Genomic DNA, 906469 nt, shown 5'->3' on the forward strand with positions numbered 1-906469 from the left:
CGGTTTGGCGGATATCGGCGGTCACGCTCCACAACGGCTTCGCAAGTCGAAGTTCGACTTCGACGTTTTCGCCGATGGTACGCCGCAGCAGCGCGTACATGTGCGTCACGACCTCATTCAGATCGAACGTGCTGGGCTCGAGCGCCTGGCGGCGCGCATAGGCGAGCATCAGTTGCGTCAGGCTCGCGCCGCGCTCGGCGGCGGCGATGATCGGCTCGACCAGCTTGCGAAGTTCGTCGTTCTTGATCTCCTCCTTGAGGACCTCGGCGTTGCCGAGGACGACAGTCAGCAGATTGTTGAAGTCATGGGCGATGCCGCCAGTCAGCTGGCCGATCGCTTCCATCTTCTGCGCCTGTGCGAGTTGCGCTTCGATCCGCTTGCGGTCCGTGATGTCTTCCGTCAGGAAGGCGACCCCGCCGATGTTGCCGAGCGCATCGAACCAGGGGCGCACCTCCCAGCGCAGCCATTGCAGCCGTCCGTCGGGTCTCGTGAACGAATCCTCGTCGGCATGCAGTGTCTCGCCCGCAAGGGCGCGACGGTGAATTGCGCGCCAGCGTTCCGGAATTTCGGGAAAGACTTCATAATGTGACAGCCCGCGCAGATCGCGCCCAAGAAGACCGTAGTCGACCAGCCAGCGGTCGCTGTAGACGATGTAACGCAGCTCATTATCGAGCATCGCGATCGCGGCGGGCGAGTATTTGATGAAGTATCTCAGACGCTCCTCGCTCTCGCGCAAGGCTTCCGCTGCTCCTTGCTGGAGCGTTTCGAGGGCTCTGCGGCTGGAAACGTCCCTCACTGCAGCGATCGCGGCATATTGGTCCGCCACAATGATCGGACTGATGCTGATCTCTGCCGGGAATTCCGTCGTATTCTTACGACGCCCGGACAGCAGCAATCCGCCACCCATCATTCGGGAGGTCGGCTTCCGGAAATAGGCCTTGATCTGATTGGAGTGTTCGGCGCGAAATCGTTCGGGGATCAGCACCTCGATCGAACTGCCGACAAGCTCGTCGGGCGCGTATCCGAAAATGTCGGTGACACGGTCGCTGGCGAATTCGATCACGCCAGCGGCGCTGATCATGATAACGGCGTCCGGACTGGCCGCCAGGACCCCTCTGAACCTCGCTTCGCTTGCGCGCAAATCGGCCGCTGTGCGGTCTCGATGAGCAGGTCCCTGCCCCAATCTCAGGTTACGCAGTCGCTGCCGAAATCCGGGTCTAAGCGACCTCCCAAGCTTTTTTGGCGACTTGCCGTCGTCCTTGATATCCGCTGGACTCAATTCTCACCTATCCTGCCCAGGTGCGAAGAGCAGAGTCCGGCGCTCAAGTTGCATTGATCTGGATCAATGACGCGGATCAAATCGCGTGCGCGGCGTCGGTCGCGCGGTTAGCCGCACATCTGAATACCTGTCAGCAAGGGGCTGCACAGGTCCCGGAATCCCGCGCAAGTCTCCGAGGCAAGCGCACGGCCGGGATCCGGGCCCCGGCCGCCGAGTCGTGTTTAAGCCGCGGGCTCGATGTAGCGCGGGAACGCCGGCGTCGGCGCCGGCAGCGTCGAGCCCGGCGCGATCCGCTTGGCGCCGCCGAGCATGGCGAAATTGCGCTCGCCTTCGGGGATGCCGAGGCTGTCGAGCAGCACCCCTGAAGCGGTCGGCATCGCGGGCTGCGTCAGGATCGCGATCTGGCGCACGACCTCGGCAGTGACGTAGAGCACCGTCTTCTGCCTGGCCGGATCGGTCTTGGCGAGCGCCCACGGTGCCTCACCCGCGAAATAGCGGTTGGCCTCCGCGACCACGGCCCAGACGGCGTTGAGCCAGTGATGGATCTGCTGCGTCGCCATGGCATCGCGTGACGCGACGACCATGCCGTCGGCCATCGCAAGAATCGCCTTGTCGTTGTCGCTGAACTCGCCGGGCTCGGGCAACACACCGCCGAGCTGTTTTGCGATCATCGACAGCGAACGCTGCGCGAGGTTGCCGAGATCGTTGGCGAGGTCGGCGTTGATGCGCGCGACGATGGCCTCGTGGTTGTAATTGCCGTCCTGTCCGAACGGCACCTCACGCAGGAAGAAATAGCGCACCTGGTCGACGCCGTACTGGTCGGCCAGGTTGAAGGGATCGACGACATTGCCGACCGACTTCGACATCTTCTCGCCGCGGCTGAACAGGAAGCCGTGGGCATAAACCCGCTTCGGCAGCGGAATCCCGGCCGACAGCAGGAATGCCGGCCAGTACACCGCGTGGAAACGGATGATGTCCTTGCCGATGATGTGCACGTCGGCCGGCCAGTAGCGCCAGTTCTCGTCGCTCTCGTCGGGGAATCCGACGCCGGTGATGTAGTTGGTCAGCGCGTCGACCCAGACATACATCACGTGCTCTTCGTCGCCGGGAACCTTGACGCCCCAGTCGAACGTGGTGCGCGAGATCGAGAGATCGCGCAGGCCGCCTTTGACGAAGCTCACCACCTCGTTCTTGCGGGAATCCGGACCGATGAAGTCGGGGTGATCCGTGTAAAGCTGCAACAGCCTGTCCTGGTAGGCCGACAGGCGGAAGAAGTAGCTCTTCTCCTCGACCCATTCGACCGGCGTGCCCTGCGGGCCGAGCCGGACGCCGTCATCGTTCAAGCGCGTCTCGTCCTCGGCGTAATAGGCCTCGTCGCGCACCGAATACCAGCCGGCATAGACGTCGGCATAGATATCGCCGTTCGCTTCCATGCGCCGCCAGATCTCCTGGCTGGAGCGATGATGCTGCTCCTCGGTGGTGCGGATGAAACGGTCGAACGACACGTTCAGACGCTGGTCCATCTCCTTGAAGCGGCCGGCATTGCGGGTTGCGAGGTCGGCTGCAGACATGCCCTCGCCGGCCGCGGTCTGCACCATCTTCTGACCGTGCTCGTCGGTGCCGGTCAGGAAGAACACGTCCTTGCCGTCGAGCCGCGCAAAACGCGCCAGCACGTCGGTCGCGATCGCCTCATAGGCGTGGCCGATATGCGGGACACCGTTGGGATAGGCGATGGCGGTCGTGATGTAGAAGACGTTGTCGCGCGCGGGGGCGGCAACGGGGGCTGTAGCCCTCGGTGCAGCTGCGGGCGCTGCGGATTGCGACGCCGTGGCGGGCTTCGCCGCGCGCGGCGCCTTCGGCTTCACGGCCTTCGGCGGCGCGGCGACGGGAGCCGGCGTGGCGATCACGGCGGCCGTAGCAGGCTTTGCGGTCTTGACCACTTTCTTCGCCGGCGCCTTGGCGGGCTTCTTGGCGACGGCCGGCTTCCTGGCGGCCTGCTTGCTGGCCTTCTTTGCGGTCTTCGCGGCGCTCTTCTTCACGCCCTTCTTGGCGGCCGCCTTCTTCGCCTTTGCGGCCTTCTTGCCCGTCTTGGCATTGGCAGTGTTGGCATTGCCAGTCTTGGCAGCTTTGCGCGCAAGCGCTTTCACAGCCTTCTTCGCGGCCTTCCTGACGGCTTTCTTCGCAGCCTTCTTCTTGCCCTTGGCGGTTTTCTTAGCTCGCGTTGCCACGACGAATTCCTTTACGGCTTCTCGAATTTTTTTGAATCGAATCTGCGCCTAGCGCGTTGCGTCCGCCAGCCAGCCGAACACCGAGAAAACCAAGGGCTTGCGCTCCAGATTGTAGGTTTCGGTGTCGCGCGCGGCGCGGACGATCTTTTCCCATACCTCGGCTAGGCGCGCAAGGCGCGGCAGGTTCTGGTTGGCATTGGCATCGTCCGCATGCAGGCGCTCCGCGATCCAGCGGTCGATGCTGTCGATGAAGGCGCCGAGCGCGACGCGGTCGTTGGTGGGAAGCGAATCTCCGAGCGTGTGCAGTTCGCGCGGATCGACCTGCGGCAGTCGCGCCAGCATCGCCGCCGCGCGCTGCTGCAGCTTGAGCGCATCGCCGCCGAGCAGCGTCAGCGCCCGTGCAACGCTGCCCTCGGAGGCCTCCGCGGCCTCGCGCAGCGCAGGATCGTTCGGATCGAGCTCGGCCGCCGAGGCCGCCGCCCCGATCACGTCATCGGTGGCGAGCGATCGCAGGCGCAGCTTGCGACAGCGCGACTGGATCGTAGCGAGCACGCGTGCGGGCGCGTGGCTCACCAGGAGAAACAGCGATTGCTGCGGCGGTTCTTCGAGGATTTTCAGCAGCGCGTTGGCCGCGTTCGGATTGAGCTCGTCGACGGTGTCGACGATGCAGACGCGCCAGCCTTCGGCCGCGGCAGTCGAGCCGAAGAAGCCGATGGTCTCGCGCGTCTCGTCCACGGTGATCACGGTGCGCATCACGCCACGATCGTTGGCGGTGCGCTCCAGCGTCAGCAGGCCGCCATGCGAGCCGGCCGCCACCTGCCGCGCCACCGCGTCATCGGGATCGATTGCGAGGTCTTCGGCGCGCTGCACGGCGGGCGCCAGCGGCTGGCCGTGGGCGAGAACGAAGCGCGCCATGCGATAGGCCAGCGTGGCCTTGCCGATGCCTTGCGGACCGCCGATCAGCCAGGCGTGCGGAATCCGCCCGCTGCGATAGGCCGCCAGCAGCGCGGTCTCGGCCTCGCGATGGCCGAACAGCTTCGATGTCTCGCGCGGATGCGGAATGGCGCTCTCACGTTCGGTCTGACGCGGGCTCATGCGGAGACCACCGAGGCAGGTGTGGGAAGGAGCCGGTCGCGCAGCGCCGTCCAGACACGGCCCGCGACCGTGTCAGGGACGGAATTGGCATCGATCAGCACGCAGCGCGCGGGATCGTCCGCGGCGATCTTGCGATAGGCCTCGCGCAGGCCCTGGTGAAAGCCGAGCTTCTCGCCCTCGAACCGGTCGGGCGTGGCGCTGCCGCGGCGCGCAGCGGCACGCTGCAGGCCGATCTCGACCGGCAAATCGAGGATGATGGTGAGGTCCGGCTTGAGATCACCGATCGTGACCCGCTGCATCGCGTTGATCAGGGCCTCAGGCACCTGGCCGAGGCTGCCCTGATAGGCCCGCGTCGAATCGGCGAAGCGGTCGCACAGCACCCAGGTGCCCTGGTTGAGCGCGGGCAGGATCACAGTGCGGACATGATCGTCGCGCGCGGCGGCAAACAGTAGCGTCTCCGCCTCGGGACCGAGCAACCTGCCCATGCCCGACAGCACTAGATGACGCATGATCTCGGCGCCCGGCGAGCCGCCCGGCTCCCGCGTGACGCGGATGCGGAGCTTTGCTGCCATGAGGCGCTCGGCAAGCTTCTTGATCTGGGTCGACTTGCCGGTGCCCTCGCCGCCTTCAAAGGTGATGAAGCGTCCGCGTCCGGACGGCCGCTGTCCCGCGCTCTCACTCATGATCAGAGCTTCTCGGCGCCTGCGCGGAACATGCCGATCACGAGCTCGCTGGCGCCGTCGATCGCGCGTCGCACGGTCGAGCCGGTGCCGATGGCTTCGGCCGCATAGACCGGCGTTTCCACCGCGATGTTGCCACTGCGCCAGACCCTGACCACGCCGACCCGCTGGCCGGCCTCGACCGGCGCCCGCACCGGACCGCTATAGACGACGCGCGCAATCAGCTTGTCGCTGCCGTTCTTGTGCACCATCACCTTCACCGGGGTCTTGGCGACGAGCCTGACCGAGCGGCTCTCGCCGCCGAACACCTTGGCGTAGCCGACGGGCTGCTCGGCCGCGATCAGCGTACGGGTCTCGAAATTGCGGAAACCCCATTCCAGCATCTTCTTGGCTTCCGTGGCGCGATCCTCGGGATCCTCCAGCCCGTTGACGACGACGATCAGCCGCGTGCCGTTCTGCACCGCCGAGCCGACCATGCCGTAGCCGCCTTCCTTGGTGTAGCCGGTCTTCAGGCCGTCGGCGCCTTCCATCGAATTGAGCAGCGGATTGCGGTTGGGCTGACGGATCTTGTTCCAGGTGTATTCCTTCTCGCCGAACAGTTTGTAGAACTCCGGGAAGTCCAGGATGATGTGCCGGGCGAGCACGCCGAGCTCGCGCACCGTCATCTTGTTGCCGGGGTCGGGCAGCCCGTTGGAATTGCCAAAGGTCGATCTGGTCATGCCGAGCTCGCGGGCACGCTTGGTCATGAAGTCGGACGCGAAGATCTTCTCGTTGCCGGCCATGGCTTCGGCGAGTGCTATGCAGGCGTCGTTGCCGCTCTGGATGATCGCGCCGTGCAGGAGGTCGTCGACCGAGACCTTGCTGTTGATGGCCGCGAACATGGTCGAGCCGCCCGAGGGCGCCCCGCCCCTGCGCCAGGCGTTCTCGCTGATCCGGTATTCGTCGGTGAGCTTGACGTCGCCCTTCTTGATGGCATTGAAGACGACCTCGGCCGTCATCAGCTTCATCATGCTGGAGGGCGCACGCAGCTCGTCGGCGTTCTTCTCGAACAGCACGCTACCTGAAGAGGCCTCGATCAGGATCGCGGTCGGAGCATCGCCGTCGAAGCCGGCATCCTCGGTCTTCTTGGCACCCTGGACGCTCTGGTTGGCCGCATAGAGAGCCCCGCTCCAGCCGATCCCCGCCACCACGGCAGCGGCGACGAGCCCGCGTGCCATCGCTCCGGCGGTGAACCGGGTACGGCGGAACGAAAAAACACGAAATGCCATGGCCAAGCCCTGAGAGCGGCGTTCTAACAGTTGGAACCGGTGCGAACAACACAGGCTGACGCCTGCCGTGAGATTGCACGATTCTCGCCGCGCCCCTATCGTGGTATCTTATGTTTCTCGACCAAACCCCTGAAACAAGGCGGAAAAACGATGTCTTTCACCCGCGTGATCAAGGCCAACGGCATCGATCTCTTCGTCCGCGAAGCCGGCCAGGGTCCGCTGGTGGTGCTGTGCCATGGCTGGCCGGAGCTGTCCTATTCATGGCGCCACCAGATCGGGGCCCTCGCCGAGGCCGGGTTTCACGTCGTCGCCCCCGACATGCGCGGTTATGGCCAGAGCTCGGCGCCGCCGGACGCCGCGGCTTACTCGATCTTCGATACGGTCGGCGACGTCGTCGGCCTCGTGCAGGCGCTCGGTGAGACCAAGGCGATGGTGGTCGGCCATGATTGGGGCGCGCCGGTCGCCTGGCACGCGGCGCTGTTCCGGCCCGATATCTTCACGGCGGTTGCGGGCCTGAGCGTCCCGCCACCGTTCCGCGGCCGCGGCAAGCCGCTCGACCTGTTGCGCCAGGGCGGCGTCACCAATTTCTACTGGCAGTACTTCCAGGCGCCCGGCGTCGCCGAGGCCGAGCTGGAACGTGACGTCGACCGCACCATGCGCATCGTGCTCGGAGGGCGCGGCCTCGCCGATCCCACCGCCGCCATGTTCGTGCAGGAGGGCAAGGGCTTCCTCGGCCACGCGACCACCGATGAGCCGCTGCCCGGCTGGCTCGGCGAGGCTGACCTCGCCTATTTCATTGAAAGCTTCCGCAAGTCCGGCTTTCGCGGCGGGCTGAACTGGTACCGCAACCTCGACCGCAATTGGGAGCTGACGGCGCCCTGGCAGGACGCGCAGATCCGTCAGCCCTCGCTGTTCATCGCCGGCTCCAAGGACGCCGTCATTACGGGCCTGATCGGCGCCAAGCGCGTCAACGAGCTCGAGCGCGTGCTCCCCAACCTGAAGCGAAAGCTGATCATCGAGGGCGCCGGCCATTGGGTGCAGCAGGAACGGCCTGACGAGGTGAATGCGGCGCTGTTGAAATTCTTGAAGGAGAGTGCGGCCTAATACAGCCCGCGGCCGCTCAGGATGCTGCGGGCCTCGGCAGCGCCGTCGGCCGACGCGGGAGCGCTCTGCGCGGCATAGCGGCCGTCTTCCTCGTAGGACACGGCGCGGGCGTTGTGGACCGCCCGGCCCCGGCTGCGGCTCGAGGCCGACATTTCCGAGGTCGCGTTGAGCGAGGCCATGTCGGCGGAGGTCGTGCCGAGATTATAGGGTCGTCCCTCCGGCATCGGCACATCGCCGCGAATGGCACCGCGGCTCGATCCCGATAATTCGGGCACGAACGGCTTGGCCGAGGCGACCCGGACCATCGAGGGCGACGGCGCCGGCACACCGGTTCGCAGGGTCGCCAGGAGCTGGCGGTCGTCGGAGCCTTCGAGCGGCGCTCGGCCGACATATTCGACGCGGACCCTGGCGACGCCATTGCCTTTGAATTCAAGCAGTTCGGCAGCCTTGTTCGAGACATCGATGAGGCGATTGCCGTGATAGGGCCCGCGATCGTTGACGCGCACGATCAGCGACTTGCCGTTCGAGACGTTGGTCACCCGCGCATAGGACGGCATCGGCAGGGTCGGATGCGCCGCGGTCAGCGAGGTCATGTCGAACACCTCGCCATTGGCGGTCAAGCGGCCGTGGAAGTCGTCGCCGTACCAGGACGCCATGCCCTCGGCGCGGTAGTTGACGTCCTCCTCCGGGACGTAGGTCTTGCCCGCCACGACATAGGGCTTGCCGACGCGGTAGGTGCCGCCGCCCTTCGGGACCGGGTCCCCGAACGCCACGACCCGGGGGCTCGAGGACACGCCGTATTTCGGGTCGACGCGGCCGGCGAACTTGCTGGAGGAGGCGCAATTGGCCAGCGCAAGGCAGGTCGCGACCATCGCAACACCACGCGCGGCCCGCAAAACCGAATCTGACCGTCGGATCCCCATGCGCCCCAAATACCACTTTGCCGGAGGCGTACCCAACCCGCTTTGTCTACGGGGAGCGCTGTCCGGTCCTTTGATCCGAGGCGGCCCACCACCGCGTCGGAAGCAGTAACGATAACGCAACCCGAACACGGCGGAAATGGGGAGCGCACAGCGATCCCGCCGGGATGGTAAACAGGACGTTCGCATTTTTCCGTTGTTCTACGGAGCGATAGCGCCTGCCCTGTGCCACGGCTGGACATTCTGTTGCGCCAAATCCTCACTCCACCCCCATTGTCGCCGGCTTCACTTGAATTCTTTTGACTGTGCAAGGCCGTCCGCGTTCTCTCGGATGCAAGGGCGGGATTTGGAATTTAACGATGATCGAGACGGTTTCGGCACTGATGGGTTTGGTAAGCGCGGGGATCTTTTTGGCCCATGCGTTTGAAGGCTACCGCACGAGGGCCTGAGGGCACTCACGCGAGACGGCAAGCATCACCTCTTTCAAGACGGCGCGTTCGGACAATTTTAATCGATCCGACCGAGCATCGAAGACGAGAGCGGCAGGTGTCCCATGCGCAACCATGACCTGGTATCTGACGGCTTCCTGGCATTGACCGCGGGCGGTCTGGTCCTGCTCTGCTCCAGCCTCGTGGCACTGGCGTTCGCCTGAGCGCCGCTTCATCCCTCTCCGGCACGGCTCCACCGCGGCGCAGCATGCGCCGATGTCCCGCTCCCATTCTGTTGATTGAATTTCCGCGTTCGGTGCCTCGACTCATTTCCAGAGGCCATCACCAACTGGGGTGACGCAAATGCTTGCCGAGAAATTCTTCCTGGTCCTGGAATCCCTGATCCGCGGCGACCGCACCTATCCGGACGGAAGCCCCCGGATCATCAGCACCTCCCCGCACGTGCCGGTCAGGCTGCCGGCGCCGAAATAGCCGGCGTCACGCGCCACTCAGCGCAGGCCCAGCAGGGAGCGGCGATAACGGCCGTCGCGGGCTTCGTTCAGGCAGACGAAGCTGCCGTCGAACCCACCGCCATATCGCTTCTGTCCCTTGCGGTAGTAGATGCCTTTGCGGAAATCGAGCCAGACCACCTTGTCGTGCGGGCAATGACGCTGCGCCTGCGCCTCGTAACGAAACGGCGTCAGCGGTGTCGCGGAGACCTCCGCGGAGCCGGCGCCGACCATGATCGCGCCGGCGAGCGCGATCCCGCCGGACCATCTGCGAAAGCCGCGCCTCGTCACTCCCCGCCTCCCGATCCCGGCCGTCACGCGACGGCCTTTCCGCACGCTAGCACGAAATGGCGTGCGCCGACGAAGGCGAGATGGGCTTGCGTCTTTCGCCGGCCATGTTGGCGGGCTAGATTTCAGCGAGAACATTTCGATTGCGAGGATGCGGCCTGAATGTCGGTTGAGCCTTCACCCCCATCCACCGAACCCCGTTCGCCCTCGCCGCGCCTGGGCCTGCTGCCGATGATCATCTTCGGCTCGCGCTGGCTGCAACTGCCGCTCTATCTCGGACTGATCGTGGCGCAATGCGTCTACATCGTGCTGTTCCTCAAGGAGCTCTGGCACCTCTCCTGGCACGCCATCGATCTCACCGAGCAGCAGATCATGATGAGCGTGCTCGCGCTGATCGACGTCGTGATGATCTCCAATCTGCTCGTGATGGTGATCGTCGGCGGCTACGAGACATTCGTCTCGCGGCTCGACCTGCAGGGGCATCCCGACGAGCCGGAATGGCTCGGTCACGTCAATGCGAGCGTGCTCAAGATCAAGCTCGCCATGGCCATCATCGGCATCTCCTCGATCGCGCTGCTGCGCACCTTCATCGAGGCCGGCAATCTCGGCTCGAACCGCGCCGGCTACACCGACACCGGCGTGATGTGGCAGGTGCTGATCCACCTCACCTTCGTCGTTTCGGCCATCGGCGTCGCCTATGTCGACAAGCTCGGAGACTCCGGCGCGCGCAAGCATGCCGAGTGAGGCACCGACGTCCGCCCTATTGCTTGTCACCCTCGAGCTGCGCCAGCGCCTGGTGCAGGCACTCCTGAAGCTTCAGCGCGACCTGCTCACGCGCGATGCCCTTGGCGGCGAGATCGCCTGATACCTTGTCCACGACGTCGGCGATCGTCCGGCTCTCCAGATGGTCTGTCACCAGCGCGGTAGCGTAGCCGGCTGCGGCGTCGCCGCCGAGCCCGAGCTGGCCTGCGGCCCAGAGCCCGAGCAGCTTGTTGGACCGGGCGGCAGCCTTGAACATGAATTCCTCGTCGTGGGCGAATTTGGCCTCGAAGCCCTGCTCGCGCTTGTCGAACGTGGTCATGGTCAGCTCCATTCTGGTTTCGCTGATGAGGATCGAACTTGCTGGGGCGAGCGTCTCCGTGCTTCGCGTCAGTTGGGATCGGTTGAAGCTTCCGGCGGAAGCCAAACGCCGTCAAGCCTGCCGATGCGCCACGCGCCGGGCGTGCATGGCCTGCACCAGCCCGGCGCCAGCCAATGCGGCTAGGTAGATGTCGTTTACCATTTGTTAAGCAGACTCAGCGCCGCATGGCTCGGGCGCATACCGGGAGCTGACGCATGAACAAAGAGCTGCGGGAGTTTCGACGACTTGAACGGGTCTGCCTGGAGCAGGCCGCTCTCTCCACCATGGACCTCGCGCGAGGGGGACTGCTCAAGGTCGCCGACGATTGCCGCATCGCAGCCGAAGCCATTGAGGCGCAAACGCCCCGCCGTGCCTTCACAGGGGCCGTCCAGGCGCTGATGCAGGTTTGGAGCACGACACGCGTGCCCAACCGGCATTAGCCGGCCGCATCACCCGACAACATCGACTCGGAAGATTGGCGGCAGCACCCGGGCTGAATCAGGGTTTTTCCCCGGCGGCTTGGCGCGCCAGCCGTTCGGCCTTCAGCCGCTCCTTATTCGCGTAAAACGCCTTCTGCGCCTCTTCATGGTCGCGCAGGGCCTTTTCGGCCTCGATCCGACGTGTCGCATCGCGCGCCTGGCGCTGCTCGGGGGTCAGGGGTTTGCGTCGATAGGAAATGTCTTCAGTCATGTGAAGACAACGCGGACCTGCCGAAAAGGTTCCACAAGGTGGACCCGGCCGCCCTGCCGGAAGGCCGCTCCACCCAAATATCGAAAAACAACCCCATGCACAGTAGCTAAGTCAAACTGGGACCATGCTTTTTTAATCGCGAAAAGGCGCCGTTTGACCCGTCAGGCAAAACAGCGGCACGCAGCAAACGCCGGCAACTCCATTGCGCGCGATTGACCAGAATTCCCGCGAGTTCCAGCGCAAGGTCATTGCGACAGGTCAACACCGGCAAGCTCCGGTTCTGGGATCCTGACGCCGGCAAGCAGATGGAGACGGCCATGTCACAACAGAGCAGCATGCATTTTTACCTCAACTGGGCCAAGGAGCGGATCGACGAAATGGATGCCGCCTTGGCCTCGTTCGAGGTCAAGGCCGGCCAGGCCAAGGCCGAGTCCAAGGTCAAGACCGATCAGCTCCTGTCCGATCTGACGACGCGTCGCGACGCGTTTCGAGCGATGCTCAAGACCCAGGCGGAAGCAGGTGAAGCCGCCTGGACCGAGGCCAAGGCCGATCTGGAAAAGCAGTGGGCCGGATTCGAAGCCCAGGTGAAAACCTACTTCGAAGGCGCAGGCAAACAGTTCGAGCAGCAACAGGCCACCTTCAAGGACGTTGCAGCAGCCCAGGCCAAGGCCTGGCGCGAAGCGGCGGACAAATTCCGCGACGCCGCGGGCAAGGTGGCCTCAGCCCGCACCGTCGATCTCGATGCCGCGCTCAAGCAGATGAAATCCGATGCCTCCGAAGCCGAAGCGCGTGTGCAGAAGCTGAAGCAGGCCGGCAGCGAATCCTGGTCGGTCCTGAGCACTGCACTCGCGGAATCCCGGAAGGCGTTCGATCAGGCGAACCAGGCCGCGTGGGATGCGTTGAAGGGCGCTAGTCCGAAGAGCTGAAGCCGTTCGGTTCGTCGGATCCACCAGCGCAGGAGAGACTTATGCACGCACGCGCGTGCGCGGCTCGCACCCGATGCGGTCAGCTTCCTTTGGTCCCTGACCGCGCCCCGCCAAGGCCGGGATTGATCGCCAGCGACGCGCCGGCAGCGCCCCCGGCTTCATAGGCCGTCATCGACACCATCCGTCCGCCACTGCGCTGGTTGCGGAGATTGAGGGCGAGCTTGTCGAATTCGGCGTCGACCACCGAGGTCTTGAGAACCACCAGCCCGCGGCCGGTGCCTGCGTTGACCTGATCGCGGTCGGCCTTGAGCGCCACCAGCCTGTCCGCGATCGACGCCACCATTCCGAGCGCAAAGGAGGCGTTGGCGAGATGCCGCTCCTGGTGCCTGAACCTGCTGTACTCGACCGAGGTCTTGAAGCGGCCAAGCTCGGCGCGCACGGCGCCGTCGACCAGTTCGGCCAGATAGTGCGCGACCTCGACATCCGCGCCGAGACCGAAGAACACATAGATGTTCTCGCCGCCTGCGTTCTTCTCGCGCCAGACCCGGCAATCGCAGAACAGAGCGATCGCGCCGATGCAGTCGTCCAGCGGAATGCGCTTCTTGCGATAGGTCTCGTAGACCCTCCGTTCGCAAGGCGAGGCACGCAGCTCGACGTCGGAGAGCGACAGATCGTGGCGATCCAGCAGCTCGGCGACCTTGGCGGCGGCCGACAGCGCCTCGTCCTCGGTGCAGCCATTGGCGATCGTCTTGGCGCGCAACGCCTGGATGCGGAGCTTCAGCTTGTCGAGCGCGGCCGGATTGGAGGTCTGATGCACTGATTACCTGCCTGCGAAAGTCCGACCGATCGTATGGCGGAAGGGATGTCTGTCAAATCGCGCCCATTGATGCCGCAATCGGCGCGCTGTTATGCTTGTCACAGAACCGGGAGTTGTCTCGATGCGCAAAATCGCCGTCGCTGTCATGTTTGCTCTGATCGCACCAACCGCATTGGCGCAGGACCACGTTCCAATGTATGGCGAGTCCCAGGACAAGACGGAGACGCAGAAGGCGGACGACATTCGGGCTGAGCGCGCCTATCAACGCTCCCTCGGCAACGTTCCTGACCAAAAGGCCGTCGACCCGTGGGGAACTGCCCGCGGCGGCGAAGCGTCGAAGAAGCTGGCCGCGCCGGCTAAACCAGCAGTGAAACATTCGTCCAAGGCCAAGAGCGGCAGCACCCCCAACTAGCGGTTGTCTAAACGGTGAACTCTGGGTTCACGCCAAGGCGAGCAAGTTCATCTGTCCAAAATAGTACTAAGCCGTCAAAAAATTGGTCTAGGGCGAACTGCTTGGTTCCGAAAAAGATCGCCAGCGACTGTTCGATTTTTGTCGGCGGCTCATCCGCGATCTTCCCATCTTTTGTGCGAAAGTAGAGTTTGAGTACATGAGAGGCCTGGATAGCCGGATCATTCCGCTGCTCCACCACTCGATGCTTTCACCCAACGGAAATCTGTCTGCAAATTTCGAGATCGGAGCACCGTCGCACGACATCGGCGCGATACTGCACTCTTGAAAAGGGCTGAGGCTGAAGTTGATCCCATGCATCGAGTACCCACTCAGTCAGGTGCCATGCCGTCGCTACGGCATTGAAGGCCGCAAAGATCACCTTTCGGTCATCGGCAAGCATGGAATGGATGAGGCCTGCTTCCCAACGTAGCTTTTCAAGCATTTGGTGTGGGCTCTGTAGGTCAAAGACCTTCCGCCTGCCGGTCTCGTCTTTAAACATGATTGCCTGCTATTTCGCCGATAGCATCGTCGCACGCCTGATACGGTCGACGCGGACGGCATACTAGGAGTCAGGCAGGCGTTGCTCATCGTCCTTGAAGTGAGCGCCGTGCTTCTCTTTCCGCTCGTACGCATCCAGCAGCAAGAGCACTGCCTTCAAATCGTTGATGTCAACGGTAACCTTCGCCGGGCTTGTTATCATTGGGCGCCTTCCATCCGCGCATTTCGTCGTGGAGAAGAAAATCCAGATCGTCGGTGTTGAGCGCCCGAACGACCGCTGGTGTCCACCGATACGTTTGCACAAGGTAGAACCAAACAGCCTCGATGCCCGATCGATCGTACTTGTTCTTCTGCGCGAGGTAATCGCCAAAGCAATCGATCAGGTGCTGGATCTCGGCTTGTGACCTCCGGAGACCCTGGTTTATTTTTCTTCCTTCGCTATCCGTCGTCATGGGTCTTTGCACCGTGGGTTGATTCGCGGAGGACGAGAATGCCACGGTCAAAGCGGCGTGGGGTTAATGCGCGCTCCTATTCACAGAAATCCGGCGAGCTGCTCAGCGGTCGCGAGTAGCGCGGATTGCGTCATTTTGCTTTTGCTCGCTGAACCTCAACGATCGCTGTAACGGTCCGATCGATAGAGGCCTGGACGCCGAACACAATCCCGAGCCACAAGAGAGTACCCGTGGCCGCCACGGTCGCAGCACTCAGCCTTCTCACTAGTCCGTGCTTCGAGTTTTGTCCTGGATCGAAGTTCCTGATGGCGCGCCCAGATCCTCGCCAACGCATATGTGCGAGCCAGTTGACGAAAGCTTGGAGGTAGAAAAAGATCATCAGATAGGCGAGGACACACAGCGCCCATGCAAGAGCGCTGTGGCTTGTTTCCGCGATGATCTGGAAAGTTGCCGTGATTAGGAGCCAACTCAGAACTTTGAAGTAGCCATCTACAAGGCCGCGAGCCGAATAGATGAAGCCGTGGTCGTCCGGCAATTCAAAGAAGCGGAACTTCCACATCGACACTTGATATCCTCAGGAGGGCGGACGTGGGCAAGCTTTGAAACCTATGACTCACACAACGTGACGAGGTTCTCTTTGAGGAATTTCGCAATGCGCTGTGCCTCCTCGTAGGATGTATCAGGGCGAAGATCGAAGCCGACGGTTTTCTCGAACAGCGAGAGATTGTCGCCGTCGTAACATTCCATGATGATCCAGGGCTGGCCGCTGCCGAACTCGCCAACCCGGAAGTGCGGTCTCGCGCGTTTTGTTGTCGTAGCCATTGGTTGTTGCTCGCTATGAGGGACCTGCGCGCCGCGTAGCCTGACTTCGGTAGAACTGTTCGAGTTTATCGACCTCGTGCAGCCATTGCCGCAGGACATCGCGCATTTTCGCATGACCGTCGGCGATGACCATGTCGGCATTGCCAGTTGGTCGACTTCCAACCTCTATTGAGAACGTGCCGACACGGTGTCGGCTCTCGTCGTCAATTTCGAAGCGAATGATCTGCTCCCCAGACTCCCAAAGGTCTAGGCCCGAAAACCGCATCTTCGAGTTCGTGAGTCCGTCGGTTGGAGCGAGGCGGTCCGGCACTTCAGGCATTTTAGAATCCTCGAATCGCTGGAAAGCCTGAAGCATGCCATTGTCAAAGCGGCCCGGGGTTAACGGGTGCTCTTGTTCACAGGAATCCGGCACGGTTGATCCTAGTCCCGCTTGATCCTGGGACTGAAGGTCCAACTCAGCTCGGTCGCTCCCTTGTGCTGGGCGATGTTAAGCTGAAGGATGTCGTCATTGGTGCTGCACTGTTCGCAGAAGAACTTTACGAACATGCCGTGACGCCGCGAACTCGGATTACAAGCCCCTGAATCGATGCTAGTCGTTGTGCTCGATCCATCCACCACGATCTTGACAACCGATTCCGCGTCCTCGCCTCGATCGAAAAACACCGCACCGGTGTGGTGCAAATACTCGCCGCCGCAGCGCGGGCAAGCCAAGTCCATGACGCTTCCGCGATCTAGCAGCGTGATATTCTTTGATTTTTGCAATGTTGCTTCCCTCGGCTGGAATGTGGCGACATCCTACCACATGCAACCGGCACGACGCGTGCCCCGGGCACCCCGGGATGGCTTTTTCTGCAAATCAGTCATGGGATGTCCGCGGGCGGCTGTCGGGTGCCGCGACTGCGGACGGGTGGAAACGGGCGAAGATCTGATGGTCTCAGTCGTCGCCAGCCTGGAATCTCTCGCCGCGTGAACGTGAAATCGTGCCTCGCCGGTTCGCTGGCGTGGGCCCTTGCCAGCCACCTTCACCGGACGCAGTTAAATTGAAACTCGTAGTTGGGGGCTTCACCTTCTGCCGGAGCGGTGTCGCTTCTCGATGGTCTCGATTATGATTTCGAAGAACTGCGTCAATAGATCCACATAGTGATCTGCTCCCCGGCCGAAAAACTCGAAGTCGCTTGGACCACTGCCTGGTCTAGAGGGTACAAAGACAGGGCGCACGTTGCCGACATCCGACACGTTGAGGTGTATGACATAACGCTCCATTGCGTCACCACGGAGATCGATTGATAACATCCCATAACGTCCGGTCTCGTTCGAGTGCTCGAACTTCCCGCATTCGAAATGGAAGCCAGAATCGTCAATCGCGTCATTCACCTCGTCGATAGCCCCCCGGATCGCCGCAACGGCCTCAGACCAGCGCGCATCAGTCTGCCTTCGCTTTCGGTCGGCTTCTTGATCTGCCCTCGCCTTCTCTACCTCTCGCGAGGCGCGAGCGTCGTCGGCGCGTTGCTTTCTCGCGGTCAGAGCAGCCAGCTTGGTCTTTGCCTTCTCATCCATGACGCCCCCATGCGAATTTGTGGCTTGAGTTGTTGGTAAAGCGACGATCAAGAAAAAATGACCGTACATTTCAATTACTTAGATGATGCAATGGCGGAAGGGGTGGGATTCGAACCCACGGTACCCTTGCGGGCACGCCGGTTTTCAAGACCGGTGCCTTAAACCACTCGGCCACCCTTCCAAACCCGGAATAGCTGTCGCTTAACGTAGTCGGTGGCGCAAGGCAACGCGAAGTTACCCCCTCGTCCCCTTCGGCCGCCCGATCTGTCAGGCGAGCGTCAGCCTGCTCCTTTACCCTATGCCCTTCTCAGCAATCCCGGACACTGGCGACATCTCCCAGGGCGTCGCTGGTTGCGAGGCCCGGTTTGGATTCGCCTCCGTTTCCGGCCTCGTTTGCCGGCTACAAGGAGAAACGTCGCTCCACCCGCTGGGAGTGCACTGCGAGACTCGTTGTTGCTGCGTTGTGCTCAGCGGCCGCAAAACGCACAGCCCGTTTGCGCCGAAGCGCAGTCGGAATTATCGGGAGAGACGATCACCATCGCTGACTTCACTGTCAGTCGACTCCCGGCGATAGTGCTCGTACTCGAGGTCGGTGAGAGTGCCGGCGGTCCAGCGCTCTTAGTTAAACCGTTCATTCGGCCGACGCTGCGCGGACTCCGCTCTGCGCCGCCTCCGTTCTCATGGTCGCTCTCGCTCGCCTCCACCTGGGCGGGTGCATCAATCATGATGCACACCTGTTTGAGCCGCCGTTACGTTTGCTCGCCCTTCGCCTCTTTCAATCCTCTATCAATACGTGCAGTCAGAACGAACAGGAAATTACCCAGGGCTTCGGCAAACTCAACCGACTGTTTGGCTTCATCCGGAGAAACGTGCGGATTTTCTCTGTCGGCATGTCGGGGACGGTTTGAACCTAGTCGGACCTCATGAGCCCACTCCGCCATTCCCTTGGTGAGAAGGTTCTGTGACAGCGCTTCGTCGATCCGAGAATACAGGCTTCCATTCGTTAGCCCGCGGACCTTAAGCATCGCGTCAACTGCGCTGCCGGCCATGACTGCGGCGGCGTCGGGCGCATGAAGTGTTTCATATGCCTGCTGAAGATACGTCCGCGCCGGTTCGGGAATATCCGTATGGGCCATTCGTGCATCCGGGAATATCTCAAAAAACGCAAACTGATCGCCGCCGCTAGGCAAACCGGAGCAGGTTACGATCGAGCCACAAGATCTGCACCGATAGCATCCCCAATATCGGTTCGGACCTCCGTCTGTCCGAGACGTCGGGCCTTCGCTCCCCCACATGCGTATAAAGTTGGGGGCGGCAATTGAGCAGTGCGGACAACGCTTGAGGCCGATGAGTTGGACCCCCATTGTTGGATTGCCGGTTTGCTGACCACGCGTCAGTTCTGTTTTCAAATCAGCGACTGACAAAATTCTCTCCAATAATGTGGTTGGAGAGGTAATCGCAACTTTTGCGGGAGAACAAGCTTCAAACGCGTCTTGTCCCCCGCCGCAAAATCACACCGTGGGCTAGGGGTAGGATTGAACCGGAGAAAATAAAATAGCTTGCCAAAACGGCGATCTTTGGTTGTCTCAGTCCGCCAGCATCGAGCCCTTTGGACATATTCCGGCTCCCCAACGAGATCGGGAACTCGCCTCGATTGGCGACGCTACCCAAGCGTCGCTGGTTGCGAGGCCCGGTTTGGATTCGCCTCCGTTTCCGGGCCTCGTTTGCTACCCTGCAAAGAAAAACGGCGCCCCGGTGAGGAGCGCCGTCTGGAATTTGTCGTGGCCGCGCCTGCTTCAGTAGCCGCAGGACGCGCAGTTCATCTGCACCGGCGCGTAATAGGAATATCCCGGCGAGACCATCTGGACGCGCTGGCGGGTGGCGTATTGCGGCGGGATGCGCTCGTACTGAACGCTCGGCGGCGCGACCATCACGGTCTGCGGCACCATCACGGTGCGGTACTGCGCGGGCGTGCGGTGCGCGACGGTTGCGCCCGGCGACACCATCACAGTCTCGTCGACCGTGCGATATTGCGGCGCGACGTATTGCTGCTGATAGCAGGTCTGGCACGGCGGCGGCGCGTAGCAATTGTAGCAGCCGGCGGAGGCCGCGCCCGTCATGGAAATCGCGGCGACGGCGGTCGAGAAAACAACGGCGAGAGTACGAGACATTATGCGGTGCCCCAATTGCCCGAAATGGATTTGCGAAGGTGGCCGCATTATACGCCGCAAAATTTTGGGCTGCTGAAGTTCATCGGGGCATCCTTAATGCGAACGGCCTTCTTTCGCCGGCCATTCAGGACTCATTGACCATTGCGGGAAGCCAGAGCACGGCGTGCCCACAACGCCAGATGCCGAACCTGGATGCCGAACCTGGATGCCGAACCTGGACGGCGTTCCTGGACGGCGTTCCTGGATCGCGATCCTGGACCGACAGCGTACTGCCGGCCGATCGCATCGCGGCCGGCGACGGGAGCGGCAGGTCTCGTTGCTCTCGGGTCACACTCGCCGAAAATCCGTCAATTCCGGCCGCTGATGACCGCTTCTTGTGCATCGCTCCCGCCCAGGTTGCCGGGCCATCTGCTGACGCGCGCCGCCGGATTTGACATATTCGGTAACAATGGAATCGCCGGCCGGCATCCTCGGACATGCCAAGCCGTCGGCAGGGGGCGGGCGGATGCATCATCGATTGGTGTTTCGGCGCGACAAGCGCGCCATGAGCGGCAAGCTCTCGTTCGGCAACGGGTCCGCCCTGCTCGCGACCTTCGCGACCGCATTGATCGCCGTCCTCGCCGGACACCCCGGGAGCGCCCTCGCCGCCTGCGCCGTCACGGCGAGCCCGAACACCGTCACCTGCAACAGCACGGTCACGACCAACACGACGAACACCGACGCGGCGAGCGCGTCGTCGACCGACCGTGGCCAGGCATTCAGCACGGGCGCGGTGAGCGCGACGATCAATGCGGGCCAGACCGTCAGCGGCTTCGGCCTTGCGGTCAGCGCGAACGGCGCCGGCATCAACGTGGTCAACAACGGTGCCGTGACGACGACCCAGGCCGTGCACGCGCTCGACATCAGCACGAGCACCGGAAACATCGTCTATTCGGGCAATGGCAGCGCCAGCAACACCGCCAATTCCGGAATTGGCCTCAACATGAATACCAATGGGCCCGGCACCATCACGGTCGGAACGAGCGCAACACCCGTCACGCCGACCTTCCAGGGGTCGACGGCCATGCAGCTTATCGCGGCCAGCTCGATCAACATGGCCATGAACGGCGGCTCGCTGACGACGCTGTCGTCCTTCGGCGATGGTGCCCTCGTCAGCGGCGGCGACGTCAAGGTGGCCCTGACAGGCAACAGCACCATCATCAACGCAAGCGGAGCCATGGCTTCGAGAGGTCTCGACATCTTCGGGAGCGTTGCCATCAGCGTAAGTTCGAATGCCACGATCGGAGGCGCCACCGCCGCGACGTCGTTCAATATCGGCATCCTTGCCTCCGCTTTCTCCGCCAGCGGCAACGATGACGTCACCGTCAACCAGACCGGCGGCACGATCTTCGCGACGAATCTGGGCATCAACGCGAGTAACGGCACTGGATCCGGGACGGTCACTGTCAACACGGCGGCCGGCAGCGCGATCACGCTAACCGACCCTGGTGGCTCCGGCATCGAGGCCAGCACGAACAGCGCAGGTGCTGCGGTCACGGTGAACCAGGCCGGCGCGATCACGGGTGGCGCGGGCGGCATCAATGCCGTGATCTTCAGCGCAGCCAATTCCCGCGACATCAACATCACCAGCAGCGGCCTCATCGATGCCACATCCACGGGCATCAACGCGTTCACGGCGGGAAGCGGCAACATCAACGTCACGACGTCTGGCGTCATCAACGGACCCGAGGGTGGCGGCATCATCGCTAATTCCGTCGACGGCCACATCACCGTCAACGTCAACGCCGGCACCGTGCGCGGCAGTGCGGCCGGCTTTCTCAACCCGGGCGTCGGGGCCACCGCATCGGGGAGCGGCGGCGCGACCATCAACATCGCCGCGGGCGCGACCGTGGCCGGACCGCAGTTCTTCGGTGTCACGGTCAGCGGCACCAACAACGTGATCACGAATCTCGGCACGATCAGCGGCGCCAACGGCGTCCTCGCCACGGGAGCCACGACGATCGTCAATGCCGGCGCGATCACCACGTCCGGAGAGGCCGTGCGGTTCAACAGCGCGGGCAGCACGCTGGAGATGCGGGGACCAGCCGCCACCCTTACCGGCCAGGTCTACGGCAGCGGCACCGATACGGTCCGCTTCTCCGGCACCGGCGCGAACACGTTCGATGTCAGCCAGGTCGACAGCGGCTGGGGACTGCTCGACAAGACGGGCTCGTCGAATTGGACGCTGACGGGAACGTCGACAACGACCGCGATCATGACCGTCAACGGCGGCACCTTGTCGGTCAACGGCGACATCACCTCGACCGGCGGCGTCACCGTGAATTCCGGCGGCACGCTCGGCGGCATCGGCACGGTGTCGTCGACCATCATCAATGCCGGCGGCTCGCTTGCGCCCGGCAATTCGATCGGCACCCTCACGGTCAGCGGCAATCTCACCTTCTCCGGCGCCAGCAATTACGTGGTCGAGGTCTCGCCCGGCACGGCGGACCGCACCAACGTGACGGGCACCGCGACACTGGCCGGTACGCTTCGCGCGATCGGCATCGGCGGGACCTACACGCCCGGTACGCAGTACACCGTCCTGAACGCAGCAGGCGCACGCAGCGGGACCTTCAGCGCGCTGGCGATCTCGGGGAATTTCGGCATCACGCGCCCGCACATCGAATACGACGCCAACAACGTCTATCTCGTGCTCGACCAGGCACTCGTCTCGCCATTCCTGGTCAACGGCACCCGCAACCAGATCGCGACGGCGGGCGCGGTCGATACCGCGTTCCTCGGCGGCAGCGGCGCATTCTCGGCGCTGATGGGCCTGACGTCCCCGCAACTCAACGCCGCGCTCGATCAGCTTTCGGGCGAGGTGCACGCCTCGACGGTCGGCACGCTGGCCAACGACAGCCTGGCGATGCGCAGCGCGATCCTCGGACGCCTTCGGCAAGCTTCGTTCGGCGGTGACATGGATGCGATGGCCGCATTGTCGCTTGGCGGCCCCCAGACCGCGTTCGCCGCCTACGCGATGGAGAGCGCGCTCGCCTACGATAAATCGCCGGTGATGACCAAGGCGCCGCCGCGGCCGGTCTCCGACACCGTGTTCTGGGCCCAGGGCCTGGGCGCGTGGGGCACGTTCAACGGTGACGGCAACGCGGCCAGCGTGCGGCGCGACCTGGCCGGCTTCATCACCGGCGTCGATACGCGCGTCGGCGGCGCCGGTCGGCTCGGCTTCGCCGCCGGCTATACCGGCACCAGGAACACGCTCGACGGTCGCGGTTCCTCGAATGTCGATACCGCCCACATCGCCGGTTACGGCGGCTGGCGCTTCGGCAGCATCAACCTGCGGGCCGGCGGCGCCTATGCCTTCCACACCATCGGCACTGATCGGCTGGCGAACTTCGTCGGCTTCGCCGATCGCCTGACCTCGCGGACCGACGGCAGCACCGGGCAGGTCTTCGGTGAAGTCGGCTACGGCGTCGCCTTCGGCAAGCTGGCTTTGGAGCCGTTCGCCGGGGCCGCCTGGGTGCGCGTGCATGCCGATGCGAGCGCCGAACTCGGCGGAGCGGCAGCGCTTAACGTCGCGGCACAAACCTTCGAAACCGGCTATGCCACGCTCGGCGCGCGCGCCGCCACCTTCGTGCCGTTGGCACACGACATGATGCTGATCCCGCGGGCGACGTTTGCCTGGCAGCATGCATTCAACGATGTGACCCCGAATGCCGTGATGGCATTCCAGGTCGCACCGGCGTCGTTCACGATCTCGGGCGTTCCGGTCGCGCGGGACTCGCTCCTCGCCGAGGCCGGCGTCGATTTTGCGATCGGCCGCCACATGACGATCGGCCTGTCCTATGTCGGCCAGCTCGGCAATGTTGTCACCGACCACGCCGCCAAGGGCAAATTCTCCTGGGCGTTCTAAGCTACCGCGGGCGCCGCTTGACCTCGCGCACCGCGCCGCGCGCGGCGCTGGTGGTGAGTGCGGCGTAGGCCTGCAGCGCGGTCGAGACGTTGCGCTTGCGGCCCACGGCCTGCCAGGCAGCATCGCCCTTGGCCTCTTCCGCGGCGCGGCGCTTGGCGAGCTCCTCGTCGGAGACCTCCAGCGTGATGCTGCGGTTCGGGATGTCGATGGCGATGCGGTCGCCGGTCCGCACCAGGCCGATATTGCCGCCTTCGGCGGCTTCCGGCGACAGATGGCCGATCGACAGGCCCGACGAGCCGCCGGAGAAGCGGCCGTCGGTGACGAGCGCGCAGGCTTTGCCGAGGCCCATCGATTTCAGATAGCTGGTCGGATACAGCATTTCCTGCATGCCGGGGCCGCCGCGCGGGCCTTCGTAGATGATGACCACGATCTCGCCGGCTGTGACCTTGCCGCCCAGAATGCCTTCGACGGCGGCGTCCTGGCTTTCGAACACGCGCGCGGGACCGGAGAATGTCAGGATCGAGGAATCGACGCCGGCGGTCTTCACGATGCAGCCGTCCTGGGCGAGGTTGCCGTAGAGCACGGCAAGGCCGCCGTCCTTGCTGAAGGCGTGCTCGAGGTTGCGTACGACGCCCTTCTCGCGGTCGGCATCGAGCTCGTCGTAGCGGCGCTCCTGGCTGAAGGCGACTTGCGTGGGGATGCCGCCGGGCGAAGCGCGGAAGAAGGTGCGGACCGCTTCGCTCTTGGAGCGCTTGATGTCCCAGCGCTCCAGCGCGTCGTTCATCGTCGGCGCGTGCACGGTCGAGACCGAGGTGTCGATCAGGCCGGCGCGATCGAGCTCGCCCAGAATTCCCATGATGCCGCCGGCGCGGTGCACGTCCTCGACATGCACGTCGGCGACCGACGGCGCGACCTTGCAGAGCACGGGCACGCGGCGCGACAGACGGTCGATGTCCTGCATGGTGAACTTGACCTCGCCCTCATGGGCGGCGGCGAGCAGATGCAGCACCGTGTTGGTCGAGCCGCCCATGGCGATGTCGAGCGTCATCGCGTTCTCGAACGCCTTGAAGTTGGCGACGTTGCGCGGCAGTACGGAGGCGTCGTCCTGCTCGTAATAGCGGCGGACGAGATCGACGATGGTGTGGCCGGCCTCGACGAACAGGCGCTTGCGGTCGGCATGGGTCGCGACCACCGTGCCGTTGCCGGGCAGCGCGAGGCCCAGCGCTTCGGTCAGGCAGTTCATCGAGTTGGCGGTGAACATGCCGGAGCAGGAGCCGCAGGTCGGGCACGCCGAGCGCTCGATCACCTTGACGTCCTCGTCGCTGACCTTGCTATCGGCCGCCGCGACCATGGCGTCGATGAGGTCGACGGCCTTGGTCTTGCCGGCCAGCTTGACCTTGCCGGCTTCCATCGGTCCGCCCGAGACGAACACGGCGGGGATGTTGAGGCGCAGCGCGGCCATCAGCATGCCGGGCGTGATCTTGTCGCAATTGGAGATGCAGACCAAGCCGTCGGCGCAATGCGCGTTGGCCATGTACTCGACGCTGTCGGCGATCAGCTCGCGCGACGGCAGGCTGTAGAGCATGCCGTCATGGCCCATGGCGATGCCGTCGTCGACCGCGATGGTGTTGAATTCCTTGGCGACGCCGCCGGCCTGCTCGATCTCGCGGGCGACCAGCTGGCCGAGGTCCTTGAGGTGGACGTGGCCGGGCACGAACTGGGTGAACGAGTTGACGACCGCGATGATCGGCTTGCCGAAATCGCCGTCCTTCATGCCGGTCGCGCGCCAGAGGCCGCGGGCACCGGCCATGTTGCGGCCGTGGGTGGTGGTGCGGGAGCGATAGGCTGGCATGGCGTTTCCGTCCTCGGTTTGCGGCGCGGAGCGGGAAAATCTGGTGCCGCCTCAGGCCTTTGTGGCCGGATAGCGCAGCCGGGGAACGCGCGCAACGGGAACTTGGGCATGACAGGCCTCCCCTGCTCCCGGCGCGGGGGCGCTCGAGCCCCGGACGCAGCGCAGCGCGTCTTCAGCGGTGCGCTGCAGAGCCGGGGCCCATCTGGCTGCGCGTGCTGTGGCCCCTGGGTCCCGGCTCGCGCCTCGCGCGTCCGGGACACGAGAAGTCTATTGCAGCGTCGGGTCGAGCCGGTCGCGCAGCCAGTCGCCGATCACGGACACCGCCAGCGTGGTGACCACGATGGTGGCCGCGGGCGCCAGCATGATCCAGGGCGCCCGGGTCAGGTACTCGCGGCCATAGCCGACCATGTTGCCGAGGCTGGTCATCGGCGGCTGCACGCCGAGGCCGAGGAAAGACAGGCCGGACTCCATCAGGATCACTTCGGGGAAAACCAGCGTGGTCGAGACGATCAGGGTCGAGGCGATGTTGGGCAGGATGTGGCGCAGGTAAATCCGGACCGGCGTCGCGCCCAACTGGCGGACCGCGGCGGCGTAGCCTTGCGCATTGGCCGAGATGGCAAGACCGCGGGCGATGCGGGCATAGCGCTCCCAGCCGAACAGCCCCATCAGGCCGATCAGCAGCGGCAGCGAATTGCCGAAGAAGGCGAGCACGGCAAGCGCCATGATCAGGAACGGCATGCTGGCCTGGAAGTCGGTCAGCATCAGCACGAACTGTTCGACGCCCCCTCGAAAATGCGCGGCAAGGAAGCCGAGCGTGGTGCCGACCACAGCCGAGATCGCGGTGGCGCCGAAGGCGATCAGCAGCGAGATGCGGATCGAGACCAGCAGCCGCGACAGCACGTCGCGGCCGAGCTCGTCGGTGCCGAGCCAATGCGCGATATTGCCCGGCGTGGAGAGCCGGTTGCGCAGGTCGAGCTGGGTGTAACCATAGGGCGCGATCTTCTCCGCGAAGGCCGCGATCACCAGCATGGCGACGATCCAGGTGATCGCCAGCAAGACGGACACCGGGATCGCAGGCCAGCCGATGCGGCGTGAGGTCGTGTCCTTCAGCGTGGCGTCGGTCATGCGTGCGCTCCCTTGGCGCGCAGCCGCGGATCGAGGAAGCCGTAGAGGAAATCGACGACGAGGTTCGACGTGACCATGGTCATCGCGACCAGCAGCAGGATGCATTGCACGACGGCAAGATCGCGGTTGGCGACCGCGACGACCAGCAGGCGCCCTACTCCCGGCCAGGAAAACACGCTCTCCACCACCACCGCGCCGGCGATCAGCGTGCCCACCATGAAGCCGAGGATGGTGACGGTCGGGATCGCCGCGTTCGGCAGCGCATGCGAGGTCACCACCTTGCGCCACGGCACGCCCTTGGCCGACGCAGTGCGGATATAGGGCTGGCCCAGCACTTCGAGCATGGCGCTGCGGGTGAAGCGCGCTAGCACCGCCGCGCCGCCGAGGCTCAGCGTCACGATGGGCAGGATCGCGTGACGCCAGCTGTCCTGCCCGCCCGAAGGCAGCCAGCCGAGTTGCACCGCAAAGACCAGCACCAGCAGCAGCGCGAGCACGAAGCTCGGGACTGTGAACCCGGCGACTGCCGTCATCATCACGGCGCGGTCGATGGCCGATCCGCGATGCAGTGCGGCGTAGATGCCGGCGGGGATCCCGAGCACGACCTTGAAGAAGAACGCAGGCAGTGTCAGGACCAGCGTCGCCGGAATGCGCTCCAGCACCAGCTCGATCGCGGGCCGCCCGTCGCGCATGGAGCGGCCGAGCTCGCCCTTGGCGATGGCGCCGAAATAGTCGAGATACTGGAACCAGATGGGATCATCGAGGCCCCAGGCCTTCCGGAACGCCGCGAGCACCTCGGGCGGCGCTTCCGGTCCCAAAATCATCAGCGCGGGATCGCCGGAGAGGCGAAGCACGACGAAGGCGAAGGTAACGACCAGCACGATCGTGAGCGCGGCGCGGCCGAAGCGAATGGCGAGATAGCGTGCCATCACGCCGCGTCCCGCGTCTCGGCGCCCGTGACCAGATGGCAGGCCACCTGCCTGTCGCCGCCAACGGCCGCGAGCGCCGGCACCTCGCGTGCGCAGCGCGCGATGGCGCGCGGGCAACGCGGGTGAAAGGCGCAGCCTTGCGGGCGCGCCGCCGGGTTCGGCGGATCGCCCGCCAGCACGATACGGCCGGCGCTGCGGCGGCCCGGTGCGGGCGAGGCCGAAACCAGCGCCTGCGTATAGGGATGTTCGGGCCGCGCGAACAGATCGTCCGCGCTGCCGATCTCGACGATGCGGCCTAGATACATCACGGCGACGACGTTGCTGATCTGCCTGACGACGCGCAGATCGTGGCTGATGAACAGCAGCGTGAGCCCCAGCTGCGCCTGGAGATCGCAGAGCAGATTCACCACCTGTGCCTGGATCGAAACGTCGAGGGCGCTGACGGGCTCGTCACAGACCAGGAAATCCGGCTTCGTCGCGAGCGCGCGTGCCAGCACGATACGCTGGCGCTGGCCGCCGGACAGCGCCCCCGGATAACGGCCGCCATGCGCCGGCGTCAGCTCGACCGCGCGCAGCAATTCGCGCACGCGGTCCTCGCGCTCGGCGGGCGTGCCGAGATTGTGGATGTCCAGAGGTTCGCGGATCTGCGTTGCGACCGGCAAACGCCGGTCCAGCGCGCCGAGCGGGTCCTGGAAGATCATCTGCATGCGCGCGCGTTGCGCACGCCACGCGGCCGTTGCCGGCACGGCCATCGGCTTGCCGTCGAACCTCACCTCGCCGCTGTCGGGCGGCTCGAGGCCGAGGACGATGCGGCCAGTGGTGGACTTGCCTGAGCCGGACTCGCCAACGAGACCGAGCGTCTCGCCTCTGGCGATCGTCAGCGATACGCCGTCGACAGCATGCACAGCCGCAGCTCGGCCGAACATGCCGGAGCGCATCGAATAATTGCGGGAGATTTCGGAGACCTCGACGAGCGGCGGACTCATTCGGCGGCGATCCCCAGCAGCGCGCGGCGCGAGGCCTCGGCGCGGATGCAGGCGACGACACGATCGCTCGCGATCGGCGCCAGGGTCGGCACGGCACGGCCGCACGGCTCGGCTGCCAGCCCGCAGCGCGGTGCGAAGGCGCAGCCCTCAGGCATTTTCGCGGGATCCGGCACCGTTCCCGGGATGGCGGTGAGACGGCGGCGGGGGCCATCGAGCGGCGGCAGCGCGCCGATCAAGCCCTGCGCATAGGGATGCACGGGATCGGCGAACAGCTGGTTGCTGGGTGCCTGCTCGACGATGCGGCCGGCATACATCACGGCAACGCGGTCGCAATTCTCGGCGACGACGCCGAGGTCGTGGCTGATCAGGACCATCGCCATGGCGAACTCGCGGCGGATCGACGACAGCAGCTCCAAAATCTGGGCCTGGATGGTGGCGTCGAGTGCGGTGGTGGGTTCGTCCGCGATCAGAACGTCGGGATTTCCGGCGAGCGCCATCGCGATCATGATGCGCTGGACCTGGCCGCCGGAGAATTCGTGCGGATAGGCCTCCAGCCGCCGGCCAGCGTCGGGAATACCGACGAGATCGAGCAGCCGACGTGCTTCCGCCCTCACGGAATTGCCTTGGAGATCCCGATGCAGCGTCAGCGCTTCGCAGAGCTGCTTGCGGATGGTCAAGACCGGGTTGAGCGCGCTCGCCGGATCCTGGAAGATCATGGCGACGCGCCCGCCCCTGACCTGGTCGAGCTCGGCGGCCGGCGCGCCCAGGATTTCGCGTCCATCGAGCCGCACCGAGCCCGAAACGTTGGCATGCCGCGGCAACAGCCCGAGCGCGGCAAGCCACGTCACCGACTTGCCGGATCCGGATTCTCCGACGAGGCCGAGCGCCTCGCCCTTGCCGAGAGCGAGATCGACGCCGCGCAGGACCGGCACGCCGTTGAAGGCGACGCTGAGGCCCCGGATATTGACCAATAGAGCCACGCTCACGCCTCGAAATTGCCCGCGCGGAAATCCATCGCGAACGCTGGCGACGCCTTCCACTTGATCGATTTCGGCTTGGCCGTGAAGGTCGCGTTCTGGTGCAGCACCGTATAGGCGGGATCCTCGCGCTCGGCGATCTCCAGCATGCGGCGGAACGCCTTCTTGCGCGCGGGACGGTCGGTCGAGGTCTCCAGGAATTCGGAGAGCTTGTTCAGCTCGACATTGGTCCACTCGCCGATCTGCTGCTGCTGGCCGTTCGGCCCGTGCTGGGCGACCAGCGAGGAGACGGGATCGTTGAAGGCGGCCGAGTTCGACCAGTCGCGCACGGCGCGGGTCGGCGCGCGTTCCATGATCTGCGACCAGTTCTCCTTGGTCTCGATCTGGACGTTGAGACCGACCGACTTCCACATCTCGACCAGCACCTGCGCGGTCGCGACCTGGTTGGTGTAGTAGTTGTTGAGCAGGCGATACGGAATCGGATCGCCCTTGTAATTGGCCTGCTTGAGCAGATCCTGCGCCAGCTTGGGATCATAGGCCGGCACGCTCCAGTCGGCGTTGAACATGTCGCCGTAGAACTCCCATTGCAGGCCCTTCGGCACGCGGGTGCGGCCGGCCCACAGGCTGTCGACGATAGCCTGGCGGTCGATCGCGTGGGTGAAGGCGCGGCGTACCAGGGGATTGGCGAGCTGGGCGTGGTTCTTGTCGAACACGGTCAGGCGGTGATTGAGGATGGTGCCGCCCTGCACTTCGAACGCGGCGTTCTTCTCGATGCCGGCGATCTGGTCCGGCGGGATGTCGCAGGCGAACTGATATTCGCCGGACAGCAGCCCGTTGATGCGGCTCGCGACTTCAGGGACTTCGAGGAAACGGATGCGCTTGAGCGGCGGACGGCCGCCCCAATAGTCGTCGTGGGCTTCGAGGGTCAGCGACACGTCGGGCTTGAGCTCGACGACCTTGTAGGGGCCGGTCGTCACGGGCTTGCGCGCCCAGTCGAGATAGCTCGCGGATTCGTCCCAGGCGCGGCGGTTCATGATGTCGGAGCCGTAGCGGGATAGCCGACCCTCGATGGTGACGTCGGGCGTCGCGTTGTAGAAGCGCACGGTGTATTTATCGACGGCATCGACCCGCACGAGATCGGGCCAGATCCGGCGCGCAACCGCGGGGACGTCAGGCGGCAATTCCTTGCCCGGACGCGGCGTCGGAATCTTCTCGAACGCCTGGATGGTCGAGCGGCTCTTGGCCTCGGTCTCGCCGAACATGCGCTCGCGGCTGAAGGTGAAGACGACGTCCTCTGCGGTCAGCTCGTCGCCATTGTGGAACTTGACGCCCTGGCGCAGCTTCACCTCGACGGTCTGGTCGTCGATGCGGCGCCATTCGGTAGCAAGGCCCGGCACGGCTTCCAGGCTGCCGCGCCAGTTCTTGGAGATCAGGCCTTCCCAGATCGAGGAGAAGAACACGCGTTCGCCGACATTGGACTGCTCGCGCAGCACGTCGAGCACGTTCGCATTCGTCACCTTCTGCACGGCGATCGTCACCGACGGACGGTTGTCGGCCTGCGCGATGGCAAAGCGCGGCAGCAGCAGCGTGCCTGCGGCAGCGCCGCCGGTCTTCAGGATAGTGCGACGGGTGAATTTGCTCATGGCGGTAGCCTCAGATGATGCGGTTATTCGGCGAGACCGAGCGCGGCGAGATGCGCGGCACCCTTGCGGACGTCATCGTGATTGCGGAGCTCGAGGATCAGCCGCGGGTTGGAATTCACCCGCCCCAGCGCGCGGAACACGGCGACCCAGGGAATGTTGCCTTCGCCCGGCGCCCAGTGCCGGTCGGCAAAGCCGTCGGTGTCCTGCAGATGCACATGTGTGAGCATGTCGCCGGCGGTCTCGACGTAATAGTCGACCGGCGGCGCGCCGGTGGAGATGTGGGCGTAGTTGGCATGTCCGGTGTCGAGCGAGACGCGGACCTTGGCGCTTTCGAGCGCCTTGGCGAGGCGCACCCGGTCGCGCGGATCCCTGTCCTCGATGTTTTCGATGACGATTTCGCAGCCGATCGTCTCGGCGCGCGCGATTACCTCGGCGAGCGTCGCCTTGACGCGTTCGACGATATTGGCGCGGTTGTCAGGATAGAGATCGAGATTGTTGTGGTCCCAGGTCGTGAACGGCGAATGGATCACCATCTGAGTCGCGCCGAGGAACTCGGCGGCATCGAGGCCCTGGATCAGGCGCTTGGTCACGGCCTGGCGGATCATGGGATCGTGGCTGTCGATCTTGAAGCCCCAGAACGGGCCGTGGATGCCGAGCCGGCCGGTATGGCCGGACAGCATCTGCTTGATCTCGCCGGCCGTGCTGCGCCAGTCGCCGTCGAGCAGGTCGGCGCGGAAGAAATCCTGGATTTCGAGATCGCGTTGCCGGTCAAGAAGCCAGTCGCGGTGTGCGGGGATCGATTTGATGGACAATGCTGCGCCCAGCACCGGCTTCGACATGGCTTGCTCCTTGATCGTCAGCGATGACGGGAGCAGCGCTAGACCAGTTCAATGACAGGCCGGTGAAATGCAGGTTCCGCCCCGTGAGGAGATGTGGACATCTCCTGGCGCGCCCGCGATTGAGGCCGTCGCGATCACGGCGCCGATGCCGAATGGACACATGGCAAGCGGTATCTGTGTCCGTAGTGATCCGGAATGGAATCCTATCGCGCTGTCCAGTACATCGCGGGACATCGATCGGCGGCCACTTCCACGGGCATCACCCTCTGATCGCGCTACATGGGGTTGGGGGACCACATGGGGCGGGGGATTGAAGGCTGGGGCAAGGTGACGAGGTCCGGACTCCTAGGCACTCCGGACCTCGAAGCTTTGTGAGATTGAACGCAGCAACGCGCCGTCCGGTTGGGGGCATCCGGACGGCGCGTTGTCGTTTGAAGAGGGCCGCCCTGGAGCCCCGCTCACATTGCATCTTTCAGCGTCAGTCTCGCCGTGAATGTCACGCTGGTCTTGCCGACCAGCGCCATGCCTTCGACCTCGGCGCCGCCGGCGGAATAGTCACCCGAGAAACCGCAGGTGACCTCCCGGCCGCCGAATGCGAGCGTTCTGCCGACCGCCTCGGTATGCTGGTTGACGATCATGTCGCCGCGCCATTTGCCGTTCCGGAATGTGTAGCTGCCGGTGTAGCAGAAATAGCTGTCGCCACCCATGATGCGTCCGTCACAGAGCACGACGACGCCCCTCGCCTGCCCGCGCTTGCCGTCGCGCATTTCGATGTCGAAGATGTAGAGGCCGTTGACGACCCTGGCCTCCTCCGCTTTCGCACCATCTCCGGCCGACATTCGATCATCTCCCCAACAATCCGCCAGATCAGTTCGGCACGTTCCGCTCGAGATCCTCGAGCCAGGCCACCGCGCTCGAATCCGACGGTGCGCGCCAATCGCCGCGGGGCGACAGCGAGCCGCCCGCCGAGACCTTCGGGCCGTTCGGCATCGCCGAGCGCTTGAACTGGCTGAAGGCGAAGAAGCGACGCAGGAACATTTCGAGCCAGCGGCGGATCTCCTTGAGATCATAGGCCTTGCGCCGGTCGTTCGGGAACGCCGGCGGCCATTCGCCCTTGGCGACGTCCTTCCACGCGTGCTGCGCCATGAAGGCGATCTTGGAGGGACGCATGCCGAAACGCAGCGTGTAGAACAGGTTGAAATCCTGCAGCTCGTAAGGGCCGACGGATGCTTCCGTGCTCTGCGGCTTCTGGCCGGGCTCGACCGGCACCAGCTCGGGCGAGATTTCCGCCACCAGGATCGCGCCGAGCGTCCGGTTGACGTCGCTGCTGAACTGCTTCGATGCGATCACCCAGCGGATCAGATGCTGGATCAGCGTCTTCGGCACGCCGGCATTGACGTTGTAATGCGCCATCTGGTCGCCGACACCATAGGTGCACCAGCCGAGCGCGAGTTCGGAGAGATCACCGGTGCCGATCACGATACCGCCGTGATGATTGGCGAGCCGGAACAGATAATCCGTGCGCAAGCCGGCCTGCACATTCTCGAAGGTGACGTCGTAAACCTTCTCGCCGTTGCCGAAGGGATGACCGATGTCCTTCAGCATCTGCGTCGCGGTGGTGCGGATGTCGAGCTCCTGCCAGCTCGTCTGCAACGCCTGCATCAGCGCCAATGCATGCGTCTTGCTTTCGCTGCCGGTGGCGAAGCCCGGCATGGTGTAGGCCAGGATGTTCTCGCGCGGCAGGCCGAGCAGGTCGATCGCCTTGGCGGCGACGATCAATGCATGGGTGGAATCGAGCCCGCCCGAGACACCGATCACGACACGCTTGGTGCCGGTGGCGCGCATGCGTTGCACGAGGCCGGCGACCTGGATGTTGTAGGCCTCGTAGCAATCCTGCTCGAGCAGACTTTCGTCGCTCGGCACGAACGGAAAGCGCTCGACCTTGCGCAGGAAGCCGATGTCGGCGGCCGGCGGCTTCAGGGCGAATGTCACCTTGCGGAAAAACGCCTCGCGCTGGCGGCGGTTGTCGTCGAACGTCCCCATCGCGGCACGTTCCTGCCTGAGCAGGTCGAGATCGACGTCGGCATAAGTGATCTGGCCGCCCTGGCGGAAGCGCTCGCCCTCGGCCAGCAGCACGCCGTTCTCGTAGATCGAGGTCTGGCCGTCCCAGGCGAGATCCGTGGTCGATTCCCCGGCGCCCGCGGCCGAATAGACGTAGGCCGCAAGGCAACGCGCCGATGTCGATTGGCACAGCAGCGCGCGCGATCGCGCCCGGCCGATCGTAATCGGGCTGCCCGAGAGATTGACCAGCACGCTGGCGCCCGCAAGCGCGAGCTCGGCAGACGGCGTCACCGGGATCCACATGTCCTCGCAGATCTCGACACCGATGGTGAGACCCGGAATATCCTCGGCGGAAAACAGGAGGTCGACGCCGAACGGCGCGAGCAACCCGCCGAATGCGATCGTCTCTCCGGCCATGCCGGCGCCGGAGGCGAAATGCCGGCCCTCGTAGAACTCGCGGTAGGTCGGCAGGTAAGACTTCGGCACCACGCCGAGAACGTTGCCGCGATGAATGACGACGGCGCAGTTGTAGATGCGATGGCCAAAGCGCAGCGGCGCGCCGACGATCAGCACCGGCATCAGTCCCGCGGAGGCCTCGACGAGGCCCGCGAGACCGCGCTCGACTGCATCGAGCAGTGGATCCTGCTTGACCAGATCCTCGATCGCATAGCCGGACAGGCACAGCTCGGGAAATACGGCGACCGCGACCGATTGCTCATGGCAGGCAGTGGCAGCCGCCAGCACGACCTTCGAATTGGCCGAGGGATCGGCGACATGAGACGTGGTGACACAGGCCGCCACGCGCGCAAATCCGTGGGCGTAGATCGAGTGGAAAGTCATCGAGCGCAGTACCCTTGATATCTTCGCTGCCGAAGCCGTCAGCTCCGGACCATATGTAGCCCATCGCCCCCGCCCCGTGCAGGCCATCCGCCGTCATGCATAACGGGTTTGCAGGGCCGCCTGCCCAACGTCCTGGTGAGCTCAGGCGCTGCGGGCCAGCACGTCGGACAGATCGTCGCGCAGCCATTCGGCGATCCGCGGCCAGGCGTGGGCGTGGGTGCGCGCGCCCATGAACAGGCCGAGGTGATTGCTCGGCTCGGACGCCGCCGCAATGAAGGCCGGCGGCGTGCCGAGCAGAGCCGCGGTGGCGAGCGCCTGCGCAGCCGGCACGACCTCGTCGTCGAGCCCGGCCAGCAGGAAGACCGGCGCCTTGACGTCCTTCGGATCGACCGTGCGGCCTAGGGCAACGAAACTGCCGCCGGCGATCTGGTTCTCCCGGAAAATCCGGTGGACGATCTCCAGATAATATTTGCCCGGCAGATCGAGCGTCTCGGCGTTCCAGCGGTCGAAACGCGCGAGCAGCGCCGCGCCTTCCGTGTTTGACAAATCTATTTGCAACGCCGTTACGATGTCGTCGCGGTTCGGCGCCTTGGACCAGAAGTGGAGCATCTCCTCGCCGCGGACATTGCCGCCGCCGCGTGCGACGAGCTGGTCGTAGACCATCTCGGGCGCGTTGCGGGTGAGCCGGCACAACGAGGACTCAATCGACACATCCACGGGAGCGCCGACCAGCACCAGCCGCCGCACCTTGGCCGGAAAGCGCGCCGCATAAAGCAGCGACAGCCAGCCGCCCTGGCACAGGCCGACCAGATCGACCGGCGCGCCGATCTCGTCGATCGCGACGTTGAGATCGCCGAGATAGCTGTCGATCGAGAAATAGCGCATATCCGGCGTCGCCGACCGCCAGTCGGTGAGATAGACCCGGTCAATGCCGCCGGTCTGCAGCGACTGCACCACGCTGTGGCCGGGAGCAAAATCGGCGATCAGGGCCCGATGCAGCGCATAGGGTGCACAGACCAGCGCCGGCTGGCCGGACCGCGTCTGGGAGCAATCGCGCAGGCGCATGGTCGCCAGCTCGAGCGCCACGGTGCTCGGGGTCGTCCAGGACAGAGTGCTGTCGCCCTGCTCCGCCGGACCGCGCTCCAGCCACCAGAAGCAGCTGTCCATGGCAAGGCGCGCCGCCGCAAACGGCCACAGCAGCGGGTCGTCCGGGACGGGCCCCTGCGCACCGCTTGGTTTGCCGGCCTGCTTCACCATGGCTCTCGCACGATCGTCACAGGAACGCCTCCAGGCTCACGATGGAAATGCCGAGGTCCCGGAAACTCCGATGGGTCGCAGCGACCGAGCCGTCGAGATCGATGCCGCGGCAGGCGTCCTCGATGACGGCGACCTCGAATCCTGCCTTGCGGGCATCCTCCGCCGAGAAGCGGACGCAGAAGTCGAGCGCGAGGCCGGCGACGAACACGGTCTTCAACTCGCGTTCGCGCAGATATCCAAGCAGGCCCGTCGGCGTGCGCTTGTCGTTCTCGAACAGCGCCGAATAGGAATCGATGCCAGTGCGAAAGCCCTTGCGCACCACGAGGCTCGCCCTGACCACGTCGAGATCGCGATGGAACTCCGCACCCGAGGTACCCTGTACACAATGCGCCGGCCACAGCACCTGGGCGCCGTAGTCGAGCTCGATGGTCTGGAACGGCTGCCTGCCCGCATGATTCGGCGCGAACGAGACGTGGTCGCGCGGATGCCAGTCCTGGGTCAGCACCATATTGCCGAATTTTTGAGCTACCCGGTTGATGGCGGGGACCACCTTCTCGCCGCCGGGAACGGCGAGCGCGCCGCCGGTGCAGAAATCGTTCTGCACGTCGATCACAAGCAGCACGTCGCGGTCGGAAATCTGCATCGTCGGGCTCATTCGCTGTGCCCGGCGCGCCGGCACCGGACAAGTCTCCTTAGTGTCGGCCTTCCCGCGCGGCTTCGCAACCGCCAGCGCCGTGCGAAGCGCCGCGTGAATTGGTCACCGGACGGCCGCCAGGATGCAACGGTTTGGCGTCGTCTGTGTTGACTAGGCGCACCCAGGGGCGGATTCTCGCACTGTCCGCGACTGCGCGGCGCGGGTCGAAGACGTGGAGGACAGGGTTGCCGGGCCGCAAGGCGGCGGCAGCCGCGAAGTCATGAATATCGGCAAGTCAGGACAGATTCTTCTCGCCGATATCGGCGGCACCAATGCGCGCTTCGCGCTCAGTCAAACCGGATCGGGCCAAGGCGATCTTAGCAACGTCGATCAGGCCGGACCGATCGATTACGTGAAGGTTGCCGACTTCCCGACCGTCCGGGAAGCCATCGCGGACGTGCTGGCGCGCCGCTCCGGCGGCCAGCCGCCGCAACGAGCCGTGCTGGCCGTGGCGGGTCCCGTCACCAACAACCGCTGCGTCATGACCAACAGCCCCTGGGTCATCGACGGCAACGAGCTGCAGCCGGCTCTCGGCTTCGACAGCGTCCATGTGCTGAACGATTTCGAGGTGGTGGCCTGGTCGCTGCCCGCCTTGCAGCCCGCCGATCTGATCCCGCTCGGCGGAGGCGCTGGCCTGCCCGGCGAGCCGTTGCTGGTGGTCGGCCCCGGAACCGGCTTTGGCGTCTCCTGCCTGGTCGAGCGCCACGGCGCGCGGCTGGCCGTCGTGACCGAAGCCGGACACGCGACCCTTCCGGCGGAGAACGAGCGCGAGGAGCGTGTGATCGCGTGCTTGCGCCGGCGCCTCGGCCACGTTTCCATCGAGCTTGGCGCGCTCTCGGGTTCCGGGCTGCAAAACCTCTACGAAGCCCTGGCCGAAGTCGACGGCGCCCAGGTGCCGCATCGCGAGGCTGCCGGCATCACCAAGGCCGCGCTGGAGGGCAGTTGCTCCGTCAGCCGCGCGGCGCTGGAGATGTTTTGCGCCATCCTAGGCTCGGTCGCCGGCAATCTCGCGGTGACGTTCGGCGCGCGCGGCGGTGTCTATGTCGCCGGCGGAATCGCGCCGCGCTTTCCCGAGTTCCTTCTCGCCTCCGCGTTCCGGGCGCGCTTCGAGGCCAAGGGACGCTTTCAGGATTATCTGCGCAATATCCCGACCAGGCTCGTGATCAAGCCGGATGCGAGCTTCGTCGGCCTGAAGATGTTCGCCGACTCAAACCCGAATTGAAGTCGGGGTTGGCCTCGCCGCGCGCGGCTCCAGTCATGCACAGCTCATTGCGGCGCACGCGCGGTTCCAGGCATGAACGTGCTTGCCTGCGTGTTTCGGATGAGAAACAATCCTGCCGTGTGTGGCGTAGTTGCGGGGGCGTGACATGCGTAAGCAGGATCTTGGTTTCGACTATCATCGCTATCACCGCCTGCTGAGCGAGGCGGATGACGACGGCAAGCGGCTCGCCCTGATCGACCTTCTGATCGAGGAAAAGGCGCGAGACCGGCTGGCCGCCCAGCGGGCGTCGGACCGCGCGGCCATGACGGCCCATACCATCGCCACGGTGCTGAAGAACGGCCGCGACTGACGCTTGCGATCCGCCCCGCGGCGCCCGAAAACGGGATCCAATTCGGATTTCGTTAAGGATGCCTCGCAATCCGACGTCAAGTTTTTTGCGCTAGGGTTCCCTCTCACCTGATGCAATTCAGGGTCAACAAGGGGGCAATGAACATGAGCATGATTTCGATCGCCGCGATGCCGGCCGTCGTCGAAGCGCGTTTCGCCGATTCGTCCTTCAAGACCATTCTGCTGTACTGCTGCACGGGCCTGGTCGCCTCGTTCGGCCTGATGGCGTACGGCATCGACCTCGGCGCCGGCCTGATTTGAGACCGCGGCAAGACCCGTCGCCAAATGGCCGCCCCTGACGGGCGGCCATTTTCGTTATGGCTCAGCTGGGCGTTTGGACCGGTGCTCCCGGAAACATCGCATCGATCATCGCCTTGAGCTGATCCATTGCAATCGGTTTGCGCAGGATCGGCCGGCGCCGGAGCAAGGACGGCAGCAACTCCGGACCATAACCGGTGGCGAACAGAAACGGCTTTCCGCGACGTTCGATCAAATCGGCGACGGGATCGACATAGACACCCATGAGATTGATGTCGAGTATGGCCAGATCGTATTGCGCGGTCATGGCGAACGCGCTGGCGTCGCGGACATTGTCCGCCTCCGCAACGACATGGTGGCCGAGTTCCATCACCATGTCGGCCATCATCATCCGGATCAACGCCTCGTCTTCGACCAGGAAAACGGAGAGCTTGTCCGCCATAGATCAACCCCGCAATCTGCTTGCGAAGATAATCATACCTCAATTTCGGAAGGGATTCACGAATTCGTGGCGGGCGCCGTTAATGCACGCGTGCCCGATCCGATCAACGCGATCAATCCAATCCCCGCTCGTGGCTCAGCCGCACCATCTCCTGGATGAAGACCTGCTTCTGCTTGTCATCGAGGCTCGAAAAGAGCGGTTCGGCGGCGTCGGCGACATTGCGCTGATCGGCGGCGCGATCGATCAGGAACTGCGCCTCGTTGCGCATCTGCTCGATGATGTCGTCGGGCGGATCCCGCTTGGCGCGCGCAACCCGCAAGTTGAGCCGCTCTGCACCATTATGCCCAAGGTAGTGCATTGCGCTCGAGAAGCCGTACCAGTGCTTCTCCTGCTCGGCCGTGAGGTTCAGCTGGGTCTTGATCCGCTCGATGTAGGAATCGCTGTTGGCGACGATCTGTTCCGCGCTCTGCTGCGGCGCGCCGGGCTGGGTGAGGACCGTGACGTCCTTATTGTCCTTGCCTTGATTAGGTGCGTTCTTGGCCTCCTTGCTCGCCTTGGCGCCCTTGCCCGCTTTGGCGCCCTTTGCATCCTTGTCCTTCGCATCCTTCTCCTTGGCCGCGCCCTGCTGCTTGGCATCCTTGCTGCCATCCTTGGCGGCCGGGGCCTGATTGCCATTGTTGCCGACGCCGAGCACGCCGGTGAAGACGCCGACCACGCCGCCGATTGCACCGCCGAGCACGCCACCGACCGGACCTGCCGCCTTGTTTCCGGCCGCCGCGCCGTCCTGAACGCCTTTGACCAAGCCTTGCGCATGGGCCACCGCGGCCGCACCGAGCAGCAGCGTAAGCACGGCCCCCAGCGCGAGCCATCGCCGCAAGTGAAGCCGCGCTGACGGCGCCGGGTTGATCATTCTGGTCTCCATCGTCGATCTGACTGGCCTGTTGGGGCGAGGTCACCCGCCAACTGCAACTCTATCGTTTCGGCCGCTTCGCGGTCCAGACGCGGCCGAACGCTGTCCACGCCCGAAAACTCTTTCGCGCGAAGCGGTTATGCAGGCTTATTCGAAACTGCGGCGTAATTGCGCACGGATCGTACCAGGCCGGCCCATGCGACGTGTGCGTCGCAATAAACCAGCGATCGCAACTGACGAGCGGCACGGCGCTCCCGCGATCGAGCACACAACGTTAGTTCTATGCGTGAGCCCGTTCGGCTTTCTCGACAGACGCGATCAATCATGATCTGATCGCGCTACCAAATTGCTGCGGCCTGCGTGAATTGTTCACCAGGGCCGAAGGCGTCAACAAGAAAATCCAACAACAAGAAACTGGAAAAGAAGTCTCAGAGGAAACTCCAACAACAAACACCCAGGCGAGGAAACGAGATGTCACGCAAGAAACTGACGCGACGTCAATTTGTGGCTGCCACTGCAATGTCCTCCGCGGCGCTGATCTCAGCGCCCTACGTCCGCGGCGCCAATGCCGCCGGCAAGCTCTCGATCGGCTTCTGGGACCATTGGGTGCCAGGCGCCAACAAGGCCTCGACCGATCTGGTCAATGAATGGGCCGCCAAGGAGAAGGTCGAAGTCTCCATCGACTACATCCCAAGCCAAGGCAACAAGAACCTGCTGACCATCGCGGCCGAATCGCAGGCAAAGTCGGGTCACGATATTTTCGCAATGCCGACGTGGTGGGCCCATTCCAATGCCGAACAGTTGGAAGACGTCGCCGACATCATGGGACCGATCGTCGCGGAAAACGGCGAGGTGAACGGCACGGTCAAATATCTTGGCATGTCCGGGAACAAATGGCTCGGCGTTCCCGCATGCGTCGGCAGCCAGATCAAAGGCCCCTGCTCCCGCATCGATCTGATGAAGAAGCACGCCGGCATCGACGTGCAGGCGATGTATCCGGCCGGCTCTGAACCAAAAGCCGACGACTGGACGCTCGAGACATTCCTGAAAGCCGCCGAAGCCTGTCACAAGGCCGGCGTTCCCTTCGGCATCGGTCTCGGCGAGACCACCGACAACGTCGATACGGCGGGCGCGATCTTCCTTTCGTTCGGCGCCCAGCTTGTGGACGCCAAGGGCAATCTCACCGTCAAGACCGATGCGGTTCGTCAGGCGCTCGATTTCTACAAGAAGCTGATCGGCTTCCTGCCGCCCGACGTCGCGGCCTGGGACGACGCATCCAACAATAAATGGCTGGTCTCCGGCAGGGGTGCGATGATCATGAATCCGCCCAGCGCCTGGGCCGTCGCCAAGCGCGACGCGCCGCAGGTTGCGGAGCAATGCTGGACGCACGGATTCCCGAAAGGGCCGAAGGGGCGCTTTGCACCCTACCTGCCGTATTTCTGGAGCATCTGGAACTTCTCCAAGAACAAGGAGGCCGCGAAGAGCCTCCTCGTCGCATTGTCGAAGCCGGCATCCATCGAAAAGATGGTCAACGCCAGCGGAGGCTACGATTTGCCGGCATATGAGAAGCTCACGACGCTGAAAGTCTGGCAGGAGGAAGGTCCCCCGAAAGGGACGCTCTTCCACTATCCGAATCCCTACAAGCATCAGACGCTGTCGATCGCAGCCTCTCCCGCGCCACCGAAGATCGCCCAGCAGATCTACGCGCAGGCTACACTCACCAAGATGTGCCTGCGGTACCATCAGGGCGAAGCGATGGAAAAGACGCTCGCCTGGGCCGAAGGCGAATGCGAAGGCTTCATGCGCAGCTAAGCCGGACGGGCTCGCCGCGACAGCGTTAGGCCGCTTGCGGCGAGCCCCCCGTCTCGCTCACTTGGCGAGAGTCGAAAGCTTCGGCTCTCGAACCTTCGGTTTATCGATCGAACGCACGAGGTAATGCATCATGGCGGATGTCGCATTGCAGCCGGACACGGTTGGCACAGCGCAGCCGGCGCGGAAACGCTCTGGCCTGCAAAAGGCGCTCAAACGCAAATCCACCGCGGCGTTCCTGATGACGCTGCCGCTGATCGTTCTGATTGCGCTTCTGGTGCTTTATCCCGCCGTGTACTCGCTGCATCTGGCGACGCTCAACAAGTCGATGCAGCGATTTGTCGGCCTCGGCAATTTCGAGTTCCTGTTCAAGCGCGACACGTTCTGGCTGGTGGTCAAGCAATCCTGCATCTTCGCCATCACCGCCGTCTTGTTCAAAGCGCTGATCGGATTCATCGTCGCCCATTTCGTCCATAACATTCCGGCCAAAGGCCAGCGCAAATGGCGCGGCATGCTGCTGGTGCCCTGGGTCATCCCGCCCGCGATGAGCACGCTCGCATGGCTGTGGCTGTTCGATCCCTCTTACAGCGCGTTCAACTACACACTGTCGTTTTTCGGGATTGGGCCGATCCCGTGGACGGGCGATGCCGACTGGGCGCGCTTTTCCGTGATCTTGGTCAATGTCTGGTACGGCGCGCCGTTCTTCATGATCATGTATCTGGCTTCACTGAAATCGGTGCCCGAGCAGCTCTATGAAGCCGCGGCGATCGACGGAGCCAATTGGTGGCAGCGCATCTGGTACGTCACGCTGCCGATGATGCGCAACATCATCGCGATCACGACGCTGTTCTCGCTGATCGTGACCTTCGCCAATTTCGACATCGTGAGAATCTTGACCGCCGGTGGGCCTCTCGACCACACCCATATCTTTGCGACCTGGGCCTTCCGGATCGGCATCGAAGGAAGCGATATTCCGCTTGGCGCAAGCGTCTCCCTGTTCATGGTGCCGATCCTGGCGGTCGCAGCGATATTCATCCTGCGGGACGTCAACAAGCGCGGGAATGAAGCCTGATGAGCTCAGTCACGATAGACAAGGCCGCGCCGACGCGCAGCGTCAAGTTGGGAAGCATGAGCCGCGACCGCAAATGGGCGCTGCGATGGTCGTACTTCTTTCTGACGCTGTTTGCGATCTTCTCGCTGCTGCCGCCCATTTACATGCTGATCACCTCTCTCAAGAGCAGCGCCGAAATTTCGGCGGCGACCAATCCATGGTGGGTCTTCCACCCCACTCTCGAGAATTACGTCGGCCTGCTGACCTCGAACCAGTTCCTGCGGTTCTTCTTGAATTCCGCGCTGGTTTCGATTTTCGTGGTCACCATCACGATGTTGATCAGCGTGCCCGCGGCATTTGCCCTCGCGCGGATGCGGTTCTGGGGGTCGGCCACGCTGGCGACCGGCGTGTTCCTGACCTACCTGATTCCGGACAGCCTGTTGTTCATTCCGCTGTTCAAGGTGTTCGCACAGTTCGGCGACTGGACCGGCATCCAGCTCATCAACCGCTGGTACGTGCTGCTCTTCATCTATCCGACGCTGACGGTCCCGTTCTGCACCTGGATCATGATCGGATACTTCGCATCGATCCCCAAGGAGCTCGACGAGGCCGCGATCATCGATGGGGCGTCCTGGTTCCAAACGCTCACCCGGATCTTCATTCCGGTGGCGCTGCCGGGTCTGATCGCCGCGACCATCTTCGCCTTCACCGTGTCCTGGGCGCAATTCCTCTATCCGCTCGTGTTCACGACCTCCACGGACCAACTCGTGCTGCCGGTCGGCATCATCACGACGCTGATCAAGGGCGACGTCTTCAACTGGGGACAGATCATGACCGGCGCGCTGCTCGGCGCCGCGCCGCCGCTGATCATCTACGCCTTCCTGATGGACTACTACATTGCCGGCCTGACCGCCGGTGCGACAAAGGGTTGATGACCAGGAGCTGAAGTTCGATGGCTGACGTTGCTTTGCGGAAAGTGGTTAAGCGTTACGACGACGTCGAAGCCGTGCGCGGCATCGACCTGGATATCGCCGACCACGAGTTCATCGTGCTGGTCGGCCCCTCCGGCTGCGGCAAGTCGACGACGCTGCGGATGATCGCAGGCCTCGAGGACATCAGCGACGGCGACATCATGATCGGCGGCGACGTCGTCAACGACGTGCCGCCGAAGGACCGCGACATCGCGATGGTGTTCCAGAACTACGCGCTCTATCCGCACATGACGGTCGCCGAGAACATGTCGTTCGGGCTCCGTCTCAAGCACTACCCGAAGGCCGAGATCAAGGCGCGGGTGACGGAAGCCGCCCGGCTGCTCGACATCACCGACCTGATCGACCGCAAGCCAAAACAGCTCTCCGGTGGCCAGCGCCAGCGCGTCGCGATGGGCCGGGCCATCGTGCGCAATCCGAAAGTCTTCTTGTTCGACGAGCCGCTGTCCAATCTCGACGCCAAGCTGCGCGTGCAGATGCGGATCGAGATCAAGAAGGTGCACCAGAAGGTGCGCACCACCACGGTCTACGTCACCCACGACCAGGTCGAGGCGATGACCTTGGCCGACCGCGTCGTGGTGATGAACAAGGGAAAGATCGAGCAGATCGGCACGCCGAACGAGCTCTACCACAGGCCGGCGACCCGCTTCGTCGCAGGCTTCATCGGCTCGCCCGCGATGAACTTCCTGCCGTGCCGGCTGGAAGACGTCGGTGGCACTCTTCAGGTCCGCCTCACCGACCGTATCGCCTTTGCGCTGCCGCCGGCCCGCGCGGCGCGTTACAATTCGCTGCCGCGCACCGACAAGCTGCTGCTTGGCCTCCGACCCGAGCATCTCACCGAGGCGCACGCGCATCTCGGACCAGGCGTCGAGACCTTCGACACCGTGCTCGACGTCACCGAGCCGATGGGCATGGAGACGCTGGTCTATTTCGCGCTCGATGGCACGCCGGTCTGTGGCCGCGTCGATCCCAATGCCGGCGCCAAGGACGGGGCACCCATGCGTTTGGCGATGGACCTCAACAACATGCACCTGCTAAACGAGGCGACCGGCGCCGTGTTGTGACGCCGGATCGAGAAACTCGCGCAGGCAGGGGACGATGGCGACCAACAAGAAGAAGATTTTCGTTACACAAACTTTGTCGCAAGGCGCACGCGCCCTCCTCACCCAGCGGGACGATATCGAGCTCGTCGAGTTTCCGAACCTGATCTCGGCGAAGGACTTCGAAGCGTTGCTGAAGAGCCATGCGCCGGTTCACGGCGTGGCGCTCGGCGCGACCGCCTTCGGCGAGACCGAACTCGAGGCGTCCAAGGACATAAAGGTCGTCACCCGCATCGGTGTCGGCTACGACGCCGTCGACGTGCCCGCTCTGTCCCGCCGCAAGGTGCCACTGATGGTCGCGGGCAGCGCCAACTCGCCTTCGGTCGCCGAGCAGGCGCTGTTCATGATGCTGACGCTGGCCAAGCGCGCGCAAGAGTTGCACGCCTGCGTCAAGGACGGCAAATGGGCCGACCGGCTCGGCATGCTGCCGTTCGATCTCTACGGCAAGACCGTGCTGATCATCGGCTTCGGCCGCATCGGGACCCGTACCGCCAAGCGGTGCCTGGCGATGGAAATGACCGTGCAGGTCTACGATCCCTACAAGCCAGCCGCCGAGATCAAGGCCGCCGGCTGCGAACCCGTCGCCGACCTCGACGCCGCGCTGCCTCACGCCGATTTCGTCACCATCCACTGCCCTAAGACGCCGGAGACCGTCGGCCTGTTCGATGCTGACAGGATCGGCCGGATGAAGCCGAAGTCCTATCTCATCAACACCGCGCGCGGCGGCATCGTGAAGGAAGCCGCGCTCCACGACGCCCTGGTCTCCGGCAAGCTCGCCGGCGCCGGCATCGACGTGTTCGAGGTGGAGCCGCCGCCGGTCAGCAACGCGCTGTTCGCGCTGCCGAACGTTATCATCGCCCCGCACGTCGCCGGCGTCACGGTCGAGGCGGTCTTACGCATGAGCGAGCAGACCGCGCGTAATATCCTGAGCGTGCTGGACGGCGATCCAATCCGGCAGAACATCGTCAATCAGGACGTGCTCGGCTGAACGAGCCGAAGGCGGGCGGATCCTATGCCCGCCTTCGGACGGCCAGAATGCGTCCCATTTTGGTGCAGATCGAGCCCCAACTCAGCCTTAATCAAACGCGCGTAATAAGCCCAGCCGCGGCGGCAGTGGGACAGACTGGCCGGCCGCGTCGAGCTGGAGGATGGACCTTGTCAGAGATCGACCCGACCGACCACGCGCTGGCGACCATCGCCAGCATCCTGGAGCGCCCCGAGCCCGTTCTGGTCATTCGCAAGACCGAAACCGAGATCGTGGTGGCTGGAGAGCGCGAGCACGTTGACGCCGACGAGCATCAGGTCGTGGACGAGTATGCGGCGCTCGAAGAACATTCGGCTCTCGACGATCATCCAGTCGTCGAGGAACAACCGCTGGTGCCGGAGCACACCGATGCCGATGGCTACAGCAAGGTCGGGCCCGGCCCCATGGTGGCGATCCGCCTGAAATGGGCGGTCCATCGCGGCGATGACGGCCAGTATTACGTCCACGAGACCATCGGCGAACAATCCGTGCCCGTGGTCAGCGGCCCCATGACGAGCGAGGCCGCGGTGCATTTCGTCGACGTCCAGGAGGACGAGGCGAACAGGCGCTTCGAGCAGCTGCGCAGCGAGATCGCCGGCCGCAGCTCGCTCGCCGATTACGAGCGCAAGGGCGAAGCCTGAGGCCAAAGGTCGAAATTCTACGCCTCTCCCCGCTGGGGAGAGGTGCAATCACGCCTCGCAACTACTTCCTTCCCAGATAATCCTTCTTCACGAGCTCGACGCCTGCGTGCCGCAGCAGGTCGTAGGCGGTCGTGACGTGAAAGAAGAACTGCGGGACACTGAACGTCAGCAGCAGCGTTCGCCCGGTGAAGGGCAGCTCGGTCCCGTTCTTCAGCCTGAAGAAGACGTTCCGCTCCGCCGCCGCATCGATCTCCGCGCGCGGCAGGCTTTCGATGAACTCGATCGAGGTTGCGATCCGCGCCTGCAGCCCGGCCATGTCGTGCTCCAGCGCCGGCAGCGCCACCGGCTCGCGCTCCGCCAGCAAGGCCGGGGCGACCACGGCATGCCGGCAGGCCTCGCCGACCTGTTGCGCCAGATCGTACATGTTCGGGGCCAGCCGCATACCGAGCAGAATTGCCGGATTGAACTTGCGGGTCTCCGCATAGGCCACGCCCTTGTCGAGCAGCCCCGACAGGTTGCGCAAATGCGGAATGAAGAGGCCGACAGAGGCTTCGTACATCGAGATCGTCACGTCGAAATTCCCTTCAATTCCATCTCGCCAGCGCCTGGCATCTGGTCTAAATCCACCGCTCAAGAGCTGCACAATGCCAGCTCGCGCAGGGGTGGAGAAGAGATGATCGTTCGAATGGCTGCTCGAATCCTGGCGGCTTTGGCCGTGGCGTTGCTGGCGAATCTTTCAGCTCATGCGCAGCAGGCGCCCTCGCGCCTCGACGAGATCGTCAAGCGCGGTACGCTGCGCGTCGGCATGACCGGCGACTACAAGCCCTTCACCTATCTGGACAAGGCGACGCAGAAATTCACCGGTTTCGACGTCGACATGGCGGAGGCACTCGGCAAGGCGCTCGGCGTCAAGGTCGAGTTCGTGCCGACGGCCTGGCCGAAGCTGATGAAGGATTTCGAGGCCGACCAGTTCGATATCGCGATGGGCGGCGTCTCGGTCACGCTCGACCGGCAGAAGAAGGGCCTGTTCTCGACGCCGATCATGCGCGAGGGCAAGACGCCGATCACGCGCTGCGCCGACGTCGGCAAGTACCAGACGCTTCCCGACATCGACAAGAAAGGCACCCGCGTGATCGTCAATCCCGGCGGCACCAATGAGCGCTTTGCGCGCGCCAACATCAAGGACGCCGACATCACCGTGTTCCCCGACAACACCGTGATCTTCGACGAGATCGCCAAGGGCAATGCCGACCTGATGATGACGGACGCCTCCGAGACCCGCTACCAGCAAAGGCAGCATGCCGGCGTGCTCTGCGCGGTACATCCCGAAAAGCCGTTCGACTTCTCCGAGAAGGCCTACTGGCTTCAGCGCGACATGGCGCTGAAGGCCTTCGTCGACCAATGGCTGCATATTTCCATCGAAGACGGCGGCTACAAGAAGATCTACGCCGCCTGGTTCGACTAGAGCGCTTTCGCGCGAATTCGGCGCCCTCAGAAGCTGGACGCGGCGCCGATCACGCTGGAACGGCGCTTCAGGCCGCGTCCTCCTGTCGCGTGTCCCCGGCCAAACTTTGGACCGGCCCCGGGTGTATTGAACCGGAAACCGCAGGACGGCGACTCATACGGACGACAGTGATCTAGATCACTTTTTGCGATCGAGCCGGCGCGTAAGCGTCGGTGCGGGGACCACCTGTTCAGGAGATGGAAATGAGGAAGCTGTTGGCCACGGCCGCATTCCTTTTGGCAAGCACCGCTGCGCAGGCGCAGTACACCTTCGAATATGGCGGGCGCACCATCCGCATCGACCCGGACCGCGGCACCGTGCAGATTCCCGGCGTGTACGACAACACCGGCCAGGGCAAGGCGAAGAAGGCCAAGAAGAACGAGACCGTTCCGGGCCAGCAGGCACCGCAGCAAGCGACGGTCGAGCCGCAAACGCCGGCTGCGCCCGCAGCCCCCGCCCCGACGACGACCGCTCCGGCCGCCGCCGCACCGGTGCCCGCGCCTGCCCCCGCGGCCGCAGCACCACCGCCAGCTCCGCCGCCAGCCGCGACCGCCAGCAATGCGCCGGCCGAGACGGCCGTCTTGCCGCCGCCCGCGCCTCCTCCCGCCCCTGCGCCGGTCGAGCAGCAGGCCGCACCCGCCGCACCTCCGCCGGCCCCGACCGTGGCAGCCGCGCCTCCGGCTGTGGCTCCGCCTCCGCCGCCCGCGTTGGCTCGCCCCCCCGTTCAGGCCGCCGCCATCGCACCGCCGGCGCCTGCAGCCGCGGCCACGCGCGATCTCACTTCGCCGCTCGGCATCTGGCTGACCGAGGAGAAGGAAGGCAAGGTCCGCATCGAGCAGTGCGGCAACAACCTTTGCGGCTATTCGGTCGACAGCAAATCGAACCAGAACGGCGAGCAGGTCCTGATCAACATGAAGCCCGGCAAGGACCAGAAATGGTCCGGCCGCATCCTCGATCCGAACTCCGGCTCGACCTACGATTCGACGATCGCGATGAAGGGCACCGACCGCCTGCGCGTGCAGGGCTGCGCCTTCGGCGGCATGTTCTGCGGCGGCCAGACCTGGACGCGGGTGAATTGAGTTCGCGTTCGAAATTCTGACGGAGGCAAGGGGCCCGCGATCCGGGCCCTTTGTTTTTGGTCGTCATCGTGACGTGCGCAACCTCACAGAGCCCCGTGGGCGCGTGACACCCCTCACATCGCCGGTTCCGCCCCGCTGCCATGATCCCCGCACGATCAACCGCAGGGGCGTGTCATGAACGGCTTTCGCAAGGGTCTCTTCGCCACCATTGTCGCCATCGCCTTCCCGCTGACGCAGGCAGGCGCGGCAACTTCTTTCGACGGTGCATGGAATGTCCGAATCTCGTCATCGAGCGAGACTTGCGGCAACGGTGCAACGGTCTCGATCGGCATCAGCAACGGCCAGATCGCATCGAGCAACGCCGCGGTGTCGGCGTCGGGCCGCGTGGCGGATGCCGGCAGCATCAACGTCACCTTGAGCACCGGCATGAAGCGCGCCGTCGGCTTCGGCCGGCTCAGCGGCACCTCGGGCTCCGGCACCTGGCGCGGGGCGCTGTGCACGGGCACATGGACCGCGGAGCGGATGTAGGTTTTTTTGTCCCGGACGCGCTGCAACGCGCAGCGTTGCTGCGCAGAGCCGGGACCCAGCTCTATTGCGGCTGCATCCCCTGGGTCCCGGATCGGCGACGCATCGCCTTGGGGCGATGAGTCTTGTCCGGGACACGAGGCTAGCCCAGCGCCGCCCCGTAATCCGCGTCGCTCACCGGCTCGAGCCAGGTCGAGTAGACGCCGTCGAGCGCCTCCTGCATGGCGATGTGGCACATGCCGTTGGTCGGCGACGCCCCGTGCCAGTGCACTTCACCCGGCGGGATCCAGACGGTGTCGCCGGGGCGGATCTCCCTGACAGGCCCGCCCTTGGTCTGGACGCGGCCGACGCCGGAAATGACATAGAGCGTCTGCCCGAGCGGATGGTGATGCCAATTGGTGCGCGCGCCCGGCTCGAACGCGACGCGCGAGCAGTTCAGCCGTGCCGGCGCGGGCGCCATGATCACGGGGTCCTGCCACACGGTGCCGGTGAAGTTTTCCTTGGGCGCGCGGCGGGTCGGCCGCGTGCCTGCAACAGTGATCTCCATGGGGGTCCTCGCTTCCGTTACTTCTTGCTGGCGGCGTAGCGCGCCTTGGTCTCGGCGTTCATGGGATAGAGGCCCGGCAGCACGGCGCCGTTGTTCACCTCGTTGACGATCCAGGCTTCCATGCGCTCCTGCTCGACGCCCTCGTTGAGCACGTGGTCGAGCATCGCCTGCGGGATCAGCACGCAGCCGTCCTGGTCGGCGACCACGATGTCGTTCGGAAACACGGCAACCCCGCCGCAGCCGATCGGCTCGCCCCAGCCGACGAAGGTCAGGCCGGCCACGGAAGGCGGCGCCGCATAGCCGTCGCACCACACCGGCAAATTGGTGCCGAGCACGCCCTCGACGTCACGCACGACGCCGTCGGTGACGAGCGCGGTGACACCGCGTTTCATCATGCGGGCGCAGAGGATGTCGCCGAAGATGCCGGCATCGGTGATCCCCATGGCATCGACCACGGCAATGCAGCCCTCCGGCATCGCCTCGATCGCGGTGCGGGTCGAGATCGGCGACGACCAGGATTCCGGCGTCGCCAGATCCTCGCGCGCCGGCACGAACCGCAGCGTGAAGGCCGGCCCCACCAGACGCGGCAGGCCCGGGCGCAGCGGCCGCGCGCCCCGCATCCACACATTGCGCAGGCCCTTCTTGAGCAGGACCGTGGTGATGGTGGCGGTGGTGATGCCGGCGAGGATCTTGCGGGCTTCGGGGGACAGCGACATGGACGACAACGAGCTCCGAGGTGCGGGAAACAACGCGCGCATCTTGCGAGCCGCAGCCCTTGCGTCAAGGGCCAAGGGGCTAACAATTACGCAGGGCCGCTGGGCCGTTATGCGACGCGATAACAAGGCTTTATCGCGCCCCCCTGGATTAATTTATTGGACTTGCGGGCGCATTTACGCGAAGCAGGGGCAGGCGGAACTCAAGATCGAGCCCGCACATTTTCTCAAGGCCCAACTTCGACAGCTCATGGCCGCGACGCTCCCCCCGCCCCGCCTTCTGCCCAGTGGCGACAGCGCCGTCACGGTCGAGTTCAGCCGCACCATCGACGACGATGCCAACCAGCGCGTACTGGCGCTGGACAAGGCGCTTGCAGCAAGCCCCATCGAGGGCATCACCGAGACCGTGCCGACCTATCGCTCGCTGCTGGTGCATTACGATCCCGGCAAGATCGGTTTCGATGCGCTTGGCGAGAAACTGCTGCCGATCGCCATTCAGCCGCCGCCGCCGGTGACCAAGGCGCGCCGCTGGCGCATTCCAGTCGCTTATGGCGGCGAACATGGCATCGACCTCGAGGATGTCGCCAGGGCGCTCAACACCACGCCGGACGACATCGTCGCCCGACATGCGGGCGGCGACTACAAGGTTGCCATGATCGGCTTCACGCCGGGATGGTCCTATCTCAGCGGCCTCGACAAATCCCTGCACATGTCGCGCCGGCAGTCGCCGCGTCTGCTGACGCCCGCCGGCACGATCTCGATCGGCGGCGTCCAGGCCGGGATCCAGTGCCTGGCCGCCCCGAGCGGCTGGCATCTGCTCGGCCGCACGCCTGTGCGAACCTATCAGCTCCACCGGAATCCCACCTTCCTCACCGAACCCGGTGATCGCGTGACGTTTTTCGCCATCGACCACAAGGCGTTCGAGGAGCTGGACCGCGCCGCCGAAGCCGGCGAGATCATCGCCGAGCAGGTGCTCGCATGAGCCGGCTCGTCGTCGCCGGCATCGGCCCGGCAAGCTCAGTCCAGGACGGCGGACGCCACGGCGCGCAGCGCTACGGCCTGACGGTCAGCGGCGCCATGGATCGGCTGTCGCTCGCAGCTGCGAATGCGCTGGTCGGCAACGAGCCGTTCGCAGCCGCTGTCGAGATCGGTCCGTTCGGTGCCGCCTTCACCGCCCGCGATGGCGCGGTGCGCGTGGCAATATCAGGTGCGCCGCGCAATGCGGACGTCGCTGGAAATCCGGTCGCGATGGACACATCGTTGACGCTGAAGGACGGCGAGACGCTGACGCTGGGCTTTGCCCGCGGCGGCGCGTTCACCTATCTCGCGATCGAAGGCGCCATCAAGGGCGAGGCGGTGTTCGGCAGCCTTGCAGTGAATGCCCGCGCCGGCCTCGGCAGCCCCTACCCGCGCCCGCTCCAGGCCGGTGACGAATTTTCCGTCGATGCCGCCAGCGGCGCGGGCGAATTGCGCATCGAGCTGCCAAAGCCCCCGAGCGGTCCGATCCGCGTCGTGCTGGGTCCGCAGGATGACGAGTTCGACGACGCCAACAAGGCGCTGTTCCTGGACAGCGAGTGGAAGATCTCGGCGACCTCCGACCGCATGGGCTACCGGCTCGAGGGCCCCGCCATCAAGCATCTGCACGGCCACAACATCGTCTCCGACGGCACCGTCAACGGCAGCATCCAGGTGCCCGGCAACGGCGCGCCGATCGCGTTGATGATGGACCGCGGCACCTCCGGCGGCTACCCGAAGATCGCAACCGTGATCACCGCCGATGTCGGTCGCCTGGCCCAGACCTCGGCGGGAACCGCGTTCCGCTTCAGGGCGGTCGGCATGGCCGAGGCGCAGGACGAGGCGCGCAAGTTCGCGCAACTGATCCGCAACCTGCCCGATCGGCTGCGTTCGGCCGACAGCGTCGCGCTCAACATCGAGGCGCTCAGCGATGCCAACGTCGCGGGCTATGCGGTGAGCGCCGTGGATGCCGGGACCTGGCAGGTGACGGCGGAGCCATAAACGACACGACGACCAGAGGCGGAGAGCAACCCATGAAGACGATCGATCTCAATTGCGACCTCGGCGAAGGTTTTGGCGCGTGGGAGATGGGCAACGACGCCGCCATGATCGAGCTCGCCAGTTCGGTCAACGTCGCCTGCGGTTTTCATGCCGGCGACCCTGATATCATGCGCCGGACGGTGGAACTGGCGAAGGTGCGCGGCGTCTCGGTCGGCGCCCATCCCGGATATCGCGACCTGCACGGCTTCGGCCGTCATCCGATCGCCGGCCTGAAGGCCTCCGAGATCGAGAACCTCGTCGCCTACCAGATCGGCGCGCTGCAGGCGATCGCGACCGCGGCCGGCCACAAGGTCACGCATGTGAAGGCGCATGGCGCACTCTCCAATGTCGCCTGCGAGGACGACATGACGGCGAAAGCGATCGCCGCCGGCATAAGGGCGGTCGACCCCGGCCTGATCTTCGTCGTGCTCGCCAATTCGAAGCTGGTGAAGGCCGGCGAGGACGCCAATCTGCCGATGGTGCACGAGGTGTTCGCCGACCGCGCCTATGAGGACGACGGCAACCTCGTCTCGCGCAAGAAGCCCGGCGCGGTGCTGCATGATGCCAAGGCGATCGCCGACCGCGTGGTGCGCATGGTGCAGGACGGCGCGGTTGTCTCGGTGACGGGCAAGGTGATCAAGATGCGGACGGATACGGTGTGCATCCACGGTGACACGCATGGCGCGGTCGAGATCGCGCGGACGCTCCGTCAGGCGCTGAAGGATGCGGGGATCGAAGTGGCGCCGTTCAAGCGCGGCGCGTGACAAACCCTCGGCGCCGTAAGGTGGGCAAAGGCGCATAGCGCCGTGCCCACGATCTCTGCATGATTGAGACAGGCGGTGGGCACGCTTCGCGTTGCCCACCCTACGAGACCGAGCAAGATCTTAGAACGGGTGCACCGACAGCGTGCCGAACACGATGGCCGCGATGACCGCAAAGGCGCTGTAGAGTCCGACGTGGTGCATGCTCGCCGCGGTCCGACGCGAGAGCGAGCGCGCATAAAAGTGCAGCCTGGCTTCCGCCGATAGTTCGCGCATGGTCGATCTCCAACGCCCCATTTGCGGGATTATGAGGGATCAACCAGGGCGGGAGGCAAGATGCCGGAGGAAATAGCAATGCGCCTGCTCCGAAGTGGCCGCCTCGCAGCGGTAAATTCTCTCCAGACAGAGGTTCCGAGAATCTTATTCGTTCAAATCCGAGGCAGTTGGAACCTGCGGATGACGGTCGAGTGACGGCAGCTTAGTACACATCCGCCTGGAAGCGCCCGGTCTTCTTCAGCTCGGCGACGAAGCTGACGGCTTCATCGGTCGAACGCGCGCCGAACTGGGCGACGATGTCGACCAGCGCACGCTCGACGTCCTTGGCCATGCGCTTGGCATCACCGCAGATGTAGAGATGCGCGCCCTCGGCGAGCCAGGTCCACAATTCGCGGCCGACCTCGCGCATGCGGTCCTGCACGTAGAACTTCTTCTCGCCGTCGCGCGACCACGCCAGCGACAACCGGGTCAACTGGCCCGATGTCTTCATCGCATTGAGCTCTTCCTGGTAGAAGAAATCGCAATCGCTGCGCTGATGGCCGAAGAACAGCCAGTTCTTGCCCGGCGCGCCGGTGGCCTTGCGATCGAGCAGGAAGGCGCGGAACGGCGCGATACCGGTGCCGGGACCGATCATGATCACAGGCGTCTTCGGGTCCTGCGGCAGGCCGAAACCGTGCGCCTTCTGCACATACACCTTGAGCTTGTCGCCTTCGTTGATGCGCTCGCCGAGGAAGGTCGAGGCGACGCCGATCCGCTTGCGCTTGCCGACGACGTAACGCACGGAATCCACCGTCAGCGACAGCTTTCCGGGCGTCGCATTGTGCGAGGACGAGATCGAATAGAGCCGCGGCTGCAGCGGCTCCAGCGCCTCGACGAAGGCCTCCGGATGCGGGCGCGTGCCGGAAAACTTCTGCAGCGCGGCCATCACGTCGAGCGTGGCGGCATCGCCGTCGGGATCCTCGCCCTGCGCCAGCGCCCGCGCCTTCTCGCGCTGCGCGCCGCCGGTGATGAAGGAGATCAGTTCGAACAGCGTGTCGGGTGCCGGCGACAGCGAGACGTCGTCGATCAGCACCTCGCGCAGGGTCTTGCCGTTCACCTTGGTCGTATGCGATGCGCCGAGCAGCGCGATGATCTGGTCGACGAGCCCGACCTCGTTGCGCGCGAACACGCCGAAGCTGTCGCCGACGACGTAGTCGAGCTTGCTCTCGGAAAGATCGAACTCGACGTGATAGGTTTCCTTCTCGGACTTGCCCTTGTTGAGCAGACGGCGCGACAGGAAAGTCGCGGTCACGGGATTGTCGCGCGAGCGGCCCGGCTCTGCGATCGTCACGGTCACCGCTGGCGCGGTCACCGCGTTCGTCTTGTCAGCCGCCTTGTCAGCCGCCTTGGCCCCCGGGGCCTTGTCCAGCTCCTCGTACAGCGACTTCAGCATCCGCGCGGTTTCCTTGCCGCCGGGAACGCAGAGATTGAGCCGGGCTTCGCTGCGGGTGGCGATCGCTTCCGAATAGTCGTGGCAATTGTAGCCGCACTGGCCGCAATCCTGCTGCGCCATCGCCGCCATCATCTTGCGGCGCACCGGGCGCCCCTCGGCGAGCTTCATCCGGTCGGCGATCGGCATGGTCTGGTCGTGCCACGGCGCTTCGCCGTCGTCGCCGTCACCGGCTTGCATGACGGCGGGGCCCTGCTCGGCCGACAACGGCGTTGCCACGTCAGGCGACAGCAGCCCGGCAAAGAAGCCGTTCAGCCAGGAGCGCTGCGCATCGGAGAACGGTGCGCTGGCGGGAATGATATCGAGCTTCGGCGGCGGGGTGATCTGGTTCATGCGGACACCTCGGCATCAGCGAGCTTGCGCAGCGTCTCGCCGTCGTGGCGGCGCGCAAACGACAGGAAGGTTTCGTCAGGCGAGGTGCGATGGGCGATATAGGCCTTGAGCAGTCCTTCGACCGTCTTTGGTGCGTCCTCAGCCTTGAGGTCGTGGTAGACCTCCTGCCCGACATCGGCGTCAGGACCGAACCCGCCGCCGGTGAAGAGGTGATAGCCCTCCACCGTGTCCTCGTCGTTGACCGGCACCCGCGCGCCGATCAGGCCGATATCGCTGATGTAGTGCTGTGCGCAGGAATGGTGGCAACCGGTGACGTGGATGTTGACCGGCTTGTCCATGGCGACGCGCGGCTCGCACCAGTCGGCGATCTCGGCCGCGCTGCGCTTGGTGTCGGACGCCGCGAAACGGCAGCCGGCATTGCCGGTGCAGGCAATCAGGCCGGCGCGGATGTGCGAGGCCTCGACCGCGAGCCCGATCTGCTTGATGGCGGCAATGGCGAGTTCGACGTTGTCGTCGCGCACCCCAGATATCAGCAGGTTCTGCCAGACCGTCAGGCGGATCTCACCGTCGCCGAGGTCGCGCGAAACCTTGGCGAGGCCGCGCATCTGATCGCAGGTCAGCCTGCCGAGCGACAGCGACACGCCGATCCAGTTGAAGCCGTCCTGCTTCTGCTTGTGCACGCCGACATGCGCCATGCGGTCCGCCGCGGGCCGCGCGGCAAACGCCGCCTCCGGCACGCGCGTGAACGGCGTCTTCAGCCGCTCCTCAACCAGCTTCAGGAAGCCGTCATGGCCCATGGCATCGAGCACATATTTCAGCCGCGCCTTGTTGCGGTTGGTGCGGTCACCGTGGTCGATGAACACGCGCACGATGGCATCGGCGACGGCGGTCGCCTGCTCCGGCTTCACGATGATGCCGGAATATTTCGCAAAGTCCTTGTGACCGGTGATGCCGCCGAGGCCGAGGCGGAACCAGACCCCGGGCTCGACGCCGAACCCGTCCCGCACCTCATACGCCGTGAAGGCGATGTCGTTGGTCTCTTCCAGCACCGCGATCCTGCCGGCGCCGTCGAAGGCGACGTTGAATTTGCGCGGGAGGCCGTAGAGCGAGCGGTCGTTGAGGATGTGATAGTGCCATTCGCGCGCATAGGGCCGCGTGTCGATGATCTCCTGCGGATCGATGCCGGCGGTCGGCGTTCCCGTGACGTTGCGGATGTTGTCGGCGCCGGAGCCGCGCGAGCACAGGCCGAGATCCTGGATGCCCTCGATCAGCTTCACGGCATGCTTCGGCGGGATCTCGCGAAGCTGGAGATTGGCGCGCGTCGTGACGTGGCAATACGGCCCGCACGTTTCGTCGGCGAGATCGGCAAGGCCGGACAGCTGCCAATGCTTCATGATGCCGTTCGGAATCCGCAAGCGGCTCATGTAGGAGTCCTGCGTCGGCGCGACGTAGAAGATGCCGTAATAGCGCCAGCGGAAATTGTCCGCCGGGCTCGGCGGCGTGTTGTCATGCGCCTGTTGACGCAGCCGCGGATAGGCATCGAACGGATGCTCGTCGCGCTTGATCTTCTCCTGGTCGGCGAGCTTCCTGCCGGACGCGATGACCTTGTCCTGCGCCTTGATGTGCACGGCATCGGGACCGACAGGCTCGGCGTTCGCCTTGCCGGCGCCGCCGCCGAGACCACGACCGACCCGGCTGATCTGCAGACCGGTCGTGAAACCTTCGAGATAGCGTTTCTGCTCGTCGGTAAAGTCGACTGAGAGCGTATCGATTTTCATGGTCGGTAACGAAGCTCCTGCGGCCACCTGGGTGGATCGACGGAATGAGAAACGACCCGCGAGGAACTCAGCTGGCCCCAAAGCCTGCTTCGCTACCCGACGGTCCAATCAGCTTCGTTGCTGTGGGACATGGCTCAGCAGGCATCTGCGACAAGCTGGCCGCACTGCAACATTCAAGTTGCGTGCCAGCTTGGTAAAAATGGAAAATAACGCTATTTCAAATGATTAGGCGTCTTGCCGGGACAAACCCGGGCGGCGCGCTTTCACGAAATTCGGGCAGTCAGATCAACCTTTAGGCAATGGATTTTCTTGCCTAAGGAACATGCGCACCCGAATCAGGCCTTCCAGCGTCCGACCTCGAAGGCCTCCAGGTGGCTCCGGATGTTGTCAGGATCGAAGGTGGGGCCGGCGAATGCACCAAACGGAACGGGAGGCTGCTCCGGCGGCCGGCGGCCGAGGGCCGCGTCATAAAGGTCGGACCTGAACACCGCCATCGCCGTCTTGACGCCCTCCGGACTGAGCGCTGTCTGGCCCCAGCGCACCATCTGCGCATAGAGCCAGGCGGCCTGGACCGGATCGGGGCGCCCTGCTTCTTCGCGTCCAACCAGGAGGTAGCGACCGCTTTCGCGGATAGTGCCATCCGGGGAAATCTTCAGGCGTCCCGTCAGGGTGCGCTGGATGACTTCGGCATCGACGCCGATCCGCTCGGGCTGCGCCAGAATGCGCGCCGCCTCGGTCCGGTTGTCCGGATCCTCGATGAACGCGGCGGCATTCACTGCCGCGCGCACCAGCGCCGCAACCGTGTCGGGGTTCTTTTCGGCCCAGACCTGGCGAACCGCCAGCACCTTCTCCGCCGCGCGCACCAGAATGTCGGAGACGAAATGCAGGATGTGACCGATGCCGAGATCGACCGCAATCGAATTCCAGGGCGCGCCGACGCAGAATGCATCGACATGGCCGCTCTTGAGACTGTCGACCATGTAGGGCGGCGGCAGCACCACGAGGCGCACATCCTCGTCGGGATCGACGCCGCCTGCCGCCATCCAGAACCGCAATTGGTAATTGTGGGTCGAGAACGGGAAGGTCATGCCGAAGGTCAGCGGCTCGGCCCCTGCCTTACGGCGCTTGGCAACCACCTTCGCGAGCGCTTTCGCCGTCACCATCGGATCGAAACGGTCGCCGTCGATCTCCTCCATCAGCGCGGCATGGAGCGCCGGCGACACCGTGATCGCGTTGCCGTTGATGCCGAGATTGAAGGGCGCGGCGATCGGCACCTTGACGTGACCGAGCCCGAGCGAGGACGCGATCGCCACGGGCGCCAGCAGATGCGCGGCGTCGAACAGGCCGATATTGAGCTTGTCGCGGACGTTGGACCAGGAGACTTCGCGCACCAGCTCGACCTCGAGCCCTTCGGCGGCGGCAAATCCCTTGTCGACCGCGACGATCAGCGCGGCGGCATCGACCAGCGGGATGAACCCGATGCGGAGGGGGGGCGTCATTTCAGCATCTCCGACGCGGTGATGATCGACTGCGCGATCTCGCCGATTTTCTTCTTCTCGCGCATCGCGGTCGAGCGCAGCAGCACATAGGCCTCGTCCTCGTTGAGGCCCTTGACCTTCATCAGGATGCCCTTGGCGCGTTCGATGACCTTGCGGTCTTCGAGCTGCGACTTGGTGCGTTCCAGCTCTTCCTGGAGCTTGGCAAAGGCGTTGAAGCGGGACACGCAGAGGTCGAGGATCGGCTTGATGCGCTCCTTTTTCAGCCCGTCGACGATGTAGGCGGAAACCCCCGCCTCGACCGAGGCCTGGATCGAGGCTGAATCGCTCTGGTCGACGAACATCGCGATCGGCCGCTTCACCGCGCGGCTGACCTGGAACATCGCCTCAAGCACGTCGCGGCTGGGGTTCTCCAGATCGATCAGGATGATGTCGGGGTCGACCGCATAAATACGGGCCAGCAGGCTCTGCATCTCATTGATGTGGACGACCTGGGTAAACCCGGCCTCTCGCAGCCCCTCCTGGAGGATCGCAGCCCGGATCGGGCTTTCGTCGACGATCACGATCTTGGGCGACTGTTCGGCGCTCATGGCTCACTCACGGAAGGTGTTCCTCCATAGCATGCCGGGACGCCCTGCAAAGGGTTGTAATTATGGGCAATTGGGACTAGCTCAGGCCTGTCAATCAGGCAGATTTGGATATGGATCAGACGGCTGCGCCCAAGGTCAGCTTCGTGTCGCTCGGATGTCCCAAGGCATTGGTGGATTCCGAGCGCATCATCACGCGCCTGCGCGCCGAGGGCTATGAGCTCGCCCGCAAGCATGATGGAGCCGACATCGTCATCGTCAACACCTGCGGCTTCCTCGACAGCGCCAAGCAGGAATCGCTCTCGGCGATCGGCGAAGCCATGGCCGAGAACGGCAAGGTGATCGTCACAGGCTGCATGGGCGCCGAACCGGAAGCGATCGAGCAGGCCTATCCGGGCGTGCTCTCCATCACCGGCCCGCAGCAATATGAGAGCGTGCTCGACGCCGTGCACCGCGCGCTGCCGCCGGCGCACAATCCACACATGGACCTGGTGCCGCCGCAGGGCATCAAGCTGACGCCGCGCCATTACGCGTATTTGAAGATCTCCGAGGGCTGCAACAACCGTTGCACCTTCTGCATCATCCCGAAGCTGCGCGGCGATCTCGTCTCGCGCCCGGCCAATGACGTGCTGCGCGAGGCCGAGCGGCTGGTCGGCGCCGGCGTCAAGGAGCTGCTGGTGATCTCGCAGGACACTTCGGCCTATGGCGTCGATCTCAAATATGCCGAGAGCCCGTGGAAGGACCGCCAGGTCCGCGCCAGATTCCTCGACCTCGCCCGCGAGCTCGGCGAGTTAGGCGCTTGGGTCCGGCTGCAATACGTCTATCCCTACCCGCATGTCGACGAGGTCATCGCGCTGATGAACGAGGGCAAGGTGCTGCCCTATCTCGACATCCCGTTCCAGCATGCGAGCCCCGACGTGCTGAAGGCGATGAAGCGCCCGGCGGCGCAGGACAAGACGCTGGCGCGCATCAAGCGCTGGCGTGAAGAGTGTCCCGATCTCGCTTTGCGCTCGACCTTCATCGTCGGCTTCCCAGGCGAGACCGACGCCGACTTCGCCTATCTGCTCGACTGGCTGGACGAGGCCGAAATCGACCGCCTCGGCTGCTTCAAATACGAGCCGGTTGCCGGTGCGACCTCGAACGCGATCGAGAACCCGGTGCCGGAAGAGATCAAGCAGGAGCGTTACAACGCGCTGATGGCGCGCCAGCAGAAGATCTCCGCGCGCCGGCTGAAGCGCAAGGTCGGCACCCGCCAGCAGATCATCATCGACGAGGTCGGCCCGACGGTGGCCAAGGGCCGCTCGAAGGCCGACGCACCGGAGATCGACGGCGCGGTGTATCTCACGAGCCGCCGTCCCTTGCGCGTCGGCGAGATCGTCACCGCCAAGATCGAACGCGCCGACCAGTATGATCTGCACGGCAGCGTCGCGGGGTTCTGACGGTCACGGCGTCATGTCCCTTTGCTCGACGCATGCTGTCCGTCATGCGCGGCGAACACGTCCTTGGCTGCGAACAGCCCGTTGAGCGCCGCCGGGAAACCCGCATAGACGGCCATCTGCATGATGACCTCCACGATCTCGTCGCGGGAAAGCCCGACGTTCAGACCCGCCTCGATATGCACTTTGAGCTGTGGCGCGGCATTGCCAAGCGCCGTCAGCGCAGCGATCGTCGCGATCTCCCGATCGCGCAGGCCGAGGCCCGGCCGGCAGTAGATGTCGCCGAAGGGAAACTCGATCACGTATCGTGCGAAGTCCGGAGCGATGTCGGCGAGCGAAGCGATGACTTTCTCGCCGGCACTGCCGTCAATGCGTGACAGGGCCCGCTGACCGCGATCGAAGCGGCTTTCGGCTTGTGTTTGGGCGTGCGTCATTTTCCTTCGTCCTCTGTTCGTCGCCGGCGTAGCCGGCGATCTTGGTATCAAGGACGAGCAGGCATTCCTGGAGTTCGGCGATCTGCGTGCGAACCTGTTCCCGGTGGACTTCCAGCATCTGCCGCCGGGCTGGCCCGGTGGCGTCGCCGTCGTCACGAAGCGCCGCGTAACGCAACATGTCGCGGATCGGCATTCCCGTGGTCTTGAGCCGACCGAGGAATTCGATCCATGTGAGGATCGATGCGTCAAAATCACGTTGACCGGAGCGATCCCGGTCAGCGTATGGCAGCAGCCCGATGCGCTCGTAGTAGCGCAGCGTGTGGGTCGACAAGCCGGTTCGTTTTGCAAGGTCGCCGATCTTCATGGGTGCCCGTTCTCGTACTGACGCACGTACAGATACCCCTTCGAGTGCGCTCTAAGTCAAGAGGGCATCGAAGGTGCCGTCCCCGCGAGGAAAAGCAGAAGCTACAACGCACTGAATTCCGAGACTTCAGGAGGCCGTCAGCCATTTCGGCACCCAGCGCTCCGGGCGCGGGGCGCGGGCGAGATCGGCCTGCGCCTCGGACAAGGTTGCCGGCTCGCCTTCGATGGTCGGGCGCACATCGTACTCGAAATTCGGCATGACGCGGCCGTCGGCATGGAGGCCGAAATTCATCGCGTACCACAGGCCGAGCTCGGGCTGCGCCTTGCGCATTTCCTCGCGCAGGTCGCGCAGCAGGGATTCGATCGAGGCGGCTTCCTCGAACGGCTGCGGTCCGCGCGAGAGCACGCGCGCCTGGTACTGCTTGCCGACGATCGCGATCTCGAAGCGAGTCTGGTCCCAGGGTTTCTTGCCCTTCGGCAGGTGGGCGGCCAGCCGCCAGCCGAGTTCGGCCATCAGGCGATGATTGGCCCAATAGTCTTCGCGATCCCGGCTCCATTTTTCCATGAAGCCGCGGAAGTCGGGCAGCTCCGACGAATTATCGTCGGCCGTCGCCGGCTCGCCAAGCGGTCGCCCGGCCAGCCATTGCGCGAGCTCGACCGTCTGCGGCTCGACTTCGTCATGCGGCTTGAGATCGCTCCAGGCCTTGTCGAACTGCTGCGACGTCAGTTTTGCGAGCAGGCCGTCGAGGCTCGGCGCCAGCAGCTGGTAGTCGCCCTCCGATCCCAGTCCCACGATCGGTGGATTGTCGCGGTCGAGACCGGCGCCGTACCAGCCGCCGACCGCCGATCCGTCCGGCAGCCGCATGAAAAGCGAAAACCTGTCTCGCAAGGGACTGCCGTCGGTGATCGGCGCGTGATCCGAAAACTGGCCCTGCAGCGAGAAGCAGCCGACGCTGCCCCAGGGACGCCCCTCGAGCCAGCTGGCAAAGTCGACCAGCAGCGGCGGCGCTTCCATGCCCGGCGGAAATGCGCCGCGAATGCTTTCGAGGTCAATGGGATAAGGCGTATCGGACAAGGCTGAAAACTGTCTGGTTGGTCCCGTCCCTCTTGGTCTGAGCCGAGTTGCGTCGGGTTCGAACCAAGTCGCGTCCTTCGATCACAAACGCGCCAGAAGAGCGATGGTTTCTTCGGGTTGAGCGATCAACCAGGAAAAACGACCAGTATCTGGAGTGGGCTGCGTGCACCTGCACCATCATGCCGGTGCTCTTTTCGTCGTCTCCGCCGGCGCGACGCAACCCGCGCGAGACTGCCGGCGCGCTGCAATGTGACACTATATTGCATTCACGCAGGGGTCACGGACTCGTCCTAGTTCTGGCGCGCCCTTCAACGCGAGCGAGGAATGAGGATGAGCCGTCTCTCGGACATGCTGCGCACGCAGCGCTTCGACGATTACCGCTTCTACCACCAGAGCACTGTCAACCAGACATTGCACCTGGTCAGCGCCTTGATCTTCCTCGGTTGCTACGCGTTGCTGTTCGCAGACCCTGCGCTTGCCGGCATCGTCGGCTGGCTGGCGATGTTGACGCGGCAGACCGGGCATTTCTTCTTCGAGCCGAACGGCTATGACGCGGTCAACGACGTCAGCAATGATTACAAGGAGGCGGTGAAGGTCGGCTACAACCAGACCCGCAAGATCGTCCTGCTGCTGGTCTGGGGCAGCGCGCCGATCGCTTTGTACGCGTTCCCTGCCCTGTTCGGTCTGTTCGATCCGCCCGCCACGCGTCTCGATTTCGTCCGTCACGTCGGCGCGCTCTGGCTCGCGATCGGTATCGGCGGCGGCCTCATTCGCATGATCCAGCTGTTTGTCACGCGCGACGTCACGACCAGCCTCGTCTGGGGGTTCAAGGTGCTGACCGATCCCTTCCACAACATCGCGCTGTACTGGAATTCGCCGCTCAAGCTGATGCGCGGCGAGTTGATCGACACCTCGATTGCGGATGCGGATTGGGGTGCGGACAACGCCGAGGAAGCGCCGCACCTGACCTGACCGATGCACGCCAGAGCTGTGTCTTGCAAAACGACCGCTTGACAAGTCCTGCCGTTCGCATGTATTTCGCCGCCCCATGATCAACGCCCGGACCAATCAGCGCACCGAAATGCTCCGCCGTCGCTCCCGCGACGACGAGAGGGTGCGCCATGTCCGACGACGCCGCTGAACCACTGAAATTCAGCCGAGTTTTCGAGAAGGCCGCACCCGCAAGGTGCGGCCTTTCTGCTTTTTGCCCCCCATTTCCACCCGCCTCCAGAGGAGTACGACATGACCACGCATCCGTATGACGCGCTGATGGACATCACCGCACGGCCGAAGGCCGTGTTCGTCCGCGGCGCTGGCTCCTACCTCTGGGACGACGGCCGCAAGCGCTATCTCGATTTCGTGCAGGGCTGGGCCGTGAACTGCCTTGGTCACTCCCCGGCCGTGATCGCGGAAGCTCTTGCCGCGCAAGCCAACCGGCTGCTGACGCCGAGCCCGGCCTTCTACAACGAGCCGAGCCTGAAGCTGGCGCAAGCGCTGGTCGACAACAGCGCCTTCGACCAGGTGTTCTTTGCCAATTCCGGCGCGGAAGCCAACGAAGGCGCGATCAAGCTCGCGCGGAAGTACGGCAGCCTGCACAGAGGCGGCGCATTCGAGATCATCAGCTTCGAAGGCGGCTTCCACGGCCGGACGCTGGCGACGATGTCGGCCTCGGGCAAGAAGGCGTTCGAGCCCCTGTTCGAGCCAAAAGTCGCGGGCTTCAAGAAGGCGAAGCTGAACGACATCGCCTCGGTCGAGAAGCTGATCAACGACAACACCGTTGCGGTGATGCTCGAGCCGATCCAGGGAGAGTCAGGCGTGTGGCCGGCGACCGACCAGTTCCTGCAGGCGTTGCGCGCGCTCACCGAGGCGCATGGCCTGCTGCTGATCTTCGACGAGATCCAGACCGGCATGGGCCGGACCGGAAAACTGTTCCATTACGAGCACACCGGCATCGCGCCCGACATCATGACGCTCGGCAAGGGCATCGGCGGCGGCGTGCCGCTCGCCGCCCTGCTCGCAACCGAACATGCCTCCTGTTTCGAGCACGGCGACCAGGGCGGCACGTTCAACGGCAATCCGCTCATGTGCGCGGCGGGGCTCGCCGTGCTCGAGGAGGTCGGCAAGCCGGACTTCCTGAAACAGGTCGCCGAGACTGGCCTCCTGCTCGAAAGCGAGCTGCAGAAGGTCTCGGCGCGGCATGGTCTCGGCGGCGTGCGGGGACGCGGGCTGCTGCTCGCGCTTGACCTCAAGCTACCGATCGCACCCGGCATCGTCGCGCAAGCGTTTGAAGCCGGCGTGCTCCTCAACGCGCCGCAGCTCGACACGCTCCGCTTCATGCCGGCGCTGAACGTCTCGAAGGCGGAGATCGCCGAGATGATCGATTGTCTCGACGGGATTTTGACCAAGGCCGGCGCGGCACGGCGCGTGGCGTAATACCGGCTTGATGCCGGCGCCGTCGCGCGCAACGCGCGGCGGCCTTTCACCTCAGGTCCGACGCGCGTGTCACATGACGCGATGATGGTGATAGGGCATGTCACGAAAGATGCGAAATCGATCCTTCAAAATCTTCTCGCATTCGCAGGCTTCATGGCGCAGCCCCGCCATATCGCGAATTCGAATGGCGCCCCGCGATCCCTCGATGATACCTTCTGCCTCGAAGTCCGACAGTGCCTTCGACACCCCAGGCCGCCTCACCCCGAGAGCCGACGCTATCATTCCATGCGTCACGGGAACGCGATCTTTCCCGATGCGGTCCTGAGCGAGCAGTATCCACCGCGCCACGCGCTGGGGGATCTCGTGTCTGGCGTTGCACAAGGCAATTTGAGCGTTGAGCGCGATCAACAACTGCACATACTTGAGCAGATGCTCGCGTGTCGCCGGGCTCTGCTGCAGGATGTCGCGGAACGCCCCTGCTTCGATGCGAAGTGCGTTTCCGGGAACGCACACGACGCTTCGCTGAATCGTCTGCATCGTACCGAGCACCAGTGACACGCCGACAAATCCGAACTTGCCGACGACAGCCACCTCGACCAGTCCATCCCTTGCGGTTCGCACCATGCGCGAGACCACGCCGGACTCGATGAAATAGGCCGCATCCGGATAACGTAACGCATCCTGAAGAATCTCGTTTCGCTTCAGCGGGACGGCCTTCAGGTGCGGTCGCAACAGCGCGAACTCTGCCTCAGGCAAAGTCGCCAGAACCGTGTTCTGGACGCTAAACGGTGTCGCACCGGCACTGCTGACGGATTTCGATGTCATTGGATCGTGCGTATCCTGCGCTGGCCTTCGAGCTGCAATCGGCACAACTATCGCTTCCAAGGTCGAACCGACCCTCGGTATCGTCACGAAACTAGCTTTCGATCCCACGTCTGTATTGTGACATAGTAGCGCAGACCCGACAGACGGAACTGCAGACGAAGCCCCCCGGGATCGCGCGCAGCGTCCTTCTCTACGATGCAGGCCGAACCGTCGCTGCCCCTGCTGCCGTCGCATGCGCGTTCTCGCCGAATTCGGTCAAAGCGACAATCCGCTCCCGGGTGCGGCTGCGTGCAGCATCGACCAGCATGGTTCCCGCCCAGCGGTAGACGTTGTTCTCCTTGACCTGCTGCCGCATCAGCTTCATCCGTTCGGCCTGCTCGTCCAGCGGCATGGTCATGGCACGCTTGATCGCGGCGGCGAGCTCTTCAGTGTCGTAAGGATTGACGATCAGCGCTTCGGACATCTCTCGGGCCGCTCCGGTGAAACTCGACAGCACGAGCACGCCCGCGTTGTCGTCGCGGCAGCTGACGAATTCCTTGGCGACGAGGTTCATGCCGTCATGGAGGCTACTGACGACGCAAACGTCTGCGGCGCGAAACAGCTTGAATACGTCGCTCGATTCGTAGTGTCGGGCGACCAGCCGGATTGGCGACTGGCCACCTGCATGGCGGCCATTGATCTCGGATGCGAGATCCTCTGCTTCCGACTGCAGCTGCGAATAGGCGCCGAGCTTGCTGCGAGTCGGGGCTGCGACCTGGATGAAAACGAGCCGCTCCCTCCAGGATGGATCGCGGGTCAACAACGCGTCGATCGCGTGCATGCGGTCCGGTATGCCTTTGGTGTAGTCAAACCTCTCGACGCCGACGATGACCTTGGTGTTCTCGGCGAGATCGAACTTTGCCATGACTTCCGCGCGACACGCGTCCCGCGCCGGAACTCCCGCGAGCGCGCCCGGCGGCCATTCAATCGAGATCGGATAGGCGCGGATCTTCGTCTCGTGGCCGCCAAGGCTGACGGCTTGCACCTCACGGTCGATCCTGCTTTCCACGAAACGATCGACGCACTCGACGAAATTGTTGCAGTGGAACTGGGTGTGAAACCCCAGGATGGTGCTCCCCAGCATCCCCTCGATGATCTCCCGCCGCCACGGACAGATGCTGAACGTTTCGGCATTCGGCCATGGAATGTGCCAGAACGAGATGATGGTCGCCTTCGGCAGCCGCTGCCGGATCATCTTGGGGGCAAGCGCGAAGTGATAGTCCTGCACCAGCACGACCGGATCCTCGGTTCGTGCCTCGGCAACGACGGCATCCGCGAAACGCTGATTGATGCGTTGGTACATCTGCCAGTCGTCGGTTCGAAACGACGGACGCACGAAGACGATATGGCATAGCGGCCACAGCCCCTCGTTGGCGAAGCCGTAATAGTAGCCGTCCTGCTCCGCCTCGGATATCCAGACGCGGCGCAGCGCATAGGCGGGCGAGCCCTCCGGAACCCTGATCCTGTCGTGGGCATCGACAGTGTCCCGGTCTGCACTCCCGCTGCCATGGGCGATCCAGGTGCCGCCGCAAGCCCGCATGATCGGCTCGAGCGCCGAAACCAGCCCGCTCGCCGGCCGCTGCACGACAACTCCGTCATCCGTTCGGTTGTGGATGTACGGCTCTCGATTCGACAAGACCAGCACCTCCGCGCCCGGCAACACGCCATGCAGCAGTTCCTGGAGGGCACTTGGGGTCCAGTCGATCTGGTGGGCCTGGGTGAAGTCTTCGGCCCGCCGGAGCAGCTTGTGGATCTCGCGGTCCATGGCAGATCCGCTCGCCGCAAGCCGCTCGCCTGACCGGCCCAGGCGCACCTCGTCGACCGCACGCCTGAGCGAATTCATCCAGCTGCGCAGCATGAAGACGGCAAAAATGATGGTGCCGACCGTCAGCACCAGCACGACGCCGGCCAGAGAGGCGAGCAGATAGGCGACCACCTGGCTGGAGCGCGCACTCGCAAAGCTCAGGTCGGTCAGTATCACGAGATATGATCGGCCTTCACTGCCGCCGACGGGGAACGCAGCGACCAGGATTCGCCGGCCGCCGCTGGCGATGTCGGAGAAGCTTTCGCTCTCGAATTTCGCGATCTTGCCGCAGTCGAAGCTCGCGGGCATTTCCGGCGTCGGGGCGACCAGCGTTCCTGCCCGACTGCAAAAGCCGACGGCCAGGATCTTCTTGTCCAGCGCCACGCGCCGGAACAGCTCGCTCAGCCGATCCCAGGATTGATCCGCTACGTCGCGGTCGAGAAACGGCTGGATCGCATTGAACACGAGCCTCGACCGCGTTTCGACGTCGCTTCGCGACCATTGCTGAACGACGCCACCCGTGAACGGAGAGATGCCGAACGCAACGATCAAGGCGACCGCGATGCCGAAGACCGCGAAGCGGACAAAGTCCCTGAGCCTGATCGGCATAGCTCAGCGCGACCGGTTCTTGAGCGTGATCGCCACGATGATCAATGCGAACATTGCAAGCCTCAGCACGTAGAAAGCGGGTTCCAGCTCGTAGGAAGTCTCGGTGAGACCGAGCGCGACGCGCGAGACTGTGTCGATCGCGAACGCGAGAGCGAACAGCAGGAAGAAGACGTCGGAGGTTTGACGCCAGAACTTCGCGAAGAACAACGTGGTCGCGAACGAGGCCATTGCCACCGCGCCGGACAAGACCGCGGACAGATTGTTCGTCATGATTCAGTATCCCAGATCAATCCAAAGAGAAGTATGCTCATCGCAATCAGTGCAACGAACAGACGCAACGCGGAGAGATCGACATCCGGCAGCACGACCTTGTCGAGCAGCAGGATCACGTTGTTGGCGGCAAGGCCGACGAAGCACAGGCCGCTCCAGAGCAAAAGCCGATACCACTCGAGACGGTATGCAGCGAGCAGCAGTCCGGCGCAAACTGCCGACGTCACGGCGCACAGTCCGTAGATCAACGACGACACCGTCACGACCCCTTCCGGAACTTGAAGGCGTCGGCAAATGAGCCGATGCGGCGAGGTTTCGAGTGCACGAGGTTCGTGATGGGGATGAGATGCCGGGAATAGACTCCCAGAAGCTGTTCGATCAGTTTCAAATTCTGCTCCGGCACGCCTTCAAGGCGGTAGACCTCATCGGTGCAGGTCAACAACTCAGAGGCACAAAGGCGGCTCAACGCCTCGGCCGCCTCCGGCTCGCCGATGTAAAGCCGCCTCGCAAGCCGTGCTGCGTTCCATTGCGATCGTGGATTGGATCGAATGAGAAGAAGCGCTTCGATCTGGGCCACAGAATCGATCCGCTTCAAAATGAAGCCCCGCAGTTCGTCGGAAACGTAATGATCTGCCATAGTGAGCGCGCAAGCATCGTATTCCGGCAAGCACGCCTGCCGACGGTCGCAACCCTAATTGTCGCCGACGTCCTTGGGTCGTTCGGTGTTGCACGTCAGACAAACCGACCGCGCTACGATTCGCCCGGCAACGGCACGCCGTTCGTGCAGATGAGGCGTCCTCGTCGCGCAGAACGCGCAGTGCGCTTCCGGATATTTGAACTCCGCCGTTGCAGTCTTGGCCATCTCATTGCCCCCATTCACCAAACTTCAATTCGCGAATGCCGCAATCACGATGGAATCGTGGCGGCTTCGAGAACGTGGTGTGCTGGAAGCGTGGACGCAATCAGGCGTTAGGCACGATCGGTCCGATACTGTACCGAGAATTCGGCAGTTCGCGCCCCGAGTTCCGCCGCGGCCCGGGCCGCTCACGGCTTCAAGATCGAAGCCCCCGTGGTCTTGCGGCTTTCGAGATCGATATGCGCTTTGGCGGCATCCTTGAGCGCGTAGGCGTGGTTGATCGGCACGTGCAGCTTGCCGTTGATGACGGCGGCGAACAGCGTGTCGGCGCCTTCGAGCAGCTCCTTGCGCGTGCCGACATAATCATTGAGCTTCGGCCGCGTCGCAAACAGCGAACCGTGATTGTTGAGCTCGGCGATCGAGAACGGCGGGACCGGACCCGAGGCGTTGCCGAAGGAGACGAACATGCCGCGCGGCTTCAGGCACGACAGCGAGCCGGGGAAGGTCGCCTTGCCGACGCCGTCATAGACGACGTCGCAGCCCTCGTTGCGGCTGATCTGCTTGACGCGCGCGACGAAATCCTCCTCGTTGTAGAGGATGACGTGATCGCAGCCATTTGCCTCGGCGAGCTCGGCCTTCTCGCGCGAGCCGACCGTGCCGATGACGTGGGCCCCGAGCGCCCTCGCCCATTGGCAGGCCAAAAGGCCGATGCCGCCGGCGGCGGCATGGATCAGGACGCGGTGATGCGGCTCGACCTTGAAGGTCTTGTGCAGGAGATACCAGACGGTCAGCCCCTTCAGCATCAGCACGGCGCCCTGCTCGTGGGTGATGTGATCGGGCAGCTTGACCAGCTTCTCCCAGGGAATGTTGCGCTCGCCGGTGTAGGCGCCGAGGTTGTAGTAGTAGGCGACGCGATCGCCGGGATGGAAATTGGTCACGCCCGGCCCGACCGCGACCACCTCGCCCGAGGCCTCGTTGCCCGCGATGAAGGGCAGCCCCGGCGCCTTGTAGAGACCGGTGCGGTAATAGACGTCGATGAAGTTCAGGCCGACCGCATGCTGGCGGATGCGCACCTCGCCGGGGCCGGGCGCCGGGACATCGACGCTCTCATAGACCAGGGCTTCGGGGCCTCCGACCTTGTGCACACGGACCGCTTTGGTCATCTTCTGACCTCCTCTTCTCAAAGGCCAGCGAAAGACATCGCGCCCGCCTTGTCAACTCGATGCAGCCTAGACGCCTAAACCGGCGGCTTGCCGGTCTTCCTGCGGTTGCGTTTGGCCAGCACGTTGAAGAATTCGACCGCCGCCGAGAACGCGATTGCAAAATAGATGTAGCCGCGCGGAATGTGGAATTGGAAACCATCCGCAACCAGCGCGACGCCAATCAGCACCAGGAACGCCAGCGCCAGCATTTTCGTGGTCGGATGCTCCGCGACGAAGCGCGCGACCGGCCCGGACGAAATGTACATGATCAGGCAGGCGATCACGACCGCCGCAACCATGATCTCGATATCCTCAGCCATGCCGATCGCGGTGATGATCGAATCCAGCGAGAACACGATGTCGATGACGATGATCTGGACGATCACCCAGAAGAAGGCGTTGCCCCCCGATTTCTGATCACCCTCGCCGTCATCGGCCTCGACCTCGGCGTGGATCTCGTGCGTCGCCTTGGCGATCAGGAACAGGCCGCCGCCGATCAGGATCAGGTCGCGCCAGGAGAAGCCGTAACCGGCAAACGAGAACACGGGTGCGGTCAGGCCGATCAGCCAGACCAGCAGGCTGAGCAGGATGATGCGGAAGATCAGCGCCAGCGCGAGCCCGATCTGGCGGGCGCGATGCGCCTGCCTTTCGGGAATGCGCGAGACGATCACAGAGATGAAAATGACGTTGTCGATGCCGAGCACGATCTCGAGCGCGGTCAGTGTCAGCAGCGCCGCCCAGGCTTCGGGGCTGGTCAGCAGATGCATCATGCGAACGACCGCACCAACCGGATCAAGCCGTCGCTGAAGCTGATCCAGAGCGCGATCGCACAAAGCGCGACGGTGACGCCGGCGCCGACGCGGAAATCCATCTCCAGCACGTAGAGGCCGAGCAGCGCCCAGACCGCGATCAGCGACATCGTCAGCCAGCGCAGCCGCACGACGCGGACCGGATGCAGCACGTGGAACGGCACGAAGGTCAGCACGACGAGCGCCGCCACCAGCAGCGTCGACCACAGCGGCGGCCAGTGCAGCAGGAACAGATAGAACGCCGCCGCATTCCACAGCGCCGGGAAGCCGCGGAAATGATTGTCGTCCGCCTTCATGCGCAGATCGGCGAAATATAGTGCACTGGTGACGATGATGGCGACGCCGAGCAAAGGCGCCGCGACCGGCAGCAGCAGGCCGCTGGCGACGATCGCGTAGGCCGGCACGAAGACATAGGTGACGAAGTCGACCACGAGATCGAGCACATCGCCCGACCAGTTCGGCTGCACGTTCTTGACGTCGAGCCGGCGCGCAATTGGCCCGTCGATCGCGTCGATGATCAGGGCCACGCCCAGCCATTGAAACATCGCCGCCCAGTGCTCGCGCACGGCCTCCAGCATCGCCAATAGCGCAATCGCCGCGCCGAACGCGGTGAAGATGTGCACCGAGAAGGCTGCGGCGCGGATCGCCGGTTTCGGCTTCAGGGAATCCTGCTGGGTATCCATGGCTTCTGCTATCAGAATGGGGCCGGTTTGCACATAAGCCAGTGCGGCGCCCGGTCGCACAATTCGTCATAAAATCAGGGAAATATAGGTGGGCTTGAATTTGCCGCCGAGCGTGTCAAATGTCGTTCCATGACAGACGCATCGACACTCCATGACGCCGCCGTGATCGGCGGCGGACCGGCCGGACTTGCTGCGGCAATCGCGCTGGCGCAGGCGGGCGCCCAGACCGCTCTGGTGGCACGACGCGTGCCGTATGCCGACAACCGCACCACCGCGCTGTTGGGCGCCTCCATCGACCTGCTGGAGACGCTCGACGTCTGGTCTCGGTGCAAGAACAAGGCCGCCGCGCTGGAGGTCATGCGCCTGGTCGACGACACCGGCCGGCTGTTCCGCAGCCCCGAGGTTCGTTTCTCCTGTCACGAAATCGCGCTCGACGCCTTCGGCTACAACATCGACAACCGCTCGCTGATGCTGGCTCTGGAAGAGCGTGCGGCCGAATTGCCCAATCTGGTCCGCTTCGACGACGAGGCCGAAAGCGTCGTCATCGAAGCCGACGACGTTGCAGTCCGCACGGCCTCCGCGCGGTTTCTCGTCGCTCGCCTCGTGGTCGGCGCCGACGGCCGGCATTCGCTGTGCCGGGAAGCTGCCGGCATCGAAGTGACGCGGCGCGAGCTGACACAGACCGCACTGACCTTCAACGTCGGTCACACGCGGCCGCATCGCAATGTCTCGACCGAGTTCCACACGCCGCATGGTCCCTGCGTGTTCGTACCCCTGCCCGGCGACCGCTCCAGCGTCGTCTGGGTCTCGGCGCCTGCCGAGGCCGAGCGGCTGCGGAGCCTGAGCGACGTGGAGCTGTCCGCCGCGATCGAGAAGCAGTCGCATTCGATCCTGGGACGCATGACGGTCGAGCCCGGCCGCAACCTGTTCCCGCTGGCGATCGAACGCCCGAGAGCCTTCGGCCGCGACCGCATCGCGCTGGTCGGCGAAGCCGCCCATGTGGTTCCGCCGATCGGCGCCCAGGGCCTCAATCTCGGCCTGCGCGATGCCGCCGATATTGCGAGACTTGCGGGCGAAGCCATCGCTGCGGGACAGGATCCCGGTGCGGACGACGTACTCAAGCGCTACGACCGCGCGCGTCGCCCGGATATCCTGAGCCGCACGTTCGCAATCGACATGGCCAACCGCTCGCTGCTCAACGATTTCCTGCCGCTGCAGCCGGTCCGCGCCGTCGGCATGCACCTGCTCGGCGCCATCGGCCCGCTCCGCCGTTTTGCGATGCGCGAGGGCCTGACGCCAACCTGGCGGCGGTAAGGTCGCTCACGGAAAGACCAGCCGTCCGCTCTGAAGCAGCCACATCACGCTGGTCAGCGTGACCACCGACGCGAACGTCCCGAGCAGCACCGCCACCGAAGCAGACTCGATCCAGGCATCGTTCTGCCGGGCGATCACGAACACGTTCAGCGCCGGCGGCAGCGAGGCCATCAGCACGGCGGTCGCGGCCCAAGGTTGCGCGAACGGCCCGAACGCGAGCATCAGGCCGAATGCCGCGAGCGGATGGAACAGCAGCTTGATCGCGATCACGCCCGGCACCTCCCATGGCACACGGTCGAACGGCCGCAACGCCACGGTCACGCCGAGCACGAACAGCGCCGTCGGGGCCGCCGCGTTCTGCAGGAAGGTGATGGTGCGATCGAGCGCGACGGGCATCTCGATGTGCAGCGATGCGAAGGCCGCGCCGAAGCAGGCCGACATGATCAGCGGGTTGAGCACGATCTGCTTCAGCACCACGCCGAAGGCATGCACGATGGAGGGATGATCGCGGTCGGACAGCTCGATCAACAGCGGCACGATCGTGAACAGGAAGATGCTGTCGCAGCAGAAGATCAGCGCGGTCGGCGCCGACGCCTTCGATCCCAGCACCGCAAGCGCCAGCCCCGGCCCCATATAGCCGATATTGCCGTAGCCCCCGGACAGGCCCGCAAGCGTCGCCTCGCGCAGCGTCAGCCGTCCCAGAACCTTGCCGACCACCAGCGCCAGGGTGAAGGCCGCAACCGTCGACAGCGTGGTCGCCACCAGGAACGGCGGGTTGTTCAATTCCGAAAACGGCGTCTTCGACATGATCGCAAACAGCAACGCCGGCAGCGACACGTAGAGCAGGAAGAAGTTCATCCAGGCGAGGCCCGCTTCCGGCAGGGACTTGACCTTGCCGCAGGCGAACCCGACGAAGATCAAGCCGAAATAAGGTAACGCCAGATTGAGGATATCGACCATTGATGAAGCGTTTTCTGAGGACTCAGGGGCTATCCGCCCCTTAAGTGAACGTTAATTCCAGATGAGGCCACTAGCATCAGCCACAATCCTGGTCTATCGACGGGGAATGATTAAAGCGCGGACCGCCAAATTCCAGATCGGACAGGTCGTACGCCACCGGATCTTCTCGTTCCGGGGCGTGATCTTCGACATCGATCCGGAATTCAACAACACCGAGGAGTGGTGGCTGTCGATCCCCGAGGAGGTGCGGCCCCACAAGGACCAGCCGTTCTACCACCTGCTCGCAGAGAACGCGGAATCGGAGTACGTCGCCTATGTCTCCGAGCAGAACCTTCTGCCCGACGAGTCCGGCGAGCCGGTCCGGCATTCCCAGGTCGCCGAGATCTTCATCAAGGACAAGGCCGGCGGCTATCGCCCGCGTAACCCCTCGCTGAACTGAGTTTCGCCGCCGACGCGGCCCAGCAAAAAAGGCGCTCGATAGGAGCGCCTTTTCATGTCGGGGATATGGTCCCGATTACTTCTGCCCCGCCGGAGCGGCGCCACCGCTTTGCTGCTGCTTCTTCTGCAGCTCTTCGGCCTTCTTCTGAAGCTCTTCCTGAAGCTTCTTCTGGTTTTCCTCGAACACCTTCGGATCGGTCGGCGGACCGTCATAGGCCTTCTGGAATTCGCCGGCGAGCGGCAGCGGCAGGGTCAGCGGCGCGCCGTTGGCGTTGATCGCCTGGACAACCAGATTCTGGCCCTTCTTCATGCTGTTGATGAGCTCGGGGGTCGCCTCGTAATCGGACATGCAGCCGTTCTGGAAGCAGATCACATAGGGTTGCTGCAGCGGCGCGTTGCTGTCCACGATGATCCGGGTGCCGTGCACGAGCTGCATGCCGAGCGGCAGCGTCACGCGCAGGATCTTCTTGGGCTCGCCTTCCGGCTCGATGATGACGGCTGCGATGACCGGTTGGCCCGATTCGATGCGGCCGTCCTTGCCGGTGAAGCAGACCTGCTTGGCGTTGGCATCCTGGCCCTTGAGACAGAACTTGGTCCAGGGGGCGTAGATCAGCTGGATCTGCTGATCAGCCGGCTGGGCCGCGCCCTGCTGCGCCGGAGCGCCTGCCGCGGGAGCCTGCTGGGCGGGGGCCTGAGCGGCCGGCGCCTTGGGGGCAGCCTTGGGAGCCGCTTTCGGGGCCACCTTGGGCGCACCGGGGGCCGGCGCGGGGGTCTGGGCCTCGGCGGCAAACGGAACGGCCAACGCCGTCGCCGTCAACAGGGCGAGAAGTCGCCCACGCGGCCGGACGGACGCGGCCAAGTAACGGAAATTCATTGCGGAAAACCCTTTCTGAACGGGAAGCGCCCGAACCGCTCCGAAGCGCCGAACCTAGCCGCCTTGGGCGCGGCTCTCTTCCCGTCAATTGAGGCAGATAAGTGACGGGCTCGACGCTCTTGCGCGATTGCCCGCCTTCTTAACGTGGCCGACGAAAAGATCAATGCCGACAACCGTCTTTGGCCACATCCGCAGCTGCGTCCAGTGAAATTCCCTGTGATAGGATTCAAGGCCAGCCGGTCCTCGAATCAACGTGTGCCGATGTTCAAGTTCCCGCGCCTTTTCGAGGGCCCCGGTTTCCGCCTTTGCGTCCTTGCCTCTGTGCTCGCGGTTGCGCTGTCCGCCGGCGGCGTGCGGGCCGAGGAAGCCCATGCCATCGCCATGCACGGCAAGCCGGCCATGCCGGCCGATTTCACCCACATGCCCTATGCCAATCCCGATGCCCCCAAGGGCGGCCGCCTGACCTGGGGTGTTCTCGGCACCTTCGACAGCCTCAATCCCTTCATCGTGAGGGGATTGGCCGTGCAGCAGATGCGGGGCTACGTGGTCGAAAGCCTGCTCGCGCGCGGCAATGACGAGCCGTTCACGCTCTATGGCCTGCTCGCCAGGAGCGTCGAAACCAACGACGAGCGGAGCTTCGTCACGTTCCGCCTCGATCCGCGCGCCCGGTTCTCCGATGGCAAGCCGGTCACGGCCGAAGACGTGCTGTTCTCCTGGCAGCTGCTGCGCGATCACGGCCGCCCGAACCACCGGCAGTACTACGCCAAAGTTGCTACCGCCGAAGCCCCCGATCCCCTCACCGTCCGCTTCGACCTTGCAGGCGCCAACGACCGCGAGCTGCCGCTGATCCTCGGCCTGATGCCGATCCTGCCCAAGCACGCGGTCGACGTCGCGACCTTCGAGGAGACGACGCTGACGAGCCCGATCGGCTCCGGCCCCTATCGCGTCACGGCCGTGAAGCCCGGGGCCAGCGTCACGCTCACCCGCAATCCCGACTATTGGGGCCGCGACCTGCCCATCAACCGCGGGCTCTACAATTTCGACGAGATCCGGCTCGACTATTTTCGCGAAGCCAACGGCCAGTTCGAAGCCTTCAAGCGCGGCCTCTATGATTTCCGCGTCGAGCACGAGCCGCTGCGCTGGCACGAGGGCTACGATTTTCCGGCCGCCAAAAGCGGCGAGGTGATCCGCGATACCGTCAAGCCGGGCCTGCCGCAGCCATCCGAATTCCTGGTGTTCAACACCCGCCGTCCAGTATTCGCGGACATCCGCGTTCGCCAGGCGCTGACGCTGCTGTTCGATTTCGAGCTGGTCAACCGCAACTACTTCTTCGGGCTCTATTCGCGCGTGGCCGGCTATTTCGCCGGCTCCGACCTGTCGGCCTATGGCCGGCCTGCCGACGCGCGCGAGCGCGAGTTGCTGAAACCCTTCGCGGCGCAGATTCGGCCCGACATCATGGACGGAAGCTACCGCTTGCCGGTGACCGACGGCTCGGGACGCGATCGCACCACGCTGCGCGCGGCGCTGAAGCTGTTGTCGGAAGCCGGCTACGATCTCGACGGCACGGTGCTGCGCAACCGCGCGACCAAAGCGCCCTTCGCCTTCGAGATCCTGGTCACGACCCGCGACCAGGAGCGGATCGCGCTCGCGTTCCAGCGCGACCTCAAGCGCGCCGGCATCGAGCCGAGCGTGCGAACCGTCGATCCCGTGCAGTTCGACCAGCGCCGGCTCGCTTACGAATTCGACATGATCCAGAACCGCTGGGACCAGTCGCTGTCGCCCGGCAACGAACAATCTTTCTATTGGGGCAGCGCTGCCGCGGACAATCCGGGGACCCGCAACTACATGGGCGCCAGGGATGGCGCGGTCGATGCCATGATCGCCGCCCTGCTCGAGGCCCGTGAACATACGGAGTTCGTCTCGTCGGTGCGGGCGCTCGACCGCGCCCTGATCGCCGGCTTCTACACAATCCCCCTGTTTAACGTATCCGAGCAATGGATCGCGCGGTGGAATCGGATAGAACGGCCCAAGGCCACCTCGCTCTCGGGCTACTTGCCGGAGACCTGGTGGTCGAAAGGGCAGCCGCAAGCTCATCAAGCAAAGTGACGCCGTGAACCAGCCAGCCATATCGCCGACGCTCGACACGTTGTTTCAGCGCACGCTGATACGGCAGCCGCACGCGCCCGCCCTGCTCGATCCCCTCAACAAGGCCCGCGTCACCGGGCACCAGCCGCGGCGGATGACCTATGCCGAGGCCGACACGGCGATCGAGGCGCTGTCGGCCTATTTCGTCGAATCGGGCCTGCCGGCCAATTCCGTCATCGCGATCCAATTGCCTGCGACGGTCGAGTTCGTGCTCACCGTGCTCGCCGCCCATCGCGCCGGCCTCGTCGTCGCGGTGCTGCCGTTGCTCTGGCGGCATGCGGAACTGACCGCGGCGCTGAACCGCACCGCGGCGCGCGCCATCGTCACCATGAGCACGGTCGACGGCGTCAGCTATGCCGATCTGGCAATGCATGCGGCCGCCGAGGCCTTCTCGATCCGTCACGTCTGCGGCTTCGGCGCCGATCTGCCCGAAGGCATGGCTTCGCTCGACGATGTGCTGGCCCGCCCGCCCGGCACCACGCGCGCCGTGATCCAGGACGGCCGCAAGGCGGCGATGATCTCCTTCGACGTCACCGCGGAAGGCTTTCGCCCGGTGCCGCGGCCGCATTTCAGCCTGATCGCCGGCGGCCTTGCGATGTCGCTGGAAGCCGACATCCGGCAGGGCGCGACCGTGATGGCGGCGTTCACGCCGATGTCGTTCGCAGGCCTCGCCTCCTCGCTCGCAGTGTGGCTGCTCTCGGGCGGTGCGCTGGCGCTGCATCACCCGTTCGAGAACGAGGTGCTGGAACGGCAGATCAACGAGCATGAATGCGAGGTGCTGATCGCGCCGGCACAGCTCGCCTTGCGCCTCGGCGATTCTGACCTGGCGGCGCGGATGCCGTCCTTGCGCAACGTCATCGGCCTGTGGCGCGCGCCCGAGCAGGTGGCAACGAGCGATGCCTGGATCGCCCCGCATGCGCCGTTGACCGACGTCTACCTGTTCGGCGAGGCCGGGCTGTTCGGCGCCCGCCGCGGCGAGGACGGCATGCCTGTTGCGGTGATGCCCGGGCCGCACGGCGCCCCTCGCGAGCAATCCGGCTCGTCCATTGCCGGCGAGATCCTGCTGACGCCGAAGGGCACGCTCGGCCTGCGCGGCGCGATGGTGCCGATCGCGGCCTATGCGCCGCCGCAGCCGGTCGGCGACACACTGGTCGCGCAGCCGCCGCGCGACTATGTCGACACCGGCTATGCCGCACGGCTCGACCGCCCGAGCGGCGCCATCTGCATCACCGCGCCGCCCTCCGGCATCATGGCCGTCGGCGGCTACCGCTTCCTTTCCAACGACCTCCAGGAATGGGCCCGCAGGCTCGGCCAGGGCGCCCTGCTCACCGCACTGCCCGACCGGCTTTCCGGCCACCGGCTGGCCGGACGCGCTCAGGACAATACAAGGGCCCGCGAGGCGCTCAGCGAGCTCGGGCTTAACCCCCTGATGGTTGAGGCTTTTCGCGACCGCTCCGGCCCGGTCTGAGCGCAGTTTCGCCTGGTATGTTGACGCCGCATTAAGGCGGCCAAACTAGATTGCGCGGCATCTGTCGCGTGATCAGAGTTTGTCGAATGTCCCAGGCGGGCCCGATACTGTTTGTGTCCAATGCCGAGCGGCCGCCCTTCATCGCGGCGCTGGACGAGGCCCGGCTCTTTCCCGTCGTCGACACCGACTGGGCCAGCGCAGCGCGCGCGGTCGAGCAGGTCCAGCCGGCCGTGGTTCTCGCCCAGATATCCGGCGGTCATGAGCCGCATATCGCGCCGCTCGCGAAGAAGATCGCCGACCAGTCGCCCTACCTTCCCTTCGTGGCCCTTGATGCTTCGGGCGCGCTGCCCCTCAATGCCCTGCCCTTCTCCTCGCACGGCGGCAATCCCGACCGCCTGATCGCGCGGCTTCGCGCCGCTTTGCGCGTGCGCACCCTGCATGCCACGGTGCTGCGCCGGCTGCCGGAAGTGAAGGTCGCGTTGCCGGAGGGCGATCCCGCCCGCGATGCCACCGTGCTCCTGATCGGCCGCGGCCCGGCCTATCCCGCGCTCTCCGTCGCGCTCGGCGAACGCGCCGGCGTGATCGGTGCTCTCTCGATCGAGGCCGCCGCCAAACACCTCAACACCCGCGACCTCGACGGCGTCGTGCTCGCCGAAGGTTTTACCCCGCGCGTCACCGACGCCTTTCTCACGGTGCTCGCCGAGGACACCCGCTTCCGCAGCCTTCCCGTCGTCGTCACCGCGCATCAGCTGACGCAGAGCTACGATCTGCCCAATCTCGAGTTGATCCCGGGCGAGCCGGCCAAGGTCGCGGCCAACGCGCTGCCGCTGATCCGCCAGCATGCGATGGAAGCACAATTGAGCCGCACGCTGCGCTCGATCGATGCCGGCGGCTGGCTCGATCCGCGCAGCGGCCTGCTCACGGTGGAAGCTTTCGCCCGCGATTTCTCCAGGGCGGTCGAGCAGACGCTGGCCCGCGGCGGCGGCCTGTCGGTTGCGCGCTTCGCCTTCGACCCAGGCAATTCCCGCGCCCAGCTCGATGCCGCCCGCATCCTCAGCCGGCTGATGCGGCAGATGGATTTCGGCGCGGCGCAGAAGGACGGCTCCGTCATCGTCGTTTTCGCGGAGACCGACTTCCGCACCGCTCACATGATCGCCCGCCGCCTCTCGGCGGTGATGCGGCATACCTCCAACGGCAAGCACGAGATGCGCAGCGATCCCGTCGTCAGCGTGGATTCGCTGTCGCCGTCGGACAATGCGCGCTCGCTGCTGGCGCGGTTGTCGGCGGATGGGACGCGCGCGGCGTCCTGACCGTTGCCGCCTGCTCCAGAGCATGATCCGGAATGTGGTCCGTCAGAGGCCCTTCCCTGCAGCCGTCAGCTTGGCGAGCTGGGACGCGGTTTCAGTCGCGATGGCAGATTGCAGGTCCGGACTGACCTTCGGCAGCAGGGCTCTTTGCGTGCTGACGGCGAGACGGAACAAGTCCGGCCAGCCCGGCAGCTGATCCCGATGAGCCTGGTTGAGAAACTCCGTGGTGAGACCGAGCGCCTGTCGCGTGCCGTCCATAGCGCGGCAGTCGGCGAACGCGGTCGCGGACTCGAAGCCGAGGGCGATTGCGTCATGCAGGCGATCCTCGACCGCACAGATACGGGCGCGATCAAGCAAAAACTGCGCAGCGCGGGCCGGCTGGTTCATGGCGCGGGCGTTGTCCAGCGCCTGTCTTGCGACTTGATCCGCTTCCTGCGTTTCGCCAGCCATGGTGAGGGCCTGGACCAAGGCACCGGCAGCCGATAGGTCCTCACGGTCGCCGAAAGCATGTCGGGCGAGGTCGCGGTACAGCCGCGCTGACGCCACGGCCTCCTGGGCCCGTTGCAGGACCAGCAAGGCACGGGTCTCGTCGCCCTTGAACTTCGCACGTTCCTTCAGATCGTCCAGTTCGGTGGCGAGCGCGAAGCCATCGCGGGCAACGTCGAGCGCACGCTCCTCGTCGTGATTGATGCGGGCCAATTGGCCGACGCGGCCGAGCGTGAAAAGCCGCTGCCTGCGGTCGTCGGGCTGAACACTGGCAAGGGCCCGTTCGGCCGTGGCGAAAGCCTCCTGCATTTGTCCTGCGGCGCGCAACGCATCGCTGCGCAGGTTGAGCACGGCGGTCGACCCGTCCTCGGCCAGCAAATCCAGCGTATCCTGGATGCGGCTTTCCGCGAGAGCGATCCGCGCTCCGTGATAGTGGATAAGCCCTCGAGACAAGGTGCGGCCGGCATCGGCGAGTCCGGCGCGGTCGAGCAGTGACTGCGCAGCCGCAACCTCGGCGGCGCGAGCAGGCACGTGGTCTTGCCTGTCCTCCGCCTGGCGGGCCATCACGGAAAGGCGATCGGAGGCTATGTCGAGCCGATCCGCATCGGGCGCGGGCCAGCGCTGGTCGAGCACGTCGATCAGTTGTCCCGCTACGGTCCACAGCAGTTCCTGCATCGGCCGGATGAAGATGCCGGGCGGCCCTCCACTGCCCTGCGCCAGCGATCGCAGCAAGGCGTTCAACAGTTGCCTGATGCCCTTTGCCAGCGCTTCGCGGCGTGAGCGATTGTCCGAGAGCGTCGCGAGCTGCGCGCTGGCAGTACCGGCAAAGATATAGGCCCGATCGGTGTGGCGGTCGACGCCGGTCTGGCGGATGGCGCGGGCAATCGACCAGCCATGCTGAACGGTGCGCTCGAGGACGGATCTGGCAAGACGCGCGGCCTGCTCCGCATCCACCGGCCAGAGCGTGCCGATATAGCCGCGCGCCCCGGTGCGGATGAACTCTCGACCAACACCGACCCAGCTCAGGCAAGAATTGTTGAAGACGAAAGGCCGGCTCGGCAGCGCGCTTCGAAACAGTTTCCACGCCGGGAGTTCGCCATCGGCCAGCACGATCTCCTGCTGATTGCCATGGGTGTTGAAGTGAATGAACTCAATCGGGAGAAGCTCTCCGAGACGGATCAGATTGAGGCCGGCGGCTGCGGCACCCGACAGCAACAACACGATGGCGGGGCGGTCATTCAGCACGTGCAGCACGTCGGCAGTTTCATTGGTGTCGAATTCGCCGGTGTCGAACAGCAGCGTGAAGCCGATGGTATCGGTGGCCGGTGTGTCGAGCAGTTCCGTCAGCACGATCAGGGTCGGATCGCCGGCAACATGGCCGATCGTCTTGCCGACCCAGTCGGCGCCGCACTTGCGGACGAAGCTGTACGGCACCGCGTAAGTGAAGACAGTGAGATCGCGCTCGCCGATTGCGGTGACCACCACGTCGGGAACGGCATCGTTCACGGCAGCCTCGATCGCCTGGAGCGGGCCCGCGATATCGGGGCTTTCGGTGAGCGACCGCCACCAGTCGCGCACGGTGGCAAATAACTTATCGCCAGACCGGCCGGACATGGCGGCGAGAGCGTCGGATATGGCGGCAGTATCGGGTGCCGGCGTCAGTACCAGCAGGGCCCGCCGCTCGTGGGCATATTGCACGCCGATCAGGGCTGTGGCGTCCGGTTCGGATTGTATCTCGACCAGAATCGCCTCGGTGGCCTCCGCCGCTGGCAGGTCGGGGCACGCGGCAGCTCCGGGAGCAAGGGGACGGCCTGTCTTGAGCGCACTCGCCAAGGCCGCAAACCAACCGAACGCATCGTCATGCTCCGGGCCTTGCGGAATCGGGAACGCCGTATCGCGGCCGCAGGCCGACCAGGCGCGCATCGCAAGAGTGTCGAGGCCGGGGTCGAGCAAGATGCGCTCGGTAGCATTGGGCAGAACCGGCGTCCGATCCGGGCCAATCCGGCTGACCGGGACCGCCTCGATGAGGTCGAGCTCGCCGGGCGAAGGGTCGAACAAAAGGATCGCGCGTCTCGGCGGCTGACCCGCCAGCAGGCCGCCAAGCGAGCGCTGGTGGCGCCACCACGAGCGGAACGGTGTGAGCGCCTGTGCCGCCGCGTCGACGGCGACGTTGAGAGCCGAGACTTCGGTCAGTGACGCGACCTGTCGCGCCATGGCCGTACCGACCTTGGCGTCCCGCTGATTGCGGACGGCAACATAGGCGTCATACAGGAGGCGATAGCCATCGTCGGTGACGGGCGGCGGTTCGATGACGAGCAGCGGCGTGAAGCCATCGGTGGGACAGCAGGACAGCACGATGGCCGCTTCTCGCCATTGCGCCGGGCGGCACAGGACGACGAGGCCGGACGATCGCCTCGGCGTCCCCGCGGTCATAACGCGTCCAGAAAGCTGTGATAGGGCGACAGGCGCGCTGGCGCTGCCTCTGCGCCTGCCTCTTTGGTCTGGCTGGTTTTCCTCCTCCTGTTGCCTGCGGCGGCTGCATGTGCCTTGCCGATCAGCACGTCGGTCGAGATGCCATTATAGAAAGCGGAATAGAGGTTGGCGCTAGGCAGGATCGCCGCCACCACACCGGCAATGGCGGCATAGACCAATGAAAAGAATATCAGGGAGGGAGACCAAGTATAGGTGCCGCCGTTCCGCAAGACATTGACCTGGCGCACGACTTCAGGGGCGATGGCACCGAGCGCGCCCAGAAGAAAAAGAGGTTGCCAATCCGCCATGACACAACCCTTTTAATATTCGGAGGCAATATACCGCGTAAGGTTGATCAGAACAAGGACCTCGCCTGGTCTCAAGAACGACTCCCTTCCGACCGCGGACGGCGGCGGCACCAACCGTTCTGTCGGTGATCACGGCACAGCGCCTGGTCCGGACGCAGCGCACGTTTCAACTGCGCGGCGCGTCCGGAGCACAACGGATCCTACGCCGCCTTCTTGCTCTCCGCGAGTTGCGCCAGCTGACGCATGATCTCCGTCGTGCCGGCGAGACGCTCTTCCGGCGTCTCCCAGTCCTGCAGGAACACCACCTTCATGTCGGGCCGCACCTTGGCGGCCTGACCGTAGCTGCGGATGAACGACACCAGGCGATCGGGATGGGCGAAGGAATTGTCGCGGAAGGCGATGACGGCGCCCTTCGGACCGGCATCGATCTTTCCGACATTGGCGCGGCGGCAGAACGCCTTGATCGCCGCGACCTTGAAGAGGTAGCGGACCTCGTCCGGCAGCACCCCGAAGCGGTCGCGCATCTCGGCGCCAAAGTTCTCGATCTCCTCCTCGCTGTCGAGATCGGCCAGACGCCGGTACAGCGACAGCCGCACCGAGAGATCGCCGACGTAATCCTCCGGAATGAGCACGGGCATGCCGATGGTGATCGACGGCGACCAGCGGTCGGCGGCTGGCTCGGACACGCCGGCCTTGAGGTTGACGATCGCCTCCTCCAGCATCGATTGATAAAGCTCGAACCCGACCTCCTTGATGTGGCCCGACTGCTCCTCGCCGAGCAAATTGCCGGCGCCACGGATGTCGAGGTCGTGCGAGGCGAGCTGGAAGCCCGCACCCAGCGTTTCCAGAGATTGCAGCACGGTGAGCCTGCGCTCGGCCTGCGCCGTGATCTTCTGCTGCGCCGGCAGCGTGAACAGCGCATAGGCCCGCAGCTTGGAACGGCCGACGCGGCCGCGCAGCTGATAGAGCTGGGCGAGACCGAACATGTCGGCGCGGTGCACGATCAGCGTGTTGGCGTTGGGGATGTCGAGGCCGGACTCGACGATCGTGGTCGACAGCAGGATATCGAACTTGCCGTCGTAGAACGCCGTCATGATGTCCTCGATCACGGCGGGCGGCATCTGACCGTGCGCGACCGCGACCTTCATCTCCGGTACGTTCTTGTCGAGGAAGTCCTTGACCTCGGCGAGATCGTCGATGCGCGGCACCACATAGAACGCCTGGCCGCCGCGATAACGCTCGCGCAGCAGCGCCTCGCGGATCATCAGCGGATCGTGCGGGGCGACGAAGGTGCGGACCGCGAGGCGGTCGACCGGGGGCGAGGCGATGATCGAGAGCTCGCGGACGCCGGTGAGCGCGAGTTGCAGCGTGCGCGGGATCGGCGTCGCCGACAGCGTCAGCACGTGCACCTCGGCGCGAAGCGCCTTCAGCCGCTCCTTGTGGGTGACGCCGAAATGCTGCTCCTCGTCGACGATGACGAGCCCGAGGTCGCGGAATTTGATGGCCTTGCCGAGCAGTGCGTGGGTGCCGACGACGATGTCGACCGAACCGTCGGCGATGCCCTTCTTGACCAAATTGAGCTCCTTGGTCGGGACCAGGCGCGAAGCCTGCGCCACGTTGACCGGAAAGCCCTTGAAGCGCTCTGTGAATGTCCTGTGATGCTGGCGCGCCAGCAGCGTGGTCGGCACCACGACCGCGACCTGCTTGCCTTCGAGCGCCACGGCGAAGGCCGCGCGCAAGGCCACCTCGGTCTTGCCGAAGCCGACGTCGCCGCAGATCAGCCGGTCCATCGGGCGGCCGAGCTCGAGGTCCTTCAGCGTGGATTCGATCGCGCCTAATTGGTCCTCGGTCTCGTCATAGGGGAAGCGCGCGCAGAACTCGTCGTAAAGGCCCGGCTGCACCGGCAGCTTGGGCGCTTCGTGCAGATGGCGCGCGGCGGCGATCTTGATCAGCTCGCCCGCGATCTCGCGGATGCGGTTCTTGAGCTTTGCCTTGCGGGTCTGCCAACCGCCGCCGCCGAGGCGATCGAGCTCGACACTGGTCTGGTCGGAGCCGTAGCGCGAGAGCAGCTCGATGTTCTCGACCGGAAGGAACAGTTTGGTCTCGGCGGCATAATGCAATTCGAGGCAGTCGTGCGGAGCGCCGGCGACGTCGAGGGTCTGCAGGCCGACGAAGCGGCCGATGCCGTGGTCGACGTGGACGACGATGTCGCCGGCCGACAGGCTCGTGATCTCCGAGATGAAATTGTCGAGCTTGCGGCTCGCCTTGCGCGGGCGCACCAGGCGGTCGCCCAAAATATCCTGTTCGCTGATGAGGGCGATCTCGTCGGTCTCGAACCCGCTCTCGAGGCCGAGCACGGCCAGCATGGTCTCGTTGCGCGGGGTCGCCTGCACCGTCCGCCAGCTGTTGACGCTGGTGGTATGGGCCAGCTTATGGTCGCGCAGCATCGAATTCATGCGGTCGCGCGAGCCTTCGCTCCAGAGCGCGATGACGACCTTCTTGCGCTGGGCATGCAGCGCCATGACGTGGCTGACGACGGCTCCGAACACGTTGACCGTCGTATCGTTGCGCTCAGGCGCGAAATCGCGGCCCTTGCGCGCACCGGCATCGACGACGCTCGTCCCGTCGGCCGGGACCGAAAACTGCGTCAGCCGCACCAGCGGCATGTCGCTCTCGCGCCTGGTCCATTCTTCGGCGGTGAGATAAAGCCGGTCCGGCGGCAGCGGCTTGTAGATGGCGCCGCCGGCTGGATGCTCCATGGCGTCGCGGCGGGCCTCGTAATAGTCCTGGATCTGCTTGAAGCGCTCGCGGACGGCGTCCTCGGCCTGCGGCTCGATGGCGATGGGCGCGCCTTGCAGATAGTCGAACAGCGTGTCCATCCGATCCTGGAACAGCGGCAGCCAGTGCTCCATGCCGGGATGACGGCGGCCCTCGCTGACGGCCTCGTACAGCGCATCGTCGCGCTCGGGCGCGCCGAACTCGGCGACATAGCCCATGCGGAAACGACGGATGGTGTCGGTGACGAGCTGGAATTCCGAGATCGGGACCAGATTGAGCGCGCGCATGTCCAACAGCGTGCGCTGGGTCTCGGCATCGAAGGTGCGGATCGATTCCAGGCTGTCGCCGAAGAAGTCGAAACGGACCGGCTGCTCGAGGCCAGCCGGAAACAGGTCGAGGATGCCGCCGCGCACGGCATATTCGCCGGGCTCGCGCACGGTCGAGGAGCGGTTGTAGCCGTTGTGCTCGAGCCAGGCGACGATGGTGTCCATCGGCACGACGTTGCCGGGCGCGACCGACAGCGCCTGCGCCGCGACGAGCTCGCGCGCGGGCACGCGCTGCACCACCGCGTTCACCGTGGTGAGCACGATCAACGGCTTGTCGCTGCCGGTGAGCGAGGCCAGCTGCGCCAGCGTGGTCAGGCGTTGCGCCAGGATACCGCCATGCGGCGAGACGCGGTCATAGGGCTGGCAGTCCCAGGCCGGGAAAGTCAGCACCGGCAGATCGGGCGCGAAGAACTGCAGCGCGCGTTCGAGCTGCTGCATCCGCGCCCCGTCGCGGCAGACCACCGCAAGGCTGACGGCCGGCCTCTTCGGCCGCGCCGCGATGGCCCGGGCGAGATCGGAGACCACCAGGCCTTCGGCGCCTTCCGCGACATTGGCGAGCGTGACCGCGCGGCCGGGCGTGAGCAGCTCGGCCGGCGACTTCATCCCCAGCTTCATAGATCGCCGTCCGTGATCGGGAACGCCTTGATGCGCGCAAACAGCGCGCCGGTGACAGCAGCTGGCAGCACCTTGTCGCCGGTGATGGCAGCATAGAGGTCAGGATCCGACTCCTCGAGCAGGGTCTCGAGCTCGGCCAGCTCGGCGTCGGACAAATTGCCGATCTCGGCATCGGCAAAGCGGCCGAGGATCAGGTCCATTTCGCGCGTGCCTCGGTGCCAGCAGCGGAACAGCAGCCGCTTGCGGCGATTGTCCAGCCCGTCACTCGATCGTGTCGTTCCCGTCATGTCTCGATTCCAGTCAAACGCCGAAAGCCCGGACGTGCCGGGCCGGGGTGATATAGCCATTGGGAATGGCCGTGTCAGCCCTTTGTTATTGCAATTGTTTAGGGATCGTCATTGCCGGGCTTGACCCGGCAATCCATCGTCATCGAAAAGATGGATGCGCGGGTCGAGCCCGCATGACGAATGTTGCGAGAATGCGCCCCAGCCTGCTCAATCCTCTGTTTGCCCCCGTGACCAGCCTTCCCGGCGTCGGTCCGAAGCAGGACAAGCTGCTGCAATATCTGCTCGGCCGCAGCGAGACGCCGCGGCTGGTCGACCTGTTGCTGCATCTGCCGAGCCAGGTCATCGACCGCCGCGCCCGGCCGAAGATCCGCGACGCAGCGGTCGGAACCATGGTGACGCTGGAGGTTACCGTCGACCGCCACCGCCCGCCGCCGCCGCGCAGCGCGCGCGCGCCGTATCTGGTCTACGCCAGCGACGACACCGGCGACGTCGTGCTGACCTTCTTCCGCGCCAAGCCCGGCTACGTCGAAAAGCTGCTGCCGATCGGGGAGAAGCGCTACGTCTCCGGCACGCTGCAGATGTATGACGGCATCCCGCAGATGGTGCATCCCGACCGTGTGCTGGACGAGGAAGCGATCTCGAAACTGTCGGGCATCGATCCGGTCTATCCGCTGACGGAAGGCCTCGCGCTCGGCTCGCTGCGCCGCGCAGTCACGCAGGCGCTGCAGAAGCTACCGGCCCTGCCGGAATGGATCAGCCCGGAGGTGATGCGCCGCTGCAATTTTCCAGGGATCACCGAGGCGCTCAACCGCGTCCACCAGCCGGTCGAGCTGACGGACATCCTGCCCGATCAGCCGTTCTGGTCGCGCCTGGCCTTTGACGAGCTGCTCGCCGGCCAGCTCGCGCTCGCGCTGATCCGGGCGCAGCTGCGCCGGCCGGCCGGCGTGCGCAATGCCGGCGACGGTCACCTGCGCAACAAGATCATCGACGCCCTGCCCTATGCATTGACGCTGTCCCAGCGTGACGCGGCCGCGGCGATCGCCAGCGATCTGCAGCAACCCGTACGCATGCTGCGGCTGCTGCAGGGCGATGTCGGCTCAGGCAAGACCGTGGTCGCGCTGCTGGCCGCGGCAGCCGTCACGGAAGTCGGCAAGCAGGCGGCGCTCATGGCGCCGACCGAAATCCTGGCGCGCCAGCACATCAAGACCATCGCCCCCCTCGCCGAACGGGCCGGCATGCGGGTCGCGATCCTCACCGGACGCGAAAAAGGCAGGGAGCGGCGTGAATTGCTGGCGCAGCTCGAAGCCGGCGAGATCGACCTGCTCGTCGGCACCCATGCGCTGATCCAGGACGACGTGATCTTCCACGATCTCGCCCTCGCCATCGTCGACGAGCAGCACCGCTTTGGCGTGCGCGAACGGCTCGCGCTGACATCCAAGGGCGAGGCGGTCGACGTGCTGGTGCTGAGCGCGACGCCGATCCCGCGCACGCTGGTGCTGACCTATTTTGGCGACATGGACATCTCCGAGCTGCGCGAAAAGCCCGCCGGCCGCCAGCCGATCGAAACCCGCACCATCTCGATCAGTCGCCTCGCCGAGGTCACGGACAGCATCGGCCGGGCCCTGGAGGCCGGCAAGCTGGTCTACTGGATCTGCCCGCTGGTGGAAGAGTCCGAGGCCGAAGGCACCGAGCACCTCACCAACGCGACCAAACGTTTCGAGAGCCTGCAGAAGCGGTTCGGCGAGCGCGTCGGCCTCGTCCACGGCCAGATGAAGGGGGCCGAGAAGGACCGCGTGATGGGCCAGTTCGCCGCCCACGAGATCGGCCTGCTGGTCGCGACCACCGTGGTCGAGGTCGGCGTCGACGTACCGGCCGCGACCATTATGGTGATCGAAAATGCCGAGCGCTTCGGCCTTGCCCAGTTGCACCAGCTGCGCGGCCGGATCGGACGCGGCTCGGAGGCCTCGACCTGTCTGCTGCTTTACTCCGAGCCACTCGGCGAGATGTCGAAGGCGCGGCTGAAGGTGATCCGCGAAACCACCGACGGTTTTCGCATCGCCGAGGAAGACCTGAAGCTGCGCGGCGAAGGCGACGTGCTGGGCGTCCGCCAGAGCGGCCTGCCCGGCTACCGCATCGCGCGCTCGGAGGTCCACGGCCAGCTCATCACCCAGGCGAGAGACGAGGCGCTGCGGATCCTCAAGGACGATCCCAAGCTGAAGGGCGAGCGCGGCGAGGCGCTGCGCTGCCTGTTGTATCTATACGAGCGCGACGAAGCGATCCCGCTGATCGGGGCGGGTTAACCCCCTACCCTTCGTCGCCCGACTTCGTAAGCCGCCACATGCGCGCGAGCCAGATCCAGCAGCGGTGTTTCGATGCCGAGCGTACGGGCTCGATTGGCCATATCGCCCAGAATATGCTCCGCCTCGGTGATCGAGCCGCGCTCGATATCGCGCAGCATCGAGGCCTTCAGCGGAGAGTCCAAGGTCGTGAAGAGCTTCCGGTCGAACTCGATGAACGGCGCGCGCGGCTCGAAACCCGAACCCGTCGCAACGGCGCAGCATTCCGCGAACAGGCGGAAGATCGACTGCTCGCCGTTCGGCACGGCCAGGATGTCACCGATGCTCGCCCGCATCAGGCAGGTGATGCCGGCAAGCGTCGAGAGCTGCACGAATTTCTCCCACATGTCCTGCATGATCGCTTCGCTCGCACGCACGTCGATGCCGGGTACGTCAAGCAGCGTCTCCAGCGCGAGCGCGCGCTCGCTCAGTGCCCCCTCGATTTCGCCGAAGACGATGGTCTGGTTTGCCATGAAGTTAACGACCCGACCGTCCGCATCGAGTCCGGCGCTGACATTCGCGAGGCCGCCGAGGACGCGAGCGGCGCCGAACCTTGTGGCGAGAGCATCGACGTGTTTCAGTCCGTTGAGGATCGGAAGGATCATCGAACTCGAGCCGATGGCGGGCGCAAACTGGCTCATCGCGTCATCGAGCGAGTAGGCTTTCACGCCGACGAGCACGACATCGAACGGCTCCCCGAGATCGCCGACCCCAAGAAGCTTCGGCCGCACGGCGAAGTCACCGTGCGGGCTGACGACCTGGAGTCCGTTCCGCCGCAATTGCTCCGCCCGCTTCTCGCGCACAAGAAAGCTCACGTCTCGGCCTGCTCGCACGAGGCAAGCACCGTAATAGCCGCCCAGCGCGCCCGCGCCGATCACCAGCACTCTCATTCGAACTCCGGTCCCAGAACCGCGAATACCATAGCAGATGGGCTCCGCAGCGTCTCCTCCCTGTCATTGCGTAGAGACACTCACGCGCCTCAACAACATGACGGCCCTCACCCCCCACTCCGTCGTCATCCTGAGGTGCGAGCCTTGCGATGCCTCGCATCGCAAGGTGAGCCTCGAAGGATGGGCACCAGGCTCGCTTGCGGCCCATCCTTCGAGGCGCGCAAGAGCGCGCACCTCGGGATGACGGCAGAACGAGCTTGGGCGACGTCAGGATTTCGTCCGCGCGATCCCCGCAGCGAAGGCTTTCATCAGGTCGGCATCCACGGCATCGCCATTTGCATCCTCGGCGAGATGCTCGAACCAGCGCGCAAAACCTTCATAGATCTGGCTGGCCGGATGATCGGCGCCGAGAAAGCCGGAGATCTCACGCATCTCCGCAATCCAACGATAGGCCTTCGGAATCATGTCGGGCAGCGCGACCTCGAGCCGCGCCAGGATCGCGGGCTGGCTCAGCGCCAGTTCGTCACGCAACGCGTCCGCGGCGCCGGCTTTGGTCGCCGCGACCACCATGGCCGAGCCGATGCCGGCGAGGCCCTTGACGATGCCGGCGTAGGACATCTTCAGAGCCGACGCCGCGCCGACCGGGCCCGCGACGATGCGCACATCGAGTCCGAAATCCTTCAGCACCGCGACGTCCCTGGCGTGCTCGCCGGACATGTAGAAGGCCGGGCTCTTGGCCCCCGGCTGCGGCGGAAAGCCGATGATGCCGCCATCGACGAACGGTGCCTGCGCCGAGCCGATGATCTCCTCGATTCCACGCACGGTGTCGACGTTGACGGCATTGCAGTCGACCACGATCGGCTTTTTCTCGCGCCTGACCATCAGCGCCGCCAGCCGCTTGGCCAGCGCGACGGCTTCGCCCGGCGGCACGATCGAGAGGATGATGTCGGCGTCCGCAATTTGGCTGTCATCGGCGCCGATCATGCCGGCGTCCGCCGCGCGCTTCCGCGTCGCATCACTCCGCCCTTCCAATGACGTCAGCACCCGCGCGCCATGCTCACTGAGGCGGCGGGCGACGGCGCTGCCCATGGCGCCGGGCGCGAGGATCGCAATGGTCTTGGACATCGTGCACTCCGGATCGAACGCCGAGCGAGGCGCTCGGCTCAATCGGAGACTAGCAGAGGATACCGACGCGCGCGTGACCGCGGCCATCCCGCAGGGGAATGGCCCTACTCCACCTTCGCAGGCTCGGGCTGGAGCGCCGCCGCATTGGCGATGCGCGCGGCGTTCGCCATGCCCGCGAGCGCGGCGGCTTTCTTCGGGTCGGGCGCGGCGCCTGGCTGCACCACGCCGGCCGACATGATCAGGGTCGCGGCATCCTCGGTGCTCATGTCGACCTCGACGATCTTGCTCTTGGGCACGTAGAAGAAGAATCCCGTGGTCGGGTTCGGCGAGCACGGCAGGAACACGGAGACGTGCTCCTCCTGTCCCGGCAGGCTGCGCGCGACCTCTTCATTCGGTGACTGCGAGATCAGCACGATCGACCACATGCCCGGCGAAGGAAACTCGACCAGGCCGACTTTACGGAAGCTCGAGCCCTTGCCCGAGAACAGCGTCTCGAACACCTGCTTCAGGCCGCGATAGATGGCGCGCACCGCCGGGATCCGGCCGAGGAAGGTCTCGCCGACATCGACCAGCGTCCGGCCGATCAGATTGGCCGCGAGGAATCCGACCAGTGTCAGCGTGAAGAATGCGACAACCAGTCCCCAGCCGGGAATGACGTACGGCAGATAGGTTTCGGGCCGCCAGGCCAGCGGCACGAACGGCCGCACCACACCGTCGACCCAGGTGACGAACCACCAGACCAGATACAAGGTGATGGCGATCGGCCCCGTCACCACGAGGCCAGTCAGAAAATAGTTGCGGAAGCGGCCCATCAGGCCGGTATGCGGTTCCGGGAGGGGATCAAGAGGCGCAGGCGCGTCGTCGCGGGGGGTCATTCGGGTTCCAGGTCGGTCGCAGCAGACAAGCTAGGGGCTTGTAGCAGGTTTTGGAAGACCGCGACCGACTGATATCCTGATTGCCTATTCCACGGTCACCGATTTCGCGAGGTTGCGCGGCTGGTCGACGTCGGTCCCCATCACGACAGCCGTGTGATAGGCGAGCAGCTGCACGGGGACGGCATAGACCATCGGGGTGAAGGCCGCCGCCATGTCGGGCATGACGATGGTGACGAGGGACTCGACGGTCGCCTCTTCCGCGCCCTTGGCGTCCGTCATCAGGATGATGTTGCCGCCGCGGGCGGCGACCTCCTGCATGTTGGACACGGTCTTTTCGAACACCCGGTCGTAAGGCGCGATGACGACGACAGGCATGGTCTCGTCGATCAGCGCGATCGGCCCATGCTTGAGCTCACCGGCGGCATAGCCCTCGGCGTGGATGTAGGAGATCTCCTTCAGCTTCAGCGCGCCTTCGAGCGCCAGCGGGTAGCTGGTGCCGCGGCCGAGATAGAGCACGTCGCGGGACTTGGCGATCCTGTGCGCGAGCTTTTCGATCTGCGACTCGGTGGTGAGCGCATCCGCCATCAGTCGCGGGATTTCGACGAGGCCGTGGACCAGCCTGGTCTCGTCCTCATCGGACAATTCGCCGCGCGCCTTGCCGGCCGCGATCGCAAGGTTTGCCAGCACCATGAGCTGGCAGGTGAAGGCCTTGGTCGAGGCGACGCCGATCTCGGGACCGGCGAGCGTCTGCAGCACGGTCTCGCTCTCGCGCGCGATCGTCGAGGTCGGCACGTTGACGACGGCAATCGTATGCACGCCCTCGGCCTTGGCATAGCGCAGCGCCGCCAGCGTGTCGGCGGTCTCGCCCGATTGCGAGATGAAGATGGCGAGATCGCCCTTGCGCAAGGGCGCTTCGCGGTAGCGGAATTCGGAGGCGACATCGACCTCGACCGGCACGCGCGCAAAGCGCTCGAACCAGTATTTCGCGACGAAGCCGGCATAGCTCGCGGTGCCGCAGGCCGTGATGTTGATGCGCTGGATGTCCTTGAAGTCGAACGGAAGCTTGACCGGCAGCGAGACGCGCTCGGTCGCCATGTCGACGTATCGCGCCAGGGTGTGGCCGACCACTTCCGGCTGCTCGTGGATCTCCTTCGCCATGAAGTGGCGGTAATTGGCCTTGTCGACCAGCGAGGTCGAAGCGGCATGCTTGATCTTGTCGCGCTGGACGGCATTGCCGTCCTTGTCGAAGATATCGGCGCTCTTGCGGGTCAGCACCACCCAGTCGCCGTCTTCGAGATAGCTGATCGTGTCGGTGAACGGGCCGAGCGCGATGGCGTCGGAACCGAGATACATCTCGCCGTCGCCATAGCCGATCGCCAGCGGCGGACCGTTGCGGGCGCCGATCATCAAATCGTCCTCGCCGGCGAAGATGAAGCCGAGCGCGAAGGCGCCACGCAGCCGCGCCAGAGTCAGCTTCACCGCCTCGACCGGCTTGTTGCCGCGCGTCAGGAGGTCGTCGACGAGATGCAGCACGATCTCGGTATCGGTCTCGGTGTGGAACACCGTGCCCTTCTTCTCGAGCTCCTCGCGCAGTTCTCGGAAATTCTCGATGATGCCGTTATGGACCACGGCGACGCGCTCGGTCGCGTGCGGATGGGCGTTGTTGACGGTCGGCTTGCCGTGGGTGGCCCAGCGGGTGTGGCCGATGCCGGTCGTGCCCTGGAGCGGTTCGGCGCGCAGCCGCGCCTCCAGATTCTTCAGCTTGCCTTCGGCGCGACGGCGCTCGAGGTGCTTGCCTTCGAGCGTGGCGACGCCCGCCGAATCGTAGCCGCGATATTCAAGACGTTTGAGCGAATCCACCAGCTGCTCTGCAACCGGCTCGCGCCCGAGAATGCCGACAATCCCGCACATGCGGATCACTATCCCCCAAATCGTCGAAAAATCGCCTAAACGACGCGCGCGGTTTTTAGCGAATTTGCTAAGGAACCAGATACTCAATAATTATTGCTGATTGAGACAGCAGCGTCGGCCTGCTCGGCCGCGTCGAATTGACCGGCGTTAAACCGCGTCAATTAACTTCTTGTCAATCAAATTGGCCAACGATTCCCCTTCAGGGAGTTATGGCCATGAAGGGCTCATCCGACCGCAAAGGCTTGTCATCGACGCTCGTGCGCGTCAGCGAGAGCACGGGTACGCATCTCGCGCATTGGCCGCCGCCCCAGCGCGCCATGGAGCGTGGCAAGGAAAGCAAACCCGTCCTCGTCACGCAGTCCGCCGGCGAACCGACAAAGCGGGCCAGGCCGCGCGGCTGGCGCCTGACGCGCGCGATGGTCTCGGACGTCGCCGACGACGACTAGCCCCGCTTATTTCTCGGTCTTCTTGCCGCCCGTCTTCATCTCGCGATAGCGCGCAGCGCCGCCTTCGCGGATGGTCTGCTGGCTGCGCTCCAGCGCCATGGCATCGTCAGGCACGTCTTTCGTGATCACCGAGCCGGAGCCGATATAGGCACCGTTGCCGATCCTCACGGGGGCGACCAGCGAGGAATTGGTGCCGACGAAGGCGCCCTGCCCGATGACGGTCTTGTGCTTCTTGAAGCCGTCGTAGTTGCAGGTGATGGTGCCGGCGCCGATGTTGGAATTGGCGCCGACGGTGGCATCGCCGATGTAGGAGAGATGATTGACCTTGACGCCGGCCTCCAGCGTCGCCGCCTTGGTCTCGACGAAATTGCCGATGCGCGCGCCGTCGCCGAGCGAGGTGCCCGGCCGCAGCCGTGCATAGGGCCCGATCGAAACGTTCTTGCCGAGCTTCGTCTGCACGATGTGCGAAAAGGAATGGATCACGGTGCCGTCGTCGATCGATACGCCGGGGCCGATCACCACGAAGGGCTCGATGGTGACGTCCGCGCCGAACACGGTGTCGGCGGAGAGATGAACGGTCTCGGGCGCGATCAGCGTGACGCCGGCCTCCATCGCAGCTTTCCGCAAGCGCGCCTGCATCACGGCTTCGGCTTCGGCGAGCTGCGCCTTGGTGTTGATGCCGCGCACTTCATCCTCGCTGGTCTCGATCACCACGGCCTCCCAGCCCTGCTCGCGGACGATGCCGACGGCGTCGGTGAGATAATATTCGCCCTTGGAATTCGCATTGCCGATCTTGTCCAGGATCGCGAGCGCCCGGCGACCGTCGATCGCCATCACGCCGGCATTGCACAGATCGATCTTGCGCTCCTCGGTGCTCGCATCGGCCTGCTCGCGGATCGCGACCAGGCGTTCGCCCTCGACGATGAAGCGGCCATAGCCCGTTGGATCGGCGGCGCGGAAGCCGAGCGCGGCAATCGCGGCGCCCCTGGCCAGCGGTGCACGCAGCCGCGCAAAGGTCTCGGCCGCAATCAGCGGCGTATCGCCGAACGCAATCAGGAGATCGTCCACGCCGCGTCCGATCGCCTCGCGTGCCGCCAGCACCGCATGCGCGGTGCCGAGCCGCTCGGCCTGCACGAAGATGAGCGCGTCGGGGCGGATGCGCTTGGCCTCGTCCGCGACAGCCTGGTGGTCGGGGCCGATCACGACCGCGAGCGAGGTGCCGGTTCCCTTGGGTGCCGCGGCAAGGACGTGGGCAAGCAAGGTCTCGTGGGCCACCGGATGCAGTACTTTCGGCAGGTGCGAGCGCATGCGCGTGCCTTCGCCGGCGGCGAGCACGATCGTGAGGCTGGAACGGACGGTCATCGAAATCCTGTCAGATACGGCCGAATCAACTGGCGCTGCGGGCGGGTCGCCTTCAAAAGCTCTCGCCTTGCTACCCCCGCAAACGCCCGGAATTCAAGTGCGACGGGGTTTTCCTGTTAATGTTCCCCGATTGATTCGGGGAAGCCGGACAGGGCTGGGCACTTAACGTTCATGGCAAAGGATACCGACCCACTGGCGGATGCCTTCGGCACCAAGGAGACCGGGGGGCTGTTCTCAGGACTTGTGGCCGAGGAACGCGCGTTCGACCGCCGCATGATGTGGCGGCTGGGCTCATGGGGCGCGGCGGCCGTGGGCGCCGTCGTCATCGCGGTGATGGCCAACCAGGCCCAACTCGGCTGGCGGCGCGACCAGGTTGCGTCCGCTGATCTCGCGCGCCAGGCGGAGCGGCTCCAGGTGCTGACCAAGGAGAGCCAGAACGAGGCCCGCCGGCTCGCGGCCGCCATCGACACGCTGAACACGGATCGCGACCGGCTCTATTCCCGCGTCACCGTCGTGGAGCAAGGGCTCGATTCCGTCACCGGCGCCATCGCCAGGCAGCCCACCACGCCGCCGCAGGCTGGGAAGCCGCAGGATGCTGCCCCCACAGCCCCCAGCGTCGCGCCGGTCGCCTCGACCCCCGCCTCCGCCGGCGACAAGCCGCGGACCGAGGCCGCCAAGGACACGCCCAAGGAAACGATCAAGGAATCGGTCAAGGAGACTGCAAAGGAGCCGTCGAGCCTGCCGCCGCAGACTGCGGCCGCCGCCTCGCTGGTACAGCAGCCGCTGGCAACGAATTCGGCGCTCCCGACGATTCCGCTGGTGCCCTCCAAATCGATCATGGCGCCGCCCGATCCGGCCGCGTCGAAATTGACGCAGCTCGAAACGAGCGAGAAGTCCGCCGAGAAGAAGGCCGAGCCAGCGCCCGCCCCGACCGAAATTGTCGCGACAGCCGCGAAGGCACCCGAGGCGACCGAGAATGATTCCCCCGCCATCGCGGTCCAGCAGACGCGTTTCGCGATCGACCTCGGCGGCGCCAATTCAGTTGACGGCCTTCGCGCACTCTGGCGCGGCCTGAGCAAATCCAATCCGGAGATCGCAGCGCTGCGGCCGATCATCATGATCAAGGAAGGCACCACCGGGCTCGGCATGCAGCTCCGCCTGGGGGCCGGCCCGCTGGTCAACGCCGCCGCCGCCGCAAAATTCTGCGCGAGCCTCGCCGAGAACGACCGTCACTGCGAGACCACCGTGTTCGACGGCCAGCGCCTGTCGCTGCGCGGCGGTTCGGAGAAGGGACAAGAGAAGTCGCAGGACAGAGTTTTGGACAAGAACTCCGAGAAGAACCAGGACGCGGTCCCGCAAGCCGAAACCGCGCCCGTCGCCAAACCCGAGAAGCCGGACAAGCGCCGCCGCGGCTATTCCTCCAAGCGCTCGTCGAAGCGCGAGGAGCCAACGCCTGCAGCGCAGCCGGCGCCGGCCAAGCCGGAGACCGCGTCGGCGGCATCGACGCTGACGTCGTTCTTCAGGCGGTAGGACGCCCCTCGACCGAAGCCCCTTGCATGCGGCGATCGGACGCTGCGACCCGCGCTGCCCTTTCGCGGCAGGTTTGCGTTCATTCACGGCGCGCGCCGAGCGTCGCCCCCTTCCGAAACGCACGGGATTCGATGAACGAACTGGATGATGTGCTGAGGCTTCTCGTCGCGGCGGGAACAGGATTGCTGATCGGCATCGACCGCGACATGAACAACAAGCCGGTCGGCATGCGGACGCTCGCGCTGGTCGCTCTCGGCTCCGCGCTGGTCTCGATCTCCGTGATCGAGTTCCAGAATCTGCGCGATCATCCGGATGCGATCTCGAGAGTCATTCAGGGCGCGTTGCCGGCGTGCTGACCGGCGTCGGCTTCATCGGCGCCGGCGTCATCCTGCACGACGCCAAGGCGAAAACCGTGCACGGCCTCACGACCGCGGCGACGGTCTGGATCGCGGCCGGACTCGGCATCGCATGCGCGCTGGGAGCCTGGCTGCTGGTCGGCGCTGCCATCGCCGTGACGCTGCTGGTGCTGTTCGTGCTCGGCTGGGTCGAGCGTCGGCTCGGATTGAAATAGCGGGCATACCAAATGATACCGACGAGGTCGGCGTAAGACGGCAGTATCCGCGACGGATTTGATTCGGAGCGGAGATGACGGACGCCAAGTTTCTGCGGGAGCAACTCGCGCTGATCCGGGAATTGGCAGAGAAGGCGGATCCCTACATCAGGAAGCGGCTGCTCGCGTTGGCTGAGACATACGAGCGACGGCTCGCGGACAAGAACCGGGCAACGCAAAGCCGCCGTTGACGGCCGCTCTCGCGGGCCGGATCACTGGAAATATCACCGGCCCTGTTGCCTGCCCGCGCCATCGCGACCATATTGCCGCCATGACAAAAAAGCCCTTCCGCCTCTCGCCCTACCAGGTCCAGTTCCTGATCGTCGTCGGCTTCGCCGCGGTCGGCTATGCGCTCTATCTGCGCTACCTCGCGATCGAGCTGTCGCAGGTCGCGCTCGCCTGCGACGCCGGGCTGCAGACGATGATCTGCAAGGCGCGCTCGGTCGCGACGGTGCTGTTCAAGAATTCGGTGTTCGGCATCGTCGCGCTGGTGGTCGCGACCTTAAACCTGATGCGGCCGTCGATCGTGCTGCTCACCGTCGGCATCGTCGCCGCCGGCCTCGGCATCGTGCTCTACAATGTCGTGCTGTCGGGCCTGGCGATCGGACTGTTCATCCTTGGGTTTGCTCGGCCCGCGCCCGCCACAGCGTGAGCGCGAACAACAGATAGATCGTGCCGGTCCACAGCGACTGCCAATTGTCGCGGCCTTCGTTGAACAGCATGAAGACCGCCGACAGCGCCAGCACGCCGGCGAACACCGATTCCGCGATGGGACGCTGGCCGATCTGCGGCCGGTTCAGCATCAGAAGCGCGAACGGCACCACCGCCATCGTCAGCGCGGCGTAGGGAAAATCCTTGTAGCGCGGGTCGAACACGAAGCCGAGCGCAGTGTCGGCCGCGATCACCGCCGTCACCGCGAGCGTCAGGCCGAGCACGGCGCTGAGCTTCGACCATTTGCGGCCCTCGCGCGGGCCGAGCAGATCGAGGAAGGTCGGAAGGCTGCGGCCGATCACCATCGCCTGCGCGCAGAAGATCGGCGACAGGATTCCGGCCGCAAGCAGCGCGCCCCAGAGCAGCCAGCCGCCGATGCCGTAGCTCTCGTAATACATCTTGTCGGCGCCGATCCCGAGCAGGCTGCCCGCCGTGGTCGCCGAGATGGCGACGCCGAGCCAGGCCGAGAAGCGCGGCGTCCACGGCCGCCTTCGCAGCGTGATCATCGCCACCGCGAACACCAGCACGCACAGACCCATGCCGGCGCCCATGTACCATTTCCAGAGCGGGAAATTGCTGATCGGCTGGCCCGGCGGATATTTCAGGGTCCGGCGCACCGAGTCGTACAGGCCCCAATAGCCGCCAACGGTGCCCTCCAGCTTGCGCTTCCAGGGCTGGTCATAGGACTCGATCAGATTGACACGAAATTTCTGCGCCTTCGCCAGAGCCAGGATTTCCGAGACCACCCGCGCCTGGTTGGCGCGTGACGGCAGCGCGCCATCGCGCATGCGTCCCTCGCTCGGCCAACCGGTCTCGCCGATCAGGATTTCCTTGCCGGGAAACGCCACCGCCATGCGCTCGCGGATCGACTCGACATGGCCCGAGGCGAACTTCGCCTTGACCGGAAAATCCTCCCAATAAGGCAGGATGTGGATGGTGACGAAGTCGACGGCGTCATAGACCTCGCGGTTCTTCAGCCAGAACTCCCAGACGTCGGCATAGGTGACGGGCACGCTGACCTGCGTCTTGACCGAGCGGATGATCGAGACGAGATCCGCCGTCGTCATCTCGCCGCGCAGCAGCACTTCGTTGCCGACGATGACCGCGGTGATGATGCCGGGGAATTCCTTGGTGAGGCGAACGGCGAGCGCGGCCTGTTCGAAATTCTTGGCTCGGTTGCTGGAGAGCCAAATGCCCTGCAGCACTTTCAGCCCGCCGACCTTGGCGGCGATTGCCGGTACCTGGTCGAGCCCGTTCTCCATCGAATAGGTGCGGACGCAGTCGGTGATTTCCCTGAGCTGGCGCAGATCCTGCTCGATCTGCTCGGCCTCGATATGGGTCCACGGCTCCAGCGGCGTCTGCTCGCCGCGGAACGGCGCGTAGGAGACGCATTGGACCTTCTCGGCGGGATCGATCGGGGCGCGCGCGAGCGTGATCGGCGTCGCCAACCACCACCACACGGCAGCAATCGCACCCAGTGAAACGAGCAGAAGCGCCAGTGGCGTACGAAGAGAAATCGGTTCCGTCCTCCGCGAAGGGTCCGTCGATTACCTGCTTGCACGCCGTCTGCCAAGGGGGGCCATGCGGGTGTCCAAATGCCGCTCCACTCTACAGATCCGTTCCTGCCCCACAAGGAATCCGGCCGCGACCGTTCGACCGTGACCTAGCATCGTGACTTTGCTGGACAAAATTCCAAATTCAGGCCATGGACTCCAAAAGACTTTTCCGCCGCATTGGAGACCCATTTGGACGCCATCACCGACGCGTCCGCGGGATCCTGACGCGGACGGGCAGCGGATACATTGGGGAATTCATGCGGCAACGGGTGTTCGAGTCACGAAATGCGGTCCTGCGGCAGTTCGCCGCCACGTTGGCCGTCTCCTGCCTTGTCCTTATGGCCAGCTTCGGCGGCGCATCCGCCCAGAGCGGCACGCCGGCCCCCGACCAGGGCAAGGCCGCCGCCCAGCCCGCCGACGCCCCCAAGGACGCCAACCAGAGCCAGAGCCAGAGCCAGAACCAGAAGCGGACCGACGAGTTCGCCGAGGCTGCCCGTGCCATCAATGGTCCGGGCGGCAATCCGGAATGCGTCTGGCTCGGCCGTCGCGCGGTTCAGTTGATGTACCGGGACGACCTCGATACTGCCTTCCGCCACCTCGATCTGTACGATCGCTTCGGCTGCCCCGGCGGCCACATCCAGGCCGCGTTCCGCTGCCTGACGCGCTTCCTGCCCCAGATTGACGACAAGGTTCCGAACAGCCTGAATAATCTGACACAGGCTTGCTGGATCAACCCGGCTGCACAGCCGCAGCAGGCGGCGGCCGCAGGCTCCCAGCCGGCAGCGCCGACCACCGGCAATGCGCCGGCACCGCAGCCCGCCGCGAGCCCCTCGCCTGCGGCAAGCCCGTCGCCGGCGCCCCCCAAATAGCCACGAACGTTTCAGCTGTCGTTCAGGAACGATCGGCGATAGAGGCGGTTGGCACTGCCGCGCGTCTTCTGGAAAAGGCCATGCCCTTGGAAGGACATGAGCTCATGACAGTTGTGAAACCGCGCGGCAGAGGTATGCTCCCTTTGCCGCGGACTCGGTCGGATCTCGGGGTCGGATCCGCTTCCCTGCCCCTTCAGCCCCTTTTGGTTTAGCCGCGATGCGCGTTGTCGCCGCCGTTCTGTTGCTCGTGTCCGTGCTCCACGCCGGCCTCTGGGGAGTCCTGCGCGACAAGGAACCCGCGCCCGACTTCAAAGGCCTGCTGCCGAGCGTCTCCTATGCGCCGTTCGAGGGCTCGGCCCACCCGGACATCGACAACATCCCGACCATCGAGAAAATTCGCGCCGACCTGAAGACGCTGTCGACCATGACCCGCGCGATCCGCCTTTATTCGTCGACGGGCGGCGTCGAGCTCGTGCCGCCGATCGCGGCCGAGTTCGGCATCAAGGTCACCGTCGGCGCCTGGATCGACAAGGACAAGGATCGCAACGACCGCGAGATCAAGGCGGCGATCGACCTCGCCCGCAAGAACAGCAACGTCGTCGGCGTCGTCGTCGGCAACGAGGTGATCTACCGCGGCGAGCAGAAGGTCGAAGACCTCATCGACATGATCAAGAAGGTGAAGAGCGCAGTCCGCGTGCCCGTCACCACCGGCGAGATCTGGAATATCTGGCGCGACAACCCCGAGCTCGGCTCCAGCGTCGATTTCATCGCCGCGCACGTGCTGCCCTATTGGGAAAATTTCCGCTCGGACCAGGCGGTCGACCAGGCCGTGGACCGCTACAATTTGTTGCGCAATCAGTTCCCGGGCAAGCGCATCGTCATCGCCGAATTCGGCTGGCCGAGTGCGGGCTATAATCTACGCAACGCCGACCCGGGTCCATTCCAGCAGGCCCTGACGCTGCGCAACTTCGTCAGCCGCGCCGAAGCGCTTGGCATGGAATACAATATCGTCGAGGCGATCGATCAGCCCTGGAAGTATTTCGAGGGCGGCGTCGGTCCCTATTGGGGCATCCTCAACGCCAGTCGCGAGCCGAAATTCGCATGGACCGGTCCGGTCGAGAATCCTGATTATTGGAAGCTGATGGGAATAGCGCTGCTGGTCGGCATCCTGCTGTCGCTGCCGATCCTGCGGATTGAAAAGCCGACCGCGAAGCAAGCCTTCCTGCTGTCGGCGACCGCCAACGGCGTCGGCGCCTGGGCCGCGACCGTGTTCGCGTTCTGGAACGGGCACTATTTCATCTTCGGCTCCGCCTTTGCGCTGACCCTCGGCATGATCTTGCTGGTCCCGCTGGTGCTGATTGCGATGGCGCGCATCGACGAGATCGCGGCCGTCGCCTTCGGCCGGCCGCCGCAGCGCCTGCTCACCAAGGGCAAGTCGATCGAGACCGTGCCTGAGAACTACTACCCGAAAGTCTCGATCCACATCCCGGCCTATTTCGAGCCGGTCGACATGCTCAAGCAGACGCTGGATGCGCTGGCGCGGCTGAACTACCCCAACTACGAATGCGTGGTCATCATCAACAACACGCCGGACCCCGCGTTCTGGCAGCCGATCCAGGACCATTGCCGCGCGCTCGGTGAACGCTTCAAGTTCATCAATGCCGAGAAGGTGCAGGGCTTCAAGGCCGGCGCGCTGCGCATTGCGATGGACCGCACCGCCGTCGATGCCGAGATCATCGGCATCCTCGATGCCGACTATGTCGTCGAGCCAGACTGGCTGAAGGACCTCGTTCCCGCCTTCGCCGATCCCAGCGTCGGCCTGGTGCAGGCGCCGCAGGAGCACCGCGACGGCGACCTGTCGATCATGCACTACATCATGAACGGCGAATATGCCGGCTTCTTCGACATCGGCATGGTCCAGCGCAACGAGGCCAATGCCATCATCGTGCACGGCACGATGTGCCTGATCCGCCGCGCCGCGATGGACATGGCCGGCGGCTGGTCGTCCGACACGATCTGCGAGGATTCAGATCTCGGCCTCGCCATCCAGGAGCTCGGCTGGACCACGCATTACACCAACACCCGCTACGGCGCGGGCCTGCTGCCGGACACCTACGAGGCCTTCAAGAAGCAGCGGCACCGCTGGGCCTATGGCGGCCTGCAGATCGTCAAGAAGCACTGGCGCCGCTTCCTGCCCGGCGCGAGCCGGCTGACCGCCGACCAGAAGCGCGAATACGGCCTCGGCTGGCTGAACTGGCTCGGCGCCGAAAGCCTCGGCGTGGTCGTGGCGCTGCTCAACCTCGTCTGGGTGCCGATCGTCGCCTTTGCCGACATCGCCATCCCCGACAAGATCCTGACGCTGCCGATCATCGGCGCCTTCGTCGTCTCGCTGGCGCATTTCCTGTCGATGTACCGCGCTCGCGTCGCCATCAAGCCCGGCCAGATGCTGGGCGCCATGATTGCGGCGATGAGCGTGCAATGGACGGTGTCGCGCGCGGTGGCACAGGGCCTCATCACCGAGCACATCGCCTTCGCCCGCACGTCCAAGGGCGGCCTCAGCCGAATGTCGATCGAGTTCCAGGCGTTCTGGGAGGCCGTGATCGGCGCCCTCTTGCTGATCGGCTCCGGCGTCCTGATCGCCAGCAACAGCTTCCGACAGATTACCGAGATCTACATCTTCGCCGGCGTGCTGGTGCTGCAGAGCCTGCCGTTCCTGGCCGCGGTTGCGATCGCCATCCTCGAGCTCAGCCGCATCAACTCGTTCCAGTTCTGGCACGACAGCGCGATCCGCACCGCCGAGCTGATCGGCCTGCGACCGGTCGCCCTGCCCCCCGTGGGGGCGCCACAAGCCGTGACGAACGAGGTGCGGCGGGAGACGAAGTGATTGAGGCTCAGCGCTAGCCTTTGGACCACCTGATGAAGAGACACGTGGTCTTCGGCGTGGATGATGGCCACCAACCGGGTTGAGCTTTCCGCCTTAAGCGACGGAAACCGCGAGAAAATCCCCGCTCCTGCCAAGACTTTCGGCAGCCACCCGCGCTATTGACCTCAGCGCCCCATCACCCTACACAGCGCGGGCCGAGAGCATGATCCGGAAACAGCCGGTTTTCCCCACGACGCCCTCAAAGCGTAGCGGCAAGACATGCTCCTCGAATGTCCGAAACGATGGCGATCTCGTCAAATCCATCGTCGGCCATGGGAGCGCGTAGCTCAGCCGGTAGAGCACGTGACTTTTAATCACGGGGTCCTGGGTTCGAGCCCCAGCGCGCTCACCATTTAACGCCCCATCGCCAACAACAAATCGACGGGTTCGCGGGCGTATCTGGACGTCGACGCAAACTGCTCGCCACTCGGCCGAACCTGGCGCCCGGATTTGGAAGCGGAACGCGCTCCGCGCGACGACCGACCGCCGGCGCCACGTCGACCGGTCGCGCGCCTTGCGCGCTTGGAAAAGTCGTTCTTGACCGAGCTTGAGCGTACGCCTGCATTCATATGCAAGCTGCGAAACCTCCAAGGTCTAAACTCGGGAAGGCCAGGCTCGTTTGCGCCCTGCTTCACGAGGATGCTACCATTTCGAACGTCCTTGACTCTGCCAGTACGCTTTACGTGAGCAACTTGGAATGCAGCAGGCTTCGGTTGAGAAATTCTCCGACCTCATCGGCAACATCTACGATTGTGTCATCGAGCCCGAACGCTGGACTGAGGTGCTGGAGGCAATTTGCGGCGAGCTTGGTTTCGCCACGGGCGCTCTCTCGGTCGCCAGCCTCACCAACATGAAAGGCGTCGTCAACGCCGTCAGCGGGTCAAAGCTCGCCGAAATGACTCAAAACGCGACCGCTTACGGGTCCGACATCATCAACCTGTGGGGCGGAGCCGCGCGCATCCAGCAATACCCGCTCGGAGAGCCGATCGTACAATCGCAAGCCGTTCGCCAGGATATCATCGCCGCAAATCGCTATTATCGCGAATGGGCTGTCCCCAGGGGCCTCCTGGATGCCGTCGCGCTCGGCCTCGTTCGCGACCAGGGAATGATCGGCAACGCCATTTTCGGCCAGCATGAATCAGCCGGCCCCATCTGCGATTCCCAGTTGAACGGCTTGCGTCTCCTCGCGCCGCATATCCGCCGCGCCGTGACGATCAGCAACTTGTTCGACTTGAAGGCGGTCGAAGCCGCAACATTCGCCGCGACCGTGGAGGCACTGACGGCCGGTGTCGTGCTGGCCGACGAGAATGCGGCGATCGTTCACAGCAACGGAACTGCATCGGCAATGCTCGCGGCCGAAGATCCGATCCTGGTCCGGGAAGGACGCGTTGCAGTCCACTCCGCGATCATCACGAGCACGTTGCAGTCGGCAATCACGCAGGCCGCAAAGGACGAGGCGGCGCTCGGCCAGAACGGCATCGGCATCCCGGTCGTGCGGGCGAACGGAGATCCGCTCGTCATCCACGTCATGCCCCTGCGGCGCGGACCCATGCGTGCGGGCTTGGTCCAGAGGGCCGGCGCCGCCCTATTCGTGGCTTCGGCGTCCGGGCCGCCTCGGATGTCCCATGTCGCCCTGAACCAGCTCTACAACCTCACACCTGCTGAGATCCGCATCTTCGAGCTGATTTGCGACGGACACACACGCGGCGCGATCTCAGACATGCTCGGCGTATCGATCGCCACCGTGAAGACGCACTTGGTTCACGTGTTCGAGAAGACCGGTTGCCGCCGCCAGGTCGACCTCGTCAGGCTGGCGAAGTCGCTGACATTCCCAGTGTAAGTCGCAGCGCGTTTGAATGCGCCAAGGACGCCAACGCAACTGCGCCTGCCCCATCCCCCAGTAGCTGCACTGCAGCCGCCGGACCCTGCCGCCCGCGACGTACAATCGAAGCCGTCCTTGCAGAACCGGTGCGGCGTTTCCCACCAGATGTCGTCCGAAAATGGCAAAGGCCCCCGGAATGCCGAGGGCCTTCTTCATTTCACGCGGGGGTACATCCGCCCCGGATGAAATAATCTCTATTTGGTACGCAGATATCTCAGCCCCTCGATGGCGAGCTGGTTCTCATCGGTGCTCGGTGAGGCCGAGAGAAATCCCGCGACGTCTGCTCGCAGCGTTTTTTCCTGCCCGAATGTGATGTTCACCATCATGCCGTAAGCCTGCATGACGCGATCGACTGCGACTTCCATGAAATCCCCCTGGTTGGAGTAACAACCCCTCCCAGGCAGTTTGGTTCCATCACCACGGAGATAATCGCAGGATATCCACCGCCAGCCCCGCCGACAGCAATGCGATGGCAATGTCGATCAGGAATTGAAGCAAGCGCCGCTCGTTATCATCGAGCTTCTCTGCAAGTTTTGTCACAGCGTGATTCCTTGTCGAGCCCCGTTGATGAGTCACGAAAGGACTAAGGAGGTTCATGATCGATCCAGATTGATTATTGTTGGATCGACGCAAGGATATTGGGAACCAGCCCTGCACGTTCTGCTTGTTCATTGTGAGCAAACAATCCGAACAACTCAGAGAACAAGCGCGGCGAGCCGAGCGCCTCGCCTTGACCGTCAGCAATGACGAGGCCGGAAAGGCGCTGAAAGTATTGGCGCGCCAGTTTGACGAGGACGCCGACAGGCTCGAAAAGCCAGCTTAGCCCGATCGGGGAAATGAGACCCTGAAAGTGGTCTCGCTCGGAGAGGATTCCGCGGTGATGATCCCGCCGTGTGCCCGCGCGATCTCTTGCGAGATGTACAGGCCGAGCCCGAGGCCCTTCTCGTTCGGAAGGACGTCACCCCGCTGAAACGCGGTGAACAGCCGCGGCAACGCCTCCTCAGGGATGGGAGAGCCCCGGTTGGTGACGCTGATTTCGTAGCCTTCTTCGGTCGTTCTGGCAGCCACGCGAATTGGCTGGGCGGGATCACCGTAGGACGTCGCATTCCCCAGAATGTTGGAAAGCAGCTGCTCCAGCCGCCCGACGTCCACCTTCACCGTCCCCGGCACGTTCACATCGGACAAGATATTCCAGGCCGGATAGACGTTCGCAAACTCCGAGACGACCTGATTGATGATCGGCTCCAGCTCCGCCTCCCTGAGCCTGAGCTGCATGCCCGCACCGAGACGCGTACGGGCCAGATCCATGACGTTGTCGATCAAGCCGGCCATGCGATTGACGCTGCCTTGCAACATCTTGATCCAGCCCTGACCTTCGGCATCGACCTTCTTGTTCAGGAGCCTCAGGCCGCCCTGGATCGAGGCCAGCGGATTCCGAAGATCGTGGCCCATGACGGCAATGAACTGTTCTCGCAGCTCCGCCTTCTGCTGCTCCATGAGCAGCCTTGTTTCCGAAATCTCCATCCGGCCGGCCGCGTCGAGATGCGCCGCAATCAGCTCCGCAAACAACTTGAACATTCCGATGATCTCGGGCGTACGCAGCTTGCGGGGTTTGGGATCGATCGCGCAAAGCGTGCCGAAGAACGAACCGTCGGCCAGGATGATCGGAACCGAGATATAGCTTTGGAAGCCGTACAGTGCGGGGGTGTGATGCGAGGCGTAGGCAGCGTCCTCGCTGACATGGTCGATGATCACCGCTTCGTTCCTTTGCCTGATCTCATGGCAAATGGTGGTCTCGACCTTGAGCTCGTCCCCCGGTTTCAGGCCGAACGAGAGTTGGTCTCGGGACGCGCAGGTGATCCACCTGTCCTCGGTGACCCGAGCAACCGCGGTGAAACCCATGCCGGTGGTCAGGTTGATGACTTCCAGAATGGTGGGAACGGCAGAAATTCCGCTAACTCTTGCTACGTCGCGGTCGAAATCCATCACCAAACCTATTCAAGCCCCTCTCTCCGCTAGCAGATATCGCATATTCGGGTAAGCGCGTCTCAGCGTATCGGGCCATGACCTTCGACGACGCATCAAGAGTCCGGCGTGTTCGGACGGGAACGTGCCATCGGGGGCCCAAATCTGGGCGGAAGTTCCGCGGGGTCTTTTCGCCGTCCCAAAAACCCGCTGACAACCCTCCGAAAACGTGTAGGCTTCTTCAAAACCGGAGGGAACTGCATGTTTGAAATCAACGGTTTCGACACGGCGGGCGTTGTCAGTCTCAAGCGGCTGTCACTCGCCGCCGCCCTCAAGAAGGCCAAGGAGCTGATCAAGGACGGGTGCTGGGACGTCCAGGTCGTCGATCCCGCCGGCCGGGTCTACACCTCGTTCGAGGAGCAGGCAGCCTAGCCGCCAGCCATTCGAGCCAACCCGGCGCCCTCCTCCGCGGCTATCCACCTCGGCCGACGTTTGACGAGGCGTTTTTCAGCCAGCGCGCCGTTGCCTCGTCGCTCCAGCCGGGGACGGCAAAGCGCACCGGCGGGGCTTCATTCGCGTGGGGCCGATCCACCACGGGATGGCGTGCGCGGGCGTGATGCACATTCGCCGCGCTTGCCGAGCTGCATAGCACCAGCAACAGACCCACGGCGAACAGAGACCGCATCGCAGCAACTCCAATCGAGCAATCGCCCGCTGTCATCTGATGCGCCGGTCGGCGCGCCACAACCGGGCGCGGCTTCACAAGCTGGAGAGAAGCGCCGCGCACCTGCGCTGGTGCAGGCAGCCCTCAACTGCCGCGCGCGATGCCATTGCCAGTCAACTCATTTGGGAGCAGGCTCGCTTGAGGCGCTCAAGACGCCGCACAGGGAGCGAACCATGAAGGAACCGGGCCTGGATGGACGCCATCGCGACAAGGACGGCGCGATCAGCAAGAAGCACGGCAACACGCTGGTCGGCACGTTGCGCAAGATCTATGGAAAGGGTTTTGCGGCCGGATATCCAGAGACGACGCAACTGAGCGAGGTCCTGGTTCAGCTGAACGAGACGTCGCTGAGCCAACTGCGCCGCGATCACGACACCGGGCATCTGCAGCACAAGATCGACCACGCCGCGAAGTGACGGGCGGTCGGACCTGACGGCCAATCCCGCTTGGTCGATCCGGAAGCTGCGGTCGTCAGCTTTCCGGAGCCGCCGTCGCAGCCGGCACCGTCAGCGGCGCGCCTCCAACCGAAACGGGACCCAGGGGCTTGACCTCCCTCACCATCCGCTTGCGCAGCGCGGCGGGCAGTCCGTAGCGCGCATGCGCGCGCCGGACGGACGAGGTGACGTCGGACGTAACGGTGTTTTGCAGGTTGTCGATCTTCGCCATCAGAGCGGACAGTTGCGAGGAGATCTTCCTCACATCGACCCGTTCCTCCGTGATGCTCTGCCGCAGCGACAGCAGCACCATTGAATCCTGCTGCAGCAAGACCGAGTTCTGATCCGAAGCCTGATTGTTCTGTTGCAGCAACGCGGTGTGTTGCTGCTGGGCCGCCTGAATGTCCTTCAGGGCCGCGACGACCGGATCCGGCTTCGGCACGGACGCCTCCAGGCGCGGCAGCAGTTCAGCCAGACTGGCGACGGTCAGCGACCGAAAATCGGTCGGCGAGGTGTAGATGGCCGCTGCGCCGTTGATGGCGAGGGCACACACCGACAGGGCCAGGACCGATTTCCGGCTGGACCGCTTGAGCAGGGCTGGAGCTTCGGTGATTTCGGGTTCGTCCGCGGATGCGGCAGCCGCAAGAGCTGCAGCATCGAGCTCTTCGGCGAAGCTTTGCGTTTCGAAAGTCGCGGTCATCTGCATTGACCCCAGTGAGCGAGCAACAGGAAACCGCCCCTGGGACGTCCTCGCGACGACCCCTTGTACGCAGCACCCTTACACAACTGTCTAAAATTGTGAGCATTTCGGATTAATTCCACGTTAGCGGCCGAGCACGCCGACCCGCTCGGCGACCCCGGCCGATTACGGGGACAGTCGCGTGTGGGAGCGATTTCGCCTGTGGCCATCCTTCGAGACGCCCGCCGTTGGCGGGCCCTCAGGATGAGGGCCGAATGCGCGGCACTTTTTCGACGAACATGGGCGCTCCGGAGCCTCATCTTGAGGAGTCCGCGAAGCGGTCGTCTCGCAGGACGAGGCGCGCGCGCAGGTGCTCACGACCTGCCTTCCGCAGGATTCAAAAAGCCTTGCGCCAGCAGCACTTAGCTACTGTGCATGGGTGTTTTCGCGTTTTTGAGTTCGCCCTACCCCTCGTCCAGCAGCTCGAACAGCTCCTCCACCCGCTCGAACGGCGCGTCCTGCATCTTGGCGTGATGCACCACGCGGTCGCCATCGCGCTGCAACGATTTGCCCCGCGACTTCCGCAGGCGCCCGGGCAGGAACGTTGCGGCTGCGGCCTCGGGCCCGACGTCGAGGCGGACGATGCCTCTCCGCTTGCATTCGAGCCTGATCCGGGCTGCGGCGAAGAAATCGAGCGCGCCCCTTGGCAGCGGGCCGAAGCGGCGTGCGGTTTCCTCCTCGAGATCTTCGAGGTCGTCCTCGTCCTTGCATCTTGCGGCGCGCGCATAGAGTTCGAGGCGCACCGGCTCGGACTGCACGTAGGTCTCGGGCAGCATGTCCGCGACCGGCAGGTTCAGGTCCGGCACCCACACCGCCTGCCCCTCGTCGAGCTTCTCCGAGGCCATCTTCAGGAGGTGGCTGTAGAGCACCGGCCCGAACACATGGACGTGCCCGGATTGCTCTTCGGAGAACAGGTCGCCTGCGCCGCGCAGATCGAGGTCGCGCTCGCTGATGGCGAAGCCGGCGCCGGGCTTGCTGAATTCCTCGAGCACGGCCAGCCGCTTCTCGGATTGTCCGGACGCCGTTTCGGTCAATAGATGGGCGAAGGCGCGGATGCCGCCGCGGCCGACGCGGCCGCGCAATTGATGCAGCTGCGCCAGGCCGAACTTCTCCGGCCAACACACCACGATGGTGTTGGCCCGGGGAATGTCGAGGCCGCTCTCAACGATGTTGGTCGCGAGCAGCACGTCGGCCCTGCCCTCGACGAAGCTCATCATGCGGTCGTCGATCTCGTCGGCTGCCAATCGGCCGTGCAGGCAGACGATGCGCAGGTCCGGCGCCACCGCCTGCACCCGCGCCAGCATCGGATCGAGATCCTGGATGCGCGGGCAGATCAGGAAGCTCTGGCCGTGGCGGCGCTGCTCGCGCAGCAGCGCGGTCGCGATCGCCGCATCCGACAACGGCGCGATCCGGGTCGCGACCGGCAGCCGGTGCACCGGGGGCGAGGCGATCACGCTGAGGTCGCGGAAGCCGGCCAGGCCCGCGGCGAGCGTGCGCGGGATCGGCGTCGCGCTCATCATCAGCACGTGGACGTTCTTGGCGAGGCCGGAGAGCTTGGCCTTCTCTGCGGCGCCAAAATGCTGCTCCTCGTCGATGATGACGAGGCCGAGATCGTCGAACCTGACGTCCTTGCCGGTGAGCGCCTGCGTGCCGATCACGACCTTGATCCGGCCGCTGCGCAGTCCCTCCCTGGTCTCGCGCAGCTCCGCACCCGAGGTCGCCCGCGACAAATTGCCGACCTCGATGCCGAACGGCGCAAAGCGCTTCTGGAACGTCGCGACGTGCTGCCGCGCCAGCACCGTCGTCGGCACCGCGATCGCGACCTGCTTTCCCGACAGCACGACGGCGGCAGCTGCCCGCAGCGCCACCTCGGTCTTGCCGAAGCCGACATCGCCGCAGATCACCCGGTCCATCGGGTGACCGGACGCAAGATCGTCCAGCACGTCGGCGATCGCCTTGGCCTGGTCGATCGTCGTGAAGTAAGGGAAACGCGCGACGAACTTCTCATAGGCCGATCCCGGCGGCACCAGCTTGTCGCCGCGCCGCTTGCGGCGCTGGCTGATGTGCTTGGCGAGCGCCTTGCCTGCCACCTGGATCTCGCGCTCGGCTTCACCGCGGCGCGCCCACCACGTGCTGCCGTCCGCCTTGTCGAGCGAGAGCTTGCCGAGCTCGGCCGCGTAGGGCCACATCAGGGCGAGATCGGGCGGCGGCACCAGCACCGCATTGTCCCCGGCGAACTTCAGGCGGATCATCTCCCGCATTGCGCCGCCGCCGGTGTTCACGGTCTGCAGGCCGTCGAGCACGCCGAGGCCGCGCTGGAGATGGATGACCACGGTGCCCTGCTCGGGCACATCGGCATGGTCGAAGGCCGCGCTCCAGGCCCGCGCCATCGGCTGCGGATGATGCGCGCGGCTGCCGAGCACGTCGGAGGCGGTCACGACGACGAGAGGCTTTTTCCCAGGCACGACGAAGCCGGCGTCGAGATCCGCCAGCAGCGCCCCCTCGCTGCCCCGCCCGCGCACGGCCGCGTCCCAGTCTTCGCAGCGCTGCGCCTTGAGGCCGCTCATCCGCTCCATCACGCGCAGATCGTCCTCATGCGCTGCGACGAGGATCAGCCGCGATCCGGCCCGCCGCGTGTCTTCGACGAAAGCCCGCAACGCCTTCCTCGCGGAGGTCAGCTTCGAAAATTCAGGGATGGTCTGGAAGGACGATGCGCGCGGCAGCACCTTCATGCCCCGGCAGAGCTGCTTCCAGTCGCGGCGTCCGAGATATTCGCGCTCACGCTCCGCACGCGGCGCGGCCTCCTCGATCGTATCGAACCAGCCGTCGACATGTGCCGGAACGCCCGCATCGGCGATCCATTTGGCGCGTCCGCAATAGTCGAACAGGCTGGCGCGCTTGCCGCCTTTGCCGGCAAGGCCAAGCCGCTCCGACATGGGATCGACGACCAGCTCCCTGGTCTCGAAGATGATCCTGTGCTCGTTCGGATCGAACGCCACGATCCGCTTGATCGCGCGATCCGAATGCTCGATCCGGAACGGCCCCAGCGCGCCCGCAGGGAATATCTCGAAGGTCTGGCCGTGGAACAGCGCCCCGCCAGGATAGTCCGGCTCGTCATCGAGATCGTATCCGAGCGCTTCGAGGCGCGTCTCCAGATCCTGCTCCGAGAACGTGCCGCCGACCTTCAGGCTCACGCTCAGGCGCGACAGGCTCGCCGGTGGCGGCAGTCGCTCCATCACGGCTTCCGCCGTCGAGACGAGAAAGAGCGGCTTCCTGGATTTCGCGATGCGCCTCAGGACGGAGGCTCTCCGTCCTGCAAGCTCGTGCGACGGCTCGAGCTGATCGAACGGCAAGGTGTTCAAGCGCGGAAACACCACCACCTCGCAGGAGGGGTCGAGCGCGTGAATGACACTGCCGAGCCGCTCCGCCCTGTTCTCGTTCTCGGCGAGAAAAACGATGCCGCTCGGTCCGGACTGTTTCCATTGGACGAGCAGGTGCAGCGCCAGCACGCCGAGCGGCGACGAAGAGGAGATCGCGGCGCGCTGCGCCTCTCTGCTCTTCCCTGGCAGCGCCTTGCGTGACGGCGTCCTGGTCGGCGACGCCTTCTTCGGCGGCGTCCTGTTCGGTGACGTCTTCTTCGGCGGCGTCTTGGCCGCTCGCGCCTTCTTGGTAAGCCTCACTTGAATCCGTTTCTGGTCGTAAGCCGTCGTCAACTGAACGCCAGCCGCCCTCGTTTCGATTCGGCGACTTTCTCGCCATGCATATGGGATTTGCCCGGTGAACGCACGCCTGGTGGCAACGTTCGGCACGGCGCCGTGATCCCTGAAATTTGTCTGTTGAGCGAGCTCGGGCCGGAACTAGCGCGGCGCGAGATCTGCGTCTGTCGATGCGACGCTTGGCGCGATTGTAAACATTCTGCGCACGGAGAGAAACGAAAAACCCCAGCGCTTGGAGCCACGCTGGGGCGTTTCGAGCAAAATGAACTGGTCAAGCAATGACGTCTTCATAGCAGCGATTTCAGCGCGCGCTTGTGAACTGGTTCACACGTCACGACAAACAAACCACCTCGGCGCGGGGGCCTGAGGTCGCCAAACCTCAAGGGGAAGGTTTCTCGCGGCGGGGGCTTGGGGGACAGTCGTTCCAAAGCCGCCGGCGGAGGTTCGCCCGTCCACTGACGCCGGAACAGGGTACCGTATTCTCCGGTTTGAGCGCGCACGCGCCGCGCGCTAGGGTGCCTGCTTTGACGGAGGCTCATTTGAAACCGATCATTTTCATCGCCGCCATCGCACTGCTTGCGACGGCTCCTGCCCGCTCACAGCCGCTGGTCGATCCCAACAAGGTTGCGCCCGAATATCGCGAGGCGGCCGAGAAGCGCCGGGCCGAGCAGTTGCGCCAGCGCGAATGCGCGCTGAAGGCGGATCTCGAGAAGGTGCTGCCCAGGGATCGCACCGCTTTTCTCAACCAGTGCCTGGACACGATGGCGGCCAAGCAATAGCGGCTGACCGGCTGTTCCATCCTGGCTGTTCCGCCACCGGCCCCGGCCGGACCATGGCGCTTGCCCGCGCGGTCTGCGGGCATCCGGCCAGCGAAGGCATTCAGGCTTTCTTCAGACATTTGGGATCATCTGACGATCCATTTTCCAAAGACATTGTTGTCCGCGCATGAGTTCGGTCCAGATTCAGTGCACGCGGTGCAAGGGCGTGTTCCGCGATCGCGCCGGGCGGTTGCAGGACGGCTATTCCAGGCAATGTCCGAGCTGCGAAGTGGTGCTGTTCTTCGCCGAGGATTCCCAACATCCCTTCGTCAAGCGCGCGATGCGCGATGCGCGCAAGGTCCGCAAGGAGCAGCGGGAAGCCGAGGCGGTCAAGCGTGCTGCACCCGAACCGCAGGCGACGCAGTCGAGGAGGTTCTCCGGACGAACGCGGTCGATGGAACGAGAGGACTAGCTCACCTCCGCCTCTGTTTCCTCGGAAACAGGCGGTCGCGGATATAGCGCGAGGTCGGCGTCAGGCGGAGGCCGCGCGGCTTCTGCCAGGCGGCGCGGTCGATCTCCTTCTTGTCGCCGATCGCCAGCCTGCCTTTGGCCGTCTTGGCAATGAAGATCGCGTCGCTCATCTTGCGGCCGGAGCGCTTGTTCCTCGCCGTCACTTCCTTCCAGAGGCTGATCCTGCCGAGCTTCAGCTTGGGCAGCTCCTCCCTGATCTCCCGCCGCAGGCAGTCCTTGTCGGACTCGCGCGCACGCTTGCGGCCGCCCGGGAACATCCACAGGCCGTCCGACCGCCGTCTGACCAACAATACCTTGCCGCGCCGGGCGGCAACCAGTTTGGAAGACTTCGCCATTGCTGCCGTCATTGAAACCAGAATCGGCCCAATCGTAACTTGTCTAGTCGAACAGACAAGTTCCCGGTGCGGTTTGATCACAGCCGCGAGCGGTCGGGACCCCGCGCGACCCGGCGGAAAGATCGCGCCGATCGCGGCGAGATCAGGCCTCGCCCACCCCCGCCCGATCCTCCGTCCTGATCCAGGCCATCATCATCTCCCAAGCCACCGACAGGATGATCGGCCCGATGAACAGCCCGACGATGCCGTGGGCCAGCGTGCCGCCGATTACGCCGACGAAGATCACGATGGTCGGCGTGGTCAGGCCGCGCCCCATCACCAGCGGCTTCAACATGGTGTCGATGAAGCCGACGAGGACGAGAAACACGGTGAGCAGCAGCGCCGTGGTGAGGTCCTTGGCGGTCCAGATCCAGATGATGACGGGCAGCAGCACGAGGAAAGCGCCGATCTGCACGATCGAGAGCAGCAGCACGATGAAGGCGAGAAGGCCGGCGCTCGGCACGGCGGCGAGCTTGAAGCCGATGCCGGCGAGCAGCGCCTGCACGATCGCGACGCCGATCACGCCCTGCGCCACGGCGCGGATGGTCGCACCCGCGAGCGACAGGAAATGCTCGGTCTGCTCAGGCACGATGCGAAACAGGAAACCGCGGCCGGCCGCGACCAGCCGCGGCCCATGGGGAAACAGGAAGCCGGCCACGAACACCGAGACCAGGAACTGGAGCGTCCCGACGCCGGCATCGCCTGCGAGAGAAAGCAGCGGCCCGGCCAGCGGCTGCAGATATGGCGCCACCTCGCGTACCAGCGCGCGGACGTTGGTGTAGGCCTGATCCCAGAGCTCGTAGAGCAAGGGGCCGACCAGCGGCCACGATTTGAGCTGCTCGGGCGCGGCCTGGAGCGCCAGATCGCCGGTGCCGAGCTGATGCGCCAGCTCGCGCACGCCGTCCACCGCGCTGATGCCGAGCCAGGTCGCCGGGCCAATGACGATGCCGAGTGTGATGAGGGTCAGGATGGCTGCTGCGGTCTTGGGCCGGCCGCCGAGGACTTTGGCGACCCAGCTGAAGGCCGGATAGAACGCGACCGCGAGCACGCCGCTCCAGGCCAGGATCGGCACGAACGGACGGATGATCAGGAAGGTCCAGATGATCAGCAGGGCGAGCAGGCCGAGCCGGATCACGAGCTGGATGACGTCCTCTCCCGTCAGCAGCTGACGAAGGCTTTTCACGGGCACGGCTTTCCTTGCGGCATTGACGCGGGTTCCGGCACTTGCGCGGGCAGCCGTTATTGCCAGCCCCGCATCTGGCGTCAAGACGACCGGAGGGGCGCGCCGCGCAAGCGGCCGGACCACGACGCCAACCGGCGCCAAGCGACGCGGGCGAGGCCCTTGACCCAAATCCGGCAACATCCGGCTGAAGCCGGGTTGGCTAACGCCGATTAACCGGATTTCTACAGGGCGGTTTACGCCGCTGCAAAAGCTCGCACCTACGCTTCGAACAAAGTCCCCAAGAACACTTGCGGTGCCATGGCCAACAGCATCTGGACGATCGAAGAATTCACCTGCCCCGGTTGCAGCATGAACTACACCGCGACACGGGAGGAGCACGTCGAGCCGCATTCAGGCCATTTCAAATGCAGCATCTGCAGCGGCGAGGTGCACGCCTGGTCGGGGAAGCATCACTTCTTCGGCTGGCAGGCGGTGAAGACGAGGCCGCCGGTGTTCGGCCGGCGCTGGGCAGGCGCCGGGTGGTAAGGCTGGCGCCGGCCACTACCGGCAATCAGAATGGGTGTCTGGCAGCTCTTGATCACGCTCGTCATCGTTGCCGCCCCCGACCGAGAAATACACCGGATGGGTCATTCTGCTCGCCGGCGATCAGTTGAGCATCAACGACATCGTCAGGACCTTCAAGACCGTCACCGGAAAGAAGCCATGGGTGGCGCCGATTCCCGCGTTCTTGGCCAAGAGGGCGATGCCGAAGGAGTTCTTGGACATGTTCACCTGGATCCGTGAGAAGGGCTTCAAAGCGAACATTGCCGAGGTGCGGCGAGAACATCCGCAGATGCTGACGTTTGCAGGTTGGGTCAAGAAATACACTGACGAACACTGGCCGAAGGTCGTGTTTTCTCACCCGCGCGGCAGCACGCGACCATCATGGCAGCGGATCCTTTGCAGATCGACACAGTCGTCGCAGTGCGCATATCCAGTTGGCTATGCCCGGGCCTCTCGTCGGAGACGGAGGCGCGCATTTTTAGCATCCGCGAGGGATCATGCTGAAGGGCAGCGCCGAGCCCTGCACGGGCACGAAGGCTTGAACCAGGAAGACGACGTCAATCTCTGAGGAGCAACGCAATGAAGACACTCCGACACGGGGCTTGAGCGGAATGGGTAGCTTCGCAACATCCTGGATGCAGCGTCTGGTGAGTTGCGCCGTCATGGCGGAAGCGCCGGCTGGCTGATGGCTAGATCGTTGAAAAGCTCTCTTCAAACCAGTTGACGAAGGCGCGCGCCTTTGCCGTCGGCAGTCTCCCACTGGGATAGAGTGCCCACAAGTCGGCGCTCGGAAGCTTCCACTCGGTAAGCACCCGAACAACGCTCCCACTCTCGAGCTCAGGTTCCATCATCCAGCGGGAGCTGATCGCGAGGCCAAGACCGGCAATCACCGCCTCACGGACTCCCTCGGCCGCACTGAACGAGAGCCGTGTGGGGATACGCACGGACGTATCTGCTGTTGCGCCGCGAAAACGCCATTCCTCCGCTACCAGGCCCTGTGTGTAGACAATTGCAGTGTGAGCGAGCAGATCACTGGGAGCAGATGGTGTGCCCATTCGCGAGAGATAGGCCGGGCTCGCCACTACCGATCGCTCGCACGTCGCGAGTTTACGTGCGGTCAGGCTGGAATCAGGTAGCTCGCCCGCCCGAAGGGCCACGTCGATATTCTCCCCCATCAAATCAATGTAGCGGTCGTCCATGACGAAATCGACGCGAAGATTGGGGTGTCCGTCCAGGAACGCGCCGATCCTTGGGACTATGTGCAATCTCGCAAAGGTGACGGACGCACAGACACGCAGTCGTCCGTCGAGCCCTTTGCCCAGCCCGCGGGCCGCAGTCTCGGCCTCATCGGCCTCCGCCAAGGTACGGCGCGCGCGCTCATAAAAGGCCTGACCCGCCTCAGTGGGGTGAAGTTGGCGTGTTGAGCGGACGAGAAGCCGCACCTGGAGGTGATCCTCCAGAGCCGCCACCAGTTTCGACACAGCCGGCTGCCCCATCCGCAAATCACGCGCGGCAGCCGAGAACGAGCCGGTCTCGACGGTACGGACAAACACTTCCATCGCGTGCAGCCGGTCCATATTGCCTCTCCATATATTCCGATTAGGCATATATATTATTGCCTCAGGCCGTCTTCTGCAATGATTGGGAATAGCTCATTCAGGCGCTACGCCAGCGATGTCGCTGGACCGACCAGGAGACATACGATGACGCTTCAGGAGACCCTCGCCACGATCGCGAAATCCGGCCTGCCATTGCAAGGCAAGCTCGACGCGCTGAAATTCGAATTCGACAACAACCTCGCGCCGCCGGCGGCAGTTGAAGTGCTGCACCGCGCCACCGACGAACTGATCGCATCCGGTGCGCCGAGCCGCGCACTGAAAGTCGGGGACGTCGCGCCGGAGTTCGTCCTTCCAGATCCGGACGGCAATCCGGTGTCTTCCAAGGCGCTGCTCGCCAAAGGACCGCTGGTGGTTACGTTCTATCGCGGTGCCTGGTGTCCGTTTTGCAACTTCGACCTGAGCGCGCTGGAGGAAGCCCGTTTGGACATCGAGTCCCGCGGCGCGACCCTGGTTGCGATCTCGCAGCAGACGGCGCCCAACAGCCGCAAATCGCAGCGACTGAACGGACTGGGATTCCCGATCCTCGGCGACCATGGCGGAGAAATCGCCGCGCGGTTCGGCGTTCGCTGGACGCTGCCGGACTATCTGCGTGAGGTTCAAAAGGCGCTTGGAGCGGACCTGACGCAGTTCAACGGCGAGGACAGCTGGACCCTGCCGATGCCCGCCCGTTATGTCATCGCGCAGGATGGCACGATCGCCTACGCCGAGGTGAACGCCGACTACACCAAACGCCCGGAGCCCTCGGCCATCTTCCCGGTTCTTGAGAAGCTGGGGCGCCGGCAGGTGGCGTAATTCCCTCGGCAATTTGTACCGATCGGATCTTTGGCGCTTTGGAGCGCCGAAGATCGGATCTGGCAACTGGACAGGACATCTTGCTTGGCGACCTCGCGCCGCAGCCGCTCAATTTCCCATTGTTCAAGCTCCATCTGCTCGTGGCCCGGGGAAAGCCTGCACCGGATCGGAGCAGAACGCTCTTACCTGCACCTCTCATGGAGCGATCTCTTGATCATGGCAGCTGCTCCGACATGAAAAAACCCGCGGCGGATGTCTCCGCGCGGGTGTTACGAATTTCTCGATGATGCCACTCTGCCAGTGTATTGCCCGACGTGTCAAATCCGGACCACGCAGTGCGACGTGCCGTCGATATCCGTGAGCTGGTCGCGTCAGACCACGTCCAGGAAGGGCTGCCTGGCAGCAATCGAAATTGCCGAATGCGTTCAATGTCCCCGCTACTGTGCATGGGGTTGTTTTCCAGATTTTGGTCTGAGGGCGTCTGAACGCGAGCATTCAGGGCCGGCCGCGCGGCATCAGGCCGGGCTCGGCGGCGAGCGCCTTGCCGTTGCGCAGGGTCGAGGTACAGCGGCTTCTGCTCCGCGACGACACCGGCTAAACTCGCCCTCCCGCAATTGAAGTCGACACGCAATGACCGCAGCCTTCGTTCCCCAGATCGCCCTCTACCGCAACTGGCTCGCCGAGCAGCGCGGCCTCACTTTTGCTGATTACGAGGACATGCGGCGATGGTCGGTGCGCGATCCCGACGGCTTCTGGCGCAGCATCTGGGATTATTACGACCTGCAATCGCCGACGCCGTTCGCGGCCGTGCTCGCCGAGCGCAGGATGCCAGGCGCGGTCTGGTTTCCGGGCGCGCATGTCAATTATGCCCGGCAGGTGTTCCGGCATGTCGCGGCGGCCGATGCCGCCGGCCTGCCCGCGATCGTCAGCGCCGGTGAAGACGGCAGGCTGACGGAGACGAGTTGGCCGGAATTGCGGCGCAAGGCGGCCGCGCTCGCGCTACACCTGAAGGACCAGGGCATCAAGCCCGGCGACCGCGTCGCGGCCTATCTGCCCAATATCCCCGAGACCATCGTTGCATTTCTCGCAAGCGCCAGCGTCGGTGCGGTCTGGAGTGTCTGTGCGCCCGACATGGCCGCGCCCGCCGTGATCGACCGCTTCAAGCAGATCGAACCCAAAGTGCTGATCGCCTGCGACGCCGTCACTTATGCAGGCCGGCGGCACGACCGCCGAGATGTCGTTGCGGAGCTGCGGCGTGCGTTGCCGACGGTCGAGCATGTCATCCTGCACAGCGAGACCGTTGCGCCTGCCGCACCGGAAGCTCAGCTCTCGAATATCCTCGCGAGGACGAGCGATCCGATCGATGCGTTCGAGCCGATGTGGCTGCCGTTCGATCATCCGCTCTGGATCGTCTATTCCAGCGGCACCACCGGGCTGCCGAAACCGATCGTGCACGGCCATGGCGGCATCGTCATCGTGGTGCTGGCGCTGCTCGGCCTGCACAACGACATCGGCTGCTCCTATCACCCGAATTCGTTCGGCGAGCGCTATCACTGGTACTCGTCGACCGGCTGGATCATGTGGAATTCGCAGGTCGGCGGCCTCCTCAGCGGCACCACCTGCTGCATCTTCGACGGCAGCCCCGGCGGTGCAAAGGACAAGCCGGACTGGACCACGCTGTGGCGTTTCGTGGCGCAGTCGAAAGCGACCTTCTTCGGCGCGGGTGCGGCGTTCTTCGCCAACTGCGCCAAGGCCGAGGTCGATCTTGCCGCCGCCGGCGATCTGTCGCGGCTGCGCTGCCTCGGCTCGACCGGCTCACCGCTCAGCGCCGACACGCAAAGCCACTTCAACAAACGCTTCGCAGCCTTGTCGCAGAGCAACGGCAGCAGGGCGCAGGCCGACATCTGGTGGGCGAATATCTCCGGCGGCACCGATTTCGCGGGCGCCTTCATCGGCGGCAATCGCGAGCTGCCGCAGACGCCGGGCGCGATGCAATGCCGCCTGCTGGGCGCGGCCGTCGAAGCCTTCAGCGAACAGGGCCGTGCCGTCACGGGCGAGGTCGGCGAGCTCGTCTGCACCGAGCCGATGCCGTCAATGCCGCTGTATTTCTGGAACGACAAGGACGGTGCCCGCTATCGCGCCAGCTATTTCGAGACCTATCCGGACAATTTCGACGGCAGCGGCCGTGGACCGGTGTGGCGGCACGGCGACTGGCTCAAGGTCAACCTTGATGGATCGTGCATCATCTATGGCCGCAGCGATGCCACCATCAACCGCCATGGCCTGCGCATGGGTACCAGCGAGCTCTATTCCGCGATCGAGGCGCTGCCGGAGGTGCTCGACAGCCTCGTCGTCGACCTCGAATATCTCGGCCGCGACAGCTACATGCCGTTGTTCGTCGTGCTGCGTGAGGGCGTGGTGTTCGACGGCGCGATGCAGGCCAAAATCAACAAGGCGATCGAGACCGGCCTCTCCCGCCGATTCCTCCCGAACGAGATCTTTGCCGTCGCCGAGATCCCGCGCACCCTCTCCGGCAAGAAGCAGGAGTTGCCGATCAAGAAGCTCCTGCTCGGCCACCCCGTCGAGAACGTCATCAACAAGGAAGCGATGGCCAACCCCGCCTGCCTGGACTGGTATCTCGCCTTCGCGCGCGACTATCTAGCGCGGACTGCCGCGTGATGAAGGATCGGCCCAATTGCACCGGTGCCGTTTGGACTCCGTTCACCGATCGCCGCTAGATCAGGATGGAACCTCCGCGCCGAACAGCAGACATGGCCGACCTCAACGCCGTCCTTACCAGGCTCAACGACCGCCTGCTCCGCCTCGAGGGCGAGCTGTTCGTGCTGCGTTCGCTGGCGCGCGCGACGCTGACGGCGGGCGACGACCACGCTGCGCGCATGCGCAAGCTGGTCGAAGCCGCAAAGATCGCACTCGATGACGAGGCCAAGCGCCCTCTCGACAAACCGACACGCAAATATGTCGACGCAGCTACCGCGCTGGTGGAGGAATTGCTGGTCGAGCCGACCCCGGCGCGGCCGCTGTTCACGGTGATCGACGGCGGCCGGCGCGACTGAGCGCGCCCGCCTCGGCACGGCGACCGACTATCGCCCGTACATGCCGGGAGCGCGTGCGCCGTTCGGATAGCACTGCCCGCTCGAATAGTTGTAATCGTAGCCGTCCGGACAGAGCCCGCCACGTCGTCCGTAGGCTTCGGGACGCCCGTAAGCGCCGGGCCCGTGCGCCCCGTTCGGATAGCAGCTGCCGTTCGAGTAATTGTAGTCGTAGCCGTCCGGGCAGAGCCCGCCGCGTTGTCCGCGGCCGCGTCCGGGCGCCCCGGTGTAGACACCCGGCGCATGATAATCGTTGGGATAGCAGCGGCCGTTCGAGTGGTTGAAATCATAGCCGTCCGGGCATCGTCCGCCCGGAGCGGCCCTGAACTGAACTTGCTCCACCATAGGTGCCGGCGATGCCGCAGGCACGGTTGCAAATGCCAGCAGGCCGGCCAGCGCAAGCTCAATCATGACGTCTCCTCCAGATCACGGGGACAAGCCTTAGCAGGATTCGTGTCCCACGAAACGACCCGGGCATTGAGACATGGCCGGCCTGAACCATGCATGAACCGGTCCCGGACTGCGGCAAAGCGTCGTCACCCGTCCTCGCGGGCGTTCGCCTTGCGGCCCCCGCTAGACCGTTTTGGGATTTTCCGCCTTGAGCCGGCTGAGGCCGGCCTCGATGATCGCGATCTCCTCGTCGATCTGGCCGATCGGCAGGCTGAAATCATAGCCGGACCTGCTCTTCAGATCGACCGCGAGCCGCTGCCTGTGCATCATCAACTCGTCGAGCCCGCGCCGGTTCTTCAGCCGCACATAGCTGTCGACGATCTGCTCAATTGCGCTCGGCATCAAAATCTGTCCCGGCGAAAACGCCCGCGCGGCGCGCGAAGGCCGGCGGGACAATTTCGGTGTCGCGGTACGCAATACAAATCCGCGACGGATTCGTCGATACGCCAGTCTGGTTGAGATCGTGTTACCGCCGGACGAAGTCGTGATGCGCGGCATTGAAAAGGCCGCTGACGAGTGCGCCAGCGGCCCGAGCCGGGTTTAAAAACGGATGCGGGTTGAAATGTCGCCAGCCCCGGTAGGCGCTCTCTTACCAGCCGGCCCGGCTTGCCTCTGTTAAAAAAGAAACACAGGAACCGACTTTATCGGCAGCTTGCCGCCCACCGTGGCGGCACGGCAACGCGCACTTCAGTCCACGACGCAGAAATAGGTGCGTGGATGTCTGCGATAGGCGCCGTAGCGGTAGTACGGCCGGTAAGCGTAGCCACGATAGAGCGCCGGCGGCTCCTCACCGTAATAGGCATCGTGATAGAAATTGGTGACCGGCCCTCCGACGCAACGATAGGCGCCCCAGCTCGGCCCCACGAACGGCGCGACCCCGGTCTCGGGTGGCACAGCGGGGTACGGCCCGCCGGCATGGGCCGGAGATGCCACAATCAGTGCCGCAAAAACGAAAAGCCAGGCGCCCCGCATGCACTCGCTCCCGAGCCGTCCAACCCGCGTATGGAGCACCGGAACGGCCACTTGCGCAATCGCGGAATTCATCGCGTCCGCGCCGGCACATTGTTGATAACCGGCGCAAACGCCGCGCGGCTGGTGACAGGCCGTCCGGACGTGTTATCGGGGGATGACGCAGTTGCGAGACCGGATCGGACACCCATGCGCATTACCCTCGTCGGCTCCCGCCATTTCGGCGTGACCACCCTGAACATGCTCCGGGAGCACGGCGTCTCGATCGTCCGGGTCGTCGTCGCCGACGCCGAGGATCGCCTCGCCGCGACCGCCAAGGCGGCCGGCATCGAGGTCGCGGTCCAGGCGAATCCGAAGCTGGTGGTGGCCTCCGAAATTGCTCCCGATACCGATCTGATCATCACGGCGCACAGCCACGCCCGGATCGGCCAGGACGCGCTTGCGGCCGCCAAACTCGGCGGGATCGGCTATCACCCCTCGCTGCTTCCGCGCCACCGCGGCAAGGCCGCCGTGGAATGGACGATCAAGGAAGGCGATCCGATCGCCGGCGGCACGATCTATCATCTCGCCGACCGTATGGACGCCGGCGCCATCGCCGCCCAGGACTGGTGCTTCGTCAGGAAGGGCGAGACCGCCCGCGAGCTCTGGGAGCGCGCGCTCGCTCCGCTCGGCCTCAAATTGCTGGCCGACGTGGTCGACTATGCCAAGGTCCACAAGGCGCTTCCGTCCAAGACTCAGGACGAGCAGTTCGCGACCTCCGCGCCGAGTCTTTCCTGACGTTTACCCTTAACGTGGAGCGGCCTTGATTCCGCTTCGAAAATTGGGTGGGCAACGCAAATAAACCATTGTTTCCACAGGAACAATTTTCGATTTGGCATCGCAACAAATTTCCGTCACATTTCGTCCGAATAAGCGTCAGCATATCAGACAAATTCAAGGACGGAATTCATGCGTTTTGGTCGCATCGCGGCGTTTTGTGCCGCTTCGGTTTTGACCGGCACCCTCGCCGCCCCCGCCTTCGCCCAGAGCCCCTACGACGGCAACTGGCAGGTCGTCATCGTCACCAAGAGCGGCACCTGCGAGCCGACCGCAAGCTCCATGCTGACGGTTGCCGACGGCAGGATCACCGCGCCCGGCGCTAACGTTTCCGGCACCATCGGTAACGGGGGACTTGTGAAAGTTTCGATCAATGGTGCATATGCCAACGGTCAACTCAACGGCAACGCCGGATCGGGAAAGTGGAATGGAGCATCTGCAGGCATACCGTGCAGCGGGCGGTGGGAAGCATCGCGCCAATAAACCAATCGAGGTTCGCGCCCGGAACCGGCGGCTGCTGATCACGGCCGCTGTTTTGTTTGCGGCAGGGATCGCCAACACGGACAGCAAGGCCCAGTCCGGCCCCTTCGCCCCACTGGCGGGCAGCTGGAGCGGCGGCGGCACGGTGATGCTGGACGACGGCTCGACCGAGCGAATCCGCTGCCGGGCCAAATACGCCCCGATCGGCCCGACCATGGAGATGTCGCTGACCTGTGCCAGCGATGCCTACAAGTTCAACCTCGGAGCCAACGTCAGGGCCGAAGGCAGCGCCATCACCGGCAGCTGGTCCGAGGCCAGCCGCAACATCTCCGGCTCGCTCCAGGGCCGCGGCGGTGGCGGGAGCTACGAACTGGTGGCCTCCACCGCCGGCTTCAACGCCAACATCGCGCTGAAGACGAGCGGCAGCAAGCAGACCGTCACCATGCGCGCGGACAGCCAGTTCCGCGGCGCCAACATCACGCTGTCGAAGTAAGACCGCAAACGATCCGACAATCGATCCGTCGCCCGCGCCGGATCGATTTTTTTACGCGCCCGGCACGAACGCCGTGACCTCGATCTCGACCTTGGCCCGCTCATCGACGAGACCGGCGATGTAGAGCAGCGTCGATGGCGGGAAATTGCGCCCGAGCGTTTCCTTCCAGGCCGCGCCGATGCCGGCACCGGCCGCCTCATATTCGCTGCGGCTGGTCAGGTACCAGGTCAGGCGGACGACGTGCTCGGGACCGGCACCGGCCTCGCCGAGGAGCTTGATGATCCGCTTCAGCGCGGTTCCGACCTGCGCCGCCATGTCGGGCGCGTAATTGCCGGCCTCGTCGCCGCCGGTCTGGCCGGCCAGAACCACCCAGCGGCCAGGGCCTTCCGCCACAACGCCGTGAGAGAAGCCGCGCGGTTTTTTCCATTCGGCCGGCTGAAGGATCTGCATGAGCGAAGTTCTCCCGTTTTTTGTCGTTGTTCGTTGATGCCTTAGCACGTCGTCCTGCATCGCTGCATCCGCGGATTTGCCGTTGCAAACGGCGGCGATGTCGCCGATACCGGCCGTCCTTTCACATTCCCGTCCTTTCACATTCCCCCGCACCCGCCTCAATGAGCGCGACACCGTCCAAAACGATGGCTGCCTTGTGGATGGCCGGCTGGCTGTCGCTGATGCTGGTCATGGCCGTTGCCGGACGCGAGACCACGCGTGAGCTCAACGTCTTCCAGATCATGGAAGTGCGTTCGGTGATCGGTCTCACGCTGCTCCTGCCGTTCATCTACCGCGCCGGCGGCTTCAAGGCGGTCGCGACCAGACGCCTGCCCCAGCACCTTGCGCGCAACGGGGTGCATTATTTCGCGCAACTCGGCTGGTTCTACGCACTGACGCTGATCGGAATCGGCCAGGTGGTGGCGATCGAGTTCACGATGCCGATCTGGACTGCGCTGCTGGCCGCAACGTTCCTGTCTGAACGCATGACGGCCTGGAAGATCGCCGCCGTCGTGCTCGGCATCGTCGGCGTCGTCATGATCGTGCGGCCCGCCACCAGCGAGATCAATCCGGGCCAATTGATCGCGCTTGGAGCTGCGATCGGCTTCAGCGTCTCGATGATCCTGGCGAAGTCGCTGACCCGGACCGAGAGCGCCTTGTCGATCCTGTTCTGGATGATCATCGTGCAAATGGTCGTGGGCCTGCTGCCGACGTTCGCCGTCTGGACGTGGCCGTCAGCCCCCCTTTGGGGATGGCTCTTCGTCATCGGCGTGTGCGGCACTTTCTCGCACTATTGCCTTGCCAGCGCGCTTCGATATGCCGACGCAACGATCGTGGTTCCCATGGACTTCCTCCGGGTCCCCCTGACAGCGACGGTCGGTTGGCTGCTGTATTCCGAGCGGCTCGACTCCTGGACCGTGCTCGGTGCCGTGCTGATCCTGTGCGGCAATCTCCTGAATTTGAAGCCGGCGCCCGCGGTTCCCGCCCGCGCACAGTGAACCTGACACGGCCTCGCGCGACAAAACGAAGTAGCCGTGTGATTTGGATCACGTTGGGAGGTACTCCTATCGTGCACATTCGGCCACACAGCAGCGGGTTGCACGCACCGGACCGCCGTTTTGGTGGCACGAAGTCGGGCACTTCGTGTAAGTTCGTTGCCAATTTGTTGCTGCCTGCAATTCGATTCTGGGGATTTCAGATGCGCTATCTTACCCTCCTCGCTTCGCTGATGTGCATGGCGCTGTCGGTTAGTGCCGCGAAGGCCGACCGCCGCGTCGCTTTCGTCGTCGGCAACGGCTCCTACAAGAACGTCGCGCAATTGCCGAACCCGCCGATCGACGCCAAGGCGATGGCATCGACGCTGCGCAATGTCGGCTTCGAGGTGATCGAAGGATCCAACCTCACCCGCGACCAGATGACCGAGAAGCTGCTGGATTTCGGCCGCAAGGCGCAGGGCTCCGACGTCGCCGTGTTCTATTACGCCGGCCACGGCATCGCCGTCAGCGGCAGCAACTATCTTCTGCCTGTCGATGCCGACATCAAATCGGAGATGGACGTCAAGCTCGGCGCAGCCATCAACATTGACCTGACGCTCGAACAGACCATGGGCGACGCCAAGGTCAAGCTCGTCTTCCTCGACGCCTGCCGCGACAACCCGTTCGCCGCCAAGATCAAGTCGAACTCCGCGACCCGCAGCGTCAACGTGCAGAGCGGCCTTGCGGAGATGAAGTCCGGCGAAGGCACGCTGATCGCCTTCGCCACCGGGCCGGGCCAGACCGCGCTCGACGGCCAGGAGGGCAACAACAGCCCCTTCACCCGCGCGCTGATCGACAACATCACCAAGCCCGGCGTCGAGATCCAGCAGGCGATGACGTCGGTGCGCGCCCAGGTCAACGAGGAGACCCGCAAGGGCCAGCTGCCGTGGGGACATACCAACCTGATCGGCGCGGTCTATCTCAACCCGTCGCAGACGACCCAGGTTGCGAACGCGGCACCGACCGCCTCCGGCGTCGTGCCGGCCGCGGTCAGCAGCTCTGACGGAGTCGAGCTCGAGTACTGGCGCTCGGTCAAGGAGTCCAACAAGCCGGAGGAGCTCAACGCCTATCTCTCGGCCTATCCGAACGGCCAGTTCAAGGCGCTGGCCTTGGCGCGGCTTGCGGCGATCAAGAGCGGCCCGTCCACCGCGACCCGCAACCTCAACTCCGGTATCGATCCCGCGACCTTCACCGATGACTCGACCCAGCTCACCGAGGACCAGATCGGCCTCGACAAGGGCCAGCGCCGCGACGTGCAGCGCCGCCTGACCGGGCTCGGCTTCGACACCAAGGTGACCGGCGTGTTCAACGACGACACCCGCACCGTGCTGAAGCGCTGGCAGGCCGCCCGCGGTTACCCGTCGACCGGCTACCTCAACAAGCTCCAGCACAAGGCCCTGCTTTCCGAGATCGTGGCTGCCCCGGCCACCGCGAGCGACGACAGCCCGAAGCCGGCCCGGCGTGCTCCCCAGGCCCAGAGCGCACCACCGGCCCAGCATCGCAACAGCGGCGGCGGCGATGCCGGCGCAGCCTTTGTCGGCGGCGTCGTCGGCGGCATGATGGGCGGCATGTTCCGCCGCTGAGGCAAGACCCGTTACGAGCGACAGAAGCCCGGCTCACGCCGGGCTTTTTCGTTGGTCATGCTCGCCGTGAGCGCCGAACGCCTACTTCCCGGCGGCCTTGCGCAGCGCCTCGTTGATGCGGTCTTGCCAACCCGGGCCGCCCGCCTGGAAGAACTCCAGCACGTCCTGGTCGATGCGCAGCGTCACCTGCTCCCTGACCCCCGGCGCCACGTTGGGCTTCGGCGGCGCGACCGCGACCTTGGCCGTCACCTTCTTGAACGCCGCCTCGGCCTCCGTCCTGGCATCGCCAAGCGTGCGCGGCCGCCTCGGTGGTTGATCCGCCATGCGTTAGATTCCCTCAAACAATGCTGTCGAAAGATACCGCTCGGAGAAGGACGGTACGATCGCCAGAATGGTCTTTCCCGCCGCTTCCGGCCGCTTGCCGATCTCGAGTGCGGCGGCGATCGCGGCGCCCGAGGAGATGCCGCCCGGAATGCCCTCGTGCCGCGCCAGCGCGCGCGAGGTCTCGATCGCCGTCGTCGAGTTGATCTTCACGATCTCGTCGATCACGGCGCGGTCGAGGATGTCAGGAACGAAGCCGGCGCCGATGCCCTGGATCTTGTGCGGCGTATGTTGTCCGCCCGACAGCACCGGGCTCTCCTCCGGCTCGACCGCGACGACGCGCAAGTCGGCCTTGCGCGGCTTGAGCACCTGGCCGACGCCGGTGATAGTGCCGCCGGTGCCGACGCCGGCCACGAAGAAATCGATATTGCCGCCGGTGTCGTTCCAGATCTCCTCCGCGGTGGTGCGGCGGTGCACCTCGGGATTGGCGAGGTTCTTGAACTGCTGCGGCATCACCGCGTTCGGCGTCGTCTTCACGAGCTCCTCGGCGGCGGCAATCGCGCCCTTCATGCCCTGCGCCGCCGGCGTCAGCACCAGTTCGGCACCGAGAAAAGCCAGCATCTTGCGCCGCTCGATCGACATCGATTCCGGCATCACCAGCTTGAGCCGGTAGCCGCGCGAAGCCGCCACGAAGGCGAGCGCGATGCCGGTATTGCCGGAGGTCGGCTCGATCAACACGGTGTCCGGCTTGACGATACCCGCCTTCTCCATCGCGATGATCATGGCCACGCCGATGCGGTCCTTCACGCTCGCGGCAGGATTGAAATATTCAAGTTTTGCCAAAATGGTCGCATTCACGCCGTGCATGCCGGGCAGCCGGCGCAACCGCACGGTCGGCGTATTGCCGAAAGCGTCGACGATCGAGTCATAGATCCGGCCGCGGCCGGGTTGGTGCGCTGCACCAGTGGTGGACGATGCGTCCATGACGAACTCCTGTGGCGACAAACTTCACTTCTGTCGCGGCTCTTGCGCAGTTACGGACAGCCTGTGGCGACACGCAAGCGAGAATGCGGCACATGTTAAATACGCTGCATCGCAAAATCGCGTGAGCCTTAATTAGCAGAAAACCAACGCATTTGTGTTGCGACCTCGTCAACTGATTCTGCTTATGTTAGACTTAGGTCTCGAAGCAGGGAGGTCACCACGATGTCAGCAGTCGCTGAAGTGATGTCGACCGTAGCGCTAAGGCGTGATCCGCGTTGCAGCGAGTTGCCGACCTGTCCCGTCTGCGCCGACTCCATGGTCGCCGCCGAAGCATCCGCCTATGTCTCGGACCACGTCATCAGCTATCTCTGGACCTGCGACAATTGCGGCTACGGCTTCGTCACCAAGCACGCCGTCAAGCAGCGGATCGTGTGCAATTGAGTCTGGACCATTGATCTAGCGCGGGGCGATATCGCCCCTCGCCCAGTCCGCGCGCGTCCGTTGATAGAACTCCTCGAACCTTCCCTGCGCGATCGCGTCCCTGATGCCCTGCATCAGGAACTGGTAGTAGGCGATATTGATTTCGGACAGCAGCATCGCCCCGAGCGTCTCGCCCGCCTTGACGAGATGATGCAGATAGGCGCGCGCACAGGTGCGCGCCGACGGCCATGAGCTCTCCTCATCGAGCGGACGGGGATCGTCGGCGTGGCGCGCATTGCGCAAATTCACCTGACCGAAGCGCGTGAAGGCGACGCCGTGCCTGCCATTGCGGGTCGGCATCACGCAATCGAACATGTCGATGCCGCGCTTGACGGCCTCGAGGATGTCGTCGGGCGTGCCGACGCCCATCAGATAACGCGGGCGCTGTTTCGGCAGCAATGGTGCGGTCTCGTCGATCATCGCCAGCATCACCGCCTGCGGCTCGCCGACGGCGAGGCCGCCGATCGCATAACCATGGAAGCCGATCGCGACGAGGCCCTGCGCGCTCGCATGGCGAAGCTCTGGCACGTCGCCGCCCTGCACGATGCCGAACAGCATGTAACCGTCGGGCGCGCTCTCGAAGGCGCGCTTGCTGCGCTCGGCCCAGCGCAGCGACAATTGCATGGCGCGCTCGATGTCGGCGCGCTCCGCCGGCAACCGTACGCACTCGTCCATCTGCATCGCGATGTCGGAGCCGAGCAGGCGCTGCACCTCGATCGAGCGCTCCGGCGACAGCTCTACCTTGGCGCCGTCGATATGCGAGCGGAAAGTGACGGCGTTCTCGGTGACCTTCCGCAGGTCCGACAGCGACATCACCTGGAAGCCGCCGGAATCCGTCAGCATCGGCCCGTTCCAGCCGGTGAATTTCTGCAGGCCCCCGAGCGCTGCGATCCGCTCGGCGCTCGGACGCAGCATCAAATGATAGGTGTTGCCGAGCACGATGTCGGCGCCGGCATCGCGCACCTCGCGCCAGTGCATGCCCTTCATCGCACCGGCGGTACCGACCGGCATGAAGGCGGGCGTGCGCACCACGCCGTGAGGCGTGGTCAGGCGCCCGGTGCGCGCGGCGCCGTCGGTGCCGAGCAATTCAAAGTGATTGGGAAGATCATGGTTCGGATTCATGGCCGTGCTTATTGCGTGTCAGAGGAAGCCGATCAACCCGCCCGGTCCGCGCTCTGGCACCCCGTGCCTCAGACTGGGACAGAACTGACGCAGTCATTTCGCGCCGCGGCCCTTGCTAAACAAAACGATACCGTGTAGTTTTACCGGTGGGGCTGGACGAGATGCCGCGGCAAATTGCCGGCGGCGGTAGATGCGTGATCGCCAGCCACCGACAATGCCCTTCCCTTCAGGTTCGACTGACAAGTCCGGCCGCTCGCCCGGCCGGAAAAGACAGGCAGGCGCACGCCTGACCGCATTTCAGCTTCTGACGTGCAGCCTGGCGCTCGGCGCCTGCACTTCCCTGCCCCGCACGCCCTACACAGCCGCGGAAGCCAGCACGTCGCGCGTGCTCGATATCGACGGCCTCCGGCGCTACGCCAACGACCCCGTCACCAAATTCAGCTACGAGAAGGACACCGGCACCGCAACGAAGTCCTATCTGGCGCTGTCCGGCGGCGGTGCCGATGGCGCTTACGGCGTCGGCGTTCTCAACGGCTGGAGCGCGGCCCGAACCCGCCCCACCTTCTCCGTCGTCTCGGGCGTGAGCACCGGCGGCCTGATCGCGCCGTTTGCGTATCTCGGCTCGCAATACGACGACACGCTGAAGGAGGTCTATACCAGCGGCATCGCCGAGAGCCTGTTGAGCGATCCGAGCATCATGCGCGTGCTGTTCGGATCCGGCCTGTTCGGCAACACGCGGCTGCGCGAGCTGGTGGCGCGCTATGTCGGGCCGGAGGTCATGGCGCAAGTCGCGCGCGAGAATGCCAAGGGCCGGAAGCTGCTTGTGGTGACGACCGATCTCGACACCCAGCGCACCGCGATCTGGGACATGGGCAAGATCGCCGCGGTCGGCACGCCCCAGGCGCTCAAACTGTTTCGCGACGTGATGGCGGCCTCCGCCAGTATTCCCCTGGTATTTCCGCCGATCATGATCGACGCCGAGGGCGAGGGCCGCAAGTTTCAGGAGATGCATGTCGACGGCGGCGTGACCGCCCCGGTGCTGACGCTGCCGGAAGCCCTGCTGTTCCAAGGCAGCCGGCTGCCGGGCAGCGCGAAGATGGACATCTACATCCTCGTCAACAAGAAGATCGAACGCAATTTCGAGCTCGTCTCCAACGGCACCATCGACGTCGCCTCGCGCAGCCTGTCAGCGATCACCCAGTCGCAGACGCGCTCGATCATCTTCTCGACCTATGATTTCGCCAAGCGCAACCGTCTCGGCTTCCACCTCTCCTACATCGCACGCGAGTACCCGGCGCCGCCCTCGGAAGGATTCGACACCGGCTACATGCGGGCGCTCTACCAATACGGATATGACAAGGCCGCTGCCGGTCAGGCCTGGAGCTCGACGGTGCCGTGAGACGGAACGAGGCGCCGGCCGAAACAGTTGACGATACGGCCAATTCGGCCAGATTCGCCATGACGCCCCGGCTCCTGCGCGATATAGAAACGACTGTCAGAAACGCGCAGGAATCAGTGGGCATGGGATTGACTGCGACCAGGACAAAACCGGCTGTGCCGCGGCGCGAGGTACCGAAATCCCGTGGCGGCCGGCCGACGAAATCCGCGGCCATCGAGCGCGACCAGCGGCTGATCGAGGTCGCCACCCGGCTATTCCTGGACCGCGGCTTCGATGCCACCTCGCTCGACGCGGTCGCGGAAGCGGCCCGGGTCAGCAAACCCACCGTCTATTCCCGCTATGGCGACAAGCGCGGCCTGTTTGCCGCCGTGCTGAGGCGCGAGATCGCACGCTGGCTTGCGCCGCTGTCGGCCGCCGCCGAGACGCAGCTCTCCAGCGCCTCCGACATCTCGGTCGAGCAGCGCCTGGTCGAGATCGGGCGCGAGATGCTGACGTTCACCTGCGGGCCCGACGCCGTCGCGTTCAGCCGCATGATGACGTCGCAGGCCATCAACTTCCCCGACGTCGCCAAGCTCGGCAAGGAGGAAGGCTGGCTCAAGGCGGTCGACACCACCGCGCGCTTCTTCGACCGTCTGGTGGCGCAGGGCGCGCTCGACGTCGAGGACACCACCATTGCCGCCGAGGTGTTTCTCGACGTGGTCGTCGGTCACACCCACCGCTTGGCGACGTTCGGAACGGCGCTCGAGATGAAGCCCGCCGAGAAGCGCATGCGCGCGGCCATCAAGCTGTTCCTCGCCGGTGCGCTGGGACCTGCCGACCGCGTCCAGGACACCACCAAAGGCTCATCGCGGCGACGCCCCACGCGCTGACAATTCCGTGAGATTACCTGCTTTCCCCCCGTGGACCTGCCTGCGCCGTTGACCAAAATAAAACGATACGGTATGGTTTAGTTACAAGCGATACGGACCGCTTTTTTCACCAGCCCCAAAGGTGGCCCGTACCGCTAGATCGCCGTGCCGGGTACAGCCCTGCCACGACGTTCCGCGGCCGGCCGACGCCCAAGGCCGGCCGCGAATTCTTTACGATCATCCGGCACACTCGCTGGCCGAGGGTTTCGAGCATGACGACAGCCAGACGACATGTCTCGCAATTGCTTGCGACCGCCTTGTCCGCGCTCCTCATCGCCGCACCGGCCCGGGCAATCGTCTCCGCTGGCACGCCGACCGCCAACGCCTTTCACAGCGACACAGATGGTGATGCCGAGGCCGACCGCCGGGCCATCAGCCGCGAGATCGAGCGCTTCCGCAGTTCGTCGATCTCCATCAGCCAGGCGATGTCGATTGCCGAAGCCCGGCACGCCGGCGCCACCACGGCGGATGTGAGTTTCGACGGGGCCTCCGGAATGCCGGTGTATCGGGTGAAGACCCTGCACAACGACCGGATCTGGCGCCACACCATCAATGCGACGACCGGCGAACTCGTCGGCGGCGAAGCCGCACTTCCCCTCGCCGAGCTCGACCACGAGGACCGTGACAACCTCGCGGCGCTCGGTGCGATCAGGCACCGCCTGGCCGAGGCCGTGCGCGTCGCCGAACGCGCCGCCTCGGGCAAGGCGATCAGCGGCGGGCTGGTGCGCGAACGCGGCCGGCTGAATTTTTCGATCGTCGTCGTCAGTGGCGACGATCTCAAGGAGGTCACCCTCGAACCGCCGGGCGCCAAGACGAAATAGCAGGTGCGAAATAGCGGTGCCCAATAGCGGAAGTCCGGCCCCGGCATCGACCGGGGTGAAAGGCCATTGACGGGCGCAAAACTCTCCCGCATAAGTCGCCGCCATGTTCACGACCACCAAACGCACGACCAAAACCACCACGGCCTCAGGGGCCCGGGGAGGCGTGCGCGCGTAGTCGTCGACTAGAACGCAATCCACTCTACCGAAGCCCCGCCCATGATGGTCCGGGGCTTTTTTGTTGTCTAGATTTCAAACGCAATGGAGGACAAAGTGAGTAACGATCCCGTCGTCGCGATTGTCGGCGTCACCGGTGCGGTGGGCGCCGAATTCATCGCCACCATGGACAAGCGCGGCTTTCGCATCAGCAAGCTGAAGGCGCTGGCCAGCGCCCGCTCGGCCGGCAAGACGGTGTCGTTCCGGGGCAAGGACGTCGTCATCGAGGAGCTGACCGAGCGCTCTTTCGAAGGCGTCGATATCGCGCTGTTCTCCGCCGGCGGCAGCATCTCGAAGAAGTTCGCACCCATCGCAGTCAAGTCCGGCGCGGTCGTGATCGACAATTCCTCCGCCTTCCGCATGGATCCGAACGTGCCGCTGGTGATCCCCGAGATCAACGCCAACCGCATACGCGACCACAAGGGCATCATCGCCAACCCGAATTGCGCCGCCATCACCGCCCTGGTGCCGCTGTGGCCGATCCACCAGAAGAACCGCATCAAGCGCGTCATCATCTCGACCTACCAGGCCGCGTCCGGCGCCGGCGCCGCCGCGATGGAGGAGCTGGTCGAGTCGACCCGCGCCAATCTCAACGGGCAGGTCTATGCGCCGAAGGTGATGCCGCATCCCTATGCCTTCAACCTCTTCAACCACAACACGGCGATCGATCCTGATACCGGCTACAACGACGAAGAGACCAAGGTCATCAAGGAGACCCGCAAGATCTTCGAGGACGACGAGATCGCCATCGGCGTCACCTGCGTACGCGTGCCGGTGCTGCGCGCCCATTGCGAGGCCATCACCTTCGAATGCGAGAAGCCGATCGACGAGGACCAGGTCCGCGCCATCATGGCCCGGGCATCCGGCGTGAAGGTGGTCGACGACCGCGCCAGGAACTACTTCCCGATGCCGATCGACGCCTCGGGCCAGGACGACGTCCTGGTCGGCCGCATCCGCAAGGATCTGAGCGATCCCTCAGGGCATTCGATCTCGATGTTCGTGGCGGCGGATCAACTGCTCAAGGGCGCGGCGCTGAACGCAGTGCAGATCGCGGAGCTGCTGCCGCAGCGGGTGATGGCGTAACGCACTCACCCGTCATCCTGAGGTGCGAGCCCAGCGCTGCAAAGCAGCGCTGGGGGAGCCTCGAAGGATGCACGGGCGGGACGCGGCAGCGTGGCCGTCGCCCTTCGAGGCTCGCCGAAGAGGCGAGCACCTCAGGGTGACGGTGATCGATTGCGCTACGCCCGAAACAACAGGCACGCATCGCCGTACGAATAGAACCGGTATCCGCTCGCGATCGCATGCGCATAGGCATGCTGCATCGTCTCCAGCCCAGAGAACGCCGACACCAGCATGAACAGCGTCGACTTCGGCAAATGGAAATTCGTCATCAGGACATCGACCGCACGGAAGCGATAGCCGGGCGTGATGAAGATCGAGGTCTCGGCCGCGAACGGCTGAATCGTGCCGTCCTCGCGCGTGGCGCTCTCGAGCAGCCGCAATGACGTGGTGCCGACGGCGACGATGCGGCCGCCGTTCTTCCGTGCGCCGTTGAGGCGCTCCGCCGTCTCGGCGGAGATCGTGCCCCACTCGGCGTGCATCTTGTGGCCTTCGGTATCGTCGACTTTGACCGGCAGGAAGGTCCCTGCCCCGACATGCAGCGTCACGCGGTTGACGCCGACGCCGCGGTCGCGCAGCGCCTGCTCCAGCGCCGGAGTGAAATGCAGGCCCGCGGTGGGTGCTGCCACCGCGCCTTCGTTAACCGCAAACATGGTCTGGTAGTCGGCGAGGTCCTGCTCGTCGGGCATGCGCTTGGAGGCGATGTAGGGTGGCAGCGGCGGGTTGCCGAGATCGGCGATGGCCTGGTCCAGCGCCGGGCCGTGAAACGAGAACGACAGCGTCACCTCGCCGTCGCCGCCCTTGGCTTCAACCTCGGCATCGAGATGGCCGAGCAGGCAGACCTTGCCCTCATTGCCGAAGCGGATGCGGTCGCCGGCCGTGAGCTTCTTCGCCGGCTTCACCAGCGCCTGCCAGCGCGAGCCGTCGAGCCGTTTGATCAGCGTCGCCTCGATCTTCGGCTCGGTCTCGCGGCCGATGCGGCGGCCCTTCAATTGCGCCGCGATCACCTTGGTGTCGTTGACGACGAGCTGGTCACCTGGCTTCAGCCATTGCGGGAGGTCGGCGATGGTCTGGTCGCGCAAGCCGCCGTTCTCCACGACCAGCATCCTGGCGGAGTCGCGCGGGCTCGCCGGGCGCAAGGCGATGCGCTCGGCGGGCAGGTCGAAATCGAACAGGTCGGTGCGCATGTCCAGCTTCTGCTATCGCCCGCCTTGTGCGCACTGCGCACTGGGGCGGGCGATCCAGTACTCACGATCGTAGTCGTCACCACCGCCGGTGATTACTGGATGCCCCGCCTGCGCGGGGCATGACAGCCGCAAAGGCGCTTACTCAGCATCAGCCGCCATCCGCGCCTTGACGATCTTGTCGGGGTTCTGCACGGGCTCGCCGCGCTTGATCTTGTCGACGTTCTCCATGCCCTCGGTGACCTTGCCCCACACCGTGTACTGGTTGTCGAGGAAGCGGGCGTCGTCGAAGCAGATGAAGAACTGGCTGTCGCCGGAATCGGGACTGGCGGCGCGCGCCATCGACGTGGTGCCGCGTACATGCGGCTCCTTGTTGAACTCGGCCTTCAGCTTCTTGCCGGAGCCGCCGGTGCCGGTGCCCTGCGGGCAGCCGGTCTGCGCCATGAAGCCGTCGATCACGCGGTGGAACACGATGCCGTCGTAGAAGCCCTCACGGACCAGTTCCTTGATGCGCGCGACATGGCCGGGTGCGAGATCGGGCCGCATCTCGATGGTGACGGGGCCCTGCGTGGTCTCGAGGATCAGGGTGTTTTCGGTGGCGCTCATGCTCGTCTCTCTTGCGTTTGAGGTGAAGTCTTGTCGGGTGACGTTTTGCGGCTACGGAACTGGATCGCGAATGGACGTCCCGCGGCAGCGCCCGCCATTGCCTCGGTAAATGGCATCGGCGTGCAGCGTTGCAACGCCTCCATCACCGCGATCCGGTATTGCAGCCGGTCATTGTCGGTAGCCTCCGCGGATTCATAGGAGATCCTCGGATGGCCCAGAATGTCGCCGGACCGGTTAAAGCTCACGACGACGGTGATGTCGAGCGGGCGGGCCTTGGAAGGCGGCGGCGGTCTCCAGCAAATCCGCAGATGCCGGAAGATGTCCTGGATGGTGTTGACCTGCCCATCCTCGGCGGCCGCACCGGACACGCCGAACAGCAGCAATGCAGCAACCAGCAGAAGCTTGTCGCCACAGTGCGCCATCGCGATCTCCTATTTGATGTCGGAGGCGACCTGCACCTTCACCATCTTGTCGGGATCGGTCACCGCGCCGCCGGCAGAGCCGGGAGGAGCCTTCTTCAGCTTGTCGACGACGTCCATGCCCTGCACGACCTCACCGATCACGGTGTACTGGTTATCGAGGCTGCCGCCGTCAGCGAACATGATGAAGAATTGCGAGTTGGCGGTGTCGACGCTGTCGCCGCGCCGGGCCATCCCGACGATGCCGCGGGCGAAATGCACCTTGGAGAATTCCTGCTTCAGGTTCGGATATTTCGATCCGCCGGTGCCGTTGAAGTTCTGTCCGTCGCCGGTCTGGGCCATGAAGCCGTCCATGACGCGATGGAACGGCACGTTGTTGTAGAAGCCCTCACGCGCCAGCTGCTTGATGCGCTCGGCATGGTGGGGCGCGATGTCGGTCCGCAGCTTGATGACGATGCGGCCCTTGGTCGTGTCGATGACGATGGCGTTGGCCTTGTCGAGGTTGGCCGGCAATTGCTGCGCCACCGCCGGCACCGCGAAGAGAAGCGCGGCAAGAACTGCGAGAATTCGGATCATGACAACTCCGGATCAGAGATGAAGAGGAAGTGCGCCGCTACGCGGCGAATTTTGCCTTGAGCTGTGCCGCAACCTGCGGCGGGACGAAGGCCGAGACGTCCCCGCCCATGCCGGCGATCTGACGCACCAAAGTGGCGGTGATCGGGCGGACCATGGGAGAGGCCGGCAGGAACACCGTATGCACCTCGGGCGCCATGGCCCCGTTCATGCCGGCGAGCTGCATTTCGTAGTCGAGATCGGTGCCGTCGCGCAGACCCCGGATCATGATAGTGGCACCGTGCTTGCGCGCCGCCGTGACCGCCAGATCATCGAACGTCACCGCTTCGAGCACGCAGCCGGCCTGGGCCGCCAGCGGCCCGCAGACGTCATGGAGCATCTGCAGCCGCTCCTCGGTCGAGAACAGCGGCTTCTTGCCGGGGTGGACCCCGATCGCGACCACGAGCCGGTCGCACAGCGAAACGCTGTGCCGGACCACATCCAGATGGCCGTTGGTGATGGGGTCGAAGGAACCGGGATAGAAGGCAATGCGCGGCATGGCTCCTCCTACCGCGCCCGGCCCGGCCCGGCAAGCCGGGCGGGTTCCCCAGCCAATCCCACCGAAAAATCCCGCCGATCGCGCCGGCAATGGGCCCTTTGTTTCGTCCCTCGGGCGACCACGAAACAAAGGGGCGCGGACACGAAACCATTTTCCGTGCCGGCGAAGACGTCCGGAAACTGGCCATGGTTACTAATCCGGCCAACGAACGACGGGCCGCAAACTGGGCGTAGGCGGCCGCATCACAGGGGACTGTCAAATGATCAAGGCTCTCTCAGCGATCGCTCTGTCTGCGTGTGTCGCCGCCGCCCTCACCCTCCTGCCGGGCTTTGCCCCCAGCGTCGAGGCCAGCGTGCCGCAGCCTCTGGCCAAAAGCGACCGGCTCGATATCCGCACCATCGGCAAGGATTGCTCGCAGCAGGCCTGGCCGAATTTCGAGGCCTCGTGCCTGCGCAAGGCCGGCACCAAGGCGAATGTTCGCGAGGCGCGTCTCGTGACCGCGAACCGGACCCCGTAGGCTGGCCTGTCAGCTTCACGTCACATAATCCCGATGGAGTTTTGCGACGTCCCGTCGCAGACTGCGTGATGCTCGCGCCCCGGCGGAATGGCCCGTCGGGCGCGATCCCATCGGGGGGTTGCGCTTGTCCAGTACGCCCGCTGTCGCTTCCGGCCATCCGCCCGCCCCGCTGCCGATAGCAATGACCATGGGCGCCCTCGGGGTGGTTTATGGCGATATCGGTACCAGCCCGCTCTATGCCCTGAAGGAAGCCGCCAAGGCGGCCGCCCACGGCGCAACGGTCACCCCCGAGGCTGTCCTGGGCGTTGCCTCGCTGATCTTCTGGGCCCTGCTGCTGATCATCTCGCTGAAATATGCGCTGCTGATCCTTCGCGCGGACAACCGCGGCGAAGGCGGCATCGTCGCCCTGCTGGCGCTGCTGCATGCCCGCCACGCCCAGCCCGGGACCTGGCGCGCCCATCTGCTCGTCGTCGGGCTCGTCGGCGCCGCGCTGCTCTATGGCGACGGTGCGATCACGCCGGCCATCTCGGTGCTCTCAGCCATCGAGGGACTCAAGGTCGACGCCCCCTCGCTTGCGCCCGCCGTGGTGCCCGTGACCGTCGCCATCCTGATCGGCCTGTTCATGATGCAGAAGCAGGGCACCGGCTTCATCGGCCGCATCTTCGGACCGGTGATGCTGGCCTGGTTCGTCGTGCTCGCGGCGCTCGGCATCCACGGCATCGTCAAGGCGCCGGCAGTGCTGGCGGCCCTGAGTCCGCTCTATGCCTTCGACTTCCTGATCCATCAGGATTTTCACGTCTCCTTCGCCATCCTCGGAGCGGCCTTCCTGGCGGTAACAGGCGGCGAGGCCATGTACGCCGACATGGGACATTTCGGCCGCTTCCCGATCCGGCTGGCCTGGTTCGCGATCTGCCTGCCGGCGCTGGTGCTGAACTATTTCGGGCAGGCCGCGCTGCTCATCACCGATCCCACCATGATCGAGAACCCGTTCTTCCAGCTCTGCCCCGACGCCCTGCACTATCCGCTGGTCGCGTTCTCGGCCGTGGCGACCGTGATCGCCTCGCAGGCGATCATCTCCGGCGTGTTTTCGCTGACCCAGCAGTCGATCCAGCTCGGCTTCCTGCCGCGCATGCAGATCCGCCACACCCAGAGCGACGCCATCGGCCAGATCTACGTGCCGCTGGTGAACTGGCTGCTCGCCGCTGCGACGCTTGGCGCGGTCCTGAGCTTCGGCACCTCGGACGCGCTGGCCGGCGCCTACGGCATCGCGGTGTCGCTGCTGATGGCGATCACCACCCTGCTGGCCGCGTTGCTCGCGATCCAGTGGGGGTTTTCGCCATGGCTCGTCGTTGCGGTCAACGGCTTCTTCTTCGTGATCGATTTGATCTTCTTCTCGGCCAACTCGATCAAGCTGTTCGAGGGCGGCTGGTTTCCGCTGCTGCTCGCGGCGATTGTCGCTTTCCTGATGCTGACCTGGCGCGCCGGCGTGAAGCTGGTCGAGACGGCGCGCGCGAAGCTGCGCCAGCCGGAAGAGGATTTGATCGAGACCGCCGTCAACAAGTGCAGTGCGCGACTGCCCGGCACGGCCGCGTTCCTGGCGGCAGCGCCGAAGGGCGTGCCGCTGGCCCTGACGCAATTCGTCAAGCACAACCGCGTGCTGCACGAACGCGTGCTGCTGGTCACCGTGCTGATCGAGGAGCTTCCGCACATCCCCGAGGAGGAGCGCGCCGAGGTGATCGAGATCATCCCCGGCATCACCCGCGTGATCCTGCATTACGGCTTCATGCAGAACCCGACGATCTATGAGGGGCTGACGCTGACCTGCCGGCAGGGCAAGCTACCCGGCATCGACCTCTCCGACATCACCTATTACGTCGGCCGTGAGACCATCATTCCGCGCGAGGACGTGCCGGGCATGTGGGTCTGGCGCGAAACGGTGTTCGCCTTCCTGCAGCGCAACGCCGAACGCTCCGCCGCTTTCTTCGGCGTGCCGACCAAGCAGGTGGTGGAGTTCGGCACGGAGCTGGAGATCTGATGCGTCGACTGCTGTCGCACCAGCCCTGGTCAAGCTTTGTTCATCTCTTGAGCTCGCCGAGCGGACCGCCATTCTGCGTTGCCAAAAAGGCGGCGTAGCGCCGCTCGACGTCTTGAACGTCGGACGGAGCGGTAATGTTGCGACGAGCGTCGCCGACGATCAGATCGGCATGAAGCTTGAGGCTCGCCATGCGGGAGCCGTCGCGTTCGGCGCTGACGACGGCGGTCAACACATTCAGCATGCGAATGAGAACGGCGGCGTTGGCCGCGGCGTTCTGGCGGATCATGTGGAACATGGCATTGAGGAGGCCCTCATACTGTATGCTCGGCACCACAAGGGTCGGCCGGTCGTCGCGGGTCACAACCCCGGTTGGCAGATGCAGCGGGACAAGCTGACAAAGGGCTCCACCAAGCCGGTCGAGCGCGCTCATTGCAGTATGAGGATCATTTATGCCCGGCGACAAAGCACGCACGGCGACTTCGACCAGCTGCCTGACTGCAAATTCGAGATCCGCCGAACTGACACGCTGTGGTCCCAGGGCTGTTGCGTCCTGGATCGCCGCGTCTGCCCCCTCGACCTGAGGCACGACAATTGCAATCGGCGCCCCCGGGAATACGTAGTGGCCCGGTCGCAGGAGAAGCCGTATCGCCGTGTTGTGGCTGGCTGCCCAATCCGCAAGCCCCTGATCGTCGATGTGCTGGAGGTAGCCTTGCCTCGAATCATTGATGGCAACTCCGTGCCTCCAAAACTCAGTGGGAGGCGGCGCTGCAGGCTTCTTGTCCGTCGTCAGCCTCACAATGGCCGACTGAACCTCGTCGCTCACGAGTTCGATGACCGTATCAACGTTGATGCGGCCAGCCATGTGTCCGACGAAATAAACCAGCGTCGCCACGCACACAAACGCCAGGATGATGGCGATGGTGAGCGAGAGATGGGGGATGAAAGCCCCCTCGTCCTGGGTGCGCACGCTGCGAAGCACGATCAGCGAGTAGCAAAACGTCCCGAGGAAAATGCCGAGCGTAAGCTGATTGCCGCGATCCCTTGTGAAATTGCGCAGCAGTCGCGGGCCCATCTGCCCTGCGGCCAGAGAAAGCGCTGCGATAGTGATCGAGAACGAAGTGCCGGCAACCCCGATGGTCGAGGACGCTACCGCGCCGAGCAGAGTGCGGGCGCCGGTCGCCCCACCGTCATACAACCAACCTTCCAACAACCAGCGTGGGAGAATTCCGCTGCGGTCAAGCTGGACCAGACCTGCTGCGGATAACGCACCGATGAATACAATCAAGGCAGGAAGCAGCCAGAATGTTTCTGCCAGATCGTCCATCAGTTTGCGAAGTCGCGCAGTCAGCACCGTGTCTTTCCTGTCAGATCGACTTCGCTCGCCGAGCGGCATAGGAGACCCGCACCGCGGCTCTCCTATTCACAGCAAGCGGCGCCCGTACAACTGAGAAGCACCGAGGCGGGCGAACCCGCCTCGACAATCGTTACTCCCCGTTCGCGCCGTTGCCGCTTTCGGCCTCCTCAGTGATGTGCTCGACCGACACGACGTGCTCGTCCTCGGCGGTGTCGAACACGATCACGCCCTGGGTCGAGCGGCCGGCGATGCGGATGCCTTCGACCGGGCAGCGGATCAGCTGGCCCTTGTCGGTGACCAGCATGATCTGATCGGCGTCCTCCACCGGGAACGAGGCGACCAGATTACCGTTGCGGTTGTTGACGCTCATGGCGACGATGCCTTTGCCGCCGCGCCCGGTGGTGCGGTACTCGTACGACGAGGTCCGCTTGCCGAAGCCGTTGACGGAGACGGTCAGCACGACCTGCTCCTGCGCCGACATCTCGGCGTAACGCTCCTGCGAGAGTTGGAAACTGCCGGAGGTCTCCTCGGTCTCGCTGTCCGCAGCGGCCTCTTCGGCGGCGGATTCGCCCGCGACCGCGCGGCGCATCTTCAAATAGGCCGAGCGCTCGTCCGAACTGCTCTCGACGTGGCGCAGGATCGCCAGCGAGATCACCTTGTCGCCTTCGCCGAGCGCGATGCCGCGCACGCCCATCGAGGTCCGCCCTGTGAACACGCGCACGTCGGGGACCGGGAAGCGGATGCACTGGCCGCCGGCGCCGGTCAGCAGCACGTCGTCGTGCTCGGTGCAGATCTGCACATCCACGATCGCTTCATTCTCGTCGAGCTTCATCGCAATGATGCCGGAGCGGCGGACGTCGACGAAGTCGGACAGCTTGTTGCGGCGAACGTTGCCGCCCGTGGTGGCGAACATCACGTCGAGATTGCCCCAGGTGGATTCATCCTCGGGCAGCGGCATGATGGTGGTGATGCGCTCGCCCTGCTCCAGCGGCAGGATGTTGATCAGCGCCTTGCCGCGCGCGTTCGGCGCGGCCATCGGCAGGCGCCAGACCTTTTCCTTGTAGACCTGGCCGCGCGAGGAGAAGAACAGCACGGGCGTATGCGTGGAGGCCACGAACAGACGGCTGACGAAGTCCTCGTCGCGGGTCTGCATGCCGGCGCGGCCCTTGCCGCCGCGGCGCTGGGCACGATAGGCCGACAGCGGCACGCGCTTGACGTAGCCGGCATGGGAGACGGTGACGACCATGTCCTCGCGCTGGATCAGGTCCTCGTCCTCGACCTCGCCTTCCTGCTCGATAATGATGGTGCGGCGCGGCGTGGCGAACTCGGCCTTCACCTCGGCGAGCTCGGTCTTGATGATGGTCAGCACGCGTTCGCGCGAGCGCAGGATATCGAGATAATCGGCGATCTCGCCGGCGAGCTTGTCGAGCTCTTCGCGGATTTCGTCGCGGCCGAGTGCGGTGAGGCGTTGCAGGCGCAGGTCGAGAATGGCCCTCGCCTGTTCCATCGAGAGCCGGATGGTGCCATCCGCGCTGATGCGGTGACGCGGATCGTCGATCAGCGTCAGCATGTCCTCGACGTCCCGGGCCGGCCAGTCGCGCGACATCAGGGTGTCGCGCGCGGTGGTCGGATCCGGCGAGGTCCGGATGACGCGGATCATCTCGTCGATATTGGCCACCGCGATGGCGAGACCGACCAGGATGTGGGCGCGATCGCGCGCCTTGGCGAGCAGGTACTTGGTGCGCCGCGTGACGACGCGCTCGCGGAAGTCGACGAAGATCGACAGCAGGTCCTTCAGATGCATGATCCGCGGACGGCCGCTGTCGAGCGCCACCATGTTGACGCCGAAGCTGGTCTGCAGCGGCGTGAACCTGTAGAGCTGATTCAGCACCACGTCAGGCACGGCGTCGCGTTTCAACTCGATGACGACGCGATAGCCGTCGCGGTCGGATTCGTCGCGCAGGTCGCCGATGCCCTCGATCTTCTTTTCCTTGACCAATTCGGCGATGCGTTCGACCATCGTCGCCTTGTTCACCTGATACGGAATCTCGGTGACGATGATCGCCTCGCGCTCCTTCCGGATCGTCTCGAACGCGACCTTGCCGCGCATCATGATCGAGCCGCGGCCGAGGTGATAGGCCGAGCGGATGCCCTGGCGTCCCAGGATGACGCCGCCGGTCGGGAAATCCGGGCCCGGCACGATGTTGATGAGTTCGTCGATGGTGAGTGCGGGATTGTCGATCAGCGCCACGCAGGCGTCGATGACCTCGCCGAGATTGTGCGGCGGGATGTTGGTGGCCATGCCGACCGCGATGCCGCCGGCGCCGTTGACCAGCAGGTTCGGGAACTTGGCCGGCAGAACCGACGGTTCTGTCTCGTTGTTGTCGTAGTTCGGCTGGAAGTCGACGGTGTCCTTGTCGATATCGGCCAGCAGCGCCAACGCGGCCTTCGTCAGACGCGCCTCGGTGTAACGATAGGCGGCCGGGGGGTCGCCGTCGACCGAGCCGAAATTGCCCTGGCCGTCGATCAGCGGCACGCGCATCGAGAAGTCCTGCGCCATGCGGACCATGGCGTCGTAGATCGACTGGTCGCCGTGCGGGTGATACTTACCGATGACGTCACCGACCACGCGGGCGGATTTGACGTACTTCTTGTCCGGCGTGTGCCCCTGCTCGTTCATCGAGAACAGGATGCGGCGGTGCACCGGCTTCAGACCGTCACGGGCATCAGGCAGCGCCCGCGCCACGATCACGCTCATGGCATAGTCGAGATAGGACTTCTTCATCTCCTCGAAGATGGAGACGGGACGAATATCCGAGGGTTTCGCCGGCTGGTCGCCGGGCTTGTCGTCGTCGTCAGCCAAGGGGAAATCCGTGAGGTTTTATCTGGGAATCATATAGCGCATCGAGCCCCTGATAACCACCCTCGCAAGGGTCTTGGGAAGCGCTTTTTCCGCTTATTCTTCCAATAGCTTACGGCGCTGCGGGGAGTATTTTTGATAGGCCCGGAACAGGCCTTCCGAAATCGCCCTCGAGCCCTCGTCGATCGCGCGGCAAGCGCGCTTCATGGACGGATTTGCGCGGGGGCTGTCCGAGTTCAAGCCGAACATGAAGCGGGCCCGGAAATCCCGAGCCCGTCCTGTCGATTAGCGAGATTTGCTGATCCGACGTGGAAGGCGCCGCATCGCCGGCAGCGCCCCGATCGTCCGTTCCGTTCTCAGAACGGAATATCGTCGTCCATGTCGCTGTTGCGGCCACCGCCGCCGGCGGCCACGGGACGGCGCGGTGCGCTGCTGACGGGGCCGGAGGAGCCGAAATCGCCGCCCGGCTCGTCGCCGAAGCTGCCGCCTCCGCCGCCGCCGCTGCGGCCGTCGAGCATCGTCAGCGTCGAGTTGAAGCCCTGCAGCACGATCTCGGTCGAGTACTTCTCGACACCGCTCTGGTCGGTGTACTTGCGGGTCTGGAGCGCGCCCTCGATGTAAACCTTGGCGCCCTTCTTCAGATACTGTTCGACGATCTTGCAAAGCGGCTCAGAGAAGATCACGACGCGATGCCACTCGGTCTTTTCCTTGCGCTCGCCGCTGTTCTTGTCGCGCCAGGTCTCCGACGTCGCGATGCTCAGATTCGCGATCGGCCGCCCGTCCTGGGTGCGTCGGATTTCAGGATCCTTGCCGAGATTTCCAACCAGAATGACCTTGTTGACGCTTCCCGCCATCGCCGCTCTCCACTCCGAATGCCACTGAATTTCATAAGGCCGAGCGCGCTGCCCGCACTCCTCTGCGCCCTGTTTGAGGCGACCCTATACGCTTGCGGGCGCCGCTCAGCCCAGCACCCCCAAGGTTATCCCCACATATAGCACCAACCTTCATTCCGTTCCAGATTTGTTCTTCTGAAAATACACCAAATCGCAGGCTGATGGCGCAACCGCGGCCATGACCAACAGCGGAACGATATATCGTGGCCGGCCTCGCGTTCGACCGGGAGAGCAAGCTCCATTGGGCCACGCACGGGCCGCCGACCGCGGACGGCATCGCTCTGATATTGTTCCAATAATGGAACCGGCCTGTTGCTCGGAAGCAATAAGTCAGTAACCATCACCTTTCGCACAACTGTGGCTTTCAGGAGACACAACTTCCGGCTTCAGTGGTGTAAGCACGCCTCAGTTGGGCCATCGAGTCCGCTGCCCTTCCGGTCAAGGAAGGCAACAACAGAAACTGGGACTGGGATTACTGAAAATGAAAAAGGTTTTGTTGGCTTCGGCCGCTCTCTTCGCTCTGGCGGCTCCCGCTTCGGCTGCTGATCTCGCAGCTCGCCCCTACACCAAGGCGCCGATGGCCCCGATGGCCTCCGTCTACAACTGGACCGGCTTCTATCTCGGTCTCGTCGGTGGCGGCGCCTGGGAAGATACCTCGGGCAGCCCGAAGATGCAGGGTGGCTTCGTCGGCGGCACCGCCGGCTACAACTGGCAGACCGGTAACGTGGTGTTCGGCCTTGAGACCGATGCTGCCTGGGCTGACGTCAGCGCTTCGGCCGCTGGTGTGGTTTTCGTTCCCGGCGTCGGTGGCATTCCCGCTTCGGTGAGCTCCAAGACCGACGCGATGGGCACCGTGCGCGGTCGCATCGGCTGGGCCGTGAACAACGTCCTGCTGTACGGCACCGGTGGTTACGCCTGGATCGACAACAAGATCACTGCCACCCTGGGCGGTGCTTCGGTCTCCGACAGCAAGTTCCACTCCGGCTGGACCGTCGGTGCGGGCGTTGAAGCCTACATCGCTCCGCAGTGGTCGGTGAAGGGCGAGTATCTCTATCGCAGCCTCGGTGGCGAGACCTACTTCGGCGCCGTCAACACCGGTACGCTCAACCTCCACACCGTGCAGCTCGGCGTGAACTATCACTTCGGCGCCCCGGTCGTCGCCAAGTACTAAGCCAAGTACTAAGCTACGCTTCAACGCCAACGCGTTACGAAAGGCCGGCCTCGCGCCGGCCTTTTTGTTTGGCGGGTAGCTTGCCGCGCCGTTCCGCAAGGCCCCCTGCTGCCAGATGCCGCCAGCGCGCCAACAATCCGTTGACGATTCGCAACTGCCTCTGGAAATCCGCCCGCGTTCTTCCTACGTTCGCTGACAACCCCATCGGCGCCGATCCCGGTTCCGGGCGAAGCGCGCCTTTTTATTGGCGCGGTCGCGCACCCATGGGATTCCCTAGGGGCAACTCGGATGGATGAAGTGATCAAGGCGAAGCGCCAACAGCAGAACGCAGGCTCCAGCCGGCACGCAATTACGATCCGCGGCGCACGCGAGCACAACCTCAAGAACATCGACGTCGAGATTCCCCGCGACAAGCTGGTGGTGTTCACCGGCCTCTCCGGCTCCGGCAAATCGTCGCTCGCCTTCGACACCATCTATGCCGAGGGCCAGCGTCGCTACGTCGAATCGCTGTCGGCCTATGCCCGCCAGTTCCTCGAGATGATGCAGAAGCCGGACGTCGACCAGATCGACGGCCTGTCGCCGGCGATCTCGATCGAGCAGAAGACGACGTCGAAAAACCCGCGCTCCACCGTCGGCACCGTCACCGAGATCTACGACTACATGCGGCTGCTGTGGGCGCGCGTCGGCGTACCCTATTCGCCAGCCACCGGCCTGCCGATCGAGAGCCAGACCGTCTCGCAGATGGTCGACCGCGTGCTGACACTGCCCGAGGGCACCCGCCTCTATCTGCTCGCGCCCGTCGTGCGCGGCCGCAAGGGCGAGTATCGCAAGGAGCTCGCCGAATGGCTCAAGAAGGGCTTTCAGCGCGTCAAGATCGACGGCACCTTCCACGAGCTCGCGGAAGCGCCGACGCTCGACAAGAAATTCCCGCATGACATCGACGTCGTGGTCGATCGCATCGTGGTGCGCGCCGATATCGGCCAGCGCCTCGCCGAGAGTTTCGAGACCGCGCTGAAGCTCGCCGAAGGCCTTGCCGTCGTCGAGTTCGCCGACGCGCCGGCGGCCGCGCCCGCCGAGGAGAAAGAGAAAAAGAAGACCGCCAAGATCCACGACAAGAGCGGGCCCGAGCGGATCCTGTTCTCGGAGAAGTTCGCCTGCCCCGTCTCCGGCTTCACCATCCCCGAGGTCGAGCCGCGGCTGTTCTCGTTCAACAACCCCTACGGCGCCTGTCCGGCCTGCGGCGGCCTCGGCGTCGAGCAGCATGTCGACGAGGACCTCGTCATTCCCGACAAGGAGGCCGCCATCGGCAAGGGCGCGATTGCGCCCTGGGCCAAGTCGTCCTCGCCCTACTACACGCAGACGCTGACCGCGCTCGGCAAGCATTACAAGTTCACGCTGACCACCAGGTGGAAGGACCTGCCCAAGAAGACGCAGAACGCGATCCTCCACGGCTCCGGCGAGGACGAGATCAAGTTCTCCTACGAGGACGGAGTGCGCTCCTACGACACCAAGAAGCCGTTCGAGGGCGTCGTCACCAACATCAACCGCCGCTATCGCGAAACCGAGAGCGAATGGGCGCGCGAGGAGCTCGCGAAATATTTCCACGACGTGCCCTGCGAGGCGTGCCACGGCTTCCGCCTCAAGCCCGAGGCGCTCTGCGTCAAGATCGGCGGCAAGCACATCGGCGAGATCTCGGAGATGTCGGTGAAGGGCGCCGGCGCCTGGTTCGAGACCGTGCCTGAGGCGCTGAACACGCAGCAGAACGAGATCGCCGGCCGCATCCTGAAGGAGATCCGCGAGCGGCTCACCTTCCTGCTCGACGTCGGCCTCAACTATCTCACGCTATCCCGCTCCTCCGGCACGTTGTCCGGCGGCGAGAGCCAGCGTATCCGCCTCGCCTCGCAGATCGGTTCGGGCCTGACCGGTGTGCTCTACGTGCTGGACGAGCCCTCGATCGGCCTGCACCAGCGCGACAACGCCCGCCTGCTCGACACCCTGAAGCGGCTGCGCGACCTCGGCAACACCGTGATCGTGGTCGAGCATGACGAGGACGCCATCCTGCTCGCCGACCACGTCCTCGACATCGGCCCCGGCGCCGGCATGCATGGCGGCAACATCATCGCCGAAGGCACGCCCGCCGAGATCATGCGCAACCCGAAATCGCTGACCGGCAAATACCTGACCGGCGAGCTCGAGGTCGAGGTGCCCGAGCGCCGGCCGCCGAACCATCGCCGCACCATCAAGGTCGTCAACGCGCGCGGCAACAATCTCAAGAACGTCACGGCCGAAATTCCGCTCGGCCTGTTCACGGCAGTCACCGGCGTCTCCGGCGGCGGCAAGTCGACGCTGCTGATCGACACGCTTTACAAGGCGATCGCCCGCAAGCTGAACAATGCCAGCGAAGGCGCCGCGCCGCACGACCGCATCGAGGGCCTCGAGCACATCGACAAGATCATCGACATCGACCAGTCGCCGATCGGCCGCACCCCGCGCTCGAACCCCGCCACCTATACCGGCGCCTTCACGCCGATCCGCGAATGGTTCGCGGGCTTGCCGGAGTCCAAGGCCCGCGGCTACGAGCCCGGCCGGTTCTCCTTCAACGTCAAGGGCGGCCGCTGCGAGGCGTGCCAGGGCGACGGCGTCATCAAGATCGAGATGCACTTCCTGCCCGACGTCTACGTCACCTGCGACGTCTGCAAAGGCAAGCGCTACAACCGCGAGACGCTGGAGGTCCTGTTCAAGGGCAAAAGCATCGCCGACGTGCTCGACATGACCGTCGAGGAAGCCGCCGAGTTCTTCAAGGCGGTGCCGCGCGTGCGCGAGACGTTCCAGACCCTGCATCGCGTCGGCCTCGACTACATCCATGTCGGCCAGCAGGCGACCACGCTCTCCGGCGGCGAAGCGCAACGCGTCAAGCTCGCGAAAGAACTGTCCAAGCGCGCCACCGGCCGCACGCTCTACATCCTGGACGAGCCGACCACCGGCCTGCACTTCCACGACGTCAAGAAGCTGCTGGAGGTGCTGCACGAGCTGGTCGCGCAGGGCAACACCGTCGTCGTCATCGAGCACAATCTCGAAGTCATCAAGACGGCAGACTGGGTCATCGATCTCGGCCCCGAAGGCGGCGACGGCGGCGGCGAGATCGTCGCCTGGGGGCCGCCGGAAGATATCGCGAAGGCGCCGCGGAGCTATACGGGGAAATTCCTGGCGCCGGTGCTGGAGAAGGCCGGGAAGCTGAAGCGGAAGAGCGCGGCGAGCGAGGCGGCGGAGTAATTTGCAGATAAGATTCCGAGGTATCTGATGGCACGGTGGAGCAACAGGCAGGTAAAGAACTTTGCCGATGCAGCTCAATCCTTGAAGCTCTATAGGCGAGCAGAGCTGGTCGACGACGACACACAAAAGTCATTGATCGAGGATCTGTACGTAGACCCGCTCCCGGCCGACGGAATTCTCAACGCTCTTGTACGAGCGAACACTTCATTTTTGATCGGAAGAAAAGGCACCGGAAAATCAACAGTCTTCCAAAGGGCGCAGCACGAAATTCGTAAGCAAAAGGCGTCTATCTCAGCCTACCTCGACATTAAGACGATCTTCGAATCGTCTGACGTCGATCCGGTATTGTTGGACAAGCTCGGTCAACAACCATCCGCGTTACCGCCCGAGACCGTAAAGCAGTTCTTGCTATACGAGTCTTTCGTTCGCGCCGTTCTGCTCGAAATCCGGGCCGAAATGAAGAAGCAGATTGACGCGACCTTTCTCTCGCGGCTGCGAGAGAAACTGCTATCATCATCTACGGAGATTTTTGAAGCCCTCGATGAGCTAATCGAGAATACGCGCCAAGTCGCGTTCGCCGACATTACGGGCCAGCAGACCGTCACCGCAAAGAACGAACGACATCAAGAGGCTTCCAGCTCAACGAAGGCTAATGCAAAGCTCGCCGGAGGCATCAAGAATCAACTCCCATCCATAGACGTTGAGGTCGGCGCCAGCGGCGAGACAGCCGAAAAAGCGACCAGCAAGGCAGACGAAGAGTTTTCTCGGGTCTTGCTGCGGACATTTAACATCAAGGGCTTGATTGGAGAACTTGCCGACCTCCTCTCAGAGATCGGGATCACACGCCTCTATATCTTCATCGACGATTTTTCTGAATTGCCAGAAGATGCCATGGTCGTCTTTGTAGACTCCGTCTTGGCGCCTCTGAATAACTGGTCGAATGAGCTTATCAAATTCAAGGTTGCTGCGTATCCAGGTCGAATTTACTACGGTCAGATTGACAAGACCAAAATTGACGAACTCTACCTTGATCCCTTCAAGTTATACGGGACAAACGACGTCTCCAACATGGAGGAGAAGGCGATTGATTTTACTACACGGGTTGTAAACACGCGCCTCAAATATTTCTGCGATACGGACCTTGCTACCTTTTCCGATTCAGAGTTCCAGGAAATTACGAAGCATCTTTTCTTTGCGACCATGGGTAATCCCCGTAACCTTGGTCACATACTCTACAATCTGCACGAGTCCCACCTCGTCTATGACAAGGCTATCGGGACACGAGCTATTCGCGATGCTGCGCGGAAGTATTACGAAGAGAAGATCGAGCCATTCTTCGGAATCCAGAAATTCAGATTGGACACGTTTAAGGAACGATCATCGATCTTCAGCCTCAAGGAGCTTTTGGAGAAAATCGTCGTCAGAGCGCGGGAGCTGAGATCCTATCGGGAATCCACGGTCATGAAGACGATCTCAGGGCGCCCTCCAACGAGTCATTTTCACGTTCTAACTGAGTTTGACGCGCTGCTCTCGACACTGGAATTGAACTTCTTTCTCACAAAGTATTTTGAAATGAAGGACCGCGATGGCCGAAAGGTGTCAGTATTCGCACTGAACTTTGGACTCTGCGAGAAGCACTCGATTGAGTTTGGGCGCCCCGCTGGTAAGCGAGAGTATCGTCTGTACTTCGTTGAAAGGATCTTTGACGACACGTCGATCATCAAACAGTACCTCGAGCAAAACCAAGAAATAAAATGCCAGGATTGCGGAGCAATTTTTGGACTCGATAAGCTTGACGGCTTGAAACTTTATGGCATGTCTTGTCCTACCTGCCGAACTGGGACATGCGTAGTCACCAATCTTTCCAGGCGTTACGAAACAATCTTGGAAAACGTTCAGACAGAGTTATTGCTACCTGCGACCGAGCTTGGGATTCTCGAAACACTTCACAGTGAGGACAGAGATCTGGCTGCCGCTGAAATCGCCGCTGACCTAGATTGTTCCTACCAGCTCGTCGGTCGGCGAGGCAAGATTCTAGAAGAAAAAGGGCTAGTCGATCGACTAATGCAGCGCAATCGGAGACGCTTCCGCCTAACGGAGACCGCGAGAGGGGAATACTTCAGAGACAACGAATCCCGCGAGCTCGACCTGCCAGACGGCTAATGACGCTATAGGCGAACGAACGGGCTCGGTCGCATCGCAACATTCGGCCAATCCGCGAAATCGGATCAAGCGTTTGAAACCCTACTCCCTCGCCATCTTCGATCTCGACGGCACGCTGGCCGACAGCTTCCCCTGGTTCCTGCGTACCATCAACGACATCGCTGATCGCTTCAACTTTCGCCGGGTCGCCGATCAGGACATCGACGGGCTCCGGCATGCCTCCACGCGGGAGATCCTCTCCCGGCTCGAAGTCCCCTTGTGGAAGCTGCCGGCGATCGCGCGGCATGCGCGGCGGCTGAAGGCGGAGGCGGCTTCCGAGATCGCGCTGTTTGCGGGCGTCGAGACGATGCTGCGGACGCTGGCTGACAGCGGCGTGCAGCTCGCGCTGGTGACGTCCGACAGCGAGGCCAATGCGCGGGAGAAGCTTGGCCATGCCGCAACGTTCTTCCAGCATTTCGATTGCGCAGCATCGATCTTCGGCAAGCCCGCGAAATTTCGTCGGATCATTCGCCGCGCGGGCGTGGCGCCGGATAAGGTGATCGCGATCGGCGACGAGATCCGCGACATCGAGGCGGCGCGGGCCGTGGGCATCACCTGCGGTGCGGTGTGCTGGGGATATGCGGCCCCGGCGGCGCTGCGGGCGCTGGGGCCGGATTATGTGTTCGAGCGGATGGAGGAGATCGCGCCGACGCTCTGCCCAGGTGCCGTAGCCCGGATGAGCGCAGCGACATCCGGGAACGCCGGCGGGTGAGGATGGCGCTGCCCCGCATGTCGCTGCGCTCATGCGGGCTACAAGGAAGGCCCTACTCCGTCTTCCGCAAAAACGCCCCGAACGCCCTTGGGCCGTCACCGGTCTTGACCTCACCGATCACCTTCAGCTCGGCTGCGTCGATCATCACAAGCGTGTTGCTCTCCCAGCACGCCACGATGACGCGTTTGCCGTCGGCGGTGGCCGCGATGCCTTCGGGATAGTCGCCGACATTGATGCGCTTGACCGGCTTCAGGCTCGCCAGATCGAACACACTGACGGTGCCGCCATATTGGTCGGTGACGAAGCCGCGGCCCATCGTCAACGCCACCGCATAGGGGCGCATGCCCACCTTCACGCGGCCGATCTCGCGGCCTTCCGCAATGTCGATCACGGAGACGTCGTCGGAGCCGACATTGGCGGTGTAGGCGCGTCTTCCCTCGGCGTCGATGGTGACACCAAACGGACGGGTGCCGACCTTGATGGTCGTCTTGCGCTGGCGCGTCGCGGTGTCCACCACCGAGATGCTGTCGTCGTCGCGGTCCGCCGAAAGCAGCAGCTTGCCGTCGGGCGTCACCGCAAGGCCGGACGGCGAGGCGCCGACCGCGATGCTGGCGGTGACGCTGCGGCTCGCGGCGTCGATCACGCGCACCGCCGCCGCATACCAATCGGCGACATAGACCGTCTTGCCGTCGGGCGCCACGGCGATGCCGAGCGGCCCGCCGCCGACCTCGATGCGGCCGGCGATCTGCCGCGTTGCGGCGTTCACCACCGTCACCGCCTTGGCGTCCGGGCTCGTCACATAGGCGAAACGGCCGTCCGCGCTGACGGCTATTCCGGCCGGCTTGCCGCCGATCGGGATGGTCGCGGCGCTGCGCAGGGTACCGAGATCCACCACCATCAGATCGTCGCTGAGCTGGTTGGTGACGAACGCCTCCTCGGCGCGCGCGCCGCCGAGCCCGGCATGGCAAAGGCCGGCGAGCGCCGCCACAACCAGCGCCCGCAACACCTGCACCCGCACGATCAGCTGCCGCTCTCGATCTTCTTCTTCAGCGCCTCGAGGCCAGTCTTGTAGAGCCCGATCACCGCGGTCTTGGCGGCTTCGTCGTTCAGTTCCGGCGGCGGATCGTTGTTGGGAAAGCCGCGGTAAAACGCGCCGGCCCATTCCAGCTTCGACTTGCCGTCGGGAGCCGGCGACACCGTCAGCGTCGAGGAATAATTGGTCACCGGCAACACCTTCACGTCGACCTTGGTGATCCGGTACGAATAACTCAGCATGTCGGGCTCGTATTTGTAGAGTTCCTCCTCGACCGTCGCACCGCCCTGCAGCGTCAGCGTCCGCGTCGCGCCGACCTCATTGCCCTTCTCGCCACTGGTCTTGGTGACGGGCGGAAGCCAGCTCATGTCCTGGAAGTTGCGGATCGCGGCCCACACCTTGTCCTGCGGCGCGTTGATCTCGATGGATTCCCGCACCTTCTGACGGGTCGGCCCATGCGCCCAGGCCGGGGAAACAGCCGGCGCAAACGTCACCGTCAGAGCCGCTCCTGCCGCGGTCAGCACCGCAGCCACGACCATGCGTCGTCCCATCGTCACCCTCATCTCGTTTCCTCATACGTCCGTTGATCGTGCGCGGCTTGGTGCGCGCTGCGGTCATCCTATCGCATTTTGGGGCCGGGGGGAGACCGGTTCGTGGCTGGGTTGCGGCGGCCCGCGGCACGACCCACAACCCATTGCGCAGCCCGGTGGGCAAAACACCCATGGCAGGGTCAACGCGCCGCCGCAAAAATATTTCTCTTTATCAGAACTTCGGATTATCATATACGACACCCATCCCGTCCCGGGCCGAGGGGCGCATCGCGATCGTCACGAACGCGGGATGGGACGTGGTGGACGCGGGCTGCGTCGGCGCAAAGGGTGTTTGCAGGGCGGGTCACACCGTGAGCAGCAACCTATCGCGCACACGACCGGGGCAGCCTGCGTACGGCAAAATCGTGTGGTCCTGGCGCCCGCAGTCTGTGCGCCAAGTCTTGCGGTGATGTTGCGGCCCGACCGGGCGCGCGCATCAGCTATCCGACAAGGCGACGGGGGCAATAGCGCAACGCTCCCCGAGGAGAGCCCGACATAAGCCGTAAACCCACTGCGCAGGGAAGGCCGGATGTTTGGCTACACCTGTATGCCGCTGTGCAGCTTTTTAAGCACACGCTTTCGCACAGTGGACCGCGGGTGCCAGCCGGCACCCGGCCTTCCCTGCGCCCTCGGCACCTTTGAGGGCGGCGACGACAGCAAAGCTCGGGCACGATGTGCCGCGAGGATGGGAGCCTGTGTCAGACGTTCAACACCAGTCTCGTGCCCCGGACGCAGCGCAGCACGCAGTGATGCGCTGGAGAGCCGGGGCCCATGCAACAGCGCGACGTGCTGCCCCTGGGTCCCGGCTCTGCGCTGCAACGCTCGCGCATTGCAGCTTGTCCGGGACATGACAGCGACGCGCCCTCAAACCGACTCCCCTACTCCGCCAAAGTCGCTTCCACGAATCCGCGCGGATCGGCGCAGAACTCGCGCATAACCCGGTAATGATCCGTCTCCTCCACTGTCACCGGCTCGAGGCCGTACTTGGTCAGCCGCAGCAGCCGTGCGTTGGGATAGGCCATCAGCATCGGCGAATGGGTCGCCATGATGACCTGGCAATTGCCGGCGGAGTCCATGCGATGCAGAAGCTTCAGAAACTCCATCTGGCGCGCCGGCGACAACGCCGATTCCGGTTCGTCGAAGATGAAGATGCCTTGCTTCTGGCATCGCTCCTGGAAGAAGCGCAGAAAACCTTCGCCATGCGAGTAGGACAGAAAATCCGGCGGCATATTGGAGACTTCGTCGAGATATCTTGCAACGGAGAAGAAGGTCTCGGCGCGGAAGAACCAGCCGTTGGTGATCTTCGGCACCCAGCCGGCGCGAAGCGCGGCCGATAATTCGCCACCCATGATCTCGCGCGCATTGGAATGATCGACCGGGCGATAACCCTTGCCGCCGCCGGCATCGTCATAACCGGCGAGCGCTGCGATACCCTCCAGGATGGTCGATTTGCCGGTGCCGTTCTCGCCGACGATGATCGTGATCGCGGTATCGAAGCTCAGGTCGAATTCTTCGCTGAAGATCGGAAGACAGTACGGGTAGGCTTCCCAGTCCGGAACCAACGCGCGGTCGAGCCAGACGCGCCGGAGATAGGGAGCAGGCAGCCTGATGTCGCGCTGTCGCCCTCTCATCTCCACCGCTCCCTGCTCTGCCCAACAAACGCTTCCGAAAGAACGTATCAGGAACATTCTTTCGGAGGAAGGGATTTCTGTGATCTAGTCCAGCGCCTCCAGCACCAGCTCCATCGTCATCAGCACGGGATTGTCGCCGCGGACCAGGCGCCCCTCGGCGAGGCCGCCGGTGTAGTCGACCAGCGCGACGTCGAGCGCAGCTTCGAGCGCGCCGGAGGGCCCGGGCGCGATCAGACCGGCCGTCACCGCAAGCTCCGTCGCAAACGGCTCGGTCACGCCGCCATGGGTAAAGCGGGCTCCGATGGTCGAGCCGACGCCACCATGGATCTTCGCGCGCGCGACACCGTGCGCGCGGCAGAAGTCTTCGAGGCAACCGGCGAAATCCTGATTGGGACGCAGCCGCAGCGCGAAGGCGCGGCTCGTGGCGCGCGCGCCGGTGCGCGCAGCCGCCACCGGCCCGAACAGCTTGAAGTTGGTCTCAGGATCGGGCTCGGCGGTGAACATCGCGCCATCGAGGCCGAAGGCCTCGACCTCGAACGGTTCGGCGACGACAGTCTCGTCCGGCAGCATGTGGCCGCCGCTTGCCTTGCCGCCGGCCTCCGTCCAAAGCCCATGACAGTGAAAAAACGGCGCACCGTCGCGCGTGCCGAGCGTCATGCTGCCGAGCTTCGTTCGCGTCACGCCGCCCGGCCGATACGTATCGCTGTAGAACGCGGCGTTCTCACCGGTCTTCGACAGCGCCGGCATGACATAGGCGAACGGCCCGAGCGCGCCGTGCCGGAAGTTGACTACGCCGCCGGAAAAACCCTCCGCCGCAAAGCCGCGCCGCGCGGCTTCCAGCAACGGCAAACCTGCCTGAAGCGTGAACCCGAAGGCGCGCCCCCTCGCCTCCACCCATTGGATGCGTTCCGCGATGGCCGCGCCCGGCTGCTTGATACTCCGCATCGCCTGCGCTCAGCCCGTCTTCGTCTTGTCGAGATCGAGCAGACCGCGCGCCTCGAGTTCGTCGCGCACCATGCGTTTGGGGATCTTGCCATAGCCCGACTTCGGCAAAGCCTCCCAGAAAAAGAACCGCTTCGGCATCTTGTAGCGCGGCACCTTCGGCGACAGGAACGCCGCCATCTCGGCCTCGCTCACCGGCTTCGTACCTTCCCGCGCAACGCAAACCGCGACGCCGACCTCCCCCCAGGTCGCATCGGGTACGCCGAGCACGGCAACCTCGCCCACCGCGGGATGGGTCAGGATCTTCTCCTCGATCTCGCGCGGATAGATGTTGGAGCCGCCGGAGATGTACATGTCCGACGCGCGCCCCGTGATGTAGATGAACCCCTCCTCGTCCATGTGGCCGAGGTCGCCGGTGCGAAACCAGCCGTTGCGGAACGCCTTCGCATTGGCTTCGGGATTGTCGTAATAGCCTGCGAGCACCGCCGGCCCGATCACGCAGATCTCGCCGCTCTGGTTGGCCGCGAGCTCGCGGCCCTCGTCGTCCTGGATCGAGACCTGCATGCCGGTGCGCTCGAAGCCGCAGGTGCCGATCTTCGCGTGCGGGCCGTCCTCGGGATCGTGCAGCGCCGCCGGCAGCACCGTGATGTTGCCGGTGACCTCGCCGAGGCCGAAATACTGCACGATGACCTTGCCGAGCTTTTTCAGCGCGGTCTTCTGGTCCTCACGATACATCGGCGCGCCCGCATAGATCACGTGACGCAGCGAGGAATGATCGAATTTGTCGACGGCGGGGTGCTCGACCATCATCTTCAGGATCGTCGGCACGGTAAACAGATTGGCGACGCGATGCTTCTCGATCAGGCGGAACGCCTCGTTGATGTCGAACTTTTCGCTCGGCAGCAACACGGTGCAGACGCCGCGCGCGGTCTGCACCAGCTGATGCACGCCCGCGCCATGCGACAGCGGCGCCACCACCAGCGAGGCGTCGTCCTCGGTGACGCCTGGCGTCAGATCGGCGAGATGGTTGGTGACGACAAAACCCATCTGGCCGTGGGTCAGCACCGCGGCCTTGGAGCGGCCGGTGGTGCCCGAGGTGAAGAAGAACCAGCAGGGATCGTCGTGTTCGACATCGACGTTCGCGACGTTGGCGCCAGCCTGCGAGGCAATGGCATCGGCAACCGAGCGCTCGCCGAACGAAGCCTTGCCGTCGACGCTCCAGGTGAACTCCAGCGCGCCGCCCTTCACGGCTGCCGCGTGCTCGGGAAAATCGACATGGCACAGGAACGCCTTGGCGCCGGAAGCCTCTGCGAGATAGGTGACCTCATCCGGCATCAGGCGAAAATTGGTGGGCACCCAGACCGCGCCGAGCCGGAACGCCGCGAACATCGAGACAAACATCTCGTCGCCATTCTTGGAATGAACCAGGATGCGATCGCCCTTGGCGATGCCGCGCGCGGCGAGCGCCGCCGCCAGCGCCGAGACCTGCGCATCGATCTCGCGCCAGCTCCAGGATCTGTCACCCCAGACGAAACCGGGACGCGCGCCATGCCGCCGCGCGTTCTGGGTCAGCATGTAAGCGAGATTCATGACGCGGCGGGACATGCGCAGGGGCTGCATCGGGCTTCCTCTTGGGGGGCGGACGGCGCGCTGGCCGCCGGCTCATTGCAGCCCATTTATCGCCATCGCCCGCGCCCCTGCAAGTCTGCCGGATGCACGGCTCCCCTACGGCTGCCTGAACGCAAACGGCGTCGCTGTGATCGTCTGCTTCTTGACGCAGGCCTGCGCGCCAAAACCGCCGCAAAGACTGCCGTGCAGATCGAACCGGATAATACGCGCGGCCCCGCGCTTCACCGACGGCGGCATGATCTTGTAGCTGCGGACATGGCCGTCGAACACCTCGCGAGCGCTGCCATCGGGCAACGTCACCACGATCTTGATGACGCAGCCCCCGGTTCCGCAATAAGTGGTCTCGCGGTCTCCACATTTGGTGTCCCGGAAATCGACGATGTAGTCGTCGCGGCCGTCACCGGTGAGATCGATCCTGCGTACCGTATCGGGCGCAAAGGTCACCTCGCCACCGTCCTGGCCGGTGCATTCGTCATTGGCGTAGCGCAGCGCCTTCTGCACGCCCGGCGGATAGTCGGACGGATTGAACGGCTTGGCATCCTCCGCACGCGCGGCGGAGACGAACAGAGCGAGCAGAAACATCAAATAGCGCATGCGCGTTTGTCGCCGGCGCGGTCGCCATCGTTCAGGGAATTTTAAGCACGATCGGCGCACCCTCGCCCAATTCTCGCGTACAGAGTGCCGCATCATGGTCAAAGCGCCCGCCTTCCTTCTGTTGTCGCTGGCGCTCGCCGGATGTGCCGTGGCGCCGCATGCGCATCTAGCCTCCGATCCCGCCTTCAAGCCTGCACGTTATGCCTGGGATGGCGCGGGCGAGGATCCCAATCGGCCGCGCGCAGCCTCACGACCAACACGGGCCGCGGCCCGATCCGAGCCCGATAGATCGCAAGCCGGGCTGCAGCCCCGTTCGAAGGAATGGTGGCAGGCGCAGGACGCCAGCGAGGCCGAGCAGGACGCCAGGGTCAACCGCTCCCTGGTCATCTGCCGGGGATGCCTGCGCGCGCCGCAGCAGCCCGACGATTCCAGGCTCGCCAAAGCAGCCGATTGAGCAGACGGCCTTATTGCAGCGCTCCGAGCTTCCGCAACGAGTGTTGCGCGGACGCCAGGCCGGGCTTCAGCTCCAGCGCCTTCCTGAAATCGGCGATCGCGCCCTGCTTGTCGCCCAGCCGCAAACGGGCCTGCCCGCGATTGTTCCAGGAATAAACGTCGGAGGGATCGTACAACAGCGCCTTGTCGTAGTCGGACAGGCCGCCCCTGTTGTCGCCCTGGTAGAGGCGGATCATGCCGCGATTGCGCCAGCCGCGCGCGTCGGTCGGCGCGACGCGGATCGCCTCGCCATAGTCCGCGGCGGCACGGTCGAGCTGCTCGCTGTCCCGGTAGACGTTGCCGCGATCGATGTAAGCGAGCAGATCGGGCGCGAGCTTGATCCGCGTCGTATAGTCGGCGAGCGCATGGACCATGTCGCGCTTGCGGTAATAGACGAGGCCGCGATTGCTGTAGGCCATTGCGTAGTTCGGGTCGCGCTTGATCGCCGAATCGAAATCGGCCAAGGCGCCGTCGAGGTCGCCCTTGTTGAAGCGGGACTCGCCGCGATTGCTGTAGGCCAGCGCCAGCGACGGATCGAGCTTGATGGCCTGGTCGTAATCGGCAATGGCGCGATCATAATCGCGCTTGAAGCTGTAGACGCGACCGCGATTATTGTAGGCGCAGGCATAGTCTGGATCGAGCCTGACGGCTTCGTCGAGATCGGACAGCGCAGCATCGAGCTCGCGCTTCTCGGTGAGACCATGCCCCCGATTGCAATAGGCACCGGCGAGCCGCTTGCCGATCTCGCTCCCGGTGTCGATCACGGTGGAGCATGCCTTGACCCGCTGGTCCGGCGTGCTGGTCAGCCCCACGCAGGCCTCCCAGGCCGGACCGCCCTCGGCCGCAGCCGGCACCGTCGCGGTCAGCGCGGCGAGCAGCACCATGAGACTGAGCCGGGCACGCATTTTGCGGATATCTCCCCTGCAGCAACCTTCCTTGGTCGCACCTTGGCAATGGCCGGTTCAGGCGCCTAGATCAGAGCAACGCAGCACGTCGGAAGGATCTTGCATGGTGGCATCGGTACGCGACAACAAGGACAGCAGCCGCTTCGAGCTCGATGTCGGCGGCGACGTCGCCTTCGCCAATTACCGGCTGACCCCGACGGCGGTCATCATCACCCATACCGAAACGCCGCGTGCGCTACGCGGTCGCGGCATCGGCTCCGAGCTGGTGAAAGGCGCGCTGGAGCTAATCCGCCGCGACGGCAAGAAGGTGATCGCGGGATGCGGCTTCGTGGTCGACTATCTCGAGCGGCATCCGGAGGATGCGGATCTCGTCGCCTGAAAGCAAAAGGGCCCGCGACAGGCGCGGGCCCTTGCGATCGCTTCGCAGCGACCGATCTGTCAGTGCTTGATCTCCGGCGGCAGCTTGCCGCCATTGGCGGCGAGCTTGGACATCACCTGCTTGTGCAGCCAGACGTTCATGCTGGCCGAGTCGTTCATGTCGCCGGTGTAGCCGAGCTCCTTGGCAAGGTCCTTGCGCGCAGCGAGGCTGGAATCGATGTCGAGCGCCTTCATGAGGTCGACGATCGAGGTACGCCATTCCAGCTTCTCGCCCTTGTGCGCGGCCACCGCCTTGTCGACGATAGCCGCCACGTCGACCGCGGCCATGGGCGCGCCGCCCGGTGCCGAAGCGTCCGGCGCGGCTCCAGCGGGCGACGCTGCGCCACCGGCGGGCGCGGCGGAAGCCGGCTGGGTACCAAAGATCGCGCTCATGATTTTCCCGAAAATGCTCATATCTGCTCCCCGAAAAGGATCCGTTGGAAGGGCCTTGAGTGGCACTTATAGACGAAGTTCCTGCGTTGCGCCCGCGCGTTCTGCGAACCATCGACCAGCATCAGCTTATGTGCGGCGAAATGACGGCCGAATGACATCGTCGAGGTTGCGATGCGGCATCGAATCTCACCCAAGCGTGAGGGACAGGACTCGGAAATCGGCGTACGCTTCGGCTTCAGCTCGCGATGCCATCCGGAATTCGCGTCTGGTTGGGATCGCGGGACTTCAGAGAATGGCGGCTGCTCGCGCCGTTTGCCGGCGCCGGATTCGGCCGCTCGGCAAGGGAGCTAGCGACCATGGCCACACTCTACCAGGGCAATGTCCCCACGATGGCCCAGACCACGGATGCGTCTGGACCGGTAATCCGAACCATCCAGCTGTCCGACCTGCACGATGCGCTTAGGCGCGGCTGGGAAGATTTCAAGGCCGTGCCGAGCCACGCCATCATCCTCTGCGTGATCTATCCGGTGCTCGGCCTCGTGCTCGCCCGCATGGTGTTGGGCTATTCGGTGCTGCCGCTGCTGTTTCCGCTCGCCGCCGGCTTCGCGCTGATCGGCCCCTTCGCAGCGCTCGGTCTCTACGAACTCTCCAGCCGGCGTGAACGCTACGAGGAAGCCAGCGCCTGGGACGCGATGGAGGTACTGCGCTCGCCTTCGTTCGGGGCGATGCTCGGCCTCGGCGCATTGCTGCTCGCTCTGTTCGTGACCTGGGTTGCAACCGCGCAGGCGATCTATGTCGCGGCGTTCGGCTACGAGGGCGTCACCGGGATCTCGGACTTCACGACGCGCGTGCTGACGACGCAGCAGGGCTGGTGGCTGATCGTGGTCGGCTGCGGCGCCGGCTTCCTGTTCGCGCTCGCTGCGCTCTGCATCAGCGCCGTATCGTTCCCGTTGATGCTGGACCGCCATGCCGGCGCGTTCGAGGCGATGATCACCTCGTTGCGCGTGGTCGCGAGGAACCCGGTGCCGATGGCCGCGTGGGGCGTGATCGTGGCGTTACTGCTTGCGCTCGGCACGATCCCGGCCTTCCTCGGCCTTGCTGTGGTGATCCCCTTGCTCGGCCATGCCACCTGGCATCTCTACCGCAAGGTGATCGTCTCGGAGCCCGGGGCACGCCCGGTGCCGCCGCCGCCGCATCGTCCGCGCAAGCCGGCGGCCGACTTCCCGGCGAACCTCTTCCCCTGGCGTAACCGAACGGACGCCTGACGATCTCGTGACATGCGATCCTGCCCATGCTTCGGCAGGATCGCACGCCTTGCTTTGGCCGCGGTTCCGACCGAGATTGCGCGCGCCGATCATCTCACGGAATTCATTACCTCGAATGACCTCGACGATTTCTCGTCTCGCACTCGCAGCCTTCGCCCTTTTCGCGTCCATCCTGTCCGCCCAGCCGGCGTTCGCCGCGGTTGCCTGCGGCTCGGGCAATTTCGATGCCTGGCTTGCGGAGTTCAAAACCGACGCTGCGGCCAAGGGGATCTCACAACAGGCCATCGCGTCGGGGCTCGCCGGCGTGACGCTCGATCAGAGCGTGCTTAACCGCGACCGCTCGCAAAAGGTCTTCAGCCAGACCTTCGAGGAATTTTCCGGCCGCATGGTGCCACCGCGCCTGGAGCGCGGCTCCAACAGGATGAAGCAATACGGTTCCGTGCTGTCGCGCATCGAGCAGGCCTATGGCGTTCCGGGCGAGGTCCTGGTCGCGATCTGGGGCCTGGAGACCGATTTCGGCGTCAACACCGGCAAGTTCGCCACGATCCGCTCGCTCGCAACACTGGCCTATGACTGCCGGCGCGCCGAGCAGTTTCGCGCCGAGCTGATGGATGCGCTGCGCATCGTCCAGCGCGGCGATCTCGCGCCGGCCGAGATGAAGGGCGCTTGGGCCGGCGAACTCGGCCAGACCCAGTTCATGCCGTCGTCCTGGATGAAATACGCCGTCGATTTCGACGGCAACGGCAAGCGCGACCTGCTGCACAACGCGCCCGACGTGCTCGCCTCCACCGCCAATTATCTCGCCGGCTACGGCTGGCAGAAAGGCAAGGATTGGCAGCCGGGCAGTCCGAATTTCGCGGTGCTGCAGCAGTGGAACAAGAGCGAGGTCTATTCCAGGACTGTCGCCTATTTCGCCACCCAGCTGGCGCGCGCCCCTTAAAGGCTCATCAAAAAGCGCGTAGGGCCGATCGCCTGGCGACCGGCCCTCTCTCGTGCGTTTGCCTACCCGTTTACTTGCCCATGGTGGCGTGCATCGCCTTGTTCAAGTGCATGCTGCACGCACCCATCTTGCCGTTGAGCATCGAATCCTGCGCGGAAGCGATCTCCTTCTGCGCGACGAGCTTGCCGTCACCGTCGGCCATGTTCTCGATCGCGGTCTCGGTCTTCTCCAGGTTGGCGGAGCTGCAACCGCCCGTGGCGTGCTTGGCGGCTTCGGCCGGCGCGACGGCGAACGCGACGGCGGCAATTGCGATAACCCCGAGTAACTTCGTCATGACGTTACTTTCCTTCTCTTCTTCTTGAGCAGGACCGACGACATTGCCGGCTTCTGCAACATGACCTTCCTCGGGCGCGGCAACTTGTCGCAATCAATTCACTGCGAGAACGGCGTGATGTTGCGCGCCACGCAGAGCCGCATGCGAAATTTCTGATTTTCATTACATCCCGGTAATCATCGCCACACGCTTGGCGTGCGCGCTTCATTAACGTGCCTGCGAGGCCCAGATGCATGCCGCCGGCCACCTCTGCTGCGGCGAAGCCACGGCGCCTTCCGCGAGGCCTGCACCCCATCAAGTATTGAATCTTTGTTCAGAACAGCAACCTTCACACTATGCGAATCACGCATGCCCGAATTGGGTGCACAAGCTAGGTGAGCGCCTTGCGGATGATCAACGCGCAACTTATTTCGGCGCTGACCGCGATCAATCGCTCGTCGTTAAGCCCGTGATTTCACGGACGTTTATGGACAGATTCGCGCCATAGAGCCCAAGCCTTGGGCGGGGCTGGCAAGAGGTTAAGCGTCCCTTACTTGCGGTATGCGCTACTCGCTTAGCTGCATCGCAACATCGGAACTTTCGCAGTGCACCACTCTCACGTATATTCATTTCAACGATGAGGCTCGGGCAAGAGCTGAATCGAACTACAGGAGACTACCAATGCTGCTCTCGCTCATCCGCATGATCCAGGCCTTCCGGGACTATCAGCGCAATGTCGCCGAACTGTCCCAGCTCAGCGATCGCGAACTGGCCGATATCGGTCTCGATCGCTCGGACATCCCGCGCGTTGCCGCCGGTCAGTATCAGGGCTGATATCGTTCAGCCCTTCACCGGAACGGACCGATAGCGCCCGCCTCGTGCGGGCGTTGTCGCATCTGGTGGCAGAAAACTCGATCTCGGCGATTCCACTCCCCGCCGAAAAGCGCTACCTGTCCGCCCCATGACAGGACCCCATTCCAACATCGTGCACGTCGTCGGCGCCGGCCTTGCCGGCTCCGAAGCCGCCTGGCAGGTGGCGAAAGCCGGCGTGCCCGTGGTGCTGCACGAGATGCGGCCGGCCCGCATGACTGAGGCGCACCGCACCGACGGGCTCGCGGAACTCGTCTGCTCCAATTCGTTCCGATCGGACGATGCCGCCAACAACGCCGTCGGCCTGCTGCATGCGGAGATGCGCCGGCTCGATTCGCTGGTCATGCGCGCGGCCGACGCCAACCAGGTGCCCGCCGGCGGCGCGCTCGCCGTCGACCGTGACGGCTTCTCGGCGGCCGTCACCAAGGCGCTGAACGACCATCCCCTGATCGAGATCGCCCGCGGCGAGGTTGCAGGCCTGCCGCCGGCCGATTGGAGCAACGTCATCGTTGCCACCGGCCCCCTCACCTCCACAGCCCTCGCCGAGGCCATCCGCGAACTGACGGACGAGAACGCGCTCGCATTCTTCGACGCGATCGCGCCGATCGTGCACCGCGAATCCATCGACATGTCGGTGGCCTGGTTCCAGTCGCGCTACGACAAGGTCGGCCCCGGCGGCACCGGCGCGGACTACATCAACTGCCCGATGACCAAGGAGCAGTATGACGGCTTCGTCGCCGCGCTGATGTCAGGCGAGAAGACCGAATTCAAGGAGTGGGAGACCAACACGCCCTATTTCGACGGCTGCCTGCCGATCGAGGTGATGGCGGAGCGCGGTCCCGAGACCTTGCGCCACGGCCCAATGAAGCCGGTCGGCCTGACCAATCCGCACGACCCCACGACCAAGGCCTACGCGATCGTGCAGCTGCGCCAGGACAACAAGCTCGGCACGCTCTACAATATCGTCGGCTTCCAGACGAAGCTGAAATACGGCGAGCAACAGCGCATCTTCCGCACCATCCCCGGGCTGGAGAAAGCGGAGTTCGCCCGTCTCGGCGGCCTGCATCGCAACACCTTCCTGAACTCGCCGAAGCTGCTCGACGGCCAGCTGCGCCTGCGCGCGCAGCCGCGTCTTCGCTTCGCCGGGCAGATGACGGGCTGCGAGGGCTATGTTGAATCCGCCAGCGTCGGCCTGATCGCCGGCCTCTATGCAGCCGCGGATGCGCGCGGCGAGACGCTTGTCAGCCCGCCGGGCACGACCGCGCTCGGATCGCTGCTCGGCCACATCACCGGCGGCCATATCGAGACCATCGAGCCCGGCACACGGTCGTTCCAGCCGATGAACATCAATTTCGGTCTGTTCCCACCGCTTGCGACCCCGCCGACGAAGAAGCCCGACGGTACACGCCTGCGCGGCAACGAGAAGACGGTGGCCAAGAAGCAGGCGATGAGCGCCCTGGCACTCGCCGATCTCGATCGCTGGATCGCCGATCATCTGCGCATGGCCGCAGCCGCGTGAGTTTGTAATGAGCCTCCCAAAAGACGACGCCGCGACGCTCTCGGCGCGCTGGACCGAGGGCGTGCTGCTCAAGCGCGATGTGTTCTCGACCGTCGAGCGCGGGCGCTTCCGCGGCGAGAGCGGCGAGGTCGATGCCGTGCTACGCCGGCTCGACGAGGTGCCGTGGTGGTCGTTCCCTCTGGCGCGCCATCTGTTCGCCCGCGAGAAGCACGCCCTGGCGCTCGCCAAGGGGCTGAATGTCGGACCTGAGCTGCTGTGGGCCGGACGCCGTGCGCTGGTGCGCGGCTTCGTCGACGGCGCAGCTCTGCATCTGGCAAAGCCGCATGGCGACCTCGCCTATTTCCGCTCGGCCAAGGCGGCGCTGCGTCGGCTGCGCCGCGCCGGTATCTGCCACAACGATCTGGCCAAGGAGCAGAACTGGCTGGTCGGCCGCGACGGCCTCGCCTATGTCACCGACTTCCAGCTCGCCGCCTGCTTCAACCGGCGCGGCCGGCTCTATCGCATCCTCGCCTATGAAGACCTCAGGCACCTGCTCAAGCACAAGCGCTCCTATGCGCCCGATGCACTGACGCCGCGCGAGCGAAAGATCCTCGCCAAGAAATCCTTCGCTGCGAGCCTGTGGCTCGCCACCGGCAAGAAAGTGTATCGCGCCATCACGCGCGGGCTGTTCAACTTCACCGACCGCGAGGGCGGCGGCCGCAGGCTGGTCAATGACGCACCGGTGCTGACCGAACTGATCCGCAAGAATCCGGCCGTGCGCGACACCGCCATCGTCGCTTTTGCCGACCGTCGCTCCGGCGTCGGGCTTTACGCCTTCGTCGAAGCCGATCAAGCCATCCTCGAAGGCCAGCTGCGGAACGAGCTTTCGGCAGCCAAGGGCCCGAAACCGCCGGAGCACATCCAGGTGGTGCACGCGCTGCCACGCGACGCCAGCGGCAAACCGCGCACCGAGATCCTGCAGCTGGTCGCCATGAACCAGCTCGACCTGATCGAGCCCATGATGAAGAACGACCAGGACCGCGCGTTCCTCAAGGACATCCTGGAACAGCGGAAAAACCTGCGCGACCGCTTCAATTTCGAGGCGGATCTGCCGACGAGCTGACGGGCCGCCGCGCCTTGAAGCGTCCACATTGGCGATAGAGAAGCATCGGATCATTTGGGCTGGACGGAACATGGGCACTCGGGGGACGATGACGCAACCTGTGGTTGGCGGCCTGATGGCCGGCCTTCTGCTCCTGCCGGCCGCGCCCGCCATGGCCGAGACCCCGGCCGAGCTGATCTCGAGCTTCCGCCTCAAGCACGGTGAAGTCCGCGTCGTCCGCGATTCAACGCTCGACCGCATCGCCATGGATCAGGCCCGCGCGATGGCGGCGAAGGACGACCTCAGCCACGACGCGCTCGGCCCCTTCAATCGTCGTGTCGCGCCCGCCGGCGCGGGCCGCGCCGCCGAGAACATCGCCTACGGCTACGACAATTTCGAGAAGACGCTGGGCCAGTGGATCGACTCGTCCGGGCATCGCAAGAACCTGTTGCTGCACAACGCCTCCCGCGTCGGCATCGCAAGTGCCAGGAATGCCAGCGGCAAGCGCACCTATTGGGCCATGGTGATCGCCGGCGATTACGAGCCGAAGGGCAAAGGCAAGAGGAACAAGGACAAGGAGCCGCTGGTTGCCGTCAAACGCGAGGCTGCACCGGCCGCCAGCAAGCCGAAGTCCAGCAACTGCCACGTCAAGCTGCTTGGCCTCTGCATCTGAGATCCGGCGAGCATCTCCGGCCTGACGTCTTGCCCGGCTCCTTCGGCGCATCTAGTTCATGCGGCATGGGATCGCGAGAAATGGAGGAGTTGGTGATCGACATCGACCAAATTCGGTCTGACACGCCGGCCACCAGCCGGCTCGCATACCTTCACAACGCAGGCGCCGCGCTGATGCCGACCTCCGTCGTTTCGGCGATGAAGCAGCATATCGACCTGGAAAGCGAGATCGGAGGCTATGCCGCCGCCGATCGCGAGGCCGGCCGGCTCGATGCGGTCTATGGCTCGGTGGCGCGTCTGCTCAACGCCGCGCCCGACGAGATCGCGCTGGTGGAGAATGCGACGGTCGCCTGGCAGATGGCGTTCTATTCACTGCCGTTTCGCAAGGGTGATCGCATCCTGACCGCCGAGGCGGAATACGCAGCGAACTATGTCGCCTTCCTTCAGGTCGCCAAACGCACCGGCGCGACCGTCGAGGTGGTGCCGAGCGATGCCAGCGGCGAGCTCGACATCGGCGCGCTCGAACGCATGATCGACGAGCGCGTCAAGCTGATCGCGATCACCTGGGTCCCGACCAATGGCGGGCTGGTCAATCCGGCGGCCGCGGTCGGCAAGATCGCGCGGGCGCATGGCGTTCCCTATCTGCTCGACGCCTGCCAGGCGGTCGGCCAGATGGCGGTCGACGTCGAGGCCCTCGGCTGCGACATGCTGTCGGCCACGGGACGCAAATTCCTGCGCGGCCCGCGCGGTACCGGATTTCTCTACGTTCGCCGTGCGACGCTGCAACGGCTCGAACCGCCGATGATCGATCACTTCGGGGCGCCCTGGGTCTCACGCGATGAATATCGGCTTCGCGACGATGCCCGTCGTTTCGAGACCTGGGAGAACAACTACGCGGCACGGCTTGGCCTCGGCGCTGCCGTTGATTACGCCCTGGAGATCGGCATCTCCCCGATCGAGCAACGGTGCCGAATGCTTGCCGGCCGCCTTCGCAGCGGCCTCGCAGCCCTTCCCGGCATCACCATTCGCGACCTCGGACGCGCGCCGGGCGCCATCGTCAGCTTCACACTGGACGGGCACGACGCCGACGCAATTGTCGCCAGCGCCGCGGCAGCCGGCATCACCATCGGTGCTTCGGATCCGTCGAGTACGCGTATCGACGCCGAGCTTCGCTCGTTGCCGCATGTCGTGCGGGCATCACCGCATTATTACAACACGGATGCAGAGATAGACCGGCTAATCGGCCACGTCGCGAGCCTGGCGCCGCGATAGAAGCACCCCGATCAGGTGCAGCGCGCGCTCAGTCCGGATGCACTGAGCTTCGCCATCACCTCGTCAAGATGGGCGCTGTCGCGGGTCTCGATGACGAGTTGCAGCAGCGTGGCCTTGGCCGGCAGGTCGGAGAAAGTCCGCTGGTGCGAGACCTCGATGATGTTGGCGCCGGCCTCGGCGAGCAGCGCGGCCACCGCGGCCAGCTGCCCGGGCCGGTCGGGGATGTCGAGCGAGAGCTGGGTCAGCCGCCCCTCGCGCGCGAGCTCACGCGTGAGGACCGATGCGATCAGCCGCGTGTCGATATTGCCGCCGCTCAGGACGAGCCCGACCTTCTGGCCGGCGAAGCGGGAGGGATCGGACATCAGCGCGGCGAGGCCTGCGGCGCCGGCGCCCTCGACCACGGTCTTCTCGATCGAGATCAGGGTCGCGACCGCGCGCTCGAGCTCGGCTTCGTTGACGAGCGCAATGTCGTCGACGAGGCGGCGCACGATCTCGGTCGTGATCTTGCCGGGTGATTTCACCGCGATGCCTTCGGCCAGCGTATCGCCGCGCGCTGGCAGATTGCCGGCGTGGATGGCATTGTACATCGAGGGATAGAGCCAGGCCTCGACGCCCAGGATTCGCAGCGACGGCTTGATCGATTTCGCCGCGATGCCGATGCCGCTGATCAAGCCGCCACCGCCGATCGGCACGACCAGCGTGTCGAGCTCCGGCACGGCCCTCATCATCTCCAGCCCGATTGTACCCTGCCCCGCGATGACAAGCGGGTCGTCGTAGGGGTGGACGAAGATCATGCTTCTGGCTTCGCCGTGGTTGCGCGCGAACGCGGCCGCCTCCTCCAGCGTCGCGCCGGTGACGACCACTTCAGCGCCGTGATGCCGGGTGTTCTCGACCTTCACCATGGGCGTGCCGACCGGCATGACGATGGTGGCGGGAATGCCGAGCCGTTTGGCGTGATAGGCCACCCCCTGCGCGTGGTTGCCCGCCGACATCGCGATCACGCCCCGCGCGCGCTCCTCCGGCGTCAGCGCAGTGAGGCGGTTGAGCGCGCCCCGCTCCTTGAACGAGGAGGTGAACTGGAGGTTCTCGAATTTGAGCCAGATCTCGCAGCCGCAGATGCTGCTCAGCGTGCGGCTGTAGCTGCAGGGCGTCTCGACGACGGCGCCCTTGATCGTCTCGGCGGCGGCAGCGATATCGCTTGGCGCGACCGGCAGACCGCTGAGATCGAAGGGCGAGGTTGGGGACAATTCAGCCATAGGACAGCATAGGGTATTTGGCCGGCTCAGGCGATAAGCCAGCCGCTATTTGGTAAACTCGCGCGACCGCGAAGCCCGCCACAGCGTCCACAGCGTGCGCAGCCGGGACGATTGCCTCGGCGCAAATGGATTGCGCCCGGGTCGTGACAGGAGCTTGAGGTCGGCCCGCACCTGTCCGAGTGGCAGAAATGCTGCTCGACCCGCTGCCGGCGCCTCCGCCAGCAACGATACGGCCGTAGCCAAATGCTGCCTCGCTTCGCCAGCGAGTTGCTCCAGCACGGCGCGCAAATTCGGCGTCTCCTTGCCCGCGAACACGTCCTCCATGTCGCAATCGTGGCTCGCCAGCAGCTGCTGCGGCAGGAACAGCTGCCGGTGCGCGGCATCACGCGGCAGGTTCATGATGATTTGCACGATGCCCTGCGCAAGCCCGGCATGACGGGCGATATGTTCAACGGCCTCCGATGGCGGCGCCATGATACGGGCTGCGAGATCGAACAGCGCCGATGAGGTTGCCGCCAGATAACCTTCCAGCGCCGCCATCGTCGGCATCGGATCGTTATAGAGGTCGAACTGGTGCTCTTCGACCAGCAGTGACAGCGGCTCGACCGGCAAGTCGAAATCACGGATCGCGCGCAGCAGCTCGGCCGCGACCGGATTGCCCTCGGCACTGCCGTGCACCAGGCCCGAGAACAGATCGGTCCACCATTGAAAGCGTATCTCGCCGGGCAAAGGCTGGCTCACCTGGTCGCGGACGCGGACGATCTCGACATTGAAGGCGTAGAGCGCCAGCAGCGCGCGGCGCTCGGCAACTGGCGCGAACAGCGTCGCAACATAGCGCGGGAAGTCGTGGCTGCGCACCAGATCGGCGCAGAAGGACAAATTGTCGGGCGGAGCTGCGGCGGCGTTCATGGCACGGCGATCAAGGCGGCGGCGACCCGCCGCCGTTCGCCGATCATGATGTTGTAGGTGCGCACGGCGGGGCCGGTCTGCATCGTGTCCAGCACCACCCTCACCGCCTTGAGCGCCTGCCGCAGCGCCGGCGGCGGCAGCCAGACCCCGGTGCCGGTGCCGATCAGGAGCGTGTCGATGTTGTTGGCGGCTGCGAACACCCGGTCCAGCGAATAGCGGTCGATCTTCGCGGGATCCGTCACGTCCCACGCCCAGATCGCGTCGGGCAGGCACAGCAGCGAGCCCCGATGCGACATGCCTGCAAACGCGAAACCACCCTTGCCATAGGCATCGATCGGCGCCGAGCGCGGGAAGTGCGGTGCGTTGGGATCGCCGGCCATGTGCTTCGTCCGAATGAGCCTATTGCCCTCGCAAACGCCTGCGAGGACATGCGGTTCGGATCATGCCTTGCTTTTCTTCGCTGGCGGAGCCTCGTCTTTCGTATCCTCGCGATGCTCGCCCACGCCGAGATAGATCAGGATCGGCGCCGCGATGAAGATCGAGGTATAGGTGCCGACCAGCACCACGCCGAACATCATCACCGCGGTGAAGCTGTGGATCGCGTGCCCGCCGAACAGCAGCAGCGCCAGCAACGCCAGCGTCACCGTGAAGTGGGTGATGATCGAGCGCGACAGCGTCGAGTTGATGGACTCGTTGAGCAGCTGCGGCATCGGCATCTTCTTGTACCGCCGCAGCATTTCACGGATACGGTCGTAGATGACGACGGTGTCGTTGAGCGAATAGCCCAGGATGGTCAAAAGCGCGGCGATGCTGGTCAGATCGAAATCCACCTGGCTGATCGACATGAACCCGATCGTGAGCACGATGTCGTGCACGTTGGCGATCATGGCGCCGAGCGCGAACTGCCACTCGAAGCGGAACCAGAGATAGATCAGGATCGAGACGATCGCGAGCATCAGGCCGAGCATGCCGTAGGCCAAAAGCTCGCCGGCGACGCGCGGACCGAGCACCTCGACGCGGCGATATTCGATGGAATCACCGAGCGCGGTACGCACCTTTTGCACGGCATCCTGCTGCGCCTTGTCGCCGCCGGGCTGTTCGGCAACGCGGATCAGGACGTTCTCGGGGCCGCCGAACTGCTGCAGCTGGACTTCGCCGAGCCGCAAGCCATCCAGCGTCGTGCGCATCGCCGCGATATCGGCAGCGCCGGACTTGGCCCGCACTTCAAGCAGCGTGCCGCCCTTGAAGTCGATACCGAGGTTGAGGCCGTGGGTGAAGAACAGCGTGATGGCGAGGATCGAGAGCGCCGCCGAGATCGGGAAGCTGATCCGGCGGAAGCGCGTGAAGTCGAAATGCGTGTCGTCAGGGACGATGCGCAACGACGGCAGCCAGCCCATGGCCGCGACCACGGTGAGAATGGCGATGAGGACGCCGAGCCCGATGAGAACGGTGTGAGTCACGATCAGGCTCCTAGATCGGCACGCTCTGCGGCCGCTTCCAACGCACCCACCAGGCGACGATCAGCCGGGTCATGGTGAAGGCGGTGAACACCGTGGTGATGATGCCTATGCCGAGCGTCACGGCAAAGCCGCGCACCGGGCCGGTGCCGATGTAGAACAGCACCGCGGCGGCAATGAAAGTGGTGATGTTGGAATCGAGGATGGTCGCCAGCGCCCGCTTGAAGCCGGCGTCGATCGCCGAGATCGCGTTGCGCCCGCCCCGCAATTCCTCACGGATACGCTCGTAGATCAGCACGTTGGAATCGACCGCGATGCCGACGGTGAGCACGATACCGGCGATGCCGGGCAGCGTCAGCGTGGCGTTGAGCAGCGACAACAGGCCGAAGATCATGGCGACGTTGATGGCCACCGCGATGTTGGCGAACACTCCGAACAGCCGGTAGGTCAAGAGCATGAAGACGATGACGAGGATCGAGCCGACATAGGCCGCCAGCTCACCCTTCTCGATGGAGTCCTGGCCGAGGCCCGGGCCGACGGTACGCTCCTCGACCACCGTGAGGGGCGCCGGCAGCGCGCCGGCGCGCATCAGGATCGCGAGATCGTTGGCGGACTGGACCGTAAAGCTGCCCGAGATCTGTCCCTGCCCGCCCGTGATCGGCTCGTTGATCCGGGGCGCGGAGATCACCTTGTTGTCGAGCACGATCGCAAAGGGCAACCCGACATTCTCTTGCGTAGCCTGCGCGAATTTGCGCGCGCCCGATGTATTGAACTTGAAGCTGACGACCGGCTCACTCGTACGCTGATCGAAGGTCGCCTGGGCATCGATCAGATCGCCGCCGGCAACCAGCACCTGCTTCTTGACCACATAGGGCGTCGGCGGGGGCGAGGCGCTCATCAGCAACTCGGAGTCCGGCGGCAGCTTGCCCTGCTGCGCCTGGTCCGGCGACACGGTCGTGTCGACCATGCGGAATTCCATCTTCGCGGTCTCGCCGAGCAGCTTCTTCAGGCGCGTCGGGTCCTGAAGGCCGGGGACCTGCACCAGGATGCGGTCGTTGCCTTGGCGCTGGATCACGGGCTCGACGGTGCCGAGCTCGTTGACGCGCTTCTCGACGATCTGGATCGATTGCTCGATCGTCTTGCGCATGCGGTCGAGCATCGCAGCCTGCGGGATAGTCAGGCGGATCACGCCGCCAGCCTCGCTCACCTCGAGGTCGCGCTGACCGCTGGATCCCATCAGGCCGCCCAGTGGCTGGGACAGCTCGCGCAGCTTGGCGAGCGCGGCCTGAACGTCGGTCTCCTTGGTGATGCGAACCTCGGCCGCGTCGTTGCGGACGACCACACCGCCGGTGAAGCCGATCTTGGCATCGCGCAGCGTGCGGCGAACGTCGTCGCGAACCTGGTCGAGCCGTTCCTTCTTCACATAGGCGGAATCGACTTCGAGCAGCAGGTAAGAGCCACCCTGAAGGTCGAGGCCAAGCACGAGCCGGCGCTGCGCCCAGGCTGGCCAGGTCTTGACCTGCGCCTCGGGGAAGAAGTTCGGGACCGCGCAGAGGCACACGATCAGCGCCGTCAGGATGATCCCGAGCGCCTTCCACCGCGTGAAATACAACATCGACTGGACCTGTCAGATCAGGAGACTTGAGATGCTCGCGGACGCGCTCACTTCGATGCGGCGTCGTCCTTGGCGGCTTCCTTGGCGCTTTCCTTGGATTCCTTGGCCGGCTCGCCCTTGGCGCGCACGCCGGAGACCATCGAGCGCATCTGCCGCACGCGCACGCCGTCGGCGATCTCGAACTCGATCTGGTCGTCGTCGACGACCTTGGTGACCTTGCCGACGAGGCCGCCCGAGGTCACGACGGTGTCGCCGCGGCGGATGTTCTTCACGAGGTCGGCGTGGTCACGGACCTTCTTCTGCTGCGGACGCAGAATCAGGAAGTACATGATCACGAAGATCAGGGCGAACGGCAGCAGCGACATCAACATGCTGTTGGTGTCGCCGGCGCCCGCGGCCTGGGCATACGCAGGGGTAATCAGCATTCGGACGATCCTCGTGAGAACGGGGGAAAGCCGGTCAGGCCCTCAAAGGGCGACCGGCTCGGTCAAATTCGCGCGGACTATAGCGGCCATTGTCCCAATTGCAACGCTGCCAGACCGCTCATTTAGCCACCTTGCGGCGCGCCGTCAGGCCCGATAAGGCTGCATTCTCAGGAACTTCGGACATGCCCAGAAAACCCAGCAAAAGCCCGGCCGGCAAAGGCCCCCGCACCCCTGCCCGCAGGCCCGCGCCCGTCGCGGCAAAACGCCCCAAGGGGACTTCCACGGCGACGACCAAGCGGACCGCCAAGGCATCCCCGGACCTCTCCCAGGACCGCATCGTCCGCGCGCTGGAGACCATTGCGGCGCACCTCGCCGCCCAGGGAAAGCCGGCCCCCGAACGCGAGTCGTTCAAGCAGGCCGATGCCTATGTCTGGCACCCCGACGGCCGCCTTGCGCCGGTGCCGCGGGTCAGCCGCGTGGAGTTGTTCCTGCTCAAGGGCGTCGACCGGATGCGCGACATTCTGATGGAGAACACCGAGCGCTTCGCCAATGGCCTGCCCGCCAACAACGCACTGCTCTGGGGAGCGCGCGGCATGGGCAAGTCGTCGCTGGTGAAGGCGGCGCACGCCAGCATCAATGCGGAGCGCAAGCCGGCCGACAGGCTGAAGCTGATCGAGATCCACCGCGAGGACATCGAGAGCCTGCCGATGCTGATGGAGAAGCTGCGGGACGCCAGCTTCCACTTCATCGTGTTCATCGACGACCTCTCCTTCGACGGCAATGACGCGTCCTACAAATCGCTGAAGGCGGTGCTCGAAGGCGGCATCGAGGGCCGGCCCGAGAATGTGATCCTCTACGCCACTTCCAACCGCCGCCATCTGCTGGCGCGCGACATGATCGAAAACGAGCGCTCGACTGCGATCAATCCCGGCGAAGCCGTCGAGGAGAAGGTGTCGCTGTCCGATCGCTTCGGCCTCTGGCTCGGCTTCCATCGCTGCAGCCAGGACGAATATCTCGCGATGGTGCGCGGCTATTGCAGCCATTTCGGCGTCGAGGTCGACGACGAGGCGCTCGAGCGCGAGGCGCTGGAATGGTCGACCACGCGCGGCTCCCGCTCGGGCCGCGTCGCCTGGCAGTTCGTGCAGGAGCTGGCGGGACGACTGGGCGTGAAGCTGACGGCGACGTAGCGGGCGGTCAAACTCCACCCCCAACTGTCATTCCCCGCGCAGGCGGGGAATCCAGTACGCTGCGGCTTATCGGCTCGCCAATGACTATGTCTGGATACTGGATCGCCCGGTCGAAGCCGGGCGATGATAGTGTGCTTGTCGTGATCGCGCGCGCTACTCTGCGTAGGCCTCACGCCCCGTTCAAAAATTGAAGCGGGTCAACCGGGCTCGATCCCTTGCGGATTTCGAAGTGGAGCTGCGGCGACGCCACCTCCCCGGATTGACCCGACTTGGCAATGACCTGACCGCGCTTGATGGTATCGCCGCGCTTCACCAACAGCTCACTCGCATGGGCATATGCGGTGACGTAGCCGTTGGAGTGCCGAACCAGGACCAGATTGCCGTAACCCTTCAGCTCGTTGCCGGAGTAAGCGACGACGCCGTCTTCGGCCGCCTTGACCGGCGTTCCCTCGGGCACCGCGAGATTGATGCCGTCGTTGGACTTGCCGTTGGTCTTGGCGCCGTAGCTGGTGACCACCTTGCCGCGCACCGGCCAGCGGAAGGTCGGCAGCGCACTGGTGGTTTCCGCAGCCTTCGCCGGAGCTTCAGCAGCAGGCTTTTCTTCGACGTTGGCCGTGGCCTGGGCGAGGCGCGCGCTCTGCACCGGCGCGGCGACGGCCGCCATCCTGGTGGCGGGCGCGGGAGCAGCCGCAACCGGCTGGAGCGTCCCCGCAACCGGAGCAGCTCCGACCGGAGCCGCAGCAACCGGCGCCGCCAGCGCAGCGGTCCTGGCGCCGGGCACGGTCAGCTTGGTGCCGAGCTTGAGCTTGGCCGAGGGATCGAGGCCGTTGGCGCGGGCCAGCTCAGCCGACGAGATGTGGTTCTTGCGGGCGATGCTAGCGAGCGTGTCGCCGCGGTTGACGAAGTGCATGCTCGACGGCGCGGCGACGGCCGCAACCGGCTTGGCTGCAGGCGCCATGACGGGAGCCGCCGCGACGGGTGCCATCAGCGGCGCGGGCGCTGCGGCCGTTGCCGGATGCGGGATGATCAACTGCTGGCCGGGCGAGAGCGCGCGCGGACCCTTGTAGCCGTTGGCGGCGGCGATCGCCTGCGGCGTGACGTGATAACGCTTGGCCAGCACATCGAGCGTGTCGCTGGTGCCGACGATGATCTTGGTGCCTCCGGCGGGCTGGGCCGCGGCAAGGGAACGCAGCGGCACGGTGGCCGTGGTCTCGAGATGCGGCTGCGTCGGGGGCGCGTAGGAACTGACGCCGCGCCCGCCTCCGGACACGCCACCACCCGCAACGGGATAGGACTGCGGTGCGGACACTGCCGGCGGCGGCAAGGGCTGCGACTGATAATAACCGGTCTGCGTCTGCGGCCGCGAATATTGCGGCAGCTCGCGCTGCGGCGGCGGCGCGTGCTGCACCGAGCCGGTCTGCTCCGAGGAGAAGGGGTTGGAGAAGTTCGACTGGGACAGCCGCGACGACATGTCGGCGCTGCACCCTGCGAAGCTGAAGGAGATCAGCGCCAGCACCGCGACCTGCGGTACGCGGCGCGAGTAAAGCAACTCGGCGACAGCGGACATGGTTACTCACTCGTACGCGACACAACTGGTGTTTTAAGTAAACACGCGCCGAGTAAATAACGGCTTAACCCTCCCAATAAGACGTTGGCGGCACAGCCGATCCGAAAATCTACAGCTCCCGTGCCACTCCGGGCAGCGCCGGCACGAAGCGGACATCGACGAGTTCCTTGCGCTCGATCCCGGCCTCGGTGCGGGTCAGGCGGATCAGCGTCTGCACGCCCTGATGCGGGCCGACCGGCGCGATCAGGATGCCGCCGACCTCGAGCCGCTCGACCAGATTGTCCGGAAGCTGCTCCACTGCGGCGGTGACGATGATGCGGTCGAACGGGCCGATATTTGGCGGCAGGTTGAGACCGTCGCCTAGCATCACCTCGACATTGTGACATTCGAGCTTTTCGAGCCTGGCGCGTGCCGTGTCGGCAAGCTTGCGATAGCGCTCGACCGTCAGGACCTGGCCGGCGAGCCGCGACAGCACGGCGGCCTGATAGCCGGAACCTGTCCCGATCTCCAGCACGCGGTGCCGCTTCTGAAGCTGGAGCTGCTCGGTCATGTAGGCCACGACGAAGGGCTGGCTGATGGTCTGCCCGCAGGCGATCGGCAGCGCGCTGTCCCGATAGGCGCCGTCGCGATCGGCCTGATCGACGAAAAGCTCGCGCGGCACCGCCTCCATGGTTCGCAGCACCGCCTGGTCGCTGATGCCCCGACGCCTCAGCGTGAGCTGAAACATCATCTTTTCCGGCGGATTCTGATCGGAGGTCATTGCCTGCTTGTGCCGTCTTGCCGGGCGCGGTGGAGACTCAACCCGGGCGCAAGAATCGTGTTCCTGCTCAGGAACCCATGATATCCTTCGCCGGGAGCATTAGACCATAAATTGGCTTGCCTTGGGCGAGCTGCGATGACCATTTGAAGGCAACCGTGCGTCGCAACGTGCATTGCGTCAATCCGTGTTATCTGCGAACGTTTTTGGCAATGGGCAAGGGACTCAACTATGACCGCGACAGGGCTTTCAGGCCGCTCTGTATTCCTCGTCGAAGACGAGGTGATGATCAGGATGATGGTCGCGGACATGCTCGAAGAGCTCGGCTACAAGGTCGCAGCTGAGGCGGGCGACATCAGCGAGGCCATGCGGCTCGCCCAGGCGACCGAATTCGACATCGCCATTCTCGACGTCAACGTCAACGGCAAGGTGATCTCGCCGGTCGCCGACGTGATCAAGGCGAAAGGCCGCCCGTTCATCTTCGCCACCGGCTACGGCTCCTCCGGCCTGCCCGAGCAGTATCGCGACCGGCCGGCGCTCCAGAAGCCGTTCCAGCTCGACGCGCTCGGCAAGACCATCGAAGCCGCACTTCGCGGCGGATAGGCGCTATTTCAGCGTGGCGCTGAGCTCTTCCGAAAACGCTTCGTTGGTGCGGTCGAGCCTGAGCGGCGTGACCGAAACATAGCGCTCGCGCAGTGCCGCCAGATCGGTGCCGTCCGCAGGCGTGTCCAGCATCGCAGAGCGCTCGAAGCCGATCCAGAAATACGGATTGTTGCGACCATCCCGGCGCTCGTCGATCCTGAGGAAGCCGAGATTGCGCTTGCCCTGGCGCGTGACGCGGATGCCGAGCACTTCCTCCGGCGTGCAGGAGGGGAAGTTGACGTTGATGACGGTGTCCTTCGGAATGCCTGCGGCGATCACCTTGCGCAGGATGTCGGGCCCGAATTTGCGCGCAGTGTCCCATGGCGGGCGCTCGCGGGTCTCGACGCTGAATTCCTGCGACAGCGCGAATGACGGCAACCCCAGGATGGTGCCCTCCAGCGCGCCGGCGATAGTGCCGGAATAGACCACGTCCTCGGCGACGTTGCGGCCCTTGTTGACCCCGGACAGCACGATATCCGGCAGCTTGGCCCCGAGGATATGGCGCGCGCCCATGATGACGCAGTCGGTCGGCGTGCCGCGCACGGCAAAGTGCCGCGGCCCGACTTCGCGCAGGCGCAAGGGATCGTTCAGCGACAGCGAATGCGATACGCCGGACTGGTCGAGCTCGGGCGCCACCACCCAGACATCGTCGGACAGAGCGCGCGCGATCTCCTCGACCACCTTGAGGCCGGGGGCGTGAATGCCATCGTCATTGGTGCAGAGAATGCGCATGCGAGGGTCGATTCCAAAAAGCGGGTTTGAGCCGTCTTATCCGGCTCCGGCCGATCAGGCAAACCGGCTGATCAGGAGAGCCGGCCTGAACCCTTTAGCGGCGGATGCGCCATTGCGGCAGGAAGCGCGCCAGCCGGCCCTCCGCATGCAGCTTCATCGCCGGTACCGCCGGACTGACGATCGGCGCCTCGATCACGCGGAGCGCCTCCAATTCGGCAACGAGCGCGTTCGGCTCCGGCGTCTGCGGAAAGCGTTCGCGGGCCAGCGTCAGCGCGTTGTCGAAGTCGGCGGCATTCACACCGGGCTTGGCCCGCCGGCTCTGCACGAGATCCTCGTCCCAGAGCCGCGCGATCTCGATGTCGAGCAAGCCGCGCAGGCGCTGATCGACGGCCTGGATTCCGGCCCCCGTCACCGCCCATTGTCGGCCGACCCAGAAGATGTCGCGATGCAAGGCCATGAACGGTCGGTTCGCATTGACGGATGGCCGGCAGGATAGCCGGCCGCCCGATCCGCGCAACCGATCGTTTGCAGCGTTAGTCCCGCCCGATCACCTTTACGCCGCCCATATAGGGCTGCAGCACGTCGGGGACCGCGATCGAGCCGTCCTCCTGCTGATAGGTCTCCATTACGGCGATCAGCGCGCGGCCGAGCGCGGTGCCGGAGCCGTTCAGCGTGTGGACGAAACGCGGCTTGCCGTCCGGACCGCGCGAGCGCGCATCCATGCGGCGCGCCTGGAAATCGCCGCAGACCGAGCAGCTCGAGATCTCGCGGAATGCCCCGCCCTCGCCCTGGCCCGGCATCCAGACCTCGATGTCATAGGTTTTTTGCGACGAAAAACCCATATCCCCTGCGCACAGCGTCATCACGCGATAATGCAGGTCGAGCCGCCGCAGCACCTCCTCGGCACAGGCGAGCATGCGTTCGTGTTCGTCCCTGCTGCTCTCGGGCGTCGTGATCGAGACCAGCTCGACCTTGGTGAACTGGTGCTGGCGGATCATGCCGCGGGTGTCGCGCCCGGCGGCGCCCGCCTCGGCACGGAAGCACGGCGTCAGCGCGGTGAGCCGCATCGGCAGCTGCTTTTCGTCGAGGATGGATTCGCGCGCGAGGTTGGTGAGCGAGACTTCCGCGGTCGGGATGAGGCCGAGGCGCTCCGTCCTCAGCCGCTCCTGGTCGGGCGACGCAAGGAGTTCGCCCTTGATCGCCCAGAACTGATCGTCCTCGAATTTCGGCAATTGTCCGGTGCCGAACATGATCTCGTTGCGCACCAGCAGCGGCGGATTGATCTCGGTATAGCCGTGCTCGTCGACGTGCAGATTCAGCATGAACTGGCCGAGCGCGCGCTCGAGCCGCGCCAACCCCTTCTTCAGCACGACGAAGCGCGCGCCGGAGAGTTTTGCCGCCGCCTCGAAATCCATGTCGCCGAGCGCGGTGCCGAGGTCGTCATGCAGCTTAGGCGCAAAGCCGTAGTTGCGCTTGTTGCCGAACACGTGGTGCTGCACGTTGCCGTGCTCGTCGACACCGTCCGGCACGTCGTCGAACGGAATGTTCGGGATCGCGGACAGCTCTTTCGTCAGCTCATCGTCGGCGGTCTTCGCGGCAGCCTCGAGCTGCGGCATCGTGGTCTTGAGCTCGGCCACTTCGGCCATCAGCTTGGCCGCGCGCGCCTCGTCCTTCGCTTTCTTGGCGTCGCCGATTTCCTTCGAGGCTGCATTGCGCCGTGCCTGCGCCTGCTCGGAGGCCAGGATCGCCGCCCGCCGCGTCTCATCGATCGCGAGCAGCGAGGCCGACAACGGCTTCAGACCCCGCCGTGCGAGACCGGCGTCGAAGGCTTGCGGATTGTCGCGGATCGATTTGATGTCGTGCATGGCTGTCTTCCCGTCATGGCCGGGTTCATCCCGGCCATCCACGTGTCTGCCGCCTTAGATCAAGTCGTGGATGCCCGGGTCAAGCCCGGGCATGACGATTCATGGGCTGAACAGCGCTATGTTAGAGACAAAGCGCCCTACTCCGCCGGATTGGCCGGCGTGGACACGTCGGTGCCGGTCGACGCCTGCGTCGCCGCCATCTTCTTCTCCACCATCGCGACCGCGATGATCGAGCCCTCATAGAGCAGCAGCAAGGGGATCGCGAGCGAGCACTGGCTGAGCACGTCCGGCGGGGTCAGCACGGCGGCGATGACGAAGGCGATGACGATGAAATAGCGGCGCTTCTCGCGCAGCATCTTCGCGGTGACGATGCCGATACGGCCGAGCAGAGTCAGGATCACCGGGAGCTGGAAGGCGATTCCGAAGGCGAAGATCAGCGACATCATCAGTGAAAGGTATTCGCCGACCTTGGGCAGGAGCTGGATCTGCGCGGTTTCGTCGCTGCCGGCCTGCTGCATGCCGAGCGAGAATCGCACCAGCATCGGCAGCACGACGAAATAGACCAGGGCGGACCCCAGCACGAAAAAGAAGGGAGTCGCGACCAGATACGGCAGGAAGGCCTGCTTCTCGTGCTTGTACAGTCCGGGCGCCACAAATCCGTAGATCTGCGTCGCAATGACCGGGAACGAGATGAAGCCGGCGCCGAACAGCGCGAGCTTGAGCTGGGTGATGAAATATTCCAGCAGCGCCGTGTAGATGAACTTGGAATTCTCCGGACCCGCGACCCACACGAACGGCCAGACCAGCACGTTGTAGATCTGCTTGGCGAAGAAGAAGCAGAAGATGAACGCAATGCCGAAGCCGAGCAGCGCCTTGATGAGCCGCGAGCGCAGCTCGATCAGATGGTCCATCAGCGGGGCTTTGCTGGCCTCGATATCGGCGTCGCTCATGACGCTTTGGCGTCCTTGATCGCTTCGGATGGCGCGGTGTCCTGTGCAACCTGCGCCTGCTCGACTTCACGGGTGATCACAAGCGGCTCGTTGGCAGCCGCATGCGCCTCGGCTTCCATGAAGGTCGCGGGCGTCGGCGCCTCCGGCGTCGTGGGCGTCGTCGGCGGCTCCACAGCCGCGATCGCGGGCGTCTCGGCCGGCTTGTCCAGCGCATCGACGCGCAGCGCGTCGCTGACGTCCTTCTGCAGCGAGGTCAGCGGATTGTTGTTGGTGAAGCCGGTCGCAGCTTCCTTGACCTCGTCAAAGCTCTTCTTGAGGTCGGCCATTTCGGCCTCGCGCATCGCTTCCTGGAACTGGCCCTGGAATTCGGCGGCCATCTTGCGCGCCTTGCCCATCCACTGCCCGACCATGCGCAGCACGCCCGGCAGCTCTTTCGGGCCGATGGCGACCAGGGCCACGACCCCGATCAGGACCAGTTCACTCCACCCGATGTCGAACATGAGGTCTTCCGTTCACGCGAAGCCGCAGCCGGCCCAATCCCTTGCGCGCAGGATCGGGCCGCACCCCGCGTCTCGCGTGCTTTCCGGCTCAGACGGCCTTGCTGCCGACGTCGGACCGCGCCGCGGTCGGCGCATTGTTGTGCTCGATGGACTTGGCCGGCTCGGGCTTCTCGGCGGGCTTGTCGTCGTCCTGCATGCCCTTCTTGAACGCCTTGATGCCCTGCGCCACGTCGCCCATCAGGTCCGAAATCTTGCCGCGGCCGAACAGAAGCAGGACCACTGCGATCACCAGGATCCAGTGCCAAATGCTGAGTGAACCCATCCTGCAACCCTCCAAACGCGCATGGCCGGGGACCCGGCCGATCTTCTCCGAAACCTAGGCTTGGCAGGTGTCAAAAACAAGGACCTAGGCAGCGCCAATTCGCTGTTGGCACTACGTAATCTTGCTAGTGTTAACCGGTCGCAGGGCGCCGGTAAAACGCCGGGGCTCTACTCTTCGGTGCCGCTTTCACCGCCACCCTCATGGCCGCCTTCGGCCGCCTCGTCCGGGGCCTCGGGCTCGACCGCGGGTGCCAGCGCCAGATCGAGGTCCTCGCCCGGTTCCAGGGGATCCTCGTCCTCGCGAAGCTGCGGGTCGTCCGACGGCGTCGGCACGCTGAATCCGGTCGGCAGACGCGAATCCAGCAGACCAGTACCTTTCAGCTCCTCGAGGCCCGGCAGATCGCCGAGCTGTTCCAGAGTGAACTGCGACAGGAAGTCCTCGGTGGTTCCGAAAGTCAGCGGTCGGCCGGGCGTCTTGCGGCGGCCGCGCGGCTTGATCCAGCCGGTCTCCAAGAGCACATCGAGCGTACCCTTCGAGGTGACGACGCCGCGAATCTCCTCGATCTCGGCGCGCGTCACAGGCTGGTGGTAGGCAATGATCGCCAGCACCTCGATCGCCGCACGCGACAGGCGGCGGGTTTCGGTGCTCTCCCGCGTCATCAGCCAGGCGAGATCGCCCGCGGTGCGGAAGGTCCATTTGTTGGCGACGCGAACGAGATTCACTCCGCGCAACGAATAGTCGGCCTGCAATTGCTCGAGCGCAGCCTTGACGTCGACGCCCTCGGGCATGCGCTTGGCCAGCGTCGCGGTATCCAGCGGTTCACTCGAAGCGAACAGCAGCGCTTCCAGCAGCCGCAATTCCTCGGGACGCGCCTGGGTCTCGTTCTCCATCGGCTCGGCCTCTTCCACCCGCACTTCAGCCAGGCTTGCCATGGTAGCTTCTCCTTCTTGCACTTAGGCGACCGGCGCATCAGGCGCAGGAGCTGCGTCCGGCACCGGCTTGGGGCGCCCCTTCCGGAAATAGATCGGCGCAAACGCCTCTTTCTGGTTCAGCTCCAGCTGACCTTCGCGAACCAGCTCCAGCGCGGCGGCGAAGCTGGAGGCGAACACCGTCGCACGCTGCGTCGGATCGGCGACGTGGCGGACCAGGAAGTCGTCGAGCACGCCCCAATCGTCCTGCTCGCTGATGCTGCCGACCAGCCGCTCCAGCGTGGCACGCGCCTCGGCAAGCGACCACACCGTGCGCTTGGCCAGATGCACGCTCGCCAGCACGCGCGACTGGCGCTGCGAGGCGTAGGCGGTGAGCAGATCGTACAGCGTCGCCGTGTATTTCGGATGCTTGATCTCGGCGATCTGCTCGGGCTCGCCGCGCGGGAAGATGTCGCGCAGCAATTGCTGCCTGTTCATCAGCCGGTTGGCGGCCTCGCGAATGGCCTCCAGCCGGCGCAGGCGGTTGGCGAGCGCGGTCGCCATCTGCTCGGCGCTCGGGCCTTCCGCGCTCGGCGGCTCCGGCAGCAGCAGGCGCGACTTCAGGAAGGCGAGCCAGGCGGCCATGACCAGATAGTCGGCGGCGAGTTCGAGCCTGATCTTCCGCGCGGCCTCGATGAAGTGGAGATATTGGTCGGCCAGCGCCAGGATCGAGATCTTGGCAAGATCGACCTTTTGCTGCCGCGCCAATGCGAGCAGCAGGTCGAGCGGGCCCTCATAGCCCTCGACGTCCACCACCAACGCCGGCTCACCCTCGGCAAGCTCTGCGGGCCGCCCGGTTTCGAAAGATAGAATTTCTGCGGTCATGCGGATGCCGTGTTTGCCCGTGCGATCAATGCGTCCAGCTCCATGCGTGCGGCGACGCGGTCGAGCGGTTGCGGCGCCTTGCGCGCGGCGAGCGCAGCGCTCGCCCGCTCCAGCGCCCGGCCCGCCAGCTCCGGTGTCTGGCCGGCGACCTCGCGCATCTCCTCGATATTGCCGTTGCAATGCAGGGCCATGTCGCAGCCGGCCGCGAAGATGGCGCGGGTCCGTTCGGCGATATTCCCCGAAAGCGCGTTCATCGACACGTCATCACTCATTAACAAACCCTGGAACCCGATTGCGCCGCGAATCACGTCAGCAATCATTGTCGCAGATGTCGTCGCCGGATGGGCGGGGTCGACCGCGCTAAACACAACATGTGCAGTCATGGCCATCGGCAGGTCGGACAGCGGCTTGAAGGCGGCGAAGTCGGTCCGTTCCAGCTCATTCCTCGGCGTGTCGACCGTTGGCAGCTTGAAATGGGTATCCGCGGTGGCCCGGCCATGGCCGGGGATGTGCTTGAGCACCGGCAGCACGCCGCCTTGCTCCAGACCCTCGGTGACCGCGCGGGCAATCGCCGCAACCTTGCCGGGCTCGGTGCCATAGGCCCTGTTGCCGATCACGGCGTCGGCGCCCGGCACCGGCACGTCAGCCAGCGGCAGGCAATCAACGGTGATGCCGAGATCGGCGAGATCGGCGGCGATCAGGCGGGCCGACAGGCGCGCCGCGGTAAGTCCGAGCGCCGAATCAGTGTCGTACAGGGTCGAGAAGACGGCGCCCGGCGGATAGACCGGCCAGTGCGGCGGTCCGAGGCGCTGCACCCGTCCGCCCTCCTGGTCAATCAGGACAGGCGCGTCGGCGGCACCCGCCGCCGTCCGCAATTCTGCAACCAATGTAGCGACTTGAGCTGGCGTTGCGACATTGCGCTTGAAGAGAATGAAGCCCCATGGGCGCTGGTCGCGGATAAACTCCCGCTCGACGGCGGTCAGTTCCGTTCCGGATACACCGGTAATGAAGGCCCGCGTGCTCATAACGGCCGATTAACCCTGACCCGCGAGGGGGTCAAGGAAACGGCCGTTAATTCCTCTGGACGAAGCAGGCCGATAGGCCTGCGGACTTCAGGCTGTTGCAGGCGTGCGTCGCCTCCTCGGCCGAAGCGTAGGGCCCAGCGAAGGCGCGGTAGACGACGCCCTTGCCCTTGTCGGTGAGGTCGACGCGCTTGATCACCGGCGAACGGGAACCAAGCACGCTGCCGTACTTGCCCTGAAGCACGCGGTACGACGCGGCGGCGCTATCCTCGCTCTGCTGCGAGGAGACCTGCACGATGTAGCCGCCACCGCCGCTGCTGGCGGGCGCGATCTGGGTCGGGGCGGTCGCAGCCATCCGCTGCGGCGGTTCGGCCGCCGGGACCGATTGTGGCGCCAGCGACATTGGCTGATTGGCGCTGGCATTGGCCGAGGTCGGCGGATTGCGCGGCGCGGCCGGTGCAGCAACAGGCTTCGGTGCAGCGGTGGGCCTGGCGGCAGCGGCCGATTGCGGCGCGGCGCTGTCGGTCTGATCGCCCTTCACGGCGACGGTCCTGATCGGGCGCGGCGAATTGTTCGGCATCGTGCCGTTGCTCGCGGTCGCCCCCGTGCTCGGCGGCGGCAGCGCAGACGGCGACACGCTCGCCACCGACGGCGGATTCGCATTCTGGTTCAACGGCGGGAACACCACACGGGGACCTCCCGCCTTGGCGTTGACGTCGACCGGCGCCTCTTCGCGAGGCACGATCTTCTCGGTGCCGTCGCCGCTCACCATGCGATCCGGCACCTTGGACGAGGAATCCGACGGCGCCGGCACGATCTTGGTCGGAGTGTTGTCGGCCCTGATGATCGGCGGCTCACCGCTGCGGGGCGAGCCGACATAGGTCTTGTAGGCGAAGGCAGCACCGGTGCCGACCACGGCAAGCGCGAGGATCGCAGCGACCGTCATCATGCCGCCGCGCTTCTTGGGCTCGTCGAGCTCGGCCTCCGGATAGTCGCTCTGATACGCGTAGGGATCGTCCGGATAGGCCGGCTCGCGCTGATAGTCCTGCTCGCCTGCCTCCAGCCGGCCGTAGAGCGCATCGTCGTAACGCGCCGGATCAGGCTGCTGATACGGCTCCTGATAGGCCTGCTGCTGGTAAGCTTGATCCTGCTGCGGGTAAGCCTGCCCCGGATAGGCGTGATCCTGATAGGCCTGCGGCTGATGAACATCAGGCTCGGGCGCAGCGGGCTGAGCCGAATAGCGATGCAGCGGATGAACCGGATTGACGGCTACCTGGTAGTCGGGCTCGGGAGCCGGCGCCGGCTGCACATTGGCGCGGCGCATCCATGAGGGAGGCCCGGGCGGCGGCGGCGCGGCCGGCTCGGCGTAGTCCTGCTGATAGTCGTCTTGCCGATAATCGCCCTGCCGATAGTCATCGTCCTGATAGGCCTGCGCGGGCGCAGGGGCTGCCGGCGGATGAGCGCCGGGCCGCGATTGCGCAGCAAATGGATCGGTCTGTCCGATCAGGCGGGCGAGCTCGGCCAAGGGATCGCTGTCCACCTTGCCATGCTGGGCGCCACCGCGACCATAGTCATCGGAGGGAAACGGTCTGTCCTGATATCGTTCGGCCATCGTGATGATGCGTCCCTTCGGGAAAGCCGCGCGCCCCTCGACCAAGGCACGGCCTTCGACCCACAAGGCTTTCAACCAAGTCTAAGCGATCCGGCTTCTGCCGGTTACCCCCAATATTCCCCTTAAGTAGTTCGCCCCAAACTACCGCATCTCGTTCGGAGCATGGACGCCGAGGATGGCGAGGCCCGATGCCAGAACCGAGACGACGCCCTGGACCATGGCCAGCCGCGCCTTCGTAAGCTCTGCATCATTATTGATAATGAAGCGTAAATAGGGCAAATCGCGCCCCTTCGTCCAAAGTGCATGAAATTCGCTGGCTAAATCATAGAGATAAAAGGCAATTCGGTGCGGCTCATGGGCCGCGGCGGCGGCCTCCAGCATGCGCGGAAATATTGCGAGGCGCTTGAGCAGGTCGAGCTCGACGGGGTCTGACAGCCGTTCCACCGCCGACTCAGCGAGCCAGGCGATCCGCTCGCCGGGATCCTCGGGGAGTTCCGGGAACACCTCTGTCCGCGCGTTGCGGAAGATCGAGTGGCCACGGGCGTGACCATACTGGACATAGAACACCGGGTTGTCGCGCGACTGTTCCATGACCTTGGCAAGGTCGAAGTCGAGCACCGCGTCGTTCTTGCGATAGATCATCATGAAGCGGACGGCGTCCTGGCCGACCTCATCCACCACCTCACGCAAGGTGACGAAGTCCCCGCTCCGCTTGGACATTTTCACCGGCTCGCCGTTGCGGAGCAACTTCACGAGCTGGACGATCTTGACGTCGAGCGCGCCCTTGCCCGACGTCGTCGCCTTCACCGCCGCCTGCATGCGCTTGATATAGCCGCCATGGTCGGCGCCCCAGACGTCGATCATCTCGGCGAAACCACGGTCGAACTTGTTCTTGTGGTAGGCGATGTCGGAGGCGAAGTAGGTGTAGGAATTGTCCGACTTGATCAGCGGACGATCGACGTCGTCGCCGTAAGCGGTCGCCTTGAACAGCAGTTGCTCGCGGTCTTCCCAATCCTCGACCGGCGCGCCCTTCGGCGGCGGCAGGCGGCCTTCGTAGATGTCGCCCTTGGCCTTGAGGAAATCGATGGTCTCGGCGACCTTGTTGTTGCCGCCCTCGATCAGCGAGCGCTCCGAGAAGAACACGTCGTGTCGGATGTTGAGGGCGGCGAGATCGTCCTTGATCTCGTCCATCATCATCGCGATCGCCTTGGCGCGTACCGCCGGCAGCCACTCGGTTTCGTTCTTCGCGAGCAGCTTGTCGCCGTGCTCCTTCGCCAGCGCCTGTCCCACCGGCTTCAGATAGTCGCCGGGATAGAGTCCTTCCGGGATCGCGCCGATGTCCTCGCCGAGCGCCTCGCGATACCTAAGGAACGCGGAGCGCGCGAGCACGTCGACCTGGGCGCCCGCGTCGTTGATGTAATATTCGCGGGTGACGTCGTGGCCGGCGAACTGGAGCAGGCTCGCCAGTGCGTCGCCGAACACGGCGCCGCGGCAATGGCCGACATGCATCGGCCCGGTCGGATTGGCCGAGACGTATTCGACATTGACCTTGGAGCCGCCGCGCACGCGGCCGTAATCGGCGGCCTCGCGCAGCACGGTTCGCAGCGCCTCGGCCCACGCGGCGGGCTTCAGGGTCAGATTGATGAAGCCGGGACCGGCGACGTCGACCTTGGCGATCAGGGCGTCGGCGCGCAGCCGCTCGGCGATCTGCTCGGCGAGATCGCGCGGCTTGGCCTTGGCCTCTTTCGCCAGCACCATGGCGGCGTTTGTCGCCATGTCGCCATGGGAGGGGTCGCGCGGCGGCTCGACCACCACGCGCGACACATCGATGCCCTCGGGCCAGTTGGCTTCCACGGCCAGCGTACGGCAGGCGGCGTGCACGCGTGCAAGCACGTCGGCGAACAAATGCGGTGCTGAGGATGTGTCGGGCATGGCCGCCGCCTAACGCAAATCCGGGGTCGAGTCAAAAAGCCGCTGGTGCTCGGTCAGGGCGAAACGGTCGGTCATTCCGGCAATGAAATTGCCGATCCGGCGGGCCCGGTCCCCCTCATTGTCGGCCTCCGCACCCAGCAACCATTCCGGCGGCAGCTCACGCGGGGATTTCAGGTATTTCGCGAACAGGTCGAACAGGATCTGCTCCGCCTCCCCCATCACCCGCATCACCCGCTTGTGACGGTACATGTGCAGGTAGAGGAAGCTCTTGATGGCGGCCTCTTCCTCGGCGACCTCGGCCGGAAATGCGATCAGCGCCCGGTTCTGCCGACGGACGTCCTGGGCCGATTGCGGCTTCACCGCGGCGAGGTTCTTCTCGGCTTCCGCGAACACCGCGCCGATCAGGTGCGAGATCAGTTCGCGCACCAGCTCGGCGCCGCGCCTGAGGTCTTCGAGATCGGGATAGTGCGCCGAGGTCTCGGCGATGATCTCGGCCGTGAGCGGCATCACCTTGAGATCGTCGAGATGGAACAGGCCCGCGCGCAGGCCATCGTCGATGTCGTGGGCGTCATAGGCGATGTCGTCGGCGATAGCGGCGACCTGCGCCTCCAGCGAGGCGAAGCTCCATAATTCGAGGTCGTAAGTCTTGATGTACTCGGCGATGCCGACGGGAATGCCGTGCTCGCGATAGCGACCGACCGGCGCGCCGCTGCGGTCGGTCAGCGGACCGTTGTGCTTGACGATGCCTTCGAGCGACTCCCAGGTTAGGTTCAGCCCGTCGAACTCGGGATAGCGATGCTCCAGCGAGGCGACGACGCGGAGCGTCTGGGCGTTGTGGTCGAAGCCGCCGAAGTCCTTCAGGCAGGCGTCCAGCGCCCGCTCGCCGGCATGGCCGAACGGGGGGTGACCGAGATCATGGGCGAGCGCCAGGGTTTCGGTGAGGTCCTCGTCCAGACCGAGCTGCCGGGCCAGCGCGCGGGCGATCTGCGCCACCTCCAGGGAATGGGTCAGCCTCGTGCGGTAATGGTCACCCTCATGGAACACGAACACCTGGGTCTTGTACTTCAGGCGGCGAAAGGCGGTGGAATGGATCACCCGGTCGCAATCCCGGCGGAATGGGCTGCGGGTCCGGCTCGGCGGCTCCGCGACCAGCCGGCCACGGCTGCGGTCGGGATCGCAGGCATAGGGCGCATGGGGGGCAGCCATTCCGACGGACACGACGAATTTAGTCCCTATCCATTTGATTCTGCGTATCCTTGCACTTAACTATGCCGGGCGCGGGATACCAAATGAATTGGATATGACCGCGGGACTATCGGAGACGAGCCATGACGACCGACGTGACCATCAGTGACCGCGCCGCACGCCGGATTGGGGAGATCCTCAAGGGCGAAGGCACAGGCGCGATGCTGCGGATCTCGGTCGAGGGCGGTGGTTGCTCGGGTTTCCAGTACAAGTTCGATATCGACCGTGCCCGAACCGACGACGATCTCGTAATCGAACAGGACAATGCGGTGGTGCTGGTCGATTCCGCCTCGCAGCCGTTCCTGGCGGGCTCGCAGGTCGATTTCGTCGATGATCTGATCGGCGCCTCGTTCCGCGTCAACAACCCCAACGCGACGGCGTCCTGCGGCTGCGGGACGAGCTTTTCGATCTGAGCCGCGGCCTACGCGCCCGTCGTCTGCCTTTCCTCGTCCGTCCATTCCACATCGGCTGGCATCAGCTCCGGTTGGAGCGGTGCCTCCCCCCGCATGGTGTAGCCGTCGAGCGCGCGCAGCAGCGCTGTGACCAGCGCCGGCTTGCGCAGCGGCTTGGCGAGGAAGTCCGACATGCCGGCCTCGCGGCAGATTCTGACGTCGTCCTGGAAGGCATTGGCCGTCAGCGCGACGATGGGCAGGGCCGCGAAGCGCCCGCCTTGCGCGCGGATCGCGCGGGTGGCTGCAAGCCCGTCCATATCAGGCATGCGCACGTCCATCAGCACGACATCGTAGTCGCCCGCCGAGGCCGCCTCGACGGCCTGGACGCCGTCCGTGACGACGCGCAGCTCGACGTCGAAGGCCCCCAGCATCTTGCTCACGACCATGCGGTTGACCGCGTCGTCCTCCGCGACCAGCACCTTCAACGGCCGATCGAGGCCGGCGATACGGGCCTTGAGCTCCTCGGCCTCGTCGTGGCCGGCCGTCGGCTCGGAGACCTGTGTCTGGCTCCACGGCAGCACCAGCGTGAAACGGAAGGTGGAGCCCTCGCCCGGCGTCGAGGTGACGCCGATGGTGCCGCCCATTTGCTCGATGATGCGACGGGAGATCGCCAGCCCAAGCCCAGTGCCGCCGAAGCGGCGGCTGATCGAGGCATCGGCCTGTGCGAAATCGCTGAAGAGCCGGCCGAGTTTTTCGGGAGCGATACCGATGCCGCTGTCGGTCACCGTCCATTCGACGGTCGCCAGCAGGTCGCGGCGGGCCTGGCAGGTCGCGGAAATCGTCACCTCGCCTTCATCGGTGAACTTCACCGCGTTGGACGCAAGGTTGAGCAGTACCTGCCGGATCCGCGCGACGTCGCCGCGCAGCGTCGGCGGCAGGTTCGGGTCGAGCTCGACCTTGACCGACAATCCCTTGCTCTTGGCGCTCGCGCGCGCGACGTTCGCGACCGTCTCGACCAGCACCTGCGGGGCGAAGTCGATCGCCTCGAACGCGAAGCGTCCGGCCTCGAGCTTGGAGAGATCGAGGATGTCGTTGAGGATGCGCTGGAGATTGTCGCCGGATTCGCGGATCGTGGTGACGGCCTCGTGCTGCTCCGGATCGAGTTTCGTCTCCAGCAGCATGCTCGCAAGCCCGAGCACGCCGTTCATGGGCGTGCGGATCTCGTGGCTCATCACCGCCAGGAAGTCCGACTTGGCGCGGCTCTCGGCCTCGGCCTTTTCCGCGCGCCAGCGCTCGGTCACGTCGCGCCCGAAGCCGCGATAGCCGAGGAACTGGCCCTCGCGGTCATAGGCGGGCTTGGCCGTCAGCGACCACAGCCGCGCCTCGCCGCCGGCGACGACCTTGAGGTTCATCTCATGCAGCGGCTCGTTCTGCTCCATCAGGCCGACGACGTTGTAGGCCGCGCTCTTGTCCTCGGGACAGAGCATGTCGAGTACGTCGGCGAAATACGATCCCTTCAGCAGCGGCAGCGGCAATTGCGCCACGTCGGCGAAGCGCTGGGGCACGTCGACGAGGTGTCCCTCGGCGTCGGTCTGCCACAGCCAGTCGCTGGCGTTCTCCTGGAAGTCCTTCAGCAGCAGCGAGATGATCTCGGTCTGCCGCTCCAGCTCGAGCTGGGCCTTGAGATTGCCGAGGAACAGATTGCCCTGCGAGACGATGTTGCGCGCCATGAAGAACGCGAACAGCAGCAGGAATACCGCCGTCACCAGATACGGCCCGGTGCCGCACAGCAGCAGCGCGCCGGCGCAGCCGACCGTCATGGTGGCGAGATAGACCAGGCCGGCGCGTGGGAAGGTCGAGAACGTGAAGGCGCCGCCGGACATCATGCCGACCATCAGGCAGGCCAGGATCAACTGGCTGGTCGGCTCGATACGGCTGAACAGAGCGAGCGGCAGCGCGCCCCAGATCGCGGCGAGGAAAACCGCCTGCCGCAGCATCTGACGCGCGGCGCGTGGCGAGGCCTCCTGCGGCGGGTTGCGATGCGACCGCCGCCATGAGCGCACCGCCAGCGAGGCGGTGGCGGCGAGGGTCAGGCCCCAGATCGCGAGGAAGTCGTTCCAGCCGCGACCCCAGAACAGGATCAGCACGATGGCGACGTTGAGCATCGTCACCGCCATCGTCATCGGGATCAGCTGCGTCACGGCGTCGATCTGCTTGGCGCGGATGCGGCCGATCTCGCGCTCGCTGAGGCCGGCGGTCAGGCTGTCCTCGATCTCGAAGCCGCCGAGCCAGTACAGGAACGCGCCGATCAGGCCGTCACGCGGCTCAGTCCGTGTCATCGATTTGTCCGGCCATCCCATTCCAAGGAACCTTTTGACGATCAATGGCCTGCCGCCTGCTTAAGCCGGGTTAATTTTGTGGGAGATTTTGCGGCGTCCTTGACGGGCGCGTTTGCAGTTTGTTCTAACCATGGCTCCTGCCCGGAGCCCGCCGCCATGACCATCAGAGTTGCCACCTGGAACGTGAACTCGGTCCGGCAGCGGATCGACCTGCTGCTGACCTGGCTGAAGGAATGCCAGCCGGACATCGTCTGCCTGCAGGAGATCAAATGCGTCGACGAGGCCTTCCCGCGGCTGGAGATCGAGGCGCTCGGCTACAACGTGGTGACCCACGGGCAGAAGACGTTCAACGGCGTCGCCTTGCTCTCCAAGCTCCGGTTCGACGAGACCAAGTCGGGCCTGGCCGGCGATGATGAGGATGCCCACGCCCGTTTCCTCGAAGGCGTGGTGACGCTGAAATCCGGCGTGCTGCGCATCGCCTGCCTTTATCTGCCCAACGGCAACCCGGTCGGGACCGAGAAATATCCCTACAAGCTCAAATGGATGTCGCGGCTTCTTGAGTATTCGAAGCAGCGCCTGAAGACCGAGGAGCCGCTGATCCTCGCAGGCGACTTCAACGTCATCCCGCACGCCCGCGACGTCCACAATCCCGCCGCCTGGACCGAGGACGCCCTGTTCAAGCCCGAGACGCGGGAGAGCTTTCAATCCCTGCTCGGCCTCGGCCTGACCGACGCGCTGCGGGCGGTGACTGACGAGCCGGGCCTCTATACCTTCTGGGATTACCAGGCCGGTGCCTGGCAGAAGAATCAGGGCCTGCGGATCGACCATCTGCTGCTGTCGCCGCAGGCGAGCGACCGGCTCGCCAATGTCGGGATCGACAGCTATGTGCGCGGCTGGGAGAAGCCGTCGGACCACGTCCCGGTGTGGGCGGATCTGGATCTGGAGGCGGCGTAGGCGCGACAGGATGGTGGGCACGGCGCAAGTGCGCCTTTGCCCAACCTTACGGGATCTCGGCTACTCGCGGCGGCCCTGCACCCACTGCTCCAGCATCTGCAGGCACATGGCGCGGTCGTCGTCGGAGGCCTTGGCGAAGGCGCGGTTGTAGTTTTCCTTGATCCAGGTCTCTTCCGTGCCGGCGCTGTCACGCGCCAGTGTCAGCCACATCAGGCCGCGGGCAGCCTGCCGCGGCAGGCGGTCGCCGTTGAACAGCATCTGGCCGAGCAGCGCCTGGGCCTGATGCTGGCCCTTCTGCGCGGCAAGGCCGAGCCAGCGCGCGCCGTACCGGAAATCCTCGCGCGAGGCGTCCGGCGTCTTCAGATAGAGCCGGGCGAGATCGTATTGCGCGTCGGCATTGCCGAAATAGGACGCCGCATAGGAGAACATCTCCCGTGCCCGATCCGGATCCGACTTGATCTTCGAGTTCGGGATGCCGCTGAGATAATAGCGGCCGAGCGCGACGAAGGCGTTGGCCACGATCTGCGCCTGCGGCGCCGACGGGCTGTCCTCGGCATGCGCATTGGCGATCCGGCTGAAATATTCGAAGGCGCGCAGATCGTCCTGGGCGACGCCGTCGCCATTGGCGTACATGCGGCCGAGTTTCCACTGCGCGATGGGGTGACCACCCTCGGCGGCATATTGCAGCGCACTGAGCGAAGTCTCCTGAGGCACGGCCGCCGGCGCGACCTTGCCGCGGACGCCGCCTGTGGCATTGGGCAAGGCGGTCACGACCGGGATTGTGGCGTCCTTCGGGTTGACCGGCGCGCCGTCGAAGGCAAGCGCAGGCGCGGCCAGCGCACTGGCCCCCAACACGAACGCAACTATGGCACGCCTAGATGTCCGCATAGCACTGTTTCTCGTGCGCGCCGCCCGGATGGGTCACTGCCCCCCCGACCGCTGGTCCAACCTGTTGAGCATATTTCCAGAGCGCACCCGACGTGTGGTTAGTCGCGCGAGCGCTCCATTTGGTCTTGCGCTGGGCGAGCTCGGCGTCGCTCAATTTTACGTTAAGGGTACCGGCGACCGCGTCGATCTCGATGACGTCGCCGTCCTCGAGCAGCCCGATCGGGCCGCCGATGGCCGCCTCCGGCCCGACATGGCCGATGCAGAAGCCGCGGGTGGCGCCGGAGAAGCGGCCGTCGGTGATGAGCGCGATCTTGCCGCCCATGCCCTGGCCGGTCAGCGCCGCGGTGGTCTGGAGCATTTCCCGCATGCCGGGGCCGCCCTTGGGCCCCTCGTAGCGGATCACGATGACTTCGCCTTCGCGATAGGTGCGCTTCTGGACCGCCTCGAAAGCATCCTCCTCACGGTCGAAGCACCTGGCCGGACCGGTGAACCTGAGGTTGGACATTCCCGCGACTTTCACGATCGCACCTTCTGGCGCCAGATTTCCCTTCAGACCGACCACGCCGCCAGTAACGGTGATGGGCTTGTCTGCCGGGTACACCACGTCCTGGTGCGGATTCCATTTCACGCTCTTGAGGTTTTCGGCGATCGTGCGGCCCGTGACGGTAAGGCAATCACCGTGCAGGAAGCCGTTGTCGAGCAGCGTCTTCATCAAAAGCGGTATGCCACCTACTTCAAACATGTCTTTGGCGACATAACGGCCACCCGGCTTCAAATCCGCGACATAAGGAGTCTTTTTGAAGATTTCGGCGACGTCGAACAGGTCGAACTTGATGCCGCACTCATGCGCGATCGCCGGTAGGTGCAGCGCAGCATTGGTCGAGCCGCCGGACGCGGCAACCACGGCGGCCGCATTCTCGAGCGCCTTGCGGGTGACGATGTCGCGCGGCCGGATGTTCTGGGCGATCAGGTCCATGACCTTCTCGCCCGCGGTCATGCAAAAGGCATCGCGGATTTCATAGGGTGCCGGAGCACCGGCCGAGTAAGGCAGCGCGAGGCCGATCGCCTCGGAGACGGTCGCCATGGTGTTGGCGGTGAACTGGGCGCCGCAGGCGCCGGCCGAGGGGCACGCCACGCGCTCGATCTCGTCGAGGTCCTCGTCCGACATGGCGCCGACCGAATGCTTGCCGACGGCCTCGAACATGTCCTGAACGGTGACCTGCTGCCCGCGGAACGTGCCGGGCAGGATCGAGCCGCCATAGATGAAGATCGAGGGCACGTTGAGGCGGACCATCGCCATCATCATGCCCGGCAGCGACTTGTCGCAGCCGGCGAGCCCGACAAGCGCATCATAGGCATGGCCGCGCACCGTCAATTCGACCGAATCGGCGATGCATTCGCGCGACGGCAGCGAGGAGCGCATGCCGTCATGCCCCATGGCGATGCCGTCGGTCACGGTGATGGTGCAGAACTCGCGAGGGGTGCCGCCGGCCGATGCCACGCCCTTCTTCACCGCCTGCGCCTGGCGCATCAAAGCGATATTGCAGGGAGCGGCCTCGTTCCAGCACGAGGCGACGCCGACGAAAGGCTGGTGGATCTGCTGGGTGGTCAGACCCATGGCGTAGAAATAGGACCGATGCGGCGCGCGCGCAGGGCCTTCCGTCACGTGACGGCTCGGCAGCCTCTGCTTGATGTCGGTTTTCGCGTCCATCGCAAACCAGTTTCCCCGGTCGACCTTTTCAGACCCGAAAAATCAGAGCCAAGATTTGAATCGACCCTGGGATTTTCTCGTCGCCTTCGAAGGCCGCCGCTGCCCTAAAATATTAGAGCGATTTTATTCATGGTCGGGTGTGGCTAAAAAGCGGCGGCGATGCGAACCGCCGGTGATGAAGGTTAAATCCGGAATGAGTGTTGCGGAGACACCACAATCGTTACCGGGAGGACACGGATCGGGACTACCAAATTACCTCGCAGGGAGAATGCCCCACAACCTGAGATTTCGTCTCGTTAACTTTACTTCCGAGTTTGCTCCACGACGCTGTGACCGCGCTGCCGAGTCGGGCCACTCCTCTCACCAATGGCTCTTGCACTCGTCTCCCTGACAAGCGGCCACGCGCAAGCGTTGCGGTGCTCTCTGCACGTCATTGCGAGGAGCCCTTGCGACGAAGCAATCCAGAGTCACTCCGCGGTGACAGTCTGGATTGCTTCGTCGCTTCGCTCCTCGCAATGACGGAGGATGAGGCGACATCGCGATGCTCCACTGCACTATCCCAGCGACAGTGCCGTAGGGTGGGCAAAGGCGCGCACGCGCCGTGCCCACGATCTCCATCCATAAGCGACAAGACGTGGGCACGCTTTCCGCCTTCACTCTTCGAGCTATGGCGGACAAGCCGCTTTGCCTACCCTACGAGATCCGGCTTGTGGCGGGCAGCTGGCAGACATGACTTTGCGTTCTCGCGGCTCATTTCGCCCGAGCTTTGCTCGATCTCTCCACCCTCAAATCCAAGAGGGCGCAGGGAAGGCCGGGTGCCGACTGGCACCCGCGGTCCGCTGCGCGAAAATGCACACGCAGAAAGAACCGCACAGCAGCATACAGGTGTCGCCGATCACTCGGCCTTCCCTGCGCAGTGGTTGCACGGCTTATGCCGTGATCTCCCGGGAGCCGAACTTTCCTTTGGCCTCCCTCACCGTTCGCATTGACGATGCCGTCCGCCCGGTTGGGTTCGCGCACATCTTCGAACAGCTTGACCGTGGCAACGACGGCCAGGACCACACGGTTTTGCCGTACGCACGGCCCGCCATTTCACCTGCAGTATTCCCGGCCCTGTCGACAAAGCCGGAAACTTACAGACGAGACGAAGCCTGACAGCGCCGTCGTCCGCACGCGGTTGCGAGCTCACAGGGACTACCCGCCCTGCCCGCACCTCTCATGCCGACGCTGCCGCGTCCACCGCAAGCCCGGCTCGCGAACATGACGACTTCACGTCGCCCCTCCTGGATGAGCCGGGATGGACGACACATACGCCGAAACCGAATTTCGGTAAAGTGGAATATTTTTGCGCGGGCGGATTGACAGAGGCCGACACAGGCTCGGTCCCGTAGCCCGGATGAGCGCAGCGACATCCGGGACGGTGCAGGATGCCGGGCCAGCGGCCTCGGGTATGGCTGCGCTCACGCGGGCTACTAAGGCTCACGCGCCGCCGCATCCCGGCTGCAAGATCACGCAGTCCGGCGCGGCACTGCCGCAGCACGTCGTCTCGCAACCAGTGACCAGTGCTGCCACAGTGGTCTCCAGCGCGCGCAGCTCGGCGATCTTCTTCCTGATCGAACCGAGGTGTCTTTCTGCAAAACTCTTCGTGTCGCTACAGGGCAACCGTCGCTGAACCGACGCGAGGATATCGCGCGTCGCGTCGATCGAGAAATCGAGATCGCGACAATGCCGGATGAGGTTGAGCGTCTTGACGGCTTCAGCACCATAAATCCGCTGACCGCCTTGCCGCGCCGGCGGCGCCAGCAGGCCGATGCTTTCGTAATAGCGGATGGTGGGGACGGAGACTCCGGCCGCCTTGGCGAGGATGCCAATTCTCATGAAAGCTCTCACTTTTCGCTTGAACCTCAAGTGGCCTGAGGGCGTAGCGATCGGGTCCCGAACGCACAAGCATGAGGAGAATCACATGAGCGTTATTGGACCGTCCTGCAACCTGCCGTCGGAAACGTCGCCAGGATGCGGCTGCACCGCCAAGGCCGGGCGCGGCGGCGGGAAGGCTGCCGGCGCAGCAGCGCTCACGACCGCGGGCTTGGCGGCGGCCTGCACCGCGTGCTGCGTGCTCCCCTTCACATTGCCCGCCGTCGCGCTCGCGAGTGCCGGGGGCCTCATCGCAGTGCTGGACCATGCGCGCGGCCTGATGACGAAACTGTCGATCGCCGTGGTGATCGGCGCCTGGGTCTGGATCGCGTGGCGATCGCGGACGACCGGCTCCAGAATTCGATCGTCGGTGCTGGCAGTGATGGGCGTCGCCACCCTCCTGACTGCGACGGCCGCGCTATGGCCGGTCATGGAGCCCGCGGTGCTCCACGCGCTCGGCGTCGCCAAGAAGCCAAAGCTGCCAGCGAGCTGATGGACACGATCACGATCTTCGGGCTGCTGTCAGTCAGCGCGATGCTGCTGTCCTACGCACTGGAGCCGCGCGGGCGGCATTACGTGCTGGCCTTCGCGGCGGCGTGCGCGCTCAGTGGGATCTACGCCTTTCTCCAGGGCGCCTGGCCGTTCGGACTTGTCGAGACAGTCTGGACGGCGGTCGCCTTGCGACGATGGGCCAAGGTCCAAACTCCGGTCTTGTAGCCCGGATGTCGCTGCGCTCATCCGGGCGACGGTCTGCCGCTCAGGCCGACATCGCCCCCTTGCGTCGGGCCGGACCGACCAGGCGGACGATCTCGCAGACAGCGACGAGGCCGGCGAGCCAGACGGCGCAGGTCAGAGCGATGCTCGTCACGATGGCGCCGGTGAAGGCGCCCTCGCCGCCGAGGAACGGCGTCGCGGCGAGCAGCGCGAGCTCGTAAGTCCCATAGGCGACGACGAGCGTGATCGCCAGCATCAGCGGGGTGCGGCCCTGCGGCAGCAGGCCGAGCACCATCGACGAGGCGGCCGTCGACAGAAGCGCAGCCGCGCCGATGACAAAGCCCCAAACAATCGTGCTGGCGTCAACGGGATAATGCAGCACGCCGAAACCGATGGTCTGGTTGACGAGCCAGGCGCCGGTAACGACGAGCAGCGCCGGGCGCTGCGGCAGCATCGCCGCGGCAACGACCGCGAAAGCAGCGAACGGCGTGGCGCAGGTGAACGCAAAACTTGCAAGCGCGCATGACGCCGTCAGCAGCACAAAGCAGAATATCGGCGCAAGGCGCGGCGCGACCGGGTGAAGCCGGAAGCGATCGCCGCGTGACGGAAGGATGCCGAGAGCCATGGTTGAATCTCCTTCTTTCTCTCTTGGATGCTGGTCCATTTGGGAGCGCGTAACAGCCTTGGTGAAAAACAGACTTGCTGAAAAACAGACTTGGTGAAAAACAGACTTGGCGAAAATCAGCCTTGGCGAAAATCAGAACGTTGCGCCGGCCTTGAGCAGATAGGTGCGGCCCGGCAGCGGATAGGCGCTGAAGCGGCCGTCGGTGAAGGTGCTCGCGATGGCGTAGTCGTAGTAAAGCGCGTTCAGCACATTGTTGACGCTGAGGGACCAGAAGTAGCGTTCATATCGGCCGCCGAGCTTGAGATCGATGGTGCCGTTGGCGGGGATCGGCTTCTGGGTGCCCGCCTGGTCGTTGTCCATCCGCCGTTCGCTCCAGAACCGCGCGGTCGCGTCGAGCACCACATAGTCCTGCCAGACGTTCCAGGTCACGCCCGCACTCGCCGTGTAGCGCGACACCAGCGGCACGTCGTTGCCGGCCCAGATGCCTTCGCGGAAGACGGCACGGGTATAGGCCACGCCGGAGCGCAGCAGCAGGGCATCGTTGACGCGATAGGACAGGCTGGTCTCCGAGCCGTAGCGCCGGGTCGGATCGAGATTGGTGTTGTAGAACAGGACCGGACTGAAATGGACCTCGTTGGTGAGATCCATCAGGTAGAGACTGCTCTGCAGCTGCAACCCGCCGCCCTTGATGCGCAGCCCGCCCTCGATGTCCTGAGAGGTCTGGGTCTTGAGCTGGAAGGTTTGCGGAATTGAAGCGAAGGTCAAGGGATCGAACGAAGGCCCCGACGACAGCCGCTCGTCGACGTCCGGCGTGCGGAAGGCGCGCGCGGCGCGGCCGAACAGCGAGACCATGTCATTGAGGCGATGCTCGGCCCCGAGATGCAGCGCATATTGGGTCTCGCTGCTCGTCAGCGGCAGCGCGCCGATGTCGGCGTTGAACGGCGCGGCGGGGTCGAAATTGTCGCGTGCCGCAAGGCTGATGGTCTGCACCCGCGCGCCGTAGGAGACGTCGGTGGTGGGCGCTACACCCAAGGTGTGCTGGAAATAACCCGCGACCGTCTGCTGCCTGAGGTCGTAATTGTGCCAGGCGGCGAGCCCCTGCCCGGCGCCGCGGTTCTGCTCAAAGCTCGCATCGTAATAGTCGATGCCGGTCAGAAGCTGCGACGGCATGCCGAGCAGCAGGCTCTTCACGCTGAGCCGCGGCGTGATCGACCAATTCGTCAGATGGGAGCCGACATAGGTCGACGTGAAGAAGGCCGGAACCGGCGCCGGGCTGGAGAAGAACGCGCTCTGCTGCTTCTTGTCACGCACGCCGCCATCGACGATGAGATCGACGCCGTTGACCAGGGTCCTGGTGAAGCCGGCCGTTGCGCTGAAGCCTTGCTGGTTGGCGTAGTTGAATGGCGTGCTGGTCCCGCGCCTGTTGGTCGCGAGCTCGTCGAGACCGATCGAGGGATCGACGGTGCGGCCACCCGGCAGCCGCAGCTCCTGATTGTCGCCGGTGACGGTGAGAAACGCGGTCAGTCCGGGCGTGGTGTAGTTGAGATTACCGACGCCGTTCTGCTGTGAATAGCGGTTGTTGTCGCGGTAGCCGTCGGTCCTGACCGTATTGCCGTAAACCGAGGTCGACCACGGGCCGGAATTGAGCGAGGTCGAGACATTGCCGAGCCGGGTGTTGAACGAGCCGAAGCCGGCCTCGATGCGCGCGCTCACGGGCGGTCCGCCGACGCCATTTTTGGTGACGATGTTGATCACGCCGCCGACCGCATTGTCGCCGTAGAGCACCGCGCCGGAATTGCCGCGCGTGACCTCGATGCGCTCGATGGAATTGAGCGGGATGGTGGAGAGGTCCACCTGTGCCATGTCGACGTCGTTCAGCCGCCGGCCGTTGACCAGCACCAGTGTATTGGCGGTGGCGAAGGCGCCGAAGCCGCGCAGGTCCACGCCGGTCTTGGCAGCGATCGGGCCGCCATAGAACGTCGTGATCTGGGCGCCCGGCGTCTGCGTCGCAATGATCTCGGCAAGCGTCTGCGACGGCGAATGCGCGATATCCGCGGCCGTGATGACGGTCGTGGCGGCCCCGACGATGCCGCCGTTACCGGCGGCAGCCTCACCGCCGGTGCCGGATGAGCCGGCGCCATGTCGCGTCGGCGCGACATCCGCCGTCGCCCGGCGCCTGGTCGCCTCGCCGTCACCGGTTGCCCTTGCGCGCGTGCGGTTCTGATCGGAGGGCTGGGTCACTTCGATTGGTGGCAGCTGCTCGGCCAAGACCCGCTCGGCGAAGGCGGGAGACAGATCGAGCGAAGGCAAGGAAACCGATGCGAGCAGGCCGGCGGCAAGGCGCCTGGCGGCAGGAACGACACGGGACACGATGGCAACCTCGGTATGACGTCAGTGGCACGTCACAGCGAACGAGGTTTCACGGCAGAGCCATGGATTGCTCCGGTGAAGCCGATGTCTGTACTCCCCGACCGACATCTTCGCGTGTGACCACGGCTGACGGCAGGTCTCCTGGCTCGCGGGTCGTTACCTTGCGTCGCCTTCCCAGGACCGAGTTTCCCAGTGGCATGAGACGAAAGATTCACCGCTTACAGTTGCGGGGGCAGCCGCGGCGTTGAGACAAGTCCCGGCGATGGGACGTCCCGCACCACATTCCCTTTTGATCTCCGTGAGGAGAACCGTCGCCGGTCATTTAGGGGCCAACGCCTCGGCGAGTCAATCGACGGCTACGCCAAGGGACAGGTCTGCGTGGCCGGAAGCTCGCCGGGGGGAGCGGTTTCGTTCCGCTCGCTCTGCGCCGCTAGAGCCTGGCGGAGCGCGGTCTCCAGGTCCTGTTGCTGAAACGGCTTCTGCAGGATCGGAACGTGGCGGAAGTCCGCAAGCAAGCTCGCCGGACCGTAACCGGTGGCGAACACGTAAGGTATGCCGCGTTCGGCGATACAGCGCGCGACCTCGAAAGTCTGCCGCCCGTTGAGGTTGACGTCGAGGACCGCAACATCATACGAGAGCGCAGCCGCCTTCGCGAGCGCGTCATCGACGCGCGAGGCCATGCCCGCGATCTCGCAGCCGGCATCGACAAGGGAATCCTCGAGCAGCATCATCACAAGCGACTCGTCTTCCACGACGAAGACCCGCTGGCCAGCGAGATCGGTTTCAGGTTTCATGAGGGCCTCCCGGCAGCCATTGTTGCGATATCTAATCCGCCCAGGGTGGCGCGGATTTCATGCAGCTGCGCGCGAATGACGCAAACGACGCCTTCGGGCGCGAAGCGCAGATCGACGTCGGCGCCGCCGAATTCGTGCGACAGCCCTTGCTGAATCAGGCGGGTGCCGAACCCGCGCCGCGACGGCGGGACCACGGCGGGACCGCCCAGCTCGGTCCAGCACAACTCGAAACGATCATCGACCTTCCAGGCGAGGTCGACGGTTCCCGAGCCGTTCGACAGGGCGCCATGCTTGACGGCGTTGGTCGCAAGCTCGTGCAGCGCCATCGAGATGGCCAGTGCAGCCGAAGGCCGCATGCGCAGATCCGGCCCGCCGAAATTGAGCCTCGCACTCTCCGGCTCGGCATGCGCGGCGAGAGCCTCGGTCACGACCTCTCTCAGCTCCGCCGCCTCCCAATTTTCCCTGACCAGCACATCGTGTGCCTTCGACAAGGCGATCAATCGCGCATCGAACGCCCTGCGCCCCTCCGTCAGGCTCGATGCGTTGCGCAGGGTCTGGAGCGCGAACGACTGCACTGTCGTCAGCGTGTTCTTGACGCGGTGATTGAGCTCATTGACCAGCAGTTCGCGATGGCGCTCCTGGCGCTTGCGCTCGGTGATGTCGATGGCCGCACAAACCGCGCCCTGGAATACACCGGCGGCGTCGACGATCGGAGACGCCTGGAAGATCGCGGTGACCGAGGAGCCGTCATCGAAGCGGAGCTCGAGCTCCTCGCCGGCGACTTCCTCGCCGCGGGCCGCGCGGTGGAGCGGCAGTTCGGACGTTTCGACCGGGACGCGATCGCGAAGGACGCGGCAGGCCGGACGGTCGCCCTCGCGCGCCGACAGCGACATGTTGGCATCAGGCCGTACCCGCAATAGCCGCGCTCCATAGGCATTGCCGAACACGCGCTTCGCTTCGCGGTCGTAGGTGAACCAGACCGCGGTCGGCACGGTGCTGACGACAGCCTCCAGCCGCGCGGCCTGGCGGCGCTGGATCTCCTCGGCATCCCTGCGAATGCGCGCCAGCTGCAAATTGGCGCGCACCCGCGCCAACAATTCGCGCGCCGAGAACGGCTTGTTGACGTAGTCGTCGGCGCCGGCCTCCAGCCCCTCGACGCGGGCCTCTTCGCCGGCGCGCGCCGACAACAGGATGACGGGCGACCCGCGCAGATTCTCGTCGCTGCGGAGCGCCTCCAGCAGCCCGATGCCGTCGAGGCGAGGCATCATGACGTCGGACAGGATGAGGTCGGGCCGATGGTGCCTCGCGGCCTCCAGCGCGCCCTGCCCGTCGGCGAAGGCCTCCACCCGGTAGCCCCGGGCTTCGAGCAGACGCTTGACGTAGTTGCGCAGATCGGTGTTGTCGTCCGCGAGGATGATGCGCTCGCCGCTGCCACGTGTCGAGGCGTCCGGCGTCTCACTCGCGCTCTCCAGCGTGAGATCACCGCGCAGATCCGTGGCGCCCTCATCCTGCGGCAGCCAGCGCAGCGCCTCCTGGACATAGGCTTCGACGCCGCTTCCGGTCGTCAGCGTCGTCGCAAGGCGGTCGGCAACACGTTCTGCCGGCAGATGAGCCGATCCGAACGGGATCGTAACAGTGAAAACGCTGCCGCGGCCGAACTCGCTCGCGACGGTGATGGCGCCGCCGTGCTGCTTGATCAGCTCGTGCACCAGCGCAAGCCCAATACCGCTGCCCTCGAACGTGCGTCCCTTCGCTCCCTCGATGCGATGAAAGCGCTCGAACAGATGCGGCAGTTCGTCCGATGGGATACCCGTGCCGGTGTCACGCACGCGCAATTCGGCGGACTTGCCGTCGGCGCTGGTGCCGATCTCGACCGCGATCTCGCCCTCGAAGGTGAACTTGAACGCGTTGGACATCAGGTTGAGGACGATCTTCTCCCACATCTCGCGGTCGACATGGACATCGTGCGGCAGCACCGGACAGGTGATGATCAGCCGCAACCCGGCCCGATCGGTCGCCGAGCGGAAGTTCGAGGCGAGTTCGGCAGTAAACGCGGCAAGATCGGTCGGAACGAAGCTCGCCCGAACCCGCCCCGCCTCGATGCGGGAGAAGTCGAGCAGGCTGTTCACCAGCCGCAGCAGACGGAGCGAATTGCGATGCGCTATGTCGAGCCGCTCACGCTGAACCTCGGGCAGCGACGCCAGCGAGGTATCGTTGAGCGCGTCCTCGATCGGCCCCAGCATCAGCGTCAGCGGGGTACGGAACTCGTGGCTGATATTGGAGAAGAACGTCGTCTTGGCGCGGTCGATCTCAGCCAGCGCCTCGGCACGGCGGCGTTCCTCCTCGTAGGCCTGCGCGTTGGCCAGACTTGCGCCGATCTCCCCAGCCGCAAGTTCGAGAAAATTGCGATAATCGTCGTCGAACAGCCGAAACGGATTGAGACCGGCAACCAGGACCCCCTTACGGGCGGTCTCGCCGCGCGCCGGGATCGGGATCACCGCCGCCTGCCGCGGCGCCACGTCCCAGGCGCCGCGCGGACATTCGGCCCCGAAGCGGGCGGCGAGATGGGAGACCACCTGCGGCTTCTGTTCGCGAATGACCTCGGCGAGCGGCCAGAGCGCCGGCCCCTCCAACGGGAGCTGCGACAGCGCCGCGGGATGGTCGGCATCGATACCGCACCTGCCGACCAACGTGATCTCGCGCCCCTCGGGCTCGACCAGGTAGATCAGCGCGAAGGGTAAGTCGCGCGTGCCCGTCGCGAGCGCAAGGCTCGAGCGGCGGCAGGCCTCCTGAAGGGTACGCGTCTCGGCGGTCGTCCCCGCAAGCTCGCGCAGCAGCGCAAGCTGCCGGTCGCCGATGACACGGCGCGTATCGTCGGTATTGGCGCAGATGATGCCGCCGACCAGACCGTCGTCATCGGGAATCGGGCTGTAGGAGAAGGTGTAATAGGTCTCCTCCGGATAGCCGCTGCGCTCCATGATCAGAAGCTGCTCTTCGACGTAGGTGCCCTCGTCGCCGCCCATCGCGGTCGCGAGCATCGGGGCGATGTCGGTCCAGATCTCTCGCCAGATTTCCGCGGTCGGCCGGCCCAGCGCCCAGGGATGCTTGCCGCCGATGATGGACTTGTAGGCGTCGTTATAGAGGTAGATCAGTTCCGGACCCCACCCGACCCAGATTGGCTGGCGCGAGGTCAGCATGATGCGAACGGCCGTCTTGAGGCTGCGCGGCCAGTTCTGCGGCTCTCCGAGCGGCGTACGCGTCCAGTCATGGGCGCGCATGCGTGCGCCCATTTCCCCACCACCCGACAGGAAATCTGCGGGAGCCCTCGCCGTTGGGAGCTCGACAGCGCTGTTCACATCAAGCTCCGACGCACGCTGTCGCGCACGCAATTGTCACTGGGCGGGATGCCCTTCGGAACGGGTCTTGATCACCGCCCGCTCGCCGGCATCGACGAGCTGGCCGATCCCGGTGCGTCCCGCCAGGGCGGCGCGGATGATGTTCTCGGCAACCGATCGGCGGAAGCCGTGATCCTCCCCCGCCGGACGATCGCGGCAGATCCGATCAAGCGCCAATTTCATGTTGATCCGCGTCCGGGTGTCGAAATGCTCGCCGATCATTCGTCCGGCCCCTCACGTTGATATCGGGCACAAAACGTTCGAAGGGCCAGTCCGGTTCCATCCGGAAGGCCGAACCAGTCGGCGCTCAGGCTCGCCCCCGGAAACGCTGCGCCTGGGCCCAGGCGACAGCGACGTCGCTGGGCGGAACATCGACGCGCTTGATCGGGGTCAATTCGCCGGAGGCCGAGACGATTGCGGTCTCCTCGCGGCGGCAGCGCCTGCAGACGAAGCGGACCTCGTGCGGGGTGGCCATCCAGCTCGACCGTTTCACATTGGCCGCCATCGGCCATGCACCGCAATGCGAGCACGACACCAGAAATCGACCGGGATCGAGCATACCCATTTCCATCGGACTCCGCGGCCTTCCCGCCTGCTTTAACGATTGACCCCTGCGGGTCGTTCCGGTGCCCAAGCACCGCCGCCGGGAGAACGGCAGCTCAATGCGCGCCCCTGAGGGTGCAGGAGGTGGTGCAGGTGACCGTGGTGCCGCGATCACACGATTTGCAGGCACTGACGCACTGGTTGATGTCACGGGGATTGTAGCTGGTGTTCCGCAGCGGACAGATCGGCGTCGAGCCGGTGATGTCCTGCCCCTGGTCGCAGGCAGCCACCATGAGCGCAATGATGATCACGGCAACGAGGCGCATGGGATTGCCCTGTCAGGCATGGCGATGAATTTCACGGGGTGCGCTGCATTGCAACGAAGCCCGGCATTCCCACTGCGAGCAATCGTGGATGCGCGACGCTCGCATCCCGACAGGATGCGCGCCAAACCTTAAGAACGGATTGCAGCCGGCGTCAGGCCGCAGCCTTGGTCGCGATCGCCTGCCGCATCTCCACCGCCAGCTGGTGATACTGCTCCGAAAGCTTCAGATAGAACTCGCGCTTGGTGCTGTCGGTAGCGAGCTTGGCGATCAGCTCGCATTCGGCGGTGAGCGTCTCGAGCCGTTCCAGCCTGTCCTGAAGCTCTGTCATCGGCGTGTCCCCATCAAACGCCTCAAGGACATCCAACCTAAGCCCGCGAAATAGGTCACGGCGAACATCGTTATCTCGTAGAATCAATTTTTCCGGTGCGGCAGCCTATTTGCCGACCAGCCGCCAGGCGCCGTCCCACCCTTCGTCGGGCGGGCTGGCCTCGAACTGCGCGATGCGGCCGAGCATCGTGCGCGAGGGGCCGTCGCCGGGGACGGCTTCGAGCGCGGCGTTGAAGGCGGCGCGCGCCGCGTCGAACCGCCGGGCACGATAGGCGGCGAGCGCTTCGGCATAGTGCGTGCGCAGGCTGTCCTGTGCGCCGGTGAGTGCGCCCGCCCGCGCCATCACCTCGAAGATCGCCTGCGGCGCGCTCTGGCCGGCGACCGCGAGACGATCGATCTCGCGCAGCTCGAGCCGCGATCCGATCGCCTCCGCGGTTGCCCGCGAGATCAGGATGCGGGTGCCGTAGACTTTGTTGACGGCCTCCAGCCGCGAGGCCAGGTTCACGGCATCGCCCATCACGGTGAAGCTCATCATCAGCTCGGAGCCGATGCTGCCGGTCAGGACCTCGCCGGTGGCGATGCCGATCCGCAAATCGCACGGCGCAGGCATCGCGCGAATGCCGAGCAGGTCGGGCAGCTGACGCTGCAGCGCGGGCACCTGGTCGGTCATCTCAATGGCTGCGATGCCGGCCAGGAGCCCCTGCTCGTCCTCCTCGACGAAGGGCGGGCCCCAATAGGACATGATGGCGTCGCCGATATATTTGTCGATGATGCCGCGATTGCTCCTGACGGGTGCGGACATCACCGTGAAATAATGGTTCATCACCTTGACGAGGCCGCGCGGCGTCATGCCCTCGCTCATCGCGGTGAAGCCGCTCATGTCGCAGAACATGATGGTCATGACCCGGCGCTCACCGTCGATGGCGACCTCGGGCCGGTCGATCAGGCCCTGCACCACCTTGGGATCGATATAGCGGCCGAAGGTCTCGCGGATACGCTCGTTGTGCCTGAGCTGCTCGGTCATGCGGTTGAACGCCGTGGCGAGCTCGCCGATCTCGTCCTGCGTGGAGACGGTGATCGACTTGTCGAAGCGGCCCGCCTCGACCTCGCGGGCTCCGGCGAGCAGCAACCGCACCGGGCGCGTGATGCCGCTCGATACCAGAAGCGCAAAAACAAAACCGACGACCGCCGCAAGCAAGGTGACGACACCCGATACGACGATCGCCTGATGCTGGCGGCTGATCACCTGCGAGGTCGAGAAGAAGACCTGCGTCAGCATGTCGGCGCGGATCGCATCGACCTTGCTGTTGAACGCATCGCGCAAGCCGTCGAGCTGTTCCAGCGTGCCGCGGGCCGAGGCCATGTCCTTGGCTTCGACCTGCTTGAGCAGTCTCGTATTGCCTTCGTCCAGATTGCGCCGCAGCTCGGTGACGGCGTTCTCGATGCGAACGTCGATCCGCCCCAGCGCGGCGTTGTCGGAATACGTCCTGGGATCGTCGATGATCGCGTTGATGAGCTTGCGCGCGGTTTCGGCCTCCTCCTCGAATTTGCGGTCCAAGGCCTCGAAGTCGCGAAGCCGCGCCGCATAGGCCTCCTCGTCCGACGGCGAACCCATCCTGGTCATGACCATCCGCCGCAGCGCCAGCGCCCGCTCCAGCGAGCGGACGTTGGCGCGGGCCAGATGGCTGTAGGCCGGGATGTAGCGGTTGGTCAGCTCGTCCAGCAGGACGCCGACCTGGCTCGACATCACCATCGACAGGATCGAAGTGACCAGCATCAGGACGATCAATCCGAGGGCGATGCCGACGATCTTGCGCCGGATCGACTGGTTGAAAATCGGCATCGGTGGGGACAATGGCCAAAGGATGGAACTGGGAACTCAATACACCGGATTTGACCGCCGGAACATGCGCATATGCTCGCCTGTGACGTCGCAAGCCGTTCCAAGTCGCATGCGACCCGAATGCGTTAACGAAGGTTAAAGGCGCTGCCTTTTCCGGGCTTTCGGACCTTCCCAGTTCCAATCCGTATTTTGCCGCATTGTTGCGACAGCGTGAGGAATGCGAAACGATGTCGTGGCATCGTTTTCGATGTCCTTGATTCTCAAGCCGCATGTCGTCGCGGACCTTGGTTTGTAGTGGTTTCGCAGGGGGACCATGGAATGAACCAGTGCCTACGCTCGCTCGCGTGTCTCGTTGCCGCCGCCGCCATGGCCTTCCTTCCCACCGAGTTGGCGGCGAAGGGCAGCCACAAATCGTCCGCGCCGAAGAAGTCGCACGAGGCGAAAGCCGGAAAGCAGCGCCACGCTGCGGCGAAGTCGCGCCATGGCAAGCATGCCGAGGCCAAGCGCAAGTCGAAGACAGCCGACGAGCCCTCGGACAAGCCGGCATCGCCGCCGCTGACCGGCGACCTCGCCGCGCTCAAGGATGCGATCGACCTCGCGCGCAAGGGCAAGACGGAGGACGCGAGCGCGGCGCGCGACCGCATCGTCGATCCCGCCGGCGCGAAGCTCGCCGACTGGTTCATGCTGCGCCATTCCGAGAGCACCGCGAATTTCAAGCGTTATGCCGCCTTCCTCGCCGCCAATCCGGATTGGCCGAGCAGCGCCCTGCTCCGCCGCCGCGCCGAGGCGCGGCTATGGCAGGAGAAGGCCGACGCGGCCACCGTGCACAAATTCACCATGGACCGCCCGACCAGCGCCAAGGGCAAGTTCGCCCTCGCCCGCGTGCTGCTTAACGAGGGCGATACCGAGAGGGCCACGCGCCTCGTGCGCGAGGCCTGGCGCACCGACGAATTGTCCGAGCGCAGCGAGGAGGACTCCTACGAGGCGTTCCGCGATCTCCTTAACCCCGAGGATCATCGCGCCCGCATGGACAAGCGGCTCGGCGCCAAGGACTATGCCGGTGCGCGGCGCGCCGCAAAACGGCTCGGCGACGATGCGCTGGCGATCGTGAAAGCCTGCGCCGCCGTGACCGGCAAGGCCAGCAAGGCCAAGGATGATCTCGAGGACGTCCCGGCCGAAGCCCGCCGCGATCTCGGCTATGTGCTCTGCCGCACCCAATGGCATCTGCAGAAGGACCGCATCGACGACGCCGCCGAATTGATCCTGGCCGCGGCGCCCGACACGATGGCCGCCCAGGACACCGACGCCTGGTGGCGCGAGCGTCGCCTGCTCGCCCGCAAGCTGCTCGACCAGGGCAAGTTCAAGACCGCGTATGACGTGGTGCGCACCGCCGCGGTGCCCGAGAAGGAAGTCTACCGCGTCGACTATCATTTCATGTGCGGCTGGATCGCGCTGCGTTTCCTTGGGGATCCCCAGGCAGCGATGGTGCACTTCGCCGCCATCGACGAAGGCTCGGCCAATCCGATCGCGCTGTCGCGCGCCAATTACTGGCGCGGCCGTGCCGCCGAGGCGATGGGGGCGACGGCCGACGCACGCCTGAGCTATCGGGCAGCGGCGCGCTATCCGACCGCCTATTACGGCCAGCTCGCGCGCGCCAAGCTCGGCCTCGACCGCATCGAGCTGCGGCCGCCCTCGCCCGTGCTGGCCGCACTCGACACCCCGCCCGCAGACGAGCGCGTACGCGCCGCCGACATGCTCTACGGCATCGGCGAACGCGACACGGTGTTCTATTACGCCGAGGATTTCGCCAGAGAGAGCACCGACGTCGCGGCGCTCGAAGCACTCGGCGCGCTCGCCGGACAGCGCAGCGATGCGCGCGTGATGCTGGAGGTCGGCAAGTCGGCGCTGGCGCGCGGGCTCGCCCTCGACCATTACGCGTTTCCGACCATCGGCATCCCCGCGCACCAGCAGGTCGCGCCCGCGATCGAGACCAGCGTGATCTATTCGGTGGCGCGCACCGAGAGCTCGTTCGACCAGCGCGACAAGTCGGCGGCCAATGCGGTCGGGCTGATGCAGGTGACGCCCGAAGCCGGCCGCGATACCGCCAAGCGCTTCGGCCTGACCTACGACTGGGACAAGATGGTCTCCGATCCCGTCTACAACACGCAGATGGGCGCGGCCGAGCTCAGCGCGCTGCTGTCGGAATATCGCGGCAACCAGATCATGACCTTCGCCGGCTACAATGCCGGCCGCGGCCGCGTGCGCGAATGGGTGCAGGCTCGCGGCGATCCGAGGGATCCCAACGTCGATCCGGTCGACTGGGTCGAGCGTATCCCGCTGTCGGAGACGCGCAACTACGTCCAGCGCGTGATGGAGAACGTGCTGGTGTACCGCGCCCGGTTCGAGGGCAGCGGCATGATCGCCGGCAAGAGCGACGAGCGCGTAGTGACGAAGGACGCCAGCGCCAAGGCCATGCCGGCGGATTAGGCGAAGCTGTCGTAGGGTGGGCAAAGGCGCCCAAGCGCCGTGCCCACGATCTTTTGGTGGGCACGCTGCGCTTTGCCGACCCTACAAGAGAGCCTCAATCCACCTTGATGTTCGCAGCCTTGATGATCGGCCACCATTTGGCGATCTCGGCTTTTTGTCGCGCGCCGAGGGCTTCGGGGGTGAGCTGGTCCTTCGGCGTCATCTCCAGCCCCTGGCTTTCGAGCTGCTTCCTCACGGCGGGATCGTTCAGGGCCTCGACCGCCGCGGCGTTGAGCTTGGTCACGATCTCCTTCGGCGTGCCCTTCGGCACCCACAGGCCCGACCACAGCGTCATGTTGAAGCCCTTCAGACCAGCCTCCTCGGCGGTCGGAATATCGGGCGCCGAGGCCAGGCGCTTGCTGTCGGTGATGGCGTAGGCGCGGATGGTGCCGGCGCGAACCTGGGCAATCGAGTTGGAGGTCTGGTCGACGATGACGTCGATCTGGCCGGCGATCAGGTCGTTCAGCGCCGGCGCGGTGCCGCGATACGGCACGTATTGCAGCTTGATGCCGGAGACGCTCTCCAAATAAACGCCGGCGATATGGCTGCCGGAGCCGGCGCCGGCGGTGCCCGCCGTCGGCGGCGACGGCCGGGACTTCAGCCATTCGATCAGCTCTTTCAGCGAAGTCGCGGGCACCGCGTTCTTGCTGACCACGATCATCGGGTTGCTCGGCAGCAGCACCACGGGCTCGAGGTCGGTGACGAGGTCGTATTTGAGCTTGTAGACGGCGCCGTTGGCAACGTGGGTGCCGAGATGGCCGAACGAGATGGTGTAGCCATCCGGCGGCGACTGCACGGCGCGGCCGACGCCGATCGAGCCGCCCGCGCCGGTAACGTTCTCGACCACGAGGGGCTGGCCGAGCGCAGTGCGCATCCGCTCGGCGAGCACACGCGCCATCGCATCCGACGGTCCGCCGGCCGCGAACGGCACGATGATGGTGATGGGATGGGTGGGATAGTCATCGGCGCGCGCGGCGCCGGTCACAGCGAGAACAGCAAACAGCGCAGCCCAGGCGGCCTTCGTCATTGTCTTCTCCCAGCGATGTCGTTGTTGTTTTTCTTCACCTCGCCCCGCTTGCGGGGGGAGGTCGAATGCGAAGCAATTCGGGTGAGGAAGAGTCTCCGCGAACTCAACTAGCACCGTGTTTGCGGAAGCAGCCCCTCGCCCCAGCCTCGCCCCGCAAGAACGGGGCGAGCGAGACGTAAGCTAGAACTGCGTGTAGTCGATCGGCTTGTGGCGATCGAGCGTGCGGGTGACCGGCGGCAGCGGATATTTCAGGCCGGTGGCGCAGTTGAACAGCATGACGCGGTCAGTCTTCGAGACGCGGCCATCGGCGAGGCTGTCCTTGTAGGCGGCGTAGGTCGCGGCGCCCTCGGGGCACAGCAAGAGCCCCTCCTCGCGCGCGACCTCGTTGAGCGCCGCCGAAATCTTGTCGTCGTCGACCGCGATGGCGAAGCCCTTGCTCTCGCGCACCGCGCGCAGGATCAGGAAATCGCCGATCGCCTGCGGCACGCGGATGCCCGAGGCGATGGTGTGGGCGTCTTCCCAGCGCGTGGCGTGCTCGGTGCCGGCCTCATAGGCCCGCACCATCGGTGCGCAGCCGGAGGCCTGGACCGCGACCATGCGCGGGCGCTTGCTGCCGATGAAGCCGATCTTTTCCAGCTCGTCGAAAGCCTTCCACATGCCGATCAGGCCAGTGCCGCCGCCGGTCGGATAGAAAATCACGTCGGGCACGTCCCAATTGAGCTGCTCGGCGAGCTCCAGGCCCATCGTCTTCTTGCCCTCGATGCGATACGGCTCCTTCAGGGTCGACGTGTCGAACCAGCCGACCTTGGCCTTGCCCTCGCCGACGATCTTGCCGCAATCGTCGATATAGCCGTTGACGCGGTAGACGGTGGCGCCCTGAAGCTCGATCTCGCTGACATTCACCTCCGGCGTATCGGCCGGACAGAAGATCGTGGTCTTGATGCCGCAGCTCGTCGCATAGGCCGCCAGCGCCGCGCCGGCATTGCCGTTGGTCGGCATCGCCATGTGCTTGATGCCAAGCGCCTTGCCCATCGACACCGCCATCACGAGGCCGCGTGCCTTGAACGAGCCCGTCGGCAGGCGTCCCTCGTCCTTGACGATGATCTCGCCGCCGCCGAGCTTCGCAGCCAGCTTGGGCAGCCGGATCAGCGGCGTGGTGACCTCGCCGAGGGAAACGATGTCCTGACATTTGCGCACCGGCAGCAGCTCGCGATAGCGCCACATATCGGCGGGTCGCTGGCTCAGCGCATCCTTGGTCAGCGCCTTCTTCACGCCGGCGAGGTCGTAGCGCACCAAGAGCGGCTTGCCGGCCTTGGAGAGGTTGTGGACCTGGTCGGCGGCGTAGTGGTCGCCCTCCATCGCGCATTCGAGATGGGTGACGAAGGTCGGACGTTCGATCGTGAGATTGTCGTTGTCGTGCATGGGTTCATTCCCTCTTGTTGTTCTGTGTTCGGTTTGTGGTCCCGTCACCCTGAGGCGCCGGAGCGAAGCGGAGGCCGCGAAGGGCGACGAGCCCGGCTGCTGCAGCGGGACCGTGCATCCTTCGAGGCTCGCTGCGCTCGCATCTCAGGATGACGGATCCGACAGCCGGTCGGCTCACTGGTCAAATGTTCAGCACCCTTCCATATGCATCCAGCACGGCTTCCTTCATCATCTCCGACAGCGTCGGATGCGGGAAGACCGTGTGCATCAGCTCTTCCTCGGTCGTCTCGAGGTTCATCGCGACGACGTAGCCCTGGATCAGCTCGGTGACCTCGGCGCCGACCATGTGGGCGCCGAGCAGCTGGCCGGTCTTCTTGTCGAAGATGACCTTGACCAGGCCCTGGTCCTCGCCGAGCGCGATCGCCTTGCCGTTGCCGACGAAGGGGAAGCGCCCGACCCGGATCTCGCGGCCGCCTTCCTTGGCCTTGGCCTCCGTCAAACCAACCGAGGCGACCTGCGGGTTGCAATAGGTGCAGCCGGGGATCAGGAGCTTGTCCATGGGATGCGGATGCAGGCCCTTGATCGCCTCGACGCAGATCACGCCTTCATGTTCGGCCTTATGGGCCAACATAGGCGGGCCCGCGACGTCGCCGATAGCGTAGATGCCGGGGATGTTGGTCTTGCCGTAGCCGTCGATCACGATGCAGCCGCGGTCGGTCTTCACGCCGAGCTTTTCGAGACCGAGATTCTCGATGTTGCCGACGACGCCGACGGCCGAGATCACGCGCTCGAACTCGGTGGTGACGGGCTTGCCCTTGCCGTCGTCGATGGTGGCGACGACGCTGTCGGCCTTCTTCTCCAGTTTCGTCACCTTGGTCGAGGACATGATCTTGATGCCCTGCTTCTCCAGGCGTTTTCGCGCGAGGCCCGCGATCTCCGCGTCCTCGACGGGTAGGATCTGCGGCAGCACCTCGACCACGGTGACGTCGGAGCCCATGGTGTGGAAGAACGAGGCGAACTCGATGCCGATCGCGCCGGAGCCGACCACCAGCAGCGACTTCGGCATCTTCTCCGGCACCATCGCCTCGAAATAGGTCCAGATCAGCTTCTTGTCGGGCTCGAGCCCCGGCAGCACGCGCGGCCGCGCACCGGTCGCGACGATGATGTGCTTGGCTTGATAGCTCCCCTCGCCGAGCGCGCCCTTGGGAGCTTCGACGTCGGACTTCTTCACGGTGATCTTGCCGGGCGCGTCTATCGAGGCCGCACCCCAGATCACGCTGACCTTGTTCTTCTTCATCAGGAAGCCGACGCCGTCGTTGAGCCGCTTCGAGACGCCGCGCGAGCGCTGCACCACCGCCTTCGGGTCGAACGAGATGTTATCCGCCGACAGTCCGTAATCCTTGGCGTGCCGCATGTAGTGATAGATCTCGGCCGAGCGCAGCAGTGCCTTGGTCGGGATGCAGCCCCAGTTCAGGCAGATGCCGCCGAGATACGACTTCTCGATGATCGCGGTCTTGAGGCCGAGCTGGGCGGCGCGGATCGCGGCGACATAGCCGCCGGGGCCGGAGCCGATGATGATGACGTCGAAGGATGTGTCGGCCATAGAGGCTCCCGTTCAACTCAAGAGGCGCCGCGAGCGCGGCGCTTGACCAGAAAAGATCTCACCAGCCATTCGAGCATCACCGCCAGGACCGTGACGGCGAGAGCGATGAGCACGATAGGCCGAGCGATGTTCCGTGCCAGTTGCTCACTGGCAAGGAACGCAGAGTGCAGAAAATCGAGCCCGATCGGGTTGAGCGCGACGACGGCTCCGAGCAGCAGCGATATCCATGGCCAGCGGGTACGGACATGCAAAATTGCCCCCTCTGCCGCAGCGTCAGACCATCATCATCACGGGGTTTTCGATCAGCTGCTTGAAGGCGCCGATCAACTCGGCCCCGAGCGCGCCGTCGATGGCGCGGTGATCGCACGACAGCGTCACGCTCATCATATGCGCGATCTCGATCTTGCCGCCGCGCACGACCGGCCTCTCCTCGCTGGTGCCGACCGCGAGGATGGTCGCATGCGGCGGATTGATCACGGCGGTGAAGTGGCTGATGCCGTACATGCCGAGGTTGGACACCGCGGTGGTGCCGCCCTGGTATTCCTCGGGCTTCAATTTGCGGGACCGCGCGCGCGCCGCAAAATCCTTCATCTCGTTGGAGATGGTCGACAGCGTCTTGGTCTCGGCCTTGCGGATGATCGGGGTGATCAGGCCGCCGGGCATTGCTACCGCGACGCCGACGTCGGAATGATGGTGCTTGACCATGCCGCTTTCGGTCCAGCTGACGTTGCAGTTCGGGATCTTCTGCAGCGCGACCGCCATCGCCTTGATGACGAAATCGTTGACCGAGATCTTGTAGAGCGGCTTCTTCTCCTTGTCCTTCGGCGCGGCGGCATTGATCTCCTCGCGGGCAGCGAGCAGCTTGCCGATGTCGCAGTCCATCGTGAGATAGAAGTGCGGGACGTTCTGGATCGAGGCGGTGAGGCGCTGCGCGATGGTGCGGCGCATGCCGTCGTGTGGGACGACCTCGTAGGAGCCGGGCTCGAACAGCGACAGGATCTGCTTGTCCGACATGGTCGGCGCGATCGACGGCGCACCGCCGGACGGCGCTGCGGCTGGCGCCTTGAGGCCCTTGCCGGACTTGGCCTGCTCGACGTCGCGCGCGACGACGCGGCCGTGCGGGCCGGTGCCGGTGACCATGCCGACATCGATGCCAGCTTCCTTGGCGATGCGGCGCGCCAGCGGCGATGAGAACACGCGGCCGGCATGACCGTTGCTCTGCGCGGCGGGCGCAGCGGCCTGCGGCGCCGGAGCAGCAGCGGTTGGCGCCGGGGCAGCCTTGGGCGCGGCAGGCGCAGCTGCGGGAGCCGCGGCCGCAGCCGCAGCAGGAGCCTCGGCAGCCTTCGGCGGCGCGGCTGAAGCGCTGGGCTTGGCGGCGCCCGCTGCCTTCACGTCCTCACCTTCGCCGGCGAGGACCGCGATCACGTCGTTGACCGGGACGTCCTGCGTGCCCTCGGGCACCAGGATCCTGGCGATCGTGCCCTCGTCGATGGCCTCGACCTCCATTGTCGCCTTGTCGGTCTCGATCTCGGCGATGACGTCGCCGGATTTAACCTTGTCGCCTTCCTTCTTCAGCCATTTGGCGAGGTTGCCCTTCTCCATCGTCGGCGAGAGAGCGGGCATCAGGATGTTGATGGGCATGCTGACCTCAAGAAGAAACTTTGCTAAAAATTCGCCTTCGACAGCGGAGACGAACAGACCAGGTTTAGTTGCCGATGTCGCCCTGCCAGAGGCGCTCATTGGCAGGGATGGAACGCCAATTCTTCATCATGCTGATGGAGCGGTCGTCGGCAAGGTCGATCCAGGGAATGCCGAACTTGTCGAGGATGTCCTTGGAGCCCTCGAAGGTGACGGATTCCCCGATCACGACGAGCTTGACCTTGAACAGCCCCAGCGCGCCCGCGCACATCGAGCATGGCGACAGCGTGGTGTACATCACCGTATCGTGAAACGAGATCGCGCCGGCTTCGCGCAGGCAGCTCATCTCGCCGTGCAGGATCGGATTGTTCTCCTGCACGCGGTTGTTGTGGCCACGGGCGATGATCTTGTTGTCGCGCGTCAGCACGGCGCCGATCGGCAGGCCACCTTGCGCGATCGAGGTCTCCGCCTCGCGGATCGCTTCCAGCATGAAATCGAAATGGTGCGCTTCGATGGCCACGGTCAGTGCCCCTTGCCGCGCGGCGTCGTGGTGCCGGTGTCCGTCGGACGCTCGATCTCGGCCTGGAACATCTCCAGGATCCGGTTCAGCGCGTCCTCTTCGGTATATTCGCTCTCGCGCGCATAAGCACGCGCAGCATGACGGGCGAGATCGACCAGCAGCAAGCCCCACATCTCGGGCTCCTCGAAAGCCCGCTGGAATGCCATCGACAGCCCGCCGTCCAGCACAAACACGCGCAGGATCTCGACCGCGTCGTCGCGGGCAAGGACGTCGGGTGGTAACGGCTGCTCCTTCGGGCCCGCCATGGTCTACCTGTAGCAGACGGCTTTGGCGGCCTCGACCACCTCAGCCGCCGAAGGCAGCGCAAGCTTCTCCAGGTTGGCGGCGTAGGGCATCGGCACGTCCTTGCCGGAGACGCGCGCAACCGGAGCGTCCAAGTAGTCGAAGGCGTGCTCCATGATGCGCGCGGCGATCTCGGCGCCGACGCCGTTCTGGGCCCAGCCCTCTTCCACCGTGACGGCGCGCCCCGTCTTCTTGACGGAGTTGATGATGGTCTCTGTGTCCATCGGACGCAGCGTGCGCAAATCGATCACCTCGGCCTCGATGCCGTCCTTGGCGAGCTCGTCGGCCGCCTTCAGCGCATAGGTCATGCCGTTCGACCAGGAGATGATGGTGACGTGGCTGCCGGAACGCACGATGCGGGCCTTGCCGATCGGGATCACGAAATCGTCGAGCTTCGGCACCTCGCCGGTGTGGCCGTAGAGCACCTCGTTCTCGAGGAAGATCACCGGATTGGGATCGCGGATCGCAGCCTTCAAAAGACCCTTGTAATCGGCGGCCGAGAACGGTGCGACCACCTTGAGGCCCGGAACGCTCGAGTACCAGGCCGAATAATCCTGGCTGTGCTGGGCGGCGACGCGCGCGGCCGCACCGTTTGGCCCGCGGAACACGATCGAACAGCCCATCTGGCCGCCGGACATATACAACGTCTTGGCCGCGGAGTTGATGATCTGGTCGATCGCCTGCATGGCGAAGTTGAAGGTCATGAACTCGACGATGGGCTTGAGGCCCGTCATGGCGGCGCCGACGCCGACGCCGGCAAAGCCGTGCTCGGTGATCGGGGTGTCGATGACGCGCTTGGCGCCGAATTCCTGCAGCAGGCCCTGCGTCACCTTATAGGCGCCCTGATATTCGGCGACCTCCTCGCCCATCACGAAGACGTCGGCGTCGCGGCGCATCTCTTCGGCCATGGCGTCGCGCAAGGCTTCGCGGATCGTCTGCGTGATCATCTCGGTGCCGGCAGGCACTTCCGGATCCGGCTCGGCGACGGCCTGCGGCGCCGGCGCGGCTTTGGGCGCGGGGGCTTCAGACTTTGCAGCGGCGGGCGGCGCGGACTCCGCGGCCTTCTCCTGCTTGGCCGGTGCAGGCGCCTTGGCGAGATCGGCGGCGCTCTCGCCGTCGGCGAGGATGGTCGCGATCGGCGTGTTTACGGCGACGTCGGCGGTGCCCTCGGGGATCAGGATCTTGCCGAGCGTGCCCTCGTCGGTCGCTTCGACTTCCATGGTCGCCTTGTCGGTCTCGATCTCGGCGATGACATCGCCCGACTTGATCGTCTCGCCCTCTTTTTTCAGCCATTTGGCGAGGTTGCCCTTTTCCATCGTGGGCGACAACGCGGGCATCAGCACTTGAATTGGCATATCGACTCCAAAAGAAAGCTTGCGCGCGTTCAGCGGTAAATGTCGGTCCAGAGCTCGGCGGCATCCGGCTCGGGATCATGCTGGGCGAAATCGGCGGACGCGTTGACGATGTCGCGCACCTCGGCGTCGATCGCCTTGAGATCGGCCTCGCTGACCTTGGCCGCCAACAGGCGGTTGCGCACCTGCTCGATCGGGTCCTGGTCGTGGCGGACCTTCTCGACTTCCTCGCGCGTGCGATATTTTGCAGGGTCGGACATCGAATGGCCGCGATAGCGGTAGGTCTGCATCTCCAGGATGAAGGGACCCTTGCCGGCGCGGCACCAGGCCGCAGCCTCCTCGCCCGCGGCCTTGACGGCGCGGACGTCCATGCCGTCGACCTGCCTGCCGGGGATGTTGAAGGACGCGCCACGCTTGGAGAAATCCTGCTGTGCCGAGGCGCGCGAGACCGCCGTGCCCATGGCGTAGCGGTTGTTCTCGATGACGTAGATCACCGGCAGCTTCCAGAGCTCCGCCATGTTGAAGCTCTCATAGACCTGGCCCTGGTTGGCCGCGCCGTCGCCGAAATAGGTGACGCTGACATTGTCGTTGCCGCGATAGTGATTGGCGAAAGCGAGACCGGTGCCGAGCGAGACCTGGGCGCCGACGATGCCATGGCCGCCGTAAAAGTGCTTCTCCTTGCTGAACATGTGCATGGAGCCGCCCTTGCCCTTGGAATAGCCACCGCGGCGGCCGGTGAGCTCGGCCATGACGCCGTTGGCGTCCATCCCGGTGGCAAGCATGTGGCCGTGATCGCGATAGCCGGTGATGACCTGATCGCCCTGCTTCAGGGCCATTTGCATGCCGACCACCACGGCTTCCTGGCCGATATAGAGGTGACAGAAGCCGCCGATCGCGCCCATGCCGTAGAGCTGGCCGGCTTTTTCCTCGAACCGCCGGATCAGGAGCATGTCGCGGAGCGCCTTGAGCTCCTGCTCCCTGGTGAATTCCGGGGGCGAACCGCCGTCGGTCTTGTCTTGTGGCGTGCTTGCGGCGGCTTTCTTGGGTGCGGCCATAGGAATTCCGGGTCAGAGAAAACTTTCGTCCTCTCTAACCCAACTCAAACGCCCTTGGAAAGCACCGCAGCGGCATGACACGACTTTCATTATGCCGCACTGCAACGTGATCGAAATATTGCAAAATCTTTGGCGCTGATCGGGCAACAAATCCACGCGCGCCAAGACGAGCGCAGATTTCGCACGCAGATTCGTGGCGGGATCAAGAACCCGTGGCCGTGCCGATTCCGGCATCCGGAGCGAACGGCGCCGAAATGGCGCCGCCCTCTCCGGCTGTCCGATCAGAAGAAGCCAAGCTTCTTCGGGCTGTAGCTGACCAGGAGGTTCTTGGTCTGCTGATAATGATCGAGCATCATCTTGTGGGTCTCGCGCCCGACGCCCGACTGCTTGTAGCCGCCGAACGCCGCATGGGCGGGATAGGCGTGGTAGCAGTTGGTCCAGACCCGGCCGGCCTGGATCGCCCGGCCGAAGCGGTAGCAGCGGTTGGCGTCGCGGCTCCAAACGCCGGCTCCGAGGCCGTAGAGCGTGTCGTTGGCGATCTCGAGCGCCTCATCGTCGTTCCTGAATGTCGTGACCGAGACCACGGGGCCGAAGATCTCCTCCTGGAAGATTCGCATCTTGTTGTGGCCCTCGAACACGGTCGGCTGGACATAGAAGCCACCGGCGAGATCGCCTGCGAGTTCGGCACGTCCGCCGCCGGCCAGCACCTTGGCGCCCTCCTGCTTTCCGATGTCGATGTAGGAGAGGATTTTTGCGAGCTGCTCGCCGGAGGCCTGCGCGCCGATCATGGTGTCGGCCGCGCGCGGGTCGCCCTGCTTGATCGCCGCGACGCGCTTCAAGGCCCGCTCCATGAAGCGGTCGTAGATGTCGGCATGGACCAGCGCCCTGCTCGGACAGGTGCAGACCTCGCCCTGGTTCAGCGCGAACATCACAAAACCTTCGATCGCCTTGTCGAAGAAATCGTCGTCCTCGGCGGTGACGTCGCTGAAGAAGATGTTCGGCGACTTGCCGCCGAGCTCCAGCGTGACCGGAATGAGGTTCTGGCTGGCATATTGCATGATCAGCCGGCCCGTCGTGGTCTCGCCGGTGAAGGCGATCTTGGCGATGCGCGGGCTCGAGGCCAGCGGCTTGCCGGCCTCGAGGCCGAAGCCGTTGACGATGTTGAGGACGCCTGATGGCAGGATGTCGGCGATGATCTCGGCCCAGACCATGATCGAGGCCGGGGTCTGCTCGGCGGGCTTGAGCACGACGCAATTACCGGCGGCGAGCGCGGGCGCGAGCTTCCAGCAGGCCATCAGCAGCGGGAAGTTCCAGGGGATGATCTGGCCGACCACGCCGAGCGGCTCGTGGAAATGATAAGCGATGGTGTCGTGGTCGATCTCGCCGATCGAGCCTTCCTGCGCGCGGACGACGCCGGCGAAATAGCGGAAGTGATCGATGGCGAGCGGGATGTCGGCGGCGCGGGTCTCGCGGATCGGTTTGCCGTTGTCCCAGGTCTCGGCGATGGCGAGACGCTCGAGATTGTCTTCCATGCGGTCGGCGATCCGGTTCAGCAGCGCGGCGCGCTCGGCGACGCTGGTGCGGCCCCAGGCGCCCTTGGCGGCATGGGCCGCGTCGAGCGCCAACTCGACGTCCTGCGCGTCCGAGCGCGCGATCTTGCAGACGATCTGGCCTGTCACCGGCGAGGCATTGTCGAAATATTTGCCGGCGACCGGCGCGACGAATTTGCCGCCGATGAAATTGTCGTAGCGTTCGGCAAACGGAACTCTGGTCACACTGAGGAATTCCACCTTGTTCATTGATCACTCCCGATGTCTGCTGTTTGCGCAATTCGTCGCGTTGTCGCGACTTGCGCGGACGATGATGCGGGAGGTGTTCTCTGTCAGCCCCGAGGGGAGCGATGGCGGAGCCGACCTGTCGCAGTTCTGCGACAGTGCCGGAGAGCACCCACGCGTCCCGGACGCGCCGCAACGCTTTTCGCGTTGCCGCGCAGAGCCGGGGGCACGAGACCAAAATTTCAGCGCACCTTGTCGATGCTGCCCTGACGGCTCGGGGAAAAAGCGCCGCTCAGTGATTCAGCCCGAACCGCTTCAACTTCCGGTGCAGCGTGGCGCGGCTGATGCCGAGGGCCTTGGCGGCTGCCGAGACATTGCCGCCGGCGCGGAGCAGCGCGCGCTGGACCACCGCGCGCTGACCGCCGGCAAGATGGTCACGCGCGGCATCGCCGCCGAGGAGATCGGCCGCGGGCACCGGTTGCAATGCCCGGCCAGGAGCAATTCCAAGCGCCGCCCGGGCCGAGCGGGTCGCGCCGATCACGAGGTCGTCCGCATCGACCGCGACGAGGCCGCCGCACTGGCCGTCCGCAGCTTGCGTCAGGACGATACGGGCATGGCTGAACGCCCTGCGGAACAGATCAGCTTCGATACGCCTGGCCGCCTCGCCCGCTGCAAGCGCGATCAGGCTGGAGAATGCATCGGTGCGGTCGGCCCGGCAGGAGGAGACGTCGAGCACGCCCGCCAGCGCCGCCTCGTGGTCGTAGATCGGAACGGCGGTGCAGCTCAGAAGCGTGTTGCGGGTGAAGAAATGCTGGTCGCGGTCGATCGTCAGCGGACGCTGCTCGACCAGGCAGGTGCCGATGCCGTTGGTGCCCTCGTGCTCCTCGCTCCACACCGCACCGGTCCACAGGCCCCAGGACTGAAAGGTCGCGTCGTCCGCCGCCGTGCCGCGACGATCGACCGGCACGCCCTCGCCGTCGGCGAGCAGCACGCAGCAGCCGCTGGCGCCGACGGCCTGATAGAGCCGATCCATCGCGCCTTGCGCAGCGGCCAGCAGCGGCGCGATGCGCTCGCGCGCCTGGAGCAGCTCGGCTTCGGTCAGCCGCATCGGCGAGGTGCGGCCACCGGGATCGAGATGATGCAATCTGGACGAACGGCGCCACGAGGCCACGAGCGCGGACCGTGCCGCCTGGCCTGACGCGATGGCGGCCTCGACACGGGCCGCGTGATGCCGGGGCATTGACCCATTCATCACAGTTTCCTCCGGATGACAGACTAGGATGTGCCGGCGCCGCCTGGTTGATCTGCGTCAACTTCGGCGAGCGCAACAGAAGCCATGAGCCCGCTATGGCGCTGCCGTCAAGGCAGCCCCCCGGTTCTAGAGTTACGACCTTTGCAGGAGGGAAAGGCAGGCGGCGGATTTCGGCAGCGGCTTTCGCTGTCGGTTTCGAAGCTTGCGGAAAGCGCTACTTCGCCGGGATCATCCGAACGAGATCGCGCGGGTTGACGTAGTCGAGCTGGAAGCGCGCCCGCTCGTCCAGCATGTCGGGGTCGATCCGCTCGGACCGCAGCAGCGACACCCGCTGCTCGCTCCTGGCACGCTCACGCTTGAGCTGGGCCAGCTCGCTGGTCAGGGCGATGATCTCCTGGTCGAGTTCCTGGCGGGCGTTGAGGCCGTATTTGCCGGTGTAGGCGTTGACGCCGAAATAGCCGACGATGGCCGCTGCCATCGCATAGAGGGCAAGACCGGTCAGGATCGATTTCAGGCGCGCGCGCGAGACCATCCTGGGAAGATGGGACAGGTTGGTTAAGGGAGTGCTAATTGCCCCTGTCGCCATTCGTCATGCCTGGGCCAAGATTTGGATGGCCAAGACTTTAGCAAAGACGTGGATGGCCGGGACGAGCCCGGCCATGACGGAGCGTGTTGGGCTTCAGCCGTGGTGCTTGGCGACGTGCGCGGCGAAGGCGTCGATATAGGCCTGGAGCACAGGCTTCAGGGAGTCCTTGGTCAGGTTGCCTTCGGCGTCGAAAGCATCGCCGACCGCGTTCAGATAGGCCTCCGGCTGCTGCATGATCGGGCCGGAAATACCGGGCAGGATGTTCTGCAGCGTCTTGGTGGCGCTGACGCCGCCGAGCGGGCCCGGCGAGTTCGAGATGATGCCGACCGGCTTGCCGTTGAACGAGCTCTTGCCGTAGGGGCGCGAGGCAACGTCGATGGCGTTCTTCAGCACACCCGGAATGGCGCGGTTGTATTCCGGCGTCACGAAAATGACGCCGTCCGACTTCTGCAGCTTGTCGCGGAAGGCCAGCCAATCCGCGGGCGGCGCGCCTTCGAGGTCCTGGTTGAAGAACGAGATGCCGGCTGGCGTGACGACCTCGAGCTTGAGCGTGTCAGGCGCAAGCTTGGCCAGCGCATTGGCGATCTTCAGCGAAAAGCTGTCCTTGCGCAGGCTGCCGGCGATCACGACGATGTTGTAGGCCATGGATTGTCCTTGGAGGCTTGGGTGGAAGTGCCGCGGCGGCACTTAAGCGATCCAGCGCAATGGATGCAAGTGCATGAACCGGTCCGATTTGGAAACGCAACGTTTCGCAAAGCAAGATGGTTGCCTAAAAGGATCGGGCCGCCGCAGCGGCCCGATCTCGCCCGAAAGTCGTGGACGTCTCAGATCGTCGGATTCCACGCCGACGGGATCAGGCGGTATTTGGCGCCGTCCTTCTCGACATGGCCGACCGACGGGAAGGTGAAGTGGAAACCGATGACGGTCGCCTTCTCCGCCGCCGCCATGTCGTAGAATTTGTGGCGCGTCTCCTGTGCCAGCGCGGCATCGTTGTCGAACATCACGTGCCAGTCGGGATTGCGCAGGAAGAATTCCGGAATGTTGGTGACATCCGACTGGATCAGCACCTTGGCATCGCCGGAGGCGACGGCGAACGAGGTATGGCCCGGCGTATGGCCGGGGGTTGCGATCGAGGTGATGCCCGGCGCGACCTCCTTGCCCCACTCGAACCTGGTGACCTTGGACTCGAGGCCGGCGAAGGTCTTCTTCACGTTGGCGAAGTAGTTCTTCATCATCGGGTTGGACTCGGCCTTGGCCGCGTTGTCCTCACTGGTCCAGAACTCCCAGTCCTTGCCCGGCACCATGATCTCCGCATTCGGGAAGGCGAGCGCGCCGTCGGCGAGACGGATGCCGTTGGTGTGATCGGGATGCAGATGCGAGAGCAGCACCACGTCGATGTTCTTGGGGTCGACGCCGGCAGCCTGGAGGTTTTGCAGCGTGCGGCCGACCGCGCCCTTGCTCGCCTCGAGATTGGCGACACCGTTGCCGGTGTCGATCAGCACGAGCTTGGAACCGGTGTTGATGAGCTGCGGGTTGAACGGCACCGTGACCATGCCCTTCGGCATGTAGGCCGCCTCGCCTGCGGCCAACGCTTCGTCCTTCGGCTTGTTGGCGACGAATTTGTCCGGCATCGGGAAGGTGCGCGCGCCGTCGTTGATCGAGGTGCACTCGTAGCTGCCGACCTTGTAGCGATAGAAACCCGGCGCCTGCGTCCCGGCTTGTGGCACCGCAGCATTGACGACGGCCGGTCGAAGGCCGGCGACTGCAGCCGCACCGACGGCGGCGGCGCCTGCAAGCAAATGACGGCGATTGAGATCGGTCATGGAGAGGTCCCCTTCTGAGCCCTTGCGGTTTTCCGCATGCAATGGCGGCGGAATAATCCCGCGCTTCGCTCAGAAGGCAAGCCCTTCCTGCGGTGACCTGCCGTCGCAGATCACGATTATTTATTTGGGCTGATGTGGAATTTTTCGCCTATCGACTGTCTGCGCCAGTATCGCTTCGGCGCCTGGCCGTAGACCCGCTTGAAGGCGTGCCCGAAGGCGCTTTCCGACGAATATCCCAGCCGCGCGGCGGTTGCAGAAACGCTGGCGCCAAGCCGCAGTTGGTCGCGTGCCAGCCGCATGCGCCAGCGAAGCAGGTAGTCGAGCGGCGCCAGCCCGACCAGAGACTTGAACCGCTTCGAAAACGCAGATCGCGACATTGCGATCGCGCCGGCCAAAGCGTCCAGGGTCCAGGGGTGAGCGGCGTCTGCGTGCATCAGCCCGATTGCCTTGCCGATCCGGGCATCGACCAGCGCATTGATCCATCCGAGCCCCTCGCCGTCGGTCTGATCCAACGCCGCACGGAGCACCTGGACCAGCAGGACGTCGGCCAGCCTGTTGGTGAGCACCGCCGCTCCAATTCCCCTCCCCCTGATTTCGAGATCGAGAATGCCGAGCGTGGACTGAATGACGGGCGCCGGCGGACTGCGTGACGGTATGAGCAGGAAGCGCGGAAGCGCGTCGAGCAGCAATTCGGCGTCCGACGCTTCAAAGCCGAAACTGCCGGCGAGCAACACGGTATCGCCGCCGGCGTGGCGCGCGACGTCCGACTGCGCCCAATCGAATGCCGCGATACCATCCTCGGGAGCAAGGTGCGCGTCGTTGGCCAGAACATAGGCCGGCGCATGGGAGAGAAGAAAGCAATCGCCGGAGGCAAGCCGATGACGGGCTTCATCGCCGAAATCGATCCAGCATTCGCCTTGAATGACCGCGCCGAATTTCAGGGCGGGTTTTGCCGGGAACCGATACGACCACCTGCCGCCCGCCTCGAACCTCGTACAACGCGCGGCGCGAACGTCCAGGAGCGAGAAGACTTGAGACAAAGGGTCCAAGGTATTGGGTTTCGAGGCCTTGGGTTCCAACGTCTTGTTTGGATGCTTGTCCGAGGGCTTGTCCAAGGCTTGATCCGATCTCGACGATTTTCGACCCGCTAGAGCATAGATCATCCTCGCTTCCGATGCGACGTTCGTCCTGCAAACGAACTGAACGGAACAGCCATGACAGGTATCGCAGGCAAGGTCGTCGCCATCACGGGCGCCAGCAGCGGGATTGGCGAAGCCACCGCCCGGCATCTCTCAGAGCATGGCGCCATCATGGTGCTCGGCGCGCGACGCTCCGACAGACTGGAGATGCTGGCCGCGAACATCGTCTCGAAGGGCGGAAAGGCGTCCTGTCTCGTCACAGACGTCAAGCAGCGCGAGGATGTTGCCGGCCTCGTCGGACTTGCAACAGAGCGGTACGGGAAGCTGGACGTCCTGATCAACAATGCGGGGATTGCCCCGATCTCCCGCCTTGACGACCTCCGGGTCGACGACTGGGACGACATGATCGACGTGAACGTGAAGGGCGTGCTCTACGGGATTGCCGCGGCCTTGCCTGTCTTTCGACAGCAGGGCTTCGGTCATTTCGTCAACATGCTGTCGACCGCCGGGATCAAGATTGTTCCGACGATGGCAGTCTATGCGGGGACGAAGAACGCCGTCAGGGCGATTTCCGAGGGGCTTCGTCAGGAGGCCGGACCGTCGCTTCGAGTGACGACCATCTCTCCCGGTTATGTCGACACCGAGCTCCCCTCCTCGATGACGGATTCCGAGCTAAGGCAACAGGGACAGGCGGCCATGAAAGCAATCGCCATTCCGGCGAGCGCCATCGCCGAAGCCATCGCTTTTGCGATACGCCAACCGGACAATGTGGACGTCGGCGAGATCGTCGTCCGCCCAACTGCGCAGGCATGACGCGTCGAACGAGCCGCCGCGCCCCGCCCCGGAATCATCCGCCCTCGCACACCCCGATTATTTGTTCGGGTTGATGAGGAATTTCTCGCCGGTGGCTCGTTTGGCGTACACGGCGATGTTGGCGGGATCGAGCACCTCGGTCAGCGACACCACCTTGGTGTAGTGGCTGGCGAAGGTGGTCTTGAGCTCGGACGCCACGCGCTGACGCAGGCGGCCGATCTCGGCCGGACCGATGTTCTGAAGGAACGGGGTCAACAGCCAGCCGCCGACGCCCCAGGTCAGTCCGAACGACCGGCTCAGTTCGGTCGGACGGTTGTCCAGGCTGCCGTAGATATAGATCTGCTTGTAGACGTTGGAGCCGTAGCGGCTGTATTCCTTCGCGGTCTTGTTGGCCGCGACTTCCATCGCGGTCAGAATCTGGCTGGCCAGCTTGCCGCCGCCGATGGCGTCGAAGGCGATCGTCGCGCCGGTCTCGACCAGCGCATTGGTGAGATCGTCCGTGAAATCAGGCGCGCTGGAATCCACGACGTACCTGGCGCCGATCTTGTGCAGGATATCGGCCTGCTCCTTGCTCCTGACGATGTTGACGAGGCCGATGCCGTCCTTGATGCAGATCTTGTTGAGCATCTGGCCGAGATTGGAGGCGGCCGCGGTGTGCACGAGCGCCTTATGGCCCTCCCGCCGCATCGTCTCGGTCATGCCGAGCGCGGTCAGCGGATTGACGAACCAGGATGCGCCGTCAGCGGCCGTGGTGCCCGCCGGCAGCTCCATGACGTCGCGGACCTTGAGCACGCGGTACTGCGTGTACATCGCGCCGCCGATCATCGACACCGTCTTGCCCATCAGCGCCTTTGCTGCGTCCGACGATCCGGTCCGGATCACCGTGCCGGCGCCCTCGTTGCCGACCGGCAGCGACTGATCAAGCCGGGCTGCCATCATCCGCATCGCCGCCTCCGGCATCGTCGCGGTGATGACCGGCATCTCCTTGGTGCCGGAGGCCTTGGCGGCCGACATGTCAGCGGGCCCGATCAGCAGGCCGAGGTCGGAGGGGTTGATCGGCGTCGCTTCGACGCGAACCACGACCTCGTCGTCGGCCGGCTCCGGGGTCGGGACATTCGCGAGGGACAATTCCAGCTCGCCGCTCTTCTTCAGCAGCGAGCGCAGTTGCAGTCCGGATGTGCCGTCGCTCATGTCGATCCTCCCCTGTCGTCTCGCGAATATAGGCGCTGGCTTATGCCAGCGCCTTCAGTGCCGCCCTGCCGCCGTAGAGCGCCTGCTTGCCGAGCTGCTGCTCGATGCGCAGGAGCTGGTTGTATTTGGCGGTGCGATCGGAACGTGCAAGGGAGCCGGTCTTGATCTGACCGCAATTGGTGGCGACCGCGAGGTCGGCGATGGTGGAATCTTCGGTCTCGCCGGAGCGGTGCGACATCACGCAGGTGTAGCCGGCCTTGTGCGCCATCTCGACGGCGGCGAGCGTCTCGGTCAGCGTGCCGATCTGGTTGACCTTGATCAGGATCGAGTTGGCGCGGCCGGCCTTGATGCCGTCGGCGAGGCGCTTGACGTTGGTGACGAAGAGGTCGTCGCCGACCAGCTGGCACTTCTTGCCGATCAGATCGGTGATCTCCTTCCAGCCGTCCATGTCGTCCTCCGACATGCCGTCCTCGATGGTGACGATCGGATAGCGCGAGACCAGGTCTGCAAGGTACTTGGCCTGCTCGGAGATCGAACGGGTCTTGCCCTCGCCTTCATAGACGTATTTCCCGTCCTTGAAGAATTCGGTCGAGGCGCAGTCGAGGCCAAGCACGATATCGGTGCCCGCCTTGAAGCCGGCCTTGCCGATCGCGTTCATGACGAAGTCGAGCGCGGCGTCGGCCGACGGCAGGTTCGGGGCGAAGCCGCCCTCGTCGCCGACATTGGTGTTGTGGCCGGCCTTCTTCAGCTCCGACTTCAGCGTGTGGAAGACCTCGGCGCCGTAGCGCAGACCCTCGGCGAAGGAGGACGCGCCGACCGGCAGGATCATGAACTCCTGGAAGTCGATCGGGTTGTCGGCGTGCACGCCGCCATTGATGATGTTCATCATCGGCACCGGCAGCAGGCGCGCCGAGGTGCCGCCGACATAGCGATAGAGCGGCATGTCGAGCGAGTTCGCGGCCGCCTTGGCACACGCGAGCGAGACGCCGAGGATGGCGTTGGCCCCTAACCGGCTCTTGTTCGCGGTGCCGTCGAGGTCGATCATGATCTGGTCGATCTGGGCCTGTTGCTCGGCATCGAGGCCGCTGAGAGCCTCGAAGATCTCGCCATTGACGGCGCCGACCGCCTTGGTGACGCCCTTGCCGAGATAGCGGGCCTTGTCGCCGTCGCGCAGCTCCACGGCTTCATGGGCCCCCGTAGACGCTCCCGAGGGCACCGCAGCACGGCCGAGCGCGCCATCCTCCAGCACGACATCGACCTCGACGGTGGGATTGCCGCGGCTGTCGAGGATTTCTCGTCCGATGATGTCGATGATGGCAGTCATGAGGGCCTCTTTTCAGGAACAAAGGGGGCAGTTGGCGGTGCTTCTACCGCAATGCATCGAGGTGGAAAAGGCCGGGTGACGGCCGGCGGATGATTGGCTAAGAGGGCCGCTCGGAGGCGGCCTCATGTCAAAAAAACCCAGCAAATCGAAGAACTCAAGCCTGAACCCGGCTGCCCTGCAGCTCGGCCACGCCGTGGAATGGCCGGATGCGCCCGAAAAGGCCCAGCTCGACCGCGTGCCCAATCCGCAAAAGGGCACCGATTATCTGGTGCGCTTCACCGTGCCGGAATTCACCTCGCTCTGCCCGGTCACGGGCCAGCCGGACTTCGCGCATCTGATGATCGACTACGCGCCCGGCACCTGGCTGCTGGAGTCGAAATCGCTCAAACTCTACATCGCGAGCTTCCGCAATCACGGCGCCTTCCACGAGGACTGCACCGTCATGATCGGCAAGCGCATCGCCAGCGAGATCAAGCCGAAATGGCTGCGCATCGGCGGCTACTGGTATCCGCGCGGCGGCATCCCGATCGACGTGTTCTGGCAGACCGGCCGCGTGCCGAAGGGCCTGTGGGTGCCGGAGCAAGGCGTCGCGCCCTATCGCGGGCGGGGCTAGAGGGAGATCAACTCATGAAATTGACGTCGGCCATCTTCCGCAACTTCGCCTTCAACCTTGTTCTGGGCCTGCTCAGCGTCCCCTGGCTGACCGGCTCGGCCAATGCCGGCGAGGTTCGCGTGATGATCTCGGGCGGACTGACGGCCGCCTACAAGGCGCTGGTCCCGGAATTCGAGAAGGCCACAGGTCAAAAGGTACTGACGGAATATGGACCGTCGATGGGAACGACGGCGAATGCAATCCCGGTCCGGCTCGAACGCGGCGAACCCGCCGATGTCCTGATCATGGTGGGCTATGCCCTCGCCGACCTCGCGAGCAAGGGCAAGGTCGTTGCCGGCAGCCAGGTCGACTTGACCAGGTCACCGATCGGAATTGCCGTGAAGTCGGGAGCGCCGAAGCCGGACATCAGCTCGGTGGACGCCGTCAAGCACGCACTCCTGGCGGCGAAGACGATCGCCTATTCCGACAGCGCCAGCGGCGTCTATGTCTCGACCGAGATGTTCGACAAGCTCGGCATCACCGACGCCATGAAGGACAAGGCGCGCAAGATCCCGGCGACTCCCGTCGGCGAGATCGTCGCGCATGGCGAGGCCGAGCTCGGCTTCCAGCAGATCAGCGAGCTGAAGCCTGTGAAAGGCATCGATATCGTCGGACCGTTGCCGAACGAATTGCAGAAGATCACGATCTTCTCCGCCGGGATCGCGACCGGTTCGAAGGAGCCCGAGGCCGGCCGGGCCTTGATCAGGTTTTTCGCCTCCCCCGCCGCACGCGACGCGATCATCGCGAGCGGCATGGAGCCGATCCCGGCTGGCGGGGCGAATTAGTACGCGCTGAGCAGATCGACCTTGGCATTTGCCGCGACCAGCCGCCGCGCCAGAATGGCGGCGAGGTTGCGCATGATCTTCAGCGACGTTTCCGGGTGCAGGCGGCGGTAGTCGGCAAAGCTGTCCAGCGGCAGCTCGAGGCACGTGACGGGCGTGTCGGCCAAGACGTCGGCGCTGCGACTTCGCTCCAGCATCGCCATCTCGCCGAATTCCATGCCGGGGCCGAGGGATGCCAGCCGCACCCCGCTCCGCAGCTTCACGCTGACCATGCCGCTCTGGAGAAAGAACAGCGAATTGGCGGGCTCTCCGGCCGCGATGATACGCTGGCCGGCCGCGTAATGCCGTGGGGTGGACAGCCTGACGATCGCCGCGATCTCGTCCGCGTCGAGATCGGCGAGCAACGCCTGCTCGCCGAGATGCGCGCTCTCCTTCACGTCGGTGAAGCCGCCGAAGCGATAGATGACCTGATCCTCGGCCCATTCGATGGCGTCGTCCAGCAGCGCGAAGCGCCTCAGCCGGCGCGGCTCGGCGGTGCGCGCGGCGATCGCCGCCCATACCGCAGAAATCTCCTCGAAGCCGGACAGGATCGCGGTGACGCCGGCACTGCCGAGCGCGCTCAACGTCTCGCCCAGAAGCTCCGCGCCGGCTGCGGTGATGTCGGGGACACGGCGGAAATCGATGATCAGCAGCGGCGCGTTTGGCGGCTCGCTGGTGAGCCGTCGCGTCAGGTAATCGATGGTGCCGAAATTCATCGCCCCGACCAATTCGAGCACGCGGATGTCGCTGTGGCGCTCGTCGAGGATCTGCTGCTCGCGCGGCTGGCGGCTGCGGCGCGAGGAGATGCCGTAGACGTCGTAGTCCGCTATGATGCTCGTGCGGACGTCGGCGTTGCGGTTGAGCATGTGCAGGTCGAACCGCGCCGACAGCGCTTCGCAGACTTTCAGGCCGCGGACGCTGTTGAAGTGATCGTCCAGCAACGGCGAGAATGTGCCGAGCCCCAGTTGCGAAGGCAGCGCGGCGACGATGCCGCCGCCGACGCCGCTCTTGGCGGGAATGCCGACGCGATAGGTCCACTCGCCGGCATAATCGTACATGCCCGAGCTCGTCATAACCGACAGCGTGCGGGCGACGATGTGCGGCGTGATCACCTGCACTCCCGTTACGGGATTGATGCCTCGGTTGGCCAGCGTTGCCGCCATCACCGCGAGGTCGCGCGCGGTGACCAGGACGGCGCATTGTCGGAAATAGACGTCGAGCACGGCGTCGACGTCATCCGGCAGCACCGCGTAATTCCGCAGAAGCCAGGCGATGGCGCGGTTGCGGTTGCCGGTCGCCGTCTCCGAGGCGTGAACGGCATCGTCGACGCCGAGCTCGCGCCCGGCGAACGCGCTGAGCTTCGCGCGGACACGCTCGAAGGCCCCCTTCCCATCCACCTCGTAGATCAAACCCGAACAGGCGATCGCGCCGGCATTGACCATGGGGTTGAAGGGGCGATTGTCGTTGGTGAGCCGGATCGAGTTGAATGCCTCGCCACTCGGCTCGACCCCGATGGTGGCCGCGACGCGCTCTTCACCAACCGTCTCCAGCGCCAGCGCAAAGACGAAGGCTTTCGACACCGACTGGATCGTGAAAGGCGCGTCGCTGTCGCCGACCTCGTAGATGTGCCCGTCGATCGTGACGAGCGCGATCCCGAAATGGTCAGGATTTGCGCGCTTCAGCTCGGGAATGTAGTCGGCGAGCTCGCCGGAATTGTCGGCCCTGAATTCGGCGTGGCAATCGGTCAGGAAACGCCGCAGTGGCGGCTTGGTGGGATATCCGCTCGACCGGATCGCGCCGGCTGCGCTGGTCAAACCGTTGGGCTGGGCGTCCACGATCTCGCACCTCGATTTGCCCAGAATAAAAGCAATTCGTGTGCCATGTATACCGGAGCGACGGTGTCGTGGTAGGGGATCACGCTCCCTTAGGAGATCGACTCGAGCTCAGTGCGCGTCCGACGGGGCCCGCTGCTTCAGCAGCCGGGCGCAGACGAAGCCCAGCACGACCATGATCGCAGCGCTCGCGAACAGGGTCGGCATCTTGCCGGCATGCGCAAGCCCGAGGCCGTAGGCGAGCGGCCCCACAGTCTGCCCCATGAAGAAAAAGAACGAATGCAGCGACAGCGCGGTCGCGCGTGCCTCGACCGAGAGCTCGCTGGCGAACACCTGCAGGCAGCCGTGGGCGATGTAGAAGCCCCATCCCATCACGATGAGATTCAGCGCCTGCACTTCCCAGCGCGGGCCGAAGGCGACGGCAATGAGCTGCGTGGCGACCAGCGTCATGCCCGCGATCATCATGCCCTTGACGCCGAGCCACGGCAGCAGGCGCGACACCGTCAGCGTGTAGAACAGGCCGCCGACCGCAAAGCCGGCGATGACCACGCCGGCGATCGAGAGCGAAGTCTGCCCCTGCTCGAACAGGAACGAGGCGATGTAGGGAAACAAGCCGAGCACGCAGCAGCCTTCGATGAACACCGCCGAATAGCAGACATAGGCGTTCGGATTGGTGAAGATGGTGCGATAGCCAGCCTTCAGTGCCGAAAGGCTCGTCTTTGGCGGGTGCTTGACCTTGGCGCCGCGGAAGCCGGCGGCGACCGCGATCGACGCCACGATCACGAGCCCACCGAGCACCGCGAGCACGCCGCGCCAGCCGAGGAAATCGCCGATCAGGCCTGAAGCCGAGGCGCCGAGCAGATTGCCGGTCATGGCGCCGGCAAGCGTGCGGCTGATCGCGACCTGCCGCTTGTCCGGACCGACGAGATCGCTGGTCAGGCTGAGCGCCACCGGAAACACGCCGCCCGAGCCGATGCCGGCGAGGATGCGGGTCGCAAATAGAACCGAGAACGAGGTCGAGAATGCGCCGAGGATATTGGCAAGGCCGAGCAGCGCGAGGCAGCCGATCATCAGCCGCGTCTTGCCGAACAGATCGGCGGCAGCGCCGACGATCGGCTGGATGATCGAGAAGGTGAAGGCGAACACCGCGGCAAAACCCGCGGCGGTGGCGATGCTGACGCCGAAATCCTCGGCGATGTGCGGCAACACCGGGTCGAGCGCACGTGCCGACAAGGCTGCAGCGAAGCTTGCGCCCGATATGACGTAGAGCGCTGTCGGCAAGCCGTGATCATCCGGCCGCGCCTCGCCTTGCTGCATCAGCGCGGGTTCTTTGCCAGCGTGTCGAACGCCATCAGCCGTGCGATCAGCCCCTCGAACTCGCGCAGCGGCACCATGTTCGGGCCGTCCGAGGGCGCACGGTCCGGGTCGGGATGGGTCTCTATGAAGACGCCGGCAACCCCAACGGCAACGGCTGCGCGTGCGAGCACCGGCACGAACTCGCGCTCGCCGCCCGAGGAGGCGCCCTTCCCGCCGGGCTGCTGCACCGAATGGGTGGCATCGAAAATCACGGGCGCGCCGGTGGTGCGCGCCAGGATCGGCAATGCGCGCATGTCGGAGACCAGCGTGTTGTAGCCGAAGGACGCCCCGCGCTCGGTGACGAGCACGTTGGGATTGTTGGCGCCGGTGATCTTGCTCACCACATTGGTCATGTCCCAGGGCGCGAGGAACTGGCCCTTCTTGACGTTGACGACCCTGCCGGTCGCGGCGGCGGCGAGCAGCAGATCGGTCTGCCGGCACAGGAAGGCCGGGATCTGCAACACGTCTACAGCTTGCGCCACTTCGGCGCACTGCGCGGCATCGTGCACGTCGGTCAGGACAGGCAGGCCGAGCGAGGCGCGGATCTCGGCGAAGATCGGCAGCGACTGCGCGAGGCCCAGCCCGCGCGCAGCGGATGCGCTGGTGCGGTTGGCCTTGTCGAACGAGGTCTTGTAGACGAGGCCGATCTTCAGTCGCGCCGCGATCTCCTTCAGCGCGGAAGCCACCTCCAGCGCATGCTGGCGGCTTTCGAGCTGGCAGGGTCCGGCAATGATCGAGATCGGCAGATCGTTGCCGAATTTGACCGTACCGATGGTGACGACCGGCGCCGCCGAATGCGAAGAGCTCAAGGCCAATCCCTCGTTTCGGCGCGACCATAGCCGCGATCGGGGTCGGATCAACCCTATTCGCCCGGGATTGCTTGAATATCAGGGTTGCGCCGGGGCTCCCGGCGCCTCCCTTGCAGAGCTGCTACTTGACCGACGAGAAGGCGGTCGGCGTCAGGATCTGGCTGACGATGTTGCCGACGATCTGGCCGTCGGCTTCGCTCTCGGCGCGGGCTTTCATCCAGTCCGGATCGGTCATGAACGCGCCCCACTTCTTCTCGCGGTCGGCGAGCGACTCCCAAGCGAGGAAATAGGTCAGTTCCTGGTTGGATTCGCCGATCAGCGTCGTGAAGAACCCGGCCTGCTTGATGCCGTGCTTCTCCCAGATCTTCAGCGTGGCGGTCTCGAACCGCTTCAACAGCGCCGGCAGCCGGCCGGGCACACAACGGTAAATACGCATTTCGTAGATCATTGGAGTCACTTCCCTGCATTGTTATTCTTGCGGCAGGGAGTTGTCGCAACAAACCACGCGATCGTCAAAGGCAAGATGCGCGCTACACCAGCCGGCTCTGCACCATCGCCGCCTGGACGAACGAGGCGAACAGCGGGTGCGGCTCGAACGGCCGCGACTTCAGCTCGGGGTGGAACTGGACGCCGATGAACCAGGGATGGTCTTCGTATTCGACGATCTCGGGCAGCACACCGTCGGGCGACAGGCCTGAGAATTTCAGCCCGTGCTGCTCGAGGCGGTCCTTGTAGGCAGTGTTGACTTCGTAGCGATGGCGGTGGCGCTCGGAAATCTCGGTCGCGCCGCCATAGACCTGCGAGACGCGGCTGCCGCGGTTGAGGGCTGCGGGATAAGCGCCAAGCCGCATGGTGCCGCCGAGGTCGCCGGCGTTCGAGCGCCTCTCGAGCTCGTTGCCTCGCAGCCATTCCGTCATCAGGCCGACCAGCGGCTCCTTGGTCGGGCCGAACTCGGTCGAATTGGCCTCCTCGATGCCGACGAGATTTCGCGCCGCCTCGATGACGGCCATCTGCATGCCGAAGCAGATGCCGAAATACGGCACGTCGCGCTCGCGCGCGAATTGCGCCGCGCGAATTTTGCCTTCCGCTCCGCGCTGGCCGAAGCCGCCGGGCACCAGGATGCCGTTGACGTGTTCGAGGAACGGCGCGGGGTCTTCCTTCTCGAAGATCTCGCTCTCGATCCAGTCGAGATTGACCTTGACCTTGTTGGCGATGCCGCCATGCGACAGCGCCTCGATCAGCGACTTATACGCATCCTTCATACCGGTATATTTGCCGACGATGGCAATGGTGACATCGCCCTCGGGATTGCGGATGCGTTCGTTGATCTGGTGCCAGCTCTTGAGCTCCGGCGGGATGCGTGATTCGATGCCGAAGGCGGCGAGCACTTCGTCGTCCAGGCCCGCCGCGTGATAGGCCTCGGGCACGGCGTAGATGCTGTCGGCATCGCGCGCCTCGATCACCGCGCTCTCGCGCACGTTGCAGAACAGGCCGAGCTTGCGCCGCTCTTCCTTAGGGATCTCGCGATCGGTGCGGCAGAGCAGGATGTCCGGCTGGATGCCGATCGAACGCAGCTCCTTCACGGAGTGCTGCGTCGGCTTGGTCTTCAACTCGCCGGCGCTCGGAATGTAAGGCAGCAGCGTGAGGTGGATGTAGATGGCGTGATCGCGCGGTAGCTCGTTCTTGAGCTGGCGGATCGCCTCGAAGAACGGCAGGCCCTCGATGTCGCCGACGGTGCCGCCGATCTCGACCAGCACGAAGTCGTAATCGTCGTTCCCGGAGAGGACGAATTCCTTGATGGCGTTGGTGACGTGCGGAACCACCTGGATGGTCGCGCCGAGATAATCGCCGCGGCGCTCCTTGGAGATGATGTCCTGGTAGATGCGTCCCGTGGTGATGTTGTCCTGCTTGGTCGCGGGACGGCCGGTGAAGCGCTCGTAGTGACCGAGATCGAGATCGGTCTCCGCGCCGTCATCGGTCACGAACACTTCGCCGTGCTGATACGGCGACATCGTTCCGGGATCGAGGTTGAGATAAGGGTCGAGCTTGCGGAGGCGGACCTTGTAGCCCCGGGCTTGCAACAGCGCACCGAGTGCAGCTGAAGCCAGACCCTTGCCGAGCGAAGAAACCACGCCGCCGGTGATGAATATGTACCGCGCCATGGGACTTAACCTCTAATCCCCAAAATTCGATTCGCCAAAGCGATTCGCATTCCGCCCCGAAGATTTCGCGGGCCTGTGGGTGAGCCAGAATTGAGAGTGGTGACAGTGCCTTGATGGGGATTGTTGATGCAGGACGGTAGCCACCGCCCTGCATGGCCCCCCTGCTTTATTGCGAGCGAGGCACCTGCGGGCCGCTCGGAGCCGGCGCCTGCTGCTGCTCGTCGGCCTTCTTCAGCGAATCCAGGATGCCGCCCGACGTCGGCGGCGCGATCGGCGATCCGCCGGCGGGTTGGCCCTGCGAGGCCGGCGTACCGATGATCGACGACGGCGCGCGGCTGTAGCCCGCATGCCAGGACAGGAACATGCTGGTGAGGAAGAAGCCCGCGGCGAGGACCGCGGTGGTCCGCGTCAAAAGGTTGGCGGTGCCACGGCTCGACATGAAGCCTGCGCCGCCGCCCATGCCGAGGCCGCCGCCTTCCGACTTCTGGAGCAGGACAGCGCCGATCATGACGGCGACGATCATGAGGTGGATGACGATGACAACGGTCTGCATAGTATCCTTCCGTCACAAGCGGGCGGCGCCTGACGGCGGCCGATCGCGCTTCGCGGGTTTTCCTGAAGTTGCGCGGTGTTACACGATCAGACCGGCCATTGCCACCCCCGATCGGCCCCGGCCGCGCCGTGAGGTTAGCTAGGGGCAACCCTTAGTTAGGACAGCCCTTTAATTAGGACAGCCCTTGGCAATCGCAAGGAAATCCGCCGCCTTCAGACTGGCGCCGCCGACCAGCGCACCATTGACGTTCTTGACCGCCATCAGTTCGGCCGCATTCGAGGGCTTGACCGAGCCGCCGTAGAGGATGCGCATCCTGGCACCATCGGCCTTGAACCGGGAGGTCAGGAGTTCCCGGATAACTCCATGAATCTGCTCGACATCCTGGGCCGTGGGGGTCAGGCCGGTCCCGATCGCCCAGACCGGCTCATAGGCCACGACAAGATTCGCGGCCGTCGAGCTCTCAGGCAGGGAGCCGGCGAGCTGCCCGCGGAGGATGTCCAGGGTCTGGCCGGCATCGCGCTGGGCTTGGGTCTCGCCGATGCAGACGATCGCCGTCGCGCCGGCGCGCCAGGCGGCCTCGGCCTTCTGCCGGACCAGGGCATCGCCCTCGCCATGGTCGGCGCGGCGTTCGGAATGGCCGACGATGACAGCCCTCGCCCCCGCGTCCACCAGCATTTCGGCCGAGATATCGCCGGTATGCGCGCCGGAGGCTTTGGGATGGCAATCCTGGGCCCCCACCGCGACCTTCTTGCCGCGCGCCTTGTCGGCGAAGGCGGCAATCAAGGTCGCCGGCGGACAGACCAGCAGATCGGCTTTTGCGGCCACATCTGCCGCGCCGTTGAGCATGGCGTCGAACTCGGCAGCCTGGGCCTTCAGGCCGTTCATTTTCCAATTGCCGGCGATCAGCGGGCGGATGGCGTCGGTCATGTCAATGTCCAGCAAAATGAGGTTTGTGCATGCGCTAGCAGAGCTGCCGCGGCAGTTCCAGAGCCAGGGGCCTTTAACCGCAGCTTCGAACGGCCGCGTGACCCGAGGTTGCGGGGGGAAAGCCGCCACTTTATGATGATTGATCAATTTGGTGACGCGCTTTTGCTGAATCTGCATTAAGACGCGGTCCCGTTCCCCTCCTGCTCAAACAAGTTGGACCAAATGCTTCGAGGAATGCGCAAGGCCTCATCAAACTGGCTCGGCAAGACCATTATGGCCATCGTGATGGGCGTGTTGATCATCAGCTTCGGCGTTTGGGGCATCGCCGACATCTTCAAGGGCTTCGGGCAGTCCACGGTCGCCAAGGTCGGCAGCACCGAGATCTCGCTGAACGAGTTCCGCCAGATATACACGGACCGCCTGCAGCAGATCAGCCGCCAGTTCGGGCGCCCGCTGACGCCCGACCAGGCGCGTGCCTTTGGCCTCGACCGCCAGGTGCTGCAGCAGACCATCGCCGAAGCCGCCCTCGACGAAGAGGCGCGCCGGCTCGGGCTCGGCCAGTCCGACGACCAGATCCGCCAGGTCATCATGAACGACCCCAACTTCAAGGGCGTCGGCGGCAATTTCGATGCGAACCGCTTTCAGGCCGTGATCCGCAATTTCGGCTACACCGAGCAGCGCTACGTCGCCGAGCAGCGCAAGGTGTCGCTGCGTCGGCAGATCACCGGCACGATCGGGGCAGGCCTCGAGCCGTCGAAAGCCATGATCGACGTGCTGACGCGCTTCCAGAACGAGCAGCGCGCCATTGATTTCGTCAGGCTCGATACCGCCCAGGCCGGCCAGATCGACGCGCCCTCGCCCGAGGCACTCGCGGCCTATTTCGAGGACCACAAGGTCCAGTTCCGCGCGCCCGAATACCGCAAGATTTCCTTCGTCGTGGTCTCGCCGGAAGAGATCGGCAAGTGGAGCGACGTGTCGGACGAAGACGCCAAGAAGGTGTTCGAGCAGCGCAAGGACCGGCTCGGCACGCCGGAGAAGCGCCAGATCCAGCAGATCGTCTTCCCCAACGCTGCCGAAGCGCAAACCGCACGGGAGCGTCTCGTCGGCGGCATGTCGTTCGAGGACCTCGGCAAGGAACGCGGGCTGAGCGCCTCCGATGTCGACCTTGGCCTCGTCACCAAATCTTCGCTCGATGCTGCGGTCGGCGAAGCCGCCTTCGCGCTTCCCGCCGGCGAGATCAGCCAGCCGATCCAGGGCGCGCTCGGCACGTCCATCGTCAAGGTCGACAAGATCGAGCCCGGCAAGGAGGCGGACTTTGCCAGCGCCGTCGGCGACATCAAGCGCGAGATCGCCACCGAACGCGCGCGCGTCAAGGTCGCCGATCTCCGCGACAAGATGGAAGACGAGCGCGGCGGCGGCGCCAGCGTGATCGACGCGGCGCAGAAGCTCGGCCTCACCGCCGTGACCATCGACGCTGTCGACCGCTCCGGCCGCGCCCCGAACGGCCAGCCGGTCGCCAACATTCCGCAGGGCCTCGACGTGGTGTCGCAGGCCTTCAACACCGATGTCGGCGTCGACAACGACTCGATCTCCTACAAGGGCGGCTATGTCTGGTACGACGTGCTCGCCATCACGCCTTCGCGCGACCGCAATCTGGACGAGGTTCGCGACCAGGTCGAGGCGCGCTGGCGCCAGGACCAGATCTCCGCCAAGCTGAAGGTCAAGGCGACCGAGATAGTGCAGAAGCTCGAAGCCGGCGGCAAGCTCGCGGATGAAGCCGCAACGATCGGCGCCAAGGTCGAGACCGCGACCGGCTTCAAGCGCGATGACACGCCCGCCAGCGTGCCCGCAGCGGTCGTCGCGGCCGCCTTCCGCACCGCCAAGGACGGCGTCGGGCAGACGCCCGTGACCGGCGGTGCCGAAGTGATCGTGTTCCGCGTCACCGACATCGTCGATCCCGCGGTCGACGCCGCCTCCGAGGCAGTCAAGAAGCTGAAGGAAAGCCTCGACCGTGCCCAGACCGAGGAGCAGGTCGCCTCCTACGTCAACAAGCTTGAAACCGACATCGGGACCACCATTAATCAGGCCGCCTTCGCGCAGGTGACCGGCGCGAACCAGCAGTAAGTTGAAAGCACGCGATGGACGACCTGAAATCGATCATTGGAAAAGTGGCGACCGGCGCCAGCCTGTCGCGTGACGAAGCGGCTTCCGCCTTCGACGCCATGATGTCGGGCGAAGCCACGCCCTCGCAGATGGGCGGCCTGTTGATGGCGCTGCGGGTGCGCGGCGAAACCGTGGACGAGATCACCGGGGCCGTCTCGGCAATGCGTTCCAAGATGCTGGGCGTGACGGCACCAGCCGACGCCGTCGACATCGTCGGCACCGGCGGCGACGGCTCCGGTTCGGTCAACGTCTCGACCTGCGCCTCCTTCATCGTCTCGGGCGCCGGCGTGCCGGTGGCCAAGCACGGCAACCGCGCGCTGTCGTCGCGCTCGGGCGCCGCCGACGTGCTTGCCTCGCTCGGGGTGAAGATCGACCTCAGGCCCGAGCAGGTCAGCCGCTGCGTGCGCGAATGCGGCATCGGGTTCATGTTCGCCCCCGCCCACCACCCGGCCATGAAGAACGTCGGCCCGACCCGGGTCGAACTCGCCACACGCACGATCTTCAATCTGCTCGGGCCCCTGTCCAACCCGGCCGGCGTGAAGCGGCAGATGGTCGGTGTATTCTCGCGGCAATGGGTCCAGCCGCTGGCGCAGGTGCTGAAGAACCTCGGCTCCGAATCCGCCTGGGTGGTGCACGGCTCCGACGGCCTCGACGAGATCACCCTCACCGGCCCGACCTTCGTCTCCGCACTCCACGATGGCGAGATCCGGAACTTCGAGGTGACGCCGGAGGACGCCGGCCTGCCGCGTTGCGAGGCCGGCGCGCTCAAGGGCGGTGACGCCGACGCCAATGCGATCGCCTTGCAGAGCGTGCTCGACGGCAAGCCGAGCGCCTACCGCGACGTCGCGCTGATGAACGCCGCAGCCGCGCTGGTCGTGGCCGGCCGCGCCAAGGACCTCAAGGAGGGCGTCGCGATCGGCGCCCGTTCGATCGACAGCGGCGCGGCCAACGCGAAGCTGAAGCACCTGATCGCGATCTCCAACAGCTGAATTGCGCATGTCCGACATCCTGACCAAGATCGAAGCCTACAAGCGCGAAGAGATCGCCGCCGCCAAGCGCGCGCAGCCGCTGTCGGCCGTCGAGGCGAAGGCCAAGGCGCAGGCCGCGCCGCGCGGCTTCGTGCGCGCGATCAAGGCCAAACACGCCAATGGCGACTACGCGCTGATCGCGGAGGTGAAGAAAGCCTCGCCCTCGAAGGGACTGATCCGCGCGGATTTCGATCCTCCCCAGCTCGCCAGGGCCTATGAAGCCGGCGGCGCGGCCTGCCTGTCGGTGTTGACCGACACGCCCTCGTTCCAGGGTCATCTGGACTTCATGGTGGCGGCGCGCACGGCGACGTCACTGCCGGTGCTGCGCAAGGACTTCATGTTCGACACCTACCAGGTGGCGGAGGCGCGTGCGCACGGCGCCGACTGCATCCTGATCATCATGGCGGCGCTCGATGATGCCACCGCCAAGGACCTCGAAGACGCCGCAATCGCCTACGGCATGGACGTGCTGATCGAGATCCACGACCGCGCCGAGCTCGACCGCGCGCTGAAGCTCCGCTCGCCGATGATCGGCGTCAACAACCGCAATCTTCGTACTTTCGAGACCACGCTCGCGACCAGCGAAATGCTGGCGCCGCTGATCCCCAAGCAACGGCTGATGGTCGGCGAGAGCGGCATCTTCACGCCTGCCGATCTCGCCCGGCTCGAGCGCGTCGGCATGTCGACCTTCCTGGTCGGCGAGAGCCTGATGCGACAGGCCGACGTCACCGCGGCGACGCGCACGCTGCTCGCGCGCGAGACGAAGGCGCGCGCGACGGGCACGCGCTGACATGGCGCGCAAAGACATGGCGCGCAAGAATTTGGCGCGCAAGGATATGGCGCGCAAGAATTTGGCGCGCAAGCCGTCCAAGAAGACCGCCCCGGCCCTCACCCATATCGGCGCCTCCGGCGAGGCGCGGATGGTCGACGTCTCGGACAAACCCGCGACCGAGCGGCTTGCGGTCGCGGAAGGCCGCGTCGTCATGACCAGGGCGACGCTCGATCTGATCGTCTCCGGCAACGCCAAGAAGGGCGACGTGCTCGGCACCGCCCGCATCGCCGGTATCATGGCCGCCAAGCGCACCTCGGAGCTGATCCCGCTCTGTCATCCGCTCGCGCTGTCGAAGGTGACGCTCGACATCGAGCCCGACGTGACATTGCCGGGCTGCCTCGTTCGCGCCAGCGTGAAAGTGACGGGACCGACCGGCGTCGAGATGGAGGCCCTCACCGCCGTGTCGGTCGCCTGCCTCACCATCTACGACATGATCAAGGCGGTCGAGCGCGGCGTTCGCATCGAGGGCATCCATCTGGTCGAGAAGCTCGGCGGCAAGTCCGGCCACTATCGCGCTTGATCGCGTTACTTCAGCGACGTGCTGATCGAGGTGAACTTGGCGTTGAGCTTGGTGCCCATGCCGTTCACGACGGTGATGATGGCCAGCGCGATGCCGGCCGCGATCAGGCCGTACTCGATCGCGGTTGCCCCACTCTCGTCGGCAAGGAAGTTCATCAGGGTGTTCTTCATCGTCGCGTCCTCTCTGTGTTGTCAGCAGGCATCTCGCAAATCACGTGCCAATGCCGATGTGAGGATCGCCAACACGTTAGATGGTTAGTCCTTGGTTGATTTTGGCGCGGCCGGCAGGAATTGACCGGCACCCTCGAATGCTCGGGCAATTCCTGCCCGCTGTATCGCCGCATCTCGATTGCATTTGCGCGCGACCGTTCACCCGGCATTAACCGCGCTTCCTAACTTTGCCTCCACACCGTTCCCGTAAACCAACGGATGTTTGCGGGACCAAGAATTGATCCAGACGTGTGACGGCAATGATCCAGCATGATGACGAGATTCGGCAACCGCCTCTTTGACCACGCCTTCGTGCGCAGCGGACCAATCCGCTGGCTGGTGGTGGGCGGCGCCCTGCTGATCGCGGCCATCGCCATAGGCTCGGTCCTGATGGCGCAGAATTTTCGCGAGCGGGCGCTGCGCAACTCCAGCCGCGAGCTGGAAAACACCGTGCTGCTGCTCGCCCACCATTTCGATCAGCAATTGCAGGATTTCGCGGTCATCCAGAAGGATTTCGTCGATCAGGTCCGCACCACCGGAATCGCGGCCGTGGAGGACTTTCGCAAGCGCTTCTCTGGCCCGGACGTCCACCGGATATTGCGCTCGAAGATCGAGGCTCTGCCCTACATCGGCGACGTCAACATCGTCGATGCCGAAGGCAATCTGATCAACTCGTCGTCGAAATGGCCGGTTCCGAAGGTGAACGTTGCCGATCGTGCCTATTTTCGTACCTTCAAGTACGATCCCAATTCGCCCGATGTCCTGATCGAGCCGTTGCACAGTCGCATCTCCCGTGCCTGGACCATCCTGGTGGCCCGGAGGATCGTCGGGCCCAACGGCGAATTCCTCGGTGTCGTCGGACGCGGCATCGAGCCCGCCAATTTCGAGAAGTTCTTCGCCACCGTCGCGCTGGGCGAAGGCGCGACGATCTCGATGCTGCATCGGGACGGTACGCTGCTCGCCCGTTATCCCTATTCCAGCGAATTGATGGGACGCAACTTCAAGACTGGTTCGTTCGAGCAGCAGAGGGTTTTCGGCCTCGATCACTTCGCCGGGCGCTTCGTGAGCCCCGTCGACGGAGAAGATCGGCTGATCTCCTCGCTTGCACTGCCCCATTTCCCGATCCTGATGATGGCCACCACGACGCGCGCGGCCGCCCTGACCGACTGGCGCGAGCAGATCGGCATGCTGATCTCGGTCGCCGGCGCCTCCGCGCTCGCCATCGCGGGCGTGCTGATCGCGGTCGTGCGCAAGTTGCTCGAGCAGCACCGCGCCTCGCGCGAACGGCTGACGCTGGAGAAGCAGCGGCTCGACCGCGCCGTCAACAACATGACGCAGGGCCTCTTGCTGTTCGACGCCGGGCAGCGGCTGGTGGTCTGCAACCAGCGCTACATCGAAATGTACGGATTGTCGGCTGAGGTCGTGAAACCAGGCTCCAGTTTCCACGCCATCATCGCCCATCGCAAGGCGACCGGCTCGTTCGGGGGCGACGTCGACGCTTACGTCGCGCTGGTCCTGAAGGACATTCATGTCCGCAATTCCATGGTGGTCGACACCGCAGACGGCCGCTCGATCCACATCCTGAACGAGCCGCTTGCCGACGGCGGCTGGGTCGCGACCCATGAGGACATCACCGAGCGCCGCCGCATCGAGGAGCGCATCACCCACCTCGCCCATTACGACGCGCTGACCGACCTGCCCAACCGCGCCATGTTCCACGAGCATCTGCGCGGAGAGCTGGCCGCCGTCGGCAACGGCGAAGAGATCGCAGTGCATTACATCGACATCGACGAGTTCAAGGGCGTCAACGACGCGCTCGGCCATCTCGTCGGCGACGAGCTGTTGAAATCGGTTGCCGCGAGCCTACGCCGCTGTGCCGGCCCGGCGGATTTCGTGGCGCGGCTCGGCGGCGACGAATTCGCCATTGTCCAGAGCGCAGTAACGTCGCGCGACCAGGTCGACGACCTCGTCGCGCGGGTCTTCGCGGCCATCCGCACCCCGTTCGACTGCATGGGCCATCATCTCACCACCGATGCCAGCGTCGGTATTGCGCTCGCGCCCGAACACGGCACGGTGCTCGACCAGATCCTCAAGAACGCGGACATGGCGATGTACGCCGCCAAGGCGGCAGGACGTCGGACCTACCGCTTCTTCGAGCCGGAGATGGATGCCAAGGTGCGCGAGCGCCGGCAGCTTGAGAACGACCTGCGCCATGCCATCGCCCAAGGAAATCTCGAGGTCTATTACCAGCCCTGCCTCAGCCTGAAGGACGATCGCATCACCGGCTGCGAGGCGCTGGTGCGCTGGCGCCATCCCGAGCGTGGCATGGTCTCGCCCGCGGAATTCATCCCGATCGCCGAGGATACCGGCCTGATCAACGAGATCGGCGAATGGGTGCTGGCAACCGCCTGCCGCGATGCGGCCGCCTGGCCCGACGACATCCGCCTCGCTGTCAACGTCTCGCCGGTTCAGTTCAAGAGCGGCACGCTGGCCTTGAAGATCATGGCGGCGCTCGCCGCTTCCAACCTGCCGGCGAGCCGGCTCGAGCTCGAGATCACCGAGGCGGTGCTGATCCGCGACGACGATGCCGCGCTCGCGATCCTGCATCAGCTCCGCGCCATCGGCGTGCGCATCGCGCTCGACGATTTCGGCACCGGCTACTCGTCACTGAGCTATCTGCACCGCTTCCCGTTCGACAAGATCAAGATCGACCGCTGCTTCGTGAGCGACATCGCCGGGCCCGACGGCTCCGCCAGCATCGTCCAGGCCGTCGTCAATCTCGCGGCCGCGCGCCGCATGACCACCACGGCCGAGGGCGTCGAGACCGAGGAGCAGCAGCGCCTGCTCCGCGCGCTCGGCTGTTCGGAGATGCAGGGTTATCTGTTCAGCGCCGCGAAGCCCGCCGACAAGGTTTTGGAGCTGTTCGCGCTGCATCGCAGCCGGCTCGCCCAGCGGGACGGTCATGCGGGCCGTCGCCGCGAGGTGGGTTAGGATCTCGGTTCGCCCGTCAGGCTTGACGACCGCGGCCGGCCAACCTATTCCTTATCTTGCAGCTGCCGAAATGGCGCGGCCGTAGGCGTTACCGTCATCCAACGCGTCCTTTGTCGAGAGGATCCCAGCAGGGAGTTCTCGATTCACGAGACGCCACGGTCATATGCCATCACTCCTCCTCTCAGCGGATGTTCACCCGTTCAAGACAACGAAGCTTGCGTGCGCCGCGCTGGCGGTTGTCTTGCCGGATCGCTCGTCAAAGGGAATCGCAGGATTGCCGTGGCCTTTCTCAATCGAAAGGCACCACCATGAAGATGACTGGCAACACGATCCTCGTCACCGGCGGCACCAGCGGAATCGGCCGCGCATTGGCCGCGGCTTTCCACAGCCGCGACAATCGCGTCATCGTAACAGGGCGACGGCAGGCGCTGCTCGACCAGATCGTGGCCGAACGGCCCGGCCTGATCGGCCTGCCGCTCGACATTGACGATCCCGCGAGCCTGCAACGTTTGTCGGGCCGGCTCCGGGACGAGTTTCCCGAGCTCAACGTGCTGATCGCCAACGCCGGCATTTCGCGGTCTGAAGACATGACCTCAGACGTGTGGGATGCCTCAGATGCGGAAGCGATCGTCAGGACAAACATTCTGGGCGTGCTGCGCACGACGGCAGCGCTGTTGCCGATCTTGAAGCGACAACCGGACGCCACGATCATCGCGACCAGCTCGAACCTCGCCTTCGTGCCGCGGGCCGACTTTCCAACCTACTGCGCCAGCAAGGCGTTCCTGCATTCCTGGCTGCAGTCTCTGCGGCACCAGCTTCGCAAGCGGCCCGTCGCGGTACTGGAGCTCGCGCCGCCCTACGTCCAGACCGAGCTGACCGGCGCGCAGCAGGCCAGCGACTCCCGCGCCATGCCGCTGGCGGCTTACGTTGCGGAGGTCATGCAATTGCTGGAGCTGGGGGCTCACCCCAACGGTGAGGTACTGGTGGAGCGTGACCGCGCCCGGCGCTGGGCCGAGCGCGACGGCCGCTACGAGGCGACATTCGCGGCGATGAACCCAGTTTGAGGCGACGCGCCCGAACGTAATCGCCCGGGAGCGGCAACCCACTCCCGGGCGATTATCTGAACGTCGCGAAGGCTTAGTTCGGTACTGTGGCCTTCGAGGCGGGCTTCGCGGCGACGGCATTGGCGGTCACGCCGTGCAGGAAGTCGAAAGCCGCGTGCAGGGCCTTGTCGTCCTCTTCCTTCGGCGGAACGTAGGACTGCGATCCGGTCTGCTCGCCGCCCTCGCCGGCCGAGAGATGCCCGCGCATCTGTGACTCCGCCATGGTGTCCATCCGGCCCTTCAGCTCCGGCGGCACGTCCTGCAGAATCTCGATGTCGGGGGCGATGCCCTGGGCCTGGATCGAGCGGCCCGACGGCGTGTAGTAGCGCGCCGTGGTCAGCGCCAGCGCGCCATTGCCGGCGCCGAGCGGAATGATGGTCTGCACCGAGCCCTTGCCGAACGAGCGCGTGCCGATGATGGTCGCACGCTTGTGATCGTGCAATGCGCCGGCCACGATCTCGGAAGCCGAAGCCGAGCCGCCATTGACCAGAACCACCAGCGGCTTGCCCCTGGTCAGGTCGCCGCCATGCGCGGTGAAGCGCTGCGTCTCTTCCGGATTGCGGCCGCGGGTCGAGACGACCTCGCCGCGCTGGAGGAAGGCGCTCGACACCGACACGGCCTGGTCGAGCAGACCGCCCGGATTGTTGCGCAGGTCCATCACGTAGCCGGAGAGCTTCTCCTGCGGGACCTGCTTGGAGATCGCGGCGATCGCCTTCTTCAGGCCGTCGGTGGTCTGCTCGTTGAACGAGGTGACGCGGATATAGCCGATGTCGCCGTTCTCGACGTGGAAGCGCACCGGGCGCACATGGATGATCTCGCGCGTGATCGCAACGTCGAGCGGGGCGTCCGCGCCCTTGCGCACGATGGTGAGCTTGGTCTTGGTGTCGACCGGACCCTTCATCTTGTTGACGGCCTGCTCGAGCGTCAGGCCCTGCACGGCCTCGCCGTCGATCTTGCTGATGAGGTCGCCGGACATCAGGCCGGCCTTTGAGGCAGGCGTATCGTCGATCGGCGAGACGACCTTGACGAGGCCGTCCTCCATGGTGACCTCGATGCCGAGGCCGCCGAACTCGCCGGAGGTGGTCTCCTGCATCTCGGTCCAGGCCTTCGCGTTCATGTAGCGCGAGTGCGGGTCGAGCGAGGTCACCATACCCGTGATCGCGCCTTCGATCAGCTTGGCATTGTCCGGCTTCTCGACATAGCTGGCCTTGACGCGCTCGAAAACCGTGCCGAACAGGTTGAGCTGGGAATAGGCGTCATCCGCGCTCGCTGCCGCCCGCGCCGCCCATACACCGCCGTGTGGGCTGGCTACCAGAAGGGTCAGACACGCTCCAGAGAGCGCGCCCAGGGGGAACAGCAGGGATTTCCGCATGGATCGACTGGCCTTCTTGTTTGCTCGGCGGGTTCGCTAGCGCTTGTCTCTCGAGACTTGGAACGAGACTTGGAACGGGACTTGGGAGGAAATTTGGGACCCCTTGCAAGTGGCGATCCAGTTTGCTTCTCACAATACCATTCTGGTTTCTTCAAGGCCGGGATGCCACGCCGGCGGGTACACCGCAGAAAATGCTTCGTCCGGACCTAAACTTTTGGCAACGTTGCTGGACTGGTCCACCCGTAAGGGGAATCGGTCGACCGGCCCCCGCCTCGCAGCTATGCGATTTTAGGATAGTTTTGCAGGGCTGGACGGGTTAGGCGATGACATAAAGCTTCAAATTCTCGGGAGGACAACAATGAACGAAGCACCCCGGATCCAGCCGGAACGGAACGTCGAACTCGGCGCAAGCAGCGAGCCGTTCCAGAACCTGCACGAATTCGTCCGGAAAGCCCGGGCCAACCTCAACCAGAACGCCTGGGACTACATCGTCGGCGCTGCCGAGACCGAAACCACCATGCGCCGCAACCGCATGGCGCTGGATGAGATCGCCTTCCGCCCGCGGGTGCTGCGCGACGTCCGCAAGGTCGACGGCTCGGTCCAGCGGTTCGGCCGGAAGATGCGCCTGCCGGTGGTGATCGCGCCCGTCGGCGCGCTGGAGATCTTCGATCCCGATGGCGCAGCCAGCGTGGCGCGCGCCTGCGGCACCTTCGGCGCGGCGCACATGCTGAGCTCGGTGTCCGAGCCCGGCCTGGAGAAGACCGCCGAAGCCGCCCCCGATGCGCTCCGGCTCTATCAGCTCTATGTCCGCGGCGACGACGCCTTTGTCGCCGATGTGGTCAGCCGCACCGAGAAGAACGGCTATGCCGGCTTCTGCCTGACCGTGGACACCGCCCATTACAGCCGTCGTGAACGTGACATCGCCAAGCGCTATGTTCGCGAGAGCCGCCTGCGCGCCACCGGCGGCGATTTCCAGAAGGGCCTGGAGTGGCGGACCGTGAAGATGATCAAGGACAAGTTCAAGATCCCGCTGATCCTCAAGGGCATCGCCACCGCCGAGGACGCCCAGATCGCGGTCGATCACGGTGTCGAGTGGATCTACGTCTCCAACCATGGCGGCCGCCAGCTCGACCACGGCCGCGGCGCCATGCATGTGCTGCCGGAGATCGTCGAGGCCGTGAAGGGCCGCGCCAAGATCATGGTCGACGGCGGGATCTGTCGCGGCACCGACATCGTCAAGGCGATCGCGGCCGGTGCGGACCTCGTCGGCATCGGACGGCTGCAATGCTGGGCGCTGGCGGCGGCGGGCGAAGCCGGCGTCGCGCGGATGCTGGAGTTGCTGGAGGACGAGGTGCTGCGCTGCCTCGGCCTTTTGGGCGCCACGTCATTCGCAGAGGTCGACAAATCCTGCCTGCATCCGGCGACTGCCACCAACGCGCCGAGCGTGTTCAGCGCATTCCCGCTGTTCGACCACGATCCGTACCGTTACTGAGTGAAAGGATGCAGGTGACAGCGCTCTCTCCCGGCAGCGCCGATGCGCTGCTGTTCGATCTCGGGCGCGTGGTGCTCGACATCGACTTCTCCAAGGCGATCGCCTGCTGGGCGGGACATGCCGGCTGCCAGCCCGAGGCCATCGTCGCGCGCTATGTGCGTGACGAGGCCTATCGGCTGCACGAGGTCGGCAGGATCAGCGACGAGGATTATTTCGCCTCGCTGCGTGCTTCGCTCGGAATCGGCATTTCGGACGCGCAATTCCTGGAAGGCTGGAACGCGATCTTCGCCGGCGAGATGCCCGACATCGCCGAGCTGCTGCCGCGCGCGGCGAAGCAGATGCCGCTCTACGCCTTCTCCAACACCAACCGGCCGCATGTCGACTATTTCTCCAGGGAATATGGCGAACTGCTCGGCCATTTCCGCGCGCTGTATCTGTCGTCCAGCATCGGACTGCGCAAACCGGACGCGGAAGCCTTCGACCACGTCGTCACCGCGATCGGCGTGCCTGCGGAGCGCATCGTGTTCTTCGACGACCTCGCCGAGAATGTCGAAGGTGCGCGGGCACGCGGACTGACGGCGGTGCATGTGACGTCGCCACGCGACGTTGGAAACGCCTTGAAGGCGTTGGGCATCTGAAGCCAGCCCGCCATCGCATCAGACTTGTTGCAGTCCCGCTTGCAGGGAAAAATATGCAAGAGATGGGGGAACCGGATCGCTTTGTGCATTTTTACACAGAGTTCCGGGAACGTAATACCACCTCTCGGACTCATCATTCCGTTGGGAATTCTACGACGGACGTATCGACGTGCTGGGCAAAACCTATCTCACCAGGCAGGCCTCTCTCCTGCTTGAATTCGCCAGAACCACCTCGGATTCTGACCTTTCCGCCAAGCTGATCAGCAAGGCCGCCGACCTGAAATCTCAGGCCGACCCGCTGCCGGACAAGGATCAAGGCCCGAGGGCTCCCGATGTCGCATTCGTCAACCCGGATGCGCCGAGCGGGCGTTGACCGATGCATGGCCCCTCCTGCCGACCAGTCCCGTCGTCTGGATGATGCGACGCCAGGCCTGAGTCTGTCTTCGATACGGGCTGAAAGCGGCAGCATGGTCGCCCTCGTCTGCAATTTTGCCTCCGCCTCCGCGCTCGGTTAGAACACTGTCGGAACATTTCGTCCGAACGCGCCGAGCAGGAGTTTCGCCGTGGCCTTGATGCCGGTTTCCGACGCCCTGGCCGCGGTGCTGGCGGGCGTTGAGCCGCTGCCTGAACAGATGGTTTCGCTCGACGAAGCCTACCACCGGGTGCTCGCGCGTGACGTCGCCGCGCGGCGCACGCAGCCGCCGCAGGCCATGTCGGCGATGGACGGCTACGCCGTCCGCGCGGCCGACGCCGCAGCGATCGATTCCAGGTTGACTGTCATCGGTGAGGTCGCGGCCGGCCGTCCGTTCACAGGACGGGTCGGCGCAGGCGAAGCCGTGCGGATCTTCACTGGCGGTGTCGTTCCGGAGGGCGCGGACGCGGTCGTGATCCAGGAGGACACCATTGCGGACGGCAAGAGCGTCACGATCAAGGAAGCTGCGATCGTGGGTCGGCACATCCGCCCCGCTGGCGTGGATTTCCGCGAGGGTGACGTCCTCTTGCGCAAGGGGACCCGTCTGACTGAGCGCGATCTCGCCCTCGCGGCCGGCATGAATCACCCGTATCTCGCCGCCTGCCGACGCCCGAAGGTCGCGATCCTCGCCACCGGCGACGAACTGGTGATGCCGGGCGCCACACCCGGGCACGGCCAGATCGTCTATTCCAACGGCTATGCCCTCCACGCGCTCGCCCGCAGCGAGGGTGCCGAGACCATCGACCTCGGTGTTGCCGCCGATACGCTGGAGGCCACCACCGCCGGCATCCGCCGCGCGCGCGAAAGCGGCGCCGACATCCTGATCACGACCGGAGGCGCATCGGTCGGTGACCACGACCTGGTCCAGCAGGCCCTGCGGGACGAAGGCATCGCGATGGCGTTCTGGAAGATCGCGATGCGGCCCGGCAAGCCGATGATGCACGGACGGTTGGGGGCGATGGGCGTGATCGGCCTGCCCGGCAATCCCGTGTCGTCTTACGTGTGCGCCTTTCTGTTCATGGTGCCGCTGATTCGGGCGCTGTCGGGCCGTTCGGTGATTCATCATCATCGCGAGCGCGCCGTGCTGGGTCGCGATCTCGGTGCCAACGACCAGCGCGAGGACTATCTGCGCGCGCGCCTGGAGCTGCGCGACGACGGCACGCTCGTCGCTCTTCCCGTCAGCCATCAAGACTCCTCTCTGCTTGCGAATCTTGCTGCAGCACAGGTACTTCTCGTGCGCGCACCGTTTGCGCCGAAGGCCGAGGCCGGCAGCCCCTGCGAGGTGCTGCGGCTCCCCGTCTGACCTGCGCGGCCACACGCATTCCGCGTGTCTCGTTCTGTTCACGCAAAATTAAGCAGTTGCGGAACATGTATCGAACATATAGTGTCCGTTCATGATTTGTTTCGAGGATGTAGCGGCTTATCGCTGAATTCATCGTCTCGGAATCGAACGACATCAACCGGGGGACTTTGGTCGAGATGTTAACGCGCAAACAATACGAGCTTCTGCGGTTCATCAGCGAACGCTTGAAGGAAAGCGGCGTGCCGCCGTCCTTCGACGAGATGAAGGATGCGCTCGACCTGCGCTCGAAATCGGGCATCCACCGCCTGATCACCGCACTCGAGGAGCGCGGCTTCATCCGCCGCCTGCCCAACCGCGCCCGGGCCATCGAAGTGATCAAGTTGCCGGAGCTCCAGGCCGCCGCCGGCAGCCGACGCGGCTTCACGCCAAGCGTCATCGAGGGCAATCTCGGCAAGATCCGCGCGAGCTCCAGCCCGTCCGCAGACGAGGGCGAGCGGCCCGTTGCCGTGCCCGTGATGGGCCGCATTGCGGCCGGCACCCCGATCGAGGCGTTGCAGACCCGCAGCCACACCATCAGCGTGCCGCCCGACATGCTCGGCTCCGGCGAGCATTACGCGCTCGAAGTGCGCGGCGATTCCATGGTCGAGGCCGGCATCCTCGACGGCGACATGGCGCTGATCCAGCGCAACGAGAGCGCCGATACCGGCGACATCGTCGTGGCGTTGATCGACGACGAGGAAGCCACGCTCAAGCGATTCCGCCGCCGTGGCGCGTCGATCGCGCTGGAGCCTGCCAATGCCGCGTATGAGGTGCGCATCCTGCCGCCGAACCGCGTGAAGATTCAGGGCAAGCTGATCGGGCTGTACCGCAAGTACTGAGTCCGGACGGTCTCGATCAAGAAGTCTTGTGCGCCTCGCGCGCGCGGCTGCGGTCGGCATCGCCGATCAGAGATTGGAGCGGACGATGGTCCGCGCCGGCTGGATAGTCTTTCTGGTATTGCACAGACTATCCGGCCCCTTCTCCGCAGCGGCATCGTCGGCCGGGTGCGCAACAAGCATTGCTCCTCTTTCCCCACGACGCGGTCAATCTGCATTCTGGGCCTGCGGGCACCGACACGCGCCTGCCGAATGTAGGTGAGCGAACTTTGTTCCTATTGGATTCGGGAAAGATAATGTGATCTCGGCTCGCCGATCCGAGCCGCAGATTTGCCTACAACCAGGCAGACCGTCACGCGCTTCCACTCTGACAGGGGCCTGCGCCTCCAAAAGAGGTGCGGGTCGCTATCTCTGCATTGAGGAGCACCCGATGTGTGACTACAGCCTGCATGCCGTCGCGACGCGCCCCGCAGAAGTCGGCGAGACGATCGTCACGACAACGTTCCGCGGCACCTCGACGCGCGGCTTTGCCTCCGAAGCCGATCTCTCCGTCGCGGTCTGCCTGTTGCCGGGAACGGAACTCGCCTTCGCCGACAACGTCCGTTACGACAACCGCTGGATCTGGACGCGTACCGTCAACTCCCGCGTCGGCAAGTTCGGCAAGATCGATCCGCACATTCCCGATCGCCATCACGACGCGATCGAATTCCCGGACGGCAAATCCGTGCTGGTGACGCAGCTCGTCGAAGGCCAGCGCGCAACCGTCCTGCAGCTGCCGGTGACCCAGCCGGTCAGCGAGCGCAAGCGTGAGATCATCGCCGACAGTCGCCCGACGGCTCCGCGACTGCCGATCGGCTGACGAGGGCTTCAGTCCTCCGCCTGAAGATCGGCCTCCGCCGGGGTCGCATCCTTGCTGCGCGGAGCCGCCGCCCTCGGCACGAGAGCTCCTTCGAATTCACCCTCGCCGGCAGCTGCCGGCGACCAGGGGCGGCTTGTGCCACTCGCCCTCACCGGCTGAACGGAAAAGCCGTCGCCGCGTGGCGTCAGGGCCAGCGCACCCTGGCGAGCGAGCCGCTGCCGATCCACCACCATCGCCGCACAATCGGGCGGCGCCGGCCGAGACGTCACCACCAGTGCGGCCCGGTTGCAATCATCCGCCAGCGCCTCGATGCGCGAGGCCAGCGCGACCAGCCGCCCGTCGGCGAGCGGCGTCACGCAGCCGGATTCGTCGCACGATATGCCGCTCGCCAGTGCACCACTGCCGGCATCGCGCGGATCGGCGTCGGCAGACAGCCACTCCTTCAGCAGGAAATTGTCCTTGCCCGTCCTGATCAGGTGCAAGCGCCCGTCCCCACCCCGCACCGCGACGCTCGCGCCATCCCCGGCAATCAGGATATCGGGCTGCCGCACCGAAAGGCCCCAGGCGATAGAGGCCAGCAGCACCATGGCGCCGCCCCAGCGCAAAGGCGTGCGCAACAGGCCCATCACGATGATCCCCAAGCTCGCTGCGATCAACGGCGCGATACCGAACGCCGGGATGCGGCCGACCGCGCCCGGCAATGCCGCCACCCAGCGCGAGACCACGACCATCCAGTCGATGCCGATCCCCATCAGCCACCAGAACGCGCCGTCGAGCCCGAACGGCGCCGCGAGCAGGCCCAGCAGCCCGGCCGGCATCACCAGCGCCGAGACCACGGGCATTGCGCCGAGATTGGCGAGCACGCCGTAGGGCGTGACGCGGTGGAAGTGAAAGGCGGCATAGGGCGTGGTTGCAAGCCCGGCGATCAGCGAGGCGAGGAACAGCATCGCGATCTCGCGGCCGCCCCACATCGCGACGCGCGCGGTCGCCGAATGATCGGGCGAGGCGAACAGGTTCGGCATGCCGATCTGCACCAGCGCGACGAGCCCGAGCGTCGCTGCAAACGACATCTGAAAACTCGGATGCACCAGCGCTTCGGGCGCGACTGCGAGCACGATCAGCGCCGCCACCGCGAGCGTGCGGAACGTGATGGCGCGGCGATCGACCATCACCGCGATCAGCACCACCGCCGTCATGAAGAACGATCTTTGCGTCGCGACCTCAGCGCCGGACAAAAGCAGGTAGAACGCAGCCGCGACCAGCGCCGCGGCGGCCGACCATTTCTTGATGGCGAAGCCGGCCGCCAGTCCCGGGATCAAGGCCAGCAGAGCACGCACCGCGAAGAACACCACGCCGGCGACGACCGCCATGTGATAGCCGGAGATCGAGAGCACGTGCCCGAGCCCCGAAATGAACATCGCGTCGTTGACGGGCGTCGAAATCGCATCGCGCCGCCCGGTCAGCAGCGCCGTCGCGATCGCACGGTTGTCGCCCTCGAGCGTGGCGCGGATGCGCGCATCGATCGCATCGCGCAGGCCCTGCATGAAGGCGGCATAACGCAGCCGCAGGCCGCCTTCATCGTGCGGGATTGAAGCGGTGATCGCGCCCATCACGAAGCCGGAGGCACCGATGCCCTGAAAAAACATGTCGCGCGAAAAATCATAGCTGCCGGGGCGTACCGGTGAGAGCGGTGGCATCAACCGCGCCTTGAGCTGCACGAAGCTGCCGACCGCGGGCGCAGTGCCCTTGCGCACGGAGAGGCGGACGCGTTCCAGTTTGACCTCGCTGCGCTGCGCCTCCATCGCGGTGACGCGCAGCACGAAACGGTCGGTGCGCTCGCGGATGTCGCGGGCCTCGACGAAACCCGACAGCGACACCGAATAGAGCGGTTTGGCCAGCACGGGATGGGCGATGCGCGCCGTCTTCCAGGTTGCCACAGCAAAGCCGGCCGCGACCGCCGCAATCATGATCGCAGGCGCAAACAGCCGGCTCCGCCGCAACAGGATCGCGCCGAACAGGAAGGCGATCGCCGTCGCGGCAACAACCCACAGCACCGGCTCATGATCGGCGGCAAAATACAGCGCGATGCCGCCGCCGAAGGCGACAGGCACCCACGGCAACAGTCGCCCGGCGCCGGCCTCGGCGCGGGCCCATTCCCGCAACGTCTCGACGATTGCCGGCCAGGCCCCAAACCCTACCGGCGCGAAGCCGCCAGCTGGTGCGGCACGGCCGACCGGCCACGTCCCGGCAACTCCCTGGGACCGTACTGGCCGGCCCGGCTCCGCCATATCCCTGCACCTTACGCGACGCGACTGACGCGGAGGCTACCGGAACGTGCAGCGGCGCGAATAGCGGTACAGACCGGGAACGAGGGGAGCCGCCCCTACTTTTCCTCTTCCATGGTCACGGCCACGTCCGCTTTGGCGGACAGCCGCACCTTGTTGCCCTCGACGCCGGCAACGAGGCCCTTGTCGATGAAGTGATGGTGGCCCTTGTGACTGCCCTCGCCGCTATCCTTCTTGGTCAGCTTGATGCGATTGCCCTCGACCTTGTCGACGGTACCGACATGGACGCCGTCGGCGCCGATGACTTCCATATGCTCTGCGATGTTCTGCATGGTGAGTTCCTCTTCTGGACCCACACAACGCGCAAGGTGCGCGTTCGTTGCTTTCCCCGCAATGACGATGCCGTGCGGCCCCTCAGATCAGCGGCGCCTGCGCGGACGCGTGGTGATTGACGATCTTCCAGTCGCCGTCCTCGGGGACGATGACCCAACTCATCTTGACGACGAGATCGTCCCGCTCGCCGGCGAGATCGAACGAGATGGTCGCAGCCATATTGATCAGATCAGGGCCGGCTTGCGCTGCGTTCACGTCGGAAAACACGGCGTTCGGCTTACGCCAGCGCGGTAGGCCGCTGAAATAATCGGCGACGCCGTCCCTGCCCCGATAGAGTTTCGGGTTGGAGCCGAAGAAGAACGCGTTGTTCGAATACAGCGACGACAGCGCGGCCGCGTCGAGCGTCGCGAAGCCGGCGCACCATTTCGAAATGATGGTGGAAACGATGGCGTCGGCTTCATTGCTCATGTCATCAGCCCTTCGCGACTTCCTTCGCGAAGGTGTCGCGCAGGCCGATGGTGCGGGAGAACACCGGCTTGCCGGGCGTCGAATCCTTGTCGCGCACGAAATAGCCCTGGCGCTCGAACTGCATCGGCTCGGCCGAATTGCTTTCCGCGACCGATGCCTCGATCCTGGCATCGGCAAGGATCTCGAGCGACTGCGGATTGAGATCGGCCGCGAAATTCGAGGCGTCGGGGCTCGGATTGGCGAACAGCTGGTTGTAGATGCGGATCTCCGCAGGCACCGAATTCGCCGCCGGCAGCCAATGCATGGTCGCCTTGACCTTGCGGCCGTCGGGCGCATTGCCGCCCTTGGTGGCGGGATCGTAGGTGCAGCGCAGCTCCACCACCTCGCCCTTGTCGTTCTTGATCACGCCGGTGCACTTGACGAAATAGGCGTAGCGCAGCCGCACCTCGTTGCCCGGCGACAGGCGGAAGAACTTCTTCGGCGGGTTCTCCATGAAGTCGTCCTGCTCGATATAGAGCTCGCGGCCGAAAGTGATCTTGCGCGTGCCGGCCGAGGGATCGTCGGGATGGTTGATCGCCTCGAGCTCCTCGGTCTGCCCTTCCGGATAGTTCTCGATCACCACCTTCAGCGGTCGCAGCACACCCATGCGACGCTGCGACGTGCGGTTCAGCTCCTCGCGGATGCAGAACTCGAGCATGCCGACGTCGACCACGCTGTTGGCCTTGGCAACCCCGATACGCTTGACGAATTCGCGCAAGGCCGCCGGCGGCACGCCGCGGCGGCGCATGCCCGCCATGGTCGGCATCCGCGGATCGTCCCAGCCCGCGACATGGCCGTCGCGGACGAGCTGGGTCAGCACGCGCTTGGACAGCAGCGTGTAGGTCAGGTTGAGCCGCGCGAATTCATACTGATGCGGCTGCGACGGCACCGGCAGCTTCTCGATGAACCAGTCGTAGAGCGGCCGGTGGTCCTCGAACTCCAGCGTGCAGATCGAGTGCGTGATGCCCTCGATCGCATCCGACTGGCCGTGCGCGTAATCGTAGCTCGGATAGATGTGCCACTTGGTGCCGGTGCGCGGATGGTGGGCGTGCAGGATGCGATACAGCACGGGGTCGCGCAGGTTGATGTTGCCTGCGGCCATGTCGATCCTGGCCCGCAGCACGCGCGCGCCGTTGGGGAATTCGCCGGCCTTCATGCGGCGGAACAGGTCGAGGTTCTCGTCCACGCTGCGGTCGCGGAACGGCGAGTTCTTGCCGGGCTCGGTCAGCGTGCCACGCGCCTGGCGGATCTCTTCCTGGGACTGGTCGTCGACATAGGCGAGACCGTCACGGATCAGCTGCTCCGCCCATTCGTACAGCCGGTCGAAATAGTCGGAGGCGAAGAACAGGTTCTTGCCCCAGTCGAAGCCGAGCCAGCGCACGTCGGCCTGGATGGAATCGATATATTCCTGCTCTTCCTTGACCGGATTGGTGTCGTCGAAGCGCAGATGGCAGCGGCCCGGAAACTCCTGGGCGATGCCGAAATTGAGCGCGATCGACTTGGCGTGGCCGATATGCAGGTAGCCGTTCGGCTCCGGCGGGAACCGGGTCACGATCTCCCTGTACTTGCCCTGATCGAGGTCGGCCTGGATGATGTCACGAATGAAATCGCGCCCAACCTCAGTCGCCACCGGTTCTGTCATTACCAAAATCCTGTCGGGAAATCAGCGGTCCTTCTGCCAAATTCGCTTGGCTGAGCCAAGGCCTTAAGCGGTCCGCTGCCGGGCTTTAGTTATGCTCCGGTCCTGTTATATACCACCGCTTCCAATGCATGGGCCCTGCCAATAATGACCTCTCCCGTCGTCACCCGCTTTGCTCCCTCCCCGACCGGCTTCCTCCATATCGGCGGCGCCCGCACGGCGCTGTTCAACTGGCTCTATGCGAAGAAGCACGGCGGCAAGATGCTGCTGCGGATCGAGGACACCGACCGGGAGCGCTCCACGGAGGCGGCAATCGGCGCCATCCTCGACGGCTTGAAATGGCTCGAGCTCGGCTGGGATGGCGAGGTCATCTACCAGTTCAGCCGCGCCGCGCGCCACCGCGAGGTCGCCGAGCAGTTGCTCGCCGACGGCAAGGCCTACCGCTGCTACGCCACCGCCGAGGAGCTCACCGCCATGCGCGAGAAGGCGCGCGCGGAGGGCCGCACCCGTCTCTATGACGGCCTGTGGCGCGACCGCGATCCCGCGACAGCCCCATCCGACGTCAAGCCAACGATCCGGCTCCGCGCGCCGCAGACCGGCGAGACCGTGATCGAGGACCAGGTCCAGGGCCGCGTCGTCTGGCAGAACGAGAACCTCGACGACCTCGTGCTTTTGCGCGGCGATGGCAACCCGACCTACATGCTCGCGGTGGTGGTGGACGACCACGACATGGGCGTCACCCATGTCATTCGCGGCGACGACCATCTGATCAACGCCGCCCGCCAGAAGCAGATCTACGATGCGATGGGCTGGGCGCTGCCGAGCATGTCCCATATCCCCCTGATCCACGGCCCGGACGGCTCGAAGCTGTCCAAGCGCCACGGTGCGCTCGGCGTCGACGCCTACCGCGCCATGGGATATTTGCCGGCCGCGCTGCGCAATTACCTCGTCCGGCTCGGCTGGAGCCATGGCGACCAGGAGATCTTCTCGACCGAGGAGATGATTTCGGCGTTCGATCTCGCCAGCGTCGGCCGCGCCGCCGCCCGCTTCGATTTCGCCAAGCTGGAAAACCTCAACGGCCACTACATCCGCCACGCCGACGATCAATCACTCGTGAAGATGTTCGAGGACGTGCTCGACCATCTGGTGCCCGCGCGCGACGAGCTTAAGGCCAAGTTAAATGACACCACGCGTGCGCAGCTTCTCAAGGCCATGCCGGCCCTGAAGGAGCGCGCCAAGACGCTGATCGAGCTGATCGACAGCGCCTATTTCATCTTCGCCGACCGGCCGCTGGAGCTCGATCCCAAGGCGCAAGCGCTGCTGACGCCGGAGAACCGCAAGCTGATCGGCCAGCTACATTCCGCGCTGGAGAAAGTCGAGACGTGGAGCGGCGCCGCGACCGAAGCCGCGCTGCGTGCTTTTGCCGAGGAAAATAGTCTCAAGCTCGGCGCCGTCGCCCAACCCTTGCGGGCCGCGCTGACCGGGCGGACGACGTCGCCTGGTATATTTGAGGTTTTGGACGTCCTGGGACGCCAGGAAAGCCTCGGCCGGCTTAAGGATCAGTCTACGACGTAAGTCGAGCATGCGTGCGGTGATCTTGCAGCGCACACAGCAATAATATACCCATCTCCTCCGTACCTTCTGGAACATCCGGCCAGCCCCATCATCTCTCAAAGGGGGCTCCGGCTCCGGCCCGTTTCACCATACATCGGGGACCTCTGATGGACGCAAAATCGAGCAATAAGACCGCTACGCTGACGGTCGGAAACAAGAACTACGATCTCCCGATCCACAGCGGCAGCGTCGGGCCTGATGTCATCGACATCGGCAAGCTCTACGGCCAGTCCGGCCTGTTCACCTACGATCCCGGCTTCACCTCCACCGCGAGCTGCCAGTCCAAGATCACCTATATCGACGGCGACGCGGGCGTGCTGGAATACCGCGGCTACCCGATCGAGCAGCTCGCCGAGAACGGTGACTTCCTCGAGACCTGCTATCTCCTGCTCTACGGGAACCTGCCGACCGCCGCGCAGAAGAAGGATTTCGACGACCGCGTGATCCATCACACGATGGTGCACGAGCAGATGGCCCGCTTCTTCCAGGGCTTCCGCCGCGACGCGCATCCGATGGCGGTGATGGTGGCCTCGGTCGGCGCGCTCGCCGCGTTCTATCACGACTCGACCGACATCAACGATACCAAGCAGCGCATGATCGCTTCCATGCGCATGATCGCGAAGATCCCGACGCTGGCGGCGATGGCCTACAAGTACACCGTCGGCCAGCCCTTCGTGTATCCGAAGAACTCGCTCACCTTCGCCGAGAACTTCCTCAACATGTGCTTCGCCGTGCCGTGCGAGGACTACAAGATCAACCCGGTGCTCGCCGACGCGCTGGACAAGATCTTCATCCTGCACGCCGACCACGAGCAGAACGCCTCGACCTCGACGGTGCGTATCGCCGGCTCCTCGGGCGCCAACCCGTTCGCCTGCATCGCCGCCGGCATTGCCTGCCTGTGGGGCCCGGCGCATGGCGGCGCCAACGAAGCAGCCCTCGCAATGCTCGCCGAGATCGGCAGCGTGGACAAGATCCCCGAGTTCATCGCCAAGGTGAAGGACAAGAATTCCGAAGTCCGCCTGATGGGCTTCGGTCATCGCGTCTACAAGAACTACGATCCGCGCGCCAAGATCATGCAGAAGATGTGTCACGCCGTGCTGAAGGAGACCGGCCATGGCGACGATCCGATGCTGAAGGTGGCGCTCGAGCTCGAGAAGATCGCGCTCAGCGACCAGTACTTCATCGACCGCAAGCTGTACCCGAACGTCGACTTCTATTCGGGCATCACGCTGAAGGCGATGGGCTTCCCGGTCTCGATGTTCACCGTGCTGTTCGCGGTCGCCCGCACCGTCGGCTGGATCAGCCAGTGGAGCGAGATGATCGAGGACCCGCAGCAGAAGATCGGCCGTCCGCGCCAGCTCTACACCGGCGTCACCCGCCGCGACTACGTCGCGATCAAGGATCGCAAGTAAACCCAGGCCGATACGGCTTTCGCAACGGCGCCATCGCAGGATGGCGCCGTTTCTGTTTTGGGCCCGCACCTCTTGCTGCCGCGCACAACAACAAGTCGGCCCGTCGCAGCGGCGAACGCTTGACAGTCCAAACGCTCCGCGCGCATTCTTACACTAAGTAAGAATGACGCCAGGGACGGAAATGCCGGAGCAGCCGAGAAGTCGGCGGCAGACGCGTGCTGCTATTTTGACTCATCTGCTTCAGTCGGGCGGTTCGTTTCGTCCGCCGCTGGCCAAGGCCGTGCGCCTGTCGGAAGCGAGCCTGTCGCGCATCCTGCTAGACCTGAAGGCCGAAGGCCTGATCGAGGAAGTGCGGCGCCCTGCCCCTTACGTCGGCGGCCCGACCGGCCTGGTGTCGCTCGACGGCGCGGTCGCGCTCGCGGCCTTCGAGCTGACGGCGCAGCACCTCGGCTTCGGCGTCGGCGGCCTGTCGGGCGAATTGCACTACACCGAACGCGTGAAGCTGCCGAAGACGCCGACGGTCGAGACCGTCGGCCGGGTGTTTCGCGAAGCGATGACATCGTTGCGCGACTGGACGCGGCGCCGCCGCGTCGCCCTCTCGCAGGTCGGCGTCTCCGTTCCGGGCCTTGGCCGGCTGAGCGCCTCGGTCAATCCCATCATCCCCTGTGACGTCGGGCGCATCAGCGACATGTTCGGCGAGATGTTCGCCGGCGTGCCTGTCGAATTCACCAATTCGGTCGTAGCGCACGCCACATTCCATCGTTGCCGCACGGAAAACTATCCGTTCAATGACACGCACCTCTTCGTCTTTGTCAGCCATGGCGTTGCGGGCGCCTGGATGGGTGATCCTGTCGAGACCGACACGCTGCAGCCGATCGAGCTCGGTCACATGGTGTTTGGCGAAGGCGGACCGCGCTGTCGCTGCGGCCACATCGGCTGTGTCGAGGCCTATACATCGCTTCCGGCGCTAGCCGAGCTTCTCGGCGTGCCCGAGCCGGAATTGCTCCAGCTCGGCAGCGATTGGGTCACCGCGATCCCGATCTCCTCGCGCGTGCGCCAGGAGCTGCGGCTTCGCCTGTATCGCCTTGGGCTCGCGATCGGCAACACGCTGAACGTCAAACCCTGTCACGGCGTCGCCATCTCCGGCTGGCCCTCGCTCCTTGCGGAAGACGATCGGAAAGCGCTGGTCGACGGCGTCGATGCCTGCCTGCTCGGCGGCCGCCAGCATGCGCGGGTGTCGCTGGCCTTCGTGCCGCCGTCGAACGGCAATGATCCCAGGGCCGCGCTGGCCTTCGCCGCGTTCTGCCTCGCCTGCCGCGGCGGCATGCCGGCCGCATCGACGGAGGCCGCCTGAGATGGCCTGAAGCTGCGCGGCTCGCGCAAGAGAATTCACACCGGGAGGAACTGCCATGCCGATCACGATAACAAGGCGCCGTCTGCTCGCTGGATCTGCCGCCGCGCTCGCACTGCCCGCCTTTGCCCGCGCGCAAGGCGCGGTCAAGCCGCGCCTGACCGCGATCTCGCAATGGTCCGCGGGCAGCGATGGGGCGGCCATTACTGCGCTCGGGAAGAAATTCGAGGAGAAAGGCGGGGTCTGGCAGCACTCGCCCGTTCCCGGGTTCACCACCGAGATGATGAACAAGCTGCGCGCTCAGATCATGGCCGGCGATCCGCCGGCCTGCTCGCAACTCAAGGGTCCCGAAATCGCAGCCTGGTCGAAGATCGCCCCGACTGTCGATCTGGACGCCGTCGTCGCCGCCGCCGGCTACGAGAAGGTGGTCGCGCCGGACCTCGCGAAATTGCACAAGCCGGCCGGCAAATGGATCGCGCTGCCGTTGCAGATCTACAGCACCAACATGCTGTTCCTGTCCAAGCGCGCGATGGACAAGGCCAAGGCGGACAAGATCCCCGTCACCTGGGCGGACTTCAACGATCTCGCCGAGAAGATGAAAGCGGGCGGTGTCGCCTCGCCCATCGCCAACGGCGGCACCCGTCCGGATGACGGGCAGAAGTTCGAGGCCGCTCTCGCCGGCATCAGTCCCCTCGCATATCGCGCCGCCATCATGAATCTCGACAAGAAGGCGCTGGGGGGACCCGAGATCAAGGCCGCGTTCGCGCAGGTGCGCAAGATCGCCGACTGGATGGATCCCAATGTCGGCGCCCAGCACTTCTCGACCAACCTCAAGCGCTTCGTCGACGGCGACATGGGCATGATGATCATGGGCGGCTGGGCGCAGGGCGTATTGCGCAACGCCGGCTTCAAGTTCGAGGACTTCACGATCGCACCGGGCCCCAGCGACAATAGCAAGCCGGTGTTCCTGTTGAACGCCGATGCCTTCATCTTCTGGCAGCGCAAGGAGCCCGATTTGCAGGCGGGCCAGACGCTGATGGCCCAGCTCGTCATGGATCCTGCGATCCAGACGATGTATTCGCAGATCACGGGATCGATCCCCGTCCGCACAGATGTCGATCTGTCCGGCGAAGGCTGGTCGGAGGGGCAACGAACGACCTCGGCCGCCCTGAAGAGCGCCATCGCGAGCAATCAAGCGCTCCTCAGCATGGCGCACAACATGGCGCAGGAAAACGGCATGACCGCGGCGATGATCGACGTGATCACGGAGTACGTGAAGGACAAGACGATCAAGCCCGAGCAGGCGGCCGTCCGTCTCGCCGAGGCCGTCGAGGGCGCGCGTTGAGCAATGCCGTCTCGATAAGACCGGACCGGCCGGCGCTTCCCGAATGGATGCGCCGGCTGCCCGAATATCTGATGATCTGGGTGCCGCTGCTGCTGTCCGCCGCGCACCTCGTGTCGTTCTCGCTGTGGACGGTCTGGATCTCGTTCACGCCGTCCACGCTCGTTCCTGTTACGGGTTGGGTGGGGTTGCGCAACTACTCGTCAGTGCTGGCATCGCGAAACTGGCAAATCGCCTTCGACAATCTGCTGCTGTTCGGGAGCGCTTTCGTGCTGTTGAGCGCGGCGACCGGCCTCGCCCTCGCGATCCTGCTCGATCAGCGCGTTCGCGGCGAGAACGTGCTGCGATCCGTCTTCCTCTATCCGCTCGCAGTGTCATTCGTGGTCACCGGCACGGTCTGGAGCTGGCTGCTCAATCCCGGTCTCGGAATCCAGAAGCTGGTCCACGACCTCGGCTGGACCTCCTTCAAGTTCGACTGGCTGATCGACCGCGACATGGCGATCTGGACCATCGTCATCGCTGCGATCTGGCAATCCTCCGGCTTCGCCATGGCGCTCTTCCTCGCCGGCCTTCGCTCCGTTGACGCCGATATCATCAAGGCCGCGCAGATCGACGGTGCGGGGCCAGTTCGAATCTACCGGCGCATCATTCTGCCGTCGCTTTGGCCGATCACCATCACCGTCGTCGTGATCCAGTTGCAGTTCGCGATTTCGACGTTCGACCTCGTGCGCGCGCTCACCAATGGCGGGCCGGGAATCGCGACCCAGCTTCCCGCGCTCGTCGTCTACGACCTGATGTTCCAGCGCAGCCTGCTGGGACGGGGCGCGGCGGCGGCGGTCCTCATGCTGCTCATTCTGCTCGCGGTGCTGCTGCCGTATGCGGCGTGGCGATACGTGCAGCGACGGCGGGCTGCCCATGCGTGACCGCTCCTTCACCCCGAACCGGATTTTGATCTATCTCGTCGTCCTGTTGGTCGCCGCAGCATGGCTCGCGCCGCTGGCCGTCGTCGTGCTGAATTCGCTCCGCAGCAACGAGGAGATCGCGCAGGGCTCGATGATCGGCTGGCCGCAGCACTGGGCCTGGAGCAACTATCTGGCGGCCTGGAGCGGCTTCTGCGTCGCCGAGACCTGCGCCGGCATCCGGCCGTACATGCTGAACTCCGCGCTCGTCACGATCCCTGCGACGATCTTCTCGACCCTGCTCGGGGCAATCGCCGGCTACGCCGTGTCGCTCTGGCGTTTTCGCGGCGACACCTGGATCTACGGCATCGTGACGCTCGGACTGTTCCTTCCCCAGCAGATGCGCCTGCTTCCCTGGACCATCGTGCTGCGGGACATCGGTCTCATCAACACACTTGCCGGCCTAGTGCTGATCCACACCATCCAGGGGCTCTCCTTCACCACGCTGTTCTGCCGCAACTATTATGTCGCCATTCCCCATGAATTGATCAGGGCCGCGCGCATCGACGGCGCCGGGTTCTTCCGCATCTTCTGGCGCATCATCCTGCCGCTCTCGCCGCCGATCCTGGTCGTCACCGTGATCTGGCAGTTCACGCATATCTGGAACGAGTTCCTGTATGGCGTGACGTTCACGAGCGGCCAGCAGCAGCCGGTCACGGCCGCTCTCATCGCGCTGTCGGCTGCGGTCGCAGACATCCCGCAGCATGGCGTGCAGAGCGCCGCGGTGATCATCGCGGCGCTCCCGACGCTGTTGATCTATCTCCTCGGCGGCAAATACTTCGTCCGCGGCCTGACTGCCGGGGCCGTGAAATGATGGAGCTGTCATGGCGGCACTGAGCATTCGAACCCTGTCGAAGCGCTACGCCAATCTCGAAGTGCTGAAGGGCATCGATCTCGACATCGAAAGCGGCGAGTTCACGGTGCTGGTCGGGCCATCCGGCTGCGGCAAGTCCACGTTGCTCAACATCGTTGCCGGGCTCGATCATCCGAGCGCGGGCACCGTCGAGATCGGCGGGCGCGTCGTCAACGACGTCCCGCCGAAAGACCGCGACATCGCCATGGTGTTCCAGTCCTACGCGCTCTACCCGTCGATGACGGTACGCCAGAACATCACCTTCGGCATGGAATGCCGTCACGTCCCCAGGGACGAGCAGGACAAGGCGGTCGCGAACGTCGCCAGACTGCTCCAGATCGAGCCGCTGCTCGGCCGCAAACCCTCGCAATTATCCGGCGGCCAGCGCCAGCGCGTGGCGATGGGCCGCGCGCTGGTGCGTGATCCCCTGCTCTTCCTGTTCGACGAGCCGCTGTCCAATCTCGACGCGAAACTGCGCGTCGAGATGCGGATGGAGATCAAGCGGCTGCACCAGCGCATCGGCGCGACCATCATCTATGTTACCCACGACCAGATCGAGGCGATGACGATGGCGACGCGGATCGCCGTGATGCATCGCGGCGTGGTGCAGCAGTTTGCCGATCCCGACACCGTGTACCGCTATCCCGCCAATCTGTTCGTCGCGCGCTTCATGGGCTCGCCTCCGATGAACACGATACCTGCCCGGCTCGAGACCGGAGACGCCGGCCTCGTTGTCGTGATTGGCGCGGGACGGCCGGACGAAATCCGCCTGCGTTTGAGCGAATATGAGGGCGCGGGCCCCTATGTCGGACGCGATGTGGTGTTCGGCATCAGGCCGGAATGCATCGCCGAGGGCGGCCGCACGTTCTCGGCAGACGCGCCCGTCATCGTCGAGGCGCCCGTGGACCTGGTCGAGCCCACCGGCGCCGAGACGATGGTGTCGCTGCGGCTCGGCGGCGAGCCGGCGATGGCGCGCATCTCGCCCGACATCCGGCCCGCGGCCGGCGCGATGGCCTCTTTCGCGCTCGACACCCGCCGCATCTGCCTGTTCGACCCCGAAACGGAGCGATTGATCGCATGACGACGACCTATACGAGCCTCGCGGATCGCGCGGTGCTGATCACCGGTGGCGCCAGCGGCATCGGCGCCGCCTTCGTCCGAGCCTTCGCCGCCCAGCACGCCCGCGTCGCTTTCCTCGACCTCGACAAGGCGGCCGGCGAGGCGCTGGCTGCGGAGGTCGCCGAGGCGGGCGGCACGACGCCCCTGTTCGTTTCCTGTGACCTCCTGGACATCGACGCCCTGCGAACCGCAATGGCCGAGATTCAGCGAAAGCTCGGCGACGCCGCCGTCCTCGTCAACAATGCCGCCAACGATCAGCGCCAGGTGCTGAGCGAAGTGACGCCCGCCGAGTTCGACTGGACGATCGGCGTCAACCTCAAGCACGTCTTCTTTGCCGCGCAAGCAATCGTGCCGCAGATGCAGGCGCGCGGCGGCGGCTCGATCATCAACATGTCCTCGATCGCCTGGATGCGCGGCGCTCCGGCGCTGCCGGTCTATGCCGCGGCCAAGGCGGCGATCGTCGGGTTCACCAACTCGCTGGCGCGGTCAGTCGGCCCCGACCGCATCCGCGTCAACGCGATTGCACCGGGCATGGTCATCACCGAGCGCCAGCGCCGGCTGTGGTATCCGGACGATCAGGTCATCGCCGAGGTGCGCTCGCGTCAAGCCGTTCCGGATGCAGTGACGCCGGAGGACATCGCCAGCATGGCGCTGTTCCTCGCCTCGGACGAAAGCCGGCGCATCACCAGCCAGTGCTTTCGGGTGGATGCGGGACTCGCGTAGGGCCGTTCAGTCAAGGCTGCACGCCGCCGTCACTCCGGCATTCCCGCGCCACGCAATCCATCAAGCAGCAGGTCGAGCATCCAGGGATACCTGAACGATTGAAGGGTGCGCGATCGCGCCAGCGACGAGTTGGGCTGGCGCTGCATCAGGGACGCGCACTCCAATCTCGCTGCATCGCGCTCGCCGGCGTGCCAGAGCGCAGCGACGAGGAAACGGCGAGGAGCAGTCGCCTCGGGTGTCGTGGCGATCGAACGGCGAGCGGCCTCGATTGCTTCTCCAAAGCGGCGGCCCACCAGCAAAGCCAAGCTGCGCGCCGAATGGACATCCGACTGCAGGGGTGAAAGCGGATCCAGCCGTTCGGCTTCGGCCAACCGCTGCAAAGCGCGCTCGGTATCGCCGTTCCAGGCCGACACCCAGCCACCCAGCCGCCAGGCTTCAGCGCTATTGGGATTGATCTGTAAGGAAAGATCCAGCAGCGCGCCGCCTTCGGCATGTTCTCCGCCGACGACCGCGAGCAGATGGCCGCTGAGCGCGAGCACCTGGGGGTCGCTCCGGTCGATGTTGAGCGCGGCCCGCGCCAGCGCCAACGCCCGCGCAGCGCCGGCCGCGTAATCGGGCTCGCTGCCGAGCCACACGCTGGTCGCGACGCAGCGTCCCAGCAACGCGGTTGCCAGCGTGAAATGGGGATCGCGCGCGAGCGCCGCCTCCAGCAGCGTGACGGCCTCGGCATTGCCTCTGGGCGTCCGCGAATAATAACCGGGCAGTGCACGCAGATAATAGTCGAACGCGCCGAGATCCGCGGTGCCCCGGCGCAAGACGCGTTCCACTTCCGCCCGCAGCAGACGCGGTTCGATCGTCGCCGCGATCGACGACGTGATCTTTTCGTAAAGGCCCAGGATGCCGTCGGTCTGGCCGATGAAGCGCTCCTGCCAGACCTGCCGGCCTGACGCCGTCTCGATCAGCCGGCATCGGACGACGATGCCCGCCTCGGTCTGGTCGAGCGAGCCGTCGACCAGATACCCGATGCCGAGATTGCGCGCGGCCGCCGAACTATCCGCCATATCCGCGCGCTGCGCCGCCATGGCGACCGCAGAGGCATTGGCGAGGACGAACAGCCAGCGAAACCGCGACAGGGCGATCGATATCTCCTCCACAAGACCCGCGGCCACATAGGCCGATGTGTCCGCGCCCATCACCCGAAACGGCAACACAGCGATCGACGGCCGATCGGTCCGAAGCGTGGGTTCGGCGGCGGGGGCGACAACAGGCGCCGTCGTCAGCGCGCAGTCGAGGAGATAGCCACGCCGCGGCAGATAGCGAAGCAATCGTCCCTTGCGATCGTCGAGCGCACGGCGCGCGTCCTTCACGGCCTGGAACAGGCTGTCCTCGGTGACGTGAACGTCTCCCCAGATGCGATCCAGCAACTCGGCCTTGTCGAGCGGACGTCCCTCGGACGCCGTGAGTGCGATCAGCAGTTCGAGCGCCTTCGGCCGCAGCGGGATCTCGTCCCCTTCACGACCGAGCAAGCGGCCTCTTGCGGGCTCGATGACAAACCCATCGAATCCAATGGCTTGCGGCACGGACGGATGAGCTTCAGCGGCAAGGCTTGGCGAAGCTTTTAGCATGGCTGCAATTTCAGCACACTTTCAGGGGTTTGTCAGGACGAGCGGATCGGAGCGTGGGATGCTTTCCGCCATGACAACAAACGAGGTCATTCCATGCATCCGAAAACTCCAGGATCCCGTACGCGTATGGCAATTTCGCGCCGGCAAGCTCTCGCGTCGCTGTGCGCCATGCCGATGATGGTGAAAACCGCAGCAGCACAGATTGCGTGGCCGACGCAGGCCGTCCGCATCCTGCTGGGCCAGCCGGCCGGTTCCGGTTCAGATCCGATGGCGCGCGGGCTCGCGCCACACCTTGCTGCCGCGTTCGGCCAACCTTTCATCGTCGAGAACATGCCGGGCGGTGGCGGCATCATGGCCGCCGCCGCGGTGGCCCGAGCCACCGACGATCATACGATCGGTATCGTGCTCGGCGGCCCGACGACGACCGCGAAGGCGCTGAACCCGGCGCTCGCCTACGATCCGGCCACGGACTTCCGGCCGATCAGCCTGCTCAACCGCTCGCCCTTTGTCCTGACGGTACATCCGGGCAGTTTCGCAGGAAAGCGGTTCGCCGACGTCATCGATCATGCGCGCGCGCATCCCGGCAGCCTGTCCTACGCCTCGATCGGTCCGGGCACCGTAACACATCTCGCCATGGAGGAATTGAAAGCCCAGCTTGGCGTCGACATCGTCCACGTGCCCTATCGCGGCTTTCCGCAGGCGACGCTGGATCTGGTCGCCGGCCGCTGCCAGCTGATGTTCAACATTGCAACCGCAGCATCGGAGCATGTGGCTGCAGGGCGGTTGCTCGCGGTGGCGCAGACCGGCTCAAGACCGCTCACCGCGCTTCCCGACGTGCCGATGCTGCACGATCTCACCCCGAAATTGGAGCCGTTCTTCGGCTGGTCGGGCATGATCGCGCCGGCCAGTTTTCCGGAAGCGCGCGCAGAGAGGCTGGCAAAGGTCGTGCGCGATGCCTTAGCGACCGATCCCAACGCGCGGGGCGGCCTCGATCGCGCCGGTAGTGAGGTTCTGGGAACGGATCCCGCAGAGCTGCAATCACTCCGGGACAAGGAAGCCACGCGCTGGATCGCGGTGATCAAGAGGCTCGGCCTGCGATCGGCCGAGTGACGCGCCTTCTCGACATCATCACCAAGGGACTTTCGGTCATGAACTGCCCGGAAAACATCATCTTCATTGCATTCGCTGTCGCCAACGCCTGTCGGCTGCTGGCCTACCTGCCGCAAATCTCGGTCCTTCTGAGGCAGAAGGACGCTGCCGCGGTGTCGTCCGCGACATGGTTGCTGTTTACCGTGTCGAACGGCATCACGGCCGTCTACGCCGTGCGGATCGTCGCCGACACGGCCATGGCACTGACCTTCGCGAGCAACACGATCTGTTGCGCAACGATCGTTGCGCTCGTGCAATACAAGCGTCGAAAAATTCGGCGAGCGAAGTTGGGCGGTGTCCCCTTTGCCGAAGTCCGATAACGCAAGTCCGATCGAAACTAGGTCCGGAAGCCGACCATCGCACTCACGAAGGTGACTTCTGCTGGTCCGTTGCAAGTCGACGCTTGTAGATGCGTCCCGGCCGCTCACCGTCTCTTCCGCATCGTTTCGAGCACGATGTCGGCCGCGAGCACGCTGGGTGATTTGTTGCCGGTCGACATGATCTGATCGAGCCGAGCGAAGGCCTCGACCTGCTGCCGCCGCAGCGGCGAATCCGTCAGCACGTCTTGAAGCGCCGGTGCAAGCTTCTCCGGCGTGCAATCCTCCTGCAGGAACTCCGGAATGACATCCTGGCCGATCACGAGATTGGCAAGGATCACCGAGGACACGCGGATCGCGCGGCGCAGGATGAAGGCCTCGATGGCGCCGACGCGATAGGCCGTCACCATCGGAATGCCTGATAGCGCGAGCTCCAGCGTCACCGTGCCTGACTTGGCCAGCGCCGCGCGCGCGATGCGGAACGCGGCGCGCTTCTCGTTCTCGCCGGTCACGACCCTTGGCTTGACCGGCCAATTCGCGATGCCCTCGCGGATGGTGGCTTCCAGATGCGGCATCGTCGGCAGCACCAGTTCGAAGGTGCGGCCTTCCGCCCGCAGGCGGCCGAGTGTGGCGCCGAAGACATCGAGGTGGTGCCGGACCTCGCTGCGCCGGCTGCCGGGCAGCACCAGCAGCACCGGCGGCTCGCCATCGCGACGCGCCTGCTCCTCGGCGTTCGGCCGCAGCGAGGGCAATTGCTCGACCAGGGGATGGCCGACATAGCTGCAGGGCGGCCCGCCGAGCTTGCGGTATTCCTCAGGCTCGAACGGCAACAGCCCGAGCACGTGGTCGACATAGCCAAGCATGGTCCGCGCCCGTCCCGGCCGCCACGCCCAAAGCTGCGGCGAAACGTAATCGACGACCGGGATCGCCGGAGTCTTCGCACGCACGCGGCGGGCGACGCGATGGGTGAAATCGGGGCTGTCGATGATGACGAGCGCGTCTGGCGCGGCTTCCAGCACGGCGTCCACAGTCTTGCGGATCAATCCCAAAATCTTCGGCAATTGCTGCACCACTGCGGCGAAGCCGACGATCGACAGCTCCTCGATCGGAAACAGCGATTCGAGCCCCTCGCGTGCCATGGTGCGGCCGCCCACGCCGACGAACTGCACGCCGTCGCCGAGGCGCTGGCGCAGCACCTTCATCAAGGCGCTGCCGAGCCGGTCGCCGGACTCCTCCGTGGCGATCAGGAAGATCTTGCGCTTGGGATCACGCGCCTGCATCACGCCGGCAAACCGATGACGAAGAGATATTTCGCGTCGGCGAGCGCGATCATCGCCTGTGGCTCGGCGGCGATGGTGTTGCCGGCGATGACGGCGAGGCCGGCAAGGCCGGCCGCCGCGACACCTTCGAGAGTGCGCGGGCCGATCGTCGGCAGGTCGAAGCGCAGATCCTGGCCGCTCTTCGGCGCTTTCACCAGCACGCCGCGGCCGGCGGCCGCGCGAATGCGCCCCTCCTCGCGCAGGCGTGCGACGCGCGCGAGCAGCGCGTCGGTGCCCTCGATGTCCTCAACCGCGACCACATGGCCGTCGATCACCACCGCAGCCTGGCCGATGTCGAACGGACCGAGCGCAGTGAGCACCGCGCGACCGCGCGCGATGTCGGTCTTGCTGTTGTCGTTCGGCCAGGCGCGGCTGATGCAGCCCTCGGGCATCAGCAGATCGGGCGCGACGTCCTTGATGCCGACCATGCGAAAGCCGCCCTGCTCGAGGATGCGGCCGACACCGGACAGCAGATGATCGTCGCCGCCGCGGAAGGCGCGGATGACATTGCCGAGCAGGCGCAGCGTCGTGACGTCGAACCTTATTTCGGTCAGCGAGGGCCGCACCAGCGTGCCGATGAAGATCAGGTCGCGGCAGCCCTCCTCGCGGAACAGCCGCATCGCCCGGCCGAGCTGGCCGACCGAGATCCAGCGATGGCGGAACTTCTCCACCTGCGCCGGATCGCAGGCCCCGCGCAGCGGAAACAGCACCGGCGTGATGCCGCGGGCGGCAAGCGAGTCCGCGACTGCGAACGGCATCGCGCCGCCGCCGGCGACGATGCCGACCGGCGATGCAATCTCCGATGCCGCCGATGTCATGCCCGCGGCCATTTTCGAATCATTTCGCGATGGCGGGAAGGCAGAGCGGGCGCTTGCCCTTGCCGATGAAGTCGAGGATTTCGGCGATCGCAGGATCTTCGCCCGCGAGCGGCCTCGATGCCTCCAGCCGCTCGGCGAAGGTACCGGGGCCATGGAAGAGTTTCTGATAGAACCCGCGCACCGTCGCCAGTCGCTGCTTGGTGAACTTGCGCCGCTTCATGCCGATGATGTTGAGGCCTTCCAGCGCCGCATACTGGCCGTTGACCAGCCCGAACGGAATGATGTCGTCGCGCACGCCGCAGACGCCGCCGACCATGACCTGCGGCCCGATGCGGGTAAACTGGTGTACAGCGGACAGGCCGCCGATGAAGACGAAGTCACCGATCTCGGCGTGACCGCCGAGCGTTGCCGAGGTCGCGAAGATCACGTCATTGCCGACGTGGCAGTCATGGCCGACATGGCTGCAGTTCATGAAATAGCCGCGATCACCGACGGTGGTGATGCCGCCGCCGGCGACGGTACCGGCATTCATGGTCACGGACTCACGGAGGGTACAGCCCGAGCCGATGGAGAGCCTGGTCAGCTCGCCCCGGTAGGAGAGCGACTGCGGCGGCGTGCCGAGCGAGACGAAGGGATAGATCGTGCAATCGTCGCCGATGGTGGTCTGCGCCGTGATGTGCACATGACCGATCAGCTTGCAGTTCTTGCCGATCACGACATGGGGGCCGATGATGCAGAAGGGCCCGATCTCGGTGCCCTCGCCGATCACGGCGCCGTCCTCGACCCGCGCGGTAGGATCAATCTTACTCATCAAGCAATCTGACTCATCAAGAAGGTCTTATTAGGCGTTGAAGTCGCTCAACTTTCCGGTGGTTAGCGCGACTATGCCCGATCTGTCCAGTGACGTATCATCTCGGCGTGTTTCAGACACCGGATGAGCCGGCCGTCGCAGCGCCTCAACGCGTTCATGTGGAGCTTGAAGTCATCGTGGTCAGGGCCCTGGCAATCCTGCTCGCACAGCTGGCGACCGCGCCGATCGTGTCCGAGACGGTCGAGACCGCCGAACATCGCCTCGTCGATCTCCAGTCCTTCGAATGCCGCGACATCACCCGCAGCACGGTGCTGCAGCGGGTCTGTTACGACCCCGCGCAGCGACACCTTATCGTCGCGGCGAACGGCGCCTATGACCGCTATTGCGGCGTGACGGCCGACACTGTCGAGCGCCTGCTGGGGGCCCCGTCGATGGGCCAGTTCTTCAACCAGACTATCAAGCGCGATGTCGCGGCCGGCCGCTACGCCTGCCCCGGTCGCCACACGTACCTCGCGCACGAACGCGGCCTGCGCAGCTGACCTCGCCCCGGGCCCCTTCGCTTGAAGGCGCCTTAATCCGTCAGCATGGCGCCGACGTCGGCTTCCGCAACCACCTGCCCGTTGACCTTGGCGTCGCCGTGAAACCACCACATCGCCTTGCGGCGTCCGATCGAACGCATGTGATATTCGATGGTGTCGCCGGGCAGCACCGGCTTGCGGAACTTGCACTTGTCGATGGTGAGGAAATACACCGCGCGCGGCTTCTCGGTACCCTCCACCGAAGTGATGCCGATCACGCCGGCGGTCTGCGCCATCGCTTCGATCATCATCACGCCGGGATAGACCGGGCGCTCCGGGAAATGCCCCTGGAAGGCCGGCTCGTTGAAGGTGACGTTCTTGATGCCGATGCCGCTGTAGTCGGCCCGGATGTTGATCACCCGATCGATCAGCAACATCGGAAAGCGGTGCGGTAAAGTTCGGAGGATCGCATTGATATCCACCAGCTCGAACTTGATGGGTGATTCCGCCGTCATTCCCGTCCCTCGTTCTTCGGATCGGCCTTGCTGTCGCGTACCAGGCGCTCCACTGCGATAATTTCCTTGAACCACTGCTTGGTCGGTTTGGCGAAAAAGCCGCCCCAGCGTCCGCCCGGCGGGATGTCGTCCTTGACGCCGCTCATCGCGGTCACCTGGGCGCCATCTCCAATCTTGAGGTGGTTGTTGATGCCAACCTTTGCTCCAAGTGCCACGTTGTCGCCAATCGACAGGCTGCCGGCGAGCCCGATCTGGGCCGCCAGCAGGCAGTGCCGGCCGATCGTGACATTGTGGCCGATCTGGACCTGATTGTCGATTTTCGTGCCCTCGCCGATCACGGTGTCGCGCAAGCTGCCGCGGTCGATGGTGGTCCCGGCGCCGACCTCGACGTCGTTCTGGATCAGCACCCGCCCGGTCTGGGGCACCTTCAGATGGCCCTCGGGACCGAAGAAGATGAAGCCATAGCCGTCCTGGCCGATCGAACAGCCGGGATGGATCAGCACGTTGTTGCCGATCAGGGCGCACTGGATCACGGTGCGCGCGCCGACATTGCAGTCCCGGCCGATCTTGACGCCGGGCCCGATCACCGCCCCAACGCCGACCACCGTGCCACTGCCGATCTCCACATCCGGGCCGATCACGGCCAGGGGATCGACGATCACGCCATCCTCGAGCCGGGCCGAGGGATCGATGATCGCCGACGGCGCGATGCCGTCATTGCCGACCCAGGATTGGGGTCTCAGCGCTTCGCCGTGCCATTCCCGCGCGATCCCGACGAAGGCCCGGAACGGCTGCGCCGCCCGCAGCACGGCCACATGCGCCGGCACCTGGGCCTCGAAGCGCGGGCTCACCAGGCAAGCGCCGGCCTTGGTCGCCTTGAGCTCATCGGCGTATTTGAGGTTGTCGAAGAATGCCAGATGCATCGGGCCCGCTTCGTCCAGCGAAGCCAGGCCCGTGATGATGTGGCCGCCCCTGGCGGGATCGACCAGTTGCGCCTTGGTCAGCGTGGCAATGTCAGCCAGCGTCGAGGCAGGCGGCTTTGTGAAGAAGGTCGGCTGCGCCATTCCACCCCGTCGCGGTCCGGCTTCGGCATGAAGCGGTCGAGCCGCATCATGCTCCATCTCTTGGATTGGCACGATCCCTTGCGGAAACCGGCTCCAGTGATCCGGATCGTGCCGTGCTGATCGAATTAGAACGAGGTGCCGCCGCCGAACCTGAACTCCTGCGTACGGTCGTACTTGCCCTTGCTGAGCGGCACGGCGTAGTCGAAGCGCAGCGGACCGAACGGCGACTGCCAGATCAGGCCGACACCGACCGACGAGCGGATCACCTTGCTGTCGTCATACACGAGGCCGGTACAGGTCCCGGTGGACGAGGGATTGATCGTCGACGGGATACAGCCCGGCGTATTGACTTCGTTGGTCGCGGTCCAGCTCGTCGGGCCCTTATAATCATAGAGGCCGCCGGCATCGGCATAGACCGCACCCTTCAGACCCACTTCCTTCGGAAGGAACCAGAACGGCATCTGCAGTTCGAGCGAAGCGCCCCAGTATTTGGTGCCGCCGAGCGCGTCCTGCGTACCGAACGGGTTCAAATCGCGCGGGCCGATGCCGTTCGGGGCAAAGCCGCGGACGAGGTTCGAACCCATCTGGAAGTGATCGAGCATGCGCAGATCGCTGCCGATCTTGTTCAGCATGCCGCTTTGCAAGCGGACCAGGCCGACGATGTCGGACACCAGCGGCGTGTAGTACTTCGCATCGATGACCGACTTCAGATAGGACACGTCGCCGCCGACGCCGGCGAAATCCTGGCGGAAGTCGACGAGCAGACCGTCGGACGGGTTCTTGTTGTTGTCCAGCGTGTTGTAGGTCAGCGTATAGCCGAGCGCCGAGGTCAGCGTCTTGCCGTTCGCCAGTTCCTTGCGCACCGGCAACGAGGCTTCGCCATCGCTGTAGCAACCAAGGCCGTTGGTGGACGCAGCCAAAGGCGTGCCGGTCAGCGCGGAATAGGCCGGGCTCGGGTTGAACGCCGCGGAGAGCGGGTCGTTGTTACAGTTCGCCAGATAGCCCGGCAGCTGGATTTCCTGCTGGTAGATCGAGTAGCGCAGCTGCAGCGACAGATCTTCACGCAAGGAGAAACCCAGTCGCGGCGAGAAGCCGAGCGTCTTGGTGCCGTAGGAGATGTAGCTGTTGGATAGCTGCTGGCGCTGATAGAGGTCGAGGCCGAGCGCGACGCGGTAGTCGAGCAGATACGGCTCGACGAACGACAGCGAGTAGCCGCGTGCATATTGGCCATAGGTCACCGACGCCTTGGCGAACAGACCGCGGCCGAGCAGGTTGCGCTCGGAGACCGAGACTTCGGCCAGCGCGCCGTCGGTGGTGGAGTAACCGCCCGAGATCGAGAAGTCGCCGGTCGATTTCTCTTCCATGTCGACGATCAGGACGACGCGATCGCTCGACGAGCCGGGCTCGGTCGTGATCTTCACGCTCTTGAAGTAGTCGAGGTTCTTCAGGCGCCGCTCGGCACGGTCGACCAGCGCGCGGTTGTAGGCATCGCCCTCGGAGATGTCGAACTCGCGGCGGATCACGTAGTCGCGGGTGCGCGTGTTGCCGCGCAGGTTGATGCGCTCGATATAGGTGCGCGGACCTTCGTCGATGTTGAACACGACGGAAACGGTGTGCGCCTCGAAATTGCGGTCGCCGCCGGGCCGGACCACGGCAAAGGCATAGCCGCGGCGCGAGGCCTCGATCTGCATCTCCTCGACCGACTTCTCGACCGATTCGACGTTGTAGAGCGAGCCGACATTGACGCGCGAATAGGCGCGCAACGACGACGGATCGAAGTTCGGAATGCTGGAGCGGAAGTCGAGCGCGCCGACGCGGTACTGCGATCCTTCCTCGATCTTGAAGGTGACGTTGAAGCCCTTCTTCTCCGGATCGTATTCGGTGAGCGCGGCCACCACCTGGACGTCGGCGTAACCGTTCTTGAGATAGAAGCGGCGGATCAGGTCGCGGTCGGCTTCGACGCGGTCGGGATCGTAGATGTCACCGCTGGCCAGGAAGCTCAGCAGGTTCGATTCGCGGGTCTTGATGACGTCCCTGAGGCGGTAGGACGAGAAGGCATTGTTGCCGACGAACTCGATCGACTTGACGCCGGTCTTGGCGCCCTCCTCCACGGTGAAGATGAGATCAACACGGTTGTTCGGCTGCTCGATGATCTCCGGCGTGACGCGCACGTCGTAGCGGCCGGAGCGGCGATAGATTTCAGCGATTCGCAGCGTGTCGGACTGCACCATGGCGCGGGAGAAGGTGCCGCGCGCCTTGGACTGGACCTCGGACGTGAGCTGCTCGTCCTTGATCTTCTTGTTGCCCTCGAAGGCGATCCGGCCGATCACCGGGTTTTCCACCACGGAGACGACGATCTGGCCGCCGGCGCCACGGTTGATTCTCACGTCCTGGAACAGGCCGGTCTCGATCAAGGCCTTGAGGCCATCGTCGATGGCACCTTGATCCAGGCGGCCGCCCGGACCCGGCTTGAAATAGGAGCGGATCGTCTCCACCTCGACCCGGCGATTTCCTTCGACGGAAATCGACTGCACGGTCTGAGCGAGCGCAGACGAAGGCACGAAAACAGCCCCGACCGGGGCAACCACCGGCGCGCCGAACATGATCAGGGTTGCGAGCAAGCCACCCCGGAGTCGCAGTCCAAACTTCATCGCGCAACGCGCCCTTATCATTCCGAGCCAGACCCAACCCCAACGCCGGTCTGGAAGATTCCCCAAGTTCAGGCCGCTTGTAGCCAATTTCACCGACGCCGCAAACGGCAGAAAGCGTCGTGATTTCAATTTCATTCCAAGACGTGGCTGATCAGCAACGTCACAAAAAAGCCGCCATCAGGATGCCGCCATCCGCAGGATGTCGTTATAGGTCGCAAACACCATCAGCATGAGCACCAGACCGAGTCCGATTCGGAACCCCATCTCCTGGGTCCGCTCGGACAGGGGCCGGCCACGGACGACCTCCGCCGCGTAGAACATCAGATGGCCGCCATCGAGCAGCGGGATCGGGAACAGGTTCAGCAGGCCGATCGACACCGACAGCACCGCGCAGAGGTTGATCACGAATTGGAATCCGGCGCTGGCCGCCTGCCCCGACATCTTCGCGATGCCCAGGACGCCGCTGACCTCGTTCGGATTGCCGTTTCCGGCGAACAGCGAGCCGAGGAACTTGAAGGTGCTGGTGATGATGAACCAGACCTGCTCGACCCCGATCTTGAGCGCCTCGCCAACACCGACCGGGGTGCTCGACGCCTCGCCGGCCTGTGCCTTGTGCTCGATGCCGAGCACGCCGAGACGATGGCTGTTGCCGAACGGGTCCTTACGCTCGAGCAGCGCCGGGGTTGCGGTCAGCGAGACGATGGTCCCGTCCCGCTTGACCTGAAACGCAAGCGCTGAACCCGCATTCATCGCAACGATTCGCTGCATGTCGGCAAAGCTCTCGATCGGCTTGCCGTCGATCTGGACGACGACGTCCCCGATCTTGAATCCGGCCGCAGCCGCAGCACCATCGGCGACGACGCCGTCAACGCGCGCGATCGTGCTCGGCTTGCCGTAATACAGAGCCATCCCCGCGAAAATCAGCGCGCCCAGGATGAAATTGGCGATCGGTCCGGCCGCGACGATGGCGGCGCGCGGGCCGACCTTCTTGTGGTGGAAGCTGCCGGCGCGCTCCTCGGCCGTCATGGCCGCGAGCGTCTGGGACGAAGGGGTCGAGGCCTCGCTCTCGTCGCCGAAGAACTTGACGTAGCCGCCAAGCGGGATGGCCGAGATCTTCCAGCGGGTGCCGTGGCGGTCATTGAAACCGACCAGCTCAGGCCCGAAACCGAGCGAGAAGGTCAGGACGCGCACGCCCGCCCAGCGCGCGACCAGGAAATGGCCAAGCTCATGGAAGAACACGACGATCGTCAGGACGAACAGGAAGGGAACCGCGTAGCCGAGGAGCCCATGGCTCAACGTATTGAAACTATGGACAAAAAAGTCGATCATCGAATTCCCTCATCCAGCGCCGCAAGGCCCTGGCCCCGAACCATCTAGGATGCCTTTAAGGCAATTTGAGGCAATAGGGCGGCAGCTCTATTTCGCGCAACATGGTCAACAGAGATTGCATCATCGGCGGAGGTCAGAGGCGCCTGGTTACCGCTGCGGATCCAGTCGTCCAATGTCGCCTCCACCAGCCGGGCGATCGCGCCGAACCGGATCTTGCCGGCGATGAAGGCCGCCACCGCGACCTCGTTGGCGGCGTTGTAGACGGTGGTCGCCCCCTTCCCGGTCCGGAGCGAATCGAACGCCAGCCGGAGTCCGGGGAAGCGCTCGAAGTCGGGCGCCTCGAAGGTCAGCTGGCCGATCTTGGCGAGGTCCAGCTTGGCCGCCGGCCCCTTGATGCGATCCGGCCAGCCGAGGCAGTGCGCGATCGGGGTGCGCATGTCGGGCGCGCCGAGCTGGGCCACCACCGAGCAATCGGAAAACTCGACCATGCCGTGGATGATCGACTGCGGATGAACCAGAACATCGATCTCGTCGGGCGCTAGCGCAAACAGATAGGACGCCTCGATCACCTCGAGGCCCTTGTTCATCATCGACGCCGAATCGATCGTGATCTTCTGGCCCATGCTCCAGTTCGGGTGCTTGAGGGCCTGCGCGAGCGTCGCCTGCTCAATGTCGGCCGGCTTCCAGGTCCGGAACGGGCCGCCCGACGCCGTGATGATGACACGGACCAGTTCGTCGCGATTGCCCGAGGCGAGCGCCTGGAACAGCGCATTGTGCTCGGAATCCGCCGGCAGGATGCAGGCGCCGGCCTTGGCCGCACGCTGCATGAAGAAATCACCGGCGCAGACCAGACATTCCTTGTTGGCGAGCGCGACATGGGCGCCGCGGTCGACGGCGGCCAGCGCGGGCTTCAGTCCGGCGGCGCCGCTGACGGCGGCCATCACCCAATCGGCCGGACGCGCGCCGGCTTCGATCACCGCGCTCTCGCCGGCGCCGCATTCGGTGCCGGTCCCGGCCAACGCGGCCTTGAGCTCGGCGAGCTTGGAGGTGTCGGCGATGGCGACGAAACGCGCGGAAAACTCCTTCGCGAGCTTTGCCAGCGCTTCGACATTGCTGTTCGCCGTCAACGCCTCGACGCGGTAGCGCTCGGGCGAAGCGCGCAGCAGATCCATCGTGCTGTCGCCGATCGAGCCGGTGGCGCCGAGGACCGTGACGCTGCGGACGCTGGACGCCGCAGCCTTGTTGTTACGCAATGGGACCGCGCTCATATCCTCACCAAACCATAAGACCGCTTCCGGCGCTATGCACACCATGGCGGAGAAAGCCGATAATCCATGCCATCAGGATGGCGGCGACAAAGCCGTCCAGGCGATCCATAAGCCCGCCGTGTCCGGGAATTAAGTGACTGGAATCCTTGACATCGAAGCGCCGCTTCACCGCGGATTCGAACAAATCGCCCAATGCCGAGACGATCGAAAGGATGGCGCTGACGAGCAGCAATGGGGCCAGCTTTCCAAGCCCGCAAGCCGCAAAGCCCACCGCAACCAGAAGGCTCGCCACGAAGCCGCCCAGCGCCCCGGACCAGGTCTTTTTCGGGCTCACGCGCGGCCAGAGCTTCGGCCCGCCGATGCTGCGACCGGCAAAATATCCGCCGATATCGGTGGCCCACACCACCAGCAGCACGAACATCAGCGCCGTGAAGCCGTTGACGAGATCCTTCCGCACCAGGATCGAGGCCAGCAGCGCCGCCGCTGCGTAGGCGAAGCCCGTCGCCGCCCAAATGAACTTGCCGCGCGCGATCAGCGTCACGAGCGCGCCGCCGGCGAGGCCGATGATGACGGAGGTCTTCAGCCCGCCAAAAGCGACGGCGGCCCCCATCATCGCGATGACGATCGTCCCTGCCCCGGTCAGCGCCGCCGAACCCGCGCCGACCACCGTCAGCCATTCCGCGAACAGCCCGATCGAGACCAGGGTGACGAGCAGGACCCACAGCCAGCCACCGACATAGGCGATGGCAATGGTGAGCGGCGCCAGCACCAGCGCTGCCAGCACCCGCATCACCAGATTGCTCGGGGCAGGCTTGGCGCCTGCCGGTGCGGAATCGTGTTCGCTCACGAGGCGGTTTTCGCGACCAGGCCGCCGAAACGGCGCTCGCGCCTGGCAAATTCGGCGATCGCGGATTCGAGCGCCGCCTTGTCGAAATCGGGCCAGTGGATCGGCACGAACACGAGCTCGCTATAGGCGGCCTGCCACATCAGGAAATTGGACAGGCGCTGCTCGCCGCTGGTGCGGATGATGAGGTCGGGATCGGGAATATCGGGCGCATCGAGATGCGCGCCGAGCGTCTCGGCGTCGATCGTGCCGGGATCGCGCTGACCTGCCGCGACTTCGCGCGCCAGCTTCTGCGCCGCCTTCGCGATCTCCTGCCGCGAGCCGTAATTGAAGGCGACGACCAGCGTCAGGCGCGTGTTGTCGCGCGTCAATTCCTCGGCCTCGTTGAGCAGCGCGCAGATGTCGTTCTCCAGCCCCTCGCGCTCGCCGATGATGCGGACCTTGACGCCGTCGCGATGCAGGCTCGCCAGATCGTTGCGAATGAAGCGGCGGAGCAGACCGAAGAGATCGCCGATCTCGCTCGCCGGGCGCGACCAGTTCTCCGACGAGAAGGAGAAGATGGTGAGGTAGCGGATGCCGAGCTCGTGCGAGGCACGGACGACGCGGCGCAGCGCCTCGACGCCGCGGCGATGTCCCTCCGCACGCGGCAGGCCGCGCGCGGCCGCCCAGCGCCCGTTGCCATCCATGATGATGGCGACATGCGCGGGCACCTCGGACCGGTCGGGTCCTTCCGTTGCGGGCGCGGCGGCGTTGGACATTGGCGAGGGCCTCAAAGCATGATCCGGACCCGAAGGGCCGCGTAAGCGCAAGGTGCGGGGCGGTTTCCCGAAAAGATCATGCGCAAACGATAGCCTGAAGCGCGATGATCAATCATCGCACTTTAGACGGTCAGGATTTCCTTTTCCTTGGTGGCCAGCAACTGGTCGATTTCCGTGATCGTACCATCGGTCGCCTTCTGCACCTCGTCGGCGTGGCGCTTCTGATCGTCCTCGGACATCTCGTGGTTCTTCTCGAGCTTTTTGAGGACGTCGAGGCCGTCGCGGCGGACGTGGCGCGCGGCAACCTTGGCGGCCTCCGCATATTTGTGCGCGACCTTCACCAGTTCCTTGCGCCGTTCCTCGTTCAGCTCGGGGATCCGCAAGCGCAGCACCTGACCTTCGGTCGCGGGCGACAGGCCGAGGTTGGAATCGACGATCGCCTTCTCCACCGCCTTGACCATCGACTTGTCCCAGACCTGCACCGAGATCAGGCGCGGCTCCGGAACGCTGACGGTGGCGAGCTGATTGAGCGGCATGTGACTGCCATAAGCGTCGACCTGCACCGGATCGAGCATCGAGGCGGAGGCGCGCCCCGTGCGCAAGCCGCCGAGCTCGTGCTTCAGCGACTGGATGGCGCCCTGCATGCGGCGCTTCACTTCGTTGAGGTCGAAAGTACCCGTGGGCATCACGCTTCTCCTTCAAGATCCCGGCAACCGCTCCCGCGACCTTCCCTGAAGGCGCGCGACAGATGAGCGGTCAGCCGGCGACAATGGTTCCGTGGCCGACGCCACGCAGAATCGCGCCGATCGAACCCGGCTCCGCGATCGAGAATACGATGATAGGCAGCGACGTCTCGCGGGCAAGCGCGAAGGCGGTCGCATCCATCACCTTGTAGCCGCCCTCGATCGCCTGCGAATGGGTCAGCCGGTCGAACCGCGTCGCGGCCGGATCCTTCTTCGGATCGGCCGAGTAGACGCCGTCGACATTGGTGGCCTTCAGCACCGCCTGGGCGCCGATCTCGGCGGCGCGGAGCACTGCGGTCGTATCGGTGGTGAAGAACGGATTACCGGTTCCACCGCCAAGCAGCACGATACGTCCCTCGGCGAGGTATTTGTGCGCCGCGGTGCGGGTAAACAGCTCGGAAATCTCGGGCATGACGAAGGCCGACAGCGTGCGCGCCGGCGTGCCCTTGCGCTCGATCGCCGATTCCAGCGCGAGGCAGTTCATCATGGTGGCGAGCATGCCCATGGTGTCGCCGGTCGGGCGCGACACGCCGCGAGCCGAGACCTCGACGCCACGCACGATGTTGCCGCCGCCGATCACGACCGCGACCTCGGTGCCGAGCTTGCGGGCCGCAATCAGATCGTCCGCAACCCGGTCGACGGTCGGCTGATCGATGCCAAAGCCCTGCTGTCCCGCGAGATATTCGCCGGACAGCTTGATCACGACGCGACGATAGACCGGATCAGACATGAGCACTTTCCTCGTCCGGGCCCCGCTTCCGGCGGCACGCCGGAAGGAACGTTCCGGCGCTTACTTCTTGCCGCTGGCCGCAGCGACCTCGGCCGCGAAGTCGCTTTCCTGCTTCTCGATTCCCTCACCGAGAGCATAGCGCACGAAGCCCGCGATCTTCAGGGCGCCGCCGACCTTGCCTTCGGCTTCCTTCAACGCCTGCGCCACCGACTTTCCGGTGTCGTGGATGAAGGCCTGCTCGAGCAGGCAGACTTCCTTGTAGTAGGTCTTGAGGCCGGACTCGACGATCTTCTCGATCACGTTCTCCGGCTTGCCCTGCTGGCGATATTTGTCGGCAAGCACGTCCTTCTCGCGCTTGACGACCGCCGGATCCAGACCGGACGGATCGAGCGCGAGCGGGTTGGCGGCGGCGATGTGCATCGCGATCTGCCGGCCGAGCGTTGCGAGTTCGTCGGCCTTGCCGGGCGATTCCAGCGCCACGATCACGCCCATCTTGCCGGCGCCCTCGACGACCGCGCCGTGGACGTAGTTCGACACCACGCCCTGGCTCACTTCGAGCGAAGCGGCACGGCGCAGCGTCATGTTCTCGCCGATGGTGGCGATCGCGTCATTGACGGCGGCTTCGACCGTGACGTCACCGACCTTGGCGGCCTTGATCTTCTCGACGTCGGCGCCGACATCGAATGCGACCTGGGCGATCATCTTGACCAGGCCCTGGAACTGGCCGTTGCGCGCCACGAAGTCGGTCTCGGAGTTGACCTCGACCACGACGCCCTTGGTGCCCTTGGTGAGGGCGCCGATCAGGCCCTCGGCCGCGACGCGGCCCGACTTCTTGGCAGCCTTGGACAGGCCCTTCTTGCGCAGCCAATCCTGCGCCGCTTCCATGTTACCGTCGTTTTCGGTCAGCGCGGCCTTGCAGTCCATCATGCCCGCGCCGGTCGACTCGCGCAGGTCCTTGACCATCGCAGCTGTGATCGTTGCCATCGTTGAAAATCCTTTGTGCCTGCTGGTTCGCCGCGGCGTGGCATCGAAGCGCCCCGCCGCGGTCCATCTCAGGGATTCGCGTCAACTGAATGAAATGGTGGCCGGATCCACTCCGGCCAACCCATCGCTCTCTTGACTATTCCGCTTCCGCGGTCAGCGCCTTGGCCTTGGCCACCCAGGCGTCCGCGCGGCTCGGCAGACCGACTTCTTCGCCGATCTTGTGCGCGGTGTCGTGGTCGAGCTCGGCGAGCTGCCAGAAATGGAAAATGCCGAGGTCGTTGAACTTCTTCTCGATCGCACCCGACACGCCCGGGAGCTTCTTGAGGTCGTCGGCGGTGCCGCGCGGGCCGGCAAGGCCCTGGAAACCGCTCGACGAAGCCGCCGGCAGCTCTTCAGCGAGCGGACGGGCCGACGCGCCGATGTCGATGCCGGAATCGCCCTGGGCGCGCCCGATGCCGTCGATCGCCGCACGCGCGATCAGGTCGCAATACAGCGCGATCGCGCGGCCGGCGTCGTCATTGCCGGGGACCACATAGGTGATGCCCTTCGGGTCCGAATTGGTGTCGACGATCGCGGCGACCGGGATGTTGAGGCGCTGGGCCTCCTGGATCGCGATGTCTTCCTTGTTGGTGTCGATCACGAAGATCAGGTCGGGCAGACCGCCCATGTCCTTGATGCCGCCGAGCGAACGGTCGAGCTTGTCGCGCTCGCGCTGAAGCGTCAGGCGCTCCTTCTTGGTGTAGGAGGAGGCATCGCCGCCCGCCAGCACGTCGTCGAGATGACGCAGGCGCTTGATCGAGGCCGAGATCGTCTTCCAGTTGGTCAGCGTGCCGCCGAGCCAGCGCGAATTGACGAAATACTGCGCGCAGCGCTTGGCAGCATCCGCGACGCCGTCCTGCGCCTGGCGCTTGGTGCCGACGAACAGGATGCGGCCGCCCTTGGCGACGGTGTCGCTGACCGCCTGCAAGGCGGTGTGCAGCAACGGCACGGTCTGCGCGAGATCGACGATGTGGATGTTGTTGCGGGCGCCGAAAATGAACGGCGCCATTTTCGGATTCCAGCGGTGAGACTGGTGACCAAAGTGCACGCCGGCTTCGAGCAGCTGACGCATAGTGAAATCGGGTAGTGCCATCGTTCTAATTCTCCGGTTGTTCCTCCGGAAGCGTGTGAGCAAGACGGAGCGTTGTCGCCCCGGCTGCCACCGGACGGCCTTGTGAGCCATGCTTCCGTGTGAGATGCGGCGCTGTATAGCGCCATTTCGGCCAGAAGCAAGGAAATAAGGGCCTTTCGGGGGCGGTTTCGCCCGAGAGGCCCTTTCCCGGGAGGCCGGGCCTCCCCCTAGCGCCCGATCAGCATTTGGGCTGGTTCGGCGGGCACTTCTTGGCCGCCGGCGGCGGCGGTGCGGGACGCGGCGGTGGCGCGGCTGGTCGCGGCGGGGGTGGCGGCGCAACGGCCATGCGCGGCGGCGGCGGGGGTGCCGGTCGCGCCACCGGCGGCGGCGGCGCGGGCCGCGCCATGGGCGGAGGCGCCGGCCGCGCGGCGGCAACAGGAGGAGCCGGGCGTGGCGGTGGCGGTGCGGCCATTCTCGGAGGCGGTGCCGACACCCGCGGCGGAGGTGGTGGCGTGGGCCGCGCCACGGCCTGGGGCCGCGGCGGCGGTGCTGCCGGTCTGGCCGCCTGCGGCGGGGCCGCCGACGGCAGATGCTGCGGCCTGATCGGCTCACGTGCCGCTGAAGGCGGAGGCACGACCGGCCTCCCGGCCGCAGCCGGCGGCTTGGGTGGCTGGCCGGGCCCGGCAGTCGGGTTGGTCACGGGGGGCCCGGCATTTGCCGGCGCGGCAGCCGTTGGCGCATTGGAATGAGCAGGCGGCGTCGTGCCGGGAGCGGCCGTGATCGGCGCCCCCGGACGGGCCGGCGGTGTCGCGCCAGGTGCGGTCGCCGTCGGCGGCACGGGCCTTCCGCCCGGCAGCGGCCCCGCCCCCGCTGGCGGAGCCGGCGGGCCGCCATGGGCACCAGGAACCGGCAGCGTGTTGGCCTGGGGCAGCCTGGTCTGCGGCGCAAGCGCGGGCGCCGTCTGCGGCGCGCCGGGTGGCGTGGCCGTCGGCGCGACAGCGGTCGGCGTCGTGGGGGGCGTCCCGGGCCTCGCCGTCGGGCGGATCATTGCGCTCGGCGGCATCGGCGCCTTGCCCTGCTGGATCAGCGCGGCGCGCTGCGCGACCGCCTGCGGCACGGCAGGCCCGGCTGGGTTGGCCCGGCCGGCCATCGCCGGCGCCAGATTGCCCGGTCCGGGCCCTGCCCCCGCAGCCGGTGCTGGGGCCGGCGGGCGGTTGATCACCGTGTTGATCACCGTCGTATTATGCATGTTCTGGAAGATGATGTTATTCGGCGGCGGCGCGACATAGACCGGCGGACGAACGAAGACCGGGATCGGCACGAACACCGGCTGCGGCAGCACGAACAGGCCGATCACAGGCATCGGCGGCGGCAGCACGACGAAGTCCGGCGGCGGTGGCGGCAGGTAATAGACCGGCGGCGGCGGTGGCGGCGCGAAGCCGAAATCGGGATCGCTCAAATACAGCACCGGACGATCGACATAGACCACCTCCTCCGGCGGCGGGGGCGGCACGTCGTAGTCAATCATCGCAAAGCTCGGCGGCGGCTCGGCCGGCGCGGTGAGGATCGCAAGGCGCCGGCGCGCGTCGCCTGCATGCGGCCCGCGCGGATAGCGGCGCAGATACGACCAATAGGCTTCCGGCGTGTCGTTACGATAGGTCCGCCGCCAGGTGATGGCTTCGCGGCGCGCCGCGACGATCGCCATCACGCGCTTGGCCAGGGGATCGCCGGGATAGGCCGCGAGAAACTCCTCATAGACCGGCAGCGTGTCGCGCTCGAGCGCGGCGGCATAGGCATCCTGCGCGCCGAGATCGCGGATCGGCCGGGCACGCAACGCGGCGACCTGGTCCGGCGACTCGGACGGAGGCGGCGCATCCGGCCCACGCTCGAAGAACGAGAACGGCGCCGAGATCTTCTGCTCGTTCCAGGGAATCTGCGCACCCTTGCTGGCCTCGTTGACGCGCAGGCGGACGCGGTCGAACACTTCGGGCAGCGGCAGGCCGCCGGTCCGGATCATCTCCGCCAGCGACTGGGCGTAGATGCCATAGGGCCCCGGCTCCTCCGGCGCGACCGTGCCGGGCGCGGCGTTGAACGCGATCAGCATGTTCGGCTCGGGCTCGACCAGCGCCAGACCGCTCGCGATCTGCTGGCCGCCCTCGATGAAGGGCTGCGCGCGGGCCGCGTCGAGCACGACGATGTTGGCCTTGAGCGGGATCGACGCGAGCTGGCGCATATAGTCGCCGATCCGCAGGGCCTCGGTCGGAACGTCGGTGTCGCGGGTGATGTTGGAATCGACCGGGATGAAATAGTTCTCGCCGGCCAGCTGCACGCCGTAGCCGGCAAGATAGACCATCGCGACGGTGCCCGGCCCCGAGGCCTGGGCCTTCTGGATGAAGTCGCGAAAGCTTTTGCGCAGCGTGTCGCCGTCGAGATCGCGCGCACCGACGACGTCGAAGCCGGCCGCCTGCAGCGTCTGCGCGATCAGGCCGGCATCGTTTGCGGTCGTCGCCAGCGGCGACTTGGCATAGGCGCCGTTGCCGACCACGAGCGCGATGCGCTTCTCCTGCTGCTGCGCGCGCACCTCGCCCGGCGCGCCGGCGGCAAGCGCCACGATCGGCAGGAGGAGGCAAATGAAGATTCGAAGCGTCCCACGCATGGCTTGCTTGCCCGCTATTGTAGTTGAGGTGCCACCACGCATGAGGCGCGCAGCCGGCTGAACGGCGGTTGAACGAAAGGCCCGGATTGAGGCGGTCGCGTGGCCGCGCGGCTGCCGGCGTCAGCTTCACGTCAGCCTCAAGTCGGCCTCACCTTACTTCATAGCATGCAGCTCGGCGAGCTTCGTTCGCGCGGTCGCCTCGCCCAGCGCCACGACTCGGCCAGCCCGGGATTCGTCTCGCCCGCCCTCGCGATGGAAACGGCTGCGAGCCCGACCAAGCCGCCGAGGACCGCGCCGCCGGTCGTGGCATCATGATGGCGGAGACCGGGCGTCGGAGCTGCTGCACCCGACGCCCGATACTCCAACGCCGGGCTTAGCCCTGCGCGATCAATTCGACGGCGCCAGTGCGCAAGCGATAGATGCCACCGACCACCTTGAGCTTGCCCTGCTCGACCGCCGCGTTGAGAAGCGGCGCGGCCGATTTCAGCTTGGCAACGTTGTCGACGACGTTCTGGCGAATGGCATTGTCGAGCGCGTTGCCGCTCTGCTGCGCCGCCGCCTTCACGGATGGCGCGATCGCGGCGACCAGCGTCGGGATGTGCCCCGGCAACGGCTTGTCGTCCTTCAGTGACTTGATGGTTGCGTCAACGGCGCCGCAATTGTCGTGGCCGAGCACCAGGATCAGGGGCGTGCCGAGCACGGCGACGGTGTATTCCATGCTCGCAACGGTCTCGTCGCCGGCAAAATTTCCGGCGACGCGGCACACGAACAGATCGCCGCGTCCGCTGTCGAAGGCATATTCGGGCGCGATGCGGGAATCGGCGCAGCTCAGGACCGCCGCGTAGGGATTCTGACCGCCGACCAGCGCTTCCCGCTCATGGGCGAAGTCGTGGCGGCGCGACACGCCCGACACGTAGCGCGAATTGCCCTCCATCAGCCGCTTGAGTGCGGCATCGGGCGACAGCACGTTCTGGGGTTTCGGCGGCGCCTTGGCGTCCTTGGCCAACGCGGCGCCGCCGAACGCGGCCATTCCGAGCGCCGAAGCGGCAGAGAGCATCATGGAGCGCCGCGAAGGAGCGATCGATCGATGCAGACTTTCAGAGCATTTGTCGCACATGGTTGTCGTTCTTCCTTGCTTCCCGCCCAACGAGATTCTCAAGAAGACAACTCATAGCTGCACCCGGCAGACTCCGAAACCACCCGCGGACCTAATAGTTAAACTCTGGTTTGCGGCGACCCGGGAAAGGCTACAGCTGCTGCACGTCCACCACGCCCGCGACCGCCTTGATCGCACCGGCGATCTGGGGCGAGACCTTGAAGCGGCCGGGCAGCTTCATCTCGACCTCGGTCTCGAGGTCGAGCATCATTACCAGCGAGACCTCGCCGTCGCCATTGGAGCGCGGTGTGATGCCGGGACTGCCGACTTTCGGCGCGGCGCCGTTCGCGGCGGCCATGTCGGGGCCGGCCAGACGCTTGGCGATCGAGTCCAGCGGCTTGGTGTCGCGCACGAAGATGCGCAGGCCCTTCTGCGTCTTGGCGGCGGCGTCGTCCAGCGGCTCGGCATGCAGCACGCGGGCGCGGACGTCCTCGCCCTGCAGCTCGGCACCGAGCTGAAGCAGCACGGCAGCGCCCGGCTCCAGCACGTCGCGATATTGCGCAAGGCCTTCGGAGAACAGCACCGCCTCGAAATGGCCGGTGGGATCCGAGAGCCCCATGATGCCCATCTTGTTGCCGGTCTTGGTGCGCCGCTCCATGCGCGAGACCACGGTCGCCGCCACCTTGCCGGCGGTGGCGCCGGTCTTCACCGCGCGGGAGAACTCGGCCCATGACTGCACCCGCAGCCGCTTCAGCACGGTGGCGTAATCGTCGAGCGGATGGCCCGACAGGAAGAAGCCGACGGCGTCGTATTCGCGGCGGAGCTTTTCGGCCGGCAACCACGGTTCGATCTGCGGCAGCATGATGGTCGGCGCATCCGCCGACATGCCGAACATGTCGTTCTGGCCGATGGTCTCGGCCTGGTGCGCGCGCTGGCAGGCGGCGAGAATCGAATCGGCGCCGGCAAACACGCGGGCGCGGTTCGGCTCCAGCGTGTCGAAGGCGCCGGCGGCGGCGAGACTCTCGATGATGCGCTTGTTGATCGCGCGCGGATTGACCCGTGCCGCGAAGTCGGCGAGCGAGGTGAACAATCCCCGCTTGGCGCGCTCCTCGATGATCTGCTCGATCGCCTGGATGCCGACGCCCTTCAGCGCTGCGAGCGCGTAATAGATGACCTTGTCGCCGACCTCGAAGGTCGCGCCGGAACGGTTGATGTTCGGCGGCTCGACCTTGATGCCGAGGCGCTGCGCCTCGGAGCGGAATTCGGACAGCTTGTCGGTGTTGTTCAGATCGAGCGTCATCGACGCCGCGATGAATTCCACCGGATAATGCGCCTTCATGTAGGCGGTGTGATAGGACACCAGCGCATAGGCCGCCGCGTGGCTCTTGTTGAAGCCGTAGTCGGCGAATTTGGCGAGCAGCTCGAAGATGGTCTCGGCCTGCCCCTTCGGCACGCCGTTCTTGACCGCGCCAGCGACGAAGATGTCGCGCTGCTTGTCCATCTCGGCGCGGATCTTCTTGCCCATGGCGCGGCGCAGCAGGTCGGCGTCGCCGAGCGAATAGCCCGACATCACCTGCGCGATCTGCATCACCTGTTCCTGGTAGATGATGACGCCGAAGGTTTCCTTGAGGATCGGCTCCAGCACGGGATGGAGATATTCCGGCTCCTCGTCGCCATGCTTGCGCGCGCAATAGGTCGGGATGTTGGCCATCGGACCCGGGCGATACAGCGCCACCAGCGCGATGATGTCCTCGAAACGGTCGGGGCGCATGTCGACCAGCGCGCGCCGCATGCCCTGGCTTTCAACCTGGAACACGCCGACCACCTCGCCGCGCGCCAGCATCTGGTAGCTCTCGGCGTCGTCGATCGGCAGCGTGGCGAGATCGACGTCGATGTTGCGCGGCTTGAGCAGCTTGCAGGCGACGTCGAGCACGGTCAGCGTCTTCAGGCCGAGGAAGTCGAACTTCACGAGGCCCGCCGGCTCGACCCATTTCATGTTGAACTGGGTCACCGGCATGTCGGATTTGGGATCGCGGTAGAGCGGCACGAGCTCGCTCAAGGGGCGATCGCCGATCACGATGCCGGCGGCATGCGTCGAGGCGTGGCGGGTCAGACCCTCGAGGCGCTGGGCAATGTCGAAGGCGCGCGCCACCACCGGATCCTCGTCGCGGAACGCCTGCAGTTTTGGTTCGCTCTCGATCGCGGCGGCGAGCGTCACGGGCGCCGCCGGATTCTGCGGCACCAGCTTGGTCAGCTTGTCGACCTGGCCATAGGGCATCTGCAGCACGCGGCCGACGTCGCGCAGCACGCCGCGCGCCTGCAGCGTTCCGAACGTGATGATCTGCGCGACCTGGTCGCGGCCGTAGCGCTGCTGCACGTACTGGATCACTTCGCCGCGGCGGTCCTGGCAGAAGTCGATGTCGAAGTCCGGCATCGAGACGCGTTCGGGATTGAGGAAGCGCTCGAACAGCAGGCCGAACTTGATCGGATCGAGGTCGGTGATGGTCAGCGCCCAGGCGACCAGCGAGCCTGCGCCGGAGCCGCGGCCCGGCCCGACCGGAATGCCCTGGCTCTTCGCCCATTTGATGAAGTCGGACACGATCAGGAAGTAGCCCGCGTATTTCATCCGCAGGATGACGTCGAGTTCGAACGCCAGGCGCTTGCTGTAATCCTCGTCCGTCATGCCCTGCGACAGGCCGTGGACCCGCAGGCGGTTGGCGAGCCCCTCCTCCGCCTGGCGCTTCAGTTCCGCCGCCTCCACCGCGGCGGCGTCCGAACTCTGCGCGGCGCCGACGGTGAAGAACGGCAGGATCGGCTTGCGCGTCATCGGGCGGAACGAGCAGCGCTCGGCGATCTCCACCGTCGAAGCCAGCGCTTCCGGAATGTCGGCGAACAGCACCGCCATCTCCGCGCGCGTCTTGAAGCGATGATCGGGCGTGAGCTGCTCGCGCTCGGTCTCGGCGATCAGCCGCCCGCCGGCGATGCAGAGCAGCGCGTCATGGGCTTCGTAATCGTCGGTCGCGGCGAAATACGGCTCGTTGGTCGCGACCAGCGGCAGTCCCTTGGCGTAGGCGATGTCGATCAGGCCGCTCTCGACGCGCCGCTCCTTCTCGGTGTTGTGGCGCTGCAATTCGATGTAGAGGCGATCGCCGAACAGGCCGGCCAGGCGCTCGCAGCGCAGCGCGGCCAGTTCGGCATAACCGCCGGCAAGTGCCAGCGAGATCGGCCCGTCCGGCCCGCCCGTCAGCGCGATCAGTCCCTCGGTTTCACCCTCGAACCAGTCGAACTTGATGAACGGCGCATGGCTGTCGGGCGTCTCCATGAACGCGCGCGAGTTCAGCCGCATCAGGCTGCGATAGCCGCGCTCCTGCGCGGCCAGCAGCACCACGCGCGACGGCCCGATCGCGTTGCGCGCGTTCGGGTCCTGGTCGCCGAAATCGATCGCCAGTTCGCAGCCGACGATCGGCTGGATGCCGGAGCCCGCCATCTTGTCGGAGAATTCCAGCGCGCCGAACAGATTGTCGGTGTCGGTCAGCGCCAGCGCCGGCTGGTGGTCCTTCTTGGCAAGCTCGGCCAGCTTGGCGATCTTGATCGAGCCCTTGAGCAGCGAATAGGCCGAGTGAACGTGAAGGTGGACAAATCCGGCGCTCGGCATGATCGCGTGACGGCCTCTGGCAGATGAAATGGAGCGGTCGCCGGCACCAGGGGGATGTCAGGGAGGTCCATCGGAGAATCCGCCCCGCCTTCCGCCCGCCTTTGCCGACTCGCCCCGTAATGGTGGGGCGTCACCGCGCCAGAGTCCACGCCGGAGCGGCCGCTTCGCCGCGTCGTCCCGCTTTTCCCCAAGTGGGTCGCGGGGAGGTTCACCGCCTGGAACCGCAGCGTCAGAGCTGCGGTATGACCTGGGCCCAGATCGCGATCATTCCGACGAACAGCGTGATCGACGCCAGTGCGGCTGCCTCTTCCACGAAAACCCTGAACATGGCTTGCTCCCTTGTTGGAACGTATGAAGAACATTGTTCTCATTTTGTTCTATGGAGTCAAGCGCGCCGGACGACCTCCCATGGCCATGGTTAACTCGCTGAATTCACCCAATAAAAAAGCCCCGGCCGAGGCCGGGGCTTTTCCACGCGCGCTCAGAAGAGCGTTTTGTCTCAGTAACGGCCGAGCATCGGGCCGCCGAACTTGTAGTTCAGGCGGACGAGGCCCATGTCGACGTCCTGCTTGACGTTGACGGCCAGAACACCGGCCGGGCCGGTCAGGTTGCGGTCGTTGCCACCGAGGAAGATGTGGTTGTACTCGGCGCCAATCGACCAGTTCGGGGCGAAACCGAACTCGAGGCCTGCGCCGACGGTGCCACCCCAACGGGTGTCGTTGGCCGATGCCAGCGACACGCCGCCGAACGAAGTGTCGTACTTGGTGCCGACCACAGCCGCACCGCCCTTGACGTAGAGCAGGACGTTGTTCCAGGCGTAGCCGACCTGGCCGGTGATCAGACCGAACGAATCGATCTTGGTGCTGTTGGTGTTGCCGGTGAGCGCGCCGACATGGCTGCCCGAGAAGTCGGCCCAGTTGCCCTGGCCTTCCACGCCGAACACGAACTGGCCGGATTGCATGCGATAGCCGATCTGGCCACCAACCGTGCCGCCGGTCGCATCGTGCGAACCATCACGGCCGAAACCGACCAGGTCCCATTTCGCGCTCGACGAACCGCCGCCGCCGTTGATACCGATGTAGAAGCCGCTCCAGTCATAAATCGCGGCGACCATCGCGGGCGCCTTGGTGTAAGGCCGTGCTGCGAGATCAGCAGCAAGCGCCGGCGCGGTCGCGCTCAGCGCGACGAGGCTCACAGCCGCAAGCAACAAGTTCTTATTCATTTGAGTCCCGTTCCAGTTTCGTCGTGAGGCCCCCAGGCCGTGGGTTGGTCATAACAGCGATCGACGGAATTGCTGTAACCTCGACGCCACAGTTCGCTCCAAAGGCCCGCGCTTCATTAATGAAGATTTATCAGCGCGCTCTGGAAACCCTTTGAAACAAGTGTTTTCTGTAGTTCCATTGGCGGCGACACGAGATAAGTTGCAGGCGCGCGTAACAACGTCGCGCGCACATTCGCGTGATGGAGAACTGAAAATGCGCAGACGACTCGCCCTCCCCATTGTCGCCACACTTTCGCTCGGACTCGCCACATTTGCACTCGTGTCAGGTGCTTCCACACCTGCGCGCGCGTTCGGAACTCACCATCCCTTCTGCCTCACCGGCGATGAATGGCCGGGCCTGAGCAATTGCAGGTTCGACACCTACGCGCAGTGTCAGGCGAGCGCATCGGGACGCGCGCTGACCTGCATCGCCAATCCGTATTTCGCAGGTCAAAGCGACGACCCCTACGCCTACCAGAATCGTCCGCGCGTGCGGACACCGGGTTATTCGCCCGGCTCCTACCTGCCGCGCTGAGATGCCCAGCGCGCGCCTCGCACTGGCCGTAACCGGCCTGCTCCTCGCGGACGGAACTGCACGCGCGCAAACCTACGATCCGAGCTATCCCGTGTGCATGCAGATCTACGGCCCCGTCGGCTATTTCGACTGCCGCTACGGCACGCTCGAGCAGTGCCGATTTCTCGCCGTCGGACGTTCGGCGACATGCGTGGTGAACCCGTATTTTCCGGCGAGGAAGCCCGCTCGCCGACCGCGGCCGGCCAACTAGCGTTGGCACATCCGGGACACTGATATGCAGTCGGCGCTTCGCCGGCGCTGCGGTGTTGACGCGGACGGATCCGGGTTTAAGTACGGGAGAAATCTTGCAGGGGTGGCGACGTTGGCTGGGCTGGTTCCCGTTGACGCCACCAATGCAGGACACATGACGATTTCGCCTCAAGCGACCTCGCGCCGCGCAAGACCGACCTCGGCTTCAGCGCCCCGTCACCTCGCCATCGTCCTGTTCTCGCTCGCCATGGGCGGCTTTGCGATCGGAACCACCGAATTCGCATCGATGAGCCTGCTGCCGTTCTTCGCCGCCGACCTCGGCGTGGACGAGCCGACCGCGGGACACGCGATCAGCGCCTATGCGCTCGGCGTCGTGCTAGGCGCGCCATTGATCGCCGTGCTCGGCGCGCGGTTCGCGCGGCGCACGCAGCTGCTGGTGCTGATGGCTGTGTTCGCGCTTGGCAATGCGCTCACCGCGCTGGCACCCGGCTTTGGCTCGATGATCGCGGCCCGTTTTCTTGCGGGGCTGCCGCACGGCGCCTATTTCGGCATCGCCGCGCTCGTCGCCGCCTCGCTGGTTCCGCAGCATCGTCGCTCGCAGGCGATCGGCCATGTGATGCTCGGCCTGACCTGCGCCACCATCATCGGTGTGCCCCTGGCCAATCTGATCGGCCAGGCGGTCGGCTGGCGCGCGAGCTTCGGCCTGGTGTCGGTGCTGGCGCTGCTCACGATGTTGTTGTGCGCCCTGTTCGCGCCAATTGATCAGGCCGGCAGGTCGGATCCGCTGCGCGAGCTCGGCGCGCTCAGAAGCGGCCGCGTCTGGATCACGCTGGCGATCGGCGCCGTCGGCTTCGGCGGCATGTTCGCGGTCTACACTTACCTGGCGACGACGCTGATCGAGGTCACCAAGGTCAGTCCCGCCGTCATTCCGTTCTTCCTTGCGGTGTTCGGCATCGGGGCCACGCTCGGCAATCTGTTCGTTCCGCGCTTTGCCGACCGCGCCTTGATGCCGACCGCGGGTTGCATCCTGCTGCTTGCAGCCGTGGCGCTGCTGGTGTTTCCGCTTGTCGCCGGCAATGCCTGGCTGCTCGCGGCCGACATCTTCGCAATCGGCGCCAGCGTCTCGCTCGGCGCCATCCTGCAGACGCGGCTGATGGACGTCGCCGGAGACGCGCAGGCGCTTGCCGCCGCGCTGAACCATTCGGCGTTCAACACCGCCAATGCGCTCGGTCCATTTCTCGGCGGCCTGGCCATCCGCGCAGGGTTCGGCTGGACCTCCACCGGTCCTGTCGGCGCCGCGCTCGCGCTGCTCGGTTTCCTGATCTGGATCGTGGCCTGGCGTGACGCCGGCTTTACCTCAGGCGAGGCGATGCCCCCGGCGAGCCGCGCTGCTCCAACCCGGAACGCTTCGGCGGCTTGACCACCGACCTCGGCGGCTTTCAGGCCGCCAACGTCACGATCAAAGGCCCGTTGCGGGTGGCGATCACCGTGTGCTCGTACTGCACGGTCGGCGCCTCGGGGTTGCTGTAGAGCGTCCACGGGTCGTCGCCATTCTCCGCCCATTCGGCGCCCATGGAGAGGAACGGCTCGACGGTGAACACCAGGCCGTCGGTCATGATGCGGCGTTCGGAGCGATCGGGCCAGGTTGCGATCTCCGTCGGCTCCTCATGCAGCGACAGGCCGACGCCGTGACTGGCAAGATTCCTGACCAGGCTGTAGCCCTTTTTCCGCGCGAAGGTCCCGATCGCCTGGCCGATCCCGGCAATCGGTTTGCCGGCGCCGACCTGCTGCAGGCCGGTCCACATCGCCCGCCGGCCGTCCCGGCAAAGTCGTTCGATCGCGCGGTTGACGGGCGGAACGGCGAACGAGGCTCCGGTATCGGCGAAGAAGCCGTTCTTCTCGGCCGACACGTCGATGTTCACGAGGTCGCCGCGGGCGATCCGCCGCTCGCCCGGGATGCCGTGAGCGATCTCCTCGTTCACGCTGATGCAGGTCGCCCCGGGAAACTCATAGGCCAGCTCCGGGGCGGAACGCGCGCCGGCGGCCTCCAGCAGCCCTCGTCCGATCCGGTCGAGTTCGGAGGTGGTCATGCCCGGCTCGAGCGCCTTCCCCATGGCCTCCAGCGTGGCGGCGACGATACGCCCGATCTCCTTCAGGCGCGTGAGGTCGTTGTCATCGGAGATTGTCATGTCAGGGCTCTCGTGCGGGAGGCCTGGACATAGCGCCTGCAAAGTCGGCTTGCAAACCGGAGAGACTCCGTCGCCCGATCCTGCTTCAGCCCTCGTCGAGCAGATTGCGTACCTTGGCGGCCAGATCTTCGATCGCAAAGGGTTTGGAAAGCAGGTGCTTGCCGGCATCGAGCATGCCGTTGTGAACGATTGCGTTGCGCGTGTAGCCGGTGGTGAACAGCACCTTCAGAGCCGGATATCGCTTCGACAGTTCGGCCGCAAGTTCGGCGCCGGTCATGTCGGGCATGACGACGTCGGTAAACAGCAGATCCGGAACGAGGCCGTCTTCGATCATCCTGATCGCCTCCCTGGCGCTCGCGGCCTCAATGACCGTGTAGCCGAGCTCCCGCAGGCTCTCGGACGAAATGACGCGGACCCGCTCATCGTCCTCGACGACGAGAATGGTCTCGCTCTGCAGGCTTGCGCCGGGATGCGTCACCTCTCGCGACGATGTCGAAATTCCCTCGTCACCTGCGAAGCGAGGAAGATAGATCTTCACCGTCGTGCCAACATCGACTTCCGAGTAGACCTTGACGTGACCGCCCGACTGCCGCACGAAGCCGTAGACTTGGCTGAGGCCGAGGCCGGTGCCCTTGCCCACGACCTTGGTCGTGAAAAACGGATCGAACACCTTTCCCAGCACGTCGGCCGGAATTCCGGTCCCGTTATCCGTCACGGCAATGAGAACATATTGCCCGGGCGACAATGCATATTCGCTGGCATATTTCCGATCGATCGAGGCGTTGCTGGTTTCTATCGTCAGCCGCCCGCCTTTCGGCATGGCATCGCGCGCATTGACCGCAAGATTGATCACGGCGCTTTCCAGTTGGGCCGGATCTGCCTTGACGCGCCAAAGACCGGCCGCCAGGACCGCCTCGAGGCGTACAAGCTCGCCGAGCGACCGCTCGAGCAGTTCGCTCATGCCTCCGACCATCTTGTTGATGTCCACGACCTCAGGCGCAAGAGGCTGCTGGCGCGAGAACGCGAGCAGCCTCTGCGTCAAGGTGGCGGCGCGATTTGCGCCGTCGATTGCGCCTTCGATGAAGCGGTCGACGTTGACCTCGCCCTTGCCGAGCCGTCGTTTGGCGAGATTCAGGCTGCCGAGGATCACGGCCAGCATGTTGTTGAAGTCGTGCGCGATCCCTCCGGTCAACTGACCGACGGCCTCCATCTTCTGGGATTGGCGCAACTGCTCTTCGGCCTTCATGCGTTCGGCAATCTCGTCGGCAACACGTTGCTCCAGGTCGGCATTGAGGGCCTCGAGCCGCGTCAGGAGCCCGGCGTTGTCGATCGCTGTGGCGGCGTGGCCCGCAATCCCGAGCAACGCGGCCTCGTGCTCTGCCTGGAATCTGCCCGTCTCGGCATGGCCGAAGAAGAGTCCGCCGAGAACTTCGCCCGACCGCGATATGACAGGGACTGCAAGGTAGGACCGGACCGGAAGATGCCCCTCGGGCATGCCCTTGTGCGGCGCGTTCCGGCCATAGCGGCCGTCCTGCAGGATGTCGTCGGATCGCACCACCTCCGTCCCCGTGAACGTCGGCTCGAAGACGGCGGTGTTGCGCGGCATCGGAAAATTCTCGAACGCCGATCGCGGCACGCCGGACAGCGAATAGAGCATGTAGCTGCCGCCGTTCGCGCTGAGAACGTTATAAAAGAAGGCCCCAAATTGGGCGCCGGTCAGTTCGACGCCGGCATCCGTCACGATCTGCACGATCTTGTCGAGGTTGCGTTCGCGGGCAACCGAGGCTCCCGTATCGTTCAGGATCCGAAGCTGCCGCTCAGTCTTCTTCTGCGCGGAAATATCCAGAACCGTGCCGATGAACCGGATGGCTTGCCGGTTTGAAAAGATCGCCTGCCCCGTCGCCGCAATCCAGCGTTCGACCCCGTCTTCGATGCCGATCGTCCGGAATTGGATGTTGTAGCTTTTTGGATTATCGGGAACGAGGGCCGCGGATACCGCCGCGTGGGCCCGCTGCCTGTCGTCCGGATGGATGCCCTTCAGGAACGCGCCGTCATAGCTGACTTCGGCGTCCGGCGACAAACCGAACACCTCCTTGCAGCGGTTGTCCCAACGGAGAATGTCGTTCACGGGATCATAATCCCAGATACCGACACCGGCGGCCTTGTTCGCAAGACTCAGGCGTTCAGCGGCGTCTCGCGCGGCCTGCTCCGAACGGACCCGCTCGATATGGGCCCACGATCTCTCGGTGACTTCCGACAGCAACGCCAGCTCGCGCGGCGTCCACCGATGTGGGCCGCTGTGATGAATGGCCATCAGGGCCGTGAGCTGCCCTTCCTTGACCAAGGGCATGCACATCGTCGAGCCTATGCCGATACTCTGAAAAGCGGCCGCTTCCGTCGGCGCGATCTCCTTCAGATTGTCGTTGATGACGAGCGGCCTGCCGGCACGGAGCTCCCGCACCGCCTTCTCGCCGAAATCGGCCAGGCTGTAGTGGCCGAGAATATGCATCGCGCCGGAAGCCGCCCAATCCCCGCGGATAGTGAAGCCGTCTTGATCGGGATCCATGTCGGCATAGGCGCAGTTCGAGACCCCGAGATGCTCTCCGACCATTCTCGTCGTCACCGCCATCACGCCATCGGCATCGCGAGTCCTGGCCGTCTCCTTGTTGAGAGCGTCCAGGAAAAGCAGACGGATCTCATTCTCCCGCACGGCCGCTTCGGCACGTCGACGCTCGACGGCAGTTCGCGTGCGCTCGGCGACATCGTGGATGAGCACGAGCTCCTCGGAGCTCCATGCCCGCGGCTTTGCATTGTTGAGGTAGAGCAGCGCGACGACACCGTCGGGCTCGGAGATCGGCATGTTGACAAATGCGCGAGCGGATATCGCTTCGAGCGCGGCAGCGCGGTCGCCAACGCGAGGATCTTGCTCCGCGTCGGCACAAATGACCGTCTCGCCGCGCTTCAGATCTTCGATGTAGTTGCCATAGTCGCGGAAATGCAGCACCCCCGCCAGGCTCGAGATTCCGGGCGCGTTCCAGTCACGGGCGATGGTGATGGTCTCGGCCGACGTGTCGACCGTGCCGTAGCCTGCCCGGCTGACCTTCAGGCTGCGGCCGAGCAGTTCTGCCGCGGCGTAGGCAAGATCGTCAGGGTCGCCGATTTCCCGGATATGGTCGCCAAGGGCAGCCAGGACAGCATTGCGATCGGTCGAGTCCTCCCCGGCCGTCGTTGTCATCTTTCCCCCTGACACCTGGTCGTCACCGAATAGCGTTCAAATCAATCTTGCGGCGCCGTTTCGCTCCACGGCTATGCCTGCGGGAGATGGGCATCCGCGCTCCCTCACAACTCCATGAAGGCATTAAGGTTCCGGCACCCTCGGCGCCTCCGCGTCGCGGTCCGGCGCGCAGCCGCCTCGTGCTCCGAAGACGCAAAAAAGCGACCACATGCGCTACCGCAAGTTGTGACCGCCTGTCGGGTCGTATAGCGTCAGAACCAAGTGCCCCAGATGCGCCAAATGGTCTCGCAATTCGCCCTCGTCCGGTCCCTTTTTCTCCTGGCCTTGCTGTTGTTTCCCGGCGCATTGCACGCCGAAGCAACGCCGGCCGAGAAAAACGGCTTTGCCCCCCGACTGACGATCTATCTCGCCAAGGGCGCGCCCGACGCGTGCGGGCCGGGTTGCGACCGCTGGATCGCGATCGAGGGCCAGATCGATCAGGACGCGGCGCCCCGCATTCGCCGCTTCCTCGCCGGCGTCAAGGACCTGCAGCGCCCGATCTACCTCCATTCGCCCGGCGGGAACGTCGAGCAGTCCTATGTGATCGCCCGGCTGCTGCGCAGCCGCAAGGCGATCGCCCGCGTCGGCCGGACGATCGTGACGGCATGCGCCGGGGACACGCAGTTGGACGCCGCATGCCTGAAGATCAAGAACGGGAACGGCGAGGTCGAGGCTGAACTCACCACCTATCATGCGATGTGCAACTCGGCCTGCGGCTACCTTTTTCTCGGAGCCACCTCTCGCGAGGTTGCTCCCGATGCCGCGCTGGCGGTGCATAATTCCAGGCTGATCCTCAAGTTTCGAGGCAATCCGCCTCCGGAGGTGGTTGCCGAAGCGCGGCGTCGCCGGTTAGTCGGCGCCGACCGCGACCGCGCCGCGTTCATTGCGGGGATGGGAATCAGCCGCGAGCTCGATGCGCTGATCCGCACCGTGAAATTCGAAAACCTGCACGTGCTGACGCGGCCCGAGCTCTACCGGTTCGGCATAGACACGCGACCGCTGGCCGAGACGATGTGGCGGCTGGAAAAAGGCACCCCGCCGTTCATCAGCAAGATCGCAGCGGTGAAGAAGGAGAGCGACGCGTCGTTCCGGACCATGGAATGGCGGCTGTATTGCGAAAGCAGGAAGCGCGTGCCGCTGATGTTCGCGGGCGAGATCGACGAGGCCACCGTCGGGAAAAGCACGGTCCTGATGACGGCGGCCGCCGATCGGACCAAGGAAGCCGGAGGAACTCCGGTGCGGGCCGGCAAATACGAGATGTGGAGCGGTGCTGTCGATCCTGCCATGGTCACGACGATGCTGGCGTCGCGCACGCTGCAGATCCGTGAAAGCAGGCCGATGCAGGACGGCAAGGCGGACACGGCCAGTTTCGAGCTCGACATGACCGGCCTGGTCTCGGTGTGGGCGCAGCTCGGCGCATCGTGCCCGCCGGCAACGGCCGGAGCGAAGAGCCCGTGGCCGGCGATCCCGTTCCCGAGCGCTGGCGCAACGCCGCCGGCCGCGCCGGCGCCGTAGCCGCAGGGTTGCTTCAGGTTGAGATCGCCCGCCGGATAGTCAGCATCGCCATTAGTAGTCTCCATCCTACACCGGCGTGTAGATCACCAGCTTCAGCGCGAGATCGTCATTGGCCTGAAAGCTGGTGTGCTCGAAATGCAGCACGCCGAGCGTCGGATGCGACATCGTCTTGAGGCCCGAAGACGTGCCGCGGACCTCATGGGCTTCCCACCATTTGACGAATTCCGGGCTGCCCTGCCGCAGCCGCGTCAGCAATTCCGCGAAGGCGGGATCGCCGGCCCAGACGTCGTGCGTGGCGCGAAACATCGCGACCATGCGCTTGGCGACGTCCGTCCAACCCGCTCCGTAAGCCCTGCGCGTCTGCTTGTTGGTCATCATCAGCAGCATCGTGTTGCGATCCTGCTCCGGCAGGCGCCCGAACGCGAAGACCTGCTCGGCGGCCGCGTTCCAGGCCAGCACATCCCAGCGCCGCCCGGTGATATAGGCCGGATGCGGCAAGCTCTCGACCAGCCGCTGGATCGGGGGCGGCACGGTCTCGCGGGTGAAAACGCGCTTGTCACCGTCGCGCGCCAGCGCCTTCAGGTGCGCGTGCTCGGTCTTGCTGAGGCGCAGCGCGCGGGCCAGCGCATCGACAGTCGTGACCGACGGGCTCACCGTGCGGCCCTGCTCCAGGCGGATGTACCAGTCGACGCCGATGCCGGCGAGTTGCGCAACCTCCTCGCGGCGCAGCCCCGCGGTACGCCGGCGCCCGCCGACCGGAAGGCCGACGGTCTTCGGCGACAGCTTTTCGCGACGGGACCTCAGGAAGTCGCCGAATTCGACGCGGCGTGGATCGGCCATGATGTCGCTCACGGATGGAGGGCCCCTGCAATACTAGGATAATACCAGGCCTTCTTGCTCTGTCCAAGGCGGCGCATAACGGATCCACCCGACTTTGAGGTGAAGATCCATGAAAGCTGCCGTGCTCAAATCCTTCGGTTCGCCGCTGGCGATCGAGACCGTCCCCGTTCCGGTGCTTGGCACCGGCGAGGTCATCGTCGACATCGTCGCCACCCGCGTGCTGTCCTATATGAACGAGGTTTTTGACGGGACACGCAATTACGCGCTCGATCTGCCGATCATTCCCGGTCCCGGCGGCATCGGCCGGGTGCGCGCGATCGGCCCGGACGCGACCAGGCTCAACGTCGGCGACTGGGTGTTCTGCGATCCAACGGTACGCTCGCGCGATGATGTCGTCGCGCCCGATATCGCCCTCCAGGGGCTCACGGCCGCCGGCCCCGGCGGCATGCGCCTGCAACAGCATTTTCGCCACGGCTCCTTTGCCGAGCAGATGCGTCTGCCGACAGAGAATGTGAAGCGGCTGGGCGCGATCACGTCCGAGCAGGCAACGCAATGGTGCGCGCTGGGCACGTTGCTGGTGCCCTATGGCGGCTTTCTGGCCGCAAACCTTCGGCCCGGCGAGACCGTGCTGGTGAGCGGGGCCACCGGCAATTTCGGCAGCGCGGCCGTCTCGGTCGCGCTGGCGATGGGCGCCGCCTGCGTGGTCATGCCGGGCCGCAACGAGACGATCCTCGCCGACCTTGTCCGCCGGTTCGGCAGCCGCGTGCAACCGGTCAAGCTTTCAGGCAATGAAGATCACGACCGCGAGGCGATGAAGCGCGCGGCGCCCGGGCCGGTCGATTGCGTGCTCGACATCATGCCGCCCTCGGTCAACCCGACCGTCGTGCGCGCAGCGATCATGACGGTGCGGCCCTACGGACGCGTCGCGCTGATGGGGGGCGTCGGCATGGCGGGCGGCGCGGGCCTCGAACTCCCCTACCCCTGGATCATGCGCAACTGCATCAGCATCCACGGCGTCTGGATGTACCCGCCGGATGCCGCGAGCCGGCTGATCGCGCTGGTGGGCGCGGGGCTGCTCAGGCTGGAGGAGTATCAGACGACGGCGTTCGACCTCGACCATGCCAATGACGCCGTGGCGCACGCCGCGGCCAATGCCGGCCCGTTCAAGATGACGGTGATCAGGCCTTGAGGCCCTCACTCGGCGACGAAGCGCCGTCGCCGATTTTTTTCGTCAGTCCAACCAGGCACTTGGCTACTGTGCATGGGGTTGTTTTCGCAAAATTGACTATTCGAGCTCGACCACCTGGCCGTTCGCCAGCGAGACCCGCCGGTCCATGCGGCCGGCCAGCTCCATGTTGTGGGTTGCGATCAGCATCGCAACCGAGGTCGCCTTGACCAGCTGCATCAGCGCCTGGAACACGTGATCCGCCGTGTGCGGATCGAGGTTTCCGGTCGGCTCGTCCGCAAACAGCACCCGCGGCGCGTTGGCGACCGCGCGCGCGATCGCGACGCGCTGCTGCTCGCCGCCGGACAGCTCGGCCGGGCGATGGGTGATGCGGTCGCCGAGGCCGAGATAACCCAAAATCTCTTTCGCGCGCTTGACGCTCTCGGACTTCTTCAGGCCGCGGATCATCTGCGGCATCATCACGTTCTCCAGCGCCGAGAACTCCGGCAACAGCCGGTGCGACTGGTAGACGAAGCCGATATCGGTGCGGCGGAGCTGGGTGCGCTCGATGTCGGGCAGCTGCGAGGTCGGCGCGCCCGAGACATAGACCTCGCCGGAATCGGGCGCTTCCAACAGCCCCGCGATGTGCAGCAGCGTCGACTTGCCCGAACCCGACGGGGCCACCAGCGCCACCGACTGCCCCGCCCACAGCGCGAGCTTGGCACCGTCCAGGATCGTCAGCGGCACCTCGCCCTGCAAGTACTGCCGCTTTATCTCGTGGAGATAAATGACCGGTACGTCTTCCGCCCCCTGCTGCTCCATCAACCCCTCACTCGTACCGCAGCGCTTCGACGGGATCGAGCCGCGCGGCGCGCCACGACGGATACAGCGTCGCCAGGAACGACAGCGTCAGCGCCATGATGACGACGGCCGTGGTCTCGCCAACGTCGATATCGGCGGGCAGTTTCGACAGGAAATAGAGTTCCGGCGAGAACAGCTCGGTCGAGGTCAGCCAGGACAGGAATTGCCGGATCGATTCGATGTTGAGGCAGATCACGAGGCCGACGATGAAGCCAACCAGCGTGCCGACCACGCCGATCGAGGCGCCCGTGATCAGGAATATCCGCATGATCGAGCCCTGCGAGGCGCCCATCGTGCGCAGGATCGCGATGTCGCTGCCCTTGTCCTTCACCAGCATGATCAGGCCGGAGACGATGTTCAGTGCCGCCACCAGCACGATCATGGTCAGGATCAGGAACATCACGTTGCGCTCGACCTGGAGCGCGTTGAAGAACGTCGAGTTGCGCTGCCGCCAATCGACCAGGAACACCGGTCGCCCGGCAGCCTCCGTCACGGCCTGGCGGAAGGCGACGATCTGGTCGGGATTGGTGGTGAACACCTCGATCGAGGTGACGTCGTTGCTGCGGTTGAAATAGGCCTGCGCTTCCGCCAGCGGCATGAACACGAAACCGAGATCGTATTCGCTCATGCCGATCTCGAACACCGCGACGATCTTGTACGGCTTGATGCGCGGTGTCGTGCCCATGGGGGTCACCGCGCCTTTCGGCGCCACCAGCGTGATGCTGTCGCCGGCATGCAGCGACAGCTGGTCGGCGAGGCGCCGGCCGATCGCGACGCCCTGCCCTTCGTCGAAGCCCTCGAGCGAGCCCTGCTTGATGTTCTTGGCGATCGAGGTGAGGTTGTTGAGGTCGTCGGAGCGGATGCCGCGCACCAGCACGCCCGAGGCGTTCCACGGCGAGGACGCCAGCGCCTGGCCGTCCACCACGGGCGCGGCGAGCCGGATGCCTTTGACCTGGCTGAGGCGGTCGGCGACGTCCTTCCAGTCGGTCAGCGGCGATTCCAGCGGCTGCACCAGGATGTGGCCGTTCAGCCCGAGGATTTTGTCGAGCAGCTCTTTGCGGAAGCCGTTCATCACGGCCATGACGATGATCAGCGTCGCCACGCCCAGCATGATGCCGAGGAAGGAGAACCCGGCGATGACCGAGATGAATCCCTCCTTGCGGCGCGCCCGCAAATAGCGCGCCGACAGCATCCACTCGAATGGCGCGAAAGGCGCGGTTTGCACGGTTTCTGTCATGGTCTCATCCATCGCTCGATAATCCCATGATTCGGGGTCAATTGTGGCCGGATTGGCGGCCGCGATCTCGGGCGATGAACAATATTCAGCCGACCGGCCTTATCAGCCCACAAGTCTTGCGACCGCGTCCGCAGGCGACATGGTCTCGCGGGAGCCGTCACTGCGCCGCTTGATCTCGACCTTGCCGTCGGCGAGGCCCTTTGGCCCGATCATGATCTGCCAGGGGATGCCGATAAGGTCGGCGGCGGCAAACTTGGCGCCGGCGCGCTGGTCGGTGTCGTCATAAAGCACGTCGACGCCCTTGGCCGTGAGCTCGGCGTAAAGCTTCTCGCAGGCCGCATCGACCGCCGCATCGCCCTGCTTGAGGTTGAGGATCGACACGCGGAACGGCGCCACCGCCTCCGGCCATTTGATGCCGGCATCGTCATGGCAGGCCTCGATGATGGCACCCAACAGCCGCGAGACGCCGACGCCGTAGGAGCCGCCATGGATCGGCACGTCGACGCCGTCGGGTCCTGCCACCAGGGCCTTCATCGCGTCGGAATATTTCGTCCCGAAATAGAAGATCTGCCCGACCTCGATGCCGCGGGTGTTCACCCGCTTGTCCGCCGGCACTTCCTGCTCGAACCGCGCGGAATCGTGAACGTCCTCCGTCGCCGCGTAGACCGAGGTCCATTGCTTGATGATCGGCGTCAGGTCGCTCTCATAGTCGACGTCCTCGCCTGGCACCGGCAGGTCCAGCACGTCGCGATTGATGAACACGCCGGACTCGCCGGTCTCGGCCAGCACGATGAACTCGTGGCTGAGATCGCCGCCGATCGGGCCAGTCTCGGCGCGCATCGGGATCGCCTTCAGCCCCATCCGCGCGAAAGTGCGCAAATACGCCACGAACATCTTGTTGTAGGAGATGCGCGCCGCGGCTTCGTTGAGGTCGAACGAATAGGCGTCCTTCATCAGGAATTCGCGACCGCGCATCACGCCGAAACGCGGACGCTGCTCGTCGCGGAATTTCCATTGGATATGATAGAGATTCAGCGGAAGGTTCTTGTAGGACTTCACATAGGCGCGGAAGATCTCGGTGATCATTTCCTCGTTGGTCGGCCCGTACAACAGCTCGCGCTTGTGGCGATCGGCGATGCGCAGCATCTCCGGGCCATAGGCGTCGTAGCGGCCGCTCTCGCGCCAGAGGTCGGCGAGCTGCAGCGTCGGCATCAGCAGTTCCAGCGCACCGGCGCGGTCCTGCTCCTCGCGCACGATCTGCTCGATCTTCTTCAACACGCGGAAGCCGAGCGGCAGCCAGGCGTAGATACCCGCCGCCTCCTGCCGGATCATGCCGGCGCGCAGCATCAGCCGGTGCGAGACGATCTCCGCCTCTTTCGGATTTTCCTTCAGGATGGGCAGAAAGAACCGCGACAACCGCATGGTCATACTCTGGGAATCAGTGGTGGGTTGCAGTGAAACCGGATTGAGAGCGAAAACACAAGACCGGGAATGAGGAAAAGCTGCTAACGCAGCGGAATTCCTGTCATTTTTCCGTTGGACTTGAGGTTCAACCTGAGCTGTGCCTCAACGCTCCGTGACGTCGAGTTCATCTTCGAGCGTGATCTGCTCGAAGTCGGTCACCAGCGCGTCGATCCGCATATGCCAGCGGCCGGCAAACGGAAGCTCCACCTTGCGCACGTGCCAGTAGCCGTCGGGCCCCAGCGAGGCCTTCCGCTCCATCGGCTCGATGCCACGCTCGGGCAGGCTCAGCGTCAACGTCGCCTCCTTGGCCGCCAGCGGCGTCGCCTCGCCGGTCATCAGTTGGAGCACGACATCATTGGCCCCCGCCTTGCCGGGCGAAACCAGGACCTGGAACATCGCCTTGTCGGTATGGATGTGAATCGCCAACGGCGTCTCCGGCACGATCGTCCGAGGCGGCGGCGTGAAGCGCCACCCGGCCACGACGGCCAGGATGGCAAGAGCAATCGCACCTTCGAGTAGGATCGAGCGCTTGAGCGCGGGCGTCCCGGTCTCGTTCCGGGCCAAAGCCGGCGTCAGCCGGAACCGATTGAGCGCGGCCAGCGCCAGCAACCCTGTGACCAGGACGAGCTTGGTCGAAAGGATCAGCCCGTAGCCGGTCCCAACCAGTGCTTCCGGCTTTTCGAGCTGAACGATCGCGAGTGCGAGGCCGGTCAGGGCCAACACGCCCACCGCGAGCGCAGCAATCCGGGAAAACCGGTTCACGATCGGAAGCGTCGCCGTCGTCGGCTTCGACACCAGCACGGCGAGCGGGGCCAGCGCGCCGATCCAGAAGGCAACGCCGAGGCCATGGAGAAAGATCGCCGGTCGCGTCAACGCCTCGGGCGGTGCAGTTGCGGCGTGCCCGGTCATCGCGAGCGACAGACCGACACCGATGAACGCGATCATCGCAAGAGCGCGCGCAAACCACGCGCTGCGCAGCGCCAGCCACGCAAGCAGCATCGCTGCGAAGGCGACCAGCAGGGCAGGACCGGCGCTGGTCGCAAGAGCGACCTTCCAGGGACCAGAGGTCGCAAGAGCAGATAGTGGCAGCCCGAGAAGATCGAGCCCCAACGCGCCGACGGATGCCACCGCGCTCGCTAGGCCGACGGCGAGCGCCATGCGCGGGACTGCCATGCCGGTCGTCGACCACGCCACCCAGCGCGCGAAGAACACGCCGCCGACGCCGACGAACAGCCCGAGATAGAGGCCGACGCGCGTCAGCCAGATCAACGCGTTCAAAACGCTGTCCACCGCGGCGGCAGGCTTCGTCGCCGTTGGCGTGCCGATCGAGAAGATCATCGATCCCGTGACGGGGTGGCCGTCCTGCGAGATGACGCGATAGCTGACGACCGCGGTGCCCTCAGGCAGATCTGCCGGCATCGCGACCGAAATCGTCTCGCCCGATGCGCTGACGCGCGCATCGTCCCTCGCCCTGCCCGTCCCATCGATCAGCCGGATCGCGCCCGGTGTCACCGGCTCGTTGAATCGCAGTTCCACCGCCTTGGGCGCGGTCGCGAGCATGCTGCCGCTCGCCGGCTCGACCGCGACAAGTGCCGCGTGCGCCGACGCATCGCTTGCGAAGCCGGCAACGAGGAGCAACGTCGCGAGCGTGGCGAGCAGGCGCATCAGGGTTTTGGCAATAGTTTCACGCCCGGCGCCGGCGATTTGCCCTCATGCGAATGCCCTGCCCCCGCCGCAGGAATCTCGATCCAGCGGCTGACGCCGGACTCGCATTCCTGAACGACGGGGAAGTACAGAACCGTGTTCGGCTTCAGGCTGTCGGTTAAGAACGTGCTGACGACGAATTCGTCATAGTTCTTGTCCGGCAGCTTGCCGCCGGACCACGCCACCTCCTTGACGCCGGAGGAGAGCTTGTTGCCGTGATAGTCGTATTCTCCGGCATACTTGCCTTCGACGACATCGACAGTCCAGCCCGCCTTCGGCATCGGCTTCACCGCGATCACCCCTTCCGGAATCTGCACCCGGATCTTCACCGTCGGCGAGCCCGCGCAGCCATGCGGCACGGTGAACACGGCCTTGTAGGAGGCGCCGACGGTGGCTTGCTTAGTTTCGATCGAGACGTGCGCCGCCGCCGGCGAGGCGGCGAGCGTGGCAATCAGGATCAGGCAGGATTGCTTCGACATGTCTGGCCTTTCGAGAGTCCATATCCGTCTCATTTCATTTTCATTCCCGAATGATCCGGCTTCATGTCCATGTGACCGGAATGCCCGGCGCCGCCGGGGGCCTGCGCGCCGACGCCCTGGACATCGAGTGAAACGGCGACCTTGCCGGCCTTCTCGAACTGCAGCGTCACCGGCACCTTGTCGCCCTGCTTGAGCGGGCCCTTCAGCTCCTCAAGCATCAAATGATAGCCGCCGGGCGCAAATTTCACGGTCTTGCCGGGCTCAATGGTCAACCCCTTGTCAAACGCGCGCATCTTCATCACGCCATTCTCGACGGCCATCTCGTGGATCTCGAACTTGCCGGCAATGTCGGCGGAACCGCCGATCAACCGGTCCGGCGCCGTTCCCTTGTTCTCGATGACGAGATAGCCGCCGGCGACCTTTGCGCCGCCCGGTGTCGCACGGCTCCACGGCTGCGAGATGACGAGATCGCCGGCCTTAACGTCATCGGCGAGAGCGGGTGCTGCGGAGATCGCGAGTGCGAATGCAGCGAGAAGCACGTTTTTCGAGATCGTTTTCATTTCCGTATTTCCTTTGCAGAACGATTTCAGTGTTTGGAGAGCTGTTGCGCCGACCATTCTTCAAGGTCGGCGATTTCGGCAGAGCCTTCGATCGTCGTGATGGTCCCTTCCCGCGAGATGAGCATGGTGCGGGGGATGTCGCCCTGCCAGGCCGGATCGATCTCGAACCGCAAGCGCTCGACGAAGCCGTCGTTAAAGATGAAATTCTCGGTGGACGACAGACCCGCCTTGTCGAGCATCGATTGCGTCGCCGCCGGCAGGTTCGGCACGAGATCGGCGCTCACAGTGACAACGTCGATCTCCGGATGTTCCTTTGCAAACTGCCCGAGCAGCGGCAGTTCGACCTTGCAGGGGCCGCAGGTCACGCCCCAGAAATGCACGAGCACGGGCCGGCCGGCGTGCCCCCTGAGGACGCCTTGCCAGCTGCCGCGTTCGAACGGCTTCAAGGCGGGAGATGTGCCGAACGCGGCCGCAGATGCGATCAGGACGCCGAGACTCACAATGCCGGCAAATCTAAATCTCATGGCTGGTCCTCGATGGCTGTGAGGCGATAACCATCCGCCTTCGTCATCCATGACAAATAGGTCTGCTTGCCGTTGGAGACGAGCAAGGGGTGATCGGACGTGTCGCTCGTGGTCGCTATCGTCCTTGGCGGCGACCAATTCTCGCCATCGTCGTGGGAGACCGTCAGCTGGACCGAGGTCTTCTCGCCGTCGAACTCCTTCCAGACCATCACGGTCCCAGCAGGACCTGCGAGCACGAACGGCCGCGTCGGATTGCGGCCCGGCTGGCCCAGCGCCATGGGCGCGGAGAAGGTGCGGCCTTCATCGCGGGAGTGCGCGTAGAACAATCCCTTGCGGGCCTTGCCGTTGGTGTACCAGGCGACGTGATAGGTCCCGTTCGGCGCAACGGTGAGGCTCGGCCCGTGATGTGGACAGGCATTGATCTGCCAGTCGTCAACACTGACCCTGCGGACTTCACCTGGAGTCGCGACGTCCGCGAAGGTCATGACCGCGTGGTCGCGCACGCCGCCTTCAAAAATGTTCCTGAAGATCACGACAGGCCGTCCGGGCGCGGCGAAGGCCAGCCCCAATCGGCAGCATTCGCAGGTGCCCTCACGTGCCAGCTTGGCTTCTGCGTAGGTGGTACCGCCGTCGCTGGACGAGGCGAAGAACAGCCCGGCTCCATCGTACTTCTGTCCCGCTTCCTTCGCAAAAATGCGATTGCGCTTGTCCAGCCAGGCCGCGAAGACCGTTCCATCCTGATCGAGCGCCAGCGCCTCGAACCGCTGGCTCTCGTTGTTGGCGGTGATGGGCTTCAGTTCGGCAAAGCTCTTCCCGCCATCGGCCGAGCGCGTGTAAAGCACCTGACCGTTGAAGGCCTCGTCCCTGAAGGTCGAGAACGCGAGCGCAGTGCCGCCCTTGCGGTCGACCACGATCTTCGGCCGCGCGTCCGGTCCCCAATCGAGGTTGAGCCGTTTCGACGTGACCTGGGTGGGCGGTGAAAAGCTGCGGCCCTCATCCTGCGAACTAGCGACCGAGACCTGCCCTCCCGCCATCCAGACCAGCCACAACTTGCCGCCCGGACTGAAGGCAGGCGTCACCTTGGTGGCACACCGCAGGGTCGGTTCCTCGCACGCAGCTTCGGACACATGCGGGGCGCGCATCTGTGCAAGCGCTGCACTTTGCAGGAACATGCAGGCGACGATCCCGAGCAGGCCAGTTCGGGTCATGCCCCGCTCCCTTCGAGAAGCCCGGATCATTTGAATGCCACCTTCATACCCGCAACGAATGTGCGCGGCGAGCCCGCATAGATCGACCCCGTCGTGTTTGCCAGCACGCTCGCAGGATTTTGAAGGCCCGCCCCCGTAACCGTATTGGAGATGTTGTTGGCCGAGGCGACGTAAGTCTGGTCGAACACGTTCCTGACTTCGAGAAACAAGTTCAGGGATCTGAACGTGTCGGACAGCAGATCGGTCTTGTAGTGGACGTTCACATTGACCAGCTCATAGCCCGGCGCCTTCAACAGATTTGCATTGTCCATGTAGAAGGAGTCCTTCCACTGGACCTCGACGAAACCACCGAGCCCCGTGAGCGGGCCTGTGAACTCATCATAGCCGATCCGGGCCGTCAGCTCGTTGGGCGAGATGCCCGGGATCTTGTTGCCGGCCCGGTTGAAGCCGAACACCGCGCCGTTGGTGATGTTCTCGACATACTCGGTGTAGACTTCGTCGAGATAGGTGTACGCCGCCATGAACCGCCAGCCCGGGTAGAACTTCCAGTCCGCGGCAAGCTCGATGCCGCGATGTTCCGAGCGCGGTGCGTTGAACGAATAGTTTACGCCCGCGACAGGCGTTGCCTGGTTGACAATCTCGTTACGGAAAAACTCGTAAAAGCCGGTCGCGCTCAGCTTGAGCGTGTTGTTCGGAGTCCAGTCGAAACCGAGATCGTAGCCCAAATTTTTCTGGACCTGGAGCTGGGTATTGTTGCCCGACAAGCCAGTCGGAAGAACGAAGAGATTCGAAACCTGCGGAGTGCCATATCCCGTGGCGACTCGACCGCGGAAGAGCCATTCGTTGTTGAGATTATAGAGCAGCGCCAGTTCTGGCGCTGCATTCTGAAACTGGCGGTCTGCCGTCGTCAGCGTCGTAGTGGTGATGCCGCTGGGGCCGGCATAGGCATACGCTGTGTTGACACCTTTCAGCAGGGTCGTCTCCCAGCCGATACCGGCAATTGCCGTCAATGCCGATGTGAGCTTGAGCTCCTCCCTGGCACGTACGCCAAAATTGGTCGTTTCACTGAAGAGGTTGCTCGACAGCCTGCCGAGCGTCGCGTTGCCTCCGGGCATGACATTTCGCGTATCGCTCGAAGCTGTCAGGGTATTGTAGAAGGCACCGAAGAACGCGGTCGACTCCATGCCAAAAATCTCTCCGCGCTTGGTGAGATCGCTCATGTAATTATACGACGGAAAATCACCGATCGCACTGGTCGAGCCGGTGGGCTGACTGATGTTCCGGTCGTCAAACACGAACTGGTTGCGCCACGTCATCGTATTGTCGAAGTCGTGCTCCCAACGGCCGCCGACGATGGTTCGGCGATCGTTTCGCCCGAGCCCGGCCTGCGTGGCGGTCTCGGTGTCCTTGCCGCCGTTGAAGCCGTTGTTGAAAAGAGACACGGTGGGACATCCGGCCGTCCCCGTGCCGGTCGTGCAACCCTGCTGGAAGGGATTGGTGTAGAACTGGTTCAGCGACTGCCGAAGCGGCAGCCGCGCGCTGAGATCGTTGTTGATGATCTTGACCGTGAAGCGGTCGTCCGGCGTTGCCTTGAGCGTGCCGAGGAAGTTGACGGTCTGCGTATTGAACCAGCTGTTGCCGATATAGCCGTCGCCCCGTGTGTCGCTCGCGAACAGGGAGCCCTCGAAATTCCCGACCTTCTTGCCGGCCGCCAGGTAGTTGTTGAGGTAACCGTAGCTGCCGCCATCGACGCCGTATTCGACACCGTCGATCGTGCCACCCGGCCGTGTGCGAAAATTGAGCGCGCCGCCGGTCGCATAATTGCCGTAGAGCGCCGACGAGGGGCCACGGATCACGTCGATCGCACTGTAGGCGTGCGGATCGATCAAGTCGCTGCGCGACAGGCCGTCCGGCTGCGTCACCGGGAAGCCGTCGTCGAAGATCACGAGATTGCGGATGGCGAAACCGTTCCGGGCGTTGGATCCGCGAATCGAGATGCCGAAGTCGCGCGGGCCATTACCCTGCTTGATCGAGATGCCCGGGCTGTCCCGCAAGACGTCGCCGACCGAAAACGACGGGCGGTTGTCGAACTGGCTGCGATCGATGGTCGTCGCGGTCTGGCCGGCCGGCGCTTGATTGAGACCGGCCCGCGCTGCGCCGGTGGACATGATGTTGTTTTGCCCCTGGGCGCCATCGGTCGCGGTCGGCGCGACCGGCCTTGCTGCCCGCGACGCCGAAGCGGAGCGTTGCCGCGTTGGCCGGGTGATTGGTTTGGCACGGGACGTTTTGGGCGCCTCGACCGTCACTGCGGGAATCGCTTCCGAGGCAGGCTGGGCGAGCGCGTCTGAACCGATCGGGGACACCAGCCCGAAAAACAGGGGCAAGCCGGCGCGCCCCATCGCACGAATGCGTAACATCTCTTGAATTCCTGACATCCGGCATCGGCCGGTCCATTAAGCACGCCGTCGGCACGACAATTGCGCGCACCAACGGTTCGATTTGTCGCTACGTCAGGAAAATTGAGGTGGGGCGCGCGCCTGGGCGCTCGGACCCTTGGGAGCGGCGATGGCCGACGCATCCGCCGGCTGCCACACCACGCGCTCGGCATGGCGGAACGGAATCGAGAGTCCCGCGTGCGTCGGCGAATCGAGCGAGGCGCCCGCCTGGGCCAGGCAACACAGGGCGCACGCGCCCGCATGCGCGGTCGGGGTGCCGGTCCGATCGTCGAGGGCGCCCTGCTCGCTGACACTGTGGCAGATGACGACGGCAGATAGCGGATCGGCAACGGCCCGGCCGGTCGCCCAGCACGCGGCAATCGGCGCCAGCACCTGCATCACCAGGGCGAGCAGGACCAGGGGGAGGAATTTCTGTAGCCGCGCGTGCATCCGCCGAACCATTCGTTCGCCGGCTAACTAAACACCGCGCCGGGCTCAAGTCGAGATCAGTTCCGCCGCCTTCTTGGCCCAGCGCAAATTTGTCGAAAATCGAGGTCCGACGACTCCATTATCGCCAAGCGTCCGGTATTTAAGGCAAATCAACGGGTCGGGCATCCATCAATTTCTTATATTTGTCATACACTTGCGGGGCCAAAAGCCCGATCATTTCGTCTATTGCTCGAATTTTGAACATTCGTTGCTGAAAATGATGACAAGTGAGAAAAGTTGATCTAGCATCCTCCTTGCTCAGGCTGGCCGCGAGGTCACAGTCTGGTGGTCCAAGTCTCGGGAGGAGCCCCTGGCGCGCAAAACGCAGCGTCGCCCCGTCAAATAAGAGCAAATCTTAGAATCGGGGATAATAGGGTCGACACAATTTTCGAGCGGGGCCAGGGCCCCGCTCTTTTTTTGTCTGCATGGCACTTTTGCCCATGAATATGTCCCCAAATCCGGTCGAGCTCAGCTTTGAGCGCGCGGCCATGCGCTGCGCGGATATCACGCCACTGGTTTACCGGCGCCTGTTCGACGCGCATCCGGAAACGCAGGCGATGTTCCGCTCGCAGGGCAGCGGGTTCGTGAAGGGATCGATGCTCGCGCTCGCGATCGAGGCGATTCTCGATTTCACCGGTGAGCGTCGCGGGCATTTCCGGCTGATCGCCTGCGAGCTTGCCTCGCACGATGCCTATGGCACGTCGCGCCAGCTGTTCATCGCGTTCTTCGCAGTCATCAGGGATACGCTGCGCGATCTGCTCGGCGATGAATGGTCCAACGAGATCGCGCAAGCCTGGGACACATTGCTCACCGACATCGACGCATTCGCCGGCGCGCCGGCCTGACGCTTTGCGCTGCACCAACGCGGCTTGCTGGGAGCGCAGCGAGTGATTGCAGATTGAGTGGCGTCAACTCTTGTGAGACACTTTCGAACATCGGTTGCGCAATCAATGACGCACCGACGATAAAATTTATGGGAGCGAGCGATGTCCGGGACGAAAGATTTCTCGACGACGAGGCGCGATCTTCTTCAGGCGGCAGCAGCCGCCGGCGCCGGAGCTGCCCTTTTCGGCAGCATGGGCATAAACCCTGCTCTGGCCGCCGCGGTCGGACGAAGCGAGAAGCCGCTGAAGGCGGCGTTCTCCAATGCGGGCCTTCAGGCCACCTGGTGCGCGCAGGGCAAGCAGGCCGCGGAGTTCTGGGGCAAGCTGTTCAACGTCGAAGTCACCTGGTTCGACGGCCAGCTCGACGCAGTGAAGCAGCGCGCCGCGATCGACAACATGGCCTCGCAGAAATGGGATTTCGTCGCGATCCAGGCGTTCGGCATCGGCACCCTCACCCAGCCCGTGCAGAAGATGATCGACGCCGGCACGCCCGTGATCGACATGGACACGCTGATCGCGCCGCTCGACCAGATCAACGTCCACTCCTTCCTCGCCCCCGACAACGAGTTCATGGGCGCCTCGGTGACCCAGGCGCTGTGCAATGCGATGGGCGGCAAGGGCAAGATCATCATGACGCAGGGCGCGCTCGGTCATACCGGCGCGCAGGGCCGCGCCAAAGGCTTCACCAACACGGTGAAGCAATTCCCCGGCATCGAGGTGCTCGACACCCAGCCGGCCGACTGGGACGTCTCCAAGACCGCGCGGCTCTGGGAAACCTATCTGACCAAATACCCGCAGATCGACGCGGCGTTCTTCCACAATGACGACATGGCGCTTGCGGCGGCCAACATCATGAAAGCGCGGGGCCGCACCAACATCCTGATCGGCGGCGTCGATGCCATGCCGCCGGCGATCCAGGCGGTGAGCGAAGGCCGCATGTTCGCGACCGTGCGCAATCCCTCCTGCCGAATCCATGGCGGCGCCATCATCGCAGGCGTCTCCGCCGTGGTCGGCGGCGAGAAGAGCGGCCAGGGCATTCCCAAGAACGTCGTCACCGACGGCCCGGTCGTGACCAAGGCCAACGCCGCGGGAATGCAGTGGATGCAGGATCACTTCCTGATCTAAGCCTGCAAGATCAGAACTTTCATGCGAGAGGATCGTTCGCCCATCCTTGAACTGCAGGGCATCACGAAGAGCTTCGGCGGCGTCGAAGCGCTTCGTGGTGTCGACTTCGCGCTCCACGCAAGCGAGATCCACGGCCTCGTCGGCGAGAACGGCGCGGGAAAAAGCACGCTGATGAAGATCATCGCCGGCGTGCACACCGAATTCTCCGGCCGCTTCCTGATCGACGGCCGCGAGACGCATTTCCGCTCGGCGCGCGATGCGCACGCGGCCGGCATCGCGATGGTGCATCAGGAGCTCTCTGTCGCGCCCGACCTCACCGTCGCGGAGAATGTCTTCCTCGGCAACCAGCCGACCAACGCCCTCGGCCTCGTGCAATGGCGGCGCATGGCGCGCGAGGCCGGCGAGCAGCTGGCACGACTGGGTCTCGACGTCGATCCGATGAGCCGGCTCGGCGACCTCTCGATCGGCCTGCAGCAGCTGATCGAGATCGCGCGCGTGCTGTTCTCCGGCGCCCGCATCGTCATTCTGGACGAACCGACCTCCGCCCTCTCCCCGCCCGAGGTCGAGCGCCTGTTCGCGACGCTGCGTCGGCTGCGCGAGGAAGGCACGGCCATCGTCTTCATCTCGCATTTCATCGAGGACATCCTGCGCGTCTCCGACACGGTGACCGTGTTCCGCAATGGGCGGAAGGTCGCGGAAACCGCGAGCGCCGCCACCAGCAAGGGCGCGCTGATCGAGGCCATGATCGGCCGCGGCGGCGAAGCGCTCGAGCACAGCTACAGCGACGATTTGATGCTGCCAACGCCGAGCGTGAGCCCGGTGGTGCTGAAGGTCGACCAGCTCTCGCTGGCGCGCAGCCTGAAGGACATCTCCTTCGAAGCGCGCGCCGGCGAGGTGCTCGGCATCTACGGCTTCATGGGTTGTGGCCAGCAGGAATTGTCCCGCATCCTGTTCGGCAAGCTGAAGCCTGACGCCGGCACGCTTGCCGTCGAGGGTACGCCGAAGACTTTCGCCAGCACGGCAGCGGCGCGGCGCGCCGGGGTGGCGCTGGTGCCTGAGAGCCGCCGCGACATGCTGTTTCACCAGGAACCCGTCTACAAGAACATCTCGATCAGCATCCTCGATCGCATCTCGTCCCTGCTGCTCAAGCCGGCGCAGGAGCGCGATATCGCGAAGCGTCAGGTCGAGCAATTGCAGATCAGGCCGCCGGTGGTCGGCCTCGACCTCGGCATGCTCTCCGGCGGCAACCAGCAGAAGGTGGCGCTGGCAAAATGGCTGACCTATCCGCCAAAGCTGCTGGTGCTGTGCGAGCCGACCCGCGGCATGGATGTCGGCGCCAAGAACGACGTCATCAACATCGTCCGCGACCTCCGCGCCAAGGGGCTCGCCATCATCGTGCTGTCGACCGAGCCGGAAACGGTGTTGTCGCTGGCCGACCGCATCCTCGTGCTCAAGCGCGGCGCACTGGTGCGGGAATTCAGGAACGAGCCGGTCAGCAAGGACCGCCTGCTGGAGGCGGCGTGACGGAGAAGCACAATGGCGAGCAGTGAGACGGCTTTGGCGGCGGGGCAGCGGGCACGAGGCCTTGCGCCCTTCCTGCGCTCGCAGATGCGCAACATCGCCCCGTTCCTCACCCTGATCTTCCTGTCCGGCTTCTTCGCCCTTGCAAGCCCTTCGTTCGCGACGCTCGACAATCTCGGCAACATCCTGACGCAAGTATCGGTCACCGGCATCATCGCCGTCGGCCTCACCTTCGTGATCCTTTGCGCGGAGATCGACCTGTCGATCGCCAGCATCGCCAACGTCACCGGCATCGCGGTCGCCTATTTCACCCTGCAGGACTCCTACGTCAACATCGCCAACATCCCCCTGCCCGGTGTGGTCGCGATCCTCCTGTCGATCCTGCTCTGCGCCCTGCTGGGTCTGGTCAACGCGCTGGGGTTGACCGTGATCGGCATCCCTTCCTTCATCATGACGCTGGCGATGATGCAGATCGCGGCCGGCGTGTCGGCGCTGCTGGTGCGCGGCCAGATCGCCTACAAGGTGCCGAGCCTCATCACCACGCTCGGCTCGGGCTCGATCGGCGGCGTGCCCTGGCTCGTCATCGTCGCCGCGTTGATGCTGCTCGGCGGCCATCTGGTTCTGACCTACACGCGCTTCGGCCGCTACGTCTACATGGTCGGGGGCAACCGCGAGGCGGCCGAATATTCAGGCCTCAACGTCAAGCTCATCCTGGGCGCCGTCATGGTGATCTCGGCGGTGTGCTCGGGCATCGGCGGCATGCTCGGCGTCGCCCATTTCGGCAGCGCGCAACAGAACGAGTTCGACACCTACCTGCTCGACTCCATCGCCGCCGTCGTCGTCGGCGGCACCAGCCTGTTCGGCGGCCGCGGCGGCATCGGCAACACCATCGTCGGCCTGTTCGTGCTCGGCGTGCTCAACAACGGCCTCGACCACGTCAACATCGACAGTTTTTTGAAGATCCTGATCCGCGGCCTGATCCTGTTGCTGGCGTTGGTCATCAACGTCTATGCGCAGCGATTGAGGGAAAAGGCGGTGGAGTAGACGGTCTCAAAAACCAAAAGTGCGAAAACAACCCCATGCACAGTAGAAATTGTTAGGAATCTCAGGCCCTTATCAAACCCCGATTGACAGTCTCCGTAAGCTTTGGCGATGTTTGACTCGTCGGGCAGAACAGGGGGCCAGCGGCTGTTCGTGATGCCCGACCTCGGCGTGGTGGTCGCCATCACCTGCGGAAACTACGCCGACGAGAAGCAATGGATGCCACCGGTCCGGGTCATCCGGGACGTCTTGCTGGCCGGGCTGAAGTGAGGACGGTGTTCCGCGAAGGTCCATCATCCTGAGATGCGATGCACGAGGCGCAAAGCGTCCTGTGCGGAGCCTCGAAGGATGAGCGGCCGAGTGCGCAGGCCCTCACCTCAAGAGGCCGCTGAGGAGCGGCGGCACTTACACACGGCATTGCGAGCGCTGCGCAGCAATCCAGAGTGTTCCGCGGAGGGATTTCTGGATTGCTTTGTCGCACGGGCCTCTCACAACGAAGGATAGAGCGTCGCGCTCCAGACTTCGCGTGACGCCCCAGTCATCCCGAGCTCTAAAACGCAGACGAAGCAATATTCCTTGTAAGGAATATTCGACTCGCGTAAGGATTGATCCTATCGAGGGAGCTTCATGCCAAAATTGAACGGAAAAGTCGTAAGTGCAGTTCGCGTGAACGGGAGTGATCTTGGCAGAGTTGTTGGCAATTCGCTGCGCACATTGCGAACGTTTGCCGGACTTACGCAGAATGATCTGGCAGAACGACTAAAGGTTGGCCAAGCCGCGATATCAAAGATCGAGCACCGGGGCGATGTGCAGATTTCCTCGTTACAAAAGTATGTTGAGGCTTTGGGCGCCACACTGCGCATTGAGGCCACCTTCGAAGCGGACGCGTGGAAGGGCCTGCGTACCCAAGGCGCATTTGACGTTGATCTCCACGACGAGGATCAGCTCGTTTTCCCGATATTCGGCGACGAGGTGTTTCGTCCGACTCGTGATGTAGTGCTCAGTGTCAGGCCGGTCTATTCCGACAGAATTTTTGATGGCACGAAGACGATTGAGTTGCGGCGACGCTTTCCAATCTCCGCACCGCGCGGAACGATTGCCTATATCTATTCAACATCTCCGGTACGAGCGATGGTGGGAAGCGCCGAGATTGACAACGTTGTGAAGGCGCCGATCGGCGAAATCTGGAAGAAGTTTGGCAAGATGGCGCAGATCAAGCGGGCGGATTTTGATGGATACTTCGAAGGTGTCCAGGAGGGATTCGCTCTCAAGATCGCCAATGCGCGGCCGTTTTCACGCCCGTTAAATCTCTCCGAGCTACGAGACCGTTTCGGCTTCGAACCGCCCCAGTCCTACTTATATGCAACCCCCGTCCTGCGTACGGCCCTGCAAAATGAGTATTCAAACGTATCTGATTGACACTAATGTCATCATTGGCCTCGAAGATCATCACACAGTCCAACCTGCCTTCGCCGCGCTGCTTAGCATTGCGTCAAAGCACAAGGTAGGTGTGCTGGGGCACGAGGCCTCGCGCGACGATATTCAGCGCGACAAGAATGCTGATCGTCGCAAAATCTCGCTGAGCAAACTAGACAAGTTCCAACTGCTCAAGAAGGTGCGCGGCCTCGAAGTAGCCGAGTTGGAACGGAAATACGGGCCGCTACCGCGGCCAAATGATATTGTCGATGCGACGCTCTTGGATGCGATTGAACGCGGCGCAGCCGACTTTCTCGTTACCGAAGATCGCGGCCTCCACGAGCGAGCCCGGCGAGCTGCACCGGAACTGGGTCGACGCGTTCTATTTGTCGCAGACGCAGTCGCGCTTTTGCGGACCACCTACGAGCCGGTCGAAACGCCCGTTCGCTACGTGGAGGAAGTCTCCGCAAACGAGATCAAGCTAACAGACGAGATTTTCGACAGCCTTCGCGAGGATTATCCACCATTCGATACGTGGTGGCGGGAAAAATGCGTACGCGAGCGGCGCGCATGTTGGGCCGTGTTCGATGACGGACTGGCTGGCCTGATCGTTCGAAAAGACGAAACCGCAGCAGACACGGACGCGACTATCAAGGTCGATAAGATATTAAAGATCTGCACGTTCAAGGTTCGGCCGGAAAAGCGCGGCGTGAAGTTAGGCGAGCTTCTGCTGAAAAAGGTGTTCTGGTTTGCCCAAGCTAACAAGTACGATTTAGCCTATGTGACCACCTACTCCTCACAGGTCGCCCTGATCGATCTTCTTGAATACTACGGGTTCGTCAACACCAAAGCGAAACACGATGGCGAGCTTGTGTACGAGAAGGAGTTCTCGCGCGCCCCGTTGGCGGCGGCCTCGGGGATGTCAAATTTCGAGCGCGATAGGCTGAATTATCCACGCTTCATCGCCAGGCCAGATACGCGCGCCTTCGTGGTCCCCATTAAGGAGGGCTACCATGACACCCTCTATCCCGATTTGAAGAATCCGGCACAGCCGGACTTGTTCGAATTGGTCGGCCTCACGGGCAGCCCTAAGAGGCCCGGTAATACCATTCGCAAGGTCTATCTCTGTCGTGCCCAGTCAAACCTGGGGCCGGCCGGCTCGCTCCTATTCTTCTATAAGGGCAAATCGATCAGCCAGCCGTCGCAGGCATTGACCGCGGTTGGCGTCTTCGAAGAAGTCTCAGCGGCGGCATCGACCAAGGAGTTGATGCAGTTGACGGGTGGCCGCTCCGTCTACAGCGAGATCGAGCTGAACGATTGGCGCGCAGCGGCAGAACGCAAGGTTAAGGTCATCAACTATCTACTCGCGGGGTACATTGACCCGCCGATCGAGCTGACCGAACTCCAGGATTTCGGAATAATCAAGGGCCATCCGCCGCAGTCGATCTTCGAGCTGAGCCGAGCGCATCTGGATGTGTTGTTGCCGAGGCTCAATCTTGGATTCACACCATGATGCCACCCGTGGTTGCAGTTGCTGGGCTCTCGGGCGTGGGTAAATCGACGATTCTAACACGTCTAAGAAGCGCAGTTCCCATGCAAGTCCTACAAGCGAGCGCCCTGATCAAGGAAGCGCGAACGTCGGGAGATGGACGAAGCCTGACGCTCGACGCCCTGCGCGCAGTGGACCTCGACGAGAATCAACGACTATTGGTCGAGGGATTTGCGCAGAAGATCGATCGGACAGCGCCTCTTGTTGTGCTGGATTGTCATACGGTTATCGAGACCCCTAAGGGACTGATCCACATCGATCCGTGCGTCTTCGCTTCAATGAACGTAAAGGCAGTCGTGTTCCTCGAAGACCAGCCGGAAGAAATCATGCGTCGTCGAAGAGATGACACCACACGTCAAAGGCCGTCGACCGAACATCTTGGGTTCGTGCAAATCGAGGCGATCCAACAAGCCCGTACAATCGCGGCGGCGTTGAATATCCCATTATTCGTGCATCGCCCGACTGGGCAGGATGGCCCGATCACGGAGCGGCTTCGTTCCTACCTCACGCCGGCGTAGAATGGCGCGACGATTAGCTGCTTGAGTGTTCATGAGCGCTTAGTTAGCTCCAGCCTCGATCGACGCCACTGCCGCCCGCCCCGCGATCTCCTCGCTGCGCCAGCACCGTACCGCGTGCCCATCGGGCCGCGTCTCCAGCACCGGCCCCGGCTCGCTCCGGCACACCGCCTCCGCATAGCGGCACCTTGGACCGAAAGCGCAGCCGTTCGGCGGATCGAGCGGGTTCGGCAGATCGCCCCCTGTCGTCGCCAGCGGAGCCTGGCGCAGCGGATCGGGGATGGCGGCGATCAGGGCCTGCGTATAGGGGTGCGCGGGTCGCTCAAAGATCTCGCGCCAGTGGCCGTTCTCGACGATGCGGCCGAGATACATCACGGCGACGCGGTCGCTCATGTGCTCGACCACGCCGAGATCGTGGCTGATCATGATGTAGGACAGGCCGAGCGTGTCCTTCAACTCCAGCAGCAGGTTGATGATCTGGGCGCGGATCGAGACGTCGAGGGCCGAGACCGGCTCGTCGCAGATGACGATCCTGGGGTTGAGGATCAGCGCGCGGGCAATGCCGATGCGCTGGCGCTGGCCGCCGGAGAATTCATGCGGGTAGCGGTCGGCCTGTTCGGGCCGCAGGCCGACATGCCGCAGCATGGTCTCGACGCGCTCCTCGATCTCGCTTTTCGCGGTGACGCCGTGGACCCGCAGGGGATCCTCCAGCGTGCGGCGCACGGTCTGGCGCGGATTGAGCGAGGCGTAAGGGTCCTGGAACACCATCTGCACGGTGCGCGCCAACGCCTTCCGGTCGCCGGATGGCCGGCTCGTGACCACCTGCCCGTCCAGCACGATGCGGCCGCGCGTCGGCGTCAACAGGCCAAGGATCGACAATGCGACCGTCGATTTGCCGGAGCCGGATTCGCCGACGAGGCCAAGGCATTCACCACGCTTCAGCTCGAGATCGACACCATCGACGGCCCGGAGCATCCGCTTGCCGCGGCCGAGCCAGCCGCCGCCGCCGAGCGGGAAATGAACCGCGAGATCCCTAACGCTGAGGATGAGATCGTCGTCCGGCTTTTGCCCGGCCAGCATGTCCTGCGCCTCATGCATGGTGATGACACCTGACCAGACCGCCGGCGTCCAGCCAATCCGTCTCCGGCACGACTGTCCGGCAGATCCCGGTCGCCTGCGCGCAACGCGGATTGAACCTGCAGCCGTCGGGGAAATTCGTAATGGCCGGAACGACGCCTGCGATTTCCTTGAGCCTGCTGCGGCCGAGCGCAGCGCGGCTGCCGAGCCTCGGCAGCGAGGCGACCAGGCCCTGCGTATAGGGGTGCGAGGGTGCACGAAAGATATCGGCGGAGCCGCGCTCCTCGACGATGCGGCCGGCGTACATCACGGCGACGCGGCGGCAGACATTGGCGACCAGGCCGAGGTCGTGGCTGATCATCAGGATCGCCGTTCCCCGCGCGGCGCACAAATTCCGCATCAGCTCGATGATCTCGGCCTGCACGGTGACGTCGAGCGCGGTGGTCGGCTCGTCGGCGATCAGGAGATCCGGACCGCAGGCGAGTGCAATCGCGATCATCACGCGTTGGCGCATGCCGCCGGAGAGCTGATGCGGGTAATCGTGGACGCGCCGCTCCGGCGCAGGGACGCGGACGCTGGCGAGCGCCTCGACCGCCAGCCTGTTGGCTTCCCGCCAGCTCTTTCCCTTGTGCAGCACGAACATCTCGGCAATTTGCCGGCCCACGGGCGAGACCGGGTTCAGCGCCGTCATCGGCTCCTGGAAGATCATGGCAATGCGGTTGCCGCGCAGCTCCCGCTGCCTGGCGGCGGAAAGATGCTGGATCTCCTGGCCCTCGAACCGGATGACGCCCGCGCCGATCGAGAGCGGCGGTCGCAACAGCCCGATCAAGGCGAGCGCCGTGATGCTCTTGCCGCAACCGGATTCGCCGACGAGGCCGAACGTCTCGCCGCGGTCGATGCGGAACGAAACGCCCTCCGCCGCCGCCACGCGCCTCGATCCGTCATCGAGATCGATGCGCAGATCACTGACTTCGATCAGCGGCGTGCCGGTCATGTCCGCCGGCTCCGCGATTGCGGATCGAGAATGTCGCGCAGGCCGTCGCCGAGCAAATTGAGGCCCAGCACCGTCAGGAAGATGGCGAGGCCCGGAAACACCGAGAGCCACGGCGCGGTCGTGATCTGCTCGCGGGCCTCCGACAGCATGCTGCCCCAGCTTGGAAACGGCGGACGGACGCCGAGGCCGAGGAACGACAATGCGGCTTCGGACAGCACCGCGCTGCCCATGCCCAGCGTGCCGATGACGATGATGGGGCCCAGCATGTTCGGCAGCAGCTGCGTGATCATGATACGCAGATCGCCATAGCCGAGCACGGTCGCCGCCTGCACATAGCCCTGGCTCCGCAGCGACAGCGCCGAGGCTCGCGCGATCCGGCACGTAAAGGACCAGTTGGTCAGCCCGAGCGCGATCAGCAGGCTGGTCAGGCCGGGGCCGAGCACCGCCATGATCGCCAGCGCGAAGATCAGCGAGGGGATCGCGAGCATGAGGTTGGTCAGGGCGTTGACGACATCGTCCCACCAGCCGCCAAAATAGCCGGCGCTCAGGCCCAGGGCCACGCCGATGACGCTGTTGATGAGCTGCGAGACGATGCCGACGGTCAGCGAAACCCGGGCGCCATACACGACCCGGGAATAGATGTCGCGACCCTGGTCGTCGGTCCCGAACCACCAGGTCCAGCTCGGGGGCTCCTCCGCATTCATCAGATTGGCGTCCATGACGGGATCGGTATGCGCGATCCAGGGCGCGAGCAAACCGACCAGGATCGCCAGCGCGAACAACACCCCACCGATGACGAGATTGGCGCGAAGCTTCATGCGTATCTGATCCTGGGATCGATCACGCCGTAGAGCAAATCGATCAGCAGATTGATCGCGAGAAACGCCAGAACCACCACGAGAATGGAGCCCTGGACCGCCGGGATGTCGCGCTGCAGGACGCTGTCGACCAGCAGCGAGCCGATACCCGGCCACGAGAACAGCTTCTCGACCACGACCGCCTGCCCCATCAGCGCGCCGAATTGCAGGCCGACGGTGGTGAGAATGATGACGAGCGCGTTGCGCATCACGTGCCACTTCACCACCCGCGTCTCGCTCATGCCCTTGGAGCGCGCAGTGCGGACGAAATCGGCCGTCATGATCTCGAGCACCGCGGCGCGCGTCGTCCGGGCAAACAGCGCCATCGGCGACACCCCGAGGGTCACCGCCGGCAGGATCAGGTATTTTCCCCCGCCGTCGCCATAGCCGAAACTCGGCAGCCAGCCGAGCTTCAACGCGAACAGGTACATCAGCACAAGTCCGAGCCAGAATTTGGCGATGGACAAGCCCGACACCGCGACGACCATCGCAAGCGTATCGACGATGCCACCGGGCTTCAGCGCCGCGATGAAACCAAGCGGGACACCGATCGCGACCGAGAACGCCATCGCCGCGAAGATCAGTTGCAGCGTCGGCCAGGCCCGCTTGGCGATCATGGTCGTGACGGGCTCGCGGGTCCGGAACGAGGTGCCGAAATCACCGGTCGCGAGCCTGGCAATGTAGACGCCGAAGCGCACATAGACGGGTTGGTCGAGGCCGAGCTGCTTCTTCATGCGCAGCTCGACCTGTGGATCGCTGTCGTCGCTCATCGAGGAGACGATGCTGCCGGGAACGACGCTGAACAACACGAAGACCAGAGCCACGACGGCAAGCACGGTCGGAATGGTCTGCAGCAGGCGGCGGAACAGGAAGGAGAGCATCGGCGCTTTTCCTCTCTCCCTCCATCGTTTGACGCGATGAAGGGAGCGCGAGAGCGTATGTCACTTCGCGGGCGAGGTCTCGTCGACCCAGAGGTCCTCGACGTTCTGATGGGTCAGCTCCGTGGCGTTGAGCTGGACGCCGTGAAGCCAGGGCTGCACCGCCATGACCGCCTTGTTGTAGTTGAAGAACCAGACCGGCGCCTCCTCATAAAGCAGCGCATTGGCCTTTTGCAGAAGCTGGGTGCGCTTTGCAGCGTCGTCGGCCTGCCCGGCCTCGTCGATGATCTTGTCGAACTCGGCGTTCTTGTAGGTCATGTAGTTGCAGGCCGGTTGCGGCGTCGACGAATGGAAGCATTTGAGGGCAGCCAGCGGATCCGGACCGCTCGCCTGGGAATAGATGAAGGCCTGGTAGTCGCCGCTGCGAACCACTTCCGCCAGCACCGCGGTCTCGACCTGCTTGACCTTGACCTTGATGCCGACCTTGTCCAGCATCGGGATCACGGCGGAGACGATCGGCAAGCCCCAGCTCTCGTTCTGGCTGGTGGTCCATTCGAACTCGAAGCCGTTGGGATAGCCGGCCTCGTTAAGCAGCTGCTTGGCCTTGGCGGGATCGTAGGCATACGGTTTCATCGCCTTGTCGTAGGCCGGCGAGGTCAGCGGCAGCCAGCTGGTGGCACGATAGGCCTTGCCCTTGACCAGCTTGTTGATGATCAAATCGGTGTCGATCGCGTAGTTGATCGCCTGCCTGACGCGCTTGTCGGCGAACGGCTTGAACGAGGGATTCATCCCCATGTAGCGCGTGAAGACCTCGGCGACCTCGACGATGGTCCCCTTCAGACTGGCATCGGACTGATAGGCCACATATTGCGCGGGCCCGAGCACCGAGGTGTCGATCTCCTTGTTGCGGAAGGCGACATCGCGCGCCGCGGCCTCGGCCATGATCGACACGGTGACCTTGTCGGCATAGGGTTTGCCGGGCTTGTAGAACCGGTCCCAACGCTCCAGCACGATGCGCGATCCCGGCACGTGCTCGACGAATTTGAAGGGCCCGAGACCGATCGGCTTCTGGATGAAGCTCTCCTTGGCACCCTCGTCGGCGGGATAGATCGAGGTCAACGCGGTGAAGAAGTAGAAGCCGGGATCGACCTTCTCGGTCAGCTTCATCTCGACCGTGAAGTCGTCGATCTTCTTCAGGCCGGAGATCTCCTTGGCCTGGCCCTTTTCGACCGCGGCGGCGCCCTCGATGACGCGGACAAAGCGGGCGCCGGGATAGGCCTTGGTGCCGTCCATGATGCGGTTATAGGACCAGATGAGGTCGTCGGCCGTCATCTTGCGGCCATTGTGGAAATAGGCATCGTCGCGCAGCTTGAAGGTGTGAACGAGGCCGCCGCCCGAGACGACGTCCTCCTTGGCGAGCTCCAGCACCGGCTTTCCTTCCGCGGAATTCCAGATGTAGAGCGAGCGATGCAGCGCCTTGGCGTAGATCTCGTCCTGGGCGCGCTGCGTCGTGTGAATGTCGAGGCTGGTGAAGCTGGAGCCATAGGGCGCGGTCATGCGGATGGTTCCGCCCTTGCGCGGCGCCTGGGCCTCCACTGACCCGGCGAGCACCAGTCCCACGCCCGCGACGACGACCGCCATCATCCTGAACATCATGTGTCCCCTACCAACGCAGGCATCCTGATCAGGGATTTGATCATTCGCAGCCTGTCGAATGCAAGCTTCGTTTTTGATGGAAACCAATGTCGGTTCCGGATGGCGAACGTCCGGCGACGACCACGGGGGGCCAGTTGCATCCACCCAGCGATGCAAGCTGGCGATTGACGCGGTGCGTCATCGAGCGTGCCCTCCGCGTCATTGCGAGCGAAGCGAAGCAATCCAGAGTGTTTCCGCGGTGACAGTCTGGATTGCTTCGTCGCAAGGGCTCCTCGCAATGACGGAGTGGGCGAGCCACCTTTGCAACGTCCTCAGCCAGACAATTCCGGCTGCCAATCCCGCAGCTTTCGCGCGGCGCCGGCGACCTCGGCGATCGTCCGGAACGCCGCCGCCTCCACCATCATCGCTCGCGCGAGCCTGACAGCGCGCGCCTCGCTGACGGCCCGCTTGTTGGGGTCCTCGATCAGCTCGAAGTCGATATTATGCGCGAGACCGAAGATGCGGCGGATGGTCTTCGCCGCGGCGAAACCGACGGTGTCAGTGAACAGCCGCTGCATGTAGGCCTGCCGCTCGATTTCCAGCCGCGCAGCACCCTTCTCGCCTGCGAAGAGGGACACCGGGTAGGCATCGCCCGACGCGCCGGTACGCCAGAGATCGAGGAATTTGCGGGCGAACTCGTTCCAGACGTTCTCGATCGTCGCCAGCAGCCAGACCTCGAAGGCCTGTCGCTCGCCCGGCGCGCGCTCATGGCCGGCGGAGGCAAAATAGGCCATCAGCAAATTGGCGATCACGGCGCCGATGTCGAATCCCATCGGGCCGTAGAACGCGAATTCGGGGTCGATCACCCGCGTCTGGCTGTCGGTCACCATGATCGATCCGGTGTGGAGATCGCCGTGGAGCAACGCCTCGGGACTGGCCATGAACTTCAGCTTGAGCCGCGAGACGGCGACGTGCAGCTCCATGTCGTCGCGCAGGCCGGCGGCGAGCGCATCGAGATAAGGCGCCGTCCAGCGGTTCTGCTCGGCGATGCGGTAGGGATCGGTGAAGATCAGATCCTCGGTGATCTTGCAGAGCGCGTGGTTGCCGGCGAAGGCGGCGATGCCCTCTTTCTTCTCGGCCGCGGACAGCGCGAGGTCGGAGGTGAAGAACAGCGTTCGCGCCATGAAGGTAGTGATGTCGTCCACGAAGCCGGGATATTGCGTTCCCGCAACCAGCCCCTTGCGCATGATGATGTGGGGTTCGAGCAGCTCCATCACCGTCAGCGCCAGATCGTCGTTGTGATGCAGCAAGGCCGGCACGAGGCCGGGCGCGAGGTGGGCCTGCCGGGACAGAGCGAGATACTCGTAATGGGCGCGCGACAGCGGCAGCGGCCAGCTCTCGCCGACGAGGCGCACGTAAGGCAGCGCCTGCTTCACGGCGACGCCGCCACTCGCGCCCTTGACGATGAAGACGAGGTTGAGATTGCCGTCGCCGACCTCGGTGATTGCCCAGCCGGCGGGATCGCCGCCGAGGAGCGCCTTGAGGTCCCGCAGGCCTGCGAGATAATCCCGCAAGGCCGCCTCATGCAGAATCCGGTACTCCTCCTGCCCTTGCGCCATGACGATCCCATCCCATCTGCATGGCCGGATCGTTACTCCCGCTCCAGGAAGCTCGAGCCGATCTCGGCCTTTCTTTTGATCGGATCGTAATCACAATAAACCAGATCCGCCACCAGGGTGTAGCTGGCGCTGACGGTGTATTTGTCTGTTTTGACCGAGTTCAGGCCGATCACGGACGTGCTCTTGCCCCCGTTCCATCTGAACGGCGTCGAGCTCTTGGCCTGCTCACAGGCCATCACGGCTTCGTTGAAGACATAGCCCTCGACGAACGCCTTCAGCGTCCGCACCTGCACCGCCGTCTTCCATTCGAAATAGCCGATGCCGCCGAGGCCGGCGACGATCAGCACCAGAAGCGCGATGACGATCCTCTGAAAAGTCATTTGGCATGTCCCCCAATTCGACGAACTGTCTCGGGCGTGGTCGCTATCCCCTCGTTAAAAACCCTAGAACGGCATTCCCATCAATTTCGACAGGCGCTCGATCGAGAGATAGCCGGCATGATAGGCAACCATGCAGAGGCCGTAGATGATCGCCGAGATGATCGTGGTCCAGATCAGCTTGCTCCTCATTCGCGTCAGGATCGGCGCGCCGGGGTCGGTGCCGGGCGCGCCGCCGCCATCCTCGTGCTGGCTGCGCACGCCGAACGGCAGCGTCAGGAACAACGCGACCCACCAGATGACGAAGTAGATTGCGATCGCGGTTGAGATCTGGATGGCCATGGTTGGGGCTTATGCCTGCTCGATCTCGACCAGCGCACCGGAAAAATCCTTCGGATGCAGGAACAGCACCGGCTTGCCGTGGGCGCCGATCTTGGGCACGCCGTCGCCGAGCACCCGCGCGCCCTCCTTCACCAGCGTGTCGCGCGAGGCGATGATGTCGACGACCTCGTAGCAGATGTGGTGGATGCCGCCATCGGGGTTGCGCTCGACGAATTTTGCGATCGGCGAGGCCTCGCCGAGCGGCTCGATGAATTCGATCTTGGTGTTGGGGAGCGTGGCGAACACGGTGATGACGCCGTGCTCGGGCAGCGGCACGGCTTCCGAGATCTGGGCGCCGAACGCCGTGCCGTAGATCTTCGCAGCCTTGACGGCATCCTTGGTCGCGATCGCGACATGGTTGAGCCGGCCCAGCATGTGTCTTCTCCCTTTACACTGTCAGTACGTGTACCAGACAGGGAGGCTTTTTGCCCCAATGTTCGTTGATCACGGCCCGGACAGCGCGTCGCACCGACTCGCCCAAGGCATCGGCATCGCGGCGGCGCGCCTTCGGCAGGCCCTCGACGGTGGAGACCACGGCGTCGAAGACGAGGTCGTCAAAGGGCTCGCCTTCCCTGGTCTTCTCGGGAATGCCGACGAGATCGACTTCGGGATCGTCGGCCAGCTCGCCCTGCTCGGTCATGGCGATGGCGACGAACGCGCATCCGGAGAACGCCATACGCCGGCGCTCGACCACGGCGCGGGATTTGGAATCCTCCAAAATCGTGCCGTCCTTGTAGAGCCGGCCGGAGGGCACTTCGCCGATGATGCCGGGATCGCCGGGGCCGAGCTTGACGAGGTCGCCGTTGCGAATGACCAGAACGCGCGGCACGCCGGCGGCGCGCGCGAGCTTGGCGTGCTCGTGCAGGTGCAGGGCTTCGCCGTGAACGGGGATCAGGAGCTGCGGCTTCACCCAGGCGATCATGTCGCGCAATTCGTCGCGGCGGGGATGGCCGGAGACGTGGACCAGCGCGTCGCGGTCGGTGATGATCTCGACGCCCTGCATCACCAGATTGTTGATGATCGAGCCGACCGCCTTCTCGTTGCCCGGGATGGTGCGCGAGGAGAAGATCACGCTGTCGCCGCGATTGAGCGTGATCTCGGGATGGTCGTCATTGGCGATGCGGGCCAGCGCGGCGCGCGCCTCTCCCTGGCTGCCGGTGCACAGCGCCAGCACCTTGTCCTGCGGCAGGTGGCCGTAGACCTCCGGCGAGCGGAAATTCTGCACGCCGTCGAGATAGCCGCATTCGCGCGCGACCTGCACCATCCGCTCCATGGCGCGACCGACCACGACGACCTCGCGGTCGGCGGCCTTGGCGGCGGCGGCCACAGCCTTGATGCGGGCGACGTTGGAGGCGAAGGTCGTCACCGCGACGCGGCCCTTGGCGGCCTTCACGAGGTCGACGATGGTGCGGGCGACCTCGGCCTCCGAGGGCGAACGGCCGTCGCGCACTGCGTTGGTGGAATCGCCGATCAGGGCGATCACGCCCTCCTCGCCGAGTTCGCGCAGCCGCTTCTCGTCGGTCGGAGCTCCCAGCGTCGGCGTCGGATCGATCTTCCAGTCGCCGGTGTGCAGCACCGTGCCTGCGGAGGTGTGGATCGCCAGCGCGTGCGCTTCGGGAATCGAATGCGCGACGGGGATGAACTCGACGCTGAACGGACCGACGTCGACGCGGCCACCCGACGGCACCACCGTCACCGGGATCTTCGGTGCGTTGCGCTCGGCGGCGCATTTTGCCTCGAACAGGGCCGCGCTGAACTGCGTCGCGTAGATCGGGCATTTCAGCTTCGGCCAGAGGTCGATGATGGCGCCGAAATGATCCTCATGGGCGTGCGTCAGCACGAGGCCCATCAGGTTCTTGCGTTCCTTCTCCAGGAAGCTGATGTCGGGCATGATCAGATCGATGCCCGGCAGATGTTCCTCATCGCCGAAGGAGACGCCGAGATCGACCGCCATCCAGGCGCGCTGCTGGCGGCTGCCGAGGCCGTAGATCGACAGGTTCATGCCGATCTCGCCGACGCCGCCGAGCGGGGCAAATACCAGTTCCTCAGGCTTCGCCATCACGCAGCTCCCACGGAGGCGGCCGATCCGAAGAACACCTCGCCGGCCGCCACCGGCAGGCGCCGGCCGTCCGCGGTGCGGACGATCAGGCAGCCTGTGTCATCGATGGTGTCGAAAATGCCTTCCAGCGTCGCGGTCCCGGTGTGGATCGCGACCTTGTCGCCGAGGCCGGCGGCGCGCGCGAGCCACAGCTTGCGGATCTCGGCAAAGCCGCGGCCATTGTCCCAGATGCCCCGGAACTCCACCCAGGCATCCGACAGCGCCGCAAACAGCTCCTCGGCGCTGATCTGGACCCCGAGCGCCGCAAGCGAGACCGCAGGCGTCGGCGTGCCCTCGGGGGCGCCGACGACGTTGGTGCCGATGCCGACGACGACGGCGAGGCGATCGCCGACGGCTTCGGCCTCCAAGCCGATCCCGACGAGCTTTCTGCCGTTGGCGAGCACGTCGTTCGGCCATTTCAGGGCGTAGCGGGGACGGCTCTCGCCGAGCCGCAAGGCGGCCTCGAGGCTGACCCTCTCCAGCGCCGCCTCCTCCGCCAGCCCGGCGGCGAAGCCGAGCGTGGCGGCGACGGCAGGCGCGACGTCGAGAACTTCGAGAACGCTGGCGGCGAGATTGCCCTTTGCCGCGATCCAGGCGCGCTGGCGGCGGCCGCGGCCGGCGGTCTGCTCCGTGGTCACGAACCACATCGGGCCGCGCTCGCCGGCCCTGGCGCGTTCGATCGCCTCGGTGTTGGTCGAGCCGGTCCGCTCGAAAGCTGCGAGCCTGTAGCCCGCCGACGCTGCGCGAGGACCGAGCGCGAACGCCATCCTAGAACAGTGACTTGGCCGCGGCGGAGGCGACGCTCACCACCGGACCCGCGAACAGGGCAAACAGGATGTTGAACAGGCCGAACACCGCCAGCACCGTCTTGACCTCGACCCTGACAGGATCGACCTGGCCGGCCGGCTCGTCGAAATACATCGTCTTGACGATGGTGAGATAGTAGTAGGCGCCGACCACGCTGGTCAGCACGCCGACCACGGCGAGCGTGAACAGGTTGGCCTTGATGGCGGCGACGAAGACGTACCATTTGGCGAAGAAGCCCGCGAGCGGCGGAATGCCCGCGAGCGAGAACAGCAGCATCGCGAACATGAAGGCGAGCAGCGGATTGGTACGCGACAGGCCGGCGAAATCGCTGATCTGCTCGACCGCCTGGCCGTTGCGGCGCATGGCGAGGATGATCGAGAACGAGCCCAAGGTCATCGCGACATAGATCACGATGTACATCAGCACGCCCTGCGCGCCCTCGACGGTGCCGGAGGCAAGGCCGACCAGCGCGAAGCCCATGTGGCCGATCGATGAATAGGCCATCAGGCGCTTGATGTTGCTCTGGCCGATCGCGGCGAACGAACCGAGCGCCATCGAGGCGATCGACACGAACACCAGGATCTGCTGCCACTGCGAGACGATGCCCGGGAAAGCGGTCAGCGTGACGCGGGTGAACACGGCGAGCGCGGCGACTTTCGGCGCCGAGGCGAAGAAGGCGGTGACCGGGGTCGGCGCGCCCTCGTAGACGTCAGGCGTCCACATGTGGAACGGCACCGCCGAGACCTTGAAGCAGAGGCCGACGAGCAGGAAGACCAGACCGAACATGAGGCCGACATTCGAGACCGTCGCGGTCGCCGCGATACCGGTGAAGCTGACCGTGCCGGTGAAGCCGTAGATCAGCGAGGCGCCGTACAGCAGCATGCCCGAGGACAGCGCCCCGAGCACGAAATACTTCAGGCCGGCCTCGGTCGACTTGGCGTTGTCGCGGTTCGAGGCCGCAACGACGTAGAGCGCGAGCGACATCAATTCGAGGCCGAGATAGAGCGAGATCAGGTCGCCGGCCGAGATCAGCACCATCATGCCGAGCGTCGAGAGCAGCACCAGGATGGCGTATTCGAAGATGCGGCGCGACGGGTCGGACAGGAATTCGGTGGACAGGATCAGCGTCACCGCCGAGCCGATCAGGGCCAGGATCTTCATGAAGCGGGCGAAGTCGTCGACGATGAAGCTGCCGCCGAAGGTCACCTGCTTGCCCGCGGGCAGCATGTATTCGAGCACGCCGACCACGACCAGCAGCACGACCGCCAGCGAGGTGACGGCACCGGTCGTCCCCTGCCCGCGATAGGCGCCCAGCATCAGCAGAGCCATGGCGCCGATCGCGAGCACGATCTCGGGCAGCACCGGCGCCAGTTGGTAACCTGCAGTCACAAAGTTCATGGCGATATCCTGACCTGCCCGATCAATGGAGCAGTGCGGCGGCCTTCACGGCCGTCACAGCGGTGTTGTAGTTGTTGACGAGTTGCTGGACCGAGGCGGCCGACATGTCGAGCACCGGCTTCGGATAGACGCCGAACAGGATCGTCAGCGCGATCATCGGGAACAGCGTCAGGCACTCCCGGAAAGTGAGATCCTTCATGCTCGCCAGCGACGGCTTGACCAGCGCCCCGAACACGACCTTGCGGTAGAGCCACAGCGCGTAGGCCGCCGAGAGGATCACGCCGAAGGTGGCGAAGAACGCGGTCGGGATCGAGACCTTAAAGGTGCCGAGCAGCGTCATGAACTCGCCGACGAAGCCTGAGGTGCCGGGCAGACCGACATTGGCCATGGTGAAGACCATGAAGGTCAGCGCGTAGAGCGGCATCCGGTTGACGAGGCCGCCATAGGCCGCGATCTCGCGGGTGTGCAGGCGGTCGTAGACGACGCCGACGCAGAGGAACAGCGCGCCGGAGACGATGCCGTGCGAGATCATCTGAAAGACGCCGCCGGCGACGCCCTGCATGGTGCCGGCGAAAATGCCCATGGTGACGAAGCCCATATGCGCCACCGAGGAGTAGGCGATCAGCTTCTTCATGTCCTCCTGCATCAACGCCACCAGCGAGGTGTAGACGATGGCGATGGCCGAGAGCGTGAACATCAGCGGTGCGAAGTCGTGCGAGGCCAGCGGGAACATCGGCAGCGAGAAGCGCAGGAAGCCGTAGCCACCCATCTTCAGCATGATCGCGGCAAGCACCACCGAACCCGCCGTCGGCGCTTCGACATGCGCGTCGGGCAGCCAGGTGTGCACCGGCCACATCGGCATCTTCACCGCGAAGGAAGCGAAGAAGGCGAGCCACGCCCAGGTCTGCAAGCTGCGCGGCACGGCGGTGTGCATCAGCGTCGGAATGTCGGTGGTGCCGCCATTCCAGTACAGCGCCATGATCGCGAGCAGCATCAGCACCGAGCCGAGCAGCGTGTAGAGGAAGAACTTGAACGACGCGTAGACCCGGCGCGGACCGCCCCAGACGCCGATGATCAGGAACATCGGGATCAGGCCGCCCTCGAAGAACAGATAGAACAGCACGAGATCGAGCGCCGAGAAGGTGCCGATCATCAACGTTTCCAGGATCAGGAACGCCATCATGTATTCGCGGACGCGTTTGGTGATCGCCTTCCAGCTCGCGATGATGCAGAACGGCATCACGGCGGTGGTCAGGATCACCAGCGGCAGCGAGATGCCGTCGACGCCCATGTGGTAGGTGATGCCGGTGGCGAGCCAGTTCGCCTTCTCGACGAACTGGAAGTCGGGATTGCCGGCGTCGAAGCGCATCACCAGGATCACCGACACCGCAAAGGTGATCAGCGTGGTCCAGAGTGCGATCCAGCGCGAATTGCGCCGGGCGGCCTCGTCATCGCCGCGGCTGAGATAGACGATCAGCGCGCCGACCAGCGGCAGGAACGTCGTGACCGATAGGATGGGCCAGGTCGTCATTTACTGGCCTCCAAAGCCGAACATGAACCAGGTGATCAGGCCGGCGGCGCCGATCAGCATGGCGAACGCGTAGTGATAGAGATAGCCGGTCTGGATCTTCACGACGTTGCGGGTGACGTCCAGGACGCGGGCCGAGACACCGTCGGGACCGAGGCCGTCGATGATGAAGCCGTCGCCCTTCTTCCAGAGCTGATAGCCGATCCACTTCGCCGGACGGACGAAGATGATGTCGTAGAGCTCGTCGAAGTACCATTTGTTGAGCAGGAACTTGTACAGCATCGGCTGCGTGTTCGCGAGCTCGACCGGCAGATAGGGCCGTCGGATGTAGAACAGATACGACACCAGGAAGCCCAGCACCATCATCACCGTCGGCAGGAAGGCGATGGTCTCGGGGATGTGGTGCATCTCCTCGATGATGTGCGGGTTCATCTTCACGGAGTCGCGGAAGAACTCCTCGATGCCGTGACCGGCGAACAGTTCCTTGAACGGGAAACCGGCGACGATGGAGCCGACGGCGAGCACGCCGATCGGGATCAGCATCCAGATCGGAGCCTCGTGCGCGGCCTCGTAATGATGCTCGTCGTGCGGCTCGCCGTGGAAGGTCTTGAAGATCAGGCGCCAGGAGTAGAACGAGGTCAGGCCTGCGGCCACGACCGTCATGATGAAGCCGTACACGGCGAACGGGTTGTGCGAGGCGTAGGCCGCCTCGATGATCGCGTCCTTGGAGAAGTAGCCTGCCGTGAGCGGGAAACCGGTCAGCGCGAGCGTGCCGACCACCATCACCGCATAGGTGTAGGGAATCTTCTTCCAGAGCCCGCCCATGTTGCGGATGTCCTGCTCGTGGTGCATCGCATAGATCACCGAGCCTGAGCCCAAGAACAGCAACGCCTTGAAGAAGGCGTGCGTGAACAGATGGAACATGCCGACCGAATAGGCCCCTGCCCCCATCGCCACGAACATGTAGCCAAGCTGCGAACAGGTCGAGTAGGCGACGATGCGTTTGATGTCGTTCTGGACGAGGCCGATGGTCGCCGCGAAGAACGCGGTGGTGGCGCCGAAGAACATCACCACGGCCTGGGCGTTCGGAGCGAGCTCGAACAGCGGCGACAGACGCGCCACCATGAAGACGCCGGCGGTGACCATGGTCGCGGCGTGGATCAGCGCCGACACAGGCGTCGGGCCTTCCATCGCGTCCGGCAACCAGGTGTGCAGCAGGAACTGCGCCGACTTGCCCATCGCGCCCATGAACAGCAGCAGGCAGGTCAGGGTCAGCGCATCGGCGTGCCAGCCGAGGAAGTCGATGGTCTTGCCGGTCAGGCCGGGCGCGGCGTGGAAGATCGTCTCGAAATCGGTCGAGCTGGTCAGCAGGAAGATCGCGAAGATGCCGAGCGCGAAACCAAAGTCGCCGACGCGGTTGACCACGAAGGCCTTGATGGCGGCGGCGTTCGCCGAGGGCTTCTGGTACCAGAAGCCGATCAAGAGATAGCTGGCCAGACCCACGCCCTCCCAGCCGAAGAACAGCTGCACGAGGTTGTCGGCGGTCACCAGCATCAGCATGGCGAAGGTAAACAGGCTGAGATAGCCGAAGAAGCGCGGCCGGTTCGGGTCCTCGTCCATGTAGCCGATGGAATAGAGGTGCACGAGCGAGGACACGGTCGTCACCACCACCAGCATCACGGCGGTGAGCGTATCGACCCGCAAGGTCCACCAGACCTGAAGATCGCCGGAGAAGATCCACGGCAGCAGCTGGATCCTGACGTCGTGGTGCATGAAGCCGACATCGACCAGCGTCATCCAGGACAGCGCGGCCGACACGAACAGCAGCGCCGTCGTGATCAGCTCGGCGCCGCGCGAGCCCGCCGCCGGCGGCTCGGAGACGTGGTGGTCGTCGTGGGCATGATCGTCGTGACCATGGTCATCATGGGCCGCCGATGCGTGCGCGTCGCCGTGACCGTGGTCGCCGTGATGATCGAGCTCGTCGCCCGAGGGGTTGCGGGCATGCGCGCCGAACAGCGCGATCAGCCCGGCCAGAATGGCGCCCAGCAGAGGCAGAAAAACGATTGCCTGAACCATTTGAGAGCTCAGCCCTTCATCAGATTGACGTCCTCAACCGCGATCGAGCCGCGGTTGCGGAAATAGACCACCAGGATGGCGAGACCGATCGCGGCTTCAGCAGCCGCGACAGTGAGCACCAGAAGCGCGAAGACCTGGCCGACAATGTCGCCGAGGAAGGTCGAGAACGCCACGAGGTTGATGTTGACCGAAAGCAGGATCAGCTCGATCGACATCAGGATGACGATGATGTTCTTGCGGTTCAGGAAGATGCCGAGGATGCCGAGCGTGAACAGGATCGCGCCGACCGCTAGATAATGTCCGAGCCCGATCGTCATTTCACCCACTCCGCCGCGTCAGAGTCCTGGAGCCCCTGCCCCGGCGCCACCTTGCGCATCGCCATCGCCATCTCGGGCGTGCGCGCGTTCTGAACGTTGATGTCCTGCCGCTTCACGCTCGCCTTGTGCCGCAGCGTCAGCACGATGGCGCCGATCATGGCGACCAGAAGCACCATGCCCGAAAGCTGAAAGTAGTGGATGTACTTCGTATAGAGCACGAGGCCGAGCGCCTCGGTGTTCGAGACGTTGGTCGGGATCGGCGCCGTGATGGTCTTGCTCACGGTCGGGTTGATGATCCAGGCGCCGACGGTCAGCAGCAATTCGAACAGGAAGATGCCGCCGATCACCAGGCCCACGGGCAGATATTGGATGAAACCTTCGCGCAGCTCGACGAAATCCACGTCGAGCATCATGATCACGAACAGGAACAGCACCGCGACCGCGCCGACATAGACGACGATCAGCATCATGCCGAGGAACTCGGCGCCCATCAGCACGAACAGGCCGGAGGCGTTGACGAAGGCCAGGATCAGGTACAGCACGGAGTGTACGGGATTGCGCGAGACAATCACCATCACCGCCGAGGCGACGCAGACGCCGGCGAAGAGATAGAAGAACAGCGCGGGAAGGATCATGCTCTCATCTCACCGGTACGGCGCGTCGAGCTCGATCGCTTTTGCGATCTCGCGTTCCCAGCGGTCGCCGTTGGCGAGCAGCTTGGCCTTGTCATAGAACAGTTCCTCGCGGGTCTCGGTCGCGAACTCGAAGTTCGGACCTTCGACGATGGCGTCCACAGGACAGGCCTCCTGGCAGAGGCCGCAATAGATGCACTTCACCATGTCGATGTCGTAGCGCACGGTGCGGCGGGTGCCGTCGTTGCGGCGCGGGCCGGCCTCGATGGTGATGGCCTGCGCCGGGCAGACCGCCTCGCAGAGCTTGCAGGCGATGCAGCGCTCTTCGCCGTTCGGATAGCGGCGCAGCGCGTGCTCGCCGCGGAAGCGCGGCGAGATCGGGCCCTTCTCGAACGGATAGTTCAGCGTCGGCTTCGGCTGGAAGAAATAGCGCATGGCGAGGAAGAACGCCGAGACGAATTCCGACAGCAGAAGCGAGCGTGCAGTGGCGTTGACGTTGATACCCATGACGGCCCTCACTTCGGCGCGATGCCGGCGAACTGCAGCACGCCGGCCACCACGATCACCATCGCCAGCGACAGCGGCAGGAACACCTTCCAGCCGAGGCGCATCAGTTGATCGTAGCGGTAGCGCGGCACGATCGCCTTTGCCATCGCGAACAGGAAGAACATGAAGAAGACTTTGAGCGAGAACCAGATGATCCCCGGCACCCAGTTGAAGGGCGGCAGGTCCACCGGCGGCAGCCAGCCTCCGAGGAACAGGATCGTCGCCATCGCGCACATCGTGACGATCGCGACGTACTCGCCGAGCATGAACAAGAGATACGGCGTCGAGCCGTACTCAACCATGAAGCCGGCAACGAGCTCGGATTCAGCTTCCACGAGGTCGAACGGCGGGCGGTTGGTCTCCGCCAGCGCAGAGACGTAGAACACCACGAACATCGGGAACAGCGGCCAGACGTACCAGTTCAGGATGGTCAGCTGCGGCAGTCCGATCAGGCTGGCGAGCCCGCGGACATGCTGGGCCTCGACCACGGCCGACAGGTTCAGCGTGCCGGCGCAGAGCAGCACCGTGATGATGACGAAGCCGATCGAGACTTCGTAGGACACCATCTGCGCCGCCGAGCGCAGCGCCGCCAGGAACGGATATTTCGAGTTCGACGACCAGCCGGCCATGATGATGCCGTAGATCGACAGCGACGAGATCGCGAAGATGAAGAGGATGCCGACATTGATGTCGGCGATGACCCAGCCGAGATTGGTCGGGATCACCGCCCAGGCGGCAAGTGCAAGCACGCACGACACCAGCGGCGCCAGCAGGAACACGCCCTTGTTGGCGCCGGCCGGGATGATCGGCTCCTTCAGCACGAACTTCAACAGGTCGGCGAAGGATTGCAGCAGGCCCCAGGGGCCGACCACGTTCGGACCGCGCCGGATCTGCACCGCCGCCCAGATCTTGCGGTCGGCGAGCAGGATGTAGGCGATCGCGATCAGCAGGACGACGAGCACCAGCACGCTCTCCGCGATCATGATGATCAGCGGCCAGAGGAAGCCGGTCCAGAATGCGCTTTCGAAGAATTCCATTCTAGCTCACTCCGCTGCGGTCAGCATCTGCCCGGAGGCAAGCCGCGAACATTCCGCCATCACGGCGGACGCACGCGCGATTGGGTTGGTCAAATAGAAGTCCTCGACCCGCGGCTTGAACGGCGCCTTCTCGGGCGAACCGCCCTTCCCCGCCAGCTTCTTGATCTGGTCGGCGGAGCCGGCCTCGATCTGGTCGAGACGGATCAGATGCGGCACGGCCTTGAAGATCGCTTGGCGCAGCGCGGCAAGCGAGTCGTAGCTGAGCTTCTTGCCGAGCGCCTCCGACAGCGCGCGGACGATCGCCCAGTCCTCGCGGGCTTCGCCCGGCGGGAATGCGGCACGTCCCGTCATCTGCACGCGGCCTTCGGTGTTGACGTAGATCGCGGACTTCTCGGTATAGGCCGCAGCCGGCAGGATCACGTCGGCGCGATGCGCTCCGCGATCACCATGGGTGCCGATATAGACGACGAAGGTGCCGTCCGGCGCCTTGATCTCGTCGGCGCCGAGCAGGAACAAGAGGTCCAGCGTGCCGAACGTCGTCATCTGCGCCGCGTTGAGGCCGCCCGAGGTGGCGGAGAAACCGATATCGAGCGCACCGACGCGCGAGGCGCTCTCGTGCAGCACGCCGAAGCCGTTCCAGCCGTCCTTGAGCGCGCCGACGTCGAGCGCGAGCTTGGCGGCGGCGGCCAGGATGGCGGCGCCGTCGTGACGCGAGGCGGCGCCTGCGCCAACCAGGATGATCGGATTCTTGGCGGTCTTCAGCACGTCCATGAAGGAGTGCTTGCCGGCCGCGAGCTCGCCGAGCGTGTCGGTGCCCGCACCAAGATGGTCATAATCGTAGGTCAGGTCGACCTTGGCGCCGATCACCCCGACCTTGAAGCCGCCGGCGCGCCAGCGCTTGCGGATACGGGCGTTGAACACGGCCGCTTCCTTGCGCGGATTGGCGCCGACGATGAGCAGCGCATCGGCCTGCTCGACGCCGACCAGCGTCGGATTGAAGATGTAGGAGCCGCGACCAAGCGCGGGGTCGAAGGCGTCGCCGCCCTGCACCGCCAGATTGGCCGAGCCGTATTTGGACAGCAGGTCCTTCAGCGCAAACATCTCCTCGACGCCGGCGAGGTCGCCCGCGATCGCGCCGATGCGCTTGCCGTCGGTGCGCGCCGCTTTCGCAGCGATCGCGGCAAAGGCTTCCGTCCAGCTCGCCGCGCGCAGCTTGCCGGCCTCGCGGATATAGGGCCGGTCGAGCCGCTGGGTGCGCAGGCCGTCGACGACGTGGCGGGTCTTGTCGGAGATCCACTCCTCGTTCACGGCCTCGTTGATGCGCGGCAGCACGCGCATCACTTCGCGGCCGCGGGTGTCGACGCGGATCGCCGAGCCGACGCCGTCCATGACGTCGATCGACTGGGTCTTGCCGAGCTCCCAGGGACGCGCGGCAAACGCGTAAGGCTTCGAGGTCAGCGCGCCGACCGGACAGATGTCGACGAGATTGCCCTGCAATTCGGACGTCAGCGCGTGCTGGAGATAAGTCGTGATCTCCATGTCCTCGCCGCGGCCGGTGGCGCCCATCTCGGGTGCGCCGGCGACTTCCGCCGAGAAGCGGACGCAGCGCGTGCACTGGATGCAGCGGTTCATCGAGGTCTTGACCAGCGCGCCGAGATATTTGTCCTCGACCGCGCGCTTGTTCTCGGCGAAGCGGCTGGTGTCGACACCATAGCCCATCGCCTGGTCCTGCAGGTCGCACTCGCCGCCCTGGTCGCAGATCGGGCAGTCCAGCGGATGGTTGATGAGAAGGAATTCCATCACGCCTTCGCGTGCCTTCTTCACCATCGGCGAACGCGTCGAGATCTCCGGCGGCTCGCCCTTCGGGCCCGGACGGCAGTCGCGCACGCCCCAGGCGCAGCTCGCGACCGGCTTCGGGCCGCCCTTCACCTCGACGAGGCACATCCGGCAATTGCCGGCGATCGACAGCCGCTCGTGATAGCAGAAGCGCGGAATCTCGGCGCCTGCCGCCTCGCACGCCTGAAGCAGCGTGTACTCGGCGGGCACATCGATCTCTTTGCCGTCGATGATGAGCTTGGTCATGTCTCTTACTCCGCCGCGACCATGTTCACGGGATCGCGGACGCCGATATCGTCGATGTCGGACTTGTGCGAATACTCGTCGATGCGCGCTTCGATCTCGTGACGGAAATGCGCGATCAGACCCTGGATCGGCCATGCCGCCGCGTCGCCGAGCGCGCAGATGGTGTGGCCTTCGACCTGTTTCGTCACTTCGAGCAGCATGTCGATCTCGCGCTTGTGGGCGCGGCCTTCGGCCATCCGGGTGAGCACGCGCCACATCCAGCCGGTGCCCTCGCGGCACGGCGTGCACTGGCCGCAGCTCTCGTGCTTGTAGAAATACGAGATGCGGGCGATGGCGCGGATCAGGTCGGTGGACTTGTCCATCACGATCACGGCCGCGGTGCCGAGGCCGGAGCGCAGCTTGCTGAGGCTGTCGAAGTCCATCGGCGTGTCGATGATCTGCTCGGCCGGCACCATGCGCACCGACGAGCCGCCGGGGATCACGGCCTTGAGGTTGTCCCAGCCGCCGCGGATGCCGCCGCAATGCTTGTCGATCAGCTCGCGGAACGGAATGCCCATGGCCTCTTCGACATTGCAGGGCCGCTCGACATGACCGGAGATGCAGAAGAGCTTGGTGCCGACATTGTTCGGACGGCCGATCCCGGCAAACCAGCCCGCGCCGCGGCGCAGGATGTCCGGCGCAACGGCAATGGACTCGACGTTGTTGACAGTGGTCGGACAGCCGAACAGGCCGACATTGGCCGGGAACGGCGGCTTCAGCCGCGGCTGACCCTTCTTGCCTTCGAGGCTTTCGAGCAGCGCGGTTTCCTCGCCGCAGATGTAAGCGCCGGCGCCGTGGGCAACGTAGATGTCGAACGGCCAGCCGTTGACGTTGTCCTTGCCGACGAGCTTGGCCTCATAGGCCTGGTCGATCGCGGCCTGGAGATGCTCGCGCTCGCGGATGAACTCGCCGCGGACATAGACGTAGCAGGCATGCGCGTTCATTGCGCAGCTCGCGATCAGGCAGCCTTCGATCAAGAGATGCGGATCGTGCCGCATGATCTCGCGATCCTTGCAGGTGCCGGGCTCGGATTCGTCGGCGTTGACGACGAGATAGCTGGGACGGCCGTCGGTGGACTCCTTCGGCATGAAGGACCATTTCAGGCCGGTCGGGAAGCCGGCGCCGCCGCGGCCGCGCAGGCCAGAGGCCTTCATCTCGTTGATGATCCAGTCACGGCCCTTGTCGATGATGTTCTTGGTGCCGTCCCAGGCGCCGCGGCGCCGCGCACCCTCGAGCCCCCAATCATGGAGGCCGTAGAGGTTCTTGAAGATGCGGTCCTTGTCCTCGAGCATATCAGTGCTTTCCGATCAACGAATGGTCTGCTTGTAGGCAAGTCCGGCGGCGCAGACGGCGAAGATCAGCGCCCAGAGCAGACTGGTCTCCTGCGTCGCGTTCATGATGAAACGCTGCAGCAGGAACATGAAGGCGGCCGCGATCGCGGCGTGCATGGCGACGAAGCCCCATTTCTTCACGGCCTCGTTCCCTCCAATTGCGGGGAGATCACGCATCAGGTGTTCTCCTTCAACGTGGTCGGTCCGGTGATCGGCGCCGAGAACTGGCGGCCGTTCTGCGGACCGGGCTTGGGCGGATTGCCCGAAGCGAAACCGTCGAGCACCTTGCCAAAGCTTTCCTTGGTCAGGTCCTCATAGGTGTCCTTGCCGATCATGACCATCGGCGCGTTCACGCAGGCACCGAGGCACTCGACCTCCTCCCAGCTGAAATTGCCGTCCTTGGACAGATGGAAGGGATCGTGATGGATGCGGTGCTCACAGACGTGGATCAGATCCTCGGCCCCGCGCAGCCGGCACGGCGTGGTGCCGCAGACCTGGACGTGGGCCTTCTTGCCGACGGGGGCGAGCTGGAACATCGTGTAGAAGGTCGCGACTTCCAGCACGCGGATGTAGGGCATGTCGAGCATGTCGGCGATGACGCGGATCGCGGCTTCAGAGACCCAGCCGTCGTGCTGCTCCTGCGCGCGCCAGAGGATGGCGATGACGGCGGAGGCCTGGCGGCCGGCCGGATATTTCGCGATCTGCTGCTTGGCGAATGCGAGGTTCTCCTCCGTGAACGCAAAGCTCGCGGGCTGAACTTCCTTCGGTGCTAGTCGGCGAACGGACATCTCTTCAATCTCTCACTGCATGCGGCGCGCAGTTTTCGCATTCAGGGCTTCGATCCTGTCCTGCCAAAATGCGCTTGCGGTGCCGAAAACGTTGTAGCCGACGTGGGTGGAGACCTTGATGCGGTCGAGGATCGAAAGCTCGGTCACGGTCTCCATCCGGTTGCTGCGCGGATCGAACACGATCAGCTTCAGCGGGGTCTGTTCGAGGATGAAGCGCGACACTGCATGAGAGCGGTCGCTGCCGTGCTCCTCGCACATGATGACGCTGTCGGCCTGGAGCAGACGCGCGCCGCCCTTGATCGCCTCGATCTCGACGCCCTCGACGTCGAGCTTGATCAGGTACTTGCCGGCGCTTGCGATCTTGCCGTCCTCGATCAGATTGTCGAGCGCGATGACCGGCACCTCCTCACCGCCCGCGGACGGAGCGCCGGCGATGCTGAAGGCTTCGTGCTTGGTGCCCGACAGACGCGCGGTGCCGCGGCTGGCGCCGATCGCGCATTTCATGGTCTCGAAGCGATTGCCGTTGACGCGGGCATTGTTGGCGAGCTTCGGGTAGTTCTGCCCCGACGGCTCGATCGCAATCGACTTGTGCGAGCCGAACGGCTTGCTCGACACCAGCACCGACCAATAGCCGTAATTGGCACCGCAATCGAGCAGCGTGTAGTCGACGTCGACGCTATCGGCGAACAGAACCTCGAGCTCGTCCTCGTAATTGTAGGAGCGGTTGAGCAGCTTGCTCCAATAGCCGTCGCCGTAAGGGAATTCGAACACGGCGTCGGGATTGAGCCGGATCGCGATGTTGCGCTCCGGCAGCGTCTTCCGCAGCAGATTCGCGCAGGCGATGTAGCCCATGTGCGAGAAGTGCGAGGAGATCTTCGATCCCGTCACCAGCGCCAAGGCAGCCGTCCGCTCCCACAGGTTGGCCCCTTCCAGGGCCCCCGAGGCGCGGTCGAACTGGATTGGCGCCTGCTGCCCCATCACCGATCGACCTCTCCGAACACGATGTCGAGCGAGCCGAGAATGGCGGAGACGTCGGCGAGCAGATGGCCGCGGCAGATGTGGTCCATCGCCTGCAGATGCGCAAAGCCGGGCGCGCGGATCTTGCACTTGTACGGCTTGTTGGTGCCGTCGGAGATCAGATAGACGCCGAACTCGCCCTTGGGCGCCTCGACCGCGGCGTAGACTTCGCCGGCCGGCACGTGGACGCCTTCGGTGTAGAGCTTGAAGTGGTGGATCAGCGCTTCCATCGAGCGCTTCATCTCGCCACGGCGCGGCGGCGCAACCTTGTTGTCTTCGACGACGACCGGGCCCTTGCCTTCAGGCGCGTTCAGCTTCTGGATGCACTGCTTCATGATGCGCACGGACTGGCGCATCTCTTCCATGCGGATCAGATAGCGGTCGTAGCAGTCGCCGTTCTTGCCGATCGGGATGTCGAAATCCATCTCGGCGTAGCATTCATAGGGCTGCGACTTGCGCAAATCCCAGGCCGCGCCCGAGCCGCGCACCATCACACCCGAGAAGCCCCACTCCCAGGCTTCCTTCAGCGGCACGACGCCGATGTCGACGTTGCGCTGCTTGAAGATGCGATTGGCGGTGAGCAGCCGGTCGAGATCGTCCACCACCTTGAGGAACGGATCGCACCAGGCCTCGATGTCGTCGACCAGCCTCTGCGGCAGATCCTGATGCACGCCGCCGACGCGGAAGTAGGCCGCGTGCATGCGGCTGCCCGAGGCGCGCTCGTAGAACACCATCAGCTTCTCGCGCTCTTCGAAGCCCCACAGCGGCGGGGTCAGCGCGCCGACGTCCATCGCCTGCGTGGTGACATTCAGAAGGTGAGAGAGGATGCGGCCGATCTCGCAATAGAGCACGCGGATCAACTGGCCACGGCGCGGCACCTCGATGCCGAGCAGCTTTTCTGCAGCCATGCAGAACGCGTGCTCCTGGTTCATCGGTGCGACGTAGTCGAGCCGGTCGAAATACGGGATTGCCTGCAGGTAGGTCTTCTGCTCGATCAACTTCTCGGTGCCGCGATGAAGCAGGCCGATATGCGGATCGACGCGGGCGACGACCTCGCCGTCCAGCTCCAGCACAAGACGCAGAACGCCGTGCGCAGCCGGATGCTGCGGTCCGAAATTGATCGTAAAATTGCGAAGCTGTTCGGGTTGCTCGTTCATGATCAGGCCTTCGGTCCCGCCTTCTCGTCACCCGGAAGAACCGGATAGTCCGCCCCTTCCCAAGGCGAGAGGAAATCGAACTTGCGGAATTCCTGGTTGAGCCGGACCGGCTCGTACACCACCCGCTTCTCCTGGTCGTCGTAGCGGACCTCGACGAAACCGGTGGTCGGGAAATCCTTGCGCAGCGGATGCCCCTCGAAGCCGTAGTCGGTGAGAAGGCGGCGCATGTCGGGGTGGCCGACGAAGAACACGCCATAGAGATCGTAGGCTTCGCGCTCGAACCAGTCGGCGCCGGGGAACACCTCGATCAGCGACGGCACCTGGGTGGTCTCGTCGGCCTGGGCCTTGAGCCGGATACGGGCGTTCAGGGTCGGTGACAGGAAGTGATAGATCACGTCGAAGCGTTTTTCGCGCGAAGGATAATCCGCCGCCGTGATGTCGGTGAAGTTGATGAAACGGCAGTTCGGATCGTCGCGAAGGTACTTGACCACCTCGACGATCTTGCTGGCCTCGACATCGACCGTCAGCTGGTTGAAGGCCACGGAATGACCGATGGCGGCACCCGGAAGCGCGCTAACGATCGTCTGCCCCAGGGCGTCGAGCTTGGCGTCGTCCATGACGTAAAACCTTAGCGTTCGATGGTGCCGGTGCGGCGGATCTTCTTCTGCAGCAGCAGCACGCCGTAGAGCAGCGCCTCCGCCGTGGGCGGGCAGCCCGGCACGTAGATGTCGATCGGCACGATGCGGTCGCAGCCGCGCACGACCGAGTAGGAATAGTGATAATAGCCGCCGCCATTGGCGCAGGAGCCCATCGAGATGACGTAGCGCGGCTCGGGCATCTGGTCGTAGACCTTGCGCAGCGCGGGCGCCATCTTGTTGGTCAGGGTGCCCGCGACGATCATCACGTCGGACTGGCGCGGCGAGGCACGGGGCGCGAAGCCGAAGCGCTCGACGTCGTAGCGCGGCATCGACACCTGCATCATCTCGACCGCGCAGCAGGCGAGACCGAAGGTCATCCACATCAGCGAGCCGGTGCGGGCCCAGGTGATGAGGTCGTCGGTCGCGGCAACGAAGAAGCCCTTGTCGGACAGCTCGGAGTTGACCTCGAGGAAGAACGGATCATTGGCCCCGACCGGCCGGCCGGTCGACGGATCCAGGATGCCCTTGGGGGCCGGCGCTACGACCGGACCTGTGGACGGTGCAGGGTTCAATCCCATTCGAGTGCTCCCTTCTTCCATTCATAGGCGAACCCGACCGTCAGCACGCCGAGGAACACCACCATGGACCAGAAGCCGGTCGCGCCAAGCTTGCCGAACGCCACCGCCCAGGGAAACAGGAACGCCACTTCGAGGTCGAAGATGATGAAGAGGATGGCGACCAGATAGAAGCGGACGTCGAACTTCATGCGCGCGTCGTCGAAGGCGTTGAAACCGCACTCATACGCCGACAGCTTTTCCGGATCCGGCTGCTGGAACGCCACGACGAAGGGCGCGATCAGCAGCACCAGGCCGATGATAGCAGCTACCGCTATGAAGACGACGAGTGGAAGATAGTTCTGCAGAATGCCGCTCATTGGCGAGCCCTTGTTTCCCGCAGCCTCGGGACAGCCACGGATTCGTCCGATTTGGAATTATTCTGAGCCTTAGCGCAGTGCACCAATGGGCGCAAGACACGCTCTTTTTAGGCCCTTTGCCGCCCCCAGCAGTACGAAAATCCCGGAATCACCCCGCGCTGGTATGGAGCAGATCGCTGGGCCCAGCAAGGGCGGCCAGCTTTTGCAGGGCAGCAGTTCCGAGATTGCGGCGCAGGGGCCAGGGCAGCTCTTTGCGGTGCATTGCCCGAGAAAAGCGCCTGGTTTTCTGGGGCGGCAGCGCACCCAAACCGTGGTGACCGCCGTCGGGTCCCCCGACCGTCACCCTGGCGACATAATGCCGAAAGTCGCTGGGAGCAGCGCGGCCGGATTGCCGGTGATCGTCGCGGCCTGCGAGCAGGACAGGTGCAGCAAAGACACCTATCCACAGGCGGAAGTGATCAGACGAGCCATGCAGCGCGGCAGGACCGGGCCCGCCTGCCGCGCAGACAGCACCGGCTTGCGATATATTGCAGCCCGATCGGTCGCGAGCGCGGCGGCGACGTTCAGGGCCTTCGCGCGCGCCGCGCCCGGATGAGCTTCGGGCTGGGGGGCATAGCCCGGGAGCTCATCTATCTCGTGGCGGAGGATCGGCCGCCCGTGATGTCGCCGCCCTCGCCCGTCCTCACCATTTGTAGGAAACGCTGGCGGTGACGCGCCGGCGGTCGCCGTAGAAACAGGACGTGGCCGAGGCGCAACTCGCGACATACATCTTGTCGGTCAGGTTGATCACGTTGAGCGCCGTCCGCCAGTTCTGCCATTCGTAGTGGACCGCGAAATCGCCGAGCACCACCGCGGGAACCTCGAGGGTATTGGCAGTGTCGGCCCAGGACGCGCCGATGTAGCGAACGCCACCGCCGAAGCCGAAGCCTTCCAGCGGCCCGTCCTTGAAGGTGTAGTCGGCCCAGCCCGAGACCAGCAGCTCAGGCGTGTTGGTCGGCGTCTTACCGACCAGCGACGGATCGAGATCCCGGCTGTTGAAGAGATGATAGGCCGTGAAGGAGCCGATGAACTTCAGCTCCTTGGTGGCATTGGCCACCGCCTCGAGCTCGATGCCGCGCGAAGTCACCTCGCCGGTCTGGTTCTGCAGCACAGGAACGCTGCCCGGCAATGTCGTCGCGACGTTCTGACGGACCAGGTCGAAAGCCGAGACCGTGAAATAGCCGTCGAAGCCTTTCGGCGCGACCTTCACGCCGATTTCGGCCTGCTTGCCGGTCTCCGGCAGAAACAGCTGGTTCTGGGCGTTGAGCCCGATGATCGGATTGTAGCTTGTCGAATAGGAGACGTAGGGCGCGATGCCATTGTCGAAATTGTAGATCAACCCGGCCCGCCCGCTGAACTTGCTGTCCTCGCGGCTTCCGACGGTGGCGCCGGTGTCACGCGCGTCCTGCGTCGTCTCGACCCAGTCGTTGCGGCCGCTCAGCACCAGGGTGAAATTGCCGAGCTTCATCTGGTCCTGAAGATAAGTCCCGGCCTGCTTCTGCGTGATCAGGAAATTCCGGAACGGGGCGCTCGGAAGCGGAACCTCGGCCGCGCCATAGGAGGGATTGAAGACGTTGATCGCGGACACGCCGAAGCCGAAGGCCTGATAGTCGTCGATCTGGTAGCCCTTCAGATCGACCCCGAACAGCATCGTGTGCTTCACCGGGCCGGTGTCGAAGCGATACTCGAGCTGGTTGTCGAGATTGGCCTGATTGGCGGTGTTCTTCGCATACCAATTGTATCGATTGAGCGTGGCCGTGTTGACGTTGGCCCAATCGTTGCCGACATAGCCGCGGTAGGTGATGTCGACATGCGCAAAGCGGGCATTCTGACGGAACGTCAGGTCCTCGGTGAGATTGCGCGCGAACTGATATCCGAGCATCTCCTGCTCGCGCGTGAACTTGTCGACGCTGGGATCGCCGACGAAGAAGCTGGTCGGGATCTTGCCGAACGGCGCGTTCGTCACCGTTCCCTGATAGGGCAGGAAGTTGATGCCGCGGGTGTCCTGCTTCGAGGCCGAGGCCAGCACCGTGAAGCTCGTGTCGGCATCCGGCTTCCAGGTGAACGACGGTGCGATGAAGTAGTTATTGTCAGGCGTGAAGTTGACCTGTGTGCCGCCGTTCTGGACCTGGCCGACAACGCGGGCGAACAGCTTGCCGTTCCCGGGGCTCGTCGCGACCGGCCCACCGAAATCGAAGCTGACATAGGCGTTGCCGAAATTGTTGACGCCGGTCTCGACATAGCGGATCGGCTCGGCGGGCGGCAATTTGCTGATGACGTTGACGATGCCGCTCGGGCTCGATCCGCCGTAGAGCACCGCGGACGGACCGCGCAGCACCTCGACCCGCTCCATGTTCGGCGTCTGAAGCTTCCAGCTCGCATAGGAGGTGTAGAACAGCTGCGTGCCGTCGAGGAATAGTCCGATGTCCTCGGACTTGAAACCGCGGATCAGCCACCAGTCGTTGCGGGTGTCCGTGCCGAAAGTCCCTGCGCGCACACCGGCGGTGTAGCGCAGCACCTCGTCGAGCTTGTTCGGCTTCTGGTCGCGGATCTGCTCGGCGCCGATGACCGACACCGATTGCGGCGTCTGCAGGATCGGCGTGTTGGTCTTGGTGCCGGACGAACTGCGGCCCGCGACGTAGCCGTTCACCGGACCGCGCGGCGTCTCGACGAAGCCGACATTGCGCTGCGGCTGGGGCTTGCTCCTGTTGGCGGTCTGCGCCGACGACCGCGGCGCGCGGCGCTGAGGCGTCGTGGACGCCCGGCGGCGCGCTTCCGGCGCGGTGACGGTCACCGACGGCAGGTTCGTTGCGCCACTCTGCGCGGAAGATTGGGCAAGCGATGCTTGCGGCATCAAAACCAAAGCGGACGCGGTCGCCAGCACGGCCGACCGCAGCATTCCAAGACTGTTCAACGCGCACCCCAAAGCTGCATGTTCGATACGTCATGCCGCCTGTCCCCCGACGGCATGCGCCTGGAGCTGACGCTTATGGGAGGTTGCGAAAATTCCCTAATTGAAAGCTTCTTAGAAAGACTCTTGGAAGCGATCCAACATGTTCAGGGCTTGCCGCGAGATTCAGCGCGCGTTCTTCTCGCTCTCGAGCATCTCGGCTGCGATCGCCGTGAGGCGATCGACTTGTCCCAGAAGCGTGTGGAACTCGGCTTCGCTCAGATCTTCCAGCAGGCGCCGGTTGCGCTCCTGCGCGCCGTCGACGATCGCATCATGCGCGGCGAGGCCCGCCTTGGTCAGCGAGATCAGCACCTCGCGGCTGTCCTTCGGATTAGCCGATTTCGCGATCAGCTTGCGCGTCAAGAGATTGGCCAGCGCGCGGCTGATCTGCCCCTTGTCCTGACCGACCGCCTCGGCAAGCCGCGCCACGCTCATCGGCGGCCGGCGGCCGAGCGAGGCGACGAGACCGAACTCGACCGAGGACAATCCGGTGAGGCGCTTGTAGCGCAGGATCGCGCCGCGCTTGAGCAGATTGGCAAGCACCATCAGCCGCGACGACAGCATCACGGTAATCGGGGCCGACGGTTCGCTCTCGTCTCCGGCGGGCGACGTCGCCCCGCCCCTGCTCTCGATCTGGCTCATCATCCACCTCTGCCAAGAAAGCCGGGACCTGCCAAGCGCCGGCCGCCTCATCAAATGCGACTAAGAGGCATTTGGAAGATCGTTGACATTGTCATCTATTTATCTTTCACTTTCGGCAAGACGCTAAGAAGAGGCCGTCACCGGCCGAGCGGGAGGACCAGCAATGACCATCACCCAGCGGGATCGCGATCTCGGCACCGCCTATGCGATGAAGCCGGCGTACACGCGCACCGAGCTGACCGCTGTCGTGCGCGGCACGCCGATGGGCGAACTGCTCCGCCGCTACTGGCACCCGGTCGGGTTGATCGGTGACGCCACCGACACGCCGAAAAAGGTACGCGCCCTGGGCGAGGATCTGGTGCTGTTCCGTGACAAGCATGGCCGCGCCGGCCTCTTGCACGCCCGCTGCTGCCATCGCGGCACCACGCTCTATTACGGCAAGGTCGAGGAGGACGGCATTCGCTGCTGCTATCACGGCTGGAAGTTCGACACCGAGGGCCACTGCCTGGAGCAGCCCTGCGAACCCGACGGCGGCCAGTTCAAGGACAAGGTGCGCCAGCCCTGGTACCCGGTCGAGGAGCGCTACGGCCTGATCTTCGCCTATATGGGCCCGGCAGAGAAACGCCCGGTGCTGCCGGCTTACGAGTGCCTGGAGAAGATGGACGACGGCGAGCTGGTCGAGGCCGATGATTCCTCGATCGGCGGTGGTGGTCCCGCCATCATCCCCTGCAACTGGTTGCAGCATTTCGAGAACGTGGTCGATCCCTATCACGTGCCGGTGCTGCACGGCTCGTTCTCGGGGCCACAATTCACCAACATGATGGCATCGATTCCGGAGGTCAAATTCGAGAAATCGCCGCGCGGCATGCTCGTGCGCTCCGAGCGCAAACAGGACGACGGCAAGGTGTTCTATCGCGTCAGCGAGGCCGCGCTGCCGACCTTGCGCGTGGTGCCGAACCCGCGCGTCGCGCAATTTGCCCGCGTTGAATCCATCGGCTGGGTGCTTCCGATCGACGACACCTCCTTCCGCATCTATGTCGCCGGCCGCGTCAAGAACCCCGGCGACATCAGCCGCATGCGCTCGAAGTTCAACGGCAAGTTCTGGTGGGACATGACGGAAGCCGAGCACCAGCAATTTCCCGGCGACTACGAGGCTCAGGTCGGCCAGGGCGAGGTGACCGTCCATTCCGAGGAGCATTTCGGCCAGAGCGACCGCGGCATCCTCATGATCCGGCGCATGCTGGGCGACCAGCTCGACGCACTCGCCGCGGGGCGTGACCCGATCGGCGTCTCGTTCGATGCCGGCGCGCCGCCGGTTGAATTCGAAGCGGGGAATTACATCCGCGAAGGCTGATCTTCCAGCCCCCTTCGGGGCTGGACCGACAACGACAACAAAGACAAATTGGGGGAAGCGATGGTCGATGTAACGTCACAGATGTCGATGCAAACGGCCGCCGCGGCCAAGCCTTCGGCGCGGCGCTATTATGTGCTCGGGCTGCTCACGATCATCTACGCGCTGAACTTCCTCGACCGCACGATCTTCAACGTCCTGATCGAGCCGATCAAGAAGGAGTTCCAGCTCAGCGACACCATGATGGGTCTGCTCGCCGGGTTCGGCTTCGCGCTGTTCTATTCCCTGCTCGGCATCCCCATCGCGCGCTTCGCCGACCGGCTCAACCGGCGCAACATCGTCGCCGTGGCCTTTGCGTTCTGGAGCGCGATGACGGCGCTGTGCGGCGCGGCCACCAGCCTGACCTCGCTCGCACTGGCACGCATCGGCGTCGGCATCGGCGAATCCGCGGGATCCCCCGCCTCGCAGTCGATCGTCGCCGATCTCTTTGCCAAGAACGAGCGTCCGCGCGCGCTCGGCATCTATGCCATCGGCACCTATCTCGGCGTCTTCCTCGGCTATTTCGTCGGAGGCTACGTCAACCAGCACTATGGCTGGCGGATGGCTTTCTACTTCGCCGGCCTGCCCGGCATCCTGCTCGCACTGGTGCTATGGCTGACGATCTCAGAGCCGAAGCGCGGCGCGATGCAGGAAAGCTTCGTGCCGGAGCCGCTCGGGCCGACGCTGCGCTTCCTCGCCTCGCAGCGCAGCTTCATCATCGTCCTGCTCGGCTTCTGCCTCACCACCTACACCAACTATGCGACCGCTGCCTGGATTCCGCCGTTCCTGGCGCGCGTGCACCATCTGTCGAGCGCCGAGATCGGCACCTATGCCGGCACGTTCAAGGGCCTCGCCGGCATGGCCGGCACCCTGCTCGGTGGTTTCGTGGTGGCGCAAGTGAGCCGTCGCGACGACCGCTGGAAGCTGTGGGCGCCTGCGATCACCTCCGGCCTCGCCGGCCCGGTGTTCGCGCTGTGCATGCTGACGCAGGATTTCGCGATGATGGTCGCCATGCTGGCGCTGACCTCGTTCCTGGTCGGCTTCCATCTCGGCCCGATCTTCGCGATCGCGCAGACGGTGGCCAAGCCCAGCATGCGGGCGCTCGCCTCCGCGCTGATCGCGCTCACCGCCACCTGCTTCGGCCAGGGCGTCGGCCCGCTCGCGGTCGGCATGGTCAACGATGCGTTGAAAGGCAGCTATGGCGCCGAGGCCGTGCGCTATTCCCTGCTCTCGGCGGCTATCACGACCACGCTCGGCGCGCTCTTGTTCATCTGGGCCGCCCGCGCGATCCGCGATGACATCGGCCGGGCGACCGCCTGAGACCGGCCCGGTGGGCCCGCCCGGCGAAACCAGCCGGGCGGCAAGATGAAACCATTTTGCGGAACCCGCGAAACGATCCGGAAACAGATGGTCCTTAAGACATGAGCCCATAGACGGCGGCAAAGCCCGTCGGGAGGCTCAGATGAACCACTCAATCCACTCTGCTGATCGTGCGACCCACCTGAAGATCGTGGTGGTGGCGCTGGTGGCCGGCATCATGGTGGCCGGCTTCGGGATCGCTGCCCGGACCAACGCCGATCTCAGCCAGACCGCCCAGTCCACCCATGTGATCAAGGCCGGCAAGCCGGTGGTGGTGACGAGCGCCGGCACGTCCGAGATTCGCTGAAACGCCCTGTTTCGGGCTGACCGATGGCCGCCTCCGGGCGGCCTTTTTCGTTTTCCGGAGCAATGCTTAGCCGAGATCCACCGTGCCAGCGCAACGTCCTTGACTTCGCTCAGCCCCGCCTTTAATTCCCCCCTCGTTCCGCGCGCTTTGAGCGAACCACGCGGGAGTAGCTCAGTTGGTTAGAGCGCCGGCCTGTCACGCCGGAGGTCGCGGGTTCGAGCCCCGTCTCTCGCGCCATTTTGGCAATCCCTTCATAGTCTTAGCTTGAACTCCTTGAGGCCTGCCGCAGCCGTGGCGAGCCGTGGACGACGTTCGTCCGGCCGCGGACCTGCGGCGGTGTCAGCCGCGCCCGAATCGTTTAGGTCTCAAAGGACTTAGAGGGATCCCCACGCATTCTCGGCTTTTTCAGGGATTCCCTGTCATTGGACAACCGAGAGGCCAGCCATGTCTAAGAAGGATTCGTCTAGGAAGGATTCGGCTAAAAAGGATTCGGCGAAGAAGGCAGCCGCTCCCGCCACCATCACCCTCAAGCACCTCGCCGCCGATATCGCCGAGAGCCAGGACCTCTCCAAGAAGCGCGCCGAGGCGGTCCTGACCGACATGGTCGATCTGATCGCCAGGCACCTCAGGAAGGGCGACCGGGTCCGCATCGTCGGCTTAGGCATCCTCCAGGTTCGCAAGCGAGCCGCCCGCACCGGCCGCAATCCCGCCACCGGCGAGCCGATCCACATCAAGGCCAGCAAGAAAGTCACCTTCCGTCCGGTCAAGGAACTCAAAGAGGCGATTTGAGGCTACCTTTCGTTAAGCCTGATCTCACCTTCCTTGCTGCCGCAACGCGGCCCGCTTTTCTGGTATACCGGCTGCTCCCCTGACCCCGGCGGTTTGACCAGAAATGTCCTCCCTCACCTTTTCGCACACCGTAACCGAGCGCTTCCTGCGCTACGTCACCATCGACACCCAGTCCGATCCGGAATCCCCTCACTCGCCCTCGACCGAAAAACAGAAGGATCTCGGCCGCGTGCTCGCCGCCGAGCTGAAGGCCATCGGCGTCGCCGACGCACATCTCGACGAATACGGCTACGTCTACGGAACGATCCCGGCCAATACGACCAAGAAGGTGCCGGTGATCTGCTTCTGCTCGCACATGGACACCTCGCCCGACGTCACCGGCAAGGACGTCAAGCCGCAGGTCAGGACCAACTATCGCGGCGGCGACATCACGCTGCCGGGCGACACCAGCCAGGTGATCCGCTTCAATGAGCATCCGGCGCTGAAGCACCAGATCGGCAACGACATCATCACCACCGACGGCACCACGCTGTTGGGCGCCGACAACAAGGCCGGCGTCGCCGAGATCATGGATGCCGCGCATTTCTTCATCAACAATCCCGATGTGAAACACGGCACCATCAAGATCCTGTTCACGCCGGACGAGGAGATCGGCCGCGGCGTCGACAATGTCGACATCAAGAAGCTCGGTGCCGATTTCGGCTACACCATGGATGGCGAGAGCGCCGGCTGCGTCGAGGACGAGACCTTCTCGGCCGACGGCGCCACCATCACGATCAACGGCGTCAGCGCCCATCCCGGCTACGCCAAGGGCAAGATGGAGCACGCGATCAAGATTGCGGCGGCCATCGTCGAGCGGCTGCCGAAGGAAGGCTGCTCGCCCGAGACGACCTCGGGCAAGCAGGGCTTTCTGCATCCGATCGGGATCGAGGGCGCGCTGGAGCAGGCAAGGCTCTCCTTCATCGTCCGCGACTTCACCGAGGAAGGTCTGAAGGAGAAGGAGGCCCTGCTCGAGACCATCGTCAAGGACGTGATGAAGGACTATCCGCGCTCGAGCTACACGTTCGAGGTGAAGGAGCAGTACCGCAACATGAAGCAGGTGATCGACCGTCACCCGCACGTGCTCGAATACGCCATCGAAGCGATCCGCCGCGCCGGCCTGCGTCCGATGCGCACCGCGATCCGCGGCGGCACCGACGGCTCGCGCCTGTCCTTCATGGGCCTGCCCTGCCCCAACATCTTCGCCGGCGAGCACGCGTTCCATTCGCGCCTCGAATGGGTCAGCCGTCAGGACATGGAGAAGGCGGTGCAGACGATCGTGCACCTTGCGATGATCTGGGAGGAGAAGGCGTAAGCCGGCCCGCCGAATACATGCACCGGCCGGGCAGACGCCCGGCCGTTTGCTGAGTAGTTACGGCACCGGCATTGCGCGCGGAGTGCGATGGAAGCGGTTCGAACTCGCCATCCAGTTCGGCAAGGGTTCTCCGTCGCGATGCCGCCCACCGGCCACGGCCGCGGCCCAAGCGACAGCCGCGCCAATCAGCGTCGCGGCCGCGATCGAGAATGCCACGATGATGGAATTGCGCCGCGCCCGGCTGATCGCCGTTTTCGAGGCAGAGATCAACGCATCCACCCGACGTTCGGACTCCGGAGCCTGCAGTCCCGTTAGACCTGCAACCTGCTGCACGAGATAAGTGCGGTCGTCGGCGCTGACTCCGCTGTGGCTGGATGACGTCATCAGGATGCGCCCCGCTTCGGCACGAGCGTCCCTCAGGTCGATGTTTGGCGCACGCCGCGGGGCACGGAACAACTTGTCGAGTTCATAGCTCAACATCGGCTCGGCGGCAGAACTGCTGCTGGCCGAAGCGCGCAGCGGAGAACGCTCGATCGCGGCGGCGCCCAGCAGCGCAAGAAGAGCCGCGCCGGCAAGCACGGACAAGGCCCAGGCGGTCAGCCCGTGCAGGCCGTCGCGCCGCTCGCCGTCGTCTTCGATCGTCGCCAGCATTGGCGCGGGACGCGTGGTGCGGCCGGCAATGTAGCCGCCAAAGCCAAAGCTGATCACCGCCTGAAGGATCAGGTAGAGCCCGGACAGCAGCGCCAGCGCCGTGGAGGAATCGCGCCACGTCGGCGAGGCCGAGCTGACGCCGAGGCCGACGGCCACGCCAAATCCAATCAGGATGAACGACATTGCGCCGGCGGCCAGAGCGCCTGCGAAAACCGAACTCCACTGGATGCTGCGAGGCGCATCACGCTCCAGGCCGCCCTCTATGACTTCTTCCCGCATGAAACTCTCGACTGTCATCCTGGCGGTCTCAGCGCAGGCCGAAGAACGACAGGATCGCCATGATGACGACGATCAAGCCGATCAGATAAATCAGTCCGTCCATTCCGACCTCCTCCGTTTCTTATGGTCGGCAATTGCGAGACCCGAGGAACGTTCCAAAGGGATCGGGATGCACTGCGGCATTTGTTCCAGGGACGTTACTATGTTGCAGGTCGACAGCGTTCCCGCGGCCATGCTAGGCCCGGTGACCTCAACAAGAGTGACATCGTGATCGCCAGCCGCCAGTTCTCGGGAACCCGCCGTCCGCGCAACGCGCGCGGTCTGCTGTCCGTGCTGATCGCGGTCGTCTATCTGCTCGCGGGCGCGCTGCACGGCGCGCATGACATTGACGTCACATCGCCCGGCGGCGGCTCGGAGATCGCAGAGGCCCTCGATCACTCCTCGGGCCACGGCGACCACAAGGCCATCGGCGGACATCATTGCCATGGCTGCTTCTCGCTGGCCGTGACGCAGCCGGCGCCGACGACCTTCACGATCGCGCCGGTCTCGGCAACGCATCCGCAAGCTCCACCGCAGCTCACCGGCATCATCCCCGATACCGACTCTCCCCCTCCCAAGTCGCTGGCCTGAACGGATTGGTCGGGCGCATCGCGCCCATTGGTTCATCCTCACGGGTCGGTTTCATGTTTCCCAGGAATATAGCCGCGCGCCTGGCGTGCGCGGCAGCGTGTCTGATTGCAGGATCGGCGCTTGCGCCGTCTCACGCCCAGACTTTGACGATGCGGAGCGCGTTGTCGCGTGCGCTGGCCGCGAGCCCGCGGCTGACGGCGGCGGAGCGTGACGTCGGCATCGCCACCGGCCAGCGCATCCAGGCGGGCGCCTTGCTCAATCCGGAACTGTCCTACGAGCAGGACGATTCATTCGGCTCGGGCAAGTACCGCGGGACGCGATCGGCCGAAACGACGCTGCAGATCAGCCAGGCCTTCGAGCTGTTCGGCAAGCGCGACGCGCGGATCGCGGCTGGCGCTGCCGGCATCGAGGTCGCCGCGATCCAGCGCAAGGCGATCAGGCTCGAGGTGCTGTCGGAAACCGCGATCGCCTTCCTCGGCGTGCTCGGCGCGCAGCGGCGCATCCATATCCTCGACGAGCAGATCGCCGCCATCGACCGCCTGACGCCGCTGCTCCGCCGCCGCGTCGAGGCCGGCGCCTCCTCTCCGGCCGAGACCGGCCGCGCCGAGGTCGCCTCCGCCCTGGTGAAGGCCGACCGCGAGCGCTTCAAGGCCACGCTGGCCAGCGCCCGGCGCGAGCTTGCCGTGCTGATGGGCGATCCCAACGCCAAATTCGGCGAGGTCTCCGGCCGGCTCGACCTCCTGGGCAAGACACCGACGTTCCAGTCGGTGGTCGCCGCCATCGACGCCAATCCGCAGCTGGTGCGATGGACCGCGGTCTATGCCCAGCGCAATGCCGAGCTGCTGCTGGCACGCCTCAAGCCCTATCCCGACGTGCGGATCGCCGCCGGCTGGCGCCATTTCAGCGAGACCAATGACGACGCGGCGCGCCTCACCGTCTCGGTGCCGATCCCGGTGTTCGACCAGAACCAGGGAAATATCCTCTCGGCGCAGGAAAGCCTCGCCAAGACCAGGGCCGAGCGCGAGGCCAACCGCAATACGCTGATCGTGATCGCAGGCCGCGCCTACGACTCGCTGCAGGGCTCGTTGCGCGAGCTCGCGGTGCTGCGCGAGACCGCCATCCCCAAGGCCGTCGAGGCTTCCGAGGCGATCGCGCAAGGCTACGGCCAGGGCCGCTTCACCCTGCTCGAGGTGCTCGACGCCCAGGCCAGCGTCAGCCAGGCGCGCCTGCGCGAGCAGGAGGCACTGCAGAATTTCCACGCGGGCGTTGCGACCATCGAAGGCCTTGTCGGCAACCCCTTCACGCTGGCGCGGGAGAGCGCACGATGAAGACGTCCTCCACGATTCTCGTCGCCATCGTTGCCGCCGCGCTCGGCGCCTACGGCTACTCCCTGCTCGCGCCCGCCACGCCTGCGCACACCGAGCACACGGAGCATTCCGAAAAGAAGCCGAACGACCATGTCGAGCAGGACGAGCACGGTGCCGACCGCATCCGCATCTCCGACGTCAAGCTCGCAGCCGCGGGCGTGACGCTCGCCGAGGCCGGAAGCGTCACGCTGACCGACACGCTCGCCTTCAACGGCATCCTGCGCGCCAACCAGGAGGCGGTGGTGCAGGTAACGCCGCGCTTTCCGGGCCTCGCCAAATCGATCCAGAAGCGCATCGGCGACAAGGTCGGCAAGGACGATCTGCTCGCCGCGATCGAAAGCAACCAGAGCCTCACCGTATACGAGCTTAAGGCGCCGATTGCCGGCACCATCATCGAGCGGCAGATCTCGCTCGGCGAATACGCTTCCGAGCAGAAGCCGGCCTTCGTGGTCGCCGATCTCTCGACCATCTGGGTCGACCTGTCGATCTACCGGCAGGATCTCCGGCGCGTCCACCTCAACGACGAGGTGCTGATCGATCCCGACGACGGCCGCGGCGAGATCAAGGGCACGATCTCCTACATGGCGCCGATCGGCTCCAGCGAGACGCAGACCGCGCTCGCCCGCGTGGTGCTGCAAAATCCGGACGGCCGCCTGCGCCCCGGCCTGTTCGTCACGGCCCGGCTGATCCTCGCCGCCCGCAATGTCGCGGTCGCCGTGCGCCGGAGCGCGATCCAGACGCTGGAGAACCGGACCATCGTGTTCGTGCGCGAGGACAGCGACAAGATCGAGGCACGCCCGGTGGAGCTGGGCGATTCCGATCCCCGCCATGTCGAGATCAAGGCGGGCCTGTCGGCCGGCGAGCATTACGTCGCCGAGAACAGCTTCGTCGTGAAGGCGGAGATGGGCAAGGGCGAGGCCGAGCATGATTGAGCGCCTGATCGCCGTTTCGCTCGCTCAGCGCTGGCTGGTCCTCCTGCTCGCGCTCGGCGCCGTCGCTTTCGGATCCTGGAATTTCCAGCGCCTGCCGATCGACGCGGTGCCTGATATCACCAACATCCAGGTCCAGATCAACACGCGTGCGCCCGGCTACTCGCCGCTCGAGACCGAGCAGCGCATCACCTTCCCGGTCGAGACCGCGATGGGCGGCCTGCCCAGGCTCGACTACACCCGCTCGCTGTCGCGCTACGGTCTCAGCCAGGTGACGGTCGTCTTCAAGGACGGCACCGACATCTTCTTCGCCCGCCAGCTCGTCGGGGAACGCATTCAGCAGGTCAAGGACCAGCTTCCTGTTGGCGTCGAGGTCGCGATGGGTCCGGTCTCGACCGGGCTCGGCGAAATCTTCATGTACACCGTCGAGGCAAAGCCGGGTGCCAAGGCGCAGGGCGGCCACGACTATTCGCTGACCGATCTGCGCACCGTGCAGGACTGGATCATTAAGCCGCAGCTTCGCAACGTGCCCGGAGTGATCGAGGTCAACACCATCGGCGGCTTCGAGCGGCAGTTCCATGTGCTGCCGGATCCTGGCAAGCTGATGGCCTACCGCCTCGGCTTCCGCGACGTCATGACGGCGCTCGCCGCCAACAACGCCAATGTCGGCGCCGGCTATATCGAGCGCAACGGCGAGCAATATCTGGTTCGCTCGCCGGGCCAGGTCGGCAACCTCAGTGAAATCCAGGACGTCGTGATCGGCTCGCGCGGCGGCAATCCCGTCAGGATCAGAGACGTCGCTGGCGTCACGGAAGGCCGCGACCTGCGCACGGGCGCTGCGACGCGCAATGGCGAGGAGACCGTGCTCGGCACCGCCATGCTGCTGATCGGCGAGAACAGCCGCACCGTGGCGCGCCGCGTCGCCGCCCGCCTGGACGAGATCGCCAAATCGCTGCCCGATGGCGTGGTGACGCGGACCGTCTACGACCGCACCGACCTGGTGGAAGCCACCGTCCGCACGGTCAAGAACAACCTGCTGGAAGGCGCGGCCCTGGTGGTAGCCGTGCTGTTCCTGATCCTCGGCAACATCCGCGCCGCGCTCGTGGTGGCCTGTGTCATTCCGCTGTCCATGGCGATGACAATCACCGGCATGGTCGAGACGAAGGTCAGCGCGAACCTGATGAGCCTCGGCGCCATCGACTTCGGCATCATCGTCGACGGCGCCGTGATCATCGTCGAGAATTGCCTGCGCATGCTGGCCGAGGCGCAGCGCGAGAAAGGCGGGCTGCTAACGGTCTCGGAGCGATCGCGCGCGATTCTGCGCGGGTCGGGCGAGGTGATCAAGCCGAGCCTGTTCGGAACGCTGATCATCGCGGTGGTCTATCTGCCCGTGCTGACGCTGACGGGCGTCGAGGGCAAGATGTTCACGCCGATGGCGCTGACCGTGCTGATGGCGCTCGGCGCCGCCGTGCTGTTCTCCATCACCTTCGTGCCGGCGGCGGTCGCCGTCTTCGTCACCGGCAAGGTGTCCGAGCACGAAAACCTGTTCATGCGCATGGCCAAGCGCGCCTATCTCCCCCTGCTCCGCTTTGCCATCGACAACCGGCTCGCGGTCGCCGTCATGGCCGCATTCATCGTGGTCGCAAGCGGCATCGCCGCGTCGCGGATGGGCGGCGAGTTCATTCCGAGCCTCGACGAAGGCGACGTCGCCCTTGCCTCGATCCGGATTCCCGGCACCAGTCTGACGCAATCGCTGGACCTGCAGAAGGCGCTGGAAAAGCGCATCATGCAGATTCCCGAGGTGAAGGAGTTCTTCACCCGCATCGGCACCGCCGAGATCGCGACCGACCCGATGTCGCCGGCGCAGACCGACGGCTACGTCATGCTGAAGCCGCGCGCCGAATGGCCCGACCCCGGCAAATCGAAGTCCGAGGTCATCGAGGCCATCGCCAAGGCCGCCGACGATATTCCCGGCAGCGCTTACGAAATCTCCCAGCCGATCCAGTTCCGGGTCAACGAGCTGATCTCCGGAGTGCGCACCGACGTCGGCGTCAAGATCTTCGGCGATGATCTCGACATCCTGCAAGGCGCAGCCAAGCAGGTCGAGGCCGCGATCCGCGGTATCCGCGGCGCCAGCGACGTCAAGATCGAGCAGGTCGCAGGGCTTCCGATCCTCACCGTCCGCCTCGATCGCCAGGCGCTCGCCCGTTACGGCCTCAGCGTCAGTGAGGTGCAGGGCATCGTCGAGATCGCCGTCGGCGGCAAGTCGGCCGGCAAGCTGTTCGAGGGCGATCGCCGCTTCGACATCGTGGTGCGCCTGCCGGAGCATTTGCGCGGCAATCTCGAGGCGATCCGGGCGATCCCGATCCCGCTGCCGCCCGGCGAGGACACCGCAACCGGCACGGCCGTTCGCACCGCGCTGGCCGCCTCGCCTCTCGCCCAGATGCGCTATGTGCCGCTGTCGTCGGTCGCCACCGTCGACGCGACGCCCGGCCCGAACCAGATCAGCCGCGAAAACGGCAAGCGGCGCATCGTCGTCACCGCCAATGTCCGCGCCCGCGATCTCGGCTCCTTCGTCACGGACGCCGAGGCGGCGGTGGCCGAGAAGGTCAAGCTGCCGCCCGGCTACTGGATCGGCTGGGGTGGCCAGTTCGAGCAGCTGGTTTCGGCGACCAAGCGGCTGACGATCGTGGTGCCGGTGGCGCTGCTGCTGGTGTTTGTACTGCTGTTCATGGGCATGGGATCGGCAGCCGACGCGGCGCTGGTCTTCTCCGGCGTGCCGCTGGCGCTGACGGGCGGCGTCGCGGCGCTGCTGCTGCGCGGTATCCCGCTCTCCATCAGCGCCGGCGTCGGCTTCATCGCGCTGTCGGGCGTCGCCGTGCTCAACGGCCTTGTCATTATTGCCTTCATCGAGCGGCTGCGCAGCGAGGGGCGGCCCCTCGTGGAGGCGGTGCGCGAGGGCGCGCTGACGCGGCTGCGCCCGGTGCTGATGACCGCGCTGGTCGCCTCGCTCGGCTTCGTGCCGATGGCACTCGCGACAGGTGCCGGCGCCGAGGTGCAGCGGCCGCTGGCGACCGTGGTGATCGGCGGCATCATCTCCTCGACCATCCTGACATTGCTGGTGCTGCCGGCGCTCTACGTGCTGTTCCGCCGTGACGTCGCAAGCGAAACGCCTACAATGGCGCCTGATTTGGCGGCGTCCGGGGAGCGCTAGAAGTGGGCAGCCACGACCATCACGGTCATCACCACCATGATCATGCCGACCACGGTCATGGTCACGACCACAATCACGGCCATGTCCATGCGCCCGCGAATTTCGGCAGGGCCTTCGCGATCGGCATTGCGCTCAACACCGCGCTGGTGGTGGCAGAGGCGATCTACGGCTATCTCGGCAACTCCACTGCGCTGCTCGCCGACGCCGGTCATAATCTGTCCGACGTGCTCGGCCTGGTCGTGGCCTGGGGCGCCTCGATCGCGGCACGGCGGGCGCCGAGCGGCCGCTTCACCTACGGTTTTCGCGCCTCCACGATTCTGGCCGCGCTCGCAAACGCCGTGTTCCTGCTGGTCGCGACCGGCGCGATCGGCTGGGAGGCGATCCTGCGGCTGCGCGAGCCGGAGCCGGTCGCGGGCATCACGGTGATGGTGGTCGCCGGCATCGGCATTCTCATCAACGGTTTCACCGCCCTGCTGTTCGCGAGCGGGCGCAAGGACGACATCAACATCGAGGGCGCCTATCTGCATATGGCCGCCGACGCCGCGGTCTCGCTCGGCGTCGTGGTCTCGGCCGCGCTGATCATCTGGACCGGCTGGCTCTGGCTCGATCCCGTCACCAGCCTCGTCATCTGCGCCACCATCCTGTGGAGCACCACCAGCCTGTTGCGCGGCTCGATCGACATGTCGATGGCGGCCGCGCCCAAGGGCACCGACCTCGCCGCGATAAGAGCCCTCCTGCTCGCGCGTCCGGGCGTGTCGGCGATCCACGATCTCCACGTCTGGCCGATCTCGACCACCGAGACGGCGCTGACCTGCCACCTCGTCATGCCCACTGGGGCCGGCGATGCGTTCCTGATGGAGACGACGCAGTTGCTGAAGACGACCCATCGCATCGGCCATACCACACTTCAGGTCGAGACCCATCCGGACAATGGCTGCGCGCTGGCGCCGGATGATGTGGTGTGACCGCGCTCAGGCTTCGGCGCGGTCGGCCCGGCCCGCTCTGGCCCTGAGCCAATCGAACACCACACTCCCCAGGATCGCGCTCGAGCCGGCAAGGAAGGGAATGACGTAATAGGCGTAGCGATTGAGCCCATAGATGAGGAAGGTCGGAAACGCGGCACTGACCATCGCCAGCAAGATCATCAATGTGCCACCGGCGACGAGGCGGCCGCTCGGCCACCGAACCAAACCCGCATGGCTCGCAGGGACGCCAATCAGAAACACGAGAGCGAGGCCGAGTGTCGCGGAGGATAGCCACCAGATCAGACCCGGGAAATCGTCGTACTCGGTCGAAACCCGCAACCCACAACACAACGCGACCAGATCCGAGCTCGGCGCGTAGCCACGCGCAAAGAGGCGGTTCAGGTTGAGCTGAAACTGATCCGCGGTCGGCAGCAGCCGCGACAATGGCCACCAGGGCTTGTAGTAGTCCTGAATCAGCTGTCCGGGCTTCAACCCGGTCGGGCTGCCAAAGAACGGGAACCTGTCGCGTTCCATGAAGAACTCGTAGCCCTGCGGACTGGGCGTCCGCCGCGCCACCGAATTTGCGTCGAACAGCAGGAAGAACATCTCCCGGAGAAAGTGTTTGGTGAGGTGTCGATAGAGCGTCGACGGCGTCGTCAGCGTTTCCACGAAGATGTCACGCACCACCCTCTCGAGATCGGTATCGTTGTCGCCGGCCTTCGCCAGCCGGTGCATCGCGCCGAACGGCCACTGATAGACCTCGATGTCGGGCCATCCCCGAGGCGTGTCCTCGGCACGCATCTGCTCGACATACCCCCGCGCCTGCGCCTTCCGGTCGAGATGGACGCCGTGCTCGAAATCGCCGGAATAGCCGACCACGAAGGCCATCACGGCCAGGGTCTCGTTACCGGCAGGGCGCTTGCCGATCGCCAAATTGATCGCTGCCGGCGTCAGATAGACGACTGATGCGAGAACGCCTGCCAGGGCAAGTACGCCGATCCGGCGCAGGAGCCCTGTGTCCAGCACCACCACCAGCCACAACAGTATGACGGCAGCCTGTCCAACCGCCGCCGACCGGCAGGTCATCACCGCGCCGAGCGTCAGGCCCACCGCCGCTGCCGACGGCACCGCTGGCCATTTCCTCAATGCCGCGCCCGCGGCGATGAAGGCCGCTAGACTGACCAGGAAGTTGGAGATCGTCTCCGCACCGATCGTATTGTCATAATGGATGATGCGGCCATGCAGCGCCGCCAGACAAAAGGCCATTAGCGCGAAGACGCGCGGCGCGCCGGCAAGACGCACGGTCCCCGCAACGAAAAGCGCGGTGCCGACGCTCATCAGGTGCTGCGCGATGACGAACACGAGGATGTGCGGGCCGAATAGTTTCGACAGCAGCGCAAGGAAGGCGGCCACGCCATACGGCCGCTTCATCACATCCTCGAGATATTGTCCTCTCAGGATGGATTCGGTCTGGATGATATAGGCCGCACTGTCCTCATGGATGAAGTTGTCCGGCCATACCACCAGGAAAGCCAGGTGAACCATCAAGGCGAGGCCGATCGCACAAACCCAGACCCAGAACCACGCGATGGAGCCTGCCCACCGGGGCAAGGCGGACCAAAGACCGGTGCGCTGGATCAGTGCTGGATTCATCTCGATGCTCGCAACCGGAAGTTCGGGGCGACTACGTCGCCTTCGCGGTCACGATCCAGATCGCGCCTTGCAACGCGACGCTCTGCCCCTTCTGGAACGGCGCGAGCATCTCGCGGATCGAGGCTCTTGCGGCCGCGTATGTCTCCGGCGGATGTCCCTGCAGCGCGCGGCTGGCGGGGCCGATCTGCAAAGCGCCATCCACCGCGGCATCGAGGCCGCCGCCGATCGCGACGTCCATCGGAAGATTATGCGGCTCCATCGCCATGTCGACGAAGCCGGCCCCCTTCAGGATGCGCATCACGCGTTCTTCCGAGGCGAAAGCGAACGGCCCCGGCTCTTCCGGCCCGACCGGGGGCATCTTCGGCACGTGTTTGTACACCGCCATCAGCGGCGCCATCATCCACGGATTTTCCTTGGGCTCGCGCCAGCAGGCGAAGGCGAGCCGCCCGGTCGGCTTCAGGGCACGGCGGAGATTGGTGAAGGACGCAACGGGATCAGCGAAGAACATCACGCCAAAGCGCGAGACGAGCAGATCGAAGCTCGCCGGCTCGAACGGATAGACGGTGGCATCAGCCAGCACGAAATCCAGCGGCAGGCCTTTCGGCGCGAACGCGCGCGCCTGCGACAGCATCGGCTCGGAGACGTCGAGGCCAAGCGCGAATCCGTCGGGCGCCACTGCCTTGGCGAACGCGAACGTCGTCGCGCCGGATCCGCAGCCGATATCGAGAACGCGCTCTCCGGGCATCGGCCTGGCGCGGTCGATCAGCGCCTCGGCAATCGGTCCGAGCAGGCTCTCCTGCGCCGCATGGCGATCGGCCCAGCGCTGCCCGCTCGGTCCGTTCCAATAGGCGATCTGGTCGGCGTTCTCTGCGTGTCCGCTGGGCTGTTGCATGGTGTCCCCGGTCATTCCCATTCGCGATGCGGTCCGTTGCGGCTCTGCAACCACACCGCGGCGATACCACGTCCGGATGTCCAGCGCACCTTTCGGGAGCTAAAGCAGCTCGCGCCGCTTCTCCGAGCGCGCGGCTCTGAAGCTAATGTTGGGCCGCGCCGGCTTGGCTTGCTTGCCGAGCCGAAGCTCGCGAAGCGAGCGAAGGCTGGTGGGCGGTCACGGATTCGAACCGCGGACCCTCTCGGTGTAAACGAGATGCTCTAACCAGCTGAGCTAACCGCCCCTCGCCGCCTCTTTATCCCTACCCGCCCTTGGTCGGCAAGCCCGACCTCAATCCTGCGGCCTCCCCGGCAGCAGTACCACCGCGTCGATCCAGACCGCCGCCGACTGGCACCAGATCTGCCGAACGGGCCGCAATTTGTCGCGCTGACGGATCGAGCCCCAGCGGATGCCCCAATCGTCGGCCTGGTCGCCTCGCCGCTGGTGAACAGCGGGGAACCGCAATCGGCGCAGAAGTGCTGGAAGCGCATCCGGCCATTGTCGCCGCGCTTGCCGTAGATCTTGGGCGTGCCGGCGGTGAGCTTGACGTCGGTCCCGCTGCAGATCGCCGTCACGCGGAACGGCGAGCCGGTCAGCGTCTGGCAGTCGGTGCAGTGGCAAACCGAGACCGACTCGGGTTCGATCTCAGCCTCGAAGGTGATCTGCCCGCAATGGCATTGCCCGTCGACCTGCATCTCCCCCTCCTTGCCGCCAAAACAAAAACGGCGCCCGAAGGCGCCGTTCTATCATCTTTTCGAGTTGCGATCTCAGTGCGCGGTCAGGCCACCGGCGGCTTCGTCGCCGTCCGGCTTCACCGTCACCTTGGTGTCCTCTTCCCAGACGATCGGCACCGGCTTCCTCACCAGAGCCTTGGCGACGACGTCGTCGAGGCGCGAGACCGGGATGATCTCCATGCCGCCCTTGATCGCATCGGAAATCTCCGTGAGATCCTTGGCATTGTCCTCGGGGATCAGCACCGTCTTGATGCCGCCGCGGGCCGCAGCCAACAGTTTCTCCTTCAAGCCTCCGATCGGCAGCACGCGGCCGCGCAAAGTGATCTCGCCGGTCATCGCGACATCGTGGCGGACCGGAATGCCGGTCATGACCGAGATGATCGCGGTGGCCATGGCGACGCCCGCCGACGGACCGTCCTTGGGCGTCGCGCCTTCCGGCACGTGCACATGGATGTCGCGCCGGTCGAACAGCGGCGGCTCGATGCCGTAGGTGATCGCACGCGAGCGGACATAGGACGCCGCCGCGGAGATCGACTCCTTCATCACGTCGCGCAGATTGCCCGTGACGGTCATCTTGCCTTTGCCCGGCATCATGACGCCTTCGATCGTCAGCAACTCGCCGCCGACATCGGTCCAGGCCAGGCCGGTGACGATACCGACCTGCGGCTCGCTCTCGATCTCGCCATAGCGGTACTTCGGCACGCCCAGAAGCTCTTCGAGGGTCTTCTCCGTGACCTTGACCGACTTCTTCTTGGAGATCATCAGCTCCTTCACCGCCTTGCGGGCGAGTGTGGAGAGCTCACGCTCCAGATTACGCACGCCCGCTTCGCGGGTGTAGCGGCGGATCAAGAGCAGCAGCGCGTCGTCGTCGATCGAGAACTCCTTGGAATCCAGGCCGTGCTTGGACACCGCGTTCGGGATCAGATGCTTGCGCGCGATCTCGACCTTCTCGTTCTCGGTGTAGCCCGCGATCCGGATGATCTCCATGCGGTCCATCAGCGGGCCGGGAATATTCAGCGTATTCGCGGTCGTGATGAACATGACGTTCGACAGATCGTAGTCGACCTCGAGATAGTGGTCGGCAAACGTCCCGTTCTGCTCGGGGTCGAGGACCTCGAGCAAAGCCGACGACGGATCGCCGCGGAAATCGGCGCCCATCTTGTCGATCTCGTCCAGCAGGAACAGCGGATTGGACGACTTCGCCTTGCGCATCGACTGGATGATCTTGCCGGGCATCGAGCCGATATAGGTGCGGCGGTGACCGCGGATCTCGGCCTCGTCGCGCACGCCGCCGAGCGAGACGCGCACGAACTCGCGCCCCGTGGCCTTCGCGATCGACTTGCCGAGCGAGGTCTTGCCGACGCCGGGAGGACCGACGAGGCACAGGATCGGTCCGGTCAGCTTGTTGGCGCGCGACTGCACCGCAAGATACTCGACGATCCGTTCCTTGACCTTCTCGAGCCCGTAGTGATCGGAGTCCAGCACGGCCTGTGCGGCTTCCAGATCCTTCTTCACCTTGGACTTCTTGTTCCACGGAATCGACAGCAGCCAATCCAGATAGTTGCGCACGACGGTCGCTTCCGCGGACATCGGCGACATCTGGCGCAGCTTCTTCAATTCATGCTGCGCCTTGTCGCGCGCTTCCTTGGAGAGCTTGGTCTTGGAGATCTTCTCTTCGAGGTCGGCGAGCTCGTCGCGACCATCGTCGTCGCCGAGTTCCTTCTGGATCGCCTTCATCTGCTCGTTGAGATAATACTCGCGCTGGGTCTTCTCCATTTGCCGCTTGACGCGCGAACGGATCCGCTTCTCGACCTGCAGCACCGAGATCTCGCTCTCCATCAGGCCCAGCACCTTTTCGAGGCGCGTGGTGACGGACAGCGTCTCCAGGATACCCTGGCGATCCGCGATCTTGACGGCGAGATGCGAGGCAACGGTGTCGGCGAGCTTGGCGAAATCGGTGATCGCCTGCACGACGCCGACGACCTCGGCCGAGATCTTCTTGTTGAGCTTCACATAGCTCTCGAAGTCGGACACGACCGAGCGCGACAGCGCTTCCGCCTCGACCGACTTCGCATCAGTGTCGGCCAGCGCAATGGCGGTCGCTTCGTAATAGTCGGCGCGATCGGTGTATTTCTGCACGCGCGCACGCTCGAGCCCTTCGACCAGCACCTTCACGGTGCCGTCGGGAAGCTTCAAGAGCTGCAGCACGCTGGCAAGCGTACCGGTCTCGTAAATGGAGTCGGGCGCCGGATCGTCGTCGGACGCGTTCTTCTGCGTCGCGAGCATGATCAGCGCGTCGTTCTTCATCACCTCTTCGAGCGCGCGAATCGACTTCTCGCGGCCGACGAAGAGCGGAACGATCATGTGCGGGAAGACGACGATGTCGCGCAGCGGCAGCACGGGATAGGCGTGCGTTTCGCCATGAACGATGGTTGGCCGGGGTTTTGGATTAGTCATGGCCTTTTCCTTTTGCTTTGCCCCCTTGCACGCAGCCCGCCATGCTCATGCGCAACCGCCACAAGGTGCCGAGGTGATCCGCAAAACCGATCGGTCCGTTTTTCGCGTTGGACCGGCTCGCCGGATCGGAACTGAGGCGAATCTGGAAGAGAAGTTTCGCTCGCCGCCGACATTAGGTGGCTATCGACCCGGGGGGTGTCAAGTCATTGAAAAACACGCGCCATCAGGCGCTTACGCAACGCAATAAGCGACGCAACACCGGCTGCGGAGATACACGTCCGCAGCCCGACTTCGAGGGTACGATTGGAGCGTTCCAGCGCCGGACGATCAGGCGCTGGCGTTCTCGACGGCGCGATCGGACCGATCGGCGTAGATGTAGAGCGGACGCGCCGTTCCTTCCACGACTTCGCGCGAAATCACGACCTCTTCCACACCTTCCAGGCCCGGCAGGTCGAACATGGTCTCGAGCAGGATCGCCTCGAGGATCGAACGCAAGCCGCGCGCACCGGTCTTGCGCTCGATCGCCTTGCGGGCAACCGCGCCAAGCGCCTCGTCGGCGAAGGTCAGCTCGATGTTCTCCATCTCGAACAGCCGCTGGTACTGTTTCACCAGCGCGTTCTTCGGCTCGGTCAGGATCTTCTTCAGCGAGGCCTCGTCGAGGTCCTCGAGCGTCGCCACGACCGGCAGACGGCCGACGAATTCGGGGATGAGGCCGTACTTCAGGAGATCCTCAGGCTCGACGTGACGGAAGATCTCGCCGGTGCGGCGGTCTTCCGGCGCCATCACCTGGGCCGCGAAACCGATCGAGGTCGACCGTCCGCGCGCCGAGATGATCTTGTCGAGGCCGGCGAACGCGCCGCCGCAGATGAAGAGGATGTTGGTGGTGTCCACCTGCAGGAATTCCTGCTGCGGATGCTTGCGGCCGCCCTGCGGCGGGACCGAAGCCACCGTGCCTTCCATGATCTTCAGCAGCGCCTGCTGCACGCCCTCGCCCGACACGTCGCGCGTGATCGAGGGGTTGTCGGACTTGCGGCTGATCTTGTCGATTTCGTCGATGTAGACAATGCCGCGCTGGGCGCGCTCGACATTGTAGTCGGCGGACTGGAGCAGCTTCAGGATGATGTTCTCGACGTCCTCGCCGACATAGCCGGCCTCGGTCAGCGTGGTCGCGTCCGCCATCGTGAACGGCACGTCCAGGATGCGGGCGAGCGTTTGCGCGAGCAGCGTCTTGCCCGAACCGGTCGGACCGATCAGCAGGATGTTCGACTTCGCGAGTTCGACGTCGTTGTGCTTGGTCTGGTGGTTGAGGCGCTTGTAGTGGTTGTGCACCGCGACCGACAGGACCTTCTTCGCGTGGCTCTGGCCGATCACGTAGTCGTCCAGGACCTTGCAGATTTCCTTCGGCGTCGGAATACCGTCGCGCGACTTGACCAGCGAGGATTTGTTCTCCTCGCGGATGATGTCCATGCAGAGCTCGACGCACTCGTCGCAAATGAAGACGGTGGGACCCGCGATCAGTTTGCGGACTTCGTGCTGGCTCTTGCCGCAGAACGAGCAATATAGCGTGTTCTTGGAGTCGCTCGTGCCGACCTTACTCATTCCTGTCTCCGTCCGCGGTTCGATTCCGTTCCGCTCGATCGCTTCATTCCGACACGATGGCCGGCATGAAGCTTAAGTAGAGCAAATTCCGTACCAAAAAAGACCCTACGCATTACTTCCCGTGCGAATCACGGTCACGCGATTCTCCGCGATCATAGCCGATCGTTCGTAGCCAACCATGCTGTCACCCGACTATCAAGAATTCGCTAATCGGGGGCTGCCGACCATCCGTGACAATACCGTGATTTCCGGTCTTGGCACGGGCGAAGTGATCGAAATCACCCCGGCGTTGCTGGATAGCCACGAAAAACAAGCACGAAAGCGGAACTTTCTGCCTGTCGCAGGGCGCAAAACCCCGTTGTGCGACGCGCCACGCGGCCATAGCGTGAACGCCACCTGATGGTGACAAGCGATCTCTGAGGGATCGCCGTCACACTCCAGTAGTGCTACGGGGCTTTCGCCGCCGGCTCCTCGGCGCGCTTGTCGATGACCTTGTCGACCAGGCCGAACTCCTTCGCGTCGGCCGCGGTGAGGAACTTGTCGCGTTCCAGCGCATCCTCGATCGCCTTGTAGGTCTGGCCGGTGTGCTTCACGTAGATCTCGTTGAGCCGCTTCTTCAGGTTCAGGATTTCCTGGGCGTGCAGCATGATGTCGGTCGCCTGGCCCTGGAAGCCGCCGGAGGGCTGGTGCACCATGATGCGCGCGTTCGGCAGCGAGAAGCGCATGTCCTTCTCGCCGGCGCAGAGCAGCAGCGAGCCCATCGAGGCGGCCTGCCCCGTGCACAGCGTCGACACCGGCGGACGGATGAACTGCATGGTGTCGTAGATCGCAAGGCCCGACGTCACCACGCCGCCCGGCGAGTTGATGTACATCGAGATTTCCTTCTTCGGATTTTCCGCCTCGAGGAACAGAAGCTGGGCGACGACCAGCGTCGACATGCCGTCCTCGACCGGACCGGTCAGGAAGATGATGCGTTCCTTCAAAAGGCGCGAGAAGATGTCGTAGGCGCGCTCGCCACGGTTGGTCTGCTCGACCACCATGGGCACGAGGTTCATGTAGGTTTCAACCGGATCGCGCATGAGTCACCTAGGGTTTTCGGAGACGGACATCGCCGGGCCTGGCCGCCAGTTCTGGCTGGATCTGCCGGAGGGGGATGGACGTCCTGTGATGCAGGAACTTGGTAGAGATAGATAGAAGGGCGTACCGACAGATATAGCCCAATTCGGTTCTGACAAGTGCGGAGCGAATTAAGGCTTAATCCGGGGGGCAGTTGAAGCTGATTCGCACGAAGAGGCCCAGCCGGCCATCTGGCTAGCTGGGCCTCTTCGCCGATCATCCTTAATAGGTGACTGCGTCAAACCCTTCAGGCCGCGGTCTTTTCCGCCTCGTCGTCCTTGTAGAGGTCCTCGCGCGAGACCTTCTTCTCGGTCACGTTGGCGAGCTCGAGGATGAAGTCGACGACCTTGTCTTCATAGATCGGTGCGCGAAGCTGGGCCAGCGCCTGGGCATTGCTGCGGTAATAGTCCCAGACCTCCTTCTCGCGGCCGGGCATCGAGCGGGCGCGCTCGATCACGGCGCGGCCGACCTCGTCGTCGGTCACGGTGATCTTGTTCTTCTCGCCGATCTCGGAGAGCACGAGACCGAGCCGCACGCGGCGGTCGGCGATCTTGCGGTACTCTTCCTTGGCCTTGTCTTCGGTGGTGTCCTCGTCGGCGAAGGTCTTGCCGGCGGAGTCCATCTCGGCCTTGACCGAGTTCCACATCAGATTGAACTCCTCGTCGACCAGCGAGGGCGGCGCCTCGAAGCGATGCGCTTCGTCGAGACGGTCGAGCAGCGCGCGCTTGACGCGCTGGCGCGTCGCGCCGGCGAACTCGGCAACCAGCCGCTCGCGTGCGGCTTCCTTGAGCTTGTCGAGCGATTCCAGGCCGAGCGTCTTGGCGAACTCGTCGTCGATCGCGACGTCCTGCGGCGCTTCGATCGTGGTCGCGGTGGTCTCGAACTCGGCCGGCTGGCCGGCGAGCTTGTCGTTCATGTAGTTCTTGGGGAACGACACTTTCAGCGTGCGGGTCTCGCCCGCGCCGATGCCGGTGAGCTGTTCCTCGAAGCCGGGGATGAAGGTGTTCGAGCCGATCACGACCTGGATGCCTTCGCCGGTGCCGCCCTCGAAGACTTCGCCGTTGATGGTGCCCTTGAAGTTGATGGTGACGCGGTCACCCGACTCGGCCTTGGCGCCCTCGGCCTTCGCGGCGTAGCCGCGGTTGGTATCGGCGATGCGCTTGATCGCCTCGTCGACGTCGGAATCGGAGACCTCGGCCACGGGCTTCTCGACCTGGAAGGTCTTGAAGTCGGCGAGTGCGATCGCCGGCACCACCTCGATCGCGACCGTGTAGGTCAGATCGGTCTTGCCGCTCAGGAGCTCCTCGACCTCGGCCTGCTCGCTCGGCATGGTGATCTTCGGCTCGGTCGCAAGGCGGAAGCCACGCTCCGAGAACAGCTGCGTGTTGGTGTCGCGGATGGTCTGGTCGATGGTCTCGGCCATCACCGAGCGGCCGTAGACCTTCTTCAGGTGCGTGACCGGTACCTTGCCGGGGCGGAAGCCGTTGATGCGGACCTTGTCCTTGAGGTCGACGAGCTTGGCGCCGGCCTTGGCGTCGAGATCAGACGCGGGAACGCTGATCTTGAACTCGTGCTTCAAACCTTCCGAGAGGGTTTCTGTGACCTGCATGGCGTCCAATCTTCTTCCCGTTCGGTCCCGGCGCGCATGCGTCGGGACGCTGTCATTAATCGATCCGGCGCGAGGCGGACGCCTCAACGCCGGTGCTTCATCGAACCGGCTCCCGGCGGACGAACATCCGCGCGAAAGCAGGTCTCGTAATCCGTGCAAACGCGATAAGCGCTTGGTGCGGGCGGAGGGACTCGAACCCCCACAACTTTCGTCACTGGAACCTAAATCCAGCGCGTCTACCAGTTCCGCCACGCCCGCGTGAATTTGCATCAAGACCGGCCGCGATGCCGCGGGCGGCCGGGCTTATAACATGCGCCTGACTGTTCGCAGCAAAAAAATGGCCCGATCGAGGCAGGCTTTACCTAGGCACGGCGGCTGGACTTATCCAGCGCGGCGTGGTCGGGATCGGCTCATGACACCTGGGATATTCGAGCCGAACAGACGCGAGCTTTTGGCCGGGCTTGGAGTGGCGCTCGGCGCGTCCGCGGGTGGGCTGATGGCTGGGGGAGCGGCTCCGGCCGTGACCGCCCAGATCGCCCTCCAGGCACGGACCACAAGCCTGGCTCTCAAGCCGGATCGGCCACCGACACCAATCTGGGAGCTGGCCGCGGCCAGTCATCTCAGGGACGTCCGTCTCAGGCGGGGCGACCGTTGCGAGCTGGTATTTCGGAACGACCTGCCTGTGCCGCTTGCACCAGTCTGGTACGGCCTGAACAGCGGGGCCCCGACCGACCCGTTGCGAGGGCGCGCGCCTGCCCCGCCAAATGCGGTCGAAACATCAATTATTTCAATGCTGAACGCGGGGACCTTGTTGGCTGACTTTCGCCTCTTCGAGGACGATCAGAAGCAGCCTGTCCGTCCGCTTCCGGTCATCGTCGCCGAATCCAGCCCAGTCACCGTCGATCGCGACGTCGTCCTGCTGATCGAGGAATGGCGCCTGCGCCCGGATGGCACCGCGGTCCCGCCTGGCCAGGCCCCGAAGGATGCGATGCCGCTCTACACGATCAACGGGCAAACTTCATTCGAACACTCAGCGATGGGCAATCAGCGGCTGCGGCTGCGCTTGATCAACGGCTCGCAACGCACTGTTCTGGCAATCAAATTGGAAAGCCACGACGTCCAAGTGATGGCCCTGGACGGGCAACCGGCCGAGCCGTTTTCGGCCCGCAACGGGGCCCTGGTGCTGGCGCCCGGCGCGCGCGCGGACGCATTCGTGGATGCGGCCACATCGGCCGCGTTGCTGCTGCATGACGGCAAGGAGGCTCGCCAGGTCGGCCGCCTGAAGATATCCGGCCAGCTCGATCGCCGGGTGCCGCTGATGCCGGCGCAGCCCCTCCCTCCGAACGACCTGCCCGAGAAGCTCGACCTGAAAGGCGCCCTGCGGTTCGATGTCGCGCTCGGCGCCGCAGACGCGGGCTGGGCACGGCCGGCGAGCTTTTCCACCGCCTCCGCCCCCATCTTCCGCGCCGGGACCGGCCGCACCGTGGTGCTGGCCGTCAAGAACAGCGCCCCTGTCACCACCGTGTTCCACCTGCACGGCCACCCCTTCCGCCTGCTCGACAGGCTCGACGACGGCTGGAAGCCCTACTGGCTCGACACGCTCGCGATCGAGCCCGGCCAGATCCAGCGCATCGCCTTCGCGGCGACCGCGCCCGGACAATGGCTGATCGAATCCGTCGCCACCGACTGGGCCGCGCCGCGGCTGGTGCGGTGGTACGCGGTGGAGTGAAGCGGACTCAATATTCGATGCCGAGCGCATCATAGATCCGCCGGTGCACGGCCGGCAGCGTCTCGGTCAGATCCTCCGCGATCAGGCCGGGCCCGGCCTCACGTGCGGCCTCGCCGTGCATCCAGACGCCGATGCTGGCGGCCTCGAACGCCGGCACGCCTTGCGCCAGCAGGCCAGCGATGATGCCGGCGAGCACGTCGCCGGCGCCGGCGGTGGCGAGCCAGGGCGGCGCATTGGCCGCGATGGTCGCGCGGCCGTCGGGGGCCGCAATGGTGGTGTCCGGGCCCTTCAGCAGCACGACCGCGCCGGAGCGTTCGGCGGCATCGCGCACGCGCTCCAGCTTGGAGCGGCCAGGATTCTTGTTGCTGAGGTCCGAGAACAGGCGCGGAAACTCGCCCTCGTGCGGCGTCAGCACCACCGCATTGTCATGTGACGATTTGATCGATTCGAACAGCCGCGCAGGGTTTGCGGCAAAGCTCGTCAGCGCATCGGCATCGAGCACCAGATGACGCTGCGCGTTAAGCGCCGTGTGAACGAGATCGCAGGTGCGTTCACCGATGCCGGCGCCGGGGCCGATGATGCAAGTGTTGTAGCGCTTGTCGCCGAGCAGCTCGCCGAACTCGATCGCGGTGTCGACGGGGCGAACCATGACCGCCGTGAGCGCGGCCGCGTTGATCGCCAGCGCATCGCGCGGGCTCGCCAGCGTCACCAGCCCCGCGCCGGCGCGCAAGCTCCCGCGCGCGGCCAGCCGCGCAGCGCCGGTCGCCGCCGCATCGCCGGAGACCGCCAGCACATGCCCCCGCGCGTATTTATGGCCGTCGATGCGCGGCACTGGAAAGGCGGCGCCCCAGACATCCGGATCGTTCTCGAAGGTCCGCGGCGCGATCTCGTCGAGCACCTGCGCGTCGATGCCGATGTCGGCGACACGCACATGGCCGCAATGCATCCGGCCCGGCAACAACAGATGCGCCGGCTTCTTGCGGAAGAAGGTGACGGTCTCGGTGGCGTTCACCGCCGCGCCCATCACGGCCGCGCTGGTGCCGTTGATGCCGCTCGGCAGGTCGACCGCGAGCACCACGGCGCCGTTGCTATTGATCGCCTCGATCATCGCACGCGCCTCGCCATCGACGGGACGGCTGAGGCCTGCGCCGAACAGCGCGTCGATGATCAGCGCGGGCCGTCCGATCGCCTGCGGATTGAACGGGAGCACCGGGTGCTTCCAGCCGCGCGCGGCCGAGGCCGCGTCGCCCTGGAGCTGGTCGCGCTCGCACATCAGGATGATCGAGACCTCGCGCCCCTGCGCGGCGAGCTCGGCGGCGGCGACAAAACCGTCCCCGCCATTGTTGCCGGGGCCGGCCACGATCAGGATCGGCCCCTCCTCCACCAGCGCATGGGCGGCATCGGCGACCGCCTGCCCCGCGCTCAGCATCAGCTTGAAACCCGGCGTGCCGGCCGCGATGGTGAGCTGGTCGGCACGCTGCATTTCAGCGGTGGTCAGAACTTCCATGCCACTTCCCTGGTCCAAACGCCTTTTCAACAGGCACGTGACGTGCCGCCCCACCCTGGGGAACATCGATCTGCACACATATTGAACCGTTTGCCTATTTCGTAGTCTTCGGTATTTTGTGCAGGTCGGCGCCACTGCTCAGAGGTGCACGTTAAAAGGCTGATAACGCTCCAATAATCAGGGCATTTGCAACTTGGCATAGACCCTGCTTTCGAGGAAGCCGCTTCGGTTCGTCGTGCTCACTGGCATCTATCAGAGTGTGGCCGGCCGTTGATGCCGGACTGGTCAGGGGTTTCAGGCATAGCGAAGACAAGATCGTGCGTTAAGAAAGCGCATCCTGACGAAGACGTTGCTATTTGTTCAAGGCCGGGAGGCGCGCAGTGAAGAAAATCGAAGCCATCATCAAGCCATTCAAGCTCGACGAGGTGAAGGAAGCGCTTCAGGAAGTCGGCCTTCAGGGCATCACCGTCACCGAAGCCAAGGGCTTTGGCCGGCAAAAGGGCCATGCCGAGCTCTACCGCGGCGCAGAATACATCGTCGACTTCCTGCCCAAGGTGAAGATCGAGATCGTGATCGGCGACGATCTGGTCGAGCGCGCCATCGACGCGATCCGTCGCGCCGCGCAAACCGGCCGCATCGGCGACGGTAAGATCTTCGTCTCCAACATCGAAGAGGCGATCCGCATCCGAACCGGCGAATCCGGGCTGGACGCTATCTGAGCCGGGTGCTATCCCGAATTTTGCGACACTGCGACTAGAATGAAGGCTGCTTCGGCGGCCTGATTTCGTTTGTGCGGTCGCGCAAAACTCGCTCGAGCGAGAATAATTTTGCTCATCTGGAAACCGACCCGCAGAGCCAAAAGGGGTATGCATGAAGACCGCCAAAGACGTCCTGAAATCGATCAAGGACAACGACGTCAAGTACGTCGACCTGCGCTTCACCGATCCGCGTGGCAAGTGGCAGCATGTGACGTTCGACGTCAGCATGATCGATGACGACATCTTCGCCGAAGGAACCATGTTCGACGGCTCCTCGATCGCCGGCTGGAAGGCGATCAACGAGTCCGACATGTGCCTGATGCCCGATCCGGTCACTGCGACGATCGACCCGTTCTTCGCCGAGACCACCATGGTCATCACCTGCGACGTGCTCGAGCCGACCACCGGCGAGCCCTACAACCGCGACCCCCGCGGCATCGCCAAGAAGGCCGAAGCCATGGTGAAGTCGATGGGCGTGGGTGACACCGTGTTCGTCGGTCCCGAAGCCGAATTCTTCGTGTTCGACGACGTGCGCTTTTCGGCCGAGCCCTACAAGACCGGTTTCCGGCTCGACTCCTCGGAGCTGCCGACCAATTCCGACACCGAATACGAAGGCGGCAATCTCGGCCACCGCATCCGCACCAAGGGCGGCTATTTCCCGGTGCCGCCGCAGGACTCGGTGCAGGACATGCGCTCGGAAATGCTCGGCGCCATGGCCAAGATGGGCGTCAAGGTCGAGAAGCACCATCACGAAGTGGCTTCCGCCCAGCACGAGCTCGGCATGAAGTTCGACACGCTGACGCTGATGGCCGACCACATGCAGATCTACAAGTACTGCATCCACCAGGTCGCGCACATCTACGGCAAGACCGCCACCTTCATGCCGAAGCCGATCTTCGGCGACAACGGCTCGGGCATGCACGTGCACCAGTCGATCTGGAAGGACGGCAAGCCGGTGTTCGCCGGCAACAAATACGCCGATCTCTCGGAGACCTGCCTGCACTACATCGGCGGCATCATCAAGCACGCCAAGGCGATCAACGCCTTCACCAATCCGTCGACCAACTCCTACAAGCGTCTGGTCCCGGGCTATGAGGCTCCCGTGCTGCTCGCCTACTCCGCGCGCAACCGTTCGGCCTCCTGCCGCATCCCCTACACCGCTTCGCCGAAGGCCAAGCGCGTCGAGGTTCGCTTCCCCGATCCGATGGCCAATCCCTATCTCGGCTTCGCCGCGATGCTGATGGCCGGCCTCGACGGCATCAAGAACAAGATCGATCCGGGTCCGGCGATGGACAAGGACCTCTACGACCTTCCGAAGGAAGAGCTGAAGCAGATCCCGACCGTCTGCGGTTCGCTCCGCGAGGCGCTGGAAAACCTCGACAAGGACCGCGGCTTCCTCAAGGCCGGCGGCGTGTTCGACGACGACTTCATCGACGCCTATATCGAGCTGAAGATGACCGAAGTCGCCCGCTTCGAAATGACCCCGCACCCGGTCGAGTTCGAGATGTATTATTCGGGCTAAGCGGCCTGAACCGTCTGCGACAAGCAAAAGGCGCTTCCGAAAGGAGGCGCCTTTTCGTTTTTCGGCTCGAGGCGAACCTAAGCCTTCTGCCGCGCGATCCGCAGCCCGTCCGCCCCGATCGTACCGAACGTGCCGGCGATGATCTCAGCTGTCGGCTGCATGCCGCCGAGCGACCAGTGCGAGGGATCCTGCTCCTCGATCCTGACCCAGACGTTACGGCGGAAGTCCGCATTGCCCTGTCCTTCGATCTCGACCAGGAGATCGGTGACGCGATCGAGCAGCGCCTTCTTCTGCGCGGCATCCAGGATGCCGCGGACGGTGGAAATGGTGACGTAAGGCATGTCTCTCTCCAATCATGTCGTGTGACGACGGGGGCAGATTGACCCGAACGTGACCGGCGAGGCAGTGGCGGATAAGACAGAGATCGGGCAATTTCCGCCACGCGGTCCGCGCACCGATCGGACAGGATCGCCGCGTCCCGCCTGGAGCTCCCCATGAAGCTTGCAATTCTGGCCGTGGAAGGCTGCATGCACTCTGCGATTGCCGGCGTCGCCGACATCCTCTCGCTCGCCAATCACGTCATGCAGCAGAGCGGTGCAAAGCCCCGCTTCAGCTGGCAGACACTCTCGCTCGACGGCAAGCCCGTGCGCGCCGGCGGCGGGCAGATAGTCGCGGCCGACGGCGCGGTCGGAGCACGGGCGCGCTTCGACGCGATCCTCGTCCCCGGTAACCTCGTCGATCACGTCACGGCCGAGCGCCTGCAACCGCAATATGCCCGGGCCGGCGCCTGGCTCCGGCAGCAACACGCGAACGGCCGGCTGATCGGTGCGTTCTGCAGCGGGGTGTTCCTGTTGGCCGGAGCCGGCCTGCTCGACAACCGCCGCGCCACCATCACCTGGTGGCTGCAAGGCGAGCTGCGGCAGCGTCATCCCACGATCGACCTCGCCGCCGACGCCGTCATCACGGCTGCGGACCGCATCGTCTGCGCAGCCGGCCCGATGTCGTGGGTCGACCTGCTGCTCAGATTGATCGAGATGGTCGAAGGCAAGCAGATCGCAAAATTATGCGCGGACTACGTCGTCATCGACACCGCGCAGCGCACCCAGTCGATATTCATGCCGGTCGGCTATCTGCTCTCGCAGGACCCGCTGCTGACCAGGGCCGACCTCTTGGTTCGCCGCCCCGGCAAGGCTCCCATGACGGTCAAGCGGCTCGCCGGCGCGCTCGGCCTCAGCGAGCGCACGCTGAACCGGAAGTTTCAGGATCTCACGCACGAGCCGCCGCAGGCCTTCATCATGCGCCGCCGCGTCGAGCATGCGCGCACGCTGCTGGAGACGACGACGCAGCCGATCAAGGCGATCGCACGGACGGCCGGCTATGAGGACGAGAGCAGCTTTCGCAAGGCCTTCCGGAAATTGACCCTGATGTCACCACAGGCCTATCGCGCGCGGCGGACAGAGCGCACGGCGTGAGCCGCCCCCGGGACATCCGCTTTCGTTCCGCATCCGACTCCACTTCGTTCTCAAAGAACAAATCAGGGCCGGAAAAATCAGGGCGGAGCAATTCCTACTGATTGGTTTATCGCGTCCAGAATGGAATGCTCGAGTGCATGGCGCCACTCCAAGTATGGCGGATCATGCCTCCGGCTGATCCGGCATACGCAATCGCACCGATCGTCACCTGTCCGGAAAATTCACACCGATCTCCGTCACTACTGGCGCCCATTTCACCAGCGCCGCGCCATCCGACGCCGCCTTCACGCCGTCACCCGACAGCGACCTTGGCGCGCCTGTCTTGCCGCCGAAGCGGATCGTCACCGTGCAACCGCCTTGCAGCGGCCGGCTGAGCGCGCCACCCTTCCAATCGGTGACGAAGCCACCATAGTCCCATTCGAAGCCGCTGACGAGGAACGGCTTGCCGTTGGCCTTCTGCACGTCGGCAAGGCTGGATCCGATCGTGACGCCGGCGACATTCCAGACGTTCACCTTTCCCGCGTCGCGCAAGGTCAGGCCGGAGGCGCGTCCGGCCTTGTCGTCGGTGAAGGCGATCTCGATGCGACGGTCCCCCGCCTTCGGGAACAGCACGACGCCCTTGTAGCGTTCGCCCTCGGCGCCCGGCAGCTCCTGCACCACGGCGTCCTTGCCGTAGCGCTGCTTCAGGCTCCGCTCGGTATCGTCAGGCGCAACCGGCGCAGCGCAGCTGATCGGGCCCTCCCGCGGCGGCGCGCTTTGGGCGAATGCGCAGGACGCGAACAGGACAAGGACTGTGGCAGTGAAGCTGCGTATCATCGAGAGGCAATCCAATCCCGGGAACGAGCTGGAAGTCGTGCGGACGCCTGACCGGACACGATACAAAGCACGATCATGTTTCGGATTGAACCACAACAAGTTCTCAATTCTTCGGCTGGCCGAAATCGAGCGGCGGCGGCATCTCGATATCAGGAATTTCGATCTTGATCTTGTCCAGATCCACCTTCCTGGGAGCGTCCAGCAACCCCGTGACGGTGATCGGGAATGCGATGACGACCGCGACCATGATCGCCTGCAGGCCGATCCATGGCATCGCGCCCCAATAGATGTCCGAACTTTTGACCTCCTTCGGCGCCACGCCCCGCAAGTAGAATAGCGCAAAGCCGAAGGGAGGATGCAGGAAGGAGGTCTGCATGTTGACGCAGAGCATGACACCGAACCAGATCAAGGCAGCATCCGCCCCGACGACGGGAGTGAGCAGCTTCTGCGCGATCGGCGCGATCATCGGGATGATGATGAAGGCGATCTCAAAGAAGTCGAGGAAGAAAGCGATGAAGAAGATGAATAGGTTCATGAAGATCAGGAAGCCCCAGACCCCGCCCGGCAGGGATGTCAGCATGTGCTCGAGCCAGACACCACCATTGCAACCGAGGAAGACGATCGAGAAGCAGGTCGATCCGATCAGGATGAACGTCACCATGCAGGTGATGCGCATGGTGGTCTCGTAGCCCTGCTTGACCAGGATGCGCAGGTCCGGAATCCTGATCGCCTCGATGCAGACCCAGGCGACCGCGAGATAGGCGATCGCGAAGGCGATCTTGAACACCAGATTCGGCGTGAAGTAGATGCCGATGATGGTGCCGACACCCGCGGCCGCCACGCCGATGAGCAATATTTTGTGCCCGGCCGAGCTGAAATCCTTGTGATGGATGACGGCAAGAACGATGGCGCCGACTGCGCCCATCGCGCCCGCTTCGGTCGGGGTGGCAAGGCCGAGCATCATGGTGCCGAGCACCACGAAGATCAGGACGGCAGACGGGATGATGCCCAGAAGGCATTTACGCCAGAGCGCCCAGCCCGTCAGCGTCCTTGCTTCCTTCGGCACCGCCGGGACGTGGCCGGGCTTGATCACGCTCAGTACGAACGTGTAGCCGGCAAAGAGTGCGATCTGGAGGATCGATGGGCCCCAGGCGCCGAGATACATGTCACCGACCGACTTGCCGAGCTGGTCCGCGAGCACGATCAGAACCAGCGAGGGTGGGACCAGCTGGGTGATGGTGCCGGACGCTGCGAGCACGCCGGTGATGTAGCGCATGTTGTAGCCGTAGCGGATCATCACCGGCATCGAGATCAGCGCCATCGCGATCACCTGCGCGGCCACGGTGCCCGTAATAGCCCCGAGGATGAAGCCGACGATGATCACGGAATAGCCGAGACCGCCGCGGATGGGGCCAAACAGCTGCCCCATGGAATCCAGCATATCCTCCGCGAGGCCGCATCGTTCGAGGATCGCGCCCATGAACGTGAAGAACGGAATCGCCAGCAACAGTTCGTTGGCGAGAACGCTGCCGTAGATGCGCTCCGGGATGGCCTGGAGGAAGCTGAACCCGAAGAATCCTTCGTGGATCGCGAGGAATCCGAACGAAAGCCCGAGGGCGGCCAGCGTGAAGGCGACGGGGAACCCGATCAGCATTGCCAGGACCAGCCCGCCGAACATCAGCGGCGGCATCATCTCAATCGTGATCATTGGGTCGGCCGCTCGTATTTCGCATCGATCGTGACTTCACCGCGCAAGGCGGCCGCGCGTTTGATGGCCTCCGAGACGCCTTGCAGGGCGACCATAAAGAACCCGGCCGGCAGGACGAACTTGATCGGCCACCGCATGAGGCCGCCGGCGTTGTTGGACATCTCGCCGATGACGAACGAGTTGTAGAACATCGACCATGAGAGGTAGCTGAGAAGCACGCACGCCGGGACGAGGAAAACCAATGTCCCGATCAAGTCGAGCCATAGCTGGCCGCGTTCGGACAGCATGAGGTACATGATTTCGACGCGGACATGCTCGTTGCGTTTGAAAGTATAGGACGAGCCGAACATCACGACGACAGCGAACATATACCACTGCGTCTCGAGCCAGCTGTTGGAGCTATAGCTGAAGGCATACCGGATCATCGCATTGATAGCGCTGACCGCGCAGGCCGCGAGCACCAGGATGTTGCAGACGTTGCCGACCTTTTCGTTCAGCCAGTCGATAGCCGTACTCACCGCCAACAATGGGCGCATCGATGCCTTTTCCCCGCTCGCTGAGTGCTGACCCCAAACGAGCAGGACCGTGACGCCAAATCAGCGTCCGTCCACTTCCGCGCGGGAGCTAGTCCACCCTCCTGATGCTTCCGCCCGTTCTTGTTGCCGGTTTTTGGCAAGACCTGTCAGGTCTTACCCGCCGCGTGAAGCAAGATACATTTACCGTCGGCCGATTTAGGGTCAACCAGAAAATGGACAATGTGCCGCAGCGACGCCGAAAATTTGGTCGCAGTGATGAACCCGGTTGGCGTGCAGCGCTTCCGGCAATCCGATCCTCGAAGGGACTGCCTAGCCCTCGACGTCGTACTGCTTGCAGAGGTGGTCGCCGATCTGGACGAGCATCGCCACGCATTCGGGGTAGCCGGGCCGATCCGAAGTGGCCCGGTCTGCACTGGCTCGAAACTCCCAGGAACGACCATCGCGGAGGATCGAGATTGTCATTCCATCGGGACAGTCGGCGTGAACCTTCAACTCGGCCTTGGCCATGGCGATCAGTTCGCTTTCCGTCTTCACAGGTCTGCTCATGAAGGTCATCCTCCGCCTCGGGACAGAACCTAAATTGGATCTGCCAGCCCCGCCAAGCAAGTCTGGCCGATCAAGCGCCTCCCGGCATTGGGATAGCGCAACGCGACCCGACCCGCTCAGGGTCACTCTCGAGAGGCGTCGGGCAAAACACCCGGTCAAGCCCCCCGCATCAAAAATATTCTACTTTACCGAATTTCGGATTTGTGGCATACGCTCGCGCATCCCGGCCCTGCCAGAGGGGGCGCTTCGCGATCGTCACGAGATGCGGGCCGGGGTGCGGTGGACGCGGTAGCGCCGGCGCGATTGCGTGGGGACAAGGGCGGGCGACCGTTGAGTCCCGGCGCGATGCGCATACGACACGGCGCGGTCACAGCGGTTTGGTCGATGGTCCGGGGTGCGCACACCAAGCCCCGGGCGCTGAGGCCAAATCGTCCGCGGACGGAGAAGTCGTGTGGTCCCGACGCCCGCGGTTCTGGCGCCATGCCTTAGCGGTGATGCGGCGGCCCGACCGGGCACGCGCATCAGCCATCCGCAAGGCGACGGGGGCAATAGTGCATCGCTCCCCGAGGAGAGCGCGAAGGACACCGTTAAAACCATCCGCGCAGGGAAGGCCGGGCGACCGGCAACACCTGTGGTCCACCCCGTGTGCATTTCTGTTGCGCACGGATTGCGGGTGCCGCCGGCGCCCGGCCTTCCCTGCGCCCTTTGGCCTTTCAAGGAGCGCGAAACGACATCAAGCCTCGGGCGAAACGCGCCGCGAGATCGCGATGCCTTGCCGCGATGCCTTGCCTCCACGAGACTGCGATTTGAGATGGACCGAAGTCGCCCTGCCCCGCCGCGCCGCCCGCTCACTTCAACAGCGGCAAGGCGCCCTTCAGGACGTCCTCGCCCCATTCCTGCACGAAGTGCCCGGCCGCGGCGAGCTCAACCGGGGCGGGACAGTTGCGGATGGTCTGGCGCATGTCCTCCATCACGACAGGCCCCAGGACGGGATCGGTCATGCCGATCACCATCGCCGTCGTCCCGCTGTAGTCGTTGCGCCACCAGTCGCGGGCCTTGCGGGAGATCGCGGCGCCGCCGGCGTCGGGCCGGTCGGGCACGAGGTTCGGGAAGCGCCGCACGCCCGCCTTGTAGGTGGCATCGGGGAACGGCGCGTCATAGGCCGCGGCCTCCGCGGGCGAGAGCTGCGGGCAGGCGCGCGCCATCAGCCTGCCGACTGCCATGTCCGGATTGGCGTTGTTCCAGGCGCGCCAGTCGAGGAAGCCCTTTGTCAGCGGGCGGTCTCCGCTCGCCAGCGTGGTGTTCATGATCAGCAGCGCCTCGAACCGGTCGGCCATCTCCATCGGGATGGTGAGGCCGAGCAGACCGCCCCAGTCCTGGCAAACCAGGGTGATGCGACGAAGATCGAGCGCGCGGATCAGCGCCATCAGGCTGTCGCGGTGGAAGTCGAAGGTGTAGACCGCCTCCTCAGCCGGCTTGTCGGAGCGGCCGAAGCCGAACATGTCAGGCGCGACCACCCGGTAGCCGGCGTCGACGAGGCCGCCGATCATCTTGCGGTAGAGATAGCTCCAGGTCGGCTGGCCATGCAGGCAGAGCGCGACGCGGGCGTTGCCCGCGCCCTCGTCGAGATAGTGCATCCGCAGCCCCGCATAGCCGGGGAGATCGTCCCTGTAGTGTGGCGCGAACGCATAGCCGGGCAGACCGGCAAAGCGCGCATCGGGAGTCCGCAAAGCCGTGATCGCCATGGTCGAAACCTCCTCGTTGTCGACGCGCCGCATGCCGTCAGCTGTCGTCATTTGTTCATTGGCGGCATCTATAGCTCACACCCGGCGCCAACAATGGCGTTCACCCACGGCGAGGTCGAACATGAGCAGCGAACATCCGGAGCTCGACGACCTTCAAGCCGCGTACAAGAGCGCGGTCGACAACTGGATCGCGGCCATTCGACACGAAGAAGCGGTCGCCGTCGCCGCCGACCATTCCTTAGCCCAGCTCGACCAATGGGAAAAGGCGCACTTCGACGAAGAGAATGCGCGCACGATCGCCAAGGCGGCGAAGGCGAACTACGAAGCCGGGCTCCGCGCCGAATTCTTCGGATTCTAGGCCCGCGCCTACGCCGCCGCCCTCTGCCTTGCGACCAGCGCCTCGCCGAACGCTTCGAACAGCTTGCGGTTGACCGGATTGTGCTGGGGATCGTATTCGGCGTGCCATTGCACACCGAGGGCAAAGGTCGGGGCTTCCGCGATCCGGATCGCCTCGATGGTACCGTCCTCGGCGACGCCCTCGACCAGCACGCGCTTGCCGGGATCGAGAATGCCCTGGCCGTGCAGCGAATTGACCCTGATCTTCTCGCAGCCGAGCAGCCTTGCGAACGCCCCGCCCGGCGTCAGTTCAACGTCGTGACGGTCGGCGAACACCACGGTCGGATCGGGATGGATCTCGCCGTTCTCGAGCCGGGGCATGCGATGGTTCATGCGGCCGGGAATTTCGCGGATCTCCGGATGCAGCGAGCCGCCGAAGGCGACGTTCATCTCCTGCAGGCCGCGGCAGATGCCGAACAGCGGCACGCCGCGGGCAACGCAGGCGACCGAAAGCGCCAGCGCCACCTCGTCGCGATGGATATCGTAGGGCTCGTGCCGCTCGCACGGGTCGACGTTGAAGCGGGTCGGATGGACGTTGGCGCGGGCGCCGGTGAGCACGATCCCGTCGACCACATCGAGCAGCGCGCCGATATCGGTGATATCAGGCGCGCCCGCGAACATCATCGGCAGGCCGCCGGAAACCTCGGCCACGGCGCGCAAATTGCGCTCGCCGACCATCTGGACCTGAAATCGATTTTCGACGCGATGGGCATTCCCGATCACGCCGACGACCGGCTTTCTCATCTGTCGTTCCGCGCCTCTCCGATAGGAAGATTCCCCAAACATGCCCTTCGGCTGGAACAAATTCAACAGAAGGGATCGCGGGACGGCAATGCTATTTTCGCGCAAATGCCTCCCGGGCCTCACCCCCGGCGGGCAGGCCCGCGGCCTGCAGTGCGGTTGCCGCCGGATCGCCCGGCGCGGCCAGCCAAGGCAGTTTCGCCTCGAGGCCGCGCGTCACGGGCTCTCCGAGCGCCCCACCGAAATCAATCGGCCAGAACCCGTTGGGCACGACCTCGACCGTGAGGCCCCGGATCGCATAGCCCTCGCCCAGAACCGCCTCCGCCTTGTCGCCGGCGACAAGGCGCGCCGTCCCGGGGTCATGGGGATCGCCAAAGCTGACCAGCACCGGCACCAGGTCTGCCTGTACCGGGACGACGCCGGTCTGGCGCTGGATATCGTTGAAGGAGACGCGGTTGCCACGCGCGGCGCCATAGGCACGCAGCGCGACATAGTTGATGTCGTCGAAGTCCAGTTTCGGACCATGCTGGTGCGCCAGCAATGCCATCAGATTCTTGCCCTTGGCGCCGTTTTGGCCGAGATCGACGAACACCGCCTCCCCGCGCATCGTGGTGCGGCCGCCGCGGTTGTAGTTGCGGTCGGGCACGACGGCCAGAACGCCGGATCCGGTCTTGATCCCGTCAGGCGTCGTGACCTCGACGGTGAGACGATATTTGTGCCCGGGCCGGTTGATCCGGATCTGGTCGCCGATCACGAGCACCGCCAGAAGCCCGAGCAGGCCGGCCCATTTGCTGATGAAGCTCAAACCGCCCCCATTGTTCTTTCCTCATCGCTGTGCACCGTCGGCGCGCCGGCGTCAAACCGGCGCGTCGACGCGGCCTTGATCCGAAGCGTGTTTGTCGAGAGAGTGCGGCGCGAATTGCGCTGAAAGGGCCCCGACGTGACCATGTCCAAAGATGAACGCTCCCGGACCCGCGGCGACCTCGCATGGGCGATCTCGGTCGGGGGCATCGGCGTCGTGCTGTTCACCGCGCTGCTCGCCTTCACCTGGTATTTCGCCGCCACCGTGCTGCTGATCTTTACCGGCATGCTGCTCGGTCTCGGCCTCAACGCACTGACCGGCGCGCTCGGCCGCCGCGTGCCCCTGCCGCATGCGGTGCGGCTCGCGATCGTCTGCACCGCGCTCGCCCTGATGCTCGCCGGCGTCGCCTATCTCGGCGGCGCCACCATCGCCGATCAGGCTTCGCTGCTGAGCAAGACCATCAAGTCGCAGATCGGAAACGTGAAGTCCTACCTCGACAGCCACGGCATCGACACCAGCTTCTTCGATTTCGGCAATGGAGCGACCGACTCCTCGGCCAATATTCCGTCGGAGGCGGCGCCCGCACCGGCAGCGCCCTCGCGCGGTTCCTTGCCGAGCGCCGGTGCGCTGGCCTCCAGCGGCGGCGCAATCGTGAGCCAGACCTTCAAGCTGCTGCTCGGTACCATCCACGGTGTCGGTAACATCTTCATCGTGCTGTTCCTGGGCCTTGCCTTCGCCGCCCAGCCCGGCGTCTATCACGACGGCCTGCTTTATCTCGCGCCGGCGAGGCACCGCACCCGCTTCGCCCTCATCATCGATCGCATCAGCGAAACCCTGGAGCGCTGGCTGATCGCGCAGATCATCGTCATGCTCGCGGTCGGGGTGGTGACCTGGATCGGGCTTGCCGTCATCGGCATCCCCGGCTCGTTCATCCTGGGAATTCAGGCCGGCCTGCTCGCCTTCATCCCGACCCTCGGAGCCATCATCGCGGGCGTCGTCGTGGTGCTGGCGAGCCTCGCCTCGGGCTGGATCCCGGCGCTGTCGGCCTTTCTGCTCTTCATGGGCGTGCACGCCATGGAGAGCTACGTGCTGACGCCGATCCTGCAGCGGCAGGCGCTGGACATCCCGCCGGCCACGCTGTTCGCGTTCCAGATCGTGCTCGGCGTCGTGTTCGGCATCTGGGGCCTGGCGCTGGCGCTGCCGCTGGTCGCCATCGCCAAGGTCATGATCGATCATTTCAAGACGTATGAAGCGCCAACTGCGGAGGCGACCTGAGCCTGCTCAGGTCGTCAGCACGGTCTCGGTGTGCTCGACCTCCGGGGGCGAGGCGAAATACTGGCCGACGAGGCCGCGCCATTCGGCAAAATTCTCCGAACCGCGGAAATCGACGGTGTGGCTCTCCAGCGTCGCCCATTTCACCATCAGCCGGTAGCGCTGCGGCTTCTCGATCGATTTGTGCAGTTCGAAGCCGTGAAAGCCCTTGGAGCGGCCGAAGGCGGCCTTGGCCTTGGCGACAGCGGCCTCGAAGTCCTTCTCGCTGCCCGGCTTAACGTCGATTTGCGCGATCTCGGTGATCATCTGTTTCCACCCGTTTTTGTTCGATGGGCGTGTCTAGCGCAGACGGCGAAAAAGCAAAAGGCGCCGAAACGGCGCCCTGCTCGGCCTAGAAATGCAGATCTCTCAGACGAGGAGCAAAACCGTTCCCGCCACGATGAGAGCGCAGCCGATGAACAGCGCGAGCGGCCAGGTACTTCGGCGGGTTTGCGTGTAACGCCCCTGCGCACGGCGCTCGGTGATCAGCGCGCTCTCGTATTCGTCCGAGGTCGAGAACAGGCAGGCGAACCCGCTGCGTGCCGAGGCCGCAGCGGCTTCGAGCGACATCAGGGCAGCTTGCGGGTTCTGTCGACGGATCGATTCCATGACCGCAATGGTAGGGATCGAATGGTAAACAGGGGATTACCGCGGCTGCTGCCTTGCGTCTCAGGCGGTGGCTGGCCGCGGCGTACTGATCCGCGCGGCGCTCTGGCGGCGCCAGTTCTCCAGCGACAGCGGCAGCTCTTCAGCCGCCTCGACGCGGTTGCGGCCGCCGCGCTTGGCCTGGTAGAGCGCAGTGTCGGCGGATGCCAGCAGCACCTCGAGCTCGGTGCCGGCAGGACCGCCGGCGACGCCGATGCTGACGGTGGTGTCGACCGGGCCCTCATCGACCACGACGCCGGAGGTCTCGAACGCCTCGCGCACCCGCTCGGCAACCAGCACGCCCTCCTCCAGCGAACACGGCAGCAGTGCTGCGAATTCCTCGCCGCCGATGCGGCCCGACATGTCGGTGATACGCAGATTGCTGACGACGACGGTGGAGAACAGCTTGAGCATCTCGTCGCCGGCGGGGTGGCCGAAGCGGTCGTTGATCGACTTGAAATGGTCGATGTCGAAGATCATCACGGTGACGGGACGGCCGGCCTTGGCCTCGCGCTCGATCACGCGGCCGCAGGCTTCCGAGAAGCCGCGGCGGTTGAGCATGCCGGTCAGGGGATCGGTCGACGCGGCGGTGCGGTGCGCGGTCACGGTGCGCTCGGACACCAGCATGAAGATCACGAATACGGTGCCGACGGCGTAGAGGATCAGTTCGACCGCGAACACCTTGACCCAGATGCTCTGGGAGAAGCCGGCATCGTGCGGACGCAGGAAGCTGCCGATCAGGACCGGCAGCATCAGCACGCAGCCGTGCATCACCGGCATCACGAGGGCCGGCCAGCGTCGCTGCAGGCTCTTGCGCCGTTCGGTCCAGAGCTCGCTGGCGGTCAGTGCCGCGTAGACCGAGACGATGCCGGCGCCGACGATCATCCGCACCATGGATGCCTCGGGGTCGAGCAGCGTGACGGCGGCGACCCAGGCGAGCGCGCCGAGCACGAGGCCGGCCCAGTTCGGCTTGCGGCCGTGGAAGACGCGCGCCGCGTTCCACACCATGCCGCAGGCGACGAAGCCGACCGCGTTCAGCGCGAGGTAGAGATGCGGGCCCAGCCTGTCGCCGGCCGCGGTCCACAGCGCGACGGAGGCGGCACCGAGGAGATAGGCGGTGCCCCACCATTTCAGCGCAGGGCTGTTCTCCTGCCTGCCGAAGAAAACCATCATGGCGCCGAGCAGTGCGGCGACCATGGTGGCAACCAAATAGAGCGTGATGCTATCGAGCGACATCATGTCGGCCCCCTTAAGCCATAGCAGTTACGCGACCGGTACATCCGATTTGCGCGCCCTTCCAAAGGCGACGCTAGGTCTGCCGGGTTCCATTCAGGTTTTCGCGGGCACCCAAGTTTTCTGGAAACACGCCATCAATTTGCATACAAACGAACAACAAAAAGGGCGCTGAAATCAGCGCCCTTTTGCATCTCATTGAAGCCGCTTTCGCGGCGAATCCGACCGAAGCGATTAACGCTTCGAGAACTGGAAGGACCGGCGGGCCTTGGCCTTGCCGTACTTCTTGCGCTCGACGACGCGCGAGTCGCGGGTCAGGAAGCCGCCCTTCTTGAGCACGGTACGCAGCTCCGGCTCGAAATAGGTGAGCGCCTTGGAGATGCCGTGACGGACCGCGCCGGCCTGGCCGGACAGGCCGCCGCCGGCAACCGTGCAGACGACGTCGTACTGGCCCGAACGCGCGGCCACCGAGAACGGCTGCTCGATCATCATGCGCAGCACGGGACGGGCGAAATAGACCTCGACCTCGCGCGAGTTGACCGTGACCTTGCCGGCGCCCGGCTTGATCCAGACGCGGGCGACCGCGTCCTTGCGCTTGCCGGTGGCATAGGCGCGATTGAACTTGTCGACCTTCTTCTCGTGCTTGGGCGCATCGGGCGCCGCCGTCTTGAGCTGCGAGAGCTGGTCGAGCGACTGGATGGATTCGGCCATGTTATGCGGCCCTCGTGTTCTTGCGGTTCAACTTGGCGATATCGATCTTCTCGGGCGTCTGGGCCTCGTGCGGATGATCGGCGCCGCCATAGACGCGGAGGTTGCCCATCTGGACGCGGCCGAGCGGACCACGCGGGATCATGCGCTCGACGGCCTTCTCGAGCACGCGCTCGGGATGCTTGCCCTCGAGGATCTGGCGCGCGGTGCGCTCCTTGATGTGGCCGACATAGCCGGTGTGCTTGTAGTAGGTCTTCTGCTCGCGCTTGCGCCCGGTGAGGACCGCATGCTGCGCGTTGATGATGATGACGTTGTCGCCGCAATCAACGTGCGGGGTGTAGGTCGGGAGGTGCTTGCCGCGCAGGCGCATGGCGACGATGGTGGCGAGGCGGCCGACGACCAGACCCTTGGCGTCGATCAGCACCCACTTCTTCGTCACCTCAGCCGGCTTTGCCGAAAAGGTTTTCATGTCAGAGTTTCCGTGGACGGGGAGCATCGGCGCGAACACCGCACCGGACTGCGCGGATTTCTAGAGAAGGGAGGCGCAACGGTCAATGCCCCGCAACGCAAATTAGATCAGCAATATCAACGCATTAAAAATATGGTACTATATTACCTGCGAAAAGCTCAAACATTTGGAATGGAATAGGTCGAGGTGACATGGGCGATCGGATCGGGCGAGGTGCCCGACAGCAGCTTGACCTCTCCGACCGCCAGCCGCTTGCCGAGCTTGAGCAGCCGTGCCTCCGCCAGCACGTCCTGGCCCGGCTGACCCTTGCGCAGGAAATTGATGTTGAGATTGGTGGTCACGGCGAGCCCGACCGGCCCGATCGCGGACAGCAGCACCACGTACATCGCGAAATCGGCCAGCGCCATCAGCGTCGGGCCCGACACGGTTCCACCGGGCCGCAGCATCTTCTCGCTGAAACGCTGCCGCAAGAGGCAGGTCTGGCCGTCCGCGCTTTCGATCGTGATGTCGTCGCCGCTGAACGCCTGGGGAAATTCGACGCGGAGGAATTGCTCGACATCCGCCACGCTCATTTTCGCTAACGCCATGCTGTTCCCCACCCTCGCTTCGCTTGCCCTGTTACATTAAGTTATCTGCGTCATTCAAATGCAATAATCCAACGGAAACGCTTCGATGTCCGCCCAGGCCGCCCGCGCCCCCTCCCCGCAACCGCCGATCCTGCTGCGCGAGACCAAGGGCTCCATCGCAGTCCTGACGCTGAACCGGCCCGCTGCGCGCAACAGCCTGTCGGCCGCGATGATCGCCAGCCTGCATGCCGAGCTCAATGATATCGGCAGCGACAAGGCCATCCGCGGCGTCGTGATCGCGGCCAACGGCCCGGCTTTCTCCGCCGGCCACGACATGAAGGAACTCACCGTTCGCCGCACTGACCCGGATCGCGGCCGCGCCTTCTTCGCCGAGATGATGACCGCCTGCAGCGCGATGATGCAGGCGATCGTGCATCTGCCCAAGCCCGTGGTGGCTGCCGTCCAGGGCATCGCGACCGCGGCCGGCTGCCAGCTCGTGGCAAGCTGCGATCTTGCGATCGCATCCGAAGCCGCAAGCTTCGCCACTCCCGGCGTCGACATCGGCCTGTTCTGCTCGACACCGATGGTGGCGCTGTCGCGCAACGTCCCGCGCAAGCAGGCCATGGAGATGCTGTTGACGGGCGAGCCGATCCCCGCAACGCGTGCTCGCGAGATCGGGCTCATCAACCGCGTGGTTGCCGCCGGCAATGAGCGCTCCGCCGCGATCGAGCTCGCGCAACAGGTCGCGTTGAAATCCGCCTACACCATCAAGCTCGGCAAGGAGGCGTTCTATCGCCAGGCCGAGATGAGCCTTGCGGAGGCCTATCGCTATGCCGCGGAGGTGATGACCGAGAACATGATGGCGCGCGACGCCGAGGAAGGCATCGGCGCCTTCATCGAGAAGCGCACGCCGACATGGCGGGATGAGTAGAATCGTCATTGCGAGCGCAGCGAAGCAATCCAGAAATCCCTCCGCGAAGACAGACTGGATTGCTTCGTCGCTTCAGCGCAAAATTGCTTCGCAATTTTGTCGCGAGCTCCTCGCGATGACAAGCAAGAAGAACGACAAATGAACCACGACGCCTATCCCGACAACTACATCCGCGGCATCCTCAACTCCGTGAAGTCGATCGCGATGGTCGGCGCTTCGCCGGTCAACGTGCGGCCGAGCTATTTCGCGTTCAAATATCTGGCGCAGCGCGGTTACGACATGATCCCGGTCAATCCCGGCCATGTCGGCAAGGAGCTGCTCGGACAGCCCTTCGTCGCCTCGCTCTCCGACATCGGCCGCCCCGTCGACATGATCGACATCTTCCGCAACTCCAGCTACATCCTGCCTGTGGTCGAAGAGGCGCTCACGCTCGATCCGCTGCCGAAGGTGATCTGGATGCAGCTTGGCGCGCGTGACGATTTGGCGGCAGCGAAAGCCGAGTCAGTCGGTATCAAGGTGGTGATGAACCGCTGTCCAAAGATCGAATATGGCCGCCTGTCGTCCGAGATCTCCTGGATGGGCGTGAATTCGCGCACGCTGAGTTCCAAGCGCGCGCCGGCACCGACGCAAGGCATGCGGCTATCCCTCAATCGGATGAGCGTCGGCGGCGGCGACACCGCGGCCTCCGACCGCGCCGCAAAAAACAAGACCGAGCAAAGCTGACGCAATCGCGAAGGATTCGTTTCGCGATCGCGACACTACGTAGCAAGACCATTCCCAAATGATCCTGATGTGACGCGGCGCCTTGACGGCGGGCGCGGCGCCGATCAGCATGCCGCGCGATTTCAGGCCACGAGAACAGGACGCCCTCAATGAGCGATCGCCTTCCGGGATTTTCAACCCTCGCCGTGCATGCCGGTGCACAGCCCGACCCCACCACCGGCGCGCGCGCAACTCCGATTTATCAAACGACCTCGTTCGTGTTCAATGATGCCGACCACGCCGCCTCGCTGTTCGGCCTGCAGGCATTCGGCAACATCTATACCCGCATCGGCAACCCCACCAATGCGGTGCTGGAAGAGCGCGTCGCAGCCCTCGAAGGCGGCACGGCCGCGCTGGCGGTGGCCTCCGGCCACGCCGCGCAGGTGGTGGTGCTGCAGCAGTTGATGCAGCCCGGCGACGAATTCATCGCGGCGCGAAAGCTCTATGGCGGCTCGATCAACCAGTTCACGCACGCCTTCAAGAGCTTCGGCTGGAACGTGGTGTGGGCCGATCCCGACGACATCTCGAGCTTCGAGCGCGCGGTGACGCCGCGCACCAAAGCCATCTTCATCGAATCCATCGCCAATCCGGCCGGCAGCATCACCGACATCGAGGCGATCTCGACGGTGGCGCGCAAGGCGGGCGTGCCGCTGATCGTCGACAACACGCTGGCCTCGCCCTACCTCATTCGCCCGATCGACCACGGTGCCGACATCGTGGTGCACTCGCTGACGAAGTTCCTCGGCGGCCATGGCAATTCGCTCGGCGGCATCATCGTCGATGCCGGCACCTTCGACTGGTCGACCGGCGGCAAATATCCGATGCTGTCGGAGCCGCGGCCGGAATATCACGGCATCCGCCTGCAGGAGACCTTCGGCAATTTCGCCTTCGCGATCGCCTGCCGCGTGCTCGGCCTGCGCGACCTCGGCCCCGCGCTGTCGCCGTTCAATGCCTTCATGATCCTGACCGGCATCGAGACCTTGCCGCTGCGCATGCAGAAGCAGTGCGACAATGCAAAAGCGGTCGCCGAATTCCTCGCCGGCCATCCGGCGGTGGCATCGGTCAGCTATGCCGGCCTTGCGAGCGACAAGTACAACCAGCTCGCGCGCAAATACGCGCCGAAGGGCGCGGGCGCCGTGTTCACCTTCAGCCTGAAGGGCGGCTACGACGCCGGCGTCAGCCTGGTGTCGAAGCTGCAGCTGTTCTCGCACCTGGCCAATGTCGGCGATACCCGCTCGCTGGTGATCCATCCGGCCTCGACCACGCACAGCCAGCTCGACGATGCCGCCAAGATCAAGTCCGGCGCCGGCCCCGACGTGGTGCGGCTGTCGATCGGCATCGAGGACAAGGAAGACCTCATCGCGGATCTGGAGCAGGCGCTGGGAGCTTAGGTTCCTCGTAGCCCGGATTGCGCTTCGCTCCATCCGGGCTACGGAATTTCGTTGCGTACGCGCGCCCCCCGGGATGTTCGTTTTGAAGACCGCTCGTTAACAGTCATTAACCATATCTACCCCATACATCGTCTCTGGACCGCCCCTTTTGATTCGGAGCCGACGATGCTGCGCTGGATGGCGCCTGCCCTTGCCGCGATGCTGACGGTTTCAAGTGCGCTCGCTGCTGACTTGCCCGCGACACCCAAGCGGCGAGCCGCCGCGCAGCAGGAGCCACCCAAGGTTTGGGTCGAAACCGATCCGGATGCGCTGATCTCGCCGGCCTATGGCATCCGCAGCTACATCCGAAACCTGCCGGGCGCGCCGCTGCTGCCGGGCTCCCACACGCTGCCGGGCTATTACGGGCGCCCCTGGGACTACGACTATCAGGGCTCGTATTACGGCGGGAAGCAGGTCGACTATTTCTGGCGGCTGCCCTACTCGTGCGGCATCTACGGCTACTGCTGATCAGCCGGGCTGATGGTGATCAGCCGGGTTGGCCAACTGGAACCGCGCGCGACTGCACCTGCGCAGATTGCCGCGAAGCGAGCCGCTCCACCTGCATCACTGCGAGCATCAGCACGACGATGGCGACCGCCTGGTGCGACAGCGCGAGGTCGATCGGCACCTGGTTGAGCAGCGTGAGAATGCCGAGCACCGCCTGCAGGCTCACCGCCGCGAACAGCCAGAGCGCGCCGCTTGCCGCAGCACCCGCGCGTGAACGCACCGCGTCAATCGCGTGCAGCGCGGCCAGCGCGAACAGCGCATAGGCGGTCATGCGGTGCTCGAACTGCACCGTCAGCAAATTATCGAACATGTTGCGCCACCACGGCGTCTCGAACCACAACCGTTCGGCCGAGGGAATGAACGCGCCGTCGATCTGTGGCCACGTGTTATAGGCGCGCCCGGCGCGGAGGCCCGCGACCAGCGCGCCGAAATAGATCTGCACGAAGGTCACCGCGAGCAGCAGCGCGCTCGTAAACCGCAGCCGCGCTGGCGCCTCGATCGGCGGCCTCTCCTTGAGCCGCCGCACCGTCCAGACGATCCCGGCAAAGATCAGCAGCGCGAGCACGAGATGCGTCGCCAGCCGATATTGCGACACCTCGACCCGCTCGGTCAGGCCCGAGGCCACCATCCACCAGCCGACCGCGCCCTGGAGCCCGCCGAGCGCGAACAGCAGCCACAACCTGCGCTTCAGTTCACCGGAGAGGCCGCCACGCCACAGGAAGAACAGGAACGGCAGCAGATAGGCGACGCCGATGAAGCGGCCGAGCAAGCGGTGGCTCCACTCCCACCAGAAGATCTCCTTGAACTCGGACAGGCTCATGCCCGCGTTGAGCTCGCGATATTGCGGGATCTTCTTGTAGGCTTCGAACGCCTCGGTCCACTGCGCCTCCGACAGCGGCGGCACGCTGCCCGTGACCGGCTTCCATTCGACGATCGAAAGGCCGGATTCCGTCAGCCGCGTCGCGCCGCCGACCAGCACCATCAGCGCAATCAGCGCGGCGACCGAGATCAGCCACCAGCGAACGGCGCGATACGGGTTGGACGGGGCGGAAATCGTTGTCATTTCGGGAGCAAAACCAGGACTTGAAGGCTTGAACCGGACTGCGTGCCCCTTATAGTCCCCCGCTCCCGCAGCGCAAGTTACGCGAAAGCCGCTCATAATCTGCCATGACGATCCGCACCCGCAAGTTCCTCGGCGCCATCCTGCTCCTGGTGCTTTGCACCGTCTGGGCCCTGCTCGGCATGGCGGCAGCGCAGATGCCGTGGATTGCCGAGTCCGGCTGGCGGCAGGCGATCTATTACGTCGTGGTCGGCATGGGCTGGGTGCTGCCGGCGATGCCGATCGTGAGCTGGATGCAACGACCCGATCGCGCCAAGTCTAACTCATAGCGCTGCCCGTCGGCTTCACCGGCGCAAAGGCAGCACCTGACACCAGCACACGCAGCATGCGCAGCGAGCGCACACGGCCGTCCCAGGAAATCCGCGGCAGCGCGCGCAGATTGGTCCGCCCCTCCGCATCGACGATACCCGATATCGTCGACACCGCGCTGGCAAAACCGGCCGCCTCCGCCATCATGACGTGGCTGCGCCGGAAGGAGGCACGATCGCCGAACGGAAAGGCGAAATGCCCGACCTCGCGGCGGAAGGCGGATTCGGCGACGGCCTTGCCCATCGTCATCTCGCGCAGCGCCGCAGCGTCCTTCATGTTGGCGAGCACGGGATAGTTCACGGTCGCGCTGCCGATCGTGACGAGCGGATCGGCGGCGAGCTTCGCCAGATCCTCCCAATTCATCGACGCCTCGCGCGAGAGCGCGGCGAGGTCGATCCGGTAGCGCGTGCAGAGATCGGCGATCGCCGCCGACAGATCCGCCGGTGACAGCGAGCGCAGCCAACTCTCGAGATGCGAAAACAGCGCTTGCTTCTCGGCACTGTCGGTGACGACGAAGCGCTGCTCTTTCTCGCCCATCATCAGGCTGATGCGGCTCTCGCGCGCAATCACCTGCTCGAGCCCGAGCCACCAGGCCTGCCCGACGCCGTCGGGAAACGCGGTGGGCACGTAGATCGCGAAGGGCACGGCGTGATGCGCCAGCACAGGATAGGCGAAGTCGATCAGATCCTTGGCCGCACCATCGAAAGTGAGCGCCACGAAACGCTGCTGCTCCGGCAGCGTCACCGCGCGGCGGCAGACCTCGTCCATGCCGATAAACCCATAATCCCAGCGCTTCAGCGCGCGAATGGCGCGGTCGAGAAATTGCGGCGTGATCGCGCTCGCGCGCAGCGGCTGAAACCCGCCGCGCTGCCGCGGACGCACCCGTTCAAAGCGCAGGATGGCGCCGGCACCGCGACTGCGCAGCGCGGCCTGGCCGGTGAACCAGGCCAGCTCGAAGCGCAGCCGCTCCAGCCATCTGTCGTCGGATGCCAATACCTTGCCCCTTCGCGCCCTCGAGGCGCCCGTTCCCTCTCCATTGTCCTTACCCTTTGTTGACATTTCTTTGCAAAGGTCGGCCACCGGCCGAATTACGTCTATTTTGCTTTCTCGACAGGTTTCGTGAATGACCATGGCTGCGGCGATGCAAAGCCGGACGGCAGAAGCGCCAGCGCGGTCGAGAGCGAGCCGTATCGCGCATGTCGATATCGTCACCGATCTCGGCGCCGCCGAGGCGATCTGGCGCGTCTTGGAGCAGCCCGGCCATCTCTTCACGCCCTATCAGCGGTTTGATCTGCTGAGCCCCTGGCAGCGACTGGTCGGCGAGCGCGAGGGTGCGCGCCCCTTCGTCGTCATCGCCCGCGACGATGATCACAGGCCGCTGCTGCTGCTGCCCCTCACGCTGCGCCAAAGCCACGGCGTGCGCACGGCCTGCTTCATGGGCGGCAAGCATACGACCTTCAACATGGGCCTGTGGAACGCCGCATGTGCCGCGCAGACCGTTGCCGCCGATCTCGATATGCTGTTTGCGCCGCTCCGCGAGCACGTCGACGTGCTCGTGCTGACGCAGCAGCCGCAGCGCTGGCACGGCCAGCAGAACCCGTTTGCAGCTCTGCCACGACAGAGCCCGATCAACGGCTGTCCGCAACTGGTGATGGAGCCGGGCGGGCCGCCGGCATCGCGGATCAGCAATTCCTTCCGCCGCCGCCTCAAGAGCAAGGAAAAGAAGCTCCAGGCTCTCGCCGGATATCGCTATCACCTTGCCACCTCGGACGCGGACGTCACCCGCCTGCTCGACTGGTTCTTCCGCGTCAAGCCGGTGCGGATGGCAGAGCAGAAGCTCCCGAACGTCTTCGCCGAGCCGGGCGTCGAACAGTTCGTCCGCAGCGCCTGCCTTGCGCCGCGCGGTGAAGGCCGCGCCATCGACATCCATGCGCTCGAATGCGACGACGAGGTGATTGCGATCTTCGCCGGTGTCGCCGACGGCGAGCGCTTCTCGATGATGTTCAACACCTACACGATGTCCGAGCACGCCCGCTACAGCCCCGGCCTGATCCTGATGCGCTACATCATCGATCGCTACGCCGAGCGCGGCTACCGCTCGCTCGACCTCGGCATCGGTTCGGATGACTACAAGCGGATGTTCTGCAAGGACGACGAAGAGATCTTCGACAGTTTTGTGCCGCTGACTTCGCGCGGCAGGCTGGCCGCGATGGCGATGTCATCGCTCAGCCACGGCAAGCGGCTGGTGAAGCAGAACCAGATGCTGTTCGATCTGGCCCGCCGCGTGCGGCAGGCGTTCGGGTAGCTCTCACCGCTTGCACGGCTGCACTCCTTCTCCCCTTGTGGGAGAAGGTCGCGCGAAGCGCCGGATGAGGGGTATCTATCGTCTGGCTGAAAACGAAATGGGACTCGCGGAGCGAAACCCCTCACCCGTCTCGCCGCTAACGCGGCGAGCCACCCTCTCCCACAAGGGGAGAGGGCAAGATCAACTACGCCGCCACCACGCGCGGCGCTTCCGCGGCACCGGACGCCTGCACCGGCTTGCTCAGCATGGTCACTTCGCTGAATCCGACCGCCCTCAGCTGCTCGCACATCAGCGTGCGCGCATCGATCGCCATCGACGCATCGGGCACCACGACGGCGCGGGCATGCGCCGTCAGCAGTTCGGCCGGAAGGTCGGAGGCGCTGCCGGCGTCGATCAGCACGTGATCATAGGCGCGCAGCAGCGCGTCGATCGCGAGCGTCACGCGCGGCGATTGCAGCACGCTGCGGTCGAAGCCGGGACGGCCGGCCATGACGAGATGCAGCCGCGACAGCTTGTCCTTCGTGATGATTTGCGCGAACGAGGCCTCGCCCTGCATCAGCTCGGCTAGGCCGGGCGCCGACGCATCGACGGACACCGCGGCAATCGTCGGCGAAGACGCGGCGAGATCGACCACGACGACGCGGGCCTGGCGCGCCAGATGCCGGGCCAGCGTCAGCGTCGACAGCGTGATGGCTTCGCCGGAAGCGGTGCCGAGCACCGTGACCTTTTTCGCCGCGGCACCCGCGGCGCGCAGGCTGTCGGCCAGATTTTCGATCTCGGTGAATTCAGTGACATCGGCAACTTCCGCCATCTCCGGCTGAAGCGGCGCCAGCTCCGCCATGACCGGATCGGCGATCGGCTCGACCTCCGGCTGAACGACCGGCTGGGCAACGGATTCCTGGCGCAACGGCGCCTGCGTCTGCACCGGCCCGAGCGCAGCCACCGTGCGCGGCGCGGTCTGGCTCAGCAGCTCGCCGGTGACGACGAGGCCGGAGGAGAGCAGCAGCGTTGCGATCGTCGCGATCAGCACGATCGGCAGCTTCTTCGGATAGGCCGGCGTGTTCGAGACGATAGCGCGCGAGATGACGCGGCCGTCGGTCGGCGCGGTGTCGATGGTCTCGCGGGTATTGGCCTCGCGATACTTGGCGAGATAGCTCTCGAGCAGATCGCGCTGCGCCTTGGCCTCACGCTCCAGCGCGCGGAGCTGGACGTCCTGGCCGTTGGTCGAGGTCGCCTGCTTCTTGAGCTGCTCGAGGCTCACGGTCATGCCATCGACCCGGCCGCTGGCGATGCGCGCGTCGCTTTCGAGCGAGCGGGAAATCTTGGCCGCCTCGTCGCGGATTTGATTGTCGAGGTCGCCAAGCTGCGCCTTCAGCTCCTTGATCCTCGGGTGGTTGCCAAGCAGCGTGGACGATTGCTCGGCGAGCTGCGCGCGCAACGTTACCCGTTGCTCCGACAGCCGCCGCATCAATTCAGAGTTCACGACCTCGGACGCCTCGATCGGCTTGCCGCTCTGGAGCATCTCCTTGATCAGCCGCGCCTTGGATTCCGCATCCGCCTTCATCGAGCGCGCATTGTTGAGCTGGGTGTTGACCTCGCCCATCTGCTGGTTCGACAGCGTGGTGTTGTTGGTGCCGATGAACAGGCTGGACTTGGAACGGAAGTCCTCGACCCTGGCCTCGGCGTCGGAGACCTTCTTGCGCAGGCTCTCGATCTCGCCGGCGAGCCACTGGCTGGCGTTCTTGGCCTGCTCCTGACGCGCACCCTGCTGCAGCACGAGATAGCCGTCGGCGATCGAGTTGGCGACGCGCGCGGCCAGATCGGGATCGGCGGACTGGAATTCGACAACGATCACGCGCGACTTGTCGACGGCGTAGGCCTGCAGACGGTCGTAATAGGCATCGAGCACGCGCTCTTCCGGCGTCATCGAGAACGGATCGCGACCGATCCCGATCATCGCAGCCAGCGACTTCAGCGGCGAGATGCCTTGCAGCACCGGATCGAATTCGGGGCGTTCGGCGAGCTTGTTCTTCTTGATGATCTCGCGCGCCAGATCGCGCGACAGCACCAGCTGCACCTGGCTGGTGACGGCCTCGGCGTCGAGCGCCTGGCGCTCCTCGGTGCGGTCGCTGCTCGGGCGCAGGAACACGTTCTCGCGGCCGTCGATGAGAATGCGCGATTCGGATTTGTAGCGCGGCGTGACGAGATTGACGATGGCCACGGATGCGACGAGCGCCAGCACCGTCGGCACGATGATCCAGCGACGCTTGCGCGCCAATGCCGCGCCGAGCGCGTGCAGGTCGATATCGCCGGATTCGACTTGTGCCTGCTTGGTGACAACAGGCGCAGGCCTGACTTCGGTCTTCTCGATTCCAGACTCGACCTTGCGCTCGACCTTGACCTCAGCTTTGGGCGCAACTTCGGCTTTAGGCGCGACTTCGGCTTTGGACTTTGCAACAGCCCGCGCAACAACGGCCTTGTCCTTGCCGGCACGCCAGAACGCTAAACGCATCGAACACTCCCGCAGGGGCAACGCCACCAAGCTACCTCAACCGGGGCGATTACACTCCATTAAGGTTGCCGCTGGGTTAATCGCGGCATGCGGCGACTTGCGCAGGCGCAGTCGTCACCGTTTGTTAACCACGAGGCCCCTTAATCCGTCTCGATATTTCCCTGGGATTGTTCGGCATTTGCCATCGAGCGCTGGTTTTGATTTATGCCCCCCTCTCCTGACCGGCCGCTTCGCATCCTGCACGCCGTGCGTGCTCCGGTCGGCGGCATCTTCCGCCACATCCTCGACGTCGCCAACGGCCAGGTCGACCGCGGCCATCATGTCGGCATCCTCGCCGACAGTCTGACCGGCGGCGAGCGTGCCGACAAGGCGCTTGCCGAGCTCGCGCCGCGGCTCAAGCTCGGCGTGCACCGGCTCGCGATTCGCCGCGAGCCGTCACCGGACGATGTCCTGGTCTGGCTTCGCATGCGGCGCCTGATCGCCACGCTCAAGCCCGACGTCATGCACGGCCACGGCGCCAAAGCCGGCGCCTTCATCCGGATGCGGCGACGCTCCGACGACACCATCCGCATCTACACGCCGCATGGCGGCTCGCTGCATTATCCCCTCAACACCTTCAAGGGCGAGTTTTACGCGCGGCTGGAGCGGACGCTGATGGACGCGACCGACCTGTTCCTGTTCGAGAGCGCATTCGCCCGCGACACCTATCAACGCATCGTCGGCACGCCCAAGGGCGTGGTGCGCTGCGTCTTCAACGGCGTCACGCCCGAGGAATTCGAGCCCGTCGTGACCGCCGACGATGCCACCGACCTCTGCTATGTCGGCGAGTTCAGACACATCAAGGGCGCCGATCTGCTGGTCGATGCCGTGGCGCGCCTGCACGAGGGCGGCAAGAAGGTCAAGCTGACGCTCGGCGGGGACGGTGAGGAAACCGCGGCGCTGAAGGCGCAGGTCGAGAGGCTCGGCCTCACCAATGCGATCCGCTTCATCGGTCACGTCAAGGCGCGCTACGGCTTCTCCAAGGGACGGCTGCTCGTCGTCCCCTCGCGCGGCGATTCCATGCCCTATGTCGTGATCGAGGCCGGCGCGGCCGGCATTCCCATGATCGCATCGCGTATCGGCGGCATCCCCGAGATCTTCGGCTCCGACAGCCCGGCTCTGTTCGCACCGAGCAATTCCGAGGCCATGGCGGAAGCCATCGCTGCTGCGCTCGATGATCCGCAGACCACCGCGCAGCGCGCCGTCGCCTTACGCGAACGCATCTCGGCGCATTTCTCGCAAGCCGCCATGGTCGACGGCGTGATCGCCGGCTATCGCGACGCATTCGCCAATCATTAACCATCCTTAAGCCCGCTTTAGAAAATCTTCCGATTTGTTCGATACTCCAAGGACCAGGGGATGCCGCCCGGGGTGCCAATGCCATTGGCCCGCGGGTGCTTGAAATGGACGTGGACGCCCGTGGAACCGCTCAACGCACGCTCGATGCTCGATGCCGCGACCAGCGCCGCGGCGAAACCCGCTGACCAACCCTTCGTGGAGCGTCGCCGCCGGCTCTCGCCTGCAGCCCTCGAAGTCGTCAACCAGAAAGTCGCCCGCGCCTATTCGCCGATCGTGATCACCGGCTTCGTGCGCCTGGCCGACTTCGCGCTGCTAAGCCTCGTCGGCATCGCGCTCTATGTCGGCTATGTCATGCAGCTCTCCGGCTTCAGCTGGGTCTATCCGGCCGAGGTCATCGCCGTATCGATCGCCGCCGTGATCTGCTTCCAGGCCGCCGACATCTATCAGGTGCAGTTGTTCCGCGGTCAGCTCCGGCAGATGACGCGGATGATCTCGTCATGGTCGTTCGTCTTTCTGCTGTTCATCGGCATCTCCTTCTTCGCCAAATACGGCAGTGAGATCTCGCGGCTGTGGCTGGCGGCCTTCTACTTCCTCGGGCTCGCCGCGCTGATCGCCGAGCGCCTGTTGCTGCGCTCGCTAGTGCGCGGCTGGGCGCGCCAGGGCCGGCTCGACCGCCGCACCATCATCGTCGGCTCCGACAGCAATGGCGAGCAGCTGGTCGAAGCGCTGAAGGCGCAGGAGGATTCCGACATTCACGTGCTCGGCGTGTTCGACGACCGCAACGACAGCCGCGCGCTCGACACCTGTGCCGGCGCGCCCAAGCTCGGCAAGGTCGACGACATCGTCGAATTCGCCCGCCGTACCCGGATCGATCTCGTGCTGTTCGCGCTGCCGATCTCGGCGGAGACGCGCATCCTGGAAATGCTGAAGAAGCTCTGGGTGCTGCCGGTCGACATCCGCCTCTCCGCCCACACCAACAAGCTTCGCTTCCGGCCCCGCTCCTATTCCTATCTCGGCGACGTGCCGACGCTCGACGTGTTCGAGGCGCCGATCACCGACTGGGACCTGGTGATGAAATGGCTGTTCGACCGCGTCGTCGGCAGCCTCGCGCTGCTCGCGGCCCTGCCGGTGATGGGACTGGTGGCGCTGGCGGTGAAGCTCGACAGCCCGGGCCCGGCGCTGTTCCGCCAGAAGCGCTTCGGCTTCAACAACGAGCGCATCGACGTCTACAAGTTCCGCTCGATGTATCACCATCAGGCCGATCCGACCGCTTCGAAGGTCGTGACCAAGAACGATCCGCGCGTCACCCGTGTCGGGCGCTTCATCCGCAAGACCAGCCTCGACGAGCTGCCGCAACTCTTCAACGTGGTCTTCTCCGGCAATCTCTCTTTGGTCGGTCCGCGCCCGCATGCGGTGCAGGGCAAGCTGCAGAGCCGGCTGTTCGACGAGGCCGTCGACGGCTATTTCGCCCGCCACCGCGTCAAGCCCGGCATCACCGGCTGGGCCCAGATCAACGGCTGGCGCGGCGAGATCGACAACCAGGAGAAGATCCAGAAGCGCGTCGAGTTCGACCTCTATTACATCGAGAACTGGTCGGTGCTGTTCGACCTCTACATTCTCCTGAAGACGCCGGTCTCGCTGCTGACCAAGAACGAGAACGCGTATTGAATCGAATGCTTCAAGGACGCGCTGTCATCGCCCGGCTTGACCGGGCGATCCAGTAAACGCTGGCGGCGAACGTCGCCATTGACAGCGCGGAGTACTGGATGCCCCGGCTTCGCGGGGCATGACAGCGGAAGTTGTGTGTACGAGTAGCGTGAGCGTGTGATTGATGGCGTATGCGGCAACAGCCGGGGACATGAATGCAGCGGTTCGCGCTGCGCCCGGCGTGCTGGCCCTGCAGCGCGCGCTGGTGTGGCTGGTCGGCGCCTCCGGCGCGGTCGTCTTCATCGAACCGAGCCCCTACGAGATCACGACGCTGCTCGCGGCCGTCATTTTCTTCGCCACCGGCCTGCGGCTGCGGCTCGCGCTGATGCCGCTGGTGTTGATGCTGGTGCTGCTCAATGTCGGCTACACCATCAGCGCGATCCCGCTGTACGGGCAGTCCGAGGTGACGAGCTGGATCGCGACCTCCTGGTACATGGCGGTGACGGTGGTGTTCTTCGCGATGGTCACGTCCGAGGACACTGCGGCCAGGCTCGACATGCTCCGCCGCGGCCTCGTGGTCGGGGCGATGATCGCCTCGCTGCTGGCGGTTGCCGGCTATTTCCATTTGGTGCCCGGCGGCAACGACCTGCTCACGCTCTACGGACGCGCGCGCGGCACGTTCAAGGACCCCAACGTGCTCGGCGCCTTCCTGATCCTGCCGGCGCTGTTCTCGCTGCAGAGCGTGGTTTCGGACAGACTGGGGAAGGCCTTCCGCAACGTCATCGCCTTCGGCATCATGTCGCTCGCGATCCTGCTTGCCTTCTCGCGTGCCGCGTGGGGCGGCCTGGTGCTGACCTCCGCCTTCATGCTGGCGCTGATGGTGCTGACCAGCCGCACCAACGCGCAGCGCTCGCGCATCATCGTCATGGCGATCGTCGCCGCCGTGGTGGGCCTTGCGCTGATCGCGGTGCTGCTGTCGTTCGATTCCACCGCCGAGATGTTCAAGCAGCGCGCGAGCTTCGACCAGAGCTACGACGAGGGCCGCTTCGGCCGGTTCGGCCGCCACATCCTGGGTGCGGAGATGGCGCTCGACCTGCCGTTCGGCATCGGCCCCCTGCAATTCCACCGCTTCTTCCCCGAGGACACCCACAACTCCTATCTCAACGCTTTCATATCCGGCGGCTGGCTGTCCGGCGTGTGTTATCCCGCGCTGGTCTTCACCACCGTCATCATGGGCTTCAGGCACATCTTCGTCCCTGTGCCCTGGCAGCGCGCCTATCTCGCAGTCTTCTCCGCCTTCGTCGGCACCGTCGGCGAGAGCTTCGTGATCGACACCGACCACTGGCGGCACTTCTGGATGATGCTGGGCGCGATGTGGGGCATGATCGCGGCCGCGCAGATCTACAAGATCAGGGCCGGCGAGGACGCGTCTTCAGCTTGAGGGCCGGACGTTTCTCCGGCGGCGTGTCGAGCAGTCCCTTCAGCGCTTCGGTTGCCGCGAGCACGCCCTTGTAGCCGTCATGGGCGAAGCGCAGCAGCAGGCGCAACTCCTCCTCGGAATAACCGCCGAACACCTTCTCCATCGCCTGCTGCATCGGCACGTAGAATTGGCCGATCTTCATCGCCGCCTCCGGCACGACCGCGATGAAGACCTTGCGGCGATCGGCGTCGTCGCGCTCGCGGCGGACGAGGCCGGCCTTTTCGAGCCGGTCGACCACGCCGGTAATGGCGCCGGTCGTGAGGCCCGTGACCTCGGCGAGCCGGCCCGCGGTGACGCGGCCCTCGAGGTACAGGATGTCCATGCATTCGAGGTCGGAATTGGCAATTCCGGCAACGTTGGCAACGGTTTGCCCGTAAAGCACGCCCTGCGCGGACGACCGGCGCATCGCCTCCTCGAGCTCTTGCAGCAGCGCAGCACGCGCCTTCGTCCTTGACAAGGTCGGCCTCATATCTTAGGCGATATATATCTTAGCCACTAAGAGATTTAGCGACCGTAATTTCTCCTAGCACCATGGAAACGTCGGGAGCAAGCCATGTCCTATCGTCCCCGCAAGGCCCTGATCATTGGCGCCGGCATCGCCGGTCCCGTGGCCGCGATCCTGCTGCGCCGCGCCGGCATCGAATCCGCGATCTACGAGGCCTGGCCCTATTCGAAGGGTATCGGCGGCGGCCTTCAGATTGCGCCGAACGGCATGCAGGTGATGGACGAGATCGGGCTTGCGAACGAGCTGATCAGCCGCGGCTCGGTCGCGGAGTCCTTCGACTTCTATTCGCAAGCCGGCGCAAAGCTCGGCTCGATCAATCGCGACATGGCACGGCGTTTCGGCCAGCCCGCGGTGAACGTGTGCCGCGCCGCGCTGAACGAGATCCTCATCGACAAGGCCTGGTGTGCCTGCGCCTCGCTCTATTTCGAGAAGCGCCTCATCAAAGTCGAGGATCGCGGCGACCAGCCGATCGTCGCCTATTTCGCCGACGGCACCACCGCCGAAGGCGACTTCCTGATCGGCGCCGACGGCGTCCATTCGGTGGCACGCCGCCAGGTCGTGCCGGACGGGCCGCAACCCTTCAACACCGGGCTGATCGGCTTCGGCGGCTTCGTGCCGCATGCCGTCCTCGACGGCCAGTCGATCGGCCGGAATGTCGAGACCACGTTCGGCCAGAGCGGCTTCTTCGGCTACGGCTATTGCAGCCCGGATCCCAGCGACGGCGTGATGTGGTGGAGCACTCAGCCAGCCCACGGCATGGATGCAGCGATGTTTCGCGCGCTCGACCAGGCAACGCTGAAGCAGCATTTGCGCGGCTTCCATCACGGCTGGCACGATCCGATCCCTGATATCATCGAAGCCGCCGAGAACATCGTGGTCACCGACACGCTCGACGTCGCGACCCTGCCGGCCTGGTCGCGCAAGCGTTCGCTGCTGATCGGGGACGCCGCGCACGCGACCAGCCCGCACGCGGGCCAGGGCGCTTCGCTCGCGCTCGAAGATGCGATGCGGCTCGCCCGCCTGATGCAGGAAGGCCAGGAGCTCGGCGCCACCTTCCAGGCCTTCGAGGCCGAGCGCCGCCCGCGCACCGAGAAGATCGTCGCGCTGGCGCGCCGCAACGGCAACAACAAGCGCGAATTCAGCGCCACCGGCGCGTGGATGCGCAATCAGATGATGAAATTGCTGCTGCCGCTCGGCGCAAAGCACATGGATTTCATGTATGCTTATGATGCACGGGCGGTGTAGCCGGACGACCGGTGCCGTAGGCTGGGCAAAGGCAGCACGCGCCGTGCCCACGACCTCTCAATGATTGCGAAAGAACGTGGGCACGCTTCGCTTCGCCCACCCTACGAGAGCTACGAGAGCTGACCTAGCTCTCCACCTCGAACCTCAGCCCGGCACTATCGCGCAGTCGCTTGATCAGCTTGTGCTGCATCGCCGCGCCCGGGGTCCACAGACCGGGCGGAACGTCGGTCGCGTCGCGCAGCAGGCAGATCGCGCATTCGGAGATGATCTTCGCCGTCGACGCATAGCCGGGATCGAGATCGCCCTTCACCGCGGCGCGGACCTGACGGCCGTCGGGCGCGATCGCGACATAGAGCAGATCATAGTGACCGTTGTCGCGCTCTTCTTTCGACGGCCCCTCGCCGGGCTTGAGCGCTGCGGGACCGGTCTTGTCGCCATTGGCGGCCATGACGAGCTTGGCGTTGGCCTGCCCTTCGTCCCCCGCTCCCGTCAGCACCATCTCGTCGTAGACGAAATCCCGGCCATACCGGAATCCCATCAGCATGTTGGAGCGATGGACGTTGCGCGTGTTCAGAAGCGCCATCGCGAACGGAGCGGACCAGGACTGCAGGTCGTCCTCAAACACGGGCTTGTTGCCGCGCGGCTGCTTGGGTCCCTCGAAGCCCGGCGTGAAGGCAAACGGGTCCTTGAGGATCGGCACCAGGCTGAGATCCTGGGCAACTGCTTCGAAGGTCACCCTTGCACTCGCCGAGGTGCCGCCGGAAAACTTCCAGCTGAGATCGCGGACGCGTCCCTTGACGCGCGGCGCCGGCGCACCGAACGCACGTCTGGCTTCCTCCTGCACGAAGAACGCACCGAGTTCGAACGGGATGGAATCGAAGCCGCAGGAGAACATGATACGCGCGCCGCTCGCCTTGGCGGCCGCCTCATGCCTGTCGATCATCTGCTTCAGCCAGATCGGCTCGCCACAGAGATCCATGTAGTCAGTGCCCGACGCGACGCAGGCCGCGAGCAGATCGGAGCCGTAGAGCTGGTAGGGACCGACGGTGGTGACCACCAGCTTTGCCTGATCCACCATCGCCCGCAGCGATGCGGGATCGGCAGCGTCCGCAACGACGAGCGGGGCGTTCGCGGGTGCGCCGATCGCATCGCGAACGGACGCGAGCTTGTCCCTGCTCCGCCCCGCCATCGCCCATGTCGGCGCGCCGTCACCGACATAGTTCGCGGCGAGATATTCGGCGACGAGCTGGCCGGTGTAGCCGGTCGCGCCATAGACGACGATGTCGAACTTCGCGGACACGGAGAGGTTTCCTGCAGACCGTCGACCTTACGCTTCCACGTCGAACGTCAGTCCCGCATTGTCCCGCAGCCGCTTGATCAGCTTGTGCTGCATGGCTGCGCCCGGCGTCCAGAAGCCGGCGGCGACGTCCGTGGTGTCGCGCAGCAGGCACATCGCGCATTCGGAGATCATCTTCGAGGTCGAGCCGTAGCCGGGATCGCGGTCGCCGGTAACGCCGGCGCGGACCATGCGGCCGTCGGGGGCGATCGCGACATAGAGCAGATCGAAGAGCCCATTCTCGCGCTCCTCCTTCGACGGCCCCTCGCCCGGCTTCGGCGCGCCCGGGCCGGTCTTCTCGGCATTGGCCGCCATCACGCGCTTGGCGTTGGCCTCACCTTTCTCGCCGGGACCGGTCAGGACCATCTCGTCGTAGACGAAGTCCTGGCCGTAGGGAAAGCCCATCAGCATGTTGGAGCGATGCACGTTGCGCGTGTTGATCAGCGCCATCATGAACGGGGCGGCCCAGGAATTCAGGTCCTCCTCGATCAGCGGCTTGTTGCCCCTCGGCTGCTTCGGGCCGGTGAAGCCCGGCGTCAACGCGAACGGATCGTTCAGGATCGAGATCAGGCTGATGTCCTTGGCGACGGCGTCGAAGGTCGCCTTGGCGCTGGCGGCGGTGCCGCCCGAGAGCGTGCCGCGCATGTCGCGCACACGGCCCTTCACGCGCGCGGCCGGTGCGCCGAACACGCGCTTGGCCTCTTCCTGGACGAAGAAGGTGCCGAGCTCGAACGGCACGGAATCGAAACCGCAGGAGAACACGATGCGCGCGCCGCTCTCTTTCGCAGCCGCCTCGTACTTGTCGATCATCTGCCGCATCCAGATCGGCTCGCCGCAGAGATCGAGATAATCCGTGCCGGTGGCGACGCAGGCAGCCAACAGTTCCTCGCCGTAGAGCTGATACGGACCGACCGTCGTGATCACCGACATCGTCCGCTCCGCCATCGCCCTCAGCGAGGCCGCGTCGGACGCATCGGCGACGATCAGCGGTGTGTTGCCGGGGGCGCCAATCGCATCGCGCACGGATTTGAGCTTGCCGAGGCTCCGGCCTGCCATCGCCCATTTGAGCGAATTGTCGGTTTTGTATTGCCGCGTCAGATATTCGGCGACGAGCTGGCCGGTGAAACCGGTGGCACCGTAGACGACGATGTCGAATTTCGCAGAGCTCATGATCGGCCTTTACTTCTTCGCGTAGCTCACGCCCATGCCGGCACGGACGTCACTTTGAATGCCATAGGGCGGGATCGGATAGCGCAGGCCGTTCCTGGCCAGCGCCTTCATGCCTTCAATTGCCTTGGCGAGATGCGAAGGCTTCAAGGCCATCAGCATTTCCTCGTCCGGCACGCCGCCATAGCGCCGTTCGGCATAACATGGCAAGGACAGGCTGGGCTCCCCGGTCTTGAGCGCCCGCCCCCAGGAATCCGCGCACGCGGTCTCGCCGACCACGCCCCATTCGAACTTCTTGTAGCCGGTATATTGCAGCCCGTTGATCAGGATGATCATCTGCCCCGGCGTCGCATAGACCAGGCAGATGTCGGGCGGATCGAGCCGGCCGCTGGCGAGCGGACTGACGGCGAGCGCCTGATACTGTCCGAACGGAACCACGTCCAGCGCCTCCTGGCGCTTGCGCGCGTCCTCCGCGGTGCCGTGCCACACCCCGACATAATTTTCGCCGGCGAGCCATTTGTCGTCCTGGGGGCTGAGCCCGATCACCGCGCGGCACTGTGCGCCGACCAAATCGTCGGCGGTGATGCCGACGGTCCAGCCCAGACGCGAAGCCATGCTGACGATCTGGTCGGTGGTGTGGATCGCATTCGGCCGCCGGATTTTGGGGATCGCCTCCATGTCAGCGGCGCGCGCGAACAGCTTCATGCCGATCACATTCGTCTTCAGCCGCAACAGGTTGTTGAGATCGGCGACGAGGCCGCCGAGATCGATGCTGTCTGCACTCTGCTGTTGCATTGGCGTCCTCCGGGCCGGCGATCATGCGCCGGCGCTGTGTTCTTGTTGTGCAGCCTCGTTCTAGTCCTTGCCCGGTCCCGGAAGCAACTCGCCGGTCCTGCCCATCAGACGGTAAGCCACCAGGCCGATCCACTCGCGCACCGCGACTTCGGTTCGGCCCAGCCCGTCGGCGCCCATATTGGTGAAGGCGAAGAGATCGTCACGCCCGCCCATCCGCCAGTCCACCGGATAGGCCTCGACGTCGAAACCGGCCTTGCGAAAGATTCCCATCGAGCGCGGCATGTGGAAGGCCGACGTCACCAGAAGCCAGCGCTCGCCGGGCTTCGGCTTCACCAGCTCCTTCGTGAAGATCGCATTCTCCCAGGTGTTGCGCGAGCTGCGCTCCAGGATCAGGCGCTGTTTCGAGATGCCGAGGTTCTCCAGGATCGGCGCGGAGTAGTCGGCTTCCCTGGCATCGGTCGAGACCAGGTTCGCGGTGCCCCCGGTGAAGACGATGCGCGCATTCGGATAGCGGCGTGCGAGTTCGGCCGGCGCGAACAGACGATCGGCGGCGTGCGCGACCACCGGCGTGCGGTGCGCTGCCGACAGATCGGTGTCGACGGAGCCGCCGAGCACGATGACGCCGTCGGGCGCGCCGCGCGCGGGGTCCCACGCCGGAAAGCGCGACTCCAGCGGATATATCAGAAGATTGCCGAGCGGCGAGAACGCCGCCAGCGCCAGCAGCACCAGCGTGGTCACCGCAAGCTTGCGGCCGAGCGCGGCAAAGCGCGTCGCCATCAGCACCAGCGACAGGATCCCGAGCTCGACCATGAAGTTGATCGGCAGCAGTGCGGTGCCAAGCGTCTTGGACAGAACGAAAAACAGGGGAGCCTCGCTGGAATGAACTGGCCGGTCGGCGCGGGGCTTGACCTGCCCGGCGATCTTCAGAATTCTTCATGAAAGAGGATCGATCGCCGGGTCAAGCCCGGCCTGATGAAAGCGACCGGACCCGGCAAATGACCCATCACCACCTGCATTCCGGCCACAGAACCTGCCATTGGGGCTTCTTCGAAGCCGCGCTCGAGCCCGTGCTGACGGTCAAAAGCGGCGACGAGGTGACGGTCGACACCATCAGCGGCGGCCCGGACATGCTGCCGGACCGCGACAAGTTTCACATTCCCCCCGAGATGTTCGAGGTTCACGCCAACAACGAGCGCATGCTGCCGGGGCACATCCTCACCGGGCCGATCGCGGTCGAAGGCGCCGAGCCCGGCGACGTGCTCGCAGTCGAGATCCTCGACGTCCAGCTCCGGCAGGATTGGGGCTGGAACATGATCAAGCCGCTGTCCGGCACCCTGCCCGACGATTTCCACGAGACCCGCATCCTGAACATCCCGCTGGACCGGACGCGGATGGTCGGCCGCATGCCGTGGGGTCTCGATCTGCCGCTCAAACCCTTCTTCGGCGTGATGGGCGTGTCGCCACCGCCGGCCTGGGGCCGCATCTCCTCGTTGATCCCGCGCGCCATGGGCGGCAATCTCGACAACAAGGAACTCGGCGCCGGCGCGACGCTCTATCTGCCGGTGTTCGTGCCGGGCGCGATGTTCTCCTGCGGCGACGGCCACGGCGTGCAGGGCGACGGCGAGGTCTGCGTCACCGCGATCGAGACCGCTCTGCAGGGCCGCTTCCGCCTGACGCTGCGCAAGGATCTGACCTTCGACTATCCCCGCGCCGAGACGGCCACGCATTACATGACCATGGCGATGGACCCCGACCTCGACCAGTGCGTGGTGCGCGCGCTGCGGGACATGATCGCCCTGCTCGGCGAAACGCGAAACCTGTCGCGGGAGGACGCCTACACGCTGTGCAGCCTGGCCGCCGATCTCAGGGTGACCCAGACCGTGAACGGCGCCAAGGGCATCCATTGCATGATCGAAAAGGCCATCGTGCACGGCTGAGCCGGCCCGCGCACCTCCCGACCTGTCGACGCTACGCCGCCGCCCGATGTCCCGCGCGGCGCGCCTGGCCATGTCAAAATTCTCCAGCGATTCCAGCGAGCTGATGCACCAGTCTTGCCCGAATTTGACTTCCACCCCCGAACCTAAATAGAGTCTTAATCGTTACTTTTATGTACCCGAGTATGAGGCTAGCGTTCGGGCCATGGCCACCGAAAAAGCCGAGACTGACCGTATTCCCGTAACCTTGGCGCTCTCGACCATCACCTATCTGGAGAAGCTGGTGAGACAGGGCACCCACGGCACCAGCGTTCCCGGCGTCGCGCGTACCCTGATCGAGGAAGGCATCCGTCTCGCCATCAAGGACGGACTTCTGTCGATTCGCGACAACGGCAGAACGTGAGCGCGCGCCGGACGTGATGCGGACGGATCTCGGACGGCGGATGGCCACATCTGCAACCTGGGACCGTGACACATGCCTGTTCTTTCGCCCACCTGGACCGACGAACGAATTGAACTTCTGAAGCAGCACTTCGAGGCCGGCCTCTCCTGCCGCGAGATCGCCGCCGACATCGGCGTCAGCCGCAATGCCGTGATCGGCAAGCTGTCCCGCCTCAATCTCACGCGCGGCCGCACCATCGACGACCGCAAGGTTCAGGACCGGCCGGCGCGGACGCCGAGGACCGTGCCGCGGCTGCAATATGAGATGCTCGCCACGATCTATGGCGACGCCGACGCACCCGTGGCCACAGGTCCGATCGACGACGCCAATCGCTGCTCTCTGCTGGAGCTCTCGGAGAACCGCTGCCGCTGGCCGATCTCGAGCCCGGGCGCCGAGGATTTCTGCTTCTGCGGCAATTCCGCGCCCGACGGCCAGCCCTATTGCACCGGCCACAGCCGCCTCGCCTACCGGCCGAACGGACGGGCCCGCGTGATGCGCGGTTGAAGGCCGCCGTCGCACAAAATGAAAAACCTCCGGCGGGGCATCGCCGGAGGTTTCTGGAGGCTTAGCGTGAAGCTAAGAGCCGCAACTTTCGTATCTGGCTTCAAGTGGTATAGCTTAGTAACTCATGTAAGTAAATAAATCTGAGGCGCTTGAATCGCATGGCTCGTCTTCGCCGTCTGCACGGGCCAAATGTTTCCGAAGGCCCTGCAAAAAAAGCCCCGGCGGTGTCCCGCCGGGGCCTGTGTCGGATCGGAGCAGATCTCGCGCTTACCAGTTGCGCTGGGCGCGCAGCAGCAGGCTGTAAGTGTCCTGATCCTTGATCTCGTAGGTCGCCGCCGGCTTGGCGACGCCCGTCAGCGCTGCAGTCGTGATCGCGCCAGAATATTTCTGGTCGAGGTGGCTGTAGGTGAAGTCAGCCGAGAAGGTCAGGTTCTTCACCGGCGTCCAGCGGGTGATGACGCCGACCTGGCCGATGTTGAAGTCCGGGTTGCAGGTGCCGGTCAGCGTGGCGAACGCCGCGCTGCCGCAGATCAGGCCCTTCGCGGTGCCGCTGTAATTGACCGCGGCCCACGCGCCGTACAGCGCCGTGTTCCAGTACGGGCTCCAGTTGTGGGTATAGGCACCCCGGAAGCCGTAGGTCTTGGTCAGCTCGAGGCTGCCGCCCGGTGCGAACACCGCGTCGGACACGCCGGCGAAGCCGATGCTCTGATACGCAGCGTTCGAGCTGCCGAACATCGAGTAGCTGGTCGCCGCCAGCTCCTGGAAGTTGTAGCGGCTCGCACCCTCGGTGTAGACGCCCGAGATGTTGATCACGTCGCCGGCGCCGGTCGGGATGTTCTTGATGCCGAGCGCAAGCTGAACGGCCCAGCCCCATTTGTCTTCGGGATGACCGGTGGTTTCGGTCGCACCGTAATAGGCGACGTGGTTGTCGTGCGCGGCGACCGAAGCCTGGAACAAGCCCCAGGCTTGCTCGACGCGAACCATGGCAACGAGATCGGGCGCGCGGGTGCCGCCGAGGTCGTTCGAGCCATAGGCACCGCCGAGAACGCCGGCGGTGGACATGCCGGCCGTGTTCCAGACATTGGTCTGGAACACCTGCGTCTGGTCCTGCGCCGAGAATGCAGCCGTGATGCCCTGACCGAAATCGGCGGTGTAGGTGAACTGGGTCACGCCATTGGTGGTGCCGCTGCCGCCGACGAGCTGGTCGAAATTGTTGCCCGGATAGTTGATCCAGGGCGCGTCGAACTGCGACACGGCCTTACCCATGGTGAAGCCGGCGAACTGGATGAAGGCGTAGTAGACGCCGAGCGCACCGCCCGAGACGTTGCCGTCGGTGCCGTTGATGTTGGTCGAGCCGGTGAGGCCGGTGCCGGCCGCGTTGAGGCCGACCGTGCCGCTGTACTGGGTCGCACCCGTGCCCGAACCGGTTCCGCCGTAGTTGCCGGTCGTCCAGGTGAAGACCGCGTCGAAATAGGTGCGGACCACGCCGTACTCGGTCGCGGTGCGCGTGTCGATGTTGAGGTCTTCACGAGCGCGCATCGAGTAGTAGTTGGTCAGGCGGTTGTTGGCCGCGAACACGCCGTTGTACTGGGCGCTGTAATTGCCGCCGGCGTTGAGCGCCACTTCGGCACGCACATAGCCGCCGAGCTTGATGCAGGTGTCGCTGCCCGGGATGTAATAGAAGCCCGCGCCGTACAGCGTGCAGATCTTGACGTACTCGACCGCCTTGGCCTTGACCGGAAGATCGGCCGCTTGGGCTCCACCGACGGCGATCAGACCCGCCGCAGTGCCGAGCAAAAGGCTCTTCACCACTTTCATCTTAAAACCTCCAAGTTGCTCATTTTACGGAGACCGGACCGTGAGGCCCCCCAAGATCCCCGTCTCTATCAATCCGCTCGGCCGTTTTCGGACACCCCCGCTTTCGACGCGAGGAACGTGAGCGAACCACCTGCAACGGGACGATCGAGTACCCCCCACCGTCGGGAACCAGTATGCCTGCGTCGGTCAGTAATCAAAATAGTTTATTAGATAAGCTTTTCGGTTTTGCTGCACGTGTGTTTCGCGCGCAACACCGGCGTACGGGCGAATCAATGATCTGATCATCTTTGTAATTTTAGTGACGAAATTACCCTGCCCTGCACTTGCGTCAGGGCAGGCTTGCGTGGACTATGGCTTTCCACGAACACCGGCCTGAACAATCGGTTCACGGGAGTGACGTTGTGTCCGCGACGAGGAAAGAAGGAGCGCGCCTGCGCTCGGTCGGCAATTTGGATATCATCAGGCGCTTCACCTGGGAGATCTCGTCGATCAACATGTATCTGGAGGAGCTGCGTCAGTTCTGGGCGAAGACGCTCGGCATCAGCGGCCCGCAATGGCTGATCCTGATGGCCATCTCCGACCTCGACAAGGACGACGGCATTCCGGTCAACATGGTCTCCAAGCTTCTCCACGTCGATCCGTCCTTTGTCACCACCCAGTCCAAGCTGCTCGAAAAGAAGGGCCTGCTGCGCCGCCGCCCCTCCCCGACCGACGCCCGCGTGGTGCGACTGTCGCTGGCCGACAAGACCCAGAAGCACATCGCAAGCCTCAACGAGCAGTACAAGACGATCCGCGAGTTCGTGTTCGAGGAGTTCGACGAGGACGAATTGACGGAATTCACCGGCAAGCTTGCGACGCTGAAGACTCGCCTGCAGAAAGCCTGCGTCCGGATTTCGATCGACTATTGAAGGCTTGGTGCGGCGCCTAGATCCGCCGGGCGGCGGCGCCGAGCCGCGATTCGAGCCAGTCGAAAATGAACTCGTTGGCAAGGCTCGGATTGTCCGCATGGGACTGCGCGGCGCCGGTCTCGGCCGCCGTGAACACCTTCAGCATGACATCCGGACTGGCGAGCCGGGAGCTCTCGACGATCTGACGCGCCCGGTCGGCCTTGAGCCATCCGTCCTCGCCGAGCGTGATCAGCACCGGACAGTCGGCGCTGGAGGCCATCAGCGGGGCGTGCGGCACCGGCACGATGGTGACGTCGCTCATCGCGAAGCGGCTGGCATAGAAGGCCCGCTCGTGCAGGTCCCACAGGCCGCCGTCGCAGACGGCGGCGGCAAGCCGCGGCTCCTGCAACAGTGCGCGCGCCACGAAGGACGAGCCCCAGCCGTCGGCGATGATTCCGATCCGGGCGAAATCGATGTCGCCCCGCGTCTCCAGATGATCCATCACGCAGGGAATCGCGCTTTCGAGATCCCCCCGGCGCAACAGCTCGTCGGTGAAGTCGTCGCGCTGGTCGCCGAGCAGATCGAGCGCGAGCATCGAGAATCCGCGCTCGCGCGCATGCGGCACGAGCTTGTGCAGGAATTCTTCCTTGCGGTGGCCGGGCTCGCCGATGCAGATCACGGTCGGAGCCCGCTCGCTTGCCGACGGCGCGGGAAGGAAATAGCCCTGCAGCGCATGTCCGTCGAGCCAGGGGATCGTCACGACCTCGCCGGCGGGCCCGCGCGCCGCGAGGTAGCGGCGGGCGCATTCCTGCATCGCGAGCACCGCAACCCAGCGGCGCTCGTCGTCCGGCTCGAGCGGCATCGCCGCCGCACCATAATAGTTCATCGCGCGCAGCCAGTTGCGCTGCGCGCTTGCCATGTGGCCTTCCGCGAACGCTGCCTCGGCGCGGTGCCGATTGGCCTGCGCCAGCTTCTTCCACTCGCGATGCCAGGACCGGTCGTCGCCCCGCTTCAGCTGCCGCGCGATCATCAGGCATTCGGCGATCGTGGCGCCGCCCTCCTGGGCCGCGGTCAGGAGCCGGGTGAATTCAGCGGAGATGTCCTCCCGCTCCGGGCAGAGGATCCAGTCGTCGGAGAGGCATGCGGGTATCATCGGAGCTACGCTCTATCATCGCGTTACCCTCGATTGAGTAGACCAATTCAGTGCACCGACCAAGCAGCCGTGCACCGAATGAGAGCCGTTCGAGATCACCATCGCTTGAACGAAACGGTCCGCTCGCATGCGTGACATTCCAATACGTCATGAGGCGATCGCCATTGGCAGGAGGTGGCACGTACAAATACCTGCACGCCTCTTGCCATGATGATGATCATACCTATATCCGCGCGCCCTGTAGGCGATCTCAACCGAGCCGCCAACCGACCTCCTGCGTAAAGCTTTCGTAGAAAGCGCGATCATACGCCTGCTCCGGCGTGGCGCGCACGCGTTCGTCGAGGCGCCTGGCGTCGTCGCCGACGAGGATGCGCCAACGCTCCGCCTTGACCCCGTCGAGAATGATCTTCGCGGCCTGTGCAGCCGTGGTCGGCGCATCCTCGAGGAAGCTGCGGGCGCGCTCGGCGAACACCGCCTGGATGTCGTCGTCCGACATCTTCTCGGCATCCGGCACGCCGGCGGCGACCATGCGCTTGCGGGTCAGCGCGACCTCGTCCGCGTTGAGCCGCTCCGAGCCGTCGGCGCTCTGCACCTTGCGCGAATTGGAGACGATCGAGGTGCCGATATGACCGGGCATCACCACCGAGCATTTGACGTGCGGCGCATGCAGGCGGAGGTCGTTGATCAGCGCTTCGGTGAATCCCTTCACCGCGAACTTGGCCGAGCTGTAGGCGGTGTGCGCCTGGCCCATGCCGATCGAAGCCCAGAACCCGTTGACACTGGCGGTGTTGACGATGTGGGCCTCGTCGGCCGCGACCAGCATCGGCAGGAAGGTGCGCACACCGAGATAGACGCCGCCCCAGCAGATGTTGAAGGTGCGCTCCCACTGCTCGCGCGTGTTGGTGAACAGGCTGCCGCCGCCGCCGATGCCGGCGTTGTTGAACAGCAGATGGATCCTGTCCGTCTTCTGCTGCTCGGCGAGCTCGTCGCGAAAGCGCTTCAGATGATCCTCGATCGAGACGTCGGCGACATGTGTCGTGACGCGCAGCCCTTGCGGCAGCTTCTCGATCTCGCAGAGCCGTTTGGTCTCGGCCATCGCGGCCTCGGAGACGTCGCACATCGCGACATTGCAGCCCTCGGCCACGAGCTGCCGCGCGAGCTCGCGCCCCATTCCCGTGCCGCCGCCGGTGATGACGGCGATCTTTCCTGCGAAATCCTTCATGGGACTTTCGGCCCCTCCCCTTGTCGGTCTGTTTCTTCGTCATCGCGCACGCGCTGGCGCGTGCACGAAATGTAGCAGCCCCGCATCCGCAAATGAAAGCGGATCGGCGACGCGGTTATTTCGGTACGCGGACTATCGGCCGCACTGATCCGATCATCGCGCGGTCCGCTTCGGCGACGATTGAGCAAGCGCCTCGTCCTTCGAGACGCCGCGCGAGGGGCGCGGCTGCTCAGGATGAGGCTGAGCGGAGTTGGTGCTCGTTGAAGCTGCTGCCGCATACTCCGCACTCATCCTGAGGGCACGCCGGAGGCGGGCGTCTCGAAGGATGCGTTGCGGGCGAGGCCGCCGGAGCTTTACGGGCCCCGTTTCCCGTATTTGTCCGGCTTCGGTTTATGGGCAATTTTTTTACAGTCCGAATCGTCAAATGGACTCCGGACGCTGGGTCGAGTCGGCCAGGCCAGCGTGTGGTTTGCGTGTCACAGGCTCTGGCACTCCGCTTGCATCTTCTTCGTGGTCTGAAACTACCGATGAGGTGACAGGAATGTTCGTGACCGTCGTTGCCGTGCTCTGCCGGCTAAGCGCCGCCAGCTCAGGCAGTTGCATCGAGGAAATCGTGACCGACAGCAACATGACGCCCGAGATCTCGATGATGCAATGTGCGATCGGCGCACAGGCGCCGTTGGCGAAATGGATGGGCGAGCATCCGATCTATCACGCCAATTGGCGCCTGGATCGATACAAATGCGTGCCCGGCCATTACGAGATCAAGGGCCACGCCTAAGGCCCCGCAAAACTACTGATCCGTCAATGACGGATACGAGGAAACGCCCGGGGGCCGGCTTGCCCTCCGCGGGCACGACCAGCGCCAAACCCGACCGAGGCGGCGCGCCCTGTGACCACGGTCACACCTTTCCCTCAAGCCACCACGCGCATGATCTGCGCCCGCGCCCTGCGCCCCTCCGGCGTCGGCATCAGCGCGTAATTGTGCGGCTGGTCACGCAGCAGATGCAGCTCGACCGGCACGCCCACCGCCCTCGCCCGCTCGGCGAGATCGACGCTGTCGGGATACAGCAGATCGCGCGTGCCGGAGAAGATCGTCATCGGCGCGAGGAAGCGGAAGACACCGTTGAGCGGGCTGACGAAGGGGTGGCCGATATCGAGATCGCCGGCGTAGAGCCGCCCGGTCTCGACGATGCCCGGGATATCCTGGATCGGATCGCGGCGTGCGATCTCCATTTGCTCCGGACGGCTGACCGAGGCGTCCGCGGCAGGCGAGATCAGCACCAGCCGGGCCGGCTGCCGATGGCCGTGATCGCGCAGCCATTGGCACGCAGCGAGCGCGAGGCCTGCGCCGGCGGAATTGCCGACCAGCGTGACTTTTGCGGATCCGGCATCTTCCAGCAGCATGCGCAGCAGCTCGCCCGTCGCCGGCACGAGGTCCTTCGCGGTGGCGCGCGGCGCAAGCGGATAGATCGGCACGACGCACGACACGCGCGCCTCGCGCGTCATCTGGCCGATGAAGCGCCAATGCGCCGGCACGATCTCGTTGATGAAGCCGCCGCCGTGCAGGAACATGACGTAGTTGCAGCCCTCGAAGCCCGACGACGGCGCGGTGTAATAGACCGGCCAGCCGCCCATCTTGGTCAGGGTCACCTCGACGCCGCGCCCCAGGCCCGTCGGCTCGTGAGAGGCCGGCTGCAAGGCGAGCTTCTGCACATGCGCCTGCACGGCCTCGACCGAGGCGAGTTGCTGCTTGAACGGGAGCAGCCGCAGCAGCAGGTTGAAGGCGCGGCTTTGCAGGCTGGGTGCGGGATCGCGCCGGGCCGGCGGACTGAACCAGCAACCACCGGGACAAAACTGCAAGGCCGACACGATCCTGGCAACGCTCATGGCCACATCCCCACCTGGCGCGTTCGCGACGGCGACAAAGAGGCTTGCCGACCGGCGGATACCTGCCGCTATAATGCGAGCATTCACTCGCTTTTCCAACTCGCATTCAGATCACAAGGCCGTGGACCGCAAAGCGCCGACAAAACCCCGGAAAAATGCCTCGCAGGCGCGATCGCGCGCCACCATCGACGCGCTGGTCGAGGCGACTGCTCGCATTCTGGTGCGCGAAGGCTTCGAGAAAGCCAGCACCAACCGCATCGCCGAAGTGGCCGGCGTCAGCGTCGGCTCGCTCTACCAGTATTTTCCGGGCAAGGAGGCCCTCGTCGCCGCCGTGATCGACCGCCACAACGAGGCGATCATGGGCCTCGTCCGCACCGCGCTCACCGAAATTGCCGACCTGCCGATCGACAAGGCGGTGCGGAAACTCGTCACCGTCGCGATCGAAGCCCACCGCATCAACCCGAAACTGCACCGCGTGCTGGCCGAACAGATCCCGCGCACCGGCCAGCTTAGGGATGTCGAAGCCTTCAATCGCGAGATCCAAACCCTGGTGCGCGCCTATCTCGAAAGCCGCCGCAAGGAGATGCGAAAGATCGACCCGGGCGTAGCCACGTTCATCTGCGTGAGCACGATCGAGGCTGTCGCGCACAACACGGTGCTGCACGGGGCGGAGATGCTGTCGGAGAAGATGGTGAAGGTGCTGGTGGACGAGACGACGCGGTTGGTGGTGGGCTATTTGAGGTAACAGCCACGTGGCCAAGCCCAAGTTCTGACCTTCCTATAGTTTGGGCTGCTTACTTGAGAGGTCAACACCTATGCTGAGGATGAAGCGCCGCAGAACGATAGCTCAAAGCCGCTGGTCGACATCAAGGTCGATGCAAGCCTCAAAGGCGTTGGTGAGCTTGACGACATCCGGAACAATCTAATCAACGCGTTCACGCGCGGTGACGCCACGCGGACGGGGTGGTCAGCGCGAACATGCCGAGCCGTGCAGACCGAGAGCTGAGCCCACACGCCGGTATGATGACAGCATATCCCTGTTTTGCCTGACCGGTCAAATCGCTTCGGAAAACCATCATTCCGCCAATGACATCGCTACTGTGCATGGGGTTGTTTTCGACATTTCGATTTGCCGCCACCGCAACAGCCACACGCCGCGACCGTAGCGCATGCCTCAAGGGCGGCGCGGGCTCAATCCCGACCGTCCATCCCCAACCGATGCTTTGGAAAAAATGGTCGGAGCGAGAGGATTTGAACCTCCGACCCCTAGTCTCCCAGACTAGTGCGCTAACCGGGCTGCGCCACGCTCCGAACGTCGTTCCATTAGCTAGGATCGGGGCGATGCGCAAGGCGAGGCCGCAGCATTTTGCCGTCTCCGCCCACACGCCCCGGAACGGCCCGCAAAGCCGCCGGAAGGCGCCCTCACCCGTCCTTGAGCGCCTGGTCCAGCATCTCGCGGCAGGCGACGAGGTCGGCGAGGACGCGGCCCAGCCGTTCCCGGTCCAGCGCACTGGGGCCGGCCGGGGCCGCGGGAGTGGTGCCGCCCTTGCGGAAGGTGGTGAGGATGTCCTCGTCGTCGACCTCGGTGAAGCGGAAGTCGATGCCTTCCTCCTCATCACCCTGGTAGTCGTCCTCGTCGCTGTCGGTGACGCCCTTGATCGGCGCCTCCTCGTCCTCGGGCTCCATCAGGCTGGCGCCGATGGCGTCCTCGATGGCGCCGAACGAGACTGCCGCCGCGCTGTCGGCGAGGCCCTGCACCGATTTGACGCCGTGCTCCTTCAGGATCCGCTGCACACCGCGGATGGTGTAGCCCTCGCCGTATAGCAGCCGGCGGATGCCCTTGAGCAGGTCGACGTCGTCGGGGCGGTAATAGCGGCGGCCGCCGCTGCGCTTCATCGGCTTGATCTGGGAGAACCGGGTCTCCCAGAACCGCAGCACGTGCTGGGGAATGTCGAGTTCCTGCGCTACTTCGCTGATGGTTCGGAACGCATCCGGCGCCTTGTCCAAATGCCAAATCCTTTGCGCAGGGCGCGATTACGCCTCGGGTTGAACCTTGCTGGCGTCACCGTTGGTCCGGTGCTGCGCGTTGATCCGCTGCTTCAGGATCGCCGACGGCTTGAACACCATGACCCGGCGCGGCGAGATCGGCACCTCAGTGCCGGTCTTCGGGTTGCGACCGATGCGCTGGCCCTTCTTGCGGACCATGAAGGACCCGAACGAAGACAGCTTCACCGTCTCGCCCTTTTCCAGGCAGTCGGTGATCTCCTTCAGCACGAGTTCCACGAAGGCGGACGATTCCGTGCGCGACAGCCCCACCTTCTGGTAGACGGCTTCGCACAGATCGACACGCGTTACGGTTTTACTTTGATCGGTCATCGCCCTGCCCCACATCACGGCGAACAATTGTTGTCTGAAATTATGAGCTTACGATACGGCGGTCAACAGCGCTCATCAATGCAGGCGCATCGATAATCGCAACAAATTCCGGCAAAATTTTATCGAGTGTGGCTCTACCAGCGCACCATCGCCGAGCCCCAGGTGAAGCCGCCGCCCATCGCCTCCATGAGAACCATGTCGCCGCGCTTGATGCGACCGTCCTTGCGCGCAGCCGACAGCGCCAGCGGAATTGAGGCGGCCGAGGTGTTGCCGTGACGGTCCACCGTCAGCACCACCTTCTCCGGCGCGATATGCAGCTTGTGGGCGGAGGCGTCGATGATTCGCTTGTTGGCCTGGTGCGGCACGAACCAGTCGATGCTGTCGGCATTGAGCCCGGTCGCCTCGAAGGCGTCGACGATGACGTCGGTGATCATGCCGACCGCATGCTTGAAGACCTCGCGGCCCTCCATGCGCAGATGACCGACGGTCTGGGTCGAGGACGGACCGCCGTCGACGAACAGTTTTGCCTTGTGGCGGCCGTCGGAGCGCAGATGCGTGGTGACGATGCCGCGATCGGTCGCGGCCTTGCCCGGCTGCTCCTGCGCCTCCAGCACCACCGCGCCGGCGCCGTCGCCGAACAGCACGCAGGTGCCGCGGTCGGTCCAGTCGAGGATGCGCGAGAAGGTCTCCGCGCCGATCACCAGCGCGCGCTTGAAGGCGCCGGTGCGCAGGAAATTGTCGGCGGTGGCGAGCGCGAACACGAAGCCCGAGCATACCGCCTGGAGATCGAAGGCCGCGCCGTGGTTGATGCCGAGCCCGTGCTGCACGGCGACCGCGGTCGCGGGAAACGTGTTGTCCGGCGTCGAGGTCGCCAGCACGATCAGGTCGATCGACTGTGCGTCCAGGCCGGCGTCGGTCAGCGCAGCCTGCGCCGCCTTGATCGCCAGATGCGAGGTGAACTCGCCCTCGCCGGCGATGTGCCGCTCGCGAATGCCGGTGCGCTGCACGATCCACTCGTCGGACGTGTCGATACGCGCCGCCAGCTGGGCGTTGGTCACCACCTGCTCCGGCAAATAAGAGCCGCAGCCCAGCACGACCGAACGAATCTGAGTCACGAAACAGCCTCCTGCGCGGCCTGCACTGAATTGAGTGCACCACCTTCGCGGTTGAGCATCTGATTGATCTTGTTCAGGAGATCGAATTTGACCATCTCATAGCCAACATCGATCGCCGAGGCAAAGCCTTCGGCGCTGATTCCGCCATGGCTCTTGACCACTAATCCGTTCAAACCCAGGAACACGCCCCCGTTGGACTTGTTCGGGTCCATCTTGTTGCGCAGCGCCTGAAAGGCGTCGCGCGCAAAGAGATAGCCGAGCTTTGTCATCCAGGTCCGCTGCATCCCTTCGCGCAGCAATTCCGCCATCTGCCGCGCGGTTCCCTCGGCAGCCTTGAGCGCGATATTGCCGCTGTAACCTTCGGTCACGATGACGTCGGCGTGCCCCTTGCCGATGCCGTCGCCCTCGACGAAACCGATATAGTCGAGTTCCGGCAGGTTCCGCGCGCGCAGGATTTCGCCGGCGTCGCGGATCTCCTCGTGCCCCTTGATCTCCTCGACCCCGATATTGAGCAGCCCGACCGTGGGGCGCTTCTTGTCGAACAGCACGCTCGCCATCGCCGCGCCCATCACTGCGAGCGACACCAGATGGTGCGCGTCGCCGCCGATGGTGGCGCCGAGGTCGAGCACGATGGTTTCACCGCGCTTGGTCGGCCATATCCCGCTGATGGCCGGACGGTCGACCCCCGGCAATGTGCGCAGATGGAAGCGCGACATCGCCATCAGCGCGCCGGTATTGCCGGCGGAGACCGCAACATCCGCCTCGCCCTGCTTCACCGCATCGATGGCCATCCACATCGAGGACGTTCTGCGGCCGCGCCGCAGCGCTTGGCTCGGCTTGTCCGAACCGCTGACGGCCACGTCGGTGTGGATGATCTTCGAGGCCGCCTTGAGCTGGTGATGGCGGTCGAGCTCGGGCTCGATCCTGGCGCGGTCCCCGATCAGCAGGAATTCGGCATCGCGATGCCTGCCCAGCGAGATGGCGGCGCCGGGAACGACCACGGCGGCGCCGGCGTCGCCCCCCATGGCGTCCAGCGCGATGCGAATCTTGCTTGGCATAAAAGTCCTGGAAACCTGATCTGGTGCGGTCATGAACGAGCGGGGCCGCAGAATGGGTTCGCCATGGACATGGCGATCGGTCGAGCGCCACGCCGCGCCCCGGCCGGGGCGCGACAATAGCGTTTTGTTACCCCGAAACAACCTCTTGCCCCCAGCCTTTTGCTTTCAGGGCGGTCCGGCCGCCAAACGGCAAATTGACAGGAAACACATCGGAATCAGATAGATAAAGCAGCCTTTCAAACCACTCACGCAAGCACCTCACGCCCCGTAGCAAAGCGGTGCTCCCGGGAATGCCCAGCTATTTGCCCTTCTTCTTGTCTTGCAACGCCTTCAGGACCGCGAATGGATGGTCTTCCGGATCGGGGGCGGTGACCTCCGCCTCGAACACGACCCCCTCCTTGCGCGGATAAGGATCGATCGCCAGGAACAGGGCGTCTGTGGCGAGGCGGCCGAGGTCGATGATACCGCCCATGATCGGTTCCGGCGGGTCGGCGACCTCCGACGGCTCCTTGTCGTCCCGCCTCTCCGCGATCAGGTCGGCCAGGCGGCGCGCCTCGGCCTCGGGGGCGAACGTCAGGTCCACCTCCTCGTCGACCACGCTTTCGATCGGATCCAGCGTGACCACGCAGGTCTGACCGATTCGCGCCCGGACGCTGCCGGTCACCTGGACCCGGCCGCCACTCCTGGGCACCACATCGAACTCGGCCTGGGCAGACAGGACCTCACGCAGCCCTCCGGCCTCCGCGATAGCCTGCCGCTCGGCGGCCGAGGCCTCGAGCTTGCGGTGCAGACCGGTGTCGGGGATCTGCGCAACGATGACGGGGGCCCGCCAGGGATCGGGCTCGGATCCGGTATTTGGTCGGCTCATGGCGTGTCACCTTCGGAAAGCGCTGGAGGAAACCTGAAGGCGGCACGCAGCAGCGCGGCCTCGTCGGCCCGGCCGAGATCGGCCTCGCTGGCCCGCGCATAGGCCGCGAGCCGCTTGGCCCGGTCCAGGCCGGTCCCGTTCAAGATATTCTTGCAGATCGCCTTTGCCAGGGCCTCGCCGCCGGCCTCCACGGCCTGGTCATAGGCCTGGACGCGACCGTAAAACGCCTCGCCGAACTCGCGCATTCGCTTCGGCACGGTCTGGTCGCCGACCCCCATCTCGCGCAGATTGTCGTCCATGTCCTCGCAGAAGCGGTCGAACAGCGCCTGCGACAGCCCGGCGGCGCCTCCACCGGCGCCCTGGACCGTGCGCAGGCGCCGCAGCAGCAGCCAGAGATGCAGCAGCAACAGGTCGAAACGCCCGTTAACCGTATCGGGCACGCCCAAGTCGCGGTAAAATATGGGTTCTCGCGCCTGCGTCACGATCATGCCATAGATGGCTTCAATGGTGCCGCGCGGGGTTAGCCGGGGTTTCCTGAAGTGATTGAACGGCCAAAGCATTGTGGTTTCCGCAAGCGGGCGCGCGCGTGTTGCAATCAGACGCCCCGCCCGGTACTTCAGCGCCTCGCGCGACGCAAGGGGACGGAATCAGTTCCGCTATGACGATAACGAACCAGACCAGCCTGCGCGCTGACAAGCGGCGCGGCCTTCATGCACGCTGGCGCGGCTGGCGCATGCTCGCAGCCGTCACCCTGATCGGCGCGGCGCTCGCGGGCTGCACCGGCGAGCAATTCCAGAAGGGCTATATCCTGCCGCCCGGCGCGCTGGAGCAGATCCCGATCGGCGCGAGCCAGGACCAGGTGCTGATCGTGATGGGCACGCCCTCGACGGTCGCGACCCTCGACGGCGAAGTGTTCTACTACATCTCGCAGCGCTCGGAGCGCATGGTCGCCTTCATGAACCAGAAGGTGGTCGACCAGCGCGTCATCGCGGTCTATTTTGACAAGAACCGGCGTGTGCGCCGCCTTGCGAATTACGGCCTGCAGGACGGCAGGATCTTCGACTTCATCAGCCGGACCACGGCGACATCGGGCCAGGAAATGAGCTACCTCGCGCCGCTGTTCAAGCTACTCAGCTTTAACTGAGAATCACACCTGCGGCGTCCTGCCGCTGTCGTAGCAGCCGTTGCGGTCGCATGCGGCTTGCCGTCGCGCGCCTGGTTCCCTACGCTCCCTGCAAAACAAGAAGCAGGGAGAGGATTCGTGCCCAGAAATTTGCTATCCCGACGTCGCGTGCTCACCGGTACGGCCGGCCTTGCGGCCGCAGCGATTTTGCCACGGTCGAGCCTTGCCGACTGGAAGCCGACCGAAAACGTCCGTCTCGTCGTGCCGGCGGCGGCCGGCGGCTCGACCGACGTGTTGGGCCGGCTCCTGGCCGCGCATCTGCAAACCGCCTGGGGCCAGTCGGCCGTCGTGGAAAACCGCTCCGGCGGCGGCGGCACCATCGGCACCGCCGAGGTGGTTCGCGCCAAGCCTGACGGCCACACCATCCTGATCGGCAATCCCGGTCCGAACGCGATCGCCTACAGCATCTTCAAAAATCTGACCTACAAGCCGGACCAGCTCCAGCCTGTCTCCAACATGATCCGGATCCCGAACATCGTGTCGGCGCATCCGAAAACCGGCATCAAGTCGATCGCCGAGCTGATCGCCTATCTCAAGGCCAATCCGGACAAGCTCAGCTACGCCTCCTCCGGCGTCGGCCAGAGCCCTCACCTCACCGGCGCCTGGTTCCTCCAGCTCACCGGCCTCAAGATGACGCACATCCCGTTCCGCGGTGCGGGCCCGGCGCTTCAAGCCGCTTTGGCGGGCGATATCCAGATCCTGTTCGACAACCTCTATCCGAGCCTGCCGCAGGTGCAAAACGGCACGCTCAACGGCCTGTGCGTCACCACGACCGAGCGCAGCGACCTCGCGAAAGACCTGCCGACCATGCGCGAGAGCGCGCCGGAGCTGGCGAATTTCGACGTCTCGTCGTGGTTCTCGGTGTTCCTGCCGAAGGGCGTCTCGCCCGAGGTGCTGACCGCGCTCAATCTCCAGGTCAAGGCGATGCTTGAGCGCGACGACATCAGGAAGCAGATCGCCGCCATGGGCGCCCGCGCCGACTACGGCACGCCCGAACAGTTCGCCGCCTTCGTGGATGCCGAGACGAAGAAGTTCGCCGGCATCATCCAGAAGGAAGGGCTGCAGATGGACGTGCAGTAGCTGACGTCCGAGATCCGTGTCGGAGGCACTTCGCCCCCGATTGCCGCCGCGCCCAGCGTGGCGGATTGCGCTTTGCAGGTCCAAAAGTCGCTCGACTTGGAGCGCACTTAAACTCGTAGTTTGCGTGCGTCACCTCGAGCAAAGAGCCAAGGCGCGATGGTGATTCAACCCGATCGCATCGCGCCTAGGACGACTTGTTGATCTTCTTGACCTTTGCATCGGTGGCCTCGATCGCCAGAGCGAGCTCCAGGATGGCCTTGGATAACAATTCGGCGGCCTCCTTCTGGTCCTGCGACTTGGCGGCGCGCAGCGCATAATTCCGGGCGGATGAGAGCGACATGGATTGATCTCCGTGTTTGTTCGCTTGGAGCGAACGAGGTTCTTGCCAAGCAAAACCCCGCGGCTCACGCCGCGGGGTTTTGTCTTGTCTGGTCTGCGCCGCTCAGTGCGCCAGGATCGCCAGCAGCAGCAGGGCCACGATGTTGGTGATCTTGATCATCGGGTTCACCGCGGGACCCGCCGTGTCCTTGTAGGGATCGCCGACGGTGTCGCCGGTCACGGCCGCCTTGTGGGCATCACTGCCCTTGCCGCCGAAATGACCGTCCTCGATGTACTTCTTGGCGTTGTCCCAGGCGCCGCCGCCCGAGGTCATGGAGATCGCGACGAACAGGCCCGTCACGATCACGCCGAGCAGCATCGCACCCACGGCGGAGAACGCCGCCGACTTGCCGGCCGCGCCGCCGCCCGCGATCGCATAGATCACGAAGTAGACGAAGATCGGCGACAGCACCGGAAGCAGCGAGGGGATGATCATTTCCTTGATCGCCGCCTTGGTCAAAAGGTCGACCGCCTTGCCGTAATCAGGCTTGTCGGTGCCCTGCATGATGCCCGGCTTCTCACGGAACTGGCGCCGCACCTCCTCGACGATCGCGCTCGCCGCGCGACCGACTGCGGTCATGCCCATCGCGCCGAACAGATACGGCAGCAGGCCGCCGAACAGCAGGCCCACCACGACGTAGGGATTGTTCAACGAGAAGTCCGGATTGACGCCGGCGAAGTAGGGATGATGCGCGGAGTCCGCAACGAAGAACTTGAGGTCCTGGTTGTAGGCCGCGAACAGCACGAGGGCGCCGAGACCGGCGGAACCGATCGCGTAGCCCTTGGTGACCGCCTTGGTGGTGTTGCCGACCGCGTCGAGTGCGTCGGTCGACTTGCGCACCTCCTTCGGCAGGCCCGCCATCTCGGCGATGCCGCCGGCGTTGTCCGTCACCGGGCCGAACGCGTCGAGCGCGACGACCATGCCGGCCAGCGCCAGCATTGTGGCCGTCGCGATCGCGATGCCGAACAGGCCGGCAAGGCTGTAGGTGACCAGGATGCCGGCGATGATCACGATCGCGGGCAGCGCGGTCGCTTCCATCGAGACGGCAAGGCCCTGGATCACGTTGGTGCCGTGGCCGGTCACCGAGGCCTGGGCGATCGACTTGACCGGTCGATAGTCGGTGCCGGTGTAGTATTCGGTGATCCAGATGATCAGCGCGGTGACGATGAGGCCGACCACGCCGCACTCGAACAACGCCATGCCGGTATAGTCGACGCCATCGAGCTTGCCGAAGCCGATCAGGCTGTAGATCACGCCGGCAATGCCGATCAGCGACAGGACGCCGGTTGCGATCAGACCCTTGTAGAGCGCACCCATGATCGACTGGCTCGGCCCGAGCTTCACGAAGAAAGTGCCGATGATCGAGGTGATGATGCAGATGCCCCCGATCGCGAGCGGCAGCGTCATCATGTTGACGAGGATCGGCGTCTTGGCGAAGAAGATCGCGGCGAGCACCATGGTGGCGACCGCGGTCACCGCATAGGTCTCGAACAGATCGGCGGCCATGCCGGCGCAGTCGCCCACGTTGTCGCCGACGTTGTCGGCGATGGTGGCCGGGTTGCGCGGATCATCCTCGGGAATGCCAGCCTCGACCTTGCCGACGAGGTCGCCGCCGACGTCCGCACCCTTGGTGAAGATGCCACCGCCGAGACGGGCGAAGATCGAGATCAGCGAGGCGCCGAAGCCGAGCGCCACCATGGCGTCGATGACGATACGGCTGTCAGGCGCAAGCTTCAGCGAATGCACCAGGAAGCCGAAATAGAGCGTCACGCCGAGCAATGCGAGACCTGCCACCAGCATGCCGGTGATCGCGCCGGCCTTGAAGGCGAGCTCGAGGCCACCGGCGAGCGACGTCGTCGCGGCTTGCGCGGTGCGCACATTGGCGCGGACCGAGACATTCATGCCGATGAAGCCGGCGGCCCCCGACAGGACGGCGCCGATCAGAAAGCCGAAGGCGACGTAGATTCCGAGGAAATAGACGAGCAAGACGAAGATGACCACGCCGACCATGGCGATCGTCGTATACTGGCGCCGCAGATATGCCTGTGCCCCCTCCGCGACCGCTGCCGCGATCTCCTGCATGCGCGGCGACCCCGCATCCGCGCTCAACACCGAAGACGTCGCCCAAATCGCGTAGACGACGGAAAGCACTCCGCAGAGCACAATCAACCATAATGCTGTCATTTGATTTTTGCCTCAGATCCTTGATGTGTCCCCGGCGCCTTTTGTTGTCCGTCTTGCGGTGCGGCGCCTTGATTTCGAACAAAGCCGCCCCCTGCCCAAAAGGGGCGGCCTTAGTCGGTCACAAGCTTGCCAAAATCGAATTGAGGGTGCAACGCCGGATAGGGCCGAAAACGCCGATCTCGGCAGGTATTTAGCCAAGTGCCGAGAACCAGGATGCCGGTTTGGAGAAATTCCTAGAAGTGGCTGTAGGACAGCCGCCTCAAGACCAATTCCTGGCCCTGCCCGTCCAGGAAGCGCGGCCCCTGCTGGCCCGCGACGATCGTGCCGATCGCGGTGACGGCAAGGCCGGCCGCCCGCCCCGCGGCAATCAGCGCATCGGCCTGCGCCGGCGAGACGGTGCACAGCACCTCGTAATCGTCGCCACCCGCAAGCAGCGTCTCGACGCAAACGGCGTTACTGGCAAGCAGGCCTGCTGCCGCCGCCGAGAGCGGCACGCGCGCCACGTCGACCGTGGCCGAGACCCCGGATGCCGCGCAGAGTTTCGCCAGATCGCCGGCGAGCCCGTCGGAGACGTCCATCGCCGCGGTGGCATGATCGCGCACGGCCCGTGCCAGCGGGTTGCGCGGCTGCGGCACGCGATAGCGTGAGACCAGGGCCTCCCTTGCAGCGGGATCGGTCGTAAGCGCGGCAGCAGCCGCACCGCCCGTGAGCACGTCGAGGCCGAGCGCAGCGTCGCCGATCGTGCCGGTCACCAGGATGCGATCGCCTGGCTTCGCGCCGGTACGCCCGACCATCCGCCCCTTCGGCACGCGGCCGAAGGCGGTGATCGAGATCATCTGCGGCCCCGGCGTCGACACCGTGTCGCCGCCGAGCAGCGGACAGACGAATTCCCTGGCGTCTTCGCCCAGCGCGTCCGCGAACGGCCGCAGCCAGGCATCCTCCTTGCTGCGCAGCGCCAGCGTCAGCACGAAGCCGGCGGGCACCGCGCCCTTGGCGGCGAGATCGGACAGGTTCACCCGCAGCGCTTTTCGCGCGATCGTGTCGGGCGGGTCGGTGGCAAGATAGTGCACGCCTTCGACGACGGCATCGGTGGTGACGACGATGTCGTCGCCCGACGACGACAGCACCGCCGCGTCATCGACCAGGCCGAACGCGCCGGGATCGGTCGCCAGCGGCTTGAAATAGCGCGCGATGAGGGAGTCTTCGGCGGAGCCCTGATCGTCGTTCTGCGTCACAACAGCAGACCCGTCATCCTGAGGTGCGAGCCCTTGCGAGCCTCGAAGGATGCGCGGCCGAGCAGCACCTCAGCAAGCCGTCGTCCTTCGAGGCCTCCGCTTCGCTCCGGCACCTCAGGATGACGGCTACGGCGGAAAACATCGTCTCAACTTACCCGCGCCCGAACTCGTCGCCGCGAAACTGACGGCCGATCTGGTCGAGCACGGCGTTGACCATTCCGGTCTCCTCGCGATCGACGAAGGCGTTGGCGACGTCGACATATTCGGAGACGACGACGCGGCCCGGCACGTCCTTGCGGTGCTCCAGCTCATAGGCCCCTGCCCGCAGCACCGCGCGCAGGATGGCTTCGATCCGCTTCAAGGGCCAGCCCTTCGACAGCGCCTCGTCGATCAGGGGATCGAGCTTCTTCTGGTCGCGCACGACGCCCGAGACGACGTCGCGGAAGAACGCTGCTTCGGCCGGCAGGTAGGTGTCGCCCTCGACCTCGTTGCCGAGCCAATGGCTTTCGAACTCGGCGAAGATGTCGTTGATGCCGGCGCCGGCGATGTCCATCTGATACAGCGCCTGCACGGCTGCAAGCCGCGCGGCGCCGCGCCGGTTCGCCTTCTTCTCAGTGCTGGCAGGCGGCTTTTTGCTGTTGTCAGCCATGATCAGGCCTGCGCCATGCGGCGTTTGATGCGCAGCATCGCCAGCGCCGCACGTGCGGCATCGCCGCCTTTGTCGAGCTCGCTGGCCCGCGCCCGCGCCCAGGCCTGCGCCTCATTATTGACGGTGAGGATGCCGTTGCCGAGCGGCAGCTTTCGCGCCACGGCCAGATCCATCAGCGCGCGCGAGGATTCCTGCGATACGATCTCGAAGTGAATGGTGTCTCCGCGGATCACGCAGCCAAGCGCGATCACCGCGTCATAAGGCTTGCCGTTCGCTGCCGCGGCGTCGATCGCGATGGCGATGGCCGCCGGAATCTCCAGCGCGCCCGGCACCGTGATCACATCATGGGTCAGGCCGGCCGCCTTCAATTCGGTCACCGCGCCGTCCAGGAGCGCGTCCTGGAGATCGTCATAGAAACGCGCCTCGACAATCAGCGCCCGCGCGCCGGAAATGTCGGTCTGGTCCTTCAGGGGTGCGCGCCGCGCGTCTGCCATGGTCAACCTATTCTGTCATTGCCGGGCTCGACCCGGCAATCCATCGGGCAAGCCCCTCTTAAGAGGATGGATGCGCGGGTCAAGCCCGCGCATGACGACTTTGTACGCCGTCACTTCATTTCCGTCAGCCGCGCCGCATAGCGGGCCATCAGGTCGACCTCGATATTGACCTCATCCCCCGCCTTCCAGCCGCCGATCGTCGTGACCGAGAGCGTGTGCGGGATGATCAGCACCGAAAAGGTCGTGTCACTGACCGTATTGACCGTCAGCGAGACGCCGTCGAGCGTGATCGAGCCCTTGGTTGCGATGAACCGCGCCAGCTCCCGCGTGGTCGAGAGCTCGAACCGCGCCATGTCGGGCAGATCCTCGCGGCTGACGAGGGTCGCAATACCGTCGACGTGGCCGGCGACGATATGCCCGCCCAGTTCGTCGCCGATTTTGAGCGCGCGCTCGAGGTTGAGCCTGGTGCCGAGCTTCCAGTGTTTTGCCGTGGTCAGCGCCAGGGTCTCGGCGGCGGCATCGACGTCGAACCAGGTCTTGCCATCGGCAACACCGGAAGCGACCACGGTGAGGCAGACGCCGTTATTTGCGATCGAGGCGCCGTCGGCAATGGTGGTCTGGTCATAGCGGCAGGCGATGCGCAGCCGGTGCAGCTGTCCCTGCGCCGTCGGCGTGAAGCCGACGATCTCGCCGAGATCGGTGACAATGCCAGTGAACATTACGCGCGCTCGTAGATGGTGAGAGTATCCTTGTCGAATGTTTCGCTAGCATGAACCTTGTAGGCCTGCGACTGCGTGATTTTCGACAGGGGCAATGCATCGAGCGCATCGACGCCACCGGCGCCGACCTCTTCCGCGCCGCGGAACAGCCATATCTCGTCGACGAGGTCGGCGGCGACGAACGAGGCCGCAACGCGGCTGCCGCCTTCCACCATCAGCCGCGTGATGCCCTTCCCGGCCAACCCAGTCAGCACCGCACCTAGATCGAGCCCGGATGCATCGCCGGGAGGCACGCGCATGATTTGCGCACCGACCGCACCGAGGCGGGTCGCCGCCGCCGCTTCCGCCAGTTCGGAAGCGATCACCCAAAGCGGCGTCTCGCGCGCGGTACGCGCCAGCCGGCTCGATGCGGCAATGCGCAGGCTCTGATCGAGCACCACGCGCACCGGCGAGCGCGCCGCCATGCCCGGCAGGCGGCAGGTGAGAAGCGGATCGTCCGCCAGCACCGTTCCGATGCCGACCAGGATGGCATCGCTCGAGGCGCGCAGCAGATGCACGCGATTGCGCGCCGCCTCCCCGGTGATCGCGATCGGCTTGCCGCCGGCGGCGCCGATCTTGCCGTCGGGCGAGACTGCGAGCTTCAGGATCACATGAGGGCGCTTGTCCCGGATGCGGCGGAAATGCCCGGCATGGTCGAATGCGGCTTCCGCCGCGCACAGGCCCAATTCCACATTGATGCCTGCAGCACGCAGCCGGGCGTGCCCCTGGCCTGCGACCTCCGGATTGGGATCCTCGATCGCCGCGACCACGCGCTTGATGCCGGCCGCGATCACCGCGTCGGCGCAGGGCGGCGACTTGCCGAAATGGGAGCAAGGTTCGAGCGTGACGTAAAGCGTGGCGCCGCGTGCGGCTTCGCCTGCCCGCCGCAGGGCTTCGGGCTCGGCATGTGGACGCCCGCCCGCCTGGGTCCAGCCGCGGCCGACGATGACACCGTCCTTGACGACGACGGCACCGACCGCCGGATTCGGCCACGTGCGCCCCTGCCCGCGGCGTCCGAGCGCCAGCGCAAGCTCCATGAAGCGTCGATCGGAGTCCTTGGCTTCGCGGGCCTTCTGCGCGAACTGATCCTCCAGGATACGGAAGATCATTTGCGGATCGCAGCGAGCCGCGCTTCCTCCTCACCGGAGAGCTCGCCGAGCACGTCGGCGAAATCCTTGGCCTCGCGGAAATTGCGGTAGACCGAGGCGAAGCGCACATAGGCGACGTCGTCGAGCGTGCGCAGGTGCTCCATCACGGTCTCGCCGATCACCTCGGACGAGATCTCGGCCTCGCCGCCGGTCTCGAGCTCGCGCACGATGGTGGAGACCATCTTCTCCACCCTTTCAGGCTCGACCTGCCGCTTGCGCAAAGAGATCGACACCGAGCGCATCAGCTTGTCGCGGTCGAACGGCACGCGGCGGCCGTTGCGCTTGACCACGGTGAGCTCGCGCAGCTGCACGCGCTCGAAGGTGGTGAAGCGGAAATTGCAGGCGACGCACACGCGCCGCCTGCGGATCACGGACGAGTCCTCGGTCGGACGCGAGTCCTTTACCTGCGTATCGAGACTGTTGCAGTTCGGGCAGCGCATCCGTTGACCTTGACCTTACTGGTAGATCGGGAACCGGTCGGTGAGCGCCTTGACCCGCTCCTTGATCGCGGCCTCGACCAGCGGCGCCTTGCCGTCGTCGGACTGCGCGACCGCGTTGAGGACCTCGGCGATCATGCCGCCGACCTGCTGGAATTCGGCGACGCCGAAGCCGCGGGTGGTCGCCGCCGGGGTGCCCAGACGAATACCGGAGGTCACGAACGGCGACTCGGGGTCGAACGGAATGCCATTCTTGTTGCAGGTGATGGCAGCGCGAACCAGCGCCTTCTCCGAGGCGTTGCCCTTCAGGCCCTTCGGCCTGAGATCGACCAGCATCAGATGGTTGTCGGTGCCGCCGGAGACGATGTCGAAGCCGTGGCTCTTCATCGCTTCGGCCAGCGCCTTGGCGTTCTCGACGACGTTCTTGGCGTAGACCTTGAAGTCCGGACGCAGCGCCTCGCCGAAGGCGACCGCCTTGGCCGCAATCACGTGCATCAGCGGACCGCCCTGCAGCCCCGGGAAGATCGCCGAGTTGAACTTCTTGGTCAGCGTCTCGTCATTCCACAGCATCAGGCCGCCGCGCGGACCGCGCAGCGATTTGTGCGTCGTCGTCGTGGTGATGTGGGCATGCGGCACCGGCGAGGCATGCACGCCGCCGGCGACGAGGCCTGCGAAGTGCGCCATGTCAACCAGCAGATACGCACCGACGCTATCGGCGATCTCGCGGAAACGCTTGAAGTCCCAGGCGCGCGAATAGGCCGAGCCGCCCGCCACGATCAGCTTCGGCTTGACCTCTTCGGCCTGCCTGGCGACCGCATCCATGTCGATGATCTGGTCTTCGCGGCGCACGGTGTAGTGCGCGGCCTTGAACCACTTGCCGCTCATGTTCACGGGCGAGCCGTGGGTGAGATGGCCGCCGGCCGCGAGGTCGAGGCCCATGAAGGTGTCGCCGGGCTGCAGCAGCGCCAGGAACACCGCCTGGTTCATCTGGCTGCCGGAGTTCGGCTGCACGTTGGCGAATTTGGCGCCGAACAGCTTCTTGGCGCGGTCGATCGCGAGGTTCTCGGCGACGTCGACCCACTCACAACCGCCATAGTAGCGCGCGCCCGGATAGCCTTCCGCGTATTTGTTGGTCATCACCGAACCCTGCGCTTCCAGCACGGCCCGGCTGACGATGTTCTCGGAGGCGATCAGCTCGACCTCGTGGCGCTGCCGGCCGAGCTCGCCCTTGATGGCGGCGGCGATTTCCGGGTCGGCCTGCTCGAGCGAGGCGGTGAAAAACGAATCGGGCGCGGAGGCGGTTTTGGCGAAGGTCATCTTGCGAATATCTCCACCGCCGCAGCCTTTTGGCGGGCTACGGGCGGTCTGGTGTGGCGATCGGAAGCGGCGAGCGCGATCTACCACATCGCCCGCAACAGGCCAAGTAGTTGCGGGTCAGGCTGGATATTTGTGCAAGATATGGTGGAGGATGGAGGTTCGCCGTGCTTGGGCCGGTCTTGGGGAACCGCCCGAGCGCCGCCTCCCGAATGGGGCCGATTTGGGCCCTAACTCCTCATCCTTGGGGCCGGCCGGCTGCCTGTCACAGCCCCGTATAGCCCGCCTTCACGGGGTCCACGCTGCCGTCGAGCTGGCGCAGATAGGTCAGGCCGCACACCGTCAACCGGTGCGTGTCCTTCTCGCCAGCTTCCATCAGGGTGTTGAGATAGTTCGTGACCTTGGCCTTCGCCTCTTCGCTGGCCGCAGCAGTGCGGTTGGCGAGCAAGTCGTAGGTCTGCATGATGCGGTCGATGGCGGCTTCCATGGCACCCTCTGGTTGGTCGATGGTCTGGGATTGTCGATCAGGCAACCGCGCGAGCCTCGCCCTGTGCCTGGAACCGGGCGATCGCCTTGTTGGCGAGCCTGATCTTGTTGATTTCGCCGCCGTGAAGCAGCTTGACGATGATCCCGAGCAGGCGTTCATTGGTCACGAGCGTATCTGGGATCGCGCCGGAGCGCCGAAGGGAATTTGCGGCGATGGCGTAGGCCTCGCTCACGATTTCCACGTTCATCGCCTGAAGCCCGCGCTCGATCAGCATCGCCCTGTCTCCGATCGAAGGAGATAAGCGCAAAGCCCGGAACTGGTTCCCCGGGACCGTACGATTTTCTTCGCATGTGCAAAATGCAAAACGCACCGGTCCGGGGCAACTCCGGGCCGGCGCGCTTGGGGAAGTCAGGCACGTTCGGGAGGGCTGCCGGTCTTGTTGCGGGCCGGCTTGGCCTATCCCCTTAAAACTCAGAGACGATACAGGATCTGGTCGGTCCAGAACCGCTCGAGGCGGTGCAGCGACTTGTTGAGGGTCGAGAACTCCTCGCCCGAGATGCCGCCGACCTGCTCCACGGTCTTGACGTGCTTCTGGTAGAGCGCATCGACGATGCGGCGGACTTCCTGGCCCTGCGGGGTCAGGCGGATGCGCACCGAGCGGCGATCGACGCGCGAGCGCTGATGATCGAGGAAGCCGAGTTCGACGAGCTTCTTCAGATTGTAGGAGACGTTGGAGCCGAGATAGTAGCCGCGCGTGCGCAGCTCGCCCGCGGTCAGCTCCTTGTCGCCGATGTTGTAGAGCAGGAGAGCCTGCACCGAGTTGATGTCCGCGCGACCGCGGCGATCGAATTCGTCCTTGATCACGTCGAGCAGCCGGCGATGCAGCCGCTCCACCAGAGTCAAAGCTTCCAGATAGAGCGACTGCACCGAACCCTGCTGGCCGGAGACGCGCTCTGCGGTATCTGCCGCAGTTGCGACGGCTTTCATCATGACACTTCCCCTGTTGTCGTTTTTATCGACACTTATTCGACGAAACTTGTGTCCCGCCTGATAGGTGCAACTTAAGGGGGGCGTTTGAAGATCGGCTTAAATAAGAGAATAAAGAGATCATGAATTTAAGGCAGTGAATTGCGGATTAAGCCTGTGCCACAAGCACTTTTCGAAAGCCTCTGTTGACCTTCGCAAGGTCCTGTTCACCCTCCGTCCGCCGCATCTGTCGCATTCCAGAACAGCCCCGCTCCGTTTCGAAACGGGCGCGTAACAGCTGTGGCGGAACCGGCTGGTCAACGAAAACTTACCTCGAATTTTAGGCAACCAACGGTCAACCAAACGCAACACTCTCGTGTCCCGGACAAGCGCCGCAAAGCGGCGCGCAGAGCCGGGATCCAGAACGCTCAAAGCGAGATCGTGGAGAGATGGGCCCCGGCTCTGCAACGCATCACGCCGCAAGTGCGGCGCGCCGCGTCGCGTCCGGGGCGCGAGAGCATTGTTGATCGCGACGTTGAGCTATGGCGGCCGTTCGCGCGCGGCCATCCAGGCGAGCGCGAGATAGGCCGCGAGCATGAAGGCCTCGACGCCGACGACGATCAGGCTGCCGCCGTAGATTCCCGGGAACATCAGCTCGATCACGGCCATCGACACCACGGTCGTGAGCCACACCACCGCGCCCCACGGCGTCGCCAGCCACAGGCCGACCGCGGCGACGAGCTCGATCACGGCGAAATAGACGGTGGCGGCCTGCCAGGCCATCGACTGGTTCTCGAACGCCTCGTCCTCGCCGCCGACGAAGCCCGTCACCTGCGCCCAGTGATAGAGGCCCTTCAGGATCGAAAGCAGCGCCATCACCCGCAGGAACAGCACGAGCCGCCGCGTCCAGACATTGTCGTCGGACTCCGGGCGCTCCGAGGAGATCGCGGCCACCGACATCGCGCTGTCTCTGGCACTGTCTCTGACGGCGTCCCTGGGGCTGCCGTCGCGGGCCGCATCGCGGGTGGTGATCTCGGACATGGCCCCCTTCTGGCTGCTTCGGCCCGCAAAATCAATCGGCGGCCCGTCAGGTCAATTCTGCCTTGCGGCAGGTCAAGCCGCGGTGACGGGAACCATGCGAGCTGGTATAAGAATAATTCCAGCCGGAGGAAGAGTGATGGCGATCAAATACGGACGTCCGATCGAATTGCGCGAGGTTTCGCGCCGGGAGGGTGCTGCGGTGCCCCATGCCCTCGATCTGACCGTCCGCCCGCGCCGCAACCGCAAGGCTGAATGGGCCCGGCGGATGGTGCGGGAGAACGTGCTCACCACCGACGACCTGATCTGGCCCCTGTTCCTGATCGACGGCCACAACAAGCGCGAGCAGGTCGCCTCGATGCCCGGCGTCGAGCGCCTCAGCGTCGACCAGGCCGTGCGCGAGGCCGAGCGCGCGTTGAAGCTCACCATCCCCTGCCTCGCGCTGTTTCCCTACACCGAGCCGTCCTTGCGCGACGAGGAAGGCTCGGAAGCGACCAACCCGAACAATCTGGTCTGCCAGGCCGTGCGGGCGATCAAGAAGGAATTTCCGGACATCGGCATCCTCTGCGACGTCGCGCTCGATCCCTTCACCAGCCACGGCCATGACGGCCTGATCTCGGACGGCAGGATCTTGAACGACGAGACGGTCGCCGTGCTGGTGCGTCAGGCGCTGGTGCAGGCGGAAGCCGGCTGCGACATCATCGCGCCCTCCGACATGATGGACGGCCGCGTTGCCGCGATCCGCGAGGGGCTGGATCAGTCCGGCCTGTCCGACGTGCAGATCATGGCCTATGCGGCCAAATACGCTTCCGCCTTCTACGGCCCGTTCCGGGACGCGATCGGCTCGGCCAAGACGCTCACCGGCGACAAGCGCACCTATCAGATGGACAGCGCCAACACCGACGAGGCGCTGCGCGAGGTCGAGCTCGACATCGCCGAGGGCGCCGACATGGTGATGGTGAAGCCCGGCATGCCCTATCTCGACGTGGTGCGCCGCGTGAAGGACACCTTCGCGATGCCGACCTTCGCCTACCAGGTGTCCGGCGAATACGCGATGATCGCGGCTGCCGCCAACAACGGCTGGCTCGACGGCGAGCGCGCCATGATGGAGAGCCTGCTCGCGTTCAAGCGCGCCGGCGCGGATGGCGTGCTGAGCTATTTTGCGCCGAAGGCGGCGGAGAAGCTGCGCGCGCAGGGATAGGATGCCGCAGACCGCGCGCGACCCCCTCGCCCCCACCGCCCCCGAATCGCCGGAATATTTCGGCTTGTTGACGTCCGTGTGCCCTTGGCACGGGGATGGCCTGTTCCCATGTCCTGCCACGGGAGAACTCCCTGGGAGACGGTCATGTCGTATTCGGAGTCGGGCAACACGTGGCGCAATGACGGCGGGGCGCAGCCGCACGCCTACGACCCCTATCTGCATCCGGAACTGTTCCGCGGCGTTGCGACGCGGCGGGTGTTCGCCTTCCTGATCGACATGGTCGTGATCTCGGTGCCGGTCATCCTCGGCTACATCTTCATCGCCTTGTTCGGCGTGGTCACGCTCGGCATCGGCTGGGCGCTGTTCTGGCTGGCCTGGCCGGCCTCGGTGATCTGGGCCATCGTCTATTACGGCGCCTGCATCGGAGGCCCCTCCTCCGCGACGATCGGGATGCGGGTGATGGATCTGGAGCTGCGCACCTGGTACGGCGCGCCGGGCTATTTTGTGCTCGGCGCCACCCATGCGGTGCTGTTCTGGGTGACGGTCTCGTTCCTGACGCCCTTCGTGGTGCTGCTCGGCCTGTTCAACGGCCGCCGTCGCCTGCTGCACGATTTCGTGCTGGGAACGGTCGTGATCAACAATTCGGTCCGCGTGCCGGCGCCGCAGGCGGCCAGGACCTATTGAGGACCTGGTGATCGCAAGGACCTCGTGATCAACGGCCTGCTAACCGGGATCCGCTAAGCTGACTGACCTGACCTGCCGAGCTGACCAATTGACCGGAGGCTTTCGTAGCGCGATGCTGACACTCACTTCGGAGGCCCACGACGTCCCTTGACCCAGCACTCGCGCGACACCCCCCAATTTTACCTCACGGCGCCCTCGCCCTGCCCCTATCTGCCGGGACGGCATGAGCGCAAAGTGTTCACGCATCTCGTGGGCGAAAAGGCCGGCGACCTCAACGACCTCCTGACCCATGGCGGCTTCCGCCGCAGCCAGTCGATCGCCTATCGGCCGGCTTGCGACCAGTGCCGCGCCTGCGTCTCGGTCAGGGTCGTCGCCAACGAGTTCCGCCCGTCCCGCAACTTCCGCAAGGTGATGGCGCGCAATGCCGACATCGTCGGCGAGCAGCGCAGCGCGGTGCCGACCTCCGAGCAATATTCGGTGTTCCGCGCCTATCTCGACGCCCGCCACCGCCATGGTGGCATGGCCGACATGACCGTGCTCGACTACGCCATGATGGTCGAGGACAGCCATGTCGAGACCCGCATCATCGAGTACCGCAAACGCGGCCCCGACAGCGGCATCACCGGCCGCGGCGAGGAACTGATCGCGGTCGCGCTCACCGACGTGCTCAGCGACGGGCTGTCGATGGTCTATTCGTTCTTCGAGCCGGGCCAGGTCAGCCGCTCGATGGGCACCTTCATGATCCTCGACCACATCGCGCGTGCCCGCCGGCAAGGGCTGCCTTACGTCTATCTCGGCTACTGGATCGAGGGCTCCAAGAAGATGGACTACAAGGCCCGCTTCCTGCCGCAGCAGCGCCTCGCGCCCTCGGGCTGGCTGCGCATCGACGCGCAGGGCGATGCGGCGTCCGAGCCGCAGGACTAAGGTCCGACTTCGCAGCCTTCAGGGGGCCGCAGCTTCGGCCAGCTCCGATGTCGCGAACTTTGCAGCCCCCTCCTCACCGACGATGAATCTGAGCGCCGCGAGTCCGGGCAGGAAGAAGTAGCCTCCCCCGAGCGTCGTCGCGAAGTTCGCCAGAGAGACCTCTCCACCGCTCGGCAGGCCCGGCAACGACAAGGCCTTCGGAAAGGTCTGTGGGTCGGACGACCCGACGAGCGGATCGTCGGCGTGAAGGTTGACGAAACTCGGATTTCGCGCCCAACGCTGCTGGACGAACTCGAACTGCCGCTCGATATCCGCATTGCAGGCGATGAAGAAGATACCCTTGCGCGTCTCGCCGTTGCTGTCCTCGCGATACGGCCGGCCGCGACGCAGCAGCCTGTGCAGCTTGGTCGACTGGATGCTCGATTGGATGTCGACGCCCAACGTGTCCCGCGGATTCATCCGTCGAATGTGCGCCCCCTTCGGGCACATGAAGCCATTGGCGTCGTCGACCCGATAGCGGAAAGCGTCAAGTTCCGAATCCGTTTTTGGGTTGCCCGGGTCGTATTGCCACGGGAGCGGCCAGCCATTGTCCTGACGCCCCATCAGCTTATTGCAGATATCCTGGCCATTCAGCTCCCGAAAGCGATCGAACGCCGCCACGTCCTGCTCGATCTGGCGCACGGCGAGGTAGCTTCCGTTCAGGGCAAATCGGCCGCCCGGATGTTTGGCGAGGCCTGAGGGCCCCCACCCCTTCACGTCCGGGCAATAAGTGAGCTCATCATATTCGTTGCGATAGCCGAGGATGAACTCTCCAGGCTGGACGACGCGATCGTCGTACAGCGCATCGGCCTCCTTCTTGTCCTTGTCCTTCTCTGATCGGAGCAGTCGGACATTGTCGTCCTGCTTCAATCCCCTGATGACGGGCTGCGCCAGGCCGTCGCGAAACCCGAACGCTTCGCGCAATTTCTCTTCCTTGTCGCCTTCAAGTTTTCGAAATGAGCAAGGGTCGTTATCGATCTGGATGGTTCTGAATATCGTCTCATCCGGGCGCGAAATGATTGGCCCGACGCCTCTCTTCGTCCATTCGGCAATCAGGACATGCACCGCATCGCCGCTGTCGCCATCAACATCGGACCAGCGCCATGCGCGGGGATTATCCCTCAGCAGCAACACACGTGCATCGCTGCCCATGCCACTGCGGAAGGGTGTCGGGAATGGAAAAATGTCGTCTTCCACGCATCCGAGCTTTGTCAGCCCGGAAAAACTGAACGCGATCGCCGCAGCCTTCGCGATCGGATGCGTTCTCGACTTACCAACCTCCTTTGCGTTGGTAATGACGCCGCTCTCCACGAATTTTGCGAGCCATGCCCGGGCCGCAGTCTCCTGCCCGTCCCTGATCGTCAGCAGCCAGAACCGACTGTCTTGCAGCCAGCCGTAACCGCTCCTCAGCATTCCCTGGATGTCATCGAAATGGTGCGCGAGATGTGCTGCCGGCGCTTTCATGATTCGATGGCCCTCATGATCAGGTCGTCGTTGCTGTCGTTCCGCTCTCCGAACAGAGCGTCGCGCAGTCCCGTTGCGAGGTTGATCTGGTCGACAGATTCTTTGCGCGCGTCGAAGCGGAACATATGCGGAAGCATGCTGTCGCGCGCATATGACTTGAACTGCAGCTCGCGCTTCACGCCCCGGAACACGATAAATCGCGTCGGCGGGAAGCTGCGCGCATGGATCACGGCGGGCTGGCCGATCGCTGCCGCATCTCGTGGTTTCAACGTGGTCCACCGCCAGGCGAGGTTCGTCCCGATCGTGGCGCCATTGATGAAATCGTCGAGATAGCCGCCGAAACTGCCATCATAGTTCGAGCAGAACAGGTAACGGCGCCCGTCCTCGATGATGTGCCAATGGCCGAAATGAATGCCCGGCGCACTGCCCAGCCGACTCTCGGTGAAGATCACACGTCCAAACAGGGTCACGATGCGCAGCGACGCCCGGATCCACCAGGCACTCCAGCCGTTCGGACTGCGGAGATCCGTCAGGCTGATCATATGGGCAGTTTCGCGCACCACCAGCCCTTCGCTATTCTCGATCGACGGATCGACCTGTTGGGCGCGAGGCACGTTGTCTTCGTAAGGTTGAAAGAACCAGTTGCCAACCGTCGCGAGATCCTGATTGATCCGGGACAGCAGGCGTACCGCGCCGATCAACACGACGATCGCAAGGATAATGAAGGCGATGATCTGCCATCCGAGGAATTTGGCAGTTAACGCTTCGTATGCGTGCACGATCGTCCCGGGCCAGAAGATGAAGGCGAACGCAAGCGCGACGACGGCGAACGCGATCGGCACGCTGATCAACAGGCCGATCCGATAGGTAAGCCATGACGACCACGTCTCCGTGGGCCGGTCGAGCTCGCGCCCCACACTCTCCAGCCAGCGTCGCCACGTTCTGGAAAGGGCTGGCAGAGCGATCAGGAACAGCCATACCAGGACCCCGAGCCCGAGCAGCGCAAGTACGCTGCGGATGCTGACGTCAAGCACCCAGCAACTCGCCCTTGAAATGAAGGCCACCACGTCCGTCACGCCGGAATAAGGCGGTCCGAACAACCACGTGTAGATGCCAAGCGCACCGCGCGGCACTGCGCCGACCAACCAGACCGCGAACAGCCACAGCACGAACAGCGTCAGCAGATAGCCGATCTTTGCGGAGATGCTCGCGCCTTTGCCGCGCCAGTACGAACGCGGCGCCGAATCCAGTGCCCAGCCGAAACGAGGATTCTGGAATGCCCGTTGCGCGAGCGCCAGCGCGAACGCAGCGCGATCATCGCCATACAGCATGGCCTGCTTCATGGCCCGCGCCTCGTCTCGCGTCCATTCAAGCAGCTCCTGCTCCTTCTCGATCTGCCGGGCCGTTCGGTCGCGGGCGCCGATGAAGCCCCCATCGGCGATGCTGAGATGCTTCATCAACATGTTGTGCAGCATATCGTTGCGTACGCTCCGCAGCGCGGTGGCATTGCCCGGCCAGAATGAGCTGTACAGCGACCACATCGCCTCGCTCCAATGGTAGACGAGCCGATACAGTATATCGTAGGGATCGATCCCCTCTTCGATGGCGAGCTCGAGCATCAACAAGGGCCTCTTGTCGCCTGCGTCGGCCCTGGCCGGCAGCAACGCGATGGAGGCGAACTGGACCACCTCGACATCTCGGAACAGAGAATACAGCCCCTTGGAAACGGGGCTATCTTCCGAAAGATCGGTCGTGCCATTCCAGCCAGGCACCACGATGCAAATCATCTGCTGGCGGACTATCTCGAGCATGCCCATCCTTCTCGCGCCTGCTAGATGAAACTCACGCGCATTTGCGACATCAGCGGTCCGTCATAGGCGATGGCCTTGCCCTCGCCCCGCGCCAGTTGCAGCTCGGGCAGGATCAACAGACCGATCAGCGCGCTGGTCAGGATCTCGACCGCGTAGACCATGGCCGGACACTGGCGCGTGCCGTATCCGAACATCAGCCAGCGCAGATCTTCGTTCGCGCCCCAGTTGCGTGCCGGAGAAAATTGGCTGATGTCTTTGTCTATCGCGGTATCGAACATTGCGGCGATCCCCCAGATCGCCATCTTTCCGCCGGCGGGACACTTGGCATTGTGCCGCGCACCCGTCTCGAATTCCGTGTCGCGCGGCACATCGCGCGCGAGCAGCGGAAAAATCGGGCGGAAACGCAAGAGCTCGAGCACATGATCTTGCACCAGCTTGCGGAATGCCTTGTCCTCCCAAACCTGGTTCGGACCCATTTTCAGGAGTTGCTGCGCCTGCGCGCGCAATGCCTTGTGAACATCGGGACGCCCCAGCAATTCCTGCACGGCGAGCGCCCCCGATTGCACGGTGACCGGATGCGATATCCAGGCAAGGCCAACGGCGTTCCGTTTGATGACACCGAACGGACAGGACGTTCCCCATGCAAGCTGGATGTCTTTGCCCACACCAGCGATACGCGAGCTCAGCGCGTCAGCGTTGAGTTCAGCCCTGCGCTGCACTCTCAGCGTCGCCGAGTTGCCAGCCAGGAGTTGCCCCGCCACATAGCGGATCTCGAGAAGATATTGCCGCTGCAGCCCGGGATCATCGAGGCTTCCGGTCGCGCCTGCTGCCACCCTGTCGGTGGCCTCCCCGAACAGTGGATGCATGGCGCGAAACACGATCCACATCAGGTAATTCTCGATGAGATCGAACGATTTCTTGCCGAACGGCCGGAGCTTCTCAACGTAGTCTCGGACCGCAAGATCGGCCGCCGCAGGCAATGTCGCGTCCAGGACAGCCAATCGACCATCCAGCAGAAGCTTGTCCGTCTTGTATGTGGCGTCGGGATCCATGCCGATCAGGTAATCGCCGGCCGACAGGTTCGCCGCGTGCGCGGTGTTGGAGAAACTGTTCGGCCTGGTCAGTACCTTTTTGACCGCGTCGGCGCGGGCGGCCGTGCCCAACCAGCCGCCGACGAACGGCCAACGCCGAAGCACCGCGCCGATCGCGCGCAAAGCGCCAGGATGTCGGTTGGCCCAACAGAAGATCCCGTAGGTGATGCTCCGAAGTCCCGGCGGCATTGCATCGGGAGTGCCAGCTGAGAGTTTCATGCTGCGTACCCGTCCTTCCGCCAATCTGCGAGCGCCGCGACGGCCCGTTTGCGGTAGTGAGGCATGCCCAGACGCTCCGCCGCCTCGGCAGCTCGCTTGAAATGCGCTTCGGCACCTGCGAGATCGCCGGCCTGCCGCAAGGTCTCCGCAAGCTCGTACAGGGCTTCGGTCTGGTGTCCGTATTCCTCGGCGGCCTGCTCGACTGCCTTGCGTCCGACAACCATCGCATCGTCCAGTCGTCCGAGCTTGCGATAGGCGACGGCCAGGCTCACGCGCATGAACGTCCTGCCATAACAGCCGGCCGCGTCGTAGATGCGATCGGCAAACCCCTTCTCCAGAATGGGCACCGCTTCGGCGGCCTTACCGTTGCGCGCCAGCGCGCTGCCGAGAACGCCGGTGCACACGGACAGCATGGTCGGCACGTTGTACATCATGCATTGCTGCACACCCGTGCGCATCAGGGACTCGGCACGGTCGAGTTCCTCACGTTCGATCCAGATCTGCGATTGGACAGTGTCGATCAACAGACGGGAATATGGGTGATCGATGTTCGACAAAATCTCATAGCTTCTGGCGCAGAAATCATCGGCAGCGGCGCCATCCCCGAGGCGCCACAGCGTGCTGGCAAGAAATGCGTACAGGTTGATGATCGGAATCGCGGCCCAGCCGGGCTGGACATAATGCGCCGACAGTTCCGGTTCGTAATCGGACAACAGGACGCGGCCTTCGGCCGCCGCTTCCGCATAACGCCCGAGCGCATGCAGATGCATGAGACGGGTCTGATGCGCCGCCATCATCATGTGGCGACGCTGTGCCAGGCGTGCCGCTTCCAGTCCCTGCGAAGCGTAGCGCAGACCTTGTTCGAAACGTCCGCGCATCCACAGAAATACGGCCGTCTCGGTCGAAACCGCAGCCCTCGCACGCTGATCGTTCAGTTGCACGGCGATGGCTTCAGCCCGCTCCATGTTGTCGAAGATCTCGTCGATCTGCCCGAGGGCCAGCATCGCACCAATGGCCTCAAGCCGAAGCGCGAGCTCCAGGGTCAGGGCGGTCGTCGCTCCCTCGACGCGCTGTGCCGCCTGGATGCCGTTCTCCAGCAATTGGACGGCCTCCCGATTGGCCGAGCGCGAGATCGCACGCGCCATCGACTTGACGGCGAATTTTGCCGCCTGCTCCCATTCCTCGCCCCCGAAGGCATGATGCGCCAGTGCCGGCGCGGCATCGACATCGGTGGCGCCGGGCTGGGCGTGCAGCGCCAGGAAGGCCTGGCGATGCAGTGCCTTGAGCCTGGCGCGCGTGAGGACCCCGAGCACGACGTCACGGACCAACGCATGACGGAATGCGAAGGCGTGCGAGCCGCGCGAGCTCCTCGCCTGGTCCGGCCCCGTCAGCAAGCCGGACGCGACACAAAGACCCAACAGCTCTTCGGCGCGATCGAGGTCCACGGCCTGCATTGCGGCAACCAGGTCGTGCGTGATGGGATCGCCGAGGATGGCCGCGGCCTCGATCGCCGACTTGGCAGCGTCGGGCAGCCTGTCGACCCGCGCGCCGATCACCGCCGCGATCGAGCCCGGCACGCGCAGCTCGCCGAACGGCCTCTGCAAGCGGTAGGCGCCAGGGGTTCCTTCCAGCGAGCCGTCATCGATCAGCGTGAAGACCAGTTGCTCCAGGAAGAAGGGATTGCCGTCGGCGCGCGAGACCAGTTCGCTCGTGATGCCGAGCACGGACGGATCGTCACCGAGACAGGCGCGCGCGAGCCGGAGCATTTCTCCATCCCCCAGCGGCTCGATCATGTACTCGGCAAACCAGGACGCCCGTTGCCACTGGTGCTCGAAATCCGGACGATAGGTGACGCAAATCAGGACCGGCAGCCCCTGAAGTTTGGGAAGCAGGCCCTCGAACAGCCGCCGGCTCTCGCGATCGGCGAGGAAGACATCCTCGAGCGCGAGCACGAAGGCGCCGGACCGCACGCGTCTGCGCACGAGCCAGAGCAACGCCTCGCCGATCCGGCGCCGTCGTTGCGCCGGGTTCAGCGCCAGCCAGGCCTCATCCGGCGCCGAAAGTCCCAGGAGATCATTGACCGCCGCCAAATGCTCGGCGCCGTCATCGGGCCATTCCGCAAGCAACGCCTGCTTGGCCGAATGCCTGATGTCGGCCGCACTCGTTTGCGGAAGCCCGACCAGACTTGCGGTCAGATCGGTGGCGGTGCTGTAGGCACGCGTGCTCGCATAGCCTCTCGCTTGCGAAAAGCAGATCTCCATCCCCTCTCGCGCGAGGCTGTCCATCCAGTCGACGATCAGGCGCGACTTGCCGATCCCGGCATCGCCGCACAACCCGATCGCTCGCATGCCGGACTTCTGAACGGTCGCCAGCGTCCCCTCCAGGATCCTCAGCGTGTCTTCGCGTCCGATCAGAGGCGCCCAGCGCGGCTTCCGCGTCAATGGCGCTGCCGCCGAACTTTCGGTCTCCACCACGACTTCATGCACTTCGATTGGAGCATCCAGTCCACGCACGGCCCGCATGCCGGCCGTACGCGTGTCGATCTGCTGCGCGACCAGCCGCTGCGTCGCGGCGCTGATCAGGATGCCGCCGGGCGGCGCCATCTTCTCGAGCCGCGAGGCGAGATGGATCGTCTTTCCGTCCGCGCCGTAATGGGACCATCGGTACTGTCCGACGATTCCGACCAGCACCTCGCCCGAATTGATACCGATGCGCAGCGTCGGGCTGACGATGCCTCCGACGTCATGGCCTGGGATGGACGCTCTCTGCATCTTGAGAGCGGCAAGGCACGCCCGCAGGGCGTGGTCTTCCTGGGCCACGGGCGCGCCGAACAAGGCGACGAGGCCATCACCGAGCAACTGGCTCACCGTGCCGCCATAGGTCTCGACCGCCTCGGCCAACCGGTCCAGCGCCCTGCCGAGATAAGCGCGGGCTTCCTCGGGGTCGACATGCTGCACCAGGGAGGTCGAATTGCAGACGTCGACGAACAGAACGCTGACCTGCTTGTTTTCAGTCAGCATCTGCGAGCGAACCGGGATTTGATGGTGCAGCTGGACGACGCGCGCATCGCGGTTCGGGGCGCCCGGCTCTTCCGCGCTACGATCGAGACTCGCGCCGCATTGAGAGCAGAAGCGATGCTCACGGGAAATATGGGCAGAACAAGCGGGGCACCTGGTCACGGCAGCACACACTCATCAATGACTTGAACTAAATTACAATACGGCCTGGCTTGAACATCGCCCCTTCGAGGCGTGAACCCGCTCAGTAGAAAAACAAGCTGTCGATCAATCCAAACGATCAAACCAAATATTTCGTGCGCCAACAATATTTGCGCACAACCGATAGATGAATCCTGAGAACTGCAGTGGCCGCTCTGGTCCGGCGCGGGACCCGCCGATCATCCCGCCGGAAGCAAAATCAATGCTGAAACAGGGACTATTATTGTACGCCCGATCAGCAATTGCAACTAGTATACGCCTGTCGCACAAATTGAAAAGTGACAGTTTGCCAAATCGACCCCGACGTCTTCCTCCGCAAACCTGCGCGCGAAAACGGGGAACAAGTTCGCCAGCCGACACATCTCACCGGGCCGGACGCTCGCGTTCGGGAAGGTCATGCCCGCTGTCTGATCGAGGGGCCGTCGAGCACGGCCCACTTGACCGGGCCGGACGGATCGCCGCCGCCCTCACCCGAACAGCGTATCCACCAGCAGCTTCACGTTCAAAGCCACGATGACGCCCGCGACAATCCAGGCGATCGCCGCGACATATCCCGGAATCGCGAACTGCCCCATCTTGCGGCGGTCGGAGACGAAGCGGACCAGCGGGATCACCGCGAAGGGCAGCTGCATCGACAGCACGACCTGGCTGAACACCAAGAGGTCGGCCGTGCCGCGCTCGCCGTAGATCGCGGTGACGACGATCACCGGAATGATGGCGATGCCGCGCGTGAGCAGGCGGCGCGCCCAGCTCGGCAGGCGCAGGTCGAGAAAGCCCTCCATCACGATCTGGCCGGCGAGCGTCGCCGTCACCGTCGAATTGAGGCCCGAGGCCAGCAGCGCCACTGCGAACAGGGTCGAGGCGATGCCGAGGCCGAGCAGCGGCGACAGCAGCTCGAAGGCCTGGCCGATCTCGGCGACGTCGGAATGGCCGCTCTTGTGGAAGGTCGCCGCCGCCACGATGAGGATCGCGGCGTTGATGAACAGCGCCAGCATCAGGGCAATGGTCGAGTCCGTCGTCGCCCATTTGATCGCCTCGCGCCGGCCCTCGTCGTTGCGCTCATAGGCGCGCGTCTGCACGATCGAGGAGTGCAGGTAGAGATTATGCGGCATCACCGTCGCGCCGATGATGCCGATCGCGATGTAGAGCATCTCGGGGTTGGTGAAGATCTCGCTCTTCGGCATGAAGCCGTGGAGGACTTCGGCGACCGGCGGTGCGGCCGCTACGATCTGGACCCCGAAGCAGACCGCGATCACCGCCAGCAGCGCGATGACGAAGGCTTCGAGGAAACGGAAGCCGCGGTTCATCAGGAGCAGCAGCAGGAAGGCATCGAGCGCCGCGAGCAGCGCGCCGCCGATCAGGGGAATGCCGAACAGCAGCTTCAGCGCGATCGCGGTGCCGATGACTTCGGCGAGATCGCAGGCGATGATCGCGGCCTCGCAGGCCAGCCAGAGCAGGAAGTTGACCGGCGGCGAATAGGTGCCGCGGCAGGCCTGCGCGAGGTCGCGGTCGGTGACGATGCCGAGCCGTGCCGCCAGCGACTGCAGCAGGATCGCCATCAAATTCGAGAGCAGGATGACCGAGAGCAGCGTGTAGCCGAACTTCGAGCCACCGGCGAGGTCGGTCGCCCAATTGCCGGGGTCCATGTAGCCGACCGAGACCAGATAGCCGGGGCCGACAAAGGCGAGCAGCCGGCGCCACCAGCGGCCACCGAGCGGAACGGCAACCGTGGCGTTGACCTCGGGGAGGCTCTTGGTGACGGGCGCATCAGCGCGCCAGCCGGCGGCGTCGGGGGTCAAATCAGGTGATCGGGCATCCATGCGCCGAGAATACCGACTTCGGGGCTTATTGCAACTCATTTGCAACTGCATCTAGCGGCATGGGTTCCCGCTCCTGCCGTTATCCGCCGTGTCGGGAAGCGGGTGGGTCTGGCGGCCGTTGGCGCCGGATACTGGCGCCAATCCGACTTTGCAGGAAATGAGCCATGTCAAACCCGCCTCGCCTCCCCGATACCTTTGGCCGCCTCGCCTGGTCCAACCTCGCGGCGCAGTCGGCCGAGCAGATCGCATTGGCCGCAGCGCCGATCGTCGCCGTGCTCACGCTCGGGGTCGCGGAAGGCCAGACCGGCCTGCTGCAGACCGCGCTGACCCTGCCCTTCGTGCTGTTCGCGATTCCGGCCGGCCTGCTCGCCGACCGCATCTCCCGCCGCTCGCTGATGGCCGGCGCCGAGGCGCTGCGGGCTGTGGCCCTCGGGACAATCGTGCTGCTGCTCGCGCTCGGCGCGCTCAATCTTCCACTGCTGGCGCTGCTCGGCTTCGCCGCCGTGTGCGGCACCGTCGTCTACAGCGTGGCCGCGCCGGCGCTGGTGCCGTCCCTGGTGAGCTCCGACCTCCTGCCGGCGGCGAACGCCCGCATCGAGCTTGCGCGCACCGTCGCCTTTGCCAGCGGCCCTGCGCTTGGCGGCGCACTGGTGGGATGGTGGGGCGCGAGCCCGGCCTTCGGCTTTGCCGCGGCGCTCTCCGCGATCGCTGTCGTGCTGCTCTCCGGCATCTATGAACCCGCACGTGCGCCTGCCCCGCGGCGCCATCCGTTCCAGGACATCCGCGAAGGCGCGGCGTTCGTGTTTCACCATCCGCTGCTGCGGCCGGTGTTCGTCACCCAGTTCATCTTCAACACCGGCTGGTTCCTGCAGATCGCGGTGTTCGTGCCCTATGCCGTGCGCCATCTCGGCCTGAGCGCCGCCGGAATCGGCACCGTGCTGACCATGTACGGCGTCGGCATGGTGATCGGCGCGCTGCTTGCCACCCGCGTGATGCAGCGCATCGCCTTCGGCACCGTGGTCGGCCTCGGCCCCGTCACCGGCTTCGTTGCGGCGGTGGTGATGGCGCTGACGGTGCTGGTCCCCTCGCCCTTTCTCGCCGCGTTGAGCTTCTTCCTGCTCGGCGTCGGGCCGATCCTGTGGGTGATCTCGACCACGACGCTGCGCCAGTCGGTGACGCCGCCGCGCCTGCTGGGCCGCGTCTCCGCCATCAATATCATGAGCTACGGCGCCCGCCCGCTCGGCTCGGCGCTCGGCGCGATCGTCGGCGGCCTCTGGAGCGCGGAAGCATGCCTCTATCTCGCAGCCGCCGTGTTCGGCGTGCAGGCGCTGGTGATCTGGCTGTCGCCGGCGGTGGCACTGGATCGGCAGCCGGAGATGGTAGGGGATGAAGTCGCGGCGAGGTGTTAGCTAGCCGGCCACAACGCAGGTAGTCGGATCAAGACCGCACCGGCTCAGTCCGCGCGGAGAGCGCGCGGAACAAGAATCCGGCAAATCAGCCTTGAAGTTGAGCCTCTTTCATGATGCACTTTCAGCGTGCCGCGAACCTGTCGGCGTTTCCATGTCGCGAATTGTCGGAGGCGGCTTTCTATCATTCGATTTTAATTTCATAACCCTTTTGGAGATTGCCATGCCCCATCGTCAGCCTCCGCTCGACCTGTCGAAATTTCACACCGACGACAATGATTTCGCCCATTTATCGTTGAAGAACCTGATCGACGCACGCGAACTCTTCCATATCCACTTGATGCGGCATCCCAACGTCGTTGCCACCGCGATCGGCCGCTACCGCATTCGCAAGGGAGACAGCTGGCCGCATGCCAGGAAGAAGAATCACGGCAAGGGCGTGCGGCGCCTCGACAATTCGGAGATTCGCCCCTACTCGTGGCCCTGCATCCTGGTCTTCGTCTCGGAATGGCAGGACCCGGGAAAATTCCAGTCCCGGCCGGGCGATCTGATCCCGAGCACGGTGTTCATGCCTGACGGCTCGAAAATCCCGATCTGCGTCATCGAGGCGCCCAGGGAATCGGAGACCTCCATCGAGGCACCGAACGACATCGCCTATCCCCTCAACAACATCGGCCCGGGCAACCCGCTGATCGCCAACGTCCAGGGTCAGAAATATCTAGCGACGATTGCTTGCCTGGTCAGCGATGGCCACAAATTCTATGCTCTGACCAATCGCCACGTCACCGGAGAGGAAGGCGAGCCGGTGAACGCGATCCTGGCGGGGGCCGAGGAGCGCATCGGTGAGACCGCCGCCCAACAGCTGACGCGCGTGCCGTTCTCGTCGCTCTACCCGAACCTCACGCTCAGCGACACCTTCGTGAATCTCGACGTCGGGCTCGTAGATATCGACGACATCTCGCGCTGGACCACGCAGGTCAAAGGCATCGACGGCACGGTCGGACCGATGGCCGACTTTTCCGGCTCCAACCTCTCGCTCAGTCTGGTCGGGTGCGCCGTGCGCGGCATCGGTGCGGCCAGCGGCACCATGCTCGGCGAGATTCACGGCCTCTTCTACCGCTACAAGACCAGCGGCGGCTTCGAATATGTCGCCGATCTGATGATCGGACCGCGCACGCACGAGGCCGGCGGCAAGCAGGCGGCAACGAAATTCGCGACGCTACCGGGAGACTCCGGCGCGCTCTGGCTGCTCGAGCCGGCGGGAGCGATGGACACAGACGACAAGGCCGCCAGCGCCCAGTACCTGCCGCTGGCCATGCAGTGGGGGCGCAACATGCTCTATTCGGCGGACAAGGCTCCGCCGCAGGGCTTCGCGCTCACCACCCTGCTGTCACGCACCTGCGCCATGCTCGAGGTCGACTTCGTGCGCGGGTGGAACATCGATCAGCCCGACACTTGGGGCGCGCTCGGACATTTCTCTATCGCCTCGCGAACGCTGGTCGCCTTGTCGAGCCGCTTCCCAAAGCTGAAGAAGTTGATGGAGAACAATCTCGGCATCATCAGCCATGACGATGCGGCCCTCGAAGAGGGTGATTTCAAAGGAATGGGAAGCGAGGATTTCGTGCCCATGGCCGACGTTCCCGACTTCTTCTGGAAGCCGCGTGTCGCCAAGCAGGGCTTTGCCCGACAATTCGAGGGGAGCAATCACTTCGCCGACATGGATCAGCCCGATCCGCAGGGCAAGACGCTGCTGGATCTCACGAAGAGTAACGCCAATATCGACCCGAACGTCTGGGAATCCTTCTACGACAGTGTCACCGACATCCTCAGCGGCGAGAAGATCAAGGAAGACCGGCGAGGCCTGCTGCCGTTCCGCGTCTGGCAGATATTCGACCAGATGTGCGACTTCGCCGCAAAGGGCAAGGCCGAGGAATTCGTCTGCGCCGCCGGCGTGCTCGCCCATTATGTCGGGGACGCCTGCCAACCGCTCCATATTTCCTATCTGCACGACGGCGACCCGGGACACCCGGTCAAGCATGTCTTCGCCAAGGGAAAGAAGGCAGGGCAAACCAAGCTGCAAGCGCTCGGCACCGGCGTCCACAGCGCCTACGAAGACGCCATGGTGTTCGAAAACCGCAAGGCCATTCTCCAGGGGCTGAAGCAGACGGCGAAAGTTCAGCAATCCGAACTCGTCGCCTCAGGCCGCGACGCTGCGATCGCGACGATCGCGATGATGCGCGAGACGTTCAAGTCGTTACCGCCTTCGAAGATCGTGCAGGCCTATGTCGACGTCGGCAAGGGCGGCAAGGCCGCCTCGGCCAAACTGTGGTCGTTGTTTGGCAAGAAGACTATCGGCGTGATGCAGGACGGCGCGCATCTGCTCGCCGTGCTCTGGGAAAGCGCCTGGCAGGTCGGCAACGGCGAGACGAACGTGACGCGGCAAGGCGCCCTGACCCAAAAGAAGGCCATGAGCATCGTCCAGAACGAGAACTTCCTGCCCTCGTTCACCATCGGACAGATTGGCAAGGTGCTGCGCGGCCTGCCGACTGCCGCGGCCGGACAAGCCGCTGCCAAACCGGCTTCACCAACGCACAGGACCACAGCGCCCCGTCGGCAGCGCGGAGGCGAATCCAAGCCTCGCCGGGAACGAACGTCGGCGACAGGCAGGCGCGTGGCAGCGCGTCGCTGACCCGCATCGAACGTCCGGACGCGCGCTCCGGCGGCGTCCGGCTATCGATGGCCCGCGTGAAGGCTAAATTAGCCCGCCAGATACCGCTCGTAGCTCCCCGTCACCGGCTCGCTGGCGTCGACTTCGGGATCGAGCGTGTAGAGATCCTGCGCGCGGCCGATGCCGCGCAGGGCGTAACGGCCGGTGGAGACGAGATAGCGCCGCCCGGCGGCATCGAGGCCCTGATAGAACTCGGATGAGGCCAGCAGTTCGCGGTCGACCGAGCGGCTCATCGAGGCGATGCGGCTGACCTCGTTCACCGTCGGGCCGACCACGGTGAAGTCGAGCCGGTCCTCGCTGCCGATATTGCCGTAGAAGACCTCGCCGACATGCAGGCCGATATAGGCCGACGTGGTGGGACGGCCGTCGGCCTCGCGCCGCTTGTTCAGCGCCGCGATGTTCTTGCGGAACAGATGCTCGGCGCGCAGCGCGGCGCGGCGCGCATCGGCCATGTCCTCACCCCAGAACATCGCGAGCACGCCGTCGCCGATCAGCTTGAGCACGTCGCCGCCGGCCTCGTGGATCGGGTCGATCACGGCCTGCGCGTAGTCGTTGAGGAACGGGATGATCTCGTCGGGCGCGATGCTCTCGCTGATCCCGGTCGAGCCGCGCAAATCCGAATACCACAGCACGGCGTTGATGCGCTCGGTGACGCCGCGCGAGATGCGCCCGCGCAAGACCTGCTCGGAGGCGTCGCGGCCGAGATAGACGCGCCCGAGCGTGCGGGCGATGTCGACCTGCTGCGCCGATTTGATCGCGAGCCCCAGCACCGGCACGAGATCGCGCAAAGCCTCCAGCTCACCGTCGCTGAAGCCGCTGTCGCGGCGCGTTGTCCAGCAGGAATAGAGGCAGTCCATCAGGCCGAGCGCGCCGTTCTCGCCGAAACGGTGCACGAAGGCGAGATAGTGCTTGTGGCCCTTCTCGGCGAGCTCGCCGATCTGCGAGAAATCCAGCGACGGCGCCTCGGCGAGATCGATCACCATCTCGTCGTGGCCGTTCTCGAGCATGTGGAAGAACACCGAGCGGCGCCAGCTTGCGGCGGCATCGCCGTCGGCGGTCGAGCCGTATTCGAACGCGTCGCTCTCGTTGCTGGGACGGTCGCTCCAGCGGAAGCCGCGGCCCTCGTAGATCGGATGCAGCGTGTCGATGACGACCAGCGCGCGCGACAGGTCGAGCCCTTCGGCGCGGCAACGCTCGCAGAATCCGCGGAGCAGATCGATTTCGGGAAGGCCCGTGAGCCCCTGGCCGGTCAGCCAGTTCATCAGCGCAAGGCGCGAGGTCAATTGCATGCGCCATTATGGCGTGCATTCGTGACGAGCGGAAGGCCGCGTGCGAACGTCACGTGACCAAGGCTCCCTTCCGCTGCGGGTCGAATATGCCGCAGCCGCGGTTGACGCGCTGTCGTTGCCGCTGCAAATGGAACCGATGACACCGCCGACCAGAAACTCGGGACTATGAGCCAGCGCCAGCTTCCGATCATCCTCGCGCTCGGCACCACGCAGACCCTGGCCTGGGCGTCCAGCTATTATCTGCCGGCGCTGATCGCCGATCCCATGGCGCGCGACCTCGGCGTCTCCTCCAACTGGATCTTCGGCGCGTTCTCGGCCTCGCTGGTGATCTCGGCGATGCTTGGGCCCCGCATCGGACGGCAGATCGATCTCGTCGGCGGCCGGCAGGTGCTTTCGGCCTCGAACCTGACGATCGCGGCCGGCCTCGCACTGCTTGGCTTTGCGCATTCCGTCCCGGTGATGGTGTTCGCCTGGCTCGTGCTCGGCATCGGCATGGCGATGGGGCTCTACGACGCCGCCTTTGCCGCGCTCGGGCGCATCTACGGCACCGAGGCGCGCAGGCCCATCACCGGCATCACGCTGATGGCGGGCTTCGCCTCCACCGTCGGCTGGCCGCTCACCGCCTGGGGCCTCGCCCATATCGGCTGGCGCGAGACCTGCTTCGCCTGGGCCGCCGCCAACATCCTGATCGGCCTGCCGCTGAACTTCTTCATGCTGCCCGCGATCAAGGGCGCCAGGCAGGCGGCGGCGACGGCCGAGAAGCCGCATCTGCCGCTCGACCGCACCATGGTCCTACTCGCCTTCATCTTCGCTGCGGTCTGGACCGTCACCGGCGCGATGGCCGCGCATTTCCCGCGTATCCTCGAGACGACAGGGGCGACGCCCGCCGAAGCCATCGCGGCCGGCGCCTTGATCGGCCCGGCGCAAGTCGGGGCACGCATGTTGGAGGCCGGCTTCCTCAGCCGCTTCCATCCCTTGTGGTCGACGCGGCTTGCCTGCCTCACCCATCCGATCGGCGCGGTGATCGTGGCGATCTTCGGCGGTGCCGCAGCGAGCGCGTTCGCGCTATTCCACGGCTCGGGCAACGGCATTTTAACGATCGCGCGGGGCACGCTGCCGCTGTCGATCTTCGGCCCGAAGGATTTCGGCTACCGTCTCGGCATCATCGGCGCCCCCGCACGCATGGCCCAGGCGGTGGCGCCGCTGGCGTTCGGCCTGCTGATCGACGTGATGGGCGCCAAGGTGCTGATCGTCTCGTCCGCGCTCAGCCTGTCGGCGCTGGCGGCCTTGTTCCTGATCCGCACGAGCGCCCGGCCCGATTGACCGCGCGACGGCTTTCGCGCACAAGCGAACCATGAGCCAAGACAACAGCCCGCCCCGCACCTTCAAGGGACTCCTGCGCTGGGCGACCACGCCGCCGCAGGCCTGGGGCGTCTATCTCCTCGCCATCATCCTGGTATGGCTGGTCTCGTTCTACGCCGGCACGCTGAAGCCGAAGAAGACGCCCGAAACGAGCCCGCCCACGGTGATGGCGCCGAAGAGCTAAGCCGGCTTCGCCTCGCTGGTCGCGATCCAGATGCCGGCGAACACCGCCGCCAGCCCGATCAGAAGATTTGGTGTGATCGGCTCCCCGATCAGCAGCGCCGCCAGCAGGGCTGCGGCAATCGGATTGACCGTCATCGTGTTAGCCACCCGGGTCGGGGTTGCCCGCGCCAGCGCCATGACCCAGAGGATGAAAGCGAGCGCACCGCCGCCAATGCCGAGATAGACGCCGGCGATCCACTGCGCCGGCGTGAAATGATCGAGCGCGGCGAAACTGCCTTTCGCCAGACCGGCCAGCACCAGCACCGCGGCCCCCGCGCCCATGCCGACGGTGAGAAAGCCGAGCGCGCTGGAGCGTTGCATCAGCGGCCGCGACAGCACGTTGTAGAACGCCATGCAGAACACCGCGCCGGTCATGATCAGCTCGCCGCGCCAGGCGCCCGGCGGACTTTGCGAAAGGCCCGCGGCGAGCGCCGCCGCCACGCCGAGCACGGCGATGCCGACGCCGGTGATCTTGCGCGCGGTCAGTCGCTCCACCCCGAGGATCGCGCCGACCACCATGGTGTGCAGCGGCAGCGTCGCCAGCGCGAGGCTGGCGCGCGCAGCGGTCGTGTAGGACACCGCGATGTTGTAGAGAATGAAGAACAGGCCGAAAAAGCAGATGCCGAGCAACGCCACGGCCGGCCAGTCAGCGCGCGGCGGCCAGCGCACGCGAAGCAGCAGCGCGCATGGCAACAGGCAGAGAAAACCGATGCCCCAGCGCAGGATCGCCAGCAGGATGGGATCGGCGCCGCCGACGAGATAGCGGGTGATCGCCGCAGCCGTGCCGCCGAGGCTGCTCGAGACCAGCGCGATCGCAACCCCGAGCCACTCCCCCACGCATCGTCCCCCATCGCGGAGCTTTGCGGGGCGACTAACACACTCCTGCTGACACCGCTGTGGCAACAGGGGGTCAAGCGCTAGTCGTAAAACTCCGGCGAAAGCTTCTGGCTGTCGCGCTGAGCCTTGTCGTGATTGATCCAGAGCTGCGCCTTCTCCTTGGCCAGCGTATCGGCGATCTTCTGCATCGAGGCCGACGTCTGGTCCTTGTCGACGTTCATGCCGGGCACGCGGCGATTGTCCCAATTGTCTTTGAAGTGCACGGCATCGCCCGACAGCACCACCGCGCCCGTCTTGGGCAGCCTCACCAGCAGCGACTGATGCCCGGGCGTGTGGCCGGGCGTCGACAGGATGGTCACGCTGCCGTCGCCGAACACGTCCTTGTCACCGGTGAGCAGCTCCACGGGGTGCGAGGGCTTGAACCGCGGCGCGTTGTTGGCGCCCGGCCAGTCATATTCGGCCTTCTGCACGTAGAGCATCGACTGCGGGAACAGCTCGACATTGCCGGTATGGTCCGGATGGGTGTGCGAGACCGCCATGGCCTTGACTTCGTCCGGCTTGACGCCGAGCTGCTCGAGCTGCGCTTGCAACGTCTTCGGCCGGCGCCAAGTGACGGCCTTGGGATCAGCGGGCACGAGACCATTCGGCATCGCGGCGACGGAATCGGCGATGCCGGTATCCCACAGGAACCAGCCCTTGGCGTGCCTGATCAGATAGCAGGTGTCGACGAAGTCCATCGTCTTGCCTTCGTTCAGGCCGGGCGTCCAGCGCGAGATGTCGCCCGCGGTGCCCTCCCCGCAATTGAGCACGTAGAGTTTTTCGACACCGCTCTTGTCCGATTGCGCCAGCGCCGCCTGGCCTGACAGCGCCAGGCAATGGCGAGAGCGAGCTTGGTCCTGCGCATCATGTGTCCTCCCTGGCAGCCGTGCAGGCCGCGACCGAAGATCAACCCCGGCCGCGCGGCAGAATTCCGGCCATCTCAATGCGGGCAGGTCTCGACCTCGACCGTGACGTGGCTGAGGCCCTTCAATCCCGCGAGCCGCCGCTTGTAGATTGCCGGCTGCTTCGGCGTGTCCGACACCACCGAGAGCAGCACGGCGCAATGGCCGGGGCCGACCTGCCACAGATGCAGATCGGTGACGCGATCGTCGCCGACCTCCATGCGGGCGCGGATCACCCGCTCCAGCTTCTCGTCGGCGCGCACGTCGAGCAGCACCGCGCCCGAAGTCTTGACCAGGCCGAACGCCCAGCTCGCGATCACCGCGCTGCCGATCAGGCCGACGGCGGGATCGGCCCAGACCCAGCCCGAATACATGGCGACCGCGAGCGCGGCGATCGCCAGCACCGAGGTCGCGGCATCGGCCATGACGTGGACATAGGCGGCGCGAAGATTGTTGTCGTGATGATGGTGGTGGCCGTGATGATCGTGGTCGTGATCGTCATGGGCATGGCCGTGCTCATGACCATGATGATGAGCATGGCTGTCGCGCAGCAGCCACGCGCTGGCGAGGTTGACGCAGAGCCCGAGCACGGCGACCGCGATGGCCTCGCCATAGACGATCGGCACCGGCGTGAACAGCCGCAGCACGCTCTCATAGGCGATCTCGACCGCGATCAGGCCGAGGATGATCGCGCTGGCGAAGGCGGCGAGATCGCCGAACTTGCCGGTGCCGAAGGTGAAGTGCGCATTCCCCAGATGCCGCCGCGCGAAACGATAGGCAAAGGCGGCGATGCCGAGCGCGGCGGCATGGGTGCCCATGTGCCAGCCGTCGGCGAGCAGCGCCATCGAGCCGAACAGCGAGCCGGCGACGATCTCGCCGACCATCATGACCAGCGTCAGGACCACCACGAGCCAGGTCCGCCGCTCGTTCTCGTCGTGCTTTTCGCCCAGGAAGGCGTGGTCATGGGTCCATTGCTCGATGGAATGCGAATGCATCGAATTCTCCAGGAGATTCATATCTGCCGAGGCGCATTATAGACCGCTGGACAGCAGTTTTCTAAGGTCCAATTTGTTCCCCGGATTGACAGCGCGTCCTGGTTTCGATGTAATCCGCGCCATGGGGGTTTGAGCGATCTCCCCACGAGGCGACATGCCCAAGTATCGCGTCCCGTCTGATTTATGCGAGGACGCATCATGTCACCATTCACGACCATATCACCCGATAAATTGGCACGCCTGATCGGCACGGCGAACGCGCCTGTCCTGATCGACGTCCGCACGGAAGAGGATTTTGCCGCCGACCGGCGACTGATCCCGGGCTCGATCAAGCTCAGCCACGAGACCGTTGCGGAATGGGGCGCCGAATTTGCCGGCCGCTCCGCCATCGTCTCCTGCCTGCGCGGCGCCAAGCTCGCGCAGGGCACGGCCGCCTGGCTCAGGCAACTCGGCGCTGACGCCGAAACTCTCGAAGACGGCTTCGAGGGCTGGAAGGCGGCCAAGCTGCCGCTGGTCGACTCGTCGAAACTTCCGCCGCGCGACGCCAGGGGCCGCACCGTCTGGGTGACGCGGGCGCGGCCCAAGGTCGACCGCATCGCCTGCCCCTGGTTGATCCGCCGCTTCGTCGATCCCAACGCAGTGTTCCTGTATGTGGCCCCGTCCGAGGTGGTCGCCGTCGGCGAGCGATTCAACGCCGCTCCCTTCGACATCGAGAACGTGTTCTGGAGCCACCGCGGCGAGCTCTGCACCTTCGACGTCATGATCGAAGAATTCGGCATCGCCACCCCGGCCCTGCTGCGGCTGGCCACGCTGGTGCGCGGCGCCGACACCGCGCGGCCCGACCTCGCCCCGGAGGCACCCGGCCTGCTCGCGGCCTCGCTCGGGCTGTCGCGGATGTATGACGACGACCTCGCACAGCTCGAGGCCGGTATGACGCTGTACGATGCCTTCTACCGCTGGTGCCGCGACGCCACGGCCGAGAGCCACAACTGGCCGACCAATAAGGTGAAGGCGTAATGGACACCCGCAACGTTCAAGCAGGAGCTGATGCCGGTCACGGCGTCAGCTTCGACGAAGCGTTTCGCGTCTGGCTTCGCGTCGCCTGCCTCAGTTTCGGCGGGCCCGCGGGCCAGATCGCGGTGATGCACCGCATCCTGGTCGAGGAGAAGAAGTGGATCTCCGAGGGCCGTTTCCTGCACGCGCTGAACTATTGCATGCTGCTGCCAGGACCCGAGGCGCAGCAGCTCGCGACCTATATTGGCTGGCTGATGCATCGCACCGCCGGCGGGCTGATGGCGGGCGGGCTGTTCATCCTGCCCGGCGTCATCGCCATCATGGGCCTCAGCATCATCTACGCGACGTTCGGCAATGTCAGCTTCGTCGAGGCGCTGTTCTTCGGGCTAAAGGCCGCGGTGCTCGCCATCGTCGTCGAGGCAGTCGTTCGCGTCGGCAAGCGCGCGCTGAAGAACCGCATCATGATCGCGCTGGCGGCCATCGCCTTCGTCGCGATCTTCTTCTTCGCGGTCCCCTTCCCGATCATCATCCTCGCCGCCGGCATCATCGGCTATGCCGGGGCCAGAAGCGGCCGGCCGGAATTCGCGCCGGCCGGTCACGGCCATGGCGGCAGCAACGCCGTGGTCGACAGCATGCTCGGCGACGCAGTCCCCGATCATGTGCGTCCCGACACCGCGCGCACGATCCGCGTCGGCGCTTTATGGCTGGCGCTCTGGTTGGTGCCGGTCGCCGCATTGCTGATCGCGCTCGGCCAGGGCAATGTGTTCAGCCAGATCACGCTGTTCTTCTCGAAAATGTCGCTGGTGACTTTCGGCGGCGCCTATGCCGTGCTGGCCTACGTCGCCCAGCAGGCGGTCGAGCATTATCACTGGCTGAAGCCGCACGAGATGCTCGACGGCCTCGGCATGGCCGAAACCACGCCGGGCCCGCTGATCATGGTGCTGCAGTTCGTCGGCTTCATGGCCGCGTTCCGCGATCCCGGCGGCCTGTCGCCGTTACTGGCTGCCACGCTCGGCGGCCTGCTCGCGACCTGGGTCACCTTCACGCCCTGCTTCCTCTGGATCTTCGTCGGCGCCCCCTACATCGAGCGCCTGCGCGGCAACGCGGGTTTGGCCGGCGCGCTCGGCGCGATCACCGCCGCGGTCGTCGGCGTCATCCTCAACCTCTCGATCTGGTTCGCGCTGCATACGCTGTTCCGCGAAACGGTGCCGGTGCACGCCTTGCCGCTGAACTTCGACAGGCCGGTGCTGACGAGCGTGGATGTCCCGGCGCTGCTGCTGGCGATCGCGGCGGCCACCGCGATCTTCCGGTTCAAGCTGGGGATGCTGACGGTTCTGGCGGGGAGCTGTGCCGCGGGCGTGGCGCTGAGGCTGGTGGGGGTGATTTAGACTCGTAGGATTGAGTAGACGAATCCCATCATGCCTCGTCATCGGCGGAGCGATTGATGGGTTTCGCTTCCGGTCCAGGGCAGCCCAGGCCTGTTCAGCTATTAAGTCGAGTGCCCGTCGGGCAAAACAGCCGACCAATTCCGCCATGCCGCCCGTCAAGCCCCAGCGTACAAAATATTCCACTTTACCGAATTTCTGATTTGCCGTACAAGCAGATTACCCCGGCCCAAGACAAGGGGCGGATCGCGATCGTCACGAACTGCGGGCTGGGGTGCGATGGACGCGACGGCGTCGGGCGTGATGGGCATTGCAGGGCGGGCAACCGTGAGCAATGGCCGTCGCGCATACGACACGGCGCCGACAGCGTCTTCGCATGGCTTCGGGGGCGAGCACACGCCACCCCCCGGATTCCCAGCGAGGACGTGCGCGGACGGAGAAGTCGTGTGGTCCCGACGCCCGAGGTCTGGCGTCAAGCCTTAGCGGTGATGTGGCGGCCCGACCGGGCGCGCGCATCAGCCATCCGCAAGGCGACGGGGGCAATAGTGCAACGCTCCCCGAGGAGAGCACGAAGGACACCGTTAAAACCATTCGCGCAGGGAAGGCCGGGCGACCGGCACACCTGTGGTCCACCCCGTGTGCATTTCTATCGCGCACGGATCTCGGGTGCCAGCCGGCGCCCGGCCTTCCCTGCGCCCTTGTCTATTTCGAGGGCGGCACATGAAGCAAAACTCGGGCGGGATGCGCCGCGAGAAGACAAAGGCGCGTCTGCTGTTTCGAGTGTGAATTGGAGAGCGATGCCCTCGCCCCTCGCTCCGTCATTGCGAGGAGCCCTTGCGACGAAGCAATCCAGACTGCATCCGCGGAGGGATTCTGGATTGCTTCGCTGCGCTCGCAATGACGGCGTTGATTTAGCGTGCACAAATCTATCGCCGTCACCCTGTCGCTGCTCAAATATCGAAGAATCCCGTCTGTTCATCCTCCGAGGCTCCAGGCGCGATGCCGTTGCATCGCGCCACTCGCGCCTCAGGATGACGGAACAAGAGGAACCGGGCGTGGCGGCCTTACCGCATCATCATCCGCGCGATCGCTTCCCCGATCACCACCGTGGTGAAATGCGTGTTGGCACGGCAGTCGGACGGCATGATCGAGGCGTCGGCGACGCGCAAGCCGCTTATCCCCTTCACGGTGCCATCGGGATTGACCACGCCGTCGGCATCCCCAGCGCCGCTCATGCGACAGCTGCCGGCGGCGTGCTGGATGTCGCCGGTCTCACGGCGCAGCACCGCGTCGAGTTCGTGATCCGGCAGGCCGGCGGCCTGCGGCAAGGTCAGATCGGTGTCGGCAAGCCTGATCCAGTCGGCGATGCCGGACAGTGCCGGCTGCGACGTGATCACCGCAAGCCGTCTCACCGCATCGATCATGCGCAGCATGTCGCGGGGATCGGCCAGCATGTTCTCCTCGACGATCGGGTCGATGCACGGATCGGGCGAGGCGAGCTTCAGCGTGCCACGCGAGTACGCATTGAACAGCCCCGCGCCGATCGCCCCGGAATTCCCGATGCCGCGATGGTTGAAGGCGATCAGGATCATGTCGCGCTTGCCGCCGTCGGCAAGGCCGGAGGAATAGGTCACGCAGCAATTGGTGTGGCGGGTGTCCGGGTCGGTCGGCCGAAGCTCGTCGCGGAGCTGGATCGTGGCGCGAAACAGCGGATGGTCGAAATAGTGGCGGCCGACCGGCAGGTCGCGCGCGACGCCAATTCCCATCGCCTTCAGTTCCTCCGCCGGGCCGATGCCCGAGCGCAGCAGGATCGCCGGACTGTGGATGGCACCGGCACAGAGCACGATCTGGCGGGCGCTGATGTCCTGGGTGCCCTGCCCCTCGATGACAACGCGGACGCCGGTGGCGCGGCCGTCGCTGATCAGGACACGATCGACCAGCGCATGGCCACGGATCTCCAGATTGGCGCGGTCGCGCGCGGGCTCCAGATAACCCTCATTGGTGCTGATGCGGCGCAAGTCGCGGCTGTTGATGGGATAGCAGGCGACGCCCTCGCCATCGGGGCCGTTGAGATCGGCACACCAGGGATAGCCGCTCGCCAGCGCCGCATCGCGCAAGCCGCGATCGATCGGGCCCCATTTGTCCAGCGGCGCGCGATAGACCGGCAGCGGTCCGTCGCGGCCGTGGCCCTCGGCGTCGCCGAACTCAAAATCGTCCTCGATCACGGAGAACAACGGCATCACGTCCTTCGCCGACCAGCCGGTGCAGCCATTGGCCGCCCATTCGTCGAAGGCGTCGGCAACGCCGCGGATCGCGATCTGGCCGTTCATCATCGAGCTTCCGCCGAGCCCCTTGCCGCGCCAATAGAAGCGCGGCTCCTGCCCGGCCACCCGGCGCGATAGGAGATCGGGCCACTGCCATTTCTCCTGATACTCGCGCTTGTGGATGATCGGGATGGGATTGGGCGTCCGCACCTCCCACGGCGCCTCATCGGCACGCCAGTCCAGCCCAGCTTCCAGCAGCAGCACGCGCCGGGCCGGATCCTCGGAGAGCCGTGCCGCAACAGCGGCGCCGGCGGAGCCGCCGCCGACAACAATGACATCGTACATCGCGTTACTTCTCAACGTTCCAGAACACCGGGATGGCAGAAGGTATCAGACCCTTCAGGGTGGCGCGATAGGCCGCGGGCTGCGCGAACTGGCCCCACGGGATCGCGGGGGCCTGATCGTACATGATGCTCTGGATCTCGCCCGCGATTTTCTTGCGGTCCTCCTCGGCCGGCGCCTTGGCGAACGCTTCCATCAACGGCGTGATCCGCGCATCGCATTGCCAGCCCGTGAAGTCAGCGCAGTTGAAGGCGACCATGACGTTGGTCAGCGGCGAGCCGAGATCGAAACCGCCGGCATGAACGCCATAGACGCTCCAGCCCTCCTTCTTGGCGCGGCGGGCCAGCACGCTGGCCCAGTCCATCACCTGGAGATCGACGTTGAAGCCGGCCTGCTTCAGCCGTTCGGCCAGCACCTGCGCCGAGACACGCGGGGCTTCGAGATCGTTGGCCTCCATCACGATGACGGGCTCGCCGGCATATTTGGTCGCCTTCAGCGCGGCCTTCGCCGCCTCGATCGACGGCTTCGCTGCGGCTTCCGTGCCCGCCTTGCTCTCATAGGTGGTGCCGCAGGTGAAGTATGTCGCGCAAGGCGTCGCGTATTTCGCATCGAGGCCGAGCGCATCCAGCACCTCGCGCTGGTCGACCAGCTTCCACAGCACGCGCCGGATCGCGCGGTCGTCGAACGGCTTCGATGCCGCGTTGAGGCGATAGGCGCCCGCGAACATGTTGCCGCCGGTGAAGTTCACGAGCTTGACCTTGGAATTCTTCTCCAACTGCGGCAGCAGATCGAACGGGGCGTATTGCATGAAGTCGACTTCGCCGGCCTGCAGCGCGGACGCCGCGGTCGAGCCGTCGGGAATGACGCGAATTTCGAGCGTGTCGACGTTGACGCGCTTGCCGCCGGCGAGGAAATCGGCGGGTTCTGGACGCGGCACATAGTCGGCGAACTTCTTCAGGATCATGCGATCGCCGGTGCGGTGATCGGCCTTGCTGTAGACGAACGGGCCGGAGCCGACGATCTCGGTGATGCGCTGGTCGCCGGGCGTTTTCGCAATGCGCTCAGGCATCATGAAAGCGACGGGGCTGACGGGATTGCCGAGCGCGTCGATGACGAGGCCGGAGGGCTCCTTCAAATTCAGCACGAAGGTTTTCGCATCGGTCGGCTCGAGCGAGGCCGTGATCGCAAAGATGCGGCGGCCAAGCGCGCTGCGCGTGCCCCAACGGCGCAACGAGGCCACGCAATCGGCGGCGGTGACCGGCTGACCATCGTGCCATTTCAGGCCGTCGCGCAGTGTGAAGCTGTAGGTCAAACCATCGGCAGAGACTTTCCAGTCCTGCACCATCTGCGGCTTGATGTCGCCCTTGGAATCCTTCGCGAACAGCGTGTCGAACACCATGTAGCCAAACGTGCGCGTAATATAGGCGGTCGAGAAGTGCGGATCGAGCGTGACGATCTCAGCTTCGAGCACCGCGACGAGATTGCCTGCTGCATGCACAGGCGCTGCGACAATCGCGAGCCCGAGCAGCGCGGGAATGAAAGTCTTCAGTTTGAACATTGGTTTTCTTATTGCCTTTCGACGAGACGTTTGCAGTCTCCAGGAAAAAGCAATGTTCGTGCCCGTAAGGCACAGGCACTCATGCGCTCACGACTATCTGCCACGCGTTTGAGGGGATGCGGACGGGATCGCCGCTGCTACCTCCCGTCAGTGTTGGGAAAGGTATGCACGACACGCTCATCCGTGCCCCGGACGCAGCGCAGCGCTCCTTCAGCGGTGCGCTGCAGAGCCGGGGCCCATGTCTCCGGGCAAACGATGCAGCGTGGGTCCCGGCTCTGCGCAGCAGCGCTGCACGCTGCAGCGCGTCCGGGACACGAGAGCCCCTACCCGATCACCTTGCCGAACTTGTTCGACTTCGGGAAACCCTTCGGCGGCAGGCGGCCGGCGTCGGCGCGGGTGCCTTTCCACTCAGCGAGCTCCTTCATGGTCGCGGAGAACTCGCGGCCGGCGGAATCCTTCCAGGTCAGGCCGGCCTTGGCCTCGAACACGGCAATGTCGGAGAGACCGCCGTCCTTGTACTTCTGCAGGCGGACGCCGCGGCCGCGCGCCATCTCCGGCACCTGGTCGAGCGGGAAGATCAGCATCTTGCGGTTGTCGCCGATGACCGCGACGGTGTCGCCGAGCACTTCGGTGACCACGCGCGCCTCGTTCGGCATGTCGACGTTGAGGACCTGCTTGCCCTTCTTGGTGGTGCCGACGCAGTCGTCCTCGTTGACCACGAAGCCCTGGCCCTCGGTGCTCGCGACCAGGAATTTGCGTCCGCCCTTGTTGACGAACAGCGCGACGGGCGCGGCCTCCTGCTCCATGTCGATGAACAGGCGGATCGGCTCGCCGTGGCCGCGGCCGCCCGGCAGCTTGGCCACGTCGAGCGAATAGAATTTGCCGTTGGTGGCGAACAGCAGCAGCTTCGAGGTCGTCTCGGCGAAGAACGCGAAGCCGAGCTTGTCGTCCTGCTTGAAGGCCAGCCCCGAGAGATCCTCGACATGGCCCTTCATGGTGCGGATCCAGCCCTTGTCGGAGACCACGACCGTCACCGGCTCGCGTTCGACGAAGGCCTCCTCGATCGCGGCGAGGTCGTGCTCGGGCGCATCGGCAAAAGTGGTGCGGCGCTTGCCGAGCGGCGTCTTCGGCCCGAACATGTCGCGCACCTTGCCGACCTGTTCGCCGACCTTCTTCCACTGCTCGGTCTCGGAGGCGAGCAGCCCCTCGATGCCCTTCAGCTCCTTGCGCAGATCCTTTTCCTCGGTGCGGATCTCCATCTCCTCGAGCTTGCGCAGATTGCGCAGGCGCATGTTGAGGATGGACTCGGCCTGCAATTCGGTGAGCTTGAACGCCTTGATCAGGGCGGGCTTCGGCTCGTCCTCGGTGCGAATGATCCGGATCACCTCGTCGATGTTGAGATAGGCGATCAGCAGGCCGCCGAGGATTTCGAGCCGATGCTCGATCTCGCCCTTGCGGTGTCTGGTACGGCGGATCAGCACGTCGCGCAGATGGTCGAGCCATTCGCGCAGACACTCGGCCAGGCCCACCACCTTGGGGACGCGGCCCTTGATCAGGACGTTGAGGTTCAGCGGAATCTTGTTCTCGAGCTCGGTGAGCCGGAACAGCGATTCCATCATCAAGGCGGGATCGACGTTCTTCGATTTCGGCTCGATCACGATGCGGACGTCTTCGGCCGATTCGTCCCTGATATCGCCGACCAGCGGCAGCTTCTTCTGGTCGAGCAGCTCGGCGACCTTCTCGATCAGCCGCGACTTCTGCACCAGGAAGGGAATCTCGGTGACGACGACGACCCAGGCGCCTCGCGCGCCCTCCTCCTGCTCCCACCGCGCGCGGACGCGGAACGAGCCACGGCCGGTGGTGTAGGCCTCGGCAATGGACTGCTTGGAATCGACGCAGATGCCGCCGGTCGGGAAATCGGGGCCCTTCACCCACCTCATCAGCGCCTTGGACTTGGCGTCGGGCTTCTCGATCAAATGCAGCGCGGCTTCGCAGAGCTCGGCGGCGTTGTGCGGCGGGATCGAGGTCGCCATGCCGACCGCGATGCCCTGCGCGCCGTTGGCCAGCAGGTTCGGGAAGCCGCCGGGCAGCACGACCGGCTCCTTCGACTGGCCGTCGTAATTGGGGCGGAACTCGACGCCGTCCTCGTCGATGCCTTCGAGCAGGAGGCGCGCGACGTCGGTCATGCGCGCTTCGGTGTAGCGGTAGGCGGCCGGGTTATCGCCGTCGATATTGCCGAAATTGCCCTGGCCGTCGACCAGCGGATAGCGCGAGGAGAAATCCTGCGCGAGGCGGACCATGGCGTCGTAGATCGCCTGGTCGCCATGCGGATGGAACGAGCCCATCACGTCGCCGACGATCTTGGCGGATTTTTTGAAGGCGGTGCCGGGGTCGAGTCTGAGCAGGCGCATGCCGTAAAGAATGCGGCGATGAACCGGCTTCAGCCCGTCGCGCGCGTCGGGCAGCGCGCGGTGCATGATGGTGGAGAGCGCATAGGCGAGATAGCGCTCCTCGAGCGCTTCACGCAGCGGCACCTCGTGAATTTCGGCCGGTTCTTCCGGCGGAACGATTCGTTTTCCCATGCCGCCCGGTTAAACCGTGGAAGCGAATCGGGCAAGGATGGATTGGTTCCCTGTGGGCTGCCTAGTGGCCGGCCCAGCCGGCCGTCACAGGCTGGGTGGCCTGAGCCTTCTGGGCCTGTGTGGTGGTCGGAGCATTGGTCAGGCAGCGCCGGGCGACCTCGATTTCAGCCTCCGTCGCTCCCTTGGACCGCGCCCATGTCTCTGCGGCCGCAGCGGAATATTTGGCCACATAGTACCGGACGACGGTGCAGGATGCCCGCCGAAACACGCCCGGTTGCGGCTCGCCGGCGATGGCATCAGGCGCAAACGCGAGCAGCGCCGCAGACAAGGCGAATCCCCTGATCAACATTTGGGCTATCCCCTTGGTGGAACCTGAGGAGCCAAGTCCACCGAACCCGATTTCGTTCCAGGGAACTCCATGTCGGGAGACAAGGCAGAGTCCCGCTGAGCTCATGGCGCGGAAATTGCGGCTTTGGCCTGCTGTCGCGTCAGCGCGTTGATGAAGCCGGCACGCGCGTCGGAATGCACCTGCCCGCGCGGCTCCAGCACGTGGCGCAGCAGGAACAGCCCGGTGAGCCGAAAGCCATCCTGGAGATCCTCGTCGGTAAGCTCCCCCTGCACCTCGCCCTGGCGCAGAAACGGCGGCAGCCGCAACAGCCGGTCACGCCATGGCTCGCCCGCGCCGCGCGACACCGCGCCGCCGGATTTCGGCGAGACATAGATCAGGTCCGTGGTCTCGCCGGTGACCGCGCAATTCTCCAGCGCCAGCCCGAAGCCGAGTTCGGCCAGCATCGCCAGCTCGAAATGGATGACGTGCACCGCCGCGCTCCCGATATCCTCGAAATCGTCGAGCGAATGTTCGAGCAGCGCGAAGATTTCTTCGTGCGGATCGCGCTCCGGCAGGAGGCGCGCAATCGAGGCGAGATGGGTGACGCCGTAGACACCATGGGACGATCCGAGCAGCGTGGCCGCACGCAGCTTCAAGCCCTCGATGGCGTAGGTGCCGAGATGCTCGTCCAGCCGCGCCCGCCATACCACGCCGACGCTGTTCCCCGGCTGCAGCAGGGGCCGCATCCGCGATCCGGCGCCGCCGCGCACGAGACCGAGGTGGCGGCCGTGCCCGCGCGTCAAGAGCTCGACGATGGCGCTGGATTCGCCATGCCGCCGCACGCCCAGCACGATGCCCTCGTCGGTCCATTCCATGGGAGGAATCTTATCGCATTTCGAGCCGTCGTAGGGTGGGCAAAGCGAAGCGTGCCCACGCATTTTTGCGACCATGGTGAGATGGTGGGCACGGCGCGCAGGGGCGCGCCTTTGCCCACCCTACGGCATCGCGCAAAAAATCACGCGTTGAACCAGCCCTGGGCGTCGCCGGTGAAGGAGAAATAGAGGCCCATCGTCGTCAGCGCGCAGGAGACGATCTCGATGGCGCTGTCGAGCTCCATGCCCTTCTCGCCGATGATCTGGCCGAGCGAGATCACCGACAGCACGAGCGCTGCCGCGAGCACCCAGCGCGGCCAGTTCTTGCGCCCTTGCGCGGCGAGCCGGACGAAATAGACTAGGAGCAGGATCATGACGCCGGCGAGCAAGGTCCCCGTCATGACCATCTGCTCGGTCACCTCGGCACTCGGCGTCCGGTCCTGCACTGCAACGGACAAGGCGTCCAGCATCAACGATGCATAAAGCAGCGCTTCGAAGCGCCGGACATTGCTGGGCACGCTCATCGGATACCGATCTGTTCTTGGTTATTCTCTCGGAAAGTCCAGGCCCATCTCGCGGTAGCGATCGGGATCGTCGCCCCAGTTCTCGCGCACCTTGACGAACAGGAACAGGTGGACCGGCACGTCAAGGATCTGCATCAGTTCCTTGCGCGAGTCCGCGCCGATCGACTTGATGGTGGCGCCGCCCTTGCCGAGCACGATCTTGCGCTGGCTTTCGCGCTCGACGAAGATCGTCTGCTCGATCCGCACCGACTTGTCCTTGCGCTCCTCCCACTTCTCGGTCTCGACCGTGGACTGGTAGGGCAATTCCTGGTGCAGCTTCTGATAGATTTTTTCGCGCGTGATCTCGGCCGCAAGCTGCCGCATCGGCGCGTCCGACATCTGGTCCTCGGGGTAGAGGAACGGCCCTGCCGGCACCATCTCGGACAGCGTCTCGCGGAGGTCGTCGACGCCGTCGCCCGAGATCGCCGCGATCATGAAGGTCCGCGCGAACGTCGTGCGCTCGTTGGCGGCCTGCGCCAGCGCCAGCAACTTCTCGCGCTGGACCAGATCGACCTTGTTGATCACCAGAATCTTCTCGTGATTGACGCTCGCGACCTTGGTGAGGATCGCCTCGGCCTCCTCGTCGATCCCGGCCTTGGCGTCGATCAGCACGCAGACGAGATCGGCGTCATGCGCCCCGCTCCAGGCGGTCGAAACCATGGCGCGGTCGAGCCGGCGCTTCGGCAGGAAGATGCCGGGCGTGTCGACCAGAATGATCTGCGCGTTGTTCTCGATGACGATGCCGCGGATCAGGGCGCGCGTGGTCTGCACCTTGCGCGAGACGATCGTGACCTTGGCCCCGACCAGCGCATTGACCAGCGTGGACTTGCCGACATTCGGCGCGCCGATCAGCGCAACGAAACCGCAGCGCGTCGCAGGGGGCGTCTCGCCGCTTGCTTCAGCCGTCATTGCTGCCGCCAACACCTTCTCGTTCGATCATCACTGAAGCTGCCACCTTCTCTGCCGCGCGCTTGCTGCCGCCGATGCCTTCGGCAGGCGCGAGCCCCGGCAGGTCCACCGCGACGCGGAATTGCGGATCGTGATGCGGGCCGGTGCGCTCGACCTCGCGGTAAACCGGCGTCGGCAGTCCCTTGCCCTGCGCCCATTCCTGCAGCACGGTCTTGGGATCGCGCAAGGGACGGCGCGGCTTGTGCATGCGCTCGGTCCAGTTGCGCTTGACGAATTCGGACGCCGCCGCGTAGCCGCCGTCGAGGAAGACGGCGCCGATCACGGCCTCGCAGATGTCGCCGAGGATGGACTTGCGCAGGCGCGCGTCGGCGCTGGAGCCGACCGAACCGAGCTTGATGTCGTCGAGCAGACCGAGCGACTTGGCGACGTCGGCGCAGCTTTCTTTGCGCACGAGCTCGGCAAGTCGCTTGGACAGCTCGCCCTCATCGGCGTTCGGGAACGCATGATAGAGCATGTCGGAGACGACGAGCCCGAGCACGTGGTCGCCGAGGAATTCCAGGCGCTGATAGCTGTCGCCCCGCTTGCGCCCGGACTTCAGCGCCGAGACATGCGTGATCGCCTGCATCAGCATGTTCGGGTCGGCGAAGCTGTGACCGATGCGCGCCTCGAGCGCCGCGTTGGCATCGGTGCCCTTGGCCTTGCTGCTCCGCGTGCGTTTCTTCTTCGCGGGCGTTTTGGCGTCGGGAGTCTTGGTGTCGGGAGTCTTGGTGTCAGGAGTCTTGGTTGCAAGGCTCTTGGTCGCAGCTTCGCCGTCGGGGCCCGCTTGTGCCTCGATCGGTTCGGTCGCGATGTCCTTGGCTTCGTCTTTCATCGGACGATTTTGAAGAAGCGATTCCAGCGCACCGCCCACGGCCAGCGCCAGAACATCCATGCATGCTCGCCTTCGCCGATGGAGAAGAAGATCATCTGCGCGCGGCCGATCAGATTTTCCTGCGGCACGTAGCCGACCTGGCCGAGGAAGCGGCTGTCGGTGGAGTTGTCGCGGTTGTCGCCCATCATGAAGAAATGGCCCGATGGCACGGTGTAGACGTTGGTGTTGTCGACGTAGCCGTTGTCGGCGCAGTCGAGCGTCTCGTAAGATACGCCGTTCGGCAGCGTTTCCTTCCAGCGTTTCACCCGGGAGATGCCGCCACCTTCCGAGCCGCAGGGCTCCTCGCCGACATATTCGCTCATGCGCTGCCGCTCGACCGGCGTGTCGTTGATGTAGAGCAGCCCGTCGCGCATCTGGATGCGGTCGCCGGGAAGGCCGATCACGCGCTTGATGTAATCGGTGGAATCGTCCTTCGGCAGACGAAACACGACGATGTCGCCGCGGGCCGGATCCGAGCCCCAGATCCGCCCGGAGAACAGCGGCGGCGAGAACGGAATCGAATAGTGGCTGTAGCCGTATGAATATTTCGAGACGAACAGATAGTCGCCGACCAGCAGCGTCGCCTTCATCGAGCCGGACGGGATGTTGAAAGGCTGGAACAGGAAGGTGCGGATCACCAGCGCGATCAGGAGAGCGTGGATCACGACCCGGATCGTTTCGCCGATGCCGCTCTCAGTTTTCGTTCCCGAAGTCACGCTCATTGCTCTCTCAATTCCGGCCGGCGATCACAGAGCGCCCTCCTCCCGCGAACGGCCCATCGGTTCGCGGCGCAAGGAGATTGTCCTGATTCTGATAGTGAGGGCCAATTCCGGCGTAAAGCCGAATTGACCCAAGCTGATTTGCGTCCGCGGACTTTTAGACGGTTGTCGGAGGCCACGCAATCAAGGATCGCATCAAAACTGCATAAGATGCTGATTTATAACACAAATCACAAAACCGCGGGGCGCCCCGTCAGGGTTTCGGCAGCGGGACGGCGGAAATGATGACGAAGGCCTGCGCCAGCGGCCAGTCGTCGGTGATCGACAGGTCGATCCGCGCCTCGAACCCCTCCGGGGTCAGGGCCTGGAGCCGGGCCAGCGCCCCGCCGGTCAACTGCATGGTCGGCCGCCCGCCCGGCAGGTTGACCACCCCCATGTCGCGCCACCAGACGCCGCGCCGGATTCCGGTGCCGAGCGCCTTGGAGCAGGCCTCCTTGGCGGCGAAGCGCTTGGCGTAGGTCGCCACCACCATCTTCTCGTTCTTGGCCCGCCGCTCCGCCTTGGCCCGCTCCGCCGCGGTGAAGATGCGGTCGAGGAAGCGCTCGCCATGACGCTCGATCACCTTGCCGACGCGGGTGATGTCGATCAGGTCGGAGCCAATGCCGATGATCATGCCCGGCTCCGGCCTCGGTCCATCGCCGCGCGCATGCTGCGCACCGTCTCGGCGAGACCCACGAACAGCGCTTCGCCGATCATGTAATAGCCGATGTTGAGCTCCATGATGTCAGGCAGCGCTGCGATCGTCTCCGCCGTCTGATAGTCGAGCCCGTGGCCGGCATGGACCTCGAGCCCGGCGGCCTTGGCCAGCTTCACGCCCGCCACGATCCGCTGCCATTCGGCCTCGGCCTTTTCGGTGTGACCGTCGACCACAGCGTCGCACCAGGCGCCGGTGTGGATCTCGATCACCGGCGCGCGCAGCCGCGCCGCCATCTCGATCTGGGCGGGATCGGCGGCGATGAACAGCGAGACGCGGATCCCCGCGTCGTTCAACCGCGCGATGTAGGGCGCGAGCGCGTTGTGCTGGCCGACCACATCCAGGCCGCCCTCGGTGGTCACCTCCTGCCGGCGCTCCGGCACCAGGCACACCGCGTGCGGCTTGGTGGCAAGCGAGATCCGCATCATGTCGTCGGTCGCCGCCATCTCGAAATTGAGCGGCTTGGAGATCTCGGCCTTCAGCCGCGCCATGTCCTCGTCGCGGATGTGGCGGCGATCCTCGCGCAAATGGGCGGTGATGCCGTCGGCACCGGCTTCGATCGCCAGCAGCGCCGCGCGCACCGGATCGGGATGGCGACCGCCGCGCGCGTTACGCACGGTTGCGACGTGATCGATATTGACGCCGAGGCGAAGCGGAATTGCGGGCATTCTAGAACTCTCTCAACTTGTCATGCGCGGGCGCGACCCGCGCATCCATCCCCTTCGAAAAGATGGGTTGCCGGGTCTAGCCCGGCAACGACAGAACTCATCCATTGACACGTTCGACTTTGGCGACGACCGCCTTCGCGCGCAGTTGGGCCAGGATCGCGCTCAAATGTTTCAAATCGTAGACTTCGAGATCGATCGTCGTTTCCGTGAAGTCCGGTGAGCGGCGCTGCATGCTGATGTTGTCGATGTTGCCGTCGTGCTCGGCGATCACAGTCGCGATCTGCGCCAGCGCGCCGGGCTCGTTGACGTTCTCGACCCTGATGCGGGCGGGGAAGCGCTGCGGCGCGGAGTCCTCGATGTCCCAGCGGACGTCGAGCCAGCGCTCCGGCTCCTCCTCGAAATCCTTCAGCGCCGGCGCCTGGATCGGGTAGATCGTGATGCCTTCGCCGGGCGTGACGATGCCGACGATGCGATCACCCGGCACCGCGCCGCCGTTCGGCGCGAACTTGATCGGCAGGTCGGAATTGATGCCGCGGATCGGGATCGCGACCGGGCTGCGCGGCGGCTCCGACGACTTCTCCTTGAGCTTGGCGGCGAGCCCCTTCTTGACGCCGTAGCGCGCGATGCGCTCCTCCTTGTAGTCGGGATACATCGCCCGCGCGACGTGGGAGGCCTTGATCTCGCCGCGCCCCACGGCCGCCATCACGTCCTCGATCGAGGTCCGCGCCAGCCGCGGCAGCGCGCCCTTGAGCTTATCGTCGGCGTATTCGATCTTGGCGCGCTCGAACAGGCGCTCGACGATGCGGCGGCCGAGGCCGGCATATTGATCGCGCACGGCGGTCCGGGTGGCGCGGCGGATCGCGGCGCGGGCCTTGCCGGTGACCGCCAGCGTCTCCCAGGCCGAAGGCGGCGCCGATTGCGCTTCCGAAGTCAGCACCTCGACCTCGTCGCCGTTCTGCAGCTCCGAGGACAGCGGCGCGAACTGGCCGTTGATCTTGCAGCCCACCGCGCTGTTGCCGACGTCGGTATGGACGGCATAGGCGAAGTCGATCACGTTGGCGTGGCGCGGCAGCGCGATCAGCTTGCCCTTCGGGGTGAAGCAGAACACCTGATCGTGGAACAGCTCGAGCTTGGTATGCTCGAGGAATTCCTCCGGGTTGGCGCTCTCCGAGAGGATGCCGATGGTGTGGCGCAGCCAGGCGAAAGCGTTGGATTCGCGCTTGAGGAATTCGTTCGGCGACCCGACGCCCTCCTTGTAGAACACGTGCGCGGCGATGCCGCGCTCGGCGATCTGGTCCATCGCCTCGGTGCGGATCTGCAGCTCGACGCGCTGGTTGCCGGGGCCGATCACCGTGGTGTGGATCGAGCGGTAGTCGTTCTGCTTCGGCGTCGAGATGTAGTCCTTGAAGCGCCCGGGCACGACCGGCCAGGTGGTGTGGACGATGCCGAGCGCGCGATAGCAGGCCTCGATGTCGTTGACGACCAGGCGGAAGCCGAAGATGTCGGACAATTGCTCGAAGCCGACCGACTTGCGCTCCATCTTGGTCCAGATCGAGAACGGCTTCTTGCGGCGGCCATAGACCCGTGCCCCCAGGCCCCTGTGGCGCAGATTGTTGGAGAGCTGGTCCTCGATCTCGCCGATCAGGTTGCGGTTGCGTTCGGCGAGCGCATCGAGGCGCTGCATCACGACCGAATAGGCTTCGGGATCGAGGGTGCGGAAGGACAGATCCTCCAGCTCCTCGCGCATTTCCTGCATGCCCATGCGCCCCGCGAGCGGCGCATAGATGTCGAGCGTCTCCTCGGCGATGCGGCGGCGCGATTCCGTCGGCACGAAGTCCAGCGTCCGCATGTTGTGCAGGCGGTCGGCGAGCTTGACCAGGAGCACGCGGACATCGTCGGCAATGGCCAGCAACAATTTGCGCAGGTTCTCGGCCTGCTTGGCCTCCCGCGACACCAGTTCGAGCCGCTTCAGCTTGGTCAGGCCCTCGACCAGCGCGCCGATCTCCGGCCCGAAGATCTGGTCGATCTCGGCCCGCGTCGCCTCGGTGTCCTCGATGGTGTCGTGGAGCAGCGCGGCCACGATGGTGGCGTCGTCGAGCTTCAGGTCCGTGAGAATCGCCGCCACTTCGAGCGGATGCGAGAAATACGGATCGCCCGAGGCGCGGGTCTGCGAGCCGTGCGCCTTCATGGCGTAGACATAGGCGCGGTTCAGCAGGTCTTCGTTGGTGTTGGGGTTGTAGGACCTGACACGCTCGACGAGGTCATATTGACGCATCATGCGCGCGCGGGGCTTGGCCGGGCGCGCGACCGGCGCAGTCGGGGCCACGGCAACCGATTCGGTTGCGGCCTGCATCTGCGTGGATCTGCGGCGCCGATAGACCATCCCGTCCTGCCTTCAAACGGGCCTGGGCCTGCCCGTTGTATACATCTTAGCGCCGATCGCGCTTGTGTCCGATCAATTCAGTGACAGGACGCATCGCCAACCGCAACGTCATGGTAACCACGAAAACGTCAACAAAAGCAAAGGCCCGAACAATGGTTCGGGCCTTTGATAAGATCACAAGACATCGACGATCGCGACGGACGATTTACTCGTCTTCCTCGGGCTGCTCCTCGGGCGGCGCAAGGCCTTCGAGGCCCTTCAGAAGCTCCTCTTCGGTCATGCGCTCGACGGCGACTTCGGTATCGTCCGCATCGACGCTCGCGCCTGCGGAACCGATCAGCGGCACCGTATCGGGCTCGGGCTCGTCGACCTCGACGAACTTCTGGAGCGAGTGCACCAGCTCCTCGCGGAGGTCCTCGGGCGAAATCGTCGTGTCAGCAATTTCGCGCAAAGACACAACAGGGTTCTTGTCGTTATCGCGGTCAACCGTTAGTTGTGATCCGGACGAAATCATGCGGGCACGGTGGGCGGCCAGCAGGACCAGGTCAAACCGGTTGTCGACCTTGTCGATACAATCTTCTACGGTGACGCGAGCCATGGACTGTCGCTCCGTTGTGGGTGGGACGAAATATGTGGATGATTGGGGCTAGTTATAGGGGCTGGGGCGGTTTCGCAAGGCCAAATTGTGATTTGGCCTCGCCAAACGGCTCTGCTACCCCCACATTGGGGCTGGGATGGGTGGTGTCCCGGGCTGCCATCGAGGGCGGCGCCGGGTGTATGCAAGTCCGTCATAACTATACCTTGATTGCCCCGACTTCTCCGGATGTGCGGTTTCGACGGGTCTCAGCGGCACTCTAGAAATGCGCGGCCTGCTGTCGCCGCGCCAACAATAAAACATCAATCACGAACACTACGCGAGCAAACTGAATGTCACCTTCCTCTACCGACAAGATCGCGCTCTTCATCGACGGAGCCAATCTCTACGCGACCGCGAAGACTCTGGGCTTCGACATCGATTACAAGCGCCTCCTGAAGGAGTTTCAGAGCCGCGGGACGCTGCTCCGGGCGTTCTACTACACCGCGATCATCGAGGATCAGGAATACTCCTCGATCCGCCCGCTGATCGACTGGCTGGATTACAACGGCTACACCGTCGTGACCAAGGCGACCAAGGAGTTCATCGACGCCTCCGGCCGCCGTAAGGTCAAGGGCAACATGGACATCGAGCTCGCCGTGGACGCCATGGAGCTTGCCGAGCACATCGACCAGATGGTGCTGTTCTCCGGTGACGGCGACTTCCGCTCCCTGGTCGAGGCCGTGCAGCGCCGCGGCGTGCGGGTCACGGTGATCTCCACCATCGCCAGCCAGCCGCCGATGATCGCCGACGAGCTGCGCCGCCAGGCCGACGTCTTCACCGATCTCGTCGAGCTGCAATCCAAGCTCGGCCGCGACCCGTCCGAACGCCCCGCCCCGCGTGACCGCGGCGAGCGTGGTGAGGGACGCCACCACGCCCCGCAATTCCTCCAGCGCGCAACCACGATGGCGCCGAGGGGCGATGTCGACTTCGAGGAGTGAGGCGGCACGGCTCAGCCGCCAGTCTCCCAACGTCGTTCCCGACCGTGATTGTCCGCTCTGCCCGCGCCTGGTCGCCTTTCGCGAAGCGAACCGGGCGCGCGAGCCGTTATGGCACAATGCGCCGGTTGCGCCCTTCGGCGACATCAAGGCCCGCCTGTTGATCGTCGGCCTTGCGCCGGGGATGCAGGGCGCCAATCGCACGGGGCGGCCGTTCACCGGCGATTATGCCGGTGACCTGCTCTACGCCACGCTGCTTGAATATGGCTTTGCCAAGGGCACCTATCATGCCCGTCCCGATGACGGACTGAAGCTGGTCGACTGCCGTATCGCCAACGCAGTGCATTGCGTTCCGCCGCAGAACAAGCCGCTGCCGGTCGAGATCAACACCTGCCGGCAATTTCTGGTGGCGAATCTCGAGACGATGCCGAAGCTGCGCGCGATCATCGCACTCGGGCGGATTGCGCACGACAGCGTGCTCAAGCCGCTGAAGCTGAAAGCCTCCCAGGCCCCCTTCGGCCACGGCGCCGTGCATCAGGCCGGCGCGTTCAAGCTCTACGACAGCTACCACTGCTCGCGCTACAACACGAACACGGGTGTGCTGACGCCGGACATGTTCAGGAGCGTGTTCGCCAAGGTGAAGGCGGATCTCGATTAGCTTTTGGCCGGATTGGCCTTCAGCCAGTCCAGCACGTCGCCTGCGTTCCGGTCGGGCGGAAACACCGGGTAGAACACGTGCGTTATCCTGCCGTCGTCGACGATCAGCGCGAGGCGCTTGATCAGCGTGAGGTCCGCGACCTCCATGGTCGGCAGATTCAGGGCGCGCGTCAGCGCCAGCTTCTCGTCCGAGAGGACCGGAAACGGCAGATGCAGCCGCGACGCCATCTCGGTCTGGTAGGCATTGCTCTGCGTCGAAAGACCGAACACCTGCGCCGCGCCGGCGGCCTTCAGCTCGGCGAACAGATCGCGAAACGCGCAGGTCTGCGGCGTGCAACCGCGCGCGCCTGGAATCATGTCCCAATCGTCGACCAACGAAATCTTGCCGGGTTCGCCGGTGCGGGGATACGCGAACACCACGGTCCGGCCGCGCAGCGTCGACAGCGTCACCGAGGTGTCGTCGGTCGCGAGCAGGCCGATTGGCGGCAGCGTCTTGCCGGTCAGGTGCGCGGCGCCGCCGTCGTCTTCAGGGGCGGGAATCTTGCTCCAATCGACCTCGAGCAGGTTGCGCTGGTTCATCTCGCTATCCCCTCGCCCGCATCAGGCGGCCCTTCTCCCGGCTCCAGTCGCGCTTCTTCTCGGTCTCGCGCTTGTCGTGCAGCTTCTTGCCTTTTGCAACTGCCAGCTGCAATTTAGCGCGGCCCCGCTCGTTGAAGTAGAGCTTGAGCGGGATCAGCGTCATGCCCTCGCGGTCGACGGCGCCCATCAGCTTGTTGATCTGCTTGCGATGGAGCAGCAGCTTTCGCGGCCGCTTGGGCTCGTGATTGAAGCGGTTTCCTTGCAGATATTCGGGAATGGTGGCGTTGATCAGCCAGATCTCGCCGTCCTTGGAGTCGGCGTAGGATTCCGCGATCGTGCTCTTGCCGTTGCGGATCGACTTCACCTCGGTGCCGGTCAGCGCAATACCCGCCTCGATCGTATCCTCGATCGCATAGTTGAAGCGGGCCTTGCGATTTTCCGCCATGACCTTGATCGGACGTTCGTTCTTATCAGCCATGGCGATGGGACCTGAGCGCGATGCGCGGCGATGTTAACAGTTTGGATGAAGCGCGCGCGTCACTTCTTGAGGAGATCGCGGATCTCGGTCAGCAACACCACCTCCGCCGACGGCTTCGGCGGCTCCGCGGGCTTGGTCTCCTCCTTCCGCTTCAGAGTGTTCATGGCGCGGATCACCAGGAACAGCACGAAGGCGACGATGATGAAGTTGATCGTCAGCGTCAGGAAGCTACCGTAAGCAAGTACGGCGCCTTGCTTTTTCGCATCCGCTAAGTTGGTGGCGGTCACCGCCTTCGACAAGGGGGCGAAGTAGTTCGAGAAGTCGAGGCCGCCGGTCGCCGCGCCGATGATCGGCATGATGATGTCACCGACCAGCGAGGTGACGATGGCGCCGAAGGCCGCGCCGATGATGACGCCGACCGCGAGATCGACGACGTTGCCCTTCATTGCGAATTCGCGGAACTCCGTGAGCATCCGCCTGCCCTTGTCGTCAACGCTCATGAACGGCCTCCCGGCTTGGTCACCCCATCAGTTGATCAGGCCAGCGTGCACCATGGCGCTGCGAACGGCAACGCGGGTCGGCTCGGTGACCGGAACCATCGGCAGCCGCAGCGTCTCGTCGAGCTTGCCGAGCAGCGACATCGCGTACTTGATCGGCGCCGGGTTGCTCTCGATGAAGAGGTTGTTGTGCAGCGGCATCAGCTTGTCGTGAATCTTCAGCGCGGTGGCATGGTCCCCCCTGGCCCAGGCGGCCTGGAATTCCGAGCACAGGCGCGGTGCGACGTTCGAGGTCACCGAGATGCAGCCATGGCCACCATGAGCCATGTAGCCGATGATGGTCGCGTCCTCGCCCGAAAGCTGGTTGAAATCCTCGCCCATCGCCGCGCGCTGCTGCGACACGCGCACCATGCTGGCGGTGGCGTCCTTGACGCCGGCGATGTTCTTCAGCTCCCACAGCCTCGTCATGGTGTCGACCGACATGTCGATCACCGAGCGCGGCGGGATGTTATAGATGATGATCGGAATGCCGATCGCGTCGTTGATGGCCTTGAAGTGCTGGTACATGCCTTCCTGGGTCGGCTTGTTGTAGTATGGCGTCACCACGAGCACGGCGTTCGCGCCCGCCTTCTCGGCGTGCTGGGCGAGTTCGATCGCCTCCTTGGTCGAGTTGGAGCCGGCACCCGCGATCACGGGCACGCGGCCCTTGGCTTCAGCGATGCACCATTCGACCACCTTCTTGTGCTCGTCATGGCTGAGCGTCGGGCTCTCGCCGGTGGTGCCGACCGGGACCAGGCCGTTGGTGCCCTCCGAAATCTGCCAGTTGACCAGGGATCGAAATGCCGCCTCATCCAGCGAGCCGTTCTTGAACGGTGTGACCAAGGCGGTGAAGGACCCCCGGAATTTCGTCTTGGCTGCCATGGACTTCCTCCGTACGCGGCTATCTCTTGAGCAAGCCCCTTTCATATCGGGTCTATCCCGTCGGTAAAAGGCCCGCTTCCGTGTGACGCACCGTTTAGGCCGCGATTTTGCCGCGGTGGTGGTGCAAACCGGGCGGCGGTAAGCGGCTGTTGGTATTTTGTCCGCATATTCAATCAAATACAGCTAGATCTTGTACAGGTAGGTCTTGGGCCAGTTGACTGATTCGGGGCGACGAAACGCCGTGACCTCATTCCCTCGTGCCGCTTGGCGATCCACCGGTCTGATCCTGTGCCTGATGGCAGGGCTGACGGTCGGCTGCGCCGCCTTGGCCAAATCAAATGAGACGAGCGCGGACGCGGGCAAGGACACCGCGAAGCCAGCCGGCAAGACCCCCAGCAAGGACACCACGAAGGGCGCGTCCAAGGGAACCGGCAAGGAAACTGCGAAAGACGCGGCCAAAGGAGCAAGCCAGGGGGCGAGCAAAGGCGCAAGCAAGGGTGCCGCCGGCGCTCCGGCCAAGGACGCTGCGAAGAAACCGGCCAAGGAGACCGGCAAGGACGCCGGCAAGAGCGCCGGAAAAGAGCCCGCGAAGGACAAGCCCAAGCCTGCCGCAGCTGCAGCTGCGCCGAAATCGCATCCGACCGCCAGCGGCTCGCCGCCGAAAACCGCACCCGCGCCGGCCGTCACCGCCGTCAGACCTTCCGCACCCGCCGCCAAGCCGGCCGTGGCCCCTGTGCTGGCGCCGGCGACCCGCCAGCATGCCGCGCCGCGCAAGCCGGTCATACCGGCCGCGGTCGCTGCGACGTCCTCGACCCCGCAGGGTGACAAGGATGCGCTGGAGAGCGTCATTGAGCTCGTGCGCAAGCGCAAGGCGGGTGACGCCAGCAACGTCGCAGCAGGCATCTCGGATCCGGTCGCGCGAAAACTCGCGGAGTGGATCATCCTGCGCAGCGAGGACAATGGCGCGACCGTGGAGCGCTACCGCGCCTTCCTCTCCGCCAATCCGAGCTGGCCGTCGCAGACCTTCCTGCGCCGGCGCCTGGAAGCTGCGATGTGGGACGACAGGCGCGACGATTCCGTTGCGTGGTCGTGGTTCGAGAACGAATCTCCTGTGTCCGCCAAGGGCCGCTTCACGCTCGCCAAGGCGATGCTGGCGCGCGGCGACCGCGGCAACGCCGAGCGGCTGGTGCGCGAGGCCTGGCGCAGCGATCCGATGTCCGAGGACACCGAGAACAATGCGCTCGACCAGTTCGGCGCCCTGCTGACGCCTGGCGACCAGAAGGCGCGGATGGACACCCTACTCTATGGCAGCGAGAATGAGGCCGCGATGCGCGCCGCAATGCGCCTCGGCGCCGGCTATGTCGCGCTCGCCAGGGCCCGCATCGCCGCCGTCAAGAAAGCGCCCAACGCGCGCGCGCTGCTCGACGCCGTGCCGCGCGAGTTGCACAACGATCCCGGCTTCATCTTCAGCAAGATCCAGTTGCTGCGCCGCGAGGAGAAATTCGCCGAGGCGGCGCAGCTCATGCTGTCCGCGCCGAAGGATCCGGGTCGTCTCCACAATCTCGACGAATGGTGGATCGAGCGGCGCCTCCTCGCGCGCAAGATGATCGACACCGAGGAATTCCGGAGCGCCTATCTGATCGCGCGCGACGCCGCACTGCCCTCGCGCGACATCTACAAGACCGAGCAGGAGTTCACGGCCGGGTGGATCGCGCTGCGCTTTCTCAACGACCCCGCAGCCGCCACCCAGCATTTCGCCCGGATCGGCGTCGGTAGCGTCAATCCGACCGCGCTGGCGCGTGCCGGCTATTGGCAGGGCCGCGCCGCGGAAGCCGCGGGGCGCCAGCAGGAGGCGCGCAACGCCTATGCCCGCGCCGCCGAACAGTCGACCAGCTATTACGGCCAGCTCGCCCGGGCCAAGCTCGGCCTGCCGCAGATCGAGCTCAACAGCCAGCCGCGCGGCCGCGGCGCCGAACGGCTGGAGATCGTGCGCGCCGCGCAACTGCTCTACGAGCTCGACGAGCGCGAGATGGCGATACCGCTGCTGGCCGACATGGGCGAGAACGGCGATCCCGAAGCGCTCGTCGGCCTTGGCGAGCTGACACAGCGCTACAACGACGCGCGCGGGATGCTGCTGCTCGGCAAGGGCGCGCTCAATCGCGGCCTGCCGTTCGACTTCTACGCCTACCCCGTCAACGGCATTCCGCAGTTCACGCCGATCGGTCCCGACGTCGAGCGCAGTATCGTCTATGCGATCGCGCGGCAGGAGAGCGCCTTCAATCCCCGTGTTGTTTCGCCGGCGCAGGCCTACGGCCTGATGCAGGTGACGCCCGACGCCGCGCGCTATGTCTGCAAGCGGCACGGCGCGACCTACGATCTGGGGCGGCTGAAGAACGATTCGGTCTACAACGCCACGCTCGGCTCGGCCGAGCTCGGCGGACTGCTCGAGGATTATCGCGGCTCCTACATCATGACCTTCGCCGCCTACAATGCCGGCCGCGGCAGCGTGAGGAAGTGGGTCGAGCGCTACGGCGATCCGCGTGACCCCAAGGTCGATGCGGTCGACTGGGTCGAGCTGATTCCGTTCTCCGAGACGCGCAATTACGTGCAGCGGATCATGGAGAACCTGCAGGTCTACCGGGCCCGCTTCGGCGGCGGCACGCGCCTGCAGATCGAGGCCGATCTGCGCCGCGGCGCCGGCAGCGTGGAATAGCGATCCGCGCCTCGATTCGCAGCCGCGCGCTGGGGTGGCGAGCGCTGTCTTGCCTGGACCTGAGCCGCCGAAGCATATCCGGAGATCCAAGGCGATTCTCAGAAGGCGATCCTCCGAAGGCGATCCTCAGGCGGGCCCTCCTCGACGCATTCCTTCGACGCTGCGACAGGTTGTTGCTGTCAGATCGGCACGCTCGCCGTTGCCTCGCGGTGCAGATAAAGGCGCCTGTCGCCTTCGCTGCAAAGGCAGATCAGCGAGGCGTTTGCGCAGGCACGCCGGCCATCGGCAATCCTCCGCCTGAGCGCCACTGTCAGCGACGGCAAGCACGGGGCTCCCCTCTTCCGCTACGGCTTCCATCAGATACCAGCGACGTCCGACCAACCGAGAGCGACGCGCCAACTTGGCCCGTTGCGCGAAGCGAGACAGCAAGCAACGCGGCAAAAGAAAAGCCCCGGCGGTTTCCCGCCGGGGCTCTCTGTCAGGTCGTTAGACCGAACTTACCAGTTGCGCTGAGCGCGGAGGAGCAGGGTGATGGTGTCCTGATCCTTGAGCTCGTACACAGCGGCCGGCTTGGCCGTCGTGCCGGAACCAGCGTAACCAACAGTACCGGAGTACTTCTGGTCGAGATGGGTCCAGTTCAGGTCAGCCGAGAAGGTGAGGTTCTTGACCGGGGTCCAGCGGGTGATGATACCGACCTGGCCGATGGCGAAGTCAGGATTACAACCCGTCACACCGGCGAGACCGCCGAACACGCCGCCAGCACCACCGGCGCCGCAGAGCGTGGTCTTGGCCAGCGAACCGTACTGCGCCTGAGCGTAGGCACCGTACAGCGCGGTGTTCCAGTAGGCATCCCAGTTGTGGGTGTAAGCACCACGGAAGCCCCAGGTCTTGACGGTTTCCTGCGCGCCGCCCGTGATGAACACGGTGTCCGGAGCGATGGCGAAGCCGACGCTCTGGTAGGCGATGCCGGAGTTGCCGAACATCGAGTAGCTGCCGCCCGCCAGGTTCTGGAAGTTGTAGCGGGACGCGCCGTCGGTGTAGACGCCCGAAATGTTGATCACGTCACCCGCACCAGTCGGGATGTTCTTGATCGACAGAGCGAGCTGAACAGCCCAACCCCACTTGTCGTCGGGGTGGCCAGTCGGCTCGGTAGCGCCGTAGTAGGCAACGTGGTTGTCATGCGCAGCGACCGACGCCTGGAACAGACCCCAAGCCTGGTCGACACGAACCATACCGACGAGGTTCGGCGAACGCGAGCCGCTGATGGCGTTGGAGCCATAGGAGCCACCGATCATGCCGGCAGCAGTCGCGCCGGTCATGTTCAGGTTGCCGGCCTGGTAGTAGGCCGTCGCGTCTTCAGCCGAGAACGACGCCGTCACGCCCTGACCGAAGTCAGCGGTGTAGGTGAACTGGGCGACACCAGTGACCGTGCCGGAACCGCCGACGAGGCTGTCGAAGTTGTTGCCGGGATAGTTGGTCCAGGGCGCGTCGAACTGCGACACGGCCTTACCCATGGTGAAGCCGGCGAACTGGATGAAGGCGTAGTACACGCCGAGCGAACCGCCCGAGGTGTTGCCGTCGGTGCCGTTGATCGACGAACCAACGAGCGCCGGGGCAGCGCCCGAGGTGTTGAGAGCCAGCGTGCCGCTGTAGGCGGTCGCGCCGGTCGCGCTGCCGGTGCCGGCGTAGTTGCCGGTGGTCCAGGAGAACACGCCGTCGAAGAAGGTACGGACGACGCCGTACTCGGTCGCGGTGCGCGTGTCGATGTTGAGATCTTCACGAGCGCGCATGGTGTAGTAGTTCGTCAGACGATTGCGCGCACCGTTGTTGCCGGTGAGCTGGCCGCTGAAGTCCGAGTTGGTGTTCAGCGCGACTTCAGCGCGCAGATAACCACCCAGCTTGATGCAGGTGTCGGTGCCCGGGATGTAGTAGAAACCGGCGCCGTACAGCGAGCAGATCTTCACGTATTCGACCGCCTTGGCCTTCACGGGGAGATCGGCTGCTTGCGCTCCGCCCACGGCGATCAGACCCGCCGCTGAGCCGAGCAAAAGGCTCTTAACCAACTTCATGTTAAACCTCCAAGTTGCTCTTCAGGGAAGGTTACTGACCGGACGGCCAATTCCCCAACCCCCTTCAAATCACCGCTTTGAGCCTCTTCGCGTCTTCGGACACACCCGCATGAACGCGAGGGACTTAAGCGAAAGACCTAAACGGGACGACCTCGGGATGCCCCCCTCCGTCGCTCAGTCACAATTACCGAACGTCCTTGCACACACAACAACAGAACGCTTCGAAACGGGCCTGAGAAGCTTGTTTTCCGACGGGTGTTGCACAAATAACACGCAGATGTGATCAAGCCGCCCTCGTAACGCATTGTTTTTATTTACTCTTTTGGAGCGGTTCCATCTGCCGTCAAATTTCCCTGCTTAAGACACCGCGGGCGAGATCCAGGCCGCGAGAGGCTTTGACGCACTCGAATCGTGGAATCACAGGGAGACTCAAGGAGAAGGCATCGACCTGCTCCGCGCCTTCCCGGCTGATGGAGGCGCGGCCCCAAAGCGCGTGACACGCACCATCTGTGGATAGCGGGGGTTGTTGGGCAGGCGGGCGGAGACGACACTATTCGAAATTTCGACCGCGGCTCCCGAATCCCTTGATTCTTCCAATCAATACAGCCTCTTACGCGAGCAAATAGGTTCTCTTCGGCGAAATCGTCCCTGGGACGATCCAGCTCGGCGCCCATTCTCGCAACGTTGCGGTCATGCCCCGGGAGCAAACTGCTCTGTTGAGAAAATCGCTGGGAATATTCGAACGAAAACACACGCTTCCAAATTGACCGCCCCAAGCAATTAGATGCATAAGGCTCGCACCGGAGAGGTGGCCGAGTGGCTGAAGGCAACGCTTTGCTAAAGCGTCATACGGTCTCAAGCTGTATCGAGGGTTCGAATCCCTCCCTCTCCGCCACCCAGCAGTCGAATCAATCAGGGTTTATGCGTCCGCTCACCTGAAGGTAGTCGTGAGGGCTCGCGCGAAAGCCTGGCGCAAGGATCGGCGCTGCAGACTCGCCTCGATTCGCACCGTCTTATATGTGTGGGTGAGTGCTTGGGTCTGCGTCTAGCCGTGGAACCGCCAGATCCGCCAATGCGAGGGCGAAATCAGCACCGCCTCGCCGGCCCAGACGTTGTACCAGACGCCGGACCTGCGCCGGCACGGAAACGACCAGGGCAGAATCCCCGTCTTGTGTGGGCGTCCGAGTTCCAGATCGCACTCATCGGGAGCGATCTGAATCGGCAGCCATCGTTCATCGGTGTCGGGCTCGTTCATGCCGTCACCGGTCTTATGTGGCGACACGACATAAAGACTTGATTCAGCGCAATCAGGCCCACCCGTGCGAACACGGGTGCGGATGCGATGCTTGGTTCAGTGCGTGGAGACCCACGCCCTCGCCTCGCGCTGCGCGGCCGAGATCTCGGCCTCCGACATCTGACCGGCGACTTCCTGGCGCATCGTCACGGCGTCCTTGCGACCCTTCAGGGCGGCGAGGTTGAACCATTTGTGCGCGGCGACGAGATCGACGAGCCCGGACCGGCCGCTCGCCCAATAGATCCCGCGCTCGAACAGCACGTCCGACAGCGCGGTCGCGTCGATCGGCGTTGCCGTCTCCAGATCGAAAGTACCCTGAAACATAACGCATCCCCTTTTTTCTTGTGCCTTGCTCCCCCGAGCGCGGCTCCCGTCCAACTCTGATGTGCATGACCCTTCCTGGGACCGTGCACTGTTCAACTCATCCCTTGGTCTTCCCGACCAATGCCGTTTGCCGGCTTGTTGGAGGTGATGATGGCGGGCAAATTTGAATGGCAGTTTAAGTATCGCGATGAAGCAGACGTAAACGCGAGCGCGCGGCGCCGGCGCGCAGAATTCAAGAAGTCCCTGATTTGCAGGCACTTCCGCGATTCGTCAGATTTGGTTTACCCTGGGATTTTGGGACATCGATAACCATCGCGCGCGGTGGGACGCATCCCGTGTCGTTACCACGCGTCGTCGGCAGCCACGCTCCGCCACTGTCCAGGCTTTCGCCGGGACCCGTCGTCCTGGAGCGCAGAGACTACAGCGAAGGCGGCAGGCGGATGACCGGCATTCCCGGGACAGCCATGTCGCACGAGAAGCCGCGGCGGTCTCGATCGCCCGGTCGACGCCCGGCGATGACAGCGCGAATGGCGGAAGCGGCGTGCGAGCAGCGCGCAATCAGGCCGCAGCCCTCATGAGCCCAAGGTGGAGCGGCCAGCGCAACGATCACGCCGTGGTCGGATCAGCAATGTGGGGAAAAGGAAATGCCGGCAATACCCCGGCCTCAGGAGAACGAGGGCGTCGGCGAACACGTCAGGACCAGATTCCACTTTGACCGCGAGGCTACTCGTGAAATTGCAGAACCGGAGAACCGGCCCCGCACCGAACGAAGAAAACTCGTTTCTTCTGCCGGACCGCAAAACAGAACGGTCCGACCGTTGACCTGATGTCTCGCCGACACCCTCTATCGTCGACCAGAACCTCCAGGAGGCGCTGATGACGTGCCGGCTCTCGAGGAGCCGGCAACTTCAGAAGCGAAGTTACTTCTTCTTGGCGACCTTGCGGGTCTTCTTCGCAGTCTTCTTCACTGCGCTCTTCGCCTTCTTCGCCTTCTTTGCCTTCTTAGCTTTCTTGGCCATGTTGCCCTCCGATGTGTGAGATGGCTTAATCGCTGCATGCATTCGGGGATCGAGTGCACACTCATCCCGAATACACCAACACAACGAAAAAAACAGCGTCTCGCTTAAAGAAGTGTTGACGACGCAAGACGCGTGCGCTTGGCGAGCGCGATGCAAGCACGCTGCACGACGTGTTTGCACGATCGCGCGGAGTACCCGCATCGTCGACGTCCGCGAGAGATGCGATTGCAGAAAACTCTATGCAGCAAGTATTTTCCTGCACGCGCGCATCGCGCACGATCGACCCGACGGTGCGCATCGTGATGGTCGAGATCACCTTGCAAAGGCGTTTCGCGGACTCTGAGTCGCGATTTTTGGCAACGAAAATATTTTCATGATTAATGGCGCGAGCGCTGGTCGGAGCGTCTGCGAGCCGCCGTTTTGCGCGAATCGCGTGACGGCGATTCGGCCGTCGCGTCGCCATCAATGGGATGAAGTTTACCGCCGAGGATGCGCGCGAGCGTCGCATCGAGGAACGAAAACGAGGTGACGAACTTGTCCGTCACCTCGTTCGAACGTGCGACGTCAGACGCCGAGCTTCGACTTGAGCAGGTCGTTGACGCTCTGCGGATTGGCCTTGCCGCCGGACGCCTTCATCACCTGGCCGACGAACCAGCCGAGCGACTGCGGCTTGTCCTTGACCTGCGCGGCCTTGTCGGGATTGGCCGCGATGATGTCGTCGACAACCTTTTCGATCGCGGAAATATCCGTGACCTGCTTCATGCCGCGGCTTTCGACCAGCGCGCGGGGATCGCCGCCCTCCTGCCAGACGATCTCGAACAGATCCTTCGCGATCTTGCCGGAGATCGTACCCTCGCCGATCAGGTCGACGATCCCCGAGAGCTGCTCTGCGCTTACCGGAGAGCCCGTAATATCCCGGCCTTCCTTGTTGAGACGGCCGAACAGCTCGTTGATCACCCAGTTCGCCGCCATCTTGCCGTCGCGCGCGCGGTTGCCGAGCTTGTCGAGCACGGTCTCGTAGAACACCGCGCTCTCGCGCTCGGCGACCAGCACGCTCGCATCATAGGCCGAGAGGCCGAGATCGGCGACGAAGCGCGTCTTCTTCTGGTCCGGCAGCTCCGGCAGCTTCGCCTTCAACTCGTCGACGAATTGCTGGCTGAATTCGAGCGGCAGCAGGTCGGGATCGGGGAAGTAGCGATAGTCGTGCGCCTCTTCCTTGGACCGCATCGAGCGCGTCTCGCCCTTGCCGGGATCGAACCGGCGCGTCTCCTGCTCGATCTGACCGCCGTCCTCCAGGATCTCGATCTGGCGCCGCGCTTCATACTCGATCGCCTGGCCGATGAAGGTGATCGAGTTCATGTTCTTGATCTCGCAGCGGATGCCGAGCGGCGCGCCGGGCTTGCGCACGGATACATTAACGTCGGCGCGCAGGGATCCCTTCTCCATATCGCCGTCGCAGGTGCCGAGATAGCGCATGATCGAGCGTAGCTTGGTGACATAGGCCTTGGCCTGCTCGGCGTCGCGGATGTCCGGCTTCGAGACGATCTCCATCAGCGCCACGCCACAGCGATTGAAATCAATGTAGGACAGCGACGGCGACCGGTCGTGCAGCATCTTGCCGGGATCCTGCTCCAGGTGCAGCCGCTCGATGCCGATGGAGACACTGCGGCCGCCGTCGAGATCGACGATCACCTCGCCCTCACCGACCACCGGCGACTTGTACTGGCTGATCTGGTAGCCCTGCGGCAGGTCCGGATAGAAATAGTTCTTCCGGTCGAACACCGAGCGCAGGTTGATCTGCGCGTTGAGACCAAGCCCGGTCCGGACAGCCTGCCTGACGCATTCCTCGTTGATGACGGGCAGCATGCCCGGCATCGCGGCATCGACCAGCGACACCTGCGCGTTCGGCTCGCCGCCGAACGCGGTGGACGCGCCGGAGAACAGTTTCGACTTCGACGTCACCTGGGCATGGATCTCCATGCCGATGACCACCTCCCAGTCACCGGTGGCGCCCTTGAGAAGCTTGTGCGTGGCCGTGCTCATGTCGTGCTCCCGAGCAGCGTGGCAGCGATCCGCTCCCACTCCGCTTCCAATGAATCCTTTGCAGCGGGCTGGCCGGCCTGGCGGTACCAGTAGCCGGCATTGCCGAGATCGCCTTCGACGCGGTGCAGGTAGGCGTGCACCCAGGCGGCGTCACGGCTGTTGTCGTCCTGGACGATCCCGTGCGCCTGCTCCCAATCGCCCTTGGCGGCCCACCACAGACCTCTCAGCGGCGCGTTCAGCCCAGGCGCGGGCGCCGCGCCGTCGAGGCTCGCGATGAAAGCGGCGGCATTCACCACCACCTCGCGGGCGTGAAGCGGCCGGCCGCCTGCTCGATCACCTCGCCGAGCGAGAACAGCGTCTCCTCCTCGAACGGACGGCCGATCAATTGCAGGCCGAGCGGCAGGCCCTGCGCGTCCTTGCCGGCGGGCACGGCGATGCCGGGCAGGCCCGCCATGTTCACGGTCACCGTGAAGATGTCGTTGAGATACATCTCCACCGGATCGCCGCCGCCCTTCTCGCCGATGCCGAAGGCCGCCGACGGCGTCGCCGGCGTCAGGATCGCGTCGACGCCCATGGCGAAGCAATCCTCGAAATCCTTCTTGATCAGCGTGCGCACCTTCTGCGCGCGCAGATAATAGGCGTCGTAATAGCCGGCCGAGAGCACATAGGTGCCGATCATGACGCGGCGGCGGACCTCCGCACCAAAACCTTCGGCGCGGGTGTTCTCGTAGAGCTCGGTGATGTTCTTGCCCTGCTCGCGCAGGCCGTAGCGGACGCCGTCATAGCGCGCGAGGTTGGAGGACGCCTCCGCCGGTGCCACGATGTAATAGGCCGGCAGCGCGTATTTGGTGTGCGGCAGCGAGACCTCGACGAGCTCGGCGCCGGCCGCCTTCAGCCATGCTGCGCCCTCGCTCCAGAGTTTTTCGATTTCGGCCGGCATGCCGTCGAGACGATATTCCCGGGGGATGCCGATCTTCATGCCCTTCACGGACTTGCCGATCGCGGCCTCGTAGTCAGGCACGGGGATGTCGACCGAGGTCGTGTCCTTCGGGTCATGACCGGCCATGGAGCGCAGCAGCATCGCCGCATCGCGCGTCGTACGCGCAATGGGACCGGCCTGATCGAGCGAGGAGGCAAAGGCGACGATGCCCCAGCGCGAGCAGCGGCCATAGGTCGGCTTGATGCCGACGGTCGCGGTGAACGCGGCCGGCTGGCGGATCGAGCCGCCGGTGTCTGTCGCGGTCGCCCCCATGCAGAGCAGCGCCGCCACGGCCGAGGCCGAGCCGCCGGACGAGCCGCCCGGCACCAGCGTGGTGTTGCTACCCTCGCGCCGCCAGGGATTGCCGACCGGACCGAAGCACGAGGTCTCGTTGGCCGAGCCCATCGCGAACTCGTCATTGTTGAGCTTGCCGAGCATCACCGCGCCATCGCGCCACAGCTGCGAGGTGATGGTGGACTCGTAGGTCGGCACGAAATTGCCGAGAATCTTCGAGCACGCCGTCGTGCGCACGCCCTTGGTCGCGAACAAATCCTTGATGCCGAGCGGGATGCCGGCGAGCGGGCCGGCATCGCCCCTGGCGATCTTCTCGTCCACGGCCTTGGCCATGTCGCGCGCCTGCTCCGGCGTCTCCATCACGAAGGCATTGAGCACCCGCGCGGCTTCGATCGCGCTCAGATGCGCGTCGGTCAGCTCGAGGGACGTGAAAGTCTTGGCCGCGAGACCCTTGCGGGCCTCGGCGAGCGTCAGCGATGTCAAATCGGTCATTTATTGATCGGGCTGCAGAAGAACGGAGACAGGGTCTTGTCGTTGGCCGGGTCGTCTTTTTTCTTGGCGGCGGCGTTCGCGGCAGCCTCGATCTCGTCGAGCACGGCATTGACGGCGACGTTGGGATCGGCAGCCTTGCCCTGCCGCTCCATCTTGTCGAGATAGTTCATGTAGGCCTGATAGGCCTTCTCATCGTCGCAAAGCATGCACATGGCACAGGTCCTAGAACTCTTGAATTTGACGCGTTTTCTTGACGCGAACCGGCATCCACTTCGCTCGAAAACGCTATGCCCTACTCGACGACCTTCGGCACCAGGAAGAAGTGACCTTCGGTCGCCGGCGCGTTGGCAACGATATCGTCGGCGATCCCGCCGTCATCGACCACGTCCTGCCGCTTCTTCATCTGCATCGGGGTGACCGAGGTCATGGGCTCCACGCCCTCGACATTGACCTCCGAGAGCTGCTCGACAAAGGCGAGCATGGCGTTGAGCTCGCCCTGCAGATGCGGAACCTCGCCCTCGGAAACCGCAATGCGCGCCAGATGCGCGATGCGGCGGACGGTAGCGGCGTCGACGGACATTATATAAGGCCTCTCACGGCAAAACCCATGTGCCGTATAGCAGAGGCCGGTTTTGCGCCGCAACCGGGTGACTGGCCTTAGCCAGCCAGCGCTTTCATGCGGGCCAGCGCCGATTTGGCAAAATCCCGGGTCAATTCGGCCGCGGGGACCTCGCGGCCCAGCGCAACGGCCTGGCCGGCCCAGAGATTGGTGAAATCGACCCTCCCCTGTTTTTCGGCAGCCGCCTTCAGCGGCCCCAGCGCCGTCGCGGCGTGGGGAAACGGCGGTGCGTCCGGCGAGATCGGGCCGGCTTCGCGCATCAGCCGGTTCTGGACCCCCCGCGCCGGTCTTCCGGTCATGACATTGGTGATCACCGTGGAATCGTCCCGCGCTTCAGCCAGCGCCTTGCGTCCTCCCGGCGAGACCTTGGATTCCGGACAGCGCAAGTAAGCGCTGCCGATCTGCACGCCGGCGGCGCCGAGCGCGAAGGCGGCGGCGATGCCGCGCCCGTCCGCGATGCCACCGGCCGCGATCACCGGCACCTTCACGGCATCGGCGACCTGCGGCACCAGCGCAAACGTGCCGGGTTGCTCGGAGATCTTGTCGGTCAGGAACATGCCGCGATGGCCACCGGCTTCGGCGCCCTGCGCAATGACGGCATCGACGCCGTGCTGTTCGAGCCAGATGGCTTCCTTTACCGTCGTCGCCGACGAGATGACGATGCAGCCGGCCGCCTTGACGCGCTTGAGCAGCGCCTGCTCCGGCAGGCCGAAATGGAAGCTGACGATTTCGGGCTTCAGCTCCTCGACGACCTCGCAGAACGCCGCGTCGAACGGCGCGCGGTTGGCCGCGGAGATCGGCGCAGCGGGATCGAGACCATGCTCGGTGTAATAGCCCGTGAGCCGCTGCTTCCAGCGCGCTTCGGCCTCGCCCGTCAGCTCGACCGGGGTGTGGCAGAAGAAGTTCATGTTCACCGGCGCCTTCACGCGCTGGCGGATGATGTTGACCTGTTCGCGCGCCTTCTCCGGCGACAGCATCGCGCTCGGCAGCGAGCCGAGCCCACCGCCCTCTGCCACGGCGATCACCAGTTCCGCATCCATCACGCCGGCCATCGGCGCCAGCACGATCGGAAGTTCGGTCTTGAAGAGGTCGATCAGTCGACGGTCAGGCCACATCATATTTCTCGCTCGTTGTTTCCCTACCCTGCCCTGGAGGGGGAGGATGAAAGAACCTGCGTTGCTCCCGCGGAGTTTCTCCGTCCGCCAAGCAACTGCTCTGCTTCAATCGCAATCCGCTCGACGATATCGGCCGCCGGTGGAATATCATGGATCAGGCCGACCGCCTCCCCGGCAAACACGGCGGCGATCTCGAAATCGCCAGCCATCTTGGCCGCGGCATAGTCCCTGGCAATCTCGTCCGCGCGCTGCAAGAGCTCCACCTCGCGGCCGGTCCAGCTCCTGATATGGCTGTTGACCAGCGTTCGTGCGGTGAACGGAGCCGGCCAGAACAGCTTTCGCGACCAGTCGGGAACGATGCCGCGCACCGTGTCGTTGCTGCCGGCGTCGCGGATGCGGAGCTTGGCCTCCTCCGCGCCATTGGCTTCCACGCTCGCATAGAAGCGCGTGCCGACCAACACGCCCGATGCACCCAGCATCATCATCGCGGCAAGGCCCCGGCCGTCGGCGATCCCGCCCGCCGCGACGACAGGCACACGTCCCGCGGCGAGATCGACGATCGCAGGCACGATGTCGACGGTGGTACGCGATGCGCCATGACCGCCCGCTTCCGTGCCTTGCGCGATCAGGATCTCCGCACCGGCATCTAGCGCTTGCTTGCCCATGTCCTCGGTTTGCACCTGGCAGATCAACCGCGCGCCGCTGGCCTTGATCCGCGGCGCGAACGGCGCGACATCGCCGAACGAAAGCATGACCGCCTGTGGACGCGCCTCGAGCGCGATCTCGAGCAGCTCGGGTTGCTTGGCCAGGCTCCACGTGATGAAGCCGATGCCGAATGGCGCAAAGCCCTTGAGCTCCCTGGCCTCTGTCTCAAGCCGCGTGCGATCGCCGTAGCCACCGCCGAGGATGCCGAAGCCGCCGGCTTCGCTGACGGCACGGGTCAGCCGGCTGCCGGCGATCGTATCCATGGGCGCCGACAGGATCGGATGCCTGATCCCGAGAAGCTCCGTCAGCGGCGTGGCGATCGGCAATGAATCCTCCCACTCTGGACAAGGAGATTAAGCGCAAATAACATTCTCCAAAATTGAATTCTTACGAACGCAGCCATCACAAATTTGAAACGACCAAGGAAACTGAGATGGAACTCGGCGACCTCAAGACCTTCGCGACAGTCGCCCGCACCGGTGGCATCACCCGCGCGGCGGAAGAACTGAACACCGTGCAATCCAACGTCACCCAGCGCGTCAAGGCGCTCGAGGCGGAAATCGGCACGCCGCTGTTCGAACGCCACAGCCGCGGCATGACGCTGGCCGGCGCCGGCAAGCGCCTTTTGCCTTACGCGCAACGGATGGCCGCGCTCTCGCACGAGGCGGTGCTGGCCGCGCGCGACGACGGCGAGCCGAAGGGACCGCTTGCGATCGGCTCGATGGAGACGACCGCGGCGGTGCGGCTGCCGCCGCTGCTCGCCGATTTCCACCGCCGCTGTCCCGCCGTGCGCCTTTCCTTGCGTACCGCACCGACCGCCGACCTCGTCGCAAGCGTGCTGGAAGGCGCGCTCGATGGTGCCTTCGTCGCAGGTCCGATTGCGCATGACGACCTTATTGCGACGAGCGCCTTCCGCGAGGAGCTGGTGCTGGTCAGCGCGCGGCGCTGGGCTTCGCTTGCCGAACTGCGCGCCGGCACGCCGGAGTCCGGCCCGACCGCGCTGGTGTTTCGCACCGGCTGCACCTACCGCCAGCGGCTCGAGCAGATCTTCGTCGAGTTCGGCTGGCCTTCCGCCGCACGCTTCGAGCTCGGCACCCTCGACGGCATGATCGGCTGCGTCGCCGCCGACATGGGCGTGACGTTGTTGCCGCGCGCGGTCGTCGAACGCAGCGCGATGAATGGCACCGTCTCGATCCACGCCCTGAGCGCCTCGCATGCGCGGGTCGAGACACTGTTCATCCAGCGTCGCGCCGGACATCAATCCAGCGCGCTGGCCGGCTTTGCAGCCTGCCTGAAAACCGACGAGGACGTCATCGCAGCCTGACGCGGTGACGCCGCGCCAGGCCGCGCTGTTCTAGAGTCGAATGTCCTCATAGGACTCGATCCGCCGCGGGCCGACCGAGGTGGCCTCGTGCGAATCCGCATCAGCGAGATTGCCGAAATCGAGCTTGGTCAATTTCGCGAGGTCCGCGATCGAGACCTGGAAGACGCTGACATCCTCCTCCGACATCTTCTCGCGCAGATCCACCTCCTGGATGCGATCGATGTCCATGATCAGCTTTCGCTGGCTCATCAGGAAGGCCGCCGCCTTGAGCGCGTCGCCATCCTCGTTGCGCCGGATCAGGATCTTCCAGAAATATTTCGGAATCTGAACGCCGCCGAAGCTCGGGTCCTTGTGCGGCCGACCGGCCGGGTTGGGCAGATCGGAGCCATCGGCATCCGGCCCGTCGAACACCGGACCGTTCATGACGATGCCCTTCTCCTCGCCTTCGAGCAGGACATCGCGCGTGTAATCCTCAAGTCCCGCCCAGAGCTGCTTGCCCTGGTTGAACGAGAAGAACTGCGGCGAGCAATTGGTGAAGTGGAAGGAATCGTCACCATGCTGCTTGGCCGCGGCGACGGTGTCGCCCCAGGTCGCGTCCAGCCGGCGCACGAGATGGCCACGGTCGAACGGATTCTTGGTGCGGTCCGCCTCGAGGGTGGCCTGCTTGCGGTAGAACTCGTCGCCGATCTGGGCATCGTCGTCGATGCGGGGATCGCGCAGCCAGGAATCGCCCTCGCGCTTGCCGACGTCCTGTTGCTGCCCGCCGTCGATATTGACACAGCTGAAGAAGGCGAGCCGGCGCTGCTTGTTCATGACGACGCTGTAGTTGAAATATTTCAGCTCGGACTGCCTGGAGTTCCCCTTGAGCGTCGCGATCCCGGATTTGAGAGCGGCCGGAATCGTCGGCAAGGGCACCGAGAATTTGCCGGTACCGAGAAAATTCGGCTTGTATCCGGGACGCGATTTCAGCGTGCTCTGATCGATATGCACGGCCTCCATCGGCAGGCCGTTCGCACTGATGTTTGACGGGAGGCCGACCGGCGGGGCGAGCAACGGCTTGCCGCCGTTCTGCATGACGCCGTTCGGGCCTTTTCCGTTGCCCCCCGATGGACTCGGCAGGGGTGCCGGCGGCGCGAACGGAATGTCCTTCCTGAACGTCGGCAACGGCACCCGGATCGGGACCACCAGTGAGGTTCCGTCCAGGGACTGCTCGACCCAGAAATTGGCGCCGAAAGCAGGCGCGTCCACCGTCGGCCGGGCCCTCTCGACCTCGAGCCGGGCCGGCGGCTCTTCCTCGTCCAGCACCGGCTTGATCAGGGGATGGGAGCCGACGGCAACCTTGAGATCGGCGACGATCGCGCTGATGCGGATGCCTTCATTGGCCACCCAGTCGATCAGGGATTCATCCATCGACGGCTTCCATACCTTGCCGTCCTTGGTCAGGGTGCGGCCCTGCGAATCCTTGCGGGGAACGCCGCTGTGATGCAGCGCGACCACCTGCCAGAAGCGGTTGAATGCCGGCGAGCCCGACGATCCTGCCGTCGTGTCGGTGTTGTACCAGAGGAAGTCGCCGACATATTTGAGCAGCTTGTTCTCGCGCACGCAGACCTGCTTCATTTGCCCGCTCGGATGCTGGACGATGGTGAGGTACTCGCCGGGATCTGCCTTGCCGGGCGCGCCGCTGAGCGGCAACCATCCCCAATCCTCGAGCTTTTCCCCGCCGGACAGCGAGGTCGGCGCCACCGCGACGATCGAGAAATCCAGCCTGTCATTGGTGTAGAAGAACTTGCCCGGCTCGAGGCCGAACCGCACCGGCACACGCTCCTGTCCCGCGATGTCGAGTTCGTAGTTGAAATCGGCGATCGAATTGGCGGCGTCGGCCGGATTGCCGAAGACATGATGGTTCGTCAACAGCAGGCTCGGCCCGATCAGAAAGCCCGAGCCGTAGCCGAGCAGGTTCGACTTGAGATCCCTGAGCTGAATGCGGCAGACCGAGCGCGCGGCGGCAGTCCCCTTGGCGAGATAGTTGATGCTGTCGAGATCATTGCCCTGGATGATCCGCTCCAGGCCGATCTCGGCCTTCTCCACGTCCTGCGTCTCGGCCAGCAGCTGGCGCTGGCGCACGCGCATCTTTTCGACGGTCATCTCGATCGGACCGTCGCCCAATTTCCGGTTCAAGGCTTCAGGTGAGAATTCGGCTTGCTTGAATCGTCTTTCTGAGCCCGCGATCAGGCTTGGCTTGATGAGCATTGTGACCTCTCAAATGACTGGCGAATATGGGACGGTGGCCGGCGCCTAAAAAATGCGCCAAGGTTGCAGCGTGCCGGACGCTGGCGATCGTTTGAAAATCGGGGGTGCGCCCCGCACTACTTTAAGCCTGTACTTCCAGTGTCACGCAACCACACGGCACCATGCCATGGTCTGCACGTCACCAGTGTGAGATTTCCCACAAATCGTCGATGCACCCCGGCATCACGATTTCGCGCGCGTCCCCGGCCGTCGGACGCTCTACCGCTTCAGCTGCCACCGCCGCAGCGCCACGACGGCCCAGATCGCTTCGACCAGACCGAACGGCCAGGCACCCTGCAGAAAGCCGTAAGCCGAACCGAGCGCGCAGGACGCGGCGAACAGCAGAACGAACCAATGGCTGCGATCTTCCAGGGCGTAGCTGATCAGCATCGCCGTCACGGCGAACAGGCCGAATAATGTCAGTGCATCCATTGTTCCGGGTTCACTCCGCGGCGCGGCGCGTGATATGCGCTACGCCATGCCTGCTCTTATCCTGCCCCTCGTCGATGCTGCAACCCACTGGCCCGCGCGCGGCGCGCTGGTCGGGCTCGACCTCGGCACCAAGACGATCGGCGTCGCGGTGTCCGATCCCGACCGGCGGCTTGCGACCGGCGTCGAGACGATCCAGCGCAAGCAGTTCAAGCAGGACGCGACCCGGCTGCTCGCGATCGCGGCCGAGCGCAGGGTGGTCGGCTTCGTGCTCGGCCTGCCCATCAACATGGACGGCAGCGAGGGTCCGCGCGCGCAATCCACCCGCGCCTTCGCCCGCAATTTTGCCGGCCTCACACCCCTCCCCATCGGCCTGTGGGACGAGCGCCTCTCGACTGCGGCCGTCGAGCGCGAGCTGATCGGCATGGATGTCAGCCGCGCCAAGCGCGCCGAGGTGATCGACGAGCACGCCGCGATCTTCATTTTGCAGGGCGCGCTCGACCGCCTCGCCAATCTCCGTCCAGGGGCCGCCTGACCGATGGCCGTCGTGATCGCGGCGCTGTTGCCGGTCTTCATCCTCATCGTGCTCGGCGTCGTCTTGAAGCGCAGCCTGATGCGGCTCGACACGCAATGGCACGGGCTGGAGCGGCTGACCTATTTCGTGCTGTTTCCGATGCTGCTGATCCAGACGCTGGTGAAGGCCGACCTCACAAAAGTGCCGGTCGCCGGTGTCGGCGGCGCGCTGCTGCTGTCGGCGCTGGCGATGTCTTTGCTCTGCCTCGCGCTCCGCCCTGCCCTGGCGCGGCTCGACATCGACGGCCCCGCCTTCACCTCGATCTTCCAGGGCGCGACGCGCTGGCAGACCTACGTGGCGCTGTCGGTCTCCGCCAACCTGTATGGCGATGTCGGGCTGGCGCTGGCGTCAGTGGCGATGGTCGCGATCATTCCCCTGGTCAACGTCTTCAGCGTCGCGGTGCTCGCACATTACGCAGCGCCCGAGAAGCAGTCGGCACGGACCATCGTCATGACGGTGATCCGCAATCCCCTGATCTGGGCATGTGTCATCGGCCTCGCCATCAACGTCGTGCATCTGCCATTGCCGAAGATCTGGCACGAGGTGGCCGACGCGCTCGGCCGCTCCTCGCTCGCGATCGGCCTGCTCGTCACCGGCGCGGGCCTGCAGCTCAAGGGGCTGCTCCGCCCCAGCCTCGGCGCAACGCTCGGCGTGGCGTTCAAGCTGGTGCTGATGCCCCTGCTAGCGCTGGCGCTCGCGTTGTGGTTTGGCCTGTCGGGCAACAGCCTTGCGATCGTCGCGATCTGCGCGGCGGTCCCGACCTCACCCAGCGCCTATGTCCTCGCCCGCCAGATGGGCGGCGACGCACCGCTGCTGGCGCAAATCATCACGCTGCAGACGATCCTGGCGGCGATCACGATGCCGATCGCGATCGCGCTGGTGGCCTGAACCGGTCATTTCGAGCTCAGCTCTCTCCACGTCATTGCGAGGAGCTTTGCGACGAAGCAATCCAGAATCCCTCCGCGGAAAGAATCTGGATTGCTTCGCTGCGCTCGCAATGACGGAGTCTAAGGCTAGCTCCCCAGCCACATCGTCAGCACCACAGCGGTCAGATTGTTCATCGCGTGCAGCACGATCGTGACCCAGAGCGAATTCGCGCGATGGCGCATGTAACCGAACCACAGGCCGATGGTGAAGACCTCGGCGAGGAAATACACGTCGTATTGCAGGTGCACGATTGTCCAGACCAGCGACGACAGCAGGATCGCGCCGGGCACGCGCAAAAAGCTCGCCGACCAGCCGCGAAACAGGAAGCCGCGTGCCAGGATCTCCTCCGACATCGGAGCGGCCACGCTGAAGGCGAAGAGCAGCAACAGTGCCGCGCCCTTGTCGCGGCCCGATTTCAACAGATCGGTCATGAAGCCCGGCGTCGCCTCACGGCCGAGCGCGCGCGACATCGTCTCCCAGACCACGACGATCAGGATGAGGCCGACCGCACCGAACAGCAGTTGCTTCCAGGACGGCCAGTGCAGCGCGAGATAATCGACGAAGGAGGCCTTCTTGAGGGCAATGGCCAGCCACACCGCCAGGAGCGTTGCCGGCAGGCCCATGATGACCGAGAGCGCGAGTGCCTGCGGTTCGTGGCCGATCGCCTGGACCGAGGCGAGGTCCATGGGAAGACCACGCAGCGCCGCCAGCAGGACGACGGCGCCGATCTGCCCGACGAACATTGCCACGAAGATCAGGAGGCCCCACAGCGCAGTGCCCCAGAACATCCAGACGCGCGGCGGCGCAGGTGTCACGGTCAGCGGCGGATTGTCGGGATTGAGGGAATCCATCGATGGGCTTTCGTTCGGGATACTCACGGCAGCGCCCGCTCCAGCAGCGCGCGGACCTCACCGCTTTCGAGCTCCACGGCGCCATACATGCCGGCGTGGTTGGCCGCAAGACGCGTGCCGGCGAACAGTTCGGCGTTGTGCGGCGACACGCCGTTCAACGCCGCCGCAGCGGCCAGCAGCGCCAGCTTCTCGACGGCGAGGCGCGCGACGCGCTCGCCATCGGCGCGCCGAAAAGTCTTGCCGATGAACGCGACCGTTTCGCCTGCCCCAGGCAAACCCTTCGTCTCGGCCGCAAGCGATTGCAACACCGCCATCGCCGCCTCCGGCTCACGCGAGAGCGCGCGGAGCACGTCGAGGCACATCACGTTTCCGGAGCCTTCCCAGATCGCGTTGACCGGCGCCTCCCGGTAGTGCCGCGCCAAAATGCCGTCTTCGACATAGCCATTGCCGCCGAGACATTCCATGGCTTCATAGAGGAACGGCGGCGCGCTCTTGCAAGTCCAGTATTTGATCGCGGGCGTCAGCAGCCGCATATAGGCGGCCTCCGCCGCATCGTGCGGCGTGCGGTCGAACGCGCGGCAGAGCCGCATCACCAGCGCCGTGCTCGCCTCGACGTGCAGCGCCATGTCCGACAGCACCGCCTGCATCAGGGGCTGGTCGGCCAGATGCTTCTGGAACACGCTGCGGTGACGGGCGTGATGCAGCGCATGCGCCAGCCCAGAGCGCATCAGGCCGACGGAGGCGATCGCGCAATCCTGCCGCGTCAGCTGCACCATCTGGATGATGGTGCGGATGCCCTTTCCTTCCTCGCCGATCCGCTCGGCATAGGCACCTGTGAATTCGACCTCGGACGAGGCGTTGGAGCGATTGCCGAGCTTGTCCTTCAACCGCTGGAACTGGATCGCATTCACGGAACCATCCGGTGCGAAGCGCGGCATGAAGAAGCAAGTCAGTCCCTCGTCGGCCTGCGCCAGCACCAGGAACGCATCGCACATCGGCGCCGACATGAACCATTTGTGTCCGGTGATGCGATAGGCCTCGTCGTCACGTACGGCGCGCGTCATGTTGGCGCGCACGTCGGTGCCGCCCTGCTTCTCGGTCATGCCCATGCCGAGCGTCATGCCGCGCTTCTGCCACCACGGCGCAAAGCTCGGGTCATAGCTCCGGGTCGACAGCACCGGCATCACCTTGTCGAGCAGGTCCGGCTGCATCGCCAGCGCACCGACGGAGGCGCGCGTCATCGTGATCGGACAGAGATGGCCGGTCTCGACCTGGGCTGCCATGTAGAATTTCGCGGCACGAACGACTTCGGCCGCATCGCCCGCAGGTTTGCCGCTCGCGGTCCATGTCGAATTGTGCACGCCGGCATGGGCGCTGTGGGCCATCAGTTCATGATAGGCCGGGTGAAACTCGACCTGGTCGCGGCGATTGCCTTTTGCGTCGAAGCTGCGCAGCTTCGGCGTGCTCTCGTTCGCGACGCGCCCGCGATCGGCCATCGCGGCCGAGCCCCATTGCTTGCCGAACTCGGACAGCTCGCGTTCCGCCGCCGCGCCGCCATTGGCCTTCACCGCATCGACCAACGGCCGGTCCTCCATGAACAGGTCGACGTCCTCGAAAGGCGGCGACTGGTTGAAGACCTCGTGGGTCGCGAAGCTCGGCTGGGTCATCAGGTTTCCTCGGCGCGGAATCAGTTCCGCCGCGGCTGGATCGGGAAATCATAGGGCGCCCCGCCGGCCCCCGGCAGGGAAAAATGCCACCACTCCTTCGCATAGTTCACAAAGCCTTGCCTGGCCATCGCAGCCACCAGCCGCTTGCGCCAGGCGCGCTGCTCCGGCGTGATCGACGGTGCCGCAGTGTGGCCCTTCGTGTCGGTACAGTCGTAGCCGGTGCCCATGTCGACGCTGCCTTCGGGTGCACGCACTTCGACCGGCGCCGTGCAATCGGCATAGCTCCTCGACGGGTCGTACTTGCCCGAATTGTCGGCTTTGAGATCGACCAGCGTGAGATCGAGCGCCGCACCGGTGGAATGCTGCGAGCGACTCGCGATGTAACCGAGGCGGAACAGCTCGGTCTTGGGGATTTTGGGATTGTAGCGCCGCTCGGCCGCGGTCTCATGACCGATCTGCGACCACCTGACCATATCGAGCGAGGCCCGCGCCGGCCGGTAGCAGTCGAACATCTTCAGCGAGAGATTTTGCGCCGCCAGCTCTGCTTGAGCCGCCTTCAGCCGCAGCCCGACCTCGCGCTTCACCACGCATTCACCGGCATTGTAGCCGGCGAGCGGACGGCCGACGAAATTGTTCGACGTGGCGTAGCGGATGTCCTGGATGATGCCGGGGTCGATCTCGCGCAGATAGACGAAGCCGCCGGGAAGCGATTGGGCATGGGCGGTGGAGATTGTTATTGCTGCCAGAAGCGCTGCCAGAGTTCTCTTCACGGAATGCTCCACAATCGTCATGGCCGGGACATTTAGCGCGAAAACGCGCCTCGCGCTTCTGCCCGGGCATGAACGATACCGTGGTCACAGGCCATGCGACGGCCGCAAGACCGACAGATCAGGGGATAACTCACCGCCCCGGCATTGGCCCTTGCCCCCCCAGCCATCCGCGCCTATAGCTCTCGCTTTAATGGCATCAAAATCGACCTTCGTCCTCGGCCACCGGCATTTGCTGGGCATCGAGGGCCTTTCCGCGGCCGACATCAGCGGCCTGCTCGACCTGTCCGAAGAATATGTCGAGCTCAACCGCCAGGTTGACAAGAAGCGCACCGTCCTGCGGGGACGGACGCAAATAAACCTTTTCTTCGAGGCCTCGACCCGGACCCAGTCCTCGTTCGAGCTCGCGGGAAAGCGGCTCGGCGCGGACGTCATGAACATGTCGGTCGCCTCCTCGTCCATCAAGAAGGGCGAGACGCTGATCGACACCGCGATGACGCTGAACGCGATGCACCCGGACATCCTGGTGATGCGCCATCACGCCTCCGGCGCGGTGGAACTGCTGGCGCGCAAGGTTGACGGTTCCGTGATCAATGCCGGCGACGGCGCCCATGAGCATCCCACGCAAGCCCTGCTCGACGCGTTGACCATCCGCCGCAACAAGGGCCGGATCGAAGGTCTCGTGGTCGCGATCTGCGGCGACGTGCTGCATTCGCGTGTCGCCCGCTCCAACATCATCCTGCTCAACACGATGGGCGCCCGCGTCCGCGTGGTCGGCCCCACCACGCTGCTGCCGCCGGGCATCGAGCGGATGGGCGTCGAGGTGGCGCGCGACATGCGCGAGGGGCTGAACGGCGCCGACATCGTCATGATGCTGCGGCTGCAGCGCGAGCGCATGAACGGCTCCTTCGTGCCGTCGACCTCGGAATATTTCCACTATTTCGGGCTCGACCAGAAGAAGCTCGCTTACGCCAAGCCGGACGCGCTCGTGATGCATCCAGGCCCGATGAACCGCGGCGTCGAGATCGACTCGATCGTGGCCGACGGCGCCCAGTCCCTGATCCGCGAACAGGTCGAGATGGGCGTCGCCGTGCGCATGGCGGTGCTGGAAGCGCTCGCCCGTAACCTGCCGAACGCGTGATGCCGATGTTGACCGATCGCCGCCCCATCCTGCTCGCCAATGCCCGCGTCGTCGATCCCAGCAGGGATTTCGACGGTGTCGGCGACGTCCTGATCGCCGACGGCGCCATCCGCGAGACCCGCCGCGGCATCGGTGCGGCCGGCGTCCCCGAAGGCACCGACATCGTCAACTGCTCCGGCAAGATCGTGGCGCCGGGCCTGATCGACATGCGCGCCTTCGTCGGCGAACCCGGCTTCAGCCATCGCGAGACCTTTGCCACCGCAAGCCAGGCGGCCGCGACCGGCGGCATCACCACCATCATCTGCCAGCCCGACACCTCCCCGGTGATCGACAATTCGGCGACCGTCGACTTCGTGATGCGCCGCGCCCGCGACACCGCGATCGTCAACATCCAGCCGATGGCCGCCCTCACCAAGGGCATGCACGGCCAGGAGATGACCGAATTCGGTCTGCTCAAGGCCGCAGGCGCCATCGCCTTCAGCGACGGCGTCCGAAGCGTGACCAATGCGCAGGTGATGCGCCGTGCGCTGACCTATGCGCGCGATTTCGACGCGCTGATCGTGCACTACACCGAGGACCCCGATCTGGTCGGCGAAGGCGTCATGAACGAGGGCGAGTTCGCATCGCGGCTGGGCCTGATGGGTATCCCGAATGCCGCCGAGGCGGTGATCCTCGAACGCGACATGCGCCTCGTCGCGCTCACCGGCGGCCGCTATCACGCGGCCTCGCTGACCTGCGTCGATTCGCTCGAGATCCTCCAGCGCGCCCGTGACGCCGGACTAGCCGTCAGCGCCTCGGTCTCGATCAACCACCTCGCGCTGAACGAGAACGACATCGGCCCCTATCGTTCCTTCCTGAAACTGTCGCCGCCGCTTCGCACCGAGGACGACCGGCGCGCCCTGGTCGCCGCAATCGCCTCCGGCCTGCTCGACGTCATCATGTCCGACCACAATCCCCAGGACGTCGAGGTCAAGCGCCTTCCCTTCGCGGAAGCCGCTCCCGGCGCCGTCGGTCTGGAAACCATGCTGCCCGCCGGCCTCCGCCTCGTGCACAATGGCGAGCTGGACCTGAAGACGCTGATCCGCGCGATGTCGACCCGCCCGGCCGAGTTGCTTGGGCTAGCAGGCGGAACCCTGCGCGCGGGCAGCCCGGCGGACGTCATCGTGATCGACCCCGACGTGCCATGGATCGTCGATCCCGCCGACCTGAAATCGCCCTGCAAGAACACCCCGTTCGACGAGGCCCGCTTTACAGGCCGCGTGGTGCGCACCATTGTCGGCGGCCGGACGGTGTTTGAGCATGTCTGACGTGCGCGATCGTTTGGCTTGGAAGTCAGGACTTTGGAGACGTAGCCATGGGGGAAGACGCAGCCATGGGGCTTGAAGCATTTTTGCCGGTGGCCTTGGTCATCGGCTACCTCCTCGGCTCGATCCCGTTCGGGCTGGTCCTGACCAGGCTCGCCGGCACCCAGGATATCCGTTCGATCGGCTCCGGCAGCATCGGCGCTACCAATGTGCTGCGCACGGGCAGCAAGGCCCTTGCCGCAGGCACCCTGTTGCTCGATGCGCTCAAGGGCACCGTGGCCGTGGTGATCGCCGGCTACATCGCAGGACCCAATGCCGCCATGGTGGCCGGGCTCGGCGCCTTCCTCGGCCATCTCTTCCCGGTCTGGCTCAAATTCAAGGGCGGCAAGGGCGTGGCGGTCTATATCGGCATCCTGCTCGGACTGTTCTGGCCCGGCATGGTGGTGTTCTGCCTGATCTGGCTGGCGACCGCCTTCACCACCCGCTACTCCTCGCTCTCGGCGCTGGTGGCGGCATTCGTTACGCCGATGTTCCTGTGGTGGTTCGGGCATCTCGCATTGGCCGCGCTGACGGCGCTGCTGACGCTGCTGACGTTCTACGCGCACCGCGAGAACATCAAGCGCTTGCAGACCGGCAAGGAAAGCCGCATCGGCCAGAAGGCGTAGCCGCGTCGCGGACAGCGTCGAGGCAAAGTCTCTGAAGCCAGGGCATCTACGGATACCGAGGCTCCTCTCCGCATTATATGTCAAATCCTGTTCGCAACTGCCGGCGTTCTCGGGCCGGGAGTAGCGAACAGGTTCCATGCCTGTCATCCTGACAGTGGAAATGACGTTACGCGGTTGCTCTGAATGAGCGAAAAGTCTGACGGCCCCCATGACGACGCTGGCTTGCAGGGCACTGCAGCGAGCCGGCTGCTGTCGACGACCTGCATCTGGTCCGATACCGACGCACCGCCTCCAGCGCCCCCAGCCGTTTCGCCGCCCGCGCCAGCACCTGCACCCGTCGAGGCCGTCACGGCGGCTGCTCCGGTTGAGCAGGCTCGTTCCACCCCGTGGCCGCCGCGACGATTGTCGCTGGCGCTGCAGGGTGGTGGCACCTTTGCCGCCTTCACCTGGGGCGTGCTGGAGCGGTTGCTGGAAGAGCCGATCGAGATTGACACCATCAGCGGCGCCAGTGCCGGCGCCATCAATGCGCTCCTGCTCGCCTCCGGCCTTGCCGAAGGCGGCCGCGAAGCTGCACGTAGCCGGCTGAGCCGGTTCTGGCTCCGCCTGATGCACGAGGCCTCGTTCCGCTCGCTGATGCTGGTCGGTGGCTTCTCGCCGGCGGGAAGCTCGGTCGCATTCGGTCCGACCTTGCGCTCCGGCCGGTTCGATCCGATCGATCTCGATCCGCTGCGGCAGGCGCTGTCGCGCGACATCGACTTTTCCGCCTTACGCGACGCGCGGTGCCCGAAGCTGCTGATCGCGGCGACGCGGATTCGCGACGGCCAGCAGCAGATCTTCCGCAACGACGCCATCACCGCCGACGTCGCGCTGGCCTCGACCTGTCCGCCCTTGGTTCACTGCGCCGTCGAGATCGACGGCGAAGCCTATTGGGACGGCGGCTTCGGCGGCAATCCGCCCCTGCTGCGGCTGGCGCAGGAGACGGCGACGGCCGACGTCCTGCTCGTCCAGGTCACGCCGGCGCGCGACAGCTACGTGCCGATCACGCTTGCCGCGATCGACCGCCGGCTGGACCAGATCGCGGCCAACGTGGCGCTCAATGCCGAGATCGCGGGGATCGAATGGGCGCGGGCGCATGCCGCGCCGTCGCTGCGCCTCACCAGGATCGCGGCGGAAGATTCCGTTGACGGCCTGGCGCAACGTTCGTCCACCGATCTCGGCCGCGGTTTCATTCGCCTGCTGCACCGGAGCGGTCGTCACGCTGCCGAGCGCTGGCTCGGGCAAGGCACGACCGCGACACAGGATGCCGCGCCCGCGCGGGCCGAGCCGGCCCTGGTCTGATCCCTCGCCTACCCGGCAAAGCCCGACCTTGCGGGCACAGGCGCCTCGCGCAGCGGCTCGATGGCCAACCGGTAGCCGGCAAGGCGCGCGATCGGCGCAAGCACGGCGAACAGCAGTTTTTGCAGCCAGATCGGTACGCCAGCCAGATACATGTGATCGCGATATTCGTGCAGCACCAGCGCGATCAGCAGGACGTTCGGATCGCCGGCGCCGGAGAACCATTTGGGCTGCTTCATCGTGAGCGTGACGAAATTGGCGAAGAAGCGCAGATGCTGCTGTGCCGGCGTGAAGGAGACCTCGAGCTCGGCGTGACCGTCGCCGGCATTGGCGAAATAATGCGATCTGCCGCGTGGCACGGTCACGCTGCCGCCGGCCTCCACCACTTGCTCGCGCCCGTCGACGACGAATTTGACGCGACCGCTCCTCACTGAAAAATGCTCGTCCGCGCAGGGATGCACGTGCACGAGCGCGTTGCCACCGCCCGAGCCGCCGTTTTCGAGGATCACGCCGAAACGTGCGATGTCACGGTTGTCGAGCAGTCCGCAGAAGACAAACGTTTCCTTGTTGAATGCATTGCGCAGCCGGGTGCCGCGGGCGGATTCTGTCGACATGTTTGCGTCTCCTTGCGAAGTCTGGAGACGCGCTGGTAGCGGCCTAGCTGACGAACGTATTGTAAAAATCCGACGAGGCGAGTTCCTCGTTCCAGCCCTGCATCTTGTCGGTCGCGACACGCCGGCAGAACGCCTCCGGCGAGCTTCCCGCGAAAGTGTGGAAGTCGCGGATCAGATGCGCCTGGTCGGTGAATCCGCACGCATGCGCGACATCGGCCCAATCGGCGCCGGACCGGCGCGCCGCGATCGCCTGCAGCATCCGCTCGATCCGCGCGAATTGCTTCGCGCTCGTGCCGATCTCGGCCTTGAAGCGGCGCTGAAGGCTGCGTTCGCCGATGTCGAGGCCATCGGCGAGGCCGCGCATCGAGATCGCCGGATTTCGCCTGATCGCTCGCATCGCCCGCGCAACCGGCGGATCGAGGCGCGACGGCCTCCGCCTCTGCTCGAGAAAGCCCTGCATGCAAGTGACGCGCGCCGCCGCGCTGCCGGCGCCGGCGAGACGTTCTTCAAGCCGTGCGGCAACGTCGTCGCCGAAGATGTCGGAGATTTCGACGCTGGCGTCGAGCAGGTCGGCAGGCCTGACCCCGAGCACGCGGTCGGCCGCCTCGGGTTTCAACCGCGCCAGCACGACCCCGACCGGACCGCTCGGCGTCAGTGCCGCCGCACGGGTCTGCATGCCGTTGACAGTTCGCTTATAGGCTCCGCGTTGCGAGGCCATCGGCGATCGATAATGCACGATCAGGACCGGCGATGTCGTCGGCAGCACCTTGATCGTGCGCGCGCAGGCGGTCGCAGCATCCGCCAGATCGACATCACAATAGGTCTCGACGATCTCGCCGAGACTTTCACTCGCGGCGAAGAATTGGGGGCCGCGTGGACCCTGTCGGTGCGGGAGAGTCATGTATTCAGCTGGTCGGCCGAGCGGCGGAGTTGCCTCCGCCGCGTTGATATGAAGTTGAGGCTCACGCCCGTGCCAGCGCGTCCTCCAGGAACCACGCCGCCGCGAGTGCGACCGGATCGTTGCCGAAGCGCGCGATCACCTGCACGCCAACAGGCAGGCCCCCCACCTTCAGCACCGGCACGTTGACGCAAGGATTGCCCATCAGCGTCCAGAGCCGGTTGTAGCGGGGGTCACCGGTGGAGGCGAGCTCCTTGGCCGGCGGCGTGCCCGGCGCCGAATAAGTCAGGAGCACGTCGACGCCCTCGAACACTTCGCCGAGCTCGCGGCGGCCGCGGCGGCTGATCCGGCGCGCCTCGTCGTAGTCCTTCGGGGTCAGATGGGCGGTGGCATCGAGGCTTGCCCGCAGCATCGGCGCGATCTCGTCGTGACGTTCAGAAAACTCCCAGGCCAGCGCGCGATGTGCCTCGAAATCCTGGACGATGGGATGGATGCGCCAGGCCTCCTGCACTGCCTCCGGCAGATCGATGGTTTGGACACTGGCACCGGCACGTTCGGCGGCCTTGATCGCGGCCTGCAAGCCCTGTTCGGCGGCGGGCTCGACGGCGCCTGCAAACTCCTGCCGGACCACGCCGATGCGCGGCGATTTCGCCGGAACGATGCCGGCAAACTCGGTGCGCCCCGTCATCGCCAACAGTCCGCGCGCGAGATCTTCCGCGCGCGATCCGAACAGGCCGACGGTGTCGAGCGCCCACGAATAGCACTTCACGCCGACCGTCGGCAGCATGCGGAACGACGGCTTGATCGCGGCGGTCCCGCAATAGGCGGCGGGCCGGATCACCGAGCCGCCGGTCTGGGTGCCCAGCGCCAGCGGGATCATGCCGGCACCGACCGCTGCCGCCGAGCCCGAGGACGAGCCGCCCGGCGTATGCCCTGTGTTGTGCGGATTGAGCGTCGGCGTCGGATCGCGCGAGGCGAACGCCGTCGTCGTGGTCTTGCCGATGATGGTGGCGCCTGCCCGCTTCAGCATCATCACCACGGGCGCATCGGCGCGCGGCTGCCAGCCACGATAGATCTCCGAGCCCATCTCGGTCGGCATATTGACGGTGTCGATGATGTCCTTGATGCCGACCGCGATGCCGCGCAACGGGCCGGAGGCTTGCGCCTTCGCAGTCCTGTCGTGACGGACGAAGGCGTGGACGTCCTTCTCCCTGGCCTCGATCGCCGCATGCGACTGGGCGATGGCGTCATCGGGCGACAACTCGCCGGCTTCGATGCGGCGCTGGAGGTCGGCAAGTGAGATCATGGCAATACCCTTCTTATTGGCATCGCTTTTAGCATTGGCGCGAGGCCACGCAAGCGCACGCCGCTGTTGCGCAACGCCCTCAGGTTGTTCCATGCTGTCCCTGCAAGGAGACGCCGTGGACGCCATCAATCCGAGCATGGAGCTGACCGAGGCCGAGCGGATCGACCGCCTGCGGCTGATCCGCTCCGACAATGTGGGCCCGCGCACGTTCCGTTCGCTGGTCGATCATTTCGGCAGCGCGCGGGCGGCGCTGGAGCGGCTGCCTGATCTCGCGCGACGCGGCGGTGCGCAGCGGTCGGGGCGCATCTGCAGTGCGGACGAGGCCAAGGCTGAGCTCGCCGCGAGCCGCAAATTCGGCATTGCCTGGCGTGCGCCCGGCGAGGACGGCTATCCGGCGCGGCTGGCGATGATCGACGATGCGCCACCGCTGCTTGCGGTGCGCGGCGATGCCAAGACCTTGATGCGGCCGATGATCGCGATCGTCGGCTCGCGCAACGCCTCCGGCGCCGGGCTGAAATTCGCAGGCCTGCTGGCGCGCGAGCTCGGCGAAGCCGGCTTCATCGTCATCTCCGGGCTCGCGCGCGGCGTCGATCAGGCCGCCCATCGCGCCAGCGTCGAAAGCGGCACCGTCGCGGTGCTGGCCGGCGGCCAGGATTGCATCTATCCGCCCGAGCATGGCGATCTGCTCGCGGCGATCCTCGACCATTCGGGCGCTGCGATCTCCGAGATGCCGCTCGGCCATGAGCCGCGCGCCCGCGACTTCCCTCGCCGCAACCGCCTGATCTCGGGCGCCTCGCTCGGCGTCGTCGTGGTGGAAGCCGCGCACCGCTCGGGCTCGCTGATCACCGCGCGGATGGCGGCCGAACAGGGCCGCGAGGTGTTCGCGGTGCCGGGCTCGCCGCTCGATCCGCGCGCCGCCGGCGCCAACGATCTGATCAAGCAGGGCGCGACCCTCGTCACGGAAGCTGCCGACATCATCAATGCCGTCGCACCGATCATGGAACGGCCGCTGATGCACCCGATGAGCGAGCCCGACAGCGAGCCGTTCGAGACCGATCCGCAAGGCCACGACCGCGACCAGATCACCGGCCTGCTCGGCCCCACGCCGATCTCGATCGACGATCTGGTGCGAATGTCCGGCGCCTCGCCCGCGATCGTGCGCACCGTGCTGCTCGAGCTCGAGCTTGCCGGCAAGCTGGAGCGTCACGGCGGCGGGCTGGTGTCGCTGCTTTGATCAGGCTCGGACTCTTACCCTCCCCTGGAGGGGGAGGGTCGATCGCGCGCAGCGCGAGCGGGGTGGGGTGATCCCTCCGCTCGGGCACTATCGGACGTGGAGAGACCGTCACCCCACCCCGGCTCACATTTCGCTGCGCTCTATGTGAGCCGACCCTCCCCCTCCAGGGGAGGATAAGACCGATTGCGCGGCACGCAGCGCGCCTGCTCCTCGTTCTCCGCCTCAGCTGTCGTTGCGCTGATCAAACTTCGTGCGCGCCGCCTCGATCAGCATCAGATGGTCGATCGCCCACTGCCCGAGCGCTTTGACCGGCTGTTGCAGCCCGCGGCCGAGATCGGTCAGCTCGTAATCGACGCGTGGCGGAATTGTCGGGAAGATCGTGCGCGTGACGAGGCCGTCGCGCTCCAGCCCGCGCAGCGTCAAGGTCAGCATCCGCTGCGAGATGCCGTTGATCATGCGCTTCAGCTCGTTGAAGCGTTTCGGCCCGTCGCTCAGCATCATGATGACGAACACGCTCCATTTGTCGCCGACGCGGGAGAGCACGGAGGCGACGCCGCGGCAATCGGCATGGTCCGGATCCGGCAACCGCGGTGCAGGCAAACCGGTGTTCTCAGGTTTCAAGGATGTGCCCATGGCTCAAAAAAGTGCGTTCTTGCGGGGATTTCGGCAGTCACTCATGTAGCTCTGGTTACAAACCTATACCAGGGTGACCTCAAATGAAACTGCTCCATATCGATTCCAGCGTGCTCGGACCCCATTCTGTCTCCAGGCAGGTGTCCGCGGCCATCGTCGACCGGCTCCGGCAGGCGACGCCCTCGCTGGAGATCGTCTACCGCGACCTGACCCAGACCCCGCTGGCCCACCTCTCCGGCTCGCACCTCGCCGCCGCGCAAGGCGCTCCTGCCGCCGCAGAACTCGGACCCGACCTTGCCGCAAGCGCGGCCGCGCTGGACGAGTTCCTGGCTGCCGACGTCGTCGTGATCGGCGCACCCATGTACAATTTCACGATCCCGAGCCAGCTCAAGGCCTGGATCGATCGCATCCTGGTGGCGGGCAAAACGTTCAGTTACGGGGCGAATGGGCCCCAGGGCCTTGCCGGCGGCAAGCGTGTGATCGTGGCCATCTCGCGCGGGGGCCATTACGGCGCGGACATGCCGACCGCCGCTGGCGAGCATCTCGAAACCTATCTGCGCTGGGTGTTCGGCTTCATCGGCATCACCAATCCGGAATTCATCTTCGCAGACGGCATCCAGCTTGGGCCCGAGCACCGCGAAAAGGCGATTGCCGGCGCGCTGCAATCGGCAACGAACCTGCGCGCAGCCTGAAGCTTCGGCAACATCAGCCGCCGCCCGATTGAGCGGCGGCTGACATGTACGTGCGCGCTAAAACCAGGCGCCTTGAATGCCCAGGATGACGGCGACAAGCGAGACGAACAACCCGATGCCGGCAAACAGAACCACTCCGATGAGTTCGGACGTATCGGAGCGCTTGGCGGGAATGGCGGAATTTTCGGTGAAAATGCGCGGTGCTGAAATCGACGAAAAAATGCGAGCTGCCTTTGGCATCACGGGCTCCTTTGAAATGAGTCTTTTGACCCCTGCCCGTAAAAGGGTCTTGGCAGCGCAAGCGAAGGTTCAACACCTCGCGCAAGGTTCAGAGAATTACATCTCGCAAGACGCAGGAACCGGTCGGCACAACTGCTGAGGCTGCGCCGACCGATTCAATTTTCGCAAACGTCGATCAGCCGCGATAGATCGGAGCGCCAGCCGGAGCGGCAACCGCGCCGCCGTCGACGAAGATCTCCTGGCCCTGAATGTGCGCGGCGTCGTCGGAGGCGAGGAACAGCACCGTCTTCGAAATGTGATCCGGTTCACCAATCCGGCCGAGCGGCGTGGCCAACCCGATGCGCTTCTCGAACGCCTTCTCCGCTTCGGGCGTTGCAATCGCGGCGCCCCAGATCGGCGTGCGGATCGCACCAGGCGCGACCACGTTGACGCGGATGCCGCGCGGCGACAACTCGGACGCCATGATCCGCGCCATCGCGCGGACGCCGGCCTTCGCCGCGCCGTAGGCGGAGTAACCGGGAATGCCGAGCACCGAGATTACCGAACCGTTGAGGATGATCGAGGAATTGTCGTTCAGATAAGGCAGCGCCGACTGCACCGTGAAGAACACGCCGGTCAGATTGGTGCGGATGACCTTCTCGAAGGCCTCCAGCGTTGCCGAGCCGAGCGGCGTGCCGCCGGCGCCGGCGATGCCGGCATTGGCGAAAACGATGTCGAGCTTGCCGAATTTTTCGCTGCCCTGCTTGATCGCAGCATCGGTCGCCGCGATGTCGGTGGCGTCGGCAACGAGCGCGATTGCGTTCGGCCCGAGCTCCTTCGCAGCGGCGTCCAGCGTCTCCTTGTTGCGCCCGGTGACGATCACCTTCGCGCCCTCGGCCACGAACAGCTTGGCCGTCGCCAGGCCAATGCCGCTGTTGCCGCCGGTAATGAGTGCCGTCTTGTCCTTCAGTCTCATGTTCGTCTCCAGTGGTTTCATAATGAAACTATGTTGCGATCTAGGCCAAATGGTTTTATGATGCAACCACACAAGCGCGTGATCGACGCCGAAATCGTGCGAATGCGACAGGACAAAAGACGATGGTGAAACGAACCAGCTTCGAAGGCGATGCCTGCCCGATCGCGCGGTCACTGGAAGCGATCGGCGACTGGTGGTCACTCCTCATCATCCGCGAGGCGCTGTTCGGCGTACGTCGCTTCGGCGAGTTTCAGAGCAAGCTCGGCATGGCCAGGAACATCTTGTCGGCGCGGCTGCGATCGCTGGTCGACCACGGCATTCTGGAAACCGCCCCCGCCTCCGACGGCAGCGCCTATCAGGAATACGTGCTGACGCCGAAGGGCCGCGGCACCTTCCCGATCCTGGTGGCGCTGCGGCAATGGAGCGAGACGTTCGACGAACGCCCCGAGGAGATCGCGACCGTTTTGGTCGACCGCGAAAAGGGCCGCCCGGTGAAGAAGCTCGAAATGCGTGCGGAGGACGGACGGCTGCTTACACCCGCGGATACGATGCTGAAGCCGCGACCGGCGCCGCGACGGCGGTCGGCTTGATGGCTCACGACCCCGGCGTCATTGCGACGCGGTGAGAGCCGCCCGCTCAACTCTATGACCGTCACCCTGAGGCGGCCGCTTCTTCAGCGGCCCTCGAAGGGCGACGGCCCGGCTGCAGCGACGGGGGCCGCTCATCCTTCGAGGCTCCCGGCGCGATGCCCTGCATCGCGCCACTCGCGCCTCGGGATGACGGAGCCGATAAAGGCGGAAACCTCACGACAGCTTGCGCTTGCTGCGCAGCCGCAGATGCTCGTCGGCTTCCAGCTTGGTCATGCCAAGGAGATAATGCAGCACGTCGAGCTTGTGGCGCTCGGCGAGCTTGCGCAATGCTCCGACCTGCTCGGCGATGAAAGTGACAGCCTCGTCCGCGCCGCCCTCCCCCGGTTCCTCGTGACGCGAGCCTCCCGGCGCGCCTGATGCGGCGCGCGCCCGCTTCTTTCCCGGCCTAGTCAACAGACCCCACCCGAATCCATGCCCCATGGAAACATTACGCCGATAGCGCTCGCAACTCCAAGGTGGTATTTTACAACTTTCTCGATATGAAACTTTTCCCATCCGGGCGGCTTTCAACAGCCCTCGATTTGACAGCGGAGGCCTCACCACCCATGTTCGGGTCGAAACGGCCGACCCGAGTCCTTTCGTTTTCGGCCCCCAATTTTCCCATAAGTTACTGGAACTACATGAATATCGTCATTGTGGAGTCGCCGGCGAAAGCCAAGACGATCAACAAGTATTTGGGCTCGTCCTATGAGGTTCTGGCCTCGTTCGGCCATGTCCGCGACCTGCCCGCGAAGAACGGCTCCGTCGATCCCGATGCCAATTTCAAGATGATCTGGGAGGTCGACCCTAAGGCGGCCGGCCGGCTCAACGACATTGCGAAGTCCCTGAAGAACGCCGACCGCCTGATTCTCGCCACCGACCCTGATCGTGAGGGCGAGGCAATCTCCTGGCACGTGCTGGAGGTGCTGAAGGAAAAGCGCGCGCTGAAGGACCAGAAGATCGAGCGCGTGGTGTTCAACGCCATCACCAAGCAGGCGGTCACGGACGCCATGAAGCATCCGCGCCAGATCGACGGCGCGCTGGTCGACGCCTATATGGCGCGCCGTGCGCTGGACTATCTGGTCGGCTTCACCCTCTCCCCCGTCTTGTGGCGCAAGCTGCCGGGCGCCCGCTCGGCCGGCCGGGTGCAGTCGGTCGCGCTGCGCCTCGTCTGCGACCGCGAGCTCGAGATCGAGAAGTTCGTCGCCCGCGAATATTGGTCGCTGATCGCGACCCTGTTGACGCCGCGCGGCGATGCCTTCGAGGCCCGCCTGGTCGGCGCCGACGGCAAGAAGATCCAGCGCCTCGACATCGGAACCGGCGCGGAAGCCGAAGACTTCAAGAAGGCGCTGGAGACGGCCGCCTACGCCGTGACCTCGGTCGACGCCAAGCCCGCCCGGCGCAATCCGCAGGCGCCCTTCACCACGTCGACGCTGCAGCAGGAAGCCAGCCGCAAATACGGCTTCGCGCCGGCGCACACCATGCGCATCGCGCAGCGGCTTTATGAAGGCATCGACATCGGCGGCGAGACCACCGGACTCATTACTTATATGCGGACCGACGGCGTGCAGATCGACCCGTCCGCGATCACCCAGGCCCGCAAGGTGATCGGCGAGGATTACGGCAACGCCTACGTGCCGGACGCGCCACGCCAGTACCAGGCCAAGGCCAAGAATGCGCAGGAAGCGCACGAAGCCATCCGCCCGACCGACCTCTCACGCCGCCCCGACAGCATGAGCCGCAAGCTCGATTCCGATCAGGCCCGGCTCTATGAGCTGATCTGGAAGCGCACCATCGCCAGCCAGATGGAATCCGCCGAGCTCGAACGCACCACCGTCGACATCACGGCGAAGGCGGGCTCCCGTACGCTGGAGCTGCGCGCCACCGGCCAGGTCGTCAAGTTCGACGGCTTCCTCGCGCTCTACCAGGAAGGCCGCGACGACGAGGAGGACGAGGATTCCCGCCGCCTGCCCGCGATGAGCCCGAACGATGCGCTCAAGCGGCAGTCGCTGTCCGTCACCCAGCATTTCACCGAGCCGCCGCCGCGCTTCTCGGAGGCCTCGCTGGTCAAGCGCATGGAAGAGCTCGGCATCGGCCGGCCCTCGACCTATGCCTCGATCCTCCAGGTCCTGAAGGACCGCGGCTACGTCAAGCTGGAGAAGAAGCGCCTGCACGGCGAGGACAAGGGCCGCGTCGTGGTCGCGTTCCTCGAAAGCTTCTTTGCCCGCTACGTCGAATACGACTTCACCGCCAATCTGGAAGAGCAGCTCGACCGCATCTCCAACAACGAGATCTCCTGGCAGCAGGTGCTGAAGGATTTCTGGACCGGCTTCATCGGCGCCGTCGACGAGATCAAGGACCTGCGGGTTGCCCAGGTGCTGGACGTGCTCGACGACATGCTCGGACAGCACATCTATCCGCCGCGCACGGACGGCGGCGATATCAGGCAGTGCCCGAACTGCGGCACCGGCCGTCTCAATCTCAAGGCCGGCAAATTCGGCGCCTTCGTCGGCTGCTCGAACTATCCGGAGTGCCGCTACACCCGCCAGCTCGCCGCCGATGGCGAGGCCAGCGCCGATCGTTCGCTCGGCCAGGACCCCGAGACCGGTCGCGATGTCTGGGTCAAGGCCGGCCGTTTCGGCCCCTACATCCAGCTCGGCGAGCAGAAGGATTATGCGGAAGGCGAGAAGCCGAAGCGCGCCGGCATCCCGAAGGGCACCTCGCCCGGCGATGTCGAGCTCGAACTTGCGCTGAAGCTGCTGTCGCTGCCGCGCGAGATCGGCAAGCACCCCGAGACCGGTGAGCCGATCACCGCGGGCCTCGGCCGCTTCGGGCCTTTCGTCAAGCATGAGAAGACCTATGCCAGCCTGGAAGCCGGCGACGAGGTGTTCGACATCGGCCTCAACCGCGCGGTGACGCTGATTGCGGAAAAGGTCGCCAAGGGCCCGAGCCGCCGCTTCGGCGCCGATCCCGGCAAGGCGATCGGCGACCATCCGACGCTCGGCACCGTCGCCGTGAAGAGCGGCCGCTACGGCGCCTATGTCACGGCCGGCGGCGTCAACGCGACGATCCCGAGCGACATCGAGAAAGACGCCGTCACGCTGGCGCAGGCGATCGCCCTGATCGACGAGCGCGCCGCCAAGGGCGGCGGCAAGAAGCCGAAGAAGGCTGCGAAGCCGGCCAAGGCCAAGAAGGCTGCCGCGGACGGCGATGACGCCGCGCCGAAGAAGAAACCGGCCGCGAAGAAAGCGGCCAAAACCAAATCCGAATCCACCAGCAAGGCGCGCGCCGCCGTGCCGTCGACCGCCAAGACTTCAGCGGTCAAGACGTCGCCGACCAAGCCCGCCGCCACCAAGGCTCCGGCCAAGAAGAGTGCCGGCAAGACTTAGTATCAAGACTTGAGATCAAGAATTAGAGGTTAAGTGAAACGCAAGAATGACCATGGCTTTCCCGAGCGGCAAGCCATCGTCGCCTTCATCAAGGCAAATCCCGGAAAGGTCGGGACCCGCGAAATTGCGCGCGAGTTCGGCCTGAAGAACGCCGATCGCGTCGAGCTCAAGCGCATCTTGCGCGAGCTCGCCGACGACGGAACCATCAAGAAGAAGCGTCACACGGTATCCGAACCGGACGCGCTGCCGCCGACGCTGGTCGCCGACATCACGGGCCGCGACGCTGACGGCGAGTTGATCGCCTCCCCCACCGAATGGGACGAGGTCGAAAGCAGCGAGCCCCCCAAAATCCGCATCCAGATGCCGCGCCGGCCAAAGCCGGGCACCGTGGCCGGCGTCCGCGACCGCGTGCTGCTGCGAGTCGAGCCCTCGGGCGAGGCCGAAGGCCCGGCCTGGCGCGGCCACATCATCAAGGTCTTCGACAAGGCCAAGAGCCGCATCCTCGGCGTGTTCCGCGCGCTGCCCGAAGGCGGCGGACGGCTCGTCCCCGTCGACAAGAAGTCCGCCGACCGCGAACTGAACATCGCCTCGGCCGACACGAACGGCGCGCAGGACGGCGACCTCGTCAGCGTCGACATCGTCCGCACGCGCAGCTTTGGGCTGGCGTCCGGCCGGGTCAAGGACAAGCTCGGTTCGGTCAAGTCGGAGAAGGCGATCAGCCTGATCGCGATCTACGCCCACGACATCCCGCTGCAATTCTCGCCCGCCGCGATGCGCGATGCGGAAGCGGCCGAGCCGGCCAATTTGAAGGGCCGCGAGGATTGGCGCGACGTGCCGCTCGTCACCATCGATCCGCCCGACGCCAAGGATCATGACGACGCGGTGCATGCGCAGCCCGATGACGATCCCAACAACAAGGGCGGCTTCGTCGTCAATGTCGCCATTGCCGATGTCAGCTTCTACGTCCGGCCGGGCAGCGCGCTCGACCGCGACGCGCTCGACCGCGGCAACTCGGTCTATTTCCCCGACCGCGTCGTGCCGATGCTGCCGGAACGCATCTCGAACGATCTCTGCTCGCTGGTGCCGCGCGAGCCGCGCGGCGCGCTCGCGGTGCGCATGGTGCTCGGCCCCGACGGCCGCAAGCGCTCGCACAGTTTCCATCGCATCCTGATGCGCTCGGCGGCCAAGCTCAGCTACGCGCAGGCGCAGGCCGCGATCGACGGAAGGCCGGACGACACCACCGGCCCCCTGATCGATCCGATCTTGAAACCGCTCTACGCGGCTTACGCCTGCGCCAAGCGCGCGCGCGACGAGCGCGATCCGCTCAATCTCGATCTGCCCGAGCGCAAGATCCTCCTGAAAAGCGACGGCACGGTCGACCGCGTCGTGGTCCCCGAACGTCTCGACGCGCACAAGCTGATCGAGGAGTTCATGATCCTCGCCAACGTCGCGGCCGCGGAGATGCTGGAGAAGAAATCGCTCCCGCTGATCTACCGCGTGCACGACGAGCCGACCCTGGAGAAGGTCCACGCGCTCGCGGAATTCCTGGAGTCGCTCGACGTTCCCTTCGCCAAATCCGGCGCGCTGCGTCCCACCACGTTCAACCGCGTGCTGGCCCAGCTCGAAGGCCATGATTACTATCCGCTGGTCAGCGAAGTCGTACTGCGCGCCCAGGCGCAGGCCGAATACTCTTCCGAGAATTACGGGCATTTCGGCCTGAATCTGCGCCGCTACGCGCATTTCACCTCGCCGATCCGCCGTTATGCCGATCTCGTCGTGCACCGCGCGCTGGTCCGCGCGCTGGGCTTGGGCGAAGGCGCCCTGCCCGACAGCGAAACGCCGGAAACCCTGGCTGAAGTCGCCGCCCACATCTCGGTGACCGAACGGCGTGCGATGAAGGCGGAGCGCGAGACCGTCGACCGGTTGATCGCCCATCACTTGGCCGACCGCATCGGTGCGAGCTTCCAGGGCCGCGTCTCCGGCGTCACCCGCGCCGGGCTCTTCGTCAAGCTGGCCGAGACGGGCGCCGACGGCCTGATCCCGATCCGATCCCTCGGTGCGGAATATTTCAACTATGACGAGAGCCGCCACGCCCTGGTCGGCACGCGCAGCCGCACCATGTATCAGCTGGGCGACGTCGTCGACGTCCGCCTGATCGAAGCCGCCCCGATCGCAGGCGCGCTGCGATTCGAGCTGCTGTCGTCCTCCAGCGAGGCCGCGCCGCGCGACCGCAGGCCATCCGGTCCGCAACGCCGGCCCTCGCTCAAGGCGCAGCCCGGCCGCAGCCCGGACAGAAAACGCAAGCCGCCGAAGCCGAAGCCCGGCAAGAAGGGCCAAGGAAAAAACAAAGGCAAGAACAAGGGCAAAGGCAAGAAGGGCAAAGCATGGTGACCATGAGCACGGCCCCGAAAATCTGGACGCGCGAAACGGGTCTCGTCGAGAAGCGCGATCTCTGGACGGCGATGAAGCGCGGCTTTCGCGGCCGCTGCCCGCGCTGTGGCGAGGGCAAACTGTTCCGCGCCTTCCTCAAGACGGCGGACAATTGCTCGGTGTGCGACCTCGATTTCACGCCGCACCGCGCCGACGATCTGCCTGCCTATCTCGTCATCGTCATCGTCGGCCACATCGTGGTGCCCTCGATCCTCTGGATCGAGACCAATTATTCGACGCCGGTCTGGATCAGCTTCGCGGCCTATCTGCCCTTCACTTTCGTCGCCTCGCTGGCGCTGCTGCAGCCCGTCAAGGGAGCTGTGGTCGGGCTGCAATGGGCTCTGCGCATGCATGGGTTTGACGACAACCCTCCGGATGGTATTCCGCCTGTGTAAGCAAGAAGCAAAAAGCGTTTGGGTGAGGACATGACGGATAGTGCGCAGGCCGCCGAGAAGGCCAGGATTCACGAGGGCAAGGAAGCCGACCACCATCCCTATTTTCGCCCGCGGGATGCGGCGACGCTGATCCTGGTCGACCGCAGCAGCACCACGCCAAAAGTCCTGGTCGGCAAGCGCCACGACAAGGTGGTGTTCATGCCCGGCAAGTTCGTCTTCCCGGGCGGGCGCGTCGACAAGGCCGACTATCGCGTGCCCTGTGCCGCGCCCATCACCGCCGAGCTGGAAGCCAATCTCGCCAAGGGCAGCCCGAAGACGCCGGCTTCGCGCGCGAAGTCGCTCGCCATTGCCGCGATCCGCGAGGCCTGCGAGGAGACCGGTCTCTGCCTCGGCCGCAAGGCGGAGGTCAAGGCGAAGCTGGAAGGTCCGTGGCAGCCGTTCGCGGATGCCGGCCTGCTGCCCGATCCCTCGAGCCTGTTCCTGATCGCGCGCGCGATCACCCCGCCCGGCCGCGTCAAGCGGTTCGACACGCGTTTCTTCACGGCGGATGCCTCCGCGATCACCCACCGCGTCGACGGCGTGATCCATGCCGATGCCGAGCTGGTCGAGCTGGTCTGGGTCGAGCTCGGCTCCAAGCCGCTGGCCGATTTGCATCCGATGACGCGCAACGTGCTCAACGAGCTCGACTCGCGCCTTGCCACCGGCCCGCTCCGCCACGACGCGCCGGTGCCGTTCTTCCATTTCTACGGCGGCAAGATGCAGAAGGATATTTTGGGCTGAGCCGTTGTTGTAGCCCGGATGGAGCGCAGCGAAATCCGGGGCTGCCATCGCGGACGGATCTTCCCGGATTGCGCTGCGCTCCATCCGGGCTACGGGAGCAGCGGCAGGCTTTCCCCTTCCGTCATTCCCCGGAGCACGCAGCGCAAGCCCGGAATGACGAGAACGTGCTGAGCACACATCGAAAAACAAAATAATCTTCCCGCCTTTCCCAATGGCGGAGTTCCCACCCATGCCTATGTCTTCCCCAGCGTCACCAAGAACGGACACCGGGCGATGGCACAACGGCAACTCAAGCTTGGCGCGTTCATGCGCCCGATCAGCATCCACACCGGCGCCTGGCGCTATCCCGGGGCCTGGCCCGACGCCAATTTCAACTTCGGCCATATCAAAACGCTGATCCGGAAGCTCGAGGCCGGCAAGTTCGACGCCTTCTTCATGGCCGATCACCTCGCCGTGCTGAACATGCCGGTCAACGCGCTCAAGCGCAGCCACACCGTGACATCGTTCGAGCCGTTCACGCTGCTTTCGGCGCTTTCGGCGGTCACCGAGCGGATCGGCCTGATCGCCACGGGCTCGACCACGTTCGACGAGCCCTATCACGTCGCGCGCCGCTTCGCCTCGCTCGATCATCTCAGCGGCGGGCGTGCGGGGTGGAACATCGTAACGACGTCGAACCCGGACGCGGCGCTGAATTTCGGCCTCGACGACCACATGGAGCACGCCGAGCGCTACAAGCGGGCCCGTGAATTCTACGACGTCGTCACCGGCCTGTGGGATTCCTTCGCCGACGATGCCTTCGTGCGCGACGTCGAGAGCGGCCTGTTCTTCGATCCCCAGAAGATGCACACGCTCGACCACAACGGCAAATATCTGAAGGTGCGCGGCCCCCTCAACATCGCCCGTCCCGTGCAGGGCTGGCCCGTGATCGTGCAGGCCGGCGCCTCCGAAGACGGCAAGCAGCTCGCCGCCGAAACCGCGGAAGCCGTGTTCACCGGCGGCGGCAGCCTCGCCGACGGGCAAAAACTCTATGCCGACATCAAGGGCCGCATGGAGAAGGTCGGCCGCGACCCCGAACATCTCAAGATCCTGCCCGGCGCCTTCGTCGTGGTCGGCGACAGCGTCGACGAGGCAAAAGAGAAGCGCGCTTTGCTCGACAGCCGCGTCCATTACGACAGCGCCATCGCCTCGCTCTCCGTCATCCTCGGCACCGATGCCTCCGGCTTCGATCCGGACGGACAACTGCCTGACATCCCCGAGACCAATGCCAGCAAGAGCGGCCGGCAGCGCATGGTCGACCTCGCCAGGCGCGACAAGCTCACGGTGCGCCAGCTCGCCCAGCGCGTCGGCGGCTATGGCGGGCTCTCCTTTGTCGGCACCGCCCAAACCATCGCCGACCAGATGGAGGAATGGCTGGTCGGCCGCGGCTCCGACGGCTTCAACATCATGTTCCCGTTCCTGCCCGCCGGCCTCGACGATGTCGTCGACAAGGTCGTCCCGGAGCTGCAGCGACGCGGGATCTTCCGGAAAGAGTATGAAGGGGCCACCCTGAGGGAGAATCTGGGCCTGCCGCGGCCGAAAAACCGGTTCTTCGAGGCCTAATGGGACCGCTTTGGGTGGTTTTCCGGGGTGTAAAACCTTGACATCAGGCGGTTTCTGGCTAGGTTGCCGGCCAACGCGGGCCGTTTGGCCGGCTCCAGATTCCCTTCATTCCTGAGGTTCAGAACATGGCCAAAGCGGTCACCATCAAGGTCAAGCTCGTGTCCTCGGCCGACACCGGCTTCTACTACACCGCCAAGAAGAACTCGCGCACCATGACCGACAAGCTGGTCAAGAAGAAGTACGATCCCGTCGCGCGCAAGCACGTCGAATTCCGCGAAGCCAAGATCAAGTAAGAAGATCAAGTAAGATCGCGGAACGCTGAAGACTTTTGCGGGGCCCTTTGCGGGCCCCGTTTTATTTTGGCCCCTCTCCTGGCGTCCGGGACGGCATTGAGCCAACGGACGCAGCGCTGCACACCTATCCGATGACCTCGTCCGTCGTGCCAAGAAGCGTTTGCGGAGGAAAGCTGCAATAGTTCGCCTCGCGCACGAGCCGCGGCGGTGACCTTCGTCGCTGGCCGCCGTGACGTAGCGCCGCGGCACAAAAAAATCTTCGTCATCCGGACTATCGGCCACTGGAAATGCGGGGCTGCGGGCGCGATCCCCCTGTTTAAGGGGCCTCTCACAATGTCGCGCGGACGACCATGATTAGAACGTCGCACTTACTCCCAGCCTCGGGCCGTGGATGTAGCGATCGATCCCGATGCACTGACTTTCACTTGTCGGGTCAGCCAATACGACACACCCACCTGCATGTCCGCATTGAATACCGTAGCAAGTCGCTGATCACTCGATGAGGTAGCAGAGGTCAGGGTACCTCCGACCAGAGCGATCAGGTTAGTTGGAACTGTAGTCACAGCAAACGTGGAGTTGGATTGACTGCGGAGTCGGCGATACCTTCATTTAAAGGTATCCTGACCCTGAAGTGACGCTTAGCTTTTGCGGTGTTGCCCCCTTACCACGGTGGTGGGCGCAGGCAGTGGTGGGAATTCATGATCGACGAGAGTCTGACCGACCGAATCTATGAAGCGGCTTTTGTGCCGGAATTCTGGCCGGATGTGCTGCACACGCTCGCCGAAATGACCAGCTCCGCGGCGGGAACATTTTGCGTGCTGGGCGACCGTGGCAGGTCAGCGAAATATACCGCGACAGATTTTGTTCAACCGGTCATGGACGACATCGAAGCAGCTGGAGAATGGCAGACCAGCGATGAAGTGCGCAGCATGTTCTCGCTGCTGCCGCCATCGTCATTCATCTACGATGCCGACTATTTTCCGAAAGAGATTCTCGAGACCAACCACATGCGTATCGATCGTGTGCGGCCTTTGGGTATCGGGGGACAGATTGGCTACTTCGTCGCCCTCCCCGCCGACGAGGTGATGCTCTTCACAATGGAACGTTGGCTCCATAAAGACAGACCGTCCGCGGAAGATCTCGCCTGTCTCGATGCAGTCCGGCCGCATCTTGCGCGCGCTGGGCTGACGGCGGCGCGGTTACGGTTGGAGCGGGCGCAGACCACGGTCAGCACCCTCGAGGCGCTTGGCATTCCCGCCGCCGTGATGGCCTTGACCGGCCGCGTGCGCGCCAGCAATCCGCTGTTCGAGACGGTGTCGGATCGGCTGCGGCCCGCCGCTTTCGGAGGCATCGCTCTCGTTCATGCTTCCGCGGATGCGCTGTTTCAGGAAGCGGTAACAAACGCAAGGCGCTCGGACGGCCCTGTACGCTCCATCCCGATTCCCGCCGTGGATGGGCGATCCGCGATTATCGTCCACGTCCTGCCGCTCCTGCGCTCGGCCTATGATATTTTTTCCGGAAGCGATGTCCTCGTCGCAGTCACCGAAGCGGTTCGAGATGCGCCGGGACCAAGCACCAGTCTGCTCTCCGGTCTGTTCGACCTGACGGCCGCGGAAGCGCGCCTGTCTTCCTCTCTTGCGGCCGGAAAGACGCTCCAGCAAGCCGCAGAATTGCAAGGCATCCGCATCTCGACGGCACGCGCCTATCTCGCACAAGTGTTTCACAAGACTGGCACGCAACAACAAAGTCAGCTTGTAGCACTGTTGAAGGGAACGCAAACGTTCTGACGTAAAGGTTTCGCTCTCGCAACCATTCCCCACAGAATTGCCCAACTGGCACGCCATCGATGCGTTCAAAATGCCGAGCATACCACGCGGCCGGTATCATCAGCACCGACTTCACGACGAAGCCTGCGAGCCCGACGCGTCAGCCAGAGCCCTCATTGAGCATCTGCCCGATCGGCGCCGAGCCGGACGTAGGCGTATAACCCATCCAAAGACCAGCGCATTCTGGCCGCACCGAACCAAGTGTGATCCACCTCGCAGAGTGCCCTGACCGGCTTCTCTACCTCCAGCGGGATCGTTGCATGAACCCGGTCCGTTGCCGTGAAGAGCCATTTGCCCCTGCTGGATCCGCTGCGTTTCGCCGCCGCCCTCGGCGTCGCCATTTTTCACCAGATGTTCTGGTCCTGGGCCTGGACCTCGATCGGTGTCCCGGGCTTTGAGCGCAGCGTCGCCGCCGACGTTCTCTACCCCTCCGCCGCGCCCTTCACCTGGTTCGGCTGGGTCGGCGTCGAGATCTTCTTCGTCATCTCCGGTTTCGTCATCGCGAACTCCGCGAGCACATCTTCGCCGGGTGGGTTTCTGCTCGGTCGCGCGCTCAGGCTTTATCCGGCGGTCTGGGTGTGCGCCACCGCGACCTTCCTCGTCCTGCTTCTGTTCGGTAGCGGCCCGGCCTCCGAGATCGTCCTGCCCTATATCCACGCCATGCTGATGGTCCCCAAGGGCGTCACGGGCCAATGGCTCGACGAGGTCTACTGGACGCTTGCAGCCGAGACGGCGTTCTACGGCCTCGTGTTCTGCGCGATGCTGACGCGGAAGATCACCCTGCGGCACCTCGCTTTCGGCCTCACCATCTACAGCGCACTCTTCAATGCCGTCGCGCTGCTGGTCGCGTCATGCACGACGCCGTCCGACCTGCCCTATCTCATCATCCTGATGTTCCGGGTCCCGTGCGCGGCCTTCCTGTTGAGCCATGGCTGCTTCTTTGCGCTGGGGATCTGGCTGTTCATTTCCTCAAACAGGGAATTGACGGCGCTCGAACGGGTCGCCGTCGCCGTCACCTGTCTGTCCGGCGCCGCGGAAATCTATTTCTTCGCCTCCTTCTTCCTGGAGTCCATCCCCGCCATCGCGGATCAATCGGCCCTTGTACCGATCATGGTCTGGGCGGCCGCTGTGCTCCTCATTGCCCGTGCCGCAAACAGGAACAGGCGCTCTGTGAGCACCGCTGCTGCTGAAGCACCGGCGTATTTGAGAACGCTCGGGCTGATCACCTATCCGCTCTACCTCACCCACAACGTGATCGGCGCAGCGATCATTCGTGCGCTCGTCGACGCCGGGCTCGATGCCACCTCGGCGCTCTGGATCGCGCTGGGCCTGCTTGTACTGGTCTGCTGGTTCATTTGCGCGAAGATCGAGCCAGCCGTCAGGTCTGCGCTGGTGCAAACCCTTGCGCGTTTCGGAAAGCTGCCGAAGAGGTTGCCGGCAACGCGCCGCTCGGTGTTGGCCCGGGGACTGCGTCTTCCGCTGCCCGTTGCGACGAAGGTGAAGGTCGCGGTGTCGTAGCTGCGACTGTTGTCCTGCTACGCCGTCCTCAGCACCGGCGTGGGCGGCTGCGACGGTCTTAACAGTGCGAACGCCACCTGCACGATACCGCCGGCCAGCCCGAGCGCCACGCCGATGCGCCAGGCCATATTGTAGGAGCCGAGTGCGTCGTAGATCACCCCGCCGCCGTAGGCACCGAGGAAGCTGCCGATCTGGTGGCTCATGAAGGCGAGCCCCTGGATCATCGCCTGCCAGCGCAGGCCGAACATCTCGGCGACGGCGCCCGCGACCAGCGGGCCGACGCCCATCCAGAGGAAGCCCATGATGGCGCCGAACAGCAGCGTCGAGAACGGCGTTGCCGGCAGCATGAAATACCAGGCCAGCGCCAGCGAGCGCAGGATGTAGATGCCCCCTAACAGCGCCAGCTTGTTCCAGCGCTGGCCGGCCCAGCCGAAGAACAGCGAGCCCAGCACGTTGAAGCCGCCGATCATGCCGAGCGTCTGCGCGCTCAGCATGGGATCGAGGCCGCAGATGGCGAGATAGGACGGCAGATGCGTGGTGAGGAAGACGAGTTGCATACCGCAGACGAGATAGGCGCAGGTCATCACCACGAAGGAGGCATTGCCGAACGCGGTCCTCGCCGCGGTCGCGGCGGTGGCATCGCCGATGTCGTCGGCAGACGGCTTCGGCAGCGGGACCTGGTCGACGCGCCCCGCATACCACGCGGCCGGAATCATCAGCACCGACATCACGACGAAACCGGCGAGCCCGACGCGCCAGCCAAAGCCCTCGTTGAGCATCTGTCCGATCGGCGCCGACAATAGCGCGCCCAGCGAGCCCGCGCCGGACACGATGCCGAGCACGGTGGAGCGCACCGTCGCGGGCACCGCGCGCGCCGCCACCGACATCGCGATCGCGGCCGCGGTGCAGGCGAGCGAGGTGCCGATCAGCACGCCGGCGCCGATCATGATGGCGACGAGTCCATTCGCGGTCGCCATCAGCGCAAGCCCCGCGATGTACATCAGCGATCCCACGATCATGATCGGGCGAAAGCCGTAGCGCGTCGTCATCGCGCCGGCGAGCGGCTGCAGGAAGCCCCAAGCGAGGTTCTGCACCGCCAGCGCCAGCGTGAAATCCGAGACCGAGATGTGGATGTCGTGCGTCAGCGGTTGCATGAAGATGCCGAGGCTCTGCCGCAACCCCATGCTCAGCGTCAGCATGATCGAGGCGCCGATCAGGATCGGCAATGTTGGACGCAGGACCTGCAGCAGGGGCATTTTCGTCTCCCTCGTAGGCACGGCACAAATGCCGTGGTCTGCGATATCGGTTGATTTTGGTTACACAGACCTGTGCACTTAGGCTATGTTGGGGCGCAGCTGTCAAGCCGAGAGGATGCACGTCACCGCATGGCTCCCCCGCCCGCCCCACAGACGATGAAAGAGCGGATCCTGCAGACCGCCGACAAGCTGTTCTATCTGCAGGGCATTCGCGCGATCGGCGTCGACACCATCGCGGCCGAGATCGGCATCTCCAAGCGCACGCTCTACAACCACTTCCCGTCCAAGGACGCGCTGATCAAGGCCTATCTGGAGCGCCGCTTCGTGCACGCCTCCCCGTCCGACAAGCCGCCGGCCGAGCAGATCCTCGCCACCTTCGATTCGCTGGAGCGTCGCTTCGCAGCCAGGGACTTTCGCGGCTGCCCGTTCGTGAATGCGGTCGCCGAGCTCGGCCCTGCCGACCGCGCCGTGAAGAAGATCGCCATCGCCTTCAAGGAAAGCCGCCGCCTCTGGTTTCGCGACCGGCTAAACGAGCTTGGCGTCGCGGAGGCAGACGCGCTGGCGACGCAGCTCGTGCTGCTGGTCGACGGCTCGATCGCGCAGGACCTCGTGCGCGATGATCCGGCGATGGCAAGAGCTGCGAAGGAAGCGGCGAAGGTGTTGCTGCGGAACGCGGGGGTGGATGTGGAGGATGCGAAGGTGGCGAAGGAACGCAAGGATGCGATCCGGCATCCCTGAGGGACCGTATTGGTGGGTCGGCTCTGCCCTCGTTAGCGAACTTGTGGCGACCACCGCGGCATGGCGGGATGAGACCCTAAGCTGACATCCGGAGGATCGGCGCAAAAAAGCCCCGAACCATGTCGGGGCTTTTGCTAGTCCAAAGGCTAACCTCAGTACTTTGCGACGATGGGGCCGCCAAACTTATAGCTCAGCCGGGCTGTTACCGTCTGCATCGTGACGTGGTCGCGATAGTTTTCCGGTGCCGCAGCGTTGAACACCGCGCCAGCCGCAGTCCGATTGAGTTGCGACCATGTTGAGCTGCCGAAGTCCATGTAATTATATTCGACGCCGGCGATCCAGTTGTTGGTGATTGCATATTCAAGGCCACCGCCGACCAAGAAGCCACTACGCCACTCGCCGTGATCCAGGCTGACATCAAGAGCAAAGGCCGGAGGCGGTTCTCGGTTTATTGTCCGAACTTGCGCCCCTGCATAGCCGCCCTTGATGTAAGGCAGCCATCTGTCGATCGCGTATCCGATCCTGCCCGTAGCAGTAAACAAGCCTTCAATCCGAGCACTGAGTAGATCGGTCGCGGGCGCAAAAATGCTGATGTCCGTTCGTCTCAGATCGGTGCCAAAGCCAGCCGCTTCGATGCCGAACACCCAATTAGCAGATTGCCAATTGTAGCCGACTTGGCCGCCGTAAACGGCCCCTGATGGATGTACCGATTGTAGCCCCCCAAACGCACCGGCGGGTCCGTTCGTCCAGAATGAGCCGGCCGTGTTGAGGCTGTAATGGTCTACATCCGCCCATCCATAACCGGCACTTGCACCTACATAAAAGCCGGACCAATCGTGCACTGCGGCGATCATAGCCGGCGCCTTGGTGTAAGGACGGGCAGCGAGATCCGCTGCATCGGCGCAAGAAGCGAGGCTGATTAAGCTGGCGGCGGCCAGCAACATTTTTTTCATTTCAAAGTCCTCAACCGATTCTGTTGCTGATTTACGATGATGGACCATCGCCCGCGATTTCGGATCGTTGCGAGTTCCCCTGGGCACAATGCAAAGGAACTCCGCGCCGCAGGTTCTCTTGGATTTTCAGATTAAAAGCGATAGTTCACACCCGCCCTCGCGATATCGAATTTCATTCTGCTCTGAAAAACGACCAGACCTATACCCGAGAAATAGTCTTTTGAACCCAGGTCGACATGAAGGTATTCAGCCTTCACACTCCAGTTCTCACGAATGCCGTATTCCAAACCGGCACCGGCCGCCCACCCCGTATGCGTTGCGCTATCGTCGACCGATGTTCCGACCGCGTCGCTCAGTGTAAAGGTATTCCTGCCAGCCGCGAAGCCTCCCGTTCCATATACGAGGACTCGATCAAAAGCGAAGCCGACGCGCCCTCGCACTGTCCCAAACGCATTGAGTTTATTCGTTTCAAAATTCCCACCAACACCAGGCACCAAAACGGAAAACTTTCCGCCAACGTCTGCGTATTGGATGTCGCCTTCGACACCAACCACAATTGAGCCGAATTGCGCATTGTAGCCCAACTGACCACCGCCAAGGAAACCGTCGTAGGCCGAGCTGTTTGAAATAGAGAAGATGCCACCTCCTGCAGATGCAGTGCTTGTTTCGCGACCGAAAGCATATCCGGCGTTCAGACCTGCATAGAATCCAGTCCAATTATATGCTGCGGCCTGCAGCATTGGAGCTTTCGTGTAAGAGGGCGCCAGATCTGCAGCACTCGATGCGGAAACGCTCAGTGCAATAAAAGACACGCTTGCGAGAATCGTTTTCATTCCACTCTCAAAATTCCAATCCAACAGTGCGTTGATCGAAGCAGCAGTTGAAACAAGCGATTTCACACTTCGCATTCTCATTCTCCAAATGGCACATACGAAGTACATCACACGCGCCCCTCGGTACACCTGCCCGCAGCAACACCGGCGAGTTTGCAGGAGGCTTGTGATGTACCGGTAACACCGTCATTTGGAGGTACGGAGTCTCCTTCTGTGAAGGGTTTCGGATGCCGGCCGCATGATTGACGGCGCGGCGTATTCGGGCGGCCGGCGTCCGAAAGCCTCCAAGGGAGGAAACCGCGCCTAGTAGGCGGGATTGGTGCGGCAGGCTCTATGGGGATTTGAGCGCTGCGGGCGAGCTGGGTGATGGAGTTCGCACCGATGAATGAGCGGCGGATGGCGCATGCTGCGAACGAAGCAGCGAAGGTGTTGTTGCGCAATGCGGGGGTGGATGTCGGGACGATGCAGTGATCGCTGCGAAGTTGTACGAACAGGTGCCCACCACACCGACGACTGTTACCGCATCGAACGGCGTCATCACCCGCGAAGGCGGGGTGATCCAGTATTCCACAGACGACTGTGATTGACCGAGAGGCTGCGGCGCACTGGATTCCCCGCATTCGCAGGGAATGACAGTGGAATGTGGAAGAACGCCGTGTTCCTGTCGATGCGCTGCTGTTTTGCCCGACGTGTCAACGGCGCGACCCGCGCGCGCCATTCTGCGCCTGACTTAACCCATTGATCCCGCTAACAGCTTCTACTGTGCATGGGGTTGTTTTCGCACTTTTTGTACGACTGGCGGGTCACGCCGCCTGCGACACCACCCGATTGCGCCCGTCGTGCTTGGCCCGGTACAGCGCGGTATCGGCGCGCTTGAGGACGTCGGCGACCGCCTCGCCTTTCTGCTCCAGCGTGGTCAGGCCGATCGAGATCGTGACCTCGATGCGCTTGGTGCCCTTGTGGACCGCGAAAGGTTCGCCCGCGATCGAGCGGCGCAGGCGCTCGGCGACCATGCCGGCGACGTGGAGATCAGTCTCCGGCATCACGATGACGAATTCCTCGCCGCCGTAGCGGCAGGCGAGATCAATGCCGCGGATCGACTTGCGCACGCGCACTGCGAATTCGCGCAGCACGTCGTCGCCGGCGTCGTGGCCGTAATTGTCGTTGATCGACTTGAAGAAGTCGATGTCCAGGATCATCAGCGCCAGCGGCTTGCCGCGGGTCGCGGCCTGCTCGGCGAGAGTCGCGAGATGGCTCTCCATGTAGCGGCGATTGTGCAGGCCGGTGAGCGCGTCGGTGATCGCCATCTCGATCGAGTTCTGCACGTTGTCGCGCAGATGGTCGGTGTAGCGGCGGCGGCGGATCTGGGTGCGCGCGCGCGCCAGCAGCTCGGTCTTGTCGATCGGGCGCAGCAGATAGTCGTTGACGCCGATCTCGAGGCCGCGGAGCAGCCGCGTCGAGTTCTCGGGCTCCGCGATCGCCAGGATCGGCACGTGGCGCGTGCGCTCCAGCGAGCGCGCCTGGCTGCAGAGCCTGAGGCCGTCGAAATTGTTGAGGTCGAGCGAGACGATCAGCAGATCGTAATTGCCCTCGGCGGCGTGGAACAGCGCCTCGGTCGGGTTCGGCTCGACGTCGATGGTGTGCTCGGCGGCGAGGATCGTCGCCAGCCGCTCATAGGAGGACTCGCGGTCGTCGACCAGCAGGATGCGGCCGCCCTTGCCGGTGTCGGAGATCGCGCTGCGCTCGGGCGCCTGCATGCCGATCTCGAGCGAGGTGATGGCGCGCATGCGCAGCTCGTCGGTCATCATCTTCAGCCGCGTCAGCGAGCGCACGCGCGCGATCAACACGACGTCGGAGACCGGCTTGGTCAGGAAGTCGTCGGCGCCGGCTTCCAGCCCGCGATTGCGGTCCGAGGGGCTGTCGAGCGCGGTGACCATGACGACGGGAATGTGGTGCGTCGCCGGATCGGTCTTGAGGCGGCGGCAGACTTCGAAGCCGTCCATGTCGGGCATCATCACGTCGAGCAAGATGATGTCGCATTCGGCGCGGCTGGCCATCGCCAGCGCCTCGGTGCCGTTCGAGGCGGTCATCACGTCGAAATATTCGGCGGACAGGCGTGCTTCGAGCAGTTTGACGTTGGCGGGAACGTCGTCGACGACCAGGATACGCGCGGACACTGTGAACTCACTTCCTATCCGATAAAACGCCGGACCGTCTCAATGAATTTGCCGACCGAGATCGGCTTGGACAAATACGCCTCGCAGCCGCCCTCGCGGATGCGTTCTTCGTCGCCCTTCATCGCGAACGCGGTGACCGCGACGACGGGAATAGAACGCAGCTCCGGATCGTCCTTGATCCAGCGCGTCACCTCGAGGCCGGAGACCTGCGGCAATTGGATGTCCATCAGCACGAGATCGGGCCGCATCTTGCGCACCAGGTCGAGCGCCTCGTAGCCGTTGCTGGTGCCGGAGGTCTGGTAGCCGTGCGCCTCCAACAGGTCGCGGAAGAGCTTCATGTTGAGCTCGTTGTCTTCCACGATCAGGACGGTCTTAGCCATCCCGCCCTCCTGATTGGTCCGCAGACCGGTACATGTGACGCCTCAGACGCCGCGTTCCGGCGTTTTGAAAACTGGATTCAAACTAGCCTCAGATTCGCTTGAGTTTCGTTAAACCCGAGGGGCGACTTTGTGCGATGTGGTTTCCAGTTGCTTGCCTGGGGCCGGAAGACTTGAGGCCGAGACTCGGGCATGATGACCTCAAAGTAGACACCGAAAGTTAACGGAAAGGCAAACCGTCCCCTTGAAAAAGCCTGTTCACAACCCTCGCGAAGTCGCTGAAATCGTTGCGATTCAGGCGCTGTCCTTTGTTGCGGGCGACCCGGAAAGGCTGGGCCTGTTCCTGGCCGAGACAGGGGTGGGTCCGGAGACCCTGCGCAATGCCGCCGCGGACCCCAATTTCCTGCTCAGCGTGCTCGACTTCGTGATGCGCGACGATGCCACGGTGAAGGCCTTCGCCGCGACCGTGGAACTGCATCCGACCAACGTCGCAGCAGCGCGGCAGGTCCTCGGCGACGCGCTGGGCGACCGCTCCTGGGAGCGCGACGTGCCGTGAGCGCTCCTGAGGCGGCCGGGCCCCGCTGTTTCTGCCGGGATTGTCTGGCCGACCTCGATATGGGCGTGCGGCGCTGCTCCGCCTGCGGTTCCCCTCGCCTGGTCCGCCATCGCGCGCTCGCGGGCCTGACCATCGCCCATATCGACTGCGACGCCTTCTACGCGACGGTCGAGAAGCGCGACAATCCTGACATCGCCGACAAGCCCGTCATCATCGGCGGGGGAAAACGCGGCGTGGTCTCGGCCGCCTGCTACATCGCGCGCACTTACGGCGTGCGCTCGGCGATGCCGATGTTCAAAGCCCTGGACGCCTGCCCGCACGCCACCGTCATCCCGCCCGACATCGCCAAATACGTCCGCGTCGGCCGCGAGGTGCGGCAGGCCATGCAGGCGCTGACGCCGCTGGTCGAGCCGCTCTCGATCGACGAAGCCTTCCTCGATCTCTCCGGCACCGAGCGGGTGCACGGCATGATCCCGGCCAAGGTGCTGGCGCGCTTTGCCCGCGACGTCGAGCGCGACATCGGCATCTCCGTCTCGGTCGGCCTGTCCTGCAACAAGTTCCTGGCCAAGATCGCCTCCGACCTCGACAAGCCGCGCGGCTTTGCCGCGCTCGACCAGGAGGAAGCGCGTTTGATGTTGGCGGACAAGCCCGTCGGCTTCATCTTCGGCGTCGGCCCTGCCACGCAGGAGCGCCTGATGCAGCGCGGCTTCCGCGTCATCGCGGACCTTCAGAAGGCCGACGAGATCGAGATGATGCGGCAGTTTCCGAGCGACGGCCGCAGGCTGTGGCGGCTCGCCCGCGGCATCGACGACCGCCGCGTCGAGCCCGACCGCGGCGCCAAGACGATTTCCAGCGAGACCACCTTCGACACCGACATCCGCGATTTCGCCACGCTGGAGAAGATCCTGTGGCGTCTGTGCGAGAAGACCTCGTCGCGCCTCAAGAACAGCGAGCTCGGCGGCTCCACCGTCACGCTAAAGCTGAAGACCTCAGATTTCCGCCAGCGCACCCGCTCGCAATCGATCGCAGCCCCGACGCAGCTTGCCGCCAAGATCTTTGCGATCTGCCGCGAAATGCTGGCGAAGGAGATCGACGGCACCGCCTTCCGCCTGATGGGCGCCGGCGTCAGTGCGCTGCGCGAGGGCTCGCCCGCCGACGACACCGACATGCTCGACCGCCGCGCCGCCCACGCCGAACGCGCCGTCGACAGCCTGCGCAAGAAATTCGGCAGCGCCGCGGTAATCCGCGGCATCGCCTATGAGGGCCCGGAGAAGGCGCAGGAGTGATGGAGCCACGACGACGGTGTCCTTTCCGTCATCCTGAGGTGCGAGCCCTGGCGAGCCTCGAAGGATGCACGACCGAGATGCAGCCGGGCCGTGCATCCTTCGAGGCCTCCGCTGACGCTCCGGCGCCTCAGGATGACGGTCGTGAGAGGAAGCGACCATGACGGGCGAACGCGATCTCGGCGTGTTGCTGAGGCACATGAGGCCGGAGCTGCGGCCGGGGATCTTCGTGTTCTGCTCGATCCCGGCAGGCGATCCTATTCCCGCCAATCTCGCCCCGCTTTTGACTTTCCACGAGCAGGAAGGAACGACGTTGGTGATCCCGCAAGAGGAAGCCGAAGCGGCGGGATTGCGCTCCGCGTTCGTCTCGCGCCTGATCACGCTGACGGTTCACTCGGCGCTCGAAGCGGTCGGCTTCCTGGCGGCGATCACGCCCCGGCTGGCCGAAGCCGGCATCAGCGTGAACGCGGTGTCGGCCTTCCACCACGATCACCTCTTCGTGCCGGCTGGCCGGGCCGACGAGGCGATGGCTCTCTTGCGAGAGATGTCGAACGCGAAGCACTTGTAGCCCGGATGGAGCGAAGCGAAATCCGGGGCAGTACGTCCGCTGCAACAGTTTCCCGGATTGCGCTTCGCTCCATCCGGGCTACAGGCGAGACCTCAATCCGCGACCGCGATCGCCTCGATCTCGATCAGCCATTCCGGCGCGGCGAGCGCGGAGACACCGACCAGCGTCGAGGCCGGCGGCTCCATGCCTTCGAAGAAGGCCGAGCGGGCCTTGCCGATGATCGGGCGCAGCTCCGGCTTGTAGTTCACGACGAAGGTCGTGATCTTGACGATGTTGGAATAGCTCGCGCCGGCCGCTTTCAGCGCGTGCCCGAGATTCTGCATCACCTGCGTGGTCTGCGCGGCGATATCGCCCTCGCCGACGATCCGCCCCTCCTCGTCCACCGACACCTGCCCGGAGATGTAAATGGTGCGCGCACCGGTAGCGGTGACGACATGGGAATAGGCGGGATTGTGATGCAGGCCGCTGGGGCGGAGATGATCGAGCTTGGGCATGGGCTGGCTCCCTCAGGTTTCTGGTTGAGAGGAAGCGTAGCTGGAGAGTGTGACGAGAGCTAGTCCGTCATGGCGGAAGCGACGCGGCGAAGAGAGATCCCGTAGTCTCGTAGGGTGGGCAAAGCGAAGCGTGCCCACGATCTTGCCCATTGCTGAAAGGTGGTGGGCACGGCGCGCGAAGTGCGCGCCTTTGCCCACCCTACGCCACTGCTCGCGCGGAAAGAGCTCCGCCCCTCAATTGCAGGGCTTGCTGTCCTTCACGTCGAACTTGCCCATCACGCCGGAGATGACGAAGTCGTTGTAATCGAGCACGAGCTGGCGCGAGACGCCGTTTTCGTAGAGCTCGAACGCCATCGCATAGACCGGCGTCTGCTCGCCCTCTTTCTGCTGGGCCTCGCGGTCGAAATAGCTGACCGTGACGGGCCAGCGCTTCAGCGATTTCATGTGCTCGTCGGAAGTCGACGGATCCGGCGAGGCGTCGCGGTCGGCGGGGATCGGCTGGCCGATCACGGTCAGCGTGTTGTAGACCTTCTGGCCGTCGTCGGAGCCGTCATAGACCGACAGCTCGAGCAACGACTTGCCGTCCTTGGCGGCGGCGATGATGTGCTGGATCTGCTCGGTCGGGAACACGATCTTGCCGTCGAGGGTGAAGCTCTTGGGCGCCGGCAGCTTCAGCTTGACGTTGATGTGGTCGCCGTCGCGCTCGGCCGTGCCGTCGACCCGGCCGGCATCCGCCTCGTTCATGCGGGTCTCGATCTTGAAGCGGTAGCTTTTGCCCGCGGCATCTTCCCAGGAGTTGGAGCGGAGGTCGCTGAGCGTGACTTTGCCCTCGCCGCTGTCGAGCTCGGAGACCTGGCGGAATTCGGAGGTATAGCCCTCGCACGAGCTTCCGGTGAAGTTGTAGAGGATGCGGCCGCGCGCGCTGTTGACCGAGTTGGAGCGCGATTTCACCAGGCTGAGGTCGTAAAGCGCCTGGTGCGCGAGGAACGGACCATTGGCGGCCTGTGCGCCATCGCCAAGGCCGAAATCGCCAAGGCCCAAACTGGCCGCTGCGAGCGCCGTGACACCGAGCGAAGTCCGGAAAAGGTGCACCATGTCTGATCCTTGGGGACGCGTCCTCGGGTAATCCTTGGGGATGCGCAGATTCGACATTTTAATGACCGTTCCATTGCGTCGCAACTGAGGCCGTTTCACGTAAAATTGCGGCCCGCCCTCCAACCTGCAACCTCGCCCCGGCAAAAGGCAGCCTCTTGCGGGTTGCTTGCATGTGGCGGCACGATGGGCGAAACAGGGCGCGCCCGGCCTCCCACGGATGCGCCGGAGCGAATGAAATTTCTGGACAACGAGGGCGAAGATGGCGGGCACGGTCGAGCAAAAGCTGGCGGAACAGGGCATCAAGCTGCACGAAGCCCCCACCCCCGTGGCCAATTACGTACCCTTCGTGCGCACCGGCAACCTGCTGTTCGTCTCCGGCCAGGTCTGCTTCGACCCCTCCGGCAAGCTGATCGCCAAGGGCAAGCTGGGCGCCGGCGTCTCCATCGAGGACGGTGCCGCGGCGGCCCGCGGCTGCGCGGTCAATCTGCTGGCCCAGGTCAAGGCGGCGCTGGGCGACCTCGACAAGGTGGTGCGCGTGGTTCGCCTCGGCGGCTTCATCAATTCGGCGCCGGACTTCCTGGACGGGCCGAAGGTGCTCAACGGCGCTTCCGACCTGATGGTCGCCGCGTTCGGCGACAAGGGCCGCCACGCCAGAACTACCGTCGGTGTCGCCTCGCTGCCCGCGGACGCGGCGGTCGAGGTCGAGGGCGTATTCGAGGTCGCCTGACGAGCATGCGCGCTCCGGATTGGCTGACAGCCCGGCCGGTCGCCCATCGCGGCCTGCATGACATTTCCCGCGGCATCGTCGAGAACATGCCGGGCGCGGTGCAGGCTGCGATCGCGGGCAATTTCTCGATCGAGGTCGACATCCAGCTCTCGTCCGACGGCGAGGCCATGGTGCATCACGACCATGCGCTGGGCCGCCTCACCGAGGCCACCGGCGAGGTGGTGTCGAAGACCGCCGCGGAGCTGAAGGCCGTCAAATTCAAGGACACGCCCGAGCGGATGATGTCGCTGTCCGACCTCTGCGCCATGGTCGCCGGCCGCGTGCCGCTGGTGATCGAGGTGAAGAGCCATTTTGGCGGCGACCGCAAGCTGGTGAAGCGAATGGCCGAGGTGCTGGCGACCTATCCGGGCCCCGCCGTCGGAATGTCGTTCGATCCCGACCAGGTGCTGGCATTGCGTGAGCTGTTGCCCTCCCGCCCGCGCGGCATCGTCGCGCAGCGGACCTATGAGGACGATTATTGGGCCAAGCTCACGCAGCCGCAGCGCGACAGCATGCTGTACTTGCGCCACGGCTTCCAGACCCGGCCGCACTTCATCGCCTTCAGGGTCGACGACCTCCCGGCCCCCGCCCCCTGGATCGCCCGCAACGTGTTCGGCTGCGCCCTGCTCGGCTGGACCGTCCGCACAAGCGGGCAGCGGACGCGGGTCGGGCAATATGCCGATCAGATGATCTTTGAGGGGTTCGTACCGTAGGTCAGGCGCATCTCTCACCCCCTTGAAGTCGCTGCTGCAATGCACGATCTTGGGCAACGATGGCATCATCTGAAATCACGCTCGAGGCCGTACCTTCCATTGGCGAGGTGTCTGCCGAAGATTGGGACGCCTGCGCCAATCCCGGCGGCAAATGTGGGCTTGGCGCGGGAACCTCGTCCGGACTTCCAGGCGATTCCCTCGGCGTCTCAAAGCCCGCTTATAACCCGTTCGTCTCGCACGCCTTTCTCTCGGCCGTCGAGACATCCGGTTCGGCCACCATCCGTACCGGCTGGGGACCGCGGCATCTCGTGGCCAAGGTCGACGGCCGCGTTGCCGGTGTCGTGCCCTGCTATCTGAAATCGCATTCGCAGGGCGAGTACGTCTTCGACCGCGGCTGGGCCGACGCCTATGAGCGCGCCGGCGGGCGCTACTACCCGAAGCTCCAGGTCTCGGTTCCCTTCACTCCGGCCACAGGCCCGCGCCTGCTGGTCCGCGACGGCGTCGATCGCGAGCGCATCCTCGACGCGCTGGCGAGCGGCCTCGTGGCGCTGTGCGGCGTCAGCAAAGCCTCCTCCGTCCACGTCACCTTCGCGCGCGAGGACGAATGGAAGCTGCTCGCCGCACACGGCTTCCTGCAGCGCACGGACCAGCAGTTCCACTGGCGCAATGAGGGCTTTACTGGCTTCGACGACTTCCTGGCGACCCTGAACTCGCGCCACCGTAAATCGATCAAGCGCGAGCGGCGCGATGCGCTCTCCGCCGGCATCACCATCCACTGGCTGACGGGCAAGGACATCACCGAAGACGCCTGGGATGCGTTTTTCATGTTCTACATGGAGACCGGCTCGCGCAAATGGGGCCGCCCCTATCTGACGCGCGAATTCTTCTCGCTGATCGGCGAGACGATGGCCGAGGACGTGCTGCTGGTGATGGCCCGCCGCAACGATCGCTGGATTGCGGGCGCGATCAACTTCATCGGTTCGGACACGCTGTTCGGCCGCAACTGGGGCGCGGTCGAGCATCATCCGTTCCTGCATTTCGAGGTCTGCTATTACCAGGCGATCGACTTCGCCATCAAACGCGGCCTCACCCATGTCGAGGCCGGTGCGCAAGGCGAGCACAAGATCGCGCGCGGCTACCTGCCGCGCACCACCCATTCCGCGCACTTCATCGCCGATCCCGGGCTGCGCCGCGCCATCGATGACTACCTCAAGCGTGAGCGCGCCTATGTCGCCGAGGCCGGACGAGAGCTGACTGAGCTCGGCCCGTTCCGCAAAGGCATCGACGAGGCGCCTTGACGGTTTGCCACGGCTGGTGACAGTAAGCGCAAAATTCCAAGCGCAAGTTTCTCGGGGAGCCGTCATGACCGCCTACGACACCAACAACATCTTCGCAAAAATCCTGCGCGGCGAGCTGCCCTGCACCAAGGTCTACGAGGACGAGCACGTCTTCGCATTCCTCGACATCATGCCGCGCGTGCCCGGCCACACGCTGGTGATCCCGAAGGCCCCTGCCCGCAACATCCTCGACATCAAGCCGGACGACTACGCCCACGTCGCCCGCGGCGCGCACAAGATCGCCGCCGCCGCCATGAAGGCTTTCAAGGCCGATGGCATCACCATCCAGCAATTCAACGAGCCCGCCGGCGGACAGGTGGTGTTTCACCTCCACATGCACGTCATGCCGCGCCACGACGGCGTGGCGATGCTGCCGCCCGCCAGCCGCAAGGAAGACGCCAAGGTGCTGGAAGAGCACGCGGCAAAGTTGATCGCGGCGTTGAACGGGTAGCTCTCTCCACTCCTCACTCCGTCTCGAAATCACCCTTCTGCGGCGCCGCCAATGGCGTGAACTCGCAGCGGTCGGGCTTGATGTCGATCAGCGGCGTGTTGTCGAGACAATCGAGCCCGCGTACCAGGATCGCGTTGCCCTCGATGCCGACCAGCTTCACGATCGAGGTGCCGATCGGATTGGGCCGCACCGGCGAGCGCAGCGAGAAAGTGCCGCGCGTCTTCTCGTTGTTCTTCGGGCTTTGCAGGATGATGTCGCGGCGTGACTGGTCGAGCCAGTAAAGCACTTCGAGATTGCTGTAGAAATCGACGCCCTTGATGGCCGGCACGAACGGCTCGAAGATCTCGAGCCGGCAGATCGGGCCGTCCTGGCGTCCCTGCCGCGGCGTCTCCATCCGCGAGGTCCAGGGCGTGCGGACGCGGCCGATGAAGACCAGGCCGGCATCCTGCGCGGGCGGCAGCTCGATGGCGACCTCGCCCTCACGGAGCTCGTTCTTGCGAACCATATTTCCGATTCCTTGCTGGTGGGCAGGGTTTTAGCCCAACCACCACTTGCCGGCCAGCATGAAGACTTCGCCGGTCACGACGCCCGCGAAAATCGAGCGGCGGGTCAGCAGGAATACGACGAGGCCGGCGGCCACCGCGCCATAGCGCAAGGTATCAGGCACGCTGGCGAGCGCGCCCGGCGGCTCCACCACGATCTGGGCGATGACGCCGGCGAGGATGGCCGTGGCAACCGCCCGCACCCAGACCAGCAGTTCGGAGCCTTCGTCGATACCGCCGCCGAACCACAGGCCGAGCATGCGCCAGATCTGGTTGGGAACGACGCCGGCGACGAACAGCACGACGAGCGCCTGCCAGTCGCCGATGAGCTGCGCGTAGCTCATGCGCGCACCTCCTGCCACCAGTGCACGCCATAGGCGATCGTACCGGCCGCGAGCCCGCTGACGAGGATGTCGACGCCGGAGTTCATCTTCGCGGCCAGCGGATAGAGCAAAACACCGAGCGCCAGCGCGACCACGTCGGCGGCTTCGCGGCTGTTGCGCGCGGTCGAGAACAGGAAGGACAGCGGCGTCAGCATCAGGATCGCGGCGCCAAGCGTCTGCGTCAGGTTGGCGGCGAGGAAATAGCCCACCGTGTTGGCCGTGAGACACACCGAGACCAGACCAAAGCCAAGTCCGTTGACGAAGGCGATCCGCCGTTCGCGCGGCACAAGCGGCAGGAAGCGATGGCATTCGACCCACAGCGTCACGGCCGTGAGATGCGCCGCGAAGAACAGCTCACGCCGCCTGGTGGTCGGCGTGCGCATCAAGGGCAGCACCGAAACCACCATCGGAAACAGCCTGATGGCGCTGACGGTGACCGCAATCGCCGACTGGATGATGGTGGCGCCGGAACCGAGCGTGGTGATCAGGATGATCTGCGCCGGACCGGCCCAGACGAACAGCGTCGAGCAGAGCGCCCAGAGCAGGCTGAAATGGGTGTCGTGCGCGAGCGCGCCGATACCGAGATAGGTCGCGAACAGGACGAGCGTGAGGATCGTCTGCGTGACCGAGCGCAGCCCCCAGCCGAAGGCACGCCAGGAACTGTTCCATTGCGGTGAGTCGAGCGGAGGAAGCGCCACGGAGTTTTTGGATGGGTTGCGGAATCGTGCCCGCATAACGGGCAATGCGGCGCCTGCCGTCAAGGAAGCGCGCGGCGGGGCTGGCATGCGCTGTTCCACACCCACCGCCATCATTCCGGGGCGCGCCGTCATCGGCGCGAACCCGGACTCCATTTCACGCCGATCTCTGTGGCCAGATAGATTCCGGGCTCGCGCCCCAGGGGGCGCGCCCCGGAATGACGCGCGGAGCTACCCCGCGACACCCTTGTTCTTCAGGACGAAGCACGCCCCGCCGGCCTTCCTGATCCGGTTGCAGAGATCATCCGCCTCGCTGCGCGTGTCTGCGCCGATGCGGACCTGATAGAACGCGCGCGTGCCGCGGCTGCGCATCACCGAACTCAGAAGGCTCGGATCGCGCTCGCCGATCGCGGCGCCGAGCCGGGTGACTGCGCGGGAGTACATCGCCAGCGCCCTGTTGCGGTCGAAACCGGCGGCGAGCTGCACGCCCCAGGCCTTTGCGGCCGCCAGCTCGACATGCTGTTCGAGCTCGGCCACAAAGGCATTCGGCGCGCGCTTGAGCAGCGCCATCAGGTCCCGGCAGCTCGTCGGCGGCGCGCTCGGCGGTCCGTTGCCGGTGGCGCCTGCCTTGGCCCAGGCATCGACGCTGGTGCCGGTGATGGCGAGGACGTAGTTGCGGGTCTGCTCCGGCATTCCGCCGGTGCCGGCGAGCCATTCCTGCACCCGCCGCGGGCCGGCATTGTAGGCCGCCGCGGCAAGACCGAGATTGCCGAACTGGTTGCGCAGCTCGTTGAGGAATTCCGCCGATTTCGGCAATGCCTGCACCGGATTGAACGGATTGAGCAGCCCGCGCTCGATTGCCGTGCCCGGCATGAACTGCGCGATCCCCTGTGCTTGCGCACCGCTGCGTGTCGTGGGACCGACTGCATCGGCCTGGAAGCGGCTTTCCTGCCAGATCACCCGGGCGAAGAATTCCAGCGGAAGATTGGCATCGCGCGCGGCGGCCTCCACGATCAGGCAGATCGACTCCCGCGTGTCGCTCTCGCGCACATCGGACTTCTCCGGCGGTTTCGCGGGCTCTTCGGCGCTCGGCACCGTCGCGTCGGGCTTTGCCGACGGGTCATCCGCCGCCAGTGCCGGCGTGACCGAGACGAGCAGCGCGGCGATCATGGGCCATGCAATCCGCCTCAACCACAGGCAGGCAGCGCTGTGGCGCGCCCCGGTGCGGCATGCAACAAGATGATCTGCCCAGTCGTGGCATCCTGCCATGGTTCGATGAGTTGCCAATATGCTGCCTGACCTGTCTCTCCCAATGCGTTCCCCCGCCAAACGGATCCGCGTCATATTCGCCCTTGTCGCACTGGTGCTGAGCCTCGCACCGGCGGTCTCTCAGGTGACCTCTCAGGTCACCCCTCAAGTCATCTGGCAAATGACCACGGAATACCCCGAGAACAACATCTCCGGGATCGGGCTTGTGACCTTTGCCAGCCGCGTTTCCGAGCGCACGAACGGTTTCGTGACCGTGACCAACGCCTTCGACAATAAGCTCAAGATCAATTCCGGCGAGATGCCGCGCGCCGCGCTCGATGGCCGGATCGCTGGCGGCGATGCTTTCGCAGGCGCCCTCTCCGGCATCGACCCGGTGCTTGGATTGTCCACCCTGCCGTTCCTCGTACAGTCGGCCGAACTCGCCCGCGCCACCAATCTGCGGGCGCGCCCGCTCTACGAGAAGGCGCTGGCGGCGCGCGGCCTCAAGCTGCTTTACCTGACGATCTGGCCCGCCACGGGACTGTGGTCGGAGCGTGCGCTCCAGGGCGCCGACGACCTGCCGGCGCTGAATTTGCGGGCCTATGACGCCAATTCCAGCGAGGTCATGCGTGCGGCCGGCGCCAATGCGCAGTTCCTGCCGATGGATACCGCGCTTGCGGGTTTGAAGGAGCACCGGCTGAACGCGTTCCTCACCTCCGGCGATGGTGGCGCGGGACGCAAGCTCTGGGACTTCCTGCCGCACTTCACCGCCATCAACTACGCGATGCCGGTCTCGATCGCGTTTGTCCGCAGCGACGTCTTTGCCGCACTGCCCGAGCCGGTGCAGCGCGAGGTGCTGGCCGCGGCCGCCGAGACCGAGCAAAGCCAGTTCGCGCTCTTGGCCCATCGCACCTCTGAGAACTATGCGCGCATGCGCGACAACGGCGTCGCCATCGCCGAACCGGCGCCGCAATCCCTCCTCGCCGCGCTCCGGAAGGCCGCAACGACCACAATCGCGACCTGGGAAGCGCAGGCCGGTGCGGACGCCGCCGCGATCGCCGAATGGGCCCGGCAGCAATGACGCGAGCATGCCCGCCGTTGGCATGCTCCCGGCTCACTACGTTGAAACGACAGCCGGTCTCGCCTTTCGTTGTTAATTCTTGACCGGAACCAGGCTTTCGCCGCTGATGGCGCGGTCAAGGGCGTCAATCAGCGCCTGAAATTCGACGAACTTGTTGCGCGCCCGCTCGGCCGTGTCGCGCTCGAAAGGCGCCGCCAGCACTTTCGCGTGCGCGTCCCTGTCCTCGATCATGCGATCACGGGCCTTCTTCAGTGTCTCAAGTCGCTCGCTCATGGAGCCTCCTCTACGCAGATCCGTTCGATCCCGACCAGATTCTCAGTCCGCGCTCAGCGCCGCATCGCATCCATGAGCGCCGCAATTTTGATCGTCGCGAAACTGGAAAATGTGTCGGACACGGCATATGGCAGGATGATCTGGTCATTGTGCCTCATCGCACCGCAGGTGTAGACGACGTTGGGGACATACCCTTCGCGCTCGGACGGCTCGGGCCGCAATAGCGGCTCGCTCGAACGCGCCAGCACCTTCGATGGGTCATGTTTGTCGAGGAGCGCCGCTCCGATCGAGTATTTACGGATCGGGCCGACGCCATGGGTCAGCAGCAGCCAGCCCTCGTCGAGTTCGATCGGCGACCCACAATTGCCGATCTGGACGAACTCCCATGGAAATTGCGGTTTCAGAAGGAGCCGGCCGCTTTCCCACGTGTAGAGGTCATCCGAATAGATCAGATACAGGTTCTCGTTGTCTTGTCGCGCGATCATCGCATAGTTGCCGCCAATCTTGCGGGGGAACAACGCCATTCCCTTGTTGTGTGCCGCAGCCCCCCGCAAAGGCGTCAGTCGAAACGACATGAAGTCGCTGGTCTCGATCAACTCGGACCGGATCGCCCGTCCGCTATAAGCCGTATAGGTCGCATAGTAGGTCTCTCGACCGCCGTCGTTGAATTTGACAAACCGCGCATCCTCGATCCCGTTCGATTGGGACTCGGTCACGGGAAAGATGACTCGCTCGCTGAGGTCTTGCTCGGGCCTGAACGTCAATTCCACGGAGTCGCCGTCCGGGCCGGATATGCGACGGTTGATCCGGGGAACCGAGGCAAGGCGCACCGTCGGATCGACGGCGAGGCTTCCGTCAGCCGCAATCATTCCGGTTCGAAACGTCAGCGACGACACGTGGCCTTCGCCGATGGCGCGAAGACTCATGATGAAGCGTAGCGCCCCGTGCGGCGTCTCCGTTTGGTCGGGGTGTGGCACGATGCTGGGGTTGAACAAGGCAGACGCCTCGAACGAATACTCGCTGAGAAAATAGGCGCCGACCAGCTGGCGCTGGGTCTTTGAGAATGCGCCATGCTTCGTGAAAGCATCTTCCATCTCGTCGGCGCGGGCCTCGAAGCTCTCCAGGAGGTTACGATGTCGCCCCTGGAAATTGTCCAGGACGTCCGCCAACTGCGCGGCGACGGCTTCCGAACCAAGCGCCAGAACCCGGTCGACGATATGGTTTGCGCGCATCTTGTCGGTCGGATTCAAGTCGCGGGGTTCGGTTGCCGGCTTGAACGGTCGCACGATGACTCGCGCGGGATCGGGCCGCAGGTGGAGCGCCTGCCGGTTTAGGAAAGAAGCGTGTGGCACGGGTGTCCTCGGCTAGCTGAATGGGAGGGGGAAATTCAGGCGCCCACGGCACGCAAGGGTGCGGGTTTTGTCATCAGGCTGTGGGCACGCGCGAGCTGACGCATCTCGGCAAGGCCGAGGAGATAGCAAACGACCGACTCGCCTCCGCGGTTTTCGTTCGCCCGATCGGGGTGCAATCCATCGCGGCAACTGCCGGTGATCGGATCAACCAGCGCCACCGAGAGGTCGTTCCTGCCAAGAAACCAGGCGAAGGCCCGCATGGCCATGGCTTTCCATTCGGCATCGCCGTCGCCACGCCACGCGGCCAGACATGCGGCAATCGTCGCCGTTGCCTCCACCGGCTGCTGATCGAAGGCACGGGGGGGCTGCCGCTGCTCTCCGAAGCCAGTGGTACCGACCGGCCGGAAATAGCCCGCCGCGGACGTTTGCTGCGTCATGAGCCAGCGCAGAGACCTCAATCCGGCATCGAGATATTGAGGCATCTGTGTCGCCATACCCGTGAGGATGAGGGCCTGCGGCAATCGCGCGTTCTCGTAGGCCAGCCCTTCCTCGAACCATATCCAATCCGGCGTCTCGACCGACGCCAGGCAGGACATCAACCTGTCGGCCAGGGAATGCCGGACTTCCCTGGCGTGAACATCGTCCGGCGCTACGGCGCAGTAAGCGTCCAGACCCAACAGCATGAACGCCCACGCACGGGGCGAGCGGAAGCTCTCCGCGATCGACAATGCCTGGGCGAACAAGGCAGCAGCCCACAGGCGCCGGGCCGGGCTCGCGTCTCTGCGCGCGGCCTCACCCAACGCCCATAGCGTCCGTCCGTGACTGTCTTCGGAGCCCCTGTCCTCGAGCCAGGTTCGATCGAAGCCCATGAAGTTGCGAAACTGCCTGGTGTCGGGATTCCACGCATGCTGCACGAAGGCTGCAAATCGGGTCGTCAGGACATCCGGCAGCGGCCGTTCGCCCGGACCATTGAGAGCGCAGGCCAGAAGCAACGCTCGCGCGTTGTCATCGACGCAATAGCCGTGCGCGCGATCGGGCACCGAATGTACCGCATGTTGGAACAGGCCGACATCGTCGCACATCGATAGAAAGTAGCCGATCTGCATATCGGGCGGCGCGGGACTACGTGGTTCCTGCGCGCCCACGTCGGAGCGCACGAAGACCTTCAACCTATGTCCCTGCCGTGCATTCTCGAAGACGGCCGCGTAGCGCTCAGCCACCCGCTCCCATGTCATCGTCCGGCTCGCCGCGTAGGCACGCCGAGACATCGCCTGCCGGCGGGCGGCGTCGGTCAGCAGGTTGGCGATCTCGCTGCCGATCGCTGCAGCGTCGCCGAACGGCACCAGAACTCCGCATTCGTCAGCAAGCAGCTCGCGTGCGTGCCAATATGGCGTCGAGACAACCGGCTTCCCCATTCCAAAACTGTAGGCCAGGGTGCCCGACGTCATCTGAGCCTCGTTGAGATAAGGCGTGACATAGACGTCGCACATCGAGATGAACTCGAGCAGCGTCGCCAAATCGGCGAACCGGTCGAGGAACACGACGTGATCGTCTATTCCGAGTTCACGGACCCGCGCCATCAGGCCTTCGCGATAGGCTTCGCCCTCGCTCCGAACCAGGTTGGGGTGCGTCGCGCCGAGCACGACGTACACGGCGTTCTCGCAGCGCCTCAGAATCGAAGGCATCGCATCGATCATCACGTCGATGCCCTTGTTGGGCGACAGCAGGCCGAACGTCAGGATCACTGATTTTTGCTCAAATCCGAGCCTGGCCTTCGCGGCATCCGGCTCGACAAAGGCGACATCGGGAATGCCGTGGGGGATGACCTCGATCTTGTCGTCGGGCACCAGATAGACGTCGCGCAGCAACTCGCGGCCCTTGTGGGCCATCACCACGACCTTCGACGACGCATCGACGATGCGCTCCATGACGGTCCGTTGCGCGGGTGACGGTTTATCCAGCACCGTATGGAACGTCGTCACCACCGGCATGGCGAGGCGAGACAACAGCACCAGGATATGGGCCCCGGCTTCACCGCCGAAAATGCCAAACTCGTGCTGCAGGCACACGGTGTCGAACTGACCGGCATTGAGGAAGTCCGCGGCACGAATGTAGTCTTCGATATTGTTATCCCTGATCTGGAAAGCGACCGCCGGAGGATAATCATAGGTCTGGCCGCGATCGGTCATCGCCACGATGCAAGCCTCCAGGTCCGGGCGCGCAATCGATATCGCGTTCTTCAGGTCGGTCGTATAGGTCGCAATTCCGCACCGGCGAGGCAACGAGTTGCCGATGACGGCGATACGGCGGAGCGGCGTCATGTCAGCACCTCGATGATTTCACTGCCGGAGAGAACGTCGGTGGGTTTCGTCATGCGTTCGCTGAAATCCTGCAGCAAGGATGCAATTGGATCCGGTCCCGGATAGGCGATCAGGATGCTCATCCCGCTCGAGCCAACGTCGATGCCGGCGCTATCGGATTCAATGAAGATTGCGTCCCCGACGGTTGCATTTGCCCGTCCGATGCGTCCCTCCCCCTCGATCACGAGAATCCAGGCTTCCCGATCAGTCTGGAGTCCCCAAAGCGAATTCGCCTGAAGCTCGATCCGCTCGAACACGAAATGCGAACTCGCGACCAGAACCAGTCGCGCATCGGTGAGGCGCCGCGGAGGCGGCTGTGTCGGAGGTGGCCCGGCTTCGGAGGCGGCCACGACGCTGTCCTCGTGCAATTCGCGATGCCGGCCAAAATCGAACAGGCGAAATGTCGTGTCGCTCCGCTGCTGGATTTCGGCGAGCACGATATCGGCGCCGATGGCGTGGATCGTACCGCCGGGAACGAAGATGACGTCACCTGGTGCCACAGGACGCCATTGCACGAGGTCCGCAATCGAGCCGTCCCTGACTGCTGCGCGCAACTCCTCCCGCGTGAGATGCCGATTCAATCCCAGCGCAATCCGCGCGCCCGGCAGCGCCGAAAGGACGTACCACGCTTCAGTTTTCCCGTTCGGCAAGCCGATGGAGCGCGCGAATGCATCATTCGGATGAACCTGGATCGACAAGGGCTGGCTGGTGAACAGCAGCTTGAGCAAGAGTGCCGGGTTGGACGCGCTCTTGTCCGTCCGCTCGAGCCACAACTCTCCGACCGGATCAGTCGACGCGTCGACGCTGCTCCAGGGTCGCAAATCGAGGCGGCCCCAGGGTTTGCGAGCGATCTCTACCGAGGCATGCTCGATGGTCATCTGTTGTCCGACTCGGGCATGGAAGATCCTCCTGTTCACGGCGCCTATTCGTGCCATCGGCCGGCTGCCAAGCCCACGCCGCTTGGTTAAGAGACCTCAACAACCGCGGCAGATGTTCTTCAGCTTCGCCGCGGTTCGAGCCTCTTCTGCAACGAACGGGTCCTTGTAAGGAGGCCGGGACGCGTCGTTCTCCACGGCACTGGGCTTCTTCAATGTCGGAGGAAACGCGGCGTCGTAACAGGCGAGCCGTCCGTTCGAGCTTTCGATTGCGCGACAATCGGATTCAGCGGCGAGCGCGCCTTGTGCGAACGTGCCTTGCGCGAACGTGCCGAACGCCAATGCGACCAGGAGGGTTCTCATGTCTCGAACCCATCGAACTCGTCAGACAGCAGCAGCCGGCCTTGTGGTGTGCATATCCGCACATCGAGATAGCCTTCCTGCAAAAGTTCCCGCGCCTTCTTCAGGGCAGCACTGGTTGTGTCACGGCTTAAGCTGACATAGCCGCTTTGATCGCGACCGCTAACCAGATATTGCAGTTGTGGCGGCCTATCCATGCAGGAGAGCCGCCGCCGCCATCAGGAGCACGAGAAACAGCGGCACCATCACCGGCGGCACGATCCAATCGGCCAGGCGAAATCGAGGCATGCACCCTCCTCCTCAGTCGGCGGGAGCGCTCGTCACCCTCAGTCACCGATGGAAGCCGTGGGAAGGGCGGTGATGCAGTTACCCTACGCTTTGGTTCTGCGAATAGCGAGCTTTTAAAGTGCCGTACGACGTCAGCGAGCCCCCGACGTCGGCGTAAAGGGCCACTGGAGGTCCAGAGTTGCGCCGCTTGCCCGCCTCGTTTACGTCATGCCAAGTTTCGTCGGTCTGGGCGGTACTTCTTCAGACCTGTCGCGATGTTCAAACACGGTGGCGGGAACTCGGCGCCGCCAATTGCCACATATGCGTCACGCCCGCGCAACGGGGCGCCGCTGTCAACTTGGGCCCGCCCTGATGGTTACAATCTTCTTCGATCTCGACGGCACGCTCACCAACCCGAAGCCGGGGATCACGCGCTCGATCCAGTACGCGCTGGAGCGGCTGGACGTCGCGGTGCCGAGCGAGGACGAACTGACTTGGTGCATCGGGCCGCCGCTGCACGCCAGCCTGAAGAAGCTCACCGGAACCGACGAACTCGCCGACCGCGCGCTGCTGCTCTATCGCGAGCGCTTTTCCGAAATCGGCCTGTTCGAGAACGAGGCCTATGCCGGCATCGTCGACACGCTGACGACGCTCGCCGCGACGACGCCGCGCATGTTCGTGGCCACCAGCAAGCCCGCGGTCTACGCGACCCGCATCGTCGATCATTTCGGCCTGAAGCCCTATTTCGAGCGGGTGTTCGGCTCCGAGCTCGACGGCACACGCGTCGACAAGCGCGACCTGCTGCGCTACGCGCTCGATGAGGCCAAGGTCGATGCCGGCAGCGCCATCATGATCGGCGATCGCAGCCACGACGTAATCGGCGCCCGCACCAACGGCATGACCGCAATCGGCGTGCTCTATGGCTATGGCAGCGAGACCGAGCTCAGGGACGCCGGCGCGCATCACATCTGCGCCGCCCATCCCGAGCTGCTCGGCCATTGCGCGGCCTAAGCGGCGACCGTCTCGACCGCGGCCAGCATGCCCGTCTTGGGGTGACAATCCCGGTATTCGAAGAACTGCTCGTCCGCGGCTGCCACCGTGACCTCGTGATAGAGCCGCAGCCTGGCTGACGGTCCGAGCGTCGACAGGTACTTCATCGCGGCACCAAAGATCCTGACATGGGTCGGATGCGACTCCGCCCAGCGTTCCAACGCCGCCAGGCTCTTCCACCAGCTCTGGCCGTAGGACTTTTCGCTCACGCTGCCATCGGCCTGAAGCACCTGCATGTAGCGGTTGGCATAGCAGCCGATCGCGAGCCCCTGGTCGCGCAGGAAATCCATGCCTTCGCGCAGCACCGGCTCGACGTCGTCGAGATAGAGCTTTCGCTCCGACGCCTCGGTATCGCTCCAATCCTGTCCGGATCGGATCAGGCAGAGATTATCATGGGCCATCACGCGCAGCCGCGCGCCGTCCCGGATCAGCTCCGGCGCGCCGCCGGGCGCCATCGCGTCGGTTTGCGACAGCGGAATACGGTCGCGCATGCCGCCCCAATAAGCGTGCTCCTGCACCTCGCCGCTCATACCGCCGGCGATGGCGGCGACACCCTCGGTCCGGTCGGGCGAGGAGAACAGCGTCTCATGCCGGGCCACAACGGGACGCAGCACTTCGATGAAGGTGCCGACACCCTCGCGCTGCCGTCCGGTCCATGCCGCGCGTTCCGGCTCGAACCAGGCGTCGAAGCGTGCGGTGTCGTCCCAATAGCCAACCGAAACGATGGTCTCGTGGCCGGCCTGGTCGACGTAGCGCGCGCGATCCCAATGCAAAGGCCCGCTCTCCGCCGAGAAGCCCTTCGCGATCTCAAGCAGCGCCTCCGTTGCGGCCGCCGGCGCCGTGCCGCGATACTGCACCCCGAAATAAGCCATCACGACGCGGCTCACGGCCGGCTTGTAGCGCGCCACGAAAGACGGATATGGCGGCTGGTAGTCATCAGGCACGCGCTTGTGGCGCGTGCGCTCGGTCTCGAGATGCTGAGGAATTGCAGATTCCATGATCGTACCCTCCCCTCGATCCCGGTGATCAGCTCGCCGCCGCGGCAATGTCCGTGGGCTCGACGGTATCCACCGGCAATGCGAACTGCTCGACGCGCTGGTATCGCTTCTTGTTGAGCAGCAGCCGCGTCACGTCGGGGCGCGAATAGTGCCCGGCAGGGTCTGCCGCGTTCTTGGCGACGCCGATGGCACCGAGATCGATCTCGGCGATCAGCAGCCCCTCCTGGTCCGGCGCCAGCTTGTCGCCGATCTGGCTGCCATCGGGCCCGTAGATCGCGGCAAAACCGCCGCCTGCATGCAGCAGCGCGTGCTTGTCCGGCCGGTCGCAGAGCTCGTCGATCATGGCTTGCGACACCGTCGCGCACGGCGCGAGCACGAAGCAGGAGCCCTCCACCGCATAGACGCGCGAGGCAGCGTTGTTGACCTCCGCGCCAAGCGCCGGCGCGAAGGGATCGTAGAGCGAGAAGCTCGGCCAGGCCGCGACGTGCACCTGCTCGTTCTGGGCGTACATCGCATATTTCGACAACGGCTGCAGATGCTCCCAGCAGCACAGCGCGCCGATGCGGCCGATGTCCGGCCTCGCGTGCACGGCGAGATCGCTGCCGTCGCCTTCACCGTAGACGGTGCGCTCGGCATGGGTCGGCCGCAGCTTGCGGCGCTTGGCGATGGTCTCGCCATCAGGCCCGATCAGCCATTGCGCCAGATAGAGGCTGCCGCCGTCGCGTTCGGACAGGCCGATCACGGCGGTGAGCTTGGCCTTGCGAACGGCGTCACGAAGCTTCTCGGCCTGCGGGCTGTCATAGGACAGCGAATTGTCGAAATAGCGCTGCACGAAGCCGCGGCCGATCGCCCAGGCCGGCGAGTCCATCCAGATATGCCAGGGGTAGCCGGGGATGAAAGCCTCCGGGAAGGCGATCAGCCTGGCGCCCTTCTCGGCCGCCTCCCTGATCAGCGCGATCGACTTGTCGATGGAGGCGTCGAGATCGAGCCAGGCTGGCGCCGCCTGCACGACTGCCACCTTATATTTCGGATGTGCGATGCCCATTGCCGCCTCCATTGCCGGTTGATCGGAAGCCGTCTCCGATGCAGTCTATTGGGCCAAAGCGGGCAACCAGTCGCTCGACCGCGGCGGAACAAAAACTCGACCGGACGGAATTCCTGCCGGTACGGGATTTGCCTCCGGTCAGGCTGGATCCGCCCACAGGCGATGTTGCTGGATGGGAAAAGGGAGGCTCGCCAGATGCCACTCCAGTTCACGACGGACGGCAGCCCCGGCTACCGGCGGCTCGCGCTCTGGCAGGACATCGTCTGCGACGTCTTCGTCGGGCTCGACTGCAAGTCCGATCTCGGCAGCGCCTTTCGCGGCTCGGTCACGCAAGTCCCGCTCGGCAAGGCCGTCTGCTCCGAGGTCTGCTCCGACCGCCAGCATGTGTTTCGCACGCCCTCGCGCATCGCGCGCTCCGATCAGGACTTCGTTCTCGTCGCGCTCGGCCATCGCGGCAACGGCGGCGTGGTGCAGGACGGCCGCGAGACGGTGATCCATCCCGGCGAGTTCGCGCTCTACGACACCACGCGCCCCTATGAGCTGAAGTTCAACGACGCCTTTACGCAGACCATCTTCAAGGTGCCGCGCGAGATGTTGCGGCGCCGGCTCGGCGGCGCGGAGACGCTGACGGCGATGTCGTTCGGCACCGACGCTCCGCTCGAGCGGCTCGCCTATGATTTCATCTTCCGGCTTTGCCAGAGCGCCGACCGCCTCGCCCCTGGTAACGCCGCCGCACTGTCCGAACAGGCCGTCGACCTGCTCGCGATGGCGCTGAGCGAGCGGCTCGGCAAGACGTCGCTGCCGTCCTCGACCCACCGCTCCGCGCTGGTCTACCGGCTCAAGGCGCACGTCCGCGCGCACCTGGCCGATCCCGACCTTTCATTGTCGGACACCGCGGCTGCGCTCGGTATCTCGCCGCGCTACGTGAACGACCTTCTTGCCGACGAGCAGACCTCGTTCCAACGTTACGTCCTCGCCGAGCGCCTTGCGCAATGCCGTCGCGACCTCGCCTCGCCGGCGCTCGCCCATCGCCACATCGGCGAGATCGCCTTTGCCTGGGGTTTCAACGACGTCTCGCATTTCGGCCGCGTCTTCCGCGATCATTTCGGCATGTCGCCGCGCGACTTCCGGCAGAGCCAGCTGCGGCATTGAGATCGGTCAGGGAGCGTCCCTGGCTACCTCTGGCACGAAGGCGGATGCTGCGAGGCAGCACGACTCGCACCTCGGGACATCATCGCGGCCGAGCCGCAGCCCATTTGCAGAATTCCGATAGGAAAGCTTACGAGCCGTTCAGCTTCGGCGCCTAAAGTGAAGAGGTTCATCCACCAAGCTTGCCGGAAAGCTGCATGTCCATCTTCGCCAGTGCCGATCGCAAGCGCTCGATCGCCGCACTGAAGGTATCCAATGCCGCGCCGGACCAGCTGACGGCGCTGCAAGCCCGCGACGAGGCTCTGGCGACGTACATCGAGGCCTTGACCGAAGGCAATTTCCTCGCACCCGGCTGCGGCGGAGACGACCGCCTGTCCAAGGCCGTCTCTAACCTCGCGGCCAGATTGGCCGGCGATGCGTCGAACAAGCTCGACGCCATCGTGGATCTCAACGTCCAGAGCAATGAAACCGCGATTTCCGCAGCCCGGATGCTCACCGCCTGCGGGGAGGTCGACCAACGCACGCAAGCCCTCGCCGCCGCCAGCGAAGAGATGGTCGCTTCGGTGGGCCAGATCCGATCCAATGCCGAGGATGCGGCTGCAAGCGCCGCCCAGATGAAGGCCGGCGCCGAGCAGGGAATGTCCACCGTCCGGCTCGCATCGAGGGCGATGGAGCGGGTCGAGGCGACCGCGAACGACGCGTCGGATAAGATCCTGGCCCTGAGCGCGGCGTCCGAAGAAATCGGCGCCATCGTGAGCTCGATCGATGCGATCGCGAGGCAAACCAACCTTCTGGCGCTGAACGCGACGATCGAAGCCGCACGCGCCGGCGAAGCTGGACGTGGCTTTGCCGTTGTCGCCTCGGAGGTCAAAGGACTGTCGCAACAGACAGGCAAGGCGACCGAGGACATTCGCGAGCGGATACAACGCCTGAGAGACGAGGTCGAACTCATCGTGACCGCCATGGCCGGTTGCAAGTCGGCGGCGGCCGAGAGCAAGGGCGTGGTCACGCAGCTGGGCGAAGAGATGTCCAGCGTCGAAGCTCGGACAGTCACCCTGACGGGCGGCATGGACGAGATCGCCAACATCCTCAATCAGCAGACCAAGGCCTCTCGCGAAGTGGCGGAAGGCATCGCGGCGATTGCGCGCATGACGCTGGCGAACGTCGATCAGATCAAGAACATTTCCTCTCAGCTCGACGTCGCCCAGGGGATCGCCGGAAAGCAACTTCAGGATATCGCCGGCCTGTCCTTCGACAACAAGATTCCGCGGCTCGCCAAGGCCGACCACGTCATCTGGAAGAAGCGCCTCGCAGACATGGCGATCGGCCGCGCGACGCTGAAGGCCGACGAACTGGCAGATCATCATTCCTGCCGATTGGGCAAATGGTACTACGGCGATGGATCTCTGACGATGCGCAGTCATCGGGCGTTCGGACCACTCGAAAAGCCGCACGCCCTCGTCCACGACCACGGAAAACGGGCTGCGAAGCTCGTCGCGGACGGCGACCTCGCCGGCGCCCTCAGGGAAATCGCGCTGGTCGAAGAGGCGTCCGCAGACGTGCTCAGACTGCTTGACGACCTTTCCCGCTGAGGCCTGGCTGCACGCGGCGATCACGGCCGCGAGCCTGAAAATCACAACAGCGTCACGCGTCGACTGAACGCAGGGCCGCCATGTGCGCGCGCGATGGTCCGGGCTGAATCCCTGCGCTACCATCGAACAACAGAAGCGCGCGCAGCAACCAGCGCTCAGCCGAGGAGCATTTCGATGGAATACCGACGCTTGGGCCGGTCAGGCCTCATGGTGCCCGCTCTGAGCCTTGGCACCGGCACCTTCGGAGGCGTCGGTCGCCTCGCGGCGTGGGGCACGACGGACGCGACCGAAGCGAGGCGCCTGCTGGACATCTGCCTCGAGGCCGGCGTGTCGATGTTCGACACCGCTGACGTCTATTCGCTCGGCGAGTCCGAGCGGGTGCTCGGCGAAGCCATCAAGGGCCGCCGTGACAAGGTGCTGGTCTCGACCAAGGCCACCTTCCGCTTCGGCGACGGCCCCAACGATATCGGCTCGTCACGACAGCATCTGCTCGCCGCCATCGATGCTTCGCTGAACCGGCTCGGCACCGACTACATCGACCTGTTCCAGCTTCACGGCTTCGATGCCTTCACTCCGCCCGAAGAAGTCCTCTCAACGCTCGACGTGCTCGTGCGCGCCGGCAAGATCCGCTATGTCGGCGTTTCCAATTTTTCCGGCTGGCACCTGATGAAGTCGCTCTCTGTTGCCGACAAGCACGGTTTTCCGCGCTACGTCGCCAACCAGACCTATTATTCGCTGATCGGGCGCGATTACGAATGGGAGTTGATGCCGCTCGGCCTCGACCAGGGGCTGGGCGCCGTGGTCTGGTCGCCGCTCGGCTGGGGGCGCCTCACCGGCAAGCTTCGCCGAGGTCAGCCGAAGCCCGAGGTGAGCCGTCTGCCCAAGACCGCCGAGTTCGGCCCGCCCGTGCCGGACGAGCACGTCTATCGCGTCGTCGACGCCATCGACGAGGTCGCGAAGGAAACCGGCAAGAGCGTCACGCAGATCGCGCTGAACTGGCTGCTGCAGCGCCCCACCGTGTCGACGCTGATCATCGGCGCGCGCAACGAGGCGCAGCTGCGCGAAAATCTCGGCGCGGTGGGCTGGTCCTTGACCAAGGACCAGATCGCAAAGCTCGACGCGGCGAGCAAGGTGACGCTGCCCTATCCCTACTGGCACCAGCGCACGACCTTCACCGACCGCAACCCGCCGGCGGTGTAGCCGCCCGCCCTTGAGCTGCATCAAGCCGGCGCATTGCAACCCATGCCATCGTGCCTTCTCGCGAGGCCCCCGATGCGCCGATTTGCCATGAAGGCCCTGTTCACGGCCCTCTCTTTCAGTAGAGCGGGGCGAGAGAGGATCGATTGGGATCGCCGCATCCTGATCTTCTCCACGGGGGTCACGATCGCCTTGATCACGCTCTACGTCTGGGCCAAAGCAACCTCGCGCTGGGGATGACGGAGTGCGCGCGATGAACAGGTTCGCACCCGCGTTGCTGGCCGTTGGTGTTCTGTGGAGCACCGGGGGTCAAGCTCTGGACCTCGAACAGCGCCGCGCTGAAGCAATGCTGCAGCGGATGTGCGCGCGTTGCCACGCGGTCAGCCGGACGGGCACGAGCCCGAACGAGTTGGCACCGCCTTTCCGGTATCTCGGCGAGAACAAACTCTACGACCCCGACTTCATGCAGCGCCTCCAGAACGGGTACAGCAGCATTCACCGCGCCATGCCGACGGCCCGATTCGGCCGCGACGACGCAGAGGCCGTGGTAGGCTACCTCAGGGCGATTCAGGAACCGCGAAAGCCGAAATAGGGTTGAAACGGCTGCAGCCTCGGCTGGAACCATCCCGGGTCGAACCAAGTTGCGGACGAGCCAAACGCGCCTCAACCGAATATGCTTTACGATGTCGTCAACCACAATCGAGCATGCCGACGGGCTGCCGCAGCCACAGCGCAACCAGGCAGTGCTGACCATTGCGCTCGGCATCATCATGGCGGTGGTCGACAGCGCCATCGCCAATGTCGCGCTGCCGACGATCGCGGCTGACTTGAACGCGAGCCCGGCCTTCTCGATCTGGATCGTCAACGGCTACCAACTCGCCATCACGATCTCGCTGCTGCCGCTGGCCTCGCTCGGCGAGATCATCGGCTATCGCCGCGTCTATCTGGTCGGGCTGGTGCTGTTCACGCTGGCTTCCGCCTTCTGCGCGCTGGCGCATACGCTGCCGCTGCTGACGATCGCGCGCATCATCCAGGGCTTTGGCGCCGCCGGCATCATGAGCGTCAATTCGGCGCTGGTGCGCTTCACCTACCCGCGCAGCCAGCTGGGCCGCGGCATCGGGCTCAACGCGCTCGTCGTCGCCTTCTCGGCCGCCATCGGCCCGACGATCGCCGCAGGCATCCTCGCGGTCGGAAGCTGGCCGTGGCTGTTCGCCATCAACGTGCCGCTCGGGGTGCTGACGCTGCTCCTGGGCCTGCGCAGCCTGCCGCACACCATGCCCGCCAGCCATTCGTTCGACTGGCAAAGCGCGGGGCTTTCAGCCATCACCTTCGGCGTCGGGATCGCCGCCGTCGACAGCGTCGGTCACGGCGAGACCGTTATCACCTGCCTGATCCAGTTCGCCATCGCGCTCGTCGCCGGTGCGCTGCTGATCTGGCGCGAAACCCACATGAGCTCACCGCTGCTGCCGGTCGATCTGTTGCGCATCCCGGTGTTCGCGCTGTCGATCGCGACCTCGATCGCCTCGTTCTGTGGGCAGATGCTGGCATTCGTCGCGATGCCCTTCTACCTCCAGAGCCGCTTCGGCTATTCGGCGGTGCATATGGGGCTGTTGATCACGCCATGGCCGATCGCCGTGGCCTTCGCGGCGCCCCTCGCGGGCCGCCTGGTCGAGCATTATCCGGCCGGCCTGCTCGGCGGCATCGGTCTCACGCTGTTTGCCTGCGGCCTTGCCGCGCTCGCCTTCGTCCCTGCGGATCCTTCGACGTTCGACGTGATCTGGCGCATGGCATTGGCCGGCGCCGGTTTCGGCCTGTTCCAGACTCCCAACAACCGCACCATGATCGCAGCCGCCCCGCGCGAGCGCGCCGGCGGCGCCAGCGGCATGCTGGGCACGGCGCGGCTGCTCGGCCAGACCACCGGCGCTGCGCTGGTGGCGCTGCTGCTCGGACGATATCCGGTCGAAGGAACCCGTATGGCCCTTCTCACCGGCGTCGGGTTTGCGCTCTGCGGCGCGGTGCTGAGCATGCTGCGGCTGTCTCCGGCCGGCGCGCGCGGCGCCGAGCACGTCCGCGTGCAGGACGATCAGCGCCTCCGGGGCGACTGATTAACCAGCCTTCGGACTTTTCCATCCGTAGTTTTGCGAGGCCAAGCAAGAAGTATTGCGCTCCCGCTTTGGTTGAGCTTGATTGCAACCAAGGCTGGGGGGAATTTTATGAGCATTTTTAAGGTTGTGGCGCTATGCGCCGTTGCTGCGGCCGTGAGTGGATGTGCGGGTCGCGCGCCAGCTCCGGTTTCCGTGGTGCAGCCTCAAGACCGTTACATGGACTGCGCGGCTGTCACCATCGAAGTCCAAACAAACAACGCCAAGGTCCAACAGCTGGCATCGGACAAGGGCCTAAAAGTGGCCCAAAACGTCGCTGCGGGGGTTGCCGGTTTGGTCGTGCCGGTCCTTTGGTTCGGGATGGACTTCCAGGGAACGGCAGACACCGAGATACAAGCGCTTCAAGCCCGTCAGCAATATTTGGGCGCGCTCGCTGAGCAGCGCCATTGCGGGGACAATGCTGGAGAGCCAGACAAGGTAGTGGCCGAGAGTCCGAAAAAGCCGAGAGCCAAGCCAAAGGCGCCGCCACCAGTTCCAACGGCTCAGGCCGCACCTCCTCCTGCGGAGCAGAAGTGAGGACGATTTCAGGCCCGCTGCGCCTGCGCGCCGTCTGAGGTCATTACTCCAAGCAAACAAAAAGGCCGGCGTCACCGCCGGCCTCTTTCAATGCACGGATGCGCTGATCAAGCCTTGACCAGCGGCCCCTTGGAGGTCGGCCCCTTCGGGCCGCCCGGCTTGGACTTGCCAGGCGGACGCTTGCGGGCGCCGGGGAGCTTCTCCTGCTTCGGCGTGACCGGCCCTTCGATGAATTCGAAACCGATCTTGTCCTTGGTCTCGTCGGCCTCGTCCTTGACCAGGATGACGCGGACGTGTCCACCGCCCTTGAGCTTGCCGAACAGCACCTCGTCAGCCAACGGCTTCTTGATGTGCTCCTGGATCACGCGGGCCATGGGACGTGCGCCCATCTGCTCGTCGTAACCGTGCTGGACCAGCCAGGCCTTGGCGGGTTCGGACAGCTCGATGGTGACGTCGCGATCGCCGAGCTGGGCTTCGAGCTGAAGCACGAACTTCTCGACCACGGTGCCGATCACCTCGACGCTGAGATGGCCGAACGAGACGATGGCATCGAGGCGGTTGCGGAATTCCGGCGCGAATTGCCGGTTGATCGCCTCGTGGTCGTCGCCTTCCCGCTTGGAGCGCGTGAAGCCGAACGCCTGCTTGGCGAGATCGGAAGCACCCGCGTTCGTGGTCATGATCAGGATCACGTTGCGGAAATTGACCTGCTTGCCGTTGTGATCGGTAAGCCGGCCGTGATCCATGATCTGCAGCAGCACGTTGTAGAGATCGGGATGCGCCTTCTCGATTTCGTCGAGCAGCACCACGCAATGCGGATGCTGGTCGACGCCGTCGGTCAAGAGGCCGCCCTGGTCGAAGCCGACATAACCGGGAGGCGCGCCGATCAGGCGCGATACGGTGTGCCGCTCCATGTATTCGGACATGTCGAAGCGCAACAGCTCGACGCCGAGGCTTGCCGCGAGCTGCTTTGCGACCTCGGTCTTGCCGACGCCGGTCGGACCCGAGAACAAATAGCAGCCGATCGGCTTCTCCGGCTCACGCAAGCCGGCGCGCGCCAGCTTGATCGATGCCGCGAGCGACTCGATAGCCCTGTCCTGGCCGAACACGGTGCGCTTCAGGGTCGTTTCGAGATGCTTGAGCACCTCGGCATCGTCCTTCGACACGCTCTTCGGCGGTATCCGCGCCATCGAGGCGATCGTGGTCTCGATCTCCTTAATGCCGATGGTCTTCTTGCGCTTGTTCTCGGCCACCAGCATCTGCGCCGCACCCGACTCGTCGATCACGTCGATCGCCTTGTCCGGCAGCTTGCGGTCGTGGATGTAGCGCGATGACAATTGCACCGCCGCCTCGATCGCCTCGTTGGTGTACTTCAGCCGGTGGTAGTCCTCGAAATACGGCTTGAGGCCCTTGAGGATCGCGATCGCGTCCTCGACCGTCGGCTCGTTGACGTCGATCTTCTGGAATCGCCGCACCAGCGCCCGGTCCTTCTCAAAGTGCTGACGGTACTCCTTGTAGGTGGTCGAGCCCATGCAGCGGATCGTGCCCGAGGCCAGCGCGGGCTTGAGCAGGTTCGAGGCATCCATCGCCCCGCCCGACGTCGCGCCCGCACCGATCACGGTGTGGATCTCGTCGATGAACAGGATGGCGTTGGGATGTGCCTCGAGTTCCTTCAGCACCTGCTTCAGGCGCTCTTCGAAGTCGCCGCGATAGCGCGTGCCAGCGAGCAGCGTGCCCATGTCGAGCGAGAACACGGTGGCAGCCGCCAGGACTTCCGGCACCTCGCTGTCGACGATGCGCTTGGCGAGGCCCTCCGCGATCGCGGTCTTGCCGACGCCGGCTTCACCGACGAACAACGGGTTGTTCTTCTGCCGGCGGCACAGCACCTGGATCGCGCGGTTGATCTCGGAATTGCGTCCGATCACCGGATCGATCTTGCCGTCGCGCGCCTTCTTGTTGAGATTGACGCAATAGGTCTCGAGCGCCTCGCCCTTCTTCTTGGTGTCCTCGGTACCCTTGGCCTCGGTCTCCTCGTCGACGCCGCGCACTGGCCGCGCCTCGGAGACGCCGGGCCGCTTGGCGATGCCGTGGCTGATGTAGTTGACCGCGTCGTAGCGCGTCATGTCCTGCTCCTGCAGGAAGTAGGCGGCGTGGCTCTCGCGTTCGGCGAAGATCGCGATCAGCACGTTGGCACCGGTCACCTCTTCGCGACCGGAGGATTGCACGTGGATCACCGCGCGCTGGATCACGCGCTGGAAGCCGGCGGTCGGCTTGGCGTCGTCGGCGCCATCGGTGACCAGATTCTCGAACTCGGTCTCAAGATAATTAACCAGGCTCGTGCGGAGCTTGTCGAGATCGACGCTGCAGGCGCGCATGACCGCGGCTGCATCGGAGTCGTCGATAAGGGAGAGCAACAGATGCTCGAGCGTCGCGTATTGGTGATGACGCTCGTTTGCGATCGCCAGTGCACGATGCAGGGATTGTTCAAGGCTTTGAGAAAAAGTCGGCATTCGCGTCCTCTATGGCCCCCACCATCATGATCGCCATCGCCCGGTCAGGCAACAACAACCTTTGTCACATATAGTTATCCAAGATCGCGGCGAAAGACCGGTTCCGCGACTCTGGCAGGCGACAGCCCTGCGGTATTTTCGATGCAAGACCCGTTCCGATCTTGGGCGGCATCGGCGCCGGAAGGGAATCCGTAGTTTTGCCGACTCAGACGGACGTCGCGCGGCGGCATCACGCGGCAATCACACTGCGGCCGACACGCGCGCCGGCTTCACGCTTCAAGGACGAGCGCCAAGAACAGGCGCCAAGAGTACGCGCCAAGGCGCCCTACTTCTTTTCCATCACGCATTGTAACGGATGCTGGTGCTTGCGGGCGAAATCCATCACCTGCGTCACCTTGGTCTCGGCGATCTCGTAGGTGAACACGCCGCACTCCCCGATGCCATGATGATGGACGTGCAGCATGATCTTGGTCGCCGCCTCGATGTCCTTGTTGAAGAACTTCTCCAGCACGTGGACGACGAACTCCATCGGCGTGTAGTCGTCGTTCAGGATCAGCACGCGGTAGAGGTTCGGCCGTTTGGTCTTGGGCTTGACCTTGGTGATGACCGAAGTGTTCGGACCCGAGGGGGTGCCCGAACGGTTCTCGTCATTGCTCATGCGAGGAGCGTAGGCAGCGGCTGGCGCGGACGGATCGGGTCTGGAAGTCAATTGCGGCATGGCTCAGGCGTTCAAATTCCCCATGGAAGCGAATGGCGGTCGCCGCGCGACTCCGCCTTCGGAGCCTGGCGCAGGCGCGCCGCCTTGTTGGATCGCCGCTCCCGACAATCCGGCCCAAGCCGGATCGTTCGCCAGCAATATGGGCCTGCCCCCGGCCCGCCGCAAGCGTACAGAGGTCCGGCCGATGCGGCCATAGCAGTCCCGATTCCCGGTTCGGGCGATCGGAGCAAGGTTAAACAATCCGGACCGATTTGACAAAAATTTCGCCCCAGCGTGTTTAGAGCATCTTGACCAGGAACCGCCATTGTTGACCCGGATGCAACGGTTTCGAGCGGGTACCTCCGGTTTTCTACGGTCCAATTTACCTGGCGTTCAATGGCGTGGCGCGAAATCGGGCAAAACACCGATCTCGGGGATTGTCATGTCTCGCCTACCCCTCGTCAGCCGCCTTGGTCGACAATTCGCCCGCTTCGCAGCGGCCGAGCAAGGCAATATCGCCGTGATCTTCGCTATCGCGCTGGTCCCGGTGCTGAGCTTCGTCGGCGCCGCGATCGATTACAGCCGCGCCGCCCAGGCCCGCGCCTCCATGCAGTCGGCCCTGGACTCCACCGCGCTGATGCTCTCCAGAGACCTGTCGTCCGGCACGATCACGACGTCGCAGATCAGCAGCAAGGCGCAGACCTATTTCAATGCGCTGTTCACCAACACCGCGACCCTGCCATCGGTCAGCGTCGGAGCCACCTATAACGCCAGCACCAGCATCGGCTCGACGATCCAGCTGACTGGAACCGGCACCTACACGACCAGCTTCATGAAGATCGCCGGCTTTCCGACACTCGGCATCGACACCAGTTCCACCAGCGCGTGGGGCCTGACGCGCATGCGCGTGGCCCTGGTGCTCGACGTTACGGGATCGATGGCTGACGACGGCAAGATGCCTGCCATGCAGACGGCGGCTAAGAACCTCGTCGACCAGCTCAGCGCGCTCGCAAAGAACAATGGTGACGTCTACATCTCGATCGTCCCCTTCGCGAAGGACGTCAATGTCGGCGCCAGCAACTACAACAAGAACTGGATCGACTTCTCCGATTGGGAGGCCGCCAACGGCACCAGGGTCTGCACCGCGCGCAACAACTGGGGGCAATGCACCAGTTCCACCTGGACGCCGGCCAATCACAACACCTGGAACGGGTGCGTGACCGATCGCGACCAGGACTACGACACCAAGAACACCACGCCCACGGCCGGCAACTCCTCGACGCTATTCCCGGCGGAGCAATATTCGTACTGCAACGCCAGCGGTTCGGCCTACATCCAGCCGATCATGCCGCTCAGCTACGACTGGTCCGCGCTCAAGACTCTGATCGGCAACTTGGTCCCCACCGGCAACACCAACCAGGGCATCGGCCTGGCCTGGGGCTGGATGACGCTCTCGACCGGCGACCCCATGAACGCACCGGCCAAGGACACCAACTACACCTACAAGGACGCGATCGTTATTCTGTCCGACGGTCTCAACACGCAAAACCGCTGGTACAGCAACGCCTCGCAGATCGACGCAAGGCAGAAGAAGCTCTGCGACAACGCCAAGGCCCAGCCCAACAACATCACGATCTACACCGTGCAGGTGAACACCGGTGGCGATCCGACCTCGAGCGTGCTGCAATATTGCGCCAGCGGATCAGACAAGTTCTATCTCGTGACGTCGGCCAGCCAGACCGTTTCGGTGTTCAAGGACATCGGCACCTCGCTTTCGAAGCTGCGCGTGGCGCGCTGACGGATCGACCGCGTGCAAATAAAAAGCCCGGCTGGTTCAGCCGGGCTTTTCGATTCCAGGACGTCCTGAAAAATTTACTGAGCGGCCGGGGTGAACTTCGACACGATGGTCTCGACCGGCTTGAACGCCTGCTTGGCGAGGTCGCTGTAGAGGCCGGCGATCTTCTGCGATTCCGCAACGAAGGTCTCGTAGGCGGAACGGGCGAAATCGGTCTGCGCTTCCATGGCCTTGTCCAGCGACTTCACGCCGGAAAGCTTCTCGACGAAGGACTTGGTGTCTTCGAACGACTTCTTCGTATAGTCGCCATAGGCGCTGGCGATCGCCTGAATGCCGTGCTGCACCGAGGTCGCGGAGGCGACATACTGCTCGAAGTGCTCTTTCCCGTAGCTCTGGAAGTCTTCAACCTTGAACATTTCGGAATCCTTTTCCCTGGCTCGCGTCGGGAAGCCCCGGCTCCCTGACTCTGCCCACAATTAGTGCAACGCACAAAAAAGTCAACAAATTTGTGCGTCGCACAAAAGTGGACGCAAATCGCGGAGATTCCCGGGGTTTCCCGCAAGGGTTCTTTAAGCTTTTGGAAACCGCGGCCCCCTACCCTGATTCCCTGGACGTGTTCAGCTTTCGCAAATGGTCAAAAGCCGTTTGAGAACATCACCTTAGCCAGAATAGCGGTTCAGGCCGAACGTCTCCCGCGGCGAACACCAGCGGAGGGACAGCCTGAGCAGGTAATGATCCCCGGTCCATTGGGCACAATTTCGCCTCACGAGCCGGTGATCAGTTGAGAAACGGGGACGGGGTTCCATGCTTCGTAAAAACTTGTCTTCCTCGCGCTTGGCGCGGGTTGGCGTTTTTGGGCTTCTTACGGTCACCACCGCGGTCATCTTCACCACCGATGCCGCCGAGGCGCGGCGTCATCGCCGCCATTACGCGCACCACCGGGTGCAGCGCGATGTGTCCGAGAGCTCCAGCCCGAAATTCGCGTCCATCATCGTCGACGGCAATTCCGGCGCGGTGCTCCAGGCGACCAGCCCCGACGGGATCCGCCACCCCGCCTCGCTCACCAAGATCATGACTCTCTATCTGCTGTTCGAGCGTCTCGAGTCCGGGAAGATGAAGCTCGACACCGAGATGCCGGTGTCCCAGCACGCCGCCGATCAGGATCCGACCAAGCTGAACCTGCGCGCCGGCCAGACCATTCGCGTCGAGGACGCGATCAAGGGTCTCGTCACCCGCTCCGCCAACGACGCAGCCGTGGTGATCGCGGAAGCGATCGGCGGCGACGAGGACGACTTCGCCCAGATGATGACGCGCAAGGCGCGCTCGCTCGGCATGTCCAGGACGGTGTACCGCAACGCCAACGGCCTTCCCAACGACGAGCAGGTCACGACCGCGCGCGACCAGGCCACGCTCGGCCGCGCCATCCAGGAGCGCTTCCCGCGCTACTATCGCTATTTCGCGACCTCGACCTTCAACTGGCGCGGACAGTCGATCCGCAACCACAATCACCTGCTTGGCAGTGTCGAGGGCGTGGACGGCATCAAGACCGGCTACACCCGCGCCTCCGGCTTCAATCTCGTGACCTCGATGCGCCGCGGCAACCGTCATCTGATCGGTGTCGTGCTCGGCGGCCGCAGCGGCGGCTCGCGCGATGCCATCATGCGCAATCTGCTCGCGGAGAACCTCGATAAGGGTGCCACCACCCACACCGTCGCCGCGGTCACGGAGCGCAACGGCGCCGACGCCAGCACCGAAATCGCCGACGCATCGCCTACCCCGGCCCGTCCCATCCCGCAGGTTCAGGCCGCTTCTACTCCTGCTCCCGAAGCCGCTCCGTCGCGTCTCGCCGCCCGGCTGTCGACGCTCGCGGCTGCGACTGCCGCGGTGCCGCCGGCCCCGGTCAAGCCCGAAGTCCGGCCGACGGAATCCAAGATCGAGCCGGCGCCGCTCACCAATGGCGTGATCTCGAGCCAGCCACTCTCCATCATTCCCGGCTCGTCCGAGCCGATGAAGCCGGTCCGGGTCAAGACGGTTCAGGTCAAGGCCGGCACCGTGAAGGTCGCTTCCGCTGCCGCCACGCAGATCGCCCCGCCGGTGACCAACGCCATTCCGTCCCGTTCCGACGTCGCGGAAACCTCCGGCGCCGTCGTCGCCCGGGCTGATCTCATCAACAAGCCCGAATTCGTCAGTCAGTCGGAAGCGCCGAAGGCCGAGATGGCCCGCACCGAGTTGCCGCGTCAGCCGACGGGCTTCGGCACAGGCAACGGCATCCTGGGGGTGCTGCCGGCCGCAACGGCTGCTGCGCCCGCCCCGGCTGCTCCGAAGCTCGCCTCCGCCGAGCCGATGTCGATCCAGATGAGCGCCACCGCCAAGCCGGTGGTCACCCACAGCGGCTGGATCGTCCAGGTCGGTGCGCTCGAGAGCGAAAACGAAGCCCAGCAGCGCATCGACGCCGCGCGCAGCTCGGCCCGCGGCCTGCTCAGCAAGGCCGATCCGTTCACCGAGCCTGTCGTCGCCAAGGACAACCGCAAGCTCTACCGCGCCCGCTTCGCCGGGCTCGATCGCGACCAGGCCGAAGCGGTCTGCCGCACCCTGAAGCGCGCCGAGATCTCCTGCATGACCGTCCGCAACTGATCTCCTTCCCCGCCCCGATCAAAATGCCCGCGCGCCCTGCGCGGGCATTTTTGTTTTGGGGATGCGGCGATGCCCGGAGCGGTTCGTGAGAACTCGGTTCCGCGACAACCTCTCGTCAAGGATTTACGGTTAAAACTTTACTCGATAAATCAACCACGCCGACAATGGCGGGTGTCAGGGCGACGGCAGACAGAGCAAGCGGAGCTCACGCGGTACGGGCGTTTGTAGCGTGGTGCCGGAGTTAGCCGTTATGCGTACGAAGCAGAGTATCCTTGGCCTCGTTTACACGGGCAGCGAGGTAGTTCGACCCCCCCTGGTCGGGATGGAGTTTCTTCATCAGGGTCTTGTGCGCCCGGCTGATGTCGTCGCGCCCCGCTCCCGGCTGCAGGCCAAGGATCTGATAGGCCTCCTCCGCCGTCATTTTGCCGCTCGCCGCCGCGCGGCGCTGCCCCCCTGCCGCATCGGCCTGCGCGTTCTGACGCCAAGCGGGAAACCGGCGGTCCAGATAGCTTTCAAGTAAGGCCACGCTCTCGGCGTCGAACGTCGGGACCATGGCCAGCAGGCTGGCGAGATCGAACTCGCCGAGATCGCGCCCGGCGTGAGGCCCGGCGACGATCTGCCCGCCGAGCTGGCCGGAGCCGTGATCGAGCCGCATATCCAGGAATTGCGAGCGCACGCGCGAGGACTGCCCTGACGCGGGCGCAGCCCCGCCGCCGCCGAACAGCCCACCGACATTGCCGAAACCGGCATTCGCCAGCGGCGTCCAGCCCAGCAGCCCGGCGCCGAAAATCCCGAGCGGGATCGCCACCACCAGCTCGCCCCGCAAGCCCGTGAAGGCTGCGACTGCCAGCGCCAGCACGCCGCCGCCGAATTTGATCGCGCGCGCCAGCGCCGCCGGGTTGGCCGAGCGGAACATCTGGAGCAGCAAATAGAGCGTGATAATTGCGATAGCGCCGGCAATCAGGGTCATGACCGGAATATAGTCGCCCTCGCGGCAAAATGCATGGCATACGCCCCGCCGCGACGCCTGAGCGCTACTTCATTTGGCCGATCAGCCTGGCCGCTCCGCTCGCGGTCTTCGAAAGCTTCAGCAGCGCCTCGCGACCGCCGGCGGCATAGGCCGCAGCGGCCCGCAGCAGCTCGCGCAACTGCGCTGCCGCGCCCGGATCGAACCGGCACCAGGCACCGCCGGTCAGGCGCGCGATCTCGCGGAAGGCCCGCTCGGCGACGGCATCATGGCCTTCCTGAAACACGAACACGGGCACGTTGAGCATGCCGAGTTCGCCGGCCTTGGCGCAGAGCTCGTCGATTTTCTCCTCCATGGCATCGCCGACGAAGACGACGGCGCGCACGCTCGATGCGACCGCTTCGCGCCGCGCTTCGGTCAGCACCTTGCCGATCTGGGTGTCGCCGCCGCGGCAATCGATCTTGCTCATCAACGCCGCAAGCCTGGTGCTGTCGGAGATCCACCCGGTGGCGCGACACTCGTTGAAGCCGCGATAGTACACCAGACGGATGTCGAGACTGCCAAGCGCGGCGGTCTCGCGAAACATGTCGGCCTGCAGCGCGCAGGCCATGTCCCAGGTCGGCTGCCGGCTCATCGTCGCATCCAGCGCGAAGATCAGCCGCCCCTTCGCGCCCGGCGCATGCGGCGACAGCGCGTGCGCCTTGGCCACGAAGGCGGCAATGTCTTCCGCAGCCGACGTTGAGGCCTGCGGCACCGCGCGGCCTGCTTGCGCCGAGACGGCATCGCCGCTGCGCGGTTTGATGGGTTCGCCCGGCATCCCTTGACCCTGCGTGGGCGGCTAATGTGGTTAGCGGCAGCAGGCCAGTCAATGCGCAAAGCCCCCGCCGGCAGAGGCTGGCGGGGGCTTTGAGATCGTGACTGACGACGAGAGCGCCGTCGGGAGAAGACTTCAGCTCTTGGCAGGCGCCATCAAGGCGACCGGACCGGGCTCGAGAATCTTGGGCGGCGAGGATTGCGTGTCGACCGGCGCGACTTGGCTGTCGGTCGCGCTCAGGAATTTGTCGAGCATGCCCTGGATCGAGTTCTTGGCGACATCCGGACCGGTGTCGCGCATGTCGTTGTGCTGGAATTCGGTCTTCACGACCTGGATGCCGGCCTTCTCGCATTCCTCGTCGGTCGGGATCACGCCCGCATCGGTCTTGAACTGCGGATCCTGCGAGCGGAACGACAGGATCTTGAACTTGCCGGCGGTGACGAAGGGCACGCGGAGATTGTCGAGCGTGACGACCTTCTTGACCTCATCCGGATACTGCTTGGCGAAGTACATCGTGATGTCGCCGCCCATGGAATGGCCGACCATCGTCACCTTGTCGTAGTCGGCGTTGGGCTGAACCTTCTTCATCTCCTGCATCGCGAGATGGATGTTGGCGACGCCGCGCAGGATCTGCGGCAGGCGGCCGACATAGAGCTCGCCGGGCTTGGTCACCATTGGGGGATCGGTCGGCAGATCGTGCTGCGGGCTCAGGACCATGTAGCCGCGCGCAGCGAAGATGTTGGCGAGGAAGCCGTACTCGGTGTTCTTGACGGTGTTGCCGTGATTGATCACTGCGACCGGCAGCGTGATCATGCCGGCATTGGCCTGCATTTCCTTGTCACGACGCACCGCGATGTCGACGGGCACCGGGCGATTATCGCGCGAGGCGTCGTAGAAGGTGATGGTCTCGTGCTTGATCGCCCACTTGCTCGCCGTGAAATAGGCGATGCCGCAGAGAGCACTGACCGAAACCAGAACGGCAATTCCACGCTTCATTTTCGTCCTCAGCCTCAGGCTCTTCGGCCTGAATCCCTGTTGAAAATCGTGTTCTTCCGGGGCTCTTTGGCCCCTTGTCGCCTATCGCCAATATATGTCACAGGCGCGTGACAGGAAGGCCAAATATTGTGAACCGGCAGCCCTTTCATTGTGCGCCGCACACATTTTGCAGGCACCCCGTCCTTGCCAGGCTATTGTAGGGTGCGCGTCACCATCGGACGCAACCGGTCTCGATTGGGTTCAATTTCACGGTCAACGTAAGGTGAAAACGACGGAACGCGGCCACAGTTCCGGCGAGAATCGGCCCGTCAGATCGGTCGGAAGTAGTGAAATACCGCCGTCTCAGGCGCCGAGGATGTCGTGGACCTCGAGCGGCTTGTCGACCTGGTTGAACCACTCGGCCCGGTTGGCGGCGCGGCGGCGGCCGCGCTCGTCCAGCGGCAGCTTGAGCTGGCGGAGCAGGCTCGTCACCTCCTCCCGTGCGGTGAGATGGCCGAGATTGGGCCGCATGCCGAGCGTGGCCTCGTCGATCTCGTCGAGGGCGGTCAGGCCGCGCGGGAAAAATTCGCGATAGACGACGCGTTCGGCGAAGCCGTCGACGTAGCGGAAGCCGAGCCGCAGCGACAGATCCTTCAATCCCTCGGCGACCAGCTGCTTGTTGCGCGAGCCGAGCATCGACAGGCGATTGCGCACGACGATCCAGTCGGTGGTCGAGCCGTCGAGCTGGCGGCGCTTGCGCCTGACGTCGCGCACCATCTCGGCGTAATGGCTCTCGCCCGTCACCGCGTAATTGGCGGGATCGACGGTGCCGAGTACGTCGAAATCCAGGAAGCTGTCGTTGATCGGCGTGACCAGCGTGTCGGCCATCGAGTGCGCAAGCCGCATCAGATAGCTGTCGGTGCCAGGCGTATCGATGACGATGAAGTCGAAGCTGCTCTCGACCGCCGAAACCGCCTCCATGAATTGCTGGAACTCGGAATTCTCGTTCTCGGCGATCTGCATGGTCTCGCCGAGCTTGATGCAGCGATGGACCGGCAGTTCGAGGTCGAGCTTGGTGCGGCGGGCCCAGGCGGCACGGTTGCCGATGTAGTGCGTGAAGCTCTGCTGACGGCAGTCGAGATCGATGGTGGCGACGCGCTGGCCGGCCTTGAGGAGCGCAACCGCGATGTGCAGGGCGGTGGTCGACTTGCCGGAGCCGCCCTTCTCGTTGCCGAGCACGACCACATGAGCCGAGCCGGATTGGCCTTGGCTAGCCTGCAAAAGCATTGCGATCCTCAACAACCCTAATCAATATCTTCGAGTTGGCCGCGTCTGCGGTCAAGTGAAATGCGTGACGGCCCATGCAAATCGTACTGCGCCGTTCTTCATCATGAATAGCAGTGCCAATCTTCGTCTGTGATCCGGCCCACAATGTCGCGATGTCGTGCGCGACGTTGCGCGGGATGCTGTGCCGCATCCGGATGCATGGCGTCCACGATCGCCGCTTGTTAAGGTTAGCCGCCCCTGGCGCCAGGTCATGCCGCGCCGATTTTAGAACCCTGTCGAGTCCTGATGTCAGCAAGCCCCTTGATCGCCCGCACGGTCCCGGCCTTGCGCCGCGCCGTCGACAATCTCCGCAAGCGAAAGGCTACCATCGCACTGGTGCCGACCATGGGGGCCCTCCATGACGGGCATGTGTCTCTCGTCCGCCTCGCCAAGCGGCGCGCCAGCCGCGTCGTGGTCTCGATCTTCGTCAACCCGACCCAGTTCGCCCCGACCGAGGACTTTGGCGCCTATCCACGTACCTGGAAGGCCGACATCGCCAAGCTCGCGGCCGAGGATGTCGATATCGTCTGGCACCCCGGCGTCGAGGCGATGTATCCGAAGGGCTTTGCCACCCGCATCGTGCCGGAGGGACCGGCGCTCGCCGGCCTCGAGGACCGCTTCCGCCCGCATTTCTTCGGCGGCGTCGCCACCGTCGTCGGCAAGCTGTTCACGCAAGTCAGGCCGGACTTCGCGATCTTCGGCGAAAAGGACTTTCAGCAATTGCGGGTGGTGACGCAGATGGCGCGCGACCTCGACCTCGGGGTGAAGGTCGTCGGCTCACGCACGGTGCGCGAGCGCGACGGACTCGCGATGTCCTCGCGCAACGTCTATCTGTCGCCCGAGGAGCGGCAGACCGCCGCCATCCTCTACCGTGCCATGAAGGACAGTGCCGGCCGCATCCGTGCCGGCGAAGCCATCGCGCCAGCCATGAGGCGTGGCGCCGCGACGATCGAGGCGGCCGGCTTTGCGCTCGACTATTACGAGGCGCGCCATGCCGAGACGCTGGCGCCGGTCACCTCGCGCAAGGACGGCCCGTTGCGGATCCTGGTCGCCGCCAAGCTCGGCACGACCCGACTGATCGACAATATCGCGGTTTAGAGCAGCCCCAGATCGCGCAATTCGCGCCGCATCGGCTCAGGCATCGCCGCGATCGAGCCGGCGGCGGATTTGCCGAGATCGGGCGGCACGGAGTCATCGGTGAGATAGCGCCAGCCCTGGAACGGACGCATCGGCCGCGGCGACACCGAGACGACCTTCGGCTGCATCACGATGCGGCAGCGCCCGATCCCGTCCTTGTCGCGGAACGGCTCGATGCCGATGATCTTTTCCCGCGCGGCGATCTCGCCCTTGATCACCCAATAAAGCGACCCGCCCGCCAGGATCTCGGCGTCGCGCTTGGGGACCATGCGGGTGATGTGGATGTGATGTTGCGGCAGACCCTTCTTCTTGGCGGTCTGCATCCGTTCGGCGATCCACTCCTTCAGTTCCTTGACGGAGTCGCAGCCGACGGCGAGCTTGATCAGATGTAGCGGCATGCCCAAGCATTAGCCGGGCAGCACCGCATTTGGAATGCCGATCTACTCGTTATCCGCAGCCGCGGGCGCGGCCGCCGGAGCTGGCGGCGGAGCGAGCGGAACCGGTGCTGCGGGAGCGCGTGCAGCCTTCGGAGCCGGCGGCTTCCTGGCCGCAGGCGGCGGGGCCTGGGCCGAGGCGGCTGCCGGCGCGCGCGGTGCCGGCGCCGCGTTCGCAGGCGCCGCCTGCCGCGTCGTCGCGGTGGGCTCCGGATTCATGATGCTCACCGGCGGCGTCGACGCGGCGCTCGGGAACTCGGCGCTGGTCGGCTTGCCCGTCGGCATCGAGGGCGGCAGCCCGGCGAGCGCGGCAGTGGCCGGCATCGGCGGCACCGTTGCAGGCGCGTTCCAGGTCGGCGCATGGCGCGCGACCAGCGTGTCGTAGAGATGGGAATCCATGTTGGCGGCGACCTGCTGCTGGTCGGTCAGCGAGCGGAACGCGGCGCAGTCGAACTGCGTGCAGCCGTCGCGCACGACCAGCACCTGCGCCACGAGGCCGTAGCGATCGTGCTCCAGCGCCTTGCGCAGCACTTTCATGTCCGTCGTCAGGCTCTTCTCGGCGGTCGCGGCATCACCGAGCGCGGTCAGCCGGTCGATTCGGGACGCGGTGTAGGAGACGGCGGCAGCCGCGGCATCCGGCGAGCCGAACAGTGCCTTCTCGCAGCCAATGGCGACCGCATCGCCGGCGAGATCGTCGAGACAGGACAGAGCCGGCAGGCTCGCCATGACCGCGTTATTTTGCGCGCGTGCTTCGGTCGGGGCATCGTGCCCCGCCGGTCCATAGACGCGGACGGTTGCCGCTCCGGCGATCGCGATGGACAGCAGCGTGATCACCGTCAGCGCACCGTTGGCGATCGACCTGTCGGCGCGCAGCAGCGTGATCAGCAGGATCAATCCGAAGAATCCAGCAGCCGCCAGCGTCATCCACATCGGAAAGGCCGGCGAGCGCCAGATTTGGTCGAGCGAAGTGGCCCAAGCCCAGTTCATGCGCGACGTCCCCTCACGCGAGCAGAGAGCGAATGGTCAAGCGAGCCCCGCGAAGTCGGCAACTGCCCCGGGGCACCTTTTGAAGGTGAAGCGGGCCTTTTCACGGCGGCAGGACACAAATCCGCAGGTGGCGCGAATGCGCGGGGAGCGTCAGTCTTCAGGAGAGCGCGAGCTGGCTTTCCTTGGCGACGCGTTCGAAGGCTTCAGTCGAGCTCTTGATCCGGTACTGGCAGTCGTCGCCGTCGGTCGGCAGCAGGCGGATGACCTCGTACGAGCCGCTGGCAGCGGGGCGCGCGACGTTGCTCGCCGTGAACAATACGCGCGTTCCAATCGGGAATTTGTGCTTCAACACCCTCTCCATCACTCAAACAACGCCTGCCACGCCCATGGTCCCACTGCGACGGCCGGCCGGAAACCCGCGTGCTGTATAGCACGCAGCCAGCCGTTTTGGCCAGCGCCATGCCAGCATGGCAAACACGCAAATCCTGCAGTCTTTTCAGAATGATAGGGATGCAACCGGCGGGCCGATGATACCGTCGGGACGGCATGTTCAGGCGGCATGTCGCAGGGCCGGTCGCAGCCCGGATGGGCCATCGCGCCGATCAATGTCCGGAACCTGAGCGCCGCCGGCCGGAACACGGCCAGCGGCCTCGTTCCGCCCCTGCGGTCAGGCGTCCTCGAACTTCGCAATCACGAGGGTTTCGGCCAGCCCGTCGCGGGTCCATTCCTGGAACGCCGGCAGCGCCATCATCGTCTCCATGTAAGCCTTGGTGTCCGGCGCGACGTCGATCGCATAGGTGCGCAAGCGGTGCACGACCGGCGCGTACATCGCGTCCGCCGCGCCGAAGCGGCCGAACAGGAATGGACCCGTGGCGCCGTAGCGCGTGCGACATTCCCGCCAGATCTCCTCGATGCGCGCGACGTTGGCCTTGGCATCGGCCGACAGCGCCACGGGCCGGATCGGCCGGTGCAGGTTCATGCCGCATTCACTGCGCAGCGGCACGAAGCCGGAATGCATCTCGGCGCATACCGATCGGGCATGCGCGCGCGCGGCGACGTCGTCGGGCCACAGCTTTACCTCTGGATAGCGCTCGGCGATGTATTCGATGATGGCAAGCGAATCCCACACGGTGACGTCGCCGTCGACCAGCACCGGCACCTTGCCGGCACGGCTGAAGGACAGGATCTGCTCCTTGTCTGCGGGATTGTCGGTGTAGAGCGGGATCAGCGTCTCCACGAACGGGATGTCGTTGGCGCGAAGCGCGAGCCAGGGCCGCATCGACCATGACGAGTAGTTCTTGTTGCCGATCGCGAGTTTCAGCGCAGCCATGTCATCAGTCCTTCCCGAAACGTCCTTGAGCGAGCCGCTTTTAACGCCATCGCCTGCCGCCAATCAATCGTTGCTGCGCCCGGCCCTGCATGGCAATCGTGGCGCTTCGCGGCAGGAGACAGACATGAGCAGGCATTGGGTCGACATCACCGCCGTCGGCTTCTTCATCATCGAATGGCTGGTCTATGCCTTGACGCTGGAGCATTCGGCCTACGGCCGCGACAGCCTGTCGGCGCGCATGAACCGCTATCGCGAAGTATGGGTGCGCCGCCTGCTCGACCGCGACGCGCGCATGGTCGACATGCAGATCATGACCGCGCTGCAGAACGGCACCGCCTTCTTCGCCTAGACCAGCCTGATCGCGCTCGGCGGCGCGCTGGCGCTGCTGCACGCCACCAACGACGCGATCACGATTCTGAGTAAGCTGCCGATCGACCTCAGCACCTCGCCGGCGATGTGGGAGCTGAAATGCGTCGGCCTCGTGCTGATCTGCGTCTATGCCTTCTTCAAATTCGCCTGGGCCTATCGCCTGTTCAACTATGTCGCGATCCTGTTCGGCGGCATGCCGCCGGCCGAGCGGCGCGACACGCCGGAGGCGGAAGCCCATGTCATCCGCACCTCCCGCCTGTTCGAATCCGCCGGCCGCCATTTCAACCGCGGCCAGCGCGCCTTTTTCTTCGCCCTCGGCTATCTCGGCTGGTTCGTCAGCCCCTGGCTGCTGTTCGTGACCACGGCGGCCGTGGTGGTCGTGACCTGGCGAAGGCAGTTCGCATCGAGCGCATGGGCCGCGATGGCGCCGGAGGCGGCGGACGGTGGCGAGGGCATCAGGCGCGGTCATTGAGGGCGTCTCGGCGACGCGACGCGGTGCCGTAGGGTGGGCAAAGGCGCGCTTGCGCCGTGCCCACGAGCTTTCTCCATGAGCAACAGGGCGTGAGCACGCTTTCCGCCATCGCTCTTCGAGCTATGGCGGACAAGACGCTTTGCCCACCCTACGAGATCGAGTGTGTGCACGCATCTCAGTTGCAGACATGACTTTGCGGCCTCGCGGCTGAGATCACCCGAGCTTTGCTTCATCTCTCCGCCCTCCAATCCAAGAGGGCACAGGGAAGGCCGGGTGCCGACTGGCACCCGCGGTCCGCTGCGCGAAAATGCACACGCAGAAAGAACCGCACAGCAGCATACAGGTGTCGCCGATCACTCGGCCTTCCCTGCGCGATGGTTGCACGGCTTATGCCGTGATCTCCCGGGAGCCGAACTTTCCTTTGGCCTCCCTCGCCATTCGAATTGACGATGCCGTCCACCCGGTTGGGCTCGCGCACATCTTCGAACAGCTTGACCGTGGCAACGACGGTCAGGACCACACGGTTTTGCCGTACGCACGGCCCGCCATTTCACCTGCAGTATTCCCGGCCCTGTCGACGAAGCCGGAAACTTACAGACGAGACGAAGCCTGACAGCGCCGTCGTCCGCACGAAGCCTCGGGCTCACAGGGACTACCCGCCCTGCCCGCACCTCTCATGCCGACGCTGCCGCGTCCACCGCAAGCCCGGCTCGCGAACATGACGACTTCACGTCGCCCCTCTTGGGTGAGCCGGGATGGACGACACATACGCCGAAACCGAATTTCGGTAAAGTGGAATATTTTTGCAGCGACGGATTGACAGAGGGCGACACAGACGCGGTCTCGTAGCCCGGATGAGCGCAGCGACATCCGGGACGGTGCGGGATGCCGGGCGAGCGGCCCCGGGTATCGCTTCGCTCACCCGGGCTACGGGAGCTACGGCAGCGCTACGACCCGAAATCGCGCGGGCTGAACGGCAGGTCCATGACCTTCCACTCACCGTACAGATTGGCGGGCAGCATCTTGTAGGGTTGACAGGTCTGAAGCGCGCTCATGGCGGACTTCACGAGCGCCACGCCTTTCGCGGACGGCGGCGCCTCGATCAGAATCGGCTCGCGCGCCAGCGTGCCGTCGGTCGCAAACACCGTGCGCAGCTTGATGTGAACGGCGTCGGTGGGGCTCAGTCCGGCCGGCAATTTCGCACAGCTGCGCAAATGGCGACGAAGCTCGGCGATGATCTCGGGCGGCAGCTTGGCTGCGATTGAATCCTTGGCATCGCCGCCATCGTCCTTGGGGGTTTCTTTCGGCAGCTCCGGCGGCAATTCCGGCGGCAGGCCGAGCAGGACGCCGTACTTCACGGTGACGTCGGGCTGCGGAGCCTGATAGGCAGGCGGCGGCGCGGACTGGGGCGGCGGTTGCTGTGCCTCTGGCTGCGGCATCGCCTGAGGCGGCGGTTGCGGAAGCGGCTGAGGCTGTTGTTGCTGCGGCGGCTGTTGCGGCGGCGGCTGCTGTTGCGGCTGCGCGGCGGCCTCGCGCGGCTTGGGAGGCTGCGCGGGCTGCGGCTGCTTCTGCTGCGCCGGTGGCTGCGACGATTGCGGCGAAGCCTGCGGCTTGTCCGCGGTCATCGCTGCCGAGTCTGCCTTATCGGCGACATCCAGCTTCGGCAGTTTCAGCTCGGGCTCCGGCGGTTTCTCCTTGGCCGCCTCCTTCGTCTCCTGCTGCCTGATCTCTTCCTTCACCTGCTCAGGCGTGACGATGTCGACGGTCACGGTCTCCGGCTGCTGGCTGCGAAACGGATGAACCTCGCTGATCACGATGATCAGGGCCACCAGCGTCAGATGCGCGATCGCTGACGCCGCAATGTCCGTCCGTATGATCTTCCGCAGTTCCATCGACCGATCTTGGGTTGCCGTCGCGGTCCTAGCATACCCCGGCCGCCTCTCAATCCCATTTCGGGGCGAAGCCGAAGTCGGTCAGGCGGCCCTTCGGACTGGCGAGTGCGGCGATCCGGCTCATCTCGTCCTCCGACAGCTCGAAATCGAATATCTCGATGTTCTCGGACAGGCGTTCGACGCGCGAGGTGCGCGGGATCGCAGCGACATTCTGCTGCACCAGCCAACGCAGGCAGACCTGGGCCGGCGACTTGTGGTGGGCGCGTCCGATCTCGCCCAGCGTCTGGTCCGACTTGATGCGCCCTCTGGCGATCGGGCTGTAGGCGACGAGTGCAAGCCCGTGCTGGTCGCAGGCCGCCCTCACCTTCGACTGGTCCAGATAGGGGTGGTATTCGACCTGGTTGCAGACCAGTGGCTCCGGCGACAGCGCGACCGCCTGCTCGATCAGCGCCACCGTGAAATTGGAGACGCCGATGTGACGGGTCAGGCCCATCGTCTTGGCATGCGACAGCGCGCCCAGCGTCTCCGCCAGCGGCACGTGCGAATTGGGCCAGTGCAACAGCAACAGGTCGACGGAGGGAAGCCGCAACCGGGCCAGGCTCTCCTTGACCGAGCGCTCGAGATCGTGGGGCGCGAAATGGTTGGTCCAGACCTTGGTGGTGAGGAAGACGTCGTCACGGCGCACGCCCGAGGCGCGCAAGCCGTCGCCGACCTCGCGTTCATTGTCGTAGGCCTGCGCGGTGTCGATGTGGCGATAGCCGAGCCGCAGCGCCTGCTCGACCACGCGCGCGGCAGGCCTTCCGCTCAGCTCCCAGGTCCCGAGCCCGATCGACGGGATCCGTGCACCATTGGCCTCGACGAACAGCATGAGGGCTCCTTTTCTGTTGCGCAGCCCCTGACGTCATCAAGTCTCATTATGGACCCGGGCAATGACGCTGCCAACGGAGGCCGCGGCAGTTCACCGGGATATTTGGCGCAATGCTAACAGGAGGTTCGCGTCGGCGCTTGGCAGCCATCGACGTCAAGGCTTTGACGTCAGGGCTTTGACGTCAGGCTTTGGCGAGCGCCTGGAACACCGTATCCGGGGCGTGCGCGATCACCGCGAGCAGCGCGCGGGCCGGTCCCCGCGGGGCGCGCTTGCCCTGCTCCCAGTTGCGGATGGTCTCGACGGGAACGCCGAGCTTGGCGGCGAACTCCATTTGGGTCAGGCAGGCGCGGCGGCGCAAATCGCGCACCGCCAGCGAAGAGGTGTCGGCCGGCGCGGCAGTGATCGTGGACTCGACCGGAGACGGCTGGACCGGAAATTCCTGTCCGTCCCGCACCTCGACAATCCGTCCGTCTGCCTTCAATCGCACACGCATGCCCATTCCCCCAAGCGCGGCGATGATGCGGCAGGTCGCTTAAGTTCGGATTAAAGATGGTCTCGTGCCCCGGACGCAGCGCAGCGCTTCTTCAGCGGTGCGCTGCAGAGCCGGGGCCCAGTCGCCGCACTGGACCGTGCTGCTTGCTGGGTCCCGGTTCTGCGCAGCAACGCGAAGGGGCGTTGCAGCGCGCCCGGGACACGAGAGTGAGGGTGAGCCCTACCTCAACCCGAACCACAGCGTCGCAATGCCGAGGAAGGAGAAGAACCCGACCACATCGGTCACGGTGGTGACGAACGTGCCCGAGGCCACGGCCGGGTCGGCCCTGACGCGTTCGAGTGCCATCGGGATCAGGATGCCGCCGAGCGCGCCGGCGATCAGGTTGCACACCATCGCAAGCCCGATGACGATGCCGAGGCCCGGGATCCTGAACCAGGCCACCGCCGCGATCCCCGTGATCACGGCAAAGGCGAGCCCGTTGACGAGACCGACCATGCCTTCGCGCATCACCACGCGCCAGGCGTTGGAAGCGCCGAGTTCGCGCGTCGCCAGCGCCCGCACCGCCACCGTCATGGTCTGGGTGGCGGCATTGCCGCCCTGGCTTGCGACGATCGGCGCCAGCACGGCGAGCGCGACCATCTTCTCCAGCTGCCCCTCGAACAGGCCGAGCACGGAGGACGCCAGGAAGGCGGTGGCGAGATTGACCAGCAGCCAGTTGAACCGCGCGCGTGCAATGGTGAACACGGTGTCGGACAGTTCTTCGTCGCTGGTGACGCCGCCGAGCGCCTTGAGGTCCTCGTCCGCCTCCTCCTCGATGACGTCGACGACGTCGTCGACGGTGATGACGCCGACGAGGCGATCCTGGGTGTCGAGCACGGGAGCCGCGACGAGATTGTACTTGCCGAACAGGCGCGCCACCTCCTCCTGGTCCTCCAGGACGGAGACGCGGCGGCGATCCTCGTCGGTCAGTTCGGTGAGCGGCACCGGGCGGCGCGCCCGCAGCAGCACGTCGAGCGAGACCGCGCCCTGCCAGTGCTGGTCCTTGTCGACGACGTAGATCTCGTAGAAGCGGTCCGGCAGATCCGGCGTCTCGCGCATGTAGTCGATCGCCTGGCCCACGGTGAAATCCTGGGGCACCGCGATGAACTCGGTCTGCATCCGGCGGCCGGCCGAATTCTCCGGATACAGCAGGCTGCGTTCGAGCGCGACGCGCTCCTTGAGCGGCAGCTTTTCGAGGATTTCCTCCTGCTCGGCCTCGTCGAGGGTTTCCAGCAACTCCACCGCGTCGTCGGATTCGAGCTCGCGGACGCCCTCGGCGACCGTCTCCGGCGGCAGCTCGTCCAGGATCTCCTCGCGGACGCCCTCGTCGACCTCGTTCAGCGCGGAGAAGTCGAAGTCGGCCCCGGTCAGCTCGACCAGGCGGACCCGGTCGTCGGGCTCGAGGGCGCCGATGAGATCGCCGAGATCGGCCTCGTGCAGCTCGGCGACGCAGGCGCGCAACGAGGCGCTGTCGCCGGCCTTGATCGCATGGGCGATTTCCTCGACGAATTCGTGCCTGATATCGCCGTCTTCATTGCGCATCGGCACGTGGTCGAGTACCGAATCCGCAGCGGTCGGGGCACCGTCCATACGTTCATCCATGGTGCGCCTCGCCGTTTGACAGGTTGGATCAGGTGGTCTGGGCTGACGGTCTGGCAATACCCACAAGGCAAAGCCGAGCGCAATGACAAAGATGCTTCGACTGAAGTGGACCTCGATGTCGCTGGGCGCAGTCCTCGCTGCCTCGGTCGGCGTCGCTTCGGCAGTGGCCGCCGAGTGTCCGCGCAAGGACGCGCTCGGCACCTCGCGCGTGCTGAGCGTCGATGCCAGGACCACGCCGCGCGTGGGCCTGAAGAGCTTTCCGCAGACGCTGCCGCTCGCCGATCACGAGGTCGTGCTGACATTCGACGACGGGCCGAACCCGCCGACGACGTCGAAGGTGCTGGCGGCGCTGGCGCAGGAATGCGTGCGCGCGACCTTCTTCCTGATCGGATTACACGCCAGCCAGCAGCCGGACATGGTCAAGCGCATCGCCCGCGAGGGCCACACCATCGGCCACCACACCTTCTCGCACCCGTTCATGGCGCGGATCCCGTTCGACAAGGCGAAGAGCGAGATCGACCGCGGCATCGCGGCCGACGAGATGGCACTGCACGGCACCTCGACGACGACGCCCTCGACGCCGTTCTTCCGCTTTCCCTATTTCGAGGCGACGCAAGCGCAGCTCGACCTGCTCCAGTCGCGCGGCATCGTGGTGTTCGGCGCCGACCTCTGGGCCAGCGACTGGAACGAGATGACGCCGGAGCAGGAACTGAAGCTGGTCACGGAGCGCCTTGCGGCGGCCGGCAAGGGCATCATCCTGTTTCACGACCCCAAGGCGCGCACCGCCGCGATCATGCCGGCCTTCCTGCGGTATCTGCGCGAGAACGGCTTCCGGATCGTCCACATCGTACCGTCGGGCACGACACAGAAGAACGCCGACGCGCGCTGATGCCGGAATGTCACGCCAGCGCAAAATGGGGTGATTTGCGTCCTATTAACACTCTGTTCATGCTACCCCCTCCAAATGGGCAGGGACGACACGGCAGGAAAGGCGGCTTGCGCCTGAACCGTTTCCTGATGTCTCCGACCTACTATGGCGGCAATCGCGTATGAGGCAGACGGGGTTCATGATCGGAAGTGGCGTTGTCGTGCGGACGCGATCGTGGATCGTCCTTTGCCTCGGATTCCTGACGGTCAGTGCACCGGCGGCGCTTGCGGCCGAGTGTCCGGGCCATCCAGATGCGCTCGGGACCTCTCGCACCCTGGTGGTCGATCCGCGCGAGCATCCGCGGATCGGCACCATGCAGTACCGCGAGACGCTGCCCCTGAAGGACCATGAGGTCGTCCTGACCTTCGACGACGGTCCTCTGCCGAAATATTCCAATCAGGTCCTCAAGATGCTCGACGACGAGTGCATCAAGGCGACCTTCTTCATCATCGGCAGCCAGGCCAAGGCGAACCCCGAAGGCGTGCGCAAGCTGGTGGCGGCGGGCCACACCGTCGGCACCCACAGCATGAACCATCCGCTGACCTTCAACCGAATGCCGGCCGAAAAATTCGAACCCGAGATCAACGGCGGCATCGAGTGGACCTCGGCCGCGATGACCGATCCGTCCAAGCTGGCGCCGTTCTTCCGCATTCCCGGCCTGATGCGCGCCGAGGGCGTCGAGGACTATCTGATCTCGCGTGGCATCCAGGTGTGGAGCGCCGACTTCCCGGCCGACGACTGGCGCCATGTGTCGTCCGACCGCGTCTATCAACTCGCGATGCAGCGGCTGGAGGCCAAGGGCAAGGGCATCTTGCTGCTGCACGACATCCAGGCCCGCACGGTCGCGGCGCTGCCAAAAATCATCCGCGACCTCAAGGCGCGCGGCTATCGCATCGTGCATGTGGTGCCCGCGACCGCCGAGCGGCCGGCGACGCCGACCACGGCGGTGGAATGGCTGCTGCATCCGCCGACCGAGACCGTGCCGATCGCGCGCTGGCCTTCCGTTCCGAGCTTCGTGTTTACGCAGACCAGGACGCTGCCGGCGCCCTCGCTCGCCGACCTCAATGCGCAGACCGAGCATCAGCCGCTGCTGCCGCGCCGGACCAAGGGGCAGATGGACGTCGCGTCCGCCCTGCCCGTGCCCGGCCGCGCCCTGTTTGCGATTCCCGAGGGCTCGGTCGACGTGCTGCTGTCGACGACATTGTCGCGGCGTGCCGCGGCGCGGCTGGCAATGGCCGCGGAGACGCCGCATGCGGCCAGGGGCAAGACGGCTAAGGGCAAGGCAGCCGGGCTCCAGGGCCGGCGGCACATCGCGCATGCGGCAGCGGCCGCACCAAAGCCTGCCGCGCAAGCCAAGAGCGCGACGCCGCGCTCGACCCGCGTCGCCACCAGCATGAAGAAGCGCGCCTAAGCCCTCACTGCCGCATGATGGCGGCGACGCAGAGCAGCACGATCAGCGCCAGGAAGAACAGGTCCATATAGGACTTGAGCTCGCCGTCGCGGCGCAGCCGGGCGACATCGGCGATCACCTGCTTGCGCGCGTTCGTTCCTCCGGAACCGTCATTGATCGGGCCCTGAAGGCGCCGCGTCTCCGCTTCCAGCTTCTCGATCTTCTGGAAGAAATAGAACGCGCGCAACGTCGAGACGGCGCGCATCGCGGCATAGACCAGCACCAGGATCGCCAGGATTGCCCGGTTGGGATACTTCTCCATGAAGTTCAGGCTGAAATAGACCACCGCCATGAACGCGAAGTTGGTGAAGAAGCGATAGACGAAGCTGAGGAAAACCATGCTGGCTCGGGCCTTGAAGTATGCGCAGCCGAATTCGTGCTGCGAAACGCGGGATCGGGACCCAGGCGGGGGCTGGGTTGAGACGGCCGTCTACGCCAACTTTGTTTCAACAAAGATACTGCAAGTCGCCGCCTTTTAGCCACACGCCGCCATAATGCAAGGCGGAGACGCGCCCGCGACGCCTCGATGGCGATTTGGCGGAAGTCGCGATAGACTGGGCGCTACAGCCATATCCGGGGTCTGCCGATGCCGAAGAAGGGAATCACCGGCCACGACGACTGGGTTCTGACCGAGGCCCTCGCGACCGCCCTGGTCGCGCTGGAGCAGCTCGAACCGAAGCACCAGCCGAACGCGCATATGGACGACATCCGCAAGATGCTGGCGAACGGCAAGGAGCCGGCGGCGGTGAGCCTGCACCTCGCCCAGGCCAAATGCCGCCTGTTTCCCGACCTCGACCCGCTGGAGATCTATCGGGACTACGGCATCGGCGAGGAGTATGGCTGACGCGGCCGGCTGCCCGCCCTGCCCTTACGCTAGTTTCGTGACGCCTTGAGCAACGGGCATTCGCTCTCGCTGAGCGGCATGAAGGCGTCCGCTGCAGGTATCTTCTCGACGACGTTGTAATAGTCCCACGGCGTCTTCACGTCCGCGGGCTTCTTGACCTCGACGAGATAGAAATCGTGCACCAGCTTGTTGTCGGCGCGCAGCCGCGCGCCGCGGGCGTAGAAATCGTCGACCGGCATCGCGCGCATCTTGTCGAGCACCGCGTTGGTCTCGTCCGTTCCAGCGGCCGCGGCCGCTCGCAGATATTGCAGCACCGCGGAGTAGACGGCGGCCTGCGGCGCGGTCGGCATGGCCTTGTGGAGCTTGTAGAATCGCTCGCCGAACGCGCGTGTCTCGTCGTTCAGGGCCCAGTACCAGGCGGTCACGGTCGTCAGTCCCTTGGCGGTTTCGACGCCCATGGCGTGCACGTCGGTCAGGAACATCAGCTCGGCGACGGGTTTCTGGGTCCCGACGTTCATGCCGAATTCGTGCCATTGCTTCATGACGGTCACGAGCTGCTCACCGGCATTGGCAAAGGCGACGACCTTGGCCTTCGAGGCCTGGGCCTGCAGCAGGAACGAACCGTAATCGGCGTTTCCGAGCGGATGAAAGACGGAACCGAGCGACTTCGCCTTTCCTTCCGCAAGCACACGCTGGGACACCTCGACCATGTTGCGTCCGAAGGCGTAGTCGGCCGCGATGAAGAACCAGCTGTCGTAGCCTTGCGACACCAGCCTGCGAACCGATCCGGAGACGAGATTGTAATTGTCGTGCAGCCACATCAATCCGGTCGGCGAACATTGCTTGCCGCCGATCTCCGTGGTGCCGACGGCGGAATAGACCACGATCTTGTTCTTGTCGCGCGCGATCGACTGGATGGCGAGAGCCACCGCCGAATTGCCGACGTCGGCGACCATGTCGACGCCGTCGACGTCGAACCATTTGCGGACGATCTGGGCGCCGATGTCAGGCTTGTTCTGATGGTCGGCGACGACGATCTCGACCTTGACATCCGGGGTCGCCTTCTGGAAATCCTCGATGGCCAGCTTCGCGGCGACGACGGAGCCCGGTCCGGAATTGTCCGACAGTGGCCCGGACTGGTCGTTGATGATGCCGAGCTTGATGACCCCGCCGGAGAAGTCGGCCGCCGCACTCCGCTCCGCCAGTGCTGCCGAACCCAGCGCCAGGATGAAGCCCAAGCTCAATCGGCCAAGCCGGCTGCGCGACGATAGCAAGTCTCCAACACGACAAGGCGCCATTGCCCCCTCCGCTGTGACATCGCGACGGCATGTCGGCGATGATCGATCGATGTCCCCTCGCCGACAGCGCGCCGTGCGCCGGCCCCGCGGCGGCCCGGCCGGTCGAAGCTGCCTCGCTATCCCTGCTGCTGGAGGGCCTTCCTGACGAACTCCAGCCGGCGCGCCTGCGCAGGCGCAACCCGTTCCTTCATGGCAGCGACGATTGCGGCGGGCGCCGTGTCCGGCGAGCCGGCGGCAAAGGGCGGAGCAGGATTGTATTCCATCCGCAGCTGGATCATCTCCGCCGCATCACGGCCGCGCAGCATCGCCACTAAAGTGAGCGCGAAGTCGATGCCGGCGGTGATGCCGCCGCCGGTCATGCGATTGCGGTCGATGCAGACCCGCTCCAGCGACAGCTCGGCTCCGAACATCGGCAGCGCATCCCGCGCCGTCCAGTGCGTCGCCGCGCGATATCCCTTCAACAGACCGGCGGCACCGAGCACGAGCGAGCCGGTGCAGACCGAGGTCAAATATTTCGCGCCGCGCTCCTGCTTTCGCAGAAAGGCCAGGACCTCCTCGTCCAGCATCAGCTCGTCGGTGCCGTAGCCGCCGGGAACGCAGATCACGTCGAGCTGCGGGCAATCCGCGAACGTGACGGTCGGCGTCAGCGCGATCACGGAATCGCTCGGCACGGGCTCGATGCGTTTCCAGACCAGATGCACCGTCACGTCGGGCATGCTGGAGAAGACCTGGGCGGGACCGGTGAGATCGAGCTGGGTGACACGCGGAAAAACCAGAAGACCGATCTGCAACGGGCCCGACATATCCATCCTCGACAACGCGCTTGACGGTTGCAGCCTGCCATGTTGGCCTTGCGGTCGAAATGGCTTAATTCCCTCAATTGTGGACACGCCCATGATCGGCTTCCTGATCTTTCCCGAGTTCCAGTTGCTGGATGCGGCCGGTCCGATCTCGGTGTTCGAGATCGCCAGGCGTCACACGCCGGATGCGCCGCGCGTGATCACGGTCGCAACGAAGGCGGGCGCCGTGCGCAGCTCGTCGGGCATCGAGATGCTGGCGCGCAATCTGCGATCGGCAAGCTCGGTCACGACGCTGTTCGTCGCCGGTGGAGAGGGTGTCGAGGCCGCGGCACGCTGCAAGACGACGATCGCCTTCATTCAGCGGCTGGCGAGCCGCGGCGTGCGTATCGCAAGCGTTTGCAACGGCGCCTACCTTCTCGCGCAAGCGGGACTGCTGGATGGGCGCTGCGCGACCACGCACTGGTCCTGCACCCGCGATTTCATCGGACGTTACCCGAAGGTGAGGCTCGAGCCGGACCAGATCTTCATCCGCGACGATCAGGTGTGGACGTCGGCCGGCATCACCGCCGGGATCGATCTCGCGCTCGCCATGATCGCGCAGGACCATGGCGAGGACATCTCGCAAGCCACCGCGCGGCAGCTGGTGCTCTATCATCGCCGCAGCGGCGGACAATCGCAGTTCTCGACCTTGCTCGAGCTCAAGACGCCGAACGGCCGCTTCGGCAGCCTTCTTTCATGGGTGCGCGAGAATCTGGATGCGCATCTCACGGTCGAGGCGCTGGCCGATCGCGCCGGATTGAGCACCCGGCATTTCGTCCGTTCCTTCACCGCCGAGACCGGATCGACGCCGACCAAGGCGGTCGAGCGCCTGCGGGTCGAGGTGGCGCGCGAACGGGTGCAGTCCTCCGGAGAAGCCATCGAGCGCGTCGCCCAATCCACCGGCTTTCGCGACCCCGAGCGGATGCGCAGGGCGTTCATCCGCGCATTCGGCCAGCCGCCGCAGTCGCTGCGACGCTCGGCGCGAAGCGCAGGAGAAGCAGCCGGTCGAACCTAGGGCCCGCCGGCAAGTGAAGCGGAAGCGTAAAACGGTCAATCCGGTGATCGTCCGACCAACTCGCCCAGTTCCTTGCCTTACTGGTCAACCGCTTCCAGCAGCGCGTCGAATTTCGCGATGCGCTGGTCCAGCCGCCACAGCTCGATGCGGTGCGTCCGCACGAGTGCGGCGGCCTCGCGCTTGGCCTGCTCGTCGTCGTCGCAGACGAGATTGATGCATCCGAACACGTGCCCGTCCGGATCGATCTGGAACGCGCGGTAGTGCTTGAAGCTCTGCACCGTCATTCTCCGCGTTTCGGGCAAACCGGTGTGCTCAGCCAGTCCGTCAGGTTCGAGGTCACCTCGTTCTGCTTGGCGCGCTGCAACAGCAGCTCCCGCTCCTTGCCGGGCGGCAGGCTGAGTGCGCGCTCGCGAGCGTTCTCGGCGAATGCGGCCAACCGCTCCTGAAGCGATTGGGTTTGTTTCCTGCGGTTGCGTGTGGCGGTCATGGTCTTTCACGGCTCTGTTTTGAGAGGCGGACGGGGGCAACCCGCCGCTGATGTCCGCAGCTTCCGCCGCGCCCGACGGTTCCGGCATTTCAATATGTTAAGGCCACGGGATTTTGCCCCAAGCTCGCCGCGTCAGCTGAAAGACGGCCAAGCGCCGGTGACGGGAGTGGCCGCCGGGCTGGCTCCAATGGCGGTCATCTCGTCGCGCGTTGTTCCGGGCGGAAGGCGTGGTGTTTACGAGCCGGTGCAGTGCGAAGAATTGCACATCGCCTAGCAACCATCGTCCACCCCTCGACTTACATGCCAACTGGTTCAGTCGGGAGAATGCAAAGATGAAGGCGCTGGTTTGGCACGGCAAGGAGGACATTCGCTGCGACACCGTCACCGATCCGGAGATTCAGGACGCGCGCGATGCCATCATCAAGGTGACGAGCTGCGCGATCTGCGGCTCCGACCTGCATCTCTTCCACAATTTCATTCCGGGCATGCTGCCCGGTGACATCATGGGTCACGAGACCATGGGCGAAGTGGTCGAGGTCGGTTCCGGCGTCGACGGCAAGCTCAAGAAAGGCGACCGCATCGTCGTGCCATTCACGATCATTTGCGGCGAGTGCGACCAGTGCAAGCGCGGCAATTTTTCCGTGTGCGAGACCACCAACCGCAAGCGCCACCTCGCCGACAAGGCGTTCGGCCACGCCACCGCCGGCTTGTTCGGCTACACGCATCTGACCGGCGGCTATCCGGGCGGCCAGGCCGAATATCTCCGCGTGCCCTATGCCGACGCCACCCACATCAAGGTGCCGGCAGGCATTCCCGACGAACAGCTGCTCTTCCTCAGCGACATCTTCCCGACCGGCTGGCAGGCCGCGGTACAGTGCGACATCGAGCCGACCGACACGGTCGCGATCTGGGGCTGCGGCCCCGTGGGGCAGATGGCGATCCGCAGCGCCATCCTGCTCGGCGCCAACCAGGTGATCGCGATCGACTGCCTGCCCGAGCGGCTCAGCATGGCGGAAGCCGGCGGCGCCACCACGATCAATTTCGAGACCGAGAGCGTGGTGGAGCGGCTTCAGGAGCTGACCGACGGCCGGGGTCCGGAGAAGTGCATCGATTGCGTCGGCATGGAGTCGCACGTGATGCCTTCCCTGCCCGATACCCTGCTCGACCGCGCCAAGCAGATGGTGATGGCGGAAAGCGACCGGCCGCACGTGCTGCGCGAGATGATCTATGTCTGCCGTCCCGGCGGAATCATCTCGGTGCCGGGCGTGTATAGCGGCCTGTCCGACATGCTGCCGATGGGTGCCTTCATGAACAAGGGCCTGACGATGCGGACCGGTCAGACCCACGTCAACCGCTGGACCGACGACCTGCTCCGCCGCATCGAGGAGGGCGAGATCGATCCCTCCTTCGTCATCACCCACACCGTCCCGCTCGAGCAGGGTCCCGAGATGTATCAGGTGTTTCGCGACAAGCGCGACTCCTGCGTCAAGGTCGTGCTGAAGCCCTGAAGGAGCAAGCCATGTTTCATTTCTCCAACATCGTCCGCACCAAGGGCGACCCGAAGATCATCGAAGGCGGGCCGAGCCTGAAGCAGCCCGTCGACCAGCTCGCCCGCGCGCTCGGCTGGTTCAGCATCGGCCTCGGCGTCGTCGAATTGCTCGCACCGAGGCGCGTCACCGAGACGCTGGGCATGGAAGGCCACGAGACCATGGTGCGCGCCTTCGGCGTGCGCGAGATCATGGCCGGCATCATGTCGCTGTCGGTCGAGAAGAACGCCGGTCTGTGGGCCCGCGTCGGCGGCGACGGGCTCGACGCCGCCGCGCTGCTGTCGGGACTCACCGCCGACAATCCCAAGAAGGGCAACATCGCACTGGCGCTGCTGGCAGTCGGCGGCATCGCCATGCTCGACTACCGCGCGGCGCAGGACACCAAGCCGAGGCGGCCGGCGCGGGATGCACAGCGCAAGCTGTATCCGAACCGCAGCGGCTTCCCCAAGGGCATCGAGAGCGCCCGAAATGCGGCGAGGCAGATCGCAGCGCCCGCCAAGGCGTGACCTCGCTGATCTGCGCTGAGAGCCGCGAGGAACCATCCGGACGTCGGCGCGTCTGATCTCCGTCTCCGAAGTCCCCCCTGCGGAGGCAGACTGCACGAAACCGCGACCCCGGCGTTCACCGCCCCTTCAGGCGCCGGGGTCAGCGGCGTGTCAATCAGGCGCCCTACTCCCGCCAGAACTCCGCAAGCTCTTCCGTGGTCACGAGATCCACCTGACCGTGAAAGCGGGTGCGGTACATCGTCATGAGCGCGTCGTGCCCGACGTCGGACGAGCTGCACAAGGCGTCCTCGACGATGACGATCCGGAAGCCGAGATCGACCGCGCTCATCACCGTCGACAAGACGCAGACGTCGGTCTCGGCGCCTGAGACCACGGCCGTGCCGACGTTCTTTTCGACCAGCAGCCGCGCAAGGCCGGGATTGCTGAATGCGGAATAGGCCGGCTTGTCGATGACGGTAGCCGGCGGCACGAACCGGCCCAGGACCGGTACGAGGTCGAGAGCGGATGGCGGAAGATGCCTGCGGGTCGCCTGATGCCAGTGCCGGAAATAGCTCTGCCATTGACCGGGCCGATCCTGGGGGCTCTCCGGCGTGACGAAGCGCGTGAAGATCGTCCTCGCTTCGTACCGCTCAACGATCGAGATGATCGTCGGCAGGACACGCTCCATCCAGGGTGTCGCCCACAGGCCGCCGGGAGCAAAAATGGTCTGCATGTCAATGCACAGATGAACGGCGTCTCTGATCTCGGCAATTTCCGAGGCGCTGTCTCTCATGGTCCTCCAGTCCTGATCTTGCTTCCGTCACACAATGGGGTGTCACGACGCCGAAACCGGCGCCTCTCCGGCCTCAACCGTCTCGACAATGGTGTCCTTGAACACGCGCACCGGAACGGATTTGGCCGCGGGAACCTTGCTGCCCTCCGCATAGTGCCACAGCGGAATCAGAACGTTGCACTCCGGAAAATATCCCGCGAGGCTCCTGCGCGGGATGCCGTAGGGGACGACTTGAAGTTCGTCCAAGCTGCGCTCGACGCCATCCCCTGCCTCCGTCACCAGCGTGACGGTGTCTCCCGATGTCAGCCCTTCATCCTCCATGTCGACAGGGTTCATGAAGACGACATAGCGACCTCCCGTGATGCCGCGGAAGCGGTCGTCTTCGCTGTAGATCGTCGTATTGAACTGTCCATCGGCGCGCATCGTCATCAGCTCGTAGACGCCGTCACTCTCGGGCGGCGGCGCAAAGGCCGACTTTGGAACGGTGAAGTTCGCCTTGCCGTTCGGCGTCTTCCACTTTCGCTCGCGGGCCCCAAGCGGCCGCGGAAATCCGCCGGGCTCGAACATGCGCTTGTTGAAGTCCTTGAACTGGTCGGGATAGGTCCGCTCGATCGCGTCCCGAACTTTCGAATAATCGCCGACCCATGTGTCCCAATCGATCTTCGGATTTGGCTTCAGCGTCGCCTTCGCGAGCGCGGCGACGATCGCCGGCTCGGACAGGAGATGTTCGGCCACGGGTTTGCGCTGGCCGCGCGAGCCGTGGATGCAGGCTGTCGAATCCTCCATCGACACCGCTTGCTCGCCGCTCTCCTGCCGGTCGATCTCGATCCGGCCAAGACACGGCAAGAGATAAGTTACCTCGCCGGGCACGAGGTGGGTGCGGTTAAGCTTGGTCGCGATCTGCACGGACAAGCGAAGGCCGGACCATGCGGGCTCCATCAATGAGCGCTCCGGGACAGCGCGCAGAAAATTGCCGCCGAGACCGACGAAGCCGCGAACGCTGCCCTTCAGGATGCCCTCGCAGGCATCGACGGTGGAAACCCCGTCCCAGCGCGGCGGCTCGAAATCGTAGAGCTCGGCGAGCCTGTCGAGCGGCACCAGCCTGGTCTTCTCGGAGATGCCGACCGTGCGCTGGCCCTGGACGTTGGAGTGGCCGCGGATCGGCGAAATCCCAGCACCGGGCTTGCCGATATTGCCGCGGAGCAGCAGCAGGTTGATGATCATCTTCGCCGTCTCGACGCCGTGCTTGTGCTGGGTGATGCCCATTCCGTAATTGGCGATCACGGCATTGGCGGCCATGTAGGTATCTGCGGCCTCGCGCAGGGCCATCCGGGTAAGGCCCGACGCCCGCTCGATCTCATCCCAATCCTGTGCTCGGCAGAAGGCGGCGAATTCCTCGAAGCCGGCACAGTGGTCCTGAATGAACGCGACATCGACGACCCGCGCGGCCCCATTGTCACGGGCGAGGTCGTCCGCCTCGATCACCCATTTGCAAATCCCGGTGATGGCGGCGGCATCGCCGCCGATCCGCACCTGACAATATTGCGAGCTGATGCGCGTGCCGCCGGCGAGCATCTGTACCGGATTTTGCGGATTGACGAAGCGCTCCAGACCGCGCTCGCGCAGTGGATTGAAGGTCACGATCGGCACGCCGCGCTGCGCCGCCTCCTGCAACGGATGCAGCATGCGCGGCGCATTCGTGGTGGTGTTGTGACCGAAGAAGAAAATGCAATCGGTGACTTCGAAATCCTCCAGCAGAACCGTGCCGACCGGAACTCCGATCACCTCCGGCAATGCCACCGACGTGCTCTCGTGACACATGTTGGAGCTGTCGGGAAAATTGTTGGTCCCGTACATGCGACCGAACAATTGGTACATGTAGCTCGTTTCGAGCGACGCGCGGCCGGACGTGTACATGACGACCGAGCGGGGATCGAGCCGGTTCAGCTCACCGCCGATATCCCGGAAAGCATCGTCCCAGGCGACCGGCAGGTATTTGTCGCTGCCCCTGTCGTAACGCATCGGGGTGGTCAGGCGTCCCTGCTCTTCCAATTGATGATCCGACCAGGTTCGCAGTTCGGCCAGCGTATGTTGCGCGAAGAATTCAGGCGTTACGGTCTTGCCGGTCACTTCCCAGGCGGTCGCCTTGGCGCCGTTCTCGCAGAACTCGAACGGACGCGGCTTGGCCGGCTTGGCCCAGGAACAGCTCACGCACATGAATCCGCCGGGCTTGTTCTGCTTCAGCAGGATCTCGCTGCCGAGGACCGCGACCTCCTCCTGCGTCAGGATGTGCGCCACGGCGTTGAGCGAACCCCAGCCACCGGCGGGAGACTCATAGGTCTCGACTTTTGCCTTTTGTCGCATGACGCATCCTTCGATCGCAGACCCAGCCTGCACCCAAAACCCGAGATGCCATCGCAAGTTCCTTAGGGTGTTCGGAACCTTGCCGTGACTGGCGCGTCATTGCTCGATCCGAGGACGCATCCATGCACGGCTCTCAAATCGGCGTAAGCGATAGCGCATCCACGCCCCCCGCCTCGGTCGCGATGCCCCGGCTCACGTCGAACGGGGCGCATGATGCCCGCATCGTGGCCGAGGAATGTGCCGTGGCGCTCGTCTATGACGGCACGACCGCCGCCGTGCTGATGGCTACTCCGGCCGATCTGACGGACCTGGCCCGCGGATTCAGCCTCACCGAAGGGATCATTGGGGACATCGGCGAGATCGAGGACCTCTCCGTCGTCCCGGGTCCCGACGGCATCGAGCTTCGGCTATGGCTGCGGCCGGACGCCGGGCGGCGGCTGAAGGAGCGACGGCGGCTGCTGGTGGGACCGACCGGCTGCGGACTGTGCGGTATCGACAGCCTGCGCGAGGCCGGGCGGATCGTCCCGCCCGTCGGACACACCGCCTGCCTCGCACCCGAGCAGATCGGCGCGGCGATTGCGGCTCTCACGGAGCAGCAGACCCTCAATCACCGGACTCACGCAACGCACGCGGCAGGTTTTTTCCAGCCGGGCAGCAGCTCCATGATGGTTCGCGAGGACGTGGGTCGCCACAACGCGCTCGACAAGCTCGCCGGAGCACTCGCCGTGGAGGGAATAGCCGGGTCCGCCGGCGCCATCATCCTCACCAGCCGGATATCGGTCGAGATGGTGCAGAAGACGGCGGCAATCGGCGCGGGACTCGTCGTCGGCATGTCGGCGCCGACCGCGCTGGCCATTCGGACGGCGGAGGCCAGCGGCATCGCGCTGGTCGGCATCGCGCGTGGACACGCGTTCGAGATCTTCAGCCATCCGCAGCGAATTTACGGTCAGCGCACCTGAACGCCCGCGGCCGGCGCCACGTCGAGGCGCACTGCGACACCCTCCAGCTCCGGGCCTGGCGCCGGGTAGAGCTTCATGACGAGCGGATCATGGCCGGGAACGATGTGGTCCGCATCCGGCGCGGCAGCGCGCAGCTTGTCGAAGCCCACCAGCATGTCGCCGACGTGAAACGCCGTCGTGAACGGACGCTCGCTGGTCAAGTTCTCGTAGAAATGGCTGACGTCGGAGGCGAGCACGACAGCGCCGCGGCGCGTGTTAACGCGGACGAATTGAAGACCGGCGGAATGCCCGCCGGCCGCATGCACCGTCAGCCCGGGCGCAATCTCGGCATCGCCGTCGTAGAACAGCACCCGCCGCGCATAGTTCAGCCGCACGATGCCGCAGACGTCCTCGACCTCGAACGAATGCGACAGCCGCGGATATTGCATATAGCGGCCGGTGGCGTAGGCGAGCTCGCGCTCCTGCAGATGAAACCGCGCGTTGGGAAACCGGTCGAAATTGCCGGCATGGTCGTAATGCAGATGCGTGAGGATCACGTCCTTGACGTCGGCGACATCGACATCGAACGCAGCAAGCGTCTCCACCGGGCAGCGCAGGAAATTCCGCCTGCGCTGCCTGGCGACCTCCGCGTTGAAGCCGGTATCGATGACGAAGGTGCGCCCGCCGCCCCGCGCCAGCCACATGAAATAGTCCATCGGCATCGGCCCGTCATGCGGGTCGCCACCGATGAAGTGCTCGCTCCGCTGCGCCTCCCGCGTGGCATAGCGGATGGCGAAGAGCTCGTAGTCCGTATCAGCCATGGTGCTGCTCAGGAGCCGGCGGCGTCGACCTCGTTGAACGCCTCGCGCGCGTTGCGGAAGGCGTCGATGCCGGCGGGCACGCCGCAATAGACGGCGACCTGGAGCAGGATCTCCTTGATCTCCTCCTTCGTGAGTCCATTCTTCAAGGCGCCCTTGACGTGCAGCTTCAGCTCGTGCGGCCGGTTCAGTGCGCCGAGCATCGCCAGATTGACGATCGAGCGTGTGCGCCGGTCGACGCCGGGCCGCGTCCACAAGGCGCCCCAGCAGAATTCGGTCGACCATTCGGCCATGGTGCGGGTGAATTCGTCGGCACCGGCGATGGACTTGTTGACGTAATCCTCGCCAAGCACTTCCTTGCGAACCTTGAGGCCCTTGTCGAACAGTTCGGTCTTGCTCATGATCGTCCCTTTCAGGTCTTGAGAGAGTTTGAGTTTGGAAGTTGATTAGCGCGATGGCGGCCGCAGCGATCGCAGGAGAGTGGCGACGTCATCCACCGCGTCGAGCCGCCAGACCGCGTCGATGACACGGTCTGCGTCCCAGTCGCTACGACCGGTCCGCACGCCCTCGCGCAATTTGGCCTCGATGTCGCGATCCGTGAGCGGCGCGGCCTGGCTGCCACGCGGCGCGATCACGGTCTCGGTGAGCAGTTCGCCCGACGCCAGGCGCAACGTCACGCGCGCGGCGCCATCGGGCATCTCGCCGTCCAGTTCCGCACTCACCTTCTGCCGCAACCGCACGATGTCGGGCCGGATCACCGTCTCATGCGCGAACTCGGCGACCCCGGCCGTGCCCAGCAGCAGGCCGCAGGCCACGCAATGATGGATGCTGACGCGCGCGTCGCGCTCGTTGTTGACGGGACGGTCGCCGCGGGCGAGCAGCAGCGCCGAGCCCTGCACCGTCACCTGCTCGATCTGGTCGACCCGCCCGCCGATGCGCGCGCGCAATGAGAGGCAGGCATCGATCACCGCGTGAAACACGATGCCGGCTGGATACGGCTTGTAGGTATTCTTCGCGATCTCCCAGGTCTTGCCGAGACCGTCGAGCAGCCGCGCGATGTCGGGCTCGTCGCCCATGGTGCGGGCCCAGCCGAGCGGACCCTCGATGGCACGGGGCGCGGCTTCATAGCCCTGCTGCGCCAGCAGCGCGGCGAACAATCCGTTCCGCGCCGCGTTTCCCACGCTGACATTCTTGGCCGCGCTGGGCAGGTTCTCGACATTGCCCGCCGACTGGCTCGCCGCCACGCCGATCGCGTTCGCAATGCCCTCCCGCGGCAGGCCAAGCAGCTTCGCACAGGCCGCGGCCGCGCCAAAAATCCCGCAGGTCGACGTGATGTGCCAGCCGCGCGCATAATGGCGCGGCGAGACCGAATTGCCGATACGGCATTCGACATCCACGCCGAGAATGAAGGCGGTCAGCACCTCGCGCCCCGACAGCTTTCGCGTCTCCGCGAGCGCGAATAGGGCGGCTGCGACCGGCGCGGCGGGATGAATGATCGTCTCGGGATGGGTGTCGTCGAAGTCGAGCAGATTGGCCGAGATGGCGTTGAGGAACGACGCGCAGAGCGCATCCATCGGCTCGGAGTGGCCGATCACCGTCGATGTCGCGCCACCGCTGAACGGTGCCAGCGTGCGAATCGCGGCGATGACGACGGGATCGCGTGCGGAGCCGAGCGCGGTCGCGAAGAAATTGAGGATCGATCGTCGCGCTTCGCGGCTCTGCGCTTCCACCTCCACCCATGACGAGGCAGCGACGAAATCGGCGAGCGTCCTGCTCACGCTTGGAATGGAGTCTTGCGGCACGCGGGGCGTCTTCCTCGTTTTGTCCGGACCTTATGCCGATCCGCGGCAAACTGTCGACCCCAAATCTTATGCTTGACAGCTTGTCTGACAATCATAACAATCCGGCCCGTTGGCGCGAACTCACGCTGCCACGACGACGGCGGCCGCGACGGCCGGCCGGCGAATGCGTTTGCCAAAGATCAAGAAGGCGCGCCCCGCGTGGGACCGCGCGACAGGGAGTAGACGATGGCGGGAGAGATTCTCGGCGTAATCGGCACGGGCCGCATGGGCGGCCCGATGGCGGGACGATTGATGGACGCGGGCTATTCGCTCGTCGTCTATGACACGCAGGCCGGGGCGACCGAGCCGCTGGTCAAGCGCGGCGCGGTCCTCGCCAGCTCGCCTGCAGATGTCGCCTCACGCTCCGACATCGTGCTTGCCAGCCTGCCGACACCCGACATCGTCAAGGCCGTTGCGCTCGGCCAGGACGGCATCGGCAGCGGCACCCGCGCCAAGATCGTCATCGATCTCTCGACCTCGGGCCCGGGCGCTGCGAAGTTCGTCGCGGAAGGCCTGAAGGCCAAGGGCATGACGCTGGTCGATGCGCCCGTGAGCGGCGGCATCAAGGGCGCCGTCAACGGCACGCTGGCGGTGATGGTGTCCTGCCCGCAGGCGACCTACGAGACCGTGCAGCCGATCCTGAAGAATTTCGGCAAGCTGTTCTACACCGGCGACAAGCCCGGCGTGGCGCAGACCGCCAAGCTCGCCAACAATCTGATGGCGGCCGCCGCGCTGGTGATCACGTCGGAAGCCGTCGCGATGGGCGTCAAGGGCGGCGTCAACGCCAAGGTCCTGATCGACATCATCAACGCCAGCAGCGGCCGCAACAGCGCCTCGGAAGACAAATTCCCCCGCGCGGTGCTGCCCGGCACGTTCGATTTCGGCTTCGCGACCGGCCTCTCCTACAAGGACGTCCGTCTCTGCGTGGACGAAGCCGAGGCCATGGGCGTGCCGATGGTCTGCGGCGCGGTGGTGCGGCAGATGCTCGCGATCACCAACGCCAAATACGGGGCCTCATCCGACTTCACCTCGATCGCCAAGGTACTCGAAGAGTGGGCCGGCGTCGAGATGCGCGGCTGATCGCGCAGGCCAGGGAGAGCAACCCGCGATGACGATCGGCCCGACCATATCCGGCAAGGTCCCGCTCGCGCGCCAGATGGCGCGGAGCGTGCTTGCGCTGGATATCGGCTTTTTCGGGCCTGAGGTGGTCGCCAAGGCAAAGCTCTGCCTGCTCGACTTCCTGTCCTGCGCGTTCGAGGCGGGCCATCATCCCTGGAGCCGCCAGGCCGTTGCGATCGCGCAAGAAGGCGGCAGCGCAACGATCGTCGGAACGTCGCAGCTCTCCTCTCCGGCCGACGCGGCCTTCGCCAATGCGGTGATGGGGCACGGCCTGGTGCGCGAGGACATGCATGCGGCCAGCATCGCCCACCACGGCGTGGTGATCTGGCCGGCCCTGCTCGCATTGTCGGAACAGGCGCCGCTGCGCGGGGGCAGGCTGCTGGCGGCCGCCATCATCGGCTACGAGACCGGTGCGCGGATCGGCCGCGCGCTGCTGACCTCGGACCTCGCACGGCTCTATCGCCCCACCGGCCTCGTGGCTCCCCTGGGCGCCGCGCTGGCGGGAAGTTTCGCGCTCGGCCTCTCCGAGGACGAAGCCACCAGCGCCATCGCGATCGCGGCCAATACCTCCAGCGGGCTCAACGAGTGGCCGCATGCGGGCGGCTCCGACATGTATTTTCATCCCGGCTTTGCCGCCAGCAACGCGATCAAGGCGGTCGGCCTTGCCGCGGTCGGCGCGTTCGGCTCGGGCACCATCATCGAAGGCGAAGCCGGACTGTTCGCCGCCTATCGCCGCCAGGCCGCGCCCGACAGCATCGCCCTCTTCCCCAATGGGGAGTGCGAGATCATGGCCGTCTACAACAAGCCGGTTCCGGCCTGCAATTTCGCGCAGACCGCGGCTCAAGCAGCGCTCCGTGTCTCGCTCGAGCTCGCCAATACGGACGAGATCGACCGGATCGTCGTTCGCGCGCCTGCTGCCGCCGTGCGCTATCCCGGCTGTGATTCAATGGGGCCCTATCGCAACGCGCTCCAGGCCAAGATGAGCATCCCCTTCAGCGTCGCGGCGACGCTGGCGCGGGGCGAGATCGAGGAAGAGAATTATTCCGAGCCCGGCGATGCCGACATCGTCCGCCTTGTTGCTGTCACCGAGCTCGAGGCCGATGCCGGCTTCACCGCCGCCTTCCCCGGCAAGCAGGGCGCGGAGGTGACCGTCCATCTGCGCAGCGGCCGGACCATCCGGCACGCCCTGCCCGACGTCATCGCGGCCACGCCGTCGGACATTCGCTCACGCTTTCGCAGCTCGGCAGCCACGGTCCTCGGCGAGGACCGCGCGCGCCGGCTCGAGCAACTCATCGACGATTGCGAGCAGCTCGGCAATGACGGCGACATCGCCGCGCAGTGCCGCCTGAACGCAACGGAACGGGCTCTACGATCGGCATCATAAGAAGTGCCGGAGAATACGGGGGAAACATGGTCGATCTCGAGACCAGCTTAGGATCGTCGGCATCGCGGAGGCGCGGCTGATGGAAGGGTTCTTTCAAGCGCTCGCCGCGGGCCTGCTGATCGGCGCCGTCTACGGCCTGATGTGCGTCGGGCTCGGCCTGATCTTCGGCGTCATGCGCGTCATCAACTTCGCCCATGGCGATTTCATGATGCTCGGCATGTACGCCGCCTTCTATCTCTTCACCGCCGCCGGCGTGCAGACGCTGTTCGGCAACACGGTCGGGCCGTTCGTCGCCATTCTCCTGGCCGGGCCCGTGCTCGCGGTGTTCGGCTATTTCGTGCATCGCACGCTGATCTCGCACGTATCGGGGACGCGCACCGCATCGCTCGAAGGCGAAGGCCATTACGCCCAGCTCATCCTCACGCTCGGCATCGCATTGATCCTGCAGAACGGCGGCCTCATCGTGTTCGGCTCGGTGCTGGCCTCGATCCGGACGCCGCTGTCGAGCTCGGCCTGGGAGCTCGGGCCGTTCTTCGACATGAGCATCTTCCTCAACAAGGCCCGCAGCATCGACATGATCGTGTCGCTGGTGGTCATGACGCTGCTCTCGCTGCTGATCACACGGACCCGGATCGGCAAGTCGCTCCGCGCCGCCGCGGACAATCCGACCGCCGCGACCTATATGGGCATCGACGTCGACCGCGCGCACCGCACCGCCTTCGCGCTCGGCTGCGGCATCACGGCGATCGCCGGCGGCCTGCTCGCCACAAACTACCCGTTCCACCCCTTCGTCGGCCTCGAATACGTCATCGTCATGTATGCCGGCGTCGTGCTCGGCGGCATGGGCTCGATCATCGGCGCGTTCTGGGGCGGCATGACGATCGGCCTGGTGCAGCAGATGTCGACGCTGATCCTGCCGACGCAGTTGCAGAACGCCGCGATCTTCGCCGTCTTCCTCCTCATCATCTTCTTCCGTCCGCAAGGCTTCTTCGGGCGCATGGTCGAGAGGACGTGACCATGCTCCGGATGCGTTCACTGCTGCCTCCCCTGCTCTTCACGCTCGCTTATGCCGGGATCTCGCTCGGCGTCACCAACTCCTACTACCAGCTGATCCTGACGCTGGTGCCGGTATGGGCGGTGTTCGGCCTGTCGTGGAATCTGCTCAGCGGCTACACCGGACTGATCTCGTTCGGCCACGCCGCCTTCTTCGGGATCGGCGCCTATGCGACCGCGCTCGGCCAGATCTATTTCGACATCTCGCCCTGGCTGCTGATCCCGGTCGCCGCCGTGCTCGGCGGCATCGCCGGGCTCCTGATCGGATTTCCGACCTTTCGCCTGCAGGGTCACTACTTCGCGCTGGCGATGCTCGCCTATCCGCTCGCCATTCTCTACGTGTTCGAGTGGCTCGGCTTCCAGGAGGTGACGCTGCCGATCAAACGCGACGCGCCGATCGCCTACATGCAGTTCGCCGATCCCCGCCTCTACACGCTGCTTGGGCTGGCGCTGATGCTCGGCACCATCGTGCTGACGCAAATCATCGAGCGATCGCGCTTCGGCATGGCGCTGCTCGCGATCAAGCAGAACGAAGCCGCGGCTGAAGCGGCCGGGATCAACACGCTGGCCTGGAAGCTGCGCGCGATCACGCTCAGCGGTGCCATTGCCGCGGCGATCGGAGGGTTCTACGCGCAGGTGCTGCTGGTCGTGACCCCGGCATCGGTGTTCGGCATGCTGGTGTCGGCGCAGGCGCTGACGGTCGCGATGTTCGGCGGCGTCGGCACGGTCTGGGGCCCGGTGATCGGATCGGTGATCCTGATTCCGCTCGCCGAGATCCTGCACGCCGAAGCCGGCGCGCGCATCCCCGGCATTCAGGGCGTCATCTTCGGCCTTGCCATCGTCTGCGTCATCCTGCTCGCGCCGGAAGGCTTGTTCTGGAAGCTGCGCGATCTCCTGCGCAAGCGGAATGCCGCCAAGGCAACGGCGAGCGACACCGCGGAAACGGTCGCCGCCAATGTCACCGCGCTGCGGCCGGCTTCGCCGCGTCCCGCGACCGGTGAAGTCGTGCTCGAGGTCTGCAATCTCTCGCGTTCCTTCGGCGGCCTCAAGGCCGTGCAGGATGTCAGCTTCAAGCTGCACAAGAACGAGATCCTCGGCATCATCGGACCCAACGGCGCCGGCAAGACCACGCTGTTCAATCTGCTCAACGGCTTCCTCAAGCCGAGCCAGGGCGAGGTGCTGATCGACGGCCGCAAAATGTCGGGACAGCGGCCGCACGTGATCTGCGAGGCCGGCATCGGCCGCACCTTCCAGGTGATGCGGCCGTTCCTGCGCATGTCGATCCTCGACAACGTCGTGGTCGGCGCCTATGTACGCGCCCGCACCGACGACCAGGCGCGCCAGTTCGCGGCCGACGCAGTTGCCCGCGTCGGGCTGTCCGCGGTGGCCGATCGTGTCGCCGGCGAGCTCTCGACCAAGGAGCTGCGGCTGATGGAGCTGGCCCGCGCGATCGCCGGCCAGCCGCGTATCCTGCTGCTCGACGAGACGCTCGCAGGCCTCGGCCACGGCGAGGCCGACGAGGTCGTCGCAGTGATCCAGCAGCTCGCGCGCGACGGCATGACCATCGCCATCATCGAGCACACCATGCAGGCGATGGTGCGCCTCGTCGATCGCTTCCTCGTGCTCGACCACGGCGCCGTCATCACCGAGGGCCTGCCCGAAGTGGTGACGCGCGACAGCCGTGTCGTCGAGGCCTATCTCGGCAAGAAGTGGGCGGGCCATGCTGCGAATTGAAGGTTTGAGCGCGGGCTACTCCGCAAAACCCGTTCTGAACGACGTCTCGATCGAAGTCGGCGCCGGCCAGTTCGTCGCGATCGTCGGCCCCAACGGAGCGGGCAAGACCACGCTGTTCAAGACGATCTCCGGCATCGTCAAGCCGAGCGGCGGCGCGATTACGTTCGACGGCGTCGATCTGCTCGCGGTACCGCCGCCGCAGCGCGCGCATCTCGGCATCGCCCACGTCCCGGAGGGACGCCAGGTCTTCCCGTCACTGACCGTGATGGAGAATCTTGAAATGGGTGCGATGACGGAAAGCGGCCGCCGCGACTGGCAGACCAACATCGAACGCATCTTCGAATGGCTGCCGGTGCTGAAGGAGCGCCGCGATCAGTTCGCGGGCACGATGTCCGGCGGCCAGCAGCAGATGCTCGCGATCGGCCGCGGCCTCGCCTCCTCGCCGAAGCTCCTGATGCTGGACGAGCCCTCGATGGGGCTCGCGCCTTCGACCGCCGACTTCATCTTCGAACGCCTGATCGATATCCGGCGTCAGTCCGGGCTGACCATGCTGCTGGTCGAGCAGCGCGTCGCGGAAGCGCTGGAATCCGCCGACCACGGCTACGTCCTCGAAGCCGGACATGTCGTGCTCGAAGGCAACAACGACACGCTGCGCGCCGACGATCGGGTGCGCAAGGCCTATCTCGGCATGTGAACACCATAAAAGCAAAGACCAGGGAGAAACAAAATGAACAAGACATCAAAAGGACTGACGCGGCGCACTGTGCTGTCCGGCGCCGCCGCCGTCGGCCTCGCCGGCGTGGCACGCGCGCAGACGCCGGCGGAGGTGAAGGTCGGACTGATCGTGCCGCTGTCGGGCATCTACACCCGCCCCGGCCAAGTGATGAAGATGGGCGCCGAGATGGGCATCGAGCACATCAACGCGCAGGGCGGCATCAAGGCACTCGGCGGCGCCAAGCTGAAGCTGGTCGTGATCGACTGCGGCGACACCACCGAGAAGGCCAAGAACGCGGCGCAGCGCATGGTGGCGCAGGAGCCTGATCTGGTCGCCGCCACCGGCTCCTATCTCTCGTCCTTCACGCTCGCAGTCACCGAGGTGACCGAGCGCGCCGAGCTGCCGGTGCTCACGCTGTCCTATTCGGATCTTTTGACCGACCGCGGTTTCAAATACATCTTCCAGACCGCTGCGACCGCGAGCCGCCAGTCCGAGCTCGGCCTGCCGACGCTGATGAAGCTCGCCGAGAATGCTTCCGGCAAGAAACCGAAGACCGTGGCGATGCTGATGGACAACACCGCGACGTCGGTTGCCACGGCCAAGGCACTCAAGGAAAAACTGTTCGCGCAGGAAGCCCTGCAGCTCGTCGTCGAGGAAGTCTGGACCCCGCCGCTGTCGGATGCGACGCCGCTGATCCAGAAGGTTCGCTCGGCCAAGCCCGATCTGCTGCTGTTCATGCCGAACGCGGTATCCGACGCCAAGCTCGGCCTCGAGAAGATCAGCGAGTTCGGCCTGGGCCAGGGCAAGATCCCGACGGTGTCCTTCAGCATCACCATTGCCGAGCCCGACATGCTGCAGAGCGTGAGCCCGGAGACGGTGCAAGGCATCATGACCATCGTCGCCAATTGGGGTTCGAAGGGCCACGAGGCGCTGATCGCCGAGCTCAAGGCCAAGTACAAGGAGCCCTGGATGACGCAGAACGTCATCTCGACCTATGGCGACATGTGGCTGATGAAGGAAGCGCTGGAGAAGGCCGGCAAGGCCGACCGCAATGCGGTCGCGCAGGCCTTCCGCACCATGGATGCCGGCCCGTCGAAATATTATCCGGGCGGCCAGCTCAAATTCGACGAGAAGGGCCGTCGCGTCGGCGCCGGCGTCGTCATCGTGCAATGGCAATCGGGCGTGCCTGTCACCGTCTATCCGCCCGAGCTCGCGCAGGCGCAGCCGTTCTGGCCGAAGAAGTCCTAAGCATCGCGCAAATCCTGGGGAGGAGACTGTCATGACTGCCAAGAGCAAGATCACGATATCGCGGCGAACCCTGCTTGCCGGCGCTTCCGGCACGCTGATCGCATCCCGCGCCTGGGCGCAGCAGCCGGCAGAGGTCAAGGTCGGCCTGCTGGTGCCGATTTCCGGCCTCTATGCCCGTCCGGGAACGGTGATGCGCGAAGGCGCCGAGATGGCAATCGACCACATCAACACGCAGGGCGGCATCAAGGCGCTCGGCGGCGCCAAGCTGAAGCTCGTCGTGCTGGATTCCGGCGACACCACCGAGAAGGCCAAGAACGCCGCCCAGCGCATGGTGGCACAGGAGACCGATCTGGTTGCGGCCAGCGGCGCCTATCTGTCCTCGTTCACGCTCGCCGTGACCGAAGTGACCGAGCGCGCCAATTTGCCGATGCTCACCCTCTCCTACTCCGACCTGATCACCGAGCGCGGCTTCAAATACGTGTTCCAGACCGCGGCCACCGCGGGGTCGCAGGCCAAACAGGCATTGCCCCAGCTCATCAAGCTGGCGGAGACGGCCTCCGGCAAGCGGCCGAAGACGGTCGCGATCCTCACCGACAACACGGGCGCCTCGATCGCCTCGGCAAAGGCAATGCGCGAGGGCCTGCTGGCGGAGAACCAGCTGCAGCTGATCGTCGACGAGACGTTCACCCCGCCGCTGGCGGATGCGACCTCGCTGGTGCAGAAGATCCGTTCGGCCAAGCCCGACCTGCTGTTCTTCCTGCCGACCGTGATCTCGGACGCAAAACTGCTGCTCGAGAAGATGAACGAGTTCGGTCTCGGCCAGGGCAAGATCCCGACGATCTCGTTCGGCATCGCGATCGCCGAGCCGGACATGCTGCAGACCGTGAGCCCCGAACTGCTGCAGGGCGTGTTGACCTGCGTCGCGAGTTGGGGCGCCAAGGGGCATGAGGCGCTGATCGCCGAATTGAAGACCCGCTACAAGGAGCCGTGGATGACGCAGAACGCGATCTCCACCTACGGCGACATGTGGGTGATCAAGGACGCGCTGGAGAAAGCCGGCAAGGCCGACCGCGTCGCCGTCGGCGAAGCGCTGCGCACCATGGATGGCGGCCCCTCGAAATACTATCCGCTGGGCGAGATCAAGTTCGACGAGAAGGGCCGCCGCGTCGGCGCCGGCATGACCATCGTGCAGTGGCAAACCGGCATTCCAGTGACGGTGTTCCCGCCCGAACTCGCGCTGGCAAAACCGTTCTGGCCCAAAAGCTGACCACGCCGAACCAAAAAACGGAGAACAACATGGACAAGGCGACCTACGACCGCGGCCTCGAGATCCGCAAGAGCGTGCTCGGCAACGAATTCGTCGACAAGGCGATCGCATCAGCGGACGAATTCAACCGGCCGATGCAGGACCTCACCACGGAATATTGCTGGGGTTACGTCTGGGGCCGCGAAGGCCTCACCCGCAAGACGCGCAGCTTCCTCAATCTGGCGATGCTCTGCGCACTCAACCGGCCGCACGAGCTGAAGACTCACGTCCGCGGCGCGCTCGCCAATGGCGCGACCAAGGAGGAAATTCGCGAGGTCTTCATGCAGGTCGCGATCTATTGCGGCGTGCCGGCCGGCGTCGATGCGTTCCGCAACGCGAAGGAAGTCTTCGCCGAGCTCGACAGGAAGTAGCGGAGCAGGACTGCAAATGAAGGGCAAATGGGCACTCGTGACCGGCGCGACTGCGGGCCTCGGCTTCGCCATCGCGGAAGGCCTGGCCGGCGCGGGCGCCAATATTGTCCTGCACGACCTCGTCGCGCCGAAGCAGGCCGCGGATGATCTCCGCGCCCGCTTCGGCGTGGAGGTCGTCGCAGCCGGCGTCGATCTGTCCCGGCGTGAAGCGATCGAAGCCATGATGGCCGATCTGCACGTCCGCTGCGGCGCCATCGATATTCTCGTCAACAACGCCGTTGTCAGGCATTTCTCCGCGATCGAGCAGTTTCCACCTGAGAAGTGGGAGCAGGCGCTTGCCGTCAATCTGTCGGCGCCGTTCCATCTGATCCGCCTGGCGCTGCCGGCGATGAAGCAGCGCAACTGGGGCCGGATCGTCAATTTGGGCTCGATCTATTCGAGCCGCGCGGTCGAGGACCGTATCGACTACGTCACCACCAAGACGGCGATCGCAGGCATGACCCGCGCTGTCGCCATCGAGACGGCGCGCAGCGGCATCACCTGCAACACGCTCTGCCCCGGCACACTGCCGACGCCCGCGATCCTGAACAAGATCGCGACGATGGCGCAGACCAGCAGCCGTCCCGTCGCGGACGTGACGCGCGACTATCTCGGCGAGCGCCAGCCGACGCAGCGCTTCATCGACATGGACGCCGTCGCCGCCATGGTCGTCTTCCTCTGCGGCCCCGCCGCAAACGACATCACCGGCGCCAGCCTGCCGATCGACGGCGGCTGGTCGGTCGCATGAGAACTGGAATGGGAGTGCTGCGATGACTGAACAATCAGGCCAGACCGTCGTGCTGACCGGCGCCGCCGGTGGGATGGGGCGCGCCATCACCAAGGCACTGCTCGACAGCGGCCGCCGTGTCGTGCTGGTCGATCGCGACGCCAAGGCGCTTCAGGAACTGGCGGCGACGGCGGGCGACAAGGTGTTTCCGATCGAGCTCGACATCAGCGATGCCAAGGCCGTCGATCGCCTGCCCGATGCCATTCCCGGTCATTTCAGGCCGGTCGAAATTCTCATCAACAACGCCGGCCACGACATCGGCGGCCGGACGCGCTTCGACGTCGGTTCTGCAGATGATTGGTCCAACATCATCCAGACCAATCTGATCGGCCTGATGCGCGTCACGCGCGCGATCCTCCCCGGCATGGTCCAGCGCAACGCCGGCCATATCGTCAACATCAGTTCCATCAACGCGGTACGGATCGTGCCCGACATGGCGGCGTACAGCACCAGCAAGGCGGGCGTGCACATGTTCACCGAGACCCTGCGCGGCGAGTTGGCCGACACGGCGATAAGGGTCACCGAACTGCAGCCCGGCCTGACCCGGACCAACATCATCCTGACCCGCTACCGCGGCGATACGCAGAAGGAAAAAGACTATTTCGACCAGTTCAGGATGGCGCTCGATCCGGCCGATATCGCCCGTTCGATCGTCTTCGCGCTCGACCAGCCCGCCCACGTTCAAATTGCCGAAATGATGATTCTGCCTGTAAACCGGTACTGAGTTTTCCCGAACAGGACCCGGACATGGAAAGACGTAGCGAATTGCAGTCGACACTCCGCATCGAAGACGTCCCGACCGTCCGGGCGATGGTGGCGCAGAAGCTGCGTGAGGCGATCATGTCGGGAACGCTGAAGCCGGGCCAACGCCTGGTCGAGCGCGAGCTCTGCGAGATGATGGGCGTCAGCCGCCCCTCGATCCGCGAGGCGCTGCGTGCGCTCGAGGCCGACGGGCTGGTCAATATGGTCCCGCACCGCGGCCCCGTGGTGTCCACCATCAGCCTCGAAGAAGCCCGGCAGCTCTACGCGGCGCGCGCCGTGCTCGAAGGCTTCGCCGGCCGCGAATGCGCCAGGCTTCACGACCCCGAAGTCGCCCGCCGGATCGGCGACGCCCTGACGCGGCTGAAGGCGGCCGCGGCCAGGCAGGACCTCGTCGGGTGCCTCGAAGCGAAAACCGACTTCTACGCGGCGCTGATCGGCGGCTGCCGCAATGCGTTTATCCAGCGCATGCTCAAGCCCCTGCACGACCGCATCCAGCTGTTGCGGATCACGTCGATGTCGCAACCGAAGCGGATCAACAAGAGCCTTCGCGAGGTCACCGCGATCTGGCGCGCGATCCAGAACGGCGATGCGGATCTCGCCGAGCGCTGCTGCGTCGACCACATCAACGCGGCCGCGGTGGCCGCACTCGACATGATCGAAAAATCGTCGGCGGCCAAGGAGGCGGCGCCTTCCGACGACTAGAACAATGCCGCCAGGGAGTGTTCGATGAAGTTTCTCGTACGATCGCTGTTCCTGTTCCTCCTGCTCTGCCCAGGTGACGCGGCGGTCGCGGACGACTACCCCGTCCGCCCCGTCACGATGATCGTGCCGTTCTCCGCCGGCGGCCCGGGCGACGTCATCGCGCGCATCCTCGGCAGCGCCATGAGCGCGACGCTGAAGCAGTCCGTCGTCGTCGAGAACGTGGTCGGCGCCGGCGGTACGCTCGGCACCAACCGCGTCGCCAAGGCGGCTCCTGACGGCTACACGCTGCTGCTGATGCATGTCGGCCAGGCCACCGCGCCTTCCCTCTACGCCAAGCTGCCGTTCGACCCGGTCGGTGACTTCGCCCCGATCGGGCTCGTCACCGACGTTCCGATGATCCTGGTGGCGCGGCCGAACTTCCCGGCCAAGGATTTGAGCGAGATGATCGCCCGGATCCGCAGCGAGGGTGACAAGATGACTTTCGGCAATGTCGGTCTCGGCTCGGCCTCACAGCTCTGCGGCCTGATGTTCATGAGCACCACCGACACGAAGCTCTCGCAGATCTATTACAAGGGCGGCGGACCGGCGCTGAACGACATCATCGCCGGCCATATCGACGTTTATTGCGATCCCGCGACGGGGCCGACGCCGTACATCCAGTCGAAGACGATCAAGGGCTATGCCATCACCAGCAAGACGCGTGTCGCGACGCTGCCGGATGTGCCGACCTCGGCCGAAGCCGGCGTCCCCGAATTCAATGTCACGACCTGGTACGGCCTCTACGCGCCGCGCGGCACGCCGAAGCCGGTGCTCGATCATCTGGTCGGCGCGCTGCAGACGGCGCTGAAGGATCCCGCTTTGGTCAGCCGTTTCGCCGAGCTGAGCATGGCGCCGGTCGAGACCGAGCGCGCGACGCCGGAAGCGCTGGAGACCTTCCTGAAAGCCGAGATCGGCAAATGGGGACGGATCATCAAGGCGGCCGGGATCGAGCCGCAATAGGCGCCGGAGCGATCCGAAGGTGTGCACGCTGCTCATTGAGCAGGGCACACCTTGAAATTCTGGAACCCCCATGTTAGACAAAAATGAATTTTGTCTAACATGAGCAAATTGCCATGACAAAAGGATCAGCAAGCAAATTCCCAACGCGCCAGGGCAAGCGAGCACACGGCGCGGCCAAGGGTAGCTCGGGGCAAAAGGCTCATCGGGAGCCAGCGACGAGCCGGCTTGTCGAGAGCAACGCGCGGTTCGAAGCGGTTATGCGGGCGGCGGAAAAGTCGGGCCTCCTGAGCGAAAAAGGTGGCCGGATCGGCGGCAGGGTGAGCCCCGCCTTGCTGAGGCAGGCTAAACGGCAGACAGGCATCAAAACGGATACAGACTTGATCGAGTTTGCCCTGGCGACGGTCGCGCTCGATGACAATTTCGCAGACGCGTTCAAGGAGTCTCGCGCCACGGTCGATCCGAAGCTGAAGCTTGGCTTTTAGAGTGGCGGAGTTGGATTTCGACGCTGTCCGGCGGTGGGCGCGCTTCGATCCGCAAAGAACCCTGGCACGACGAAGAGACAACGAGCTCCCGTTCGCCGATCCGAATTCAATCGGCGGACAAGGACTCTTGCTCGATACATCGGTGTACATCGATCAGATGCAAGGTCGTTCGCCAAGACTGCTGGACGATTTGATCGCGCAGCGACAGGTCAATCATTCGACTGTCGCCATCCAGGAACTGATGTACACGGTCGGCGTCTTGGATCCATCCGACGCGCGAACCGCCGGTGTTATTGAAGTGATCGGCAAGCAGATCAGAGCAATGCCACCACATCGTGTCTTTGCGCCGGACATCGAGGTCCTCGGACGCGCTGCGCTGTTGTCGGGGATACTCTGCCGTCTCCAAGGCTACGAGAAGGGCGCCAAGCTTCGCGCTCTCCAGGATTGCGTGCTATTCCTTCAAGCGCAAAAGCTAGGCTTGGTTGTCCTGACCGCGAACGTCGGCGACTACGATATTCTACTCCAGCTCATTCCATCAGGGCGCGCTCTGTTCTATCGCGCGAAATAAACTCTTCTCCGAGGAAGAAGCCGCAGAGCTTGAACGCGCGCCAAGGTGCACTTGCCGCAGTAATCTGCAACCTTGATGTTCAGTTCGATTTCTACGCTGGGGTGACTCCGGTCGCCCTTCGAGCTCACCGCTGGTGTCGGCATTTTGCCTGCCACGACCGCTCCGTAGGGGCAAAGAACAATCACTTGAACGTTCGTAACCGCGGCTGAACCGCAAAACAGCTTGACGATGGCGCCAACACCAAATGTAATGTTATAACATAACATGTTCGGTCCCAATGCCTCGCCGTCCCCGTATCCCCTTGAAAAGACTGTTCGATCTCCATGCGAAAACTCCCCGTCACCGTCTTGTCCGGCTTCCTCGGGGCTGGAAAGACCACTTTGCTGAACCACGTCCTGAACAACCGGCACGGCCTGAAAGTGGCGGTGATCGTGAACGACATGAGCGAGGTGAACATCGATGCGGATTTGGTCCGCGATGGCGGTGCGAACCTGTCCAGGACTGACGAGAAGCTGGTCGAGATGACCAACGGCTGCATCTGCTGCACGCTGCGCGACGACCTCCTGAAGGAGGTCCGCGCCCTCGCCGAAAACGACCGGTTCGATTATCTGCTGATCGAATCCACCGGCATCTCCGAGCCGCTGCCGGTTGCGGCGACTTTCGACTTCCGCTCCGAGGACGGCGAAAGCCTCTCCGACGTGGCACGCCTCGACACCATGGTCACCGTGGTCGATGCGGTGAATCTGCTGAGGGATTATTCGTCGACGGATTTCCTCGAGCAGCGCGGCGAAGCGCTGGCGAACGACAAGCGCACGCTGGTCGATCTTCTCGTCGAGCAGATCGAGTTTGCCGACGTGATCGTGCTCAACAAGGTCGATGACGCCTTGCCGGCGCAACGCGAAGCCGCGCGAAAGATCATCCGGGCGCTCAATCCGGACGCAGAGCTGATCGAAGCCAACCACAGCCGGGTCCCCTTCGATCGGATACTCGACACCGGCCGGTTCGACTTCGAAAAGGCGCAAGCGCATCCGCTCTGGTTCAAGGAGCTTTACGGTTTCGCCGATCACGTGCCGGAGACGGAGGAATACGGCGTCACCAGTTTCGTCTATCGCGCGCGCCGGCCGTTCGATCCCGAAAAATTCGACAAGTTCGTGCGAGAACCCTGGCCCGGTGTCATCCGCGGCAAGGGACATTTCTGGCTGGCGACGCGCCCGCAATGGCTTGGCGAGATCAGCCAGGCCGGCGCGATCACGCGCACCGAGGCGCTCGGATTCTGGTGGGCGAGCGTGCCTGCGGAACGCTGGCCGGACGACCCGTTCTGGCGCAAGCGATTGCGCGCAAATTGGAACGACGTCTATGGCGATCGTCGCCAGGAAATCGTGTTCATCGGCGCGGGCATGGACGAGAGCGCACTTCGGGCCCGCCTGGACGCCTGCCTGGTCCCGGGCAAGCCGGCCATGAACGTCACGGAATGGGCGAAGCTCGCAGACCCGTTTCCAGTCTGGCGGCGCGCGGACGAAGTCGTGGTCCACGAATGACCAAGATCGTCCGCTTCGCCTCCAAATCAGAACTCGAGCGGCAGCGCCTCATTCGCGAGGCGCGCGCGATCTACGACAGCATCTTCCCGCCGGACATCCCTGCCGGCGGCTGCGCACATGATCCGTCGGGTCAACCGGCGGCGCACGAGGCGGCCGCCGAAATCCAGTCCAAACGACAATGATATGAAGGTGGTGCGCTCGGAGGGACTCGAACCCCCACGATTTTACTCACTGCCACCTCAAGGCAGCGCGTCTACCAATTCCGCCACGAGCGCTTTGGGGATGCCGGCTTGAGGCCTGAAGGCCAGCCGGATCAACGGCGCCGATCTAACAAATCCATCAGAGGGGTACAAGCCTGCAAAGGCCCTGAATTCCACAGCTTTGCAGGAAAGTTCCTGGCCTGGCCCCGAATCGGCCCTCGCCGCAGGCCCCGGCCGCTACCGCGTGCCCCGGCCGCTACCGCGTGCCCGGCGTGCGCGGCAGCATTTGCTTGACCTCGACCGCGATGCGGTTGCGGTCGACCAGCACGACGCCCGAGGCGACCGGCAGATTATTGGCCAAAACCTTGACCTCGTCGGCCTCGGTTGCGTCCAGCTCGATGATGGCGCCGCGGGAAAGACGTAATACCTGATGGATCGGCATGGTGGTCGTCCCGAGGACGACCATGAGATCCACGGTGACTTTATCGAGAGTGGGCACTGTCAGGACCGCCGCAACAGGGACTAAGGACCAAGGACTTCGGACAAGGACTCGGACGAGCACTTGGCATTTGCACCTGCAATGATCACCACGTTATGGTTAGCCAATGGTTAATTTGCCCCAAAACCCGCGCCAAGAGCTGGATTTGACGTCGTTTTCGGCGTCCCGCGGCCAGCCCGTGGAGTGGCGGATCTCGGACGCCCCGGTGCCCTATCCGGAAGCGGTGGCCGCCATGGAAGCCCGGGTCGCCGCCATTGCGTCGGGCGAGGCCCCGGAGCTGGTCTGGCTGCTCGAACACCCCCCGCTCTACACCTCGGGCACCTCGGGCAAGGAAGCCGACCTGCGCGATCCCCGCTTCCCGATCTTCGCCACGGGACGCGGCGGCCAGCTCACCTATCACGGGCCCGGCCAGCGGGTGGCCTATGTCATGCTCGACCTCAAGCGCCGCCGGCCCGACGTCCGGGCCTATGTCGCGAGCCTGGAAGAGCTGATTCTGCGCACGCTTGCCGCCTTCAACGTCCGCGGCGAGCGGCGCGAGGACCGGGTCGGCGTCTGGGTGAAACGGCCCGACAAGGGCGAAGGTTTCGAGGACAAGATCGCGGCGATCGGCGTGCGGCTGAAACGCTGGGTCTCGTTCCACGGCATCGCCATCAATGTCGAGCCGGAGCTGTCGCATTTCGCCGGCATCGTGCCGTGCGGGGTGATCGATCCCCGCTATGGCGTCACCTCGCTGGTCGATCTCGGCCAGCTCGTGACCATGGCCGACGTCGACATCGCGCTTCGGCAGGCGTTCGAGGAGCTGTTCGGGCCGACCACGGCACGCGTGCCGGAAGCGGCCGTCTGACACTTTTCTCACCGAGCCTGATCGCGCCTGCTCTCCCCTGGTCGCGGAATCGGCTATGCTTGCGTCAGGCGTCACCCACGCCTCCCCCCTCCGCCGGGAAAGCAGACATCATGCCGGGCGAGTTGATCATCGGCCGACTGTTCGAGCGCCAGGCATAAGGAGGGATTGCGCTTTCTGCTCGCAATGGGAGGTTTTGACGATGAGATTGTCTGCACCGATCTACCAATTGAAGCGCAAGGCGAAGCGCCTGTCCCGCGAGGAAGGCATTCCGCTGCACGATGCACTCGACCGCATCGCGACGACGGAAGGGTTTTCCACCTGGAGCATGCTCGCAGCGAAAGCCGCTGCTATCACGCCGGCCAACAGGCTGTTTCCGCAATTCCGGCCGGGCGATCTGGTGCTGGTCGGCGCGCGGCCCGGCCAGGGCAAGACGCTGATGAGCCTCGAACTTGCCGTGGAAGCCATGAAGTGCGGCCATCGCGCTGCGTTCTTCTCGCTCGAAGACACCGAGAAGGATGTGCTGGAACGCATCCAGGCGATCGGCGCGAGCCCTGCGCAATTCGCTGACATGTTCGAGGTCGATTGCTCGGACGCCATCAGCGCCGATTACATCGTCAAGCAGATGGCCGCGGCGCCACGCGGCACAGTCGTGGTGATCGACTATCTGCAACTGCTCGACCAGCGGCGGGAAAACCCCGACCTCTCCGTTCAGGTCCGTGCGCTGAAATCGTTCGCACGCGACAAGGGGCTGATCGTCGTCTTCATCTCGCAGATCGACCGGTCCTACAATCCCGCAGTCAAGCCCTGCCCGGATCTCGACGATGTCCGGTTGCCGAATCCGCTCGACCTGACGCTGTTCGACAAGACGTGCTTCCTGAACAATTCCGAAGTCCAGTTCCGGGACGCAAGCTGACGCTCAGGCCGCGGGTGAGATGGCTCACCCGCGGCTTGCAGCCTCACGCCGCAGCTAGCGACACGTCGAGCTTGCCGGCGATGTAGCGGCGCTCCTGGGTGAGGCCGCCAAAACCGTAGGCGTCGCCCTTGACCTCGTCGACATGCAGATAGGTCTCGGGATGCAGCGGCCCCAGGATCTCGGCCATGCGCTTGAACATGGCGGCAAGATAAGCGGCCTTCTCGTCCTTGGTGTTGGTGCCCTCGGTGACGTGGATGTCGATCCAGTAGCTGGAGAGATTCTGCTCGGCGAGCGACTTGCCGCCGGCGAACCAGTCGCCGGCCTCGACCGACTTCACGATGATGGCGGTCACCTTGGGATCCTTGTGCAGGATCCTTGCGGTGAGCTCGGACACGGCGTTGGCGATGTCGGCCTTCAACGAGGGAGACTGGCGGGACGAAGTGTAGGACACGGTGATCAGGGGCATGGTGGCTCTCCTCGAGTTGCAGCGCGGGATTTGCGCGGCGTTGATGAGAAGCTAGACCTCCTCCTGTCATTTTGGTATCTTATCTCTGTTGATACCAGTGATAACTATTCATAATGACAGCCACTCTCGACATCGCCACGGTCAAAGCCTTCCTGCTGGTCGCCGAGCTCCAGAGCTTTACCCGCGCCGCGGAAGCGCTCGGCACCACGCAGGCCGCGGTCAGCCTCAAGCTGCAGCGGCTGGAGACATTGCTGGCAAGACGCCTGGTCGAACGCTCGCCGCGCGCGGTCCGGCTCACCTCCGACGGCGCCAGCTTCCTCGATCGCGCCCGCGCGCTGATGGCGGCGCATGACCGCGCGCTGTCGGGCGAGGCCCCCGCCTCGCAGTCGCTCTCGCTGGGCATCTCCGACCACGCCGCCGGACCCGAACTGGTGCCGCTGCTGGAGCGCCTGCACGCGATGTCGTCGAACCTCACCCTTGCCGTGACCATCGGCTTCTCGCGGGAGATGCAGGATGCCTATGATGCGGGCGAACTGGATGCCGTGATCGTGCGTCAGGAAGGCAGCCGCCGCGGCGGCGAGAAGCTGACCGAGGACGAGTTCGGCTGGTTCGCGTCGCGCCGCTTCACGCTGCCCAAGGGCGAAGCGCTGCCGCTTGCGACCCTCGCCCCGCCCTGCGGCGTCCGCGCGATTGCCGTGCGCGCGCTCGACAAGGCTGGCCTCACCTGGCGCGAGCGCTTTGTCGGCGGCGGCGTCACGGCGGTGGTGGCGGCCGCGCTGGCCGGACTCGCCATCGCGCCGCTGGCTCGGCGGATTGCACCGGCGGGACTCGTCGACATCGGGCCAGCGCACAAGCTGCCGAAGCTCGGAAGCTCCAAGGTGATGCTGCATTCGAAGGTCAGCGATCCCGCGAAGCTTGCGGCCCTGCGCGCGGTGGCGGCGACGTTCCGGAGCGCTGCGGCCGCCTGATACCTCACAGGATCGCCTCGAACGCGCCGCGCCTGCGCTGGCGGCGGCCGAGTTCCTCGAAGACCGCTCCCTTGTCAAGTTGGCCTCCTCGCGTATACGGAGGGGGATCTTTGCCCAAAAATGTTCCAACGTCGGGGAACCATCTCGCCCTTGCGGCGTTTGCCCCCGTTGAGGCAGGGTCCGGGAATGGTCGAAAAATTCAGTCAGCAGAGGGACTTGTTCGAGAGCGAGCGTAGTTTCCGGCTGTTGGTTGAGGGAGTTGCGGACTACGCCCTCTATATGCTCGATCCCAAGGGGATCATCACCAGCTGGAACATCGGCGGCGAGCGCATCAAGGGCTACTCGCCAAACGAGATCCTCGGCCAGCATTTCTCCCGCTTCTATACCGAGACCGACCGCGCCAACGGCAAGCCGGCCCGTGCGCTCGGCATCGCCAGGGAAAAGGGGCGCTACGAGGAGGAAGGCTGGCGGGTCCGCAAGGACGGCACCTTCTTCTGGGCAAGCGTGGTGATCGACCCGATCTACGAGGGCGGCGAGTTGGTCGGCTTCGCCAAGATCACGCGCGACATTACCGAACGCCGCAATACGCAGCTCAAGCTCGAGGCGATGCAGAAGCAGCTCGCCGAGTCCCAGAAGTTCGATGCGCTGGGACAGCTCACCGGTGGGGTCGCCCACGACTTCAACAACCTGCTGATGATCATCAGCGGCAGCCTGCACATGCTGAAGCGGGGCGCCGACGACCCGGCCAAGCTTCAGCGCGCGATCTCGGCGATCGAGACCGCCACCAAGCGCGGCGCGGCGCTCACCAACCAGCTCCTCACCTTCGCGCGGCGGCAGAGCGTCAATCCGCAGGCGATCGATTTCGCCGAACGCATCGCGGCGATCCGCGAGGTGCTCGATGCCGGCGTCGGCAGCTCCGTGCGCCTGACCTTCGATATCGGCCGCGACGTCTGGCCACTCAAGACCGACGCCTCGGAACTCGAGACCGCGCTGCTCAATCTCGTCATCAATGCCCGCGACGCGATGCCCGACGGCGGCACGGTGACGATCGCCGCGCGCAATGTCGCGCTGGACGAGGCACCGCTCGCCGGCGACTTCGTCGCAATCGACGTCACCGACACCGGGTTCGGTATTCCCTCCGACGTGCTCGGCAAGATCTTCGAGCCGTTCTTCACCACCAAGCCGATCGGAAAAGGCACCGGCCTCGGCCTGTCCCAGGTCCACGGCTTCGCCCACCAGGCCGGCGGCACGGTGAGGGTCGCAAGCGAGCTCGGCAACGGCACGACCTTCACCATCCTGCTGCCGCGCGGGAACGAAGCCCCATCACAAGAGATGGCGGCAGAACCGGCGTTCCACGGCAGCGGCACAGTCTTGCTGGTGGAGGACAATCCGGACGTCGCGGTCGTCAGCATCGGCCTGCTGGAACAGCTCGGCTACCAGGTGCGCCGGGTCGCGGACGCCGAAGCCGCCTTGCGTGAGATCGAGAGCAACGGCGTCGACTTCGTGTTCTCCGACATCGTCATGCCCGGCAAGATGGACGGCCTCACCCTCGCCCATCATCTCCGCGAGATCCGCCCTGGCCTGCCGATCCTGCTCGCCACCGGCTACAGCGAGGTCGCCGCCGGCGTGCGCGGCGATTTTCCGATCCTCCGCAAGCCCTACGAAATCCACGAACTCAGCGAGGCGATCGCCAAGCTGCCAAGGTGAGGTTCTCGAGAGGTGAACCCTTCGTAGGGTGGGCAAAGCGAAGCGTGCCCACCATCTCATAACGACCGCGAAAATCATGGTGGGCACGGCGCAAGTGCGCCTTTGCCCACCCTACGAGACCGGCTTGGCTGCTCGGCATTTGCCACTCCCACGTGGCCGACGCACAGACAGCACCTACAGCGTCGGCAACACCGAAAACGCTTCCCCTGCCCGGCGCAGGTTCAGCTCATCCGCGCTCGCCGTCTCGCTCGTCACACTGTCCACGCGCGAGGACGGCGGGCCGTGGCGGCACAGCGCGACCATGTCGGCGACGTGCTTCGGCGCGCCCGCGAACAGCGCTTCGACGCAGCCGTCGCGGCGATTGCGCACCCAGCCTTCGAGGCCGCACGCAGTCGCCTGATACTCGACCCAGGCCCGGTAGCCGACGCCCTGCACGCGCCCGCGGATCATGACCTGGAGGATCGCCCGGCTCATTTCTTCAGCCCGAGAAAGTCGGCGCTGCGCGCCTTGACCTCGGCCTCCCGCATGACACGGTTGGTCAGGTCCGCCGACGGCAATCCCTTCAGCGCCTTCGGCGCCGTGCCTTCGCGCAACGCCTTCTGGGTCTCGTAGACGGCCTGCGTCGCCGCCGCGATCGGCGCGTGGCCCTGAAGCGCGATGCGCACGCGCTGGCTGGCGAGATAGTCGAGCGTATTCAACTCGTCGGGCGCACCACCGAGCACGATGGGAAGACGCGTTGCAGAGGCGATCGCCTCGAGCTCGGCGCGCGACTTGATTCCGGTGAAGAACAGCGCATCGACGCCCGTCGCCTCATACGCCTTGGCACGTTTGATCGCATCCTCGATCGAGGTGATCGAGGCAGCCCCCGTGCGCCCAATGATGACCAGCGAAGGATCGTTGCGGCCATCGAGCGCCGCCTTCATCTTGCCGACGCCTTCCTCGAGCGAAATCAGCTGCGCCTTTGCCTCACCGAAAGCCGCCGGCAGCAGCGTGTCCTCGATGGTGAGGCCGGAAGCGCCCGCCGCCTCCAGCTCCTGCACCGTACGGCGCACATTGAGCGCATTGCCATAGCCGTGGTCGGCATCGACCAGCACCGGCAGCACTGAGGCGCGCGACATCCGCCGCATCTGCTCGCAAAGCTCGGTAAGCGTGATCAGCGTGATATCGGGATCGCCGAGCACCGCAAGTGAAGCGACCGAGCCGCCGAACATGCCGAGCGGAAAGCCGAGATCCTCGGCGATGCGGATCGAGATCGCGTCATAGACCGAGCCGGGATGGACGCAAGCCGGGCCCGACAGGATGAGGCGCAGTTTCTCGCGGCGGGACCGAAAGGCCATGGTGCTTTCTTTCTCTTGGGACCGAAGCCGCAGCTCCAATCTCCGGCATTGCGAGCGTAGCGAAGCAATCCAGAAATGCATCCACTGAGACAACTGGATTGCTTCGTCGCCAAGGGCTCCTCGCAATGACGGTGTTCGTGGAACCCAGCGAGGCCCCACTCACACTTACGCAAACTCGAGGATCAGCGCGTCCACCGCGAGGGTCGCGCCGGCGCTGGCATGGACCTTCTTCACGGTACCGTCCTGCTCGGCGCGCAGCACGTTCTGCATCTTCATGGCTTCGACCACCGCCAGCGTCTCGCCGGCTTTGACCTCCTGCCCTTCCGTCACCGCGATCGAGACGATGAGTCCGGGCATCGGGCACAGCAGCTTCTTGCCGGTGTCGGAGGCCGTCGTCACCGGCATCAGCCGCGCCGAGGTTGCTTCCGCTTCGGTCCAGACATAGACCGGGACCTCGACGCCCTGATGCGCGAGCCGGATGCCGTTGGGAATCGGCCGCACCTGAACCGCGACCAAATGGCCGTCGATGGTGCCCTGCCAGACCGGATCGCCCGGCTTCCACGGCGAGGCCAGCAGATGCGAATTGCCGGCCTTGCCCTCGGCGTCGACGAAGCGCACCGCGATGGCGTCGCCCTCGCGAGCGACCTCGAGCTGGATCTCCTGACGGTCGAGCCAGACCGCGCGGCGGCGCTCGCGCTGCACGACGCGGCCGCCCATCTGCCCCGAGATCTGCCGCTTGCGCTCACCCAGCACGTGATCGATGGCGGCGCCGACCGCGGCGATGCGCCGGGCGACCTCGCCTTCAGGCACGCGCACCGCAAAGCCCTTGGGGAATTCCTCGGCGATGAAGCCGGTCGAGAGCCGTCCCTCGCGCCAGCGCGGATGGTGCATCAGCGCCGACAGGAACGGAATGTTGTGCCGGATGCCGTCGACGTAGAACGAGTCCAGCGCGGTCGCCTGGGCCTCGATCGCGGCCGCGCGCGACGGCGCATGCGTAACGAGCTTTGCGATCATCGGATCGTAATGGATCGAGATCTCGCCGCCCTCCTGCACGCCGGTGTCGTTGCGCACGGTGATGCCGTCCTTGCTCACTTCCGCCGGCGGCCGGTATTTCACCAGCCGCCCGATCGAGGGCAGGAAGTTGCGGAACGGGTCTTCGGCGTAGAGGCGCGATTCCACCGCCCAGCCGGTCAGCGTGACGTCCTTCTGCGCGAGCGCGAGCTTCTCGCCGGCGGCGACGCGGATCATCTGCTCGACGAGATCGATGCCGGTGACGAGCTCGGTGACGGGATGCTCGACCTGGAGGCGCGTGTTCATCTCCAGGAAGTAGAAGCTCTTGTCCTGGCCCGCGACGAACTCGACGGTGCCGGCGGAATCATAGTTCACGGCCATGGCCAGCGCGACCGCCTGCTCGCCCATCTTGCGGCGCGTGGCCTCGTCGAGCAACGGCGACGGCGCCTCCTCGATGACCTTCTGGTTGCGGCGCTGGATCGAGCACTCGCGTTCGCCGAGATAGATGACATTGCCGTGCTTGTCGCCCAGCACCTGGATCTCGATGTGGCGGGGATCGACGATGAACTTTTCGACGAAGACGCGGTCGTCGCCGAACGAGGCCTTGGCCTCGGCTTTGGCGAGGTTGAAACCTTCCGCGACCTCGGCGGTCGAATGCGCGATGCGCATGCCCTTGCCGCCGCCGCCGGCGGAAGCCTTGATCATCACGGGATAGCCGATCTCGTCGGCGATCTTGACCGCGTGCTTGTCGTCCTCGATCACGCCGAGATAGCCGGGCACGGTCGAGACCTTGGCCTTGGCGGCGGCCTTCTTCGACTCGATCTTGTCGCCCATCGCCGCGATCGCGCCCGGGTTCGGGCCGATGAAGACGATGCCGGCGGCTTCCAGCGCGCGCGGAAACGCCTCGCGCTCGGACAGGAAGCCGTAGCCGGGATGCACCGCCTCGGCGCCGGTCTTGCGGCACGCCTCGACGATCTTCTCGATCACCAAATAGCTCTCGGCGGCAGCCGGCGGACCGATCAGCACGGCCTCGTCGGCCATCTCGACATGGAGGGCGTCGCGGTCGGCCTCGGAATAGACCGCAACCGTCTCAATTCCCATGCGGCGCGCGGTCTTGATGACCCGGCAGGCGATTTCGCCGCGATTGGCGATCAGAATGCGTTTGAACATGCTTTTCTTGAATCTCGACCTTGGGCGGGACCCTTCCCTGGCCGTTGGGGCCTATGGGGGACGGGCCGTGTGGCTCCCGTGGTACATCAAAATCGGCAGGAGGCAACGGTCTAAATCCGTGCCATCTGGCGTACCACCGCAAGACCGAAATGGGCCCGGGAACGGGGCTGGCGGCGCCCCGGGGGCCCTACCCCTTCGTGGTCATGGAGGCCGATTTGGCCACGTCCCGAACCAGGCCGTGAATGAAGTCCAGCTTGGCGACCACGGCCTGCGACAGGATGAAGGGATAAAGGTCGCGCGCGCCCATGGCACGGTTGACGCTGTTCATGGCGAACGTGAAGGGCAGCCATGCGTCAATGAGCGCCTGGACGTCCCTGGCCTCGTAGGGATTGAACCGAATGCGCGCCGTCAACTCCCCGTCGCGGTCGATCTTGGGCCGCACCTCCATGCCGAACTCGCCGGCCATCTCCAGGGTGTCGACGATGTGGAGGTAGTGCGCCCAGGTCTCGGCGAAATCTTCCCAGGGATGCATGGTGGCGTAGGCCGAGACGTAGTTCTGCTGCCAGTCCGGCGGCGCGCCTTCGGCATAGTGGCGCTGCAGGGCCTCACCGTAATCAGTGGAATCGTCGCCGAATACCGCGCGGCATTCCTCGAGCTTGCCGCCGTCGCGGACCAGTACATCCCAAAAATAGTGCCCGACCTCATGGCGGAAATGTCCGAGCAGCGTTCGATAGGGCTCTCCCATCTCGAGCCTGCGCCGCTCGCGCTCGATCTCGTCGGTCTCGGTCAGCGCGATCGTGATCAGACCGTTGTCGTGGCCGGTGAGGACCTTCTCCCCGCTGTTGGGATCGTCGGCCAGGAAATGAAAGATCAGGCCATGCTCGGGATCCTCTTGCCGGGTCCGGAGCGGCAGCTTCCAGCGGATCAGGGAGTAGAACAGGCGGTGTTTCGCCACCTCCAGCTCGCGCCAGCCGGCAAGCTGGGCGGGATCGGACAGATCCGGCACGATGCCGTTGTGACGACAGGCGCGGCAATAACCGGTGGTATCGCCTGCGTCCGTCAGCCAGTTGCAGGCATCGTACTCGGCATTCCGGCACAGCATCCGGCTTTCGCCCTTGTCGGCCAAAATCTTCCAGGCCTCGCCGTCGGGCTCGATCGCCGACATCGTCTCCTTTTCCGGCAGGAAGGCGACCTGATGGCCGCATCGTTCGCAGGCACGGTTCTCGAAATAGAGAACGTTGCCGCAGGCCTGGCAGACAAAGAGCTTCAAGATCTATCCTCTTCGGAAACGGAGCCTTCATAAAGGCATTGGTGGCGCCTCGCGAAGACGCGCTTGCCGGCCGATCGTTCCAGTTTTCGGAACAAATTGCCGGACGCGGCGTTTCATTCTACGCATCGCCGCATGTTCAGTGGCGTCTTTCCATACCAATCCCTTTAAACAATGGCCATCGCGCTCCGTCTGTGTGAATATCGCTCCGGCACGTGCGCTTCCGCATGACAACGGCCGACGCCTTGAACGATCCCTTGCCCGAGACCCTCGCCGCCGAAAGGCTGCGCCAACACCTCGAAGACGTCGCCCGCGAGCGCGACAACGCCTATCGCGCGCTGCAGGAGCGCGAGGCCGAGCTGGCGCGCATCCAGCGCATCGGCAAGGTCGGCGGCGTCGAGGTCGATTTTCGCGAAGGCTTCAAGAACCGCCGCTCGCCCGAATACCTCATCATCCACGGCCTGCCGCCGGAGGCGGCCGAGGAATCGCACGAGGATTGGGTCAACCGCATCCATTCCGCCGACCGCGACGCCGCCGTCAGGCACTTCCTCGATGCCCTCGCCGACACCAGCGAAGACTACACCGCCGAGTACCGCATCGTCCGCCCCAAAGACGGCGAGACCCGCTGGATCCGGGTCGTCGCCAAGATCGAGCGCGACCAGGATGGCCGCGCCATCCGCCTCGTCGGCGCCCATATCGACATCACCGACCAGATGCTCGCGCGCGAGACCCTGCGCGAGAGCGAGGAGCGATTTCGGCTGATCGCCGACAGCGCGCCGGTGCCGATCTGGGTGACCAAGCTCGATCGCAAACGGTCCTTCGCCAACCAGGCCTATGTCGACTTCGTCGGCCTGCCCTACGACCAGGCCATCGACTTCGACTGGCGCAAGGTACTGCATCCCGACGACCTGCCGCACGTGCTGCAGCAATCCGTCCAGGGCGAAGCGTCGCTCAAGCCGTTCGTGCTGGAGGCGCGTTACAAGAACGCCGGCGGCGAATGGCGCTGGCTTCGCTCGGAATCGCAGCCGCGCTGGGACCCGACCGGCAAGCATATCGGCTTCATCGGCGTCGCCCACGACATCACCGTCGCCAAGCAGGCCGAGATCGAGCTGCGGCGGCTCAACGAGACGCTGGAAGAGCGCATCGCCGAGCGCACCGCCGAGCTCGAATCCAACGAGGCGCGGCTGCGCGCGATCCTGGAGACCAGCAACCAGTATCAGGGCCTGGTCAATCTCAGGGGCGAGCTGCTTTACGCCAACAAGACCGCACTCGACGGTATCGGGGCGAGCTCTTCGGATGTCATCGGAAAGCCGTTGTGGGAGACGCCGTGGTTCAGCGCGACGGAGGGCATGGGTGCGCTGGTGCGCGAGGCCTTCCACACCGTACTGAAGGGCGAAGCCGTGCGGCTGGAGATGCGCCTCCGCCTTCCCGGCGGCGAGCGCGATTTCGACTTCGGCATGCGTCCCGTGCTTGATCGCCACGGCAACATCACCGGCGCCGTGCCCGAAGCCGTCGACATCACCGAGCGCCGGCGCGGTGAGGAAGCACTGCGGCAGTCGCAGAAGATGGAGGCGATCGGCCAGCTCACCGGCGGCGTCGCGCACGACTTCAACAATCTCCTCACCATCATCCGCTCGGCCACCGATTTCCTGCGCCGCCGCGAGCTGCCCGAAGAGCGCCGCCGCCGCTATGTCGATGCCATCTCCGATACCGTCGAGCGCGCCTCGAAGCTGACCGCTCAGCTGCTGGCGTTCGCGCGCCGGCAGCCGCTGAAGCCCCAGATCTTCAACGTCGGCAGTCAGGTCGAAGGCGTCGTGCAGCTGGTCCGGCCGCTGGTCGGCGGGCGCATCGACATCGCGGTGGAAATCGACGATGCCGAATGCTTCACGGTGGCCGACATCGCCCAGTTCGAGACCGCGCTGATCAACCTCGCCATCAACGCCCGCGATGCCATGGACGGCGAAGGCCGCCTCGTCATCGCCGTGCGCAAGGTCTCCGGGATTCCGAGCCTGCGGGCGCAATCGGCGCGCGGCGGCGACTACGTCGCGATCTCCGTCACCGATACCGGCAGCGGCATCGCGCCGGAACATCTCGACGCGATCTTCGAGCCGTTCTTCACCACCAAGGAGGTCGGCAAGGGCACCGGCCTCGGCCTCAGCCAGGCGTTTGGTTTCGCCAAGCAGTCGGAGGGCGACGTCGCGGTGACGAGCACCCAGGGCAAGGGCGCGACCTTCACCATCTACCTGCCGCAGGCGCAAAGTCCCGCCGCCGAAAAACAGGCCACGGCACTCACCAGTGAGACCGCGACCACCGGGCGTGGCTATCGCGTGCTCGTGGTCGAGGACAATGACGATGTCGGCCAGTTCTCGACCGAGCTCCTGGAGGATCTCGGCTATGTCGTTCGCCGCGTCGCCAACGCCAACGCGGCGCTGGCGATCCTCGGCGAGAACGAATTCGCCGTCGATCTCGTGTTCTCCGACGTCATCATGCCCGGCATGAACGGCGTCGAGCTCGCCGGCATCATCCGCGAGCGCTATCCCGGCCTGCCCGTGGTGCTGACGTCCGGCTACAGCAACGTGCTCGCCGAGAATGCACATCGCGGTTTCGAATTGATCCAGAAGCCGTATTCGGTGGAATCGCTGTCGCGCATCCTGCGCAAGGCGATCACGGAGAAGCTGTCGGTGGCGCGGCCATGAGCGGCAGATTTTCAGCCATCCGCGTTCCCTAGCGCATGCGCTCGCTTCGCTCCCGGCTGCTCGCCCTGTGGATCATGTTGGTGGTGTCAGGCATGGCCACCGGCTATCTGCTGTTCGAATCCTATCAACAGACCGCCAATGCGCGGCTGGCGCGCTCCGAGGAATTGGCGGCGCGGGCCTGCCGCGAACTCGCCGATCGCTACCAATTCTTCGTCACGGGCTGGAGCGGCGGCGAAATCGACGATGAGCTGAAGCAGCAGCTTGCAGCGGTCGTTCAGAGCGCGCTGTCGGGTGCCGCCGGCGTCGAGGGCGGCATCTGGCAGGCAGATACGGGCTCCCTCGCCTACGCCTTTCCGACCTATGAAGGCACCGGACCGAAGACCGACCTGCCCGCGGCCGAGCTCAACACCATTCGCGACGTCAATGCCGAAGCGCAGCGATCCGGCGGGCCCTCCTCGATCCGACAAAGCGGCCGGTCACAAGTGCTGATCGTTCACGCCTGCCCGCTGCGCGGCCCGCTGACCGGCGTGACCGGATGGACCATGACGCGGGCATTCACGGCGGAAGGGCCGGCCTACAATCAGCTGCTGGCCGGCCTCCTGTTGCTCGCGCTCACGATCTTCGGCTCGGCCGCGTGGCTCGCGCGCCTGCTCTATGTCTGGTCGCTCAAAATCAACCAGATCGAGGCCGCCCTGGACGCCCCCCACGCCGGCACCATCGATCTGCCGACATTGCCGCGGACCGGGGCTCCGGAGCTCGACCGCCTGGTCGAGGCGCTCAACAGCACCGGCGAACGCCTGTCGGTGGAGCGCCGCCGCGCCGCCGCGGCCGAGCGGCTCGCTGCGCTCGGGCGCATGTCGGCCGGCCTGGCGCATGAAATCCGCAATCCCATCGCCGCGATGCGGCTCAAGGCAGAGAATGCGCTGGCGGTCGCCGACGGCTCGCGCAGCGAGGCGGCGCTGACCTCGATCCTGCAACAGGTCGATCGGCTCGATGTTCTCCTGCGCGACCTCCTGGAGATGACGCAGGCGCGCGAGCCCGGGCTCGCTGAGGTCGATCTCGAGACCTTCCTGGCGCGCACCGTCGAGACTCATCGCGACCTCGCCACGGCACGGGACATCGCCCTGACCGCGGGAACTGGACCCGCGTCTTCGCCGTTACCGCAATTCGATCCGCTGCAGATGCAGCGGGCCCTGGATAATTTGATCATCAACGCCATCCAGAATACGCCCGCGGGCGGCAAGATCAGCGTGGATGCGCGCCGGCGAGGCGATTTGTTGCTGCTTCAGGTGTCCGACACCGGTCCCGGCATTCCCGACGAATTGCGCGAGCGCCTGTTCGAGCCGTTCGTCACCGGGCGCGCCGACGGCACCGGTCTCGGGCTCGCCATCGTTCGCGAGATCGCGCGCAATCATCGCGGCCATGTCCGCCTGGTCCGCTCCGTCGGCGGCGCCGAATTCGAGATCGAGGTGCCATGGCGACCGTCCTGATCGTCGACGATGACCGCGCCCTGCGCGAGGGTCTCGCCGAGGCCCTCGCCGATCTCGGCCATGAACCCCGCCTCGCCGCGTCCGGCCGCGAAGGTCTGGCGGCACTAGACGACGACGTCGATGTGGTGCTGCTCGATTTGCGCATGCCGGGCGGCATGGACGGGATCGAGGTCCTGCGCCGCATCCGCGCGAGCGCGGGCTGCCCGCATGTCGTGGTGCTGACCGCGTTTGCAAGCGCCGCCAACACGATCGAGGCGATGCGGCTTGGCGCCTTCGATCACCTCAGCAAGCCGATCGGCCGCGCGGAGCTCAAGGCCCTGCTGGATCGCCTGCCCCGGCGCCTGCCGGCGATCGAAGCTCGGGAAGACGATGCCGGGGATGGCCTGATCGGATCGAGCGAGCCCATGCGCCGCGTGCAGAAGGCGATCGGTCTCGCCGCCGACAGCGACGCCAGCGTGCTGATCCGCGGCGAGACCGGCACCGGCAAGGAGCTGGTGGCGCGCGCGCTTCACATTCACGGCAAGCGCAAGGACGGTCCTTTCGTCGCGGTCAATTGCGCCGCAATTCCTGCCGACCTGCTGGAAAGCGAGCTGTTCGGCCACGTCAAGGGATCCTTCACCGGCGCGACTGCCGACCGCTCCGGCGCGTTCCGCGATGCCGCCAACGGCACGTTGTTCCTCGACGAGATCGGCGACATGCCGCTGCCGATGCAGGCCAAGATCCTCCGCGCCTTGCAGGAGCAAATGATCACGCCGGTCGGGGGCAAGCCCGTGCGCACCAATGCGCGCATCGTTGCCGCCACCCACCGCGATCTAGCCAGGCTCGCCGGGACCGGAGACTTCCGCGAGGATCTCTATTACCGGCTCGACGTGGTGCAGATCGCGCTCCCTCCGCTGCGCGATCGTGCGGCAGACATCGTGCCGCTCGCCCGGCACTTCCTCGCGCGCGCGGGCGCGAGCAACAGCCGTCACAAGCGGCTCAGCGAGGCCGCGATCGACAAATTGCAGCGCCATCCCTGGCCCGGCAACGTTCGCGAACTGCGCAACGCGATCGAGCGCGCCTGCATCATGACACGCGGCGACGTGATCGGAGCGGAAGACATCGACACCAGCGCCAATCCGGCAGCAGCAGTCCCCGTGCCGGACGATGCGGGCCTGCCCGCGGCGGTCGCCCAGCTCGAGAGGCAGATGATCGAGCGCGCGCTGGCGGCCTGCGCCGGCAACCGCACGGAGGCGGCGCGCCGTCTCAACATCAACCGCCAGCTGCTCTACACCAAGATGCAGCGCTACGGGCTTGCCGAGGCGTCAGAAAAGCTGACGGACCGTGTCGGCAAAGACGACGGCTAACTCCGCGAGCGCGGCAAAAACTCCTTTCGGATCAATCATTTTGCGACTGGCATATGGCTTGCTGAACCCTGTGTAAGCGACCAGGTCGCGATATCGACAGGAGTTGTTCCATGAAGACCACACGCATGCGCGCGCTGTTCTGGGTGTTGCTCGCCACCACGGCGATCGGCAGCGGGGCCGCCGCTTATTCGCAGGCCCGGGATCCCATATGGGATTCATCGCAGCTTCCGGAATCTCGCGGGACCGTGAAGCAGTACACGTTGACGCCGCGCGGCGACGTCGACGGACTCATTCTCACCGACGGCACCGAGGTGAAACTGCCGCCGCATCTCAGCGCCCAGACGGTGTTTGCGATCCGTCCCGGCGACCAGGTTTCGGTGCGCGGTCTGCGCGCCCGTGCCATTCCGCTGGTCGACGCGGCGTCGGTCACCAATGTCGCGACCGGCAAGAGCGTGGTCGACAACGGACCGCCGGACCGGCGCGGTGCCAATGACGACCAGACCATCAGCGGCCGCATCGCCCTGCAATTGCACGGCAAGCGCGGCGAGGTGAACGGCGTCGTGCTCGATGACGGCACCACGCTGCGTCTGCCGCCCCCCGAGGCCGAACGCATGCAGGACCAGCTCGCCCAGGGCCGAAGCATCTCGGTGCGCGGCGACGTCCTCGATACCGCGCTCGGCAAGGTCGTCGACGTGCGCGCGATCGGCGCTTCGCCGGAGCAGATGACCGAAGTGCGCAGCCCTCGCCCGCCCGGACCGAAGGACGGCCCGGATCGTCGCGGTCCCCCGCCGCCGCCACCCCCGGGTTTTGGTCCGCCGCCCCCGCCGCCGCGCGGCTGATCTCGGTTCACGTCAACAGGAAGAGCGACATCATGCATTGGATCGATCCCGATAGCCTGCCGGAGACCGCGGGCACCTTTGAGCGCTTCGTGCTCAATCCTCACGGCGAGGTCGACGGCTTCGTCATGAAGGACAAGAAAACACTCATCCTCGTCCATACGCCGCCGCATATGGACACGGAGATCACCCGCCATCTCAAGCAGGGTGAAAAGGTTCGCGTCCGCGTCGTGCGGCCGCGCGGCGCAGATCTGCTGGCTGCGGTCGCTGTCACCACCGCCGGCGGGCGCGAGATCGTGGACAACGGACCGGACCACGACCGCGAGCATCCCAAGGTGAAGCACATCCCGATGGCAGCGGACGGCACAATCGAGCTGTCGCTGTTCGGGCCCAAGGGCGAACTCCGCGGCGCATTGCTGTCTGATGGCACCGTGCTGCGGATCGGACCGAAGGAAGCCGAGCACATCGCAGCGCTGCTCGCCCCCGGTGCGACGGTCGCGGCCCGCGGCGACGGTCTTGTAACCAAGCATGGCCGCGTCATCCATGTCGACGAGATCGGCCCGGATGAGGACCGGCTGAAGCGGATCAAGAAGCCGAAACCAAAGGACAAGAAGCCGAAGCACGGCCACCCGCACGCCCACGCGGCCTGACCAGACGCTTCGCGAGGACGCCTGGCGAGGAAGGAGACATTGATGTCGGACAGGCACGAGACGGCACGAGCCGGCCGCGCACTCGATGCTGCCAATTTCTTCCTCGCCGACGTCCGCGACGGTCTCGGCCCCTACCTCGCCGTCTATCTGCTCACCGAGCAACATTGGGACGAGGCGCGTATCGGCCTCGTGATGTCGGTCGCGACGATCGCCGGCATCCTCGCCCAGACTCCGGCCGGCGCGCTGGTCGATGCGACCCGCGCGAAGCGGACGGTGATGGCGGTCGCCGCGATCATGGTGACGCTCGCCTCATTGTCGCTGCCCTTGTTTCCGAGCTTCCTGCCGGTCGCGATCTCGCAAGGGATCGCGCAGGCGGCCGGCGTCATCTTTCCGCCGGCGATCGCCGCCGTCTCGCTCGGCATCTTCGGACATCGCGCCTTCACCAGACGGATCGGCCGCAACGAGACGTTCAACCATGCCGGCAACGCCGTGGCGGCGGGCCTGGCCGGATTGTCGGCCTACTGGTTCGGACCGACGGTCGTGTTCTATTTGCTCGCCGGCATGGCCATCGCGAGCCTCGTCAGCATCCTGGCCATTCCCGAACGGGCGATCGACCACGATCTCGCGCGCGGGCTCGACGGGGCGAACGATGCCGAGCACCACGAACAGCCTTCCGGGCTCAAGGTGCTGCTGACCTGCCGCCCGCTGCTCGTCTTCGCCATCTGCGCGCTGCTGTTTCATCTCTCCAACGCTGCGATGCTGCCGCTGGTCGGGCAGAAGCTGGCATTGCAGGACAAGAACCTGGGCACCAGCCTGATGTCCGCCTGCATCGTCGCCGCCCAGCTCGTGATGGTCCCGTTCGCAATGCTGGTTGGCGCCAAGGCCGACACATGGGGACACAAACGCTTTTTCCTGGCCGCCTTGCTGATCCTGCCGATCCGCGGCGCGCTCTACACGCTCTCCGACAATCCGTTCTGGCTGGTCGGCGTGCAGCTCCTCGACGGCGTCGGTGCCGGCATCTTCGGCGCGATCTTTCCCGTCATCATCGCCGACCTCATGCGCAACACCGGCCGCTTCAACGTCGCGCAGGGCGCCGTCATCACGGCACAGAGCATCGGCGCTGCGCTGTCGACGACGCTGGCGGGCTTCGTCGTGGTCGGCGCGGGCTATAGCGTGGCGTTCATCACTCTCGGTGTTGTCGCCGCGATCGGCGCCGTCATCTGCCTTCTTGCGCTGCCCGAGACACGGCATGGCGGCCCACGCCCGCGGGGGGAGACAGCGCCGCCGTCATCCGCTATCGCTGCCGAATGAACTCATTTCACGTCAAGGACTGACCGTGCCGTCTGACGCCATCTGGGCCTGGAGCATCATCGTCGCCGCGACCGCCTGCGTCATCATCCGGCCGTTTCGCCTGCCGGAGGCGATCTGGGCCGTGATCGGTGCGGGCGCCCTGGTGCTGTCAGGCCTGCTGCCGTGGCAGGATGCGCTGTCAGGCATCGAAAAGGGCCTCGACGTCTATCTCTTCCTGATCGGCATGATGCTGATCGCCGAGCTGGCGCGGCTCGAGGGCCTGTTCGACTATCTCGCCGCGCTCGCGGTGGAATATGCGGCCGGTTCACCGCAGCGGCTGTTCCTGCTGATCTATATCGTCGGCACCCTCGTCACGGTGCTGCTCTCCAACGATGCCACCGCGATCGTGCTGACGCCGGCCGTCTACGCTGCGACCCGCGCGGCCGGCGCAAAACCGCTGCCCTATCTGTTCGTCTGCGCCTTCATCGCCAATGCCGCGAGCTTCGTGCTGCCGATCTCCAATCCCGCCAATCTCGTGGTGTTCGGCGCGCGCATGCCCGAGCTCACCGAATGGCTGCGCATGTTCGCCCTTCCCTCCGCGGCGTCGATCCTGCTGACCTACATCGTGTTGCGCCTGACCCAGCACCGCGCCCTGAAGGAGGAGACGATTGCGTCCAGCGTGCCGCATCCCAGGCTCAGCCGCGGCGGCAAGCTGACGGCGATCGGCATCGTCGCGATCGGTGTCGTGCTGGTGGCTGCGTCGGCGCTGGACAAGCAACTGGGCCTGCCGACCTTCATCTGCGGCGGCGTGACGGCCGCGATCGTGCTGCTGATCAGCCGCCAGTCGCCGCTACCCGTGCTGCGCGGCGTGTCCTGGAGCGTACTGCCGCTGGTCGGCGGACTGTTCGTGATGGTGGAAGCACTGGTCAAGACCGGCGTGATCGCGCAGCTCAGTGCGCTGCTGCATGAAGCGGTGGCGCAGTCGGTGCCGAAAGCGGCCTGGAGCGTCGGCATCGCGACCGCGATCGCCGACAACATCGCCAACAATTTGCCCGTCGGCCTCGTCGCCGGCTCGGTCGCAGCCAGCGACCATTTGCCCGCCCCGGTCGTCAGCGCCATCCTGATCGGTGTCGATCTCGGCCCCAATCTGTCGGTGACAGGCTCGCTTGCCACGATCCTCTGGCTGGTCGCACTGCGCAGGGAGAAGATCGAGGTCGGCGCCTGGCCGTTCCTCAAGCTCGGCCTGCTGGTGACGCCGCCGGCCCTGATTGCCGCGTTGGCGGCGGCGGTCAGATAATCGTTGGATCTTTGCGGCGCATCAATGCCGTCGCCAATGCAGGAGCTATCCTTCGAATTGTCGCGCGGCCCCATCGCGCGTGGCAAGGAGATTCATCATGCAGATCCAATCGAAGGCGTTGCCGCAGAGCTTTTCCCTGCGCCGCTCGCTTCAAAGCTTCACCGCGCCGAGCCGGAGCCGGACGGAAACGGCCCACCCGTTGCTGCTCGTCGCGGCCGTGGTGCTGCTGACCCTGTTCGCAATGGTGCAGGTCGACCTTCACAGCGCCCAGCTCCAGGCCATCGGGCTGCTCGGCCACGGCACCGGAATCGATCCCGTCTTCCTCAGCCCGTAACCCCCGTCGGGACGGCCCCGTCGCGGCCATGGCCGCGACGGGGCTGAACGTCGTCAGTCGTTCTCGTAGCCATAGACTTCCGGCAAGATGAAGATCGCAGCAAGCAATCCGATCAGCGGGAAGATCGCGACGAACAGCGTGGCGTTGGCCTGCCCGATCGCCGCAAACAACGACGGGAACAGGAAGATCGCCAGGAACGACGGCAGCTTCACGAACATGTAGGCGAAGCCGCTGGCGGTGCCGCGATATTGCGGCCGGGCCACCATGGTCGGGATCGTCATGCAGTTCGAGGCGTCCCAATAGTGGCCCCACAGCATGGCGGCGGCCGCGAACGGCAGCAGGACCTTGTTGTCGGTGTAGAGCGCGAAGGCTGCCACCAGCAGCGAGACCAGCACGATCGAGAAGCCCGCGATCGAGATGCCGCGATGGCCGATCTTCGGCGTCAGCAGCGGACCGACCCAGCCCGACACGGCCGCGAAGGCGAACAGCGCCATCGTCACCAGATTGATGCCGAGCACGCTCGACACGCCCACCATCACGAACAGCACGGGCAAATAGAATGCGAAGGTCGAGAACTCGCTGGCTTGCGCGAAGCAGGCGATCCAGCCGTAGATCGTGGCACGCCAGCGGATCGGATCCTTCCTGAGGTCGGCAAGGAACGCTCGGGTCGATACCTTCGGCACCGCCACGTCCTGGTCCGGCAACATGGCGAGATCGTCGTTGAACATCTCGCGCGCGACCTGCTTGGCCTCGCGGTAGCGGCCCTTCTGCACCAGCCAAACCGCCGTCTCCGGCACGTCGTGGCGCATGATCAGGATGATCAGCGCCGGCAGCGCGCCGAGGCCGAGCGTGACGCGCCACAGCGTCTCGTGATGGATGTCGAGCAGCAGGAAGATCACGATCACGCCGATCGTCAGCACCTCGCCGACGGCGAACATGAATTGCCAGCGGTTGCCCATGACCTCGCGTTCACCCTTGGCCATGGATTCCATGATGTAGGTGTAGCCGGTCGAGATGTCCGAACCGAGCGGAATGCCGAGCAGGAAGCGGATCACGACGAGCCAGAACACATTGGGCACGAAGGCCTGCGCCAGGGCCAGCACGATGAACATCACCATCGTCACCAGGAACATGACACGGCGGCCGATCTTGTCGGACAGCCAGCCCCCGAGCAGCGCGCCGATCAGGGCGCCGCCTTGCGTGCCGGCGGCGGCAAGGCCGAGCATCAGCGGATCGGGATTGTACTGCTCCTTGATGAAGATCAGCACGAAGGCGATCGAATAGAGATCCCAGGCTTCGACCAGGATCGAGGCCATCATCAGCCAGCCGACCTTGTTGCCCTTGGGACTGTAGTTCGTGATGAGGTAGCGGACCGCAGCTTCGCTCGCGGTCGGTTGTGGCATCGCCATCGTTGTCATGCTTGGTCCTCTCTTCAAAACTCTACGTGCCGAGCAGCGGCTCGATGCTGCAATCGAGCAGGCGCGGGTCGATCCCCGCTTCCATGCCGGTGAAGATCTCGCCCATGTAGTCGATCAGCCCATCGCTCGCCTTCACCGCGTCCTCGACGCGCCGGGAGGCCACCGCGGCGAGAATGGCCAGATGACGATCGATCGTGCCCGACAGGTCGGCCTGTCCCGGCATGAAGCGGTGGTGGATGTAGCCGATGCGCCGGTACAGCGTGTGCAGCGGCCGCAGCGTGTGCACCAGGAACGGCTCGCCGGCCGCTTCCAGCACCAGCGCGTCGATGCGGCGGTCGATGTGGTTGAATTCGTCGAGGGTCAGGCTGGCGCGGCGCTCGCGCAGGAGACGCTCGATATGCAGCGCCTGATTGCGATGCGAGAGGCTGGCGCGATCGGCCGCAAGGCGGATCACGAAACGCTCCATGTCGCGGCGCAAGGCGAGCAGCATGCGCTCCCGCGCAAGATCGATCGGCGCAATGTGCAGGCCGTGGCGCGGACGGATGATGATGAGCGTGTCGGCGGACAGACGATTGACGGCGTGATGCACCGGCGTGCGGCCGAAACCGGTGATCTGCTGCAACTCCAGCATCGTCATGAATTGTCCGGGCTTGAGTTCGCAATGAACGAGGAGCTCTTCGATCTTCTGATAAGCCAGCTCGAAGAAGTTGAGCCGGTTGCGCCGCGAGGGCTTGCCCTCGCCGTCGTCGTCGTTCCTCACCAACTCGAGCACGCGCTTGCGCTTTGCCATCTCGTTCTCTCCCGTCAGGTTCGCGCTCGTTGCTTGGTGGCGCCCTATTTGTCGCAGCCTTAAAACATGTTGTGATATATTACAAGCAGGCGTAAGACGTCCGCGCAAACTGCTGCATGCTGCAGTGCAAAATGAGACGTCAGGCGCGAGGCGCCTGTGATGGGAGGAGAATTGCCGTGAAGATCACATCGATCGAGACGCTGCGCACCGAGGAATTCTCCAACGTCATCTGGGTGCGCGTTCACACCGACACCGGCATGATCGGTCTCGGCGAGACCTTCTATGGCGCCGGCGCGGTCGAGGCGCAGATCCACGACACCTTTGCCGGCCGCCTGCTCGGCCGCAATCCCCTTCACATCGAAGCCATTCACCGCGACATACTGAACCTGCCGATGGCGCAGTCCTCCACCGGGGTCGAATATCGCGCGGCCTCCGCGATCGACATCGCGCTGTGGGATTTGTTCGGCAAGGTCTGCAATCAGCCGGTGCACCAGATGCTCGGCGGCCTCTGCCGCGACAAGCAGCGCATCTACAACACCTGCGCCGGCACGCAATATGTGCGCTCGACCAATATCAGCCCGGTCGCAAACTGGAATCTCGGTGCCAACAAGGGACCGTACGAGGATCTCGACGGCTTCATGAACCGCGCCGATGCACTCGCCGAAAGCCTGCTGGAGAGCGGCATCTCGGCGATGAAGATCTGGCCTTTCGATCCGGCGGCACAGGAAAACAAGGGCCTCTACATCACCGCCGCGCAGATGAAGCAGGCGATCGAGCCGTTCGAGAAGATCCGCAAGGCCGTCGGCGACAAGATGGAGATCATGGTGGAGCTCCACTCGCTGTGGAACCTGCCGACCGCCAAGCAGATCGCGCGCGCGCTCGAGCCCTACAAGCCGACCTGGTACGAAGACCCGATCCGCATGAACTCGCCGCAGGCGCTGGCCGAATACGCGCGTTCGACCGACGTCTGGGTCTGCGCCAGCGAGACGCTGGGTTCACGCTTCCCCTACAAGGACATGCTCGACCGCGACGCCATGCACGTGGTGATGGCGGATCTGTGCTGGACCGGCGGCCTCACCGAGGGGCGCAAGATCGCGGCGATGGCGGAGACCTATCACCGGCCCTTCGCGCCGCACGATTGCATCGGCCCGATCGGCTTCATCGCCGCCATCCACATGTCGTTCAGCCAGCCCAATACTTTGATCCAGGAATCGGTGCGCGCCTTCTACAAGGGCTGGTACAATGAGCTCGTCACCACGATGCCGACGATCAAGGACGGCTACGTCTATCCGATGGAGGGCCCTGGTCTCGGCGTCGACCTTCTGCCCGCGGTATTCGACCGCTCCGACTTGACCGTGCGCCGTTCCAACGTCTGAGGATTTCTTGAGATGAGCACCGCCTTGTTCGACCTGTCCGGCCGCACCGCCCTCGTGACCGGCTCCTCCCGCGGCCTCGGCCGCGCCATTGCCGAGGGCATGGCGAAGGCCGGCGCCAGGATCATCATCAACGGCGTCGACCCCAAGCGAGTCGAGCAGGCCGTCGCCGAGTTCCGTGCCGCCGGTCATCAGGCCGAAGGCGCAGCCTTCAACGTCACCGACGAGCCCGCGATCGTCGCCGCCTTCGAGCGCTTCGACCGCGAAGGGATCGAGGTCGACATTCTCGTCAACAATGCCGGCATCCAGCACCGCAAGCCGCTGGTCGAGTTCACCACCGACGAATGGCGCAAGGTGATCGAGACCGACCTCACCAGCGCCTTCGTGATCGGCCGCGAGGCCGGCAAGCGCATGATCCCGCGCAAGCACGGCAAGATCATCAATATCGGCTCGCTCGGCAGCGAGCTTGCGCGCCCCACCATCGCGCCCTACACGGCGGCAAAAGGCGGCATCAAGAACCTGACCCGCTCGATGGCGGTGGAATGGGCCCAGCACGGCATCCAGGCCAATGCGATCGGCCCCGGCTACATGCTCACCGACATGAACGAGGCGCTGGTCAACAACCCTGATTTCAACAATTGGCTGATGGGCCGCATCCCCTCCAAGCGCTGGGGCAAGCCGGACGAGCTGGTCGGCGCGGCGATCTTCCTGGCGTCGGCCGCCTCAGCTTACGTCAACGGCCAGATCATCTATGTCGATGGCGGCATGATCGCCGCGATGTGATCGCGAACAGGGAGCTAGCCATGCGCGCCGTCGTCATTCACGCCCCGAAAGATCTGCGGATCGACAATTATCCCGATCCGGCGCCCGGCCCGGGCGAGGTTCGCGTCAAGATCGCCAATGGCGGCATCTGCGGCTCCGATCTGCACTATTACCATCACGGCGGCTTCGGCGTGGTGCGCATCCAGCAGCCGATGGCGCTGGGGCACGAGATCGCCGGCGTGGTCGCCGCGATCGGTGATGGCGTCACCAGCGTGAAACCTGGCACGCGCGTCGCGGTCAATCCGAGCAGGCCGTGCGGCCAGTGCCTGCATTGCCAGGAAGGCATGCGCAACCAGTGCCTCGACATGCGCTTCCTCGGCAGCGCGATGCGCTTTCCCCATGTTCAAGGCGGTTTTCGCGAGTTCATCACGGTCGATGCCACGCAGGCCGTGCCGATCGCCGACAAGCTCTCGCTGGCGGAAGCTGCGGTCGCCGAACCGCTCGCGGTGTGCCTGCATGCCGGCAAGCAGGCCGGTCCCCTGCTCGGCAAGCGCGTGCTGATCACGGGCTGCGGTCCGATCGGCGCGCTGATGATTTTGGTCTCGCGCTTCGGCGGCGCGTCCGAGATCGTGGTGACTGACGTGGCCGACGCGCCGCTGGCCGTCGCGAGAAAGCTCGGCGCGACGCATGCCATCAACGTCGCCACCGATGCCAGCGCACTCGATCCCTGGCGCGCCGGCAAGGGCGTGTTCGACACGCTGTTCGAGGCCTCGGGTAACCAGGCAGCGCTCCGCGCCGCGCTCGACGTGCTCCGGCCCGGCGCGACGCTGGTGCAGCTCGGCCTCGGCGGCGAGATGACGCTGCCGATCAATTCCATCGTTGCCAAGGAATTGCAGCTGCGCGGCACCTTCCGCTTCGATCCCGAGTTCGAGCTGGCGGTGCGCCTGATGGGTGAAGGCCTGATCGACGTCAAGCCGCTGATCACGGCCACGATGCCGTTCGAGAACGCGATCGCCGCCTTCGAGCTCGCCAGCGATCGCGCGCAGTCGATGAAGGTGCAACTGACGTTCTGAGTTACTGCTGCTGCGTTGGCCCTTCGATCAGCCGGTCGCTGACCAGCCGCACGGCACCGCGCTTCCACGAATAGTCCGCGCCGAGGCGCAGGCCAGAGTCGCCGCGCGCCAGCACCGCGCCGGTTCTCGCGTCGCGGATCTGGAAGCCGAGCGTGTATTCGGTCCGGCTGACCCGCCGCACGACGCCGATCAGCGACTGGTCCGCGCCGAGCTGATGCGCGATCGCCGCTTCGCAGCCTCCGCAATCGCGTAACGCGTGCGCCTTCACCGCCGCGTCGCCCACGTTGTCGACATCGACGGTCCGGTAGCGGCCGGATTGGCTGAGCACCTCGCGCACGCTGCCGGTGACTTCGGCCAGATAGGATGCATCCGAGGCGGCCGAGGCACCCACCGAGGCGGCAGTGGCGTCCTCCAGCTCGAAATCGAACACCGCCAACGTGACCCGCGTGGGCGTCGCAAGCGCCGCCATGACCTCGCGCGAGACGAAGATCTCGGCGCGCTCCCAGGATTCGTCGTTGTCGCCGCGGAAGGTGTAGAGCTTGTCCATCACGAGCTTTCTAGTCCCGACGTCGATCACCGCGACCTTGGCCCACTGCACCAGCGTGCTCGTCTTCTGGATGCCGCCGATGACCTTGAACGCGGCGCCGTCCTTTGCCGACGGCACCAGCCGATAGCGGCCGCCCTCCCCGATGTCCCGCCTGAGCGCGGCCATGAAAGCCGATAGCCGCCGCTCATGGGCCGCGGTCTGGTTGGCCGGCTCGGCCGACGTATCGGTGTAGCTGAAATCGTCCATGGCAACGCCGATGGCCGCCTCGGCCGCAGCCGGCGAGCAGGACAGGACCACAAGGAGAACAGCCGAGAGAGCCAGCCGGAAGAGGAGCATGAGCAGTGCCTCGCGAGATCAAGCGGTGCGCAAATCTCGGCAGCAGCTCTCGGACTGGCAACGGCGAGCTTCCCGGCGAGCGCCGGGAAAATTTCACGCCAGTGCACTGCAGCGGAGCCTGACGCTTTCCGAGGCCGGCGTTCTGCCGTTTAATGCGCGGGCGACAAATCCGTTCGCGCAAGGCACCCCGATGTGGAACCGCCCGAGATTCGACCTCAAGGTCCGCTTGACGTTGCGCGTGGCCGCGATATCGGCCGCCTGCTTCGCCGCAATCTCCGCCTATTTCCTGATCACGGCCGATCGCGAGGCTCATGCGCGCATCGATAGCATCGCGGCGATCGTGGCGAAGTCGCTGGAGCTGCAACAGGGCAAGATCCAGTGGGCGGCGAGCCCGCGCGACTTTCCCAACCTCGATCCCGTCGCGGCCTATGTGATGACGCCCGGCCTGTGTCTGGCATTCCGTGGCCCGGGCGGCGAGATGCTGCAGCGGTTCTGCAGCGGTGCGCCTGCCCCGCCGAGCCCGTCGCCGCAGGTCTTCACGGCCTTCTATCGCAGCCTGTTCGATCCCGGCCGCGAAGCGGCACGGCCCGTGGTCGTGCGCGGCACCAGGCTCGGCGAGACCGTGGTCTCGGTCGATCCCGCGGTGCAGACGGCGGAGGCCTGGCACGAGGCCGGCCGGCTGATGATCGCGCTTGCGATCGCGCTGCCGCTGTTGTGCCTGCTGGTCTACGCCGCGCTGGCGCGCGCGCTGCGCCCGACCCGCCTGATCCGCACCGGCCTCGAACGGATCGCCGCCAACGACCTCTCCGCGCGGCTGCCGCCGTTCGATCTCGCCGAACTCTCCGCGATCAGCGACGGCTTCAACCATCTCGCCGAGAGCCTCGACAATGCGCTTTCCGAACGCAGCGAGCTGACTCGGAAGCTGATCGCGCTGCAAGATGACGAGCGCCGCCATCTGGCGCGCGAGCTGCACGACGAGTTCGGCCAGTCGCTCGCCGCCATCCGCGCGCTGGCCTCCTCCGCCCGCCAGACCGCGGTGCAGGACTGCCCCGCTTTGCTCTCCGAGTGCGACGGTATCGCGCGGACCGCGACCGGCATGATGGAGACGCTGCGCGGCACGCTGTTCCGGCTCCGGCCGCCCGACGTCGAGGAACTCGGGCTGGTTGCGAGCCTGGAAGGGCTCGTTGCGGGCTGGAACGGACGCAGTCGCGGCGAGACGCGCTTTTCGATCCAGTTCGACGGCGCGTTCGAGACTTTGCCCGCCGCGATCAGCGCGAACCTCTACCGCATCGTGCAGGAGGCGCTCACCAACGCCGCCAAGCATGCCGGCGCCACCAAGGTCGGCCTGCATTTGACGATGGCGGCCAACGAGATCGCGCTCGCCATCGACGACGACGGAAGGCCCGGCGATGCCGCCGGCAAATCCGGCATGGGCTTGCTCGGCATGCGCGAGCGCGTGGCGGCCCTGCGCGGCCGGATGAGCTTCGAGGTCGGCGCCAACGGCGGCGCGGCGCTGCGCGTCGTCATTCCGCTCACCACCGCCGACAGGCAAACGCTGGAGCATGCGGCATGAGCGCGGCCGAAGCCTCCATCCTGCTGGTCGACGACCATTCCGTGGTGCGCGAGGGCTATCGCTCGGTGCTCCAGAAACAGCCGGGCCTTCGCGTCATCGCCGAGGCCGCCGATGGCGCGGAAGCCTATCGTCTGTACAAATCAGAGACACCGGACCTCGTCATCATGGATCTGAGCATGCCCGGCATCGGCGGGATCGAGACCGTCAGACGGATCCGGCAGTGGGACAAGGGCGCGAGAATCCTGATCTTCACCATGCACCAGAATGCGGGCTTCGCCGTGCAGGCGATCCGCGCCGGCGCCAGGGGTTACGTCACCAAGACCAGCCCGCCGGAAACGCTGGTGCGGGCCGTGATGGACGTGCTCGCCGGCAAGATCGCCATCAGCCCCGACATCGACCATGAGCTGGCGCTGAGCCGGCTCGGCGGCGAAAGCTCGGCCGCCGACGTCCTCACCGCCCGCGAGTTCGAGGTGCTGCGGCTGCTGCTCGCCGAGAAGACCACCGACGAGATCGCGGAGACGCTGCATGTCAGCCCGAAGACGGTGGCGAACCTGCATTCCCTGATCAAGGACAAGCTCGGCGTCGGCTCCGACATCGAACTGGTCCGCCTTGCGCTGCGCCAGGGACTTTTGACGGAGCCCGATCTCGGCGAGGCCTGACCGCGCACCTGCCGTCAGGGCGCAAGATTCGTTCCGTCAGGCGCAAATGCCTCAACCATATCGCCGATCCTGAACGACATCATGTCACGGCCGACGAGCAGAGGTCCTTTGTAAGTCGCGCGTGTGCGCAGGATCAGCGGCTCTTCCGGAATGTCGGGCGCAGGCTTCACCGTACCGAATACGATGTGGGAGTAAACGGCGAGTTTCGGCCTCGCAGTCGCAAAGATCCGGCCGGCCTCCTCGGGCGAGGTGTGGTGCGCCTGAATGTCCTTGTAGACAGGATTTTTGACCAACAGCTCCGGCTCGATCACCGCGACCTCGTGGATCAGCAGATCGGCGCCTTCGGCCGCCTTCGCGATCCGCTCGTCATATTTGGTGTCGCCCGACAGCACGACCTTGTGGCCGCCATATTCGACGACGTAACCGAACGACGGCTTGATTTTCTCGCCGTGATTGACCTCGATCGCGGTGACCTTGACGCCGTTGCTGTCGTAGACGGTCCCGGCCTCGATATCCTTTGCGGCAAATGTGATCCCGACGGGATCGAGGTGCTCATCATCGATACGAATGCGGATGTCGTCCGCAAAAGCCTTCGTCAGGTTCTCCGTCATAGCAACGGTGCCCTTGGGCCCGTAGAGCTTCATCGGTCCTTTGCGGGACGCCCAGGGCGTGGCAAGCCAGCCGGTCAGCCACATGTCGGGAAGGCCAACGAGGTGGTCAGAATGCAGATGGGTGATGAAATTGGCAGTGATCGCGCCGAGCGGGATCTTCAGCTTGTAGAGCTGCATGGTCGAGCCGCGGCCGAGATCAAACAGCAGCTTCTCGCTCCCCGCCTCCACCAATGTCGACGCACTGAAGCTGGTCGGCCGCGGCGTCGGCACGCCGGTGCCGAGCAGCGTGACCTTCATCGGTTCGGCCAAAGCAGACATACTGAACGCGAGCAGCACGAGGCCTGCCCTCACGAGGGTTGCGAGCATATCTTTCCTTCCTTCGATGTCAGATCATTGCCGTGCGGCCGCGGATCATTCGCGCGCGATCACCTGGTCCAGCCACGCGCAGTTGAGCGGCGGCACGCGGGGATCGGCGACGCGGATGCCGCGGGCCGCCGCATCGAGCCGCATGTCGCGCAGGCGCTTGCGCTGCTCTTCCGGCATATGCAGCCGCTCGTGACCCCACAGCGACGGTCCATCGAACGTCTCGTGCGGTTGCCAGGTGTCGGGATCGATCACGCGCGCGCCCCAGCCATATTCGATGAAGAAGCCGGAGGGCGTGTTCACGTAGAACGAGGTCATGTGGTCGTTGGTGTGCCGGCCCAGCGTATAGGCGATACGGCCCTCGTCCAGCTGCGCGAGGTCGTAGCCTTGACCGACATCGTCGAGGCTGCCGAGCTCGACCATGAAGTGATGCATCGCCTTGCGTCCCGAGCCGACCATCGCAAAGGAGTGGTGGCGGCCGTTGACGTGGAAGAAATACAGCCCATAGGGCTTCAGTCCGAAATCCGAGACGTGGAAGCCGAGCACGTCGCGATAGAACGGCAACAGCAACTCGACATTCTCCACGTTGAGCACGACATGCCCCATGCCGAGCGCGCCGGTGCGGAAACCCGAGATCGGCCGGCCCGGGCTGAAGGGCTCGCTCGCAAGCTCCGGCTTGCAGAAGGCCTCGAGCCGGTTGCCGGCGGGGTCGGCAAACGCGATCAGCTCGGCGACATGGCGCTCGTCGGCGAGCGCGCGCGCGCAGCGCGTCACCTTGACGCCGTGGCTTTCGAGCCGGCCCGCCAATTGATCCAGCTCTGCCGTGGACGGCACCTCCCACCCCATCACCGCAAGGCCGGCGTCACTGCTGCCGTCGACGATCAGCCGCTGCTTGCGATCGTCCATGCGGAACGCGCGCATCTTGCCGCCGCGATCGACCTGCTGCATGCCGAGCAGCCCTGTCGCCATCCGGCCCCACTGATCGAGCTGCGACGAGTTGATCCCGATATAACCGAGTGCTGTGATTTCCATCGAATTCCTCCCGAAGGCATCGCGCGTGCCGCAATGCGGCGAACTTGATACCGGCCGCGCACGATTCTACGGTGGCGTTCCGCAATCGCTTCGCGTTCGCAACGATAATCGCGGGACCGTGCGCCACAAGGGAGGAAATGCGAAGTGTCCAAGGAGCGGACGGACAAGACTGCCCCCCGGCAGTCGGAAGGCGTCCGCGCCTTCAAGCGCGGACTCGACGTGCTGCGGGAGGTCAACCGCTCCGGCGGCATCCGTGCGGGCGACGTCGCCCGCACACTCGACCTGCCCCGCCCCACCGTCTACCGCCTGCTCGAGACGCTGGAGGAACTCGGCTATATCGCCCGCAGCGCCAGCGACGACCGATTTCGCGTCACCCGGCGCGCACTGAGTCTCGGCGACGGCTATGATCCCGGCGTGGTGATCTGCCAGGCGGCGGCGCCCTATCTTGCCGAACTCAGCAAGACCCTGGTCTGGCCGGTCGATCTCTCCACGTACGAGAACGCGGCGATGGTCGTGCAGGAGACCACGCATTCGCGCAGCCCGCTCTCGATCGACCGCGGCATGATCGGCAAGCGCCTGCCGATGCTGCGGACCTCCGCGGGCCGCGCCTATCTCGCCGCCTGTCCAGCCCATGAGCGCGAACTGATCCTCAATCATTTGCGCCGCATCGACGAGGCCGACGACCGCCCCTTTCTCGACCAAGCCCGCCTCGACCGCATGATCGCCGAGACGCAAGCGCGAGGTTACGCGATCCGCAGCGAGGGCGAGTACAATCCCAAGACTGCCTCGATCGCCGTGCCCATCGTGCGCAACGATGCCGTGTTCGGCTGCATCTCCATCATCTGGATCCGTTCGGCATTGGGAATCGAGGAGGCCACGGCGCTGTTCGCGGGCCAGCTTCAGGAGACGGCCGCCGCCATTCCGGCCGAGATCTAGGCGGCCGTCCGCTGGGCGGACACTTCGGCCGGCGGCGTTGATGCTGCGGCGCGGCTTGGGGGAGAGATGGGCCCCATGCAAGATAAATCCGTCCCTGAAGATTATGACGTCGTGATCGTCGGCCGTGGCCCGGTCGGGGCCACGCTCGCAAATTTGCTCGGCCTGTGCGGTCTACGCACGCTGGTGCTGGAGCGTGAAGCGCGGACCTACCATTTGCCGCGCGCGGTGCATTTCGACGACGAATGCATGCGCGTGTTCCAGACCATCGGTCTCGCAGAGGCAATCCTGCCGCAGACGATCCACAGCCCCGGCATGCTGTTTCTGGATGCCGACGGCAAGATGCTGCTGGACTGGTCGCGGCCGCAGACCCCGACGCCGATGGGCTGGAATCTCAGCTACCGCTTTCACCAGCCGGACCTGGAGGACGTGCTGATCGGCGGCCTTGCCCGCTTTGCCCACGTCACCTTGCAGAGCCGCTGCGACGTGTTCGCGCTCGACCAGGACGAGACCGGCGTGCGCGTCCGCTACGAAGATCTGTCCAACGGCAAGCTCAGCGAAGTTCGCGCCGGCTATGTCGTCGGCTGCGACGGCGCGCGGTCGCTGGTCCGCCGCTTCATCGGCTCCGGCATGGACGATCTCGGCTTCCACGAGCGCTGGCTGGTGATCGACGTGCTGCTCAAGCGCGCGCGCGAGGACCTCGGCGACTACAGCATCCAGCACTGCAACCCCGCCCGCCCCGCGACTTACGTGCGCGGTACAGGAACGCGGCGGCGCTGGGAGATCACGGTGCTGCCGCATGAGGATTCCCAGGACGTTGCCCAGCCGGCGAAGGTGTGGGAGCTGCTGTCGCATTGGGTCACGCCTGATGACGCCGCGCTGGAGCGCGCCGCGGTCTACACCTTTCATTCCGCGATCGCGCAAGCCTGGCGCGGCGGACGGCTGCTACTGGCCGGCGATTCGGCGCACCAGACCCCGCCCTTCCTCGGCCAGGGCATGTGCGCCGGCATCCGCGATGCTGCCAATCTCGCCTGGAAGCTGGCCGCAGTCATCCGCGACGGCGCCGCGCCCGATCTGCTCGACACCTACCAGAGCGAACGCCAGCCGCATGTGCGCGAGTTCATCGAACTCGCGATCCGGCTCGGCGGCATCATCAACACGAGGGCGATCGAGGCCGGCCTTGCCGTGGGCGAGGCCCGAGAAAACGCGCCGACGAAGCTGGAGGTCAAGAAGCCCCTGCTCGGCCCTGGGCTCGCACTCGGCGACTCGCCCCTGGCCGGCCATCTGGCGCCGCAATTCGACCTGAAGAACGGCCGCCGTAGCGACGACCAGGTCGGCTATGGCCATGTCCTCCTTGTCGAAAGCCCGGCCGCGCTCGCATCGCGCCTCCCGCTCTCACCGGCGGGACTCGAAATTCTGACCGCCGACGACGCCGAAGGCGTCGGGTCCTGGCTCCGCGAGCACGGCATCATCGCCGCGCTGGTTCGCCCCGACCGTTATGTCCGCGGCACTGCCCGCGACAACAGCGAGCTCGAGCGGCTCATCGCCGCCATCACGTCTTTAACCCAAGTTTCTTCAAACCAAGTGCCGTCCGCGGCCTGACCAAACACCAGGACATCCCATGAAGCTGCTCTCTTTCATCGCCGACGGCCGCGCCTCCTTCGGCGCCGTCAAGGACGACGGCGTCGTCGATCTCGGCGCGCGCATGGCGCCCTGCACCACGCTGCGGCAGTTGCTCGAAGCGGATCGCCTCGCCGAGGCGACGAAGCTGGTCGCATCCGCGGCGCCCGATCATCCGCTCGACAAGATCAGCTTCGCCCCCGTCATCCCCGATCCCGGCAAGATCATCTGCGTCGGCCTGAACTACCGCGACCACGTCGCGGAAACCGGACGTACCGTCACCGAGAAGCCGGCGCTGTTCGTGCGCTTTCCCTGCAGCCAGGTCGGCCATCTCCAGCCGATCGTGAAGCCTGAAGTAAGCGACGATTTCGACTATGAAGGCGAGCTCGCGCTGGTGATCGGCAAGCAAGGCCGGCACATCCCGGCTGGCCGCGCGCTCGACCACATCGCCGGCTATTCCTGCTACAACGAAGGCAGCATCCGCGACTGGCAGCGCCACACCAGCCAGTTCCTCTCCGGCAAGACCTTCGCGGAGAGCGGCAGCTTTGGCCCGTGGCTGGTGACGACGGACGAGATTCCGGATCCGTCGAAGCTCACCTTGCAGACCCGCCTGAACGGCGCCGTCGTGCAGGACACCACCACCGACCTCCTGATCACGGGTATCCCCGAGCTGATCGCCTACATCTCCACGATCTGCCCGCTCGTGCCCGGCGACGTCATCGTCACCGGTACCCCGGGCGGTGTCGGCGCCAAACGCACGCCGCCGCTGTGGATGCGCCCCGGCGACACCGTCGAGGTCGAGATCTCCGGCATCGGAACTCTGCGCAACAGGGTCGTCGCCGAACCGGCCTGACCAAATCCTCGAAACAATCAAGAACGACAAACGGGAAACACCATGGGCAAGCTCCGCACGACATCCACCACCCTGCTGGTCACGCTGGCGCTCGCAGCCGCGCCTGCACATGCCGAGATCAAGGGCGATGCCATCCGCATCGGCGTGCTCACCGACATGAACGGCGTGTTCGCGACCGCGATGGGCCCGGGCTCGGTCGAGGCGGCGCGGATGGCCGCGGAGGAGTTCGGCGGCAAGATCAACGGCAAGCCGATCGAGATCCTGCAGGCCGACCACCAGAACAAGCCGGATCTTGCGGCCTCGCTCGCCCGCAAATGGTTCAGCGAAGGTGTGCAGGCCATCGCCGACGGCGGCAGCTCCGGCGCCGCCCTCGCCGTGCAGGAGCTAGTGCGCGGCAACGGAAACATCTTCCTTGTCTCCGGCGCCGGCGCCAATCAATTGACCGACGAGGCGTGCGCGCCGACCAGCGTGCAATGGACCCAGGACGCCTATTCCACCGCGACCGCCGTGGTCTCCGGCATCATGCAGACCAGCAAGGAGCCGTGGTTCTTCATCACCGGAGACTATGCCTTCGGCCATTCGATCGAGGCGACCGCCCGCGCCCGCATCGGCGAGCTCGGCGGCAAGGTCGCCGGCAGCGTCAAGGCGCAGCTCGGCACGCCCGATTACTCATCGTTCCTGCTTCAGGCGCAGTCGTCGGGCGCGAAGATCCTCGCCATCAACGTCGCCGGCGACAACGCCACCGCGATCAAGCAGGCGGAGGAATTCGGCCTCGCCGACCAGGGCATCAAGATCGTGCCAATGTCGTTCCAGAACGTCGACATCGCGTCGGTCGGGTTGAAGGCGACGCGTGGCGATCTCATCCTCACCTCGTTCTTCGAGGACGTCTCGCCGGCCGCGCGAAAATTCTCCGACGCCTTCTATGCGCGCCGCAAGGCGATGCCCTCGCAGATCCAGGCCGGCGTCTATTCCGCCGTGCGCCATTATCTGCAGGCGATCAAGGACACCGATTCCGACGACAGCGCCGCCGTGATGGCGAAGATGAAAGCGACGCCGGTGTCGGATGCCTACACGCCCAACGGCCGCATCCGCGAGGACCAGCGCATGGTGCACGATCTCTATCTGGTGCAGGTCAAGACGCCCGAAGAGTCAAAAGGCCCCTGGGATTTCGTCAAGCTGGTGGCGACGATTCCGCCCGACCAGGCCTTCCGTCCGCTCGACCGCAGCAAGTGCGGTTTGGTTGGAAAGTAATCAGGCCAGATACTGCGCCACATAACCTTCCATCGCATAGAGCGCGCAGAGCGCCAGGCTCGACCACACCGCGGCGCTGAAATACAGGAACATCCAGGTCAGTTCGCCCTTCCAATGCGCGATGTCGTGGGTCACCACCCAGCGCGTCGAGACGTCGTGCAGGCCTTCGAGGAAGCCTAGAAACCTGTTGCCCTCGGCGTGCCCTGCCCGCCAGCGGCTGAGATACATGGGAACGTCGACGGTGACGAGGAAGGCGAGGAAGCAGGCGATGCCGACGATGCCCGACATCAGCGCCCAGCGCACCACGCCCTGGAATTCCGGCATCAGGCGGCACAGCGCGAGGCCCGCGAGGAAGAAGGTCACCGCCCACAGCGAGTTCTCGATCGCGTTGTAGAGGAAATTCGTCGTCACCACCGCGTACCAGGAGAAGCACTCCGCGATGATGATGATGGGCACGATCACGAGCGCGATGTTCACCGCGGTCTCCGCGCCCGTCATCTTGCCGAGCTGATGCAGGATGATGGCCCATTGCGCGACGAAGCAGAGCTCGGCCACGGTCGCGACGGTGCGGCCGACGACGACGCTCGACAGCCAGGTGTCGAACAGGCAGATGCGCTGCACGTCGGCGCGCGGCAGGAACGAGCGGAACGCGCAGCCGAACACATAGCCGGCGCACAGCAGCAACATCAGCCCGATGTCCGAGCCGCCACTGAGGCTGCCCGCAGGCGTCGGGTAGAATTCGCGGTACAGCATGAACCACACCAGGATGTTGGCGCCGCTCACGAGCGTGAGGGATCCCCACCACCACGCGAGGGGATTTGACCGCGCCTGCCACTGCAACATGAACCGCTCCGCAAAATTATCGATCTGACATGCCGTCGTAATAATCCTGTCACAGGAAGGCATGCAATCACGACAAAAATCTGTGTGTCCGGGCCGGCCGGCGCGTCCTTCGACGAAAATATTGACGCGATGCTTGTGTCCACATATCGGACAATTTATGCGTAATGGTCGAATCTATTGGACAGACCCGATTTCGCGGTCTGATATTCGGGAATGGCCCCGAGAGATCCATCCAGACCGCGACATCCGCCCGCCTCAGCCGCCGCAGTGCTGGCGGAAAGCGTCGATGACGCCGCCTTCGCCACGACGCTGGCGAAGGGGCTGGTCGTGCTCGAGGCGTTCAAGGCCGGCCGCACGCTGCTGGGCAATATGGAGCTGTCGACGCTGACGGGCATTCCGCGGCCGACGGTGGCGCGGCTGACCCACACGCTGGCCGAGCTCGGCTACCTCCGTTACGACGCCGAGCGCGCCAAGTACCGCGTCGCTGCGCGGGCGCTGCGGATCGCCCATCCCCTGCTCGCCGGGATGCAATTCCGACAGGTTGCGCGGCCCATGATGCAGGAGCTGGCGCTCAGCGTCCGCGGCACGGTCTCGATCGGCCTGCTCGACGCGACGTCGATGATCTATGTCGAGACCGCGCGCTCCGGCGATGTCGGACCGCACGCGCCCGACATCGGCATGCCGATCCCCGTGGTGATGACCGCCATGGGACGCGCTGCAGCTTCGACCTTGCCGCCGGCCGACGCAGACCGGCTCGAACGGAACATCGCCGCCGAAGACAGCGAGCTGTGGTCGGCGTTTCGCGACAAATACCGGGCCGGGATCGCGCAATGCAAAAGCCGCGGCTTCTGCACCTGCTGGGGCGAGTACATGGCCTCGATCCATGCCGTCGCCGCGCCGCTGTTTCACGCCGGCGAATCGCGGCAGTCATTCTCGATCAATTGCGGCATCCCCGCCTTCCGGCTGCAGCCGGGACAATTGGAGAGCGAGATCGGTCCGCGCATCGCGGCGCTCGCCGACAGCATCCGCGCCATCGTCGGACAGGCCGAGCTCGCGCCGCCGCGCAAAGCCAGGAAAATCACGGGCGGCAGGGCATAAGATGGCTGGTCCGCTCGAAGGTTTGAAGGTTCTCGATATCGCAACCATCATCGCCGCGCCCTTTGCCGCGACGCTGCTGGCCGACTACGGCGCCGACGTCCTCAAGATCGAGATGCCCGGGAACGGCGACGGCGTACGCTCGTTTCCGCCGTTCAAGGACGGCAAGCCGCTGTGGTGGAAGGCCGCCAACCGCAACAAGAAGTTCGCCACGCTCGACCTGCGCATGCCGGACGGACTTGCGCTGTTCAAGCAGCTGCTGCCGCGCTTCGACGTGCTGATCGAGAATTTCCGTCCGGGAACGCTCGATCGCTGGGGCCTGTCGAAGGAGGTGCTGTGGTCGATCCAGCCGCGCCTCGTGATCCTGCGCGCCACCGCGTTCGGTCAGGACGGGCCCTATCGCGAGCGACCCGGCTTTGCCCGCATCTTCGAAGCCATGGGCGGGCTCACCTACATCACCGGCGAGAGCGACGGCGAACCGACCCATCCGGGATACCCGATCGGGGATTCGATCGGCGGCCTGTTCGGCGCCGTCGGCGTGCTCGCAGCGCTGTGGAAGCGGGCGCGCGACCCCGATGCGCCCGGCGAGGAGATCGACCTTTCGCTGACGGAGGCGACATTCCGCCTGCTCGACGTCCTCGCCATCGAGCACGACCAGCTCGGCACCGTTCGCAGCCGCATCGGCAATGCCAACGGCTATTCGGCGCCCGCCGCCGTGTTCCGTACCAGCGACGATCATTGGGTGACGCTGGCGGGCTCGACCAACGCCCTGTTTGCCGCGAACTGCCGGGCGATCGAACGGCCCGAGCTGATCACCGATCCGCGCTTCGCCAGCAACGACCGGCGCGTCGCGCACGCTTCCGAACTCAACAGCATCTTCGCCGGCTGGTGTGCCGCCCATCCGCTCGACGTGGTGCTGGCGCGATTCAATGCCGCGCAGGGAACGCTCGCCCCGATCTATTCGATCGACCAGATCGCCGACGATCCGCAGGTGAAAGCGCGCGAGGTCATCACCCGCGTCCCCGACCGGGATTTCGGCACGGTTGCGATGACCAATGTCGTCCCGCGCTTCACCAACGATCCCGCGCGAATGCGCCACGCCGCCGGCGACGTCGGCCAGGACAATGACGAGGTGTTTCGGAACTGGCTTGGCCTTTCCGAGCTGGAGGTCGAAAGGCTCACCGAGCGAAAGGTGATCTGAGCGCAACAAGACAACCAATAAGAAGCAGGCAAAAAATAGGGAGGAAGAACACAGTGACATCATTCAAGGTCACACGACGAACCCTGCTGGGCACGCTCGCAGGCGGCCTCGTCGCCGGCTCACACCTGACGGCCCAGGCTGACGATGCATGGCCGACGCGCCTGGTGCGGCTGATCTCGCCCTATGGGCCCGGCGGCTCCAACGACATCTCGCTGCGCCTCTTAGCCGAAGAGTTCGGCCGCAGCCTGCGTCAGCAGTTTATCGTCGAGAACAAGCCGGGCGCCGGCACCCGCATCGCCAACGACATGGTCGCCCACGCGCCGGGCGACGGCTACACCCTTCTCTACGTCGCGGCCCCCTACGCCACCGCCGAGGCGCTGTTCGGCAAGCTGACCTATGACCGCAAGGACCTGCAGCCGGTCGCGATGGTCGTGGTCGCGCCGCTGTTCCTCATCATCAGCGCCGATGCGCCGTTCAAGACGCTCCCCGAACTGATCGCCTATGGCAAGTCGAAACCGGACGGGCTGACCTTCGCCTCTCCCGGCGCCGGCTCGCAGCCGCACCTCGCCGGCGAGCTCTTGTTCCGCGACGCCGGGGTCAAGGGTCTCAACATCCCATTCCGCGGCGATGCCGCCTCCTACACCGAGCTGCTCGCCGGCCGCGTCGATGCCACGCTGACGGCGCTGCCGACCGCGCTCCCCTATATCCAGAGCGGCAAGTTCACCGTGCTCGGTGTCGCCTCGGCCGAGCGCAGCGCGCTCTATCCGCAGGCACTGACCCTGCGCGAGCAGGGCTTTCCCAACGTCGCGGCCGCGGGCTGGTACGGCTTCATGGCGCCGGCCACGACGCCGCGCGCGATCGTCGACAAATTCCAGGCCGAGATCCTGCGCGCGCTCGCCGAGCCCGCCATCAAGGACAAGCTGACCGCCCAGGGCCTCGAAGTGCGTGCCGGCACCGCGGCCGAGTTCGGCCAGTTCATCGACGCCGAGACCCAGAAGTGGACCAAGCTGATCCGCGACGCCGGTCTCAAGGGCGAATGACAATCGGGAAGGACCGGACATGACAAGCGCTTCTCTCAAACACATCGCAGCCTCCGCATTGCTTCTCGCACTGTCGATTTCAGCAGCGCAGGCGCAGAAGAAATACGATGTCGGCGCCTCCGACACCGCGATCAAGGTCGGCCAGACCGTGCCGCTCAGCGGTCCGGCCTCGGCCTATGCCGTGATCGGCAAGACCCAGGCCGCCTATATGAAGATGATCAACGACGAGGGCGGCGTGAACGGCCGCAAGGTCGAGCTGATCCAGTATGACGACGCTTACTCGCCCCCGAAGACCGTGGAGCAGACCCGCAAGCTGGTCGAAAGCGACGAGGTGCTGCTGACGTTCCAGATCATCGGCACCGCGCCGAACGTCGCCGTGCAGAAATATCTCAACGCCAAGAAGATCCCGCAGCTGTTCGCCGCGACCGGCGCGGCGCGCTTCACCGACCCCAAGAACTTTCCCTGGACCATGGGCTTCAACCCCTCCTACCTCGTCGAGGGCCGCATCTACGCGCAGTATTTGCTGAAGAACCATCCGAACGCCAAGATCGGCGTGCTCTACCAGAACGACGACCTCGGCAAGGACTATCTCGCCGGCCTCAAGGCCGGCCTTGGCGACAAGGCCAGGATGATCGTGGCCGAGACCTCCTACGAGATCACCGAGCCGACGATCGACTCGCAGATCCTGCGGCTGAAGGATGCCGGCGCCGACGTGCTGTTCAGCGCCACGACGCCGAAGCAGGCCGCGCAGGCGATCAAGAAGGTCGCCGAGATCGGCTGGAAGCCGCTGCACATCATCGACATCAACGCCTCCTCGGTCAGCGCCGTGCTGAAGCCTGCTGGCCTGGAGAATTCCAAGGGCGTCGTCAGCGTCGGCTATGTCAAGGATGCCGCCGATCCCGAATGGAAGGACGATCCCGGCATGAAGCGCTATCTCGCCTTCATGGCGAAATACTATCCCGAAGGCGACAAGGATTCGAACCTGAACGTCTACGGGTACATCACGGCCCAGCTCCTGGTGCAGGTGCTGAAGCAATGCGGCGACGATCTGACCCGCGACAACGTGATGCGGCAGGCCGCCAACCTCAAGAACGTCGTGCTCGATTTGACGCTGCCGGGGATCTCGGTCACGACCTCGCCGACCGACTATCGCGTCAACAAACAGTTCCAGATGGTGCAGTTCGACGGCCAGCACTGGCAGAAGCTCGGCGACATCGTGACGGACGAGGCGAAGGAGTGAGGATGCGGATTAGGCGCCGTTCCTCACTCCTCTCGTCAAGGCCGGGACTGTCCCGGCCGTCCACACCTGACCGCGCAGCACGAATAACGTGATGCCCGGGACACGCCCGGGCATGACGACTAAGACTGTGGCTTACCCCTTCATGCCGTCCACATAGGCCGCCAGCTTGTCCAGCGTCTGGTAGCCGTATTCGACGGCGCCGAAACCGATCATGCCGTCGCGCTGCGCGGTGCTGGAGGCCAGCTGGCGCATCATCAGCACGGTCTTGCCGTTGCTCTGCTCGGCAAAGGTGACGGTGAAGCGGAACATGCCGGGATCCTCGTCCTGGTCGACGCCGTGATCCATCTCCATCAGCGACGGCCGCTCGATGCGGCGGAAGCGCATGCGGTTCGGATAGACCGTGCCGTCGGGGCCGATCATGTTGAAGCGCCAGACGCCGCCGACGCGGACGTCGATCTCGAAGGTCTCGACCTTGAATCCCTTCGGCCCGAACCATTGCGGCAGATGCTTCGGGTCGGACCACGCCTCGAACACCAGATCGCGCGGCGCGTCGATCACGCGCGACATCACGATCTCACGGTCGAGCGACCATTGCGACAAAGCGGGATTGGCAGAACTCGTCATCATCAAGACCCTTTCCGTTTGGTTGTTCGGGACGGCCGCTTGGCGGCCGCCCTCTCCTTCTCTTGCTTGAGCTTCATCACATAGGCCTCGAACCGGTCGAGCCGCGCCTCCCAGATCGCGCGCTGCTGCTGGAACCAGTCCTCCGCGCCGAGCAGCGCATCCGGGCTGAGGCGGCAGGTGCGCACGCGGCCGGATTTCTCCGACAGCAGGAGCCCGCTCGTCTCCAGCACATGGATGTGTTTCATGAAGCTCGGCAGCGCCATGTCGAAGGGATCGGCGAGCTCGCCGACGGAGGCCTCGCCGGTACACAGCCGCATCACGATCGCACGTCTTGTGGGATCGGCAAGCGCTGCGAAAACCTGATCGAGCCTGGATAATTGGTTAGCCATGAAGCTAACTATAGGCAATTGGCTGCGGAGAGTCAATATTTGTTAGCCGAATGGCTAAGTTTTGCAGCCCGGATGGAGCGCAAGCGAAATCCGGGAGCCTGCCGCAAGCGACGACCGCCCCGGATTGCGCTGCGACCCCGATCCTAAAATAGAAAGCCCCGGCCGGGCCGGGGCTTTCCACATCAGGATGGGACCGGGATGGATCAATACCGGGCGACGACCGGTCCGCCGAACTTGTAGTTCACGCCGACGCGCACGATGTTCGATTTGAGGTCGACCGAGTGGGTGTAGACGCTGCTCGGGAAAGCGCCGAGGCCCGCAGTCGTGAGGTTCGTGCTGGTCGCGCTGGCGCGGCCGAGATCGACGTAGAGATATTCGGCCTTGAGCGACCAGCCGCCACCGAAGGCGTATTCGGTGCCGACGCCCGCGGTCCAGCCGAGGCGGGTGTCGCGGATGGCTGCGGATTCCGTCGCCGCCGCGAACGTATCGGTGAAGTTGAAATTGCCCCTCACCTCCGCGATCGCCGCGCCGCCCGAGGCGTAGAGCAGCCAGCTCGGAGCCGCGAGGAAACCAATGCGGCCGCGGATGGTGGCGAGCCAGTCGGCCGAAACCGACGACGACACAGTGAAGCCGGTCGGCGCGCAGCATGGATAGACTGCCGAACCGCTCGCGCTGCCCTTGAAGCCGAAATAGTTGATGTCGCCTTCGAGGCCGAGCACGGCGTGGTTGACCTGCCAATTATAGCCGGCCGTGAAGCCGCCGGTCACGCTGGAGCTGTTGGCGCCTTGGGCACCGACCGTGTTGACGGCGGAGACGCTGCTGGTCGCAAAATAGCCTGTCGGGGAAAACACCGTCGAGGTGCTGAGATCGGAACTGCCCCACTGCCCGCCGACATTGCCGCCGACGTAGAAGCCGGTCCAGTTGTAGACCGGCGCCATCATCGGCGCCTTGGTGTAATGCGCCGCAAGGTCGGCTGCCTGCACGGAGGCGGTGCCGAGCACAAGCGATGCGGCCGCCAGCAAAAACTTCTTCATTCCAGTCTCCTTGCCCGACGCGATCGACCTCGCGTTTTGAATGCGCGGTTGAAGGCAACCGGCGTAGTCAGGGCATAGGGCGCACGGCGCTGCTCGTCTTGGGCTGCGGCGAAGTTCGCAAGGACTGTGACGCAATGTGCGTCTCAGATCGTGCGAACGAATGACCGGTGTGACCGGGGAGCCACGCATCATCCCCCATCGGCGGCGCGCAACGCACGCCGGCGTCGCGTCGCGACAAGGCTACGAGAAGCCCGCTTCGAGACCAAGGCACTTCAGACCGAGCGAGTCAGCCCGCCATCGACCCTGATGTTTTGGCCGGTGATGTAGGCAGCGCCCTCGGAGGCCAGGAACGCGATCGTCGCGGCGATCTCCTCGACCTTGCCGTAGCGCTTCATCGGCACGCTGTCGCGGCGCGAATCCTGCTGCGGCAGGCTGTCGATCCAGCCCGGCAGGACGTTGTTCATGCGGATGTTGTCGGCCGCATGGGCGTCGGTGAAGATCTTGGTGAAGGCGGCGAGCCCTGCGCGAAACACCGCCGAGGTCGGGAACATCGCGCTCGGCTCGAACGCCCAGGCCGTCGAGATGTTGATGATGGCGCCACCCTTTTGCGCCTGCATGATCGGCGTCACCAGCCGCGTCGGACGGATCACGTTCAAGAGATAGGTGTCGAGGCCGGTGTGCCACTGCTCGTCGGTAATCTCGGTGATGGGTGCACGCGGCCCGTGGCCTGCGCTGTTGACGAGCACGTCGATCCGTCCCCACTTCGCCATGGCGCCGTCGACGAGGCGCTTCACATCGTCATTCTTCCTGTTGGAGCCGGTGACCCCGAACCCGCCGAGCTCGGCCGCCAGCGCCTCGCCCTTGCCGGAGGACGACAGGATCGCGACGCGAAAGCCGTCCGCCGCGAGCCGCCGCGCGGCTCCCGCCCCCATGCCGCTGCCGCCCGCGGTGACGAGCGCGACCTTCTCTGCTGCCATGACCGATCATCCCTTCAGTTGAGGCGAGCCGCAGGCTCGGCCTATCATGCGGCCTTCTACAGCCAGACCCGTCGGCAGGTCCATGGTCGAGAGCATCCGTCATGAGCAACCCGCGATGAGTGATTTGCTGATCCGCAATCTGCGCCCCGGGGACATCTCCCTCGCCGTCGACTGGGCCGCAGCCGAAGGCTGGAATCCTGGCCTCTCGGATGCCGCCTGCTTCGCAATTCCCGACGCGCGAGGCTTCTTCGTCGGCGAGATCGACGGCGAGCCGGTGGCGACCGTCTCCTGCGTCAATTACGATGACCGCTTCGCCTTCCTCGGCTTCTACATCGTGCGTGCGGATCTTCGCGGCTCCGGCCACGGCCTGCGCATCTGGAACGCGGCGATCGCGCATGCGGGCGCGCGCGTGATCGGGCTCGACGGTGTCGTGGCGCAGCAGGACAATTACAGGAAATCCGGCTTCCAGCTCGCCTACGCCAACATCCGCTATGGCGGCATCGTCGCCGCACCCTCGAGGCCGCCCACTGACGTCGTTGCGCTCGACACGATTCCGTTTGCGCTGGTGGACGCCGACGATGCCACGGTCTTCCCGGCCCGACGCAGCGCCTTCCTGCGCGCCTGGATCGGCACGTCAGGCCATGTCGGCCGCGCGCTCGTGCGAAACGGCAGGCTCGCCGCGTGGGGCGTGGTCCGGCCCTGCCTGACCGGCTGCAAGATCGGCCCGCTCGTCGCCGACGACCGCGCAGCGGCGGAGGCGATCGTGCAGGCTTTGCTGGCGAGCGCCGATGGCGGCGAAATCTTCCTCGACGTTCCCGCCGTCAATCGCGAGGCGGTCGCACTCGCGGAAGCGCTTGGCCTCAAGCCGGTGTTCGAGACGGCGCGGATGTACACCGGCGCGGTCCCGCCGCTGCGGATCGACCGCGTCTTCGGCGTCACCAGCTTCGAGCTGGGCTGAAACTCAGTAGCAGCGCATGATGTTGACGATGTGCTCGCTGCCGCCGCGGCCGGGCACGGTCACCTGCTCCGTCGGGCAGCTCGGCACATAGGGCCGGTCGGACGGCACCACGTTCGGCGGGAAGCGATGCGACCAGTCCCAGGGGACATCGTAGGTGTAGGTGTAGCGCACGTCGGTGGTAACAGGCTGCCCGGCATCGACGAAGGGCTGGCTGTAGCCGGCGCCGTCGTAGAAGCCGCCGCCGCCTGGCCAGTAGACGAAGGGGTTGCTCCGACGGTGGAACCGGGCCCCCGCTCCAATCGGCGCACGCGCCATGGCACCGGATGGCGCGGCGCTCATCCCGTGCGGCGCGGCGCCGCCGGGTCTGGCAAAACTGTCGACAGGGCTGAGGAGCAGCGCGGCTGCGCTGAACGAGGCGAGCAAGGCCCCATGAATTTGATAGGTCATGTTACGCACCAACTCGTTTGACTTACGCGGATCGCGGCCCCCCTCGGCCAAGCTAGGCCGGCCCGTCGTTCACCCGCAAACCTATAATTAATTATTGGTTAAGACACGGTCTTGGCGCGGGAACCGGTGCGACAAGAGCGCCCGGAATCGCCGGATACGCGCCGCTCCCAATCACGCGCACTTCATAACCAGGTGATCGGAGTTTGATCGTTCCGCCGGACGCGACCCGGAACGCTCCCGCAGTGCAACCGTTGGCTTCCAACAAGAAGGAGCATCTCAAATGCAGCACAAGGCCAAACTTCTCGGTCTCATCACCGCGTCCCTCATCGCCGGCACCGCCGCCGCCTCGGCACAGGGCTATGATTGGAACGGCCGTCGCGCCGGCTGGGACCGTACCGCGCCCGCTTACGAGCTGGTTCAACCGCGCGCGTATTATCCTGGTGTCGAGAGGCCCTATGGTGCGCTCAACGGCACCAACCATCCGACCCCGAGCTCGACGCAGGGCGACGTCGGCCCTGACGGCAACAACAACGGCACGCTGACCGGCGCTTATCGCTGGTAAGCACCGTCCGCGATCAGGCCCACCGTTCATCACGAACGGTGGGCCTTTCGTTTGCGCCGACGGCCGTTCTACCGGGCCACAATCCCTTGCGCTGCCCGACGGGCAAAACACGCCAGCCGTGGGTCAACGCGCGCTGACGAAAATATTCCACTTTACCGAATTTCGGAAAGGGCGTATGCATCGCCTCGACCCGGCCCAAGGAAGAGGGGCGTATCGCGATCGTCACGAACGCGGGCCGGACGGCGGTGGACGCAGGTGACATCGGCGCGAAGGGTTTTGCAGGGCGGGCAACCGTGAGCAAGGCGCCTCGCGCACACGACCGGTGTGATTCTAGCGTACGGCAAAATCGTGTGGTCCTGGCGCCCGCAGTCTGGCGTCAAGTGTTGCGGTGATGTGGAGGGCCCAACCGGGCGCACGCATCAGCCATCCGCAAGGCGACGGGGCAATAGTGCAACGCTCCCGGGGAGAGCACGACATAAGCCGTAAAGCCACTCCGCAGGGAAGGCCGGGATGTCCTGGCTACACCTGTATGCCGCTGTGCAGCTTCTTGTCACGCAGGATTCGCACAGTGGACCGCGGGTGCCAGCCGGCGCCCGGTCTTCCCTGCGCCCTCTTTCTATCGAGGGTGAAGCGATCAAAACAAAGCTCGGGCGAAATGCGCCGCGAGGATGCGAAGCCATGTCTGCAAGTCCTGGCTTTCGAATGCTGCCGCATGCATCATCTCAGACCGTCACCCTGAGGCGGCCGCTTCTTCAGCGGCCCTCGAAGGGCGACAGCCCGGCTGCACCAGCTCGGCCGCTCATCCTTCGAGGCTCAGCATGCGATGCGTTCGCATCGCACGCCTCGCACCTCAGGATGACGGGACGGATATTGCGAGCGCGGAGAGATTGTGTATGGCTTGACCTCGCGCGCCAAAACACCGCTCTCGTGCCCCGAACGCGGCGCAGCACTCCCGGCGATGCGGAGCATCGTCCGGTGTGATGCGCTGCAGAGCCGGGGCCCATGCATCGGTGCGCGCCGTGGTCCTCGGTCCCGGCTCTGCGCAGCAGCGCAAGAACGCTGCAGCGCGTCCGGGACGCGAGACTGACAAGCCTCCTCCCCAACCTCTTGCATCGGCGACGGGCCTTGTAACAAAACGGTCATGCAGCGAAACTAAACGAACCTGGGACCGCGGGTTGCGGCCCCGGGGGCCGCGGGTTGCGGCCGAGCCGCCTCGCAGGGAGATTTCGATGCGCCGTTCACTGGTGTTGCTGTCCGCCGGACTGACAGTGCTATCCACCGGATTTGCTTCCGCCCAGAACAACACGCCGCGCAATTTGATCCTGTTCATTCCGGACGGTCTGCGCGCGCTGAAGGTTACCCCCGAAACGGCGCCCGCCATGGCCGAGATCCGCGACAAGGGCGTCAACTTCAAGAATTCGCACTCGCTCTTCCCGACCTTCACCATGGCCAACGGCTCGGCGATGTCGACCGGCCATTATCTCGGCGACACCGGCGTGTTCTCCAACACGATCTGGACCAGCTACACCTCCGCTCCGGCCGGCAACACCGTGGTCCCCTTCATCGAGAACGACGCCGTGCTCGGCGACATCGACGAGCATTTCAAAGGCAACTACCTCAACGAGGACACCATCCTGAAGCTGGCCCGCGACAAGGGCCTCAGCACCGCCGCGATCGGCAAGGTCGGCCCGACCTATCAGTTCGACCACACCGACAAGCCCGAGAAGGCCGGCCTGCACTCCGTCGTGTTCGACGATTCCACTGGCGGCAAGAACGGCGTCGCACTGTCGGACGAAGTGAAAGACGCGCTGACCAAGGCCGGCCTGCCCCTCGCCACGCCGCCGCGCGGCGACAATTCCAAGGCGGGCGATGCCAAGACGCCCGGCACCATTGTCGCCAACGTCGCGCAGCAGGCCTATTTCGCCGACGTCGCCGCCAAGGTGGTGCTGCCGATGTTCAAGGCGCGCAACAAGCCGTTCGTGCTGGTGTTCTGGTCGCGCGACCCCGACGGCAGCCAGCACAACACCGGCGACAGCCTCAACCAGATCCTGCCCGGCATCAACGGTCCGACCTCGATGGCCGGCATCAGGAACGCCGACACCAACCTCGCCCAGCTCCGCAAGGCGCTGGACGAGCTCGGGCTTGCGGCCTCCACCAACATCATCGTCTCGGCCGATCACGGCTTCTCGACCATCTCCAAGGAGAGCAAGACCAGCCCCTCGGCCAAGGTCAGCTATGACGACACGCCGAACGACTTCCTGCCGATGGGCTTCCTGGCGCTCGACCTCGCCAAGGCGCTCGACCTGCCGCTGTTCGACCCCAACGACAAGAACGCGAAGATCGAGGGCAACAAGCATCCCAAGGCCGGCAACGGCGTGCTCGGCAAGGATCCGGAAAAGCCCGACCTCGTCGTCGCCACCAATGGCGGCTCCGACCTCGTCTATCTCCCGAACAAGGACAGGCAGCTGGCCGCCAAGACCATCAAGGCACTGCTCGCGCAGGACTACGTCTCCGGCCTGTTCGTCGACGACTCGCTCGGCCGCTTCCCCGGCACCTTGCCGCTGTCGAGCATCAATCTGCGCGGCAAGGCGGCGACACCGACGCCGTCGATCGTCGTCAACTTCCGCTCCTACGCCAGCAATTGCGGCGAAGCGCCGACCAACTGCTCGGTGCAGGTCGCCGACACCGTGCTGCGCCAGGGCCAGGGCATGCATGGCAGCTTCAGCCGCGGCGACACCATGAACTTCATGGCGGCGATCGGCCCGGACTTCAAAGCCGGCTATGTCAGCGCGATCCCGGTCAGCAATGCCGATGTCGGCATGACGGCCGCCCGGCTGATGGGGCTGCGCGCCTCTGAGAAGGGAGAGCTGGTCGGCCGCGTGATGTCGGAGGCCATGCCCAACGGCACCGTGCCGAAGGCCTATGCCGGCACGATGAAATCCAGGCCCGCCGAGGGCGGCCTGACCACCGTGCTGAATTTCCAGCGCGTCGGCAGCCAGCGCTATTTCGACGCCGCCGGCTTCCCCGGCCGCACGCTCGGGCTCGAGGTGGATACCGGCAAACAAAAAACGGCGGGGAAATAACCCCGCCGTCCGGATGCTCCTCGTGAGAGGCGCGCGATGTTACATGCCGATGTCGAACACGTTCGGCAATTGGCCCGCCAGAGGCAGTGCGGTGGCGCCCAGGAAGGTCGCCACCATCACCATCAGCCGACGGTTGTTGTGGCGCTTGCCGCGCATCTGCCCGGCGATCCACTCCAGCATCTCGCTGTTGACCTTGGAGGCGTAGGACGGCGCCCAGCTCTCGATGTCGGTGTCGGCCGACAGCGCGACGCTGCGCGGCGGCACCTTCAGGCCCGAGGCGCTTGCGGCATAGTGCGCAACCGCCTTGGCAAGCAGATCGTCGAAGCGGCCGCCATCGGTGCGTTCGGTCGCGGCTTCGTTGATCTCGAACAGGACCTCGGCCTCGGTGCGGCTGACCGGCTGGTCGTTGACGGCGGTGGCGGTCAGGATGCGCGTGCACCAGGCGGTGTCGTCGGCATCGAGCGAGCGGGAGAAATGAACCCTTCCCTTGGTGGTAGGGCCTTCGCCCGTGATCACGCCGTCGCGCACGATGGAGAGTGCATGGGCCGCGGTATCGCGGCAGGACGGTTCGAGGGACGACGGCTCAACAGATTTAGGCGCAGCGGCGGACATAGTTCACTTCCAGATTTCTTCTGAACGGTCAGCATTTTCATGCCGACGTAAAGGGGTGGTTAACGATTCGATATAGGGATCGCGACTTTTCGAGATGGTTGCCAATTGGTCGCTGTCAGGACCGTTTCGGTTCTCGGACGGGCCGGGCGAGCGTGATGGAAGTCATAAAAGGCATTATCGGGGCGAGCGAGACCGTGTGACCCCGGATCGGGATGTTTCGCCGCAGGTGCTGCTGTAACAATAAGTTGCTAGGAAATCGGCGCTTCGAGGAAGGAATTCACATTTTACTTGAGCCGGTTCAGTTGGCGTTCACTTGGGCCCTTAAGACCCCTATACTGGGGCCGACGGCAGATACGAATTATCCAGTCAATTCAATGCGATGAGGTAAAATCATGACACTTCCGATCGGCGCCACCGCACCCGACTTCGAGGCCGAGACCACCGAAGGGAAGATCAAGTTTCACGACTGGATCGGCAACAGCTGGGCGCTGTTGTTCTCGCACCCGAAAGACTTCACGCCGGTGTGCACGACCGAGCTCGGCGCGCTCGCCAGGCTGAAGCCGGAATTCGACAAGCGCGGCGTCAAGCTGATGGGCCTTTCGGTCGACCCGGTCGATCGTCATGCCAAATGGTCGGAAGACATCAAGGAGACGCAAGGGGCCGCGCCGAACTTCCCGATGATTGCCGATACCGACTACAACGTCTCGAAGCTGTACGGCATGCTGCCGGCCGCGATCTCGGGCGATCCCCTCGTTCGCACCGCCGCCGACAACCAGACCGTCCGCAACGTCTTCGTCATCGGTCCCGACAAGAAGATCAAGCTGGTGCTGGTCTATCCGATGACCACGGGCCGGAACTTCCAGGAAATCCTGCGCGTCATCGACTCGCTCCAGCTCACCGCCAAGCATCGCGTCGCGACGCCGGCCGACTGGGCGCAGGGCGACGACGTCATCATCGCCGGCTCGGTCTCCAACGACGAGGCCAAGACGATCTACCCGCAGGGCTGGAAAGAGCCGAAGCCCTACATCCGCATCGTGCCGCAGCCGAAATGATTTTTGGCGGTTGCGCACAGCAACCGCAAAAAGCCATCCCGGGGCGCGCGCAAGCGCGAACCCGGGATCTCGACGCTGGATCAGGCCGCGTGCACCCGCTCGAGGAAGCTGTCGACCTCAGCCTTGAGATGCAGGCTCTCGCCCGACAGCGCCTGTGCGGAGACAAACATCCGGCTCGACGTCTCCCCGGTCTCGCTGGCGCCCTTGGCGGCGTGACGGACGTTGACGGCGACCTCGGCCGTGCCCGAGACCGCGGCGCGAACGCTCGCCACGATGTTGTGGGTCGCGCTTTTCTGCTGCTCGACCGCAGCCGAGATCGAGCCGGCGATGCCGCTGATGCGTTCGATGGTCTGGCTGATCGCCTTGATGGCGACGACCGATTCCTCGGTCGCAAGCTGCATGCTGGCGATCTGGTTCGAGATCTCGTCGGTCGCTTTCGCGGTCTGGCCGGCCAGCGTCTTGACCTCCTGGGCCACCACCGCAAAACCGCGACCGGCGTCGCCCGCGCGCGCGGCCTCGATGGTGGCGTTCAGCGCCAACAAATTGGTCTGCTCGGCGATCGAGGTGATCAGCTTGACGACGTCGCCAATGCGCGCGCCCGCCTCGGAGAGCTGCGCGATGCGCTGGTCGGTCGCCTCGGCCTGGTGCACCGCCTCGGCGGAAATCGCGTTCGATTCCTGCACCCGCCGGGTGATCTCGGAGATCGATTGAGACAGCTCGTCGGAAGCCGACGCCGCCGAACGCACGTGCTCGGAGGCATCTTCGGAGGCGCCGGCGGACTGGGCCGACAGATCGGCGGTGGAGCGTGCGACGTCGGTGAGCTGCCGCGCCACGCGCTCGAACTCGCCCGACGACGTCAGCACCTTGTCGAGAATGCCACCGACGCTGCCGCGGAACTGTTCGACGAAGCTGCGCAGCTCCGCCTTGCGCTGCTCGGCCGCGGCAGTCGTTGCTGCCGCCTGTTCGCTGCGCATGCGCGCCCGCTCCTGCGAATTGCTCCGGAACACCGCGACCGTGCGGGCGATCTCGCCGATCTCGTCGGCGCGATCCTCGCATTCGATCGCGACGTCGCTCTTGCCTTCGGCAAGCGCGGTGAGCGAGCGCGTGACGGAGGTGAGCGGCCGGGTGACGCGGCGGACGACCAGCAGGGTCAGGACCAGAACCAAGAGCCCGGCGAGCCCGGCAGCAACCGCCATGCTCTCGATGGCGTGGGACAGCATGGTCTCGTACTGGATCATCGGAATGCCGACATAGAGAATGCCGACGACTTTGCCGGTCGCGTCCAGAATCGGGAAGTAGGCGGTCATGAACGTTTTGCCGAACAGCGTGGCCGGACCCTTATAGGCCTCGCCCCGGCGCAGCGGCACCTGCCCCGGATGGTCGGCGGCAAGCTGGGTGCCGACGGCGCGGTCGCCATTTTCCTTTTTCACGTTGGTCGAGCGTCGCACGAACTGCCCGCTCGCATCGTCGAACACGAACAGGGTCGCATTGCCGCCGACATAGGACACCGCGCGATCGACGACGGCGTGATCCTTGAAATCGGGCATCTTGGGGATCTCGGCGCGGACGACCGTACCATCCCGCATCGTGACCTTGGCGGCCGGAACGGTCTCGGTGAAGGCCAGTGCCAGCGTGCGCAGATTGACCTCGATGTCGCGCAATGCGCGATCATTGAAGGCGGAGGTGAGCGACCAATAGCCGGCGCCGACCACCAGCGCCGTATTCACGGCGATCAGCAGCACGGCACACAGGACCGCCTTGGTGCCCAGCTTGAACTGCGGCATGAACTTCCCAGTCGAAGCGTTGGACATGAATGGACCACCCCCGTAATTCCTGCATAATCGTGCAGTTGACTTACGGTAAAATTAACGCTGGTTCGCACCGCCGCCCCCGGCATGCTTTCCAAATTGTAAACGAGGATCCCCTGACCACGCCAAGCATGCCGCCCGTCATTGTCTGGTTCCGCGATGACCTTCGCCTGTCCGACCATCCCGCCCTCCACGCCGCCGCCAAAACCGGCTCGCCGGTGATCTACCTTTATGTGCTGGACGATACCGCCGGGCGGCCGCCCGGCGCAGCAGCGCGCTGGTGGCTGGCGCAGTCGTTGCGGGCGCTGGGCGCCGAAATTGCCGCGCGCGGTGGATCTCTGGTCCTGCGCAAGGGACCGGCGGCCAAGGCCGTCGCCGAGCTGGCACGCGAAAGCGGCGCCTGCGCCGTCTACTGGAATGCGATAGCGCAAGCGCCGCATCAGGCGGTCGAGCGGCGGCTCGAAGCGGCGCTGGCAAAGCTCGGCGTGGACCCACAAAGCTTCCCCGGCGACCTCCTGGTCCAGCCCTCCGCGATCCGTAACAAGGAAGGCCGGGCCTTGCGCGTATTCACGCCGTTCTGGCGGCGGGTGCTGTCGCTCGGCGATCCGCCGAAACCGCTGCCTGCGCCGAAAGAGCTGCGGCCGGGTCCGAAGATCGCAAGCGACCGGCTGGAGAGCTGGAAGCTCGAGCCGACCAGACCGGATTGGGCGGGCGGCCTGCGCGAGACTTGGAGCCCGGGCGAAGCCTCCGCGCGGGCACGCCTGCGCGACTTCCTCAAGCACACCGCGCGCGTCTATGTCGGCGACCGCGACCGCCCGGACCGCGAGGGCACCTCGGGCCTGTCACCGCATCTGCGGTTCGGCGAGATCAGCCCGCGCCAGGTCTGGCATGCGGCGCGGTTCGCTGCGGCGGAAGAGCCGGCCCTCGGGCCCGGCATCGAAAAGTTCCTCAGCGAACTCGGCTGGCGCGAGTTCTGCCGTCACCTGCTGCACGACCATCCCGACCTCGCCACCGAGAACCTGCAAACGAACTTCGACGCCTTCCCATGGAAGGGCGACAAGACCGCGCTCGCCGCCTGGCAGAGCGGGGCTACCGGGTACCCCATCGTCGACGCCGGCCTGCGCGAGCTCTGGCACACCGGCGTGATGCACAACCGGGTGCGGATGGTGGTGGCCTCGTTCCTGGTCAAGCACTTGCTGATCGACTGGCGCGATGGCGAGAGCTGGTTCTGGGACACGCTGGTCGATGCGGATGCCGGCAGCAATCCCGCCAATTGGCAATGGGTCGCCGGCTGCGGCGCCGATGCCGCGCCCTATTTCCGCGTGTTCAATCCGCAGCTCCAGGGCGAGAAGTTCGATCCGGATGGAACCTACGTTCGGCGCTGGGTGCCGGAGTTGAAGGACATGCCGGCCAAGCTGATTCACCAGCCGTGGCAGGCGACGCCGATCGAGCTCGCGAGCGCTGGCGTCTCGCTCGGCAAGACCTATCCGCAGCCGATCGTCGACCACGCCAAAGGGCGTGAGCGCGCGCTCGCCGCCTACGCGAAGATTCGCAGAAGTTGAACGCTGCTTTGACACAATTTCGAAACCCGCTATCGTCATCGCTCCAATCAAACTGCGGGGGACGATATGGACGACGATAAGCCGATCACCGAACAGGCGATGGACGCGATCACCAGCGCCGTGGAAGCGACCAAGGATGCGGCGGTTACTGCCGTCAAGAAGGTCCGGAAAGCCGCCAAGAAGGTCGCGAAGAAAGTAGCGCCGAAGAAGGCTTCCAAGAAGAGCTCGAAGAAGGCTGCAAAGAAGTCGTCGAAGAAAGCGGCCAAGAAGGCGACCAAGAAAACTGCAAAAAAGTCCGCGAAGAAGTCCGGCAAGAAAGCCGTCAAGTCGAAAAAGAAGGCTGGCAAGGCCAAACGCTGATCGCGCCGCGCGAGCAGGTCTCCGGGTGCGGGCGCGCCCGGAGACCTGCTCCCGGGATACCCTGCCCTCGCGGCTTGGAGGCGCGCCGGCCCGGGTGATGCGCGCGGGTCAGGGATGTATTCCGTCGCCTACGAGCGCCTGTTGACCACGAACACGGCGGCTGCGCACATCCCCATTCCGGCGATCGCCAGCGCGTCGAGCTTCTCTCCGAACAGCACATAAGCCATCAGCGCGGTCACCGCAGGCACGAGATAGAACAGGCTCGCGACCGAGGTGGCCGCGGCGTGGCGGATCAGCCAGTACAGCAGCCCGATCGATCCGATCGAGAGCGCGACCGCGAGCCAGCCGAGCGCGAGCACGAACTCCCGCGTCCAGTGCACCACGCGGTCTTCGAACAGGAACGCGCCGATCGCGAAGAAGATGGTGACGGCGACATATTGCACGAGATTGCCGGCGCGCCAGTCGATCTGGTTGCAGTAGCGGCGCTGATACAGCGTGCCGAGCGTGATGCTGATCAGCGAGACCACCGAGGCGAGCCAGCCGAGCCCGGCCTCCCCGGTCATCGGGCGGTTGTGCAGGATCATGACCACGCCGCCGAGGCCGAGCACGAGCCCGGCCCATTGCACGGGCGTCACCCGCTCGCCGAGCCAGCGGTTGGCGATGGTCGAGGTCAGGATCGGCTGCAGGCCCGGAATCAGCGCGGAGAGCCCGGCCGGGATCGAATGCGCGATCGCGATCGCAGTGCCGCCGAGATAGAAGCCGTGGACGAGGATGCCGGCGACGGCGCTGTGCGCGATGCCGGTGCGATCAGGCCATTTCGGCCGCGCGATCGCAGCGATCATCGCCATCAGGCCGACCACGATCGCCATCCGGATGGCGAGATAGGTCAAGGGATCGGCATTGTTGACGACGTATTTGGTGCCGATGAATCCGGTGCTCCAGAGCAGGACGAACAGGATCGGCGCAATGCGGGCGGTCAGGGCTTCTTGATTATGGTTCATTGCCGCCCTCATTGCCCCACCGGAGGCTATGCGGCAATGCGAATTTCGGCCGGCACGATGCTGCGCTGCGACGGGCGATGTCGGTTCAGCCGCTCACCATTCGTCCGGACAGGGATCGATGATCTTCCAGAGCTCGACGCCGTTCTTGATTTTCTTCATGTCGGTGGTGAGCCCGCCATTGCGGCGGATCCAGTCCTTCACCGTGTCGGGGTAGTAGGACATCAGGTCGGACGTGCCTTCCGAGCTGGTGACCTTGATGCCGAAGGTGAAGGCCTTGTCGTAATAGGCTTGGTGGAAGCCGAGGCTGGCGCGGGGCGTCACGCAGATCTTGTTCATCGGCACGATGCCGAGCACCAGCGTGCAGGCCGAATTGCAGATGCCGTCGATGATGACCCGCTCGCCCTTCTCGCGGACCCGCTTGTATTTGGCCTTGTATTCCTCGACATAGCCGCCGTGATCGCGGGTGATATGCAGCTCGGCCCGCGCCGGCGTGGCGGCGGCGAGGCAGAGCAACAGCAGGCTCAGAAGCGTGATGCGCATGGCGGCGTGACGGCGAAAGCCTTCAGGAATGGACCGGCCTCGAAGGGAGTCTCAAAAGCCGGCGGCAGGATTCTTAACCGAATAGTCTTTGGTCATACTTGTGTGGGGAATTCGTTAAGCATCCCGAAAAGGCCAAAAATGGGCAGGCTTCGGCCGCATCTCCGACAATTCGGTCACACCTACCCGGGAATCTGTGGAATTGGCCCGAATTTCCCGGCGCCGGACGGGTGCCCCGGAGGTCCGAAGTGGCTATAGATAGCTGATCACTTCGCGGGTTCCGGAGAATCGAGATGAGCAAGTTCAAGCTTGTAGCCGCGGTTGCTGCCCTGTCGGCCGCAATCCTAGCCCCTGGCCTCGCGGAGGCGCGGGGCCATCACCGGCACCACCGCTCCTACGCCAATCCGCTGCCCTACCCGATCAGCTATGTGCACAATTACGGCCCCGGCATCACCCCCGGCACCTTCGCCTTCTACGACGGCCCATCGACCAACCACTGCTACCAGAGCGCGGCCGCCTATGTCGGCCAGGACCGCCGCCGGCACCCCTGCTACTGAGGGGCCGGCGCGGTCCCCGCGGGCACGTCTATTTAGCAGCGCCCGACAGCAGCAATTGTTTCTCGATCTCGTAGACCGGCAGCTTGACGAGATCCTTGCCGATCTCGGCCCGGAGTGCCTTGCGCATGACGTCGGAGTAATCGGCGCGGATCATGCCGAGCGCGCGCGGTGAGGCCACCATGGTCAGGGCCGTGGTCTCGCCGGAGCTGACGGCGGCATCGAGCCGGCCGGCCAGGCTTCGCAGGAAGGCGCGCTCGGCCTCGTCGTGCCAATCGGTCTGCTCGACCGAGCTGCGAGCGCCGCCGGCTGCGGCGTGCAATCGCCCCGGCGCATCGGTCCCTTGCGCGCTGGTCGAGGGATTGGGCTGCTCGTGCACCTCCCTGGTGTGAAGGTTCGGAAACATCCCGTCGCCGAGGTTTTCCAGAATCAGCGCCTTGCGCCCATCGCACACGACCAGCCAGTCGCCCTTGTCTAGTCTCATCTTGTCCATTGCACAGCTCCAAGCAACCTGTGAGCCAGCCCTTCGAATTGGTCGAAGCACTGGCCGCGCGACAAGACTACGAACGATGCATCGACGGCGAATTGCGCAGGATCAAGAACGGCATCGGATGTCCTGCAGGCAGCGCGAGCGCAGCATGGGTCACTCGCTCGAACCGGGGCTAATCTGGCAGGGTTGAGTCCGGCCTGCGGCGGACCGGCTGAAGAATTGTTCATCAGCATTACATTTCGGTTCCGCCACAATTTGATCAGAACAAGTTCGATCCTGGATCGCGTAAGCGGAGGAAGACATCATGAATCTCAAGATCGGCCTCGTCGCCGCAGCCCTGTCCGGTGCCATGTTTGGTGCCTTGGCGGCGTCGACGGCGGCGTCCGCCATGCCCATCGCGCCCGCGCCTGCGACGCCGCAGGCCTCCGGCATCGAGCAGGTCCGCATGGTCTGCGACGTCTGGGGGCGTTGCTTTTGGCGCCCGAACTACTATGGGTATTATGGGCCCCGGCCCTATTACGGCCCCCGCTATTACGGGCCGCCGCGCTATTACCGCCCACGACCTTATGGCTATTACGGCTATCGCCGCTGGTAACATTTGAAGGGGCCCTCGAGGCCCCTTCGCTTCGCGAGACCATGCTTGCGCGGTCCTCGCTGGCCCGGCGCGATTGCAAGAACTGATCTGGATCAAGGATAAGATCCGCCCCACCGTCATTCTAGGAAGCAGGCTGCGAAAACGACGGCGGCATCGACCGGGCCAAGGCCTTGGTATGATATCCGCAATACTACGGTCTGGAATTCGATTTACTGGAACGCGATGTTTCGCCATTGATGTGGGTCCATCGACGTTCATTTCATTGCCACATTTCAGAAGTCGGCCGATGTTGTTCGACGCCCTTGCTCCGTCCTCTGCCCTTCAGCTGACCGGCTTTGCCGACGTCGACGCGTTTCGGCCGATCGAGTCCATGGAGGACTCGAAAAGCATTCCGCTCGACATCTCGAACTTCTCCGCAGCCCGCGCCGTCGTCTGCCTGCCGGCCTGCCGTATCATCATGATGAGATCGTTCGCGCGCATCCTCGACACCGCCTACCGGATGCCGGGTGGGATGGTGCTCCTGTCCATGACCGACGACCTCCAGGCCAACGTCAAGGGCCTCGATCTCGACGCGCGCTATTTCGTGACGCTCCGCGGCAACGATGAATGCCATTTCGTCGAGCCTCAGGCTAATTATCATGCAATGGTCATCTTGTCCCCTGCGCTGAGAGACCGGGGTTGGTTCGATCACGGCAATGATTTGCGAGCCCATGTCGCAAACCGGCCTGCCCTGCTCCATACGCGGCAGCTCCTGCTCGACATCCTGCGAACCGCGTCAGTGCAGCCGCTCCTGTTCGAATCCACCGAGGTGGCGACCCATCTGCAGGAGGGCTTGCTGCTCGCCCTCGACGATCTGTTTCGGATCGATACGACGTCGGACCGGACCGCCTCTATTCAGGGCGAGCGTTCGATCAAGCTCGTGCAGCGGATCGACGATTACGTCGCGGCCTACCCCACTGCCCCGATCTACACGGCCGATCTCGCCGGTGAGTTCGGCGTCTCGGTCCGGACGCTCGGTGGCGCGGTCAGCAAGGTGCGTGGCATGAGCCTGCACCAGTACATTCGCCTCAAGAGGTTGTGGGCGACCCGCGCCCGCCTGCTCAAGGGCGGCGGCGCCACCGTCGCCACGTGCGCGCGCGCGCAGGGCTTCCATCATCTCGGCGAGTTCGCCGCGGTCTACCGCGCGACATTCCACGAGGCGCCCTCCGACACGCTGGCGCGGGGGCGACAAGGCGGCCTGGTCTCGTCAAGCTGACCCATCTCCTGCACAGCAGCAAGGGAACTGGTTCCCTCCAGCCGCGTTGCCCGTCAGAGCAGTGAGCCGCCGGCCGCCCCGGGGACGCGCTGAGGCACCCCGCGCGACCATAGCGCGGGGTTTTCCATGCAGGGGTTCAGAGAAAGAATGTCTATCAACCGTAACGTACTGTTTCTGATTATCGGCGCTCTGGTCGTCACCGCAGGCGTGCTTGGCTACAATCTCTACCAGGAGAAGAAGCAGCCGGACGGAGTGCAGATCAATGTCGGACCGAACGGACTGAAGATCCAGGGCAAGTAGACGTCGCTGCGCGTCAGCGCTTCGGCGGCATCCCGATGAAATGGCGCGCTCGGAGAGATTCGAACTCCCGACCCTCGGAATCGAAATCCGATGCTCTATCCAGCTGAGCTACGAGCGCCTGGCCCGGGCGGTGCCGAGCCACAAACCGAGACTTGCCGGACCGGCGGCTGACGAGCCAGCACACCGGACGGCGGTTCGGATGGGTTGGAATTAGCAGAGAGACCGACCAATAAAAAGCCCTCCCCGCCCCGTTTCGAGGCGGATCGGAGGCGCTCTCACCAGGTCGTGTCGAAGAGGCCGAAATGGGGCTGCTGGGCAACCAGCATCATCGGTCGTCCCTGCTGCTGCGCCGGATGCGTCCTGGCGACCTTGCGCTTGGGCTGAGCCTGGACCGGAGAGGCCTGGGCAGAAACGCGCCCCTGAGATAGTTGAGCCTGGGCGACCTGCGGCTTGGCTTCGGGCTTCCCGGCTGCGGCGGTATCCGCCCTCAGCGACGGCGTGAACTGGGCGAACGTATCGCGCACCCGCGCCTTGGCCGACATTTCGGCGAGCGCTGCCGACGTGCTGTCCTGCGCCGGCGGTTGAGGTGCAACGACAGCGGCGGTCTTTACCGCTGACGCGGCAATCGTCGGCTGGCTGGTGTCGAGGACGACGCGCTCAGGCAGGTGCCGATCGGACCGGATTCGGATCAGGGGCTGATCGTTGCTTGCGGTCGCAACAGCCTGCTGCGCCACGGGCGCCGCCGGGTAAACGAAATTCGCCGCGAACAGCAGTGCGAGCAGGGCTCCACCAACAAAGACGAAATACCGAAAGATGGGCATGACCGCGCTCCGCCCCCCGCATCTGCGCGTGGGCTCTACGCCTCAACAGGCGATCTGCTAATTGGTTCCTGGCCCAGCCATTCGGTTCAAATGGCGACGCGAGGTTTTTTCGCCAAGGACCAAAGAGGGTAACTTTTCCGCTACCGGAACGTGCCACCGCTAGGCGCGGCGTGCGGCAACCAGCGAACATTTTGCCTGATCGGCGTTCACGTTGACGAAGCCGACGGGGATCCGCGCAAAGGTCTTGCGGCTCCTCATGCTGACCGGATCCGCCAGCACACGGCTGCGGTCGGTGAGATGACTGCCGTCGCGGCGCGCGAAAGCGCAGACGATCTCGACATCCTTTACGGCATAGTCATTGTCGTTTCGCAGCGTGAACGTCAACAGCGCCTTCGAGCCAAGGCCGCCGCGGCGCCAGGTCTGAGATGAAATCCTGAGACGACCGAGTTCGGCCATCGCCGGTACCTGGGCTTCCGAGACCGGCGACACCGCTGCAGCCGCATCGGCTGAAGGAGCCGGCTCGACCGCCGCAAACTCCGCCTTCGCCGGCTCAGCACTATTGCCTTTGGAGAGAGGGAGCAGCATCCAGACGCCGCAGCCGACGATGATGCCCGCGAGCAGCCATAACAGGCTGCGGCCAAACGAGACGGTGACGATCGTTACCATCCGCGCCAGTCGTTCGCCGGTCCCGGCGAAGCGCCCTAATCCGATCCGGTCGAGCCTGGCGTTCATGCTTGCATCACCGATCGCGGCGAAGCCCATTCAATCATGGACCCGGCCACTGCTTACCTTAATCCGGACGACGAATTAAGGTTCCCGCGCAGCTGCGAATCGGCAAGGACGGTGGCGATCACCGCCCACGGCCGCTAACATGCGTTGCAACATCAAAGCGCCCGTCGGGAGAAATTGAAATGCCAGTCGTCACTTGGGATCACGTCCATCTGCGCAGCCCCGATCCGGAGGCCACGGCGGCCTGGCTGCGGGACATCCTCGGTGGCGAGATCGTTGGTGCGCCGGGGCGGCTTGAGGTGAACCTTGGCGGTGCCAGGATCTTCATCGCGCCGCTCGAGGGCGACAACGCCGTCAACCCGCCGCCTCCGCACCCGCATCAGGGCCTCGACCATTTCGGCCTGGCGGTGAAGGACATCGACGCCGTCGCCGCCGAGATCAAGGCGAAGGGGGTCACGTTCACGCGCGAGCCGACCACCATCCGGCCCGGCGTGCGCATCTGCTTCATCCGCGGCCCCGAAGGCATCTCCATCGAGCTGCTCGAGCGCGACAAGAAATATACCTGATCCGACACGAGCTCACCGGACGACGTGCCGCCGGCCCGGCTAGGTCATGCTGCCGGGCATGAAGCAACGGATGCTGACGCCCATATAGCCGTAGATCGGCCACACCATGGTGCGTCCCACCCGGTTGGGCTCGGAGATCACGGCCTCTTCGGGGACGTCGACCCAGACGAGCTCCTGCGGTCGCCCCTCGAGCCCTGAGGCATAGCGCGGGAGACGGACGCGATAGTGCCCGTCCTTGCTGTCCCAGTCGGTGTCCGAGAGCGCCGAACCATCGGCATCGGAGCAGCACGGCCCCTTGCCGCTGCGCAGGCCGTCGAACCAGGCCTTCAGATCGGCATTGGTGTTGACGAACTGGCCGCGGTCGCGCGCCTGTCCGAAGGGGGTTGCGAACGCAACCAAGATCAGGGCGCCTGCCAGTCTCGTCGTGCTTCGCCAGCATATTGCGCTGCCAGAGCTCCGTCGTTCGTTCTTGCAATTGGTGGGACGCGCACCGTACGGACGCGGCTGATCGCCGCCGGAATCGATCCAGTTGCTCATCGTCTTGCTCCAGCACCCCGCGGCCAGTGCAACAATTGTCACGCATTTCGCGGGCCAATCCTGATTCGTAGCGATCAGCCTCGCCCCATCATCAGACCGTCATGAGGGCGTCGCGCACAAGCCGGGACAACTACGGCTCGCGGCGGCAACTTCCCGTGGCCATCGGCAAACTGCCGCGTTGCGCGAGGCGATACGCTTTGGCATAAAAGCCGGACCGGTTACGCCATTGGGCGATGGCGGCCGGCCTGCGGGACGTTATGAAAAACGGTCTCTATTCGATTCACGTGACCCTGCTCGATGGTCGAGCCGGCAAGGGCAGCGGCGTGATTCTTTTCCGCGACGGCAAGATCCTCGGCGGCGATGCCTACCTCTATTACACCGGCAGCTACGTGGTGAAGGACAACAACACCTTCAAAGGCGAGGTGCTGGTGCAACGACACACCTCCCCGCGAGGCGACGACAATCCGCTGTTCGGCGGCCCCGCCCCGGTCGGCATCGGCGTCAGTGGCACCTTTACGGAGACGCGCGGCGAGATGACAGGCACGGCACTGGTCGGCAAGGCAAGCCAGATCTTCGGCGCAACTCTGCACAAGCTCGCTGACGCCGATTAGCTATTCCGCGGCCTGCTCCAGCGGCGCCGTGCGCGGCAGGATGATCTGGATGCGGGTGCCGCTGCCCGGTTCGGAATCGAGATCGAGCCGCCCGCCGAGCCGGTTGGTGACGATGCTGTAGACGATGTGCAAACCAAGACCCGTGCCGCCCTGATCGCGCCGCGTCGTGAAGAACGGATCGAAAGCTCGGCGACGGACGTCGAGCGACATGCCACAGCCATTGTCGGCGAAAAGGATCTCGACATTGTCCTTGCCGGACTCCCGCACCTGGATGTCGATGGTTCCCGGCCGGCCGTCCGGAAAGGCGTGCGCCACCGAATTGAGAAACAGGTTGGTCAGCACCTGGCCGTAGGGGCCGGGATAAGAGTTCATGGTGAGATCGGGCTGGCACTCGACGTTGAGCGTCAGATTGTGCTTGCGCAGGCCCGGGCGCAGACTCATCACCACCTGCTCGGTGAGATCGCCGAGATCGAAGCTGCGCTGGTCCGAATAGTTGCGGTCGGCGGCGACCTGCTTGAACGACTGGATCAACTCGGCGGCGCGGTTGAGATTGGACACGAGCTGCGAGGACGCGTCGCGGCTGGTGTTGAGGAAGTCGTTGAGCGTCGAGCGGCGCAGCTCGCCGCGCTCGACCTCGGCAGTGAACAGCGCCGTCTTGCGCTCCAGCGCGGAGGCGACCGTGAGGCTGATGCCGACGGGGTTGTTGACCTCGTGAGCGACGCCGGCGACGAGACGCCCGAGCGCGGCGAGCTTCTCGGCCTCGATCAGCGAGGCCTGGGTCTCGCGCAGATTGCGCAGCGCGGTCTCGGCGGACTCCTTGGCCTTGCGCATCTCCTGCTCGCCGCGCTTGCGCTCGCCGATGTCGAGCGCGACGGTGACGATCCGCTCGATCTCACCGTCGGCATCGAGCAGCGGCAGCTTGTTGACCAGCCATTGCCGCATGTTGCCGGAAGCGTCCTTGTACTCCTCCTCGTAGAAGCCGAGGCCCTTGCGGATGCTGAGCACGCGCTTGTCGTTCTCGTCGGTCTTGGCCGCCCCGTAGCGCGACATCAGGTCCGCCGTGGTGCGGCCGAGCGCATCGCCCGGCTCGATGCCGAAGATGCCGGCCATGTAGCGGTTCATCAGCACGTAGCGCAGGTCGCGGTCCTTGACGTTGATCACCGCCGGCACGGTGTCGATGACCTGCTGGAGCAGGCGCCGGCCTTCGGCGATGGCGTCTTCCGCCCTCTTCTGGTCGGTGATGTCGCGCAGCGTGCCCTCGTAGCGGACGATGTTGCCCGCTTCGTCGCGCACGCCGGTGGCGCTGTCGGAGAGCCACAGGATGTTGCCGCTGCGCTGGCGCACCTGGTACTCGAATTCGCGCACCATGCCGTCGCGCGTCATCAGCCGCTGATATTCGACGCGCGCCTCGGGATGGACGTAGATGGTGTGGGCGATGTCGTTGATACTGTCGATCAGCTGCTGCGGGCTGTCATAGCCCATCATGCGCGCCAGTGCCGGATTGGCGTTGAGGAGGTCGCCGGCCGGCGTCGTGACGTAGATGCCGTCGACCGAGCCCTCAAACAATTTTCGGTAGCTCTCCTCGGCGAGGCGCTGCTCGGTGAGCGCGCGCACCGCCGCCTCGCGCGCCGTGTCGGCCTCCTCGAGCGCGCGGCGGAACACTTCGGCGGCGCGGGCAATGTCGCCGATCTCGTTGTCGAGGTCGGCGGACGGGATCGAGGTATCCTTCCGGCCCGCGGCAAGCGCGCGAATGGAACGTGCGATCTGGGCGAGCGGGCGGACCGTCCTGCGCACCACGAACAACGCCGCGCCGATACCGATGAGAACGCCGATGGTGCCGAGCACGATGCTCTGCCACCGCGCTTCCGTCAGGGTCCGGGCGAAGTCGCGCGACAGCACATGGCCGCGCCGATCGCTGACCTCGCGCAGCAATTCGGTGACGCGGCCGATCAGCCGGCCCTCGGTGCCCAGCACCTCGCGGTCGATGTCGGCGATCTGCCGCTCGCGGACGGCCACGGCCATGATGGCCTCGGCGTAATCGTTCACCGCCGACTGCAGCCTGGCATCGCCGATGTTGAATGCCCGCATGCTCTGCGCGGCCTGCTCCGCGGCGGACGGGTTGCGCGCGAGCAGCCCGAGCGCGATGCGGCTCTGCGCCTCCGACAGGCGAGCGGCCAGCTCCCGGTCGGCGGTGCCGGAGACGGCCACGTCGAAGCGGTCGCGCAGCGGCGGCAGGCCGGCAAGCAGCTGGGCGCGGCGGTCGATCAGCGTCGAGATCCGCTCCAGGCCGCTGCGGTAGGTTGCAAGCCGCTCCGTCACCCCGTCGATCATGTCCTGCTGCTCGGGTGCGAGCTCGATGCGGGTCTTCTTCAGGATGTCGCTGAGCGTCGAGGCCGCCTCGCCGACTTGCTTGAACTGGATGCCGGCGCCGGGATCGGTGACGAAGTCACGCGCGGCGAGCCGCAACTCGTTCATGCGGCGGTCGATGTCTTCGGCGAGATCGCCGACGCTCTGGAGCCGCTGCAGCTCGGCGAAGGTGGTGTCGATGTGCCGGATCGCGATCACGCTCGCGGTCGACGTGACGATGATCACCGCCAGCACCAACAGGAAGCTGCCGAACGTGAGCTGGCCGATGGAGAGCGAGAAGATTCGCTTTTTCTCAGGGATCGGCGTCAATTCGGCGGACATTGGTGATGAGCGGACCGGGCTGCTGGAAGCCCTATATACGACGTATTGCCGCCCCGGGGAAACATGCCCCGGGCCGCCGATTATCCTTAATATTGGGCCTCGGAGCCCCTTCCCCGATCTATGACGGTTTGACGCTTGCCGGCCGCCGGGCCGGAATCGTCATGGCGGCGACGCCGAGAACGACGCAGGCAAGCCCGATCCAGGCGGTCCGGCTCAGGCTCTCGCCGAGGAAGGCGACGCCGATGGCGACCCCAATGGGCACCCGCAGATAGGCCTGCGCAGTGGTGCCGACCGAGCCCAGGGTCTGGATCAGGCGGAAGTAGATCGCGAATGCCGCGGCCGTCGAGAATACGGCGAGCGCGAGCAATGCCAGCACTGAACTTTGCGACGGTGACAGCGTCCAGGGCTGCTCGACCATGAGCGAGGCCGGGATCAGGACTGCCGCCCCCGCCAGCAGCGAGCCGGCCGCGGGCGCCATTGGATCGAGGCCTTTGAAACTGCGGCCGAAGATCGCGGCGCAGGCGTAGCAGATCGTGGCGGCGACGATGGCCGCCTCCGCAAGGAGGCCGCTGCCGATATCGTGGAAGGCGTCGACGCCGACGATCAGCAGGATGCCGGCCATGCCGGCGACCACGCCGAACAGCTTTCGCGGTGTGGTCGTCTCGTGACGTGTCACCACGGCCGTGAGCAGGAAGGTGAAGACCGGGCCGGCCGAGTTGAGGATGGTGGCAAGCGCGGCGTCGACATGGCGCTCGCCCCAGGCGATCAGCGTCCAGGGGATGACGCTGTTGAGCACGGCCTGGAAGGCGAAGCGCCGCCAGGTCGCTGCGTCCGTGGGCATCCTGACGCCGCGCGCCCACATGATCGCGAGCAGCAGCAAGCCCGCGATCGTAGTCCGTGCCGCGATCAGCGTGATCGGCGGAATGGTGGCGACGCCGAGCTTGATGAAGGTGTACGAGCCGCCCCAGAGGGTTGCGAGGGCGACGAGGAGCGCGAGCTCAACTGCGATGCTGGTCTGCTGCCTTGTGTCCATGCCCCCACTCCGTCCTTCACACTGGACGGAACCTAGCGCAAGCTCGAGCCTCGATATTTCGCCCGGCGCCGAAGTGTCTCAGCCCAACGCCCCGACCTCGAACACCTCGCCGTCATAGCCGGCCTCGCGGGGGATGCGGAGCTGGCGGCCGGTTTCGGTCTTGGTCATGACGGGCATCACCGTGACGATCGACATGCCCCTGGCGTGGTCCAGCGCGGCGCCCACGCTAGCCTGCTTGGCGAGGCGGATCAGATTGCGCGTGGTCGGGAACGGCAATTTGAAGCGGCCGCTCTCGCCGCCCTCCACCGCCTCGCGCGGCGACACCCAGATCGAATCCGTCGACTCCCGGCCGTCATGGGCGCCGAGCTGATCGGGCGGTGCGGCGGCGAGGAAGAACCAGGTGTCGAAGCGTTTCGGCATGCCCTCCGGCGTGATCCAGTGCGCGTAGGGCACGAGCGTGTCCAGCGCGAGCTGGAGGCCGTTGTCATCGAGAATTTTCAGGAAGCTGATCTTGTGCTCGTTGAGCGCTATGCGATGCGCATCGGCAAGCTCGCCGGCACGCCTGGCATCGACAGGCGTACCCGTCCCCTTCGCGCGCGCCAGCAGGATGCCGCTCTCCTCGAAGGTCTCGCGAATCGCGGCGATGCGAAAACCACGATCCGCCTCGCTGAGGCCCTCGCCGCCCGAATAGAGGTCTGAGCGCGCGACGATCTCGTTGTCGCCGGCATCGACGCTGCCGCCAGGGAACACCAGCGCGCCCGAGTTGAACTCGATCTGATGATGGCGGACCATCATGAAGACCTCGATCTCGCCGCGGCCCTTGCCGTCGGCCTTCTCGCCGTCGCGCAGCAGCAGGATCGTCGAGGCCGGGCGCGATGCTGATGTCTCGGCCATGCAACTAACCTGCGGCGCTGGATTGCGGGCCGAGATTGGCGCGCTTGTCGACCCGGGCGACGCGCGACAGCAGGTACTCGACCTCAGCCTTCGCCGTCGCCGTGATGGTCGCACCGGGCTTGCGCTGGGCGCTGGAGGCGATGATGCCGCGCTTCTGCAGCACGTATTTGCGGATGGTCAGGCCGACGCCGGGCTGCTGCTCGTAACGGATCAGCGGCAGATGGGCGTCGAACAGATCATGCGCGGCGTCGCGCTTGCCGGCCTTGGAGAGGTTCACGACGTCGATCAGAAGCTCCGGGAAGGCGTAGCCGGTCATGGCGCCGTCGGCGCCGCGCTCCATCTCGAAGTCCAGGAACGTGCCGCCATTGCCGCACAGGATCGAGAGCGGACGGAGCGAGCCGTCCTTCTGGAAGCCGCGCAGGGTCGTGATCTTCTCCAGCCCCGGCCAGTCCTCGTGCTTGAGCATCACGCAGTTCGGATTGTCCATGACGATCTTGCGGATCACGGCGGGCGTGAACACCACCGAGAGGGTCAGCGGATAGTCTTGCAGCACCCAGGGAATGTCGGGCCCGATGGCCTCGGCCGCCTGCTTGAAATAGCCGGTGATCTGGTCGTCGGTGCGCAAGGATGGCGGCGGCGCGATCATCACGCCGGCCGCGCCCGCGTCCATCGAGGCCTTCGCCAGTGATCGCATGGTGGCAAAGCCCGGCGCGGAGACGCCGACGATCACCTGCATGGTCTTGGCGCGCTTGACGAAGCGCACCGCGACCTGCTCGGCCTCGGTGGCATCGAGCTTCGGCGCCTCGCCGAGGATGCCCAGCACCGTGACGCCGTCGCAGCCGACCTCCTCGTAGAAATCGGTCAGGCGGTCGATCGAGCGCTCGTCGATCCGGCCGTCGTCGTGGAACGGCGTCGGCGCGATTGCGAAGGTGCCCTTGGCGTCGGCGGTGAGTTTCATCGTGGTCCTTGTTTCTCTCTGTCGATGGCTAAAACCTTCGCGCGCCCATCTTGATCTGCTCCTCGGAGAAGAAGATCTCCTTGGCATGATCGGCGATGTCCCGGGCGTTCCAGCCCGTGTGCGGCGGTTTCCAGCCTTCCATTTCCATCATCCGCATCTCGCGCACGCCGCGGGGCCCGGACACGCCCAACACCTTGCCAGTCTGGTCGCCCGACAAGTCGCTGACCATGTATAGCACGGCCGGCGCGATGCCGTCCGGCCCCAGCGCGGCACCCGGGTTCTCCTTATAGCGGGGCAGGTCTGCGGTCATGCGGGTCAGGGCGCCCGGCGCCAGCGTCCAGATCCGGATGTTGTACTTGCGGCCCTCGATCGCCAGCACGTTGGAGAGGCCCCAGATGCCGCCCTTGGCCGCGCCGTAATTGGTCTGGCCGAAATTGCCGATCAGGCCTGAGGTCGAGGCGGTGTTGACGATGACGCCGCCGCCATTTTCCCGCATCCAGCGAAACACCGGCATGGTGCAACAGAAGGTGCCCTTCAGATGCACCTTGATGACCTTGTCCCAATCGGCCTCGCTGGCCTTGTGAAAGGTCTGGTCGCGCAGGATGCCGGCATTGTTGACGAGGATGTCGGCACGGCCGAAATGCTTGATGGCGTCGTCGAACACCGACTGGCCGCCTTCCATGGTGGAGATATCGGCACCGTTGGCGACCGCCTTGCCGCCTTCGGCTGTGATCGCGTCCACCACGAGCTGCGCCATCGACTTGTCGGCGCCGGAGCCGTCACGGGGCCCACCAAGATCGTTGACGACGACCGAGGCCCCTTCCCGCGCGAACAGCTTCGCGTAGGCCTCACCGAGCCCGCCGCCCGCGCCGGTGATCAGCGCGACCTTGCCGTCGAGTAGTCCCATGGTGGCTTCTCCCTGCTTGTTCTTGTTCTCTCGTGTCCCGGACGCGATCCAGCGTGCAACGCTGCTTCGCGTCCGGGGCAAGAGACCGTCTTAACCCAGCACCGTCTTGCCGTTCCTGATCACCGTCACCCCGCGCGACTTCACCTTGGCTTCGAAGGAGATGACGTTGCCGTCCTTCCAGAGGTCCATGGTGACGGTCTCGCCGGGATAGACCGGCGAGGAGAACCGCGCGACGTGCTGGCGGAAGGCGCTCGCGTCGTAATCGGCATAGGTCTGCAGCACGCCGCGGCAGGTGATGCCATAGGTGCACATGCCGTGCAGGATCGGGCGCGGGAAGCCGGCCTTTTTCGCGAACTCTGGATCGGAGTGCAGCGGATTGCGATCGCCGCAGAGGCGATAGACCAGCGCCTGGTCGGGACGCGTGGTGATGTCGATGGTCTTGTCGGGGCTGCGCGCGGGGATCTTGTGCGGATCGGGCTGGGCCAAGCTCGGCCCGCCGAAGCCGCCGTCGCCGCGGGCGAAGCGCGAGGCGACCAGCGTTGCGAGCTTCTCGCCCTTCTCGTTCTTGAGCACGGTCTGGTGCGCGATTACGACGCCCTTGTCCTTGCCCTTGTCGTAGACCTCGACGACGGAGGAGTCGGCGGTGATGTGGGCCGCGACCGGCAGCGGCTGGTGGAAGGTGATGTCGCGCTCGCCGTCGACGACCATGACGCGGTTGAGGTTCATCTCGCCCGGACCCGCACCCCACGCGGCGACGGAGGCAAAGGTCGGCACCACCTTCAGCGGCCGCGGCGTCAGCGTGCCCTCGTTGACGAAGGCGAGCTCGTTCTCGTCCATGGGATCGGCGCAGAGGCCGATGCCGTAGGCGTAGAGCATCACTTCGCGATCGCCGTAGGCATATTTCTGGCCGAGGTTCTTGAGGGCTTTGAGCTCTTCGTATCTGGCGGACATTTTTTGTTTCCTTCCCGGTTCTTTTCGCGGGCGGCGGCGCCTGTTGATGCGCCCTCTCCCCTTGTGGGAGAGGGCTACGCGGTGCCGGCCACATACTCGTTTGGGTGAGGGGTTGGCTCCGCAGGAAAAGTCTTTCCGCTGAGCGATACCCCTCATCCGGCGCTTCGCGCCACCTTCTCCCACAAGGGGAGAAGGGAAGAATCTACGCCGGCGTGAAGAACGGCAGCGGGGCGCCGTCGGTCGGCTTGAACACCACTTTGACCTTCTGGCCGATCTTGAGCTTTTCGAAATCGCAATCGACGAAATTGGTCTGCACCGACGGCCCCTCCTTCAGCGTGACGTAGCCGATCGCATAGGGGCCGGTCGGCGACTTCCGCATCAAGCTGTAAGTGTAGATGGTGCCCTCGCCCGACGCCTCTTCCCACACTGTCTTGTCGGAGTAGCAGAACGGGCAGATCGAGCGCGGGAAGTAATGCGCTTCGCCGCACGCGGTGCAGCGCTTGATCATGAACTTGCCCGCTTTCGCCGCATCCCAGAACGCAGCGGTCTCCGGATTCGTCACCGGTGCCGGATATTTCTTCGCTTCGGTCATCACACGCGCTCCAGAATGGCCGTCGAGGCGGCGTGGCGAACACCCAGAAGGCCGCCGGTGCCGTGGGCGATGGCGAGATCGCAATTCTTGACCTGCACCTTCGGATGCGCCTCGCCGCGCAGCTGCCGCACGGCCTCGATGATCTTGGTCATGCCGCCGCGGTTGACGGGATGGTTGCTGCAAAGGCCGCCGCCATCGGTGTTGAAGGGCAGCTTGCCGACACCCGAAATGAGGTTGCCGTCGGCGACGAACTTGCCGCCCTCGCCTTTCTTGCAGAAGCCGAGGTCTTCGAGCTGCATCAGCACCGTGATGGTGAAGCTGTCGTAGATCGAGGCGTATTTGATGTCCTGCGGCGTGATGCCGGCTTCCTCGAACGCACGCGGGCCGGACCAGATGCCGGCAGAGTAAGTGAGATCGAGATCCTTGCCGCCGCGGGGGCCCTTCATGGCTTCGCCATGGCCGATCAGCTTGACAAGCGGCTTCTTCAGGCTCCTGGCGATCTCGGGCGTGGTGACGATCAGCGCGCCGCCGCCATCGGAGACGACGCAGCAATCCATGCGATGCAGGGGATCGGAGATCATCGGCGAGTTCAGCACGTCCTCGACGGTCACGACGTCCTTGAGCATCGCATGCGGATTGTACTGCGCATGGTGCGAGGCCGCGACCTTGATCCAGGCGAGCTGTTCGCTCGTGGTACCATAGTCGTGCATATGGCGCATGGCACACATGCCATAGGCATTGTGCGTGGTCGCGCCGTAAGCCAACTCGAAATCCGCCTCGGCGCCGGATGCGCGTGGCGGCATCGCGCCGGTGCGCGGCTTGCCGGCCAGCGTGATCAGCGCGATCGAGCACTTGCCCGCCGCGATGGCTTCAGCGGCATGGCCGAGATGGATGATGTAGGAACAGCCGCCGGTCTCGGTGGAATCGACGTGGCGGAGCTTCTTGGTGTTGAGACCGAGATAATCGACCATCGGCCAGGCGCCGCCGGGCGCGTCGCCCGCGCAGAAATAGCCGTCGACATCGTCCTTGCTGATCCCGGCATCCTCGATCGCGCCCTTGGCGACCTCGGCATGGAGCTGCGCGGTGGATTTGTCCGGCGCATGCCGGGTCGGGTGTTCGTAGATCCCGGCAATGTAGGCCTTGCCCTTGATGGTCAAAACAGAGGTCTCCGCTCGCGTTTCTTATTGCCCCGTTTTTCTGAACCGCGTGGACTGGATTGGCAAGCGCGGAAATATTCCGTCGGGCGAGAGGGCAGCGGGTTGGCGCAAGTGCGGCGATGATGATCGAGCTCACAGCGGCCGCGGCGATCCCATTTTTGAAAAACAACCCCATGCACAGTAGAATGGGGATTGATTTCACATCAGAATTTCCATGGCCGACAAAGCGACTTGGCCAGCTCATCATGCCTTCGCTGCTTGCACGGCGGATTAGCCGAAGGCGTAAATCCGCAACGTCGATCGTTGCACAGGATGGCGGATTACGCTGCGCTAATCCGCCCTACGAAACCGCCCTACTCCCACCATCTGCCTCGGCGCGGGCGGCACGCTTTGCCCACCCGACTGCTACGAGAAAGCGTCGCCCCGTAGGTACTGCGTTGCGACTTGCCCATCCTACGATCTGGTCAATTCAGCTGCAGAGCAAGGAGCTTTGAAATCTTTGCTTCCGCCGCTCCCGCACCGTACAGGCCATCGCTCTCCAAGAGTTGCATGTCATCATAGCCTGAAAGTGGCTCGGACACGCTGCGAAGCGGTTCGTCGTTCAGGTACCGCACCAGCCAGGCTTTTCTTGATATCGGATCTCGCCTGACAAAGTCGGGGATTGGCCAATCTTTCCGATGCCAATTGGGCACCTTGCCGATGACCAACCACCGGCCCTCAATCAGCCCAAGGTCTCCAAAGCGGATTTTGGCCACAGCGAGATTGGGATGAAGGTCATCAAGCGTTGCCGACGCCGACGTTTCGAGACGCGCGCCGAAAAAATATCCCAGCAGAACCCTGCCCCCGCGGGGCGACCGGGCAACGACTCCACGCGCAAATCCACCGTTTCGAAGCGGCATTGCGAATATGGAGCCTTCTTCGTAGGGCAGCTTCATCTGCATTCATGGAACAGGCGTCCCGGATTCCGCTGCGCTCGATCCGGGCTACTGGACGTCTTAAGGTGGGCAAAGCGAAGTGTGCCCACGTCTTCTTCGTAATCAATGGCGAGATGGTGGGCACGGCGCAAGTGCGCCTTTGCCCACCCTACGAGTCCGTCTACTCCGCCGCGATCTGCCGCGGCGCGGGCGGCGGGTTCGCCAAGTCCGCGGCGAGTTGCGCGTAACGCGCTTTCGCATCTGCCACCGCCTTTTCCTTCACCGGGCCGTAGCCGCGGATGCGGTCGGGCAGTGACAGAAGTTCGACGGCGGTATCGATCGTGACCGGCGACAGCAGGCCGAGAACGGTGGCGACGTCCTTCTCGTAGCCGACGATCAGATCGCGTTCGAGCTTGCGGTCGGGGCTGCGGCCGAAGATGTCAAGCGCCGTGCCGCGCAGGAATTTGAGTTTCGCAAGTACGCCGAAGACGTTGAGCATCCACGGGCCGAAGGCGCGCTTCTTCGGGCGGCCCAGCGCGTCGAGGCCGCCACCGAGGATCGGCGGGGCCAGGTTGAAGTTGAACGTGAAGTCGCCCTCGAACTGATCGCGGAGCTGTTTTTGGAAAGCGCCGTCGGTGTAGAGGCGCGCGACTTCGTATTCGTCCTTGTAGGCCAAGAGCTTGGCGTAGTTCACTGCGACCGCGCGCGGCAGCGCATCGCCATATCCGCCCTTCACCGCGGCATCGCGCACCTGGTCGACCAGCTTGCGATAACGCTTGGCGAGGCGCCCGTTCTGATAGGCGGTCAGGTGTTTGGCGCGATGCTCGATGACCTCGTCGAGCGTCATCGCGTCCAGCGTCTTCGGCGCAACCACCTCGTCGGTGCCCTTGAGCATGTCAGCAAGGCGCTGGGGATCGGCGACCGCGAGGCGGCCGAGGCGGAAGGCCTCCTTGTTCATCTTGATCGAGACCCCGTTGATCTCGATGGCCTGCTCGATCGCTTCCGCCGACAGCGGGAACAGGCCCTTCTGATAGGCATAGCCCATCATCATCATGTTGGTGGCGATGGCATCGCCGAGCAACTGCTCGGCCGGCTTGGTGAAATCGAAGAACACCGAGTCCTTGTGCAGCGCCGTCTCCAGCAATCCATTCAGCTTCCGGGTCTGGAAATTGAAGTCGCGATTGAGGACGAAATCGGCGGTGGGAATGACGTGGCTGTTGATGATGCCGCGGGTGCGGCTGGTGTCGCAGAGCGAGATGGTGTCCTTGGCGACCGCAACCACCTCGTCGGCGGCAAGCACGAGATCAGCCGTGCCGGTGACGATGCGCGAGCATGTCACCTCCGCCGGATGATCCGACAGCCGCACGTGGCTGAGCACGGCCCCGCCCTTCTGCGCGAGGCCCGACATGTCGAGGATCATCGAGGCCTTGCCCTCGATATGGGCGGCCATGCCGAGCAGCGCGCCGATGGTGAGAACGCCGGTGCCGCCGACACCGCCGACCGCGATGTTGTAGGGCTTGTCGAGCGTCGGCCGCGAGGCCGGCTCCGGAATCGCACCGATATCAGAGAGATCGGCCGGCGCGCGGTGACGGGGCTTGCCGCCGTCGACGGTGACGAAGGACGGGCAAAAACCCTTCACACAGGAATAGTCCTTGTTGCAGGACGACTGGTTGATGGCGCGCTTGCGGCCGAACTCGGTCTCCAGCGGCTCGACCGAGATGCAGTTCGACTGCACCGAGCAATCGCCGCAGCCCTCGCAGACGGCCGGGTTGATCATGACGCGGCGCGCCGGATCCTCCATCAGGCCGCGCTTGCGGCGGCGGCGCTTCTCGGCGGCGCAGGTCTGGACGAACACGATCGCCGATGTGCCTTGGTGCTCCCGGCACATCTTCATGACGTTCTGCAGCTCGTCGCGATGATACAGCTTCACGCCCGGCGCGATGCTGTCCGAGGGATAGGCATCGGGCGTCTCGGAGACCAGATAGATCTCGCGGATGCCTTCGGCGTGGAGCTGGAAGGTGATCTGCTGCGGCGAGAGATCGCCGTCGTGGCGCTGGCCGCCGGTCATGGCGACGGCGTCGTTGTAGAGGATCTTGTAGGTGATGTTGGTCTTGGACGCGACCGCCTGGCGGATGGCGAGAAGGCCGGAGTGGAAATAGGTGCCGTCGCCGAGATTGGCGAAGATGTGGTTCTCGTTGGTGAAGGGTGCGATGCCGACCCACGGCACGCCCTCGCCGCCCATATGGGTGAAGGTCTCGGTCGAGCGGTCCATCCACAGCGCCATGAAATGGCAGCCGATGCCGGCGAGCGCGCGGCTGCCTTCGGGAACCTTGGTGGAGGTGTTGTGGGGACAGCCGGAACAGAAATACGGGGTGCGGGAGACAGGCGGGACCGCCTGCATCTGGCTCGCCTGACGGCCGTTGAACCAGTCGGCCTTGGCGCGGAGCATCTCTTTGATCTCGGGGTTGAGATCGAGCTTGAGAAGTCGCTCGGTCAGCGAGGTCGCAAGCGAGGCGACGCTGAGCTCGGCGGAGAAGGTCAGGAAGCGCTTGTCGTGCTCGTCCATCTTGCCCACGATGCGCGGGCGGACGTCGTCGCGCCAGTTGAACAGCTCCTGCTTGACCTGGTTCTCGACGATCTCGCGGCGCTCTTCGACGATGAAGATCTCTTCGAGCCCGACCGCGAACTGGCGCACGCCTTCCGGTTCCAGCGGCCAGGGCATCCCGATCTTGTAGAGACGAAGGCCGATCCTGGCGGCGACCTCTTCGGTGATGCCGAGCTCGCGCAGCGCCTGGCGGACATCCTCGTAGCTCTTGCCCGACGCCATGATGCCGAAACGGGCGTTCGGCGAATCCATGGTGATGCGGTTGACCTTGTTGGCGCGCGCGAAGGCGATCGCGGCAAAGCCTTTGTAGTCCTGCAGGCGGCGGTCCTGCTCGAAGCGGTCGTCGGGCCAGCGCAAATTGAGGCCACCCTGCGGCATCTCGAAATCGGTCGGGATGATGAACGGCTTCATCTCGTCGCTGAGATCGATCTCGGCGGTGGTCTCCACCGTCTCCGTGATCACCTTCATGCCGACCCAGCAGCCCGAATAGCGCGACATCGCGATGCCGAGCAGGCCCATCTCGATCATCTCGTGGATGCTCGAGGGATACAGATACGGCATCAGCGCCGACATGAAGGCATGGTCGGACTGATGCGGCACGGTGGAGGATTTCGCACCGTGGTCGTCACCGGCAAGGCACAGCACGCCGCCGTTCTTGGCGGAACCCGCCGCATTGCCGTGGCGGAACACGTCGCCGCAGCGGTCGACGCCGGGGCCCTTGCCGTACCAGATGCCGACCACGCCGTCGTATTTGGCGCCGGGCGAGAGGTTGAGCTGCTGCGAGCCCCAAACGGCGGTGGCCGCCAGATCCTCGTTCACGCCGGGCTGGAACTTGATGTTGTACTGTTCGAGGTGCTTTCGCGCGGCGAACAGCTGCTGGTCGTAGCCGCCGAGCGGCGAGCCGCGATAACCGGAGATGAAGCCTGCGGTGTTGAGCCCCGCCGCGCGGTCGCGCCGGATCTGGGCCATGGGCAGGCGAACCAGGGCCTGGATGCCCGTGGTGAAGACGTGCCCGGTCTCCTGGGTGTATTTTTGATCAAGACTGATCGGACCCTGGTTGATGCCCATGCCGTCCTCTTTCATCGCCCTGTTCGGGTCTTGCTGGCTTAAGCCGTTGCCGTCCCGTTATTTTTAGCTAGGGCGCGCCGACCAATCTCGCCACTCTATGTCGGATATTTCGCGATCCGCATCACAAATCTGGACCAAAGGGGGCGTCGGGTAAAAATCGCAACTTCGTGGCCTGAAACACGCATGCCGTTTTCAATTTGTGTCACCATACCCCCACTGTTGCGAAATGAACTGATGCCCCTGTCGTGCCGGACGCGGGCGATTGGTCGCAGGAGAGCCTTTCGATGCGGACGATTCTGGCTGGCTCCGCTCTTGCCGGTCTGGCGTTGTGCAGTGCGGTTGCAAGCGTGGCCCGCGCCGCCGAACCCTCGCCGGAACTGATCGCCTACGGCAAGACGCTGGTCGAGGCCGGCGACTGCGCAGGCTGCCACACCGCCGATCCGGCAAAACCGTTCGCGGGCGGCAAGCGCATCGACACGCCGTTCGGCGCGATCTATTCGCCGAACCTGACCCCGGACCGCGACACCGGGATCGGCGCCTGGCTGGATGCCGATTTCGTGCGCGCGGTGCGCACCGGTATCGCGCCCGACGGCTCGAACTATTACCCGGCCTTTCCTTATCCCTACTTCACGAAGATGACGAAGGACGACACGCTGGCGATCCGCGCCTATCTCGGCACGCTTGCGCCCGTCATCAGCCGCAACAAGCCGCCGGAGCTGCGCTGGCCGTTCGGCTATCGCGGCCTGATGCGGGTCTGGAACGCGATGTATTTCAAGCCCGGCCTGTTCGAGCCGGATCAGGGCAAGAGCGCGGCCTGGAACAGAGGCGGCTATCTCGTCACCGGGCTCGGTCATTGCGGCGCCTGCCACACGCCGAAGAATTATTTCGGCGCGGACAAGAGCGCGCAAGCTCTGTCAGGCAATGAGGTCGGCGGCTGGTACGCGCCGCGGCTCGATGGCGCCGCGCGCACGGGGTTGCAGTCGTGGAGAGAGGCCGACATCACCGAATATCTGCAGAGCGGACGCAATGCGAGGAGCCATGCCGGCGGACCGATGGCGGAGGTCGTCGTCAATTCGACCTCGAAGATGAGCGATGCCGATGTGCGCGCCATCGCGGTCTACCTGAAAAGCCTGCCGCCGGCGCGGCGCGAGAGCATCGTGACGGCGCCTGACGAGGCCGAAATGAAGGCCGGCCAGGCGGTCTACGCAAAGCTCTGCATCGCCTGCCATGAAGCCGACGGCTCGGGAGCGCCGCGCATCTATCCGCCGCTGCCCGGCAATGCGCTGCTGCAATCGGTCAATCCGTCCTCCACCTTGCGCATCATTCTCGACGGCGCCCACACCGTGACCACCCCGCGCGCGCCCAACACCGGCGAGATGCCGCCCTATGCCAAGCTGTCCAATGAGGAGATCGCGGCGGTGACGAACTACATCCGCAATTCCTGGGGCAACGCCGCGCCGCTGGTGACGGCGGCGCAGGCGGCGAAGGCGAGGAAAGAGGAGTAATTCCATCCACGTCATTGCGAGGCGCCCTTGCGACGAAGCAATCCAGACTGCCTCCGCGGAAAGACCCTGGACTGCTTCGCTGCGCTCGCAATGACGACGTGGATCGAGCGCGGCGACGCAACCACTATATCTCCTCCCCCGTGAACACGAATTTCGGCATCTCCCATTTGTAGCGCACCGCGAGCAGGCGGAAGCTGAGGCCGAGCACGAACGTCAGGATCGTCCAGAGCTCGGCATTGAGATTGAGGCCGAAGGCGGTGGCGTAAAATAGTCCGGTCACCACCGAAACGCTGGCGTAGAGTTCGGATCGGAACAGCAGCGGCACGTCGTTGCAGAGCACGTCGCGCAACACGCCGCCGGCGCAGCCCGTCACCATGCCCGACACGATCACGATCGTTAGCGAGGCATCCATCTGCCAGGCAACATCACAACCGATCATGGTAAAGACGACCAGGCCGATGGCATCGAGCACGACGAAAGCGACCTTCAACCGGTGCACCAGGCGCGCGAACAGGATGGTGAGGAAAGCGGCACCGCCGGCGAGCGCGAGGTAGGTCGGGTTTTGCACCCAAGCCAGCGGGTAGTGTCCGAGCAAGAGATCGCGTAACGTGCCGCCGCCGAGCGCGGTGATGCAGCCGAGGAAGCAGACTCCCAACCAGTCCATGCTGCGGCGTCCGGCAGCGAGTGCTGCTGTCATGCCTTGCGCGGCGATCGCGACCAGCGAGAGGAAATGCAGCACGCTATCCGTCGGCGGCAGGCTCCACATCGGCTTGTTCCTTCGTTGCGGCCATGGAACCCGCGTTCTGTTCCTGCCAGACAGGTTCCCGATTCCTGCGATGAGGGCAACATGCGACGAAAGCATAAGGAAGCGCGGAACAGAATCTCGCATCCACGGGTTGTCTGACGTCATAAACGAGGAGACCCAACCGATGGCTGACGACCGTTTTCCCAACGATCCGTACCGCCCGAACCTCGCCGACGATGCGTATCTCAACGCGGCGCGCCGGGATGCCAACCTGCAGGCCGACCCCGAGCTCGGCGAAGGCCCCGCCTCCAGCGGCAAGGTGGCGTTGTTCGCCGTTGCGATCGCACTGGTGCTGGGTGCCGTGTTCTACGGCCTGAACAATACGACCACCGGCAACCAGGCGAGCAACACGCCGGCGACGCAGACCGCGCAGCAGGCGGCCCCTGCCAATCCGGCCGCACCTCCCGGCATGCGCGACGTGACGCCCCGCAACAACACCGAGCCGGGCGTGACGACGGGTGCGGCGCCGAACAGGCCGGCTGCGCCTGCTTCGGCTACGCCGGCGGCAAAGCCGGCGCCGGATACGCAGACGCCGTCTGACGGCGCGAAGTAAGAGCAACACGATAGCTGTCGTCGCCCGGCTTGACCGGGCGACCCAGGGAATTCGCCCTGGATGCCCCGGTCAAGCCGGGAGCATGACACCGAGAGGACAAGAGAGCGGCGGGACTCATAAAGTCTCGCCGCTTTTCGTTTTCAGCCGATCGTCTGCTCAGCTGAACATCTTGTTGAGATCGCCGCCGGGATAGCCGCTGCCGAGCTCGGTGAACGTGCCCTTCTCCGCCATCTCCTTGGCCGCGCGCATGAAGCCTCCCCAGGCGGCGCGGGCGAGCGAGCCGCCGACGCTGATGCGGCGCACGCCGAGATCCTCGGCCTCCTGCAACGACAGGCCGGATGCGCCGATCAGGAGGTTGAACGGTTTTGGTGCGACGGCCTTCACCACGGCCGTGATGTCCTCGCGGGTCTTCAGGCCCGGCGCATAGAGGCAATCGGCGCCGGCGTCCGCGTAAGCAGTGAGCCGGTCGATGACCAGCTTGAGGTCGGTCATGCCCCACAGATAGGATTCGCAGCGGCCGACCAGCAGCGTCCCGCTGTCGCCGATTGCCTTGCGCGAGGCCTTGATGCGCTCGACGGCGAGCGCGCGCTCGTAGATCGGATTGTGTTTGTCGCCGGTGGAATCCTCGATCGACAGGCCGGCAACGCCGGTGCGCACGCAGCGCTCGACATTGTCCGCGACCCTGTCCGGCTCAACCGCAAAGCCGCCCTCGAAATCGGCGTTGACGGGGATGTCGACAGCCGAACTCAATGCTGCCAGATGCTGACAGACATCCTCGACGGTGACGTGATTGTCGGCCTTGCCGATGGTCCAGGCAAAGCCCGCGCTCGATGAGGCGAGCGCCTTGAAACCGAGATGCTGCAACGCCTTGGCGCTGCCGACGTCGACCGGATTGGGCAGAATGAAGCACCCGCTCTCGTGCATCTTCCTGAAGGTCGCGCGCTTGTCCGCGGTCGTGAGGTGCATGTTTCTTCTCCCCATGTCGATGGCTTGCGCCGCAGAGATGGGGATGCCCCGCGACGATCGCCAGTGCGTCGCCGCGGGTGACTCTGTGGTCCGACGAGATGGATCGGTGACGCGCCCAACCGGCCGCATCAAGCCGGCTCGGGGACATCCTCTCGTGCAGCCATATGCTGTTGCACCGGGGCGAGGAAGCTCGCAAAGACGAAACCGTCGAGCAGTCCATCGCCCTCCAGGTCAACCCGCGCCCACGCCGGATCCTGACCGCTGATCTCGACGACGTTCAATTCGGTGCCCGCCGGGAGAGTTTTTTCGGAGCCGAAATTCGTCCCGGGCCCACCACGCAGCTTCAGGCCACCGCGAGCCATCACGACATAACGCCCTGGCGCCAGCATCGCGGCGCCGTCGACCGTGCGCGACAACGTCAGGAAGTCGAAGATCTGCTCGCCGTAGAACTTCCCACCGTCGTCCTTGAAGCCCTGCTTCAAGCCCTTCGCCGGGTTGTAGCCACCGGTGTTGTAGGCGATCGCGACCGCGCAGAATTCGAGATCAGTCAGGCTCGTCTTGGACTGCAAGCCGAGCTTCTTCAGACCGCGCTCCAATTCTCCGAGACATTGCGTCAGCGTATCGGAAAAGTTCTCGTAGCGCCGCTCGAGGAAGTAGCGCGGATCTTCCTTGAAGAACTGGAGATCACGCTGAAACATACCGAATCCATGGCAAAACTTATCGGGGTTGGCGACGGCGCGCTCGTAGCCTCGGACGAAAGCCGACATCTGTTCGAGACCATCGCGGGCAATGTCGAACATCTCCCGCCCGTTCGGCTCGGTCAGCAGGTGTGCCTTATTGCGCGGAAAGGCCTGCCGCCCTTTGCCCGGTCCCTGGAAATCAATGGTGTCGCCGACGCAAAGCGCAAGCACGCGATCGAGCGAAAGGTTCTTCTTGCGGACGACGGACCAGATGTAGCCCGTTTCCTGGCACGCGATCGCGGCGACCATGTCGATATCGAAGGGCTTGCCCGGCAAGGCCGCCTCGACCTGCGTACGAAATTGCTGCTTGAACCACCTGATATCGTCGACGCTCACCATGATGAACTCCGTCGCTGAAAATGGAAACGCTGGGCTTAGTGCAAGGGGTCAAGCCGGGGCAGCTTCGACCTCGGCGAGGAACGCTGCAAAGACGTAACCGTCGAGCAGGCCGTCCCCCTCCACGTCGACGCGAACCCAAGCGGGATCGACGTTGGAGACCGCCACCACGCTCAGCTCCGTACCGGCGGGCAATGTCCTTTCCGGATCGAAATTCGTGCCTGGCCCGCCACGCAGCTTCAGTCCATCACGCGCGATCACCGCATAACGGCCGGGATGAACAGCAGCGGCGGCCGGTCCAGGCGGCACGATTCCGCCGCCATCCCAGCCATCCTGCGCCGCATCGCGCAACCATTGCGGGGCCGTCGCTGATCGGCCGCCGGCGCCCCAGGTCAACCTGGTATGGTCGTCGACCGAGGTGCCGAAGCCGACGTGGATCGTCCGGTTGCCCATGTAGCCGACGCCTGCGCCGATCCCGGTCGCCCCCGCCGCAGCCGCAGCCGTCACGAAACGCAAGATGCCGGGCGAAGCCGCGGCGTCGGTAAACGTCAACGCCTGACCATTGACGAGGCATTGCACGTCGGCCGCCCGCCCGAGGTCGTGGCGGGTGGAGCCCGTGCGACGGGTGCCGTGACCGAGCGCGTCCTGCCCGCCCGACGTAATCCGGATCGTGTCGACACCCGCGGCCGTCGCGGCGGCGTCCAGCACGTTTCTCAGCTCATTGGTGATCGGTTTGTTGCGAATGGCATCGGCCGGCGGCCCAGCAAAACTCGTCATATGAAACACCTCGCTCTGACGCTCGGCGAATTTTGACCACCCATCGAAGGGGCGATTTGAAATCAATTCAACTGCAACGACATACGCCCCCAAAAACGGAAGCGCAGCGTAGACATCTCACAACCTCGGCGAGATGTCCACCATGGATTGAATATCTCTCCGGCCGCTAACCGGCGTCGTGCATCGCCCGGCTGTCCTTCGGCGCCTGCTCGCGATCATTCATGCCGTAATCCCGGACTACGCTGGCGATGCGCAAATGATAATCGGCGAAGATCTCCGCCCTGCCCTTGGCCTGCGTGCGGCGGTGCTCCATCGTGTTGCGCCAGGCCTGCACGGCAGCCTCGTCGCGCCAGAACGACACCGACAGGATCTTGCCCGTGTCGGTCAGGCTCTGGAAACGCTCGACCGAGATGAAGCCGTCGATGGTTTGCAGGATCGGCTTCAGATCGGCTGCGAGGTCGAAATAGTCCTGCCGGTGTTCCGGCTTCGGCCAGACCTCGAAGATCACGGCGATCATGGGCATCTCCTTACTTTGGTGGCCTACAATACCACCTTGCGCAGGAATGTGCGTTCTTCGGCGAGGATGAACTTGTGTTCCTCGGCGAAATGGAAATTCGCCATGCCCTCCGCGTCCTGCCGCAGCCGGGAGCGATAGGCCTCGTACGCGGCCAGACTCTCGAAGCCGATCAGCGCGGAGGCGATGTTGTTGGTGCCTTCATGCGGCATGAAATAGCCGATCAGGTCACCGCCGCATTTCGGGATGATGGTGAGCCAGCGCTTCGCATAGTCCTCGAACTGCGCACGCTTGAACGGGTCGATCTGGTAGCGGATGAAGACGGTGACGGACATGATGGGCTCCTTGATTTTTCATTGCGGGAAGGGCGAACGGCTCCGTCGCCGCTGAAGCAACTGGATTGCGTCGCTTCGCTCGCAATGACGTGTTTACGCAAGGCACGCTACGCGCTTGCCCGACCACAATGCTTCGGCTACCATCGAAGCATGAAATCAGGACCCGACATCGCCCTGGTCGCTTCGCTGGTCGGCGATCCCGCGCGCGCCAACATGCTCACCGCGCTGATGAACGGCCGCGCGCTGACCGCAAGCGAGCTGGCGCAGGAGGCCGGCATCACGCCGCAGACGGCGAGCTCGCATCTGGCCAAGCTCGAGGCCGGCGGCCTGATCGAGCCGGAGAAGCAGGGCCGCCACCGCTACTATCGCCTCACCGACGACGACGTCGCCAGCGTGCTCGAAGGCCTTGCAGGCCTTGCCGCGCGCACCGGCCACATGCGGGTGCGCACCGGGCCGAAGGATCCGGCGCTGCGACGCGCGCGGATCTGCTACGATCACCTCGCCGGCGATCTCGGCGTGCAGATGCTCGATTCCTTACGCGAGCGGCATCTGGTCAGGCAGAAGAAGCAGGACATCGAGCTGACCGCCGAGGGCGAGCGCTTTCTCGCCAGGCATCTGCAGATCTCGCCCGGCATGCTCACCCATCCGCGGCGGCCCGTGTGCAAGGCCTGCCTCGACTGGAGCGAGCGGCGCCATCATCTCGCAGGCACGCTGGGCGCCGCCATGATGCAGCGCTTCGCGGAGCTGAAATGGGCGGCGCGCGACGCCACGCCCGGCAGCCGCGTCGTCAACTTCACCCGCACCGGCGAGAAGCAGTTTGCCGCGCTGTTCGGCGACGCCAAGGACTGATCACGCCATTCGCGTGACGTCGCACATTTGCGTGTGAACTCCTGCTCTCGTCGTGGCCGGGCTTGACCCGGCCGTCCACGCGCTTATGCGAACGGTCATTCCCTAACCGTTAGAGACCCAGCATGATCCGCATCCTCCCGGCCGCCCTCGCCGCCGCTCTCCTTGCCTCCCTGCTCGCCACCGCGCACGCCGCAGACACGCCCCCGCGCGAGCCCTATGGCATCGCGCTCGAGGGTTTTGCCTATCCCTACCCCGTGCACCAATTGCCGCTCGTCAATGACGGCGAGCAGCTCCGCATGGCCTATATGGACGTCGCTCCTGCGCAGCCGAACGGCCGCACCGTGGTGCTGCTGCATGGACGTAACTTTCCGTCGAGCTATTGGGCCCCTGTCATCAAGATGCTCAACGACGCCGGCTACCGCGTGGTGGTGCCGGACCAGATCGGCTTCGGCAAGTCCTCCAAGCCTGCGGGCGAACTGCATTTCGACACGCTGGCGCGCAACACCATCGCGCTGCTCGATCACCTGGAGATCAAGAAGGCCGACATCGTCGCCCATTCGCTTGGCGGAATGCTGGGCGTGCGCATCGCCCGCGCCTACCCTGACCGGGTCGCCCACCTCGTGCTGACTGCGCCGATCGGGCTGGAGGATTACCGCCTCTACGTGCCGCCGACGCCGACCGAGGCGATCATAGCGACCGAGGACAAGCTCACCGCCGACGGCTATCGCAAGCAGTTGCAAACCAACTACGCGATCAAGCTGCCCCCCGATGCGATCACGCCGTACATCGACGCCCGCTTCAATATCAAGGGCAGCCCCGACTACCCGCGCTGGCTGCGCGCCTTTGTCAGCTCGGGGCAGATGATCTATCGCGAGCCGGTCGCGCATGAGATTCCTCTCATCACCGAACCTACGCTGTTCATCATGGGCGCCGACGACCACAACGCGCCGGGCCGGCCGAACGCGCCGGAAGCCCTACGGCCCAGGATGGGTCAGAACGCCGAACTGGCGAAGGCGTTCGCGGCGAAGATGGCAAATGCGCGCGCCGAGGTCATTCCGGACACCGGCCACCTGGTCTTCCTGGAGGCTCCGGACAAGTACAAGGAGTTGGTGCTGGGCTTTCTCGGCCGCTAGAGCCTTGTCGAGCGACGTGGATACCGGTGAGCGTCCAGACAACGCGTCAAACAAGAACCTGGAGCCCGTTCCGATTCATCGGGACGGGCTCCAGCGCCATCCGCGTCGCATGAAGCCGTGCCCGGAGAATGTTCATGCCGCATTCAGGTCATGATTGGCAGGTTTGGATCGCGCCGGGTCGGCATGTTGCAAAATTTAACATGTCGAATCGTGTCTTTTGATTCATTGTGCGCCACAAACGCCAAGCCGCCAAAGACTTGCTTCAGAGACTGCGACCAGAGACTTGCCACCAGAGACTTGCCCCCAAAGACTTGCTCCAAGGACGAGAAGGAAGATCACATGAAATACCTGTTCGCCGCCGCCATGCTCGCCAGCGCGGTCGTCGGTTTCAGCGAGGCCGCCAGCGCCGCGCAAGGTTGCGGCCCGGGCTGGTATCGTGGCCCCTATGGTGGCTGCCGCCCGATGCGCGGCGCGGTCGTCGTGCGCCCGGCCCCCGTGTATGTAGCCCCGCCCGTCGTCGTGGTGCCGCGCGCGCGCGTGTGCCCCTACGGCTTCCGTTGGTATGCCGGCCGCTGCCGCCCGTTCTGATCTCTTTGCATCGCAAGATGGCCGCGCAGGTTCAGCCTGCGCGGCCATTTTCGTTTCAGGCTTGCTGCCGCCGATCCAACGACCCTGGAATTCGAGCGGCCTGGAATCGAAACGGGGACCGCGGCCGCGATCCCCGTCCAATTCGCGGCTTGCCGCGGCTCACCAATGACGGCGATGCCAGCGGCGTCGGCGCCAGCCCCAATGACGGTGGCGCCAGCCGTGATGGCGGCCACGCCAGTGCACCTGTTCGGGCGTCAGCCTGTCTGCTTCCTCGCTGCTGGTGACGGCAGGGCGAGCGTCGGGGTTGCCTTGCGGCATGCGGGCGGGATCGCCGACCGGCTGCGGTGACAGCGGCGCGGCCTGCGCGGTCGCTGCAAAAGCGGCGGCGCCCGCCGTCAGTCCCAATGCAAATTTCAGAAAGTTCCGGCGCTCCATGACATGTCCTCTGAGCTATCTGGCAAGTGATGCAGAGGAAGTTTCGCGGTCACGACATGAACCAAGGCTGAAGCGCGCGTTCAGATTCGTTACGATGCAGACATTGAATGTGTCCTACTTCGCAAACTCCTGCGCCAGCACCAGCGTCTCGCGCGAGCGCTTGACGTCGGGCCAGTCGCGGTTGAAATCGGCGACGAGCTGCTTGAGCGCTTCGCCCTTGAGCATCGCCGCAAGCTTGGCCTCGTCGTCGAACTGATACATCGCCTGATGCAGCGCGGGATCATCGAGGCTCCAGAACCGCCACGCCTTGCTCACGCCGAATGCCTTCACCGCGTCGGGCACATGTTCGGTCTCGTACCATCTGTCGAATGCGGCGCGCTGGGCGGGATCGGCGACGATGGCGCGGACGACGAAGAAAGCTGCCGGCATCGGATTTCCTCCTGTTGTTTGCGGCAAGCTTAGCTGCTCCAGTGACCGGCGGCAAAAAAGAGTTGGCACCGGTGTCGGAACGGGCGCCCTTCGCTCGTCCTTTGTTTCGAACCAGCACATTTTTTGAATCAGGACATGGAGACAGCAAATGGCCGACCTTACCCTGACCACTTTCAATTGGGTTCCCGAAGCGCCGCGCGGGTTCGTGCGCGATCTCCGCGTGCGCTGGGCGCTCGAAGAGGCCGCCTTGCCCTATCGCGTCGCCAGCGCCCCGTTCGACGACCGCGGGCCTGCGCATCTCGCGCACCAGCCGTTCGGCCAGGTGCCGTGGCTGACCGACGGCGACATCTCGATCTTCGAGACCGGCGCTATCCTGCTGCATCTCGGCGGCCTGAGCACGAAGCTGATGCCCACCGATAGGCGCGGCCGCACTGAAGCCACGGAATGGGTGTTCGCCGCGCTCAATTCGGTGGAGATGGCCAGCCTGCCCTGGGGAATGTCGAAGTTCATGGGACATCCGACCGACACGGCGGCGTTCAAATTCGTCGATGACTTCCTCAAGCTGCGCCTTGGGCATCTCGAGCCGGTGCTGTCCAGCCGCGAATGGCTGGCAGGCTCCTTCTCCGTCGCCGACATCCTGATGGCGGACGTGCTGCGCGTCGTCGATGGTTTCGGCGCGCTTGCGGACAGTCCCGCCTGCCGTACCTACGTCGCACGCGCGACGGCCCGCCCGGCCTTCGCCAAGGCCCACGCCGACCAGATGGCGCATTTCGCTGCGGCCGATAAGGCGCGCAAAACGTGATGCGCCTCACACAATCAATCCCGTGCCCGGCATACAGTCGCCACCGAAAGGAAGCAGTTCAAAAGGTGACCCATGGTCCGCATCGAATATCTCAAGCGACAGATCGCCCGCGCTGAGCGGCTGGCCAAAGCCATCCTCGACCGGCAGACCGCCGATCGACTTCAAGCCTTCGCCGCCGAATGCCGCACCGAATTGTCGGAGCTGACGCTCAAGCGCGCTGCGTGAGGCGTGGGGGCGCCGGATGCGTGAAATACGTAGGGCGGATTAGCGCCAGCGTAATCCGCCACTTCTCCATCTGGTGACACACACCTTGGTGGATTACGCTATCGCTAATCCACCCTACCCGTCACACAAGCTTCAGCGGAGCATCGGCGACGATGCGCAGGTCGATGCTGCCGATCAGTGCCGCACGCCGCGCCTCCGCAGCGCTGATGGCGTCGTCCGTCTGCCGCAGCGTCGAGATGTTCGAACCGAGCGAGACGATCCCGCCCAGCACCAGCGCAATCGATCCGAGGGCTGCGGTCGTGCCGAACCCGAACACACCGAGGATCGTCACCAGCAGCAGCGCCGCCCCGCCCCCGATCGCGATCTTGGACGCGAGGATGTATTTGCGGCAGCGCTCGGCGATCTCGGCGAGCCGCTCGATGCGATCCTCGATGTCGGAGATTTCGTCAGTGGGATCGTTTTCGGTCATCGGATTTGCGAGCGAGCAGTTCGGAGAACAAACGAACTTCGGTTATGGAGCACGCGACGGCCTAAGACACCGGCCCAACGCATGCAGGAACAGGCCCGAGCGACATGGCGGGCTCGCGCTCGGAATCACTTGGGCCGGCCGCATCGGAATCGTTCCCGAAGCCGGGCAAGACCCTGACCCGAACAGCCACCCTGTCCCGCCTTCGATCGGTGATTGCTTCGTATCGAAGGCTATCCGGCCCGCTGTAACCAGGTCGCGCCAGATAGAAAATGCTTATGCCGCGGACCCAGCGCCCGATACAAGCTCGGTCGCTTCCAGAGTCGCCCACCACCTCGAAATCCTCGATACGATAACAGACGACCCCATGTTCCGGTGACTTCATGAGCAAGAGCCGGGGAAGCTCGACCGGCGCGCATGTATTGTCGGCGTCGGCGTAGCCTTCGATAACGGTCTCTTCCGCCGTTCGGGCGGTGACGGTCATCTCGCTGTCCTGGGCAAAGCACGATATGTCTATCGCCAGGACCGCGGACGACACGCCCAATATCAGGCCGCACGATTCAATGGCGCGCCGCCATGATCTCGATCGACGACGCCAAATTGCCACCGGCGTGCCCTTCCCTCACAACGGCAAATTGTCGTGCTTCTTCGCCGGCGTTTCCACCTTCTTGTCCTTCAGCATCGACAGCGCCCGCGCGATCCGCTTCCGCGTCGAGTGCGGCATGATGACGTCGTCGATGTAGCCGCGCTCGGCGGCGATGAAGGGTGACAGGAAGCGGTCCTCGTATTCCTTGGTGCGCGCGGCGATCTTGTCGGGGTCGCCGATGTCTGAGCGGAAGATGATCTCGACCGCGCCCTTGGCGCCCATCACCGCGATCTGGGCGGTCGGCCAGGCGTAGTTCATGTCGGCGCCGATTTCCTTGGAGGCCATGACGTCGAAGGCGCCGCCATAGGCCTTGCGGGTGATGATGGTGACCAGCGGCACGGTGCACTGCGAATAGGCGAACAGCAGCTTGGCGCCGTGCTTGATCAGGCCGCCATATTCCTGCGCGGTGCCCGGCAGGAAGCCGGGAACGTCGACGAAGGTGACAATCGGGATGTTGAAGGCATCGCAGAAGCGAACGAAGCGCGCGGCCTTGCGCGAGGCGTCGCTATCGAGCACGCCGGCCAGCACCATCGGCTGGTTGGCGACGAAGCCGACGGTGCGGCCGGCGATGCGGCCGAAGCCCGTGACGATGTTCTTGGCGAACATGTCGGCGATCTCGAAGAAGTCGCCCTCGTCCACGACCTTCAGGATCAATTCCTTCATATCGTAGGGCTTGTTCGGATTGTCGGGGATCAGCGTGTCGAGCGACATGTCGACCCGCTCGATGTCGTCGAAGCTCGGCCATTCCGGCACGCCGTCGCTGTTGTTGGACGGCAGGAAGTCGATCAGGCGACGCATCTGCAAGAGCGTCTCGACGTCGTTCTCGAAGGCACCGTCGGCGATCGAGGAGCGCGTGGCGTGCACCGAGGCGCCGCCGAGTTCTTCCGCCGTGACGACCTCGTTGGTGACGGTCTTCACCACGTCGGGGCCGGTGACGAACATGTAGCTGGTGTTCTTCACCATGAAGATGAAGTCGGTCATCGCAGGCGAATAGACGTCGCCGCCGGCGCAGGGGCCCATGATGACGGAGATCTGCGGGATCACGCCCGAGGCCAGCACGTTGCGGCGGAACACGTAGGAATAGCCGGCGAGTGCTGCGACGCCCTCCTGGATGCGGGCGCCGCCCGCGTCATAGAGGCCGATGATGGGCGCCCGCGCCTTCATCGCCATGTCCTGCAGCTTGGTGATTTTGAGCGCGTGGGTCTCGGACAGCGAGCCGCCGAACACCGTGAAGTCCTTGGCGAACACGAAGGTCTTGCGGCCGTTAACGGTGCCCCACCCCGTGACGACGCCGTCGCCGGGCACCTTGTTCTTCTCCATGCCGAACTCGGTGGAGCGGTGCTCGACGAACATGTCGAACTCCTCGAACGACCCCTTGTCGAGCAGCAGTTCGATGCGCTCGCGCGCGGTCAGCTTGCCGCGGGCGTGCTGCGCCTCGATGCGCTTCTCCCCGCCGCCGAGCTTGGCGCCGGCGCGACGATCTTCAAGGGCGTCCAGGATGTGTTTCATTTGCTCCCGCCAGTTCTTAGATGATGCGGGGTTCTAACACGGCATTTTGCGGCCCGGAAAGCGCCTTTCCGCGCAGCAAGGCTGCCTTGTCCGGCCCGAAAGCTTGAGGGATTACAGGGTTTTGCCCGGGGAGACGAGCATGAGCGACGGAACGGCCCAGGCTGGCGCGGCGACGGGCGGCGTCAACATCCTGCTGCGGCTGGAGGGCCTTACCCTGTTTATCGGGATGGTGATGCTCTACTGGGCCTGGGACGGCTCCTGGCTGGCCTTTGCCGTGCTCTTCTTCGTCCCGGATCTCAGCTTCCTAGCCTACCTGTCCGACGCCAAATTCGGCGCGCTGGTCTACAACGCTGCCCATAGCTACCTGGCGCCGGTGTCGCTGCTGACGCTGGGCTTCGGCCTCGGCTCGCCGCTCACCTTGTCGATCGCCTTGATCTGGCTGGCCCATATCGGCATCGACCGGGCCCTCGGCTATGGCCTGAAATATTCTGCCGGGTTCGGCTTTACCCATCTGGGCCGGATCGGGCGGCAAAAGGACGCCTGACGCCAGCTGCGGCTGACTGCGTAGCCCGGGTGAGCGACGCGATACCCGGGGACGGTTTGCGCCTGGAATCCCGGATGTCGCTTCGCTCATCCGGGCTACGAAACCGCATTTGCCGCGCCAGCCAGTTGACCTCGCCTGCCGATTCAGGCTTGCTTCGCGCTCGCGATCAGGCGCCGAATGTTGCGTGAGGCCAGTCGGTACGGCGGCGGTCACCACGGCTTGGCTTTGGCATCACACATGTCCGCGACGGTCGTCCCCCTGCCGCCGAGTTCGTCGTCCGAAACCATCGACTTCCTGCGGCGGATGGCCAGCATGGTGTCGGGGCGGAACGGCGAGACGCTGCTGCGCGCCGCAAGCCTGATCGAGTCGCTGACACAACGGGCGATGTCGGCCGAGCGGCTCTATCACGAGCAGCAGGATGCGAGCACGCGCAATGCCGAGCTGCGCGAGGCCGCCGAGCACACCTCCGATGCCATGGTCGGCCAGATCGAGGCGTTGCGGGCGCAGCTTGCCGAAATCACCGCGACAGCCGCGGCCGAGCGCGCCGCCTTCGATGCCGAGCGCGGCAAGCTGATCGGCCTGATGCAGAATGCCGAGAGCCATATCGGCAAGCTCACGACCGAGCTGGACGGCTTGCGCGCCTCCGTCGACAGCTTCAACGCGACCGCCGTCTCGGTGCCGATCGAGGTGCTGCGGCTGGCGCGGACGCAGTTCGACGTCCTCTCCGCCGGCTTCGCCCGCAAAGGCGACGTGATCTCGCAGGCGATGAGCGAGATCGGCGGCTTTGCGATCGACCAGGCGCTGACGATGAAGAAGACGGCCGACCAGGGCTGAGGCGTTGGGGCTCGTCGTGCCCGGGCTTGTCCCGGGCCTCCACGTCGCGCTGCTAGAGAAGGTCGTGGATGGCCGGGACAAGCCCGGCCATGACGATCCTTTGCCGTTGATGGGACTAGGGCTCGCCCGGCTTGAACGGCTCTTGCTTGTCCGGCGGCACCGTCTCTTCCGCCATCGCCAGCAGCATTGCGACCATCACGTAGTTGCCGGACACGGCGGTGAGATCGACGATCTGCTGATCGTTGAACGCCTTCTTCGCCCGCGCATAGGTCTCATCGCTGACCTTCTTGGTCGTGGTGAGCTCGGTGACGAAGTCGTAGACCACCGCCTCGTCCTCGGCCATCTTCGACGGTCGCTTGTTGGCCTTCAGCTCCGCGATGATATCAGGCGAGAGGCCCGCTTTCGCCGCCAGCGGCGCATGCGCGAACCATTCGACCTGCGAGCGCCACTGCCGCCCGATGATCAGGATCGCGAACTCGTTGAGCTTGGTGGGAACCGAGGTCTCCCAGCGCAGATAGTAGAACAGATCGAACAGGCGCTGGCCGAGCACGGGGCTGCGGATCATCGGATTGTAGGGACCGCCGATGCCGACGCTCGACACCTTCATGATCTGCTCGCCGAGCGGCTTCTGCTTGGCGTCAAGCTGGTCCATCGTAAGCTGCGGAAAGCGCGGCTCCTTACTGGTGGCGGGGCCGGCGAACATGGTGGCGGCGAGCCAGCCGCCGGCGGCGGCAAGCGTGAGCGACGACAGCCAGAGCGGCGTTGAGTTCATTTTATCCTCCCGGTTTTCTTTCTTGGCGGAAGGATGCTAATCGCGCAGCGCCCGCGCGACAGCGCTAGATCGCGCCGATCTCGGCAAGGCAGGCTTGCGTCAGCGGCATGCGCTCGCCGACGAGGCGCGTCTCCTTGCAATCCATGTTGAGCGCGAACACGGTGTGCGCCCCGCCCTTTTCGGCCCAGCCCACCATCCAGCCGAGTGACGGCTCGCCGCGTTCGGCCCCGAGCAGGCCGGATTTGGCGCGAATGACGCTGTCGCCGACCTTGGTCACCGGCAGGATGTCAGCGACGAGGTCCTGGCTGCGTTTGCTGACCGGCAACGTGCGGCGGCGCAGCCGATCGACGAAATCGACCTGCTCGACCGGATCAATGCGCAGGGCTCCGGTGAGCCAGAACTGGTCGATGCCGCCGCCGATGTCGCGGTTGCCGTAGTCGAACGCGTCGATGTATTTCTGCATGCGCTCCTGCCCGATCCGGCGCGCGATCTCCTGATAGACCGGCACCGCGCTGACCGCGATCGCACTGCGCAGCGTGTGATCCTTGTTCCAGGCCTCGATCGGACGCTTCACACCGTCCCAGGGAAACACATCCTTGTCGGGATCCGCGACGACGCCAGTCTCCAGCGCGATCAGCGAGTTCGGGATCTTGAAGGTCGAGGCCGGCAGCTTGCTCTCGCCGGAGCGCTCCTTGTCGCTGGCGACGACCAGGTAGTCCTCCACCTTGTAGCCGACGAAGGTTCCTGACGTGCCGAGGTCGGTGAAGCGCTTGGCGAGACTGTCACGGATTTCGGTGCGCGGCGGTGCGACATGGGCGAACGCGCGCGACGGCAATGTGGCGGCAGCGGCGAAAAGACCGAGCGTGGAGCGGCGGGTGATCAAACGAAATGTCCGTTGTGGGATGAACTTCGGCGACCATGCGACCGTTATCGTGGTGAAACGATGACGGGCGTCAGCGCCCCCGGCCCGACAGCCGCAGCACGAACACCAGCACTTCGGCAACGGCCTTGTAGAGGTCGGGCGGGATTTCTTCGCCGAGCTCGACCTTGGACAGCGCGCCGGCCAAAACCTCGTTCTCCTCGATCGGGATGTCGTGAGCTCTGGCGATCTCGACGATCTTTTCGCCGATCGAGCCCTTGCCCTTGGCGACGACGACGGGCGCGTTGGTACCCTTTTCGTAATGCAGCGCGATCGCAAGCTTGGATGGGTCGCTCATGTTGCCCGATCCAGGAAGTGGCCGGCGCGGGCCGGCGCCGGTTGCGGTGGAGTCCCCTCGCGGACCAGGATGTCGCCGGGCTTGAGCTCGGCGCGCGTCAGCGCCTGATTGAGCTCACCGATGCCGGCGCGGAGCTGCTGCACCGTCGCCGGCCGCTCCGCCCACATCCGCACGAAAGTCTTGTCGCCGTTCAGCGTGATCAGCGCGTGCACGGGGCCGGCCGGCTCGACGTTGAGCGTGAAGCGCGCCCGCCAGGCTTGCTTGGCGGGATCGGCGGATTCGCCAGCGCCATCGCGCGAGATCTCGAACTGCGCCATCGCGGTGCCCTGCGGCGTTGCAAAGGGAATCTCGAAATTCCACTGCGGCACGGCAGGATCGATGCGGTGGCCGCTGGCGTCGGTGCGATCGGGGAGCGAAGCGACCTGCAGCAATGTCTGCCGCGCGATCGCGGCATCGGTGTCGTCGAGCAGGCGATGCACGGTCGCGGACAGCGGCGTGTCCGGCGCGAGCGAGGGCGAGGCAATCGCCTGCGGCGAGGGCAATGCACCGCGGAACGGCGGCGGCGTCGCGCGTGCCGCCGCTTCGAAGCTATGGCCGTCGGGCACCGCCTTGTTGGAGCCGGGAACGTTGCCGGTCAGGCGCGGCAGGTTTTGCATGGCCTCCTGCAGCAGGCTCGCGGCAAGGCCGGCGGACATGGTGCGCGGCATCGCGGCCTGCTGAGCGTTGCCGGCAATTTCCGCCAGCACCGCGGCCGCGAGATTGGCGTTGCGCGGCGTCTGCGCGATCTCAGGGCCGGAAGCGGCCGCCGACTGCGCGGCCTCGCCTGCGGCCTGGGCAGGCGCGGTGGCGACCTGCGGTGTCCCGGTGGTCGCGGCCGGAATTGCGGCCGCCCGTGGCGCGGCGGTCTCGAGCGTGGTCAGCGTCTGGCGCAGCACCAGCAGTGCCGCCTTCAGGTCGGGCGCCGTGCCGGCGGGCGCCCTCGCGCCCGCGGCCAGCGAGGCCTCGAAGAACAAGCCGGATTTCTGGAAGGCGGATTCGACATCGGCGCCATCGAGCCCGGAATTGAGCGGCGTCTGCTGCGCCAGCACATCCAGCACCGCCTGCTTCAAGCCCGCAGGCAGATCGCTGCCGGTGACGACGGACGCCAGATTGGCGAACAGCGGCGCCTGGCTGCCCTGTTTCGTGGCGGCCTCGGCCGAGGCCGCGGTGACGGCGACCTGCTCCAACGGCGTCAGCGTGTTGCGGGGCGCGGTCGTGGACGGCGCCAGCGGCGGGCTTTCCACCAGCGAAGCCGCACGCGGCGTCAGCGTGACCTGATCGGGCGTCGCCTCGCCTGCCCCGCTCATGACTGCCAGCCGGATGGTGCCGTCGTTCTGCGACACCGCCAGCTGGAGATTCTGCCCGGGCGTCAGCGCCACCTCAGACATCACGTCCATCGACAGGTTGGAGATCGCGATCCGCACCAGATTGTCGGCCATCACGCTGACGACCCTGGCATCGACGACGCTGCCGGCCTGTAGCACCAGATCGGGCGTCGTCGCGTCAGCCACGGGGCTGGCTGCACTGACGGGAAGTATGGAAGTGACCGGCGTCGGCATCTCAGGGGGCCCATGGAGCGCTGGCCACACCCTAAGGCCGCCGTCGTAAACCTCTCGTTAAGGACCTTCGGCTCCGGGCGCCTTTACCGCCGCCAGAACCGCCACGGCGGCCTCGAAATCCCGGAGGCGCGTGGCCCGGCGGCTGGCAGCCTCCTCGTCCAAGCCCCATTGCTCGATGTTCCAGTCCTCATCGACGTGGGCGGCGGCCCAGACCTGGCCGGCGTCGCGCACGCCATGCGCCAGCGCCAACGCCAGCAGCGCCGAGCCGGTCAGGGTCGTCACCACGTGGAGTGCGGCGACCGACCAGGCATCGCCAGGCAGCGCGGCGCGCGCGGCCAGAAGCGCCTCGTCGGGCTGCTTCACATGCATGACGCCCTCGGACAGGATGAAATGCGCACCCAGCGCCTCCGCGGCCCAGAACAGCACGGGATCCCAATGCGCGGCCTCGCGGGTGACCAGCCCTTCGGGGTGGCCGGCGCGATAGAACAGCAAATCGGACTCGAAATATTTCGCGAGGTCGTCGCTGACCAGATCGACGCGGTCGACCACGCCCTCGACCACGCTGTTGGCGACCCGCGTCAGCGGCATGGACACGGGATCGATCGTCTCGCCTTGGGCCGCCCATTCCGCGGCCACGGCATCGGCGAGCTCGCGCGACGGGATCACCACCGGGCGGCGGGAGGGCGTGCGGATCGGCTTGCCGTCGAGCGTAATGGCGAAGCCGCCCTCGGCTTCGGTCACGCTCGCCTCCTTGTAGAAGCGCTTGCGCTGCGGCGTGCGAGCCGACGCGCGCGCCGATTCCCGCGGATCCGGCGGAGGCTGGCTTGCTGCTTCTTCGAACAATTCGCGCATGTGAGTTTTCGGCCCCGGTCGCTGGATGCTAGGCTTTTAAGATAAGATCGGCGGCCGATAAAGCGAGCGCAGGCATGAGGGAACTTGCGGGCATTGCGGCCCTGCTCGCCGGGCTATGGCTGGCCGCGGCGGAGGCAGGCTTTCGCACCCCGGAATCACTGATCCGCAACGTCTACGCCCATTACGGCGACGGCGCGCCGGAGCTCTCCAAAGGCCTGCCGCGGGATGCGGCGACCGCCCGGCAGTTCTTCGATGCGCCCCTGCGCAAGGCCTGGAGCGCGCCAAGGGTCGAGCCCTACGACTTCCTGGTGCAGAGCCCGAGCTGGCAGCTCGGCCCGGTTACGATCGCGGTCGTGCGCAGGCAATACGACAAGACCTATGTCGCGGCGAATTTCGACAATCGCGGCCGGAAGGTCGCGCTGAACTTCGTGCTGGTCAACGGCCCCGAGGGCTGGCTGATCACGGACATCGAGAGCCCGCATGACAGTCTGCGGATGTTCCTGGAGCAGTTCAGGAAGTGAGGGCCGTGCTGTCGGTCGCAACAAGAACACCGCCGTCACGCTGCAGCGTTCGCCGCTACTCCTCCGGCGCGTTCTCGATCGGGTCGAACCGGGCCGCATCCAGCCCCAGCAGATTCCACGATTGCTGCATGTGCGGCGGCAACGGCGCGCTGGCGTCGATCACGCCGCCGCGCGGATGCGGAATCACGATGCGGCGCGCCAACAGATGCAGCCGGTTCTGCAGGCCGCCCGGCAGCTTCCAATTCTCGATGTTGAAATATTTGGGATCGCCGACGATGGGATGGCCGATATGCTCCATGTGGGCGCGCAGCTGGTGGGTGCGCCCGGTCACCGGCTTCAGCGACACCCAGGTGAGCTTGTTGCCGGCGGTCTCGACCACTGCGTAATAGGTCACCGCGTGGCTGGCGCCCTCGTCGCCGTGCTGGGCGATGCGCATGATGGTGTCGTCCTCGTTCTCTTCCTTCGCCAGGAAGGTCGAGATGCGGCCCTGCTTCGGCTTCGGCAGGCCCGGCACCAGCGCCCAATAGGTCTTTCGCGCCGACCGCGAGCGGAACGCGCCGGTCAGATGCGAGGCAGCGAAACGGGTCTTCGCGATCAGAAGGCAGCCGGACGTGTCCTTGTCGATCCGGTGCACAAGCCGAGGCTTCTGCCCCTTGGAGTCGCGCATCACCTCCAGCATCTGGTCGATGTGCCGCGTCGTGCCGGAGCCGCCCTGCACCGCAAGCCCAAACGGCTTGTTGAGCACGAGGACGTCGTCGTCCTCGTACAGCGTCATCTCCTTCAGCGCGGCGAGCGTCTTTTGCGCGGCTTCCGAGAGCGGGCTCGCAGCCTTCGGCGTGTCGAGCTTCAGCGGCGGAATACGGACGCTCTGGCCCTCCTCCAGGCGGTCCTTGCTGTCGACACGCTTGCCGTCGACACGCAGCTCGCCTTTGCGCACGACGCGCTGGATGTGGGAGAACGACAGGCCGGGAAAGCGCGCCTCGAGGAAACGATCGACGCGCATGTTGTTCTCGTCGGCGGTCACCTTGACGGTCTGGACCTTGGTCGGCAGCAGCGCCTCGACGGGCTTTGCCGGTGCAGCCTGTTCCAACTCAGCCTTGGGCACACGCCGCTCGGTGCGCTCGTCCGTAAAGCGCGGTGACCTCTCACCTGACTTGCCGCCGGGACGCGGCCCCGCCTTCTTCGCACTGCCGGCCTTGAACGGACGAGATTCCTTGCGCTCGTCGCGCTCGCGAGGTTTTGGATTCATTCTCTTGATGCGGCGGCTCATGCGGTTTTTCCAAGCTTTCGTGTCGACTGCGCGTTGGGGCGACGGGGCAGCGACGCCACCTGCGCGCCGACCTCCTTCTCCGCCAGCCGCAGCTCATATTGCTGTTGCAGGTTCATCCAGAATTGCGGGCTGGTGCCGAACCAGTGACCGAGGCGCAATGCCGTGTCGGCGGTGATGCCGCGCTGCCCATTGATGATGCCAGTGATGCGATTAACCGGAACGTCGATCTGACGCGACAGCTCCGCAGCCGTGATGCCGAGTTCGCGCAACTCTTCGGCGAGATGTTCGCCGGGATGTGTGGGTGTCTGGGGCATCGGAATGTCCCCGCCGAGTAGCAAGATTTACGCGTTACGTAAACCGTAAATGCGCTCATGCGGCGGCTTTGAAGGCCTATTTCCCGCCCCGCTCCTTGCGCAGCTTGGCCCAGTAATCCAGCCGCTTCCGGATCTCGCGCTCGAAGCCTCGCTCAGGCGGGTCGTAGAAGGTCTGGCGGCCCAGGGCCTCCGGAAAATAGTCCTGGCCGGAGAAGGCATCGGGGGTGTCGTGGTCGTATTCGTAGGCGGCGCCGTAGCCTTCGGACTTCATCAGCTTGGTCGGGGAATTGAGGATGTGCTTGGGCGGCAGCAGCGAGCCGGCGTGCTTGGCCGTCTGCATCGCAGCCTTGAAGGCGGTGTAGACCGCGTTCGATTTCGGCGCGGTAGCAAGATAGACCACGGCCTGCGCGATGGCGAGCTCGCCCTCGGGATGGCCGAGGAAATCGAAGGCGTCCTTGGCCGCATTGGCGATGACGAGGGCTTGCGGATCGGCAAGGCCGATGTCCTCGACCGCCATGCGCACCACGCGGCGCGCCAGGAACAGCGGATCCTCGCCGGCATCGAGCATGCGGCAGAGATAATACAGCGCAGCGTCGGGATCGGAGCCGCGCACTGACTTATGCAGCGCCGAGATCAGATTGTAATGACCGTCGGCGGACTTGTCGTAGATCGGCGCGCGTCGTTGCAGGATATCCTGCAACTGCGCGGCATTGAAAATCTCGTCAGCGCGGGCCGAGCGCCAGACCTCTTCGGCGAGCGTCAGCGACGCGCGGCCGTCCCCGTCGGCCATACGCACCAGCACCGCGCGTGCTTCCTCGTCGAGCGGCAGCTTGCGGCCCTCGACCTCCTCGGCATGCGCGAACAGTTTTTCGATCGCAGCCGCATCGAGCGAGCGAAACACCAACACGCGCGCGCGAGAGAGCAACGCCGCGTTGAGCTCGAAGGACGGGTTCTCGGTGGTGGCGCCGACCATCACGACGGTGCCGTCTTCCATCACGGGCAGAAACGAATCCTGCTGAGCGCGGTTGAAGCGATGCACCTCGTCGACGAACAGCAGCGTGCCCTTGCCCATCTCGCGGCGGGCGCGCGCGGCGTCGAACGCCTTCTTCAGATCGGCGACGCCGGAGAACACCGCCGAGATCTGCTCGAAATGCAGGTCGGTCGCATCCGCCAGCAGCCGCGCCACCGTGGTCTTGCCGGTGCCGGGCGGGCCCCAGAACACCAGCGACCCCAGCGTGCGCGTCTCCAGCATGCGCGTCAGCGCGCCGTCGGGACCGAGGATGTGGTCCTGGCCGACGACCTCCGACAGCGTGCGCGGGCGCAGCCGGTCCGGCAGCGGATGTGGAGCCTCGTGGTCGAGCCCCGCCGCCGCAAAGAGAGTTGGCGTTTGTGGTCGCTTCGGACTCATCCGCCCAGCGTGACGTTGATCTGCTGACCGCCGCGCACCAGCGTAATACGCCAGATCCGCGGGCGCTCTCCGGCGGCCTTTTCGAGGTCCCCGGTCTTGCTGATCTTCTGGTTGTTGACGGCCAGGATAATATCGCCCTTCTGGAAGCCGACATTCGCGGCTGCGCTGTCGCCGCCGAGATCGGTGATCACGACGCCTTCGGTGTCGGCGTCCAGATGCAGCTCGTCGGCGACCGCAGGCGTGATGGTCGAGACCTTGGCGCCCTGGAACGGCGATCGCGCGGTGACGACCAGTTCGTTGCGGCCCGTATCGGGCGCGGTCTCCAGCGCCACCGTCAGCTTGAGCGGCTTGCCGCCGCGCTGCACGTCGATCTGCGCGGTGCCGCCGAGCGGACGGGTGGCGAAGCGATAATCGAAGGCGTTGGGATCGTCCACGGTCTGGCCGTCGATCCCGGTGATGAGATCGGAGGATTTCAGGCCGGCCTTCGCCGCGGGGCCGCTCGACACCACGCTCGCGACCAGCGCGCCGGTCGGCGAGCGCAGGCCGAGAGTCTCGGCGATCTCGGGCGTCACCGCCTGCAATCTCGCGCCTAGCCAAGGCCGCTTCACCGCCTTGCCGCCGCTCTTGGCGGAGGCGACGACGACGCGCACCATGTTGGAGGGAATCGCAAAGCCGATGCCTTGCGAGCCGCCGGAGCGCGAATAGATCGCGGTGTTGATGCCGGCGAGCCGGCCGTTCATGTCGACCAGCGCGCCGCCGGAATTGCCGGGATTGATCGCAGCGTCGGTCTGGATGAAGAACTGATAATCGGTGATGCCGACCTGCGTGCGCGCCAGCGCCGAGATGATGCCGTGGGTCACGGTCTGGCCGACGCCGAAGGGATTGCCGATCGCCATCACGACGTCGCCCACCATCAACTCGTCCGAATTGGTGAAGTCGAGCGCCGGAAACTTCTCCTTGGTATCCTTCAGCCGCAGCACTGCCAGGTCGCTGCGGGAATCCTTCAGCACGATCTCGGCCTCGAACTCGCGCTTGTCCGACAGCGACACCTTCACCTGGTCGGCGCCCTCGATGACATGGACGTTGGTGACGACGAGGCCGGACGCATCGACGATCACACCCGAGCCGAGCGAACGCTGCACCTGCTCCTGTTGCTGGCCCGGCACGCCGAAGAAGCGGCGGAAGATCGGGTCATCCAGCAGCGGGTTGCGATTCTGCACCACCTTGGCGGCATAGACGTTGACCACGGCCGGCTGCACCCGCTGCACGATCGGCGCATAGGACAGCCGCAGTTCGGCCGACGACGACGGGACCCGACGATCCTGCGCCGCAGCCGGATTGAACTGGGCGGAAAAGGCTATGCACGAGGCCGTGACGACGGCGGTCCAGATCGATCGAAACATTCCTACCTCTCGGAAAAGACGCCGGAATATAGGCGCGTTCGCCCCCCAATAGAAGGGCGCCGGACGGCAATTCGGCCCCCTTTCCGGTGTGTCCTGAGTGCAAGCTCGGCGTGCGAATCGGCAAATTGCCTGAGGGCTCGATTGGCATGACGCGCATCATCCCGCATTGTGGAGCCGAGGGGATTCGGTTGCGGCGAATTTGCATCAGCAGGAACCCGATCAACGGGACGCAGCGTCGCGGGGCAGTCATCGATCATATCTAGGCTCTCCCGCGTTCGACTTGGGGAAGTTTCGTCAAACGATGGAGGCGTGAACGTGAGCAGGACATTAATCGCGGCCACGGCGATGGGCCTCGCCGGCGTGCTGGCGGCCTCGCAGGCCCAGGCCCAATCGGCAAACAGCAGCGAGCAGGAGATCGCGCTGCTCAAGCAGCAGCTGAAGATGCTGGAGCAGAAGCTCGACAAACTCCAGAGCCAGACCGCGGCGAACACGGCCGCCACGGCGAAGGCAAAGGCCGAAGCGAAGGCCGAGGCGAAGGCTGAAGCGCGCTCGGAGGCGAAGGCTGTGGTGGCCAACGCGAACGCGGCGATCCCGGTCAAGGGCCCCGCGCCGGCGTCCGGCGTGGTCGTGACCATGCCGAACAACCGGCCGACCATCTGCACCGCCGACCAGGCCAATTGCGTCGCCATCACCGGCCGCCTGCATTACGACGTCGGCGGCTATGACTATCGACCCAACACGGCGGCCACCGTGCCGCAAAAGCTCGACAGCGGACAGAACGTCCGCCGCGCCCGCATCGGCGTCACCGGCAAGTTCTTCAACGACTGGAACTTCGCGCTCATCTACGATTTCGGCGGCTCCTCCGACGGCTTTGGCGGTGCGGCGCCGGGCTCACTGCCGGGCGGCGGCGTCTCCGGTGTCGAAAACGCCTATCTCAGCTATACCGGCTTGAAACCGTTCGGCGGCAAGATGGCGGTCGAGGCCGGCATCATGGACCTGCCCTACACGCTCGACGAGGCCACGAGCTCCAACGACATCATGTTCATGGAGCGCGCCTCGGCCGGCATCATCGCGACCAATATCGCAGCCGGCGACTTCCGTTCCGCGGCCGGTACGCGCTGGTACAACGACCAGCTCTGGATCGGCGGCTATGTCACGGGGCCAACGACCGGGGCGATCCATTCGGCTTCGAGCGCGGCGCCGGCGGGCACGAGCGAGCAATATGGCGCAGTCGCGCGCGTTGCCGGCAACCCCATCAGCGGCAAGGACTATTCGGTGCATATCGGCGCCGACGCCCAGTGGCTGATCCAGCCGCCGCGCAATCTCATCGCCAACACGCAAACCGTCGCGCTCAGCGATCGTCCGGAACTGCGTTTGGATCCGACCACGCTGATCTCGACCGGCGCGATCGCCAATGCCTCGGGCGCGCAGGTCTACAGCGTCGAAGCCGCGGCGACCTATGGTCCGTTCATCGTTCAGGGCGAGTACTTCTTCTACAATATCGACCGCACCGCCAACACCGGCGTCCCGCTGGTCGGCGCACCCAGCCTGAAATTCCAGGGCGGTTACGCGCAGGCCGGCTACGTGCTGACGGGCGAAGGCCGCAGCTACAACGCCGCCAACGCGGCCTATGGCGGCGTCAAGCCAGCGCATCCGTTCTCGCTCGAAGGCGGTGGCTGGGGCGCGTGGGAAATCGCGGGACGGTTCTCGACGGTCGACCTCAACAATCAGTTGGGCACGGCGACCGGGATCGCCGGCGGTCGGCAGACCGTCTACACAGCAGCGCTCAACTGGTACGTCAACGGCAACGTCCGCTTCATGCTCGACTATCTGCATGGCACGGTGTCGAGGCAGGCTTCGCCGGTCTCGACCGCCGATGTCGGCTCGAAGTTCGACGCGGTCGCGATGCGCACGCAGTTCGCGTTCTGACATCTCCCGTCATCCCCGGGCGCGCGCAAGCGCGAGCCCGGGACAAAGCAGGAATTACGCCGCGCGCTTCGGCTTCCTCACCACCACCACCGGCGGCGGCGCGCAGGACAGCCGCTGCTGGTGGCTCTCGCCCCAGGCCTTCAGGATGTCGATCACCGGCTTGAGGCTCTCGCCGAGCTCGGAGAGACAATACTCCACGCGCGGCGGCACCTCGGCATAAACCTTGCGGATGACGAGCTTGTCCTCCTCCAGCGCGCGAAGCTGCTTGGTCAGCATGCGCTGGGTGATGCCGGGCATCCGGCGACGCAATTCGCCGAAGCGCTGGGTGCCGTCCTGGAGGTGGTAGAGGATCACGCCCTTCCACTTCCCGTCGATCAGATCCAGCGTCGCCTCGACCGAGCAGCCGGGACGCCGGCTAAAATCCCGCCGTTTCATCCGTGTTTTCCCAATAGTATCCAAACAGGGACTATATCCCCGAATTTACAGTACTTGCCAAATCGGAGCTAGCGGGACAGTTAGCAGGTCAGGCGCCCATGCCAAAGCTTTGCGCCATCTGATGGAGACAAGCCATGAAGGCCGTCGGCTACAAGACATCGCTTCCGATCGAGGACGCGGATTCGCTGATCGATTTCGAGACCGCAAAACCCGAGCCCAAGGGACGCGACATCCGCGTCGCCGTGAAGGCGATTTCGGCCAATCCGGTCGATTACAAGGTGCGCAAGCGCGCAGCGCCGCCCGAGGGCGAGACCAAGATCCTGGGTTATGACGCGGCCGGCGTGGTCGATGCGATCGGGCCCGAGGTCACGCTGTTCAAGCCTGGCGACGAGGTGTTCTACGCCGGCTCGATCCTGCGCCAGGGCACCAACGCCGAATTCCACTTGGTTGATGAGCGCATCACAGGCCTCAAGCCGAAGAGCCTGACGTTCGCGCAGGCCGCAGCCCTTCCCCTCACCTCCATCACCGCCTGGGAATTGCTGTTCGATCGGCTCGGCGCAGTGCCCGGCAAGAGCGTCGATCCGCGCACGCTGCTGGTCACGGGCGGCGCCGGCGGCGTCGGCTCGATCCTGATCCAGCTCGCCCGCCGCCTCACCGGTCTCACGGTGGTCGCGACCGCGACGCGGCCGGAATCGCAGAAATGGTGCCTCGATCTCGGCGCGCATGCGGTGATCGATCATGGCAAGCCGATGAAGGAGCAGATCGAAAAATTGAAGCTGCCGCCGGTCGCGCTGGTGGCGAGCCTCACCTTCACCGACCAGCACTACAAGGCGATCGCCGAGTTGATGGCGCCGCAGGGCCGGTTCGGCCTGATCGACGATCCCCCGGAGTTCACCATGAGCACGTTCAAGGGGAAGGCAATCTCGGTCCACTGGGAATCGATGTTCACGCGGTCCTCGTTCCAGACGGCGGACATGATCGCGCAGCATCATCTGCTCAACGACGTCGCCGACCTCATCGACAAGGGCGTGCTGCGCACCACGCTCGACCAGACTTTCGGCACGATCAACGCCGCCAACCTCAAGCGCGCTCACTCGCTGCTCGAGAGCGGCAAGTCGCGCGGCAAGATCGTGCTGGAGGGGTGGTAGGCGTCAGTTCGAAGCGGGCGGCGCCTTCGTGTCCGGCGGCCGCGCCGCCCGCTCGACGAAGCCTTTTGCCAAAGCGTGATAGATCCCCTCCTTGCAAATCATTCGAGAGGTCACGTGCGCGATCAGCGCGGCCGCCATCAACGGCACGACCATGCCGTGATTGTCGGTCATCTCGGTCACGATCACGAAAGCCGTGATCGGCGCCTGCACCACGCCGGCGAAGTACGAGACCATGCCGAGCAGCATGATCGCGCCGAGCGGCGCATCGTGGAAGAATGAGGCGATGTTGCTGCCGATGCCGGCTCCGACGGCGAGCGACGGCGCGAAAATTCCGCCGGGTATGCCGCTGATCGCAGCAAAGGTCGTCGCCAGCAGCTTGAGCACGCCAAAGTCCTGCGGCAGCGGCGCGCCGTGCTCCAGCGCCGTCTTCACCTGATTATAGCCGGTGCCGTAGATCGTGTCGCCGGAGACGAGGCCGCAGAGCGCGACTGCAAGGCCGCACGCGAATGCAAACCAGAGTGGATGCCCCTTGATCGCGCGTCCGAGCGGATTCTTGAGGCCCCGCGCCATCGCGATGACGATGCGGCTGAATACCCCGCCCGCAAGGCCGCCAGCGACACCGCAGAGCGGAACCGCCAGCCAGTCCAGGCCACGCGCCAGCGACATCGCGCTGCTGCCGAAATAGGCGTAATTGCCCGCCAGCGCCAGCGAGGTCAGGCCAGCCGCGATCACGGCCGCAATGATGAGGCTTGACGTGCGGGTCTCGAAGGCGCGGCTCATCTCCTCGATGCCGAAGACGATTCCGGCCAGCGGCGTATTGAAGGCCGCAGCGACGCCTGCGGCGGCGCCGGCCAGAATCAAACCGGGCTGGCGGCGCGGCGAGACGCGGCCGAGCGCGAACATGATGGACGCGCCCACCTGCACTGTCGGGCCTTCCCGGCCGACGGAGGCGCCACACAACAGACCGAACAGAGTGAGAATCACTTTTCCGACTGCGATCCGCATCGAGACCAGGCTCTCTCGCGCGCGCTGATCGGTCAGATGCCGTGCGGCGATGGCTTGCGGAATTCCGCTCCCCTGCGCGTTCGGAAACAGTCGAATGGTCAAATAGGCCGAGAGTACGAAGCCCAGCGGCGTCACCGCCAGTACGGCATAGCGGGACTTCGCGAGCAGCAGCGCGAAAGCATGCTGGGCGAGATCGGCGAGTTGCGCCAGCGCCACCGCGATGGCGCCGACAGCGATCCCGCCGAGCAGGAAGATCGCCTGCCGCTGCCATCGCGCGGAGGTCAGCTTGAAGAGGCGTTTATGGCGGGTCGACAGGGGCCAGAGCATGGGAGCTGATCCTAGCCGACTGCGCACCGAATGGAACCCGCGGGCGGGCAAACCAGCCAGACGGGAACCACGCCTTCGACGAACGGCAGCCGCCTCCAGCACCGCCTGCCGCCGCTGCAGCGTCTCCTCAAGCGATGGTATTGACGATGCCGCCCTCGGCCCGCAGCGCTGCACCGTTGGTCGCGGACGCCTGCTTCGAGGCGACATAGACCACCATGTTGGCGATCTCGTCGACGCTGGCGAAGCGTTGCAGCAACGAGCTCGGGCGATGCTGCTTGACGAAGTTGGCAGCGGCTTCATCGACCGACTGGCCGTTCTGCTTCGCGAGATCCTTCACGAAGGTCTCGACGCCCTCCGACATGGTCGGGCCCGGCAGCACGGAATTGACGGTAACACCCGTGCCGCGGGTAAGCTGTGCCAAGCCGCGCGCGACCGAGAGCTGGGCCGTCTTGGTCATGCCGTAGTGGATCATCTCGACGGGAATGTTGAGCCCGGACTCCGATGAGATGAAGACGACGCGGCCCCAATTGCGCTTGAGCATGCCCTTCAGGTAAGCGCGCGACAGCCGCACGCCGCTCATGACGTTGACCTCGAAGAACCGGCTCCAGTCCTCGTCCGGAATCTCGAAGAAATCCTTCGGCTCGAAGATGCCGGCATTGTTGATGAGAATGTCGACCTCGGGCAGTGCCGCAACCAGCGCCTTGCAGCCCGCTGCGGTCGAAACGTCGGCAGCGATTCCGCGCACCTTCGCGCCCGTCCCTTCCAGCTTGCTCACGGCGGCATCGACCTTGTCCTGGCCCCGGCCGTTGATGACGACGCTGGCGCCGGAGGCCGCCAGGCCTTTGGCGATGGCGTGGCCGATGCCGGCGGTCGAGCCGGTCACGAGGGCGGTCTTTCCGGAAAGGTCGATGTTCATGCGATGGCTCCCTTGATGCTGACGGAGATATCGTGCGCGGCGAAAGCAGCTTCAATCGTCCCTCACCGACGCGTGAGGACCGGCCGCCACGACGGCAGTGCCGTCCGATTGGCAGAGCGTAACGAGCCCATCATGTTGACGGGGCGACGGCGAGCGGACATGCGCGAAGGCGTCGAAATCTCACGCCACCATACTGGCATGAGCTTGTATCCGTCGCATGCGATACCTTGCGTGATCGCACGTTTGATTGGTGATCGCTGGCCAGGAGACGGCGGCCGCGCCATACAAAAAAGCGGCGCCCAGGGGCGCCGCTTTCAAAAAACTCAAATACCGTTCGGCTTACGCCGCCTCGGCTTCCTTTTCCTGCACCGGACCGGAATCCTGGCCCTTGGCGTCGACGTCGCGATCGACGAACTCGATCACGGCCATCGCGGCGTTGTCGCCGTAGCGGAAGCCGGCCTTGATGATGCGGGTGTAGCCGCCCTGACGGTCCTTGTAGCGAGCCGCCAGCACGTCGAACAGCTTCTTGACCTGGTCCTTGTCCCGCATCTCGGAGATCGCCTGGCGGCGCATCGCCAGCCCGCCCTTCTTGCCGAGGGTGACGAGCTTCTCGACGATCGGACGCAATTCCTTCGCCTTCGGCAGCGTGGTGACGATCTGCTCGTGCTTGATCAGCGCAGCGCACATGTTGGCGAACATTGCGCGGCGATGCTCGGCCGTGCGATTGAGCTTCCGATGAACCTTGCCGTGACGCATGTGACTATTCCTTACGTAAAAACTGCCGCGACGGTTCGTCGGACATGTTGCTCAGGTGGGCTGCCTGCGTTCGCCCGGATAGCGAGTCGTGAATGGCGAGTAGCGAGTTGTGTTCGCTATTCGCCACTCCCCGTTCGCCGAACTCAGTAGTGATCCTCGAAGCGCTTGGCGAGCTCGTCGATGTTCTCCGGCGGCCAGCCCGGCACTTCCATGCCGAGATGCAGACCCATCTGGGCCAGCACTTCCTTGATCTCGTTGAGCGACTTGCGGCCGAAGTTCGGCGTGCGGAGCATTTCCGCTTCGCTCTTCTGCACGAGGTCGCCGATGTAGACGATGTTGTCGTTCTTCAGGCAGTTGGCCGAACGCACCGACAGCTCGAGCTCGTCCACCTTCTTGAGGAAGGCCGGGTTGAAGGCGAGGTCCGGGATGATCTCCTGGGCGACTTCCTTGCGCGGCTCTTCGAAGTTGACGAACACGTTGAGCTGATCCTGGAGGATGCGAGCGGCATAGGCCACGGAATCATCCGGCGTCAGCGCGCCGTTGGTCTCGATCGTCATGGTCAGCTTGTCGTAGTCGAGGATCTGGCCCTCACGGGTGTTCTCGACCTTGTAGGAGACCTTGCGGACCGGCGAGTACAGGCTGTCGACCGGGATCAGGCCGATCGGCGCATCCTCGGGACGGTTGCGCTCGGCGGGCACGTAGCCCTTGCCGGTGGCGACCGTGAACTCCATGCGGATCTCGGCGCCCTCGTCGAGGGTGCAGATCTGCAGGTCCGGGTTGAGCACGACGACGTCGCCGACGGTCTGGATGTCGCCAGCGGTGACGACGCCCGGGCCGGACTTCTTCACGACCATGCGCTTGGGGCCTTCGCCCTGCATCTTGATCGAGATGTCCTTGATGTTGAGCACGATGTCGGTGACGTCCTCACGGACGCCCGCGATCGAGGAGAACTCGTGCAGCACGCCGTCGATGTGCACCGACTGCACCGCTGCGCCCTGGAGCGAGGAGAGCAGGATGCGGCGCAGCGCGTTGCCGAGCGTCTGGCCGAAGCCGCGCTCGAGCGGCTCGGCGACGATGGTGGCGAAACGCGAGGGATCGCTGCCGGGCTGCACCTGGAGCTTGTTCGGTCGAATCAGTTCTTGCCAATTTTTCTGGATCGTCACTGTTTCACCCATACAGGCCAGTCATACTGCGATTGCAGATACTGGCGTTGGAGAAAGGCCGCAGGTCATTCCCGCGGCTTTGCAAAAAACAATCGCGGGCGCCGATGCGCCCGCAATCTCGTATCAAACGCGCCGACGCTTGCGGGGACGGCAACCGTTGTGCGGGATCGTGGTCACGTCACGGATCGAGGTGACGGTGAAGCCTGCGGCCTGAAGCGCACGGAGCGCCGATTCGCGGCCCGAACCGGGACCTGCGACTTCGACTTCCAGCGTGCGCATGCCGTGTTCCTGCGCCTTCTTGGACACGTCTTCGGCGGCAACCTGCGCGGCGTACGGGGTCGACTTGCGCGAGCCCTTGAAGCCCATCGTGCCGGCGGAAGACCAGGCAATCGTGTTGCCCTGCGCGTCGGTGATGGTGATGGTCGTGTTGTTGAACGACGAGTTCACGTGCGCGACGCCGGAGGCGATGTTCTTGCGCTCACGACGACGAACGCGGGTGGCTTCCTTGCCCATAGAGTACCTTTCCTGAAGATCTCAAACGCCGCCGTAGTGCCAGCGGCTACACCTGTGGAACGAAAGGCGTGCGGCGAACGGGTTGCCCCTGTTCGCCACACGCCGCGATTTGGATTCGAAAATTTACTTCTTCTTGCCGGCGATAGCTTTGGCCGGACCCTTGCGCGTGCGCGCATTGGTGTGGGTGCGCTGGCCGCGCACCGGCAGTCCGCGACGATGACGCAGGCCGCGATAGCAGCCGAGGTCCATCAGACGCTTGATATTGATGCCGACCTCACGACGCAGGTCGCCCTCGACGAGATAATCGCGGTCGATCACTTCGCGGATCTGGAGCACTTCGGCATCGCTCAGCTGATTGACGCGACGATCCTCGGGGATCTTCACCTTTTCGAGAATCTCGCCAGCGATCTTCTGGCCGATGCCATGGATGTACTGGAGCGCGATCAGCACGCGCTTGTTGGTCGGGATGTTCACGCCGGCAATACGGGCCACGGCCTTCTCTCCTGTTGCCGATCCCTCGTCAGGAACCGGTCTTTAAGTGCTTGGTTTCTCGGGCAGGTGTTCACAAACGCGAACACGACGCCCTCCCCCGGTCTTCCTGGGGCCCGGCATCGTTTGAAACTATCCGACTTGGATGCGGGGCTTATTAGGGGATTCCAGGGGCTTTCGTCAACCGCTGCTAGCGCTTGGCTCGCCTTTTCGTGACCTTTTTTACGGCCTTCTTGGCACCCTTTTTGACAGCCTTCCTGGCGGTCTTTGGGGACGCCTTTTTCGCGGCTTTCTTGACAGTCTTTCCGGCGGCCTTCTTGCCGGCTTTCTTGACCGTCTTCTTGGGGCCCCTCACCGCCGCCTTGGCAGCTGGCTTGGCGGCCTTTTTAGCCGATTTGGCAGGTTTCTTGGCCGTTTTGGCTGTTTTCTTAGCCTTCTTGCTAGCCTTGGCCTTCTTGGCCGGGCCAGCCTTGGCTGCGCTTTTGGCGGTGGTCTTGGCCTCCACTGCCCCCAGCGCCAGGAGCTGGCGATGGATGGCGCGGGTGACCTCGTCGATGGCCATCATACCGTCGATGGTCGAGAGCTTGCGCCGCTCGGAATAGTAGTGAATCAGCGGTTCCGTCTGGTTGCGGTAGTTGGCCAACCGCTTGGTCAGGACCTCCGGGGTGTCGTCGAGTCGGACCTCCTCCCCGCGCTCACGCATCTGGGCGACGCGGGTCTCGACACGGTGCAGAAGCGCGCTTTCGTTGACGCGGAGTTCGATCACGGCGTCGAGCTTGAGGTGCTTGTGCTTGAGCAGATCGTCCAGCGCCTCGGCCTGCGGCACGGTGCGCGGGAAACCGTCGAGGATGAAGCCGTTGCGGGCGTCCGGCTGGTCGATCCGATCGGAGATGATTCCGACCACGACCTCGTCGGGCACGAGAGCACCGCTGGCCATGATCTCCTTGGCTTTCAGCCCGACCGGCGTTCCGGCCGCCACGGCCGCACGCAGCATCTCACCGGTCGAGAGCTGGACGATGCCATAGCGCTCCACCAGCAGCTGCGCCTGGGTCCCCTTGCCCGACCCCGGCGGTCCAAGAAGTATAATTCTCATCGGCGTATGCCCCCCGGATTGGTGAGCGATACGTCGCGCACCTGTGTTTGAAGTCCAAGAACAGTGCAAACCATAATCGGCGCCGCACCGCTACCCATATCATAGGGGAGCAGACGGACAGACGCCAAGAAGGGCTTTGAAATCAGTGATTGCGTCGCAGTGCGGGGTGCTCTGCCAATGCGATCGAAAGGTCCGTGCTGCGCTTGGCGCAAGCCGCGCGCCGTCGGCGCGCGGCGAATCGGCGACGCAGACGCGCCGCCTCGAGAGGCCTCTAGCGGCGGCGGCCGCGCAGTTTCGACTTGCGGATCAGGCCTTCATACTGATGCGCCAGCAGATAGCCCTGCACCTGTGCCACCGTATCCATGGTGACGCTGACGACGATCAGCAGCGAGGTGCCGCCGAAGTAGAACGGCACCGAGGCGTAGGAGATCAGGATTTCCGGGATCAAGCAGACGATCGCCAGATAGATCGCACCGAGCACGGTGATGCGCGACAGCACGTAGTCGATATATTCCGCGGTGCGTTCGCCGGGACGGATGCCCGGGATGAAGCCGCCATGCTTCTTCAGATTGTCCGCCGTCTCGGTCGGGTTGAACACGATCGCGGTGTAGAAGAAGGCGAAGAACACGATCAGCGCCAGATACATGATCAGGAACAGCGGACGGCCGTGGCCGAGCTGGGTGGTGATCCACTGGAACCACTCCGGCCCCCTGCCCGCGTTGAAGTTCGCCACCGTGGTCGGCAGCAAGAGCAGGGAGGACGCGAAGATCGGCGGGATCACGCCGGAGGTGTTGAGCTTGAGCGGCAGATGCGAGGACTGGCCCTCGAACATCTTGTTGCCGACCTGGCGCTTCGGATACTGGATCAGGAGGCGGCGCTGCGCGCGCTCCACGAACACGATGAAGGCGATCACGGCGACCGCCATGATGATGACGACCAGGATCAGGCCGGTCGACATCGCGCCCTGACGGCCGAGCTCGAGCATGTTGGCGAGCGCGGCGGGCAACTCGGCGACGATGCCGGACAGAATGATCAGCGAGATGCCGTTGCCGATGCCACGCGAGGTGATCTGCTCGCCCAGCCACATCAGGAACATGGTGCCGCCGGTCAGCGTGATCGCAGTGGACAGACGGAAGAACAGTCCGGGGTCGCTGACGACGTTGCCGGCGCCCTCGAGGCCCACCGCGATGCCATAGGATTGGAACGCGGCCAGGATCACGGTGAGATAGCGGGTGTACTGGTTCAGCAGCTTGCGGCCGGACTCGCCTTCCTTCTTCAGCGCCTCGAGTTGCGGCGAGACGGTGGTGAGGAGCTGGATGATGATCGAGGCCGAGATATACGGCATGATGTTCAGCGCGAAGATCGCCATGCGGTGGATGCCGCCGCCGGCGAACATGTTGAACATGCCGAGGATGCCGCCCGCCTGGGAGCGGAACACCTGCTCCCAGATATTGGGGTCGATGCCGGGTAACGGGATGTAGGTCCCGAGCCGATAAACGAGCAGCGCACCCAGGGTGAACCAGATGCGCTTCTTCAGTTCGTCAGCCTTGGCGAACGCACCGAAATTGAGATTGGCTGCCAGTTGTTCCGCTGCAGAGGCCATCTTGGACTTTCTCCCGCCGCCTATTGCGCCGTCATGCCCGCGGCCGGGCTACATTATACCGGACACCGGACATTATCTGGGGCTCGGCTTCGATAAGTCCACGTCCTTCATGCGTAAAGGCCCGCGAGCCGCGGGCCAATGACGCAGTTGTTACGCCGCCTCGCCTTCTTCCTTGGCAGGGGCGAGGATCTTGACCGAGCCGCCGGCCTTCTCGACCGCGGCGATCGCGGTCTTGGTGGCGCCGTGGACTTCGAGGTTGAGCTTGGACTTGAGCTCGCCGCGGCCGAGCAGCCGCAGGCCACCCTTGGGACGACGCAACACGCCGCCCTTCACCAGGGCCTCGATGGTCACGACGCTGCCGGCGTCGATCTTCTTGGCATCAACGGCTTCCTGGAGCCGGTCGAGATTGATCTCGGCGAACTCGATGCGGAAGATGTTGTTGAAGCCGCGCTTGGGCAGACGGCGATGCATCGGCATCTGGCCGCCTTCGAAACCCTTGATGCGCACGCCCGAACGCGCGGTCTGGCCCTTGCCACCGCGGCCGGCCTGCTTGCCCTTGCCCGAACCAATGCCACGGCCGACGCGCATACGCTTTTTGCGCGAGCCGGCGTTGTCGGCGATATCGCTGAGCTTCATCGCCCTTCTCCTTGTTTACTTCTCGTCGACGATGCGAACGAGATGATGAACCTTCTCGATCATGCCACGGACTGCCGGAGTGTCCTGCAGTTCGCTGGTGCGACCGATCTTGTTGAGCTTGAGCCCGATCAGCGTCGAACGCTGCGAGTGATGGCGGCGGATCGCGCTGCCGGTCTGCTCGAGCTTGATCGTCTTGCTGGACTTAGCGGCGTCCTTGGCCATGAGAATCTACTCCAGAGCTTCCGTTAGTCGGCAGCCGCCTCGGCATCGCCACCGATACGGCGCGACTGCAGAGTGGACACCTTGATGTTGCGGCGGGCTGCGACCGAACGCGGCGAATCCTGATGCTTCAGCGCGTCGAAGGTCGCGCGAACCATGTTGTAGGGGTTCGACGAGCCGATCGACTTGGCGACCACGTCCTGGACGCCGAGCGTCTCGAACACGGCGCGCATCGGGCCGCCGGCGATGATGCCGGTACCGGCCGGAGCCGCGCGCAGGTAGACACGGCCCGCACCATGACGGCCGGCGATGTCGTGATGCAGCGTACGGCCCTCGCGCAGCGAGACGCGGGTCAGGTTGCGCTTGGCGGACTCGGTGGCCTTGCGGATCGCTTCCGGCACTTCGCGCGCCTTGCCGTGACCGAAGCCGGCGCGGCCCTTCTGGTCGCCGATCACGACCAGCGCTGCGAAACCGAAGCGCTTGCCGCCCTTGACGACCTTGGCAACGCGGTTGATGTGGACGAGCTTGTCGACGAACTCGCTGTCGCGCTCCTCGCGCTCCCTGCGTTCACGTCCGCCGCCGCCGCGTTGATCGCGTCCACCACGTTGTTCGCGTTCTGCCATTTTTCCAATCCTTCAGAGGCTTGCGCCTCAATCCTCAAATTCTGTTAGAAGCTCAGCCCGCTCTCACGCGCCGCATCGGCCAAAGCCTTGACGCGCCCGTGATAGAGGTAGCTGCCGCGATCGAACACGACTTCCTTGACGCCCTTCTCGGCGGCGCGCTCGGCCAGCAGCTTGCCGACCGCCTTCGCCGCATCGATGTCGGCGCCGGTCTTGCCGCCGTCGCGCATCGACTTCTCGAGCGACGAGGCAGAGGCCAGCGTCTCGCCCTTCAGGTCGTCGATGACCTGGGCGTAGATGTGCTTGGACGAGCGGAACACCGACAGGCGCGGACGGCCGCCACCGGAGCGGCGCAGCTTCAGCCGTACACTGCGCTTGCGCCGGGCATTCGTAACCTTGGCTTTCGACATGACCGGCTCCGTTACTTCTTCTTGCCTTCCTTGCGGAAGATGAATTCGCCAACATACTTCACGCCCTTGCCCTTGTAGGGCTCCGGCGGACGATAGGAGCGAATCTCGGCGGCGACCTGGCCGACGCGCTGGATGTCGCTGCCGGTCACCGTGATCTCGGTCGGCTTCGGCACCGTGATCGTGATCCCTTCCGGGATCGCATAGACCACATCGTGGCTGTAGCCGAGCGCGAGTTGCAGGTTCTTGCCCTGCATCGCGGCGCGGTAGCCGACGCCGGTGATCTCGAGCTTCTTCTCGAAGCCCTTGGTGACGCCTTCGACCAGATTCGCGACCTGGGCGCGAGCGGTGCCGTACAGCGCCCGCGCGCGATTGGTCTCGACCCGCGGGTTCACCTTCACCTGGCCGTTCTCAAGCTTCACCTCGACGTCGTCATGAACGACGAACTGAAGCTGGCCCTTCGGGCCCTTCATCTTGACGGTCTGCCCATCGACGGTCGCGGTAACACCCGACGGAACCGGCACAGGCCTTTTGCCAACACGTGACATGGATCAAAAATCCTTCTCAGAACACCGTGAAGAGGACTTCACCGCCCACATTCGCTTCGCGCGCGCTGTGGTCGGCCATGATCCCCTTCGGCGTCGACAACACCGAAATGCCGAGCCCATTGTTGACCCGCGGCAGGTTCTTCACCGAGGCGTAAACGCGACGCCCGGGCTTGGAAACACGTTCGATCTCGCGGATGACGGGCTCGCCGTCGAAATACTTCAGCTCGATCTCGATCTCGCTGCGGCCCGAGGAGTGCTCGAGCGTGGCGTAACCGCGGATGTAGCCCTCGCTCTTGAGGACCTCGAGCACGTTCTCGCGCATCCTCGAGCCAGGCGTCGAAACCTTGGACTTCGAGCGCATCTGCGCGTTGCGGATACGGGTGATCAGATCGCTGATTGGATCGTGCGTAGACATCTAAACGACCCTCCTTACCAGCTGGACTTCACGAGGCCCGGGACCATGCCCTTGGAGCCAAGTTCGCGCATCGCGATGCGGGACAGTTTGGTCTTGCGGTAGTTCGAACGCGAACGGCCCGACAGCTCGCAACGCAGACGGATGCGGGTCGCCGACGAGTTGCGCGGCATTTCCGCAAGCTTCAGGGTCGCGGCGAACCGCTCCTCCATCGGCAGCGTCTTGTCGGCGATGATCGCCTTCAACCGCTCGCGCTTCGGGGCGGCGTTCTTCGTCATCCGCTTGCGCCGGTTGTTCTTCTCGATTGAACTCTTCTTTGCCATGCTTGGCTCCTGGGTATCCGCGTTTGAGAGGCTTTAGGTCAGCGTCTCACTGCCGGAACGGGAAATTGAAAGCGGTCAACAAGGCCCTCGCCTCGTCGTCGGTTTTGGCCGTGGTGCAGACGGTGATGTCCATACCGCGGGCTTCCGTGACCTTGTCGAAGTCGATCTCGGGGAAAATGATGTGCTCCTTGATGCCGAGCGAATAATTGCCGCGGCCGTCGAAGCTCTTCGGGTTCAGGCCGCGGAAGTCGCGGACGCGCGGCAGCGCGACCGTCACCAGGCGATCGATGAACTCGTACATGCGGGCCTTGCGCAGCGTGACCTTGCAGCCGATCGGCTGGTTTTCACGCAGCTTGAAGGTCGCGATCGCGATACGCGAGTAGGTCACGATGGCCTTCTGGCCTGCGATCTGGGTCAGCTCGCTGGCGGCGGTCTCGGCCTTCTTGCGGTCGTTGACGGAATCGCCAACGCCCATGTTCAGCACGACCTTGTCCAGGCGCGGAACCTGCATCACGTTCTCATAACCGAACTTCTCGGTCATTTCCGTGCGGATCTTCGCGTCGTATTCCGCGCGCAGGCGCGGGGTGTAAGCGGCCTCAGCCATCGATCTCAGCTCCCGAGCTCTTGGCGATGCGGACCTTCTTGCCGTCCGCCAGAATCTTGAATCCGACGCGGGTCGGCTTCCCGTCCTTGCCGACATACGCGATGTTGGACAGTTGGATCGGCGACTCCTTCGAGATGATGCCGCCTTCCTGGGCCTGCGTCTGCTTCTGGTGACGCTTGACCATGTTGATGCCGCGCACCAGCGCCGTGCCGGCGTCGGGGCGAACCTCGAACACCTCGCCGGTGCGGCCCTTGTCGCGACCGGTCAGCACGACGACCTTGTCGCCCTTGCGGATCTTCGCAGCCATCACAGCACCTCCGGCGCGAGCGAGATGATCTTCATGTGGTTCTTCGCACGCAGCTCGCGCGGCACGGGCCCGAAGATACGGGTGCCGACCGGCTCGGACTGGTTGTTGATCAGGACGGCGGCGTTGCGGTCGAAACGGATGACCGAACCGTCGGCGCGGCGGATGTCCTTGCGGACGCGCACCACGACGGCCTTCATCACGTCGCCCTTCTTCACCTTGCCACGCGGAATCGCTTCCTTGATCGAGACGACAATGATGTCGCCGATCGTGGCGTAGCGGCGCTTGGAGCCTCCGAGCACCTTGATACACATGACACGGCGTGCGCCAGAATTGTCGGCCACGTCGAGGTTGGTCTGCATCTGAATCATTGATGCACCTCGTCCTCTTCTCTCTTGCGCCAGCCCAGCCGGCGCTCAACATTTCCCTGAAGTCAGTCGGCTAAAGCCAACAGATCAGGCGCTTTTCTTGTGTTCGCCCCGGATCACGACCCAGCGCTTCAACTTCGAAATCGGCTTCGATTCCTCGATCCACACCATGTCGCCCGGCTTGAACTGGTTGTCCTCGTCGTGCGCGTGGTAGTTCTTCGAACGGCGGATCGTCTTCTTGTAGATCGGATGCGTGAAGCGGCGATCGACGCGCACCACGACGGTCTTGGCTGTCTTGTCGCTGACGACCACGCCTTGCAAAGTACGTTTCGGCATCTTCGTAAGCCCCTTACTTCTCTTTCGCGCGCTTCTGCGCGGCGACGGTCTTGATACGGGCGATGTCACGGCGAGCCTCGCGCAGGCGCGAGGTGTTCTCGAGCTGCCCGGTGGCGCGCTGGAAGCGCAGGTTGAAGCGTTCCTTCTTCAGGTTCAGGACGGCGTCATCCTGCTGGTCGGGGCTCATCGCGCGGATGTCTTCGATCTTCATCTGGGCCATGGCCATTACTCCGCAATGCGCTCGACGAAGCGCGTCTTGATCGGCAGCTTGGCGGCCGCCAGGGTCAAAGCTTCGCGCGCCGTCTGGGTGTTGACGCCGTCGATCTCGAACAGCACCCGGCCCGGCTTGACGCGTGCAACCCACAATTCCGGCGAACCCTTGCCGGAGCCCATGCGGACTTCGGCCGGCTTCTTCGACACCGGAACGTCCGGGAATACGCGGATCCAGACGCGGCCGGCACGCTTCATGTGACGGGTCAGCGCGCGGCGGGCGGCTTCGATCTGGCGCGCGGTGACGCGCTCAGGCTCGGTCGCCTTCAGGCCGAACTGGCCGAAGGCCAACGTCGCACCCGAAGACGCAACGCCGTGGATACGGCCCTTATGCGCTTTCCGGAACTTCGTCTTCTTAGGTTGCATCATGGCTTTGAGCCCTCAAATTCTCTGTGCTGGCGTCAGGCCGCAGCGTTGTCGCGGCGCCCACGGCCACCGCGATCACCACCGCCGCTGCTCTCGCCTTCGGCCATTCTCTTGTCCTGGGCCATCGGATCGTGCTCGAGGATCTCGCCCTTGAAGATCCAGACCTTGACGCCGCAGGTGCCGAAGGTCGTGAACGCGGTCGCAACGCCGTAGTCGATGTCGGCGCGCAGCGTGTGCAGCGGCACGCGACCTTCGCGGTACCACTCCATGCGCGCGATTTCCGCACCGCCCAGACGACCCGAGCAGTTGATGCGGATGCCTTCAGCGCCGAGACGCATCGCCGACTGAACGGCGCGCTTCATGGCACGGCGGAACGCGACGCGGCGCTCGAGCTGCTGCGCGATCGACTCGGCCACCAGCGTCGCGTCGAGCTCCGGCTTGCGGATTTCGACGATGTTGATGACGACGTCAGACGAGGTGATGTCCGCGACCCTCTTGCGCAGCTTATCGATGTCGGCGCCCTTCTTGCCGATCACCACGCCCGGACGAGCCGAGTGAATGGTGACGCGGCACTTCTTGTGCGGACGCTCGATCACAATGCGGGCCACGGCCGCCTGCTTGAGCTCCTTGTGCAGGATCTCACGGATCTTGACGTCCTCGTGCAGCAGCTTGCCGTATTCCTGCTTGCCGGCGAACCAGCGGGAATCCCAGGTACGGTTGATGCCGAGGCGCAGACCGATCGGATTGATCTTTTGACCCATCGTGTTCTCCTGCGCCCTTAAGCGGCTGCTTCGGCTTCGACCTGACGAACGATGATCGTCAGCTGCGAAAATGGTTTGTAGACACGGCCCGAGCGGCCGCGGCCGCGGGCGGCAAAGCGCTTCATGACGAGGCCGTTGCCGACGAAGGCCTGCGCCACGACGAGATCGTCGACGTCGAGATCGTGGTTGTTCTCGGCATTGGCGATAGCCGATTCCAGGCACTTCTTCACGTCGACCGCGATCCGCTTGCGCGAAAACTGCAGATCGGCGAGCGCAGCAGCAGCCTTCCGGCCGCGAATGAGCTGGGCGACCAGGTTGAGCTTCTGCGGGCTCACCCGCAGCATCCGGGCGACCGCCTTGGCCTCGTTCTCGGCGAGGCTCCGTTCGCGCTTAGGTTTGCTCATCGTTTAATCCTCAAGCCTTCTTGGCTTTCTTGTCGCCGGAGTGGCCATGGAAGGTCCGGGTCGGCGAGAACTCGCCGAACTTGTGCCCGACCATTTCCTCGTTGACCGCCACCGGAACGTGCTTCTGACCGTTGTAGACGCCGAAGGTCAGGCCGACGAACTGCGGCAGGATCGTCGAGCGACGGCTCCAGATCTTGATGACGTCGTGACGGCCGGACGCGCGCGCGGCATCTGCCTTCTTGAGCAGAGAACCCTCGACGAACGGGCCTTTCCAGACTGAACGAACCATGTCCGGCGTTCCTTACTTCTTCCGCTTGTGGCGGCTTAGGAGAATGAATTTGTTGGTCGACTTGTTGGAGCGGGTCTTCTTGCCCTTGGTCGGCTTGCCCCACGGGGTGACCGGATGACGGCCGCCCGAGGTACGACCTTCACCACCGCCGTGCGGATGGTCGATCGGGTTCATCGAAACACCGCGGTTATGCGGCTTGCGGCCCAGCCAACGGTTGCGGCCGGCCTTGCCGATCGAGGTGTTCATGTGATCCGGGTTCGACACCGCGCCGATCGTGCCGCGGCAACGGCCGTGCACCAGGCGCTGCTCGCCCGAATTCAGACGGATGATCACGTAGTCCTGGTCGCGACCGACGAGCTGGGCATAGGTCCCCGCGGAACGAGCGAGCTGGCCGCCCTTCCCGATCTTGAGCTCGATGTTGTGGATGATCGTGCCGACCGGCATGTTGCCGAGCGGCATGACGTTGCCCGGCTTCACGTCGACATAGTTGCCGGCGATGATGGTGTCACCCACGGCCAGGCGCTGCGGCGCCAGGATGTAGGCCTGCTCGCCGTCCTGATACTTGATCAGCGCGATGAAGCCGCTGCGGTTCGGATCGTATTCCAGCCGCTCGACGGTCGCGGGAACGTCGACCTTCTCACGCTTGAAATCGACGGTACGCAGCGTCCGCTTGTGACCGCCGCCGCGGAAGCGCACGGTGATGCGACCGGTGCTGTTGCGGCCGCCCGAGGAGTGCTTGCCTTCGGTGAGCGCCTTGAGCGGCTTGCCCTTGTAGAGGGCCGAACGATCGACCATGACCAGCTGGCGCTGGCCCGGCGTCGTGGGATTGAATGTCTTCAGTGCCATCGTCGTGCGACCTTACAGACCGGTGGTCACGTCGATCCGGTGACCCTCTTCGAGAGTCACGATCGCGCGCTTGGAATTCGACTGCGAGCCGAGATGGCCGCGGAAGATCTTGGTCTTGCCCTTGCGGACCAGCGTGTTGACGCTCTTGACCTTGACGTCGAACAGCTTCTCGATCGCTTCCTTGATCTGCGGCTTGGTTGCCTTGGCCGCGACCTTGAACAGCACCTTGTTGTGCTCAGAGGCGATCGTCGCCTTTTCGGTCACGACCGGCGACAGGATCACGTCGTAGTGGCGAGCCTCGATGTTCTTCGTCATTTGAAGCGCGCCTCCAGCGCATCGATGGCGGCCTTGGTCAGAACGAGCTTCTGACGGCGCAGGATGTCGTAGACGTTGATGCCCTGGATCGGCAGCACGTCCATGTTCGGGATGTTGCGGGCCGCAGCGGCGAAGCCGTTGTTGAGCTCGGCGCCGTCGATGATCAGCGCGTTGGTCAGACCCAGACCCGAGAAGTGACCGAGCAGCGCCTTGGTCTTGGCGGCTTCCAGCGCGGCCTTCTCGATCACGACGAGATCGCCGTCCTTGGCCTTGGCCGAGAGCGCATGCTTCAGCGCCAGCGCGCGGACCTTCTTCGGGAGGTCGGTGGCGTGCGAACGCACCACCGGACCGAAGGCACGTCCGCCGCCGCGGAACTGCGGCACGCGAGCCGAGCCGTGACGAGCACCGCCGGTGCCCTTCTGCTTGTACATTTTCTTGCCGGTGCGCCAGATCTCGGCGCGCCCCTTGGCCTTGTGGGTACCGGCCTGGCGCTTGTTGAGCTGCCACTGCACGCAACGTGCAATGATGTCCTGGCGCGGCTCGAGACCGAAAATGGTGTCGGAGAGCTGGACCGAGCCGGCTTCCTTACCTTCGAGGGTGGTGACCTTCAATTCCATCTCACGCACCCTCTTGCTGGGCCGCAGCTTCGGCTTCGCCGCCCGCAACCTTGAACTTGCCGGGCTTCGGAGCTTCCTTCGGCAGCGGCTTCTTGACGGCATCGCGCACGCGAATCCAGCCGCCCTTGGAGCCGGGAACGGCGCCTTCGACGAGGATCAGGCCGCGCTCGACATCGAGCTGAACGACGCGAAGGTTGAGCGTGGTGATGCGGTCGACACCCATGTGGCCGGGCATCTTCTTGTTCTTCCAGGTCTTGCCGGGGTCCTGACGGCCACCGGTCGAACCGATCGAGCGGTGCGAGACCGACACGCCGTGGGTGGCGCGCAGGCCGCCGAAGTTCCAGCGCTTCATGCCGCCGGCGAAGCCCTTACCGACCGAGGTGCCGGTGACGTCGACGAACTGGCCGACGACGAAGTGGTCGGCAAGGATCTCGGCACCGACCGGGATCATGGCATCCGCGGTGACGCGGAACTCCTCGACCCGGCGCTTCGGCTCGACCTTGGCGACCGCGAACTGGCCGCGCTCAGCCTTGGGCATGTAAACGGTCTTGCGGGCGCCAGAACCAAGCTGGAGCGCGACGTAACCGTTCTTCTCTTCAGTGCGGTGGCCTACGACCTGGCAATTGCCGAGCTTCAGCACGGTCACGGGGATATGTTCGCCGGCCTCTGTAAAGACCCGCGTCATCCCGACCTTTTGTGCGATCACTCCGGAGCGCATCGGCGTGCTTCCTGTTCTTTCTGTCCGCTATAGTCGCGAACGTGATCCAAAAATCTTAGAGCTTGATCTCGACGTCGACACCGGCGGCCAGGTCGAGCTTCATCAAAGCATCGACGGTCTGCGGGGTCGGATCGACGATGTCGAGCAGGCGCTTGTGAGTGCGCATCTCGAACTGCTCGCGGCTCTTCTTGTCGACGTGCGGCGAACGGTTGACGGTGAACTTCTCGATGCGGGTGGGCAGCGGAATGGGTCCGCGGACCTGCGCGCCGGTGCGCTTCGCCGTGTTCACGATCTCGCGGGTCGACGTATCGAGGATACGATGGTCGAACGCCTTGAGACGGATACGAATGTTTTGGCCGTTCATTGCCGTGGTCTTTCTTCAGTGGGGTGGCGAATAGCGAATAGCGAATGTCACCATTCGCTACTCGCCGATCCCTGTGCTCGTATTACTCGATGATCGAGGCGACGACGCCGGCGCCGACGGTGCGGCCGCCTTCGCGGATCGCGAAGCGAAGCTTCTCTTCCATCGCGATCGGCACGATCAGGTGCACTTCCATCGCGATGTTGTCGCCCGGCATCACCATCTCGGTGCCTTCCGGCAGATGCACGACACCGGTCACGTCGGTGGTGCGGAAGTAGAACTGCGGACGGTAGTTGGTGAAGAACGGGGTGTGGCGACCGCCCTCTTCCTTGGTGAGGATGTAAGCCTCAGCCTTGAACTTGGTGTGCGGCTTGACCGAACCCGGCTTGCACAGCACCTGGCCGCGCTCGACGTCTTCGCGCTTGGTGCCGCGGAGCAGCGCACCGATGTTGTCGCCGGCCTGGCCCTGATCGAGCAGCTTGCGGAACATTTCGACGCCGGTGACCGTGGTCTTCTGCGTGGCGCGCAGACCGACGATCTCGATTTCCTCGCCGACCTTGACGATGCCGCGCTCGACACGGCCGGTCACGACGGTGCCGCGGCCCGAGATCGAGAACACGTCTTCAACCGGCATCAAGAACGGCTGGTCGATCGGACGCTCCGGCTGCGGGATGTACTCGTCGACGTTCTTCATCAGCTCGAGGATGGCGTCGTGGCCGAGCTTCTTGTCGGAATCTTCGAGAGCGGCGAGCGCCGAACCCTTGATGATCGGGATCTTGTCGCCCGGGAAGTCGTACTTCGAGAGCAGCTCGCGGACTTCGAGCTCGACGAGCTCGAGCAGTTCCGGATCGTCGACCATGTCGCACTTGTTGAGGAACACGACCAGCGCGGGCACGCCGACCTGGCGGGCGAGCAGGATGTGCTCGCGGGTCTGCGGCATCGGGCCGTCAGCGGCCGACACGACCAGGATCGCACCGTCCATCTGGGCGGCGCCGGTGATCATGTTCTTGACGTAGTCGGCGTGGCCGGGGCAGTCGACGTGGGCGTAGTGGCGGTTCGGCGTCTCGTACTCGACGTGCGCGGTCGAGATCGTGATGCCGCGCGCCTTCTCCTCCGGCGCCTTGTCGATCTGGTCGTACGCGGTGAACGTCGCACCGCCCGCTTCGGCGAGAACCTTGGTGATCGCCGCGGTCAGCGACGTCTTGCCATGGTCGACGTGACCGATGGTGCCGATGTTGCAGTGCGGCTTGTTACGTTCAAACTTTGCTTTGGCCATTTGACTCTCCGTTCAATCGTCAGTTCGTGACCGACGACAATCAGGCAAACTTCTTCTGGACTTCTGCCGACACGTTGGCCGGCGCTTCTGCGTAGTGGTCGAACTGCATGGTGAAGGTTGCGCGACCCTGGCTCATCGAGCGCAGGTTATTCACGTAACCGAACATGTTCATGAGCGGCACCATCGCATTGATGACGTTGGCGTTGCCGCGCATGTCCTGACCCTGGATCTGACCGCGCCGCGAATTCAGGTCGCCGATGACCGAGCCGGTATAGTCTTCCGGGGTCACCACTTCGACCTTCATGATCGGCTCGAGCAGGACGGACTTGCCCTTCTGCAAGGCTTCGCGGAATGCCGCGCGCGATGCGATTTCGAAGGCGAGCGCCGACGAGTCGACGTCGTGATACTTGCCGTCGACGAGCTGAACCTTGACGTCGACCACGGGGAAGCCCGCGACCACGCCAGAGCTCATCACGCTGTTGAGGCCCTTTTCGACGCCGGGGATGTATTCCTTCGGAACCGCACCGCCGACGATCTTGGACTCGAACTCGTAGCCCTTGCCGGGTTCGTTCGGCTCGACCACGATCGACACTTCCGCGAACTGACCGGTACCGCCGGTCTGCTTCTTGTGGGTGTACTTGACCTCGGCCTTCTTGGTGACGCGCTCACGGAACGCAACCTGGGGCGCGCCGATGTTGGCGTCGACCTTGTAGGTGCGGCGGAGAATGTCGACCTTGATGTCGAGATGGAGTTCGCCCATGCCCTTGAGGATGGTCTGGCCGGACTCCTGGTCGGTCGACACGCGGAAGGACGGATCCTCCGCAGCGAGCTTGGCCAGCGCGACGCCCAGCTTTTCCTGGTCGGCCTTGGACTTCGGCTCGATCGCGATCTCGATGACCGGCTCGGGGAATTCCATCTTCTCCAGGATCACCTGCTTGTCGGGATCGCACAGCGTGTCACCGGTGCGCGCTTCCTTCAGGCCGGCCAGCGCGACGATGTCGCCGGCATAGGCTTCCTTGATGTCTTCGCGATTGTTCGCATGCATCAACAGCATGCGCCCGATGCGCTCCTTCTTCTCGCGGGTCGAGTTCACGACGCCGGTGCCGCTCTGCAGAACGCCGGAGTAGATGCGGCAGAAGGTGATGGTGCCGACGAACGGGTCGTCCATGATCTTGAACGCGAGCAGCGCGAGCGGCTCCTTGTCGTCCGCCTTGCGCACGACCTCGTTGCCGCGATCGTCGGTGCCCTTGATCGCGGGCACGTCGATCGGCGACGGCAGATAGTCGACGACGGCGTCGAGCAGCGGCTGCACGCCCTTGTTCTTGAAGGCCGAGCCGCACAGCACGGGATAGAACGCGCCGGTCAGCACCGCCTTGCGGATCAGCCGCTTCAGCGTCTCTTCGTCCGGCTCCTTGCCGTCGAGATAGGCGGCCATGGCATCGTCGTCGAGCTCGACGGCGGCTTCCACCATCTTCTCGCGGTATTCCTTGGCCTGCTCGACCAGATCTTCCGGGATATCGACATAGTCGAACTTCGCGCCGAGCGATTCATCGTTCCAGATGATGCCCTGCATCTTCACGAGGTCGACGAGACCCTTGAAGTTGTTCTCGGCGCCGATCGGCAGCTGGATCGCGATCGGCTTGGCGCCGAGGCGGTCGACGATGTCGGCCAGGCACTTGAAGAAGTCGGCGCCGGTCTTGTCCATCTTGTTGGCGAAGACGATGCGCGGAACCTTGTATTTGTCGCCCTGGCGCCAGACGGTCTCGGTCTGGGGCTCGACGCCCTGGTTCGAGTCGAGCACGCAGACGGCGCCGTCGAGCACGCGCAGCGAACGCTCGACTTCGATGGTGAAGTCGACGTGGCCGGGGGTGTCGATGATGTTCAGGCGCTTGCCGGCCCAGAACGCGGTGGTCGCAGCCGAGGTGATCGTGATGCCACGCTCCTGCTCCTGCTCCATCCAGTCCATCGTCGCGGCACCTTCGTGCACTTCGCCGATCTTGTGGCTCTTGCCGGTGTAATAAAGGATGCGCTCGGTGGTCGTGGTCTTGCCGGCATCGATATGCGCCATGATACCGAAGTTGCGGTAATTCTCTATGGCATGAACGCGGGGCATTGAGTGTTCCTTAGATTCCGTGTTTCGCCGTTACCAGCGATAGTGCGAGAAGGCCCGGTTGGCTTCCGCCATCCGGTGCACGTCTTCCCGCTTCTTGACGGCGTTACCACGGTTGTTCGAGGCGTCCAGCAGCTCAGCGGAGAGCCGCTCGGTCATGGTCTTCTCGTTGCGGTCACGCGCAGCCGAGATCAGCCAGCGGATGCCCAGCGCCTGGCGGCGGGTCGAACGAACTTCGACCGGAACCTGGTAGGTCGCGCCGCCGACGCGGCGGGAGCGCACTTCGATCGTCGGCATGACGTTCTCGAGTGCCTGCTCGAACACGCCGAGCGGGTTCTGCTTGGTCTTGGTTTCGATGATACCGAACGCACCGTAGACGATGCCTTCGGCAACCGACTTCTTGCCGGCGTACATCACCGAGTTCATGAACTTCGTGACGATGATGTTCCCGAACTTCGGATCCGGAAGGACTTCGCGCTTTTCCGCTGAGTGGCGACGAGACATGGAGCTGGTTCCCGCTTACTTCGGACGCTTCGCGCCGTACTTCGAACGACGCTGCTTACGGTTCTTGACGCCCTGGGTATCCAGAACGCCGCGGAGGATGTGGTAGCGCACGCCGGGCAAGTCCTTGACGCGACCGCCGCGGATCATGACCACCGAGTGCTCCTGAAGGTTATGGCCCTCACCCGGGATGTAGCCGATCACCTCGAAGCCATTGGTCAGGCGCACCTTGGCGACCTTACGAAGCGCCGAGTTCGGCTTCTTCGGGGTCGTGGTGTAGACGCGGGTGCAAACACCACGCTTCTGCGGCGACTGCTGCAGCGCCGGCACCTTCTTGCGCGACTTCTGCACTTCACGCGGTTGAGCGATCAGCTGGTTGATCGTCGGCATCCTGGCCTTACCCTTTGTTATCGCGGCCCCTCGCGGATCCGCTGTCTTGCCGCGGCCCATTGAAAGGGCCGCAAATTCTTTCGAGCACCCCGCCCGACCGGGTCACCTCGCGCGGAACAATCCGCACAAAGCGAAATCGCGCCAACCGCCCCATCAACGGGCGGAAAGCGCTTCGACGCCACAGAGGACCGCAGTATCAGGGCCGGTCAGCATAATGCCGCGGCCCGCGCACTGAGGTCATGCATCCGAATTCGATCTCAAGAGGACGTGCTCAAGAGACCTAAAGTCGCACTGGCATTGCCTAGCTATGATCGACAGCGTTTGAGCGGCATTCGTCGAGGTTGGTGCCCGTCTTGATCGATCCCTTACGGCTCTAGTCCTTGGGGATCTAACGGGTGGCCCGTTCCGACGCTGGCGATGCTCACCGCCTGTCGTTAAGTGAGGCGCTTTCTATAAGTGAGAGTCGATCAAGTCAAGGCGAAACGACAGTCAGAAGCGCTTCAGGAGCCTGTCAAAATCGCTGTTTGCCGCGTTGGCCGCCTCGCTCCGATATAAGAACGTCGTCACCGCTTCGCCAGCCTGAGAATAATTATATCCGGGTAAAAAGTACTTTTATAACCACAGCTAAGGCTTTTTTTCCTGTTGAGGCGTCAATCTGCGGCCTTCGGCAGGGATGAGCGCCATGCGGTACACCGACATTGCCATTATCGGCGGGGGATTGGCCGGCTCGACCGCCGCCGCGATGCTCGGCCGGGCCGACATTTCGACCGTCCTGATCGATCCGCATGAGAGCTATCCGGCAGACTTTCGCGTCGAGAAATTGAGTGGCCAGGCGCAGCTTGGGCGATTCTCGAGGACCGGAATCGCAGAATCAGTACTGCGCCGGGCGACCTTTGCCGGCGAGAACTGGATCGCCCGCTTCGGCCGCCTGCTCGACAAGGCGCCGAGCCGGCAGTTCAACATCCTCTACGATTCGCTCGTCAACGCCATCCGCGACGAAATCCCCGCTTCCGTCGACCGCATCTGCGCCAAGGCCGTAGCCGTCGAGACGAGCGAAGAGCGACAGAGGATCGCGCTCTCCAATGACGAGACGATCTCAGCCCGCCTGGTGGTGCTCGCCAATGGCTTGAATGTCGGCCTGCGCCACCAGCTCGGCATCGCCCCAAAAGTCATCAGCGCCTGCCATTCCATCTCCATCGGGTTCGACATCGTCCCGGTCGGCCGCCCGACATTCGCCTTCCCGGCGCTGACCTATTTCTCGGAGCGGCCGAGCGATCGCATTCCCTACATCTCGCTGTTTCCGATCGGCACGCGGATGCGCGCCAATCTGTTCGTATACCGTGGCTTCAACGATCCCTGGCTGCGCGAATTGCGCCGCGCGCCCGCCGAGACGCTGGACGCCGCCCTGCCCCGGCTGAAACGCACCACCGGCCCCTTCGAGATCGCCGGCGAATTGAAGATCCGTCCGGTCGATCTCTATGTGAATGACGCCGGCCATCGGCCCGGCGTGGTGCTGGTCGGCGACGCCTTCGCGACCTCCTGCCCGGTCGCTGGTACCGGCTGCGACAAGGTGTTCACCGACGTCGAACGGCTCTGCAATGTCCACATCCCGCAATGGCTGGCTTCTGACGGGATGGATGCGGACAAGGTCGCCGCCTTCTACGCCGATCCGGTGAAGCGGGATTGCGATCAATGGGCGGCAGCGAAAGCCTTTGACTTCCGCTCGGTCTCGATCGCGACGAGCCCGTACTGGACGGCACAGCGCTGGGCACGCTTCTTGGCGTGGTCGAGCCAGGGTTTATTGCGGCGGCTGGGAGGAGCGTTCCATTGGGAGCCGAACTTCCTCGGTCACTCCTCCTCCTCGTCCTCGTCTTCGTCATCCTCGTCGAGGTCGTCCTCATCGCCTTCATCAGCGTCGCTTCCGTAGGCGTGGGCCGCCGCGCCATGCGGCTGGTGGATCTGGTCGTTCCACAGCTTGCGATAGGTCCCGTTCTTGGCGAGCAGTTGGGCATGCGAGCCGCGCTCGATCGCCCTGCCCCCTGAGATCACGATGATCTCGTCCATCTCCACCACCGAGGTCAGGCGGTGGGTCGACCAGATCATGGTGCGGCCCTTGGCGACCTTGAGCAGCGTGCGGTTGATCGCGGCTTCCGTGGTCTGGTCCAGCGCCGAGGTGGCTTCGTCCAGCAGCAGCACAGAGGGATTGCGGATGATCGCACGCGCGATCGCGATGCGCTGGCGCTGGCCGCCCGACAGCGTATCGCCGCGCTCGCCGACCGGCGTGTCGTAGCGCTGCGGCAGGCTCATGATGTAGCGGTGGATCTCGGCCTTCTTGGCCGCCTCCGCCACTTCCTCGTCGGTCGCGCCCTCCTTGCCGAGCCGGATGTTCTCGCGGATCGACATGTTGAACAGCATGTTCTCCTGGAACACCACCGCCATGCTCCGGCGCAGCGAATCCAGCGTCACCTTGCGGACGTCGACGCCGTCGATGGTGACGCGACCCTCGTTGGGCACATAGAGCCGCAGGATCAGGTTGAGCAACGTGCTCTTGCCGGAGCCACTGGGGCCGACGATCGCGATGCGCTTGCCGGCATTGAGCTTGAGACTGAGATTATCCAGCACCGGCGTCTGACTCCCCTCGTACTGGAAGGAGACGTGATCGAAGGTGATGTCGTTGGTGATGCGCGGCAGATCGGGCGCGCCGGGGCGATCAGCGGCGCGGGTCGGCTCGTCCAGCAGCTCCTGCATGTGCCGGATCGCGGCAGCCGAGGAGATCGACACCGGGATGAAATGCATGACATGGGCGATGTTGTAGGAGACTTCCCAGAACGCGCTCTCGAAGGTGACGAAGGTGCCGATGGTAATCTGGCCCTTGGTCGCCAGGTACGCGCCGATGGCGAGCACCACGAGGTGCAGCATCAGCACCGAGATGGTGACCGTCCGCTCCACCATGGTCGAGAGGAACGCGGCCGAGGCGATCTTGTCACGCGCCTCGTGGTTGCGGAAGGTAAAGAACCCGAACATCTTCCGTTGCAGGCTGAACGCCTTGATCACGGCCTGCGCCGCCACGTTCTCCTGCACCATGCCGAGCAGCGCGCTCTCGTTGAGCTTCTGCTCGTAATTGGCCTGCACCGCCTTCGGCGTCAGGATCCGCGGGCCGATCAGCGTGATCGGGAACACGAGCAGCGCGACCGCTGCGAGCTGCCAGTTCAGGAACACCATCAGGATGATGCCGGCGATCAATTCCAGAAACGGCAGCGCGGCACTGTTGGCAAACGTCTTGACCGAGCCTTCGAAGGCCGAGAGGTCGACGGAGAAGCGCGACAGGATCTCGCCGCGCTTGGTGCGGCCGAAATAGGCCGCCGGCAGGTCCTGGACGTGCTCGAACAGGCGCTTGCGGACGTCGGAGATGATGCAGGCCGCCAGCCGCGCGTCCCAGCGCTCGTACCAGACTGCGACGATCGAGGTGAAGATGCCGGCGACGGCAAGCACGCCGAGGATCTTGTAGAGCGCCTGGAAGTCCTCCTCGCCGAGCGCGTCGTCGATCAGGAATTTGAGGCTGAGCGGCATGATGACGTTGAACAGCGTCTCGACGAAGACGCCAAACGCCACGAATGACAGCATACGTTTGTAATTGGCCAGGAATGGCTTGACGAAACCGACGATGGTCGCGAGCGCGCCGGCGGCCTCGCGCGCGGTAAAGACGACGAGGTCCTCGTCCTCATCGTCGTCTTCGAGCTCCAGCTCGTCATCCTCCTCGTCTTCGGCATCCTCGTCGTCTTCGAGGTCCGGCTTGGCAGTCAAGGCGAGCTTGTCGTCGCGCTCGGCCGCCTCTTCGGCGGCGAGTTTCTGTTTGTCGGGCGAGGAAGGCTTGGATGCCATGAAACCAACCGATGCTGACGGCCGGCATGACCGCAGAGAAAGCAAGACGTAGCGGAAGGCCGCTATCGCACCGATTCTATGCGATCATGATGAATTCGGCAAAACAATTGGCGAATTCAAGCGCGCCGCGGCTAGTCCTCGTCGTCCTCAACCTTGTCGAAGAAGGAATAGCGCAGGCTGTCGGCGTCGGCGTACCACTGCCCCGGCCCCTTGTTGGCGGCGAGTGTCGCCTCCCAGAGCGCATCGGTGCAATCCTTGCGGTGCATCGAGAGGTCGAAGCCATTGCCGAAGAACAGTTCGGACCATTCCCACCAGGTGCCGAGTTTCTTGACACCACGCAGGAGGTCGTAGCGGTCGATCAGCGCCGGCGCCATGTCCGAGGTGACAGAGCCGAACACGAGGCCGGTCTTGACCACGCGGTTCAGTTCCTTGATCGCGCGGACCACCTGCTTCGGGGAAACATGGCAAAGGCTGGTTTCGAACACGAAGTCGAACGCGCCGTCCTTGAACGGCATGTCGGTGATCGAGCCGAGCTTGTTGTACTTCTTCAGCGCCTTCGGCGTCCTGGCGTGGATGGCGCGGTTGTTCTCGATGCCAAAGGCATCGATGCCGCGGTCGCGCAGCGCGCCGACCAGTTCGCCGCTGGCCGAGCCCGCGACGAGCAGCTTGGTGCCCTTCGTCTTGCCCCAGACGATACCGAGCAGCCGGGTGAGGTAATCGGGATCGGTGAAGTGCCGCCACGCCTCGTGATAGGGGCCGAGGCCGCGATAATTCTCGAAATAGTCACGGTCGATCTTGTCGGAGAGCGGCTTGTCGTCCTGCGCGCGCGCGCGGCGCAGGCGCATCATCTCGGTCAGGATGATGTCGGTCGCAGCATCCGAGGAGTCGAGCAGGCCGTTCAGCGTCGAGTCGAACAGATAGTCGCCGACCACCACGATGCCGGGATGCTCCTTCGGGTCGGGCCGGTGATTGGTCATGACGTCGCGCACCGGCAGGCCGCCCGGTATCGCGTTCACCGACGACAGCCAGCGGTGGATCTTGCCTTCCATGAAATGCGACCGCGCATCGCCGAGCGAGGCCGGCAGCGATTTCAGCGCGGCATCGATCAGCTCCTGGTCCGACAGATTGGCGAAGGCCAGCGCGTCGGAACCGGGAATCAGCCAGTTCAGCACGCCGTGCTTGCCGACGTCGTGGCGGGCGCCCTCGTTGTAGACGCAGCAGCCGCCGAAGGCTTCCGACATGAACCAGGCGCCTGGAATCTTCTCGCCCCAGAACGGCATGTCGAACAGGATCGAAACGCGCAGATAATGCGCGGGACGGTCGAAGTAGGAGACGTGCTTGACCATCGACTTGCGGAGCTGTTCGCCTTCCCACCCCAGGGTGGCGAGCCAGGAATGCGGCAGGCAGACCAGCACGAGATCGAAGTCGCGCGTCTCCGGTCCCTTGCCGTTCATCATCTTGAGCTGGTAGCGGCCGGTCGGCGCCTTGCCGACGGCAAGCACGCGGTGATTGAGCTGGATGTCGGCATTGACCTCCGACTGCAGGCACTCGATCAGCTGCTCGTTGCCGTTCTGGATGGAATAGAGGCCGATATAGCCGTCGACATCCATCAGATAGTTCTTGAGCGCGTTGAGGCCGTTGGTGTTGTGGCTCTCGGTCGCGATGTCGGAGCGCGCCATCACCTTGAAGAAGCGCTTTGCGGTTTCGTCCTCGACCTCCTCGTCGAGCACCTGCTCGGCGGTCTTGTAGGCCCAGGGGTTCTCGTTGTCGTGCGCGCCGACGCCTTCGTAATATTCCATCGGCGTCATCGCATCGGCGCAGCGCTTGCGGAACGCTTCGATCGCGGCGGCGGTCTTGGCACCGTATCTGCGGCGCATGCCCGGCACGTCGTTGAGGAGCTCACCGCCGAACTGCACCTGCTCGGCATCCATCGGAATCGTCTGCAGCCCGAAATGCTGGATCAGTTCGCGCAGCGGATCCGGCCCGGTCATCGAGTAGTCGTAGATCTCGGCAACGCCGGCCTCGTACATCGCCGGCGCCGAATCGAACTTGCGGGTGACGATCTTGCCGCCCAGGCGATCGGAGGCCTCGTAGATGGTGACGCGGCAGAGGTCGCCGAGCTTCTTCTTGAGATACCAGGCGCTCATCAGCCCGCCGGGACCGCCGCCTACGATTGCGAGATCAAGCATATTAGTTCCGTGGTCTCCGGCGCTGCCCCCGTCACGGGATCCACCGGTCTAAGCTCCCTTAGCACAAGCGCTTTTGCGCCTGAAGGAAAGATGAACAAAGGTTGATCCCGCATCGCAACAGGCAAACAAAGCAGCAAAAAGGCCGGCTTTCGCCGGCCTTCTCATTGTCCTCGGTAGTCCTACGGATGAACGATCATTCCGCAGGAGGCAGCGCAGGAAGCTCCGCTTCCGGCGCAGGCGACACGACCGCCGCCTGCTTCTCGCGCTCGTCCAGGATCATCTTGTCGCGCTTCACGGCGACTTCGCGGATCTTGGCCATGGAGGCGCCGGTGCCCGCCGGAATCAGCCGGCCGACGATGACGTTCTCCTTAAGACCTTCGAGCGGATCGACCTTGCCGTTGACCGCCGCTTCCGTGAGGACGCGGGTGGTTTCCTGGAACGAGGCCGCCGAGAAGAAGGAGCGGGTCTGGAGGCTCGCCTTGGTGATGCCGAGCAGAACCGGCGTTCCCGTGGCGATCTTCTTGCCCTCTTCCTTGGCCTTCTCGTTGAGCGCGTCGAACTCGATCTTGTCGACCTGCTCGCCCGAGATCATGTCCGTGTCGCCCTGGTCGGTGACTTCCACCTTCTGGAGCATCTGACGGACAATCACCTCGATGTGCTTGTCGTTGATGAGCACGCCCTGGAGCCGGTAGACCTCCTGGATTTCGTTGACCAGATAGGCCGCGAGCTCCTCGATACCCTTGACCGCAAGGATGTCGTGCGGCGCCGGGTTGCCTTCCACGATGAAGTCGCCCTTTTCGACGACGTCGCCGTCCTGAAGGTGGATGTGCTTGCCCTTCGGGATCAGGTACTCGCGCGCCTCCTCGGTCTTGTCCATCGGCTCGATCGAGATGCGGCGCTTGTTCTTGTAGTCGCGCCCGAACCGGATGGTGCCCGCGATTTCGGCGATGATCGCCGCATCCTTCGGACGCCGTGCCTCGAACAGTTCCGCCACCCGCGGCAGACCGCCGGTGATGTCACGCGTCTTGGCGCTCTCGGTCGAGACACGGGCGAGGATGTCACCCGGGTTGACCTTGGCTCCGACGTCGACCGACAAAATACCGTCGACCGACAGCATGTAGCGTGCATCGCCGCCACGGGCGAGCTTGAGCACCTTGCCGTCCTTGCCCTTGACCACGATGGCCGGACGCAAATCCGCGCCGCCGCGGGTCGAGCGCCAGTCGATGACCACGCGTTTGGCGATGCCGGTGGCCTCGTCCAGCGTTTCCGTGATCGACTGACCTTCGACCAGATCCTCGAAGCCGATGACGCCTTCCACTTCGGTGAGAAGCGGACGGGTGTACGGATCCCACTCGACGATGCGCTGGCCCCGCTTGACCATGTCGCCCTCGTCGACGTGCAGGCGCGCGCCGTACTGAATACGGTGGGTCGCACGCTCGGTACCGTCGGCATCGACGATCGCGATCACCATGTTGCGGACCATCGCGACCAGGTGACCTTCGCTGTTGCGGGCGATGGCCTTGTTCCGGATCACGATCTTGCCGTCGAAGTTGGATTCGACGAACGACTGCTCGTTGAGCTGCGCCGCACCACCGATGTGGAAGGTGCGCATGGTCAGCTGGGTACCGGGCTCGCCGATCGACTGCGCCGCGATGACGCCGACGGCTTCACCGTGGTTGACCGGCGTGCCGCGGGCGAGGTCGCGGCCGTAGCACATGCCGCAGATGCCGTTGACGAGTTCGCAGGTCAGTGCCGAACGGATCTTCACCTCCTGCACGCCACCCTGGTGGATTGCGTCCAGATGGCTCTCTTCCATCAGCGTGCCGCGCTTGATGATCACCTTGCCGGAGCTGTCGCGGATGTCTTCGCAGGCCGTGCGTCCAAGGATGCGCGAGCCGAGCGAAGCAACCACGGTGCCGGCATCGACGATGGCGCGCATCTTGATGCCGAGCTTGGTGCCGCAGTCGCTCTGCGTGATGATGCAATCCTGCGCCACGTCGACCAGACGACGGGTCAGGTAGCCCGAATTCGCGGTCTTCAACGCGGTGTCCGCGAGACCCTTGCGGGCGCCGTGGGTCGAGTTGAAGTACTCGAGCACCGAGAGGCCTTCCTTGAAGTTCGAGATGATCGGCGTCTCGATGATCTCACCCGACGGCTTGGCCATCAGGCCGCGCATGCCGGCGAGCTGGCGCATCTGGGCCGGCGAACCGCGGGCGCCGGAGTGTGCCATCATGTAGATCGAGTTGATGTCGGCATCGGCTCCACTCGCCGTCTTCTTGGTGGAGGAGATCTCCTTCATCATCGCCTTGGCGATTTCTTCCGTGGCCTTCGACCAGGCGTCGACAACCTTGTTGTACTTCTCGCCATGGGTGATCAGACCGTCGTTGTACTGCTGCTCGAAATCCTTCGCCAGCGTACGGGTGGTGTCGACGATCTTCCACTTGGAGTGCGGTACGACCATGTCGTCCTTGCCGAACGAGATGCCGGCCTTGAACGCGTTGTAGAAGCCGAGCGCCATGATGCGGTCGCAGAAGATCACCGTCTCCTTCTGGCCGCAGTGGCGGTAGACTTGGTCGATCACGCCCGAGATTTCGCGCTTGGTCATCAGCTTGTTGATGATCTCGTACGAAATCCGCGGGTTCTTCGGCAGCAGATTGCCGAGCATGACGCGGCCTGCGGTGGTCTCGATCCAGCGCGTCGAGACCTTGCCGGTCTCATCCATCCCCTGCCACCGATACTTGATCTTGGTGTGGAGGTGGATGACCTTCGCATGCAGCGCGTGCTCGAGCTCGGCCATGTCGCCGAAGATCTTGCCCTCGCCGGGCAGGCCTTCACGCATGATCGAGACGTAGTAGAGACCGAGCACGATGTCCTGCGACGGCACGATGATCGGCTGGCCGTTCGCCGGATGCAGGATGTTGTTGGTCGACATCATCAGGACGCGCGCTTCCAGCTGCGCTTCGAGCGACAGCGGAACGTGCACGGCCATCTGGTCGCCGTCGAAGTCGGCGTTGAACGCGGCGCAGACCAGCGGGTGAAGCTGGATTGCCTTGCCCTCGATCAGCACGGGCTCGAACGCCTGGATGCCGAGACGATGCAGCGTCGGCGCGCGGTTGAGCAGCACCGGGTGCTCGCGGATGACTTCATCCAGGATGTCCCAGACCTCCGGCCGCTCCTTCTCGACCAACTTCTTGGCCTGCTTCACCGTGGTGGACAGGCCCTTGGCGTCGAGCCGCGAATAGATGAACGGCTTGAACAGCTCGAGCGCCATCTTCTTCGGCAGGCCGCACTGATGCAGGCGCAGCTCGGGACCGACCACGATCACCGAACGGCCCGAATAGTCGACGCGCTTGCCGAGCAGGTTCTGACGGAAGCGGCCCTGCTTGCCCTTGAGCATGTCGGCGAGCGACTTCAGCGGGCGCTTGTTGGCACCCGTGATGACGCGACCGCGGCGGCCGTTGTCGAACAGCGCATCGACCGCTTCCTGAAGCATGCGCTTCTCGTTGCGGATGATGATGTCGGGCGCGCGCAGTTCCATCAGCCGCTTCAAGCGATTGTTGCGGTTGATGACGCGGCGGTAGAGGTCGTTGAGGTCCGAGGTCGCGAAGCGGCCGCCGTCCAGCGGCACCAGCGGACGCAGGTCCGGCGGGATCACCGGAACCACGGTCATGATCATCCATTCCGGCTTGTTGCCGGAGTGGCGGAACGCTTCCACGATCTTCAGGCGCTTGGCGAGCTTCTTGTGCTTGATGTCGGAGTCGGTCTCCTGCATCTCGAGGCGCAAGGTGGCTTCGAGCTTCTCGAGGTCCATGCCCTTGAGCAGCTCGCGGATCGCTTCCGCGCCGATCATGGCGGTGAAGCTGTCCTGGCCGTACTCGTCCTGCGCCTTCAGGTACTCGTCTTCCGACAGCAGCTGACGGTCCTTGAGCGCGGTGAGACCCGGCTCGAGCACGACGTAATATTCGAAGTAGAGGATCCGCTCGAGATCCTTCAGCGTCATGTCCAGCAGAAGGCCGATGCGCGAGGGCAGCGACTTCAGGAACCAGATGTGCGCGACGGGGGCTGCGAGCTCGATATGGCCCATGCGCTCGCGCCGGACGCGCGACAGCGTGACCTCGACCGAGCACTTCTCGCAGATGATGCCCTTGTACTTCATGCGCTTGTACTTGCCGCACAAGCACTCGTAGTCCTTGATCGGCCCGAAGATGCGGGCGCAGAACAGGCCGTCGCGCTCGGGCTTGAAGGTACGGTAGTTGATGGTCTCCGGCTTCTTGATCTCGCCGTAGGACCAGGACAGAATCTTCTCTGGGGACGCGATCGAAATCCGGATCTGGTCGAAGACCTGAGCCGGCGTCGTCGGGTTGAAGAGATTCATAATTTCTTGGTTCATCGTCTTCTCCTCGCGTGCCGGTCGCCTCCGGCAGCAAATTCGAAAATCACTCGCGCGGGCGCCCTGCCCTCAAGGCCTTGGGAAGGGGCGCCGATGCCCGGCCGCGAAGGCCGGGCATGACAGGTCGTGTTACTCGGCAGCTTCCGACGTCGACGCCGGTCCCACCTTGGAGTTGTGCAGGTCGACGTTGAGGCCGAGCGAGCGCATTTCCTTGACCAGCACGTTGAACGATTCCGGAATACCGGCCTCGAACGTGTCGTCGCCGCGCACGATCGCCTCGTACACCTTGGTACGGCCGGCGACGTCGTCCGACTTCACCGTCAGCATCTCCTGGAGCGTGTACGCCGCGCCGTAAGCCTCGAGCGCCCACACCTCCATTTCGCCGAAGCGCTGGCCGCCGAACTGCGCCTTGCCGCCCAGCGGCTGCTGGGTGACGAGCGAGTACGGACCGATCGAACGCGCGTGGATCTTGTCGTCGACCAGATGGTGCAGCTTGAGCATGTAGATGTAGCCCACAGTCACTTTGCGATCGAACGCATCGCCGGTGCGGCCGTCATAGACGGTCGACTGGCCCGAAGCGTCCAGACCGGCAAGCTTCAGCATCTCCTCGATGTCGGCTTCCTTGGCGCCGTCGAACACCGGCGTCGCGATCGGCACGCCGCGGCTGAGGTTGTGGCCGAGCTCGATCAGTTCGTTGTCGTTGAGCGACTTGATCGTCTCGTCCTCGCCGTAGACCTTCTTCAAGGTTTCCTTCAGCGGCTTGATGTCCTGCTTCGACAGATAGGCATCGACCGTCTGGCCGATACGCTTGCCGAGGCCGGCGCAGGCCCAGCCGAGATGGGTCTCGAGAATCTGCCCGACGTTCATGCGCGAGGGCACGCCGAGCGGATTGAGCACGATATCGGCATGCGTGCCGTCTTCGAGGAACGGCATGTCCTCGATCGGCACGATCTTCGACACCACGCCCTTGTTGCCGTGGCGGCCGGCCATCTTGTCGCCGGGCTGGATCTTGCGCTTCACCGCGACGAAGACCTTGACCATCTTCATCACGCCGGGCGGCAATTCGTCACCGCGCTGAAGCTTCTCGACCTTGTCGAGGAAGCGCTGTTCCAGCCCCTTCTTCGACTCGTCGTACTGCTTCCGCATGGCCTCGATCTCGGCCATCAGCTTGTCGTTCGGCGAGGCGAACAGCCACCACTGCGACTTCGGGTACTCCTCGAGCACCGCACGGGTGATCTTGGTGTCCTTCTTGAAGCCCTTCGGACCGGCAATGCCCTGCCGTCCCTCGAGCAGCTCGGCAAGACGGTTGTAGACGTTGCGGTCCAGGATCGCCTGCTCGTCGTCGCGGTCCTTGGCCAGACGCTCGATCTCTTCCCGTTCGATCGCCAGCGCACGCTCGTCCTTGTCGACGCCGTGACGGTTGAACACGCGCACTTCCACGATCGTACCCTGCACGCCAGGAGGAACGCGCAGCGAGGTGTCGCGAACGTCGGAGGCCTTTTCGCCGAAGATGGCGCGCAGCAGCTTCTCTTCCGGCGTCATCGGGCTCTCGCCCTTCGGCGTGATCTTGCCGACCAGGATGTCGCCCGCGCGCACTTCCGCGCCGATGTAGACGATACCGGCTTCGTCGAGGTTCTTCAGCGCTTCTTCCGACACGTTCGGAATGTCGCGGGTGATTTCCTCGGGCCCGAGCTTGGTGTCGCGGGCCATCACCTCGAACTCCTCGATGTGGATCGAGGTGAAGACGTCTTCCTTCACGATCCGCTCGGAGAGCAGGATCGAGTCTTCGAAGTTGTAGCCGTTCCACGGCATGAACGCGACGAGCACATTCCGCCCGAGAGCGAGTTCGCCGAGATCGGTCGACGGACCGTCGGCGATGATATCGCCCTTCTTGACGATGTCGCCGACCTTCACCAGCGGACGCTGGTTGATGCAGGTCGACTGGTTGGAGCGCTGGTACTTCATCAAACGGTAGATATCGACGCCCGACTTGGTCGGATCGAGATCTTCCGTTGCGCGGATGACGACGCGGGTGGCGTCGATCTGGTCGATCACGCCCGAGCGGCGCGCCGCGATCGCGGCACCCGAGTCGCGGGCAACCACGCCTTCCATGCCGGTGCCGACGAACGGCGCCTCGGCGCGAACCAGCGGCACCGCTTGGCGCTGCATGTTCGAGCCCATCAGCGCGCGGTTGGCGTCGTCGTTCTCGAGGAACGGGATCAGGGCTGCTGCGACCGAAACGAGCTGCTTCGGCGACACGTCCATGTAGTCGACCTTGTCGGGCGTCACCGGCAAGACTTCGCCGGCATGACGGCAGACCACGAGGTCTTCGGTGAAACGGCCCTTCGGGTCGAGCGGCACGTTGGCCTGCGCGACCGTGTAGCGGCCCTCTTCCATCGCCGAGAGGTACACGACCTCGTCGGTGACGCGGCCGTCCTTGACCTTGCGATACGGCGTCTCGACGAAACCGTACTTGTTCACGCGCGCGAAGGTCGCGAGCGAGTTGATCAGGCCGATGTTCGGGCCTTCCGGCGTCTCGATCGGGCAGATGCGGCCGTAATGCGTCGGATGCACGTCGCGGACTTCGAAGCCTGCGCGCTCGCGGGTCAGACCGCCCGGTCCAAGCGCCGAGAGGCGGCGCTTGTGGGTGATCTCGCTGAGCGGGTTGGTCTGGTCCATGAACTGCGAGAGCTGCGAGGAGCCGAAGAACTCGCGCACGGCGGCAGCCGCCGGCTTCGCGTTGATCAGGTCCTGCGGCATGACCGTGTCGATGTCGACCGAGGACATGCGCTCCTTGATCGCGCGCTCCATGCGCAGCAGGCCGATGCGGTACTGGTTCTCCATGAGCTCGCCGACCGAGCGCACGCGGCGGTTGCCGAGATGGTCGATGTCGTCGATCTCGCCCTTGCCGTCGCGCAAATCCACCAGCGTCTTGATGACGGAGAGGATGTCTTCCTTGCGCAGCGTGCGCTGGGTGTCGGGCGCATCGAGGTCGAGCCGCATGTTCATCTTGACGCGGCCGACCGCGGAGAGGTCGTAGCGTTCGGCGTCGAAGAACAGCGACTGGAACATGGCCTGCGCCGAATCCAGCGTCGGCGGCTCGCCCGGACGCATCACGCGGTAGATGTCGAACAGCGCGTCCTCGCGCGTCATGTTCTTGTCGGCCGAGAGCGTGTTGCGGATGTAGGGGCCGATATTGACGTGGTCGATGTCGAGGAGCGGCAGCTCCTTGTAGCCGTGCTCGCTGAGCACCTTCATCGACTTGTCGGTGATTTCCTCGCCGGCTTCGGCGTGGATCTCACCCGTCTTCGGGTTGACGAGGTCCTCGGCGATGTAATTGCCGACCAGTTCCTCATCGGCCAGGCGCAGCGCCTTCAGCCCCTTTTCCTGGAGCTGACGGGCGGCACGAACAGTGAGCTTCTTGCCGGCCTCGAGCACGACCTTGCCGGTATCGGCGTCGATCAGGTCGTTGACGGTCGAGTAGCCGCGGAAACGGTTGGCGTCGAACGGAACGCGCCAGCCTTCCTTGGTCCGCTTGTAGAGGATCTTCTTGTAGAAGGTGGACAGGATCGCCTCGCCGTCCAGCCCGAGCGCGAACATCAGCGACGTCACCGGAATCTTGCGGCGACGGTCGATACGCGCATAGACGATGTCCTTGGCGTCGAACTCGATGTCGAGCCAGGAACCGCGATACGGGATCACGCGGGCGGCAAACAGCAGCTTGCCCGACGAATGGGTCTTGCCCTTGTCGTGGTCGAAGAACACGCCGGGCGACCGGTGCATCTGCGAGACGATGACGCGCTCGGTGCCGTTGACGATGAAGGTGCCATTCATCGTCATGAGCGGGATATCGCCCATGTAGACGTCCTGCTCCTTGATGTCCTTGACCGACTTCGCGCCGGTTTCCTCGTCGATATCGAACACGATGAGGCGCAGCGTCACCTTGAGCGGAGCCGCGAAGGTCATGCCGCGCTGGCGGCACTCGTCGACGTCATATTTCGGCTGCTCGAACTCGTAGCGGACGAATTCCAGCATCGAGGTGCCCGAGAAGTCGGAAATCGGGAAGACCGAGCGGAATACCGCCTGCAGACCTTCGTCGAGACGCCCCCCCTGGGGTTCATCGACCATCAGGAACTGGTCATAGGACGCCTTCTGAACCTCGATGAGGTTCGGCATCTCTGCGACTTCCTTGATGTGTCCGAAGAACTTGCGAACGCGTTTGCGACCGGTGAATGTCTGCTGCGCCATCGTGGCCTCTCATTTTCGTCGCCCGCTCTGGGCGCGCCCTCCGGAACGCGGCTACCACCGCTCCCCGGGTTGAATTTTTCGAACCCGCTTTGGGGGCCGGAGACTCAAGTTCAGGCCGGAATGTCCTGAATCTGTTCTTCAGACCTTCAAAACGCAAAACGACGTGCGGGGCGCTGGTGCGCGCCCGCCCGTTACAACGACCGTCTTCACGGACTGAAAAAGCCCGAAATAGCTTGCTCTCCCAACGGCTTACAGGGAATCCGGTATCCCTGCCCACCGCGCTTTCGTGCTGCCGAACCGATATGGGGCGACAATAGTGGAGATTCGAGGGGTGCCCCCTCAAATCCCCACAATTTTCCGTGATCGGCCTGCGTCGGAACGTTCCGTCGCACGCCTTTTGCATCTGGCAGACCCCTCGTTGAGGAGGAATGCCAAGATCTCGGGCCCGCTGACGCTCGCCCGAGACCTCGCCCGTAAGCGGCGCTTACTTGAGCTCGACCTTCGCTCCAGCCTTCTCGAGCTGGACCTTGAGCTTCTCGGCCTCGTCCTTGTTCACGCCTTCCTTGACAGGCTTCGGCGCGCCCTCGACGAGGTCCTTTGCTTCCTTCAGGCCCAGGCCGGTGATGGCGCGGACTTCCTTGATGACCTCGATCTTCTTGTCGCCGGCGGCGGCAAGAACGACCGTGAACTCGGTCTTCTCTTCGGCCGGAGCGGCGGCAGCGCCACCACCAGCCGGGCCGGCCACGGCGACGGCGGCGGCAGCCGAAACGCCCCACTTTTCTTCGAGGAGCTTCGCCAGTTCGGCAGCTTCGAGCACGGTGAGGCTCGAGAGGTCGTCAACGATCTTCTGCAAGTCAGCCATTGTTCAGTTTCCTTAGATGTAAGTCTGGTTCGGGTTTGAGTTTTGCGAAGGGCGTCAGGCCGCTTCGCCCTTTGAGGCATGAGCCTGGATGACGCGCGCGAGCTTGCCCGCGGGCGCGTTGGCGAGCTGAGCGATCTTGGTCGCCGGAGCCACAAGAAGGCCGACGAGCTTGGCGCGCAGTTCATCAAGCGACGGCAGCGAGGCAAGAGCCTTCACACCGTCGACATTCAGGACGGTCGTTCCCATCGAACCACCAATGATGACGAACTTTTCGTTCGCCTTGGCGAATTCGACGGCGACCTTCGGCGCCGCTACCGGATCGTTCGAAGTGGCGATCACGGTCGGTCCCTTCAGCATGGGACCGATGGCAACGACGTCAGTGCCTTCAAGAGCAATTTTGGCGAGACGGTTCTTCGAGACCTTCACCGAGGCGCCAGCCTGCTTCATCTGCGTCCGCAGCTTCTGCATCTGGGCAACGGTCAGGCCGGAATATTGAGCAACGATCGCGACGCTCGTGGTCTTGAAGACCCCATTGAGCTGTTCGACCGCGTCTTTTTTTGCCGCTCGTTCCACAGCAAGCTCTTTCCGGTTGGCGGCCATCGCGAAAAGCGGGACCGCCGGGTTGCACCCATCGCCCCACCCAAAACCTGAACCTCCGGGTCAAAACCCATCGGACACGCGCCGGGCGAGACGACAATTCAAAGCCTGCCCTCCGGGAGCTCGTAAGAGCCCACGGCGTGTCGAGGTCCGAACCAAACCCATTCCGCGACCACCTCAAGGCGGAACGCGAAGTGAAATCCGGTCTTCACCCGTCTATGCAGGCCATGCGATTAAGCCGTTGGGAAATCGAGATTTCCCGCGGGCGCCTGCAGTCTTGGACAGGACAAGGTTAGCCGGCGAACCGCCTAACCCCTGCCAGCACTCCACCAACCGACGGGTTTTCCTTCCTTTTCGGGCAAATCCTCACGGACGTCCTGAAAAGGAATGATCTCCTGTACTGTCGGGTTTTCTGAATGCGTGCACGAACGCGCCAGCCGAGGCCGGTACGTCCGGAAGCGGTTCTTTAACCGCTCGCAGCCTGCTTGCCAAGAGCAAAATTCACACCAGTTCCAATCCGTTGCCCTGGGTGCTTGATCCTAGCCGACGGGGACCGATTCAGGCCGATTTGACCCCGTAAGGCAGCGGCTTGCCCTCGAAGAACGCGGCCAGGTTCGCCAGCACGCAGTTCTGCATGGCGACGTGCGATTCGAGGGTGTGGCCGCCGATATGGGGAGCGAACACGACGTTGGGGAGCGCGGTCAGGGCATCCGGCGCGTGCGGTTCCTTCTCGAACACGTCGAGGCCAGCCCCCGCAATGGTCTTGTCGGTCAGAGCTGCCACCAGCGCTTTCTCGTCGATGACAGAGCCTCGGGAGATATTGACGACGTAGCCGTCCGCGCCCAGGCGTCTGAGGATGTCCGCATTGACGACGTGCTGGGTGTCGGGCCCAGCCCGGACCGCAATCATCAGCACACTGCACCAGTCGGCCAGCGCCTCCAGCGTCGGGAAATATTGATAGGGCAGATCATACTTGGTCCGGCTGAAATAGCCGATTTCGCTCTCGAAGGCGGCGCAGCGCGCCGCGATCTTGCGGCCGATCTCGCCCATGCCATAGATGCCGATGCGGCGGCCGGGCATGCCCGCCTGCGGGCGCATCATCGGCGACTGTTTCGACGCCGCCCAGTCGCCGCTGCGGACATATTGGTCGGCGATCAGGATCCGCCGCGTCGTCGCCAGCATCAGGGTCATCGCGATATCGGCGACCGAGGCCGCATTAGCGCCCGGGCTGTGCCCGACCGCGATGTTTCGGGCTGCTGCGGCCGTCAGGTCGACACCGTCATAGCCGGTGCCGTAGCAGACGATGGCACCGAGTTTTGGGAACAGGTCCATCGCCTCCGCCCCGAGCGGTGAGCCGCCTGCGGTCAGCATCGCGCGGATGCCGCTAAGCTCCTCCGCCGGAAACACCTCGCCTGCGGGCTTGCCGCCGGTGTCGAGCAAGTCGAACCGTTCGGCGAAACGCGCCATCATCGTCTTGGGAAAGCGCGAATAGATCAGGACCTTGTCAGCCATTGTTCTTGTTTCCGGTGAGCCCGCCACAAACCCTGCCACAAACGACGAGGGGCGGAATCGGTCGCCCGATTCCGCCCCCCCGCCTCATGCAATTTCCGGACTTAGCCGAGAATCGTGTTCGGCTCGACCTTTACGCCGGGGCCCATGGTCGAGGACACCGCAACGCGCTGGATGTAGGTGCCCTTGGAACCGGCCGGCTTCGCCTTCGAGACAGCATCGGCGAGAGCCTTGATGTTCTCGACCAGCTTCTCCTCGGAGAACGAGGCCTTGCCGACGCCGGCCTGCAGAATGCCGGCCTTCTCGACGCGGAACTCGACCGAGCCGCCCTTGGCGCCCTTCACCGCACCGGTGACATCCATGGTCACGGTGCCGATCTTCGGGTTCGGCATCAGGCCACGCGGGCCGAGCACCTTACCTAACCGGCCGACCAGCGGCATCATGTCGGGGGTGGCGATGCAGCGGTCGAAATCGATCGTGCCGTTCTGCACCTTCTCGACCAGGTCTTCGGCGCCGACGACGTCGGCACCCGCAGCCTTGGCTTCGTCAGCCTTGGCGCCACGGGCGAACACGCCGACGCGGAGCGTACGGCCGGTGCCGTTCGGCAAGGTTACGACGCCACGGACCATCTGGTCGGCGTGACGCGGATCGACGCCGAGATTGATCGCGACCTCGATGGTCTCGTCGAACTTCGCTTTCGCGCGTTCCTTGACCATCTTGATGGCGTCCGCGAGCGGGTAAAGCTTTTCGCGGTCAACACCTTCTCGGGCTTTGTTCAAACGCTTTCCGATTGCCATGACCGTTTACCCCGCCACTTCCAGACCCATCGAACGGGCAGAGCCCTCGACCATCTTCATGGCCGACTCGATCGAGTCGCAATTCAGGTCCTTCATCTTCTTCTCGGCGATCTCGCGCACCTGCGCCTTGGTCACCTTGCCGGCCTTGTCACGGCCCGGCGCCTTCGAGCCGGACTGGATCTTGGCGGCCTGCTTGAGGAAGAACGACATCGGGGGCGTCTTCATCTCGAACGTGAACGAACGATCGGCGTAGATCGTGATCACGACGGGAATCGGGGTGTTCTTCTCTTCCTTCTGGGTCTGGGCGTTGAACGCCTTGCAGAACTCCATGATGTTGAGACCGCGCTGACCAAGCGCGGGACCGATCGGGGGCGAAGGATTCGCCGCTCCGGCCGGGACCTGAAGCTTCAGGTATCCGGTCACTTTCTTTGCCATGTATCACTCCTGTTGGGCCGGCCAGGCCGGCGGTTTCAGGTTCGTGGTCTGGGTCGGATGCGGCTGGCAACCGCCCTCTCCCTCCCACGGCCTCTTCGGAGACGTCGCCGCCTCCACTCTCGTCGTGCCCGGGCTTGACCCGGGCATCCATCCCGCTTCGTAAAGTGCTTTGTTACGAAGCAGATGATTGCCGGGTCAAGCCCGGCAATGACAGCACCCGGTCAGACCTTCTCGACCTGACCGAATTCCAGCTCGACCGGCGTGGCACGGCCGAAGATCGACACCGCGACCTTCACCCGCGAGCGCGCCTCGTCGATTTCCTCGACCACACCCGAGAACGAGGCGAACGGGCCATCGGCCACGCGCACGTTTTCGCCGATCTCGAACGACACTGACGCCTTCGGCCGTTCCACGCCCTCCTGCACCTGGTGCAGGATGCGCATGGCTTCAGATTCAGAAATCGGCATCGGCTTGTTTTCGGCGCCGAGGAAGCCCGTGACCTTCGGCGTGTTCTTGATCAGGTGAAACGCTTCGTCGGTCAGCTTCATCTTCACCAGCACGTAGCCCGGGAAGAACTTGCGCTCGGCGTCGATCTTGCGGCCGCGACGCACTTCCGTGACCTTCTCGGTCGGGACCAGGATCTGCTCGAAAAGATCCTCAAGCCCACGCTGCTTAGCCTGTTCGCGGATCGATTCCTGAACCTTCTTCTCGAAGTTCGAATAGGCGTGGACGATGTACCAGCGCTTGTCGGACAGTTGAGCGGTTGCTGTAGCCATCAGTGAATGCCCAAAAGGAAAGTGATGAGGACGCGGATGATCTGGTCGGCGGCGAAGAAGAAGATCGAGGCCACCGCGACCATGACGAACACCATGATGGTGGTGATCGTGGTCTCACGACGGGTCGGCCAGGTGACCTTGGCGGTCTCCGAGCGCACTTCCTGCAAGAACTTGAACGGGCTGACTGCCATCGTTTTGATGTCCAACGTCCGTCGACAGACGCGAATGAATTTCAGGGATCCGAACAGCCGCCGTTGGCCCAGCCCTCTGTCTCGAAGGATGAGCCGGAAACCGGGCTCGATTGTTCGGGGATTTCAAAGCCGCGCCGGATATCCGCATCTCAGCGGGCCGGCAGCGAGTGCGGGGTATCTACTGCGGATGGGGCCAAACGTCAAGGTCACGCCGCGCCCGCCAAGCCACCCCCGATGCCCGGACGCCCCCAACAGAGCCGATCCGAATCAACGGGTTACCCGGTCACGCCGCGCGCCCCTCACGTCCGGGCGGTCCCCGCCGCCCTCCTCGCGGGCGGCGGCCCCGGCAGACCGTCAGTCGGCCCGGTCGACCATGGAAATGCCCGGCAGCGGCACCACGAACTTTCCGCCCTCGGCGAAATAGCGGGCGTGCTTGGCCCGGATCGGGTCGACGTAGCGCCAGGCGAAGACGACGACAAAAGCCGGCTTGCGCTCGTAAAGGGCGGCAGGCGGCAGGATCGGGATGTCGTAACCCGGGCCGGCCATCACGTTCCCCTTCTTGGGGTCGTCGTCGACCAGGAAGTCGATCTTGTTCTCCAGGCCGAACTGCGGCAGCAGCGTCGTGGTGCCGACCGAGACGCCGTAGCCGGCAACAAGCTGCCCGCGCGCATGGGCGGCATCGGCCATCGCGACCAGCTCGTCGCGAATCGCGGCGATCCGCTTCACATAGGGCCCATAATAGGCCGGCTGATCGACGCCGAGCCGCTCTTCCTCGGCGACGAACCGCGCGACCTCGGCCGACGGTTTCTTGGCGCCACCGGCGCGCTGCACGGTGACGCGGATCGAGCCACCCTTGGTCCAGATGTGCTGGACGTCGATCAGCTCCATGCCGAGCCGGGCAAAGAAACGGATCAGCGGCTTGATGTTAAAATACGACAGATGCTCGTGATAGACGGTGTCGAGCAGGTTCTTCTCGGTGACGTCGACGCCATATTGCGTTTCGAAGACGAACAGCCCGTCCGGCGCGAGCACGTCGCGAACCCCGATCACCAGCGGATCGAGATTGTCGACATTGGCGATCATGTTGTTGGCGATCACGACGCTCGCCGCACCGTGGCTCTGCAGGATGCGGTGACCAATGGCATCGGTGAAGAAATCACCGATGGTCTCGATCCCCGCCTCGGTCGCGCGCTTGGCGATATCGACGGCGGGATCGACACCCAGCACCCGCATGCCGCGCTCTTTGAAGTAGCCGAGCAGCGATCCGTCGTTGCTGCCGAGCTCGACGACCAGCGAGCCCGGCGCGATGCCGAAGCGGCTGACGACGTCGTTGGCGTAGCCGGCGAAGTGCTCGCGCAGGCCGAGCGAGAGCGAGGTGGTGTAGACGTAGTTGCGGTACTGGATCTCGGGATTGCCGACATGGAGAATCTGGAGATGGCCGCAATCCCTGCACAGATGCAGCGCCATCGGCACCGCGGCGCGGAACACCGGATCATCGACGCTGGCGTCCGGGACCTGGAAGTTCGGCGTGCCGATCGGCATGCCTGCCATCGGGACGACCAGTTCCTGCTTGTCCGAATGACAGAGGCGGCAGGTGTGGCGAACGTAGAACAGATTTTTCATCGTGGAACCGAAAAATGAGATACGCGATCGGGTGAGGCAATCCCACCCCGTGAAGACCAGACCGCCAGCAACGGGCTCAAGCGGGTCATGGGTGGCTCGAGACTTCCTTGCCCAGCCCGTCGTAGCCGGGAGCTTCCTCCGCCGCCTTGGCGGCCTTGTCCGCTGAATACGATCCGCGCTCGGGACTTGCCAGCCAGATCGCGCCGCCGACGAGCCCGATGATCACGCTGATGGCACCCAGCAGCAGCGAAACCGACAGCGCTTCCTCGGAGGGGACACCCGCCAGACCGAGGCAGGCGACCATCGCCCCCTCGCGAACACCCCAGCCGCTGATCGAGATCGGGACCGCCGTCAACAGCACCACGGGCGGAATCAGGATGCCGGCGTCCACCACCGAGAGCTGTGCTCCGACACCGCGCGCCAGGGCAAAGCACGCCGCCGCGGTCACGATATGGATGAGCAGCGCCGACCCGAACAGCAAAGCGCGGCGCTCCGACTGCAGGAGAAGAAACCTGACCAGCGCTCCGAACCGGACGAAGCTTGCGATCGCCCGATGGGCAATGAGGCGCTTGGGCAGCCTGTCGAGCGTCAACAGAATCACGGTGCCGGCGACGCCGGCCAGCGTCAGCCCGCCGATGGCCAGAATCGCGGCATGATCGGACACCCGAGACAATAGGAACGGCAATCCGGCCACCATCAGCGCGATCAGCCCGATCAACGCCGTGAAACGGTCGGCCGCAACGCCCTTGACCGCCTCCGGCCACTCCACGCCGCGCTGGCGCAGCAGCCACATCCGCACCGCATCACCGCCGACCGAGGACGGCAGCACCTGATTGAACCAGAGGCTGATCATCAGGATCCGCCAGCCCGCAAGCCAGTCCAGCGACACGCCGAGCGCGCGCATAATCAGCTCCCACCGGCCGTTGAGCACGAAGGTCTGGAAGAAAATCAACGACAGCGCCAGGACGAACAGCAAAGGATCGACCGAGACGAGGTGGCTGCGCAACCGCTGAAGATCGAGGCCGCGCGCGATGTAGACCAGCACCGCGATCGACAGCAGCAGCTTTATCGAAAACAGGGCCGCCTGTTTGAACCGCGACTGCATCGGATGCCCGCCTCAGGATGCCGGATATTCCGCGCGACCGATCACGAGGTCGATCGCGGCCATCATCCAGAACTGGTGCGTGGTCTCGACAATGTTGTAGCTGCGGCTGTCGACGAAGAAGTTGACGTCGCCGAGATTGCGCAGCGGATTGTCCGCGTTCATGCCCGACAGCGTGATCACGTCGAGCTTCATCGCCCGCGCCTGCGCAACCGCGTTGAGGATGTTCTTCGAACGCCCCGACGAGCTGATCGCGACGAGGCAGTCGCCGGCACGGGCGCTCAGCCGCACCGCGTGCGCGATCCAGTCCTCGAACCCGTAGTCGTTGGCAAGGCACGACATCATGCTCGCGTCGCTGAAGCAGAGCGCAGGCACCGACGCGTTCTTCGCCAGATCGATCGCCAGATGCGAGGCGATGCCGGCCGAGCCGCCGTTACCGATAAAGATAACGCGGCCGCCCTGCTCGCGCGCCCGCAACCAGATGGCGCGGGTGGCGGAGATCGCGGCGAAAACGCCGTCGTCGATCGCCGTCGCGCGATGGAGGCGCCCCACGTAATCGTCGAGGAAAGCCTTGTGATCGGGATCGACGGACAGAGCGGGCATAGGTTGGCGGCTCGATTGCAACATGTCCGGGTGATACCGGCTATTACCAAGGATTGCAAAGGTATAATACTTGCAAAGTCAGCGAGCGGCTGGTAGTCGGCTTTCGGGTTTCACTCACCATTGGCGGGCCTGTTTCGCTGGGCATTCGCGACACGGATGTTCCTCATGAAATGCATCGTTACTGGCGGCGCCGGGTTCATCGGAAGTCACCTCGTCGATCGTCTTCTCGACGACGGCCACGAGGTCATTGCGCTCGATAATTTCGTCATCGGGCGCCCCGAAAATCTGGCCGCACGCGCTGGCTCGAGTCAGTTGAAGGTCGTGCGGGCCGACGTCACCGACCTCGAGCAGATCAAGCCGTATTTCCACGGCATCGACTGGGTCTTCCATCTCGCGGCGCTGGCCGACATCGTTCCCTCGATCGAGTCGCCGATCCCGTATCATCGTGCCAATGTCGACGGCACGGTCAACGTTCTCGAAGCGGCGCGCCACGCGGGCGCCAAGCGCTTCGTCTACGCCGCGTCGTCGTCCTGCTACGGTATTCCCGACGTCTATCCGACCCCCGAGAGCGCCGAGATCCGGCCGATGTATCCCTACGCGCTCACCAAGAATCTCGGTGAGCAGTGCGTCATGCACTGGTGCCAGGTCTACAAGCTTCCCGCGCTGGCGCTGCGCCTGTTCAACGTGTACGGGCCGCGGCATCGCACCACGGGCACCTACGGCGCCGTGTTCGGCGTCTTCATGGCGCAGAAGCTCGCCGGCAAGCCCTTCACGGTCGTCGGCGACGGCGAGCAGACGCGCGATTTTACCTTCGTCAGCGACGTCGCGGACGCCTTCGTCACCGCCGCGCGCTCCGATATCTCGCACGAGGTTTTCAACGTCGGCTCGGACAACACCTACAGCGTCAACCGGCTGGTCGAGCTTCTCGGCGGCGACAAGGTCCACATTCCCAAGCGTCCGGGCGAGCCCGATTGCACCTATGCCGACATCACCGAGATCAAGCGGGTCCTGAACTGGGCGCCGAAGGTGAAATTCGAGGACGGCGTCGCGACGATGCTGAAATCGATGGATCAGTACAAGGATGCGCCCTTGTGGACGGTCGACAAGATCGCCGACGCCACCAAGGACTGGTTCAAATATCTCGGTGACGACGACGGCTCGCCGCAGAAGGCAAGCTCTTGAACAGGCTCGCCGAATATCGTTGCTGCGAGTCGATCATTTCGGACCGGCCCTCTGAGACCTGCCGGCGCTTTAGGTAATTCACATGGGTAATGCTGCGACAGACAAGCCGACCGGTCATCCGGCACCGCACGACAAGATCAAGACGATCGAGGAACTGGGCGAGATCGCGCGCGCCGCGCAAGCCAAGGGCCTGACCGTCGCGCTCTGCCACGGCGTGTTCGATCTGGTGCATCTCGGCCACGTCCGGCACATCCTGGCGGCGCGCAACGAAGCCGATGTGGTCATCGTGACCATCACCGCCGACCGTTTCGTCAACAAGGGGCCGGGACGGCCGATCTTTCCGGAGAACATGCGCGCCGAGATGCTGGCCGCGCTCGGCACGGTCGACTGGGTCGGCATCAACCGGACCTCCAGTGCCGAGCCGGTCCTCGACGCCGTGCGCCCCGACACTTACGTGAAGGGCTCGGACTACGAGAATCCCGAGGACGACGTCACCGGCAAGATCGCCACCGAGCGCGAGGTCGTCGAACGTCATGGCGGACGAATCGTCTTCACGCGCGACGTCACGTTCAGCTCGTCATCGCTGCTGAACCGCTATTTCGACATCTACGATCCCCCGCTGCGCGACTACCTCCAGAAGGTGCGCGAAGGCGGCGGCGCCGAGCGCCTGCTGAAGCTGATCGACAAGATCCAGGACATGCACGTCGTGCTGGTCGGCGATACCATCATCGACGAATACCAGTACGTCACGGCGCTCGGGAAGGCCTCGAAGGAGAACATCGTCGCCACCCTGCTCAAGAATGGCGAACAATTTGCCGGCGGCGTCATTGCCGCGGCCAATCACGTCGCGAGCTTCTGCAAGTCGGTGGAGATCGTCACGACGCTGGGTGGCAACGACTACCCCGAAGAGTTCATTCGCGCGCATGTCCGCCCGAATGTCACGCTGACGCCGATCCGCATTCAGGGCCGTCCGACGACCCGCAAATTGCGCTACGTCGAGATGGGCTATCTGCACAAGCTGTTCGAAGTCTACACCATGGACGACACGCCGCTCGACGAGGCCGAGCGCAAGGAGATCGACCGGATCACCGCCGAGCGCGTTCGTGGCGGGGACGTGGTGATCGTCACCGATTTCGGTCACGGCATGATCGCGTCCAGCACCATCGACGCGCTGATCGCGAACTCCAAGTTCCTGGCGGTCAACGCCCAGAGCAACAGCGGCAACCACGGCTACAATCTGATCACGAAGTATCCGAAGGCCGACTACGTCTGCATCGACGCGCCGGAAGCGCGGCTGGCTGCAACCGACAAGTTCAGCGACATCGCGTCGGTGATCGAGGACCGCCTGCACCACAAGATCGATTGCGACAACATGATCATCACGCACGGCTCCTTCGGCTGCTACCCCTTCTCGTCGAAGACCGGCGTCGCGCGCGTGCCCGCTTTCACCAAGACCGTCGTCGACACGGTCGGTGCCGGCGACGCCTTCCTGACGATCACGGCACCGCTGGTGGCGGCCGGCGGCAATATCGAGGACGTCGCCTTCATCGGCAACGCGGCGGGCGCGATCAAGGTCGGCATCGTCGGTCACCGCAACTCGGTCGAAAAGGCGCCGCTGGTCAAATTCGTCACCGCGCTGTTGAAGTGACGCGAACCGGAAATCTGGAGAACGACAGTGATTGATCAGAAATGGAACGTGATGGTCACCGGTGGCGCCGGCTATGTCGGCAGCGTGCTGGTTCCCCAGTTGCTGGCAGCGGGCCACAAGGTCACGGTGCTCGACCTGTTCATGTACGGTGACGATGTCTTCGACGCGGTTCGCAACAATCCGAACCTTCGCCTGATCAAGGGCGACATCCGCGATGAGGCGGCGATCAACGAGGCGATGCGCGGCAACAATGCGGTGATCCACCTCGCCTGCATCTCCAACGACCCCTCGTTCGAGCTGGATCCGGGGCTCGGCAAGTCCATCAACTACGACTGCTTCCGTCCGATGGTGCGCGCCGCCAAAAAGGCCGGCATCAAGCGCTTCATCTACGCCTCCTCGTCGAGCGTCTACGGCATCAAGGACGAGGCCGAAGTGACCGAGGAACTGTCCTGCGAGCCGCTCACGGATTACTCCAAGTTCAAGGCGATGTGCGAGACCGACCTCGCCGAAGAGGCCGCTTCCGGCTTCGTCACCTGCACGGTTCGTCCCGCCACCGTCTGCGGCTACGCACCGCGGCAGCGGCTCGACGTCGTCGTCAACATCCTGACCAACCTCGCGGTCAACACCGGCCGCATCCGGGTGTTCGGCGGAACGCAGAAGCGGCCCAATTTGCACATCCAGGACATGTCGGCGGCCTACCTGTTCCTGCTGCAGCAGGATGACGCGAAGATCGACGGCAAGACCTACAACATCGGCTACGAGAACCACTCGCTGATGAAGATCGCCGACATCGTCAAATCGGTGGTCGGAAACAACGTCGAGGTCGCCGTCGAGTCGACCGACGATCTTCGCTCCTACCACGTCTCCTCGGAGAAGATCCGCCGCGAGCTCGGATTTGCACCGACGCACACGATCGAGCAGGCCGTGTCCGGCCTGGTGGACGCCTTCAGGTCCGGCCGCCTGCCGAACTCGCTGAACGATCCCCGGTATTTCAACATCAAGATGATGCAGAACATCAGCCTGAAGTGAGCGGCGTGCGGATCGGCATCGATTTCGACAACACGATCATCTGCTACGACAAGGTCTTTGCCGCCGCGGCGCGTCAGCGCGACCTGGTGCCGGAGGGCTGGGACGGGCTGAAGAACGATGTGCGGGATTTCTTGCGATCCCGCACGGGCGGCGAGCTCGCCTGGCAAGGCCTTCAAGGCTTCGTCTATGGCAAGGGCATTGGCGGCGCCGAGATCTATCCGGGCGTTCGCGAATTCCTGGTTGCGTGCAGACAGGCCGGCGCCAAGGTCTACATCGTCAGCCACAAGACCCGATTCGGTCATCAGGACCCCGACCATACCGACCTGCGCGAGGCCGCACGCGGCTGGCTGCGTGGTGCCGGCCTCATCGACGCTGCCGACGCGGCGCTGGCCACCGGCGATGTCTATTTCGAGGACACGATGGCCGCCAAGGTCGACAGGCTCGCGAGCCTGGGGCTGAACATCTTCATCGACGATCTCGTCGAGGTGTTCGAGCAGCCGCATTTCCCGAAGGGCACGCGATCGATCCTGTTCACGCGTTCGCAGACCCCGCACCCCGAACATTGCAAACCGATCGCGACATGGGCCGGCATCCGCGACGAGGTGTTTGCGGCATGAGCGAGCCCGACATCGGCGCAGCGGAGGCGATGGCGATCGGCAGCCGTCTGGCGGGCGCCCGGGTCGCGGCCGCCCAGCCGGCGCGATCCGGCGGCAACAACAGGGTGTTTCGGCTGGAGATGGCGCAGGGTCCGCCCCTCGCCCTCAAGCATTATCCGTCCGACGGACGCGACCGCCTGGGACAGGAATATGACGCGCTCGCATTTCTGTCGCGCCACGACATCAGTTCGACGCCGCAGCCGATCGCAAAGGACGCCGATGCGTTCTGCGCACTGTATCAATGGTTCGACGGCGACGCGGCGGTGCTGCATCCCCAGGACGACGACGCCGACCAGCTGGCCGATTTCCTGATCGAATTGCAGAAGCTGCGCAACGCCGAAGGTGCGCGCACCCTGAGGAACGCGTCAGCCAGCATCTTTTCACCCGAGGAAGCCATCGCCCAGTACGAGCAGCGCCTGGACGGACTGAGGCGGGCCTCCGACGATCATCCGGACTTGCGCACCTTCGTCGACGGCAGCCTGGTTCCCAGCACTGCCGCCGCCATTCAGCGGCTCCGCCAGCGCTATGCGGAACTGGGGCGTGATCCTGCCGCGGACCTCTTGCCCGCGCATCGCGCATTGAGCCCGTCGGATTTCGGACTGCACAATGCGCTGCGCGGCCGAGACGGCAGGCTGCGCTTCATCGACTTCGAATATTTCGGCTGGGACGACCCGGTCAAGCTGGTGTCCGACACCGCGATTCACCCCGGCAGCGATCTGCCCGAGGCGAGCGCGAATCGCTTGATCGAACGGCTCTCGAGCGCCTTCGAAGCCGGGGATGACGCGTTTGCGATCCGCCGTGACGTACTGTATCCTGTGTTCGGGGCGATCTGGTGCCTGATTGTCCTGAATGCTTATTTGCCCGAAAGCCGCTCCCGGCGCGCCTTGGTTGCGCAAGGTGGCGATCTGACGGTCCGCCTTGCCGGTCAGCTCGACAAAGCCCGCCGGCTTCATCAAACGATTTGCCAACGTGATCCAGATCTCACCCCACGCTGAAGCCGCCCTCACCTGCACGCTGGACGAGCGCAGTCTCTATTTGCGCCGCCTGGTCCTCGGTTCTGTCCGTTCGGCCGGACGCGGCCATGTCGGTCCTGCCCTGTCGCTGATCGAGATGGTCCGCGTGCTCTACGACGACGTGCTGCGGATCGACCCGCAGAACCCGCGCGATCCCGAACGCGACCGCGCCATCCTCAGCAAGGGACACGGTTGTCTGGCGCTCTATGCGCTGCTGGCCGACCGCGGCTTCTTCCCGCTGTCGGAGCTGGACGGCTTTTGCGGCTCCGACAGTATTTTGGGCGGACATCCCGAATACGGCATGGTGCCGGGTGTCGAGGCGTCGACCGGCGCGCTCGGACACGGCCTGTCGATCGGCGTCGGCCTCGCGCTCGCCGCCCGCATGCGCGAGCGCAGCTACCGGACCTTCGTGCTGCTCGGCGACGGCGAGATCAACGAGGGATCGGTGTGGGAGGCCGCCATGGGCGCGGCCAAGCACGGCCTCGACAACCTCGTCGCGATGATCGACTACAACAAGCTCCAGAGCTACGGGCCCACCGACTACGTCCTGCCGCTGGAGCCACTCGCGGACAAATGGCGCAGCTTCGGCTTTGCCGTGCAGGAGCTCAATGGCCACGACGTCGGCGCCCTGCGCACCGTGCTGAAGCAGGTCCCGGCCGTTCCGGGCAAGCCTACCGCGGTGATCTGCCATACCGTCAAAGGCAAGGGTCTGCCGCCCGCGGAATCCAACGCCGACTGGCATCACAAGAACAAGCTGTCCGACAGCGAACTCGACGCCATCCGCGTCGCCGTCGGCGATTTTTGATCGGCTCCCCATGCGCAACACCGCGATGAACATGGTCCACAAGCTCGCCGCGCGCGACGAGCGTGTGCTCTATATCGGCTCCGATCCCGGCGCCGGCACCTTGCGTGCGATGAGCAAGGAGTTTCCGAAGCGCCATCTGATCGAGGGCATTTCGGAAGCGCACATCATCGGCATGTCGGCCGGTCTCGCGATGGAAGGCTTCGTGCCTTACGTCAATACCATCGCGACCTTCCTCACCCGCCGCTGCTACGAGCAAGTCGCCGTCGATCTCTGTCTGCACAATCTGCCGGTGCGCCTGATCGCCAATGGCGGCGGGCTGGTCTACGCACCGCTCGGCCCCACCCACCAGGCGATCGAAGACATCGCCATCATGCGGGCGCTGCCGAACATGACGGTGATCTGCCCGTGCGATGCCGACGAGGCCGCGCGCATGATGGACAAGACGCTCGACTGGACCGGACCAATCTACATCCGGCTCGGCAAGGGCGGCGACGCCGTCGTCTCGAAGGCCGAGCACGGCTTCGAGATCGGCAAGGCCATCCTGATGCGCCCGCCGGGCGACGTCCTCATGGTGACCACCGGCATCATGCTCCAGCGTGCCATCGCCGCTGCCGACCTGCTGGCCGCGCAAGGCGTCCGCGCCGGCATCCTGCACATGCATACGGTGAAGCCGCTCGACACCGAAGCGCTGCTGCAGGCCATCCGCGGCATCAAGCTGCTGGCAACGCTGGAGGAGCACGTGCCCTCCGGCGGCCTCGGCAGCGCTGTCGCGGAGACGCTGATCGACAAGCTTGGTTCGGGCCTGCCCGCGATGCTGCGGCTATCGCTGCCGGACCGCTTCATGCACAATTACGGCTCGCAGGACTCGCTGCTGAAGAAGCACGGCCTCGCGCCCAATGCCATCGCGGCCTCGATCGAGCACGCGCTCGCGGCGTCGCGCACATCCTCCCCTCAACTCCATTCCACCTGACGGGTCACATGTACGACGTTCGATATTCCTATCTGCTCGAGCAATTCTCCGACCCCGCGCCCATTCTGGCCGAGATCGGCCGGCTGGTTGCGACCGGTGACTTCACCCTTGGCAAGCCCGTCGCCGAATTCGAGAAACGCTTTGCCGAACTGATCGGCGTGCGCCACGCCATCGGCGTCGGATCCGGCACCGACGCACTCAAGCTGCCGCTCAAGGCGCTCGGCGTCGGCCATGGCGACGAGGTCATCACCGCTGCCAATACCTTCATCGCCACCGTCGGCGCCATCGCGGAGACCGGCGCCACGCCGGTGCTGGTCGACTGCGACGATTCCTTCTGCATGAACGTCGACCAGGTCGAAGCCGCCATCACCAAAAAGACCAAGGCGATCATGCCGGTCCAGCTGACTGGCGAGGTCACCGACATGGGCAAGCTGATGCCGATCGCGCAGCGCCACAATCTCCCCGTGGTCGAGGACGCCTGCCAGGGCATCCTGTCGGAGTTCGCGGGCAAGCGCTCCGGCACCCACGGCATCGCCGCCGGCTTCTCGCTGCATCCGCTCAAGAACCTCAACGTCTGGGGCGATGCCGGCGTGGTCGTCACCAATGACGACGGCATGAACGAGAAGCTGCGCCTGATCCGCAACCACGGCATGAAGAACCGCGACGAGATTTCGATCCTCGGATGCAACTCGCGGCTCGATTCCCTGCAGGCCGTCGTCGGCAACTGGCTGATCGGCCAGACCGGCGAGATCACGCGGCGCCGGATCGAGAATGCGGCCTATTACGACGCGGGCCTGGCCGGCCTGCCCGGCCTGCGCGTTCCGCAGCGCCGGCCCAACGTGAAGCACGTCTACCATCTCTACATGGTGTTCGCCGAGCGCCGCGACGAGCTCTACCAATACTGCCTGGACAACGGCATCGAGGCCAAGATCCACTACCCGATCCCGCTGTATCAGCAGGAGGGGCTGAAGCATCTCGGCTACGCGCCCGGCACATTCCCGGTCACCGACCGCCACGCCAAGGAAGTCATCAGCTTCCCCGTCGACCAGCATCTGACGCGCGCCCAGCAGGATCGCGTCATCGAGACCGTCAGGAAGTTCTGCCATGGACGCTGACACCAGCCGCCGGCGCATCGGTTACGTCAATCTTCCCGCCCAGTTCGAGGAAGAGCGCACCGAGATCATGCAGGCGGTGGAAGGCGTATTCCAGCGCGGCGACTTCATCGGCGGCGCGGCGGTCGGAAAACTCGAAGAGGAATTGTCCGCCTATCTCGGCTCGCCCCATGTGGTGACGCTGAACTCCGGCACCGACGCGCTGATCCTCGCCTTGCGGGCGCTCGACATCGGTCCCGGCGACGAGGTGATCACCCCGCCGAATTCGTTCGTGGCATCGACCGCCGCCATCGTCGCGGTTGGCGCCACGCCTGTCTTTGCGGACGTGCTGCCGGACCAGAACATCGACCCGGCCGCGGTCGAGGCCGCCGTCACGTCGCGCACCAAGGCGATCATGCCGGTTCATCTGACGGGCCGCATGGCCGACATGGGCCCGCTGATGGCGATTGCTGACAAGCACGCGCTCGCCGTGATCGAGGACAGCGCGCAAGCCATCGGCTCGACCTATGACGGCCGCATGAGCGGCACCATCGGCACATTCGGCTGCTTCTCCGCCCACCCCTTGAAGAATCTCAATGCCGCCGGCGATGCCGGCTTCCTCGTCACGGCCGACGCCGAGATGGCCGCACGCATCCGTCGCCTGCGCAATCACGGGCTGATCAACCGCAGCGACGTCCAGGAATGGGGCATCGTGTCGCGGCTCGACACGCTGCAGGCCGAGGTGCTGCGCATTCGCCTGCGCCACCTGCCCTCGGTGATCGAACGCCGGCGCCGTAACGCCGCGCAATACCGCGCCGAGCTCGCAGGGCTCCCTCTGTTCATTCCGCCCTGCCGCAACATCGAGTTCAATACCTTCCACACCTTCGTGGTTCAGACCGACCGCCGCAACGACTTCCAGAAATACCTGGCCGACAAGGGCATCGAGACCGCCATTCACTATCCGGTCCCGATTCATTTGCAGCCGGCGGCGGCGCATCTCGGGCAAGGCCGCGGCGCGTTCCCGGTGACGGAACGGCAGGCTGAGCAGATCCTCACGCTTCCCATCAACCAGTTCCTGTCGGCCGCCGATATCAGCTATATCTGCGCGACCGCCCGGGAGTATTTTGCATGACGGATACGGACTTCCTCCAGGCCGATGAGCAGGCGCTGGCGCAGCGCTTCATCGACAACGGCTTCGTCACCACGCCGGCCGACGATCGCGCAGGCCTCGACCGGATCCAGCGGCGCGCCGCGGAGCTTGCGGCAGACTATCTGAAGCTGCCGCACAGCAACGATCCCTATGCGATGCTCGACAGCATCCACACGCGCGTGAGCGTGGACGATCTCAACGGCCTGCGGCTGCACGTCTTCAACGGCCTCAACGCCGAAGCGTGGTTCCGGCCGACCTATTTCCGCCTGGCGCGCTCGACGATCGAGACCATCGTCGGCAACGAGCTCTGCATGCAGCGCCGCGTCAATCTCAGCATCCAGATGCCCGGCGACAGCTCGTCGCTGCTCGCCACCCATTCCGACGTCTGGTCGGGCGACTCGCCGTTCGAGGTCGTGGTGTGGGTGCCGCTGGTTGACGTCCACCACACCAAGGCGATGTATCTGCTGCCGCCGTCGCTGAACAGCGACATGCAGGACCGGATGGCCGACCTGCGCAGCGCCGAGGAGCTGTACAAGACGATCCAGCCACACGCGACCTTCATCGAGATTCCCTACGGTCACGTGATGCTCTTCAACCAGACCCTGATGCACGGCAATCGCGTCAACGAGGAGCCCGGCACGCGCTGGAGCATGAATTGCCGGTTCAAGAGCATCATGTCGCCCTACGCGGACAAGCGCTTCGGCGAGTTCTTCGAGCCGATCCTGCTGCGTCCGGCGACGCGGGTCGGCATGCAATACAAGTTGCCGGGAGGCTTCCATGGCTGAGCGAGCCGGCCATCGTGGCTATATCGGTGCCCGGCCGCTGAACGGCAGCCGCACCCCGCAGCACGTCCAGAACATCGTGATCCGCGACTACGCGCGGCGCAAGAACCTGCAGTTTCTGCTCAGCGCCGTCGAGCACATCATGCCCGGCAGCTACATGGTGCTCGAGGACATCATGGACGAGCTGCCCCGACTGAATGGCCTCATCCTCTACAGCATCTTCATGCTGCCGCCCGACGAGGCACGGCGACGGGAGATCTACGACCGCGTGCTGCGTGAAGGCTGCGACCTGCACGCCGCCGTCGAGGAAATCACGCTGTCGTCGCAGAAGGACATCCAGGCCGTCGAGGACATCCTGCTGGTCAATAAATACGCCACCATCCTGTGACGATGTCGCGGACCGGTTGGCCCCCATGACCGAGATCAACCTGCTCCAGCCGATGCACGCCTCGACCAGGCGCAACTACGTTCAGCGCGTGGTCGAGCACGACAAGGCGGAATCCGCCACCATCGCCCGGCAATGGGGGCGCGACTATTGGGACGGCGACCGGCGCTACGGCTATGGCGGCTATCGCTATGACGGACGCTGGCGCCCGCTCGCCCAGACCCTGATCGATCGCTACGGCATCAAGCCCGGCATGAGCGTGCTCGATGTCGGTTGCGGCAAGGGCTATTTGCTCTACGAGTTCACCCAGCTCGTCCCCGACCTCACGATCGCCGGCATCGACATCTCCGACTACGGCATCGCCAACGCCAAGGAGGAGGTGCGACCGCAGCTCCAGGTCGGCAGCGCCGTCGAGCTCCCCTACCCCAATCACGGCTTCGACCTCGTGGTATCGCTCGGCGTGCTGCACAACCTTCCGCTCGAAGACGTCTTCCGCGCGGTGCGGGAGATCGAACGCGTCGGACGCGGCACCTCGAAATATCTGATGGTGGAATCGTTCCGCAACGAGCGCGAAAAGGCGAACCTGCTGTATTGGCAGCTCACCTGCCTGAGCTTCCACGGCCCGGAAACCTGGGCCTGGATCTACGACACATGCGGCTATCGGGGCGACCATGGGTTCATCTTCTTCGAGTGAAGCCGGCCTGCGCCGGGCGACGTCGCTGCGGGCGCAGAATCCGGAAGTGTATTATTCGGACGACGCCATCGTCACGGCGGACGACGCCACGATCGCGGAGCTGAAGCGCATCGCCGCCGGCAATCCGCGTCTGCGCAGCCGGCTGTGCACGCACCCCGATCCCGCGTCCGACCTGCACGAGATGCTGATCGTGCATCATCGCGAGGCCTATGTCCGGCCCCATAAGCATCTCGGCAAACCTGAATCGTTTCACGTGATCGAGGGTACCGCGCAGGTCGTGATCTTCGAGGATGACGGCCGCATTCGCGACGTGCTCGAGATGGCGCCCTACGGCCAGGGCAAGCGCTGCTATTACCGGATGCCGGAAAAGGTTTTTCACTCGATCCTGATCACCTCGGAATGGCTGGTGTTCCACGAAACCACCGCCGGCCCGTTCGATCCCTCACGCACGGTATTTCCGGACTGGGCTCCCGATGGCGGCGGTGCCGGCGAGGTCCAGGACTACGTCACCAGGACCGGCGCGCTCGCCGCGGAGCATCTGGCGCGACGGTAGATTTCGACCACACTCGCTGCTCGACGATCCCGCCCGCGAATGATCGAGGACGAAACCAGACGATGAAGCCGCCCGCAAAAGCACTCGTTACCTTGGTCAAGTTCGCAGTGTCGATCGGGATCCTGGTATTGTTGTTGCACGGCCAGGATTTGTCGTCCCTGAAGGCCGATCTTCTCACCGTCGACTTGAACATGCTGGCGCTTGCGGTGCTGCTGCTGTTCGGCCAGACCTTCGTTCTCTGCCACCGCTGGATCCTGATCCTCCATGCCATGAACGTGCCGCTCAATTGGCTGCCCGGCTGGCGCATTCTCATCATCAGCACCTTTTTCAATCAGGTGCTGCCCGCGGGCGGTGACGCGGTCCGGATCTGGATGCTGCGGCGAAACGGCGTGCAATGGTCGCAAACGATCGGCAGCATCGTGGCCGATCGCTTTCTGGCGATGCTGGCGCTTGGTGCCGTCATATTGGCAGGAATGCCGTTCCTGCTGCAACGGTTCAGCGATCACTCGCTCCTGTTAGCGATCATCGTCGTTCTCGCTGTTGCGTGTTTCTGCCTGATCTGCCTGCTCACGCTGAATCGCTGGCCACCTCGCATGATCGCCGCCTTGCCGGCCGGGATCGTGCAATTCGCGATGCTGGTCAGGGCTCCGCTGGCGGCTGCAGGGCGCGGAACGCTGATGGCGGCCGCCGTAGTCATCCACCTGATCACGGTCGCAGCCTGTTACGTCCTTGCGATCGGCCTCGACGCGCCGCTGTCTGCGCTCAATGCATTCGTTCTTGTTCCCCTTGTCATTCTGTCGTCCGCGGTTCCGATCTCGATCGGAGGATGGGGCGTGCGAGAAGGCGCAATGGTTGCCGCGCTCGGCCTCGCCGGGATCGCATCGGACAAGGCGCTTGCAATATCGGTTTTGCTCGGCCTTGGCGGCCTGATCGTGGGACTGTTCGGCGGCCTGGTGTGGCTGATCGCGCCTGAGCGCACCAATTTCAGCCGTGACGAGGCGCGAGCCACCGCCGAGCGAGCCGACGCCGCGCCGGTCTAGCATGAGCAACACTGAACGGGATCAGAGGATGACGGCTGCCGGGATGCGCCTACGCAGCCTCGCCGGGACATGGTGGTGGCGCCTGCTCCTGTTCGCGCCGGCCGCGCTTTGCATTTGGTACCTGAACCGTGACGGTGCTTACCGAACGCTGCTCTTCGACGGTGGCTGGACAACGCGATTTTACGTCCTCGCCTGGATCGTCCTGACGCCGTATCTCGGCTGGGTCATCACAGCGACCGGACGCCTGACGTTCTCTCTCATCAGGCACGAAGACGCCCAACGAGTGGACGAGTTCTTCGTCGGGGCGGCCACACTCATATTGTTGGGGCTCGGTCTCGGCACTCTATCCATTCTTTATCCCCAAATCGTGCTCGGGCTCGCGGCTGCAGCTCTCCTATGGGACACCAGGACCTTCCAGATGCCGCGAACATTCGCGGTGACTCTCCCGTTGATCGCAATGTCGCTGCTGGGGCTCGGGCTTCTGGCAATGGTGTTCCTCGATCGCGCCGTCATCCCCGACGTCATTTCGAGCGACGTTCAACAGCTCTACGCCCCGTATCTTGCGGAAGTTGCGAGAAATCACAGCATCTGGCTCGCGACCGACAATCCGATCTTCTCCGACTTCGAGATCGGTCACGGCAACGGGCTGCATCTGTTGATGGCGACGTTCCTGCCGCCCCATGTCGCCCAGATCATTTCGTTTCTCTACTTCGCCGGCATCGGCGCTGTCATTTTCGAGCTCGCCCGCCTCGTTCTGCCGTTGCAGGCTCTCGGACGCCGCTGGGAAGACGCGGCGACGCCGATTGCACTCGGCTTGGCGATCCTGGGCCTTGCCTGGCCGCGCACGATGCCGAGCGTGACACCCGGACTCCACACCATGGAATTCGGGAAGTACCATCTGCAGACGGCGGCGTTCTTCGTCTACTTTCTGCTGGTTGTCATTCGATCTTCCCAAAGTCGAGACAGGCTGGCCGCGGGCATCTGCGGCTTTGCCATCACGGCTTCCTATCCGCTCTACGCCGCGTTTGTCGGGTTGATTTCAGCGTTGGGCATGCTCACCAAGGCGCTTCAGCGAGACCGATCCGGCCTCATGACCGGCGTGCTGCTTGGAGCGGGCGCGGTCGCGGGATGCATCCTGGCCTTCTCGATCAACTATCTTTACCTGGGAATACCGGCAACCAACCCGTACTCACTCTTCCGCGGCGTCGCGTCGGTCGAGCGCTTCTCCAAATTCGGCAGCCTCGATATTCTGGATTTTTTCGTTCTGGCGCAATCGCTGGAGGTCAGCGACTTCTTCAGCACGGCGGGTTTGACGGCCTTCTTCAAGCAGGTCAAATCCGTTCTCCTGGTTGCCGTTCTTCTCGCAACGGCGACCTGGGCCGTGGTCTTCGCCGACTCGAAACTGTTTCCCGATCGCTCCGACGTCTCGAAGCCGCAGGCATCGCCCGATCCCGCTGGGCTTTTCATCGTTATCGCCTACTTGGCCAGCGTCCGGCTTCTGGACATGACCTTGAATATCCCGAGTTTGGTCAGGCTATCCGTTCATGCCAGCGCCCTATTTCCGCTGGCGACCGTCGCGATCGCCTGTTGGGCCTTGCTCCTCGTCCGGCGGCTAACCCGGATTTGGTTCGCCGGGCGCCATGCTCCCCATGTCGCCGTTCTGGCGCTCCTGATCGCCTGCGCCTGGACAACGAGGTCGTATCCCTGGCAGACCTTCCGGAATGACGGCACCATCGCGTTTGTGACTGGGCGCCCCCTCCGCCAGATGCCGCGCGTGTCCCTGGACTGGCACCGCTGTGACGAACTGCAGCAATTGACGGGCTCTGAGCGCATTCTGCCGCTCAACGGTTATCGCGCGATGGTGCCCTGCTATTTCTCGCCCCTGCTCACGCGGGGAAAGATCATTCATACCTATCAAAGCGATGTCGCGCGCGATTTCAGAAGGATCGCAGCGGGCGACGCCGACACGGCAGAAGCCACGCTTCGCGCGCTGGGAGTGAATCTCTTTTATGTCCAGAAGGGGAATTGCGATTTCTGGCTGAACGGGTTCTCGGACCTTTTTCAGAAAGACGAACTGGCCAAGCGCTTTGCTGTTCGCACGGAGACTCCGGATTACTGGCTATTGACGTGGAAAAATGGCGAACAACCGATGGGTCCGGATGCCGAAGCGGATATCTCGATGCTTAGGACGAGATCGAAGGAGATCTACCGAGAGGCTTACGGGGTCGAACCATTCGAAGTGGTCAAGCACGGTCTGTCATCAGAGCGCATGGTCCTTCATCCCGGAAGTCTCGATCAGTTGTCCGAATGCCGCTGAGGAGTTGTTGATTTGACGACGGAAAGCGATCCTGCACGAGGACATTCACGTGCGTTTCGTGGATGCTCGTCCTGGAGGAGCGCTGGCTGGCAGGCAAGCGCGCGCGCCGCCTTGATGACGGCTCCGTTCCTCGTCGCGGCGTTGGGCCTTCTGGTGAAGATTCCTCCCGAGGTCCAATTATTCAGCGGCGGCTATCTGACTGCGTGGAACAGCTTGTGTCTCGCAATCCTCGCTCCCTATGTCGTTCTGGCGTTTATCGGGATGGGAGCCCTGTTCGTCCGCCCACTCGCCGACGAAGATATCTGCCTCGACACGGCTGACTTGCTGGTGCTGCAGTTCTTCGGCGGCGCGGCTGTTTGCAGTTTGATTGGTGTCTGCCTTGGTGCGGCTGGACTGCTTTTCCCGTGGATCACCATCCCGTTCCTGACGGGCCTCGTCGTATGGTATTTTGGGCAGCACCTGCGTCAGCCATCTCGCACCAGTTGGGCACCATCGACGGCGGCCGAATGGCTGCTCATCGGATTACTGGGTTTGTCCGGCCTCGTACTCCTGCTGGTGAAGGGCGTCGTGCTCGACGCGACACGCGGCGATATCCCGCAGCTTTATCTTCCGCTCCTTGCCGACCTGCAAAACCGACACACTTTTTGGCTCGATCTCGAAAAGCCGAAACTATTCTGGTTCTTGCTCGGTCGTGGCCACGGGGCCGACATGTTGCTCGTGAGCTTCGGAGGTCCGCTAGCCCATCAAATCCTTTCCGTCGTTTACTTGCTGTCCATTACGGCGCTGGTCCATCGGATGGCGGCGCGGCTTACGACCGGCTGGATACTGCCCGGCTGCGCGGCCCTGATCGCAATGTGGTCCAGCTTTATCGGCCTCGAAACTGGACGCTTTCATTATGAAACAGGTGCCTTCCTCCTGTTTGTCTGTTGGGCCGGGGTGCTCTTCGCCACCGCGAAGGCCCGCGTGATCTCCCGCGCCCTGGTGCCGGCCGTGATATCCATCGCGATCATGGTGCCCCAGGCCGCAATCATTGCCGCAGCATTCTTGATGGCGGGAGCAGGAGCCGGCTGGTTCGCTCATGGCCCACGCGGAATCGTGCGTCCGCTGGTCGTGGCCGCAATCGGTCTTGGCACAGCGGCTCTTGGCCTCCTGGTCAACCAATTCTATCTCGGCATCGCCGAGGTCAATCCCATCGGCGTGTTCATGCCGCTCATCAACGTGGAGCGGTTCCGTCAAATCTCAAGCCTGGATCTGATGGTCTACGTGAACAACGCGCAGGGCATCAACTATGCGGGATTTTCGATGCTCGACGTCGTTGCCGCTTTGCGTCGCTGCTGGCTAGTGCTGTCCAACCTGTTCGTTGCGCCACACTTCTGGGCGTACCCGGCATTCATTGTCGCATGCGCCGCCTTGCCTAACGTGCGGCGACCACAGGAGAACGGGCCCTTCGCCGTTGGTCTTGGTCTATCTCTGCTCGCCGTGGTTTGTATCATCACTCTCACTTCACATGGCAGTCTGGAGCGCATGCTGGCTTTCCGATCGGTCGCAACTCCTCTGATCGCCATTTCAGTAATAGTGCCCCTTGCCGGCGTCTTTCGACAGTATCGATTGCAGGACCGCTTCGTCTCTCTGCCTTCTGCGGCAATTGCGGTCTGTTTGGCGACCCTGGTTGCAGTTGTCGTAGCCCGGTCGCAGGGCGAAATAACTTGGGGGCGCACCAAGGGGGCTTTGGCATATGTCACCGGTCGCATCGGCTTGGTTGACACCGCCCCGTCCTTTGCCGATCTGGACCCGCGCCGCTGCCTGGAGGTCTCACGCCACGTTCCGTCCGGCTGGCGCATTCTGCCCGTCAATTCAGCTTTGCGTTTTCTGCCGACCTGCGCCGAATCCCCGCTCCTGCCAGCCGGCCGGGTGGTCGACACCCTGCATCCGGTGTTCCTGCCTGATTATGGAGACGTTCTGCTCGGACCGTCTCCCGTCAGCATTGCCGCCTTGCGCCGGTACAATGTGAACGCCTTTTACATCGAGAGCGACAGGTTGGATTTCTGGGCGCACGGGCAGAGCCCGCTTTTCGATCCAGACAGCATGCAGCGCTATCTCGATGTGCTCCATGTCGGAGCTGACTACGTATTGCTGACGTGGAAAGGTTTGGGAGTCCCAATGAGCGATGCCCAGGTTGCAGCAATCACAGAGCTGCGGAACCGCAGTCGTGTAACCAGGGGAAGCAAGGAATATTGGGACGGGATCGCAGCGCTTGCCGCATGGCGGTCCCGGCAAGTCTCCGCCCAAAAGTGAGGATGGAGCCCTCCCGCACGGCAACGGCGACGTCGGAGGTTTCACGGTGGTCCGCCCCAAACGACATGGTCACCGCAGATCCTTGCCGGACAGGCTCTGTTTTTGAGAGGCCGACCATTGGACAAGATGCTCGCGGACAGCGTGGAATCGCAACTTATCAATTGAGGTGCACGCTGGGGCCCTATATAGCCCTATATCGGCTGCCTGCCGCGGGCCTTGATGGCTCGGACGCCGAATTCAACCGTTCCTGCAAAGAGTTAAAGCCGTGACCGATCATTGCCGCCTTTGCCATTCGACCAACCTGCGTCCGGTCATCGACCTCGGATTGATGCCGATTGCGCATCGGCTTCGCCGCAGCCGAGACGAGCAGGATGAACGCTTTCCGTTCGAGGTGATGGCCTGCGGCGAGTGCGGCCTGCCCCAGATCGTCAAGCCGATCGATCCCGATATTCTTTATCGCCAGTTCAACTACAATTTCAGCAGTTGGAAGCCGGAGCCGCATCAGGCGGACGAGCTCGACACCATCGCGAAATTCTCCAAGCACCAGTCCGTGTTCGAGATCGGATGCAACGACGGCCTGTTCATGGACAAGCTGCGTGAGCGCGGCACCAAGGTCATGGTCGGCGTCGAGCCCAATCCGGTGTCGGGCAAGATCGCCCGCGAGCGCGGCATCAAAGTCTATGCCGACATGCTCAGCCCGGAGATGGCCCACGATGCTGTCGCTCAGTCCGGCAAGTTCGACCTCGTCATATCGCGCCAGGTGCTGGAGCACATTGTCGATTTCGAGAACTTCTTCGACTGCGTCAAGATCGCGCTCAGCGACGACGGGCTGCTGTTCATCGACGTGCCCGATTTCGCCCCTGGCTCGGCGGTGGGAGACCTCTCCGTTCTCTGGGAAGAGCACGTCAGCTATTTCACCGAACCGACCCTGCTCGCGCTGCTGGCACGCCACGGCTTCGAGGCAGTGTCGGTAAAGAAATACAATTTCAGCGGCGGCAGCCTCGCGATCGCCGCCCGCCGCGCCAAGGGCGTCGTGACGCCTCCGCCCGCGCCATCCGGCGTCGGCGAGAGATTCGGTCAGCGCGCACGCGAGTATGGCGCACGTCTCCGTCCGATTCTCGCGAAGGCCCGCGCCAACGGCGCCGAGATCGCTATCTACGGCGCCGGCTGCCGCGCCTGCACCTTCACCAACGCCCACGAGTTGGCGGATCTCGTCGACCTCTCGGTCGACGACCAGAAAGAGCGCCAGGGGCTGTTCCTGCCCGGCACCGGCATTCCGATCCGTTCGCCCGAGGATCTCGCCGCCAATTCGGGCCCGCTCGTCTGTCTCCTGGCCGTGAACGAGGAGAATGAGGCCAAGGTCAGCAGCCGGCTGCGCGAGAGCGTGAAGCGTCCGCTCGAGATCGTTTCGATCTTCGCGCCGAACGACATCTGGAGCGAGCTCGACCGTCTCGAGGCGGCGCTAAGGTCGCGGCATGGCTGAGGACAAGCTCTTCAACTATTACGAACGTCAGGACGTTCTGCCGACGTTCGGGAATTTCAAATCGTCCACCGAGCTAGAGGCCTACGCCAGCCAGCGGCGCGAGCTGTTTTCGGACAAGCTGGTGCTGCCGCCGCGGCTGTTCCGCGATGCCGATGTGCTCGAATTCGGTCCCGATTCCGGCGAGAACGCGCTGGTGTTTGCCGGTTGGGGCGCGAACATGACGCTCGCCGAGCCGAACCGGCATGCACACCCGAAAATCCAGGCCTACTTCGCACAGTTCGGCCTGACCCAACGTCTCCGCGAACTCGCGCTCGCCGATGTCGAGGGTTTCAGCAGCGATCGCCGCTTCGACATCATCGATGCCGAGGGCTTCATCTACACCGTGCAGCCGAGCGAAAAATGGCTCGGCATCTTCCATCGACTGCTCAAGCCGGACGGTTATGCCGTCGTGTCCTATTACGAGCGCTATGGCGGCTTCTTCGAGCTCGCGCTCAAGGCGATCCATGCGGCCGGCAAGGCGTTGAGCGGTCGCGCCGCGCTCGACACGGCGAAGATGCTGTTCGAGGCGAAGTGGAACAGCATTCCGCACACCCGCAGCTTCGAATCCTGGCTGATGGACGTGCTGGAAAATCCGTTCGTCCGGCATCGTTACTTCCTCGATGCGGCCAGCTTGTGCGCGGCAGCGCACGGACAAGGATTCGACGTCCATTCGGCGTGGCCCGCCTATCGCGACAGCCTGGACATCTACTGGCACAAAAAGGTCCTGTCCGGCGACGACAAGCTGCATCGCGCCAGCCGCCATCTCGACCGCAGCCGCCTGAGCTTCCTCGGCGGACGAAAGCTCTATCTGGTCGGCAAGGCCGATGCCGTGCAGGCAATCTCGGCATCGATCGAGGCGCTGGTTCTCGACGTCGATGGCATGATCGACGATCCCCTCGGCGCGCGCCTGCCGCGCGTCGTTGCGGGCCTCGCGGCCCTGCGCGAGACGATCCGCACCGCGGACATCCTGGCCGACGATGCCGCCGACATCGAAGCCATCATGGCGACGCTCGACAGCTTCCATCGCATCTTTGGCGCGATCGGCCGACGGGATGCGGCCGCGGTCGCCGCCCTCACCCAGGCGGATCCGGCATTCATCAACATTTGGGGACAGCCGGCGCATTTCCTCGTGGTCCGGAAGCGCTAAGGGATCGTAGCCAGTGAAGCCAGGCATTGGCATCATCGGAACGGGCATGGTCGGCCAGATGTGCCACCTCGCCAATTTCGCTGCCAATCCCGCCTGCCGCGTCGTCGCGATTGCCGATCTCCGGCCCGACCTCGCTGCCGCCGCGGCGCATAAATTCGGCATCCCCCGGGTTTACGGCACGCACCGCGAGTTGCTCGCGGACAGCGCGGTGTCTGCGGTCGTGGTCGTGACCAAGCGTCGTGCCACCGGCCCGATCGTGCTGGACGCGTTGAACAGCGGCCGGCACGTGCTGTCGGAAAAGCCGATGGCTTACACCACGGCTCAGGCCATTTCGCTGGTCGAAGCTGCGCGGCGGCGAGACCTCGTCTACAGTATCGGCTACATGAAGCGTCACGATGCCGGCGTGGCACGGGCGCTGCAGGTCTTGGCGCGCTTGCGCAACGACCAGCCGCTCGGTCGCATCGTCCGGGCAAAAGGCTGGTGCTTCGGCGGCGACACCGGCCGCTCGCACGACAATTTCGTGATGACCGGCGAGGCGCGACCGGACGGGATCGAACTCTGGCAGGATGGTCCCGACTGGATGCCGCGGGCAATGCGTCCCGGCTACGACAATTTTCTGAACGTCTTCAGCCATATCATCAATCTGGCGCGCTACCTGCTCGGATCGTCGCCGACGGTTGCCGAAAGCGCGATCGAGCCTTCGGGGGCCGGGCGCATCATCCTCGATTTCGACGGCACCGAATGCACGCTGGATCTCGTGAATGGATCGGACGGTGCCTGGCGCGAGGGACTGACGATCGACTTCGAGCGCGGCGCAGTGACCCTGGAATTGCCTCCCCCCTTTGCCGAGCAGGAGGCGGAGGTCATCGTCGAGCACGATGGTCGAAGCACGCACCTGGCGGGTGAGACGAGCTGGGCATTCCGGCGCCAGGCCGACGCCTTCGTGTCTGATGTCGCCGCACGAGGCGTGCCCTTGGCCTCCGGCGCGGATTCAGTGACCGACATCGCGCTTGCGGAGACCGTCTGGAAACAGCGCTCTAGCGGCTAGGCGCGACATCCTTCTCGATCGGCAGGATCCCCGCGATGGGCCCAAGCTTGATCGTGACCTGCGCCAGCTGAGCCAGGAGCTCCGCAACATCGCAGCGCTCCAGCAGCCTGCACGCATAGTATTTCCGAACCAGGGTCTGGTTCGGCGCCGCCCCAGGGCCCGGCTGGAACGAGATCGTCGCCTGCGGCCCCGTCGGATCGAAATGATGGAATGCGCTTCCCGGAGCCGTCCGCGCCTCGTCCATCCCCCGCAGGATATCGGGCCGTTCGGCGCGCAGTGCAAATCCGAAAAACGGCTGATTGCCCCAGGCAAGGCGCAGCATGCCGGTGACCTCGGCGAGGCCGAATGCAACGTGCCGTGACGGGTAGTCGACAAAGCCGTCTTCGAGCGCATAGACCGTCGCCGCGGGCTGGGGCCGGCTGGCAAGGTTGCGCGTCAGGGCCTCCTGCTTCAGCGTTCTCGCCTGCATGAAGACGTAGTCGCTCCACAGCATGCCGATCGACAGGATCAGGCCCGATCCGAACATGATCGCAAAGGCGGTGCTGGGCGTGATCCAACATCCGGCCAGCCGCTTGAATGCGAGAAACGCCAGCGCCGACGGCACGCCGAACATCAGCAGATGACGGCTCTCGTAGAAATGCGTGGAGGACGGCCGCAGGCCGGCGATCAGATAGGGCGACGACAATGCGAGAAACAGGACCACTGCGAGCACGAGCGGCAAGGCGATCGCGAGTCTGGACGTGGTCGGCTTCGTGTCGGCACGCAGCAGCAAGACAATGCCGACGAGCACCGCCGCCAAAATGAACAGCACCGGGACGGCGATCGCCGCGCGCATCGCGTGAGCCACGACATCCCTGTAGCCGGTGATGAAAAATGCCAACCATCCCCCGGCCAATTCGCGCAAGCTCGGGAGATGGGCGTCATAATGCTGCGTGTAGACGCCGATCCGCTTGAACCAGATATTGAGCGTGCCCCAGTAGATCAGGGGCAGCACGATCAATTCCGGATAGAACAGGGCGCAGCGCCAGGATGCGAGCCATGTGCGGCGAACCAGGCCGTCGGCCGCCTTGCCGCCCCGCCATATCGCAACGAAGAGACCAAGCATCACGAAGGCATAGAGCACGATCGTCGAGTTGAGCGCGAAGCCCAGCAGGAACACCAGCGCACAGGCCACGCGAAGCAGCACGCGGCGCAGGCCTCGGGCGCTGAAGGCCAGCGTCAACAGCCATGCGCCGATCAACAGCAGTCCGAAGCTGAAGACGTAGACCGCGTTCGCCTTGCCCGCCCACAGCTGGTAGCCGGGATAGGTCCAGACGATCAGCGCGAAACCGACCGCCTCGGCGCGGTCGAGCAGACCGAGACGCGTTGCGGTCAGTGCGAGCGCCATTGCGCCGAAGACGATCCCGGCGAACGCCAGCGAGACCATCACGACGACCGGGGCGCCCGTCCAATTGGCGAATGTGTCGTAGCCGTAAAAGATCGGATGACCGGCGCCGTTCAGCAGGAAATCGATGTCGATGAAATAGTCCGGACGCGGCTTCAGCACCAGCCAGTCGTCCATGAAGAGACCGTCGTTCAGGAGCATCGGCGCATGCGCAGCCAGCAGCACGACGAGGAGGACGACTATCGCACGCAGCAATGGGGGTGTCTCGGACGGAGGAACGGCATCGCGGGCAAGGATTCGCACGCCTGCGCGACGTCCGCAAGGCGGCATGCAACGCGCTGTCGATGGCTCCCTTGACCGGAAAAATACGACCTTTTATAGACTTTCGCTCTGGCTGGGCCTGAGAGACCTCCGGGGCGATTTTCCGCAATGAATATGCTACCGGGCCCGGCGCAAGCCGCTGCGATTGGTCTCAGTGTCGCCCTGCCGCTGCTGTTGCTGTGCTATGCGCGCATCGCCGCCACCGGGGGATCCGGCCGCCGCTTCCGGCTCGGCTCCGTCAGCATCCTGGCGCTGTACGCGATCGCCTGTCTCGCGCTTCCCGGCCAACGCCATTTTGACGACGTGCTTGGCGGCCTGTTCCTGCTCGCGACCGCGATGATGTTTTGCTACATCCTGTTCAGCCTGCTGGCCTGGGGCTTTACGCTGACGCTGCTCACGGCACTGGTTAAGGACGGACGTCCCCTCACCCTGGAGCAATGGGCCGTGGCCTACATGCAGGGCGGCGATCTCGGCTCCTTCACGCACAACCGCCTGAAACTGCTCGTCGGCGCGGGGATGGTGATCGTGGCTGACGGCAGGCTGGCTCCGACGGCCAAGGGGGTGGCGATCGCGCGCCTCGTCAAACTCGTTCGTCTGTCGACGGGACTTGGGTGAGAGGCCACGATGTCATTCGTTGTCGGATTCCTCGCCGCCGTCGCCTTCGCGCTGCTGTCGCCTGCCTTGCAGTTCATGGCCCGCACACGCGGATGGTCGCTTGGAGCCGTCACCCTGCTCGCGATCGCCGCGATCCTCACCCATGGTCTCGGCGTGATGCTCGGCATCCTCGTCGTCCCGCAATTTCAGTACTGGGACGCCGCATCGATCTTCGGTTTCTGCGTGATGGGTTACGTCTTCGCTTTTGGCGCAGTGTACAAATCGGTATCCCTGGAGATCCTGCTCAGCGTGGTCGACCGGCCCGAGCGGCTGGCACCGCTGTCCGAGATCGTCGAGCGGCAGGTTCCAGATCTGTTCCAGGGACGAATTGGGAACCTGGTCGACGGCGGCCTGGTCGAACCGGTCGATTCACGCTTCGCGGCGACAGCGGCGGGCCGCAAGATGGCAGGCCGCGTCGGACACCTGCGTCGCGCCTTCGGCATCGGCGATACCAGTCTCTATGATTTTTCCGAATAGTTGCCGGGAACACACACCTTGCCGGTTTCGTGCCGGTTCTGCAGGGCATATCTGCGGGCGCCTTATTGTTCGCCCCGATCAGATGACCTAGAGTTGCGGCAGCGTTCCACCAGTAAAGAGTGGCCGACAACAGGCGGCATGAGATGACACCTTCCAGGGCGGCCAAGAAACTCACGATCGTCATCCCTGCACTGAACGAGCAGGACAAGATCGCCGACACCATTGACGGTGTGTTGCCGCTCGCCCGCGAGCTGCTCGACGATTTCGAGATTTTCCTGATCAACGACGGCAGCACCGACGCCACCGGTGCGATCATGGACGAGTTCGCAGCCGGCGAGCCGCGCATCGTCGTGCAGCATAACGCCGAGCCGCGCGGTGTCGGGGCCGGCTTCGAATACGCCCTGTCGCGCGCGAAATTCGATGCCATCACGCTCATTCCCGGCGATCACGCCTTCCAGAACGAGGGTATTGCGCAGATGTTCAAGGCGGCGGGCGCCGCCGACCTCGTCATCACCTATCGCGACAACCAGTCGGACCGCTCGGTCAACCGCTCGCTGCAGTCGCACTCGCTTCGGTTCATCCTGAACTGCCTGTTTGGCTTCTGGCTGTCCGACTACCACAGCATGATCGTCTACCCCGTGAAATGGCTGCGCCAGATCGCGGTCAAGGCCGACGGCTACGGCTATCAGATCTGCGCCCTGATCTCGCTGCTCCAGCTCGGCCTCACCTACGTCCAGGTGCCCGTGAGCTTGAATGCGGAGCTGAAGGGGTCGTCCCGCGCACTGCGGCTGCGCACCTATCTCGAGCTCGGCGGCACCATCGTATCGCTGCTGCGCCGCGTTCCCATCCGGCACGTCGATCTCAGCCAGATTCCCGACGACGCGGGGCGGGCCCCGGCGCGCTAGGCTCGTCCGGTCTGCTGCCCCGACATCAAGCGGATAGGCTCACGCTTGAATCGGCTCACGCGTGGCGATTCGCCCGCGGGACACCTTGTCCCTATCCTGCCAGCAACTGATCTAAGTGATTGATTTGACTGGCAGGAGTGGCAGGGCTCGAACCTGCGACCCCCGGTTTTGGAGACCGGTGCTCTACCAATTGAGCTACACTCCTACGGACCCCGCGTCGCCTTGGGATCAGGGCCGCTTTCAAGCACAGAGGGCGGCCGGTTTGCAAGAGCGAAGCGAGTGCCATGCGCGGACTTCGCGCTAGACCCCATCTTTCAGCAGCCAGTTCCGGTAGATCTCCCCGTAGCGCACGCTCACCTTGTCCACCGGGGTTGGCCCAGCGCTATTGTCGATAGCAGCCTGCACCGCTGCCCCGACGATCCCCTGCCCGGTATAGAGCGACGCGTTCAGCTCGGGATAGGCGACGATCAGCGCGCCGGTCCGGGCATCGACGAGATTGGCGTCCGCGATCATGCCGCGATGGCCGCCGATCACGACGCGCTGGATGGCCGACGGGAACAGCAAGCTCTTCACCCGGATGTCGAGCCGCACCGGCCGCGTACCCGCCAGCCGAGCAGCCAGGACCTGCTCGACGCCGGCCTTGATCCGAGGAGTCAGCAGGCCCTGAACGAAAGCCTTGGCCTCCGGAGTGTCGGCGATGGTTGCCGCCTGTTCCAGGCTGACCGCCTTCGAGTCTGCATAGGCGCGGAGACCGTCCTCCCACTGTATGCGTGCATCCGGTGCAAAACTGACCGCAACGCCGGCCAGCTTCATGCTGGCTATATCGCTCTGCGACAGGGAATTATTGGCGGTTACGCAGCCCGCAAGCGCAAGCATTCCGCCCAGCGCGACCATCCGCGCCAGTACCAGCAGCAAATTCAACAACGCCCCCTGTCCCGGTAACCCGATCTCAGCCCGCCCCAGAGATAAGGTGTTCCGCCCGCTGCTGTCTACCCCCAATTGTATTTCCGTGCGCAAGGCTTGATGGCGAGCGTCCGCTGCAGATGTCACCGCGCCGAATGCATCTGTTCTTCACGGGGGTTCTGAGCCACACTTTCCCGGTCAACAAAAGCAAGGGTCCGGGAGCCTCCATGAACGCCCAAGCCGCCACCAAAGCCGTTTCGACGCCGCTGACCCCGCCTTTGCCCGAGGCAAGGCCGGAGACGCTCGGACTGTCGCGTCCGCGCCTGCAGGCCATGTCGGATGCCTTCAAGCGCGAGATCGACAAGGGAACCGTCCCCGGGGTCACCGTGCTGGTGGCGAGGCGCGGCCAAATCGGCTGGTTCGAGGCACTCGGCAGGCAGAGCCCGGCGGGCGCAGCGCCGATGACGCAGGATTCGATGTTCCGGATCTTCTCGATGACCAAGCCGATCGTCTCGGTCGCCATCATGGCGCTGGTCGAGGACGGCCATCTCCTGCTCAGCGACGCCGTCGCGAAATTCATCCCGGAGTTTGCCGGCCAGCAGGTTGGCATCGTCAAGGACGGCAAGCTGGAGCTGGTGCCGCCGGCGCGGCCGATGACGGTGCAGGACCTGCTTCGCCACAGTTCGGGCCTGACCTACGAGCATCAGGGCGACGGCCCCGTGCACAAGCTCTACCAGGAGTCCCGCGTCCGCAGCCGCAAGATCACCAACGCCGAGCACGCCGCCCTTGTCGCGAGCTTCCCGCTGGTCTGCCAGCCCGGCGCGGAATTCAACTACAGCCGCTCCACCGACATCCTCGGCCGCATCATCGAGGTCGTCAGCGGCAAGTCTCTCGGCGCGTTTCTCACCGAGCGCGTGCTCGCGCCGCTGCAGATGGCCGAGACGGGCTTCTCGACCTCGGAGGCCAATGCGGGCCGGCTCGCCGAGCCGTTCGCAACCGATCCCTGGACCGGCGACAAGGTCGCGCTGTTCAACATGCTCGAAGTCCCGGTGATGGAGTCCGGCGGCGGCGGCCTGGTCTCGACCACGATGGACTATGCCCGCTTCTGCCTGATGCTGCGCAACGGCGGTACGCTGGACGGCAACAGGATCATCGGCCGCAAGACGCTGGAGCTGATGGCGTCCGATCACCTCGGGCCGCACGTCGTGACCAACGGCACCCTGCTGTCGCCCGGACACGGCTTCGGTCTCGGCTTTGCGGTGCGCCGCGAGGCCGGCATCGCCCCCTTCCCCGGCAGCGTCGGTAACTATTTCTGGAGCGGCATTGCCGGCACGTTCTTCTGGATCGATCCGAAGGAGGATCTGTTCGCGGTATTCATGAGCCAGGGCCCGGGCCAGCGCGATTACACGCGCACGCTGGTGCGGGATCTGGTCTACGCGGCAGTGGAGTAGCGCGCGGTCAGGCGCTGGCCTGCCGCACGGACGCCTCCGGCGAGATGATGCGATCGTCGCCCTGCGCCATCGCGACGATGATCTGCGTCGCTTCGCGCAACGAGGTGGCGAACAGATCTGCCTTCGCGGTCTCGCGCAACTCGTCGATGTTGGTAACCCCTTCAGCCCAGCATCCGATCATGATGGCGGCGCCGGGCAGCTTGCGGCGGAGCCGCCGCACCGCATAGCGCAGATGTGCGGGGCTGGTGATGCCGATATAGCTCAGGCAGACCAGCGCCACGCCCGATGTCTCGAGGCGGAAGATATTGGCGGTCGACAGCGCTTCGGGCCCTTCGACGCGGCTCCCGACGCCGTGCGCGCGGCAGAGCTGCGCGAGCATGATGGCGGCAGCTTCATCGAGCATGGTCCGGCCGCCGATGCAAAGCACGGCATGTTCGCCGCGATACCGCTCGGTGACCGCCTCCGGATCGAGCACGGGGACGTCCGGCTGATCGCTCGAAGGGGCGACGGCCTCGATCGCGTCGACCACCTCGGCATCCGCGACCGGCCCATTGCCAGGCTGGCCGTCATCCTGGTCCGAGAGGTCGTCGACGAACTCGATCACGGTGTCGCGGATGCGGGCGAGCCGCGTCTGGTCGAGCGCGGCCCGGTCAAGGTCCGATTGGGCGAGCTGCATGCCCTTGATTGCCACCTCGTCGTAATAGGCCGAAAGCGATCGCTCCTTCAGAAACTGTTCGGCCTTCTCGGCCGCTTCGGTCGGATCACCCGCCAGCATGCGTTGGTAGAAAATCTCGGGAGGCGCGAGCGCGGGGCGATCGCCGAACATGACGTCGAGGAAGGAGAGCCGTTCGACGTGGCGCCCCAGCACGACGAGACAAACGGTGAGAGGTGTCGCGAGCACAAGCCCGATCGGTCCCCACAACGCGGTCCAGAAGGTCGCGGACACGACCACGGCCACCGGCGACAGGCCCGTGGTGCGGCCATAAAGCAGCGGTTCGACCACCTGCCCGACCAGGGGTTCGATCACGAAAAACAGCGCCGCGGTCCAGGCCAGCATCCACCAGCCCGGATCGACCGCCACCGCAAGCGCCAGCGGGAACGCGGCCGCGATGATCGAGCCGATATAGGGCACGAAGCGCAGCACGGCCGCGAGAATGCCCCACAGCGCCGCGCTGGGAATCCCGATCAGCCACAGGCCGCTGCCGATCAACACCCCGAACCCGGTGTTGAGCATCAGCTGGTTGAGGAACAACCGGCTCAGCCGCGCCGCGGCATCATCGAGCGCCGCGGTGGTGCGCTGCAGGTCATGAGAGCCGGCCAGCCTGATCAGGCGATTGCGCAGATCCTCGCGCTGGATCAGGATGAAGATCACGAAGATCACGATGATGCCCGTCGTCGCCAGCGGCGAGACCAGAGGTGCGATCAGCGAGCGCAGACTTTCGAGCGCGCCGGGATCCGGCTGCAGCACCTCGACGGGTACCGGCTTGACGCCGGTCCTGGCAGCCGGACCCGCGGTCAGCGGATTGGCCGGCGCCACGGTTTTGGGCTTGTCCAATTCCTTGCCGAGGTCCTGCAGCATCTCCGCGGCACGCTCCAGCGTGGAACTGCCGCCCGCGACGCCGCGTACCGACTGGATCTTGGAGAGGATGGTGGTCTGATATTTCGGCAGGTCGCCCGCCAGCCCGTTAAGCTGCGTTGCGATGACGCTGCCGAGCCCGAAGATCACGGCGAAGGCGAACAGCACGACGCCGACCACAGCGGCTGCGCGCGGCACATGAAGACGCTGGACCAGCCGTACGGGCGCCGCCAGGACGAAGCTCAGCAGGATCGCAAGCGCGACGGGGACGAAGATCTCTCGCCCCAGATAGAGCGCCGCGATGATGATGATGCTCAGGATCGCCACGCCGACCGTGACGACGATCGCCGAGACATCGTCGGTCGATTGCGGCTTGATCGCCGTGGGGATCATCGATCTCGCTTCTGGCCCAAGCCCTGGCATTGCGCTGCAGGACTGCGCGGGCTAACGGCCCGGCATGGGGTTGGTTCCTTTCCCCATGCCGCTGCACCGTTGCAGCCGGCCTTCAGCTGATCGTCGCGCCGCCGTCGATCACCATGGTCTGGCCGGTCATGAAGTCGCCGGCCTTCGATCCCAGGAACACCGCGGCACCGGCGATCTCGTCGGGGATGCCAATGCGCAGCAGCGGCGAGCGCGCGGTGGAGGCTTTCAGGTTATCCGGGTTGTCCCACAGCGCCTTGGCGAAGTCGGTCTTGATCAGGCCGGGCGCGATGCAGTTCACGCGGATGTTGTCCTTGCCGTATTCGCAGGCGAGGTTGCGCGCGAGCTGCATATCGGCGGCCTTGGAGATCGCATAGGCGCCGAGGATGGTCGAGCCTTTCAATCCGCCGATCGAGGAGACAATGATGATGGAGCCGTCCTTGCGCTCGATCATCTGCGGCACCACCATCGAAATCAGCCAATTGTTGGCGACGATGTTGTTGTCCAGGATCTTCCTGAACTGATCGTCGGAGATGCCGGCGAGCGGACCGTAATACGGGTTCGACGCGGCGTTGCAGACCAGCACGTCGATCTTGCCGAAAGCGCGGTTGCTCTCGTCGACGAGGTTTTGCAGATTCTCCTTCGACGAGATGTTGGCGGCGATCGCGACCGCGGTGCCTTTGCCGTATCTGTCGTTGATGCCCTTGGCCACCTGCTCGCAGACGTCGGCCTTGCGCGAGGAGATCACGACCTTGGCGCCGTGCTCGGCCATGCGCTCGGCAATCGCAAGCCCGATGCCGCGCGTCGATCCCGTGATGACGGCGACTTTTCCCTTCATGTCGAACAAGGTCATGTGTCTCTCCCAGAGTATGATTTGAATTGGCCTGAGCTTATGCCGCGGTCGCGCGAGCGGACAACGGCTCAGGCGAGCTTCTTGACTTCCGGTCCCGCGAGTTGATGCATCGCCGCATGCGCGTCATCCGCGATCCAGGGCTGCTGGTTCACCATAGGCAGGCGCCAGACCGTGCGTTCGGGGCTTGCAAAATGATCGATGCGCGTGATCGAGCAATTGTCGATGTCAAACGACAGAGCCTTCTCAAGCTGACCCTCGAGTGCAAGTCCGAGCGCCGCCTTGATCGTGCCGCCATGAGCGACCGCGATCACGTCCTGCCCGGCCGCCTCGACGTTGATCCGCTCGATGGTGCGGCGCGTGCGGTTGTAGAGGTCCATGAAGCTTTCGCCGCCGGGCGCGGGCTCGTTGATGTCGGCGAACCAGCTCGAGCCGACCGGGCGGCTCGCGATGAATGCGGCGCGGTTCATGCCCTGCCACTTCCCGAGATTCTGCTCGGCGAGATCTGCTTCCCATGGCATCGACGCGGGCTTCGGGTAGCCGGCCGCCCAGATCGCTTCCGCGGTCTGGTGGGTGCGCATCAGATTGCTCGAATACCAGACCGCCTTGCGCGGCAGCACCTTGGCAACGGCATTGAACACGTAAGTGTCGCTGGTGTCGCAGGCGAGATCGCTCTGCCCGTAGATGTTGCCACCGTCATTGCGCACCGGCGCGTGACGGACCCACCACCACCGTGTCGTGACCACATTGGGCTTGTCTGCGCCTGCCATCGAAACCCTTCCATCTCGTATGATGTCGCTGTACGTGAGGTGGCAACGTGTCTCAAGACACTTTACCGTTTGAAATCTTGTTTGAAATTCCGTCGCGCGGCAAGCGTCGCGCGAGGCACCCGAGGGAGAAACGCATGGGCCGCCTGCAAGGCAAATCCGTCATCATCACCGGCGCCGGCAGCGGCATCGGTCGCGCCGCCGCGCTGCTGTTCACCCGGGAAGGCGCCAGGCTGATCGCGGTCGATCGCACCGAGGCGGTGAAGGAGACCGTCGACGAGGTGAAAAAGGCCGGCGGCGTCGCCGAAGCCATGATCGCCGACGCGGGCTCCGAATCCGACGTCATGGCCGTTATCGACAAGGCGGTGAAGACGCATGGCCGGCTCGACGTGATCTGGGCCAATGCCGGCATCTCCGGCGGGCTCGTGCCGCTCGCCGAGCAGACCGTCGAGCACTGGCAGGAGATCCTGCGCATCAACCTGATCGGGCCGTTCCTCGCTGTGAAATACGCGATGCCGCACATGGTCAAGCAGCAGTCCGGCGCGATCGTGCTGACCGCGTCCGTCGCGGGTCTCAAGGCCGGCGCCAGCGGACACCCCTACGCCGCGAGCAAGGCCGGCGTGATCAGCCTGGTGCAGACCACCGCGTATTCGCTCACCGGAACCGGCGTGCGCATCAACGCGGTATGCCCGGGCCTGATCGAGACCGGCATGACCAAGCCGATCTTCGACCGCGCCAAGGAGCGCGGCACCCAGGGCAAAATCGGCCAGCTCAATCCGCTGCAGCGCCCGGGCCAGCCGCACGAGCTCGCCGCGATGGGCCTGTTCCTGGCCAGCGACGAAGCCTCGTATGTCAATGGCCAGGCGTTCCCGGTGGACGGCGGCCTCACCGCGTCGATGCCGTATGCGGGCAAGCCGGTCTAGTTGGCGCGCTCCTCGCTCTCGACCCGTCATCCTGAGGTGCGAGGCTTGTGATGCGAGAGCATCGCAAGCCTCGCCTCGAAGGATGCACAGCCGAGCTGACGCAGCGGGGCTGTCGCCCTTCGAGGCCGCTGAAGGAGCGGCCGCCTCAGGGTGACGGTCGTGGATGATGCTTGCGGAAGCATTCCGTATTGGTCTTCGTCTCGCAGACACACTTTCGCGTTCTCGCGGCTCCTTTCGCCCGAGCTTTGCTTCGTCGCCTTGCCCTCTTTGGAAAAAGGGCGCAGGGAAGGCCGGGAGCCGGTTGGCTCCCGTGGACCGCCATGCCAAGGGCAGACTGCGTGTGCTGCTGCATAGCGGAGAACAGGGCAACCGGAGACAACCCGGCCTTCCCTGCGCAGTGGTTTGACGGCTTATGTCGTGCTCTCCCCGGGAGCGTTGCACTATTGCCCCGTCGCCTTGCGGATGACCGATGCGTGGGCCCGGTTGGACCCTCCACATCACCGCAACACTTGACGCCAGACTGCGGGCGCCAGGACCACACGATTTTGCCGCACGCCGATCACACCGGTCGTGTGCGCGAGGCGTCTTGCTCACGGTTGCCCGCCCTGCAAAAACCTTCGCGCCGATGTCACCTGCGTCCACCGCCGCCCGGCCCGCGTTCGTGACGATCGCGATACGCCCCTCTTCCTTGGGCCGGGTCGAGGCGATGCATACGCCCTTTCCGAATTTCGGTAAAGTGGAATATTTTTGGCGCAGCGGATTGACCGGCATCTCGGGTGTTTTGCCCGTCGGGCAACGCGATATCTTGTAGCCCGGATGAGCGAAGCGACATCCGGGATTCCAGGTACGAGCGGCCCCGGGTATCGCTTCGCTCACCCGGGCTACGGGGAAGCGTCAGTTGATTTGCTCATCCGGCCACGGCGTTGGTATGGTTCCTGCAGGCACTTCCGCTTCCCGACCCCCCCTGACAAGAACGTGACATGCCAAGCTCAAGACCCGACCGCATTCGAAAACTCCTCACCGACCTCGTTGGCTTCGACACCGTCAGCGACCGCACCAACCTGCCGCTGATCGCCCATATCGAAAGCTACCTCGCCGCACTCGGCGTCGGCTTCGAGCGCATCACTGACGAGACCGGCCAGAAGGCCTCGCTCTGGGTCACCATCGGTCCGCAGGACCGGCCGGGCCTGGTGCTGTCCGGCCATACCGACGTCGTGCCGGTGGTGGGCCAGGACTGGAGCCACGATCCGTTCAAGCTGGTCGAGCGGGACGGCAAGCTCTACGGCCGCGGCACCACCGACATGAAGGGCTTCGTCGCGGTGTGCCTTGCCATGGTGCCGGAGATGGTGGAGGCCAAGCTCACGGTGCCGATCCATCTCGCGATCTCCTACGACGAAGAGATCGGCTGCGTCGGCGTGCGGCCGATGCTCGTCGAGGTCGCCAAGAAGAAGGTTCGGCCGCTCGGTGCCTTCATCGGCGAGCCCACCGAGATGAAGGTCATCATCGGCCACAAGGGCAAGCACGGCGTGCGCGCGACCTTTCACGGGCTTGCCCGCCACTCCTCGATCGCGCCCGAGGGCGTCAACGCGATCGAATACGCGGCCGAGCTGATCGTCGAGATCCGCCGCCGCGCCGTGGCGCTTGCGGCCCTTCGCGCAACCGACAGCCTCTACGACGTCCCGCATTCGACGCTGCTCACCAGCATCGTGCATGGCGGCGCCGCGCTGAACATCGTGCCCGATACCTGCACGGTGGATTTCGAATGCCGCGGCATCGGCATCACGGAATCGCGCGAGGTGACGGATGCGATCGTCGCCTGGGCGAAGGCCGAGATCGAGCCGGCGATGAAGGCGAGAAGCCAGGAGTGCGGCATCGATTTCGAGGAGATCCTCGACTACCCCGCGCTCGACACCGCCGCCGATGCCGCGATCGTCACACTCGCCAAGAGCCTTGCCGGGCGCAACGACCACGCCAAGGTCGCGTTCGGCACGGAGGCGAGCTTGTTCGCCAGCATCGCCGATGTGCCGTCAGTGGTGATCGGCCCGGGATCGATCGCGCAGGCGCATACGCCGGATGAGTTCGTGGAGATGGCGGAGCTGGAGAAGTGCGCCGGGTTCGTGGAGCGGCTGATCGCGCATTGCGTGAAGGGATAAAGCAGCACGACCGCGTAGCCCGCCATGAGCGAAGCGACATGCGGGGCAGCTGCCCCGGGTATCGCTGCGCTCACCCGGGCTACGGCGCTGACTTCGCGGCTGCAGTGGGGTGGGCAAAGCGCAAGCGTGCCCACCATCTTCGTTGCAATTGCGGACAGATGGTGGGCACGGCGCAAGTGCGCCTTTGCCCACCCTACCAGCCGCGCTTAAACCGCGCCCGCCTTCTGCGCGTAGTCCCAAGACGCCTTTGACAGCGGCACGGTGCGCTTGGCGGATTCCAGCGCCTTGGCGTTGGCCGCGGTGCCGTCGCGGACGCGGCCGGCGATGCCCTGGGTGATGCCGGCGAGGCGGAACAGATTGTAGGCGAAGTACCAGTTGAGATCAGGCACCGTCATCTTGGTGACGTTGCAATAGATCTGCGCGGCCTCTTCCAGGCTCGGGATGTTGAGCGCCTTGAGGTCGGCGCCTTCGAGACCCGGCATGATCCACTGCATCAGCAGATAGGTGAAGTCGGCCATGGGATCGCCGAGCGTCGACAACTCCCAGTCCAGCACCGCCTGCACGCGCGGTTCCGTGGCGTGGAAGATCATGTTGTCGAGGCGATAATCGCCGTGCACCACAGAGACGCGGGCCTGCTCCGGCACCGTGCGCGGCAGCCATTCGGCGACCTTCTCGAACTCCGGAATGTGCTGGGTCTCAGACGCCCGATATTGCTTGGTCCAGCGATCGATCTGGCGCGCGAAATAATTGCCGGGCTTGCCGAACTCGCCGAGGCCGATCGCCGTGGGGTCGTACATGTGAAGTTTTGCCAGCGTCTCGATCTTGCTGGTGAAGATCTTGCGGCGGTCCTCCGGAGTCTGGCTCGGCAGCGTCGGATCCCAGAACACCCGGCCCTCCTCCATCGACATGATGTAGAAGGCGGCGCCGATGACACCGTCGTCCTGGCACAGCGCATAAGCGTGCGCGACCGGGAAACCCTGCTTGCCGAGCGCTGCGATCACGCGATATTCGCGATCGACCGCATGCGCCGAGGGCAGCAGTTTGCCGAACGGCTTCCTGCGCATCACGTAGGAGCGCTTCGGCGTGTCCAGCCGGTAGGTCGGGTTGGACTGGCCGCCCTTGAACTGGAGCACGACCAGCGGCCCCTCGAAGCCTTCGACGTTGTCGCGCATCCAGGCTTCGAGCCGCATCTCGTCGATACGATGCCGCTCCTCGACCGGCTTGGTGCCGGAGAATTCTTCGTCTTTCCTGACGCCGTCAGCCACGATGACGCTCCCTCTTCAGTCCTGACCATTTCAGGTCGAGCATGATCCTAATCGGTAACCGCTGACGCACTTGCGTCAAGCGGTCATTCCGAATGGGACCATGCCCTGTCGTTTCTTCACGTCGGGGGCGCTTCCCGCCTCTCCCGCTTAATGCTTGGGAGAGTTGGCATACTTCCGAACTTCAAGCCTGGCAATGGCGCGATTGTGCACCTCGTCCGGACCGTCGGCGAGCCGCAGCGTGCGGATGCCGGCGTAGTCCTTGGCAAGACCCGCTTCGTCCGAGACTCCCGCGCCGCCAAACGCCTGGATCGCCTCGTCGATGATCTTCAGCGCCATGTTGGGGGCTGCGACCTTGATCATGGCGATCTCGGCCTGCGCGGTCTTGTTGCCGACCTTGTCCATCATGTCGGCGGCCTTGAGACACAGCAGACGCGTCATCTCGATGTTGGTGCGGGCCTCGCCGATGCGCTGCTCCCACACGCTGTGCTCGACGATCTTCTTGCCGAAGGCGGTGCGCGACATCAGGCGCTTGACCATCTTCTCCAGCGCTTCCTCGGCCTTGCCGATGGTGCGCATGCAGTGATGGATGCGGCCGGGACCGAGGCGGCCTTGCGCGATCTCGAAGCCGCGGCCCTCGCCGAGCAGGATGTTCTCCTTCGGCACCCGCACATTCTCGAGCAGCACCTGGGCGTGGCCGTGCGGCGCGTCGTCGAAGCCGAACACGGGCAGCATCTTCTCGACCTTGATGCCGGGGGTGTCGAGCGGAACCAGGATCTGCGACTGCTGCTGGTGCTTGGCCGCGTTGAAATCGGTCTTGCCCATCAGGATCGCGATCTTGCAGCGGGGATCGCCGACGCCGGACGACCACCATTTGCGGCCGTTGATGACGTAGTGATCGCCGTCCTTCTTGATGCTGGTCTCGATGTTGGTCGCATCCGACGAGGCCACCGCGGGTTCCGTCATCAGGAAGGCCGAGCGGATCTCGCCGTCCATCAACGGGCGCAGCCATTTGCGCTTCTGCTCCTTGGAGCCGTAACGCATGAACACTTCCATGTTGCCGGTATCCGGCGCGGAGCAGTTGAACACTTCCGAAGCCCAGGAAATGTGGCCCATCTGTTCCGACAGCAGCGCGTATTCGAGATTGGTCAGTCCCGCACCGCGGAATTCATCGTCTTCATGCTCGTTCGGCGGCATGAACATGTTCCAGAGGCCCTCGGCCTTCGCTTTCTTCTTGAGGTCTTCCAGGACCGGGATCACCTTCCAGCGCTCGCCGCTGTGATCCTGCTCGTTATAGATCGGCACTGCCGGACGCACGTGCTTGGTCATGAACGACTGCACGCGGTCGAGCCATTCCTTCTGCTTGGGGGACAGATCGAAATCCATGGGACGCTCCTCGGTCTCTTTGCAAAGCTGTTTTGACCGGACTGTCCTCCCGCATCGCACGGCCCGCAAGCGCGAATGCGCGCACATTGCGAACCTTCCGAACACGTTCGCGTTGCGAACGAGTTGCGATTGCGGATTGACATCTCCGGCCTTCAAACGATAGTTTCATACAACTGTTTGAATTGCAACTCCCCTCCCCGGGCACGCTCATGGCCAGCGATCATACGAGATCTGCCATTCTCGCCGCCGCCGAACGGCTCTATGCCGATCGCGGCTTCGGCGACGTGACGCTGCGCGACATCGTCGCGGAAGCGGGTGTCAACCTCGCCGCGGTGAACTATCATTTCGGCTCGAAGGACGAACTGATCGCGGAATTATTCGTCACACGCTCGATCGCCACCAACCGCGAGCGCCTGCGCGAATTGAAGGCGGCGGAGGAGGAAGGCGGCGGCCGCGCGCCGATCGAGGTGATCCTGCACGCCCTGGTCGGGCCGACGCTGCGCGGTTGTCTCGGCCCCGAGAACCAGCGCTCGACCGCGGCGCGCTTCATGATCCGCGCCTCGATCGAATCCGTGCCGCCGATCCGCCGCATCAAGAATCGCGAGATCGACCATTTGCGCAAATTCGCAGGCGCGATGCGCCGCGCCCTCCCCGACCGCAGCGACGTCGATATCTACTGGGGCCTCAACTTCGCGCTCGCGATGGCGCACCACACCATCCGCGAAAGCGAGCGGCTGACGAAACTGTCCGAAGGCAAATGCGATCTCGACGACGTCGAGGACGTGGTGGAGCGCGTCGTCAACGTCGCGACGATGGCACTGACGGCGGGCAAGTCCGAGGCGAAGGCGCCGTCAAGGTTGGCAGCGCGATAGCTCGGTCGGGGCACGCCTCGTCCTTCGAGACGACCGCTTCGCGGTCTCCTCAAGATGAGTCTGAATGAACATTGCACTTGTTGAGAATTGCCGCCACGTCCACCGCCCTCATCCTGAGGAGCCCGCCCCAGCGAGCGTCTCGAAGGATGGCCGCAAGGGACGTCGCCTCACATCATCGCGGTGCAGTCGATCTCGACGTCGAAGGGGCCGAACCATTCAGGCGTGACGATGAAGATCCGCGCCGGCGGATCGACCGGGAAATAGCGGGCATAGATCGCGTTGAACGCGGCGAAATGTTTCGTCGAGGTGCAGTAGACGTTGCACTTCATGACGTTGTCGAGCGAAGCGCCGGCCGTCTCCAGGCACAGCTTCAACTGTTCCATGACGATCTCGCTCTGGCGCTCGATTCCCATTCCTCCGATCGCACCCGTATCAGGGTCGAACGGCGGCAGGCCCGAGACGAAAATCATGTTGCCGGCGCGCGTCACCGGCGAGACCGGCGCGTTCGCGCGATCGAGAAAGGACGAGATCGGTTCGACGCGGAGCGCTTCGCGTTTCATGGGCGGCCACCTTCGGTTCGAACGAGACTGATGCCTGACTACATTAGTCTGCAGCCGGCATGCTTCGTTTCTAATCGAAGTGTGGTTGTAGCCGCGGGTTCAGGCCCGCTGCGGCATCTCCTCGGCCTCTTCCTTGGCGAGCAGCAGCAGCATCTCGATGCCCATGTCGCCTTCCTGCGGCGAGCGGATGAACTTTATTTCGTCCGAGCTTTGCCGCAGCGCGGCAATGATGGCGACGGCCTGATTGGCCGTTGCCGCCTCGGTCGCCAGAACTGCCTTCTGGTCCTTGGCCTGAAACCCGATCGTGTAGGACATTCACTTCCCTCCGGCATTCGCGGAGAGATCGAATCAGAGTCGGGCGCGAAGCGGAAGCCTGTGCGACTACGGACCGGGATTATCTGGGGATGGCCCGCAAGCCTCAGGCAAGCCCCAGCATTGCGCGCGCGTCTTCCGCGGTCGCAACGGACGCGCCGAGGCTCTTGAGGATGCCTGCCGCGTGCGCAACCAGCTCGGCATTGGTCTTCGCCAGCACGCCCCTGGACATATAGAGATTGTCCTCCATGCCGACGCGGACGTGGCCGCCGAGCAAAAAGGCCTGCGCCACCATCGGGAATTCGGCGCGGCCTATGCCGAAGCCTGACCAGACCGCGCCCGGCGGCAGCAGGCTGCGGGCGTAGAACATCGTCTCCGGCGTGGCCGAGAAACCGTATTTGACGCCGAGCACGAGCGAGAACAGGCCCGGCCCCTTCAGCGTGCCGTCGGCGAACAGGTCGCGCGCCAGGTGACAATCGCCGGAGTCGAACAGCTCGATTTCCGGCAGCACACCGGCCGCCTTCATCCGTTCGGCCATGATGCGGACGTTGCGCGGCGTGTTGATCACGACCTCGCCGCCGGAATTCATGGTGTTGAGGTCGAGCGTGCAGATGTCGGGCTTGAGCAGCTCGATGTGCTCGACGCGCTTCTCGGGCTGAAGCAGCGTGGTGCCGGGGCCGGCGACGCGGGGGTCTTCGACCGAGGGCACGAAACGCCCGCCGGGGCCGGTGGTGAGATTGATGACGAGGTCCTTGTTGCGGGCGCGGATCAACTCGACCACGTCGCGGTAGAGGCCGATCTCCATCGAGGGACGCCCCGTCGCGGGATCGCGCACATGGATGTGGGCGATGGCAGCGCCGGCTTCAGCGGCTTCCAGCGCGGAGGTCGCGATCTGCTCGGGCGTGATCGGCAGATACGGCGACTGCTCGGGTTTTGTGAGATTGCCGGTGATGGCGCAGGTGATGATGGTTTTGCCGGTCATGCGATGCTCCCGTCTTCCTTCTCCCCTTGTGGGAGAAGGTGGCGCGAAGCGCCGGATGAGGGGTACCTCTCCACTGACGAGATCGGTCGTGAGGAGAGATACCCCTCACCCGTCTTCGCTTCGCGAAGCCACCCTCTCCCACAAGGGGAGAGGGAAAAAAGTCAGATGATTCCCTGCTGCTTCAGCGCCTCGATCTTCTCGCCATCATAGCCGAGCTTGCCGCCGAGCACCTCCTGGGTGTGCTCGCCGAGCAGCGGCGGGGCGCGGTAATCCTTGATCGGGGTGCCCGAGAGGGTCAGCGCATTGCGGATCAGCGAGAGCTCCGGTTCGAACTTGTGCTGTGTCTTCACCCGCATGCCGCGCGACTGGACGTGCGGATCGGCAAACACCTGCTCGAAATTGTTGATCGGGCCTGACGGCACGCCCGCCTCTTCCAGCTTCTCCAGCCAGTAGGATACCTTCTGCTTCAGGAACAGGCCGGCGAAGATCGCCATGATCTCCTTGCCGTGCACCACGCGGTCGTTGTTCTTGATGAAGCGCGGATCGCTCGCGAGTTCCGGCTCGCCGAGCACCGCGCAGGTCTTTCGGAATTGACCGTCATTGCCGACCACCAGCATCAACTCGCCGTCGGTGCAGCGGAATACGCCGGCCGGCATGCCGCCATTGCCCCAGGTGCCGCGCCGCGGCGGGGTCTTGCCGTTGACGAGGTAGATCTGCAGCCAGTGCGACAGCGAGGCGATGACGGTGTCGAACAGGCAGACGTCGATCTGCTGCCCCTCGCCGCCATTGACGTCGCGATGGTAGAGCGCGGAGAGGATGCCGATCGAGGTGTTCATGCCGGTCATGTAGTCGACGATCGACGGGCCGACCTTCATCGGGCCCTCGCCGGGCTCGCCGTCGATATGACCGGTGACGCTCATCAGGCCGCCCATCGCCTGCAGGATGGCATCGTAGCCGGCGCGCGGCGCGTACGGGCCGGTCTGGCCGAAGCCGGTCACCGAGCAATAGATGATGCCGGGGTTGATCGCCTTGATCGTCTCGTAGTCGAGGCCGTAGCGCTTGAGGTCGCCGACCTTGTAGTTCTCCATGAAGACGTCGACGTCCTTGGCGAGCTCGCGGATGATGGCCTGCCCCTCGGGCTTGGCGATATTGACGGTCACCGACTTCTTGTTGCGGTTGGCGCAGAGATAGAAGGAATTGTTGTTGTTGGCCTTGCCCTCGGGATCGGTCAGGTAAGGCGGGCCGAAGGCGCGCGCGTCGTCGCCGGTGCCCGGCCGCTCGATCTTGATCACCTCCGCGCCGAGATCGCCCAGCATCTGGGCCGACAAGGGGCCGGCCAGCACGCGGGTGAGGTCAAGGATCTTGATGCCTGAAAGCGGCAGGGCCGACATGTCGATTTCCTCCGGGGAACTGATCTTGGCGCGGCGGCTGCAGGCGCGCCGCGCTCCCTGCGGATACACTATTTTGCGGCTCTGAGCACTGCACTGGCGGCATACGGCTATCTCCTGCCGGCCTCAGGGCCCGTCACCCTCCCCAACTTTCCGCGCCGCGAAGATTTCCTGATCGGCTCAAGCCATCACCACCCGCGGCCGTCGCCGCCCCAGCAGGACCAAAATCAGCACCGTTGCGCAGGAGAACACCAGCGTGAGAGCGAGCGCGCCACGGCTGCCGAACTGGGTGAGCAGGCCGACGAGGAGCGGCGGCGAGATCGCGGACGCCAGATTGAGCGGCAGCGCGATCATCGACATCGCCTTGGCGAACTCGGCCTGGTCGTAGAACACGAGCGGGATGGTGGCTCGCGCCACCGCCATCGCGCCGCTGCCGGCGCCATAGAGCAGGATGAAGGCCGCGACCGCCCAGGTCGCGCCCTCGCTCGCCATCAGCAGCAGCATGGCCACGGGAAGCGCCGTGCCGGCGACGAGCCCGGTCGTGATCCCGTCCCATCGCCCGCCGCCGAGAAGATCCAGCCCGCGGGCGCTGACCTGGATCACGCCCAGCATCGAGCCGAACAGGAGTGCCTGCGCCGGGGCCAATCCTTCGGCCCGGAGCAGCTCGATCAGGATGGCGCTGATGCCGAAATTGACGAAGGCGTTCAGCGTGATCACGCAGACGACGAGACCGAAGGTGCTTCTCGGAATTGCAGGCGGCGGCGCGGCCCGGGCCGACGCACCGCCATGGTCGGTCGCGATTTTCCGGCGCGGCGCGAGTAACGCATAGAGCGGAAGGTTGATGAGGAGCATCATCGCCGCATAGACCAGACAGGTGCCGCGCCAGCCGAGATGCCCGCTCAGAAACGAGGTCGTCGGCCAGAAAATGCTGCTGGAGAGCCCGGTCACCAGCATCAGCCCGCCGATGGCATTCTTGGCCCCTCGCCCGGCGACCTCGTTGAGCATGATGTACGCGCCGGTCGAGAGCGTGGCGCTGCCGCCCATGCCGAGAATGACCCAGCCGACGAAATAGAGCAGCGGCTCGTGTGCGAGGAACAGCACGACATAGCCCGGCGCGGACACGATGGTGCCCACCATCATGACCTTGCGCGCGCCGTGCCGCGCAAAGGCCTTGGCAAGCCACGGTGCGCACAGCCCCATCGTGACATAAAGCACCGAGCTGCCAGCAAATACGCCCGGCAGGCTCATGCCGAGACCGTCCGCAAGCTCGCGGCCAACCACGGCCGGAAGACCAATCGTACCCCATCCGATCAGTTGGGTGATGGCGAGCACCAGCAGGACGCCGATCAGCCTGCTGTCAGATTTGAAGAACCGCATTCCAAACGTTCGCCTGCCCGGCCGACGCAGATCGCGCCGGCGCGACCAGTCTTAGCCGGAGACTGAGGTCATCGGCATGTCGGTTCCGAATGGCACTGCGGCGCTGGCCGCAGAGCAAGCAGCGTCAGGCGGTATGGCCGGGATCGACGTGCTTCGGCGTCTTCTTCTCGCGCTGCGGCGTCATCTTCGCCGGATCGGGCGCGCCTGGCACGCCGCGGGGACCGAGCTGTTCGCGCTGGATGTCGTCTTCGGAACGGGATGGCTCGACGCCGTTCGGCTCAGGGGACCTGGTCATCGCGGTTTTCCTTCTGCGGTGACGCTGCTAGGGCGCCGCCTTGAACCCCAGCGTGCCCTCGCCCTGCTCGCGGCCGGGCACGCTGACGTGAACTTCATGCCCCTGCCGAAGCGCCAGCGTCGCGGCCAACACCGCAGTCTCGAAGGCGGCTTCCTTGGTTGCATACCTGTTCTTGACGTCGCCATCGTGCAGGACGCCCCACTCGTCCTCGACGGGAACGATGGCATATTGTGCAAGGCTCATTGATCACTCCTGACGCTGCGTGAGTTGGGGATGCGCGGCGCTGACGCGCCAGACCGTGTTGCCGCTGTCGTCTGCGACCAGCAAGGCGCCTGATTTGTCGATGGCCACGCCGACGGGACGGCCACGGGCCTGGTTGTCGCTGTTGAGGAAGCCGGTCACGACGTCCTGCGCCGGCCCTGAGGGCTTGCCGCCCTCGAACGGGACGTAGACGACCTTGTAGCCATTCAGCTTCTGGCGATTCCAGCTGCCGTGCTCACCGACGAAGGCGCCGCCGCGATAAGCGGCCGGCAGGCTCGTGCCGGTGGAGAAGGCCATGCCGAGCGGCGCTACGTGAGAGCTCAGCGCGTAGTCCGGCATGATCGCCTTGGCGACCAGATCCGGCCGCTGCGGCTTGACGCGGGGATCGACGTGCTGGCCGTAATAGCTGTAGGGCCAGCCGTAAAAGCCGCCGTCCTTTACCGAGGTCATGTAGTCGGGGACCAGATCGGGCCCGAGCTCGTCGCGCTCGTTTACCACCGCCCACAGTGCGCCGGTCTGCGGCTCGAAGCTGAGCCCGTTGGGATTGCGGAGGCCGCTTGCGAACACGCGCCAGCGGCCGCTGGCACGGTCGACCTCGAGGATCGCGGCGCGGTTGTGCTCGGCCTCCATGCCGTTCTCGGTGATGTTGCTGTTGGAGCCGACGCCGGCATAGAGTTTCGAGCCGTCGGGGCTGGCCACGAGGCTCTTGGTCCAGTGATGGTTGATCGGCCCGCCCGGCAGCGGCGTCAGCACCGTACCCGGCGCGGTGATCTTGGTGTCGCCCTCGGTGTAGGGATACCTGACGATGGCATCGGCATTGGCGACGTAGAGATCGTCGCCGACCAGCGCGATGCCGAACGGCGAATTGAGATGGTCGAGGAAGACGCTTTGCGTATCCGGCACGCCGTCGCCATTGCTGTCGCGCAAAAGCGTGATCCGGTTGCCCGGCCCGGTATCGTTGCCGCCCGAAGTCGCCCAGGACTCGATATAGCCCATGACGATCTCCTTGGGCCGCTTGATTCCCGCTCCCTTCGGCGCCTTGGATTCCGCGACCAGCACGTCGCCATTGGGCAGCACGTAGATGAAGCGCGGATGCTGCAGGCCGGTCGCGAAGGCCTTGACCTGCAGGCCCTCGGCCACGGCCGGGGTCTCGTCCTTCTTCCAGCCGACGATGCGCGCGATATGCATCGGCGGCAGCAGATATTGCTGAATGTCGGGAAGCTTTGGGTTGGCGCCGATCTGCGCCTTGGGATCGCCGCTGCCGTCGTCGCAGCCGGCCAGGAGCAGCAGCATTGAAGAGCACAACAGCGCGCGGCCTATTGAGAAATTCATCGCGCAACTCCCACGCCGTGACGATAGACCATGGCCCAGCCGAGCCAGCCGGTGATCGGCACGATCAGGACCGTGATCGCGGACAGCACAAGCCCGGTCGGCCACACCGAGGTCCAGGCATCGCGGGTGTGGATCAGCGTGTTGACGATCGCCAGGATGAGTGCGACGAAATTGCCGATCAGATGCGGCCAGGCCGGCGTCTGCGCTCGCACCAACCGGTTGCCGAGGAAATCGGTCAGGCCCGCGATCGCCGCCAGCACGCCGAAGATGACGCCGACAAGCAGCAGCCATGCGGAAAAATCCGCCCACATGATTTCGGCGCTGGCCACATAGGCGATATCGGTCAATAGCGCCCCGACGAAGCACGCGATCGGAATCGGCACCAGCATCGGATGAATGGGATGACCCGCAATTTGAGCGGTGGTGCGCAGGCGCACGTCGTCTCGCAGGGTCTCTTGCACCGTCGATCCTCTCGTCATTCGCCCTCTGCCCCGGTGGCAAACTCGACGTTGTTGCGAAGGTTCCTCGGCGGCGATTGGCCGCACCATCATCACGACCGGGCCGCTGGACGGAACCGACGAGCGCCACCGGCCTTGAATGCGATCACCGATTGGAGATTGCGCGTGGATCAACGTCGCGACGACGACTCGTTCAGTCCGGCCTCGAAGCTGGACGGCGTCTCGCAGCGCCAGACCGAGCAGATCGAATCCCAGAGCCGGCCGAACGCCGCGCTGATCCACGAGACGATCCGCGCCGAGGGCGAGCAGGAATTGGAGCGGCGCTGGTGGGCGATCGTGCTGTCCGGGTTTGCCGCCGGCCTGTCGATCGCGCTGTCGCTGATTGTCCAGGGTGAATTTCACGCCCTGATCTCCGATGAGGGGACGCGCCGCCTTGTTGCGCCGCTCGGCTATACCGTGGGCTTTCTGGTCGTCGTGCTCGGGCGGCAGCAGCTTTTTACCGAGAACACGCTGACGCCGATCCTGCCGCTGCTGCACAATCGCGATCTCGGCACCCTCGGGAGCGTGATCAGGCTATGGGCTCTGGTCCTCGCCTCCAATATCGCGGGGACCTGGGCGGTCGGCTCCGTGCTCGCCACCACCAGTATCTTCGAGCCGCGCATCGTCGAGGCTTTCGTCGAGATCAGCCAGCACACCGTGAAAGGCGACTTCACGTCAACCCTCGTCCGCGCGATCTTCGCGGGTTGGCTCATCGCCCTGATGGCATGGCTGCTGCCGGCCACCAAGGGATCGCGGGCGCACATCATCGTCATCATGACCTATGTCGTCGCCCTCGGTGGGTTCGCCCATATCGTCGCGGGTTCGGTCGAGTGCGCCTTCCTGGTGCAGAGCGGCCGGGCGTCGCTCGCGCAGTACGCCTCGGACTTCTTCGCCCCGACGCTGCTCGGCAACATCCTGGGCGGAACGACCCTGGTGGCGCTGCTGAACTATGGACAGGTCGCCTCTGAGATCGACGACCACAGGGAGTAGGACCGCTCAGATTCAGCGGGACGTCGGTGCATGGACGATGACGACCCGCTCCTGCACGAGGTCAGAGGCCGCGCCTCAAACCCAGGGCTTCGCGAACTTCGTCATCCTCGATCGTCTGTGCCAGGCGCCGCTCATTGCCGGCGTCCTTTCGGGCTTCGAAATTTTCCGCAACCGTCCCCAGCGCCCGAAACGCCTCCCCGGCGCTCGCTGCTGCCGCGATGTGGGCAAGCGACCGACCGTTGACCGTGAGATCGGCCTCGCCCCAAGGCGTGGTGTCGATCTCCAAGAGGTCGCCGCCGGCATTTGCGGTGAAGTGCTGGACGGTGGATTTGGAGGTCGGCAGCGTGATATCCGGCGTCCAGTCGATCGGCTTGTTGGTCATGGCGTGGTTGTCCCGAAGTTGCGACCAACTCATAGACCATCCGTCGCGCGCGACATTGACCTGGATCAGGCTCGCTGCCGCCGGGCCGTCAGCGCAGGATTTATCCCGCTTTCCTCTTTTGTCGGGTGGTTGCGAGCAATACGAGGAGGAACGAGGCCGCTGTCATCAGCGTCGATATCGATGCAATCGTCGGGTCGATCTCGTCCCGGAGCGCCGTGAACATGCGTTTGGTCAGCGGCTGGTACCGGCCGCCGGAGATGAACAACGCGACGATGGTCTCGTCCATTGCCGAGATGAAAGCAAAAATGCCTCCGGCGACCACGCTCGCCTTGATCTGCGGCAGCGTCACCGCAAAGAAGCTGCGCAGGCGGTTCATGCCGAGGCTGCGCGCCACCATTTCCTGTGCCGGATCGAAGCTTTGCAGCCCGGCCAGCACGGAGATGACGACGTACGGCAATCCGAGCATCACGTTCGCCAGCACGAGGCCGGGCATGGTCGCGACCAGCCCGACCTTGGCGTAGACGAAGAAGATGCCGACCGCGGTGATGATGACAGGCACCACCAGCGGCAGCAGCAGCGCCATGTGGATCAGGCGCATGATGCGCAGCTTCGACTGGCTGATGGCGTAGGCGGCGGCCACCCCGCACGGGGTCGCGATCAGCACGGTCAGGGCCGCGACCGTCAGCGTCACCTGCGTCGCCTGCATCCAGACGGGGTTCGTGAAATATTGCTGATACCAGCGCAGCGAGAACGACGGCGGCGGGAAGGTCAGGAAGCGCGCGCTCGAGAACGAGATCGGCACGATGATCAGCACCGGCAGGATCAGGTAGACCAGCACCAGCGCGCTGATCGCGTACAGGAAGATGCGTGCGGGCGAGAAGCGCGTCATTTCTGCCCCAACACGCGATCGAGCGCGACGAATCGGCTGACAACGAAGAAGATTGCGAGCACGCTCAACAGCAGCACCACGGCGACGGCGCTCGCCGCGCCGAACTGGTTGTAAAGCTCGACGTTGCGGCTCACCAGCATCGACACCATCACCGTACGGCCGCCCCCGAGCAACTCGGGCGTGATGTAGAAGCCGAGGCAGAGCACGAACACCATGGTCGAGCCCGCGAGCACACCGGGCAACGACAGCGGCAGGAACACACGGCAGAACGTCAGCGACGGGCTCGCGCCCAGGCTGGCGCCGGCCTGCATGAGATCGCCGGGGATTTTTTGCATGGCCGCGTAGAGCGGCAGCACCATGAAAGGCAGCAGGATATGCACGGTCGCGACCACCGTGCCGAAGGTGTTGTGCACGAGCGCCAGCGGCTCGGAGATCACATCGAGATAGCGCAGGAACTGATTGATCACGCCTGTGCGCTGGAGCAGCGCCAGCCAGGCGTAGGCGCGCACCAGCACCGACGTCCAGAACGGCAGCACCACCAGCGACAGGATCAGGATGCTCCATCCCTTCGGCAACGAATTGGCGAGATAGGCCACGGGATAGCCGAGCAGCAGCGCGATCGCCGTTACCGCGAGGCTGATCTCGAAGGTCAACGCAAAACTGCGCCAATAGATGTCCTCGGTGAAGACGCGGCGATAGTTCTCCAGCGTGAAGCCATCATGGTAGATCGACTGCCAGGCGAGCCAGCCGACCGGCAGCACGATCAGTGCCAGGATCACCAGCAGCGCCGGCGACACCAGCGCCAGCATCAGGCCCTGCTCGCGACGCTGATGCTTCTGCGATGGATCTGGCACGGATGTCGCCAAGGTCGATCTCCCTCACTTCTGCATGAACGACGCCCAGCGCTTCTCGGCGGCTTCGCCGGCTGGCGAGGACCACCATGCGTAGGACATCAGCGCCTGCTTGGCTGCATTTGCCGGCTCGCTCGGCAATTGCGCGGCACGCTCGGGCTTGATCACGCTGGTCTCGAACGCCTTGGGGTTGCCCGGGCCGTAGTCGATGTGGAGCGGCAGGTTGGCCTGGTGCACCGGATCGACGGCCTCGTTGAGGAATTTCACCGCGGTGTCGAGGTTCGGCGCGCCCTTGAGGATGCAGAGCGACGTGCTCTGCAAGATGCCCTGGTTGTAGGTGAAGGACACCTTCGCGCCCTCCTTGGCGACGGCGCTGACGCGGCCGTTCCAGGCCATCTCCATGTCGACCTCGCCGTCATTGAGCAGTTGCGCCGATTGCGCGCCCGAGGTCCACCACACCGTAATATTGGGCTTGATCTCCTCGAGCTTCTTGAAGGCGCGGTCGACGTCGAGCGGATACAGCTTGTCCGGCGCGACACCGTCGGCCATCAGCGCCGCCTCCAGCGTCGCGATCGGATGGTTGCGCAGCGCGCGGCGGCCGGGGAATTTCTTGACGTCCCAGAAATCGACCCAGCTGTTCGGCGCGTCCTTCGGGAACGTCTTCTGGCTGTAGGCCAGCACGCTCGAATAGAACTCGTACGAAACTGAATACGGGCTGCGGTAGGCCTCGGGCATCGCCGCTGCGTTGGGGATCTTCGAGAAGTCGAGCTTCTCGATCAGCCCCTGCTCGCCGCCGCGCAGGCAATAGCCGGTGGGGGTGTCGACGACGTCCCAGATCGGCTTGCCGCTACCGACCTGGGTCTTGATCGCGGGCCAGGCGTCAGGAATGGAATCCTGGTTGATGGTGATGCCGAGCTTCTTGGCGGAGGGATCGAGGATCGCCACCGTCTGCGCCTGCTGATAGGCGCCGCCTTGCGAGACAAAGGTGATCTGCTCGGCGGCAGTGGCCGCGCCGGTCAATCCGATTGCCCCCAGCAATGTGCAGCCAAGTCCAAAACCCTGTTTCATCTTCATTCTCGCCTCCTCCAAAGTGATCTCACCGACCGATCGCATCGAGAAACTGGTACCAGCCGGCGACCATGCGCACGGCGGGCTCGCGCAGTGGATAGAACGGAATGGTCTTCATGCGGCTGACGTCGAGCAGTCCGACGTCGGGCGTCTCGCCGCGCACGAAGGCCGCGAGATAGCGCCCCATCAGGCTCGACATCGCGACACCGGCGCCGTTGTAGCCCATCGAGACGAGGGTGCGGTCGTCGATCCGGCCGATATGTGGAACCGAGTCCAGCGTCATGCCGACGAGGCCCGACCATTTGTAGGCGAGCGCGACATCGGCCAGATCAGGGAAGATGCCGACCATCGCCTTGCGCAACGCGTCGAACGCGGCTTGCGAATCCTGCTTGCCGAAGGCGCCGCGACCGCCGAAAATCACGCGATTATCGACCATGCGAAACCAGCGCATCATGCGCTTTGTCTCGGTGTAGGTGCGCCCGGTCGGCATCAGCCTGCCCGCGAGATTGCGCGGCAGCTGTTCGGTCGCAACCATGGCGCTGCGGAACGGGATCAGCGTGCGCTGCATGTCCGCGGTCGCACCGGTCAGATCGGAATAGGAGTTGGTGGCGATGACCGCCTGCTTGGCGCGCACCGCACCTTGTGGCGTCTCAGCGACGATGACGCCGCCATCGCGCCGGAGCTTCACGACCGGCGAGCCCTGGAAGATCGGCACGCCGCGGCGCGCGACGCCGTCGGCGAGGCCGCGCAGATAATTCAGCGGATGGATGCCGCCGGAGCCGGGATTGAGCACGCCGCCGACGAAGATGTCGGAGCCGGTCTCGTCGCGCACCTGCCCCTTGTCGAGGACAATGGCTGCGGTCGAGCCCATCTCGCGCGTCATCCAATTGGCTTCTTCGATCGCGGCGCGGAGCGTCGTCTCGTTGTGCGCGGCCTTGACCTGGCCGGTGCGTGTCAGGTTTGCGCTGGCGATGCCATATTCGCCGACCAGCTCCTCGACCATGTCGGTCGATTCATGCGCGATCTCGTACATGCGCTTGGCCGTGGCGCGGCCATGGGCGGCGTCGATTTCGCGGAACGAGAGGCGGAATTTTGCGGTGATCACACCGCCATTGCGCCCGCTCGCGCCCCAGCCGGGACGGTTGGCCTCGAGCACAACGGGCGACAGCCCGCTCTTGGCGATGTGGTGCGCGGCCGACAGGCCGGTATAGCCCGCCCCGATGATCACGACGTCCGCCTGCTGCTCGCCGGACAGCACCGGAAACGCGCGCGCTGGCTCCGCCGTGGCTTCCCACAGCGAGTTCGCCGACGGCAGCGCGCTCCAGTCCCGTGTCATGCCCGCACTCACGAATTACGCCGCGGGTCCGATGGCCGCGTCGGCCAGCGCTTTCAGCGTCGGGAAATGGAAGTCCGGCTTGGTCAGCGTCTCCACCGCCGGCGTGCCGCCGAAACCGGCGACGCCCTGGCGGCGCTCGATCCAGCACACCTTGTAGCCGAGCTTCCGCGCGATCCCGATGTCGTGGTACTGGCTCTGCGCGACGTGCAGGATGTCGGATTGCTTGTAGCCGAAGGCTGACTGGCGGCCCTTGTTGTAGGCGAAGAACTCCGGGTTCGGCTTGGCCACACCGGTATCGTCGGCGCAGACGGTGTCGTCGAAGGGATTGCCGAGCGCGTGCGCGTATGCGGACAGCGCGACGCGGTCGGCATTGGTCATCGCGACCAGGCGGAATTTCGTGCGCAGGCGCTTGAGCGCCTCGGCCGAATCCGCGAACGGCCCCCAGCGCAGCACCGAGAGCTGGAAAGTGTCGCAGGACGCGTCGTCGGAAGGCAATCCGAGTTCCTTGGCGAGATGACGATAGACGTGGAACATCGCCTCGCTGGAGCGTTCGTAATGCATGTCGCGGCCGAGCTTGTAGGGCTCGAAGATCTGCTCGTCGCTGAGCTCGGCCGGCGTCTTGCCGGAGATCTTGCGCACCGCTGCGAGCACGCCGGCCTCGAAATCGATCAAGGTGCCGACGACGTCGAAGGTGAGGACCTTGAAATTGCTGAACGCGGCTTGGGTCGACATATCAGTTTCTTCTCTCAGGTTGAACAAGGCTTGAATTCAGTCCTTGACCCTCGGCACGACGATGGTGTCCTCGGGGTGAAGGGTCACGGTGAGACTGCCGCCGAGCGGCGGGATGCGGCTGTAGGCCTGGTGGTAGGCAGGTTGGCGCAGGCTGAGCGTGACGCCATCGGCAAGCGCCAGGAAGATGCGCAGGCTCTCGCCCTGGTAGACGATGTCGGCCACCGTCCCCGTCAGCCGGTTGCAGGCGGCATCCTGCGCACCGTCGTCGATCAGCAGTTTTTCGCTGTGCACGGCGAGCATCAGCGCGTCGCCCCCCGGAATGGCGCGGGCGCTGCGCAGCAGCGCGTTGCCGAGCGCGACGCTGGAGGCATCGACGCGGCGTACCGGCAGCATGGTCGCTTCGCCAATGAAGCTCGCGACGAATGAGTCGGCGGGATGGTCGTGCAGCCGCTCGGGCTCGTCGATCTGGATCAGCCGACCGTCCTTCATCACCGCGACACGGTCGCTCATGGTCAGCGCCTCGCGCTGGTCGTGGGTGACGTAGATGATGGTGGCACCGATCCGCCGGTGCAGCGCGCGCAGCTCGATCTGCATGGATTCGCGGAGCTGCTTGTCGAGTGCCGAGAGCGGCTCGTCCATCAGGATCAGCCGTGGCTCGAAGATCATGGCGCGCGCGAGCGCGACGCGCTGGCGCTGGCCGCCGGAGAGCTCCGCGATGCCGCGCTCCTCGTAACCGGCAAGGCCGACCATCGCGAGCGCCGCACGAACCTTGTCGGCCCAGCTTGCTTTCGGCAGGCGACGTGCACGCAAGGGAAACGCGACGTTCTCGCCGACGCTCATATGCGGGAACAGTGCGTAGTTCTGGAAGACGACGCCGATGTCGCGCTTGTGTGGGGGCATGTAGGTGACGTCACGGCCGCCGAACAGGATCGTGCCTGACGATGGCAGGATGAAGCCGCCGAGAATTCCGAGCAGTGTGGTCTTGCCGGACCCGGAAGGGCCGAGCAGCGAGACGAACTCGCCGGCGCTGACATTAAGAGAGACGTCGTCGAGAGCGCGAACGGCGCCGTACGCCTTGCTCGCGGACCTGATCTCGACGCTTTCCGCTCGTTTGTCCAACGATCGACCTCGCCCATGTCCCTGCAACGGCGTGCCTCACTGCGCGCCATAAGCCTGCTTTATAGACAGCATTCCGGAGCATTCGCGGGTGCAGCGTGCGCCGCACCAAATTGTCTCCCGAACACCCTTTCTTTGGGCTGTGTCGCCAATGACACCAGACTTGGCAAAACTCGGCAATTGCCAAATTCTCACCACGCTCATAACATGACGTTATGCCCGAGCTGCGCCGGATGCTGCCCTCAAGTAACGCCCTGTTCGTCTTCGACGCGGCTGCGCGCAATGGCAGCTTCACGGCGGCTGCCGCCGAACTCAACGTCACGCAGCCGGCGGTGAGCCGGATGCTGGGACAATTCGAGGAGCATCTCGGCGTCCGCCTGTTCGATCGCAAGGCCGGCCGCGCAGTGCTCACCGAGGAAGGCGAGCTGCTCTATCGCCGCGTGCTCGAAGGCTTTCGCAACATCGAGAGCGGCCTCGTCGAGATCGAGCGGCGCCGCAAGGGCACCGAGACCGTAACGCTCTCGGTCTCCTCTGCCTTCACCACGCACTGGCTGATGCCGCGCATCGACAAGCTCCAGAAACAGTTTCCCCAGGTCGATCTGCGCTTCCAGCTGATCTCCGGCGCATTGCGCGGGCCGGTGGAGAATGTCGATCTCGGCATGCGCTTCCGCGATCGCGACGAGCCGTCGTCCGGCGGCACGCTGGTGATGAAGGAAGTGATGCTGCCGATGTGCAGCCCGACCTATCTCGGCGCGACCGATCCCACCGAGGGCAACACCATCATCCGCCTCGCCGAGACGCCGGACGACTGGGCCACGAATTACGCGTCACTGCTGACCGGACGTCGCGGTGCGGCCAAGGGGCTCAGCTTCACCGATTATGCCGTTGTGATGCAGGCCGCCCTGCTCGGCCAGGGCATCGCGCTCGGCTGGCTGACGGTCGCCTCGCATTGGCTCCTGACGGGCGCGCTGGTGCCGGCCTCCGATACACTCACCACCACGCGCCGTCTCTGCGAGTTCCTGCCGCCACGCAACCGGCCCATGCGGCCCATTGCCGCCGAGATCCGGGACTGGATCATCGGGCAAATGCGGAACGAGCTCGCTGCGATCGATCGGCAATATCCGCGACTTGGATTGATGCCTGCGTGCTACTGAGGGCAAAGCAAGGTGCGCAAATGAAACGCACCAAGCGTCCTGCAAACATGCGAAGGAAATTGAGCGTTTGTCAGAACGGGAAAACGCGAGCTGTCGGAATTGAACGAGCTCGGTGCGATAAGTTATTGAAATCGTTGGAGCGGGTGAAGGGAATCGAACCCTCGTATTCAGCTTGGAAGTCTCGAAAAGCTGTAATGTTTTCAGCGGCCGTTCTGACATTTTCGGCAGTTTTGGCCCATTGAGAGCGTTACAGAATTTCTTGCTGTCAGAATGGCGGCAATGCCCCTGTGGCGTATCGACATGCGGTAGGTTTTGGAGGCCTTGTCTGCGATCCACGGACGCACGGCGGGTGTTGGTCGATGCCAAGCGTGCCTCGATCAGGACGGACTTAATCCCCCGATCAATTCATCAATGCAGCCCGGCTAAGGAGGCGGGTCAGCCGCGGGACCGTCCGGACCGGGAGCGTGCCGTGCCTCGGTAGAGCGTGGCTAGACAATCGTCGATCAGCACGTCGACGTCCACTGCCAGGATCTTCAGACGACCGGTCCTGTACATGAGCAGCAGGCCGAACATCCAGGACGCCCCGGCGACTGCCACCTCATTTTTTTTGGATGCGTCGACCAGACCGTCGGCCTCGAGCGCGTCCGCGACCGCAGCATAGACCCGCTTCAGACGGACGTTGAGTTCGCGGTTCAGGTCCTTGCCGACACCTGCGGGCTTGGCACCGCCGTACAGGTAGAACCCGAGATCGTACTCCGCGGGCCTCTCGCGGAAATACTCGAACCAAGCGCGCAAGGCGGCGTCACATTTCCGACCCACCCGGGCTGCTGCGGCCGCCTGCTCGACGGCTTCGGCCATGCTCGTCAGGGATTCACGCAGGATGTCGGCGTAGACCTCCTCCTTGCTTGCGTATTGGGCGTAGATCGCACCGGTCGTGTAGCCCGCCGCTTTGGCGATCTCCCGCACCGATGTTTTGTGCAGGCCAACTTCGACGAAAACGCGTTTGGCGGCCTCGCGGATCAGTTCGCGCTTGAAAGCGCTCACGGCGGCTTTGCGCTGTTCGATTTTCGGATCGGAAGCTTCCGCCATCGATAGTTTTCCGTTTCGCGAGGCCATGGCGGGCGGCACTCATGTCCGACCTCCGCGCCATTGTCGCCGCTCAAGTGCCGGACCGGGCGGTGCGCAGAGACGTTTGCTATCGAAATATAACAGTGTTACTTAAATGACGTCAAGGAAGCCGCCCCCGGCATCACTGGAGCTCGACTTTGTCAGCGAAAGACCTACATCCGCGAGCGAGGACGGCCTGGAGCGCCGAAGATAACGAGCAGGTTTTCGCCCTCGCCTCGTTCTACGCCGAGTTCGCGCCGCGAGACGATCAAGCCGACTGCGTCGACTCGATCTACATCCTGAAGGACCGGGGACGGCTGACCGAAAGCCGCATGTCGTTCGCTTCCCCGCTCAAGGAGCTCACCTTCGTATTTCGGGAGGACGGTCCAGGCGGCAGAGTAGTTTTCAGCGAGCCCAGCCTCGATCACCGAAGAAAAGGCAGAGCGTTCGTAGGCTGGATCGTGGGCGTCAAGTTCAAGCCGAATTGGTCCGGTTCACCGAGCGTCGACGATCCGGCGATCGTCGCCTGTCGCGATGCGCTCGCGCGCCTCGTCCGGGAGGGTCCATCGTGCTTCGACATCCTCGACACCATGGATCGGACCCTGCTCGCACTTTCGCGGCAACCAAGGCACGGATCGATTGCGGGCGGCGCCCCCCTGGATACGCCGCACGGCCGCGTCAGGGACCTGGCGCACCGCGTAGGCAGATCGGTCCGGACGCTGCAAAGGCGAGTGAGAACATCGACGGGCTGCCCGCCGAAGCGTTTTCTCGCCATGCAGCGGTTCCGCCGATCGGTCTACGAAATCGCGGCGGGAGGCGACGATCTGTCGGCGATCGCCTCCGATCTCGGATTCTCCGACCAGGCTCATCTGACCAGAGAATTTCGGCGACACGCCGGCGTCACTCCCGGCGCGTTCCGGCAGGCCTGGTGCAGGCCCCGCGCGCAGGCTGTCCGATTTCTTCAAGACGCCGGCCGATCCACGCGCCTAATGATGGCGGTGTGGCCACTTGAGACCACGACCGAAGCCGGTTGAGCAGGTCCGCCTTTCGCGCTGACCGGTCGTAGGCCTCGACCTCGACACCGTCAGACGCGAGCTCCTTAGAATGATCATCGACGCCTGGATGCAGCACCCGAACGCCGCATGGATCGGGAATCCGAGGTTCGATCGTTGCGGCGCTGAAGACCAGCAAGACGGGCGGACGAGCGCATCGCCAGCCTCCACCTCGGCGTCGACGCCCGTTCGTCATTCCCCGACCGACGACGCGCGTCGCCAGTTCAAGGTGGCCTGATCTTCCGCAACCCGAGACCCCGAACCGAAGGATGACCGATGCCCTGGATCATTGAACGCAAGCACCCCCACGTAGCCGTGGTGACGATGAACACCAACAAGGTCAACGCGCAGAATCCGGCCTTCTTCGCCGAGCTCCACGCGGCGTTCGATCGTCTGGAATCCGAGTTCGCCGATTGCGCCGTCGTGCTGACCGGATCGGGCGCGGTGTTCACGGCGGGCCTCGACTTCGATCATCATTTTCCGATGTTCGCACGCCGGTCGATCAAGGAGATCGATGCCTGGTTTGACGCATACCGCGCGACGAACCTGCGCCTCTTCACGTATCCGAGGCCCACCGTGGCGGCGATCAACGGCCACGCCTACGCCGGCGGGTTCATCACCGCGATCGATTGCGATCACCGGATCGCCAGCGAAGGCCCGCTGCAGTTTGCGTTGAACGAGGTGCCAATTGGAATTCCGATGCCGGCCGTCTACTGCGAGATCATCAAGCATGCCATCGGTCCGCGATCGGCGTTCGAGATGACGCTGTTCGGTCAAATCTACGATCTCGCCGCCGCCAAGCGTCTCGGCGTCGTCCAGCAGACGGTCGCGCCGGAAAAGCTGCTGGAGACAGCCGTCGCCTGGGCGGCGCTGGTGCCGCCAGATTGCCATGCGGCGTACGCCTTCTCGAAGCGTGCGCTTCAGGCGACCACGATGGCCGCCATCGATGCCGCGGCCCGCCTCGACAAGGACCTGCTGTCGCGTGGCATGTCGGATCTCGGAAGCATCCGCGCCCACACGCGACGCTACAAGGAATTGAAGGGCAAGGACGTGACCTGGCCCTTGCCCGCCTAGGCGCCATCCGAAGGAGGACGTGAAGTAGAGGCCATCGAAAAGAACGAAAAACAGGAGGGACTGATGCACCGCGGCCAGGCAACCGACGGTTCGTCGATCACACCGAGCTACGTCAGCGGAGGGTCGATGACGCCCCTCCTGGGCATGACGATCGGCGACTGCTTCGATGCCACGGTCCGCGCCCACCCCGATCGCCTCGCTTTGGTGGTGCGGTCTCAAGGCGTCCGATGGACGTACCGCGAGCTTGCCGCGGTCGTCGATCGCTTCGCGAGCGGCCTGGCTTCGCTCGGTCTCGTCGCGAACGAACGCGTTGGCATCTGGTCGCCCAACAACGCCGAATGGGTGGTCACGCAGTTCGCAACCGCAAAGCTCGGATTGATCCTCGTAACCATCAACCCCGCCTATCGTCCGCAGGAGTTGGAGTACGCGCTGCGAAAGGTCGGATGCGCGGCGCTAGTCACAGCGACCGCGTTCAAGACGAGCGACTACATCGGCATGCTCCGTCAGATCGCACCGGAGATCGCGACGGGCATTCCGGGACGATTGAACCTTCAGAAACTGCCGGACCTGCGCACGATCATTCAGATCGGCGAGACGACGACTCCAGGCCTGCTTTCATTCGAGGGCGTCTGCCGCCGCGGCTCGACTGCCTCTCCTCCGCGCGTGAAGCTACGTTTCGACGATCCGATCAACATCCAGTTCACCAGTGGCACGACCGGCGCTCCCAAAGGCGCGACGCTGACCCATCACAACATCCTCAACAACGGTTACTTCTGTGGACAAGCCCTCGGCTTCGGTCCCGATGACAGGCTCTGCATTCCCGTTCCCTTTTATCACTGCTTCGGAATGGTCCTGTCCAACCTGACCTGCATCACGCATGGCGCGGCCATGATCGTCCCGGGCGAAGCCTTCGATCCGCTGGGCGTGCTCGAGGCCGTCCAAGCCGAGCGGTGCACGGCGCTGCACGGCGTCCCGACGATGTTCATCTCGATTCTGGAACACCCCACCTTCTCCAGTTTCGATCTGTCGTCGCTCCGCACCGGCGCCATGGCCGGCGCTCCCTGCCCGGTCGAGGTCATGCGTCGCGTGATCGGCGAGATGGGCATGGGCGAAATCACCATAGCGTACGGCATGACGGAGACGAGCCCGATCAGCTTTCAGAGCGATCGGGGCGATCCCCTGGAACGGCGCGTGTCAACGGTCGGCCGCATCCAGCCGTACGTGGAAGTGAAGGTGATCGACGAAGCCGGCGACATCGTCCCGCGCGGCACGCCGGGCGAACTCTGCACGCGCGGCTATTCGGTCATGCGAGGCTATTGGGACGACCCGGACAAGACCGCGCAGGCGATCGACGCAGCCGGCTGGATGCACACGGGCGATCTCGCCACCATCGACGCCGACGGCTATTGCAACATCACCGGTCGCATCAAGGATCTGGTGATTCGCGCCGGCGAGAACATCTATCCGCGCGAGATCGAGGAATTTCTGTATCAGCACCCGAAGGTGCAGGATGTCCAGGTATTCGGCATTCCGGACCCAAAGTACGGCGAGGAGGTCTGCGTCTGGATCCGTCTCAAGGACGGGCAGACGTGCGACGAAGAAAGCATCCGATCCTTCTGTCGCGAGGCGATCGCCCACTACAAGATTCCGCGCTTCATCCGCTTCGTGGACGCCTACCCCATGACAGTGAGCGGCAAGGTTCAGAAATTCATCATGCGGGAAGCGATGGTGCGAGAACTCGCGCTGCAGGAAATCCGCACGGCGTGATCGCATCGCCTCAAGCAGAAGGGCCCTTCAATGATCAACCTTTACACATGGCCGACCCCGAACGGTCACAAGGTCCAGATCATGCTCGAGGAAATCGGCCTGCCCTACACGGTGCATCCGATCGACATTACTCGCGGCGCGCAGTTCGATCCGGATTATCTGGCGCTCAATCCCAACAACAAGGTGCCGACGATCGTCGACGGCGACGGTCCGGACGGCGCCCCGATCACGGTGTTCGAGACGGGTGCGATCCTCATATATCTCGCGGAGAAGACGGGCCGCTTCATGCCTTCGGACGCGCGCGCGCGATGCGAGGTGATGCAATGGCTCATGTGGCAGATGGGAGGGCTCGGCCCGATGCTCGGCCAGGCACAACATTTCCATCGCTACGCCACCGAGAAGGTGCCGTACGCGATCGAACGGTACACCAACGAGGGCCGACGACTGCTGACCGTGATGGAGCAAAGGCTCGACGGGCGCGACTATCTGGCCGGAGAGTATTCGATCGCCGACATTGCCTGCTTCGCCTGGGTCCGCATCCACAAGATGGCCAACCAGAGCCTCGACGACCTGCCGCAGGTCTCGCGCTGGTATGCGGCCATCCGCGCCCGGCCGGCAGTGGAGCGGGGTATCAAACTGTTGCTGGATCAGTGGGTCGACGTGACGAAGAGCGAGCAAGCGCGGACGAATCTCTTCGGCGGTCCGCAGTACGCGTCGGGCGCCGCCAGATCGCCCGGAACCAACTAGCCATGTCCACAAAAGTCACCCTCTACGTCGATTACCGCAGCCCGTTCTCCTATCTCGTCAAGGAAGAAGCCTACGCGCTCGCACGAGATTTCGATGTGACACTGCTCTGGCAACCCTTCACGATTGACCTTCAGGGAGCTTACGGCGGCGAAGTCGAAGAGAGGACCGACCGAGACTGGCGCAAGGTTCGCTATGCCTACATGGACGCACGGCGGCTTGCTGCGCGCCGCAATCGGATCATCCGCGGTACAACTAAAATCTTCGACCCTACGCTCGCGCATACGGGAATGCTGCTCGCGTCACAGACCGACGAATCTGTGTTCCGTTGCTATCACGATACGCTCTGCGAGCGCTTTTGGCGCAGAGACCTCGACATCGAAGACGCGGGAGCGATCAGGAGCCTCCTCATCGAAGCAGGCGCGGAAGGCCGCGCCTTCGACGAGTTGATTTTATCCGGCGAAGGGGTCCGCCGATGCCGGACGATCGCTACGGAAGCCGAAGAGCGGGGTGTCTTCGGTGTCCCGACATTCGTGCTGCAGGAAACCGGCGAGCTTTTCTGGGGCAGCGATCGGGTCTGGCTGCTGCGCGAGCGACTGTCGGGGACCGGCAGTCAGCCGCGTTGTCAGAATGGCTGTCAGAATGAAATCTGAGGGTTCGTGCTAAGCCATTGAAACAATGGAGCGGGTGAAGGGAATCGAACCCTCGTATTCAGCTTGGAAGGCTGCTGCTCTACCATTGAGCTACACCCGCGCTACCGGCTCCCTAACACGGCCGGGCTGCGGTCTCAACTGCTCAGGAGGTCGCTTTCCCGGCGTCCCCCGGCCTTGCGAACCGCCCTGGTTCCTCCGGAGCCGCCGGCTCTTAACAGCGGCGCCGATGCCGCCTATATTGAGGTCTTCCGAAACCAACGAAAGGAGGTGATCCAGTGTCTTTTACCAAGCGCTGTCACCTCGCTGGGATCGCCCGCTAAGCTCTGAATAAGGGCCTGGCATCGGGGCGCTCTCAGCCCTGGACCAGCGAGCAAGAAATCGGGCGCGACGGGGCTTCCCCGCCGCGCCTTTTTCTTGAGATGTCCGGGATCGGAAACCAGGTCAGCCCGCGCGAAGCCGCTCGCGCAACGCGACGGCGGCGATCAGCATGCCGATGCACCAGGCCACGACGGCGCGGTGAGGCTCCCCGCCGAGCAGCACCGTGACAATGCTCGTCAGCAGGCACGGCACGATTGCCCTGCCCGACAGGCTCGTCAGCGCGAGCAGGAACGGCATCGCCGCGATCGATATTTGAAGGACGTCCATATTGGTCATCGGTCGCCAGGCTTCAGAAGCCGCAAACACCGAGCGCGCGCGGGCGCTTGCCGCGCCGGCTTTCGACGATGCGCTCGCCGCCATTCTCGGCCGAACTGCCGTAATAGCGGTGATGGCCGCTCTGGTCGTGCAGATCGGCCGTCTGAGATTGTCCGGCCCGACGTGCGTCGCAGATGATCTTGATGTTACCTGGCATTGCCGCCTCCAGCAGAAATCTTGTTGTTGTGGTCATCAGTCGTGACCACTTCCGGCGGCGTTCACACGGCCGGTGCGCAATCGGGTTTCAGGACGGTTTCGTCGCGGCAAGGCCACGCAATAATTTATGTGCGGGGATTGTCGGCATCGCCTGCGGTGCTACGTCCTTCGGGATCGGTGCAGAAAACAAAGAGGTGACGATGCTGTACGCCATCCTGGCCTACCATGTGGAAGACGAAATCCTGTCCTGGACGCCTGAGCAGGACGCCGCGGTCGTCGCCAAAGTCATCGAAGTTCAGGCGCCCTTGCGGGCCAGCGGGCAGTTCGGGCCGGCGGCTCGTCTGGATGAGACCCGGAAGGCGCGCACCTTGCGCGGCCCCGGCGCGGGGATGGTGCTGGACGGCCCGTTTGCCGAGACCAAGGAGCAGCTTCTGGGCTTCCATTTGATGGAATGCGCCACCGAGGAGGAAGCGATCGCGGCGGCGCGAAAACTGCGTGCGGTCAATCCGAGTGCGGTCTACGAAATCCGCCCGGTCAAGCTTTACGTGCCGGCCGATGGGTTCGGCGCGACGTCCGGGTGAGGCTCAGCCTCACGCGCCCGGCCCGGTCCTCGCACCGTAGAACCGCTGGATCAGGAGGCCGCCGAAGGCGATGAACCACAGGAAGGGCGCGGCGTGCGGCGCGAAGGCCGCCACGATCGTGCCCGGTATGAACACGAGCAGCGGAAACAGCGAGGCCATGATCTCATGGCTCCAGCCGCCCAAGATCCTCCACCATAGCCAGGCGTTGAGGCCGGCGATCGCGCTCAGATGCAGGCCGTAGAGCACCGCGACCGCACTGCTCAAGGGATAATTGGTGTAGAGGCCGTTGGTAACAGGCAGCAGCACGATCGAGAGCAGGAAAAACAAATTGAGCATCACCGCACCGCGGCTGCCCACCGGCTGGCGCGCCAGCCGCCGGTGATGGCTGATCCAGAATACGCCGGCAATGATGAAGCTGAGCGCAAAGCCGATCAGCTTGCCAGAATAGACCCGGGCGAGATCGTTCCAGTCGGGCGCGCCGGTAAACACGGCCGCCTTCGGCAGGTCGTAGGCCAACAGCGTCATGGCAACGCCAAAGATGGTATTGCTGAGCGACTCCAGCCGCCGCATCTCGAACTGCTCGGGCTTGGGCCCGGGCTTGGGCTTGGGCTCGAATTTGGGGTCGGTCATACCGGGCTGTCCGCTTTTCGGGCTGGAACCTTGGGCCTTCTTTTCCCAAGGTGTCAAATCGAGTTGCGTCCAGCCGCATTGCGATTCGCGCGGCAATAGCCGACTCTCGTCGTTTCACCGGGGCGATTCGTGGCAACCTATCTGGACACGCTCAATGCGGAGCAGCGCCGCGCCGTCGAGCATGGCGTGGCCGATGGCGCGACCGTGGGCGCCCCCCTGCTGGTCATTGCCGGCGCCGGCTCCGGCAAGACCAATACGCTGGCCCACCGCGTCGCGCATCTGATCGTCGCCGGTGCCGATCCGCGCCGCATCCTGCTGATGACGTTCTCCCGCCGCGCGGCGGCCGAGATGGCCGGCCGGGTCGAGCGCATCGCCCGCAAGGTGCTCGGGGAGAACAACGCCGCGATCATGCGCGATGCCCTCACCTGGGCCGGCACCTTCCATGGCATCGGCGCGCGGCTGCTGCGCGAATATGCCGAACGGATCGGCGTCGATCCCGCCTTCACCATCCACGACCGCGAGGATTCCGCCGACCTGATGAACCTGGTCCGGCACGAGCGTGGCCTGTCGAAGACCGAGAGCCGCTTTCCCGCCAAGGGCACCTGCCTGTCGATCTACTCGCGCTGCGTCAACGCCGAGTTGGAGATCGAGAAGGTGCTCGGCCAACACTACCCCTGGTGTGCGGGGTGGGCTGCCGAGTTGAAGGGACTGTTCGCGGCTTACGTCGAGGCCAAGCAGGCCCAGCACGTGCTCGATTACGACGATCTGCTGCTCTATTGGTCGCAGATGATGAGCGATGCGCTGATCGCCGAGGAGATCGGCGGCCGCTTCGATCACGTGCTGGTCGACGAGTACCAGGACACCAACCGCCTTCAATCCTCGATCCTGCTGGCGCTCAAGCCCGACGGACGCGGCCTCACCGTGGTCGGCGACGACGCCCAGTCGATCTATTCGTTCCGCGCTGCCACGGTCCGCAACATCCTGGACTTTCCGCAGAGCTTCTCGCCGCGCGCGGAGATGATCACGCTCGACCGCAACTACCGCTCGACGCAGACCGTCCTGGCGGCGGCCAACGGCGTCATCGGGCTCGCGCGCGAACGCTTCACCAAGAATCTCTGGACCGACCGCACCGCCTCGCACAAGCCGCAGCTCGTCACCGTGCATAACGAGGCCGACCAAGCGCGCTACATCGTCGAGGAGGTGCTGGCGAACCGCGAGCAAGGCGCGCTGCTCAAGCACCAGGCGGTGCTGTTCCGGACGTCCTCGCATTCCGGCCCGCTCGAGATCGAGCTGACCCGGCGCAACATTCCGTTCGTGAAGTTCGGCGGGCTGAAATTCCTCGATGCCGCGCATGTCAAGGACGTGCTGGCGCTGCTGCGGTTTGCCGAAAATCCGCGCGACCGCGTCGCCGGTTTCCGCATCCTGCATCTGTTGCCGGGCATCGGGCCCGCGACCGCTCAGCGCGTGCTCGACCAGATGACGGAGAGCGCCGACCCGCTTGCCGTGCTCGGCCAGCTGCCGGTGCCCGCAAGGGCCGGCGACGACTGGACCGCCTTCGTCCGCACCGTCGAGAATTTGCGTTACTCGGAATGGCCGGCCGATCTCGAACGCGTGCGGCTGTGGTACGAGCCGCATCTCGATCGCCTCCACGAGGAGTCCGAGACGCGCCGCGCCGATCTGATGCAGCTCGAGCAGATCGCGAGCGGCTATGCCAGCCGCGAAAAGTTCCTGACCGAGCTCACGCTCGACCCGCCGGATGCGACCAGCGACAAATCCGGGCCGCCGTTGCGCGACGAGGACTATCTGATCCTCTCGACCATCCACTCAGCCAAGGGCCAGGAGTGGAAATCGGTGTTCGTGCTCAACGTCGTCGACGGCTGCATGCCGTCGGATCTCGGCGCCGGCACCTCTGCCGAATTGGAAGAGGAGCGCCGCCTGCTCTATGTCGCGATGACGCGCGCCAAGGACGATCTGCATCTCGTCGTGCCCCAGCGCTTCTTCGTCCACGGCCAGGCCGCCAAGGGCGACCGCCACGTCTACGCTTCACGCACCCGCTTCATTCCGGAGCAACTGGTCTACCTGTTCGAACGCACCGCCTGGCCGAAGGCCGCCGCAGGTGCTGCCCGCACCGCGGCGCAGGGGCCGAAGGTCGACATCGGGGCGCGGATGCGCGGGATGTGGCGGTAGACGCAAGAGGCTCGCCGCAGGACCTGTCAGGGATAGCTGGAACAACAGAGGTCCGGACATGAAAGCCGTCGTCGTCGAACAATACGCGCCGATCGATCAGATCGAACTGAAGGACGTTCCGTCCCCGTCCATGGAGCCGGGACAGTTGCGCGTCCGCGTCGAATCCGCGGGGATCGGCTTTGTCGACGGCCTGAAGATCGAGGGACGCTACCAAACCAAGGATCCCCTGCCCTTCATCCCCGGCACGGAGTTCGCGGGGGTGGTGACGGACGCGCCAGGCGCGCCCGGCGGCTATCAAGCCGGCACGCGCGTCATGGGGATGACGCGGTCGGGCGCGCTGGCCGAAGAGATCGTCGTCAAGCCTGAAGCACTCCACCCGCTGCCCGACGGCGTCGCGGCCGAAGTCGCCGCCTCGTTTCGCGCCAATTATCTCACCGCCCTCTATGCGCTGAGCGCGCGCGCCTCGCTGGTCGCCGGCGAGCAGCTTCTGGTGCTGGGTGCGGCCGGCGGCACCGGAACCGCGGCTGTGCAGATCGGCAAGCTGCTCGGCGCCCGCGTGATCGCCGCCGCATCGACACCGGAGAAGCGCGACTTCGCGCGGGCGCACGGAGCCGACGCGGTGATCGACTACACGCAGACAGGCTGGCGCGACACGCTCAAGGAGCTGACCGACGGACACGGCGCCGACGTGATCTTCGATCCCGTCGGCGGCGAAATTTCGGTGCAGGCGTTTCGGTCCATCGCTTGGCGCGGACGCCATCTCGTGGTCGGCTTTGCCGCCGGCGCCATTCCCGCATTGCCGTTCAATCTGCCGCTTCTCAAGGGCGGTGCCCTGCTCGGCGTCGACCTCGCGCAGATCGCCACCCGCGAGCCCGACGTTCAGAAGCGTCTGATGTCGGAGCTGATCGGCTGGCTCGCCGACGGCAAGCTGAAGCCCGCGGTCGGCCGCGTCTTCGCGCTCGAGGATTTTCGCGAGGCGTTCAAGACGATGCAGACGCGAGCAGCCCTCGGCAAGATGGTGGTGCGAATCGCGCGATAGACCTCACGAACGGAAACCGAGCATTTCCGAAAGCCGACTTGTCGCCCGGCAACCATCCATTAGATCCTGGCAATCCCTCCCCGCAGAGACCTGATCGATGACCGCACCGCTTCAATTCGGACTGGACACCTTTGGCGACGTGACAAAGGACGCCGCCGGCGCCATGCTTCCGCATGCGCAGGTGATCCGCAACGTCGTCGACGAAGCCGTGCTGGCAGACGAGCTCGGCCTCGACTTCATCGGCCTTGGCGAGCACCACCGCGCCGATTTTGCGATCTCCTCGCCGGAGACCGTGCTCGCGGCGATCGCGGCGCGCACCCAGCGCATCCATCTCGGCTCTGCCGTGACGGTGCTGTCTTCGGACGATCCGATCCGCGTGTTCCAGCGCTTTGCCACGCTGGATGCGCTCTCGAACGGACGCGCGGAAGTGATCCTCGGCCGCGGCTCGTTCACGGAATCCTTTCCGCTGTTCGGCTTCGACTTGCGCAAATACGAAGAGCTGTTCGAGGAGAAACTCGACCTGTTCGCCGCGCTCCTGCCGCAGCAGCCGGTGAGCTGGGAGGGCAAGCTGCGTCCGCCGCTGCGGGATCAGCTGGTCTATCCGCCGGTCGAGCACGGCACGCTCAAGACCTGGATCGGCGTCGGCGGCAGCCCGCAATCGGTGGTGCGCGCCGCGCATTACGATTTGCCTTTGATGCTCGCCATCATCGGCGGTGATCCCGCGCGCTTTGCGCCCTTCGTCGATCTCCATCACCGTGCCGCCAAGGAATTCGGCCGCACCGCGCAGCCGATCGGCGTGCACTCGCCCGGCTATGTCGCCGAGACGGACGAAGAAGCGCGCGAGCAGCTGTGGCCCGACTACAAGGCCATGCGCGACCGCATCGGCAAGGAGCGCGGCTGGCCGCCGATGGGCCGCGACGAGTTCGTGAGCGAGGTCGAGCACGGCTCGCTCTATGCCGGCTCGCCGGAGACGGTGGCACGCAAGATCGCCAGGACGGCGAAGACGCTCGGCATATCGCGGTTCCAGCTGAAATATTCGGCCGGGCCCCTGCCGCACGAGAAGCTGATGAAGAGCATCGAGCTCTATGGGGAGAAGGTGATGCCGCTGGTCCGGGAGATGCTTGCCGCTTGATCCACGTCAAGTCGCGTGATCGGGTTTCCGCACTAAAAAAGGATTCCCGTGGATCAGGACAAGCAAGGCGAATGGCACCTCTTTCCAGGAAGTCCCCGCAAGCGCGCCGCCGGAAGGCCCCCGGCAAACCGGCAGCGCAGCTCAAGTCGGCAAGCGCGCGGACGCGCGCGATCGAGTTGACGGCGGTCGAAAGGTCTTTTGCCGAGCAGTCGTCCTCGGCCGCGCTCCAGACCGAGATGGCGGCGCTCGACAGCGTGCTGAAGGGGCCGCCCGCCCTTTCGCCGGACAGCGAGCCGGTGCAGGCCATTCTGACCGGCGCGGCGCCCGACGATGCCGAGCGTCTCCAGGCGCTGCTGGCCGGCAAGGAAGCCAAGCGCGCAAGGCGTACCACCAGCGACGCATTGGCCGACGATTGGCGGATGGGCGGTTACCCCTACAAGTCGCGCATGTATCGCCGCGACTACGAGGAGCAGAAATTCGTCCTGCAGACCGAGCTGCTGAAATTGCAGAACTGGATGAAGGAGAGCCGGCAGCGCCTCGTCCTGTTGTTCGAGGGGCGCGACGCCGCCGGCAAGGGCGGTGCGATCAAGCGCTTCATGGAACATCTCAATCCGCGTGGCGCGCGTGTCGTGGCACTGGAAAAACCGAGCGAGGTCGAGCGCGGCCAATGGTACTTCCAGCGCTACGTGCAGCATCTGCCGACCGCCGGCGAGATCGTGCTGTTCGACCGCAGCTGGTACAACCGTGCCGGCGTCGAGCGCGTGATGAGCTTCTGCTCGCCTGGAGAGTACGACGAATTCCTGCGTCAGGTCCCCGAGTTCGAACGCAATCTCGCGCGCAGCGGCCTGCACCTCATCAAGTTCTGGTTCTCGGTCAGCCGCGAGGAGCAGCGCCGGCGCTTCAAGGAGCGTGAAGGCCATCCGCTGAAGCAGTGGAAGCTGTCACCGATCGACCTCGCCTCGCTCGACAAATGGGACGATTACACCCGCGCCAAGGAATCCATGTTCTTCCACACCGATACGGCGGACTGTCCCTGGATCGTCATCAAGTCCGACGACAAGAAGCGCGCCCGCCTCAACGCCATGCGCTACGTGCTTCATGCGATGCCCTATGCCGGCAAGGACAGCAAACGCATCGGCATGATCGACGATCTCCTGGTCGGGCGCGCCAACGTGATCCACGAGCGGGAAGAGCATGGGAAGTAGGACGGGAGCGGCGGACTAACGGTTGCTGAGACAGTCCGCCTACGCCCTCCGGGCTACGGCGCGACAGCCTTCGCTCTCTTCGCGCCACAGGCACTTATGCTGGCTTGCCGAGCCGTAGCTCGCGAAGCGAAAGTGAATCCTCGCTTGAGACAGTCCGCCTACGCCCTATGGGCTTCGGCGCGACAGCCTTCGTTCGCTTCGCGCCACAGGCACTTATGCTGGCTTGCCGAGCCGTAGCTCGCGAAGCGAAAGCGAATCCTCGCTTGAGACAGTCCGCCTACGCCCTATGGGCTTCGGCGCGACAGCCTTCGTTCGCTTCGCGCCACAGGCACTTATGCTGGCTTGCCGAGCCGTAGCTCGCGAAGCGAGCGAAGGCTGGTGGGGGAGGCAGGACTCGAACCTGCGAAGCCATGAGGCGGCTGATTTACAGTCAGCTCCCTTTGCCACTCGGGACACTCCCCCGCTCGACGGCAGCACAATCGGGCCGGACCTTGCCGGCGACCGAAGACGGCCATGGAACGTGAAGGCCGCGACAGCCCGGATGGGGGCGCGACCGGGCGCGGTTATGGGCGATCCGGTGGGGCAAAGTCAACCGAGGCGAACAGCTAAAATCGCCCCCGAAGCCGCCCAAATTGCCATATTCCGGGACCCGTGACACAAGCGAGCCCATGAAGGACAAGAAATTCACCCCCAGGGACCCGCGCGGCGGGGCTAAGCCCTTCAACAGAACAGGGAAATCGGGCGGCCGGCCGGCCTGGCGCGACCGCGATTCGCATGCCGACGGGCCGGTCATCCTCTATGGCTGGCACACCGTCACCATGGCGCTGACCAATCCGGCGCGGCAGATCCGCAAGCTGACACTGACCGAGAATGCCGCCAAGCGGCTCGCGGACGAGAATATCGCAACCCGCGTCACCCCCGAGATCGTGCGTCCCCAGGAGATCGACCGCCTGCTCTCGCCGGACGCCGTGCATCAGGGCCTGCTCGCCGAGGCCGATCCCCTGCCCTCGCCGGACATCGAAGACCTGGCGCAGGAAGGCATGGTCCTGGTGCTCGACCAGATCACCGATCCCCACAATGTCGGCGCCATCCTGCGCTCGGCCGCGGCGTTCGCGGTGAAGGCGATCGTCACCACCGCGCGCCACAGCCCGGAAGCAACCGGCGTGCTCGCCAAGGCCGCCTCGGGCGCGCTGGAGCTGGTACCAATGGTGACCGTGCAGAACCTCGCGCGCGCCCTGACCACGCTGAACGAGATCGGCTTCCAGACCGTCGGCCTCGACAGCGAAGGCAGCGAGGACCTCTCGGACGTCGCGCTGCGCGAACCGCTCGCACTGGTGTTGGGGGCCGAAGGCAAAGGCCTCAGGCAATTGACCCGCGAGACCTGCAGCGTCGTGGCGCGGCTCGACATGCCCGGCGAGATCAAGAGCCTCAACGTGTCGAACGCCGCCGTGCTCTCGCTCTATGTCGGCGCGAGCCGGCTGGGGCTGATGAAGCGGTAATTCGAAAAAGCAAAACGCCCGTCCGCATCGCGCGAACGGGCGTCTCGTCAGCTCGACCGATCAGGGATCAGTAGTAGCGGCGCAGCATGCGGTGGCCGCCGTAATACGGCGCCGGCGCGTGGCGGTGGGCGTAGCCGTAGCGCGGACCGTAGCCATAGTGCGCGCGCGGCAGGTAGCCGACACGCGGGCCGTAGCCGTAGCGGTACGGACGGTAGTACGGGCGGTGATAGGGAGCCACGGCAGCGCGATAGCGATAGCCATAGCCGTAATTGGCGGGGGCGACGACCGCGTCTTCACGGTAGGTCGGATACGGCGCGAAAGCGCCCGGGCCGGTGTAGGTCGGGCCCTGGTTGACGTGATAATATTGCGTGGTCGGCTCGGCGAGACGCTCATAGGCACCATAGCCGTAGCCGGCACCATAGCCGTAGCCGCCGCAACCGGTGTTGCAGCCGGAATAGACCGGTGCGACCGGCTGGCACGGATTGAAGCCGCACGCCGCGGCGGGTGCCGTGGCGACGAACATCACGGCAGCCGCCGCGACCAGTCCCGAAATCATCTGACGCATTACTCTCTCCTGTTGATTTCCGTTTGTTGGATTTTGACGTTTCTTAACCCGGCGGCCTGCCGGGGACTTGGACACGCGGTCGCGGTGGCCGCGGACGATCGTTGATCTCGGGCGCGAGGATCACCGGCGGTGCGTCGACCGGCGCATTCATCTGCGCCGGCAGCGGCGCCGATTGCGCGCCCCAACTCTGGTAATAGCTCTCGGCGGCCTTCGGCAATTTGCGATTCGCGGGCGGCTCGACCTCGAGCCGGCCGTAGCCGGGGCGCAGGCCCATCGTCGGATAGTAATGGCCGACATCGGTCGGCTGCCGCTCGGCAACATAGCGCCCGCCATAGATCGTGGGCTGCACCTGCTGGTTCTTGCCCAGGCCCCAGACACCCTCGACCACGGCATAGGACGCATCGATGTTGTTGATGATGATCGGCACGCCGGGCCGGCCGGGCACGACGATCTCGAAACCGCTCTCGGCAAACGCCGTTGCGGGCAGTCCGATCAGAAAGGCAGCGAGCGCCACAACGCGCATGAGAGGACCCCGGTTATGCGGCGGCAACCTACCCGATCGCGACGACAAGAGGGTTAAGGCCAGCTCACCAATTTCCGGTAAGCCTAATGTGTAGGGATTACGCGGCGTTCAAATGCCGCCAGGCACATCAGTGAAGCGTTAACAGCGCGCGTCAGAGCAGAGCGGAACCGCGCGTGCTCACATCGGTTTGACCATCCAATCCCCGAAAAATCGTCAGTCTTCGCGGAACGTCCGACGCCGCAAGCGTTTAGCCATGATCAATAATCTGGGAGACAAACAATCATGAACATCAAGCTTCTCGGGGCAACGGCGATCGCAGTGACCATGCTGGCAGGCGCGGCCAACGCGCAAGCGGTCATCAATGAACCGGGCCGTTGCAAGGCCCAATTCCCCAATGCCAATTGCACAAACCTCGGCCCGGGCAATCCCTACACCGACGGCGGTTATCGCCGCGGTCGCATGTCCGCCCGTCAGACCAATGGCGACTGGAATAACGACTGGAACAGGAGCCGCACCGGCTTCTGGCCGACCGACGTCGCGGCCGGCGTAGCCGGCGCCGCGATCGGCACCGCCGGCGCCATCGCCAGCGCGCCGTTCCGCGCTTGGGATAATTCCTACGCGTACGACAACAGCTGGGACAACCGCGGCTGGGACAATCGTGGCTGGGACACCCGCAGCTACGCCCAGCGTAACGGCTTCGTCTGTACGCCCGGCACCTGGTTCAAGGGCGAAGACGGCCGCCGGCACATCTGCCAGTAAGTCGAAATACATCGATGCGAGCGATCAGGCGGCCTTGGGGCCGCCTGATTCATGTCGGCGGCGACCGCCTTTACCGGTTCTGGCACTTTCCGATCAAGTCTGGTATTGCGGCGCGCAACGGGTGGACAGCCCCGGCCCATGCCGGCCCTGCCCGCGTCGCCGGCTTAGCTCAGCGGTAGAGCAGCGGTTTTGTAAACCGAAGGTCGGGGGTTCAATCCCCTCAGCCGGCACCAGTGGTTACAATAACTTAGCACGGAAACGTAGCCCGCAATGTCTTCAATGCAGGCGCTGAGGCAGCGCTGATTTGGATCAGCATGCGTTTTTGATCTGCGCTTTTCGTCGGCCGCAAGAACTGCGCACACGCAGGGAAGGCAATCGGGAGATCAGCGGCCAAGGTTCGGCGCGCGAACGTCTATCGCAGCTGCCGGCCCGATTTTTCGTTTCTCCGAATGCCAAGTCATCGCCATGGACCGCAGGTACGATCTGCTGGAACTACGGAGAGTTCCTTAGGTGAAGCGCCCGAATTTCGGTCGCCCGGCCGATGCTTTAAAGAAAACTCACCGTATGCAGCCGCTCGATGCCAATGGAGCCTGCAATGAACCACTCGATCTACAGCGCAGATAAAGCAACCCACCGTAAGGTGGTCATGTTCGTGCTGCTCACCGGCATTGTAATCATGGCGACGACACTGACCGCCCGGCTACCCCACCTGGAAACCGATGTACAGATGAAGGCTGTTCAGGCTGTCCATGAGCCTCATTCAGGCTCTGCCGTCAGCGAAATGGCCCGAAGCGAGAAGCGCTCGATCTAGATCAACGGGAGGAGGACATCGGGATGACCAATGAAGTGATCAAAGTTCTGATGGTGCTCGCCCTCTACTGCGCGCTCGAAGTCACGCTCTTTTCCTCGTCCATCGCGAGTCGTCAGCTGCGGACGACAAGAGCCGCTCAAAGAGCCGATAAAACGGGAACGCGTCGACAGGCGAGCTAGAGCGGCTCGTCGTCCAGTGTGGACGGCTCCATTTGAAGCGAAACGAAATCGCCTCCGCCGTAATCGTCTTCCGGATCGGGATGAGCAGGCCCGATGGAAAGACGGTCTTCCACCGACCGAACGTTGGGAACGGTCTCGCACGCTACGATGACAGCCCGGTGTGCGTTCCCGGCCTTGACAACGCCACGTAACGTGACCGTGCCGTTCCTCACGCTGACGTTCAGACCGACCGGTTGCCACGGTATCCTGGCCAACGCGGCGAGAACTGATCGACGAACCTGATCGTCATCTTCCGAATAGCCGGAGTTGTTCGCCAGCGGGCCAGCGACCGCTGACACGAAATCAGAGCGGGTGATGATGCCGACGATGCGACCGTCGCGCATGACCGGCAGATGATTCAGGCGTCCTCGCTCCATCAAATCCGCGACCTCCTCCAGCGGCGCCTGTTCGCTGGTGGTTACCGGCTGGCGGGTCATGACCTGCTCGACCTTGCGTCCGTGTTCCTTCACGAACTCGCCGGCGATGCGGTCGGCGCCAAGCAGGAGCGTGAGCAGCCGATTGCGCTCATGCTCCGTGCCGATTTCGGCTCGTCTGAGAAAATCGTTTTCACACAAGATACCAACGAGCTTCCCGCTCGAGTCCACGACCGGCAAACCACTGATGTGCTGCGCAAGCATCAATTTGATGGCATCGCCAATCGGCGCTTCGGGCCTTACGGTGACCACCCGCCGGGACATTATCTGTTGTGCGCGCATGTCTCGCTCCGGAAAGGCTCAAGACGTATTTGCCCCGGCAAATGAGGTGTTGATTGAGATCAAGACTGGAGGAGACCATGATGCCATTCTGACTGCCCACATTGGGAAGCTCGTCGATGACTTTGCGAACACTTATGTTTGTCGCGATCCTCGTAACGCTTTCGGCCTCCAGCGTCGGGGCTGTCGATGGGTCCACTGCCCTGTCCGAGTTGATGACGCGACTTCAGCTTCAGCATGCAAAATTGTGGTTTGCCGGCAAGCTGAGCAATTGGGGCCTGGCAGCCTACGAGCTTCGACAGATGGATGCCAATCTCGAGGCCGCGAGCAGAATGGTAGCCGATCCGTCGCATGCCATTCGTGCGAGGGAGCAGCTTCAGGCCGTTGGGCGGGCTCTACAATCCAAGGACGTGACCGCATTCACCAAGTCGTACGCAACCCTGACAACCGAATGTAACGGTTGCCACAGAAGCAGTGGGTATGCCGCTATTGCAATCCAGATCCCGCTGACATTGCCGGTTCCGAACCAATTGTTTGTCGATCAAGTGGCGGAGGGACGAGCCCTCGCCCACTCGACTTGCGGGACATGCCACATCGTCGCTGACGCCACAAAGGAGCCCTCGACGCTTCGACCGCCGACGCCCGCCTTCCCGGATATCGTGAGGCGACCGTCGTTTTCCGCCGATGGGCTCCGACTGTTGCTGGCGTCAAATCATCGCCACGTGGGACCCGACCAAGCCATGCCAAATCCGAGGCTTTCGGAGCAGCAGATCGAAGCCATCGTCGCCTACCTGGAGACGCTCCGAGCAGGCCTCTCTCGCTGACAAGGGCCAACGCTCGTACATTCTCATGCCAACCATCGCTCAAGAACGATTTCCGGCAGCTCGTCCAGCCGCCAGAGCCCGAGACTCTTGTCGCGCCAGCCGCCATCGCCCTCCTCGCAGCGCTCGTCGATCAATTCGCGCGGCACCGGCCAGCCGAACGGGGCCTTCGCCATGTTGAGCGCGCGCCAGTCGCCATCCTCGCAATCCCGATTGTCCTCAAATTCCGGAAACGTCGTGACGAGCAGGAATTGCGCGCCGCTCTCGCGAAACCGAGCGATGGCGCGCGCGATGTTCTGAAAACTCAGATGCACCAGGCAATCCCGGCACAGGATCATGTCGGCGCGCGGCAGGGCATCGCGCGTGATGTCGGCCACCAGGAAGCGGCCGGCGAGTTCGCCGCGCGCCGCACGCGCATTGTTGGTCTCGATCAGCGACGGCACAATGTCGATGCCGATGTAATCGAGATCGAGATTGATGCGGCCGATCCAGCCGGCGTCGCCGCAGGGCGCATCGAGCAGCGAGCGCGCGCCGAGCCGCTGCAGCAGCGAAGGAAGCGCGTCCCGGATCGCGGCGGTCGCAGGGTCCTCGGAGCCAAGGCCCGACACGGAAGTCGCGGCCCCCCAAAGGTTGGTGCGCTCGATCCGCTCGAACCGGGCGGCGAGATCGAGCCCTGAGAAATTGTCGCGGTCGGCGGCGAAGCGCTCGTGGGCGAGCACGGGGGGACGCTTGGAGATCATCGGCAAGCCTCGCATCAAGTCGCACGGTCACACTACAGCAAGCCGCGGGCTCTGAACCGCTCAATCCGGCTTCTGCCACTCCATGATGTGGAAGTAAGGCACGCGGCGATGCCGGGCGACCTGCTCGGGCGTGCCGCCCGTCGGTTGGGGCTCGCTGAACAGGCGCAGCTGGAGACCGTGATCGAGCAGCAGCGTCATATAGGTGCTGAGCGGCCGATGCCAGTTCAGGATCCGGACGCCGCGCCAGCTGACCCAGGTCGCGCGTTCGTCCATGTAGTTATCGATGATGAAGCGCGGGGTGCCGTCGTGATCGCGCGTCCAGCCGGTGGGTGGGCCGGCGGTATTGAAGCTGGTCATGTTGGCGATCAGCAACGTGCCGCCGGGCCGCAGTGCCCTCACCATGCCGGCGATGGCCGCGCCGAGATCGGGCATGTCGATCAGGGTGAGATAGCTGACGACGAGATCATGTGACGCTTCGACATCCATCGTCTCGGCGCGGCCGAGCCGATAGTCGCCGTCCGGGTCCAGCTCCCTGGCGCGCGCCAGCAGGGCTTCGGTTGGATCGATGCCGATGGTGCGGATGCCGGCGCGCTGCATGATGCGGCAGAAGCGCCCTTCCCCGCATCCGACATCGAGCGCATTGCGGAATCCGCGGCCTTCGATCCGCGCCCGCATCGGCGCGTCGAGCACGAAGCGGCGGCCGTAATCGCCGTCTTGTCCTTGCTCGACGATCCATGCGTCCGCGGACGCGGCCCAGCCGTCGCTGACATCCTCATTCATGTTCCGGACCTGTGGTGTCTCCGCCGCGCACCCGCGCGGGGACGGTCAGCAACCACAGATTGGATCGTAGCGCAACATGGAGTAATTTGTGTAAGTCATGCGTTCCCACCCCCGAGAGAATGCCAGGATCGTCGCCGGCGCGGTGACGGCCGTCGTGATGACGGCTGTGCTGTTTGCAATTGCAATGGCATTCCTGCTGGTGCTGTAGAAGGTATCGGCACCGCGGACGTGCGCTGGCGGAGCATGGGACCGGATCGGAACCAACGACCTGGGTCGTTCGTTCTGAACTCATGCGGATCACGGAAGAAAACCGAAATATGTTTCTGCTGGCGACGGTGACGCTTTGCTGTACCGCCGTGGCCGGCACATTGTCGCTGTTCGAGCCAATGCTTGGGCCGAAGCCCGAAAGGCTGGTCGCCGAGAGAGCGACGATCGACGCCACCCGGACGTCCGACCTCACCCCGGTACGGGTGGTCGGCGCGCCGTTCGAGCCCAACGTCAATCCGCGCGAGCGATAGCGCTCACCTCGGCGACGCCTCCGTACCCCCCTCGGGCCTGCCATGGGCACGCGCCAATCCTTCCACGAACGCGATCACCTCCGCCCGTTTGTCGGGCGGCAGCGACAGGAACGCGCGGATGAGCCTCAGGCCCTCCGCTTCGTCCGACCGTTGTGTTCCGGAATCCATCCGCGATATGTCGGGTGACCGGGAAAAATATGCAATCCCTTGCAAACCTGCTTGATTCGACGCAGCCGCTTTGCTGGAATGGGGGCGGCTGAGGTGGCCCATGAAATGGATCAGGGAACGCGACGCACTGATCGCGCAGACACTGGCCTTCGTCCAATCGGTGACCGGCAAGAAGGATGATGTCCTTCAGCCGGATGGGACCAGGATTGCCACGACCGTCGCGGTCGGGATGGTTGCCGTGGAGGCCGCCGCCGTCGAGATACCGCTGACGCAAGCTCCGGTGCCACCCCCGCCCGCACCCCTGCCGCCGCCGCGCGCGAGCGGTGATTTCCGCAACGAGATGCAGGCCCGCATCGCCAATTTCCGCAAGCATCAGGAGCGGTTCGAGCGCGAGCGCGAGGAATATTGCGCCGAAACCCTGACCAGGTTGCGTGCCGCCATCCGTGACGCCTCCGGCCCACCGGCCAGAAAGTAAGGCCGCCCCCGTCAGGGGGCCTACAGCCAGGACCACACCAGCCAAATATTGGCCGCGCAGGCGCCGAATAACGCCAGCGTCAGCGGCAGGAGCATGTGCCCGCAGGAGGTGTTCAGGTCGCTCGTCATGGCGGAAAACATCCGCTGATTCCGCCAAACGAGTCCCAAGGATTCTTTTTTTCGCGATTCAGGACTCGTTAAGGACTCAGAGCCCCACCCTCCGATCACGGCGCCGTGATCACCCGCCTCCCGGAACCGCCGGCCCCATAAAACCGTTAAAGCGCTTTCCGGGAGCGGGAAGAATGCCCTACGCCTTGTTCTGCAACGACGCCCAGATCAGCAAAGCCTATCCGAGCGAATCCGACGTCTGGAAGCTGGCCCATCGGAGCGGCCTGGTCGTGGACGCCAGTGCCGACGAGGAGCGTCCCGGGCCGCGCCGCGTGCTCGACAACGACTACGAGATCAAGCCCTGCCGGGTCGCCGAGGGGGAGGACCCCGCCAGGAACAAGGCCGAGGCCGATCGCCAGTCGAAGATAGAGCTCGAGTTGAATTCGTGAGGTCTGGCGGCGGAAGCCGCGAAGCGATCAGGGCGTCGCGGCCGCCAGCGAAGCCTGCTCACCCGGCATGGGCACGCAGGCCTTGCGGCGATGCAGCCCGCGGATCGCGCCTGTCACCTTCAGCACCTTGCCTGACGGGCAAGACGCATCCTTGACGAAAGCCACCTCGTAAGGTGCCAACATCAGAGGCTCGGATTTGAGGATTGTCTGTGCAGAGCACGGCAGGCCAAAGAAGCAAGAGAGCACCACTGCCGACACCAAGATACGCATGTCCGTCGTCCCACCAGCCCGGTAATTCTCATATAACGCTTTCCGGAGCGCGAGTTCCGTAAGCGGCAAAAATTATTTTTGCTTTACCCAAGTCCCATGACGCGCGTGAGAAGGCCCGCGCCGAAATGTTTTCCTGCAAATGACGCGCCAGATGGTTCACACAAAGGAAACATCGGGCCGGCAGGCAGGAGGCCGGCAGACGAAAGGCCGGCGGGAAGCCGGCCTTTGTCAGAGCGTGATCGCGGGTGGTCGGTCAGTAGCGCGAGGCCGCCGGACCGCCCCAGCCGAAGCGGTAGTTCACACCGACCTTGACGGTATGCTCGTCCTCCCGGCCGCGAACGCCGACGATGTCGGCCGGACCGGAGGTGAAGGTGGTGCTGCCGAAATTATAGTACTGGTACTCGGCCTTGGCCGACCAGTTCGGCGCGAACATGTATTCTAGGCCGGCGCCGACGGTGTAGCCGTCCTTGCTGTTGCCAGTGGTGGTGAAGCCCTGCGGCACGCCTGCGATGTTGACGCCCAGGCCGCCATTGCGCCAGGCGTAACCGCCCTTGGCGTAGAGCAGCGCCGGACCCCAGGTGTAGCCGATGCGGCCGGTCACCGACCCGAGCTGATCGGTATTGGAGGTCACCTGCGTGCCGAACGGGAACGTGACGCCGTTGTTGTTGGTCGGCAGCCAGGAATACTGGGCCTCGATACCCACCACCCAATTGGGCGCGAACTGGTAGTCGAAACCGCCCTGCACGCCGCCAAGGAAGCGGGCATCGCTGGACTGGAAGCTGCTGTCGCCGGCAAACGCGCCGCCGACATGGCCGCCGATGTAGAAACCGGTCCAGTTATAAATCACCTGCGGCGGCGTATAGGCCGGAGCCTTGGTGTAGGTGCGCGCCTGCATGTCCGCAGCTGCGGCTGGCGCTGCCAATGCAAGCAGAGCGGCTGCACCCAGCAAAATCGATTTCATGATCATCCCCGTTCTTTCATTTACGACACTCAGGAAACAACGTGGCGTGAATTGGGTTGCTTCGCGGCGATGCCGGAACGTTGATCGTTCGTAACTGTGACGGAGCGGCAACAACGCGATTTTGTTCCGTCAAAATGCCTTGCACCGGCTGTTTTTTGTCGCCTGCGCAAAGCCTGCCGTAACAATCTGTCGCGCGGTCAAACCGCCCCGTTCAAAGCTCCCCGAAATGTGATCCAGCGGATACGGCAACCCCGGGTCTAGCACCCCGCAATGAAAGCGGGCTTTGCGCTACCGCGTCATCTTTTCGAGTTCCGGAAAGGGTACGTAAACCGCGCCGGCGCAGAGGTCGCTGGTCCGGTCGACGACACGGTCCGCGCGTCCGTTCACGAAGATCACGGCGCGCTCCCGCATGGTCTTGTAGCTGCCGTCGCTCTCGCGCGGGGTGAAGTGCAGACAGCTCACGTAGAACTGCCGGCCGCCGACCTCGCGCTGGACCGGCTCGGCCATGCTGGCCTCGCGCACCCCGACCGGATTGTTCAGATAGGTGCGCATCAGGGCCAGGATGTCGCTGCGGAAATTGTCGGGAAACGGCTGCGGCCCTCCGGCTTGCGGTCCACCGATGATGGTCGGACGGTCGCCGTCACTGCCGAAACATGCCGCGAGCACCAGCGGCAACAGCAGGACCGATGCCAAGCTCGCCGCACGTTTCGCCAATCGCCCCACAGGTCCCGCTCCCGCTCGAACAGAATAGGGGACGTTCTAGCCGCAAGGTCGCGCAAAGGGAATTCGGTCCTGCCGGCAGGCCTCGCTTCGCAACGCACCGCGGCCGGCGCCTGCGCTTTCGCACGGACGCCGGCCGGGCCTGAAGTCCTCACCCGGCGGCGGGCAATGGATGCCGCCGCGTAAGGATCAACCGTTAGCTGCGCTTCTCGGTGGCCAGCGGCCTGGTCGCGTCAGGCTGAGCCTTCAGCTTCTTCGCCGACAGATGCTTGTGGTGGTGGCGATGGGTGTGCACGGTCTTGTGCTCGTCGGCCGTGACCGCGGCGTTGGCATTCATCGCCGTCGACTTGGTATCCACCTTGGCGTCCGCCTTGACGTCGGCGGACTTCGCACCGGTCTCCACACCGGTCTTGGCATCGGCCTTGACGGCAATGTCCGGTTTCGCGGCGGTGGTCGAGGCCTTGGTCTGGCTCTGGTCGGCCTTAATCACCGGGGCCGTGGTGGTCTTGCCAGCCTCGGCAGCGAAGGCCGGGGCTGCGATCACGGAAGCGGCGAGCAAGGCTGCGGAAATGGTCTTCAACATGGCAGGTCTCCTCTTGGAAGGATCTCGAGGCGGCGCCCTCTCGCCACCCCTTCGATCATGGGTGGGAGCCTAGGGACGGCGCGCTGAACCCGGTCTGAAGCCCCTTGCAGGCTTCCGTTCATCTCGATGACGAGTTTGTCATCCGCGCCCGGGCGAATAGATCGTGCGAAGCGGGAATGTTTTCGGCAGACGGGTGTTCCGGTCTTCGGGCAATCGTGTAGGATCGCCACGTTCCATACGGGAGAATTCAGATGCGCAAACTCTCAATGCTTGTCATGTCGGGATTGGTCGCCATGTCGCTGGCGGCCGCGCCGGTGCTGTCCAGCGCCTATGCCGCCGGCAGTGACGAGCCCTCGTCACCGCCCAAGTCGGACTCCTCGTCCAAGAAGGGCAAGAAGAAGAGCTCTTCCGTCAGCGATCCCAAATTCCTCGCCGCCTATCGCACAGCCTACACTGCGATCTACGACAACCACGACTACAGCGGCGCGATCGGTCAGTTGAAGTCCCTCAAGCGCGACGACGTCGCCGACGTCGCCAACCTGATCGGCTACTCCTATCGCAAGCTCGGCGACTACCAGTCGTCGAAGGTGTATTACGAACTGGCGCTGAAGGACGATCCGAACCACGTCCGCACCTGGCAGTATTACGGCCTCTGGCAGCTCGAACAGGGCAACCGCGAACAGGCGCAGTATCACCTGAACAAGATCGCCTCGCTCGCCGGCACCGACAGCTCCGAATATCGCTCGCTTGCCACCGCGCTCGACAAGCCGACCGGCGCGACGCTCGTCTACTGAGACGATCGCATCTTCAACCTCGCCAACGGGCACAACCTTTCGGTTGTGCCCGTTTGGCTTTGTCGGCTAGCCTCTCGCATCGATTTTCCCGATAAATTGGTGAGCAATGGACCCGTGGCAGCGATCCGCGATCGACTACATCGCCTCCTGGATCGAATTCCAACTGACGACGATCCAGCAGCCAGGCGTCACCGTCGCCTTCGCCCATCGCGGCGAGATCGTCGCCGAGCATGCGTTCGGCCTCGCCAATCTCGACACCGGCGAGAAGCTCACCCCGCGCCACCGCTTCCGCATCGCCTCTCATTCCAAGAGCTTCACCTCGGCCGGCATCATGAAGCTGCGCGAGCAGCGCAAGCTCCGGCTCGATGACACGATCGGCCAATATGTCGGCGGGCTGCATCCGCGCCTCGCCGAGACGACGATCGCGCAGGTGCTCTCGCACAGCGCGGGGCTGACGCGCGACGGCGCCGATTCCGGCCAGTTCATCGACCGCCGCCCCTATCTCGACGCGAAGGAGCTGCTCGCGGAGCTGAAGCTGCCGACCGCGATCGAGCCTGGCACCCGCTTCAAATATTCCAATCACGGCTTCGGCGTGCTCGGCCTCGTGATCGAGGCCATTTCGAAAGAGCCCTACTCCGTCTGGATCAAACGCGAGATCATCGAGCCCGCGGGCCTGCGCGCGACCGAGACGGACGCGCCGCTTCCCATGGGCGCACCGTTCGCGCGCGGCCACACACGAAAAGTGCCGCTCGGCGTGCGCTGCGTGATCCCCGGCGACAATCCGACGCATGCGATGGCGTCCGCGACCGGCTTTGCCGCCACGGCCGGCGATACCGCGCGCTTCTTCGCGCAGCTCGCACCCAACGCCAAAAAGAGCGTATTGTCGGCCGCGAGCCGCCGCGAGATGACACGGCACCACTGGCGCATCCCGCAGAGCCTCGAAACCTATTACGGCCTGGGCATCAGCGCCGGCAGGACCGACGGCTGGGACTGGTTCGGTCACGGCGGACACTTCCAGGGCTACATCTCCCGGACCTGCACGATCCCGGCCTGCGAGCTCACGATCAGCATCCTCAGCAACTCCATCGACGGCGGCGCGCCGTTCTGGATGGACGGCGCGATGCAGATCTTGCGTGTGTTCAAGACGCGCGGCGTGGCCGACCGCCGCCTGCGCGACTGGACCGGCCGCTGGTGGACGATCTGGGGCGCGACCGACCTCGTGCCCGCGGGCAACCGCGTGCTCGTCGCCAATCCGCAATTCATCAATCCGTTCATGGATGCTGCCGAGATCGAGGTGACCGGCCGCGACACCGGCAACATCGCCTGGGCTGCCGGCTATTCCAGCCATGGCGAGCCGGTGCGCCGGATCCGCGACAAGCGCGGCAAGGTCAGCGATGTCTGGATCGCCGGCGCCAATGTGAAACCGGCGAACGTCGTCGCAAAGGAGATCGTCCGACGGTACAAGCCGCGCAAGCGCCGCCCTACTCCCTGATCAGCGCCTCGACCTCACTGCGAAACGCCTGCCGCGAGCCGCCTTGCGAATAGAACATGTGGCCGCCGGGATAGACGACAAACTTCACGCGCTGGGTCGCAAAGGCCGGCATCTGATCGAGCACCCGCTTCGTGCCGAAATAGGGCGTGGCAAGGTCGAACAGGCCGTGCCCCACCAGCACGTTCAGCTTGGCGTCGGTGGCGAGGATCTGGCGCAGATCGGACACCGATTGCGGCGGGTTGATGCCGCGGCCGAAATCCCAGTGACCTTCGACGGCGCCGTTCAAGACTTCATAGGAGCCGTCGGGCCGCCAGTTGAGCTTGCGCGTGAGCACGTCGACCGCGGCGCTGGTCAGCGGCGCCTGCAGCGCATCGCCCGAGGGGTCGCCGAACCGCGAGCTGCTCGAATCCGGATAGGGATCGAAGCCGCGCACGGAGGCGTCGTAGCGTCCCGTGACCTTGCCGTTCTTGCGGTCGAATTCGCGGCGGAATTCGCCGACGTCGAAACGGCCGGCGAGCCTGCGGCTCACCGCCTGGTCGATGCCGGTGAGCGCGGCGACCTTGTCGGCGAGACGATTGGTCGCCTACTTGTCCGCCTCGCCCTTGACGAGGTCGACCAGGAATTCTCCGCGCGCGTAAGCCTCAACGTCGGCGAGATCGGCGCGCTTGACCGGTGCTTTGGCTTCGCGCGCCACCGCCACATAGCTCGGCAGCGTCGCGACATATTGCAGGAGGCTGGTGCCGGTGAACTCGCGGAAATCCAGGAGCGGCGAGACCAGGATCAGGCCCTTGACGCCGACGCCGTGCTGGATCTGCAACTGGCGCACCACCTTCGGCCCGCGAATCCCGCCATAGCTCTCGCCCGCGACGTATTTCGGCGAGGTCAGCCGGTCGTATTTTTCGAGCCAGCGGCGGATCACCAGCGCGATCGCGTTGGCGTCGCCGTCGACGGAGTAGAACGACTTGCGTGCGTCCTCGCCGCTCGCGATGAAGCGGCTGTAGCCGGTGCTGACGGGATCGATGAAGACGAGATCGGTGAAGTCGAGCCAGGTCTCGGCGTTCGGCTTCACCTCGGGCGAGGCCGACGGCGACAATCCTTCGCCGTCGAGCGGCAGCCGCCACGGACCGGCAGCCCCGAACTGGAGCCACGCCGAGGACGCGCCGGGCCCGCCATTGAACAGGAACGTGACCGGGCGTGTGGCCCGGTCGGCGCCGTCGAGCTGGTAGGATGTGTAGGCGATGTCGGCCAGCGGCTCGCCCTTGCCGTCGAACACCCGGATAGAGCCGGCGGTCGCGGTGAAGTTGAGGCTGCGGCCGGGCAGATCGAGCGTCTGCTTCGTGGTCGAGTCAGGCGGGAGACGGTGCGGCTCGGCCGCGGACGGCGAGGCCTGCGTCGCGCCCTGAGCGCTGCCTGCGCGCCCGCCCTTCTGTGCCGCCGGCGATGCCGCCTCGGGACGCGGCTGCGGCGGATCATCCGCGTGCGCAACGCTTACGAGCGCGAAAGCCGACACGGCCAGCACCAGCCCGGTTCGTCGCAGCGCCGACCAACGCATCACCATGACGGTTTCCCTCCCGGATTGTGCTCGGTTGCGCCTGCGAAAGCCGAAGTCTTAGCGAGCAATTGCGACGCTTTGGGGAACAGCGCCAATGCCTAGAAGCCGATACCGAGCATCAGCACGAATTCGCGACCGCACCAGCCGCCGCACGGAACTCCGGCGGGTATCGCGGCTAACCGGGTCGGCTGTGGAATGCCTGCGGTCGCCCTCCGCCCGGCCTGCAATGGGTGATGCCGCCCGAAGGAGGAACTTGCCACAGACCGCTCGCCTTCTTGATCGGCGGCGGCTGGCATTGCCGTCGACACCACAACTAAGGCGGATACAGCGGCAGCAAGCGCGAGCGAATGAAACTGCTTCATATCATGCTCCTTCATCACATCGACGTCAGCGAGCCAACGCGGCCGGGGACCAAATCGTTTCAGAACCCGACACCGATCATGGTGCTGTGACCGCTACCGCCACCGCTGACGATGCTCGGACGCGCAACGGCCTGCTGGCGGGCACGGGGCGCATCGTTTTCGGGCCTCGCACGCTTGACCGGTTCACGATCCGCCTCACGGCTCGCTGGCTTGCGGCGCGGCTTGTCTTCGTCGTCGCTCTTGCGCGACGCGGTCGCGGCCGGTGCCGGCTTCCCGTTGACGACACAGACGTCGTTACCCTTCAGGGTTTCGTCGCTCTTGCACTGGATCGGACACACGCGTGTGGCGTGCTTGGTGAGTTCGCCGACCAGGCTCTGCGTCACGCTGATCTTGTCGGCTTCGACCGGCTGACCGCCGATCGCGAAATAGCGGACGAATGCGGCCCTGGTCGGATCGCTCAGCTTGCCGTCGGGCTTGCCGGTCAGGCAGCCGAGCCGGACCAGTTCGGCCTGCGCCGAAGTGACGAGTTGCGGTGAATTCGGCTGGGTCGCCGCGCGCTTGACGGCCTCTGCGTTGAAGCGATCGATCGCAGCAACCACCACTGGTCCGAGCCTGTCGCAACTCACTGTCTTCGCAAAGGCCTTGAGATCATCGATGCCAGTGCCATCGCTCCCCTTGGAGATGATGATGTCCAGCCTGCCCTGCTGGTCCTTGCAGGCAGCTTCCCTGGCAGCGGCGAGTTCGGCCACCTTGCGCGCGTCCTCGGCGTCCCGCGCCTGCTTCTCCGCAGCTGCCTTCGCGGCTGTGGCCTCTGCGGCAGCGCGATCCCGGTCAGCCTGCTCGGCCTTTTGCCTGGCCTCTTGTGCCTTGCGTTCGATTTCGGCCGCCTTGGCCTGCCGCTCGGCCTCGACCGCCGCCGCGCGCCGCTGCTCCTCGAGGCGCTTCTTCTCCGCCGAACTCGTTTCCTTCGCGGCAGCGATCTCGGCCTGCTTGCGCGCCTCTTCGGCCTCCCTGGCCTGCTTCTCAACAGCCGCCTTTGCAGCCGCGGCTACGGCGGCGGCTTTTTCGCGTTCAGCCTGCTCGGCCTTTTGCCTCGCCTCCTGCGCCTTGCGCTCGGCCTCGGCAGCCTTCGCAAGCCGCTCGGCTTCGGCCGCAGCGGCGCGCCGTTCGTCGTCCTGACGCTTTCTTTCGGCGGCAGCGGCTGCCGCAGCCGCCTTGGCCTTCTCGGCCGCTTCGGCCTCGCGAGCACGGCGCTCGTCATCCTCGCGTTTCCTCTGCGCGGCAAGCTCCGCCTTCTCCGCATCCGCCTTGCGCTTCGTCTCCTCGGCAGCCTGCCGGGCGGCTTCGCGTTCGACGCGCGCCCTGTCCTCCCGCTCCTGGATTGCCTGCTTCAAGACGTCGATGCGCTGCTGCGCGGTGATTGCGAGCGGCGCATCGGGGAAGCGCTTGATGAAACGCTGGAGCAAGGGGATGTCGACGCTCTCCTTGATCTTGTCCCACTCGATCTGTTCTTTCGTCGGCGGGGCATCGCGGCTCGGCGGGGGTGTCTGCGGATAAGCGGCGAGCTGCGGTTGAACACCCAGAGCGTCCATCTGCGCTCGTGCCAGCTCCGCGTAGAAGCCGGTCGGATGTGTGGCCAGAAACACTTCCCACGCTCGCTTGGTACCAATCTTCTGCACCAGGTCGTAGTCCGCCTTGACGTCGCTGACCGGCACCTCCTGCGGCACAACTGGCGCCGGCACCAGTGAGATCGTGCCGCCGCCGAGAGCACCATAAACGTACGGCTCCTGGCGACTTCCCGTCGCCTTCAAGACCTCGTCCCTCACACGTCCGAAGGCGAGGCGGATGTCGAGACCCGGCACGGGAAGATTCTTGAGGATGGAAGTCGTGAATGGACTGTGCTCCCCGTCGCCATCATCCGCGGTCGAGCCGGCCTTCGCCGCGTATGCGATCAGGGTATCGGTCATGGTCGGCTCGACCTTGCCAAGACCACCGCTGACCGCGCGGGTCGCCAGGTTTCGCCGTTCCCGCCTCATCGTCGAGACGAAGGGATTGTCACGGCAAGCGTCGAGGATGACCAGACGGAGCCGCTTGGCGCCGTCAGCCGATGAGACAAGCCGCTCCAGCGGAATCGCCTCGTCGTCCGCGTCGCGGTCGGAGGCCAATCGCGCGTCGACCGGAATGAGGTAGTTGGTGCCGCCGATCTCAAGGCCGTGGCCTGCGTAATAGACGACTGCGATGTCGGCCTGATCAGCGGTAACCTCGAACTTGCGGATGGCCCGCTTGAACTCGAGGTTGCCGACATTGATCAGGGTTTCCACCGTGTCGAAACCGGCATCGCGGAACATCTTTGCGACCGAGTTCGCATCGCGGCCGGGATTGGGCAGTTGCGGCACCGATTGGTAGGTCGAGTTGCCAACGACCAAAGCCACACGCCGCTCGGCCAAAGCGCAGTCGGGCGCAAGGACCAGCGCTAGAAAGGTCCCGACGATCGTTGCCACCGCTGCGCTCAGCCGCCGGATCATAAAAAATTCCGATGGGGCCAGCAGCCAGCCAGCCCGAAATTTCCTAAATCTCTTCAGATTCTATAGTCGCCTTCGAACTCTAGCAATGCGTCGAAACGGCAGCACACGAAGGTAGTCCGATTTCTTGCGTGATCCGGATCACAAAGAAGTCCACCTGCTCCATCGCAGGCGACACTGGCATGACGTACGGACTGTCACGAAGTGATTTGGGTCACACAACTTGGCAGTCCGAAACTGCGGCTCTGTTTCAAAATGTTGCTGGCTGGATACACCGCGAGAAATTCACAGCCTCGCCCAGCCATAATCGAAAGGGCACCGTTTCGCGCTCCATTCCCCTCCATTACGCTGAGGCCAATTATTTTCGATTCCATTTTTTTGGGGAACTGCGATGAGCGTTTTCGCTAAGTGGATTGGCGTCGCCGGACTCGCAATGGCTGCCACCACGTTCTCGGGTTCGTCATCCGCACTGGCGCAAAACTGCGGCGCGACGACTCAAACGGGTGTCACGATCAATAATATCGGTACGCTGGCCATCCCGACGAGCTCTGCAAGCGCCTCTATCTCGGCAGCTATCGGCAACGTCAACACTGCGTTCCTGACGCAGCAGGGCAGCGCCTTCGTTTCCGCTCCAGCCAACCCGGCTCCCGATCAGCCCGGCGGTGGCGTGTGGGCCCGAGCCGTCGGCGGTGAGGTCAACATCAGCTCGAGGTCCAGCTCCGTGGGTACCTCGACGCAAGGCGGCGCAGTGTTCAACACCGCCTCGACCAACTGCTCCAATTCGCAGAAAGAGAGCTTTGCCGGTGTTCAAGTCGGCACAGATATCGCGCGGCTGAACTGGAGCGGCTGGAACGTGCACCTCGGCACGACGGCCGGATATCTTGGAGCCAAGACGACCGACAACGCCGGCTTCGACAACAGCTTCGAGGTACCCTTTTTCGGCGCCTACGTCGTCGCCACAAGGGGTCGCTTCTTCGCCGACCTGATGGTTCGTCAAGAGTACTACAACATCAAGGTGAACAACGCCGGCTTCGCGTTTGGCAATCAGCCGGTCAATGCGCATGGCTACTCGATCTCGGCGTCGACCGGCTATAACCTCGACCTGGGCGACAATTGGTTCATCGAGCCGTCGGCCGGTTTCATCTACTCCAGGACGTCCGTCGACAACTTCACGGCGCCCGGCGTCTCTGGTCCGAACTTCACCGGCATCGCCGGCATCATTCAGACCAACGACGTTGAAAGCGAAATGGGTCGCCTCAGTCTGCGCGGCGGTAAGACGATCGTGACCCCGAACGTTATCTGGCAGCCGTTCGCATCTGCCAGCGTCTTCCACGAATTCGCCGGCAACGTCACCTCGAACTACACATCGCTGAACGGTGTGTTCCCCGTCGCTGGCGCTCCTTTCACGTACAATCAGGCCACAACCACTTCGCGCGTCGGCACCTACGGTCAGTACTCACTCGGAATTGCCGGCCAAGTCGTCAACACCGGCTGGCTCGGCTTCGTCCGCGTTGATTATCGCAACGGCTCCAATATCGATGGCTGGACCGGCAATGCCGGCATTCGCTATCAGTTCACGCCGGAGACGATTGCCGCTACGATCATGCCGACCAAGGCCATCAGAATGGTCAAGGCGCGGCCTGTTTCGATCACCGAGACCAATTGGACCGGCTTCTATGTCGGCGGCTTCTTCGGCGGCTCCGCGGGGCGGACCGACGTCAGGTTTGGCGACCCTGTAACCGACAGCACCCGTCCGTGGGCGAGCGGCATCTTCGGTGGCGGTCAGCTTGGCTATAACTATCAGTTCAGCAAAAACTGGGTCTTCGGAGTTGAGGGCGACATCGGCGCAGCCAACATCCGCGGCTCCCGGACTGTCGGCCCCAACGCGCTCGGCGCTGGCATGACTTCGGCTTACTTCGTTGCCGAGGACAAGACGAACTGGGTGGCCAGCGCGACCGCTCGCCTTGGCTATGCTTGGGGACGTACGCTCTGGTACGTCAAGGGCGGCGCCGCCTTCGAAGACGGCCGGACGACCGCGACCTGCTACAATCCCCAAGGGGTGGCAGTCGGAAGCGTCTGTAATAACGGCGCGGGTGCCTTCGTCGCGAGTGGCGCCGGCTTCGCCGTCTCCAACACGCGCGTTGGCTGGACGATCGGGTACGGCACCGAATTCGATCTGGGCAAGAACTGGTCGGCAAAGGCGGAATACGACTACCTGTCGTTCGGGCGCGATCGCGCGCTCGCATCCGACGGCACGACGATCATGTCGGTCAAGTCGGACAGCATCAGTCAGGTCAAGGTCGGCCTCAACTATCGCTTCGCTCCGCAGGCTGTGATCGCCAAGTACTGACCGCGATATCACGGCGATCTGACGTATTCAGGAGGGCGGCTGTTCCTACAGCCGCCTCCTCTCTTTTGGCGACGTCATCCTCGACAATGCAGGCCTACCTCGTATAGACGAGCCCGGCGGACCTTTCTCCAGCCAGCGGCCCTGCCCGGAAGCCATGACCAAGCCAGCGCGATACGACCGGATCGCCTTCGTCGCCAGCCCGAGCAGCGAGGCCCAAGCGGCCTTCGGCCAGCTCACCAGCGAGTATGGCAACTGCGACCTAGAGGAGGCCGACATCGTGGTCGCGCTGGGCGGCGACGGGCTGATGCTCCAGACGCTGCACCAGAACATGCACACGGGAAAGCCGATCTACGGCATGCATCGCGGCACCGTCGGCTTCCTGATGAACGAATACTCGCCGCACGATCTGCGCGCGCGGCTCGAGACTGCGCATGAATCCGAGATCAATCCGCTCCTGATGCGAGCGACCGACGTCAACGACCGTGTCCACCTGCACCACGCCATCAACGAGGTCTACCTGTTCCGGCAGACCTCGCAGGCGGCGCACCTGCGGATCCTGATCGACGAGCGCGAGCGCATGCCCGAGCTGATCGCCGACGGCATCATCGTGGCGACGCCGGCCGGCTCGACGGCCTACAATCTGTCGGCGCAGGGACCGATCCTGCCGATCAATGCGGCCCTTCTGGCGCTGACCCCGATCAGCGCCTTCCGGCCGCGGCGCTGGCGCGGCGCCCTGCTGCCTAACACCGCCTATGTCGTGATCGAGGTGCTGGAGGACGACAAGCGCCCGGTCGCGGCCGTCGCCGACCATGAGGAGGTACGCAGGGTCCGGCGTGTCGAGATCCTCTCCGACAAGAGCATCTCGATGCGCATGCTGTTCGATCCCGGCCATAGCCTGGAAGAGCGGATCCTGCGCGAGCAGTTCGGCTATTGAGCCCCTCGCCAGGCGGGCGGCAACCCTTCCTTAACCCCCGCCGCGATATGGTTAACGAAAGTTGACCGCTTAAGCCCGGGCGCCATGTTCCGCATCGATTTCAACAAGCTGCGCTTCCTCATCTGCGACGACAATCCGCATATGCGCCGCATCCTGCGCACGCTGCTGCATTCGTTCGGCGCGCGCGAAGTTTACGAGGCCGAAGACGGTGCCACCGCGCTGGAAATGTACAGCCATTACGTGCCCGACATCGTCATCGCCGACTGGGCCATGCCGATCTTCGACGGGCTCGAGCTGGCGCAGATGATCCGGCAGCCGGAATCCAAGGGCAATCCTTACGCGCCGATCATCATGCTGACCGGCCATTCCGAGAAGCGACGCGTCACCGTGGCGCGCGATGCCGGCGTCACCGAATTCCTGGCCAAGCCGATCTCGGCCAAAGGGCTCTATCAGCGCATCCTCAACGTGGTCGCCAATCCCCGCCCCTTCATCAAGACCAAGACCTATTTTGGTCCGGACCGGCGCCGCAACACCAATTCCGCCTATATGGGCCCCGAGCGCCGCGTCGGCGAAAAGCACGAGGTGCTCCAGCAGCCCTCGCTGCTCGACAAGGCCCGCTCCACCATCTAGCGCAACGTCTTCAGGCGAGGCAGGCATCATGGCGAAGAACAGCGCAAAGGACATCGAGGTCACGGCCTTCGCCACGCATCAGATCATCACGCAGCCGAACCCGCTGCGGAAGGTTCTGCGCCGGGTCGACGAAAAGGACACGGACGATCCCGTCGCCCGCGCCGAACAGGCGCTCGCGAGCCTGTCCGGCGAGTTCAAGGCGTGGATGACGACGGAGGTCAACCGCCTGTCGGCCGCCTATGTCGCCATCCGCAACGACGGCTTCACCAGGGAGCGGCGCGACGAGCTGTTCCACGCCGCCCATGACATCAAGGGCGACGCCGTGACATTCGGCTATCCGGCCGCGGCGGGAATTGCCGAGAGCCTGTGCCGCGTCATCGAGCACGCGCCTGATCTTGAAAAGGTCCCGGCCGAACTGTTCACGCACCACATCAACGCCATCCTCGCCATTCTGCACGAGAATACCAGGCTCGACAGCATCAGCGTCTCCGCCGAGCTCAGCCGCCGTCTGCGCAAGGTCGCCGACGACTATCTCACCCAGGTGAACCGCGACCGCCCGGAGCATCTCGAGGTGATCCTGGCGCCAAGCATCGCACCGGCGGAGTAGTCCGCCGCTCTCTCCTCGTCATTGCGGGGACGGTGTCGAAAGGCCCGTGTCTATCATTACGATCAGTCTCGTAGGGTGGGCAAAGCGAAGCGTGCCCACGATTCAACATCAACTGCGCGGAGATATGGTAGGCACGGCGCAAGAGCGCCTTTGCCCACCCTTGTATTAGCGCATCGGTATAGGATTGGCCCGTTCCGTGAGGAATGACCCAGCCCGGGTGGCCACCCGAGCTGGGTCGCCGATCGATCGGATCGATGCCCACCGAAGCCTTTAGGGCTGCGTTTCGTAGCGAGATCGCGGTCGGCACTTCATCGGGACCCGCATGGTTGAACGAACTTCAGGTTCGCATAACAAGGGAGGGTCGAGGAAGATGGGCAAGCGTAACACGATCTGTGCCGGGATCGATACCGGCAAACACAAGCTCGACGTGGCGCTCGATGGCAACTCCGAGCAGTTGCAGGTCGACCACACGGTGGAAGGCCACCAGGTGCTGGTGGAGTGGCTGAAGTGCCGGAAGGTGAAGAGAGTCGGGATCGAGGCAAGTGGAGGCTACGAGCAGGCGGTCGTCGCCGAGCTGCGGCGCAAGCGGTTCGTCGTCGTCCTGTTTCAGCCGAAGCAGGTCCGTGCTTATGGCACGTTCCACCTGCTGCTGGCCAAGAACGACAAGATCGACGCGAAGCTGATTGCGATGTGCACCGCTGCGGTCAGGACGATACATTCCGCTCCGGATCCGCGCCTGCAGCCCTTTGCCGATCACCTGACGATGATCGACCAGATCACGGAAGACATCGCAAGGCTCAAGAACCGGCTCGAGAGTTGCCGAGACACGCGGATTCAAGGGGTTTGGAAGGCGCAGATCGCGCTCCTGGCCAAGTCCAAACGAGCCGAGTTCAAGGCACTGCTGGCGGCGATCCGCACACACTCCGATCTCGCCGCACGGCTTGATCTGATCTACTGCGGCCTGCCGACCGCGGCTGCCGTCCTGATCAGGATGCCCGAGATCGGCACCATCACGCGCGAGCGAGCCTCGGCTCTCAGCGGACTGGCGCCTTACGACGACGATAGCGGCAAACGCTCCGGTGCCCGTCACATCAAAGGTGGCCGTGAGCGCCTGCGTTGGGCGCTCTACAACGCGGCTCTTCCGGCATCCTCCCGCTGGAATCCGCAGATCAGGGCTCTCTATGGTCGACTGATCGCCGCCGGAAAACCACATAAATGTGCGCTGGTCGCTTGCGCCAGAAAGCTGCTCGTCACGATCAACGCTGTCGTCGCCCGCGGAATTCCCTGGGAGCCCGAGATGCCTCAACTCGCCAAGCTCACCACCTGATCGCGTTTCTTTGTTCGATCAGGCGGCCGTTTCTTCGTCCCGACCTGCCCCCTCACCGACGCCGCGCGCGGCGGCCGTCAAGGCTGGCCGTCGCTCCGCTCTCCCATCACACCCGCTGCCGCCAGGCCACGCCTTGACGGCCGCAAGCGCGGCGTCATGCTCAAGGGCAATCGGGCGCTGCTTTAATGGTTGCTACGGCAACTCGCTACGCCGCGATCAGATCGTCATACATCGGATCGAGCGTATCCTCCGCGACCAGCTCGTCGCAGAACAGCCTTGCCTCCTCGCGCGCGGATTCCGTGGCGAAGCGGCGCAGCAGGACCATCAGCGGCTCGGTGGCCCCGCGGTCGGTCTCGCAATGGGTGAGCACGCGCTCGACCATGCGCCGGCGCAGCCGCACCGCGCCGTCGTCGCTGTCGACGAAGCCCTGCTCATGGCAGGCGTCGAGCGCGACCTGGAACGCCGGGAACGTCGCCTCGGGCAGCCCGGCGCGGCGGAGCACCGCGTGAAGGCTGTTGCCACCGCGGTCGTGCAGCAGCGCGGAGACGCGCGCCAGCGGCAGGTCGGCGAGCTCGGCCAGCGCCGCGTCGAACAAATCGAGATTGCTGGACAGCAGCGCGCGCAGGATCAAGCCGGCGGTGAGCTGGCCGGTGACGCGCAAATGATGCACCAGGCCCTGCATATCCTCGCCGCGCGAGCGCGCCGCGATATTCATGGTGGAGCGGTCGCGTGCCTCGAGCGCGATGCGTTCGGCGCGGTCGGCGCTGAGCCAGTTTCGCGCCACGACGAATTGCGCCAGCGTCTCGGAGAGTTTGGCCACCAGCGCGGCGCGGGTTGCAGCCGGCAGATCGTCCAGCACCAGCATCGCCTCGCGGATCGCGGCGAGATGGCCGTGACGCTCGACGATGCGGTGCCATGAGAACGGCGCGAGTTCTGCGTGAGGATTCTCGATCAGCTCCAGTGCCGCCGCCGCGCAGCCGACCTCGGCGATGGCGGCGCAGACCGAGACCGGCAGCGCGATGCGGCGGGCAACCGCGCATTGCACTTCGTCATTGCCGGTCGCGACGATGTCGACGAGATCGGCGTCGATCAGCAGCGGGGAATGTTCGAGCACGGGCAGCGCGACGGTCGGCTGGTCCGCCGACAGCGCCCGTACGATCGAGGCCGGCGCATCCGTGCTGCGCGCAAACGCCTCGGCCATCGCCTGCCGCACCAGCGGCGAGGGATCGTCGAGTTGCATCAGAAGCGCGCCCTCGGCGGCGATGCGATCGTCATGGGAAAGATCTGAGATCAGCCAGGCCCGGGCCAACGCCCGCGTGGCCTCGGCGCGGTCGCCGGCAGGCGCCGTCCTGATCCAATTGATGAACTGCCGAACAATCATGCTGCTTCCGGCTTACACAACAAACGAAAATGGTGACGGCTCGTCACCTGCAATACAAAATAAACCACGACGCTTAACAAAGCGTTCACCATAACTGGCTGGTTTTGTTGAGGATTTGTTAAGGGAACAAAGGCGACTGGGAGCCGCGCCCCGGACGCGGCGCGCCAGTGATGCGCCGCCGAGCCGGACCCAAAATTTTCGAGCGGAGGCGCGGCGTGCGTCGCGGCTCCGCACAGCAGCGTTTCACGCTGCAGCGCGTCCGGGACACGCGGGTGAGTGTTAGCTCGAGAACGTGCCGCTGCGATCGCTGAACAGATCGAGCGGCTGCGGCGGCCGCACATCCGGCGTCGCTGATGCGACCGAGGTGAGCGAGGCGTTGTCGCCCCACAATTTCTGCACCGTGGTCGAGACCGGCTGCGTGGCGTCGCCGGGCTGATAGAGCGAACGAAACACCGGCGTGGTCGGGGCATTGTCGGCGACCGTCGCCGGCGATGTGGCACTGACGGGCGTCACAGCGCGCGTGTTCGGAAAGGTCTGGAGATAGGCGGCGTTGTCGATGATTGGCGCGGTGGGCTGCACGCCACTCGCGCTCGCAACCTCGGTGGTCGACGGTGTGCCGCCATACATCGCCATCGCATTACGGGTCGTTTTCGAATTGGCCGCGCTGGCATAGCGCGCGTCCAGCACCGAATAGACTTCGGAGACGCTGCGGGCGCGGCCGTCCTTGGCGTAGAAGATCGAGCGGTTGGCGGAGGCCGCATTGGGAAAAAGCCGCGCGCCGACGGCTTGCGGATTGTCCTCGGCATTGGCGATCAGTTTTGCGGCACCGCCGACGCCCATGAAATGCGCCATGTAGAGTTCGCTGTCGCTCGGCCTGCGTCCGAGCAGGCCGGTGAGCTTGAAGCTGTTCGACTGGGTCAGCGCCGCCGCCATGCTGGAGGCCGCCTCGGGATCGTCGCGCAGCTTCATGATCGACTGCTTCATCGCGGGATCGTCGACGGTGTAGCCGCCCGACGACGTCCGGCTGATGGCGTCGGAATAATTGCCATAGCCGAGCTGGGTCCCGGCCTCCTTCACGGTGCCGAGCCAGGTCTGGTCGATGAACTGGTAGAGCCCGTGCGCGGACGACGTGGTGGCGCCCGCCGTCGGATTGAAATCCGATTCCATCTTGGCGGTGGTCAGCATGTACTGGAAGCTGACGCCTGCAACGTTCGAGGCCTGCTTGATTGCACCAGCGACGCGCGCCCGCGACGGATCGAGAGCGGCCGTCTGCGTGACACTGGAATTGTCGACCGACATGATGAAGTGCCCGCCCCGCGCGGCGTTGAGCGGCGCCGGCAATTCGGCGCCTATCGTCTCACCGTGGGACAGGTATGGTTAATGCGAAGTTAATTCCCGAGGATGGCCCGGCTCACGGTCATTCCGAAGATCACTTCTTGTAGACCGCATCCGGATCGAACAGCCGCTCCGCGTCGGTAAAGACGAGCCTCGTGCCGCTGCCCTCCACCTCGACCTTGCGATAGAAGCACGACCTTCGCCCGGTGTGGCAGGCAGCCCCGATCTGCTCGACCCGGATCCAGACCGCGTCCTGGTCACAATCGGTGCGGATCTCGACCACGCGCTGGGTCTGACCCGAGGTCTCACCTTTTCGCCACAAGGCCTTGCGCGAACGGCTGAAGTACCAGGCCTCGCCGGTCGCGATCGTCTTGCGCAGCGCTTCGTCGTTCATGTGCGCGACCATGAGCACGTCACCGGTGGCGGCGTCGGTCGCGACCACCGTCACGAGGCCGGCAGCATCGAAATTGGGGAGGAAGGCAAGACCTTCCTCGATCTCGTGGGAGTGAGCGGACACAGCGACCTCGCTTGAGACACTTGCGAGGTCAGCGCTGCAGGCCTCGCACCAGGGACAGGAAACGGGCCTGCTCCGCCGGATTGTCGCGGAACATGCCGGTGAAGCGGCTGGTGAAGGTGGAGGCGCCGTGCTTGGCGACGCCGCGCACCGACATGCAGGTATGCTCGGCCTCGATCAGCACCGCCACACCGCGCGGCTTGAGGACCTCGTCGATCGCTGCCGCGATCTGCGCCGTCAGATGCTCCTGGGTCTGAAGCCTGCGGGCGAAGATGTCGGTGAGGCGCGCGAGCTTGGACAGGCCGACGACGCGCTCCACCGGCGTATAGGCGATGTGCGCCTTGCCGTAGAACGGCATCATGTGATGCTCGCATTGCGAGGTGAACTCGATGTCGCGCACCAGGACGAAATCGTCATAGCCCGCGGTCTCGCCGAAAGTGCGGTCGAGCACCTCGGCCGGGCATTGGTGATAGCCCTGATAGAGCTCGTCGAAGGCCTCGACCACGCGGCGCGGGGTGTCGAGCAGGCCCTCGCGCTCGGTGTTCTCGCCGATATAGGCGAGCAGCGTCTTCACGGCCGCTTCCGCCTCGGCGCGCGCAGGACGCGGCTGGTCGGCGCGGACGGCGGCCGCGAGGAATTCGGCAGGGTCAAGCTCGGCCGGGCGGCTCTCGGACTGCCGGTCGGATGGCTTGCTGGGGCGGATGGATTTGATGGTGGCGTCCATGTCTACTCCGTTCGACGGCCTTGCGGCCGGAGTGTCACCGGCAGACGGGGCGGCAATGCCGCCGGACGCCTGTAGAGAACAGTTTCGGCGAAAAAGGTCCTGGCGCTGTAACGCTGGCAGCACAGATCTGGATCACCGTCACCGCACGGCTGGACTGTTTTTCCGCCAGTTCCGCTCCTATATAGGACCCTGGACGCCGCCCGCCAAGGCCGATCCGGCGCGGAAGTGGGTGTGGACGTGTTGGACTCCTCACATGCTGAACGACATCTACAACAAGCGGATCATTGAACTAGCCGGCAATATTCCGCGCCTCGGACGGCTGCCGGACCCCGACGCGTCCGCTACCGCCCACTCCAAATTGTGCGGCTCGACCGTGAAGGTCGATCTCAAGATGGAGGGCGACAAGGTCATCGACTTCGCCCATGACGTGAAGGCCTGCGCGCTCGGACAAGCCTCTTCATCCATCATGGCAAGTCGCATCGTCGGCTCGACTGCGAGCGAACTCCGTGCGTTACGCGAAACTGTTCGCAAGATGCTGAAGGAGAACGGTGCGCCTCCTGAAGGCAAATGGGAGGAGATCAAGTTCCTCGAGCCGGTCCGCGACTACAAGGCGCGGCACGCCTCGACGCTGCTGACCTTCGACGCGGTGGTCGACGCCATTGGCCAGATCGAGGCCAAGCAGCCGGCTGCGGCGCAGGGCTGAGGTCCGCTTCGCGCTCCGCGCATGCCGGGACTGACTGCCGGGATTTGAGAGCTTACTTCTGCGTCGCCGGAGCTGGTGCGGCCACGCCACCGGTCGGCACCAGGGCTTCGGCGGTCTTGGTCGACTTGGCAGGCTGCGGCTGTTCGGGTTCGGCGCCGAACCTCGCCTGCATCTTCGGCGCGAGCTCCGCCATGGCCGGCGCAGAGATGTCCACATGCGGCAGCACGTCGGCCACGAGGTCGGTCGTCACGAGATTGGTGAGCTTGAGCTCGCCTGCGTCCAGCTCGTGCAGGTCTTCCCACGGCGGAACGCTGAGCGCGAGCGACAGCAGGTCGCCGGCGCCGCCCATGTCGAAGGTGTATTTGGCAAGACGGCCGATATCGCGTTCCACGATCATCAGATCCTGCGCGCTGTAGCTCGCCGCCTTGGCATCGTCGGCGCGGTCGCCCATCCAGATCTGGTGGACGCGGACATGGGCGGCTTCCGGCACGTAGCGCTTCTTGCCGGCCAGCAGCAGGAACACGCACATGGATTCGCAATAGGCCTCCGGCGAAACCGCCGGACGGGCCGACTGCCCGCCGCGGAGGCTGATGCCGACCGTGGTCAGGAGACCGAGATTGCGGAAGCGCCGGCCGAGCGTAATCGCGTCGTTGACGGAACCGCCGCTGGAATCGAGCACCACGGTGGCACCGCCGAGCTGGCGGCCGCGGGAAAACTCCTCGAAATCCTTCGGGGTATCGGCGGTGATGATGCCGACCGCGCTGACCCAGCCGCGGCAATTCGGCTCGCAGGCGATCCAGTTGAACTTCATCGGCAGCTTGCGCTCTTCGAGAGCAGCGCCAGCGCGGGCCGACGACCCTGATGTCGCAACGACGCCAGCCAGCGCGACTCCACAGACGGCGGTACCCACCAGCAACCAGCCGCGAAGATTGAGCGACGTCAGAACTTTCAAACTGGTCCCTTCCCCAAGCCCCAAGCACTAAGCCAAAGCCGATTCAGGCACGCCCCGTTTTGCGCCCGATGAGTCTACACATGGACGTCACAAAAATGGTATCCGGGGGAATACAGATCGTCCATAGGTACTTGCTGCACTGCTCCCAAAAAGCACGCAGAATATGGCCCGGAAACAACAGCTTACAGTTCCCTGCGCCGGAACCGCGCAATCCTCGCTCAACATCGCAGCATAGCGCACATGAAGCATCCAGCCTGCGGGCACTGTTCCAGCTCGGTCGAAGGGGTATTTCGGCTCCCACGCAGATTCGGCCGTGCGTTGATCTGGCTTTACCGGCATACGCTGTCGCCCCTGGTCGGCTACAATTGCCGGCATCTGCCGACCTGCTCCGTCTATGGCGACGAGGCGATCGAGCGGTTCGGGCTCTGGGCCGGCGGCTGGATGACGCTGGCGCGCCTGCTGCGCTGCAATCCGTTCGGCACATCGGGTATCGACAATGTGCCGCTCACCGCACCGCCCGGTGCGCACTGGTACCTGCCATGGCGATACGCCCGCTGGCGCGGCGTCAATGCATGACATTGCTGCGGTGCTTTGCGCATCGCTGGCCTGACGGGAACCGCAAACTTTCCTCCCGCGTTGTTTTGACGCTCCCCAGGGAGGAAACAACAATGCGCTGGAAAATCAGCCCTCATCTCCACCTCAGGCCTGGACCAACGCCCGGCGGGAGGCCGCATCATGACCCCCGCACCATGGATCTGCTCGCGATCGTTTGCCTGCTGATGCTCGTGCTCGGCTCCGGCTGGTATCTGGCATCGAGCCTTGCGACCGCGCCGGCTACCACGGCGTTCATCGTGCCGAGCCAGAGCGTGCACTGGTAAGCTGGACGTTAGAGGTCCAGCACCAGCCGGTCCGTATCTGAGCCGGCGACGCAAACCATGAGATAACGCTCGCGCTCATACGGCGACAGGATGCGGTCGCGATGGACCGGCTTGCCCTCGAGCCAGCCGACCTTGCAGGCACCGCAGATGCCGCCGCAGCACGAGGTCGCGATCTCGATGCCTCCCTCCTGCAACGCCGCCAGCATGGTCTGGCCGGCGCGGACCTGGATCTCGGTGCCGGTGCGTGCCAGCGTCAGCGTGAAGGGCTGTGCGTCGGGATCGAGCACGGGCGCAGCGGCGACGAAGCGCTCGATATGAACATTGGCCGCAGGCCACGCAGCGGTCACCCGCTCGAAATCGTCCGTCATGCCTTCCGGTCCGCAGCAGGCGACCATCGTCGCCGATCCGCCCTCTCCGACGAGCGCCGCGAGATCGGGACGTCCGGTCCGGGTCGTCCGATGCACGACGACGCGTCCATCTTCGATCAACGGGCCGAGCTGCGCGGCGAGCGGCACCTCCTCGCGCACGATTAGATGCAGCTTGAAGTCGGCCTGCTTCGTTCGTGCGAGGTACCGCGCCATCGACAGGAACGGCGTCACGCCGATGCCGCCGGCCACGAACACGCAGCGCGCGATGCCCGCACCGGCCTCCAGTCCGCCGCGCGGCAGCGAGACGCCGATGACGTCACCGACCCTGACATCATCGTGGAGCGCACGTGAACCGCCGCGCCCCTCCGCTTCGCGCTTCACCGCAATGACATAGCGCGCATTGTCGGCAGGCTCGTTGCACAGCGAATAGGTGCGAACGAGACCATTCGGCAGATGCAGATCGATATGCGCACCGGGCTTGAAGGGCGGCAGTTCCCACTGGTCTGGATCGGCCAGCGTGAACAGTTTTGTGCCTGCTCCCGCCTCCTCGATGCCGGTGACGACCGTCTTGACCGTGGTGATCGGGCACGCGGTCATGCCGCGTTCCGCACGGTGTCGCCGACCTTCACGGTGCCGCCTTGCAGAATCCTGCAATTGAGGCCCGAACGGTTGATCAGGGGATCGAAGATCGCCTTGCCGGTGATCTCCTCGATGTGTCGGCATGGCACCGACAACCGCGTCGCTTCCAGCAGGGTCTCCCCCAGCCAGAAGCGGCGGCCGACGAGGTGGTTCAGCGGCACGCCCTCCACCGTCACGTTGCGCCGGTGCTCTTCCGGGCCAAGCTCAATACCGGCGTCGCGCTTCAGCGCAACCAGCGTCTCGAGCTCGAACAGGGTGACCTGCCGACCCTCCTCGGGCTTGTGCGAATAAAACCCCTCTTCGTTGCCGATCATATAGCGGTCGCCTTCGATGCCTCGACCGGCGACGAGGGTGATCGTTTCTGCGGCGCGCATCGGCAGGAACGCGCGCGGGGTAAAGTGAAGGAAGCGCACCACCCCGGTCCAGCGGAGTTGCGTTGCGCCCTGCGCCGAGCCGGCGCCGATGGTGGTGTCGAGCATGACAAAATCCTTGTGAGAAACCATGGCGCGCCGCCAGAGGCGGCGCGCCGGAGGATCAGGTCAGTTCCTTGTTCGCCATCTCCGGCGCGAACCTGGTCGCGGTCGCGGTGATGGCGGCGCAAGCAATCAGCAGCAGCGAGACCGGCCAGGTGGCACCGCCGCTCCACGCCATCAGAGACGCCGCGATCAGCGGCGTCAACCCGCCGCTTATCGCTGCACCGACCTGAAAGCCGAGCGAGGCACCGCTATAACGCAGCCGCGCGGAAAACAGCTCCGAGTACCAGGGCGCGCCGATACCGAACATCACCATCTGGCCGAACGTGATCGCAACCACGATTGTGCAGATCACAATGGTGGGATCGCGGGTATCGAGCAGCCAGAACAGCGGGAACGCAAACAGCGCCGAGAACACGCAGCTCGCATAGAACATGGTCTTGCGCCCAAGCAGGTCGGACAGCCAGCCGAACAGGGGAATGGCGAACAGCGCGACCAACGAGGCCGTGAAGGCGCCGTTCAGCACCACCGTGCGTGACAGGCCGAGATTGGCGGTGGCGTAGGACATCACGAACACCCCACCGATGCTGGCATAAGCGATCTCCGAGATCTTCAGCCCGACCGCCGTGAAGAACGGCCTGCGATGGTGCTTGAAGATCTCGATCACCGGCAGTTTCGCAACGTCCTTCTTCGCCTGGACCTGGCGGAAGGCCGCAGTCTCCTCCATGTTGAGGCGGATATAGAGGCCGACGCCCACCAGCAGGATCGAGAGCAGGAACGGAATGCGCCAGCCATAGGCCATGAAGTCGCTCTCCGGCAGGCTCGCTACCAGCGCGAACATGCCGATCGCCGCGAGATTGCCGATCGGATTGCCGACCTGCACCATGCTGCCGAGCAAGCCGCGACGATGCGTCGGGCAATTCTCCACTACCATCAGCACCGCCCCGCCCCACTCGCCGCCGAGGCCGATGCCCTGGAGGAAGCGCAAGCCGATCAGGAGCAGTGGCGCGGCGATGCCAATCTGCTGGTAGGTCGGAAGCAGGCCGATCAGGAAAGTGCCGATGCCCATCACCATGATGGTGACCGCGAGCATCGCCTTGCGCCCGACCCGGTCGCCGTAATGGCCGAAGATCGCCGCGCCAAGCGGTCGCGCCAGGAATCCGACGGCATAGGTGCCGAAGGCCGCGATGGTGGCGAGCGTGGGGTTGCCGGCGGCGAAGAACACCTTGTTGAACACCAGCGCGGTCGCCGCACCGTAAATCAGGAAGTCGTACCACTCGACCGCGGTGCCGATCACACTCGACCACAGGATCCGCCGTAAGCTCGCCGCCTCGTCCGGCGCTACGTTCAGGGTTACGTCGTCTGCTACGGTCATCGATCTCTCCAGAAAGGTACCGGCACCACGGGGAAATTCTTGGCTTTGTCCGCGGAGCCCATCGGCCAAGGCGGACGGTAAAATCGATCATGTTTACTGTTGGAAATCAACGCCGCGGGAAGCGGCAATTGCCGACGATCGAGGCAGACAACCTGAATTGCACTATTTTTTAGCGCTTTTATGCGGCATATCAGCAAAAATGCTCACAATATCCGCGACCATGCTCTATATTTCCGCGCATAGGTTTTCCTTTGGAATACACCTGCGAGCGACCGGATCACCCGATCCAGGGCGCCGGGCTGGCAGTTCGGCCGCATCTGTTGCAAAAGGAGTCTCAGCGTTCGGGAGACTCATGCGTGCTTGACGTCAGCAAAGCGACAGCAGTCGGGGCCAATATCCGCCAGGCACGGATCGCCAAGGGCCTGACGCTGGACCAGCTTGCGAAGCAGAGCGATCTCACGCGCGGCTACATTTCGCTGGTCGAGCGCAATCTCAAGGTCCCCTCGCTCGCCGCGCTGCTGCGGATGGCCTCAGCCCTCGAGGTCAATGTCGCGAACTTCTTCGACCCCAACGCCGAGCCCGCACCGCGCTACACGCTGTTCCGCCGCGAAGGCGGCAACGTGCCCTTGTTCCAGGACACCTTTGGCGTGGTCCCGCTGGTCACGGGCCGCACCCGCAAGATGATGGAGCCGTTCCTGCTGAGCCCGCCGCACAAGGCGGCCACGCGTGCCTCGCATGCGGGCGAGGAACTGCTGTTCGTCATCAACGGCAAGATCGCGATCAAGCTCGACGGCGAGGAACTCACCCTCGGCAAGGGCGACTGCCTGTATTTTTCAGGCGAGACCCCGCACGAGGTCAGGAGCCTCGGCCGGCAGAAGGCGGAAGTGCTGGTCGTCGTGGCCCAGAGCCCGACCTGACGGTCGAGCCTCGGCGCCTCCTACCGGAACCAGAAAGACCGTCCGGATGATGGCGGGACGGATTCGGGCGGACGCAGCCGTTTCGTACGCGGCTTCGGCGCCGGCTCGGCGGACGAAACCGTCTCCGGCGCCGGTGCGCTCTCGCTGCCCGGCACCCTCACCGACAGCAGCAAATTGGATTCATGCATCCGCCAGCGATAGCCGACGCCGAAATCGATCGGCTGGGCACGTGTGAACAACTCGGCGTAGCGCTCCTGGTAGCGGCCGGGGAATTCGCCGATCGGCCCGAGATAGCGGCCGAACGGGAAGAACCGCCATTGCCGGGCGCCGTAATTCGCAAGCGGAATGCCGGAATCGTCCTGGATGATGGTGGCGCTGTTGGCGAGCAGCCAATCGCGGGCAACGGCGAAGTCGCTCTTGTGCAGCAGATAGGATGCACTCTTGAGCAGGCTGTTGCCGGGCCCCAGCGTCTCGCAGAATTTCAGGAATCCGGTGTTGCGCGCCCCGGCATTCGAAAGGTCGGTCGAGAAATAATACAGCGTGCGCGCTTCGCCATCACCGCCGGCGAATGTGATGCGAACGCCGCGCACCGCGTTACGCCCCGGATTGTCGTCGCCGACATGCAAGCCGCCCTTGTCGTCGAGCGCGATCATCTCGACGTTACGGATGGTCTTGCCGGAGCGCGCGAGGAAAACATAGAGGATCGGCAAGGTGCCGTTGACCTGGTTGGCGCGCAGGTCGACCTTCATCTGCTTGGTGATGAAGAAGGAAAAGCTCAGAATCGAGCCGAGCGAGTGCTCGACATTGTAGAGCGCGGCGCCGACCGAGCCGCGCGGCAACCGCGTCAAATCGGGCACGGCGCCGACCGGCTCAAGCGCGCCGAGCACGTAGGTGCTGGCCTTGGAATAGAAGGTGTTGGCGTAGAGGAAGTCCGGACCGCTGAACAGGTAGAACATGGTCGGCCGCGGTGCGGCCAGATTGACGTCGGACCAGGTGCGGATCTTCGAGAGCTGCCGCTGCTCGAGCTGGGCAAAGGCGCCGTCGAAGAACTTTGCGTGGCGCTGCCAGCCCGGCTCTTTCGTCAACGGCGTCAGCGGCGAGTCCGCCGAAGGCTGCATGCCCGCAAGGAAGCGCGCGGTGTCGTCGAAGGTGGCTTCGGCGGCGCGCGCGGACGAGACGGCCGCAGCCATCAAGGCGAGGACGACGGCCGCAATTCTCATGGAGCGAAACATGTCTATGCGCGATCGTTTGAATTGCCAGCGGCGACCGGCCGCCTGCGGAAAACAGCATAAATCAATAGGCCGAAGAGCATGACGAGCATCCCCGAGAGCGACTGCACGGGACGCTCGGTCAACAGGTAGTACATCATGAAGCCGGTCACGAGCAGGAATAGCAGCGGCGTGAACGGGTATCCCCAGGCGCGATACGGTCTGGGCATGTCGGGATCGGTGATGCGCAGCTTGATGACGCCCGCGACCGTGAAAAACGAGCAGAACAGCAGCGCGAACTGGATGAAATCGAGCACCGCCTCGAAGCTGCGCGTGAACAGCAGCAGATTGGCGACCGCAAGCTGAAACAGGATGGCATAGGCCGGCGCGCCGCTCGTCGACCGCTTCGAGAACACCCGCAAGGCGGGGATGTCCTCCCCCATCGTCATCATCACGCGCGGGCCGATCCACATCATCGCAGAGATCGAGGAGATCAGGCCGACGCAGATCATCGCGCCGACGATGCGGCCCCCGAGACTGCCGAAGATGGCACTGCCGGCGACGCTGGCGACATCGAGCTGGCCGGCGAGCGCACCTGCAGGCGTGGAGTAGAGGAAAACCGCGTTCAGCGCGACATACAGCACGAGCACGATCAGCGTGCCCGAAAGCAGCGCGCGCGGCAGATTCCGCTGCGGCATGTTCATCTCGCCGATGATGTAGGTCGCGGCATTCCAGCCCGAGAACGAATACATCACGAAGACGAGCCCGATCGCGAACGGCGCGCTGACGATGTGGGCGAGATCGCCCGGCTGCGGCGTGAAGGCGATCGGCTGCGGCACGCCGATGACGAAGCCGGCGACCAGGAAGGCGACGATCAGCACGACCTTGATGATGGTCGCGATCAGCTGGAAGGTCGAGGAGTGCCTGACGCCGGTCAGTTGCACAAGCGAGACCAGCCACACCACGGCGATCGCGAGCGGGATCGGCGGCAGATCGGGCACGACCGATTTGGCGTATTCGCCGAACGCCATCGCGGCGAGCGCCACCGGCGCCGCGAAGCCCACCGTCGCCGACACCCAGCCGGCGAGAAAGCCGAAGGCCGGATGATAGGCGCGGCCGAGGAAATTGTACTCGCCGCTCGAGCGCGGAAACATCGCCCCGAGCTCGCTATAGGCGAACACCCCGCACAGCGCGACGATGCCGCCAATGCTCCACAGCAGCAGGATCGAGAAGCCGGATGGGATATCCTTGACCTGGAAGCCGAGGCTGGTGAAGACGCCGACCCCGATCATGTCGGCCACGACGATGGCGGTTGCGACCAGAACCGAGACCCCGGTCCCGCTTCCTGTCAACCGGCCGGTCCAGGGCGCCGCTCCCGCTTCTGATGCCGTCATCGGGGTCCTTCGCCTCTGGCGTCTTGCCTCGCCGGCCATCGTGCAGCTTCGCCCAGTCAATTCAAGCAGGGTTAACAAGGGTTAAATGAGGCGGCGGAAACAGGTACTCAAGCACCACTTATTCCCGCTGCCAGGTGAAAAAGCTGCGTGCGCTCCGGAAAGTCCCACGCCCCTTCCCCACAATCAGGACACGATTGCATGGTCCTTTTGAGCGTTCCGGATGTGGGGAAGTTTCTCCGGACACTTAACGTCGCCTAAACGCCAGTCGGCTCATTTGAAGCTGCTGATGGACGTGACTTTGGGGTCATGGGTGGATGGTCGGGGCCGTTCCGAAACTGAGCGCTGATAATCGTGCCGATCGGAGGCCGTCCGGTCGACGCTGTCGTGCGCTCCGGATCGGCCTGATCTCAGCCTTGGTGCCGCTGTCGCTGACACTGGTTCAATGCGGCAAGGCGCCGAACCCGGCGGCGCTCGCGGCGAACTCGCAGGCCAATGTCCAAGGGGGCAATCAGGTCGTTGCGAAGACCCACGCCCAAGTCGCGAGCGGCGACACGTTCGAGGATCGCTTTCCCGCTCCGCAATTCAGGGAGCGCTTCCCCTCGGCGAACGAGAGTTTCCTGCAACGGCAGATGTCGGACTTCTCGCCGAAGCGCGCAGTGCAGCAACCGTCGCCGGAGCAGGCCCCCTACAAGGTCGCTTCGCTCGAGCCGCAGCTCCCCTACAAGCGCTCGCCGCGCGACGACTTGACCACCCTCGTCAGCATGAAGTCGTCGGCCTTTCCCTATTTCGGCACCAACCCCGCCTCCGACGCGCCCTTCCTCAATATCGCCAAGGGCGACCGCCGCGGTCATCGCAGCTATTCCGGTCGCGTGTTCTGGCAGGACGAGACCTACAATGACAGCCGCGTGCTGATGCACGTGCCCGAACATTTCGACGTCCGCAAACCGGGCGTGATCGTGGTGTTCTTCCACGGCAATGGCGCGACGCTCGAACGCGACGTGCGTGATCGCCAGCTGGTGCCGAAGCAGATCACCGATTCCGGCGCCAATGCCGTGCTGCTTGCCCCGCAATTGGCGGTCGATGCGGCCGATTCCAGCGCCGGCAAGTTCTGGCAACCGGGCGGCTTCAAGCGCTTCATGGCGGAATCGGCCGACCACCTCGCCCGCGCCACCGGCGATCCGAACAGCGCGCGCGCCTTCGCCAACATGCCGATCGTGATCGTCGGCTATAGCGGCGGCTTCCTGCCGACGGCCTGGAGCCTCGAAGTCGGCGGCATCAGCGACCGCGTCCGCGGTGTCGTGCTGCTCGACGCCGTCTATGGCGAGATGGACAAGTTCGCGTCCTGGATCGAGAGCCACCGTTCCGGCTTCTTCGTCAGCGCCTACACCCGCGGCACGGCGCGGCGCGACCGCGAGCTGATGAGCACGCTGCGGCAGAAGGGCATCAGCGTCGCCGAGGACATGGACGGCCCCTTACGTCCCGGCAGCGTGGTGTTCGTCGAGACCGCCGACGGCATCACCCATCGCGACTATGTCACCCGTGCCTGGACGCGGGATCCGCTCAAGGACGTGTTGGTGAAGATGTCGGCAACGCCCGCGCTGGCGCTGACGCGCGTCGCCTCGACCAACCCATCAGCATCGAGCCGCTAAGCGATATTGCGCCAGCCGGCATTTGACGGCACTGCCTGCAATTGTCTCAGGCGCTGATCAAAATGTGATGTTGATGGCCGGCATCCCCGGAAGCCACAGGATTGCTTCCGCCGGCAGAGCTCATAGTTTGCGGCCGAGTTGCGTTTGGAATTGTGCGGGGACATGCAGTGCGTCAGGGATTGTACAAGGTCGACTTCCACACCGTTCATGGAACGGGCTGCGGCGTCGTCTATGTGACGGACGGCAAGATGCGCGGAGGCAATTCCGCTTTCGCCTTCATCGGCACCTACACGGGCGAAGGCGACAGCATCAAGGTCAAGATCTCGACCCAGCGCTATAACGACGACCCCTCCTTCAAGGGCCTGTTCGGAGCCGACCGGATCACGCTGGCGCTCGCCGGCCGGGAGGACGGTGACACCGCGGAATTCGAAGGCAACGCACTGCAGGCGCCGGGCGTTGCCTTCCGGGCGGTGCTGAGCCGGATCAGCGACTGAGCCTCAGCTCGTTCACGATCGGCTCTTGCAAGTCTCAGCTCTTGTAAGTCTCAGCTCTTGTAAGTCTCAGCTTTTGGGCAGCTTCGGAATGCTCTCGGCAAATCCATTGAAGCAGGCCAGCCGCTCGTCTTCTTCCTTGAAAAACCGGCAATCGGCGTAGCCCTTGGCCTTCGCCGGCTTAGGCTTCGGCGTCGGCGGGATGATGGCATCGTAGCAGTTGAGACGGTCCTTGGTGCCATCGTCGAGCTCGAGGCAGGCTTGCAGCCGGGCCGCGATCGATTGCGGCCTGCCCTTCGGCGCCGCGGCCGGCTTGGCCGCCGCCTCCTTGGTCCCCGCCTTCGCCCCCTTGGGCTTGACCTGCACCAAGGGCTTGTCCCCCACCATCGGTGGCTTGTCGGCTTGCGCGAACGCGGAGGCTGAATAGAGCACCGCGGCAACCGCCAGAATCATCCTCATTTCAGTCAACTCTCCCTGGTCCCCATGACCGGCCTTCTAACGCTCCCGCGCGCGGTTTGCCAAGCACCTTGCGTACACGAAAATGCGTGATTCAGGCCGTCGCGGCCGCAGGCCGGGGCCGGGTCATGACCACCAGGATCAGCGCCAGCACGACGAAACCGACCGCGACGAAGCCGAGCGCATGCAGCAGTTCGTGGGCGAACAACAGCCCGCCGATGGCGGAGCCGACCGCCTGGCCGATATAAAGGACGGACGTATTGAGCGCGACGGTCGCCGATGCGAGCGGCGGCGCGGCCGCAACCAGCCTCACTTGCTGCATCGAATTGGTCGAGGCAAAGCCGAGGCCCCAGATCGCGACTCCGACTGTCATGAAAGCAAGCGTTCCGGCACCGAGCGCCCAGCCGGTGACGCCCGCGAGCAGCAGGCAGGTGAACAGCAACGAGGTCCGATACGGCCCTGAGGTGTCGACGATGCGGGTGGCGACGACGACGCCGAGGAAGCCACAGACGCCGAAAAGCGCGAACACCATGCCGATCGCATCGGGACCGGCGCCGGTGAGCTTGTTGAGCAGCGGACCCATGAAGGTGAACACCACGAACTGCCCCGACATCTGCAGCATGGTGATCGCGAGCAACAGCAGGATCGTGCCGTTGCGGCCGACATCGCGCCAGGTCTTCAGGTCCACCGGCGCGCCCTTGAGGCCCGCCGGCAGCCGCAGCAGCAACGAGAGGAAGCTGACACAACCGAGCACGCCGATCGCACCATAGGCGGCGTGCCAGCCATAGCGGCTGGCGATGAAGGTGATCAGCGGCAGGCCGACGGCGGCAGCGAGCGACCAGCCGAGAAAGATGTAGGCGATGGTACTGCCCCGCCGCTCGACCGGCACGATCAAGGCCGCGGTGCCGGCAGCCTGCGGCGTGTAGAGCGCGCCGACCGCGAGCATCACCAGACGGATGGCGACGAGGCTGGTGTAATCCGGCGCAACGGCCGAGGCGAGATTGCCGAAGGCGAGCACCGCAAGCGTGGTCGTGAGCAGCGTCCGCCGTTCGATGCGGCTGGTCAGCCAGGCCGTCAGCGGCGAGCCGATGCATAGCGTGATCGCGCCGAAGGTGATGAGGAGCCCAGCCGCATGAATGCTGACGTCGAGCCCTCTCGCCAACTCGGGCAGCATGCCCGCCGGCGCCAGCACCGAGCATCCGGTGACGAGATTGCCGAGCATCAAGGCGGTAGGCGAGAAACGGCCGGCGGGTGCATTTTCCATGCAAATGCATGTAGAACAGCCGCCCGGCCGATTAAAGGGCCGCTGCGAAATAGTTCGTGCGCACACCGCTTTATACGCCAATTTTCTTGGAATTGCCGGATTGCGCAGGCCGAATCGCCTGATATATCGCTCGTTCCCGCTTACCTGCGCTCGTTCGCAGGAGTGAGCCTCAGGAGAAAAGCAATGACCGAGCAGCCTAAATCCGAATCCGGCTTCCAATATTCCCTCAGCAATCTGAAGCCCGTGACCCCCGCCGCCAAAGTCACCCTCACCTTCCCGGACGGCGCCCAGCGCCAGTTCGATTACGGCATCACCGGCCTCGACATCGCCAAGGGCATCTCGCCGTCGCTGGCCAAGCGCACGGTTGCGATGGCGCTCGACGGCGTGGTCGCCGATCTCAACGATGCGATCGAGGCCGATGCCAGGATCGAGTTCGTCAATCGCGACGACCCGCGCGCGCTGGAATTGATCCGCCACGATTGCGCGCACGTGCTCGCCGAAGCCGTGCAGGCGCTGTGGCCTGGCACGCAAGTCACCATCGGTCCCGTGATCGAAAACGGCTTCTATTACGACTTCTTCCGCAACGAGCCGTTCACCCCGGACGACTTTGCCGCCATCGAGAAAAAGATGCGCGAGCTGATCGCGCGCGACAAGCCTTTCACGAAGGAAGTCTGGGACCGCGAGAAAACCAAACAGGTGTTCCGCGACAAGGGCGAGGCCTTCAAGGTCGAACTGGTCGACGCCATTCCCGGCACCGAGCCGATCAAGATCTACTATCAGGGCGACTGGTTCGACCTGTGCCGCGGCCCGCACATGACCTCGACCGGCAAGGTCGGCAACGCCTTCAAGCTGATGAAGGTGGCCGGCGCCTATTGGCGCGGCGACAGCAACAATCCGATGCTGACCCGCATTTACGGCACCGCCTTCGCCAAGCAGGAGGACCTCGACGCTTATCTCAAGCAGATCGAGGAAGCGGAAAAGCGCGACCATCGCAAGCTCGGGCGCGAGCTCGACCTCTTCCACTTCCAGGAGGAAGGCCCGGGCGTCGTGTTCTGGCACGCCAAGGGCTGGACCATCTTCCAGCAGTTGATCGCCTATATGCGCCGGCGCCTGACCGGCGATTACAGCGAGGTCAACGCGCCGCAGATCCTCGACAAGTCGCTGTGGGAGACCTCGGGACATTGGGGCTGGTACCGCGAGAACATGTTCGCGGCGCAATCGGCCGGGGACGAGGCCGAGGACAAGCGCTGGTTCGCGCTGAAGCCGATGAACTGCCCGGGTCACGTCCAGATCTTCAAGCACGGCCTGAAGAGCTACCGCGACCTGCCGCTGCGCCTCGCCGAGTTCGGCGTGGTGCATCGCTACGAGCCGTCCGGCGCCATGCACGGCCTGATGCGCGTGCGCGGCTTCACCCAGGACGATGCGCACATCTTCTGCACCGAGGATCAGCTCGCCGAGGAATGCCTCAAGATCAACGATCTGATCCTGTCGACCTACGCCGATTTCGGCTTCACAGGCGATCTCACCGTGAAGCTGTCGACGCGGCCTGAAAAGCGCGTCGGCACCGACGAGATGTGGGATCATGCCGAGCGCGTGATGGCCACCGTGCTCCGCGAGATTCAGTCGCAGAGCAATCACATCAAGACCGAGATCAACCCGGGCGAAGGCGCCTTCTACGGGCCGAAGTTCGAATATGTGCTGCGCGACGCCATCGGCCGCGACTGGCAGTGCGGCACCACGCAGGTCGACTTCAACCTGCCGGAGCGGTTCGGCGCGTTCTACATCGACCATGACGGCGGCAAGAAACCGCCGGTGATGGTGCACCGCGCGATCTGCGGCTCGATGGAGCGCTATATCGGCATCCTGATCGAGCACTATGCCGGCAACTTCCCGCTCTGGCTCTCGCCGGTGCAGGCGGTGATCACCACCATCACCTCGGAAGGCGACGAATACGCCAAGGTGGTGATGGAGCAGGCGCGGCGCGCAGGCCTTCGGGTCGAGATCGATCTGCGCAACGAAAAGATCAACTACAAGGTCCGCGAGCATTCGCTGGCCAAGATTCCCGCGCTGCTCGTGGTCGGCAAGAAAGAGGCCGAAACGCATTCGGTCTCGGTCCGCCGGCTCGGCAGCGACGGCCAGAAGGTGATGACGACCGAGGAGGCGATCGCCGCGCTGGTCGACGAGGCCACGCCGCCCGACGTCAAGCGGGCGCGCGGCATCGCCTGATTCCTGAAATCGATCTAAACTCGCTTCCGGTTGCGGGCGCGCGTGCTTATCTCGGCATGGCACGCCCGCCGACCAGTTGAAGAGGATATCGCAGTGCCCGACGCCATCGAACTCCTGAAGACCCGCCGCTCGGTCAAGCCGCGCGAGATGACCGGGCCCGGCCCTTCGGCGGCCGAGCTCGAGACCATCCTCACCATCGGCGCGCGCGTGCCCGACCATGGCAAGCTCGCGCCCTGGCGCTTCATCATTTTCGAGGGCGATGCCCGCCAGCGCGCCGGCGAGGTGATCGCGAAGGTCTTCGCCCGGAAGAATCCCGGCGCGCCCGCGGCCGACGTCGAGACCGAGCGCAAGCGCTTTATGGACGCGCCGCTGGTGATCGGCATCGTCAGCTTCACCAGGCCGCATCCGAAGGTGCCGGCGTTCGAGCAGGAATTGTCGGCCGGCGCCAGCGCCATGAACATCGTCACGGCCGCGACCGCGCTCGGCTACGGCGCCTGCTGGCTGACCGGCTGGTTCTCGTTCGATCGCGACGTGCTCGACGGCCTCGGCCTCAAGCCGGATGAGAAACTCGCCGGCTTTATTCACGTGGGCACGCCGACCAAAGCGAGCGAAGACCGTCCGCGACCGTTCCTTTCGGAAATCGTGACGCGTTTTTAATCGAACGCTTGTTGACGCCTCGAGCGTCTTGCGGCTTTGATCCCGCCGAGGGAGGAAGCCCGGATGAGACGTCGTGATTTTCTGGCCGGGGCTGCGCTGCTCGCCGGCACGATGGCGCGAAGCCGCGCCGCCGACATCCCCGCCCCCTCGCCTGACGGGCTCGAGCGCATCACGGCGTATTTCAACGACGAGGTCGGAAGCGGCCGCCTGCCGGGCGCGGTGATCCTGGTGCAGCAGCACGGCAAGCCGGTCTACCAGAAGACGTTCGGCGTGCGCGATACCAGGACCGGCCTTGCGATGACGCCGGACACGATCTTCGCCATCCACTCCATGACCAAGCCGATCACGTGCCTCGGCGCGATGATGCTGATCGACGAAGGCAAGCTCGCCCTCACCGACCCCGTGTCGAAATACGTTCCGCTGTTTTCCCGCACCAAGGTCGGCCTCGAGGTCACGGAGCCGGACGGCAAGCTGGAACTCGACCTCGTGCCGCCGGTCCGCCCCGTCAACATCGAGGATCTGCTGCGGCACACGTCCGGTATCAGCTACGACTATATCGGCGGCAAATGGGTCGAGCAGGCCTACCAGGCGGCCAACATCTTCGAAGGCCAATTCAACAACAGGGAATTCGCCGACCGCATCGCCAAGCTGCCCTTGGCGCGGCAGCCGGGAACGCTGTGGCGCTACGGCCATTCCACCGACGTGCTCGGCAGCGTCATCGAAATCATCTCGGGCCAGACCCTGTACCAGTTCCTGAAAGCTCGCATCTTCGACCCGCTCGGCATGAACAGCACCAAGTTCGCGCTGGCGACCGAGGACGAGCTGACGCGGATGGCCCGGCCGCTGCCGAACGACTTCATCCTGCTTGCCGGCGAGCGGGAACGCCTTGACCATCCGGAATGGCAATCCGGCGGCGGCGGCCTGCTCTCCACCATCACCGACTATCAGCGCTTCTCCCAGATGCTGCTCAACGGCGGAACGTTTGCGGGTCGACGCTATCTGAGCCCGGCCGCGTTCAAGGCGATGACGACCGATCACATCGGGCCCGGCTCCGGCGTCGGACGCGATTATTTCTATTTCCCGGGCGACGGTTTTGGCTATGGCTACGGCCTTGCGGTACGGACCGATCCCGGCAACGCGAAACCGCCGCCGCCGGGCTCGCTCGGCGAGCTGAAATGGGACTCCGGGAGCGGCACCTATTTCGGCGTCGATCCCAAACTCGACATGGTCTACCTCATGATGCAGCAGACCCAGAACGAACGCAGCCGCATCACCCCCGCCTTCAAGGCGCTGGTCTACGACTGCTACCCCGAAGGACTACGCCGCCCGTGAGGCGCGCTGGCCGAAATCGGCGAGCAGCTTTGCGATCTCGCCGGCGGGCCGCGCCGCGCTGAACAGGAAGCCCTGTACCTCGTTGCAACCTTCGGCGCGCAGCCAGTCGAGCTGGTCCTCGGTCTCGACGCCCTCGGCAGTCGTGGTGATGTTGAGGCTGCGGCCGAGGCCGGAAATCGCGCGCACGATCGCGCCGCAATCGGGCCGCTCTGCCAGATCCTTCACGAACGATCGATCGATCTTGATCTTGTCGAACGGGAAGCTCCTGAGATAGCTGAGGCTGGAATAGCCGGTGCCGAAATCGTCCATGGAGATGCCGACGCCGAGCTCGCGCAACTGATGCAGGATGGCGAGATTGGCATCGGTCTCGGCGAGAAAGATCGACTCGGTGATTTCGAGCTCGAGCCGCCGCGGCGACAGGCCGGACTGCGCCAGCGCCGAGATCACGATTTGAACCAGATTGCGGCTGCGGAATTGTGCCGGCGACAGATTGACCGCGACCTTGACGTCGGCAGGCCATCTGACCGCCTCGGCGCAGGCTTCGCGCAGCACCCACTCTCCCAACTGCGTGATGAGGCCGATGTCCTCGGCAACCGGGATGAACTCCGCCGGCGAGATCATCCCCTTGTCCGGATGACGCCAGCGCAGCAGCGACTCGAAGCCGGAGATTCGGTCTGAGGCGATCGACACCAGCGGCTGGTAATGCAGCTCGAACTCGCCATTGGCGAACGCACGGCGCAGATCGAGCTCCATGTCGCGGCGCTTCTGCGCCTGCAGGTCCATCTCGCGCTCGAAGAAATGGTGGACGCCGCCGCCGTCGGACTTCGCCCGGTACAGCGCCATGTCGGCATTTCGCATCAGCTCTTCCGGCGTCGTGCCGTCGCCGGGCGACAGCGCGATGCCGATGCTGGCACCGATCACCATCTCCTGACCGTCGAGATCGTAAGGCGCCTTCAGCATGTCGATCAGCAGGCCAGCGCAGGCGCTAGCCTCGTTCGGCGAGACGTCGGCGGCGAGGATCACCGCGAATTCGTCGCCGCCGAGCCGGGCCGCCAGATTGCCGCCGCGGACCGCGGTGGTGAGGCGTTCGGCGACCTCCTTGAGCAGGCGGTCGCCAGCGAGATGACCGAAAGAATCGTTGATGTTCTTGAACAGGTCGAGGTCGATATAGAGCACGCCGACGCGCTTGTCGCCGGCCTGGTCCAGCGCCTGTCTCAGACGCTCCTGGAAATATTCGCGGTTCGGCAGGTCGGTGAGCCCGTCATGGTGCGCCATATGCGCGATCCGCGCCTCGGCCTTGCGCCGCTCCGTGATGTCGACCACCGCGACCAGATAGCCGTCGCGATCGTCGAAGGCGACGCGGCGGCCGAAGGTGAGCACCTCGATCTCGCTGCCGTCGGCGCGCAAATGCCGCCAGTTGCGCGAGGAGTGATAGGCCTCGCCGAGGCGCTCGAGTGCCTCGGCGTGGCTGTCCCACTCGTCCTCCGGCCAAATCTCGTGCAGCTTCATGCGCAGGAAAGCGGTGCGGCTGTAGCCGTAATGCTGGACGGCGGCGTCGTTGACGCCGATGAATTCCTTGGTCTGCGCGTCGAACACCCACATCGGCATCGGATTGTTGTCGAACAGCAGGCGGAACGAGGCGTCGCGCCGCTTCAACGCGGTGACGTCGGAGATCGTCAGCGAGACCACGTCGGCGAAGGCCGTCGCGCTGAGGCGGAGGTGGCGGCCCTCGCTCTCGATCTCGAGCTGCTCGCCGCGGCCGCCGGCGACGGCCCTGAGCAGGAAGTTCATGATCTCGGGCAAGGCCAGCAGCGTGCTGCCTTCGCCGATCCGCCGCCACAACAGGCTGCCGGTTTCGACCTTCAGCAGCGCGCTTGCGCTGTTGTTGTGATGCACGACCTGCAGATCGGACGGCTTGCCGCCGGCATCGCGCAGCGTCGCCAGCGAGATCACCGCATCGTCGGTCGAGGCAAAGATCGCGTCCAGCAGATTGTACTGCGCGCCGCGCTCGTTGACATAAGCGCCGACCAGCGTGGCGCCCCAGCGCGAGGCCGTCGGCAGTGCCAGCACGTCGTAGGTCCGCACCATGCCGTCGCGCACGCAATGCGCGCTGGCCCGATGCGGTCGTCCATTGGCAAGCGCGCTCGTCGCCGCTTCCGACAGTGCCGTGGCGCAATCCGGCGACAATTCGGCGACGGGAATGTCCCAGCGCTCCTCGCCGAGCCATTTTTGCACGTACCGTCCGCTACGCGACAGTTCGAGCGTGCCGTCGCCCCTCAGCAGCGCGATGTGATCGGCGAGCCGTCCGAGACTGCCGAGCATCACGTCCTCATAGCGCGGCAGCCGATCGCCCGGCTTCAACGCGGCACGCCATTTGCGCTGAAGCACCGGGATGTCGTCGAACATTTCGGCGGCCGGTTTTCCCGACACTTTCTTCGCGGCATTCATGGCAGTCCCCAACGCACTTTCCCGCTGCATCCAATGCAGGTGCGCTTAACGACCTGTAAAAAGGTCGCAGGCACGGGTTCCATTCGGCGATTATGACAGTTTTAAGTCAGGTGTTGGTTAGTGCGCGTTAGAGACCATGACGGATGTGAGAAGGCGATGCGAGCGTGTCCCGGACGCGCTGCAGCGTTCTTACGCTGCTGCGCAGAGCCGCGACCCAGTTGGCCCCACACCCGCTGATGCATGGGCCCCGGCTCTGCAGCGCACCGTCGAAGGGACGCTGCGCTGCGTCCGGGGCACGAGAGCGGTGTTCAACGGCACACATGATTGATCATCCTCGCGGCGCATGTCGCCCGAGCTTTGCTTCGTCGCTTCGCCCTCGATTGGAAAAGGGCGCAGGGAAGACCGGGTGCCGGCTGGCACCCGCGGTCCACTGTGCGAATCCTGCGTGACAAGAAGCTGCACAGCGGCATACAGGTGTAGCCAGGACATCCCGGCCTTCCCTGCGCAGTGGCTTTACGGCTTATGTCGTGCTCTCCCCGGGAGCGTTGCACTATTGCCCCGTCGCCTTGCGGATGACCGATGCGTGGGCCCGGTTGGGCCCTCCACATCACCGCAACACTTGACGCCAGACTGCGGGCGCCAGGACCACACGATTTTGCCGTACGCCGATCGCACCGGTCGTGTGCGCGAGGCGCCTTGCTCACGGTTGCCCGCCCTGCAAAACCCTTCGCGCCGATGTGACCCACGTCCACCGCCGCCCGGCCCGCGTTCGTGACGATCGCGATACGCCCCTCTTCCTTGGGCCGGGTTGAGGCGACACATACGCCGTTTCCGAATTTCGGTAAAGTGGAATATTTTTGCCGATCCGGGTCGACCCATGGATGGGGTGTTTTGCCCGACAGGTCGTCAAATTCTAGTAGGCCCAATTAGGCACCCCCTAGCCGGGCTACGGAAAGCCAACCTCTGTCTCCGGTGCGAACAACGCGGATCACCGGGAACGTGCACTGCCGGGCCGACTTGCTTCGCCCGGACTCCTTCTCGCGTGCCTTTCAATAGGTCACGGTTGCCCACAATAAGAACAACCGCGAGGACTTTAGATATGTAAAACTGTTTTAACTGACGGAGGCGATGATGCCGATCGATTTTACGCTGACGTCTTATCAGCGGCGCCTGCAACGGATGGCCCGCGAGTTCGCCAACGAAATCCTTGGTCCGCTGGTGAGCCCGGCCGACGAACATCCCGATCCGCAGAAGGCTTTCCAGTCGATCAAGGGCGCCTACGTCGAAAGCTACAAGCTCGGTTTCGCTACCGGGTTCATTCCCAAGAAGTACGGCGGCGGCGGCATCTCAAACGTCGATCTCCAGATCGTGGTAGAAGAACTTTGCGCAGTCGATCCCGGCTTCGCTACCATCCTGCTCGTGAACGGACTGGCCTTGATGCCGCTGGTCTGGTTCGCCAACGAACGGCAGAAGCAACGATGGCTGGTGCCCGCGACCAGCGATCCGCGCGGTGAATATTTGGCCGGATGGACCGTGAGCGAAGCAGCCGGGACCCCCGGGGGAACGGCGAATTTCGACGGCCCGGCATCCCTTCCCGCCGGCATCGCGTTGACCGCTGTGCACGACAAGAAAAACGGCGAGTACATCCTCAACGGACGAAAGCATTGGCCGGCAAACGCCGGTGGTTGGGATTTGCAGGGCGCAGACGTCAATGTCTGCATCGTTCGGACCACGCCCGAGGCTGAAGGATCTCGCGCGCTGAGCGCCATCATCATTCCACGCGGGACCCCTGGCGTCACCTACGAGCCGCCGATCAGCAAACTTGGGCACCGCATCTGTCAGAATAATTCCGTGGTTTTTTCGGACTGCCGTGTGCCGGAGGAAAACGCGTTCGCGGTTGGAAACGGCGATCTCGTCGTCAACAAGGCCTTTACCTGGTCGGGACCCGTGGCCGCGATCGCGTCCGTCGGTGTGGCGCGGTCCGCCTACGAATACGCGTTATCGTGGTCTAAAAAATACACCGGCGGAGGAGACAAGCCGATCATCAACCACCAGATCGTGGCCTACACGCTGGCGGAGGTCGCGATGAAGGTCGAGGCCGGACGCGCGTTCGCCTGGAAGGCGGCCCATTATCACGACCTTCACGACGCCAACGGTCATGCGATCGGCCCTATGTCGAAGGTGTTTTGCAGCGAAATGCTGTTCAACGCCGTGTTTCAGGCGATGAAGGTCGTGGGCGTCAACGCACTGGACAAATCCAATCCGCTCGGGCGCTATCTCCGCGAAGCCTCGGTTTTCCCGCTCTATGACGCCGGTAATGTCGGCATGCAGATGCGGAAGATCTGTGCGGTCATGGCCGATCCCGCCTTCGACCCGCGCTCTATCGCGGCCTCGGCCGCAACGCCCTTCGGAAAGCAGGCGCCCCCGCCAGATGCTCAAGCCGTCGGCAGGAACCTGAAGCGGCAGGCCTGACCGCCGCGCTGCATGCATTCCTGATGCTCGATAGGCGCGCCCATCAGGCCGGACAGAAAGCCGAGGTCGAATTGACAGACCTCGGTGTAATCCTTCGAAAGATCGTGGAATACGCAGTTCTTGCATTCGATGCGGGGAAGCTTCTCACCCTTGCCGGGGGACGTGACGCGGGCCGCGAATCCGGTCTCGTTCATGATCTTCACGATCTCGACGACGCGTTCGACCCGGGTCTTTCCCACCAGCCGGGGAATCGCCGCCGCCGACATGTCCACACCCAATTCGAACATGTAGGCGCCGAACTTCGACGCGCCGATCTTCTTGCGCAGGCTCTCGAACATGACGCGCGAAAACCAGGAATAGCGCTTCGGAAACAGATCAATACCGCTTTCGGTCAAGGTATATAGAAAGCGTGGCCGGCCTCCGCTCTTCGAAGACGTGTGCTGCACGTATCCGGAACGCTCCATCCCCGAAAGATGCTGCTTCACCGCACTGCGCGTGAGATCGACCTCGCCGGCGAGCTCGTCCACCGTCAGTCCGGCCTTGGCTTCCAGGAGTTTGGCCAGCAGCTTTTGCTGGGTATCGCCGACGATCACGCAAAGCCTCCAGTTACGGCTGCATCGCCAGATGTATCCGAAGAAACGGACCGGCGCTGCGTCAATTTCAATCACATCATGCACAAAACGCCGACAGATTGCACGCGCCAAAAGCGCTTTAGATACTTTAAACAGATTTACCTGCCTAAAGTATCTTCTTGTCGTTTTATCCCGACGCCCCATGATGGGAGCGTTGAAGCAGCCCGGCCGGCCTCGCCTCCAACGATCTGTAACGAGCAATCAACGGAGAACGCGAATGGCGATCGATTTCACGATGTCACCGGAGCAGCGGAAGATTCAGAAGTTTGCGCGGGAGTTTACGGAGAACATCCTCGCGCCTGTCATCCCGGCAGCCGACAAGGAGCCGGACCCCATGCTGGCCTACCAAAAGACCAAGGGCGCCTATATCGAGGCCTACAAGGCGGGCATCGCCATGGCCATGCTGCCAAAGCAATATGGCGGCGCCGAAATGTCGTGCCTCGACTACGTGATTGCTTGCGAGGAGATCACCTCCGTCGATCCCGGGTTCGCCTGTACCTGCCTCTGCAACGGCCTCGGCCTGATGCCGGTCCTGTGGTACGGCTCCGACCAACAAAAGAAGCGCTTCCTCGGCGAGGCGACGTCCGACCCGACCGGGACCTATCTGAGCGCCTGGACCGCCGGCGAACCGCCGGGCGGCACCGGCGGCACGGCGAATTTCGACAGCCCGCTGCCGAAGGCCGGAATCGGCATGACGGCGGTCAAGAAGGGCGACCGGTTCATCATCAACGGCAAGAAGAAATGGTCGTCCTCCGCGGGCTGGGACGGACTGGGTACCAACACCCAGACCGCGATCATCCGCACCGACAGCAGCGTCGGCGGCACGGAGGGATTGTCGGCGATCGTCGTTGAGCGCGGCACGCCGGGCATCACCTGGACGTTCCTCGACAAGGAAGGCCACCGCACCACGTCGAACGCATTTGTCGTGTTCGAGAATGCCGAGGTTCCTGTCGACAACCTGCTGCCCGGCGCCGCGGGGAACGGCGATCTCGTCATCAACCGCAACTTTGCCTGGTCTGGTCCGGTGGCGGCGATTGCCGCGGTCGGCGTAGCCCGGGCGGCCTACGAGGACGCGCTGAAATTCCTGAAGAGCAACACCGCTGGATCGCTCACCCCGATCATCCGCTTCCAGAATGCCGGCTACATCATGGGCGACATCGCCGCCAAGATCGAGTCCGCGCGTTATTTCGCCTGGCGGGCCGCCGACTACCTCGACAAGCACTCGCAGCACGCCGAACTCATCGGCGCAATGTGCAAGATCAATGTTACCGAAACGATGATCGATTGCGTCTACAAATGCATGCAGATTGTCGGCGTCAACAGCCTCAGCACGGAGTACAAGTTCGGCAAATATCTCCGGGAGGCTTCCGTATTGCCGATCTACGATGGCGGCAACATGGGAATGCAGCGCCGCCGCGTGCACGGCATCATCGCGGACGAGAACTTCAATCCGCGCGCAATCATGGACGACGACTTCGTCAAGTTCGACAAGTCGATGGAAGCCATCGACACAGTCGCCGATCCCCTGCCCAGAACGCGCGGAATCATGGAAGCTGCGGAATAGAACTTTCGGGACCGGCCTCTGGAAGGCCGGTCCCTTTTTTCCGCGAACGCCCCGCTACTCCGACAACCTTTCGATCACGAGATCAAGCAGCGCGCGCAGACGGGCGAGTCGCCTGAGGTCGCGGTGATAACCAACAAAGGTGTCGCGGCCGGGCGGCACCGTTCCGATGTCGAGCGCGACCAGACGGCGGTCGCGGTCGCCGAGCGGACGCGGCAACACGGCAAAGCCGTCGCCGCTGGCGCAAAGCTCGGCCTGCACCTGCCTGTTGTTGCTGCGCGAGGCGATTGCTGCATTCGGCAGCGCGCGCTTCAGCCAGACGGCGTCCGGCATGTCGGCGAACTCGGCATTCATGGTGACGACGCGGACGCTGCTGCCGTCGCCGGCGCGCGGCGGCTTGCTGCCCTTCTTGCCGTAAAGCGCGTAGGGAATGTGCAGCAGCTTTCTCGATATCACCTCGGGCTCGCTGAACGGCTTGATGCGGAAGACCAGATCGGCTTCGCGCCGCGGCAGACTGTAGAGCCGCGCATCGGTCAGGAGCTCCACCGTCACCTTGGGGTGGCGCTTGCCGAACGCGGCGATCACCGGCGACAGCATCACCGTCCCGAACCAGTCCGACGACGACAGGCGCAACAGGCCATCGAGCTGCGTCTCGGCACCGGAGACGTGGCGTTCCAGCGCGAGTGCCTCGTCCTCGATCCGCTCGGCATGGCGCAGCACGGCGGTGCCCTCGTCGGTCAGCACCAGGCCATCCGCCGTGCGCTGGAACAGCGTCTGGCCCAACGATGTCTCGAGGGCGCGAAGCCGCCGGCCCATCGTCGGCTGGGTCTGGCCGATCTTTCGTGCGGCAGCTCCGAGCGTGCCTTCGCGCGCAATTGCCAGGAAGATGCGCAGGTCGCTCCAGTCCATCGGACATCCCGCCATACAGAAATGTATGACCATCGTACATCCTTGTCTCTTCTCATGCAAAATTTCATGGGCATATTGAGCCGATCACGGAGCAAGACGATCATGACGAGACCATCGACGATGCGCGCCGGCGTCCTGGAGACCCACAACGCCCCCTTGCGCCTCTCAACCATTTCCATGCCAGAGATCGGCCCGCACGACGTGCTGGTGCGGGTGCGTGCGAGCGGGGTCAATCCGCTCGACACCAAGATCCATGCCGGCGCCGCGGCACATGCGCGCCATCCCCTGCTGGCGATCCCGGGAATCGATCTCGCCGGCGTGGTCGAAATGGCCGGGGGCGAGGTGACGCGGTTCAAGCCGGGCGACGAGGTCTACGGCATGACCGGTGGTGTCGGCGGCGTGCAGGGATCGCTGGCCGAATTCGCCGCGGTCGATGCCGATCTCCTCGCGTTGAAGCCCGCCAATCTCAGCATGCGGGAAGCGGCCGCCCTGCCCCTCATCGTCATCACGGCCTGGGAAGGCCTGATCGACCGGGCGGCGCTGAAGGCAGGCCAGAAGGTGTTGATCCACGGCGGTGCCGGCGGCGTCGGCCATGTCGCGATCCAGATCGCGCGCGCCTTCGGAGCGGAGGTGTTCGCAACCGGTTCGCCGTCGCAGCGCGCCACCATCGAGGGCTTTGGCGCGGTGTTCATCGATCGCGACAGTCCGCTCGAAGCCTACGTGACGCAGCACACCGACGGCCGCGGCTTCGACATCGTCTACGACACCGTCGGCGGCAAGGTGCTCGACGCGTCCTTCGAAGCGGTGCGCCGCTTCGGCCATGTGGTGAGCGCGCTCGGCTGGGGTACGCATGCGCTTGCGCCGCTGTCGTTCCGGGCGGCCAACTATTCAGGCGTGTTCACGCTGCTGCCGCTGCTGTCGGGCGAAGGCCGCGCGCATCATGGAGAGATCATGGCGGAGGCCACGCGCCTCGTTGAAGCCGGCAAGCTCGTGCCCCTGCTCGACGCCAGGCGCTTCACGCTAGAGAATGTCGGCGAGGCCTATGCGCTGATCAGGGACCGCGCCGCCAAGGGCAAGCTCGTCGTCGATATGTAAGGTGGGGGTTCGTAGCCCGGATGAGCGCAGCGATATCCGGGGTTCTCGCTTGAAGCACGAAGGTCCCGGGTATCGCTGCGCTCATCCGGGCTACGAAGGCTCGCTACAAGGCGCCCGCCGCTAATCCTCGCTGGCCGCGGCGGAGCGATTGCGCAGGTGGTAGGCCTGCGACAACAGGAAGAATAATGCGCGCTCGCCTTGATATTTGGCGGACGGCCGGGTGCGCTCGAAACCGTCGGCAAAGATCTTGCCGGACTGGTCGCACACTTGCCATCGCCAGCCAAACCGCTTGCGCCTGGTGAGGATCACTTCGAACATGCCGACGAGCTTGGCCCCTGCTCCTTGCCGGTCTGCCAAGGCATCCAAGCCCTCGCTCCGGCCTCCCCCATGAGACGGATGCCCGACATATAACCCAGCGGAGTGGAAAGAGAATAAAATTGATGATCGGAAATTCGTCTCTTGCACCGCTGTGACGAAGTCGCGATGGCGCAGGGAATAAGCTTTCGCCAGCGGTGTTTTCTTTAGCCCCACGAGGCGATCAGCTTGCGCTCGCGGTATTCAAAGCAGAACACAGGACGTTGACGGGGCACGAGCCCTTACTGACGAAGCCCCACGACTGATGTGGCGGTAACAGGAGACGCACGCTCGTGCGCTCAATGATAACTATCGTGCCGGGTATCAGGTCAGGTGTCAGGCTGCAGGCGGCACCGCCGCCAGGACCTTGGGCGCGAGGACCCTAGCGCGCAACGACCTCGACTTCGCCGTCGACGCCGTTGACGACGTTGAAGCCGCGCTCGTAGACCTTGCCCTCGTTCTTGGCGATGGCGCGGTATTCGCCTTCGGAGAGCACCACGCGCGGGAAGGCGCCGATCGATTCCTTGATGACGTCGCCGCCGGGGGTCAGCACCGACCAGGCGGTATTGGCGAGCGCCTCGCCGCCTTTGTCGCTGACCAGCTTGAGCGTGATCACGGCAGCGCGGTGGGTGATGGTGACGTCGGTGAGCTTGCTGGCCTGGACGCGGATGTCGGAGCGTACCACCGAATTGGCGTCGCCATAGTTGGAGATGATGTAGTAGGTGCCCTCCGGCAGCAGCACGACGTCGCCGGCGGCGACGTTCGGCACCAGCGAGGCGCGCTCGCCGGATTCGAACTGGCTGCCCTTGTAGATCGCGAACGAGATCTGGTTCTGCGGAATGCGGGTGGTGCCGACCCGGCCCTCAATCCGCAGGCCCCCGGCCGGCAGCACGAAGGATTCGCGGTCGGTCTCGGCCTTCAGGCTGACGGTGCGCACCGCGCTGACGAGGCCGAACGCGACGTGCACGACGTAATTGCCGGGCGGCAGCACGATGTTCGGGGTGGCGCTGCGGTCCTCGCGGATCAGCTTGAAGGTTCCGTTCTCGTCGGGACGGTCGGCAAACACGCGCCAGACCAGGCCGCTGGTGATCGCCGGAGAATCCTTGCCGTATTTCGCGGTCAGCGACAGCACGCCCTGTCCGGGCACGGCTGCGTTGAGCGGGGCGGCCGGCGGCACGGTCGTGACCGCGGGCGGCGGCATGCTGGGGGTCGTCGGCTGCATCAGGGTCGGCGGCAGGCTCGGGGGGCCGGCGCCGGGACCGGAGGGCGGCGCCAGGCTGACGGCGCCGCCGGGGTCGGGCACCGAAGCCGGCGGCACCGGCGGCGGACGGTCCGAAAAAAGCTGGGCCTGCGCAGCGGTTTGGCCTGAGGCAACGAGGCACGCGACAAGGATCAGCACCGGCGCCAGCCTGCTGCTGCGCCGCCGTCCGATGATGCCGTCACCCCCGCGTGTCATACCCCCTGCTTTTCACTGAAAACGCGGCAAATTCAAGCCTCTGAAACCCCAGGAAATACGGGCACACGCGATCGATGGAACCCGGTTGACGCCTGCGTGATTACACCAGAGGCAACCGTCTCCCGCCATACTCCTGCCCCGAGCCCTTTCCAAAGCGGCATAAACCATGCTTCGCGCCTGATATGGCGGAGCGCAAAGGCGGTGCCTAGTCTGAGGGTGCAGGCCCCGTGGGAGAGTTTCGGTGCTGGATAGATTGAAGGGTCGAGGCGCGAACGGCTCGAATGGCGAAAAGATCGGCCTTGGCCCCACCCGCCGGCCGGTCATCGGCCTCGCCCTCGGTGGCGGCGCCGCGCGCGGCTTTGCCCATATCGGAATCCTCCGGACCCTGCTCGCCAACGGCATCGTTCCCGACGTCGTGGTCGGCACCTCCATCGGCGCCGTGGTCGGCGGCCTCCATGCGGCCGGCCGGCTCGAGACGTTCGAGGAGTGGGGGCGCAGCCTGCAGGGGATGCGCAACATCCTCGGCTATCTCGACATCCGCCTCAACGGCTCCGGCCTACTCGGCGGCGAGAAGCTGGCAAGCCGCCTCGAGGATGCGGTTGGGCAGGCCCTGATCGAGGATCTCCCGGTCAAGTTCGCGAGCGTCGCGACCGAAGTCCGCACCGGCCACGAGATCTGGCTGACCCATGGCCGCGTGGTCGATGCGATGCGCGCGTCCTATGCGCTGCCCGGCATCTTCCAGCCTATGCTGGTCGGCGATCGCTGGCTGGTCGACGGCGCGCTGGTGAACCCGGTGCCGGTCTCGGCCGCCCGCGCGCTCGGCGCCGAAATCGTCATCGCCGCAAATCTTTCCAGCGACATCTTCACCCATTCCACGACGATCTATTCGCACGGCGCGATGCCCGCACCCGTCGCCCCGGAGGCCGAGGAGACGACGGCCAAGCGGCGCTTTCCGCGGCTCTTCTCGGCCGAGAAAGCCATGAAGCGCGAGTTTTTCGGCAGCGCCGGGCGCCCGGGCATCTCCTCGGTGATGGTTGATGCCTTCAACATCATGCAGGACCGCATCACCCGCGCCCGCCTCGCCGGAGATCCGCCGGATCTCTTGATCTCGCCGCGGGTCGGCCAGTTCGGCTGGTTCGACTTCCATCGCTCCGAGGACCTGATCGCCCACGGCGCGCGCGCCGCCGAACGCGCGCTGGAGTCGATCCAGGAGGCGATCGACGTGCTGGCGCCGGCGCCCGCGGGCCACGCGCCCAAGGCCGAGGAATAAGGCGGAAGACCAAGGCAGGCGCGTCAGGCCGTCTTGATGTAGTCGCGCAGGGCTTCCTGCTCGGATTCGTATTCCTGGACCCGGCGCTTGACGATGTCGCCGATCGAGATCAGGCCGACCACCTTGCCGTTATCGATCACGGGCAGATGGCGGAACTTGCCTGATGTCATCATCTCCATGAGTTCGGCGACCGTGTCGGTTTCCTTGCAGGTCACCACCTTGCGGGTCATGACCTGAGCGACCGGCTCCTCCAGCGCGCTGGCGCCGCGCTCGCCGAGAACGCGAACGATGTCACGCTCGGACAGGATGCCCTCGAGCCGGCTCTGGTTCATCACCAGCACCGCGCCGATCTTCTTCTCACCGAGCAGCTTGACCGCTGCAGCCAGCTTCGCGTCGGGCTCGACGCTCATGATCTGGTGGCCCTTGGTGTTGAGAATGGAGCGTACCGTCATTGTTGCCTCCCTGAATCGGACCCGTCCGCCTTTTGGCGATTCGGACTTGTTCTTCGAGTCTTCAACTAACAGTTTTGTTTGGCGCCGGTTTCACGTGCAGGCGCTTTTCGAGGCAGCGCAATTGGCGCTTTGTCGCTTCGAACATTCTTCCCGTAAATGATGGATGAGTTCGGGCCGCGCCGCAAGCGCCGCTTCAGATACGGTCTGAAACGTCCTGTGATGACGCATCCGCAGCATCGTTTCGCATGCGCGGCACCGGATCGAACAGCGCGAACAGCAGCAGGCCGGCGAAGAAGCCGCCGATATGCGCCTGCCACGCCACGCTCGTGGTTTCGGAATCGACGCCGATGGCGCCGACGCCGAAGATGATGTTGACGCCGAACCACACGGCGAGGAAACCGACCACCCGCCCGTCACGCAACGCGCGCGACAGCGGCAGCGCCGGAACCCTTGCCGCGGTATCGGCGTCCGCCCGGTTGAACGACAGGAAGCTGCCGCGGACGAAGGCGAAGCGGATCGCGGCCGCCATCGCGCCCGACACCGAGGCCGAGGCGCCGATCATCGGCGCCACCGCATGCTCATGGGTGACGAGATGGGCGACCGCGCCGGCCGCCGCCGTCACCGCCAGGAACAGGAAGAATCTGACCGCGCCGAACCGCCGCGCCAGCGCGCTGCCGAACGGCAGCAGCCACAGCACGTTGAAGCCGAGATGGGTCAGGTTGGCGTGCAGCAGCGAATAGGTGACGAAGCTCCAGACCTTGGCGCCGGCGCCGCCCGGGATCTCCAGATTGAGCAGCGAAGAATCGTACCGCTTGGGGATGAAGCCGAAGACGTCGATGGTCCAGTTCTCGAGCTCCGGCGGCAGCAGCACCCGCAGATGGATCACCGCCAGCAGGACGATATAGGCGGTCAGCGCGAACGGCAGCGTCAGGATCGGCTCGCGTGGAGCCTCCTCATGGACAGCCTCTTGGGCGACCGGGAGGCCGGGCTGAGAGTCCTGCGGCGGTGAATCGTGCGGGGAATCCAAGGCAGTTCGCTTTCAGGCGCGATCGGAGCGATCCGTCTGCAGATAGTCGCCTTTGCCGGCCCAGCGCAAGTGCACAAAAGGAAAAGGCAGGGCCCTGGGAGGCCCTGCCTGTCCGTGTCGGCCTTCCGGTGCCGGAGGAATGAAGGTGTATCCCCACCCCTCCCCGCGGCCCGTGACCAAACTGTTTGACGCCCTGTGTACAGGCCCCGCCGAGAACCTGGATGAAAGCGGCGAGGCTTGCGACCGAGATCACCATAGCAGCGCGGCGCGAGGCGCAAAGGCCATAGTTAATTTAACGTTAACGACGCAAAGACCGCCTTAACGGGGGCGAAAACGGCCTCCCGGCATGGACGCTGCAAATCCCCTCCTGCACAACAACACAGGGATCGCGGGTGCACTGAAGCGGGACAGCTCTGTCCCTTCGAGGTTGCGCCCCGGGATAAGCGTTCAGACATGAAACATCCGTCGAGCCGCGCGTTCTTCGCGTATTGGGACAACAAGCGCGGCGCTGCACGGGCCCCTGACCGGGCCGACATCGATCCGGCCGCGGTCCGCGGCCTGCTCGGCGATATATTCGTGCTGTCCTGCGAGCCCAATCTCGGCTTTCCGTTCCGCGTCGCGGGCACGCGCGTCTGTGCACTGGCGGGACGTGACCTCAAGGACCAGAGCTTTGCGGCGCTGTTCGTTGACGCGAGCCGCGGCGAGATCGAGGAGATCACCACCGTTGTCGCCGACGAGGCGCTGGGTGCGATCGCCGGCGTCACGGCCACGCGAGAGGATGGCAGCAAGGCCTATCTCGAACTGCTGCTGCTGCCGTTCAACGCCCGCCCGCACACGCCGGTGAGCGTGACGGGCGTGCTCGCGCCGTTCGACGACGAATGCGGCGCGCTCTCGACCTTCACCCTCACCTCCTGGCGCTATCTGCACCAGCCGGAGAAACTGCTGCCGCGCGCGATCCGCAAATTGCAGATCGCACGCGGGCTGATGGTGTATGAGGGGCTGAGATAGTCGCCCGCTCTCACGGCATCGCCAGATGCCATGCACCGTTCAGAAAACCATCGCCGGTGATATCGCCGGGCTTCTGGTCCTTGGCGAAGGTGTAGAGCGGCTTGCCCTTGTAGGCCCACTGCTTCGAACCGTCGTCGCGCGTGATGACGGTGTAGCCGTCGCTCGCGGCATCGCTCGCCTCGGCCTTCAGCACCGGCCAGTTCGTCGCGCACGGACCGTTGCAGGCGGACTTGCCGTCCGCGTCCTTGTCGAAGGTGTAGAGCGTCATGCCCTTGGCGTCGGTGAGTACGCTGCCCTTGTCGGTCTTGCCCGTCTTGGTCGGCGGCGCGGCAAAGGCGGCGGGAACGATCGCGAGCGAGAGTGCCAGCGTCAGAGCGAGGCGGATCGAGGACGTCATGAGTTCTCCTGTCATGCAATTGGCTTGCATGGGTAGGACGCCGCCCGCGGTCCGGTATTCCTGACGGCGCGGCAAAGATATTTTTCGCTGCGCACGACAAGGCGGTGGAATAAAGTGGGATCGACATGAGCAAGCCGCATTGGCGTCCCGCCCACGCATCCGACCTGCCCGCGATCAGCGCGATCGCGGCGCGGATTCATCCCGATCTTCCCGAAAGCCCGGCAGTGCTCGCCGAGAAGATGCGGCTCTCTCCCGACGGATGCCGCGTGCTCGTTGCCGGCGACGAGATCGCCGGCTATGGGCTTTCGCATCCCTGGAAGCGGCACCGGATCCCGCCGCTCGACGGCTTGCTCGAACGACTGCCTGAGGATGCGGATTGCCTCTACGTGCACGACGTTGCGGTGTTGCCCGACTTTCGCGGCGGCGTCGCGCGCCCCTATGTTGCTGATGTCGAGCAGCTCGCGCGCGCGTCAGGCATCACAACGCTCGCGCTGGTCTCGGTCTACGCCACGCAGCCGCTGTGGCAGCGTCTCGGCTTTCGGCCCGTCACGGCGGATGCGGCGCTGCGCGCAAAATTCGCCTCCTACGGCGAGGGCGCGACCTACATGCTGCGCGACCTCGCTGCGACGTAACGTCCCTTCCCGCCTCACGCGGGCGTGAACCGCCGCCTCGAACCGGGTTGGATCAGCCCCCGTCGAAGGTGTGTGCGAGCCCTTCCGGTCTCGCCGAACCGAGGCTGGAGACTATCCATGAAACTCACATTGTCGAAACTTGCTTTCGTCGCATGCGTTGCGACGGCTGCGTTCACCGCGACCAGCGCCAACGCGGCGCAATACCGCACCTATGGCTGCGACACCGCCTTCTTCGAAGGCTGCGGCATCGTGGTCGAGACGCCCAACGCGCCTGGCAGAAGCCGCCCGACCGTCACCCATCACGACACCTCGCCGATCTACATGAAGCAGACCGATCCTCGTTACAGCTCGTCGATGCGTGATGGCGGTGGCGGCGGTGGTGGTGGTGGCGGAGGTGGTGGTGGTGGCGGCGGCGGCGGCCGCTGAGCCCACCTGACGATGCAGATGATGCCGCCGGTGCAATCCGGCGGCATCATTGTCGCCTGCGCTGAACGGCGCCGGTTCAGCCGCGATGCTTTTTCTTCTTCGGCTTCTTTCCAGGCGCGCCCTTCGCGGGCCACGGCATGACCGACGGCTCCGCGTGACCCGGCTTGTTCTTGTGCTTCTTCTTGCCGAAAGAAGACGGAGCATCATCGAATTTCGGCCCGCGCTCGCCATGAGGCTTGCTGCGCGGCTTGAACTCACTCTTGTCGCGCGGACGATCGTCGCGACGTTCGCGATGATCGCTGTCGCGGCTCTCGCGCCGGGGCGCCTGGGACCGCTCCTCCACAGGGGCCTGCTGCTGCGGCGCGCCCGCCATCGGCTCGAGGCGGATATTGTCTTCCTTGTCAGGACGCTTGATCTTGACGGCGAAGGACTCCGCGACCCGCTCGGAAATCTCGAACTCGGTCGTGGTGTCCATGATCTTGATGGCGCCGATGTCGCCCTTGTCGATGCCGCCACGGCGGCAAATCATCGGCAGCAACCAGCGCGCTTCCGCATTCTTGCGTCGTCCGATGTTGGCGCGGAACCAGACGGTGGCCTCTCCCATGCCGTGACGGGCCGAGGATTTGCCTGGTTTCGATCGCGGCCCCGCAGGGCGATCGTCGTCGCGTGGGGCGCGGCCATCGTCGCCGCGCGGCGTGCGAACATTGTCGCGACCGCGATCGTCACGCGGCCGGCCAGTGCGCTCGCCGGGATCGAGGATGTCTTCGGGCGACGGCAGCCGTGCGCGATAGAGCCGCGCCAGCGCAGCGGCAATGTCCTCGGCCGACCGCTCGGCGAGCAGCGCCTGGGCCAGCACCAGATCGTCGGCCGTGGTCTCCTCGGTGAACAGCACGTCCTTCATGCGTTCGTGGTCGAGCTTGCGGATCTCCTCCGCCTGCGGCGCCGTGCCCCAGTTCGCGTCGACCCCAGCCAGATTGAGCAGCAGCTCCGCGCGACGCCGCCGGGCGGGCGGCACCAGCAGCACGCTCGTGCCCTTGCGTCCGGCGCGCCCGGTGCGGCCCGAGCGGTGCTGCATCACTTCGGCGTCGTTGGGCAAATCGGCATGAATGACGAGGTCGAGGCTCGGCAGGTCGATGCCGCGGGCAGCAACGTCGGTCGCGACACAGACGCGGGCGCGTCCGTCGCGCAGCGACTGCAGCGCCATGGTCCGCTCGTTCTGCGTCAATTCGCCCGACAGAGCGACCACGGAGAAACCGCGCTCCAGCAATGCCGCCTGCAAATGCCTGACGTGATCGCGCGTGCTGCAGAACACCAGCGCGCTCGGCGCCTCGTAGAAGCGCAGCACGTTGACGACGGCATGCTCGGCATCGGCGGGCGCGATCCGGATGGCGCGGTACTCGATGTCGGCGTGACCGCCTTCGTCGCCGGCGACCTCGATCCGGAACGCCTGCTGCTGATATTGCTTGGCGAGCGCGACGATGCCGCGCGGGAACGTCGCCGAGAACAGCAGGGTGCGGCGCGTCTCCGGGGTGGTCTTGAGGATGAATTCCATATCCTCGCGAAAACCGAGATTGAGCATCTCGTCGGCCTCGTCGAGCACGACCACCTTCAATTCGGAGATGTCGAGGCGGTTACGCCGCAGATGATCGCACAACCGGCCGGGCGTCCCGACGACGATGTGGGCGCCTGCCGCAAGCTCGCGCTGCTCGCGGCGCGGATCCATGCCGCCGACGCAGGAGACGACGCGCGCGTCCGCATGCTGGTAGATCCAGGAGAGTTCGCGCTGAACCTGCATCGCGAGCTCGCGGGTCGGCGCCACGATCAAGGCGAGCGGCGCGGCCGCCCGCCCGAAGCGCTCGGCATCGCCAAGCAGATCCCTGGCCATGGCGAGGCCATAAGCGAGGGTCTTGCCGGAGCCGGTCTGGGCCGAAACCAGGAGGTCGCGGCCGGCGGCTTCGTCCGCGAGCACGGCGAGCTGAACGGGGGTCGGTGAATCGTAATTCCGCTCAGCCAAAGCGCGGGCGAGCGGCGGGGTCAGGGCCGGAAAAGACACGGGATGGAGAACCTTGGTTAATTCAGGCGCGGAGGCGGTGAGCCGAGGGGCCTGAGCTGCGTGCGCGGCAATAGGCCCGGCCGCACGCTGATTTGATCTGGGCGCTCTTTACGCCAAGTGCCCGGAAATCACCATGCCTATGATGCATGGCTTGCCGAAGAGAGCCGCGCCCTGGAGGTTGCAGAGGATTTTTGCGACTACCTTGATTAACATCGGCACGGCCGGTCTGGCGGCAACCGAGCCGGAATGGATGGGGACCACAACGATGCGACTGGCAGTCATTTCCGATATCCACGGCAACCTTGCGGCGTTGGAGGCCGTGCTCGCCGACATCAAGGCGCGCGGCGTCGATCACACCGTGAACCTCGGCGATTGCGTCACCAGCCCGTTGTGGCCGAGAGAGACCTTCGAAGCGCTGCAGTCGCTGGCGTTGCCGACCGTGCGCGGAAACCATGATCGCTGGATCGAGGAGTTTCCGGACGACAAGCTCTCGCCGGCGGGTCTATTTGCGCGTCGCGCATTGACGGCGGAGCAACGTCTCACGCTGCACAGCCTGCCGTCCCAACTGCGGCTGGACGATGGGATCCTGGCCTGCCACGGCACGCCCGAGAACGACACGACGTGCCTGCTGGAGGAATCGCTCGACGACGGCCGCTTCGTGCCGGCACGCCGCGACGTACTGGCAGCACGCCTCGCGAGCGAGCCGATGGCGCGCGTGGTACTGTGCGGCCATAGCCACCGCCAGGCTGCGGTGAATGGCCCCCGCGATTGCATGGTTCTCAACCCGGGCAGCGTTGGTTGCCCCGTCTTCGCGGACATCCCGTTTGCCGCAAGCCTCGAGTACCGCTCGCCTCACGCCCGATACGCGATCCTCACCAAGAGAAACAGGGGCTGGCAGGTCGAGTTGCTGGCCCTCGAATATGATTGGGAGGCCGCATCGGCGCGCGCGCTCGCCAACAACCGGCCTGAATGGGCGCAGGCGATGCTGTCAGGATACGTCAAATAGCGGCTGTCGAGAGCTTTGCGCTACGTGGCGGCAAGCAAGCGCGCGACGCGGACAAGGACGGCTTGTCATCTCCGCCACGCCATCCCAGATCATGCCCACGAGGAGAGCAAGGGTGACACATGACAGGTAGCATATCGCTTGCCGACAAGCTCGCGACCTTCAGCGACTACTGGTCGCCGCGCACGGTCACGACCTTCAACGATTGCGACGTGATGGTGGTGAAGGTGAAAGGCGAGTTCACCTGGCACAAGCATGACGACACCGACGATTTCTTTCTGGTCCTGAAAGGCAATCTGGAGATCGAATTGCGGGATCGCACGGTGAGGCTGGGTCCGGGCGAACTCTATGTCGTGCCGAAAGGCGTCGAGCATCGTCCCGTGGCGCGCGAGGAGGTTCACCTGATGCTGATCGAGCCGACCGGCACGCCGAACACGGGCGACAAGGCGACCGCGGCAGCCCGCAAGCTCGCGTAGCAGGGTATCGCGGCCGGGTAGCCCTCAGTCGGCCGTCGGGATGAAGCGAAGCGTGCCTGCCTGACGCGTCGGCTTGCCGGTGTCATTGGTGTGATTGACGCCGTCCATGACGGGCACCTCTGCGAAATCGAACGGGCTCACCCCATCCAGGCAGGCGACATTGACGGCGTAGAGGGATTGGTCGGACCGGCGCTGGTGGTGGGTGTAGATTCCACAACGGGAGCAGAAGAAGTGCTGCGCCGATCCGGTTTGGAAGCGGTACGTCGTCAGCGCCTCCTCGCCCCGCAGGAACCTGATCCCG

Annotated in this window: 878 protein-coding genes, 13 tRNA genes, 3 pseudogenes and 1 riboswitch (2 of these 895 cut by a window edge); of the genes and pseudogenes, 355 read left to right on the plus strand and 539 right to left on the minus strand. The window is 64.7% G+C overall.

Features of this window, described 5'->3' with window-relative positions:
• The 5 genes from CIT40_RS17050 to CIT40_RS17070 form a co-directional block, all read right to left on the minus strand.
• On the minus strand, positions 1-1279 hold the 5' portion of the coding sequence (locus CIT40_RS17050) for a hybrid sensor histidine kinase/response regulator (protein ID WP_094890275.1). The gene continues 776 nt to the left of window position 1, outside the view; 1279 of the gene's 2055 nt are visible here — the first part of the coding sequence; its start codon is at positions 1277-1279; its stop codon lies beyond the left edge, outside the window.
• A gap of 221 nt (positions 1280-1500) precedes the next feature.
• Complete coding sequence (gene metG, locus CIT40_RS17055) at positions 1501-3507, minus strand: methionine--tRNA ligase (RefSeq protein WP_094890276.1); 2007 nt, start codon at positions 3505-3507, stop codon at positions 1501-1503.
• Between the two features lie 48 nt (positions 3508-3555).
• Positions 3556-4602 carry a DNA polymerase III subunit delta' gene (locus CIT40_RS17060; protein WP_094890277.1) on the minus strand — a complete coding sequence of 349 codons (1047 nt, stop codon included), beginning with the start codon at positions 4600-4602 and terminating at the stop codon, positions 3556-3558.
• Positions 4599-5285 (minus strand): dTMP kinase, encoded by a 687-nt coding sequence (gene tmk / locus CIT40_RS17065; RefSeq protein ID WP_094890278.1) that lies wholly within the window; start codon positions 5283-5285, stop codon positions 4599-4601. The genes CIT40_RS17060 and tmk overlap by 4 nt, the downstream gene beginning before the upstream one ends.
• Positions 5286-5287: 2 nt before the next feature.
• Positions 5288-6550: a D-alanyl-D-alanine carboxypeptidase family protein gene (locus tag CIT40_RS17070; RefSeq protein WP_162307533.1), complete on the minus strand. Its 1263-nt coding sequence runs from the start codon at positions 6548-6550 to the stop codon at positions 5288-5290.
• A gap of 150 nt (positions 6551-6700) precedes the next feature.
• Between CIT40_RS17070 and CIT40_RS17075 the strand changes: the two genes are divergently transcribed.
• The gene (locus tag CIT40_RS17075) at positions 6701-7654 is read left to right on the plus strand and encodes an alpha/beta fold hydrolase (protein ID WP_094890280.1); all 954 of its coding nucleotides are present in this window, start codon (positions 6701-6703) and stop codon (positions 7652-7654) included.
• Here the strand turns inward: CIT40_RS17075 and CIT40_RS17080 are convergent.
• Complete coding sequence (locus CIT40_RS17080) at positions 7651-8577, minus strand: septal ring lytic transglycosylase RlpA family protein (RefSeq protein ID WP_094890281.1); 927 nt, start codon at positions 8575-8577, stop codon at positions 7651-7653. The genes CIT40_RS17075 and CIT40_RS17080 overlap by 4 nt on opposite strands.
• Before the next feature lie 788 nt (positions 8578-9365).
• Between CIT40_RS17080 and CIT40_RS17085 the strand changes: the two genes are divergently transcribed.
• Positions 9366-9494 carry a hypothetical protein gene (locus CIT40_RS17085; RefSeq protein WP_283810111.1) on the plus strand — a complete coding sequence of 43 codons (129 nt, stop codon included), beginning with the start codon at positions 9366-9368 and terminating at the stop codon, positions 9492-9494.
• A gap of 17 nt (positions 9495-9511) precedes the next feature.
• On the opposite strand, the gene CIT40_RS17090 is transcribed toward CIT40_RS17085, so the two are convergent.
• Complete coding sequence (locus CIT40_RS17090; RefSeq protein WP_414645427.1) at positions 9512-9745, minus strand: hypothetical protein; 234 nt, start codon at positions 9743-9745, stop codon at positions 9512-9514.
• Positions 9746-9961: 216 nt separating this feature from the next.
• Between CIT40_RS17090 and CIT40_RS17095 the strand changes: the two genes are divergently transcribed.
• Positions 9962-10543, plus strand: coding sequence for a TIGR00645 family protein (locus tag CIT40_RS17095; RefSeq protein WP_094890283.1), 582 nt, complete (start codon positions 9962-9964; stop codon positions 10541-10543).
• 16 nt (positions 10544-10559) lie between these two features.
• On the opposite strand, the gene CIT40_RS17100 is transcribed toward CIT40_RS17095, so the two are convergent.
• Positions 10560-10880, minus strand: coding sequence for a DUF1476 domain-containing protein (locus tag CIT40_RS17100; protein ID WP_167443357.1), 321 nt, complete (start codon positions 10878-10880; stop codon positions 10560-10562).
• A gap of 254 nt (positions 10881-11134) precedes the next feature.
• Here CIT40_RS17100 and CIT40_RS17105 point away from each other — a divergent pair, with 254 nt between their 5' ends.
• Positions 11135-11359, plus strand: coding sequence for a hypothetical protein (locus tag CIT40_RS17105; RefSeq protein ID WP_094890285.1), 225 nt, complete (start codon positions 11135-11137; stop codon positions 11357-11359).
• Positions 11360-11417: 58 nt separating this feature from the next.
• On the opposite strand, the gene CIT40_RS17110 is transcribed toward CIT40_RS17105, so the two are convergent.
• Positions 11418-11609: a hypothetical protein gene (locus CIT40_RS17110; RefSeq protein WP_094890286.1), complete on the minus strand. Its 192-nt coding sequence runs from the start codon at positions 11607-11609 to the stop codon at positions 11418-11420.
• Between the two features lie 317 nt (positions 11610-11926).
• On the opposite strand from CIT40_RS17110, the gene CIT40_RS17115 reads away from it, so the two are divergent.
• On the plus strand, positions 11927-12535 hold the full coding sequence (locus tag CIT40_RS17115) for a sll1863 family stress response protein (protein ID WP_100298054.1): 609 nt from the start codon (positions 11927-11929) through the stop codon (positions 12533-12535).
• Positions 12536-12614: 79 nt separating this feature from the next.
• Here CIT40_RS17115 and CIT40_RS17120 read toward each other — a convergent pair whose 3' ends face one another.
• Positions 12615-13352: a DUF7168 domain-containing protein gene (locus tag CIT40_RS17120; RefSeq protein WP_094890287.1), complete on the minus strand. Its 738-nt coding sequence runs from the start codon at positions 13350-13352 to the stop codon at positions 12615-12617.
• A gap of 121 nt (positions 13353-13473) precedes the next feature.
• Here CIT40_RS17120 and CIT40_RS17125 point away from each other — a divergent pair, with 121 nt between their 5' ends.
• Complete coding sequence (locus CIT40_RS17125) at positions 13474-13764, plus strand: hypothetical protein (protein ID WP_094890320.1); 291 nt, start codon at positions 13474-13476, stop codon at positions 13762-13764.
• A 7-nt stretch (positions 13765-13771) separates the two neighbouring features.
• Here the strand turns inward: CIT40_RS17125 and CIT40_RS17130 are convergent, their stop codons facing one another.
• From CIT40_RS17130 to CIT40_RS17180, 11 genes are all read right to left on the minus strand, one after another.
• The gene (locus CIT40_RS17130) at positions 13772-14002 is read right to left on the minus strand and encodes a hypothetical protein (RefSeq protein WP_094890288.1); all 231 of its coding nucleotides are present in this window, start codon (positions 14000-14002) and stop codon (positions 13772-13774) included.
• A gap of 9 nt (positions 14003-14011) precedes the next feature.
• On the minus strand, positions 14012-14302 hold the full coding sequence (locus tag CIT40_RS17135; protein ID WP_094890289.1) for a hypothetical protein: 291 nt from the start codon (positions 14300-14302) through the stop codon (positions 14012-14014).
• A gap of 169 nt (positions 14303-14471) precedes the next feature.
• Positions 14472-14753 carry a hypothetical protein gene (locus CIT40_RS17140; RefSeq protein ID WP_094890290.1) on the minus strand — a complete coding sequence of 94 codons (282 nt, stop codon included), beginning with the start codon at positions 14751-14753 and terminating at the stop codon, positions 14472-14474.
• Positions 14754-14883: 130 nt separating this feature from the next.
• Positions 14884-15318 (minus strand): hypothetical protein, encoded by a 435-nt coding sequence (locus CIT40_RS17145; protein ID WP_148667205.1) that lies wholly within the window; start codon positions 15316-15318, stop codon positions 14884-14886.
• A 41-nt stretch (positions 15319-15359) separates the two neighbouring features.
• Positions 15360-15575 (minus strand): hypothetical protein, encoded by a 216-nt coding sequence (locus tag CIT40_RS17150; protein WP_148667206.1) that lies wholly within the window; start codon positions 15573-15575, stop codon positions 15360-15362.
• Between the two features lie 13 nt (positions 15576-15588).
• A complete protein-coding gene (locus CIT40_RS17155) occupies positions 15589-15894 on the minus strand; it encodes a hypothetical protein (RefSeq protein WP_148667207.1) in 306 nt (101 codons plus the stop codon).
• A gap of 101 nt (positions 15895-15995) precedes the next feature.
• Positions 15996-16337 (minus strand): hypothetical protein, encoded by a 342-nt coding sequence (locus CIT40_RS17160; protein WP_148667208.1) that lies wholly within the window; start codon positions 16335-16337, stop codon positions 15996-15998.
• Positions 16338-16637: 300 nt separating this feature from the next.
• The gene (locus tag CIT40_RS17165; RefSeq protein WP_094890294.1) at positions 16638-17132 is read right to left on the minus strand and encodes a cell envelope integrity TolA family protein; all 495 of its coding nucleotides are present in this window, start codon (positions 17130-17132) and stop codon (positions 16638-16640) included.
• A gap of 91 nt (positions 17133-17223) precedes the next feature.
• Positions 17224-17313: transfer RNA gene (locus CIT40_RS17170), tRNA-Ser, on the minus strand.
• A gap of 568 nt (positions 17314-17881) precedes the next feature.
• Complete coding sequence (locus CIT40_RS17175) at positions 17882-18268, minus strand: DUF4145 domain-containing protein (RefSeq protein ID WP_162307534.1); 387 nt, start codon at positions 18266-18268, stop codon at positions 17882-17884.
• Positions 18269-18928: 660 nt separating this feature from the next.
• Positions 18929-19252, minus strand: a complete 324-nt coding sequence (locus CIT40_RS17180; RefSeq protein ID WP_094890296.1) for a hypothetical protein — start codon at positions 19250-19252, stop codon at positions 18929-18931.
• A 556-nt stretch (positions 19253-19808) separates the two neighbouring features.
• On the opposite strand from CIT40_RS17180, the gene CIT40_RS17185 reads away from it, so the two are divergent.
• Positions 19809-23210: an autotransporter domain-containing protein gene (locus CIT40_RS17185; protein ID WP_148667210.1), complete on the plus strand. Its 3402-nt coding sequence runs from the start codon at positions 19809-19811 to the stop codon at positions 23208-23210.
• A 1-nt stretch (position 23211) separates the two neighbouring features.
• Here CIT40_RS17185 and ilvD (CIT40_RS17190) read toward each other — a convergent pair whose 3' ends face one another.
• The 11 genes from ilvD (CIT40_RS17190) to pncA form a co-directional block, all read right to left on the minus strand.
• The gene (gene ilvD / locus CIT40_RS17190; RefSeq protein ID WP_094890298.1) at positions 23212-25062 is read right to left on the minus strand and encodes a dihydroxy-acid dehydratase; all 1851 of its coding nucleotides are present in this window, start codon (positions 25060-25062) and stop codon (positions 23212-23214) included.
• Between the two features lie 267 nt (positions 25063-25329).
• Positions 25330-26187, minus strand: a complete 858-nt coding sequence (locus CIT40_RS17195) for an ABC transporter permease (protein ID WP_094890299.1) — start codon at positions 26185-26187, stop codon at positions 25330-25332.
• Positions 26184-27113, minus strand: coding sequence for an ABC transporter permease (locus tag CIT40_RS17200; RefSeq protein ID WP_162307535.1), 930 nt, complete (start codon positions 27111-27113; stop codon positions 26184-26186). The genes CIT40_RS17195 and CIT40_RS17200 overlap by 4 nt, the downstream gene beginning before the upstream one ends.
• On the minus strand, positions 27113-28099 hold the full coding sequence (locus CIT40_RS17205) for an ABC transporter ATP-binding protein (RefSeq protein WP_094890301.1): 987 nt from the start codon (positions 28097-28099) through the stop codon (positions 27113-27115). Before CIT40_RS17205 ends, CIT40_RS17200 begins: the two co-directional genes overlap by 1 nt.
• Entirely contained in the window at positions 28096-29079 is a 984-nt protein-coding gene (locus CIT40_RS17210; RefSeq protein WP_094890302.1) for an ABC transporter ATP-binding protein, read from the minus strand. The genes CIT40_RS17205 and CIT40_RS17210 overlap by 4 nt, the downstream gene beginning before the upstream one ends.
• 2 nt (positions 29080-29081) lie before the next feature.
• Complete coding sequence (locus CIT40_RS17215; protein WP_094890303.1) at positions 29082-30719, minus strand: ABC transporter substrate-binding protein; 1638 nt, start codon at positions 30717-30719, stop codon at positions 29082-29084.
• A 23-nt stretch (positions 30720-30742) separates the two neighbouring features.
• Positions 30743-31558 carry a sugar phosphate isomerase/epimerase family protein gene (locus tag CIT40_RS17220; protein ID WP_094890304.1) on the minus strand — a complete coding sequence of 272 codons (816 nt, stop codon included), beginning with the start codon at positions 31556-31558 and terminating at the stop codon, positions 30743-30745.
• A 458-nt stretch (positions 31559-32016) separates the two neighbouring features.
• Positions 32017-32397, minus strand: a complete 381-nt coding sequence (locus CIT40_RS17225; protein WP_094890305.1) for a GrlR family regulatory protein — start codon at positions 32395-32397, stop codon at positions 32017-32019.
• A 28-nt stretch (positions 32398-32425) separates the two neighbouring features.
• Positions 32426-34459: an NAD(+) synthase gene (locus tag CIT40_RS17230; protein ID WP_094890306.1), complete on the minus strand. Its 2034-nt coding sequence runs from the start codon at positions 34457-34459 to the stop codon at positions 32426-32428.
• A gap of 141 nt (positions 34460-34600) precedes the next feature.
• Entirely contained in the window at positions 34601-35716 is a 1116-nt protein-coding gene (locus tag CIT40_RS17235; protein WP_094890307.1) for an alpha/beta fold hydrolase, read from the minus strand.
• 16 nt (positions 35717-35732) lie between these two features.
• On the minus strand, positions 35733-36371 hold the full coding sequence (pncA, locus tag CIT40_RS17240; RefSeq protein WP_094890308.1) for a bifunctional nicotinamidase/pyrazinamidase: 639 nt from the start codon (positions 36369-36371) through the stop codon (positions 35733-35735).
• 259 nt (positions 36372-36630) lie between these two features.
• On the opposite strand from pncA, the gene glk reads away from it, so the two are divergent.
• The 3 genes from glk to CIT40_RS17255 all read left to right on the plus strand — a co-directional run bounded on the left by glk (position 36631) and on the right by CIT40_RS17255 (position 38280).
• Entirely contained in the window at positions 36631-37632 is a 1002-nt protein-coding gene (glk, locus tag CIT40_RS17245) for a glucokinase (protein ID WP_094890309.1), read from the plus strand.
• 145 nt (positions 37633-37777) lie between these two features.
• On the plus strand, positions 37778-37981 hold the full coding sequence (locus CIT40_RS17250; protein ID WP_094890310.1) for a hypothetical protein: 204 nt from the start codon (positions 37778-37780) through the stop codon (positions 37979-37981).
• A gap of 143 nt (positions 37982-38124) precedes the next feature.
• On the plus strand, positions 38125-38280 hold the full coding sequence (locus CIT40_RS17255; protein WP_167443358.1) for a hypothetical protein: 156 nt from the start codon (positions 38125-38127) through the stop codon (positions 38278-38280).
• 61 nt (positions 38281-38341) lie between these two features.
• On the opposite strand, the gene CIT40_RS17260 is transcribed toward CIT40_RS17255, so the two are convergent.
• Positions 38342-38719 (minus strand): response regulator, encoded by a 378-nt coding sequence (locus CIT40_RS17260; RefSeq protein WP_094890312.1) that lies wholly within the window; start codon positions 38717-38719, stop codon positions 38342-38344.
• A 112-nt stretch (positions 38720-38831) separates the two neighbouring features.
• Positions 38832-39629 carry a Spy/CpxP family protein refolding chaperone gene (locus CIT40_RS17265; RefSeq protein WP_094890321.1) on the minus strand — a complete coding sequence of 266 codons (798 nt, stop codon included), beginning with the start codon at positions 39627-39629 and terminating at the stop codon, positions 38832-38834.
• Positions 39630-40100: 471 nt separating this feature from the next.
• On the opposite strand from CIT40_RS17265, the gene CIT40_RS17270 reads away from it, so the two are divergent.
• From CIT40_RS17270 to CIT40_RS17295, 6 genes are all read left to right on the plus strand, one after another.
• Entirely contained in the window at positions 40101-41441 is a 1341-nt protein-coding gene (locus tag CIT40_RS17270; RefSeq protein WP_094890313.1) for an ABC transporter substrate-binding protein, read from the plus strand.
• A 130-nt stretch (positions 41442-41571) separates the two neighbouring features.
• Positions 41572-42510, plus strand: a complete 939-nt coding sequence (locus CIT40_RS17275; RefSeq protein ID WP_094890314.1) for a carbohydrate ABC transporter permease — start codon at positions 41572-41574, stop codon at positions 42508-42510.
• Positions 42510-43421: a carbohydrate ABC transporter permease gene (locus CIT40_RS17280; RefSeq protein ID WP_094890315.1), complete on the plus strand. Its 912-nt coding sequence runs from the start codon at positions 42510-42512 to the stop codon at positions 43419-43421. The genes CIT40_RS17275 and CIT40_RS17280 overlap by 1 nt, the downstream gene beginning before the upstream one ends.
• Before the next feature lie 20 nt (positions 43422-43441).
• A complete protein-coding gene (locus tag CIT40_RS17285; RefSeq protein ID WP_094890316.1) occupies positions 43442-44542 on the plus strand; it encodes an ABC transporter ATP-binding protein in 1101 nt (366 codons plus the stop codon).
• 34 nt (positions 44543-44576) lie between these two features.
• On the plus strand, positions 44577-45566 hold the full coding sequence (locus CIT40_RS17290; RefSeq protein ID WP_094890317.1) for a hydroxyacid dehydrogenase: 990 nt from the start codon (positions 44577-44579) through the stop codon (positions 45564-45566).
• A gap of 167 nt (positions 45567-45733) precedes the next feature.
• Complete coding sequence (locus CIT40_RS17295) at positions 45734-46243, plus strand: hypothetical protein (protein ID WP_162307536.1); 510 nt, start codon at positions 45734-45736, stop codon at positions 46241-46243.
• Between the two features lie 61 nt (positions 46244-46304).
• Here CIT40_RS17295 and CIT40_RS17300 read toward each other — a convergent pair whose 3' ends face one another.
• Positions 46305-46802: a DUF1993 domain-containing protein gene (locus tag CIT40_RS17300; RefSeq protein ID WP_094890323.1), complete on the minus strand. Its 498-nt coding sequence runs from the start codon at positions 46800-46802 to the stop codon at positions 46305-46307.
• Positions 46803-46928: 126 nt separating this feature from the next.
• Between CIT40_RS17300 and CIT40_RS17305 the strand changes: the two genes are divergently transcribed.
• From CIT40_RS17305 to CIT40_RS17315, 3 genes are all read left to right on the plus strand, one after another.
• Complete coding sequence (locus CIT40_RS17305) at positions 46929-47708, plus strand: transporter substrate-binding domain-containing protein (protein ID WP_094890318.1); 780 nt, start codon at positions 46929-46931, stop codon at positions 47706-47708.
• A gap of 242 nt (positions 47709-47950) precedes the next feature.
• On the plus strand, positions 47951-48826 hold the full coding sequence (locus CIT40_RS17310) for a DUF2147 domain-containing protein (RefSeq protein WP_109862228.1): 876 nt from the start codon (positions 47951-47953) through the stop codon (positions 48824-48826).
• Positions 48827-49000: 174 nt separating this feature from the next.
• Positions 49001-49354, plus strand: a complete 354-nt coding sequence (locus tag CIT40_RS17315) for a hypothetical protein (protein ID WP_094890324.1) — start codon at positions 49001-49003, stop codon at positions 49352-49354.
• A 139-nt stretch (positions 49355-49493) separates the two neighbouring features.
• On the opposite strand, the gene CIT40_RS17320 is transcribed toward CIT40_RS17315, so the two are convergent.
• Together CIT40_RS17320 and CIT40_RS17325 are read right to left on the minus strand one after the other, a co-directional pair.
• On the minus strand, positions 49494-49898 hold the full coding sequence (locus tag CIT40_RS17320) for a (R)-mandelonitrile lyase (RefSeq protein ID WP_094890325.1): 405 nt from the start codon (positions 49896-49898) through the stop codon (positions 49494-49496).
• 17 nt (positions 49899-49915) lie between these two features.
• The gene (locus CIT40_RS17325) at positions 49916-50614 is read right to left on the minus strand and encodes a ribonuclease activity regulator RraA (RefSeq protein WP_028144577.1); all 699 of its coding nucleotides are present in this window, start codon (positions 50612-50614) and stop codon (positions 49916-49918) included.
• A gap of 247 nt (positions 50615-50861) precedes the next feature.
• Here CIT40_RS17325 and pxpB point away from each other — a divergent pair, with 247 nt between their 5' ends.
• Genes pxpB through CIT40_RS17340 form a run of 3 tightly spaced genes read left to right on the plus strand, consistent with a single transcriptional unit; the run spans position 50862 to position 53430 of the window.
• Complete coding sequence (pxpB, locus tag CIT40_RS17330; protein WP_094890326.1) at positions 50862-51593, plus strand: 5-oxoprolinase subunit PxpB; 732 nt, start codon at positions 50862-50864, stop codon at positions 51591-51593.
• Positions 51590-52627, plus strand: a complete 1038-nt coding sequence (locus CIT40_RS17335; RefSeq protein ID WP_094890327.1) for a 5-oxoprolinase subunit C family protein — start codon at positions 51590-51592, stop codon at positions 52625-52627. Before pxpB ends, CIT40_RS17335 begins: the two co-directional genes overlap by 4 nt.
• Positions 52628-52659: 32 nt before the next feature.
• Positions 52660-53430: a LamB/YcsF family protein gene (locus tag CIT40_RS17340; RefSeq protein WP_094890328.1), complete on the plus strand. Its 771-nt coding sequence runs from the start codon at positions 52660-52662 to the stop codon at positions 53428-53430.
• 120 nt (positions 53431-53550) lie between these two features.
• Here the strand turns inward: CIT40_RS17340 and CIT40_RS17345 are convergent, their stop codons facing one another.
• From CIT40_RS17345 to CIT40_RS17365, 5 genes are all read right to left on the minus strand, one after another.
• Complete coding sequence (locus tag CIT40_RS17345) at positions 53551-53703, minus strand: hypothetical protein (protein ID WP_167443359.1); 153 nt, start codon at positions 53701-53703, stop codon at positions 53551-53553.
• A gap of 202 nt (positions 53704-53905) precedes the next feature.
• Positions 53906-55525, minus strand: a complete 1620-nt coding sequence (locus CIT40_RS17350; protein WP_094890330.1) for a sulfite reductase subunit alpha — start codon at positions 55523-55525, stop codon at positions 53906-53908.
• Positions 55522-57303, minus strand: coding sequence for a NirA family protein (locus tag CIT40_RS17355; protein WP_094890331.1), 1782 nt, complete (start codon positions 57301-57303; stop codon positions 55522-55524). Before CIT40_RS17355 ends, CIT40_RS17350 begins: the two co-directional genes overlap by 4 nt.
• 335 nt (positions 57304-57638) lie before the next feature.
• Positions 57639-58802 carry a CmpA/NrtA family ABC transporter substrate-binding protein gene (locus CIT40_RS17360; protein ID WP_094890332.1) on the minus strand — a complete coding sequence of 388 codons (1164 nt, stop codon included), beginning with the start codon at positions 58800-58802 and terminating at the stop codon, positions 57639-57641.
• Complete coding sequence (locus CIT40_RS17365) at positions 58799-59389, minus strand: ANTAR domain-containing response regulator (protein WP_094890333.1); 591 nt, start codon at positions 59387-59389, stop codon at positions 58799-58801. The genes CIT40_RS17360 and CIT40_RS17365 overlap by 4 nt, the downstream gene beginning before the upstream one ends.
• Positions 59390-59499: 110 nt before the next feature.
• Here CIT40_RS17365 and rimO point away from each other — a divergent pair, with 110 nt between their 5' ends.
• Positions 59500-60825, plus strand: coding sequence for a 30S ribosomal protein S12 methylthiotransferase RimO (gene rimO, locus CIT40_RS17370; RefSeq protein WP_094890334.1), 1326 nt, complete (start codon positions 59500-59502; stop codon positions 60823-60825).
• 11 nt (positions 60826-60836) lie between these two features.
• On the opposite strand, the gene CIT40_RS17375 is transcribed toward rimO, so the two are convergent.
• The 3 genes from CIT40_RS17375 to CIT40_RS17385 form a co-directional block, all read right to left on the minus strand.
• The gene (locus tag CIT40_RS17375) at positions 60837-61256 is read right to left on the minus strand and encodes a carboxymuconolactone decarboxylase family protein (RefSeq protein ID WP_094890335.1); all 420 of its coding nucleotides are present in this window, start codon (positions 61254-61256) and stop codon (positions 60837-60839) included.
• Positions 61189-61620, minus strand: coding sequence for a MerR family transcriptional regulator (locus CIT40_RS17380; RefSeq protein ID WP_094890336.1), 432 nt, complete (start codon positions 61618-61620; stop codon positions 61189-61191). The genes CIT40_RS17375 and CIT40_RS17380 overlap by 68 nt, the downstream gene beginning before the upstream one ends.
• 126 nt (positions 61621-61746) lie before the next feature.
• Entirely contained in the window at positions 61747-62694 is a 948-nt protein-coding gene (locus CIT40_RS17385; protein ID WP_094890337.1) for a hypothetical protein, read from the minus strand.
• 330 nt (positions 62695-63024) lie between these two features.
• Here CIT40_RS17385 and CIT40_RS17390 point away from each other — a divergent pair, with 330 nt between their 5' ends.
• Both CIT40_RS17390 and CIT40_RS17395 read left to right on the plus strand, forming a co-directional pair.
• Positions 63025-63666 carry a hypothetical protein gene (locus CIT40_RS17390; protein WP_094890338.1) on the plus strand — a complete coding sequence of 214 codons (642 nt, stop codon included), beginning with the start codon at positions 63025-63027 and terminating at the stop codon, positions 63664-63666.
• Between the two features lie 270 nt (positions 63667-63936).
• The gene (locus tag CIT40_RS17395; protein WP_094890339.1) at positions 63937-65127 is read left to right on the plus strand and encodes an acetylornithine transaminase; all 1191 of its coding nucleotides are present in this window, start codon (positions 63937-63939) and stop codon (positions 65125-65127) included.
• Between the two features lie 69 nt (positions 65128-65196).
• On the opposite strand, the gene CIT40_RS17400 is transcribed toward CIT40_RS17395, so the two are convergent.
• The 8 genes from CIT40_RS17400 to pcsA all read right to left on the minus strand — a co-directional run bounded on the left by CIT40_RS17400 (position 65197) and on the right by pcsA (position 72266).
• Entirely contained in the window at positions 65197-65952 is a 756-nt protein-coding gene (locus CIT40_RS17400; RefSeq protein WP_162307538.1) for a Crp/Fnr family transcriptional regulator, read from the minus strand.
• 190 nt (positions 65953-66142) lie between these two features.
• Positions 66143-68404: an alpha,alpha-trehalose-phosphate synthase (UDP-forming) gene (locus CIT40_RS17405; protein ID WP_094890341.1), complete on the minus strand. Its 2262-nt coding sequence runs from the start codon at positions 68402-68404 to the stop codon at positions 66143-66145.
• A gap of 3 nt (positions 68405-68407) precedes the next feature.
• The gene (locus CIT40_RS17410; protein ID WP_094890342.1) at positions 68408-68674 is read right to left on the minus strand and encodes a DUF5985 family protein; all 267 of its coding nucleotides are present in this window, start codon (positions 68672-68674) and stop codon (positions 68408-68410) included.
• Positions 68671-68937 carry a DUF5985 family protein gene (locus tag CIT40_RS17415; RefSeq protein WP_244611986.1) on the minus strand — a complete coding sequence of 89 codons (267 nt, stop codon included), beginning with the start codon at positions 68935-68937 and terminating at the stop codon, positions 68671-68673. Before CIT40_RS17415 ends, CIT40_RS17410 begins: the two co-directional genes overlap by 4 nt.
• A complete protein-coding gene (locus tag CIT40_RS17420) occupies positions 68934-69341 on the minus strand; it encodes a hypothetical protein (protein WP_148667211.1) in 408 nt (135 codons plus the stop codon). The genes CIT40_RS17415 and CIT40_RS17420 overlap by 4 nt, the downstream gene beginning before the upstream one ends.
• 377 nt (positions 69342-69718) lie before the next feature.
• Complete coding sequence (locus tag CIT40_RS17425; RefSeq protein WP_094890344.1) at positions 69719-70693, minus strand: quinone oxidoreductase family protein; 975 nt, start codon at positions 70691-70693, stop codon at positions 69719-69721.
• Between the two features lie 74 nt (positions 70694-70767).
• On the minus strand, positions 70768-71502 hold the full coding sequence (locus tag CIT40_RS17430) for a TerC family protein (RefSeq protein ID WP_094890345.1): 735 nt from the start codon (positions 71500-71502) through the stop codon (positions 70768-70770).
• Complete coding sequence (gene pcsA, locus CIT40_RS17435; RefSeq protein WP_094890517.1) at positions 71499-72266, minus strand: phosphatidylcholine synthase; 768 nt, start codon at positions 72264-72266, stop codon at positions 71499-71501. The genes CIT40_RS17430 and pcsA overlap by 4 nt, the downstream gene beginning before the upstream one ends.
• A gap of 87 nt (positions 72267-72353) precedes the next feature.
• Between pcsA and CIT40_RS17440 the strand changes: the two genes are divergently transcribed.
• Positions 72354-73538: a UbiH/UbiF family hydroxylase gene (locus CIT40_RS17440; protein ID WP_094890346.1), complete on the plus strand. Its 1185-nt coding sequence runs from the start codon at positions 72354-72356 to the stop codon at positions 73536-73538.
• A 6-nt stretch (positions 73539-73544) separates the two neighbouring features.
• Here the strand turns inward: CIT40_RS17440 and CIT40_RS17445 are convergent, their stop codons facing one another.
• Positions 73545-74498, minus strand: a complete 954-nt coding sequence (locus CIT40_RS17445) for an AEC family transporter (protein ID WP_094890347.1) — start codon at positions 74496-74498, stop codon at positions 73545-73547.
• A 106-nt stretch (positions 74499-74604) separates the two neighbouring features.
• Here CIT40_RS17445 and hspQ point away from each other — a divergent pair, with 106 nt between their 5' ends.
• Positions 74605-74937, plus strand: coding sequence for a heat shock protein HspQ (gene hspQ / locus CIT40_RS17450; RefSeq protein ID WP_008129592.1), 333 nt, complete (start codon positions 74605-74607; stop codon positions 74935-74937).
• Between the two features lie 75 nt (positions 74938-75012).
• Here hspQ and CIT40_RS17455 read toward each other — a convergent pair whose 3' ends face one another.
• On the minus strand, positions 75013-75810 hold the full coding sequence (locus tag CIT40_RS17455) for an invasion associated locus B family protein (protein ID WP_094890348.1): 798 nt from the start codon (positions 75808-75810) through the stop codon (positions 75013-75015).
• A 261-nt stretch (positions 75811-76071) separates the two neighbouring features.
• On the opposite strand from CIT40_RS17455, the gene CIT40_RS17460 reads away from it, so the two are divergent.
• The 3 genes from CIT40_RS17460 to CIT40_RS17470 all read left to right on the plus strand — a co-directional run bounded on the left by CIT40_RS17460 (position 76072) and on the right by CIT40_RS17470 (position 80733).
• Positions 76072-77916: an extracellular solute-binding protein gene (locus CIT40_RS17460; RefSeq protein ID WP_162307539.1), complete on the plus strand. Its 1845-nt coding sequence runs from the start codon at positions 76072-76074 to the stop codon at positions 77914-77916.
• Positions 77917-77920: 4 nt separating this feature from the next.
• Positions 77921-79423: an AMP-binding protein gene (locus tag CIT40_RS17465; RefSeq protein ID WP_094890349.1), complete on the plus strand. Its 1503-nt coding sequence runs from the start codon at positions 77921-77923 to the stop codon at positions 79421-79423.
• 86 nt (positions 79424-79509) lie between these two features.
• Positions 79510-80733, plus strand: a complete 1224-nt coding sequence (locus tag CIT40_RS17470) for a hypothetical protein (RefSeq protein WP_094890350.1) — start codon at positions 79510-79512, stop codon at positions 80731-80733.
• Between the two features lie 42 nt (positions 80734-80775).
• Here CIT40_RS17470 and CIT40_RS17475 read toward each other — a convergent pair whose 3' ends face one another.
• From CIT40_RS17475 to CIT40_RS17490, 4 genes are all read right to left on the minus strand, one after another.
• Positions 80776-83649 carry a CHAT domain-containing protein gene (locus CIT40_RS17475; RefSeq protein ID WP_094890351.1) on the minus strand — a complete coding sequence of 958 codons (2874 nt, stop codon included), beginning with the start codon at positions 83647-83649 and terminating at the stop codon, positions 80776-80778.
• Positions 83646-83996 carry a hypothetical protein gene (locus tag CIT40_RS17480; protein WP_094890352.1) on the minus strand — a complete coding sequence of 117 codons (351 nt, stop codon included), beginning with the start codon at positions 83994-83996 and terminating at the stop codon, positions 83646-83648. Before CIT40_RS17480 ends, CIT40_RS17475 begins: the two co-directional genes overlap by 4 nt.
• Before the next feature lie 200 nt (positions 83997-84196).
• Positions 84197-87715, minus strand: a complete 3519-nt coding sequence (gene mfd, locus CIT40_RS17485; RefSeq protein ID WP_094890353.1) for a transcription-repair coupling factor — start codon at positions 87713-87715, stop codon at positions 84197-84199.
• A complete protein-coding gene (locus CIT40_RS17490) occupies positions 87712-88002 on the minus strand; it encodes an FAD assembly factor SdhE (protein WP_094890354.1) in 291 nt (96 codons plus the stop codon). The genes mfd and CIT40_RS17490 overlap by 4 nt, the downstream gene beginning before the upstream one ends.
• 191 nt (positions 88003-88193) lie before the next feature.
• Here CIT40_RS17490 and recG point away from each other — a divergent pair, with 191 nt between their 5' ends.
• Positions 88194-90302: an ATP-dependent DNA helicase RecG gene (gene recG / locus CIT40_RS17495; protein WP_094890519.1), complete on the plus strand. Its 2109-nt coding sequence runs from the start codon at positions 88194-88196 to the stop codon at positions 90300-90302.
• On the opposite strand, the gene panE is transcribed toward recG, so the two are convergent.
• The 4 genes from panE to glmS all read right to left on the minus strand — a co-directional run bounded on the left by panE (position 90299) and on the right by glmS (position 95139).
• On the minus strand, positions 90299-91228 hold the full coding sequence (panE, locus tag CIT40_RS17500) for a 2-dehydropantoate 2-reductase (RefSeq protein ID WP_094890355.1): 930 nt from the start codon (positions 91226-91228) through the stop codon (positions 90299-90301). The two genes, recG and panE, sit on opposite strands and share 4 nt — an antisense overlap.
• Positions 91229-91495: 267 nt before the next feature.
• Complete coding sequence (locus CIT40_RS17505; RefSeq protein WP_094890356.1) at positions 91496-92353, minus strand: NAD(P)-dependent oxidoreductase; 858 nt, start codon at positions 92351-92353, stop codon at positions 91496-91498.
• Positions 92354-92457: 104 nt separating this feature from the next.
• Positions 92458-93228, minus strand: a complete 771-nt coding sequence (locus CIT40_RS17510; protein ID WP_094890357.1) for a DUF502 domain-containing protein — start codon at positions 93226-93228, stop codon at positions 92458-92460.
• A gap of 84 nt (positions 93229-93312) precedes the next feature.
• Positions 93313-95139 carry a glutamine--fructose-6-phosphate transaminase (isomerizing) gene (gene glmS / locus CIT40_RS17515; protein ID WP_094890358.1) on the minus strand — a complete coding sequence of 609 codons (1827 nt, stop codon included), beginning with the start codon at positions 95137-95139 and terminating at the stop codon, positions 93313-93315.
• 215 nt (positions 95140-95354) lie between these two features.
• On the opposite strand from glmS, the gene CIT40_RS17520 reads away from it, so the two are divergent.
• Entirely contained in the window at positions 95355-95585 is a 231-nt protein-coding gene (locus CIT40_RS17520) for a hypothetical protein (protein ID WP_094890520.1), read from the plus strand.
• A 6-nt stretch (positions 95586-95591) separates the two neighbouring features.
• Here CIT40_RS17520 and glmU read toward each other — a convergent pair whose 3' ends face one another.
• The gene (glmU, locus tag CIT40_RS17525) at positions 95592-96947 is read right to left on the minus strand and encodes a bifunctional UDP-N-acetylglucosamine diphosphorylase/glucosamine-1-phosphate N-acetyltransferase GlmU (protein ID WP_094890359.1); all 1356 of its coding nucleotides are present in this window, start codon (positions 96945-96947) and stop codon (positions 95592-95594) included.
• A gap of 171 nt (positions 96948-97118) precedes the next feature.
• Here glmU and CIT40_RS17530 point away from each other — a divergent pair, with 171 nt between their 5' ends.
• From CIT40_RS17530 to CIT40_RS17550, 5 genes are all read left to right on the plus strand, one after another.
• Positions 97119-98477, plus strand: a complete 1359-nt coding sequence (locus CIT40_RS17530) for a hypothetical protein (RefSeq protein ID WP_094890360.1) — start codon at positions 97119-97121, stop codon at positions 98475-98477.
• A 131-nt stretch (positions 98478-98608) separates the two neighbouring features.
• Entirely contained in the window at positions 98609-98833 is a 225-nt protein-coding gene (locus tag CIT40_RS17535) for an MgtC/SapB family protein (RefSeq protein ID WP_283810114.1), read from the plus strand.
• Positions 98827-99048 carry an MgtC/SapB family protein gene (locus CIT40_RS17540; RefSeq protein WP_283810116.1) on the plus strand — a complete coding sequence of 74 codons (222 nt, stop codon included), beginning with the start codon at positions 98827-98829 and terminating at the stop codon, positions 99046-99048. Before CIT40_RS17535 ends, CIT40_RS17540 begins: the two co-directional genes overlap by 7 nt.
• 74 nt (positions 99049-99122) lie before the next feature.
• Entirely contained in the window at positions 99123-99278 is a 156-nt protein-coding gene (locus CIT40_RS17545; RefSeq protein WP_162307540.1) for a hypothetical protein, read from the plus strand.
• 80 nt (positions 99279-99358) lie between these two features.
• Entirely contained in the window at positions 99359-99739 is a 381-nt protein-coding gene (locus CIT40_RS17550) for a hypothetical protein (protein ID WP_094890361.1), read from the plus strand.
• Here the strand turns inward: CIT40_RS17550 and CIT40_RS17555 are convergent.
• A complete protein-coding gene (locus tag CIT40_RS17555; protein WP_162307541.1) occupies positions 99699-101258 on the minus strand; it encodes a glycoside hydrolase family 17 protein in 1560 nt (519 codons plus the stop codon). The two genes, CIT40_RS17550 and CIT40_RS17555, sit on opposite strands and share 41 nt — an antisense overlap.
• 353 nt (positions 101259-101611) lie before the next feature.
• Here CIT40_RS17555 and CIT40_RS17560 point away from each other — a divergent pair, with 353 nt between their 5' ends.
• From CIT40_RS17560 to CIT40_RS17575, 4 genes are all read left to right on the plus strand, one after another.
• The gene (locus CIT40_RS17560; protein ID WP_094890363.1) at positions 101612-102223 is read left to right on the plus strand and encodes a beta-1-3, beta-1-6-glucan biosynthesis protein; all 612 of its coding nucleotides are present in this window, start codon (positions 101612-101614) and stop codon (positions 102221-102223) included.
• Positions 102224-102440: 217 nt separating this feature from the next.
• Positions 102441-105107: a glycosyltransferase gene (locus CIT40_RS17565; RefSeq protein WP_094890364.1), complete on the plus strand. Its 2667-nt coding sequence runs from the start codon at positions 102441-102443 to the stop codon at positions 105105-105107.
• A 315-nt stretch (positions 105108-105422) separates the two neighbouring features.
• Positions 105423-105498: transfer RNA gene (locus tag CIT40_RS17570), tRNA-Lys, on the plus strand.
• 498 nt (positions 105499-105996) lie between these two features.
• Positions 105997-106986, plus strand: a complete 990-nt coding sequence (locus tag CIT40_RS17575) for a helix-turn-helix transcriptional regulator (protein WP_244611987.1) — start codon at positions 105997-105999, stop codon at positions 106984-106986.
• A gap of 236 nt (positions 106987-107222) precedes the next feature.
• Here CIT40_RS17575 and CIT40_RS17580 read toward each other — a convergent pair whose 3' ends face one another.
• From CIT40_RS17580 to CIT40_RS17590, 3 genes are all read right to left on the minus strand, one after another.
• Positions 107223-107393, minus strand: a complete 171-nt coding sequence (locus CIT40_RS17580; protein WP_167443360.1) for a hypothetical protein — start codon at positions 107391-107393, stop codon at positions 107223-107225.
• 49 nt (positions 107394-107442) lie between these two features.
• Positions 107443-107700, minus strand: a complete 258-nt coding sequence (locus CIT40_RS17585; protein WP_334265190.1) for a hypothetical protein — start codon at positions 107698-107700, stop codon at positions 107443-107445.
• 147 nt (positions 107701-107847) lie between these two features.
• Positions 107848-109014, minus strand: coding sequence for a GAF domain-containing sensor histidine kinase (locus CIT40_RS17590; protein WP_094890367.1), 1167 nt, complete (start codon positions 109012-109014; stop codon positions 107848-107850).
• 240 nt (positions 109015-109254) lie between these two features.
• Here CIT40_RS17590 and CIT40_RS17595 point away from each other — a divergent pair, with 240 nt between their 5' ends.
• On the plus strand, positions 109255-109425 hold the full coding sequence (locus CIT40_RS17595; RefSeq protein WP_167443361.1) for a hypothetical protein: 171 nt from the start codon (positions 109255-109257) through the stop codon (positions 109423-109425).
• A gap of 465 nt (positions 109426-109890) precedes the next feature.
• Positions 109891-110133, plus strand: coding sequence for a hypothetical protein (locus CIT40_RS17600; RefSeq protein WP_094890521.1), 243 nt, complete (start codon positions 109891-109893; stop codon positions 110131-110133).
• Between the two features lie 55 nt (positions 110134-110188).
• Here the strand turns inward: CIT40_RS17600 and CIT40_RS17605 are convergent, their stop codons facing one another.
• Positions 110189-110857, minus strand: a complete 669-nt coding sequence (locus CIT40_RS17605; protein ID WP_162307542.1) for a hypothetical protein — start codon at positions 110855-110857, stop codon at positions 110189-110191.
• A 437-nt stretch (positions 110858-111294) separates the two neighbouring features.
• On the minus strand, positions 111295-114399 hold the full coding sequence (locus CIT40_RS17610) for a DEAD/DEAH box helicase (protein ID WP_100298055.1): 3105 nt from the start codon (positions 114397-114399) through the stop codon (positions 111295-111297).
• 746 nt (positions 114400-115145) lie between these two features.
• Between CIT40_RS17610 and CIT40_RS17615 the strand changes: the two genes are divergently transcribed.
• Both CIT40_RS17615 and CIT40_RS17620 read left to right on the plus strand, forming a co-directional pair.
• Complete coding sequence (locus CIT40_RS17615; protein WP_094890370.1) at positions 115146-115385, plus strand: hypothetical protein; 240 nt, start codon at positions 115146-115148, stop codon at positions 115383-115385.
• A gap of 166 nt (positions 115386-115551) precedes the next feature.
• A complete protein-coding gene (locus tag CIT40_RS17620; protein WP_094890371.1) occupies positions 115552-115836 on the plus strand; it encodes a hypothetical protein in 285 nt (94 codons plus the stop codon).
• A 1-nt stretch (position 115837) separates the two neighbouring features.
• On the opposite strand, the gene CIT40_RS17625 is transcribed toward CIT40_RS17620, so the two are convergent.
• Both CIT40_RS17625 and CIT40_RS17630 read right to left on the minus strand, forming a co-directional pair.
• Complete coding sequence (locus CIT40_RS17625; protein ID WP_162307543.1) at positions 115838-116230, minus strand: NUDIX hydrolase; 393 nt, start codon at positions 116228-116230, stop codon at positions 115838-115840.
• A gap of 142 nt (positions 116231-116372) precedes the next feature.
• Complete coding sequence (locus CIT40_RS17630) at positions 116373-117458, minus strand: AI-2E family transporter (RefSeq protein ID WP_094890373.1); 1086 nt, start codon at positions 117456-117458, stop codon at positions 116373-116375.
• Between the two features lie 291 nt (positions 117459-117749).
• Between CIT40_RS17630 and CIT40_RS17635 the strand changes: the two genes are divergently transcribed.
• Positions 117750-117977 carry a hypothetical protein gene (locus CIT40_RS17635; RefSeq protein WP_094890374.1) on the plus strand — a complete coding sequence of 76 codons (228 nt, stop codon included), beginning with the start codon at positions 117750-117752 and terminating at the stop codon, positions 117975-117977.
• A 238-nt stretch (positions 117978-118215) separates the two neighbouring features.
• Positions 118216-118563 carry a hypothetical protein gene (locus tag CIT40_RS17640; protein WP_148667213.1) on the plus strand — a complete coding sequence of 116 codons (348 nt, stop codon included), beginning with the start codon at positions 118216-118218 and terminating at the stop codon, positions 118561-118563.
• A 121-nt stretch (positions 118564-118684) separates the two neighbouring features.
• Here the strand turns inward: CIT40_RS17640 and CIT40_RS17645 are convergent, their stop codons facing one another.
• The gene (locus tag CIT40_RS17645; RefSeq protein ID WP_193550922.1) at positions 118685-119572 is read right to left on the minus strand and encodes a LysR family transcriptional regulator; all 888 of its coding nucleotides are present in this window, start codon (positions 119570-119572) and stop codon (positions 118685-118687) included.
• 168 nt (positions 119573-119740) lie between these two features.
• On the opposite strand from CIT40_RS17645, the gene CIT40_RS17650 reads away from it, so the two are divergent.
• The 3 genes from CIT40_RS17650 to CIT40_RS17660 all read left to right on the plus strand — a co-directional run bounded on the left by CIT40_RS17650 (position 119741) and on the right by CIT40_RS17660 (position 123480).
• On the plus strand, positions 119741-120406 hold the full coding sequence (locus CIT40_RS17650) for a peroxiredoxin-like family protein (protein WP_202975472.1): 666 nt from the start codon (positions 119741-119743) through the stop codon (positions 120404-120406).
• 630 nt (positions 120407-121036) lie between these two features.
• On the plus strand, positions 121037-123085 hold the full coding sequence (locus CIT40_RS17655) for an acetoacetate--CoA ligase (protein ID WP_094890377.1): 2049 nt from the start codon (positions 121037-121039) through the stop codon (positions 123083-123085).
• A gap of 92 nt (positions 123086-123177) precedes the next feature.
• Entirely contained in the window at positions 123178-123480 is a 303-nt protein-coding gene (locus CIT40_RS17660; protein WP_018317940.1) for a hypothetical protein, read from the plus strand.
• A 27-nt stretch (positions 123481-123507) separates the two neighbouring features.
• Here the strand turns inward: CIT40_RS17660 and CIT40_RS17665 are convergent, their stop codons facing one another.
• From CIT40_RS17665 to CIT40_RS17675, 3 genes are all read right to left on the minus strand, one after another.
• Positions 123508-123927, minus strand: coding sequence for a hypothetical protein (locus tag CIT40_RS17665; RefSeq protein ID WP_094890378.1), 420 nt, complete (start codon positions 123925-123927; stop codon positions 123508-123510).
• A 162-nt stretch (positions 123928-124089) separates the two neighbouring features.
• A complete protein-coding gene (locus tag CIT40_RS17670; RefSeq protein WP_094890379.1) occupies positions 124090-124308 on the minus strand; it encodes a hypothetical protein in 219 nt (72 codons plus the stop codon).
• 345 nt (positions 124309-124653) lie between these two features.
• A complete protein-coding gene (locus CIT40_RS17675; RefSeq protein ID WP_244611988.1) occupies positions 124654-124860 on the minus strand; it encodes a hypothetical protein in 207 nt (68 codons plus the stop codon).
• 264 nt (positions 124861-125124) lie between these two features.
• Between CIT40_RS17675 and CIT40_RS17680 the strand changes: the two genes are divergently transcribed.
• From CIT40_RS17680 to CIT40_RS17690, 3 genes are all read left to right on the plus strand, one after another.
• The gene (locus CIT40_RS17680; RefSeq protein ID WP_094890380.1) at positions 125125-125712 is read left to right on the plus strand and encodes a formyltransferase family protein; all 588 of its coding nucleotides are present in this window, start codon (positions 125125-125127) and stop codon (positions 125710-125712) included.
• Between the two features lie 171 nt (positions 125713-125883).
• Positions 125884-126234 carry a hypothetical protein gene (locus CIT40_RS17685; protein WP_094890381.1) on the plus strand — a complete coding sequence of 117 codons (351 nt, stop codon included), beginning with the start codon at positions 125884-125886 and terminating at the stop codon, positions 126232-126234.
• Positions 126179-126724, plus strand: coding sequence for a hypothetical protein (locus CIT40_RS17690; RefSeq protein ID WP_162307544.1), 546 nt, complete (start codon positions 126179-126181; stop codon positions 126722-126724). Before CIT40_RS17685 ends, CIT40_RS17690 begins: the two co-directional genes overlap by 56 nt.
• 51 nt (positions 126725-126775) lie before the next feature.
• Here CIT40_RS17690 and CIT40_RS17695 read toward each other — a convergent pair whose 3' ends face one another.
• Entirely contained in the window at positions 126776-127174 is a 399-nt protein-coding gene (locus CIT40_RS17695) for a RidA family protein (protein WP_094890383.1), read from the minus strand.
• 161 nt (positions 127175-127335) lie between these two features.
• Here CIT40_RS17695 and CIT40_RS17700 point away from each other — a divergent pair, with 161 nt between their 5' ends.
• Entirely contained in the window at positions 127336-128211 is an 876-nt protein-coding gene (locus CIT40_RS17700) for a DMT family transporter (RefSeq protein WP_094890384.1), read from the plus strand.
• Positions 128212-128411: 200 nt separating this feature from the next.
• On the plus strand, positions 128412-129830 hold the full coding sequence (locus CIT40_RS17705; protein WP_094890385.1) for a caspase family protein: 1419 nt from the start codon (positions 128412-128414) through the stop codon (positions 129828-129830).
• Positions 129831-129911: 81 nt separating this feature from the next.
• Here the strand turns inward: CIT40_RS17705 and CIT40_RS17710 are convergent, their stop codons facing one another.
• Entirely contained in the window at positions 129912-130154 is a 243-nt protein-coding gene (locus tag CIT40_RS17710; protein ID WP_094890386.1) for a BrnA antitoxin family protein, read from the minus strand.
• 3 nt (positions 130155-130157) lie between these two features.
• Positions 130158-131135, minus strand: a complete 978-nt coding sequence (cysK, locus tag CIT40_RS17715; RefSeq protein ID WP_094890387.1) for a cysteine synthase A — start codon at positions 131133-131135, stop codon at positions 130158-130160.
• 222 nt (positions 131136-131357) lie between these two features.
• Between cysK and CIT40_RS17720 the strand changes: the two genes are divergently transcribed.
• Positions 131358-131576: a hypothetical protein gene (locus CIT40_RS17720; RefSeq protein ID WP_094890388.1), complete on the plus strand. Its 219-nt coding sequence runs from the start codon at positions 131358-131360 to the stop codon at positions 131574-131576.
• A 15-nt stretch (positions 131577-131591) separates the two neighbouring features.
• On the opposite strand, the gene tgt is transcribed toward CIT40_RS17720, so the two are convergent.
• The gene (gene tgt / locus CIT40_RS17725; RefSeq protein WP_094890389.1) at positions 131592-132737 is read right to left on the minus strand and encodes a tRNA guanosine(34) transglycosylase Tgt; all 1146 of its coding nucleotides are present in this window, start codon (positions 132735-132737) and stop codon (positions 131592-131594) included.
• Positions 132738-132951: 214 nt separating this feature from the next.
• Here tgt and CIT40_RS17730 point away from each other — a divergent pair, with 214 nt between their 5' ends.
• The 4 genes from CIT40_RS17730 (at position 132952) to CIT40_RS17745 (ending at position 137161) form a co-directional block, all read left to right on the plus strand.
• Positions 132952-134136 (plus strand): patatin-like phospholipase family protein, encoded by a 1185-nt coding sequence (locus tag CIT40_RS17730; protein ID WP_414645355.1) that lies wholly within the window; start codon positions 132952-132954, stop codon positions 134134-134136.
• A 122-nt stretch (positions 134137-134258) separates the two neighbouring features.
• Complete coding sequence (locus CIT40_RS17735) at positions 134259-135005, plus strand: TetR/AcrR family transcriptional regulator (RefSeq protein ID WP_094890391.1); 747 nt, start codon at positions 134259-134261, stop codon at positions 135003-135005.
• 251 nt (positions 135006-135256) lie between these two features.
• Positions 135257-135865 (plus strand): PepSY domain-containing protein, encoded by a 609-nt coding sequence (locus CIT40_RS17740; RefSeq protein WP_162307545.1) that lies wholly within the window; start codon positions 135257-135259, stop codon positions 135863-135865.
• Positions 135866-136123: 258 nt separating this feature from the next.
• A complete protein-coding gene (locus tag CIT40_RS17745) occupies positions 136124-137161 on the plus strand; it encodes an aspartate-semialdehyde dehydrogenase (protein WP_094890393.1) in 1038 nt (345 codons plus the stop codon).
• Between the two features lie 155 nt (positions 137162-137316).
• On the opposite strand, the gene queA is transcribed toward CIT40_RS17745, so the two are convergent.
• From queA to coaD, 5 genes are all read right to left on the minus strand, one after another.
• Positions 137317-138384, minus strand: a complete 1068-nt coding sequence (gene queA / locus CIT40_RS17750) for a tRNA preQ1(34) S-adenosylmethionine ribosyltransferase-isomerase QueA (protein ID WP_094890394.1) — start codon at positions 138382-138384, stop codon at positions 137317-137319.
• 138 nt (positions 138385-138522) lie between these two features.
• Positions 138523-138987 (minus strand): peptidylprolyl isomerase, encoded by a 465-nt coding sequence (locus CIT40_RS17755; protein ID WP_028144513.1) that lies wholly within the window; start codon positions 138985-138987, stop codon positions 138523-138525.
• Positions 138984-139409, minus strand: a complete 426-nt coding sequence (locus CIT40_RS17760; protein ID WP_094890395.1) for a hypothetical protein — start codon at positions 139407-139409, stop codon at positions 138984-138986. The genes CIT40_RS17755 and CIT40_RS17760 overlap by 4 nt, the downstream gene beginning before the upstream one ends.
• 9 nt (positions 139410-139418) lie before the next feature.
• A complete protein-coding gene (locus CIT40_RS17765) occupies positions 139419-139982 on the minus strand; it encodes a peptidylprolyl isomerase (RefSeq protein WP_094890396.1) in 564 nt (187 codons plus the stop codon).
• Positions 139983-140019: 37 nt separating this feature from the next.
• Positions 140020-140517 carry a pantetheine-phosphate adenylyltransferase gene (gene coaD, locus CIT40_RS17770; RefSeq protein ID WP_094890397.1) on the minus strand — a complete coding sequence of 166 codons (498 nt, stop codon included), beginning with the start codon at positions 140515-140517 and terminating at the stop codon, positions 140020-140022.
• Between the two features lie 259 nt (positions 140518-140776).
• Between coaD and CIT40_RS17775 the strand changes: the two genes are divergently transcribed.
• On the plus strand, positions 140777-141034 hold the full coding sequence (locus CIT40_RS17775) for a hypothetical protein (protein WP_094890398.1): 258 nt from the start codon (positions 140777-140779) through the stop codon (positions 141032-141034).
• 181 nt (positions 141035-141215) lie between these two features.
• Positions 141216-143069 (plus strand): potassium transporter Kup, encoded by a 1854-nt coding sequence (locus CIT40_RS17780; RefSeq protein WP_094890399.1) that lies wholly within the window; start codon positions 141216-141218, stop codon positions 143067-143069.
• 40 nt (positions 143070-143109) lie between these two features.
• On the opposite strand, the gene CIT40_RS17785 is transcribed toward CIT40_RS17780, so the two are convergent.
• From CIT40_RS17785 to CIT40_RS17795, 3 genes are all read right to left on the minus strand, one after another.
• Positions 143110-144420, minus strand: a complete 1311-nt coding sequence (locus tag CIT40_RS17785) for a DUF2254 domain-containing protein (protein WP_414645356.1) — start codon at positions 144418-144420, stop codon at positions 143110-143112.
• A 133-nt stretch (positions 144421-144553) separates the two neighbouring features.
• A complete protein-coding gene (gene gyrA, locus CIT40_RS17790; protein WP_094890400.1) occupies positions 144554-147286 on the minus strand; it encodes a DNA gyrase subunit A in 2733 nt (910 codons plus the stop codon).
• A gap of 353 nt (positions 147287-147639) precedes the next feature.
• Entirely contained in the window at positions 147640-148137 is a 498-nt protein-coding gene (locus CIT40_RS17795; RefSeq protein ID WP_094890401.1) for a single-stranded DNA-binding protein, read from the minus strand.
• A gap of 520 nt (positions 148138-148657) precedes the next feature.
• Here CIT40_RS17795 and CIT40_RS17800 point away from each other — a divergent pair.
• The 4 genes from CIT40_RS17800 (at position 148658) to CIT40_RS17815 (ending at position 155534) form a co-directional block, all read left to right on the plus strand.
• Positions 148658-149347, plus strand: coding sequence for an outer membrane protein (locus CIT40_RS17800; protein ID WP_094890402.1), 690 nt, complete (start codon positions 148658-148660; stop codon positions 149345-149347).
• Between the two features lie 288 nt (positions 149348-149635).
• The gene (gene uvrA / locus CIT40_RS17805) at positions 149636-152620 is read left to right on the plus strand and encodes an excinuclease ABC subunit UvrA (RefSeq protein ID WP_094890403.1); all 2985 of its coding nucleotides are present in this window, start codon (positions 149636-149638) and stop codon (positions 152618-152620) included.
• Between the two features lie 27 nt (positions 152621-152647).
• Positions 152648-154783, plus strand: a complete 2136-nt coding sequence (locus CIT40_RS17810) for a methyltransferase family protein (RefSeq protein WP_094890404.1) — start codon at positions 152648-152650, stop codon at positions 154781-154783.
• 73 nt (positions 154784-154856) lie between these two features.
• Positions 154857-155534 (plus strand): HAD family hydrolase, encoded by a 678-nt coding sequence (locus CIT40_RS17815; RefSeq protein WP_162307546.1) that lies wholly within the window; start codon positions 154857-154859, stop codon positions 155532-155534.
• 52 nt (positions 155535-155586) lie between these two features.
• Here the strand turns inward: CIT40_RS17815 and CIT40_RS17820 are convergent, their stop codons facing one another.
• From CIT40_RS17820 to CIT40_RS17845, 6 genes are all read right to left on the minus strand, one after another.
• The gene (locus CIT40_RS17820) at positions 155587-156537 is read right to left on the minus strand and encodes a YVTN family beta-propeller repeat protein (RefSeq protein WP_094890526.1); all 951 of its coding nucleotides are present in this window, start codon (positions 156535-156537) and stop codon (positions 155587-155589) included.
• A gap of 17 nt (positions 156538-156554) precedes the next feature.
• Positions 156555-157130: an SRPBCC family protein gene (locus tag CIT40_RS17825; RefSeq protein WP_094890406.1), complete on the minus strand. Its 576-nt coding sequence runs from the start codon at positions 157128-157130 to the stop codon at positions 156555-156557.
• Positions 157131-158035: 905 nt separating this feature from the next.
• Complete coding sequence (locus CIT40_RS17830) at positions 158036-158788, minus strand: AAA family ATPase (protein WP_094890407.1); 753 nt, start codon at positions 158786-158788, stop codon at positions 158036-158038.
• 84 nt (positions 158789-158872) lie between these two features.
• The gene (locus tag CIT40_RS17835; RefSeq protein ID WP_094890408.1) at positions 158873-159733 is read right to left on the minus strand and encodes a PCC domain-containing protein; all 861 of its coding nucleotides are present in this window, start codon (positions 159731-159733) and stop codon (positions 158873-158875) included.
• A gap of 9 nt (positions 159734-159742) precedes the next feature.
• A complete protein-coding gene (locus CIT40_RS17840; protein WP_094890409.1) occupies positions 159743-161350 on the minus strand; it encodes an acyl-CoA synthetase in 1608 nt (535 codons plus the stop codon).
• 105 nt (positions 161351-161455) lie between these two features.
• Positions 161456-161953 (minus strand): hypothetical protein, encoded by a 498-nt coding sequence (locus CIT40_RS17845; RefSeq protein WP_162307547.1) that lies wholly within the window; start codon positions 161951-161953, stop codon positions 161456-161458.
• 94 nt (positions 161954-162047) lie between these two features.
• On the opposite strand from CIT40_RS17845, the gene CIT40_RS17850 reads away from it, so the two are divergent.
• Entirely contained in the window at positions 162048-162407 is a 360-nt protein-coding gene (locus CIT40_RS17850; RefSeq protein WP_094890411.1) for a hypothetical protein, read from the plus strand.
• Positions 162408-162417: 10 nt separating this feature from the next.
• Here CIT40_RS17850 and CIT40_RS17855 read toward each other — a convergent pair whose 3' ends face one another.
• The gene (locus CIT40_RS17855) at positions 162418-163350 is read right to left on the minus strand and encodes a tetratricopeptide repeat protein (protein ID WP_094890412.1); all 933 of its coding nucleotides are present in this window, start codon (positions 163348-163350) and stop codon (positions 162418-162420) included.
• A gap of 103 nt (positions 163351-163453) precedes the next feature.
• On the opposite strand from CIT40_RS17855, the gene CIT40_RS17860 reads away from it, so the two are divergent.
• Positions 163454-163729, plus strand: coding sequence for a GNAT family N-acetyltransferase (locus CIT40_RS17860; RefSeq protein ID WP_094890413.1), 276 nt, complete (start codon positions 163454-163456; stop codon positions 163727-163729).
• 59 nt (positions 163730-163788) lie between these two features.
• Here CIT40_RS17860 and CIT40_RS17865 read toward each other — a convergent pair whose 3' ends face one another.
• Positions 163789-164181, minus strand: coding sequence for a DUF3597 domain-containing protein (locus tag CIT40_RS17865; RefSeq protein ID WP_162307548.1), 393 nt, complete (start codon positions 164179-164181; stop codon positions 163789-163791).
• A gap of 335 nt (positions 164182-164516) precedes the next feature.
• Here CIT40_RS17865 and CIT40_RS17870 point away from each other — a divergent pair, with 335 nt between their 5' ends.
• Entirely contained in the window at positions 164517-165425 is a 909-nt protein-coding gene (locus CIT40_RS17870) for a DUF2189 domain-containing protein (protein ID WP_094890415.1), read from the plus strand.
• Positions 165426-165540: 115 nt separating this feature from the next.
• Positions 165541-166365 (plus strand): lytic murein transglycosylase, encoded by an 825-nt coding sequence (locus CIT40_RS17875; RefSeq protein WP_094890416.1) that lies wholly within the window; start codon positions 165541-165543, stop codon positions 166363-166365.
• 70 nt (positions 166366-166435) lie between these two features.
• On the opposite strand, the gene CIT40_RS17880 is transcribed toward CIT40_RS17875, so the two are convergent.
• On the minus strand, positions 166436-166699 hold the full coding sequence (locus tag CIT40_RS17880; protein WP_162307549.1) for a hypothetical protein: 264 nt from the start codon (positions 166697-166699) through the stop codon (positions 166436-166438).
• A gap of 660 nt (positions 166700-167359) precedes the next feature.
• On the opposite strand from CIT40_RS17880, the gene CIT40_RS17885 reads away from it, so the two are divergent.
• The 5 genes from CIT40_RS17885 (at position 167360) to CIT40_RS17905 (ending at position 172092) form a co-directional block, all read left to right on the plus strand.
• Complete coding sequence (locus CIT40_RS17885; RefSeq protein WP_007590701.1) at positions 167360-167512, plus strand: DUF1127 domain-containing protein; 153 nt, start codon at positions 167360-167362, stop codon at positions 167510-167512.
• 127 nt (positions 167513-167639) lie between these two features.
• Positions 167640-169067 carry a methylenetetrahydrofolate--tRNA-(uracil(54)-C(5))-methyltransferase (FADH(2)-oxidizing) TrmFO gene (gene trmFO / locus CIT40_RS17890; protein WP_094890417.1) on the plus strand — a complete coding sequence of 476 codons (1428 nt, stop codon included), beginning with the start codon at positions 167640-167642 and terminating at the stop codon, positions 169065-169067.
• Between the two features lie 7 nt (positions 169068-169074).
• On the plus strand, positions 169075-170169 hold the full coding sequence (locus tag CIT40_RS17895; RefSeq protein WP_162307550.1) for a serine/threonine protein kinase: 1095 nt from the start codon (positions 169075-169077) through the stop codon (positions 170167-170169).
• A gap of 70 nt (positions 170170-170239) precedes the next feature.
• Positions 170240-170821, plus strand: a complete 582-nt coding sequence (locus CIT40_RS17900) for a CAP domain-containing protein (protein WP_094890419.1) — start codon at positions 170240-170242, stop codon at positions 170819-170821.
• A gap of 92 nt (positions 170822-170913) precedes the next feature.
• Positions 170914-172092 (plus strand): aminotransferase class V-fold PLP-dependent enzyme, encoded by a 1179-nt coding sequence (locus CIT40_RS17905; RefSeq protein ID WP_094890527.1) that lies wholly within the window; start codon positions 170914-170916, stop codon positions 172090-172092.
• A gap of 11 nt (positions 172093-172103) precedes the next feature.
• On the opposite strand, the gene CIT40_RS17910 is transcribed toward CIT40_RS17905, so the two are convergent.
• Genes CIT40_RS17910 through yajC form a run of 6 tightly spaced genes read right to left on the minus strand, consistent with a single transcriptional unit; the run spans position 172104 to position 177754 of the window.
• Complete coding sequence (locus tag CIT40_RS17910) at positions 172104-173348, minus strand: threonine ammonia-lyase (RefSeq protein ID WP_094890420.1); 1245 nt, start codon at positions 173346-173348, stop codon at positions 172104-172106.
• Positions 173349-173393: 45 nt separating this feature from the next.
• Positions 173394-174257 (minus strand): phytoene/squalene synthase family protein, encoded by an 864-nt coding sequence (locus CIT40_RS17915; protein ID WP_094890421.1) that lies wholly within the window; start codon positions 174255-174257, stop codon positions 173394-173396.
• A complete protein-coding gene (locus CIT40_RS17920; RefSeq protein WP_094890422.1) occupies positions 174254-174637 on the minus strand; it encodes an Mth938-like domain-containing protein in 384 nt (127 codons plus the stop codon). The genes CIT40_RS17915 and CIT40_RS17920 overlap by 4 nt, the downstream gene beginning before the upstream one ends.
• 60 nt (positions 174638-174697) lie before the next feature.
• Positions 174698-175717: a protein translocase subunit SecF gene (secF, locus tag CIT40_RS17925; protein ID WP_094890423.1), complete on the minus strand. Its 1020-nt coding sequence runs from the start codon at positions 175715-175717 to the stop codon at positions 174698-174700.
• Positions 175718-175727: 10 nt separating this feature from the next.
• On the minus strand, positions 175728-177329 hold the full coding sequence (gene secD, locus CIT40_RS17930) for a protein translocase subunit SecD (RefSeq protein ID WP_094890424.1): 1602 nt from the start codon (positions 177327-177329) through the stop codon (positions 175728-175730).
• 47 nt (positions 177330-177376) lie between these two features.
• Positions 177377-177754 (minus strand): preprotein translocase subunit YajC, encoded by a 378-nt coding sequence (gene yajC, locus CIT40_RS17935; RefSeq protein WP_094890425.1) that lies wholly within the window; start codon positions 177752-177754, stop codon positions 177377-177379.
• 182 nt (positions 177755-177936) lie between these two features.
• Here yajC and CIT40_RS17940 point away from each other — a divergent pair, with 182 nt between their 5' ends.
• On the plus strand, positions 177937-178941 hold the full coding sequence (locus tag CIT40_RS17940) for an ATP-binding protein (RefSeq protein ID WP_094890426.1): 1005 nt from the start codon (positions 177937-177939) through the stop codon (positions 178939-178941).
• Positions 178942-179110: 169 nt separating this feature from the next.
• Here the strand turns inward: CIT40_RS17940 and CIT40_RS17945 are convergent, their stop codons facing one another.
• A complete protein-coding gene (locus CIT40_RS17945; protein WP_094890427.1) occupies positions 179111-180508 on the minus strand; it encodes a LysM peptidoglycan-binding domain-containing M23 family metallopeptidase in 1398 nt (465 codons plus the stop codon).
• A gap of 109 nt (positions 180509-180617) precedes the next feature.
• Positions 180618-181268: a protein-L-isoaspartate(D-aspartate) O-methyltransferase gene (locus tag CIT40_RS17950; RefSeq protein WP_094890428.1), complete on the minus strand. Its 651-nt coding sequence runs from the start codon at positions 181266-181268 to the stop codon at positions 180618-180620.
• Positions 181269-181496: 228 nt separating this feature from the next.
• Here CIT40_RS17950 and CIT40_RS17955 point away from each other — a divergent pair, with 228 nt between their 5' ends.
• Complete coding sequence (locus CIT40_RS17955) at positions 181497-181868, plus strand: response regulator (protein WP_094890429.1); 372 nt, start codon at positions 181497-181499, stop codon at positions 181866-181868.
• 3 nt (positions 181869-181871) lie between these two features.
• On the opposite strand, the gene surE is transcribed toward CIT40_RS17955, so the two are convergent.
• From surE to CIT40_RS18015, 12 genes are all read right to left on the minus strand, one after another.
• Positions 181872-182639, minus strand: a complete 768-nt coding sequence (surE, locus tag CIT40_RS17960) for a 5'/3'-nucleotidase SurE (RefSeq protein WP_094890430.1) — start codon at positions 182637-182639, stop codon at positions 181872-181874.
• A 94-nt stretch (positions 182640-182733) separates the two neighbouring features.
• Positions 182734-183096, minus strand: a complete 363-nt coding sequence (locus CIT40_RS17965) for a hypothetical protein (RefSeq protein WP_094890431.1) — start codon at positions 183094-183096, stop codon at positions 182734-182736.
• Between the two features lie 76 nt (positions 183097-183172).
• Positions 183173-184504, minus strand: coding sequence for a serine--tRNA ligase (serS, locus tag CIT40_RS17970; protein WP_094890432.1), 1332 nt, complete (start codon positions 184502-184504; stop codon positions 183173-183175).
• A 137-nt stretch (positions 184505-184641) separates the two neighbouring features.
• Positions 184642-185454: a twin-arginine translocase subunit TatC gene (tatC, locus tag CIT40_RS17975; RefSeq protein WP_094890433.1), complete on the minus strand. Its 813-nt coding sequence runs from the start codon at positions 185452-185454 to the stop codon at positions 184642-184644.
• The gene (gene tatB / locus CIT40_RS17980; protein WP_094890434.1) at positions 185451-185954 is read right to left on the minus strand and encodes a Sec-independent protein translocase protein TatB; all 504 of its coding nucleotides are present in this window, start codon (positions 185952-185954) and stop codon (positions 185451-185453) included. Before tatB ends, tatC begins: the two co-directional genes overlap by 4 nt.
• 88 nt (positions 185955-186042) lie before the next feature.
• The gene (locus tag CIT40_RS17985) at positions 186043-186276 is read right to left on the minus strand and encodes a twin-arginine translocase TatA/TatE family subunit (RefSeq protein WP_028145381.1); all 234 of its coding nucleotides are present in this window, start codon (positions 186274-186276) and stop codon (positions 186043-186045) included.
• 167 nt (positions 186277-186443) lie between these two features.
• Entirely contained in the window at positions 186444-187208 is a 765-nt protein-coding gene (scpB, locus tag CIT40_RS17990; protein WP_162307551.1) for an SMC-Scp complex subunit ScpB, read from the minus strand.
• Between the two features lie 21 nt (positions 187209-187229).
• Complete coding sequence (locus tag CIT40_RS17995) at positions 187230-188069, minus strand: segregation and condensation protein A (protein ID WP_094890436.1); 840 nt, start codon at positions 188067-188069, stop codon at positions 187230-187232.
• Positions 188066-189094, minus strand: coding sequence for a beta-N-acetylhexosaminidase (gene nagZ, locus CIT40_RS18000; RefSeq protein WP_094890437.1), 1029 nt, complete (start codon positions 189092-189094; stop codon positions 188066-188068). The genes CIT40_RS17995 and nagZ overlap by 4 nt, the downstream gene beginning before the upstream one ends.
• 46 nt (positions 189095-189140) lie before the next feature.
• Entirely contained in the window at positions 189141-190703 is a 1563-nt protein-coding gene (locus CIT40_RS18005; protein WP_094890528.1) for an SPOR domain-containing protein, read from the minus strand.
• 141 nt (positions 190704-190844) lie between these two features.
• A complete protein-coding gene (gene argS, locus CIT40_RS18010) occupies positions 190845-192635 on the minus strand; it encodes an arginine--tRNA ligase (protein ID WP_094890438.1) in 1791 nt (596 codons plus the stop codon).
• A 9-nt stretch (positions 192636-192644) separates the two neighbouring features.
• Complete coding sequence (locus tag CIT40_RS18015; RefSeq protein ID WP_094890439.1) at positions 192645-193853, minus strand: deoxyguanosinetriphosphate triphosphohydrolase; 1209 nt, start codon at positions 193851-193853, stop codon at positions 192645-192647.
• 110 nt (positions 193854-193963) lie between these two features.
• On the opposite strand from CIT40_RS18015, the gene erpA reads away from it, so the two are divergent.
• Positions 193964-194293 (plus strand): iron-sulfur cluster insertion protein ErpA, encoded by a 330-nt coding sequence (gene erpA / locus CIT40_RS18020; protein WP_094890440.1) that lies wholly within the window; start codon positions 193964-193966, stop codon positions 194291-194293.
• 8 nt (positions 194294-194301) lie between these two features.
• Here erpA and CIT40_RS18025 read toward each other — a convergent pair whose 3' ends face one another.
• The gene (locus tag CIT40_RS18025; protein ID WP_094890441.1) at positions 194302-196632 is read right to left on the minus strand and encodes an ATP-binding protein; all 2331 of its coding nucleotides are present in this window, start codon (positions 196630-196632) and stop codon (positions 194302-194304) included.
• A 135-nt stretch (positions 196633-196767) separates the two neighbouring features.
• Between CIT40_RS18025 and xth the strand changes: the two genes are divergently transcribed.
• Complete coding sequence (gene xth, locus CIT40_RS18030) at positions 196768-197565, plus strand: exodeoxyribonuclease III (RefSeq protein ID WP_094890442.1); 798 nt, start codon at positions 196768-196770, stop codon at positions 197563-197565.
• 60 nt (positions 197566-197625) lie between these two features.
• On the opposite strand, the gene CIT40_RS18035 is transcribed toward xth, so the two are convergent.
• From CIT40_RS18035 to CIT40_RS18045, 3 genes are all read right to left on the minus strand, one after another.
• Positions 197626-198453, minus strand: a complete 828-nt coding sequence (locus tag CIT40_RS18035; RefSeq protein ID WP_094890443.1) for a tetratricopeptide repeat protein — start codon at positions 198451-198453, stop codon at positions 197626-197628.
• Positions 198440-200164: a dihydroxy-acid dehydratase gene (gene ilvD / locus CIT40_RS18040; RefSeq protein WP_094890444.1), complete on the minus strand. Its 1725-nt coding sequence runs from the start codon at positions 200162-200164 to the stop codon at positions 198440-198442. The genes CIT40_RS18035 and ilvD (CIT40_RS18040) overlap by 14 nt, the downstream gene beginning before the upstream one ends.
• 1479 nt (positions 200165-201643) lie before the next feature.
• Positions 201644-202042 (minus strand): MerR family transcriptional regulator, encoded by a 399-nt coding sequence (locus CIT40_RS18045; protein ID WP_094890445.1) that lies wholly within the window; start codon positions 202040-202042, stop codon positions 201644-201646.
• 85 nt (positions 202043-202127) lie between these two features.
• On the opposite strand from CIT40_RS18045, the gene CIT40_RS18050 reads away from it, so the two are divergent.
• Together CIT40_RS18050 and CIT40_RS18055 are read left to right on the plus strand one after the other, a co-directional pair.
• Positions 202128-202571, plus strand: coding sequence for a hypothetical protein (locus CIT40_RS18050; protein ID WP_193550923.1), 444 nt, complete (start codon positions 202128-202130; stop codon positions 202569-202571).
• The gene (locus CIT40_RS18055; RefSeq protein ID WP_094890446.1) at positions 202571-202795 is read left to right on the plus strand and encodes a hypothetical protein; all 225 of its coding nucleotides are present in this window, start codon (positions 202571-202573) and stop codon (positions 202793-202795) included. The genes CIT40_RS18050 and CIT40_RS18055 overlap by 1 nt, the downstream gene beginning before the upstream one ends.
• A gap of 40 nt (positions 202796-202835) precedes the next feature.
• Here CIT40_RS18055 and CIT40_RS18060 read toward each other — a convergent pair whose 3' ends face one another.
• The 9 genes from CIT40_RS18060 to CIT40_RS18100 form a co-directional block, all read right to left on the minus strand.
• Complete coding sequence (locus tag CIT40_RS18060) at positions 202836-203417, minus strand: hypothetical protein (protein WP_094890447.1); 582 nt, start codon at positions 203415-203417, stop codon at positions 202836-202838.
• Between the two features lie 132 nt (positions 203418-203549).
• Entirely contained in the window at positions 203550-205787 is a 2238-nt protein-coding gene (locus CIT40_RS18065; RefSeq protein ID WP_094890448.1) for a TonB-dependent receptor, read from the minus strand.
• A 114-nt stretch (positions 205788-205901) separates the two neighbouring features.
• A riboswitch (cobalamin riboswitch) is annotated at positions 205902-206115 on the minus strand.
• A gap of 28 nt (positions 206116-206143) precedes the next feature.
• Entirely contained in the window at positions 206144-206581 is a 438-nt protein-coding gene (locus tag CIT40_RS18070; RefSeq protein WP_094890449.1) for a response regulator, read from the minus strand.
• On the minus strand, positions 206578-209859 hold the full coding sequence (locus CIT40_RS18075; RefSeq protein ID WP_244611989.1) for an ATP-binding protein: 3282 nt from the start codon (positions 209857-209859) through the stop codon (positions 206578-206580). The genes CIT40_RS18070 and CIT40_RS18075 overlap by 4 nt, the downstream gene beginning before the upstream one ends.
• A 114-nt stretch (positions 209860-209973) precedes the next feature.
• Entirely contained in the window at positions 209974-210198 is a 225-nt protein-coding gene (locus tag CIT40_RS18080) for a hypothetical protein (RefSeq protein WP_094890451.1), read from the minus strand.
• A gap of 85 nt (positions 210199-210283) precedes the next feature.
• Entirely contained in the window at positions 210284-210535 is a 252-nt protein-coding gene (locus tag CIT40_RS18085; protein ID WP_334265192.1) for a hypothetical protein, read from the minus strand.
• Positions 210536-210635: 100 nt separating this feature from the next.
• Positions 210636-210845, minus strand: coding sequence for a hypothetical protein (locus tag CIT40_RS18090; RefSeq protein WP_094890452.1), 210 nt, complete (start codon positions 210843-210845; stop codon positions 210636-210638).
• A gap of 151 nt (positions 210846-210996) precedes the next feature.
• Complete coding sequence (locus CIT40_RS18095) at positions 210997-211173, minus strand: hypothetical protein (protein ID WP_167443362.1); 177 nt, start codon at positions 211171-211173, stop codon at positions 210997-210999.
• 105 nt (positions 211174-211278) lie between these two features.
• Positions 211279-213015 (minus strand): adenylate/guanylate cyclase domain-containing protein, encoded by a 1737-nt coding sequence (locus CIT40_RS18100; RefSeq protein WP_094890453.1) that lies wholly within the window; start codon positions 213013-213015, stop codon positions 211279-211281.
• Positions 213016-213333: 318 nt separating this feature from the next.
• Between CIT40_RS18100 and CIT40_RS18105 the strand changes: the two genes are divergently transcribed.
• Complete coding sequence (locus CIT40_RS18105; protein WP_094890454.1) at positions 213334-215502, plus strand: lytic transglycosylase domain-containing protein; 2169 nt, start codon at positions 213334-213336, stop codon at positions 215500-215502.
• Between the two features lie 94 nt (positions 215503-215596).
• Here the strand turns inward: CIT40_RS18105 and CIT40_RS18110 are convergent, their stop codons facing one another.
• The 15 genes from CIT40_RS18110 to CIT40_RS18180 all read right to left on the minus strand — a co-directional run bounded on the left by CIT40_RS18110 (position 215597) and on the right by CIT40_RS18180 (position 231015).
• Positions 215597-216568 carry a tripartite tricarboxylate transporter substrate binding protein BugD gene (locus tag CIT40_RS18110; RefSeq protein WP_094890455.1) on the minus strand — a complete coding sequence of 324 codons (972 nt, stop codon included), beginning with the start codon at positions 216566-216568 and terminating at the stop codon, positions 215597-215599.
• Positions 216569-216748: 180 nt separating this feature from the next.
• Entirely contained in the window at positions 216749-217990 is a 1242-nt protein-coding gene (locus tag CIT40_RS18115; protein WP_094890456.1) for a threonine synthase, read from the minus strand.
• Between the two features lie 181 nt (positions 217991-218171).
• Positions 218172-219593, minus strand: coding sequence for a dihydrolipoyl dehydrogenase (lpdA, locus tag CIT40_RS18120; protein WP_094890457.1), 1422 nt, complete (start codon positions 219591-219593; stop codon positions 218172-218174).
• Positions 219594-219610: 17 nt separating this feature from the next.
• Positions 219611-219844, minus strand: coding sequence for a hypothetical protein (locus CIT40_RS18125; protein WP_094890458.1), 234 nt, complete (start codon positions 219842-219844; stop codon positions 219611-219613).
• Between the two features lie 22 nt (positions 219845-219866).
• Positions 219867-221234 (minus strand): pyruvate dehydrogenase complex dihydrolipoamide acetyltransferase, encoded by a 1368-nt coding sequence (locus CIT40_RS18130; protein ID WP_094890459.1) that lies wholly within the window; start codon positions 221232-221234, stop codon positions 219867-219869.
• A gap of 64 nt (positions 221235-221298) precedes the next feature.
• Entirely contained in the window at positions 221299-221751 is a 453-nt protein-coding gene (locus CIT40_RS18135) for a nucleoside deaminase (protein ID WP_094890460.1), read from the minus strand.
• A 2-nt stretch (positions 221752-221753) separates the two neighbouring features.
• Positions 221754-222056: a DUF5076 domain-containing protein gene (locus tag CIT40_RS18140; protein ID WP_094890461.1), complete on the minus strand. Its 303-nt coding sequence runs from the start codon at positions 222054-222056 to the stop codon at positions 221754-221756.
• Between the two features lie 3 nt (positions 222057-222059).
• Positions 222060-223448, minus strand: coding sequence for a pyruvate dehydrogenase complex E1 component subunit beta (locus tag CIT40_RS18145; protein WP_094890462.1), 1389 nt, complete (start codon positions 223446-223448; stop codon positions 222060-222062).
• A 29-nt stretch (positions 223449-223477) separates the two neighbouring features.
• Positions 223478-224500, minus strand: a complete 1023-nt coding sequence (pdhA, locus tag CIT40_RS18150) for a pyruvate dehydrogenase (acetyl-transferring) E1 component subunit alpha (RefSeq protein ID WP_094890463.1) — start codon at positions 224498-224500, stop codon at positions 223478-223480.
• 281 nt (positions 224501-224781) lie between these two features.
• The gene (adh, locus tag CIT40_RS18155) at positions 224782-226299 is read right to left on the minus strand and encodes an aldehyde dehydrogenase (protein WP_094890464.1); all 1518 of its coding nucleotides are present in this window, start codon (positions 226297-226299) and stop codon (positions 224782-224784) included.
• Positions 226300-226567: 268 nt separating this feature from the next.
• A complete protein-coding gene (locus CIT40_RS18160; RefSeq protein WP_162307553.1) occupies positions 226568-227527 on the minus strand; it encodes a helix-turn-helix domain-containing protein in 960 nt (319 codons plus the stop codon).
• 214 nt (positions 227528-227741) lie between these two features.
• On the minus strand, positions 227742-228059 hold the full coding sequence (locus tag CIT40_RS18165) for an FtsB family cell division protein (RefSeq protein WP_028141594.1): 318 nt from the start codon (positions 228057-228059) through the stop codon (positions 227742-227744).
• Between the two features lie 147 nt (positions 228060-228206).
• Positions 228207-228758 carry an NADPH-dependent FMN reductase gene (locus tag CIT40_RS18170; RefSeq protein ID WP_094890466.1) on the minus strand — a complete coding sequence of 184 codons (552 nt, stop codon included), beginning with the start codon at positions 228756-228758 and terminating at the stop codon, positions 228207-228209.
• Positions 228759-228937: 179 nt separating this feature from the next.
• Positions 228938-229936 carry an MBL fold metallo-hydrolase gene (locus CIT40_RS18175; protein ID WP_094890530.1) on the minus strand — a complete coding sequence of 333 codons (999 nt, stop codon included), beginning with the start codon at positions 229934-229936 and terminating at the stop codon, positions 228938-228940.
• A 116-nt stretch (positions 229937-230052) separates the two neighbouring features.
• Positions 230053-231015: an AraC family transcriptional regulator gene (locus tag CIT40_RS18180; RefSeq protein WP_244612007.1), complete on the minus strand. Its 963-nt coding sequence runs from the start codon at positions 231013-231015 to the stop codon at positions 230053-230055.
• Between the two features lie 135 nt (positions 231016-231150).
• On the opposite strand from CIT40_RS18180, the gene CIT40_RS18185 reads away from it, so the two are divergent.
• Positions 231151-231888, plus strand: coding sequence for an SDR family oxidoreductase (locus CIT40_RS18185; protein WP_094890468.1), 738 nt, complete (start codon positions 231151-231153; stop codon positions 231886-231888).
• Between the two features lie 57 nt (positions 231889-231945).
• Here the strand turns inward: CIT40_RS18185 and CIT40_RS18190 are convergent, their stop codons facing one another.
• Positions 231946-233079 carry a zinc-binding dehydrogenase gene (locus CIT40_RS18190; RefSeq protein ID WP_094890469.1) on the minus strand — a complete coding sequence of 378 codons (1134 nt, stop codon included), beginning with the start codon at positions 233077-233079 and terminating at the stop codon, positions 231946-231948.
• 40 nt (positions 233080-233119) lie between these two features.
• Complete coding sequence (gene eno / locus CIT40_RS18195) at positions 233120-234403, minus strand: phosphopyruvate hydratase (protein ID WP_094890470.1); 1284 nt, start codon at positions 234401-234403, stop codon at positions 233120-233122.
• A gap of 124 nt (positions 234404-234527) precedes the next feature.
• On the opposite strand from eno, the gene queF reads away from it, so the two are divergent.
• Complete coding sequence (queF, locus tag CIT40_RS18200; RefSeq protein WP_094890471.1) at positions 234528-235016, plus strand: preQ(1) synthase; 489 nt, start codon at positions 234528-234530, stop codon at positions 235014-235016.
• A 14-nt stretch (positions 235017-235030) separates the two neighbouring features.
• Positions 235031-235840 (plus strand): substrate-binding domain-containing protein, encoded by an 810-nt coding sequence (locus CIT40_RS18205; protein WP_094890472.1) that lies wholly within the window; start codon positions 235031-235033, stop codon positions 235838-235840.
• On the opposite strand, the gene glsA is transcribed toward CIT40_RS18205, so the two are convergent.
• From glsA to tpiA, 7 genes are all read right to left on the minus strand, one after another.
• A complete protein-coding gene (glsA, locus tag CIT40_RS18210) occupies positions 235837-237711 on the minus strand; it encodes a glutaminase A (protein ID WP_094890473.1) in 1875 nt (624 codons plus the stop codon). The two genes, CIT40_RS18205 and glsA, sit on opposite strands and share 4 nt — an antisense overlap.
• Positions 237712-237819: 108 nt before the next feature.
• Positions 237820-239025 carry an MFS transporter gene (locus CIT40_RS18215; RefSeq protein WP_094890474.1) on the minus strand — a complete coding sequence of 402 codons (1206 nt, stop codon included), beginning with the start codon at positions 239023-239025 and terminating at the stop codon, positions 237820-237822.
• Positions 239025-239873 (minus strand): 3-deoxy-8-phosphooctulonate synthase, encoded by an 849-nt coding sequence (gene kdsA, locus CIT40_RS18220; RefSeq protein ID WP_094890475.1) that lies wholly within the window; start codon positions 239871-239873, stop codon positions 239025-239027. The genes CIT40_RS18215 and kdsA overlap by 1 nt, the downstream gene beginning before the upstream one ends.
• A gap of 121 nt (positions 239874-239994) precedes the next feature.
• Positions 239995-240321: an NIPSNAP family protein gene (locus CIT40_RS18225; protein WP_094890476.1), complete on the minus strand. Its 327-nt coding sequence runs from the start codon at positions 240319-240321 to the stop codon at positions 239995-239997.
• A gap of 82 nt (positions 240322-240403) precedes the next feature.
• On the minus strand, positions 240404-242035 hold the full coding sequence (locus CIT40_RS18230) for a CTP synthase (RefSeq protein ID WP_094890477.1): 1632 nt from the start codon (positions 242033-242035) through the stop codon (positions 240404-240406).
• Positions 242036-242201: 166 nt separating this feature from the next.
• The gene (secG, locus tag CIT40_RS18235) at positions 242202-242588 is read right to left on the minus strand and encodes a preprotein translocase subunit SecG (protein ID WP_094890478.1); all 387 of its coding nucleotides are present in this window, start codon (positions 242586-242588) and stop codon (positions 242202-242204) included.
• A gap of 168 nt (positions 242589-242756) precedes the next feature.
• Positions 242757-243515 (minus strand): triose-phosphate isomerase, encoded by a 759-nt coding sequence (gene tpiA / locus CIT40_RS18240; protein ID WP_094890479.1) that lies wholly within the window; start codon positions 243513-243515, stop codon positions 242757-242759.
• 222 nt (positions 243516-243737) lie between these two features.
• On the opposite strand from tpiA, the gene CIT40_RS18245 reads away from it, so the two are divergent.
• From CIT40_RS18245 to moaC, 4 genes are read left to right on the plus strand one after another with little or no spacing between them, the layout of a single operon-like run.
• Complete coding sequence (locus CIT40_RS18245) at positions 243738-245639, plus strand: SurA N-terminal domain-containing protein (protein ID WP_094890480.1); 1902 nt, start codon at positions 243738-243740, stop codon at positions 245637-245639.
• Positions 245640-245653: 14 nt separating this feature from the next.
• The gene (gene trpD / locus CIT40_RS18250) at positions 245654-246667 is read left to right on the plus strand and encodes an anthranilate phosphoribosyltransferase (protein ID WP_094890481.1); all 1014 of its coding nucleotides are present in this window, start codon (positions 245654-245656) and stop codon (positions 246665-246667) included.
• A 7-nt stretch (positions 246668-246674) separates the two neighbouring features.
• A complete protein-coding gene (trpC, locus tag CIT40_RS18255; protein WP_094890482.1) occupies positions 246675-247496 on the plus strand; it encodes an indole-3-glycerol phosphate synthase TrpC in 822 nt (273 codons plus the stop codon).
• Positions 247497-247542: 46 nt separating this feature from the next.
• Positions 247543-248058 (plus strand): cyclic pyranopterin monophosphate synthase MoaC, encoded by a 516-nt coding sequence (moaC, locus tag CIT40_RS18260; RefSeq protein WP_094890531.1) that lies wholly within the window; start codon positions 247543-247545, stop codon positions 248056-248058.
• A 5-nt stretch (positions 248059-248063) separates the two neighbouring features.
• On the opposite strand, the gene CIT40_RS18265 is transcribed toward moaC, so the two are convergent.
• On the minus strand, positions 248064-248228 hold the full coding sequence (locus CIT40_RS18265; protein WP_094890483.1) for a Flp family type IVb pilin: 165 nt from the start codon (positions 248226-248228) through the stop codon (positions 248064-248066).
• A 309-nt stretch (positions 248229-248537) separates the two neighbouring features.
• Here CIT40_RS18265 and CIT40_RS18270 point away from each other — a divergent pair, with 309 nt between their 5' ends.
• Together CIT40_RS18270 and CIT40_RS18275 are read left to right on the plus strand one after the other, a co-directional pair.
• Complete coding sequence (locus tag CIT40_RS18270) at positions 248538-251258, plus strand: bifunctional diguanylate cyclase/phosphodiesterase (RefSeq protein WP_094890484.1); 2721 nt, start codon at positions 248538-248540, stop codon at positions 251256-251258.
• Positions 251259-251473: 215 nt separating this feature from the next.
• Positions 251474-252322 (plus strand): SDR family oxidoreductase, encoded by an 849-nt coding sequence (locus CIT40_RS18275; RefSeq protein WP_244611802.1) that lies wholly within the window; start codon positions 251474-251476, stop codon positions 252320-252322.
• Positions 252323-252395: 73 nt separating this feature from the next.
• On the opposite strand, the gene CIT40_RS18280 is transcribed toward CIT40_RS18275, so the two are convergent.
• Entirely contained in the window at positions 252396-253733 is a 1338-nt protein-coding gene (locus tag CIT40_RS18280; protein ID WP_094890486.1) for a S41 family peptidase, read from the minus strand.
• Between the two features lie 358 nt (positions 253734-254091).
• On the opposite strand from CIT40_RS18280, the gene CIT40_RS18285 reads away from it, so the two are divergent.
• The 6 genes from CIT40_RS18285 to CIT40_RS18310 all read left to right on the plus strand — a co-directional run bounded on the left by CIT40_RS18285 (position 254092) and on the right by CIT40_RS18310 (position 259372).
• Positions 254092-255225: an alpha-hydroxy acid oxidase gene (locus tag CIT40_RS18285; protein ID WP_094890487.1), complete on the plus strand. Its 1134-nt coding sequence runs from the start codon at positions 254092-254094 to the stop codon at positions 255223-255225.
• A gap of 8 nt (positions 255226-255233) precedes the next feature.
• Complete coding sequence (locus CIT40_RS18290; protein WP_162307554.1) at positions 255234-255863, plus strand: HAD family hydrolase; 630 nt, start codon at positions 255234-255236, stop codon at positions 255861-255863.
• 169 nt (positions 255864-256032) lie between these two features.
• Complete coding sequence (locus CIT40_RS18295; RefSeq protein ID WP_094890488.1) at positions 256033-256236, plus strand: hypothetical protein; 204 nt, start codon at positions 256033-256035, stop codon at positions 256234-256236.
• Positions 256237-256426: 190 nt separating this feature from the next.
• Positions 256427-257638 carry a molybdopterin molybdotransferase MoeA gene (locus tag CIT40_RS18300; protein ID WP_094890489.1) on the plus strand — a complete coding sequence of 404 codons (1212 nt, stop codon included), beginning with the start codon at positions 256427-256429 and terminating at the stop codon, positions 257636-257638.
• A 176-nt stretch (positions 257639-257814) separates the two neighbouring features.
• On the plus strand, positions 257815-258516 hold the full coding sequence (lexA, locus tag CIT40_RS18305) for a transcriptional repressor LexA (RefSeq protein ID WP_094890533.1): 702 nt from the start codon (positions 257815-257817) through the stop codon (positions 258514-258516).
• A 427-nt stretch (positions 258517-258943) separates the two neighbouring features.
• The gene (locus CIT40_RS18310; protein WP_162307555.1) at positions 258944-259372 is read left to right on the plus strand and encodes a hypothetical protein; all 429 of its coding nucleotides are present in this window, start codon (positions 258944-258946) and stop codon (positions 259370-259372) included.
• Between the two features lie 8 nt (positions 259373-259380).
• On the opposite strand, the gene CIT40_RS18315 is transcribed toward CIT40_RS18310, so the two are convergent.
• The 4 genes from CIT40_RS18315 to CIT40_RS18330 all read right to left on the minus strand — a co-directional run bounded on the left by CIT40_RS18315 (position 259381) and on the right by CIT40_RS18330 (position 264139).
• Positions 259381-261660, minus strand: coding sequence for a ComEC/Rec2 family competence protein (locus CIT40_RS18315; protein ID WP_094890490.1), 2280 nt, complete (start codon positions 261658-261660; stop codon positions 259381-259383).
• 95 nt (positions 261661-261755) lie between these two features.
• On the minus strand, positions 261756-261989 hold the full coding sequence (locus tag CIT40_RS18320; protein ID WP_015685840.1) for a DUF2171 domain-containing protein: 234 nt from the start codon (positions 261987-261989) through the stop codon (positions 261756-261758).
• An 82-nt stretch (positions 261990-262071) separates the two neighbouring features.
• Positions 262072-262458, minus strand: coding sequence for a nuclear transport factor 2 family protein (locus CIT40_RS18325; protein ID WP_094890491.1), 387 nt, complete (start codon positions 262456-262458; stop codon positions 262072-262074).
• A gap of 4 nt (positions 262459-262462) precedes the next feature.
• Positions 262463-264139 (minus strand): glutamine--tRNA ligase/YqeY domain fusion protein, encoded by a 1677-nt coding sequence (locus CIT40_RS18330; RefSeq protein ID WP_094890492.1) that lies wholly within the window; start codon positions 264137-264139, stop codon positions 262463-262465.
• 144 nt (positions 264140-264283) lie between these two features.
• Here CIT40_RS18330 and gltX point away from each other — a divergent pair, with 144 nt between their 5' ends.
• The 8 genes from gltX to CIT40_RS18370 all read left to right on the plus strand — a co-directional run bounded on the left by gltX (position 264284) and on the right by CIT40_RS18370 (position 273509).
• Positions 264284-265711, plus strand: coding sequence for a glutamate--tRNA ligase (gene gltX, locus CIT40_RS18335; protein ID WP_094890493.1), 1428 nt, complete (start codon positions 264284-264286; stop codon positions 265709-265711).
• A 146-nt stretch (positions 265712-265857) separates the two neighbouring features.
• Entirely contained in the window at positions 265858-267162 is a 1305-nt protein-coding gene (gltA, locus tag CIT40_RS18340; RefSeq protein WP_094890494.1) for a citrate synthase, read from the plus strand.
• Positions 267163-267343: 181 nt separating this feature from the next.
• Positions 267344-268516, plus strand: coding sequence for an ROK family transcriptional regulator (locus CIT40_RS18345; protein ID WP_162307556.1), 1173 nt, complete (start codon positions 267344-267346; stop codon positions 268514-268516).
• A gap of 55 nt (positions 268517-268571) precedes the next feature.
• Entirely contained in the window at positions 268572-269858 is a 1287-nt protein-coding gene (locus tag CIT40_RS18350) for an ABC transporter substrate-binding protein (RefSeq protein ID WP_094890496.1), read from the plus strand.
• The gene (locus tag CIT40_RS18355) at positions 269855-270778 is read left to right on the plus strand and encodes a carbohydrate ABC transporter permease (protein WP_414645358.1); all 924 of its coding nucleotides are present in this window, start codon (positions 269855-269857) and stop codon (positions 270776-270778) included. The genes CIT40_RS18350 and CIT40_RS18355 overlap by 4 nt, the downstream gene beginning before the upstream one ends.
• The gene (locus CIT40_RS18360; RefSeq protein WP_162307557.1) at positions 270771-271628 is read left to right on the plus strand and encodes a carbohydrate ABC transporter permease; all 858 of its coding nucleotides are present in this window, start codon (positions 270771-270773) and stop codon (positions 271626-271628) included. The genes CIT40_RS18355 and CIT40_RS18360 overlap by 8 nt, the downstream gene beginning before the upstream one ends.
• Positions 271629-271638: 10 nt before the next feature.
• Positions 271639-272748 carry an ABC transporter ATP-binding protein gene (locus CIT40_RS18365; RefSeq protein WP_094890499.1) on the plus strand — a complete coding sequence of 370 codons (1110 nt, stop codon included), beginning with the start codon at positions 271639-271641 and terminating at the stop codon, positions 272746-272748.
• Positions 272745-273509 (plus strand): SDR family NAD(P)-dependent oxidoreductase, encoded by a 765-nt coding sequence (locus tag CIT40_RS18370; RefSeq protein ID WP_094890500.1) that lies wholly within the window; start codon positions 272745-272747, stop codon positions 273507-273509. The genes CIT40_RS18365 and CIT40_RS18370 overlap by 4 nt, the downstream gene beginning before the upstream one ends.
• A 29-nt stretch (positions 273510-273538) precedes the next feature.
• On the opposite strand, the gene CIT40_RS18375 is transcribed toward CIT40_RS18370, so the two are convergent.
• On the minus strand, positions 273539-275134 hold the full coding sequence (locus CIT40_RS18375) for a winged helix-turn-helix domain-containing protein (protein ID WP_094890501.1): 1596 nt from the start codon (positions 275132-275134) through the stop codon (positions 273539-273541).
• Between the two features lie 93 nt (positions 275135-275227).
• On the opposite strand from CIT40_RS18375, the gene CIT40_RS18380 reads away from it, so the two are divergent.
• Positions 275228-276244 carry a Bug family tripartite tricarboxylate transporter substrate binding protein gene (locus CIT40_RS18380; protein WP_094890502.1) on the plus strand — a complete coding sequence of 339 codons (1017 nt, stop codon included), beginning with the start codon at positions 275228-275230 and terminating at the stop codon, positions 276242-276244.
• Positions 276241-276603, plus strand: a complete 363-nt coding sequence (locus CIT40_RS18385) for a hypothetical protein (RefSeq protein WP_094890503.1) — start codon at positions 276241-276243, stop codon at positions 276601-276603. Before CIT40_RS18380 ends, CIT40_RS18385 begins: the two co-directional genes overlap by 4 nt.
• Before the next feature lie 104 nt (positions 276604-276707).
• Here the strand turns inward: CIT40_RS18385 and lpxB are convergent, their stop codons facing one another.
• From lpxB to lpxA, 3 genes are read right to left on the minus strand one after another with little or no spacing between them, the layout of a single operon-like run.
• Complete coding sequence (gene lpxB, locus CIT40_RS18390) at positions 276708-277883, minus strand: lipid-A-disaccharide synthase (protein ID WP_094890504.1); 1176 nt, start codon at positions 277881-277883, stop codon at positions 276708-276710.
• Positions 277880-278737, minus strand: coding sequence for an LpxI family protein (locus CIT40_RS18395; RefSeq protein WP_162307866.1), 858 nt, complete (start codon positions 278735-278737; stop codon positions 277880-277882). The genes lpxB and CIT40_RS18395 overlap by 4 nt, the downstream gene beginning before the upstream one ends.
• A 19-nt stretch (positions 278738-278756) precedes the next feature.
• On the minus strand, positions 278757-279548 hold the full coding sequence (gene lpxA / locus CIT40_RS18400; RefSeq protein ID WP_094890506.1) for an acyl-ACP--UDP-N-acetylglucosamine O-acyltransferase: 792 nt from the start codon (positions 279546-279548) through the stop codon (positions 278757-278759).
• A 176-nt stretch (positions 279549-279724) separates the two neighbouring features.
• Between lpxA and CIT40_RS18405 the strand changes: the two genes are divergently transcribed.
• Positions 279725-280087 carry a KTSC domain-containing protein gene (locus tag CIT40_RS18405; RefSeq protein WP_094890534.1) on the plus strand — a complete coding sequence of 121 codons (363 nt, stop codon included), beginning with the start codon at positions 279725-279727 and terminating at the stop codon, positions 280085-280087.
• Between the two features lie 32 nt (positions 280088-280119).
• Here the strand turns inward: CIT40_RS18405 and fabZ are convergent, their stop codons facing one another.
• The 15 genes from fabZ to CIT40_RS18480 all read right to left on the minus strand — a co-directional run bounded on the left by fabZ (position 280120) and on the right by CIT40_RS18480 (position 300692).
• Positions 280120-280581, minus strand: a complete 462-nt coding sequence (fabZ, locus tag CIT40_RS18410) for a 3-hydroxyacyl-ACP dehydratase FabZ (RefSeq protein ID WP_008131325.1) — start codon at positions 280579-280581, stop codon at positions 280120-280122.
• Positions 280578-281645 (minus strand): UDP-3-O-(3-hydroxymyristoyl)glucosamine N-acyltransferase, encoded by a 1068-nt coding sequence (lpxD, locus tag CIT40_RS18415; RefSeq protein ID WP_094890507.1) that lies wholly within the window; start codon positions 281643-281645, stop codon positions 280578-280580. Before lpxD ends, fabZ begins: the two co-directional genes overlap by 4 nt.
• Positions 281646-281770: 125 nt before the next feature.
• Positions 281771-284296, minus strand: coding sequence for an outer membrane protein assembly factor BamA (gene bamA / locus CIT40_RS18420; protein WP_094890508.1), 2526 nt, complete (start codon positions 284294-284296; stop codon positions 281771-281773).
• A gap of 177 nt (positions 284297-284473) precedes the next feature.
• Positions 284474-285625 (minus strand): RIP metalloprotease RseP, encoded by a 1152-nt coding sequence (gene rseP / locus CIT40_RS18425; protein WP_094890509.1) that lies wholly within the window; start codon positions 285623-285625, stop codon positions 284474-284476.
• A gap of 44 nt (positions 285626-285669) precedes the next feature.
• Positions 285670-286893 carry a 1-deoxy-D-xylulose-5-phosphate reductoisomerase gene (gene dxr, locus CIT40_RS18430; protein WP_094890510.1) on the minus strand — a complete coding sequence of 408 codons (1224 nt, stop codon included), beginning with the start codon at positions 286891-286893 and terminating at the stop codon, positions 285670-285672.
• 4 nt (positions 286894-286897) lie between these two features.
• Positions 286898-287740 (minus strand): phosphatidate cytidylyltransferase, encoded by an 843-nt coding sequence (locus CIT40_RS18435; protein WP_094890511.1) that lies wholly within the window; start codon positions 287738-287740, stop codon positions 286898-286900.
• Positions 287737-288495, minus strand: a complete 759-nt coding sequence (locus CIT40_RS18440; protein WP_094890512.1) for an isoprenyl transferase — start codon at positions 288493-288495, stop codon at positions 287737-287739. Before CIT40_RS18440 ends, CIT40_RS18435 begins: the two co-directional genes overlap by 4 nt.
• Before the next feature lie 122 nt (positions 288496-288617).
• Positions 288618-289181, minus strand: a complete 564-nt coding sequence (gene frr / locus CIT40_RS18445; protein WP_094890513.1) for a ribosome recycling factor — start codon at positions 289179-289181, stop codon at positions 288618-288620.
• A gap of 70 nt (positions 289182-289251) precedes the next feature.
• Complete coding sequence (gene pyrH / locus CIT40_RS18450) at positions 289252-289968, minus strand: UMP kinase (protein WP_038949770.1); 717 nt, start codon at positions 289966-289968, stop codon at positions 289252-289254.
• 60 nt (positions 289969-290028) lie between these two features.
• Complete coding sequence (tsf, locus tag CIT40_RS18455) at positions 290029-290952, minus strand: translation elongation factor Ts (RefSeq protein ID WP_094890514.1); 924 nt, start codon at positions 290950-290952, stop codon at positions 290029-290031.
• 136 nt (positions 290953-291088) lie between these two features.
• Positions 291089-292084, minus strand: coding sequence for a 30S ribosomal protein S2 (locus tag CIT40_RS18460; RefSeq protein WP_094890515.1), 996 nt, complete (start codon positions 292082-292084; stop codon positions 291089-291091).
• Positions 292085-292301: 217 nt separating this feature from the next.
• Entirely contained in the window at positions 292302-294719 is a 2418-nt protein-coding gene (locus CIT40_RS18465; RefSeq protein WP_109862230.1) for a caspase family protein, read from the minus strand.
• A 373-nt stretch (positions 294720-295092) separates the two neighbouring features.
• Positions 295093-295836, minus strand: coding sequence for a carbonic anhydrase (locus CIT40_RS18470; protein ID WP_094891711.1), 744 nt, complete (start codon positions 295834-295836; stop codon positions 295093-295095).
• 130 nt (positions 295837-295966) lie between these two features.
• Entirely contained in the window at positions 295967-299470 is a 3504-nt protein-coding gene (gene dnaE / locus CIT40_RS18475) for a DNA polymerase III subunit alpha (RefSeq protein WP_094891712.1), read from the minus strand.
• A gap of 499 nt (positions 299471-299969) precedes the next feature.
• Positions 299970-300692, minus strand: coding sequence for an outer membrane protein (locus CIT40_RS18480; RefSeq protein WP_094891713.1), 723 nt, complete (start codon positions 300690-300692; stop codon positions 299970-299972).
• Between the two features lie 253 nt (positions 300693-300945).
• On the opposite strand from CIT40_RS18480, the gene CIT40_RS18485 reads away from it, so the two are divergent.
• From CIT40_RS18485 to CIT40_RS18495, 3 genes are all read left to right on the plus strand, one after another.
• The gene (locus tag CIT40_RS18485) at positions 300946-301266 is read left to right on the plus strand and encodes a DUF3551 domain-containing protein (protein WP_094891714.1); all 321 of its coding nucleotides are present in this window, start codon (positions 300946-300948) and stop codon (positions 301264-301266) included.
• Between the two features lies 1 nt (position 301267).
• Positions 301268-301516 (plus strand): DUF3551 domain-containing protein, encoded by a 249-nt coding sequence (locus CIT40_RS18490; RefSeq protein ID WP_094891715.1) that lies wholly within the window; start codon positions 301268-301270, stop codon positions 301514-301516.
• Between the two features lie 153 nt (positions 301517-301669).
• Positions 301670-302935, plus strand: coding sequence for an MFS transporter (locus CIT40_RS18495; protein WP_094891716.1), 1266 nt, complete (start codon positions 301670-301672; stop codon positions 302933-302935).
• Positions 302936-302954: 19 nt separating this feature from the next.
• Here the strand turns inward: CIT40_RS18495 and map are convergent, their stop codons facing one another.
• Together map and CIT40_RS18505 are read right to left on the minus strand one after the other, a co-directional pair.
• Positions 302955-303704 (minus strand): type I methionyl aminopeptidase, encoded by a 750-nt coding sequence (map, locus tag CIT40_RS18500; RefSeq protein WP_094891717.1) that lies wholly within the window; start codon positions 303702-303704, stop codon positions 302955-302957.
• 85 nt (positions 303705-303789) lie between these two features.
• The gene (locus CIT40_RS18505) at positions 303790-306939 is read right to left on the minus strand and encodes a GAF domain-containing protein (protein ID WP_094891718.1); all 3150 of its coding nucleotides are present in this window, start codon (positions 306937-306939) and stop codon (positions 303790-303792) included.
• 279 nt (positions 306940-307218) lie between these two features.
• Between CIT40_RS18505 and CIT40_RS18510 the strand changes: the two genes are divergently transcribed.
• A complete protein-coding gene (locus CIT40_RS18510; protein ID WP_334265194.1) occupies positions 307219-308493 on the plus strand; it encodes a hypothetical protein in 1275 nt (424 codons plus the stop codon).
• A 66-nt stretch (positions 308494-308559) separates the two neighbouring features.
• Here the strand turns inward: CIT40_RS18510 and CIT40_RS18515 are convergent, their stop codons facing one another.
• Positions 308560-309333 (minus strand): helix-turn-helix transcriptional regulator, encoded by a 774-nt coding sequence (locus tag CIT40_RS18515; protein ID WP_094892044.1) that lies wholly within the window; start codon positions 309331-309333, stop codon positions 308560-308562.
• A 109-nt stretch (positions 309334-309442) separates the two neighbouring features.
• Here CIT40_RS18515 and CIT40_RS18520 point away from each other — a divergent pair, with 109 nt between their 5' ends.
• On the plus strand, positions 309443-310522 hold the full coding sequence (locus CIT40_RS18520; protein ID WP_094891720.1) for a quinone oxidoreductase family protein: 1080 nt from the start codon (positions 309443-309445) through the stop codon (positions 310520-310522).
• A 96-nt stretch (positions 310523-310618) separates the two neighbouring features.
• Here the strand turns inward: CIT40_RS18520 and CIT40_RS18525 are convergent, their stop codons facing one another.
• The 10 genes from CIT40_RS18525 to CIT40_RS18570 form a co-directional block, all read right to left on the minus strand.
• The gene (locus CIT40_RS18525) at positions 310619-311320 is read right to left on the minus strand and encodes an ABC transporter ATP-binding protein (RefSeq protein ID WP_162307560.1); all 702 of its coding nucleotides are present in this window, start codon (positions 311318-311320) and stop codon (positions 310619-310621) included.
• 7 nt (positions 311321-311327) lie between these two features.
• Complete coding sequence (locus tag CIT40_RS18530) at positions 311328-312608, minus strand: lipoprotein-releasing ABC transporter permease subunit (RefSeq protein ID WP_094891722.1); 1281 nt, start codon at positions 312606-312608, stop codon at positions 311328-311330.
• Between the two features lie 90 nt (positions 312609-312698).
• A complete protein-coding gene (proS, locus tag CIT40_RS18535) occupies positions 312699-314018 on the minus strand; it encodes a proline--tRNA ligase (protein WP_094892045.1) in 1320 nt (439 codons plus the stop codon).
• Positions 314019-314162: 144 nt separating this feature from the next.
• Complete coding sequence (locus CIT40_RS18540) at positions 314163-315725, minus strand: copper resistance CopC/CopD family protein (RefSeq protein WP_094891723.1); 1563 nt, start codon at positions 315723-315725, stop codon at positions 314163-314165.
• Positions 315725-316243: a YcnI family protein gene (locus CIT40_RS18545; RefSeq protein WP_094891724.1), complete on the minus strand. Its 519-nt coding sequence runs from the start codon at positions 316241-316243 to the stop codon at positions 315725-315727. Before CIT40_RS18545 ends, CIT40_RS18540 begins: the two co-directional genes overlap by 1 nt.
• 29 nt (positions 316244-316272) lie before the next feature.
• Positions 316273-316803: a copper chaperone PCu(A)C gene (locus CIT40_RS18550; RefSeq protein WP_094891725.1), complete on the minus strand. Its 531-nt coding sequence runs from the start codon at positions 316801-316803 to the stop codon at positions 316273-316275.
• Positions 316804-316829: 26 nt separating this feature from the next.
• Positions 316830-317327, minus strand: coding sequence for a TlpA family protein disulfide reductase (locus CIT40_RS18555; protein ID WP_094891726.1), 498 nt, complete (start codon positions 317325-317327; stop codon positions 316830-316832).
• Positions 317324-318535, minus strand: a complete 1212-nt coding sequence (locus CIT40_RS18560; protein ID WP_094891727.1) for a sialidase family protein — start codon at positions 318533-318535, stop codon at positions 317324-317326. The genes CIT40_RS18555 and CIT40_RS18560 overlap by 4 nt, the downstream gene beginning before the upstream one ends.
• Positions 318536-318561: 26 nt before the next feature.
• The gene (locus CIT40_RS18565; protein WP_094892046.1) at positions 318562-320703 is read right to left on the minus strand and encodes a TonB-dependent receptor family protein; all 2142 of its coding nucleotides are present in this window, start codon (positions 320701-320703) and stop codon (positions 318562-318564) included.
• Between the two features lie 342 nt (positions 320704-321045).
• Positions 321046-321432 (minus strand): DUF2946 family protein, encoded by a 387-nt coding sequence (locus tag CIT40_RS18570; protein ID WP_094891728.1) that lies wholly within the window; start codon positions 321430-321432, stop codon positions 321046-321048.
• Positions 321433-321899: 467 nt separating this feature from the next.
• Between CIT40_RS18570 and CIT40_RS18575 the strand changes: the two genes are divergently transcribed.
• The 8 genes from CIT40_RS18575 to CIT40_RS18610 all read left to right on the plus strand — a co-directional run bounded on the left by CIT40_RS18575 (position 321900) and on the right by CIT40_RS18610 (position 329513).
• A complete protein-coding gene (locus CIT40_RS18575; protein WP_162307561.1) occupies positions 321900-322304 on the plus strand; it encodes a globin in 405 nt (134 codons plus the stop codon).
• 141 nt (positions 322305-322445) lie between these two features.
• A complete protein-coding gene (locus CIT40_RS18580; RefSeq protein ID WP_094891730.1) occupies positions 322446-323468 on the plus strand; it encodes a sugar ABC transporter substrate-binding protein in 1023 nt (340 codons plus the stop codon).
• A gap of 21 nt (positions 323469-323489) precedes the next feature.
• Positions 323490-324992: a sugar ABC transporter ATP-binding protein gene (locus tag CIT40_RS18585; RefSeq protein ID WP_094891731.1), complete on the plus strand. Its 1503-nt coding sequence runs from the start codon at positions 323490-323492 to the stop codon at positions 324990-324992.
• 12 nt (positions 324993-325004) lie between these two features.
• Positions 325005-326033: an ABC transporter permease gene (locus CIT40_RS18590; RefSeq protein ID WP_094891732.1), complete on the plus strand. Its 1029-nt coding sequence runs from the start codon at positions 325005-325007 to the stop codon at positions 326031-326033.
• A 108-nt stretch (positions 326034-326141) separates the two neighbouring features.
• On the plus strand, positions 326142-326300 hold the full coding sequence (locus CIT40_RS18595; protein WP_155525997.1) for a hypothetical protein: 159 nt from the start codon (positions 326142-326144) through the stop codon (positions 326298-326300).
• A 357-nt stretch (positions 326301-326657) separates the two neighbouring features.
• Positions 326658-327449 (plus strand): helix-turn-helix domain-containing protein, encoded by a 792-nt coding sequence (locus CIT40_RS18600; RefSeq protein WP_094891733.1) that lies wholly within the window; start codon positions 326658-326660, stop codon positions 327447-327449.
• Positions 327424-328959 (plus strand): PIN domain-containing protein, encoded by a 1536-nt coding sequence (locus CIT40_RS18605; protein ID WP_094891734.1) that lies wholly within the window; start codon positions 327424-327426, stop codon positions 328957-328959. The genes CIT40_RS18600 and CIT40_RS18605 overlap by 26 nt, the downstream gene beginning before the upstream one ends.
• A complete protein-coding gene (locus tag CIT40_RS18610; protein ID WP_094891735.1) occupies positions 328956-329513 on the plus strand; it encodes an ATP-binding protein in 558 nt (185 codons plus the stop codon). The genes CIT40_RS18605 and CIT40_RS18610 overlap by 4 nt, the downstream gene beginning before the upstream one ends.
• A 39-nt stretch (positions 329514-329552) precedes the next feature.
• Here CIT40_RS18610 and CIT40_RS18615 read toward each other — a convergent pair whose 3' ends face one another.
• From CIT40_RS18615 to CIT40_RS18755, 29 genes are all read right to left on the minus strand, one after another.
• A complete protein-coding gene (locus CIT40_RS18615) occupies positions 329553-330608 on the minus strand; it encodes an ABC transporter ATP-binding protein (RefSeq protein ID WP_094891736.1) in 1056 nt (351 codons plus the stop codon).
• Positions 330601-331581, minus strand: coding sequence for an ABC transporter ATP-binding protein (locus tag CIT40_RS18620; protein ID WP_094891737.1), 981 nt, complete (start codon positions 331579-331581; stop codon positions 330601-330603). The genes CIT40_RS18615 and CIT40_RS18620 overlap by 8 nt, the downstream gene beginning before the upstream one ends.
• The gene (locus CIT40_RS18625; protein WP_094891738.1) at positions 331578-332399 is read right to left on the minus strand and encodes an ABC transporter permease; all 822 of its coding nucleotides are present in this window, start codon (positions 332397-332399) and stop codon (positions 331578-331580) included. The genes CIT40_RS18620 and CIT40_RS18625 overlap by 4 nt, the downstream gene beginning before the upstream one ends.
• Positions 332396-333319, minus strand: coding sequence for an ABC transporter permease (locus CIT40_RS18630; protein WP_094891739.1), 924 nt, complete (start codon positions 333317-333319; stop codon positions 332396-332398). Before CIT40_RS18630 ends, CIT40_RS18625 begins: the two co-directional genes overlap by 4 nt.
• A 60-nt stretch (positions 333320-333379) precedes the next feature.
• Complete coding sequence (locus CIT40_RS18635; protein WP_094891740.1) at positions 333380-334972, minus strand: ABC transporter substrate-binding protein; 1593 nt, start codon at positions 334970-334972, stop codon at positions 333380-333382.
• Between the two features lie 311 nt (positions 334973-335283).
• Positions 335284-336570 carry an S-methyl-5-thioribose kinase gene (gene mtnK / locus CIT40_RS18640; RefSeq protein ID WP_094891741.1) on the minus strand — a complete coding sequence of 429 codons (1287 nt, stop codon included), beginning with the start codon at positions 336568-336570 and terminating at the stop codon, positions 335284-335286.
• A gap of 32 nt (positions 336571-336602) precedes the next feature.
• Positions 336603-336950 carry a hypothetical protein gene (locus CIT40_RS18645; RefSeq protein WP_094891742.1) on the minus strand — a complete coding sequence of 116 codons (348 nt, stop codon included), beginning with the start codon at positions 336948-336950 and terminating at the stop codon, positions 336603-336605.
• A gap of 63 nt (positions 336951-337013) precedes the next feature.
• The gene (locus CIT40_RS18650) at positions 337014-337289 is read right to left on the minus strand and encodes a DUF1467 family protein (RefSeq protein WP_094891743.1); all 276 of its coding nucleotides are present in this window, start codon (positions 337287-337289) and stop codon (positions 337014-337016) included.
• A 9-nt stretch (positions 337290-337298) separates the two neighbouring features.
• The gene (mce, locus tag CIT40_RS18655) at positions 337299-337703 is read right to left on the minus strand and encodes a methylmalonyl-CoA epimerase (RefSeq protein ID WP_094891744.1); all 405 of its coding nucleotides are present in this window, start codon (positions 337701-337703) and stop codon (positions 337299-337301) included.
• A 13-nt stretch (positions 337704-337716) separates the two neighbouring features.
• Complete coding sequence (locus CIT40_RS18660) at positions 337717-339387, minus strand: ribonuclease J (RefSeq protein ID WP_094891745.1); 1671 nt, start codon at positions 339385-339387, stop codon at positions 337717-337719.
• Complete coding sequence (locus tag CIT40_RS18665; RefSeq protein ID WP_094891746.1) at positions 339387-340193, minus strand: biotin--[acetyl-CoA-carboxylase] ligase; 807 nt, start codon at positions 340191-340193, stop codon at positions 339387-339389. The genes CIT40_RS18660 and CIT40_RS18665 overlap by 1 nt, the downstream gene beginning before the upstream one ends.
• 1 nt (position 340194) lies before the next feature.
• Entirely contained in the window at positions 340195-341631 is a 1437-nt protein-coding gene (gene nuoN, locus CIT40_RS18670) for an NADH-quinone oxidoreductase subunit NuoN (protein WP_094891747.1), read from the minus strand.
• Positions 341632-341653: 22 nt separating this feature from the next.
• A complete protein-coding gene (locus tag CIT40_RS18675) occupies positions 341654-343162 on the minus strand; it encodes an NADH-quinone oxidoreductase subunit M (protein ID WP_094891748.1) in 1509 nt (502 codons plus the stop codon).
• On the minus strand, positions 343163-345235 hold the full coding sequence (gene nuoL, locus CIT40_RS18680) for an NADH-quinone oxidoreductase subunit L (RefSeq protein WP_094891749.1): 2073 nt from the start codon (positions 345233-345235) through the stop codon (positions 343163-343165).
• 8 nt (positions 345236-345243) lie between these two features.
• Positions 345244-345552: an NADH-quinone oxidoreductase subunit NuoK gene (nuoK, locus tag CIT40_RS18685; protein ID WP_008547737.1), complete on the minus strand. Its 309-nt coding sequence runs from the start codon at positions 345550-345552 to the stop codon at positions 345244-345246.
• Positions 345549-346187 carry an NADH-quinone oxidoreductase subunit J gene (locus CIT40_RS18690; RefSeq protein ID WP_094891750.1) on the minus strand — a complete coding sequence of 213 codons (639 nt, stop codon included), beginning with the start codon at positions 346185-346187 and terminating at the stop codon, positions 345549-345551. Before CIT40_RS18690 ends, nuoK begins: the two co-directional genes overlap by 4 nt.
• A 9-nt stretch (positions 346188-346196) precedes the next feature.
• The gene (gene nuoI, locus CIT40_RS18695; RefSeq protein ID WP_191093171.1) at positions 346197-346691 is read right to left on the minus strand and encodes an NADH-quinone oxidoreductase subunit NuoI; all 495 of its coding nucleotides are present in this window, start codon (positions 346689-346691) and stop codon (positions 346197-346199) included.
• Positions 346692-346699: 8 nt separating this feature from the next.
• A complete protein-coding gene (gene nuoH / locus CIT40_RS18700; RefSeq protein ID WP_094891751.1) occupies positions 346700-347767 on the minus strand; it encodes an NADH-quinone oxidoreductase subunit NuoH in 1068 nt (355 codons plus the stop codon).
• 6 nt (positions 347768-347773) lie between these two features.
• Positions 347774-349849: an NADH-quinone oxidoreductase subunit NuoG gene (nuoG, locus tag CIT40_RS18705; RefSeq protein ID WP_094891752.1), complete on the minus strand. Its 2076-nt coding sequence runs from the start codon at positions 349847-349849 to the stop codon at positions 347774-347776.
• A 5-nt stretch (positions 349850-349854) separates the two neighbouring features.
• Positions 349855-351180 carry an NADH-quinone oxidoreductase subunit NuoF gene (gene nuoF, locus CIT40_RS18710; RefSeq protein ID WP_094891753.1) on the minus strand — a complete coding sequence of 442 codons (1326 nt, stop codon included), beginning with the start codon at positions 351178-351180 and terminating at the stop codon, positions 349855-349857.
• Between the two features lie 15 nt (positions 351181-351195).
• Entirely contained in the window at positions 351196-351396 is a 201-nt protein-coding gene (locus tag CIT40_RS18715; RefSeq protein WP_094891754.1) for a hypothetical protein, read from the minus strand.
• Positions 351396-352007, minus strand: a complete 612-nt coding sequence (gene nuoE / locus CIT40_RS18720) for an NADH-quinone oxidoreductase subunit NuoE (RefSeq protein WP_094891755.1) — start codon at positions 352005-352007, stop codon at positions 351396-351398. The genes CIT40_RS18715 and nuoE overlap by 1 nt, the downstream gene beginning before the upstream one ends.
• A 12-nt stretch (positions 352008-352019) precedes the next feature.
• Positions 352020-352985, minus strand: coding sequence for an FkbM family methyltransferase (locus CIT40_RS18725; RefSeq protein WP_094891756.1), 966 nt, complete (start codon positions 352983-352985; stop codon positions 352020-352022).
• A complete protein-coding gene (locus tag CIT40_RS18730) occupies positions 352985-354181 on the minus strand; it encodes an NADH-quinone oxidoreductase subunit D (protein WP_094891757.1) in 1197 nt (398 codons plus the stop codon). The genes CIT40_RS18725 and CIT40_RS18730 overlap by 1 nt, the downstream gene beginning before the upstream one ends.
• Positions 354182-354183: 2 nt before the next feature.
• A complete protein-coding gene (locus CIT40_RS18735) occupies positions 354184-354798 on the minus strand; it encodes an NADH-quinone oxidoreductase subunit C (protein WP_094891758.1) in 615 nt (204 codons plus the stop codon).
• 11 nt (positions 354799-354809) lie between these two features.
• Complete coding sequence (locus CIT40_RS18740; RefSeq protein WP_414645428.1) at positions 354810-355391, minus strand: NuoB/complex I 20 kDa subunit family protein; 582 nt, start codon at positions 355389-355391, stop codon at positions 354810-354812.
• Entirely contained in the window at positions 355388-355753 is a 366-nt protein-coding gene (locus CIT40_RS18745; RefSeq protein ID WP_094891760.1) for an NADH-quinone oxidoreductase subunit A, read from the minus strand. Before CIT40_RS18745 ends, CIT40_RS18740 begins: the two co-directional genes overlap by 4 nt.
• Before the next feature lie 682 nt (positions 355754-356435).
• Positions 356436-358691, minus strand: a complete 2256-nt coding sequence (locus CIT40_RS18750; protein ID WP_094891762.1) for a TonB-dependent siderophore receptor — start codon at positions 358689-358691, stop codon at positions 356436-356438.
• Between the two features lie 177 nt (positions 358692-358868).
• Positions 358869-359384: a MarR family winged helix-turn-helix transcriptional regulator gene (locus CIT40_RS18755; RefSeq protein WP_094892047.1), complete on the minus strand. Its 516-nt coding sequence runs from the start codon at positions 359382-359384 to the stop codon at positions 358869-358871.
• Between the two features lie 163 nt (positions 359385-359547).
• On the opposite strand from CIT40_RS18755, the gene CIT40_RS18760 reads away from it, so the two are divergent.
• The 6 genes from CIT40_RS18760 to pepT all read left to right on the plus strand — a co-directional run bounded on the left by CIT40_RS18760 (position 359548) and on the right by pepT (position 364583).
• Positions 359548-360738 carry an aromatic ring-hydroxylating dioxygenase subunit alpha gene (locus CIT40_RS18760; protein ID WP_094891763.1) on the plus strand — a complete coding sequence of 397 codons (1191 nt, stop codon included), beginning with the start codon at positions 359548-359550 and terminating at the stop codon, positions 360736-360738.
• A gap of 60 nt (positions 360739-360798) precedes the next feature.
• Positions 360799-362094, plus strand: a complete 1296-nt coding sequence (locus CIT40_RS18765) for a spinster family MFS transporter (protein ID WP_094891764.1) — start codon at positions 360799-360801, stop codon at positions 362092-362094.
• 142 nt (positions 362095-362236) lie between these two features.
• Positions 362237-362440: a hypothetical protein gene (locus CIT40_RS18770; RefSeq protein ID WP_094891765.1), complete on the plus strand. Its 204-nt coding sequence runs from the start codon at positions 362237-362239 to the stop codon at positions 362438-362440.
• A 160-nt stretch (positions 362441-362600) separates the two neighbouring features.
• Positions 362601-362677 (plus strand) — tRNA-Asp (locus tag CIT40_RS18775).
• Between the two features lie 207 nt (positions 362678-362884).
• The gene (locus CIT40_RS18780; protein WP_094891766.1) at positions 362885-363229 is read left to right on the plus strand and encodes an HU family DNA-binding protein; all 345 of its coding nucleotides are present in this window, start codon (positions 362885-362887) and stop codon (positions 363227-363229) included.
• A gap of 103 nt (positions 363230-363332) precedes the next feature.
• Positions 363333-364583: a peptidase T gene (gene pepT, locus CIT40_RS18785; protein ID WP_094891767.1), complete on the plus strand. Its 1251-nt coding sequence runs from the start codon at positions 363333-363335 to the stop codon at positions 364581-364583.
• 57 nt (positions 364584-364640) lie between these two features.
• Here the strand turns inward: pepT and CIT40_RS18790 are convergent, their stop codons facing one another.
• Positions 364641-365531 carry a hypothetical protein gene (locus CIT40_RS18790; protein ID WP_094891768.1) on the minus strand — a complete coding sequence of 297 codons (891 nt, stop codon included), beginning with the start codon at positions 365529-365531 and terminating at the stop codon, positions 364641-364643.
• A gap of 249 nt (positions 365532-365780) precedes the next feature.
• Between CIT40_RS18790 and CIT40_RS18795 the strand changes: the two genes are divergently transcribed.
• The 5 genes from CIT40_RS18795 to CIT40_RS18815 are packed head-to-tail and all read left to right on the plus strand — an operon-like array spanning position 365781 to position 372618.
• Positions 365781-366143, plus strand: a complete 363-nt coding sequence (locus CIT40_RS18795) for a hypothetical protein (RefSeq protein WP_094891769.1) — start codon at positions 365781-365783, stop codon at positions 366141-366143.
• 53 nt (positions 366144-366196) lie between these two features.
• Positions 366197-367471 (plus strand): divalent metal ion exporter subunit IhpA, encoded by a 1275-nt coding sequence (gene ihpA / locus CIT40_RS18800; RefSeq protein ID WP_094891770.1) that lies wholly within the window; start codon positions 366197-366199, stop codon positions 367469-367471.
• On the plus strand, positions 367468-368442 hold the full coding sequence (gene ihpB, locus CIT40_RS18805) for a divalent metal ion exporter adaptor subunit IhpB (protein ID WP_094891771.1): 975 nt from the start codon (positions 367468-367470) through the stop codon (positions 368440-368442). The genes ihpA and ihpB overlap by 4 nt, the downstream gene beginning before the upstream one ends.
• The gene (locus CIT40_RS18810; RefSeq protein WP_094891772.1) at positions 368435-371653 is read left to right on the plus strand and encodes an efflux RND transporter permease subunit; all 3219 of its coding nucleotides are present in this window, start codon (positions 368435-368437) and stop codon (positions 371651-371653) included. Before ihpB ends, CIT40_RS18810 begins: the two co-directional genes overlap by 8 nt.
• Positions 371654-371655: 2 nt before the next feature.
• Positions 371656-372618, plus strand: coding sequence for a cation diffusion facilitator family transporter (locus tag CIT40_RS18815; RefSeq protein WP_162307563.1), 963 nt, complete (start codon positions 371656-371658; stop codon positions 372616-372618).
• Positions 372619-372624: 6 nt separating this feature from the next.
• Here the strand turns inward: CIT40_RS18815 and CIT40_RS18820 are convergent, their stop codons facing one another.
• The 6 genes and pseudogenes from CIT40_RS18820 to clpX form a co-directional block, all read right to left on the minus strand.
• Entirely contained in the window at positions 372625-374271 is a 1647-nt protein-coding gene (locus tag CIT40_RS18820) for a hypothetical protein (protein WP_094891773.1), read from the minus strand.
• Positions 374272-374302: 31 nt separating this feature from the next.
• Positions 374303-375163 (minus strand): class I SAM-dependent methyltransferase, encoded by an 861-nt coding sequence (locus tag CIT40_RS18825; RefSeq protein ID WP_094892049.1) that lies wholly within the window; start codon positions 375161-375163, stop codon positions 374303-374305.
• Between the two features lie 206 nt (positions 375164-375369).
• A tRNA-Val gene (locus tag CIT40_RS18830) sits at positions 375370-375446 on the minus strand.
• A 47-nt stretch (positions 375447-375493) separates the two neighbouring features.
• Positions 375494-375897, minus strand: a pseudogene (locus CIT40_RS18835) (GFA family protein).
• Between the two features lie 72 nt (positions 375898-375969).
• A complete protein-coding gene (gene lon, locus CIT40_RS18840) occupies positions 375970-378393 on the minus strand; it encodes an endopeptidase La (RefSeq protein WP_094891774.1) in 2424 nt (807 codons plus the stop codon).
• A gap of 327 nt (positions 378394-378720) precedes the next feature.
• Positions 378721-379992: an ATP-dependent Clp protease ATP-binding subunit ClpX gene (gene clpX, locus CIT40_RS18845; RefSeq protein ID WP_094891775.1), complete on the minus strand. Its 1272-nt coding sequence runs from the start codon at positions 379990-379992 to the stop codon at positions 378721-378723.
• A 178-nt stretch (positions 379993-380170) separates the two neighbouring features.
• Between clpX and CIT40_RS18850 the strand changes: the two genes are divergently transcribed.
• On the plus strand, positions 380171-380392 hold the full coding sequence (locus CIT40_RS18850) for a hypothetical protein (RefSeq protein ID WP_148667215.1): 222 nt from the start codon (positions 380171-380173) through the stop codon (positions 380390-380392).
• 46 nt (positions 380393-380438) lie between these two features.
• On the opposite strand, the gene CIT40_RS18855 is transcribed toward CIT40_RS18850, so the two are convergent.
• From CIT40_RS18855 to CIT40_RS18865, 3 genes are all read right to left on the minus strand, one after another.
• Positions 380439-381071 (minus strand): ATP-dependent Clp protease proteolytic subunit, encoded by a 633-nt coding sequence (locus tag CIT40_RS18855; RefSeq protein ID WP_094891777.1) that lies wholly within the window; start codon positions 381069-381071, stop codon positions 380439-380441.
• A gap of 284 nt (positions 381072-381355) precedes the next feature.
• Positions 381356-382717, minus strand: a complete 1362-nt coding sequence (gene tig / locus CIT40_RS18860; RefSeq protein WP_094891778.1) for a trigger factor — start codon at positions 382715-382717, stop codon at positions 381356-381358.
• Positions 382718-382890: 173 nt separating this feature from the next.
• Positions 382891-382975, minus strand: a tRNA-Leu gene (locus CIT40_RS18865).
• A 154-nt stretch (positions 382976-383129) separates the two neighbouring features.
• Between CIT40_RS18865 and CIT40_RS18870 the strand changes: the two genes are divergently transcribed.
• The gene (locus tag CIT40_RS18870; RefSeq protein ID WP_094891779.1) at positions 383130-384446 is read left to right on the plus strand and encodes a multicopper oxidase domain-containing protein; all 1317 of its coding nucleotides are present in this window, start codon (positions 383130-383132) and stop codon (positions 384444-384446) included.
• A gap of 7 nt (positions 384447-384453) precedes the next feature.
• Here CIT40_RS18870 and CIT40_RS18875 read toward each other — a convergent pair whose 3' ends face one another.
• A complete protein-coding gene (locus CIT40_RS18875; RefSeq protein ID WP_094891780.1) occupies positions 384454-385953 on the minus strand; it encodes an NAD(P)H-hydrate dehydratase in 1500 nt (499 codons plus the stop codon).
• 380 nt (positions 385954-386333) lie between these two features.
• Here CIT40_RS18875 and CIT40_RS18880 point away from each other — a divergent pair, with 380 nt between their 5' ends.
• Together CIT40_RS18880 and glnA are read left to right on the plus strand one after the other, a co-directional pair.
• Positions 386334-386672 carry a P-II family nitrogen regulator gene (locus tag CIT40_RS18880; RefSeq protein ID WP_007603495.1) on the plus strand — a complete coding sequence of 113 codons (339 nt, stop codon included), beginning with the start codon at positions 386334-386336 and terminating at the stop codon, positions 386670-386672.
• A gap of 151 nt (positions 386673-386823) precedes the next feature.
• The gene (gene glnA, locus CIT40_RS18885) at positions 386824-388233 is read left to right on the plus strand and encodes a type I glutamate--ammonia ligase (protein WP_094891781.1); all 1410 of its coding nucleotides are present in this window, start codon (positions 386824-386826) and stop codon (positions 388231-388233) included.
• A 77-nt stretch (positions 388234-388310) separates the two neighbouring features.
• Here glnA and CIT40_RS18890 read toward each other — a convergent pair whose 3' ends face one another.
• On the minus strand, positions 388311-388574 hold the full coding sequence (locus tag CIT40_RS18890; protein WP_094891782.1) for a tautomerase family protein: 264 nt from the start codon (positions 388572-388574) through the stop codon (positions 388311-388313).
• 153 nt (positions 388575-388727) lie between these two features.
• Here CIT40_RS18890 and CIT40_RS18895 point away from each other — a divergent pair, with 153 nt between their 5' ends.
• The gene (locus CIT40_RS18895; protein ID WP_094891783.1) at positions 388728-389705 is read left to right on the plus strand and encodes a GlxA family transcriptional regulator; all 978 of its coding nucleotides are present in this window, start codon (positions 388728-388730) and stop codon (positions 389703-389705) included.
• A 204-nt stretch (positions 389706-389909) separates the two neighbouring features.
• On the opposite strand, the gene CIT40_RS18900 is transcribed toward CIT40_RS18895, so the two are convergent.
• From CIT40_RS18900 to CIT40_RS18920, 5 genes are all read right to left on the minus strand, one after another.
• On the minus strand, positions 389910-390521 hold the full coding sequence (locus tag CIT40_RS18900; RefSeq protein ID WP_094891784.1) for a hypothetical protein: 612 nt from the start codon (positions 390519-390521) through the stop codon (positions 389910-389912).
• A 103-nt stretch (positions 390522-390624) separates the two neighbouring features.
• The gene (locus tag CIT40_RS18905) at positions 390625-392229 is read right to left on the minus strand and encodes a TRAP transporter large permease (protein ID WP_094891785.1); all 1605 of its coding nucleotides are present in this window, start codon (positions 392227-392229) and stop codon (positions 390625-390627) included.
• On the minus strand, positions 392226-392765 hold the full coding sequence (locus CIT40_RS18910; RefSeq protein ID WP_094891786.1) for a TRAP transporter small permease subunit: 540 nt from the start codon (positions 392763-392765) through the stop codon (positions 392226-392228). Before CIT40_RS18910 ends, CIT40_RS18905 begins: the two co-directional genes overlap by 4 nt.
• A gap of 309 nt (positions 392766-393074) precedes the next feature.
• On the minus strand, positions 393075-393311 hold the full coding sequence (locus CIT40_RS18915) for a hypothetical protein (RefSeq protein ID WP_094892050.1): 237 nt from the start codon (positions 393309-393311) through the stop codon (positions 393075-393077).
• 848 nt (positions 393312-394159) lie between these two features.
• On the minus strand, positions 394160-395107 hold the full coding sequence (locus CIT40_RS18920; protein ID WP_202975460.1) for a haloalkane dehalogenase: 948 nt from the start codon (positions 395105-395107) through the stop codon (positions 394160-394162).
• A 70-nt stretch (positions 395108-395177) separates the two neighbouring features.
• On the opposite strand from CIT40_RS18920, the gene CIT40_RS18925 reads away from it, so the two are divergent.
• Positions 395178-395414: a hypothetical protein gene (locus tag CIT40_RS18925; protein ID WP_094891787.1), complete on the plus strand. Its 237-nt coding sequence runs from the start codon at positions 395178-395180 to the stop codon at positions 395412-395414.
• An 8-nt stretch (positions 395415-395422) separates the two neighbouring features.
• Here the strand turns inward: CIT40_RS18925 and CIT40_RS18930 are convergent, their stop codons facing one another.
• Complete coding sequence (locus CIT40_RS18930) at positions 395423-396196, minus strand: gamma-glutamyl-gamma-aminobutyrate hydrolase family protein (protein WP_162307564.1); 774 nt, start codon at positions 396194-396196, stop codon at positions 395423-395425.
• Between the two features lie 91 nt (positions 396197-396287).
• On the minus strand, positions 396288-396998 hold the full coding sequence (locus CIT40_RS18935) for a hypothetical protein (protein WP_094891788.1): 711 nt from the start codon (positions 396996-396998) through the stop codon (positions 396288-396290).
• 135 nt (positions 396999-397133) lie between these two features.
• On the opposite strand from CIT40_RS18935, the gene CIT40_RS18940 reads away from it, so the two are divergent.
• Positions 397134-398270, plus strand: a complete 1137-nt coding sequence (locus CIT40_RS18940; RefSeq protein WP_162307565.1) for an AI-2E family transporter — start codon at positions 397134-397136, stop codon at positions 398268-398270.
• Between the two features lie 6 nt (positions 398271-398276).
• Here the strand turns inward: CIT40_RS18940 and CIT40_RS18945 are convergent, their stop codons facing one another.
• From CIT40_RS18945 to CIT40_RS18970, 6 genes are all read right to left on the minus strand, one after another.
• Entirely contained in the window at positions 398277-398573 is a 297-nt protein-coding gene (locus CIT40_RS18945) for an antibiotic biosynthesis monooxygenase family protein (RefSeq protein WP_094891790.1), read from the minus strand.
• A 102-nt stretch (positions 398574-398675) separates the two neighbouring features.
• On the minus strand, positions 398676-398915 hold the full coding sequence (locus CIT40_RS18950; RefSeq protein WP_094891791.1) for a hypothetical protein: 240 nt from the start codon (positions 398913-398915) through the stop codon (positions 398676-398678).
• A 60-nt stretch (positions 398916-398975) separates the two neighbouring features.
• Positions 398976-400190 (minus strand): GGDEF domain-containing protein, encoded by a 1215-nt coding sequence (locus CIT40_RS18955; RefSeq protein ID WP_094891792.1) that lies wholly within the window; start codon positions 400188-400190, stop codon positions 398976-398978.
• A gap of 228 nt (positions 400191-400418) precedes the next feature.
• Complete coding sequence (gene rpsI, locus CIT40_RS18960; RefSeq protein ID WP_094891793.1) at positions 400419-400895, minus strand: 30S ribosomal protein S9; 477 nt, start codon at positions 400893-400895, stop codon at positions 400419-400421.
• 1 nt (position 400896) lies between these two features.
• Complete coding sequence (rplM, locus tag CIT40_RS18965) at positions 400897-401361, minus strand: 50S ribosomal protein L13 (RefSeq protein ID WP_091965253.1); 465 nt, start codon at positions 401359-401361, stop codon at positions 400897-400899.
• Positions 401362-401519: 158 nt separating this feature from the next.
• Positions 401520-401948 (minus strand): PaaI family thioesterase, encoded by a 429-nt coding sequence (locus tag CIT40_RS18970; RefSeq protein ID WP_094891794.1) that lies wholly within the window; start codon positions 401946-401948, stop codon positions 401520-401522.
• A gap of 85 nt (positions 401949-402033) precedes the next feature.
• Between CIT40_RS18970 and CIT40_RS18975 the strand changes: the two genes are divergently transcribed.
• The 4 genes from CIT40_RS18975 (at position 402034) to CIT40_RS18990 (ending at position 405518) form a co-directional block, all read left to right on the plus strand.
• On the plus strand, positions 402034-402858 hold the full coding sequence (locus tag CIT40_RS18975; RefSeq protein WP_094891795.1) for an enoyl-CoA hydratase: 825 nt from the start codon (positions 402034-402036) through the stop codon (positions 402856-402858).
• Between the two features lie 138 nt (positions 402859-402996).
• On the plus strand, positions 402997-403581 hold the full coding sequence (locus CIT40_RS18980; RefSeq protein WP_094891796.1) for a CoA-binding protein: 585 nt from the start codon (positions 402997-402999) through the stop codon (positions 403579-403581).
• A gap of 149 nt (positions 403582-403730) precedes the next feature.
• Positions 403731-405011, plus strand: a complete 1281-nt coding sequence (locus CIT40_RS18985) for an O-acetylhomoserine aminocarboxypropyltransferase (RefSeq protein WP_094891797.1) — start codon at positions 403731-403733, stop codon at positions 405009-405011.
• A 165-nt stretch (positions 405012-405176) separates the two neighbouring features.
• Positions 405177-405518 (plus strand): hypothetical protein, encoded by a 342-nt coding sequence (locus tag CIT40_RS18990; RefSeq protein WP_094891798.1) that lies wholly within the window; start codon positions 405177-405179, stop codon positions 405516-405518.
• Positions 405519-405537: 19 nt separating this feature from the next.
• On the opposite strand, the gene CIT40_RS18995 is transcribed toward CIT40_RS18990, so the two are convergent.
• Positions 405538-406620: a COX15/CtaA family protein gene (locus tag CIT40_RS18995; RefSeq protein WP_094891799.1), complete on the minus strand. Its 1083-nt coding sequence runs from the start codon at positions 406618-406620 to the stop codon at positions 405538-405540.
• Positions 406621-406724: 104 nt separating this feature from the next.
• On the opposite strand from CIT40_RS18995, the gene CIT40_RS19000 reads away from it, so the two are divergent.
• Positions 406725-406946: a DUF2842 domain-containing protein gene (locus CIT40_RS19000; protein ID WP_094891800.1), complete on the plus strand. Its 222-nt coding sequence runs from the start codon at positions 406725-406727 to the stop codon at positions 406944-406946.
• On the opposite strand, the gene CIT40_RS19005 is transcribed toward CIT40_RS19000, so the two are convergent.
• Positions 406936-407979: a polysaccharide deacetylase family protein gene (locus CIT40_RS19005; protein WP_094891801.1), complete on the minus strand. Its 1044-nt coding sequence runs from the start codon at positions 407977-407979 to the stop codon at positions 406936-406938. The genes CIT40_RS19000 and CIT40_RS19005 overlap by 11 nt on opposite strands.
• Before the next feature lie 130 nt (positions 407980-408109).
• On the opposite strand from CIT40_RS19005, the gene CIT40_RS19010 reads away from it, so the two are divergent.
• Positions 408110-409291, plus strand: coding sequence for a GNAT family N-acetyltransferase (locus tag CIT40_RS19010; protein ID WP_094891802.1), 1182 nt, complete (start codon positions 408110-408112; stop codon positions 409289-409291).
• Positions 409292-409475: 184 nt separating this feature from the next.
• Here the strand turns inward: CIT40_RS19010 and CIT40_RS19015 are convergent, their stop codons facing one another.
• Positions 409476-411803 (minus strand): GumC family protein, encoded by a 2328-nt coding sequence (locus CIT40_RS19015; RefSeq protein ID WP_094891803.1) that lies wholly within the window; start codon positions 411801-411803, stop codon positions 409476-409478.
• A 204-nt stretch (positions 411804-412007) separates the two neighbouring features.
• Here CIT40_RS19015 and CIT40_RS19020 point away from each other — a divergent pair, with 204 nt between their 5' ends.
• From CIT40_RS19020 to CIT40_RS19030, 3 genes are all read left to right on the plus strand, one after another.
• Complete coding sequence (locus CIT40_RS19020) at positions 412008-413141, plus strand: glycosyltransferase family 4 protein (RefSeq protein ID WP_094891804.1); 1134 nt, start codon at positions 412008-412010, stop codon at positions 413139-413141.
• Between the two features lie 120 nt (positions 413142-413261).
• A complete protein-coding gene (locus CIT40_RS19025; protein WP_162307566.1) occupies positions 413262-414809 on the plus strand; it encodes an undecaprenyl-phosphate glucose phosphotransferase in 1548 nt (515 codons plus the stop codon).
• A gap of 163 nt (positions 414810-414972) precedes the next feature.
• On the plus strand, positions 414973-416229 hold the full coding sequence (locus tag CIT40_RS19030; protein ID WP_162307567.1) for an O-antigen ligase family protein: 1257 nt from the start codon (positions 414973-414975) through the stop codon (positions 416227-416229).
• On the opposite strand, the gene CIT40_RS19035 is transcribed toward CIT40_RS19030, so the two are convergent.
• Positions 416198-416674, minus strand: a complete 477-nt coding sequence (locus tag CIT40_RS19035) for a MarR family transcriptional regulator (protein ID WP_162307869.1) — start codon at positions 416672-416674, stop codon at positions 416198-416200. The two genes, CIT40_RS19030 and CIT40_RS19035, sit on opposite strands and share 32 nt — an antisense overlap.
• Before the next feature lie 147 nt (positions 416675-416821).
• Between CIT40_RS19035 and CIT40_RS19040 the strand changes: the two genes are divergently transcribed.
• Positions 416822-418018: an FAD-dependent monooxygenase gene (locus CIT40_RS19040; RefSeq protein WP_094891808.1), complete on the plus strand. Its 1197-nt coding sequence runs from the start codon at positions 416822-416824 to the stop codon at positions 418016-418018.
• Between the two features lie 124 nt (positions 418019-418142).
• Here CIT40_RS19040 and CIT40_RS19045 read toward each other — a convergent pair whose 3' ends face one another.
• Genes CIT40_RS19045 through CIT40_RS19060 form a run of 4 tightly spaced genes read right to left on the minus strand, consistent with a single transcriptional unit; the run spans position 418143 to position 422126 of the window.
• Positions 418143-419318, minus strand: a complete 1176-nt coding sequence (locus CIT40_RS19045; protein WP_094891809.1) for a saccharopine dehydrogenase family protein — start codon at positions 419316-419318, stop codon at positions 418143-418145.
• Between the two features lie 27 nt (positions 419319-419345).
• On the minus strand, positions 419346-420524 hold the full coding sequence (locus tag CIT40_RS19050; protein WP_094891810.1) for a saccharopine dehydrogenase family protein: 1179 nt from the start codon (positions 420522-420524) through the stop codon (positions 419346-419348).
• A gap of 9 nt (positions 420525-420533) precedes the next feature.
• Positions 420534-421316 carry a DUF169 domain-containing protein gene (locus tag CIT40_RS19055; protein WP_094891811.1) on the minus strand — a complete coding sequence of 261 codons (783 nt, stop codon included), beginning with the start codon at positions 421314-421316 and terminating at the stop codon, positions 420534-420536.
• Positions 421317-421376: 60 nt separating this feature from the next.
• Positions 421377-422126, minus strand: coding sequence for a YdcF family protein (locus CIT40_RS19060; protein WP_193550868.1), 750 nt, complete (start codon positions 422124-422126; stop codon positions 421377-421379).
• 185 nt (positions 422127-422311) lie between these two features.
• Here CIT40_RS19060 and CIT40_RS19065 point away from each other — a divergent pair, with 185 nt between their 5' ends.
• The 3 genes from CIT40_RS19065 (at position 422312) to CIT40_RS19075 (ending at position 424196) form a co-directional block, all read left to right on the plus strand.
• Entirely contained in the window at positions 422312-423253 is a 942-nt protein-coding gene (locus tag CIT40_RS19065; protein WP_094891813.1) for an acetamidase/formamidase family protein, read from the plus strand.
• A gap of 202 nt (positions 423254-423455) precedes the next feature.
• The gene (locus CIT40_RS19070) at positions 423456-423653 is read left to right on the plus strand and encodes a hypothetical protein (RefSeq protein WP_007603456.1); all 198 of its coding nucleotides are present in this window, start codon (positions 423456-423458) and stop codon (positions 423651-423653) included.
• A gap of 72 nt (positions 423654-423725) precedes the next feature.
• On the plus strand, positions 423726-424196 hold the full coding sequence (locus tag CIT40_RS19075) for a GcrA family cell cycle regulator (RefSeq protein WP_094891814.1): 471 nt from the start codon (positions 423726-423728) through the stop codon (positions 424194-424196).
• 267 nt (positions 424197-424463) lie between these two features.
• Here CIT40_RS19075 and CIT40_RS19080 read toward each other — a convergent pair whose 3' ends face one another.
• Positions 424464-426014 carry a porin gene (locus tag CIT40_RS19080; RefSeq protein ID WP_094891815.1) on the minus strand — a complete coding sequence of 517 codons (1551 nt, stop codon included), beginning with the start codon at positions 426012-426014 and terminating at the stop codon, positions 424464-424466.
• Between the two features lie 401 nt (positions 426015-426415).
• Between CIT40_RS19080 and CIT40_RS19085 the strand changes: the two genes are divergently transcribed.
• Positions 426416-426922, plus strand: a complete 507-nt coding sequence (locus tag CIT40_RS19085) for a MarR family winged helix-turn-helix transcriptional regulator (RefSeq protein WP_162307568.1) — start codon at positions 426416-426418, stop codon at positions 426920-426922.
• Between the two features lie 16 nt (positions 426923-426938).
• Here the strand turns inward: CIT40_RS19085 and CIT40_RS19090 are convergent, their stop codons facing one another.
• Together CIT40_RS19090 and CIT40_RS19095 are read right to left on the minus strand one after the other, a co-directional pair.
• Positions 426939-428054 (minus strand): alpha/beta hydrolase family protein, encoded by a 1116-nt coding sequence (locus CIT40_RS19090; RefSeq protein ID WP_094891817.1) that lies wholly within the window; start codon positions 428052-428054, stop codon positions 426939-426941.
• 250 nt (positions 428055-428304) lie between these two features.
• Positions 428305-429276 (minus strand): SDR family NAD(P)-dependent oxidoreductase, encoded by a 972-nt coding sequence (locus tag CIT40_RS19095; RefSeq protein WP_094891818.1) that lies wholly within the window; start codon positions 429274-429276, stop codon positions 428305-428307.
• A 541-nt stretch (positions 429277-429817) separates the two neighbouring features.
• Between CIT40_RS19095 and CIT40_RS19100 the strand changes: the two genes are divergently transcribed.
• Positions 429818-430057 (plus strand): hypothetical protein, encoded by a 240-nt coding sequence (locus CIT40_RS19100; protein ID WP_094891819.1) that lies wholly within the window; start codon positions 429818-429820, stop codon positions 430055-430057.
• Positions 430058-430191: 134 nt separating this feature from the next.
• Here CIT40_RS19100 and CIT40_RS19105 read toward each other — a convergent pair whose 3' ends face one another.
• Positions 430192-431166: an alpha/beta fold hydrolase gene (locus CIT40_RS19105; protein ID WP_100298062.1), complete on the minus strand. Its 975-nt coding sequence runs from the start codon at positions 431164-431166 to the stop codon at positions 430192-430194.
• A gap of 121 nt (positions 431167-431287) precedes the next feature.
• On the opposite strand from CIT40_RS19105, the gene CIT40_RS19110 reads away from it, so the two are divergent.
• On the plus strand, positions 431288-431911 hold the full coding sequence (locus CIT40_RS19110) for a TetR/AcrR family transcriptional regulator (protein WP_162307569.1): 624 nt from the start codon (positions 431288-431290) through the stop codon (positions 431909-431911).
• Between the two features lie 488 nt (positions 431912-432399).
• On the opposite strand, the gene CIT40_RS19115 is transcribed toward CIT40_RS19110, so the two are convergent.
• From CIT40_RS19115 to CIT40_RS19145, 7 genes are all read right to left on the minus strand, one after another.
• Positions 432400-432477: transfer RNA gene (locus tag CIT40_RS19115), tRNA-Pro, on the minus strand.
• A 111-nt stretch (positions 432478-432588) separates the two neighbouring features.
• Positions 432589-433173, minus strand: coding sequence for a MerR family transcriptional regulator (locus tag CIT40_RS19120; RefSeq protein ID WP_094891820.1), 585 nt, complete (start codon positions 433171-433173; stop codon positions 432589-432591).
• A gap of 27 nt (positions 433174-433200) precedes the next feature.
• Positions 433201-433542 (minus strand): integration host factor subunit alpha, encoded by a 342-nt coding sequence (locus tag CIT40_RS19125; RefSeq protein ID WP_193550869.1) that lies wholly within the window; start codon positions 433540-433542, stop codon positions 433201-433203.
• A 134-nt stretch (positions 433543-433676) separates the two neighbouring features.
• Positions 433677-434657 (minus strand): beta-ketoacyl-ACP synthase III, encoded by a 981-nt coding sequence (locus tag CIT40_RS19130; protein ID WP_094891821.1) that lies wholly within the window; start codon positions 434655-434657, stop codon positions 433677-433679.
• Positions 434654-435715, minus strand: a complete 1062-nt coding sequence (gene plsX / locus CIT40_RS19135; protein WP_094891822.1) for a phosphate acyltransferase PlsX — start codon at positions 435713-435715, stop codon at positions 434654-434656. The genes CIT40_RS19130 and plsX overlap by 4 nt, the downstream gene beginning before the upstream one ends.
• A gap of 298 nt (positions 435716-436013) precedes the next feature.
• A complete protein-coding gene (locus tag CIT40_RS19140; RefSeq protein ID WP_094891823.1) occupies positions 436014-436583 on the minus strand; it encodes a YceD family protein in 570 nt (189 codons plus the stop codon).
• Positions 436580-437143: a ubiquinol-cytochrome C chaperone family protein gene (locus CIT40_RS19145; protein WP_094891824.1), complete on the minus strand. Its 564-nt coding sequence runs from the start codon at positions 437141-437143 to the stop codon at positions 436580-436582. The genes CIT40_RS19140 and CIT40_RS19145 overlap by 4 nt, the downstream gene beginning before the upstream one ends.
• A gap of 98 nt (positions 437144-437241) precedes the next feature.
• On the opposite strand from CIT40_RS19145, the gene CIT40_RS19150 reads away from it, so the two are divergent.
• Positions 437242-437727, plus strand: coding sequence for an outer membrane protein assembly factor BamE (locus tag CIT40_RS19150; RefSeq protein ID WP_162307570.1), 486 nt, complete (start codon positions 437242-437244; stop codon positions 437725-437727).
• A gap of 117 nt (positions 437728-437844) precedes the next feature.
• Positions 437845-438846 carry a Bug family tripartite tricarboxylate transporter substrate binding protein gene (locus tag CIT40_RS19155; protein ID WP_094891825.1) on the plus strand — a complete coding sequence of 334 codons (1002 nt, stop codon included), beginning with the start codon at positions 437845-437847 and terminating at the stop codon, positions 438844-438846.
• Positions 438847-439030: 184 nt separating this feature from the next.
• On the opposite strand, the gene CIT40_RS19160 is transcribed toward CIT40_RS19155, so the two are convergent.
• From CIT40_RS19160 to CIT40_RS19220, 13 genes are all read right to left on the minus strand, one after another.
• Positions 439031-439186, minus strand: a complete 156-nt coding sequence (locus tag CIT40_RS19160) for a hypothetical protein (protein ID WP_008129438.1) — start codon at positions 439184-439186, stop codon at positions 439031-439033.
• Positions 439187-439288: 102 nt separating this feature from the next.
• A complete protein-coding gene (locus tag CIT40_RS19165) occupies positions 439289-441409 on the minus strand; it encodes a sodium-translocating pyrophosphatase (RefSeq protein ID WP_094891826.1) in 2121 nt (706 codons plus the stop codon).
• A gap of 233 nt (positions 441410-441642) precedes the next feature.
• The gene (gene thiL / locus CIT40_RS19170) at positions 441643-442644 is read right to left on the minus strand and encodes a thiamine-phosphate kinase (RefSeq protein ID WP_094891827.1); all 1002 of its coding nucleotides are present in this window, start codon (positions 442642-442644) and stop codon (positions 441643-441645) included.
• A gap of 151 nt (positions 442645-442795) precedes the next feature.
• Complete coding sequence (gene nusB, locus CIT40_RS19175) at positions 442796-443293, minus strand: transcription antitermination factor NusB (protein ID WP_094891828.1); 498 nt, start codon at positions 443291-443293, stop codon at positions 442796-442798.
• A gap of 2 nt (positions 443294-443295) precedes the next feature.
• The gene (gene ribH, locus CIT40_RS19180) at positions 443296-443787 is read right to left on the minus strand and encodes a 6,7-dimethyl-8-ribityllumazine synthase (protein WP_094891829.1); all 492 of its coding nucleotides are present in this window, start codon (positions 443785-443787) and stop codon (positions 443296-443298) included.
• 110 nt (positions 443788-443897) lie between these two features.
• A complete protein-coding gene (locus CIT40_RS19185; RefSeq protein WP_094891830.1) occupies positions 443898-444506 on the minus strand; it encodes a riboflavin synthase in 609 nt (202 codons plus the stop codon).
• Positions 444506-445654: a bifunctional diaminohydroxyphosphoribosylaminopyrimidine deaminase/5-amino-6-(5-phosphoribosylamino)uracil reductase RibD gene (gene ribD, locus CIT40_RS19190; RefSeq protein WP_094891831.1), complete on the minus strand. Its 1149-nt coding sequence runs from the start codon at positions 445652-445654 to the stop codon at positions 444506-444508. Before ribD ends, CIT40_RS19185 begins: the two co-directional genes overlap by 1 nt.
• Entirely contained in the window at positions 445651-446133 is a 483-nt protein-coding gene (gene nrdR, locus CIT40_RS19195; RefSeq protein ID WP_094891832.1) for a transcriptional regulator NrdR, read from the minus strand. Before nrdR ends, ribD begins: the two co-directional genes overlap by 4 nt.
• Before the next feature lie 15 nt (positions 446134-446148).
• Complete coding sequence (glyA, locus tag CIT40_RS19200; protein WP_094891833.1) at positions 446149-447447, minus strand: serine hydroxymethyltransferase; 1299 nt, start codon at positions 447445-447447, stop codon at positions 446149-446151.
• A gap of 262 nt (positions 447448-447709) precedes the next feature.
• Positions 447710-447931, minus strand: a complete 222-nt coding sequence (locus CIT40_RS19205) for a hypothetical protein (RefSeq protein WP_094891834.1) — start codon at positions 447929-447931, stop codon at positions 447710-447712.
• Positions 447932-447968: 37 nt separating this feature from the next.
• On the minus strand, positions 447969-448205 hold the full coding sequence (locus CIT40_RS19210; RefSeq protein WP_094891835.1) for a hypothetical protein: 237 nt from the start codon (positions 448203-448205) through the stop codon (positions 447969-447971).
• Between the two features lie 197 nt (positions 448206-448402).
• The gene (gene ldtR / locus CIT40_RS19215) at positions 448403-448921 is read right to left on the minus strand and encodes a transcriptional regulator LdtR (RefSeq protein ID WP_018320040.1); all 519 of its coding nucleotides are present in this window, start codon (positions 448919-448921) and stop codon (positions 448403-448405) included.
• Between the two features lie 516 nt (positions 448922-449437).
• The gene (locus CIT40_RS19220; RefSeq protein ID WP_094891836.1) at positions 449438-449938 is read right to left on the minus strand and encodes a DUF6163 family protein; all 501 of its coding nucleotides are present in this window, start codon (positions 449936-449938) and stop codon (positions 449438-449440) included.
• Between the two features lie 136 nt (positions 449939-450074).
• On the opposite strand from CIT40_RS19220, the gene hemB reads away from it, so the two are divergent.
• From hemB to CIT40_RS19235, 3 genes are all read left to right on the plus strand, one after another.
• Positions 450075-451136, plus strand: coding sequence for a porphobilinogen synthase (gene hemB / locus CIT40_RS19225; RefSeq protein WP_094891837.1), 1062 nt, complete (start codon positions 450075-450077; stop codon positions 451134-451136).
• Positions 451137-451280: 144 nt separating this feature from the next.
• A complete protein-coding gene (locus tag CIT40_RS19230) occupies positions 451281-451820 on the plus strand; it encodes an RDD family protein (RefSeq protein ID WP_162307571.1) in 540 nt (179 codons plus the stop codon).
• 147 nt (positions 451821-451967) lie between these two features.
• Positions 451968-452744, plus strand: a complete 777-nt coding sequence (locus tag CIT40_RS19235) for an arginyltransferase (RefSeq protein ID WP_094891839.1) — start codon at positions 451968-451970, stop codon at positions 452742-452744.
• 18 nt (positions 452745-452762) lie between these two features.
• Here CIT40_RS19235 and CIT40_RS19240 read toward each other — a convergent pair whose 3' ends face one another.
• From CIT40_RS19240 to CIT40_RS19260, 5 genes are all read right to left on the minus strand, one after another.
• Positions 452763-454247, minus strand: coding sequence for a Dyp-type peroxidase (locus tag CIT40_RS19240; protein WP_162307572.1), 1485 nt, complete (start codon positions 454245-454247; stop codon positions 452763-452765).
• A complete protein-coding gene (locus tag CIT40_RS19245; protein WP_162307573.1) occupies positions 454244-456058 on the minus strand; it encodes a hypothetical protein in 1815 nt (604 codons plus the stop codon). Before CIT40_RS19245 ends, CIT40_RS19240 begins: the two co-directional genes overlap by 4 nt.
• A 20-nt stretch (positions 456059-456078) precedes the next feature.
• Positions 456079-457368 (minus strand): cytochrome P450, encoded by a 1290-nt coding sequence (locus CIT40_RS19250; protein WP_094891840.1) that lies wholly within the window; start codon positions 457366-457368, stop codon positions 456079-456081.
• Positions 457365-460388, minus strand: a complete 3024-nt coding sequence (locus CIT40_RS19255) for an ATP-binding protein (protein ID WP_244611805.1) — start codon at positions 460386-460388, stop codon at positions 457365-457367. Before CIT40_RS19255 ends, CIT40_RS19250 begins: the two co-directional genes overlap by 4 nt.
• A 665-nt stretch (positions 460389-461053) precedes the next feature.
• Complete coding sequence (locus CIT40_RS19260) at positions 461054-462406, minus strand: Nramp family divalent metal transporter (RefSeq protein WP_094891842.1); 1353 nt, start codon at positions 462404-462406, stop codon at positions 461054-461056.
• 164 nt (positions 462407-462570) lie between these two features.
• Between CIT40_RS19260 and CIT40_RS19265 the strand changes: the two genes are divergently transcribed.
• On the plus strand, positions 462571-463815 hold the full coding sequence (locus CIT40_RS19265) for an MFS transporter (RefSeq protein ID WP_094891843.1): 1245 nt from the start codon (positions 462571-462573) through the stop codon (positions 463813-463815).
• A 220-nt stretch (positions 463816-464035) separates the two neighbouring features.
• Entirely contained in the window at positions 464036-466501 is a 2466-nt protein-coding gene (locus CIT40_RS19270) for a hypothetical protein (RefSeq protein WP_193550870.1), read from the plus strand.
• A gap of 68 nt (positions 466502-466569) precedes the next feature.
• On the opposite strand, the gene CIT40_RS19275 is transcribed toward CIT40_RS19270, so the two are convergent.
• On the minus strand, positions 466570-467829 hold the full coding sequence (locus CIT40_RS19275; RefSeq protein WP_094891844.1) for an adenylate/guanylate cyclase domain-containing protein: 1260 nt from the start codon (positions 467827-467829) through the stop codon (positions 466570-466572).
• A 165-nt stretch (positions 467830-467994) separates the two neighbouring features.
• Between CIT40_RS19275 and CIT40_RS19280 the strand changes: the two genes are divergently transcribed.
• Together CIT40_RS19280 and CIT40_RS19285 are read left to right on the plus strand one after the other, a co-directional pair.
• Positions 467995-469152 carry an MFS transporter gene (locus tag CIT40_RS19280; RefSeq protein ID WP_094891845.1) on the plus strand — a complete coding sequence of 386 codons (1158 nt, stop codon included), beginning with the start codon at positions 467995-467997 and terminating at the stop codon, positions 469150-469152.
• Positions 469153-469183: 31 nt separating this feature from the next.
• On the plus strand, positions 469184-469375 hold the full coding sequence (locus CIT40_RS19285; protein ID WP_094891846.1) for a hypothetical protein: 192 nt from the start codon (positions 469184-469186) through the stop codon (positions 469373-469375).
• Here the strand turns inward: CIT40_RS19285 and CIT40_RS19290 are convergent.
• The 3 genes from CIT40_RS19290 to dmeF all read right to left on the minus strand — a co-directional run bounded on the left by CIT40_RS19290 (position 469372) and on the right by dmeF (position 472186).
• Positions 469372-470250 (minus strand): DMT family transporter, encoded by an 879-nt coding sequence (locus CIT40_RS19290; protein WP_094891847.1) that lies wholly within the window; start codon positions 470248-470250, stop codon positions 469372-469374. The genes CIT40_RS19285 and CIT40_RS19290 overlap by 4 nt on opposite strands.
• A gap of 80 nt (positions 470251-470330) precedes the next feature.
• Positions 470331-471122 (minus strand): N-acyl homoserine lactonase family protein, encoded by a 792-nt coding sequence (locus CIT40_RS19295; protein ID WP_094892057.1) that lies wholly within the window; start codon positions 471120-471122, stop codon positions 470331-470333.
• Positions 471123-471229: 107 nt separating this feature from the next.
• Complete coding sequence (dmeF, locus tag CIT40_RS19300) at positions 471230-472186, minus strand: CDF family Co(II)/Ni(II) efflux transporter DmeF (protein WP_094892058.1); 957 nt, start codon at positions 472184-472186, stop codon at positions 471230-471232.
• A gap of 198 nt (positions 472187-472384) precedes the next feature.
• Between dmeF and CIT40_RS19305 the strand changes: the two genes are divergently transcribed.
• Together CIT40_RS19305 and chrA are read left to right on the plus strand one after the other, a co-directional pair.
• Positions 472385-473203: a chromate resistance protein ChrB domain-containing protein gene (locus tag CIT40_RS19305; RefSeq protein WP_148667216.1), complete on the plus strand. Its 819-nt coding sequence runs from the start codon at positions 472385-472387 to the stop codon at positions 473201-473203.
• Positions 473203-474588, plus strand: coding sequence for a chromate efflux transporter (gene chrA / locus CIT40_RS19310; protein WP_094891849.1), 1386 nt, complete (start codon positions 473203-473205; stop codon positions 474586-474588). The genes CIT40_RS19305 and chrA overlap by 1 nt, the downstream gene beginning before the upstream one ends.
• Before the next feature lie 1061 nt (positions 474589-475649).
• Here the strand turns inward: chrA and CIT40_RS19315 are convergent.
• From CIT40_RS19315 to rpoZ, 13 genes are all read right to left on the minus strand, one after another.
• Positions 475650-477194 carry a GMC family oxidoreductase gene (locus CIT40_RS19315; protein WP_094891850.1) on the minus strand — a complete coding sequence of 515 codons (1545 nt, stop codon included), beginning with the start codon at positions 477192-477194 and terminating at the stop codon, positions 475650-475652.
• 4 nt (positions 477195-477198) lie between these two features.
• Positions 477199-478749, minus strand: coding sequence for an ABC transporter substrate-binding protein (locus CIT40_RS19320; RefSeq protein ID WP_094891851.1), 1551 nt, complete (start codon positions 478747-478749; stop codon positions 477199-477201).
• Positions 478750-479072: 323 nt separating this feature from the next.
• Positions 479073-481331: a DNA topoisomerase IV subunit A gene (gene parC / locus CIT40_RS19325; RefSeq protein WP_094891852.1), complete on the minus strand. Its 2259-nt coding sequence runs from the start codon at positions 481329-481331 to the stop codon at positions 479073-479075.
• Positions 481332-481392: 61 nt separating this feature from the next.
• Positions 481393-481680 (minus strand): hypothetical protein, encoded by a 288-nt coding sequence (locus CIT40_RS19330; RefSeq protein ID WP_094891853.1) that lies wholly within the window; start codon positions 481678-481680, stop codon positions 481393-481395.
• A 101-nt stretch (positions 481681-481781) separates the two neighbouring features.
• Positions 481782-482534 (minus strand): DNA repair protein RecO, encoded by a 753-nt coding sequence (gene recO / locus CIT40_RS19335; protein WP_094891854.1) that lies wholly within the window; start codon positions 482532-482534, stop codon positions 481782-481784.
• 140 nt (positions 482535-482674) lie between these two features.
• On the minus strand, positions 482675-483055 hold the full coding sequence (locus CIT40_RS19340) for a hypothetical protein (RefSeq protein WP_094891855.1): 381 nt from the start codon (positions 483053-483055) through the stop codon (positions 482675-482677).
• A 21-nt stretch (positions 483056-483076) separates the two neighbouring features.
• Positions 483077-484003, minus strand: coding sequence for a GTPase Era (gene era / locus CIT40_RS19345; protein WP_094891856.1), 927 nt, complete (start codon positions 484001-484003; stop codon positions 483077-483079).
• The gene (gene rnc, locus CIT40_RS19350; RefSeq protein ID WP_094891857.1) at positions 483993-484874 is read right to left on the minus strand and encodes a ribonuclease III; all 882 of its coding nucleotides are present in this window, start codon (positions 484872-484874) and stop codon (positions 483993-483995) included. Before rnc ends, era begins: the two co-directional genes overlap by 11 nt.
• Positions 484871-485635: a signal peptidase I gene (lepB, locus tag CIT40_RS19355; RefSeq protein WP_094891858.1), complete on the minus strand. Its 765-nt coding sequence runs from the start codon at positions 485633-485635 to the stop codon at positions 484871-484873. Before lepB ends, rnc begins: the two co-directional genes overlap by 4 nt.
• Positions 485636-485885: 250 nt before the next feature.
• Positions 485886-486305 carry a holo-ACP synthase gene (acpS, locus tag CIT40_RS19360; RefSeq protein ID WP_028144381.1) on the minus strand — a complete coding sequence of 140 codons (420 nt, stop codon included), beginning with the start codon at positions 486303-486305 and terminating at the stop codon, positions 485886-485888.
• Positions 486302-487054, minus strand: coding sequence for a pyridoxine 5'-phosphate synthase (locus CIT40_RS19365; protein ID WP_094891859.1), 753 nt, complete (start codon positions 487052-487054; stop codon positions 486302-486304). The genes acpS and CIT40_RS19365 overlap by 4 nt, the downstream gene beginning before the upstream one ends.
• Positions 487055-487151: 97 nt before the next feature.
• Positions 487152-489437 carry a RelA/SpoT family protein gene (locus CIT40_RS19370; RefSeq protein WP_094891860.1) on the minus strand — a complete coding sequence of 762 codons (2286 nt, stop codon included), beginning with the start codon at positions 489435-489437 and terminating at the stop codon, positions 487152-487154.
• A 205-nt stretch (positions 489438-489642) separates the two neighbouring features.
• Positions 489643-490035 carry a DNA-directed RNA polymerase subunit omega gene (gene rpoZ / locus CIT40_RS19375; protein ID WP_008133017.1) on the minus strand — a complete coding sequence of 131 codons (393 nt, stop codon included), beginning with the start codon at positions 490033-490035 and terminating at the stop codon, positions 489643-489645.
• A 329-nt stretch (positions 490036-490364) separates the two neighbouring features.
• Between rpoZ and CIT40_RS19380 the strand changes: the two genes are divergently transcribed.
• Positions 490365-491012, plus strand: coding sequence for a LabA-like NYN domain-containing protein (locus CIT40_RS19380; RefSeq protein ID WP_094891861.1), 648 nt, complete (start codon positions 490365-490367; stop codon positions 491010-491012).
• Entirely contained in the window at positions 490993-491667 is a 675-nt protein-coding gene (locus tag CIT40_RS19385) for a uracil-DNA glycosylase (protein ID WP_094891862.1), read from the plus strand. The genes CIT40_RS19380 and CIT40_RS19385 overlap by 20 nt, the downstream gene beginning before the upstream one ends.
• On the opposite strand, the gene CIT40_RS19390 is transcribed toward CIT40_RS19385, so the two are convergent.
• From CIT40_RS19390 to dapA, 4 genes are read right to left on the minus strand one after another with little or no spacing between them, the layout of a single operon-like run.
• Positions 491664-492245, minus strand: a complete 582-nt coding sequence (locus CIT40_RS19390) for a peroxiredoxin (protein WP_094891863.1) — start codon at positions 492243-492245, stop codon at positions 491664-491666. The two genes, CIT40_RS19385 and CIT40_RS19390, sit on opposite strands and share 4 nt — an antisense overlap.
• 4 nt (positions 492246-492249) lie before the next feature.
• Complete coding sequence (smpB, locus tag CIT40_RS19395) at positions 492250-492723, minus strand: SsrA-binding protein SmpB (RefSeq protein ID WP_094891864.1); 474 nt, start codon at positions 492721-492723, stop codon at positions 492250-492252.
• A 59-nt stretch (positions 492724-492782) separates the two neighbouring features.
• Positions 492783-493196, minus strand: a complete 414-nt coding sequence (gene mscL / locus CIT40_RS19400; RefSeq protein ID WP_162307872.1) for a large conductance mechanosensitive channel protein MscL — start codon at positions 493194-493196, stop codon at positions 492783-492785.
• Positions 493197-493250: 54 nt separating this feature from the next.
• Entirely contained in the window at positions 493251-494141 is an 891-nt protein-coding gene (gene dapA / locus CIT40_RS19405) for a 4-hydroxy-tetrahydrodipicolinate synthase (protein WP_094891866.1), read from the minus strand.
• Positions 494142-494436: 295 nt separating this feature from the next.
• Between dapA and CIT40_RS19410 the strand changes: the two genes are divergently transcribed.
• Positions 494437-496854, plus strand: a complete 2418-nt coding sequence (locus CIT40_RS19410; protein ID WP_162307873.1) for a lytic transglycosylase domain-containing protein — start codon at positions 494437-494439, stop codon at positions 496852-496854.
• A gap of 497 nt (positions 496855-497351) precedes the next feature.
• Here the strand turns inward: CIT40_RS19410 and CIT40_RS19415 are convergent, their stop codons facing one another.
• Positions 497352-498923: a porin gene (locus CIT40_RS19415; RefSeq protein WP_094891868.1), complete on the minus strand. Its 1572-nt coding sequence runs from the start codon at positions 498921-498923 to the stop codon at positions 497352-497354.
• Positions 498924-499725: 802 nt separating this feature from the next.
• Between CIT40_RS19415 and CIT40_RS19420 the strand changes: the two genes are divergently transcribed.
• Positions 499726-499818 (plus strand) — tRNA-Ser (locus CIT40_RS19420).
• Positions 499819-499968: 150 nt separating this feature from the next.
• Here CIT40_RS19420 and CIT40_RS19425 read toward each other — a convergent pair.
• From CIT40_RS19425 to CIT40_RS19470, 10 genes are all read right to left on the minus strand, one after another.
• Entirely contained in the window at positions 499969-500178 is a 210-nt protein-coding gene (locus CIT40_RS19425; protein ID WP_094891869.1) for a hypothetical protein, read from the minus strand.
• A 96-nt stretch (positions 500179-500274) separates the two neighbouring features.
• Positions 500275-500541: a hypothetical protein gene (locus CIT40_RS19430; protein ID WP_094891870.1), complete on the minus strand. Its 267-nt coding sequence runs from the start codon at positions 500539-500541 to the stop codon at positions 500275-500277.
• A 1396-nt stretch (positions 500542-501937) separates the two neighbouring features.
• Positions 501938-502105 (minus strand): hypothetical protein, encoded by a 168-nt coding sequence (locus CIT40_RS19435; protein WP_162307574.1) that lies wholly within the window; start codon positions 502103-502105, stop codon positions 501938-501940.
• Positions 502106-502124: 19 nt separating this feature from the next.
• A complete protein-coding gene (gatB, locus tag CIT40_RS19440) occupies positions 502125-503603 on the minus strand; it encodes an Asp-tRNA(Asn)/Glu-tRNA(Gln) amidotransferase subunit GatB (RefSeq protein WP_094891872.1) in 1479 nt (492 codons plus the stop codon).
• Positions 503600-503902 (minus strand): hypothetical protein, encoded by a 303-nt coding sequence (locus tag CIT40_RS19445; RefSeq protein WP_094891873.1) that lies wholly within the window; start codon positions 503900-503902, stop codon positions 503600-503602. The genes gatB and CIT40_RS19445 overlap by 4 nt, the downstream gene beginning before the upstream one ends.
• Positions 503893-505368 (minus strand): Asp-tRNA(Asn)/Glu-tRNA(Gln) amidotransferase subunit GatA, encoded by a 1476-nt coding sequence (gene gatA, locus CIT40_RS19450; RefSeq protein WP_094891874.1) that lies wholly within the window; start codon positions 505366-505368, stop codon positions 503893-503895. Before gatA ends, CIT40_RS19445 begins: the two co-directional genes overlap by 10 nt.
• Positions 505365-505580, minus strand: coding sequence for a hypothetical protein (locus CIT40_RS19455; protein WP_014494728.1), 216 nt, complete (start codon positions 505578-505580; stop codon positions 505365-505367). Before CIT40_RS19455 ends, gatA begins: the two co-directional genes overlap by 4 nt.
• Before the next feature lie 80 nt (positions 505581-505660).
• Positions 505661-505948: an Asp-tRNA(Asn)/Glu-tRNA(Gln) amidotransferase subunit GatC gene (gatC, locus tag CIT40_RS19460; RefSeq protein WP_036025530.1), complete on the minus strand. Its 288-nt coding sequence runs from the start codon at positions 505946-505948 to the stop codon at positions 505661-505663.
• A gap of 77 nt (positions 505949-506025) precedes the next feature.
• Complete coding sequence (locus CIT40_RS19465; RefSeq protein ID WP_094891875.1) at positions 506026-507102, minus strand: NAD(P)H-dependent flavin oxidoreductase; 1077 nt, start codon at positions 507100-507102, stop codon at positions 506026-506028.
• Between the two features lie 23 nt (positions 507103-507125).
• A complete protein-coding gene (locus CIT40_RS19470; protein WP_094891876.1) occupies positions 507126-508133 on the minus strand; it encodes an NAD(P)H-dependent flavin oxidoreductase in 1008 nt (335 codons plus the stop codon).
• A gap of 107 nt (positions 508134-508240) precedes the next feature.
• Between CIT40_RS19470 and CIT40_RS19475 the strand changes: the two genes are divergently transcribed.
• Positions 508241-509131: a LysR family transcriptional regulator gene (locus CIT40_RS19475; protein ID WP_094891877.1), complete on the plus strand. Its 891-nt coding sequence runs from the start codon at positions 508241-508243 to the stop codon at positions 509129-509131.
• Between the two features lie 30 nt (positions 509132-509161).
• On the opposite strand, the gene CIT40_RS19480 is transcribed toward CIT40_RS19475, so the two are convergent.
• A complete protein-coding gene (locus tag CIT40_RS19480) occupies positions 509162-511309 on the minus strand; it encodes a DNA/RNA non-specific endonuclease (protein WP_162307576.1) in 2148 nt (715 codons plus the stop codon).
• A 330-nt stretch (positions 511310-511639) separates the two neighbouring features.
• Positions 511640-511852 carry a hypothetical protein gene (locus CIT40_RS19485; protein ID WP_094891879.1) on the minus strand — a complete coding sequence of 71 codons (213 nt, stop codon included), beginning with the start codon at positions 511850-511852 and terminating at the stop codon, positions 511640-511642.
• A 46-nt stretch (positions 511853-511898) separates the two neighbouring features.
• On the opposite strand from CIT40_RS19485, the gene ruvX reads away from it, so the two are divergent.
• Positions 511899-512384 carry a Holliday junction resolvase RuvX gene (gene ruvX / locus CIT40_RS19490; RefSeq protein ID WP_094892059.1) on the plus strand — a complete coding sequence of 162 codons (486 nt, stop codon included), beginning with the start codon at positions 511899-511901 and terminating at the stop codon, positions 512382-512384.
• A 3-nt stretch (positions 512385-512387) separates the two neighbouring features.
• The gene (locus CIT40_RS19495) at positions 512388-513311 is read left to right on the plus strand and encodes an AEC family transporter (protein ID WP_094891880.1); all 924 of its coding nucleotides are present in this window, start codon (positions 512388-512390) and stop codon (positions 513309-513311) included.
• Between the two features lie 125 nt (positions 513312-513436).
• On the opposite strand, the gene CIT40_RS19500 is transcribed toward CIT40_RS19495, so the two are convergent.
• From CIT40_RS19500 to CIT40_RS19510, 3 genes are read right to left on the minus strand one after another with little or no spacing between them, the layout of a single operon-like run.
• Complete coding sequence (locus CIT40_RS19500; protein WP_094891881.1) at positions 513437-514201, minus strand: CPBP family intramembrane glutamic endopeptidase; 765 nt, start codon at positions 514199-514201, stop codon at positions 513437-513439.
• A gap of 23 nt (positions 514202-514224) precedes the next feature.
• Positions 514225-515868, minus strand: coding sequence for an isovaleryl-CoA dehydrogenase (locus tag CIT40_RS19505; RefSeq protein WP_094891882.1), 1644 nt, complete (start codon positions 515866-515868; stop codon positions 514225-514227).
• A 20-nt stretch (positions 515869-515888) separates the two neighbouring features.
• A complete protein-coding gene (locus CIT40_RS19510) occupies positions 515889-516659 on the minus strand; it encodes a M15 family metallopeptidase (RefSeq protein ID WP_094891883.1) in 771 nt (256 codons plus the stop codon).
• A 169-nt stretch (positions 516660-516828) separates the two neighbouring features.
• Between CIT40_RS19510 and CIT40_RS19515 the strand changes: the two genes are divergently transcribed.
• The 4 genes from CIT40_RS19515 (at position 516829) to CIT40_RS19530 (ending at position 521083) form a co-directional block, all read left to right on the plus strand.
• Complete coding sequence (locus tag CIT40_RS19515) at positions 516829-517776, plus strand: aspartate carbamoyltransferase catalytic subunit (protein WP_094891884.1); 948 nt, start codon at positions 516829-516831, stop codon at positions 517774-517776.
• Positions 517777-517781: 5 nt separating this feature from the next.
• Positions 517782-519083, plus strand: coding sequence for a dihydroorotase (locus tag CIT40_RS19520; RefSeq protein WP_162307874.1), 1302 nt, complete (start codon positions 517782-517784; stop codon positions 519081-519083).
• Positions 519084-519148: 65 nt separating this feature from the next.
• Entirely contained in the window at positions 519149-519745 is a 597-nt protein-coding gene (gene plsY, locus CIT40_RS19525; RefSeq protein ID WP_094891886.1) for a glycerol-3-phosphate 1-O-acyltransferase PlsY, read from the plus strand.
• Between the two features lie 183 nt (positions 519746-519928).
• Positions 519929-521083, plus strand: coding sequence for a patatin-like phospholipase family protein (locus CIT40_RS19530; protein ID WP_094891887.1), 1155 nt, complete (start codon positions 519929-519931; stop codon positions 521081-521083).
• A gap of 8 nt (positions 521084-521091) precedes the next feature.
• On the opposite strand, the gene CIT40_RS19535 is transcribed toward CIT40_RS19530, so the two are convergent.
• The 3 genes from CIT40_RS19535 to CIT40_RS19545 all read right to left on the minus strand — a co-directional run bounded on the left by CIT40_RS19535 (position 521092) and on the right by CIT40_RS19545 (position 523898).
• Positions 521092-521694 (minus strand): cupin domain-containing protein, encoded by a 603-nt coding sequence (locus CIT40_RS19535; protein ID WP_094891888.1) that lies wholly within the window; start codon positions 521692-521694, stop codon positions 521092-521094.
• 43 nt (positions 521695-521737) lie between these two features.
• Entirely contained in the window at positions 521738-522595 is an 858-nt protein-coding gene (locus CIT40_RS19540; protein WP_094891889.1) for a helix-turn-helix domain-containing protein, read from the minus strand.
• Positions 522596-522656: 61 nt separating this feature from the next.
• Positions 522657-523898, minus strand: a complete 1242-nt coding sequence (locus CIT40_RS19545) for an amidase (protein ID WP_094891890.1) — start codon at positions 523896-523898, stop codon at positions 522657-522659.
• Between the two features lie 91 nt (positions 523899-523989).
• Here CIT40_RS19545 and dprA point away from each other — a divergent pair, with 91 nt between their 5' ends.
• On the plus strand, positions 523990-525132 hold the full coding sequence (gene dprA / locus CIT40_RS19550) for a DNA-processing protein DprA (RefSeq protein WP_094891891.1): 1143 nt from the start codon (positions 523990-523992) through the stop codon (positions 525130-525132).
• Between the two features lie 222 nt (positions 525133-525354).
• On the opposite strand, the gene CIT40_RS19555 is transcribed toward dprA, so the two are convergent.
• A complete protein-coding gene (locus CIT40_RS19555) occupies positions 525355-525765 on the minus strand; it encodes a winged helix-turn-helix transcriptional regulator (protein WP_094891892.1) in 411 nt (136 codons plus the stop codon).
• A gap of 83 nt (positions 525766-525848) precedes the next feature.
• Here CIT40_RS19555 and CIT40_RS19560 point away from each other — a divergent pair, with 83 nt between their 5' ends.
• Positions 525849-526457, plus strand: a complete 609-nt coding sequence (locus CIT40_RS19560) for an FMN-dependent NADH-azoreductase (protein ID WP_094891893.1) — start codon at positions 525849-525851, stop codon at positions 526455-526457.
• A 57-nt stretch (positions 526458-526514) separates the two neighbouring features.
• Here the strand turns inward: CIT40_RS19560 and CIT40_RS19565 are convergent, their stop codons facing one another.
• Both CIT40_RS19565 and CIT40_RS19570 read right to left on the minus strand, forming a co-directional pair.
• Entirely contained in the window at positions 526515-526697 is a 183-nt protein-coding gene (locus tag CIT40_RS19565; RefSeq protein ID WP_094891894.1) for a hypothetical protein, read from the minus strand.
• 175 nt (positions 526698-526872) lie between these two features.
• A complete protein-coding gene (locus tag CIT40_RS19570; protein ID WP_162307577.1) occupies positions 526873-527652 on the minus strand; it encodes an SDR family oxidoreductase in 780 nt (259 codons plus the stop codon).
• 122 nt (positions 527653-527774) lie between these two features.
• Here CIT40_RS19570 and CIT40_RS19575 point away from each other — a divergent pair, with 122 nt between their 5' ends.
• On the plus strand, positions 527775-528242 hold the full coding sequence (locus tag CIT40_RS19575; RefSeq protein WP_094891896.1) for a winged helix-turn-helix transcriptional regulator: 468 nt from the start codon (positions 527775-527777) through the stop codon (positions 528240-528242).
• 213 nt (positions 528243-528455) lie between these two features.
• On the opposite strand, the gene CIT40_RS19580 is transcribed toward CIT40_RS19575, so the two are convergent.
• Positions 528456-528695, minus strand: a complete 240-nt coding sequence (locus CIT40_RS19580; protein WP_094891897.1) for a hypothetical protein — start codon at positions 528693-528695, stop codon at positions 528456-528458.
• A gap of 227 nt (positions 528696-528922) precedes the next feature.
• Between CIT40_RS19580 and topA the strand changes: the two genes are divergently transcribed.
• The 8 genes from topA to CIT40_RS19620 all read left to right on the plus strand — a co-directional run bounded on the left by topA (position 528923) and on the right by CIT40_RS19620 (position 540511).
• A complete protein-coding gene (gene topA / locus CIT40_RS19585; protein WP_094891898.1) occupies positions 528923-531670 on the plus strand; it encodes a type I DNA topoisomerase in 2748 nt (915 codons plus the stop codon).
• A gap of 33 nt (positions 531671-531703) precedes the next feature.
• Positions 531704-534061 carry a ribonuclease R gene (rnr, locus tag CIT40_RS19590; protein WP_094891899.1) on the plus strand — a complete coding sequence of 786 codons (2358 nt, stop codon included), beginning with the start codon at positions 531704-531706 and terminating at the stop codon, positions 534059-534061.
• Positions 534055-534495: a DUF983 domain-containing protein gene (locus CIT40_RS19595; RefSeq protein ID WP_094891900.1), complete on the plus strand. Its 441-nt coding sequence runs from the start codon at positions 534055-534057 to the stop codon at positions 534493-534495. The genes rnr and CIT40_RS19595 overlap by 7 nt, the downstream gene beginning before the upstream one ends.
• A 30-nt stretch (positions 534496-534525) precedes the next feature.
• Complete coding sequence (locus tag CIT40_RS19600; RefSeq protein WP_094891901.1) at positions 534526-535275, plus strand: NUDIX hydrolase; 750 nt, start codon at positions 534526-534528, stop codon at positions 535273-535275.
• 273 nt (positions 535276-535548) lie between these two features.
• Entirely contained in the window at positions 535549-536874 is a 1326-nt protein-coding gene (locus CIT40_RS19605; RefSeq protein WP_094891902.1) for an LLM class flavin-dependent oxidoreductase, read from the plus strand.
• Between the two features lie 125 nt (positions 536875-536999).
• Positions 537000-537167 (plus strand): 50S ribosomal protein L33, encoded by a 168-nt coding sequence (gene rpmG, locus CIT40_RS19610; RefSeq protein ID WP_008139339.1) that lies wholly within the window; start codon positions 537000-537002, stop codon positions 537165-537167.
• 698 nt (positions 537168-537865) lie between these two features.
• Complete coding sequence (locus CIT40_RS19615; protein WP_094891903.1) at positions 537866-538954, plus strand: helix-turn-helix transcriptional regulator; 1089 nt, start codon at positions 537866-537868, stop codon at positions 538952-538954.
• Between the two features lie 318 nt (positions 538955-539272).
• Positions 539273-540511, plus strand: a complete 1239-nt coding sequence (locus CIT40_RS19620; protein ID WP_094891904.1) for an acyltransferase family protein — start codon at positions 539273-539275, stop codon at positions 540509-540511.
• Positions 540512-540528: 17 nt separating this feature from the next.
• On the opposite strand, the gene CIT40_RS19625 is transcribed toward CIT40_RS19620, so the two are convergent.
• Entirely contained in the window at positions 540529-541767 is a 1239-nt protein-coding gene (locus tag CIT40_RS19625; RefSeq protein ID WP_094891905.1) for an MFS transporter, read from the minus strand.
• 129 nt (positions 541768-541896) lie between these two features.
• On the opposite strand from CIT40_RS19625, the gene CIT40_RS19630 reads away from it, so the two are divergent.
• The gene (locus CIT40_RS19630; protein ID WP_094891906.1) at positions 541897-542505 is read left to right on the plus strand and encodes a TetR/AcrR family transcriptional regulator; all 609 of its coding nucleotides are present in this window, start codon (positions 541897-541899) and stop codon (positions 542503-542505) included.
• A 152-nt stretch (positions 542506-542657) separates the two neighbouring features.
• Here CIT40_RS19630 and CIT40_RS19635 read toward each other — a convergent pair whose 3' ends face one another.
• The 4 genes from CIT40_RS19635 to CIT40_RS19650 form a co-directional block, all read right to left on the minus strand.
• Entirely contained in the window at positions 542658-543506 is an 849-nt protein-coding gene (locus CIT40_RS19635; RefSeq protein ID WP_094891907.1) for an outer membrane protein, read from the minus strand.
• Positions 543507-543589: 83 nt separating this feature from the next.
• Positions 543590-544366 carry an outer membrane protein gene (locus CIT40_RS19640; protein WP_244611806.1) on the minus strand — a complete coding sequence of 259 codons (777 nt, stop codon included), beginning with the start codon at positions 544364-544366 and terminating at the stop codon, positions 543590-543592.
• A gap of 728 nt (positions 544367-545094) precedes the next feature.
• Positions 545095-546468 carry a PleD family two-component system response regulator gene (locus CIT40_RS19645; RefSeq protein WP_094891909.1) on the minus strand — a complete coding sequence of 458 codons (1374 nt, stop codon included), beginning with the start codon at positions 546466-546468 and terminating at the stop codon, positions 545095-545097.
• A 14-nt stretch (positions 546469-546482) separates the two neighbouring features.
• Positions 546483-546848 carry a response regulator gene (locus tag CIT40_RS19650; RefSeq protein WP_008130064.1) on the minus strand — a complete coding sequence of 122 codons (366 nt, stop codon included), beginning with the start codon at positions 546846-546848 and terminating at the stop codon, positions 546483-546485.
• A 241-nt stretch (positions 546849-547089) separates the two neighbouring features.
• Here CIT40_RS19650 and CIT40_RS19655 point away from each other — a divergent pair, with 241 nt between their 5' ends.
• The 3 genes from CIT40_RS19655 to CIT40_RS19665 all read left to right on the plus strand — a co-directional run bounded on the left by CIT40_RS19655 (position 547090) and on the right by CIT40_RS19665 (position 549252).
• Positions 547090-547401, plus strand: coding sequence for a DUF3572 domain-containing protein (locus CIT40_RS19655; protein ID WP_094891910.1), 312 nt, complete (start codon positions 547090-547092; stop codon positions 547399-547401).
• A 59-nt stretch (positions 547402-547460) separates the two neighbouring features.
• Entirely contained in the window at positions 547461-548687 is a 1227-nt protein-coding gene (locus tag CIT40_RS19660) for a DNA polymerase IV (RefSeq protein ID WP_414645429.1), read from the plus strand.
• A 157-nt stretch (positions 548688-548844) separates the two neighbouring features.
• Positions 548845-549252, plus strand: a complete 408-nt coding sequence (locus CIT40_RS19665; RefSeq protein ID WP_094891912.1) for an ACT domain-containing protein — start codon at positions 548845-548847, stop codon at positions 549250-549252.
• A gap of 92 nt (positions 549253-549344) precedes the next feature.
• On the opposite strand, the gene CIT40_RS19670 is transcribed toward CIT40_RS19665, so the two are convergent.
• Complete coding sequence (locus tag CIT40_RS19670; RefSeq protein ID WP_094891913.1) at positions 549345-549746, minus strand: RidA family protein; 402 nt, start codon at positions 549744-549746, stop codon at positions 549345-549347.
• Positions 549747-549980: 234 nt separating this feature from the next.
• Positions 549981-550841 (minus strand): cell envelope integrity EipB family protein, encoded by an 861-nt coding sequence (locus CIT40_RS19675; RefSeq protein WP_155525998.1) that lies wholly within the window; start codon positions 550839-550841, stop codon positions 549981-549983.
• A 259-nt stretch (positions 550842-551100) separates the two neighbouring features.
• Between CIT40_RS19675 and CIT40_RS19680 the strand changes: the two genes are divergently transcribed.
• The 4 genes from CIT40_RS19680 (at position 551101) to CIT40_RS19695 (ending at position 554108) form a co-directional block, all read left to right on the plus strand.
• Positions 551101-551568, plus strand: a complete 468-nt coding sequence (locus tag CIT40_RS19680; protein ID WP_071913057.1) for a RidA family protein — start codon at positions 551101-551103, stop codon at positions 551566-551568.
• Between the two features lie 5 nt (positions 551569-551573).
• A complete protein-coding gene (locus CIT40_RS19685) occupies positions 551574-552320 on the plus strand; it encodes a glycerophosphodiester phosphodiesterase (protein WP_094891914.1) in 747 nt (248 codons plus the stop codon).
• A gap of 59 nt (positions 552321-552379) precedes the next feature.
• The gene (locus tag CIT40_RS19690; RefSeq protein ID WP_094891915.1) at positions 552380-553618 is read left to right on the plus strand and encodes a GNAT family N-acetyltransferase; all 1239 of its coding nucleotides are present in this window, start codon (positions 552380-552382) and stop codon (positions 553616-553618) included.
• 64 nt (positions 553619-553682) lie between these two features.
• The gene (locus tag CIT40_RS19695; RefSeq protein WP_094891916.1) at positions 553683-554108 is read left to right on the plus strand and encodes an HIT domain-containing protein; all 426 of its coding nucleotides are present in this window, start codon (positions 553683-553685) and stop codon (positions 554106-554108) included.
• A gap of 13 nt (positions 554109-554121) precedes the next feature.
• Here the strand turns inward: CIT40_RS19695 and tsaA are convergent, their stop codons facing one another.
• The 4 genes from tsaA to CIT40_RS19715 form a co-directional block, all read right to left on the minus strand.
• On the minus strand, positions 554122-554613 hold the full coding sequence (gene tsaA / locus CIT40_RS19700) for a tRNA (N6-threonylcarbamoyladenosine(37)-N6)-methyltransferase TrmO (RefSeq protein ID WP_094891917.1): 492 nt from the start codon (positions 554611-554613) through the stop codon (positions 554122-554124).
• A gap of 30 nt (positions 554614-554643) precedes the next feature.
• The gene (locus CIT40_RS19705; RefSeq protein ID WP_094891918.1) at positions 554644-554994 is read right to left on the minus strand and encodes an AzlD domain-containing protein; all 351 of its coding nucleotides are present in this window, start codon (positions 554992-554994) and stop codon (positions 554644-554646) included.
• Positions 554991-555731 carry an AzlC family ABC transporter permease gene (locus CIT40_RS19710; RefSeq protein WP_094891919.1) on the minus strand — a complete coding sequence of 247 codons (741 nt, stop codon included), beginning with the start codon at positions 555729-555731 and terminating at the stop codon, positions 554991-554993. Before CIT40_RS19710 ends, CIT40_RS19705 begins: the two co-directional genes overlap by 4 nt.
• A 228-nt stretch (positions 555732-555959) precedes the next feature.
• Entirely contained in the window at positions 555960-556898 is a 939-nt protein-coding gene (locus CIT40_RS19715) for a transglycosylase SLT domain-containing protein (RefSeq protein ID WP_162307578.1), read from the minus strand.
• Between the two features lie 118 nt (positions 556899-557016).
• On the opposite strand from CIT40_RS19715, the gene CIT40_RS19720 reads away from it, so the two are divergent.
• Positions 557017-558057, plus strand: coding sequence for a TRAP transporter substrate-binding protein (locus CIT40_RS19720; RefSeq protein ID WP_100298063.1), 1041 nt, complete (start codon positions 557017-557019; stop codon positions 558055-558057).
• A 72-nt stretch (positions 558058-558129) separates the two neighbouring features.
• On the opposite strand, the gene CIT40_RS19725 is transcribed toward CIT40_RS19720, so the two are convergent.
• The 5 genes from CIT40_RS19725 to CIT40_RS19745 form a co-directional block, all read right to left on the minus strand.
• Positions 558130-558330: a hypothetical protein gene (locus tag CIT40_RS19725; RefSeq protein ID WP_063194940.1), complete on the minus strand. Its 201-nt coding sequence runs from the start codon at positions 558328-558330 to the stop codon at positions 558130-558132.
• Positions 558331-558383: 53 nt separating this feature from the next.
• Positions 558384-559682 carry a glycoside hydrolase family 130 protein gene (locus CIT40_RS19730; RefSeq protein WP_094891920.1) on the minus strand — a complete coding sequence of 433 codons (1299 nt, stop codon included), beginning with the start codon at positions 559680-559682 and terminating at the stop codon, positions 558384-558386.
• A gap of 35 nt (positions 559683-559717) precedes the next feature.
• The gene (locus CIT40_RS19735; RefSeq protein ID WP_094891921.1) at positions 559718-562003 is read right to left on the minus strand and encodes a glycosyltransferase family 4 protein; all 2286 of its coding nucleotides are present in this window, start codon (positions 562001-562003) and stop codon (positions 559718-559720) included.
• Positions 562000-562920: a class I mannose-6-phosphate isomerase gene (locus CIT40_RS19740; RefSeq protein WP_094891922.1), complete on the minus strand. Its 921-nt coding sequence runs from the start codon at positions 562918-562920 to the stop codon at positions 562000-562002. The genes CIT40_RS19735 and CIT40_RS19740 overlap by 4 nt, the downstream gene beginning before the upstream one ends.
• A 356-nt stretch (positions 562921-563276) precedes the next feature.
• Entirely contained in the window at positions 563277-563474 is a 198-nt protein-coding gene (locus CIT40_RS19745; RefSeq protein WP_244611808.1) for a hypothetical protein, read from the minus strand.
• Between the two features lie 442 nt (positions 563475-563916).
• Between CIT40_RS19745 and CIT40_RS19750 the strand changes: the two genes are divergently transcribed.
• Positions 563917-564555: an HAD family hydrolase gene (locus tag CIT40_RS19750; protein ID WP_094891924.1), complete on the plus strand. Its 639-nt coding sequence runs from the start codon at positions 563917-563919 to the stop codon at positions 564553-564555.
• Here the strand turns inward: CIT40_RS19750 and CIT40_RS19755 are convergent.
• Both CIT40_RS19755 and CIT40_RS19760 read right to left on the minus strand, forming a co-directional pair.
• Positions 564552-565592, minus strand: coding sequence for a phenylacetaldoxime dehydratase family protein (locus tag CIT40_RS19755; protein ID WP_094891925.1), 1041 nt, complete (start codon positions 565590-565592; stop codon positions 564552-564554). The two genes, CIT40_RS19750 and CIT40_RS19755, sit on opposite strands and share 4 nt — an antisense overlap.
• Before the next feature lie 28 nt (positions 565593-565620).
• The gene (locus tag CIT40_RS19760; protein WP_094892062.1) at positions 565621-566637 is read right to left on the minus strand and encodes a carbon-nitrogen hydrolase family protein; all 1017 of its coding nucleotides are present in this window, start codon (positions 566635-566637) and stop codon (positions 565621-565623) included.
• Positions 566638-566832: 195 nt separating this feature from the next.
• Between CIT40_RS19760 and CIT40_RS19765 the strand changes: the two genes are divergently transcribed.
• The 6 genes from CIT40_RS19765 (at position 566833) to CIT40_RS19790 (ending at position 573253) form a co-directional block, all read left to right on the plus strand.
• Complete coding sequence (locus CIT40_RS19765; protein ID WP_094891926.1) at positions 566833-567789, plus strand: AraC-like ligand-binding domain-containing protein; 957 nt, start codon at positions 566833-566835, stop codon at positions 567787-567789.
• A gap of 194 nt (positions 567790-567983) precedes the next feature.
• The gene (locus tag CIT40_RS19770; protein WP_094891927.1) at positions 567984-569378 is read left to right on the plus strand and encodes a methyl-accepting chemotaxis protein; all 1395 of its coding nucleotides are present in this window, start codon (positions 567984-567986) and stop codon (positions 569376-569378) included.
• A gap of 174 nt (positions 569379-569552) precedes the next feature.
• Positions 569553-570578: an aldo/keto reductase gene (locus CIT40_RS19775; protein WP_162307579.1), complete on the plus strand. Its 1026-nt coding sequence runs from the start codon at positions 569553-569555 to the stop codon at positions 570576-570578.
• Positions 570579-570828: 250 nt separating this feature from the next.
• Positions 570829-571167 (plus strand): c-type cytochrome, encoded by a 339-nt coding sequence (locus CIT40_RS19780; protein WP_094891929.1) that lies wholly within the window; start codon positions 570829-570831, stop codon positions 571165-571167.
• A gap of 91 nt (positions 571168-571258) precedes the next feature.
• Positions 571259-572680 (plus strand): MFS transporter, encoded by a 1422-nt coding sequence (locus CIT40_RS19785; RefSeq protein ID WP_094891930.1) that lies wholly within the window; start codon positions 571259-571261, stop codon positions 572678-572680.
• Positions 572681-572788: 108 nt separating this feature from the next.
• Entirely contained in the window at positions 572789-573253 is a 465-nt protein-coding gene (locus CIT40_RS19790) for a hypothetical protein (RefSeq protein WP_094891931.1), read from the plus strand.
• Between the two features lie 107 nt (positions 573254-573360).
• Here the strand turns inward: CIT40_RS19790 and clpA are convergent, their stop codons facing one another.
• Both clpA and clpS read right to left on the minus strand, forming a co-directional pair.
• The gene (gene clpA, locus CIT40_RS19795) at positions 573361-575760 is read right to left on the minus strand and encodes an ATP-dependent Clp protease ATP-binding subunit ClpA (protein WP_094891932.1); all 2400 of its coding nucleotides are present in this window, start codon (positions 575758-575760) and stop codon (positions 573361-573363) included.
• Positions 575761-576085: 325 nt separating this feature from the next.
• Positions 576086-576418, minus strand: a complete 333-nt coding sequence (gene clpS, locus CIT40_RS19800; protein WP_063194953.1) for an ATP-dependent Clp protease adapter ClpS — start codon at positions 576416-576418, stop codon at positions 576086-576088.
• Between the two features lie 481 nt (positions 576419-576899).
• Here clpS and CIT40_RS19805 point away from each other — a divergent pair, with 481 nt between their 5' ends.
• Complete coding sequence (locus tag CIT40_RS19805) at positions 576900-578255, plus strand: TadE/TadG family type IV pilus assembly protein (RefSeq protein WP_094891934.1); 1356 nt, start codon at positions 576900-576902, stop codon at positions 578253-578255.
• A gap of 74 nt (positions 578256-578329) precedes the next feature.
• Here the strand turns inward: CIT40_RS19805 and CIT40_RS19810 are convergent, their stop codons facing one another.
• Positions 578330-578668: a phasin family protein gene (locus CIT40_RS19810; protein WP_094891935.1), complete on the minus strand. Its 339-nt coding sequence runs from the start codon at positions 578666-578668 to the stop codon at positions 578330-578332.
• Positions 578669-579056: 388 nt separating this feature from the next.
• On the opposite strand from CIT40_RS19810, the gene CIT40_RS19815 reads away from it, so the two are divergent.
• Complete coding sequence (locus CIT40_RS19815; protein WP_094891936.1) at positions 579057-580886, plus strand: D-alanyl-D-alanine carboxypeptidase; 1830 nt, start codon at positions 579057-579059, stop codon at positions 580884-580886.
• Between the two features lie 241 nt (positions 580887-581127).
• On the opposite strand, the gene CIT40_RS19820 is transcribed toward CIT40_RS19815, so the two are convergent.
• The 4 genes from CIT40_RS19820 to CIT40_RS19835 all read right to left on the minus strand — a co-directional run bounded on the left by CIT40_RS19820 (position 581128) and on the right by CIT40_RS19835 (position 584929).
• Positions 581128-581856, minus strand: coding sequence for a DnaJ domain-containing protein (locus CIT40_RS19820; RefSeq protein WP_094891937.1), 729 nt, complete (start codon positions 581854-581856; stop codon positions 581128-581130).
• A 64-nt stretch (positions 581857-581920) separates the two neighbouring features.
• On the minus strand, positions 581921-582670 hold the full coding sequence (locus tag CIT40_RS19825) for a vWA domain-containing protein (protein ID WP_094891938.1): 750 nt from the start codon (positions 582668-582670) through the stop codon (positions 581921-581923).
• Between the two features lie 132 nt (positions 582671-582802).
• Positions 582803-583663: an alpha/beta fold hydrolase gene (locus CIT40_RS19830; RefSeq protein ID WP_094891939.1), complete on the minus strand. Its 861-nt coding sequence runs from the start codon at positions 583661-583663 to the stop codon at positions 582803-582805.
• Between the two features lie 342 nt (positions 583664-584005).
• Positions 584006-584929 (minus strand): division plane positioning ATPase MipZ, encoded by a 924-nt coding sequence (locus CIT40_RS19835; protein WP_094891940.1) that lies wholly within the window; start codon positions 584927-584929, stop codon positions 584006-584008.
• Between the two features lie 285 nt (positions 584930-585214).
• Between CIT40_RS19835 and panC the strand changes: the two genes are divergently transcribed.
• Positions 585215-586066, plus strand: coding sequence for a pantoate--beta-alanine ligase (panC, locus tag CIT40_RS19840; RefSeq protein WP_094891941.1), 852 nt, complete (start codon positions 585215-585217; stop codon positions 586064-586066).
• Here panC and CIT40_RS19845 read toward each other — a convergent pair.
• The 4 genes from CIT40_RS19845 to CIT40_RS19860 form a co-directional block, all read right to left on the minus strand.
• Complete coding sequence (locus tag CIT40_RS19845; RefSeq protein ID WP_091957023.1) at positions 586063-586503, minus strand: DUF1489 family protein; 441 nt, start codon at positions 586501-586503, stop codon at positions 586063-586065. The genes panC and CIT40_RS19845 overlap by 4 nt on opposite strands.
• A 42-nt stretch (positions 586504-586545) precedes the next feature.
• On the minus strand, positions 586546-587526 hold the full coding sequence (locus CIT40_RS19850) for a hypothetical protein (RefSeq protein WP_094891942.1): 981 nt from the start codon (positions 587524-587526) through the stop codon (positions 586546-586548).
• A gap of 157 nt (positions 587527-587683) precedes the next feature.
• On the minus strand, positions 587684-587887 hold the full coding sequence (locus CIT40_RS19855; RefSeq protein ID WP_018321158.1) for a hypothetical protein: 204 nt from the start codon (positions 587885-587887) through the stop codon (positions 587684-587686).
• A gap of 306 nt (positions 587888-588193) precedes the next feature.
• A complete protein-coding gene (locus CIT40_RS19860) occupies positions 588194-588856 on the minus strand; it encodes a glutathione S-transferase family protein (protein WP_094891943.1) in 663 nt (220 codons plus the stop codon).
• Positions 588857-588980: 124 nt separating this feature from the next.
• On the opposite strand from CIT40_RS19860, the pseudogene CIT40_RS19865 reads away from it, so the two are divergent.
• Positions 588981-589697: pseudogene (locus CIT40_RS19865) on the plus strand (DUF599 domain-containing protein).
• 947 nt (positions 589698-590644) lie between these two features.
• Here the strand turns inward: CIT40_RS19865 and CIT40_RS19870 are convergent.
• From CIT40_RS19870 to mgtE, 4 genes are all read right to left on the minus strand, one after another.
• Positions 590645-591589 (minus strand): hypothetical protein, encoded by a 945-nt coding sequence (locus CIT40_RS19870; RefSeq protein WP_094891945.1) that lies wholly within the window; start codon positions 591587-591589, stop codon positions 590645-590647.
• 49 nt (positions 591590-591638) lie between these two features.
• Complete coding sequence (locus tag CIT40_RS19875; RefSeq protein ID WP_094891946.1) at positions 591639-592457, minus strand: aldo/keto reductase; 819 nt, start codon at positions 592455-592457, stop codon at positions 591639-591641.
• A 181-nt stretch (positions 592458-592638) separates the two neighbouring features.
• Positions 592639-592956, minus strand: coding sequence for a helix-turn-helix domain-containing protein (locus CIT40_RS19880; RefSeq protein ID WP_094891947.1), 318 nt, complete (start codon positions 592954-592956; stop codon positions 592639-592641).
• A gap of 213 nt (positions 592957-593169) precedes the next feature.
• A complete protein-coding gene (gene mgtE / locus CIT40_RS19885; protein WP_094891948.1) occupies positions 593170-594591 on the minus strand; it encodes a magnesium transporter in 1422 nt (473 codons plus the stop codon).
• Positions 594592-594706: 115 nt separating this feature from the next.
• On the opposite strand from mgtE, the gene CIT40_RS19890 reads away from it, so the two are divergent.
• Both CIT40_RS19890 and CIT40_RS19895 read left to right on the plus strand, forming a co-directional pair.
• The gene (locus CIT40_RS19890) at positions 594707-595480 is read left to right on the plus strand and encodes a polysaccharide deacetylase family protein (protein ID WP_162307875.1); all 774 of its coding nucleotides are present in this window, start codon (positions 594707-594709) and stop codon (positions 595478-595480) included.
• A gap of 178 nt (positions 595481-595658) precedes the next feature.
• Entirely contained in the window at positions 595659-596930 is a 1272-nt protein-coding gene (locus CIT40_RS19895) for a polysaccharide deacetylase family protein (protein WP_094892063.1), read from the plus strand.
• A 4-nt stretch (positions 596931-596934) separates the two neighbouring features.
• Here CIT40_RS19895 and CIT40_RS19900 read toward each other — a convergent pair whose 3' ends face one another.
• A complete protein-coding gene (locus tag CIT40_RS19900; RefSeq protein WP_094891950.1) occupies positions 596935-597309 on the minus strand; it encodes a hypothetical protein in 375 nt (124 codons plus the stop codon).
• Between the two features lie 246 nt (positions 597310-597555).
• Between CIT40_RS19900 and CIT40_RS19905 the strand changes: the two genes are divergently transcribed.
• The gene (locus tag CIT40_RS19905; protein ID WP_162307580.1) at positions 597556-597813 is read left to right on the plus strand and encodes a hypothetical protein; all 258 of its coding nucleotides are present in this window, start codon (positions 597556-597558) and stop codon (positions 597811-597813) included.
• A gap of 29 nt (positions 597814-597842) precedes the next feature.
• On the opposite strand, the gene CIT40_RS19910 is transcribed toward CIT40_RS19905, so the two are convergent.
• Both CIT40_RS19910 and CIT40_RS19915 read right to left on the minus strand, forming a co-directional pair.
• A complete protein-coding gene (locus tag CIT40_RS19910) occupies positions 597843-599057 on the minus strand; it encodes an ABC transporter substrate-binding protein (RefSeq protein WP_244611809.1) in 1215 nt (404 codons plus the stop codon).
• Between the two features lie 170 nt (positions 599058-599227).
• A complete protein-coding gene (locus CIT40_RS19915) occupies positions 599228-599914 on the minus strand; it encodes a DJ-1/PfpI family protein (RefSeq protein ID WP_094892064.1) in 687 nt (228 codons plus the stop codon).
• Positions 599915-600005: 91 nt separating this feature from the next.
• On the opposite strand from CIT40_RS19915, the gene CIT40_RS19920 reads away from it, so the two are divergent.
• On the plus strand, positions 600006-600965 hold the full coding sequence (locus CIT40_RS19920; protein WP_094891952.1) for a GlxA family transcriptional regulator: 960 nt from the start codon (positions 600006-600008) through the stop codon (positions 600963-600965).
• A gap of 77 nt (positions 600966-601042) precedes the next feature.
• On the opposite strand, the gene CIT40_RS19925 is transcribed toward CIT40_RS19920, so the two are convergent.
• Together CIT40_RS19925 and CIT40_RS19930 are read right to left on the minus strand one after the other, a co-directional pair.
• The gene (locus CIT40_RS19925; RefSeq protein WP_193550872.1) at positions 601043-601249 is read right to left on the minus strand and encodes a hypothetical protein; all 207 of its coding nucleotides are present in this window, start codon (positions 601247-601249) and stop codon (positions 601043-601045) included.
• Complete coding sequence (locus CIT40_RS19930; protein WP_094891953.1) at positions 601246-601452, minus strand: hypothetical protein; 207 nt, start codon at positions 601450-601452, stop codon at positions 601246-601248. The genes CIT40_RS19925 and CIT40_RS19930 overlap by 4 nt, the downstream gene beginning before the upstream one ends.
• A gap of 332 nt (positions 601453-601784) precedes the next feature.
• Between CIT40_RS19930 and CIT40_RS19935 the strand changes: the two genes are divergently transcribed.
• The gene (locus CIT40_RS19935) at positions 601785-602960 is read left to right on the plus strand and encodes a zinc-dependent alcohol dehydrogenase (RefSeq protein WP_094891954.1); all 1176 of its coding nucleotides are present in this window, start codon (positions 601785-601787) and stop codon (positions 602958-602960) included.
• Between the two features lie 11 nt (positions 602961-602971).
• Positions 602972-603505, plus strand: coding sequence for a hypothetical protein (locus CIT40_RS19940; RefSeq protein WP_094891955.1), 534 nt, complete (start codon positions 602972-602974; stop codon positions 603503-603505).
• Between the two features lie 163 nt (positions 603506-603668).
• Here the strand turns inward: CIT40_RS19940 and CIT40_RS19945 are convergent, their stop codons facing one another.
• Both CIT40_RS19945 and CIT40_RS19950 read right to left on the minus strand, forming a co-directional pair.
• Positions 603669-604277 carry a cysteine hydrolase family protein gene (locus CIT40_RS19945; protein ID WP_094891956.1) on the minus strand — a complete coding sequence of 203 codons (609 nt, stop codon included), beginning with the start codon at positions 604275-604277 and terminating at the stop codon, positions 603669-603671.
• Between the two features lie 42 nt (positions 604278-604319).
• On the minus strand, positions 604320-606641 hold the full coding sequence (locus tag CIT40_RS19950; RefSeq protein WP_094891957.1) for an FdhF/YdeP family oxidoreductase: 2322 nt from the start codon (positions 606639-606641) through the stop codon (positions 604320-604322).
• A gap of 182 nt (positions 606642-606823) precedes the next feature.
• On the opposite strand from CIT40_RS19950, the gene fdhD reads away from it, so the two are divergent.
• Positions 606824-607600 (plus strand): formate dehydrogenase accessory sulfurtransferase FdhD, encoded by a 777-nt coding sequence (gene fdhD / locus CIT40_RS19955; protein WP_094891958.1) that lies wholly within the window; start codon positions 606824-606826, stop codon positions 607598-607600.
• Here fdhD and CIT40_RS19960 read toward each other — a convergent pair.
• Genes CIT40_RS19960 through CIT40_RS19970 form a run of 3 tightly spaced genes read right to left on the minus strand, consistent with a single transcriptional unit; the run spans position 607588 to position 610175 of the window.
• Positions 607588-608400: an N-acyl homoserine lactonase family protein gene (locus tag CIT40_RS19960; RefSeq protein ID WP_094891959.1), complete on the minus strand. Its 813-nt coding sequence runs from the start codon at positions 608398-608400 to the stop codon at positions 607588-607590. The genes fdhD and CIT40_RS19960 overlap by 13 nt on opposite strands.
• Before the next feature lie 8 nt (positions 608401-608408).
• Positions 608409-608798: a carboxymuconolactone decarboxylase family protein gene (locus CIT40_RS19965; RefSeq protein WP_094891960.1), complete on the minus strand. Its 390-nt coding sequence runs from the start codon at positions 608796-608798 to the stop codon at positions 608409-608411.
• A gap of 45 nt (positions 608799-608843) precedes the next feature.
• Positions 608844-610175 (minus strand): MmgE/PrpD family protein, encoded by a 1332-nt coding sequence (locus tag CIT40_RS19970; protein WP_244611811.1) that lies wholly within the window; start codon positions 610173-610175, stop codon positions 608844-608846.
• A 249-nt stretch (positions 610176-610424) separates the two neighbouring features.
• On the opposite strand from CIT40_RS19970, the gene CIT40_RS19975 reads away from it, so the two are divergent.
• The 16 genes from CIT40_RS19975 (at position 610425) to CIT40_RS20050 (ending at position 625227) form a co-directional block, all read left to right on the plus strand.
• Positions 610425-611318 carry an NAD(P)-dependent oxidoreductase gene (locus CIT40_RS19975; RefSeq protein ID WP_094891962.1) on the plus strand — a complete coding sequence of 298 codons (894 nt, stop codon included), beginning with the start codon at positions 610425-610427 and terminating at the stop codon, positions 611316-611318.
• Positions 611319-611346: 28 nt separating this feature from the next.
• Positions 611347-612741: an MmgE/PrpD family protein gene (locus tag CIT40_RS19980; RefSeq protein ID WP_094891963.1), complete on the plus strand. Its 1395-nt coding sequence runs from the start codon at positions 611347-611349 to the stop codon at positions 612739-612741.
• Positions 612742-612820: 79 nt separating this feature from the next.
• Positions 612821-613756 carry a branched-chain amino acid ABC transporter permease gene (locus CIT40_RS19985; protein WP_094891964.1) on the plus strand — a complete coding sequence of 312 codons (936 nt, stop codon included), beginning with the start codon at positions 612821-612823 and terminating at the stop codon, positions 613754-613756.
• Between the two features lie 2 nt (positions 613757-613758).
• Positions 613759-615528, plus strand: coding sequence for a branched-chain amino acid ABC transporter ATP-binding protein/permease (locus CIT40_RS19990; RefSeq protein ID WP_193550873.1), 1770 nt, complete (start codon positions 613759-613761; stop codon positions 615526-615528).
• Positions 615515-616222 (plus strand): ABC transporter ATP-binding protein, encoded by a 708-nt coding sequence (locus CIT40_RS19995; protein ID WP_094891966.1) that lies wholly within the window; start codon positions 615515-615517, stop codon positions 616220-616222. The genes CIT40_RS19990 and CIT40_RS19995 overlap by 14 nt, the downstream gene beginning before the upstream one ends.
• Positions 616223-616255: 33 nt before the next feature.
• Positions 616256-617491 carry an ABC transporter substrate-binding protein gene (locus tag CIT40_RS20000; RefSeq protein WP_094891967.1) on the plus strand — a complete coding sequence of 412 codons (1236 nt, stop codon included), beginning with the start codon at positions 616256-616258 and terminating at the stop codon, positions 617489-617491.
• A 31-nt stretch (positions 617492-617522) separates the two neighbouring features.
• Positions 617523-618758 carry an ABC transporter substrate-binding protein gene (locus tag CIT40_RS20005; RefSeq protein WP_094891968.1) on the plus strand — a complete coding sequence of 412 codons (1236 nt, stop codon included), beginning with the start codon at positions 617523-617525 and terminating at the stop codon, positions 618756-618758.
• Positions 618759-618787: 29 nt separating this feature from the next.
• The gene (locus tag CIT40_RS20010; protein WP_018320625.1) at positions 618788-619168 is read left to right on the plus strand and encodes a carboxymuconolactone decarboxylase family protein; all 381 of its coding nucleotides are present in this window, start codon (positions 618788-618790) and stop codon (positions 619166-619168) included.
• 16 nt (positions 619169-619184) lie between these two features.
• Positions 619185-619955, plus strand: coding sequence for an SDR family oxidoreductase (locus tag CIT40_RS20015; protein ID WP_094891969.1), 771 nt, complete (start codon positions 619185-619187; stop codon positions 619953-619955).
• 22 nt (positions 619956-619977) lie between these two features.
• The gene (locus tag CIT40_RS20020) at positions 619978-620718 is read left to right on the plus strand and encodes an SDR family oxidoreductase (RefSeq protein WP_094891970.1); all 741 of its coding nucleotides are present in this window, start codon (positions 619978-619980) and stop codon (positions 620716-620718) included.
• 23 nt (positions 620719-620741) lie between these two features.
• The gene (locus CIT40_RS20025) at positions 620742-621458 is read left to right on the plus strand and encodes a GntR family transcriptional regulator (protein WP_094891971.1); all 717 of its coding nucleotides are present in this window, start codon (positions 620742-620744) and stop codon (positions 621456-621458) included.
• Positions 621459-621482: 24 nt separating this feature from the next.
• On the plus strand, positions 621483-622457 hold the full coding sequence (locus CIT40_RS20030) for a tripartite tricarboxylate transporter substrate-binding protein (protein ID WP_094891972.1): 975 nt from the start codon (positions 621483-621485) through the stop codon (positions 622455-622457).
• Positions 622458-622570: 113 nt separating this feature from the next.
• Positions 622571-622939 carry a hypothetical protein gene (locus tag CIT40_RS20035; RefSeq protein ID WP_244611812.1) on the plus strand — a complete coding sequence of 123 codons (369 nt, stop codon included), beginning with the start codon at positions 622571-622573 and terminating at the stop codon, positions 622937-622939.
• A 1-nt stretch (position 622940) separates the two neighbouring features.
• Positions 622941-623507: a type II toxin-antitoxin system VapC family toxin gene (locus CIT40_RS20040; RefSeq protein WP_094891973.1), complete on the plus strand. Its 567-nt coding sequence runs from the start codon at positions 622941-622943 to the stop codon at positions 623505-623507.
• A 323-nt stretch (positions 623508-623830) separates the two neighbouring features.
• The gene (zigA, locus tag CIT40_RS20045; protein ID WP_094891974.1) at positions 623831-625045 is read left to right on the plus strand and encodes a zinc metallochaperone GTPase ZigA; all 1215 of its coding nucleotides are present in this window, start codon (positions 623831-623833) and stop codon (positions 625043-625045) included.
• The gene (locus tag CIT40_RS20050; RefSeq protein WP_094891975.1) at positions 625042-625227 is read left to right on the plus strand and encodes a hypothetical protein; all 186 of its coding nucleotides are present in this window, start codon (positions 625042-625044) and stop codon (positions 625225-625227) included. Before zigA ends, CIT40_RS20050 begins: the two co-directional genes overlap by 4 nt.
• A gap of 8 nt (positions 625228-625235) precedes the next feature.
• Here the strand turns inward: CIT40_RS20050 and CIT40_RS20055 are convergent.
• Together CIT40_RS20055 and CIT40_RS20060 are read right to left on the minus strand one after the other, a co-directional pair.
• A tRNA-Leu gene (locus CIT40_RS20055) sits at positions 625236-625320 on the minus strand.
• A 181-nt stretch (positions 625321-625501) separates the two neighbouring features.
• Entirely contained in the window at positions 625502-625744 is a 243-nt protein-coding gene (locus CIT40_RS20060; RefSeq protein WP_011088012.1) for a FliM/FliN family flagellar motor switch protein, read from the minus strand.
• Positions 625745-625850: 106 nt separating this feature from the next.
• Here CIT40_RS20060 and lipB point away from each other — a divergent pair, with 106 nt between their 5' ends.
• Both lipB and CIT40_RS20070 read left to right on the plus strand, forming a co-directional pair.
• Positions 625851-626588, plus strand: coding sequence for a lipoyl(octanoyl) transferase LipB (lipB, locus tag CIT40_RS20065; protein WP_094891976.1), 738 nt, complete (start codon positions 625851-625853; stop codon positions 626586-626588).
• Between the two features lie 199 nt (positions 626589-626787).
• Positions 626788-627501, plus strand: coding sequence for a DNA helicase (locus CIT40_RS20070; RefSeq protein ID WP_100298064.1), 714 nt, complete (start codon positions 626788-626790; stop codon positions 627499-627501).
• 43 nt (positions 627502-627544) lie between these two features.
• Here CIT40_RS20070 and CIT40_RS20075 read toward each other — a convergent pair whose 3' ends face one another.
• Positions 627545-627967 carry a tautomerase family protein gene (locus CIT40_RS20075; RefSeq protein ID WP_094891977.1) on the minus strand — a complete coding sequence of 141 codons (423 nt, stop codon included), beginning with the start codon at positions 627965-627967 and terminating at the stop codon, positions 627545-627547.
• Between the two features lie 113 nt (positions 627968-628080).
• Here CIT40_RS20075 and CIT40_RS20080 point away from each other — a divergent pair, with 113 nt between their 5' ends.
• Both CIT40_RS20080 and CIT40_RS20085 read left to right on the plus strand, forming a co-directional pair.
• Positions 628081-628935 (plus strand): LysR family transcriptional regulator, encoded by an 855-nt coding sequence (locus tag CIT40_RS20080; protein WP_094891978.1) that lies wholly within the window; start codon positions 628081-628083, stop codon positions 628933-628935.
• 186 nt (positions 628936-629121) lie between these two features.
• On the plus strand, positions 629122-630642 hold the full coding sequence (locus tag CIT40_RS20085; RefSeq protein ID WP_094891979.1) for a PAS domain-containing sensor histidine kinase: 1521 nt from the start codon (positions 629122-629124) through the stop codon (positions 630640-630642).
• A gap of 174 nt (positions 630643-630816) precedes the next feature.
• Here CIT40_RS20085 and CIT40_RS20090 read toward each other — a convergent pair whose 3' ends face one another.
• The 4 genes from CIT40_RS20090 to CIT40_RS20105 form a co-directional block, all read right to left on the minus strand.
• The gene (locus CIT40_RS20090) at positions 630817-631116 is read right to left on the minus strand and encodes an acylphosphatase (protein ID WP_094891980.1); all 300 of its coding nucleotides are present in this window, start codon (positions 631114-631116) and stop codon (positions 630817-630819) included.
• A complete protein-coding gene (locus CIT40_RS20095; RefSeq protein ID WP_094891981.1) occupies positions 631113-631979 on the minus strand; it encodes an isocitrate lyase/PEP mutase family protein in 867 nt (288 codons plus the stop codon). Before CIT40_RS20095 ends, CIT40_RS20090 begins: the two co-directional genes overlap by 4 nt.
• Before the next feature lie 165 nt (positions 631980-632144).
• Positions 632145-634160 carry an acetyl-CoA carboxylase biotin carboxylase subunit gene (locus CIT40_RS20100; protein ID WP_094891982.1) on the minus strand — a complete coding sequence of 672 codons (2016 nt, stop codon included), beginning with the start codon at positions 634158-634160 and terminating at the stop codon, positions 632145-632147.
• A gap of 187 nt (positions 634161-634347) precedes the next feature.
• A complete protein-coding gene (locus tag CIT40_RS20105; RefSeq protein WP_094891983.1) occupies positions 634348-635430 on the minus strand; it encodes a zinc-binding metallopeptidase family protein in 1083 nt (360 codons plus the stop codon).
• Between the two features lie 212 nt (positions 635431-635642).
• Here CIT40_RS20105 and CIT40_RS20110 point away from each other — a divergent pair, with 212 nt between their 5' ends.
• The 8 genes from CIT40_RS20110 to CIT40_RS20145 all read left to right on the plus strand — a co-directional run bounded on the left by CIT40_RS20110 (position 635643) and on the right by CIT40_RS20145 (position 645366).
• Positions 635643-638123 carry a hybrid sensor histidine kinase/response regulator gene (locus CIT40_RS20110; RefSeq protein WP_094891984.1) on the plus strand — a complete coding sequence of 827 codons (2481 nt, stop codon included), beginning with the start codon at positions 635643-635645 and terminating at the stop codon, positions 638121-638123.
• A 35-nt stretch (positions 638124-638158) separates the two neighbouring features.
• Positions 638159-639613 (plus strand): sensor histidine kinase, encoded by a 1455-nt coding sequence (locus CIT40_RS20115; protein WP_094891985.1) that lies wholly within the window; start codon positions 638159-638161, stop codon positions 639611-639613.
• Positions 639598-640959: a sigma-54-dependent transcriptional regulator gene (locus CIT40_RS20120; protein ID WP_094891986.1), complete on the plus strand. Its 1362-nt coding sequence runs from the start codon at positions 639598-639600 to the stop codon at positions 640957-640959. The genes CIT40_RS20115 and CIT40_RS20120 overlap by 16 nt, the downstream gene beginning before the upstream one ends.
• A 110-nt stretch (positions 640960-641069) precedes the next feature.
• On the plus strand, positions 641070-641798 hold the full coding sequence (locus CIT40_RS20125) for a hypothetical protein (RefSeq protein ID WP_094891987.1): 729 nt from the start codon (positions 641070-641072) through the stop codon (positions 641796-641798).
• Between the two features lie 32 nt (positions 641799-641830).
• On the plus strand, positions 641831-642445 hold the full coding sequence (locus CIT40_RS20130; RefSeq protein ID WP_094891988.1) for a hypothetical protein: 615 nt from the start codon (positions 641831-641833) through the stop codon (positions 642443-642445).
• Positions 642446-642487: 42 nt separating this feature from the next.
• Positions 642488-643756, plus strand: a complete 1269-nt coding sequence (locus tag CIT40_RS20135; RefSeq protein ID WP_094891989.1) for an MFS transporter — start codon at positions 642488-642490, stop codon at positions 643754-643756.
• A gap of 25 nt (positions 643757-643781) precedes the next feature.
• Positions 643782-645032, plus strand: coding sequence for an arsenic transporter (locus CIT40_RS20140; RefSeq protein WP_162307581.1), 1251 nt, complete (start codon positions 643782-643784; stop codon positions 645030-645032).
• Positions 645033-645129: 97 nt separating this feature from the next.
• Positions 645130-645366, plus strand: a complete 237-nt coding sequence (locus CIT40_RS20145) for a hypothetical protein (protein ID WP_094891991.1) — start codon at positions 645130-645132, stop codon at positions 645364-645366.
• 53 nt (positions 645367-645419) lie between these two features.
• Here the strand turns inward: CIT40_RS20145 and CIT40_RS20150 are convergent, their stop codons facing one another.
• Positions 645420-646784 (minus strand): MFS transporter, encoded by a 1365-nt coding sequence (locus CIT40_RS20150; RefSeq protein ID WP_094891992.1) that lies wholly within the window; start codon positions 646782-646784, stop codon positions 645420-645422.
• A 22-nt stretch (positions 646785-646806) separates the two neighbouring features.
• Positions 646807-647574 (minus strand): GntR family transcriptional regulator, encoded by a 768-nt coding sequence (locus tag CIT40_RS20155; protein WP_094891993.1) that lies wholly within the window; start codon positions 647572-647574, stop codon positions 646807-646809.
• A gap of 176 nt (positions 647575-647750) precedes the next feature.
• Between CIT40_RS20155 and CIT40_RS20160 the strand changes: the two genes are divergently transcribed.
• The 3 genes from CIT40_RS20160 to CIT40_RS20170 are packed head-to-tail and all read left to right on the plus strand — an operon-like array spanning position 647751 to position 650782.
• Complete coding sequence (locus tag CIT40_RS20160) at positions 647751-648950, plus strand: mandelate racemase/muconate lactonizing enzyme family protein (RefSeq protein ID WP_162307582.1); 1200 nt, start codon at positions 647751-647753, stop codon at positions 648948-648950.
• A gap of 12 nt (positions 648951-648962) precedes the next feature.
• Entirely contained in the window at positions 648963-649730 is a 768-nt protein-coding gene (locus CIT40_RS20165) for an SDR family oxidoreductase (RefSeq protein WP_094891995.1), read from the plus strand.
• Positions 649731-649750: 20 nt separating this feature from the next.
• Complete coding sequence (locus tag CIT40_RS20170; protein ID WP_094891996.1) at positions 649751-650782, plus strand: L-idonate 5-dehydrogenase; 1032 nt, start codon at positions 649751-649753, stop codon at positions 650780-650782.
• 1 nt (position 650783) lies between these two features.
• Here CIT40_RS20170 and CIT40_RS20175 read toward each other — a convergent pair whose 3' ends face one another.
• Positions 650784-651665: a DUF3280 domain-containing protein gene (locus CIT40_RS20175; RefSeq protein WP_094891997.1), complete on the minus strand. Its 882-nt coding sequence runs from the start codon at positions 651663-651665 to the stop codon at positions 650784-650786.
• 190 nt (positions 651666-651855) lie between these two features.
• Here CIT40_RS20175 and CIT40_RS20180 point away from each other — a divergent pair, with 190 nt between their 5' ends.
• The gene (locus tag CIT40_RS20180; protein ID WP_094891998.1) at positions 651856-653238 is read left to right on the plus strand and encodes a sensor histidine kinase; all 1383 of its coding nucleotides are present in this window, start codon (positions 651856-651858) and stop codon (positions 653236-653238) included.
• On the plus strand, positions 653235-653897 hold the full coding sequence (locus tag CIT40_RS20185; RefSeq protein ID WP_094891999.1) for a response regulator: 663 nt from the start codon (positions 653235-653237) through the stop codon (positions 653895-653897). The genes CIT40_RS20180 and CIT40_RS20185 overlap by 4 nt, the downstream gene beginning before the upstream one ends.
• Positions 653898-653911: 14 nt before the next feature.
• Here the strand turns inward: CIT40_RS20185 and CIT40_RS20190 are convergent, their stop codons facing one another.
• On the minus strand, positions 653912-654874 hold the full coding sequence (locus CIT40_RS20190) for an MBL fold metallo-hydrolase (protein ID WP_094892000.1): 963 nt from the start codon (positions 654872-654874) through the stop codon (positions 653912-653914).
• 45 nt (positions 654875-654919) lie between these two features.
• Positions 654920-655903, minus strand: coding sequence for a VOC family protein (locus tag CIT40_RS20195; RefSeq protein WP_162307583.1), 984 nt, complete (start codon positions 655901-655903; stop codon positions 654920-654922).
• Between the two features lie 144 nt (positions 655904-656047).
• Between CIT40_RS20195 and CIT40_RS20200 the strand changes: the two genes are divergently transcribed.
• The 4 genes from CIT40_RS20200 to CIT40_RS20215 all read left to right on the plus strand — a co-directional run bounded on the left by CIT40_RS20200 (position 656048) and on the right by CIT40_RS20215 (position 660560).
• Entirely contained in the window at positions 656048-656839 is a 792-nt protein-coding gene (locus CIT40_RS20200) for a DNA-binding transcriptional regulator (protein WP_094892001.1), read from the plus strand.
• A 75-nt stretch (positions 656840-656914) separates the two neighbouring features.
• Complete coding sequence (gene mhpA, locus CIT40_RS20205; RefSeq protein WP_094892002.1) at positions 656915-658438, plus strand: bifunctional 3-(3-hydroxy-phenyl)propionate/3-hydroxycinnamic acid hydroxylase MhpA; 1524 nt, start codon at positions 656915-656917, stop codon at positions 658436-658438.
• Positions 658439-658457: 19 nt separating this feature from the next.
• Positions 658458-659309 (plus strand): fumarylacetoacetate hydrolase family protein, encoded by an 852-nt coding sequence (locus tag CIT40_RS20210; protein WP_094892003.1) that lies wholly within the window; start codon positions 658458-658460, stop codon positions 659307-659309.
• Positions 659310-659351: 42 nt separating this feature from the next.
• Entirely contained in the window at positions 659352-660560 is a 1209-nt protein-coding gene (locus CIT40_RS20215) for an ABC transporter substrate-binding protein (protein WP_094892004.1), read from the plus strand.
• Here CIT40_RS20215 and CIT40_RS20220 read toward each other — a convergent pair whose 3' ends face one another.
• A complete protein-coding gene (locus CIT40_RS20220; protein ID WP_094892005.1) occupies positions 660561-661403 on the minus strand; it encodes a hypothetical protein in 843 nt (280 codons plus the stop codon).
• Positions 661404-661616: 213 nt separating this feature from the next.
• Between CIT40_RS20220 and CIT40_RS20225 the strand changes: the two genes are divergently transcribed.
• From CIT40_RS20225 to CIT40_RS20240, 4 genes are read left to right on the plus strand one after another with little or no spacing between them, the layout of a single operon-like run.
• Entirely contained in the window at positions 661617-662501 is an 885-nt protein-coding gene (locus CIT40_RS20225; RefSeq protein ID WP_094892006.1) for an IclR family transcriptional regulator, read from the plus strand.
• A gap of 1 nt (position 662502) precedes the next feature.
• Positions 662503-663699, plus strand: a complete 1197-nt coding sequence (locus tag CIT40_RS20230) for a CaiB/BaiF CoA transferase family protein (RefSeq protein ID WP_094892007.1) — start codon at positions 662503-662505, stop codon at positions 663697-663699.
• A 53-nt stretch (positions 663700-663752) separates the two neighbouring features.
• On the plus strand, positions 663753-664739 hold the full coding sequence (locus CIT40_RS20235) for a Bug family tripartite tricarboxylate transporter substrate binding protein (RefSeq protein ID WP_094892008.1): 987 nt from the start codon (positions 663753-663755) through the stop codon (positions 664737-664739).
• Between the two features lie 19 nt (positions 664740-664758).
• The gene (locus CIT40_RS20240; RefSeq protein WP_094892009.1) at positions 664759-665979 is read left to right on the plus strand and encodes an ABC transporter substrate-binding protein; all 1221 of its coding nucleotides are present in this window, start codon (positions 664759-664761) and stop codon (positions 665977-665979) included.
• A 132-nt stretch (positions 665980-666111) separates the two neighbouring features.
• Here the strand turns inward: CIT40_RS20240 and CIT40_RS20245 are convergent, their stop codons facing one another.
• The 4 genes from CIT40_RS20245 to CIT40_RS20260 all read right to left on the minus strand — a co-directional run bounded on the left by CIT40_RS20245 (position 666112) and on the right by CIT40_RS20260 (position 669003).
• Positions 666112-666603, minus strand: coding sequence for an SRPBCC family protein (locus CIT40_RS20245; protein ID WP_162307876.1), 492 nt, complete (start codon positions 666601-666603; stop codon positions 666112-666114).
• Between the two features lie 2 nt (positions 666604-666605).
• A complete protein-coding gene (locus tag CIT40_RS20250) occupies positions 666606-666992 on the minus strand; it encodes an ArsR/SmtB family transcription factor (protein WP_094892011.1) in 387 nt (128 codons plus the stop codon).
• 203 nt (positions 666993-667195) lie between these two features.
• Positions 667196-668026, minus strand: coding sequence for an outer membrane protein (locus tag CIT40_RS20255; RefSeq protein WP_094892012.1), 831 nt, complete (start codon positions 668024-668026; stop codon positions 667196-667198).
• A gap of 272 nt (positions 668027-668298) precedes the next feature.
• Positions 668299-669003: an SDR family oxidoreductase gene (locus CIT40_RS20260; protein WP_094892013.1), complete on the minus strand. Its 705-nt coding sequence runs from the start codon at positions 669001-669003 to the stop codon at positions 668299-668301.
• A 115-nt stretch (positions 669004-669118) separates the two neighbouring features.
• Between CIT40_RS20260 and CIT40_RS20265 the strand changes: the two genes are divergently transcribed.
• Positions 669119-669961, plus strand: a complete 843-nt coding sequence (locus tag CIT40_RS20265; protein WP_094892068.1) for a GNAT family N-acetyltransferase — start codon at positions 669119-669121, stop codon at positions 669959-669961.
• 3 nt (positions 669962-669964) lie between these two features.
• Here the strand turns inward: CIT40_RS20265 and CIT40_RS20270 are convergent, their stop codons facing one another.
• Positions 669965-670408: a hypothetical protein gene (locus tag CIT40_RS20270; RefSeq protein WP_162307584.1), complete on the minus strand. Its 444-nt coding sequence runs from the start codon at positions 670406-670408 to the stop codon at positions 669965-669967.
• 280 nt (positions 670409-670688) lie between these two features.
• Between CIT40_RS20270 and CIT40_RS20275 the strand changes: the two genes are divergently transcribed.
• Together CIT40_RS20275 and CIT40_RS20280 are read left to right on the plus strand one after the other, a co-directional pair.
• Complete coding sequence (locus CIT40_RS20275; protein WP_094892014.1) at positions 670689-670970, plus strand: hypothetical protein; 282 nt, start codon at positions 670689-670691, stop codon at positions 670968-670970.
• 1229 nt (positions 670971-672199) lie between these two features.
• Positions 672200-674053, plus strand: a complete 1854-nt coding sequence (locus CIT40_RS20280) for an alkaline phosphatase family protein (RefSeq protein WP_094892015.1) — start codon at positions 672200-672202, stop codon at positions 674051-674053.
• A 39-nt stretch (positions 674054-674092) separates the two neighbouring features.
• Here the strand turns inward: CIT40_RS20280 and CIT40_RS20285 are convergent, their stop codons facing one another.
• Positions 674093-674665 (minus strand): hypothetical protein, encoded by a 573-nt coding sequence (locus CIT40_RS20285; protein ID WP_094892016.1) that lies wholly within the window; start codon positions 674663-674665, stop codon positions 674093-674095.
• 392 nt (positions 674666-675057) lie between these two features.
• Here CIT40_RS20285 and CIT40_RS20290 point away from each other — a divergent pair, with 392 nt between their 5' ends.
• Positions 675058-675717, plus strand: a complete 660-nt coding sequence (locus tag CIT40_RS20290) for a peroxiredoxin (protein ID WP_094892017.1) — start codon at positions 675058-675060, stop codon at positions 675715-675717.
• Positions 675718-675797: 80 nt separating this feature from the next.
• On the opposite strand, the gene CIT40_RS20295 is transcribed toward CIT40_RS20290, so the two are convergent.
• Complete coding sequence (locus CIT40_RS20295; protein ID WP_094892018.1) at positions 675798-677528, minus strand: methyl-accepting chemotaxis protein; 1731 nt, start codon at positions 677526-677528, stop codon at positions 675798-675800.
• A gap of 128 nt (positions 677529-677656) precedes the next feature.
• Here CIT40_RS20295 and CIT40_RS20300 point away from each other — a divergent pair, with 128 nt between their 5' ends.
• Complete coding sequence (locus tag CIT40_RS20300; RefSeq protein WP_094892019.1) at positions 677657-679087, plus strand: cryptochrome/photolyase family protein; 1431 nt, start codon at positions 677657-677659, stop codon at positions 679085-679087.
• A gap of 66 nt (positions 679088-679153) precedes the next feature.
• The gene (locus CIT40_RS20305; protein ID WP_094892020.1) at positions 679154-679447 is read left to right on the plus strand and encodes a histone; all 294 of its coding nucleotides are present in this window, start codon (positions 679154-679156) and stop codon (positions 679445-679447) included.
• A 128-nt stretch (positions 679448-679575) separates the two neighbouring features.
• Here CIT40_RS20305 and CIT40_RS20310 read toward each other — a convergent pair whose 3' ends face one another.
• Both CIT40_RS20310 and CIT40_RS20315 read right to left on the minus strand, forming a co-directional pair.
• Positions 679576-680448 carry a DMT family transporter gene (locus CIT40_RS20310; protein WP_094892021.1) on the minus strand — a complete coding sequence of 291 codons (873 nt, stop codon included), beginning with the start codon at positions 680446-680448 and terminating at the stop codon, positions 679576-679578.
• 93 nt (positions 680449-680541) lie between these two features.
• The gene (locus tag CIT40_RS20315; RefSeq protein ID WP_094892022.1) at positions 680542-680988 is read right to left on the minus strand and encodes a hypothetical protein; all 447 of its coding nucleotides are present in this window, start codon (positions 680986-680988) and stop codon (positions 680542-680544) included.
• 290 nt (positions 680989-681278) lie between these two features.
• Between CIT40_RS20315 and CIT40_RS20320 the strand changes: the two genes are divergently transcribed.
• Positions 681279-681542 (plus strand): hypothetical protein, encoded by a 264-nt coding sequence (locus tag CIT40_RS20320; protein WP_094892023.1) that lies wholly within the window; start codon positions 681279-681281, stop codon positions 681540-681542.
• A 28-nt stretch (positions 681543-681570) separates the two neighbouring features.
• Here CIT40_RS20320 and CIT40_RS20325 read toward each other — a convergent pair whose 3' ends face one another.
• The gene (locus CIT40_RS20325) at positions 681571-682032 is read right to left on the minus strand and encodes a host attachment protein (protein ID WP_094892024.1); all 462 of its coding nucleotides are present in this window, start codon (positions 682030-682032) and stop codon (positions 681571-681573) included.
• Positions 682033-682333: 301 nt separating this feature from the next.
• Between CIT40_RS20325 and CIT40_RS20330 the strand changes: the two genes are divergently transcribed.
• From CIT40_RS20330 to CIT40_RS20340, 3 genes are all read left to right on the plus strand, one after another.
• A complete protein-coding gene (locus tag CIT40_RS20330) occupies positions 682334-682624 on the plus strand; it encodes a hypothetical protein (protein WP_094892025.1) in 291 nt (96 codons plus the stop codon).
• 286 nt (positions 682625-682910) lie between these two features.
• Positions 682911-683879 (plus strand): AraC family transcriptional regulator, encoded by a 969-nt coding sequence (locus CIT40_RS20335; RefSeq protein WP_162307585.1) that lies wholly within the window; start codon positions 682911-682913, stop codon positions 683877-683879.
• Between the two features lie 147 nt (positions 683880-684026).
• Positions 684027-684179, plus strand: coding sequence for a hypothetical protein (locus CIT40_RS20340; protein WP_167443363.1), 153 nt, complete (start codon positions 684027-684029; stop codon positions 684177-684179).
• Positions 684180-684220: 41 nt separating this feature from the next.
• Here CIT40_RS20340 and CIT40_RS20345 read toward each other — a convergent pair.
• The 3 genes from CIT40_RS20345 to CIT40_RS20355 form a co-directional block, all read right to left on the minus strand.
• Positions 684221-684297 (minus strand) — tRNA-Arg (locus CIT40_RS20345).
• Positions 684298-684454: 157 nt separating this feature from the next.
• On the minus strand, positions 684455-685000 hold the full coding sequence (locus tag CIT40_RS20350; protein ID WP_094892026.1) for a hypothetical protein: 546 nt from the start codon (positions 684998-685000) through the stop codon (positions 684455-684457).
• A gap of 159 nt (positions 685001-685159) precedes the next feature.
• Positions 685160-685732 carry a hypothetical protein gene (locus tag CIT40_RS20355; protein WP_094892071.1) on the minus strand — a complete coding sequence of 191 codons (573 nt, stop codon included), beginning with the start codon at positions 685730-685732 and terminating at the stop codon, positions 685160-685162.
• 179 nt (positions 685733-685911) lie between these two features.
• Between CIT40_RS20355 and CIT40_RS20360 the strand changes: the two genes are divergently transcribed.
• The gene (locus CIT40_RS20360; RefSeq protein WP_094892027.1) at positions 685912-686295 is read left to right on the plus strand and encodes a VOC family protein; all 384 of its coding nucleotides are present in this window, start codon (positions 685912-685914) and stop codon (positions 686293-686295) included.
• A gap of 39 nt (positions 686296-686334) precedes the next feature.
• Here CIT40_RS20360 and CIT40_RS20365 read toward each other — a convergent pair whose 3' ends face one another.
• Positions 686335-686832 carry a hypothetical protein gene (locus CIT40_RS20365; RefSeq protein ID WP_094892028.1) on the minus strand — a complete coding sequence of 166 codons (498 nt, stop codon included), beginning with the start codon at positions 686830-686832 and terminating at the stop codon, positions 686335-686337.
• A gap of 257 nt (positions 686833-687089) precedes the next feature.
• Between CIT40_RS20365 and CIT40_RS20370 the strand changes: the two genes are divergently transcribed.
• The gene (locus CIT40_RS20370; RefSeq protein ID WP_162307877.1) at positions 687090-687443 is read left to right on the plus strand and encodes a GrlR family regulatory protein; all 354 of its coding nucleotides are present in this window, start codon (positions 687090-687092) and stop codon (positions 687441-687443) included.
• Here the strand turns inward: CIT40_RS20370 and CIT40_RS20375 are convergent, their stop codons facing one another.
• The 10 genes from CIT40_RS20375 to CIT40_RS20420 form a co-directional block, all read right to left on the minus strand.
• On the minus strand, positions 687444-690131 hold the full coding sequence (locus CIT40_RS20375) for a PAS domain S-box protein (protein WP_094892030.1): 2688 nt from the start codon (positions 690129-690131) through the stop codon (positions 687444-687446). It abuts the gene before it with no gap.
• 118 nt (positions 690132-690249) lie between these two features.
• The gene (locus CIT40_RS20380; RefSeq protein ID WP_094892031.1) at positions 690250-691164 is read right to left on the minus strand and encodes a DMT family transporter; all 915 of its coding nucleotides are present in this window, start codon (positions 691162-691164) and stop codon (positions 690250-690252) included.
• A gap of 78 nt (positions 691165-691242) precedes the next feature.
• On the minus strand, positions 691243-692058 hold the full coding sequence (locus CIT40_RS20385; protein ID WP_094892032.1) for an NUDIX hydrolase: 816 nt from the start codon (positions 692056-692058) through the stop codon (positions 691243-691245).
• A 4-nt stretch (positions 692059-692062) separates the two neighbouring features.
• Positions 692063-693016, minus strand: a complete 954-nt coding sequence (locus tag CIT40_RS20390; protein ID WP_094892033.1) for a dihydrodipicolinate synthase family protein — start codon at positions 693014-693016, stop codon at positions 692063-692065.
• A gap of 28 nt (positions 693017-693044) precedes the next feature.
• Entirely contained in the window at positions 693045-693923 is an 879-nt protein-coding gene (locus CIT40_RS20395; RefSeq protein ID WP_094892034.1) for an SDR family oxidoreductase, read from the minus strand.
• A 90-nt stretch (positions 693924-694013) separates the two neighbouring features.
• Positions 694014-694874, minus strand: coding sequence for a MaoC/PaaZ C-terminal domain-containing protein (locus tag CIT40_RS20400; protein ID WP_162307586.1), 861 nt, complete (start codon positions 694872-694874; stop codon positions 694014-694016).
• A gap of 202 nt (positions 694875-695076) precedes the next feature.
• Positions 695077-695466, minus strand: a complete 390-nt coding sequence (locus tag CIT40_RS20405) for a Zn-ribbon domain-containing OB-fold protein (protein ID WP_094892036.1) — start codon at positions 695464-695466, stop codon at positions 695077-695079.
• Positions 695466-696623 (minus strand): thiolase domain-containing protein, encoded by a 1158-nt coding sequence (locus tag CIT40_RS20410; protein ID WP_094892037.1) that lies wholly within the window; start codon positions 696621-696623, stop codon positions 695466-695468. Before CIT40_RS20410 ends, CIT40_RS20405 begins: the two co-directional genes overlap by 1 nt.
• A gap of 464 nt (positions 696624-697087) precedes the next feature.
• Positions 697088-697558, minus strand: a complete 471-nt coding sequence (locus CIT40_RS20415) for an immunity 26/phosphotriesterase HocA family protein (RefSeq protein ID WP_162307587.1) — start codon at positions 697556-697558, stop codon at positions 697088-697090.
• A gap of 160 nt (positions 697559-697718) precedes the next feature.
• Positions 697719-701210: an indolepyruvate ferredoxin oxidoreductase family protein gene (locus CIT40_RS20420; RefSeq protein ID WP_094892039.1), complete on the minus strand. Its 3492-nt coding sequence runs from the start codon at positions 701208-701210 to the stop codon at positions 697719-697721.
• 284 nt (positions 701211-701494) lie between these two features.
• On the opposite strand from CIT40_RS20420, the gene CIT40_RS20425 reads away from it, so the two are divergent.
• On the plus strand, positions 701495-702715 hold the full coding sequence (locus CIT40_RS20425; protein ID WP_094892072.1) for a cytochrome c: 1221 nt from the start codon (positions 701495-701497) through the stop codon (positions 702713-702715).
• 124 nt (positions 702716-702839) lie between these two features.
• Here the strand turns inward: CIT40_RS20425 and CIT40_RS20430 are convergent, their stop codons facing one another.
• The gene (locus CIT40_RS20430) at positions 702840-703481 is read right to left on the minus strand and encodes a trimeric intracellular cation channel family protein (protein ID WP_094892040.1); all 642 of its coding nucleotides are present in this window, start codon (positions 703479-703481) and stop codon (positions 702840-702842) included.
• 163 nt (positions 703482-703644) lie between these two features.
• On the opposite strand from CIT40_RS20430, the gene CIT40_RS20435 reads away from it, so the two are divergent.
• On the plus strand, positions 703645-704073 hold the full coding sequence (locus tag CIT40_RS20435; protein WP_094892041.1) for a hypothetical protein: 429 nt from the start codon (positions 703645-703647) through the stop codon (positions 704071-704073).
• Between the two features lie 156 nt (positions 704074-704229).
• Here the strand turns inward: CIT40_RS20435 and CIT40_RS20440 are convergent, their stop codons facing one another.
• The 5 genes from CIT40_RS20440 to CIT40_RS20460 form a co-directional block, all read right to left on the minus strand.
• Positions 704230-705039 carry an isocitrate lyase/PEP mutase family protein gene (locus CIT40_RS20440; RefSeq protein WP_094892042.1) on the minus strand — a complete coding sequence of 270 codons (810 nt, stop codon included), beginning with the start codon at positions 705037-705039 and terminating at the stop codon, positions 704230-704232.
• Between the two features lie 128 nt (positions 705040-705167).
• Positions 705168-706118 carry an SH3 domain-containing protein gene (locus CIT40_RS20445; RefSeq protein WP_094892043.1) on the minus strand — a complete coding sequence of 317 codons (951 nt, stop codon included), beginning with the start codon at positions 706116-706118 and terminating at the stop codon, positions 705168-705170.
• A 48-nt stretch (positions 706119-706166) separates the two neighbouring features.
• Positions 706167-706892, minus strand: a complete 726-nt coding sequence (locus CIT40_RS20450) for an SH3 domain-containing protein (RefSeq protein ID WP_109862231.1) — start codon at positions 706890-706892, stop codon at positions 706167-706169.
• A 166-nt stretch (positions 706893-707058) separates the two neighbouring features.
• Complete coding sequence (locus CIT40_RS20455) at positions 707059-707409, minus strand: antibiotic biosynthesis monooxygenase family protein (protein ID WP_094895350.1); 351 nt, start codon at positions 707407-707409, stop codon at positions 707059-707061.
• A gap of 23 nt (positions 707410-707432) precedes the next feature.
• Positions 707433-707741, minus strand: coding sequence for an NIPSNAP family protein (locus CIT40_RS20460; RefSeq protein ID WP_094895351.1), 309 nt, complete (start codon positions 707739-707741; stop codon positions 707433-707435).
• Positions 707742-707891: 150 nt separating this feature from the next.
• Here CIT40_RS20460 and CIT40_RS20465 point away from each other — a divergent pair, with 150 nt between their 5' ends.
• From CIT40_RS20465 to CIT40_RS20475, 3 genes are all read left to right on the plus strand, one after another.
• Positions 707892-708590, plus strand: a complete 699-nt coding sequence (locus CIT40_RS20465) for an ArsR/SmtB family transcription factor (RefSeq protein WP_162307588.1) — start codon at positions 707892-707894, stop codon at positions 708588-708590.
• 122 nt (positions 708591-708712) lie between these two features.
• Positions 708713-709723 (plus strand): alpha/beta fold hydrolase, encoded by a 1011-nt coding sequence (locus tag CIT40_RS20470; RefSeq protein ID WP_094895353.1) that lies wholly within the window; start codon positions 708713-708715, stop codon positions 709721-709723.
• Positions 709724-710062: 339 nt separating this feature from the next.
• Entirely contained in the window at positions 710063-710311 is a 249-nt protein-coding gene (locus CIT40_RS20475; protein WP_094895354.1) for a GCG_CRPN prefix-to-repeats domain-containing protein, read from the plus strand.
• Between the two features lie 159 nt (positions 710312-710470).
• Here CIT40_RS20475 and CIT40_RS20480 read toward each other — a convergent pair whose 3' ends face one another.
• Both CIT40_RS20480 and CIT40_RS20485 read right to left on the minus strand, forming a co-directional pair.
• The gene (locus CIT40_RS20480; protein WP_094895355.1) at positions 710471-710746 is read right to left on the minus strand and encodes a twin-arginine translocation signal domain-containing protein; all 276 of its coding nucleotides are present in this window, start codon (positions 710744-710746) and stop codon (positions 710471-710473) included.
• Positions 710747-710860: 114 nt separating this feature from the next.
• Entirely contained in the window at positions 710861-711175 is a 315-nt protein-coding gene (locus CIT40_RS20485) for a hypothetical protein (protein ID WP_162307589.1), read from the minus strand.
• A gap of 148 nt (positions 711176-711323) precedes the next feature.
• Between CIT40_RS20485 and CIT40_RS20490 the strand changes: the two genes are divergently transcribed.
• Positions 711324-711977 carry a glutathione S-transferase family protein gene (locus tag CIT40_RS20490; RefSeq protein ID WP_094895356.1) on the plus strand — a complete coding sequence of 218 codons (654 nt, stop codon included), beginning with the start codon at positions 711324-711326 and terminating at the stop codon, positions 711975-711977.
• Between the two features lie 72 nt (positions 711978-712049).
• Positions 712050-712202 carry a hypothetical protein gene (locus CIT40_RS20495; protein WP_167443364.1) on the plus strand — a complete coding sequence of 51 codons (153 nt, stop codon included), beginning with the start codon at positions 712050-712052 and terminating at the stop codon, positions 712200-712202.
• 121 nt (positions 712203-712323) lie between these two features.
• Here CIT40_RS20495 and CIT40_RS20500 read toward each other — a convergent pair whose 3' ends face one another.
• From CIT40_RS20500 to CIT40_RS20510, 3 genes are all read right to left on the minus strand, one after another.
• Positions 712324-712671 carry a hypothetical protein gene (locus CIT40_RS20500; protein ID WP_094895357.1) on the minus strand — a complete coding sequence of 116 codons (348 nt, stop codon included), beginning with the start codon at positions 712669-712671 and terminating at the stop codon, positions 712324-712326.
• A 61-nt stretch (positions 712672-712732) separates the two neighbouring features.
• Entirely contained in the window at positions 712733-713152 is a 420-nt protein-coding gene (locus CIT40_RS20505) for a hypothetical protein (RefSeq protein ID WP_148667217.1), read from the minus strand.
• Positions 713153-713290: 138 nt separating this feature from the next.
• The gene (locus tag CIT40_RS20510) at positions 713291-714823 is read right to left on the minus strand and encodes an acyl-CoA carboxylase subunit beta (protein ID WP_094895359.1); all 1533 of its coding nucleotides are present in this window, start codon (positions 714821-714823) and stop codon (positions 713291-713293) included.
• Positions 714824-714962: 139 nt separating this feature from the next.
• Here CIT40_RS20510 and CIT40_RS20515 point away from each other — a divergent pair, with 139 nt between their 5' ends.
• Both CIT40_RS20515 and CIT40_RS20520 read left to right on the plus strand, forming a co-directional pair.
• Positions 714963-715367: a DUF4260 domain-containing protein gene (locus tag CIT40_RS20515; RefSeq protein WP_094895360.1), complete on the plus strand. Its 405-nt coding sequence runs from the start codon at positions 714963-714965 to the stop codon at positions 715365-715367.
• A gap of 237 nt (positions 715368-715604) precedes the next feature.
• Positions 715605-716201 (plus strand): hypothetical protein, encoded by a 597-nt coding sequence (locus CIT40_RS20520; RefSeq protein ID WP_094895361.1) that lies wholly within the window; start codon positions 715605-715607, stop codon positions 716199-716201.
• 115 nt (positions 716202-716316) lie between these two features.
• Here the strand turns inward: CIT40_RS20520 and CIT40_RS20525 are convergent, their stop codons facing one another.
• The 5 genes from CIT40_RS20525 to CIT40_RS20545 all read right to left on the minus strand — a co-directional run bounded on the left by CIT40_RS20525 (position 716317) and on the right by CIT40_RS20545 (position 720640).
• Entirely contained in the window at positions 716317-716973 is a 657-nt protein-coding gene (locus tag CIT40_RS20525) for a carboxymuconolactone decarboxylase family protein (RefSeq protein ID WP_094895362.1), read from the minus strand.
• A gap of 64 nt (positions 716974-717037) precedes the next feature.
• On the minus strand, positions 717038-717856 hold the full coding sequence (blaOXA, locus tag CIT40_RS20530; protein WP_094895363.1) for a class D beta-lactamase: 819 nt from the start codon (positions 717854-717856) through the stop codon (positions 717038-717040).
• 70 nt (positions 717857-717926) lie between these two features.
• Positions 717927-718190 (minus strand): EscU/YscU/HrcU family type III secretion system export apparatus switch protein, encoded by a 264-nt coding sequence (locus tag CIT40_RS20535; RefSeq protein WP_094895364.1) that lies wholly within the window; start codon positions 718188-718190, stop codon positions 717927-717929.
• The gene (gene fliK, locus CIT40_RS20540) at positions 718187-719788 is read right to left on the minus strand and encodes a flagellar hook-length control protein FliK (RefSeq protein WP_162307590.1); all 1602 of its coding nucleotides are present in this window, start codon (positions 719786-719788) and stop codon (positions 718187-718189) included. The genes CIT40_RS20535 and fliK overlap by 4 nt, the downstream gene beginning before the upstream one ends.
• A gap of 57 nt (positions 719789-719845) precedes the next feature.
• The gene (locus CIT40_RS20545) at positions 719846-720640 is read right to left on the minus strand and encodes an ATP12 family chaperone protein (RefSeq protein ID WP_094895365.1); all 795 of its coding nucleotides are present in this window, start codon (positions 720638-720640) and stop codon (positions 719846-719848) included.
• Positions 720641-720714: 74 nt separating this feature from the next.
• Here CIT40_RS20545 and CIT40_RS20550 point away from each other — a divergent pair, with 74 nt between their 5' ends.
• Positions 720715-721161, plus strand: a complete 447-nt coding sequence (locus CIT40_RS20550) for a hypothetical protein (protein WP_094895366.1) — start codon at positions 720715-720717, stop codon at positions 721159-721161.
• 55 nt (positions 721162-721216) lie between these two features.
• Here CIT40_RS20550 and CIT40_RS20555 read toward each other — a convergent pair whose 3' ends face one another.
• The 4 genes from CIT40_RS20555 to CIT40_RS20570 form a co-directional block, all read right to left on the minus strand.
• Complete coding sequence (locus CIT40_RS20555) at positions 721217-722431, minus strand: RluA family pseudouridine synthase (protein ID WP_094895367.1); 1215 nt, start codon at positions 722429-722431, stop codon at positions 721217-721219.
• On the minus strand, positions 722428-722745 hold the full coding sequence (locus CIT40_RS20560; protein ID WP_094895368.1) for a HigA family addiction module antitoxin: 318 nt from the start codon (positions 722743-722745) through the stop codon (positions 722428-722430). The genes CIT40_RS20555 and CIT40_RS20560 overlap by 4 nt, the downstream gene beginning before the upstream one ends.
• 76 nt (positions 722746-722821) lie before the next feature.
• Positions 722822-724153, minus strand: coding sequence for a replication-associated recombination protein A (locus CIT40_RS20565; protein WP_094895369.1), 1332 nt, complete (start codon positions 724151-724153; stop codon positions 722822-722824).
• A complete protein-coding gene (locus CIT40_RS20570; RefSeq protein ID WP_162307591.1) occupies positions 724150-725556 on the minus strand; it encodes a DegQ family serine endoprotease in 1407 nt (468 codons plus the stop codon). Before CIT40_RS20570 ends, CIT40_RS20565 begins: the two co-directional genes overlap by 4 nt.
• 315 nt (positions 725557-725871) lie before the next feature.
• Here CIT40_RS20570 and CIT40_RS20575 point away from each other — a divergent pair, with 315 nt between their 5' ends.
• A complete protein-coding gene (locus CIT40_RS20575) occupies positions 725872-727485 on the plus strand; it encodes an OprO/OprP family phosphate-selective porin (RefSeq protein WP_094895732.1) in 1614 nt (537 codons plus the stop codon).
• Between the two features lie 54 nt (positions 727486-727539).
• Here the strand turns inward: CIT40_RS20575 and CIT40_RS20580 are convergent, their stop codons facing one another.
• Positions 727540-727920: a winged helix-turn-helix transcriptional regulator gene (locus CIT40_RS20580; RefSeq protein WP_094895370.1), complete on the minus strand. Its 381-nt coding sequence runs from the start codon at positions 727918-727920 to the stop codon at positions 727540-727542.
• A 134-nt stretch (positions 727921-728054) separates the two neighbouring features.
• On the opposite strand from CIT40_RS20580, the gene CIT40_RS20585 reads away from it, so the two are divergent.
• Positions 728055-729068 carry a zinc-binding alcohol dehydrogenase family protein gene (locus CIT40_RS20585; protein ID WP_094895371.1) on the plus strand — a complete coding sequence of 338 codons (1014 nt, stop codon included), beginning with the start codon at positions 728055-728057 and terminating at the stop codon, positions 729066-729068.
• Positions 729069-729071: 3 nt separating this feature from the next.
• On the opposite strand, the gene CIT40_RS20590 is transcribed toward CIT40_RS20585, so the two are convergent.
• The 33 genes from CIT40_RS20590 to rpsL form a co-directional block, all read right to left on the minus strand.
• Positions 729072-730400, minus strand: a complete 1329-nt coding sequence (locus CIT40_RS20590; protein WP_094895372.1) for a chloride channel protein — start codon at positions 730398-730400, stop codon at positions 729072-729074.
• Positions 730401-730527: 127 nt separating this feature from the next.
• On the minus strand, positions 730528-731316 hold the full coding sequence (locus tag CIT40_RS20595; RefSeq protein WP_094895373.1) for an SDR family NAD(P)-dependent oxidoreductase: 789 nt from the start codon (positions 731314-731316) through the stop codon (positions 730528-730530).
• Between the two features lie 339 nt (positions 731317-731655).
• Positions 731656-732072: a 50S ribosomal protein L17 gene (rplQ, locus tag CIT40_RS20600; RefSeq protein WP_094895374.1), complete on the minus strand. Its 417-nt coding sequence runs from the start codon at positions 732070-732072 to the stop codon at positions 731656-731658.
• Positions 732073-732215: 143 nt separating this feature from the next.
• Positions 732216-733247, minus strand: coding sequence for a DNA-directed RNA polymerase subunit alpha (locus CIT40_RS20605; RefSeq protein ID WP_094895375.1), 1032 nt, complete (start codon positions 733245-733247; stop codon positions 732216-732218).
• 111 nt (positions 733248-733358) lie between these two features.
• Complete coding sequence (gene rpsK, locus CIT40_RS20610) at positions 733359-733748, minus strand: 30S ribosomal protein S11 (protein WP_007603045.1); 390 nt, start codon at positions 733746-733748, stop codon at positions 733359-733361.
• A gap of 123 nt (positions 733749-733871) precedes the next feature.
• Positions 733872-734240 carry a 30S ribosomal protein S13 gene (rpsM, locus tag CIT40_RS20615; protein WP_014494511.1) on the minus strand — a complete coding sequence of 123 codons (369 nt, stop codon included), beginning with the start codon at positions 734238-734240 and terminating at the stop codon, positions 733872-733874.
• Between the two features lie 187 nt (positions 734241-734427).
• Positions 734428-735330: an adenylate kinase gene (locus tag CIT40_RS20620; protein ID WP_094895376.1), complete on the minus strand. Its 903-nt coding sequence runs from the start codon at positions 735328-735330 to the stop codon at positions 734428-734430.
• 271 nt (positions 735331-735601) lie between these two features.
• Positions 735602-736933, minus strand: coding sequence for a preprotein translocase subunit SecY (gene secY / locus CIT40_RS20625; protein ID WP_094895377.1), 1332 nt, complete (start codon positions 736931-736933; stop codon positions 735602-735604).
• Positions 736934-737083: 150 nt separating this feature from the next.
• Positions 737084-737569 carry a 50S ribosomal protein L15 gene (gene rplO / locus CIT40_RS20630; protein ID WP_094895378.1) on the minus strand — a complete coding sequence of 162 codons (486 nt, stop codon included), beginning with the start codon at positions 737567-737569 and terminating at the stop codon, positions 737084-737086.
• Between the two features lie 15 nt (positions 737570-737584).
• Positions 737585-737791 (minus strand): 50S ribosomal protein L30, encoded by a 207-nt coding sequence (gene rpmD / locus CIT40_RS20635; protein ID WP_094895379.1) that lies wholly within the window; start codon positions 737789-737791, stop codon positions 737585-737587.
• A 23-nt stretch (positions 737792-737814) separates the two neighbouring features.
• Entirely contained in the window at positions 737815-738411 is a 597-nt protein-coding gene (rpsE, locus tag CIT40_RS20640) for a 30S ribosomal protein S5 (protein WP_018322271.1), read from the minus strand.
• A gap of 44 nt (positions 738412-738455) precedes the next feature.
• Positions 738456-738818, minus strand: a complete 363-nt coding sequence (gene rplR / locus CIT40_RS20645; protein ID WP_007603036.1) for a 50S ribosomal protein L18 — start codon at positions 738816-738818, stop codon at positions 738456-738458.
• A gap of 11 nt (positions 738819-738829) precedes the next feature.
• Positions 738830-739363, minus strand: coding sequence for a 50S ribosomal protein L6 (gene rplF / locus CIT40_RS20650; protein ID WP_008136336.1), 534 nt, complete (start codon positions 739361-739363; stop codon positions 738830-738832).
• A gap of 16 nt (positions 739364-739379) precedes the next feature.
• The gene (rpsH, locus tag CIT40_RS20655) at positions 739380-739778 is read right to left on the minus strand and encodes a 30S ribosomal protein S8 (protein ID WP_094895380.1); all 399 of its coding nucleotides are present in this window, start codon (positions 739776-739778) and stop codon (positions 739380-739382) included.
• A gap of 14 nt (positions 739779-739792) precedes the next feature.
• Positions 739793-740098 carry a 30S ribosomal protein S14 gene (gene rpsN / locus CIT40_RS20660; RefSeq protein WP_094895381.1) on the minus strand — a complete coding sequence of 102 codons (306 nt, stop codon included), beginning with the start codon at positions 740096-740098 and terminating at the stop codon, positions 739793-739795.
• A 46-nt stretch (positions 740099-740144) separates the two neighbouring features.
• Complete coding sequence (gene rplE, locus CIT40_RS20665; RefSeq protein ID WP_094895382.1) at positions 740145-740702, minus strand: 50S ribosomal protein L5; 558 nt, start codon at positions 740700-740702, stop codon at positions 740145-740147.
• Positions 740695-741009, minus strand: coding sequence for a 50S ribosomal protein L24 (gene rplX, locus CIT40_RS20670; protein ID WP_007603031.1), 315 nt, complete (start codon positions 741007-741009; stop codon positions 740695-740697). The genes rplE and rplX overlap by 8 nt, the downstream gene beginning before the upstream one ends.
• Positions 741009-741377, minus strand: a complete 369-nt coding sequence (gene rplN / locus CIT40_RS20675; protein ID WP_007603030.1) for a 50S ribosomal protein L14 — start codon at positions 741375-741377, stop codon at positions 741009-741011. The genes rplX and rplN overlap by 1 nt, the downstream gene beginning before the upstream one ends.
• 84 nt (positions 741378-741461) lie before the next feature.
• Entirely contained in the window at positions 741462-741710 is a 249-nt protein-coding gene (gene rpsQ / locus CIT40_RS20680; RefSeq protein ID WP_008136346.1) for a 30S ribosomal protein S17, read from the minus strand.
• A 13-nt stretch (positions 741711-741723) separates the two neighbouring features.
• The gene (gene rpmC, locus CIT40_RS20685) at positions 741724-741930 is read right to left on the minus strand and encodes a 50S ribosomal protein L29 (protein WP_094895733.1); all 207 of its coding nucleotides are present in this window, start codon (positions 741928-741930) and stop codon (positions 741724-741726) included.
• Between the two features lie 5 nt (positions 741931-741935).
• Positions 741936-742349, minus strand: coding sequence for a 50S ribosomal protein L16 (gene rplP, locus CIT40_RS20690; RefSeq protein WP_008136349.1), 414 nt, complete (start codon positions 742347-742349; stop codon positions 741936-741938).
• Between the two features lie 32 nt (positions 742350-742381).
• A complete protein-coding gene (rpsC, locus tag CIT40_RS20695) occupies positions 742382-743107 on the minus strand; it encodes a 30S ribosomal protein S3 (RefSeq protein ID WP_008136351.1) in 726 nt (241 codons plus the stop codon).
• Between the two features lie 17 nt (positions 743108-743124).
• The gene (rplV, locus tag CIT40_RS20700; protein WP_008136353.1) at positions 743125-743511 is read right to left on the minus strand and encodes a 50S ribosomal protein L22; all 387 of its coding nucleotides are present in this window, start codon (positions 743509-743511) and stop codon (positions 743125-743127) included.
• 10 nt (positions 743512-743521) lie between these two features.
• Positions 743522-743800 carry a 30S ribosomal protein S19 gene (gene rpsS / locus CIT40_RS20705; protein ID WP_008136357.1) on the minus strand — a complete coding sequence of 93 codons (279 nt, stop codon included), beginning with the start codon at positions 743798-743800 and terminating at the stop codon, positions 743522-743524.
• Positions 743801-743812: 12 nt separating this feature from the next.
• Positions 743813-744646, minus strand: coding sequence for a 50S ribosomal protein L2 (rplB, locus tag CIT40_RS20710; RefSeq protein ID WP_094895383.1), 834 nt, complete (start codon positions 744644-744646; stop codon positions 743813-743815).
• Positions 744647-744658: 12 nt separating this feature from the next.
• Positions 744659-744961, minus strand: coding sequence for a 50S ribosomal protein L23 (locus CIT40_RS20715; protein ID WP_094895384.1), 303 nt, complete (start codon positions 744959-744961; stop codon positions 744659-744661).
• Positions 744958-745578 carry a 50S ribosomal protein L4 gene (gene rplD, locus CIT40_RS20720; protein WP_020508797.1) on the minus strand — a complete coding sequence of 207 codons (621 nt, stop codon included), beginning with the start codon at positions 745576-745578 and terminating at the stop codon, positions 744958-744960. Before rplD ends, CIT40_RS20715 begins: the two co-directional genes overlap by 4 nt.
• A gap of 1 nt (position 745579) precedes the next feature.
• Positions 745580-746296, minus strand: coding sequence for a 50S ribosomal protein L3 (gene rplC / locus CIT40_RS20725; RefSeq protein WP_018322262.1), 717 nt, complete (start codon positions 746294-746296; stop codon positions 745580-745582).
• A gap of 55 nt (positions 746297-746351) precedes the next feature.
• A complete protein-coding gene (rpsJ, locus tag CIT40_RS20730) occupies positions 746352-746660 on the minus strand; it encodes a 30S ribosomal protein S10 (protein WP_002712302.1) in 309 nt (102 codons plus the stop codon).
• A gap of 82 nt (positions 746661-746742) precedes the next feature.
• Positions 746743-747933, minus strand: coding sequence for an elongation factor Tu (gene tuf, locus CIT40_RS20735; protein WP_008136415.1), 1191 nt, complete (start codon positions 747931-747933; stop codon positions 746743-746745).
• A 40-nt stretch (positions 747934-747973) separates the two neighbouring features.
• Complete coding sequence (gene fusA, locus CIT40_RS20740) at positions 747974-750046, minus strand: elongation factor G (RefSeq protein WP_038950207.1); 2073 nt, start codon at positions 750044-750046, stop codon at positions 747974-747976.
• A gap of 30 nt (positions 750047-750076) precedes the next feature.
• Positions 750077-750547: a 30S ribosomal protein S7 gene (gene rpsG / locus CIT40_RS20745; RefSeq protein ID WP_018322260.1), complete on the minus strand. Its 471-nt coding sequence runs from the start codon at positions 750545-750547 to the stop codon at positions 750077-750079.
• 15 nt (positions 750548-750562) lie between these two features.
• Positions 750563-750934 (minus strand): 30S ribosomal protein S12, encoded by a 372-nt coding sequence (gene rpsL, locus CIT40_RS20750; protein WP_007603006.1) that lies wholly within the window; start codon positions 750932-750934, stop codon positions 750563-750565.
• A gap of 682 nt (positions 750935-751616) precedes the next feature.
• Here rpsL and CIT40_RS20755 point away from each other — a divergent pair.
• A complete protein-coding gene (locus tag CIT40_RS20755; protein WP_094895734.1) occupies positions 751617-752861 on the plus strand; it encodes an FAD-dependent oxidoreductase in 1245 nt (414 codons plus the stop codon).
• Here CIT40_RS20755 and CIT40_RS20760 read toward each other — a convergent pair.
• From CIT40_RS20760 to CIT40_RS20825, 14 genes are all read right to left on the minus strand, one after another.
• Complete coding sequence (locus CIT40_RS20760; protein ID WP_094895385.1) at positions 752783-754816, minus strand: ABC transporter ATP-binding protein; 2034 nt, start codon at positions 754814-754816, stop codon at positions 752783-752785. The two genes, CIT40_RS20755 and CIT40_RS20760, sit on opposite strands and share 79 nt — an antisense overlap.
• A 131-nt stretch (positions 754817-754947) precedes the next feature.
• Positions 754948-757005, minus strand: coding sequence for an FAD-dependent oxidoreductase (locus CIT40_RS20765; RefSeq protein ID WP_094895386.1), 2058 nt, complete (start codon positions 757003-757005; stop codon positions 754948-754950).
• 193 nt (positions 757006-757198) lie between these two features.
• Positions 757199-761395: a DNA-directed RNA polymerase subunit beta' gene (rpoC, locus tag CIT40_RS20770; protein WP_094895387.1), complete on the minus strand. Its 4197-nt coding sequence runs from the start codon at positions 761393-761395 to the stop codon at positions 757199-757201.
• Positions 761396-761524: 129 nt separating this feature from the next.
• Positions 761525-765643, minus strand: a complete 4119-nt coding sequence (gene rpoB / locus CIT40_RS20775) for a DNA-directed RNA polymerase subunit beta (protein ID WP_094895388.1) — start codon at positions 765641-765643, stop codon at positions 761525-761527.
• Positions 765644-766127: 484 nt separating this feature from the next.
• A complete protein-coding gene (gene rplL, locus CIT40_RS20780; protein ID WP_094895389.1) occupies positions 766128-766505 on the minus strand; it encodes a 50S ribosomal protein L7/L12 in 378 nt (125 codons plus the stop codon).
• A 54-nt stretch (positions 766506-766559) separates the two neighbouring features.
• A complete protein-coding gene (gene rplJ, locus CIT40_RS20785) occupies positions 766560-767078 on the minus strand; it encodes a 50S ribosomal protein L10 (protein ID WP_094895735.1) in 519 nt (172 codons plus the stop codon).
• A 582-nt stretch (positions 767079-767660) separates the two neighbouring features.
• Positions 767661-768614 (minus strand): 2-hydroxyacid dehydrogenase, encoded by a 954-nt coding sequence (locus CIT40_RS20790; protein ID WP_094895390.1) that lies wholly within the window; start codon positions 768612-768614, stop codon positions 767661-767663.
• 101 nt (positions 768615-768715) lie between these two features.
• On the minus strand, positions 768716-769408 hold the full coding sequence (rplA, locus tag CIT40_RS20795; protein WP_094895391.1) for a 50S ribosomal protein L1: 693 nt from the start codon (positions 769406-769408) through the stop codon (positions 768716-768718).
• Between the two features lie 6 nt (positions 769409-769414).
• Positions 769415-769843 (minus strand): 50S ribosomal protein L11, encoded by a 429-nt coding sequence (rplK, locus tag CIT40_RS20800; protein WP_006611824.1) that lies wholly within the window; start codon positions 769841-769843, stop codon positions 769415-769417.
• 221 nt (positions 769844-770064) lie between these two features.
• Positions 770065-770619, minus strand: a complete 555-nt coding sequence (nusG, locus tag CIT40_RS20805) for a transcription termination/antitermination protein NusG (RefSeq protein WP_094895392.1) — start codon at positions 770617-770619, stop codon at positions 770065-770067.
• Positions 770619-770810 carry a preprotein translocase subunit SecE gene (secE, locus tag CIT40_RS20810; protein WP_007602984.1) on the minus strand — a complete coding sequence of 64 codons (192 nt, stop codon included), beginning with the start codon at positions 770808-770810 and terminating at the stop codon, positions 770619-770621. The genes nusG and secE overlap by 1 nt, the downstream gene beginning before the upstream one ends.
• A 354-nt stretch (positions 770811-771164) precedes the next feature.
• Complete coding sequence (locus tag CIT40_RS20815; protein ID WP_094895393.1) at positions 771165-772433, minus strand: class I SAM-dependent methyltransferase; 1269 nt, start codon at positions 772431-772433, stop codon at positions 771165-771167.
• Positions 772434-772518: 85 nt separating this feature from the next.
• Positions 772519-773538, minus strand: a complete 1020-nt coding sequence (locus CIT40_RS20820; protein WP_094895394.1) for a lysylphosphatidylglycerol synthase transmembrane domain-containing protein — start codon at positions 773536-773538, stop codon at positions 772519-772521.
• A 12-nt stretch (positions 773539-773550) separates the two neighbouring features.
• Positions 773551-774138: an SIS domain-containing protein gene (locus CIT40_RS20825; RefSeq protein WP_244611814.1), complete on the minus strand. Its 588-nt coding sequence runs from the start codon at positions 774136-774138 to the stop codon at positions 773551-773553.
• A 165-nt stretch (positions 774139-774303) separates the two neighbouring features.
• Here CIT40_RS20825 and CIT40_RS20830 point away from each other — a divergent pair, with 165 nt between their 5' ends.
• The 19 genes from CIT40_RS20830 (at position 774304) to CIT40_RS20920 (ending at position 795465) form a co-directional block, all read left to right on the plus strand.
• Complete coding sequence (locus CIT40_RS20830) at positions 774304-775320, plus strand: SDR family oxidoreductase (RefSeq protein ID WP_094895736.1); 1017 nt, start codon at positions 774304-774306, stop codon at positions 775318-775320.
• Positions 775321-775402: 82 nt separating this feature from the next.
• Positions 775403-776968: a PfkB family carbohydrate kinase gene (locus CIT40_RS20835; protein WP_094895396.1), complete on the plus strand. Its 1566-nt coding sequence runs from the start codon at positions 775403-775405 to the stop codon at positions 776966-776968.
• A 27-nt stretch (positions 776969-776995) separates the two neighbouring features.
• Entirely contained in the window at positions 776996-777997 is a 1002-nt protein-coding gene (locus tag CIT40_RS20840; protein ID WP_094895397.1) for an NAD-dependent epimerase/dehydratase family protein, read from the plus strand.
• Positions 777998-778002: 5 nt separating this feature from the next.
• Positions 778003-778614, plus strand: a complete 612-nt coding sequence (locus CIT40_RS20845; RefSeq protein ID WP_244611815.1) for an HAD family hydrolase — start codon at positions 778003-778005, stop codon at positions 778612-778614.
• Positions 778611-779648, plus strand: a complete 1038-nt coding sequence (locus tag CIT40_RS20850; protein ID WP_162307592.1) for a phosphotransferase — start codon at positions 778611-778613, stop codon at positions 779646-779648. Before CIT40_RS20845 ends, CIT40_RS20850 begins: the two co-directional genes overlap by 4 nt.
• Positions 779623-780471: a transketolase gene (locus tag CIT40_RS20855; protein WP_094895400.1), complete on the plus strand. Its 849-nt coding sequence runs from the start codon at positions 779623-779625 to the stop codon at positions 780469-780471. Before CIT40_RS20850 ends, CIT40_RS20855 begins: the two co-directional genes overlap by 26 nt.
• A 10-nt stretch (positions 780472-780481) precedes the next feature.
• On the plus strand, positions 780482-781441 hold the full coding sequence (locus CIT40_RS20860; RefSeq protein ID WP_094895401.1) for a transketolase family protein: 960 nt from the start codon (positions 780482-780484) through the stop codon (positions 781439-781441).
• Between the two features lie 8 nt (positions 781442-781449).
• Positions 781450-782556 (plus strand): DegT/DnrJ/EryC1/StrS family aminotransferase, encoded by a 1107-nt coding sequence (locus tag CIT40_RS20865; protein WP_094895402.1) that lies wholly within the window; start codon positions 781450-781452, stop codon positions 782554-782556.
• The gene (locus CIT40_RS20870) at positions 782546-783664 is read left to right on the plus strand and encodes a DegT/DnrJ/EryC1/StrS family aminotransferase (protein WP_094895403.1); all 1119 of its coding nucleotides are present in this window, start codon (positions 782546-782548) and stop codon (positions 783662-783664) included. Before CIT40_RS20865 ends, CIT40_RS20870 begins: the two co-directional genes overlap by 11 nt.
• A complete protein-coding gene (locus CIT40_RS20875; protein ID WP_094895404.1) occupies positions 783661-784467 on the plus strand; it encodes a sporadic carbohydrate cluster 2OG-Fe(II) oxygenase in 807 nt (268 codons plus the stop codon). Before CIT40_RS20870 ends, CIT40_RS20875 begins: the two co-directional genes overlap by 4 nt.
• Entirely contained in the window at positions 784460-784852 is a 393-nt protein-coding gene (locus CIT40_RS20880; RefSeq protein WP_094895405.1) for an LIC12192 family sporadic carbohydrate cluster protein, read from the plus strand. The genes CIT40_RS20875 and CIT40_RS20880 overlap by 8 nt, the downstream gene beginning before the upstream one ends.
• Positions 784853-784877: 25 nt before the next feature.
• Complete coding sequence (locus CIT40_RS20885; protein ID WP_094895406.1) at positions 784878-785543, plus strand: class I SAM-dependent methyltransferase; 666 nt, start codon at positions 784878-784880, stop codon at positions 785541-785543.
• Entirely contained in the window at positions 785521-786096 is a 576-nt protein-coding gene (locus tag CIT40_RS20890) for a WbuC family cupin fold metalloprotein (protein WP_094895407.1), read from the plus strand. Before CIT40_RS20885 ends, CIT40_RS20890 begins: the two co-directional genes overlap by 23 nt.
• Before the next feature lie 62 nt (positions 786097-786158).
• Positions 786159-787136, plus strand: a complete 978-nt coding sequence (locus CIT40_RS20895) for a lysylphosphatidylglycerol synthase transmembrane domain-containing protein (RefSeq protein ID WP_094895408.1) — start codon at positions 786159-786161, stop codon at positions 787134-787136.
• A 28-nt stretch (positions 787137-787164) separates the two neighbouring features.
• Positions 787165-789453, plus strand: a complete 2289-nt coding sequence (locus tag CIT40_RS20900) for a hypothetical protein (protein WP_094895737.1) — start codon at positions 787165-787167, stop codon at positions 789451-789453.
• Positions 789454-789567: 114 nt separating this feature from the next.
• Complete coding sequence (locus CIT40_RS20905) at positions 789568-791748, plus strand: hypothetical protein (protein WP_094895409.1); 2181 nt, start codon at positions 789568-789570, stop codon at positions 791746-791748.
• A 265-nt stretch (positions 791749-792013) separates the two neighbouring features.
• Positions 792014-793231 carry a class I SAM-dependent methyltransferase gene (locus CIT40_RS20910; RefSeq protein ID WP_094895410.1) on the plus strand — a complete coding sequence of 406 codons (1218 nt, stop codon included), beginning with the start codon at positions 792014-792016 and terminating at the stop codon, positions 793229-793231.
• The gene (locus CIT40_RS20915; protein ID WP_094895411.1) at positions 793224-794417 is read left to right on the plus strand and encodes a class I SAM-dependent methyltransferase; all 1194 of its coding nucleotides are present in this window, start codon (positions 793224-793226) and stop codon (positions 794415-794417) included. Before CIT40_RS20910 ends, CIT40_RS20915 begins: the two co-directional genes overlap by 8 nt.
• Before the next feature lie 13 nt (positions 794418-794430).
• Positions 794431-795465 (plus strand): Gfo/Idh/MocA family oxidoreductase, encoded by a 1035-nt coding sequence (locus CIT40_RS20920; protein WP_094895412.1) that lies wholly within the window; start codon positions 794431-794433, stop codon positions 795463-795465.
• Here the strand turns inward: CIT40_RS20920 and CIT40_RS20925 are convergent.
• A complete protein-coding gene (locus CIT40_RS20925; RefSeq protein WP_094895413.1) occupies positions 795455-797104 on the minus strand; it encodes a class-II aminoacyl-tRNA synthetase family protein in 1650 nt (549 codons plus the stop codon). The genes CIT40_RS20920 and CIT40_RS20925 overlap by 11 nt on opposite strands.
• Before the next feature lie 174 nt (positions 797105-797278).
• Between CIT40_RS20925 and CIT40_RS20930 the strand changes: the two genes are divergently transcribed.
• The 3 genes from CIT40_RS20930 (at position 797279) to CIT40_RS20940 (ending at position 799206) form a co-directional block, all read left to right on the plus strand.
• Positions 797279-797785: a hypothetical protein gene (locus tag CIT40_RS20930; RefSeq protein ID WP_094895414.1), complete on the plus strand. Its 507-nt coding sequence runs from the start codon at positions 797279-797281 to the stop codon at positions 797783-797785.
• Positions 797786-797794: 9 nt separating this feature from the next.
• Positions 797795-798301: a hypothetical protein gene (locus tag CIT40_RS20935; RefSeq protein ID WP_094895415.1), complete on the plus strand. Its 507-nt coding sequence runs from the start codon at positions 797795-797797 to the stop codon at positions 798299-798301.
• 143 nt (positions 798302-798444) lie between these two features.
• Positions 798445-799206, plus strand: coding sequence for a glycosyltransferase family 2 protein (locus CIT40_RS20940; RefSeq protein ID WP_094895738.1), 762 nt, complete (start codon positions 798445-798447; stop codon positions 799204-799206).
• Between the two features lie 129 nt (positions 799207-799335).
• Here the strand turns inward: CIT40_RS20940 and CIT40_RS20945 are convergent.
• Positions 799336-799411, minus strand: a tRNA-Trp gene (locus CIT40_RS20945).
• Between the two features lie 95 nt (positions 799412-799506).
• The gene (locus tag CIT40_RS20950) at positions 799507-800127 is read right to left on the minus strand and encodes a hypothetical protein (protein ID WP_094895416.1); all 621 of its coding nucleotides are present in this window, start codon (positions 800125-800127) and stop codon (positions 799507-799509) included.
• A gap of 209 nt (positions 800128-800336) precedes the next feature.
• On the opposite strand from CIT40_RS20950, the gene CIT40_RS20955 reads away from it, so the two are divergent.
• A complete protein-coding gene (locus CIT40_RS20955; protein ID WP_094895739.1) occupies positions 800337-801560 on the plus strand; it encodes a serine hydrolase domain-containing protein in 1224 nt (407 codons plus the stop codon).
• 7 nt (positions 801561-801567) lie between these two features.
• On the opposite strand, the gene CIT40_RS20960 is transcribed toward CIT40_RS20955, so the two are convergent.
• The 3 genes from CIT40_RS20960 to CIT40_RS20970 form a co-directional block, all read right to left on the minus strand.
• A complete protein-coding gene (locus CIT40_RS20960) occupies positions 801568-803529 on the minus strand; it encodes an AI-2E family transporter (RefSeq protein WP_094895417.1) in 1962 nt (653 codons plus the stop codon).
• Positions 803530-803641: 112 nt separating this feature from the next.
• A complete protein-coding gene (locus CIT40_RS20965; RefSeq protein ID WP_094895418.1) occupies positions 803642-804409 on the minus strand; it encodes an SDR family NAD(P)-dependent oxidoreductase in 768 nt (255 codons plus the stop codon).
• Between the two features lie 68 nt (positions 804410-804477).
• Positions 804478-805176 (minus strand): histidine phosphatase family protein, encoded by a 699-nt coding sequence (locus CIT40_RS20970; RefSeq protein WP_162307593.1) that lies wholly within the window; start codon positions 805174-805176, stop codon positions 804478-804480.
• Between the two features lie 134 nt (positions 805177-805310).
• On the opposite strand from CIT40_RS20970, the gene CIT40_RS20975 reads away from it, so the two are divergent.
• From CIT40_RS20975 to argE, 3 genes are all read left to right on the plus strand, one after another.
• Entirely contained in the window at positions 805311-806096 is a 786-nt protein-coding gene (locus CIT40_RS20975; RefSeq protein ID WP_094895420.1) for an SDR family NAD(P)-dependent oxidoreductase, read from the plus strand.
• Positions 806097-806682: 586 nt separating this feature from the next.
• Complete coding sequence (locus CIT40_RS20980) at positions 806683-806907, plus strand: hypothetical protein (protein ID WP_155525999.1); 225 nt, start codon at positions 806683-806685, stop codon at positions 806905-806907.
• Between the two features lie 169 nt (positions 806908-807076).
• A complete protein-coding gene (argE, locus tag CIT40_RS20985; RefSeq protein WP_094895421.1) occupies positions 807077-808249 on the plus strand; it encodes an acetylornithine deacetylase in 1173 nt (390 codons plus the stop codon).
• Between the two features lie 206 nt (positions 808250-808455).
• On the opposite strand, the gene CIT40_RS20990 is transcribed toward argE, so the two are convergent.
• The gene (locus CIT40_RS20990; RefSeq protein ID WP_094895422.1) at positions 808456-809514 is read right to left on the minus strand and encodes a phosphotransferase family protein; all 1059 of its coding nucleotides are present in this window, start codon (positions 809512-809514) and stop codon (positions 808456-808458) included.
• A gap of 147 nt (positions 809515-809661) precedes the next feature.
• Positions 809662-810897, minus strand: coding sequence for an acyl-CoA dehydrogenase family protein (locus CIT40_RS20995; protein WP_094895423.1), 1236 nt, complete (start codon positions 810895-810897; stop codon positions 809662-809664).
• Positions 810898-811106: 209 nt separating this feature from the next.
• Between CIT40_RS20995 and CIT40_RS21000 the strand changes: the two genes are divergently transcribed.
• Positions 811107-811769, plus strand: coding sequence for a TetR/AcrR family transcriptional regulator (locus tag CIT40_RS21000; RefSeq protein WP_094895424.1), 663 nt, complete (start codon positions 811107-811109; stop codon positions 811767-811769).
• A gap of 167 nt (positions 811770-811936) precedes the next feature.
• On the opposite strand, the gene CIT40_RS21005 is transcribed toward CIT40_RS21000, so the two are convergent.
• The 9 genes from CIT40_RS21005 to CIT40_RS21045 all read right to left on the minus strand — a co-directional run bounded on the left by CIT40_RS21005 (position 811937) and on the right by CIT40_RS21045 (position 818755).
• Positions 811937-812329: a RidA family protein gene (locus CIT40_RS21005; RefSeq protein WP_094895425.1), complete on the minus strand. Its 393-nt coding sequence runs from the start codon at positions 812327-812329 to the stop codon at positions 811937-811939.
• A 99-nt stretch (positions 812330-812428) separates the two neighbouring features.
• Positions 812429-812644, minus strand: coding sequence for a hypothetical protein (locus CIT40_RS21010; protein WP_094895426.1), 216 nt, complete (start codon positions 812642-812644; stop codon positions 812429-812431).
• 103 nt (positions 812645-812747) lie between these two features.
• Complete coding sequence (locus CIT40_RS21015) at positions 812748-813623, minus strand: beta-keto acid cleavage family enzyme (protein WP_094895427.1); 876 nt, start codon at positions 813621-813623, stop codon at positions 812748-812750.
• A gap of 161 nt (positions 813624-813784) precedes the next feature.
• The gene (locus tag CIT40_RS21020) at positions 813785-815014 is read right to left on the minus strand and encodes a CaiB/BaiF CoA transferase family protein (RefSeq protein WP_094895740.1); all 1230 of its coding nucleotides are present in this window, start codon (positions 815012-815014) and stop codon (positions 813785-813787) included.
• 177 nt (positions 815015-815191) lie between these two features.
• Entirely contained in the window at positions 815192-816388 is a 1197-nt protein-coding gene (locus CIT40_RS21025; protein ID WP_094895428.1) for an MFS transporter, read from the minus strand.
• A gap of 124 nt (positions 816389-816512) precedes the next feature.
• Positions 816513-816683 (minus strand): hypothetical protein, encoded by a 171-nt coding sequence (locus CIT40_RS21030; RefSeq protein WP_167443366.1) that lies wholly within the window; start codon positions 816681-816683, stop codon positions 816513-816515.
• Positions 816684-816710: 27 nt separating this feature from the next.
• Positions 816711-816926 (minus strand): hypothetical protein, encoded by a 216-nt coding sequence (locus tag CIT40_RS21035; RefSeq protein ID WP_094895429.1) that lies wholly within the window; start codon positions 816924-816926, stop codon positions 816711-816713.
• 3 nt (positions 816927-816929) lie between these two features.
• Positions 816930-818276 carry a PQQ-dependent sugar dehydrogenase gene (locus CIT40_RS21040; protein WP_094895430.1) on the minus strand — a complete coding sequence of 449 codons (1347 nt, stop codon included), beginning with the start codon at positions 818274-818276 and terminating at the stop codon, positions 816930-816932.
• On the minus strand, positions 818273-818755 hold the full coding sequence (locus tag CIT40_RS21045) for a DUF2231 domain-containing protein (RefSeq protein ID WP_244611816.1): 483 nt from the start codon (positions 818753-818755) through the stop codon (positions 818273-818275). The genes CIT40_RS21040 and CIT40_RS21045 overlap by 4 nt, the downstream gene beginning before the upstream one ends.
• Positions 818756-818899: 144 nt before the next feature.
• Here CIT40_RS21045 and CIT40_RS21050 point away from each other — a divergent pair, with 144 nt between their 5' ends.
• Positions 818900-819763 (plus strand): formate/nitrite transporter family protein, encoded by an 864-nt coding sequence (locus CIT40_RS21050; RefSeq protein ID WP_094895431.1) that lies wholly within the window; start codon positions 818900-818902, stop codon positions 819761-819763.
• A gap of 61 nt (positions 819764-819824) precedes the next feature.
• Here CIT40_RS21050 and CIT40_RS21055 read toward each other — a convergent pair whose 3' ends face one another.
• From CIT40_RS21055 to CIT40_RS21085, 7 genes are all read right to left on the minus strand, one after another.
• A complete protein-coding gene (locus tag CIT40_RS21055; protein WP_094895432.1) occupies positions 819825-820145 on the minus strand; it encodes a hypothetical protein in 321 nt (106 codons plus the stop codon).
• 100 nt (positions 820146-820245) lie between these two features.
• Positions 820246-821034 (minus strand): ABC transporter permease, encoded by a 789-nt coding sequence (locus CIT40_RS21060; RefSeq protein WP_094895433.1) that lies wholly within the window; start codon positions 821032-821034, stop codon positions 820246-820248.
• Complete coding sequence (locus CIT40_RS21065) at positions 821031-821843, minus strand: ABC transporter permease (protein ID WP_094895742.1); 813 nt, start codon at positions 821841-821843, stop codon at positions 821031-821033. The genes CIT40_RS21060 and CIT40_RS21065 overlap by 4 nt, the downstream gene beginning before the upstream one ends.
• A 69-nt stretch (positions 821844-821912) precedes the next feature.
• Positions 821913-822959: an ABC transporter substrate-binding protein gene (locus CIT40_RS21070; protein WP_162307594.1), complete on the minus strand. Its 1047-nt coding sequence runs from the start codon at positions 822957-822959 to the stop codon at positions 821913-821915.
• Between the two features lie 22 nt (positions 822960-822981).
• The gene (locus CIT40_RS21075; protein WP_162307595.1) at positions 822982-824289 is read right to left on the minus strand and encodes an NAD(P)/FAD-dependent oxidoreductase; all 1308 of its coding nucleotides are present in this window, start codon (positions 824287-824289) and stop codon (positions 822982-822984) included.
• 15 nt (positions 824290-824304) lie between these two features.
• A complete protein-coding gene (locus CIT40_RS21080; protein ID WP_094895436.1) occupies positions 824305-825021 on the minus strand; it encodes an HAD family hydrolase in 717 nt (238 codons plus the stop codon).
• Between the two features lie 36 nt (positions 825022-825057).
• Positions 825058-826140, minus strand: coding sequence for an ABC transporter ATP-binding protein (locus tag CIT40_RS21085; protein ID WP_094895437.1), 1083 nt, complete (start codon positions 826138-826140; stop codon positions 825058-825060).
• Positions 826141-826352: 212 nt separating this feature from the next.
• Between CIT40_RS21085 and CIT40_RS21090 the strand changes: the two genes are divergently transcribed.
• Positions 826353-827291 (plus strand): LysR family transcriptional regulator, encoded by a 939-nt coding sequence (locus CIT40_RS21090; protein WP_094895438.1) that lies wholly within the window; start codon positions 826353-826355, stop codon positions 827289-827291.
• A gap of 435 nt (positions 827292-827726) precedes the next feature.
• On the opposite strand, the gene CIT40_RS21095 is transcribed toward CIT40_RS21090, so the two are convergent.
• Entirely contained in the window at positions 827727-828380 is a 654-nt protein-coding gene (locus CIT40_RS21095) for a TetR/AcrR family transcriptional regulator (protein ID WP_162307596.1), read from the minus strand.
• Positions 828381-828556: 176 nt separating this feature from the next.
• On the opposite strand from CIT40_RS21095, the gene CIT40_RS21100 reads away from it, so the two are divergent.
• From CIT40_RS21100 to CIT40_RS21125, 6 genes are all read left to right on the plus strand, one after another.
• A complete protein-coding gene (locus tag CIT40_RS21100) occupies positions 828557-829432 on the plus strand; it encodes a helix-turn-helix domain-containing protein (RefSeq protein ID WP_094895440.1) in 876 nt (291 codons plus the stop codon).
• Positions 829433-829502: 70 nt separating this feature from the next.
• Complete coding sequence (locus tag CIT40_RS21105) at positions 829503-829688, plus strand: hypothetical protein (protein ID WP_094895441.1); 186 nt, start codon at positions 829503-829505, stop codon at positions 829686-829688.
• A 38-nt stretch (positions 829689-829726) separates the two neighbouring features.
• Positions 829727-830524, plus strand: coding sequence for an enoyl-CoA hydratase/isomerase family protein (locus CIT40_RS21110; RefSeq protein WP_094895442.1), 798 nt, complete (start codon positions 829727-829729; stop codon positions 830522-830524).
• Positions 830525-830587: 63 nt separating this feature from the next.
• Positions 830588-832291 carry an AMP-binding protein gene (locus tag CIT40_RS21115; protein WP_094895443.1) on the plus strand — a complete coding sequence of 568 codons (1704 nt, stop codon included), beginning with the start codon at positions 830588-830590 and terminating at the stop codon, positions 832289-832291.
• Positions 832292-832372: 81 nt separating this feature from the next.
• Positions 832373-833038, plus strand: coding sequence for a glutathione S-transferase family protein (locus CIT40_RS21120; RefSeq protein ID WP_414645362.1), 666 nt, complete (start codon positions 832373-832375; stop codon positions 833036-833038).
• Positions 833039-833040: 2 nt separating this feature from the next.
• Positions 833041-833688, plus strand: a complete 648-nt coding sequence (locus tag CIT40_RS21125) for a DsbA family protein (protein ID WP_094895445.1) — start codon at positions 833041-833043, stop codon at positions 833686-833688.
• A gap of 26 nt (positions 833689-833714) precedes the next feature.
• Here CIT40_RS21125 and CIT40_RS21130 read toward each other — a convergent pair.
• The 3 genes from CIT40_RS21130 to CIT40_RS21140 form a co-directional block, all read right to left on the minus strand.
• Positions 833715-833788 (minus strand) — tRNA-Gly (locus CIT40_RS21130).
• Between the two features lie 341 nt (positions 833789-834129).
• The gene (locus tag CIT40_RS21135) at positions 834130-834333 is read right to left on the minus strand and encodes a hypothetical protein (RefSeq protein ID WP_094895743.1); all 204 of its coding nucleotides are present in this window, start codon (positions 834331-834333) and stop codon (positions 834130-834132) included.
• Positions 834334-834355: 22 nt separating this feature from the next.
• The gene (locus tag CIT40_RS21140; RefSeq protein ID WP_193550874.1) at positions 834356-834538 is read right to left on the minus strand and encodes a hypothetical protein; all 183 of its coding nucleotides are present in this window, start codon (positions 834536-834538) and stop codon (positions 834356-834358) included.
• A gap of 199 nt (positions 834539-834737) precedes the next feature.
• Here CIT40_RS21140 and CIT40_RS21145 point away from each other — a divergent pair, with 199 nt between their 5' ends.
• On the plus strand, positions 834738-835118 hold the full coding sequence (locus CIT40_RS21145; RefSeq protein WP_094895744.1) for a YciI family protein: 381 nt from the start codon (positions 834738-834740) through the stop codon (positions 835116-835118).
• Between the two features lie 9 nt (positions 835119-835127).
• On the opposite strand, the gene CIT40_RS21150 is transcribed toward CIT40_RS21145, so the two are convergent.
• The gene (locus CIT40_RS21150; protein ID WP_094895447.1) at positions 835128-835748 is read right to left on the minus strand and encodes a TMEM175 family protein; all 621 of its coding nucleotides are present in this window, start codon (positions 835746-835748) and stop codon (positions 835128-835130) included.
• Between the two features lie 129 nt (positions 835749-835877).
• Between CIT40_RS21150 and CIT40_RS21155 the strand changes: the two genes are divergently transcribed.
• From CIT40_RS21155 to ppk2, 4 genes are all read left to right on the plus strand, one after another.
• Positions 835878-837935 carry an ATP-dependent helicase gene (locus CIT40_RS21155; protein WP_094895448.1) on the plus strand — a complete coding sequence of 686 codons (2058 nt, stop codon included), beginning with the start codon at positions 835878-835880 and terminating at the stop codon, positions 837933-837935.
• A 58-nt stretch (positions 837936-837993) separates the two neighbouring features.
• On the plus strand, positions 837994-838974 hold the full coding sequence (locus CIT40_RS21160; protein WP_094895449.1) for an NADPH:quinone oxidoreductase family protein: 981 nt from the start codon (positions 837994-837996) through the stop codon (positions 838972-838974).
• Between the two features lie 97 nt (positions 838975-839071).
• Entirely contained in the window at positions 839072-840106 is a 1035-nt protein-coding gene (locus CIT40_RS21165; protein WP_094895450.1) for an LLM class flavin-dependent oxidoreductase, read from the plus strand.
• Positions 840107-840342: 236 nt separating this feature from the next.
• The gene (ppk2, locus tag CIT40_RS21170) at positions 840343-841311 is read left to right on the plus strand and encodes a polyphosphate kinase 2 (RefSeq protein WP_244612008.1); all 969 of its coding nucleotides are present in this window, start codon (positions 840343-840345) and stop codon (positions 841309-841311) included.
• Positions 841312-841687: 376 nt separating this feature from the next.
• Here the strand turns inward: ppk2 and CIT40_RS21175 are convergent.
• Positions 841688-841773: transfer RNA gene (locus CIT40_RS21175), tRNA-Tyr, on the minus strand.
• A gap of 206 nt (positions 841774-841979) precedes the next feature.
• Between CIT40_RS21175 and rlmB the strand changes: the two genes are divergently transcribed.
• Positions 841980-842810, plus strand: coding sequence for a 23S rRNA (guanosine(2251)-2'-O)-methyltransferase RlmB (gene rlmB / locus CIT40_RS21180; RefSeq protein ID WP_162307597.1), 831 nt, complete (start codon positions 841980-841982; stop codon positions 842808-842810).
• Positions 842811-842877: 67 nt separating this feature from the next.
• Here rlmB and CIT40_RS21185 read toward each other — a convergent pair whose 3' ends face one another.
• Together CIT40_RS21185 and CIT40_RS21190 are read right to left on the minus strand one after the other, a co-directional pair.
• Positions 842878-843375, minus strand: coding sequence for a hypothetical protein (locus CIT40_RS21185; RefSeq protein WP_094895453.1), 498 nt, complete (start codon positions 843373-843375; stop codon positions 842878-842880).
• Positions 843376-843418: 43 nt separating this feature from the next.
• Entirely contained in the window at positions 843419-843898 is a 480-nt protein-coding gene (locus tag CIT40_RS21190; protein WP_094895454.1) for a hypothetical protein, read from the minus strand.
• A gap of 282 nt (positions 843899-844180) precedes the next feature.
• Between CIT40_RS21190 and CIT40_RS21195 the strand changes: the two genes are divergently transcribed.
• The 4 genes from CIT40_RS21195 (at position 844181) to CIT40_RS21210 (ending at position 845647) form a co-directional block, all read left to right on the plus strand.
• Positions 844181-844657 carry a hypothetical protein gene (locus tag CIT40_RS21195; RefSeq protein WP_094895455.1) on the plus strand — a complete coding sequence of 159 codons (477 nt, stop codon included), beginning with the start codon at positions 844181-844183 and terminating at the stop codon, positions 844655-844657.
• 158 nt (positions 844658-844815) lie between these two features.
• Positions 844816-844890, plus strand: a tRNA-Thr gene (locus CIT40_RS21200).
• Between the two features lie 362 nt (positions 844891-845252).
• Positions 845253-845468, plus strand: a complete 216-nt coding sequence (locus tag CIT40_RS21205) for a hypothetical protein (RefSeq protein WP_148667218.1) — start codon at positions 845253-845255, stop codon at positions 845466-845468.
• Positions 845469-845491: 23 nt separating this feature from the next.
• Complete coding sequence (locus CIT40_RS21210; RefSeq protein ID WP_155526000.1) at positions 845492-845647, plus strand: hypothetical protein; 156 nt, start codon at positions 845492-845494, stop codon at positions 845645-845647.
• Here the strand turns inward: CIT40_RS21210 and CIT40_RS21215 are convergent.
• A complete protein-coding gene (locus CIT40_RS21215) occupies positions 845644-846402 on the minus strand; it encodes a CBS domain-containing protein (protein WP_094895457.1) in 759 nt (252 codons plus the stop codon). The genes CIT40_RS21210 and CIT40_RS21215 overlap by 4 nt on opposite strands.
• A gap of 134 nt (positions 846403-846536) precedes the next feature.
• Here CIT40_RS21215 and CIT40_RS21220 point away from each other — a divergent pair, with 134 nt between their 5' ends.
• Complete coding sequence (locus CIT40_RS21220; RefSeq protein WP_244611817.1) at positions 846537-847223, plus strand: c-type cytochrome; 687 nt, start codon at positions 846537-846539, stop codon at positions 847221-847223.
• Between the two features lie 23 nt (positions 847224-847246).
• Here CIT40_RS21220 and CIT40_RS21225 read toward each other — a convergent pair whose 3' ends face one another.
• Both CIT40_RS21225 and CIT40_RS21230 read right to left on the minus strand, forming a co-directional pair.
• Positions 847247-847960, minus strand: a complete 714-nt coding sequence (locus CIT40_RS21225; protein ID WP_094895459.1) for a class I SAM-dependent methyltransferase — start codon at positions 847958-847960, stop codon at positions 847247-847249.
• Between the two features lie 60 nt (positions 847961-848020).
• Positions 848021-848740 carry a class I SAM-dependent methyltransferase gene (locus CIT40_RS21230; RefSeq protein WP_094895460.1) on the minus strand — a complete coding sequence of 240 codons (720 nt, stop codon included), beginning with the start codon at positions 848738-848740 and terminating at the stop codon, positions 848021-848023.
• Between the two features lie 317 nt (positions 848741-849057).
• Here CIT40_RS21230 and CIT40_RS21235 point away from each other — a divergent pair, with 317 nt between their 5' ends.
• The 3 genes from CIT40_RS21235 (at position 849058) to CIT40_RS21245 (ending at position 850457) form a co-directional block, all read left to right on the plus strand.
• Positions 849058-849258: a hypothetical protein gene (locus CIT40_RS21235; protein ID WP_094895745.1), complete on the plus strand. Its 201-nt coding sequence runs from the start codon at positions 849058-849060 to the stop codon at positions 849256-849258.
• Positions 849259-849526: 268 nt separating this feature from the next.
• Entirely contained in the window at positions 849527-849901 is a 375-nt protein-coding gene (locus tag CIT40_RS21240) for a hypothetical protein (RefSeq protein WP_094895461.1), read from the plus strand.
• A gap of 301 nt (positions 849902-850202) precedes the next feature.
• Complete coding sequence (locus CIT40_RS21245; protein WP_094895462.1) at positions 850203-850457, plus strand: hypothetical protein; 255 nt, start codon at positions 850203-850205, stop codon at positions 850455-850457.
• A gap of 27 nt (positions 850458-850484) precedes the next feature.
• On the opposite strand, the gene CIT40_RS21250 is transcribed toward CIT40_RS21245, so the two are convergent.
• The 4 genes from CIT40_RS21250 to CIT40_RS21265 all read right to left on the minus strand — a co-directional run bounded on the left by CIT40_RS21250 (position 850485) and on the right by CIT40_RS21265 (position 852991).
• Positions 850485-850727 (minus strand): DUF6719 family protein, encoded by a 243-nt coding sequence (locus CIT40_RS21250; RefSeq protein ID WP_094895463.1) that lies wholly within the window; start codon positions 850725-850727, stop codon positions 850485-850487.
• 253 nt (positions 850728-850980) lie between these two features.
• On the minus strand, positions 850981-851688 hold the full coding sequence (locus CIT40_RS21255; protein ID WP_162307598.1) for an outer membrane protein: 708 nt from the start codon (positions 851686-851688) through the stop codon (positions 850981-850983).
• 288 nt (positions 851689-851976) lie between these two features.
• Positions 851977-852411: a hypothetical protein gene (locus tag CIT40_RS21260; RefSeq protein ID WP_193550875.1), complete on the minus strand. Its 435-nt coding sequence runs from the start codon at positions 852409-852411 to the stop codon at positions 851977-851979.
• A 193-nt stretch (positions 852412-852604) separates the two neighbouring features.
• On the minus strand, positions 852605-852991 hold the full coding sequence (locus CIT40_RS21265; protein WP_094895466.1) for a His-rich protein BRANT: 387 nt from the start codon (positions 852989-852991) through the stop codon (positions 852605-852607).
• 251 nt (positions 852992-853242) lie between these two features.
• On the opposite strand from CIT40_RS21265, the gene CIT40_RS21270 reads away from it, so the two are divergent.
• Together CIT40_RS21270 and CIT40_RS21275 are read left to right on the plus strand one after the other, a co-directional pair.
• Complete coding sequence (locus CIT40_RS21270; RefSeq protein WP_094895467.1) at positions 853243-853785, plus strand: tetratricopeptide repeat protein; 543 nt, start codon at positions 853243-853245, stop codon at positions 853783-853785.
• A 106-nt stretch (positions 853786-853891) separates the two neighbouring features.
• Positions 853892-855277, plus strand: coding sequence for a serine hydrolase domain-containing protein (locus CIT40_RS21275; protein WP_094895468.1), 1386 nt, complete (start codon positions 853892-853894; stop codon positions 855275-855277).
• Here CIT40_RS21275 and CIT40_RS21280 read toward each other — a convergent pair.
• The 3 genes and pseudogenes from CIT40_RS21280 to CIT40_RS21290 form a co-directional block, all read right to left on the minus strand.
• Positions 855267-856835 (minus strand): annotated as a pseudogene (locus tag CIT40_RS21280) (S10 family peptidase). The gene CIT40_RS21275 and the pseudogene CIT40_RS21280 sit on opposite strands and share 11 nt — an antisense overlap.
• A gap of 92 nt (positions 856836-856927) precedes the next feature.
• Complete coding sequence (locus CIT40_RS21285) at positions 856928-857191, minus strand: hypothetical protein (protein WP_148667219.1); 264 nt, start codon at positions 857189-857191, stop codon at positions 856928-856930.
• Positions 857192-857250: 59 nt separating this feature from the next.
• The gene (locus CIT40_RS21290; protein WP_244611818.1) at positions 857251-859623 is read right to left on the minus strand and encodes a caspase family protein; all 2373 of its coding nucleotides are present in this window, start codon (positions 859621-859623) and stop codon (positions 857251-857253) included.
• A 481-nt stretch (positions 859624-860104) separates the two neighbouring features.
• Here CIT40_RS21290 and CIT40_RS21295 point away from each other — a divergent pair, with 481 nt between their 5' ends.
• The 5 genes from CIT40_RS21295 (at position 860105) to CIT40_RS21315 (ending at position 865561) form a co-directional block, all read left to right on the plus strand.
• On the plus strand, positions 860105-862063 hold the full coding sequence (locus CIT40_RS21295; protein WP_094895470.1) for an autotransporter domain-containing protein: 1959 nt from the start codon (positions 860105-860107) through the stop codon (positions 862061-862063).
• Between the two features lie 154 nt (positions 862064-862217).
• Positions 862218-862997 carry an NAD kinase gene (locus CIT40_RS21300; protein WP_094895471.1) on the plus strand — a complete coding sequence of 260 codons (780 nt, stop codon included), beginning with the start codon at positions 862218-862220 and terminating at the stop codon, positions 862995-862997.
• Between the two features lie 84 nt (positions 862998-863081).
• On the plus strand, positions 863082-863627 hold the full coding sequence (locus CIT40_RS21305; protein WP_094895472.1) for a response regulator: 546 nt from the start codon (positions 863082-863084) through the stop codon (positions 863625-863627).
• A 28-nt stretch (positions 863628-863655) separates the two neighbouring features.
• Entirely contained in the window at positions 863656-864234 is a 579-nt protein-coding gene (locus tag CIT40_RS21310) for an Hpt domain-containing protein (RefSeq protein ID WP_094895473.1), read from the plus strand.
• Between the two features lie 370 nt (positions 864235-864604).
• Positions 864605-865561 (plus strand): IS110 family transposase, encoded by a 957-nt coding sequence (locus CIT40_RS21315; RefSeq protein ID WP_244611819.1) that lies wholly within the window; start codon positions 864605-864607, stop codon positions 865559-865561.
• A 205-nt stretch (positions 865562-865766) separates the two neighbouring features.
• Here the strand turns inward: CIT40_RS21315 and CIT40_RS21320 are convergent, their stop codons facing one another.
• From CIT40_RS21320 to folE, 4 genes are all read right to left on the minus strand, one after another.
• Positions 865767-866942 carry a DUF2336 domain-containing protein gene (locus CIT40_RS21320; protein WP_094895475.1) on the minus strand — a complete coding sequence of 392 codons (1176 nt, stop codon included), beginning with the start codon at positions 866940-866942 and terminating at the stop codon, positions 865767-865769.
• A gap of 279 nt (positions 866943-867221) precedes the next feature.
• A complete protein-coding gene (locus CIT40_RS21325) occupies positions 867222-868283 on the minus strand; it encodes a transglycosylase (RefSeq protein WP_094895476.1) in 1062 nt (353 codons plus the stop codon).
• Positions 868284-868371: 88 nt separating this feature from the next.
• The gene (gene hisI / locus CIT40_RS21330) at positions 868372-868794 is read right to left on the minus strand and encodes a phosphoribosyl-AMP cyclohydrolase (RefSeq protein ID WP_094895477.1); all 423 of its coding nucleotides are present in this window, start codon (positions 868792-868794) and stop codon (positions 868372-868374) included.
• A 28-nt stretch (positions 868795-868822) separates the two neighbouring features.
• Positions 868823-869515 carry a GTP cyclohydrolase I FolE gene (folE, locus tag CIT40_RS21335; RefSeq protein WP_094895478.1) on the minus strand — a complete coding sequence of 231 codons (693 nt, stop codon included), beginning with the start codon at positions 869513-869515 and terminating at the stop codon, positions 868823-868825.
• A gap of 253 nt (positions 869516-869768) precedes the next feature.
• On the opposite strand from folE, the gene CIT40_RS21340 reads away from it, so the two are divergent.
• Positions 869769-870218 (plus strand): iron-sulfur cluster assembly scaffold protein, encoded by a 450-nt coding sequence (locus CIT40_RS21340; RefSeq protein WP_094895479.1) that lies wholly within the window; start codon positions 869769-869771, stop codon positions 870216-870218.
• A 52-nt stretch (positions 870219-870270) separates the two neighbouring features.
• On the opposite strand, the gene CIT40_RS21345 is transcribed toward CIT40_RS21340, so the two are convergent.
• Entirely contained in the window at positions 870271-871170 is a 900-nt protein-coding gene (locus CIT40_RS21345; RefSeq protein ID WP_162307599.1) for a COG3904 family protein, read from the minus strand.
• Between the two features lie 240 nt (positions 871171-871410).
• Between CIT40_RS21345 and yidD the strand changes: the two genes are divergently transcribed.
• Together yidD and CIT40_RS32930 are read left to right on the plus strand one after the other, a co-directional pair.
• The gene (yidD, locus tag CIT40_RS21350; RefSeq protein ID WP_094895480.1) at positions 871411-871746 is read left to right on the plus strand and encodes a membrane protein insertion efficiency factor YidD; all 336 of its coding nucleotides are present in this window, start codon (positions 871411-871413) and stop codon (positions 871744-871746) included.
• Between the two features lie 92 nt (positions 871747-871838).
• Positions 871839-872048, plus strand: a complete 210-nt coding sequence (locus CIT40_RS32930) for a hypothetical protein (RefSeq protein ID WP_094895746.1) — start codon at positions 871839-871841, stop codon at positions 872046-872048.
• A gap of 8 nt (positions 872049-872056) precedes the next feature.
• Here CIT40_RS32930 and CIT40_RS21360 read toward each other — a convergent pair whose 3' ends face one another.
• Genes CIT40_RS21360 through CIT40_RS21370 form a run of 3 tightly spaced genes read right to left on the minus strand, consistent with a single transcriptional unit; the run spans position 872057 to position 874903 of the window.
• Positions 872057-873013: a PDR/VanB family oxidoreductase gene (locus tag CIT40_RS21360; RefSeq protein WP_094895481.1), complete on the minus strand. Its 957-nt coding sequence runs from the start codon at positions 873011-873013 to the stop codon at positions 872057-872059.
• On the minus strand, positions 873010-873534 hold the full coding sequence (locus CIT40_RS21365; RefSeq protein ID WP_094895482.1) for an MOSC domain-containing protein: 525 nt from the start codon (positions 873532-873534) through the stop codon (positions 873010-873012). Before CIT40_RS21365 ends, CIT40_RS21360 begins: the two co-directional genes overlap by 4 nt.
• 55 nt (positions 873535-873589) lie before the next feature.
• The gene (locus tag CIT40_RS21370) at positions 873590-874903 is read right to left on the minus strand and encodes an MFS transporter (protein WP_094895483.1); all 1314 of its coding nucleotides are present in this window, start codon (positions 874901-874903) and stop codon (positions 873590-873592) included.
• Between the two features lie 356 nt (positions 874904-875259).
• Here CIT40_RS21370 and CIT40_RS21375 point away from each other — a divergent pair, with 356 nt between their 5' ends.
• Positions 875260-875820, plus strand: coding sequence for a helix-turn-helix domain-containing protein (locus tag CIT40_RS21375; RefSeq protein ID WP_094895484.1), 561 nt, complete (start codon positions 875260-875262; stop codon positions 875818-875820).
• Positions 875821-875840: 20 nt separating this feature from the next.
• Here the strand turns inward: CIT40_RS21375 and CIT40_RS21380 are convergent, their stop codons facing one another.
• A complete protein-coding gene (locus CIT40_RS21380; RefSeq protein WP_162307600.1) occupies positions 875841-877040 on the minus strand; it encodes a hypothetical protein in 1200 nt (399 codons plus the stop codon).
• Between the two features lie 14 nt (positions 877041-877054).
• Complete coding sequence (locus CIT40_RS21385; RefSeq protein ID WP_094895747.1) at positions 877055-878422, minus strand: APC family permease; 1368 nt, start codon at positions 878420-878422, stop codon at positions 877055-877057.
• A 314-nt stretch (positions 878423-878736) separates the two neighbouring features.
• Here CIT40_RS21385 and CIT40_RS21390 point away from each other — a divergent pair, with 314 nt between their 5' ends.
• Positions 878737-880071: an alpha/beta hydrolase gene (locus CIT40_RS21390; protein WP_094895486.1), complete on the plus strand. Its 1335-nt coding sequence runs from the start codon at positions 878737-878739 to the stop codon at positions 880069-880071.
• Positions 880072-880238: 167 nt separating this feature from the next.
• Positions 880239-880565 carry a GrlR family regulatory protein gene (locus tag CIT40_RS21395; protein WP_094895487.1) on the plus strand — a complete coding sequence of 109 codons (327 nt, stop codon included), beginning with the start codon at positions 880239-880241 and terminating at the stop codon, positions 880563-880565.
• Positions 880566-880631: 66 nt separating this feature from the next.
• On the opposite strand, the gene CIT40_RS21400 is transcribed toward CIT40_RS21395, so the two are convergent.
• Both CIT40_RS21400 and CIT40_RS21405 read right to left on the minus strand, forming a co-directional pair.
• Positions 880632-881021 (minus strand): hypothetical protein, encoded by a 390-nt coding sequence (locus CIT40_RS21400; protein ID WP_094895488.1) that lies wholly within the window; start codon positions 881019-881021, stop codon positions 880632-880634.
• A gap of 91 nt (positions 881022-881112) precedes the next feature.
• Entirely contained in the window at positions 881113-882282 is a 1170-nt protein-coding gene (locus CIT40_RS21405) for an MFS transporter (RefSeq protein ID WP_094895748.1), read from the minus strand.
• 183 nt (positions 882283-882465) lie between these two features.
• Here CIT40_RS21405 and thrS point away from each other — a divergent pair, with 183 nt between their 5' ends.
• The 3 genes from thrS to CIT40_RS21420 all read left to right on the plus strand — a co-directional run bounded on the left by thrS (position 882466) and on the right by CIT40_RS21420 (position 886497).
• A complete protein-coding gene (gene thrS / locus CIT40_RS21410) occupies positions 882466-884508 on the plus strand; it encodes a threonine--tRNA ligase (RefSeq protein ID WP_162307601.1) in 2043 nt (680 codons plus the stop codon).
• Between the two features lie 93 nt (positions 884509-884601).
• The gene (locus CIT40_RS21415; protein ID WP_094895489.1) at positions 884602-885165 is read left to right on the plus strand and encodes a nitroreductase family protein; all 564 of its coding nucleotides are present in this window, start codon (positions 884602-884604) and stop codon (positions 885163-885165) included.
• Positions 885166-885228: 63 nt separating this feature from the next.
• Entirely contained in the window at positions 885229-886497 is a 1269-nt protein-coding gene (locus CIT40_RS21420; RefSeq protein ID WP_094895490.1) for a serine hydrolase domain-containing protein, read from the plus strand.
• Here the strand turns inward: CIT40_RS21420 and CIT40_RS21425 are convergent.
• Positions 886483-888945 carry a putative bifunctional diguanylate cyclase/phosphodiesterase gene (locus tag CIT40_RS21425; protein ID WP_094895491.1) on the minus strand — a complete coding sequence of 821 codons (2463 nt, stop codon included), beginning with the start codon at positions 888943-888945 and terminating at the stop codon, positions 886483-886485. The genes CIT40_RS21420 and CIT40_RS21425 overlap by 15 nt on opposite strands.
• Positions 888946-890073: 1128 nt before the next feature.
• Between CIT40_RS21425 and CIT40_RS21430 the strand changes: the two genes are divergently transcribed.
• Positions 890074-891417, plus strand: coding sequence for an acyl-CoA dehydrogenase family protein (locus CIT40_RS21430; RefSeq protein ID WP_244611821.1), 1344 nt, complete (start codon positions 890074-890076; stop codon positions 891415-891417).
• Here the strand turns inward: CIT40_RS21430 and CIT40_RS21435 are convergent.
• Positions 891381-892121, minus strand: a complete 741-nt coding sequence (locus tag CIT40_RS21435) for a helix-turn-helix transcriptional regulator (protein WP_244607429.1) — start codon at positions 892119-892121, stop codon at positions 891381-891383. The two genes, CIT40_RS21430 and CIT40_RS21435, sit on opposite strands and share 37 nt — an antisense overlap.
• Positions 892122-892266: 145 nt before the next feature.
• On the opposite strand from CIT40_RS21435, the gene CIT40_RS21440 reads away from it, so the two are divergent.
• A complete protein-coding gene (locus CIT40_RS21440) occupies positions 892267-893613 on the plus strand; it encodes an acyl-CoA dehydrogenase family protein (RefSeq protein WP_094895493.1) in 1347 nt (448 codons plus the stop codon).
• 54 nt (positions 893614-893667) lie between these two features.
• On the opposite strand, the gene CIT40_RS21445 is transcribed toward CIT40_RS21440, so the two are convergent.
• Positions 893668-894519 carry a LysR family transcriptional regulator gene (locus tag CIT40_RS21445; protein WP_094895494.1) on the minus strand — a complete coding sequence of 284 codons (852 nt, stop codon included), beginning with the start codon at positions 894517-894519 and terminating at the stop codon, positions 893668-893670.
• Positions 894520-894621: 102 nt separating this feature from the next.
• Here CIT40_RS21445 and CIT40_RS21450 point away from each other — a divergent pair, with 102 nt between their 5' ends.
• Positions 894622-895614 carry a zinc-dependent alcohol dehydrogenase family protein gene (locus CIT40_RS21450; RefSeq protein WP_167443367.1) on the plus strand — a complete coding sequence of 331 codons (993 nt, stop codon included), beginning with the start codon at positions 894622-894624 and terminating at the stop codon, positions 895612-895614.
• Positions 895615-895734: 120 nt separating this feature from the next.
• Here CIT40_RS21450 and CIT40_RS21455 read toward each other — a convergent pair whose 3' ends face one another.
• Positions 895735-896145 carry a hypothetical protein gene (locus tag CIT40_RS21455; protein ID WP_244611822.1) on the minus strand — a complete coding sequence of 137 codons (411 nt, stop codon included), beginning with the start codon at positions 896143-896145 and terminating at the stop codon, positions 895735-895737.
• A gap of 205 nt (positions 896146-896350) precedes the next feature.
• Positions 896351-897424: a hypothetical protein gene (locus CIT40_RS21460; protein ID WP_094895496.1), complete on the minus strand. Its 1074-nt coding sequence runs from the start codon at positions 897422-897424 to the stop codon at positions 896351-896353.
• Between the two features lie 241 nt (positions 897425-897665).
• On the opposite strand from CIT40_RS21460, the gene CIT40_RS21465 reads away from it, so the two are divergent.
• Positions 897666-898694 carry a patatin-like phospholipase family protein gene (locus tag CIT40_RS21465; RefSeq protein ID WP_094895497.1) on the plus strand — a complete coding sequence of 343 codons (1029 nt, stop codon included), beginning with the start codon at positions 897666-897668 and terminating at the stop codon, positions 898692-898694.
• A gap of 23 nt (positions 898695-898717) precedes the next feature.
• Here the strand turns inward: CIT40_RS21465 and CIT40_RS21470 are convergent, their stop codons facing one another.
• Complete coding sequence (locus CIT40_RS21470; protein ID WP_094895498.1) at positions 898718-899146, minus strand: CBS domain-containing protein; 429 nt, start codon at positions 899144-899146, stop codon at positions 898718-898720.
• Positions 899147-899339: 193 nt separating this feature from the next.
• Complete coding sequence (locus CIT40_RS21475; protein ID WP_094895499.1) at positions 899340-900173, minus strand: rhomboid family intramembrane serine protease; 834 nt, start codon at positions 900171-900173, stop codon at positions 899340-899342.
• Positions 900174-900626: 453 nt separating this feature from the next.
• On the opposite strand from CIT40_RS21475, the gene CIT40_RS21480 reads away from it, so the two are divergent.
• Positions 900627-901181, plus strand: a complete 555-nt coding sequence (locus CIT40_RS21480) for a PAS domain-containing protein (protein WP_094895500.1) — start codon at positions 900627-900629, stop codon at positions 901179-901181.
• 10 nt (positions 901182-901191) lie between these two features.
• Here the strand turns inward: CIT40_RS21480 and CIT40_RS21485 are convergent, their stop codons facing one another.
• Entirely contained in the window at positions 901192-901578 is a 387-nt protein-coding gene (locus CIT40_RS21485) for a COG4315 family predicted lipoprotein (RefSeq protein ID WP_162307602.1), read from the minus strand.
• Positions 901579-901703: 125 nt separating this feature from the next.
• Here CIT40_RS21485 and CIT40_RS21490 point away from each other — a divergent pair, with 125 nt between their 5' ends.
• Positions 901704-902210, plus strand: a complete 507-nt coding sequence (locus CIT40_RS21490; RefSeq protein WP_094895501.1) for a GNAT family N-acetyltransferase — start codon at positions 901704-901706, stop codon at positions 902208-902210.
• A gap of 117 nt (positions 902211-902327) precedes the next feature.
• Complete coding sequence (locus CIT40_RS21495; protein ID WP_094895502.1) at positions 902328-902636, plus strand: hypothetical protein; 309 nt, start codon at positions 902328-902330, stop codon at positions 902634-902636.
• 76 nt (positions 902637-902712) lie between these two features.
• On the opposite strand, the gene CIT40_RS21500 is transcribed toward CIT40_RS21495, so the two are convergent.
• On the minus strand, positions 902713-904689 hold the full coding sequence (locus tag CIT40_RS21500) for a DEAD/DEAH box helicase (RefSeq protein WP_094895503.1): 1977 nt from the start codon (positions 904687-904689) through the stop codon (positions 902713-902715).
• A 265-nt stretch (positions 904690-904954) separates the two neighbouring features.
• Here CIT40_RS21500 and CIT40_RS21505 point away from each other — a divergent pair, with 265 nt between their 5' ends.
• Together CIT40_RS21505 and CIT40_RS21510 are read left to right on the plus strand one after the other, a co-directional pair.
• Positions 904955-905695: a metallophosphoesterase family protein gene (locus CIT40_RS21505; protein WP_094895504.1), complete on the plus strand. Its 741-nt coding sequence runs from the start codon at positions 904955-904957 to the stop codon at positions 905693-905695.
• Between the two features lie 119 nt (positions 905696-905814).
• Positions 905815-906168, plus strand: coding sequence for a cupin domain-containing protein (locus tag CIT40_RS21510; RefSeq protein WP_094895505.1), 354 nt, complete (start codon positions 905815-905817; stop codon positions 906166-906168).
• A gap of 24 nt (positions 906169-906192) precedes the next feature.
• On the opposite strand, the gene CIT40_RS21515 is transcribed toward CIT40_RS21510, so the two are convergent.
• Positions 906193-906469: the 3' portion of a GFA family protein gene (locus tag CIT40_RS21515; RefSeq protein WP_094895506.1), read on the minus strand. The gene runs 152 nt beyond the window's last position; 277 of the gene's 429 nt are visible here — the last part of the coding sequence; its start codon lies off the right edge, out of view — the gene reads right to left on this strand; its stop codon occupies positions 906193-906195.

Source organism: Bradyrhizobium amphicarpaeae, assembly GCF_002266435.3.
GTDB classification, from domain to species: Bacteria; Pseudomonadota; Alphaproteobacteria; order Rhizobiales; family Xanthobacteraceae; genus Bradyrhizobium; species Bradyrhizobium amphicarpaeae.

What these genes read in the sequence shown, in the direction of transcription:
- CIT40_RS19340 (WP_094891855.1), bottom strand. Translation starts at nt 483,055, where the DNA reads ATGAGCGTGCCCAGCAATGTCCGGCGCTTCGAAGCGCTGCTTTATGCA.
- CIT40_RS19545 (WP_094891890.1), bottom strand. Translation starts at nt 523,898, where the DNA reads ATGATCTCACTTGCCGACCTCCAGCGCCGCATCGAAGCCGGCGAGTTG.
- CIT40_RS21460 (WP_094895496.1), bottom strand. Translation starts at nt 897,424, where the DNA reads ATGACACGCGGGGGTGACGGCATCATCGGACGGCGGCGCAGCAGCAGG.
- CIT40_RS18325 (WP_094890491.1), bottom strand. Translation starts at nt 262,458, where the DNA reads ATGAGCAATGAAGCCGACGCCATCGTTTCCACCATCATTTCGAAATGG.
- CIT40_RS20290 (WP_094892017.1), top strand. Translation starts at nt 675,058, where the DNA reads ATGACACTTCCGATCGGCGCCACCGCACCCGACTTCGAGGCCGAGACC.
- CIT40_RS20195 (WP_162307583.1), bottom strand. Translation starts at nt 655,903, where the DNA reads ATGGAAATCACAGCACTCGGTTATATCGGGATCAACTCGTCGCAGCTC.
- CIT40_RS20900 (WP_094895737.1), top strand. Translation starts at nt 787,165, where the DNA reads ATGACGGCTGCCGGGATGCGCCTACGCAGCCTCGCCGGGACATGGTGG.
- clpX (WP_094891775.1), bottom strand. Translation starts at nt 379,992, where the DNA reads ATGAGTAAGGTCGGCACGAGCGACTCCAAGAACACGCTATATTGCTCG.
- CIT40_RS17460 (WP_162307539.1), top strand. Translation starts at nt 76,072, where the DNA reads ATGTTCAAGTTCCCGCGCCTTTTCGAGGGCCCCGGTTTCCGCCTTTGC.
- CIT40_RS17880 (WP_162307549.1), bottom strand. Translation starts at nt 166,699, where the DNA reads ATGACGAAGTTACTCGGGGTTATCGCAATTGCCGCCGTCGCGTTCGCC.
- pdhA (WP_094890463.1), bottom strand. Translation starts at nt 224,500, where the DNA reads ATGGCCGCACCCAAGAAAGCCGCCGCAAGCACGCCACAAGACAAGACC.
- CIT40_RS17745 (WP_094890393.1), top strand. Translation starts at nt 136,124, where the DNA reads ATGGAGGACAAAGTGAGTAACGATCCCGTCGTCGCGATTGTCGGCGTC.
- CIT40_RS18270 (WP_094890484.1), top strand. Translation starts at nt 248,538, where the DNA reads ATGATGACGAGATTCGGCAACCGCCTCTTTGACCACGCCTTCGTGCGC.
- CIT40_RS19320 (WP_094891851.1), bottom strand. Translation starts at nt 478,749, where the DNA reads ATGTTCAAACTGAAGACTTTCATTCCCGCGCTGCTCGGGCTCGCGATT.
- CIT40_RS18485 (WP_094891714.1), top strand. Translation starts at nt 300,946, where the DNA reads ATGCGCAGACGACTCGCCCTCCCCATTGTCGCCACACTTTCGCTCGGA.
- CIT40_RS18585 (WP_094891731.1), top strand. Translation starts at nt 323,490, where the DNA reads ATGCGAGAGGATCGTTCGCCCATCCTTGAACTGCAGGGCATCACGAAG.
- CIT40_RS17950 (WP_094890428.1), bottom strand. Translation starts at nt 181,268, where the DNA reads ATGACCTCCGATCAGAATCCGCCGGAAAAGATGATGTTTCAGCTCACG.
- CIT40_RS20125 (WP_094891987.1), top strand. Translation starts at nt 641,070, where the DNA reads ATGAAGACCACACGCATGCGCGCGCTGTTCTGGGTGTTGCTCGCCACC.
- CIT40_RS19875 (WP_094891946.1), bottom strand. Translation starts at nt 592,457, where the DNA reads ATGCTGTTCGTCGAGGCCAATGGTGCACGGATCCCGTCGATCGGGCTC.
- CIT40_RS17915 (WP_094890421.1), bottom strand. Translation starts at nt 174,257, where the DNA reads ATGAACGCCGCCGCAGCTCCGCCCGACAATTTGTCCTTCTGCGCCGAT.
- CIT40_RS19570 (WP_162307577.1), bottom strand. Translation starts at nt 527,652, where the DNA reads ATGAGACTGAAGGACAAGACGGCACTCATTACCGGCGGCAACAGCGGC.
- CIT40_RS20565 (WP_094895369.1), bottom strand. Translation starts at nt 724,153, where the DNA reads ATGAGTCCGAAGCGACCACAAACGCCAACTCTCTTTGCGGCGGCGGGG.
- CIT40_RS20435 (WP_094892041.1), top strand. Translation starts at nt 703,645, where the DNA reads ATGGCTGACGACCGTTTTCCCAACGATCCGTACCGCCCGAACCTCGCC.
- CIT40_RS21145 (WP_094895744.1), top strand. Translation starts at nt 834,738, where the DNA reads ATGCTGTACGCCATCCTGGCCTACCATGTGGAAGACGAAATCCTGTCC.
- CIT40_RS21015 (WP_094895427.1), bottom strand. Translation starts at nt 813,623, where the DNA reads ATGACCGGCAAAACCATCATCACCTGCGCCATCACCGGCAATCTCACA.
- CIT40_RS17375 (WP_094890335.1), bottom strand. Translation starts at nt 61,256, where the DNA reads ATGACGCACGCCCAAACACAAGCCGAAAGCCGCTTCGATCGCGGTCAG.
- CIT40_RS17605 (WP_162307542.1), bottom strand. Translation starts at nt 110,857, where the DNA reads ATGCAGATGACCGCGACTTTCGAAACGCAAAGCTTCGCCGAAGAGCTC.
- eno (WP_094890470.1), bottom strand. Translation starts at nt 234,403, where the DNA reads ATGACTGCCATCATCGACATCATCGGACGAGAAATCCTCGACAGCCGC.
- CIT40_RS19555 (WP_094891892.1), bottom strand. Translation starts at nt 525,765, where the DNA reads ATGGGCACATCCTTGAAACCTGAGAACACCGGTTTGCCTGCACCGCGG.
- CIT40_RS17395 (WP_094890339.1), top strand. Translation starts at nt 63,937, where the DNA reads ATGACCACGCATCCGTATGACGCGCTGATGGACATCACCGCACGGCCG.
- CIT40_RS21340 (WP_094895479.1), top strand. Translation starts at nt 869,769, where the DNA reads ATGCTGAACGACATCTACAACAAGCGGATCATTGAACTAGCCGGCAAT.
- CIT40_RS20225 (WP_094892006.1), top strand. Translation starts at nt 661,617, where the DNA reads ATGGCCCCGAGAGATCCATCCAGACCGCGACATCCGCCCGCCTCAGCC.
- glnA (WP_094891781.1), top strand. Translation starts at nt 386,824, where the DNA reads ATGAAGACCGCCAAAGACGTCCTGAAATCGATCAAGGACAACGACGTC.
- CIT40_RS19625 (WP_094891905.1), bottom strand. Translation starts at nt 541,767, where the DNA reads ATGCCCCTGCTGCAGGTCCTGCGTCCAACATTGCCGATCCTGATCGGC.
- CIT40_RS19150 (WP_162307570.1), top strand. Translation starts at nt 437,242, where the DNA reads ATGACGATAACGAACCAGACCAGCCTGCGCGCTGACAAGCGGCGCGGC.
- CIT40_RS18610 (WP_094891735.1), top strand. Translation starts at nt 328,956, where the DNA reads ATGATGCCACCCGTGGTTGCAGTTGCTGGGCTCTCGGGCGTGGGTAAA.
- CIT40_RS21470 (WP_094895498.1), bottom strand. Translation starts at nt 899,146, where the DNA reads ATGACGGTACGCTCCATTCTCAACACCAAGGGCCACCAGATCATGAGC.
- CIT40_RS21160 (WP_094895449.1), top strand. Translation starts at nt 837,994, where the DNA reads ATGAAAGCCGTCGTCGTCGAACAATACGCGCCGATCGATCAGATCGAA.
- CIT40_RS20915 (WP_094895411.1), top strand. Translation starts at nt 793,224, where the DNA reads ATGGCTGAGGACAAGCTCTTCAACTATTACGAACGTCAGGACGTTCTG.
- CIT40_RS17340 (WP_094890328.1), top strand. Translation starts at nt 52,660, where the DNA reads ATGAAGACGATCGATCTCAATTGCGACCTCGGCGAAGGTTTTGGCGCG.
- CIT40_RS18920 (WP_202975460.1), bottom strand. Translation starts at nt 395,107, where the DNA reads ATGACGACAGCTGACGGCATGCGGCGCGTCGACAACGAGGAGGTTTCG.
- CIT40_RS20330 (WP_094892025.1), top strand. Translation starts at nt 682,334, where the DNA reads ATGAATCTCAAGATCGGCCTCGTCGCCGCAGCCCTGTCCGGTGCCATG.
- CIT40_RS18955 (WP_094891792.1), bottom strand. Translation starts at nt 400,190, where the DNA reads ATGATGTCGCTCGATAGCATCACGCTCTATTTGGTTGCCACCATGGTC.
- CIT40_RS21380 (WP_162307600.1), bottom strand. Translation starts at nt 877,040, where the DNA reads ATGAGAATTGCGGCCGTCGTCCTCGCCTTGATGGCTGCGGCCGTCTCG.
- CIT40_RS20490 (WP_094895356.1), top strand. Translation starts at nt 711,324, where the DNA reads ATGGCCGACCTTACCCTGACCACTTTCAATTGGGTTCCCGAAGCGCCG.
- CIT40_RS20285 (WP_094892016.1), bottom strand. Translation starts at nt 674,665, where the DNA reads ATGTCCGCCGCTGCGCCTAAATCTGTTGAGCCGTCGTCCCTCGAACCG.
- CIT40_RS20940 (WP_094895738.1), top strand. Translation starts at nt 798,445, where the DNA reads ATGACACCTTCCAGGGCGGCCAAGAAACTCACGATCGTCATCCCTGCA.
- CIT40_RS17800 (WP_094890402.1), top strand. Translation starts at nt 148,658, where the DNA reads ATGAAAAAGGTTTTGTTGGCTTCGGCCGCTCTCTTCGCTCTGGCGGCT.
- rpmD (WP_094895379.1), bottom strand. Translation starts at nt 737,791, where the DNA reads ATGGCCAAGGACGCCGCTAAGTCCAGCAAGACGATCAAGCTCGAGCAG.
- CIT40_RS17360 (WP_094890332.1), bottom strand. Translation starts at nt 58,802, where the DNA reads ATGACGCCCCCCCTCCGCATCGGGTTCATCCCGCTGGTCGATGCCGCC.
- CIT40_RS20015 (WP_094891969.1), top strand. Translation starts at nt 619,185, where the DNA reads ATGAAGGGCAAATGGGCACTCGTGACCGGCGCGACTGCGGGCCTCGGC.
- yajC (WP_094890425.1), bottom strand. Translation starts at nt 177,754, where the DNA reads ATGCTGATTACCCCTGCGTATGCCCAGGCCGCGGGCGCCGGCGACACC.
- CIT40_RS17125 (WP_094890320.1), top strand. Translation starts at nt 13,474, where the DNA reads ATGCGCAAAATCGCCGTCGCTGTCATGTTTGCTCTGATCGCACCAACC.
- CIT40_RS20185 (WP_094891999.1), top strand. Translation starts at nt 653,235, where the DNA reads ATGAGCGCGGCCGAAGCCTCCATCCTGCTGGTCGACGACCATTCCGTG.
- CIT40_RS17655 (WP_094890377.1), top strand. Translation starts at nt 121,037, where the DNA reads ATGACCGCAGCCTTCGTTCCCCAGATCGCCCTCTACCGCAACTGGCTC.
- CIT40_RS17100 (WP_167443357.1), bottom strand. Translation starts at nt 10,880, where the DNA reads ATGACCACGTTCGACAAGCGCGAGCAGGGCTTCGAGGCCAAATTCGCC.
- CIT40_RS18910 (WP_094891786.1), bottom strand. Translation starts at nt 392,765, where the DNA reads ATGCGCCCATTGTTGGCGGTGAGTACGGCTATCGACTGGCTGAACGAA.
- CIT40_RS17840 (WP_094890409.1), bottom strand. Translation starts at nt 161,350, where the DNA reads ATGCAGCCCCTGCGCATGTCCCGCCGCGTCATGAATCTCGCTTACATG.
- CIT40_RS17885 (WP_007590701.1), top strand. Translation starts at nt 167,360, where the DNA reads ATGCTGCTCTCGCTCATCCGCATGATCCAGGCCTTCCGGGACTATCAG.
- CIT40_RS20525 (WP_094895362.1), bottom strand. Translation starts at nt 716,973, where the DNA reads ATGAACTCAACGCCGCTCTGGCTGTCGTCGCTCACGCTTGCCGCCGCC.
- CIT40_RS17665 (WP_094890378.1), bottom strand. Translation starts at nt 123,927, where the DNA reads ATGATTGAGCTTGCGCTGGCCGGCCTGCTGGCATTTGCAACCGTGCCT.
- CIT40_RS21490 (WP_094895501.1), top strand. Translation starts at nt 901,704, where the DNA reads ATGAGCAAGCCGCATTGGCGTCCCGCCCACGCATCCGACCTGCCCGCG.
- CIT40_RS19895 (WP_094892063.1), top strand. Translation starts at nt 595,659, where the DNA reads ATGATCGGAAGTGGCGTTGTCGTGCGGACGCGATCGTGGATCGTCCTT.
- CIT40_RS18370 (WP_094890500.1), top strand. Translation starts at nt 272,745, where the DNA reads ATGACGACGACCTATACGAGCCTCGCGGATCGCGCGGTGCTGATCACC.
- CIT40_RS20295 (WP_094892018.1), bottom strand. Translation starts at nt 677,528, where the DNA reads ATGTCCAACGCTTCGACTGGGAAGTTCATGCCGCAGTTCAAGCTGGGC.
- xth (WP_094890442.1), top strand. Translation starts at nt 196,768, where the DNA reads ATGACCATCAGAGTTGCCACCTGGAACGTGAACTCGGTCCGGCAGCGG.
- CIT40_RS19765 (WP_094891926.1), top strand. Translation starts at nt 566,833, where the DNA reads ATGCCACTCCAGTTCACGACGGACGGCAGCCCCGGCTACCGGCGGCTC.
- CIT40_RS20765 (WP_094895386.1), bottom strand. Translation starts at nt 757,005, where the DNA reads ATGCTTGATCTCGCAATCGTAGGCGGCGGTCCCGGCGGGCTGATGAGC.
- ppk2 (WP_244612008.1), top strand. Translation starts at nt 840,343, where the DNA reads ATGGCGGCGCTCGACAGCGTGCTGAAGGGGCCGCCCGCCCTTTCGCCG.
- CIT40_RS20165 (WP_094891995.1), top strand. Translation starts at nt 648,963, where the DNA reads ATGAGCACCGCCTTGTTCGACCTGTCCGGCCGCACCGCCCTCGTGACC.
- CIT40_RS19050 (WP_094891810.1), bottom strand. Translation starts at nt 420,524, where the DNA reads ATGAGCTCTGCGAAATTCGACATCGTCGTCTACGGTGCCACCGGTTTC.
- CIT40_RS19505 (WP_094891882.1), bottom strand. Translation starts at nt 515,868, where the DNA reads ATGACCCAGCCGAGCTTCGCGACCCACGAGGTCTTCAACCAGTCGCCG.
- folE (WP_094895478.1), bottom strand. Translation starts at nt 869,515, where the DNA reads ATGGACGCCACCATCAAATCCATCCGCCCCAGCAAGCCATCCGACCGG.
- CIT40_RS19070 (WP_007603456.1), top strand. Translation starts at nt 423,456, where the DNA reads ATGGCCACCGAAAAAGCCGAGACTGACCGTATTCCCGTAACCTTGGCG.
- CIT40_RS21440 (WP_094895493.1), top strand. Translation starts at nt 892,267, where the DNA reads ATGGCGATCGATTTCACGATGTCACCGGAGCAGCGGAAGATTCAGAAG.
- rplM (WP_091965253.1), bottom strand. Translation starts at nt 401,361, where the DNA reads ATGAAAACCTTTTCGGCAAAGCCGGCTGAGGTGACGAAGAAGTGGGTG.
- CIT40_RS19635 (WP_094891907.1), bottom strand. Translation starts at nt 543,506, where the DNA reads ATGGTCCATCATCGTAAATCAGCAACAGAATCGGTTGAGGACTTTGAA.
- CIT40_RS19915 (WP_094892064.1), bottom strand. Translation starts at nt 599,914, where the DNA reads ATGTCGGGCCCGTTGCAGATCGGTCTTCTGGTTTTTCCGCGTGTCACC.
- CIT40_RS18595 (WP_155525997.1), top strand. Translation starts at nt 326,142, where the DNA reads ATGTTTGACTCGTCGGGCAGAACAGGGGGCCAGCGGCTGTTCGTGATG.
- CIT40_RS17355 (WP_094890331.1), bottom strand. Translation starts at nt 57,303, where the DNA reads ATGAAAATCGATACGCTCTCAGTCGACTTTACCGACGAGCAGAAACGC.
- CIT40_RS19870 (WP_094891945.1), bottom strand. Translation starts at nt 591,589, where the DNA reads ATGGAACTGCGGAAGATCATACGGACGGACATTGCGGCGTCAGCGATC.
- CIT40_RS20570 (WP_162307591.1), bottom strand. Translation starts at nt 725,556, where the DNA reads ATGTTTCGATCGATCTGGACCGCCGTCGTCACGGCCTCGTGCATAGCC.
- CIT40_RS18100 (WP_094890453.1), bottom strand. Translation starts at nt 213,015, where the DNA reads ATGCCGATTTTCAACCAGTCGATCCGGCGCAAGATCGTCGGCATCGCC.
- CIT40_RS18160 (WP_162307553.1), bottom strand. Translation starts at nt 227,527, where the DNA reads ATGAATGGGTCAATGCCCCGGCATCACGCGGCCCGTGTCGAGGCCGCC.
- CIT40_RS18565 (WP_094892046.1), bottom strand. Translation starts at nt 320,703, where the DNA reads ATGTCCACCGGCGCAGCGCGGGCCGGTCTCAATCAAGCGCCGGCCGGC.
- CIT40_RS20155 (WP_094891993.1), bottom strand. Translation starts at nt 647,574, where the DNA reads ATGGCAAAGCGCAAGCGCGTGCTCGAGTTGGTGAGGAACGACGACGAC.
- CIT40_RS17215 (WP_094890303.1), bottom strand. Translation starts at nt 30,719, where the DNA reads ATGAGCAAATTCACCCGTCGCACTATCCTGAAGACCGGCGGCGCTGCC.
- CIT40_RS20010 (WP_018320625.1), top strand. Translation starts at nt 618,788, where the DNA reads ATGGACAAGGCGACCTACGACCGCGGCCTCGAGATCCGCAAGAGCGTG.
- CIT40_RS19515 (WP_094891884.1), top strand. Translation starts at nt 516,829, where the DNA reads ATGGCATCAAAATCGACCTTCGTCCTCGGCCACCGGCATTTGCTGGGC.
- CIT40_RS21000 (WP_094895424.1), top strand. Translation starts at nt 811,107, where the DNA reads ATGGCCAGCGATCATACGAGATCTGCCATTCTCGCCGCCGCCGAACGG.
- ilvD (WP_094890444.1), bottom strand. Translation starts at nt 200,164, where the DNA reads ATGGACGCGAAAACCGACATCAAGCAGAGGCTGCCGAGCCGTCACGTG.
- fdhD (WP_094891958.1), top strand. Translation starts at nt 606,824, where the DNA reads ATGCCCCGGCTCACGTCGAACGGGGCGCATGATGCCCGCATCGTGGCC.
- CIT40_RS18615 (WP_094891736.1), bottom strand. Translation starts at nt 330,608, where the DNA reads ATGCATGAGGCGCAGGACATGCTGGCCGGGCAAAAGCCGGACGACGAT.
- CIT40_RS18915 (WP_094892050.1), bottom strand. Translation starts at nt 393,311, where the DNA reads ATGAGCAGACCTGTGAAGACGGAAAGCGAACTGATCGCCATGGCCAAG.
- CIT40_RS18480 (WP_094891713.1), bottom strand. Translation starts at nt 300,692, where the DNA reads ATGAATAAGAACTTGTTGCTTGCGGCTGTGAGCCTCGTCGCGCTGAGC.
- CIT40_RS17640 (WP_148667213.1), top strand. Translation starts at nt 118,216, where the DNA reads ATGTTCACCTGGATCCGTGAGAAGGGCTTCAAAGCGAACATTGCCGAG.
- CIT40_RS20020 (WP_094891970.1), top strand. Translation starts at nt 619,978, where the DNA reads ATGACTGAACAATCAGGCCAGACCGTCGTGCTGACCGGCGCCGCCGGT.
- CIT40_RS19485 (WP_094891879.1), bottom strand. Translation starts at nt 511,852, where the DNA reads ATGGATGCACTGACATTATTCGGCCTGTTCGCCGTGACGGCGATGCTG.
- CIT40_RS19185 (WP_094891830.1), bottom strand. Translation starts at nt 444,506, where the DNA reads ATGTTCACTGGCATTGTCACCGATCTCGGCGAGATCGTCGGCTTCACG.
- CIT40_RS20885 (WP_094895406.1), top strand. Translation starts at nt 784,878, where the DNA reads ATGACCGAGATCAACCTGCTCCAGCCGATGCACGCCTCGACCAGGCGC.
- CIT40_RS17300 (WP_094890323.1), bottom strand. Translation starts at nt 46,802, where the DNA reads ATGTACGAAGCCTCTGTCGGCCTCTTCATTCCGCATTTGCGCAACCTG.
- CIT40_RS17315 (WP_094890324.1), top strand. Translation starts at nt 49,001, where the DNA reads ATGAACGGCTTTCGCAAGGGTCTCTTCGCCACCATTGTCGCCATCGCC.
- rpmG (WP_008139339.1), top strand. Translation starts at nt 537,000, where the DNA reads ATGGCCAAAGCGGTCACCATCAAGGTCAAGCTCGTGTCCTCGGCCGAC.
- CIT40_RS19455 (WP_014494728.1), bottom strand. Translation starts at nt 505,580, where the DNA reads ATGTGCATGCTTTGCGACGATGAGAAGGCCTATCAGGCCTACATGAAC.
- CIT40_RS17795 (WP_094890401.1), bottom strand. Translation starts at nt 148,137, where the DNA reads ATGGCGGGAAGCGTCAACAAGGTCATTCTGGTTGGAAATCTCGGCAAG.
- CIT40_RS20100 (WP_094891982.1), bottom strand. Translation starts at nt 634,160, where the DNA reads ATGTTCAAACGCATTCTGATCGCCAATCGCGGCGAAATCGCCTGCCGG.
- CIT40_RS19015 (WP_094891803.1), bottom strand. Translation starts at nt 411,803, where the DNA reads ATGCGTTTAGCGTTCTGGCGTGCCGGCAAGGACAAGGCCGTTGTTGCG.
- CIT40_RS20905 (WP_094895409.1), top strand. Translation starts at nt 789,568, where the DNA reads ATGACGGCTCCGTTCCTCGTCGCGGCGTTGGGCCTTCTGGTGAAGATT.
- CIT40_RS21135 (WP_094895743.1), bottom strand. Translation starts at nt 834,333, where the DNA reads ATGGACGTCCTTCAAATATCGATCGCGGCGATGCCGTTCCTGCTCGCG.
- CIT40_RS18635 (WP_094891740.1), bottom strand. Translation starts at nt 334,972, where the DNA reads ATGATGTTCAGGATGATGGCGGTCGTCGTCGCGGGCGTGGGACTGGTG.
- CIT40_RS17755 (WP_028144513.1), bottom strand. Translation starts at nt 138,987, where the DNA reads ATGAGCGCCACCGAAAACACCCTGATCCTCGAGACCACGCAGGGCCCC.
- CIT40_RS20085 (WP_094891979.1), top strand. Translation starts at nt 629,122, where the DNA reads ATGGTCGAAAAATTCAGTCAGCAGAGGGACTTGTTCGAGAGCGAGCGT.
- CIT40_RS17095 (WP_094890283.1), top strand. Translation starts at nt 9,962, where the DNA reads ATGTCGGTTGAGCCTTCACCCCCATCCACCGAACCCCGTTCGCCCTCG.
- CIT40_RS18560 (WP_094891727.1), bottom strand. Translation starts at nt 318,535, where the DNA reads ATGACCCGAACTGGCCTGCTCGGGATCGTCGCCTGCATGTTCCTGCAA.
- CIT40_RS21505 (WP_094895504.1), top strand. Translation starts at nt 904,955, where the DNA reads ATGCGACTGGCAGTCATTTCCGATATCCACGGCAACCTTGCGGCGTTG.
- nuoH (WP_094891751.1), bottom strand. Translation starts at nt 347,767, where the DNA reads ATGGAATTCTTCGAAAGCGCATTCTGGACCGGCTTCCTCTGGCCGCTG.
- mscL (WP_162307872.1), bottom strand. Translation starts at nt 493,196, where the DNA reads ATGCTCACGGAGTTCCGCGAATTCGCAATGAAGGGCAACGTCGTCGAT.
- CIT40_RS20860 (WP_094895401.1), top strand. Translation starts at nt 780,482, where the DNA reads ATGCGCAACACCGCGATGAACATGGTCCACAAGCTCGCCGCGCGCGAC.
- CIT40_RS18825 (WP_094892049.1), bottom strand. Translation starts at nt 375,163, where the DNA reads ATGCAACAGCCCAGCGGACACGCAGAGAACGCCGACCAGATCGCCTAT.
- CIT40_RS20895 (WP_094895408.1), top strand. Translation starts at nt 786,159, where the DNA reads ATGAAGCCGCCCGCAAAAGCACTCGTTACCTTGGTCAAGTTCGCAGTG.
- CIT40_RS20970 (WP_162307593.1), bottom strand. Translation starts at nt 805,176, where the DNA reads ATGGCAGGCGCAGACAAGCCCAATGTGGTCACGACACGGTGGTGGTGG.
- lexA (WP_094890533.1), top strand. Translation starts at nt 257,815, where the DNA reads ATGTTAACGCGCAAACAATACGAGCTTCTGCGGTTCATCAGCGAACGC.
- lepB (WP_094891858.1), bottom strand. Translation starts at nt 485,635, where the DNA reads ATGAGCGTGACTTCGGGAACGAAAACTGAGAGCGGCATCGGCGAAACG.
- CIT40_RS19160 (WP_008129438.1), bottom strand. Translation starts at nt 439,186, where the DNA reads ATGTCGCTCTCATCCGCCCGGAATTATGCGCTGCGCGCCGCCAAGTCG.
- CIT40_RS17870 (WP_094890415.1), top strand. Translation starts at nt 164,517, where the DNA reads ATGGCCACACTCTACCAGGGCAATGTCCCCACGATGGCCCAGACCACG.
- nuoI (WP_191093171.1), bottom strand. Translation starts at nt 346,691, where the DNA reads ATGGGTATCAACGTCAACGCCACTGCACGCTCGCTTCTGCTGTCGGAA.
- CIT40_RS20865 (WP_094895402.1), top strand. Translation starts at nt 781,450, where the DNA reads ATGTACGACGTTCGATATTCCTATCTGCTCGAGCAATTCTCCGACCCC.
- secG (WP_094890478.1), bottom strand. Translation starts at nt 242,588, where the DNA reads ATGCAGACCGTTGTCATCGTCATCCACCTCATGATCGTCGCCGTCATG.
- CIT40_RS18460 (WP_094890515.1), bottom strand. Translation starts at nt 292,084, where the DNA reads ATGGCACTACCCGATTTCACTATGCGTCAGCTGCTCGAAGCCGGCGTG.
- CIT40_RS17720 (WP_094890388.1), top strand. Translation starts at nt 131,358, where the DNA reads ATGTCAGCAGTCGCTGAAGTGATGTCGACCGTAGCGCTAAGGCGTGAT.
- CIT40_RS20545 (WP_094895365.1), bottom strand. Translation starts at nt 720,640, where the DNA reads ATGCGCGAATTGTTCGAAGAAGCAGCAAGCCAGCCTCCGCCGGATCCG.
- CIT40_RS20415 (WP_162307587.1), bottom strand. Translation starts at nt 697,558, where the DNA reads ATGAAGCTGCCCTACGAAGAAGGCTCCATATTCGCAATGCCGCTTCGA.
- CIT40_RS18540 (WP_094891723.1), bottom strand. Translation starts at nt 315,725, where the DNA reads ATGCGCCTGCTCGCCACGCTCGCGACGTTGCTCCTCGTTGCCGGCTTC.
- CIT40_RS17520 (WP_094890520.1), top strand. Translation starts at nt 95,355, where the DNA reads ATGAAGGGCTCATCCGACCGCAAAGGCTTGTCATCGACGCTCGTGCGC.
- CIT40_RS21120 (WP_414645362.1), top strand. Translation starts at nt 832,373, where the DNA reads ATGCTCGAGGAAATCGGCCTGCCCTACACGGTGCATCCGATCGACATT.
- argS (WP_094890438.1), bottom strand. Translation starts at nt 192,635, where the DNA reads ATGCCCGACACATCCTCAGCACCGCATTTGTTCGCCGACGTGCTTGCA.
- rpsC (WP_008136351.1), bottom strand. Translation starts at nt 743,107, where the DNA reads ATGGGTCAAAAGATCAATCCGATCGGTCTGCGCCTCGGCATCAACCGT.
- rpmC (WP_094895733.1), bottom strand. Translation starts at nt 741,930, where the DNA reads ATGGCCCAGATGAAGATCGAAGACATCCGCGCGATGAGCCCCGACCAG.
- CIT40_RS18745 (WP_094891760.1), bottom strand. Translation starts at nt 355,753, where the DNA reads ATGAGCGGCATTCTGCAGAACTATCTTCCACTCGTCGTCTTCATAGCG.
- CIT40_RS17335 (WP_094890327.1), top strand. Translation starts at nt 51,590, where the DNA reads ATGAGCCGGCTCGTCGTCGCCGGCATCGGCCCGGCAAGCTCAGTCCAG.
- CIT40_RS20420 (WP_094892039.1), bottom strand. Translation starts at nt 701,210, where the DNA reads ATGGGCATCAACCAGGGTCCGATCAGTCTTGATCAAAAATACACCCAG.
- CIT40_RS19575 (WP_094891896.1), top strand. Translation starts at nt 527,775, where the DNA reads ATGGTGAAACGAACCAGCTTCGAAGGCGATGCCTGCCCGATCGCGCGG.
- CIT40_RS17625 (WP_162307543.1), bottom strand. Translation starts at nt 116,230, where the DNA reads ATGGCGAAGTCTTCCAAACTGGTTGCCGCCCGGCGCGGCAAGGTATTG.
- glyA (WP_094891833.1), bottom strand. Translation starts at nt 447,447, where the DNA reads ATGACCTTCGCCAAAACCGCCTCCGCGCCCGATTCGTTTTTCACCGCC.
- CIT40_RS21080 (WP_094895436.1), bottom strand. Translation starts at nt 825,021, where the DNA reads ATGTCGACCCAAGCCGCGTTCAGCAATTTCAAGGTCCTCACCTTCGAC.
- CIT40_RS19250 (WP_094891840.1), bottom strand. Translation starts at nt 457,368, where the DNA reads ATGAAACTCTCAGCTGGCACTCCCGATGCAATGCCGCCGGGACTTCGG.
- CIT40_RS19210 (WP_094891835.1), bottom strand. Translation starts at nt 448,205, where the DNA reads ATGCTGATCGAGCGCGGGCTTCAGGCGATGAACGTGGAAATCGTGAGC.
- CIT40_RS19075 (WP_094891814.1), top strand. Translation starts at nt 423,726, where the DNA reads ATGCCTGTTCTTTCGCCCACCTGGACCGACGAACGAATTGAACTTCTG.
- CIT40_RS21285 (WP_148667219.1), bottom strand. Translation starts at nt 857,191, where the DNA reads ATGAAGCAGTTTCATTCGCTCGCGCTTGCTGCCGCTGTATCCGCCTTA.
- ldtR (WP_018320040.1), bottom strand. Translation starts at nt 448,921, where the DNA reads ATGATGAAAGCCGTCGCAACTGCGGCAGATACCGCAGAGCGCGTCTCC.
- CIT40_RS18765 (WP_094891764.1), top strand. Translation starts at nt 360,799, where the DNA reads ATGGTCGATGTAACGTCACAGATGTCGATGCAAACGGCCGCCGCGGCC.
- CIT40_RS20250 (WP_094892011.1), bottom strand. Translation starts at nt 666,992, where the DNA reads ATGGCTAACCAATTATCCAGGCTCGATCAGGTTTTCGCAGCGCTTGCC.
- CIT40_RS19520 (WP_162307874.1), top strand. Translation starts at nt 517,782, where the DNA reads ATGTTGACCGATCGCCGCCCCATCCTGCTCGCCAATGCCCGCGTCGTC.
- CIT40_RS19715 (WP_162307578.1), bottom strand. Translation starts at nt 556,898, where the DNA reads ATGATCGCCGCGCTGCTCGTCTCGGTCACGCCGGCACTGGCGGCGGAT.
- CIT40_RS18760 (WP_094891763.1), top strand. Translation starts at nt 359,548, where the DNA reads ATGACCATCACCCAGCGGGATCGCGATCTCGGCACCGCCTATGCGATG.
- CIT40_RS18515 (WP_094892044.1), bottom strand. Translation starts at nt 309,333, where the DNA reads ATGGCCGATCCACGCCGCGTCGAATTCGGCGACTTCCTGAGGTCCCGT.
- rplX (WP_007603031.1), bottom strand. Translation starts at nt 741,009, where the DNA reads ATGGCTGCGAAGATCCGCAAGGGCGACAAGGTCGTCGTGCTGACCGGT.
- rplV (WP_008136353.1), bottom strand. Translation starts at nt 743,511, where the DNA reads ATGAGCAAACCTAAGCGCGAACGGAGCCTCGCCGAGAACGAGGCCAAG.
- CIT40_RS18080 (WP_094890451.1), bottom strand. Translation starts at nt 210,198, where the DNA reads ATGATCGGCGAGCATTTCGACACCCGGACGCGGATCAACATGAAATTG.
- CIT40_RS20390 (WP_094892033.1), bottom strand. Translation starts at nt 693,016, where the DNA reads ATGAAACTCACCGCCGACGCCAAGGGCACCTTCGCAATCGCGCCGACG.
- CIT40_RS21255 (WP_162307598.1), bottom strand. Translation starts at nt 851,688, where the DNA reads ATGAAATCGATTTTGCTGGGTGCAGCCGCTCTGCTTGCATTGGCAGCG.
- CIT40_RS17835 (WP_094890408.1), bottom strand. Translation starts at nt 159,733, where the DNA reads ATGCGGAGTATCAAGCAGCCGGGCGCGGCCATCGCGGAACGCATCCAA.
- queA (WP_094890394.1), bottom strand. Translation starts at nt 138,384, where the DNA reads ATGCGCACCGACCTGTTCGATTTCGACCTGCCCGCCGAGCGCATCGCC.
- thrS (WP_162307601.1), top strand. Translation starts at nt 882,466, where the DNA reads ATGACCGAGCAGCCTAAATCCGAATCCGGCTTCCAATATTCCCTCAGC.
- CIT40_RS21275 (WP_094895468.1), top strand. Translation starts at nt 853,892, where the DNA reads ATGGACCCGTGGCAGCGATCCGCGATCGACTACATCGCCTCCTGGATC.
- CIT40_RS17225 (WP_094890305.1), bottom strand. Translation starts at nt 32,397, where the DNA reads ATGTCGGCCGGAGATGGTGCGAAAGCGGAGGAGGCCAGGGTCGTCAAC.
- CIT40_RS20210 (WP_094892003.1), top strand. Translation starts at nt 658,458, where the DNA reads ATGAAGCTGCTCTCTTTCATCGCCGACGGCCGCGCCTCCTTCGGCGCC.
- CIT40_RS20875 (WP_094895404.1), top strand. Translation starts at nt 783,661, where the DNA reads ATGACGGATACGGACTTCCTCCAGGCCGATGAGCAGGCGCTGGCGCAG.
- CIT40_RS21425 (WP_094895491.1), bottom strand. Translation starts at nt 888,945, where the DNA reads ATGAATGCCGCGAAGAAAGTGTCGGGAAAACCGGCCGCCGAAATGTTC.
- CIT40_RS19940 (WP_094891955.1), top strand. Translation starts at nt 602,972, where the DNA reads ATGTTTCATTTCTCCAACATCGTCCGCACCAAGGGCGACCCGAAGATC.
- CIT40_RS18110 (WP_094890455.1), bottom strand. Translation starts at nt 216,568, where the DNA reads ATGACGAAGGCCGCCTGGGCTGCGCTGTTTGCTGTTCTCGCTGTGACC.
- CIT40_RS20005 (WP_094891968.1), top strand. Translation starts at nt 617,523, where the DNA reads ATGACTGCCAAGAGCAAGATCACGATATCGCGGCGAACCCTGCTTGCC.
- CIT40_RS19600 (WP_094891901.1), top strand. Translation starts at nt 534,526, where the DNA reads ATGACGGATAGTGCGCAGGCCGCCGAGAAGGCCAGGATTCACGAGGGC.
- CIT40_RS17740 (WP_162307545.1), top strand. Translation starts at nt 135,257, where the DNA reads ATGACGACAGCCAGACGACATGTCTCGCAATTGCTTGCGACCGCCTTG.
- CIT40_RS20260 (WP_094892013.1), bottom strand. Translation starts at nt 669,003, where the DNA reads ATGGCAGCAGAGAAGGTCGCGCTCGTCACCGCGGGCGGCAGCGGCATG.
- CIT40_RS21495 (WP_094895502.1), top strand. Translation starts at nt 902,328, where the DNA reads ATGAAACTCACATTGTCGAAACTTGCTTTCGTCGCATGCGTTGCGACG.
- CIT40_RS21150 (WP_094895447.1), bottom strand. Translation starts at nt 835,748, where the DNA reads ATGACCGACCCCAAATTCGAGCCCAAGCCCAAGCCCGGGCCCAAGCCC.
- CIT40_RS21030 (WP_167443366.1), bottom strand. Translation starts at nt 816,683, where the DNA reads ATGACCAGGTCCCCTGAGCCGAACGGCGTCGAGCCATCCCGTTCCGAA.
- CIT40_RS20400 (WP_162307586.1), bottom strand. Translation starts at nt 694,874, where the DNA reads ATGTCCGCCAGATACGAAGAGCTCAAAGCCCTCAAGAACCTCGGCCAG.
- CIT40_RS19675 (WP_155525998.1), bottom strand. Translation starts at nt 550,841, where the DNA reads ATGGTGCACCTTTTCCGGACTTCGCTCGGTGTCACGGCGCTCGCAGCG.
- mfd (WP_094890353.1), bottom strand. Translation starts at nt 87,715, where the DNA reads ATGAAGCTGGGGATGAAGTCGCCGGCCGAGCTGCTCACGCCCGGCCGC.
- CIT40_RS17595 (WP_167443361.1), top strand. Translation starts at nt 109,255, where the DNA reads ATGTTTGAAATCAACGGTTTCGACACGGCGGGCGTTGTCAGTCTCAAG.
- moaC (WP_094890531.1), top strand. Translation starts at nt 247,543, where the DNA reads ATGGCGCGCAAGAATTTGGCGCGCAAGCCGTCCAAGAAGACCGCCCCG.
- CIT40_RS19965 (WP_094891960.1), bottom strand. Translation starts at nt 608,798, where the DNA reads ATGAGCAAGACCGAACTGTTCGACAAGGGCCTCAAGGTTCGCAAGGAA.
- CIT40_RS17265 (WP_094890321.1), bottom strand. Translation starts at nt 39,629, where the DNA reads ATGATCAACCCGGCGCCGTCAGCGCGGCTTCACTTGCGGCGATGGCTC.
- tatC (WP_094890433.1), bottom strand. Translation starts at nt 185,454, where the DNA reads ATGAGCGACGCCGATATCGAGGCCAGCAAAGCCCCGCTGATGGACCAT.
- CIT40_RS18555 (WP_094891726.1), bottom strand. Translation starts at nt 317,327, where the DNA reads ATGAGATTTAGATTTGCCGGCATTGTGAGTCTCGGCGTCCTGATCGCA.
- CIT40_RS19100 (WP_094891819.1), top strand. Translation starts at nt 429,818, where the DNA reads ATGTTCGTGACCGTCGTTGCCGTGCTCTGCCGGCTAAGCGCCGCCAGC.
- CIT40_RS19500 (WP_094891881.1), bottom strand. Translation starts at nt 514,201, where the DNA reads ATGGATTCCCTCAATCCCGACAATCCGCCGCTGACCGTGACACCTGCG.
- CIT40_RS21020 (WP_094895740.1), bottom strand. Translation starts at nt 815,014, where the DNA reads ATGTCGGCCCTGCCGCTTTCAGGCATCAAGATCCTTGACCTCACCCGC.
- CIT40_RS18230 (WP_094890477.1), bottom strand. Translation starts at nt 242,035, where the DNA reads ATGGCGCGGTACATATTCATCACCGGCGGCGTGGTTTCTTCGCTCGGC.
- CIT40_RS19010 (WP_094891802.1), top strand. Translation starts at nt 408,110, where the DNA reads ATGACCATGGCTGCGGCGATGCAAAGCCGGACGGCAGAAGCGCCAGCG.
- CIT40_RS19845 (WP_091957023.1), bottom strand. Translation starts at nt 586,503, where the DNA reads ATGCCGCTACATCTGATCAAGCTCGCCGTCGGCTGCGACTCCGTCAAG.
- CIT40_RS21300 (WP_094895471.1), top strand. Translation starts at nt 862,218, where the DNA reads ATGACCAAGCCAGCGCGATACGACCGGATCGCCTTCGTCGCCAGCCCG.
- CIT40_RS17490 (WP_094890354.1), bottom strand. Translation starts at nt 88,002, where the DNA reads ATGACGGGAACGACACGATCGAGTGACGGGCTGGACAATCGCCGCAAG.
- CIT40_RS18395 (WP_162307866.1), bottom strand. Translation starts at nt 278,737, where the DNA reads ATGACATCGGCGGCATCGGAGATTGCATCGCCGGTCGGCATCGTCGCC.
- CIT40_RS21225 (WP_094895459.1), bottom strand. Translation starts at nt 847,960, where the DNA reads ATGATCTCCAAGCGTCCCCCCGTGCTCGCCCACGAGCGCTTCGCCGCC.
- CIT40_RS21235 (WP_094895745.1), top strand. Translation starts at nt 849,058, where the DNA reads ATGTTTCTGCTGGCGACGGTGACGCTTTGCTGTACCGCCGTGGCCGGC.
- CIT40_RS18890 (WP_094891782.1), bottom strand. Translation starts at nt 388,574, where the DNA reads ATGCCTTACGTCACCATTTCCACCGTCCGCGGCATCCTGGATGCCGCG.
- CIT40_RS20870 (WP_094895403.1), top strand. Translation starts at nt 782,546, where the DNA reads ATGGACGCTGACACCAGCCGCCGGCGCATCGGTTACGTCAATCTTCCC.
- CIT40_RS17545 (WP_162307540.1), top strand. Translation starts at nt 99,123, where the DNA reads ATGACGGACGCCAAGTTTCTGCGGGAGCAACTCGCGCTGATCCGGGAA.
- CIT40_RS18470 (WP_094891711.1), bottom strand. Translation starts at nt 295,836, where the DNA reads ATGTGCGACAAATGCTCTGAAAGTCTGCATCGATCGATCGCTCCTTCG.
- tpiA (WP_094890479.1), bottom strand. Translation starts at nt 243,515, where the DNA reads ATGACCGACGCCATCCGCCCGCTGATCGCCGGCAATTGGAAAATGAAC.
- CIT40_RS17220 (WP_094890304.1), bottom strand. Translation starts at nt 31,558, where the DNA reads ATGTCGAAGCCGGTGCTGGGCGCAGCATTGTCCATCAAATCGATCCCC.
- glmS (WP_094890358.1), bottom strand. Translation starts at nt 95,139, where the DNA reads ATGTGCGGGATTGTCGGCATTCTCGGGCGCGAGCCGGTTGCAGAGCAG.
- rplC (WP_018322262.1), bottom strand. Translation starts at nt 746,296, where the DNA reads ATGCGCTCCGGAGTGATCGCACAAAAGGTCGGGATGACGCGGGTCTTT.
- CIT40_RS17075 (WP_094890280.1), top strand. Translation starts at nt 6,701, where the DNA reads ATGTCTTTCACCCGCGTGATCAAGGCCAACGGCATCGATCTCTTCGTC.
- CIT40_RS17995 (WP_094890436.1), bottom strand. Translation starts at nt 188,069, where the DNA reads ATGACCGCAGAAATTCTATCTTTCGAAACCGGGCGGCCCGCAGAGCTT.
- CIT40_RS19260 (WP_094891842.1), bottom strand. Translation starts at nt 462,406, where the DNA reads ATGGATGCCCGATCACCTGATTTGACCCCCGACGCCGCCGGCTGGCGC.
- CIT40_RS18975 (WP_094891795.1), top strand. Translation starts at nt 402,034, where the DNA reads ATGTCCGCCCAGGCCGCCCGCGCCCCCTCCCCGCAACCGCCGATCCTG.
- CIT40_RS17695 (WP_094890383.1), bottom strand. Translation starts at nt 127,174, where the DNA reads ATGCAGATCCTTCAGCCGGCCGAATGGAAAAAACCGCGCGGCTTCTCT.
- CIT40_RS20495 (WP_167443364.1), top strand. Translation starts at nt 712,050, where the DNA reads ATGGTCCGCATCGAATATCTCAAGCGACAGATCGCCCGCGCTGAGCGG.
- CIT40_RS18630 (WP_094891739.1), bottom strand. Translation starts at nt 333,319, where the DNA reads ATGCTCTCCTTCCTGTTCCGCCGCCTGCTGCAGACCATTCCGACCGTG.
- trpD (WP_094890481.1), top strand. Translation starts at nt 245,654, where the DNA reads ATGGACGACCTGAAATCGATCATTGGAAAAGTGGCGACCGGCGCCAGC.
- CIT40_RS20275 (WP_094892014.1), top strand. Translation starts at nt 670,689, where the DNA reads ATGCAGCACAAGGCCAAACTTCTCGGTCTCATCACCGCGTCCCTCATC.
- CIT40_RS18345 (WP_162307556.1), top strand. Translation starts at nt 267,344, where the DNA reads ATGCCGGAGCAGCCGAGAAGTCGGCGGCAGACGCGTGCTGCTATTTTG.
- CIT40_RS19630 (WP_094891906.1), top strand. Translation starts at nt 541,897, where the DNA reads ATGGCTCCCCCGCCCGCCCCACAGACGATGAAAGAGCGGATCCTGCAG.
- CIT40_RS19740 (WP_094891922.1), bottom strand. Translation starts at nt 562,920, where the DNA reads ATGACCATCGAGCATGCCTCGGTAGAGATCGCTCGCAAACCCTGGGGC.
- CIT40_RS20715 (WP_094895384.1), bottom strand. Translation starts at nt 744,961, where the DNA reads ATGACGAAGAACATCGAGGCTCGCCACTACGACGTGATCCTGTCGCCG.
- CIT40_RS18185 (WP_094890468.1), top strand. Translation starts at nt 231,151, where the DNA reads ATGACAGGTATCGCAGGCAAGGTCGTCGCCATCACGGGCGCCAGCAGC.
- CIT40_RS18490 (WP_094891715.1), top strand. Translation starts at nt 301,268, where the DNA reads ATGCCCAGCGCGCGCCTCGCACTGGCCGTAACCGGCCTGCTCCTCGCG.
- CIT40_RS17710 (WP_094890386.1), bottom strand. Translation starts at nt 130,154, where the DNA reads ATGGCGGATCAACCACCGAGGCGGCCGCGCACGCTTGGCGATGCCAGG.
- CIT40_RS17230 (WP_094890306.1), bottom strand. Translation starts at nt 34,459, where the DNA reads ATGACTTTCCACTCGATCTACGCCCACGGATTTGCGCGCGTGGCGGCC.
- hemB (WP_094891837.1), top strand. Translation starts at nt 450,075, where the DNA reads ATGGCGATCAAATACGGACGTCCGATCGAATTGCGCGAGGTTTCGCGC.
- secY (WP_094895377.1), bottom strand. Translation starts at nt 736,933, where the DNA reads ATGGCCTCTGCAGCGGAACAACTGGCAGCCAATCTCAATTTCGGTGCG.
- CIT40_RS20095 (WP_094891981.1), bottom strand. Translation starts at nt 631,979, where the DNA reads ATGGCCTTTCGGTCCCGCCGCGAGAAACTGCGCCTCATCCTGTCGGGC.
- CIT40_RS20265 (WP_094892068.1), top strand. Translation starts at nt 669,119, where the DNA reads ATGAGTGATTTGCTGATCCGCAATCTGCGCCCCGGGGACATCTCCCTC.
- CIT40_RS19990 (WP_193550873.1), top strand. Translation starts at nt 613,759, where the DNA reads ATGCTCCGGATGCGTTCACTGCTGCCTCCCCTGCTCTTCACGCTCGCT.
- CIT40_RS17205 (WP_094890301.1), bottom strand. Translation starts at nt 28,099, where the DNA reads ATGAGTCCGCCGCTCGTCGAGGTCTCCGAAATCTCCCGCAATTATTCG.
- rplP (WP_008136349.1), bottom strand. Translation starts at nt 742,349, where the DNA reads ATGATGCAACCTAAGAAGACGAAGTTCCGGAAAGCGCATAAGGGCCGT.
- CIT40_RS19935 (WP_094891954.1), top strand. Translation starts at nt 601,785, where the DNA reads ATGAAGGCGCTGGTTTGGCACGGCAAGGAGGACATTCGCTGCGACACC.
- mhpA (WP_094892002.1), top strand. Translation starts at nt 656,915, where the DNA reads ATGCAAGATAAATCCGTCCCTGAAGATTATGACGTCGTGATCGTCGGC.
- CIT40_RS18580 (WP_094891730.1), top strand. Translation starts at nt 322,446, where the DNA reads ATGTCCGGGACGAAAGATTTCTCGACGACGAGGCGCGATCTTCTTCAG.
- CIT40_RS21450 (WP_167443367.1), top strand. Translation starts at nt 894,622, where the DNA reads ATGACGAGACCATCGACGATGCGCGCCGGCGTCCTGGAGACCCACAAC.
- CIT40_RS21025 (WP_094895428.1), bottom strand. Translation starts at nt 816,388, where the DNA reads ATGCGGTTCTTCAAATCTGACAGCAGGCTGATCGGCGTCCTGCTGGTG.
- CIT40_RS19125 (WP_193550869.1), bottom strand. Translation starts at nt 433,542, where the DNA reads ATGACCGATCAAAGTAAAACCGTAACGCGTGTCGATCTGTGCGAAGCC.
- CIT40_RS17940 (WP_094890426.1), top strand. Translation starts at nt 177,937, where the DNA reads ATGCCCAGAAAACCCAGCAAAAGCCCGGCCGGCAAAGGCCCCCGCACC.
- gltA (WP_094890494.1), top strand. Translation starts at nt 265,858, where the DNA reads ATGGACGCAAAATCGAGCAATAAGACCGCTACGCTGACGGTCGGAAAC.
- CIT40_RS17430 (WP_094890345.1), bottom strand. Translation starts at nt 71,502, where the DNA reads ATGATGCATCTGCTGACCAGCCCCGAAGCCTGGGCGGCGCTGCTGACA.
- CIT40_RS21310 (WP_094895473.1), top strand. Translation starts at nt 863,656, where the DNA reads ATGGCGAAGAACAGCGCAAAGGACATCGAGGTCACGGCCTTCGCCACG.
- CIT40_RS20365 (WP_094892028.1), bottom strand. Translation starts at nt 686,832, where the DNA reads ATGAGCAACTGGATCGATTCCGGCGGCGATCAGCCGCGTCCGTACGGT.
- CIT40_RS18605 (WP_094891734.1), top strand. Translation starts at nt 327,424, where the DNA reads ATGAGTATTCAAACGTATCTGATTGACACTAATGTCATCATTGGCCTC.
- CIT40_RS19835 (WP_094891940.1), bottom strand. Translation starts at nt 584,929, where the DNA reads ATGCTTTTGCAGGCTAGCCAAGGCCAATCCGGCTCGGCTCATGTGGTC.
- CIT40_RS19825 (WP_094891938.1), bottom strand. Translation starts at nt 582,670, where the DNA reads ATGCCGGGCGAACCCATCAAACCGCGCAGCGGCGATGCCGTCTCGGCG.
- CIT40_RS18070 (WP_094890449.1), bottom strand. Translation starts at nt 206,581, where the DNA reads ATGAAACCTGAAACCGATCTCGCTGGCCAGCGGGTCTTCGTCGTGGAA.
- CIT40_RS17645 (WP_193550922.1), bottom strand. Translation starts at nt 119,572, where the DNA reads ATGGACCGGCTGCACGCGATGGAAGTGTTTGTCCGTACCGTCGAGACC.
- CIT40_RS18790 (WP_094891768.1), bottom strand. Translation starts at nt 365,531, where the DNA reads ATGACAGTCGAGAGTTTCATGCGGGAAGAAGTCATAGAGGGCGGCCTG.
- CIT40_RS17455 (WP_094890348.1), bottom strand. Translation starts at nt 75,810, where the DNA reads ATGAATTTCCGTTACTTGGCCGCGTCCGTCCGGCCGCGTGGGCGACTT.
- CIT40_RS18675 (WP_094891748.1), bottom strand. Translation starts at nt 343,162, where the DNA reads ATGACGACCTGGCCCATCCTATCGGTCACGACGTTCCTGCCGCTGGTC.
- nagZ (WP_094890437.1), bottom strand. Translation starts at nt 189,094, where the DNA reads ATGAGCACGCGGGCCTTCATTACCGGTGTATCCGGAACGGAACTGACC.
- CIT40_RS19055 (WP_094891811.1), bottom strand. Translation starts at nt 421,316, where the DNA reads ATGCAACAGCAGAGTGCAGACAGCATCGATCTCGGCGGCCTCGTCGCC.
- rpsJ (WP_002712302.1), bottom strand. Translation starts at nt 746,660, where the DNA reads ATGAACGGCCAAAACATTCGTATCCGTCTCAAGGCGTTCGACCATCGT.
- ruvX (WP_094892059.1), top strand. Translation starts at nt 511,899, where the DNA reads ATGCCTGCTCTTATCCTGCCCCTCGTCGATGCTGCAACCCACTGGCCC.
- CIT40_RS20215 (WP_094892004.1), top strand. Translation starts at nt 659,352, where the DNA reads ATGGGCAAGCTCCGCACGACATCCACCACCCTGCTGGTCACGCTGGCG.
- CIT40_RS17550 (WP_094890361.1), top strand. Translation starts at nt 99,359, where the DNA reads ATGACAAAAAAGCCCTTCCGCCTCTCGCCCTACCAGGTCCAGTTCCTG.
- frr (WP_094890513.1), bottom strand. Translation starts at nt 289,181, where the DNA reads ATGCCCACGGGTACTTTCGACCTCAACGAAGTGAAGCGCCGCATGCAG.
- CIT40_RS17760 (WP_094890395.1), bottom strand. Translation starts at nt 139,409, where the DNA reads ATGGCGCACTGTGGCGACAAGCTTCTGCTGGTTGCTGCATTGCTGCTG.
- recG (WP_094890519.1), top strand. Translation starts at nt 88,194, where the DNA reads ATGCGCCCCAGCCTGCTCAATCCTCTGTTTGCCCCCGTGACCAGCCTT.
- CIT40_RS21245 (WP_094895462.1), top strand. Translation starts at nt 850,203, where the DNA reads ATGCCCTACGCCTTGTTCTGCAACGACGCCCAGATCAGCAAAGCCTAT.
- CIT40_RS17280 (WP_094890315.1), top strand. Translation starts at nt 42,510, where the DNA reads ATGAGCTCAGTCACGATAGACAAGGCCGCGCCGACGCGCAGCGTCAAG.
- CIT40_RS18320 (WP_015685840.1), bottom strand. Translation starts at nt 261,989, where the DNA reads ATGCAGAACATCGCAGAGCATATGGAAGTCATCGGCGCCGACGGCGTC.
- CIT40_RS19905 (WP_162307580.1), top strand. Translation starts at nt 597,556, where the DNA reads ATGCCGAAGAAGGGAATCACCGGCCACGACGACTGGGTTCTGACCGAG.
- rplF (WP_008136336.1), bottom strand. Translation starts at nt 739,363, where the DNA reads ATGTCACGTGTTGGCAAAAGGCCTGTGCCGGTTCCGTCGGGTGTTACC.
- CIT40_RS17590 (WP_094890367.1), bottom strand. Translation starts at nt 109,014, where the DNA reads ATGGATTTCGACCGCGACGTAGCAAGAGTTAGCGGAATTTCTGCCGTT.
- CIT40_RS21510 (WP_094895505.1), top strand. Translation starts at nt 905,815, where the DNA reads ATGACAGGTAGCATATCGCTTGCCGACAAGCTCGCGACCTTCAGCGAC.
- CIT40_RS20930 (WP_094895414.1), top strand. Translation starts at nt 797,279, where the DNA reads ATGAATATGCTACCGGGCCCGGCGCAAGCCGCTGCGATTGGTCTCAGT.
- tsaA (WP_094891917.1), bottom strand. Translation starts at nt 554,613, where the DNA reads ATGGTTCGCAAGAACGAGCTCCGTGAGGGCGAGGTCGCCATCGAGCTG.
- CIT40_RS20445 (WP_094892043.1), bottom strand. Translation starts at nt 706,118, where the DNA reads ATGGTGAGCGTCGACGATATCAGGTGGTTCAAGCAGCAATTTCGTACG.
- CIT40_RS20500 (WP_094895357.1), bottom strand. Translation starts at nt 712,671, where the DNA reads ATGACCGAAAACGATCCCACTGACGAAATCTCCGACATCGAGGATCGC.
- pxpB (WP_094890326.1), top strand. Translation starts at nt 50,862, where the DNA reads ATGGCCGCGACGCTCCCCCCGCCCCGCCTTCTGCCCAGTGGCGACAGC.
- hspQ (WP_008129592.1), top strand. Translation starts at nt 74,605, where the DNA reads ATGATTAAAGCGCGGACCGCCAAATTCCAGATCGGACAGGTCGTACGC.
- CIT40_RS19275 (WP_094891844.1), bottom strand. Translation starts at nt 467,829, where the DNA reads ATGCAATTGACCTCGCGCCTTGCGCTGATGAACTGGCTGACCGGCCAG.
- CIT40_RS18945 (WP_094891790.1), bottom strand. Translation starts at nt 398,573, where the DNA reads ATGATCACCGAGATCGCGCAAATCGACGTTAAGCCGGGCAGCGAGAAG.
- lpxA (WP_094890506.1), bottom strand. Translation starts at nt 279,548, where the DNA reads ATGAGTAAGATTGATCCTACCGCGCGGGTCGAGGACGGCGCCGTGATC.
- CIT40_RS21105 (WP_094895441.1), top strand. Translation starts at nt 829,503, where the DNA reads ATGATCATCGACGCCTGGATGCAGCACCCGAACGCCGCATGGATCGGG.
- CIT40_RS20325 (WP_094892024.1), bottom strand. Translation starts at nt 682,032, where the DNA reads ATGGACAAGATGAGACTAGACAAGGGCGACTGGCTGGTCGTGTGCGAT.
- CIT40_RS20520 (WP_094895361.1), top strand. Translation starts at nt 715,605, where the DNA reads ATGTCCGCGACGGTCGTCCCCCTGCCGCCGAGTTCGTCGTCCGAAACC.
- CIT40_RS17680 (WP_094890380.1), top strand. Translation starts at nt 125,125, where the DNA reads ATGCGCATTACCCTCGTCGGCTCCCGCCATTTCGGCGTGACCACCCTG.
- CIT40_RS20890 (WP_094895407.1), top strand. Translation starts at nt 785,521, where the DNA reads ATGGGTTCATCTTCTTCGAGTGAAGCCGGCCTGCGCCGGGCGACGTCG.
- nusG (WP_094895392.1), bottom strand. Translation starts at nt 770,619, where the DNA reads ATGGCTACAGCAACCGCTCAACTGTCCGACAAGCGCTGGTACATCGTC.
- CIT40_RS17235 (WP_094890307.1), bottom strand. Translation starts at nt 35,716, where the DNA reads ATGGTGAAGCAGGCCGGCAAACCAAGCGGTGCGCAGGGGCCCGTCCCG.
- bamA (WP_094890508.1), bottom strand. Translation starts at nt 284,296, where the DNA reads ATGAAGTTTGGACTGCGACTCCGGGGTGGCTTGCTCGCAACCCTGATC.
- CIT40_RS18440 (WP_094890512.1), bottom strand. Translation starts at nt 288,495, where the DNA reads ATGTCCAACGCCGCCGCGCCCGCAACGGAAGGACCCGACCGGTCCGAG.
- CIT40_RS20320 (WP_094892023.1), top strand. Translation starts at nt 681,279, where the DNA reads ATGAGCAAGTTCAAGCTTGTAGCCGCGGTTGCTGCCCTGTCGGCCGCA.
- CIT40_RS17310 (WP_109862228.1), top strand. Translation starts at nt 47,951, where the DNA reads ATGAGGAAGCTGTTGGCCACGGCCGCATTCCTTTTGGCAAGCACCGCT.
- CIT40_RS19000 (WP_094891800.1), top strand. Translation starts at nt 406,725, where the DNA reads ATGACGATCCGCACCCGCAAGTTCCTCGGCGCCATCCTGCTCCTGGTG.
- CIT40_RS19495 (WP_094891880.1), top strand. Translation starts at nt 512,388, where the DNA reads ATGGCCGTCGTGATCGCGGCGCTGTTGCCGGTCTTCATCCTCATCGTG.
- uvrA (WP_094890403.1), top strand. Translation starts at nt 149,636, where the DNA reads ATGGATGAAGTGATCAAGGCGAAGCGCCAACAGCAGAACGCAGGCTCC.
- CIT40_RS17425 (WP_094890344.1), bottom strand. Translation starts at nt 70,693, where the DNA reads ATGACCAAAGCGGTCCGTGTGCACAAGGTCGGAGGCCCCGAAGCCCTG.
- CIT40_RS18510 (WP_334265194.1), top strand. Translation starts at nt 307,219, where the DNA reads ATGGTCTCGCAATTCGCCCTCGTCCGGTCCCTTTTTCTCCTGGCCTTG.
- CIT40_RS19950 (WP_094891957.1), bottom strand. Translation starts at nt 606,641, where the DNA reads ATGCGACAAAAGGCAAAAGTCGAGACCTATGAGTCTCCCGCCGGTGGC.
- CIT40_RS17685 (WP_094890381.1), top strand. Translation starts at nt 125,884, where the DNA reads ATGCGTTTTGGTCGCATCGCGGCGTTTTGTGCCGCTTCGGTTTTGACC.
- CIT40_RS21360 (WP_094895481.1), bottom strand. Translation starts at nt 873,013, where the DNA reads ATGACCGCGTGCCCGATCACCACGGTCAAGACGGTCGTCACCGGCATC.
- CIT40_RS17620 (WP_094890371.1), top strand. Translation starts at nt 115,552, where the DNA reads ATGAGTTCGGTCCAGATTCAGTGCACGCGGTGCAAGGGCGTGTTCCGC.
- CIT40_RS18980 (WP_094891796.1), top strand. Translation starts at nt 402,997, where the DNA reads ATGAACCACGACGCCTATCCCGACAACTACATCCGCGGCATCCTCAAC.
- CIT40_RS18520 (WP_094891720.1), top strand. Translation starts at nt 309,443, where the DNA reads ATGAAAGCTGCCGTGCTCAAATCCTTCGGTTCGCCGCTGGCGATCGAG.
- CIT40_RS18870 (WP_094891779.1), top strand. Translation starts at nt 383,130, where the DNA reads ATGACACCTGGGATATTCGAGCCGAACAGACGCGAGCTTTTGGCCGGG.
- CIT40_RS18505 (WP_094891718.1), bottom strand. Translation starts at nt 306,939, where the DNA reads ATGACAACGACGGCCGGGGAGGACTCGACCGATCGCAATGCTGTCCTG.
- CIT40_RS19745 (WP_244611808.1), bottom strand. Translation starts at nt 563,474, where the DNA reads ATGGATAGGCCGCCACAACTGCAATATCTGGTTAGCGGTCGCGATCAA.
- CIT40_RS18380 (WP_094890502.1), top strand. Translation starts at nt 275,228, where the DNA reads ATGCATCCGAAAACTCCAGGATCCCGTACGCGTATGGCAATTTCGCGC.
- CIT40_RS21215 (WP_094895457.1), bottom strand. Translation starts at nt 846,402, where the DNA reads ATGCGCGCACAACAGATAATGTCCCGGCGGGTGGTCACCGTAAGGCCC.
- CIT40_RS19230 (WP_162307571.1), top strand. Translation starts at nt 451,281, where the DNA reads ATGTCGTATTCGGAGTCGGGCAACACGTGGCGCAATGACGGCGGGGCG.
- CIT40_RS18140 (WP_094890461.1), bottom strand. Translation starts at nt 222,056, where the DNA reads ATGGCGGGCCCGAAGGAGCAGCCGTTACCACCCGACGTCCTTGCCCGC.
- CIT40_RS18495 (WP_094891716.1), top strand. Translation starts at nt 301,670, where the DNA reads ATGACGATTTCGCCTCAAGCGACCTCGCGCCGCGCAAGACCGACCTCG.
- CIT40_RS19510 (WP_094891883.1), bottom strand. Translation starts at nt 516,659, where the DNA reads ATGACGATTGTGGAGCATTCCGTGAAGAGAACTCTGGCAGCGCTTCTG.
- rpoZ (WP_008133017.1), bottom strand. Translation starts at nt 490,035, where the DNA reads ATGGCTCGCGTCACCGTAGAAGATTGTATCGACAAGGTCGACAACCGG.
- CIT40_RS18360 (WP_162307557.1), top strand. Translation starts at nt 270,771, where the DNA reads ATGCGTGACCGCTCCTTCACCCCGAACCGGATTTTGATCTATCTCGTC.
- CIT40_RS21055 (WP_094895432.1), bottom strand. Translation starts at nt 820,145, where the DNA reads ATGACCAACAAGCCGATCGACTGGACGCCGGATATCACGCTGCCGACC.
- CIT40_RS19280 (WP_094891845.1), top strand. Translation starts at nt 467,995, where the DNA reads ATGAGCCAGCGCCAGCTTCCGATCATCCTCGCGCTCGGCACCACGCAG.
- CIT40_RS17180 (WP_094890296.1), bottom strand. Translation starts at nt 19,252, where the DNA reads ATGACGGGCGCGGCCTCCGCCGGCTGCTACAATTGCTACGCGCCGCCG.
- CIT40_RS17670 (WP_094890379.1), bottom strand. Translation starts at nt 124,308, where the DNA reads ATGCCGAGCGCAATTGAGCAGATCGTCGACAGCTATGTGCGGCTGAAG.
- CIT40_RS17175 (WP_162307534.1), bottom strand. Translation starts at nt 18,268, where the DNA reads ATGGCCCATACGGATATTCCCGAACCGGCGCGGACGTATCTTCAGCAG.
- ribH (WP_094891829.1), bottom strand. Translation starts at nt 443,787, where the DNA reads ATGGCAGACGCGCGGCGCGCACCCCTGAAGGACCAGACCGACATTTCC.
- chrA (WP_094891849.1), top strand. Translation starts at nt 473,203, where the DNA reads ATGGACACCCGCAACGTTCAAGCAGGAGCTGATGCCGGTCACGGCGTC.
- CIT40_RS18265 (WP_094890483.1), bottom strand. Translation starts at nt 248,228, where the DNA reads ATGAAGAACACCCTGATGAACTTCCTTGCCGACGAGAGTGGGGCAACC.
- CIT40_RS19725 (WP_063194940.1), bottom strand. Translation starts at nt 558,330, where the DNA reads ATGAGCGAGCGACTTGAGACACTGAAGAAGGCCCGTGATCGCATGATC.
- CIT40_RS20480 (WP_094895355.1), bottom strand. Translation starts at nt 710,746, where the DNA reads ATGGAGCGCCGGAACTTTCTGAAATTTGCATTGGGACTGACGGCGGGC.
- CIT40_RS17565 (WP_094890364.1), top strand. Translation starts at nt 102,441, where the DNA reads ATGCGCGTTGTCGCCGCCGTTCTGTTGCTCGTGTCCGTGCTCCACGCC.
- CIT40_RS17775 (WP_094890398.1), top strand. Translation starts at nt 140,777, where the DNA reads ATGATCAAGGCTCTCTCAGCGATCGCTCTGTCTGCGTGTGTCGCCGCC.
- nuoF (WP_094891753.1), bottom strand. Translation starts at nt 351,180, where the DNA reads ATGCTCGAGGACAAGGACCGCATCTTCAAGAACCTCTACGGCCTCCAT.
- CIT40_RS19030 (WP_162307567.1), top strand. Translation starts at nt 414,973, where the DNA reads ATGGCGTATGCGGCAACAGCCGGGGACATGAATGCAGCGGTTCGCGCT.
- rpoB (WP_094895388.1), bottom strand. Translation starts at nt 765,643, where the DNA reads ATGGCGCAGCAGACATTCACCGGTCGCAAACGCGTTCGCAAGTTCTTC.
- CIT40_RS20850 (WP_162307592.1), top strand. Translation starts at nt 778,611, where the DNA reads ATGAGCGAGCCCGACATCGGCGCAGCGGAGGCGATGGCGATCGGCAGC.
- scpB (WP_162307551.1), bottom strand. Translation starts at nt 187,208, where the DNA reads ATGGCAAGCCTGGCTGAAGTGCGGGTGGAAGAGGCCGAGCCGATGGAG.
- CIT40_RS19755 (WP_094891925.1), bottom strand. Translation starts at nt 565,592, where the DNA reads ATGGAATCTGCAATTCCTCAGCATCTCGAGACCGAGCGCACGCGCCAC.
- CIT40_RS20245 (WP_162307876.1), bottom strand. Translation starts at nt 666,603, where the DNA reads ATGACGAGTTCTGCCAATCCCGCTTTGTCGCAATGGTCGCTCGACCGT.
- CIT40_RS17660 (WP_018317940.1), top strand. Translation starts at nt 123,178, where the DNA reads ATGGCCGACCTCAACGCCGTCCTTACCAGGCTCAACGACCGCCTGCTC.
- rplL (WP_094895389.1), bottom strand. Translation starts at nt 766,505, where the DNA reads ATGGCTGACTTGCAGAAGATCGTTGACGACCTCTCGAGCCTCACCGTG.
- CIT40_RS20280 (WP_094892015.1), top strand. Translation starts at nt 672,200, where the DNA reads ATGCGCCGTTCACTGGTGTTGCTGTCCGCCGGACTGACAGTGCTATCC.
- CIT40_RS18690 (WP_094891750.1), bottom strand. Translation starts at nt 346,187, where the DNA reads ATGATCCTTCCCGCGCTGTTCTTCTATCTCTTCGCCGGCGTCTGCGTC.
- CIT40_RS20150 (WP_094891992.1), bottom strand. Translation starts at nt 646,784, where the DNA reads ATGACAACGATGGCGATGCCACAACCGACCGCGAGCGAAGCTGCGGTC.
- CIT40_RS18970 (WP_094891794.1), bottom strand. Translation starts at nt 401,948, where the DNA reads ATGGCGTTAGCGAAAATGAGCGTGGCGGATGTCGAGCAATTCCTCCGC.
- CIT40_RS20130 (WP_094891988.1), top strand. Translation starts at nt 641,831, where the DNA reads ATGCATTGGATCGATCCCGATAGCCTGCCGGAGACCGCGGGCACCTTT.
- CIT40_RS19665 (WP_094891912.1), top strand. Translation starts at nt 548,845, where the DNA reads ATGACGGGCGAACGCGATCTCGGCGTGTTGCTGAGGCACATGAGGCCG.
- CIT40_RS17150 (WP_148667206.1), bottom strand. Translation starts at nt 15,575, where the DNA reads ATGGCTACGACAACAAAACGCGCGAGACCGCACTTCCGGGTTGGCGAG.
- rplR (WP_007603036.1), bottom strand. Translation starts at nt 738,818, where the DNA reads ATGTCGAAAGCCAAGGTTACGAATGCCCGGCGCAAGCGCAGTGTACGG.
- fusA (WP_038950207.1), bottom strand. Translation starts at nt 750,046, where the DNA reads ATGCCCCGCGTTCATGCCATAGAGAATTACCGCAACTTCGGTATCATG.
- CIT40_RS17945 (WP_094890427.1), bottom strand. Translation starts at nt 180,508, where the DNA reads ATGTCCGCTGTCGCCGAGTTGCTTTACTCGCGCCGCGTACCGCAGGTC.
- CIT40_RS19105 (WP_100298062.1), bottom strand. Translation starts at nt 431,166, where the DNA reads ATGAGCGTTGCCAGGATCGTGTCGGCCTTGCAGTTTTGTCCCGGTGGT.
- glmU (WP_094890359.1), bottom strand. Translation starts at nt 96,947, where the DNA reads ATGACCGTCCGTTCCAGCCTCACGATCGTGCTCGCCGCCGGCGAAGGC.
- CIT40_RS19850 (WP_094891942.1), bottom strand. Translation starts at nt 587,526, where the DNA reads ATGAACTGGGCTTGGGCCACTTCGCTCGACCAAATCTGGCGCTCGCCG.
- CIT40_RS19995 (WP_094891966.1), top strand. Translation starts at nt 615,515, where the DNA reads ATGCTGCGAATTGAAGGTTTGAGCGCGGGCTACTCCGCAAAACCCGTT.
- CIT40_RS19240 (WP_162307572.1), bottom strand. Translation starts at nt 454,247, where the DNA reads ATGAAAGCGCCGGCAGCACATCTCGCGCACCATTTCGATGACATCCAG.
- CIT40_RS21390 (WP_094895486.1), top strand. Translation starts at nt 878,737, where the DNA reads ATGGTCGGGGCCGTTCCGAAACTGAGCGCTGATAATCGTGCCGATCGG.
- CIT40_RS19790 (WP_094891931.1), top strand. Translation starts at nt 572,789, where the DNA reads ATGAGCATTTTTAAGGTTGTGGCGCTATGCGCCGTTGCTGCGGCCGTG.
- CIT40_RS19880 (WP_094891947.1), bottom strand. Translation starts at nt 592,956, where the DNA reads ATGGGCATGCGTGTGCGATTGAAGGCAGACGGACGGATTGTCGAGGTG.
- recO (WP_094891854.1), bottom strand. Translation starts at nt 482,534, where the DNA reads ATGGAATGGACCGACGAGGGCATCGTGCTGGGCGTGCGGCGGCATGGC.
- CIT40_RS20360 (WP_094892027.1), top strand. Translation starts at nt 685,912, where the DNA reads ATGCCAGTCGTCACTTGGGATCACGTCCATCTGCGCAGCCCCGATCCG.
- nuoE (WP_094891755.1), bottom strand. Translation starts at nt 352,007, where the DNA reads ATGTCCGTTCGCCGACTAGCACCGAAGGAAGTTCAGCCCGCGAGCTTT.
- CIT40_RS21210 (WP_155526000.1), top strand. Translation starts at nt 845,492, where the DNA reads ATGACCAATGAAGTGATCAAAGTTCTGATGGTGCTCGCCCTCTACTGC.
- CIT40_RS19900 (WP_094891950.1), bottom strand. Translation starts at nt 597,309, where the DNA reads ATGGTTTTCCTCAGCTTCGTCTATCGCTTCTTCACCAACTTCGCGTTC.
- CIT40_RS17600 (WP_094890521.1), top strand. Translation starts at nt 109,891, where the DNA reads ATGAAGGAACCGGGCCTGGATGGACGCCATCGCGACAAGGACGGCGCG.
- mgtE (WP_094891948.1), bottom strand. Translation starts at nt 594,591, where the DNA reads ATGGATGAACGTATGGACGGTGCCCCGACCGCTGCGGATTCGGTACTC.
- CIT40_RS19410 (WP_162307873.1), top strand. Translation starts at nt 494,437, where the DNA reads ATGGCAGGGCTGACGGTCGGCTGCGCCGCCTTGGCCAAATCAAATGAG.
- CIT40_RS19720 (WP_100298063.1), top strand. Translation starts at nt 557,017, where the DNA reads ATGCTGCCTGACCTGTCTCTCCCAATGCGTTCCCCCGCCAAACGGATC.
- CIT40_RS17060 (WP_094890277.1), bottom strand. Translation starts at nt 4,602, where the DNA reads ATGAGCCCGCGTCAGACCGAACGTGAGAGCGCCATTCCGCATCCGCGC.
- CIT40_RS20965 (WP_094895418.1), bottom strand. Translation starts at nt 804,409, where the DNA reads ATGACCTTGTTCGACATGAAGGGAAAAGTCGCCGTCATCACGGGATCG.
- rplO (WP_094895378.1), bottom strand. Translation starts at nt 737,569, where the DNA reads ATGAAGCTCAGCGATATCGCCGACAACGCCGGCTCGCGCAAAAAGCGT.
- CIT40_RS21295 (WP_094895470.1), top strand. Translation starts at nt 860,105, where the DNA reads ATGAGCGTTTTCGCTAAGTGGATTGGCGTCGCCGGACTCGCAATGGCT.
- CIT40_RS18575 (WP_162307561.1), top strand. Translation starts at nt 321,900, where the DNA reads ATGAATATGTCCCCAAATCCGGTCGAGCTCAGCTTTGAGCGCGCGGCC.
- CIT40_RS21125 (WP_094895445.1), top strand. Translation starts at nt 833,041, where the DNA reads ATGTCCACAAAAGTCACCCTCTACGTCGATTACCGCAGCCCGTTCTCC.
- CIT40_RS17270 (WP_094890313.1), top strand. Translation starts at nt 40,101, where the DNA reads ATGTCACGCAAGAAACTGACGCGACGTCAATTTGTGGCTGCCACTGCA.
- pyrH (WP_038949770.1), bottom strand. Translation starts at nt 289,968, where the DNA reads ATGTCTGATCCGGTCTATCGTCGCGTCGTGATCAAGCTGTCCGGCGAA.
- CIT40_RS18375 (WP_094890501.1), bottom strand. Translation starts at nt 275,134, where the DNA reads ATGCTAAAAGCTTCGCCAAGCCTTGCCGCTGAAGCTCATCCGTCCGTG.
- CIT40_RS18330 (WP_094890492.1), bottom strand. Translation starts at nt 264,139, where the DNA reads ATGACAGAACCGGTGGCGACTGAGGTTGGGCGCGATTTCATTCGTGAC.
- CIT40_RS20815 (WP_094895393.1), bottom strand. Translation starts at nt 772,433, where the DNA reads ATGAAAAATCTGTTCTACGTTCGCCACACCTGCCGCCTCTGTCATTCG.
- dapA (WP_094891866.1), bottom strand. Translation starts at nt 494,141, where the DNA reads ATGGCAGCCAAGACGAAATTCCGGGGGTCCTTCACCGCCTTGGTCACA.
- glk (WP_094890309.1), top strand. Translation starts at nt 36,631, where the DNA reads ATGAATATCGGCAAGTCAGGACAGATTCTTCTCGCCGATATCGGCGGC.
- CIT40_RS19960 (WP_094891959.1), bottom strand. Translation starts at nt 608,400, where the DNA reads ATGGCTGATACGGACTACGAGCTCTTCGCCATCCGCTATGCCACGCGG.
- CIT40_RS21195 (WP_094895455.1), top strand. Translation starts at nt 844,181, where the DNA reads ATGAACATCAAGCTTCTCGGGGCAACGGCGATCGCAGTGACCATGCTG.
- dmeF (WP_094892058.1), bottom strand. Translation starts at nt 472,186, where the DNA reads ATGCATTCGCATTCCATCGAGCAATGGACCCATGACCACGCCTTCCTG.
- CIT40_RS18315 (WP_094890490.1), bottom strand. Translation starts at nt 261,660, where the DNA reads ATGGCGGAGCCGGGCCGGCCAGTACGGTCCCAGGGAGTTGCCGGGACG.
- CIT40_RS17285 (WP_094890316.1), top strand. Translation starts at nt 43,442, where the DNA reads ATGGCTGACGTTGCTTTGCGGAAAGTGGTTAAGCGTTACGACGACGTC.
- CIT40_RS20135 (WP_094891989.1), top strand. Translation starts at nt 642,488, where the DNA reads ATGTCGGACAGGCACGAGACGGCACGAGCCGGCCGCGCACTCGATGCT.
- tig (WP_094891778.1), bottom strand. Translation starts at nt 382,717, where the DNA reads ATGCAGGTCACAGAAACCCTCTCGGAAGGTTTGAAGCACGAGTTCAAG.
- dprA (WP_094891891.1), top strand. Translation starts at nt 523,990, where the DNA reads ATGCTGTCCCTGCAAGGAGACGCCGTGGACGCCATCAATCCGAGCATG.
- panE (WP_094890355.1), bottom strand. Translation starts at nt 91,228, where the DNA reads ATGAGAGTGCTGGTGATCGGCGCGGGCGCGCTGGGCGGCTATTACGGT.
- CIT40_RS18365 (WP_094890499.1), top strand. Translation starts at nt 271,639, where the DNA reads ATGGCGGCACTGAGCATTCGAACCCTGTCGAAGCGCTACGCCAATCTC.
- CIT40_RS21095 (WP_162307596.1), bottom strand. Translation starts at nt 828,380, where the DNA reads ATGGCGGAAGCTTCCGATCCGAAAATCGAACAGCGCAAAGCCGCCGTG.
- CIT40_RS21035 (WP_094895429.1), bottom strand. Translation starts at nt 816,926, where the DNA reads ATGAGCCTTGCACAATATGCCATCGTTCCCGTCGAGGACGAGTGGGGC.
- CIT40_RS21320 (WP_094895475.1), bottom strand. Translation starts at nt 866,942, where the DNA reads ATGATTGTTCGGCAGTTCATCAATTGGATCAGGACGGCGCCTGCCGGC.
- CIT40_RS17780 (WP_094890399.1), top strand. Translation starts at nt 141,216, where the DNA reads ATGACCATGGGCGCCCTCGGGGTGGTTTATGGCGATATCGGTACCAGC.
- CIT40_RS21205 (WP_148667218.1), top strand. Translation starts at nt 845,253, where the DNA reads ATGAACCACTCGATCTACAGCGCAGATAAAGCAACCCACCGTAAGGTG.
- CIT40_RS17070 (WP_162307533.1), bottom strand. Translation starts at nt 6,550, where the DNA reads ATGGCATTTCGTGTTTTTTCGTTCCGCCGTACCCGGTTCACCGCCGGA.
- CIT40_RS17400 (WP_162307538.1), bottom strand. Translation starts at nt 65,952, where the DNA reads ATGACATCGAAATCCGTCAGCAGTGCCGGTGCGACACCGTTTAGCGTC.
- CIT40_RS18665 (WP_094891746.1), bottom strand. Translation starts at nt 340,193, where the DNA reads ATGGCGTTCGCGCTCGGTCCTCGCGCAGCGTCGGCGGGCTACAGGCTC.
- erpA (WP_094890440.1), top strand. Translation starts at nt 193,964, where the DNA reads ATGACGACCGACGTGACCATCAGTGACCGCGCCGCACGCCGGATTGGG.
- CIT40_RS21400 (WP_094895488.1), bottom strand. Translation starts at nt 881,021, where the DNA reads ATGAGGATGATTCTGGCGGTTGCCGCGGTGCTCTATTCAGCCTCCGCG.
- CIT40_RS19255 (WP_244611805.1), bottom strand. Translation starts at nt 460,388, where the DNA reads ATGCTGACTGAAAACAAGCAGGTCAGCGTTCTGTTCGTCGACGTCTGC.
- CIT40_RS19560 (WP_094891893.1), top strand. Translation starts at nt 525,849, where the DNA reads ATGAAACTGCTCCATATCGATTCCAGCGTGCTCGGACCCCATTCTGTC.
- pncA (WP_094890308.1), bottom strand. Translation starts at nt 36,371, where the DNA reads ATGAGCCCGACGATGCAGATTTCCGACCGCGACGTGCTGCTTGTGATC.
- CIT40_RS19930 (WP_094891953.1), bottom strand. Translation starts at nt 601,452, where the DNA reads ATGACCGCCACACGCAACCGCAGGAAACAAACCCAATCGCTTCAGGAG.
- CIT40_RS17860 (WP_094890413.1), top strand. Translation starts at nt 163,454, where the DNA reads ATGGTGGCATCGGTACGCGACAACAAGGACAGCAGCCGCTTCGAGCTC.
- CIT40_RS18105 (WP_094890454.1), top strand. Translation starts at nt 213,334, where the DNA reads ATGAACCAGTGCCTACGCTCGCTCGCGTGTCTCGTTGCCGCCGCCGCC.
- mtnK (WP_094891741.1), bottom strand. Translation starts at nt 336,570, where the DNA reads ATGGCGCAAGGGCAGGAGGAGTACCGGATTCTGCATGAGGCGGCCTTG.
- CIT40_RS20025 (WP_094891971.1), top strand. Translation starts at nt 620,742, where the DNA reads ATGGAAAGACGTAGCGAATTGCAGTCGACACTCCGCATCGAAGACGTC.
- CIT40_RS17200 (WP_162307535.1), bottom strand. Translation starts at nt 27,113, where the DNA reads ATGGCACGCTATCTCGCCATTCGCTTCGGCCGCGCCGCGCTCACGATC.
- CIT40_RS20035 (WP_244611812.1), top strand. Translation starts at nt 622,571, where the DNA reads ATGACAAAAGGATCAGCAAGCAAATTCCCAACGCGCCAGGGCAAGCGA.
- clpA (WP_094891932.1), bottom strand. Translation starts at nt 575,760, where the DNA reads ATGCCGACTTTTTCTCAAAGCCTTGAACAATCCCTGCATCGTGCACTG.
- rplK (WP_006611824.1), bottom strand. Translation starts at nt 769,843, where the DNA reads ATGGCAAAGAAAGTGACCGGATACCTGAAGCTTCAGGTCCCGGCCGGA.
- tsf (WP_094890514.1), bottom strand. Translation starts at nt 290,952, where the DNA reads ATGGCAACGATCACAGCTGCGATGGTCAAGGACCTGCGCGAGTCGACC.
- CIT40_RS19040 (WP_094891808.1), top strand. Translation starts at nt 416,822, where the DNA reads ATGTCCTATCGTCCCCGCAAGGCCCTGATCATTGGCGCCGGCATCGCC.
- CIT40_RS20755 (WP_094895734.1), top strand. Translation starts at nt 751,617, where the DNA reads ATGCGGTACACCGACATTGCCATTATCGGCGGGGGATTGGCCGGCTCG.
- rpsG (WP_018322260.1), bottom strand. Translation starts at nt 750,547, where the DNA reads ATGTCTCGTCGCCACTCAGCGGAAAAGCGCGAAGTCCTTCCGGATCCG.
- CIT40_RS18465 (WP_109862230.1), bottom strand. Translation starts at nt 294,719, where the DNA reads ATGCGTGGGACGCTTCGAATCTTCATTTGCCTCCTCCTGCCGATCGTG.
- CIT40_RS18925 (WP_094891787.1), top strand. Translation starts at nt 395,178, where the DNA reads ATGAGCAGCGAACATCCGGAGCTCGACGACCTTCAAGCCGCGTACAAG.
- CIT40_RS17875 (WP_094890416.1), top strand. Translation starts at nt 165,541, where the DNA reads ATGACCTCGACGATTTCTCGTCTCGCACTCGCAGCCTTCGCCCTTTTC.
- nuoG (WP_094891752.1), bottom strand. Translation starts at nt 349,849, where the DNA reads ATGACCAAGCTCATCATCGACGGCAAAGAGATCGATGTGCCCGCCGAG.
- CIT40_RS19535 (WP_094891888.1), bottom strand. Translation starts at nt 521,694, where the DNA reads ATGTCGACAGAATCCGCCCGCGGCACCCGGCTGCGCAATGCATTCAAC.
- CIT40_RS21010 (WP_094895426.1), bottom strand. Translation starts at nt 812,644, where the DNA reads ATGTCCTACACGATCGGGTTTCAGGCCAAGGACCAGAAGGCAGTTCTG.
- CIT40_RS20485 (WP_162307589.1), bottom strand. Translation starts at nt 711,175, where the DNA reads ATGCCGGCAGCTTTCTTCGTCGTCCGCGCCATCGTCGCCGATCCCGCC.
- CIT40_RS20080 (WP_094891978.1), top strand. Translation starts at nt 628,081, where the DNA reads ATGACAGCCACTCTCGACATCGCCACGGTCAAAGCCTTCCTGCTGGTC.
- CIT40_RS20510 (WP_094895359.1), bottom strand. Translation starts at nt 714,823, where the DNA reads ATGAAACACATCCTGGACGCCCTTGAAGATCGTCGCGCCGGCGCCAAG.
- CIT40_RS18600 (WP_094891733.1), top strand. Translation starts at nt 326,658, where the DNA reads ATGCCAAAATTGAACGGAAAAGTCGTAAGTGCAGTTCGCGTGAACGGG.
- CIT40_RS21315 (WP_244611819.1), top strand. Translation starts at nt 864,605, where the DNA reads ATGGGCAAGCGTAACACGATCTGTGCCGGGATCGATACCGGCAAACAC.
- CIT40_RS20955 (WP_094895739.1), top strand. Translation starts at nt 800,337, where the DNA reads ATGAACGCCCAAGCCGCCACCAAAGCCGTTTCGACGCCGCTGACCCCG.
- CIT40_RS19980 (WP_094891963.1), top strand. Translation starts at nt 611,347, where the DNA reads ATGACGATCGGCCCGACCATATCCGGCAAGGTCCCGCTCGCGCGCCAG.
- CIT40_RS21140 (WP_193550874.1), bottom strand. Translation starts at nt 834,538, where the DNA reads ATGCCAGGTAACATCAAGATCATCTGCGACGCACGTCGGGCCGGACAA.
- CIT40_RS17325 (WP_028144577.1), bottom strand. Translation starts at nt 50,614, where the DNA reads ATGTCGCTGTCCCCCGAAGCCCGCAAGATCCTCGCCGGCATCACCACC.
- acpS (WP_028144381.1), bottom strand. Translation starts at nt 486,305, where the DNA reads ATGATCATCGGCATTGGCTCCGACCTGATCGACATCACCCGCGTCGGC.
- CIT40_RS18725 (WP_094891756.1), bottom strand. Translation starts at nt 352,985, where the DNA reads ATGGGGCAGCAGGCGCCAATCCAGTTCGACCGCGCCTCGGGGGCCCTG.
- CIT40_RS19540 (WP_094891889.1), bottom strand. Translation starts at nt 522,595, where the DNA reads ATGACTCTCCCGCACCGACAGGGTCCACGCGGCCCCCAATTCTTCGCC.
- CIT40_RS20820 (WP_094895394.1), bottom strand. Translation starts at nt 773,538, where the DNA reads ATGCAGTCGCGGTTCAAACAGGCGGCCCTGTTTTCGATAAAGCTGCTG.
- CIT40_RS18175 (WP_094890530.1), bottom strand. Translation starts at nt 229,936, where the DNA reads ATGACCGATCTCAATCGCCGTCATTTGCTTGCAGGCGCCGCCGCCGTC.
- CIT40_RS20115 (WP_094891985.1), top strand. Translation starts at nt 638,159, where the DNA reads ATGCGCTCGCTTCGCTCCCGGCTGCTCGCCCTGTGGATCATGTTGGTG.
- ihpA (WP_094891770.1), top strand. Translation starts at nt 366,197, where the DNA reads ATGTTTCCCAGGAATATAGCCGCGCGCCTGGCGTGCGCGGCAGCGTGT.
- CIT40_RS18930 (WP_162307564.1), bottom strand. Translation starts at nt 396,196, where the DNA reads ATGAGAAAGCCGGTCGTCGGCGTGATCGGGAATGCCCATCGCGTCGAA.
- CIT40_RS20370 (WP_162307877.1), top strand. Translation starts at nt 687,090, where the DNA reads ATGAAAAACGGTCTCTATTCGATTCACGTGACCCTGCTCGATGGTCGA.
- CIT40_RS17080 (WP_094890281.1), bottom strand. Translation starts at nt 8,577, where the DNA reads ATGGGGATCCGACGGTCAGATTCGGTTTTGCGGGCCGCGCGTGGTGTT.
- CIT40_RS19265 (WP_094891843.1), top strand. Translation starts at nt 462,571, where the DNA reads ATGTCAAACCCGCCTCGCCTCCCCGATACCTTTGGCCGCCTCGCCTGG.
- CIT40_RS20300 (WP_094892019.1), top strand. Translation starts at nt 677,657, where the DNA reads ATGCCGCCCGTCATTGTCTGGTTCCGCGATGACCTTCGCCTGTCCGAC.
- coaD (WP_094890397.1), bottom strand. Translation starts at nt 140,517, where the DNA reads ATGCCGCGCATTGCCTTCTATCCCGGTTCCTTCGACCCCATCACCAAC.
- lpxD (WP_094890507.1), bottom strand. Translation starts at nt 281,645, where the DNA reads ATGGCGCAGCCGACCTTCTTCACAAAGCCGCCTGCCTCGACGCTGGCT.
- CIT40_RS20355 (WP_094892071.1), bottom strand. Translation starts at nt 685,732, where the DNA reads ATGAACGCCAGGCTCGACCGGATCGGATTAGGGCGCTTCGCCGGGACC.
- nuoN (WP_094891747.1), bottom strand. Translation starts at nt 341,631, where the DNA reads ATGAACTTTGTGACTGCAGGTTACCAACTGGCGCCGGTGCTGCCCGAG.
- CIT40_RS21165 (WP_094895450.1), top strand. Translation starts at nt 839,072, where the DNA reads ATGACCGCACCGCTTCAATTCGGACTGGACACCTTTGGCGACGTGACA.
- CIT40_RS19640 (WP_244611806.1), bottom strand. Translation starts at nt 544,366, where the DNA reads ATGCGAAGTGTGAAATCGCTTGTTTCAACTGCTGCTTCGATCAACGCA.
- CIT40_RS18545 (WP_094891724.1), bottom strand. Translation starts at nt 316,243, where the DNA reads ATGTCGAAGCAATCCTGCCTGATCCTGATTGCCACGCTCGCCGCCTCG.
- CIT40_RS21110 (WP_094895442.1), top strand. Translation starts at nt 829,727, where the DNA reads ATGCCCTGGATCATTGAACGCAAGCACCCCCACGTAGCCGTGGTGACG.
- CIT40_RS19270 (WP_193550870.1), top strand. Translation starts at nt 464,036, where the DNA reads ATGCCCCATCGTCAGCCTCCGCTCGACCTGTCGAAATTTCACACCGAC.
- serS (WP_094890432.1), bottom strand. Translation starts at nt 184,504, where the DNA reads ATGCACGACATCAAATCGATCCGCGACAATCCGCAAGCCTTCGACGCC.
- lon (WP_094891774.1), bottom strand. Translation starts at nt 378,393, where the DNA reads ATGACTAATCCAAAACCCCGGCCAACCATCGTTCATGGCGAAACGCAC.
- CIT40_RS19565 (WP_094891894.1), bottom strand. Translation starts at nt 526,697, where the DNA reads ATGCCAAAGGCAGCTCGCATTTTTTCGTCGATTTCAGCACCGCGCATT.
- CIT40_RS18750 (WP_094891762.1), bottom strand. Translation starts at nt 358,691, where the DNA reads ATGCTGCGGTCGGCCGTGCTGGCGACCGCGTCCGCTTTGGTTTTGATG.
- CIT40_RS20170 (WP_094891996.1), top strand. Translation starts at nt 649,751, where the DNA reads ATGCGCGCCGTCGTCATTCACGCCCCGAAAGATCTGCGGATCGACAAT.
- rplA (WP_094895391.1), bottom strand. Translation starts at nt 769,408, where the DNA reads ATGGCAATCGGAAAGCGTTTGAACAAAGCCCGAGAAGGTGTTGACCGC.
- CIT40_RS19330 (WP_094891853.1), bottom strand. Translation starts at nt 481,680, where the DNA reads ATGTTGATCAGGGGATTCGCCTTGTCTGCGGCGCTGCTCGCGTTTGCG.
- CIT40_RS20350 (WP_094892026.1), bottom strand. Translation starts at nt 685,000, where the DNA reads ATGCCCATCTTTCGGTATTTCGTCTTTGTTGGTGGAGCCCTGCTCGCA.
- CIT40_RS20395 (WP_094892034.1), bottom strand. Translation starts at nt 693,923, where the DNA reads ATGGGACTACTCGACGGCAAGGTCGCGCTGATCACCGGCGCGGGCGGC.
- CIT40_RS21485 (WP_162307602.1), bottom strand. Translation starts at nt 901,578, where the DNA reads ATGACGTCCTCGATCCGCCTCGCTCTGACGCTGGCACTCTCGCTCGCG.
- dxr (WP_094890510.1), bottom strand. Translation starts at nt 286,893, where the DNA reads ATGAGCGCGGTCCCATTGCGTAACAACAAGGCTGCGGCGTCCAGCGTC.
- CIT40_RS17410 (WP_094890342.1), bottom strand. Translation starts at nt 68,674, where the DNA reads ATGACGAACAATCTGTCCGCGGTCTTGTCCGGCGCGGTGGCAATGGCC.
- CIT40_RS20760 (WP_094895385.1), bottom strand. Translation starts at nt 754,816, where the DNA reads ATGGCATCCAAGCCTTCCTCGCCCGACAAACAGAAACTCGCCGCCGAA.
- CIT40_RS21365 (WP_094895482.1), bottom strand. Translation starts at nt 873,534, where the DNA reads ATGCTCGACACCACCATCGGCGCCGGCTCGGCGCAGGGCGCAACGCAA.
- CIT40_RS19080 (WP_094891815.1), bottom strand. Translation starts at nt 426,014, where the DNA reads ATGAAAGTGGTGAAGAGCCTTTTGCTCGGCACTGCGGCGGGTCTGATC.
- CIT40_RS21240 (WP_094895461.1), top strand. Translation starts at nt 849,527, where the DNA reads ATGAAATGGATCAGGGAACGCGACGCACTGATCGCGCAGACACTGGCC.
- nuoL (WP_094891749.1), bottom strand. Translation starts at nt 345,235, where the DNA reads ATGGTTCAGGCAATCGTTTTTCTGCCTCTGCTGGGCGCCATTCTGGCC.
- CIT40_RS18895 (WP_094891783.1), top strand. Translation starts at nt 388,728, where the DNA reads ATGAAGCTTGCAATTCTGGCCGTGGAAGGCTGCATGCACTCTGCGATT.
- CIT40_RS20380 (WP_094892031.1), bottom strand. Translation starts at nt 691,164, where the DNA reads ATGGACACAAGGCAGCAGACCAGCATCGCAGTTGAGCTCGCGCTCCTC.
- CIT40_RS18950 (WP_094891791.1), bottom strand. Translation starts at nt 398,915, where the DNA reads ATGGAATCGATCCGTCGACAGAACCCGCAAGCTGCCCTGATGTCGCTC.
- CIT40_RS20310 (WP_094892021.1), bottom strand. Translation starts at nt 680,448, where the DNA reads ATGAACCATAATCAAGAAGCCCTGACCGCCCGCATTGCGCCGATCCTG.
- CIT40_RS20595 (WP_094895373.1), bottom strand. Translation starts at nt 731,316, where the DNA reads ATGAACATCGACCTTTCCGGAAAGACCGCCCTCGTGACCGGCTCGACC.
- CIT40_RS17445 (WP_094890347.1), bottom strand. Translation starts at nt 74,498, where the DNA reads ATGGTCGATATCCTCAATCTGGCGTTACCTTATTTCGGCTTGATCTTC.
- CIT40_RS21185 (WP_094895453.1), bottom strand. Translation starts at nt 843,375, where the DNA reads ATGCGTCAGATGATTTCGGGACTGGTCGCGGCGGCTGCCGTGATGTTC.
- CIT40_RS19925 (WP_193550872.1), bottom strand. Translation starts at nt 601,249, where the DNA reads ATGACGGTGCAGAGCTTCAAGCACTACCGCGCGTTCCAGATCGATCCG.
- CIT40_RS17855 (WP_094890412.1), bottom strand. Translation starts at nt 163,350, where the DNA reads ATGCGTGCCCGGCTCAGTCTCATGGTGCTGCTCGCCGCGCTGACCGCG.
- CIT40_RS19855 (WP_018321158.1), bottom strand. Translation starts at nt 587,887, where the DNA reads ATGGAGAGGGTGTTGAAGCACAAATTCCCGATTGGAACGCGCGTATTG.
- CIT40_RS17255 (WP_167443358.1), top strand. Translation starts at nt 38,125, where the DNA reads ATGAGCATGATTTCGATCGCCGCGATGCCGGCCGTCGTCGAAGCGCGT.
- CIT40_RS19165 (WP_094891826.1), bottom strand. Translation starts at nt 441,409, where the DNA reads ATGACAGCATTATGGTTGATTGTGCTCTGCGGAGTGCTTTCCGTCGTC.
- CIT40_RS19595 (WP_094891900.1), top strand. Translation starts at nt 534,055, where the DNA reads ATGGTGACCATGAGCACGGCCCCGAAAATCTGGACGCGCGAAACGGGT.
- CIT40_RS18650 (WP_094891743.1), bottom strand. Translation starts at nt 337,289, where the DNA reads ATGGCCATCCAGATCTCAACCGCGATCGCAATCTACTTCGTCATCTGG.
- CIT40_RS17275 (WP_094890314.1), top strand. Translation starts at nt 41,572, where the DNA reads ATGGCGGATGTCGCATTGCAGCCGGACACGGTTGGCACAGCGCAGCCG.
- CIT40_RS20995 (WP_094895423.1), bottom strand. Translation starts at nt 810,897, where the DNA reads ATGGATTTCGATCTGTCCCCCAAGCAGAAGGAATGGCTCGACCGCGTG.
- fliK (WP_162307590.1), bottom strand. Translation starts at nt 719,788, where the DNA reads ATGCCGACGCCGGTCACTTCCATACTTCCCGTCAGTGCAGCCAGCCCC.
- CIT40_RS17290 (WP_094890317.1), top strand. Translation starts at nt 44,577, where the DNA reads ATGGCGACCAACAAGAAGAAGATTTTCGTTACACAAACTTTGTCGCAA.
- gatB (WP_094891872.1), bottom strand. Translation starts at nt 503,603, where the DNA reads ATGAGCACGGCCACGCACAAGCTTCTCAAGGGCGCCACCGGTGACTGG.
- trmFO (WP_094890417.1), top strand. Translation starts at nt 167,640, where the DNA reads ATGACAGGACCCCATTCCAACATCGTGCACGTCGTCGGCGCCGGCCTT.
- lpdA (WP_094890457.1), bottom strand. Translation starts at nt 219,593, where the DNA reads ATGGCCGACACATCCTTCGACGTCATCATCATCGGCTCCGGCCCCGGC.
- pepT (WP_094891767.1), top strand. Translation starts at nt 363,333, where the DNA reads ATGTCCTCCCTCACCTTTTCGCACACCGTAACCGAGCGCTTCCTGCGC.
- tgt (WP_094890389.1), bottom strand. Translation starts at nt 132,737, where the DNA reads ATGAATCCGAACCATGATCTTCCCAATCACTTTGAATTGCTCGGCACC.
- CIT40_RS19670 (WP_094891913.1), bottom strand. Translation starts at nt 549,746, where the DNA reads ATGCCCAAGCTCGATCATCTCCGCCCCAGCGGCCTGCATCACAATCCC.
- CIT40_RS19365 (WP_094891859.1), bottom strand. Translation starts at nt 487,054, where the DNA reads ATGCCCGCAATTCCGCTTCGCCTCGGCGTCAATATCGATCACGTCGCA.
- CIT40_RS18245 (WP_094890480.1), top strand. Translation starts at nt 243,738, where the DNA reads ATGCTTCGAGGAATGCGCAAGGCCTCATCAAACTGGCTCGGCAAGACC.
- CIT40_RS19945 (WP_094891956.1), bottom strand. Translation starts at nt 604,277, where the DNA reads ATGAGAGACAGCGCCTCGGAAATTGCCGAGATCAGAGACGCCGTTCAT.
- CIT40_RS18660 (WP_094891745.1), bottom strand. Translation starts at nt 339,387, where the DNA reads ATGGCGAAGCCTGAGGAACTGGTATTTGCCCCGCTCGGCGGCGTCGGC.
- CIT40_RS19690 (WP_094891915.1), top strand. Translation starts at nt 552,380, where the DNA reads ATGGCATCATCTGAAATCACGCTCGAGGCCGTACCTTCCATTGGCGAG.
- tatB (WP_094890434.1), bottom strand. Translation starts at nt 185,954, where the DNA reads ATGTTCGACATCGGGTGGAGTGAACTGGTCCTGATCGGGGTCGTGGCC.
- rplN (WP_007603030.1), bottom strand. Translation starts at nt 741,377, where the DNA reads ATGATTCAGATGCAGACCAACCTCGACGTGGCCGACAATTCTGGCGCA.
- topA (WP_094891898.1), top strand. Translation starts at nt 528,923, where the DNA reads ATGAATATCGTCATTGTGGAGTCGCCGGCGAAAGCCAAGACGATCAAC.
- CIT40_RS18050 (WP_193550923.1), top strand. Translation starts at nt 202,128, where the DNA reads ATGAGCGTTATTGGACCGTCCTGCAACCTGCCGTCGGAAACGTCGCCA.
- CIT40_RS19205 (WP_094891834.1), bottom strand. Translation starts at nt 447,931, where the DNA reads ATGGAAGCCGCCATCGACCGCATCATGCAGACCTACGACTTGCTCGCC.
- CIT40_RS17085 (WP_283810111.1), top strand. Translation starts at nt 9,366, where the DNA reads ATGCTTGCCGAGAAATTCTTCCTGGTCCTGGAATCCCTGATCCGCGGC.
- CIT40_RS20175 (WP_094891997.1), bottom strand. Translation starts at nt 651,665, where the DNA reads ATGCTCCTCTTCCGGCTGGCTCTCTCGGCTGTTCTCCTTGTGGTCCTG.
- rplQ (WP_094895374.1), bottom strand. Translation starts at nt 732,072, where the DNA reads ATGCGTCACGGCAAGGTTCATCGGAAGCTCAATCGCACGGCCGAGCAT.
- CIT40_RS20880 (WP_094895405.1), top strand. Translation starts at nt 784,460, where the DNA reads ATGGCTGAGCGAGCCGGCCATCGTGGCTATATCGGTGCCCGGCCGCTG.
- CIT40_RS18310 (WP_162307555.1), top strand. Translation starts at nt 258,944, where the DNA reads ATGTGTGACTACAGCCTGCATGCCGTCGCGACGCGCCCCGCAGAAGTC.
- CIT40_RS17345 (WP_167443359.1), bottom strand. Translation starts at nt 53,703, where the DNA reads ATGCGCGAACTATCGGCGGAAGCCAGGCTGCACTTTTATGCGCGCTCG.
- rpsH (WP_094895380.1), bottom strand. Translation starts at nt 739,778, where the DNA reads ATGTCTACGCACGATCCAATCAGCGATCTGATCACCCGTATCCGCAAC.
- CIT40_RS21430 (WP_244611821.1), top strand. Translation starts at nt 890,074, where the DNA reads ATGATGCCGATCGATTTTACGCTGACGTCTTATCAGCGGCGCCTGCAA.
- nrdR (WP_094891832.1), bottom strand. Translation starts at nt 446,133, where the DNA reads ATGCGCTGCCCGAACTGCAACAGTCTCGATACGCAGGTAAAGGACTCG.
- CIT40_RS17850 (WP_094890411.1), top strand. Translation starts at nt 162,048, where the DNA reads ATGGTCAAAGCGCCCGCCTTCCTTCTGTTGTCGCTGGCGCTCGCCGGA.
- ihpB (WP_094891771.1), top strand. Translation starts at nt 367,468, where the DNA reads ATGAAGACGTCCTCCACGATTCTCGTCGCCATCGTTGCCGCCGCGCTC.
- ilvD (WP_094890298.1), bottom strand. Translation starts at nt 25,062, where the DNA reads ATGCCAGCCTATCGCTCCCGCACCACCACCCACGGCCGCAACATGGCC.
- mce (WP_094891744.1), bottom strand. Translation starts at nt 337,703, where the DNA reads ATGCTGGGCCGGCTCAACCATGTCGCGATCGCGACCAAGGATGCCGTC.
- CIT40_RS20585 (WP_094895371.1), top strand. Translation starts at nt 728,055, where the DNA reads ATGAAGGCCGTCGGCTACAAGACATCGCTTCCGATCGAGGACGCGGAT.
- CIT40_RS18820 (WP_094891773.1), bottom strand. Translation starts at nt 374,271, where the DNA reads ATGAATCCAGCACTGATCCAGCGCACCGGTCTTTGGTCCGCCTTGCCC.
- secE (WP_007602984.1), bottom strand. Translation starts at nt 770,810, where the DNA reads ATGGCAGTCAGCCCGTTCAAGTTCTTGCAGGAAGTGCGCTCGGAGACC.
- CIT40_RS21270 (WP_094895467.1), top strand. Translation starts at nt 853,243, where the DNA reads ATGCGCAAACTCTCAATGCTTGTCATGTCGGGATTGGTCGCCATGTCG.
- CIT40_RS18715 (WP_094891754.1), bottom strand. Translation starts at nt 351,396, where the DNA reads ATGCGTGATCTCCCCGCAATTGGAGGGAACGAGGCCGTGAAGAAATGG.
- CIT40_RS17365 (WP_094890333.1), bottom strand. Translation starts at nt 59,389, where the DNA reads ATGAGCGCCGAACAGTCGCCCAAGATCGTGATCGTCGACGAAAGCCCG.
- argE (WP_094895421.1), top strand. Translation starts at nt 807,077, where the DNA reads ATGCCAAGCTCAAGACCCGACCGCATTCGAAAACTCCTCACCGACCTC.
- CIT40_RS20505 (WP_148667217.1), bottom strand. Translation starts at nt 713,152, where the DNA reads ATGACCGTCACCGCCCGAACGGCGGAAGAGACCGTTATCGAAGGCTAC.
- panC (WP_094891941.1), top strand. Translation starts at nt 585,215, where the DNA reads ATGTCAGCAAGCCCCTTGATCGCCCGCACGGTCCCGGCCTTGCGCCGC.
- CIT40_RS18060 (WP_094890447.1), bottom strand. Translation starts at nt 203,417, where the DNA reads ATGGCTCTCGGCATCCTTCCGTCACGCGGCGATCGCTTCCGGCTTCAC.
- CIT40_RS17105 (WP_094890285.1), top strand. Translation starts at nt 11,135, where the DNA reads ATGAACAAAGAGCTGCGGGAGTTTCGACGACTTGAACGGGTCTGCCTG.
- CIT40_RS20305 (WP_094892020.1), top strand. Translation starts at nt 679,154, where the DNA reads ATGGACGACGATAAGCCGATCACCGAACAGGCGATGGACGCGATCACC.
- CIT40_RS19035 (WP_162307869.1), bottom strand. Translation starts at nt 416,674, where the DNA reads ATGCGCCGGTCGTCCGCGCAGGGCGTGCTTTACGGGCAAACCGTTGCC.
- CIT40_RS19415 (WP_094891868.1), bottom strand. Translation starts at nt 498,923, where the DNA reads ATGAAGTTGGTTAAGAGCCTTTTGCTCGGCTCAGCGGCGGGTCTGATC.
- CIT40_RS17165 (WP_094890294.1), bottom strand. Translation starts at nt 17,132, where the DNA reads ATGGATGAGAAGGCAAAGACCAAGCTGGCTGCTCTGACCGCGAGAAAG.
- CIT40_RS18225 (WP_094890476.1), bottom strand. Translation starts at nt 240,321, where the DNA reads ATGATCTACGAAATGCGTATTTACCGTTGTGTGCCCGGCCGGCTGCCG.
- CIT40_RS18550 (WP_094891725.1), bottom strand. Translation starts at nt 316,803, where the DNA reads ATGAAAACGATCTCGAAAAACGTGCTTCTCGCTGCATTCGCACTCGCG.
- CIT40_RS20230 (WP_094892007.1), top strand. Translation starts at nt 662,503, where the DNA reads ATGGCTGGTCCGCTCGAAGGTTTGAAGGTTCTCGATATCGCAACCATC.
- CIT40_RS17810 (WP_094890404.1), top strand. Translation starts at nt 152,648, where the DNA reads ATGGCACGGTGGAGCAACAGGCAGGTAAAGAACTTTGCCGATGCAGCT.
- CIT40_RS20430 (WP_094892040.1), bottom strand. Translation starts at nt 703,481, where the DNA reads ATGTGGAGCCTGCCGCCGACGGATAGCGTGCTGCATTTCCTCTCGCTG.
- rplE (WP_094895382.1), bottom strand. Translation starts at nt 740,702, where the DNA reads ATGGCTGAGGCCGCTTACACCCCGCGCCTGCGCGCGGAATACGACGCG.
- CIT40_RS18735 (WP_094891758.1), bottom strand. Translation starts at nt 354,798, where the DNA reads ATGGACGACGCCAAGCTCGACGCCCTGGGGCAGACGATCGTTAGCGCG.
- CIT40_RS17260 (WP_094890312.1), bottom strand. Translation starts at nt 38,719, where the DNA reads ATGGCGGACAAGCTCTCCGTTTTCCTGGTCGAAGACGAGGCGTTGATC.
- CIT40_RS19770 (WP_094891927.1), top strand. Translation starts at nt 567,984, where the DNA reads ATGTCCATCTTCGCCAGTGCCGATCGCAAGCGCTCGATCGCCGCACTG.
- tuf (WP_008136415.1), bottom strand. Translation starts at nt 747,933, where the DNA reads ATGGCCAAAGCAAAGTTTGAACGTAACAAGCCGCACTGCAACATCGGC.
- CIT40_RS19680 (WP_071913057.1), top strand. Translation starts at nt 551,101, where the DNA reads ATGGCGGGCACGGTCGAGCAAAAGCTGGCGGAACAGGGCATCAAGCTG.
- CIT40_RS19760 (WP_094892062.1), bottom strand. Translation starts at nt 566,637, where the DNA reads ATGGGCATCGCACATCCGAAATATAAGGTGGCAGTCGTGCAGGCGGCG.
- CIT40_RS20090 (WP_094891980.1), bottom strand. Translation starts at nt 631,116, where the DNA reads ATGAGCCGGGCGATCCTCCAGGTCATGATCCGCGGGCGCGTGCAGGGC.
- map (WP_094891717.1), bottom strand. Translation starts at nt 303,704, where the DNA reads ATGACAATCTCCGATGACAACGACCTCACGCGCCTGAAGGAGATCGGG.
- rplB (WP_094895383.1), bottom strand. Translation starts at nt 744,646, where the DNA reads ATGGCACTGAAGACATTCAATCCCACGACGCCGGGCCAGCGCCAGCTG.
- CIT40_RS21370 (WP_094895483.1), bottom strand. Translation starts at nt 874,903, where the DNA reads ATGACCGTAGCAGACGACGTAACCCTGAACGTAGCGCCGGACGAGGCG.
- CIT40_RS19060 (WP_193550868.1), bottom strand. Translation starts at nt 422,126, where the DNA reads ATGGTCGAGCTCGGGATCCTGTCGCTGGTGCTGATGGCGACGCGCTTT.
- CIT40_RS19820 (WP_094891937.1), bottom strand. Translation starts at nt 581,856, where the DNA reads ATGACCCTGATTGCCGGCGCTATCGCAATTATCACGCTCTATTTGCTG.
- CIT40_RS20030 (WP_094891972.1), top strand. Translation starts at nt 621,483, where the DNA reads ATGAAGTTTCTCGTACGATCGCTGTTCCTGTTCCTCCTGCTCTGCCCA.
- CIT40_RS20270 (WP_162307584.1), bottom strand. Translation starts at nt 670,408, where the DNA reads ATGACCTATCAAATTCATGGGGCCTTGCTCGCCTCGTTCAGCGCAGCC.
- CIT40_RS19315 (WP_094891850.1), bottom strand. Translation starts at nt 477,194, where the DNA reads ATGTACGATGTCATTGTTGTCGGCGGCGGCTCCGCCGGCGCCGCTGTT.
- CIT40_RS21305 (WP_094895472.1), top strand. Translation starts at nt 863,082, where the DNA reads ATGTTCCGCATCGATTTCAACAAGCTGCGCTTCCTCATCTGCGACGAC.
- CIT40_RS18115 (WP_094890456.1), bottom strand. Translation starts at nt 217,990, where the DNA reads ATGCACGACAACGACAATCTCACGATCGAACGTCCGACCTTCGTCACC.
- CIT40_RS18855 (WP_094891777.1), bottom strand. Translation starts at nt 381,071, where the DNA reads ATGCGCGATCCGGTTGAAACCTACATGAACCTCGTGCCCATGGTGGTC.
- CIT40_RS18810 (WP_094891772.1), top strand. Translation starts at nt 368,435, where the DNA reads ATGATTGAGCGCCTGATCGCCGTTTCGCTCGCTCAGCGCTGGCTGGTC.
- CIT40_RS18285 (WP_094890487.1), top strand. Translation starts at nt 254,092, where the DNA reads ATGAACGAAGCACCCCGGATCCAGCCGGAACGGAACGTCGAACTCGGC.
- queF (WP_094890471.1), top strand. Translation starts at nt 234,528, where the DNA reads ATGTCAAAAAAACCCAGCAAATCGAAGAACTCAAGCCTGAACCCGGCT.
- CIT40_RS19650 (WP_008130064.1), bottom strand. Translation starts at nt 546,848, where the DNA reads ATGGCTAAGACCGTCCTGATCGTGGAAGACAACGAGCTCAACATGAAG.
- CIT40_RS17985 (WP_028145381.1), bottom strand. Translation starts at nt 186,276, where the DNA reads ATGGGTTCACTCAGCATTTGGCACTGGATCCTGGTGATCGCAGTGGTC.
- CIT40_RS18055 (WP_094890446.1), top strand. Translation starts at nt 202,571, where the DNA reads ATGGACACGATCACGATCTTCGGGCTGCTGTCAGTCAGCGCGATGCTG.
- rplD (WP_020508797.1), bottom strand. Translation starts at nt 745,578, where the DNA reads ATGGAATTGAAGGTCACCACCCTCGAAGGTAAGGAAGCCGGCTCGGTC.
- CIT40_RS19145 (WP_094891824.1), bottom strand. Translation starts at nt 437,143, where the DNA reads ATGCTTTGGCCGTTCAATCACTTCAGGAAACCCCGGCTAACCCCGCGC.
- CIT40_RS20535 (WP_094895364.1), bottom strand. Translation starts at nt 718,190, where the DNA reads ATGAGCGACCCATCCAAGCTTGCGATCGCGCTGCATTACGAAAAGGGT.
- CIT40_RS19810 (WP_094891935.1), bottom strand. Translation starts at nt 578,668, where the DNA reads ATGTTCAAGGTTGAAGACTTCCAGAGCTACGGGAAAGAGCACTTCGAG.
- CIT40_RS20375 (WP_094892030.1), bottom strand. Translation starts at nt 690,131, where the DNA reads ATGTCCGCCGAATTGACGCCGATCCCTGAGAAAAAGCGAATCTTCTCG.
- CIT40_RS18530 (WP_094891722.1), bottom strand. Translation starts at nt 312,608, where the DNA reads ATGGATGAGACCATGACAGAAACCGTGCAAACCGCGCCTTTCGCGCCA.
- CIT40_RS21420 (WP_094895490.1), top strand. Translation starts at nt 885,229, where the DNA reads ATGAGACGTCGTGATTTTCTGGCCGGGGCTGCGCTGCTCGCCGGCACG.
- CIT40_RS17700 (WP_094890384.1), top strand. Translation starts at nt 127,336, where the DNA reads ATGAGCGCGACACCGTCCAAAACGATGGCTGCCTTGTGGATGGCCGGC.
- CIT40_RS18645 (WP_094891742.1), bottom strand. Translation starts at nt 336,950, where the DNA reads ATGACTTTTCAGAGGATCGTCATCGCGCTTCTGGTGCTGATCGTCGCC.
- CIT40_RS17530 (WP_094890360.1), top strand. Translation starts at nt 97,119, where the DNA reads ATGGCAAAGGATACCGACCCACTGGCGGATGCCTTCGGCACCAAGGAG.
- CIT40_RS18990 (WP_094891798.1), top strand. Translation starts at nt 405,177, where the DNA reads ATGCTGCGCTGGATGGCGCCTGCCCTTGCCGCGATGCTGACGGTTTCA.
- CIT40_RS19660 (WP_414645429.1), top strand. Translation starts at nt 547,461, where the DNA reads ATGGGCGTGCGGCGCTGCTCCGCCTGCGGTTCCCCTCGCCTGGTCCGC.
- CIT40_RS20550 (WP_094895366.1), top strand. Translation starts at nt 720,715, where the DNA reads ATGAGGGAACTTGCGGGCATTGCGGCCCTGCTCGCCGGGCTATGGCTG.
- CIT40_RS17090 (WP_414645427.1), bottom strand. Translation starts at nt 9,745, where the DNA reads ATGGTCGGCGCCGGCTCCGCGGAGGTCTCCGCGACACCGCTGACGCCG.
- tmk (WP_094890278.1), bottom strand. Translation starts at nt 5,285, where the DNA reads ATGAGTGAGAGCGCGGGACAGCGGCCGTCCGGACGCGGACGCTTCATC.
- cysK (WP_094890387.1), bottom strand. Translation starts at nt 131,135, where the DNA reads ATGGACGCATCGTCCACCACTGGTGCAGCGCACCAACCCGGCCGCGGC.
- CIT40_RS18290 (WP_162307554.1), top strand. Translation starts at nt 255,234, where the DNA reads ATGCAGGTGACAGCGCTCTCTCCCGGCAGCGCCGATGCGCTGCTGTTC.
- proS (WP_094892045.1), bottom strand. Translation starts at nt 314,018, where the DNA reads ATGCGGTTGTCGCGGTTCTTTCTGCCCATCCTGAAGGAAAATCCGAAA.
- CIT40_RS21040 (WP_094895430.1), bottom strand. Translation starts at nt 818,276, where the DNA reads ATGAATTTCTCAATAGGCCGCGCGCTGTTGTGCTCTTCAATGCTGCTG.
- CIT40_RS20935 (WP_094895415.1), top strand. Translation starts at nt 797,795, where the DNA reads ATGTCATTCGTTGTCGGATTCCTCGCCGCCGTCGCCTTCGCGCTGCTG.
- CIT40_RS20835 (WP_094895396.1), top strand. Translation starts at nt 775,403, where the DNA reads ATGGGTAATGCTGCGACAGACAAGCCGACCGGTCATCCGGCACCGCAC.
- CIT40_RS19380 (WP_094891861.1), top strand. Translation starts at nt 490,365, where the DNA reads ATGTCACCTTCCTCTACCGACAAGATCGCGCTCTTCATCGACGGAGCC.
- CIT40_RS21090 (WP_094895438.1), top strand. Translation starts at nt 826,353, where the DNA reads ATGCCCGAGCTGCGCCGGATGCTGCCCTCAAGTAACGCCCTGTTCGTC.
- CIT40_RS17585 (WP_334265190.1), bottom strand. Translation starts at nt 107,700, where the DNA reads ATGAACAAGCAGAACGTGCAGGGCTGGTTCCCAATATCCTTGCGTCGA.
- CIT40_RS17405 (WP_094890341.1), bottom strand. Translation starts at nt 68,404, where the DNA reads ATGCCGATCAGGCTCAGGGACTTTGTCCGCTTCGCGGTCTTCGGCATC.
- CIT40_RS21220 (WP_244611817.1), top strand. Translation starts at nt 846,537, where the DNA reads ATGTTTGTCGCGATCCTCGTAACGCTTTCGGCCTCCAGCGTCGGGGCT.
- CIT40_RS20405 (WP_094892036.1), bottom strand. Translation starts at nt 695,466, where the DNA reads ATGACCGAAGCGAAGAAATATCCGGCACCGGTGACGAATCCGGAGACC.
- rpsQ (WP_008136346.1), bottom strand. Translation starts at nt 741,710, where the DNA reads ATGCCGAAACGTACTTTGCAAGGCGTGGTCGTCAGCGACAAGACAGCC.
- CIT40_RS18620 (WP_094891737.1), bottom strand. Translation starts at nt 331,581, where the DNA reads ATGACCGGCACGCCGCTGATCGAAGTCAGTGATCTGCGCATCGATCTC.
- CIT40_RS18995 (WP_094891799.1), bottom strand. Translation starts at nt 406,620, where the DNA reads ATGACAACGATTTCCGCCCCGTCCAACCCGTATCGCGCCGTTCGCTGG.
- CIT40_RS20515 (WP_094895360.1), top strand. Translation starts at nt 714,963, where the DNA reads ATGAGCGACGGAACGGCCCAGGCTGGCGCGGCGACGGGCGGCGTCAAC.
- CIT40_RS19530 (WP_094891887.1), top strand. Translation starts at nt 519,929, where the DNA reads ATGAGCGAAAAGTCTGACGGCCCCCATGACGACGCTGGCTTGCAGGGC.
- CIT40_RS19220 (WP_094891836.1), bottom strand. Translation starts at nt 449,938, where the DNA reads ATGTCCGAGATCACCACCCGCGATGCGGCCCGCGACGGCAGCCCCAGG.
- CIT40_RS19815 (WP_094891936.1), top strand. Translation starts at nt 579,057, where the DNA reads ATGCTTCGTAAAAACTTGTCTTCCTCGCGCTTGGCGCGGGTTGGCGTT.
- CIT40_RS17635 (WP_094890374.1), top strand. Translation starts at nt 117,750, where the DNA reads ATGGCCAACAGCATCTGGACGATCGAAGAATTCACCTGCCCCGGTTGC.
- CIT40_RS21060 (WP_094895433.1), bottom strand. Translation starts at nt 821,034, where the DNA reads ATGACGCGCTTCTCGCCCGCACGCATCTTCCTGTACGCGATCAGCGCG.
- CIT40_RS18090 (WP_094890452.1), bottom strand. Translation starts at nt 210,845, where the DNA reads ATGCGCCTCGTTGCCGTGATCATCATTGCGCTCATGGTGGCTGCCTGC.
- CIT40_RS17690 (WP_162307544.1), top strand. Translation starts at nt 126,179, where the DNA reads ATGGAGCATCTGCAGGCATACCGTGCAGCGGGCGGTGGGAAGCATCGC.
- CIT40_RS19735 (WP_094891921.1), bottom strand. Translation starts at nt 562,003, where the DNA reads ATGACGCCGCTCCGCCGTATCGCCGTCATCGGCAACTCGTTGCCTCGC.
- CIT40_RS19385 (WP_094891862.1), top strand. Translation starts at nt 490,993, where the DNA reads ATGTCGACTTCGAGGAGTGAGGCGGCACGGCTCAGCCGCCAGTCTCCC.
- rpsN (WP_094895381.1), bottom strand. Translation starts at nt 740,098, where the DNA reads ATGGCAAAGAAGAGTTCAATCGAGAAGAACAACCGGCGCAAGCGGATG.
- CIT40_RS18770 (WP_094891765.1), top strand. Translation starts at nt 362,237, where the DNA reads ATGAACCACTCAATCCACTCTGCTGATCGTGCGACCCACCTGAAGATC.
- CIT40_RS17110 (WP_094890286.1), bottom strand. Translation starts at nt 11,609, where the DNA reads ATGACTGAAGACATTTCCTATCGACGCAAACCCCTGACCCCCGAGCAG.
- CIT40_RS20790 (WP_094895390.1), bottom strand. Translation starts at nt 768,614, where the DNA reads ATGGCTGACAAGGTCCTGATCTATTCGCGCTTTCCCAAGACGATGATG.
- CIT40_RS17195 (WP_094890299.1), bottom strand. Translation starts at nt 26,187, where the DNA reads ATGACCGACGCCACGCTGAAGGACACGACCTCACGCCGCATCGGCTGG.
- CIT40_RS17305 (WP_094890318.1), top strand. Translation starts at nt 46,929, where the DNA reads ATGGCTGCTCGAATCCTGGCGGCTTTGGCCGTGGCGTTGCTGGCGAAT.
- CIT40_RS17475 (WP_094890351.1), bottom strand. Translation starts at nt 83,649, where the DNA reads ATGACCGCGGGGACGCCGAGGCGATCGTCCGGCCTCGTCGTCCTGTGC.
- CIT40_RS18875 (WP_094891780.1), bottom strand. Translation starts at nt 385,953, where the DNA reads ATGGAAGTTCTGACCACCGCTGAAATGCAGCGTGCCGACCAGCTCACC.
- CIT40_RS19370 (WP_094891860.1), bottom strand. Translation starts at nt 489,437, where the DNA reads ATGGTCTATCGGCGCCGCAGATCCACGCAGATGCAGGCCGCAACCGAA.
- CIT40_RS17560 (WP_094890363.1), top strand. Translation starts at nt 101,612, where the DNA reads ATGCGGCAACGGGTGTTCGAGTCACGAAATGCGGTCCTGCGGCAGTTC.
- CIT40_RS19920 (WP_094891952.1), top strand. Translation starts at nt 600,006, where the DNA reads ATGATCGGCTTCCTGATCTTTCCCGAGTTCCAGTTGCTGGATGCGGCC.
- CIT40_RS20960 (WP_094895417.1), bottom strand. Translation starts at nt 803,529, where the DNA reads ATGATCCCCACGGCGATCAAGCCGCAATCGACCGACGATGTCTCGGCG.
- CIT40_RS18095 (WP_167443362.1), bottom strand. Translation starts at nt 211,173, where the DNA reads ATGACAGAGCTTCAGGACAGGCTGGAACGGCTCGAGACGCTCACCGCC.
- CIT40_RS20425 (WP_094892072.1), top strand. Translation starts at nt 701,495, where the DNA reads ATGCGGACGATTCTGGCTGGCTCCGCTCTTGCCGGTCTGGCGTTGTGC.
- CIT40_RS20975 (WP_094895420.1), top strand. Translation starts at nt 805,311, where the DNA reads ATGGGCCGCCTGCAAGGCAAATCCGTCATCATCACCGGCGCCGGCAGC.
- CIT40_RS18570 (WP_094891728.1), bottom strand. Translation starts at nt 321,432, where the DNA reads ATGGTTCGGCGGATGCACGCGCGGCTACAGAAATTCCTCCCCCTGGTC.
- CIT40_RS20560 (WP_094895368.1), bottom strand. Translation starts at nt 722,745, where the DNA reads ATGCCCCAGACACCCACACATCCCGGCGAACATCTCGCCGAAGAGTTG.
- lipB (WP_094891976.1), top strand. Translation starts at nt 625,851, where the DNA reads ATGGTTAATTTGCCCCAAAACCCGCGCCAAGAGCTGGATTTGACGTCG.
- CIT40_RS17535 (WP_283810114.1), top strand. Translation starts at nt 98,609, where the DNA reads ATGAACGAACTGGATGATGTGCTGAGGCTTCTCGTCGCGGCGGGAACA.
- CIT40_RS20455 (WP_094895350.1), bottom strand. Translation starts at nt 707,409, where the DNA reads ATGATCGCCGTGATCTTCGAGGTCTGGCCGAAGCCGGAACACCGGCAG.
- CIT40_RS20825 (WP_244611814.1), bottom strand. Translation starts at nt 774,138, where the DNA reads ATGCCCGCTCTGTCCGTCGATCCCGATCACAAGGCTTTCCTCGACGAT.
- CIT40_RS20190 (WP_094892000.1), bottom strand. Translation starts at nt 654,874, where the DNA reads ATGCTCGCAACCCTCGTGAGGGCAGGCCTCGTGCTGCTCGCGTTCAGT.
- CIT40_RS20255 (WP_094892012.1), bottom strand. Translation starts at nt 668,026, where the DNA reads ATGAAGAAGTTTTTGCTGGCGGCCGCATCGCTTGTGCTCGGCACCGCC.
- rpsL (WP_007603006.1), bottom strand. Translation starts at nt 750,934, where the DNA reads ATGCCGACGATCAACCAGCTGATCGCTCAACCGCGTGAAGTGCAGAAG.
- CIT40_RS21385 (WP_094895747.1), bottom strand. Translation starts at nt 878,422, where the DNA reads ATGACGGCATCAGAAGCGGGAGCGGCGCCCTGGACCGGCCGGTTGACA.
- CIT40_RS17830 (WP_094890407.1), bottom strand. Translation starts at nt 158,788, where the DNA reads ATGAGAGGGCGACAGCGCGACATCAGGCTGCCTGCTCCCTATCTCCGG.
- CIT40_RS20440 (WP_094892042.1), bottom strand. Translation starts at nt 705,039, where the DNA reads ATGCACCTCACGACCGCGGACAAGCGCGCGACCTTCAGGAAGATGCAC.
- CIT40_RS20605 (WP_094895375.1), bottom strand. Translation starts at nt 733,247, where the DNA reads ATGGGTGAAACAGTGACGATCCAGAAAAATTGGCAAGAACTGATTCGA.
- CIT40_RS21115 (WP_094895443.1), top strand. Translation starts at nt 830,588, where the DNA reads ATGCACCGCGGCCAGGCAACCGACGGTTCGTCGATCACACCGAGCTAC.
- CIT40_RS18025 (WP_094890441.1), bottom strand. Translation starts at nt 196,632, where the DNA reads ATGGGATGGCCGGACAAATCGATGACACGGACTGAGCCGCGTGACGGC.
- CIT40_RS18215 (WP_094890474.1), bottom strand. Translation starts at nt 239,025, where the DNA reads ATGCAGCAAGGCGAGGCGCGGCCGGATGATCACGGCTTGCCGACAGCG.
- CIT40_RS21405 (WP_094895748.1), bottom strand. Translation starts at nt 882,282, where the DNA reads ATGGAAAATGCACCCGCCGGCCGTTTCTCGCCTACCGCCTTGATGCTC.
- CIT40_RS17250 (WP_094890310.1), top strand. Translation starts at nt 37,778, where the DNA reads ATGCGTAAGCAGGATCTTGGTTTCGACTATCATCGCTATCACCGCCTG.
- CIT40_RS17910 (WP_094890420.1), bottom strand. Translation starts at nt 173,348, where the DNA reads ATGGCTGAATTGTCCCCAACCTCGCCCTTCGATCTCAGCGGTCTGCCG.
- CIT40_RS17115 (WP_100298054.1), top strand. Translation starts at nt 11,927, where the DNA reads ATGTCACAACAGAGCAGCATGCATTTTTACCTCAACTGGGCCAAGGAG.
- CIT40_RS19465 (WP_094891875.1), bottom strand. Translation starts at nt 507,102, where the DNA reads ATGTGGCCTGACCGTCGACTGATCGACCTCTTCAAGACCGAACTTCCG.
- CIT40_RS17895 (WP_162307550.1), top strand. Translation starts at nt 169,075, where the DNA reads ATGAGCCTCCCAAAAGACGACGCCGCGACGCTCTCGGCGCGCTGGACC.
- plsY (WP_094891886.1), top strand. Translation starts at nt 519,149, where the DNA reads ATGGGGCTTGAAGCATTTTTGCCGGTGGCCTTGGTCATCGGCTACCTC.
- CIT40_RS17440 (WP_094890346.1), top strand. Translation starts at nt 72,354, where the DNA reads ATGACAGACGCATCGACACTCCATGACGCCGCCGTGATCGGCGGCGGA.
- CIT40_RS19615 (WP_094891903.1), top strand. Translation starts at nt 537,866, where the DNA reads ATGATCGACGAGAGTCTGACCGACCGAATCTATGAAGCGGCTTTTGTG.
- smpB (WP_094891864.1), bottom strand. Translation starts at nt 492,723, where the DNA reads ATGGCTGATAAGAACGAACGTCCGATCAAGGTCATGGCGGAAAATCGC.
- CIT40_RS18525 (WP_162307560.1), bottom strand. Translation starts at nt 311,320, where the DNA reads ATGGAGCAGCAGGGGGCGGAAGACGTACCGGTCATTTATCTCCACGAG.
- CIT40_RS18350 (WP_094890496.1), top strand. Translation starts at nt 268,572, where the DNA reads ATGCCGATCACGATAACAAGGCGCCGTCTGCTCGCTGGATCTGCCGCC.
- CIT40_RS17845 (WP_162307547.1), bottom strand. Translation starts at nt 161,953, where the DNA reads ATGCGCTATTTGATGTTTCTGCTCGCTCTGTTCGTCTCCGCCGCGCGT.
- CIT40_RS17705 (WP_094890385.1), top strand. Translation starts at nt 128,412, where the DNA reads ATGCGCTATCTTACCCTCCTCGCTTCGCTGATGTGCATGGCGCTGTCG.
- CIT40_RS18045 (WP_094890445.1), bottom strand. Translation starts at nt 202,042, where the DNA reads ATGAGAATTGGCATCCTCGCCAAGGCGGCCGGAGTCTCCGTCCCCACC.
- plsX (WP_094891822.1), bottom strand. Translation starts at nt 435,715, where the DNA reads ATGCCAAGCAAGATTCGCATCGCGCTGGACGCCATGGGGGGCGACGCC.
- CIT40_RS17140 (WP_094890290.1), bottom strand. Translation starts at nt 14,753, where the DNA reads ATGACGACGGATAGCGAAGGAAGAAAAATAAACCAGGGTCTCCGGAGG.
- rseP (WP_094890509.1), bottom strand. Translation starts at nt 285,625, where the DNA reads ATGATCGACTTTTTTGTCCATAGTTTCAATACGTTGAGCCATGGGCTC.
- CIT40_RS17510 (WP_094890357.1), bottom strand. Translation starts at nt 93,228, where the DNA reads ATGACCCCCCGCGACGACGCGCCTGCGCCTCTTGATCCCCTCCCGGAA.
- nusB (WP_094891828.1), bottom strand. Translation starts at nt 443,293, where the DNA reads ATGGCTGACAACAGCAAAAAGCCGCCTGCCAGCACTGAGAAGAAGGCG.
- dnaE (WP_094891712.1), bottom strand. Translation starts at nt 299,470, where the DNA reads ATGCCGAGCGCCGGATTTGTCCACCTTCACGTTCACTCGGCCTATTCG.
- CIT40_RS17350 (WP_094890330.1), bottom strand. Translation starts at nt 55,525, where the DNA reads ATGAACCAGATCACCCCGCCGCCGAAGCTCGATATCATTCCCGCCAGC.
- CIT40_RS17155 (WP_148667207.1), bottom strand. Translation starts at nt 15,894, where the DNA reads ATGCCTGAAGTGCCGGACCGCCTCGCTCCAACCGACGGACTCACGAAC.
- CIT40_RS19245 (WP_162307573.1), bottom strand. Translation starts at nt 456,058, where the DNA reads ATGCTCGAGATAGTCCGCCAGCAGATGATTTGCATCGTGGTGCCTGGC.
- CIT40_RS17765 (WP_094890396.1), bottom strand. Translation starts at nt 139,982, where the DNA reads ATGATCCGAATTCTCGCAGTTCTTGCCGCGCTTCTCTTCGCGGTGCCG.
- CIT40_RS20050 (WP_094891975.1), top strand. Translation starts at nt 625,042, where the DNA reads ATGACCAAGATCGTCCGCTTCGCCTCCAAATCAGAACTCGAGCGGCAG.
- CIT40_RS18850 (WP_148667215.1), top strand. Translation starts at nt 380,171, where the DNA reads ATGCTGTCACCCGACTATCAAGAATTCGCTAATCGGGGGCTGCCGACC.
- CIT40_RS21265 (WP_094895466.1), bottom strand. Translation starts at nt 852,991, where the DNA reads ATGTTGAAGACCATTTCCGCAGCCTTGCTCGCCGCTTCCGTGATCGCA.
- nuoK (WP_008547737.1), bottom strand. Translation starts at nt 345,552, where the DNA reads ATGACGATCGGGCTCGGACATTATCTAGCGGTCGGCGCGATCCTGTTC.
- fabZ (WP_008131325.1), bottom strand. Translation starts at nt 280,581, where the DNA reads ATGACGGCGGAATCACCCATCAAGTTCGAGCTGGTGGATATCAATGCG.
- CIT40_RS19065 (WP_094891813.1), top strand. Translation starts at nt 422,312, where the DNA reads ATGACCCATCACCACCTGCATTCCGGCCACAGAACCTGCCATTGGGGC.
- CIT40_RS20220 (WP_094892005.1), bottom strand. Translation starts at nt 661,403, where the DNA reads ATGTTGCAGTGGCAGGCGCGGTCAAATCCCCTCGCGTGGTGGTGGGGA.
- rimO (WP_094890334.1), top strand. Translation starts at nt 59,500, where the DNA reads ATGGATCAGACGGCTGCGCCCAAGGTCAGCTTCGTGTCGCTCGGATGT.
- CIT40_RS20620 (WP_094895376.1), bottom strand. Translation starts at nt 735,330, where the DNA reads ATGAGAATTATACTTCTTGGACCGCCGGGGTCGGGCAAGGGGACCCAG.
- CIT40_RS17320 (WP_094890325.1), bottom strand. Translation starts at nt 49,898, where the DNA reads ATGGAGATCACTGTTGCAGGCACGCGGCCGACCCGCCGCGCGCCCAAG.
- CIT40_RS19430 (WP_094891870.1), bottom strand. Translation starts at nt 500,541, where the DNA reads ATGTTTCAGGGTACTTTCGATCTGGAGACGGCAACGCCGATCGACGCG.
- CIT40_RS17965 (WP_094890431.1), bottom strand. Translation starts at nt 183,096, where the DNA reads ATGGCCTTGCATCGCGACATCTTCTGGGTCGGCCGACAATGGGCGGTG.
- CIT40_RS17865 (WP_162307548.1), bottom strand. Translation starts at nt 164,181, where the DNA reads ATGAGCATTTTCGGGAAAATCATGAGCGCGATCTTTGGTACCCAGCCG.
- CIT40_RS19775 (WP_162307579.1), top strand. Translation starts at nt 569,553, where the DNA reads ATGGAATACCGACGCTTGGGCCGGTCAGGCCTCATGGTGCCCGCTCTG.
- CIT40_RS19830 (WP_094891939.1), bottom strand. Translation starts at nt 583,663, where the DNA reads ATGAAGCGTGGAATTGCCGTTCTGGTTTCGGTCAGTGCTCTCTGCGGC.
- CIT40_RS19705 (WP_094891918.1), bottom strand. Translation starts at nt 554,994, where the DNA reads ATGAGCTACGCGCAGCTCATCGGCGACTGGCAGGCGCTCGTCGTGCTG.
- CIT40_RS20145 (WP_094891991.1), top strand. Translation starts at nt 645,130, where the DNA reads ATGCAGATCCAATCGAAGGCGTTGCCGCAGAGCTTTTCCCTGCGCCGC.
- rpoC (WP_094895387.1), bottom strand. Translation starts at nt 761,395, where the DNA reads ATGAACCAAGAAATTATGAATCTCTTCAACCCGACGACGCCGGCTCAG.
- CIT40_RS19860 (WP_094891943.1), bottom strand. Translation starts at nt 588,856, where the DNA reads ATGGCTGCGCTGAAACTCGCGATCGGCAACAAGAACTACTCGTCATGG.
- CIT40_RS18590 (WP_094891732.1), top strand. Translation starts at nt 325,005, where the DNA reads ATGGCGAGCAGTGAGACGGCTTTGGCGGCGGGGCAGCGGGCACGAGGC.
- CIT40_RS18075 (WP_244611989.1), bottom strand. Translation starts at nt 209,859, where the DNA reads ATGCGCGCCCATGACTGGACGCGTACGCCGCTCGGAGAGCCGCAGAAC.
- CIT40_RS21230 (WP_094895460.1), bottom strand. Translation starts at nt 848,740, where the DNA reads ATGAATGAGGATGTCAGCGACGGCTGGGCCGCGTCCGCGGACGCATGG.
- gatA (WP_094891874.1), bottom strand. Translation starts at nt 505,368, where the DNA reads ATGACCGATTTGACATCGCTGACGCTCGCCGAGGCCCGCAAGGGTCTC.
- CIT40_RS19425 (WP_094891869.1), bottom strand. Translation starts at nt 500,178, where the DNA reads ATGAACGAGCCCGACACCGATGAACGATGGCTGCCGATTCAGATCGCT.
- ribD (WP_094891831.1), bottom strand. Translation starts at nt 445,654, where the DNA reads ATGATCTTCCGTATCCTGGAGGATCAGTTCGCGCAGAAGGCCCGCGAA.
- CIT40_RS19985 (WP_094891964.1), top strand. Translation starts at nt 612,821, where the DNA reads ATGGAAGGGTTCTTTCAAGCGCTCGCCGCGGGCCTGCTGATCGGCGCC.
- zigA (WP_094891974.1), top strand. Translation starts at nt 623,831, where the DNA reads ATGCGAAAACTCCCCGTCACCGTCTTGTCCGGCTTCCTCGGGGCTGGA.
- parC (WP_094891852.1), bottom strand. Translation starts at nt 481,331, where the DNA reads ATGGGAAAACGAATCGTTCCGCCGGAAGAACCGGCCGAAATTCACGAG.
- CIT40_RS17730 (WP_414645355.1), top strand. Translation starts at nt 132,952, where the DNA reads ATGCCCTTCCCTTCAGGTTCGACTGACAAGTCCGGCCGCTCGCCCGGC.
- CIT40_RS19805 (WP_094891934.1), top strand. Translation starts at nt 576,900, where the DNA reads ATGTCTCGCCTACCCCTCGTCAGCCGCCTTGGTCGACAATTCGCCCGC.
- CIT40_RS18755 (WP_094892047.1), bottom strand. Translation starts at nt 359,384, where the DNA reads ATGAGCCAGATCGAGAGCAGGGGCGGGGCGACGTCGCCCGCCGGAGAC.
- CIT40_RS19685 (WP_094891914.1), top strand. Translation starts at nt 551,574, where the DNA reads ATGCGCGCTCCGGATTGGCTGACAGCCCGGCCGGTCGCCCATCGCGGC.
- CIT40_RS19140 (WP_094891823.1), bottom strand. Translation starts at nt 436,583, where the DNA reads ATGAGCCGACCAAATACCGGATCCGAGCCCGATCCCTGGCGGGCCCCC.
- CIT40_RS20340 (WP_167443363.1), top strand. Translation starts at nt 684,027, where the DNA reads ATGTCTATCAACCGTAACGTACTGTTTCTGATTATCGGCGCTCTGGTC.
- clpS (WP_063194953.1), bottom strand. Translation starts at nt 576,418, where the DNA reads ATGAGCAATGACGAGAACCGTTCGGGCACCCCCTCGGGTCCGAACACT.
- CIT40_RS20180 (WP_094891998.1), top strand. Translation starts at nt 651,856, where the DNA reads ATGTGGAACCGCCCGAGATTCGACCTCAAGGTCCGCTTGACGTTGCGC.
- CIT40_RS18730 (WP_094891757.1), bottom strand. Translation starts at nt 354,181, where the DNA reads ATGAACGAGCAACCCGAACAGCTTCGCAATTTTACGATCAATTTCGGA.
- CIT40_RS18145 (WP_094890462.1), bottom strand. Translation starts at nt 223,448, where the DNA reads ATGCCAATTCAAGTGCTGATGCCCGCGTTGTCGCCCACGATGGAAAAG.
- CIT40_RS17955 (WP_094890429.1), top strand. Translation starts at nt 181,497, where the DNA reads ATGACCGCGACAGGGCTTTCAGGCCGCTCTGTATTCCTCGTCGAAGAC.
- CIT40_RS19285 (WP_094891846.1), top strand. Translation starts at nt 469,184, where the DNA reads ATGAGCCAAGACAACAGCCCGCCCCGCACCTTCAAGGGACTCCTGCGC.
- CIT40_RS19605 (WP_094891902.1), top strand. Translation starts at nt 535,549, where the DNA reads ATGGCACAACGGCAACTCAAGCTTGGCGCGTTCATGCGCCCGATCAGC.
- CIT40_RS18205 (WP_094890472.1), top strand. Translation starts at nt 235,031, where the DNA reads ATGAAATTGACGTCGGCCATCTTCCGCAACTTCGCCTTCAACCTTGTT.
- CIT40_RS18780 (WP_094891766.1), top strand. Translation starts at nt 362,885, where the DNA reads ATGTCTAAGAAGGATTCGTCTAGGAAGGATTCGGCTAAAAAGGATTCG.
- CIT40_RS20475 (WP_094895354.1), top strand. Translation starts at nt 710,063, where the DNA reads ATGAAATACCTGTTCGCCGCCGCCATGCTCGCCAGCGCGGTCGTCGGT.
- CIT40_RS20465 (WP_162307588.1), top strand. Translation starts at nt 707,892, where the DNA reads ATGAAATCAGGACCCGACATCGCCCTGGTCGCTTCGCTGGTCGGCGAT.
- CIT40_RS17470 (WP_094890350.1), top strand. Translation starts at nt 79,510, where the DNA reads ATGTCCCAGGCGGGCCCGATACTGTTTGTGTCCAATGCCGAGCGGCCG.
- CIT40_RS19475 (WP_094891877.1), top strand. Translation starts at nt 508,241, where the DNA reads ATGGAACTCGGCGACCTCAAGACCTTCGCGACAGTCGCCCGCACCGGT.
- CIT40_RS18280 (WP_094890486.1), bottom strand. Translation starts at nt 253,733, where the DNA reads ATGCGGAAATCCCTGCTGTTCCCCCTGGGCGCGCTCTCTGGAGCGTGT.
- CIT40_RS17480 (WP_094890352.1), bottom strand. Translation starts at nt 83,996, where the DNA reads ATGGCGGATTGGCAACCTCTTTTTCTTCTGGGCGCGCTCGGTGCCATC.
- CIT40_RS20450 (WP_109862231.1), bottom strand. Translation starts at nt 706,892, where the DNA reads ATGACGAGTTTTGCTGGGCCGCCGGCCGATGCCATTCGCAACAAACCG.
- rpsS (WP_008136357.1), bottom strand. Translation starts at nt 743,800, where the DNA reads ATGGTTCGTTCAGTCTGGAAAGGCCCGTTCGTCGAGGGTTCTCTGCTC.
- CIT40_RS21070 (WP_162307594.1), bottom strand. Translation starts at nt 822,959, where the DNA reads ATGAAGATGAAACAGGGTTTTGGACTTGGCTGCACATTGCTGGGGGCA.
- CIT40_RS18130 (WP_094890459.1), bottom strand. Translation starts at nt 221,234, where the DNA reads ATGCCCATCAACATCCTGATGCCCGCTCTCTCGCCGACGATGGAGAAG.
- surE (WP_094890430.1), bottom strand. Translation starts at nt 182,639, where the DNA reads ATGCGCATTCTCTGCACCAATGACGATGGCATTCACGCCCCCGGCCTC.
- rnc (WP_094891857.1), bottom strand. Translation starts at nt 484,874, where the DNA reads ATGAAAGACGAAGCCAAGGACATCGCGACCGAACCGATCGAGGCACAA.
- CIT40_RS18985 (WP_094891797.1), top strand. Translation starts at nt 403,731, where the DNA reads ATGAGCGATCGCCTTCCGGGATTTTCAACCCTCGCCGTGCATGCCGGT.
- CIT40_RS21190 (WP_094895454.1), bottom strand. Translation starts at nt 843,898, where the DNA reads ATGCGCGTTGTGGCGCTCGCTGCCTTTCTGATCGGACTGCCCGCAACG.
- CIT40_RS19750 (WP_094891924.1), top strand. Translation starts at nt 563,917, where the DNA reads ATGGTTACAATCTTCTTCGATCTCGACGGCACGCTCACCAACCCGAAG.
- CIT40_RS21065 (WP_094895742.1), bottom strand. Translation starts at nt 821,843, where the DNA reads ATGCTGGCGCTGGTGTCGCCGGCGCTGCTGGTGATCCTGGCACTGATC.
- CIT40_RS32930 (WP_094895746.1), top strand. Translation starts at nt 871,839, where the DNA reads ATGCGCTGGAAAATCAGCCCTCATCTCCACCTCAGGCCTGGACCAACG.
- rpsE (WP_018322271.1), bottom strand. Translation starts at nt 738,411, where the DNA reads ATGGCAGAACGCGAACAACGTGGTGGACGCGATCAACGCGGCGGCGGC.
- CIT40_RS19305 (WP_148667216.1), top strand. Translation starts at nt 472,385, where the DNA reads ATGTCACCATTCACGACCATATCACCCGATAAATTGGCACGCCTGATC.
- rlmB (WP_162307597.1), top strand. Translation starts at nt 841,980, where the DNA reads ATGAAGGACAAGAAATTCACCCCCAGGGACCCGCGCGGCGGGGCTAAG.
- CIT40_RS17735 (WP_094890391.1), top strand. Translation starts at nt 134,259, where the DNA reads ATGGGATTGACTGCGACCAGGACAAAACCGGCTGTGCCGCGGCGCGAG.
- CIT40_RS19780 (WP_094891929.1), top strand. Translation starts at nt 570,829, where the DNA reads ATGAACAGGTTCGCACCCGCGTTGCTGGCCGTTGGTGTTCTGTGGAGC.
- CIT40_RS19020 (WP_094891804.1), top strand. Translation starts at nt 412,008, where the DNA reads ATGCCCCCCTCTCCTGACCGGCCGCTTCGCATCCTGCACGCCGTGCGT.
- CIT40_RS18905 (WP_094891785.1), bottom strand. Translation starts at nt 392,229, where the DNA reads ATGATCACGATTGAGATGATGCCGCCGCTGATGTTCGGCGGGCTGGTC.
- CIT40_RS19975 (WP_094891962.1), top strand. Translation starts at nt 610,425, where the DNA reads ATGGCGGGAGAGATTCTCGGCGTAATCGGCACGGGCCGCATGGGCGGC.
- CIT40_RS20470 (WP_094895353.1), top strand. Translation starts at nt 708,713, where the DNA reads ATGATCCGCATCCTCCCGGCCGCCCTCGCCGCCGCTCTCCTTGCCTCC.
- CIT40_RS20590 (WP_094895372.1), bottom strand. Translation starts at nt 730,400, where the DNA reads ATGCTCTGGCCCCTGTCGACCCGCCATAAACGCCTCTTCAAGCTGACC.
- CIT40_RS18625 (WP_094891738.1), bottom strand. Translation starts at nt 332,399, where the DNA reads ATGAAGCTTCGCGCCAATCTCGTCATCGGTGGGGTGTTGTTCGCGCTG.
- CIT40_RS19695 (WP_094891916.1), top strand. Translation starts at nt 553,683, where the DNA reads ATGACCGCCTACGACACCAACAACATCTTCGCAAAAATCCTGCGCGGC.
- CIT40_RS20555 (WP_094895367.1), bottom strand. Translation starts at nt 722,431, where the DNA reads ATGAGCCGCCGCATCAAGAGAATGAATCCAAAACCTCGCGAGCGCGAC.
- CIT40_RS20075 (WP_094891977.1), bottom strand. Translation starts at nt 627,967, where the DNA reads ATGCCCCTGATCACCGTGTCCTACACTTCGTCCCGCCAGTCTCCCTCG.
- CIT40_RS20460 (WP_094895351.1), bottom strand. Translation starts at nt 707,741, where the DNA reads ATGTCCGTCACCGTCTTCATCCGCTACCAGATCGACCCGTTCAAGCGT.
- CIT40_RS21005 (WP_094895425.1), bottom strand. Translation starts at nt 812,329, where the DNA reads ATGAAACGCGAAGCGCTCCGCGTCGAACCGATCTCGTCCTTTCTCGAT.
- CIT40_RS20240 (WP_094892009.1), top strand. Translation starts at nt 664,759, where the DNA reads ATGACAAGCGCTTCTCTCAAACACATCGCAGCCTCCGCATTGCTTCTC.
- gatC (WP_036025530.1), bottom strand. Translation starts at nt 505,948, where the DNA reads ATGTCCGTCGACGCCGCTACCGTCCGCCGCATCGCGCATCTGGCGCGC.
- CIT40_RS17390 (WP_094890338.1), top strand. Translation starts at nt 63,025, where the DNA reads ATGAGCCGTCTCTCGGACATGCTGCGCACGCAGCGCTTCGACGATTAC.
- CIT40_RS20120 (WP_094891986.1), top strand. Translation starts at nt 639,598, where the DNA reads ATGGCGACCGTCCTGATCGTCGACGATGACCGCGCCCTGCGCGAGGGT.
- CIT40_RS18165 (WP_028141594.1), bottom strand. Translation starts at nt 228,059, where the DNA reads ATGGTCTCGCGCGCGCGCCTGAAATCGATCCTGACCGGTCTTGCCCTC.
- CIT40_RS20000 (WP_094891967.1), top strand. Translation starts at nt 616,256, where the DNA reads ATGAACAAGACATCAAAAGGACTGACGCGGCGCACTGTGCTGTCCGGC.
- CIT40_RS17900 (WP_094890419.1), top strand. Translation starts at nt 170,240, where the DNA reads ATGGGCACTCGGGGGACGATGACGCAACCTGTGGTTGGCGGCCTGATG.
- CIT40_RS17920 (WP_094890422.1), bottom strand. Translation starts at nt 174,637, where the DNA reads ATGGCCGGCGATCCCAACGCACCGCACTTCCCGCGCTCGGCGCCGATC.
- CIT40_RS20580 (WP_094895370.1), bottom strand. Translation starts at nt 727,920, where the DNA reads ATGAAACGGCGGGATTTTAGCCGGCGTCCCGGCTGCTCGGTCGAGGCG.
- CIT40_RS18005 (WP_094890528.1), bottom strand. Translation starts at nt 190,703, where the DNA reads ATGGCCGAACGATATCAGGACAGACCGTTTCCCTCCGATGACTATGGT.
- CIT40_RS21075 (WP_162307595.1), bottom strand. Translation starts at nt 824,289, where the DNA reads ATGACACGGGACTGGAGCGCGCTGCCGTCGGCGAACTCGCTGTGGGAA.
- CIT40_RS17380 (WP_094890336.1), bottom strand. Translation starts at nt 61,620, where the DNA reads ATGAAGATCGGCGACCTTGCAAAACGAACCGGCTTGTCGACCCACACG.
- CIT40_RS17505 (WP_094890356.1), bottom strand. Translation starts at nt 92,353, where the DNA reads ATGTCCAAGACCATTGCGATCCTCGCGCCCGGCGCCATGGGCAGCGCC.
- gltX (WP_094890493.1), top strand. Translation starts at nt 264,284, where the DNA reads ATGACCTCTCCCGTCGTCACCCGCTTTGCTCCCTCCCCGACCGGCTTC.
- CIT40_RS19785 (WP_094891930.1), top strand. Translation starts at nt 571,259, where the DNA reads ATGTCGTCAACCACAATCGAGCATGCCGACGGGCTGCCGCAGCCACAG.
- yidD (WP_094895480.1), top strand. Translation starts at nt 871,411, where the DNA reads ATGAAGCATCCAGCCTGCGGGCACTGTTCCAGCTCGGTCGAAGGGGTA.
- CIT40_RS20385 (WP_094892032.1), bottom strand. Translation starts at nt 692,058, where the DNA reads ATGGCCGAGACATCAGCATCGCGCCCGGCCTCGACGATCCTGCTGCTG.
- CIT40_RS21250 (WP_094895463.1), bottom strand. Translation starts at nt 850,727, where the DNA reads ATGCGTATCTTGGTGTCGGCAGTGGTGCTCTCTTGCTTCTTTGGCCTG.
- secD (WP_094890424.1), bottom strand. Translation starts at nt 177,329, where the DNA reads ATGTTGTATTTCACGCGGTGGAAGGCGCTCGGGATCATCCTGACGGCG.
- CIT40_RS19090 (WP_094891817.1), bottom strand. Translation starts at nt 428,054, where the DNA reads ATGATACCCGCATGCCTCTCCGACGACTGGATCCTCTGCCCGGAGCGG.
- CIT40_RS18900 (WP_094891784.1), bottom strand. Translation starts at nt 390,521, where the DNA reads ATGATACGCAGCTTCACTGCCACAGTCCTTGTCCTGTTCGCGTCCTGC.
- CIT40_RS20830 (WP_094895736.1), top strand. Translation starts at nt 774,304, where the DNA reads ATGAAATGCATCGTTACTGGCGGCGCCGGGTTCATCGGAAGTCACCTC.
- CIT40_RS19890 (WP_162307875.1), top strand. Translation starts at nt 594,707, where the DNA reads ATGTCGCTGGGCGCAGTCCTCGCTGCCTCGGTCGGCGTCGCTTCGGCA.
- adh (WP_094890464.1), bottom strand. Translation starts at nt 226,299, where the DNA reads ATGAACAAGGTGGAATTCCTCAGTGTGACCAGAGTTCCGTTTGCCGAA.
- rpsK (WP_007603045.1), bottom strand. Translation starts at nt 733,748, where the DNA reads ATGGGCAAGGAAGCCACCCGCGTTCGTCGTCGTGAGCGCAAGAACATC.
- rpsI (WP_094891793.1), bottom strand. Translation starts at nt 400,895, where the DNA reads ATGGCCGAATCCATCCAGTCGCTCGACCAGCTCTCGCAGCTCAAGACG.
- CIT40_RS19390 (WP_094891863.1), bottom strand. Translation starts at nt 492,245, where the DNA reads ATGAACCAGCGCAACCTGCTCGAGGTCGATTGGAGCAAGATTCCCGCC.
- CIT40_RS18035 (WP_094890443.1), bottom strand. Translation starts at nt 198,453, where the DNA reads ATGCGGACATCTAGGCGTGCCATAGTTGCGTTCGTGTTGGGGGCCAGT.
- CIT40_RS17185 (WP_148667210.1), top strand. Translation starts at nt 19,809, where the DNA reads ATGCATCATCGATTGGTGTTTCGGCGCGACAAGCGCGCCATGAGCGGC.
- CIT40_RS20070 (WP_100298064.1), top strand. Translation starts at nt 626,788, where the DNA reads ATGAGATTGTCTGCACCGATCTACCAATTGAAGCGCAAGGCGAAGCGC.
- CIT40_RS21480 (WP_094895500.1), top strand. Translation starts at nt 900,627, where the DNA reads ATGAAACATCCGTCGAGCCGCGCGTTCTTCGCGTATTGGGACAACAAG.
- CIT40_RS19095 (WP_094891818.1), bottom strand. Translation starts at nt 429,276, where the DNA reads ATGAAGGATTTCGCAGGAAAGATCGCCGTCATCACCGGCGGCGGCACG.
- CIT40_RS21045 (WP_244611816.1), bottom strand. Translation starts at nt 818,755, where the DNA reads ATGACGAGAGGATCGACGGTGCAAGAGACCCTGCGAGACGACGTGCGC.
- CIT40_RS18190 (WP_094890469.1), bottom strand. Translation starts at nt 233,079, where the DNA reads ATGAGCGACGGCACATCCGGACTGCAACTGCGCTCGCTGCTGAAGAAG.
- CIT40_RS20315 (WP_094892022.1), bottom strand. Translation starts at nt 680,988, where the DNA reads ATGCGCATCACGCTTCTGAGCCTGCTGTTGCTCTGCCTCGCCGCCGCC.
- CIT40_RS18170 (WP_094890466.1), bottom strand. Translation starts at nt 228,758, where the DNA reads ATGGCCTACAACATCGTCGTGATCGCCGGCAGCCTGCGCAAGGACAGC.
- CIT40_RS20335 (WP_162307585.1), top strand. Translation starts at nt 682,911, where the DNA reads ATGTTGTTCGACGCCCTTGCTCCGTCCTCTGCCCTTCAGCTGACCGGC.
- CIT40_RS18085 (WP_334265192.1), bottom strand. Translation starts at nt 210,535, where the DNA reads ATGCTCGATCCCGGTCGATTTCTGGTGTCGTGCTCGCATTGCGGTGCA.
- CIT40_RS17580 (WP_167443360.1), bottom strand. Translation starts at nt 107,393, where the DNA reads ATGGAAGTCGCAGTCGATCGCGTCATGCAGGCTTACGGCATGATGGTG.
- era (WP_094891856.1), bottom strand. Translation starts at nt 484,003, where the DNA reads ATGACGGCTGAAGCAAGCGGCGAGACGCCCCCTGCGACGCGCTGCGGT.
- CIT40_RS21445 (WP_094895494.1), bottom strand. Translation starts at nt 894,519, where the DNA reads ATGGACTGGAGCGACCTGCGCATCTTCCTGGCAATTGCGCGCGAAGGC.
- CIT40_RS17575 (WP_244611987.1), top strand. Translation starts at nt 105,997, where the DNA reads ATGAAAGGCGTCGTCAACGCCGTCAGCGGGTCAAAGCTCGCCGAAATG.
- CIT40_RS17135 (WP_094890289.1), bottom strand. Translation starts at nt 14,302, where the DNA reads ATGTTTAAAGACGAGACCGGCAGGCGGAAGGTCTTTGACCTACAGAGC.
- trpC (WP_094890482.1), top strand. Translation starts at nt 246,675, where the DNA reads ATGTCCGACATCCTGACCAAGATCGAAGCCTACAAGCGCGAAGAGATC.
- CIT40_RS17825 (WP_094890406.1), bottom strand. Translation starts at nt 157,130, where the DNA reads ATGAGGGTGACGATGGGACGACGCATGGTCGTGGCTGCGGTGCTGACC.